This is a genomic window from Pedobacter sp. AC379, assembly GCF_979258145.1.
This window is the reverse complement of the sequence record NZ_OZ409839.1, coordinates 1,268,773-2,191,518: the sequence shown is the minus strand read 5'-3', so window position 1 is coordinate 2,191,518 and position 922,746 is coordinate 1,268,773. Positions and strand designations below refer to the sequence as shown.

The 922,746-nt window shown below is 40.1% G+C and carries 797 protein-coding genes, 10 tRNA genes, 6 rRNA genes and 9 pseudogenes (2 of these 822 cut by a window edge); 297 read left to right on the top strand and 525 right to left on the bottom strand.

All coding sequences use genetic code 11. The annotated features are described in order from the left end of the window. A protein-coding gene (gene ltrA / locus ACZZZW_RS09665) for a group II intron reverse transcriptase/maturase (protein ID WP_463492318.1) crosses the window boundary here: on the bottom strand, positions 1–783 show its 5' portion. It extends 492 nt beyond the left edge of the window; the window shows 783 of its 1,275 coding nt (coding positions 1–783); the start codon lies at positions 781–783; the stop codon falls past the left edge of the window. A 639-nt stretch (positions 784–1,422) separates the two neighbouring features. Then, positions 1,423–1,677: a 30S ribosomal protein S20 gene (gene rpsT, locus ACZZZW_RS09660; protein ID WP_029277289.1), complete on the bottom strand. Its 255-nt coding sequence runs from the start codon at positions 1,675–1,677 to the stop codon at positions 1,423–1,425. A 242-nt stretch (positions 1,678–1,919) separates the two neighbouring features. On the opposite strand from rpsT, the gene purN reads away from it, so the two are divergent. Then, the gene (gene purN / locus ACZZZW_RS09655) at positions 1,920–2,498 is read left to right on the top strand and encodes a phosphoribosylglycinamide formyltransferase (RefSeq protein ID WP_055910555.1); all 579 of its coding nucleotides are present in this window, start codon (positions 1,920–1,922) and stop codon (positions 2,496–2,498) included. A 13-nt stretch (positions 2,499–2,511) separates the two neighbouring features. Here the strand turns inward: purN and ACZZZW_RS09650 are convergent, their stop codons facing one another. Next, positions 2,512–2,874: a hypothetical protein gene (locus ACZZZW_RS09650; RefSeq protein WP_463493094.1), complete on the bottom strand. Its 363-nt coding sequence runs from the start codon at positions 2,872–2,874 to the stop codon at positions 2,512–2,514. Positions 2,875–3,322: 448 nt separating this feature from the next. On the opposite strand from ACZZZW_RS09650, the gene purH reads away from it, so the two are divergent. The 6 genes from purH to rodA all read left to right on the top strand — a co-directional run bounded on the left by purH (position 3,323) and on the right by rodA (position 10,996). Next, on the top strand, positions 3,323–4,849 hold the full coding sequence (gene purH / locus ACZZZW_RS09645; protein WP_055910549.1) for a bifunctional phosphoribosylaminoimidazolecarboxamide formyltransferase/IMP cyclohydrolase: 1,527 nt from the start codon (positions 3,323–3,325) through the stop codon (positions 4,847–4,849). A 412-nt stretch (positions 4,850–5,261) separates the two neighbouring features. Further along, positions 5,262–6,284, top strand: a complete 1,023-nt coding sequence (locus tag ACZZZW_RS09640; protein WP_010601761.1) for a rod shape-determining protein — start codon at positions 5,262–5,264, stop codon at positions 6,282–6,284. A 93-nt stretch (positions 6,285–6,377) separates the two neighbouring features. Then, the gene (gene mreC, locus ACZZZW_RS09635) at positions 6,378–7,217 is read left to right on the top strand and encodes a rod shape-determining protein MreC (RefSeq protein WP_463493093.1); all 840 of its coding nucleotides are present in this window, start codon (positions 6,378–6,380) and stop codon (positions 7,215–7,217) included. After that, positions 7,210–7,725 (top strand): rod shape-determining protein MreD, encoded by a 516-nt coding sequence (locus ACZZZW_RS09630; protein WP_463493092.1) that lies wholly within the window; start codon positions 7,210–7,212, stop codon positions 7,723–7,725. The genes mreC and ACZZZW_RS09630 overlap by 8 nt, the downstream gene beginning before the upstream one ends. Next, the gene (gene mrdA, locus ACZZZW_RS09625; RefSeq protein WP_463493091.1) at positions 7,725–9,734 is read left to right on the top strand and encodes a penicillin-binding protein 2; all 2,010 of its coding nucleotides are present in this window, start codon (positions 7,725–7,727) and stop codon (positions 9,732–9,734) included. The genes ACZZZW_RS09630 and mrdA overlap by 1 nt, the downstream gene beginning before the upstream one ends. Then, the gene (rodA, locus tag ACZZZW_RS09620) at positions 9,734–10,996 is read left to right on the top strand and encodes a rod shape-determining protein RodA (RefSeq protein WP_463493090.1); all 1,263 of its coding nucleotides are present in this window, start codon (positions 9,734–9,736) and stop codon (positions 10,994–10,996) included. The genes mrdA and rodA overlap by 1 nt, the downstream gene beginning before the upstream one ends. A gap of 738 nt (positions 10,997–11,734) precedes the next feature. On the opposite strand, the gene ACZZZW_RS09615 is transcribed toward rodA, so the two are convergent. Then, positions 11,735–12,925 carry a hypothetical protein gene (locus ACZZZW_RS09615; RefSeq protein WP_463493089.1) on the bottom strand — a complete coding sequence of 397 codons (1,191 nt, stop codon included), beginning with the start codon at positions 12,923–12,925 and terminating at the stop codon, positions 11,735–11,737. Between the two features lie 123 nt (positions 12,926–13,048). Here ACZZZW_RS09615 and ACZZZW_RS09610 point away from each other — a divergent pair, with 123 nt between their 5' ends. Then, positions 13,049–13,630 (top strand): thymidine kinase, encoded by a 582-nt coding sequence (locus tag ACZZZW_RS09610; RefSeq protein WP_055910530.1) that lies wholly within the window; start codon positions 13,049–13,051, stop codon positions 13,628–13,630. Positions 13,631–13,756: 126 nt separating this feature from the next. Beyond that, positions 13,757–14,551 (top strand): NAD(P)-binding domain-containing protein, encoded by a 795-nt coding sequence (locus tag ACZZZW_RS09605; protein ID WP_463493088.1) that lies wholly within the window; start codon positions 13,757–13,759, stop codon positions 14,549–14,551. Between the two features lie 30 nt (positions 14,552–14,581). Here the strand turns inward: ACZZZW_RS09605 and ACZZZW_RS09600 are convergent, their stop codons facing one another. From ACZZZW_RS09600 to ACZZZW_RS09555, 10 genes are all read right to left on the bottom strand, one after another. Next, positions 14,582–17,968: a DEAD/DEAH box helicase gene (locus ACZZZW_RS09600; RefSeq protein WP_463493087.1), complete on the bottom strand. Its 3,387-nt coding sequence runs from the start codon at positions 17,966–17,968 to the stop codon at positions 14,582–14,584. Positions 17,969–18,196: 228 nt separating this feature from the next. Then, positions 18,197–19,228, bottom strand: a complete 1,032-nt coding sequence (locus tag ACZZZW_RS09595; RefSeq protein ID WP_463493086.1) for a GntR family transcriptional regulator — start codon at positions 19,226–19,228, stop codon at positions 18,197–18,199. Positions 19,229–19,269: 41 nt separating this feature from the next. Further along, positions 19,270–20,655 carry an FGGY-family carbohydrate kinase gene (locus ACZZZW_RS09590; RefSeq protein ID WP_463493085.1) on the bottom strand — a complete coding sequence of 462 codons (1,386 nt, stop codon included), beginning with the start codon at positions 20,653–20,655 and terminating at the stop codon, positions 19,270–19,272. A gap of 14 nt (positions 20,656–20,669) precedes the next feature. Beyond that, positions 20,670–21,950, bottom strand: a complete 1,281-nt coding sequence (locus tag ACZZZW_RS09585; protein ID WP_463493084.1) for a sugar isomerase — start codon at positions 21,948–21,950, stop codon at positions 20,670–20,672. Between the two features lie 423 nt (positions 21,951–22,373). After that, positions 22,374–24,494: a bifunctional aldolase/short-chain dehydrogenase gene (locus ACZZZW_RS09580; protein ID WP_463493083.1), complete on the bottom strand. Its 2,121-nt coding sequence runs from the start codon at positions 24,492–24,494 to the stop codon at positions 22,374–22,376. Positions 24,495–24,520: 26 nt separating this feature from the next. After that, positions 24,521–25,615, bottom strand: coding sequence for an L-rhamnose/proton symporter RhaT (rhaT, locus tag ACZZZW_RS09575; protein ID WP_055910502.1), 1,095 nt, complete (start codon positions 25,613–25,615; stop codon positions 24,521–24,523). Between the two features lie 438 nt (positions 25,616–26,053). Next, positions 26,054–26,905, bottom strand: a complete 852-nt coding sequence (locus tag ACZZZW_RS09570) for an alpha/beta fold hydrolase (protein ID WP_463493082.1) — start codon at positions 26,903–26,905, stop codon at positions 26,054–26,056. Positions 26,906–26,923: 18 nt separating this feature from the next. Further along, a complete protein-coding gene (locus tag ACZZZW_RS09565) occupies positions 26,924–27,391 on the bottom strand; it encodes a pyrophosphohydrolase domain-containing protein (RefSeq protein ID WP_463493081.1) in 468 nt (155 codons plus the stop codon). 239 nt (positions 27,392–27,630) lie between these two features. After that, positions 27,631–28,365, bottom strand: a complete 735-nt coding sequence (locus tag ACZZZW_RS09560; protein WP_463493080.1) for a LytR/AlgR family response regulator transcription factor — start codon at positions 28,363–28,365, stop codon at positions 27,631–27,633. Positions 28,366–28,428: 63 nt separating this feature from the next. Next, a complete protein-coding gene (locus tag ACZZZW_RS09555) occupies positions 28,429–29,436 on the bottom strand; it encodes a sensor histidine kinase (protein ID WP_463493079.1) in 1,008 nt (335 codons plus the stop codon). A 206-nt stretch (positions 29,437–29,642) separates the two neighbouring features. Between ACZZZW_RS09555 and ACZZZW_RS09550 the strand changes: the two genes are divergently transcribed. After that, positions 29,643–32,060 carry a TonB-dependent receptor domain-containing protein gene (locus ACZZZW_RS09550; RefSeq protein ID WP_463493078.1) on the top strand — a complete coding sequence of 806 codons (2,418 nt, stop codon included), beginning with the start codon at positions 29,643–29,645 and terminating at the stop codon, positions 32,058–32,060. A gap of 120 nt (positions 32,061–32,180) precedes the next feature. Here ACZZZW_RS09550 and ACZZZW_RS09545 read toward each other — a convergent pair whose 3' ends face one another. From ACZZZW_RS09545 to ACZZZW_RS09505, 9 genes are all read right to left on the bottom strand, one after another. Beyond that, positions 32,181–33,476: an esterase-like activity of phytase family protein gene (locus ACZZZW_RS09545; RefSeq protein WP_463493077.1), complete on the bottom strand. Its 1,296-nt coding sequence runs from the start codon at positions 33,474–33,476 to the stop codon at positions 32,181–32,183. A gap of 141 nt (positions 33,477–33,617) precedes the next feature. Then, a complete protein-coding gene (locus tag ACZZZW_RS09540) occupies positions 33,618–34,520 on the bottom strand; it encodes a metallophosphoesterase family protein (protein WP_463493076.1) in 903 nt (300 codons plus the stop codon). 113 nt (positions 34,521–34,633) lie between these two features. Beyond that, positions 34,634–36,493, bottom strand: coding sequence for an alkaline phosphatase (locus ACZZZW_RS09535; RefSeq protein ID WP_463493075.1), 1,860 nt, complete (start codon positions 36,491–36,493; stop codon positions 34,634–34,636). Further along, entirely contained in the window at positions 36,487–38,010 is a 1,524-nt protein-coding gene (locus tag ACZZZW_RS09530; RefSeq protein WP_463493074.1) for a RagB/SusD family nutrient uptake outer membrane protein, read from the bottom strand. Before ACZZZW_RS09530 ends, ACZZZW_RS09535 begins: the two co-directional genes overlap by 7 nt. An 11-nt stretch (positions 38,011–38,021) precedes the next feature. Beyond that, the gene (locus ACZZZW_RS09525) at positions 38,022–41,366 is read right to left on the bottom strand and encodes a SusC/RagA family TonB-linked outer membrane protein (protein ID WP_463493073.1); all 3,345 of its coding nucleotides are present in this window, start codon (positions 41,364–41,366) and stop codon (positions 38,022–38,024) included. A 126-nt stretch (positions 41,367–41,492) separates the two neighbouring features. Then, positions 41,493–42,440 (bottom strand): FecR family protein, encoded by a 948-nt coding sequence (locus ACZZZW_RS09520; RefSeq protein WP_463493072.1) that lies wholly within the window; start codon positions 42,438–42,440, stop codon positions 41,493–41,495. A gap of 63 nt (positions 42,441–42,503) precedes the next feature. Next, positions 42,504–43,067, bottom strand: coding sequence for an RNA polymerase sigma factor (locus ACZZZW_RS09515; RefSeq protein ID WP_463493071.1), 564 nt, complete (start codon positions 43,065–43,067; stop codon positions 42,504–42,506). Positions 43,068–43,493: 426 nt separating this feature from the next. After that, positions 43,494–44,498 (bottom strand): LLM class flavin-dependent oxidoreductase, encoded by a 1,005-nt coding sequence (locus ACZZZW_RS09510; RefSeq protein WP_463493070.1) that lies wholly within the window; start codon positions 44,496–44,498, stop codon positions 43,494–43,496. A 138-nt stretch (positions 44,499–44,636) separates the two neighbouring features. After that, entirely contained in the window at positions 44,637–45,119 is a 483-nt protein-coding gene (locus tag ACZZZW_RS09505) for a GNAT family N-acetyltransferase (protein WP_463493069.1), read from the bottom strand. Between the two features lie 107 nt (positions 45,120–45,226). Between ACZZZW_RS09505 and ACZZZW_RS09500 the strand changes: the two genes are divergently transcribed. Together ACZZZW_RS09500 and ACZZZW_RS09495 are read left to right on the top strand one after the other, a co-directional pair. Then, the gene (locus tag ACZZZW_RS09500) at positions 45,227–45,460 is read left to right on the top strand and encodes a hypothetical protein (RefSeq protein WP_055910461.1); all 234 of its coding nucleotides are present in this window, start codon (positions 45,227–45,229) and stop codon (positions 45,458–45,460) included. Positions 45,461–45,522: 62 nt separating this feature from the next. Further along, the gene (locus ACZZZW_RS09495) at positions 45,523–46,125 is read left to right on the top strand and encodes a hypothetical protein (protein WP_463493068.1); all 603 of its coding nucleotides are present in this window, start codon (positions 45,523–45,525) and stop codon (positions 46,123–46,125) included. A 404-nt stretch (positions 46,126–46,529) separates the two neighbouring features. On the opposite strand, the gene ACZZZW_RS09490 is transcribed toward ACZZZW_RS09495, so the two are convergent. Next, positions 46,530–48,131 carry a S41 family peptidase gene (locus tag ACZZZW_RS09490; RefSeq protein ID WP_463493067.1) on the bottom strand — a complete coding sequence of 534 codons (1,602 nt, stop codon included), beginning with the start codon at positions 48,129–48,131 and terminating at the stop codon, positions 46,530–46,532. A gap of 288 nt (positions 48,132–48,419) precedes the next feature. Here ACZZZW_RS09490 and ACZZZW_RS09485 point away from each other — a divergent pair, with 288 nt between their 5' ends. Both ACZZZW_RS09485 and ACZZZW_RS09480 read left to right on the top strand, forming a co-directional pair. Beyond that, complete coding sequence (locus ACZZZW_RS09485; RefSeq protein WP_463493066.1) at positions 48,420–48,779, top strand: DUF1801 domain-containing protein; 360 nt, start codon at positions 48,420–48,422, stop codon at positions 48,777–48,779. Positions 48,780–48,791: 12 nt separating this feature from the next. Next, complete coding sequence (locus ACZZZW_RS09480; RefSeq protein ID WP_463493065.1) at positions 48,792–49,235, top strand: SRPBCC domain-containing protein; 444 nt, start codon at positions 48,792–48,794, stop codon at positions 49,233–49,235. Between the two features lie 62 nt (positions 49,236–49,297). Here the strand turns inward: ACZZZW_RS09480 and ACZZZW_RS09475 are convergent, their stop codons facing one another. The 4 genes from ACZZZW_RS09475 to ACZZZW_RS09460 all read right to left on the bottom strand — a co-directional run bounded on the left by ACZZZW_RS09475 (position 49,298) and on the right by ACZZZW_RS09460 (position 51,208). Further along, the gene (locus ACZZZW_RS09475; protein ID WP_463493064.1) at positions 49,298–50,281 is read right to left on the bottom strand and encodes an ISAon1 family transposase; all 984 of its coding nucleotides are present in this window, start codon (positions 50,279–50,281) and stop codon (positions 49,298–49,300) included. Further along, complete coding sequence (locus ACZZZW_RS09470) at positions 50,274–50,627, bottom strand: ISAon1 family transposase N-terminal region protein (protein ID WP_463493063.1); 354 nt, start codon at positions 50,625–50,627, stop codon at positions 50,274–50,276. The genes ACZZZW_RS09475 and ACZZZW_RS09470 overlap by 8 nt, the downstream gene beginning before the upstream one ends. Positions 50,628–50,768: 141 nt before the next feature. Beyond that, positions 50,769–50,841, bottom strand: a tRNA-Phe gene (locus ACZZZW_RS09465). Positions 50,842–51,135: 294 nt separating this feature from the next. Then, positions 51,136–51,208 (bottom strand) — tRNA-Phe (locus tag ACZZZW_RS09460). A 229-nt stretch (positions 51,209–51,437) separates the two neighbouring features. Between ACZZZW_RS09460 and ACZZZW_RS09455 the strand changes: the two genes are divergently transcribed. Together ACZZZW_RS09455 and ACZZZW_RS09450 are read left to right on the top strand one after the other, a co-directional pair. Further along, complete coding sequence (locus ACZZZW_RS09455; protein WP_463493062.1) at positions 51,438–52,733, top strand: 4Fe-4S dicluster domain-containing protein; 1,296 nt, start codon at positions 51,438–51,440, stop codon at positions 52,731–52,733. A gap of 77 nt (positions 52,734–52,810) precedes the next feature. Further along, the gene (locus tag ACZZZW_RS09450) at positions 52,811–53,599 is read left to right on the top strand and encodes a (Fe-S)-binding protein (protein ID WP_055914984.1); all 789 of its coding nucleotides are present in this window, start codon (positions 52,811–52,813) and stop codon (positions 53,597–53,599) included. Positions 53,600–53,708: 109 nt separating this feature from the next. Here the strand turns inward: ACZZZW_RS09450 and ACZZZW_RS09445 are convergent, their stop codons facing one another. Next, positions 53,709–54,215, bottom strand: coding sequence for a hypothetical protein (locus tag ACZZZW_RS09445; RefSeq protein ID WP_463493061.1), 507 nt, complete (start codon positions 54,213–54,215; stop codon positions 53,709–53,711). Between the two features lie 50 nt (positions 54,216–54,265). On the opposite strand from ACZZZW_RS09445, the gene ACZZZW_RS09440 reads away from it, so the two are divergent. The 3 genes from ACZZZW_RS09440 to ACZZZW_RS09430 all read left to right on the top strand — a co-directional run bounded on the left by ACZZZW_RS09440 (position 54,266) and on the right by ACZZZW_RS09430 (position 57,553). Next, positions 54,266–54,745: an ABC transporter ATPase gene (locus ACZZZW_RS09440; protein WP_463493060.1), complete on the top strand. Its 480-nt coding sequence runs from the start codon at positions 54,266–54,268 to the stop codon at positions 54,743–54,745. 5 nt (positions 54,746–54,750) lie between these two features. Further along, positions 54,751–55,038, top strand: coding sequence for a YciI family protein (locus ACZZZW_RS09435; protein WP_463493059.1), 288 nt, complete (start codon positions 54,751–54,753; stop codon positions 55,036–55,038). Between the two features lie 100 nt (positions 55,039–55,138). After that, positions 55,139–57,553 (top strand): AsmA family protein, encoded by a 2,415-nt coding sequence (locus ACZZZW_RS09430; protein WP_463493058.1) that lies wholly within the window; start codon positions 55,139–55,141, stop codon positions 57,551–57,553. 30 nt (positions 57,554–57,583) lie between these two features. Here ACZZZW_RS09430 and mtgA read toward each other — a convergent pair whose 3' ends face one another. Beyond that, complete coding sequence (mtgA, locus tag ACZZZW_RS09425) at positions 57,584–58,312, bottom strand: monofunctional biosynthetic peptidoglycan transglycosylase (RefSeq protein WP_463493057.1); 729 nt, start codon at positions 58,310–58,312, stop codon at positions 57,584–57,586. A 194-nt stretch (positions 58,313–58,506) separates the two neighbouring features. Between mtgA and ACZZZW_RS09420 the strand changes: the two genes are divergently transcribed. Further along, the gene (locus ACZZZW_RS09420) at positions 58,507–59,316 is read left to right on the top strand and encodes a 3-keto-disaccharide hydrolase (RefSeq protein ID WP_463493056.1); all 810 of its coding nucleotides are present in this window, start codon (positions 58,507–58,509) and stop codon (positions 59,314–59,316) included. Positions 59,317–59,346: 30 nt separating this feature from the next. Continuing rightward, complete coding sequence (locus tag ACZZZW_RS09415; RefSeq protein ID WP_055915005.1) at positions 59,347–60,045, top strand: SDR family oxidoreductase; 699 nt, start codon at positions 59,347–59,349, stop codon at positions 60,043–60,045. A 326-nt stretch (positions 60,046–60,371) separates the two neighbouring features. On the opposite strand, the gene rplI is transcribed toward ACZZZW_RS09415, so the two are convergent. The 4 genes from rplI to ACZZZW_RS09395 form a co-directional block, all read right to left on the bottom strand. Then, positions 60,372–60,815 carry a 50S ribosomal protein L9 gene (gene rplI / locus ACZZZW_RS09410; RefSeq protein WP_025144599.1) on the bottom strand — a complete coding sequence of 148 codons (444 nt, stop codon included), beginning with the start codon at positions 60,813–60,815 and terminating at the stop codon, positions 60,372–60,374. A 12-nt stretch (positions 60,816–60,827) separates the two neighbouring features. Continuing rightward, the gene (gene rpsR / locus ACZZZW_RS09405; protein WP_010599582.1) at positions 60,828–61,091 is read right to left on the bottom strand and encodes a 30S ribosomal protein S18; all 264 of its coding nucleotides are present in this window, start codon (positions 61,089–61,091) and stop codon (positions 60,828–60,830) included. After that, positions 61,091–61,447, bottom strand: coding sequence for a 30S ribosomal protein S6 (gene rpsF / locus ACZZZW_RS09400; RefSeq protein ID WP_055915007.1), 357 nt, complete (start codon positions 61,445–61,447; stop codon positions 61,091–61,093). Before rpsF ends, rpsR begins: the two co-directional genes overlap by 1 nt. A 282-nt stretch (positions 61,448–61,729) precedes the next feature. Next, positions 61,730–62,323, bottom strand: a complete 594-nt coding sequence (locus ACZZZW_RS09395) for a hypothetical protein (RefSeq protein WP_463493055.1) — start codon at positions 62,321–62,323, stop codon at positions 61,730–61,732. Between the two features lie 182 nt (positions 62,324–62,505). Here ACZZZW_RS09395 and ACZZZW_RS09390 point away from each other — a divergent pair, with 182 nt between their 5' ends. After that, the gene (locus tag ACZZZW_RS09390; protein ID WP_055915013.1) at positions 62,506–63,369 is read left to right on the top strand and encodes an AraC family transcriptional regulator; all 864 of its coding nucleotides are present in this window, start codon (positions 62,506–62,508) and stop codon (positions 63,367–63,369) included. A 7-nt stretch (positions 63,370–63,376) separates the two neighbouring features. Further along, positions 63,377–64,132: a DUF1570 domain-containing protein gene (locus tag ACZZZW_RS09385; protein WP_463493054.1), complete on the top strand. Its 756-nt coding sequence runs from the start codon at positions 63,377–63,379 to the stop codon at positions 64,130–64,132. A gap of 5 nt (positions 64,133–64,137) precedes the next feature. Here the strand turns inward: ACZZZW_RS09385 and ACZZZW_RS09380 are convergent, their stop codons facing one another. Further along, positions 64,138–64,884, bottom strand: a complete 747-nt coding sequence (locus ACZZZW_RS09380) for a DUF3108 domain-containing protein (protein ID WP_463493053.1) — start codon at positions 64,882–64,884, stop codon at positions 64,138–64,140. A gap of 136 nt (positions 64,885–65,020) precedes the next feature. Between ACZZZW_RS09380 and ACZZZW_RS09375 the strand changes: the two genes are divergently transcribed. Together ACZZZW_RS09375 and ACZZZW_RS09370 are read left to right on the top strand one after the other, a co-directional pair. Further along, positions 65,021–66,196 (top strand): DNA polymerase III subunit gamma/tau, encoded by a 1,176-nt coding sequence (locus tag ACZZZW_RS09375; RefSeq protein WP_463493052.1) that lies wholly within the window; start codon positions 65,021–65,023, stop codon positions 66,194–66,196. Positions 66,197–66,528: 332 nt separating this feature from the next. After that, positions 66,529–66,843 (top strand): hypothetical protein, encoded by a 315-nt coding sequence (locus ACZZZW_RS09370; protein WP_463493051.1) that lies wholly within the window; start codon positions 66,529–66,531, stop codon positions 66,841–66,843. Positions 66,844–66,901: 58 nt separating this feature from the next. On the opposite strand, the gene ACZZZW_RS09365 is transcribed toward ACZZZW_RS09370, so the two are convergent. From ACZZZW_RS09365 to ACZZZW_RS09355, 3 genes are all read right to left on the bottom strand, one after another. Continuing rightward, positions 66,902–67,312 (bottom strand): hypothetical protein, encoded by a 411-nt coding sequence (locus tag ACZZZW_RS09365; RefSeq protein ID WP_055915025.1) that lies wholly within the window; start codon positions 67,310–67,312, stop codon positions 66,902–66,904. Positions 67,313–67,974: 662 nt separating this feature from the next. Continuing rightward, positions 67,975–70,194, bottom strand: a complete 2,220-nt coding sequence (locus ACZZZW_RS09360) for an NADP-dependent isocitrate dehydrogenase (protein ID WP_463493050.1) — start codon at positions 70,192–70,194, stop codon at positions 67,975–67,977. A 66-nt stretch (positions 70,195–70,260) separates the two neighbouring features. Continuing rightward, positions 70,261–70,626 carry a hypothetical protein gene (locus ACZZZW_RS09355; RefSeq protein ID WP_463493049.1) on the bottom strand — a complete coding sequence of 122 codons (366 nt, stop codon included), beginning with the start codon at positions 70,624–70,626 and terminating at the stop codon, positions 70,261–70,263. Between the two features lie 66 nt (positions 70,627–70,692). Here ACZZZW_RS09355 and ACZZZW_RS09350 point away from each other — a divergent pair, with 66 nt between their 5' ends. The 5 genes from ACZZZW_RS09350 (at position 70,693) to ACZZZW_RS09330 (ending at position 77,651) form a co-directional block, all read left to right on the top strand. Continuing rightward, positions 70,693–71,895, top strand: coding sequence for an ankyrin repeat domain-containing protein (locus tag ACZZZW_RS09350; RefSeq protein WP_463493048.1), 1,203 nt, complete (start codon positions 70,693–70,695; stop codon positions 71,893–71,895). Positions 71,896–71,904: 9 nt separating this feature from the next. Continuing rightward, positions 71,905–73,248, top strand: a complete 1,344-nt coding sequence (locus tag ACZZZW_RS09345; RefSeq protein ID WP_463493047.1) for an ankyrin repeat domain-containing protein — start codon at positions 71,905–71,907, stop codon at positions 73,246–73,248. 127 nt (positions 73,249–73,375) lie between these two features. Beyond that, positions 73,376–73,948, top strand: a complete 573-nt coding sequence (locus ACZZZW_RS09340; RefSeq protein ID WP_463493046.1) for a hypothetical protein — start codon at positions 73,376–73,378, stop codon at positions 73,946–73,948. A 251-nt stretch (positions 73,949–74,199) separates the two neighbouring features. After that, positions 74,200–75,519: a PQQ-dependent sugar dehydrogenase gene (locus tag ACZZZW_RS09335; RefSeq protein ID WP_055915040.1), complete on the top strand. Its 1,320-nt coding sequence runs from the start codon at positions 74,200–74,202 to the stop codon at positions 75,517–75,519. 80 nt (positions 75,520–75,599) lie between these two features. Then, complete coding sequence (locus tag ACZZZW_RS09330; RefSeq protein ID WP_463493045.1) at positions 75,600–77,651, top strand: TonB-dependent receptor; 2,052 nt, start codon at positions 75,600–75,602, stop codon at positions 77,649–77,651. Between the two features lie 51 nt (positions 77,652–77,702). Here the strand turns inward: ACZZZW_RS09330 and ACZZZW_RS09325 are convergent, their stop codons facing one another. Then, entirely contained in the window at positions 77,703–77,900 is a 198-nt protein-coding gene (locus ACZZZW_RS09325) for a single-stranded DNA-binding protein (protein WP_463493044.1), read from the bottom strand. Positions 77,901–78,335: 435 nt separating this feature from the next. Between ACZZZW_RS09325 and ACZZZW_RS09320 the strand changes: the two genes are divergently transcribed. From ACZZZW_RS09320 to ACZZZW_RS09305, 4 genes are all read left to right on the top strand, one after another. Next, positions 78,336–78,674 (top strand): hypothetical protein, encoded by a 339-nt coding sequence (locus ACZZZW_RS09320; protein WP_055915049.1) that lies wholly within the window; start codon positions 78,336–78,338, stop codon positions 78,672–78,674. A 206-nt stretch (positions 78,675–78,880) separates the two neighbouring features. Continuing rightward, positions 78,881–79,408, top strand: a complete 528-nt coding sequence (locus ACZZZW_RS09315) for a MepB family protein (RefSeq protein ID WP_463493043.1) — start codon at positions 78,881–78,883, stop codon at positions 79,406–79,408. A 79-nt stretch (positions 79,409–79,487) separates the two neighbouring features. Beyond that, on the top strand, positions 79,488–80,333 hold the full coding sequence (locus ACZZZW_RS09310) for a methylated-DNA--[protein]-cysteine S-methyltransferase (protein WP_463493042.1): 846 nt from the start codon (positions 79,488–79,490) through the stop codon (positions 80,331–80,333). A gap of 20 nt (positions 80,334–80,353) precedes the next feature. Further along, positions 80,354–80,959: an alpha-ketoglutarate-dependent dioxygenase AlkB family protein gene (locus ACZZZW_RS09305; protein WP_463493041.1), complete on the top strand. Its 606-nt coding sequence runs from the start codon at positions 80,354–80,356 to the stop codon at positions 80,957–80,959. 99 nt (positions 80,960–81,058) lie between these two features. Here ACZZZW_RS09305 and ACZZZW_RS09300 read toward each other — a convergent pair whose 3' ends face one another. Next, entirely contained in the window at positions 81,059–81,847 is a 789-nt protein-coding gene (locus tag ACZZZW_RS09300) for a hypothetical protein (protein ID WP_055915061.1), read from the bottom strand. A gap of 220 nt (positions 81,848–82,067) precedes the next feature. Between ACZZZW_RS09300 and ACZZZW_RS09295 the strand changes: the two genes are divergently transcribed. From ACZZZW_RS09295 to ACZZZW_RS09275, 5 genes are all read left to right on the top strand, one after another. Then, the gene (locus tag ACZZZW_RS09295; RefSeq protein ID WP_055915065.1) at positions 82,068–82,541 is read left to right on the top strand and encodes a response regulator transcription factor; all 474 of its coding nucleotides are present in this window, start codon (positions 82,068–82,070) and stop codon (positions 82,539–82,541) included. Between the two features lie 119 nt (positions 82,542–82,660). Beyond that, positions 82,661–83,200, top strand: coding sequence for a DUF4199 domain-containing protein (locus ACZZZW_RS09290; protein ID WP_463493040.1), 540 nt, complete (start codon positions 82,661–82,663; stop codon positions 83,198–83,200). A 55-nt stretch (positions 83,201–83,255) separates the two neighbouring features. After that, positions 83,256–83,780, top strand: coding sequence for a GNAT family N-acetyltransferase (locus ACZZZW_RS09285; RefSeq protein ID WP_463493039.1), 525 nt, complete (start codon positions 83,256–83,258; stop codon positions 83,778–83,780). Positions 83,781–83,855: 75 nt separating this feature from the next. Then, entirely contained in the window at positions 83,856–84,254 is a 399-nt protein-coding gene (locus tag ACZZZW_RS09280) for an META domain-containing protein (RefSeq protein WP_463493038.1), read from the top strand. Positions 84,255–84,325: 71 nt separating this feature from the next. Continuing rightward, positions 84,326–85,249 carry a YihY/virulence factor BrkB family protein gene (locus ACZZZW_RS09275; protein WP_463493037.1) on the top strand — a complete coding sequence of 308 codons (924 nt, stop codon included), beginning with the start codon at positions 84,326–84,328 and terminating at the stop codon, positions 85,247–85,249. A gap of 32 nt (positions 85,250–85,281) precedes the next feature. Here the strand turns inward: ACZZZW_RS09275 and ACZZZW_RS09270 are convergent, their stop codons facing one another. The 4 genes from ACZZZW_RS09270 to ACZZZW_RS09255 form a co-directional block, all read right to left on the bottom strand. Next, positions 85,282–85,716: a MarR family winged helix-turn-helix transcriptional regulator gene (locus tag ACZZZW_RS09270; protein WP_463493036.1), complete on the bottom strand. Its 435-nt coding sequence runs from the start codon at positions 85,714–85,716 to the stop codon at positions 85,282–85,284. A gap of 134 nt (positions 85,717–85,850) precedes the next feature. After that, positions 85,851–86,270: an organic hydroperoxide resistance protein gene (locus ACZZZW_RS09265; protein WP_463493035.1), complete on the bottom strand. Its 420-nt coding sequence runs from the start codon at positions 86,268–86,270 to the stop codon at positions 85,851–85,853. A 169-nt stretch (positions 86,271–86,439) separates the two neighbouring features. Next, on the bottom strand, positions 86,440–87,030 hold the full coding sequence (locus ACZZZW_RS09260; RefSeq protein WP_055915085.1) for a porin family protein: 591 nt from the start codon (positions 87,028–87,030) through the stop codon (positions 86,440–86,442). A 12-nt stretch (positions 87,031–87,042) separates the two neighbouring features. Next, complete coding sequence (locus ACZZZW_RS09255; RefSeq protein ID WP_055915088.1) at positions 87,043–87,339, bottom strand: hypothetical protein; 297 nt, start codon at positions 87,337–87,339, stop codon at positions 87,043–87,045. Positions 87,340–87,467: 128 nt separating this feature from the next. Here ACZZZW_RS09255 and ACZZZW_RS09250 point away from each other — a divergent pair, with 128 nt between their 5' ends. Continuing rightward, positions 87,468–88,625: a tetratricopeptide repeat protein gene (locus ACZZZW_RS09250; protein WP_463493034.1), complete on the top strand. Its 1,158-nt coding sequence runs from the start codon at positions 87,468–87,470 to the stop codon at positions 88,623–88,625. Here ACZZZW_RS09250 and ACZZZW_RS09245 read toward each other — a convergent pair. From ACZZZW_RS09245 to ACZZZW_RS09225, 5 genes are all read right to left on the bottom strand, one after another. Further along, positions 88,622–89,083 (bottom strand): DUF4268 domain-containing protein, encoded by a 462-nt coding sequence (locus tag ACZZZW_RS09245; protein WP_055915094.1) that lies wholly within the window; start codon positions 89,081–89,083, stop codon positions 88,622–88,624. The genes ACZZZW_RS09250 and ACZZZW_RS09245 overlap by 4 nt on opposite strands. Positions 89,084–89,250: 167 nt before the next feature. Next, positions 89,251–91,899 (bottom strand): family 78 glycoside hydrolase catalytic domain, encoded by a 2,649-nt coding sequence (locus tag ACZZZW_RS09240; protein ID WP_463493033.1) that lies wholly within the window; start codon positions 91,897–91,899, stop codon positions 89,251–89,253. Positions 91,900–92,066: 167 nt separating this feature from the next. Beyond that, complete coding sequence (locus ACZZZW_RS09235; protein ID WP_463493032.1) at positions 92,067–92,651, bottom strand: riboflavin synthase; 585 nt, start codon at positions 92,649–92,651, stop codon at positions 92,067–92,069. A 125-nt stretch (positions 92,652–92,776) separates the two neighbouring features. Beyond that, positions 92,777–94,288, bottom strand: coding sequence for an acetyl-CoA carboxylase biotin carboxylase subunit (accC, locus tag ACZZZW_RS09230; protein ID WP_463493031.1), 1,512 nt, complete (start codon positions 94,286–94,288; stop codon positions 92,777–92,779). Between the two features lie 115 nt (positions 94,289–94,403). After that, complete coding sequence (locus ACZZZW_RS09225) at positions 94,404–95,426, bottom strand: threonine aldolase family protein (protein ID WP_463493030.1); 1,023 nt, start codon at positions 95,424–95,426, stop codon at positions 94,404–94,406. 220 nt (positions 95,427–95,646) lie between these two features. Here ACZZZW_RS09225 and ACZZZW_RS09220 point away from each other — a divergent pair, with 220 nt between their 5' ends. After that, positions 95,647–96,507 carry a hypothetical protein gene (locus tag ACZZZW_RS09220; RefSeq protein WP_055915110.1) on the top strand — a complete coding sequence of 287 codons (861 nt, stop codon included), beginning with the start codon at positions 95,647–95,649 and terminating at the stop codon, positions 96,505–96,507. A gap of 177 nt (positions 96,508–96,684) precedes the next feature. Here ACZZZW_RS09220 and ACZZZW_RS09215 read toward each other — a convergent pair whose 3' ends face one another. After that, positions 96,685–97,374, bottom strand: coding sequence for an NUDIX hydrolase (locus ACZZZW_RS09215; protein ID WP_051692040.1), 690 nt, complete (start codon positions 97,372–97,374; stop codon positions 96,685–96,687). 111 nt (positions 97,375–97,485) lie between these two features. On the opposite strand from ACZZZW_RS09215, the gene pfkA reads away from it, so the two are divergent. From pfkA to gap (ACZZZW_RS09200), 3 genes are read left to right on the top strand one after another with little or no spacing between them, the layout of a single operon-like run. After that, a complete protein-coding gene (gene pfkA, locus ACZZZW_RS09210) occupies positions 97,486–98,472 on the top strand; it encodes a 6-phosphofructokinase (protein ID WP_055915113.1) in 987 nt (328 codons plus the stop codon). 1 nt (position 98,473) lies between these two features. Then, entirely contained in the window at positions 98,474–99,316 is an 843-nt protein-coding gene (locus tag ACZZZW_RS09205; protein WP_463493029.1) for a hypothetical protein, read from the top strand. A 7-nt stretch (positions 99,317–99,323) separates the two neighbouring features. After that, entirely contained in the window at positions 99,324–100,322 is a 999-nt protein-coding gene (gene gap / locus ACZZZW_RS09200) for a type I glyceraldehyde-3-phosphate dehydrogenase (protein ID WP_029280245.1), read from the top strand. 1,609 nt (positions 100,323–101,931) lie between these two features. On the opposite strand, the gene ACZZZW_RS09195 is transcribed toward gap (ACZZZW_RS09200), so the two are convergent. The 9 genes from ACZZZW_RS09195 to ACZZZW_RS09155 all read right to left on the bottom strand — a co-directional run bounded on the left by ACZZZW_RS09195 (position 101,932) and on the right by ACZZZW_RS09155 (position 114,533). After that, positions 101,932–102,540 (bottom strand): Crp/Fnr family transcriptional regulator, encoded by a 609-nt coding sequence (locus tag ACZZZW_RS09195; RefSeq protein WP_055915119.1) that lies wholly within the window; start codon positions 102,538–102,540, stop codon positions 101,932–101,934. 101 nt (positions 102,541–102,641) lie between these two features. Next, the gene (locus ACZZZW_RS09190) at positions 102,642–102,947 is read right to left on the bottom strand and encodes a hypothetical protein (RefSeq protein ID WP_463493028.1); all 306 of its coding nucleotides are present in this window, start codon (positions 102,945–102,947) and stop codon (positions 102,642–102,644) included. A gap of 166 nt (positions 102,948–103,113) precedes the next feature. After that, positions 103,114–104,085, bottom strand: a complete 972-nt coding sequence (locus ACZZZW_RS09185) for a PorP/SprF family type IX secretion system membrane protein (RefSeq protein ID WP_463493027.1) — start codon at positions 104,083–104,085, stop codon at positions 103,114–103,116. A 20-nt stretch (positions 104,086–104,105) separates the two neighbouring features. Beyond that, positions 104,106–105,044: a T9SS type B sorting domain-containing protein gene (locus tag ACZZZW_RS09180; RefSeq protein WP_055915128.1), complete on the bottom strand. Its 939-nt coding sequence runs from the start codon at positions 105,042–105,044 to the stop codon at positions 104,106–104,108. A 28-nt stretch (positions 105,045–105,072) separates the two neighbouring features. Beyond that, entirely contained in the window at positions 105,073–105,801 is a 729-nt protein-coding gene (locus tag ACZZZW_RS09175; RefSeq protein WP_463493026.1) for a hypothetical protein, read from the bottom strand. A 37-nt stretch (positions 105,802–105,838) separates the two neighbouring features. Beyond that, complete coding sequence (locus tag ACZZZW_RS09170; RefSeq protein WP_463493025.1) at positions 105,839–108,004, bottom strand: immunoglobulin domain-containing protein; 2,166 nt, start codon at positions 108,002–108,004, stop codon at positions 105,839–105,841. A gap of 432 nt (positions 108,005–108,436) precedes the next feature. Continuing rightward, the gene (locus ACZZZW_RS09165) at positions 108,437–109,873 is read right to left on the bottom strand and encodes an AAA family ATPase (protein WP_463493024.1); all 1,437 of its coding nucleotides are present in this window, start codon (positions 109,871–109,873) and stop codon (positions 108,437–108,439) included. 176 nt (positions 109,874–110,049) lie between these two features. Next, entirely contained in the window at positions 110,050–112,014 is a 1,965-nt protein-coding gene (gene glgB / locus ACZZZW_RS09160; protein WP_463493023.1) for a 1,4-alpha-glucan branching protein GlgB, read from the bottom strand. A gap of 56 nt (positions 112,015–112,070) precedes the next feature. Next, positions 112,071–114,533, bottom strand: a complete 2,463-nt coding sequence (locus ACZZZW_RS09155; protein WP_463493022.1) for a glycoside hydrolase family 31 protein — start codon at positions 114,531–114,533, stop codon at positions 112,071–112,073. 323 nt (positions 114,534–114,856) lie between these two features. On the opposite strand from ACZZZW_RS09155, the gene ACZZZW_RS09150 reads away from it, so the two are divergent. Together ACZZZW_RS09150 and ACZZZW_RS09145 are read left to right on the top strand one after the other, a co-directional pair. Beyond that, positions 114,857–115,495 carry a type IV toxin-antitoxin system AbiEi family antitoxin domain-containing protein gene (locus ACZZZW_RS09150; protein WP_463493021.1) on the top strand — a complete coding sequence of 213 codons (639 nt, stop codon included), beginning with the start codon at positions 114,857–114,859 and terminating at the stop codon, positions 115,493–115,495. Then, entirely contained in the window at positions 115,492–116,355 is an 864-nt protein-coding gene (locus ACZZZW_RS09145) for a nucleotidyl transferase AbiEii/AbiGii toxin family protein (RefSeq protein WP_463493020.1), read from the top strand. The genes ACZZZW_RS09150 and ACZZZW_RS09145 overlap by 4 nt, the downstream gene beginning before the upstream one ends. A gap of 65 nt (positions 116,356–116,420) precedes the next feature. On the opposite strand, the gene ACZZZW_RS09140 is transcribed toward ACZZZW_RS09145, so the two are convergent. After that, positions 116,421–119,345: a TonB-dependent receptor domain-containing protein gene (locus ACZZZW_RS09140; RefSeq protein WP_463493019.1), complete on the bottom strand. Its 2,925-nt coding sequence runs from the start codon at positions 119,343–119,345 to the stop codon at positions 116,421–116,423. A 220-nt stretch (positions 119,346–119,565) separates the two neighbouring features. Between ACZZZW_RS09140 and ACZZZW_RS09135 the strand changes: the two genes are divergently transcribed. The 3 genes from ACZZZW_RS09135 to ACZZZW_RS09125 are packed head-to-tail and all read left to right on the top strand — an operon-like array spanning position 119,566 to position 123,367. Next, positions 119,566–121,998, top strand: coding sequence for a penicillin acylase family protein (locus ACZZZW_RS09135; RefSeq protein ID WP_235526210.1), 2,433 nt, complete (start codon positions 119,566–119,568; stop codon positions 121,996–121,998). Between the two features lie 6 nt (positions 121,999–122,004). After that, the gene (locus tag ACZZZW_RS09130) at positions 122,005–122,364 is read left to right on the top strand and encodes a hypothetical protein (RefSeq protein ID WP_055915149.1); all 360 of its coding nucleotides are present in this window, start codon (positions 122,005–122,007) and stop codon (positions 122,362–122,364) included. A 19-nt stretch (positions 122,365–122,383) separates the two neighbouring features. After that, a complete protein-coding gene (locus tag ACZZZW_RS09125) occupies positions 122,384–123,367 on the top strand; it encodes a LuxE/PaaK family acyltransferase (protein ID WP_463493018.1) in 984 nt (327 codons plus the stop codon). 4 nt (positions 123,368–123,371) lie between these two features. Here ACZZZW_RS09125 and ACZZZW_RS09120 read toward each other — a convergent pair whose 3' ends face one another. The 10 genes from ACZZZW_RS09120 to ACZZZW_RS09075 form a co-directional block, all read right to left on the bottom strand. Beyond that, entirely contained in the window at positions 123,372–123,809 is a 438-nt protein-coding gene (locus ACZZZW_RS09120) for a Fur family transcriptional regulator (protein ID WP_055915153.1), read from the bottom strand. Positions 123,810–123,829: 20 nt separating this feature from the next. After that, positions 123,830–124,279, bottom strand: a complete 450-nt coding sequence (locus ACZZZW_RS09115) for a hypothetical protein (RefSeq protein ID WP_235526211.1) — start codon at positions 124,277–124,279, stop codon at positions 123,830–123,832. Further along, complete coding sequence (locus ACZZZW_RS09110; RefSeq protein ID WP_055915157.1) at positions 124,276–124,710, bottom strand: hypothetical protein; 435 nt, start codon at positions 124,708–124,710, stop codon at positions 124,276–124,278. Before ACZZZW_RS09110 ends, ACZZZW_RS09115 begins: the two co-directional genes overlap by 4 nt. Further along, entirely contained in the window at positions 124,710–125,147 is a 438-nt protein-coding gene (locus tag ACZZZW_RS09105; RefSeq protein WP_055915160.1) for a hypothetical protein, read from the bottom strand. Before ACZZZW_RS09105 ends, ACZZZW_RS09110 begins: the two co-directional genes overlap by 1 nt. Before the next feature lie 4 nt (positions 125,148–125,151). Next, positions 125,152–126,366, bottom strand: coding sequence for an ABC transporter permease (locus ACZZZW_RS09100; protein ID WP_463493017.1), 1,215 nt, complete (start codon positions 126,364–126,366; stop codon positions 125,152–125,154). Next, positions 126,366–126,992 (bottom strand): ABC transporter ATP-binding protein, encoded by a 627-nt coding sequence (locus tag ACZZZW_RS09095; RefSeq protein WP_463493016.1) that lies wholly within the window; start codon positions 126,990–126,992, stop codon positions 126,366–126,368. The genes ACZZZW_RS09100 and ACZZZW_RS09095 overlap by 1 nt, the downstream gene beginning before the upstream one ends. Next, on the bottom strand, positions 126,985–127,149 hold the full coding sequence (locus ACZZZW_RS09090) for a hypothetical protein (RefSeq protein WP_463493015.1): 165 nt from the start codon (positions 127,147–127,149) through the stop codon (positions 126,985–126,987). Before ACZZZW_RS09090 ends, ACZZZW_RS09095 begins: the two co-directional genes overlap by 8 nt. Positions 127,150–127,169: 20 nt before the next feature. Further along, positions 127,170–127,565: a MerC domain-containing protein gene (locus ACZZZW_RS09085; RefSeq protein ID WP_055915168.1), complete on the bottom strand. Its 396-nt coding sequence runs from the start codon at positions 127,563–127,565 to the stop codon at positions 127,170–127,172. A 799-nt stretch (positions 127,566–128,364) separates the two neighbouring features. Further along, positions 128,365–129,651, bottom strand: a complete 1,287-nt coding sequence (tyrS, locus tag ACZZZW_RS09080; RefSeq protein WP_055915171.1) for a tyrosine--tRNA ligase — start codon at positions 129,649–129,651, stop codon at positions 128,365–128,367. 50 nt (positions 129,652–129,701) lie between these two features. Further along, entirely contained in the window at positions 129,702–131,003 is a 1,302-nt protein-coding gene (locus ACZZZW_RS09075) for a patatin-like phospholipase family protein (RefSeq protein WP_055915174.1), read from the bottom strand. A gap of 119 nt (positions 131,004–131,122) precedes the next feature. Between ACZZZW_RS09075 and ACZZZW_RS09070 the strand changes: the two genes are divergently transcribed. The 4 genes from ACZZZW_RS09070 (at position 131,123) to ACZZZW_RS09055 (ending at position 135,423) form a co-directional block, all read left to right on the top strand. Next, complete coding sequence (locus ACZZZW_RS09070; RefSeq protein ID WP_055915177.1) at positions 131,123–131,797, top strand: ACP phosphodiesterase; 675 nt, start codon at positions 131,123–131,125, stop codon at positions 131,795–131,797. 151 nt (positions 131,798–131,948) lie between these two features. Then, positions 131,949–133,961 (top strand): NAD-dependent DNA ligase LigA, encoded by a 2,013-nt coding sequence (ligA, locus tag ACZZZW_RS09065; protein ID WP_055915180.1) that lies wholly within the window; start codon positions 131,949–131,951, stop codon positions 133,959–133,961. Positions 133,962–134,040: 79 nt separating this feature from the next. Continuing rightward, complete coding sequence (gene dapA / locus ACZZZW_RS09060) at positions 134,041–134,928, top strand: 4-hydroxy-tetrahydrodipicolinate synthase (protein WP_055915183.1); 888 nt, start codon at positions 134,041–134,043, stop codon at positions 134,926–134,928. 222 nt (positions 134,929–135,150) lie between these two features. Continuing rightward, positions 135,151–135,423 carry a hypothetical protein gene (locus tag ACZZZW_RS09055; RefSeq protein ID WP_055915186.1) on the top strand — a complete coding sequence of 91 codons (273 nt, stop codon included), beginning with the start codon at positions 135,151–135,153 and terminating at the stop codon, positions 135,421–135,423. Positions 135,424–135,463: 40 nt separating this feature from the next. Here ACZZZW_RS09055 and ACZZZW_RS09050 read toward each other — a convergent pair whose 3' ends face one another. The 17 genes from ACZZZW_RS09050 to mraZ all read right to left on the bottom strand — a co-directional run bounded on the left by ACZZZW_RS09050 (position 135,464) and on the right by mraZ (position 155,374). Further along, entirely contained in the window at positions 135,464–135,964 is a 501-nt protein-coding gene (locus ACZZZW_RS09050; protein WP_055915189.1) for a GNAT family N-acetyltransferase, read from the bottom strand. 157 nt (positions 135,965–136,121) lie between these two features. Then, positions 136,122–137,108 (bottom strand): helix-turn-helix domain-containing protein, encoded by a 987-nt coding sequence (locus tag ACZZZW_RS09045; RefSeq protein WP_055915192.1) that lies wholly within the window; start codon positions 137,106–137,108, stop codon positions 136,122–136,124. Between the two features lie 231 nt (positions 137,109–137,339). Beyond that, a complete protein-coding gene (locus ACZZZW_RS09040; protein WP_055915195.1) occupies positions 137,340–137,516 on the bottom strand; it encodes a hypothetical protein in 177 nt (58 codons plus the stop codon). A gap of 262 nt (positions 137,517–137,778) precedes the next feature. After that, positions 137,779–139,020 (bottom strand): aminotransferase class I/II-fold pyridoxal phosphate-dependent enzyme, encoded by a 1,242-nt coding sequence (locus ACZZZW_RS09035; protein ID WP_131526940.1) that lies wholly within the window; start codon positions 139,018–139,020, stop codon positions 137,779–137,781. Between the two features lie 165 nt (positions 139,021–139,185). Further along, the gene (gene ftsZ / locus ACZZZW_RS09030) at positions 139,186–140,817 is read right to left on the bottom strand and encodes a cell division protein FtsZ (protein ID WP_463497734.1); all 1,632 of its coding nucleotides are present in this window, start codon (positions 140,815–140,817) and stop codon (positions 139,186–139,188) included. 130 nt (positions 140,818–140,947) lie between these two features. Further along, positions 140,948–142,306, bottom strand: coding sequence for a cell division protein FtsA (gene ftsA, locus ACZZZW_RS09025; protein ID WP_055915204.1), 1,359 nt, complete (start codon positions 142,304–142,306; stop codon positions 140,948–140,950). A 5-nt stretch (positions 142,307–142,311) separates the two neighbouring features. Then, positions 142,312–143,517, bottom strand: a complete 1,206-nt coding sequence (locus ACZZZW_RS09020) for a cell division protein FtsQ/DivIB (RefSeq protein ID WP_463493014.1) — start codon at positions 143,515–143,517, stop codon at positions 142,312–142,314. Continuing rightward, positions 143,510–144,865, bottom strand: a complete 1,356-nt coding sequence (gene murC / locus ACZZZW_RS09015; protein WP_463493013.1) for a UDP-N-acetylmuramate--L-alanine ligase — start codon at positions 144,863–144,865, stop codon at positions 143,510–143,512. The genes ACZZZW_RS09020 and murC overlap by 8 nt, the downstream gene beginning before the upstream one ends. 79 nt (positions 144,866–144,944) lie before the next feature. After that, a complete protein-coding gene (murG, locus tag ACZZZW_RS09010; protein ID WP_463493012.1) occupies positions 144,945–146,048 on the bottom strand; it encodes an undecaprenyldiphospho-muramoylpentapeptide beta-N-acetylglucosaminyltransferase in 1,104 nt (367 codons plus the stop codon). A 50-nt stretch (positions 146,049–146,098) separates the two neighbouring features. Further along, positions 146,099–147,292, bottom strand: a complete 1,194-nt coding sequence (locus ACZZZW_RS09005; RefSeq protein ID WP_055915216.1) for an FtsW/RodA/SpoVE family cell cycle protein — start codon at positions 147,290–147,292, stop codon at positions 146,099–146,101. Positions 147,293–147,307: 15 nt separating this feature from the next. After that, the gene (murD, locus tag ACZZZW_RS09000; protein ID WP_463493011.1) at positions 147,308–148,696 is read right to left on the bottom strand and encodes a UDP-N-acetylmuramoyl-L-alanine--D-glutamate ligase; all 1,389 of its coding nucleotides are present in this window, start codon (positions 148,694–148,696) and stop codon (positions 147,308–147,310) included. 32 nt (positions 148,697–148,728) lie between these two features. Further along, the gene (mraY, locus tag ACZZZW_RS08995; protein WP_463493010.1) at positions 148,729–149,976 is read right to left on the bottom strand and encodes a phospho-N-acetylmuramoyl-pentapeptide-transferase; all 1,248 of its coding nucleotides are present in this window, start codon (positions 149,974–149,976) and stop codon (positions 148,729–148,731) included. Then, a complete protein-coding gene (locus tag ACZZZW_RS08990) occupies positions 149,976–151,433 on the bottom strand; it encodes a UDP-N-acetylmuramoyl-L-alanyl-D-glutamate--2,6-diaminopimelate ligase (RefSeq protein ID WP_463493009.1) in 1,458 nt (485 codons plus the stop codon). The genes mraY and ACZZZW_RS08990 overlap by 1 nt, the downstream gene beginning before the upstream one ends. 67 nt (positions 151,434–151,500) lie before the next feature. Continuing rightward, entirely contained in the window at positions 151,501–153,603 is a 2,103-nt protein-coding gene (locus ACZZZW_RS08985) for a penicillin-binding protein (protein ID WP_463493008.1), read from the bottom strand. After that, positions 153,593–154,015: an FtsL-like putative cell division protein gene (locus ACZZZW_RS08980; protein ID WP_025144488.1), complete on the bottom strand. Its 423-nt coding sequence runs from the start codon at positions 154,013–154,015 to the stop codon at positions 153,593–153,595. Before ACZZZW_RS08980 ends, ACZZZW_RS08985 begins: the two co-directional genes overlap by 11 nt. Next, positions 154,012–154,917: a 16S rRNA (cytosine(1402)-N(4))-methyltransferase RsmH gene (gene rsmH, locus ACZZZW_RS08975; RefSeq protein WP_463493007.1), complete on the bottom strand. Its 906-nt coding sequence runs from the start codon at positions 154,915–154,917 to the stop codon at positions 154,012–154,014. Before rsmH ends, ACZZZW_RS08980 begins: the two co-directional genes overlap by 4 nt. Next, positions 154,907–155,374, bottom strand: coding sequence for a division/cell wall cluster transcriptional repressor MraZ (gene mraZ, locus ACZZZW_RS08970; RefSeq protein ID WP_055915237.1), 468 nt, complete (start codon positions 155,372–155,374; stop codon positions 154,907–154,909). Before mraZ ends, rsmH begins: the two co-directional genes overlap by 11 nt. 437 nt (positions 155,375–155,811) lie before the next feature. On the opposite strand from mraZ, the gene ACZZZW_RS08965 reads away from it, so the two are divergent. Further along, positions 155,812–155,988, top strand: a complete 177-nt coding sequence (locus tag ACZZZW_RS08965; protein WP_463493006.1) for a hypothetical protein — start codon at positions 155,812–155,814, stop codon at positions 155,986–155,988. A 41-nt stretch (positions 155,989–156,029) separates the two neighbouring features. Further along, the gene (locus ACZZZW_RS08960; RefSeq protein ID WP_463493004.1) at positions 156,030–157,910 is read left to right on the top strand and encodes a mechanosensitive ion channel family protein; all 1,881 of its coding nucleotides are present in this window, start codon (positions 156,030–156,032) and stop codon (positions 157,908–157,910) included. A gap of 154 nt (positions 157,911–158,064) precedes the next feature. On the opposite strand, the gene ACZZZW_RS08955 is transcribed toward ACZZZW_RS08960, so the two are convergent. Then, positions 158,065–159,033: a 3-keto-disaccharide hydrolase gene (locus ACZZZW_RS08955; RefSeq protein WP_463493003.1), complete on the bottom strand. Its 969-nt coding sequence runs from the start codon at positions 159,031–159,033 to the stop codon at positions 158,065–158,067. Between the two features lie 509 nt (positions 159,034–159,542). Here ACZZZW_RS08955 and ACZZZW_RS08950 point away from each other — a divergent pair. After that, positions 159,543–162,704, top strand: a complete 3,162-nt coding sequence (locus ACZZZW_RS08950; RefSeq protein ID WP_463493002.1) for a SusC/RagA family TonB-linked outer membrane protein — start codon at positions 159,543–159,545, stop codon at positions 162,702–162,704. 11 nt (positions 162,705–162,715) lie between these two features. Then, on the top strand, positions 162,716–164,293 hold the full coding sequence (locus ACZZZW_RS08945; RefSeq protein ID WP_463493001.1) for a SusD/RagB family nutrient-binding outer membrane lipoprotein: 1,578 nt from the start codon (positions 162,716–162,718) through the stop codon (positions 164,291–164,293). A gap of 71 nt (positions 164,294–164,364) precedes the next feature. On the opposite strand, the gene ACZZZW_RS08940 is transcribed toward ACZZZW_RS08945, so the two are convergent. The 6 genes from ACZZZW_RS08940 to ACZZZW_RS08915 form a co-directional block, all read right to left on the bottom strand. After that, complete coding sequence (locus tag ACZZZW_RS08940) at positions 164,365–165,558, bottom strand: phosphoglycerate kinase (protein ID WP_463493000.1); 1,194 nt, start codon at positions 165,556–165,558, stop codon at positions 164,365–164,367. Between the two features lie 4 nt (positions 165,559–165,562). Next, the gene (locus ACZZZW_RS08935; RefSeq protein ID WP_463492999.1) at positions 165,563–166,000 is read right to left on the bottom strand and encodes a GNAT family N-acetyltransferase; all 438 of its coding nucleotides are present in this window, start codon (positions 165,998–166,000) and stop codon (positions 165,563–165,565) included. A 316-nt stretch (positions 166,001–166,316) separates the two neighbouring features. Continuing rightward, the gene (locus ACZZZW_RS08930) at positions 166,317–167,654 is read right to left on the bottom strand and encodes a paraquat-inducible protein A (RefSeq protein WP_463492998.1); all 1,338 of its coding nucleotides are present in this window, start codon (positions 167,652–167,654) and stop codon (positions 166,317–166,319) included. A 33-nt stretch (positions 167,655–167,687) separates the two neighbouring features. Next, the gene (locus ACZZZW_RS08925) at positions 167,688–169,013 is read right to left on the bottom strand and encodes a paraquat-inducible protein A (RefSeq protein WP_463492996.1); all 1,326 of its coding nucleotides are present in this window, start codon (positions 169,011–169,013) and stop codon (positions 167,688–167,690) included. Between the two features lie 272 nt (positions 169,014–169,285). Continuing rightward, a complete protein-coding gene (locus tag ACZZZW_RS08920) occupies positions 169,286–170,686 on the bottom strand; it encodes a sulfatase-like hydrolase/transferase (protein ID WP_463492995.1) in 1,401 nt (466 codons plus the stop codon). A gap of 118 nt (positions 170,687–170,804) precedes the next feature. Beyond that, entirely contained in the window at positions 170,805–172,007 is a 1,203-nt protein-coding gene (locus tag ACZZZW_RS08915; protein WP_463492994.1) for a sensor histidine kinase, read from the bottom strand. Between the two features lie 192 nt (positions 172,008–172,199). On the opposite strand from ACZZZW_RS08915, the gene ACZZZW_RS08910 reads away from it, so the two are divergent. Next, positions 172,200–172,586 carry a DoxX family protein gene (locus tag ACZZZW_RS08910; protein WP_463492993.1) on the top strand — a complete coding sequence of 129 codons (387 nt, stop codon included), beginning with the start codon at positions 172,200–172,202 and terminating at the stop codon, positions 172,584–172,586. Between the two features lie 149 nt (positions 172,587–172,735). On the opposite strand, the gene gap (ACZZZW_RS08905) is transcribed toward ACZZZW_RS08910, so the two are convergent. From gap (ACZZZW_RS08905) to ACZZZW_RS08880, 6 genes are all read right to left on the bottom strand, one after another. Next, entirely contained in the window at positions 172,736–173,764 is a 1,029-nt protein-coding gene (gap, locus tag ACZZZW_RS08905; protein WP_463492992.1) for a type I glyceraldehyde-3-phosphate dehydrogenase, read from the bottom strand. A gap of 138 nt (positions 173,765–173,902) precedes the next feature. After that, positions 173,903–174,982 carry an MraY family glycosyltransferase gene (locus tag ACZZZW_RS08900; protein WP_463492991.1) on the bottom strand — a complete coding sequence of 360 codons (1,080 nt, stop codon included), beginning with the start codon at positions 174,980–174,982 and terminating at the stop codon, positions 173,903–173,905. A gap of 142 nt (positions 174,983–175,124) precedes the next feature. Further along, on the bottom strand, positions 175,125–175,865 hold the full coding sequence (locus ACZZZW_RS08895; RefSeq protein ID WP_463492990.1) for a glycosyltransferase family 2 protein: 741 nt from the start codon (positions 175,863–175,865) through the stop codon (positions 175,125–175,127). Between the two features lie 639 nt (positions 175,866–176,504). Continuing rightward, entirely contained in the window at positions 176,505–177,074 is a 570-nt protein-coding gene (locus ACZZZW_RS08890; RefSeq protein WP_463492989.1) for a hypothetical protein, read from the bottom strand. Positions 177,075–177,439: 365 nt separating this feature from the next. Continuing rightward, positions 177,440–177,868 (bottom strand): hypothetical protein, encoded by a 429-nt coding sequence (locus ACZZZW_RS08885; RefSeq protein WP_463492988.1) that lies wholly within the window; start codon positions 177,866–177,868, stop codon positions 177,440–177,442. Between the two features lie 229 nt (positions 177,869–178,097). Continuing rightward, positions 178,098–178,445 carry a hypothetical protein gene (locus tag ACZZZW_RS08880; protein WP_463492987.1) on the bottom strand — a complete coding sequence of 116 codons (348 nt, stop codon included), beginning with the start codon at positions 178,443–178,445 and terminating at the stop codon, positions 178,098–178,100. A gap of 312 nt (positions 178,446–178,757) precedes the next feature. Between ACZZZW_RS08880 and ACZZZW_RS08875 the strand changes: the two genes are divergently transcribed. From ACZZZW_RS08875 to ACZZZW_RS08705, 35 genes are all read left to right on the top strand, one after another. After that, positions 178,758–179,588 carry a polysaccharide biosynthesis/export family protein gene (locus ACZZZW_RS08875; protein ID WP_463492986.1) on the top strand — a complete coding sequence of 277 codons (831 nt, stop codon included), beginning with the start codon at positions 178,758–178,760 and terminating at the stop codon, positions 179,586–179,588. Then, a complete protein-coding gene (locus ACZZZW_RS08870) occupies positions 179,588–181,987 on the top strand; it encodes a GumC family protein (RefSeq protein ID WP_463492985.1) in 2,400 nt (799 codons plus the stop codon). Before ACZZZW_RS08875 ends, ACZZZW_RS08870 begins: the two co-directional genes overlap by 1 nt. A 140-nt stretch (positions 181,988–182,127) precedes the next feature. Next, complete coding sequence (locus ACZZZW_RS08865) at positions 182,128–182,631, top strand: UpxY family transcription antiterminator (RefSeq protein WP_055915286.1); 504 nt, start codon at positions 182,128–182,130, stop codon at positions 182,629–182,631. Between the two features lie 199 nt (positions 182,632–182,830). Then, positions 182,831–184,639 (top strand): asparagine synthase (glutamine-hydrolyzing), encoded by a 1,809-nt coding sequence (asnB, locus tag ACZZZW_RS08860; protein ID WP_463492984.1) that lies wholly within the window; start codon positions 182,831–182,833, stop codon positions 184,637–184,639. 11 nt (positions 184,640–184,650) lie between these two features. Continuing rightward, on the top strand, positions 184,651–185,769 hold the full coding sequence (locus ACZZZW_RS08855; RefSeq protein ID WP_463492983.1) for a glycosyltransferase family 4 protein: 1,119 nt from the start codon (positions 184,651–184,653) through the stop codon (positions 185,767–185,769). A gap of 12 nt (positions 185,770–185,781) precedes the next feature. Further along, complete coding sequence (locus tag ACZZZW_RS08850; RefSeq protein ID WP_463492982.1) at positions 185,782–186,636, top strand: ABC transporter permease; 855 nt, start codon at positions 185,782–185,784, stop codon at positions 186,634–186,636. A 27-nt stretch (positions 186,637–186,663) separates the two neighbouring features. Continuing rightward, on the top strand, positions 186,664–187,776 hold the full coding sequence (locus ACZZZW_RS08845) for an acyltransferase family protein (RefSeq protein WP_463492981.1): 1,113 nt from the start codon (positions 186,664–186,666) through the stop codon (positions 187,774–187,776). A 15-nt stretch (positions 187,777–187,791) separates the two neighbouring features. Beyond that, on the top strand, positions 187,792–188,610 hold the full coding sequence (locus ACZZZW_RS08840) for an ABC transporter ATP-binding protein (protein ID WP_463492980.1): 819 nt from the start codon (positions 187,792–187,794) through the stop codon (positions 188,608–188,610). Between the two features lie 164 nt (positions 188,611–188,774). Beyond that, a complete protein-coding gene (locus ACZZZW_RS08835; protein ID WP_463492979.1) occupies positions 188,775–189,035 on the top strand; it encodes a hypothetical protein in 261 nt (86 codons plus the stop codon). 4 nt (positions 189,036–189,039) lie between these two features. Next, positions 189,040–189,447 carry a TylF/MycF/NovP-related O-methyltransferase gene (locus tag ACZZZW_RS08830; RefSeq protein WP_463492978.1) on the top strand — a complete coding sequence of 136 codons (408 nt, stop codon included), beginning with the start codon at positions 189,040–189,042 and terminating at the stop codon, positions 189,445–189,447. After that, positions 189,444–189,761, top strand: a complete 318-nt coding sequence (locus ACZZZW_RS08825) for a TylF/MycF/NovP-related O-methyltransferase (protein WP_463492977.1) — start codon at positions 189,444–189,446, stop codon at positions 189,759–189,761. The genes ACZZZW_RS08830 and ACZZZW_RS08825 overlap by 4 nt, the downstream gene beginning before the upstream one ends. Continuing rightward, the gene (locus ACZZZW_RS08820) at positions 189,748–190,476 is read left to right on the top strand and encodes a class I SAM-dependent methyltransferase (RefSeq protein ID WP_463492976.1); all 729 of its coding nucleotides are present in this window, start codon (positions 189,748–189,750) and stop codon (positions 190,474–190,476) included. The genes ACZZZW_RS08825 and ACZZZW_RS08820 overlap by 14 nt, the downstream gene beginning before the upstream one ends. Continuing rightward, positions 190,473–191,450 carry a glycosyltransferase gene (locus tag ACZZZW_RS08815; RefSeq protein WP_463492975.1) on the top strand — a complete coding sequence of 326 codons (978 nt, stop codon included), beginning with the start codon at positions 190,473–190,475 and terminating at the stop codon, positions 191,448–191,450. The genes ACZZZW_RS08820 and ACZZZW_RS08815 overlap by 4 nt, the downstream gene beginning before the upstream one ends. Further along, positions 191,434–192,282: an alpha-1,2-fucosyltransferase gene (locus ACZZZW_RS08810; RefSeq protein ID WP_463492974.1), complete on the top strand. Its 849-nt coding sequence runs from the start codon at positions 191,434–191,436 to the stop codon at positions 192,280–192,282. The genes ACZZZW_RS08815 and ACZZZW_RS08810 overlap by 17 nt, the downstream gene beginning before the upstream one ends. Continuing rightward, positions 192,257–193,111 (top strand): glycosyltransferase family 2 protein, encoded by an 855-nt coding sequence (locus tag ACZZZW_RS08805; protein WP_463497731.1) that lies wholly within the window; start codon positions 192,257–192,259, stop codon positions 193,109–193,111. The genes ACZZZW_RS08810 and ACZZZW_RS08805 overlap by 26 nt, the downstream gene beginning before the upstream one ends. 10 nt (positions 193,112–193,121) lie before the next feature. Continuing rightward, positions 193,122–194,036 carry a nucleotide-diphospho-sugar transferase gene (locus ACZZZW_RS08800; RefSeq protein WP_463492973.1) on the top strand — a complete coding sequence of 305 codons (915 nt, stop codon included), beginning with the start codon at positions 193,122–193,124 and terminating at the stop codon, positions 194,034–194,036. A gap of 2 nt (positions 194,037–194,038) precedes the next feature. Continuing rightward, entirely contained in the window at positions 194,039–194,818 is a 780-nt protein-coding gene (locus tag ACZZZW_RS08795) for a DUF5672 family protein (RefSeq protein WP_463492972.1), read from the top strand. Next, positions 194,782–195,753, top strand: a complete 972-nt coding sequence (locus ACZZZW_RS08790; RefSeq protein WP_463492971.1) for a glycosyltransferase family 2 protein — start codon at positions 194,782–194,784, stop codon at positions 195,751–195,753. Before ACZZZW_RS08795 ends, ACZZZW_RS08790 begins: the two co-directional genes overlap by 37 nt. Beyond that, complete coding sequence (locus tag ACZZZW_RS08785) at positions 195,750–196,970, top strand: glycosyltransferase family 4 protein (RefSeq protein ID WP_463492970.1); 1,221 nt, start codon at positions 195,750–195,752, stop codon at positions 196,968–196,970. The genes ACZZZW_RS08790 and ACZZZW_RS08785 overlap by 4 nt, the downstream gene beginning before the upstream one ends. Further along, on the top strand, positions 196,963–197,895 hold the full coding sequence (locus ACZZZW_RS08780) for a glycosyltransferase family 2 protein (RefSeq protein WP_463492969.1): 933 nt from the start codon (positions 196,963–196,965) through the stop codon (positions 197,893–197,895). Before ACZZZW_RS08785 ends, ACZZZW_RS08780 begins: the two co-directional genes overlap by 8 nt. Before the next feature lie 65 nt (positions 197,896–197,960). After that, positions 197,961–198,509 (top strand): acyltransferase, encoded by a 549-nt coding sequence (locus ACZZZW_RS08775; protein ID WP_463492968.1) that lies wholly within the window; start codon positions 197,961–197,963, stop codon positions 198,507–198,509. After that, positions 198,502–199,428, top strand: a complete 927-nt coding sequence (locus ACZZZW_RS08770) for a glycosyltransferase (RefSeq protein ID WP_463492967.1) — start codon at positions 198,502–198,504, stop codon at positions 199,426–199,428. The genes ACZZZW_RS08775 and ACZZZW_RS08770 overlap by 8 nt, the downstream gene beginning before the upstream one ends. Before the next feature lie 59 nt (positions 199,429–199,487). Continuing rightward, entirely contained in the window at positions 199,488–200,366 is an 879-nt protein-coding gene (locus ACZZZW_RS08765) for a hypothetical protein (RefSeq protein WP_463492966.1), read from the top strand. Positions 200,367–200,411: 45 nt separating this feature from the next. Beyond that, a complete protein-coding gene (locus ACZZZW_RS08760) occupies positions 200,412–201,389 on the top strand; it encodes a glycosyltransferase family 2 protein (protein ID WP_463492965.1) in 978 nt (325 codons plus the stop codon). Beyond that, positions 201,386–202,348: a glycosyltransferase family 2 protein gene (locus ACZZZW_RS08755; RefSeq protein ID WP_463492964.1), complete on the top strand. Its 963-nt coding sequence runs from the start codon at positions 201,386–201,388 to the stop codon at positions 202,346–202,348. Before ACZZZW_RS08760 ends, ACZZZW_RS08755 begins: the two co-directional genes overlap by 4 nt. A gap of 92 nt (positions 202,349–202,440) precedes the next feature. Further along, complete coding sequence (locus ACZZZW_RS08750; RefSeq protein WP_463492963.1) at positions 202,441–203,616, top strand: glycosyltransferase family protein; 1,176 nt, start codon at positions 202,441–202,443, stop codon at positions 203,614–203,616. Beyond that, entirely contained in the window at positions 203,613–204,929 is a 1,317-nt protein-coding gene (locus tag ACZZZW_RS08745) for a glycosyltransferase (protein WP_463492962.1), read from the top strand. Before ACZZZW_RS08750 ends, ACZZZW_RS08745 begins: the two co-directional genes overlap by 4 nt. Before the next feature lie 362 nt (positions 204,930–205,291). After that, the gene (locus ACZZZW_RS08740; RefSeq protein ID WP_463492961.1) at positions 205,292–206,125 is read left to right on the top strand and encodes a glycosyltransferase family 4 protein; all 834 of its coding nucleotides are present in this window, start codon (positions 205,292–205,294) and stop codon (positions 206,123–206,125) included. Continuing rightward, positions 206,112–207,188, top strand: coding sequence for an acyltransferase family protein (locus ACZZZW_RS08735; protein WP_463492960.1), 1,077 nt, complete (start codon positions 206,112–206,114; stop codon positions 207,186–207,188). Before ACZZZW_RS08740 ends, ACZZZW_RS08735 begins: the two co-directional genes overlap by 14 nt. Beyond that, entirely contained in the window at positions 207,185–208,579 is a 1,395-nt protein-coding gene (locus tag ACZZZW_RS08730) for a hypothetical protein (protein ID WP_463492959.1), read from the top strand. The genes ACZZZW_RS08735 and ACZZZW_RS08730 overlap by 4 nt, the downstream gene beginning before the upstream one ends. A 1-nt stretch (position 208,580) precedes the next feature. Continuing rightward, positions 208,581–209,840 carry an XrtY-associated glycosyltransferase XYAG1 gene (locus ACZZZW_RS08725; RefSeq protein WP_463492958.1) on the top strand — a complete coding sequence of 420 codons (1,260 nt, stop codon included), beginning with the start codon at positions 208,581–208,583 and terminating at the stop codon, positions 209,838–209,840. After that, entirely contained in the window at positions 209,840–210,685 is an 846-nt protein-coding gene (locus tag ACZZZW_RS08720; RefSeq protein WP_055915363.1) for a glycosyltransferase family 2 protein, read from the top strand. The genes ACZZZW_RS08725 and ACZZZW_RS08720 overlap by 1 nt, the downstream gene beginning before the upstream one ends. A 69-nt stretch (positions 210,686–210,754) precedes the next feature. Continuing rightward, positions 210,755–211,375, top strand: a complete 621-nt coding sequence (gene xrtY, locus ACZZZW_RS08715) for an exosortase Y (RefSeq protein ID WP_463492957.1) — start codon at positions 210,755–210,757, stop codon at positions 211,373–211,375. A 6-nt stretch (positions 211,376–211,381) separates the two neighbouring features. Then, positions 211,382–211,933 carry a WcaF family extracellular polysaccharide biosynthesis acetyltransferase gene (locus ACZZZW_RS08710; protein WP_055915370.1) on the top strand — a complete coding sequence of 184 codons (552 nt, stop codon included), beginning with the start codon at positions 211,382–211,384 and terminating at the stop codon, positions 211,931–211,933. Positions 211,934–211,936: 3 nt separating this feature from the next. Then, positions 211,937–212,680 (top strand): polysaccharide deacetylase family protein, encoded by a 744-nt coding sequence (locus ACZZZW_RS08705; protein ID WP_463492956.1) that lies wholly within the window; start codon positions 211,937–211,939, stop codon positions 212,678–212,680. Here the strand turns inward: ACZZZW_RS08705 and ACZZZW_RS08700 are convergent. Further along, positions 212,670–213,293 carry a class I SAM-dependent methyltransferase gene (locus ACZZZW_RS08700; protein WP_463492955.1) on the bottom strand — a complete coding sequence of 208 codons (624 nt, stop codon included), beginning with the start codon at positions 213,291–213,293 and terminating at the stop codon, positions 212,670–212,672. The genes ACZZZW_RS08705 and ACZZZW_RS08700 overlap by 11 nt on opposite strands. Before the next feature lie 202 nt (positions 213,294–213,495). Here ACZZZW_RS08700 and ACZZZW_RS08695 point away from each other — a divergent pair, with 202 nt between their 5' ends. The 3 genes from ACZZZW_RS08695 to pepE all read left to right on the top strand — a co-directional run bounded on the left by ACZZZW_RS08695 (position 213,496) and on the right by pepE (position 216,300). Beyond that, complete coding sequence (locus ACZZZW_RS08695) at positions 213,496–214,731, top strand: helix-turn-helix domain-containing protein (RefSeq protein WP_055915378.1); 1,236 nt, start codon at positions 213,496–213,498, stop codon at positions 214,729–214,731. A gap of 188 nt (positions 214,732–214,919) precedes the next feature. Then, complete coding sequence (locus tag ACZZZW_RS08690; protein ID WP_463492954.1) at positions 214,920–215,510, top strand: Crp/Fnr family transcriptional regulator; 591 nt, start codon at positions 214,920–214,922, stop codon at positions 215,508–215,510. 94 nt (positions 215,511–215,604) lie between these two features. Further along, the gene (gene pepE, locus ACZZZW_RS08685) at positions 215,605–216,300 is read left to right on the top strand and encodes a dipeptidase PepE (protein WP_463492953.1); all 696 of its coding nucleotides are present in this window, start codon (positions 215,605–215,607) and stop codon (positions 216,298–216,300) included. Positions 216,301–216,384: 84 nt separating this feature from the next. On the opposite strand, the gene ACZZZW_RS08680 is transcribed toward pepE, so the two are convergent. From ACZZZW_RS08680 to ACZZZW_RS08540, 29 genes and pseudogenes are all read right to left on the bottom strand, one after another. Then, complete coding sequence (locus ACZZZW_RS08680) at positions 216,385–217,236, bottom strand: hypothetical protein (RefSeq protein ID WP_463492952.1); 852 nt, start codon at positions 217,234–217,236, stop codon at positions 216,385–216,387. Positions 217,237–217,282: 46 nt separating this feature from the next. Further along, positions 217,283–218,071 carry a DUF4099 domain-containing protein gene (locus tag ACZZZW_RS08675; protein WP_463492951.1) on the bottom strand — a complete coding sequence of 263 codons (789 nt, stop codon included), beginning with the start codon at positions 218,069–218,071 and terminating at the stop codon, positions 217,283–217,285. Positions 218,072–218,081: 10 nt separating this feature from the next. Continuing rightward, positions 218,082–219,296, bottom strand: coding sequence for an ArdC family protein (locus ACZZZW_RS08670; RefSeq protein ID WP_463492950.1), 1,215 nt, complete (start codon positions 219,294–219,296; stop codon positions 218,082–218,084). After that, a complete protein-coding gene (locus ACZZZW_RS08665; RefSeq protein ID WP_157255524.1) occupies positions 219,289–219,447 on the bottom strand; it encodes a hypothetical protein in 159 nt (52 codons plus the stop codon). Before ACZZZW_RS08665 ends, ACZZZW_RS08670 begins: the two co-directional genes overlap by 8 nt. Continuing rightward, positions 219,444–219,929 carry a M23 family metallopeptidase gene (locus ACZZZW_RS08660; protein ID WP_463492949.1) on the bottom strand — a complete coding sequence of 162 codons (486 nt, stop codon included), beginning with the start codon at positions 219,927–219,929 and terminating at the stop codon, positions 219,444–219,446. Before ACZZZW_RS08660 ends, ACZZZW_RS08665 begins: the two co-directional genes overlap by 4 nt. Beyond that, positions 219,926–220,336, bottom strand: coding sequence for a hypothetical protein (locus ACZZZW_RS08655; RefSeq protein ID WP_463492948.1), 411 nt, complete (start codon positions 220,334–220,336; stop codon positions 219,926–219,928). Before ACZZZW_RS08655 ends, ACZZZW_RS08660 begins: the two co-directional genes overlap by 4 nt. 50 nt (positions 220,337–220,386) lie before the next feature. After that, on the bottom strand, positions 220,387–221,709 hold the full coding sequence (locus ACZZZW_RS08650) for a type IV secretory system conjugative DNA transfer family protein (protein WP_463492947.1): 1,323 nt from the start codon (positions 221,707–221,709) through the stop codon (positions 220,387–220,389). A gap of 38 nt (positions 221,710–221,747) precedes the next feature. Beyond that, the gene (ltrA, locus tag ACZZZW_RS08645; protein ID WP_463492946.1) at positions 221,748–223,415 is read right to left on the bottom strand and encodes a group II intron reverse transcriptase/maturase; all 1,668 of its coding nucleotides are present in this window, start codon (positions 223,413–223,415) and stop codon (positions 221,748–221,750) included. A 585-nt stretch (positions 223,416–224,000) separates the two neighbouring features. Continuing rightward, the gene (locus ACZZZW_RS08640; RefSeq protein WP_463492945.1) at positions 224,001–224,750 is read right to left on the bottom strand and encodes a YWFCY domain-containing protein; all 750 of its coding nucleotides are present in this window, start codon (positions 224,748–224,750) and stop codon (positions 224,001–224,003) included. A gap of 28 nt (positions 224,751–224,778) precedes the next feature. After that, positions 224,779–225,615 carry a DUF4138 domain-containing protein gene (locus ACZZZW_RS08635; protein WP_463492944.1) on the bottom strand — a complete coding sequence of 279 codons (837 nt, stop codon included), beginning with the start codon at positions 225,613–225,615 and terminating at the stop codon, positions 224,779–224,781. Position 225,616: 1 nt separating this feature from the next. After that, entirely contained in the window at positions 225,617–226,843 is a 1,227-nt protein-coding gene (gene traM / locus ACZZZW_RS08630; protein ID WP_463492943.1) for a conjugative transposon protein TraM, read from the bottom strand. Further along, complete coding sequence (locus tag ACZZZW_RS08625) at positions 226,824–227,231, bottom strand: hypothetical protein (RefSeq protein ID WP_463492942.1); 408 nt, start codon at positions 227,229–227,231, stop codon at positions 226,824–226,826. The genes traM (ACZZZW_RS08630) and ACZZZW_RS08625 overlap by 20 nt, the downstream gene beginning before the upstream one ends. Before the next feature lie 15 nt (positions 227,232–227,246). Next, positions 227,247–227,867, bottom strand: a complete 621-nt coding sequence (gene traK / locus ACZZZW_RS08620) for a conjugative transposon protein TraK (RefSeq protein ID WP_463492941.1) — start codon at positions 227,865–227,867, stop codon at positions 227,247–227,249. A gap of 4 nt (positions 227,868–227,871) precedes the next feature. Beyond that, positions 227,872–229,011 carry a plasmid transfer protein gene (locus ACZZZW_RS08615; protein WP_463492940.1) on the bottom strand — a complete coding sequence of 380 codons (1,140 nt, stop codon included), beginning with the start codon at positions 229,009–229,011 and terminating at the stop codon, positions 227,872–227,874. A gap of 2 nt (positions 229,012–229,013) precedes the next feature. Next, positions 229,014–229,787, bottom strand: a complete 774-nt coding sequence (locus ACZZZW_RS08610) for a hypothetical protein (protein WP_463492939.1) — start codon at positions 229,785–229,787, stop codon at positions 229,014–229,016. After that, the gene (locus tag ACZZZW_RS08605; RefSeq protein WP_463492938.1) at positions 229,784–230,446 is read right to left on the bottom strand and encodes a hypothetical protein; all 663 of its coding nucleotides are present in this window, start codon (positions 230,444–230,446) and stop codon (positions 229,784–229,786) included. The genes ACZZZW_RS08610 and ACZZZW_RS08605 overlap by 4 nt, the downstream gene beginning before the upstream one ends. A gap of 2 nt (positions 230,447–230,448) precedes the next feature. Then, positions 230,449–231,102, bottom strand: coding sequence for a hypothetical protein (locus ACZZZW_RS08600; RefSeq protein WP_463492937.1), 654 nt, complete (start codon positions 231,100–231,102; stop codon positions 230,449–230,451). Beyond that, a complete protein-coding gene (locus ACZZZW_RS08595) occupies positions 231,099–231,764 on the bottom strand; it encodes a hypothetical protein (protein WP_463492936.1) in 666 nt (221 codons plus the stop codon). The genes ACZZZW_RS08600 and ACZZZW_RS08595 overlap by 4 nt, the downstream gene beginning before the upstream one ends. 12 nt (positions 231,765–231,776) lie before the next feature. Beyond that, positions 231,777–233,653 (bottom strand): annotated as a pseudogene (locus tag ACZZZW_RS08590) (TraG family conjugative transposon ATPase). 541 nt (positions 233,654–234,194) lie between these two features. Then, complete coding sequence (locus ACZZZW_RS08585) at positions 234,195–234,500, bottom strand: DUF4133 domain-containing protein (RefSeq protein WP_463492935.1); 306 nt, start codon at positions 234,498–234,500, stop codon at positions 234,195–234,197. Further along, complete coding sequence (locus tag ACZZZW_RS08580; protein ID WP_463492934.1) at positions 234,500–234,808, bottom strand: DUF4134 domain-containing protein; 309 nt, start codon at positions 234,806–234,808, stop codon at positions 234,500–234,502. Before ACZZZW_RS08580 ends, ACZZZW_RS08585 begins: the two co-directional genes overlap by 1 nt. A gap of 31 nt (positions 234,809–234,839) precedes the next feature. After that, positions 234,840–235,127, bottom strand: coding sequence for a DUF4134 family protein (locus ACZZZW_RS08575; protein ID WP_157255444.1), 288 nt, complete (start codon positions 235,125–235,127; stop codon positions 234,840–234,842). A gap of 34 nt (positions 235,128–235,161) precedes the next feature. Beyond that, positions 235,162–235,485 carry a hypothetical protein gene (locus ACZZZW_RS08570; RefSeq protein ID WP_463492933.1) on the bottom strand — a complete coding sequence of 108 codons (324 nt, stop codon included), beginning with the start codon at positions 235,483–235,485 and terminating at the stop codon, positions 235,162–235,164. Between the two features lie 34 nt (positions 235,486–235,519). Beyond that, positions 235,520–236,146, bottom strand: a complete 627-nt coding sequence (locus ACZZZW_RS08565) for a hypothetical protein (RefSeq protein WP_463492932.1) — start codon at positions 236,144–236,146, stop codon at positions 235,520–235,522. A 49-nt stretch (positions 236,147–236,195) separates the two neighbouring features. Beyond that, positions 236,196–237,173 (bottom strand): relaxase/mobilization nuclease domain-containing protein, encoded by a 978-nt coding sequence (locus ACZZZW_RS08560; RefSeq protein ID WP_463492931.1) that lies wholly within the window; start codon positions 237,171–237,173, stop codon positions 236,196–236,198. A 4-nt stretch (positions 237,174–237,177) separates the two neighbouring features. Beyond that, the gene (locus ACZZZW_RS08555; RefSeq protein WP_463492930.1) at positions 237,178–237,573 is read right to left on the bottom strand and encodes a hypothetical protein; all 396 of its coding nucleotides are present in this window, start codon (positions 237,571–237,573) and stop codon (positions 237,178–237,180) included. 109 nt (positions 237,574–237,682) lie between these two features. After that, positions 237,683–238,627: a toprim domain-containing protein gene (locus ACZZZW_RS08550; protein WP_463492929.1), complete on the bottom strand. Its 945-nt coding sequence runs from the start codon at positions 238,625–238,627 to the stop codon at positions 237,683–237,685. 534 nt (positions 238,628–239,161) lie between these two features. Then, positions 239,162–240,145: a potassium channel beta subunit family protein gene (locus ACZZZW_RS08545; protein ID WP_463492928.1), complete on the bottom strand. Its 984-nt coding sequence runs from the start codon at positions 240,143–240,145 to the stop codon at positions 239,162–239,164. A 505-nt stretch (positions 240,146–240,650) separates the two neighbouring features. Further along, complete coding sequence (locus tag ACZZZW_RS08540; protein ID WP_055910985.1) at positions 240,651–241,556, bottom strand: glycerophosphodiester phosphodiesterase family protein; 906 nt, start codon at positions 241,554–241,556, stop codon at positions 240,651–240,653. Positions 241,557–241,935: 379 nt separating this feature from the next. On the opposite strand from ACZZZW_RS08540, the gene ACZZZW_RS08535 reads away from it, so the two are divergent. From ACZZZW_RS08535 to ACZZZW_RS08525, 3 genes are all read left to right on the top strand, one after another. Next, the gene (locus tag ACZZZW_RS08535; protein ID WP_157255446.1) at positions 241,936–242,535 is read left to right on the top strand and encodes a GIN domain-containing protein; all 600 of its coding nucleotides are present in this window, start codon (positions 241,936–241,938) and stop codon (positions 242,533–242,535) included. Positions 242,536–242,709: 174 nt separating this feature from the next. Next, positions 242,710–245,013 carry a GH92 family glycosyl hydrolase gene (locus ACZZZW_RS08530; RefSeq protein WP_463492927.1) on the top strand — a complete coding sequence of 768 codons (2,304 nt, stop codon included), beginning with the start codon at positions 242,710–242,712 and terminating at the stop codon, positions 245,011–245,013. Between the two features lie 200 nt (positions 245,014–245,213). Next, positions 245,214–245,402: a hypothetical protein gene (locus ACZZZW_RS08525; RefSeq protein ID WP_463492926.1), complete on the top strand. Its 189-nt coding sequence runs from the start codon at positions 245,214–245,216 to the stop codon at positions 245,400–245,402. A gap of 142 nt (positions 245,403–245,544) precedes the next feature. Here ACZZZW_RS08525 and ACZZZW_RS08520 read toward each other — a convergent pair whose 3' ends face one another. The 3 genes from ACZZZW_RS08520 to ACZZZW_RS08510 all read right to left on the bottom strand — a co-directional run bounded on the left by ACZZZW_RS08520 (position 245,545) and on the right by ACZZZW_RS08510 (position 248,241). Then, on the bottom strand, positions 245,545–246,924 hold the full coding sequence (locus ACZZZW_RS08520) for a PAS domain-containing protein (protein ID WP_463492925.1): 1,380 nt from the start codon (positions 246,922–246,924) through the stop codon (positions 245,545–245,547). Positions 246,925–247,135: 211 nt separating this feature from the next. Continuing rightward, positions 247,136–247,747 (bottom strand): alpha-ketoglutarate-dependent dioxygenase AlkB family protein, encoded by a 612-nt coding sequence (locus tag ACZZZW_RS08515; RefSeq protein WP_463492924.1) that lies wholly within the window; start codon positions 247,745–247,747, stop codon positions 247,136–247,138. Continuing rightward, a complete protein-coding gene (locus tag ACZZZW_RS08510; protein ID WP_463492923.1) occupies positions 247,747–248,241 on the bottom strand; it encodes a hypothetical protein in 495 nt (164 codons plus the stop codon). The genes ACZZZW_RS08515 and ACZZZW_RS08510 overlap by 1 nt, the downstream gene beginning before the upstream one ends. 214 nt (positions 248,242–248,455) lie before the next feature. Between ACZZZW_RS08510 and ACZZZW_RS08505 the strand changes: the two genes are divergently transcribed. The 3 genes from ACZZZW_RS08505 to ACZZZW_RS08495 are packed head-to-tail and all read left to right on the top strand — an operon-like array spanning position 248,456 to position 253,920. After that, positions 248,456–249,184, top strand: coding sequence for an ImuA family protein (locus tag ACZZZW_RS08505; protein WP_463492922.1), 729 nt, complete (start codon positions 248,456–248,458; stop codon positions 249,182–249,184). Continuing rightward, entirely contained in the window at positions 249,181–250,686 is a 1,506-nt protein-coding gene (locus tag ACZZZW_RS08500; protein ID WP_463492921.1) for a Y-family DNA polymerase, read from the top strand. The genes ACZZZW_RS08505 and ACZZZW_RS08500 overlap by 4 nt, the downstream gene beginning before the upstream one ends. A gap of 6 nt (positions 250,687–250,692) precedes the next feature. Beyond that, positions 250,693–253,920 carry an error-prone DNA polymerase gene (locus ACZZZW_RS08495; RefSeq protein WP_463492920.1) on the top strand — a complete coding sequence of 1,076 codons (3,228 nt, stop codon included), beginning with the start codon at positions 250,693–250,695 and terminating at the stop codon, positions 253,918–253,920. Between the two features lie 3 nt (positions 253,921–253,923). Here the strand turns inward: ACZZZW_RS08495 and ACZZZW_RS08490 are convergent, their stop codons facing one another. The 4 genes from ACZZZW_RS08490 to ACZZZW_RS08475 form a co-directional block, all read right to left on the bottom strand. Further along, entirely contained in the window at positions 253,924–254,211 is a 288-nt protein-coding gene (locus ACZZZW_RS08490; protein WP_463492919.1) for a hypothetical protein, read from the bottom strand. 59 nt (positions 254,212–254,270) lie between these two features. Further along, on the bottom strand, positions 254,271–254,885 hold the full coding sequence (locus ACZZZW_RS08485) for a class I SAM-dependent methyltransferase (RefSeq protein WP_463492918.1): 615 nt from the start codon (positions 254,883–254,885) through the stop codon (positions 254,271–254,273). A 146-nt stretch (positions 254,886–255,031) separates the two neighbouring features. Beyond that, a complete protein-coding gene (locus ACZZZW_RS08480; protein WP_463492917.1) occupies positions 255,032–255,256 on the bottom strand; it encodes a hypothetical protein in 225 nt (74 codons plus the stop codon). A gap of 125 nt (positions 255,257–255,381) precedes the next feature. Continuing rightward, complete coding sequence (locus ACZZZW_RS08475; RefSeq protein WP_463492916.1) at positions 255,382–255,882, bottom strand: hypothetical protein; 501 nt, start codon at positions 255,880–255,882, stop codon at positions 255,382–255,384. 419 nt (positions 255,883–256,301) lie between these two features. Here ACZZZW_RS08475 and ACZZZW_RS08470 point away from each other — a divergent pair, with 419 nt between their 5' ends. The 3 genes from ACZZZW_RS08470 to ACZZZW_RS08460 all read left to right on the top strand — a co-directional run bounded on the left by ACZZZW_RS08470 (position 256,302) and on the right by ACZZZW_RS08460 (position 258,340). Then, complete coding sequence (locus tag ACZZZW_RS08470; RefSeq protein ID WP_463492915.1) at positions 256,302–256,571, top strand: helix-turn-helix domain-containing protein; 270 nt, start codon at positions 256,302–256,304, stop codon at positions 256,569–256,571. A 276-nt stretch (positions 256,572–256,847) separates the two neighbouring features. Next, on the top strand, positions 256,848–257,297 hold the full coding sequence (locus ACZZZW_RS08465; RefSeq protein WP_463492914.1) for a PRC-barrel domain-containing protein: 450 nt from the start codon (positions 256,848–256,850) through the stop codon (positions 257,295–257,297). Between the two features lie 446 nt (positions 257,298–257,743). Further along, positions 257,744–258,340, top strand: coding sequence for a GIN domain-containing protein (locus tag ACZZZW_RS08460; protein ID WP_463492913.1), 597 nt, complete (start codon positions 257,744–257,746; stop codon positions 258,338–258,340). Between the two features lie 6 nt (positions 258,341–258,346). Here ACZZZW_RS08460 and ACZZZW_RS08455 read toward each other — a convergent pair whose 3' ends face one another. Further along, complete coding sequence (locus tag ACZZZW_RS08455; RefSeq protein WP_463492912.1) at positions 258,347–258,727, bottom strand: SDR family NAD(P)-dependent oxidoreductase; 381 nt, start codon at positions 258,725–258,727, stop codon at positions 258,347–258,349. Positions 258,728–258,832: 105 nt separating this feature from the next. Here ACZZZW_RS08455 and ACZZZW_RS08450 point away from each other — a divergent pair, with 105 nt between their 5' ends. The 3 genes from ACZZZW_RS08450 (at position 258,833) to uvrA (ACZZZW_RS08440) (ending at position 262,461) form a co-directional block, all read left to right on the top strand. Beyond that, complete coding sequence (locus tag ACZZZW_RS08450) at positions 258,833–259,192, top strand: winged helix-turn-helix transcriptional regulator (RefSeq protein WP_055911057.1); 360 nt, start codon at positions 258,833–258,835, stop codon at positions 259,190–259,192. A 299-nt stretch (positions 259,193–259,491) separates the two neighbouring features. Beyond that, positions 259,492–259,785 carry a putative quinol monooxygenase gene (locus tag ACZZZW_RS08445; protein ID WP_463492911.1) on the top strand — a complete coding sequence of 98 codons (294 nt, stop codon included), beginning with the start codon at positions 259,492–259,494 and terminating at the stop codon, positions 259,783–259,785. A gap of 132 nt (positions 259,786–259,917) precedes the next feature. Beyond that, a complete protein-coding gene (gene uvrA, locus ACZZZW_RS08440; RefSeq protein ID WP_463492910.1) occupies positions 259,918–262,461 on the top strand; it encodes an excinuclease ABC subunit UvrA in 2,544 nt (847 codons plus the stop codon). A gap of 669 nt (positions 262,462–263,130) precedes the next feature. On the opposite strand, the gene ACZZZW_RS08435 is transcribed toward uvrA (ACZZZW_RS08440), so the two are convergent. After that, positions 263,131–263,361: an RNA polymerase sigma factor gene (locus tag ACZZZW_RS08435; RefSeq protein WP_463492909.1), complete on the bottom strand. Its 231-nt coding sequence runs from the start codon at positions 263,359–263,361 to the stop codon at positions 263,131–263,133. Here ACZZZW_RS08435 and ACZZZW_RS08430 point away from each other — a divergent pair. Beyond that, positions 263,267–263,713: a PepSY-associated TM helix domain-containing protein gene (locus tag ACZZZW_RS08430; RefSeq protein WP_055911063.1), complete on the top strand. Its 447-nt coding sequence runs from the start codon at positions 263,267–263,269 to the stop codon at positions 263,711–263,713. The genes ACZZZW_RS08435 and ACZZZW_RS08430 overlap by 95 nt on opposite strands. A gap of 116 nt (positions 263,714–263,829) precedes the next feature. Here the strand turns inward: ACZZZW_RS08430 and ACZZZW_RS08425 are convergent, their stop codons facing one another. After that, a complete protein-coding gene (locus ACZZZW_RS08425; RefSeq protein ID WP_463492908.1) occupies positions 263,830–266,223 on the bottom strand; it encodes a TonB-dependent receptor domain-containing protein in 2,394 nt (797 codons plus the stop codon). A 98-nt stretch (positions 266,224–266,321) separates the two neighbouring features. Further along, a complete protein-coding gene (locus ACZZZW_RS08420) occupies positions 266,322–267,056 on the bottom strand; it encodes a hypothetical protein (protein WP_463492907.1) in 735 nt (244 codons plus the stop codon). Between the two features lie 190 nt (positions 267,057–267,246). Here ACZZZW_RS08420 and ACZZZW_RS08415 point away from each other — a divergent pair, with 190 nt between their 5' ends. Continuing rightward, the gene (locus tag ACZZZW_RS08415) at positions 267,247–269,712 is read left to right on the top strand and encodes a TonB-dependent receptor (RefSeq protein ID WP_463492906.1); all 2,466 of its coding nucleotides are present in this window, start codon (positions 267,247–267,249) and stop codon (positions 269,710–269,712) included. Between the two features lie 665 nt (positions 269,713–270,377). Here the strand turns inward: ACZZZW_RS08415 and ACZZZW_RS08410 are convergent. The 15 genes and pseudogenes from ACZZZW_RS08410 to ACZZZW_RS08340 all read right to left on the bottom strand — a co-directional run bounded on the left by ACZZZW_RS08410 (position 270,378) and on the right by ACZZZW_RS08340 (position 294,943). Beyond that, entirely contained in the window at positions 270,378–271,658 is a 1,281-nt protein-coding gene (locus ACZZZW_RS08410) for a family 16 glycosylhydrolase (protein WP_463492905.1), read from the bottom strand. Positions 271,659–271,945: 287 nt separating this feature from the next. Then, entirely contained in the window at positions 271,946–272,323 is a 378-nt protein-coding gene (locus tag ACZZZW_RS08405; protein WP_463492904.1) for a BACON domain-containing protein, read from the bottom strand. 19 nt (positions 272,324–272,342) lie between these two features. Next, entirely contained in the window at positions 272,343–274,172 is a 1,830-nt protein-coding gene (locus ACZZZW_RS08400) for a RagB/SusD family nutrient uptake outer membrane protein (protein WP_463492903.1), read from the bottom strand. Positions 274,173–274,182: 10 nt separating this feature from the next. Then, complete coding sequence (locus ACZZZW_RS08395) at positions 274,183–277,698, bottom strand: TonB-dependent receptor (protein ID WP_463492902.1); 3,516 nt, start codon at positions 277,696–277,698, stop codon at positions 274,183–274,185. Positions 277,699–277,782: 84 nt separating this feature from the next. Continuing rightward, complete coding sequence (locus ACZZZW_RS08390; RefSeq protein WP_463492901.1) at positions 277,783–278,931, bottom strand: FecR family protein; 1,149 nt, start codon at positions 278,929–278,931, stop codon at positions 277,783–277,785. A 72-nt stretch (positions 278,932–279,003) separates the two neighbouring features. Next, complete coding sequence (locus ACZZZW_RS08385) at positions 279,004–279,552, bottom strand: RNA polymerase sigma-70 factor (protein ID WP_463492900.1); 549 nt, start codon at positions 279,550–279,552, stop codon at positions 279,004–279,006. Positions 279,553–280,008: 456 nt separating this feature from the next. Beyond that, a pseudogene (locus ACZZZW_RS08380) lies at positions 280,009–281,555 on the bottom strand (sulfatase family protein). Between the two features lie 97 nt (positions 281,556–281,652). Continuing rightward, positions 281,653–282,834, bottom strand: coding sequence for an AGE family epimerase/isomerase (locus ACZZZW_RS08375; protein WP_463492899.1), 1,182 nt, complete (start codon positions 282,832–282,834; stop codon positions 281,653–281,655). 6 nt (positions 282,835–282,840) lie between these two features. Then, positions 282,841–284,913, bottom strand: coding sequence for a GDSL-type esterase/lipase family protein (locus ACZZZW_RS08370; protein ID WP_463492898.1), 2,073 nt, complete (start codon positions 284,911–284,913; stop codon positions 282,841–282,843). Between the two features lie 6 nt (positions 284,914–284,919). Beyond that, positions 284,920–286,473 carry an exo-alpha-sialidase gene (locus ACZZZW_RS08365; protein ID WP_463492897.1) on the bottom strand — a complete coding sequence of 518 codons (1,554 nt, stop codon included), beginning with the start codon at positions 286,471–286,473 and terminating at the stop codon, positions 284,920–284,922. Between the two features lie 14 nt (positions 286,474–286,487). Continuing rightward, positions 286,488–287,717 (bottom strand): MFS transporter, encoded by a 1,230-nt coding sequence (locus ACZZZW_RS08360; RefSeq protein WP_463492896.1) that lies wholly within the window; start codon positions 287,715–287,717, stop codon positions 286,488–286,490. 4 nt (positions 287,718–287,721) lie between these two features. Beyond that, positions 287,722–288,870 carry a hypothetical protein gene (locus ACZZZW_RS08355; RefSeq protein ID WP_463492895.1) on the bottom strand — a complete coding sequence of 383 codons (1,149 nt, stop codon included), beginning with the start codon at positions 288,868–288,870 and terminating at the stop codon, positions 287,722–287,724. Between the two features lie 124 nt (positions 288,871–288,994). Next, a complete protein-coding gene (locus ACZZZW_RS08350; RefSeq protein WP_055911093.1) occupies positions 288,995–289,942 on the bottom strand; it encodes a dihydrodipicolinate synthase family protein in 948 nt (315 codons plus the stop codon). 163 nt (positions 289,943–290,105) lie between these two features. After that, a complete protein-coding gene (nanU, locus tag ACZZZW_RS08345; protein WP_463492894.1) occupies positions 290,106–291,647 on the bottom strand; it encodes a SusD family outer membrane lipoprotein NanU in 1,542 nt (513 codons plus the stop codon). Positions 291,648–291,664: 17 nt separating this feature from the next. Continuing rightward, complete coding sequence (locus tag ACZZZW_RS08340) at positions 291,665–294,943, bottom strand: SusC/RagA family TonB-linked outer membrane protein (protein ID WP_463492893.1); 3,279 nt, start codon at positions 294,941–294,943, stop codon at positions 291,665–291,667. Between the two features lie 173 nt (positions 294,944–295,116). Between ACZZZW_RS08340 and ACZZZW_RS08335 the strand changes: the two genes are divergently transcribed. Both ACZZZW_RS08335 and ACZZZW_RS08330 read left to right on the top strand, forming a co-directional pair. Further along, the gene (locus ACZZZW_RS08335; RefSeq protein WP_463492892.1) at positions 295,117–295,821 is read left to right on the top strand and encodes a FadR/GntR family transcriptional regulator; all 705 of its coding nucleotides are present in this window, start codon (positions 295,117–295,119) and stop codon (positions 295,819–295,821) included. A gap of 375 nt (positions 295,822–296,196) precedes the next feature. Continuing rightward, a pseudogene (locus ACZZZW_RS08330) lies at positions 296,197–296,343 on the top strand (hypothetical protein); the annotation flags it as partial. A gap of 120 nt (positions 296,344–296,463) precedes the next feature. Here the strand turns inward: ACZZZW_RS08330 and ACZZZW_RS08325 are convergent. The 6 genes from ACZZZW_RS08325 to ACZZZW_RS08300 form a co-directional block, all read right to left on the bottom strand. Then, positions 296,464–297,552, bottom strand: coding sequence for a hypothetical protein (locus ACZZZW_RS08325; RefSeq protein WP_463492891.1), 1,089 nt, complete (start codon positions 297,550–297,552; stop codon positions 296,464–296,466). Between the two features lie 227 nt (positions 297,553–297,779). Then, positions 297,780–299,000, bottom strand: coding sequence for an AGE family epimerase/isomerase (locus ACZZZW_RS08320; protein WP_463492890.1), 1,221 nt, complete (start codon positions 298,998–299,000; stop codon positions 297,780–297,782). Between the two features lie 7 nt (positions 299,001–299,007). After that, on the bottom strand, positions 299,008–300,186 hold the full coding sequence (locus ACZZZW_RS08315) for a glycoside hydrolase family 130 protein (protein ID WP_463492889.1): 1,179 nt from the start codon (positions 300,184–300,186) through the stop codon (positions 299,008–299,010). Between the two features lie 20 nt (positions 300,187–300,206). Continuing rightward, a complete protein-coding gene (locus tag ACZZZW_RS08310; RefSeq protein WP_463492888.1) occupies positions 300,207–302,033 on the bottom strand; it encodes a sodium:solute symporter family protein in 1,827 nt (608 codons plus the stop codon). A 26-nt stretch (positions 302,034–302,059) separates the two neighbouring features. Next, entirely contained in the window at positions 302,060–303,214 is a 1,155-nt protein-coding gene (locus ACZZZW_RS08305) for a glycoside hydrolase family 26 protein (protein ID WP_463492887.1), read from the bottom strand. 6 nt (positions 303,215–303,220) lie between these two features. Next, positions 303,221–304,342 carry a glycoside hydrolase family 26 protein gene (locus tag ACZZZW_RS08300; RefSeq protein ID WP_463492886.1) on the bottom strand — a complete coding sequence of 374 codons (1,122 nt, stop codon included), beginning with the start codon at positions 304,340–304,342 and terminating at the stop codon, positions 303,221–303,223. A gap of 216 nt (positions 304,343–304,558) precedes the next feature. Here ACZZZW_RS08300 and ACZZZW_RS08295 point away from each other — a divergent pair, with 216 nt between their 5' ends. Beyond that, entirely contained in the window at positions 304,559–305,434 is an 876-nt protein-coding gene (locus ACZZZW_RS08295; protein ID WP_055911121.1) for an AraC family transcriptional regulator, read from the top strand. A gap of 223 nt (positions 305,435–305,657) precedes the next feature. On the opposite strand, the gene ACZZZW_RS08290 is transcribed toward ACZZZW_RS08295, so the two are convergent. From ACZZZW_RS08290 to ACZZZW_RS08245, 10 genes are all read right to left on the bottom strand, one after another. After that, on the bottom strand, positions 305,658–306,890 hold the full coding sequence (locus ACZZZW_RS08290) for a glycoside hydrolase family 27 protein (protein ID WP_463492885.1): 1,233 nt from the start codon (positions 306,888–306,890) through the stop codon (positions 305,658–305,660). 10 nt (positions 306,891–306,900) lie between these two features. Beyond that, entirely contained in the window at positions 306,901–307,875 is a 975-nt protein-coding gene (locus ACZZZW_RS08285; protein ID WP_463492884.1) for a glycoside hydrolase family 5 protein, read from the bottom strand. 5 nt (positions 307,876–307,880) lie between these two features. After that, positions 307,881–309,113, bottom strand: coding sequence for a glycoside hydrolase family 26 protein (locus ACZZZW_RS08280; RefSeq protein WP_463492883.1), 1,233 nt, complete (start codon positions 309,111–309,113; stop codon positions 307,881–307,883). A 2-nt stretch (positions 309,114–309,115) separates the two neighbouring features. Continuing rightward, a complete protein-coding gene (locus ACZZZW_RS08275) occupies positions 309,116–309,676 on the bottom strand; it encodes a hypothetical protein (protein WP_463492882.1) in 561 nt (186 codons plus the stop codon). Next, positions 309,673–311,916 carry a glycoside hydrolase family 3 N-terminal domain-containing protein gene (locus tag ACZZZW_RS08270; protein ID WP_463492881.1) on the bottom strand — a complete coding sequence of 748 codons (2,244 nt, stop codon included), beginning with the start codon at positions 311,914–311,916 and terminating at the stop codon, positions 309,673–309,675. Before ACZZZW_RS08270 ends, ACZZZW_RS08275 begins: the two co-directional genes overlap by 4 nt. Before the next feature lie 45 nt (positions 311,917–311,961). After that, the gene (locus tag ACZZZW_RS08265; RefSeq protein WP_463492880.1) at positions 311,962–313,248 is read right to left on the bottom strand and encodes a glycoside hydrolase 5 family protein; all 1,287 of its coding nucleotides are present in this window, start codon (positions 313,246–313,248) and stop codon (positions 311,962–311,964) included. Between the two features lie 55 nt (positions 313,249–313,303). Beyond that, on the bottom strand, positions 313,304–314,443 hold the full coding sequence (locus ACZZZW_RS08260; protein WP_162235819.1) for an IPT/TIG domain-containing protein: 1,140 nt from the start codon (positions 314,441–314,443) through the stop codon (positions 313,304–313,306). Positions 314,444–314,450: 7 nt separating this feature from the next. Next, on the bottom strand, positions 314,451–316,103 hold the full coding sequence (locus ACZZZW_RS08255) for a RagB/SusD family nutrient uptake outer membrane protein (RefSeq protein ID WP_055911136.1): 1,653 nt from the start codon (positions 316,101–316,103) through the stop codon (positions 314,451–314,453). A gap of 15 nt (positions 316,104–316,118) precedes the next feature. Next, positions 316,119–319,280, bottom strand: coding sequence for a SusC/RagA family TonB-linked outer membrane protein (locus ACZZZW_RS08250; RefSeq protein ID WP_463492879.1), 3,162 nt, complete (start codon positions 319,278–319,280; stop codon positions 316,119–316,121). A 418-nt stretch (positions 319,281–319,698) separates the two neighbouring features. Continuing rightward, positions 319,699–322,542 (bottom strand): TIM-barrel domain-containing protein, encoded by a 2,844-nt coding sequence (locus ACZZZW_RS08245; RefSeq protein ID WP_463492878.1) that lies wholly within the window; start codon positions 322,540–322,542, stop codon positions 319,699–319,701. A gap of 139 nt (positions 322,543–322,681) precedes the next feature. Between ACZZZW_RS08245 and ACZZZW_RS08240 the strand changes: the two genes are divergently transcribed. Beyond that, a complete protein-coding gene (locus ACZZZW_RS08240; protein WP_463492877.1) occupies positions 322,682–323,836 on the top strand; it encodes an SGNH/GDSL hydrolase family protein in 1,155 nt (384 codons plus the stop codon). Positions 323,837–324,594: 758 nt separating this feature from the next. Here the strand turns inward: ACZZZW_RS08240 and ACZZZW_RS08235 are convergent. After that, positions 324,595–325,371 (bottom strand): SDR family oxidoreductase, encoded by a 777-nt coding sequence (locus ACZZZW_RS08235; protein WP_463492876.1) that lies wholly within the window; start codon positions 325,369–325,371, stop codon positions 324,595–324,597. A 54-nt stretch (positions 325,372–325,425) separates the two neighbouring features. Continuing rightward, positions 325,426–326,004, bottom strand: a complete 579-nt coding sequence (locus tag ACZZZW_RS08230; RefSeq protein WP_055911148.1) for a TetR/AcrR family transcriptional regulator — start codon at positions 326,002–326,004, stop codon at positions 325,426–325,428. Between the two features lie 1,559 nt (positions 326,005–327,563). Between ACZZZW_RS08230 and ACZZZW_RS08225 the strand changes: the two genes are divergently transcribed. After that, the gene (locus ACZZZW_RS08225; RefSeq protein ID WP_055911152.1) at positions 327,564–327,953 is read left to right on the top strand and encodes a helix-turn-helix domain-containing protein; all 390 of its coding nucleotides are present in this window, start codon (positions 327,564–327,566) and stop codon (positions 327,951–327,953) included. Positions 327,954–327,957: 4 nt separating this feature from the next. On the opposite strand, the gene ACZZZW_RS08220 is transcribed toward ACZZZW_RS08225, so the two are convergent. Genes ACZZZW_RS08220 through ACZZZW_RS08205 form a run of 4 tightly spaced genes read right to left on the bottom strand, consistent with a single transcriptional unit; the run spans position 327,958 to position 330,783 of the window. Continuing rightward, on the bottom strand, positions 327,958–329,169 hold the full coding sequence (locus ACZZZW_RS08220) for a DUF3570 domain-containing protein (protein WP_463492875.1): 1,212 nt from the start codon (positions 329,167–329,169) through the stop codon (positions 327,958–327,960). A 12-nt stretch (positions 329,170–329,181) separates the two neighbouring features. Beyond that, positions 329,182–329,412 (bottom strand): DUF4266 domain-containing protein, encoded by a 231-nt coding sequence (locus ACZZZW_RS08215; RefSeq protein WP_055911156.1) that lies wholly within the window; start codon positions 329,410–329,412, stop codon positions 329,182–329,184. Next, complete coding sequence (locus tag ACZZZW_RS08210; protein ID WP_235526125.1) at positions 329,409–330,305, bottom strand: FAD:protein FMN transferase; 897 nt, start codon at positions 330,303–330,305, stop codon at positions 329,409–329,411. Before ACZZZW_RS08210 ends, ACZZZW_RS08215 begins: the two co-directional genes overlap by 4 nt. Before the next feature lie 49 nt (positions 330,306–330,354). Next, positions 330,355–330,783: a thioredoxin family protein gene (locus ACZZZW_RS08205; RefSeq protein ID WP_055911160.1), complete on the bottom strand. Its 429-nt coding sequence runs from the start codon at positions 330,781–330,783 to the stop codon at positions 330,355–330,357. A 1,215-nt stretch (positions 330,784–331,998) separates the two neighbouring features. On the opposite strand from ACZZZW_RS08205, the gene pncB reads away from it, so the two are divergent. Then, positions 331,999–333,186 carry a nicotinate phosphoribosyltransferase gene (pncB, locus tag ACZZZW_RS08200; protein ID WP_463492874.1) on the top strand — a complete coding sequence of 396 codons (1,188 nt, stop codon included), beginning with the start codon at positions 331,999–332,001 and terminating at the stop codon, positions 333,184–333,186. A gap of 90 nt (positions 333,187–333,276) precedes the next feature. On the opposite strand, the gene ACZZZW_RS08195 is transcribed toward pncB, so the two are convergent. Continuing rightward, the gene (locus ACZZZW_RS08195; protein ID WP_463492873.1) at positions 333,277–334,797 is read right to left on the bottom strand and encodes a DUF6377 domain-containing protein; all 1,521 of its coding nucleotides are present in this window, start codon (positions 334,795–334,797) and stop codon (positions 333,277–333,279) included. A 781-nt stretch (positions 334,798–335,578) separates the two neighbouring features. Between ACZZZW_RS08195 and ACZZZW_RS08190 the strand changes: the two genes are divergently transcribed. From ACZZZW_RS08190 to ACZZZW_RS08165, 6 genes are all read left to right on the top strand, one after another. Beyond that, the gene (locus tag ACZZZW_RS08190; RefSeq protein WP_463492872.1) at positions 335,579–338,566 is read left to right on the top strand and encodes a SusC/RagA family TonB-linked outer membrane protein; all 2,988 of its coding nucleotides are present in this window, start codon (positions 335,579–335,581) and stop codon (positions 338,564–338,566) included. Positions 338,567–338,576: 10 nt separating this feature from the next. After that, entirely contained in the window at positions 338,577–340,310 is a 1,734-nt protein-coding gene (locus ACZZZW_RS08185) for a RagB/SusD family nutrient uptake outer membrane protein (RefSeq protein ID WP_055911166.1), read from the top strand. 119 nt (positions 340,311–340,429) lie between these two features. Beyond that, complete coding sequence (locus ACZZZW_RS08180; protein ID WP_463492871.1) at positions 340,430–340,885, top strand: hypothetical protein; 456 nt, start codon at positions 340,430–340,432, stop codon at positions 340,883–340,885. Between the two features lie 175 nt (positions 340,886–341,060). Next, positions 341,061–341,603: an RNA polymerase sigma factor gene (locus tag ACZZZW_RS08175; RefSeq protein ID WP_082458808.1), complete on the top strand. Its 543-nt coding sequence runs from the start codon at positions 341,061–341,063 to the stop codon at positions 341,601–341,603. Beyond that, positions 341,596–341,856 carry a hypothetical protein gene (locus tag ACZZZW_RS08170; protein ID WP_463492870.1) on the top strand — a complete coding sequence of 87 codons (261 nt, stop codon included), beginning with the start codon at positions 341,596–341,598 and terminating at the stop codon, positions 341,854–341,856. The genes ACZZZW_RS08175 and ACZZZW_RS08170 overlap by 8 nt, the downstream gene beginning before the upstream one ends. Positions 341,857–341,858: 2 nt before the next feature. Next, a complete protein-coding gene (locus ACZZZW_RS08165) occupies positions 341,859–342,545 on the top strand; it encodes an ATP-dependent Clp protease proteolytic subunit (protein ID WP_055911172.1) in 687 nt (228 codons plus the stop codon). Between the two features lie 91 nt (positions 342,546–342,636). Here ACZZZW_RS08165 and ACZZZW_RS08160 read toward each other — a convergent pair whose 3' ends face one another. The 6 genes from ACZZZW_RS08160 to ACZZZW_RS08135 all read right to left on the bottom strand — a co-directional run bounded on the left by ACZZZW_RS08160 (position 342,637) and on the right by ACZZZW_RS08135 (position 352,082). Next, positions 342,637–344,277, bottom strand: a complete 1,641-nt coding sequence (locus ACZZZW_RS08160; protein WP_463492869.1) for a DUF5689 domain-containing protein — start codon at positions 344,275–344,277, stop codon at positions 342,637–342,639. A 24-nt stretch (positions 344,278–344,301) separates the two neighbouring features. Next, positions 344,302–345,867, bottom strand: coding sequence for a SusD/RagB family nutrient-binding outer membrane lipoprotein (locus ACZZZW_RS08155; protein ID WP_055911174.1), 1,566 nt, complete (start codon positions 345,865–345,867; stop codon positions 344,302–344,304). Positions 345,868–345,878: 11 nt separating this feature from the next. Continuing rightward, entirely contained in the window at positions 345,879–349,376 is a 3,498-nt protein-coding gene (locus ACZZZW_RS08150) for a SusC/RagA family TonB-linked outer membrane protein (protein ID WP_463492868.1), read from the bottom strand. A 119-nt stretch (positions 349,377–349,495) separates the two neighbouring features. Further along, the gene (locus ACZZZW_RS08145; protein WP_463492867.1) at positions 349,496–350,500 is read right to left on the bottom strand and encodes a FecR family protein; all 1,005 of its coding nucleotides are present in this window, start codon (positions 350,498–350,500) and stop codon (positions 349,496–349,498) included. 119 nt (positions 350,501–350,619) lie between these two features. Further along, on the bottom strand, positions 350,620–351,186 hold the full coding sequence (locus ACZZZW_RS08140; protein WP_055911177.1) for an RNA polymerase sigma factor: 567 nt from the start codon (positions 351,184–351,186) through the stop codon (positions 350,620–350,622). Between the two features lie 113 nt (positions 351,187–351,299). Then, the gene (locus ACZZZW_RS08135) at positions 351,300–352,082 is read right to left on the bottom strand and encodes a hypothetical protein (RefSeq protein WP_055911178.1); all 783 of its coding nucleotides are present in this window, start codon (positions 352,080–352,082) and stop codon (positions 351,300–351,302) included. A 227-nt stretch (positions 352,083–352,309) separates the two neighbouring features. Here ACZZZW_RS08135 and ACZZZW_RS08130 point away from each other — a divergent pair, with 227 nt between their 5' ends. Both ACZZZW_RS08130 and ACZZZW_RS08125 read left to right on the top strand, forming a co-directional pair. Then, a complete protein-coding gene (locus tag ACZZZW_RS08130; RefSeq protein ID WP_463492866.1) occupies positions 352,310–354,670 on the top strand; it encodes a mechanosensitive ion channel family protein in 2,361 nt (786 codons plus the stop codon). Positions 354,671–354,958: 288 nt separating this feature from the next. Further along, positions 354,959–355,774 carry an MOSC domain-containing protein gene (locus ACZZZW_RS08125; RefSeq protein ID WP_463492865.1) on the top strand — a complete coding sequence of 272 codons (816 nt, stop codon included), beginning with the start codon at positions 354,959–354,961 and terminating at the stop codon, positions 355,772–355,774. Positions 355,775–355,937: 163 nt separating this feature from the next. Here the strand turns inward: ACZZZW_RS08125 and ACZZZW_RS08120 are convergent, their stop codons facing one another. From ACZZZW_RS08120 to ACZZZW_RS08085, 8 genes are all read right to left on the bottom strand, one after another. Beyond that, complete coding sequence (locus tag ACZZZW_RS08120) at positions 355,938–357,791, bottom strand: glycoside hydrolase family 2 protein (RefSeq protein WP_463492864.1); 1,854 nt, start codon at positions 357,789–357,791, stop codon at positions 355,938–355,940. A 50-nt stretch (positions 357,792–357,841) separates the two neighbouring features. Next, a complete protein-coding gene (locus tag ACZZZW_RS08115; protein WP_463492863.1) occupies positions 357,842–358,921 on the bottom strand; it encodes a glycoside hydrolase 5 family protein in 1,080 nt (359 codons plus the stop codon). Positions 358,922–358,943: 22 nt separating this feature from the next. Beyond that, a complete protein-coding gene (locus ACZZZW_RS08110; protein ID WP_463492862.1) occupies positions 358,944–359,978 on the bottom strand; it encodes a glycoside hydrolase family 43 protein in 1,035 nt (344 codons plus the stop codon). Between the two features lie 126 nt (positions 359,979–360,104). After that, positions 360,105–361,094, bottom strand: coding sequence for a glycoside hydrolase family 43 protein (locus ACZZZW_RS08105; protein ID WP_463492861.1), 990 nt, complete (start codon positions 361,092–361,094; stop codon positions 360,105–360,107). 148 nt (positions 361,095–361,242) lie between these two features. Continuing rightward, positions 361,243–361,950, bottom strand: a complete 708-nt coding sequence (locus ACZZZW_RS08100) for a DUF3823 domain-containing protein (RefSeq protein WP_463492860.1) — start codon at positions 361,948–361,950, stop codon at positions 361,243–361,245. A 6-nt stretch (positions 361,951–361,956) separates the two neighbouring features. Next, positions 361,957–363,861 carry a RagB/SusD family nutrient uptake outer membrane protein gene (locus tag ACZZZW_RS08095; protein WP_463492859.1) on the bottom strand — a complete coding sequence of 635 codons (1,905 nt, stop codon included), beginning with the start codon at positions 363,859–363,861 and terminating at the stop codon, positions 361,957–361,959. Positions 363,862–363,880: 19 nt separating this feature from the next. Then, positions 363,881–367,084 carry a SusC/RagA family TonB-linked outer membrane protein gene (locus ACZZZW_RS08090; RefSeq protein ID WP_463492858.1) on the bottom strand — a complete coding sequence of 1,068 codons (3,204 nt, stop codon included), beginning with the start codon at positions 367,082–367,084 and terminating at the stop codon, positions 363,881–363,883. 400 nt (positions 367,085–367,484) lie between these two features. After that, entirely contained in the window at positions 367,485–368,501 is a 1,017-nt protein-coding gene (locus ACZZZW_RS08085) for a glycosyl hydrolase (protein ID WP_463492857.1), read from the bottom strand. A 156-nt stretch (positions 368,502–368,657) separates the two neighbouring features. Here ACZZZW_RS08085 and ACZZZW_RS08080 point away from each other — a divergent pair, with 156 nt between their 5' ends. From ACZZZW_RS08080 to ACZZZW_RS08060, 5 genes are all read left to right on the top strand, one after another. Continuing rightward, positions 368,658–371,831 carry a ligand-binding sensor domain-containing protein gene (locus ACZZZW_RS08080; RefSeq protein ID WP_463492856.1) on the top strand — a complete coding sequence of 1,058 codons (3,174 nt, stop codon included), beginning with the start codon at positions 368,658–368,660 and terminating at the stop codon, positions 371,829–371,831. Further along, on the top strand, positions 371,816–372,640 hold the full coding sequence (locus ACZZZW_RS08075; RefSeq protein ID WP_463492855.1) for a response regulator transcription factor: 825 nt from the start codon (positions 371,816–371,818) through the stop codon (positions 372,638–372,640). Before ACZZZW_RS08080 ends, ACZZZW_RS08075 begins: the two co-directional genes overlap by 16 nt. A 76-nt stretch (positions 372,641–372,716) precedes the next feature. After that, positions 372,717–373,157, top strand: a complete 441-nt coding sequence (locus tag ACZZZW_RS08070; protein WP_463492854.1) for a DoxX family protein — start codon at positions 372,717–372,719, stop codon at positions 373,155–373,157. A 172-nt stretch (positions 373,158–373,329) separates the two neighbouring features. Next, a tRNA-Ser gene (locus ACZZZW_RS08065) sits at positions 373,330–373,416 on the top strand. Between the two features lie 244 nt (positions 373,417–373,660). Continuing rightward, on the top strand, positions 373,661–374,908 hold the full coding sequence (locus ACZZZW_RS08060) for a site-specific integrase (RefSeq protein ID WP_463492853.1): 1,248 nt from the start codon (positions 373,661–373,663) through the stop codon (positions 374,906–374,908). 92 nt (positions 374,909–375,000) lie between these two features. Here ACZZZW_RS08060 and ACZZZW_RS08055 read toward each other — a convergent pair whose 3' ends face one another. Continuing rightward, complete coding sequence (locus ACZZZW_RS08055; protein WP_463492852.1) at positions 375,001–376,299, bottom strand: YecA family protein; 1,299 nt, start codon at positions 376,297–376,299, stop codon at positions 375,001–375,003. 186 nt (positions 376,300–376,485) lie between these two features. Between ACZZZW_RS08055 and ACZZZW_RS08050 the strand changes: the two genes are divergently transcribed. Both ACZZZW_RS08050 and ACZZZW_RS08045 read left to right on the top strand, forming a co-directional pair. Continuing rightward, positions 376,486–376,962 (top strand): hypothetical protein, encoded by a 477-nt coding sequence (locus ACZZZW_RS08050; protein ID WP_463492851.1) that lies wholly within the window; start codon positions 376,486–376,488, stop codon positions 376,960–376,962. Between the two features lie 482 nt (positions 376,963–377,444). Further along, positions 377,445–379,061: a family 43 glycosylhydrolase gene (locus tag ACZZZW_RS08045; protein WP_463492850.1), complete on the top strand. Its 1,617-nt coding sequence runs from the start codon at positions 377,445–377,447 to the stop codon at positions 379,059–379,061. Positions 379,062–379,785: 724 nt separating this feature from the next. Here ACZZZW_RS08045 and ACZZZW_RS08040 read toward each other — a convergent pair. From ACZZZW_RS08040 to pdxR, 11 genes are all read right to left on the bottom strand, one after another. Next, positions 379,786–380,217, bottom strand: a complete 432-nt coding sequence (locus ACZZZW_RS08040) for a nuclear transport factor 2 family protein (protein WP_463492849.1) — start codon at positions 380,215–380,217, stop codon at positions 379,786–379,788. A gap of 275 nt (positions 380,218–380,492) precedes the next feature. After that, complete coding sequence (locus ACZZZW_RS08035; protein WP_463492848.1) at positions 380,493–380,906, bottom strand: winged helix-turn-helix transcriptional regulator; 414 nt, start codon at positions 380,904–380,906, stop codon at positions 380,493–380,495. A 13-nt stretch (positions 380,907–380,919) separates the two neighbouring features. Beyond that, positions 380,920–381,354 (bottom strand): hypothetical protein, encoded by a 435-nt coding sequence (locus tag ACZZZW_RS08030; protein WP_463492847.1) that lies wholly within the window; start codon positions 381,352–381,354, stop codon positions 380,920–380,922. 80 nt (positions 381,355–381,434) lie between these two features. Continuing rightward, positions 381,435–381,674 carry a hexameric tyrosine-coordinated heme protein gene (locus ACZZZW_RS08025; protein WP_463492846.1) on the bottom strand — a complete coding sequence of 80 codons (240 nt, stop codon included), beginning with the start codon at positions 381,672–381,674 and terminating at the stop codon, positions 381,435–381,437. 246 nt (positions 381,675–381,920) lie between these two features. After that, positions 381,921–382,574 (bottom strand): protoglobin domain-containing protein, encoded by a 654-nt coding sequence (locus ACZZZW_RS08020; protein ID WP_463492845.1) that lies wholly within the window; start codon positions 382,572–382,574, stop codon positions 381,921–381,923. Between the two features lie 61 nt (positions 382,575–382,635). Next, on the bottom strand, positions 382,636–382,869 hold the full coding sequence (locus tag ACZZZW_RS08015; RefSeq protein WP_463492844.1) for a thioredoxin family protein: 234 nt from the start codon (positions 382,867–382,869) through the stop codon (positions 382,636–382,638). A 133-nt stretch (positions 382,870–383,002) separates the two neighbouring features. After that, positions 383,003–384,481 carry a catalase gene (locus ACZZZW_RS08010; protein WP_463492843.1) on the bottom strand — a complete coding sequence of 493 codons (1,479 nt, stop codon included), beginning with the start codon at positions 384,479–384,481 and terminating at the stop codon, positions 383,003–383,005. A gap of 703 nt (positions 384,482–385,184) precedes the next feature. Continuing rightward, positions 385,185–386,339, bottom strand: a complete 1,155-nt coding sequence (locus ACZZZW_RS08005) for an FAD-dependent oxidoreductase (protein ID WP_463492842.1) — start codon at positions 386,337–386,339, stop codon at positions 385,185–385,187. Between the two features lie 67 nt (positions 386,340–386,406). Then, entirely contained in the window at positions 386,407–387,123 is a 717-nt protein-coding gene (locus ACZZZW_RS08000; protein ID WP_463492841.1) for a helix-turn-helix domain-containing protein, read from the bottom strand. A gap of 237 nt (positions 387,124–387,360) precedes the next feature. Further along, positions 387,361–387,669 carry a hypothetical protein gene (locus tag ACZZZW_RS07995; RefSeq protein ID WP_463492840.1) on the bottom strand — a complete coding sequence of 103 codons (309 nt, stop codon included), beginning with the start codon at positions 387,667–387,669 and terminating at the stop codon, positions 387,361–387,363. A 261-nt stretch (positions 387,670–387,930) separates the two neighbouring features. Continuing rightward, entirely contained in the window at positions 387,931–389,442 is a 1,512-nt protein-coding gene (gene pdxR / locus ACZZZW_RS07990) for a MocR-like pyridoxine biosynthesis transcription factor PdxR (protein ID WP_463492839.1), read from the bottom strand. A 52-nt stretch (positions 389,443–389,494) separates the two neighbouring features. Here pdxR and ACZZZW_RS07985 point away from each other — a divergent pair, with 52 nt between their 5' ends. The 3 genes from ACZZZW_RS07985 (at position 389,495) to ACZZZW_RS07975 (ending at position 391,785) form a co-directional block, all read left to right on the top strand. Further along, the gene (locus ACZZZW_RS07985) at positions 389,495–389,959 is read left to right on the top strand and encodes a cupin domain-containing protein (protein ID WP_463492838.1); all 465 of its coding nucleotides are present in this window, start codon (positions 389,495–389,497) and stop codon (positions 389,957–389,959) included. A gap of 52 nt (positions 389,960–390,011) precedes the next feature. Continuing rightward, a complete protein-coding gene (locus ACZZZW_RS07980) occupies positions 390,012–390,905 on the top strand; it encodes a dihydrodipicolinate synthase family protein (protein ID WP_463492837.1) in 894 nt (297 codons plus the stop codon). 361 nt (positions 390,906–391,266) lie between these two features. Continuing rightward, a complete protein-coding gene (locus ACZZZW_RS07975) occupies positions 391,267–391,785 on the top strand; it encodes a GNAT family N-acetyltransferase (RefSeq protein WP_463492836.1) in 519 nt (172 codons plus the stop codon). Between the two features lie 106 nt (positions 391,786–391,891). Here ACZZZW_RS07975 and ACZZZW_RS07970 read toward each other — a convergent pair whose 3' ends face one another. Continuing rightward, a complete protein-coding gene (locus ACZZZW_RS07970; RefSeq protein ID WP_463492835.1) occupies positions 391,892–392,329 on the bottom strand; it encodes an RrF2 family transcriptional regulator in 438 nt (145 codons plus the stop codon). 123 nt (positions 392,330–392,452) lie between these two features. On the opposite strand from ACZZZW_RS07970, the gene ACZZZW_RS07965 reads away from it, so the two are divergent. Beyond that, on the top strand, positions 392,453–392,848 hold the full coding sequence (locus tag ACZZZW_RS07965) for a group III truncated hemoglobin (protein ID WP_463492834.1): 396 nt from the start codon (positions 392,453–392,455) through the stop codon (positions 392,846–392,848). A gap of 216 nt (positions 392,849–393,064) precedes the next feature. On the opposite strand, the gene trxB is transcribed toward ACZZZW_RS07965, so the two are convergent. The 7 genes from trxB to ACZZZW_RS07930 all read right to left on the bottom strand — a co-directional run bounded on the left by trxB (position 393,065) and on the right by ACZZZW_RS07930 (position 397,719). Continuing rightward, entirely contained in the window at positions 393,065–394,036 is a 972-nt protein-coding gene (trxB, locus tag ACZZZW_RS07960; RefSeq protein ID WP_463492833.1) for a thioredoxin-disulfide reductase, read from the bottom strand. Positions 394,037–394,115: 79 nt separating this feature from the next. Further along, positions 394,116–394,841, bottom strand: a complete 726-nt coding sequence (locus ACZZZW_RS07955; RefSeq protein WP_463492832.1) for a type 1 glutamine amidotransferase — start codon at positions 394,839–394,841, stop codon at positions 394,116–394,118. 35 nt (positions 394,842–394,876) lie between these two features. Beyond that, positions 394,877–395,608: a YggS family pyridoxal phosphate-dependent enzyme gene (locus ACZZZW_RS07950; protein ID WP_463492831.1), complete on the bottom strand. Its 732-nt coding sequence runs from the start codon at positions 395,606–395,608 to the stop codon at positions 394,877–394,879. Further along, positions 395,605–396,327 carry an AAA family ATPase gene (locus tag ACZZZW_RS07945; RefSeq protein WP_463492830.1) on the bottom strand — a complete coding sequence of 241 codons (723 nt, stop codon included), beginning with the start codon at positions 396,325–396,327 and terminating at the stop codon, positions 395,605–395,607. The genes ACZZZW_RS07950 and ACZZZW_RS07945 overlap by 4 nt, the downstream gene beginning before the upstream one ends. Before the next feature lie 161 nt (positions 396,328–396,488). Beyond that, complete coding sequence (locus ACZZZW_RS07940) at positions 396,489–397,121, bottom strand: MarR family winged helix-turn-helix transcriptional regulator (protein WP_463492829.1); 633 nt, start codon at positions 397,119–397,121, stop codon at positions 396,489–396,491. Continuing rightward, complete coding sequence (locus tag ACZZZW_RS07935) at positions 397,084–397,347, bottom strand: DUF2024 family protein (protein ID WP_463492828.1); 264 nt, start codon at positions 397,345–397,347, stop codon at positions 397,084–397,086. The genes ACZZZW_RS07940 and ACZZZW_RS07935 overlap by 38 nt, the downstream gene beginning before the upstream one ends. A 138-nt stretch (positions 397,348–397,485) precedes the next feature. After that, a complete protein-coding gene (locus tag ACZZZW_RS07930) occupies positions 397,486–397,719 on the bottom strand; it encodes a thioredoxin family protein (RefSeq protein ID WP_463492827.1) in 234 nt (77 codons plus the stop codon). 254 nt (positions 397,720–397,973) lie between these two features. Between ACZZZW_RS07930 and hmpA the strand changes: the two genes are divergently transcribed. The 4 genes and pseudogenes from hmpA (at position 397,974) to ACZZZW_RS07910 (ending at position 401,763) form a co-directional block, all read left to right on the top strand. Continuing rightward, entirely contained in the window at positions 397,974–399,188 is a 1,215-nt protein-coding gene (gene hmpA, locus ACZZZW_RS07925) for an NO-inducible flavohemoprotein (RefSeq protein WP_463492826.1), read from the top strand. A 570-nt stretch (positions 399,189–399,758) separates the two neighbouring features. After that, a complete protein-coding gene (locus ACZZZW_RS07920) occupies positions 399,759–400,361 on the top strand; it encodes an outer membrane beta-barrel protein (protein WP_463492825.1) in 603 nt (200 codons plus the stop codon). 151 nt (positions 400,362–400,512) lie between these two features. Then, a pseudogene (locus ACZZZW_RS07915) lies at positions 400,513–401,363 on the top strand (endo alpha-1,4 polygalactosaminidase). A gap of 154 nt (positions 401,364–401,517) precedes the next feature. Continuing rightward, complete coding sequence (locus ACZZZW_RS07910; protein ID WP_463492824.1) at positions 401,518–401,763, top strand: thioredoxin family protein; 246 nt, start codon at positions 401,518–401,520, stop codon at positions 401,761–401,763. Between the two features lie 75 nt (positions 401,764–401,838). Here the strand turns inward: ACZZZW_RS07910 and ACZZZW_RS07905 are convergent, their stop codons facing one another. Further along, a complete protein-coding gene (locus ACZZZW_RS07905; RefSeq protein WP_463492823.1) occupies positions 401,839–403,308 on the bottom strand; it encodes an aminotransferase-like domain-containing protein in 1,470 nt (489 codons plus the stop codon). A 74-nt stretch (positions 403,309–403,382) separates the two neighbouring features. Between ACZZZW_RS07905 and ACZZZW_RS07900 the strand changes: the two genes are divergently transcribed. Continuing rightward, on the top strand, positions 403,383–403,988 hold the full coding sequence (locus ACZZZW_RS07900; protein WP_463492822.1) for an FMN-binding negative transcriptional regulator: 606 nt from the start codon (positions 403,383–403,385) through the stop codon (positions 403,986–403,988). Between the two features lie 63 nt (positions 403,989–404,051). Further along, a complete protein-coding gene (lysA, locus tag ACZZZW_RS07895) occupies positions 404,052–405,365 on the top strand; it encodes a diaminopimelate decarboxylase (protein ID WP_463492821.1) in 1,314 nt (437 codons plus the stop codon). Between the two features lie 77 nt (positions 405,366–405,442). Here lysA and ACZZZW_RS07890 read toward each other — a convergent pair whose 3' ends face one another. Next, positions 405,443–406,435 carry a hypothetical protein gene (locus ACZZZW_RS07890; RefSeq protein WP_463492820.1) on the bottom strand — a complete coding sequence of 331 codons (993 nt, stop codon included), beginning with the start codon at positions 406,433–406,435 and terminating at the stop codon, positions 405,443–405,445. A 104-nt stretch (positions 406,436–406,539) separates the two neighbouring features. Here ACZZZW_RS07890 and ACZZZW_RS07885 point away from each other — a divergent pair, with 104 nt between their 5' ends. The 3 genes from ACZZZW_RS07885 (at position 406,540) to ACZZZW_RS07875 (ending at position 409,982) form a co-directional block, all read left to right on the top strand. Then, entirely contained in the window at positions 406,540–407,895 is a 1,356-nt protein-coding gene (locus ACZZZW_RS07885) for a sensor histidine kinase (protein WP_463492819.1), read from the top strand. Next, a complete protein-coding gene (locus ACZZZW_RS07880; RefSeq protein WP_463492818.1) occupies positions 407,892–408,587 on the top strand; it encodes a response regulator transcription factor in 696 nt (231 codons plus the stop codon). Before ACZZZW_RS07885 ends, ACZZZW_RS07880 begins: the two co-directional genes overlap by 4 nt. A gap of 393 nt (positions 408,588–408,980) precedes the next feature. Further along, the gene (locus ACZZZW_RS07875; RefSeq protein WP_463492817.1) at positions 408,981–409,982 is read left to right on the top strand and encodes an enoyl-CoA hydratase/isomerase family protein; all 1,002 of its coding nucleotides are present in this window, start codon (positions 408,981–408,983) and stop codon (positions 409,980–409,982) included. Between the two features lie 188 nt (positions 409,983–410,170). On the opposite strand, the gene ACZZZW_RS07870 is transcribed toward ACZZZW_RS07875, so the two are convergent. The 6 genes from ACZZZW_RS07870 to ACZZZW_RS07845 all read right to left on the bottom strand — a co-directional run bounded on the left by ACZZZW_RS07870 (position 410,171) and on the right by ACZZZW_RS07845 (position 416,878). Beyond that, entirely contained in the window at positions 410,171–412,018 is a 1,848-nt protein-coding gene (locus tag ACZZZW_RS07870) for a glycoside hydrolase family 2 protein (protein ID WP_463492816.1), read from the bottom strand. A gap of 436 nt (positions 412,019–412,454) precedes the next feature. Beyond that, the gene (locus ACZZZW_RS07865) at positions 412,455–412,925 is read right to left on the bottom strand and encodes a hypothetical protein (protein ID WP_463492815.1); all 471 of its coding nucleotides are present in this window, start codon (positions 412,923–412,925) and stop codon (positions 412,455–412,457) included. Between the two features lie 197 nt (positions 412,926–413,122). Then, positions 413,123–414,292, bottom strand: a complete 1,170-nt coding sequence (locus ACZZZW_RS07860; RefSeq protein ID WP_463492814.1) for an MFS transporter — start codon at positions 414,290–414,292, stop codon at positions 413,123–413,125. A 120-nt stretch (positions 414,293–414,412) separates the two neighbouring features. After that, a complete protein-coding gene (locus ACZZZW_RS07855) occupies positions 414,413–415,369 on the bottom strand; it encodes an alpha/beta fold hydrolase (protein ID WP_463492813.1) in 957 nt (318 codons plus the stop codon). Between the two features lie 107 nt (positions 415,370–415,476). Next, positions 415,477–416,226 (bottom strand): SDR family NAD(P)-dependent oxidoreductase, encoded by a 750-nt coding sequence (locus ACZZZW_RS07850; RefSeq protein ID WP_463492812.1) that lies wholly within the window; start codon positions 416,224–416,226, stop codon positions 415,477–415,479. 73 nt (positions 416,227–416,299) lie between these two features. Beyond that, the gene (locus ACZZZW_RS07845) at positions 416,300–416,878 is read right to left on the bottom strand and encodes a TetR/AcrR family transcriptional regulator (RefSeq protein WP_463492811.1); all 579 of its coding nucleotides are present in this window, start codon (positions 416,876–416,878) and stop codon (positions 416,300–416,302) included. Between the two features lie 353 nt (positions 416,879–417,231). Here ACZZZW_RS07845 and ACZZZW_RS07840 point away from each other — a divergent pair, with 353 nt between their 5' ends. The 3 genes from ACZZZW_RS07840 (at position 417,232) to ACZZZW_RS07830 (ending at position 418,825) form a co-directional block, all read left to right on the top strand. Next, on the top strand, positions 417,232–417,579 hold the full coding sequence (locus ACZZZW_RS07840; protein ID WP_463492810.1) for a hypothetical protein: 348 nt from the start codon (positions 417,232–417,234) through the stop codon (positions 417,577–417,579). Positions 417,580–417,977: 398 nt separating this feature from the next. Next, positions 417,978–418,072, top strand: a tRNA-OTHER gene (locus tag ACZZZW_RS07835). A gap of 66 nt (positions 418,073–418,138) precedes the next feature. Further along, the gene (locus tag ACZZZW_RS07830; protein ID WP_463492809.1) at positions 418,139–418,825 is read left to right on the top strand and encodes a hypothetical protein; all 687 of its coding nucleotides are present in this window, start codon (positions 418,139–418,141) and stop codon (positions 418,823–418,825) included. A gap of 248 nt (positions 418,826–419,073) precedes the next feature. Here the strand turns inward: ACZZZW_RS07830 and ACZZZW_RS07825 are convergent, their stop codons facing one another. After that, positions 419,074–419,448: a winged helix-turn-helix transcriptional regulator gene (locus ACZZZW_RS07825; RefSeq protein ID WP_463492808.1), complete on the bottom strand. Its 375-nt coding sequence runs from the start codon at positions 419,446–419,448 to the stop codon at positions 419,074–419,076. An 82-nt stretch (positions 419,449–419,530) separates the two neighbouring features. Here ACZZZW_RS07825 and ACZZZW_RS07820 point away from each other — a divergent pair, with 82 nt between their 5' ends. From ACZZZW_RS07820 to ACZZZW_RS07810, 3 genes are all read left to right on the top strand, one after another. Then, complete coding sequence (locus tag ACZZZW_RS07820; RefSeq protein WP_463492807.1) at positions 419,531–420,469, top strand: alpha/beta fold hydrolase; 939 nt, start codon at positions 419,531–419,533, stop codon at positions 420,467–420,469. 1,222 nt (positions 420,470–421,691) lie between these two features. Further along, positions 421,692–422,045, top strand: a complete 354-nt coding sequence (locus tag ACZZZW_RS07815) for an ISAon1 family transposase N-terminal region protein (protein WP_463492336.1) — start codon at positions 421,692–421,694, stop codon at positions 422,043–422,045. Beyond that, positions 422,038–423,021 carry an ISAon1 family transposase gene (locus ACZZZW_RS07810; RefSeq protein ID WP_463492337.1) on the top strand — a complete coding sequence of 328 codons (984 nt, stop codon included), beginning with the start codon at positions 422,038–422,040 and terminating at the stop codon, positions 423,019–423,021. Before ACZZZW_RS07815 ends, ACZZZW_RS07810 begins: the two co-directional genes overlap by 8 nt. 389 nt (positions 423,022–423,410) lie before the next feature. On the opposite strand, the gene ACZZZW_RS07805 is transcribed toward ACZZZW_RS07810, so the two are convergent. The 4 genes from ACZZZW_RS07805 to ACZZZW_RS07790 all read right to left on the bottom strand — a co-directional run bounded on the left by ACZZZW_RS07805 (position 423,411) and on the right by ACZZZW_RS07790 (position 426,089). Further along, complete coding sequence (locus tag ACZZZW_RS07805; RefSeq protein ID WP_463492806.1) at positions 423,411–424,280, bottom strand: SDR family oxidoreductase; 870 nt, start codon at positions 424,278–424,280, stop codon at positions 423,411–423,413. A gap of 102 nt (positions 424,281–424,382) precedes the next feature. Further along, entirely contained in the window at positions 424,383–424,796 is a 414-nt protein-coding gene (locus tag ACZZZW_RS07800) for a polysaccharide deacetylase family protein (RefSeq protein ID WP_463492805.1), read from the bottom strand. Beyond that, a complete protein-coding gene (locus tag ACZZZW_RS07795; protein ID WP_463492804.1) occupies positions 424,772–425,329 on the bottom strand; it encodes a polysaccharide deacetylase family protein in 558 nt (185 codons plus the stop codon). The genes ACZZZW_RS07800 and ACZZZW_RS07795 overlap by 25 nt, the downstream gene beginning before the upstream one ends. 13 nt (positions 425,330–425,342) lie before the next feature. After that, a complete protein-coding gene (locus ACZZZW_RS07790; RefSeq protein ID WP_463492803.1) occupies positions 425,343–426,089 on the bottom strand; it encodes an SDR family oxidoreductase in 747 nt (248 codons plus the stop codon). Positions 426,090–426,197: 108 nt separating this feature from the next. Between ACZZZW_RS07790 and ACZZZW_RS07785 the strand changes: the two genes are divergently transcribed. The 4 genes from ACZZZW_RS07785 (at position 426,198) to ACZZZW_RS07770 (ending at position 429,529) form a co-directional block, all read left to right on the top strand. Further along, the gene (locus ACZZZW_RS07785) at positions 426,198–426,626 is read left to right on the top strand and encodes a winged helix-turn-helix transcriptional regulator (RefSeq protein WP_463492802.1); all 429 of its coding nucleotides are present in this window, start codon (positions 426,198–426,200) and stop codon (positions 426,624–426,626) included. Between the two features lie 506 nt (positions 426,627–427,132). After that, on the top strand, positions 427,133–427,399 hold the full coding sequence (locus ACZZZW_RS07780) for a helix-turn-helix domain-containing protein (protein WP_055911209.1): 267 nt from the start codon (positions 427,133–427,135) through the stop codon (positions 427,397–427,399). Positions 427,400–427,672: 273 nt separating this feature from the next. Further along, positions 427,673–428,611, top strand: a complete 939-nt coding sequence (locus ACZZZW_RS07775; RefSeq protein WP_463492801.1) for a bifunctional helix-turn-helix transcriptional regulator/GNAT family N-acetyltransferase — start codon at positions 427,673–427,675, stop codon at positions 428,609–428,611. 9 nt (positions 428,612–428,620) lie between these two features. Then, a complete protein-coding gene (locus tag ACZZZW_RS07770) occupies positions 428,621–429,529 on the top strand; it encodes a ketopantoate reductase family protein (RefSeq protein ID WP_463492800.1) in 909 nt (302 codons plus the stop codon). A gap of 131 nt (positions 429,530–429,660) precedes the next feature. Here the strand turns inward: ACZZZW_RS07770 and ACZZZW_RS07765 are convergent, their stop codons facing one another. The 5 genes from ACZZZW_RS07765 to ACZZZW_RS07745 form a co-directional block, all read right to left on the bottom strand. Next, positions 429,661–430,425: a LytR/AlgR family response regulator transcription factor gene (locus ACZZZW_RS07765; protein WP_463492799.1), complete on the bottom strand. Its 765-nt coding sequence runs from the start codon at positions 430,423–430,425 to the stop codon at positions 429,661–429,663. After that, entirely contained in the window at positions 430,406–431,449 is a 1,044-nt protein-coding gene (locus ACZZZW_RS07760; protein ID WP_055911217.1) for a sensor histidine kinase, read from the bottom strand. Before ACZZZW_RS07760 ends, ACZZZW_RS07765 begins: the two co-directional genes overlap by 20 nt. Beyond that, on the bottom strand, positions 431,446–431,916 hold the full coding sequence (locus tag ACZZZW_RS07755; protein WP_055911218.1) for a hypothetical protein: 471 nt from the start codon (positions 431,914–431,916) through the stop codon (positions 431,446–431,448). The genes ACZZZW_RS07760 and ACZZZW_RS07755 overlap by 4 nt, the downstream gene beginning before the upstream one ends. 1 nt (position 431,917) lies before the next feature. Continuing rightward, positions 431,918–432,847 carry a heme-binding domain-containing protein gene (locus ACZZZW_RS07750; protein ID WP_055911976.1) on the bottom strand — a complete coding sequence of 310 codons (930 nt, stop codon included), beginning with the start codon at positions 432,845–432,847 and terminating at the stop codon, positions 431,918–431,920. 462 nt (positions 432,848–433,309) lie between these two features. Further along, on the bottom strand, positions 433,310–433,798 hold the full coding sequence (locus ACZZZW_RS07745) for an Lrp/AsnC family transcriptional regulator (protein WP_055911220.1): 489 nt from the start codon (positions 433,796–433,798) through the stop codon (positions 433,310–433,312). Between the two features lie 308 nt (positions 433,799–434,106). Here ACZZZW_RS07745 and ACZZZW_RS07740 point away from each other — a divergent pair, with 308 nt between their 5' ends. Beyond that, complete coding sequence (locus tag ACZZZW_RS07740; RefSeq protein WP_463492798.1) at positions 434,107–435,063, top strand: NAD-dependent epimerase/dehydratase family protein; 957 nt, start codon at positions 434,107–434,109, stop codon at positions 435,061–435,063. Positions 435,064–435,236: 173 nt separating this feature from the next. Next, entirely contained in the window at positions 435,237–436,892 is a 1,656-nt protein-coding gene (locus tag ACZZZW_RS07735) for a hypothetical protein (protein WP_463492797.1), read from the top strand. 50 nt (positions 436,893–436,942) lie between these two features. On the opposite strand, the gene ACZZZW_RS07730 is transcribed toward ACZZZW_RS07735, so the two are convergent. Further along, on the bottom strand, positions 436,943–437,914 hold the full coding sequence (locus ACZZZW_RS07730) for an NmrA/HSCARG family protein (RefSeq protein WP_463492796.1): 972 nt from the start codon (positions 437,912–437,914) through the stop codon (positions 436,943–436,945). Between the two features lie 111 nt (positions 437,915–438,025). On the opposite strand from ACZZZW_RS07730, the gene ACZZZW_RS07725 reads away from it, so the two are divergent. Both ACZZZW_RS07725 and ACZZZW_RS07720 read left to right on the top strand, forming a co-directional pair. Beyond that, complete coding sequence (locus ACZZZW_RS07725; RefSeq protein WP_463492795.1) at positions 438,026–438,415, top strand: winged helix-turn-helix transcriptional regulator; 390 nt, start codon at positions 438,026–438,028, stop codon at positions 438,413–438,415. Positions 438,416–438,612: 197 nt separating this feature from the next. Beyond that, positions 438,613–439,062 carry an SRPBCC family protein gene (locus ACZZZW_RS07720; protein WP_463492794.1) on the top strand — a complete coding sequence of 150 codons (450 nt, stop codon included), beginning with the start codon at positions 438,613–438,615 and terminating at the stop codon, positions 439,060–439,062. Positions 439,063–439,162: 100 nt separating this feature from the next. Here ACZZZW_RS07720 and ACZZZW_RS07715 read toward each other — a convergent pair whose 3' ends face one another. Genes ACZZZW_RS07715 through ACZZZW_RS07670 form a run of 10 tightly spaced genes read right to left on the bottom strand, consistent with a single transcriptional unit; the run spans position 439,163 to position 452,349 of the window. Then, positions 439,163–440,536, bottom strand: coding sequence for a YeiH family protein (locus tag ACZZZW_RS07715; RefSeq protein ID WP_463492793.1), 1,374 nt, complete (start codon positions 440,534–440,536; stop codon positions 439,163–439,165). Positions 440,537–440,541: 5 nt separating this feature from the next. After that, positions 440,542–441,993 (bottom strand): phytoene desaturase family protein, encoded by a 1,452-nt coding sequence (locus ACZZZW_RS07710; protein ID WP_463492792.1) that lies wholly within the window; start codon positions 441,991–441,993, stop codon positions 440,542–440,544. Between the two features lie 4 nt (positions 441,994–441,997). Further along, on the bottom strand, positions 441,998–443,251 hold the full coding sequence (gene soxC / locus ACZZZW_RS07705; RefSeq protein ID WP_463492791.1) for a sulfite dehydrogenase: 1,254 nt from the start codon (positions 443,249–443,251) through the stop codon (positions 441,998–442,000). After that, positions 443,251–443,589 (bottom strand): c-type cytochrome, encoded by a 339-nt coding sequence (locus ACZZZW_RS07700; RefSeq protein WP_463492790.1) that lies wholly within the window; start codon positions 443,587–443,589, stop codon positions 443,251–443,253. Before ACZZZW_RS07700 ends, soxC begins: the two co-directional genes overlap by 1 nt. Then, positions 443,550–443,849 carry a hypothetical protein gene (locus ACZZZW_RS07695; protein ID WP_463492789.1) on the bottom strand — a complete coding sequence of 100 codons (300 nt, stop codon included), beginning with the start codon at positions 443,847–443,849 and terminating at the stop codon, positions 443,550–443,552. Before ACZZZW_RS07695 ends, ACZZZW_RS07700 begins: the two co-directional genes overlap by 40 nt. A gap of 4 nt (positions 443,850–443,853) precedes the next feature. Beyond that, a complete protein-coding gene (locus ACZZZW_RS07690; protein WP_463492788.1) occupies positions 443,854–445,560 on the bottom strand; it encodes a hypothetical protein in 1,707 nt (568 codons plus the stop codon). A 12-nt stretch (positions 445,561–445,572) separates the two neighbouring features. Continuing rightward, positions 445,573–446,904, bottom strand: coding sequence for a DoxX family protein (locus tag ACZZZW_RS07685; RefSeq protein WP_463492787.1), 1,332 nt, complete (start codon positions 446,902–446,904; stop codon positions 445,573–445,575). A 16-nt stretch (positions 446,905–446,920) separates the two neighbouring features. Continuing rightward, positions 446,921–447,850: a cyanophycinase gene (locus ACZZZW_RS07680; protein WP_055911236.1), complete on the bottom strand. Its 930-nt coding sequence runs from the start codon at positions 447,848–447,850 to the stop codon at positions 446,921–446,923. Positions 447,851–447,861: 11 nt separating this feature from the next. Beyond that, complete coding sequence (locus tag ACZZZW_RS07675; protein WP_055911238.1) at positions 447,862–449,223, bottom strand: RagB/SusD family nutrient uptake outer membrane protein; 1,362 nt, start codon at positions 449,221–449,223, stop codon at positions 447,862–447,864. Between the two features lie 15 nt (positions 449,224–449,238). Then, positions 449,239–452,349: a SusC/RagA family TonB-linked outer membrane protein gene (locus ACZZZW_RS07670; protein WP_463492786.1), complete on the bottom strand. Its 3,111-nt coding sequence runs from the start codon at positions 452,347–452,349 to the stop codon at positions 449,239–449,241. Positions 452,350–453,007: 658 nt separating this feature from the next. Between ACZZZW_RS07670 and ACZZZW_RS07665 the strand changes: the two genes are divergently transcribed. Beyond that, entirely contained in the window at positions 453,008–454,411 is a 1,404-nt protein-coding gene (locus tag ACZZZW_RS07665; protein WP_157255454.1) for a discoidin domain-containing protein, read from the top strand. A gap of 470 nt (positions 454,412–454,881) precedes the next feature. Further along, complete coding sequence (locus tag ACZZZW_RS07660) at positions 454,882–455,028, top strand: hypothetical protein (protein ID WP_157255455.1); 147 nt, start codon at positions 454,882–454,884, stop codon at positions 455,026–455,028. A 98-nt stretch (positions 455,029–455,126) separates the two neighbouring features. Here ACZZZW_RS07660 and ACZZZW_RS07655 read toward each other — a convergent pair whose 3' ends face one another. From ACZZZW_RS07655 to ACZZZW_RS07640, 4 genes are all read right to left on the bottom strand, one after another. Continuing rightward, entirely contained in the window at positions 455,127–456,416 is a 1,290-nt protein-coding gene (locus ACZZZW_RS07655) for a gluconate:H+ symporter (protein WP_463492785.1), read from the bottom strand. A 116-nt stretch (positions 456,417–456,532) separates the two neighbouring features. Next, positions 456,533–456,715: a hypothetical protein gene (locus ACZZZW_RS07650; RefSeq protein ID WP_055911246.1), complete on the bottom strand. Its 183-nt coding sequence runs from the start codon at positions 456,713–456,715 to the stop codon at positions 456,533–456,535. A 133-nt stretch (positions 456,716–456,848) separates the two neighbouring features. Continuing rightward, positions 456,849–459,383, bottom strand: a complete 2,535-nt coding sequence (locus tag ACZZZW_RS07645) for an ABC transporter permease (protein ID WP_463492784.1) — start codon at positions 459,381–459,383, stop codon at positions 456,849–456,851. Continuing rightward, positions 459,376–460,065, bottom strand: coding sequence for an ABC transporter ATP-binding protein (locus ACZZZW_RS07640; protein WP_463492783.1), 690 nt, complete (start codon positions 460,063–460,065; stop codon positions 459,376–459,378). Before ACZZZW_RS07640 ends, ACZZZW_RS07645 begins: the two co-directional genes overlap by 8 nt. 105 nt (positions 460,066–460,170) lie before the next feature. On the opposite strand from ACZZZW_RS07640, the gene ACZZZW_RS07635 reads away from it, so the two are divergent. The 3 genes from ACZZZW_RS07635 to ACZZZW_RS07625 all read left to right on the top strand — a co-directional run bounded on the left by ACZZZW_RS07635 (position 460,171) and on the right by ACZZZW_RS07625 (position 462,152). Further along, on the top strand, positions 460,171–460,854 hold the full coding sequence (locus ACZZZW_RS07635; protein WP_463492782.1) for an arylesterase: 684 nt from the start codon (positions 460,171–460,173) through the stop codon (positions 460,852–460,854). A 160-nt stretch (positions 460,855–461,014) separates the two neighbouring features. Next, complete coding sequence (locus tag ACZZZW_RS07630) at positions 461,015–461,509, top strand: helix-turn-helix transcriptional regulator (protein WP_055911254.1); 495 nt, start codon at positions 461,015–461,017, stop codon at positions 461,507–461,509. A 4-nt stretch (positions 461,510–461,513) separates the two neighbouring features. Next, positions 461,514–462,152: a nucleotidyl transferase AbiEii/AbiGii toxin family protein gene (locus ACZZZW_RS07625; protein ID WP_463492781.1), complete on the top strand. Its 639-nt coding sequence runs from the start codon at positions 461,514–461,516 to the stop codon at positions 462,150–462,152. 174 nt (positions 462,153–462,326) lie between these two features. Here the strand turns inward: ACZZZW_RS07625 and ACZZZW_RS07620 are convergent, their stop codons facing one another. From ACZZZW_RS07620 to ACZZZW_RS07605, 4 genes are all read right to left on the bottom strand, one after another. After that, positions 462,327–464,774 (bottom strand): TonB-dependent receptor, encoded by a 2,448-nt coding sequence (locus ACZZZW_RS07620; RefSeq protein WP_463492780.1) that lies wholly within the window; start codon positions 464,772–464,774, stop codon positions 462,327–462,329. 31 nt (positions 464,775–464,805) lie between these two features. After that, entirely contained in the window at positions 464,806–466,707 is a 1,902-nt protein-coding gene (locus ACZZZW_RS07615) for a M56 family metallopeptidase (protein WP_463492779.1), read from the bottom strand. Between the two features lie 23 nt (positions 466,708–466,730). Continuing rightward, a complete protein-coding gene (locus tag ACZZZW_RS07610) occupies positions 466,731–467,120 on the bottom strand; it encodes a BlaI/MecI/CopY family transcriptional regulator (protein ID WP_055911262.1) in 390 nt (129 codons plus the stop codon). 283 nt (positions 467,121–467,403) lie between these two features. Then, a complete protein-coding gene (locus tag ACZZZW_RS07605; protein ID WP_463492778.1) occupies positions 467,404–467,802 on the bottom strand; it encodes a GlcG/HbpS family heme-binding protein in 399 nt (132 codons plus the stop codon). Positions 467,803–467,981: 179 nt separating this feature from the next. Here ACZZZW_RS07605 and ACZZZW_RS07600 point away from each other — a divergent pair, with 179 nt between their 5' ends. The 4 genes from ACZZZW_RS07600 to ACZZZW_RS07585 all read left to right on the top strand — a co-directional run bounded on the left by ACZZZW_RS07600 (position 467,982) and on the right by ACZZZW_RS07585 (position 471,202). Next, positions 467,982–468,632, top strand: coding sequence for a FadR/GntR family transcriptional regulator (locus tag ACZZZW_RS07600; RefSeq protein ID WP_463492777.1), 651 nt, complete (start codon positions 467,982–467,984; stop codon positions 468,630–468,632). Positions 468,633–468,636: 4 nt separating this feature from the next. Then, positions 468,637–469,470, top strand: coding sequence for a sulfite exporter TauE/SafE family protein (locus ACZZZW_RS07595; protein WP_463492776.1), 834 nt, complete (start codon positions 468,637–468,639; stop codon positions 469,468–469,470). A gap of 9 nt (positions 469,471–469,479) precedes the next feature. Further along, the gene (locus ACZZZW_RS07590) at positions 469,480–469,881 is read left to right on the top strand and encodes a DUF1634 domain-containing protein (protein ID WP_463492775.1); all 402 of its coding nucleotides are present in this window, start codon (positions 469,480–469,482) and stop codon (positions 469,879–469,881) included. 109 nt (positions 469,882–469,990) lie between these two features. After that, on the top strand, positions 469,991–471,202 hold the full coding sequence (locus tag ACZZZW_RS07585; RefSeq protein ID WP_463492774.1) for an ATP-binding protein: 1,212 nt from the start codon (positions 469,991–469,993) through the stop codon (positions 471,200–471,202). Positions 471,203–471,222: 20 nt separating this feature from the next. Here ACZZZW_RS07585 and ACZZZW_RS07580 read toward each other — a convergent pair whose 3' ends face one another. The 7 genes from ACZZZW_RS07580 to ACZZZW_RS07550 all read right to left on the bottom strand — a co-directional run bounded on the left by ACZZZW_RS07580 (position 471,223) and on the right by ACZZZW_RS07550 (position 480,750). Next, positions 471,223–472,077 carry an NAD(P)-dependent oxidoreductase gene (locus tag ACZZZW_RS07580; protein WP_463492773.1) on the bottom strand — a complete coding sequence of 285 codons (855 nt, stop codon included), beginning with the start codon at positions 472,075–472,077 and terminating at the stop codon, positions 471,223–471,225. 168 nt (positions 472,078–472,245) lie between these two features. Next, positions 472,246–472,704 carry an NUDIX hydrolase gene (locus ACZZZW_RS07575; RefSeq protein ID WP_463492772.1) on the bottom strand — a complete coding sequence of 153 codons (459 nt, stop codon included), beginning with the start codon at positions 472,702–472,704 and terminating at the stop codon, positions 472,246–472,248. Between the two features lie 136 nt (positions 472,705–472,840). Next, on the bottom strand, positions 472,841–473,032 hold the full coding sequence (locus ACZZZW_RS07570; protein ID WP_055911276.1) for a hypothetical protein: 192 nt from the start codon (positions 473,030–473,032) through the stop codon (positions 472,841–472,843). A gap of 72 nt (positions 473,033–473,104) precedes the next feature. Beyond that, complete coding sequence (locus ACZZZW_RS07565; protein ID WP_463492771.1) at positions 473,105–475,189, bottom strand: glycoside hydrolase domain-containing protein; 2,085 nt, start codon at positions 475,187–475,189, stop codon at positions 473,105–473,107. Between the two features lie 618 nt (positions 475,190–475,807). After that, the gene (locus ACZZZW_RS07560) at positions 475,808–476,326 is read right to left on the bottom strand and encodes a DUF2911 domain-containing protein (protein ID WP_463492770.1); all 519 of its coding nucleotides are present in this window, start codon (positions 476,324–476,326) and stop codon (positions 475,808–475,810) included. A 148-nt stretch (positions 476,327–476,474) separates the two neighbouring features. Further along, on the bottom strand, positions 476,475–478,181 hold the full coding sequence (locus ACZZZW_RS07555; RefSeq protein WP_463492769.1) for a sodium:solute symporter family protein: 1,707 nt from the start codon (positions 478,179–478,181) through the stop codon (positions 476,475–476,477). A 100-nt stretch (positions 478,182–478,281) separates the two neighbouring features. Then, positions 478,282–480,750 (bottom strand): PIG-L family deacetylase, encoded by a 2,469-nt coding sequence (locus ACZZZW_RS07550; protein ID WP_463492768.1) that lies wholly within the window; start codon positions 480,748–480,750, stop codon positions 478,282–478,284. A 358-nt stretch (positions 480,751–481,108) separates the two neighbouring features. Between ACZZZW_RS07550 and ACZZZW_RS07545 the strand changes: the two genes are divergently transcribed. Beyond that, on the top strand, positions 481,109–482,446 hold the full coding sequence (locus tag ACZZZW_RS07545; protein WP_463492767.1) for a sigma-54-dependent transcriptional regulator: 1,338 nt from the start codon (positions 481,109–481,111) through the stop codon (positions 482,444–482,446). 80 nt (positions 482,447–482,526) lie between these two features. On the opposite strand, the gene ACZZZW_RS07540 is transcribed toward ACZZZW_RS07545, so the two are convergent. Then, on the bottom strand, positions 482,527–482,979 hold the full coding sequence (locus ACZZZW_RS07540) for a substrate-binding domain-containing protein (protein WP_463492766.1): 453 nt from the start codon (positions 482,977–482,979) through the stop codon (positions 482,527–482,529). 19 nt (positions 482,980–482,998) lie between these two features. On the opposite strand from ACZZZW_RS07540, the gene ACZZZW_RS07535 reads away from it, so the two are divergent. After that, entirely contained in the window at positions 482,999–484,660 is a 1,662-nt protein-coding gene (locus tag ACZZZW_RS07535; RefSeq protein WP_463492765.1) for an ABC transporter substrate-binding protein, read from the top strand. A gap of 160 nt (positions 484,661–484,820) precedes the next feature. Here ACZZZW_RS07535 and ACZZZW_RS07530 read toward each other — a convergent pair whose 3' ends face one another. The 12 genes from ACZZZW_RS07530 to ACZZZW_RS07475 all read right to left on the bottom strand — a co-directional run bounded on the left by ACZZZW_RS07530 (position 484,821) and on the right by ACZZZW_RS07475 (position 503,286). Next, positions 484,821–486,905, bottom strand: a complete 2,085-nt coding sequence (locus ACZZZW_RS07530) for a S9 family peptidase (RefSeq protein WP_463492764.1) — start codon at positions 486,903–486,905, stop codon at positions 484,821–484,823. Positions 486,906–486,989: 84 nt separating this feature from the next. Beyond that, complete coding sequence (locus ACZZZW_RS07525; protein ID WP_463492763.1) at positions 486,990–488,420, bottom strand: SusD/RagB family nutrient-binding outer membrane lipoprotein; 1,431 nt, start codon at positions 488,418–488,420, stop codon at positions 486,990–486,992. Between the two features lie 11 nt (positions 488,421–488,431). Next, complete coding sequence (locus tag ACZZZW_RS07520; protein WP_463492762.1) at positions 488,432–491,566, bottom strand: SusC/RagA family TonB-linked outer membrane protein; 3,135 nt, start codon at positions 491,564–491,566, stop codon at positions 488,432–488,434. A gap of 322 nt (positions 491,567–491,888) precedes the next feature. Further along, the gene (locus ACZZZW_RS07515) at positions 491,889–494,345 is read right to left on the bottom strand and encodes a TonB-dependent receptor (protein ID WP_463492761.1); all 2,457 of its coding nucleotides are present in this window, start codon (positions 494,343–494,345) and stop codon (positions 491,889–491,891) included. Between the two features lie 326 nt (positions 494,346–494,671). After that, the gene (locus ACZZZW_RS07510; protein WP_463492760.1) at positions 494,672–495,910 is read right to left on the bottom strand and encodes a class I SAM-dependent methyltransferase; all 1,239 of its coding nucleotides are present in this window, start codon (positions 495,908–495,910) and stop codon (positions 494,672–494,674) included. A gap of 10 nt (positions 495,911–495,920) precedes the next feature. After that, entirely contained in the window at positions 495,921–496,733 is an 813-nt protein-coding gene (locus tag ACZZZW_RS07505) for a DUF1365 domain-containing protein (RefSeq protein WP_463492759.1), read from the bottom strand. 152 nt (positions 496,734–496,885) lie between these two features. Beyond that, positions 496,886–498,130, bottom strand: a complete 1,245-nt coding sequence (locus tag ACZZZW_RS07500) for an NAD(P)/FAD-dependent oxidoreductase (protein ID WP_463492758.1) — start codon at positions 498,128–498,130, stop codon at positions 496,886–496,888. A gap of 89 nt (positions 498,131–498,219) precedes the next feature. Next, on the bottom strand, positions 498,220–499,248 hold the full coding sequence (locus tag ACZZZW_RS07495) for an SAM-dependent methyltransferase (protein ID WP_463492757.1): 1,029 nt from the start codon (positions 499,246–499,248) through the stop codon (positions 498,220–498,222). Between the two features lie 167 nt (positions 499,249–499,415). Beyond that, positions 499,416–500,210 (bottom strand): DUF1295 domain-containing protein, encoded by a 795-nt coding sequence (locus ACZZZW_RS07490; RefSeq protein ID WP_463492756.1) that lies wholly within the window; start codon positions 500,208–500,210, stop codon positions 499,416–499,418. An 83-nt stretch (positions 500,211–500,293) separates the two neighbouring features. After that, positions 500,294–500,623, bottom strand: a complete 330-nt coding sequence (locus ACZZZW_RS07485; protein ID WP_463492755.1) for a DUF1475 family protein — start codon at positions 500,621–500,623, stop codon at positions 500,294–500,296. Between the two features lie 1,174 nt (positions 500,624–501,797). Further along, positions 501,798–502,526: an acyl-CoA desaturase gene (locus tag ACZZZW_RS07480; RefSeq protein ID WP_463492754.1), complete on the bottom strand. Its 729-nt coding sequence runs from the start codon at positions 502,524–502,526 to the stop codon at positions 501,798–501,800. Between the two features lie 262 nt (positions 502,527–502,788). Further along, complete coding sequence (locus ACZZZW_RS07475; RefSeq protein WP_025142534.1) at positions 502,789–503,286, bottom strand: cupin domain-containing protein; 498 nt, start codon at positions 503,284–503,286, stop codon at positions 502,789–502,791. Positions 503,287–503,549: 263 nt separating this feature from the next. On the opposite strand from ACZZZW_RS07475, the gene ACZZZW_RS07470 reads away from it, so the two are divergent. Further along, complete coding sequence (locus tag ACZZZW_RS07470; protein WP_463492753.1) at positions 503,550–504,716, top strand: chondroitinase-B domain-containing protein; 1,167 nt, start codon at positions 503,550–503,552, stop codon at positions 504,714–504,716. 216 nt (positions 504,717–504,932) lie between these two features. Here ACZZZW_RS07470 and ACZZZW_RS07465 read toward each other — a convergent pair whose 3' ends face one another. From ACZZZW_RS07465 to ACZZZW_RS07385, 17 genes are all read right to left on the bottom strand, one after another. Next, positions 504,933–505,820: a polysaccharide lyase gene (locus ACZZZW_RS07465; protein ID WP_463492752.1), complete on the bottom strand. Its 888-nt coding sequence runs from the start codon at positions 505,818–505,820 to the stop codon at positions 504,933–504,935. 249 nt (positions 505,821–506,069) lie between these two features. Next, positions 506,070–507,101 carry a LacI family DNA-binding transcriptional regulator gene (locus ACZZZW_RS07460; RefSeq protein WP_463492751.1) on the bottom strand — a complete coding sequence of 344 codons (1,032 nt, stop codon included), beginning with the start codon at positions 507,099–507,101 and terminating at the stop codon, positions 506,070–506,072. Between the two features lie 200 nt (positions 507,102–507,301). Then, positions 507,302–509,182 carry a RagB/SusD family nutrient uptake outer membrane protein gene (locus ACZZZW_RS07455; RefSeq protein WP_463492750.1) on the bottom strand — a complete coding sequence of 627 codons (1,881 nt, stop codon included), beginning with the start codon at positions 509,180–509,182 and terminating at the stop codon, positions 507,302–507,304. Positions 509,183–509,193: 11 nt separating this feature from the next. Next, positions 509,194–512,337, bottom strand: coding sequence for a SusC/RagA family TonB-linked outer membrane protein (locus ACZZZW_RS07450; RefSeq protein ID WP_463492749.1), 3,144 nt, complete (start codon positions 512,335–512,337; stop codon positions 509,194–509,196). A 794-nt stretch (positions 512,338–513,131) separates the two neighbouring features. Continuing rightward, positions 513,132–514,688, bottom strand: a complete 1,557-nt coding sequence (locus ACZZZW_RS07445; protein WP_463492748.1) for a RagB/SusD family nutrient uptake outer membrane protein — start codon at positions 514,686–514,688, stop codon at positions 513,132–513,134. A gap of 26 nt (positions 514,689–514,714) precedes the next feature. Beyond that, complete coding sequence (locus ACZZZW_RS07440) at positions 514,715–517,909, bottom strand: SusC/RagA family TonB-linked outer membrane protein (protein ID WP_463492747.1); 3,195 nt, start codon at positions 517,907–517,909, stop codon at positions 514,715–514,717. Between the two features lie 697 nt (positions 517,910–518,606). Continuing rightward, positions 518,607–520,871 (bottom strand): catalase/peroxidase HPI, encoded by a 2,265-nt coding sequence (gene katG / locus ACZZZW_RS07435; RefSeq protein ID WP_463492746.1) that lies wholly within the window; start codon positions 520,869–520,871, stop codon positions 518,607–518,609. A gap of 365 nt (positions 520,872–521,236) precedes the next feature. Further along, the gene (locus ACZZZW_RS07430) at positions 521,237–522,154 is read right to left on the bottom strand and encodes a DUF4625 domain-containing protein (RefSeq protein WP_463492745.1); all 918 of its coding nucleotides are present in this window, start codon (positions 522,152–522,154) and stop codon (positions 521,237–521,239) included. Between the two features lie 251 nt (positions 522,155–522,405). After that, complete coding sequence (locus ACZZZW_RS07425; RefSeq protein ID WP_463492744.1) at positions 522,406–523,641, bottom strand: YncE family protein; 1,236 nt, start codon at positions 523,639–523,641, stop codon at positions 522,406–522,408. Positions 523,642–523,671: 30 nt separating this feature from the next. Continuing rightward, positions 523,672–524,142, bottom strand: a complete 471-nt coding sequence (locus tag ACZZZW_RS07420) for a DUF4625 domain-containing protein (protein WP_463492743.1) — start codon at positions 524,140–524,142, stop codon at positions 523,672–523,674. A gap of 7 nt (positions 524,143–524,149) precedes the next feature. Beyond that, the gene (locus ACZZZW_RS07415; protein WP_463492742.1) at positions 524,150–526,492 is read right to left on the bottom strand and encodes a TonB-dependent receptor; all 2,343 of its coding nucleotides are present in this window, start codon (positions 526,490–526,492) and stop codon (positions 524,150–524,152) included. Between the two features lie 177 nt (positions 526,493–526,669). Further along, positions 526,670–526,972, bottom strand: coding sequence for a hypothetical protein (locus ACZZZW_RS07410; protein WP_157255457.1), 303 nt, complete (start codon positions 526,970–526,972; stop codon positions 526,670–526,672). Positions 526,973–527,129: 157 nt separating this feature from the next. Further along, positions 527,130–527,978: an NAD(P)-dependent oxidoreductase gene (locus ACZZZW_RS07405; RefSeq protein ID WP_055911342.1), complete on the bottom strand. Its 849-nt coding sequence runs from the start codon at positions 527,976–527,978 to the stop codon at positions 527,130–527,132. A gap of 208 nt (positions 527,979–528,186) precedes the next feature. Then, the gene (locus ACZZZW_RS07400; protein ID WP_463492741.1) at positions 528,187–528,840 is read right to left on the bottom strand and encodes a cellulase family glycosylhydrolase; all 654 of its coding nucleotides are present in this window, start codon (positions 528,838–528,840) and stop codon (positions 528,187–528,189) included. A gap of 19 nt (positions 528,841–528,859) precedes the next feature. Then, entirely contained in the window at positions 528,860–529,138 is a 279-nt protein-coding gene (locus ACZZZW_RS07395; RefSeq protein WP_463492740.1) for a beta-galactosidase, read from the bottom strand. Positions 529,139–529,256: 118 nt separating this feature from the next. Then, positions 529,257–530,768, bottom strand: a complete 1,512-nt coding sequence (locus tag ACZZZW_RS07390; RefSeq protein ID WP_463492739.1) for a glycoside hydrolase — start codon at positions 530,766–530,768, stop codon at positions 529,257–529,259. Between the two features lie 308 nt (positions 530,769–531,076). After that, on the bottom strand, positions 531,077–531,304 hold the full coding sequence (locus tag ACZZZW_RS07385; protein ID WP_055911353.1) for a hypothetical protein: 228 nt from the start codon (positions 531,302–531,304) through the stop codon (positions 531,077–531,079). A 661-nt stretch (positions 531,305–531,965) separates the two neighbouring features. Between ACZZZW_RS07385 and folE the strand changes: the two genes are divergently transcribed. From folE to ACZZZW_RS07355, 6 genes are all read left to right on the top strand, one after another. Then, entirely contained in the window at positions 531,966–532,613 is a 648-nt protein-coding gene (folE, locus tag ACZZZW_RS07380; RefSeq protein ID WP_463492738.1) for a GTP cyclohydrolase I FolE, read from the top strand. Further along, the gene (locus tag ACZZZW_RS07375) at positions 532,610–533,329 is read left to right on the top strand and encodes an SDR family NAD(P)-dependent oxidoreductase (RefSeq protein WP_463492737.1); all 720 of its coding nucleotides are present in this window, start codon (positions 532,610–532,612) and stop codon (positions 533,327–533,329) included. The genes folE and ACZZZW_RS07375 overlap by 4 nt, the downstream gene beginning before the upstream one ends. Before the next feature lie 154 nt (positions 533,330–533,483). After that, positions 533,484–534,740: an NAD(P)/FAD-dependent oxidoreductase gene (locus tag ACZZZW_RS07370; protein WP_463492736.1), complete on the top strand. Its 1,257-nt coding sequence runs from the start codon at positions 533,484–533,486 to the stop codon at positions 534,738–534,740. 41 nt (positions 534,741–534,781) lie between these two features. Further along, on the top strand, positions 534,782–535,393 hold the full coding sequence (locus ACZZZW_RS07365; RefSeq protein ID WP_463492735.1) for a MarR family winged helix-turn-helix transcriptional regulator: 612 nt from the start codon (positions 534,782–534,784) through the stop codon (positions 535,391–535,393). Positions 535,394–535,471: 78 nt separating this feature from the next. Further along, positions 535,472–536,308, top strand: coding sequence for a phytoene/squalene synthase family protein (locus tag ACZZZW_RS07360; protein WP_463492734.1), 837 nt, complete (start codon positions 535,472–535,474; stop codon positions 536,306–536,308). A 27-nt stretch (positions 536,309–536,335) separates the two neighbouring features. Then, on the top strand, positions 536,336–536,491 hold the full coding sequence (locus ACZZZW_RS07355; protein ID WP_463492733.1) for a DUF2256 domain-containing protein: 156 nt from the start codon (positions 536,336–536,338) through the stop codon (positions 536,489–536,491). A gap of 166 nt (positions 536,492–536,657) precedes the next feature. Here the strand turns inward: ACZZZW_RS07355 and ACZZZW_RS07350 are convergent, their stop codons facing one another. Next, positions 536,658–537,563, bottom strand: a complete 906-nt coding sequence (locus ACZZZW_RS07350; RefSeq protein WP_463492732.1) for a DUF4932 domain-containing protein — start codon at positions 537,561–537,563, stop codon at positions 536,658–536,660. A gap of 471 nt (positions 537,564–538,034) precedes the next feature. Here ACZZZW_RS07350 and ACZZZW_RS07345 point away from each other — a divergent pair, with 471 nt between their 5' ends. Next, complete coding sequence (locus ACZZZW_RS07345) at positions 538,035–538,991, top strand: M57 family metalloprotease (protein ID WP_463492731.1); 957 nt, start codon at positions 538,035–538,037, stop codon at positions 538,989–538,991. A gap of 718 nt (positions 538,992–539,709) precedes the next feature. Here the strand turns inward: ACZZZW_RS07345 and ACZZZW_RS07340 are convergent. From ACZZZW_RS07340 to ACZZZW_RS07325, 4 genes are all read right to left on the bottom strand, one after another. Continuing rightward, positions 539,710–542,115 carry an outer membrane beta-barrel protein gene (locus ACZZZW_RS07340; protein ID WP_463492730.1) on the bottom strand — a complete coding sequence of 802 codons (2,406 nt, stop codon included), beginning with the start codon at positions 542,113–542,115 and terminating at the stop codon, positions 539,710–539,712. Positions 542,116–542,215: 100 nt separating this feature from the next. Beyond that, positions 542,216–543,331, bottom strand: a complete 1,116-nt coding sequence (locus ACZZZW_RS07335; protein WP_463492729.1) for an energy transducer TonB — start codon at positions 543,329–543,331, stop codon at positions 542,216–542,218. Positions 543,332–543,335: 4 nt separating this feature from the next. Then, complete coding sequence (locus ACZZZW_RS07330) at positions 543,336–543,704, bottom strand: BlaI/MecI/CopY family transcriptional regulator (protein WP_463492728.1); 369 nt, start codon at positions 543,702–543,704, stop codon at positions 543,336–543,338. Between the two features lie 59 nt (positions 543,705–543,763). Further along, positions 543,764–543,946, bottom strand: a complete 183-nt coding sequence (locus ACZZZW_RS07325) for a hypothetical protein (RefSeq protein ID WP_463492727.1) — start codon at positions 543,944–543,946, stop codon at positions 543,764–543,766. Positions 543,947–544,000: 54 nt separating this feature from the next. On the opposite strand from ACZZZW_RS07325, the gene ACZZZW_RS07320 reads away from it, so the two are divergent. Next, positions 544,001–544,576, top strand: a complete 576-nt coding sequence (locus tag ACZZZW_RS07320) for a recombinase family protein (protein WP_463492726.1) — start codon at positions 544,001–544,003, stop codon at positions 544,574–544,576. Between the two features lie 42 nt (positions 544,577–544,618). Here ACZZZW_RS07320 and ACZZZW_RS07315 read toward each other — a convergent pair whose 3' ends face one another. Beyond that, complete coding sequence (locus ACZZZW_RS07315; protein ID WP_463492725.1) at positions 544,619–545,644, bottom strand: S41 family peptidase; 1,026 nt, start codon at positions 545,642–545,644, stop codon at positions 544,619–544,621. 481 nt (positions 545,645–546,125) lie between these two features. Between ACZZZW_RS07315 and ACZZZW_RS07310 the strand changes: the two genes are divergently transcribed. From ACZZZW_RS07310 to ACZZZW_RS07300, 3 genes are read left to right on the top strand one after another with little or no spacing between them, the layout of a single operon-like run. Continuing rightward, positions 546,126–546,581, top strand: a complete 456-nt coding sequence (locus tag ACZZZW_RS07310) for a transposase (protein ID WP_463492724.1) — start codon at positions 546,126–546,128, stop codon at positions 546,579–546,581. After that, positions 546,533–546,865: a hypothetical protein gene (locus ACZZZW_RS07305; RefSeq protein WP_463492723.1), complete on the top strand. Its 333-nt coding sequence runs from the start codon at positions 546,533–546,535 to the stop codon at positions 546,863–546,865. The genes ACZZZW_RS07310 and ACZZZW_RS07305 overlap by 49 nt, the downstream gene beginning before the upstream one ends. Continuing rightward, entirely contained in the window at positions 546,862–547,155 is a 294-nt protein-coding gene (locus ACZZZW_RS07300) for a hypothetical protein (RefSeq protein ID WP_463492722.1), read from the top strand. Before ACZZZW_RS07305 ends, ACZZZW_RS07300 begins: the two co-directional genes overlap by 4 nt. A gap of 79 nt (positions 547,156–547,234) precedes the next feature. Here the strand turns inward: ACZZZW_RS07300 and ACZZZW_RS07295 are convergent, their stop codons facing one another. Beyond that, on the bottom strand, positions 547,235–548,626 hold the full coding sequence (locus ACZZZW_RS07295; protein WP_463492721.1) for a hypothetical protein: 1,392 nt from the start codon (positions 548,624–548,626) through the stop codon (positions 547,235–547,237). Between the two features lie 278 nt (positions 548,627–548,904). After that, the gene (locus ACZZZW_RS07290) at positions 548,905–549,138 is read right to left on the bottom strand and encodes a hypothetical protein (protein ID WP_463492720.1); all 234 of its coding nucleotides are present in this window, start codon (positions 549,136–549,138) and stop codon (positions 548,905–548,907) included. A 297-nt stretch (positions 549,139–549,435) separates the two neighbouring features. Here ACZZZW_RS07290 and ACZZZW_RS07285 point away from each other — a divergent pair, with 297 nt between their 5' ends. Next, positions 549,436–549,705: a hypothetical protein gene (locus ACZZZW_RS07285; RefSeq protein ID WP_463492719.1), complete on the top strand. Its 270-nt coding sequence runs from the start codon at positions 549,436–549,438 to the stop codon at positions 549,703–549,705. A gap of 310 nt (positions 549,706–550,015) precedes the next feature. Continuing rightward, positions 550,016–550,588, top strand: coding sequence for a TetR/AcrR family transcriptional regulator (locus tag ACZZZW_RS07280; protein WP_463492718.1), 573 nt, complete (start codon positions 550,016–550,018; stop codon positions 550,586–550,588). A 19-nt stretch (positions 550,589–550,607) separates the two neighbouring features. On the opposite strand, the gene ACZZZW_RS07275 is transcribed toward ACZZZW_RS07280, so the two are convergent. From ACZZZW_RS07275 to ACZZZW_RS07265, 3 genes are all read right to left on the bottom strand, one after another. Continuing rightward, the gene (locus tag ACZZZW_RS07275; protein WP_463492717.1) at positions 550,608–550,904 is read right to left on the bottom strand and encodes a type IX secretion system membrane protein PorP/SprF; all 297 of its coding nucleotides are present in this window, start codon (positions 550,902–550,904) and stop codon (positions 550,608–550,610) included. 541 nt (positions 550,905–551,445) lie between these two features. After that, on the bottom strand, positions 551,446–552,603 hold the full coding sequence (locus ACZZZW_RS07270; protein ID WP_463492716.1) for an MFS transporter: 1,158 nt from the start codon (positions 552,601–552,603) through the stop codon (positions 551,446–551,448). A gap of 75 nt (positions 552,604–552,678) precedes the next feature. Further along, the gene (locus tag ACZZZW_RS07265; protein ID WP_463492715.1) at positions 552,679–553,260 is read right to left on the bottom strand and encodes a TetR/AcrR family transcriptional regulator; all 582 of its coding nucleotides are present in this window, start codon (positions 553,258–553,260) and stop codon (positions 552,679–552,681) included. Between the two features lie 316 nt (positions 553,261–553,576). On the opposite strand from ACZZZW_RS07265, the gene ACZZZW_RS07260 reads away from it, so the two are divergent. Further along, a complete protein-coding gene (locus ACZZZW_RS07260; RefSeq protein ID WP_463492714.1) occupies positions 553,577–553,780 on the top strand; it encodes a hypothetical protein in 204 nt (67 codons plus the stop codon). Here ACZZZW_RS07260 and ACZZZW_RS07255 read toward each other — a convergent pair. The 4 genes from ACZZZW_RS07255 to ACZZZW_RS07240 form a co-directional block, all read right to left on the bottom strand. Continuing rightward, positions 553,777–554,973 (bottom strand): tyrosine-type recombinase/integrase, encoded by a 1,197-nt coding sequence (locus ACZZZW_RS07255; protein WP_463492713.1) that lies wholly within the window; start codon positions 554,971–554,973, stop codon positions 553,777–553,779. The two genes, ACZZZW_RS07260 and ACZZZW_RS07255, sit on opposite strands and share 4 nt — an antisense overlap. A 215-nt stretch (positions 554,974–555,188) precedes the next feature. After that, a tRNA-Ala gene (locus ACZZZW_RS07250) sits at positions 555,189–555,262 on the bottom strand. Positions 555,263–555,676: 414 nt separating this feature from the next. Beyond that, on the bottom strand, positions 555,677–556,291 hold the full coding sequence (locus tag ACZZZW_RS07245) for a CatA-like O-acetyltransferase (protein WP_463497728.1): 615 nt from the start codon (positions 556,289–556,291) through the stop codon (positions 555,677–555,679). A 14-nt stretch (positions 556,292–556,305) separates the two neighbouring features. After that, positions 556,306–557,013: an HAD family hydrolase gene (locus ACZZZW_RS07240; RefSeq protein WP_463492712.1), complete on the bottom strand. Its 708-nt coding sequence runs from the start codon at positions 557,011–557,013 to the stop codon at positions 556,306–556,308. A 78-nt stretch (positions 557,014–557,091) separates the two neighbouring features. On the opposite strand from ACZZZW_RS07240, the gene ACZZZW_RS07235 reads away from it, so the two are divergent. The 4 genes from ACZZZW_RS07235 to ACZZZW_RS07220 all read left to right on the top strand — a co-directional run bounded on the left by ACZZZW_RS07235 (position 557,092) and on the right by ACZZZW_RS07220 (position 560,004). Then, positions 557,092–557,733: a Crp/Fnr family transcriptional regulator gene (locus ACZZZW_RS07235; protein WP_463492711.1), complete on the top strand. Its 642-nt coding sequence runs from the start codon at positions 557,092–557,094 to the stop codon at positions 557,731–557,733. A gap of 311 nt (positions 557,734–558,044) precedes the next feature. Then, positions 558,045–558,653, top strand: coding sequence for a hypothetical protein (locus ACZZZW_RS07230; protein WP_463492710.1), 609 nt, complete (start codon positions 558,045–558,047; stop codon positions 558,651–558,653). Positions 558,654–558,808: 155 nt separating this feature from the next. Beyond that, positions 558,809–559,318, top strand: a complete 510-nt coding sequence (locus tag ACZZZW_RS07225; RefSeq protein WP_463492709.1) for a flavodoxin family protein — start codon at positions 558,809–558,811, stop codon at positions 559,316–559,318. Between the two features lie 59 nt (positions 559,319–559,377). Continuing rightward, the gene (locus ACZZZW_RS07220; RefSeq protein ID WP_055911385.1) at positions 559,378–560,004 is read left to right on the top strand and encodes a carbonic anhydrase; all 627 of its coding nucleotides are present in this window, start codon (positions 559,378–559,380) and stop codon (positions 560,002–560,004) included. A 147-nt stretch (positions 560,005–560,151) separates the two neighbouring features. On the opposite strand, the gene ACZZZW_RS07215 is transcribed toward ACZZZW_RS07220, so the two are convergent. The 9 genes from ACZZZW_RS07215 to ACZZZW_RS07175 form a co-directional block, all read right to left on the bottom strand. Next, the gene (locus ACZZZW_RS07215; protein WP_463492708.1) at positions 560,152–560,916 is read right to left on the bottom strand and encodes an SDR family NAD(P)-dependent oxidoreductase; all 765 of its coding nucleotides are present in this window, start codon (positions 560,914–560,916) and stop codon (positions 560,152–560,154) included. 25 nt (positions 560,917–560,941) lie between these two features. Next, the gene (gene kduI / locus ACZZZW_RS07210) at positions 560,942–561,781 is read right to left on the bottom strand and encodes a 5-dehydro-4-deoxy-D-glucuronate isomerase (protein WP_463492707.1); all 840 of its coding nucleotides are present in this window, start codon (positions 561,779–561,781) and stop codon (positions 560,942–560,944) included. Positions 561,782–561,870: 89 nt separating this feature from the next. Further along, on the bottom strand, positions 561,871–563,094 hold the full coding sequence (locus tag ACZZZW_RS07205; protein WP_463492706.1) for a DUF2264 domain-containing protein: 1,224 nt from the start codon (positions 563,092–563,094) through the stop codon (positions 561,871–561,873). Between the two features lie 353 nt (positions 563,095–563,447). Next, positions 563,448–564,632, bottom strand: a complete 1,185-nt coding sequence (locus ACZZZW_RS07200) for a glycoside hydrolase family 88 protein (protein ID WP_055911391.1) — start codon at positions 564,630–564,632, stop codon at positions 563,448–563,450. A 15-nt stretch (positions 564,633–564,647) separates the two neighbouring features. Then, positions 564,648–566,741, bottom strand: a complete 2,094-nt coding sequence (locus ACZZZW_RS07195; protein WP_055911393.1) for a polysaccharide lyase family 8 super-sandwich domain-containing protein — start codon at positions 566,739–566,741, stop codon at positions 564,648–564,650. Then, positions 566,738–567,541 carry a glycoside hydrolase family 16 protein gene (locus tag ACZZZW_RS07190; protein WP_055911395.1) on the bottom strand — a complete coding sequence of 268 codons (804 nt, stop codon included), beginning with the start codon at positions 567,539–567,541 and terminating at the stop codon, positions 566,738–566,740. The genes ACZZZW_RS07195 and ACZZZW_RS07190 overlap by 4 nt, the downstream gene beginning before the upstream one ends. Positions 567,542–567,597: 56 nt before the next feature. Next, entirely contained in the window at positions 567,598–568,533 is a 936-nt protein-coding gene (locus ACZZZW_RS07185; RefSeq protein ID WP_055911397.1) for a DUF5017 domain-containing protein, read from the bottom strand. A gap of 11 nt (positions 568,534–568,544) precedes the next feature. Then, on the bottom strand, positions 568,545–570,449 hold the full coding sequence (locus ACZZZW_RS07180) for a RagB/SusD family nutrient uptake outer membrane protein (protein WP_463492705.1): 1,905 nt from the start codon (positions 570,447–570,449) through the stop codon (positions 568,545–568,547). 21 nt (positions 570,450–570,470) lie between these two features. After that, positions 570,471–573,677 carry a SusC/RagA family TonB-linked outer membrane protein gene (locus ACZZZW_RS07175; RefSeq protein WP_463492704.1) on the bottom strand — a complete coding sequence of 1,069 codons (3,207 nt, stop codon included), beginning with the start codon at positions 573,675–573,677 and terminating at the stop codon, positions 570,471–570,473. A 201-nt stretch (positions 573,678–573,878) separates the two neighbouring features. Between ACZZZW_RS07175 and ACZZZW_RS07170 the strand changes: the two genes are divergently transcribed. Further along, on the top strand, positions 573,879–577,925 hold the full coding sequence (locus tag ACZZZW_RS07170) for a two-component regulator propeller domain-containing protein (RefSeq protein ID WP_463492703.1): 4,047 nt from the start codon (positions 573,879–573,881) through the stop codon (positions 577,923–577,925). Between the two features lie 673 nt (positions 577,926–578,598). Here the strand turns inward: ACZZZW_RS07170 and ACZZZW_RS07165 are convergent. Together ACZZZW_RS07165 and ACZZZW_RS07160 are read right to left on the bottom strand one after the other, a co-directional pair. Next, positions 578,599–580,128 (bottom strand): RagB/SusD family nutrient uptake outer membrane protein, encoded by a 1,530-nt coding sequence (locus tag ACZZZW_RS07165; RefSeq protein WP_463492702.1) that lies wholly within the window; start codon positions 580,126–580,128, stop codon positions 578,599–578,601. A gap of 10 nt (positions 580,129–580,138) precedes the next feature. After that, the gene (locus tag ACZZZW_RS07160) at positions 580,139–583,411 is read right to left on the bottom strand and encodes a SusC/RagA family TonB-linked outer membrane protein (protein WP_463492701.1); all 3,273 of its coding nucleotides are present in this window, start codon (positions 583,409–583,411) and stop codon (positions 580,139–580,141) included. A gap of 320 nt (positions 583,412–583,731) precedes the next feature. Between ACZZZW_RS07160 and ACZZZW_RS07155 the strand changes: the two genes are divergently transcribed. From ACZZZW_RS07155 to msrA, 3 genes are all read left to right on the top strand, one after another. Beyond that, positions 583,732–584,979: a YdcF family protein gene (locus ACZZZW_RS07155; RefSeq protein ID WP_463492700.1), complete on the top strand. Its 1,248-nt coding sequence runs from the start codon at positions 583,732–583,734 to the stop codon at positions 584,977–584,979. A 3-nt stretch (positions 584,980–584,982) separates the two neighbouring features. Further along, positions 584,983–585,858: a hypothetical protein gene (locus ACZZZW_RS07150; RefSeq protein WP_463492699.1), complete on the top strand. Its 876-nt coding sequence runs from the start codon at positions 584,983–584,985 to the stop codon at positions 585,856–585,858. 505 nt (positions 585,859–586,363) lie between these two features. Continuing rightward, the gene (msrA, locus tag ACZZZW_RS07145) at positions 586,364–586,852 is read left to right on the top strand and encodes a peptide-methionine (S)-S-oxide reductase MsrA (RefSeq protein WP_055911409.1); all 489 of its coding nucleotides are present in this window, start codon (positions 586,364–586,366) and stop codon (positions 586,850–586,852) included. A 120-nt stretch (positions 586,853–586,972) separates the two neighbouring features. Here msrA and ACZZZW_RS07140 read toward each other — a convergent pair whose 3' ends face one another. The 5 genes from ACZZZW_RS07140 to uvrA (ACZZZW_RS07120) all read right to left on the bottom strand — a co-directional run bounded on the left by ACZZZW_RS07140 (position 586,973) and on the right by uvrA (ACZZZW_RS07120) (position 595,012). Continuing rightward, on the bottom strand, positions 586,973–589,417 hold the full coding sequence (locus ACZZZW_RS07140; RefSeq protein ID WP_463492698.1) for a bifunctional YncE family protein/alkaline phosphatase family protein: 2,445 nt from the start codon (positions 589,415–589,417) through the stop codon (positions 586,973–586,975). Between the two features lie 22 nt (positions 589,418–589,439). Next, positions 589,440–590,279 carry a hypothetical protein gene (locus ACZZZW_RS07135; RefSeq protein WP_463492697.1) on the bottom strand — a complete coding sequence of 280 codons (840 nt, stop codon included), beginning with the start codon at positions 590,277–590,279 and terminating at the stop codon, positions 589,440–589,442. 16 nt (positions 590,280–590,295) lie between these two features. Further along, on the bottom strand, positions 590,296–591,138 hold the full coding sequence (locus ACZZZW_RS07130; RefSeq protein ID WP_463492696.1) for a metallophosphoesterase family protein: 843 nt from the start codon (positions 591,136–591,138) through the stop codon (positions 590,296–590,298). A 398-nt stretch (positions 591,139–591,536) separates the two neighbouring features. Then, positions 591,537–592,190 carry a LysE family transporter gene (locus ACZZZW_RS07125; RefSeq protein WP_463492695.1) on the bottom strand — a complete coding sequence of 218 codons (654 nt, stop codon included), beginning with the start codon at positions 592,188–592,190 and terminating at the stop codon, positions 591,537–591,539. An 8-nt stretch (positions 592,191–592,198) separates the two neighbouring features. After that, on the bottom strand, positions 592,199–595,012 hold the full coding sequence (gene uvrA, locus ACZZZW_RS07120; RefSeq protein ID WP_463492694.1) for an excinuclease ABC subunit UvrA: 2,814 nt from the start codon (positions 595,010–595,012) through the stop codon (positions 592,199–592,201). 259 nt (positions 595,013–595,271) lie between these two features. Between uvrA (ACZZZW_RS07120) and ACZZZW_RS07115 the strand changes: the two genes are divergently transcribed. The 7 genes from ACZZZW_RS07115 (at position 595,272) to recA (ending at position 600,413) form a co-directional block, all read left to right on the top strand. Continuing rightward, positions 595,272–595,856: an RNA polymerase sigma factor gene (locus tag ACZZZW_RS07115; RefSeq protein ID WP_055911419.1), complete on the top strand. Its 585-nt coding sequence runs from the start codon at positions 595,272–595,274 to the stop codon at positions 595,854–595,856. Positions 595,857–595,942: 86 nt separating this feature from the next. Then, entirely contained in the window at positions 595,943–596,137 is a 195-nt protein-coding gene (locus ACZZZW_RS07110) for a hypothetical protein (RefSeq protein WP_055911421.1), read from the top strand. A 178-nt stretch (positions 596,138–596,315) separates the two neighbouring features. Next, positions 596,316–596,543, top strand: coding sequence for a hypothetical protein (locus ACZZZW_RS07105; RefSeq protein WP_463492693.1), 228 nt, complete (start codon positions 596,316–596,318; stop codon positions 596,541–596,543). After that, the gene (gene rhuM / locus ACZZZW_RS07100; RefSeq protein WP_463492692.1) at positions 596,513–596,815 is read left to right on the top strand and encodes a RhuM family protein; all 303 of its coding nucleotides are present in this window, start codon (positions 596,513–596,515) and stop codon (positions 596,813–596,815) included. Before ACZZZW_RS07105 ends, rhuM begins: the two co-directional genes overlap by 31 nt. A gap of 306 nt (positions 596,816–597,121) precedes the next feature. Beyond that, positions 597,122–598,315, top strand: a complete 1,194-nt coding sequence (locus ACZZZW_RS07095; RefSeq protein WP_463492691.1) for an MFS transporter — start codon at positions 597,122–597,124, stop codon at positions 598,313–598,315. A gap of 283 nt (positions 598,316–598,598) precedes the next feature. Further along, on the top strand, positions 598,599–599,264 hold the full coding sequence (gene nth, locus ACZZZW_RS07090) for an endonuclease III (protein WP_463492690.1): 666 nt from the start codon (positions 598,599–598,601) through the stop codon (positions 599,262–599,264). A 135-nt stretch (positions 599,265–599,399) separates the two neighbouring features. Next, complete coding sequence (gene recA, locus ACZZZW_RS07085) at positions 599,400–600,413, top strand: recombinase RecA (RefSeq protein ID WP_055912009.1); 1,014 nt, start codon at positions 599,400–599,402, stop codon at positions 600,411–600,413. A 230-nt stretch (positions 600,414–600,643) separates the two neighbouring features. On the opposite strand, the gene ACZZZW_RS07080 is transcribed toward recA, so the two are convergent. Beyond that, positions 600,644–600,841 (bottom strand): hypothetical protein, encoded by a 198-nt coding sequence (locus tag ACZZZW_RS07080; RefSeq protein ID WP_055911432.1) that lies wholly within the window; start codon positions 600,839–600,841, stop codon positions 600,644–600,646. Between the two features lie 131 nt (positions 600,842–600,972). Beyond that, positions 600,973–601,974, bottom strand: a complete 1,002-nt coding sequence (gene tsaD, locus ACZZZW_RS07075) for a tRNA (adenosine(37)-N6)-threonylcarbamoyltransferase complex transferase subunit TsaD (protein ID WP_463492689.1) — start codon at positions 601,972–601,974, stop codon at positions 600,973–600,975. 263 nt (positions 601,975–602,237) lie between these two features. Here tsaD and ACZZZW_RS07070 point away from each other — a divergent pair, with 263 nt between their 5' ends. Next, positions 602,238–606,482: a translocation/assembly module TamB domain-containing protein gene (locus tag ACZZZW_RS07070; protein WP_463492688.1), complete on the top strand. Its 4,245-nt coding sequence runs from the start codon at positions 602,238–602,240 to the stop codon at positions 606,480–606,482. Positions 606,483–607,358: 876 nt separating this feature from the next. Here the strand turns inward: ACZZZW_RS07070 and ACZZZW_RS07065 are convergent. The 3 genes from ACZZZW_RS07065 to ACZZZW_RS07055 form a co-directional block, all read right to left on the bottom strand. After that, a complete protein-coding gene (locus ACZZZW_RS07065; RefSeq protein ID WP_055912011.1) occupies positions 607,359–608,570 on the bottom strand; it encodes a bifunctional 3,4-dihydroxy-2-butanone-4-phosphate synthase/GTP cyclohydrolase II in 1,212 nt (403 codons plus the stop codon). A gap of 140 nt (positions 608,571–608,710) precedes the next feature. Beyond that, positions 608,711–610,135 (bottom strand): LptF/LptG family permease, encoded by a 1,425-nt coding sequence (locus ACZZZW_RS07060; protein ID WP_463492687.1) that lies wholly within the window; start codon positions 610,133–610,135, stop codon positions 608,711–608,713. Positions 610,136–610,165: 30 nt separating this feature from the next. Continuing rightward, on the bottom strand, positions 610,166–610,546 hold the full coding sequence (locus tag ACZZZW_RS07055; RefSeq protein ID WP_055911440.1) for an START-like domain-containing protein: 381 nt from the start codon (positions 610,544–610,546) through the stop codon (positions 610,166–610,168). 527 nt (positions 610,547–611,073) lie between these two features. Between ACZZZW_RS07055 and ACZZZW_RS07050 the strand changes: the two genes are divergently transcribed. Both ACZZZW_RS07050 and ACZZZW_RS07045 read left to right on the top strand, forming a co-directional pair. After that, on the top strand, positions 611,074–611,325 hold the full coding sequence (locus ACZZZW_RS07050) for a hypothetical protein (RefSeq protein WP_463492686.1): 252 nt from the start codon (positions 611,074–611,076) through the stop codon (positions 611,323–611,325). Between the two features lie 15 nt (positions 611,326–611,340). After that, the gene (locus tag ACZZZW_RS07045; protein ID WP_463492685.1) at positions 611,341–611,559 is read left to right on the top strand and encodes a hypothetical protein; all 219 of its coding nucleotides are present in this window, start codon (positions 611,341–611,343) and stop codon (positions 611,557–611,559) included. 250 nt (positions 611,560–611,809) lie between these two features. Here the strand turns inward: ACZZZW_RS07045 and ACZZZW_RS07040 are convergent, their stop codons facing one another. After that, on the bottom strand, positions 611,810–612,208 hold the full coding sequence (locus tag ACZZZW_RS07040) for a hypothetical protein (protein WP_463492684.1): 399 nt from the start codon (positions 612,206–612,208) through the stop codon (positions 611,810–611,812). 294 nt (positions 612,209–612,502) lie between these two features. On the opposite strand from ACZZZW_RS07040, the gene ACZZZW_RS07035 reads away from it, so the two are divergent. Next, positions 612,503–612,576, top strand: a tRNA-Met gene (locus tag ACZZZW_RS07035). Here the strand turns inward: ACZZZW_RS07035 and ACZZZW_RS07030 are convergent. The 31 genes from ACZZZW_RS07030 to ACZZZW_RS06880 all read right to left on the bottom strand — a co-directional run bounded on the left by ACZZZW_RS07030 (position 612,536) and on the right by ACZZZW_RS06880 (position 638,754). Further along, positions 612,536–614,149 (bottom strand): recombinase family protein, encoded by a 1,614-nt coding sequence (locus tag ACZZZW_RS07030; protein WP_425339082.1) that lies wholly within the window; start codon positions 614,147–614,149, stop codon positions 612,536–612,538. The genes ACZZZW_RS07035 and ACZZZW_RS07030 overlap by 41 nt on opposite strands. Positions 614,150–614,200: 51 nt before the next feature. After that, on the bottom strand, positions 614,201–614,410 hold the full coding sequence (locus ACZZZW_RS07025) for a hypothetical protein (RefSeq protein ID WP_156131592.1): 210 nt from the start codon (positions 614,408–614,410) through the stop codon (positions 614,201–614,203). Between the two features lie 148 nt (positions 614,411–614,558). Next, positions 614,559–615,236, bottom strand: a complete 678-nt coding sequence (locus tag ACZZZW_RS07020) for a hypothetical protein (protein ID WP_463492683.1) — start codon at positions 615,234–615,236, stop codon at positions 614,559–614,561. 9 nt (positions 615,237–615,245) lie between these two features. After that, a complete protein-coding gene (locus ACZZZW_RS07015; protein WP_463492682.1) occupies positions 615,246–615,923 on the bottom strand; it encodes a hypothetical protein in 678 nt (225 codons plus the stop codon). 272 nt (positions 615,924–616,195) lie between these two features. After that, positions 616,196–617,059 (bottom strand): hypothetical protein, encoded by an 864-nt coding sequence (locus ACZZZW_RS07010; RefSeq protein ID WP_463492681.1) that lies wholly within the window; start codon positions 617,057–617,059, stop codon positions 616,196–616,198. A 27-nt stretch (positions 617,060–617,086) separates the two neighbouring features. Beyond that, the gene (locus tag ACZZZW_RS07005) at positions 617,087–617,404 is read right to left on the bottom strand and encodes a hypothetical protein (RefSeq protein WP_463492680.1); all 318 of its coding nucleotides are present in this window, start codon (positions 617,402–617,404) and stop codon (positions 617,087–617,089) included. Between the two features lie 461 nt (positions 617,405–617,865). Beyond that, positions 617,866–618,666, bottom strand: coding sequence for a DUF4099 domain-containing protein (locus tag ACZZZW_RS07000; protein ID WP_463492679.1), 801 nt, complete (start codon positions 618,664–618,666; stop codon positions 617,866–617,868). 8 nt (positions 618,667–618,674) lie between these two features. After that, entirely contained in the window at positions 618,675–619,298 is a 624-nt protein-coding gene (locus ACZZZW_RS06995; RefSeq protein WP_463492678.1) for a zincin-like metallopeptidase domain-containing protein, read from the bottom strand. Continuing rightward, a complete protein-coding gene (locus ACZZZW_RS06990) occupies positions 619,220–619,885 on the bottom strand; it encodes an ArdC-like ssDNA-binding domain-containing protein (protein WP_463492677.1) in 666 nt (221 codons plus the stop codon). Before ACZZZW_RS06990 ends, ACZZZW_RS06995 begins: the two co-directional genes overlap by 79 nt. Further along, positions 619,878–620,504 (bottom strand): M23 family metallopeptidase, encoded by a 627-nt coding sequence (locus ACZZZW_RS06985; RefSeq protein ID WP_463492676.1) that lies wholly within the window; start codon positions 620,502–620,504, stop codon positions 619,878–619,880. Before ACZZZW_RS06985 ends, ACZZZW_RS06990 begins: the two co-directional genes overlap by 8 nt. Next, on the bottom strand, positions 620,482–620,904 hold the full coding sequence (locus ACZZZW_RS06980) for a hypothetical protein (RefSeq protein ID WP_463492675.1): 423 nt from the start codon (positions 620,902–620,904) through the stop codon (positions 620,482–620,484). The genes ACZZZW_RS06985 and ACZZZW_RS06980 overlap by 23 nt, the downstream gene beginning before the upstream one ends. 29 nt (positions 620,905–620,933) lie before the next feature. After that, positions 620,934–622,310 (bottom strand): type IV secretory system conjugative DNA transfer family protein, encoded by a 1,377-nt coding sequence (locus tag ACZZZW_RS06975; protein ID WP_463492674.1) that lies wholly within the window; start codon positions 622,308–622,310, stop codon positions 620,934–620,936. A gap of 38 nt (positions 622,311–622,348) precedes the next feature. Continuing rightward, the gene (gene ltrA, locus ACZZZW_RS06970) at positions 622,349–624,016 is read right to left on the bottom strand and encodes a group II intron reverse transcriptase/maturase (protein ID WP_463492442.1); all 1,668 of its coding nucleotides are present in this window, start codon (positions 624,014–624,016) and stop codon (positions 622,349–622,351) included. Between the two features lie 585 nt (positions 624,017–624,601). Beyond that, a complete protein-coding gene (locus ACZZZW_RS06965) occupies positions 624,602–625,351 on the bottom strand; it encodes a YWFCY domain-containing protein (protein ID WP_463492673.1) in 750 nt (249 codons plus the stop codon). Positions 625,352–625,359: 8 nt separating this feature from the next. Beyond that, positions 625,360–626,199: a DUF4138 domain-containing protein gene (locus ACZZZW_RS06960; RefSeq protein ID WP_463492672.1), complete on the bottom strand. Its 840-nt coding sequence runs from the start codon at positions 626,197–626,199 to the stop codon at positions 625,360–625,362. 6 nt (positions 626,200–626,205) lie between these two features. Continuing rightward, complete coding sequence (traM, locus tag ACZZZW_RS06955) at positions 626,206–627,429, bottom strand: conjugative transposon protein TraM (protein WP_463492671.1); 1,224 nt, start codon at positions 627,427–627,429, stop codon at positions 626,206–626,208. A gap of 2 nt (positions 627,430–627,431) precedes the next feature. Further along, a complete protein-coding gene (locus ACZZZW_RS06950; RefSeq protein WP_463492670.1) occupies positions 627,432–627,821 on the bottom strand; it encodes a hypothetical protein in 390 nt (129 codons plus the stop codon). Beyond that, entirely contained in the window at positions 627,818–628,441 is a 624-nt protein-coding gene (gene traK / locus ACZZZW_RS06945; RefSeq protein WP_463492669.1) for a conjugative transposon protein TraK, read from the bottom strand. Before traK (ACZZZW_RS06945) ends, ACZZZW_RS06950 begins: the two co-directional genes overlap by 4 nt. Before the next feature lies 1 nt (position 628,442). Then, on the bottom strand, positions 628,443–629,573 hold the full coding sequence (locus tag ACZZZW_RS06940) for a plasmid transfer protein (RefSeq protein ID WP_463492668.1): 1,131 nt from the start codon (positions 629,571–629,573) through the stop codon (positions 628,443–628,445). 4 nt (positions 629,574–629,577) lie between these two features. Further along, on the bottom strand, positions 629,578–630,351 hold the full coding sequence (locus ACZZZW_RS06935; protein WP_463492667.1) for a hypothetical protein: 774 nt from the start codon (positions 630,349–630,351) through the stop codon (positions 629,578–629,580). Between the two features lie 82 nt (positions 630,352–630,433). Next, positions 630,434–631,096, bottom strand: a complete 663-nt coding sequence (locus ACZZZW_RS06930) for a hypothetical protein (RefSeq protein WP_463492666.1) — start codon at positions 631,094–631,096, stop codon at positions 630,434–630,436. Between the two features lie 4 nt (positions 631,097–631,100). Continuing rightward, entirely contained in the window at positions 631,101–631,754 is a 654-nt protein-coding gene (locus tag ACZZZW_RS06925) for a hypothetical protein (protein ID WP_463492665.1), read from the bottom strand. Then, positions 631,751–632,413: a hypothetical protein gene (locus tag ACZZZW_RS06920; RefSeq protein WP_463492664.1), complete on the bottom strand. Its 663-nt coding sequence runs from the start codon at positions 632,411–632,413 to the stop codon at positions 631,751–631,753. Before ACZZZW_RS06920 ends, ACZZZW_RS06925 begins: the two co-directional genes overlap by 4 nt. 22 nt (positions 632,414–632,435) lie before the next feature. Continuing rightward, positions 632,436–634,871 (bottom strand): TraG family conjugative transposon ATPase, encoded by a 2,436-nt coding sequence (locus ACZZZW_RS06915; RefSeq protein ID WP_463492663.1) that lies wholly within the window; start codon positions 634,869–634,871, stop codon positions 632,436–632,438. A gap of 282 nt (positions 634,872–635,153) precedes the next feature. After that, the gene (locus ACZZZW_RS06910) at positions 635,154–635,465 is read right to left on the bottom strand and encodes a DUF4134 domain-containing protein (RefSeq protein WP_463492662.1); all 312 of its coding nucleotides are present in this window, start codon (positions 635,463–635,465) and stop codon (positions 635,154–635,156) included. A gap of 30 nt (positions 635,466–635,495) precedes the next feature. After that, the gene (locus ACZZZW_RS06905) at positions 635,496–635,807 is read right to left on the bottom strand and encodes a DUF4134 domain-containing protein (RefSeq protein WP_463492661.1); all 312 of its coding nucleotides are present in this window, start codon (positions 635,805–635,807) and stop codon (positions 635,496–635,498) included. A 7-nt stretch (positions 635,808–635,814) separates the two neighbouring features. Beyond that, positions 635,815–636,141, bottom strand: coding sequence for a hypothetical protein (locus ACZZZW_RS06900; protein ID WP_463492660.1), 327 nt, complete (start codon positions 636,139–636,141; stop codon positions 635,815–635,817). Beyond that, a complete protein-coding gene (locus tag ACZZZW_RS06895) occupies positions 636,128–636,508 on the bottom strand; it encodes a hypothetical protein (protein WP_463492659.1) in 381 nt (126 codons plus the stop codon). The genes ACZZZW_RS06900 and ACZZZW_RS06895 overlap by 14 nt, the downstream gene beginning before the upstream one ends. Continuing rightward, positions 636,505–637,140 carry a ParA family protein gene (locus ACZZZW_RS06890; RefSeq protein ID WP_463492658.1) on the bottom strand — a complete coding sequence of 212 codons (636 nt, stop codon included), beginning with the start codon at positions 637,138–637,140 and terminating at the stop codon, positions 636,505–636,507. The genes ACZZZW_RS06895 and ACZZZW_RS06890 overlap by 4 nt, the downstream gene beginning before the upstream one ends. A 10-nt stretch (positions 637,141–637,150) precedes the next feature. Beyond that, on the bottom strand, positions 637,151–638,341 hold the full coding sequence (locus ACZZZW_RS06885) for a relaxase/mobilization nuclease domain-containing protein (RefSeq protein ID WP_463492657.1): 1,191 nt from the start codon (positions 638,339–638,341) through the stop codon (positions 637,151–637,153). A gap of 2 nt (positions 638,342–638,343) precedes the next feature. After that, complete coding sequence (locus ACZZZW_RS06880) at positions 638,344–638,754, bottom strand: plasmid mobilization protein (protein ID WP_463492656.1); 411 nt, start codon at positions 638,752–638,754, stop codon at positions 638,344–638,346. A gap of 249 nt (positions 638,755–639,003) precedes the next feature. Between ACZZZW_RS06880 and ACZZZW_RS06875 the strand changes: the two genes are divergently transcribed. Continuing rightward, the gene (locus ACZZZW_RS06875) at positions 639,004–639,120 is read left to right on the top strand and encodes a DUF6965 family protein (RefSeq protein WP_463492655.1); all 117 of its coding nucleotides are present in this window, start codon (positions 639,004–639,006) and stop codon (positions 639,118–639,120) included. Positions 639,121–639,359: 239 nt separating this feature from the next. Here ACZZZW_RS06875 and ACZZZW_RS06870 read toward each other — a convergent pair whose 3' ends face one another. Together ACZZZW_RS06870 and ACZZZW_RS06865 are read right to left on the bottom strand one after the other, a co-directional pair. Continuing rightward, positions 639,360–640,313, bottom strand: coding sequence for a toprim domain-containing protein (locus tag ACZZZW_RS06870; RefSeq protein WP_463492654.1), 954 nt, complete (start codon positions 640,311–640,313; stop codon positions 639,360–639,362). Between the two features lie 569 nt (positions 640,314–640,882). Continuing rightward, positions 640,883–641,725, bottom strand: a complete 843-nt coding sequence (locus tag ACZZZW_RS06865) for an RteC domain-containing protein (protein WP_463492653.1) — start codon at positions 641,723–641,725, stop codon at positions 640,883–640,885. Between the two features lie 294 nt (positions 641,726–642,019). Between ACZZZW_RS06865 and ACZZZW_RS06860 the strand changes: the two genes are divergently transcribed. The 5 genes from ACZZZW_RS06860 (at position 642,020) to ACZZZW_RS06840 (ending at position 645,444) form a co-directional block, all read left to right on the top strand. After that, positions 642,020–643,159 (top strand): hypothetical protein, encoded by a 1,140-nt coding sequence (locus tag ACZZZW_RS06860; RefSeq protein ID WP_463492652.1) that lies wholly within the window; start codon positions 642,020–642,022, stop codon positions 643,157–643,159. A gap of 110 nt (positions 643,160–643,269) precedes the next feature. Then, on the top strand, positions 643,270–643,725 hold the full coding sequence (locus tag ACZZZW_RS06855) for a cyclic nucleotide-binding domain-containing protein (RefSeq protein ID WP_463492651.1): 456 nt from the start codon (positions 643,270–643,272) through the stop codon (positions 643,723–643,725). Between the two features lie 45 nt (positions 643,726–643,770). Beyond that, a complete protein-coding gene (locus tag ACZZZW_RS06850; protein ID WP_463492650.1) occupies positions 643,771–644,343 on the top strand; it encodes a Crp/Fnr family transcriptional regulator in 573 nt (190 codons plus the stop codon). A gap of 150 nt (positions 644,344–644,493) precedes the next feature. Further along, positions 644,494–644,970 carry a MauE/DoxX family redox-associated membrane protein gene (locus ACZZZW_RS06845; RefSeq protein ID WP_463492649.1) on the top strand — a complete coding sequence of 159 codons (477 nt, stop codon included), beginning with the start codon at positions 644,494–644,496 and terminating at the stop codon, positions 644,968–644,970. Positions 644,971–645,072: 102 nt separating this feature from the next. Then, positions 645,073–645,444, top strand: a complete 372-nt coding sequence (locus ACZZZW_RS06840) for a hypothetical protein (RefSeq protein WP_463492648.1) — start codon at positions 645,073–645,075, stop codon at positions 645,442–645,444. Between the two features lie 64 nt (positions 645,445–645,508). Here the strand turns inward: ACZZZW_RS06840 and ACZZZW_RS06835 are convergent, their stop codons facing one another. From ACZZZW_RS06835 to ACZZZW_RS06825, 3 genes are read right to left on the bottom strand one after another with little or no spacing between them, the layout of a single operon-like run. Then, positions 645,509–646,876, bottom strand: a complete 1,368-nt coding sequence (locus ACZZZW_RS06835) for a RagB/SusD family nutrient uptake outer membrane protein (protein WP_463492647.1) — start codon at positions 646,874–646,876, stop codon at positions 645,509–645,511. 11 nt (positions 646,877–646,887) lie between these two features. Continuing rightward, positions 646,888–650,115 carry a SusC/RagA family TonB-linked outer membrane protein gene (locus ACZZZW_RS06830; protein WP_463492646.1) on the bottom strand — a complete coding sequence of 1,076 codons (3,228 nt, stop codon included), beginning with the start codon at positions 650,113–650,115 and terminating at the stop codon, positions 646,888–646,890. A 1-nt stretch (position 650,116) separates the two neighbouring features. Then, a complete protein-coding gene (locus tag ACZZZW_RS06825) occupies positions 650,117–650,863 on the bottom strand; it encodes a TlpA family protein disulfide reductase (RefSeq protein WP_463492645.1) in 747 nt (248 codons plus the stop codon). A gap of 639 nt (positions 650,864–651,502) precedes the next feature. Between ACZZZW_RS06825 and ACZZZW_RS06820 the strand changes: the two genes are divergently transcribed. Both ACZZZW_RS06820 and ACZZZW_RS06815 read left to right on the top strand, forming a co-directional pair. Next, complete coding sequence (locus ACZZZW_RS06820; RefSeq protein ID WP_463492644.1) at positions 651,503–651,883, top strand: helix-turn-helix domain-containing protein; 381 nt, start codon at positions 651,503–651,505, stop codon at positions 651,881–651,883. A gap of 57 nt (positions 651,884–651,940) precedes the next feature. Beyond that, a complete protein-coding gene (locus ACZZZW_RS06815; protein WP_463492643.1) occupies positions 651,941–652,531 on the top strand; it encodes a LytR/AlgR family response regulator transcription factor in 591 nt (196 codons plus the stop codon). An 8-nt stretch (positions 652,532–652,539) separates the two neighbouring features. Here ACZZZW_RS06815 and ACZZZW_RS06810 read toward each other — a convergent pair. Then, a protein-coding gene (locus ACZZZW_RS06810) for an IS3 family transposase (RefSeq protein ID WP_463492068.1) occupies positions 652,540–653,612 on the bottom strand; the annotation gives its coding sequence in 2 pieces (ribosomal slippage) (positions 652,540–653,351 and positions 653,351–653,612; 1,074 coding nt in all). A 770-nt stretch (positions 653,613–654,382) separates the two neighbouring features. Here ACZZZW_RS06810 and ACZZZW_RS06805 point away from each other — a divergent pair. After that, positions 654,383–655,237: a sensor histidine kinase gene (locus ACZZZW_RS06805; RefSeq protein ID WP_463492642.1), complete on the top strand. Its 855-nt coding sequence runs from the start codon at positions 654,383–654,385 to the stop codon at positions 655,235–655,237. A gap of 17 nt (positions 655,238–655,254) precedes the next feature. On the opposite strand, the gene xth is transcribed toward ACZZZW_RS06805, so the two are convergent. The 8 genes from xth to ACZZZW_RS06765 form a co-directional block, all read right to left on the bottom strand. Next, a complete protein-coding gene (gene xth, locus ACZZZW_RS06800; protein ID WP_463492641.1) occupies positions 655,255–656,031 on the bottom strand; it encodes an exodeoxyribonuclease III in 777 nt (258 codons plus the stop codon). Further along, positions 656,028–656,801 carry a DNA-formamidopyrimidine glycosylase family protein gene (locus tag ACZZZW_RS06795; protein ID WP_463492640.1) on the bottom strand — a complete coding sequence of 258 codons (774 nt, stop codon included), beginning with the start codon at positions 656,799–656,801 and terminating at the stop codon, positions 656,028–656,030. Before ACZZZW_RS06795 ends, xth begins: the two co-directional genes overlap by 4 nt. Before the next feature lie 4 nt (positions 656,802–656,805). Next, on the bottom strand, positions 656,806–657,099 hold the full coding sequence (locus ACZZZW_RS06790) for a DUF3606 domain-containing protein (RefSeq protein ID WP_463492639.1): 294 nt from the start codon (positions 657,097–657,099) through the stop codon (positions 656,806–656,808). Positions 657,100–657,112: 13 nt separating this feature from the next. Continuing rightward, on the bottom strand, positions 657,113–657,421 hold the full coding sequence (locus ACZZZW_RS06785) for a hypothetical protein (RefSeq protein ID WP_463492638.1): 309 nt from the start codon (positions 657,419–657,421) through the stop codon (positions 657,113–657,115). Beyond that, positions 657,408–657,599, bottom strand: coding sequence for a DUF3606 domain-containing protein (locus tag ACZZZW_RS06780; RefSeq protein ID WP_463492637.1), 192 nt, complete (start codon positions 657,597–657,599; stop codon positions 657,408–657,410). Before ACZZZW_RS06780 ends, ACZZZW_RS06785 begins: the two co-directional genes overlap by 14 nt. A gap of 98 nt (positions 657,600–657,697) precedes the next feature. Continuing rightward, the gene (locus ACZZZW_RS06775) at positions 657,698–658,519 is read right to left on the bottom strand and encodes an SOS response-associated peptidase (protein ID WP_056095137.1); all 822 of its coding nucleotides are present in this window, start codon (positions 658,517–658,519) and stop codon (positions 657,698–657,700) included. A gap of 2 nt (positions 658,520–658,521) precedes the next feature. Beyond that, positions 658,522–658,758 (bottom strand): hypothetical protein, encoded by a 237-nt coding sequence (locus tag ACZZZW_RS06770; protein WP_147273668.1) that lies wholly within the window; start codon positions 658,756–658,758, stop codon positions 658,522–658,524. 37 nt (positions 658,759–658,795) lie between these two features. Continuing rightward, on the bottom strand, positions 658,796–659,428 hold the full coding sequence (locus ACZZZW_RS06765; protein WP_463492636.1) for a hypothetical protein: 633 nt from the start codon (positions 659,426–659,428) through the stop codon (positions 658,796–658,798). A 251-nt stretch (positions 659,429–659,679) separates the two neighbouring features. On the opposite strand from ACZZZW_RS06765, the gene ACZZZW_RS06760 reads away from it, so the two are divergent. The 6 genes from ACZZZW_RS06760 to ACZZZW_RS06735 all read left to right on the top strand — a co-directional run bounded on the left by ACZZZW_RS06760 (position 659,680) and on the right by ACZZZW_RS06735 (position 671,080). Beyond that, the gene (locus ACZZZW_RS06760) at positions 659,680–660,417 is read left to right on the top strand and encodes an ImuA family protein (RefSeq protein WP_463492635.1); all 738 of its coding nucleotides are present in this window, start codon (positions 659,680–659,682) and stop codon (positions 660,415–660,417) included. Between the two features lie 5 nt (positions 660,418–660,422). Beyond that, positions 660,423–661,931: a Y-family DNA polymerase gene (locus ACZZZW_RS06755; protein ID WP_463492634.1), complete on the top strand. Its 1,509-nt coding sequence runs from the start codon at positions 660,423–660,425 to the stop codon at positions 661,929–661,931. A gap of 12 nt (positions 661,932–661,943) precedes the next feature. Further along, on the top strand, positions 661,944–665,174 hold the full coding sequence (locus tag ACZZZW_RS06750; RefSeq protein ID WP_463492633.1) for an error-prone DNA polymerase: 3,231 nt from the start codon (positions 661,944–661,946) through the stop codon (positions 665,172–665,174). A gap of 227 nt (positions 665,175–665,401) precedes the next feature. Further along, positions 665,402–666,790 carry a DUF7149 domain-containing protein gene (locus tag ACZZZW_RS06745; protein WP_463492632.1) on the top strand — a complete coding sequence of 463 codons (1,389 nt, stop codon included), beginning with the start codon at positions 665,402–665,404 and terminating at the stop codon, positions 666,788–666,790. A 4-nt stretch (positions 666,791–666,794) separates the two neighbouring features. Then, positions 666,795–669,242 (top strand): Eco57I restriction-modification methylase domain-containing protein, encoded by a 2,448-nt coding sequence (locus tag ACZZZW_RS06740; RefSeq protein ID WP_463492631.1) that lies wholly within the window; start codon positions 666,795–666,797, stop codon positions 669,240–669,242. A gap of 5 nt (positions 669,243–669,247) precedes the next feature. Then, entirely contained in the window at positions 669,248–671,080 is a 1,833-nt protein-coding gene (locus ACZZZW_RS06735; RefSeq protein WP_463492630.1) for an AAA family ATPase, read from the top strand. Between the two features lie 58 nt (positions 671,081–671,138). Here ACZZZW_RS06735 and ACZZZW_RS06730 read toward each other — a convergent pair whose 3' ends face one another. The 8 genes from ACZZZW_RS06730 to ACZZZW_RS06695 all read right to left on the bottom strand — a co-directional run bounded on the left by ACZZZW_RS06730 (position 671,139) and on the right by ACZZZW_RS06695 (position 681,533). Next, the gene (locus ACZZZW_RS06730; RefSeq protein ID WP_463492629.1) at positions 671,139–671,846 is read right to left on the bottom strand and encodes a hypothetical protein; all 708 of its coding nucleotides are present in this window, start codon (positions 671,844–671,846) and stop codon (positions 671,139–671,141) included. Beyond that, complete coding sequence (locus ACZZZW_RS06725) at positions 671,847–674,864, bottom strand: HsdM family class I SAM-dependent methyltransferase (protein WP_463492628.1); 3,018 nt, start codon at positions 674,862–674,864, stop codon at positions 671,847–671,849. It abuts the gene before it with no gap. A gap of 210 nt (positions 674,865–675,074) precedes the next feature. Then, complete coding sequence (locus tag ACZZZW_RS06720) at positions 675,075–675,992, bottom strand: hypothetical protein (protein WP_463492627.1); 918 nt, start codon at positions 675,990–675,992, stop codon at positions 675,075–675,077. 170 nt (positions 675,993–676,162) lie between these two features. Next, positions 676,163–678,931 carry a hypothetical protein gene (locus ACZZZW_RS06715; RefSeq protein ID WP_463492626.1) on the bottom strand — a complete coding sequence of 923 codons (2,769 nt, stop codon included), beginning with the start codon at positions 678,929–678,931 and terminating at the stop codon, positions 676,163–676,165. A gap of 1 nt (position 678,932) precedes the next feature. Next, positions 678,933–679,691, bottom strand: a complete 759-nt coding sequence (locus ACZZZW_RS06710; RefSeq protein ID WP_463492625.1) for an SIR2 family NAD-dependent protein deacylase — start codon at positions 679,689–679,691, stop codon at positions 678,933–678,935. After that, the gene (locus ACZZZW_RS06705) at positions 679,657–680,016 is read right to left on the bottom strand and encodes a hypothetical protein (protein WP_463492624.1); all 360 of its coding nucleotides are present in this window, start codon (positions 680,014–680,016) and stop codon (positions 679,657–679,659) included. Before ACZZZW_RS06705 ends, ACZZZW_RS06710 begins: the two co-directional genes overlap by 35 nt. Positions 680,017–680,166: 150 nt before the next feature. Further along, entirely contained in the window at positions 680,167–680,556 is a 390-nt protein-coding gene (locus tag ACZZZW_RS06700; RefSeq protein WP_463492623.1) for a GIY-YIG nuclease family protein, read from the bottom strand. A 566-nt stretch (positions 680,557–681,122) separates the two neighbouring features. Then, on the bottom strand, positions 681,123–681,533 hold the full coding sequence (locus ACZZZW_RS06695; protein ID WP_056095195.1) for a response regulator: 411 nt from the start codon (positions 681,531–681,533) through the stop codon (positions 681,123–681,125). A 1,036-nt stretch (positions 681,534–682,569) separates the two neighbouring features. Here ACZZZW_RS06695 and ACZZZW_RS06690 point away from each other — a divergent pair. From ACZZZW_RS06690 to ACZZZW_RS06680, 3 genes are read left to right on the top strand one after another with little or no spacing between them, the layout of a single operon-like run. Further along, the gene (locus ACZZZW_RS06690; RefSeq protein ID WP_039474363.1) at positions 682,570–683,772 is read left to right on the top strand and encodes a di-heme oxidoredictase family protein; all 1,203 of its coding nucleotides are present in this window, start codon (positions 682,570–682,572) and stop codon (positions 683,770–683,772) included. Between the two features lie 2 nt (positions 683,773–683,774). After that, the gene (locus ACZZZW_RS06685; protein WP_052266068.1) at positions 683,775–684,221 is read left to right on the top strand and encodes a QcrA and Rieske domain-containing protein; all 447 of its coding nucleotides are present in this window, start codon (positions 683,775–683,777) and stop codon (positions 684,219–684,221) included. Continuing rightward, positions 684,218–685,444 (top strand): hypothetical protein, encoded by a 1,227-nt coding sequence (locus ACZZZW_RS06680; protein WP_039474368.1) that lies wholly within the window; start codon positions 684,218–684,220, stop codon positions 685,442–685,444. Before ACZZZW_RS06685 ends, ACZZZW_RS06680 begins: the two co-directional genes overlap by 4 nt. A gap of 624 nt (positions 685,445–686,068) precedes the next feature. Here the strand turns inward: ACZZZW_RS06680 and ACZZZW_RS06675 are convergent. Then, the gene (locus tag ACZZZW_RS06675) at positions 686,069–688,084 is read right to left on the bottom strand and encodes a heavy metal translocating P-type ATPase (RefSeq protein ID WP_082018553.1); all 2,016 of its coding nucleotides are present in this window, start codon (positions 688,082–688,084) and stop codon (positions 686,069–686,071) included. Between the two features lie 663 nt (positions 688,085–688,747). Between ACZZZW_RS06675 and ACZZZW_RS06670 the strand changes: the two genes are divergently transcribed. Continuing rightward, the gene (locus tag ACZZZW_RS06670; RefSeq protein ID WP_039474370.1) at positions 688,748–689,134 is read left to right on the top strand and encodes a hypothetical protein; all 387 of its coding nucleotides are present in this window, start codon (positions 688,748–688,750) and stop codon (positions 689,132–689,134) included. Between the two features lie 25 nt (positions 689,135–689,159). Continuing rightward, positions 689,160–689,354, top strand: a complete 195-nt coding sequence (locus ACZZZW_RS06665; protein ID WP_039474374.1) for a hypothetical protein — start codon at positions 689,160–689,162, stop codon at positions 689,352–689,354. Between the two features lie 185 nt (positions 689,355–689,539). On the opposite strand, the gene ACZZZW_RS06660 is transcribed toward ACZZZW_RS06665, so the two are convergent. From ACZZZW_RS06660 to ACZZZW_RS06475, 38 genes and pseudogenes are all read right to left on the bottom strand, one after another. Then, a complete protein-coding gene (locus tag ACZZZW_RS06660; RefSeq protein WP_245221938.1) occupies positions 689,540–690,532 on the bottom strand; it encodes a bestrophin family protein in 993 nt (330 codons plus the stop codon). A 66-nt stretch (positions 690,533–690,598) separates the two neighbouring features. Next, complete coding sequence (locus ACZZZW_RS06655) at positions 690,599–692,071, bottom strand: ArnT family glycosyltransferase (RefSeq protein WP_039474376.1); 1,473 nt, start codon at positions 692,069–692,071, stop codon at positions 690,599–690,601. A 115-nt stretch (positions 692,072–692,186) separates the two neighbouring features. Beyond that, entirely contained in the window at positions 692,187–692,579 is a 393-nt protein-coding gene (locus ACZZZW_RS06650; protein ID WP_156131433.1) for a hypothetical protein, read from the bottom strand. 468 nt (positions 692,580–693,047) lie between these two features. Beyond that, positions 693,048–693,692: a phosphatase PAP2 family protein gene (locus ACZZZW_RS06645; RefSeq protein WP_463492622.1), complete on the bottom strand. Its 645-nt coding sequence runs from the start codon at positions 693,690–693,692 to the stop codon at positions 693,048–693,050. Positions 693,693–693,851: 159 nt separating this feature from the next. After that, positions 693,852–694,310, bottom strand: coding sequence for an MgtC/SapB family protein (locus tag ACZZZW_RS06640; protein ID WP_231491317.1), 459 nt, complete (start codon positions 694,308–694,310; stop codon positions 693,852–693,854). A gap of 9 nt (positions 694,311–694,319) precedes the next feature. Continuing rightward, complete coding sequence (locus tag ACZZZW_RS06635) at positions 694,320–695,012, bottom strand: HD domain-containing protein (RefSeq protein WP_052266071.1); 693 nt, start codon at positions 695,010–695,012, stop codon at positions 694,320–694,322. Between the two features lie 7 nt (positions 695,013–695,019). Then, the gene (locus ACZZZW_RS06630) at positions 695,020–696,972 is read right to left on the bottom strand and encodes an LTA synthase family protein (protein WP_039474382.1); all 1,953 of its coding nucleotides are present in this window, start codon (positions 696,970–696,972) and stop codon (positions 695,020–695,022) included. Next, positions 696,969–697,214: a hypothetical protein gene (locus tag ACZZZW_RS06625; RefSeq protein ID WP_039474385.1), complete on the bottom strand. Its 246-nt coding sequence runs from the start codon at positions 697,212–697,214 to the stop codon at positions 696,969–696,971. Before ACZZZW_RS06625 ends, ACZZZW_RS06630 begins: the two co-directional genes overlap by 4 nt. 82 nt (positions 697,215–697,296) lie before the next feature. Continuing rightward, the gene (locus ACZZZW_RS06620; protein WP_167335378.1) at positions 697,297–697,473 is read right to left on the bottom strand and encodes a DUF2188 domain-containing protein; all 177 of its coding nucleotides are present in this window, start codon (positions 697,471–697,473) and stop codon (positions 697,297–697,299) included. Between the two features lie 24 nt (positions 697,474–697,497). Beyond that, positions 697,498–698,184, bottom strand: coding sequence for a DUF1345 domain-containing protein (locus tag ACZZZW_RS06615; protein ID WP_052266086.1), 687 nt, complete (start codon positions 698,182–698,184; stop codon positions 697,498–697,500). A 9-nt stretch (positions 698,185–698,193) separates the two neighbouring features. Continuing rightward, on the bottom strand, positions 698,194–698,937 hold the full coding sequence (locus ACZZZW_RS06610; RefSeq protein WP_039474389.1) for a ZIP family metal transporter: 744 nt from the start codon (positions 698,935–698,937) through the stop codon (positions 698,194–698,196). Beyond that, positions 698,927–699,580 (bottom strand): phosphatase PAP2 family protein, encoded by a 654-nt coding sequence (locus tag ACZZZW_RS06605; RefSeq protein WP_039474392.1) that lies wholly within the window; start codon positions 699,578–699,580, stop codon positions 698,927–698,929. The genes ACZZZW_RS06610 and ACZZZW_RS06605 overlap by 11 nt, the downstream gene beginning before the upstream one ends. A gap of 31 nt (positions 699,581–699,611) precedes the next feature. Then, positions 699,612–700,934, bottom strand: coding sequence for an NRAMP family divalent metal transporter (locus ACZZZW_RS06600; RefSeq protein WP_039474395.1), 1,323 nt, complete (start codon positions 700,932–700,934; stop codon positions 699,612–699,614). Between the two features lie 3 nt (positions 700,935–700,937). After that, positions 700,938–703,130 (bottom strand): heavy metal translocating P-type ATPase, encoded by a 2,193-nt coding sequence (locus ACZZZW_RS06595; protein WP_052266072.1) that lies wholly within the window; start codon positions 703,128–703,130, stop codon positions 700,938–700,940. A 150-nt stretch (positions 703,131–703,280) separates the two neighbouring features. Then, positions 703,281–704,513 (bottom strand): efflux RND transporter periplasmic adaptor subunit, encoded by a 1,233-nt coding sequence (locus ACZZZW_RS06590; RefSeq protein ID WP_039474397.1) that lies wholly within the window; start codon positions 704,511–704,513, stop codon positions 703,281–703,283. A gap of 10 nt (positions 704,514–704,523) precedes the next feature. After that, a pseudogene (locus tag ACZZZW_RS06585) lies at positions 704,524–708,905 on the bottom strand (CusA/CzcA family heavy metal efflux RND transporter). A 104-nt stretch (positions 708,906–709,009) separates the two neighbouring features. After that, positions 709,010–709,330, bottom strand: coding sequence for a DUF6660 family protein (locus tag ACZZZW_RS06580; RefSeq protein ID WP_131538569.1), 321 nt, complete (start codon positions 709,328–709,330; stop codon positions 709,010–709,012). A gap of 790 nt (positions 709,331–710,120) precedes the next feature. Further along, positions 710,121–710,857, bottom strand: a pseudogene (locus ACZZZW_RS06575) (DJ-1/PfpI family protein). Positions 710,858–711,050: 193 nt separating this feature from the next. After that, positions 711,051–711,797: pseudogene (locus ACZZZW_RS06570) on the bottom strand (TonB-dependent receptor domain-containing protein); the annotation flags it as partial. 91 nt (positions 711,798–711,888) lie between these two features. Next, the gene (locus ACZZZW_RS06565; RefSeq protein WP_039474405.1) at positions 711,889–712,626 is read right to left on the bottom strand and encodes a metallophosphoesterase family protein; all 738 of its coding nucleotides are present in this window, start codon (positions 712,624–712,626) and stop codon (positions 711,889–711,891) included. A gap of 27 nt (positions 712,627–712,653) precedes the next feature. Then, the gene (gene arsB / locus ACZZZW_RS06560; RefSeq protein ID WP_131538571.1) at positions 712,654–713,733 is read right to left on the bottom strand and encodes an ACR3 family arsenite efflux transporter; all 1,080 of its coding nucleotides are present in this window, start codon (positions 713,731–713,733) and stop codon (positions 712,654–712,656) included. A gap of 3 nt (positions 713,734–713,736) precedes the next feature. After that, complete coding sequence (locus tag ACZZZW_RS06555; RefSeq protein ID WP_039474411.1) at positions 713,737–714,156, bottom strand: arsenate reductase ArsC; 420 nt, start codon at positions 714,154–714,156, stop codon at positions 713,737–713,739. A gap of 4 nt (positions 714,157–714,160) precedes the next feature. Beyond that, positions 714,161–714,685, bottom strand: coding sequence for a GNAT family N-acetyltransferase (locus ACZZZW_RS06550; protein ID WP_280740760.1), 525 nt, complete (start codon positions 714,683–714,685; stop codon positions 714,161–714,163). Next, on the bottom strand, positions 714,660–715,229 hold the full coding sequence (locus ACZZZW_RS06545; RefSeq protein ID WP_039474418.1) for a DUF6428 family protein: 570 nt from the start codon (positions 715,227–715,229) through the stop codon (positions 714,660–714,662). Before ACZZZW_RS06545 ends, ACZZZW_RS06550 begins: the two co-directional genes overlap by 26 nt. 38 nt (positions 715,230–715,267) lie before the next feature. After that, entirely contained in the window at positions 715,268–715,597 is a 330-nt protein-coding gene (locus ACZZZW_RS06540) for an ArsR/SmtB family transcription factor (protein ID WP_039474421.1), read from the bottom strand. Between the two features lie 195 nt (positions 715,598–715,792). After that, positions 715,793–718,330: a heavy metal translocating P-type ATPase gene (locus ACZZZW_RS06535; protein ID WP_039474424.1), complete on the bottom strand. Its 2,538-nt coding sequence runs from the start codon at positions 718,328–718,330 to the stop codon at positions 715,793–715,795. 12 nt (positions 718,331–718,342) lie between these two features. Then, complete coding sequence (locus ACZZZW_RS06530) at positions 718,343–721,126, bottom strand: multicopper oxidase domain-containing protein (RefSeq protein WP_082018555.1); 2,784 nt, start codon at positions 721,124–721,126, stop codon at positions 718,343–718,345. Between the two features lie 12 nt (positions 721,127–721,138). Next, a complete protein-coding gene (locus ACZZZW_RS06525) occupies positions 721,139–721,615 on the bottom strand; it encodes a heme-binding domain-containing protein (protein ID WP_039474427.1) in 477 nt (158 codons plus the stop codon). A gap of 7 nt (positions 721,616–721,622) precedes the next feature. Next, positions 721,623–722,195, bottom strand: a complete 573-nt coding sequence (locus ACZZZW_RS06520) for a DUF3347 domain-containing protein (protein WP_231491311.1) — start codon at positions 722,193–722,195, stop codon at positions 721,623–721,625. A 115-nt stretch (positions 722,196–722,310) separates the two neighbouring features. Then, a complete protein-coding gene (locus ACZZZW_RS06515; RefSeq protein ID WP_039474432.1) occupies positions 722,311–722,799 on the bottom strand; it encodes a DUF3347 domain-containing protein in 489 nt (162 codons plus the stop codon). A 108-nt stretch (positions 722,800–722,907) separates the two neighbouring features. Then, the gene (locus ACZZZW_RS06510; protein WP_463492621.1) at positions 722,908–723,345 is read right to left on the bottom strand and encodes a hypothetical protein; all 438 of its coding nucleotides are present in this window, start codon (positions 723,343–723,345) and stop codon (positions 722,908–722,910) included. Positions 723,346–723,631: 286 nt separating this feature from the next. Further along, entirely contained in the window at positions 723,632–724,846 is a 1,215-nt protein-coding gene (locus ACZZZW_RS06505) for an efflux RND transporter periplasmic adaptor subunit (protein ID WP_052266075.1), read from the bottom strand. Further along, positions 724,839–726,107, bottom strand: coding sequence for an efflux RND transporter periplasmic adaptor subunit (locus tag ACZZZW_RS06500; protein ID WP_039474437.1), 1,269 nt, complete (start codon positions 726,105–726,107; stop codon positions 724,839–724,841). The genes ACZZZW_RS06505 and ACZZZW_RS06500 overlap by 8 nt, the downstream gene beginning before the upstream one ends. Next, a complete protein-coding gene (locus tag ACZZZW_RS06495) occupies positions 726,082–727,317 on the bottom strand; it encodes a TolC family protein (protein ID WP_082018557.1) in 1,236 nt (411 codons plus the stop codon). The genes ACZZZW_RS06500 and ACZZZW_RS06495 overlap by 26 nt, the downstream gene beginning before the upstream one ends. Before the next feature lie 4 nt (positions 727,318–727,321). After that, complete coding sequence (locus tag ACZZZW_RS06490) at positions 727,322–729,214, bottom strand: efflux RND transporter permease subunit (RefSeq protein ID WP_039474440.1); 1,893 nt, start codon at positions 729,212–729,214, stop codon at positions 727,322–727,324. Continuing rightward, on the bottom strand, positions 729,211–730,485 hold the full coding sequence (locus ACZZZW_RS06485) for an efflux RND transporter permease subunit (RefSeq protein WP_039474443.1): 1,275 nt from the start codon (positions 730,483–730,485) through the stop codon (positions 729,211–729,213). The genes ACZZZW_RS06490 and ACZZZW_RS06485 overlap by 4 nt, the downstream gene beginning before the upstream one ends. A 46-nt stretch (positions 730,486–730,531) precedes the next feature. Then, positions 730,532–730,780: a heavy metal-binding domain-containing protein gene (locus tag ACZZZW_RS06480; protein WP_039474446.1), complete on the bottom strand. Its 249-nt coding sequence runs from the start codon at positions 730,778–730,780 to the stop codon at positions 730,532–730,534. A gap of 133 nt (positions 730,781–730,913) precedes the next feature. After that, positions 730,914–731,297, bottom strand: a complete 384-nt coding sequence (locus tag ACZZZW_RS06475; RefSeq protein WP_425339063.1) for an HYC_CC_PP family protein — start codon at positions 731,295–731,297, stop codon at positions 730,914–730,916. A gap of 222 nt (positions 731,298–731,519) precedes the next feature. Here ACZZZW_RS06475 and ACZZZW_RS06470 point away from each other — a divergent pair, with 222 nt between their 5' ends. The 4 genes from ACZZZW_RS06470 to ACZZZW_RS06455 are packed head-to-tail and all read left to right on the top strand — an operon-like array spanning position 731,520 to position 733,207. After that, the gene (locus ACZZZW_RS06470; RefSeq protein ID WP_039474454.1) at positions 731,520–731,912 is read left to right on the top strand and encodes an ArsR/SmtB family transcription factor; all 393 of its coding nucleotides are present in this window, start codon (positions 731,520–731,522) and stop codon (positions 731,910–731,912) included. Beyond that, the gene (merTP, locus tag ACZZZW_RS06465; RefSeq protein ID WP_039474459.1) at positions 731,909–732,517 is read left to right on the top strand and encodes a mercuric transport protein MerTP; all 609 of its coding nucleotides are present in this window, start codon (positions 731,909–731,911) and stop codon (positions 732,515–732,517) included. Before ACZZZW_RS06470 ends, merTP begins: the two co-directional genes overlap by 4 nt. Next, complete coding sequence (locus ACZZZW_RS06460) at positions 732,507–732,731, top strand: GDCCVxC domain-containing (seleno)protein (RefSeq protein WP_082018558.1); 225 nt, start codon at positions 732,507–732,509, stop codon at positions 732,729–732,731. Before merTP ends, ACZZZW_RS06460 begins: the two co-directional genes overlap by 11 nt. Before the next feature lie 59 nt (positions 732,732–732,790). Further along, positions 732,791–733,207: a bleomycin resistance protein gene (locus tag ACZZZW_RS06455; protein ID WP_039474464.1), complete on the top strand. Its 417-nt coding sequence runs from the start codon at positions 732,791–732,793 to the stop codon at positions 733,205–733,207. A gap of 595 nt (positions 733,208–733,802) precedes the next feature. On the opposite strand, the gene ACZZZW_RS06450 is transcribed toward ACZZZW_RS06455, so the two are convergent. The 3 genes and pseudogenes from ACZZZW_RS06450 to ACZZZW_RS06440 form a co-directional block, all read right to left on the bottom strand. Further along, complete coding sequence (locus tag ACZZZW_RS06450) at positions 733,803–735,506, bottom strand: recombinase family protein (RefSeq protein ID WP_463492620.1); 1,704 nt, start codon at positions 735,504–735,506, stop codon at positions 733,803–733,805. Positions 735,507–736,000: 494 nt separating this feature from the next. After that, a pseudogene (locus ACZZZW_RS06445) lies at positions 736,001–736,932 on the bottom strand (DUF5996 family protein). Beyond that, the gene (locus ACZZZW_RS06440; protein WP_463492619.1) at positions 736,929–737,486 is read right to left on the bottom strand and encodes an NADPH-dependent FMN reductase; all 558 of its coding nucleotides are present in this window, start codon (positions 737,484–737,486) and stop codon (positions 736,929–736,931) included. The pseudogene ACZZZW_RS06445 and the gene ACZZZW_RS06440 overlap by 4 nt, the downstream one beginning before the upstream one ends. A 320-nt stretch (positions 737,487–737,806) precedes the next feature. Here ACZZZW_RS06440 and ACZZZW_RS06435 point away from each other — a divergent pair, with 320 nt between their 5' ends. From ACZZZW_RS06435 to ACZZZW_RS06415, 5 genes are all read left to right on the top strand, one after another. Continuing rightward, positions 737,807–738,385 (top strand): hypothetical protein, encoded by a 579-nt coding sequence (locus ACZZZW_RS06435; protein WP_463492618.1) that lies wholly within the window; start codon positions 737,807–737,809, stop codon positions 738,383–738,385. A gap of 278 nt (positions 738,386–738,663) precedes the next feature. After that, complete coding sequence (locus ACZZZW_RS06430; RefSeq protein WP_162235813.1) at positions 738,664–739,677, top strand: type IV toxin-antitoxin system AbiEi family antitoxin; 1,014 nt, start codon at positions 738,664–738,666, stop codon at positions 739,675–739,677. Then, positions 739,667–740,443: a nucleotidyl transferase AbiEii/AbiGii toxin family protein gene (locus ACZZZW_RS06425; protein WP_463492617.1), complete on the top strand. Its 777-nt coding sequence runs from the start codon at positions 739,667–739,669 to the stop codon at positions 740,441–740,443. Before ACZZZW_RS06430 ends, ACZZZW_RS06425 begins: the two co-directional genes overlap by 11 nt. 81 nt (positions 740,444–740,524) lie before the next feature. Further along, positions 740,525–741,550, top strand: a complete 1,026-nt coding sequence (locus ACZZZW_RS06420) for a BT4734/BF3469 family protein (protein WP_055909777.1) — start codon at positions 740,525–740,527, stop codon at positions 741,548–741,550. A gap of 108 nt (positions 741,551–741,658) precedes the next feature. Further along, on the top strand, positions 741,659–743,428 hold the full coding sequence (locus ACZZZW_RS06415) for a reverse transcriptase domain-containing protein (RefSeq protein ID WP_463492616.1): 1,770 nt from the start codon (positions 741,659–741,661) through the stop codon (positions 743,426–743,428). Between the two features lie 519 nt (positions 743,429–743,947). Here the strand turns inward: ACZZZW_RS06415 and ACZZZW_RS06410 are convergent. From ACZZZW_RS06410 to ACZZZW_RS06380, 7 genes are all read right to left on the bottom strand, one after another. Then, complete coding sequence (locus tag ACZZZW_RS06410) at positions 743,948–744,136, bottom strand: hypothetical protein (protein WP_157255421.1); 189 nt, start codon at positions 744,134–744,136, stop codon at positions 743,948–743,950. A gap of 710 nt (positions 744,137–744,846) precedes the next feature. Beyond that, positions 744,847–745,527, bottom strand: coding sequence for an NADPH-dependent F420 reductase (locus ACZZZW_RS06405; RefSeq protein WP_463492615.1), 681 nt, complete (start codon positions 745,525–745,527; stop codon positions 744,847–744,849). 119 nt (positions 745,528–745,646) lie between these two features. Next, positions 745,647–746,393, bottom strand: coding sequence for an NADPH-dependent F420 reductase (locus ACZZZW_RS06400; RefSeq protein ID WP_463492614.1), 747 nt, complete (start codon positions 746,391–746,393; stop codon positions 745,647–745,649). A 217-nt stretch (positions 746,394–746,610) separates the two neighbouring features. Next, complete coding sequence (locus ACZZZW_RS06395) at positions 746,611–747,501, bottom strand: helix-turn-helix domain-containing protein (protein WP_463492613.1); 891 nt, start codon at positions 747,499–747,501, stop codon at positions 746,611–746,613. Between the two features lie 498 nt (positions 747,502–747,999). Further along, on the bottom strand, positions 748,000–748,755 hold the full coding sequence (locus tag ACZZZW_RS06390; protein ID WP_463492612.1) for an NADPH-dependent F420 reductase: 756 nt from the start codon (positions 748,753–748,755) through the stop codon (positions 748,000–748,002). Next, positions 748,752–749,597: an NADPH-dependent F420 reductase gene (locus tag ACZZZW_RS06385; protein WP_463492611.1), complete on the bottom strand. Its 846-nt coding sequence runs from the start codon at positions 749,595–749,597 to the stop codon at positions 748,752–748,754. The genes ACZZZW_RS06390 and ACZZZW_RS06385 overlap by 4 nt, the downstream gene beginning before the upstream one ends. Positions 749,598–749,628: 31 nt before the next feature. Continuing rightward, positions 749,629–750,375 carry a glucose 1-dehydrogenase gene (locus tag ACZZZW_RS06380; RefSeq protein WP_055909744.1) on the bottom strand — a complete coding sequence of 249 codons (747 nt, stop codon included), beginning with the start codon at positions 750,373–750,375 and terminating at the stop codon, positions 749,629–749,631. Between the two features lie 141 nt (positions 750,376–750,516). Between ACZZZW_RS06380 and ACZZZW_RS06375 the strand changes: the two genes are divergently transcribed. From ACZZZW_RS06375 to ACZZZW_RS06350, 6 genes are all read left to right on the top strand, one after another. After that, positions 750,517–750,879 carry a winged helix-turn-helix transcriptional regulator gene (locus tag ACZZZW_RS06375; RefSeq protein ID WP_055909743.1) on the top strand — a complete coding sequence of 121 codons (363 nt, stop codon included), beginning with the start codon at positions 750,517–750,519 and terminating at the stop codon, positions 750,877–750,879. Positions 750,880–750,976: 97 nt separating this feature from the next. Then, entirely contained in the window at positions 750,977–751,726 is a 750-nt protein-coding gene (locus ACZZZW_RS06370) for an NADPH-dependent F420 reductase (RefSeq protein ID WP_463492610.1), read from the top strand. A gap of 52 nt (positions 751,727–751,778) precedes the next feature. Further along, positions 751,779–753,098 (top strand): NtaA/DmoA family FMN-dependent monooxygenase, encoded by a 1,320-nt coding sequence (locus ACZZZW_RS06365; RefSeq protein ID WP_463492609.1) that lies wholly within the window; start codon positions 751,779–751,781, stop codon positions 753,096–753,098. A gap of 185 nt (positions 753,099–753,283) precedes the next feature. Continuing rightward, positions 753,284–754,102: an SDR family NAD(P)-dependent oxidoreductase gene (locus tag ACZZZW_RS06360; protein WP_463492608.1), complete on the top strand. Its 819-nt coding sequence runs from the start codon at positions 753,284–753,286 to the stop codon at positions 754,100–754,102. Between the two features lie 59 nt (positions 754,103–754,161). Beyond that, positions 754,162–755,058, top strand: a complete 897-nt coding sequence (locus ACZZZW_RS06355; protein WP_055909734.1) for a helix-turn-helix domain-containing protein — start codon at positions 754,162–754,164, stop codon at positions 755,056–755,058. 699 nt (positions 755,059–755,757) lie between these two features. After that, positions 755,758–755,982, top strand: coding sequence for a hypothetical protein (locus tag ACZZZW_RS06350; protein WP_463492607.1), 225 nt, complete (start codon positions 755,758–755,760; stop codon positions 755,980–755,982). Positions 755,983–756,153: 171 nt separating this feature from the next. Here ACZZZW_RS06350 and ACZZZW_RS06345 read toward each other — a convergent pair whose 3' ends face one another. The 7 genes from ACZZZW_RS06345 to ACZZZW_RS06315 all read right to left on the bottom strand — a co-directional run bounded on the left by ACZZZW_RS06345 (position 756,154) and on the right by ACZZZW_RS06315 (position 761,110). Beyond that, positions 756,154–757,218 carry a carboxymuconolactone decarboxylase family protein gene (locus ACZZZW_RS06345; RefSeq protein ID WP_162235811.1) on the bottom strand — a complete coding sequence of 355 codons (1,065 nt, stop codon included), beginning with the start codon at positions 757,216–757,218 and terminating at the stop codon, positions 756,154–756,156. A gap of 4 nt (positions 757,219–757,222) precedes the next feature. Continuing rightward, a complete protein-coding gene (locus ACZZZW_RS06340; protein WP_463492606.1) occupies positions 757,223–757,624 on the bottom strand; it encodes a cupin domain-containing protein in 402 nt (133 codons plus the stop codon). A gap of 37 nt (positions 757,625–757,661) precedes the next feature. Continuing rightward, positions 757,662–758,120, bottom strand: a complete 459-nt coding sequence (locus ACZZZW_RS06335; protein ID WP_463492605.1) for a cyclophilin-like fold protein — start codon at positions 758,118–758,120, stop codon at positions 757,662–757,664. A 25-nt stretch (positions 758,121–758,145) separates the two neighbouring features. Beyond that, a complete protein-coding gene (locus ACZZZW_RS06330) occupies positions 758,146–758,892 on the bottom strand; it encodes an SDR family oxidoreductase (RefSeq protein ID WP_463492604.1) in 747 nt (248 codons plus the stop codon). An 84-nt stretch (positions 758,893–758,976) separates the two neighbouring features. Then, a complete protein-coding gene (locus ACZZZW_RS06325; protein ID WP_463492603.1) occupies positions 758,977–759,456 on the bottom strand; it encodes a cupin domain-containing protein in 480 nt (159 codons plus the stop codon). Between the two features lie 21 nt (positions 759,457–759,477). Continuing rightward, a complete protein-coding gene (locus tag ACZZZW_RS06320) occupies positions 759,478–760,548 on the bottom strand; it encodes an alpha/beta hydrolase (protein ID WP_463492602.1) in 1,071 nt (356 codons plus the stop codon). Between the two features lies 1 nt (position 760,549). After that, on the bottom strand, positions 760,550–761,110 hold the full coding sequence (locus tag ACZZZW_RS06315; RefSeq protein ID WP_463492601.1) for a DapH/DapD/GlmU-related protein: 561 nt from the start codon (positions 761,108–761,110) through the stop codon (positions 760,550–760,552). Between the two features lie 119 nt (positions 761,111–761,229). Here ACZZZW_RS06315 and ACZZZW_RS06310 point away from each other — a divergent pair, with 119 nt between their 5' ends. The 14 genes from ACZZZW_RS06310 (at position 761,230) to ACZZZW_RS06245 (ending at position 773,113) form a co-directional block, all read left to right on the top strand. Next, positions 761,230–762,045, top strand: a complete 816-nt coding sequence (locus tag ACZZZW_RS06310; RefSeq protein ID WP_463492600.1) for an AraC family transcriptional regulator — start codon at positions 761,230–761,232, stop codon at positions 762,043–762,045. Positions 762,046–762,301: 256 nt separating this feature from the next. Further along, positions 762,302–763,210 (top strand): helix-turn-helix domain-containing protein, encoded by a 909-nt coding sequence (locus ACZZZW_RS06305; RefSeq protein ID WP_463492599.1) that lies wholly within the window; start codon positions 762,302–762,304, stop codon positions 763,208–763,210. A gap of 99 nt (positions 763,211–763,309) precedes the next feature. After that, entirely contained in the window at positions 763,310–763,777 is a 468-nt protein-coding gene (locus ACZZZW_RS06300) for a (2Fe-2S)-binding protein (protein ID WP_055909711.1), read from the top strand. Then, positions 763,777–764,409, top strand: a complete 633-nt coding sequence (locus ACZZZW_RS06295; RefSeq protein WP_055909708.1) for a hypothetical protein — start codon at positions 763,777–763,779, stop codon at positions 764,407–764,409. Before ACZZZW_RS06300 ends, ACZZZW_RS06295 begins: the two co-directional genes overlap by 1 nt. Before the next feature lie 24 nt (positions 764,410–764,433). After that, on the top strand, positions 764,434–766,590 hold the full coding sequence (locus tag ACZZZW_RS06290; RefSeq protein ID WP_463492598.1) for a molybdopterin cofactor-binding domain-containing protein: 2,157 nt from the start codon (positions 764,434–764,436) through the stop codon (positions 766,588–766,590). 58 nt (positions 766,591–766,648) lie between these two features. Continuing rightward, positions 766,649–767,761 (top strand): XdhC family protein, encoded by a 1,113-nt coding sequence (locus ACZZZW_RS06285; RefSeq protein ID WP_463492597.1) that lies wholly within the window; start codon positions 766,649–766,651, stop codon positions 767,759–767,761. Further along, positions 767,758–768,072, top strand: coding sequence for a nucleotidyltransferase family protein (locus ACZZZW_RS06280; RefSeq protein WP_055909699.1), 315 nt, complete (start codon positions 767,758–767,760; stop codon positions 768,070–768,072). Before ACZZZW_RS06285 ends, ACZZZW_RS06280 begins: the two co-directional genes overlap by 4 nt. Continuing rightward, on the top strand, positions 768,023–768,343 hold the full coding sequence (locus tag ACZZZW_RS06275) for a nucleotidyltransferase family protein (protein WP_463497724.1): 321 nt from the start codon (positions 768,023–768,025) through the stop codon (positions 768,341–768,343). Before ACZZZW_RS06280 ends, ACZZZW_RS06275 begins: the two co-directional genes overlap by 50 nt. A gap of 1 nt (position 768,344) precedes the next feature. Beyond that, on the top strand, positions 768,345–769,325 hold the full coding sequence (moaA, locus tag ACZZZW_RS06270; RefSeq protein ID WP_463492596.1) for a GTP 3',8-cyclase MoaA: 981 nt from the start codon (positions 768,345–768,347) through the stop codon (positions 769,323–769,325). 5 nt (positions 769,326–769,330) lie between these two features. After that, positions 769,331–770,179 (top strand): molybdopterin molybdotransferase MoeA, encoded by an 849-nt coding sequence (locus ACZZZW_RS06265; RefSeq protein ID WP_463492595.1) that lies wholly within the window; start codon positions 769,331–769,333, stop codon positions 770,177–770,179. A gap of 84 nt (positions 770,180–770,263) precedes the next feature. After that, on the top strand, positions 770,264–770,461 hold the full coding sequence (locus tag ACZZZW_RS06260; RefSeq protein WP_463492594.1) for a hypothetical protein: 198 nt from the start codon (positions 770,264–770,266) through the stop codon (positions 770,459–770,461). A gap of 51 nt (positions 770,462–770,512) precedes the next feature. After that, on the top strand, positions 770,513–771,253 hold the full coding sequence (locus ACZZZW_RS06255) for a sulfite exporter TauE/SafE family protein (RefSeq protein ID WP_463492593.1): 741 nt from the start codon (positions 770,513–770,515) through the stop codon (positions 771,251–771,253). A 1-nt stretch (position 771,254) separates the two neighbouring features. Beyond that, entirely contained in the window at positions 771,255–771,683 is a 429-nt protein-coding gene (locus ACZZZW_RS06250) for a molybdopterin-binding protein (RefSeq protein WP_463492592.1), read from the top strand. 44 nt (positions 771,684–771,727) lie between these two features. After that, entirely contained in the window at positions 771,728–773,113 is a 1,386-nt protein-coding gene (locus ACZZZW_RS06245) for an ATP-binding protein (protein WP_463492591.1), read from the top strand. A 187-nt stretch (positions 773,114–773,300) separates the two neighbouring features. On the opposite strand, the gene ACZZZW_RS06240 is transcribed toward ACZZZW_RS06245, so the two are convergent. Beyond that, positions 773,301–774,635 carry a putative sensor domain DACNV-containing protein gene (locus ACZZZW_RS06240; RefSeq protein ID WP_463492590.1) on the bottom strand — a complete coding sequence of 445 codons (1,335 nt, stop codon included), beginning with the start codon at positions 774,633–774,635 and terminating at the stop codon, positions 773,301–773,303. A 365-nt stretch (positions 774,636–775,000) separates the two neighbouring features. Between ACZZZW_RS06240 and ACZZZW_RS06235 the strand changes: the two genes are divergently transcribed. From ACZZZW_RS06235 to ACZZZW_RS06190, 10 genes are all read left to right on the top strand, one after another. After that, positions 775,001–776,650 carry an ATP-binding protein gene (locus ACZZZW_RS06235; RefSeq protein ID WP_463492589.1) on the top strand — a complete coding sequence of 550 codons (1,650 nt, stop codon included), beginning with the start codon at positions 775,001–775,003 and terminating at the stop codon, positions 776,648–776,650. Positions 776,651–776,839: 189 nt separating this feature from the next. Further along, positions 776,840–777,559: a LytR/AlgR family response regulator transcription factor gene (locus ACZZZW_RS06230; RefSeq protein WP_463492588.1), complete on the top strand. Its 720-nt coding sequence runs from the start codon at positions 776,840–776,842 to the stop codon at positions 777,557–777,559. A gap of 416 nt (positions 777,560–777,975) precedes the next feature. After that, a complete protein-coding gene (locus ACZZZW_RS06225; RefSeq protein ID WP_463492587.1) occupies positions 777,976–779,256 on the top strand; it encodes an OmpA family protein in 1,281 nt (426 codons plus the stop codon). Positions 779,257–779,279: 23 nt separating this feature from the next. After that, complete coding sequence (locus ACZZZW_RS06220) at positions 779,280–779,861, top strand: hypothetical protein (protein ID WP_055909669.1); 582 nt, start codon at positions 779,280–779,282, stop codon at positions 779,859–779,861. Between the two features lie 144 nt (positions 779,862–780,005). Continuing rightward, the gene (locus ACZZZW_RS06215) at positions 780,006–781,019 is read left to right on the top strand and encodes a hypothetical protein (protein ID WP_463492586.1); all 1,014 of its coding nucleotides are present in this window, start codon (positions 780,006–780,008) and stop codon (positions 781,017–781,019) included. Positions 781,020–781,037: 18 nt separating this feature from the next. Then, positions 781,038–781,424, top strand: a complete 387-nt coding sequence (locus ACZZZW_RS06210; protein ID WP_463492585.1) for a hypothetical protein — start codon at positions 781,038–781,040, stop codon at positions 781,422–781,424. 31 nt (positions 781,425–781,455) lie between these two features. Next, a complete protein-coding gene (locus tag ACZZZW_RS06205; RefSeq protein WP_134204090.1) occupies positions 781,456–781,641 on the top strand; it encodes a CsbD family protein in 186 nt (61 codons plus the stop codon). Positions 781,642–781,853: 212 nt separating this feature from the next. Beyond that, a complete protein-coding gene (locus tag ACZZZW_RS06200) occupies positions 781,854–782,423 on the top strand; it encodes a Crp/Fnr family transcriptional regulator (protein ID WP_055909656.1) in 570 nt (189 codons plus the stop codon). A 74-nt stretch (positions 782,424–782,497) separates the two neighbouring features. Next, on the top strand, positions 782,498–783,427 hold the full coding sequence (locus ACZZZW_RS06195) for an alpha/beta fold hydrolase (RefSeq protein WP_463492584.1): 930 nt from the start codon (positions 782,498–782,500) through the stop codon (positions 783,425–783,427). Between the two features lie 16 nt (positions 783,428–783,443). Then, the gene (locus tag ACZZZW_RS06190; protein ID WP_463492583.1) at positions 783,444–784,349 is read left to right on the top strand and encodes an NmrA family NAD(P)-binding protein; all 906 of its coding nucleotides are present in this window, start codon (positions 783,444–783,446) and stop codon (positions 784,347–784,349) included. 302 nt (positions 784,350–784,651) lie between these two features. Here the strand turns inward: ACZZZW_RS06190 and ACZZZW_RS06185 are convergent, their stop codons facing one another. After that, positions 784,652–786,994 (bottom strand): mechanosensitive ion channel family protein, encoded by a 2,343-nt coding sequence (locus ACZZZW_RS06185; RefSeq protein WP_463492582.1) that lies wholly within the window; start codon positions 786,992–786,994, stop codon positions 784,652–784,654. Positions 786,995–787,304: 310 nt separating this feature from the next. On the opposite strand from ACZZZW_RS06185, the gene ACZZZW_RS06180 reads away from it, so the two are divergent. Together ACZZZW_RS06180 and ACZZZW_RS06175 are read left to right on the top strand one after the other, a co-directional pair. After that, positions 787,305–787,895, top strand: a complete 591-nt coding sequence (locus ACZZZW_RS06180) for a Crp/Fnr family transcriptional regulator (protein ID WP_055909647.1) — start codon at positions 787,305–787,307, stop codon at positions 787,893–787,895. A 91-nt stretch (positions 787,896–787,986) separates the two neighbouring features. Then, positions 787,987–788,739 (top strand): SDR family NAD(P)-dependent oxidoreductase, encoded by a 753-nt coding sequence (locus tag ACZZZW_RS06175; protein WP_055909643.1) that lies wholly within the window; start codon positions 787,987–787,989, stop codon positions 788,737–788,739. Positions 788,740–789,002: 263 nt separating this feature from the next. Here ACZZZW_RS06175 and ACZZZW_RS06170 read toward each other — a convergent pair whose 3' ends face one another. After that, positions 789,003–789,839, bottom strand: coding sequence for a helix-turn-helix domain-containing protein (locus ACZZZW_RS06170; protein WP_463492581.1), 837 nt, complete (start codon positions 789,837–789,839; stop codon positions 789,003–789,005). Then, entirely contained in the window at positions 789,840–790,811 is a 972-nt protein-coding gene (locus tag ACZZZW_RS06165; protein WP_463492580.1) for an aldo/keto reductase, read from the bottom strand. It abuts the gene before it with no gap. Between the two features lie 250 nt (positions 790,812–791,061). Here ACZZZW_RS06165 and ACZZZW_RS06160 point away from each other — a divergent pair, with 250 nt between their 5' ends. Then, a complete protein-coding gene (locus ACZZZW_RS06160; protein ID WP_055909634.1) occupies positions 791,062–792,177 on the top strand; it encodes an acyltransferase family protein in 1,116 nt (371 codons plus the stop codon). An 88-nt stretch (positions 792,178–792,265) separates the two neighbouring features. Here the strand turns inward: ACZZZW_RS06160 and ACZZZW_RS06155 are convergent, their stop codons facing one another. The 12 genes and pseudogenes from ACZZZW_RS06155 to ACZZZW_RS06100 form a co-directional block, all read right to left on the bottom strand. After that, positions 792,266–793,141, bottom strand: coding sequence for an alpha/beta fold hydrolase (locus ACZZZW_RS06155; protein WP_055909631.1), 876 nt, complete (start codon positions 793,139–793,141; stop codon positions 792,266–792,268). Between the two features lie 249 nt (positions 793,142–793,390). Then, a complete protein-coding gene (locus tag ACZZZW_RS06150) occupies positions 793,391–794,005 on the bottom strand; it encodes a GNAT family N-acetyltransferase (protein ID WP_463492579.1) in 615 nt (204 codons plus the stop codon). Positions 794,006–794,012: 7 nt separating this feature from the next. Continuing rightward, a complete protein-coding gene (locus ACZZZW_RS06145) occupies positions 794,013–794,168 on the bottom strand; it encodes a hypothetical protein (RefSeq protein WP_157255418.1) in 156 nt (51 codons plus the stop codon). A 424-nt stretch (positions 794,169–794,592) separates the two neighbouring features. Next, a complete protein-coding gene (locus tag ACZZZW_RS06140; protein WP_055909628.1) occupies positions 794,593–796,008 on the bottom strand; it encodes an arylsulfatase in 1,416 nt (471 codons plus the stop codon). A gap of 6 nt (positions 796,009–796,014) precedes the next feature. Continuing rightward, positions 796,015–797,505: a RagB/SusD family nutrient uptake outer membrane protein gene (locus ACZZZW_RS06135; protein ID WP_055909625.1), complete on the bottom strand. Its 1,491-nt coding sequence runs from the start codon at positions 797,503–797,505 to the stop codon at positions 796,015–796,017. Between the two features lie 9 nt (positions 797,506–797,514). Then, a complete protein-coding gene (locus ACZZZW_RS06130; protein ID WP_463492578.1) occupies positions 797,515–798,513 on the bottom strand; it encodes a hypothetical protein in 999 nt (332 codons plus the stop codon). 24 nt (positions 798,514–798,537) lie between these two features. After that, positions 798,538–799,020: a TonB-dependent receptor domain-containing protein gene (locus tag ACZZZW_RS06125; RefSeq protein WP_463492577.1), complete on the bottom strand. Its 483-nt coding sequence runs from the start codon at positions 799,018–799,020 to the stop codon at positions 798,538–798,540. After that, complete coding sequence (locus tag ACZZZW_RS06120; protein WP_463492576.1) at positions 799,017–800,897, bottom strand: SusC/RagA family TonB-linked outer membrane protein; 1,881 nt, start codon at positions 800,895–800,897, stop codon at positions 799,017–799,019. The genes ACZZZW_RS06125 and ACZZZW_RS06120 overlap by 4 nt, the downstream gene beginning before the upstream one ends. Positions 800,898–801,709: 812 nt before the next feature. Continuing rightward, positions 801,710–801,907, bottom strand: a pseudogene (locus ACZZZW_RS06115) (helix-turn-helix domain-containing protein); the annotation flags it as partial. A 16-nt stretch (positions 801,908–801,923) separates the two neighbouring features. Then, entirely contained in the window at positions 801,924–802,289 is a 366-nt protein-coding gene (locus tag ACZZZW_RS06110) for a DUF2200 domain-containing protein (RefSeq protein WP_055909622.1), read from the bottom strand. A gap of 197 nt (positions 802,290–802,486) precedes the next feature. Continuing rightward, complete coding sequence (locus ACZZZW_RS06105; RefSeq protein ID WP_055909612.1) at positions 802,487–803,020, bottom strand: DinB family protein; 534 nt, start codon at positions 803,018–803,020, stop codon at positions 802,487–802,489. A gap of 404 nt (positions 803,021–803,424) precedes the next feature. Beyond that, positions 803,425–804,219, bottom strand: a complete 795-nt coding sequence (locus tag ACZZZW_RS06100) for an SDR family NAD(P)-dependent oxidoreductase (protein ID WP_055909609.1) — start codon at positions 804,217–804,219, stop codon at positions 803,425–803,427. Between the two features lie 221 nt (positions 804,220–804,440). Here ACZZZW_RS06100 and ACZZZW_RS06095 point away from each other — a divergent pair, with 221 nt between their 5' ends. Then, positions 804,441–805,079 carry a hypothetical protein gene (locus ACZZZW_RS06095; protein ID WP_055909606.1) on the top strand — a complete coding sequence of 213 codons (639 nt, stop codon included), beginning with the start codon at positions 804,441–804,443 and terminating at the stop codon, positions 805,077–805,079. Positions 805,080–805,206: 127 nt separating this feature from the next. Here ACZZZW_RS06095 and ACZZZW_RS06090 read toward each other — a convergent pair whose 3' ends face one another. The 12 genes from ACZZZW_RS06090 to ACZZZW_RS06035 form a co-directional block, all read right to left on the bottom strand. Continuing rightward, positions 805,207–805,749 carry a DoxX family membrane protein gene (locus ACZZZW_RS06090; RefSeq protein WP_055909604.1) on the bottom strand — a complete coding sequence of 181 codons (543 nt, stop codon included), beginning with the start codon at positions 805,747–805,749 and terminating at the stop codon, positions 805,207–805,209. Positions 805,750–805,929: 180 nt separating this feature from the next. Beyond that, entirely contained in the window at positions 805,930–807,714 is a 1,785-nt protein-coding gene (locus tag ACZZZW_RS06085; protein ID WP_463492575.1) for an ATP-binding protein, read from the bottom strand. Between the two features lie 148 nt (positions 807,715–807,862). After that, the gene (locus ACZZZW_RS06080; RefSeq protein WP_055909601.1) at positions 807,863–808,231 is read right to left on the bottom strand and encodes a response regulator; all 369 of its coding nucleotides are present in this window, start codon (positions 808,229–808,231) and stop codon (positions 807,863–807,865) included. 186 nt (positions 808,232–808,417) lie between these two features. After that, on the bottom strand, positions 808,418–808,783 hold the full coding sequence (locus tag ACZZZW_RS06075) for a hypothetical protein (protein WP_463492574.1): 366 nt from the start codon (positions 808,781–808,783) through the stop codon (positions 808,418–808,420). Between the two features lie 165 nt (positions 808,784–808,948). Then, positions 808,949–810,079, bottom strand: coding sequence for a sensor protein KdpD (locus ACZZZW_RS06070; RefSeq protein WP_463492573.1), 1,131 nt, complete (start codon positions 810,077–810,079; stop codon positions 808,949–808,951). A 388-nt stretch (positions 810,080–810,467) separates the two neighbouring features. After that, positions 810,468–811,538 carry a porin gene (locus ACZZZW_RS06065; RefSeq protein WP_463492572.1) on the bottom strand — a complete coding sequence of 357 codons (1,071 nt, stop codon included), beginning with the start codon at positions 811,536–811,538 and terminating at the stop codon, positions 810,468–810,470. Positions 811,539–811,676: 138 nt separating this feature from the next. Continuing rightward, complete coding sequence (locus tag ACZZZW_RS06060) at positions 811,677–812,237, bottom strand: K(+)-transporting ATPase subunit C (protein WP_055909586.1); 561 nt, start codon at positions 812,235–812,237, stop codon at positions 811,677–811,679. A gap of 36 nt (positions 812,238–812,273) precedes the next feature. Continuing rightward, positions 812,274–814,301: a potassium-transporting ATPase subunit KdpB gene (kdpB, locus tag ACZZZW_RS06055; RefSeq protein WP_463492571.1), complete on the bottom strand. Its 2,028-nt coding sequence runs from the start codon at positions 814,299–814,301 to the stop codon at positions 812,274–812,276. A gap of 88 nt (positions 814,302–814,389) precedes the next feature. Further along, positions 814,390–816,108 (bottom strand): potassium-transporting ATPase subunit KdpA, encoded by a 1,719-nt coding sequence (gene kdpA / locus ACZZZW_RS06050; RefSeq protein ID WP_463492570.1) that lies wholly within the window; start codon positions 816,106–816,108, stop codon positions 814,390–814,392. Between the two features lie 40 nt (positions 816,109–816,148). Next, a complete protein-coding gene (locus ACZZZW_RS06045; protein ID WP_082035969.1) occupies positions 816,149–816,226 on the bottom strand; it encodes a potassium-transporting ATPase subunit F in 78 nt (25 codons plus the stop codon). 479 nt (positions 816,227–816,705) lie between these two features. Further along, on the bottom strand, positions 816,706–817,809 hold the full coding sequence (locus ACZZZW_RS06040; RefSeq protein WP_463492569.1) for a M20/M25/M40 family metallo-hydrolase: 1,104 nt from the start codon (positions 817,807–817,809) through the stop codon (positions 816,706–816,708). An 18-nt stretch (positions 817,810–817,827) separates the two neighbouring features. Next, complete coding sequence (locus ACZZZW_RS06035) at positions 817,828–818,433, bottom strand: N-acetyltransferase (RefSeq protein ID WP_463492568.1); 606 nt, start codon at positions 818,431–818,433, stop codon at positions 817,828–817,830. A gap of 352 nt (positions 818,434–818,785) precedes the next feature. On the opposite strand from ACZZZW_RS06035, the gene ACZZZW_RS06030 reads away from it, so the two are divergent. Beyond that, the gene (locus ACZZZW_RS06030; RefSeq protein ID WP_463492567.1) at positions 818,786–819,415 is read left to right on the top strand and encodes a Crp/Fnr family transcriptional regulator; all 630 of its coding nucleotides are present in this window, start codon (positions 818,786–818,788) and stop codon (positions 819,413–819,415) included. 223 nt (positions 819,416–819,638) lie between these two features. Here the strand turns inward: ACZZZW_RS06030 and ACZZZW_RS06025 are convergent, their stop codons facing one another. From ACZZZW_RS06025 to ACZZZW_RS06010, 4 genes are all read right to left on the bottom strand, one after another. After that, positions 819,639–820,607, bottom strand: a complete 969-nt coding sequence (locus ACZZZW_RS06025) for a phosphatidylinositol-specific phospholipase C (RefSeq protein ID WP_463492566.1) — start codon at positions 820,605–820,607, stop codon at positions 819,639–819,641. Positions 820,608–821,114: 507 nt separating this feature from the next. Beyond that, complete coding sequence (locus ACZZZW_RS06020; protein WP_463492565.1) at positions 821,115–823,490, bottom strand: hypothetical protein; 2,376 nt, start codon at positions 823,488–823,490, stop codon at positions 821,115–821,117. 23 nt (positions 823,491–823,513) lie between these two features. Continuing rightward, positions 823,514–825,250, bottom strand: coding sequence for a RagB/SusD family nutrient uptake outer membrane protein (locus ACZZZW_RS06015; RefSeq protein ID WP_055909565.1), 1,737 nt, complete (start codon positions 825,248–825,250; stop codon positions 823,514–823,516). Between the two features lie 10 nt (positions 825,251–825,260). Next, on the bottom strand, positions 825,261–828,326 hold the full coding sequence (locus ACZZZW_RS06010) for a SusC/RagA family TonB-linked outer membrane protein (RefSeq protein WP_055909562.1): 3,066 nt from the start codon (positions 828,324–828,326) through the stop codon (positions 825,261–825,263). 175 nt (positions 828,327–828,501) lie between these two features. Between ACZZZW_RS06010 and ACZZZW_RS06005 the strand changes: the two genes are divergently transcribed. From ACZZZW_RS06005 to ACZZZW_RS05990, 4 genes are all read left to right on the top strand, one after another. Then, on the top strand, positions 828,502–829,791 hold the full coding sequence (locus ACZZZW_RS06005) for a hypothetical protein (protein WP_055909560.1): 1,290 nt from the start codon (positions 828,502–828,504) through the stop codon (positions 829,789–829,791). Positions 829,792–829,895: 104 nt separating this feature from the next. Then, positions 829,896–831,083, top strand: a complete 1,188-nt coding sequence (locus ACZZZW_RS06000; protein WP_463492564.1) for a glycosyltransferase family 87 protein — start codon at positions 829,896–829,898, stop codon at positions 831,081–831,083. Then, entirely contained in the window at positions 831,076–832,008 is a 933-nt protein-coding gene (locus ACZZZW_RS05995) for a glycosyltransferase family 2 protein (RefSeq protein WP_463492563.1), read from the top strand. The genes ACZZZW_RS06000 and ACZZZW_RS05995 overlap by 8 nt, the downstream gene beginning before the upstream one ends. Position 832,009: 1 nt before the next feature. Next, positions 832,010–832,792, top strand: a complete 783-nt coding sequence (locus ACZZZW_RS05990) for a polysaccharide deacetylase family protein (RefSeq protein WP_463492562.1) — start codon at positions 832,010–832,012, stop codon at positions 832,790–832,792. An 18-nt stretch (positions 832,793–832,810) separates the two neighbouring features. Here the strand turns inward: ACZZZW_RS05990 and ACZZZW_RS05985 are convergent, their stop codons facing one another. The 12 genes from ACZZZW_RS05985 to ACZZZW_RS05930 form a co-directional block, all read right to left on the bottom strand. Further along, the gene (locus tag ACZZZW_RS05985) at positions 832,811–834,577 is read right to left on the bottom strand and encodes a S8 family serine peptidase (protein WP_463492561.1); all 1,767 of its coding nucleotides are present in this window, start codon (positions 834,575–834,577) and stop codon (positions 832,811–832,813) included. 501 nt (positions 834,578–835,078) lie between these two features. Continuing rightward, positions 835,079–835,190 (bottom strand): 5S ribosomal RNA (gene rrf / locus ACZZZW_RS05980). 140 nt (positions 835,191–835,330) lie between these two features. After that, positions 835,331–838,205, bottom strand: a 23S ribosomal RNA gene (locus tag ACZZZW_RS05975). Positions 838,206–838,698: 493 nt separating this feature from the next. Then, positions 838,699–838,772: transfer RNA gene (locus ACZZZW_RS05970), tRNA-Ala, on the bottom strand. 80 nt (positions 838,773–838,852) lie between these two features. Then, a tRNA-Ile gene (locus ACZZZW_RS05965) sits at positions 838,853–838,930 on the bottom strand. Between the two features lie 257 nt (positions 838,931–839,187). After that, positions 839,188–840,709 (bottom strand): 16S ribosomal RNA (locus ACZZZW_RS05960). Together the 16S, 23S and 5S rRNA genes with 2 tRNA genes alongside form the textbook arrangement of a ribosomal RNA operon. Positions 840,710–841,619: 910 nt before the next feature. Further along, positions 841,620–842,486 (bottom strand): DUF808 domain-containing protein, encoded by an 867-nt coding sequence (locus ACZZZW_RS05955; protein WP_055912206.1) that lies wholly within the window; start codon positions 842,484–842,486, stop codon positions 841,620–841,622. 391 nt (positions 842,487–842,877) lie between these two features. Beyond that, positions 842,878–842,989 (bottom strand): 5S ribosomal RNA (gene rrf / locus ACZZZW_RS05950). 140 nt (positions 842,990–843,129) lie between these two features. Beyond that, positions 843,130–846,004, bottom strand: a 23S ribosomal RNA gene (locus tag ACZZZW_RS05945). 512 nt (positions 846,005–846,516) lie between these two features. Further along, positions 846,517–846,590, bottom strand: a tRNA-Ala gene (locus ACZZZW_RS05940). 80 nt (positions 846,591–846,670) lie between these two features. Then, a tRNA-Ile gene (locus ACZZZW_RS05935) sits at positions 846,671–846,748 on the bottom strand. A 256-nt stretch (positions 846,749–847,004) separates the two neighbouring features. Continuing rightward, positions 847,005–848,526, bottom strand: a 16S ribosomal RNA gene (locus ACZZZW_RS05930). A 1,014-nt stretch (positions 848,527–849,540) separates the two neighbouring features. Here ACZZZW_RS05930 and ACZZZW_RS05925 point away from each other — a divergent pair. Both ACZZZW_RS05925 and ACZZZW_RS05920 read left to right on the top strand, forming a co-directional pair. Beyond that, on the top strand, positions 849,541–850,506 hold the full coding sequence (locus ACZZZW_RS05925; protein ID WP_463492560.1) for a lipid A deacylase LpxR family protein: 966 nt from the start codon (positions 849,541–849,543) through the stop codon (positions 850,504–850,506). Then, positions 850,506–851,615 (top strand): acyloxyacyl hydrolase, encoded by a 1,110-nt coding sequence (locus ACZZZW_RS05920; RefSeq protein WP_463492559.1) that lies wholly within the window; start codon positions 850,506–850,508, stop codon positions 851,613–851,615. The genes ACZZZW_RS05925 and ACZZZW_RS05920 overlap by 1 nt, the downstream gene beginning before the upstream one ends. Here ACZZZW_RS05920 and ACZZZW_RS05915 read toward each other — a convergent pair. From ACZZZW_RS05915 to ACZZZW_RS05905, 3 genes are read right to left on the bottom strand one after another with little or no spacing between them, the layout of a single operon-like run. After that, a complete protein-coding gene (locus ACZZZW_RS05915) occupies positions 851,612–851,971 on the bottom strand; it encodes a CoA-binding protein (protein ID WP_025145522.1) in 360 nt (119 codons plus the stop codon). The genes ACZZZW_RS05920 and ACZZZW_RS05915 overlap by 4 nt on opposite strands. Positions 851,972–852,010: 39 nt before the next feature. Continuing rightward, positions 852,011–852,478, bottom strand: coding sequence for a DinB family protein (locus tag ACZZZW_RS05910; RefSeq protein WP_055907874.1), 468 nt, complete (start codon positions 852,476–852,478; stop codon positions 852,011–852,013). Positions 852,479–852,511: 33 nt separating this feature from the next. Further along, positions 852,512–854,053, bottom strand: coding sequence for an NAD(P)/FAD-dependent oxidoreductase (locus ACZZZW_RS05905; protein ID WP_463492558.1), 1,542 nt, complete (start codon positions 854,051–854,053; stop codon positions 852,512–852,514). Positions 854,054–854,639: 586 nt separating this feature from the next. On the opposite strand from ACZZZW_RS05905, the gene ACZZZW_RS05900 reads away from it, so the two are divergent. From ACZZZW_RS05900 to ACZZZW_RS05880, 5 genes are all read left to right on the top strand, one after another. After that, positions 854,640–855,221, top strand: coding sequence for a LemA family protein (locus ACZZZW_RS05900; protein WP_055907879.1), 582 nt, complete (start codon positions 854,640–854,642; stop codon positions 855,219–855,221). Between the two features lie 84 nt (positions 855,222–855,305). Continuing rightward, positions 855,306–855,749 (top strand): TPM domain-containing protein, encoded by a 444-nt coding sequence (locus tag ACZZZW_RS05895; RefSeq protein WP_055907882.1) that lies wholly within the window; start codon positions 855,306–855,308, stop codon positions 855,747–855,749. 3 nt (positions 855,750–855,752) lie between these two features. Further along, the gene (locus ACZZZW_RS05890) at positions 855,753–856,526 is read left to right on the top strand and encodes a TPM domain-containing protein (protein WP_463492557.1); all 774 of its coding nucleotides are present in this window, start codon (positions 855,753–855,755) and stop codon (positions 856,524–856,526) included. Positions 856,527–856,614: 88 nt separating this feature from the next. Beyond that, the gene (locus ACZZZW_RS05885) at positions 856,615–857,004 is read left to right on the top strand and encodes a hypothetical protein (RefSeq protein WP_055907889.1); all 390 of its coding nucleotides are present in this window, start codon (positions 856,615–856,617) and stop codon (positions 857,002–857,004) included. Between the two features lie 43 nt (positions 857,005–857,047). Beyond that, entirely contained in the window at positions 857,048–857,596 is a 549-nt protein-coding gene (locus ACZZZW_RS05880) for an NUDIX hydrolase (protein WP_082458728.1), read from the top strand. Positions 857,597–857,637: 41 nt separating this feature from the next. Here ACZZZW_RS05880 and ACZZZW_RS05875 read toward each other — a convergent pair whose 3' ends face one another. Both ACZZZW_RS05875 and ACZZZW_RS05870 read right to left on the bottom strand, forming a co-directional pair. Next, a complete protein-coding gene (locus ACZZZW_RS05875; protein WP_463492556.1) occupies positions 857,638–858,522 on the bottom strand; it encodes a S41 family peptidase in 885 nt (294 codons plus the stop codon). A gap of 158 nt (positions 858,523–858,680) precedes the next feature. Next, on the bottom strand, positions 858,681–860,444 hold the full coding sequence (locus ACZZZW_RS05870; RefSeq protein ID WP_463492555.1) for a S41 family peptidase: 1,764 nt from the start codon (positions 860,442–860,444) through the stop codon (positions 858,681–858,683). A gap of 211 nt (positions 860,445–860,655) precedes the next feature. Here ACZZZW_RS05870 and ACZZZW_RS05865 point away from each other — a divergent pair, with 211 nt between their 5' ends. Beyond that, positions 860,656–861,699 (top strand): sensor histidine kinase, encoded by a 1,044-nt coding sequence (locus ACZZZW_RS05865; protein ID WP_055907898.1) that lies wholly within the window; start codon positions 860,656–860,658, stop codon positions 861,697–861,699. Further along, the gene (locus tag ACZZZW_RS05860; protein WP_463492554.1) at positions 861,696–862,487 is read left to right on the top strand and encodes a LytR/AlgR family response regulator transcription factor; all 792 of its coding nucleotides are present in this window, start codon (positions 861,696–861,698) and stop codon (positions 862,485–862,487) included. The genes ACZZZW_RS05865 and ACZZZW_RS05860 overlap by 4 nt, the downstream gene beginning before the upstream one ends. Here ACZZZW_RS05860 and ltrA (ACZZZW_RS05855) read toward each other — a convergent pair. From ltrA (ACZZZW_RS05855) to ACZZZW_RS05840, 4 genes are all read right to left on the bottom strand, one after another. After that, positions 862,484–863,758: a group II intron reverse transcriptase/maturase gene (gene ltrA, locus ACZZZW_RS05855; RefSeq protein WP_463492318.1), complete on the bottom strand. Its 1,275-nt coding sequence runs from the start codon at positions 863,756–863,758 to the stop codon at positions 862,484–862,486. The two genes, ACZZZW_RS05860 and ltrA (ACZZZW_RS05855), sit on opposite strands and share 4 nt — an antisense overlap. Positions 863,759–864,449: 691 nt before the next feature. After that, entirely contained in the window at positions 864,450–865,880 is a 1,431-nt protein-coding gene (dnaA, locus tag ACZZZW_RS05850; protein WP_025145530.1) for a chromosomal replication initiator protein DnaA, read from the bottom strand. Positions 865,881–866,415: 535 nt separating this feature from the next. Then, a complete protein-coding gene (locus tag ACZZZW_RS05845) occupies positions 866,416–867,963 on the bottom strand; it encodes an acyl-CoA mutase large subunit family protein (RefSeq protein WP_055907902.1) in 1,548 nt (515 codons plus the stop codon). Positions 867,964–868,089: 126 nt separating this feature from the next. Beyond that, on the bottom strand, positions 868,090–868,620 hold the full coding sequence (locus ACZZZW_RS05840) for a DUF7935 family protein (RefSeq protein WP_055907905.1): 531 nt from the start codon (positions 868,618–868,620) through the stop codon (positions 868,090–868,092). A gap of 92 nt (positions 868,621–868,712) precedes the next feature. Here ACZZZW_RS05840 and ACZZZW_RS05835 point away from each other — a divergent pair, with 92 nt between their 5' ends. Together ACZZZW_RS05835 and ACZZZW_RS05830 are read left to right on the top strand one after the other, a co-directional pair. Next, the gene (locus ACZZZW_RS05835) at positions 868,713–869,066 is read left to right on the top strand and encodes a HesB/IscA family protein (RefSeq protein WP_055907908.1); all 354 of its coding nucleotides are present in this window, start codon (positions 868,713–868,715) and stop codon (positions 869,064–869,066) included. A gap of 101 nt (positions 869,067–869,167) precedes the next feature. Next, complete coding sequence (locus tag ACZZZW_RS05830; RefSeq protein WP_055907911.1) at positions 869,168–870,397, top strand: ABC transporter permease; 1,230 nt, start codon at positions 869,168–869,170, stop codon at positions 870,395–870,397. A gap of 176 nt (positions 870,398–870,573) precedes the next feature. On the opposite strand, the gene ACZZZW_RS05825 is transcribed toward ACZZZW_RS05830, so the two are convergent. The 5 genes from ACZZZW_RS05825 to ACZZZW_RS05805 are packed head-to-tail and all read right to left on the bottom strand — an operon-like array spanning position 870,574 to position 875,212. Further along, the gene (locus ACZZZW_RS05825) at positions 870,574–871,311 is read right to left on the bottom strand and encodes a tyrosine-protein phosphatase (protein ID WP_463492553.1); all 738 of its coding nucleotides are present in this window, start codon (positions 871,309–871,311) and stop codon (positions 870,574–870,576) included. Positions 871,312–871,328: 17 nt separating this feature from the next. Beyond that, complete coding sequence (locus ACZZZW_RS05820) at positions 871,329–871,886, bottom strand: hypothetical protein (protein WP_055907917.1); 558 nt, start codon at positions 871,884–871,886, stop codon at positions 871,329–871,331. After that, positions 871,887–872,909 carry a UDP-glucose 4-epimerase GalE gene (gene galE, locus ACZZZW_RS05815; protein WP_463492552.1) on the bottom strand — a complete coding sequence of 341 codons (1,023 nt, stop codon included), beginning with the start codon at positions 872,907–872,909 and terminating at the stop codon, positions 871,887–871,889. It lies immediately after the preceding gene. A 1-nt stretch (position 872,910) separates the two neighbouring features. Then, the gene (locus ACZZZW_RS05810; protein ID WP_055907923.1) at positions 872,911–873,900 is read right to left on the bottom strand and encodes a UDP-glucuronic acid decarboxylase family protein; all 990 of its coding nucleotides are present in this window, start codon (positions 873,898–873,900) and stop codon (positions 872,911–872,913) included. 1 nt (position 873,901) lies between these two features. Then, on the bottom strand, positions 873,902–875,212 hold the full coding sequence (locus ACZZZW_RS05805; protein ID WP_463492551.1) for a UDP-glucose dehydrogenase family protein: 1,311 nt from the start codon (positions 875,210–875,212) through the stop codon (positions 873,902–873,904). 122 nt (positions 875,213–875,334) lie between these two features. Between ACZZZW_RS05805 and ACZZZW_RS05800 the strand changes: the two genes are divergently transcribed. Next, positions 875,335–876,594 (top strand): 3-deoxy-D-manno-octulosonic acid transferase, encoded by a 1,260-nt coding sequence (locus ACZZZW_RS05800; protein WP_463492550.1) that lies wholly within the window; start codon positions 875,335–875,337, stop codon positions 876,592–876,594. On the opposite strand, the gene ACZZZW_RS05795 is transcribed toward ACZZZW_RS05800, so the two are convergent. Then, a complete protein-coding gene (locus tag ACZZZW_RS05795; RefSeq protein WP_463492549.1) occupies positions 876,572–877,081 on the bottom strand; it encodes a gluconokinase in 510 nt (169 codons plus the stop codon). The two genes, ACZZZW_RS05800 and ACZZZW_RS05795, sit on opposite strands and share 23 nt — an antisense overlap. Positions 877,082–877,092: 11 nt before the next feature. Further along, entirely contained in the window at positions 877,093–878,103 is a 1,011-nt protein-coding gene (gene hemH / locus ACZZZW_RS05790) for a ferrochelatase (RefSeq protein WP_055907940.1), read from the bottom strand. A 143-nt stretch (positions 878,104–878,246) separates the two neighbouring features. Here hemH and ACZZZW_RS05785 point away from each other — a divergent pair, with 143 nt between their 5' ends. Then, complete coding sequence (locus tag ACZZZW_RS05785; RefSeq protein ID WP_463492548.1) at positions 878,247–878,441, top strand: hypothetical protein; 195 nt, start codon at positions 878,247–878,249, stop codon at positions 878,439–878,441. A 48-nt stretch (positions 878,442–878,489) separates the two neighbouring features. On the opposite strand, the gene ACZZZW_RS05780 is transcribed toward ACZZZW_RS05785, so the two are convergent. The 6 genes from ACZZZW_RS05780 to ACZZZW_RS05755 form a co-directional block, all read right to left on the bottom strand. Then, the gene (locus ACZZZW_RS05780; protein WP_463492547.1) at positions 878,490–879,164 is read right to left on the bottom strand and encodes a fatty acid desaturase; all 675 of its coding nucleotides are present in this window, start codon (positions 879,162–879,164) and stop codon (positions 878,490–878,492) included. Between the two features lie 155 nt (positions 879,165–879,319). Further along, positions 879,320–880,171, bottom strand: a complete 852-nt coding sequence (locus tag ACZZZW_RS05775; protein ID WP_055907949.1) for a 4-hydroxy-3-methylbut-2-enyl diphosphate reductase — start codon at positions 880,169–880,171, stop codon at positions 879,320–879,322. A gap of 390 nt (positions 880,172–880,561) precedes the next feature. Next, complete coding sequence (locus tag ACZZZW_RS05770; protein ID WP_055907952.1) at positions 880,562–881,236, bottom strand: carotenoid biosynthesis protein; 675 nt, start codon at positions 881,234–881,236, stop codon at positions 880,562–880,564. After that, positions 881,206–882,303 (bottom strand): glycosyltransferase family 2 protein, encoded by a 1,098-nt coding sequence (locus ACZZZW_RS05765; protein WP_463492546.1) that lies wholly within the window; start codon positions 882,301–882,303, stop codon positions 881,206–881,208. Before ACZZZW_RS05765 ends, ACZZZW_RS05770 begins: the two co-directional genes overlap by 31 nt. Beyond that, positions 882,300–882,923, bottom strand: coding sequence for a 1-acyl-sn-glycerol-3-phosphate acyltransferase (locus ACZZZW_RS05760; protein WP_055907957.1), 624 nt, complete (start codon positions 882,921–882,923; stop codon positions 882,300–882,302). The genes ACZZZW_RS05765 and ACZZZW_RS05760 overlap by 4 nt, the downstream gene beginning before the upstream one ends. A 236-nt stretch (positions 882,924–883,159) precedes the next feature. After that, positions 883,160–883,666, bottom strand: coding sequence for a phosphoribosyltransferase family protein (locus ACZZZW_RS05755; protein WP_055907961.1), 507 nt, complete (start codon positions 883,664–883,666; stop codon positions 883,160–883,162). A gap of 192 nt (positions 883,667–883,858) precedes the next feature. Between ACZZZW_RS05755 and ACZZZW_RS05750 the strand changes: the two genes are divergently transcribed. Beyond that, a complete protein-coding gene (locus tag ACZZZW_RS05750; protein ID WP_055907964.1) occupies positions 883,859–884,563 on the top strand; it encodes a head GIN domain-containing protein in 705 nt (234 codons plus the stop codon). Between the two features lie 124 nt (positions 884,564–884,687). On the opposite strand, the gene ACZZZW_RS05745 is transcribed toward ACZZZW_RS05750, so the two are convergent. The 3 genes from ACZZZW_RS05745 to ACZZZW_RS05735 all read right to left on the bottom strand — a co-directional run bounded on the left by ACZZZW_RS05745 (position 884,688) and on the right by ACZZZW_RS05735 (position 886,898). Further along, on the bottom strand, positions 884,688–885,095 hold the full coding sequence (locus ACZZZW_RS05745) for a hypothetical protein (RefSeq protein WP_055907966.1): 408 nt from the start codon (positions 885,093–885,095) through the stop codon (positions 884,688–884,690). An 81-nt stretch (positions 885,096–885,176) separates the two neighbouring features. Beyond that, positions 885,177–886,586 (bottom strand): 23S rRNA (uracil(1939)-C(5))-methyltransferase RlmD, encoded by a 1,410-nt coding sequence (gene rlmD / locus ACZZZW_RS05740; protein ID WP_055907969.1) that lies wholly within the window; start codon positions 886,584–886,586, stop codon positions 885,177–885,179. 201 nt (positions 886,587–886,787) lie between these two features. Continuing rightward, positions 886,788–886,898 (bottom strand): hypothetical protein, encoded by a 111-nt coding sequence (locus tag ACZZZW_RS05735; protein ID WP_025145553.1) that lies wholly within the window; start codon positions 886,896–886,898, stop codon positions 886,788–886,790. 213 nt (positions 886,899–887,111) lie between these two features. Here ACZZZW_RS05735 and ACZZZW_RS05730 point away from each other — a divergent pair, with 213 nt between their 5' ends. Genes ACZZZW_RS05730 through crtD form a run of 3 tightly spaced genes read left to right on the top strand, consistent with a single transcriptional unit; the run spans position 887,112 to position 890,810 of the window. Beyond that, complete coding sequence (locus ACZZZW_RS05730; RefSeq protein WP_055907971.1) at positions 887,112–887,570, top strand: DoxX family protein; 459 nt, start codon at positions 887,112–887,114, stop codon at positions 887,568–887,570. A gap of 44 nt (positions 887,571–887,614) precedes the next feature. Further along, a complete protein-coding gene (locus ACZZZW_RS05725; protein ID WP_463492545.1) occupies positions 887,615–889,318 on the top strand; it encodes a M28 family peptidase in 1,704 nt (567 codons plus the stop codon). Between the two features lie 4 nt (positions 889,319–889,322). Continuing rightward, positions 889,323–890,810: a 1-hydroxycarotenoid 3,4-desaturase CrtD gene (gene crtD, locus ACZZZW_RS05720; RefSeq protein ID WP_463492544.1), complete on the top strand. Its 1,488-nt coding sequence runs from the start codon at positions 889,323–889,325 to the stop codon at positions 890,808–890,810. A 56-nt stretch (positions 890,811–890,866) separates the two neighbouring features. Here the strand turns inward: crtD and ACZZZW_RS05715 are convergent, their stop codons facing one another. Genes ACZZZW_RS05715 through ACZZZW_RS05695 form a run of 5 tightly spaced genes read right to left on the bottom strand, consistent with a single transcriptional unit; the run spans position 890,867 to position 894,629 of the window. Next, positions 890,867–891,367 carry a shikimate kinase gene (locus ACZZZW_RS05715; RefSeq protein ID WP_055907979.1) on the bottom strand — a complete coding sequence of 167 codons (501 nt, stop codon included), beginning with the start codon at positions 891,365–891,367 and terminating at the stop codon, positions 890,867–890,869. 19 nt (positions 891,368–891,386) lie between these two features. Further along, a complete protein-coding gene (locus tag ACZZZW_RS05710) occupies positions 891,387–891,833 on the bottom strand; it encodes a DinB family protein (RefSeq protein WP_463492543.1) in 447 nt (148 codons plus the stop codon). A gap of 3 nt (positions 891,834–891,836) precedes the next feature. Continuing rightward, the gene (locus ACZZZW_RS05705; RefSeq protein WP_055907986.1) at positions 891,837–892,892 is read right to left on the bottom strand and encodes an ABC transporter permease; all 1,056 of its coding nucleotides are present in this window, start codon (positions 892,890–892,892) and stop codon (positions 891,837–891,839) included. A gap of 2 nt (positions 892,893–892,894) precedes the next feature. Beyond that, positions 892,895–894,046, bottom strand: coding sequence for a BT_3928 family protein (locus tag ACZZZW_RS05700; protein WP_463492541.1), 1,152 nt, complete (start codon positions 894,044–894,046; stop codon positions 892,895–892,897). Positions 894,047–894,083: 37 nt separating this feature from the next. Further along, a complete protein-coding gene (locus ACZZZW_RS05695) occupies positions 894,084–894,629 on the bottom strand; it encodes a DUF1599 domain-containing protein (RefSeq protein WP_055909438.1) in 546 nt (181 codons plus the stop codon). Positions 894,630–894,728: 99 nt separating this feature from the next. Here ACZZZW_RS05695 and folP point away from each other — a divergent pair, with 99 nt between their 5' ends. Both folP and cdaA read left to right on the top strand, forming a co-directional pair. Beyond that, positions 894,729–895,583, top strand: a complete 855-nt coding sequence (gene folP, locus ACZZZW_RS05690; protein WP_463492540.1) for a dihydropteroate synthase — start codon at positions 894,729–894,731, stop codon at positions 895,581–895,583. A 185-nt stretch (positions 895,584–895,768) separates the two neighbouring features. Continuing rightward, complete coding sequence (gene cdaA / locus ACZZZW_RS05685) at positions 895,769–896,560, top strand: diadenylate cyclase CdaA (RefSeq protein WP_463492539.1); 792 nt, start codon at positions 895,769–895,771, stop codon at positions 896,558–896,560. A gap of 220 nt (positions 896,561–896,780) precedes the next feature. Here cdaA and ACZZZW_RS05680 read toward each other — a convergent pair whose 3' ends face one another. The 11 genes from ACZZZW_RS05680 to ACZZZW_RS05630 all read right to left on the bottom strand — a co-directional run bounded on the left by ACZZZW_RS05680 (position 896,781) and on the right by ACZZZW_RS05630 (position 906,154). Then, a complete protein-coding gene (locus ACZZZW_RS05680; RefSeq protein ID WP_463492538.1) occupies positions 896,781–897,191 on the bottom strand; it encodes a BrxA/BrxB family bacilliredoxin in 411 nt (136 codons plus the stop codon). 103 nt (positions 897,192–897,294) lie between these two features. Beyond that, on the bottom strand, positions 897,295–897,783 hold the full coding sequence (locus ACZZZW_RS05675; RefSeq protein ID WP_200912292.1) for a CCC motif membrane protein: 489 nt from the start codon (positions 897,781–897,783) through the stop codon (positions 897,295–897,297). Between the two features lie 8 nt (positions 897,784–897,791). After that, on the bottom strand, positions 897,792–898,112 hold the full coding sequence (locus tag ACZZZW_RS05670; RefSeq protein WP_463492537.1) for a DUF2752 domain-containing protein: 321 nt from the start codon (positions 898,110–898,112) through the stop codon (positions 897,792–897,794). Continuing rightward, positions 898,093–898,527 (bottom strand): YkvA family protein, encoded by a 435-nt coding sequence (locus ACZZZW_RS05665; protein ID WP_463492536.1) that lies wholly within the window; start codon positions 898,525–898,527, stop codon positions 898,093–898,095. Before ACZZZW_RS05665 ends, ACZZZW_RS05670 begins: the two co-directional genes overlap by 20 nt. 18 nt (positions 898,528–898,545) lie before the next feature. After that, complete coding sequence (locus tag ACZZZW_RS05660; RefSeq protein WP_463492535.1) at positions 898,546–899,430, bottom strand: YARHG domain-containing protein; 885 nt, start codon at positions 899,428–899,430, stop codon at positions 898,546–898,548. 16 nt (positions 899,431–899,446) lie between these two features. Continuing rightward, on the bottom strand, positions 899,447–900,079 hold the full coding sequence (locus ACZZZW_RS05655; RefSeq protein WP_055908012.1) for a DUF2306 domain-containing protein: 633 nt from the start codon (positions 900,077–900,079) through the stop codon (positions 899,447–899,449). A gap of 184 nt (positions 900,080–900,263) precedes the next feature. Further along, the gene (locus ACZZZW_RS05650) at positions 900,264–900,479 is read right to left on the bottom strand and encodes a hypothetical protein (protein ID WP_463492534.1); all 216 of its coding nucleotides are present in this window, start codon (positions 900,477–900,479) and stop codon (positions 900,264–900,266) included. A gap of 41 nt (positions 900,480–900,520) precedes the next feature. Beyond that, entirely contained in the window at positions 900,521–902,038 is a 1,518-nt protein-coding gene (locus tag ACZZZW_RS05645) for a GH3 auxin-responsive promoter family protein (protein WP_055908018.1), read from the bottom strand. Between the two features lie 158 nt (positions 902,039–902,196). After that, positions 902,197–902,937, bottom strand: a complete 741-nt coding sequence (gene lptB, locus ACZZZW_RS05640; protein ID WP_055908021.1) for an LPS export ABC transporter ATP-binding protein — start codon at positions 902,935–902,937, stop codon at positions 902,197–902,199. Between the two features lie 88 nt (positions 902,938–903,025). Beyond that, a complete protein-coding gene (gene recJ / locus ACZZZW_RS05635; RefSeq protein ID WP_463492533.1) occupies positions 903,026–904,726 on the bottom strand; it encodes a single-stranded-DNA-specific exonuclease RecJ in 1,701 nt (566 codons plus the stop codon). 102 nt (positions 904,727–904,828) lie between these two features. Then, positions 904,829–906,154, bottom strand: a complete 1,326-nt coding sequence (locus ACZZZW_RS05630; protein WP_463492532.1) for a sulfatase-like hydrolase/transferase — start codon at positions 906,152–906,154, stop codon at positions 904,829–904,831. 112 nt (positions 906,155–906,266) lie between these two features. Here ACZZZW_RS05630 and ACZZZW_RS05625 point away from each other — a divergent pair, with 112 nt between their 5' ends. Beyond that, positions 906,267–907,034 carry an MBL fold metallo-hydrolase gene (locus tag ACZZZW_RS05625; RefSeq protein WP_463492531.1) on the top strand — a complete coding sequence of 256 codons (768 nt, stop codon included), beginning with the start codon at positions 906,267–906,269 and terminating at the stop codon, positions 907,032–907,034. A gap of 632 nt (positions 907,035–907,666) precedes the next feature. Here ACZZZW_RS05625 and ACZZZW_RS05620 read toward each other — a convergent pair. Next, positions 907,667–908,254 (bottom strand): YceI family protein, encoded by a 588-nt coding sequence (locus ACZZZW_RS05620; RefSeq protein ID WP_055908034.1) that lies wholly within the window; start codon positions 908,252–908,254, stop codon positions 907,667–907,669. A gap of 272 nt (positions 908,255–908,526) precedes the next feature. On the opposite strand from ACZZZW_RS05620, the gene ACZZZW_RS05615 reads away from it, so the two are divergent. Next, a complete protein-coding gene (locus ACZZZW_RS05615) occupies positions 908,527–909,141 on the top strand; it encodes an eCIS core domain-containing protein (RefSeq protein WP_463492530.1) in 615 nt (204 codons plus the stop codon). A 530-nt stretch (positions 909,142–909,671) separates the two neighbouring features. Here the strand turns inward: ACZZZW_RS05615 and gcvP are convergent. Further along, the gene (gene gcvP / locus ACZZZW_RS05610) at positions 909,672–912,548 is read right to left on the bottom strand and encodes an aminomethyl-transferring glycine dehydrogenase (protein WP_463492529.1); all 2,877 of its coding nucleotides are present in this window, start codon (positions 912,546–912,548) and stop codon (positions 909,672–909,674) included. Between the two features lie 351 nt (positions 912,549–912,899). On the opposite strand from gcvP, the gene ACZZZW_RS05605 reads away from it, so the two are divergent. After that, positions 912,900–913,751, top strand: coding sequence for a hypothetical protein (locus tag ACZZZW_RS05605; RefSeq protein ID WP_463492528.1), 852 nt, complete (start codon positions 912,900–912,902; stop codon positions 913,749–913,751). Between the two features lie 20 nt (positions 913,752–913,771). Here the strand turns inward: ACZZZW_RS05605 and ACZZZW_RS05600 are convergent, their stop codons facing one another. The 3 genes from ACZZZW_RS05600 to ACZZZW_RS05590 form a co-directional block, all read right to left on the bottom strand. Next, on the bottom strand, positions 913,772–914,335 hold the full coding sequence (locus ACZZZW_RS05600) for a hypothetical protein (RefSeq protein ID WP_463492527.1): 564 nt from the start codon (positions 914,333–914,335) through the stop codon (positions 913,772–913,774). Between the two features lie 198 nt (positions 914,336–914,533). Further along, entirely contained in the window at positions 914,534–915,424 is an 891-nt protein-coding gene (locus tag ACZZZW_RS05595; RefSeq protein WP_463492526.1) for an EamA family transporter, read from the bottom strand. A gap of 125 nt (positions 915,425–915,549) precedes the next feature. Then, positions 915,550–916,266, bottom strand: coding sequence for a pyridoxine 5'-phosphate synthase (locus ACZZZW_RS05590; RefSeq protein WP_055908051.1), 717 nt, complete (start codon positions 916,264–916,266; stop codon positions 915,550–915,552). Positions 916,267–916,349: 83 nt separating this feature from the next. On the opposite strand from ACZZZW_RS05590, the gene ACZZZW_RS05585 reads away from it, so the two are divergent. From ACZZZW_RS05585 to ACZZZW_RS05575, 3 genes are all read left to right on the top strand, one after another. Continuing rightward, the gene (locus ACZZZW_RS05585; protein ID WP_463492525.1) at positions 916,350–917,990 is read left to right on the top strand and encodes an ArnT family glycosyltransferase; all 1,641 of its coding nucleotides are present in this window, start codon (positions 916,350–916,352) and stop codon (positions 917,988–917,990) included. Positions 917,991–917,992: 2 nt separating this feature from the next. Continuing rightward, the gene (locus ACZZZW_RS05580) at positions 917,993–918,373 is read left to right on the top strand and encodes a GtrA family protein (RefSeq protein ID WP_055908055.1); all 381 of its coding nucleotides are present in this window, start codon (positions 917,993–917,995) and stop codon (positions 918,371–918,373) included. Positions 918,374–918,657: 284 nt separating this feature from the next. Next, positions 918,658–919,638 carry a polysaccharide deacetylase family protein gene (locus ACZZZW_RS05575; protein WP_463492524.1) on the top strand — a complete coding sequence of 327 codons (981 nt, stop codon included), beginning with the start codon at positions 918,658–918,660 and terminating at the stop codon, positions 919,636–919,638. Positions 919,639–920,035: 397 nt separating this feature from the next. Here ACZZZW_RS05575 and ACZZZW_RS05570 read toward each other — a convergent pair whose 3' ends face one another. After that, positions 920,036–920,377: a DUF6370 family protein gene (locus ACZZZW_RS05570; protein ID WP_463492523.1), complete on the bottom strand. Its 342-nt coding sequence runs from the start codon at positions 920,375–920,377 to the stop codon at positions 920,036–920,038. A 309-nt stretch (positions 920,378–920,686) separates the two neighbouring features. After that, entirely contained in the window at positions 920,687–922,003 is a 1,317-nt protein-coding gene (gene ahcY / locus ACZZZW_RS05565; protein WP_055908063.1) for an adenosylhomocysteinase, read from the bottom strand. A 522-nt stretch (positions 922,004–922,525) separates the two neighbouring features. On the opposite strand from ahcY, the gene ACZZZW_RS05560 reads away from it, so the two are divergent. Beyond that, positions 922,526–922,746 carry the start of a hypothetical protein gene (locus tag ACZZZW_RS05560; RefSeq protein ID WP_463492522.1) on the top strand. It continues 229 nt past the right edge of the window, so 221 of the gene's 450 nt are visible here — the first part of the coding sequence; it begins with the start codon at positions 922,526–922,528; its stop codon lies off the right edge, out of view.

Here is a 922,746-nt window from a genome sequence, read left to right as displayed (position 1 = left end):
CCTGCTAACCTTACTTTTCTCCCTGTTAACCTTCAGTTTCAGGCAGTCTTCCAGATATACTGAAATACTTCTCATTACCCGGTGTCCTGATTTCCTGCTTCTTAGATAGATACTGCAATCATCAGCATATCGCACGAACCTGTGCCCACGCTCTTCGAGCTTAACATCGAGTTCGTGAAGGATAACATTTGATAGTAACGGACTTAATGGACTGCCTTGTGGCGTTCCTTCTTTTCTTGGGCTGACCAATCCATTCTCCATGATCCCCACACTCAAATAAAGACGAATAAGCTTCAATGTCCGCTTATCCTTTATCTTTACTGACAGCAGATGCATAAGTTTATCATGGTTTACCCGGTCAAAAAATTTGTCCAGGTCAAGTTCCACAATCCAGGTGTAACCTGTGTTAAGATATTCCTGAGCCTTTAACACTGCCTGATGGGCATTGCGATCTGGCCGGAAACCATAACTATCAGAGGAAAAGTCGCCCTCGTACTTGGGGCTCAGCCATTGAGAGATGGCCTGCTGGATCAACCGGTCAATGACCGTTGGGATGCCAAGCATCCTCTTACCACCACTGCCTTTGGGTATCTCTACCTTTCTTACAGCGTTCGGTCGGTAATGGCCTGATAAAATATCACTCCGTAATGCCTGCCAGTTAGCATTCAGGTAGTCGCGAAGTTCATCGGTCTGCATACCATCAATACCACCAGCACCCTTATTGGCAGTAACCTGCCTAAAGGCTCTTTGTACATTTCGGATGTCTAATATTTCTTCAAGCATAATACTAAAAAAAAAACTCCTTCCCAGGCATTGTGTACATTGGTTGCACGGCTCGGCTCAGCTCCTCTTATAATTTACTCTCGGATTCCGTCCTACCCTCATATAAGCAGTTCTCTAATGTGGTTCCGCTGTAAACGCTCTGCCATAAACTTCCTGTTTCCTTTGCCATCCTAACATTTGGTCCTTTCTGCATCCGAAAAATGCAGTACTACGACCGCTGCTGACTTCTGATTGAGGCATTTAACATCTCTGCCAAATGTTTCTTCTCCTGTAATCGCGCTTACAATTGACAGAACTCATTCAGATCTCCCGGGGTAAGACAATCTACTTCCTATGGATGTGGCCTCTGTATCTGCGTAATAGTCCCCGTGCAGTATTGGGCTTCTGTTTGTTTCGCAACATCACCCGGACTAAATCCGCCTCGTATACAGTTTCTGTTCGTAAGCCCCCATATTTGCCGCGGACTTCCTTCAGATTCGCAGTCACCCACGACACCCTTGTCTCGAGCTAACACTTCCTACTGCTAAGCGTGTTCGGGACTTGAACCCTATAGTCGATTGCCATGCCCGGCGCACGATAAAAAAAAGGCATCCCAACTTTTGGTTGGGATGCCTTTACTAATATCGTAAAATAATTGGTTTATTTTAAACCGTTAACGAATTTCGTTAATTTTGATTTATTATTAGCCGCTTTGTTTTTGTGGATAATGTTCTTTTTAGCTAAACGATCTAACATAGAGATTACTTTAGGCAATAAATCAGATGCAGATTTTTTATCTTCTGCAGCACGTAATCTTTTAATAAAGGTACGTGTAGTTTTTGCCTGATATCTGTTACGTAAACGTTTTGTTGCGTTTGCTCTAATTCTTTTTAATGAAGATTTATGATTTGCCATTTCTATTTAGCCTTTTATTTTTCTTATTCGTTTCCTATAATTCGGGTTGCAAATATAGGATTAATGTTTTTAAATTACAAAACACTTTAAACTTTTTTTTCATTAAAGTTTAGCCCTATTTAGCAACCACAAAAATACGTTAAATTTATTCATTAATAATACTTTAACTTAATTGAATAAAATTTCTTTTCAATTGAAAAAACAGGCTTAAAAATACTATTTTTGGACAAAACGATTTTTGAGTGAAAAAACGAATAGCCATCTTTGCATCAGGTTCTGGCTCCAATGCCCAAAAACTGATGGAGCATTTTAAGCGGAGTAATGAAATAGAAATCTCTTTGGTGTTAACCAACAACGCCGATGCCTATGTACTACAAAGGGCTGATAATTTTGAAATCCCCACTCATGTTTTCGATAAAAACGAGTTTTATAAAACCGAAGAAGTAATCGATTTACTCAAAAACCTGGAAATAGATTTCATTGTGCTTGCCGGTTTCCTCTGGCTAATTCCTAAAAGCCTGATCAATGCTTACCCAGGTAGAATTGTGAATATACATCCGGCACTTCTCCCTAAATTTGGTGGCAAAGGCATGTACGGCGATCATGTACACAACGCTGTTATGGCTGCCGGTGAAGCAGAAGGCGGTATTACCATACATTATGTTGATGAAAATTATGATGAAGGCGAATACATTTATCAGGCCCGGTACAGAATCGATAAAAATGACAACCTGGAAATGGTTAAGTTTAAAGGGCAGCAGCTCGAACACCAACACTATCCCAGGGTGGTAGAAACCATTGTAAAAAAGATAAAGAAGTAACCGGGATTTTCTACTAATCGATCTTAAAGATTTCCGGATCTGTTTTAGCGCATAATAACATTAAAGTATCTCCAATTTGTAAATCAGAGTTTCTGTTAATCACTTCCTGTGTCCAGATTTTATTATTTAATTTATAAGTAAATATAGCGTAGGGTGTTTTACTGCTTTTACTTCTTCTTAAGTATAAATCAGTTACTATTCCCTGAGCATGCACGCCATGGTTGGCCAATTGTTTTTCCGTAAAAGCTTTATGCATTTTAATCACAAAAAAACCTATCGGCCCGCCAACAAACAGCAAAAATAGAAAAGACTTCAGTTTATCCCACCTTCCCCTATCTCCCAGCCATAAATCCCCTAAATAAAACAGTGCCAACATTGCTGAAATGCTTAGCCACATTATCCAGTTAAACCCAAAATAACGATGTGAATGGTAAATTCCAACGTAACAACATACAATAAGAAACACAACAACTATATATGACCAAGTTGCTTTACGATTTGATTGAAACATTACTCTCCCTCGTGATAATTAATAACAATTTTTTGATAGGCTAAATTAGCAAAATTGAAATACCATTAGTAAATTTTAAAGCCTCGCAGATTAATTCTGCTCAACCAGGTAAAGATTACATATAATAATTAGAATGTGTAGAAAGTGAATATTTCCGCTTGCAATATGGAGATATAAGCATCTTTAAAATCTCATAGTAAAATAAAAAACACCCTGTTGAGAAAGATATAAGACTAATTTCATTTTTATTGATTTTAGCCCCTTAATAAATGCCCCTGTTTTACTACCTTTGCGGCTCAAAATTTTCAGTAGAATGAGTCAATCCATTAAAATCAAAAACGCTTTAATCTCAGTATATTATAAAGATGGTTTGGAGCCATTGGTGAAATTATTAGCTGCACAAGGTGTACAGTTATTTTCTACCGGTGGTACAGAACAATTTATAAAAGATTTAAACCTTCCTGTTACGGCAGTTGAAGATTTAACAGGTTACCCATCTATTTTAGGCGGACGTGTTAAAACTTTACACCCGAAAGTATTTGGTGGAATTTTGAACCGTAGGGCTTTAACTGGCGACCAGGAACAGATTGCTGAATATGAAATTCCTGAAATTGACCTGGTTATTGTTGATTTATACCCTTTTGAAGAAACTGTAAAAGCAGGTGGAACACCGGATGAAATTATCGAAAAAATCGACATTGGTGGTATTTCTTTAATCCGTGCTGCTGCAAAAAACTTTAACGATGTTGTAATCATTGCCTCTAAAAATGACTACCCTACTTTACAGGCTCAATTAGAGGCGCAAAACGGAGAAACTACTTTAGCACAACGTAAATCTTTCGCTAAAACAGCTTTCCATACTTCTTCTCACTACGATACTGCAATTTTTAATTACTTTAATACTGAAGAACCGCTTGATGTTTTTAAACAAAGTGTAACGCAAGCCAAAACTTTACGTTATGGCGAAAATCCTCATCAAGGTGGTGTATTTTACGGTGATTTAGATGCCATGTTTACTAAACTGAACGGCAAAGAGCTATCTTACAACAACCTGGTTGATGTGGATGCAGCTGTTGCGCTGATCGATGAATTTCAGGATCCAACTTTTGCGATCTTAAAACATACAAATGCTTGTGGTATTGCATCACGCGCTACCGTAAAACAAGCCTGGATTGATGCTCTGGCCTGCGATCCTGTTTCTGCTTTCGGTGGTGTACTCATTACCAATGTAGAAGTGGATTTAGAAACCGCACAGGAGATTAACAACCTTTTCTTCGAAGTATTAATCGCACCTTCTTATCAGCAAGAAGCGGTAGAATTGTTCAGTAAAAAGAAAAACCGTGTTATTTTACAACGTAACGAGGTTGAATTAAGCAAAAAACAATTTAAAACATTATTAAATGGTGTAATTGAACAGGATAAAGATTTAATTATCGAAGGTCCTGAACAAATGACAACCGTTACCGATAAAGCACCGACTGAACAAGAGTTAAAAGACTTGTTTTTCGCTAATAAAATTGTAAAACACACTAAATCAAATACCATTGTATTGGTAAAAGATGATGTTTTAATTGCAAGTGGTGTTGGGCAAACCTCACGTGTTGATGCTTTAAGGCAAGCGATTGAAAAAGCGGCCTCATTTGGATTCAGCGTTAAAGGTGCAGCAATGGCTTCTGATGCTTTCTTCCCCTTCCCTGATTGTGTTGAAATTGCTGCTGAAGCTGGAATTACAGCTGTGCTACAACCTGGCGGATCAATAAAAGATGCTGATTCTGTTGCAAAAGCAAACGAAAAAGGTATTGCAATGGTAACCACGGGGGTAAGACACTTTAAACACTAATTAAGCTTAAAGTAGAAAGACTAAAGCTTAAAGTAAAAAGACTAAAGCTAAAAGTAGAAAGACTAAAGCAGAAGGACTAAAGCTTAAAGTAGAAAGACTAAAGCTAAAAGCAGAAAGACTAAAGCTAAAAGCAGAAGGACTAAAGCTTAAAGTAGAAAGACTAAAGCTAAAAGCAGAAAGACTAAAGCTAAAAGCAGAAGGACTAAAGCTAGAAGCGGATATCTTACCTCCTTAGCGCACTCGAACTTTGGTCTTGTAACTTTGGTCTTTTAGCTTTTTTATTTTCTAAACATTTTAATTGCCTTAAAAACAACGGAATGAATGAAGAAAATAAAACTTAAAACAATAAAAAAGCTATTTTTACATTAGGAATAGTATAGATTTGACAAAATAAAGAAAACATACCTTATACATGGGATTATTTAACTGGTTTACGCAAGAAGTTGCCATTGATTTAGGCACTGCGAATACCCTGATTATACATAACGACAAAGTAGTTGTAGATGAGCCATCTATCGTTGCTTTCGATCGTACTACAAATAAAGTAATTGCCATTGGTAGGCAAGCCATGCAAATGGAGGGTAAAACCCACGATAATATTAAAACTGTACGTCCGCTAAAAGATGGTGTTATTGCCGATTTCAACGCGGCTGAAGCGATGATTAAAGGCATGATCCGCATGCTGAATGGCGGTAAAGGCTGGATGTTTCCATCATTGCGTATGGTAATCTGTATTCCTTCTGGTATTACTGAGGTAGAAAAACGTGCAGTACGCGATTCGGCAGAAATTGCCGGTGCAAAAGAAGTATATTTAATCCACGAGCCAATGGCTGCAGCTGTAGGTATTGGTATTGATGTAGAAGAACCTATGGGTAATATGATTATCGATATAGGTGGTGGTACAACAGAAATTGCGGTAATCGCATTATCTGGTATTGTTTGCGATCAGTCAATCCGCGTTGCCGGTGATAACTTCGACTCTGATATTGTAAACTACATCCGCCGTCAACACAACATTATGATTGGCGACCGTACGGCAGAAAAAATTAAAATTGAGGTTGGTGCAGCTTTACCTGAACTTCAGGATGCTCCTGCTGATTTTGCCGTTCAAGGGCGTGATTTAATGACGGGTGTACCTAAACAGATTACGGTTTCTTATACCGAAATTGCACATTGCCTGGATAAATCGATCTCTAAAATTGAAGAAGCGATTTTAAAAGCATTAGAGATTACTCCACCAGAACTTTCTGCAGATATTTACCAAACCGGCATTTATTTAACGGGTGGTGGTGCCTTGTTAAGGGGTTTGGATAAACGCGTAGCAGCTAAAACTAAATTACCTGTTCACGTGGCCGAAGATCCTCTTCGCGCGGTAGTACGCGGAACCGGCATCGCCCTTAAAAATATTGGCGGATATAAATTCTTAATGCAATAACATTCAGCTCGGAGTTTGGGGTTGTTGATTTGGTTTTTCCAATCATGCGCCAAACTATTACTCTTAACTCCGAACTTTTAACTCCAAACTCAAATGCGTAACCTTTGGATTTTTATCAGTAGATACAACGCATTTTTCTTATTTATCATTTTTTTCACCATTGGGATTTACCTAACGGTTAAAAACAATTCCTATCAGCGTAGCGTAACCTTAAACTCAACAAATGAGGTTGTGGGCACAGCGTACGAACGGTTAAATGTTTTTAAAAGATATTTAAACCTGGGCATGGTAAACGATAGCCTTGCTGCAGAAAATGCCAAACTTAAAAGTCAATTACTTGGATTAACCACAGTAGATACGGCTAAAGATGTTAGGGTTGTGGATACGGTAACCAATCAGGATTACACCTATCTTGCGGCCAAAGTGGTTAAAAATTCCATTACGCTGCGCAACAACATCATGACGATTAATAAAGGTACCGTTGATGGCATACAAAGCGGGATGGCCGTTATTGCACCACAAAAAGGTGTTGTAGGTTTCATTCGTGATGTTTCTGCGCATTTGGCCACTATACAATCACTATTACATAAAGATACCCGGATTAGTGTAACGCTGAAAAAAAACAATGCACTGGGTTCTTTGGTTTGGGGTGATGGAAATTTCGATATCAAAAAGGCGTTTATCAAAGAAGTTCCCAACCACATTAAAATGTATGTGGGCGATACCGTAGTAACTTCTGGCTTTGCCTTTTTCCCTGCCGGAATTTTAGTTGGAAAAATTACTAAACCCAATGTAGCCACCAATGATAATTTCTTATCGGGCGAATTGAATTTATTTACAGATTTTAGCACATTGCAATATGTATATGTGGTAAAAAATAAAAAAGCTGAAGAACAAAAAGCTTTGGAAAGCTTAGCTAAACCAAATGAATAGTAGAATCATTATAGTAAATGTAATCAGGTGGTTTTTACTACTTTTTGTGCAGATATTTCTGCTCAAGAATATGGGCTTTTATGACCTTTCTACGCCATTTATTTATGTGCTTTTTTTGCTCTTACTGCCATTTGGCATACCAAACATTCTATTATATGTTCTAGCATTCGTTACAGGCTTAACACTCGATGCCTTTTATGATACGATGGGCGTACATGCTACCGCCTGTGTTGTGCTGGCTTTTGTAAGAATCTCATTTATATCAATAAGCTTAAACCGCGACGCAATTGATGACCCTGAACCATCGTTAAGTTATATGGGTTTTCAATGGTTTTCTCTTTATGCTTTTCTTTGCGTTATTGCACACCATCTGGTGTTGTTTTTCTTAGAAACATTCAGGTTAACCGAAATTGGTTATACCTTAATGAGATGCGGCTTAAGTTGTATCTTTACACTGCTTATTATTTTATTGGTAGAGTTTATATTCTATAGAAGAACACCACGTTAATGGACCAATTATTTAATCGAAAATATATCGTTCAAGGATTATTTATTGTAATCGCCCTGATTTTATTAGGAAAGTTATTTTATATCCAGGTAATTAGCGATAAGGCCTTTGTTTCTGCAGAAAGTAACGTTTTAAGGAAAATCTACAAATATCCTGCCCGTGGAGCAATCTTAGATCGCAACATGAAGGTAATTGTACAGAACGAACCTGTTTACGATTTGATGGTTACTCCAAACGAGGTGAAACCCTTTGATACCTTGGCACTGGCAAAAGCACTGGACATTAGTTTTGAAGATGTAAGGAAAAAGCTAAAAAAGGCTAGGGCGCAATCCACCTATCAATCTACATTTTTTGAAAGGCAAATTTCTGTTCAAAGCTACGCACGTCTTCAAGAGATAATGTACCGTTTTCCAGGATTTAGAACCCAGGATAGAACCATCAGACATTATCCAGATAGCATTGCTGGACAACTTTTTGGTTATGTGAAAGAAGTAAGTCCTGATGATATTGAAAAATCAGAAGGTTATTATAAACCAGGTGATTTTATAGGGAAAAGTGGGCTCGAGCGTTCTTATGAAGATTTTTTAAGGGGTGAAAAAGGGGTCATAAATACGTTATATGATGCTAGAAATATTGCTCAAGGAAGCTATGCCGGAGGAAAATACGATATTAATGCAATTTCAGGTGATCGTTTGATTTCATCCTTAGATATCAGAATTCAACGCCTTGGTGAAGAATTAATGAAAAATAAAGTTGGTGCAATTGTAGCTATAGAACCATCAACAGGAGAAATTTTAGCTTTCGTAAGCAGCCCTGGTTACGATCCAAATCAGTTGGTTGGAAAAGATTGGGGCAAAAATTACATGAGTTTAATTGCTAATCCTTACCGACCTCAGATTGTTCGACCTATTGCTGGCCAGTATTCTCCAGGATCGTCATTTAAACCTGTTGATGCCTTAGTTGCATTACAGGATGGTGCAATTGATCCAAATACCACTTTTTTTTGTCCGGGATATTACATGGCAGGAAATCATAAGGTAAAATGCGAACATATAGATGGTACAATTAATATGCAACGCGGTATCGCTCGATCATGCAATACTTACTTTTGTCACGTCTTCCAGAGCATAATTACAAAAAATGGGATGAAGAATCAACGTCAAACCTATGCTCACTGGCATGAGCAAATTGCAAAATGGGGTTTCGGACATAAATTGGGAATAGATATGCCTTTCGAAAAAAAAGGAATATTTTATCAGGCTGAACATTATGATAAAATTTATGGCAAACGCTGGGGCTACACTACAGTAATTTCACAGGCCATCGGCCAGGGAGAAATTACCTCTACTCCTTTGCAAATGGCCAATGTTATGGCCGCAATTGCAAACCGTGGGTATTATTTTAAACCTCACCTTATTAAAGGTATTGGAGATAAAAATGTAGTAAAAAAGGAATATGTAGTAAAAAACTATGTTGGCATCGATGCCCAATACTTTCCGCCGGTAATCGAAGGAATGAGAGATGCAGTGAATAGTCCGTGGGGAACTGCAAAAGAATCACAGATTCCAAACATTATTATGTGTGGCAAAACTGGAACCGTACAAAATCCTCATGGAAAAAATCACTCGGTATTTATCGGATTTGCACCAATGGACAATCCAAAGATAGCGATTGCTGTGATTGTAGAAAATGGCGGTTTCGGTGGTTCATACGCTGCCCCTATTTCGAGTTTTATAGTAGAGAAATATTTAACTGATTCCATCAAGCCAAAATCTAATGGCTATACAGTTAAAGCATTCTCAGAAACCAATTTATTACCAGCATTAATTGATAAAACAAAAAAAGTTAAACTAACTAAATTAGACAGTCTAAATCTTAAAAAAGCAGATTCGGTAAAAAGAATCAAAGATAGTTTAAAAATGAAACCGACATTATTGAAACAATCAGCTGCTGTAAAACCTAAAGTGAGCAAAATATTTACAAACAATAATTCTGTAAACAATAAGTAATGATGCAACAACAGGGAAGTCGTTTCTTTTTTAATGTAGATTGGATTACCGTTTTAATCTATATTGCATTATGTGCTATTGGTTTTACCAATATTTATGCATCAGTACCTCCAGAACATTCTGCTGTGTTCAGCTTTAATACACTTTATGGAAAACAGCTCATTTACGTCTTCACGGGCTTGATTTTAGGCCTTTCCATTTTACTGTTTGATGGTCGGATTTTCAATGTTTTCTCTCCCTTTATTTATGGTGGTACATTACTACTCTTATTAGCTGTATTGGTAATTGGAAATAAAGTGGCTGGTAACCAAGCTTGGATTGCAATTGGCTCATTTAAACTTCAACCAGCAGAATTTGCCAAATTTGGTACTGCTTTGTTGCTAGCGAGATATGTGGGAGCGTTTAACCCCAAATTCCGGGATATAAAATCGATCATGATTGCGGCAGCAATTGTACTTGCACCACTACTGCTTATTATGCTACAGCCGGATACCGGCTCTGCACTGGTGTTTCTTGCATTCATGTTTCCATTGTATCGCGAAGGTTTATCAGGTTACTTTCTGCTGATTTTTTTAGGAATGATTGTGCTCTTTATTGCAGACTTTTTAGTTCCAACTTACATTTTAATATTGATTATAACCATAATTGCAAGTTTATTTATTTACAATAACAGAAGAAAACAGAAAGTAATTTTTTCTACGGTTCTTGTTACAGTAATAGCGATAGCCTATTTATTTGTAGTAAAAATTGCTTACGAAAAAGTACTGGCACCACATCAACGCAGCCGTATTGAGTTGATGCTGGGACTAAAAACCGATAATAAAGGTGCGGGTTACAATGTAATCCAATCACAAATTGCCATTGGATCGGGGCAGGCAACCGGCAGAGGTTTTTTACAGGGAACCCAAACTAAATACGGTTATGTGCCAGAACAGAGTACCGATTTTATTTTCTCTACCATTGGTGAAGAATGGGGATTTATGGGCTGTTCGGTTGTAATTGGCTTGTATATATTTTTACTGCTTAGATTGATTAACCTGGCGGAAAGACAGCGGTCTACCTTTTCGAGGGTTTATGGTTATAGCGTAGCCTGTATTCTCTTTTTTCACGTTTTCATCAATATCGGAATGACTATTGGTATTATTCCTGTTATTGGTATTCCTTTGCCTTTAATTAGTTATGGAGGTTCATCTCTCTGGAGTTTTACAATCCTGCTATTTATCTTTTTAAAATTGGACTCTAATAGAATGGGATTTATTTAGGCCCAAGTCTGGACTCGGCGTGCTGAAATAAATTCAGCAAGACGCATATGCTTGAGGTAATCGTCTTCCTCCAGAATTACGTCTTCCTGAACTTGTTTCAGGATCTTTTACTTAAGTTATTTTTATAAGAATAGATGCTGAAATAAATTCAGCAGGACGAATGGGTTAAGATAATAGTCTTCCTCTCCAGAATTTCAGCAGGACGCATGGGGTTGATGTAAACGTCTTCCTTCAGAATTACGTCTTCCTGAACTTGTTTCAGGATCTTTTATTTAAGTTATTTTTATCAGAATAGATGCTGAAATAAATTCAGCAGGACGGATATGGTTGGGATACTCGTCTCCCTCCAGAATTTCAGCAGGACGCATGAGGTTGAGGTAATCGTCTCCTTCCAGAATTGCGTCTTCCTGAACTTGTTTCAGGATCTTTTACTTAAGTTATTTTTATAAGAATAGATGCTGAAATAAATTCAGCAGGACGCATGGGGCTGGGATAATCGTCTTCCTCAAGAATTACGTTTTCCTGAACTTGTTTCAGGATCTTTTACTTATTTACTTTTATAACAATAGATGCTGAAATAAATTCAGCAGGACGCATGGGGATGAGGTAATCGTCTTCCTCCAGAATTACTTCTTCCTGAACTTGTTTCAGGATCTTTTACTTAAGTTATTTTTATAAGAATAGATGCTGAAATAAATTCAGCAGGACGCATGGAGTTCGGCCAAAACGCCAAAGCTCCTACTTACTAAATCTTCTGTTCAGCAACTCATAAAACTGATCTACAGTAGCCTGTTTATTGGCCCAGTTATTTTTTGCGGCATAATTATTCTGAAGGAAACTATCGGCAGCTTCGAAACTATTCATTTTATTGATGATATCAAGCGCTTCCGAATACGCCAGGTTATAGCCATTAAAAAGATCTTTAATAAAAAGCAATTTTTCATTCAAGCTGATTGCCTGTTTTAAATCGGCAATTGGTGCTTTAACAGGCTCTTCTGCTTTCCCGTTGGTTCTGGCCAGCAGATCATTTAAACTAGGGGCTGGTTTTGACGTTACTGGTTCTTGAAATGGTTTTACCGGAACTGCTTCGGGGGTAAATAAAGGGCGTTCCTGCTCAACCGGTGGTGAAATTACAGGATCATCAAATTTTACATCCCTTAGGGCTTCAATCGGTTCGCTTGGCGCAGCAATTGGTGCTTCATTAAATTTAACTTCTTCTTCTTTTTCTTCTTCAATTACCGATGGTTCGTACTCTTCTTCTTTAGGAATTAAAAAAGGTTCAGGGCCAATTTCATCTTCTTCAGCAGGTATAACTTCTGGCTGAACTGCTAAAGCCTCTTCTTTCTCATGTATTTTCTTTTTCTGCGCTAAAATTTCTGCTTCTTCTTTACTCAAAGGACGGTCGAAAATTTCTTCTACAGATTTTGCCTCGTAATCAAACTGATCGCTTTCATCATGTGTACCCAATACAAATTCGAAAGTATGATCGTCTTGATCTGGTTTAAAAAAATCCTTATTTAAAATTGATTCAGCCTTTTCGAACTCAATGGTTTCATCATCTAAAATTTCTTGTTCCGGTTGTACATCCACACGCTCCTCTTCCTCCTGGGCTGTGGCAACTTCTTCCAGTTCTTGTGGATCAAAACAATCATCATCCTCTACATAACTTTTTTCAATTTCAGGGAGGATAATGGTATTTTGTTCGGCTAATAAAGCATGATTGCCAGCTTCAGGAGATTTATCTTCTACAATGGTATTTAATTTTTTAACGATATTGACATGATCAGATAGGAAATGGGCATTTGCCAGAAAAAGCTCCAGCTCCAGATCGTTTAATTGTTGAGGATTTTGAGCTAAAAACTGATATTGCTCATTTAATTCTGTTAAAATATTGCCGATCTTTTTGAAAATATCCTGTTGGTTCATCATAAAATTAAAACGAATTTTTAGTCGATTTATGTTGGTAACTATGTGTTCAAAAATAACACATAATTCTCATATTTGTTCGGTTTAAAAATTATAGAACGGACATAGGGGCATAAAAAATCGGGCATGTTATTTAGCGAACAAAATTTTAGAAGAAGAGGCGAATTTTCGGGAAGTATAGAGGTGGTATGCGGTTCTATGTTTTCGGGAAAAACCGAAGAGCTCATCAGAAGATTAAAAAGAGCGCAGATTGCTAAATTAAATGTCGAAATTTTTAAGCCCCGTACAGATACACGCTACCATGAAACCGCGGTGGTATCGCACGATTTAAACTCCATCAATTCTACCCCTGTTGATAGTGCCTCGGCCATTTTATTGTTAGGTACCAACACCCAGGTTGTTGGTATTGATGAGGCGCAGTTTTTCGATAATGAACTGCCTGAAGTTTGTAACAAGCTTGCGCTTAAAGGCATACGTGTAATTGTAGCCGGTTTGGATATGGACTTTACAGGTAAGCCTTTTGGCCCAATGCCGGCCCTAATGGCCATTGCCGAGCATGTAACCAAAGTAAATGCAGTTTGTGTTTGCTGTGGCAATCCGGCGTTATATAGCTTCCGTACTGCGGCAGATGAAGCAACTGTTTTATTGGGCGAAAAAGAAAGTTATGAGCCCCGTTGCAGGGCTTGCTATAATTTAGGAAAAGGATAAAGCGGTTTAATGGATTAATTAAATGGCTCCAGTGTCAAACTGAAATTAATCAACTTTAACTAAAAACTGCAATCTACAAACTGATAATGGTTTCCCAACATCATCGCCTTGCGCTAAACACATATCATGAAAAAAAATAACATATCAATATTAGGCTGTGGTTGGTTTGGATTGGCATTGGCAAAAAAACTGATCAGTTTAAATTATGCCGTGAAAGGCTCTACAACCAGCTTGGAGAAATTAGCTTTTTTAGAAGCAGAAAATATACAGCCTTATCTGGTCAATTTTACTGCTGATGAAATAGTAGCTGATGATGCATTTTTCGAAGCAGATGTGCTGTTTATCTGTATTCCACCAAAGCGGAATTCGACTGAACTGCTTGATTATCCGCAAAAAATCAATTCAATTTTAACAGCGGCAAAAGATAAATCGAAAAATATAATTTTGATCAGTTCTACGAGTGTTTATGCTGATGAGAACAAAATAGTAAACGAAACCAGTGAGACAAATCCGGATACTGATTCGGGAAAGGTGGTTTTAGCTGCTGAAATACTGTTTAAAGAACTTAATCCGGAAACTTTTACCATCGTTCGGTTTGCAGGATTAATTGGCCCTGATCGTAACCCGGGAAGATTCTTTGCCGGAAAAAGCAACGTCCCAAATGGCCTGGCTCCGGTAAATTTGATCCACCAGGCAGATGCGGTAGGCATTTCGCTTAAAATATTAGAGAAAAACGCCTTTGGCAGAATCTACAATGCCTGCTCGCCAAACCATCCTGCAAAAATGGATTTTTATATCAACGCAGCAACAACCTCAGGACTTGCAGTGCCCAATTTTTTTGTAGAAAAAAAGGATTGGAAAATTGTAGAGAGTGTTAATGTACCGGAGTTTTTGGATTATACGTTTGAAGTTGGTATTTAGCTATACTTTCTTACGTCATTTTTACCGAAGCTAACTCAGCAAGCCCAATAACTCCTTCTTAGTTAAATGCTTAAATAAACTTCCATCAGTCTGGATCAAATCTTTTACCAGATCTTTCTTAGTGGCCTGAAGTTTCATAATTTTTTCTTCAATGGTATCAGGGCAGATTAAACGCACGGCCATTACATTTTTATGCTGGCCAATCCGATAAGCCCGATCTATGGCCTGGTTTTCTACAGCAGGGTTCCACCATGGATCGACGAGGTAAACATAATCGGCCTCGGTTAAATTCAGCCCGGTTCCGCCGGCCTTCAGGCTGATCAGGAAAACCGGAATATCGGCATTCTGCTGAAAAGAATTAACTGCTTCTTCCCTTTTACGGGTTTGCCCGGTTAAGTATGCGTATTTAATTCTCCGGTTTTCCAATTGCTTTTTTATGAGATCAAGCATGGTTACAAATTGAGAAAAAACAAGGATTTTGTGTTTTCCTGCCTTACTTTCTATCTGTTCCATCAAAACATCAATTTTTGAAGAAGCCTGTAAATAAGATTTTCCATCGGCCAATAGCGCAGCCGAATTACAGATCTGCCTTAAGGTGGTAATGCTTTTCAACACATGCATTGAACTTTTCGGCAATTCATCTTCCTGCTTACCTAAAATAAAATCCTGAATTTCCTTCTTGTTTGCTTCGTATACTTCGCGCTGTTCTTCGCCCATTTCGCAATACAGTACAATTTCTGTTTTATCGGGAAGTTCTTTAGCTACCTGTTCTTTTGTTCTGCGCAGAATAAACGGTCTGATTTTTTTCTGAAGCTCCTCTGCCCTCTTACTATCTTTAAACTGATCAATCGGAGTAGAATATAAATCGGCAAACTGCTGCTTACTGCCAAATAAACCCGGACAGGCAAAAGAAAGCTGTCCGTACAAATCAAAGGTATTATTCTCTATCGGTGTACCTGTCATAACCACCTTATTTCGAGATTGCAACATCCTTACGGCCTTATAACGCTGCGAATCCGGGTTTTTAATCAGCTGTGATTCATCTAAAAAGATGTAATTAAAGCGGTAATCTTTTAAGAAACGGATATCAGAAAGCAGTGTTCCGTAAGAGGTTAAAATAATTTCGTAATCATCAAAAGTATCAGTTGTTTTGGTTCTTTGGCCTGCATAAATGGTTTTCACTTTTATAGAGGGCGCAAATTTTTCTACTTCTGTTTTCCAGTTAAAAATTAATGAGGCCGGAACAACTACTAAATTTGTATTGTGGGCTACTTTTTCGCGTTGAGATAATATGAAGGCCAAAACTTGTATGGTTTTGCCAAGTCCCATATCATCTGCCAAGCAAGCTCCGAAATTAAAATCATCTAAGAAGTTAAGCCAGTTTAAGCCATCTTGCTGATAATGGCGCAACGTTGCAGTTAAACCTTTAGGCACTTCAACCTCCTGAATTGCATCAGTGCCTTCAAACTTCTGTTTGTAAAGTTTAAGCTCATTCTTTACCTCTCCATCCAGTAAAGCATCTTCGTACAGTTCGTTTAATGATGCAAACTTAATTTTTGGTGTAAGGATGGCATCTTCCGTTATTTCTCCTGCATTAAAATAGGCAGCAAATTTTTCGATCCACTCATGTGGCAATATGCCCTGAGTGCCATCATCGAGCGTTACAAACTTGCTTTTATTCCTGATGGATTTATGAAGATGCTTTAATGCAACCTGTTGCCTGCCAAATTTCACTTTAACTTTAGTTTCAAACCAATCGGTGCCACTCAAAACCTCAATATTAATTTTAGCTTGAAATTCGCTCAGTTTATTGTTTTTAAGCTGGTTGAAACCTAAAATATGAATGCCTTTGTTGCGCCATACTTCAAAGGCTTCGAGGAACCAGGCTTCTTCCAGAAACCGTTTACGGTGGAGGTAAAAAGAATCATTGGTTTCCTGATCATAAAAATATGGATGCTGTTTTAATACGTTTCCGATAAACTGCAGTTCGGCATTTTCATCGCGGTGTAAAGTAAAAAGGTTGCCCAGTTTATCCTGCGCCTGAATCTGCTTTTTAGATAGGACAGGAATTTCTAAGTTTCCATAGCGCATTACGGGCGTTAGGAGAATATAATCTTCAGATTCTGACAGATAGATCAACTGTTCGTTTTCGAGATCAAACCCTTTTTCTTCTATCTGATTTTTGGTAGCGGGTTTTAAATAAGAATAATCTACGTGAATACTGCCCTCTAAAGGAACCAGAATGGCTTTTTGAAACGCCGGATACTTTGTTTTATGAAGGATTAATCTATTGCTTTGTTTTATAAAAAAACCGATTACGCGTAAAAAATCCAATCTGCCAATTAAATAAAGCTGGTCTTTTAGTTTAATGAAATACTGGTGTACCAAAAAAAGATTATCCAGTTCATAAGATTTTCCTTCGATGATCAGCCTACCTGTAATTTCGAAATAATCATCGCGCTGATTTACAGAAAGACGGAGATCTACTGCCAATAAATGAACCTGAACAGCTGTAATGCCCAAAGCCTGAATGGCAGCAGATTGCTTACTATCCTGCAGGAAAAATGGAAGCTGCTGCGGATTTTTTACGATTGCTTTTAGGGCTTCTATCTCTGCTTCGCTTTGATCGTTATTGTAATTTTGCTGAAAAGCAGTAATGCCACTAAAAAATTTAACCAAATCGTTATCATCAGTTTTAAAGAGTAAATCAGCTGGATTAATTGCTTTTATCGGGTTTTTAACCTTGCCACTTTTGGTAGTTTCGGCTTCGAATAATGATACGGTTAAATTATTGTAATAACGATGCTGACCAAAAACCAGGATCATTTTACCCTGATCATTTTTGATTTTAATTTTTGATTTGGATGGAGGAACTGGTAATAACAGTTCTTCTAAATTTTGCTGAGTTTCTTTATTAAATGGCTGTAGAGCGTCCATTTTTGGACGGATAACTACCTGACCATTTTCATAACGGAGGTTAAACAGCAGATCAAGGTTTTCTTCTTTTTCCAATCCATAATCGACCGCTATTTTTAAAAGCTTTTGTTTCCGCAGGTTTGCATCAAAGAAAATCAGTAAATCCTGCCGCTGTAGAATGTTGTACAAAACCCTTGCCTGGTGCTCACATAATTTATTTTTGGGTGTGGCGCAACGACAAGAGAGTTTTACCGAATTTTCATGCTGTTGTATCTGAACAATGGGAAATTGCAATCCAGATGCTTCATCGCTAAAGGCAGCAAAATCGATTTCAATCTGCTCAGGGTAAAGCTGAAAAAACCCTTTAACATCAGTGTGAACATGTCCGCTCAAATGTTTAAGGATCACGATTTGACTCAGATTTTTCAGGTTAAAATCTTTTAAGATATAATCATATGGATTTTGTTCTGATACCGGTTGCGTGCTTACCTGTTCACTCATTTAAACTGAAATAGCTAAGTGATAAAAGTAATGATTAATAAGTTTTCGCTAAAATGCCTTGGTAGGTTTTTATGCACAATGGATAATTTATTCTCAGAAAAGATTTAGAAAGTAGCTCATAAAATTAAATAAATACGATCCGTCAGCCTGAATTTATTCAGAGTCTTTCTGGCTTAAAAAATGCTGAAATAAATTCAGCATGACGATTTAACTATAAAATTTTACTTACTACAACGACTTCCGCAAGTTCAAATAAAAAGGAACCTCCACTTTTTCTGTTTTTCCGTTTAATATAAATTCGGCAGCTTGTACTCCAAGTTGATTAAAATCCGTGGATATTGTAGTAATCCCATCTAAAATGATTCTTTTTAATGGTGTTTCGTTGTAAGAAATCACGCCAACATCTTTCCCGATTTTAAGCTTTTGGGCAATTAAACGTTCGATAAGCATCACCAGGTCATCTTCCATCAGGTTAATGTAGACCTCGCCAGGATTAATTTCTTCATCTTTGATGTTGTGGATCACTTTGTGATCAAAAGCATATTGCTGGCAAAAACGGTAAAAGCCTGTTAATATCTCGTGTGGGAAATAACTGTTTTTTGGAAAGATAATTTTTAGGGTTCGATAACTGGAAAGCCGACCCAATGCCTGTTCCAAAGCAGCATAAATATCCTGAGCAAAGTTTTCGTAAGCCGCAGCATAATCGCCTGTTACTCCCGGTAATAATTTATCAAGAATAACCAGCTTTTCTTTTGGGATGGTGTTGATGATTTCGTGTGCATTTTCTCCCCCTTCTAAAAAATGTGGAACAATCACAAAGTGCGAATAATCATCCCGTTTGGCCACGATCATTTTCTTAAACAATGCATAATCGTTGTTGTAAATATAAAAATCGATTGCTGCACGCTCTCCCAATGTTTTGGTAAACGAATCGTATATGATTTTTTTGTGTGTACTGAGCTTATTAAACAGTAAGCAAACCTTTAACTTGCGCGAAAAATCGGTATTGATAATAAAATAACCCTTACCCGGTACCGAATCTACTACTCCAAGCTTACGCAGGTTACGGTAACCTTTTTCGGCGGTATCTCTGGACATTTCCAAACTGAAACTCAGTTCGTTAATAGATGGCAATAAACTATTTTTGAGAAGTTTACCACTTTCAATAGCGGCCAAAATGGCATTGGTTAATTGCTTGTATTTTGGCGTTGATGAATACTCATCAACATTAAGATAGGGGATTAAATCTTCTGGTTTCAAAATGGTTTTATAGTCTAGGGATTTCGAATATAAGGAAATTCCTAAAAATCTAACGTACGTTGTATGGCTGAATAGTATTTTAACTGAATCATATCCGTTGGTGCAGGGTTTTCATTCCAGGCATCGTTTATTGCTAAAGCGGTGCCTATTGCGGTTGCTTGCGATACTGAAGAGGCATAAACCTCAATATCAGGAATAGAAGTTGCGAGCAAATGCATATAAATCGCATTTTTACCAAAACCACCATCTACAAAAATTCTTTTCACACCTGAATTTAAAATCAGCCTTAATGAATAAATCTGCTGTTTGATCAGATCGAAAATCAATTGGTGATAGGCTTCTTCTGCGGTTTGAAAAAGATTTAAATCTCGTTCAGGAAAGGCAGAATTTGCCGAAAAACCTTGCTGTTCCTGTTGGTTTTCGGGTATTTTATTGGCCAGCTTCAAAATCATCGAAGGGTTAAACTTCAAATGTTTAAACAGATAGGCAGCACGATCGAAATGTTCGGCAATCCGTTTAAGCTGTACCTCGTGTTCGTAACCCGCAAAAATACGCGAAGCTTTAACGGCTTTACCTTTGAAATGCATGTAACAAAGGCAATCTTGCTTAAGCTCATCGGCTGTTAACGGCTCTTGATTAAAAGGGTTTAAACTGATGCACCAGGTACCGGTTGATATGAGTACAAATGGTGTATTAAAATTAGCAAGATAAGGGATTAATGCGGCTGAACTATCGTGCAAACCAACACCAACCTTTACACTGTTGCCTTCGAAATTAGTTGTAAGACTCGAATCTGCGGGAGTAAAAGTACCAAACTTACCCTCAATTTGCTCAGTGGTAACCCAATTGTGGTACTCACTTTTATTAAAATCCCAAAGCTGCGTATGGCAACCGATACTGGTAATATCGGCCACGGCCTTACCCGTAATTAAATAACTTAAATATTGCGGCAGGTGTAAAGCCCATTTCACCTTTTTAAATATTTCGGGTTTTTCGTGCTTCAGGCGGTACAATTGCATGCCTGAGTTTAAGCTGCCCAAAATTGGTGAGGCTGTTTCCAATGAAATCTTCTCCTCACCACCATACTTATTATAAAAAGCTTTTTTAAGTGCTTCGGGGTATTCTTTTAAATAATTATATAGTGGTGTTAAAGGTTCTCCATTTTCATCCAAATAAACAAAACTGGCACCATAAGTAGAAAAATTTATGGCCTTTACATCGAACTCTTTTAACTGCAAAACCTGATGCATGGAATCGTAAACGGAAGAACGCAGGCTTTCGAGATTTTCGCATGGCTCTCCATCTTCATCAACTGTTTCTACAAAACGTGCAGACCGCTCGTAAACGATGCTGTAATTTTCGTCGATCAGAAACAGTTTTTTATTCGTTTTTCCTACATCAAATATGGCAACAACAGGTTTAGGCATTTCTATTTCTCTAATTACAAACCTGTGGCAACAGTATTTCCGCGGTGATTAACTAATTGATTTCTAACACCTAAATCGCGGTATAATGCAATTGGTGATAATGCCGCTCCTGCCCTCAACCTGGCTTCGGCTACTAAAGCCCTTAAATCGCTACGGAAAGTATGTTGTAAAATTTCTTGGGCTTTGGCTACATCGTTATTGTTCTGCGCTTCGTTTAATGCTTTTCTATCTACCAGTAAAGCTTGTGCATAGGCAATCATAATGGCCTCTACCGATTGCAATAAATCTTCTAAAGGATCTTTTACATTGTGCGAAGCATCGATCATCCAACCCAGATCTTTTGCATGGTTCATTCCTTTAGCATCCATACCTTCTACCAGTTCATTAAATATCAAAAATAACTGGTAAGGCTTAATGCTTCCTGCGGTTAAATCATCATCGCCATACTTGGAATCGTTAAAGTGGAAACCACCCAGTTTTCCTTCCATTAAAAGTAATGCAACAATCTGCTCAATGTTTGCATTAGGCAAATGGTGACCTAAATCTACCAATGTATAGGCTTTTTTACCCAATTTACTCGCATACAATAAAGACTGTCCCCAATCTCCAACCGTAGTAGAATAAAAGTTAGGTTCGAAAGCTTTATACTCCACAAATATCTTCCAATCTTCTGGCAGGGCCGAATAGATTTCGTGTAAACTTTCTAAAGTGTTTTCGAAAGCTTTACGGAAATTTAGTTGTCCGGGGAAACAAGAACCATCGGCAAGCCAAACGGTTAAAGCATCAGATCCCAGTGCAATACCATGTTTAATTACTTCTATATTGTGCTCAATTGCTTGCTTGCGGATATCTTTATTAACATTTTGCAATGAACCAAATTTATAGCTGTGTGCAGCACCTTTCTGATCCTGAAAAGTGTTGGAGTTCATGGCATCGAATTTTAAACCGTAGCCAGCAGCCAAAGTTTTTAAAGCTTCTGCATTTTGAGGGATATCCCATGGAATGTGAAGTGAAATTGCTCCACTGGCACCGTTCAGTGCATGCAACAAACCAACATCTTCAATTTTTTCTTCGATTGTACGCGGTTCTCCACCGGTAATGGCAAAACGGCCAAAACGTGTTCCGCCTGTGCCTAATGCCCAGCTTGGAATTGCAATTTGAAAATCGACCAGTTTCTGGATTACGCTTTCGACATCAACATGTGCCCAATCTTCTTTCAAAAAAGAAAGCTTACGCTGATGAGGGGTTAAAAGGGAGTCGTTATGTTTTTCTGTTTGGTTCTGCTCGATATTCATAAGAATATTTGGTTTTTATTAGGTTAATTATTGTGGCGATACAATCGCCTTTCTCATTCATCCTCGTTATAAACGAGGACGATTATAAAAATTTAAAGTCATTTTCGGTCTGTGATTGAACACAGACCGGTTAAACAACTTACTAAAACTGATTTTAAAACTATTACATTGTGGGCTATGTCTTAGTAGACCACTATTTTATTTTGTTTTTCGGTCTGTGAGGATAAAGACCGAGGATTTTATTTCATTCTAATTATCCATGGTCTGTTATCCATGGTCTGTGTCCTCACAGACCATTTCCTTACTTCTTTTTCAGTATGTGAGGACACAGACCGAGGATTTTATTTCATTATTATTATCCATGGTCTGTTATCCATGGTCTGTGTCCCCACAGACCATTTCCTTATTTCTTTTTAACCACCATTACCTCACAAATGCCATAGCTACCCCGCCATCAACATTTAGAACATTTCCGGTTGATTTATGCAGCAAGCCACCTACAAAAGCGAAGCAAGCATTAGCAATATCATCTGGTAAGATAATCTGATTTAACAATGTACGTTTTGCATAATAAGCCGGTAACTCTGCTATGGTAATTCCGTAAGCTTTCGCACGGCCTTCTGCCCAGCCCCCTGCCCAGATATTGCTATCGCTGATTACTGCATCAGGGTTAACCACATTTACGCGGATATTATCGGCTCCGAGTTCGGCAGCATTTAATCTGCTTAAGTGCAATTGTGCTGCTTTTGCACTTCCATAACCGGCATTGTTTGGTCCGCTTACCAAGGCATTCTTGCTTACAATATTAATGATATCGCCACCAATATTTTGCTTTTGCATCGTATTTGTTGCAGCTTGGGTAATAAAAAACTGGCCTTTTACCAAAACATCATATAACAAATCCCAATCTTTCTCTGTATGATCGGCAATGGTTTTAGAAATCGATAATCCTGCATTGTTTACAATAATATCTACCCCGCCAAAAGCGAGAGCGGCAGAATCAAAAGCAGCTTTAATATCAGTTTCGCTGGTTACATTTAAAACGGCTGTGCTGTAAGAATCCTTACCATAAAGGCTTGCAAATTCATTACCTGCTTCTTCTAAACGCTCAGCGTTCATATCATTCAAAATCACCACTCCACCTTCAGCCACAAACTTCTTGGCAATTGCTTTGCCTATGCCGCCTGCACTGCCGGTAATCAGGGCAATTTTTCCTGTTAAAGGTTTTGGCTTAGGCATGCGTTGTAATTTTGCTTCTTCCAACAACCAATATTCAATATTAAATGCTTCCTGGTGTGGTAATGAAGTATATTGAGAAACGGCCTCAGCACCTTTCATTACGTTAATGGCATTGATATAAAATTCTGCAGCCACTCTAGCCGTTTGTTTATCTTTAGAAAAAGTAAACATTCCGATACCGGGATATAAAATTACTACTGGATTGGTATCACGGATAGCAGGGCTGTTTGGATGTTTACAGGCTTCGTAATAAGCAGTATACATTGCTCTATATGCTTCGAAAGCAGGTGTTAGTGTTTCTTTTAACGCTTTAACATCTGATAAATCGGCATTACTTTCCAATGTTAAAACCAGCGGACTGATTTTGGTTCTTAAAAAGTGATCGGGACAGCTGGTACCCATCGGTGCAAGACGATCAAGATCATTGGAATTGATGAACTCCAAAACACGGCTATCATCGGTAAAATGACCAATCATGTGCTGTTTAGATGAACACAAACCACGTAAAACAGGCGCTAAAGCTGCTGCTTGTTTTTTACGTTGGTCTGCAGCTGCACTTTCAATTTTCTGTCCGCCAAAAACAGGACCTTTTTTACCATAATTCTGCTCAAGGTATTCAGAACAGATTTCGATTACTTCTAAGGTATTGAGGTAACTTTCGTAAGCGGTATCGCCCCAGGTAAACAAACCATGTGAACCTAACATGATGCCACGGATGCCCGGATTTTCATCTAAACATTGTTTTAATTGCAAGCCCAGTTCAAAACCTGGTTTTTTCCATTCTACCCAACCAATTGTTCCTCCGAACAGTTCTTCGGTAATCTTTTTACCATCTTTAGCGGCCGCAATTGCAATGGCAGCATCCGGATGCAAGTGATCAATATGTGCAAATGGCAAGAAACCATGCAAAGGTGTATCAATTGATGGTGCTTTGGAGCTTAAATCGAAAATACAGTGGTTAAACAATTCAACCATTTCATCTTCGTAAGCTACGCCACGGTAAATATTTTTAAGGCTACGTAAACGGTCAACATATAATGCTGCAAGGTTACTTTTCTTTAGTGTACCCAAATCGCCACCTGATCCTTTTACCCACATTACTTCGGTTTCCAAACCTGTAAGCGGATCTTTTTCCGATAATTTGCATGAGGTATTGCCACCTCCGTAATTGGTTAAGCGTAAATCTGCTCCCAATAAATTAGAGCGATAAATTAAGAGGGCAACTTCATCTCCCGCAAGTTTTGCGGCTTCCTCTTCATCCCACAGATAGCTTACATGCTTATAACTTTTCGTATCGATTGACATTCTAATTTTATATTTAAATTTTATTATTATCCTTTAATTGAATTACCATAACCTACAATGAGTACTGAAATGATAATGGTTAAAATTCCTGCTAAAACGGTCATCAGGGTTTTTCTTGAAACGCCTTTCCATTCTTTTAATACTAGCCCCCAGATGTTGGCAATTAAGATGATAAAAGCCATGTGCAGAATCCACGAACTGGCACCATTACCCATTTTGCTTTCGCCCATGCCATAGAAAAAGAATTGTAAAAACCAGGTTGTACCGGCCAGTGCAGAAAAAATATAGTTTTTTAACAGTGGTGTTTTTGCATTGGTATAATCGCCAAATGTTTTGTTGCGGGCATTTAAAACCATACACCAGATAAAGTTTGTGGTTAAACCGCCCCAAAGTACAATGATGTAGGTTACGTTATTTGAGAATAGAAAGTTGCCCGCTTCAGCAGGGTTTGCAGCTTTCCAGATGGCATTTGCAGCATCGGCCATAGGCTTACCAGCTTCGATACCGAAATTGAAACAAGCACTTAAAACACCTGAAACAATACCTACAAATAAACCGAGACCGAACTTGTACTCTGTTTTCACCTCCAGTCCGTGCGGATCGGTAACACCAGATTTTGTTTCCTTTTCTTTCATCATACCTGCCTTACCGCAGATTACAATACCGAAAACACAAACCAATAAGCCAAGCAATACCATTCGGCCCCAATCGGTATGCAGAAACATGGTAAATGTATCTTTACCGGCCTGAGGAAAAAAATCAAAATATATGGATGGCAAAATTGAACCCAGCACCATGCAGAGCCCTAAAATAATACTGCTCCCTAATGATACACCCAGATAACGAACGCCTAACCCATAGGTTAAACCGCCAATGCCCCAAAGAATACCAAAGAAATAGGTTAACCATAAAATATTGCCATGTGTAGCAGTGATAATTGCACCAAAATTAGGAACGGTTAAATAAGCTGCTAATGGCGGAACGATTAACCAGGAGAAGATTCCTCCAACAATCCAATAACTTTCCCAGGCCCAGCCTTTAACTTTTTTGTATGGAATATAAAAACTTCCAGAGGCGAAACCACCGAAGAAATGAAAAATTACACCTAGAATTGCTTGCATGCGTGATTAATATATTTGGTTGGTCTAAAATAGAATTTACAGTAATTTTAACTGTTATGCACTGTTATGGATGAAGGGTAATTTGAAGTTTGGAGCCGGGAAACGGAGGTAGGCAGAAAAAGCGTAAAATTATGAGCGGCCTTTTGGTATTATCGGGGAATTGTTTTCCCGCAGATTGAAGAAGATTTACGCAGAATTTTGTATAAGGTTGGATTGGAAACTTATTAGGGGCTTTAAAGATTGCTTCACACTTGGCACATTCCTAAGCCTTCAGTTCGAAATGACGGTTTTTCATAAAATTACTTTGAAACCTTCCTGCCGTGGGCAGCGATAGATCATAGTTACTTTGAAACCTTCCTGCCGTAGGCAGCGACAAAGCAAAGTTACTTTGAAACCTTCCTGCCGTGGGCAGCGGCAAATTATATAAAAATTGATTAATTAGTTCAAGGCTTCTACTTTGCAGACAATATCTTCGATTACCTCTACAGATTTAAGGATTTTATAATGTCCAACCTCTTCAAATGATTTTGCGCTGATGGCAGGGTATTTATCCAGGAATTCTTTAAGATAAGTATAGGGCGAAATGTGGTCAGCAGGATCGTAAGCTAGAAAATGATCTAAATCCGGGCTTAACTGATAAAGGTTGGTAAGATTAAAATGGCTGGCTTTAACCGGGAACTCTTTGGCAAAATTGCTAAAAAATATTTCCTGATGTGCAGTTCCGATGCTTACAGTATCTAAACTTTGTTCGAAGTTTTCTTTAAGTCTGATTAATGGCGCAATGCTGATCAGCAAATCAGGTGTTAAACCCAGCTCCTGTAAAGCAATTACATTGGCCATGCCGCCTAATGAATGTCCGATTAATACATTGGGCTGTACATAATTTAAGGCAATTGCTTTTACTGAATCGGCATAAAGCATCAGGTTGGAAAATTCTGAAACTGAACTTCCATTTCCGGGTGCATCAAAGGCTATAATCTCCAGCTCTTCATTCTTTTGAAGTGCTACAATCAATTCATAAAAATCTAAAGCTTTTGATGCCCAACCATGGGTAAGCAGCACTTTGCGTTTGCCACTACCCCAGCTAAAACAGTTAACGGTTACTTCGGCATTGGTAAAATAAGTATCAAAAACGCTCAAACTGAACCGTTTTGATTCGGCAATAAGCTGTTCCTGATGCAAGCGTAAAGGCATTTTAGGGGAGTAAAAAATGAATTCACGCATTAAAGCTAAATCAGGATCTGCCTGTGTTAATTTAAGCTCGTTTACAATCTGTTTCAGCCTTTTCAATTCGAACTTATTTTATCGTTAAACCAAGTGAGATTTTAAATCTGCAGGAGAATAGTTGATCGATTTTAAGGTTTTGTCGTCCGATTTCCTGAATACGAGGAACAGTCCGTCTATTTCTTTGTAATAAGATTCTGTTTGATCTTTATCTAAATAAAACTGGATCGTTTGTTCTGCTTCTTCTACCGTTTTGCAGGCTTTGCTCATGTTTGAGCGGTGAACTTCATCAAACAAAGTCTTAAACTTTCCACCTAAACCAAATTCGTGGATGGCACCGGCAAGCACATATTGCAAATCGCAAAGCGCGTCAGCAACCTCTACCAAGTCATTATTTTCTACCGCTTCCTGTAGTTCTTTCAACTCTTCAGCTAAGAGTGAAATGCGGAGATTGGCCCGCTGCTTTGAAGGAATAACCGGGTTATCTAAAATGGGATGTTTAAAGGTAGTGTGAAATTCTGCAACCTGGTTAAGCGAATTGGTTTCTTGCATGGTAATAACTGATTTAATCTTTATGCAGCAAACTTAAAAAAAACGGGAGATATAATGGGGAGAATTTATACACAATGGTGGCGGGTGGGGTATTCTGATCGGATAGTTATCGGATTTATTTCAGGATTTTTGTGCGGATGTTTGCCACAGATTTGCACGGAATTAATTTTTTACCATTAAGGAGTTAAGAGATTAAGAAAACGGATGTTTAACAACATAACAATTAACCAATCGATTAATTAACCGTTCTTCTTGCCTTCCCTTACTACTTTGAAAAACTCTTCTTTATAGGTTTCGCCAATCGGAATCGCCTGATCGTTAATGTAAACGGTATTACCATCAATCATTTTGATTTTTTCAATAGAGATGATATACGATTTATGAATGCGGTAAAATGGTGGCTGAGGCAGTTCGGTTTCGAGCTCGCGCAGTGCCTGGTAAGTGATAATTCTTTGGCTGGCAGTATAAACCGAAACATAGTTTTTCAGTCCTTCAATGTACAGGATGTCTTCGTAATCTACCTTGATAAATTTATTCTTGGTATCGCCTTTGATGAAAATAAAATCATTTCCTTGTGCAACTTGCTGAACAATCGTTTCCTGCTGTACAGGTACCACAGGTGCTAAAATCTGTTGTGCTTTAGTGGCTGCTTTATAAAAACGCTCGTAAGAGATTGGTTTAAGCAAATAATCTACCACATCAAGATCAAAACCTTCCAAAGCGTATTCGGGATAGGCCGTGGTAAGGATTACCTTGCATTTGCCACCACAGATTTTTAAAAACTGGATCCCTGTTAATTCTGGCATCTGGATATCTAAAAAAACAAGATCTACCTTTCCTTCCTGAACCAGGTTAAGTGCTTCAAAAGCATTGGTAGTGGTTCCAACCAATTCTAAAAATGGTGTTTTATTGATAAAAGCAGCAATAATATCTGAAGCGTAAGCTTCATCATCAACAGCAAGGCAACGGATCATATTAGGGAGTTATGGTTTGGCGATTAGCAGTAATTAAACTTATATAACGATACAAATTATCATTTACAGATTTAAAATCAAAGTACTTTTATAAGTATTGCTATTGTTAGAAATCAGTAACTCATGTTTATCAGGATAAATCAGATCCAATCTCCGGTGAATATTAACCATCCCTACCCCACTTGAATGGTCTTTTTGTGCATGGCTGATCTTATTGCTTACCTCAAAACTTAAACGTTTGTTTTGCACCTTTAATTTAATGCGCACAGGCTGGGTTTCATCATTTACCACGCCATGCTTAAAGGCATTTTCTACAAATGGAATTAATATCAGAGATGCAATTTTTTGATCGGTAATGCCTTCGGTAATAAAATCTACATAAAATTTTGGTTCGAAACGCATTCTGAAAAGGGCCACGTAACTTTCCAGATATTCAACCTCTTTATCTAAACTTACCTTCCCATCCGGACTATCGTTCAGGGTGTAGCGCATCAAATCAGACAAACGCAATACTGCATTGGCCAGTTTATCCGAAACGGGAATAGCCAGTGAATACACATAATTTAAGGTATTATACAGAAAATGAGGATTGATCTGCGATTTAAGAAACGACAGTTCTGCTTTAACCACTTCTTCTTTAAGTTTTCGGTTAACCTGCTCGGATTTAAAACTCTGTTCAATTCCATAAGCGGCAGCGGGGGTTACAATGAAACCTAAACTCCAATAAATATTATCAGAAATGTAGGCCCAGGCAGTTGTGCGGTCGTCGTAATTATGAAAACCAAACCATTTTAAATAAAGCACTTCTTCTATTAAGTACCTTAAGGCAATAAAAACCCCGATGGTAAGTATAATGCCTCCGATTAACTGGGGAACTTTATTTTTCTTTAAAAACCTTGGATATACCCATAGGTAGCAGATGTAGAACTCTATCAGTTGTATAAAATTCATAGAGATACTAAAGGCCGACTTGTTAAAAGTAATGCCATCAATTAAGTATCCTCCATAAAAATAACCCAATACAAGTACCCAGCACAGAATATGGATAGATATGATTTTTATTGTTTTCATGTTCTAAAACTATGCAAAGCTTTTTTAACTGCCTATTTTCTTATTCCAAACCTGTAAATAATTATCCCAACCTCTACATTTTAAGGATCAACACCGTTTAGCAGGGAAAAAAGCATTGGGATAATATTTTAAGGGGTTGGGATTATATAATTTTCGGGCTGATGCAACCTCTTCATCTTTGAAACGTCAATTATAAAACAAACACGATGATGAATATTTTATTTAAAACCGCTCTTTTTCTGTCCCTTATTTTCACTCTGCAATCTACCTTCGCTCAAAACATCAAAGTAAGCGGAACGGTTACCGATAAAAGCAATAAAGCACTCGATTATGCTTCTGTAGCACTCATTCATTTACCAGATTCGGTTTCAATTGCTTTGCAGGCAACCAACCAACAGGGCTTGTACGAGTTTAATCATGTTAAAAGTGGCCGGTACCTGATTAAAGCGCTGATGATGGGTTACGGTAAAAATGAATCTGCTGCCTTTGAAGTAAAAGATTTAGCGGTTAAAGTGCCTTCAATTGTACTCACAGATCGTTCTGAAAACTTGAAAGAGGTAAATATTAGATCCAAAATGCCTGTAATCGATCAAAAAGCAGATCGGGTTATTGTAAATGTGGAACAAATGAATACTGCTGGCGATAATGCTTTGGAAGTAATCAGCAGATCGCCGGGTGTTAAACTGGATAAGGATGATAACATTGTGCTTAAAGGTAAAAAGGGTATTAACGTAATGATTGATGGCAAATTGAGCTACATGTCGGGCATGGAGTTAACCACCTACTTAAAATCTTTACCAGGTTCGGTGCTAAGCAAAATAGAGCTGATTTCTAACCCTCCATCTTCTTTTGATGCTGCCGGAACCGGAGGTATTATCAACATTAAACTGAAAAGAAATAAAGTGCAGGGCTTTAACGGAAACGCAAATTTAGGCGGCGGTTATGGCCGTTACGAAAAAGTTTACGCAGGCACCAACCTTAATTATAACATTGGCAAAGTAAGCACTTATGTACGTTTAAATGCAGGCCACTATAACTCATTTAACAGGTTAACACTAAACCGTACCATCGGCGATGAGCAATACAACCAGGTAAATTTCTGGCACCCGGTAACAAACAGTTTAAATTACTCTACAGGTGCCGATTATTTCATCAATGAAAAACATACGCTAGGCGTTATGGTAAAAGGTTTCACTGCGCCTGAAGAAACCAAAGTAAACAGCAATTCGGTAAATTATAATGCAGCCGGGGCAAAAATGGGCGGAACATCAATGTTCAACCCGCAAAGCAACACCGAAAAAAACCATGCATTTAATTTAAATTACCGTTTTAAAACAGATACTCTGGGTGGAGAACTGGGTTTTGATGCCGATTATGTTCAATACGATAACAGTAAAAACGAAACCTTTACCAACAATTACCTCAATGCCAATGATCAGTTAATTGGCAACCCGGTTGATCTCCGCAACAATGGCATGGGCAAGGTATCCATCTATTCGGTTAAGGCAGATTACAGCTTAAACTTTAACAAAACATTAAAAATGGAAACGGGTTGGAAAAGCAGCTGGGTAAAATCGCAGAGCGATGTGCGTTTTGATTCGTTAAAAACCGCTGGCTGGATTAACGATCCCCGCCGTACCAATTTGTTTTTGTATAATGAAAACATAAATGCGGGTTACCTTTCGCTTGATCAGAGTTTTAAAAACGTACAGATCAAAGCCGGCTTGCGTGCTGAGCAAACCTTGGGCGATGGTAGCTCATCAGGCACCAATACCACAATAGAACGGAAATACTGGAAGCTTTTTCCAACTTTTTTTGTTTCATACAAAATCGATTCGAACAACCTGGTTACCGGAGCCTACCGCAAAAGCATTAACCGCCCTTCGTACAGCAGTTTAAATCCTTTTACCTTTTATACCGATCCTTATACCGCCTTACAGGGTAACCCACTGCTACAACCCTCTTATGCAAACAGCCTTGAATTTAATTATTCGTTAAAAAATTTCAGGGTACTTACATTAAGTTATTCGGTTGGCAGCGAATCCATTTCGGAGGTAATTTACCAGAACAATACCACTAAAGAAAGTATCTCCAGACCAGAAAACCTAAACCGTACGGTAAGTTTTTATGTAGCCACAGGCAGCCCATTTGATGTAACAAAATGGTGGAACAACAATACAGAGGTTTCTGCCGCTTACAATAGTACTTCTTCACCGGTACAGGGGGCAGGATACAATGCATCGTCATGGAGCTGGGGTTTTAGTACCGATAACACCATTACCCTACCCAAAAACTATAGTATTTCGGTATTTGGTTTTTACGAATCGCCTTCGGTATCCGGATTGTTCCACAGTTTAGAAAGTTATCAAATTAATTTAGGTGCTAAAAAAACCTTTTGGAAAAAGAATGCAACGGTTTCATTTAAGGTAAATGATGTTTTTAACACGAGCAAGTTCAGGGCAAACCTGGCGTACAACAATATCAATACCTTTTGGCAAAACGAATGGGAAAGCCGCAAGGTAAGCCTAAGTTTTACCTATAAATTTGGTAATATGAAAATAAAAACTGCCCGCAACAGAAGAACCGGAACAGCTGATGAAGAAAACAGGGTTGGTAAGAATTAAAATCAGATAGGTTTGGTATTGTCGCCATTCGCGCGAAGGCGCGAATACTAATACAAAATGCTTTAAAATTCCCAACCCGATAGCTATCGGGTTGGGAAATGATGAATCACTCCAAATATCCTAAAGCTTAACTTTCACAAAATACAATCTGTTCCGATCAACTGAATTGGTTAACGGCAAAATTTTCTGTGCAAAACCACTAGCGCCATTATCTACCACACCAAAATCATCATCGTTAGAAATTACAAGTATATTACCCTGTAATAAAGCCAATCCTTCTGCTTTATCGTGGGGATAAACTGAAGGCAGGTCTTTTAAAAGATCTAAAACAACAGTTTTACTAACCGGAGTGATGCCTGCGCCACTTAAACCGGCAGCATTATTTAACTCTTCTACCGTTTTGCCTCCATATAGTTTACCTGTAGCACCATTCGCAGCATCAGAAATATCGGTAGCTCCACTAATGTCAATTTTAAAAACCTTTTTAAATGCTGCCGGATTGGAAGCCGCACCACCATACAACCCATCACGCTCGATGGTTAAAAAAGTTGTACTGTTAACGGCCACAATATCGCTTACACCTGTTAAAGAAACATTATCCATTAGGTAAGCATATTGTTTAGTTGCTCCACTTGCAATATCGAAAGTCAGAATCCTTAATACAACTGAATTGGCAACAGCATTTTTTGAAGGATTGTACATTGGCGACTGCATCATCCCCACTAATGTTTTCCCATCAGGAGTAATGGCAAGGCCTTCCATACCACGGTTTGCTCTTCTATTGGCAAATACTGCCGGGATTCTTCGTCCACCAGTACCAGTTCCGAAGGGATTAATACGTTCTATGGTTTTGCCGGTAGCATCAAAATGTGCAATATGAGGACCATACTCATCACTGATCCAAAATGACCCATCAGCAGCCCTTACCAAACCTTCAGAATCGATACCATCGGCACTTGGCGCAATTACCTGTCCGTTTAAGTCGTAGGCCGTTTCTCCCGAAGCACCCATTCCGGCAGGATTCGGAAGTCCGTTTAGTTTATCGCCACTGACATTTTTCAGGTATATGGTTTCTTCAAGAATTAGTTTACCGTCTTTCAATCTGAATTTTCCGATCTGAGGATCAAAATCCGGCTTGCCGATGATGATTGAGTTTGCAATCTGCCCGGCAACATTCGAACCCCTATCGGTTAGCATATAAAAAACATCAGGCGAATTGGGATCAGCAGCTAGCGCCGAACCAAAGCCACCATTGTACACCTTTACGCCAGCAGCGGTAGTGAAAAGTACCGGAGGATCGGCAACTTCTGCTACATTGGGATAAGTGAGTGCTGTTGGGGTTTCTTCGTGGTTCTTTTTACAAGATACCATACCGATAGATGCCGCAGTAATTAGGGCAAGTAAATCTCTTTTCATTTAAATGGAATATTTTTTAAACAAAGCAAGGATGTAAATATGAAGGCAATGTTAAGTGAATAACAAGAATTGATGCGTATGCTTGTAACATTGACAGGAAAAATTAATCTGTGTTTCCGTGGCAAAAAACCAAAGAAACCATCAGTAATTCACATAATGCTCTTCAAAACTCCCATCATCGTATAAATCTATCAATCCATAACCTGGTGCGGTTTCTCTCCGGTTACCCTCCCACCAGGCACCAGATACTGCACCGTTGCAGAGATAGGTTACATTGTTGTAAACCACTTTATCGCGCATGTGCAAATGGCCGCTTAAACATAACTTTACATTGGGATGCTGATAAAACAGGTTGATGATTTTAGCGGTATCGGTGTGCATGTCGCCACCCAACATGGTCCATTTATTTACAATATTGTCTTCGATCATCAGGAGCGCAGTAAGTATAGGAATATGCGACATTACCATTACTGGCATACCTGCACTCGTTGTATCAAGTTCATTTTTTAACCACAGCAATTGTTCTTCGCCCAGTTTACCAATGTACCAGGTATTGTCGATATCCAGATGAGTACTGTCTAGCACAATAATTTTCCAGCCATTTTGCACCATACTATAATAAGGCTTAGCCAGCTGCAACTTATCCATGGCATATTTTTTTCCGTAAAAAGTATCGCCTTTTGTGTTTTCATTCCACCAGATATCGTGGTTGCCCAAACAGTAGCGTACAGGCAAGCTACATTCGTTTTTCATCGTGTCGCCTACCAGTTTCCATTGATCGTTTATGGTAGCGATATTTTCTTTATTCATATCAAAAACGATATCACCTCCATTTAATACCAAATCTACTCTTGGCGATTGATTTTGCAGGTGGTGCAGGCATTTAATAAATTTTGCAGGTGCATTAAATTGGTTTTTCAGGTGTACATCCGTAATATGCGCTACCCTAAGCACGGGCTTTTTATGAGCTGCTGAGGAAATTGCGGGCAGCGTAGGCAACAAAAATAGCCCACCAATATTTTTGAGTGCAGATCTTCTTTCCATTATATTCTTTTATTGCTTCAAAATTAGCATTGCAATGTTGCCTTAACATTAAGCTAAAAAAAAGCGGTGCATGCCATTATACACATGCACCGCTTGGCTGATCTTACCAGTTATTACCTGGCCAGATGATAAGCCTTTATGATTTTATGAAAAATCGTATTATTAGGGTAAACGCCGTTAAAATATTGCGATCCTGGTCCGTAGGCAAACACCGGAACCATAATACCCGTATGGTCATTGGTACTAAATTCGCCGCGGATCATCCCTTTTTCTGCTGAACCATCCAAAAGTGTCAATCCTCCGGTTTCATGGTCGGCGGTAACAATTACCAATGTTTCACCATCTTCATCAGCAAAGCGGAGTGCTTCGGCAATTGTGCGGTCAAAATCGTGCAGTTCTGTAACCAGGTAAGGTAAATCATTTGCATGCCCTCCGTAATCAATTTGTGCTCCTTCTGCCATAATGAAGAAACCGCGTTTGTTTTTTGCTAAAATTTCAATTGTATGCAAAAGCGATTGTTTCAGCATATCTCCTCTGCCTTTAATTACCGGTCGGGTAGCAGAATCAGCAAGCAATACCAACTGTTTACCCTGGTTTTGCTTTTTAAAATCAGTCAGATTATCTGACAACTGAAAACCCTTTGTTTTAAGCTGCGGCAAAAGCTGAGCATTTTTATTCTGCTCAAAAGCTTTACGGTTGGAACCGACCATAACGTCGGCTTTGCTGGTTAAGAGGTCGTTTGCAATAGCACCATTAAAAGCGCGATCGAGCTGATGGGCATAAAAAGCAGCAGGTGTGGCATCTGTAAGATCGCCTGAGCTGATGATGCCACTTTTTATTCCAAAACCGGCCAAAGTATCTACTAAATTCGTCTTTTTCTGATCATCAGGCCCCATTCCAATGTAGCGGTTATTGGTTTTAACGCCTGTAGCCATTGCGGTACCACCCGCAGCAGAATCGGTGTTGCCAGCATCGGCCGCAGCAGTTTCTGAAAACCCGATAGCATGGAACTTTGCCATATTTAAATCACCATGGTTGGCAATTAAAGCAGCGTGTATGGCTGCCAGGCCCATTCCATCTCCGATTAATAAAATGATGTTTTTGGCTGGCTTATCTGCGCCGTCGGTTTTATAGGTTGGCGTATAGGGTTTGTAAGGAGTTTGATTGGTATAGCTTAACTTATCCTGATGAAGATAAAAATCTTTCAGTTTATTTGGGTTATCGGTATTAATCCAGTCTGCACCAAACCTTTCGAGCACAATCCAGGTATTTGGACTATCCTGAGTGGCCCAAAACCTGAAAGGCTTTCCTTTGCGGTGTGCCTGCATTATAGCTGCTTTCATCCTGGCCTCGTCGGTTTTGGTGGGGTTGCCTTTGCCATTCCATGTGGTATGGTTTTTAAGGTCATCACTGATCATTGCTACCCTGGCCAGTTGTGCCTCGGTATAAATGGTTGTCGGCCTTCCATCGAATGATAATTTCTCATCATAGTTTTTAAAATCTGCCGGAAGGGGCATATCGCCGCTAATTACAATTTTTATGGCATCAGCATTGTTTTTCACATCAAATACCGCAGCATAATCATCCAATTCTTTCAGCAATACAGGCAAAACATGTTTATAATCTTCCTTCACATCAATAACAAGTTGCAGTTTCAAGGCTGCATTTGCATAAGGATGATTCCCATTTGCTTTAAAGCGTTGCGCCAGCGGATCGAGATATATTTTTTTCAGTGTAAAATCAGGCTTAATTTCCGAAACTTCATGCGCTACATAGAGTGCTCCGTCTTTTAAAAATACATCTGCTTCGATAGATCCCATTCCGGCATAATATGCTGTTAAAAGGGGGATACTCTGTTTATAATCATTGTGGCTATGTCCACGGTTTGCATCAAGTTTAAGCTGTGCAGATGCGCCCTGCAACCCCAATAGTATTGCCAGGGCTGCAAGGTTTATCCATAATTTATTTACCATCCCGGGTTTTGTTTAATTACGCCAGCACTGTTGTCAATTTCTCTTTGTGGTACTGCCCAAACATCATGAACCTGTGGATTGAAGGTTCGGGCCGGCCAGATTACACTTCCATCAAAATCATGTAATGGTTTAGCATAAGTGGATTGCGCATCGCCCCACCTTACTAAATCGCGGTGACGATCTGCCCATTCGCCTGCCAGTTCGTTACGGCGTTCGCGTTTAAGATCTTCGATTGTCATTCCTGTTTTAGCACTTAAACCTGCACGCAGCCTGATTTTGTTCAGCTCGGCATCGCCTGCTCCACCGCCTCCAAGGTTAATCGCAGCTTCTGCTTTAATTAATAACACCTCTGCATAACGCATTAGCGGTACATTTAAATCTGTTGTTCCGTTATCGCCATTCGGATTAACGTGTGTTGGAACTGGGTTGGCATAAGAAAACGGCTCCATGTACTTTTTAAACTGGTAGTTTGATGTTGCCCCTGCATCTTTGGTAAAACTGCGTTCGGCACCGAAAAACATAAATTTATCGCCAGGTTTTAAAATGGTGGCTTCACGGCGTTGATCGCCCGCTTCGTATGAATCGTAAAGCTCTTTGGTTGGCAGATAATAACCCCAGCCATTGTAAATTCCCCAGGCTTTATTGGTTAACATAACACCCGGAAGCTTGCTCCCCCAGCCTGTACCACCACCACTTGGCGTACAAACTACCGACCAGATATATTCTTTAGACCAATTGTTTGAGGCTTTAAATACATCTGCAAAATTAGTGTTTACTAAATCATGCTGCCCTGAGGTAATTACCATATCGGCATATTTTGCTGCGTTGGTATAATCTTTTTTGTACAGGTATACTTTAGCAAGGTAAGCCCAGGCTGCGGTTTTATGTGCTTTGCCATAATCGGCTGCTTTCATTGCCGAAAATAAAGGAAGGTTATCTGCTGCTTTTAATAAAAGCGAGATGATGTAGTCGTAATTTTCATTTACGTTTTTTGCACGGGCAATTGGTTTGGCAGCGTCGGTATCTGGGGTAACGATTGGCACCCCTGCTTTATCATTTCCATAGTTTGCAGCCAGCTGAAAATAAACCAACCCAGCATTAAAATAGGCATCGCCAATAATCTGTTTTTTTAGGCTTTCATCCATTGTGATGCCAGGTACATTGGTAATGATATCGTTGGCGCGTTTAATAATGGCATAACGCATACTCCACTGGGTTTCGGTATAACCTCCGCCAACATAGGTACGGTTAAAGTTTTTAATGTTATCGGCCTCTGGTTTATTTCGTCCGGTAACCATATCATCGCTGGCATTGATAAACCAGAACATTCCGCGACCGTAAAAATCTTCTGCATTATAGTTTTCATACATGCCGCCCTCAGCTTTCAGTGCATCTTCTTTTGTTTTCCAAAAATTCTGCGCCGAAGGAGATCCTTCTGGTACAATATCAAGTTCTTTTGTGCATGAAGAAAAAACAGCAATTGCTGCAAATGCGATATATTTTAAATTCTTTTTCATTGTTGTTGTGATTATAGATTTACACTTAAACCAAGGATAAAGCTTCGGGCCTGCGGATAGCGGCCAACATCTACCCCGTTATTGTCCATTCCGATTTCTGGATCAAAGCCTGAATAATTGGTGATGGTGAAAAGATTGTTTGCTGTAGCATAAATTCTTACTCCACCTGTTTTTAATTTGCCAGCAATAGATTTTGGCAAACTGTAACCAAGTGTTACGTTGCGGATACGCAGATATGAGCCGTTTTCTACATAAAAATCCGAAGCTGCAAAATTTCCGTTGGCATCACTGGTTGATATTATCGGCACTTTTCCTCCTGGGTTTTCCGGCGACCAAGCATCCAAAATTCCTACCAGTTTGTTATAAGATGGTCCGGCAGCACTGTAAGTAGTACGCTTCACAGCATTAAACAACTTATTGCCCTGTACGCCCTGTGCAAAAATGTTGAAATCGAAGTTTTTATAGCTTGCATTAAAACTTAAGCCGTAAGAAAAATCCGGGTAAGCACTGCCTGCAAAATAACGGTCGTTACCATCAATTGATCCATCGCCATTAATATCTACGAATTTAAAATCACCTGCTTTTGCATTAGGCTGAATTTTACTTCCCTTAGCATTTTTATAGTTATCAGCTTCTGCCTGACTTTGGAAAATGCCATCTGTTTTTAATACAAAGTAACTATACAGCGGCTGGCCCACCCTATTGGTAAGTGGGGCAACCTCATTGCGGAAATTGGTAGCAACTACCTGGTTTTCTATACCGGGTATAAGTTCTTCTATTTTGTTGTTTATTTTTGTTAAGGTAGCATTTACCGAGTAGGTAAATGCTGCATTTTTATCACTGTTGTAAGTTAAACCCAGTTCGATACCTTTATCTCTTACCTTACCTGCATTAATAATTTGCGTATTTAAACCTGCGGTTCCCGGTAAAGTTCTGGTTAGGATCATTTTATCGATTTCTTTAATAAAATAATCTGCAGAAAGGTTTAAACGTCCCAATACGGCTACATCAACACCAAGATTGGTTTGTTTGGATTCTGCCCAGGCAATGTTAACATTGGCCAAAACATTTTGAACATAACCATTTTGCAAAGTTGGCGTTTGCCCGAAGTAACTTTGTGTTGGTGCCAATAACGGGTTTACCGCATCGGAAGTTAGCGAGGCTAAATTGCCAAGAAAACCATAGCTGCCCCTTAATTTCAATTCATTTAACCATCTCACATTTTTAAGAAAATCTTCTTTGCTGATGATCCATCCGGCAGAAGCCGAACCATAATTTCTGGTTCTGTTATTTTGGGTAAGTAAAGATGAACCATCGCGGCGACCGATTAACGATACCAGATATTTTTCGCGGTAGTTATAATTTGCACGTAAAAACAATGATGATAAGGCCTGTGCTGTGTAACCGCTTGAGGATGGCTGTATTACTGTGGCATTCATTAAATACCTGTACTGCGGCGATTCATCATCAAAACCGGCACCTGAAGCGAATAAACTTCTATACTGTGTTTTTTGAAATGAATAACCTCCGGTAACATCCAGCTGGTGGTTACCAAAAGTATTTTTATAATTTAATACTTGTTCGGTTAAGAAATCATTATTGCGGTTACTGCTTTCCTGCAAACTATTGCTCAATACCGGCTTTCCTACTTCAGGCCTTTTAGGTGTAAAACTTTTAAAAGAAGCATCTGTTTTGGTAATGCTTAAGTTAGACCTAAATGTTAAACCTTTGGCCAGTTTAATATTGGCGTAAGGATTAATTACCAATACATTTATAGGGTTATTGATATCGATGCGATTTAACTCTGCTACAGGGTTAACAATATCACCATAATCTCCGGCATATGGCCCTGGCAAACCGGCAAAGCTGCCATCGGCATTATACGGTGTTCCGTTGGTTGGATAATAAATTGCAGAAAGTAAGGCCCCCGTATAATCGCTGCTGGTGTTGGCACCATTTCCGTTGGTACTGCTGTAAGAGAGGTTTTCGCCAACTTTTAACCAATTGGTAACCTCATGCTCGGTATTAATCCTAAAGTTATAGCGTTTGCTTTTGGTATTTAATACAATTCCTTCTGCATTGCGGTAATTGAAGCTTAGGTAATAGTTGGATTTTTCGCTTCCACCGTTTATAGCGGCATTGTAATCCTGCAATAAACCTTCTCTAAATACTTCATCCATCCAGTTGGTGCGGGTAATCTGCCCATCGGGATATTTCGTAGCATCAAAGGCAGGCAAAATGGTGGTTCCGCCGTTTTTAGCGGCTGTTGCGGCCACTTGTGCACGTTGCTGTGCATTTAAAGATTCTAGTTTTTTCCAGGCATTTTGCCAACCAACCTTGGCATCAAAACTGATCTGCATTTTGCCGCTTTTGCCCTTTTTGGTGGTAATTAATATTACGCCTCCCGAAGCTCTTGCGCCATAAATTGCTGCAGATCCATCTTTTAATACCGAAATGGATTCAATATCATTGGGATTTAGCTGTGGTGTACCTGTAAAAATAGATCCATCGATTACATAAAGCGCATTTTCACCGTTGATACCACCAGAGCCACGAACGTTGATACGCGGCATAGATGTTGGATCGCCACCCTCATTGGTAACAATTACACCTGGGGTTTTTCCGGCAAGTACCTCCCCTACACTGTTCAGCGATCGGGAAGAAAGTTTATCCATCCCTACAATGCTGATTGCGCCCGTTAACGTTTCTTTTTTCTGCGTTCCGTAACCCACTACCACTACATCGGCAAGTGTAGATCGTTCTTCACTTAAAATCATGTTAATCACCTGGCTTTCGCCCACTTTTATTTCTTTGGTACGGTACCCGATCATCGAAAACGAGAGTACGGCATCTGCCCCCACTTCAATGCGGTAAGCACCGTTGCCATCGGTTATGGTGCCGCTTTGTGTACCCAATACTTTAACCGAAACGCCAGGTAAAGAAACACCTGTAGAATCTTTTACTATCCCGGTAATTACTCTGTCGGGTTTATTAAATACTGCATTATTGAGTATGATGTAGTCGCCTTTTTCTAAAACCTGTAAACCAAGCCTATCAAGTAACGATCTTACGGGCTCAGTGGTAAAATCGCCGCTTACATACGTGTTTTTCTGCTGCAACTGGTCAGGGTTGTACACAAAACTCAGTCCCGTTCGCAATTCGATTTCTTTGATAATTTCGGTCATCTTACGGCCTTTGCCAATTGTAATGCTCACCGTTGTTTGCGCTAACTTTTGCGCCATACCTGCCGAAGCCAGTATTGAGCTGCAAAATATGCAGAGAATTGAAAATGTTAAACATGAGTATTTCATGATCTTATGAAGCGCTGGAGTCCTCTTAGGGGAGGTTGTTTTCATTGTTTAATTTGTTTGATTTTATTTATTTGTAAAGCTTTAATTGTGCTGACTTTTTCTGCCAGAAAGAAAGATTACGGTGGCCGATCTGATCGGTACCGCAGATGATTGTTGTATCATATCCTTATCTCATCTGTATATATTAAATGTTTTATGGTTTTTGGATGCATTGAATTTTAGGTGGTGCAAACTGCAGATGATATCCAGAATTTCTTCGGGCGATTGCCTGCTGCTAAAAACTGCCGTAGTTTTAAGTTTATTCAAAGCGGTATCGGTCAAAGAGATTTTAATGCTGTACACATATTGGAGTTTGTTGATCACCTGCTCCAACGTTGCGCCTTCAAAAGCAAGTTCTACAAAGGCTGCCGCTTTCACCTTGTGGATTGATGCACGGCCGCCATCTTTATCATAGGTTAAAAATTCATCTTTAATCAGCGTGCCCAGATTTCCATTTTTGTTGCTTACCGAAACTTTTCCGGTAACTACAGCAACCTCGATGTGTTTACTGGCCTGATAGGATTTCACCTTGAACGACGTACCTAATACCCTGATATCAACACCCGATGTGGTATGCACCGTAAATGGTCTTTGCTCTTGGTGGGCAATGTCGAAAAAAGCTTCGCCTTCTTTTATTATGATGTGGCGACTGTTTGAAGAAAATGTTTTTGGGTAGATAATTTTTGCTGAACGGCCCAGCATAACCACCGAACCATCGGATAAGGTAATGCGTTTCTGCTCTTTACTCCCCGTAATTACGGTAAGCTGGTTTCCGTTTGAACTTACTGGCGAACTGCTTTTCCAAATGCTTAAACCAACTGTAATGATAATAAGTGCGGCTGCTGCAATCCTGACAAAAAATTTGAGCTTAAATACTTTGTGATGCTGAGTTTCATTACGCATTGCCGCCTTAAGGTTAACAAATAGCTGCGCTCCAATTGCTGCTTTAAGGTCGGCAGCCACTTCAACTTTTTGCTGATCGAGCGCGGCATACCATTCTTCAACTTTTTTTTGTTCTTCCGGATTTGCCTGCTTATCGAGGAATTTCTGCAGCAGTTCCTTTGCCTGTTCTTCTGTCATTTAAATACATGTCAGTTGAAAAGCAGATCGGTACTAACCAAAAATGTTATCGATACATTAACTTTATGTTAAGCCAATCAGCATGGCGATTAACAGGATATAGGAAAGGCTTTTTTTGAGCAGTTTCAGGGCTGCCGAGATTTGATTTTTCACCGTTTGTACAGAAACGTCAAGTTCTGAAGCTATTTCTTTTATGGATTTTTCCTGTTTCCTGCTCATTGAGAATACCAGTTGCATTTTCTCTGGGAGGAGCGCAATAGCGGCATCAACTTCTAAATGGAGCTCTTTTAATATAAGTTTATCATCTGCAGCGGCTGTATGCTGTTTATCCATGAGCATGGAAAGTGCATTTTGATGCTGCGCTTTAGCACTGCCTGATCTGAAATAATTAATTACTTTATATTTTACTGCGCCATGCAGGTAGGCACCTAAACTTGCTGTAAGGTTTAGGGAAGTGCGGTTTTCCCATAGGGAGATAAAAATTTCCTGTGTAATATCCTGTGCGAGTGCTTCATCACCGGTTTTTTTGAGGGCAGCATCAAAAACATCTTCCCAATAAACCTGGTAAATTTCTTCCATAGCCTGGTGGCTTCCGCACTGTAAAGATGAAAGTAGGATTTCGCTCAAGGGATGCTGCTTTATTCGCAGCAAAGCTAGCGGCCTTATATTCCCTTATTATTAATAAATCTTAAAGTGTAGATGTTATTAATGGAAAATCTACGATAGACAATGAAAAGTATCCTGCGCTCAACCTCAATATCTGCTGTAAAATTAACCGATTGAGTTGCGATAGATTTAGGAGATTCTCGCAGCTTCTCAATGGGTTTTATTCTGTGCCCTCTGTGATCTTTCTCTGTAAACTCGGTGGTTAATGGTGGAAAATGCACAATAATAAGTATCCTGCGCTCATCCTCAATATCTAGAACATTAGGCGATCGAGGTTGCCAAAGATCCAAGAAGTTGTCGCAGCTTCTCAATGGGTTTTATTCTGTGCCCTCTGTGATCTTTCTCTGTAAGCCCGGTGGTTAATGGCGCAAAATAACGAACTTTCTTTTAACCAAATAATGCTGCAAATATTTTATTCGAATGCAATTTTGCCTGATGATCGTAAATATGCGAGGTGCTCATAATTTCGTTTACACCATACTTTGTAACAAAAGCCTCTAAATTTTCTTTAATCGTTTCTGCACTGCCTATAAAAGAGTAATACAGCATTTGCTCAACTGCTTCTTTTTCCATGCGGTCCCAATATTGATTGATATCATCTATCGCTGGTTTTAACAACTCTCTTTTGCCTGTAATTACACCCAAAAACATGCGCTTTACCGAGCTTGATAAACTGTCTGCTTCCTCATCCGTATCGGCAGCCACAACATTTACACAAGCCATTACATATGGTTCCTGCAAAAATACAGAGGGCTTAAAATTATTTCTATAAATAGAGATGGCCTGTTCAAAATAAGTTGGCGCAAAATGACTCGCAAAGGCATAAGGCAACCCTTTTTCAGCTGCTAAACGCGCACTATCGGTGCTAGAACCTAAAATCCATATCGGAATATCCAATCCTTCCCCAGGAATAGCCCTAACGCTTGCGCGGCTATTGCTGGCAGAAAACAATTGCTGCAATCTTTCTACATCTCTGGGGAAATTATGGGCCGCGTTAAAGTTTTCGCCACGGATAGCCATTGCAGTAACCTGATCAGTACCTGGTGCCCTGCCCAAACCTAAATCAATCCGGTTTGGATAAAGCGAAGCCAACGTACCAAACTGCTCGGCTACAATTAGAGGCGCATGGTTAGGCAGCATAATCCCGCCAGAACCCACACGGATACTTTCCGTTCCGCCTGCAATATAGCCGATAAGTATTGCCGTTGCAGAACTCGCTACACCAGCCATATTATGGTGTTCGGCAAACCAATAGCGTGTATAGCCTAAACTTTCAGCTTGCTTGGCCAGATCAAGACTGGTTTTAAAAGTATCAGCAGCAGTATAACCATCTAAAACAGTTGCAAGATCGAGTACAGAGTAAGGTATATTTTTTAATAAGTGATCAGCCATAACTTAAAAAGGGATAAATGTAGATTGCAAAAATATCCTTAATTAAACCAACTCACCACCATCTTAATTATAAATGACGTTGAGCCAACACTAAAACATTGCAATGATAAATCAGACCTTATTGAGTTAAAAAATAAGCTAAAGCACCAATAACATCCAAACATTGCAGGCAAAATGCCCCGAATTGCCCAAAGGAGCAGACAGCTTTTTGAAACCTGTTTTTTCATACATGGCAACAGCAGTGGTGAGTTCGGGAAACGATTCGAGATAAATTTCATTATAACCAAAATGCTGTGCAGACTCAATGCTCTTCTCCATTAGCATTTTACCAACGCCTTTTCCCCGTGAAGCTGCCGATGTGTATAATTTTACAAGTTCCACGCAGCCCGCAGGCAACCCTTCGGTAGGATAAATACCGCATCCGCCGATAATTTCACCATCTTCTTCTGCAAGCCAATAGGCCGATCCCGGATGTTCAAAAAGGAGGGATAACCGATCAGTTGTAGGGTCAGTATAAACCGTACCTGGTTTATCGATCTTAAATTCCTCTAAAATTGTCCTGATCATTGCTGCAGTAGCCACATTGTCTGCTGCTGTTATCTTTCTGATGTTAACGGCCATATTGTTCGATTTTTTTCGGTAAAGTTAAAAAATGAGACAAATGCTTCATAAAAATAGCAAACAAAATACACCTGGATTTGATTTATTAATATAAACAGATTTATACCATGGAAAACGAACAAGAAAAAACATCGGCCGAAAACAACAGTAACCATCCAAAACCTACTGATGATGTACAAATGAACATAGAAACGGTTATCCCCTCTACAGAAAAGGAGGTTAAAACTGAAAATGATGCTGAAGAAAGTAATGGAGAACAAACAGAAACAGGCAGTGATAACCAACAAGAGGAAAATCAAAGTGATGATGGTAATGTAGAAACTGTTACGCCTGAAGCCTAACTTATTTTGTTAAAGCAGCAATGCAGCTGAAATAGTTTTACTATTTTGGCGTTATGAATAGCATGAAAGAAAAATTATTGCTTTTCCTGGTAGCCATCAGCATTTTTGGATGTGGGGTAAACAGGCAGGCACAGCAAATAAAAGCCCTTGAAAATTGCACCTATAAAATTACAGGTGTACAACAGGTGAGCGTTGCAGGCACAGATGTAAAAAAGTTAATGGACCAGCAGAGTTTTAGTTTAAGCAGTTTACCGGGTGTGGCCTTGGGTTTATTAAGAAAAGACATACCGTTAAGGGCAAACCTTAATTTAGAGATCACCAATCCATCTGCTAACCTGGCGGCGATTAACCAGTTCGAATACAAAATACTGGTAAATAACACCGACCTGGCAGAAGGAACAGTAAACCAAAATGTAAGCATTGCACAGGGACAAACCGTTACGGTACCTGTTCAATTGGTGAGCAATATTTATGGATTGGTATCAAATGGAAATGTGTTTAACGACATCATTAAAGCAGCCCAAAAAGGATCATCTTCTAAAGATGAGAAACTCGGTTTATTAACCATCAAAATAAAGCCGACTTTTATGTTGGGCAATACACCGGTTAAATATCCGGGATATATCACCATCAATAAAGACATCAGCAGTAAGATATTACTGTAAAAAATAGCCAATTTAGCAATTGATTAAATGGGTCAGGTTTTAAAAAACTTGACCCTTTTTTTTGCCATTACAAGTAAACATCCAGGCGCTAAAACTGAAATTGACGGAATTACATTACAATGCTGATCTAAAAAATTTAGAAAATCTTTTCCTACAAACCCCTATAGAGATAACAAATTCTTAGTGACCTTATCAATGCCTATTTTAAAATATCTCTTAAAATACATTTAACTGCTTTAGGTCATAAACAAATAAAATCAATCGCAATTCGGAACTGGTACCCTGAATCAAATATTTTTTGAGAAGGTTCTTTGAAAGATTTATTTTGGTAAAAAAGCTGAAATTGCAGCGAGAATAGTTAAAAAATGCCCTGTAAGCAAGGGCATTTTTGATTAAAAACGTAGTTAAAATCTTTTATCAGGTGTCATTACCATACCTTTAAATCCTTTCGGATCTAATTTTTCGTCCACAGCCTTTAATTCTGCCACGGATAACTTTGATGGCATTACTGTTGCAGTAGCACTTAAACTTGCGGTTTTAGCTCCCGTGGTTACAAAATTCCCTGTTTTTGCATACAGTAATGCATAGGCCAATAAGGTTTCTGTTTCATCACCCCAGGCTTTTGTTAAATCTTCAGATGATTCCTTATCAACAGTTAAACCCGAATAATAACCACCAACGCCAAGCTTATTTTTGGTTTCAAACTCAGGAATATACATATCTACCTTATCAATTCTTATCGGAAAGAAACCAACCGGTTTTCCATAGGTTGTTCTGCCAATTAGTTTTACATCCATTACAGGTTTTAGGCTATTAATTGTTAATTCGCTTGCAGATGCTGTAGAACCAGATACAATGAAATAAATTCTGTTTAAAGTCAGTGATCCTGATTTTGCAAATTTCTCAATATTATCTGCCGATGTGGGAGAATAATTTAAATCCGCATAAGTGGCATACTTTCCATTTACACCAGTGGTAAAAGTTTGTAGTTTACCCGCATCATCAAGCAAAGGCTGGTGTGCCAATATCGAAGCTTTCCGCTGTGCAGTGGTAATCGATTGCAAATAGTTATTGTAATAGGAAGTAAACATTGTATTACCTGTTTCACCTGCAGGGGCAGCTAAATTAATCATCTGGGTTGCAGTAGAAACGTACCCTCCGCCATTATAGCGCAAATCAACAACCAATTCTGTTACGCCCTGTGCTGCAAAACTTGCGAAGGTGGTATTTATGGCAGCCGACACATTATTGGTAAAACTATTGAAAACGATATAGCCCACCTTTTTTGCATCCACAGTATAAACATGGGTATACAAAATTGGATTGACCGTGTAAAATGAACTGGACACAACAGCTGTTTTTGGATTGCCGTTTATATCGTTGAATGCCAGCGTTATACTCGGATTTGTACCAAATATCGCAGTATTCAAAAAATTAATTGCATTAGGATAGCTCAGCTCTGTTCGTCCATTAACAGCCGTTAACCTGCAACCGCGTGTTAAACCCTGCTGTGCTGCTGGCGAATTTGGATAAACATATTTTACACGCAGATCTGTTTCATTGTTGTACTGAACAGAAAAACCGTAATCATTTGCAGAACCGTTTACATCTGCTTTTAGCGCACCCGTTTTACCAGTAGTTGCAGCGCTATAATCAAAAAACGAATACTTAGGCTCCGCAGAATTGCTCACAAATTCATATGGCTTTCCTGTTGATGGATCCGTAGAATATTGTGTCATAGCATACAGCTCCGTTTCGTTTGAGCTGAAGCTGCGCGGTTTAAATACATCATAAGCTGGCAATGAAGTGTTCCAATAATAAAGTTCCTTACCATATAAAAAGATCGAATCCTTTGTCAGCTCATCCCTTGTTCCAGATAGAGTAGGCGTTGTAGGAACTACTGGAGGTTCTGGCTCAGGCTCAATACTGCTTTTTTTACAAGCCGTAACCGTAACCAAACTTAAAAAGCCCAGCATAGCCAAAAGGGTAAATTTATTATTTCTCATAGATTTTTTGCAGTAGTATTATTATTGATATATACGCATTAGCCAACGCTAAAGTTTGTCAATTGATCCGTATTTGTTTACCAACAAACTGAATTTAATTCAAAATATTGTGTAGTTGAACATATGTAACGTTCAACTAGGTAAATCTACCGATTAAATTACTTTATTCTGAGATAATTATGTTAAAAAACATTAAAATCAAAAGTCCATATGCCCCCATAAATTGTCGTTTTTACACCGCTCAATTCAATCAAATCATCCGCAAATTTGATGTATAAAATACCGGTTATGAGCATTGCCAAAGTCAATACCTTCATGGATCAGTTGGATCATCCTTTAAAGAAGGAAATGGAAAAGGTGATCAATATCATTACAACTGCTAATCCTAAAATCGAATGTGATATTAAATGGGGAGGACCAAGCTTCAAGTTCAAAGAAGATATGGCTACTGTAAACCCAAAAATAAAAAACTATGTGGTAGTCATTTTTCATAAAGCGTCTTTATTAAATGATGATTTCGGATTTCTCGAAGAACAAATAAAAGGAAAGGCTTATGCTAAGTTTTATTCAATGGCCGATGTGGAGAAACACGAAATTGCTTTGAAAAAAGCTGTAAATGCCTGGGTTAGTTTAATGGAAAACGGATAAAAAAATAAAATCATGGAAAAGATTGAATTCAAAATCACAATTAACGCCACAGCGAAAAAAGTTTGGGAAGTTCTTTTTGGCGCAATAACCTATCCCAAATGGACCGCCGTTTTTGCAGAGGGATCACAGGTAAAAACCGATTGGCAAAAAGGAAGTACAGCACTGTTCCATGATAGTAAGGGGGATGGAATGGTAGCCATTATAGAAGAAAATATCCCGGATAAATATATGTCTATAAAGCACATCGGCGAAATAATGGACGGTAAACAGAAACTGCATGACTGGGGTGAGTCGCTGGAGAATTACACATTAAATGAAAGAGAAGGTAAAACGGAGCTGATCATTGATATGGGAATCAACAAGGAATGGCTTGAATATTTCGAAAAAACATGGCCAAAAGCATTAGATAAAGTCAAAGAATTAGCCGAAAAACCGGATGACCATATCGAAACTTAAAAAAAAACAGGCCCTTTAATAAATGGAAACGGATCAAGCGGAAAAGTTGGGGGAGTTAAACTCTAGGCATATATTTTCGATAATCTGAATAAGAAAAACTTAATATCCCTTACACCTCTCGATGTTGCTCTAAAGGCTTTGATCTTGGCATTGAAAGATTCTGCAGAAGCATTTGTAGCCCTGTTAATAAAGAAGTTAAGGATATACAGGTAATGCGATTGAATTGATCTGGCAACAGTCCTAAAGGAATCAATTCCGCATGCTTCGACCTTATTATACCAGATTGCCAATCTTTTAAAGGCCTGTTCCTTACTTTTGCACAACCTGAATATATCTCCCAATTTTTGGGCAATATTATATGCATTCTTTAATTTGGGATACCTTATGAAAAGTAGCTCTGCTCTAAGTTCTTGATTCCGTGTCCATTTTGAGGGATGTTTAAACAAAAGATACCTGCTCCGCGCCAGCAATTGCTTTAAAGTATCTCCATTAGCCAACACTTCTGGATGGTAAGCAGTTTTGTTCTTTTTTGCCGTTGCGATATCCTCATTTTCTGCATCGATAGCCTCCCAACGATACTTTATCCTAACTTCCTGAACTGCATCATAAGCCAATTTCTGAACATGGAAACGATCAAATACCCGATGCGCGTTTACAAAACATCGTTTTATGGCCAATTGCATGTTGGCAGCCATATCCATGGTTACTTCCCGCACCCGTTTTCTCAGTATTTCCGGAATCTTTTTCAGTACAGATATAATGTTTTCGGCCACCGTACCCTTGATCATCGCTACAATAGCACTCTTTCTACCTTTGGCTTCCTTATTGGTTACAATAGTATAAAGCTCTCCATTGGATAAAGCTGTTTCATCAATACTGAGCCTGGGGCTCACATTCTTTACAAAAAGCATCCAATCATCCGCATGCCCTTTCTGATCCCAACTACTATAATCACTGATGTGCTCTTTATATTGCTCCTGGAGTTGTTTGCCGTCTATTTGGAAATAATGCCCTAAATGATAGCAGCTAATGGGGTGGTTATCCAAATATTCCTTTTAAAAAAAGACCGAATTCCGTAGTCATCCGAGTCCCTTTTCTTACTAAATCCCAATCTCTACCAATGATATCCCCAGTCTTTTTTACCGTCCATCTACGTCTCTTGATACGTAAGGCAACTTTTTGCCCACGGATAGGAAAATCCTGAATGGAAACTTCTGGAAGAAAGCCCTTTGATTCGAGCTCAGTTATCCCGTAACCAGAGGGAGCTATATTCTTCTCTTCAAGAAAGATCTGAAGCTCTTTCGACTCTTTTTCGACTTTGAGTATTTCGAAATAATCCAGAATGCCTTCTGGTAATAAAAAACTGATAAGGGTTTGTTCGGCTGGATTCAAGGGAATTTGTAATTACTATTAAATACAAAAGAAACAAATTATTCGATTCCCCCCAACTTTTCCGCTTGATCCATGGAAACTTCCTTTTAAGAATAATCCATAAACCAAAAAAGCCTTACATTGCTGTAAGGCTTTTTGAAGTGGTGCCACCTGGATTCGAACCAGGGACACAAGGATTTTCAGTCCTTTGCTCTACCGACTGAGCTATGGCACCCCCTTTTGGGAATGCAAATGTAGTATTCTTTTCATCAAATCCAAAAAAAGCATATCGGTTTTTTTCTTAAAAACAACCGTCAAAGACGCATCTTTTTGACATGCAATAAGATGCGTTGAAAAATATTTTTTCCATAAATTAATTCGGACAAGAAAATATTTCTTTACGCATTATGCCTCTATTAATGTAAACGAGAAAAAATTAACTGATCGGTTTAAGCTATTTTGAACACTATAATCTTAAAAAAAGCCAATAAACCAAAAAAGCCTTACATTTCTGTAAGGCTTTTGGAAGTGGTGCCACCTGGATTCGAACCAGGGACACAAGGATTTTCAGTCCTTTGCTCTACCGACTGAGCTATGGCACCATCCGTTTGGGATTGCAAATGTAGTGTTCTTTTTTCAAAAGCAAAACTTTTTTTCAATTATTTCATTCTGATACTGATTATCAATTAATTAATTTTTTATCATGCTAAAAATATGCCTTAAACAATGCTTAGAATGAGTACAAACAAATAATTTTATATATTTTTTTATGCATGCATAGTAATTTATTTAGATTAATATCCTAATTTAGCGTAAACAATCTAATATTGCATGGTGGCACAGATCCTCTTTCTAGTACTTACACTTGCAGCAATTGCGCTGTTTATAGTAAACCTGCGTAAAATAATTCGCAATATCCGCTTAGGCAAACCGGTCGATCGCAATGATCAGCCACAAAAAAGGCTAATGACAATGCTTCGTGTAGCCTTTGGACAATCAAAAATGGTAGTGCGCCCCATCCCTGCTTTTCTACACTTTTTTGTTTACATCGGCTTTGTAATCATTAACCTTGAAGTGCTCGAAATTATGATCGATGGACTTTTTGGCACACACCGCATTTTTAATGGGTTAGGCGGTTTATATAACTTTTTAATCGGTTCTTTCGAAATACTTGCCTTTACCGTTTGGGTTTCCTGCGTTATTTTCCTGATCCGCAGAAATGTCATTAAACTTAAGCGCTTTAGTGGTGTAGAGATGAAAAGCTGGCCAAAATCTGATGCGAATTACATTTTAATTACTGAGATTTTATTAATGAGTGCATTTTTGCTTATGAATGCCGCAGATGCCAAACTGCAACTCCTGGGAGCCAGCCATTATATTAGCGCAGGTGCCTTTCCGGTGAGTCAGTATTTAATGAACATCCTGCCTTCAACTGAAAGTGCATTGATCATCGTAGAACGCAGCTGTTGGTGGTTTCACATCATCGGAATTTTAGCATTCTTAAACTATCTTCCCTACTCCAAACATTTTCACATCCTGTTTGCATTCCCAAATACGTATTTTTCCAATTTGGAACCTAAAGGTGAATTTACCAATATGGCTTCAGTTACCAATGAGGTGAAAGCGATGCTCGATCCATCTTTTGTTCCGGCAGAAACTGAGCCTGGTAAATTCGGTGCAAAGGATGTAACCGATTTAAGCTGGGTTAATTTAATGAATGCTTATACCTGTACCGAATGTGGTAGATGTACATCCGTATGCCCTGCAAACATCACTGGCAAACTTTTATCGCCAAGGAAAATCATGATGGATACCCGCGACCGCATTACAGAAGTTGGCAAAAACATTGACAAACACGGGACTGAACATCAGGATGGAAAATCTTTATTGGACGATTACATCAGCAGAGAGGAAATATGGGCTTGTACCAGCTGTAATGCATGCGTAGAAGCCTGCCCGGTAAATATAGATCCTTTACAAATTATAATGGAGCTTCGCCGCTTTGCAGTCATGGAAGAATCGCAGGCACCTGCAAGCATCAATGCCATGTTGGGGAATATAGAAAATAACCAGGCACCCTGGAAATACTCACCGGCCGACCGCTTTAACTGGGCACAGGAAAGTTAACAAAAACAGTTTTCAGTTGGCATTGAATTAAAATAATAATTACATCAGGCTTAAACCTGATACTAGATAATACAACAATGGAATTTAAAGTACCTACAATGGCCGAATTAATGGCCGCAGGTGAAGAACCGGAAATATTATTTTGGGTTGGATGTGCAGGAAGTTACGATGAACGGGCGCAGAAAATTACCCGCGACATTTGTAAAATCCTTCATCATGTAGGTATAAAATATGCTGTTTTAGGAACCGAAGAGAGCTGTACTGGCGATCCCGCGAAAAGAGCAGGGAACGAATTTCTTTTCCAGATGCAGGCCATGACCAATATTGAGGTTTTGAATGCCTATAACATTAAAAAAATAGTAACCGGCTGTCCGCATTGTTTCAACACCATCAAAAATGAATATCCTGGCTTAGGTGGCTCCTACGAGGTGATTCATCATACGCAGTTGATACAGGATTTAATTAACGAAGGAAAGCTTAAAGCCGAGGGTGGCGAAAGCTTCAAAGGTAAAAAAATCACCTATCACGATCCATGTTATTTAGGTCGCGGGAACGGAATTTATGAAGCTCCACGCAAAGCCCTGGAAGTTTTGGACGCACAGCTTGTAGAAATGAAACGTTGCAAAAGCAATGGCTTATGCTGTGGTGCAGGTGGCGCACAAATGTTTAAAGAACCGGAAAAAGGAAAAAAAGATATCAATGTTGAACGTATCGATGAAGCTTTAGAAACCAATCCACAGTTTATTGCAGCAGGATGCCCATTTTGCATGACCATGCTGAGCGACGGTATCAAATTAAAAGATAAGGAACAGGAAGTTAAGGTACTGGATATTGCAGAAATTACCGCAAGGGCAAATGGGTTGTAAATAATTTCACTAAAATTCCTCTATGGTTTCGTCGTTTTGAGCGGAGTGGAAGGTATTCGAGAAATCTCCATTAGGCGATGGCCACAGTTGAGAGGATGATAAGCCGCAATTAATCTTCAGATTTTACTTCTGCTTTAGACACTTCAGCCAGCGGTAGCTTCGTAATATTTTCCAGGTTATCACGAATCTGGTTCAATTCTTCTGCTTCCATATTTTTTACCGGTATAATGATCTGCGTAGCCATCGAATCTACATCACCTCCCCTATCTTTATAGGTCTGCACAATCACATCATCTCCTTTGGTACGGATATACAGTTTACCTGAATTTGTTGTTCCATAATAATCCATATCTTTAAACTTAGCGAGCTTGAACGCGAAATATTCAGTTTTACCGTTATTGAAATAACGCTTATAACGGCAGAACCCATTGTTGGTAACATTAAGTTCATAACGTTTAACCTGGCTATTTTCCTGACTGGTATCGTAGTGATCGGTAAATGATTTTTGTAGAAAACTGGTGTATTGCTCCATAGAAGCCGGATCGGAAAAAGCACATAAAAACATACAAAAAGCCGAAATAAGGGATATTTTCAAGCAGAGTGTAAACTTTTTCATCAGGTTGGCGTTTTAAACACACCAATTTAATTAAAATCATAAATTTGTACATGAGTTTTTCTCCACAATCAAGAGTTTGGATATACCAAAGCGATCGAAAGTTTACTTCAACTGAAGAAAACAAGATCATAAACAAGTTATCATCTTTTACCAACCAATGGAAGGCGCATGGTAATGAACTGCTGGCTAAAGCAGAAATCCGTTATGGTTTTTTTATTATCCTGATTGTTGACGAAAGCAAGGCCGGTGTTACCGGTTGCTCTATCGATAGCTCCGTAAAGTTGATCAAAGAAATTGAGCAGGAATATCATGTCGATCTTTTTAACCGTTTCAATATGGCTTATAAAGTAAATGGAGAGGTTGTGGTAAACAGCAAAGAAGATTTTGAAACCTTGGTGAATATTAAACAGGTTACTTCAGAAACAATTGTATTTAACAATATGGTTCAAAATTTGGCAGAACTTGAAAGCAAGTGGGAAGTTCCATTTCGAAACAGCTGGCATGCTACTGTTTTTGCACATTTACTTTAAAAATTATGTTCATTGTAGACCTTAAATATATCGTTCCACTTGAAGAGCTGGATGAACACATGAAAGCCCATGTCCAATATTTAAAGAAGTATTATGATAAAAACATTTTTGTGGCTTCCGGCCGCAAAGTGCCACGAACCGGTGGCATAATCTTAGCCCTTGCTAAAGATGAAGATGCATTAAAAAAAATTCTAGTGGAAGATCCCTTTTACAAGCACCGATTGGCCGATTTTACCATTACCCAGTTTTTAACCTCGCAATACCATCCTGATCTTGAAAGCCTCTTGGGCTAACCAATCGTAAAACGTATAGTGCTAATGCAGATTATTTTTAATTCAGCACCAAACAATTAGCGCGCAAAAAACATTATATTGGTTAACTCAACTAATGTGTATGAAGCGCTGGCTCAAAATCTCTTTAAAAATCCTATCGGTTTTTGTTATCCTGATTATATTGACCTGGTTGGCAGGCGCATTTTACATTAGCAGAAATAAAAAGGAAGTACTCGCCTCCATCCTATCCCAGCTGAATAAAAACCTAAACGGAAAAATTACCGCAACGGGTATGGAACCCACGCTTTTGAAAAGTTTTCCGGGAGTTTCGGTATCATTAAACGGGGTTTTATTGAGAGACAGTTTATGGGCACAACATAAGCACGACCTATTGAAAGCGCAGGATATAGATGTATCCTTAAATGTACTTTCGCTTATTGTAGGCAACATTAACATTAAACAGATTGCCATAAACAATGCGGATATATACATCTACACTGATACTACAGGCTACAGCAATACCAGTATTTTTAAAAGTAAACCCAAAACAGAAGAGAAATCCAGCTCCAAATCATCTGCACTGGAAATCAAGAAAATAGATTTTAATAAAGTAAACCTTGTATTGGATAACAAAAAACGCTTCAAACTCTTTAATTTCAACATCGATCAGATCCAGGGTAGAATGGAGTATCCGGATAGCGGCTGGACAGGTAAAATTAAACTGGCCACGAAGGTAAATAGTTTCGCATTTAATACACGAAAGGGCAGCTTTTTGAAAGATAAAACGTTAAGCGGAACGCTCAAGGCACATTACAGTCGTGATTTGGATGCTGTTATATTGAGCCCTGAAATACTGAACATAGACAACCATCCTTTCAAAATCGGTGCTAAAATTGAACTTGACAAGTCTGCATTCGCCATCAGCATCGCTGTGGATGATATATTGTTCAAAGACGTTGCTTTACTTTTATCCCCTAATATTTCTTCTAAATTGTTGAAATTCGGAATCGAAAAACCGGTAAACATACGAGGCAATATTGTTGATGACGGTTCAGGGAAATATGGCGATCCTTTGATTAAGGTAGGGATAACAGTGCGGAACAATATCGTTTCAATTCCGGCGGGTAAATTAACAGACTGCAATTTTGATGGATCTTTTACCAACCGGGATACCGTTGGTGGTGTTATCGGGGATGAAAACTCCTCCATTAAGTTTCACAGGCTTACCGCAAAATACTTTAATGCACCGCTCAAAATCGATACTTTTACCGTTAATAATCTCTCGCGACCGATTGCCACCGGATTGGTTACTTCACAGTTTCCACTATCGAACCTCAACAATTCATTGGGTACAAATGACTTTGAATTTAAAAACGGAACCGCAAACCTGCGGTTATATTGCAAAGCCGATATTGATAATTTCAGGTTTACAAAGCCTGTTGTTTCAGGAAAAATAGCAATTGCAGATGCTGATATATTGTATATTCCCAGAAAGCTCCATTTGGTAAAAAGTGCCCTGAATATCAAGTTCAACCAAAATGATTTATCAATACAGAACGGGCATTTCCAGCTTGGCAAAAGCGAGCTGAATGTAAGCTGTAGTATTGCCAATTTTGCCAACCTTTACTACACTGCGCCTGAAAAAATATTGGTTAACCTGAAAATGTCGAGTCCACAATTGTACCTGAAAGAATTTTTACCTTTTTTAGGTCCAAGAACTGCAAAAAAAACACAGTCAGGTGGAAATAAAAAAGTAGTTTCCAAGGAACTGAGCAATGTGCTCGAAGTTTCGAAAATGAATATCCGTTTAACGGTCGATAAAGCCATTTACAATAATTTCCTGGCTAAAAACCTCGATGCAGACATCTCTTTACGTGGTGGCGGCATATTCTTTAATAAGATAAGTGTGGCCCATGCTGGCGGACAACTATCTTTAGACGGGAATATTATGCAGGAAGCTGCCTCAAATAGTTTTAAGATCAATTCAAAGATCAGCCATGTGAGCGTTAAAGACTTCTTCTATTCCTTTGATAATTTCGGACAGAATACCATTACAAACAAAAATTTAAAAGGTTACTTATCCTCGTTGGTTAACATTTCCGGCAAAATATCCCATACCGGAAAAATTCTTCCCAGATCAATCAATGGCAAAGTGGTTTTCAATCTGAACAACGCAGCACTTGTTAATTTTGATCCAATGGTTAAAGTTGGAAAGTTTGCTTTTGCAAACCGGAATTTATCAAATGTTGAAATTAAAAACCTGGATGGAACACTCACTATTAAAGGCGATAAAGTAGAAATCAGTCCGATGCTGGTAAATTCCAGCGCATTAAATTTCAATGTAAAAGGTACATATGCGCTGGGCGAGGGTACAAACGTAGCCATGGATATTCCGCTGAGAAACCCTAAAGGAGATGAAAATCTGACCAAAGCAGAAAAACGGGAAGCCCGAATGCGCGGTATCGTACTGCATTTAAAAGCTGTTGATGATGATAAAGGCGGAATAAAGATCAGATGGAATAAAGACCACGATTAATCAATTATTCACTGATTCACAATTTAATCATTAAAAATCAAGCGGCCCGAGCCTGTTCATATTTCTAAGAATTAAATACTGGCGGTGCCTGATGTACGGAGTTGCATTCTTTGGTGTCCACCTTCTTGGGTTTGGAAAACAGGAAGCGATTAATGCAGCTTGCTTTTTGGTTAATTTGGTACACGATTTACCATAATACTCCTGTGCAGCAGCCTCGGCACCGTAAATGCCATCGCCCATCTCGATAACATTTAAGTAAACCTCTAAAATTCTTTCTTTACTCCAAAAAATCTCGATCAATAGCGTAAAATAGGCTTCAAATCCTTTCCTGATCCATGATCTGCCAGGCCATAAAAAAACATTTTTAGCAGTTTGTTGTGAAATAGTACTTCCACCCTTTACTTTTTTACCTTTTGCGTTGCTGGCGAAAGCTTTTTCGATGGCCTTCATATCAAAACCGATATGCTTTAAAAAGAGTTGATCTTCTGCTGATACCGCTGCCCGTTTCATGTTATCAGACATATCCTCGAACTTTACCCACTTTTTTTCAGTTTTAAACGGCTTTCCGTCGGCCTTACGCTCAATGTTTCGCAATACCATTAAAAGCGTAATTGGCGGATTGATAAAACGCAACGCAATTACCCAAAATACCGAAACCAGCAAAAAATATAAAAATACCTTTGTGGCAATGTTGGTAATCCTTTTAAGGAGGGGATGTTTTGTCTTATTTTTGGTTTTGCTTGTTCGGGTTTTCGCCATGGGGCAAAGGTAATTAAAGCGGCGGAAGATGGGAAGTACCGGAGCGGTGAATGATAAAAAAAATATTTAAAGCAACCAGAAATAAAACGCTCCTGCAAAATTATCGTTGTAAACCCTTAATTCAAATTAAAATCACTTTGTTTATGTATTTTGTGATTCAGATTTTCAAACTTACCCCAAAAAAAATCAACCGAATGAAAAAACTATTTTACCTCATTCTTGCTGTTACTTTATGGAGCTGCAGTACAAGCAAAAATATCACAAACAGATCAGAAAAATGGATAACACTTTTTAACGGAAAAGACATTAAAGACTGGAATGTAAAAATTCACCACCACGATTACAACGTAAATTTTGGAAATACTTTTAGGGTGGAAAACGGAATAATACATGTTCGTTATGATCAATACGGTGATTTTAATGATCAGTTCGGCCATCTTTATTATAAAACACCATTTTCTTATTATCACCTCAAATTAAAATACCGTTTTGTTGGCGAACTGCAAAAAGGTGCCCCAAGTTATACTTTACGCAACAGTGGGCTAATGTTTCACTCCCAAGATCCGAAAACAATGCCCAAGGAGCAGGATTGGCCAATTTCGATTGAAATGCAGTTTTTAGGAGGTTTGAGTGATGGAAGGCCCCGCCCTACCGGAAACATGTGCTCACCTGGAACTGATATTTTTTATCAGGGTAAATTATACGACGGCCATTGCCTTGATTCAAAATCCAAAACCTACGATGGCGATCAGTGGGTATCAGCAGAGCTAATTGTTATGGGCGATTCGCTGGTTACACACATTATCAACGGAGATACTGTTTTACAATACAGCAAACCTCAAATTGGCGGAGGTGTAGCCAACCGTTACGATCCGAAAATAAAGATTGATGGTAAAGCGCTTAAGCAGGGCTTCATTGCCTTGCAAAGCGAAGGTCAGCCTGTCGATTTTAAGGATATCCAGATTATGGAACTTCCTCACCAGGGCAACAAAAAATCTAATTAAACATTTTTCGATATCATACGTTACAAGAGCATGAAAGTTGCACTAATTACAGGAGGAAGTAAGGGAATCGGTTTTGGTATTGCCGAAGCCCTCCTAAAAAACGGTTACAAGGTAGCCATAACCAGCAGAACAATTGCAAGCGCAAATGAAGCCGCATCTCATCTTGTAGCTCATGGCGATGTATTGGCCATTGAGGCAGATGTTGCCAATTTCACTTCTCAGCAGGAAGCAGTTAACCTAATTCTGGAAAAATGGGGCCAGTTAGATGTACTCATCGCCAATGCTGGAATAGGTCATTTTGCGCCTATTGATGAATTAAGTATTGATTTATGGAAGGAAACCATTGATACGAACCTAACAGGTGTTTTTTACAGCATCAAGGCTACGGTTGATGAAATTAAAAGAACAAACGGACATATCTTTACCATTTCAAGCTTGGCAGGAACAAACTTTTTTGCCGGAGGATCGGCCTACAATGCCAGTAAGTTTGGTTTAACAGGTTTTACCCAATCGGTGATGCTTGATTTAAGGAAATATGGTGTAAAGGTAAGCACAATTATGCCGGGTTCGGTAGCAAGCCATTTCAATGATCATCAACCCGATTCAGAAAATGACGCCTGGAAAATTCAGCCGGAGGATATGGGCAAACTTATTGTTGATTTATTGGCTATGCCAGCCCGAACATTGCCTAGTAAGGTAGAAATCAGGCCAACAACGCCTAAAGGCTAACTGAAGGATAATTTTCTATACAGCTTATTCATTGAACTTGCGGGGATTTATTATTTCCGCAGGTTATTGTTTTCATTACTGCATCAATTTAATATTGACTTAAGTTTTGCAAATTCTATCAACTCAACATCAAATGCCCTGACTTTGTTACAAGATTAAAGCAAATATGCCCTGACTTTGTTACAAAACACAGATTATGGCGTTTACGATACCTCTTGAATAAACTACAGAATAAAGCCTATAACATCATCCTAAAATCTATTGATTAGATCATAAAAAAAGTCCCGATTTGCATCGGGACTTTTAATTGATTCGTTAAAGAATGCTTATTCAGCAATTACTTCGAAAGGAACCTGAACTTTAACTTCTTTGTGTAAGTTTAAGTTAGCAACATATTCGCCAACAAATTTTGGTTCAGTTTCGAAAGTAATACGACGACGGTCTACATCAAAGCCTTGTGCTTTTAATGCTTCAGCAATCTGGATGGTATTAACCGCTCCAAAGATTTTTCCGCTTTCGCCAGCTTTAGCACCGATAGAAAGTTTAACATCAGTTAAACGCTCAGCAACACCTTCAGCATCTTTCTTAATTTTATCTTGTTTGAAAGCAGCTTGCTTTAAGTTTTCTGCTAAAACTTTTTTAGCAGAAGAAGTAGCCAATGCTCCAAATCCTTGAGGGATTAAATAGTTACGGCCATAACCTGGCTTTACTGTAACTACATCATCTTTCTCACCAAGGCCTTTAATATCTTGTTTTAAAATAATTTCCATATCTCTAGCCTCCTATTTTAATTGATCAGCAACGAAAGGTAACAAACCGATATGACGGGCACGTTTAACTGCCTGAGCCACTTTACGTTGGAATTTTAACGAAGTACCAGTTAAACGGCGTGGTAATAATTTACCTTGATCGTTAATAAATTTCAACAAGAAATTTGCATCCTTGTAATCGATGTATTTAATTCCGTTTTTCTTGAAACGGCAATATTTTTTACGGTTATCCTCTACTTTAGGGGCGGTTACGTATTGTATTTGTTCTCTTGCCATTACGCTGCAACCTCCTTAGTTTTTTTGTTAAAAGCACCACTACGCTTTTTCTCATTGTAAGCAATAGCGTGTTTGTCTAAACGGATTGTTAAGAAACGTAACACACGCTCATCACGTTTTAATTCGAGCTCTAATTTTGCGATCAACTCACCTGAAGATTTGTATTCAGTTAAGCTGAAGAATCCGTTTGATTTTTTCTCAATTGGATACGCTAATTTTCTCAAACCCCAATTATCCTCTTGGACAATTTCGGCTCCATTATCAACAAGAACTGCTTTATATTTGGCTAATGCCTCTTTAGCAACTTCTTCTGATAACAAAGGGGTTAGAACGATAACAGTTTCGTACTGATTCATTGTTATAAATTATGTTTTTAATTTTTTAATCCCGAGGTATATTACGGGGATGCAAAAGTAACAATATATTTCTTAAAATCAAATGATTAATAAGATTTTATACCGAAAGAAATACTATTGGCCAGGAATGATGAGAGATAAACCTAAGCGAATAGGTAAACTAAAGAATCGCAGGTGAGATATGTTAATATACAATGTCTCAAATCTTAGATTCAACCACCTTAAATAAAAAAAGGGAGACTATCTATCCGACAATCTCCCAACATCAATTAGCAGTATTGTTTAATAAGTTTGAATCGTTTTAACAAAACTTTCATCTTTAAACTTAACCACAAAGGTTAATTCTTTTGAATCTGTTTTACTGATATTGAATTTTTTGGTCAACTGTGCTTTGTCTTTAAACACTTCGTTGTAAACCTCATCATTGTACTCGTTGTATACTTTAACTTCAATCGGGTTTTTATCCAGGTTATCCAGGTTAAGCGTAATCACCTGATCATTTTGAGTGTAAACAGGTTTAAAGATATTTGATAATTTTGGCTCAGATACAATTGCCTCACCATTTTTAATCGTTACTGTATATTTGGCCAATTTTACATCCGACTCTACTTTAAGCACGTAGTTTCCGTCAGGAAGCGCATTTAAATCATAAATTTTGCTTGAAGCAGCCGAAGCATGAATCTTTTCTTCAAACAGAACTTCTTCATCTGAACCAATAAGTGATAAATTTACATCCTCTGCTTTATCTACAGAAAAACGGATATATTTATCTTTTTCACCTTTTACTTTTAAAGTAAAATTATCATCGTTAGCGTGAACACCCGTAGCAGTAAAAAATAACGCTGCTATTAAACCGATTTTTAAGAACTTTTTCATAACCAATATTTTTAAAGAGTTAATCATTATATGATGGTACTAAGGTATAGAGGCAACTGAAATATAGATGATTGCATATTTTCCACTTTCTATGCTATATTACCCGCAATACACCACTATTTTGCCATAAATTAGAATGAAGCATATTTTTTCCTTATTTTAGTAAGATAAATTATAAAACAATGAAGCCAAGTTTCGAAGTGGTAGAGCCTTCTTTCGGAAGTTCGTTCTACTATTCTAAATATGTAGAGAATGCCAACAACATGGCGCATCTCTGGCATTACCATCCCGAAATAGAAATGGTTTTTGTGAACGGCGGCGCCGGGAAGCGGCAGATCGGTAGCCATGTTTCATACTATACAGAGGGTGACCTGATTTTAATCGGCAGCAACCTTCCTCATTGTGGTTTTACCGATACCAATACCGGGAACAAAAACGAAACCGTAATCCAGATGAAACCTGATTTTTTGGGTTCCGCTTTTTTAGGACTGCAAGAAATTAAGGGAATTCAGGAATTGTTTGACAAATCAAAGGCGGGCATTGCTTTTGGCAGCGGTACCAAAAGTGCGGTTGGCGATAAAATTGAATTGATGGACGACCAAGCTCCATTTGAAAGGCTTTTAACGCTGCTGAGTGTATTAAAGGAACTTGAAAACGCCAAAGACTATAAAATTTTAAATGCCGATGGGTTCTCCATGGAAATGCAGGTGCAGGATAATGACCGCATCAATATGATTTTCAATTATGTAAAAGATCATTTTCAAGACCAGATCAGTTTACAGCACGTTGCAGAAATGTCGAGCATGACAGTGCCATCATTTTGCCGCTATTTTAAAAAAATTACCAAAAAAACCTTTACGCATTTTGTAAACGAGTACCGTGTGGTGCATGCTTCTAAACTTCTGGCTGAAAAACCCATTAGCATTGCAAATATATCTTATGAGAGCGGTTTTAACAATTTTAGCCATTTTAATAAATTGTTTAAGGAATTTACAGGCAAAAGTGCATCAGAATACAGACATGAATTAAAATCAGTAATCAAATAAACAAAATATGAAAACGCTCTTTTTATTGTTAATATCTAATCTAATCGGCATAACGTTACATGCCCAATATGTAGAAATCAATCTGGTAAACTGCAAAATAAGTGATTCGGAACAGAAGAAAATTGAAAAACTGATCGCTTACGAGCGGATGTTCTGCAACGAAATTTTCGAAACCAGAGAAAATATCTCGGTACCGGTTAAAATAAATCTTTATGGAAAATCAAAGGATTACCGTGTAGAAAAAAGCAAGTACAATGCACCGTCAACCACTGGTTTTTATATTCCGGCAATAAACCAGGCCTTTATTATGAAGAGTGGCGATTTTATCCCAGTGGCATTGCATGAAGCCAGTCATAGTATTTTCCAGTATAATTATCAAAAAGCACCTAAATGGTTAAATGAAGGACTGGCTGAGTTTTTTGAAACCCTGGATTTTGACAGTGAAGGAAATTTATATTCTTACCCGCAAAGCAACCGGATCAAAAGTATAAAGTCGGGTTTAGCTTATAAGGATACCGAGCGGTTAAAAACGTTTTTCAGGATTTATGATGGTGCTTTTTACGGGCATGGGATTGATGACAACTACAATACCGCCTACAGTATGATCTATTATTTTGTTAAAAATAAAAGAACTGCAGCATTAAAAAACATCATCAAGCTAACTTCACAGGGTTATGATACCGAAAAAGCGATAGCACTCACTTACGGGAGTTTTGATGCATTTGATGCAAGCTATAAACAGTTTTATAACTTGCATTATTAAAAGGATCAGTATTGTTTAACCTTTATTCTATAATTACCCTTATAGTATTCTTTCATCTTAATCACCTCTTTCGATTTTTCGGTTAGCCAGAAAATGGCATAACTGTCTTTGCTGTAATTAATTTTAAGCAGCCAGCAATTAACTGATGAATCTGCATTCAATTTTAAACTATCCTTACCAGTTACTACATAACGATGGTAAGTTGCTGATTTTTCGTTGGGATCAAAAAAGGAAATATCAAATTGCTGGCCAACTTTTTTAATTGGCAATAACGCATAAGTTTCTAAATCCTGCTCCCATGAAATGACCGGAATATCCAATTTAACCGGCCCTTTCTTAATTGCATCATTATTTTTCACGGTATCAGATGGCTGCATCATGCCAGTTTTATAATCGTAGGCAAAAACACCTCTGCGTTTATAATTGGCATAATGATAAATTGGCGCAAGCGTCTTTTTATCACAGATGTTGGTTATTGTGGCCAAAAGTGAATCACCATGAAGCCATTTCCAACCAAATTCTACAATTTCATTTTTATCTCTCTTTTTAAAAGCAATTGTTCTTTCCCATAAATCTCCAACAGTACGTTTGGTTTCTAAAGAATCAGCCATATAAACCAGGTAGCTGTTTTTTCCTTCTTTCAGATTGCTCATCACCAGTTTATGGTTTTGAGCATTTATGGTGTCAACCTGTGCCATCAAAGCGCCCGAAAAAGACAACAACATTGCGCTAATAAAAATTAATATTCTCATTTATAAAGTTTTACGGTTAGATTAATTTTAGCCTTAAATGTTACGCAATCTTTTGTAAATCATTTCAGTATTCCAACTTTTCCACATTCCAACTTTTCAATCTTAAAACACCTATATTTTTCCTATTTTCGTGCCGATGGAAAATTTTATTGTTTCTGCCCGTAAATACCGCCCAGCCACCTTCGAAACCGTAGTTGGCCAGCAGCATATTACAGGTACGCTGAAAAATGCCATCAAAAACAACCAGCTTGCGCAGGCATTTTTATTTTGCGGTCCGCGTGGTGTGGGTAAAACAACCTGTGCCCGTATCCTGGCAAAAACCATAAACTGTACCAACCCTACAGCAGAGATGGAAGCCTGCGGCCAATGCGACAACTGTCTTTCTTTCCAGAACGGACATTCTTTCAATGTGCACGAATTAGATGCGGCATCAAACAACTCTGTTGATGATATCCGTAGTTTAATTGAGCAGGTACGTATACCGCCACAAGCGGGGAAATATAAAATCTATATTATTGATGAGGTTCACATGTTATCGCAAAGTGCATTTAATGCCTTTCTGAAAACTTTGGAAGAACCGCCTTCTTATGCCATTTTTATATTGGCTACTACGGAGAAACATAAAATCCTGCCGACTATTTTATCGCGTTGTCAGATTTTTGATTTCAACCGTATTCAGGTAGAAGATATTGCCAATCACCTATCAACCATTGCCCAACGCGAAAATATCGCATTTGAAAGTGATGGTTTACATATCATTGCTCAAAAAGCAGATGGCGGTTTGCGTGATGCACTTTCTATGTTTGACCAGATTGCCAGTTATGCCAATAAGAATATCACTTATAAGGCAGTAATCGATAACCTGAACATTCTTGATTACGATTACTTTTTTAAACTTACCTCTTATTTAACCGCAGCAGAAGTTAGCCAAACCTTACTTTTGTTTGATGAGATTCTGAACAACGGTTTTGATGGAAATAATTTTATTAATGGCCTGGCTTCTCACTTCCGTAATTTATTGGTAGGTAAAGATGCATCAACCATTAAACTTTTAGAAGTTAGCGAAAATATTAAGCAAAAATATCTCGATCAGTGCCGGCAAACAGAACTTTCGTTCCTTTTAACTGCCTTAAACCTGGCCAATACCTGCGATTTAAATTATAAAAATTCTAAAAACCAACGTTTACAGGTAGAACTGGCATTAATTAAAATGTGCCATATCCGGTCTGTCGTCAATTTAGCACAACAACCTTTAAATACGAGTAACACAGCAACTGACGGAGATCAGGATAAAAAAAAACTAATGTCGTAGCCGGGCAGGTTGAAACACCAAAGCCAAAAGCAGAAAGCGAAACCATTGCTTCTACGCCTACTCCAATAGCTAAAAATCCGGTTTCAGCCAGCATTGCTATAGCAGATAAAGCGAAAGAAACACCAAGGGTTAGTCCTCCACCATCTGCCACCTCCATTAGCATTAATATCCCAAAGGCAAATGCGATAAGCACACTTATTCCTTCATTAAATGATCTGGAACGTGTAGCCCAGGGCGATGATGATGACGGACCTAAAAAAGTTACCGGCGATGCCAGAGAACCATTCAGTTACGACCGTTTACTGGAAGTTTGGAATGCCTTTACCCAAAAGATGAAGGCTACCGATCGGATTAATCTTTTTACCATTTTAAATAATTTTGCCCCAACGCTTTTAAACCCCGAACTGATCGAAATTTCTGTTGAAAGCAAAACCCAGGAACACCTTGTGCAGCAAGAATCGGTAGAGCTGTTAAATTTCCTGAGGAATGAACTCCGCAATTTCGGTGTAGAAGTTACTTACAAACTAATGGAACGCAAAATTGAAAACAGGCTTTACGGTAATCGCGAAAAGTACGACTACCTGGTAAATAAAAACCCTAAGCTTGATGAATTGCGCAGAAGGTTTAATCTAGATATTAATCCGTAGTCAATTTTGCGTTCTTAGCTCTAATTCCTAAGAGAATTTAGTTTAAATATTGATATGCCTAGTTAATTTCAGGGGTATCGTTAATAGGATAACCTTCCTCATCCAAATCATCGCGGTTATCTTCAGGTGTGCGGGCAAGAATTTCATCTTCAGGACTTAATTTTACACTTTCGCCATTATCCACATGCATGCCCAACTCTTCTAAATTATCTTCAGCAACTTCTTCATCGCGTGCGTATTCATCACCAATGTAAGGGTTGGCTTCATCATAAGTAGAATCGTCATCTTTGGCACCAGCTGCTACCGTTTCATATCCCATCGGATGATCATAATCTTCATCCGTACCTTTCACATCAAGTTCGTAACTCTGTTTATTCTCATCGTAAGAAAGGTTTTCCTTATTTATTTCGCTGTTTTCTGTAGTGCTGTGTATTTTATCCTGCGATCCTTTATTCTCGTTAATTTCCATGATATATATCTCCTTTAATTTATAGTGATATAACAAAAGGATTTAAATAAGGTTTGTTTGGCAATTAACAATACTAAAATTAAGGTGAATGCTAAATGAAAACTTGTCGATCTTAATCTTGCTGTGGAGGTTTTAGATTGTTTTTGAAATACTTCTTTAGTTCAGATGGATAGATTTTTTAATTGTTAATATCATTTGGGCGTGCCCCAAGCTGCGCAAGGGTCGGGCTATACACTCCAAGTCCTCGCCCGATGAATACCGATTTAATGTCGGGAGAGCTGTGGGCTTTCCGTTGCTATCCCTCACGCAGCAAAGCGTCTAAAAATTACTATCTTGAAAGTATATCATTCTGCTATCGGTTTATGGGGAAACAGACCGATGGATACGTCAACGCAAATAGTACCTTCTGGGCCAATCCACCTAAACCCGATCAAAGCGGGATGCTCCCGATTCTTCATCGGGAGCAGAAGCGGGAGCGGGACTGCTGCAACCCAAATGCTTCTGTATCCGCTTTCCAAATGCAATCAACCCGCTAACAAATAGCTATTAAAGCTGAAAAACCCATCATAAAAAAAGCGCCCTGACTTTTAAATCAGGACGCTAAATATTTCAAGAGTTGTCAAGCTTCCATGCCAGAAGCATATTAAAGTTGACGACTCAGCTTATAAACTAGCCAAAGAAGTATTTAAGGTTCCACTAGGGCGCATTGCCTTGCTTGCCAATTCATCATTAGGGTTGTAATAACCGCCAATGTTTTGAGGCTTACCTTGCGAACCGATTAATTCTTCATTGATTTTCGCTTCGTTTTCCAATAGCGTTTTAGCCAATGGCGCAAATCTAGCTTGTAAATCAGCATCCTTGGTTTGTGCTGCTAATGCTTCAGCCCAGTATAAAGCCAAATAGAAATGAGAACCACGGTTATCGATAGTACCTAACTTTCTGCCTGGAGATTTATCTGTTGCCAAGAATTTTGCATTAGCCTCATCTAAAGCATCGGCCAATACCTGCGCTTTTGCATTATTTTGTGTTTGAGACAAGTGCTCTAAAGAAGCCTGAAGGGCAAGGAATTCTCCCAACGAATCCCAACGTAAATAACCTTCTTCAATAAACTGCTCAATATGTTTTGGGGCAGAACCACCGGCACCGGTCTCAAACAAACCACCGCCATTCATTAAAGGAACAATAGAAAGCATTTTAGCAGATGTTCCCAACTCTAAAATCGGGAATAAATCTGTCAAATAATCACGCAGTACGTTACCTGTAACCGAAATGGTATCCAAACCTTTACGGATACGCTCCAAAGTAAATTTGGTAGCTTCTATCGGTGCCAGAATACGGATATCTAAACCATTATTATCATGATCTTTTAAGTAAGTATTTACTTTAGTGATGATTTCTCTGTCGTGCGCTCTATTTTCATCTAACCAGAAAACGGCCGGAGTTTCAGATAAACGTGCCCTGTTAACAGCCAGTTTAACCCAATCCTGAATTGGAGCATCTTTGGTTTGGCACATGCGGAAAATATCGCCTTTTTCTACCTTTTGATCAAAAAATACTTTACCATCAGCATCAGTTACACGGATTATTCCTGAACCAGCTGCCTGAAAAGTTTTATCATGCGAACCATATTCTTCAGCTTTCTGAGCCATTAAACCAACATTTGGCACCGATCCTATTGTGGTTACATCAAAAGCACCATGCGCTTTACAATCATCAATGGTTGCGGTATAAACACCAGCGTAAGAACGGTCTGGAATTAATGCGATGGTATCCTGCGCTTTACCTTCTTTGTTCCACATCTGGCCCGAGGTACGGATCATTGCCGGCATAGATGCATCAACAATCACATCACTTGGTACATGCAGGTTGGTAATTCCCTTATCAGAGTTTACCATCGCTAAAGCCGGTCCGTTTGCAATAGCCTGCGCTAAAGCAGCTTCAACTTCTGCCTGTTTTTCGTTACCGGCAATTTTTGCATAAACATCACCTAAGCCGTTACGGGTATCAATGTTTAGTGCTGCGAAAAGATCAGCATATTTAGCAAAAACATCTGCAAAGTAAACTTCTACAATGGCTCCGAAAATTATCGGATCAGAAACTTTCATCATCGTAGCCTTTAAGTGTGCAGATAATAAAACGCCTTCAGCTTTTGCTTCAACAATTTCTTTTGTTACAAAAGTTTTTAATGCCGATAAACTCAATGCAGAGCTATCAATCACCTCTCCTGCTTTTAATGGCGATAAACCTTTTAATTCGGTTACCGTACCATCAGCAGCTACAAACTCAATTTTAAACTGACCTGCTTCTGCAACTGTTGTAGATTTTTCTGAACCATAAAAATCTCCTTCTGTCATGCTGGCCACTTTCGTTTTCGAATCAGCAGACCATTTACCCATTGAATGTGGGTTTTGTTTAGCGTAATTTTTAACTGCTTTAGGTGCTCTACGGTCTGAGTTACCCTCACGTAAAACAGGGTTTACAGCCGAGCCTAAAACTTTTGCATATTTAGTTTTAATTGCTTTTTCTTCGTCGCTCTGCGCATTATCAGGATAATTTGGAATAGCAAAACCCTGTGCTTGTAACTCTGTAATGGCACCAACCAATTGTGGAATGGAAGCCGAGATATTTGGTAATTTAATAATGTTTGCTTCCGGAGTGGTAGCCAATGCACCAAGCTCTCCCAAAGCGTCACCAATTTTTTGATCGTCTTTTAAATACTCAGGAAAGTTTGCCAAAATTCTTCCTGCTAAAGAAATATCTCTGGTTTCTACATCAATACCAGCTGATGCGGTAAAAGCTTGTACGATAGGTAAAAGTGAATAGGTTGCCAACATTGGCGCCTCATCGGTTTTGGTGTAGATAATTTTTGATGTATTTGACATATTATATTGATTTTGCTTATTAAGGTTAACTATTCAACCGGTTTCAAAGTTTGCAAACCGGTATTTTTAAAATCGCCTAAAGATAAAATAATCGGATGAATTAAGGAACATCACAATGTTATTTATGATAAGGATTGTAGCAGAAAAATGATCCAGATAAAAACTTACCGATGCAATACCACAATTGCTTACAAAAAACAAGAAAAGATCATATCGTATTGTGATTACAACAGAAATTGATTCATTAATATGATTTTTAGCTGCCCATGGCAGGAAGCTTTCATGACCCTCATGATCTGTCGCTGCCCACGGCAGGGAGCTTTCATGACCCCCATGATCTGTTACTGCCAGGCGCGAAACTTTCATGACCTTATCATCTGTTGCCACCCATGGCGCGAAGTTTTCAGCATAAACAGACCTTACCTGCTTCATATTTTGGCTAAACTTTTGTAGGATCAAAAGCTTATATATCTATCTATTTTAAATTTTTTACTTGAAATGACCGAACCTACCCTAGATCAGCTGTTAAACGCCCGCAAATTCGAAGAGGCGAAAACACTGATGCAAAACGGCGAAAAGCTCCCTAAAAATATCCAAGAACATCAAAAATCATCTATTTTGGATAACCTCTTAAGAGAGAAACAATATGAAATCCTCAACATGATGGTGAAAGATAAAACCATCGAAACCGACATCTACGAATTCGATAATTTTGACAAAAGTATTTTCCAGAGTATCGTCCGCAATCTGGGTGATAACGAAGATGATATCACATTTTTTAACGAATTTATTACGCATTTCGATAATTTAAATGATGAAGTAAATGCCAAAACATTATTAGGCTATCTGCTCGAAAATGGTGTAAGTTTAGCTGTAATTAAAGCGGCAATCAATGCGGGTTGTAGTGCAGGTTTTAAAAATAATGCAGAAGAAAATTATCTCCATCAGGTAGTGAAAAGCAGCATTCGCAGGTACAACCTTAATGATGAACAAATCACCGGTCTACTAAAAGGTTATATTGATATCCTGATTAATGAAGGTGTAGACATTAATGAAGGCAATGTGGTAGAGGAAACACCACTGATTGCTGCTATAAAATTTAACAAGAAAAATTTAATTGAACATTTGCTCGAAAATGGTGCCGATCCTAACCATACCGATAACGATGGTAATTCTGCTTTCTTTTATGCAGTGGCCCATTCGCAAAGCGAAAATATTTATGATATGCTCCGAAATTCCGCTTCACCGGATTTCGACCAGATCAATAAAAATGGAGTAAGCCTGCTGTTCGAATATACAAGGATGATAGCGAACAGTGAAAGCAGTATTAATTTTCTAAAAAAACTGGTTGAGGATGGTGCAGATTTATACCAAACCAGTAAATGGTACAGCGCAGATAAAACACCATTAGACTTAATTGCCGAAAAACAGGCAGATGTATTGCAAGCTTTATTGGAAACCGGCCGGGTAGATGTAAATAGAAGGGATGACCAGGGCAATACGCTACTGCATAAAGTTTGCGCCTATAATGTAAATTACGAAGCGGAAAAAGCCAGGGAAACGTACCGGAAAGTAAAGCTCCTGATTGAAAACGGTGCGGATGTTACTTTATCAAACGACAAGGATGAAACGGCTTTAATGTTTGCATCTGATGATAACCTGAAAATAAAAACTGTTGAACTGCTCATGAAACAATCTTAATATATGTCGATGTCATTTATAATTGCCTGCGAAAGCGGTAAGCGAAAAATTGCCGAACTTTTACTGGCAAATGGAGAAGTAGAAATTGGTTATACAGACGAAAAAGGCAGAACCGCACTCCATTATGCGGCCCATCGCGGTTATTTAGATCTTGTGCAAATTTTAATCGACCGTGGAGCCGACCTGGATTATGAAGACCATGCCGGGGAAACACCTTTATATTTTGCCTGTTTACAAAAACAGAAACAAACGGCAATTTATTTAATTGATAAAGGCGCCAGGGTTAACATTAAAGACTTAAAGGGAAATAGCCTTTTGCATTTAACGGCGCAAAGCGGACAGATAGAAGTACTTGAAAAACTGCTTAACAAAGGGCTTGAGGTTGATGGCGAAAATAATGAAGCAGAAACACCATTACTTGTCGCCTCAGCATGGAGAAACAAAGAAATTGTGCAGAAGCTACTGGAATTTGGCGCCAATATTAATACCACTAACAAACATGGCGATTCTCCATTAATTTTTGCCGTAAAATCCAAAAATACACCAATGGTAGAGCTCATTCTGGATAAAGGTGCCAACATTAACCACATTAACCACGCGGGCGAATCGGCATTATTACTTGCCTGTTATGATGCCAACAGGATTCTTACCAAAATATTGGTAGAAAAAGGTGCAGATGTATTTGTTTCTTCTAAAGATGGCCTTTCGCCAATTTGGTATGCCTGTGCCAATAATCAGAAAGAAATCGTCGATTTATTTTTAGCCAACGGGGTTGATGTAAATTACGCAAAACCACTTTCGGGCAAAGATGATTCGATGTATTCGTATCTTGAATGGGTAGAAACCGCAAATAACATATCCATTTCAGCAAGTTTTTCTTTTGAAAACAGTTACAGTTACGGCGGCGAAAGCATGTTGCATGTAGCAGCAAAAAGCGGCCATTTGAGTATGCTGAAAATGTTGATTGAAAAAGGTGCAAATGTGAACATTCAGGATGAAAGTGGCAATACTGCGCTACATTATGCCGCAGCCAATGGGAAAAAGGATGCCGTAAAATTTCTGCTCGAACAATTAGCAGATCCAGGCATCGTTAACGTGAAAGAACAAAAAGCAATCGATTATTCAAACATCAAAGGTTTTAACGAAATTACAGAACTGTTGTTAAACGCAGGGCCAAAAGGCGATCTGCATGCACCTTTAAAAACGGTACCCGTAGAAAATGAAGTTCTGCCAATAAAAAATGACATATCAGCAAAAAAACAAGCCCTTTTGGATTTGAAAGAACTATTGGATGCCGGAATATTATCGCAGGAAGAATTTGATGCCGAAAAAGCCAAAATATTAAACGGATAGCAGATTTAGTGCGACAAATATTTGATTAAATTTTTAAGCTTAAATATTTAGTTATAAATTTATCATTAAGAATTTTCCTGGCCGGTGCTCACTCCGGTCAGGAAAGTTTGATATTAATGCTCCCAAAATGAAATCTACTACCAAAACAAAGCTGCAATTATTTATCCTGCTTTCACTTTCAGTGTTGATCTACAGCTGCTCACCTAAGCTTTATGTGGATGAAGATAAACGTTATCAAGCCGGAACATTAACCGATGCACAAGTAGATTCTCTCCATTTTTACCTGAAAGAGAACCAAAGATTAACCCTTAAAGATACGATCATCATCAAATATGACTTCAACAGGGATGACTGCTGGAAGGATTTAAGTTATCAGAATGCAGAATTTTTAAATAATGTAAGGTGGACATTTCAAAAAAACATCCTCGAAAAGGCAGAAGCCAGACCTAAAGTGGCCATTTACCAATACCGTGAAGTAGGCGAAAGTTTCAGTCCCATAAAATCAAAAGGTTTGGAAATAGAAACCGACTCCGGCCTTTTAAAAAAACTGTTGTTCAAAGAAAACACCTCATGTGGTACTTCCGCAATTATCCTTCCTAACGGCAAATTTTTATTGGTAAAATCAGATCCGCAATTTTCTGCGCTGCTTTTAAACGCGAAGGATATCGAAAAAAAACTGCTTGAAAATCTGGTGAAGTAAACAGGTAAAATATTTTTTCTATAACAATCTGAAGTGGTTTAAAAAACCCTACTAAATGTTTTGTTGTGCCGTAATTTGGTTTCACTAACCGTTTCCAAATCAACACGAATCAAAATACAACTTTAAGCAAGTCAGGTTAGGGTACGTTTCTTTTATCTTTTATGGTTGTAGCAATTATGGTCTGACTGAAAACATCTAATTGATTTTCATGTTATATTTTTCGAAGATTAATTTAATCAAAACCGGTTAATATGAAAAATAAGATTTTTTACGCCTCAATGCTCTCAACCGCAGTAATTTTCGGTTGCCAATCGAAGTCGAATTCGCAAAAACAGGGAGAAGATACCACGCTTACAACTAAAACAGGCGCAATTAATTTACCAGCGCCCGATACCAATGCGGCAAAAAGCAAGTTTAGTAAAGTAATTGGCTGGCCCGAAGGTAAAACGCCTATCGCTCCAGAAGGATTTGTGGTAACCAAATTTGCATCCAATATCAAAAGTCCGCGCAATACCTATATTGCCCCAAATGGCGATGTACTGGTTGCACTTTCAAATTCGGAAAGAAGCACTACTGAAAGCATTGCAAATACGGTATCAGGTAAAGCTAAATCTGAAGTTCCAGGAAAAAGTGCCAATACCATTTTACTTTACCGCGATGATAACAAAGATGGCAAACCAGAAACGGTTACTACATTTTTAAATGGCCTCAATCAACCTTTCGGGATGCTGATTATTGGCAACTCGTTTTATGTAGCCAATACAGATGGTTTATGGCAGTACCCATATAAAACTGGCGATACCAAGATTACCGCTACAGGGAAAAAGATTTTAAGTTTGCCTGCGGGAGGTTATAACAACCATTGGACAAGAAATCTGATTGCAAATGCAGATCAAAGCAAAATATATGTTACTGTAGGTTCAGGCAGTAATGTTGGTGAAAATGGAATGGAAAATGAAGTTCGAAGGGCGAATATCCTGGAAATAAATCCTGATGGAAGTGGAGAAAAAATTTACGCCAGCGGTTTGAGAAATCCTGTCGGAATAGATTGGGCACCTTCAAGCAAGGTACTTTGGACAGCAGTTAATGAACGCGATGGATTGGGCGACGACCTTGTACCCGATTACATTACCAGTGTAAAACAAGGTGCTTTTTATGGATGGCCATTTTCATATTATGGTCAGAATGAAGACCCTCGTTTAAAAGGTAAAAACCCGGAGATGGTTAAAAAAGCAATAGCACCCGATGTAGCAGTTGGTGCCCATACTGCATCATTAGGATTGGCGTTTTATAAAGACACAAAATTTCCTCAAAAATACCAGGGAGGAGCATTTATAGGTCAGCACGGCTCATGGAACAGGTCGGCAATTTCAGGTTACAAAGTTGCTTTCGTGCCTTTTAAAGATGGAAAACCAGCAGGTAAACCTGAAGATTTTTTAACTGGCTTTGTAGCAGATGTTGATAAGGCCGATGTATATGGCCGTCCGGTTGGCGTTACCCTAACACCCGATGGCGCTTTATTGGTTGCCGACGATGTTAGCGGCGTAATTTGGAGAGTTGCTGCAAAATAATTAATACAATAGCCACAGATTCACAGAATACGTTAAATTTATCTGCCAAATCTGTGGCTAAACTTCCAATCCTTATCCTCTTGAAACCAAACCTTACCCTATTATTTACCCTATTTTCTGTTAGCTGCTTAGCACAAACCATCAAACCCGATTCAGTAAAAAAGCTTAGCGAGATTACAGTAAAAGGTTATTACAATCACCAACCCCTGTTAAGATCGGTATCTGCAGTGAATCTGATCGACAGCAGCGCAATCAGAAATCAACAGAGCAGTTCACTGGTGAGTACACTGAATTCCATTTCAGGTGTAAGAATGGAAGAACGTTCACCAGGCAGTTACCGCTTATCGCTTCGTGGAAGCTTATTACGTTCGCCTTTTGGCATCAGGAATATTAAAATCTATATCGATGATTTTCCTTTAACCGATGCTGGTGGTAACACTTATTTAAATGCGTTGGATATGGCCGCCATCGGCAACATAGAAATCTACAAAGGACCGGAGGCCAGTACATTTGGAGCAAATACAGGAGGTGCCGTTTTAATTAGTCCACCAAATTTTGAAAGAAATGAAATCAGTGTTTCTGCCATAGCTGGTTCATACGGACTTTTCCACCAAACGGCCGCTATCAATCATCAATTTAAAAATTACAGCTTTAATTTTACAGAGGGTTATCAAAAAAGTGATGGTTTCCGCCAGAATAGTGCCATGGATAGAAAGTATTTCCAAACGGCACACCAGTGGAATTATAGTACTGCCGGAAGTTTAAAAGCCTTTGCATTTTATAGTGACCTTGGATATCACACACCGGGAGGCTTAACTGCTGCTCAATTGGAACAAGATCCTAAATTGGCACGTCCTGCAACAGCCACACTACCTGGTGCCATTGCACAACAGGCAGCCATTTATAATAAAACTATTTTCGGCGGGCTATCCAATTCTTATCAGATCAATCCTCATTTTAAACATGTTATTGCGCTCTTTACATCATATACCGATTTCAAAAATCCTTTTATCACCAATTATGAAAAACGTTATGAAACTACATTAGGCTTGCGTACATTTTTAGATTATGAAAAGAAATATGACGATTTTAAATTTAATGCACAGGTTGGGTTAGAAAGTTCAGCAACCAAAAGTGAAATCAATAATTTTAACAACAACGGTGGTGATGCAACTTCCATGCAAGCTTCTGATCGTTTAAAAGCAAGCCAGGATTTTGCCTATTTAAGATTAAACTTCGATGTCAACAGAAAGTTGCTGATTGAACTTGCATCAAGTCTTAATTTCTATAAGTATAAATACGAAAGTTATTTTCCTGTAGTGATCGCTTCACAACAACGAAAATTTGATCCACAATTTATGCCAAAGGTTGCGCTATCTTATTTAATAACGAACGATTTTTCTACCAGGGCTTCAGTAAGTAGAGGCTATTCGCCACCCACCATTGCAGAGGTAAGGTCATCAGATAATAACATCAACAATAATTTGCAGGCAGAATCTGGCTGGAATTACGAACTCGGCTTGCGTTACAAAACAAAAAACAACCGCTTTTATGCCAATGCAAACCTATTCAGCTACCAGCTTCAGGATGCAATTGTAAGAAGGCTGAACCAAAATGATACTGAATATTTTATCAATGCCGGCGGAACAAAGCAGAAAGGCATTGAACTTGAAACAGCCATTTGGATTATCAGAAACCCTGCTTCTTTTTTAAGCGGGTTACAATTTAAAAGCAATTATACTTTTAGTCATTTCAGATTTAAAGATTTTGTAAGCGGTATTACAACTTATAGCGGCAATAAACTGACTGGTGTTCCGGCAAATATTTCAATTAACAGTTTGGAATTTAACTTTCCAAAAGAATGTTACCTTTTCCTGCAGCACAATTACACTTCTACCATACCATTAAATGATGCAAATACTGTTTTTGCCAAAAGATACCACCTTGTAGAGGCAAAAGCCGGCATCCGTAATGTAAAGCTGAGTAAAATCCATTTCGAATTATATGCAGGGGTAAATAATTTACTCAATGCTAATTATAGCCTGGGTAATGACTTAAATGCTGCAAACGGAAGATATTTTAATCCAGCGGCAGGGATCAATTTTTATACTGGCCTGGCTATAAAACTTTAACAATAAAAATTCCCACCAATAACTATTGTTATATGGTGGGAATCAGTGACGCTAAAATGCAGCAACTTTTTCGTTCGCTCTGATCACAAGGTCGTTGACAACGATATCAGTATTATAATGTCTTTTGCCATCCTTACCATCGTACGAAACAGCTTCCAGCCTACCCTCGATAGTCAAACCGGTACCTTTTTTAATTTGGTTGGCCAGTTCAGCTTTCGCATTCCAAAATGTTAGGGTAAACCAATTCACTTTTTAATTTCACGCCATTCGCGTCTTTGTACGATTCGTTTACAGCCATGTTAACTTTGGCAATTTTGTAATCTCCAACAATTACAACAATCATTTAAAGATTAAAGACGATCTTGTTCTCAAACGGATTAACAGCATTTTAAAAAAGAACCGCAATATCCTGATGCAACTTAACCCAAGTGGTAAGGCAAAGGTTACACGAAAAGAATTCCTTGCTGCTGGTTTAAATTTTGATTACCATACTTATAGCTATACGTCTCAGAATGGAAATGTCTATATTTTCTGTTATGAATATGGGTGCCTTGTTTTAAATGGCGAGCGGTATCTGTTGGTAAAAAGAGAAGAAAAACTTTGGTTAGCTCAATCGGATGAGATTACAGAACAAAAATTGCGGTATTTTTTATTTAAGCTTCAGATGTTTACATTTAACAGCTTATGATAAATTACAACAATAAAGTTTTCAAACCCGTTAGCAATACCGAAAATGGCGAAACTTCAGATGAAACTGTTTTTACCTACCAACAGACAGGAAATATTCTTACTGCCGGATATACTGGTGGAAAAATTGTCTCTGGCCATTTAATCGGTCTTGTGGATGAGCATGGCAATATCGAAATGAGGTATCACCAGGTAAATAATAAAGGAGAATTAATGACCGGAATTTGCCAGTCGGTGCCAGAACATTTGCCGAATGGCAAAATCAGACTTCATGAAACCTGGCAGTGGACATCGGGTGACAGATCAAAAGGTAAATCTATTATTGAGGAACAATAAGGTAATTATTTTGCACAAATCTTGTAAATAAGGTTAAAGTGAGGTGGTTTTCATAGCTCGTAATAGTCAAAATTTATTAAGTTCTTCCAGCAGCTATTTCAAGTGTCTGTACTATGATTACCACACCGGGTCGAGTAAAAATGCTACCATCCTTGATTAAAAACTTAATTTTGATCAGCAGCCACCCATCCAGATTTTGAATAAACATGTCAATAAATAAAAGTCCGATTATACATTGGCCTCCTTTGCTAAAAACTGCAGCCGATTTGATATATGATCCCTTAGGTTATCAAATCATTAACCTAAAAATGGAAAGTGAAAGTCAGGAATATTCAGCATGCAGCTTCAAATTAAACAGTTTAAAAATTATCTACCGTGTTTCAAAAATCACCCCTACTAAAACCGGGCAGTTTGTAACCATCTGGAAACGGGATAAGGCTGGGATTACTATTCCTTTTGATGAACAGGATGATTTTGACCTGATGATCATCACTGCAATAAGCGAGCACAACTTTGGTCAGTTTATTTTTCCGAAGAACACATTGGCACAACAAAAAATTATCACTAAAAATGGCGTGGGCGGAAAAAGAGGAATCAGAATTTATCCTCCATGGGATACCGTAACCAATAAACAGGCAGAGAAAACCCAGCAGTGGCAACTTGCATATTTTTTCCCTATTAATGTAAACCAATCTACCGATTTAGCATTGGCAAAAAAATTAATTAATACCTAGATCAAAATTAAACACAGCAAGTTTCGGGTAGGTTGCCCCATCACTACCGACTACTTTTGGTTATAATTTTTTTAAGACCATGAAAGCACAAGAAGAAATTAATTTCAACAGGATAGCCGAGGCCATCAGTTACATCAGGGCCAACTTTAAAACACAACCCGGCCTGGAAGAAATTGCAGAACAGGTAAATTTAAGTCCTTTTCATTTTCAAAGGTTATTTAGTGAATGGGCCGGTACCACGCCGAAACGTTTTTTGCAATACATCAGTATCGGTTATGCCAAAGAAATGTTAAAAAGTAACCAGAGTTTATTTGATACCGCCCTCGAAACCGGCTTATCAGGAACCAGCCGTTTACACGATCTTTTTGTAAATATTGAAGGCATGACGCCTGGAGAATATAAAAATGGTGGCGAAAATCTCCATATTAACTACAGCTTCGCAGAAAGCCCGTTCGGAAACATCATAGTAGCAAGTACACTTAAAGGAATCTGTCATATCGCATTTTATGAAGATGAAAATATTGCGTTTACCAATTTGCAAATGCAGTTTCCATCAGCCCTTTACCAACAGTTATTGGATAAAGAGCAACAGAACGCTTTGTATATTTTCAGTCACGATTGGAGCAAACTGCACCAGGTTAAGCTACATTTAAAAGGGACCGATTTTCAGTTAAAAGTTTGGGAAGCTTTGCTAAAAATACCAATGGGTAAATTGGCCACCTATGGTAACATTGCCAAACAATTACAAAACCCAAATGCATCGAGAGCTGTTGGAACTGCAATAGGCGATAATCCGGTAGCTTTTCTTATTCCCTGCCATCGGGTAATTCAATCGAGCGGTGCTTTAGGGGGTTATCATTGGGGTACGGATCGAAAAACGGCTATAATTGGATGGGAAGCAGCACAAGCCAACAAGCAAATATGAGGAACAATAGCCTAAACACAATGGATTTATTCAGCACTACAATAGATACCAACAAGAACCTGCTACCTTACGGCGGAACCGTAAATTATCACGGAAAATTATTCACCTCATCAGAAGCTGACCATTATTTTAATATCCTGATGAATACCATCGAGTGGAAAAATGATGAAGCTTTTATTATGGGTAAACACATCATCACCAAAAGAAAAGTAGCCTGGTATGGCGATGAATCTTATTCGTATACTTACTCCAATAAATCAAAATTGGCCCTCCCCTGGACAAAAGAACTGCTGGAATTAAAAAAACTCTCGGAAGTGCAAACAGGCACTACATTTAATTCCTGTTTACTCAACTTATACCACAATGGTGATGAAGGAATGGCCTACCACAGTGATGACGAAAAAGCATTGGCTAAAGATTCGGCTATTGCATCTTTAAGTTTCGGTGCCGAAAGAAGATTTTTATTTAAACACAAACAGACCAAAGAAACGGTTGCTTTATTTTTGGAAAATGGAAGTTTACTGGTAATGAAAGATGAAACACAAACAAACTGGCTGCACCGTTTACCTCCTACTAAAAAAGTAAATCAGCCAAGGGTAAACCTAACGTTTAGGACGATGGTATAACAATACTTGTGAATTAAATTTTTAAAACACTGAGTTAAACGAACAAGAAAAAAAATGAGCACAAAATATGCTCATTTTTCTTATATAAATTATTGTTTATTAATGCTTAAATTCTTTGATGTCTACAATACGGTCGTCATCTGCATTTTTCTTTAAAAACGATGTGCCATTTGCATTAGCCACCCAGGTATATCCATTTTGAATATTTCCAACCAGTGTTTCAGGCGCATTAATTAAATCGGCAGGCAAAGGCAGGTTAAAGCTTTCACCTGTAGCGGTATTAACCTGGTATAAAGAATTAGCGGTTAAAAAAACCAAAGTTGTTTTATCCTTCGAGTACATAAAAAACTTCCCCTGGATCCGTTCGTCCGGGTTTTGTCTTTTTACAGGATATACCCTTGAGTTTATCGTTGTAATAAAAAAATCATTGTTGATCAGAATATTACTCCGTGTTAATTCTTCAAGGCCATTGGTATATTTTTTATCTTCAGCACCTTTTGATGCCTTATTTAAACTCACCACTTCAGTTACGCCATCTTTAACTGTAATGATATAAAATGGCGCCATTTTACCGGCATTATTGGCAACCTGTACCAATGCCGCTGTTTTTTGGGTATTGATAAAAGAGGCAAGTATAAATTTCTTTGCGGGTGCACTTGGTGCATCATCAATGGTAATGGTGGTATCTTTGTATTGAATGGCGAAACGATCGGCAGCAGCTGAGGCACCTGAATCTGTTTTTACAATGGTAAGAATGTTCTTTTTCGATTTAGGAAAAACGTTAAAATCTTCAGTGGCAGCAAATGCTTTTGCTTTGTAGGTTTTTTCTGAACTGCCACAACCGAATAAAACAACGGAAAGGAAGAGTGCATAAAGCGTAATTTTCATAGGTATGTTTATTTATATATTTTTTGCTAATTTATAATCTTTATTGCTTCCTTATAATCAAAGTCACCATAAAATTACTTGCCGATAAACTGTAAACAACTGCGGTGGAAAGACGGGATGTATATAGGATTTCCCGTTGCTTTCAAAACCGATAGCTTTAAAAAAAACTCAACTCCCGACTTATCGCTAAATTACTTATTTTTGATTTGAGAGATAAACAATGGCGAACCCTTCAAATTTTCTAACCAGGAATAAAAGTATAATCTTATACGGTTTGTTTCTGGCTTTATTGTTATTTCTATTAAAATGGCTCGAATTTCGCCTAATTATCATCAGCCATGCTTTCGAAATTTATGCAGGTTCGATAGCCGTTATTTTTACTGCTTTAGGGATCTGGCTGGCACTTAAATTAACCAAACCAAAAACCATCCTGATCGAAAAAGAAGTTTTTACACAAAAGCCGGAAATTTTTACCCTCAATGAAAACGCACTTGCCAGGTTAAACATTAGCAAAAGGGAACTAGAAGTTTTGCAGCTCATGTCCACAGGCTTAAGTAACCAGGAAATTGCCTTAAAATTATTTGTTTCGCTTAATACCATAAAAACGCATAATGCAAGGCTTTTCGAAAAACTTGAGGTTAAACGCCGAACACAAGCCATAGAAACGGCGAAAAGATTACATATTATTCCTTAACCGACTCATACTTTGGGGCTAAATTAGATGAATTTCAGAAAAATCACCCTTAAGTATGAAGGATAAAAAGAATGTTCCAACCAACTTTGCGGTACAAACTTTAAAAAATTTATAGAAATATGAAAAAGAACGTAATCGTATTCGGGCTCATTGCAGGATTTATCGTATCAGTTTTAATGGTACTTTCTATGGCTAGATGCTATGGTGATCCTAACCTTGAGCACAGCATGCTTATTGGCTATTCCTCTATGGTGCTGGCATTCTCATTTATTTTTGTGGGCATCAAAAACTACCGCGATAAATACAATCACGGCTCAATCAGCTTTGGTAAGGCTTTTAAAATCGGGCTTTTTATCAGCTTAATTGCCTCTACCATATATGTTGTGGTTTGGTTAATTGATTTTTATGTATTTATGCCAGATTTTATGGACAGATATGTAGCGCAGGCCTTGAGAGAAGCCAAAACCAATGGCGCCTCAGCAGCTGAAATTGCAAAGCAGACAAAAGAGCTGGCCGCTAATCAGCAGTTATACAAAAACCCAGTAATGGTTGTATTATTTACCTATATGGAAATTTTACCTGTGGGTATAGTGGTATCGCTTGTAGCTGCACTCATTTTAAAAAGAAGACCGGTTGCTCCCGTGGCTTTCCAATCGTAAAAAAAAGCTCATTTTGTAAATTACCTTAACTTTGATTGAGAAAGCCCTTAGATAAATGAAAATCTATATAGAAACAGCGCGTTTAATTTTGCGTGAATTGGTTACTGAAGATGCGGATGGCATGTTTGAAATGGACAGCGACCCTGAGGTACAGCTTTACCTCGGTAACAATCCTGTAAAATCCATTGAGCAAAGCAAAGCAGATATAGCATTTATCAGAAAACAATATGTTGAAAATGGCATCGGCCGATGGGCAGTAATTGAAAAAGAAACAGGAAATTTTACAGGCTGGTGCGGCCTCAAACTGATTAAGGAAACCAATAATAACCACACTAATTATTACGATCTTGGCTATCGGTTCAATAAAAAGTACTGGGGAAAAGGTTACGCCACAGAAACCGCAATAGCAACCAGAGATTATGGATTTAAGGTATTAATGCTTGATGAAATTATTGGCATTGCAGATACTGGTAACCACGGATCGATCCATGTTTTAGAAAAAACGGGTTTAAAGCGCATTAATATTTTTGATTACCACGGCATGCCGCACCATTGGATGAAGATTTTAAAACCAGTTTAGCGAGATTAAAAGCTGATTATTGCTTTTTATGGTTTAGTTTTTGATGGTTAAAGGAAAATTATTAAAACCATCGTTATGAAACACCTTATCTTCTGCGGAATGCTGATCTTACTATTTAGTTCTTGTAAAGAAAAATTAGATCCAGCATCCTTTACCAATACCAAATGGGAATTAACTGAGCTGCCGGGCTTAACGCTACCAAACTCATCAAAAGCAACCTTAAACTTTGCCGATAGCCTTAAAATAAGCGGAAAATCTTTTTGTAATAATTATGGCGGGCAGGCCGAAATTGCCGATCATAAAATAATGGTTAAAAATGTTTTCGGTACTAAAATGTTCTGTCAGGAAACCGATGCGGCCGAGCGTTCGTACTTACATGCATTAAACCAGGTAAACAATGCAAAAGTAACAGACAATAAGCTTTACCTGCTTAACGGTGATAAAACACTGCTTGTTTTTACCAAAACGAATTAGAAAATTACAATCAAAAAGGCTGAACGAAGTATTTTTACTATTTTCGGCCTTTTGAGTTTAACGCAGAAGTAATGCCATCCATAAAAGAAAACCTTAGCTTTTTTTTCTCCACCGTAAGAAATGCATTTAGTTTATTTCAACAGAATGACCCTTTACGGCTGGCAGGTGCAACTGCGTTTTTTACCAATTTTGCCCTTCCCCCTATTTTAATTATCTTGATCAGGCTTTTCGGAATGTTTACCGACAGAAGGCTGCTGGCTACGCATCTGTTTGAGCGTTTGGCCAGCATACTGGATAACGAAAGTATTTTGCAGATCAGAACCACGCTTAGAAATATCAGGGGGGCCGATCAGGCCTGGTATGTTACGCTGTTCAGTTTTATATTTTTCCTTTTCGTTGCAACAACATTATTCAATGTAATTAAAAATTCACTCGAACAGATTTGGAACATCGGTCAAAAAGACAAGAAAGGGATTATCAATACGCTTAAATCCAGGGCGATTTCGGTTACCATTATCCTTTTGGCCGGAATATTGTTTTTTATTGGTTTACTGGCCGATAGCGTGCAGGCCTTTATCGGTGCATATTTAAAAAACGGCTCACCATCTTTCGGCTTAGTGCTTACCTCCATTATCAACCAGCTGGTATTTGTGGTAATTGTAACTACTTGGTTTACAATATTATTCCGTTATTTAACCAACGGACGGCCAACCTGGCGTGCTGCCATTTCGGGTGGATTGTTAACAGGTTGTTTATTTACCGCGGGTAAGTATATTTTAAGGATTCTTTTGCCATTGAGCAACATCAGTAACATTTATGGATCAGCAGGCTCCATAATCGTAATTATGCTTTTCGTGTTTTACTCCTCACTGATATTTTATTTCGGAGCATCATTTATAAAAGCCTTAAGTGTAGGCAGGGCTACGCCGATTATACCAAAAAACGGATCATTCGCTTACGAACTTACCGAGGTTGAACCGGAAAAAGAGAACTGATTTCGCTCAGTAACCAAGGGTTGCAAAAGCATTTATTTGTTCAGGTTCAGAATCAATTTATCAAGAAGGTTTTTTAACTGGTTAATTTCTTCATGGCTTATACCGAGATTATCTGACAGCTGAGCACGCAATACAGGAGCCTTTTCTTTTAAAGCATGTCCTTTTTCAGTAAGTGATATTACAATACTTCTTTCATCTTTTAATGACCTGACGCGTTCAACCAGTCCGGTTTCCTGCATCCGCTTAAGCAAAGGCGTTAAGGTATTGGATTGAAGCATCAGTTTTTGTGAAAGTGTGGTTAAGCTAACCGAATCAGTTTCCCAAAGCACCATTAACACAAGGTACTGCGGATAGGTAATTCCAAAACTATCCAGCACTGGCTGATAACATTTGGTAACCAACCTGGAAGCAGCATACAGCGGGAAACACAGTTGGTTTTCCAGTTTAATCGCATCATTTATTTCCATCACAACTTTCTTTACTAATCACAAAAAAATATTCAGCTAAGTAAATAATTTTTAACTGAAATTTCCAATCACGAATTTAATCATTAAAAAATCGTTATTGCAGGGTATGCAATAACGATTCTATTTTAATTCTATTAAATTACTTCCAGCTTCACATCAACGTTGCCGCGTGTGGCATTGGAATATGGACAAATTGTGTGGGCTTTTTCTACCAGTTCATGAGCTTGCGCTGCTTCAACTCCTGGTATATGCACCTGTAGGGATACACCAAGTGCAAAGCCTCCTTGCCCATTGGAGTGGAGCGAAACATTTGCTTTAACGCTTGAAGGTTCTTCAGGTTTAACTTTTGCCTGGCCCATAATTAAATTGAGCGCACTATCAAAACAGGCCGCATAGCCCGCAGCAAAAAGCTGTTCGGGGTTGGTATAGCCTTGTTCGCTTCCACCTAATTCTTTTGGCATTCTAACTTCCAATTCCAACACACCATTTTCACTTGTTATTTTTCCATTACGTCCACCGGTTACAGTAGCACTAGTTTCATACAACGTTTTCATATTATGTCTATTTTTAAAATCGCAAACGATTATATCGTTTGCGATACAAATATAAACATCTATTTTTAAAATGCAAATTTTATTACCAAAACTTATTTAATTAAAATGTTGGGCACAAAAAAGGTGTTCATTATAAAATGAACACCTTTTAAATTTTTGAAAAGTAAGCTTACAAAATCCTATAACCTAAGCCAACTGTAAACAAGTTTAACTTGGTGCCAGGATAACCGGCTTTATTAATTTTTGATAAACCAAGTTCGTAACGTGCATCAAAGCTTAACTTTTTAAGATCCAAGCCTGCACCGAACTGCCAGGCCAAAGCCTGGTTTTTAAAGTCGGCTCTGAAAACATTTCCAGCAGCCTGACCAAAACTTTGGTTTTCATCCAATATTAATGAAAACATTGGTCCGGTGTTTAATCGAAGACCAATACCAGCGGCACCAAATTTAGTACCTACCAATAAAGGAACATCCAAACTTGTAAAACGAACTTTATTTACTTCTCCCGTTGCATCACTTACCAAATCTGCTTTCTTACCTGAAACATAAAGTTCTGGCTGGAAGTAAACACCTGCCGCTCCAACCCTGGCCCATAAGCCACCGTAAAAACCTGTACGGTTGTTACTGTTAAAAGTGTTTTCACTATCAAATTTCGAAAAATTTGCACCAGCTTTAATGCCCAGCTGGAATGATGGCAATACCTGTGCGCTGGCAAATAGGCCAACAAGCAAAAAGGCAACGGTTAAAGATAAAAATTTCATATGCGTTTAATTTTAGCTGGTGGCATTGTTGATCGCTTCCTGTTCTTTTAAGGCGTCAACATTGTTTTTATCACCAAAGTTTTGTGTTTTACCTGCAAAGTAATCTAAAATTCCTGAAATAGTATCTAAGTTATCAGCTAAATTTTGATGTATATCTGGTAGGTCTTTTTCTAAACGGCCATCGCCAAGTTCAATATTATCAACTTCGATTTTTCCAATTTTCTGAATAAGTGCCTGTTGAGAGTTTTGTAAATCTTCCAATTCACGCACAATCTTCTCCATTAATTCAAACTTCTTTAAAGTGTTCATAGGTCTTATTTTTTAGTTCAACTATTTCTTATAAACCCACAGCCACTCATTTTGTTTTACACCGCATTTTTTTAACAGATGATTTGGAATTATCAAAAACAACTAATAAATTAGTTTAATAATTAATTATGATGAAAAGACTTTGCTATTTATTGATTTTTGTTTGCTTGCATCAAGCAACTTTCGCACAAACGGCCGCTGTTGTAGATAAGGAAAAACTATTTGAATTTTATCAAAATCAACGTTATGCCGAAGCTGGGCAGTATCTAAAAGAGATTTATGGTGAAAATATAACTGATATCAAAATCCTTAATCAGATGGGGTATTGCTTTTTAATGGGAGGTAACACTGTTGAGGCAGAAAAATTTTACACCAGGGCCTATACACTTCAATCACAAAATCTTCCCGTTCTTTTCAGTCTCGCCAACATCAGTACAAAGAGGGGAAATACCGAAAAGGCCAGGCGCTATTATGGAGAAATTCTGAAAATTGATACCAATAACTTTAATGTACACAAACTAATGGCCAATCTGTACAGTTCGCCAAAAGATGATTCGATAAAACGCATATATCTTTTAAAAGCAAACCAGATCAATCCAATTGAAGGTGATGTAGCAACCGACCTTGCAGAGGTACTTTCCAACTATCAGGAATATGAAAAGGCTTACAGTGTACTTGATATTGCCATTAAGGGAGACAGCGATAACCTGGTATTGCAACGTACAAAACTGCCCATTGCCAATCAGTTAAAAAAATACGCTGAGGTAATAGCCGCAGGAGAAAAATTATTAAAAGATGGTGCCGATGCGGGGGTAATAAAAGATGTAGCAAAGGCTTATTATTACACCAAACAATATCAGAAAGCAATTGATCTGTTTAAATTACTGGAAGCAACCGCTATGCAAAATGAGGCCACTTTATATTATACCTCACTCAGTTACCGGGCAATAAAAAATTATCCTCTGGCAGCTAATTATACCAAAAAAACAATTGATGAGGCTATTTCGCCAAATACCTCCAGTTACTATTCACTTTTAGGGCTGGTTTATGAAGAAAACAATCAACTGACGCTCGCAAACGGAGCTTATAAAAAAGGGCTGCAATTTAAAGTGAACGCTACCTTATATTACCGCCTTGCAGTATTTTACGATACCCGGTTAAAACAAGGTAAAAACGCCCTTAAATATTATAATCTTTATTTAAAAAGCAAACCGAGTGTAACGGATGATAAGGAAGAAATCAAGTTTACCAAAGATAGGATAGCACAATTAAACCTGACTGATTAAACCAGATCCTCGAAAACAGGTTTCACATTATCCCAAAATTCATCAAGTGCAATCATCCTGGGCTTAAAAAAGGAAATCAGTTGCGGCCAGTGCTGTTGGTTAAATATGCTCACCCCGGTAATGCTGATGGAAATCTGAGATACTGTTTTACCAAAATCATCGTCGGCATCTCTTATCCAATCCCATTCTTCGCCAACCGTATTGGTAAACAGTAGTTTAAATTCTTCGAACTGTTCAAATATGAGGTGCCTGATATCGGCATCTGAATGCGAAAGTTGAATGCTGATAAAAGCCTTTTTATTGTCGACATCCATTTTAAAAAAGATGTTCTTCACCCCTGTTTTGTAATTTGTCCAATTTACAGTAGAACCACTTGCAGAAGGAACAGGTTTCATGTATTGTCCGAAACTGATCCAAAATTGTTGACGTAAACGGGCTGATTCTTCTTTACTGTACATTTAATTTTTACTGCATCTGATGGAAAGTGCATCACAATTCAATTAATCTGTCTCCCCTTTAGCCTGTCGGAACGCCTGATCATGCATTTAAGCAAGTCCTTCGACAGGCTAAAGGAGACAAATTTATATGTTGATACAACTTTCTGTGAAGCCGCAATGTTAAGCGATTAATATTTATATTCAAAATGATAGCTGCCAGAGCCAATCTGTTCTTTTTTATCGCTTTTTGGCAAAACTACGGTTGCGGAGGCATTAGGCGGAACCGTTACATCAAGCTTAAAAAGGCCTTCGGCAATTGTCCATGATGATTTAACAGTACCATAAACAGTTTCCAGTTCGGCAGACGCAGCTGTTAATTTTCCACCTGGCCGGGGCGCGATAACAACCGATTTATAGCCCGGTTGATCTGCTACGGGATTGATGCCGGAAATATTTTTATACATCCAATCGCCAATAGCACCATATGCATAGTGGTTAAAAGAATTCATATCTGCCGTCTGAAAAGATCCATCTTGTTTGATGCCATCCCATCGTTCCCAAATGGTGGTGGCCCCCATTTTTACAGGGTAAAGCCATGAAGGGTAACTTTCCTGCATTAAAAGATCATATGCAACATTTTCATGCCCAAAGCGGCTTAATACATGGCATAGGTATGGGGTGCCCAAAAAACCCGTTGTTAAGTGGTTTCCGTAATCTCTTACATTATCTACCAACCTTTGAGCAGCCTGCGCACGCAGATTTTCAGGCAGCATATCAAACTGTAAAGCTAAAACATAGGCCGTTTGCGTATTCGAAATCAATTTCCCGCTTGGCGTCATATTTTCTTTGATATAAGCGGCTTTTATCTGTTCGAGCAGTGTAGTGTATTTGGCCACATCATCAGCTTTGCCCAAAACTTTTGCAGCATTTAGCAACAATTGTGTAGAGTGTGCATAAAAAGTTTGAGCGATCATGTATTTATCGGTAACAGCAGCACGGCCGTCGTTATCATCATTAGGGCGGTAAAACAACCAGTCGCCAAAGTGGGACCCAGTATTCCAAAGGTTGTTTTTTGATACAGATGTGATATAATCGACCCACTTTTTCATGCTGCCATATTGCGTTTCCAGTATGCCTTTATCACCATAAGCTATATACATATCCCAGGGGATGATCGTGGCTACATCTGCCCAGCCGGCCGATCCGGCATCACTTTGATTTAGCACATTGGGTACCACAAAAGGTACACTCCCGTTAGGAAGCTGATCGGCAGAAACATCTTTCAACCATTTGGTAAAAAAGCCCGATACATCCATATTGTAAGCGGCCGTTGTTGCAAAGGCCTGCGCATCACCCGTCCAGCCCAAACGTTCGTCCCTTTGAGGGCAATCTGTTGGTACATCGACAAAATTTCCTTTTTGCCCCCACGAAATGTTGTGTTGCAGCTGGTTTAAAAGTGCATTGGAAGTGCTAAATTTTCCGCTGGTTTTCATATCAGAATAAACAGCCACAGCGGTGAGGTTTTCGAGTTTAAGTTCGCCCGGATAACCTTCAATTTTAACATACCTAAATCCCTGAAATGAGAAATGTGGCTCGAATACCTGTTCGGTTTCACCCTTTAAAATATAGTTATTCTGCTGTTTGGCCGATCGAAGGTTGGTGGTATAAAAATTGCCTTCTTTGGTTAATACTTCTGCATGACTGATGGAAATTTTTGTCCCGGCAGCACCTTTTGCTTTCAACATCACCCAGCCTACCAAATTCTGCCCAAAATCAACAACAGTTTCTCCAAGTGGGGTTTTGAATATTTTCAAGGCCTTAAATTCTTCATGTTTACTTACTTGCGGCCCACTCATTCCGATCAGTTTTTCCGGTCCGCTGGCTAATTCCTGAACTGGTTTCCAGCCGGCATTTTCTTTGAAACCGTAAGTATTCCAACCCGCAATTTCCAATCTTGCATCATAGGTTTCTCCATCATATATATTTGATGAGCGTATTGGTCCGTAAGCGGTTTTCCAACTGTTATCAGTGATAAAGGTCTCTTTGCTTCCGTCGTTATATTCTACTTCAAGCTGTAACAATAAAGCCCTGGTATCGCCATAAAACTGCTTTTGGTTGGCAAAACCTATCCGGCCTTTGTACCATCCATCGCCAAGCGAAACACCAATTACGTTCCCACCTTTTTTCAATGATTTTTTGATATCGTAAACCTGGTATTGAATGTGGTCTTTATAACTCGTCCATCCTGGTGCAAAATATGCATTTCCTACACGCGCCCCATTGATGTGGGCCTCATATAAACCTTTTGCAGTAATATATGCCATTGCAGATTTAACTTCTTTTTTGAGCGTAATTTCTTTTTTAAAAAGCGGACTTGCCAAAGCAGTATCCCTTCCTTCTACCGAAATCCATTTCGCGCTCCAGTCCTCAGGTTTTAAGCCTGTTTGAAAATACTGAACCGGAGACCATGCAGATGTATTTCCATGATTATCTTTTACCCTTACCTGCCAGTAATACTTGGTTTTTGAGGAAAGTGCAGGGCCATTGTAGGCAACAAGCACAGATTGATCGTTATTAACAGCTGCTTTCCATAAAACCCGATCAATTTTTGGTGAGGTACCCAGTCTTATTTCGTAATTATTCTGTTTGGTATTTTTGATATCCGAGTTGATCTTCCAGCTAAACCTGGGTTTCGGATTATCAATACTAAAAGGATTTACTAAATGCTCAACAGTTAAATCTCTTACTGAAATTTTCTGCGCAAATATTTGTGTGGTAAATAACAACAAAAATACAGTGTTTAGCACTGCAAATGAGTGACGGAAAATCTTGTTCATAAATGGTTAGCGTTAATTTTTAGTCTTAACACTACGATATTGAGAAATATTATCCGCTCAACCATCCTGCACTGTCATGAAAAATTAAGCGTTACATCTACGCCAATAAGCACATAAAAAACTAATTAAGAGTTAATTATTAAATAAAAAATTAATTAAAATTAATGTTAGCGGTTCATTAAACGGGCTACATATTTCCCAATGATATCGAACTCTAAATTTACAGTATCGCCAACTTCAACTTCCTGTAAATTGGTATGTTCGAAAGTATAAGGAATAATGAATACTGAAAATTCATCATCTGCCGAATTTACAACCGTTAGGCTGATTCCGTTTACGCAGGCCGATCCTTTCTCCACGGTTACATTTCCGGCAGAAGCATCGTATTTAAAACGGTATTCCCAGCTTCCATCCAGTTCTTCGCGTTTGATACAAACCGCAGTCTGGTCTACATGGCCCTGCACAATGTGCCCGTCCAAGCGTGCATTCATCTGCATACAGCGCTCCAAATTAACCTTGCTGCCTACTTTTAAAACATCAAGATTGGTTTTGTTTAGCGTTTCATCTATTGCCGTAACAGTATGTGTTCCATCATTTAATGCCACAACAGTTAAACAAACTCCGTTGTGCGCAACGCTCTGGTCTATTTTCAGCTCATGGCTGATGGATGATGAAATGGTAAAATGAATGTTTGTGTGATCGTTTTTAATGGCGGTAACCTCGCCAAGTGTTTCTATAATTCCTGTGAACATTTATAATGTATTTTTTTTCATCGTCATTCCCGCGCAGGCGGGAATCTTAATCCTCAATACAAATCCTACCGAGGTATTGCGATTCGCAATCAAGTTGATAATGACGATCGCGCTAAATCTATTTGTTAATATTTCAATCTATTTTTTCTCCAGTCTGAAGTTTTTTTAACCACGCCACCTCCTACCGTAACCGCTTGTTTACTAAAAAGTTGTGCAGCGATCAACGCAGCGATCAGTGCTTCTGTTTCATCCTGTACCTTCAAATTTTCAGCTTTAAAGTATTTCCCTACAAAATGGGTATCAAAGTTGCCACCTTTAAATGCTTCGTGCTGCATTACAAATTTACCAAAACCCAAGGTAGTTTCTATCCCGGTAATATCATATTCTTCAATGGCCCTAACCATACGGTCAATGGCCTCTTCCCTGCTTTTACCATAAGTAATCAGTTTGGCGATCATCGGATCATAATAAATCGGAATTTCCATGCCCTGCTCAAAGCCATCATCAACCCTTACGCCATTGCCTTTAGGTGTATTATAGGTTTGCAGGGTACCGATATCGGGAAGGAAATTATTCGCCGGATCTTCTGCATAAACCCTGAGTTCAACCGCATGACCACTTATTTTTAAATCTTCCTGAGAAAAACTCAATTTTTCGCCCGAAGCGATTTTAATCTGCTCTTTTACCAGATCAATACCTGTAATCAGCTCCGTTACCGGGTGCTCCACCTGTAAGCGGGTATTCATTTCCAGGAAAAAGAAATCCAGGTTTTCATCCAGAATGAATTCTACTGTACCTGCCCCGGTGTAATTTACCGAACGGGCCACATCTACAGCACACTTACCCATCTGCTGCCTTATTTCTTCAGTTAAAACAGATGAGGGTGCTTCTTCCACTACTTTCTGATGACGGCGTTGCACGGAACATTCCCGTTCAAAAAGATGAACAATATTGCCATGGGTATCGCCCAATACCTGTATTTCGATGTGCCTTGGCGAGGTAACATAGCGTTCGATAAAAACCGCGCCATCACCAAAGGCTGAAGTAGCCTCACTAACGGCAAGCTGCATCTGCTCTTCAAAATCATCAGCACGCTCTACAATCCGCATTCCTTTTCCGCCACCACCTGCCGCAGCTTTAATCAAAATTGGAAAGCCAACCTCGATAGCGCGTAGTTTTGCCTCATTTACATCCTCAATGGCCTCTTCCGTTCCAGGCACCATGGGGATATTATATTTTAATGCCGCAGCCTTTGCAGATAATTTATTACCCATCGTTTCCATGGCCTGCGGAGATGGACCGACCAAAATCAACCCTGCATCAGCAACCTTTTGTGCAAAACCGGCATTTTCAGATAAAAAACCATAACCTGGGTGAATGGCTTGGGCACCTGTTAGTTTGCAGGCATCGATAATTTTTTCACCAACCAGATAACTTTGATTGGAAGGTGCTGGTCCGATAAAAACTGCTTCATCCGCATAACGAACATGAAGTGCATTCCGGTCGGCTTCAGAAAAAACAGCTACGGTTTTTATTCCCATTTCCTTTGCAGAACGCATAATGCGCAAAGCAATTTCACCACGGTTAGCGATGAGCAGTTTTGAGATTGGAGCTAGAGGTTTGGAGGAATCAGGCATTTTGGTTAGACTTTATATATATTCAGATTGAGCGATGAGCCATCTGACTATTGACCATAAACTATAAAACTATTGAATAAAAATCGGACTCCCGTTTGCCGGCTTCCGACTGCACCTACAAATGTAATATTATTTCAATAGCCTGATCGATCATTTCGGCACTGAGATCCAGGTGTGTTACCAGGCGGACGGTACTGGCACTCGTGGTATTGCAATGCAGGCCCTTCTCTTTCAACTGGTGTACAATTTTTTCTGCTGAACCTTTTTCCACTTCAAAAATGACAATATTGGTCTCAACAGGCATTACCGATTTTACATATTTTGCCGAGCTTAATGCATCGGCCAAGGCTTTTGCATGGGTATGATCATCCTTTAAACGCGTTACATGATTATCGAGCGCATAAATGCCTGCAGCTGCTAAAAACCCTGCCTGACGCATTCCGCCACCAAAGGCTTTCCTGATTTTCCGCGCTTTATGGATCATTTCCTTATTACCAAGTAAAACTGATCCTACCGGTGCGCCCAGTCCTTTAGATAAACAAACTGAAATACCATTAAAATACTTCCCATATTCAAAGGCCTGGTCTCCTGTAGCAACTAAAGCATTAAAAATGCGTGCACCATCCAGATGTAGCTTTAATCCCTTTATATTACATAAGTGATGAATCGGCGCAATCTGAGCCAATGTATAACAGCTTCCGCCACCCTTATTTACCGTATTTTCTAAAACCACCAAACTGGAATTAGGGTAATGAATATTGTCTTCATTAATTTCAGGCTCAATCAGCTCCGGAGTTAAAATACCGCGTTCGCCGTGCAACAGCCTGACCGATGCTGCCGAGTGATAGGCAATACCTCCGATTTCGTAACGGTAAACGTGGGCAGTCTGATCGCAGATTACCTCATCCATCGGCTGGGTAAAACACTTAATGGCTATCTGGTTGGTCATTGTACCGGAAGGACAAAATAATCCGGCTTCCATATTAAAGGTAGCAGCGAGTTTTGTTTCCAGTGCATGCACGGTTTCGTCTTCCCCAAAAACATCATCTCCCACTTTTGCATTCATCATTGCCTCCAACATTCCGGCGGTTGGCCTGGTTACCGTATCACTCCTGAAATCTAAAAATCTGTTGTTCATTATGCTATCTTGTTGTAAAATATTGCTGACGTTTAAAAAAAAGACCAATGCCTTTTCTGGTATAATTTTAAGGTTTTTCGCGGATTAAACACCCTATATAGTGTATTTTTTACACACTTAAAATCCCACAACAACAAATTGTTAAAAAATTATTAAAAAAAAGGATACAAAATATAAGAGTTTTTATACTTTTATCGTGCTAAAACCAAAAATAAATAAAATGATAGTAATTGCAGACGGTGGATCTACCAAAACAAATTGGTGTTTGATTAACGAGGCCGGCAGAAAAATTTACTTTAACACCGAAGGTTACAATCCATATTTTTCAAAAGGAGAGTACATTGTAAAGTCTTTGAATGAGACTCTTCCAGACCACTTGGAAAGAGAGAAATTAACAGCAGTTTATTACTACGGCGCCGGTTGTTCTACACCTGCAAACGTAAAAATTGTGGCTGATGCCATGCAACAGATTTTTACCAATGCAACCATATTTGTAGGTCATGATTTACTTGCCTCTTCTAGGGCACTTCTTGGAAACGAGCCAGGATTTGCTGCTATATTAGGTACAGGAACCAATTCATGTTTGTACGACGGATCTGAAATTACCATGAACATCGATTCATTGGGTTACTTCCTGGGTGATGAAGGTAGCGGTTCGTATATCGGTAAACGTATTTTAAGCGATTACATGAAAGGTTACATGCCAAAAGGTTTACGTGAGGCTTTTTACGACAATTACGCTTTAACCAACGAGGATATTTTCGATAACATTTACAACAAGCCATTGCCGAACCGTTTCTGCGCGAGCTTTAGTAAATTCTTATACGACTTTAAAGATAACTACGAAGATTATGCTTTTGCAACCATTGATTATGCCTTTACTGCATTTTTCGAAGCCCTGGTAATCCACTATCCAAACTACAAAGACCATAAATTAAACTGTGTGGGTTCTGTAGGTTATAGTTTCCGTGATATTTTAAGTATTGTAGCCGACCGTTACGAAATGGGTGTGGGTAAAATTATCCGCTCACCTATAGATGATCTGGTTCATTATCATCTTGAGCTAGCGCCTAAGGCATAGTTTCAGTTTGGAGTTTCCAATGCTGAATCCCTAATTGATCTGAACTCAGATTACACAAAAAATCCCCGGTTTTAAATTTAAAACCGGGGATTTTTATATTTATAAAATGCCGTTTGCTTGGTCTTTCATTGCACTGCGATTTCAAATCCCAGTTCAGAGATCTCACTTCTCAGCCCGCTAAAACGAAATTTCCTTACCAAAAAGCTTTGCGTATTTACGTTTATCAAAGCGGTACAAAGTAGCGGCACGATAAGAAACCCCTTTCTGTTTTTCATCCAGCTCTTTTAATACGCCAAAACTTACAATCTTCTTTCTGAAATTTCTTTTATCAAGTTTTTTACCAAGTACCAATTCATATACATGCTGCAATTGGGTCAAGGTAAACTTTTCTGGCAGAAGTTCAAAAGCGATGGGCTGATGTTTAATCCGCCTTTTGATTTTTTCTAAACCTTTATCGTAAATTTTCTGGTGATCGAAAGCCAGTTTAGGCAGATCGGTTATAGGCAGCCAATTGGCGCGTTTTGCATAAGTACTGATCGGGCGCAGTTCTTTATCACCACCTAAACGGATCAGTGCATAGTAAGCCAAAGTAATTACCCTACCCTGAGGGTGCCTGTGCGGATCGCCAAAAGCATAATATTGCTCCATGTAAATACCGCGTAAGCCGGTAAGTTCGTATAAAATGCGTGAGGCAGACTGATCTAAACTCTCATCAGGACCAACTATATTACCGGGCAGTGCCCACCAATCTTTAAACGGTTCTTCATTCCTTTCAATGAGCAAGATTTTTAATTCCTTACCATCAAATCCAAACAAAACGCAATCTATAGAGAATACAGAATCTAAGTGGGGTAAAATTTGTTCCAAAGTAAAATTTAGTTATTTTAAGCAGATAAAGGTATGACTTTCAATATTAAGTAAAAAAAATAAAATAAATTACTTAGTGTAAAAAATACACACTATATTCGTATTATAAAGATGGAGCCAAATATAAAAAATATAGCTGTACTAACTTCTGGAGGCGATGCCCCAGGAATGAATGCCGCAATCAGAGCTGTTGTTCGTACCGGAATTTACCATGGCATTAATATGTTCGGGGTAATGCAAGGCTACCAGGGTTTAATTACCGACAACATAAAACCTATGGACGCCCGTTCTGTAAGTAACATTTTACACTTGGGCGGCACCATATTAAAAACAGCACGCTGTTTAGAGTTTAAAACAGACGAAGGTCAACAGATTGCATATAATAATTTAAAGAAAAACGGTATCGACGGATTAGTGGTAATCGGTGGTGATGGAACGTTCACCGGAGCAAAGCGTTTTTCGGAAACTTTTGGAGTTAAGGTAATCGGTATACCGGGCACAATTGATAACGATTTGGTAGGATCAGATTTTACATTAGGTTACGATACGGCGATAAATACAGTAATCGAAGCCATCGACAAAATCAGAGATACTGCCGATGCGCACGACCGCCTGTTTTTTATAGAGGTAATGGGCCGCGATTCTGGATGTATTGCATTGAGAAGTTCGATTGCCAGCGGTGCCGAAGCAGTGTTATTGCCTGAAAAGGAAACCAGTGTAACCGAATTGATTGAAAAGCTTGCGCTCGGTGCAGCAACAAAAAAATCGTCGAGTATTGTTATTGTAGCCGAAGGCCATAAACAGGGCGGTGCATACGACATTGCCAAAAGGGTAAAGGAAACTTTTGATCATTATGATACCAAAGTAACCATACTTGGCCACCTGCAACGGGGCGGTAGTCCGAGCAGTTTCGACAGGATTTTAGGCAGCCGTTTAGGATTTGCGGCAGTAAATGCGTTAATTGCGGGCGAAACGGAGCAAATGGTTGGTTTAAAAGGAAATGAAATAAAATTAACCAGCATAAGAGAGGCTTTAACCGCTCATTCTTTTAAACTCGAGCCTGATTTAATGGAAATGACAGAAGTACTTTCAATATAATATGGTAGCAGTTGTTTATAGCGGATCAAAAACAGCATTCTGGAAAATAACCCAAAATGGACAGGTTGTTGCACACTGCAATACTACCGGCTTAAACCCCTGCTTTGTTGATCCTAAAACGATCTTACAAATCTTAAATAAAAAAGTTGCCCTGGTCAACAATGCAGAAAATATTAAGAAAATTTATTTTTTTGCAGCCGGAGCATCATCGGCAGATAGAAAAGAAGAACTGTCTAAAACACTGGCTTCATTTTTTAAATACAGTAAAATTGTTGTAGAAAATGATCTTTTCGGAGCTGCTAAAGCCGCCTGTTACGATCAACCCGGTATTGTTGGGATGTTGGGCAGCGGCGCACACTGCGCTTACTTTGATGGTAAAAAGCCGGTGAACAATAACTTTGGCTTGGGCTATATTTTAGGCGATGAAGGCTCTTCAAATTACTTCGGAAAAATATTGCTTAAAGAATTTTTAAGCCTTAAAATGCCGAAAGATATTGAAACCAAGTTTTTGTTGACGCACAATTTAGACCGTCCACAAATATTAGAACGCATTTACAATAAGCCACAGGCCAATATATTTCTAACCTCCTTTTTCGATTTCATTACCCAAAACAGCAAACACGAATACATCCGTGGGCTGATTGATCAAGGATTTGAAAAATACATGGAAACTTATGTTCTTCCGATGGCAGAAAAATATAACGACCGTGAAATACATGTTGTAGGCAAGGTTGCCGCTGAGCTCGAAGACCGCTTAAGGTTTGTGGCTGAGAGATACGATATAAAAATTAAAAGCATTATTAAAGAACCAATACAAAATTTATTAAAACATTACATTAATTAACAAAACAATGAGCAAAATTGGAATAAACGGCTTTGGCCGTATCGGCCGCTTGGTTTTCAGAGCCGCATTAAAAAGAGGATTGGATATTGTAGCGATTAACGATTTGATCGAGCCAGATTATATGGCATACATGTTGAAATATGATACTACCCACGGTAAATTTGATGGTACTATCGAAGTTGTTGATGGTAACTTAGTTGTTAACGGTAAAACTATCCGTGTTACTGCAGAAAGAAATCCTGCTGATTTAAAATGGGATGCTGTAGGTGTTGAAGTTGTAATTGAATCTACAGGTTTATTTTTAACACGTGCTGATGCTGAAAAACACATCGCTGCGGGTGCTAAAAAAGTTGTTTTCTCTGCTCCGGCTAAAGATGGCGATATCCCAACTTATGTAATGGGCGTTAACCACCATAAATTAACTGCAGATCAAACTATTGTTTCGAATGCATCTTGTACTACAAACTGTTTAGCACCAATTGCTAAAGTATTAAACGATAACTTTGGTATTGTTGAAGGTTTAATGAGCACAATCCACGCAGTAACAGCAACTCAAAAAACAGTTGATGGTCCTTCTGCTAAAGATTGGAGAGGTGGCCGTGGTGGTTTCTCTAACATCATCCCTTCATCTACAGGTGCTGCAAAAGCAGTAGGCATGGTTTTACCTGAATTAAAAGGTAAATTAACAGGTATGTCTTTCCGTGTTCCTGTTGCTGATGTTTCTGTAGTTGATTTAACTGCACGTTTAGAAAAACCAGCTACTTACGAGCAAATCAAAGCTGCTATGAAAGCTGCTTCTGAAGGTGAATTAAAAGGTGTATTGGCTTATACTGAAGATGAAGTTGTATCATCTGATTTCATCGGTGATGATCACGCTTCTATCTTCGATGCAAAAGCAGGTATCTCATTAAATGATAATTTCGTTAAAGTTGTATCTTGGTACGACAATGAGTGGGGATATTCTTCTGCATTAGCTAAATTCGTAGAATATTACGCAAGTTTATAATATAAAAAAGCGCTAAGCGCTTTTTTATTCAATTAAAAGGCAACATTAATCAAATAATGTTGCCTTTTTGTTTTGAAGATGTTTTTCACCTATAAAAAATATTTTATTAAGACCATTAAAAATATTTTTTAATCAAAAAGATCACTGAAAAACACATAAAAAATTAAATTAGATTATAAAAGCACCTTAAAAATTGATAAAAATCATTTTTAAACCAAAAATTGATAGTATTTGACTATATCATATCATAATTTGACAATATTTAACAATTAGTTAACATATTTTTGCCTTATATTTGCAATACAGTCGTTTTAAACCCCAATATCTTCAAGAAAAAGATCGGTAAATAAAAAATGACAAAAAAAATACTTAAAATTTTCTTAGTGTATTTTTTACACTATCAAATTTTTTACTATATTTGTAGAGTAATAAACGGAACGATGTTTATCACCAATAAAAAAGATAAATCATTTTCCTGAGAAACCCCGGTTTAGATGGAAGATTAAAGACAAAGCCTGGCTCATAACAGGTTTATATTTGGTTAGAAAAAAGAGACAAGTCTGGATAGATTGTCTCTTTTCTTATTTTAATGGTATTTGTATCCCAAATCATGAACTACCCTTCCTTATACTTAAAATTTGGATTTCCTTCCCGAGCTTTCATAATATTTATCTTTCAATCATTTTTTCTGAATTTACTATCATAACACTTAAGTCTATTCAGCTTTTTACTTCAGCTTCTTAAAAATTCAAATCTTATTACAACAGCTATTCCGTATAGGATCTTTTTTTCTAAAATCCATATAAATATCGGCCTTAAAATTACCAAACCATCAAATGGCATGGAAACTTCGAGCAAGGGTTTCATCGGCCAATATTATAATGATGGCATTCAAAAACCTAGCTTTAATAATTTTACCCATAAAAAAGGGCGTAGCCACTGGCTACACCCTCTATCTAAATTAACGCTCTCAACTATGAAGTTGATATAAGGCTCTCACCCCTTATAGGGAACAATATTACTATAGAAAGATTAAGATTTGATGAAGATTTGAATTTAAAAGCATAAAAATGTTAAATCTTCACCAACCACCGCAGCTTCCATATGCGATTGCTGCCAGGTACATGATTTTTTTATACTCCAGCACTGCTATTTCAGTTAAATCTGCTGTTCAACACTTTTCACAGTCAAAACTGAACGAAAAAGGATATCTCCCAATGGCTGATTGAATTTAATTGCTCCAGGCTATCCCAGAGCGGTCCATTCATACCTGACTGAGTATTATTTTTCAATTTCCAACCACTTCCCAAGTTTTTTCCATGGGATGGATAATATTATCATTAAAAATCCAAGTAAGAGTTCCATATTTAAATATAATAAAACTTATTGTAATAAACCTAAAAATGGCCGGTTGGCCTAAATAAAGAAGCCTCCCTTAATAGAGAGGCTAAAAGTTTAATCTAAATCGTCCCGTTGATTTAATTTTTACTTACCCAAATCTAAATACAAATGATGTAATTAAGACATCAAATTTCATCTTGTAAATCAATATGTAAATATGTATAATACTATGTAAACATAGGTTTTACTTATTTACAGTGCATTAACATCAAGCCATTTCTTTAACCAGCTTACTGCGGATGCGGCTCAATGTTTCTAAACGCATACCAAGATAGCTCGCAATACAGCGGAGCGGAACTTTAGAAACATCAAAATGATTCATTTCCAAAAATTTCTCATATCGCCTTTCTGCCGACGGAATCCGGGCTATAATGGCGCGCTCAGAAGCGGCATGGTATTGAAGTGCTAAAATTTTTCTACCTATAATGTTGGTTTCGTGGTAGTTTTCGTAAAGCTTATCAATCAGCAGGTTAGGAATTGCAACCAATTCTGAATTTTCCAATGCTTGTAAATACTCTATAGATGGTTGAATATTTTCTTCCGGATGCTGAATGGCACCAACAAATTCGTTTCCTAAACTAATCCATGTGGTAATTTCTTTGTCGTCATCTTTAATAAAACCTCTAACGATACCTGTTGCCACAAAAAAAACATAATCATTGTTGTCAATCGGGGATAAAATGTATTTGTTTTTTTTGACTAGCAGTGGTTTTACATTTTTTTCCATTTCCTGGATAAATCCAGGCGTTATCGAACATAAAGTGCTGAAATAATTCAATACAGCATTAACCAGAAATTGCTTTCGCGATTCAAGCATACAAACAGGGATAGACTTTAGACCCCTAATTATAGCGAATTCTGTTGAAACATTAAAATAAAGTCGATTATTGAGACAATTGTGCTGTTAAAAGCATGTTATCAAGCGATTTGTTTGATATTTTTAAGCGCAATCTGATTAATCCATGTAAAAACCCTAAGCTTCTTCTCATCAAATGACGAAAAACCGGAGAAAACTTCCGCAAAAGTCTGAATTAGAATTGTTTTTGCTGTTTCCTCATCATTTATCTTTCTGATAATTGATCCGTAAATGGCCGCCGAATATTGCGAATAAAGTATTTTGAAAGAAGTACTATCTTGATTTCTCAAACTCCTGAAAAGTATTTCCTGATCAGACAGCCATACCTGTAGGCCCTCATTTTGGTTTTGATCTTCAATACGATTCATTGATACATACATGATAAACTGATAATAAGGGTTTAACATGCTGAGGCATCATTTGTTTAGTAAACCATCTAATAATCAAACAACTAAATAGAGTATTCCAAAAAGCACTATCTGTAATAAGTATTATTTATATTTCTTTTCTATAACCAATGTTCAGCGTTTGGTGTTAAAAATAACATTTAGGCCTCCGGCTTTTTGCCGTTTGAAGGTAGTAGCCGATAGAGATTTCATGTGATCCGTAATCATAATTGCCTAATTTGTTTAAACTGTAATCATAACCATAACCGATGCGAAGGTTTTCGCGGACAAAAAAATCTGTAATCAGTCCGATAGCACTCCTTGCCCGTATATCGCTCTGTAATTCTGGTTTCGGGTAAAGTTTAACTGATGTTCTGTATACACCGCCAAGCCATAATTTTTGTTTTATCATTAAAAAAGCATTCAAATCCAAAGATGTAGGCCCGTTAAGGTCATCTTTAATCAAGAAAGCAGGCTTGAACATAAAATCATTGTTTACCGGGAATACCATCCCGGCCGAAAGGTAAAAATGCGGCTTTGAAGTAATGCTAAGCAGATTGTTATCTCTAAAAACAGGCAGGTACTGACTTAGGAGATTATTAGCAGAGAAACCTATAAAAAACTTTTCGTTGGAATAATGAACCCCAGCCCTGATATCAGGAACCAGTCTGCTTTCATAACCTGTAGGAATTCTGTTATCTCCTGTTTCAGTAGGATCTAACAAACTTCCGTTCAGTCCCATTTGCATGATGCCCAATCCTACGCCAAAGGCCAATACGTTGGTTTCAGTGCGATCGAGCTTAATGCGGTAAGCAAAATTACCGGATAAGTTAAGTGAACTTTGGGCCCCGATCTTATCTTTTGATACCAACAGGCCAAGACCTAAACTTTCATCTTTAACGGCTTCATCGACAGATATTGACAATGTTTGTGGCGCACCTTGAATCCCTGTCCACTGTGCCCGTACAAATGCCTGCATATAAAGTTCTTCCTTATAACCTGCATATGCGGGATTGATGTATAGGCCATTAAATACATACTGCCCGAATTGCGCATTCTGCTGTGCAAAAAGGCACAAAACAAGTAAATTAAAAAATGCCGTTAAAACTATCTTTTTCATATCCACCTTTTAACTTACGTTTACCTCATTACGGTTACATAACCTTTAAATTCCTGCCATTTTGCTGTTTCAGTTTTCACTTTAAGCACATAGAAATAGGTTCCATCCACTAAACCATTCGCTGCCCAATCATTAAGATAGCCAGCTTTCTCATAAACGGTGCTTCCCCACCGGTTAATAATGGTAAGTTGGTTTTCGCTGAACCGATCGAGGCTTTCGATAAAAAAGGTTTCATTTTTTCCATCTCCGTTTGGCGTAAAAACATTGGGAATCTTTAATCCTGTAATTTCTTTTGTATCAATGGATGTATTGTTTGATGGATCAGGATCAGTTTCATTAATGGTTACCGTTGCGCTATTTATGATGTTACCGGGTTTCATTGCCCTAACATTAATAACGAGTTCTACAAAACTGCCATTTGCAAGCGATGGTATGCCCCATGAAACTGTTTTTGTCTGGTTGTTATAACTTGCAGTACCCACAACAGTTGGATCCAAACTGACAAATGTCAGGTTTTCGGGAAGATCATCTTTTACACGAACATTGGTGGCCATGCCCAGTCCATTATTACGTACCAGCAAATTGTATTTAAATACCTCTGTATTGATCACCGGTCTGCTTTCGGATCTTTTAATGATAGAAACATCAGCTGAAAGTTGTGCTTCCATAATCACTTCCATCTCCTCTGAAAGATCAGAACTACAGCCACCCAAACTAAAGGTAATTACGGTGTATTTCCCAGCTGAATTTACCACATAATCCTGCGCGGTGGCACCTGCAATTGCATCGCCATTTTTGAACCACTGGTAAGATGTGGCACCCGTTCCATTGGCCCTTAGTTTAACAGTAACACCGGGTTTGAGGTTTAGGGTATTGGCACTGTTAGATTGCGCAAAGCATGCCGCTGCAGGAAACAGCAGCATACCTAACACAGTGATGCCTAACTTATTAAACCTCATGATTGTTAAACCTACCCTTTTGAATCCTTTATGGGGCTACAGCAATAGTTGCTTTACCAGGTTTAACAGTAACGGTAATGGCTTTACTTGCAGTTGCGGTACAGCTGGTAGATGGTACAATAACAGCGGTGCCTACCGAATACTTACCTTCGGCAGTAAATACGTAAGCATCAGGAGTAACCCCGGCTTTCAAAGTAAAAAGTTCATTATTTGTTCCCGATTGCGCACCCAGGGTGGTAAGATCGGTTACTGCAACACCTGCTTTGGTTGCTGCCCATGTGTAAACTAGCGATACGCCGGTTGGCAACGTCAATGCTGGATCTTTACTTGCAGTAATTACTGTGCTTGCAGTTTGATCTGTACAATAAACGCTTCCAGGTGCATTTACAGCAATTGCTGGTGGAGGCAATTTTTCAACAACAGTATTATCTGATGCATCACTAGGACAAAGATTTATATCCGCTGGTACAACCTGAACAGAATAAGTGTGGGTGCCTGTTGCTAGCGTTGCAGGCACATTAAAAATAGCATCAGTAGCTGTAGCATAGCTTACAGGTGCTTGTACTGTCCCATCAACAGTCCAGACTATTTTATCATTAGCAACTGGGGTGTACCCGGTAAATGTTGGGGTAAGTTTTACAGTACCGGTTCCACACAGATATACATTGGGTGTTGTTTGGGCCAAGGCACCCAAGGGCAATAGGAACATCAAGAATACAAAGATCCTTAAATGGTGTTTTGTAGATTTTTTTGTCATGGTTTGATTTTTTAGGGATGAATGATTTATTTTCTTTTTAATTAATCGCTACAGTTGGTTTATGCGGCACGAGTTTTACCCTAAAATTGAAAGGGATTGCACGCTCGCAGCCATTGGCATTTTTAATGGTTAGCACGCCCTGATAAACTGCAACAGGGGTTGTTGAAGGAATATTTATTGTGATTTCGGCAGGTGGCAAAGTTTGGCTGGAAACAGCAGGGAGTAAACCGCCAGCCCAGGAAATGCTATAAGTTATTGGATTGAATACAGGGTTGGCATAAGCAACTTTTGTACTCATAAGCCCTTCACAAATGCCAGGATCAGGGCCTAACGTTAAATTGGGTTGAGGGTTTACAGTAACAATAAAATCTACTTTTTTGCCGCAATACGTAGCATCATCTGCAAGGTTGTAACTAATGGTGGCATTACCACTGGCAATTGCTGTTACTTTCCCCGCGGCATCTACTGTTGCAACAGCAGCATCGCTGGTGCTCCAGGTTCCGTTTGGATAGGCATTTGTAAAGGTTGCGGTTGTTCCCCCGCACATGGTTGCCACACCAACAATTGCTGGCACGGGAGCATATTGCTTTACTTTTACTTCTACAGCCTGTGCACCTCCTGCATTTTTACAAAGTGTAATTGTATTTACTGCCTCTACATAATAATTTGTTGTGGCCGTTAAAGCTGGCGTTATAAAAGTAGTACCGGTTTTAAGTAATGTACCACCTGTTTGTAAATTGTACCAGTTATACGTAAATGCTGCATCAGGATTAGCTATAGCAAGCGTGGCAGATGATCCGCTACAAATTATTGCACCTGGTACAGCAAGCGTTGGTAAGGGGTTCACTTTAAGCTTTACCCTCAAACGTTCGGAAACTGCGGTAACACAATACGTTCGACTGGCCTGAACATAGTAATTGTAATCTCCGGCGGGAAGAGTAGCTGGAGGCGTAAAAGTTAAACCTGTATACACTAAATTACCTCCCGTTTGGGCATCATACCATTTATATTCGGTACAGGCTTGTGCATTTTGAACTGAAAAGCTAGCAGTTTGCCCCTGACATACCGTTTTTTCATCTGTTGTTGAAGGATCGACCAATGTCCGCGGTTTTGCCAGCTTGCGTTTGATATCGTAAATCCTCAAACGGCTAAAGGCCCCTGTAATTCCGCCCATGGTAATTTCCAAACGGTCGTAAACATTTGTTACCAAAAAAGTGAGCGCATATTTACTAGTTGAACCGGGTAAAAGCTTCAGGTTTAAAAATGTACCCGTATTTTGAAATGCTGGTCCGGCTACAACACCATTTAAATAAGGCTGTATGGTAAAGCCGGTTAAAAGACTTAAATCCAAAAGCCCACCCCCTGGGTTCTCGAGGATGATGGTAACCGAATCTGCAGGCTGTGAGGGCTTATTGAAAATGGTTGTCAGGTAAACCTGATTTAACACAGATGCACCAACATCAATCAATGCAAAACTATTGGGGTCTGAATCAATGGCATTAAATGGATCAGTTACACTACCCGTTAAGTTTGCGATACCGCCTAATGGTGTTGGTTTTACGCCAGAGAGCACATCTATGGCCTCATCGCAATTAATTGATCCTGTGCTGAGTTCCATGATATAGGCATGAAAAACTTTCATCGATAAGGCTGTAGATGCCACTGCCCCTGAAATTTTGATATAAATCCCGTTAAAAGCTTGTGTAGGGGTTACGGTAATTTCGATCTCACCACCACCTCCTATTACGCCCGCAATATTTGCCGAGGTATAAACCGGATTTCGTGTTGCATCGTAGCCAGCTGCATTACCCAATCCCAAACCAGGATAATTATTTGCAGGTACGGTGTGCAGATTGGTAAAACTCCCGATTTCAAAACTGCTTACCAACCCCAATAATTCTTTCGGCAGTGCCAACTTCAATGTAACCGGTGTGTTTGCAGCTATAGTACGCTTGGTGGTATTGGTACCATCGGTGGTAAATTCTAAAAATTGGGTTGCTGATCCTGTGAGGTTTAAAAGCCCGATATCTACAGATAAAGTTGAAGCATCTTTAACCTGTCCGTTCACTGCATTAGATGGATCAGTAACCTTGCCATATAAGGAGCCAAGGATACCCAAATCCAATCCATCAAGGTATGATCCTTGAAAGTTTGCATAAGTCCGTGCTGTATTTTCGCACTGCGCATATAAATAAGCAGGCATAAAAAAAAGCGCAAACACCAGGAAGGATAGACAAGAGCGTCTTTTCAATTGTGGGTTCGGGATAATAGAAGTAAAAAATAGTTTGTTTGCTCGTTGATACAAAAGTACAGCGGGCAAACATCAGATTATCCGTTCACTTTATTCATTAAGGCCATTTGCAGCCTGTAAACCTCTGTTTTATTGATATTTATCAACAAACCCTCAATTTATATTTAAACATGAAAATGCCAGCGGTATTTTACCGCTCAAGGAAAGGATTTAAAATGATCTTATTTGTAAAGTATTATAGGAAAGAAGGGAAAAATATTTAGCAGATAATACTTGCAGGAGAAAAGACTTATTGTATCTTTGCACCCTCTCTGGAAGCTTCCACTCCAGAGTTTAAGAAAGCTTTCCAGCAATGGGAGGCTTTTCTTATTTTAACTGGCCGGGTTAATCGGAAAACAGCACATCCATTGTAATTTCTTTTTGTACTAAACCTGGGTAACGGTCGCTATTTGCAACACCGTAGGTGGTTATCATGGTCAGAAATAATGCTTTTCTTGTTTTGGTCTGGTATTGAAACACCTTTAATTTATTGTTTAATTCTTTTTCATAAGATTTGGTGATTTCGAAAGGTGCTACAGCGAATTTAACTTCACATATATTTATACAAGAGTCATTTCGATCAATAAGCAGATCAATCTGTGCGCCTTGCTCTGTATTGGTTTTAGGTAAATAACGCCAGACAGATATTTCCGCATAAACATTATCTATTCCTATTGCTTTTTTGATCTGTGGAATATGTTTCATGCAAATACTTTCAAAAGCAAAGCCGCTCCAGCTTCTCCATGAGGTACCCGAATAAAATTTTAACCACGTTCCGGCACCCATCGCTTTACTACCATTAATAAATTTGAGGTAAAATATCGAATATTCATCAGTCAACTTGTACAATGCATCCTTACTGCTTTTACCAAACGGAACATAAGGTGTAATAAAGCCAGATTCAGCAAGTTCTGCAAGTAACTGTGTAGCATAGCCCCCACTGCTTAGCTTGCAGGCATCAATAATTTCGGTTCGTGTTAACCCTTTGCCTTTTTTTGCCAGTGCCTGGACAATATCAATATGGTTCTCTGCCTTATCGAATAGCGAATGGTAGAGGTTTTTAAATTCTTCAAGGAGTAGCCCGTCTTTTGTAAAAAATAACCTGTCGATGATTTGGACGACACTCTCGCCGGGTTCAATTTCTTTTAGGTACTGCGGGATCCCTCCCATTGCCATATATACCTGTAGGAGCTGGTATTTATCGAGTTTTATTTTTCTATGTTTAAGGTATGCTGCTGTTTCGCCTACCGTAAACGGAAGGAGTCTGATTCTTTTGGTTACCCGGTTGTGCAATCCTCCACGGTTGTTAATCACTTTATTGATCATCCAGGAAGCGGCTGAACCACAAATTACTATAATAAGTTTTTTCTCTTTGGACGCCCAACTGTTCCAAAAATTTTCGAAGGCAGGCATAAATCCCGACCGGGGCGTATTAATCCAAGGAAATTCATCTATAAAAACGACTGTTCGTTCTTTTTTCACCAGGGGAGTGAGGTATTGGATCAGCATTTCAAAAGCTGCAATCCAACTCTGCGGTTTAGCTAATGGGAAACCACCGGTTACTTTGGTAAGTGCCACACTGAAATTTTCCAGCTGCTGATCTAATGTTGCATGATGAATGCCTGAAAATTCAAATGCAATTTCTTTTGTAAATCCATTCCTGATTAAGTAGGTCTTCCCTACCCGCCTACGGCCATATACAGCAATGAGTTCACTTTCGCCGGATTTCTCAATCTTTTTAAGCAGCAATTTTTCTGCAGTTCTTCCTACAACCTGTTGCATAAACATTTAATTTACAGCAGCAAAGGTAGTAAAAAATTGATTTTTGGCGTAATATAAAAAGCTATATCACGCCAAAAGTATGTATTAAAGTATAGTTTTGGCGCAATATAAAAAGTTATATCGCGCCAAAACTATACATCTGGATGATGTTTTGGTGCAATATAAAGTACTCTACTTTATTTACTCTTAAATATTGTTACAGCCAAAGGCGGCAAATCGACAGTTATTGAGTACTCTTGCCCGTTATATTCTTTTAAATCGGGAGTAAGCTCTCCCCTGTTGTTAATACCGCCTCCATAATACACGATATCATCTGTATTAAATATTTCTGTCCATCTGGTTTTGAAAGGTACACCAATCTTATAATTCTCGCGTACCACCGGTGTAAGGTTTACCGCAACAACCAAGGTATCTTTTGCTTTTGGACCTTTGCGCATATAGGTAAACACCGATTCATTTGCATTATCTGCATCCAGCCATTGAAAGCCTTCATAACTAAAGTTGAAATGATATAGCGCAGGCTCTTTCCTATACAAAAAGTTTAAGGCTTTAACGGTTTCCTGCATGCCTTTATGAGGCGGGTATTGCAGTAAATGCCAATCCAGCGATTGAGTAAAATTCCACTCATTAGTTTCGCCGAACTCGTTTCCCATAAACAGCAGCTTCGCCCCTGGATGGGTAAACATATAGCCGTAAAGCGCCCTAAGGTTTGCAAATTTCTGCCAATCATCACCAGGCATTTTATATAGCATAGGAGATTTTCCATGAACAACCTCATCATGGGAAAACGGCAACATAAAGTTTTCGGTAAAGGCGTAGGTCATGCTAAAGCTCAACTGATGGTGGTGGTGCTTTCTACCGAGCGTTTCTACCTTAAAATATTTCAGGGTATCATTCATCCAGCCCATCATCCATTTCATCCCAAAGCCCAAACCACCCGCATGTACAGGATGGGTTACTCCGGGATAGGTGCTGCTTTCTTCGGCAATGGTTTGCACGCCATCGTAATTTCCATAAACGGCAACATTAAGATCCTGCAGAAACTTTATTGCACCAAAGTTCTCACTTCCACCGTATTCATTAGTGGCTGCATCACCGTCTTCTCTCGAAAAGTTAAAGTATAACATAGATGCCACTGCATCCACCCTCAAGCCATCTGCATGGTATTGGTCGATCCAAAACAAGGCATTGCTAATTAAAAAGGAGCGTACTTCGTTTCTGTCGTAATTGAAAATGTACGATTTCCAATCCGGGTGAAATCCTTTGCGCATATCCGCATGCTCGTATAAATGTGTGCCATCAAATTCATACAAACCATGCCTGTCGCCAGGGAAATGAGAAGGCACCCAATCTAAAATTACGGCAATGTTGGCTTTGTGGAGTTCATCAATGAGGTACATCAGATCCTGTGGAGAGCCATAACGTGAGCTTGCGCCAAAATAGCCCGTAATCTGATATCCCCAGCTTGGAAAATACGGGAACTCCATTACAGGCATCAGTTCTACGTGTGTAAAACCCATTTCTTTTACGTAAGGCACAAGCCTGCCTGCTACCTCTCTGCAGTTCAACACACGCTCAGGATTACCCGGATCGCGCTCCCAGGAACCTAAATGTATTTCATAAACAGAGATTGGTTGATCCAATGCATTAATTTTGGCTCTTTTGTTAAGCCATGACTTATCTTTCCAGGTATAATCAGTATCCCAAACAATAGATGCCGTTTGTGGCGGATGTTCCCATCTTCTTGCATAAGGATCGCCTTTTAAATGTTCTGATTCGTCAAATCCTTTGATAAAATATTTATAGACCTCGCCTTTTGATACATTAGGGATAAATCCTTCCCAAACACCCGACTTATCCCACCGTTTGTTTAAGGGGTGCGCAGTGTTGTTCCAGTCGTTAAAATCACCCACTACATTCACGTGAATTGCATTGGGTGCCCACACTGAAAAATAAGTACCAGCCACGCCATCTACAGAAATTAAGTGGGAACCCATTTTTTCGTAAAGCCTAAAATGTTTTCCTACCAGGAAAAGATCAATGTCGTAATCGGTAAATAAACTGTGCACCCAAACGGATTTCTTTTTATCAATTTTCGGTAACGCTGCTTTTTTTGCAGGAACTTTTTTTGCTGCTGGCATAGATATTGGCTAGATAGATGAAGCCCCAAACACTAAACAGTATTTGGGGCTAAATGTTACAGACTTAGAATCTGTATATCGGTAAAGTTTTTATTGCATTTAAAATGCAGAATGTTGTTATCGTCGGTATAGAAATCGGTAACTTCTTTATTATCAATAACAATCTTTTTCACCTGGAATTTTACACCGATTACATTACAAACATAAAATTCGTAGTTTGGTGTATATAATCCTTCGTTACGCTGATTTACTTTAATGGATTGTGTATCGCCTTTTACAGTAAATTTCTTTTCCAGATAAATATCCTGTTCATAAGCGAAGGTATCTCCATGATCTTCGTACATGTAGGAGTTTACCTCATAATCACTATGATAGATGTTTAAGGTAACTTCGGTAATCGATTTTTCATCAACATACTGCATTACCGGATATTCCGGCAATACGGTTCCTGCACGTACAAACATCGGCATGCTGTCTATCTTTGCATCCACGGTATATTCATTACCGCCTTCAAGAATTTCGTTGGTCCAGAAATTATACCAGGTTCCTTTTGGAAGATAAACTTTTCTTGATATGGCACCTTGCTCCAAAACCGGGCAAATTAACAGTTTATCACCATAACAGAATTCATCCTGACGGAAGCTATTGCTGATATTTTCCTGCTCAAGCATTACCAAGGGCCTTAAAATTGGAAAACCATAACGGTGATGTTCCCAGAAAACCGAATACAGATAAGGCATTAAACGATACCTTAATTCGATAAATTTACGGTTAATGTCTTCAAAAAATTCGCCAAAGCTCCATGGTTCGCGTTCGGCGGTATCACCAGCGGAGTGCGCGCGCATAAAGGGTGAGAATGTACCCAATTGGATCCAACGGGTAAATAATTCGCCATCCGGCTCGCCACTAAAACCACCTATATCTGTTCCACAAAAAGGAACTCCTGAAACGGATAGGCGCTGGCATTGGATATTTCCGATTTTTAAATGTTCCCAGGTGGCAATGTTATCACCTGTCCATACACTGGCATAACGTTGCATACCTGCATATCCTGCGCGTGTGATGGTAAACGGTCGTTTATTGCGCATCAGTTTTTTAAGGCCTTCATAGGTAGAACGTACCATCTGCATGCCATAAACATTATGTGCTTTACGGTGCGAGCCACGGTAACCGTCATAATTATGGCGTACATCATTAGGGAAAGTGCCTGAACCAAAAACCGCTGGTTCGTTCATATCATTCCAGAAGCCCGCAACGCCCATATCTACCAGCTCTTTGTAGAGATTGCCCCACCAGGTGCGTACTTTCGGGTTGGTAAAATCAGGGAATTGGCAGCGGCCAGGCCAAACATGCCCTTCCATATAATAATCGTCGCTGCGGCGACAGAAAAATCTTTTCTCTTTGCCTTCTTTAAAAACCCAGTAATCATCATCAACTTTAATTCCCGGATCAATCATCACCACGGTTTTAAAACCATCATCAGAAAGTTCTTTGATCATTCTGCGGGGATCGGGAAAGTATTTTTTGTTCCAGGTAAAACAGCGGTAACCATCCATATAATCGATATCAAGATAAATGGCATCGCATGGAATTTTACGTTCGCGGAACTGTTTGGCTATTTCTTTAACCTTTGTTTCAGGATAATAACTCCAGCGGCATTGCTGATACCCCAAAGTCCATTTTGGTGGCATTGGGTGCGTACCTGTAAGGGTTGCATAACGCTTAACCACATCCATAATGTGTGGGCCATGGATATAATAGTATTGCAATTCACCTCCATCAGCCCAGAAACTTGTTTTATTTACATCTTCTGCACCAAAATCGAAATAGGATTTAAAGGTGTTATCAAAGAAAATTCCATAAGCAGCCTGGTTATGCAAGCCGATATAAAAAGGTATTGTGCGGTAAAGCGGATCCTGGTTCCAGCCGAATGAATAGGCATCGGTGTTCCAGTTTTCGAACCGACGGCCACGGAGGTTAAAATTGCCCGACTTATCTCCCAGACCGAAAAAGTTCTCTTCGGGGTGACATTTTTTGGTTGCATAAATGTAATAGCCTCCAAAATCCACATTTTCTTCCCAGTGCATGGAATTGGCTTCATCTACCATTACCACATTTGTAATGTTATCAAAAAAGGAGACATGAAAGTTTGCTTTTTCTATTTTACAGGTTACTGCGTGGGTAGAAATGGTATAGTGATCTTCATGCTCCTGCATTTTAAAAACAGAAACTTTTTGATCTACTTCTGGAACTGCATAAGAAAAATCATCGAGGAAAACACCATGCGGTGCAAGGCGGACACGTATTATATCGTCGCTTACCACCCTTACCTCTACCCTGGCATCGCCATCGGAAAAATAAAAGCGGTTACCTTCTTTTTTTACTTTTTTAACTGCCCCAAGGTATTGTTTAACTATAGGTTTTACCGATATATCAACCGGGTTGTTTAAATGCTGTATTTCTTGTTCCTTTTCGATCAGATCACTGGTTTCGATAGGTTTGTCGTTTTGCGCTTCCATCCTTATTTATTCAAAATTTAAAATTCGTTACTCTTAAACTGGGATGTGCTTAAGAAAGTACTATAATACAAATATTTTATAAAAGGGCTGTAGCTTTTTTTGAAAAGATGCATTTAATAGTGTAAGTTTTACACTAACTATCATTTTAATGCTTTTTTTGATGAAAGATATTAGGCTGAAATCTGATAAAATTGTAATTTTATAACAGGATAAACGGCAAATAGCCGTTTATCCTGTTTATATTTTACATACTCAATAATTTAATGTAATTTTAAAATAAGATAAACGACTGAATACCGTTTATCTTATAAAATTTTTACAATATGAATTTTCAATCAGTTCTTGCATCCCAATCACAGCAGCCATTAACTCATCAACTTTTGGTGGCTTTATTAAAGGATTATAAAAGGCCAAACGACAAAATACTGTCGCTAAAAGATGAAGGGCTAATTGAACCTTTGAAAAAAGGGCTGTACATTGTAGGAAAATCTATTGGAGCGAAGAGACCTGAAAACCCGTTATTGGCCAATCATATCCTCGGGCCAAGCTATCTCTCAATGGAAAGTGCACTTTCTCACTATGGATTAATTCCGGAAAAAGTTTTTGCGATTACATCAATGACCACAAAAGCTTCGAGAAAATATGAAACTAACATTGGATTATTTACTTATACCAATCTCCCTTTACCTTACTATTCATTTGGCATTACGATGGTGAATTTATCTGAAAATCAGATTGCATTGGTAGCCAGCCCGGAAAAAGCCTTATGCGATAAAATCATAACAACTGCTGGTATAAATCTGCGTAGCGTAGCGGCAGCAAGGGATTACACATTAAATAATCTTCGGATGGAAGAAAGTGACCTTGCAGGATTTGATATACAGGCTATCAAAAACTGGGTTGAAAATGCACCTAAAAGAAACAGTTTGAAAATGCTAATCAAAATGATCGAAACGATATGATAAAAAGCTGGCTGGATACTTATCATCCTACTAATGCTGAAGAAGCTAAGGATGCGCTAAGGGAAATTATGCAGGAAATAGCACTGGCAGGACTTTACCGTGCAGCATTTTTTGAAAAAGCAGCATTTTATGGCGGAACTGCATTGAGGATATTTTATGGATTGGACCGCTTTTCTGAAGACCTGGATTTTTCATTGCTTGCCAAAGACCCCAGTTTTTCATTAGAAAAGTATCAAGATGCGATCATAGCCGAATTTGCAGCGTTAGGCATGCAAATATCCATTTCAGAAAAACAGAAAAGCGTAAAAAACAACATTAATTCGGCTTTTTTAAAATCTGAAACGATTTGGAAAGAACTTATCCTGGAAGGAGTTATTCCTCAAAACGGACTTAAAAATGTTGCCAACATCAAGATTAAAATCGAAGTTGATACCGTACCACCTTTGGGGTTTTCGACCGAGGAGAAACTTCTGCTGCAGCCATTTTCCTTTTATGTAAAGTGCTTATCACTTCCTGATCTTTTTGCGGGTAAAATGCATGCGCTTTTGTTCCGTAAATGGGGCACCAATGTTAAAGGCCGTGACTGGTATGATATGGAATGGTACATTAAAAAGGGTTATCAACTCAATCTTGATCATTTTCTGCTCCGAGCGATAGATAGCGGAGACTGGAAGAAAGAAACAATAAGCGAAGCAGAGTTCAGGGCATTATTGGCCGCCAAGATCGATACCGTTAAGCTGGACTTTGTTAAAGCAGACATATCACGTTTCATCAGAGATACGAAAGCTCTTGACATCTGGTCGCCACGCTATTTTCATGATTTAACAGCAAATCTAAAAATTGTAAAACAAACTGGCTAAAAAACAAAAAGCCCTCTCTACTTCTTTTAAAAGTAGAGAGGACCTGTAGCAGAATATAAAAACTGTTATGGATTAAAGGCAATTCCTAAATAATAAATAGCCCCTGCCATAGGGTTGCCGTACGAGGTGAGGTAATATTTATTCAACACGTTGGAACCACCCAGCTTAATTACCGATTGAACAGAAGGAATTCTTAAACTTACCTGAGCATCTAAAGAAGAGTAGGCTGGTACCTGACCGGAGGTAAATGAAGAATTCCAGTAAAATTGATCCTGCCAACGGTAAGAAACGTTGAAACCAAAATTTTTGATAATTTCCTTATTTCCCAATCCTAAATTATAACGGATTTTTGGGGTGTTGAAATCGTTGATGTAATTTACCGGAAGATCGCCGATTTCGTTATAAGAAACGTTACCGCTAATGGTATACTTGCCCATAATATAATCTAAACCCAACGCTGCACCATAAGAGGTTACTTTACCCGCAGCATTAACAGGCACACCAAATTTAACAAAGCTACCGCCCACATTCTGATATACATCTACTGCGGTGATGAAATCTTTATAAATATTGTAATAACCATAAGCATCTACCAATAAATTAGGAAGAAGCAGGCCTTTATAACCTAACTCGTAAGATTGTACGCTTTCGGGACGGACACCCTTTGCATCAAAAGTATACTGTTGCAACAACGCTGGATTCGGGGTACCTGTTGCAGCTGCCGAAGCTAAAAATGCACGGTAACTTACATCAGTATAGGGTTTATTGGTATCAAAATGGTATTTATCGAATATAATTTCAGGTAAACCTCCGATCAGCCTTTGTGAACCGCCGCCAACAGATAAATCTATATATTGGTTTTGTGTGGTTGGATTACGGTAACCTGTTTGGTAAGAAACCCTGATATTATTGTTTTTAGCTACCGTAAAAACTCCGGTTATCCTTGGCGTAAACCTGCCTTCAAAATTCTGGCTTTTATCATAGCGGCCTGCAAATGTTAATTTAACCTTATCGTTAAAGAATTTTTTTCCGATCTGACCGAATGCACCATATTCTTTAATATCGATTGAATTTGTTAAATCGTTAAAAATTGTTCCTGCTGAATTCAAATCATATAAACGGTAAGATGCGCCAACTTGAAATTCGACCACTTTATCAAATAAATTGGTAAAGTTGTACATCCCTTCGTAATGATAAAGATTTGATTTGTCATCAAATTTAGCTCCATAAACACTTTTCGAGGGATCGGTAGAATTGATACTGGTTGCGCTGATGGTTGTGTTCATTACTTTATCTTTTGCCACCTCAAATTGCGGACTGCCTGGCACAAAACGTCCCTGATCGGCAACACTTCTGGCAAATGCCTGTGCAGCGGCATCATTTTGTCCGGCTGCTCTAGCGCCCACATAGTTTCCTATATATTGCGGAAACCAGGTTGTTGAAGGCTTAGATATCTCATTGACATAGCTACCCAGGATAGATGAAATGTAAGAATCACCCGATCGTTCCTGAGTGGTGTAGGCTTTCACAAAAAAATCCTCCCCTTTTACCTCAAGTTTATACTGGCCAATATTAAAATTCCGCAATGAATAACGGTCAGACCCGGTATAAACAGAGGTTCCTGTGCCCCAGTTAGCCTGTGCTACGGCCTGCACGGTATTACTAATATTATAATAAAGAGCTCCCGAAGCTTTTAATGATTTGGTACCGTAATCAACTAGGTTTTCTTCATTATAACCTGTTCTTGAAATATTCTGATCGGGAATAAGTCCGGCTTTTAAACCCACATAAAAAGGAAGGTAATTCTGCACTGCCGGACGTAATCCGGCTGGCAAACCTGCCAAAAATCCGGCCTGTTGGGCCGCATTGGGGATGGCGGCCCCAAAAGTACCGTCGAGTGTTGATTTGATATTCGGAATTAAACCACCAGAACCTGTATTGATGCCTGCAATGGTTGCGTTTTGCACGCTTAAGGCCACGTTGCGCATATTCTGACTTACTTCATCTCCATAGACGTTAACCCCATCGTAATTTGGATCGCTGCTTCTATCGCCACCTTTCACGCTTCTCGATATGCGATCGAAATTTGAATAATTATTTCCGAACCAATCTTTGGCCTGCAAAAATGAAAACGCAGCTTTTACGCCAAATTTATTGTTCCATGATTTTGCCATGCGCACATCTAACTGATTAAATGGCTCTACCGCGCTATTATCATCGTTAACATGATTTACACCGGTTTTATACTGAAAACTTGCTCCTGGATATTTGAAGGGATCTTTTGAAGTCATTAACAATGTGCCGTTGATACCACCTGCACCATAAAGTGCTGATGAAGCTCCAGGTAAAAGTTCAACATTATCTACATCAAGTTCGGTAATCCCAACAATGTTACCTACAGAGAAGTTTAATCCAGGAGCCTGGTTATCCATCCCATCGATATATTGATTAAAACGGGTATTGCCATTTGAATTAAAACCGCGGGTATTGATTGATTTAAAAGTTAAACTCTGCATGCTGCTTTCCACACCTTTCATATTGTTTAAGGCATCGTAAAAAGATGGTGCTGCGATTTCTCTGATTGAAGCTGCGCTCATCCGTTCGATAGAAACCGGTGATTCTAAAATACGCTCAGGCGTACGCGAAGCCGATACAACCACATCTCCACCCAATACAACTGCTGTTTCCAGCTCCAGGCTGATACCAGACGTACTTCCATTCACCTGCTGTTCTACAGAACCATAACCTACGTAAGATGCCACCAAAGTGAAGGGCACCTTGGCCGTAGTTGTAAATGTGAAACTCCCATTTGCTGTAGAGGCGGTTCCGCCAGATTGGCCTTTGATCGTCAAACTTACGCCTGCTAATCCCTCTTTCGATTGCTTATCTTTCACGGTTCCGCTCACCGTAATGCTTTGTGCCTGCGCAGCAATATTAATTGTGCACATCAGCAACAACACAAAGAAGATCTGTGTTAAAATTCTGCTCATAAACGAATGTTAATTTTGGTTAGGGATGATTGGTTAATTCGGTTGTTTGTATTATTAGTTATATAAACTTAAATTCTTTTTTTGAATAATACAAATTATGTCAGCATAATAATTTTCTGTTCAAATTATAATTTTGGATTGATATACAGTTTGTTGTATTTTGCATCAAACATAAACCGTCATTTTGCCCTATCTTAGTAAACTGACTTGTTAGCTAACCATGATGAATAAAATTAAAGCCCTGTTCTGCGTCATTATTCCGATAGCATTAGCTTTTTTATTTAATACCAAATTAGGTAGTACGCCTCCACTGTTAAAATTCCTAAATCCTTTTATGGGTTTTTGGCAAAATGCAGAGAATAATCATTTTATGTTTAACCATAAAGCGAAAATAACCGGGGCCATAGATAAAATTGAAATCGTTTTCGATGACAGAATGATTCCGCATATTTTTGCACAGAATGATCACGATCTATACCTGGCGCAAGGTTATGTTACGGCCATGCACCGGCTTTGGCAGATGGATTTCCAGACCCGTTTTGCAGCAGGAAGAATTAGCGAGGTGGTTGGCGATAAGGCTATTGAGGTTGACCGTTACCAGCGCAGGATGGGCATGGTTTACGGCGCAGAAAACTCGTTGAAGGGTATGATGGCCGATCCAAAGGCAAAAGAAATGATACTGGCCTATACCGAAGGGATTAACGCCTATATTAAAACCCTATCGAAAGCCAACTATCCACTGGAATATAAAATACTCGATTTTAAGCCTGAAGATTGGACGCCGGTGAAATGCGCTTTGTTGCTTAAACAGATGTCGGCTGTATTGGCAATGGGCTCAGATGAATTTTACATGACCAATATCCTGAAGAAATTCGGCCCGGAAGTGACCAAAGATCTTTTTCCAGATTACCCCTTCCGTGAAGACCCTATTATCCCGGTAGGCACAAAATGGAATTTCTCGCCTTTGCCAATACCTAAAACACCGCAAAGTTTTACAGCGGCACAAACCGGCGAGGTAAAAACCAAAGAAAAAGTTGAAGGTATCGGGAGTAACAACTGGGCTTTATCAGGATCAAAAACTGCGTCTGGTTATCCGATTTTAGCAAACGACCCGCATTTGGATTTAACACTTCCTTCCATCTGGTACCAGATCCAGCTACATGCACCTGGCGTAAATACGTATGGCGTTTCCTTGCCCGGCGCACCTGGCGTAATTATTGGCTTTAACCAAAAAATAGCCTGGGGCGTAACCAACGTTGCTGCCGATGTATTAGATTTTTACCAAATTAAGTTCAAAGATTCTTCGCATAACCAATACTGGTACAATAACCAATGGAAAGCAACTACAAAACGGTTGGAAACCATTAAAATCCGCGGTGGAAAGGATGAGATAGATACGGTTTATTATACCCATCATGGTCCGGTGGTTTATTTCCAGAAACCAAAATATGGCAGGGCAGATAATGTTCCTGTTGGTGATGCCTTAAGGTGGATCGCTCATGAAGAATCAAACGAATTGATGACTTTCTACTACCTTAACCGTGGGAAAAATTACAACGATTACCGCAAGGCTTTAACTTTTTACACTGCACCTGCGCAGAACTTTGTTTTTGCAAGTGTAGACAATGATATCGCCATTACGCCAAATGGCAAGTTTCCGCTGAAATGGAAAGATCAGGGTAAATTTATTCTAGATGGCACAGATCCGGCATATGATTGGCATGGATGGATTCCGAATGCGCAGAACCCAACGGTCAAAAATCCACCTCGTGGTTTTGTCAGCTCAGCCAACCAATCGTCCACTGATACCACCTATCCTTATTACATTAATTGGGAGTTTTCTCCTTATGAACGTGGTAAGCGGATCAACGACCGCCTATCGGCCATGAACAAGGCTACCTTAGACAGTATCCGCCTGATGCAGACCGATAACTATAGCATCATGGCACAAAATCTTGTGCCTGCTTTAATACCGCTATTAAACAACGAGCAATTAAATGCCACCCAAAAGGAAGCTCTGGCTTACCTGAACAAGTGGAACAAACGTTACAATGCAAATGAAATTGCAGCCAGCGTGTTCGAGATATGGACCAAAAGGCTGACATATGACATTTGGGCTGATGAATTTGTGGTTAAGGGAATCCCGATGCGTTATCCATCCCGCGACCGTACCGTTGAAATGATTTTAAAAGAACCCAATGCATCCTGGTACGATAACATCAATACTCCTAAAAAAGAAACATTGACTGACCTGGTAAATGAAGCTTTTAAATATAGCTGCGACAGTTTGGAAAAGCGTTTTGGACCGATAAACAAAGATTGGGACTGGGCAAACGTAAAACAGAGCAATGTACCACACCTGGCTAAAATTCCCGGTTTTGGATCAAAAGTATTGCAAATTGGCGGTGCTAAATCCACTATAAATGCCTTAAGCGAAACCAATGGCCCATCATGGCGAATGGTAATCGAACTTGGTAAAACACCAAAGGGGCATGGCGTTTATCCTGGAGGCCAATCTGGTAATCCGGGAAGTAAATTTTATGACAATATGATCGATACCTGGGCCAATGGCAAACTTTACGACCTGTTTTACATGCAGAGTGCTGATGATAAATCGGGCACAATTATTTCTCGTTTAAAAATATCTAAATAAGCAAAAATGGTTTTCATTGTTATAGCAGTAATCTGTTTTCTCCTGCAAATGATCGCCCCCTGGTGGATCATCATTGTAATTTCCTTTGCTACCTGTGGCATCATTGGTAAAACAGGCAAAATAGCTTTCTGGCAATCATTTCTTGCAATTTTTTTGCTGTGGATCGGTTATGCCTTATTTAAAAGTTTACCTAATGACAATGTTTTAGCAGGCCGCGTAGCGGTAATGACGGGCATAAAAATATGGTGGTTGCTTTTACTGGTTACCGGGTTTTTAAGTGGTTTGGTTGCCGGAATAAGTGGCTATTGTGGTTACCATTTCCGTATGGCTATGCTGGCAAAAAAAACTGACGAAAAAATAGCATAATGCTTTGTACTTTTGCAGCGTGAATATAACAGCTGAAGAAATATTTTCGATAAATGACCAGGATGAGTTTAATACACTGGCTTTAAAAATTTTTAACTTACAGGCGCAAAACTGTAATGTATACCGCGAATATATTTTTCATCTGGGAATTGATGCTGAAGAAATAACCAAAGTTGAGCAAATTCCGTTTTTGCCAATAAGCTTTTTTAAAAGTCACCAGGTTTTAAGCAATACCAATCCAATTGAAGTCACTTTCAGCAGTTCGGGTACAACCGGCATGGTACAAAGCAGTCACCACGTTAACGATGTACGCTTGTATGAGCAAAGTTATTTGCAGGCATTTACTACGTTTTATGGGCCTGTAACCGAATATTGCTTTCTGGCACTGCTGCCATCCTACCAGCAACGTTCGGGCTCATCGTTGATTTACATGGTGAATGATCTCATCGAAAAGAGTAACCATCCACAAAGCGGTTATTTTTTGTATAACCATGATGATCTGCTGCAAACCCTGCTCAAACTCAAATCCCAAAACCAAAAAACAGTATTGATAGGAGTTACTTATGCTTTACTTGATTTTATAGCGCAATACGATATCGATTTCCCCGGGCTGATTGTAATGGAAACCGGAGGAATGAAGGGAAAACGTAAAGAAATGGTACGCGAAGAGTTGCATCAGCAATTGACTAATGGATTCGGCGTGAACGCCATTCACAGCGAATATGGGATGACTGAACTGCTTTCTCAAGCTTATTCTTTGGGTGAAGGAGTTTTCAACTGCCCATCGTGGATGAAAATTCTGATACGTGATACCAATGATCCTTTAAGCTTAATCAATCTAGGGAGAACCGGAGGAATCAACGTGATAGACCTTGCCAACGTTAATTCATGCTCTTTTATTGCTGCGCAGGATTTGGGGCGGATAAACCCTGATCAAAGCTTTGAAGTATTGGGCAGATTTGATAATGCCGATATCAGGGGATGCAACCTGTTGGTACAGTAAGTATTTAGTTTACCTTATCAGCGCAACTGGCGCAAATACCGGTAGCAATAAGGTTTAAATGTTCTACTTTAAAGCCCGAAGGAACTTTTAAAGCAGGGATTTTTACGGTATCGAGGCAATAAATTTTATGGCAGTTATCACAGTTAAAGTGAACATGTTCATCATGGTGCTCATGCGCACTGCAACCATCAGAGCAGATGGCATAATTGGCAGTTCCCTGCTGATCCAAAACTTTATGGATTATGCCCTTTTCTTCAAAAGCCTGTAAAACACGGTACAAAGTAACACGGTCTGCATCTTTGCCCATCACCTGCTCCAAATAAGGTTGAGAGGTTGCAGAGTCTCTTCCGCTCAAGATCTCCAGTACCTGTAAACGGGGAGTGGTTCTTTTGAGTCCGTTTTTAACCAAAAGTTTTTCGAAACGCTCTGTATTATTTTCCATAGCCATACAAAAATAAACAATTAATTAATGATTTTGGCATTTTTGATGCTTATCGGCGGGGCATAACCCGCATCTTTTTGTTCCAATTTCAAAATTCCTTTTACATGGATCGGTTTTTCGTTATAGGGTATAGCATTTTCCATCTCGATCATGATCATTACCGGAATGCCGTTCTGTCCACAAAAATAACATTGATTAACCGGCAAAGTGGCCAGCAGGAATTTCTGTTGTTTCTGTCCGCTCTTAATTGGAATGAGATAACCTGTGAGCTCAAATTCTCTGTTTTCAAAACGTTTAATGGATTCAGAAAATAAAGGCAAAAGTTCATTCCTGGCAGTAAGTTCAAACTTAACCGAACCGATTACATCCCAGTTCAAAGATCGCAACTGATCGCTGGGATTATGTTTTTGCATTTGTGACAGCACTACATTGCTCCATAGCATAAAGAAAATAACAAGCAAATTTTTCATTTTTTAGCAGCATCTAATAAAAAAAAGACCGATCGGCTATCTCCAGAATCGTTTATGATAAATTTCCCCTTTAGGATAACCGGATCTTCCGTCCAGGCAAGCGGCTTTAATGTTTTAACCTCTATCATGGAGGGAATATCGCCTGAACCACAGTATGGGCAGGAGGCAACGGGAACAATAGAAAACAGAAATTCGTTAAAACTACTGCCAACTTTAGTGGGAATGATGTATCCTGGAAGCTCAATGATTTTATTGTTGATCGCTTTTAGTGCAGGTGGGAAAACCGGTTGCCAAACCAGGGGTTTTACCTGTTTATCGTATTTTAATCCGATCAGGTTCCAGGTTGGTGTACGCATGTCGGTATGAACGTTTACCTGCGCAACTGCTTTATAAGAGGCTAAACAAAATAAAAATAAAATAATTTTTCTCATTATAACTGCTTCGCATCTAGCAAAAAAAATTCACTTCTGTCATCACCAGAATCATTAATCACAAACTTTCCTTTGAGCTTAACCGGTTTTTCGGTAATCGGAATTGCAGACAACATTTTTACCTGTACCATTGATGGTATGTCGCCTGCGCCGCAGTACGGGCAAGATGCAACAGGCACAATAGAAAACATAAACTCCTTAAACTTTGCGCCCACCTTTACAGGAATGATGTAGCCTGGCAGTTCAATCACTTTGTTGTTTAGCGCTTTTAATGCCGGCGGAAAAACACTTCCCCATTTCCCGGGTGAAATCTCTGCATCATACCGTAACCCGATTATATTCCAGGTAGGCGTGCGCATATCGGTATGCACCTTAACCTGCGCTGCCACTACGTTTACACTTAGATATAAAGCAGTTGATAAAGCTAATGTCTTCATTGTATTAACGGTCTTTTGTTAAAGTTTCGGCAATATCAACCTTATAAATTTGCATGGCGGGTATAAGCGATGCCACTGCACCGATAAGCAAACCGATCCAAATTAAATACCCTTCCTGCCGAATTATGGTAAGCCCGGTTAATTTTGCCTGTGATGATTCCTGGAATGTTCCGATTACCTCCAACGCCAAGTGTCCTGCCAGTAAGCCAAAACAAGCTCCAATAAAGGTTATTAAAATACCTTCGAACAGCACCAGGAAAAACAGCTTTACCTTTGATGCTCCCAAACAGCGCATGATTGCCAAATCGTATTTTCTTTCTTTCATTGCATTATATAAACTGATGAAAATACTCAATGCTGCAATGCCCATTATCAATATGGCGAACCATTTTAGGGTGTCAATTCCAACTCCGATAAGTGAAAATAACCTTGCACTTTCCATCGCCGGTGATGCTGCCTGCATATTGGTGCTTTGATTAACCATGCGGGGAAAGAGGACAACAGACATCGGGGATTTATACTGAATCAAAAGTGCCGTAATCTGTTTATCATTTATCTCTTTTTTATCCGGCAGGTTTGGATGAAGATCGATTTCACCATGTTTTTCTTCATGCATTTTATACACGCTGCCAATATTGGTCAGTATCAGGTTATCGGTTATGTTTCCCTGTGGTTTCAATATGCCTTTCACCAGGTAAGCATGTTGTTTGTGGATATCGCCGTTGCCCGTTAAACCATGTGCACCGAAAAAAGTATCTCCAATTTTTAAATTCGAAGTTGAAGCGACTGTACTTCCTATGGTTACCTCCAGATCTTTTTGCCAAAAAACTCCATTTTGCAAGGATAAACCATAAAGATTGACAAAAGCGCTATCTGTGCCTACAATTCTAAACCCGTTAAAGTTATCGCCCAAGGCCAGCGGAACTGCCCGTCTAACCATCGGGTGATGTGCTAATCTGTAAGCATCTTTTGCAGGAATATTTCCTGTAGGATAATCGATATGGTAAATACTGCTCAGGATTAATTGTAAAGGACTGCCCTTTGCGCCTACAACCAGATCAATATCTTTGGCATTTTTTTCCAGTTTATTGCTGATCTGATCAGAAGCTAGAAAAAGAATGGAGAGAATGGCCACACCAAAGGCCACAAGAACAATGTTAAGTATGGTAGTCAGTTTATTCCTTGCGAGACTTTTGTAGCTGATTTTAAAAATATTCATTAGAGCAGATAGGTTTTAGTAAAGTGTTCACTAACCCTTTGATCGTGAGTGGCAATAATTAATGCAGCTCCGTTTTCTTTTGCCTGTGAGGTGAGCATCTGAACTACCTGAGCAGCATTTTCATCATCCAAACTTGATGTTGGTTCGTCGGCAATCAACAGATCCGGTCTGTTTACCAATGCCCGGGCTACTGACACCCTCTGTAATTGTCCCTGACTTAGTTGATCGGGATATTTTCTGGCCAGATCGGCGATATCAAGATCATTTAAAACTGCAAGATTACGTTCATGATCGATTTTTAAACCGGCCATCACTGCGGCAAGCTCAAGGTTATCGAGCACATCAAGAGATCGGATGAGGTGCGGCCGCTGAAAGACAATCCCAATATGCTTTCCCCTAAAACGGTCCATCCTTTTTGCAGATAACTCATATAATTCAGTTTTGTTAATCAAAATTTTGCCTTCCGTAGGTTTTAACAAGCCAGAAATTATGTTCAATAAAGTACTTTTCCCACTGCCCGATGCACCAAGTAAAAGCCATTGCTCCATATCTGCAACCTCCCAATCAGGAAAATTTATCTTCCTCCCCTTTTCATATACATGCGTTAATGATTGAAGATTAATCATGATGTGCAACTTTTTTTATTTTCTTACTAATGATATTTTTAATCGCATAACGCCGATAAAGTTCAATCCCATCGTTGGTACCATGTTTACAAGCTGGGTTTAACATTGTGATGAACAGCAGTGCAGGAATAAAAAAGATTTTATAATTCTTGTTCATGTTGATGGTTAAGGATGATTTTAAAATTGATGGTTTATCGGGCAGGATTTAAGCATCCGCAGATTGATGAAATGAGCGATTGCAATTGTAAAACCTCCAAGTGGGATCATTATTGGCTCGAGCAGTTCAACCCCTGATAAATGGCCGAAAGCAATACAGGCAAAACCTAAAACAAGTACTACAAGCGGCGCAATGCGGTGGTGCTGCTTTCGATATGCACCGCTCAAGCTCCATATGCCCAGGATTAACGAAACCGCAATCATAGTAACTTCTACAGCCTCGTTGGCCAAAAATCCTATGCCCCACATGGGCAAAACGGTGATTAAAAATGGTAATGCAGCGCAATGTATGGCGCAAAGTGTTGAGGCAGTGATGCCAATCCGATCCAGGTTGATCTTGTAACTCCGTAATTTCATTGAATAATTTTAGCAATCAAATATAAAAGCAATATAGTTGCATTTAAAATATTTAACGCTTTATTTGCAACATAATTGCATTAATATGATGAAGAATTTAATAGCAATCGTTTTGAGCGGATTTTCAGGCTTTGTAAAACCACCTTAATAACGCTATGCTAAATGAGATAATCAGCCTGGAGTTTCCACAAAATATATGCTCACTCTCAAGAAACAAGATGGAAATTACTTGTTGGCAGGGATCAGGATTTTAGTGCCTGCAAAAAGAGCTTGTTTTTGCAATAAGGGGAATGCTTAGAAAAAGTGCTCAAATTGCGTCTGTTAATTCTTACAGAATGAATAAAATACAAAAACAGCACGTTGCTTAAAACCCTTTTAAGAATATTTATAGTTAAAATCAGCAATTTTGGGGAAATTAGTAGATTAAATAAACAAAAAGGTAGTTTTTTGATAATAAACTTAGCTGTTATTTTATGTAAATTTGATTTCCCTACAAACTAAGGCTTAATATGACATCTCCTAAGGACTTAACAATGGCTAAAACCTGTCCACCCTGTCCAAAATGCAAAAATTTTGAGACTTATCGGGTGCCGAGAGGTTTTATCTTTAAAACACTTATGCCCTGGGTATCAATTAAACGATACAAATGCTACAAGTGTTTTAACAAGTTTTACCTATTCAAGTAGTGCCGTATTTATTAACTCCCTCATCTTAGCCACCTTAAAGTGGCTTTTTTATTTAAAGTAATTTTCAAGCCCGATAAACAGATATTAATCCTTAATTATCGGGTTTGAGAATTTTATTCAGCGATGAGAAGAAAATAGTTTTTCTTGCCTTTTTGTACCACTATGAATTTATCGTTAATGAGGTGATCTGCAGTAAAAACCTGTGCCATTTCAGCAACCTTTTCTTTATTTACAGAAACACCGCCACCCTGAATGGTTTTTTTCGCCTCTCCTTTTGATGGGAAAATAGCAGATTTTTCGGCAAGCAAGGTTGCGGCATCAATACCGGCACCAAGTTCTTCAATTAAAATTCTGTACTGTGGTATGCCATCAAAAATATCGAGTACTTCTTTATCAGGTAAGCCTGTTAAAAACTCCAGTGATCCGTTTCCGAACAAAAATTCAGAAGTTTTAATGGCAGTTACCAAAGCTTCTGCTGAGTGTGTTTTAACGGTAATATCTTCAGCCAAAGCTTTTTGAAGAATGCGCAGGTGCGGGGCCGCATCATGTTCTTTTTCCAAGGCCTCTATTTCTTGCTTATTTTTCAACGTAAAAATACGGATCCATTTTTTCACGTCGTCATCTGATGCGTTTAACCAAAACTGGTAAAATTTATAGGGAGATGTTTTCTCCGGATCTAACCAAACTGCGCCGCTTTCGGTTTTACCGAATTTGGTTCCATCGGCTTTTTTAATTAACTGTGTAGTAATGGCATAAGCGGTTCCTGCATCTTTTCTTCTGATCAATTCTGTTCCGGTAACAATGTTCCCCCATTGATCGGATCCACCCATTTGTACCAAACAGTTTTCATTTTTCCATAAATGATAAAAATCATACCCTTGAATTAACTGGTAGCAGAATTCGGTAAAGGAAAGTCCGGAATCGCCTTCCAAACGTCTTTTAACACTATCTTTCGCCATCATGTAATTAACGGTAATGTGTTTACCTACATCCCTGATAAAGGTAAAAAGATTCATATCCTTAAACCAATCGGCATTGTTCACCATTACCGCGCCATTACCACCTTCTTCAAATTTTAAGAATTTGGCCAGTTGCTTTTTCATCCCTTTCAGGTTATGCTCAATCATTTCCGGTGTTTGCAGATTACGCTCATCAGATTTTCCAGATGGATCGCCTACCATACCTGTAGCACCACCAACCAAAGCAAACGGTTTGTGCCCGGCATTTTGAAAATGAATCAGGGTCATGATCTGAGTTAAGTGCCCAACGTGCAACGAATCTGCTGTAGGGTCGAAACCGATATAACCAGAAGTCATACCTTCGTTTAACTTTTCTTCAGTATTCGGCATAATATCATGCAGCATGCCACGCCATCTTAACTCTTCAACAAAATTCGTCATTGTACAAACACTTTAATAATGTGCGTGCAAAGATAAAATTTTAGCTTAGTTTAAAGCAAATTTGTTGGTTTTGTAAACCAGTTCTTAAAATCCGTATTGGCTGTTTCAAAATCGGCATGCCCAATGAGGCAATTTAAGCTGGCATTACTCCTGATAGATTGATTCGGAACCCCGCCACCGTTTAACCAGTTATCACATAGTTTTTTGATCAGTGAAACTTCACCGTCTTCCACCGCATCCATATCCATCGAATTTAGTGTTACATAATCATCTTTGTCTATCCCTGCAGGAAGATCCCAGTATTTACCGCCGGCATCATCTTTTAAAATCGGTCGTAGCGCCGGGTTCATGCGGATAAAATCAACAGGTTTTGCCGGCATATCGGGATTAAGAATCATGTAAGCTACAAAAGCCGCGGTATCGGGTGGGTCGTTTAATATACTTGTTCCCATTTTCTGAATATCTTTAATCAAACCTGGCGCTTCGTGTTTGGCCTTAAGTTCTTCATATTTTACGGGGATTTCTTCGTCATATTGCAACTGTGAAACAGTTCCTGTACCGATGGAAAGCACCTGTACATTTTCGATTCCATATTGCACCCTGTTGCAGATTGCTTCGGTAACGGCAACAAGAACAGGATTATTATTACCGGTAACTCCCCCATCCCAATAATATTTGGGCTTATTGTTTACTAAAAAGGTAGCCGGCTCGTTAAAATAATTCACCGGGGCAGTGCTGGAAGCATGTATTGCATCAACCAGACTTACCAAACAATCTGACGGTGTTGAAGCCTTTGGCTCCAGGTTCTGAAGTTTTCTTTCAATCACGGATGTGGAAGCCATACTACTGCAATCAGACCTGAACAGCTCGGCCCTGTTGCGGTAATAATCATATCCGATGATCAGAAACTGGGTTTTCACCGCACCGTTTATAGCTACATGTGCCGGAATATCCATCATGTCTATTTGGGCAATTCCCGGCAAAATCTCCTTTAGGGCAGCATGTTTCCTTTTGGTGGCGTATTTTGCACCAATTTTAAAAATCCGCGCGACGCTCGCCAGTAAACTTTTTTCAAAAAAACTTAATCTTGAGAATACTTTGCTCCTTAGTTTTTCATCATCAAATATCTTTTCTATTTCAGAAAGCTTAAGGTTTTCGGCCATGGCGGCTGCAACCAGACTGCCACCACTGTTTGCCGATACCAGATCGAACTGCGCCAGCACTTCATGACCGGTTGGATCGGGATTGTTAAAAGTTTCGGCGAAGAGTTTACGCAGGCATTTTACCTGGATAAGTGCCCAGGAGCCTCCTCCATCGAGCGATAATATCCTGTAAGTTTTAGCATTAGGCATGATGCATCAGATTAGGTACAATTAAAGCTATACATTATTCGCCTGCAAAACAATATTGATTTATGTACAATATTTCCACTTCGGGTTTTACAACCTGACAGAAAACATTAACTTGCAGCATGAACTTTTTATCCCATTATTACTTCGACCGGGCAAACAGTAATGCCAATGTGGTAATGGGAACGGTTTTGCCTGATCTGATTAAAAATGCCGCGAAAGAGGCCAATCTGTATCCTCAAAAAAATGAATTTTTATTTAAGGGCAATCCAGATGAAGAGCATTTACTTCTTGGCTGGAAAAGGCACCTTGCAGTTGATCTTTTTTTCCATTCTTCTGATTTCTTCCTCGAAAAAACCTCAGTGCTTAAACAGCTCATTAAACCTATAGTGGAAAATACACCGGTACGTCCATCTTTTCTTGCACATATCGGTTTGGAACTTTTACTGGATCATTTACTTGTAGAACGCAACCTGATCCAGGTAAACGATTTTTATGAGAAGTTAAATGCGGTTAAAAAGGAATCGTTAAGTGATTTCCTCGAGCATTGCAATTTAAAAAACCCTGAGATTTTTTTCAATTTCCTCGAAAAGTTTATTGGCAGCAAATATCTTTTAAGCTATCAAAAGCTCGAAAACATCAGCTACGCTTTAAACCGGATCTGTATGCGTTTGTGGCCTGAAACGCTCAACGAAAAACAGCTCGAGGTACTCACTTTTGAACTTGCGATATTTAAAACAGCATTGGAAAAAGATTTTATGGACATTTTTAAAGATATTGAAGAAAAACTAAGATAATATTCTTGATCATTATCAGTTAAGTGTATTCAACCATTCTTTTATTAAATACAGCCTTTAACAGCTATAATGTTTAGTTAAATCAATTTATCCTCAGGATTTATTTCTCACCGTCATAAAAACCGATTCTTCATTTTTCTATATTTGTCTTATGTCGCTTACTGCAATAAAACAAGAAATGGATGCCCTGGTGGCCGAATTAAACCAGCACAATTATAACTATTATGTGCTGGCCATGCCTACCATCGGTGATTATGAATTTGATAAAAAATTAAAACACCTGGCCGAACTGGAGAAAGCAAACCCGGATTTTGCCGACCCGAATTCGCCTACCCAGCGCGTAGGGGGCGATATTACCAAAAACTTCATTACAGTAAACCATAAATACCCGATGTTATCGTTGGGGAATACCTACAACGAGCAAGATCTGCGCGATTTTGACGAACGCATCCGCAAAGCAATCGGTGATAATTTCCAGTATGTATGCGAACTTAAGTTTGATGGTCTATCCATCAGCCTTACTTACGAAAACGGCAAACTGTTAAGGGCAGTAACCCGTGGGGATGGCACAAAAGGGGATGATGTAACCAATAACGTTAAAACCATCCATACTATTCCCCATCAAATTAAATCTGATGTGGCACCCGATCATTTCGAAATCCGCGGCGAGATATTTATGCATAAAGCGGCCTTTTTACGTTTAAACGCTGCCCGCGAAGAACTGGGCGAAATTCAATACGCAAACCCGCGGAATTTTGCCTCCGGAACAATAAAAATGCAAGACAGTAAGGAAGTAGCCAAACGCCCGTTGGATGGATTTATTTATTTCCTGTATACCGATAAAAATGAATTTAAAACCCATTGGGAAAGCTTAAATGCCGTAAAAGAATGGGGTTTTCATGTATGTGAGCACAACAAACTGGTTTCAGACATTGATGCAGTTTTGGAGTTCATTCACCACTGGGAAGATGAGCGTTTTAAATTGAGTTACGACATTGATGGCATTGTAATTAAAGTTAACAGTTATGCCCAGCAACAGGAATTAGGCTTTACTTCCAAATCGCCACGCTGGGCAATCTCATATAAATACAAGGCTGCCGAGGTGGAAACGGTATTGGAAAAAGTAACATACCAGGTTGGCCGGACGGGTGCGGTAACACCGGTTGCCAATTTAAAACCGGTATTACTGGCTGGCACAACGGTTAAACGGGCCACCTTGCACAATGCCAATGAAATTGAACGTTTGGATCTGCACGAAGGGGATACAGTATATGTGGAGAAAGGTGGAGAAATTATTCCTAAAATTATCAAAGTAAATCTTGATAAACGTTTGCCCGGTGCAGCAAAAGTGCATTATTTACACAATTGCCCTGAATGTGGTACCGAACTGGTTAGAAAAGAAGGCGAAGCGGTACATTATTGCCTGAATGATGAAGGTTGTCCGCCGCAGATTGTGGGAAAAATACAACATTTTATTTCGCGCAAAGCTATGAATATTGATGGACTTGGCGACGAAACCATCGAAACTTTTTACAAGCATGGTTTAGTTAACCACATCAGCGATTTATATACTTTATATCAAAAATCGGATCAGTTAAAAACTCTCGATCGTTTCGGTGAACGTTCAATAGAAAACATGCTTGCAGGGATTGAAAAATCAAAGCAAATGCCTTTTGAAAAAGTCCTCTTCGGACTTGGAATACGTTATGTTGGCGAAACAGTTGCTAAAAAAACAGCTGCCGGAGTTAAAAATATTGATAATCTTGCTAAAGCAACTGTAGAGGAATTGATAGCTATTGATGAAATCGGGCAACGGATTGCAGAGAGCATTGTTGAATATTTTGGAAAACCGGAGCACTTACAGCAGGTAGAATTATTAAAATCAGCAGGATTACAGTTTGAAATTGAAGAAAAAGTAATTACGCTTGATAGTGATAGACTTATTGGAAAAACATTCGTAATTTCGGGCGTTTTTGAAAACTTTAGCCGCGATGAGCTGAAAGATATGATTGAAGCAAACGGTGGCAAGATGCTGAGCGGTATTTCGGGCAAGCTTGATTACCTGGTTGCGGGTGATAACATGGGGCCATCGAAATTGGAAAAAGCAAACAAATTGAATGTTCCGATTATTAGTGATGCTGAGCTTTTAGAAATGATAAAATAAAGTGAGAGAATGACTGAGTTGTTGAATGTTCCAGAATCCTATCATTCAATAATTCAGATTCAATAATTATAAATTAAAAATGAACAAATTTCAGGGTACTGGTGTAGCATTGGTTACGCCTTTCAACAAAGATGGATCAGTTGATTACAATGGCTTAAAAAACCTGATCAATCACATGGTAGACGGAGGGATAGATTACCTCGTTTCTTTAGGTACAACCGGCGAAACCGCCACAATGACCAAAGACGAGAAGAAGAAGGTGTGGGCCTATACTGCTGAAATTAACAATAACAGATTACCTTTGGTTGCCGGAATCGGTGGCAATAATACTTTGGCGGTTGCCGAAGATATCAAATCATTCGATGGAGCTGGTTACAGTGCCATTTTATCGGTTAGCCCTTATTATAATAAACCTACGCAGGAAGGAATTTATCAGCACTACAAATATCTGGCTGAAATTTCTCCTTTAGATTTGATTTTATATAACGTACCTGGCCGTACAGGCAGTAACATGAGTCCGGAGACCACGTGCAGGCTGGCACATGATTTCAAAAACATCATTGCTACAAAAGAAGCTTCGGGTAGTTTTGATCAGTTTAACCAGATTATGAGAGATAAGCCTCAGGATTTTCTTTTAATCTCTGGCGACGATCCGATTACTTTACCAATGGTTGCTTTAGGTGCATCAGGGCTGATATCGGTGATCGGTAACGCATTACCGAAACAACTGTCCGATATGGTTAAACAGTGTTTAGCCGGCGATTTCAAAAGTGCAGTTCCGGCGCATTTAAGTTTAATCGAGTTTACGCGTTTGGCGTTTGCAGAAGGTAACCCGGCCGGTATTAAAGCAGCATTAAAACATTTGGGAATTTGTGGAGACACAGTAAGATTGCCATTGGTTAAAGCTTCGTCATCATTGGAGAAATCGATTATCGCAGAAATGGAAAAACTGAGTGTAGTGGCTTAAATCACTTCATATATTTAAATTCTTCGAACAGATTGTTTGATTTTGCTGAAAAGCGAATGATGGCAATCTGTTTTTTTTGTGTAAATAAAAAATTACGGAAATAAAAATACTGATAATCAGTAGATTATAGATCACCTCTAAAATCCCTAATCTTTACAATTTTTAGGAATATTAAAGGCATCATTATTGAATTGGCATTCATACACACAAATAAACACACATATGAAAAAATTATTGTTAATCGGCCTGGCATTGGTTATGCTGAGCTGTAGGGCCTTTGTTGGCTTCGAACCTACTTTTACGATGGGGATGTCGGAATCTGATTTTAAAAAGAAAAACAAGCCCGAATTGGTGGCTGCTAATGAAGATGGAACCAGAATTTACAGCACTTATCATGCCTCTACTGATTTCAAATTTTTCTTCTTCCGCAATGAAAAACTTGTACGGTTCGAAAAAGGGAAAAATGCAGATGATTATCAGCTATTGAGATACTAGCAAAAAGGGGCTTCCAATACATTTCGAAGCCCTTTTTTTATCATGCAATCAATTTATTTCTTCTTTCAACCAACAGGTTATCCTGCCATACGCCATTGGCCTTACCTATTTTCTCTCTATAGCCTACGACCCTAAAGCCAGCTTTCTCATAAATTTTCAATAGCGCAGAATTCTGCAGGAATATTCCTGCCTGGAGCATCCACATTCCGTTTTTTTCACTTTCATTCACTAATGCACCCAATAATAATGAACCGATCCCCCGGCCTTTGTAACCTTGCTTAACATATACCTCGATTTCTCCCACTCCATCCATATCATAATTGGCAGACACAGGCAAAAGTGCGCTCCAACCTACAATTTGCTCATCCTGATAAGCTACAAACCTGCATTTTTTAAGGTGCGATGAATCCCAGTCCTTCCACGAAATTTCCGGTATTCTAAAGCTTGCTGTTCCTGTATCGATTCCTTCCTGATAGATTGCCCTTACCGCTTCCCAATCTGCTGAACGCATCATTTTTATATCTTCAATCAATTCAACCATTTGAGCGCGTTTTAAATCACAGTTATGTTTAACATCTTAAATTAACTAAACATACCTTATATAAGATGGAATCAGAAAATAAATTTGTCCTGTATTATAAATCAATACAATTATACGATCTAAAACATCTTTCTGATGTTGTTTCGTAACAAAAACGTTAAGGTAACGTTTTAACAGACCGAAGCTTTTTCGCATATTCCAGCGGACTCATTCCGACAATTTTTTTAAAAGAATTATAAAAGGCACTACGGGAAGAAAAGCCTGCACTGTAGGCAAGAGCCTCAAGTGTAAAACTCTGTATAATGTCTTGATTCCGGAGACTATCTTTGATCCAATTCACACGCTGCTGATTGATGTAATCAATAAAACTTTGGTTAAAATAACAGTTTAAAACTGTGGAGAGTTTATGGCTGCTTAACCCCAGGTCTTCAGCGAGCGTATTCAGCCTGATCCCCTTATTTCTGAAAGATTGATTGTTGACCACATAGTTTTCGAACTGCTTACCGTATTTTTCAAGCTCAAGGCTCTGCTTTTTCGGGACAGCATAGTTCTTTTTTATGGCTGATAATGTCGAGGGTTTAATGTTAAGCAATGACGCTACTATTTCGGCAGGAAGCCGGTCTAGATAGTTTGGATTGGTTTGCGCGAAATATAAATACCTTTCTTTAGCATTCCCCACCCTGATAATGTGCGCCCGCTGCTGAGCATCTTTATAGTATTTCTCCAATACTACCCTGAAAATGTAATTAAGTTCGAAGTGATGTTTAAAAAGACGGTTGAGTTCGCCGTTGTGCATGGCCAATAGTTCGGAATCTTCCACAGCTACAGCATATTCCTGAGAGTGCGCCGATCCGTGCAGGCCGGATATGGAACTTACAAAATCATTTTCTACAGAGATATAAGTGGTAATTTTTTGCTTGTTATGGGTAGTGCAGCCCATCAATGCACCTTTTACAATGTAGTACATGTATTGGCATACCTCATTCTCTTTAAAAAGAATCTGATCTTTTTTGATTTTCAGCTTTAAAAGATGTTTTTTAAATTCTCCGGCCAATTCATTGTCAATCGGATGCACCGTATTCATAACATTGAGCACGTGCTCAATATCCTGGCTGTCTGCATTAATGTATTCCAGATTTTCCAACACGTTGCACCTTTTAATCTTGTAAACCTTAACTAATCTTTGATCAGTCGAAAAATGTCAACAGCAGATTTATCGTATAAATGCTGTAACAGTAGAAGCTAGCAAATTTACGTAATGAATGGTAATTTGTGCTATATATTTTACGTATTACAATTTGTGAAACAGTAATTATAACCGCAAAAAAAGCCCCAGAAATATCCTGAGGCTCCGTATTGTTAATATCTTTATTGTTTAAGCTTTGTTTTTAGTTTCCTGAACTTCTAAACGGATGGCCTGAGCTAAATTTTTCAAATCCTGCATACCTTTACGTATACGGGTTCCAGCTGCGCTGTTACCTTTGTTATAAAATTTGTCTGCATCAGCTTCCAAAGCTGTCACTAAACTTTTTACTTCTTCGAATTTTTTCATTTTTAATTACTCCTATGGTTCTTTAAGGTTTTAGTTTTTTAATTATCTACTCTAATTTAAAGTGTTTGAGGAAATAAAAAAATTTTTAAGGGAATAAAAAGCTACCTGCTAAATCGTTTTTTTCCACAATTGATGTACTTATAAACATACTTTAACTGAAAAAACATACATAACAGACTGAAATAAAGCATTATACCAAAAAAACGTAAATAAAAAAGCCCTTTAAACTGATTTAAAGGGCTTTGTAAAATTTTAATTGATCTTAAACGGTTGCGAAAAGATTCTCTTTATAATAGCCGTTTTCCAGTTTTTCTGCTACTTCACTAAAAGCATCCAACGTACGTTGAACATCTTCCAAAGTATGGACAGCTGTAGGAATTAAACGCAATTCGATCATTCCTTTAGGAATTACAGGATAAACCACGATTGAACAGAAAATACTATAATTTTCACGCAGATCGTAAGTAATTGCTGTGGCATCAGAAAGTTCTCCTTTTAAGAAAACCGGTGTTACTACAGAATCTGTTACCCCTAAATCGAAACCACGTTCGCGAAGGCCTTTTTGCAAGGTCATCGCAATTTCCCAAAGTTTATCTTTTAACTCAGGTTGGCTTTTCAGCAGTTCCAAACGTTTTAATAAACCGATTACCATTGGCATAGGTAATGCTTTGGCGAAGGTTTGAGAACGCATGTTATACCTTAAGAAATTGGTAATTTGTTCGGTTGATGCTACAAATGCACCAATACCTGCCATAGATTTTGCAAAGGTTCCGAAATAAACATCAATTCCTTCAATGCAATCCTGAGCTTCGTGTGTACCTGCACCAGTTTTACCCATTGTACCGAAACCGTGGGCATCATCAACCAAAATACGGAAATTGAAATCTTTTTTAAGCTCAACAATCTCTTTTAGTTTACCTTGTGCACCGCTCATTCCGAAAACACCTTCGGTAATTAATAAAATGCCTCCGCCGGTTTCTTCTACCAGTTTGGTTGCACGCTCTAACTGTTTGCGGGCACTTTCTATATCGTTATGTTTGTAAACAAAGCGTTTACCCATATGCAAACGTAATCCATCCACAATACAGGCATGAGATTCTGCATCATAGACCACTACATCGTTTCTATCAACCAAAGTATCGATAATTGATACCATGCCCTGATAGCCATAGTTTAATAAAAATGCATCAGGTTTACCTACAAATTCTGCAAGTTCCTGTTCCAACTGCTCGTGATAATTGGAGTTACCGCTCATCATACGGGCACCCATTGGGTAGGCCATACCGAAACGTGCAGCAGCTTCTTCGTCTGCTTTTCTAACTTCCGGGTGATTGGCTAAACCTAAATAGTTGTTTAAACTCCAAACCAAATGCTCTTTTCCACGAAACTGCATGTGAGGTGCAATTTCTCCCTCTAATTTTGGAAATGAGAAATACCCATGAGACCATTTCTGGTGTTGCCCAAGTGGCCCCATGTGCTTTGCTATCTTATCAAATATATCCAATGTAATATGTGTTTTTTATAATAAAAATTTTGCGAATTTAAGCTTTATTCGTCTTAAAATCAACCTATTCGTCTACAGGTGTTAATTATGGCTTTTAACGTGCTAATTTTATGCCAAAAAAGCCCCGATTTGGTATCGGGGCTTTAAAATTATATTTGGTTTACTTTAGTCAACATTATCGTGCAGGAAAGAATTGTTCGGTCTGATTTCTGTACCGCCGTCCTGATCGTTGCTTAAAGTAAAACGGCTAACCTGGGATTCAGAAGAATGCTGAACTTGTTGCAACTGCATTTGTTTACGTTTGTAAGCCGGTTCGTTCTCCAGTTCCTGTAAACCATTGGTAGTACGCAATTTCATGCTTAAATCCTTTAGACGCAAAATACGTTCTTTGGATTTTTTCAATTGCTCTTCCATTGACTCATCGCTTTTGTCATCATCCAAACCAGCAACCGGCATTTCGATTTCCGGCTCAGGCTCTGGCATTGGCGGCATTTGAGCGGCAGGTGTTTCAAAAACAAAATTCGTTTCAGCTAATTTCACTTCAAATTCAAATCCTGTTTCCGGTGCCTGTTCTACCTGAGGCTCTTCCTCCATCAAGGTATGGCGAACCACGTTGTTATCTGGCTCCTGAACTTTTTGCGGTTCAGATTTATTGAACATACCACCAAAAAGATCTGCCTGAGAAACTTCTTCTTTTGTTTTTAAAACAGGCTCGTAAGACGGTACTGCTTTAGGTTGAATAAAAGAGTTTACTGGTTCAACGGGACGAACTAGCGGCGCTTCCTCTGGTGTTAAAAGTGATACTTTCTTTTTATTTTTTTCTTCGTGTACGCGTTCTTCTGATGTTTGGAAACCTGTAGCGATAATGGTTACTGATAATTTATCGCTTAACGACTCATCTGTACAGTTACCCCAGATCAGATCAGCAGATAAACCAGCTTTTTCCTGAATGTAATCTGTAATGATTGATACTTCATCCATGGTTACCTCACGTAAACCCGAACTGATATTCAATAAAATGTACCGTGCACCTTCTATTTCGTTATCTTTCAATAACGGTGAAGCCAAAGCACCTTCCACGGCCTGCAATGCACGGTCTTCGCCCTCAGCGGCAAAGCTACCCATTATTGCAACGCCGCTATCTTTCATTACGGTACGCACATCTTTGAAATCCACGTTGATATAACCTGGCACTGTAATGATCTCGGCGATACCTTTTGCAGCAGTAGTTAAAATATCATCTGCCTGACCGAATGCTGAACCAAGGGTTAGGTTTCCGAAGATTTCACGCAGGCGATCATTGGAGATTACCAGGTAAGAATCTACATATTTTTTTAACTCCTCCATACCTTCGTCGGCCTGCAGCTTACGCCTCTTCCCTTCGAAAGAAAATGGGGTTGTAATAATGGCAACAGTTAAAATATCAAGCTCTTTAGCGGCTTTTGCAATGATGGGAGAAGCACCTGTTCCGGTTCCACCACCCATACCTGCTGTAATAAAGAGCATTTTGGTTGTGCTGCCTAACATTGCTTTAATATCATCTATATTTTCTATAGCTGAGTTTTTACCAACCTCAGGAATAGAACCTGCACCCATTCCTTCGGTTAAACTCGCACCCAATTGTACCTTGTTGGGTATCGGGCTAGATTCCAAAGCTTGGGCATCTGTATTACAAATAATAAAATCCACACCAGTAATACCAGAAAGGTACATATGGTTCACTGCGTTGCCGCCACCGCCTCCAACACCAATTACCTTGATGATTGAAGACTTATCTTTTAACATTTCGAACTGCATATCTTTATGAATCAGTTGTTTAATAATTCTTAAATTCTGTTCATTACTCAATGTAATATTAACACTTTTTCAACAGACGTTTTCCACAACTGTTGATAATGTGGAAAACTCTTCTTTTGTGGAAAAATAGTTAGCTTTTCAAGTAATCCTCATCACTTACATTCATATCATCCTGAATGAAAGTTCTTGTTTTTGCAAGTAATTTATCGAATAAACCTGGTCCGCGTTTTTCTTTTTCTTTAGCTGTTTTTGGTTTTTCTACAAAAACGCCCGGTTGTTTCATTTCTTCAATCAGCTCTTCGGCTTTTTGAATTCCTTTAATCAATAAGCCAACACTGGTTGCGTACATCGGGCTTTTAAGATCATCGTAAATGGTTTTAGGCATATCTTCGTATTTAGATAAATGCTCATTGGGATAACCGATACGGCAATCTAAACCGGTTACATATTCCACCGCCTGAGATAAGTGTTTCAATAAGGCACCACCACCTGTAATTACAATACCACCGATCAGTTTTTTCTCATAGCCTGATGATTTGATTTCGTAATATACATGCTCAATAATCTCTTCCATACGGGCCTGGATTACATAGGCAAGGTTTTTAACTGAAATTTCTTTCGGTTCGCGGCCACGAAGACCCGGAACGCAAATGATTTCGTTTTCTTTATTCTCCTCAGCAAGTGCAGAACCGAAACGCGTTTTCAATAATTCTGCTTGGTTGCGCATCACTGAACAACCTTCTCTGATATCTTCGGTAACACTGTTGCCACCAAAAGGAATTACTGCTGTATGTCGGATAATGCCTTCGTGGAAAATGGCAATATCTGTAGTACCACCACCAATATCAACCAATGCAATACCAGCTTCTTTTTCTTCCTCGCTCAACACCGATTCGGAAGAAGCCAATGGCTCAAGTATTAAATCCTGAGTTTGTAAACCTGCATTGTTTACACATTTGATAATATTTTTTACTGCGGTAACCTGACCGGAGATGATATGGAAGTTGGCTTCGAGGCGTACTCCTGCCATACCGATCGGATCTTTGATTCCCGGCTCGTTATCAATGGTAAATTCCTGTGGCAATACATGGATGATTTCCTCACCCGGCGGCATTACCAGTTTAAACATATCATCAATCAACTTATCGATATCTTTTTTACCGATTTCGTTGTTTAATTCTCTTCTTGTTAAAATTCCTCTGTGCTGTAAGCTTTTGATGTGCTGACCAGCAATACCCACATTTACCACCTGTATTTCTACATTGGATTGTCCGCTTGCTACTTCAACTGCTTGAGCAATACCCTGCACGGTTTTTTGAATGTTAGAAACCACTCCACGTGTTACCCCCGCTGATTCTGCCTTGCCTATTCCTAAGATTTCTATCTTGCCGTGTTGTGTTCTACGACCAACGATAACACAAATTTTTGTAGTACCGATATCCAATCCTACTACAATGGGCGACTGACTGGTAAATTTTGCCTTGTCCATATTCGTTAATTTTGCTGAGTTTTATACTGTTTTTCCAGGGCTTTGATCTCTTTCTCTCTTGCTTCCTTCTCTTTTTTTAATTGAGCCTGGGATTTTGCCGGCTTTGGCTGTGTTGCTACCGTTTGCTTCGGTTTTTCTTTTTTATCCGCAGGCTTTGTTTCCTTTGGTTTGGTTGCTGATGTTGTTGCAGGTTTTTTCATTTCTGTTTTAACTGCTACAGTTTTTTTAGGCGCTACCTTTTTAGGTTCGGCTTTTTTTGGTGCAGCCTTTGGAGCCTCAACCTTTTTTGGTTCTTCTTTTACAGCCGGATCTGCTTCGGGCCTGTCGTCCATAGCAGCAACTATTGTGCTATTGATTAATGAATCGGCAACACTTCGCTGTATCCTCAAACTATCAGCGGCAGAAAATGTTTTTGCTTTTTTTGCTAAAGCTGAAGAATCTCTTTTTTCGCAGACAATCTGGTTGGTGTATTTAATATTTATGGTTTTATAAGTATCCCAACCTACCTGCGGCATTGCTTTTTTATAAAACAGCAACAGGTTTTTCATTTTCTTTTCGAGCGAATCGGCATTACCCAAAACAATACGTTGGTTACCCACCCTTGGAATGAGTTCTATATCGCTTTTCTGATCTACCACAATCTGTTCTATCTGTGCCTCCCAAAGGGTATCTTTTTTAATGTATTGTGCCGTTTTATATAAATCCCTTGCAAGCTGAGTGTGTAGAGTATCTACTCTACTGCCAAAAACTTCGGCAATGTTCCCTGTTGCTACGAGCACATTCGCTGTGAAATTTGATGAAATGGGCATTTTTAATCCATCATTATCAATATAGAAATCCTGTCCGTTATCATTTAGGATACGCAGAATGGGCTGTCTTTGCTTTACTTCAATGTGCAGTACGCCATCCATATCGACATAAACTTTTGCGAAACCGATATAAGGGTTTGACTGAAGTTTCTTCTCAATTTTATGAATATTGATATTTTCGAGATTCCGGCCTAAAAGTATCCCTTGATCTTCTTTTAAAATGGCATCTATTTCTTCGCGCTCTATAAAGTTATCGGCACCGGGAATTAAGATTTTAACATCAGTGCATTTAACGGTCTGCTTTTTAACGTTGATGAAACTTAAAAGCACCACCACTCCTGCCAGGCTGATCAGCCAGGCAAAGCCGGTAAAAATTGCGCTCCAGTTTATCCGTTTAAGCATTATTCAATATATTTTTAAGTGGCTCAATAATCGTATCGATATCTCCGGCACCAACAGTTAAAATTAATTCAGGTTTTGTATCCTTAACATGCTGAACCACAAATTCTTTTCCACATATTTTTTTATCCGAAAGGGTAATCTTATCCAATAAAAACTGCGAATTAATACCCTCCAGTGGCAATTCCCTGGCAGGATAGATCTCCAAAAGCATCAGTTCATCAGCTGTGCTTAAAACTTTTGCGAATTCATCCGCAAAATCCCTCGTCCGCGTAAACAGGTGCGGCTGAAAAATGACAGTCAGTTTTTTATCAGGATATAAAGTTCTAACCGCGTTGAAACAGGCCTTTAATTCTTCAGGGTGATGTGCATAATCATCAATATAAATCTGATTACCATTGTTGACAACGTACTCAAATCGGCGTTTAACGCCCTTAAAGTTTGCTACAGCCTGTTTTATTTTATCAGCATCTATTCCCAGTTGCAAAGCAATGGCTATGGCAACTGTTGTGTTTTCTACATTGTGCTTACCGGGCAGCATTAAACTGATATCGTTTATCTGATGCGAGCCATCAGCATAATCAAATACAAATTTAGATCCTTCCACTCTCAGGTTCTCAGACCTTGATGTGGCCGTTGAACTTGCCGCGTAACTTATACTCTTTTCAAGTGGCAACCCTTCGTGGGCATATAACCTACCTTCTTCCTTCAGTTGACCTGCAAATAACCTGAACGATTCTTCAAGATGGCTTTTATCACCATAAATATCCAAATGATCGGCATCCATTGAGGTTACCACAGCTACATCGGGATGAAGTGTCAGGAATGATCGGTCGTACTCATCGGCTTCTACTACCACCACATTATTATCTCCAAAAAGCACATTGCTGTTGTAGTTACTGGTGATGCCTCCAAGAAAAGCTGTGCAATCGTAGCCGGTATCCTTTAAAATATGGGCAACGATTGATGAGGTTGTTGTTTTGCCATGTGTACCCGCAATGGCAACACAGAACATCCCTTTACTGATGATGCCCAGCACTTCTGAGCGTTTTTTAAGTGAGAAGGATTTATCTATAAAATGATTTAAAATTTTTGAATCTTTCGGAATGGCCGGCGTGTAAACAATCAGTGTTTCTTCGTGATTATCCAAAAATGCAGCTGGCAGTGAAGCGGTTTCATCAAGATAGGTAATCACAATACCCTCACCTTCTAAAGTCTCGGTTAGCTTAGTCCTGGTTTTATCGTAACCATACACCACCTGACCTCGTTTAGCAAAATAACGGGCAATAGCACTCATGCCGATACCACCGATACCTACAAAGAAAACCCTATTTATTTTACTTAATTCCATTTTTTTAGATTGGAGATGTGAATATGAGATACTATACAAATAGTCTATTCTCAGATCGCACATCTAGTTTCTCATATCTTTACTTAATCAATTTCAACACTTCGCCGGCAATAATCTCGTCTGCTTTTGGAAGTGCCATTTTTCCTATATTTTCAACAAGCTTTGCGCTTTGTTCTTTATTATTTAATAATGATAATGCTTCTTTAACAAGCGTATCTTCTGCAGAACGGTCGTTAATTAAGATCGCAGCTCCATTTTTGACTAAGGCCATCGCGTTTTTGGTTTGATGATCTTCTGCCACATTTGGAGAAGGAACCAGAATTACCGGCTTTTTAATCAAGCAAAGCTCTGCTATTGTTCCTGCTCCTGCCCTACTGATAATTACATCTGCAGCGGCATAAGCCAGGTCCATTTTATTTAAAAACTCAAGTATCCTCACATTGGGATGGTATTCCAGGCCCAATCTTTCAATTATTCCCTTATAGTAATATTTACCCGTCTGCCAGATGACCTGTACATCCTGCGCTAAAATGTCGGGCAGGTGTTTTTCTATTGCCTTGTTCAGTGTGCCTGCGCCCAAACTTCCTCCTGTAACCATAATGGTCTTTTTTAACGGATCGAGCTTTAAAAGTTCTGCGCCCTGGTAGTGTTTACCTTTAATATCAATTACTTCCCGACGGACTGGATTTCCTGTTTTTAAAATCCGATCAGCTGGAAAAAACTGATCCATATGATCAAAAGCCACACATATTTTTGAAGCTTTTCTACCCAGCCATTTATTGGTAACCCCTGCGTAAGAATTCTGTTCCTGAATAAGGTATGGAATTCCTTTTAGGGAGGCAGCATACAATAATGGCCCTGACGCATAACCACCTACTCCCACAACTGCATCTGGTTTAAAGTCACTGATAATCTGCATGGCCCTGCGCACACTCCCGATCACTTTGAATGGTAGCGCTAGGTTTTTAACAATTGAACCACGCTGCATTCCGCTGATATTCAAACCTATTATTTTATATCCGGCCGCCGGAACTTTTTCCATCTCCATACGGCCTGTAGCACCCACAAACAAAATTTCACAGGCCGGCACCATGCGCTTAAGCGCATTGGCTATGGCTACGGCGGGAAAAATGTGCCCGCCGGTGCCACCACCTGATATGATAATTTTTGGGGAATTATTCATTTTAATCCTTTTATATCTTCCACCCGCTTTTAAGAAGGCTGAGTTTTTGTTTACGCAATTGCTGGGATTTCTCCGACGATAACTTTATTTTTTACTTTTTCTTTTTCTTCTTTTATTGATGCGCTTGCATTTTCTTCAACATCACGGCTTACGCTTAAAATAATACCGAAGGCAACGCTGGTAAAAATCATTGATGTACCACCCATGCTTACCAATGGAAGCGGAACCCCTGTTACAGGGCCCAAACCAACTGCTACGGCCATATTGGCAAAAGCCTGTATCGTTAAACTAAAACTTAGTCCGGCAGCCAATAGCGCGCCGAAGGCCTTGGGCGCCCGGGTTACGATCTTGATACATCGGTATAAAAGCACCAGGTAAAGCACCATAATTACAATTCCTCCCAGGGTTCCCCATTCTTCAATAATAATGGCGAAAATAAAATCGGAATAAGGGTGTGGCAGGAAGTTGCGCTGCGTACTATTACCTGGTCCTTTACCAAAAACACCACCAGTGGCCAGGGCAATTTTTGCCTGGTCGGCCTGGAAAGTTTTATCTGAATGCTGCATCTCCGGATGCATAAAGGTATTGATACGTGACATGTAAGTTTTTCTCCGCGGTCCCAAAAAGAACACGAACAGCAACAGGACGAATCCACCTGCACAAACAATGGCAATCTGTTTGATACTGATCCTACCTATGATCAACAGCAATATACTTACACCAAAAAGCATTAAAGCTGTAGATAGGTTGGCGAGTGCAATTAAAACAAACACCACGCAAACCGAACCCATAATCGGTATAAATGACTCTTTAACATTTTTAATGTTTTCCTGCTTTTTAGTGAGCATACGTGCTAAAAAGGTAATCAATGCCAGTTTTGCCAAATCGGAAGTTTGGAAAGTAAGTCCGATCACCGGTATTTTTACCCACCTGGAAGCATCGTTCAAATTGGTACCGAATATTAGCGTGTAAAACAGCAGCGGAATAGTTACAATCATCAGCACTTTGGAAATTCCGGCATAATATCGGTAATCAAGTAAGTGGGCGATATAAATCATCCCGATACCCATCAGCACAAAAATCAAATGCTTGGTGAGCAAAAGTTTTTCTACCGCTTCACCTTTTTTATATGCCAAGGTACCTGTCGCACTGTACACTGCCATTACCGATATAAGCGAAAGCAGGATGATGATCAACCAGATCCATCTATCGCCTTTTGTTTTATTAAGTAGTGCTTGGAACATATATTCAGCCTCCTTTTATAATTCTCTAACTGCCGCCTTAAACTGATTGCCGCGGTCCTCGTAATTTTTAAACAGATCGAAACTTGCACATGCAGGAGAAAGCAGTACCGCATCTCCACGCTTGGCCAGATGGAAAGCAATCTGCGCGGCCTCATCTGCTGAAAAAGTATTTACAATTACCTCAACGTCATCTTCAAATGCATCATGGATGCGCTTATTGTCTTTACCTAGACAAACAATGGCTTTCACCTTACTTTTTACAAGGTCTTTAAGCATATTATAATCGTTCCCTTTATCTACACCGCCCATGATGAGTACCACATCGCTTGTCATGCTCTCCAAAGCATACCATGTGGAGTTTACGTTTGTGGCCTTGCTGTCGTTTATGAAATCAATGCCTGAAATTTTGGCCACGTGCTCTAACCTATGCTCAATATTTTTGAAATTGCCCATGCTTTCGCGAATGGTCTCATTTCTCAACTCTAAAACTTTAGCTACAATGCCTGACGCCATAGAATTGTAAATGTTGTGCTTGCCTTGTAGGGCTAAATCTGAAATCGTCATGGTTAGTGGGTTATTAGGTTCTGTAAGGATATGGATAGTAGTTTCTTCTAAATACGCACCCGGTTCAACTTTTTTTACAATTGAAAAAGGATAGGTTTTGGCCGATGGCCTGGCAATTGCCATGGCCTTCAGGCTCTCTTGGTCATCTGCGCAGTAAATAAAAATATCTTCTGCGGTCTGGTTTTGAACAATGCGCATTTTTGATGCCGCATAATTCTCCAGCTTGTATTCGTACCGGTCTAAATGATCGGGTGTAATATTTAATAAAACAGCGATATCGGCCTTAAATTCAAACATGTCATCAAGCATAAAGCTCGAAATCTCAAGTACATAATATTCATAATCTTCTGTAGCCACCTGAGCAGCAAAACTCTGTCCGATGTTACCGGCCAGGCCTACGTTTAAACCTGCATTTTTAAGAATGTGATAGGTTAATAAGCTGGTGGTGGATTTACCGTTTGAGCCTGTAATGCAGATCGTTTTGGCAGCGGTATATCTTTTGGCAAATTCTATTTCGGATACAACAGGAATTCCATTTGCAACCAGTTTTTTAATAATTGGCGCTGTAGGTGGAATGCCAGGACTTTTGATCACTTCATCAGCATTTAAAATCAGTGCTTCGGTATGCTGCTCAGATTCGAATGTGATAACAAGTTTTTCTAAAGCCGCTTTATATTTATCGGCAATGATTCCGAAATCTGATACAAAAACATCAAAACCTTTGGCCTGAGCCAGTTTTGCTGCACCAACCCCACTTTCGCCGGCACCCAAAATTACCACACGGCGCTGCCCGGTCATCGCTGACTTAGTATTACTTGATGTGATATTATTTGTGCTCATTATTGTTGATTTATTCTTTACTATATTTTCGGCTATCTTAATTTCAATGTTACAATGGTCATAATTGCAAGCATAATCCCGATAATCCAGAACCGTGTTACAATTTTGGCCTCATGGTATCCTTTTTTCTGGTAATGGTGGTGTAATGGTGACATTAGAAAAATCCTTCGTCCTTCGCCAAACTTTTTTTTGGTATATTTAAAATACGATACCTGCATAATTACCGAAACGAGTTCTACCAGAAATATTCCGCATAAAATCGGGATTATCAATTCTTTTCGGATCATGATGGCAAATGAAGCGATGATCCCTCCAATGGCCAAACTTCCGGTATCGCCCATAAAAATCTGTGCAGGATATGAATTGTACCAGAGGAAACCAACGCAAGACCCTACAAATGCACCTGCAAAAATCATCAGCTCTGCGGAGTTGGGTATGTACATGATGTTGAGGTAATCGGCCATAATGGTATTACCAGATACATAAGCCAAAATACCAAGCGTAATCCCGATCACCGCAGATGTACCTGTAGCCAAACCATCTATACCATCGGTGATATTTGCACCGTTTGATACGGCGGTAATAATAAATACCGTTACGATAAGAAAGATAAAAAAGGCATATTTTTGATAATCACCACCCAAGAACTTAAGCACCTTTGCATAATCGAACTCATTGTTCTTATAAAAAGGCATGTTGGTTTTGGTTGATTTTACATCCTGCGTATAATAAAAGGTTTCACCCTTCTGGCGTAACACCATCGGTACGGATGAAGTATTTTTTACATCATCCTGCACGGTTTCTCTTACCACAATATTCGGGTGAAAATACATCGTACAGCCAACGATCAGGCCCAAACCTACCTGGCCAACCACTTTAAAACGGCCTGCTAAACCTTCTTTGTTCTTTTTGAAAACTTTAATGTAATCATCCAGGAAACCAACAGCACCCATCCATACTGTAGTGATGATCATTAAAATCACATATATATTGGAAATATTGGCAAACAGTAATGTTGGAATAAGGATGCCCAGCAGAATAATAATACCACCCATTGTAGGTGTGCCCTGCTTTTGCATCTGCCCCTCTAAACCTAAATTTCTTACAATTTCACCAACTTGTTTTTTATGCAGATAATCAATCAATCTACGTCCGTAAACAGTGGTAATTACCAATGATAAAATAATGGAAATAGATGCTCGGAAGGTGATGTACTGAAACAGCCTTAAACCAGGTATATCGTAATGCTTATGCAGGTATTCGAATAATAAATATAACATTAGCTGATTGGTTTTAATTGTTCAAGTAAAATTTCCTTATCATCGAAATGGTTCCTTACCCCATTAATTTCCTGGTATTTCTCGTGTCCTTTGCCGGCAATTAAAATAATGTCACCTGCTTTTGCCAAATGGCAGGCCGTTTTTATTGCTTCTTTTCTATCTAAAATGGATAGGGTTTTGCGTTTGTTCGTTGGTGAAACGCCTTCTTCCATTTCATTGATAATCGTTTGCGGATCTTCGGTACGTGGATTATCAGAGGTCAGAATTACTTTATCGCTCCAATCGCAAGCCACCTGAGCCATTATCGGGCGTTTGGTTTTATCCCTGTCTCCGCCACAACCAATTACCGTAATTACCTGTTCAGTGCCTTTTCGGATGTTGGCAATAGTGCTCAGAACATTCTGAACAGCATCAGGAGTATGCGCATAATCTACAATGCCGATAATTTTATCGGCTGAGGTGATATAATCAAATCTTCCTTCGGCACCTGATAAACGGCTTAACAATGTCAATACCTTTAGTTTATCCTGTTCCAGTAAAACTGCTGTTCCATAAACTGCCAAAAGGTTATAGGCGTTAAAAGAACCGACCAGTTTGAAGTAAACGTCTTCGTTATCAATATCCAAATGCAGTCCACTGAACTGGTTTTCGATAATTTTCGCTTTAAAATCTGCCAGTTGTTTAAGTGCATAGGTTTTTTTGTAAGCCTTGGTGTTCTGCAACATCACCATACCGTTTTTTTCATCGAGATTGGTGAGTGCGAAGGCAGATTTAGGCAAACCATCAAAAAATGCCTTTTTAGCTTTTAAATAGGCATCAAAGGTTTTATGGAAATCCAAGTGATCATGCGTAAGATTCGAAAATACGCCACCTGCAAAACTCAGCCCTTCAATTCTGTGTTGAGAAACCGCATGCGAACTTACTTCCATAAAACAATAATCGCAGCCTGCATCAACCATTTCTCTTAAAAGCTGGTTTAAGGCAATTGGATTTGGTGTAGTATGTGTAGCGGCAACAACAGTATCATTGATGTAATTTTCCACCGTTGATAAAAGGCCTGTTTTATAACCTAAATCCTTAAACAGTTTGAAAAGGATTGTTGCAATAGTTGTTTTGCCATTTGTTCCGGTTATACCGATCAGCTTTAAATCTGCAGATGGATTTCCAAAATAATTTCCGGCCATGATACCCAAAGCCACCGCAGTATTTTCTACTTTGATATAGGTAATTGTAAAATCATGAACCTCTGGTAAATTTTCGCAAACAATCACTGACGCGCCCTGCGCAATGGTCTGTTCGATGAACAGGTGCCCATCGGCTGCAGTGCCTACTATCGCAAAGAAAACATCATCCTTAGCTACTTTACGCGAATCGAAATTAAGCGCATTGATTTCCCTATCGGTTTTTCCAACCAATTCTTTAATCGTTATGCCGTAAAGTAAATCCTGTAATTGCATTTTTTATTCTTTTATTAGCTGGTAGTACTTATCGGGTATTAAACCTTTAAACTTTCTACCTTCTGCCTTAATTCAACTCTATTTGTACACCCAAACCTTTACCCACCTTTGTTCCGGCAATTATGGATTGACTGATTACTTTCCCAGAACCCAGAACTTTGGTTTTTAATCCTGCATTGCCCAGAAGGTATAACGCATCTTTAAGTCCCATGCCGGCTACGTTTGGCATTACTCCTTTACGCTCGTTGTTCTCCTGAAAAATTGTACCTGCACTGGTATCTATAATATTGTAGTACTCAGATTTCGAAGCAAAAAGCGGTTTAAAACCAAATGCCTTATACACTTTCTGAGTGGCTTTACTTTGCCCTGCTTTTGTAGGCGGATTACCTGTATTGCCTACCAAACGGGTTGGCATATCGTTATACATCTGCATATCGCTTGCATAAATGCGGTCGGCAATTTCTCTAAAAACCGGACCGGACACCGTAGCACCATAATAAGCCCCTTTTGGATCGTTGATTACCACGATCAAAGAGTATTTAGGCTTATTTGCAGGAAAATAGCCTACAAAAGATGCTTGATATTGTTTATTGGCTTTATATCCTTTGTTTGCATCAGCTACCTGCGCAGTTCCGGTTTTACCAGCAATCGGATATAAGGGATTGTAAACCACCTGCTTTCCACTTCCTTCAGTTACCACCCCTTCAAGCATTTTTTTGATTTTGCTTAAAGTAACATCTGAACAGATTTTATCATTGATCACCCTGGCTTTAAACTGTTCAATTGGGTTACCCAGTCTTCTGATCTCTTTAACAAAAATTGGCGCTACCATTTTTCCGTTATTTGCAACCGCGTTGTACATGGTAAGCATCTTTAATGGTGTTAACTGCATTTCATAACCATAAGCCATTTGTGGCAGGGTCATGTTTTTATTCCAGCTTCTGTTGGTTTTAGGATTTTTTACCACCGGCATTGCCTCTCCAGGAATCTGTAAATCCATTTTCTGGTTCAAATGCCAATCATACAGGTGATCGGTAAATTTTATCGGATCGTTGCCATAATGCATATTGATCAGCTTTGCAATTGCAGCATTAGAAGAAGTTTCAAAGGCTTTTTTCGCCGTAACGGTTTCAATTTTCGGGTGAGAATCTGTAATGAGCTTTCCAGGGATCTGGTAGTAACCCGTTCCGATCATCGTATTGGTATCGATAAGCTTATCTTCTAAAAGTGCCATGTAAGAGGCAAGTTTAAAAGTTGATCCAGGATCCTGGTTACCGGCAATAGCATAATTAAACTTCTCTTTATATACGCCTTCTTCCACTTTAGAGAAATTGGCTACCGCACGGATCTCACCGGTTGCCACTTCCATCAATATTACCGTGCCATGATCGGCCTGTGATTTGATCAGCTGTTTTTCCAATGCACTCTGTGCCAGATCCTGCATGTTCACATCAATGGTCGAAATAATATCTGCCCCATCTTTTGGTGCCACCTCGGCCTCTTCATTCACCGGAATATAAACACCCCCGGCAATACGCTGCATTAATCTCTTTCCGGTTTCACCGTTAATGTATTCTTTATACGCACCTTCTAAACCTACACCGTTTTTAACATTTTCGTTTTTGTAACCGATGGTACGGGCGGCCAAAGCCTGAAAAGGAAGAATCCGTTTGTTCTGTTGAACCGCGATTAAACCACCACTGAACTTACCGATGTTATATAAAGGAAAAGTTCTGATGGTTTTAAGATCGGCATAGCCCACTTTACGGTGGATCAACAAATAACGGGCACTATCCTGACGGCCCTTTCGCAGATAACGGGCATATTCTTTAGCTGTTTTATCCTGGAATAGCTGCGAAAGTTTAAAACCCAGCGAATCTACTTTTTCGTTGAATACTTTATCCTCAGCAATACCACCAGCGAACATATCCATCCGGAGTTCATATTCCGGTATGGAAGTAGCGAGCAAACTGCCATCGTTAGAATAAATATTCCCACGGGTAGCCTCTACGTTCACATAGCGTGTAGAAAGGCTATCGGCCATTGCCTTCCATTTTTTTCCTTGCACAAACTGCACCTGACCGAGGCGTAAAAACACCGCGAAAGCAAAAAGCACAATTAAGCCAAATGCCAGATATACACGAAGCAAGATGTTTGCTCTAATATTCATCGCTTTTAACAATTATTTTTTTTGGTGGTTCAATCAGTTCTTTTATTCCAAGGGTATCTACCTTTTTGGCAACCTCTGTCAATTTGCTTTTGAACATCAGGTCGGCCTTTAGCGATTTATACTCCCATCTTAATTCTTTTACTTCTTTATTTAATTTATCGATCCGGCGAACATTGTTTACCGCAAAGTGGCTGTTGGCAATGTAAACCATCCCTAAGAGGGCCAAAAAACACAAATAAGGCAAAGCATCAGTTGCCGCCTCCTTACTTACCAATCCATCATTAAAAAGCTTGCTGATAAAGGAATTACTGTCCATTTTTTCTTCAGCAGTTTTTGGCCTTTTGGGCGCCGCCTTTAGCTCCGGTTCAGGCCCTATCTCTTCTTCTTCTATTTCTTCCCTGAACCTGTTCATATCTTTTCGGCAATTCTTAGTTTCGCACTGCGTGCCCTGTTGTTTTGGGCAATTTCCTCATCAGTGGCAATAATCGCTTTGCGTGTAATTACATTAAAGGGCTTTTGTTGATTTCCGAAGAAGTCTTTTTCTACCTCGCCCTGAAATTTGCCTTTTGCCATAAAGTTTTTTACCGGTCTATCTTCCAATGAGTGGTAAGACATCACCACCAAATGACCTCCGGGCTTTAAAACATCGGCAGCCTGCAATAAAAAATCCTCAAGCACCTGAATTTCAGCATTCACTTCTATACGCAAGGCCTGAAAAACCTGCGCTAAATATTTATTTTCTTTTCCTTTTGGGATGTAACCTGCAATAGCTGTCTTTAAACTATTGATATCGGTAAATGGTTGCTCCAAACGTGCGGTAACAATTGCACGCGCTAAAGACTTTGCATTTTTCACCTCGCCATAAATCCCAAAAATTTTATGTAGTTTATCTTCTGTATAGGTATTTAGAATTTCGGCAGCGGTTAAATTGCGGTGCTGATCCATACGCATATCCAGATCGGCATTATGGCGGATGGAAAAACCACGCTGTGGCACATCAAACTGATGCGAGGAAACGCCAAGATCGGCAAGAATTCCATCAACTTGCTTGAAACCTTTTAAACGGAGGTTATTTTTAAGAAAACCAAAGTTCTGATCGATAAAAATGAAACGTTCATCAGCAGGGATATTCGCCTGTACATCAGGATCCTGATCAAAAGCAATTAACCGCCCTTTCGGGCCTAAATGTTTCAAAATCTCTCTGGAGTGCCCGCCACCACCAAAAGTAACATCAACATACACACCTTCAGGATCGATATTTAAACCATCGATACAAGGCTGCAACATTACCGGCACGTGGTAATTATTCTCCATCTGCGCCTCCCTTCTTATCGCCCATTACTTTTTGGGCCAGGTTTGCAAAATTTGCAGGTACATCATCAAAAATATCTTCGTAAGATTTTTTGTCCCATACTTCTATACGGTCTAGCTGACAAGCCAAAACAAGATCACTTCCGATGCCTGCGTATTCTACCAATGATTTCGGCAAAAGCACACGACCGGCAGCATCAAGGGAAAGTTCGGTTGCGCCGCGGGTAAATGCCCTTACAAATGCACGGTTTTCCTGATCGTAGATATTAAGTTTGGCAAGATCGGCCACAACCGCATCCCAAACATTTTTAGGATAGATAACCAGGTTTTTCTCAAAACCACGGTTAATAATGAGCCCATCATTCTCAGCATTAGGCAATTGTTTCTTAAGCGCAGCAGGTACCATAAGGCGGCCCTTTGCGTCAAGTTTACAATCGAATTCTCCTAAAAGTTGGGTCATAGTGGTATCTACACTTTTTATCTAGTGTAAAAGTAAATAGTTCTACCACTTTTTACCACTTTTTACCACAAAAAAGTTTTCCACATCCTTTTTGTTACATTTTGGGTGAGGTAAGATAGATAGAATATCCCATTCAGCATACATAGAAACATATTAATCACTGATAATTAACGGATTAAAAATATTTCGGATTAAAGTGTCAGGCTGTCCCATTTTTCTTCGAAATTCTATATTTTAACTAAAAATTGCTGATTTACAGTGATTAATCGGCGGGAAATCTGCCCAGTTTTTATTCAGAAAACTGGTTGAAAATTAAAAATGAAGCAACGGAAGAATTGTCCTTTCCGAAATCGAATTCAATTGGAATTCATCATTTATATTGTCTTTTTTGTTAGCCACTATTGCTGCTTTTAGTTTTTAATACACAGAATTGCCTTATGCTGAATAATTTCAACAATACAAACGAAGCATATAGTGTGATGAATTTAAAAACGGAGGAAGAAACTTTCATTAATCTTTATACCGGGATTGCGGGTGGTAAAAGAATCCGCACCAGTTCTTTTGTTCATGTGGTTACCGATCATAAGGATAAAAGCGAAAGCACTGGATTTTAATTATTGGTAAATTTTATTACTTTAGGTTAATCCCATAAATTATGTCCAGAATTTTCACCTTCCTTGTTTCGCTATTTTGCATCCTATCTTTTACTTCTTCCGCACAACAGGACAGCGCTCGAACAAAGCCTGACAGTTCAGCCATAAAAAGACTGGATAATGATTTGGATAGGGTGAGTCAATTATCTGCAGAACGCCTTTCTGATTCGTTAAAAAGGTCCGAACTTGAAAGACGCGTGAATACTTTGGGTGCTTCTGAAAAATCTGAGCGGGCCGCATTGCTTTCGGAACTTTCTTTATTAAAGAAAAAGGATTCGGTACACCGTTCACGCCAGCAACATCAAATCGATTCGCTCCGGGCTATCATTAAAGGTGTTCCGGTTGTTTTTCATTCAGATACGCTTTATTACGTTTATGCCAAACTTGGAAGTTTCAGTGCTCTCGACCGCGCACGAGCTGTTGTGGAAAGGCTGGAACGTATTGGTGATGCCCCGGAGTTTTCGATGGATTCGCTCAGGCTCAGTTCTGCCGAACAATCTACCGATTTGCTTTATGGCCGCAACCTCTTATTATCCATTACCGAGCAGGATGCACTATGGGCAAGAACCGATCTTACCATTTATGCGAACGGGATTAGAAAAAAAGTATCGGTAGCAGTACAACAATATAGAAAAGACAATAGCTGGCGGGTTATTCTTGAAGAAATTTTACTCACCATATTGGTTATTGTTGTGGTGATTACACTCATTTACCTGATTAACAAACTATTTAAAAAGCTGTCAAAAAAAATTCTTTCCATAGAAAGATTTTCAGGGAAAGGGATTAGGATTAAAAATTACGAGCTATTGGATGCTGCGCATCAGCGACATGTTATTACATTGATTTTAAAGATTGTCCGGTTCGCCGTCATCCTGATTGTCATTTATTTAGCTTTTCCTGTGTTGTTCGGGATTTTCCCCTTCACCCGTGATCTTTCCGTAAATCTACTGGGTTACATTCTCAGTCCGCTAAAGAAAATCGGGATTTCCGTATGGAATTATATCCCCGATCTGATGACGATACTGGTGCTGTTGGTGGTTTTTCGCTATGTGATCCGTTTTGTACACTTTATCAAAGTAGAAATCGAGCGTGGAAAACTCACTATACCAGGCTTTTATAAGGATTGGGCAAATCCGACCTACCAGATCATCAGGGTATTGATTTTAGCTTTCATGCTTATTGTTATTTTCCCGTATTTGCCAGGCTCTGACTCAGGTGTTTTCAAAGGGGTATCAGTATTTATGGGTGTACTTTTTACTTTTGGATCGGCAGGTGCACTTGGGAATGTGGTTGCAGGGCTTGTACTTACTTATATGCGGGCATTCAAAATTGGCGATCGGGTAAAAATTGGTGATGTTACTGGTGATATTACTGAAAAAACATTATTGGTGACGCGTGTTCGGACCATTCAGAACGAAATCGTATCAATACCGAACTCCACTGTAATGAGTAACCATACCGTAAATTTTAGCATAGAAGCTGCCGACAAGGGACTTATTGTAAATACTACAGTTACCATTGGTTATGATGTTCCCTGGAGGCAGGTACATCAACTGCTTATAGATGCGGCGCTTGCCACTCCGCTTGTTGAAGCCGAGCCTTTGCCTTATGTACTTCAAACCAGCCTTGACGATTATTATGTTAGCTACCGTTTAAATGCCTATACAAAATCACCAAATAAACAGGCAGTAATTTATTCAGGGCTTCATGCCAATATTCAGGATAAATTTAATGAGGCCGGGGTGGAAATCATGTCGCCACATTATAAAGCACTCAGAGACGGAAATGCAACGACGATACCGCAGGATTATCTGCCTAACAATTATCAGGCTCCGCCCTTTCGCACTGAAACCAAGAAAGGTAAAGACGATAAGACCGAATGAGTTGATGGATAGTTTTTAATGTATGAAAGGGATATTCATCCCATCAAATCTCCCTTTATAGTTGAGCCTGCAGATGTGTTGTTTAATATCTGCAACACTTCCCACAGGCTCGAAATAACAAATCAAGTTCTTCTTCGCTAATCAGTACAGCTGATTATTTTGCAGGCGTAATTACGATTTTACGGTATTCAATCGGGGTATGATCTCCCTGAAGATAAATAGGCCCGGCGTCTGCTTCATTGCTATCCAGCGCACCTCCAGTAATACCTGGGATTTCCTGATTACTGATGATTGTCTTGCCATTTGCAACTACGGTTACCAGGCGGCCAACAAGGGTAATATCGTAACTTTGCCATTGATCGGGACCGAGCGTGGCCATTTCGTTAGGGGCTAGAAATCCATAAACACCGCCGAACAATACGTTATTGGGATGGGCATCCTTCTTACTGTCTTCGATTTGTACCTCATACCGCCCCCTTAAATAGATGCCACTGTTTCCGCCCTCAGCATACCTAAATTCGACATGAAGTTTAAAATCATTGTATTTCTGCTCGGTGATGAGATTTGATCCTGCTTTTGGACTGGTTAAAATACCATTTTTTACCACCCATTGGTTTGGTCCATTGGTTTTCCAACCTGATAGGTCTTTACCATTAAATAGGGTAATTGCTTTGCCCCATGCAGGCGGAGTCGTTCTTTTCAGGTATGGTGCTTTTACGCCTTTCCAATTGTATTGTTTACCATTGCAATCAAGCATAGTGCCTTCTATTCCCTTATCGGTCAGTGATCCATTGATGACAAGATTTGAGTTACCTCCCTCCCATTGCGGTGGGATTTCGAATTGAAACTTTCCATCCATAAATTTCACTTCAGCTACAGGGCGGGCGCTTCCTGCTGTTGATACAAAATAGCCTACCAATGTTTTCACACCGGAAAGTTTAACCTCTAACCAGGCCGGAGCCGGTTTTCCGTTGATGTCAACAGTAATGTCCCAACGGCCGATCAGTTCTTTGGGTGCTGCAGGCGGGTGAACGCGACCTGCGTTTATTGCAGCAAAGGTTTTTGCAGGGATGCCTGCAACGAGCAGACAACCTAAAGCAGCTGAAAATATTTTTTTTCTCATAGGGGTAATTAATTTAAGCAATTCACAGTTTATCCAAAAATTCTTAAAGTTCAGACTGAAGATAATGATGAGTAAGGTAAAACTTATTTTTTGAAGTTTAATATCGTTTTCCTGTTGAACCAACCTAAAATTTCTTATTCGAAAAACTGCTTAACTATTATTAAATCAAGCACATACATGGAAATCATGATTGTGAATTATGTCTGAACATTAAAAAATATTAATGAATCGATTTTATTGTATCAATATTTTTACTAAATTACCCATACAAAATTAAATATCGTCTAATCAACCTAAAAACAAACAACCACAAACAAAAACCTTAAAACACTTAGCAATACAGATTAAAATATTTTTTTTTTAAATAGACATTCAAATACTATATCTAAGCATGTCTAAAACGTTTTATCTCTTATTCAACAGTGCGGAAGATTATTTTGTAGCGGGCTGATGCGTGATCGATGATTTAATGGAGGAAACATTAAACTAAACTAAAACAACAAATTTGTATGAAAATGAGGAACCTTTATTCCGCCATTAATGCGCTAGAAATTAAAATTCCTAGCGCAACAAGAGGCCTGCGGAACCTAGCACTCGTTGCTGTAGCTGGCCTTGGCTTACAAAATGCAGCCAAAGGTGCAGGCACTGTAAAAAGTAAAACCATCATTACAATCCCATTCAAAACGGTAAACATTTCAAATGGTGTTAACCACAGTTTCGCTAAAACGATCAGCGGATTAGTAGTTGATGATAGTGGGCTACCCCTCCCGGGTGCAACTATAGTGGCCAAGGGAACTAGTGCCAAAACACTTACTGGAAATGACGGTAAGTTTGTGCTAAACGTTCCTGATGAGGCCACAATTTTGGTGGTTTCGTATGTCGGCATGGATTCGCAGGAGGTGAACATTAGTAATTTAACCACAGTAACAGTAAAGTTAAAATCTTCAGGCAATGCTAATTTAACTGAAGTAGTGGTAACTGCTCTAGGGGTAAAACGTGAAAAAAGAGCACTTACATTTGCTGCTCAGCAACTCTCAGGGCCGGAATTAACCAAGGCTGGCAGCCCCAATTTCATGGAAGCTTTAAGCGGCAAGGCTGCTGGTGTAGATGTGGGGATCAGTAACTCTGGCGTTGGGGGATCAACAAAAACAGTATTAAGGGGTTCAAAATCAATTACAGGAAACAGCGAGGCACTTTTTGTAATTGATGGCGTACCGGTTGTAAATAATAAAGGCGGCCAGCCTGGATCATATGGCGGTACCGACGGTGGTGATGGTCTTTCTGCGTTAAACCAAGATGATTTTGAATCGGTTACCATCCTAAGGGGTGCAAATGGAGCTATTTTATATGGCAGCCAGGGTGCAAATGGTGTGATTTTAATTAACACAAAGAAAGGTCAGAACGGCAAAATCGCTATAGCGTTAAATTCAACCCTGAATTTTAGCCAGGCCGCAACATTGCCTGAATTTCAGTTTGACTATGGCGCAATAGCAGGTAGTGATTACAGCTGGTCTAAAACAAAAGGGGATTACCAGCGCAACTATATTGATGATTTTTTTCAGACTGGTGTGAACACGATCAATTCAATATCGGTTTCTGGAGGAAATGAGCGAACAACTACCTATTTTTCCTATGGAAACAATAATGCCTCAGGGATTGTGCCAACCAGCAATTACAATAAACATAATGTGACCTTAAGTCAGGAAGCAAAATTATTTGATGATAAACTTACACTCAGTGGCAACGTAAGGTTCTCTTACGAAAATTCCAAAAACCGACCTGGCGCAGGTTATTACAACAACCCACTAACAGGATTATACTTATTTGCCAGGGAAAGAAATTTTGATGACTACAAAACCAATTATCAAATTTTTGATGCTACCCGGAACCTGTTTAAACAAAACTGGTATTCCAGTGAAGAAAAACAAAACAATCCTTATTGGGAATTAAATAACGACCCAAAACTATCTACCAGCAAAAGGGTAATTGCTACTGCAAAAGCCTCTTACGCATTTTTGCCGCATTTTAAATTTGATGTGCGTGGAAACATTGATTATAACGACAGACTATTGGATTATCGGTATGCTGCAGGTGGCAATTCAGTAAGCGTAAGTTCTAACGGCACCTGGAATTACGCCAAGTATAATGATCAGGCTTTGTATGGCGATGCCCTTTTAAGTTATGACAACACTTTTGGCAAATTCAGTTTGAATGGTGTAGCAGGAGGAAGTATCCAGGACTACACATTTAATGATGGGATGATTTTTGCCAACGGGACAACCCCATTACAGTACCCAAATTTTTTCAGTTTTGCAAACCTGCCTTATAACCTGGTTATAAATCAAACTTATAGCAGAGTTCAAAAACAAGGCTTATTTGCTAACGCATCTGTTGGCTTTAAAGATATGATTTATGTAGATTTATCAGGTCGTAACGATTATGCATCTACACTTGCTACAACTGGAAACGATTCTTATTTCTATTATTCGGCCGGACTATCTGCTATCATCAGCCAGATGTTAAGCTTGCCTAAAGGAATCAGTTTCTTGAAATTAAGGGCATCCACATCGCAAGTTGGAAACGAGGTACCTTATAATATTGTAAACCCCGGCAATACTATTGGTGGCGCAGGTGGACCGAATGGCATAGGTGGAATTACCAGAAATACTCAGACACCTTTTGCCACACTGGTACCAGAAAAAATAACCAGTAACGAAATTGGGCTGGAAGGACGTTTTCTAAACGATAGATTAAGTTTCGATTTTACTTATTATAAAAATACAAGTACCAATCAATTTTTATCCCTTCCAGCTCCTTCGGGTTCTGGTTATACCTTTTATTATGTAAATGCCGGAAAGGTTACCAACCAAGGGTTTGAATTAACATTAGGTGGAGATCCCATAAAAAATGAAAATTTTAAGTGGAATACATCTCTTAACTTATCGCAAAACAAAAATAAAATTATAGAGTTGATTGCCGATAATCCAAATTATCAGGTAGGGAGCGACAGCGAGGGATTTAATTCAATTATTAAAGCTGGTGGTTCTTTCAATGATTTATATATTTTCAAATTTGCACGAAACGCATCAGGTCAGATTATCCTGGATGAATCAGGTAAACCAACTAAAGCTGCAACGCAGGAATATGTTGGAAATGTAAATCCAAACCTCATAACGGGCTGGAACAACACATTTACCTATAAAAACTTTAGCGTAAGTGCTTTAGTATCTGCTAAATTTGGGGGCGTTGCTTTCTCTAAAACAGAGGCATTTCTTGATTCGTATGGTGTAAGTAAAAGAAGTGGCGACGCGAGAGATGCAGGAAGTATCCCAATCAATGCAATTAAAGGCACTACTGCTCAAACATCAATAGACCCGACATTATACTATTCTACAATAGGTGACAGGAACGGGATTATGGAGCCTTATGTATTCTCAAGAACCAATGTTCGTTTAGCGCAGGTATCACTCGCATATACTGTGCCCGTTAAAGGCTCGGCTATTAAATCGGCATCTGTTTCTTTGATCGGCCGTAACCTGTTCTTCTTTTACAAAAAATCACCTTTCGATCCGGAGCAAGCAATGAGTACGAGTAACAGCATGCAAGCCAACGACGTTTTTGCGGTACCTGGAACACGTTCTTATGGTTTAAATCTAAAGTTAAACTTCTAATATCTTAAATAATGAAAAAATTATGTTTAATGGTGCTTGCTTTGATATTATTCAATTCTTGCACTAAGAATTTCGAAGAGATAAATACAAATCCGAATCAAATATCCGACAAAATGTTGGAGCAGGATTTCAACCTGGTAGGATCTTCATTCTCAGGGATGTTATTTAACCTTATGGGGCACCAGATTGAGGAAGACCTGTGCTACGATAACTGGATGGGATATATGGGTACACCAACGCCATTTGTGGCAAATGTTAACAATACAACCTATTACCTGCGCTGGATTGATGCCTATTGGAACCGTATATATGGAAGTGTAATGTCTCCTTCAAAACAGGTAATAGAACTTTCGGTGGAAAAGAAATTACCACTTTTTGGAGATTGGGCAAAACTTGTGAGGATATTGGCAATATCTAAATTAACAGCCATTTATGGCCCTGTTATTTATTCGAACTATGGCACCTCGGGTTTAGGTTCTATTAAATATGACAAAGAATCTGATTTATACAACAGCATGTTTACCCAGTTAGATCAGATTGAAGCAAACCTTAAGGCCAACACATCGTATTTAGGTTTTACCAAATTCGATCCAAGCTACAAAGGCAGTATTCCTTCCTGGCTAAAATTACTCAATTCAGTACGCCTGCGTTTGGCCATGCGTATCGTTAAGATCAACCCTACGGTTGCAAAAACACAGGGAGAAAAAGCCCTGGCCGATCCTGTTGGATTGATTACGGCAAATGCTGATAATTTTCTGATTTCTTTAAATGGGGAGGTAATGCCTGTTTCGATGATCAGTTTTGATTGGAATGATACCCGCATGGGTGCAACCATGGAATCGTTTATGGTAGGATTAAAAGATGGGCGCATTGCAAAATATTTCTCTGAAGTAAACGACGCTACTTTAGCTGCTGATCACCCTACCTATAAATACAAAGGTATTCGCGGAGGCGCATTCATCAATGCCAAAGATGACCGGGTTCCATATTCAACCGTTAGCACAGATTTTAAATCAGCTCAAAACAGAAGGGGATTCACCGCATCGGAAATTGCCTTTTTAAAAGCCGAGGCAGCATTAAGAGGATGGGCAGGTGCTGGCGATGCCAAAACAAATTATGAAAATGGGGTACGCCTTTCTTTTGCCGATTGGGGAGCAGCAGGTGTAGATGCCTACTTAGTTGATGCGACAAGTAAACCGATCAGCTATGTTGACCCAAAGGATAGCAGGAATAATTTCACACCACTTTCTACCATTACTGTAGCCTGGAATGATGGTGACACCAATGAGCTGAAACTTGAAAAAATCATCACACAGAAGTATCTGGCCACATTTACCAATACTTTAGAGGCATGGGTAGATTTTAGAAGGACAGGCTATCCTAAAATTCCACATGTTGCCAAAAATGACAGCAGCCCTGATTGGGGCGTGATCACTCCTGATCAATGGATCAAAAGACTTGTATTTGTACCTGCGGAAAGAACGGGTAACACTGCTGCTGTTGCAGAAGCAGCTACCTTTTTAAATTCGGGCAAAGACGACATTGCCTCACGCTTATGGTGGGATACAAGCAGCTCAAGTAATTTTTAAACTTTAAATACGTAATAAAAATGGCCTTGCAGAGTTAATCTGCAAGGCCATTTCAATTTGAAATTTATTTTCTATCCGTTAATGGCTTTTACGCCTGGCAATTCTTTACCTTCCATATATTCAAGTAAAGCTCCACCGCCTGTTGATACATAACTTACCTCATCTTCCATGCCGAACTTTGCAATGGCAGCGGCAGAATCACCACCACCAATTAATGAGAATGCACCATTGTTTTTAGTAGCGGCTACCACTGCTTCAGCAACTGCCTTGGTACCAACCTGAAAACTTTCCATTTCAAAAACACCCATCGGGCCGTTCCATAATAATGTTTTTGAGTTTTTGATCACATCCTGAAACAGTTCAACTGATTTTGGACCGATATCCAATCCCATCCAATCTGCAGGGATCTGGCCTGAGGTTACATCTTTTTTATCAGCATCGTTTGCAAATTTATCTGCAATTACGGTATCAACTGGCAAAATAAGGTTAACGCCTTTTGCTTTTGCTTTTTCGATCAGTTCTAAAGAAAGTTCCTGCTTATCAGCTTCTAATAACGAGGTACCTATTTCGCCGCCCTGTGCTTTGGCAAAGGTATATGCCATACCGCCACCGATAATCAGGTTGTCTACCTTATCCAATAATTTCTCAATCAAAAGAATTTTATCCGATACTTTGGCACCACCCATAATTGCGGTGAAGGGCCTTTCTGCGTGGTTCAATATTTTTTCTGCATTTTCCACTTCTGAAGCCATAAGGTAACCGAAGTATTTTGCATCAGGGAAGAACTGAGCGATAATTGAGGTAGAAGCATGTGCACGGTGCGCAGTACCAAAGGCATCGTTTACATAAACATCGCCTAATTTTGATAATTTCTCTGCAAATGCAACATCGCCTTTTTCTTCTTCTTTATAAAAACGAAGATTTTCCAATAATAAAACTTCACCTGCTTTTAAATCTGCAGCTTGTTTTACTGCACTTTCACCGATACAATCGTCAGCAAATTTAACTTCAACACCAACAAGTGAGGATAAATCAGCCAAAATGTGTTTTAAAGAATATTTTTCAGTTGGTCCATCTTTCGGGCGGCCTAAGTGCGACATTAAAATCACTGCACCACCATCTTTTAAAATTTTGGAAATGGTAGGTAATGCCGCTCTGATCCTTTTATCATCTGTAATTTTAAATTCATCATCCAAAGGCACGTTGAAATCTACCCTGATTAATGCTTTTTTATCTTTAAAGTCAAACTGGTCAATAGTATTCATGTTATTATTTTTGATTTAAGTTTAATTTCATTTCATAGTGGAACCCGATTCCGGGGATATCGAATTCCGGTGATTCGGTGGTAAAACCGATTTTTTTATAAAAAGCTGCAGCTGTTGAGCGGGCATTGCACCATAAGTAGTCGGTATTGTATTCTTTCAGGTATTCGATGGCAAAGGTTACCAATGCTGCTCCGTAGCCTTTTCCTCCCGCATCGGGATGTGTGGCCATTCCCCTAAGCTGATAGCCTTCTCCGTCTTCAGGAAAAAAATCGTTGCGCATAAAGGTGGCTATCGATTTTATTTCTCCATCTTTTAAAAAGCCAAGATGAAAGGTATCATAGGCAGTATCTCCTTCAAAAACACATTCTTTAAAGGGTCTGCCATTGCGCAAAACCAGGCTTCTTAAAGGGAGTACTTCTTCCGGAAGAATAAATTTGACCATATTTTTAGTATCAATTGGCAAATGTATCAATGTAAGATACTGCAATAGCATGCACTGCAAACGTTTGCAAAGTTAATAAAGCAATTGAAACCCGATAATAATATCGCTCAAAAAGTGCTAACATTTTGGAGATAAATTGCTGATGATGAAAATTTAGAATGAGATATACGCTAGCGGGTTAAAACTGATTTTTACAGGTTGGTAAGAAAAAGCATGACGATAGTCAGATCGATTCTACCCGATAATAAAAAAGCATTTTCTAATAGCTTTGGGCGGCATTCATGCAAAAAATTTATAGTTGATGACCTCTAAAGTTTTACTCGCAAGGGCCATTCTGTTCATCAATCCGCTTTAATATAAAAGAAAGTATGGTTGCATACACTACATAAGCCACGAACACAAAAAAACCAAGCTGCAGTGCCGAATTATTTGCGGTTACCGTTTTTAGGGTATCATTTTCCATATTCAATCCGGATAACTGGCTCTTCAATATCCCGTTCAAACCTATATATGTCATGGCAATACCGACTACCATCACATCGGCCATGTCCCATTTACCAAGATCGAAGGCAAGAAACCGCAATATTTTTCTGCTGCCGAACAGATGCCCGCATGATACATGAACGCCCCTGGCTATAATGCGGAGCAATGGCAGGATCACAACAAAAAGAAGCAGCAAGGCGCCAACCAACACGGCATCGGGCTTGGGTTGTTCGATCAGCGTTCCGATAATGCCCAATATGCTTTTGCTCTGGAAAAACAGTACTTGGTTGGTAAAGGCTATTTTATCACCGAGCAGCGCAAACTCCAGTGTTTTGATCCTTGCATCTACCTCTATAATTTGTGAAGTAACACCCACAGTAAGCAAAATAATGGCAAATAGCAACGACATCACGAACAAGGGAACATGCAACTGCACGCGTTTTCTTAAAAACAACCACAGTACCAGCGCAATGGCAACACAGCCTAGCATGCCTTCTGCGCACTCAAGGGTTTCTTTTTTGATTTCTGATAGTCTTGAATTAATCAATTTATCATATGCACCGGCACTGTTTACATGGTATTTACGATAGATATTACGCTCCACAGTAGTAATGGTGGTATCGGTGCTGTCGTAAGTCTGCCCTTCCAATTCGTCTATTTTACTTGCGGCTACGCCTTTAAGCCTTTTTAAACTGGTGGGGCTGGTAATTTTAGCAACGATGGTTTTGGCAAATGAAGGTACCTGGGCATGAAGTTCATCCACATCAACAAAACTGTTGAAAGCAAGTTTTTTCAATTTACCACCAAGGGTTTTCTGCGGTTTGGTAACTTCTGATACTGCCTTGTTTACCAAGCCGTGCAATTCTTTTTCCACCTCCTTGAGCATGTCCTTTTTCTGCCCGGCGGTTAAATTAAAGCCTTTAACCCTTCTGTCTACAACTGCAGAAATCTTATCACCCCATTTATCAACCGAAAAAATTCCGAATGTGATATTATTGGATAAGCTATAATCTTCTTTTATCCTTTTCTGCTCGTAAGATAATTGGTGAAAACGGTAACCAAAATAGCCTTCTCCGATCAAAAGGATACTTAAACCCACTATTAATGCAAGCGGGGCTAACCAATTTTTTTTGGTATGGATATTTTGAGTGTTATTATTTGTAGTTTCCATAAATAATTTAATCAATCAGCTGTAATAAATGGGTTAATGGGCATCATGTGGGGTAATAAACTTCAATATCGTAGAGAGAATGAGGCCATATAGCACAAAACTGATGAAGATAATGTAACCGGGTTGCAGGGCAGTATTGTTGGTGGTGAGGATGGTTAACGAGTCGTTTTTGATGTTGAGTGCCTGCAATTGCCCTTCCAACAGGCCGTTTAAACCAATATAGGCCATTAAAATTGCAATAACAATTACATCGGCCATGCTCCACTTGCCAGATTGGAACGCGAAATACTTAATGATTTTGTTTTCTGCAAGACGTTTGCCGCCCAAAAGGTGCACACCTGTAGAACTTAACTTTACAACGGGAAATAGAATGCTGAAAACCAATATCAATACGCCTACCAGAATCGAATCAATCCCGGGCTGACCGATGAGTACCCTTACTACATCCATAATACTTTTGCTTTGAAAAAACAGCACCTGATCTTTAAACATAACATGCTCGCCAAGGAGTACAAAATCCAGCGAACGGATTCTGGCATCAACCTCAATCATTGATGCGGTTAGGCCTACCCCTAAAAGGATAAATGCAAACAGCAGCGACATTACAAAAAGCGTAGTATGGAGGTCTCTTCTTTTGCGCAAGCCCCACCAAAAACCTAACACGAGCACCACACAAGCCAGCATGCAAAAAGAATAGCGGTATGTTTTGGTACGGATATCGGAAAGGATCTGAACCAGTTTTTCATTTAGTTCATCGGTTGTTGATACCTTATATTTGCCATACATGGCCTTTACTGAAACTTCGTTTGCAACGAACGCGCTGTCGAGTTTTTCTTCCTTGGCCAGCTGATTAAATTCGCCCATCGCCATTTTGCTCAACTGCTTTTTGTTTTTGGGGTTATCTACTTCTGCAATGATTTTTTTGGCAAAACCTGGCACCTGCGCACGGATACTATCGGAGTTTACAAAATTACGGATTGCAAATTTCTGTATCTTTCCGCTGATTGTTTTCTTGGGTTTATTTACCAGCGCCTCCGCCTTATCGATCAGGGCAAGCAATACCTGTTGCACCTCTGATTGCAATACCTTTTTTTGCTTTTTGGTCATTTTCAGATTCCCGACCTGATGGTGCACAATCCGGGAAACATTATCTTTCCACCGGTGTACAGAAAACAGTCCGTAAGTGATGTTATTGATATCGGAATAATCTTCTTTAATGCGTTCCTGCTGGTCAGAAAGTTCATGCAACCTCCACCCAAAGTATCCTTCTGTACAAAGAAGCACAGCCAAGGAGAGAATTAATAGCAATTTTGGAAGAAAAGACTTCCTTTGTTTGATTTGTGTTTCTTGTGTTTCCAAGCCAGTTCTGTTTACACGTTGAGTTCTTTTCTATCCTGCCATCAACTGAGAAAAACCTACAAAGAAAGGTTCAGCAATAGTAAAATCTGGTCAGGTATTGGCTGATAAAACCAACAAAACAGCAAAAGGTTTGGATCAGCAATCAAAATCTCCGGCTTGCCGGTTGATTTGCCCTTTATTATTTGCTCGCCTACACCAAAAAAAGCATGCTTAGTATAAACTTATTTTGCAATCATAGCGGTTTTGACCAGAAATTCATATCATTTTTTCCTCTATGGATTAGGGGAAGCTAGTTTCGGAAGGGATTCCCACCAGTTGAGCAACTTTTCTTTTAACTCACTTGTAATCTTTGCCTGGCCCAGGGCAAGGTTGGTGGTTTCTTTTTTATCTTTAAGAATATTGTACAGTTGGATATCAGTTCCGTTGCTATTCATTAATAATTTCCATTCTCCAGAGCGTAGGGCAAGGTTCGGACTTTTATCTACCGGTTTTGGATATTTAAAGGCGATATCGTTGCGTCCATACTCCCAGAACATTTCTTTTCCTCTTGCTGAGGGTTTCCCTAAAAGCACCCCGCTTCTGTCCACTCCATCTCCATTGTAACTTGCAGGTAAGGAAACGCCGGCCATTTTAGCGAGTGAAGGCAAAAGATCGAGTGAATTTACGGCTGAGCTCTCATCTGTTTTACCTTGAGCGATATGACCTGGCCAACTGATGATGAATGGCATTCTGGTACCACCTTCATAAAGTGAGAGCTTTGATCCCCTCAGGCCTTGTGCCCTGCTGCCTTTAAAACTGGGCAACGGACCGTTATCACTGGTAAAAATCACGATGGTATTCTGATCTTCTCCGATCTGCTTTAGGCCATCTAAAAGCCTGCCGATCTGCTTATCGTATTCTTTGAGCACCAACTTAAAGGCAGCCTCTTCCTGAGGGTTCATCGGATACTGACCTGTGTATTCGGTTTCTTTTCTCGGTACCCAGGGGGTATGCACATCATCGGGCCAAAGGTTGATGAAACAGGGCTGATCTTTATGCTTCAAAAGGAAATCGAGGGTTTTATCTACAAAATACTTGGTGCGGTCCCAGCGTTTGATACTGTCTTTATCAGACCAGATCCAATCTGTTGCGGTAAGCGCGGGATCAGGATTGGGGCTTTCGTAGGTACTGGCATGGGCATCAAAACCATATTGCTCAAAACCTGGTGCATTTTTTACGTCTCTGCCACCGCCCATATGCCATTTGCCGAAGTGCCCTGTTGCGTAACCTGCATTTTTAAAAAATCTGGCTATTGTTGGGGCTTTAGGATCGAGAAAATCGGCTTGTTCAGCCTCTCTGTTGTGTTTTTTGTTATCCAGATAGGTTGTAAAATTCCACCTTCCTGGATACATGCCTGTAATCATTCCAACTCTCGATGGCGAACAGATAGGTGCTGCGCTATAATATTGGGTTAGTTTGAGTCCGTTTTTTGCAAGGCGGTTTATATTTGGTGTTGGAACAAACTTACCTCCAAATGCTTCAACATCACTAAAGCCCATGTCATCTGTAAGGATTACAATAATATTAGGCGTGCTGGATTTCCCGGCATTCTTTTTATGCTGACAAAAGCAGGTTGAGGCTGTTGCTACAAGCATGATGGTTAATGCCATTATAGGTATAATGAATTTCTTCATGGTCGATAATTGTTTTTCGGCAAATGTTACGGTGGTTAAATTTAGCGAACAGGATATAGACCACAAAATCTATAGTATTTATGTTACTATAAATCTGGCATTGAGAATAAAATCGAGATTATTTTTTAAGCGTTAGCAAAAATGCTGTGCCTTCGCCTGGGGTTGAAGTTAGCGAAATGTTTCCCTGTAATGCAGTGATGAGATCTTTTACAGTAGAAAGCCCTATACCTGTTCCTTTTTTCTCATACCGGTCGGCAAGCTCGAGTGTAAAATTGTTATCAAATATTTTGTGGTGGTACTCCTGGGCAATACCGATTCCATTATCTTCTACGATAAGCTGATAACAATCCTGATGTTCACTGAGGATCACCTTTACCCAGCCATTTGCTTTATCGTTGTAACGGACGGCATTACTGATCAGGTTTAGGAGTATTTGCTCCAGTGCAATGCTGGAATAGTGAATCTCTTCGAGCTGGGAATGAAACTCTATAGCAAAATTTTCTGGTGCGCTAAGTAATATATGTATTCTTTCGAAAAGTGCTTTAAGCCTGATTTTCTGTTTCTTTGCAATGAGCTGCGAGGGTGATCTGGAATAATCTAGCATTTCATCTACCAACGATAGCAGGGCATTTGCTGATGATATATTTACTTCGATTAATTTAAGTGAACGCTGATCTTCATTTTTTTCCATCCCTCTTTTCAACAGCTGCGAGGTGAGCAGCATATTGGTTAAAGGATTTTTAATGTCGTGCGCTGCCATCGATGCAAATTTTTGAATAAGCAAGTTGGAATTTGTTAATTCCTGGTTAGCTGCCTGAAGTTTGGTAATTGTTCGCTTAAGTTCGATTTTATCCACCACCTGCCGGCCGAGTGATTTTAAGGCTGCAACCTGTTCAGCTGTTAATTTATGCTGTTTTTGATCGAGTACGCAAATTGTACCCAGGGCATAACCTTCTTCATTTATAAGTGGTACGCCTGCATAATATACCAGCTTTGTTGGCCCTGTTACCATTGGGTTTTCAGCAAAACGTTCATCAAGCCGGGCGTCTTCAACAATCATAATCTCCTCTCCCGAGCCTATTGCATGGGTGCAGAAAGAAAGTTCGCGGAGGTTTTCGGTAATGGCTGTTCCAATGTGGGATTTAAACCATTGCCGCTTTTCATCAATAAAAGTGATCAGCGAAATCGGGATGCCGAATATGGCTGAGGCAATTGTTGCAATTTCATCAAATTCTTTTTCCTCACCGCTATCCATAAGCTGATATCCTGCAAGGGATGCCAGTCTTTCTTTCTCATTTTTGGGATAGGGATATTGGAGCATTATCAACAAAGGTAATCTTTTATTGCAAAAAAAAATCAGTATCCTCTTACAGGTTTTAAGAAGTTTGTATTAGGAGTGATACAAGGGAAGGTTCTATGTTATAGTAAAAAAAATGAGCGCTAATAAGGGGGTATCCAAAACAGATCAGCACTGTAATATGTTGAAGAGGGAGATTATTATTAGTTTTTAAGTATGAGAGAAGAAAATATAAAAACAGTTGCCAGACTTTTATTGGGTGCAGGTTTGATAACCGCCGGAATTGGGCATTTAACTTTTGCGCGTAAAGCTTTCCAGGCACAGGTACCGGATTGGGTTCCGTTAAAAAAAGATGATACCGTTGTTTATTCTGGTTTGGTAGAAATTGCATTGGGTACCGCACTTGTACTGGCACCGAAAAAGCATGAACAAACCATCGGAAAAATTGCTGCAGGATTATTTGTTGGGGTATTTCCTGGTAATGTTTCACAATTTACCCATAAAAGAAGCGCTTTCGGACTCAATACCGAAAAAAAAAGGCTTATGCGCTTATTTTTTCAACCAGTTTTGGTGTATTGGGCATTAAAGTCGACAAACAATTAAAATCTTTCTTTAATTGCTTAACTATACTATAACTACGCTTTATCTACGCTTGTGCTATGCTTCAGTTATACTAAATCAATACTTTTGATTAGGGTTGAATACGGATAATGATATAGCAAATGATAACCCTTAGTAGGGTGGCTTTAATACTATAATCCAGAAAAATTCAACAATTTATCATTTTTTACTGCTGTAAGTTGCTCTATTTTTTTTACTACATCAATTAAGCGGCTGCTGTACCCAAACTCATTGTCGTACCAGCCAACTACTTTAACCAGATCGCCAACAATTGAAGTTAACAAAGAATCGAAGATACATGAATGTGGATTATCAATAATATCTACAGAAACGATAGGATCTTCTGTGTACTCGATCAGATTTTTCAATTCGTTTTCTGCCGCATATTTAAAGGCGGCGTTAATTTCTTCGATGGTGGTTTTTTTCTTTAGCAAACAGGTAAAATCTGTTAATGATCCGTTTAATACCGGAACTCTGATACCTGCTCCACCTAAGCGCCCATCTAATTCGGGGAAAATATGTGTAATGGCCTTTGCTGCTCCTGTTGTGGTTGGAATAATGGATGAAGAGGCTGCCCTTGCCCTACGCAGGTCTTTATGGTTGGCGTCGTGCAGGTTCTGATCGCCCGTCATCGAGTGGATTGTTGTGATATATCCTTCTTCCACTCCCCAATTATCGTTCAGAATTTTGATCATTGGCGCAATGTTGTTGGTGGTGCAACTGGCATTTGATAGTATCTGGCTTTTCAGATCAATCTGATCATCGTTAACGCCCAGTACCACCATAGGTATATCATCAGCCGCAGGGGCAGATATGAGCACTTGTTTTGCGCCCGCGGTAATGTGTTTTTGTGCTGCTTCGCTGGTTAGGTTTTTGCCCGTACAATCAATTACGACATCAACCCTTAAGGCCGACCAGGGCAATTCATCAGCTGCTTTGATTGAAAAAACCGGGATGGAGAGTTCATCAATAACAAGCGAATCGGGTTTGGCAGAAACTTTTCCGGCAAAAACGCCATGCACCGTATCGTATTTAAATAAATGAGCCATCGTTTTTGCATCTGCCAGATCGTTAACCGCTACTACTTCGAATCCCTCAGCCAATGCCAAGCGTAAAAATGTTCTTCCTATTCTACCAAAACCATTTATTGCCAGCCTCATTACATATAAAATTTGAGCGCAAAATTAGTATTTATTTATGAAAGGGAAGAGATGAATCTATAAGATGGAAATGGGATGATTAAAATGAAAAAACCAGCCTGATTTACCAAACCAAAAGCTAATTTTGAAATGCGAAGTTTATCCTTTTTTCTTTTTTAGCAACGATAGGGTTACTAAACTGTTAAAGAGGATGCAAATGCCAATAATCATCAGGATTAGCACAAAATTACCAAGTTTTTGCAGTGTAAGTGTTGCCGCAACAATAAGGATGTTGAAACCGAACGTGCAGAGCACAATCCAGTTGGGTTTTATACCCAGATTTTCTAAACGGTGATGGATGTGGTTACGGTCGCCTTTAAATGGAGACCTGCCTCTGAGGATTCTGATGGTAAATACCCTTAATGAATCGAAGATGGGTACAATGAGTAGGGCTACTGCTATTGCGGGGGCTGAGTAGAAAGCTGGATCATTATTGCCTGTAAATTTATTAAGCTCGATAAACTTAATGGCCAATGCGGCAGAAATGAGGCCGATAATTAACGCTCCGGTATCGCCCATAAATATTTTAGCGGGAAACCAGTTGTATTTTAAAAATCCGCCAATTGCGCCTGCAAGTGCGAAACCGATAAATGAATAGGGTATCTGTCCCATCAGCAGGAATAAAATACCGAAAGCAAAGCTGGAAAAAATCCCTATTCCAGCCGCCAAACCATCTATGCCATCGATCAGGTTAAATGCATTATTAATGAAAATGATGAGCGCGATTGAAAATAGTCCGCCCCAAAGCGGCATCATATCCCAAATACCCAATACACCATATAGGCTGGTTAGCCTAAACGCCCCAAAAACGACCAGTATAAAAGCGACCACAATCTGTAAAATAAATTTGGTGCTGGTATTGGTGCCATATACATCGTCTTTTAAGCCTAGTGCTGAAAGTATAATGCATGATGCAATAAGAAAATTGGCTTCTTTAAAATTAATAACTGCTGAAAAAAGTAAAATGCTTACGGTAAAGCTTCCTACAATGGCCAGTCCGCCCAAACGGGAAATGTTGCGTTTGTGGGTTTTACGGTAAAGATCGTTTTTATCAAAAAGGCGGTATTTAAGCGAGGTATAGATAATGCTCGGAACACTTATAATCACAATGGAAAAAGCCAATATAAAAATGGCAATACAGAAATAGCCAGAATAAGTATTCAGTATCGGTTCAAACAAAATTTCGGGGACTTGTGAGCAAATATAACTATTGTAATGATAATAAAACAGGCCTAAAAAATCTTTAACATGATTTAAATCAAAAGGAGCATTGTTTTAAAATATTGAAATCAGGCGACAGGTGCAAAAGATGATTTTTGTACTAAAGCTGACTCAGCTTACTAAACTTTTTTTTAAGCACAACTAATAATGGATTGGGTACTTTATTTCTTTTTAAGGCTTTATAATCATCGATAAATGCAGCTATTCTGTTGCTTACTGATCGATTGCTGACTCCACCGGTACGCATGGAAACCATTAAAAGCGGCAAATGTAGTGCTTTAATTTTATGTTGGTAAAAGTAGCGCAAAATGAGGTCGTAATCTGCTGTTGTACGAAGATCTAAGGCGTAATTACCATAATTTTTAAACAACTCTTTTTTTAAGTACAAGGTGGGGTGTGCGGGCATCCACCCTTCTTTTATATGCTGATGGCTAGCTTGTTTTGATCTCCATTTTCTAATGATTTGATTGGTATGCGGATGAACATAATTCAGGTCTCCATATATACCTTCAATGTTCGGATTTTCGATAAAGGCCCTGGCAACTACGCTCAAAATTTCAGGGCTGGCCAATTTATCATCTGCATTTAAGATTCCAACGATATCTCCTGTTGCTTGTTCAATACCTTTATTAATGGCATCGTATAAACCTTTATCTTTCTCTGAAACAAAATAATCTATGTGTGCAATGTTGTTTTGAATAATGTTTACTGTGCCATCTGTAGATGCTCCATCTATCACCAAATATTCCAGATCGGGATAAGTTTGTGCTTTTACTGAATCAAAACAATCCTGCAAGAATGTTTCGCCATTATATACAACCGTGATGAGTGAAATTTTCATATTTACCAAAGGGACAATCTGACTTTATTGTGTAAAGCAAACTTGGGTAAATATAGCAATACAATTAGTAGGTGTAAAGTAAATTGGAAGGGTGCTAAAATTTATTTCTTCTCCTTATGATGAATATGCCAAAAATACCAGCGGCAGTGGCGAGGGGCCATGAGTAATCGTCGAGGTTGCATTCTATCATGGTATAAATAGCGCGCTGACCATTGTAAACTGGGCCGCCAAGGCATACCAATGCAAGTGCGTTTATACTTCCAAAACATACACTGCATGAAACTGTTGAAGAAGCTGTCCATGAACAGTAATTTATGGAAAGTGGTGTGGATGAGGAAGAAGAATACAATCTAGCACCTAACAAACTAGTATAGCTTGTGTATACCCTGTTGTCGGAAAGTAAGCAACCATCAACTGATCCTTGAGAAAATGAATCAATTGAAATCAAAATCATCAATATAAAAAAGTAAAAGCCCCTCATGCACCATTAAATTGATACACGAAGTTACTTTAGTTAAAAACTAAAAAGGCCGTTCGTTTTGTTCAAAAAAATTGGGCGTTTATAAATTAAGGTGCAATTTCTACCTATAATATAATACACACACCAAAACTATAAGGAATATTTTTTTTATTATGACGTTAATAAAGACTGCTTGCTCTTTTTCGAATAAACAAAAAACTACAGGCTCCTATTGGAAATAATAACAATGAAAGATAATCATCAATAGGTAGATTATTAAGCTGCGCTGAACATGGATAATTTGGATCGGCATCAGCATAATATGCGGGATCGTTATACCTATAATCGATCTCAGTTCCTTCATTACCATTGCCGCTCGTAAAGTTTGCGGTATAAGAAGATGAAGTTGCGCACCTTGTATTGGAGGTTGCTGTAATTTCATTTGCTGCGTTATAGGATACGTTGGAGTTTGTAGCAGATACATACCTGGTGCCTGCTGGGTACACATTTATATATCCGCATCTATAGCCGCTGTATCCGTTACCTGTAATTATCGGTACTAATGGACTAGATCTGTAAAGCCGAACACTTTGGGTAATATCTCCATTGTAAGTGGCCGTGCCTAAAAATTGTGTTGCTACATTACTGCCTAGATTACAGCCCCGCCCGGTAACTTGACTAAATGATGGTGATATAAACGAGAAAAATAAAACTGCTGACGAGACAGTTAAAGAGAGATATTTCGACATTATTGTTTGGTACTAATGGGTGCACATACGTAACTCCCATGAATGGAGATGTTCTGCGGCAATCTTTTTTTTTATGATAATAGACAACTAAATCCTGAAGCAGCGACAGTACAAAACCGAACACAAACCCCAAATAATCGTAAGATTAATATTACAAAAGTAAGTAAAAAAGAAAAAAATAATAAATGAACGAAATGAATATGAGGGAGATATGACATATCGCCTACATCATAAAAATTATAAAAAAATACGCTGAAATGCAATAAAACCCAGAAAAGCGGGTAGAGGCAATGAACAGTGGCAAGCAAAACGCTTGACAATTGTCATCGAGAAATTATCTAAATGAAAGTTATTAAGGATGATTTTTAGGATAGTGGACTTACTAAAACAGATCTTCTAATAATAAATATCCCAGAAAATGCGCTTAGAAGTACTAATACAAGTATATTATTATCAATTGGGCATAGTATCATTGTAAATGTACCTGAATAGCCTGTAATGATTGGCATTGGGGTACTATCTGTAGCGGAAACCCAACATTTACCGTAGTTTGTTCCGGTTGAGGTAATAACAGTACCCGTACAAACTTGGCATGTTGGCCCAGTTGTTGGTGTCCAGTAGCAATAACCAGGTGATAAAAAAGTATTTCCTGTATTGTTTGCATAAACTCCATTATAAGGACCACTAGTATGTACACTATTAGAACCTGCGGTATAGCAACCTGTAACCTGAGCATTTAATAATTTAGAAAAAAAGAGGCAAAATATAGATAGAATAGTTAGCTTTTTAATCATAAATTGAAACGGTTGGGACGACTACCGCGGTACAATGATAATAATAAGCCAAACGTGATTGGTAATAAATATATTTAATCATACAAAAAAAACGCTTTATGCACTATTTATGAGTATAATATCTATTCATCTTTAAAGGGATATACAATGTAAAATTTAAAGATTTTGTTTAAAAAGGAAATTTTAAACGAGATATCTCTACCCAAATTTGAATATATCGGTAATTTACCTACACAATCCGGAAACGCTTATTATTTTGCAGATAAAAAAATGTAATCGCTCCCAAAATAATGCATAAGGGATTAACCAAATCATCTAAAGGACATTCTGTAATAAACAGTTTTTCAGTGTACTCAAAGCCAAAGCAGCCGAATGGCGTTGGCACGCCAAAGCAGTTTTTTCTGGTGGTTCCAGTGTCTTTATATTTACATTTCATATCTGTTTGACAACTGTTGGGCACCAGGTTTCCAAAAACATCATACAAGCAGTTTCCATCCGAACTTGCTGCCCATTGAGCAGAAGCAAACGATGAAAAAATTAGGATGAAGAATACAATGGCACAGAGCTGCTTTTTCATTAGATAGTAATAAAAACTAATACTCTGCGAATACCGTATTATAACTACGACAAAACAATTAATCTTGATAATTCGCAAGCGCATTATTTTTTTTAACAATACAAATCATACACCTGTTATCGATTTGATTATCAGCTACATCTTAAGAAAAATACAGGGGCATTAATATTCTATTCATAATCAATGTATTATAGCGGGACAGGTCTCTTATGGTGATAAGATAACAGATTATGCTTTTTTTTTAGCCAATAGAAAACGTATTTTTGTAGCAGATATGTGGAAGTTTAATCGCATAAACGTATCTTTAAAATTATGTCCCAAAAGAAATACTTACCTCTGCTACTGCTATGCGTTGTTATTTTAAGTTCAATCTTATCGAGTTGTTCTGTACGCAAGCAACATAGCTTATTCAATGCGCCAACAGATATTGTTACAGATACGATTAAGCAGGTTTATGTGGTAAATGATCAAGGGCTTAGTGATATTTATTATAAAATTAAGGTTAATGATCAACTGGCCATCCGGAATGTGCAGAATCCGGAATTTGGAGCAACAAATGGTAATGGCGCAGGGGTTTCAGGCTCAGCAAACGCCAACAGTAATCAAAGTGGCTCCGCTCAGAATGTATTGGCTTATGCGGTAGAGCCCGATGGTATGGTTAATTTACCAGCGGTGGGCAGAGTAGAAGTTGTCGGCTTGACTAGAAGGGAAGCAGCCATCAAAATACAGAATATTTATAAAAGTAAATTGCTCAAAGATCCTATAATTGAGTTGACTGTAGTCAATTTAAAGGTTACTTTATTGGGCGAATTTGGCAAACAAGGAAATTTTTACCTCGAAAAGGACAATACGGATCTTATTGAAATAATAGGAGAAGCTGGTGGGATTACCAAAACGGCAGACCCAAAAAGTTTAAAAATTATTAGGGGCGACCGCAGCCATCCCGAAATTATCTATGTTAATTTAAACGATATCAATAGCCTGGCTAGTAAGAAACTGGTACTTCAAAATAACGATATTATTGTTATCCAGCAAACCAAAGGGCAAGCCTTAAGCGAACGTTTACAAAGCTATAATAACATTGTACAGCCTCTATTGGTGGTGATTAACCTTGCAACATTAATTTTCGCGCTAACACGTTAATGGAAAAAGAACAGAATTTAGAAGCAAAGGCCGTTAGCCAGCAGATTGATTTTTATAAAATATTCCGTGTTTTTTGGAGTAGATGGTATTGGATTGCCGGCTGTATAGCTATTGCTCTGGTTATTGCTAAAATTAAGGTATTGTATACTATTCCGGTATATCAAACCTATGCTTCATTAAAATTACAAGATAGCAACCCGAGCGTAAGCACCAATAACCAGATGCCTACGCAGGTTTATAACTATACGGATAAAATTCAGGCAGAAAGTTTTGTCATCAGGAGTAACGAAGTAATGTTAAATGCCATTGCTAATCTTGATTATAAAATCTCTTATTACCTTAAAGGAAGAATCAGGACGACAGAACTTTACCCAAATATTCCTTTTCAGATCGAGATCATTAAACAGGATTCAGTCAATTTTAGTAAAGGATTATACCTTGTTGAGGCTTTAGATAAAAATACCTTTAAAATTGGTGACCCAAATAATCAAAAGGCTAAATTAACTCCGCATAAATACGGAGAAGTATTAAACTTAGGGAATATGCAGTTCCGGATCCGGTCGGAAATTCCAAACGGAAATTACAGCTTTAAATTTAATACCAAAGAGGATTTTGTGGGCAGGGCAATGAGCGTAAATGTGGCAGAAGCAGCTCGTTTTACCAATGTAATGAGTTTAAGTTTAACGGATGGTAACCCAGTATTTGCTGCAGATATGCTAAATGCCATTATGAAGGAATATGTTCGTTACGACTTGATTCAACGCCAGCGTTCTGCAAAGCAAACGGTTGAATTTATCGACAGTCAGCTGGGTTTTATTAATACTGAAGCAGGAAAATCAGGAAGTACGCTTGCAAATTACAAAACGCAGAACAAGATTGTGGATTTGGGTACTGCCACTTCAATGACTGTAAGTAAACTTGCCGATTTCGAAAAACAAAAAACCGAACTTAACATTAAACTCCTTGGTATAAAACAATTGGAAGACCAGGTTAACAATAACAGGACTAAAATAGAAATTGGCCTTGACTTAGAGGGAGAAGTTAATGCTGGCTTAGGTGCCTTGTTATTGCAACTCAATACGCTTTTGGCTAACCGTGAAATTAAGCTAAGCCAATTTACTTCAGATTCGCAACCGGTTAAACAAATTGAACAACAGATTTCGAATATAAAATCAGGAATCAGAAATAACATCCGGCTGATGCGGGAAGGCAATGAGCAAACGCTTCGTTACATTGACAGCCAAATTTCAGGAGTAAACCAAAGCATTAGTACTATACCTTTAAAAGAACAAAACTTTGTTAAATTGAGCACTAATTTTGAAGTGAATAATAAGGTCCGTTCCTACTTATCAGAAAAGAAACTAGAAGCTGAAATGAATGCCGCCGCTACTGTTGCAGGTGCTGCCATTGTTAATCTAGCCTACCCTTCTTATAATTCTATCGCATCAGATTCAAATAAGGCTTATACATTCGCTATCTTATTGGGTACGGGGGTGGGAATGGGTTTGATTTTATTGGTACGCTTTTTAAATCCATACATCTACGATAAGGAAACTGTTGAAGGCTTAACAAACACCCCAATAATTGGGGTGATCAGAAAATTTCCTGAATTTATAGATCAAGATAATCGGCAAGCATTGTCTATTGCCAAGCCCAAATCAGTTTTTGCCGAATCTGTCCGTTCTGTAAGGACTAACCTAAGCTTTTTGGCCAGTCATAAACAAAGCAAAATTATTTGCATTACCTCAGAAATTTCTGGAGAGGGAAAATCTTTCGTTACGATTAATCTTGCCGGAACATTGGCATTAATAGAAAAGAGGGTGATTTTGATTGCTGCTGATTTACGCAGATCCAGATTACATAAGGTTTTTGATGTTGATAACAAAAAAGGATTAAGCTCGGTACTCTCGGGTCAGCATCAACTCGAAGATGTATTGATCCATGATGATGTGCATCAGATTGATTTCATTCCTTCTGGACCAGTTCCGCCTAATCCTTCCGAATTATTACACAGTGCCCTGATGCAGGATTTGCTTCATAAACTAGAAAAGGAATATGATTACGTTTTGGTTGATACGGCACCTGTTGGTTTGGTATCGGATGCTATCCCGCTGATCCGCCAATCTGATGTGAATTTATTTGTGATCCGTTCAGGAGTATCTCAACAGCGTGCAGCCAATATTCCAGAAAGATTATCAAGGGAATATGCGCTTACTAATCTGGCCATTATCTTAAATGCTTTTGGCGATGATGCACTTTATTCGAATTATTATACTACCGATTACAGTCGTGGGGGTGGAAACGGCACTTACTATTATTCTGATTACTCTGGTTATTCTGGCTCTGGCTATTACGATGATGAAGAGCGAAAATGGTGGATGTTTTGGAAAAGGAAATAAGATCAATTGGTTTAACAATGCGGTTCATTGATCAATAGTTCGTGGTTAATTGGTGTGGATAAGGTTAATTGATATCTATCAATAAGAGTGGTATAATTTAAATGTTGAGGTGAGCAAGGATTTTATAAAGATTAAGCTTAATGATTGATCAAAATTACAGGTGGTATCCGGTTTATACGCGTTCGAGAGCAGAAAAAAAGGCATTTGATGAATTAACCAGAAAAGGCATTCCAGCTTATTTACCGCTTAAAAAAACGGTTAAACAGTGGAGCGACCGTAAAAAAATAGTTGAGGAGGCCTTAATTAAATCCTACCTGTTTGTGTATATTTCTGCAAAAGAATATGCTGAAGTTTTGATGACCAACGGCATTGCCAGGTTCATTTATTTCTCCAGCCAAATCGCATATATACCCGAACAACAAATTAACGACCTTAAACTTTTGCTTGCGACTGATGCAGATCTTGAGGTTTTTGAATATGACATTAAACCTGGTGAACGGGTGCTTATTAAAGCAGGTCCGTTTAAAGGAATTATGGCCGAACTGGTATCAATACAAAATAAACAACGTATCATTTTACGTTTACAAAATATGGGTTACGCTATTGAGATTAATACATCTGTTGCGTTTGTGGAACCAGTTTGAAGCTTAGGAGAAGTAAGATGTGAGCAAGTGCGCCGTTTAGTGAACTGCATGCGAACAGAAAAAAGCTAAACAAGTATAAATCTGTTGAGCTGGATTGGTGAGTGGGAAAATTCATTATTAAAATGTCAGTCAATTTTAAAATAAAAATGTGACTGAGAGGGCGAAGCTGTGTCCGGGCAAAGATGGAAGGTTAAAATAAATGTGTAGAATAGCAGGCATAATCGACCGAAATAGACCGATAAACATACTCGAGCAGGAAGTAAAAGGCATGTGTACGATAATGGCTCATGGCGGACCTGACGGTGAAGGATTTTATGCCAATAACAGTGATGGAATTGTAATGGGGCATAGACGTTTGGCACTCCTTGATTTATCTCCAAACGGGCATCAGCCTATGCATTACCAACAGGGTAAATTAGTCGTTTCTTTTAATGGCGAGATCTACAATTATCTAGAACTTAAGGAAGAACTTCAAAAATCAGGCTTTCAGTTTAAAACGGAAACTGATACCGAAGTAATTTTAGCTAGCTATGCGGCCTGGGGAGTTGAAAGCTTCAGTAAATTTAAAGGAATGTTCGCTTTTTGTTTGTATGATGCTGTTAAACAGCTCAGTTTTCTTGTTAGAGATCATTCGGGCATTAAACCTCTTTATTTTTATGCAAATGCTAAGCATCTGGTTTTCTCATCGGAGGTTAAAGCTTTCTCGTGTACTGATTACGCGTATACCGAACATCCAAATTGGAAAATATATTTCCTGGCTTTCGGGCATTTACCGGAGCCATATACCACTTTTAACGAAGTGCAAATGCTACCTAAAGGAAGTTATCTGATCTGGCAACATCAAACAGATACTTTTGAAATCATAAGCTATGTTAAACAACAAGCGATCGCGAATATTTTTGATCGCAATGAGGCTAAAATTGCTGTACAAAAAAGTTTAAATACCGCTGTTAAAAGGCATCTCCTAGCCGACGCCAAAATCGGTGTATTTTTGAGTGGAGGTATAGACAGTAGTATTTTGAGTTTGCTTGCCGATCAAATTCAAATGCAGAATACACTGAGCGTTAATCCAATCAACACGGTATCAATCAATTTCGAAGAAGCTGAATTTTCTGAGAAGGTTTACCAGCATGCCATTGTGCAGAAAATGCATGGAAATCATTCGGAGTATACCATTACTCCTACCCTCTTCAATAAACATTTCCCTACTGCGCTTAAAGCCATGGATCAACCCACTGCTGATGGGATTAACTCGTGGTTTGTCAATTACTTCGCAAAGGAAAATGGTTTAAAGGCTGTTCTTTCTGGCATTGGTGCTGATGAATTATTTGGAGGTTACCCTTCTTTTAAGCGCATGGGATTGGTAAAGTTGCTGAAAAAGGTACCCAGATCGGTTCTTAGGAAAAGCATTCATTTAAAAACGGCAGCCCTGAAAAGGATTTATTATTTAAGTTATCAAAATACGGTTGGTGAGTATCTTTTCTTAAGGGGCATATTTACGCCTGATGAAATTGCAAAATTGTTATCGTGTTCCATCGAAATGGTAAATGGCGTACTGCAACAGGCTAACATCGGCACTGTAAAACCGGAGTTAAAGGATGGCGACAGGGCCAGCTGGTTGGAATGTAACTTGTATATGCAAAATCAGTTGCTAAAGGATACCGACGCCATGAGTATGCAACATGGTGTGGAGGTTCGCGTACCTTTTTTAGATCAGGATTTGCTTGAAACGCTAAATGCTATCAATTCAAAAATAAAGTTTGAAGGCAAACGGCCAAAATCATTTTTGATCAATACTTTTTCTTCCCTACTCCCCCGCTTAATCTGGGATCGAAATAAAATGGGGTTTACCTTCCCTTTTCAACATTGGTTAAGGAAAGACGAACAATTTTTAGGTTTAATTAAAACAAGTGAAAATCAATTTGCATCGAAAATGGTAAATGATTTTAGACATGGTAATTTACACTGGAGCAAGGCAATGTCGCTATACCAGGTATTTAGGCGTTAGGGAAAACAAATTTGAAAAGCGAAAAAGTTTTATTTTTAACCTTACATACCTTCAGTTTAACTGGAGGGATAGAAAAAGTGAGTAAAACTTTTGCAAAAACACTTGATGATTTGATGGCCAGTGCTGAGATACAATCCTATAAGGTATTGTCAATGTACGATGACCAGGCTGATTTGGCTTATGTATCACCAAGTTTATTTAAAGGCTACTCTGGCAAAAAAACAGCTTTTGGCTTGGCTGCCCTTAAACAGGGATTAAAAGCAGATGTGGTGGTTTTGAGTCATGTGCATTTATTAATCTTTGCTAACATCATTAAAAAGTTGAAGCCAGCAGTCAGGGTTATTCTTTTTGCCCACGGTATAGAAATATGGCATTCATTGGCCGATTGGAAAAAAAAAATGCTTAAAAGCATAGAGATATGGTCGGTAAGCCGGTATACAGCTATGCAGATTATTAGGCAGCACGGCATTTCGGGTACTCAGATTAAAGTACTGAACAATTGTTTGGATCCCTACTTTAAAATAATTGAACCTGCATTAAAACCAGCTACACTCCTTAAAAAACATGGGATTAAAAGCACTCAAAAGGTATTGTTGAGCATCTGCCGTTTATCTTCATCCGAACAATATAAAGGTTACGATTCGGTAATTGGCTGCATGAAACAGGTTCTTCAGCATTATCCAGATTTGGTTTATTTACTTGTTGGAAAAGCTGATCAAACAGAATTGGCACGGATCAATTCGCTCATTATTGAAGCTAAACTTGAAAAAAACGTCATACTTACGGGTTTTGTGCCTGATGATGAACTAATCTTATACTATCAATTGGCAGATGTATTTGCAATGCCGAGCAAAGCAGAGGGTTTCGGCCTTGTATTTATAGAAGCTGCAGCGCAGGGCTGTGCCGTTATCGGTGGCAATGCTGATGGGAGTACAGATGCGTTAATGGATGGTAAACTGGGTATCCTTGTGGATCCAAAAAATACATCAGAGATTGGTAAAGAGGTGATTACCGCATTGCAAAAAGAAAAACATGATGCTAAAGCAATTCAAAAGCTTTGTTTTGAAACATTTGGATACACAGAATATAGAAAAAAAGTTGCTGATTTGTTATTTCAGCTAGGCCAATGAACGAAAAAAAGTATGCATAACGAAGAGCACAGCTGGACTATTGAGGCTAAAGCTTCTTTATTCGATTTAAAACTTAACGAGATATGGGCCTATCGCGATCTGCTTTGGCTTTTGGTTAGGCGCGATTTTGTTTCCTTTTATAAACAGACTATTTTAGGTCCGTTATGGTTTTTCATTCAACCTTTATTTACGACTGTCATCTTCACTTTTATTTTTGGAAATCTTGCGGGTATCTCTACTGATGGACTTCCGAAACCACTTTTTTATATGGCCGGTATTACTGCATGGAATTACTTTTCTGATTGTTTAACTAAGACCTCTACAGTTTTCAGAGATAATGCAGGTATTTTCGGGAAAGTATATTTCCCCAGATTAATTATGCCTTTGAGTATTGTGGTAAGCAATCTGGTGCGTTTTGGTGTGCAGATGATTCTCTTTCTGATGATGTTTGGTTATTACTATTTATCCGGTGCAGATTTTCATCCTTCATGGGCTATATCACTAATACCTGTTGTGGTAATTTTAATGGCCTTATTGGGTTTGGGCACAGGAATAATCATCTCAGCCATGACTACTAAATACCGCGATCTGGCATTTCTGGTCGGATTTGGCGTGCAATTGCTAATGTATGCTACCACCGTAATCTACCCATTATCTACTGCGCTTACTAAATACCCCAAATACGCCTGGATTATTAAATATAACCCAATGACGCCTATTTTAGAAACCTTTAGGTTTGGTTTTTTGGGCGAAGGCAGTTTTAGCTGGGCAAGTTTAGGGTACGCAACAGTGGTTACATTGGGGCTACTGGCTTTTGGAATCGTGATTTTTAATAAAGTAGAACGGAATTTTGTTGATACTGTGTAGTATTCTTGAAATATTTAAAATCATAAATTGAGTACTTCGCTTTTATATAACAACTTAAAAAAGTTAAACAATCCATTTGCATTACCTGCTTTTTTAGATATAAAACATTTTCCGTCACTAGATGGTTGGAGGGCAATCGCTATAATGATGGTTGTGCTAGGCCATGCTAAATACACTGTTGAAAAAGATAGCATTTATTATTTTTTCGCTGAAAACTTTATATACGCTGATTTGGGCGTTAGAATTTTTTTCATACTTAGTGGTTTCTTAATTACGACTCTTTTATTAAAAGAATTAGTGAATAAAAGAAGAATTAATATCCCCCACTTTTTCATTAAAAGAATACTTAGAATTTTCCCAGTATTATACTTATATATCTTTGTTATTTTAGCACTAAATTCCTATTATAAGTTAGACATCAATTACCTACCATTCATTGGTTCTTTATTATATTTTACAAATTTTATAATGTATGCCAATACATGGTTAACAGGGCATACTTGGTCATTATCTATCGAAGAACAATTCTATGCAATCTGGCCATTACTGATAGTATTCTTTAAAAAAAAGGCTTGGATATTCTGTATACTAATAATAGCGTTTGCAACAATTCTCAGGGTTATTGGTCATTTTTCAGAATCTTACTACAAAACTTTAGGTCCATTCATTGATGGTGCAGATGCCATTTTCATGGGTTCAATAATATCAATGTTTAGCTTTAAAGGCTTTATTAAGCCAACATCACTATATTGGAAAAATTACATCATACATTTTTTAGCTGTATTGCTAATTTTCTTTTGTTATTATCTATCTCAACGAAGTATGTTTGGAAGGTTTTTAACACCATTTGGCCGTATAGCCCCTGATTTGGCAATTTGCTACCTTATATTGGCTACAATTATCAATAAAGATGGGATTGTGTTTAAAATATTAAATAATCCTATTATAATCAAAATCGGAATTATATCTTATAGTTTATATGTATGGCAGCAACTTCTTATTCTTCCGTTAAACTATTACCCAAATATTTTGCCACGTGCAGTCTTTCCCATTAATATAATTATTTCTGTTATGATAGCATTTTTATCCTATCATCTTTATGAAGTATATTTTTTAAAGCTGAAGAAAAAGTTTCTATAATTTTAATTCTATAGGATGACTGAAATTGCGATTAAAATAGAAAACCTAAGCAAAGCTTACCAATTAGGTCAGATTGGAACCGGCACAATTAGTCGAGATGTAGAGCGTTGGTATGCCCGTATTCGTGGCAAAGAAGACCCTTTTTTACGTATTGGCGAAAGCAACAATCAGAATAGCAAAAGCAAGAGCGATATTGTTTGGAGTTTAAAGGATATTAATTTCGAAATTGAACAGGGGGATGCAGTAGGTATTATTGGCCGAAACGGAGCGGGTAAAAGTACATTGTTAAAAATCTTAAGTAAAGTTACCGCACCTACAACAGGAAAAATTTCTGGCAAAGGTAGAATCGCCAGCTTATTGGAAGTTGGTACGGGTTTCCATCCTGAGCTTTCAGGCAGGGAAAATATTTTTCTAAACGGAGCCATTCTAGGCATGCGTAAAAAAGAAATTCAGCGCAAGTTAGAAGAGATTGTAGATTTTGCAGGCATTGAGCGTTACTTGGATACGCCTGTAAAACGATATTCATCGGGAATGTATGTACGGCTAGCTTTTGCTGTAGCAGCACATTTAGAATCAGAGATTTTAATTGTTGATGAAGTGCTTGCTGTAGGTGATGCAGAATTTCAAAAGAAATGTTTGGGTAAAATGGGTGAAGTGAGCAAAGGAGAAGGCAGAACAGTTTTGTTTGTGAGCCATAATATGGGTAGTATATTACAGCTATGTCATACCGGGATCTTTTTAAAGAATGGATTGGTTGATTACTTTGGGAATATTGCTGAAGCGATAAAAAGTTATTCGAATCAATACCCGCATCTTCAGAAAAAAGCTGGGTAAATAATACTTTAGTTAATGCGCCGGCTATTATTGAAGCACGGTTAGAGCTTATTGGAAATCAACCAAATCACAAATTAATAATAAATGTAACAACAAATAAAATCTTTGGTTTTCCACCAGCTTTTGTTGCCTTTGATATCCAGAATGGATTTGGTATAACGATAATGCAGGCAATACCGCAGCTAACCCCGTTCATAATCTTTGATGGACTTAGCCGTACTTTTCAATATGAAATTAGCCTCCGTGGTTTAATACCTGATACTTACAATGTTTCAATATGGATTGGCCCCCATAACGATCAAACATATGACTGGCAAAAAGAAATTCTTTTTTTTGAAATTGTCAACTCTCCTCAAGCAAAAAGGACTTTCCCACACGGTCCGAACAATGGATTTATGATCGCAGAAAGTAAATTAGTTCAATAATTAAATGAAAGCAACTATTAAAAATTTCCTGTACAAACTTGGTTTATCTGTAAACAAAATTGATCATAAACAGGTCGACTATAAACACTCACTAAGTAAGATATATTTAAAATATGCGGAGTATTCAATGATTCCCAAAGATTTATATATTGCTAACCTTATGCTTTGTAATCGTTTTTTAAATGTTGACGGTGATATAGTAGAATGTGGGGTGTGGCGAGGAGGTATGTCTGCAGGAATTGCGGAAATTGCGGGTAAAAGCAAAAAATTTTTCTTGTTTGATAGTTTTGAAGGGTTGCCCCGGCCAAAGAGATTGACGGTAAAGACGCCATTCATTGGCAACAGGCTATTGATAGCGAAAATTATTATGACAATTGTGCCGCAGATATTAATTATGCAGATAAAGCAATGAATTTAGCACATGTGGATTTTCAATTGGTTAAAGGGTGGTTTAATGAAACATTGCCAAAATTTGATAACTTAAACCCAATTTCTATTCTAAGATTAGATGGTGATTGGTATGAATCTACCTTATGTTGTCTGAAATTTTTATATCCGAAAGTAAATAAGAATGGACTAATCATTTTAGATGATTATTTTGCCTGGGATGGCTGTAGCAGAGCAGTTCATGATTACCTCTCATCAATATCTTCTACAAGTAGGATATATACCAGTAAAGAAGGAATTTGTTACATCATTAAAAATGAAGCGTATGGAACAGCCTAATTATATACATAAAACAGATGTACATAATACCAATGCGGCCAATGAAATTTTACCTTTTATTTTTGAAAAATTTAATCCAAAAAGCGTAATTGATATTGGATGTGGAACCGGCTCTTGGCTTTCGGTAGCAAAAAAACTTGGGGCCATTGTTAAGGGAATTGAAGGAAACTATATCGATGATGAGATGCTCTGTATTGACAAGTCGGAATTTGAATTGCATGACCTCACAACTTTATTGCCATTAGAGCAGAAATTTGACTTAGCGATTTCGCTAGAAGTTGCAGAACATTTACCAGAAAATGCTGCAAAAACAATTGTTACTACGTTAACCGATTGTAGTGATATTATTCTTTTTTCAGCAGCGTTACCGAATCAGAAAGGTCAAAACCATATAAATGAGCAATGGCCAGAATACTGGAGACTACTTTTTAACGAAAAGGAGTTTTATCCAGTTGATATTCTAAGACCTATATTTTGGGAAAATCCAAATGTTGATTGGTGGTATAAGCAGAATATGTTAATTTATACGACAAAAAACAACATAGTTCGATACGGACTGAATGAAGCTAAAATTGTTAATCGTTATATTCACCCTGAACTTCTTAAAAATAAAATGAATGAATATTATTGGCTGGAAAAGAAAATCGAATATGAAGCAAATAACCCTAAATTTATAGCTTCATTAAAAAACATGATTAAATCATTGAAAAGATGATTAACACAACAGATGGCATAACTGTGATCATATGCTGCTTTAACAGTAGTAAACGGATATCTGACACATTAAATTATCTCGCGCAACAAGAAACATCCTTAAAAATACCTTGGGAAATTATAATAGTAGATAATGCATCAACTGATGATACGGTAACTATTGCGCAAAATGAGTGGCAAAAATACAATACAACATGTCAATCATTTAAATTAATTACTGAACCTACCTTAGGATTAACTTTCGCAAGAAACAGAGGAGTAAAAGAGGCACGATTTAATGTAATTATTTTCTGTGATGACGATAATTGGCTTGATAAAGAATATCTTCAAATTGCCTATCAAACCATATCGAACAATCCAAAGATAGGTGCATTGGGTGGGCAAAGTACTGCTATATCCACAATGGCTTTACCTTCATGGTTTGAAAATGCAAAATCTAATTATGCTGTTGGAAAACAGGGCGCAAAATCAGGCGATGTTACTGCAAGAGAATTTTTATGGGGCAGCGGGATTGTAATAAAAAAAAGTTTGTATGTTGCTGCTTTTCAAAATTTCCCTTCAATACTAACAGGTAGGAAAGGAAAAAATTTAACTGCCGGTGAGGATTCTGAGATGTGCATGAGATTTATCATAATGGGCTATAGACTTTTTTACTTAGAAGCATTAAAGTTCCAACATTTTATCGATGAGGAGCGTTTAACAGAAACCTACAATAAAAATCTGCAAGAAGGTTTTTATCAAGCTTACAATGTACTTAAGCTATATACAATACTTAGAAATTTAAAAACCACAAATACATTAAAGAAAACGAAGCTCTTATTGACTTCTATATTAAAACTCGCCTTATTTAAACCTTTAATCGAGGAGGAGAATTTGTTCCTTTACTTAGTAGGGGGGAAAAAATATAAAAGTATGAACCCGAATGTGAGAGGAATTAAACTTTTTTTAAAAAAAGCCAATGGTTATTGTAGCTGATCGAAACGGACAATTATGTAACCGTTTATTTCATTTCAGTTATTTTATTGCAAATGCGATTGAATTTAATTACTCGCTTATTTACCCATATTTTGAAGAGTATGCTCACTACTTTGAAAATGAAGACAATCAATTTATCTTAAATTACCCTATCCGTATAAAAATAACACAAAATAAATTTATAGATAAAGTAATACGTTACTCCTTAAGAAATTATAGATTACCCCTGCCTAAGGTGAGGTATATTGACATACATAAGTCCCAACAGAAAATTTATGACCTTAAAAATGCCGATTTTCAAAAATTGGCTAAAAACAATGTTGTAGTTACCTACGGTTGGTGCTTTAGGGATGAAGAAAATTTGAAAAAGCATAGGTTTATTTTAAAGTCACTTTTTAAACCGCAGCCCATATTTGCGGCAGAAGTAAAGAGCATAATAAACACATTACGAGCTGATTATGATTGCATCGTTGGTGTACATGTTAGAAGAGGAGATTATTTGGCATGGGAGGAGGGGAAGTTTTACTATGCTGACAACGTGTATATCAAAAAAATGGAAGAATTTATTTTAGCTATGAACTATGAGCAAAAAAAAATCTGTTTCATAATATGCTCGAATGAAGATATCGACACCACTTCGTATCAGCAATTTAACATTCATCACAATATAAATCATCCAATGGTTGATTTATATACACTTGCAGCTTGTAATTACATCATAGGGCCTCCAAGTACCTTTAATCAGTGGGCATCCTTTTATGGTAATGTTCCATTATTTTCTATATTTTCAGCAAACAAAATTTTAAATATTAATAATTTTTCAACCTACTAACATTAATCCCTTTTTTTCAATTATTGTTCCAACTTTTAACTCATCGGCAACGTTAAACCGATGTATTTCTGGCATATTGAACCAGGATTTCTCAAATTATGAGGTGTGGTTTATTGATGGTGAATCAACAGATAATACCCTCGAGATACTAGCCGGATATAAAGACAAACATTCGTGTATTAATTTTATTACAGAAAAAGACAAAGGGATATACGATGCAATGAATAAAGGTATTGGACTATCGAATGGCAACTGGCTATACTTTTTGGGTAGTGATGATACTTTCTATAGCAAGGATGTACTTAATGTTGTAGCCAGTAGCATTAAACAGCATACTGATGAAGTTGTATATGGTAATGTGATTATGCGGGGACAAAACCAATGGAATCTAGACAATGTAATTTTCGATGGCGAATACACCATACAGAAGTTTATCGATAAGAATATCTGCCATCAGGCCATGTTTTTTAAACGATCGGTTTTTGAAAAAAATGGTCTATTTAATTTAAAATATATTACAAATGCCGATTTTGATTTTAACCTGAGGTGTTATGCTAATAGTAACTTCCGTTATATAGACCTAATTGTTGCCAATTTTTATGTTGGTGGCCAAAGCACCATGAATGAAGATTATAAGTTTCATACAGATAGAGGTGCTTTGCTATTAAAGTATTTTGGGAGAAGAATATTTGGTTCATCTTTTTTAAATGCCCGTTTATATATACAACAAGCAGCATTGAGCAAAACATCGCCCCTGCAATTCAGCGATCGATTATTTTGTTTTTTGGCGTATACTAAATTAAAAGTACAATCTATATTAATGTCCTAAACATCCTACTTTGTACGAAGTTCCTATTTTATTACTAATTTTTAACCGGCCCGAAGAAACACAGCAGGTTTTTAATGTAGTGAAAAAACGCATGCCCAAATACCTGTACATAGCTGCAGATGGGCCAAGGGATGCCTTTGAAGCACTGCTTTGTGAAAAATGCAGGGAAATTATTAAAGAAATTAATTGGGACTGCGAGTTAAAAACGCTGTTCCGTGATGAAAATCTTGGCTGTGGTGAAGGACCAGCAAATGCGATAACATGGTTTTTTAACGAGGTAAATGAGGGAATCATTTTAGAAGATGATTGTTTGCCGAATGAGAGCTTTTTTAATTATTGCGAAGACCTATTAATTAAATACCGCCACAAAGATAATATTAAAATGATTTGTGGAACTAGCTATCAAGCAGAGCCTTTGGATGAAAATTCATACTATTTTTCTAAATATGTTCACGTGTGGGGCTGGGCCAGTTGGCGTAGGGCATGGAATGAATATAATTATTCGATTCAAACCGAAACAAATGAGAATAGATCAGCGGTAGTAGATAACACTTTTGCCAATAAAAGAGAACGCAAGCTTTGGAAATATAATCTTGGTATTATTGTTAATGGACTCGATGCCTGGGATTACCAGTGGATGTATTGGATATGGAAAAACGACGGTTTAAGTATAATACCTTGGAAGAATACAATTTCTAATATTGGCTTCGGAACAAAAGCTACGCATACCCATGATGAAGCATCCAATCAGTCAAAAATGGCACAATATGAAATCATAAACATTAAACATCCGCTTAATATTTCATTACACCGCAAAGCCGATAAATTTGAAAGGTATAAAATACTCATACCAAAACCAATGGATTATTACAAAAGCAGGTTAAAATCTGCATGTAAAAAACTGCTCAGAATAATATCATTTTAAAGATGAGAGATATTGTCGCTGTAATTATCCCTATTTATAAAAATCAATTAAATAAGGATGAAATTATTTCTTTAAGGCAATGCTTGAATATACTAAGTAAACATCCCATTATTTTTGTAGGTCCTGAAAGTATGCAAACCCAAGTATATGAGGCAATTTGCATTAACATAGTTAGATTTGAAATTGTAAAATTTAAAAATGAATATTTCGAAAATATTCATGGCTACAACAAATTAATGCTTTCATCTTTTTTTTACAGGCATTTTTTATCCTATCGTTTTATCTTGATTTATCAACTTGACGCCTATGTATTTAAGGATGAACTTTTATTCTGGTGTAAAAAGAATTATGATTTTATTGGTGCGCCGCATTCACCACATGAAAATAACAATGGTGAGATACAGTTTTTAAAGGGCTATCATAAAATCGTTCGGTTTTTTAACGCCATATTCAAAACCAAACGTAAAATTAGTAATGTTGGTAATGGAGGCCTTTCACTAAGAAAGACATTAAGTTTTTATCTCCTGCTAAAGTTATTAAAACATAAAAAAGATCGTTGGGGAGAAAATAATGAGGATGGTTTCTTTAAATATTGGGGAAATATTCTTTACCCATTTTTTAAATTGCCCAACGATGATGTTGCGCTTCGCTTTTCAATTGAGACAAATCCGGCCCAATCCCTAAAAAAACTCGGGAATCAACTGCCTTTTGGATGTCATGCTTTTGATAAATACGAACCGCTAACTTGGAAAAAATACATCAACCAAGATCAATCCCTTTGAAAATAAAGACGAATTTATTGCCTGCTGAATATTCTAGTGAAAACTTTAATAGTGGTACCTGTAAATTGAATACAATAAAGTTTTCTTCTTCGGGTTTGCTCGCGCATCTTCCTGAAAAAATTGGCAAAACGGGATGGCCATGGAATGAAGAATGCGATCCGAAAATATATACTAAAAAAGCAGACTGGCCGAAAATAACAATTGTTACACCTTCTTATAATCAGGGAGCTTTTTTAGAGCAAACAATAAGATCAGTCCTTTTACAGAACTATCCAAACCTGGAATATATTGTTATTGACGGTGGTAGTTCGGATAATAGCAGAGAAATTTTAGAAAAATATAATCATTGGATTAGTTACTGGCATTCAAAAAAAGATAATGGTCAAAGCCATGCCATCAACCAAGGCTTAAATATGGCATCTGGCGAATATTATGGATGGATTAACAGTGATGATTATTATACTGAGCAGACATTTTCTCAACTTGTAACCAAACTTACGGAAAACAAGAATAAAACATTTTTCTACGGTTGGGGCTATAGCCTTGAGATGGTAAATGGCAATGCAGTTTTTCATCAACAGAAGCCCCGGTATCAATTTAAAAGATACATCAGAATACCTAACTTAATTCAACCCTCTTGTTTTTGGCATAAAAGTATTCACGAGCCAATATGGGAGGAACTTGTTTGCAGCATGGATTTTGAATTGTGGGTGCGTATTTTCCCGAAATCGAATCCATATTATATTAAAGATTATCTTTCGGTTGCAACAATACATGACGATGCAAAAACTTATAATGAACACTTTAAAAAACACTGGCAGGATGATCATGAAAAAATTATTAATAGACATGGTGCCTTCACTTATTTCTCTTGGAAAAAAATAATGTTTGAGCTAAAAATACTGTCGCTGATAAAAAAGTTATATAGAAATTGAAGGTTGTATTTAGTATATATGATGGCAACAACATCATAAACGGCATCAATACCTGGTTAATAAGGCTACTACCAGCATTAGTAGCCAATGGATATGAGGTACAGGTAATTGCTATTCTTTGGGCAGATGAACAGCAATGTACAGCCTTACCTATATTTAAAAGATTAGCGGTAAAATGCACAACTATTCCTTATCCCCACTACACAGAGGATATAATTAAATGGATTCTGAAGTATTTTAGAAAAGAAAATCCTGATGTTTTTGTTCCGGGTAATATGATTCCGGCAATTTATGCTTCAGCGTTAATTTCTGCAAACGGAACTTCGATCGTAGGTATTCTTCATAACGACGATGAGTGGTACCAAACTTTAATCAACGAATTTGTTGCTCCTCCCAATATTCAATATTTCGACACTTTGGTATCAGTATCGACAGCATTAACAAAAAAAGTCCATCAAACAAATAAACAGATAACGTTAAAGCAAATTCCTTACGGCGCATCCGTATCGCACAAAAGTGCAAATTTTAAAAGTGATGAGTTATTTAGAGTAGCTTACATCGGAAGAATTGTGCAAGAACAAAAACAAGTTAAAGATGTGATAACTCAATTTTGTGAGTGTGCTTTAAGTATCCCAAACACAGAATATCACATTTATGGTTCTGGGCCACAAATGAATGAAATATTAAAAGTAAAACAAAGCTATGGGTCCCCCTCAAACGTTATTATACATGGCTTAGTTATTAATATTGAGGAAATTTTACCGAGTTTACATGCCATTGTACTTTTATCTGATTATGAGGGAATACCGGTAGCACTAATGGAAGCAATGGGATGTGGAGTTGTTCCCATTTGTAAAAAAATCGACTCAGGCATTCCTGAACTTGTTTTTAATGACCAAACGGGAATATTAATCGATCATCCTCATGAATTAAAATCAGCCATCAAAACATTAAAATCCAATGGACCCTATTGGTCTGAATTATCTGCAAATTCAAAAAACTATATCGAAAGAAATTTTTCATCTCAAAAAAATTTAACTGACTGGATGGATTTGCTTGAAAGCTTGATGTTGAAAAGAAAACCACATGTACCTAAATCACAGCACATAAAGCTACCAAAATCAAATCTTGTTTTTGCAGATGTAGATATGAGAAAGCCGTCTGTATGGTTTAGAATATATCGTAAAATCAGAAGAATATTAGTGAAGCATGTTTAGTCTTCTGGTACCTGTTTATAATGCCGAAAAATATATCATTCCGTTTTTGGAAAATATTGCCACGCTATCTATACCCTTTGACGAGGTTTTATTTTATGACGACGCCAGCACCGATAATTCTGTACAAATTCTAAAAGAACACAACCAAACTGTAATTTCAGGTAATGAAAACCAAGGCGCAGGAAATGCCAGAAATATTTTAGCAAAACTTGCAAAAAATAATTGGTTTCATTTTCACGATATTGATGATCTTCTGCACCCTGATTATCTAAAGGAACTTTCATCCGTAATTAATGAAAATCATCACAATGCAGATGTTCTTATTTGCAATGTGGATTGGAACGATGAAAAAAACAACATCCTAATACAATGGGAATATAAAAATGCAGAGCTTCATGTAAGTCCTGTAGCTTACACCATTTCTCATCCTATTGGTGGTATTAATGGTCTCTATAAAAAAGACGTCTTCCATAAAATTGGTGGTTTCAGAACGGATTTAAAAATTTGGGAAGACGCTGATTTTCATGTTAGGCTAGCCATGGCAGGGTGTAAATTTTATATTGTAGAAAAGACACTTTCAATCTCTATTCGGAGAGCAAATTCATTAAGCAGTAATCAGAAGCTAGGTTGGCTTTTAAGGTTAGAATTATTAAAACAGTATCAAAAAGCAAATAATAATGATTTACAGATATTAAGAGCTGTGGGCTTTGAAGCTCAAAAGGCATCAAGCGAACTTATAATATTAAAAGATTATGTAAGTGCGAAACGTGCATTGATGCTGAGTGAAGAGTGCCATTTTAAAGTGCCTGCAAGCAACAATTTACTTTGGCGGATCGCCAAATCATTTTTATCCCCATCAGTTAGAATAAGGCTAAGAATTATCCAATTAAAATATAGCTTTAGAGATACAGGATCTGCTTCTTAGCAGTGCTTATTTTCTGAGCCATAGGTGAAAACAATAGCTAACTACCCATAACACATTAATTAAAATTGAGGTCAACAATATTAAAAATCCGTAATCTTCTCTTTACAGCATATTACATTGCCAAGGGGCTTAAAATTGGTAAAAAAGTAATTTTCCATTCTCAAATTTCCCTTAAAAATGGATTTCGTAATGGAAAACAAGGAATGATAATGATAGGAGATCGATGTGAAATAACAAAAGGATGTGTGTTAAAATCATACGGTGGAAAGATAACTTTAAACCAAAATACCTATTTGGGTGAATATGTAATAATTTATGGGCATGGCGATGTAGAAATCGGGGCTGATACGCTCATTGCCATGCATACCTGTATTTTGAGTTCAAATCATACTATTCCTATTAAAGGATTAACGATTAGATCTCAACCAGATGTTCTATTGCCTGTTAATATCGGAAACGATGTTTGGATTGGTGCAGGCTGTAAAATTCTTGGTGGCGTTACTATCGGCAGTGGTTGCATTATCGGAGCTGGATCTGTTGTGACAAGTGATCTTCCCCCCTATGCTATAGCCGTTGGTATTCCTGCCAAAATAATAAAATATAGAAATGATTAGTTTTTTATCGGTTATTCTACCTACTTACAACCCTGATGTGAGTATCTTACAAAGAACAATTATTGCGCTTGAAAAACAAACATTGCCACAGAATAATTGGGAGCTTATTGTAGTTGATAATAATTCTTCAAGTCCTTTCGGCCATGCTATTACATTACCAAAAAATGCAAAGATCATTTTCGAAGAAAACCAAGGATTAACTTTTGCCCGTGTAAAAGGATTCAAAGAATGTAAGGGCTCAATAATTGTTATGGTAGATGATGACAATATTTTAGACAAATATTATTTAGAAAATTGCATTTCGATCTTTAGCAAACATCCGAACATGGGTGCCATTGGAGGGAATATAGAAGGAGACTTTACTACACCCCCACCTGCCTGGGCGAAAAACTTTTTTTCATTATTGGCGGTCAGGAATCTTGGTGATGAAATCTTGATAACAAATCAGAAACAGGGAGAGGATATGAAAATATATCCGCTCTTTTCCCCAGTGGGTGCAGGCATGGCCATAAGAGCGGAAGCCCTTTATGGATACCTGATTGAAGTAGATCAGAGTAAATATCAAATTGCCGATAGATCAGCCGATAATTTAGCGTCGAGCGGAGATAACGAAATTGTAATGCAAATAATTTTAAGTGGATATGATATCGGATTTTTTCCTGCATTAAAGATGAAGCATGTTATTCCAACCCAACGCCTTAACAAAAGCTACTTGGGTAAGTTGAACAGGGGAATTATGTATTCCTGGACATTTTTTTTAATAAAATACAAACAGTGCCCATGGAAACGCTTTCACAAAATTACTTTGACGCTGAGAACAATAAAAGCATTTGTAAAATATCGTCCGTGGAGATCTCCGACTAATTATATCAAATACAATGGTGTTATCGGCCAGTTACAGGCACTTACCAATAGGTAAATATAATCTGGATGTTTCAAAACATAGTAAATAAATTATACCGAAACCCAAGGTCGTTATTGAGTACCTGGAAACGTTTTGGCGGATATTTCGAATATAGCCGTATGCTTAAGGCTGAAAAGGAAATGATCATTGCTTCTAGGAAGATTTATATAAGAAAGCCTGTTTCAGATTTAAATTCACTAACTGTTTCATTTCTAACAGGCATCAAATATTGGCATCAAACTATTTTTTGCGCGCACACCCTTCAACAACTTACACATTATCCTATTCATTTTATATTTTATGATGATGGGACTTTTAATGAGGAGTCGATTTCGTACTGTAAAGGACAGATAGAAAATTGTTCGTTTGTTACTGCATCTGAAATAGAAAAAAAACTTAACAAACATTTACCCAAAGAAAGGTTTCCTTATTTACACCACAAAAGGCTAGTTTATAAGCACATACGAAAAATTACCGATGTACACGTGGGTAATACTGGATATAATCTGGTACTTGATTCAGACATGTTATTCTGGCGAGAGCCAACTGAATTAATTAATTGGCTTAAAAACCCGCATAATCCATTTTATATTTATGATGTACAAAATTCCTATGGATTTCCTAAAGAAGAGATGGAAAAATTATTGTCAGCGCGCATAGCAGATAAAATAAATGTTGGTGCTTTCGGTTTTAGAAGTGAAGAAATTGATTTTGGAGCCCTAGAATCATGGGCAAAAAAATTGGAATATAAGTTTGGTAACAGTTATTACTTAGAGCAAGCACTTTCTGCAATGCTAATTGGCGAAAAGCCTTCAACAACAGCACCTTCAGAAAAATATATTGTTTATCCAGATGAAGAACTAGTAAACAAAAAACAGGGAATTTTGCATCATTATGTTGATATTTCAAAAAAATGGTATCTCTGTTCAGCCTGGAAAAATGTCCGCATTTAAAATTATCAACAGATCAGCTGTTCTCTCAAATTTTCTTCGCATTTAATGCATCCTCTTGTTTCTGTAATCATCCCCCTCCATAATGCTTCACGGTATGTTGATGAAGCAATTGAAAGCATAATCAATCAGTCTTATCAAAATTGGGAACTTATTATTGTAGATGATGGTAGCACCGATAACTCTTTACAAATTGCTAAAACTTATCAGACTGACCGGATAAAGGTTTATTCCATAGCAAATAGAGGAGCAGCATATGCAAGAAATTTTGGTTTTAATATTTCTAAGGGAGAATTTATTAAGTTTTTTGATGCTGATGATATTGTAAACGCTGAAATGATATCGGATCAGATCAATATCGTTTTAGACAACCCTTTAAGTATAATATCAAGTAAATGGGGGCGGTTTTACAATAATGAGCTTTCAACATTTAAACTAAATCCCGAAGAGTGCTGGCAAGATATGCGACCAATTGACTGGATTTGCAGCAGTTGGGAAAATGGTGAATCTATGACTCAAACAGGTATGTTCTTAATTCCGCGAAAGCTTCTTCTACAGTATGGCCTTTGGAATGAAAAGCTGAGCTTGATAGATGATTTTGAGTTTTTTACCAGAATAATACTCTCATCTGAAAATGTAAAGTTTTGTCAAAGTGCAATCCTATACTATAGGTCAGGGCAAAACAACAGCCTGTCTAAAACTTTAAGTAGAAAAGGTATAGAGTCAGAGTTATTGGCAATTCAACTAGCTACCTCGGAGCTCCTTGCTAATGAGAATTCATGTAGAACGAAAAGGGTATCAGCTTTGGCCTTTGCAAAATTTGTTTATGGCAATTATCCAGCGCATGAAGATCTTTTAAACCAAGCCGAGGCTGCTATAAGTAAATTAGGCACTATAGATTTTATAGAACTCTTACCTGTAAGGTACAGATTTATAGGAAGAATATTTACTTGGAAAGTAATTAAGTACCTAATTTTCATAAAGGCTAAACTAAACTTAAAATTGCATTCCAATTTAAGAAAATGAGCACTGTAAAAGTATTTATACCTACCTATAGGAGAAATATTTCATTAAAAAGAACCGTTCAAAGCCTTCTTAACCAAACATTTATAAATTGGGTCTGTGAAGTACATAACGACGATCCAAATGATAGATATCCAGAAGAGTTTATTAATAATTTGAACGACAAAAGGTTCTCCTTTCATCAACACCACGAAAATTTAGGCCCCGTAGCAACTTTTAATATGATGTACGCTGAGACATCTTGTACATATGTGAGCTTACTTGAAGATGATAATTGGTGGGAACCTGAATTTCTATTAGAAATGGTTACCATAATGGATAAACATCCTGCTGCAAAAATGGGCTGGGCCAATATGCACCTATGGAAAGAGGATAAGACAGGTGAATCAATAAACATGAACAAAACAATTGAACCTTTTAATGAGTCAGACTATTTAAAAATAATCAATCACCCACATTTTAAACAATCTTTTTCTGCATTACATTCCAACGGAGCAATGCTTGTTAGAAATACACAGTTAAACAGTTATGTACTGCCACTCTCGATTAGATTTGATTATATCGAACATTTCAGAGAAAGGAAATTTGGATATCCTATTTTATTTAACAGCAAACCCTTGGCTAATTTTACAATTACACAAAATACTAGCCGAGAAAGTGCTATCAAAGGACAGCATGAACATGCTATCATGTTATTGAGTAGTTTCATTATTAAAAACAAACCTAATAAATCTATTGCAGCAGAAATATGGGCCGAAATGAGACAGTCTCCGGTAAAGACAACTAATGTATTGCTATATGCAGCAATAACATTTAATAACTGTAGGTTTTTAATTAAACACTCAACTATCAGCGACTGGATATTCTTTGTTCTTTACAATATTAAGCATCCCACCATATTATATAATTGTATAACTTCCATGAAAAAGCATCGCCAGTTATGGAAATATTTAATTGAATAATTTTGGGAACCAAATTTTATCAAAACGATTTAACTCATTTAATGTATTAGAGTGAGACTTATGCTTACCAATAACTTCCCAACAACATAGTTTTGAGCAAAATTTTATTACTTAGCCCTTTTCCACCAGCACAAAACCCACGTTTGCTTAAAGAATATAATGTATTGAAAGCCAACGGATATAATGTAAAGGTCCTATTTGCAGAAAAGAATAAATGGGCATCATCACACCAACGGTCGTTAAATGACGATTTTATATTAGTAGGTGGTAAATATGGCTCAGCCTACTATTATTTCACAAGGTTGGCCCACAAGCTCACTAAGAATATTTTACCAATTGATTTAGTTTACCACCGTGTATCTTGGCTATTGTATACTAAAGCCAGGAAGTTTGATGCTGATTTATACATCGGTCATAATTTAGCTGCACTTTCTGTGATTGTCAAACTAGCAAAAAAAAATAACAAGAAATGTGGTTTTGATGCTGAAGATTTCTATCGGAATATTGACAGCGACGATCATCAGGATTTAAATTATAAAAATGTGAAGCAAATTGAAGATAAATATATAAATCAGATAGATTATTTAACAACTGCCAGTCCGCTTATCAATAAAACATACGAAAAACTTTATCAAAACTTGTGCGGAATCACGATCAATAACGTCTTCCCCTCTAAAAATAATGCAAGCCCTATTATTATTAATAAGGACATTAAGCTATTTTGGTTTTCTCAAACGATTGGCAAAGGCAGAGGTTTAGAATTAATAATTAAAGCCTTATCTCATTCTGAAAATACTTTTGAACTACACCTGTTAGGCGACATCAATATGTCATACAAAGATTATCTTTTTAAATTAGCTGAGAAATGTAAGTCAAAGCTTTTTTTTCATCAACCTATTGGAAGCTCGGAACTGCTAGATTTTGCTGCACAGTTCGATATCGGATTAGCTACCGAAATTGGCGCGCCTCTAAACCGTGATATCTGTTTAACAAACAAAATTTTCACTTACATTCAATCTGGGCTTGCAACCATTGCAACAGATACCAGTGCCCAAAAAGATTTTTTTGCTGTTTATCAGGATATTGGCTTCGTTTTTAAAAAGGATAGTTACGAAAATCTGGTCACTGTTCTTGATCATTATTTCACAGACAGACAACTCCTTTTGAATCATCGCATTCGTGCCTTTCAACTTGGACAAGATAAATTAAATTGGGAATACGAAAGCCAAAAATTTCTTAACTTAATTGCCAATACACTAAAAAATTGAAAAAAGTCTTAATCATCTCGCCTTATTTTGTCCCTTCAAATGCTGCAGATATGCAACGGGTAAGGATGAGCTTACCATTTTATCAGGACTTTGATTGGAGTGCAGAAATTGTATGCGTTGGAGAACAATATACGGATGCTGTTTTCGATTACCTTTTAAATGATTCCGTTCCTGCACACATCAAAATTCACAGGGTTATTGCCCTACCTAAAAAGCTGACTTATAAATTTGGTTTAGGCAGTATTGCTTTAAGGTCGCTTTGGTTTTATAAAAGTTATGTTAACCGTTTATTAAGAAAAGAAAAGTTTGATCTTATCTTTTTTTCTACTACGCAGTTTCCTGTATGTGCTTTAGGACCTTATTGGAAAAAGAAATTTGGCATACCGTACATTATTGATATGCAAGACCCCTGGTTTACCAATTACTACGAAGATAAACCTAAATACAAAAGGCCAAAAAAATATTGGTTCTCCTACCGTTTGGATAAATATTTAGAACCTGTGGCAATGAAAGATGTTGATGGTATAATGTCAGTATCGGATGCATATATTGATGATCTTATTAAAAGATATCCTCATCTTGCAAAACTGCCCACTGCCACTATCACTTTTGGAGGATTTAGGCAAGATCTTGAAATTGCGGCAAATCATAAAAATGAACTTAAACTCGCTTATGATAACAGCCCTGCATTTAAGCATATTGTATATGTTGGCAGAGGGGGCTTTGATATGCAAAAAGCGATAATGCAATTGCTTAAAGGGTTTAAAATTGGATTAAAAAAAGATTTCAAGAACTTTCAGAAACTGAGATTTCATTTTATTGGCACCAGTTATGCCCCTTTAGGAAGTGGCGAAAAAACACTTTATAGCGTATCAGAGAAATTAGGTGTAGGAGATTACGTGACAGAACAGACCGACAGGATATCTTTTTATGAGAGTATTTTTAACCTGCAAAGTGCTGATGCACTTTTTATACCCGGCCATGAAAAACCAGCATATACAGCATCAAAAATATATCCTTATATTATGACGGAGAAGCCAATCTTAGCCATTTTTAATTTGGAAAGCAGTGCGGCACAATCTCTTATAGATTGCAGGGCGGGCTACGTTGCGGATATATTAAATTATAAAACGGCAATGGAAACGATTTATACTTTTTTAAAAGGTGTTGCGGATAATACTTTAGCCAAGCCAGAAACTGATTGGACGGAATTTGAGCAATACCGGGCAAGAGCGACTACCAAAAGACAATGTGATTTATTTGATCTAAGCATTGAAAATCATCAGACGAAGCACCTGTTATCACAGATTTAGCCGATGGATAATTTAGATTATAAAAAAACCATTTGAAAAAGCTGGCCATCGTTATTTCGCATCCTATTCAATACTATAGTAAGGTATTTGAGTTGTTAAGTAAACAATGTTCATTAATGGTGTTTTATACGGCCGGTAAAATAGATGGGCTGAATTACGATGCTGGTTTTGGCAAGACTATAGAATGGGACATCCCTTTATTGGAGGGCTATAATTATACTTTTGTAAAAAACCTGGCAAAAAAGCCAGGATATAACCACTTTTCCGGAATTAAAAATCCAGATTTAATAACGTTAATTGGCCAATTTGAACCAGCAGCCATACTGGTTTATGGCTGGGCTTATCAGAGCCATTTAACTGTAATGAGGCATTTTAAAGGAAAAATACCTGTGTGGTTTAGGGGCGATTCTACTTTGTTGGATAATCGACCAGGGTTAAAGAACTTGAGCAGAAGATTTTTTTTAACCTGGGTTTATACCCATATTGATACCGCGTTTTATGTGGGAACAGCCAATAAGGCATATTTTAAAGCTATGGGAGTGGCAAATTATAAACTGATCCATGCTCCACATGCTGTAGATAATGACCGATTTGGACAAAGCAGAAAAGATGAGGTAGTGAAATTACGTGCCCATCTGGGTATTGCTCAAAATGAAATCTTGATCTTAAATGCCGGAAAGTTCGAGGAGAAGAAAAATCCTTTAATTTTACTGGAAGCCTTTCTTAATTTGAATCATTCCAATACCCACCTTCTTTTTGTAGGAAATGGGGAGTTGGAAGAAAAACTTAAAAATACAGCCCTTCGGCAAACTCAGGGTGACAACTGTAATGAAAGAATTCATTTTATGGATTTTCAAAACCAGCTTATGATGCCGGTGATTCACCAAGCTTGCGATCTATTTTGCCTACCTTCAAAAGGGCCTGCAGAAACCTGGGGATTAGCTGTAAATGAAGCCATGGCAGCGGGGAAGGCAGTATTGGTTTCGGACAAAGTTGGATGCGGTAAGGACCTTATACAAGAAGGTAAAAACGGGTATCTATTTGAATCAGAAAATGAAATAGAACTTAAAATAAAGCTGGAATTGATGTTAACACGAGACTTAATGGAAATGGGGGCTCACTCACAAAAAATAATACAAAATTGGTCGATAGAGAAGCAAGTGGATGCAATAACCAACGCAATTGAAAAAGGGTAGAATAAAAATTCTGGATGCATTGAGAGGTCTAGCTGCCTTAATCGTCCTTTTTCATCATTTTATAGTATTTAATGGCTATAAGATTAAACCCCTTGTAAATTTATCAGTTTGGAATGCTATAGATTTTATTTCTGAATTGAATGGTGAAGCAGTTTTGTTTTTTTTTATTATATCTGGTTTTTGTATAGGTTTGGCTCAAAGAGGTTTTGCACCGGCAAATAGAACTGAAAGCAAAATATACTTTTATAAAAGGCTAAGAAGAATTATGCCTATTTATCTTTTTGCTTTGTTTATCACTTTTCTGTGTGGTGTGATAACAGAAAAATCAAATGATGATGCTGCCTATCATTTAACCAATTTTTTAGGCAACTTATTATTCTTGCAGACACCTTCGAGCACTGTACATTGGTTTACTCCATACGGAAACAACGGGCCAGTATGGTCATTAAGTTATGAAATGTTTTTTTATGTTTTCTTTGTTTTATTCTCTTATTTACTAACGAAACTTTCATTAAACCATTCTACCATAATTTCAATTTTGCTAATGCTGTTAACTGTTGGTTCCATTACATTAAATCATTATTTATATTTCACGCCATGGTTTAGTTTTGCAAGTTTATTCGTGGTTTGGTATTATGGTTACCTGCTATTTCAATATTATTCACAAAACAAAAAAAATGATATTTTATTCATTATTATTTTTATCCCGGGTATAATTGCTTATTTCGATCCATCACTTCTACAATCTGATACATTAAAAATAGTATTCAAGGGATTACTACTTGTTAGCCTTTATTATTGGGTGCTTCGATTACGAACTATTGTCAGGGTTAAAAAATATTTGGTGAAAATAGCATCAGTAATTACTTTTTTATTTTATTTCGTAGGTAGGGGAAGCTATGCTTTATATGTGATACATTATGTCGTTTTGACTCTTTGTAGCTTCTATAAATTGAGTTTGTTAGAAACAGCAGTTATTTTACTATTTACAATCCTATTCTCCACCAAGCTAGAAGAATTTGTTCAAAAATATAGGCTTATAAAACCACATAAATTAGTTTGAAAAAATTCAAATCAATAAATTCATCGGGTAAAATATTTCTTGCGCTATTACTAATATATGCTGTAAGCAGTACTAACCCTTTATTAACAATTTTTGCTGTACTTATTCCATTTATCCTGTTATCGCTGGTATGGAAAAAGAATGAGTCGCCTTTTATTTTTATTGGTTTAATGCTTCAATGGCTCTCCATTAATATTAAAGTATTTTATGCAAATTTTGAAAGAATTGATTTTGCCAGCACATTTGAAAACTATAAAAATATTGAAGAGGCCTTTTATTATAGTAACATTGGTTTACTATCTATCGGACTAGGTCTTTTTGTTATATTACGTAAGTTCGATTTAGCAGATGTAGATTATTTTAAACATGCTTTAAAATATGATTCAAGAAAGATTATACCTGTTTATATTATTGTGACCATCCTATACCCCATAATTTCGGACGGATCTTTTAGGTTTGGGGGATTACAGCAACCCATCTCCAAGATTGCTGATTTCAAGTGGATGGTGTTTTTTATTTTTATGTTGAGCTGTCTTTATACCAAGCAGTTTAAATTATTCGTCATTATCGCCGTTGCAGAAGTGATTATGAGCTTAACGGGGTTTTTCTCCAGCTTCAAAGACTACTTTTTAGTCATTTTTGGCGGCATGATCATCATTTATAGCAAAGATTTGAAACCGAAACAAATATTGCCCCTAGCTGCGGTTTCTGTAAGTTTAATGTATGCCTTAATTCTTTGGCAATACGTAAAACCTGAATACAGGCAGTACCTTAATGGTGGAGCTATGAACCAAAACAGTATTCGCTCCACGGGCGAATCACTATCCAAACTCGGAGAGTTGGTTGGAAAAGTTAATCAGGATGATATCGCTCTAGGCTTCAAACAAACCGTTGACCGTTTATCCTATATTGATTTCTTCTCGGCAACAATCGACTATGTACCCAGGGTTATTCCGCACACGCATGGCAGGTTATGGGGTGACGCAGTAGGCAGGGTACTTCAGCCCCGTATTTTCTTCCCGAATAAAGCCGCTATTGACGATTCTGAAACGACTCGGAAATATTCAGGTATGATGGTAGCCGGAACAGAACAGGGAGCATCAATCAGTTTAGGTTACATGACTGAAAACTATATCGATTTTGGTGTACCAGGAATGTTTATCAGCTTATTTGGCTATGGGCTGTTAATAGGCCTTGTTTATAAATATGTAATGACCAGCAGCCCTGATAAATTAATCGGTACTGCGATGATTATACCCTTGTTTATCTTAATTTATTTATTTGAATCCGCATTGAATAAACTCATCGGTGGGTTATTGATGTACTTACTCATTTACGAATTGATCCGCCGTTTCGCGTTAAAAAGATTTTTACAACAGATTAAAATTTAATTTGAAAATCATCCAAATCACAGCCTCCTATAAACCCGCCTTTATTTATGGCGGACCAATACAAAGTGTGGGTAAATTGTGTGAAACGTTAAGCGAAGTTGTTCAACAAAAAAACTTCGACTACGCTCAGTATGATAAATGCCCAGCGTTAGAAGTACTTACAACAAACGCCAATGGTAATGAAGAACTCGTAGTAAGCATAGGCAAACCTGTTTTGGTTGAAGGGGTAAAAGTAACCTATTTTAAACGGTGGACTAAAGATCATAGTCATTTTTCGCCTGGATTATTGTTGGGTTTAAGGCGAGCCCTTCGACAACATATCAAGCTGAATGCAAGCTTAGTTAAGAGCGACAGCAGTATTAAAACACACAAGATTGACACTCCAAACGCCAAACTCATTATCCATATTCATGCCTGGTGGAACCTGGTTTCGGTATTGAGTTGTTGGCTAGCAAAATGGTATAAAATACCTGTTATACTCTCTCCAAGGGGAATGTTAACCTCCTATACCCAAACCAACCGCAATTCATTTTTTAAAAAACTCCTGCATCAATCGATAGGAAAAAAACTCTTGCAATACTGCCATATCCACGCCACTAGTGAGCACGAAAAGAAGGATATACTCGAGATTGTTAGCCCAAAAAGCATTACTGTAATTCCTAATTTAGTAAATATTCAAAAGCCAGTTTTCGGTTCGCAGTTAGCCATATCAAACGATAATCCTTCGGTTTTCCGTTTAATTTTTCTTTCACGTATTGAAGAAAAAAAGGGACTTGAATTGCTTTTCGAAGCCCTTTCCTTACTGGAGATAAACTGGCAGTTAACCATTGCAGGTTCGGGAAAAGCAGCATACCTGCAAAGCTTAAAATTAAAAGCCCAAAATTTAAATCTCCATGAGCGTATTAATTGGATCGGGCAGGTGGATAACCATTACAAATATGAAGTAATGGCCCAACATGATTTACTGGTTTTAACTTCCTTTAATGAAAATTTCGCCAATGTGGTGATCGAGAGTTTGAGTGTTGGAACGCCTGTTTTAATTTCAAACCAGGTTGGCTTATCAGATTATGTTATCGATCGGCAACTGGGCTGGGTATCAGCTTTGGAAGCTATTGACATTAAAGCAACGTTATTAAGATCGTATGAAGATCACGAAAGCCGGCACAAGATCCGCCAAATGGCACCAGAAATGATCAACAAAGATTTTGATGACCAGGTTTTGGCCAAACGGTATTTGAAACTTTACGATCAGGTGATTTAATGAACAGCGAATTCAGTATTATTATTTTAACCTTTAACGAGGAAGTTCATCTGCCCCGCTTGCTGGAATCGATTAAAGATTTACAGGCGAAAATATTTATTCTGGATAGCGGAAGCAGGGATGAAACTTTAAACATTGCCAAAACCTACGGTGCGGAAATTAAAGAGCATGCTTTTATCAACCATCCCAAACAATGGGATTTTGCTTTGAAAAACTTCAATATTACCACTCCCTGGACCATCGGACTGGATGCTGACCAGGTTGTAACCCCGGCACTTTTTGCGCAACTTATACAGTTTAGGGATGCAGATTATGAAAACATTAACGGGATTTATTTTAACCGCAAAAACTATTTTCAGGGAAGCTGGATCCGCTATGGTGGCTACTACCCGCTTTATCTGTTGAAAATGTTCAGAACGGGGATCGGTTATTCGGACCTGAATGAGAATATGGACCATCGTTTTATTGCCCCTGGTAAAACTGTTACCTGGAAGAACGGGCATTTGCTAGAGGAAAACCTCAAAGAAAACGACATCAATTTCTGGCTGCAAAAACATGAAAAATATAGCGACCTTATTGCCCAGGAAGAGGTTGAAAGGATGCGGAACTTACGGATTCAAACCTTGAAACCAAATTTATGGGGCAATCCGGATGAAAAAAAAGCCTGGTTAAAAAGGCTTTGGTGGAAGTTACCGCTCGGTTTACGCCCCTATTTATATTACAGTTACCGGATGGTGTTCCAATTGGGCATGCTGGATAATAAAACCGCCAGAAAGTTTCATTACCTGCAAGGACTCTGGTTCAGGAAACTGGTGGATAAAAAAATTAACAGATTACTAGACTGATGATCAGCAAGGTTAATAATTAATCAAAAAAAGAAAAACCATACCTTTATACCGAATTGCAATAAGCATATGAACGAAATCCAGATTAAACAGGCCAAGAAACAAGCAGATAAAAAAGCAATTAAGTTTGTAATTGCACTGTTCGTATTGTATATTTTATTTAGTCAGGGCAACCTCTTTATGAATAGCGTAATGAACGAGGGTGCAAGATTTTACAATGCTTATTTTGCGCAGCATTTAAACTATATCCAGGGCTTAAAAACGGCCTTGATTGTACCTGCGGTTTGGATTATTAAGGCTTTTGGATTTTATGCCATTTACAATGATTCTGATGTAATGGTTGTAGCAGGCCCATACCTCCGGATTAATTACTCGTGCCTCGGCCTTGGTGTGATGAGTTTTTTAGCTGCTTTTGTACTGGCTTTCCCTGCGCCCTGGAAATCGACCCTTAAAATGCTCGCAATTGGATTGGTAACCATTTATATTTTGAACATTTGCCGCATTGCCGGCTTGGGTGTGCTGCTTGGCTTCTTCGAATCCCAGCGCCAAAATTTCACCTACCACCACGAAATTTTTAATGTGATTGTATACATCTGCATTTTTGTAATGTTATACCTCTGGATCAAAAAAAACACTAAAGTCAAGGGAAATATAGAAGCCGTAGCCGTAGAAGAGCCAACACAAGATTAATTCAATTTGAACAAGACTCAGCTCCATAAAAACTTTAATACAGGCAACTTCAAAATTGGTGCTTCGACCATAAAACAGTTTTTATGGTATTTTACGGATGTTTTCTTTTTTAAAAGCAGAATGGTACCATTTAGTGCATTACTTGTTTTTATCTTAAGGCTTTTTGGCGCAAAAATTGGGAAAGAGGTAAGGATTAAGCCCGGAATCCACATTAAATACCCATGGAAGCTTACCATTGGTAATTACAGCTGGCTGGCCGACTGTTACATCGAAAATTTAGATTTCGTCCATATTGCCGAAAACTGTTGTATCTCGCAGCAGGCCATGTTAATAACGGGAAACCATGATTTCAGTAAAACAAGCTTCGATTTAATTACAAAGCCCATTACCATAGAGGAAGGCGCGTGGATTGGAGCGGGTGCTATAGTTGGACCTGGATTGAGGGTCAAAAGCCATTCGGTATTGACCATGGGCAGCATGGCCACAAAAGATCTTGAAGCTTACACCATCAACCAGGGTAACCCGGCAGTTAATATTAAGGAGCGGAAAATTCTTTAATACATGGCTATTCCGATTATTATGCTTCACCATATTGTTGATTTGCCTGGAAAAGGAATCAGTAATTGGAGCATCAGCACCCGACAGTTTAACCTCCTTCTTGATCTCATTGAGCAAAAAAATCTGATTACCACCACTTTCGATGCGATTAGTACAGGAAACGCTGCTTCTCATCAAAAATTAGTTGTCATTAGCTTTGATGATTGCCCGGCTACACTTTTTGATTATGCTGTCCCTGAGTTAATTAAACGGAAAATGAAAGCTGTTTTTTCTATTCCTACCGCGCAAATTGGTGGGTTTAACATGTGGGATGTAGCAGAACAGGGTTTTGCCAAGGTCGCTTTGATGGATGCTGAACAATTACAGTATTTAAGCAGCCAGGGCATGGAAATAGCAAGCCATGGCCAACACCATTTAAGGGCGAGCGAAATTAATGAAACAGAATTTACAGAAGAAATCTCGGCATCTAAACAATACCTTGAGGCACTGCTCAATAAACAAATTTACACCTTTACCTATCCCTACGGGGAGGTTCCGAAGCGGTACCGATTATTGTTGAAACAATGTGCTTATCAATATGGCCTCTCCATTTATCAACCCAGGCAAAATAATTTAGCCCTGCGCAGAATAGGCATACACCAAGCGGATACTGCCAAATCTATCGCTTACAAACTGAGCCAAAGCTATCAACTGATGCGCAATCTACTCGATCCGCTGCTTTCGCTTTACAAGTTGATTAAGCCTTAAAAAGCCCCACTTTCCATTTTTGATTATTATCGTTTTTAATTTCTTCAAAAGAAATAAAATTGAAACGCTGATTCAGTTTCTGCCATATTACCTCATGACCTGTGTAATCGCACATGGAAATGATAAAATATCCTCCCCTGTTTAAATTCTGATCAATACATTTTTGAATGGTGTTTAACGGCCTGTTGAAATAATACAGCGTTTCGTTAAAAATGATTACATCAAATTTTCCGTCCATTTTCCCATACTCAAAGTCTAATTGTTTAAAGCCAGCTTCAGGGAACGAATGTTTTGCTTTGCTTACTGCACTGGCCGAAATATCTATTCCAAAGTAATTTAGGGTGCCTAATTTCAATTTAAGGTAGTGGTAAAGTACCCCCTGACCACAGCCAACATCCAAAATGCTGCCCAAACCGTGCTCTTTAATAAGACCTGCTATCGTCAGGTAATGGTCTTTCTCTGCATCGCTGTACAGATAATCCCAATCTTCCCCTTTAAACTGTTTTTCCCATACACTTTTTGATACCCGGTTTCCAAATCCGAATCTGTAAAGTATAAATGTGTAAAGCAAGTGCCTTAATTTATTTTTAACCTTATCTAAAAGCAGTAGCATCTAATAATTTTAACGGCTAGGTAAACGATAAATTCTTACGCATGAGGTAGTTTTTCTTAATTTCTCTCATACCAAAAAGTAAAATTAACTTTTTTTTAAAGCAGCTGAGAAAGGATTGATAAATTTAATTTGATATTTATCTTAAAAATCAGACATTATCCCAATTAGTTGACATTAAAGCCATACCTTGCTTTAATTATATATGCAGTTTGTTAACTTCCTCTCCGCAACCACCTGTTTTTTCCTGCTTTTAATTTCCATCCATTTATTTTTTGCTAAAAATGGGAATAGAAGGCAGAATATATTATTGTCTGTTTTATTATTTTCACGTTTTGGCCAAGTCCTTAACTCACTGTTTATTACAACCGGAAATTCAGCACCGCTTTCTATTTTTTTCCAGTTTTTCACGCCGCTGTATTTTGCCGCGCCTGCCTGCTTTTACCTTTACATCACCAGTTTTCTTTCCAAAAAACCAATCTTAACCAAAAGAGATCTTTTTCATTTTATCCCTGCTGTACTGGCTATCATCCATATTCTTCCCTGGCCTGGTTTGGCCCCCATTGACTGGAACCGCATCACCAGTGAACTTCACGCTGAAGGCTATCTGTCGCTGACCGCCAAGAGTGGCCTGTTTCCTTCTTATATACACTATTTTTTCAGGCCTGTATTAACCATAGCCTATCTTGGATTAACCTGGCTAGCTGTGATCAGATCCAGGATCATCAGCTCAGGTGAAGTGAGCAATACCGCGCAGTATTGGGCTATATTTTTACTTAAAGTAGCCACATTTTTTCAGCTCCTTGGCCTATTGCCGATTTTATTGAGAAACATTGGAGTTCCGATGGAGAATGCTGCCTTTATGGTAATCAACTGCACAGCGCTGCTGCTCATTCTTTTATATGCACTGCACAAACCCAGCATTTTTTATGGTTTTCTGCTCGTGGCCATAGACTGGAATAAGCAGGAATGGAGGGAAAAGGTCGTCTCAGACGAAATGAGTGCACCGGAAGATTTTGCGATATCGGACCTGAAAGCAAAAGCCCTCAGGCTATCCACTAAAAAGTTTAACCTTTCGGAAACGCAAATTTCTTTGTACGCTGAGCTGATCAAAAAAGAAATGGAAGAAAACAGTCTTTATCTAAACCATGATTTACAGATCATAGACCTGGCTGCCCGCATCAATATTCCTGTTCACCAATGCTCTTTCGTAATCAATAACCACATTGGCAAAAATTTCCGCGACTGGATAAACGGCTACCGGGTAGCAAATTTTTTAACACAATACCCTGTACTTGCCGATAAAATTACCATCGAAGCAATTGCACAGGAATCGGGCTTTAAAAACCAGGCTACATTTTACAATGCTTTTAAAAAGGAAAAAGGTGTTATGCCTACAAGTTATTTTTCTCAGGAATTGAGTGCTCAGAAACCCATTTAGCTGCTTTTTGCTCTAACGGTTCAATCATTAGAGACCAATCTTCCTCCTGCTTTATCTTTTATAAAAGATAGCCGATACATTTGAAAAGTGCTTTCAGGGTGATCCATCAATCATTTAAAAAAGCACTGATTAACTGGTCTCCATCCTAAATAAAAGTAATGCTAACAGGTACTGACAGCCGTATTCTTATGAAACCATTTTTCAGTTATCTGGAAAAACTTCATCCGCTATCCCAAGATTTTATTGCACATTATCAAGCTTCCTGCCAGGTTGTTTCGGTAAAAAAGCATAAACACATCCTCTCGCCAATAGATGCCAACAATGCGATGTATTTTTTGCTTCACGGTGTGGTCAGGGGATTTATTAAAGACCGCAAAAAGGACATCAGTACCTGGTTCGGTTTCGAAAATCAGATTATAGAGGCCATCCGGCATCCCAATCAACAATCTAACCATTCGGTAGAATATCTTCAGGCCCTCGAACATTCCTACCTGGTGCGGATTCCTTATTCGGTTACGGATTCATTTTCTTCCAATTATCCTGAATGGAATGTGATTGCCAGAAAGTTATTGGAAACCCAACGCTACCAGGCAGCTGAGCGGTCTAATCTGGCCCGGATACCAAATGCATTGGGCCGGTACCTGAAGCTGGAAAGTACAGCTTTTGATTTGGACAGAGTGCCCCAACGTTATTTGGCCAGTTATCTGGGCATGCGATTGGAAACTTTAAGCCGGATAAGAAACAGAGCGGTTGACGGGGGTCTGAAAATGCTGGCTTAGTTATCATTTAATTTTACCGGTGAATCTTAGTTAAATACCTCTGTGTTGTTAACTTTGCAGCGACACAAAAATTTTGCACCTGAAGTTTACTGAAATGAATGTGATACTGGCCTCTACTTCTACCCTTTTTGGTGGAAATTATCTTGAATACCTGAAACAGGAAATCATTACCCTGTTTAAAGGGATAGATGAAATTGTGTTTATACCTTATGCCAGGCCGGGTGGTATTTCGCACGAGGGCTATACCGCTAAAGCCCGTGATTTTTTTGCTAACTTAAACATCAGCGTTAAAGGTTCACATGAATCTGCCGATCCTGTTGAGGCTGTTCATAAAGCAAAGGGCTTTTTTACCGGTGGCGGAAACACTTTTCTATTGGTAAAAACATTGCACGAACTCGGATTAATGACTGCTTTGAGTGAAAATATCCAAAATGGAAAACCCTATTTGGGTTGCAGCGCAGGGAGCAATATTGGTGGGATCAACATGAAAACCACAAACGATATGCCCATTGTTTACCCACCATCTTTTGACTGCATGGGACTTGTTCCCTTCAACATCAACCCGCATTACCTCGATCCCAATCCGGATTTAAAGCATAATGGCGAAACCAGAGAAACCAGGATCAATGAATTTTTAACACAGAACAATGTAAAAGTTGTGGGCTTGCGGGAAGGAAACTGGATCAGGATTCTAGGAGATAAAATGACTACCCAAGGCAGTGAATTTACCAGGATCTTTGAACCTGGAAGGCCAGCTTATGAAATTCCCGCAGGCACTTCACTTCTATAATCCTCAGAGCGTTAATTTGCCATTATCATGCAAACCCCTTGCGGTATTGATAAGGGTATTACTGCAGGATCAGACCGGAAGGATTCACCTTCCGATCTTTGGCCCGTTTTCATCCCCTTGCTGTTTCCATGGAAACTGGCGGGCCACCTGAGGGGGAGGCAGGACACCTTCAAATGCCCGTCCGGCCTTTTGCTCTTGGTTCTGCCCGGTAGAAAAGATCTGGTTGTCCCAAAGTTGCTGCATATCTTTTGTATAGATGTCAAGGGTTTTAAGCCTGGGATTTGCAGCAACGTATACGGCCTGCTGCTTACCGCTGAGGTCAAGAGTGAGTTCCACCAGATTACCATAGCGCAAGGCCCTGGTAACGGCGTCCTTTTTCTCCAGCTCATCAAGGCCCTTAAACGGATATCGGTCGATGGTCTTTTCCAGATCATAACCATAGCCCGGAAAAAATTTATTAAGCGGATGGTTTCCGTTGTTACCGCTGACCGATAAATCCAGCCTAAACCATACCGCTACCTTCTCGCGGTCGGCAGTAGTTGTCCCAGAGGTATTCTTCACATAAATGTCTTTTTGCAGGGAGAGACCGCAGAGTAGCTTGTAGCTCTGGAGCGCGGTCATTCTGTTGTCCCGTTCGAGATCAAAGCGCTGTGAGACCGGCGGGGTATCATTGTAGCGTGTGAGTGTAGCATCATAGCTGTTGAGAAAATAAACATCTGAATCTTTGGCCTTTGAAAAATTGAGGTCAAAGTGCAACTGGTCGACCCCTTTTCCGGGATCAGACCTGAATTTCCCTGGAATATAGCGTTGGTTGATCCCCAGGGAGAATTTTTCCAACTGCCGGTAAATAGCAGATTCCAGTACGTCGTTTAATTTTGTTCCAAAACCCAGATAGTCCAGGCTTTTTTGAAGGTATTCCAGATTGTTCTGATTCATAACTTATTTTTTTTATCACTGGTTTGCATTAAAAAGAAAGGAAAGATTATCTTGATATTCCCTTTGAGCGCTCCGGGGCAGGATTGAAAAGATTTTGGGGAAGAACATATTTTTCATGTTTTACCGATCCCTGTCCTTCCATATCCCGGTATGCGCTGTTAAATGCCGGGGTGGCATAATCCAGCTGGGCCTCCCTTTGATTCAAAGACCTGATCCCACGGAGCAGCAGATAAGAAATTCCACCGTCCAGCAGTACCGACAAGATCAGTGCTTTCCGGTCGGAAAGCAGTCCCAGAGGCTCCGAGGCGCGGTGCCGGAGCTGGGTACCGTCGCTCAGGGTCAAAAGCTCACCCCTGCTGAATGCGGATTTTTCTTCGGGAGAGAGCAGCATCCCGTTGATTAGATCCGGGGACTGGACCTTCGAGACATCGTAGGTGATGAATTCTTTGGTCTGCGGATCATATTCAATGTTCAGCATTGAATAATGCCCTTCTTCTTTTTGTATGCTCTTGCCGATATAGTCGCATTCACCAGCGGCAAGCCTGGTCATTTCCTCTTCGCTAAGCAAGGGGTGTTTCCTTACCTCTTTGTAGATCGGGTGGATCAGAACCTCCGCTTCCCCCAGGTCATTTCTGAAAAGGGAAAGCTTGGCATCCAAGCGCTCGATGTTGAAATTTTCCCAATGGATGCCCCGCAGGGAAAGCAGTTCGGTCCTTCGGCCTGAAAGCAGGGCCCGGATATTATGGGGATCGAGCAGAAGCTGACCCTGGTGATATATGCCCAGCTTTTCCAGTTGGGAAGTAGGCAGCTCACCGGCGTTGAATAATGTTTTCATAATTTGTGATTTAGCGTTTGTTTATTTTTCCTGTTCCTGCATCCCAGTCCGCCGCACTGCTGGGGGCAGTTATCGCTGCAGGATTTTTAAGCAGGCCGCTGAGCTTGACATCAAGCAGTGAGCGGTAGAGCTGATCGGATTTTGAAAGGGTGAACTGCAGGCCTGAAGGCTGCTGTTGCACATGTAGCCTGCCCTGCTTCAAGTGTCCTTGAATGCGGTAAAGATTATGCTTATAGCTGATCTCATCTCCGGTAGAGAGGTAGTTTAAACCCGCAACCGGCCCTGGAGCAATTGCAGCTTCATCTGCCATGGTGATGTCTTTTTGCGCCTTTAGCTCAATATCCCGCAAAAAAGAAAATATTTTTTCCGCATCCATTGCCGCAGCATGGATTTCCACGGGCGTATTTTCGAGTATCGATACCCAGCTTTCTATATAGGCGGCATGCTGGGAGGGATCGTGGGCAATCTGCAGCTCATCGCCCAGCAGCATAGATGCAATCTCTGCCCGGAGTTCCTCCTTGGCATAGGCTTCTATTCCACTGGTCATCAGGGTCTCCCGTTCAAGCCGTGTGGGATGCCCGGTCCAGTGTGCAAGTTCATGCAGCAGAGTGGCGTAATATCCTTGCGATGAGGAAAACTGGCTCCTATCAGGCATCGTGATCACATCATAGCGGATGTGGTAAAATGCGCGGTCGATGAACTTATGCTCGATCTGCGCACCGCTGTGACGGATAAGCTCTTCGGCCCGTTCGGTGGGGTCCCAGTCTATTTTCCGATTATTTACAGCAAGCGGCGGAAGGCCGCTGATCTGTTCGGCATTGAAAACCCAGGCATTGCTCACAATGGGCCTGTTTAGGGCTACTTTTTCCCTCAACAGGTTTCCCAGATCATCATAAAGGGGTTTTCCACGTTCATCACGCAGACTGATGAGTTCATGGGTTTTCACGAACTGTATCAAGCTTCCCTTTTCTTTGTGCATGACCCTGAAACCTGCCGCCTCGGCCTGCTTAAAGGTGAGCCACCTGGGATCACTCCGTCCAGTGAGCAAAAGGTTCATCGCGTTGATGCCCTTGTAGCGTTGGCCGCTCTGCTGATTATAGGGCATTGAGAATCCGGGAGGCGCTCCGCCGTTCCATGGCTTTTGCCATGGAGAGGTTCCTGCCTTGAGCTGTTCGATCAGCCGCTGGGCGACCTGAACATATAAGGGGACTTGTGGCTTATCCATCTTCCCCTCCTTCCCATGTCGGCAATTCATCACAAACGCTGGTGCCGTAGATTTCGGCCTGTTCCGGGCTGAGGGTTGTCCATCCCTCAAGCGGTATCGCCTGCAATATTCCCTCAAGGGAGATCAGGTGTTTCTCGTAGTCTGTTATCATGGCGTGATCAGTTTGGTGTCCTTGGAGGACTGTAGAAAAAAAAGAAACTTCAGTGGATTGATCTGACGGGAACGGTAGCTGAGGGAGAAGTGCAGGTGCTCGGCTGTAGTCCTTCCGGTACTGCCGGACATCCCGATCACTTCTCCGGCCAGCACCTTGGATCCGGGGACAACCAAAGAAGCAGAAAGATGACCATAGGTAGCTTTAAGTTCCCCTTTGGAAATCGATACAAAATTGCCCAGGTAACGGTGATAACCGCTGGCGCTGACCAGCCCGTTGAACACCGACCTTACCTCGCAGCCCTTTGCCCTAAGGTCTACCCCATCGTGAAATCCACCTTCCCCGGTAATTGGATGTCGCCGGAAGCCAAAATGGCTTGTTGTGATGAGGGGAAAGACCGGAAAAGCATACGCTTGGCCAAAGGCGGCGTAATGCTGTGCAAACGCGCTGATCAGGACCAAAAACAAAATCCGCTTTTTCATCTCGACTTCCCCCTTTCTGCTCCGTTGTGAGGCTCAAGGGAGCTGTTTATCTTTTCCTGCAGACTCACAGTTGCCAGCTGCAGGGCACCCGGTCTGTCCTTGAGCAGCTCCAAAGCTTCCATCAGCGCAGCACTGCCAGGCCGGTCCTGCAGCATACTGACTTTGAAAACTGCTTTAAAATCGGCTGTTTCCATCACAGATGCCGAGGTGAGCAGATCCCTGTAGAGCTGGTTTTTATCTTTCAAGACCAGGATATCGGGCGCGGGAAGGTTGGCGCTCGAAAAATCACCAAAAGCGATCTTTGCCCGCCCCTGGGCGGCATCGATGCTGCTGATCATCCCGATTTTTAATTCATCTTCCGCCGTCCGGCCATGGGCCAGGACAAGCATTCCTGAATAATGTTGCATAAGCTTGGCTTTTTAAAGTTTAAAGATTTGATGTATGAGGGCAAGGCCTTTCAGCCTACCGGGAATCTGGAGATGATCCTGGATACCTCAGCATTGATGCGTTTAAAGTTTTCAAAAAGGATTTCATCCTTTTTGCCCTTGAAGTCATAATAGATCGGCATGGCAGGATATGCGGACGCTTCTGCAGAGATCGCATCCAGGTCCAGATTGACCCTGCAGTTGATGGCCGAAGGCTGAAATTCACCGTTAAAGGTTTCTGGTATATCCCCTGCCAGCATGCCCACCAGTTCCCCGGCCTTTAGCGATGCGATCTTGCCTGATGGTATAAGGTATTCCAGCCGCTCGCTCAAAGAAACAGAAGCCTTTCCGCGGTCAAGGGAAAGGCTTTCGCTGACCTGCTTTACCTTGCCAAAGAGTTTTTCCAGCCAGTCCAGTGTTTCCTTGTTCCTGACCGATCCGGAAAGGACATTGCCCACTACCGCGCAGATGGTTGTGGCGGTTTCTTTTCCATATTGCTGCTGGAACTGGGGAAGCTCCTGAAGCCCCATGAGCACTGCCACACGGTTCGACCGGGCTGTGGCGATCAGGTTCTCGATCCGGTGGACATAAAGCGTCGGCAGTTCATCAAGCACCAGTGCGCTGGGCAGGTTGTCCTTTGAGTTGATCAACCTGGTCAGCCGGTTGAGTACCACTGAGTAACAGGCCGAATTGATGTTCTGGGTGTTGGGGTCATTGGCCAGTATCAGCATCGAGGGAGAAGACCTGCTGCTGATCTTGAGCGGAAAATCATCGCCCGAGAAAACCCAGAACGTTTCCTTTGTGGCCAGTCGGGAAATAAAGATCTTGAGCGTGCCGACCTGCCCTTCGAGCTGATCGAAAGCCTTTGCCCGGTAGGCGGTCATAAATGGGGAGAGCAGGGAATCCAGTTCTGGGTTCGAGGTCAAAGTAGCAAATATCTGCTCATACGGGGCATTCAGAAAAGCGAGCACATGCGGCAGGGTCGAGTAGCGTCCGGATTCATACCGCGAGAAAAAATAAATACAGGCTGCCAGAAAATTCACCGCACTCTGGGTAAAGAACTGGTCGCTACCGGAAGACTTGTCCCCCTTTTTAAGTGCCTCCACCAAAGCTTCCGCGGTTTCCGAGGCATCGGCCAGGGTAAGGATATAATCTGCCCGAAGCACGTTGAGCCTGCGGCTCATTTCCATGCAGTTGAGGTTGATGACATGGAAAGCATAGCCCTCCAGCCGCCCCTGCTGCTTTCCCAACAGGAAATGGTAATAGGCAATCTGCCCGAGATCACAGTCGAGTAAGTCAGCAGAATTGCTCCCGCCTTCTCCTCTAAGAACCGTACGTGAGAGTTTCCAGCTCATACGGCTCAAGTAATTGCCATCTATTTACATAGACGACCTCATCGAGAAGCCCTCTTTTTAAGGTAAACACTTCTGCGACAACCATCATGTACAAGTTCGTGAATTGCCTTGTTGTTGACAATACTTTTGGTAGTGCCCCACGGTAATTCCCTGTCAATTTTGTTGCCGCAGATAGGGCATGTGCGTTTCTGTTTCTCCCATAACTTAAGTAGAGTCGTCTTTCCTTTTAATGTCTGTAACATTTTGTACGTTTCACGCTTTTCAAAATAGTACTTCCATGTAGGGTCGAAGGGGTTTGCACTTCCATGGATCTTGACATTCCTGGTTATGTTTATATTGGAAAGATGTTTCAATGTCAGATAGTTTTTATCCTCATTTTCATTCTCCTTCCAAGTAAAACACCAGTCTCGATTGCCGATCTTTTGAAAGTACTTTTGTTTAACCCATTTCCTTCCCTTGTTAGCGGAATGGCGACGATTACACCATGACCATATTTTTTGAAAGATCAAGTGATCGCAGTTCTGAAATATATCCGAGGCAACGCTATGTTTATAGTAGTTGCCCCAGCCAGTAATAACAGGGTTTAGCATGCGTATAAGTGAATCCTGTCTCGTAGATTGATTGGACTTAATAATGTCCTTTATCTTTAATAGGAATTTCTTCATGCCACTCTTTGATGGTCTTGTAAGTACCACATGTTTAAATCTGCGGACATTGAAACCCAGGAAATCAAAGCCTTCGTCTATATGGGTTATCTTGGTCTTTTCTTCAGAAAGGATTAATCCTCTTTGTTTTAAGAATTCAACAACCACAGGCTTAACCTCTTTTTCCAGTGCTTCCTGCGTTTTTCCTGTGATAATAAAATCATCAGCATACCTTACCAACCTTACGGCTGGGTAATATGATTTGCCACTTACTGTAGTCCGTTGGAATTTTTCCAACAACACTGTTTCTAAACCATCAAGAGTCATGTTGGCCAGCGTTGGTGATATTATACCTCCCTGTGGGGTTCCTTCCTCTGTTGGAAACAGTTCATCCTTGAAGATGAAACCACATTTAAGCCACTTTTTTAACATGGTTTTGTCCATTGGGATGTTCTCCAATAGCCATTGGTGGCTGATGTGATCAAAACAACCTTTAATATCTCCTTCCATAACCCATTTTGGGGAGAGTTTCTCTTTACCCAAAAGTGTGTGACACTGGGTAATAGCATCCATCGTGCAGCGTTCTCTTCTGAAACCATAACAGTGTTTATCTGCCTTAGTTTCTGCTACCGGCTCCAATGCCATGAGATATAAAGCCTGCATTGCTCTATCCTTCATCGTTGGGATACCCAAAGGGCGTAATTTCCCATTGCTTTTTTCAATATGTACCCGTCTTAAAGGCTGTGGATTGTACCCTTTTCTTTTCAGATCAGCAATCGCCTTTAATCTTTCAACAGGTGAATCCCAAGTTACCTTGTCAACACCTGCTGTGTTCTTCCCCTTGTTAGAGGTTACTCTTTTCACAGCCAAAGCTTTGGCGTAATAAGAGTGTGTTAGTACCCATTGTAAGGATTTTACCTTACCATGTTTACCTTCTTTCTGAGCTTTTACAATACGTGCTTGTAGCTTTCCAACTCCATTCTTGCATTTGTCCCAATCAATGTTGTTCCAATTGCTGAGCTCTTTGTCAGTAGGCGCACACGCTGTTTTACTTACGTTCATTTGCTTTCCTCCTTTAAAAAGTTCTAAAAGTTTCTTATAAAATAATTACCATATACAGAAGTCTGCCCACTTTCGTGTGGAGTGACGTTTAAACTCCTATCCATTTCATTACAAAATAGCATTCGCTTTCTCTGTAATCCCATACCCGCACCACTATCGGCCTTCCTTACAGTCGGCTTTCCTGCATCCGCAGGAATGATACGGGCTTACAACGTTCCGTGTAAGTAACAACGAAGGGTTAGGTCCTATCTCTACGCCGGCAGTTCTGTTGTTCGTGTAATCCCAAAATTCCAGAGATTATCCAACTGCGTCACCTTTTGGTTCAAGCCTATCAGCATTGTTTGGCTTGTTCGACTTAACGACCTTTTAATGATAGTTCACTTTCGTTGACCATACCTTCAGCCTCGCCCCCAGACAGCATAATGCTTACCGTCGTTGTTTCCACCTCACGGCTTCAACTTCTTCACCTGCCGGTGAAAGGGTTACTTTGTCAGGGCAGCTTCACACAAAACAATTACTTGTAATGCATGTGCCCTTAGGCTACTATTGACGACACAATAGGTTCAATCTCCGTTGAACAATTACTTACACAGCCTCGTTTCGCACGAACTTAAAGTCATAAACGCATATACAGAACTGCTTTTCGATCAGCTGGCGGATAAAGGGCATAACGATCCCGAAACTTTTACCTGATCCGGGCGTACCGATCAAGAGGGTTCCCCTGAAAACGTTACAGATATTGATAAAGCCTTTGTGTACTTTTTTGCGGTAATAAAAAAGACTCGGTACGCTTACCTGGTAAGGTCCTTTGATTTCCCTGGTGGCCTGCATAAAAGATTCCTGCTCAATATTCCAGCGGTCCTTTCCCAGCGAGGAGCTGATGATCTTGGAAATATTGCCCATGGCGATATGCACCAGCAGCGTCCCTAAAAACAGTGTTATGCAGTAGCCTTTATCCCTCCAACCAGGGCTCAGCAAAGAAGTGTTTGCCGGCCCGGGGTAAAACCACAGCCCGCCGAGAAGGATTATCAGGCCAGCACTGAGCGGATAAAGGATCGCAGCGCGGTAGTCCAGGTCTTTCTCCTTTTTGCTCAGCGTACCGATAGCAACCAGAATTATCAGGCAAAGGATAAAAGCCCTGGAATACAGGGGCTGGGAATAAACGGCCAGTTTGGTTATCACAGCATATATCCTGCTTAGGCCAAACCTGTAAAACCAGGGAAAATCGATGAGTTTGGGCGCATAGATGAATACGAAAATATCCAGGCTGACGCAGAGATAAATGCAGAACTGCATAAAACGGTGCAGCATCTGCTGTTCTTTACTTTCTTCCATTTGTTATAGTACCGGATGAACATTTGATTTAAAAAGTATCCGCTGTGAGCAGATCCCCGTATTTTACCGATAAGCTCAGCTTCCTTGCGGACAGCTGCTTTTCATCCAGGGTAACTTCAAGACGCTTTGAGGGGGGATAAGTGAGCTTTCCGATCACATAAATGTTGCGGAATACTTTTGAAAAACGCTTGGCAGGATAAAGGGAGAACAACGGTTTGATAGCTACCGACTGAGAGGTTGTCGCTTTATTGATCTTTTTATCTTCCAAAGTGAAGCTCAGCGAGGAAGGCTCATAGGCTAAAGCAGTGGAATTTTCAAAACTTAAATCCATAAAGATGAGTTCACCCACGCACAATACCCGGTTCAGGCTGATGGTAATGCCCTGGGATGAGGTTTTCAGCAAAGGCTTTTTTCCTCGCAGTAAAAGCATGTCCATTGCATGCGCGCGCATATCGGCTTCGGACAAGCGCTGGGGCTGCAGATCAAGGGCGACTGTTGCCTCGGGAAGTATTTCAATGTCCGCGGCAGCACCGCAGGCGCCGGGTGATGCGCTGATCAGCCGGTACTGGGCCATAAAGGTCTCTCCTATAACGGTAAGGGTTCCCAGGTCAGTGCCCGGATCTATGTTCTGCACGGAATCGGTTGGGATTTTAATGCGGAGCACATTTTTTACCGGAAAGTCCCCTTTGATCCGCGGATCGGAAATATCAGCATAGGCAATGGGCTCGGGAGAGCGGAAGTGAACGGAAGATCCGGGAGATAAGGCAATGCAGGGCAGATCGGATGAGGCCCTGACCGCTAAGGGCTGCGCAGATGCAAATCCTAGTCTAAGCAGCAAAAATGCAGTAAGAAATATTGTTTTCATGTTAAAATGTGTTGGGTTTATTGATGGTTGAAAGCTGGGCAGGATCGATCAGGTACACCATGGTTGCATATTTGATTTTTGCTTTGTTCTGCCGTACCAGGCGCGTGAGCGCGCCGGAGCTTGCCTGGAAGACTCTTCCAAGGATACTCATGAGCTGTTTGTTTTCTTCCCCCTGCCCATCGGTTGAAATCCCCTGGAGCGGGGAACTGCCCAGTTCACGGGTAAGCTCTCTGAAAGCGGAAGATGGCACATAAAGTCCCTTTAGCCCGTCAAGATCATAAAGCTCAAGGTGCACCGGCAGAATGCCTGCCCGGCTGAGCACAGAAGAAACTGTGATCTGGATGCGCTGGGATGAAAATGAAGATACCGTCCCATAAAGGTGGCTCCCTTTTTCAATGGTACGGTCCCCTGCACGGATATTTTCCAAAAGCCGCAGACGGACCCTTGATCCGCTATAACCGGTAATTTCCTGATCAAGCATTGCCGGGATATATACCGCTTTGGCCTCAGCTGCCCTGACGGTATTGAAGGCATTGCCTTCAGGCTTGTCCAGCGATACGCTAAGGGGCTTGATCTGCGGGGAGGAGCTGTCTTTTGCTGCACGCTTTTTTTGCTCAAGCAACTGTGAGCGGTAGGCGGGATCGTTTGCCTTGCCGATGCTGTCCACAATGGCCATCTGCGCCTTGAATACCGCCATAGCATCTCCCTGATCAGCCTTCTCTGGCGCCGGAGCGCGATGCATGGGTTTGCGCATCTCCTCCAGGGCTGCAGCCAATGCCCGGTCCTGGGATAGGCCGGAGGAAGCGCTGCTGTTGCTCCGAAGGGCTGAACCCTGAGCGCGGGCGGGCGCGTTAGGGCTGCCCGGATAGCCGGCATAGCGGGACTTGACCAGAATTTCGATCGAGTCGAGCATATGCTTTTCTTTCTCTGAATAATCCGAGATGCTCAGCGGGGAATCCTGCTGCTCATCTGCGAGGTTTCCAACAGCGGTGTAGCCGTCGCCTTTGCGGTAACGCTGCTGAAAAGCGGCCAGCTTGTCCTGGAGCTTTTCAGCCTGGATCTGCGCAGATACCCCGGCAACATCGCTGCGGAGGGAATCTGCGGAAGCCTTGTGATCTGCCTGACCGGAAGCGGCCCCGTTGCGGTAAATGCTGTAAAAGATGAGGATAAAGGGCAGGCAGATCAGCGGGATAACATACCTGGGGCTTTTAAGGTTGATTTTTTTCATGTCGGTAATTTTTAATCTGAAGGCTTTTGATTTTCTCGATCATCTGATGGATGCGCAGACTGTCAGTATGATCTAAGGACTTTTTTCCCAGCATTTCCTTTAGCTCAGCCTGCATGGAAAGCACCTGGGAAAGCTGGCCTGCCGCCTGGTATACGCCGCTCACCTGTTGGGTGGCCTGGCCTGGAAAACCGGCAATGGACTGCCCCTTTTCAGCCGGGGACCTTAACAGGGTGAAACAAAGCAGCCCTGAACAGCCAAGCAGGGCGAGCATGAGAAAATAAACAGTTGCAGGGCGCTGTTTAAAAAAAGCGTCCACTACCGCCCTGATCCTGATGGTTATCCCGGAGAGTTTGCTGGAGGGAAGGGAAAAGATAGTATTGGTTTTCATATTTTATGGTTTTGTTTAAAGCGGGTTTTTGGCCGTATTGGACAGGTCCCTGTTTTCCAGGGTCTTCCATCCGGTGATGATTACCGCATGCGGATTGTTTTCTGAGCGCGCGGAAAGATCGCTAAGGTGCCCTTCGGTGAGCAGTGAACGGGTAATAACCGAACTTCTGCGGTCTATCCGCTGGGTACCGTAGTAGCGGAAATACCTGTTTTTTTCATCTAAAAAAATAGAGTCCGCCTGGATGGTGAGCACGGCCGAGGAGGAAAGTACCGAAGAAAAGAAACTGCGCTCTTTAAGGTTGTTGTACTGCTGGGCACCACTTTCATCGATCAGGTACATGGCCTGCCGCATCTGGGATTCAATATATTTTTCATCGGGTATGAGCGAAAAGAAAAGACTATGGAAACGGGCAATGTGCGCCCGGTATTCCGCCGCGCGGTTGACCTGTACATCCACCCTTTTTGCTGCCAGCGGGATATTGCCGTTGTCGAGCAGATAAATACTTTTCCTGGAATCGCTTACCTGGCGGTAGGCAAAAAAAGAAACCACGCAGGATATGCATAAACTAAGCAAAAAGCTCCCTACGCAAAGCACGGTAGCAAGGCGTACCTTGCTTTCAATGTTCCTGATGAGCATAGCCTTATCCTCCCAATGCTGAAGTGGCCATACTGCCCATCCTGCTTGCACCCGATCCCATTGCACTTGCTGCCGAACTCACTCCCGAAGTGGAGACGATCCAGGTAGAAATGCTCGGTACGGTAAACATTGTCAGGGCCCCGATTATAAAGGTGATGATCACCATTCCAAAGGAAAGCACACCGTTTGCGGCAAACCAGCTGAGTTTTTCCATACTCGCCCCGCCACTGCCGAGGAGTTCCTGGTACCGGGTGATCTCTGCTTCCAGGGCATAGTTTTGAAAAAGCGAGGCCACATACATCACCAGAAAACCGATCCCAGAATACAGGTTAACGGAAACAAACCTTGCAATCCAGCTAGAAAAGGAATCCCTGAACATGGGCAATATACTTGCCGCAACCGAAAAGGGCCCAAGAATGATCAGTATGGTTGAAAAGATGATCTGCATGATAAAAATCACGTATACGCTGATGCGCAGGATCCATATCGCCAAAGTTTCAAGCAATGAGGTTGCCAGTAACTGCAGGCCGATCTGAAGCCTGTTCCGCATTTCAACCACAGGGTTCCAGACCTGCGAAAAACCTTCCTTGACCGAACTTTTCACCGATTCCCACGCATGTTCATACCAGCTGTCGGCTTCCTTGCTGGCCACCTCGGTTTCAGCCTGAACCTTGAGCAGCTCATCGGCCACTTCCACCATCAGTTTTGCCCGCTGCATGCGCAGGGCATTTATATTCTGCTGACTGCTCTCAAAAAGCGCAGCAGTGCGCACCTCCACGATCTCCTCGGGATAAGCGACCACCCTGGTGAAAACCGGCCACCAGAGAATGATCATGGCAAGGCCGAAGGGCCTGAGTAGGGGCATAATTTCCAGCCTTTTATCACCCGAGATCATCTCATAACTTTTGATGGCAAAGAAAATCAGCATAAAAATCGCACTAAGTGCCTGGGCATCAGCAATGAAAGCATCGTAATGGGTCCAGATGGTGGATTTCATCTGTTTTAAAAAGTGCATCATCCCTTCCTCGTAAATGCCGTTCCCCTGAAGGAAATTAAAGGTATCTTTAAAAGAATCCGGAACCTGGACCGGGGTGGACTGCACAAAAAAACCGGCAGTGCCGGTCAAAAAGCTTATTGTCTGCATAGTTATAGTTTTGAATGTTTTAAAATCCTGTCGGCAATTTCAATGTCCCCTCCCCCTTTTGTTCTCATCCCTTCTCCACTTTGCCCTGCCCCGGGTCTGGCATCTGAGATGGAAAGGTATTTCCAGGCCAGCCGTTTTTTCTCCGACCAGGCCGATTCCACAGCGCGGTACTCCATCAAAAGCCGCTGATAGGCCAGCAGGCGTTCGCCCCGTTCCAGTGTGGTTTTCCTTGTGATTTCCAGGCGCTGGGACAGGTTGCCGGTTTCTGAGCGGTACCACTCATATATCCCCGAGGAAATCAGGTACTGCTTTTCCCTGCCGGGGATACCTGTGAGGTCCTCTTGTTGATTACCACTTAGCAAGGAAGCAAATTCCTGCCTGTAGTAAAGTTGCCATAGCGGGTCGAGATCGCTGAGCAGCCCGGAGTAGGCCGATGCTTTGATGAGCGCCTGCGTTTTCAGCGTATCGCTGTGGAGCCGCTGCCGCGAAGTACTGGAGGCCATGGCCAGTACCAGCCCCAAGCGCTGGGTCTGAGGCCCCAAGGGGCCAAGTGGCCGCAGATCGGTTTTAGGATAATTGGGGTGAAGTGCCCAGGTCAGCCAATAATTGGGATTGAGTCCCAGAAACCCGGGCTTGGGCGTGAATTTATCCCAGTCCCATTGTTTGAACACCATGCGCTCCTGCTGGTTGGTCACCGCCTCATCACTGATGGGACGTTGTGCTATGCAGCGGATAAAGGGGATAATGATCAGCAGGACGATCAGTAGCTTTTTCATTTTTCTTTAAGTGATTTAAGGTTTAGCAGCAGATTTTCTACCATCCGCTTATCGGTATTGATAAATCCCCCAAAGGGGTTTACTGTATGCAGAAGGCCGTTTATTTTGGCCCAGTACATACATTTTTTAATGCTGTAAAGCAGTGCCCGGATGGTTTTGAGCTCCAGGGATATTTTACCCAGTAGCGCATCGCGTTTGGAAAAGTCCATCAACAGATCTGAACGCTCTTTGAGCACAACTGAAGAGACCTCCCCGGCCAGTTTTACGCCCCGGTCAGCCATCTGCTGACAGGTCGCCTGGGCAAAAAGCAACAGGTAAGGGGCCTGGGAAGCCGCTTTGAGCACCGCCCTGCTTTCACTGAGAATCTCCAGGCTAACCTCTCCGATCTGTTTGACGGCCATTGCGCTTTTCAGTCCCTGGTCGACCTGGGTGAGGGAGCGGAAAATGAGTTCTTCGGTGAGGATGACTGCGCCCATGTTGAGCTTGATCTGGCCAAGCCCGCTGTTGATTTGTTCCAGGCGTTCCCCATGGATAAGCTCCGAGGAGATCCTGACGGCATTATTTTCGACCACAGACTTTAAGTGGCCGCGGTCAAGAACGATCCGCTGCGAAAACCCGTTGTGGCAAAGCAGAAGCAAAACAAAAAGAATGGTTTTCATAATCAGTTTTTTAGTATTTCAATCCTGCGCAGTATGTCTTCGCTCAGCGAGCGGTCACGGTTGATGAAACCGCTGAAAGGATTACTTTTAAGCCGGTTTTTTTCCTTTGCCGCTCCCATTACCAGGCACAGTCCCTTTAGCGCCCCGTTGATCGAGCGCAGCTCTGAGATGATGTGGGAGAAAAGCAGCTTGCGTCCGCTGGGGCTCATCTGTCCCAGATCCCCGGCGCTGAGTATGATCCCATAGAGAAACCTCAGCAGCATCTCTGAGCGGCCGGAGAGTTCAAGCTGCGCTGTGGCAGCAAGGGGAATGAGCAATGGGTCCTCTTTGCAGAGCGAAAGCATCCGGGACTCCGACTGATAGATTTCTGAGATCACAGGAGCTGATTCCAGGCCGACCTGAAGAAAACCGGCAGCATTTGCGAGCAGGGAAAACCGCGACCTGAGCTGCCGGTAAGTTGTTTTAAGGCTGCCCATTGAGGAACTGTTGACTTCGCTGCCAAGGGAATTGAGCGTCTGCTTATCTCTGGCAATGCCCTGAAGTTCATGTTCGGATTTGCTTTCTGCGATGAGCTGATGCAATAGGGCGATATTGATCTGGGCAACCGCGAGTTGCCAGCTGATGGTCAACAACAGCAAAAAAACCGCCCTTTTCATGGTTTGAGCATTTTGGCGTTGAGCAGGATATCTTCGGCTATTCTCCTGTCCACATTGATAAAGCCGCTGTATGGATTAACAGAATTCCAGAAACCGCGCTGCTTTGCCCAGTACATCGAGCGATAGAGTCCGTAAACCACCCCGCGCAGGATGCTCAGCTGCCGGGAAATGCTTCCCAGCAGTTTTACCCTTTCCCCTGAATCCATCAGCCCGTCCTTCCCGCCCTTGAGCACGAAGCCGGACACTTCTGCAGCAAGCAATTCAGCCCGGGATTTAAATTCCCTGGCACCGCTTTCAGCAAAAACGAGCAAGGCAGGATTGTTTTCGGCCAGTTTGACCGCCAGGGCAGCATCCCTTAAGATATCTTCTGATATCTCATAGATATCCTTTACCGAAAGCAGTGAGCGCATTACCCCGGAAACCTCACTCAGGCCCCGGTAGAGTGCTGACTGCAGATCATTTGCAATGGCAAGCTGGCCGGTGAGGGCAAGCTGTGATTTTTGAATGAGCGTCAGCCGCTCGTTTGTTCCCTTAAGCTGCGAATTCATTGCCCCCGAGCCCGCTGCAACAGCCGCCGAAACTGCGGGATCGACATAAATCTGGGCAAAGCAGACCATGGGCATGCCAAAGGATAAAAGCAAAATAAAAGTGTGTGTTTTCATAACGCAAGGGGTTTAATTGGTTTGCTGGTTCACCCTGGAGACAAAACGCTCCAGGGAAAGACCGGAAGAATGGAGTTCTGATATAAAAGCATCGAGTCCTTCGCGGTAAGATCCCGCTCTGGATATATAATGCTCAAGTGCCTGCTTTTCGGGTTTTTCTGTGGAAAAGGTCAGATACTGGCGCAGGGAGACCTCTACACCGTAAACTTCTCCCATCATTCCCCTTCGAATATAGACTTCTTTGAACCTGGACCGGTCCGAGCGGTTATCCAGGCGGTTGATGGTAAAAATTTTCTTCTGCTCGGTTTCACTCAAGGACAGCAGCGAGGCAATCTGTGCGTAATTGTCTTTGAACTTTCCCTGATCGAGCAGGCAGACGGTATCCGAGTTACTGATGATACTGTCCTTGATGATTTCATTCCCGATGATATCACCGAGTTCCTGGGTCACCACGATGGCCTCCCCCAGAACTTGCGGACGGTCTTGTACATATAGACCAGATAAGCGGCCATCAGCGGAGATGCGACCGCTTTCCAGGCCTCCTCTAAAATGATAGCCTTGCGCTGGTGGTTGCGGTGTCTCATTTTCTGCAGAAAGACATCCATGATGATCAGGGTCACTATGGGAAACAGCGTCTTATGTTCCCGGATGGCATCGATTTCAAAAACGATGAAACGCTCGGCGAAAAGTGAGGCATCCACCTGCTTGTTGAGCAGTTCCCCGAATTCCCCGCCGGTGCAGAATTTTTTGAGCACATACCGGTATTCATCCAGATCAAAAGCGATACGCTCGCTATGTTTAACTTTTTGGATCCAGGAACAGGAATAATGGTAAAAAGAATCAAAACATAAAAAGATTCCTGGATTTTCCAAAGCAAAATGCTCAGCGTAGTAATCGGCGATCACGTTCGAGATCACCGTATCCTCAATCTGGGAAACACTCCCCTCCGCTCCCCTTAACAGCAGGGAAACCAGGGTCTTGATAAAATCCTTTTTTTCGATATTATATTCTTCCGCGCTCATATGAAAAGGGTTCATGGTGATGGGATGCTGCTGGGAATAGGTAATGTACCTGCCGTTGAAATAAGCACATAATCCGCTGTAGGAGTGTCCGGTATCCACAATCACCACATCCATGTTATAGTTCATATACTGCTCGATGAGTGCGTTCATGAAAAAGGATTTTCCCGACCCGGATCCCCCAAGCACAAATTTTGAGCGGTTGGAGATCCGGCCGCTGCGCATGGGGAGATCTGCCGGGTCAATGCCCAGTGGAATACCCCTTCGATCGGTAAAACGGATCAGAAAATCCGATGCTTCACTTTCCTGCAGCCGCTCTTTAAAAATCAGGCAGGCTGCCGCCTGGCAGCTCAGCAGGTACCAGTCGTATACTTTCAATGCAATCCCGTTTCCCGGAAGGACGGAGGAAAAAAGTTCCAGCTGGTTGTAGGCATTTTTTGAGGGGATGATCCCCAATTGAAAAAGGGAGGATTCCACGAAGTTTACCGCCCTGGCAAGCAGTCCGGGCCTTGCGCAGAGCACAATGTTATAATGGGCATTTACCAGGAGCTGGTTTTCCCTTGCTACCTCATCCAGGAGCTGATCGATATCCTCTGCACACATCCGGTTGGCGGCATCAGCGAGCCCCGCATGCCTTCTGCGTTTGAGTGCGAGCCTGCTTAAGGTAGCGCCCTGGGAGGGGATTTCGATGAGCTGATTGTAGATCATGCACTTAAAGCCTGGCACATGGTGAAGGAAAGAGAGATTGTCCATGGGAAAATCGGTGAATGCTTTCCCATCGCTTCTGAGCTGATAAGGGCTGAGCTTTGAGGGAAGATCAATCGAATCGGTATCGACCAGGGAAATATTCTGGATGGCCTTATCCCCCATCTCAATCCCCTTATCCCCACAGCGCATATTATCCAGCGCTACATGGCCTGAAGAGAAATCCATGGCCAGTATCCTGCGGGCATAAAGCTGGATATCCCGGCAGTTGAGTAAGCGCGGCGATAGCGAACGCTCATCCAGCAGCTCGATCACTTTGTTTACCCGTGTTAAAAAATCGTCTTCAGCGCCGGGCTGGTAAACATAAAACCTGCCCTTTTTGATCAGTCTGGTCAGGGTGAGATAAGTATGGATCCTGGCATATGGCCTGCCTAAGAAATGATCCTGATAACTTTGCTGTAAAAACCCGCCGGGGCTGTTCTCAGCATAGTGCTCCATGGAGAAAATATCCTGTTTCTGGACCATATGCCCCTCACCCAGAATTTTGATCATGTTGATCATCAGCTGATGGAAGGCGGTGTAGGCAGAACTGTCGGCGGCATATTGAATCACCGGATTGACCATTTTGATGATGACCGAAAAATCACCGCGTTCAGAATACAGCAGATCTGTGCCGCTATGGGCAATGATCCCTGCATAGGGCAGATCAAATGTCTTTTTTTCTGTTTTCATAGTTTAATTTTAATCTTGAAGGCTGAATAAAAATGCCGCGGTCCCGCTGCCTTTTGTGCAGGCCCTGCCGCTGACGGTAAAAGATGAAAACAAACAGGGCCACGATGCTTACCACAGTGACCACGCTGCCCAGGTACATATTGATCAGTGCACCGCTGAGCCCGCCAAGTAAAAGTCCCAGCACAAGCGAAGCGGCGCCCCAGCCTATAAATTTTCCCTGTAGGCCTTTATAGCTCAGCGGCTTCTGGAGCCCTTTGTAGATCGGATAGCTCTTCATCATTATACGCCAAAAAAAGCCTTGATCACCACCGAGACCAGTACCAGAAAAATACAGGATCCGCCCCAGCTCATCACCTCTTTACTGATGTCGCGGTCCCCTGAGTTCCACTTGATGTAAACCATGACACCGCCGATAAGTCCTACAACTGCGCCGATGCCAAGAATGAGGTTCCCCACGGGATCGACATAGGCGGCAAGTGAGGAGGTAGCGGCATTGATGCCAGTTGTTCCACCGCCCTGCGCAAAAGCGCTGGCTGAGAAAAGCAGCATTACAGGCACAAAAAAGGCCCTTGATTTGAAAATTTTCATAAAACTGTATTTTAATAAGTGAATAAATGAGTTACAGGCCGAATACCCCGCGCAGAAAAGTGCCCGAAAGCAATAAAAAAAGACAGGAAAAAAACCATCCACTCACCTGTGCATCAATGTGGTGCCTGCCCGACTGCCAGTTGGCAAAAACCCGGAGCCCGCCCAGCAGGCCCACGATCGCACCTAGCAAAAAAACCAGGTCAGAAAAGCCATGGTAATAACCTTTCATCGTACCCGATGCCTGATAGAGTTCCGAAATGCCCGGGGGATCCTGCGCCCGGGCGCTGATGCCAGCCACCGCCGTCAGCGCGGCCAGCATAAGATATTGGACAGCCCTTCCCATCTGAAAAAAATTAAGAAGGGATCTGAGAGGAGAAAGAAACGGCGTCTTTTAACGCGCCGCCAATTATTTCATTCAGCTTCAGGGCGCCTGTTGAGCTAAGCGGTCCCGAACTTAAAAGCCCGTCCTGGGAAAGTCCGGGTGCAAAGGAAGATAAATCTTCATCCAGCGCCGCATCAATGGGACTGTCCAGATCCGCCAAATCCAGGGTAAGGATCCCTTTTGCCCCGGAACTTCGCGCTTTGCCTGCAGTCAACAGGTCAAAGGCCAGGTTGAGCAGATAATAAATGAGATAGGCCGCACTAAGGCCATAGAGAAATTGGGTCCAGTTGTTCATTTTGATTAAGGTTTAAAGTTTATAAATCAGCTATTTACCGCTTTGCAAGGAGATAGTTGGAATAGATCACATCCAGCACCGCTGAGCATCTTTTAATCAACCCCTTGTCCAGGCCCATTGAGCTGACGCGCTGAAAGCCGATATGTTCGGCAACCCCCGGGCTGACCGGACCGATCTGGCGGAGTACCCTATCGGTTTCCGCTCTGAAAGGATAGTTCCCGCCGGTCATGACTCTATTGGGAAGGAAGAGCAGGCATATCTCTTTTTTGATGCGCAGGGCCAGACAGGCGAAATAAATGCTCGAATGCAGTGTCGGCCCATCATAACAGAAAGGAATCATCAGCAGGTCTATCGCCAGGAACAAAGGCACGGTATGCTCATCATACCCTTCAGGAGGAAACTCTACAAGGATATACGCTTCACCCTCCTCATTCAGCTTTGAGACCAGTAGCGGCAACTGAACGGGCGCGCAGGTAAAATATTCAAAAGGCAACTGATGCTCCAGGATTTTTGAGCGCTCGTAAAACTGGTCCAGCGAACCGTTTTTCTTTAGCGCTATAAGAAAAACCTTTTCCTTTTTTAAACAGAGGTAGTGCGCCAAAAGCAGCAGCAGGGCACTCTTGCCCGTACCGGCTTTGGTATTTCCCATTGCGATAACCATAGATGCGTGTTTAAGATTAAGAAAATGTGCGGATCAGAAAAGCTTTTGTTCAGCGTTTAAAGCTGGCGGCGGGCACCATGCCCCTATCAGTAACAGGTGAGGAAATAAACCTGGAAAGCGCCATAATCTCCTCACCGTCAAACAGCTGGTGATGAGCGTGGTCGATCAGCACGATACCCTTGACCGAGCCCGATGAAAAAAGATAACAGATTTCAATGCCTGTGGCCCTGGCAAGAAAATCGGCCAGATCCGAGCGGAAGGCCTTAAGCTTTTTCGAGCCGTGCCCCGCTCCTTTTTGATAGACCGCCGTTGTTTTGCCGCTGTGCAGCAGCATCGCCCCCAAAATCAGCTCACGGATTTCCGCTGCTCTTTTTCTTTCCCGCTCTCCGCGCTGCAGTCCAGAAATCAGTTCAGCTGAATTGATGCGCATCAGGGTCTTTCCGTACCTGCGCACCAAAAATTCATGCCTGTACAAAAAGAAACGGTAACCGCTTTTTTCAAAAAGCACCTTTAGCTGGGCGATGCTGCTGCAGCGAAAGTCAAGCAAACGCTGGATATCCCTTTTAAATGCTGCTGCCTCATCGATGCCGCAAAGCCTGTTCAGCTGGGAAATTGCGCGGACGCGGTCAAAGGAATCGGAAATCTTTGTGCCATCGGTGCGGACATCTGTAGAGACGATGTGCAAGTGCCGGTTAGCGGTATCGGTATGAAAAAAAATCAGGTAGGGCTGCTGCGCGTAACCCATCTCAGTGAGCCATTTTTCTGCAATGCCGAGCAGGGCGTGCTTATCTGCCGCTGTCCCACGGGTGGATATGACCGCATGAAACTGATCAAAACGGCTGACCGGGTTTAAAGAGGCCATTGCACCAAAATAATGCTCCAAATCGGAAATGCTGACCCTGCTATAAAAATCCAGCAGCTCCAGGTTTCTTTTGCACAAAAGCTCTGCATCCCCCGCATGGACTTTATCCATGTTATAACGGATGGCAGAGAAACGCAACGAGGTGGTAAAAAGCTTTACAATCATGGCATCACAACATTTTTTCTTTACGGTCCATCCTGATGAGCATCATCCTGATGGCCTTTTCCAGACAGGCGGTATCCGCCTGGCATTCCATCAGAGCGCCCCTTAATTCCATGAGAAGATGTTCCACAGATACTGCCCCTTTCTCTTGGCCAAGTATTTCGTAGATACCCGATACATCGGACCTGATCCGGGCGATATCCTTTGCGATCTGGATAAAGACCTCCAGCAGCTTGGCAGGATCCACATCGAGCATGCCGCTGTAAAGGAGTTTTGCCCTGATCAGGTCAGAAACCGAAATGTTCATCGAGGTGGAATAGGATAAGAGTTTGCTATATTCTCCATCCGTCAGGTAGCAACGGATCAGATTGGCCCTGCGGCCGCCTTCTTTTCTTTTTGCCATAATTGATCGTTTTTTGGATTTTATGATGCGGTATCTTCGACGGGAGGGAGAACAGCCTATAACCCAGCCCTTAGGCATGAAAGCATGGTACGGCAGGCAAAAGGATTGCTCACCAGCGCCTTAGCGGAGGCTTGCTTTGCTGAGCAGGAAACTCCGCTGCCTTCCTGCTGATGATCAGTTGCTGGATCTTTTCATTGTAATCGTTATATCCCAGATATAAATCGGAGCGGTCGGTGGCCCGGGCCAGGGTTTTGAGAAATTCCGCGGTGGCTTTTTCTCCCGACGGGTCATGGTCAAAAAAAAGTTCAATACCTGAAAAGTCTTTGGCAAACTGCATTGCCGGTTTTAAAAAAGCAACCGAGTTCAAGATCAGCACACTGGCGCGGTCACCGGGGTGCTCAAGTTTCCAGCTCAAAAAATCCATCATTCCCTCGAATACCGCCAGGCGGTCATCCCCTGAAATGAACTGCATTGATTTTTTTCCAAGGCATCCCTTGAAATAACTGTTTCTCACCTCCCAGCCGCCACGATCATTCTCCCATCCCGCAGCAAAGCGTTCCATGCGTTTACCATCCTCTTTTTTTATGCTGTAATAAACCTCTTTAATATAAGGGGTTGCCACCTCCAGCACACCGCGCTGTGCCAGATAAGCACTGATTGATGGATTTGTGATTTTTTCCCTGACTTCGCGGATCTGGTAAGAGGGTTGCCGCAGGGGCAGCTCAGTCTGGCTGCGCTTTCCCTGGCGGGGAGGCGAGCTGATGCCCAGGGTAACCCCGGACAGCTTTTCAATGGCTTCCCGGAAATTGCAGCCGCTCCAGTAAGCAATTGCAAAATCAATTACCGTCCCTCCTTTGGCCAGTCCGTGATCATACCACAGGCCGAGCTTTTCATTGACGCAGAATGAAGGGGTTGTATCGCTTTCCCTGAGCATGGAAAGATAGAAAAGTTCTCCTCCTGAGCGTCTGATGGGCTCATGGCCGAGTTTTGAAAGCAGCGAGACCAGATCGGTATGCTCCCTGATCTCCTTAAGGTCAAAGCGGTTCTCTTCCATCTTCTGTAATTTAACTGGTGAAATCATTTGCACCTACTATTCATAGAAAGCGGTAACGGAAGGATAAATGCCCGCGCGACGCCGGAAGGGGGAAAAAAAAATGGGCATAACGCCATGCGCCTGCCCACTATTTCTCCGGGACTTACCCGAATTGCTTATTTTGTTCCGGAACTACCCGCGTCGGCCCCTACGGACCGGGCCCCATGGGCCTGCCAATGCGCTTTCACCTTTTTGACGTCATCTCAAGGCTTCGCAAAATTTCCTGCCGCAGCAAGGATAATGTTTCGTTCCCGCATGTCAAAGACCTTTGGTACGCTGCCAGCAGCAAAGTGTTTGCCGGAGCGGACAGTACAAAGGTTTGACATCTGTAATTCTTTCTTTGACAATACCCATAACAATACCCAACGATTTTTTTTCGAAACACCCTTAGAGTTCAATAAGGCGGGATATTGACTTTGACGTATAAAGAAAAAAGTACAATAGAAATAGTTACTATGGTGCTTATCCGGTAAAATCCTGGTGTTGACCCCCTGCTTAAAACTGTGGCAGTTTGGGCTTTGTATCCATAATCTGTTCAACGTGCTCCAAAATTTCATCATTCAAAAGCGGCACAACTTCCAGAGCGGTCAGATTTTCCTTCAGCTGCCCTGCTTTTGAAGCCCCCAAAATCACAGAACTTACATTCGGGTTTTTCAGGCACCAGGCGAGCGAAAACTTGGCCAGTGATACATTTAGTTTATCGGCAACTTCCTGCAGTTTTTCCACTTTCTCGAGCCTGTCTGCCTGCAGCACATTATCCTTTAGCCAGCCCAGTTTCGCATCTGCCAGACGGGTGTCCTTCACATCTCCCTTGGTATACTTTCCTGATAGCAAACCGGATGCTAAGGGCGACCATATGGTTGTTCCCAAACCGTGATCCCTGAAAAGCAACAAAAAGTCATCCTCTAGTTTCTTCCTTTCAAAAAGATTATACTGAGGCTGCTCCATTGTCGGACCTGCAATGCGGTAATCTTTCGCGATGGCGATGGCCTCGGTAATTTCAGCAGCACTCCATTCCGAAGTTCCCCAGTACAAGATCTTTCCCTGTTGGATCAAAGTATTCATCGCAAGGACAGTTTCCTCAATGGGTGTATTTTTATCCGGTCGGTGACAAAAGTATAAATCCAGATAATCTACCTGAAGGCGTTTCAATGCTCCATGGCAGGCTTCAGTAACGTGCTTACGTGAAAGTCCCGTCTGATTGACGCCTTTGTTTTCAGCTCCGAAGAACACTTTACTGGATACCACAAATGACTCCCTGTCCCACCCTTGAGACTTTAGGATCTTTCCCATAACGGTTTCTGACCTACCCTCTGCATAGCCTTCTGCGTTATCAAAAAAGTTGACACCTGCATCATATGCTATCCCCATCAGCTCATCAGCAACCTTATCACTGATCTGTGCACCAAAGGTAAGCCAGCTTCCCAGCCCCAGTGCACTCACCTGCAAACCTGATTTTCCCAATCTTCTATATTCCATATGGACGTTCTTTTGATTTTAAATTAATACCAGGTATTACCTGCAAAGGGACAGAATTGTTTCACTGCCCATTGTATTTTACATTCAATTGAAAGAATGGTAATCAATATTTTTCCTCCGCGGCTGTTGGATCATTCCGCTGGGTAAAAGGCAGCTCCTTCGGCCGGGGATTCCCCTTCCATTTCCCCCCGCAACAGGACCTGCTGACTTTCAGCAAAGGGATATACTTTTTTAAAATCCATTTCTGCTGATGCTTCCACAAGTTTAATACAGTATATTTTTTTCCACGGCACGGATAAACAGGCCATCATTACCGGAACCTATAAAGCCGGTTATTTTTGCTGGCAGTCAGATCCTGAAAAATCATTTCGATAAGCAGGGATATCAAGCCTTATTGGTGCATTTTCCAATTCCGGTATAACTGTAACCGTGATTTCCTTTGATCAGCGGCTTCATTACCGCCCTAGATTTAGCGGTCAACGTACAGGTAGAGGCTATGGGATAATTAGTGGTGAAGCCCTTTTTTTTTCAGATAGATCAGCAGTTCAGCCGGTCTGTCCGTCTGCAGAAAAACAGGCTTGTAGGCAATAAGCCACCCCCAACTTTCTTCCTTCTCGTTCTTTTCTACGGCACGGTCATCATCATGGCCTCCATTTAGCGAGGGCCATAAGCTGTTCAACCAGATCAGGTGGTTATGTTTGCTTTCTTTGAAATATTTAAGATTGGCCAAAGTATCCGTGTCAAAAATGGGCTGGATGACCGTTTTTTTATTTGATGCATAGGAATTGATCAGGGCTTGCATGTCTTTATTTTTTGCATTCACCACCACCATCAGGTAAGCATCTTTGGGAATGTTATTTTTTGCCCTCAGTGCTGCGTAAGGCATATCATCACCAACATTAACGATTGCCTGATCGAGCGTTGAAGTTTCACCGAGCACTTTGAATACCAGATCAAGGTGATCATTTCCTTTGTCCACATTGATCAGTATCCTGCCTTTGGCGGCCAGCATCATCTCGCTTAAGGTAGGGATCTGGTGTCCGGTCACGCGTCCCAGACCGTTTTTAAGCCTGAACTTTTTCAACTCTTCCAGGGTATAATCCCCTACCTTCCCTTTACCGTTGGTACTCCTGTCTATGGTATTGTCATGCATGACAACCATTACGCTATCCCGGCTCATTTTTACATCAAGCTCCATCAGGTCAAATCCCTTTTCAATACTGTTGGAGAGTGCCTGCATGGAATTTTCAGGTGCATTTCTCCAGTCGCCCCTATGCGAGGCCACAAGTATTGTTTTGGATTTTTGTTGGAAAACAGCCTTAAGCTTTCCGGCCGGGGACTGCGCAAAACAGGCAGAAGTAAAGAATAAGAGCAACAATATATTGCAGGGTATGCGGTAATGGTTTTTCATAATGGATCAGTGAGACCAAAAAGCCTGTCGGCTCAAAGGTATCAACCATGCTTTAAGCAGTTGTTTACTCAATGTTAATTAAATGTCCGCGATCCGGCCAAAGGCAACAGAACGCTATGCAGGATCTGATCATTTGTTAACGCATTGATAATAATAATGGCAGATGCAACAAGAATCCGCCCATTAACTTTGCATAGCGAATGCCAAAGAAAACATTTAATCAAAATGAACCGTTTTTGGACGAATATTAAAAGCAGTTGGTCGAGAAATACACCGCGTTGGTATAATGCGCAAAATACCGCTGCAACGTTTTGCCTTTCCTTGCGTCTCATTATCAAAACAATCACAAAAACATTTTAAAAATATAAATAAGAGCATTATGAAAACTTCAATTACAACCCTAACAAAATCATTATTGGCAGCTGTAGTATTAAGCGCTTCAATCTTTTCTACCAGCGTATCAGCAGAAGAAAAACAACCGGTTAAAATCTCCGCTCCGAAAAACTTCGACAAAGTAATGGTAAGTGGAAACGTAGAGGTGACCTTGGTCCAGAACGGAAGAGAAGGCGTCAGCTATAACGATGACAACAACGGAAAAGTGAAAGTGATCCAGGACGGATCAACCTTAAAAATCACCTCTGCAGATGACAGCCCTGCAAAGATCACCATCAATGTAAAAAACATTTACCGTATACAGGCATCTGATGATGCTGTGGTAAAAACAGATGGTAAACTTGATGTTAAATATCTTCAGGTATTTTTAAAAGGAAATGCGGCTGCAAAAATCAACTCAAATACAGAAAGCCTGTATACTGTAATGGAAGAACGCGCAGACCTGAAATTAACCGGTAAAACAGCAAACCACATCGTAGTAATGGGAAACACGCCAAAATTAAACCTGGATAAATTTGCTGCATTAAAAACAGAAATGACCGCACCTGCAACCGGCACCGTACAAACTGCCTCTTTAGCAAAGTAGTCAATAAAAAATAAATTTTCAAGAGCGGTGAGACTTGTTCCCACCGCTCTTTTTTTTGCTTGTAATATTTTAGGATAAATCGAATTAGTGATTTTCTATACCTGTAAACAGACTACATCACGAATAATACATTCAGAATTTGCCGGTGACTGCAAATCTTTTTCAAAAAATGTTATGTTTGCCACATCCGATGGAACTGCCGACATGAAAAAATATATAAATTCCTTACTGAGCGGGATCATCCTGCTCACCATCAGTATCAATTCCGCACACGCACAGGGGAAAAAACAACCTGTGGATTATGTCAATCCATATATTGGAAACATCAGCCATCTGCTTGTTCCTACCTATCCTACCGTTCATTTACCAAACAGTCTGTTAAGGGTTTATCCCGAACGCGATAATTTCACAAGCAACACCATCGATGGCCTGCCCATTGTGATCACCAGCCACAGGGGAAGTTCTGCTTTTAACCTCAGTCCCTTCCAGGGCGATCTGAAAAATTCCCGGAATGTTATCTCTTACGGATATGACAACGAGGTGATCAAGCCTTACTACTACCAGGTCGACCTGGATGATTATGGCATAAACGTACAGTTTGCCCCTTCCCACCAGTCGGGGATTTACGCGATCAACTTTTCGCAAGGTTCGCTTCCGGCCTATCTGGTAGTAAATACCAGAGACGGCGAACTTGAAGTTAAAGGGAATGTGGTGAGCGGTTTTCAGAAACTGGACAATAACACCAAAGTTTACCTTTATTTCGAAACCGACCTGGCTCCTGTTGAATCGGGCACACAGAAAGGTTCCTCAATCGACCTAAAGCAGCAGTCCACATCTGGAGGGGATGCTTACCTGATTTTGAAATATCCGGTTCAGACCAGACAGGTCAAAGCACGTTACGGCATCTCTTTTATCAGTGTAGAGCAGGCTAAAAACAATCTGCGCCGGGAAATCAGGGATTACAATTTGGATCAGGTGGCACAGACCGGAAAGACAATCTGGAATACGACCCTTGGAAAAATCCAGATAAGCGGAACGGATGAAACGGCCAAAACCATATTTTATACCTCCCTTTACCGTACCTATGAACGCATGATCAGTTTATCCGAGGACGGAAAATATTTCAGTGCATTTGACGGGAAAGTACATGCCGATAACGGAATACCTTTTTTTACCGACGACTGGATTTGGGATACCTATAGGGCAACTCACCCGCTGAGAGTGATCATCGAGCCTAAAATGGAAGGCAATATGATCAATTCTTATCTGCGGATGGCCCAGCAGATGAGCGACCACTGGATGCCGACCTTTCCCGAGGTAACCGGGGACAGCCGCAGGATGAACAGTAACCATGGTGTGGCGACCATTATTGATGCCTACAGCAAGGGATTGAGAAGTTTTAACCTGGAGGAGGCCTACCAGTATTGCAAAGCTGGTATTACCGAAAAAACCCTTGCCCCATGGTCATCAAAAAGAGCAGGGGTTCTCGATCAGTTCTTTAAGGATAAAGGCTATTTCCCGGCTTTGCCACAGGGGCAAAAAGAAACCGCTCCGGAAGTCCACGGTTTTGAAAAACGCCAGCCTATCGCGGTAACCCTCGGTACGGTCTACGATGAATGGTGCCTGGGCAATATCGCCCGCCAACTGGGCAAAAACGATGAGGCAGAATATTTTCTGAATAAAAGCTCTAGCTACCACACCGTATTCAATAGCGAAACAAGATTTTTTCATCCAAAGGATGCCCAGGGCAATTTTATTAAGCCTTTGGATTACCGTTTCTCCGGCGGGCTTGGTGCAAGGGAAACGTATGATGAAAATAACGGGTGGCTATACAGATGGGATGTGCTGCACAATCTGGGCGATTTGGTGAATATGATCGGAGGCAAACAGGCCTTTGTCGATGAACTTGAAAAAATGTACAATACCCCGCTTGGCAAAAGCAGGTTTGATTTTTATTCACAGCTGCCCGATCATACCGGCAATGTAGGGCAGTTTTCCATGGGTAATGAACCGGCTATGCATATCCCTTACCTGTACAATTATGCGGGACAGCCCTGGCGCACGCAGAAAAGGGTCCGAAGTTTACTTGCACAATGGTTCCGTAATGATTTAATGGGTATCCCTGGTGATGAGGACGGTGGGGGCCTGACTTCTTTTGTGGTGTTCTCGCAGATGGGTTTCTACCCGATTACCCCAGGCCTTCCCATGTATGTGATCGGCAGCCCCACATTTGCAAATGTCACGCTTGATCTGGGGAATGGTAAAAAATTCGAGCTGAACTGCCTGAATTATGCGCCTGAAAACAAATATATCCAATCGGCAAAATTGAACGGGCAGGTATGGAACAAGTCGTGGTTTTCCCATGAGGATTTAATGAAAGGTGGAAAATTGGAACTTGTAATGGGAAAACGTCCGAACAAACTTTGGGCATCTGAGGATACTTCCTTGCCACCATCCTTCCAAATGCCGGTGAAATAATATAAAGGGCGCAGCAATATCCGGCTATTAAATGATTGAGTAGTCTTTTCCTGACCGGGGTTTGCTGCCCCAAAAAGGAAATGGACCGGAATATATATATGTTCATAAATCCGCTGAGGATTGATTTAACATGAGCCTGTTTTCTTCCGGCGGTTGCCTGGAAAACCGAGCGCATAAAACCAAGGTAAATCCGCTCCCGGATGGAAAAAGGCATGACCGGCCGGTGTGGAGGAATTGAGGTGAAGTTCAGAAATCAAATTCATGGTGTTTCATTCCAGCAGACCAGAATCCGAAGTGTAAGTTATCCCAAGGATGAGGATAAGTGCAATTGCATTTATAGCGACAGGGATTTTGTTGGTGGTTCCATTGTGGATCAGATCCCTGGTTGAGGTGTTGTGCTGAGATGATAAATCTTAAAACATGAATTGCAGAGATCTTTTTGCGTCCCGATGATCCAGCTTTACGAGCTTGACAAACAGGGCTAATGCATGATAATGATCGAAACAAAAACTTCCTAAGCCAAGCTTATCCTTAACTGTGATGCGTGGAATCGATGAGCTTGTTTAAGCCGATAATATGTGTCGCATTTCCATTGGCATCATACATTGGTTTGCCGTAGCCCCTAACCCAGTGCACTGAACCATCGGGCCACCTCACCTGGTATTCTGCCTGATAGATACTTTTATTGGAAATGGCCTTTTGCACAGCTTGCTTAATGTGATCACGGTATTGTGGCAACATCGCCTCGAACAGATCCGGATAAGTGAATTCTTGGTCCGCAAGAAATCCGTAATTCCGTTTAAGCCTGGCATTCGAGCTCATCTTCCCGGTGGAGAATTCAACAACAGTGTAGCCCAGATCGGCATCACCAATGGCGTTGATGAGCACTTCATTCGCCTCTTGGGCTACCTGCCTAAGGAATACCTGATCAGAGACATCGTCAATAATAAACATGATATTCTCATGCTCATCCCCCATTCTGCCGACGGGCTGCAGGGAAAGATTGGCAAAGATGTGTCTTTGCCCGTCGCCATGCCGAATGAGCAGCTTGGCCTCCTTTGCCTGATAGGGTTTCCTTTGAAGACGTACCTCTTCCAAAAGCCTCATAAAATCCTGACCGTCTATATCCTGTATCAGATTATCCAGCCGCTCACCCAAAACCATGGTCTCTGTTCCAAACAGCCTGGTTAATGCCTCATTGGCCTGCCAAAGATTCTTATGGGCTGCAGCGCATATCCCCATTGCCATCGGCGCCTTAAGAAATATCATTTCAAAACTGTCCAGCACCTTCTCAAGCACCACGTTGGCATGTGCAATCTCTTCCTGGTAGGCAATAAGGTGGGACATTTTTTCAACGGCCTTTTCGTGAGCAGAGGCCAGCTTTTTATTGTTCTCCTTTAAAGAAATCTCCTCTGCTGCAACCAGCCATAAACCCATCCTGTCCATCACCACCTTAGCGAATTTGGCGAGCAATCCCTGTTTTTTCTGATTGAATCTGACCGGGGTATGGTTTATCATCCAGAGTGTCCCAATATTATCACCGTCGCGGGAAATCAGCGGAACACCTGCAAAAAACCTGATGTGGCTGGTATCAAGCTGGGAAAAGTTGATGTCCTGACTGTCCTGGACGATAATGCTTACTGTCTCTGCAGGCAGGAGCCGGCCGATCAGGGAACTCGATCTAGGTTCTGAATTCTCCTTACTGAACCCGATATTGGCCCTGAAAATTATCTCTTTCTGACCGATGAGAGCAATTAGACAGCCATCCAGATCAAAGATTTGGCAAGCGAGCTCCGCGAAATCATGTAAACTATGCTCAGAGGGACTGCTTGCTGTTTTATAACGTTCCACCGTCTTCAACCGCTTATCCTCATCATTTTGGGAAAACTCAAATCCAGCTAACTCTACCATATTTTTCCAAATTTATATCATGCTCCATTGATGATATCACCTTATCACAAAATGGCGCTATTTTGAATAGATAAACTTATCCAAAAATTCCCAAATTCTGCTTAAGAAAATCAAATCCGATCAGATTCGTTACATCTATAGCATTACCTTTCAATAAAAGGCTTATTTGCCCGGATCCGGTGATATACTGATAAGATGGGCAGATTTAGCATCAGCCCACAATCTTTCTAAAGGTGAGGTTTATTCTGGGACCGGTTTTTTGGGTGGTCTTGGCAATCCGGTGCTCCCAGCGAGCTTGGAGATCCCCCTTCATGATCAATAAAGAGCCATGCTCCAAGCGGACCGAATGCTTTTCCCGGTGATCCTGTTTTTTCCTGATATCAAAACTCCTGACCGAGCCAAAGGAAACTGAGGCGATGATGGGGTGTGATCCCATAACCGTTTCCTTATCGCTGTGCCAGGCGACCGAGTCCAGCCCGTCACGGTAATAATTGAGCAGTACGCTATTAAAAGTAATGCCCGAGACGGGCTCAACCATTTTTTTAACTTCCAAAAGTTCTGGTGTCCATTCTAGTGGGATGGATTTTCCAAGGGAATCATAATTTATCCCTTGCATATCCCCATACCAGGCAGTCAGCCTTGGGGTAAGCACCTCACGGTCATACATCTTCACCAGTTTCTGTTGCCATGGTGTGCGATCAATAAAGGTTTCAAGCAAAAAATCGCTTTTGTACTGATGAATAAACCCCGGTCGGTAGTCCAGCACATCTGCAGGCAATCCAGGGGTCTGCCCGCTATATCCAAAAAAGCTCAACTGTTCCATTACCTGATCACCTTTTGCCCGCCAAATTTTTGCTTTTTGTACACCAGTGGTCTGGCCTCTAAAAGGAAATCATCACAAAAATCATGGTTGAAGACCTGGAATTTTACTGCCCATTCATCTTTGAGCAGGCCAGGTATGAATTTTGAAAATACCTGTTCAAAGCTTTTAAAGCTGATACCTTCCTTACATATCACCATATAATCTGCATCAGACCTTAATACCAACTTTTCAACCAGGTCTGGCCATCTTGAGCAGATTTCTTCAGGCAACCGGTTGAAGTACCCATGCTCAATGTGCCCGGTCAGTGCTTTAAAAAGCTCTGCCGTGAGCTCATCACCGCTCAGCTGTCTCCATATGCCATTCAGATTTTCCAGACTGCCAAGAAGTTCCCCATCCAGCACAATCCTCCAGGGCTCACCTGCTCCAAACCGGATCAGCTGATAAACCTCCACTTCACCATTTTCACCACAAAAAAAATATTCCAGCTCGATCATAATCAGGATGTTTTCTTCTTTTCAAAGTACAAATATAATTCTTTTTACTAATTAAATTAGCATTTATCCACATTTTTACAACAACTTTATTGGCTTTAAAGGACTTTTAAACCGTTTCAGGTTATTTTTGTTAACAATTATAATTACTAATATTTTTAGTTTTAATTTTGTGTCTGTTGCATGGGCATTTTATCAGCGCAATGGGAGATAAGCAATGACAGCAGTTAAAAGGGATATCATTAGCAAGCTTCAGGAACAGATCCTGAGCCTTCAGGGCTGTAAGCCTATTGGAGATGGCCCTGCCATGGACTTTGGACTTGGCCAGATCAGTGCCTCTTTTCCCGGCAAGGTATTTCCCCTTGCTGCCATCCATGAATTCCTGAGCACAAACCTTGAGGATGCTGCGGCAAGTGGCGGATTTATTTCTGCACTGCTCTCCACTCTGATGCAAAAGGGAGGCCTGTGCCTGTGGATCAGTACCCAGAGAAAAATTTTTCCCCCATCGATGATCACTTTTGGGCTGTCACCGGAACGCATCGTCTTTATTGACCTCTCAAGTGAAAGGGATGTATTGTGGGCCAGCGAGGAGGCTTTAAAGTGCGAAAGCCTTGCTGCAGTGGTCACCGAACTGGATGAGCTCAATTTTGCCCAAAGCAGAAGACTGCAACTGGTGATTGAAAAAAGCCGTGTAACTTCTTTTATCATCCGGAAAAACGCGGAGAAACTCAGTTCCACACTGGCGGCGGCCAGGTGGAAGATCTCAGCTCTGCCGAGCGGGGCAATTGACGGCATGCCCGGACTCGGCTTTCCAAAGTGGAATGTCGAGCTGCTAAAAGTCAAGAACGGGTTGCCGGGCAACTGGACGGTTGAATACTGCGGGGGAAGTTTTAATATTTTAAACCAAACGGTTATCCATACCGGAGAAATCAGAAAGGCGGTATGATGCAGAAAAGATATATGTCCATATGGTTTTCTACGCTGCTCACGGACTGGATCCGCATCAAACGGCCAGCGCTTAAAGCTTTGCCGCTTGTCTTTTCGGACAAGGCTGCCAACCGCATGGTTATTACCGCTGTGAGTCATGAGGCTGCTTTGCTCGGTATTCATCAGGGCATGCCGCTGGCTGACGCCAGGGCTATTGTTCCCGGTCTGGAAGTGATCGAAAACCAGAGCCATAAATCAGAAAAACTCTTGAAGGCAATTGGGGAATGGTGCATACGATACTCGCCATTGGTCGCCATAGAGGAAGACCAGGGCCTGACCCTGGACATCAGCGGCTGCGCTCACCTCTGGGGAGGAGAAAGGGAATACCTGCGTGAGATTGTGAACCGTTTGCGGGGGCTCGGTTATTATGTCAGGGCTGCTGTATCGGATACCATGGGAACTGCATGGGCGGTGTCGCGTTACGGTAAAACCACTCCCATTGTTAAAAGCGGTGAAGAACTCAGCGCACTTTTATCCCTGCCCCCGATGGCGCTCCGGCTTTCACCCCTTGCCAGTCAAAAGCTGATCAAGCTTGGGCTGAAGACCGTGGAGAGCTTTATCTCTATGCCCCGGTCGGTGCTGCGCAGACGTATCGGAGAGGAAAGCATGGAAAGGATCGAACAGGTTCTCGGGCAAAAGCAAGAGGGGTTTTCCCCTATCGCCCTGCCCGAAGTGTACAGTGCCCGCCTGGAAAGCATGGAGCCGATCCGCACGCGCAAAGGCATTGAGCTGGCCATTGAAAAACTACTGACCCAGCTTTGTGCCCACCTTAAAAAGGATGGCATGGGCATTCGGTCCGCTTTGCTGCAAAGCTACCGGATCGATGGAAAGCTGATCAGGACCATGATCGGCACCAATGGCCCAAGCGCTAATATCAGCCACCTTTTCAAGCTTTTTTCATTGAAGATCGATCAGATTGAGCCTAAAATGGGGATTGAGCTTTTTACCATGGATGCTGCAAAGGTAGAGACACTGGATCCACGGCAGGAAGCTTTATGGATGGCAGAAAAAGGTATGGAAGATCAAAAGGTGAGTGAACTTTTGGATAGGCTTGCCGGAAAAGTCGGTCCCCAGGCCATTCAGCGTTACCTGCCCCAGCCCCATCACTGGCCGGAACGATCGATCAAAAAAGTGGATTCGCTCCTTGAGCCGCTTTCTTTGCCCTGGCGGACGGACCGCCCCAGGCCGGTACAGCTGCTGAACATACCCGAACCGGTCCAGGTTTCTGCGCCCATTCCTGATTATCCGCCAATGCTCTTCCGCTATCAGGGCATCACCCACCAGGTGAAAAAGGCGGACGGCCCTGAGCGCATTGAGCGGGAATGGTGGCTGGAAGAAGGTGAGCACCGCGATTATTATCAATTGGAGGACGCTGAGGGAAAACGCTACTGGCTGTTCAGGTCCGGGCACTACAGCTCGGAGAAAACCTCGGGATGGTTTATACATGGTTTTTTTGCTTAAATAAGGATGGAATATATAGAGCTTCAGGTCACCAGTAATTTTAGTTTTTTGCGCGGCGCCTCTCATCCCGAGGAACTCATTGATCAGGCAGCTCAGATGGGTTATCAGAAACTGGCCATTACCGACCGCAATACCCTGTCGGGGATTGTGCGTGCGCATGTGGCCGCCAGGAATCATGACATCCAACTGATCCCAGCCTGCAGGCTTGATCTGCTTGACGCACCTTCGCTGCTTGCCTATCCAACTGACAGGGCGGCCTATGGACGTCTTTCTGCGTTACTGAGCCTGGGAAATATGCGCGCGGAAAAAGGCAGCTGCCACCTTTTTCAGGCCGATGTATTTAATTATTGCCAGGGAATGAAGTTTATTGTGATCCCACCGGAGGGATTAAATTCGCTTTTTGATTATGAAGCAGCATTTAAATCGCAATTGGCAGATTTCAGGTCAAAACTCGGGGAAAATCTTTTTTTGGCTGCAACCCGGGGGTATACCGGGGATGACCATAAAAGGCTCTTCAGGCTCGACCAGTTGTCCAAAGGGCTGGGCATTCCCCTTATTGCCACCAATGATGTGCATTATCATCATCCACAGCGCAGGGAACTACAGGATATACTGACCTGTACCCGGGAAAAATGCACGGTCCAGAACGCAGGTTTTCTGCTCCACCAAAATGCAGAGCGGCATTTAAAGGACAAGGCAGAGATGACCAGGCTCTTCAGGCAGTATCCTGATGCAATCACCAACAGCGTACTGCTGGCAGAATCCTGCCGGTTTTCTCTGGACAGCCTGGAGTATGTTTATCCAGAGGAGATCACCTCCGGTGGCCGCACACCCCAGCAGGAGCTCACTTACTTGAGCTGGAAAGGGGCCAGAGAGATGTTCGGGGATGAGATACCGGAGAAAATTTCGGCCAATATCAATTATGAGCTGGCCTTTATGGAGGAAATGAATTATGCTTCCTATTTTCTCACCGTATATGATATTGTCAAGTTTGCCCGTTCAAAGGGCATCCTTTGTCAGGGCCGGGGTTCTGCTGCCAATTCCACGGTATGTTATTGCCTTGGCATTACCTCGGTCAACCCCACCAAGTTTGACCTGCTCTTTGAACGCTTTATTTCCTCGGCCCGTAACGAGCCACCTGATATTGATGTGGATTTTGAACATGAGCGAAGGGAGGAAGTGATCCAGTACATTTACGGCAAATACGGCCGTGACCGCGCCGCCATCGTCGCTACGGTCACCCAGCAGCATCAAAAAGGGGCGATCCGCGATGTGGGCAAGGCAATGGGGCTTTCGGTGGACACGGTAAGTAAATTATCAGGGGCAATCTGGGAATTTACCGATGAATGGTTTGAGGAGGCGCGTATACTGGAAGCCGGCCTCAACCCAAAGGATCCGCTGCTGAAAAAAGTACTGCAGCTTACCGGCCAGATGATGGGTTTTCCCCGCCAACTCGGTCAGCATACCGGCGGATTTGTCATTACCCGTGGAAAACTGACCGACCTCTGCCCTATCCTGAATGCCCGTATGGCGGACCGTACCAACATTGAATGGAACAAGGATGATATCGATGCGCTGGGCTTTCTTAAGATCGATGTGCTGGCCCTGGGTATGCTTACCTGCATCAGGAAGGGATTTGATCTGGCCAAAAAACATTATGATATGGACTTGACCCTTGCCAAGATCAACCAGGAGGATGATCCCAAGGTGTACGAGATGATCACTCAAGCCGACACCATTGGGGTTTTCCAGATAGAGAGCCGGGCACAGCAGTCCATGCTGCCACGCCTGCGGCCAAACTGCTTTTATGACCTGGTGATCGAGGTGGCCATTGTGCGTCCCGGGCCGATACAGGGCGATATGGTGCACCCTTACCTAAGGCGGCGGAACGGTGAGGAGAATATTGAATACCCCTCACCCGAGCTTAAAGAGATATTGGGAAGAACACTCGGCGTACCCCTGTTCCAGGAACAGGCCATGAAAATAGCCATTGTAGCCGCGGGATTTACCCCGGCCGAGGCTGATGCGCTACGGCGGAGCATGGCCACTTTCAAGTTCAAGGGACTGGTTAACCAGTTTGAAAAAAAGCTCATCAACGGGATGCTCGAAAGGGGTTATAGCGAGGATTTCGCCAAGAGGATCTTCAGGCAGCTCGAGGGTTTTGGAAGTTACGGCTTTCCAGAAAGCCATGCAGCAAGCTTTGCATTATTGGTTTATGTCTCCTGCTGGCTGAAATGTTATTATCCCGATGTATTTGCAGCAGCGCTGCTCAACAGCATGCCCATGGGATTTTACCAACCGGCACAGATTGTGATCGATGCCAGGAACCATGGGGTTGAAGTGAGGGCGATTGATGTCAATTATTCTTCCTGGGACAACCTGCTAGAGGAAAAAAGCGGAACCTACCATGCCTTGCGCCTGGGCTTCAGGCAGATCAAGGGGATTGCTACAGCGGAAATGGAACTGCTTGTCAAGGCAAGAAAGCAGCCTTACCGCACCATACATGAGATCATGGATGCCGGGGTATCGCAGAATACGCTGGAAAGGCTGGCTGATGCAGATGCGTTCCGTTCATTGGGAATGGACAGGCGGCAGGCACTTTGGGAAGTTTCGGCGCTGGCAGACCGACCCGCTGGCATTTTTGAAAAGCAGGCCTCTGAAAGCGAAAAGGAACCACAGCTGTCACTGCCGTTAATGAGCGATTCGGAGCATGTGGTGCAGGATTATGACACAACAGCGCTATCACTTAAAGCACATCCGGTGAGTTTTGTGCGGGAAAAGCTAAGTCTGCTGAAGATTCTTTCCACCAAAGAATCAGCAGAATCCTGGGACGGAAGGCTGGTGAAAGTCGCCGGGCTGGTCCTGGTGCGCCAGCGTCCGGGAACGGCCGGAGGGGTATGTTTCATTACCATTGAGGATGAATCAGGTGTAGCCAATCTGGTGGTTTTTCAACAGCTTTTTGAAAAATACAGAAAGGAAATTTTAGGCGCAAGACTGTTGATGGTTGAGGGGAAACTGCAACGCGAGGGCGAAGTAGTGCATATAATTGTCAAGCGGTGTTTTGATCTCACTGGGATGCTGAAAGGGCTGACCGATGCCGGACAGGAAGAACTGCCGCTGCTGACACTTTCGCGGGCAGACGAACGCTCGCCATTCCCTGCAGAAAACAAACGTACGCAGAAAAGAGAACAGGCTGATGGCGCAATTTTTCCGCCTGCACGTAACTTTAAATAGCTTCTAGTTGATATCTATTTTGGGCGTACCCTTTAGAAGAATACTGACAGGGCTTTGAGCAGCGCCGATAAAAACCATTTCAAGCTGGGTATGCAGATGGACCCCGGCGGCTTTAAGGGATTGATCACCAAATTCAACCATAGCGGTTTCATCTTTAAAAGTAAGATCAACGGGCAGGTGGAGGGCAATGATGTTTGGAAGGCCGACTTTAAGGGAAATATTAAAGTTCTTTAACAGACTTTCCAGTTTTTCTGCCACCTGTGCAAGTTCGTTGGGCGTAATGCTGGCCATAGCAATTAAAATTTATGATATTTTTTTAGGTAAATGCGATAAACGAGTTAAGCTACTTTTTATTTTTTGATGCACCAGGTGGTCATGCTGCGCATATTCTGTACATTGGTGGTCTTGAGGGGCTCGTGGAGTGCGGCCCCCAGCTTATTGGTGATCCGGATCAGCATTTCCTGATTGACCAGAAAGCGTTCGGAACCATCGGGAATGATATACCTTCCATTACCGATAAAATGAACTGAGGATTCAATACCGATGTCGGAAGATAGCCTGCAAAAAAAGTAACCTCCTGGCTTCAGCACTCGCCACATTTCCTCAAGCATGGCCTCAAAATGCTTCAGACTTTCGGCGAAATGCATCACTGCACTGCTGATAACCAGATCAAATTTTTCATTTTCAAAGGGCATGTTTTCGACCAGTGACACCTGAAAACGGTCTTTTCCAGCTGCAGCTGAAAACTGTTCCGCACTTACCTGCAGCTGGGCTATGGCCTCAGCACTACTATCGATTCCATAGGCCTGATACCCGTTTTTCAAGAAGTACATCAGGTTTCTCCCCGTACCACATCCCGCATCCAACACCCTATTGCAGTTGGAATAAGTACCTTTCAACAATTGGTCAAATAAGTAGATATCAATATCCCCAAAGGTTTCGCGCAGGTCCTGAACTGTTTTCATATCTAAGGCAAAGATATAAAAAGGAGCGAAAAGGTAAACCGCCAGAGAGCCTGCCCTCGAGCTGTGGCACAGATCCTTTCCTCATCCTTTGATGCGTTCCGCTGACCGGGCAGCAGGGGTTTCATCGTATATTCTTTATCATTTTTTCAGATCGAATCACTTCTCTGCCTATATTGAAACCGGCTCATGATCAACGGGAAAGCGGTATGAAGCCAAAACTCCGAGCTGATCATTCCTTCTGAGATACCACTACCGGGATTATAACGCGCCTGGTAATGCGTTTCCTTACTGCTTAACTTATCTTCAATAATTCTATCGACAGTTGATGATAAAAAATGAGCAAGCTCTTCACAAGATATGATCTTTTCCATTTGCCGTGCTGCCTCTTTCAGCTCATGTCATAAATAAGGGTCTCCTCTTAGCCCCACCTGGCAGGCTCGGGTTCAAAAAGATAATTGTTCTGCGCTGTCATATGCCGCTAACTACTAATTATGTATTAAAAGCAAAGTGCATCTGCAAACTTTTTGGTTGCATAAGCCTTATAAATGTTATTTGCGCGCTGGATCTGTTCTTTTGATATATTCTCACTTTTCATCACCTTCTTCCCTTCCATTACGCGGTATGCCCGGCCATCTTTGATATAGATCCGGTGTTCTGTTTTGATATCTGGTCCCGCTGCCGGCCCGCCTTCAATCAACTCATAACAGAATATGGGTTTTCCTGCACGGTAAAAATAGCTGGCCGTCCATGAACCATCACCGATTGATCCTGCTTCGGTTATTTTAACAATGCTTTTACCTTCAAAAAAATAATTCACCCTTCCATCTTCCACGCACCCTTCCTTTTCATACTTATAATTCTGCTGGCTCAGCTTAAGCCCGTTTATCCTATTGTATTCCTTTCGGATGGCTACTATGATCGCATTATCCTGCGCCAAAGCATGTCCGCACAACAACAAGGAGAAAATAATCAGTAAATTTTGGAAATGTTTTATCATATCAAGATTTTTGGCATATATAAATGTTACCCGTACAAATTTAACATTGGATAGCTTGTTTTTTAAAAATAATTGATGATTACTTTTCTAAAGAATCCTTCGAAATACCAAGTAGCGTAAAATGGCAGATGAATATTAACACCGCAATAAATCAGCGTTCTAAAAACAGGGCTGTACTGAATCTTTTTTGTGGACGTGCGGGCGACTAACCCTTACCCAACTTTCATCAATCGGATTTTTAAAGTACTATGGTATCCGGATATATTTGTTTATAGAACAATCAGGGAAAGCTTATCGCAGGAAACATTTTCGAGGCTGATTTGCAAAAACAGGGCTAATGTTTAAATTTGCGCCAGTAATTAAAGTTGAGCCGTAAAATGGTTTCAACAGATCCCTGACCCAATCAATACATCCATAAAATGGAAGAAAACGACTTTGTCTCCATATGGCTTCAAGAAACCGGTAACCCGGCCATTGAGAAATTAACGCAAATGAATCATCAACTTGCAGCTCAAACTGCAGAAATCCTGTCTGAAAAGGGGCTGTCCGAAGATGACTTAGCTGCCATGCTGGACATCAATCCCGATGAGATTAAAAGATGGCTGATCGGCAACCATCCTTTTAGCGCGAAAGTTCTAAAAGAAATTTCTTCAATTGCAGTTAGTAATTCAAAGCCTGAATTTTCGTAAATGACCATATGGAACGGGTTTGAGAAAGAACAAAAAACAGCGTCAAAAGCATTTCATAAAATATTTTTCCACTGATAATCCATTTCTTTGGCGGAAAGCCCAACAATTTAACAAATGACTAAAAGAGAGCCATTTACGACAAAAACAATACTCTATGACAGCCCATTTATCTCTCATAAATTCATTGAAGCTGAGAATTGTATGAAAACCATCTTACCATAAACTTGTTGTAAAAACAGGAGCAATATTTAATTGCCCTTTCAAAAAAAGCAACTTATGGATTCAGGAACTATTGTATACAGCAATTTAGAAGAGCTCTCAAAAAGTATTTATCAGTTAACAGATGGCGAGGCTGACATTAAAAGTTGGCCGGTGCGGAACGAAGCCGGAGATTCGGTTGGAAATGTACGCGATCTGCTGTTTGATCCCGAGCAGAACGCGGTAAGGTATGTTATTGTAGAACTTGCAGATATGGGTGAAGATCTTGAGGAGAAAGCTGTACTGATCCCGATCGCTCTTGCAAATTTAGCCGAAGACAAAAAAGAGGTTGTTCTACCCGATATTCACCATGATCAGTTCAGGGCAATGCCAAGATATATCATCGGCGAGGTAACCCCGCAGATCGAGGATGAAATCAGACGCGTTATCGGAAGTCCGGCAGCCTTGAGGATCGAAGATGAAATAGTAGAGATTGACCGCGCAAATTTTAACCGCCATCAGCTATAAAAAGCCAGCTGCCAGGTAGCGTGGATTGTGAAGAGCAGTCTTGAAATCACGCTTCATCAACAAAAATTTAATTTATATTTTACATAAACGGGAACTTATCCACTGGATAGTTCCCGTTTTCTGTTTATAAAAGACTCAAAATCAAAGTCATTCCGGAACCTTGAGCTGCACATCTATCATTTTGATAACAGGTCTTATCAAATCTTTAGCATATGCTGCTTCGCAAATGAACACCTACGCATATACCGGTGAGGGAAGTTCATCAAATCAAATGTTGGAGGTATAAGCCAAAACAATTACGCTTGTTCGCCTGATATTAAAAGCTGTTCGTCGATAATTACCCCGCGTTGGTATATTAGGCCATTTTCTGCTGCAACGTTTCTGCCTTAGCTGCGTCTTATCATTAAAACAGAAACAAAATATTTAAAATATAAAACAACAGCATCATGAAAACCTCAATCAAAACCCTAACAAAATCTTTATTGGCAGCAATCGTTTTAACTTGTTCAATCTTCTCGACAAACGTTTCAGCAGATGAGAAACAGCCCGCTAAAATATCTGCACCTAGCAACTTTAACAAACTTATCGTAAGTGGAAACATAGAAGTTACACTAATCCAGAATGGAAGAGAAGGGGTCAGCTACAATGATGACAATAACGGAAAGGTTAAAGTGATTCAGGATGGATATGCTTTAAAGATCAGTTCAGAAGATAAAAGTACGGCAAAAATAACTGTGTATGTAAAAAACATCTATCGTCTTCAGGCCTCAGATGACGCCGTTGTAAAAACAGATGGCAAACTGGATGTAAAATATTTTCAGGTTTTTCTTAAAGGAAACGCGGTCGCCAAAATAAACTCACATTCTGAAAGTTTATATACTGTGATCGAAGACAATTCAGATCTTAAGTTATCGGGCGACACCAAAAGCCACAGCCTGGTGATGGGTAAAACACAAAAACTGAACCTTGATAAATTTGCTGCCCTAAAAACAGAAATGAACACTCCTGAATCCATGATACAGACAGCTTCACTAGCGAAATAATTCAATTCAGCTATATGGAAGCAATTTCTGTAAGGTGAAATAAGGTCCTTTTACGTTTGTATTGAACTGTGCGTCGAAATCGGCTTCGGTAGCCTCGGCGATGGGTGCAAAGGTGGCTATTCCTGCATTTAAAAATATTACGTCTAGTTTTTGACCGCTTTCTGCTATAGCTGTGGCCAAAGTTTCAATGCCAGCGAGGTTTGAGGTATCTGATTTAACGGTCTTAAGGTGATCGCTTTTGAGTAAAGCGGCGGCTTTGTCGAGGTTTTCAATGTTTCTTCCTGTAATCCATACATTTGCGCCCGCTTCAATGAAGGCAGTTGCGGTTGCAAATCCTATTCCTGTTGTTCCTCCGGTAATTACTATGTTTTTTCCTGTAAAATTCATTTTTAATAGATTTAATTTATGATGCAAATTTAGAATAGCTTTATATATTATTGTAACTTTGTAACTAAAAGTAACAGTAACATTTGGGTAACTAGGTAACTAATTATGGAAAATATTTGTTGTCCGGCGGATAATGAGCACAATAAAAAACAGATCCTGGCTGTCCATGATGCTATGGATGTATTAAGTGGAAAATGGAAAATCTCTATAATTTCCTCTGTCTGTTATTTCAATCAACGTAGATTTTCTGACATTTTAAATGACGTGAGTGGTATTTCAAACAAGATGCTAAGTAAGGAACTTAAGGATCTTGAAATAAATAAATTGATTAAAAGAACTGTTTTAAGTACCCAACCGGTAACCGTTTTGTATCAACTTACTGAATATGGACTTACTTTAAAAACTATCATAGATAATCTTGCAGATTGGGGCAGGCAGCACCGGAAGGAAATCACGGGCAAATAAAGTATGATCATGTTGCTTTTCTTTTAGCTGGTTGTAGGCTTTCAGAAAAGGATGTCCGGTTTGGAGGGTACCAAGGGGCCGCTTTTGGGATCATCCCACCCGAACTAGGGCGCCCGGTATGAAATTAAATGTTTCTTTTCTTTAAAGGTTTAACCCTTTCAGCTTTCCTAGGGCACTTTATTATTTTAATCTTTAATAATCTGATTATTTGATAGTTAATATTATAACGTGGCACTATTCGCGGGCTTTCTTGGCAGTGGAATTTTTGCCGCCGATAATCCTACTTAATTATAAACGAAATGGAAAAATTAGCATTACTGGCCCGCCTCGATGCCAAAGCTGGTAAAGAGCAACAAGTTGCAGATTTTATCAAAAGTGCCCTGCCTTTGGCCGAAGCTGAACCCGGAACTATCCGTTGGTATGCGCTACAGATCTCGCCGTCTACCTTCGGTATATTCGATACCTTTGCGGATGAAGCTAGGCGGGATGCACATCTGAGTGGAGAAATTGCCAAGGCTTTGATGGCCCATGCGGATAAACTGCTGGCTACGCCGCCGATAATCGAAAAGGTTGCCTTGCTGGCAGTTAAATAAGTGAAAAATAAAAAGGCTAGATCCCCTATGGTAACATCAGGTGACCTTGTCTCAGTTAAATTTATGTTTACATTTCTGCCCCTAGATGAAATCAAAAAAAACTAGCATCCTCTTTACTTTGTTTGACAAGATATGCCTTCACAAAAAAAATTACCCAGCATCGTTATCAGGGGTGCCAGGGAACATAACCTAAAGAATATCGATTTGGAAATACCAAGGGACCAGTTGGTAGTATTCACCGGGGTCTCTGGATCTGGAAAATCTTCGCTAGCCTTTGGTACCCTTTACGCAGAGGCACAGCGCAGGTACCTGGAATCCGTATCTCCTTATGCGAGGCGGCTTTTTAATCAGATGTCGATCCCTGAGGTAGACAGCATCACCGGACTTCCTCCGGCGGTTGCGCTGCAGCAGCAGCGCGGAGGAGCCTCGACGCGCTCTACAGTGGGGAGCGTGACGACCCTTTCCAACTTGCTGCGAATGCTCTATTCCAGGGCCGGGGATTATCCGGGCGGACAAGGTTTCATCTATGCAGAAGGCTTTTCGCCCAATACACCTGAAGGTGCTTGTGGGCACTGCCATGGACTGGGTAAAGTATATGAGGTGAGCGAAAGGAGCATGGTTCCCGACGAAACAAAAACTATCCGCGAGCGCGCGGTTGCCAGTTGGCCCACTGCGTGGCAGGGCCAGAACCTGCGAGATATCTTAACCTCTATGGGTATTGATGTTGACATTCCCTGGAAACAGCTTTCTAAAAAGGACCGTGACTTTATCTTGTATAGTGAAGAATCGCCTACGGTTCCTGTCTACCCAGGGTATACCCTGCAAGAGGTGCAAAGGGCAATCAGGGCAAAAAAACAGTTCGATTATATGGGTACCTTTATTGGCGCACGGCGGTATGTACTGCAGACTTTTGCGACCAGTCAGAGTCAGTTGATGAAAAAACGCGCGCTTTCGTTTATGACCGGAAAGGAATGCCCGGTCTGCGGGGGAAAGAGGTTGAAAAAACAGGCGCTGTCGGTAAAATTTGAGGGATTGGATATTGCCCAGATGAGCCGACAACCGCTCCAGGTGCTGCAAGATCTTTTCGGTCCTTATGCACGGCAATCGACTAAGGGGGATAATTCAAATAGGCATCATCTGGAAAAAAAACTGGTTACCCAGCGGATCGCAGCTGACCTGTATTCACGCATAGCGGTGATGCTGGATCTAGGGCTGGGTTATCTCAGTCTGGAACGGAGTACGCCGACGCTGTCTCCGGGAGAGCTGCAGCGGCTTAGGCTTGCTACTCAGGTACACTCTAATCTTTTCGGGGTTGTTTACGTATTGGACGAACCATCGGCAGGACTGCATCCTGCGGATACCCGGGCGCTTCTCAATATCCTTGACCGGTTAAAACAGGATGGCAACTCAATCTTTGTTGTCGAGCACGAGATTGAGGTCATCCGCCATGCCGACTGGATCGTAGACATTGGTCCCGGTGCGGGCGAAAACGGTGGCAGGGTGATCTATAACGGCCCTGCGGCAAAGATCAAGGACTGCAAAGCGTCCATCACGGCGGGTTATCTCTATCCTAAAACACCATCTGCTAAAGCCAATGCACAGGCAGAAAGGAAACCGGAACAGTGGCTGGAACTAGAAGGGGTACACAAGAATAACCTAAAGGATTTAGATGTTGCCATCCCGATTGGGATAATGACCAGCGTAACGGGCATTTCGGGATCGGGTAAGAGTAGTTTGATCTCCCAGGTTTTGGTTGAACTGGTGAGGGCTGCGCTTGGGCAAAAGCCAGAAGCTGCTGAAGCGGAAAGCGGAACGGACCTTTTGGAGCAGCAGCCTGAGGACATGGTAAAGGGCGCGATTGCCGGAGGGCTCAAGGGGATCCGCCGTCTGGTCGTGGTAGACCAGAAACCCATCGGCCGAACGCCGAGGAGCAATTTGGCCACTTATACAGGTCTTTTCGATCCGGTGAGGAAGCTGTTCGCCAGCACGCCTGGGGCCAGGAAAAAGCGCTATGATGCAGGGCGGTTCTCTTTTAACGTGGCCAAGGGCAGGTGCGCCAACTGCCAGGGCGAAGGACAGGTAATGGTAGAGCTCCTGTTCCTTCCCAGCGTGTACACCCCCTGCCCTGTCTGCATGGGAACACGCTACAACGCGGATACGCTGAAGATCGTCTATAAGGATAAAAATATTGCCGATGTGCTGCAGCTCACAGTGGATGAGGCCGCCGATTTCTTTGATGAAGAACCTGGCATTTCAAGGGCGCTTGAAACGGTAAGGGAGGTTGGCCTTGGCTACCTTAGGCTTGGACAATCTGCCACAGAACTCTCCGGGGGCGAGGCGCAGCGGATTAAACTGGCCACTGAACTCCAGCGCGCGCAGAACGGAAGCACGCTTTATATCCTCGATGAGCCAACGACGGGCCTTCACCCGAGCGATGTTTCGCGGCTGATGGCCCAACTTAATCGCCTGGTTGATGCCGGCAATACGGTTGTGCTGGTGGAGCACGATATGCACGTGGTGGCAGGAAGCGATCATATCATCGATATCGGCCCGGGCGCGGGATCCCAGGGAGGAAAGATTGTAGCCACCGGGAGCCCTGCCGAGGTAAGCAGAAATGCTACAAGCCGAACTGCCCCCTATCTGAGAGCCTATCTTTCGGGGAAAATTAGCGGATAGCAACCTGGGCGTGCAGTTTGATTACGTTTTTTGATTTTGGGCCTAGCTGGGGATTTCGCTAAAAGTGACTCTTCTTCACTTTTGGTGAGACGAAAAAAGTTAATTATGACTCGAAGGAGATTAAACTCTTAAAGGTGGTTTGATTCTGCTATTGGATCATACTTAAAAAACTGAACCCTCAAATTTTCACCAAAAGTGACGAAGAACTAGTATGGGTCGGAATATCCAGTCGGAAATCTGTTTAATTAAACTAATAATATCAAAGGATTTGGAGATAAATCCTTGTGTCTTACGTGAAAGTTGTGCCTTTCTCCTGTTCGAGTGCGCACTCATCATGATAATAAGAATCTTGTTTGTTGTATTATTTTTTCGTCAGCATTCACAAACGCCTATTCTATTCCCATTTGGTAATCTAATATTTAGCAGGAAACAATCTGCTTGATCATGTTTATCTTTTATTATAAAGTCGTTGATACTGGAAAATTTTAAAACTTCATGTTTTTCGATTTGCAGTATAATTTCCCTAATGTCTTGATCATCTTCGAGCACATAAATGTTTTTTGACATCTATACCTAACTTTATAAAAAACAATATAACATCTAAAATCTTTTTACATTTTTCAAGGTTTCACAAATGGGAATACTGAGTAAGGATATGTAAAAAAGTTACTATCTGTACATCTTTAGATAGTTTTTAAGCTCTAAGCGCGCCTGATGTATGTATGTTTTGACAGTGCCTAATGGAACATTGAGATCTTTGGCTATCTTATCATATTTATAACCTTCAAAATATCTTTGAAATCTGATGTTAACAGCGGTTGATGGGAAAGTAGCTAAGCCAGAAGTAGTGAAACAAAGCGTAGAAAAAACTAAGAAAATTAAGGGTTTGTATGCCGGCATTGTAGCAAAAACGGATAGCATTTATCCTTATCAAGGAAATTTAACCATCAACTTTCCTGATAAAAAAGATAAGCCCGTATTGGTTTCTAAAGAAAATGAATCTAAATTAATTAACACGGTTAGCCAAGTATATTTCGACAGTAGAAATGGAAAGCTTATTGTTGAACGCCCATTTTCTGGGCTCAGCACTGGTAATCAAATAAGGAAGTTAAATAAGGCGATTCATACCGGAAGTATTTTGGGTTGGCCTACAAAATTAATCATGTTTATTGTCGCTTTGCTTACCGCATCGCTTCCAATAACAGGTTTACTGATCTATCTCGGAAAAGGTAAAAAGGCCAAAAAAGCTTAATGAGCAACATTTTCTTTTTAAATGCACTATTTATTTAAGCCGTTTATCATGCTGCGCTTATCGAAAGACTCGTTCAAGAAGAATAAGGCGTTTCGACAAGCTCAACGTGACAAATTTTAGAATTTAAGAATAAAGTTCCCAGTAAATCTAGCTGGTGCTTGTGGCGTTAGTCGTACCGACCATGCTTTTTCACTCGTTAAATTGTCCACTTTAAAACCGATTCTAAACTTCGAGTGATCATAAAAAATACTGGCATCGAAGATTTGATATTCAGGAATAATGAATTTAGAATTATAAGTGTTTGTGTAATAAGATTTATCACCTGTGTTTCCACCAAAACCGGCACCCAAACCTCTCAATTTACCTTCAGGGAAACGGTAGCTTACCCAGAAGTTAATCGTATTTGGAGGGCCTGATTGCCCTGGACGAAGTCCATTGTTTCTGATATCACTTGCATCAATTACCTTACTATCGTTATACGCATAACCGGCAACAATGTTTAAACCAGCAATTGGATTAGCAGTTAACTCCACCTCTAAACCCCGACTTAATTGCGAACCATCCTGAACACTGTAATTGGCATCTATTGGATCAGGACGTAATATATTTTGCACTTTGATATCGTAATAACTAATTGTACCTACTAGTTTGTGGTCGAATAAATCTGCTTTTACACCGAATTCTAACTGATCTGCGTATTCTGCTTTAAAGCCGCTTCCATCTCTTGCAATACCACTCTTATTAAAAAAGCCATTCATGTAGTTACCAAAAAGTGAAACACGATCTTTTAATACTTCGTATACCAATCCAAATTTTGGAGAAAGGCTGGTTTGATTGTATGGCCCTGCCTGAACACCACCAACACCTAAACCGCCTGAGGTTAATCCGGTAGAAATATTATAAACCCCTTTGTACTGATAACGATTTACCCTTAAACTTACCATCGCATTTAACTTATCTGTAATGCTAAATACGTTTGAAGCATATGCCGCATAAGTATTATCCCGATTAGTTTCCTTACGCAAAGTACCTCTAGAAGTTAGTGAATCGACCTTGAACTGACTAACGCGGTAAGTTGCAGGTGTATTAATAAAATCAACATCCGGCAGGTTTACCGTTACACGGTCAAAATCATTATAGTTATTGTAATAATCAACCCCAACAACTATCCTGTTGCGGTGTCCAGCTATTTTAAAATCACCAATAAAATTTTGTTGAAAGTCTGTTGCTATAAATTGGGTGTAACCAACAATTACGTTAGGGCGGATGGTTGTTTCAGTTCTTCCGTTTAATGCCGTAATATCTCCACTGATAGATGAACGTGCTCTCGAAAGAATGGTTTGAGAAGTCCATTCATCTGAAATCTTGTAATTGATTTGTCCGAAAATGTTCATCATTTGCGTGCTATAAGTCAAATCATTGCTCAAAAACGTTTTATTGTAAGGGAATCCAATATCTGCAATTGAACGTTCTACGCTAGTTTGACCAGCTGGTACTGCAACATATGGGTTTAACCTCACTACTGAAGTTCCTTTGGCCTGGCCAAATTCTACATCAAGTAAAAGTGATAAACGATCTGTAATTTGATAGGAGAAACTCGGTGCTGCACTTACACTATTCGTATAACCTAAATCCTGGAAACTATGTTCCCAAGTTGTGGCACCATTTAAGCGGAAAAGTGCTGTTCTATCTTCATTAATCGGCGTATTTACATCAACAGTTAACCTGTTAAAGTTCCAGCTACCCGTAGTGTAACCCACTTCGCCACCAAAGTCATTATATGGTTTTTTGGTAACACGATTATATAAACCACCATAACTACTGGCAATGCTGTTACCGAACAGCGTTGCAGATGGGCCTTTAATCGCTTCGATACGCTCAAGGTTTGCCGGATCGATAAAAGAAAATGCAGCACCTGCTACACCATTTCTTGCGTTTGGCTCGGTATCAAAACCCCGTGAACGAAGAGTGACCCTTCCTTGATTGGCTATCATAGGAATACCTGCACCAGGTACATTCTTGGCAATACTTCCAAGATCTACAGCCATTTGCTCCTGAAACAAAGCTTTTGGTACCGAATTATAAACCTGAGGATTTTCGAGGTTTTTTAACGGCAAACGGGCAATGTAAACGCTTTCTTTCTGCGTGAACTTGTTGGTAATGCCCGCTACAGTAACCTCTTGAAGTGCCTGAACGTTTTCTTTTTCAAGCTTATAATCCAGTTTTGCGGTCTCCCCTTGTAATACAGTAATCTGTAAATCCTTTTGTGGATTACCAAGCAACTGAAAGCGAACTGTATATTTACCTGGGGCAACGTTATTGAAAGTATAATTCCCATCCTCATCAGTTAGCGTCGATTTTCCAGTTTCTAATAAAGAAACAGAAGCCGATGCATATGGTTGGCCATCCACCAAAGTAACCTTTCCAGCTATTTTACCTGGACCTTGGGCAAAAGTCGATATCCATATTAGCAATAAACAGGTGGTGAACAGTAAATATAAAAATTTCATCAAATAATATTTTAAGATCTGTGCCATAAAGGCGCAAATATAAAAACATTATTTATAATTAGTCTAAGTAAGTTTAAACTCTCAAAAGTTAGACAAGATCAGTCGATGAACAAGCAGTAGTTACACCTGTATCTGATACTGGTGTAGTTTGTTTCTTGATAGCTTCCAGGTTTTTTATCCACCCAATCAAGGCGAATATTGTACATTCCCCTAAGTTGATTTACAGTAAAACTTGCTTCGCCTCTATTATTGAGTGTTAGTTCTTTCTCCCAATTTTCCGGATTGAATATTCTAATTTTCGTTCCGGCTTTTTCGCTTTCTCCATTTCTAAATGCTGTAAATAAAATTTTGTTTCCCTCTTTTAGTAAAATAATGTCCAAAAACTGTTGTGGCTTTAAGTATTTATCTTTTTGATCACCTATCAAATATGCTCCGCAAAGATAATCGACAGGTAATATGTTCTCTCCTCCAATAGCCGATCGATCTACTACCGGATGTGTGTTATTGAGGCCAAGTATGCGATATAAACCTTGTTGTGATGGTGTAAAATCTGTTTCCCAACAATTTTCTTTTTTTACAAGCTGAAGTACTTCTTTTTTCCCATCCGGGGTAATAAAAGAAAACTTAAATTCACCTGCCAAATCGAGCTCCTTTCCAGTCTGCCGATGTCGAACGCCATCTTCATCTATATTTCCGTAAATGACCCGAATGATTACCTTTTCATTGATCTTTTTCTTCCCTTTAATTTCCATCCAATAAGCACTTCCTTGAACGAAAAAGGGGAACATCAAACCCAAAATGATTAATATATTACGTAGATGTGCGATTTTCATACCGCAAAGTTAACCACATTGCAAATGGAAACATATTTTTTGTTAATGATTTCAATAAAATCAAAGGAAATGGGGACATTGGTTTGTAAATAGTCCGGTACAGTTCAAATTAAATTCGATACTGAATACCTTCTTCAGATTTTCAACAGAATCTAAGCTGATACTTGCCACGATCTTTTTAATACTAGACATGCGATATCTTTTATTTTTACTATTATTTTTATCTATTCATACCTCTTCATCTGGCCAAAGCAATACAGGAAAGGCAAAGGTAACCGGAACGGTATTAGATGTGACTACAAAAGAAGCTATCGATTTTGCGACAATTACAGTGTTTAAAACAGGTACAAAAACCATAGTCAATGGAATAAGTTCTGATGCTAAAGGAAACTTTACTGTCTCAGGGCTCCCAGGTGGCACTTATAACGTTTCTGTTGATTTCCTTGGCTATAAGGCTCAGAACTTTCCTGTAACTGTGAGCCCAACATCCTCCACCATCTCCTTGGGAACTATTTTATTAGCCTCAACGATAGACCAACTGCAATCGGTTACCGTAATGGCTAAGACACCAATTATTGAGAACAGAATAGATAAAACAGTATACAATACAGCAAACGACCTTACAGCGCAGAATGGCATTGCGTTAGATGTTTTGAAAAAAGTTCCTATGGTGAGTGTAGATATTGATGGAAATGTAGAATTGCAAGGTAGCGGAAGTGTCCGGTTTTTAATTAACGGCAAGCCATCAAGTATATTTGGTGCAAGCCTGGCCGATGCATTACAGTCTATCCCTGCTAGCCAGATTAAAAGCGTGGAGGTCATTACCAGTCCGGGCGCAAAATACGATGCCACCGGTACAGGTGGCATAATCAATATTGTTTTAAAAGACAATAAACTTCAAGGAATAAACGGTACTGTGAATTATTCTATTGGTTCCAGACTTCAGAATGGTTCAGCAAACTTGAATGTTAAAAAAGGAAATTTTGGAGTTGATATCTTCTTTAGTGGCAACCAGCAGTTTAACACTGTTGCTAAAAGTTCTTCCAGAAGAACATCCTACAATACAACCAGGGACACCATTAATAATTTCTTTCAGGACGGCAGTAGTTCGCAGAAAAGGGGTAGTTACCAAACAGGCTTAAATTTAAACTGGAATATTACTCCAAAAGATGAGCTTACAGCCACTTTAGGATACAATCATTTCAACAATAATACGAATGGAACAACTAACCAGATCCAGCAATACCTGCTGGCGACATCGGGAAACAACATTTCTGATTTGAGGAGTTTGAGAAATTCAACTAGTAATTTTAGTGCCAACTCCACCGATGTGAGCCTGGCTTACAAAAAGACTTTCAAAAAAGAGGGCCATGAAATGGACTTTCTATACAATGCAAGTTTTGGCAATAATCTGGTAAAAGCTTCACAGATTTCAACTTATCAAGGCGGAGGTTTTCCAAATACAGGATTGAATAGCAGCAATCCCGGAAAGGAGAACGAAACAGAAATTTCGATGAATTACACGCTTCCTGTAACCAAGAAATTGACCATTGAGGGTGGTTCAAAAATATTGATTGACAACCTAAACAATAATGTACTGACCGACACGCTGCTTACAAATGGAGCTTACATCAATAATACAAACCAAACCTATGGCTTTAACTACAAACGAAATGTGTATGCCGCTTATCTTTCGGCATCGTTTTCACTTTTTAAAGATTTCATTACCGGAAAAGCAGGCCTGAGATATGAAAGAACAGGAAAAGTAGCCGATTTCTCAGGAGCTGCAATCGCCGCTTATAACACATTTGCACCTTCATTTACCTTACAGCATAAGCTTGATGAGACCCAATCGGTCAAATTTTCCTATAATTACCGGATAGAAAGACCGGATTATGGTGATTTGAATCCATTTTACAATATAAGCGACCCGCACAATATCAGTACCGGGAACCCGCTTTTGAAGCCTGAAATTGGCAATAACTTAGAATTAGGTTACAGCAAAACTTTCGAGAAAGGTGCTAATATTTATTTTGCAGGATATTATCGCCGCAACACCGACGACATGCAACAGTTGACCACGTTTTATGATGTAATTTCCATCAACGGCGTCGATTATTCTGCGGTAGCCTTGACGCAGAGGATGAATCTTGGTTCTCAAACCAGTATTGGCGCGAGCCTTTTCGCCTCTGTGCCGGTGACTGAAAAGCTTAACTTGCGGACCAATCTTCAAGCCGGCAACAGAAGTAACATTTCGCCCGGACTGGCAAGCGTAAGCGCTTTTGCCTATAGAGCAAATTTGAATGCCAGCTACCAATTTGGTGGAAATTTACTTGCTGAAGTTTTTGGGAACTACAATTCTCAGCAGCGGAACTTCAGGAGTACCAGACCATCGGTATTTAATTATAGTTTAGCGATAAGAAAGCAATTCTGGAATAAAAACGGAAGTATCGGCCTCACCGCAGCCAATCCTTTTAACCGTTATTTAACACAAAGACAGACAAGCTTTGGTCCCAACTTCGAACAAACGAACTTGAGACTTGTCCCTGTTCAATCGTTTGGTTTAAGTCTCTCATATAAATTTGGCAAACTTCAGTTCAAAAAAGATAAGGAAGAAGATGTACCTCAGTTACCGGATGTTGGTGGAGGAAAATAATTGGAGGTATGAAACTTTTGTCATCACTTTCGACCAAAAAGAAAGTTTATCACCGCCGTCATTGGGTCGTCAGGCATCAATTTATTCGCAATTGATGAATTGTATCAATGCGTAGAATAACCTAAAAAAACTAAGGATCTACCCTCTGTCCGGCCACATCCGGGTCATGGAACCCCTGCAAACGACTACAGGCACCATCATATGCCGGCTAAGCTGCTTCACAACGCGCTCGAAGAAACCCCGGTAAAGACGTTGCCAACAATTAATCGACCGATCTATCTACTCTTTGTGAAGCAACATGTGACCGTCTAAATTTACCTGCCAATTTGAGTGCCATTAATAAAATCCATTCTATCTCCTGAATCCAGCACCTTCCCTGTCTATCGCTAATAACGGATCGGGTTTAGGCCATGCGAAGAGAATTCATCTTTACATCCACCCTGTCAGACTGTTTCCGTAAAAATAACGCAACCAGTTTTTACTCCAATATACCTACATTGGAAGATCGCTTTTAACCCTAATAGATGTTATGGGTAAAGTTAACAGGAGACCACCTTAATTAATTGTATTTACTGCGTTTGTCATTTTCTACTGCAAGAACTTTACCGGTTAAAAATGATAAATGATCAGAAAGTAAAACTGTTAATGTAGTCTCCTGATAGATTTTACTGTTTTTCTAAATAGAAATCATCACCATATACGGTACCTGTTGCGGGTTTATAGAAATACAGCGTTGCACTCGTGTTGCTGGCGCCAGTTGTAAAACTTACTGATCCAAGGGAATAAGAGGTTGTACTGATCGGAATTGCAATGGCAGAACCTCCATAATTTTTTACACCAATTGATACACTTTCCCCGGCAGCAGAAACTTTTGCATAACCTGCGAATTTATAAGTGGTATTAGGCGTCAATCCCGTGATTACCTGTTCCAAAGAACTTTCTGCACCAGTTTCTTTTAAAGATTTTGAGCCTGTTCTCGCATTACCCGTTACAACCGAAACCGTACCTCCCCAACTTGTCCAGGGAGCGATAGATGTACCTTCAAACCCTCCATTGCCCAAGAGCGAAAGTTTATAAACCCTCACATAATCTACCTGCATACTGAAAGGAAGATTTGAATTGGTAATGGCGCCCGGCCATCCTGCCCCACCTGCCTGATTCAGGATTACATAAAATGGAACATCAAAAGGATACTGCTGCCACCCTCCCGAGGTTAACTTACTGTAGGTATATTGAAGGGTACCGTTTACATAAAACTTAATAGCTGATGGATCCCATTCGATTGCATAAGTATTAAATTCAGTCGTGTTATATGGGGCTGCTTTTGTTGCGGTACTTGAACCATTTGCATTTGTAACCACGCTGTTGTGTATGGTGTGATGAATATTTGCTTCGTTGTTTACATGCTCCATAATGTCTATTTCGCCACAGGCAGGCCAACTCCCCGAATGTGCTGTTGCGGGTTCGGGCATCATCCATATAGCCGGCCATGATCCCTGCCCTTGGGTAAACTTAGCCCTTACCTCAATTTTTCCATAAGCAATACTAAATTTACCTAAAGAGCGGACCCCTCCTGAATGATAAGGCACCGGGTCTCCTGCAATCGTAGCATTATCCATCCTAAACTGCATGTTACTGCCATCCTGAGACACATAACTGGTAGATGAGGTGAGGTACTTATTCCAGGCAACTGTTCCGCGGGGAGCGTATTCCCATTTATCAGCATCAAAAGATCCCGTAGAATTAAATTCATCCGACCAAACTAAGTGATAACCGGGAGTTGCTACAAACTGGGCAGAAGCAATACTCAAATTTTCGCCTGCTTCAGGTTTATTAAATGTTTGCGCATTAGCAGATTTCATTTCATCTTTGCTACATGCAGATATTGCAGCACAGATAGCTAAAAACCTGATCGACTTTAAAGTTTTTTCAATTTTTCTTTTCATAATGGTTTATATTTATTTTGGTTAGGAATTTATCATTACGCTTTAAGCATAATTTATTTGAAGATGCGGCTCTAATTTTTCCAAAGGATCACATTAAGGTTGTAAAAACAGCAATAGCTGTATTTACAACCTCATTTGATTTAATGAGCAATCTGGCGGATATGCTATTAGGTGCTTGAATTTAATAAGCCCTTAATCCTTTATCAACAACAAGATCATATTACTCCAGCAGAACACAGATCGTAGATATCTGTTGTTTACCGCTTGCTTAGGTTAAGTGTAACTTATCATTTATCTTGAGTAATATTTAATAAAACTGCAGGCAGATTACTATTGGTTGAAACCAGCCTGAGCACGGTTGTACGCTGGGCACCGGTTGCATTGGCATTAAGGGTTACACGAAGTTTATAATCGCCTGCACCGAAATTTTTATCAGCAACAAGCCACGAGTTGCCCGTATTTTGGGTGAGTGACCAACCATTGGTACCTGCAATAATATTTATTGATGCAGTATTTTTTGTTGCCGGGAATATTACCGGTTTATCTTCTATGGTTGCAGAAAATGTATCACTTTGCACGGGCTTTAATGGTATGTTTTGCTTTTTGCAGCTCAACAGTGAGATTACAATAACGAATGTTATAATAGGATTTATCTTTTTCTTCATTTGATTTATTTTTTAATAATTACCAGCCTGGGTTTTGTTTCCACTTTCCATCTGTTAATTGCAGCATTCTTTGTTGAATGGGCAAAAGATAATCTCTCTGTAGGTTAAACCGGTAACCAGTTGGCAGCACATTTTTGTGCGGATCAATGTACCTGATTTGGTCGCCCGGATTCCCGGTAAGAAATAAGTTAACTGATTTTCCCTGCGGAGCAGTATCATAATAAATAGCCCCTTTATAAAAACCAGAGGGTGCATTTTGTTCGGCTAAATCGCTCCCTGTAAAAAGTGTTCCCAGCTGTCTTTTGTTTACGAGAATAAGATCTGCCGCTGCCCATCTTAAAATGTCATCAGTTCGGAAACCTTCACATGCAAGCTCAACACGCCTTTCTCTCCGTACTGCCTGAACAGCAGGAGATAAGTTTTTAAAAGGATAATCAGCGGCTGTACTAAATTCTTTTATAACATCTACCTGCGGCATCCCAGCCCTATCCCGCAAAGGCTTTAGTGCATTTACAATCTGTGATTGATCTCCTCCCAGTTCAGCAATAGCCTCGGCATAATTTAATAATACTTCAGCATAACGGATGGCAATGCCAGGTGCCATACTTTTAAAGTCATCCGTAGTTGCTGACGAATTACCATATTCTAAAAATTTATGCATTGGATAACCAGTGGTATTTTTATTGAAACCAGTCTGGTCTATTGGTGGAAAGTTGGGAACCAGAACATTCACAGGTTTCATGGGCTGCCCGGGCACCCCTGCAGTCTGTGATAAACGTGGATCACGGAGGGTTGGTAAAAGTTCCTGGGCATATTTGCGTTGAGCATTTAAACGCTCAGCACCCGTAAATGGTGTTCCGTTGATGGTGAGATAATCATCCACCAAAGAAAGCGTGAGCCCCAGATCCCCACCATCTGAGGAAATATATTTTGAAACGCTATGTCCTATATTGTCACCTGCATTATATTTTCGCCAGAGCATTACCTCTTTATTATTTGAAAGATCAGGTGATATAAAAAGATCCGAGTAATCCTGAAGTGGTTTGCCCGTATTATAAATAGACCATCGCCCGCTACTGATCACTATTAAAGCTGCGTCTCTGGCCTGGCTTAAATAATTGCGGATTTTATCATCCGATATTCCGTTTGTAAAAAATGGATCGGCTTTTTGTTGATGATACTTTTGCCAGGTACCTTCATACAAGGCAATCCTGGATTTATATGCCAATGCAACATCTTTATGCACGCGCATGCTTGCGCTTGAAGAAGCGGCCGGCAATAAGCTAATGGCCACATCGAGGTCTTGCAGAACAGAGTCAATAACCAAAGTCCTGGGATCTCTTGCAACCTTCATCACTTCGGGATCTTCTGGCAATACCTGGTTTACCCATGTTACATCACCATATCCCTTTACAAGATTAAAATAATTCAAGGCCCTGAAAAACCTGGCTTCTCCAACGTATTGGTTAATTAAGTTCTGATCTCCTTTAGCATTCTTATAATTGGCCAAAAAATAGTTTAGGCTTCTTATAGTACTATAAGCACTTAAACTTGAGGCATTGCTCAGGGCAAGCTGTCCTGTCAGCCTCGTATTTACCGATGAGAATATCATGTTATCAGTACCGGCGTCGTCAAAAGCAATACCTGTGCCACCAACATTTACCGGATGTACCGGAAAGGCATTGTAGAACTGGTTAAGGTAAAGCCTCAATTCATTAGGGGTAGCCAAAGGATTCGCTGTGCTTAATGCATCCAAAGGTTTGCGTTCGAGGAAATCCTTTTTACACGAAACCAATGCCAATAGTATCCAGATAACGGATAGGTATTTTAGTTTATTATCTTGTTTCATTTTACTTAAGTTATAGTGATAAGTTAAGGCCGAATGCATATACTTTACTCAACGGATAAGCCTTCCCTGTACCAACTGAGCCAGTGAGTCCTTCGGGATCGAACATTTTTGCCAGGTTTGTAATGACAAACAGATTTTCACCGGATACAAAAAGATTTACCTTGCTTAATTTTATTTTGTTTACCCATTGCTTAGGCAGCGAATAATTGAGGGTTGCATTTTTTAACCTCAAATAAGAGGCGCTTTGGAGATACCGGTCGGTTACCTGTTGTGTTTTGTTTGAAAACGAGTTCTGTGAGCCAGCAGGGGCTGCATATGGGTTAGGGTAATAGGCACCGGGATTTTGAGGCGTCCAAAAATCAAGGTGCTGTTCAAATACGGTCACCTGTGCCAAAGCTCCTGCCCCCCAGAAATACACATCTCCTATTCCCGGAGCATAATTCTTTTTACCTATACCCTGTAAAAGAACCGAAAATGTTAATCCTTTCCAGCTCATGCTGCCATTAAGGGAATAAGTGTAACGCGGATTTGTATTTCCTATCACGGTCAAATCGCCCATATCACCGAGCTTATTACTCCCATTGCTTATTTTCCCATCATTATTGAGATCAAGATACCTAACATCTCCAGGCTTCCAGTCTAGCGGGGAAATGAAGCTTCTGTTCAATTTATTATATTCAGCGGCTTCAGCAGCATTCTGTATCAGGCCATCACTCCTGTATCCCCAAATTTCTCCAATATCCTTACCCTCATAAAAAGAACCAGCAGGATTGTTGAACGTAGGGTTTTGATACCGGGTTACCACAGATTTATAATCTGAAAGTGTTCCACCGAACCTATATGCAATTTCCTGACCTATTTTACCTTTCCAGTTTAAGCTGAGTTCCCATCCGCGGGTACGCAGATCAGCATTGTTGCTGGATGGTACGACCCCTCCAAACATATCTGCAATATCAAATGAAGGCCCAAGCATGTTTTTGGTATTTCTTTGATAAATATCCAAGCTTCCGGTTAACCTATTGCTTAGCAGCTCAAAATCCAGACCTAGATTTCCACTTAGTACCTTTTCCCAGGTCAATGCCGGGTTGTATGGTGCGGGAGCAAAAATATTCGCTTCCCGACCATTCTGAAAATACCATTGTGGCCCTGCACCACTGGCTCCGGGCACAGATGTTCTCATCGTTTGAGCGTAAGAATATATCGGTGCACCAGCCTGGTTGCCGAGCGTTCCATATGAGCCTCGCAGTTTTAATACGTTGATGAATTTACTTCCATTTTTTATAAACTCTTCTTCGGCAATGTTATAACCTAATGATACCGATGGGAAGAAACCCCACCTTTTACCTGGTGCAAACCTGGATGAGCCGTCGTACCTTGCATTGGCTTCCAACAAATACTTATTTTTGTAATTGTAATTTATCCTACCAAAAAATCCTTTATTTGCCCACTCATTCCTTGCCTCACCTGATACCGCAGGAGATGTAGTCAGTATCAATCCTGGTGTAGCAAAACTGATCAGATCCTGAGCACCTGAAGACAGCGATTCGAACTGGTTCAATTCCTGCTGATAGCCACCCAAAAAATTAAACTGGTGCCCGCTATCCAGTTTGATTTCGTAGGCGGTATAAATATTTGGAGATATATAAGTATTTGTTGCGCTTCCACGTGAATAACCGCCTGTAAGCACTATGCCGTATTCAGATCTGTTCACAAATTTTGGCGTACCATCAATTCCATAAACGATTCCCGGTATCAACAATGCTGCATCGTCGGTATTTGTCCGCAGGATATTGAAATCAACATTTATATTCCAGTTTTTTAAAGGTGTAATTCTGAGGCTGGGAGATATACTGATTGCGTTCTCCCTGTTTATATTTTCTGATCCGAACCGGAGATACGGAACCCCTGATATTTCATTGAAATTTCCGCTTAGATCATATGGTGAAACATTCGGACGCATCCTTAACATATTGTGAAAAAAGAGGTTTTCAAATGCTCCGGAAAACGGACTTGAATAACGGCTTTGAGAAAACTTGGAGTTTACCGACGCTTTCATCCATTTGGTGATATGTGCGCTGATTGAAGTGTTGAAGTTGTAACGCTGAAAATTGATCTCAGCATATCGCAATGAGCCGTCTTCGTTGTTATAACCTCCTGAAATATAATATTGAATATCTTTGGAACCACCACTTACATTTAGGTTATGGGTCTGTCTGAGGGCAAAAGGTTTATAGTTAAAATCAAGCCAGTTGGTATTGGCCACGCCGTTAGCTGTGTTTTCCCAATTGCTCAGGTAATTATCATTTGCTTCGGGCAAAACCGGAAACCCTGAAGGATTCTGCATGTATTGTTGAAGCTGAGACAGTTTTTCTTCTGAATATTGTTTTGTACCTGTTGCATTAAATGTAGCAGCATTAAAATACTGTGCAAAATTATAGGCATCTACAACATCCGGCAACTGGATAGGTGAGGTTAAACCAATACTATTGGAATAACTAACATTGGTTTTCCCTTCCACACCTTTTTTTGTTGTTACCAAAATCACCCCATAGGCAGCTCTTGCACCGTATATCGCTGATGCAGATGCATCCTTTAGTACAGAAATAGATTCAATATCGTCTGGGTTCACCCTATCCAAAGGCATCGGTGTACCATCAACCAATACAAAGGGATTGTCTGTGCCGCTTAAATTTCCGACACCCCTGATGTTCAATCCATAACTCTGGCCGGGTTTTGCATTTCCCGTGGCATTAACATTCAATCCTGGAACAAGGCCTGCCAATCTCTGCGTAGCGTTTATAACCGGGCGGTTTTCCAAGTCCTGACTTTTGATCACGGATACTGCACCGGTTAAATTTACTTTCTTCTGTGTGCCGTAGCCAACAACTACGACATCGTTTAACGCACTTGATGCGCTTAAAAGTTTTACAACGATTTCCTTCGAATCCGAAACTTTGATCTCTTTGGATTCAAATCCGATACTGCTTATTACCAGCACCTGCCCTTTCTCCACACCTGCAATCCGGAACATGCCATCGGCATCACTCATTGTCCCTTTAGCTGTTCCTAATACTTTTATTGAAGCTCCCGGTATTCCCTGACCTGTATCGTCAATGATTTTCCCTACAATGTCAATTACTTTGTCTTGTTGCAGCTCTGCGAACAAAGGCTTTTCTTTAATGATTACCGCTCTTTCAGTAACCGAGTATGTAAAGGGCTGATTGGTAAAACACTTATCCAGTGCAGTTAATAAGTCACTATTGCTTATATCAAGGCTTACCGGCTTCGCTTTTCGGATGAGGTTTGAATTATAAAAAAAGTCATACCCCGTTTGGCTCTGTATCTGGGAAAATATTTTTTCTAGTGGTGCATTTTTAACATTAAGGGTAATTTTTTGTGCGAAGCTTGTAGCACTCACCGGGATTATCCCAATAAAGAGTGTTGTGGCAATCAGTTTAATTACCCGGAAAAATTTTGGTGCGCAGAAGTATTCACCACGCATGAGTATCTTGTAAAATTTATACATTTGGATAGTTGAGGATTAGTTTATTGTTTGATTTAGCTGGCTGGTTAACTTTGTTTAGGACATAATCCTAGCTGGAATTCCTAATTATTTTGAAACAACTACCTTCCTTCCTGAAACACTAAAGCTTACATCGCCAGTTTCTGATAGAATTTTCAAAATGCTTGTTAAACTCCTTTGTTGGGAAATTCTGCCTGCAAATGTTAATTCTGGATTCTTTTTGGTTTTATAAATCACCTCGATACCATAAACCCTTTCGAGTTTTCTCATAATACTTTCAAGATCTTCATTATTAAAAAGAAAGTATCCTCCACGCCAGGCAAGCACCCCGTTGGGATCAACATCAGTAACACTTAAAATCTGTTTTCCAAGTACAGCTTGTTGCCCCGGAATAAGTATACTTGATTTAGCAAAGTGTTTAGGATGAATTTTCACACTCCCCTCAATTAATGTGGTTCTGCTATCGGCTTCATTATCATAAGCATTAACATTAAAGTGCGTACCCAAAACTTCAACTTCCTGATTTGCAGTTGAAACTATGAAAGGCTTGGTTTTATTTTTAGTTACTTCAAAATAGGCCTCTCCAGATAGGAAAACCTTTCTACTTGCTGAAGTGAACGTACCAGGAAATTTAAGTGAAGAAGCAGCATTTAGATGTACCTTGGTTCCATCTGAAAGGTAAACAATTAAGGTTTGGCCTGCCGGCGTACGTATTTCGTTTAATTTCGGATCGGTTGCTTCAGCTTGTTTGGCTATCCTATAAACAAGTGTTCCACTGCTATCATGATGTATATTTAAATCGCTGGGCAAATGCAGCTTTCCTGCTTCTCCGAGCTTGATTATCTTTCCATCATTTTGAATAAGAACGGCTTCATTCTGTATGAGTGTCTTATGTTTAAAATTTTGAGCAACCAATTTAACATGCTGTACCGAATGCGTTTTGTATCTGTTGATTAATAATGTGCCAATAACTAGTATGATTGCAGCAGCACTCGCCCATTTTATCAAATGCATTGAAAAGACAGGCTTCCTCTTTATTTTTTTATTAATTTTATCAAGAAGAATATCCCTGTAAAATGCTTCATCACCATTATGGGTTGGCAGCAACTGGAAATTATCCTCACCATATTGTTCATAATAGTTAAATAGTTCTATCTCTTCAGCATCAGTACATCTGCCATCCAGCCATTTAGCTGCCAGTTGCATGTACTTTTTTCTTTGTATATTGTTTTCCATATTTGGTTGCTATATACATAGTACTGTTTTTGTTTGCTTACCCTTAGCGGCTTACAAAAAAAAAATCAAAAATTATTTACCAAGTTTAATTTTGAGGATCTTTAGTGCCTTGCTTATATGTGCTTCTACAGTTTTTAAAGATATACCAAGCTTAGCTGCGATCTGCTGTTGAGATAATCCTTCTACCCTGCTGAGTTCAAAAACCAATCTGCATTTTTCTGGCAATGATGATATGGCTTTATTGACCTCCAGCTCCAACTCTTTATATTCCAAATCGCTTTGAAGAACGCTTTCCTGTGCATAAAATTTGTTTTGCTGTTCCAAAATATAAGATTCAGCTTTATATTTCATCCCCCAGTATTTTAAGACCTGGTTTCTTACAGCCCCCTTAAAGTAATTCGTTAAAGACTGGATTTCGGGCATATGAGTCCGGCGTTTCCAGATTGAAACAAAAAGTTCGTTTACCAAATCCTCTGCATCCTGAAAATCATCGAGCTTTTTTTTGGCATTTGTAAACACAACTTTCCAATATCGATAATAAATTTCCCTAAAGGCGTTTTCATCACTTTTACCAAGTAAATCCAATAATTCCAGATCCGTCATGGATTGATATATAGCCATTTAAGTGTTTTATATTCTTTTTAAGGGTGTGTGACTAAACCATCAATTAATAATGCTTTATTTCTATAAACGGGGAGCACCCCTGTGGGATTTATTACATGTGTTAACTTAAGGCCTGTAGAGTTATCATTGTATAAAGAAATAAGACAGTAGCCACTAGATGTAAAATTATTATGTTATACATGAAAAAATAAACCCGTTGTATTTATCCAAATACGTTATAATCGATGGAAACGTTTATTGGAACAGTGATGATTCCAAAAGCCTAGCCTTATTTAAGGATAGTGTAGTTCGTAAAGGGTCAAGGGATATAATGCAAGGTTTTAGCGCAAACCTGTTCGTTTAAAACATGAGAAACAGCATCTGGCTATTGAGAGGAAACATCTTTCCTTTCCTCTCAACCTGAACTACGATTCAGCTTTGATCTGTAATTGTTTTTTTTAGATCTGCCAAAAGTTATTGTTTTTTTAAGGTTTCCTTTGCATCCAAATCTTCATATTTGGCAATCTGAGTATTAAGCTGCTTTTTTAAGTTAGCGGTAATCTTTTCGAATCCCTTTGCACCATATTTATTTTGAATTTCATGCGGATCACTTTTTATATCATAAAGTTCCCATCCGTTAACACGTTTATAAAAACGGATTAGTTTATATCTTTCGGTACGTATGCCAAAATGGGGGAAACTGAATGTTCTCCATTTTCATAATAGTGATAATATAAAACTTTTCTTCGCCGGGTACGGTCTTTTAGTGCGGGCAACATTGATTCACCCTGTATATCCCTTGGGATATTGATTTTTGCAATATCAAGTACGGTAGGTGCAATATCAAGATTCATTACAAAATTTTCAGATATGGAACCTGGTTTAACTACACCAGGATATCTCATTACCATTGGCGTACGGAAGGATTCTTCGTAAATCCATCTCTTGTCGAACCACCCATGCTCTCCGAGGTAAAAACCTTGATCTGATAAATAAATAACTATCGTATTGTCTTTCAATTTGTTTTTCTCCAGGTAATCAAGTGTTCTGCCTATATTTCGGTCGAGAGATTTAGCAGTACTTAAATAATCGCGCATATACCTCTGAAACTTCCATTCTGTTAAAGCTTTACTTGTTAGTTTTTGAGCATTGAGATCATTTTGGATGGGTTTGTAATAGGCATCAATAGCTGCTTTTTGCGTCGCATCCATTCTTTTAAAATTTCCGTCTGCCGCTTCCGCTCCGTCACTTCCAAACATTTTAAGATCATATCCCATGATCATAGTCTTCTCTATTGACATGTCCTGAATTTTAGCCGCTTCCCGCCCTTTATAGGTATCATAAAAATTAGCTGGCAAAGGAAAATTAACTTTGTCATAGCTACCCAGATCGGCAGTATCAGGAAGCCAGACCCTGTGGGTCGCTTTGTGACCAATTACCAAACAAAATGGTTTGCTTGCATCTCTTTTATCCAACCATTGTTCGGTAACGTCTTCTATCACATTCGACACATAACCGTTAACGCGTCTTTTTGTGCCATCCATCATATTAAAATCCGGATTGTAGTATTGTCCCTGTTCGGGTAGGATCTGCCAGAAATCAAATCCCTGAGGTTTGCTTTCAAGATGCCACTTGCCTATCCAGGCAGTTTGGTAGCCCCCCCTTTGAAGCTGTTTTATGAACGAATCCTGATCGCCATTGAATACAGAGCTTTCATTATCTTTAAAACCATTTTTATGGCTGTATTTACCTGTCAGGATTACTGCTCTGCTCGGACCGCATATTGAATTTGTAACATAGGCCTTATTAAACCTTACGCCTTCTTTGGCAATCCGATCGATATTTGGCGTTTGCATAAGTTTACTTCCATAAGCACTTATCGCCTGGTAAGCATGATCATCAGAAACAATGATAATAATATTAGGTCTTTTAGCAGTAGGCGGCTGTTTTTGTGCAAATGAGCAAAATGAGACATTGCAAAGGATGGCAATTACTAATAAATTCAATTTAAAGGTTTTCATTAATTTAAAAATTTTAATCCGGACATATTTTTTTAACTCATTATTTTAAGTAGGGCAAAACTGAAATCGCTAATTGATAATTTATCGAAGTCACCAATTAATAACCTAAGCTTTTCAACAACTGCGTACAGTACCATTCCTGCCTCGGTAAGTGGAAAGGACCTTTAAATAAATTACCCTTTGCCGTTTGTGCTACTGTACCATCCCGGTGCAGGTATCCAAACCATTCACCACTTTGCTGATCATGAAATTTATCGTAAGCATAATCGTGTACCATTTTGTGCCAGCGTGCGTATTTTTCATTTCCGGTTAAGGTATAAGCCAGTAATGTTGCAATGATGGTTTCGTTTTGTGGCCACCAGAATTTCATATCCTGCCAATATTCCTGAACAGGTTTGTTGTACACATCTTTGAAATATAGAATTCCTCCATATTCCTTATCCCAGCCCCGCTCCCACATATAATCGAGCATCTTACATCCGAGTTTAATCAATTCCGGATCGTTGTTCCGGTATTTTGCTTCATGCAGGATAAACCAGGCACCTTCAATGGCATGGCCAGGATTTAACGTTCTTCCATCAATATGATCAATTATAGAACCATCTGGTGCCACTTGCTCCATCACGCACTGAATATCATCTTTGACAAAATCATTTTTGATCTCTTCAATCCAGGTCAAAATCCATTCATCGCAACGTGGATCGCCAATGGTTTCTCTCAATTGCTGTGCAGTATTCATCATAATCATTGGAACACCGATACCTTTTGATGGACGTGTATCGGTGAACTTTGCAGGCAGCAATCCTGGCGTAGTGGAATATTCAATGCATTTTCCAAAAAGATGCCTGGCCTTTTCGGCCGCAGCTTTATCTCCACTTGCTTTTGCATAGGCCGCATTGGCAATTACAGCGAACGTTTCCGAAAAGTAATAACGCCTTTTACGGATCGGTTGGCCATTGCGGGTAACATGAAAAAACATTTGTCCGTCGGCATCGAAACAAAACCGGTTTAAAAAGTCGATTCCCGATTTTGCCCCGTCAAGCCACTCCTGTTTGGGTTCAATGGTATTAAAAAGTGTAGACAATAACCAGACAGCACGGCCCTGGATCCATACGGCCTTATCATCATCAATCAGGGTTCCGTCATGATCACGCATTAACAAATATCCGCCATATTCCTGATCAACCGATCTGGGGAACCAAAACGGAACCGTATTGTTTAACAATTGGCTTTTATAAAACGATGCGAGTGATTTCAGTTCTTCATTGGTATAGCTCATATGGGTTTAATTTATGGGAATGGAAAATGTGGAAGCCGGCAATTTTGCTTCGTTGATTAAATTGGCTCTCGTAAAGGGTTGCCAGGCGTATAATACCCGGATAACTTTTAATTCCTTTGGGACCGTTAGATGCACTTTGTTATTAAAAAAAGCAGATTTCACTTTGAGGTGATTTCCGTGATCATCCACTACTTCGAAACCTTTTAGTATTTCATCATTAGCCGTCATAAGCTTTTTGGCTTGATTAAAGGTTATCACTATTGTATTTCGCGTCCTTACTGCTTTTATCGCCACAGGGCCACTGGAACGAACATTGTGATGATAGGTATTTTTAAGGGCAAGCAAGGCCAGGCGTTCGCCAATCTCTTTTTTATGTGCTGGATGAACATTAACCGAATCGCCCAAATCAGAACTTACCGCCATACCCGAATTGGGGATAACAGCCTGCAGTTTTCGCTGGGCATCTCTGAAATAAGGCCATGAAGGACGATCAATAGCAGAAAGCTGAACATAATAAAAAGGGAAATTGCGCTGCCATTTTTTTCGCCAGCTTTTTACCAACAACGGAAATTCATAAGTGAAAAGTTCAACATTGTGCGCATTGCTTTCTCCCTGATACCAGATTACACCTTTTATTGGGAAGCCGACTAAATTTGAAATCCCGGCTTCGTAATTATAGGCCGGTTCATAAGGATGCCGCTGTTTTGTGTTTATGGCATTCTTAAGATTTAACTCTGCCCTGCTCCGCACCCAATCCTGCATAAAATCAGATTTCCGCCAGTTAGCCAATAAATCAACCAACAGGTCATCATGATCCAGAGTTTTGCGGTCGATCCACGATTCCATTGTTGAACCACCAACGGCCATTTGAATCAATCCTATGGGAACTTGTGTAACTGTAGAAAGTTTTTCTCCGAAATAATAAGCAACCGCCGAAAAATTACCTACCTGATCTACATCTGCTTTTGCCCAGCTACCAGAAAAATAATGGAGTGCGTTAATTTGGCCCAATGTTTTTTCATCCCAGCTGATGTTATCGGTTTCGGCCAATAAATTATACTTTAACAACCTGATGCTGTGATTTTTATTTAAATGGCTCAAAGTAGCCTGTGCAGTGGCCGAAGATTTCAAGGGGAAGGCCATATTAGACTGACCTGAGCATAGCCATAAATCTCCGATCATTACATCATTAATGAAGATATCATACTGTTTGGAGATTACCCTCATTGTATACGGCCCGCCAAATTTCGTGGGCGGAAAAAACACTTTCCAGCTGCCATTTTTATTGGTAATGACATGTTTAATGATGTGATTGAGTTCAACTGTTACCTTTTCGCCGGCATTGCCCGTACCGTAAACAGGGATTGGCTGATCGCGTTGCAAAACCATATGATCGGAAAAAATTGCATCCAGTTTAAAACCGCCAAAATCACCTATGATATGGCTGTAAACAGTTTTGGCTATTATTCCTGCCCCTGTAATATCAGGATGCAGATCATCAGCAAATAGATCGGGGCGGTTACTCAAAGCCGAGTTGAGGTCTAAAAGTTCAAATTGATTTATCCCTGCAATTTGTTCAACCTTCTGCTGGACCTGCCAATACCAGTCCCTTGTACCTGATTTAAACCTTGGATGCCCACTAAAAATTGGACTGAGCTTGCAGATATAAATTTTAAGCTTTGGGTTACCTTGTTTTAATTGCTCAATGAGCCATTGATAATCTGCTTGAAATTCGTCTTTATAATTTGGCCAGTTCCGTGGATCGGTATCATTTAAACCAAGGTGAACTATGGCTATATCAGCACGAAAGTTCAATGCCTCATCAAATTCCTTGGTTTTATAGTAAGGATTGTGACCTTTTTTTAAAAGCGTTGCTCCACTATGCCCAAAATTGCCCACCAGATAGTTATTGCCCAATAGCTGTTGCAATTGTGCGGGGTAAGATTCTTGTTTCGGATTGGCCAGTAGATAACCTGCGGTAACTGAGTTTCCGATACAGGCCACTTTTATTTTTTGCGCGTAGCCATTGCTGCTGATCAGAAAAAACAGCATTGAAAGTATCCCTAAAAAAGCTTTCATGTAGGTTTATTTTATAATTTCTTTTACTGGAATACGCACAAAATATAAATCTTTCCAGCCCTCATAAAAGAAGCCAATGGTATTGTCATCAATTTTAGTCAGTGAAGAATAACCAAAAAACTTTCTATCATCCACCAAAAGTTCATTTTTGCTGTTCCAGGTTTCCCCTAGATCTAAACTTGCTTTAACAGTCAGGTTATACCGGTTGGCCTGCGTGTTATTATTTCCGAAAAATACCACTTCAGTTGGCTTGCCTTTTAACAGCACATTCGCTTTAATAAAACTGGCCATACAAATCGGATCTTGAAGCGCGTTGTAAGAGGTATGGTGCTCTGTCCAGGTTTTCCCCAGGTTATCAGTAGTTGCCACGCTTCTAAAACTTCCGCGGTTATCGCGCATGTTCAACATTAAAACCCCCGGCGTGGTTTCGATAATCTGGCTTTCTGTGGTATTGGGTTTTGGCCCGTCTTCTGTTTTCCAAGTTAAACCATGGTCCGGACTGTATACCAGCGTGGAATATGGCATTGCGTTTTCATCCCAGTATTGAGCGGCAAAAACCAGTTTCCCATCAGCCATGGCTATACCACTGCCCGGTCCGTTAAAAAACAGGTTCCATTCAGGATCTTTCGTACCTTTAGTAAGACTTCTTGGTACCGACCAGGTCAATCCATCATCATCGCTGCTCACCATAACCAATTGGCCGGTTACATCTTCCGATAGCCCTGGTTTGGAGCCTGCAATAGAACGGTTTCCTTTACTCCATAATGCAGCTACCCAGATTTTTTTGGTAACAGGATCAAAAAGCACCGCCGGATCGCCAACACCATTATTTTCATTCGGCTGTCCCATATCCATAATCACTTTCATGGGTTGCCAGCTTTTGCCGCCATCTGTACTTCTGCTCATACCCACATCGATATTTCCCGGCAAATCGCCCGAGTTTCTATAACGGATATCATAAACCGTAATCAGCGAACCTTTATCAGTGATGGCTATTCCCGGTATCCTAAAAGTGTTGATACCGTTTTCTCCAGCTTTTTTTACAGCAACGCCCAGTCTTTTAACAAAACCTAGCCCTTCTTCTTTAATTACATATTTTTTAGCATTATCAGAGAGAATTTGACTGGCATGAAATTCAATTTTTGAATCGATATCTGCCTCTTCTTTTAGTTTAGCACTAAACCAGATGTAATGCATACCAGGCTTAAGTTTTAGATTGAGATCAAAACTTAAACTCCCCGTTGAGGGGTTAACTGTAGTCAGTTTGTTTTTAGCTGCAAAAAGTGGTTCCTGATCTGTAAAATACACATCAATTTTTTCTAACGATCGAAGTGCAACCGGGTTAAGATTGGCAGTGATCGTTTTGAAAGAAATTTCTTTTTCCCCTGCCGGGATATAAATCCGTACGCTCAAAAGCGGGTTCGATTCCAATCCTTTTAAAACCGGGACAACCGGAGATGATGCGGTAATAGTTATTCCTTTTAATGGAAGCGCTTTTAATGTAAATGAGGCAAGCATGAGCAATAAACTTAAGCCTGCTTTTCTTTTAATATTTTTCATTTTTTTCTATTGTGTTAAGCATCTTCAAAATCATTGAATTTTGGACGCAGGAAATTAAGTTGAATCATTAGTGCGATAAAGACGATAATGGATAACATGGCGAAATCTTTACCCAGGCTCCCTGAATCAGTTGATTTACCTAATAAGTCGGTAATAAAGGCCCCTGCAAAAACACCCGTCATATTCATCACACCATATGCCGTGGCCCTGTATTTTGAAGAAACAAACTGGCAAAGTATGGGCATATTATTGGCATCGAACATCCCGTAACCAAACCCGAAGCAAAAAGCAGCGCCAATTATATTGAATAACGAATGCCCAAAACCGATAAGCAGCAGTGATGGAATGGTTAAGGCCAAACCTATGGCGCTGGTATAAATACGGCCTTTAATATTTTTTTGTACCCATTTATCGGATAAAATACCACCAAAAATAACTCCTAAAAATGAAGAGGCTGCAATTGTAATGGTCGAAATAGGCCCTGCCTTTGCCATATCGATACCTAAATTATCGGCGAATAATGTGGGAAGCCAGTTTTTTGTTGCCCAGCCGGGTAAACTCGGAATGGCAAAATAAATTAGGATTATCCAGAAAGATATATTGCTGAACAACAGTGCCAATCCTTTAAATAAAGATGGCTTAAGCATGATATTTTCACTTTCTGGCACAACTAATTGTTTTTTTTCTTTTAAAAAGAATAACAGTATAACCGCATAAATAATGCCTACAAAACCAAAAGAATGAAAGGTAGCCTGCCAGGAGAATTTGGAAGCAATGGTTGCGCCAAAACCGCCCAAAGCCTGGCCCATGTAAAGCCCGGTCATGTGGATACCGATTGCAATTGATCTGGTTTTCGAACTATGGTAATCGGCAATAAGCGATAATCCGGCAGGAATGTACAATGCTTCACTCACGCCCATTAACGCCCTTAACCAGTAAATTTGACTAAAAGTAGTGGCATAGCCCATTAAAAAAGTTACCAGCGACCATACAAGCAAACTGCCAACAATTAGCCATTTGCGGTTTATCTTATCGGCTATAATGCCAGATACAGGGCTCATTAAACCATATATCCATAAAAAAATAGCCATTAAGTAACCGAAGTTAGTGGCCGATTTCAGTTCTGCAATATCCATCTGCATGGCGGGTTTCATAGTCGAAAGCATTTGGCGATCCATATAGTTTAACAGCGCCACAAACCAAAGCAGGCCAACAACTACCCATGCATATCTATTTTCTCTCATCTATTTATTTCTTTTGTCCCATTAAAATATTTGGTGTTCTTACCCCTGCTTTAATCTCTCCACCAACAATAATGATCTCATCGTCAAATAAAACCGCATGAGTGGTAACTGTACCATAAGGCATCGAAGCTTTTAGGGTTGACCAAGTGTTTTTCTCATAATTGTATTTCGATACAGACCTGCTGAAGCCTGGGTGATTGAACTGGACTTTTATTTTCTGTTGATTTAACCGCTCTTTCTTAACAGGGTCTTGCTCTTTTTCCATTGCTGCGATCAATTTTTCTGCCCGGTGAAAGGTTTCGCCCAAATCGCCACTAAAAACAAAAAGATCCTTTGCAATTGTAATTCCTGAAGCAGCTGACAATGTATAGGGCAAAGATGCTTTTGCTGCCCAAGTTTCGCTTTCCAGGTCAAACGCATAAACATTTCTATAAATCGTACTCTTATCACCATAATTGCTTTTTCTACCACCCACCAGGAAAATTTCATGCGTATTTTCAGGATTTAACAATATGGTATGTGAAACAGCGTGAGGCAGATTGATCATTTTTTTCCATCCCTCCTGCTGTTTTTGTAAATCCAATTTTAAAAACTGGTCCGAGGCCCCATTTGCCAATTCGCCCCCTGCCAGATAAATAACATCACCCAATACAGTTAAAGATGCATTGGTTACGCCGCTTGGCAAATCAGGAAGAAAATCAACTTGCAGTTCATCTCCCCTCATATTTAAGATTAAAACCTTTTTATTCAGCCCGTTTTCGTTCTCGCCTCCAGCAGCCACAATTCCGTAAGTTGTGCTGCAAACAGCACTATAAGCAAGTTTAAAAGGTAATTTTAACGCATGTTCCGCAGATACTAAGAGCAAACCGCTCTTGGTTTTCCGGTATAGAAAAACATCGTCGTAATATTTCTTTTTACCACCGTTCCAAGGCATTTCATATGGAAAATTCGTACCACCGGCAACAAGTAAAATGTTATGATCACTACCAGAAATTGCACCAGCCAAGCCTTTGGCTACTACTTCTCCTGGCGCCGGTGGTATGGTGCCTGCGATATTCCAGTCGATATTTTTAACAAACTGGTTCTGAGCCAGTAATTCTGAAGATATAATAGATGTAAGCAAAAAAGTAAGGTATAAGATAAAGTTTTTCATTAATATTAATTTGAGCACAAATAAAGGTAACCATTACTTGTGCTTTCAATTCATCAAGTTACTCTGCCCGGATAAACATCGTTTTACCACGGATATAATGATACACACGGATAAAAATCCTTTTTTATCCGTGTTCATTCGGGGTTAAAGAACCGATAGCTTTATAAACCTGGAAATCCAGCTTCTCAACATCAGTTTTAAAGTGCATAAAGGCAGCTTTTTCCATATTTTTAACAGGAAGCCTAAACTCACCACAATCTAACCCGACCAGTTTCATATAAGCTTTACCAGATGCAATGCCCCCGTATTTACCTAATAAACGGATAAAATCAATTGATTTTTGCTGCAATGCCGTTGCTGTTTTCAAATCATTGTCTTCAAAGGCTTCAATCAACTTTTTATACAATGGCGTAAGGTAGTTAAATGTGCTGCCAACAGCACCTTTAGAACCTAAAACCAGCGCCGAAAGCATATTTTCATCCCGCCCCCAAAGCATGTCGTATTTATTGTTTTTGAAACTCATGCAGGAAAGAAAATCCATAAAATCTTCATGCGTGTATTTCACTCCGGCAAAATTTGGTACATTACCATCAACAGCTTCCAGTAGATCGATCATATTGAGGTGAGTACCCGTTAAAACTGGAATATGATAGTAATAAAATGGCATTTCGGGTACTACAGCTGCAATTTCGGCACACATTTCTGCTAAAACTGAAACATTTGAGGGTTTAAAATAAGACGGTGCTGTAAAAGAAACGCCATATAAACCAATTTTCGCTGCATGTTTCGCCAGCTCCTTACAATCAGCCAGGCAGGTACCGCCAAGCAAGGTCATCACTTTAAAATCGTTATCGTTTTTGCATGCTTCTGCCCAGGCTTCGGCAACTTCCATTTTTTCTTCACGGGTAAGTGAAACGCCCTCGCCGGTTGAGCCACAGATAAAAGCCCCAATAACACCGTTCTGCTTTAGAAAGGAGTAATATTCTGGAATCAGCTCAAGGTTTAAGGCACCATCTTGATTAAACGGTGTAAATGGTGCGGCAATAAGCCCCTGTAATTTAGTATTTAACATATTCTGTATCTGGATAATTTAACATAGTAGTAATTGAGGACGGTACAAATCCTAATAGAATGTCATCCTGAGCTTGCCGAAGTACCGATCAAAGTATGAAAGCGTTTCGACAAGCTTAATCTGCCAAATTGAATGGAATTACAATTTATGATGATCTTTTAGTTTAAAAAGCTGGATAACCCGGATTTTGTCCCAATGCCCTGTTATTGGTTAAAGTACTTCTATCCAAAGGCCATAAAAGCTTATAAGCGGTTGCAGCATTAATAGTGGTATATTCATAAACATAACTATCCCCCATCCGCCGTAAATCATACCATCGTTTCCCTTCCCCTATGAATTCTAAAAAACGCTCTTTTAAAATTGCTTCATTGGGATTTGCATCAACAGCCTGATTTGGAAAGCCTAAAGTGGCCAGATTGTAGCTTGCTCCATAAGCCCTTGCCCTAACCAGGTTAATTTCTGTTCCCGGACTCTCGCCTAATATTACCTTTGCCTCAGCCAATAAAAGCAGCAAGTCTGCATATCTGTATATAATAAAATCATTGGTGTAAACCCTGTTACCTGCATTTTGCTCTCCCTGATATTTCTTTAAGAAAGCTCCTGCGATTAAATAAGCACCAGCAGAATTTTTTGTATAGGCAGCTTGAATGGTTAAGTTCTTTCTGATATCAAGGTTATTAAATTTGCGATAGGTGGCAATTTTCGTAGGTGCTCTTAACAACCCGCCGTAGTTATCGGTTGCCACATCGAATTTACGGTTGCCGACTGAATCGTAAAAATTAACAACTAAGCCTGTTTGAGGTACGTAATTACTAATAAAGCCCAAGTTTGCCTCGTCTAATTTATTTTTCGACGAAAAAATAATTTCATTATTGTCTTTATTTGTGGTTGAGAAGACATCAGCAAAATTGGGCAATAATGCCAAGGTAACATTTGTCTGGATGTCGGTTAAAGCTGTTTTAGCAGTTGTGGCATCCGCAATACCGCCATTCCTGTGTGCGTTCCACAAATAAACATCTGCTTTTAACATCTGAGTTGCCGCCTTAGACCAAAATCCTTTCTTATTTTTAGCATCAAAGGCATAACTTGTTCCAAAATTTAAGTTAGAAAGATCAATATCGGCTTTAATCAATGCCATTACATCAGCTTCACTCGAAGCCGCTTTAGCAAGATTTGAAACATCAACAGCAGTGGTTGGCTCGGTTTGGATAATGGTTTTGCCCCAGGTTCTATACATCTGGAAATAATAAAACGCCCGTAAACCGTATGCCATACCAAGATAATTTTTCTTTTTGACATCTGGTAAAATGTTGCTTTCACTTAATTTTTGAATCAGCAAATTGATCTGATTAATGTTGGTGTAGAAGCCACCGAAACCGCTTACACCCGAATTATCGGCATCGAGGGTTTGTAACCACATCCGCTCCAAACCCTGGGTTGCCTCGCCGGTAAAACTAGCCGTAGAGCCGGGATCGGTACCAAAAATATCTGACCGTAACTCCCCCAAATACTGAAAGCTGGAATTATGACTTCTGAGACGGGTATATACTCCATTCACAAAAGCATCAAATTGATCTGCAGTCTGCCAATAACTGGCATCGCTCAGACTACTCACCGGATTCAAGTCCAGCTCATTTTTACATCCGGTAAAAATTACACCAAAAAGGCCTAACATTACTACTATATTTCTAAATATCGTTTTCATCTTTAATCATTTTGTTGTTAAAAACCTACCTGGATTCCCATAATGAATGTACGTGGAGTTGGGTAGGTTCCAGAATAAATCCCCGTAATGGTAGTTCCTGAAACTGGCGGCTCGGGTGATGGACCAGAGAATTTTGTGATATATAATAAATTGCTTCCTGTTACGTAAATCCGTGCATTATTCAAAAATTTCGATTGCTGCAACAGTTCTTTGGGGAGATTGTAAGAAAGTGTGATCTCTCTTAAACACAGGTAGTCACCCTTTTCATAGAGACGTGAATTGTTTCCATTTAATACCACATTGCCATTATTGGCGCGGGTGTAATTTTGCTTAGAGCCTGCAACCTGATCGGCATAGTAAACTTTAGGAATATCGGTATCGGTATTGGTTGGCGACCATGCCTGCGCCTGTAGATCGATATAATTAAAAGTACCCTGATAGTTACCTAATGTACGGGCAACTAAATCATTGTAAATGGTATGCCCCAAGGCAAAATCCCATCTGTTGTAAAAACCAAAGCCTTTGTAACTTGCATTAAGATTAAAGCCACCTGTCCATTTCGGATAAATATTGCCCAAATAAACCTGATCCCTTGTATCTATGATGTTATCTTCGTTTACATCCTCCCAGTTTACATCTCCAGGGGTAATTCTTCCATTTGCCCCTGCTGGTAAATTCGGTCCCGTGATACCTGCAATGGCGTCTGTTCTATTGCCTGCCACTGCCGCAACTTCGGCAGCATCTTTAAAAATAGATACCTGTTTATAACCATACATGTTGCCCAAAGGCTGCCCTTCCTGCAAACCTCCAACCCAGATCACCTTACCATATGCGGGATCATAAATCTGCAAGCCTCCTTGTCTGTTATTCTCATTTCCGTTGAAAGGTAATTTCAGAATTTTGTTTTTTACAAATGAAGCATTGGCCCCAACATTGAATTTGAAACCACCGTTATCAATAATCTTTGCATCAACACCTATTTCGACACCCTTATTTTGAAATGTGCCCAAATTGGTTCTAAAACTTGAAAAGCCTGTATAACTTGGCAGATCAAGATTGGTCAAGAGATCGCTTGTTTTACGGTCGTAATAATCAAAAATAACAGTGATGCGGTCTTTTAATAACCCCATGTCCAAGCCTAAATCTGTGGTTTTGCTTTTTTCCCATCTTAAATCCTTGTTTATGATCCCTGTATTTAAGAAACCAGCACTACCGTTATAATTTCCCTGTAAGCTGTAAACACCCTGAGTTTCATACCGGCCTAAACCAGCGATATTTCCATTCTGGCCATAACTAACCCTTGGTTTTAAACTGGAAATAATTTGGCTGACTTTTGAGTTTTTGAAAAATTCTTCGCGGTGAACATTCCATCCGGCTGAAACACCAGGAAAAATTCCATTTCTATTTTCGCTGGCTAAACTAGATGCGCCATCCAATCTAAAAACGGCTGTAAAAAGATATTTCTGATCGAAATCATAAGCAAACCGACTGAAAGCCGACAAAATTTTATATTCCGTACGGGTTGTAAAATTAGAACCAGCAGCGAATGTGGTCGAAGCATTTGCTGTAGGAATATCATCTGTTGGTGCATTCTGACCCAATATCTGAGACGCATAGGATTTAACGTCGAAATACTCGGCACCACCCATCAAATTTAAATTGTGCTTACCAAAACTTTTGGTGTAGTTTAAAATTCCATTAAATTGAGTTTGGAAATCCCTGCCAAATGCGCTTGAAGAGCTTCTGGTGGTACTGCTACCAGAATTGGCAAATATCTGCGCATAGGTTTGTGTCGATTTTTGAAAAGACTGATCCAATGTTTCATATAGATAAGCGTTTCCTGTCGCTTTAAAATAAAGTCCGGGGATAATGTCCCATTTTACAGCTGCATTGGCTACAATCCTGTTTATTTCATTTGATCTATCCAGTCGGCCCAACCAGTATAAAGGGTTTCCGTCACTGGTACTGTTACCTGGATTGGCTACTGTTTTTGCCTCATCAATCCACGGATTAAAAGTTGGCCAGATGGCTAAACTTCTGTAAAGGGTATTCACCTCGCCACCGATTGTTCCCAATTGAGAAGAAGTGGATAATGTTACACCCGAGCTAATCTCGACATTCGGTTTAATTTTGTACGATCCGTTGATATCTCCGGTATATCTTTTATACTTTGAACCTACAATTACACCGTTTTCATCGTAAGCATCAAAGGCAGCAAAATACTTCCCCTTGTCGTTTCCTCCACTGGCACTTACATAATGATCTTTAGTATAAGTATTCTGGAAAACAAGGTCTTCAATTTCCCCGCCATGATCTTTATACATGATCTGACCACCGTAAGGATCGTTAACCAATTGCCAGCCACTAGGCAAAACGGTTGTACCTGGAATGTAGGTTTTAATATCGAAACTGGCCAGATCTGCAGCATTGGTAGAAAGCCCTAAACCCCGTGAACCATTTGCCTGTGCCAAAGTTCTTCCTGCATTTAGATAGCCCAAACGGGTATAATAAATATAGTCGCCTGCGCCCATATACTGGTACCCTTTACGTTCCTGATTGTATCCACCGGTAAATTTGTAAGAAATCTGCGCACTGCCCGCTTTACCGGTTTTGGTCGTTACCAATATCACCCCGTTGTTTGCTCTTGCGCCATAAATAGCAGTTGCCGAGGCATCCTTTAAGGTTTCAATCGATTCTATATTTTCAGAAGAGATATCGCTTAATGACCTGATCACTCCATCAACTATCACCAGGGGTGCACCCGGGCTATTTATTGAGGCTCCACCGCGGAGCAGTATAGATGGTGCCGCCCCTGGCTGTCCTGATGCGGTAACGACCTGTAAACCGGGTACTGTACCCTGTAATGCAGATGCCGCATTAGATCTGGGTGTATTTGCCAATACTTCTTTATCAAGCTTGGAAATGGAGCTGGTTACACTTCTCCTGTTTTGTGTGCCATACCCAACCACAACCACCTCATCCAATCCTTTACTGTCTTCTAAAAGTTTAACGTTAACAGTTGTCTGATCCTGAATCGTTATTTCCTGAGACAGATAACCGATTAAGCTAAAGACCAGAACTTCGCCTTTATCAACCTTTATGCTGTAAGTTCCAGACGGATTGGTCGACGTTCCGTTTTTTGTGCCCTTAACTAAAACGGTGGTGCTTGGAATTCCTTGTCCGGTTGCATCAGTAACCTTGCCGGTGATGGTTTGTTGCGCAAATGTAGAAATGGTTGCCATTATCAGTACAAAAGGTAAACAGTGCTTGGTGAGTTTAAAGTAAATTTCTTTCATAATTTGGTTAAATATTTGCATTATGTTATACATAATAATACTAAGTAAAGATTTATTTTATTTATTTGCAAATATTTGACAGATAATTTAAGTGAGAAATGACGTACTTAACTATTATATTTGTGTTAAGTGCATATAAAGGTATAATTGCCTATAATAAATAATACATAATAATGGAACCCATCAGTAATTTTAAACAATTGGATACTAGCTCATTGGTAGATCGCGTAGAAGATAAGCTTGTTCAACTTTTGCAGGAGCGCAAGTTAAAAGTTGGTGACAGCATTCCTACTGAACTGGAACTTTGTACTGCCTTGGGGGTTAGCAGAACGGTAGTACGGGAGGCTATGCTGAGATTACGGATGATGGGTCTGATTGAATCCAAAAAGAAGAAAGGTGCAGTAATTACCAGTCCTGATCTATTTGGTATTCTTTCTAAAAGTATGAATCCACATATTTTAGACCAGGGAACACTAAAAGAAATTTTTGAAATCAGATTAGTGCTAGAAATTGGGATGGCTGATTTTTTATTTCAGCGCATCACAGTTGAAGATCTTAAAGAACTCCGCAACATCGTAAACAATGAACCGGAAGCCTCACAAGATCACCTATTTAATATCGAACATGAAATTGCCTTCCATGGAAAACTTTACGACATCACTGGTAACGAAACTTTGAGAAAATTTCAGAGCATGTTGTTACCTATATTTGATTTTGTGCACAACAGTGGTCTGCTGAAAAAACAGGGACAGCTCCACAAATTTGTATCGCACAAGGGTTTGGTTGATATTCTAGAAAACGGGTCTCCAGAACTTTTCCGTAATGCGATGAGAAATCATTTGGAAAATCATTTTAATAGACTTTTCTCTAACATCTGAAAAATAATATGGAGGAATATTATGAAACAGCTATATATAACAAGGTCAGTATTGAAGCTAACAATTTCATATAATTGTGTTACTACCAGACACTAGGCGATTATTTATTAACGTCAAAACAGCAATCCAAACTGAGCCGTCAAAGAACATTAGTTATATATCAAAATACAACGCACAAAATTTTTATGCCTGTTCTAATTGAGAATTAGATCTCGACAATAAAAGGGATCGAAGGAAAGTCATTCCTACTTTAACCCCGCTTATTAACGCTTTGGATAAAAATCTAAGAAAGGAAACTGTTGGGATAATGCAGTTATAGAGAGATTCTCTAAAACAATGAAAACTGAGATGGTTTATTAAAAAACTTTCAAAACCAAGAAGCGGGCATACCTGGCAATATTTGAGTACACAGAGGTTTTGTATAGCAGGAAAAGAATCCATTCATCATCAGGTTATTTGACACCCTTGGAGGTAAAACAAACGATAATGAACAGAAAAAAAAGCCGCATAGTTTACACTTAAATGAATCTAAACTAATGCATCCCAGAAATAATATCTGACGAAAAAAAAACTTAGTAGACTATTGCAATTCCAAACGGTAGTTTCCCAAGAAAAAAGATCCTGAATCAACGTTCTTGCCAGTTAAAACTTCGATCCAAGAAATTGCCTTGCGGTCTTTTTTGTAATGCCGAAATAGACTTTCTGGGCAGAATGGTACCGCTCTCTTAATTCAAAATTTTCAAATGAGGGTCCGCCGGGTATATCGATATAATCCTCCTTATTAACACTTCCCCCACTCCAATATTTTGCTCTCCCGTTTACACGCAACATGAGCGAAGAATCATATTCCGATGCCGCTTTACGCCAATACTGGCTTAGTTTGATATTTGGCCGGTAACGCCAACCGGCTCTGTCAAGGTAATTCTTTTCCTGTTGCCAAGCGTTAAGGCTGTTAACATCTTCGTCAGATTCAGCAACCACCAGAACATCGCCATTGCTAGCCTTCCACAACTTCGAAAGTGGATAACTTTCCTTTTCAGTGAAACCAATTCCCTCATACCCTTTGTAAAGCTCAGTTGACTTTATCACCTTGTCAATTAAATGCAGATTACGCAGGCGTGAATAGTTTCCCATAGTGGCGGTTACGACGCAACGCTCCATTGGCGCACTGCTGCTATGATTGAAAACTTCTATACCAAGTTCTTCGGGATTATCGCTCCGTATGAAAAGCCTGAAATACGGATGCGCACCATTGTTAAATCGTTCCATAAATATATATACAGACAATTCTTCAACCTCAGGATGCCGGCTATCGGGGTGCAGGATAGCACCTCGTGTTTTCGCTCCCCCAAAGTAAGCTGTATCGGTTTTGCTTTCACCGGCCCACATCAACTTGCCCCATTGATTATCAATCAGTGAGGGTGAAATCTCGCTGTATTCAATTGTACCTCCCACTACCGGCTCTATTGCCAAAAAGTTGATTAGATAGACCGTACCTTTATTTTCATAGCCCACCCTGATCAACCCACGGGGCCCACCCGTATTATCTCTGTCGTTTTCTACCCCTGCAGGCCATATACTGAATACAATGCCATTACGGATGCCCCACATGGCTTCACTTTTTGCACTTTTCGGCCTTATCCAGTTTTTACCTGAACGCTGTGCTTTCAAATCCTGATAACACCCCATCATTAAAAAAACGAAAACAAAAATGTAATTGTTGGTTCTCATAGGTTACCGTTTTTGATTCTCTGATAAGGTAGACATATTTTTTTAATGGAAAAAGACAGGGCGTATTAGCTCCAAGGCTATACACATATCACTTACTTATCCTGAGAAGATCTCAGGAATAGTTCTTACACAGTTTTTTCTGTAGATTGTAGCACAGGTTCCCCCCAACAACTTCCCCAGACCACTTCACCATTATTCTCAGCTTATCATACCTAAAGAATGTTGCTTTATCGGGAAGAAGCTTTTGGCGGAACTGACTGACCGATCCTCCTGATGATTTCTATACAGGCCCTGCTGTTATGATAGGGGCACTTCCAGACACCAACTTTATCCTCGCCCAGCATTACTTCATTCTGTTCACCAATTCCCCAGAACCACTCTCCTTTTGGATAATTGATAATTTTACGCTTCACGAACTCCCAGTTTTTCAGACTGATCTCAAGGAAGCGTTCATCAGTTGATACCTGCCATGCATTAAAAAAACCTACCATGGCCTCAGCCTGTACCCACCAGTGTTTTTCCCTAACAATATGATTTTTGGAAGGTTCGTATTCGTACCATAGACTTCCATCTGCATCAAGGCCGTTCCTGGCAGCTTCAGCCAATTTAACTGAAGTTGATTTTACAAGATCAATTATGCCTTCATCATGAACTGCTTCTGCGGCTTCCAGCAATAACCAGGCTGCTTCTATATCGTGTCCATAAGAAACAATATCTGATTTGGCTTCCCAGTTCTCATCAAAAAACAAAATCAGGCTCCAGGTTTCCTTATTGATTATCCGCGTTGTAAAGTATTGAACAAGTTCAATAATTTTACTTTTTAAGTGTTCATCCGGCCAGATCCGGTAAAGCGCTGTAAAAGCCTCAAGAATATGGAGATGAGTATTCATCGTCTTCTTTTCGTTCGCGTCCTTCTCGCTCAGCCTCAGATCCTCCAGAGGATTCCATTCCCGGTCAAAGGCCTCGAAATACCCACCTTTATCAGTATCATAACTATGTTTGATCAGGTCATTGTATAACTCGATGGCTTTATATTTCGCAGATAAATTATTGCTTGCGCTATGATACTCGCTAAATGCATAAATGTTAAATGCGAGAGCATAAACCTGCTTCTTTGTGTCAATAGGTGTACCTTCAGCGTTGAGCAACCAATAAACACCCCCGAATTCTTTATCTATAAAATTGTCATTTATATATCGAAAGGCCCTATCTGCCATCTCTATATATTCAGGATCTGCGTTTAGATTATAAGCAGCAGAAAATGACCACAGGATCCTCGCATTTAAAACACTCCCTTTTGGAGCGGAACCGTCGATCTTGTTGTCATTATCGATCTTACCGACAAAGCCTCCGTTTACTTCATCGATACTAAAGCTCTTCCAATAGCTCAGAATATTAGTCAGTTCCAGACTTAGTTCTTCTTTATACCTTATTAAATCCGATCTCACCTTATCCCTAAATTACAGAAGCAACTTTATTTTTTTGAATGTTGCCCAAAATCCTATTGACAGTGGCAGCTGAGCGCAATTCATCTGCTGGTGTATTCATTACGTAATCCAGCAGTATATCAAGTGTAGTTGTTGCGACGTGCATCCTTGTATCGGATGAGGCGTAATAAATAAACATCTTACCGTCTTTGTCCAAAATCCACCCATTGCTAAAAACCACGTTTGAAACATCTCCGGTACGTTCTTCTCCTTCTGGAGCCAAAAGGTATCCGGCAGGTTTGTATATCACTTTGGTTAGATCATTCAAATCGGTCATAAACATGTATAACACATAGCGTAAACCTGCAGCGGTATTTCTCACCCCATGGGCTAGAAAAAGCCATCCATGAGCGGTTTTGATCGGCTCCGGACCCATTCCGTTTTTCGCCTCGTAAACCGTATGGTAGTTTTTATTATCAACGATTGACTCCTTTTCAATCACTGCATTTTCTATGGACTCACTCAACCCGAACCCAATTCCACCACCGGTTCCACTTTCAATAAAACCATCCTGTGGACGGGTATAGAAAGCATATTTACCATCAACGAACTCTGGATGGAGAACTACATTCCGTTGCTGTGGCGATGGGGTTTTTAAATCAGCCAGGCGTTCCCAGGTTTTTAAGTCTTTTGTGCGTACAATTCCACACTGGGCAACCGCCATTGATTGATCGTGTGCAGGCGCACTTGGATCTTTACGTTCGGTACAGAACAGACCGTACATCCAGCCGTCCTGGTGGGCTACAATACGCATATCATAAACATTGGTATCAGGCTCGCTTGTCTCTGGAAGCACTATAGGTTCCTCCCAAAAATTAAAGTTATCTATCCCGTTGTCGCTTTCCGCCACGGCAAAAAACGACTTACGGTCCGTTCCCTCCACCCTGACAATTAAAATATATTTGCCTTCAAACTTTATCGCGCCAGCGTTGAAGGCTGCGTTGATACCGATCCGCTCTAACAGATATGGATTTGTTTGAGGATTGAAATCATACTTCCAGTTTAACGGCGCATGTGCAGCGGTTAGAACCGGGTTTTCATATCTGTCGAAAACCCCATTTCCCAATCCTGCTTTTTTATTTTCTAAGGCAACCAAATTACGGTGAGCTTCTTCTAATTGCTGTCTTCTTTTTTCAAAATCTATCATAAAACTATTTATTATCTTTTCTAATCTTCTAATTTATTCCACCATGTCCTTTTCAGGATAAATACTATGGCCGCTAAAACAGCAACCGTAATCAAAAGTGGTGTGTGCATATTGAGTATGAAATACATCGGCAAGATGGTCAGGCAAAGCTGAGCGATGATTCCGAGCACAACATTGAACATGTCCAACTTAAATCTTTTATTCGCCTGAAAAGTTGGATTATCTGCAAGGACAAGGGCGTGGATTGGTTTCCAAAACCCCCATGGCCTTACCGTGCTATAAAACGATTTCAATGTAACCTCTTCAGTTGGAGGCGCGGCATAAGTACCCGCAATACAACCGATCATAGAAAGTACAAATAACAGTGGCCACCAGTAAAGGGGCAGACCATGGGTTACGTAGGGCATAACCAATGCAGCTGCAATACCCACGGCCATTCCCCAGAAAAAACCGTTGGCATTAAAGCGCCACCAGTACCATTTTAGACAGTTTGCGGCTACGTAACCACCATAAAGGCCACCGACAATCCATTGCAGGATGTCGTTTACGTTATTGGCGAAAAAACCAAGGATTACCCCTATAGCAACCACCACGACACCAACAATATAATTCATGTTGATGACCTTTTTGGTACTGGCAGAAGGGTTAATGTATTTTAAATAAATATCGTTTACAATGTAAGCCTGTGCTGCATTGAGTGTACCGCTAAATGTTCCCATAAATGCACCCAACAAACCTGTAAGTACAATTCCCAAGATTCCAACGGGAAGAAAATTGTTAATGGTAGCGGGTAGGATCCTTTCGAAGTCGGTAACACCGTCCGGCCCTTTCAAATAAATCTGATTGTAATACAATAGCGCCAAAACGGTTAAGCCGATAACCATTGAATAACGGATCGGCAATAAGATAATGCTTACAAAGCCTGTCATTTTACTGGCATCTTTCGGGCTTCTGGTACTGAGTACCTTTTGCATATCGTAATTTGGTGCTGGTCCTGCCAGTGAAGCAAAAACACCTTTCAGCAGCATCATTCCAAAAAAGATCCCGAATAAACTGAAGCCGTCATCCGCAATTTTCTTATTGGCATCTGCTGCAATTTTACTCCAGTCCAGATCCAGCTTCCAGCTGAAGAACGGGTCATCCCAGCCTTTTGGAACATTTAAAGTATGCCCGTGAAGGTGGTTCATCGCGATAACCGCGATCGCCACACAACCGATCGTCATAAAGGCATATTTGATCATATCGCCAAGCACAATACTGTGCATACCCCCTAAAATGGAATAAAACATGGCGAACAATGTAAATACTATGCCATAGAAATGAGGAACGTATTTGGCGGGAACATCAAAAGGTACATAAGCTTTTACATAATCCCAAGGGATGAATATCTCCATAAATTTGCCAAGGCCGATGAAACCGTATGCCAAAAACCCGAAGCAACTGATCAATGCAAATGCAATTACTACCACGTGAGAGCCTTTTACTCCTTTTCCAACTGTACCAAACCTGGTCTGCAACCATTCTGCCCCTGTATTGGCATTACTTCGGCGCAACCATTTACTCAGGAACATCATCATAAATACCTGGTTGAATACTGGCCAGAGCCAGGGGATCCAGATGCTTTTCAAGCCATAAACGAAGCATAAAGCAACCATCCACATGGTTCCACTTATGTCGAACATGTCTGAGGCATCACTTAAGCCCAGCTTATACCAGGGCAGGGATTTGCCACCCATCATATAACTTTCCTTGTTCTGCTTGGCCTTTTTCAGGTACCAAAAGCCAATGAAAATCATTGTGGCAAGGTATAGGATGATGATTAAAACGTCTAATAATTGTAACTTCATATTTGGTTTATTGTACTGTAAGTTATTTAGTTAGGTAATAAGCTTAATTGTTTCAAATTATAGATATTGCCGAGATCCTTTAAAAAAATTGTTTTGGGGTTGTTATAAAAATCTTTGAAATCATCTTCACTTTGCTGACCGGGGTATGGCGAATAAAAATGACCGGTATGAGCATTCCGCCAGACCATCAGATATGAAATTTTTGAGGCTTCGGCATCGTTCATGATTTTATTGAACACAGTTGTAAACCATTTGGGTTGAACAAGTTTCTCCTGACCGGTTTCTGTAAGTGCCGCAACTTTATTTTTAGAGATTGCATAGGCGCAGATCTGTCCAAGCGATTTTACGGCCAGATCAATTGACTGCTCATCATGCAGATCTTTAAAATCGTAATAGTCATCAAAACCAAGTACATCTACAAAGCCGTCGCCTGGATAACGTTCCATATAATTTGCAAAATTCCCTGAAATTCTATCTGGAGAATATGCGTAAATAATATTGTGCACCTGCTTTTTATCCCGAAGGTACTGAACGGTAAACTGCCATAGCGTTTTATATTCCTGAGCAGTACAGAAGGGTTTCCCCCACCAAAACCAGTTACCTGTATTTTCATGAAACGGCCGGAAAATAACCGGGACGGCAACTCCTTTCTCTGTTTTCAAAGATTTAATCAGTAAAGCAACTTTATCTAAAGATTTGGTAAACTCCCTGTGTTTTTCGCCCCCGGGGAGAATAAGGGAAACACATTTGGTGGTATCATAAAAATTCTTCCCGGTTACAAAATTCTGAACATGCCAGCTCAATGTGTTTACACCTCCCATTTTAAAAGCCTGCAAACAATAGCCTTTAAGTTTTTCGGCATTTTGAATTTGATTTTCTTCCGTACCGTCCTTCGCAATGGATTCCAGATCCCATCCGAACATTGCAGGATGAGAACCGGTTATAAGCTTGACATCGCTCATGTCATATTCACCCTTCCACCCAACACCATACATCAAAGCATCTTGCTGACCGAAAAGCGCTCCCTTTCCAGAAAGATTTTTCAGATTGTAAAATAATGCTTTTGTTTCGGCGGTGGCTTTGGCATCAGCTATATTATCCTCGACAACAGATTTTTGTCCGTATACGACAGAAAGCATGGCAATAAATATTGAAAACAAGAAGGATACCGGTTTTTTCATGCTTTATTAATTATAGATAGCATACTTTTTTAAGCCCTTTTGAAGCAGGATCTCATTGTTCCTGATAAATTCCAGAAAGTCTGGAGCCGAAACCTGTCCGGGATATGGTGCATAATAATGGTTGTCCTTTTCTTTTTCACGATAGCCGGCATTGCGCCAGAGCAGCACATAGGATGGCTTATTTTCCCGGATTGCCTTTGCAAAAACATTGGTCCACCAGTTGGCATCGGGAATTTCAACAAACCCAGTTTCTGCAATCGCACTTAATTTTCTGCTCCTTTTGGCAATTTTATTCTGAATAGATAGGCTATGAGCAATATCCTGTGCAAACGATTCCCCTTTTCCGGGTCCGCTATACTGGTAAGAGTCAAAACTTAAAACATCAACAAAGCTATCTCCGGGGTAACGCTCTAGGTATTCTTCTTCAGTTTTAAAATCACATGGGTTAAACACATAAATCAAATTGTGCAACTGTTTTTTATCTCTTAAATATGTGAAAGTGAACCGCCATAAATCTTTGTATTCCTGAGCAGTGCAAGATTTTGCACCCCACCAGAACCAACCTCCACTGTTTTCATGAAAAGGCCTGAACAATATCGGTATCGCTTTTCCATCAGTACCTTTTAATGATCTGACAAATACAGAAAACTTATCCAGCCAGCCTTTATACAGCAAGTGTGCTGAACCCTTGGGAAGAATAGATTTAACTGCTATTGAACTGGTGTCCCAGGAATTTTTTCCGTTTACCGGATTATCCATGTGCCAGCTCAATGTATTTACCATACCTAAACTGTAAGCCTTTTTAATATACTGCTTCATTTTCTCGAACGGAACGCCATCTATATTCTGCGCATGGCCGGTTTCTAAACCAGAAACATCCCAACCAAAAACAGCCGGATATTCTCCGGTTAATTCCATGATATCACTTCTTCCGTTTTGATTTTTCCAGCCCACTCCATAAGCCAGATCATCCTGATGTCCAAACAAAACTTTTTTACCGGATAACCTGATCAGATTTCTATACAGATTCTTGGTTTTTATCGATGCCTTAGTATCGGTTAACTGACCAAAAACAGGAATGAACAAAAGGAAAAAAAGCGTAAAAAACAGAAGTTTAATTTTTATCATTTCAGAAGGCATTGGTCAGTGTTCTGGCTCATTTAACAATACCCTAAAATAGCCCATGAATTGAACTTAAGATAATACTATTTTAACCAAATACTATACAATAACCATAATTTAAATGCTATTAGCCCCTTATAATATTATTAAACAAATATATTTTCGTTACATTGCATTAATGTTCTTTTATCTTAAAGATATTTTTTTTTGAACCATTAAGTTATGAATAACATCATTAAAGAGATCACCCCGCTTACTCAAAATGACTGTTTCACGATTTTTTCGAGGGTAAAACAGGACTTCGATTTCCCGCTCCATTTCCACGAAGAGTTTGAACTCAATCTGATTTTAAATGCTGCGGGCGCAAAACGAATTGTCGGCGATAATATTGAAGAAATTACCGATATGGAACTGGTGCTGGTCGGACCTAATTTATCTCACGTCTGGACCACCCATAACTGCAAAAGTGAAGAAATTACGGAAGTTACCATACAATGGCACAAAGATCTTTTCGATGATAAAATGTTGCGCAGAAACCAACTGAGTTTCATCCGAAAAATGTTCGAGCGCTCAGTTAGGGGAATCCTATTTCCGAGAGAAACCATTGAAAAGGTTTATAAGCGGATATTGGATATTAACCAGTTACAGGGATTTGATTCTGTTTTAGAATTAATGAGTATTCTCCACGATCTCTCCTCATCGAAAAGCCTGCGGGTGCTATCTGACGCGACATTTAACAACGACCAGGTTTTAAATTACAACAGTAGAAGGATTGATAAGGCTTTTGAATTTATGAATGCAAATTTCAACAAGCCGATCACCTTAAAAGATTTATCGAAACTGGTGAGCATGACAGAAGTTTCCTTTAGTAGGTTTATTAAAAAACGTACGGGAAACACGTTTATAGATAGCTTGAATGAAATCCGTTTGGGCCACGCTACCCGGATGCTTATTGAGACCACACATTCCGTTTCTGAAATTTCCTATAAGTGCGGTTTCAATAACATTTCCAACTTCAACAGACTGTTCAAGAAAAAGAAACATTGCACACCTAAAGAGTTTCGGGAAAATTTCTCCGGAACGAGGGTATTTATTTAGTTTTTTGATGATCAATCATCAGCCAAGAACCGGAACAGAATAAATTTAAAACACCTGGAGAGACCGGTTGATAGCCGTAAAGATTAGCGTTTGGTTGTACCGAACGGAAAGCAGCCATGGTGTAAGCTGCTTTTGTAAAAAAATTAAACGACCGGGAAATATAGATTTCTATTTCTCCCGATCGGCGAAGTTCCACCCACCTGGAAACCAGATCAGGATAAACTTACTTTTCCAAAATCAATGTCAGAATATCATGGGAGGGAACTTCTGTTTTCAAACTTTTTCTGGTTGTTCCCAAAGCTTTTCCCGTCCAGGCATTTTTAATGTTGTATACAATAGTATTTGCATTCAGTTCTTTCTGAAAAACCTCATCTTTAACTATTTCGTCCTGCCAGTTAAAGTCTATTTTTTTAGCTACTGAAGAGCGGTTTAAAAACGATACTGCCCAGTTTCCATTGTTTAAAGGTTTAAACCAGATTTCAAATCCATTTATTTTCGAATACCTAAAACCCTGGATACCCAAAACATCCTGGTTGATTGCAATGATATTTCTGTTTGTTAACACATCGAGGGTTTCCTGGTTCATGTCCCTGAGATCATTTCCGGAAATCAATGGCGCAGCTAACATTGCCCACATGGAAAAATGCGCCCTGTCTTCTCCCGGCGTAAGTTTTCCATTTCCGATCTCCAGCATATCGGGATCATTCCAATGTCCGGGACCAGCGTATTGACGCAGGCCATCCTGTTTATCCAAAATCTGCATCACCCCCCATGACTTCCATGTACCATGATCTTCAACGCAATCAAAACAATTAAAAATATCTCCGCTGGTACGCCACAGATGCCCAACTGCCGGCCCCCAAACCCAGGGTTTATCTGTTCCCCATTCGCAGATACTGAGTACCATTGGCCTGCCGGCCTTGCGTAAAGCGGCCGTAATGGTTTTGTAAGCGCCCTCAGCTTTTAGCCCTTCGGTGTTGCACCAATCATATTTTAAATAATCGATACCCCAACCTGCATAAGTCAGTGCATCTTGAAATTCATAACCCCTGCTTCCCGGCCTGCCACCACAGGTCTGGGAACCCGCATCAGAATACAGGCCTAATTTTAATCCTTTTGAATGAATGTAATCGGCCAGGGCTTTCATTCCGGATGGAAATCTTTTCGCATCTGGATGGATGAAGCCCAAACTATCCCTTTCCCCATGCCAGCAATCATCAATATTGATGTAGGTATAGCCGGCTTTTTGCATTCCGGAACTGATCATGGCATCGGCGGTTTCTTTAATCAAATTTTCATCTACATTACAGGCAAACCTGTTCCAGCTGTTCCAGCCCATGGGCGGTGTTAATACCAGGCCGTCGAATTTACTATAATTCTGAACGTAATTATTTCCTTGTCCAAAAGCCAATGAACATGTAAAAACTGTAATTAACAAGAGAAATCTGAGCTTCATAAACTGAATTTTATTTATTTAATTTTTTAATCTGGGTTCTGATATAAAGGCCTGCCGGCGTAAGCATATTTAGTTTCCATCTTCCTGAGGGGGATGCTCCGGGTTTTAGCAGTGCTGTTGTTTCGCTTTTGTCGGTAACATTCCAATTTGCCCAGCTCAGTTTATTTTTTTCCAGCCATGCAAACCACTTTTCAGTTTTTTCCACATCGAATTTCCCATCTCCGCTGGCCTCACCAACCCCCCATTCGGTTACTAAAATGGGCAGGCCCGCAGCAATTGCCTGATCGGCCCGTTTCATCAAAAGCTCCTGATGGTTAGGATCTGAGGCATAAAAATGAAAAGAGTACGCAATGTTGCTGAAACCTTTAATTGGATCTTTTGCAACGACATCAACATCCTGGTCCCAGTGCGGACTTCCCACGATAATTATATTTTGGGAATCATACTTCCTGATTTCCTTAATCACTTCTACAGCATAATCTTTAACCGTCTGCCATTCTATTTTCTCGGGTTCGTTAAATATTTCATAAATAATATTTGGTTTACCGGCATATTTTTTGGCCATTTTAGCGAAGAACAGTTTTGATTGCTCCAGATGTTCATTTGCATGATGATCATGCCAATCAATAAGAACATACAAACCTCTATTCACCGCAGCATCAATGGTTCTGGTGATCATTTCTGTTTGCTCAACAGGATTTTGCAGATAACCGCTATCTGGCTGAACCGCCATAGAAGCCCGCAACAGGCTGATATTAAAATCAGATTGAAGCCAGTTTACAACATTTGCATTGTAGTATTTCCTTCCTCCCCAGACACTCCAGGACAAACTTACACCACGGAGCTGAGGCTCGGCATTATTGGCATTTAAAATCTTTCCGCCGACGACTTTCAATGCGCCATTGCGGTTAGCCCAGTTGATTTTTTGGGCAAAGCCGGTACCAAACATACAGCCGGCCATCACTAATAAAAAAACTTTTTTCATAAAGACTATTTAATCTGATATACTGAAGGCATTCTGTCTCCAAAAAGCACAAAGCCGTCATTTTTAAAATTCATAAAATCGCTAGCAGCAGGATGGCCTGCATAGGGTGTCCAATAGGCATCCTTGGTATTGGCCCAAAGCAGGGCGTAAGCAAATTCGAGATTTTGATTCTTTAAAGATTTTAGCAGCTGCTGGGTAAACCAATCGCTTCTGGTTAAATTCTGGAGGCCGGTCTCGGTTAATGCAGCCAGTTTATTATGTGCTTTTGCATAATCAGAAACAATTTTAAATTTGGAAGCAGCAATTGCTGGAGAAACGTTAGCTTTCATATCTTCATAATTATCAGTACCGATTAAATCTACATAGTCATCTCCAGGGTAGTAACTAAGATACTGCGACTGGGAATTAAAATTCCGGTCCGGCGACCATGCGAAAAGGAAATTCCTTACGCCTAGATCATCCCGGAGATATTTAACTGTGTATTGGTACATGGCAATATACTGTGCAGGTGTACAATGGCCACTTCCCCACCAGAACCAGCTGCCATCCATTTCATGGAAAGGACGAAAGATGATTGGAACCAAGTTACCATCTGCACCGATCAGTGTTTTAGCATAATCAGCAACGATTTTCAAAGAAGCTTTAAAGGGTTCGTTGGCTGTTCCACCGGGCAAAACCTGATCAACTGCACTAACAGGAGAGTCAGCCCAGTAAAAGCTACCTTTTGAAACCGGGTTGGCGTAGTGCCAGCTATAGGTATTTATCCCGCCCCGGTTATAGGCCTCGATAGTCAAGGTCCGCGCAATAGATTTTTCATAATCGAACCAATTGCCGGCAGAAAAATTTGTCATATGGAGAAAATCATATCCATAGACCGCGGGATAGGAACCGGTAAGCGCTTTTACATCGCTCTGCGTTGTGGGAACACCAGAAAACTGCTGTTCATTTGCCCATTGTGTTGTTGCATTTGTCACCCCCCTTTTGGTATCATCCTGATGCCCAAAAAGCACATTGGTTTTTGCGCTTTGCTTCAGGTTATAAAACAGGGATGCTGTTTCATCTGTCGCATTTTTATCTACCAACCAGGTTTTAACTTTCGCAACATTTGGCACAGTACCGATCGGTAGGATAGATGTTACGGCCGGAATTTGATGCTCAACGATCTCTGCATTTTTCTTACACGCGAACAGTACAAGGGAGCAAGCCGTAATTGCTGACAATATCTTTTTTAGTCCCATGATTAATTTGCTTTTGAAACTGGGGTCTCTTTCTCAAGATCTTCAACCGAAATCGACTTTACATTTAGGTCATCGACAAAAAAAGTTCCCGAAGCCTCGCTCAGTGCGATCATGATCCTAAAACCTGTTGCCAGATCCGGCACCCGCAAGTTTTTCTTAAAAACAGACCACCCTTCTGTTCCTGTTTTTTCTACCAACGGGATTCCTTCACCCAACGTTTTATCACCATCTGTAAATTCTAAAATGATTACAGCTGTATTCCAGGCATTTGCGCCCTGCTCTACTTCATCCGTTTTATAAAAACCGGACACTAAAATAGCTTTGGAGTTTTTGGGCAGTTTTACTTTTTGGTCAATCCCTTCCCATTTTCCCTTTACATAAGCAACCAATGCCAGACTGGCTTCGCCAGATTTTCTGATTACTGTAGAAACTTTGGCATTACCAGCCCCCCAGCTATTTAAGCCATCTTCAAAGTCACCATTGCTAATTAAATTCTTCTGCGCGGAAGCATGCCAGATACTGAAAAGAAAAATGATCAACGAAGAACAGACATACTTTTTCATAGCTTTTTGTATTGAAATTCATCACTCAGATTACCGATCATTACTTTAAAAGCGCCGGCTTCGGTGACTGTTTTTAAGGCTGTATTTACAAAGGCCAGATCGTTCTTATTTATCGAGAAGTGCACTGTTTTACTTTCTCCGGCTTTCAAGTTTATTTTCTGGAAGGCCCTTAATCTTTTCATATCAGGACTGATACTGGCGTACATATCTCTTGTGTACAACTCTATAGTCTGTTTACCATCCACTTTCCCCGTATTGCTCACTAAAACAGATACCTGCAAGCTGTTATCGCCGCTTAAGTTTTTAGTGCTCAATTTCAGATCGGTATAGCTAAAGCTGGTATAACTTAAACCCGTACCAAATGCGAATAAGGGATTATAGCCGGTATGCACATCATCATTAAAGACCTCCCTGATGTCCTCCGCAGGCTTTCTGTCATATAAAACAATTTCTCCACTGCTTCTTGGATAGCTAAAGGGAAGTTTACCGTTTGGGTTGTAATCACCAAAAAGTACATCAGCAACGGCTTCTGCAGCCTTTCTACCGCTCCAATAAGCCATTAAAATCCCACTGATTTTAGGCTCAAGATTGGTAATGAACCTTGGTCTACCTTCTGTCAAAACAAGAATAACCGGTTTCTCAGTTGCTATTGCGGCCCTGGCTAGCGCCTGCTGATTTTCATCCAAGGCTAAGTCAGCTATATTCCCGGGGCTCTCCGCGTAAGCATTTTCGCCCAGGCATAAAATTATAGCATCGGCATTCTTAGCGGACCTGGTCAGCGCATCTGCATCAAAATTTTCGGTGCTTTCGAAACCTTTAACTGTTGTGGTCAAAACATTTTTTTCGCCGACTTTTTCTTTTATGGTCTGCAAAATGGTTTTACTGTCCTTAGGATACCACTGCTCCTCTTTTCCCTGCCAGGTATAACTCCAGCAACCATTTAACGCACTGATACTTTGAGCGCCCGGACCGGCAACCAAATATCTTTTACTTTTTAATAAGGGCAGAACATCATCTTGATTTTTCAATAAAGTCATGGCTTCATGGGCAGCATCCAAAGCAAGCGTCTGATATTCCGGTCTTCCAAAATTCGCCTTTGCACCTTCTTCAGGATATGGATGATCAAACAGGCCCAAATTCATTTTGAGCATCAGAATTCTTTTAACAGCTTCATCAATACGGACCATCGGAACTTCATTCTTTTGAACCGCTTCGATCAACAGATCATAAAAGGTAAAATCACTTGGTACCATGCTCATATCTACCCCGGCATTTACGCACATCGCAACTGCCTGCCTTGGTGTACTTGCAACATGATGCCATGCATAGACACGTTTTATATCTTCCCAGTCACTTACAGCAACCCCATTAAAACCAAGTTCTTTTCTTAAGATATCGGTAAGCAGATATTTACTTGCATGAACCGGCATTCCATTTATAATACTTGAATTTATCATTACCGATGATGCACCGGCTTTTACTGCTTCTCTGAACTGAGGGAGATAATACTCTCTCATTTCTATTTCCGGCAGATAAATCGGTGTTCTGTCTTTACCGTTTCTTGAGGCTGAATAACCTAAAAAGTGCTTCATGCAACTTGCCACAGCTGTTGTGCTGTTCAAACCGTCTTCTTCGTAAGCCTTAACTACCGCAGCGCCCATTGTTTTGCCGATATAAACATCTTCACCGTAGGTTTCCGGAAAACGTGACCATAGTGGCTGTCTGCCACAATCCAGAACCGTTGCGAAATTCCACCTGACACCGCTTGCCCTTAATTCTTTTGCGGCCACTTTGGTTACGGCTCTGGCAAGATCTAAATTCCTTGTGGCCGCCATTCCAATATTTTGGGGAAAAAGTGTTGATTCCAATGTATAGGTCTGACCATGGATTCCATCTAAACCATATAATATTGGTATCTGTAATCTTGTATTTTTAGCTTCATCTGCAATTTCTGTGAGCAGCTGACGCCACTGATCTACGGTTAGCGCATGGTTGGTTACATTTAAGATTGAACCGACTTTATGCTTTATTACAGCATTTTTTAAGGCTTCGGTATTGAGCTCTCCATCTGTCTGCGTGCCAACCACCCCAAGGGTAATCTGGGTCATCTGACCAACTTTCTCCTCGAGCGTCATTTTAGCTAAAATAGCCTCAACCTTTTTTTGGTTTGATTCTACTTTTTGCGCCTTTAAGTCTATGAATGATGCGATGATCGCAACGACAAAAAAATATTTTTTCATTTTAATCTTATAAACTAAATGTTTTTGCTCAATAAGAACAGCGGACTATTTTTTTAAGTATTTCCCTATAATTTTCCAGGTCGAGAAATCAGAATTGAAAACTGAATTCAATCCCTGTTCTTCCTGTGGAGGGTCTCCGGAAAAATCATCGCCATCTTTCCAGAACAACTGTCCGTCGATGGGTTTTGATAGACCTGCGAAAGACCAAAAATTACAGCCGGAAATTGCACCGCCCTTAGCCCGGCTTTTTGCCCATATCGAGAAAATATTTCCAAAATATTCATCGCGCAGGCCTGTGGCAGCTGAAGGATCAAAGGCATGACCATCTCTGGGCAGACCGAACTCTTCAATTACCAAAGGTTTATTTAATTGAATTGCAACCACTTCATGTACATTAACGTAGTCCGAGGTTTTGTGGATAACTCCCTGCAAGCTCTCCTTTGTTGGCGCTTCTTTAAACCATCCCCAATTTTTTGGCCAAATGTGGATTGTTAAGTAATCGATATTTACACCTGCATGGATTTCTTTAAATAAATCGAGGTTCTCTTCTGTACCCATAAAACCTTCTGTGCCTATTGTAACCAAATGATTTTTATCCATGGATTTAATATAAGATGTAGAATTGGTGATCCAGGCTTTATAAGCTCCGATCGCTTCAAGCCGCATCGGACGGGGTTCATTAGCCAGTTCCCAGGCCATAATTGCGGGTTCATTTATATATTTTTTGCCGGTATAGGCATTTTTATGTTGAAGGACAAAATACACCTGCTTTTGATAATCGGCCTTGCAGGCATCACATGAGTAGAATTTACTGGTATAATCACGCTGTTCGTCCCAGGTCAATTTTCTTTTTAAGGTGTCATTATCAATTTTTCCGTTCCAGTTTAAATATTGCATAAAGCCACCACTCCACTCCCAATTATTGCTCAGATATAAAACGGCATACATCTTCCGCCTCCCCATTTCCATTAATAAAAAATCCAGCCCTTTCATAAGCGCGGTATCAAAAACGTTATGCTGAGTCTGTAAGGCAGGCTTGACCCGAACCACGCCATTTATTTTCCCTTCCCCCTCTGAGCTGACCAATACACGGAGGTTATTTATACCTTTTGACTTTAAGAAATCAAGTTCTTTGATCAGTCTCAGTTTACCCCTTGCCGGATCTTTTTCCAAAGCAAGCAGTCCACCATACCAATAATTGGTACCGATATAATAGTATGGTTTTTCGCCGATCAGAAACTGATGCCCTTTTTGCTTAACGAAAGACTGTTGCGCGGTTGCCATACCGATAAAAAACATGGATGCAATCAGCAGGTATATTTTTTTCACCATTTTTGTTAAAAAAGCCCTGATCTGCTTAAGACCAGGGCAATAAATTTCTAACTCACTAAATAAACCCTATGTCATCGACATAGATTGTACTCGGCACTGCATTGCCTAAACTTTGCAGTACAAATTCGGTAATAACCGAGGGATTGCCCACATCTTTTAACTGAATGGTAAAATCGGTGTAAACACCGGGCACCAACGTTATGGCCACCGCATTGCCGTAATTACCATTGATAACCAATTGAACCCTGCTTCCGGCCACTATTCCAGTTCCGCCGTATATGGAGAACTTTATGGCAGTCAGACCAGATTTTGCAACATCGATCGTCGATCCATTGTACCCGATCTGTAATGCGCCATAGGCATCCGTAAAGGTTGTAGCAATAGCAGAGGTGCCCCGCTTAACACGGGTGGTACTCGCCAGGTTTATCGTACTGTTGTAACCCAAATAAGAGCCCCATCCTGTTGCGAAAAGATCATCATAAAGCAGGGCTTTAAATCCAAATGAACCGGCAGAACGGGTGGTTCCTCCAGGGGTAGTGACTAAAATACGTGACTGGACAACTCCTGCCGGTACTTTCACCTGAATCTGGGTCTTGGTCGGTGTTCCGACAATCTGGGCAGGAATGGAATCAAAAGTAACTTTGGTCACTCCCTCGAATACCGTTCCGGTTATGGTCACCGTTTCTCCTGCACCTGCAGCAACCGGACTGAAGGTTGTAATTGTCGGCGGGGGCTGCAGAATGGGGAAATCAAAACTTGCGGAGCCAAACTTGGTTGTTACGATCAGTTTATTACTTTGACCGCCCCCATAAGGTGTTATGGCAGGTATAGAAACAATAATGCTGTTATCTGTCAATAATGCTGGATTGTAGTTAACCTGTAGTCCATTAAAAGAAACCGAAAGGGTTGTCAGTAGATTCTCTCCGATGATGGCGTATTGGTTATTCAACCTTCCGGCAACGATCGTAGAGTCAAATTTTACCTGCCTGGTCTCGTCATAGATGGAATTGGAATCCAGATTGATCCTGTGCACAACGTTTTTAAGGGTATCGGTTTTGCTGATCAGCCTTACCCTTGTAATTTTTGGTGCGCCGCCGGCACCCTCGTCGGTTTTCTTACAGGAAGCAAAACCCAATACCATGGCAACGAACACGAAGAACACAGTAAATTTTGTTTGTTTATTTATCTTTTTCATGTTTATTTTATTTAAAAACATAAGGTACCGGTGGCTGTAATAATTTAGGGTTTGATGCAACCTCGGTTGCCGGGTATGGAAACAGGAATTTGCTGTTTGTCATTGAATAATATCCATTTCCATAGCTATTGGAAGGTACGCTGTTATCGCCAGCTCCACGATCCTGTTGATTGATGATTGTAATCGCGTTTGGATGGCTGGAAACATTATAGCCATCTAAACGGGCCAGATCAAACCAATAGTCAAATTCGAACATCAGCTCGCGCCTGCGTTCTTCCAAAATGTCATCTCGGTAATATTGGGCTGGTGCGTTAGCAGGTTTGCCGGGTGTGTTGTTTGCAGTAAAATAGCCCCGTCGGATCTGTGTTAAATTACCAAGACCTGCACGGTTTCTTATTTTGTTGATAGCCGCCAGCGCTTGTGCATCTGTGCTGTTTTTTGAAGTTCCCATTATGGCCTCGGCCAAAATCAGGTACACCTCGGCGTAGCGCATCATATACGTATTGTTTGCCGAAGACTGGGCTGAGCCGATACCTCCATTGTCTGCCGGCGTACCTACCACATATTTTTTAACAAAAGCACTTGTTCCCTGACCTTGATTGGCTGCCTGGGTATACCCTCCTGTGGCCTGGTTAATCTCTGGATAGACAGCTCCTGTAACCATTATAGTCGGTTTGAAGCGTTTGTCATCCTGCTGAAAGCTATACAGCGCATCAAAAGTAACCCCTAAAACGCCATATCCGTCACCCGTCCCGGTAATTGAGGTATTGGCTGCCCAGGAAGCCTGTAATGGATTCCCTTTGCCATAACCTCCTGCACCCGCCCATTGCAGTGCGATCACAGATTCTTCGTTGTTATTGTTAGCTGTAAGGAACAGGTCTTTAAATTCTTTTCCAGGAACATCAATGCCATAAAGTTTGAACTCCCCGCTGTTGATCACCTTTTCTGCCTCAAGGCGTGCATTGGTATAGTCTTGCATGTAAAGATAAACCTTGGCAAGCAGTGCGGATGCCGATCCACTGGAAACTCGGCCTTGCGCTATAGAATTGCCACTTCGGATCTGTGGAATAAGGTTTGCTTCGGCAAACTTAAGATCATTCAGGATAAATTTATAAACATCCGGTACCGGATTGGTATTAACCTGGAAATTTTCAACATAATCCAATGTATTTTCTATGATTGGTACATTCCCCAGCAGCCTAACCAAATGAAAATAAGCCAGTGCTCTAAAAAGATGGGCTTCTCCCAAAGCCTGGTTAACTACCTTCCTGTCTACAGATGCAGGAACCTTTTCCGGCAGGTTATTAATGATTGCATTAGATTGCGCAACCACAATCCATAAAGAATTGTAAGCATTTGCAAGTTCTGTGTTCCCATCAGTCACGGAAAAATTTCCAAAATTTGCTACATCTGAAGAATATGAGCGTCCGTTTCCACCGGCCATTTCTGTAATGGCCCATCCTCCTTTGGTCACCCAGCCAAACCAGGCTGCGCTGTAAAGTACATTGGTACTTGAACTTACCTGCTCTGCAGTTTTATAAAAATTATCCAGTGTAATGGAGCTTTGAGGGGGACGGTCGAAAAATTCCTTTTTACAACCGCTCACCGTACCCATAATTAGTACAGCTATTGTAAGCTGATATTTTATATATGTTTTCATATTTCTTTCTTATAATTAAAATTCTGCGTTGATTCCAAAAGTAAATGTGCGTGGAATAGGGTATCTGCCACTATCTACATTGGTCAGAAACACATTATAATTCTGGTTACCAACCTCAGGATCCAAACCTTTATATTTTGTAAACACATATAGGTTCTGTACGCTTGCAAATACCTTTAACCTGTTTAGCTTGGCTTTACGGATCAACTCTAATGGCAGGCTGTAGGCCAGGTTTACATTTTGAACACGCAGGAAAGAACCAGATTCTATAAAACGGTCTGAATTTTTCAAGTTCGGGTTATCCCCACCTCTGGGTGATGGAATATTTGAACCCGTATTGGTCGGGCTCCAGAAATCTATTGCAGAGGCCAATTGATTTTGATAAAGGCCGGACAACCCTGATAACTGATAGTTTAATGCATTTAAAATTTTGGCTCCATAAGAACCATTTAAAAAGATCGAAAGGTCAAAAGATTTATAAGAGAAATTATTTGTAATCCCATATGTGAATTTTGGGTTGGGGTTTCCCAATGAAGTTTGATCTGACTCATCAATTTTACCATCACCATTTAGATCCTCGAACTGAATATCCCCTAGCCAGGTGCCAGCACTGTTATTGGCAATAGGCCTGCCGAACTGAACCGGAGCAGCCCTTAACTGTCCATCGGTACGGAAAATATCCTTCACTCTATAACCATAAAACTCACCAATCGATCCGCCTACCTTTGTTCTGGTAACGGTCATCTGAAGGAAACTTACGTTGATTTTCCCGTCGATAAACGGCACACCGTCTGCTAAAGATAAAACCTCATTTTTATATTTCGAGAATATTACTGTCGTATTCCATTTGAATTTGCCAGTTAAGTTTTTACTGTTTAAAGTAAAATCAAAACCTTTATTACTTACTTTACCTCCGTTGATATATGGTGGACTGATCACACCGGTACCTGAATAAGCGGCTGTTTGCCCAACAAGATATGCCGGAAGTGGCTTTTGAAAAAGAAAGTCTTTGGATGTTTTGTTGAAGTAATCGAACGAGGCATCAATTCTTCCTTTGATCAGGCTAAAATCGACACCAATATTTGTCTGCACAGCGCTTTCCCAGGTAAGGTTCGGGTTGGCAACTTTATCTATGGCAAAGCCGGTACCTAAACCGGTAACCACAGGATTCAATGCTGATCCATATTGGTAGTTTGGAAGATTCTGATTACCTACCTCCCCATAACCTATCCTAAATTTAATGTTGTCAGCGACATCTTTTATGCCGGCCATGAATGGTTCATCCGAAAGGCGCCAGGAAACCGCAAAGGCAGGGAAATAACCTGTTTGCTTGCCCTGAACAAATTTGGAGGACTTATCTGAACGGACGGTCGCGGTAATGCTGTACTTATTATCATAAGTATAGATACCCCTGGCAAAAAAAGACTCAAGCGCCTGGCTATCTTTATATTCCCCAATGATGGCAGTCTTGAGGTCCCCTAAGCCCAGCGTCTGGAGATCATTGCTCAAAAACTTCTGGATTGAGGCATCAGTTCCGCCCCAGGAAGATTGGTTGACCTCATAGCCTAACAATGCTGTTAAGTTATGCTTCTTATTGAAGGTATGTGCATAAGTGAGATACTCTTTCCATCCCCAATAAGTAGTGTTCGAATTATATTCCTGCAATCTGGCGGTTGCATTTCCATAAATACCATATTGATAAGTTGGGACGAATACCCTTGCTGGAGAATAATTAAAATCGCCGTTCACTTCAGATCTAAGTGTCAGGTCTTTGAAAAATTTAATGTCACCATAAAGCGCTCCATTAAGATTGCTCCTGCTTAAAACATTGGTAATATCCAAAGATTGGGCAACAGGATTAATCTGCCCTCCCTGTTGGTTTGAATTGGGGATAGGACCTGCAAAAGAACCATCAGGGTTTCTGACAGCCTGATCCGGGGCACTTAACAAAGCGTTATAAACAACGCCGGTATTATTTGACAGGCCCTGATTTTCATTTGAGCGGCTTCCCGATAGGGACATGCCGACTTTTAGCCATGTTTTGACCTGACTGTTGATGTTTGAGCGAAAAGTATACCTTTTATAATTACTTCCTAAAATTGTACCGTCCTGTTTTAGATATCCTCCGGAAAAATAATAATCCACACCGTCTTTTCCTCCGGAAATACCCAACTGGTGATTCTGCATTACCGCGTTTCTGAAGATCTCATCTTGCCAATCTGTTCCTTTACCTAAAAGGGCAGGGTCGGCAAATTCCGCTCTCCTCTGTACACCGGTAACATCTGCCAACGCGTTCTGTAAGACAGCATATTGCTGAAGGTTCATTACATCGAGGAACTTTCCTTGCTGTGAAATGGCGCCGTATCCATCATATGTAACCCTTGCTGAGCCATTTTTACCGCGCTTTGTGGTAATAATAATCACACCATTGGATGCTCGGCTACCATAAATTGCAGTTGCAGATGCATCTTTTAAAACATCGATCGATTCGATATCGCTTGGGTTGATAGCAGAAAGCGGGCTTACTGCCGATTCGCCGTTGTTGGCCGATAGACCGACCGTTCTGCCACTGGTTGATTGATTGGTTGCATCTCCTGATATGGGAACACCATCAACTACATACAAAGGCTCATTGGACAGGCTCAAAGAGGTTACCCCACGTACCCGTACAGAGGTTGAACTCCCGGGCGCACCGGAATTTTGTGTAATGGTAAGTCCTGAAGCCTTGCCCTGGAGCATCTGATCGATACTCACCTGGGGTACATTTTCAATATCCGCGGCCTTAACAGACGAAATCGCGCCGTTCACATCTCCCCTTTTCTGGTTACCATACCCTATCACAACCACGTCGGAAAGATCTGTTGATGCAGGTTTCAGAACAACATTTATCACATTCTTTTCTCCTACTGTAATTTCCTGCTTCGCAAGGCCAATAAAAGAAAAGACCAGTGTGGTTGCTGAACCTATTGGCACGGTAATCATATATTTTCCGTCAGAATTCGTGGAAACAGCAGTTTGAGAATTTTTGATAGATACCCCTGCTCCTGGCAAGGTTACACCTTTTACATCTGAAACAGTTCCTGTAATCTGTCTATTTGCTGTACTCTGGGCTAGCGCCGGAAACAGCGGTGCCAGAAACACAACAAACAGCATAGCTGCTCGTAAGGTTTTACTCATAATGTTTATATTTAGTTATTTGTTTACTAATTCAAATTTAACATCATGGCAGACTACATTTATAATATTATTTTAACATAAGATAATCTTAAAAGAACTGTTGGATAAATAAAAGAGAATTAAAACCATCATAATCAACATTTTTTATTAAATAACTGCCTAAACGTAATATTATACTTTTTTACCATGGCTGGTAAAATAATTAACCATCTTTGTAAGCCCCAACAGGTAGCATGTTAACAAAACATACGGATAACATTAACTGCTGTCAGTGTTTCAAAAGAACCATGATAAGTTTGTAAAATACAGGCGTTGAAGAAACTGCCGCTAAACTGTTGAAAACGATAGCGCGTATTATCTTGAAGTATAGTTTGCCATTCCGATTTCGTAAACCTGAACAAATGCCATCATTAACCAACTACAGTTTAATCACGATTTTTTTCCCGGTATAACTTACTGTTTTATCCGGAGCCTGATTAAGATTTAAGGTCTTTGCCTTTTTAGCCGTTATAAAAATGATCTTAAAGGTCCTGTCTTCCAGCATCCCTTTGAAGGCTCCTTTCCGGTCTCTAACCATAAGGGTTTTAGTACTGTCGGTATACTGAAAGTCTATGGTGGAGAATGCACCCTTCTCATAGTTATAATTTGTGCCCTCATCTTCGTAAAGCGTAAATGTTCCATCCCTACCGGCATAAAGATATACCTGGACCGGATCGGCAGGTTTTTCCGAGGTGTACTGAATTTCGGGGCCATATGGAATAATGGCACCTTCTTTTACATAAACTGGTATTTGACCGTATGGAGCTTTAGCGGTAATGGTCTGACCGCCTTTAAGGTAATTTCCTGTGTATAAATCGTACCACCCGGTCCCTTCTGGTAAATAAACTTTCCTGCTCGTGGCGCCATATTTATAAACTGGGCTTACAAGCAATGAAGGGCCAAACATGAACTGATCGGAGATGTTTTTTATTTTCGGATCTACACTGTAGTCCATAACCAAGCCTCTCATAATGGTATAATCTTTTTGATAGGTTTGCCCGGCAAGGGAATAGATGTAGGGCATTAACAGGTAGCGCAGTTTATTGTAAAATAAAATGCTTTTATAAGCAGGATGGTCGGCTGGAGCAATATTATATACCTCTCGGAAGGGGAACTGTCCATGCCCTCTAAACAAGGGAACGAATACTCCGAACTGGTACCATCTGGTGTTCAGCTCACGCCATTCCGCCAGATCGTCAGGATTGGGATTTTCATACCTGCGTTCCACTGAGAAGCCTCCAATATCCATAGTCCAATAAGGGAGACCAGATAAGGAAAAATTAATTCCGGCAGAAATCTGCGACTTCATATCTTCCCAACGGGAGGCAATATCACCGCTCCATGTTGCGGCCGCATACCTTTGCAAACCGCCATAAGCTGACCTGGTTAAAATAAAGACCCTATCATCCGGATTTGCTTTCCGCTGACCTTCATAAACTCCTTTTGAATTCTGCAACGGAAAGGCATTGAAGTATTTTGCAGCCGACCCAAGATAAGTGGGTGTCATGTTCTGTTTCCGCTCCCAGATCGGCAGATTAGAATGGATATCGGGTTCGGTGGCATCCATCCACCAGGCATCGATGCCCTTTGTGTACAATGTTTTATTCATCAGACTCCAGAACATTTCACGGGCTCCCGGGTTAAAAGCATCGTAAAAAGTAGATTGATAGCCTAACCAATCCTTTCTTCCATCGGCAATATTCCGTTTATATAGATACCCATTTTTGTTCATCAGATCATAATTTGAATTGCCGGTATAAAATTTTGGCCAGACTGATATCATTAAGCGGGTGTGGTAGGTGTCGTGCAGGGCTTTAATCATTTTTTCAGGATCTGGAAAGCGGCTTTTATCAAACTCATGGGTACCCCAACTATCCGGTTTCCAATACTGCCAATCCAGCACAATGTTGTCAATAGGGATTTTGCGGTCCCTAAATTCTTTGACAACACCCAAAAGTTCCTCCTGGGATTTATATCTTTCCCTGCTCTGCCAAAAACCCATCGCCCATTTTGGCATTAAGACCGCTTTACCCGTCAGGGTTCTATAACCGCTGATGACCTCATCCGCATTTCTGCCCGATATAAAATAATAATTAATTTCATTACCCGACTCGGATAAAAAGGCATATTGATTTTGATCTTCTTCTGGTATCGGCGTTAAGCATTTAATGGAAAGATAAGATTCTGTACCATCCGGAATCCATTCAATTTTAACATCATACTTTTTATCCTTCTGCATTTCGGTTTCTACAACTGCCGACCCAGGGTTCCAGGCCTGTCTCCATTTATCAACAAGCAGTTCACCATTTATCCAAATTTTGATATATCCTGCATATTTAATATTAAAATGTTGCAGGCCACTATATCCAGATGAAATTTTGCCTTCCCATTTTACAGTTCCATCCGACATCTTAAAACTATCTGGAAATTTTTTCAAATCACTTAAAAAGGAATAATCGATATCTGACTCAGGCCTTTCAAAAGATTTCGTTCCGGTTTTCTTATCAGCATAAGTTGCTGTCAACCAACCACGCGATCCTTCTTTGGAAAATAAACACAAGCTTGATAAGGGCTGATAAGTTCTAACATCCCCCACTTTGGTAATGGAATAATTATCCCAAAGAATGCCATAATTTTTATTGCTCAACAAAAAGGGAATGGCTACATCGGTATTGTTCTGAAGTAACAGAACCTGTTGACCTTTATAGTTCATCATATCATCCTGATGCTGTCCTAAACCGTAAATAGCCTCATCATCCGGCGAATTAAAAACCTGCTCTATTTCGTAACTCTGTTCTCCATCATTGGAAACAGGCTTAAACACCCTGCTTGTTTGCCGCTTTTCTTCGAGTATATTTTTACCGTTAAGGTCCTGATATTGGATCTGACCGGAGGTAATATCAACTTTCACTAAAAGCGACCGGGTTTTGACTTCAACAAAAGTGGGAGTTTCACTGACTGTCCAGCCTGGATTGGACTTAACAGGAATAACCATCAGGCTGGGCTCTGCTGAAAATTCATTTTCAGGCGATATTACTGTATGGATTATCTTATCGGATATGACCTCAATTTTTATTCTTTTCCCAATATTCAGACCATTAACCTTTGGCTGTACAATTATTCCGTTCTCTGATTTTTGGTAATGGAGATCCTGCGAGAAGGCGGATAAGGATAAGACCGATAAAAATAACGATGTACCTAAAAAAGCATAAATTTTTCTCATAACTAAAAACCGCCATTTGGGCGTTAAATAAATATCGTTGTTGACAAAATAAAGATAGTGTGGGATTGATCAATAACCATTTCTTTTTAGGTGATATTACACATACTTTTCCTCCATTTGGTGATAGTTTTTTATCGGAATGCAATTATCACTTTCACTTTTGCATATAATTGCAGAAACTGAAAACGGTATGAAATTTAAAATGCTTATTTTCTTAATTATATCCATTTTTCTGGTAAAAAAGGGGCACGCCAATATTGACACACTGCTGGCAGCTCAGCTTAAACCGATAGGGAGATCACTCATTAACGGTAGCAATAAGCTGGAAATGATCAGTTCTGCGGTGCATTTCGGATTTAAGTTCAAAGGCGAAAGCTGTACCATATATGCATCGTTAAAAGAGGAATGGGAACACAATTACATTCAGTACGAAATAGACGGAAAATATCAAAAACGTATCCGTATAAACGGAAATTCAAAAGTTCCGATTGTTATCAGAACGGCTGGACCTGGGGAACATATAGTCTGGATATATAAAGCCACTGAAGCGCACACCGGCCCTATCATCATTGAAAAGATTATAGCGGAAAAGATTTCGGCAGTAAGTGCCGGCAAGGCACCTATCATCGAATTTATAGGGAATAGCATTACCTGTGGTGCGGCTTCAGACCCATCCGAATATCCCTGCGGAACCGGAGAATATCAAGATCAGCACAATGCCTATATGGCTTATGGACCACGGGTTTCCAGAAGACTGGCGGTCAACTATATCATGAGCAGTGTCAGCGGGATAGGCATATACAGAACCTGGAACAGCGAAGGGCCATCAATGCCCCAGGTTTATGAGAAGATAGACTTTAAAAACGACACAGAATTAAAATGGGATTTCAAAAAATATTCACCAAAAATTGTAAGTATTGCTTTAGGTACCAACGACCTCAGCACAGGAGATGGGAAGGCTCCAAGAAAGCCATTTGTTGCAGATACCTTCGTAGTTAAATATGTAGAGTTTATAAAATGCATTAAATCCCGGTATCCTTCTGCAAAAATCGCCCTTTTAAGCAGCCCGATGGTCAAAGGTGCACAGCGGAAGTTACTTGAAGCTTCACTTTTACGGATAAAGCAGCGTATCGATTCCATATATCCTAAATCAGATCACATCAGTATGTTTTTCTTTCCGGAAATGGAACCGCACGGTTGCAGTGGTCATCCCAGCGTAGGAGATCATATAATACTTGCCGAGCAGCTCTATCCATTTTATAGGAAGCTCCTCAATCCACAAAGGCCAGGATAATGCCTATTTGGGTACCGTCTATGAACACATAATGGTGAACCGGCAAAGTTAAAACGGGAAATCATAATGCTGCTCCACTGGATAAGTAGTTTAAAAAATAAAACACTCGGTCAGAATCGTTGGTGAGAGAAGTTGTGTAAATTCGGTACAAGGATAGGTACGCTGAACTTATACTAGAATCTCTTTACTTTTATTTAAGGGTTGTTTTTTTTAATGCTGTTAGCTCCGATAAGTGCTTGTTTAAACACATCCCTCTCCATACCCCACATAAAGATGGTTATAACAAATACTTTGCTCATACCACTACGGATCAGCTTAGCCAGGCTGCTGGAGTCCTTATAATAAATTGGGTCTATCATATACTTATTTTCAATGTTCATTCAACAACGCTGGTACTTCCGGATTCGCAACAAAAGTGGGGATCGGCGAACACACAAAACGAGGTTATATAACACAATTTGACGTTGATATTTATTGCTCTTTAAACTATCTGTACTTTATAGCAATGTAATTCCGGGTAAAATTAATTTCGAAACCGTCCATCCGCTACCGCTTAAGATGATTTAGACTTTTGTAACATGATCGTTTCAGCTGGAAATTTAATCGTAGCATGTGAACTTAATTGTAGCGGATATATCAGTATCCTTTGGGGCATAGACCAACCAGCATAAATAATAAAAAGATCCGGTCAACATGACCGGACCTTTTTATGTAACGTTTAATATTTTATAGATATTAAAGATGAGGCATATGGGATGTTAAGCCACCACAGGTAAAGAACCGCCATCAATAGCGTATATAGTACCTGTGAGGTAAGCAGCAGATGGTGACACCAAAAAGTGCACAAGCTGAGCCACCTCTTCAGGCTCGGCCATGCGACCCATCGGAATACCGCCGGTCTGTGCCATCAGTTGTTTCATTCCTTCTTCTGGCGTAATACCAGCTGAAATTGCGTAGTCATTCAAGAACTTGATCATTGGTTCCGTTTTAGTGGCGCCTGGAGCTACGGTAAGTACACGGACCCCTTTGTCAGCCAGTTCGGTGGCCAGGGATTTACTATAGCTGTTCAGCGCCGCCTTGGACACTGCATAAGCCATGTTCAAATTCCATAATGCCTGTTTACCCGCAACTGAAGAAATATGAATGATCACCCCGCTTTTTTGTTCGATCATTTGCGGCAGTAGTATTCTGTCAAGCCGGATAGCAGAGATCAGGTTCAAATTCAACTCCTGTTGCCAGTGTGCATCGGTTAATGCGCTATGACCACCGCCCGGTGTGGTAAGCCCGCCTACGTTATTGATCAAAATATCTATTCCGCCAAAAGTATTGGCTATTTCCTGGGCAAGCCCTGCTACCTGGTCAGCATCGGTCAGGTCTGCCGCAATAAAATGATGAGGTGTAGCCTCAGGCTTTGTCCTGGCACTCACGATCACAGTAGCACCTGCTTGTGCTAACCCGTCGGCAATCGCTTTACCAATACCTTTTGTTCCACCGGTAACCAGTGCTCTTTTTCCCTTGAGATTTTTCAATTCCATGTTCATGTTACTTGATATTCTGAAACAAATGTTTCAGAATTGTTTAAAAAAAATTTATTTAGTTAATTGTTTAATAAAGTATTCAGCCATGCGTTTGATCTTGACCGGGTCCTTATGCAGGATGTAGGATTCATACCAGCCTGTCCAGGTGCTGTTGAAATAATCTGCCAGTAGAGCCGGATCTTCATCATTGCAGATCTCGCCTTTATCCATCGCTTTTTTGATGAGATCATGTAAAAACTGGTAGGAACGCTGGTCATCAGCTACCAATATCTGCTTTACGCGTTCGTCATTCGTGGCTACCTCAAACGCACTTTTCACCGCCATGCAGCTGTCTTCACCGTTAATAATGATATTAACTGCCTCGTGGATGTAATCTACTAACACGGACAATGCCGATCTTTTACTTGATAAGCGCTTGTCCCAATCCTGTTTCCTTATATCAGTATAATGCTGAACACAACGGAGAAATAGTTGCTGTTTGTCTCCGATCGTGTTATACAGGCTGCTGCTATTAATCTGCATGGCATCGGTAAGGTCGCGCAGCGATGTGGCATTATAGCCTTTCTTCCAGAATACTTCCATTGCTTTCTGGATCGCTGCTGCTTCATTAAATTCTACATTTCTGGCCATGACGTTACAAAGGTACTCAAATCTGAAACAAGTGTTTCAGATTTACGTCATAGTTTATAGGTTCGTCAGGAGCTGAACGGTAGCATTAATCCATATAACTGACTATCGGTGTATTTTTTTATAAAAAAGGCAATTTGTTTACTTATTCGATAGTCATTCGTACCTAAGCGTTTTTATTACCAGGCTTTTATTTCTTGCATCCATGTTTACCAGTGTTAAAAAATTCACCTCGGAAATGTTCACACCAAATTCACGCCAATTAGGTAGTACATAAAAAGGAATGGCAGGTAAAGCCACAAGGTAAACTCGCCATATCAAAAAGCTCGGGCTAGCTGCATGGTATAAGCACGAAAAACATAGCAAATAAATTGCAACCTGCATACAACGAAATGAAAGCTTGCCAACCAAGGCCGACATTTTAAGCGAAGCTCCAGGCGGAAGTACGCCCAGGTAAGTCAGGGCGACTTGTCCATGCTGATCACATGAAACAAACTTTGATTGGCGCCTACCAGTCAGGGCTTTACTATGCTAAGAGTTTTCCTGGGAAGCCTCAGAACCGGGGGTCAGCTGGGTTTTGGTGTGTTTTGCATAAGGCAGTACTAGTTTCGCCTCTCCAAATCTATTAATTGAAGTCTACTAACTTGGTCAACATCACAAAACCCCCTTTCAAAGGCTATAGTCTTGAATTCCATCGTTTTTACTAAAAATTTACAAGATGGATTTTGGCAGAAAAAACATTTACCTCGCCATAAGTGGGTTCACCCAAGTGTACAATTTGAGAGTTTCCGATTTTCTGGATAAGGAAATCATGACCATTATATAACTAATTCCATACCTTACTCAAGCTAATTTCATTTATAAAAGACAAATCTTATAGAAATTGTTTTTAATACATAGGAGATGGGTCGATAATGTCACTTTTGTATGCAAATTCGGCAGTTCTGTGAGCAGAATCGAATAACCATGTAAGAGTTTCACACATGATTAAGGGGCAAGAGTAATCCCGAAAGTTGTATTGAGGCTGTACTGGGACATCAACCCAATTACCAATTGGAGTCATAGATTGGGCATAAAAATGGTGATTCAAATCCAATAAGATTTGATGCCGGTTAACTACATCCCGGAAAACCTTTTATCAGAATAAGTAAACTTAATATAAATAAAGAGCTAATCGTAAACGCTCGAAAAATTTAAGCGAAGCAGAAGACGGCAAATCGCTATTGCATAGTGCTGAAAGGATCATCAAAAAGAATGCTAAAAATATGTCCCTGTAACGTCTGGGGATTATTTCGAAGAGATACTGAGAACCATGAGAAACTCGATCTTAAAGACTTAAATAATAATAATAATTATTGCGCTAACCTTATATTCCAAATTAGGGCATGTCGAACAGCTGCCTTGGAAGTGGAGCTTTTCTCCCTGCAATTCCTTGATCAGTCCTTCAAAAATTATTATCATCACATAAATTAAAAAATTCTTTTCAATCCCTAATATGCATATTTAGACCAAATATCATTAACAGAAACACAGCGATTTTATTAATGATTTAGGTAATTTCAATGCTTAAAACCTTTAATAAAAAGATGAGTGTCCATATAGGGTTAATGATTTGGAAGGAGATGAAACAGAAAGATATTTCCGTTTCAGATATTGCTGTTGATCTTAAGGTCAGTAAAACAAAAGCACAAGAGTTGTTGAATACCGCGACTATCGACATACTCACTCTGGTGCGTATCAGTGAAATCCTGAACTACAATTTTTTCAGCTACTATGAAACCGGTAAGATTTTCTCAAAGATTGAATTGCATGAAAAAAACAAGCTGACAGAGGAAGTTGGTCGGTTGAAGGCTTTGCTCAATGAGAAGAACAAAGCCCTGGAACTTCAGGAAACGCTTAATAAGATTCAACTCAGTACAATTTCACTACTGGAAAAAGGACAGTTTAGATAAAAGCCTACTTAAACTTAAGGTTCAATGAAACAATGTTAGAAACCAGGCTAGTTGAACGTGAGTAGTGACCATATCTCAATTCCAGCATGTTCAATCGCTGCCAGCCGAAAACGCCTTTGGGTGGAGAAAACCGAATCCCTGCACCATAAAAATCACTAGTCAATGTAGACAGGTCATAATCGCTGGTAAAATATTGTTCTGCTGGCGAATGCTCACCAAAGGGCGCAAAGTATTTGGTTCCCATCTGATTATTATACCGGTAGAAAGGACTTATTGAAAAAAAAGAATTGATCTTGACTGGAATTTCAAGCTCAGCTGTGTGGGCCCTGATACCCCAATTATCCATATAGTAGCGATAAAAAGTACGGATTACGAAATGATCATCCAGGAAATAGTTCATACGCAACCCGATGGGAAACTTATAACGCTTATCTGGTAATGTCTCCGAACGTAAGGAACCATCTTTAAAATAATCTCGCTGGTATTTGGTAGCAAGTAATCCTTTTTGATATGATGGCTCCAAAATTAGCGCCGCCTGAAATTTCTGGCTAATGACCTGAGACAGCGAGAAGGACGCACTGAAAGAATTCCTTGGAGCTTTATCATACTGTTCGTGGCCCCTATCAGTATTTCCCGTCCGAAGCTCTACGGGCAAAATTACCGTCCATTTATCAAAAAAGGCCTGAAGCTTGAAATCAAACTGGGTATTTTTATCTTTAGATAAGCGGGTTAAATTAAAAGCAGCTCCCATTGATTGGTAATCGAACTCAGTTGAATATGATCCTGTAAAGCCAAAAGAATTTCCCGTTTTTTCATTTGAATGGATCCAGTTTAATGACGGATAAATACGGGTATCAGCTGAAGAAGCAGATGAAATAGTACTCGGATCAATCTTATCTGAAGAGGCAGAAGTGTAATGATCAACACCAAGTTCAAAAAGGAAAGTATTTTTTTTACCTCTTTTATTAAACCCGGACATCTGGAGATCAATAGTGTTGGCAAAATCGCTCAGCTTCTCAGTACCGATACCGCCTGTTACTGCGGAATTATTACCATTCTGATTATAATAGGCTGAAACCAGGTTGATTTCATCAATTTTCAGTTTCCGCGACTGGTATTTGCTACTGTCTATTTTTGCAGTTTCTGGTCTGGTTTGTGCATACGTGCTCAATATGCCGAAATACATAAAAAGCACATGGAGATATATTTTTCTCATTTTTTAATATTATCAATTACAGCCGCAACCTCCACCGCTCTTACCACCGTTGGCACCCGATGCACCTTCCCTGTAAAGCTGAAAACTCTGTTCAAATTTCTGTGACTTTCGTGCTGAAAGGATCATATCGGCATCATTGATCCTGTTTTTCTGATAAGGTTTTACGCTACTACAGGCACTGAACATGCTGATTATTGATACAGCAGTAACCATCGAAAGGAAAATTGTTCTGTAAATTTTCATATTATCACATTAATATTATTTGAGGTAAAAACCTGATCATAATCATCGATAACGATACAGGACACTTGTTTGATCTGGTTAATGAGCTCTATCCCAATTTTTACGCCCATCACCAAAATTGGTGTAGCAAGTGCATCAGCCAGCTCTGCACTCGGACAAATGATGCTAACACTTTTAACACCACTTACCGGAAGACCAGTTTTCGGGTCGATGGTATGCGAATAGCGCTTCCCGCCAATGGTTACATATTTTTCATAACTGCCTGAAGTTGCAATCGCCATTTGACTGATTTTTAAGGAAGAAAAAGGTCTGTCCGTTTGTCCGGGATCGGCAATACCAACTGTCCATGGACGGCCGCCAATTTGAGTACCCCAGGTAACCAGATCACCGGCAGCATTTACTATTCCACTTTTAATCCCCAATTGTTGTAGAACCGATTTCGCCTTATCGGCTGCATAGCCCTTTCCTATTCCACCGAAGCCAATCCGCATGCCCTTATTTTTGAGTAGCACGGTTGAGCGTTCTTTATCTACTATTACATTCCGATAATCAATAAGTCCAACAGATGCCAATGCAGTTTGCTCATCAGGCAAGCTTGTCATTTTCGGATCAAAGTTCCAGAGCCGTTTATCTATCGACCCATAAGTTATATCGAAGGCACCATCAGTAATTTCTGATATCCTGATAGAACGCTCAATAAGGCAAATCACCTCATCATCAACATGTACAGGTCGCAAACCGGCATTTTCGTTTATAAGGCTGGTTTGGCTAAGATTACTGAAAGTTGTGAGCAGGTGTTCTATGCGCTTTACTTCTTCAATACCTGCATCAATCGCAGCATTTCCCTCCTGCTCGTTCACAGCGATTACAGTAAACTCAAACCGGTTTCCCATGAGCTTCAATATTCGGTTTACAGAAACAGGCTTAGCCATCCTTTAAAGGTTATTTTTTTAGTTTGTCGAGTTCAGAAACAAAAGCAACAGCGCTTTCCTCAGGAAAACCATCCCAGGTTTTAAGTACCTTCCCATTTTCATCAACAAGGATTGTATACGGAAATTTCCCATCCTTATTGTATACCTCTGCTAATGACTCGTTAAGCTTAATCTGCTCTTTTGCAAGCTGGTTTTTTTTCTGTCTGGGGAAATCTGCCCTCACAAGTAAAAGATTTGTAGCGGCATACTGTTCAAAGCTTTCTGATTCTAGTAGCTCCTTGCGCAGGCGGATACAAGGACCACACCAGTCCGAGCCTGAAAAATTAATCAGGATCTGTTTATGCGTAGCCTTAGCTTGTTTTTGCGCTTCGTTAAAATCTCCCATCCACGATACAGGAATAATAAATAGGCCCAAAAGGGCAACAAAAAGTAATTTCATAATCTTAAAAATAAACTTTTAAATGCATAACCTAAGTATTGTAAAACGTTAACGATACGGATACTGGTCTATTTGTTACCAAACCATTTTAAGACCGAATAGTGAATGTGTGGCATTCATGCACACTATGAAGGTTACACAGCATATTAGCTTCTCTTTAGCTACAATAGCCACTTCAGATCGATCGGTTCTATGTAGCAAAATTATTGATCAAATCTGAAGACATTCTGAAGTTTCGAATTAAAATGTAATCAGGCAATCTATATTGCGGAATGGAATGCCGTTCGCTTAGCAATCAGTTCAGTTGCATTCACCTTAAAAATACCTTTTACAGGAGGTTGACCACTTACTCTATTTTGAAACTGCCAAATACAGATAGGCAAATGTTAAAGAAAAAACATATTCAAAACAACTTAAAACTTTTTGACTATCAACTAATAGGCAACTTTGATACCTACATCTATCCAGCCCATAATCATATAAAAATTCAGTTTTATTCTACCGTATCATTTGGTGTCCGTGAACAGTCTAAGTACAGCCGTGAATTGTTAGCTAATTATTTATTCATACCGACGTCCTTTGTGATGGCTTAAAATACATGGTCATCATTCAAATAAAAAAAAATTAAACCAGACGTCATGGAAAAGATAAAAATATGAAAATTACAGTTGCAATTCTAAGGGCAAGTGTATTCGGCATAACGCTTGCTAGCTTCTTACAAAGATAGCGATACCTGCGTTGTGCTCAACGACGTGATCTTGCCTACATTGAAATACAGCACTTTGCCGGCGTTGTTCATGCCCGCGTCGTGCATAGGTTCGAGCAATGAAAATTGGCAGACAAGCTTTTTGCAGGCCCGGTTGCAGCTACAGGAATTACCGCATTCTAATCGATTTTCAGGTATGCTGAATCCTGCAAACAACAAGTAAAACTTTATCTCGTCATCTAACTAAGTGTAAGTTTCAAGGGTCCTGTCGCTTTCGGTACTTCTTTAAGTATATCGCAGATTTAAAAATAATAACTAAAACTTACTCAGTCATCTTTTAGATCCAAATTTATATCTTGTACAATTATAGCAACGATTATTTATATCTGAAACATCTGCTATTTAGAATGAAAATATAGATTGGGGCGTCTACCTGAATGTAGCCAGCTATACAATAGCTTCAAACTTAAAAGAATAAGACCTGTTAAACATAGCCAATTACTACAAAAATGATTACGCATCTTCTTCAGTCAGCCCCATCCATATTGGACAATGATTTTTATAAGTTTACCATGCAGCAGGCGGTGGTACGTCTTTTTCCATCGGCAATGGCCCGCTATAGTTTTATCAACCGTGGAAAACACCGTTTTCCCGAGGGTTTTGGCAGTGCTCTGCAGGAAAGGATAAGTGAAATGGCGAAACTGCGGCTCACCAATGAAGAGAAGAATTTTCTTAAGATAAACTGCCCTTACCTTGATCCGCTTTACCTGGATTTTTTGGCGGGCTATCGTTACGATCCAAATGAGGTGAATATCGTACAGAATGGAACAGACATTGATCTCCATATTGAGGGGCATTGGTACCGCAGCATCCTTTGGGAAGTACCGATTATGGCCTTGATCTGCGAACTTTATTATGAAATGACAGACGGAAAGCGGATATCAGATGAGATGCTGATTGACCAAACGGTGGTAAAGGCAAAACGGTTTCAATCCCTTGGGGTAAATATTGCCGAGTTTGGCACACGCCGCCGCCACAGTTACCATGTACAGAAACTGGTAATTGATACTTTCAACCGCGAAGCGAGAAAAACCTTTGTAGGCACAAGCAATGTCCATTTTGCCATGCTCCACCAAACCAAACCTATAGGCACCCATGCCCACGAATGGTTTATGTACCATGCGGCTGTATATGGTTTTCCGCAGGCAAATGCCACTTCTTTACAACACTGGGTGGATGTTTTCCGTGGCGATTTGGGTATAGCACTGTCAGATACTTATACAACGGATGTTTTTCTCTCACAGTTTGATAAAATGTTTTCGAAACTTTTTGATGGGGTGCGCCAGGACAGCGGCAAACCCATTGAATTTGCAGATAAAATAATTGCGCACTATAACCAGCTAGGCATTGATCCGTTAACGAAAACCATCATTTTTTCTGATGGACTTGATTACGAAAAAGTTGCCCGAATTACTGATCATTGCCGTGGGAAAATCGGCTTTTCTTTCGGTATTGGCACCAACCTGAGCAACGATGTAGGGTTGGAAGCGATGAACATTGTGATTAAAATGACCCAAACCAGGCAGGAAAACGGCAAATGGATGCACGTGGTTAAACTCTCGGACAATCTGGATAAAAACACAGGAAATGCGGATATGATTGCCGCAGCGAAAACCATCCTTAATATTGAACAATAATAGTGCGCAGGTAGTAAAAGTGTATAGTTTGTTATTACAGTATAGCTATTGAAAGTCTTGAACGATATAACTATAATTTGGATTGCCCGGTTACACTGCTTTTACCATCATAATAATTTTCTCAAATTCATCGCCGGGAACGAGTGCTTTGGCCTTTATACGCATTTTGTAAACATAAATGGTATTAACCGAATATTCCAAAATGGTTGCAATGGCTTGGTTATCAATAATTCCAAGCCTGATCAGGGCGAAGATCCGGAGGTCAGTATTTAGCAGTTCAGGTGCTTTAGGCCATATCTGATCTTCCTGCTTTAACAGGGAGTTGAAAACGGTTACAAAATTAGGGAAGATACTCATAAATACCCGATCAAACGTATTGAAAAGGATTGCGCGCTCCTGTTTAATATCAATGTCTTTTAAGCCGGGCAGAATTTCCCCAAACCGTTTTGCAAGAATTTTGCGTTCCACATTTTTTTTTAGCCGGTCCAACTTTAAAATGTATCCCGAAATTACATCGAAAAAATAGCCGATGTACTTTTCATTCACCATGGCAAACTCCCTCAATTTATCATTGGTAATTATAAGCTGATCATTAACCTGGTTTAATTCTATATTTTTTGCTTTAATTACCTCATCCTGGATTTTAAGTTTTCTAAGCTGGATAAATATCATAAATGAAACGAGCGAAATCACCGCAGTGACAAGCGAGATGGAAAGGAAATAGGTCAGGAATTTATTCTTTTCCCGCTGGGTGGCGATATTGACCTGGGCCGCAATATCAGGCAGCACAGATTCGATTTTAAGTTTACGCAGGCGGTTTCCGTAAAATCCGGCATCATCTCTTGATTGCTGGATAAAAAGATAAGCATCATCAACGTCGCCGTGTTTAAACAGATCCTCAGCCAGGAGTAATGTTGCTAGCGTTTCTTTTGTGGAAGACCTGATATCGCTGATTGCTGATTCGGCAAGCAACCAGATTCTTTGGTCATTCTGATCATCCTGCTGGTAAAAAGCTGCCAATCCTGTTAATAACCTTGCACGGTTATGTTCGGTCAGTTTATAATGTTTTAAAAGTTCGAGAAAATACTTTGGCGGGCCGTTTGTTTCTCCAGCTACTACCTGCCTGTTGCCTAAGGTAAAAAGCAAATCGAAAGATTTTGGCTCGCAAAACACAATGGCAGAATCCAGGTAGCTTACGGCTTTAGCGTTATAGGTTTTGGTAAAATTTTCATCACTATTGTAGATGGCCAGATTGGAATAAGCACCGGATTTTAATGCATAATATTCGTATTTATATTGCCTATCAAGCAGTATCGGATTTATTTCCTTCAGGTAATCAAAAGTTTCTTTAAACATACCTGCATGTAGCAGCAAAGAGGCCAGTTTAACTTTGCTTTCATTCTGCTTTATTACGTCATGCTCTTTATAACTGAGATCAAGCATTTTCTTTCCATAGAAATAGGCAGAATCGAACTTATTGTATTCATATTCTTCAAAGAGTTTCAAATAGGTATCGAATATGGTGTTGGGCCTGCTGGTGATCTCAGACCTGAGTTTTTGAATCCTTAAAATTTTGCGCTGGTCGTATTGCTTCTTTTTTGATATTTCCATTTTTAATTTAGCCAGCACACTATCTTTCTTGGTGGAAGGATAGGCGTTGAAACAAAAAATTAAAAGGGATATCTTGACTATTAAAAATTTCATTTTAAAGGAATGCTTTTCTCAAAATTATAACAATTTATAATCTCAGGTTTAAAAAAATGAATTATCATTTGAGGTTGCTTCAACTATAGTGTACCAGGCAAGCTCTTTATCAAGGCAAAACAGGATTGGCCATTTTAAACCGAAACAGCATCAGAATATGGGATTTATCCTTTTCTTATCATGCTATTTTTTGCATCTGTATGCTGATTTAAGTTTATATTTTCCCAGACATAATATATCACAAAACATTATTTTTCAAATACTTAACAATTTAAACACACATTTTTTCTTATACATTTCATAGCGGCCCTCTTGTGGCTATACATCCATACAAGGCAATTGATAATTTCGTTCTTCTGATCTGCCGGCGCAGTCCGGTTATGAGCAGAACAAGCATTTAACCAAATTAATCAAATTCCCAAAGGCCAGGCGCTATTTAAGAGCTTCATCATTAAATCCATTTAGCTTTTAAATTTCAGACCGTTGCAGGCGGGAATATCGACCTATTATGAGAAAGAAAAAACCTCCTTAACAGTAAGGTTAACTCCTGCCAGTCTGAATCGCGGCCTTGTAAGCCATAAAAACGAATTCATCGAAGTTAGCCTAATATCGGCAAACCGGGTTTGCCAAGCGGGGTTCAGGCTTTTTGAAAAACTAAACTAACAATAACCGAATTAAATTTGATTACATGTACAGGAAATTTTTACTGTTGCTTGGCGTATGCTCAGTTATGTGTGTACTCGCATTTTCAGCAAATGCACAAACCAGAACCATCTCCGGGTTGGTAACTGATATTACCGACAATTCTACACTCCCTGGGGTGAACATCACTGATAATGCTAAATCATCAACCGCAACCACAAATGCAAAGGGACTATATACCATCACCGTTCCTGCTGGTGCAAAAACCATTACTTTCTCTTTTATTGGATATACCGCCAAAACCTTACCGGTTCCGGCAGAAAATACGCTAAACGTAACTTTAAGTCCGGCAACCAATACCCTTGATGAAGTGGTGGTGGTGAGCGTTGGATATGGCACGCTCGATAAGCGGGAAATTTCCAGTGCCATTACCCACATATCTTCAAAAGATCTGCTTGCAGTAGCCTCAAATAACCCGCTAATGTCGCTACAGGGCAAAGTACCTGGCTTAAACATTACCAACACGGCTGGCGCCGATCCCAATTCGAGCCCGAGCATTCAACTGCGGGGCGTTTCTTCACGTAATGCAGGGTTAGGTCCACTTTATGTGATCAATGGCGTACCTGGTGGCAACATTGATAACATTAACCAGAACGACATTGAAAGCATTGATGTTTTAAAAGGCGGTGCCGCTTCTGCAATTTATGGTACAAGGGGAAGTAACGGCGTAATTATCATCACTACTAAAAGAGGGGGTGCACAATCGAGAATGTTTTACGATGGTTATGCGAGTTTCGACTACCTTAACAACCGTTTGGAAAACCTGAGTGCTGATGAGTTTATTGCAAACCGCGTGGCCAACAAACAAGGACAGGATTATAAAGCAAAAACCAATTGGCTTGATGAGGTGACCAATTCGCCTGCTTTTGCGCAAAAACATACCGTTCAGTTTTCGGGTGGTTCGGCCAAAACAAATTATTTTGCTTCTGCCGATTACCGTGAAGCTGATGGTATTGACCTGCGTGCACACAAACGGGAATATGGTGGCAGATTGACAATAAACCATACCACTGATAACAACATGTTTGTGGCCTCACTTAGTGTGGCCCCAAGGATGATGAAAACAAATAATGCCGATCAGGGAAATTTCAACAATGCGCTTACGCTTAATCCTACTTATCCCATTTTTAACAATGCTGGCAAATACAATTACATTAACACTGGTTTTTTCTCCAATAACCCGGTTGAAAATGCCAATATGATCAAATCGGAAGCAGAGATAAAGGAACTGGATGTAAATGGATCGTTAAGAATGAATATTCTTCCTAACCTGAGTACCACTGTTACGGTTTCAGAAATCAGCCGCTCGCTCAAGAATTTGAATTTTACTCCTTCTACCCTGTCATCGGTGGTACAGGCCAACAAGATTACTCAAACAAATTTTGCCAGGCAGGAACAGCAGGAAAACGACCAGAAAAATATTGAATGGACGGGAAATTATAATTTAGATTTCGGGAAAAATCATTTCAAGGTACTTGGAGGTTATTCTTATTCGCTTTACAATTACAAGCAGTTTTCTGCGCAGAACTACGATTTCCCATTTGACACCTATGAATGGAACAACCTGGGTTCGGGCTTATATAATGGCGGTGCTGCAGGTCAGGGCCAATCGGCAGTGGGCTCTACACAAAACGGATCTACATTAATTTCTTTTTTTGGCAGGGTAAATTACGATTTCAACAGCCGTTACATCCTTACAGCCAGTTTGCGCCGGGAAGGATCATCTAAATTTGGAACGAACAATAAATGGGGAAACTTCCCGGCAGCCTCTGCCGCGTGGCGCTTATCCGAAGAAGCCTTTATCAAAGGCAAACTTCCCTGGATTGATGAATTAAAAATCAGGGCGGATTATGGTGTTACAGGAAATCAGGATTTTGACAACTACAAATCTCTTTTGTTATATGGTGGTGCCGGATATTTTCCTTACAACGGGCAATATTACCAGGTATACGGCCCTTCTTCGAATGTTAACCCTGATTTAAGCTGGGAAAAATCGGTAAATTTTAATGTTGGTCTGGATTTTTCAATCTTAAAAAACCGGATCAGCGGTTCATTGGATTACTACATCAGAACCAATAAGGATCTTTTGGGCGATTATAACGTTCCTGTACCGCCAAATCCGCAGAGCATAACTTTTGCCAATGTAGGCACAATGAAAAACTATGGTATTGAGCTTGCCCTGAGCGGTGAGGTGATTAAAAAGGATGATTTTGGTTACAATGTTAGTGTTGCTTTTTCTTATAACCGCAATAAATTCATTTCTTTTTCGAACCAGATTTACCAGGGCGGTACTTTTCAGGATGTTGCCGGACTCCCTGCACCAGGCTCTCCAGGCAATATCCAACGGATACAGGAAGGCCACAGTATCGGCGAATTTTATATGCTCCGCGCTGCCGGGGTCAACGATGCCGGAGCATTGTTGGTGTATAGAAAAGATGGATCCACTGTTCAGGCCAATCTCGCTTCCAATGACGATAAGCAGTTTGTAGGCAACGGATTACCAAAATTTATTGCCTCAATGGGCAACACCTTCCATTATAAACGTTTCGACCTTGGTATTTTTCTCAGAGGTACCTTTGGATACAAAATATTCAATACCTCAGCATTTTATATCGGCACGCCATCAAGCCAGAGTGATGCCAATGTGTTAAAATCTGCTTATGACAGCAGCAGCAAATATTCGCTGTTAAAAAGTAACGCAACAACCTCAATTGCATCTGATTATTTTCTTGAAAACGGCTCTTTCTTAAAAATCGATAATGTATCGCTTGGTTACAGGCAGCCGATTAAAACGAAATACCTTAATTCTTTAAGAATTTATGCTACCGGCAGGAACCTGCATACTTTTACCAGCTTTACAGGCGGTGATCCTGATCTTGTCCAGGTAAACGGACTAACACCGGGTGTAAACACTTCCCTTAACTATTATCCATCTACACTTCAGCTGATTTTTGGCTTACAGGTAACATTTTAAAACTGGAAAAATGAAAAACTATAAATTATTTATCACCGGCATTTTATCATGTTTTATGGTAGTTGCGGGATGTACTAAACTGGACGAACAGGTTTATGACAAGGTTGATGCTGCAAATTTTCTTACCCGAAGGGATGATGTGATCAGGGATTTTCTGCGCCCGTTTGAGCATGCATACTGGAGCATTCAAGGGAATGATGTTTATGCGGTCGGTGAAAACTCTACCGATGAAATCGGCACCTATAACCGCCAGGGCGACTGGCAGGACGGTGGATATTACCAAAGAATGCATTACCACACCTGGACCTCGCAAGACGGTTTTACCAACGGCGCGTGGAGAAATTTTTATCAGGGCATCGTACTCTCCACCAACTCGCTACAGGATATGGAAGGCATTGCCGACCCTACCAAACTTAACGTAACGGTTGAAGAGCTGAATGATTTTAAGGCAGAACTACGAACGTTAAGGGCATGGTTTTATCTCCGTGCATTTGATTTTTACCGGAATATTGAAATTGTCACCGATGTAAAAAATACTACTCAAGGCGGTGTGCAGGCTTCGCCACAAGAAACCTTTAATTACATCGAATCGGAACTGAAAGCCGCAATTCCTTTTCTGCCTACTAGGGAACAACTCGGTGCAAATGGTATAGGCAGGTGGACCAAAGCAGCCGCCGCTACCTTACTTTCGCGCCTTTACCTGAATGCCAAAGTATATATCGGCACGGATAGATACAGCGACTGTGAAACAGTTTGCCGCGATATTATTACCGGCAAATATGGTGCATATACCTTGGATACGCGCTGGGATGCACCTTTCGATTATACCAATAAAACATTAAATTCGGAGGTGATTTACGGATTTCCGGGCACGCTTACCAGAACACACTGGCAATATGATGGCGGGATGTTTTTTTGGGGTATGACTTATGACGCAGCGCCGCTTTATTGCGGTTTTACCGATCTGGGTCAATCCAACCCCCGCTATGCGCTGCAACCCGGGCGAGATGTAGATAGTGTAGAATATGCGCATGCTTTAGGAAAACCTTTTGTAAAATTCCAGAAATACCCTGATGACCTGCGATTGAAAAAATACAGGAACCTTGGCGACAGTAAACGTGAAGGGATGTTTTTATACGGTTACCTCCCTTATACAGCAACAGTTAACGGCAATCCGAAAGTAGATACTGTAAGGGGAAATAAAGGTCCATATGCCCTGTTTATCCGGGATCAAGTTGGCTTTTTTTTAAATGCAAAACCAGGTACCAAAATTGCAGATAAAGAATCAAATATGAACCATGCAGATCACAACTCCGGGGTTTTTTTGGTAAAATATCCGTTCTACCCTACTCCGGATCCTAACCGCATTACTTCTGCTTATGCAGAAATACGCCTAACCGAGGTATACTATACCCTGGCAGAATGCCGTTACCGGACTGGAGATAAAGCAGGCGCAGCAGGTTACTTAAACCAGGTAAGGCAACGGAACTATCCTGCCGGTTCGCCAAGCTTATACACGCCTGGTGGCGAACAACTTACGGATCAGGAAATGTTAGATGAATGGGGAAGGGAATTTATCGGTGAAAACCGGCGCAGAACTGACCTCATCCGCTGGGGCGTTTTTACCAAGGGATCCTGGTGGGATAAAAAACCTGATGCAGATAACCATACAGAAATCTTTCCTTTAGGAAGGGATATCCTGAATTCCAATTCGAAATTGAAGCAAAATCCTGGATACAATTAGGCATTAAGTTAGTTTAGTTAGTTAAAAGGTGTTTCCGGTAAAATGGAAGCGCCTTTTTTTTAACAACCCATTTGTTTAATCATCTCCATTTATTAACTTTAACTCTCTAACTATCAACTATGAAACGTATAGTATTTCTTTTATTTGTGGTAATCAGTATATCGGGCTGCAAAAAGGACGCAGATAACAGCACTAGTGAAACTTTGAGCGGAAAATGGACGACCGGCGGATATGATCTTCAACTGTACAATTCATCGGGCGTTGAAGTTAGCCATCTTATTGCAGATGCAATAAAAACGTACTGGACATTTGACAACAAACAGGTGAAAATTTCAACTGATATCAACATGAATGTAATTGTTTCGGACTATACCCTTAAACGGAATGCGGATACAAGGATACTCTCATTCAGCAACCCCGACGTAGCCGTTAAACAAGCCGACTGGAGAATAGAGGAACAGACTGATAAACACATGCGGATTACCTCAAGGATTACTGATAAAAATCTGTTGGCTTATGGGGATAACAAAACTGCCGCTTACGGTATTTTAAGTATTTATTTGAGTAAAGAGTAAGATTTGGATTTAAAAGCCCTCTTGCGTTTCCTTTTCCGGCGTTAGTGTAGTTGTTCTATTACCCACTAGCTGACTTCGTTTGATGCCTGTCCTACTTTGCCTCCGAATTATAGTTAAAAAAAATTGATTTCGCGGGTGATATTTGGTGAATATTCTACACCTAGTAATAAACAGCATGATGGCAGAGAGCAACAAGACATTTTTAACGGTTGAAATGCGTGAAGCATTTTTTATCGCGCTTTACAAGAAGGCATTTTCGTCTGTAGCCCGTTACGTGGCGAAAATGGGCGGTACCCTAGATGAAGCGCAGGACATTTTCCAGGATACATTGGTCATTTATTATGAAAAAATCATATCTGCAAACGCCGAAACCATTGTGAATGAGCAAGCGTATTTGTTGGGGATTGCCAAAAAACTCTGGCTGCAACATTATAAAAAATCGATGCTAAGCCAACCCTTAAACGATTTTGATATACAGGCCGACACTGATGTACAGCATGCGAGCCATAAAATACTGCATTATTTGGAAACTGCGGGGAGACGTTGTATGGATTTACTACAGGCTTTCTATTTCGATAATTTACCAGTAGCCAAACTTGCTGGCCGATTTGGCTACTCGGGTGTGCATTCGGCAACAGTGGCAAAATACAAATGTCTGGAGAAAGTTAGGGAAAGTGTTAAACAAAACTTATTAAACTATGCGGACTTCATTGAATAATATCAAAAAAATAGATGATTATCTTTCAGGTTGCATGGCTCCTGAAGAAACTTTTTTGTTTCAAGCGGATATGTTATTAAATACAAGCTTGGCAAAAGATGTAGCCCAACAGGATTATACTTATGGACTGATTAAACAGTATAGCCGTAAAAAAATCAAGGCTGAAATTATTGCCGCGCAAGAAAAATTAAACGCGGAACCAGAATATCAGGACCTTATACGGCGCATTGCCAATCTATTTAAAAAGCTTTAATCATGAATATCAACCGCAACGAATTTAGAAAATACGCAGTTAAACATCAGCGTATAGGCAGTCAATACGTGGATAGGTACCTCAACCGACCGATAAACCTACCCAAAAACATGACGCCCTATATCACTGAAGAACGGCAGTTGAACGTGGCACAAATGGATGTTTTTTCGCGACTTATGATGGACCGGATTATATTTCTTGGTGAGCCTGTCGCAGATCGGATGGCCAACATCATACAGGCACAATTACTTTTTCTGCAATCAGTGGATGCTAAAAAAGACATTCAACTTTATATCAACTCGCCTGGAGGCGATGTATATTCGGGCATGGGCATTTATGACACCATGCAATTGATTACACCCGATGTGGGCACCATTTGTATTGGTATGGCTTTTTCTATGAGTGCGGTATTGCTTTGTGCAGGGAAGGCGGGAAAACGTGCTGCATTACAACATTCCCGTGTAATGATCCATCAACCTTCGGGCGGGGTGCAGGGTGTTTCGGCAGATATTGAGATTACTGCAAAGCAGGTAGTGAAGGTAAGGCAGGATCTTTATTCCATTATCGCGAAACACAGCGGCCAGAGTTATGATTGGGTACATCGCGCATCAGACAGGGACTATTGGATGAACGGGGCCGAAGCAAAAGAACATGGGATTATAGACGAAGTACTGGGCGATACTGATTAAATGCCATTGATAACAGATTTAAATAAAAAACCCAGAACAAAGCAAAAACTTTGTTTTGGGTTTAACCTGATTAAAGGTTCTTTTGATGATCCTACTTTAATCTTGTTGAGGGAATGGTATCGGTACGGACATATTCTCCTGTTACGCCATTCAAAATTTTAATTAAAGAGGTACCTTCAATATCTTCTATGGTTGATGAGGTGTTTAAATCAATATTCGACTGGCTCCTTGCTTTCATCCACTTTCCTAAAGCAGGATTGTATACTCCGCCTAGCTTGTTCCAGAAACCTTGATCGGCAGGTAACTGGTAATTAAAGCTCAGGGTATTTTCTCCGCTTCGGTAATAGGGCTGCGGTGCAAGCGTGATCGGATTGATCTTATCATAAAAATCGGTATTGGCAATCTTATAGCCAACTGAGGGGGCATTGTACAAACTTCCGCCACTGCCGATAAAAATTACATCAATTGGTGCACTGTTTACATCAATCGTTGTGCCCTCGAAAATGGCAAAACCTGAAGCATTGCCACTATTGGCAAATAATCCTGTTGTGTACAAACCAAAACCATCTCCGTTTCCTGCCGGGGCACCTGCAGGAATCGCAACGGTATAATCCTTTGATCTGATCCATTTTGATGAGGCTATGGATTTGGATTTTGAACCATTAATCATTTTAGCGGAACCTCCCACATAAAAGAACTCACCTTTAAAAACCTTGCCTGAGGTTAAATTGAATTTGTAAGTTCTTGCTACCAGTCCGGCCGGAGTAATTAATGCATCGGCACCTGTTGCCCAACCTTTGATGGGAAAAACCCCTGTTGGCGTAGAGGCACCCGCATTATTGGTTACCACGACAGAAAATGGGGTTACGGCAAAATCGATATCCCTGGTGGCCATAAACTGCATGTATTCATAGTTTCCATCGCCTCCTTCTGCATCGGCCATATAACCAGTAATGATAGCCGAGGCAATATCAGGTACAGAACTTAAAGCTACTGCATCTTTAATGGTACGCATTCTCTGGTGCGGTTTCAACTGTCCATTTGTACCTACCGTGTTAAAGATAATACCGTAATAATTGCCATTAAAGTTAAGCCCTCCGTTGGATGCGAAAGTTGCATTTTTCTCGGTATGCAAGGTAAAATTATCGAAACCATCGTTTATTATTTTATCGCCGCCATAGGTCGCATCTGAACTAAGTGCGGGCTCAAAGCCTGCTTTTACAATGGCTACCAAGGTGCTTTCATAATCATTTGGCTTGGCTAAAATAAAACTGCTTCCTACGCGGTTAGGCGGAATAGCCACTTTAGATGCAAGTTTGGTAACTGCACTCGGCGAAACGCCTGTAATTTGCAAAATCCCATCTACTCTTTTCAACACCGCTCCGGCTACTTTTATGCCTACTGAATCTCCCGGCACATATTTGGCGGCTTCTGGTCCGATTGGAATAGAGATACCTCGGATTAAACCCAAACGGCGTCTATCCTGAATGATAAGCAAACCTGCGGGCAGGTTATTACCAGAATGATCTGAAATTACCACTCCGGTTATGCTGCCTGAGCCGAACATATTCTCATCAGTAAGGGTAACATCGGTACCTTTATATAAATTTCTTAAATCATATAAAGGCACATAATCGCCTATTACTCCGCCCGAATAATTCGATTTTTTACACCCGATCCACACCAGAGACATGCAAAGGAAAATTATGCTATAATATATTATCTTTTTCATTTTTATAATTTTAATGGTGAACATTTAGGGTTTTTGCCACCATACGTTTGTATTGATTGCATCTGGTCCCTGTGCTGCCACAGCGAGCTGATAACTTGTTGGGTTTGCAGATTGTACATATACCGGGTAGGTCATACGTGCCGGCATTACGCCACCATTTCTTAAACCGGCACCTTTTGGCAAAACAGGATGACCGGTGCGGCGGTACTCGAACCATTGCTGCATATCGACAAGGAATAACGAAAAATACTTCTGCAGGTGGATTTGTTCCATTTTACCTTCAGTAGATTGTGTATTATCCCAATCTATATCGGCTGCTGTAACATAATTGGTAAAAGCTGCGGCTGTTGTTGTGGTTGAAAATGCGGGAACCCAGTAATTAATGGCATTGGCAATCCCTGCATTGTAATAACTCGCTGCTGATCCATTAATCCAGCCTTTTACCGCAGCTTCGGCCAAAATAAACTGCAATTCTGCATAGTTCATCAAGATACCTGTTTTGGCCGATTGTTGCAGGGATTTGGCTCCGTAAGTACTGCTTCCCAACGCTTGATCGTAAGAATAAAAATAAGCTTGTTTTACCACGCCGGCACCTATTGCATAACCACTTGGCACGCCGGAATAACCTTGCGATCCCTGGGCAATGCCCAGCCTGTTTACCCCTCCATCGCCATTGGGCGCATTGGCATCGATTCTGGGATCGGCCCAATCTCTTAAATGTTCGATAAAAAAGCTCCCGATGGCCGGTGCCCTGAAATCCTGCACCCTTACGCCATTTACATATGGGTTAACAAAAGGATCAGTTCCGGTTAAACCTGTCCACTTTAAAGTAGCCGACTCACTGTTATTTTTCATGGTAGGATAACCGGTAGGATTGGTATCTACAATTTCTTTGATCTTTGCGATAACCTGGGCAGAGATATCAGATTTGCCCGACACCCTTAACAATAACCTAAGGTATAATGAATTGCAGAACTTACGCCATTTGGCGATGTCGCCTTTAAATACCGGATCGCTTGAGGGGGTAATTGCCGTGCCGGCACTAAGCAGTGTATTGGCCTCTTCGAGCTGCTTAAATATATCCAGATAAATATCTTTCTGTTTATCAAAATGTGCTTCTAAAATACCCGTGCTGCCCTGGTTGGAATTGAAATAAGGAATATCACCATAGGTATCAGATAACATGGAATAAACCCACGATTGGCAGACCAAGGAAATGCCCTGGTAAGATTTATTGGCCATGGCTGGCTGGCCTGCAAGTTTATAGATATCTTTAAAATTGGTTAGCTGTACATACCAGGCGTTCCACAGGTAATCAGAAAAGGTACTTCTGTATTCGTATCTAAAAACTGTTCCATCGCCATCACTGATACTGACGGTAACCTGCATCAGTTCGTTGTTAAAGTTGCGGTTACGGGTCATCCCTGCTGTAAGCGTATTTACCAGGGCGGGGGCCAGTAACTTATCTGGTGTTGTATTGAGGATATTGATCGGATCGATATTGATCTCTTCAAAGTTTTTATCGCATGATGAAAGCGTTGTAACTGACAGCATTAAAATGCCGATAGTTTTATATAGGTTCTTTTTCATTTTTTAAAAGATTATATGCCTATTGATAAATTGAAACCATAGGTTCTGGTTGAAGGAAATTGACCGATTTCAAACCCGGTAACAATATCAGAACCGCTGAGTGTACCAAATTCGGGATCGAACATTGGCCAGGGCGACCAGATAAACAGGTTACGGCCGTAAAGCCCGAAGGTTACCGACGATAGACCTAGTTTTTTAACAAAACGCGGATTGAACTTATAATTTAAAGCGGCTTCTCTGAATTTGATAAAATCGGTACTAAAAGTACTTCCTTCTGCATTATCAGCGCCCATATGCGAGCGGTAATACTCATCTATATCATAGGCAACAGTGGTATTTTTCACATAAGATCCATCAGCCAGCTGCACAACGCCTTCGCCAACAATGCCGTTGTACCTGCCTGGCAAGGTACTGGTAAGCTTGCCCTGTTCTACCATTTTGTAGTTCAATAAAGAATGTGCAACCGCGCCAACCTGTGCATCAAAAAGAACATTTAAACTCAGGTTTTTATAGGCAAAAGTACTGCCGATGCTAAATTTGTATTTTGCCATGGTATTGCCCAGGTAAACCACATCATTGGTAATTTTTGCAAAACCTGTTGTGGCATCGTAAACCACATTTCCCTGCGGATCGCGTACATAGCCCCTGCCGTATAAATCGCCCATACTACCGCCAACCTTGGCCACAATCTGGCCACCTGCAACGGGCCCTGTTCTTAAGATGATGGAACTATCCGTTAATGCTTTAATTACGTTTGAGTTGGATGCAAATGTTGCATTAACCGTCCATTTAAAGCCACCTTTGGTAGTAACCGGTGTTCCATTCAGTGCAATTTCGACACCTGTATTGTTTACTTGCCCTGCATTAATCAGTGCCTGGTTATAACCAGAAGAACGGTCTACTATCCGCGTTAAAATCTGGTTTTTGGTATTTCCGGCATAAACGGCAACATCAAGTCCTAATCTTCCTTTAAACAAGCTAATCTCTGTACCCACCTCATAAGTGGTTGTTTTGAGTGGTTTTAAGTTTTCGTTAGGTAAAATGGTAGGGTTTACCAATGAGCTATCGGGATAGGTACCGTTTGCAGCCAATGAATAAGTATATGCTGTGCGATAAGGAGTTGTACCACCGCTGCCCACCTGAGAAACTGAAGCCCGGAGTTTGGCAAAGCTGATTACTTTTGGAAGTTTAAAAAACTCAGACAATACGAAACTGGAACTGATTGCGGGATAGAAAAAGCCCACGTTGTCTTTTCTGGTGGCGGTTGCCAGTACGCTACTCCAATCTTTACGTCCGGTAAGTTCTACATAGAAATAATTTTTATAGTTGGTAGATAAAACCCCGTAAAAACTGTTGATGCGGTACCTACTTGTATCTGGAATGGAAATTAACGGGTATAAATTATTCTCTAGCTCGTACACATTCGGAATTGCCAAACCATCGGCCCGCAGATCGGATTTATTGTATTTATTCCTTAATTCACTTCCGCCCAATGTGGCATTGATACTGAAATTTTTACTGATCTTTTTATCATACCTTAACAGGAAATCGATATTGGTTTCTTGTGCATTGATGTGCTGTTTACGGACTGAGCCTTGTGGCAAACGGCTTCCTGCATCATATGGGCGTTCCTGCGCACGGCGTTCTTCTGAGTAATCGATGCTCGACCGCAGCAAAAGGCTTAATTCTTTATTAAACTGATAGCTGGCCTGGATATTTGCGGTTACATTGTTACGGCCTGTTTTATTGATAAATTCGTTTACCACAGCATAAGGGTTTTCGGGAAAAGAACTGAAGGGGTACTTGATGGATAAGTTTTCTTTTCCAATTGCCCAATAATTCCTGATCATATCCAGACTGGCGTTTGGCTGCCAAAAAATGAACCAATACATTAACGATTGGTTACCATAACCCGCGCCCGGCAGGTTATCGCTGTACCTGTTACCGTAATTAACCTTTGTTGTTATTTTAAGCTTCTTTGTAACATCGGTATTGGTCGATAAGGTAATTGTGGTGCGCTCTACGCCTGTTTTAGGGATGATCCAGGTATTGTTCTGATTGGTTACGGAAAAACGGGCGGTTGTATTTTTATACCTGCCATCCAAACTCAACGAGTTGGTTAAGTTTTCGCCTGTACTGAAGAAATCCCTGATCTCATTTTTGTACGGTACCCATGGTGTTCGGGTTTTACCTGCGGCTTGTGTAACCGGATCGTATTGAAAGAACATTTGTCCGTCAAAACGGGGTCCGTAAGCAGAACTGGTTCCGCTGGTACTTGCCCCATCGGCACTTGCGCCGTAAGAATAATAAGATGCACCATCTAACCCCTGCCCATACTCATATTGCAGATCTGGCCAGCGGTTAACCTCTTCGAATGATCCGTTGGAAGTGAACCTTATATTTACTTTTTTATGTTTGGCATTTCCCGATTTAGTGGTTACAATTACAGCTCCGTTTGCGCCTCGCTGCCCATACAACGCCGCTGCACCAGGACCTTTTAACACGGTTACACTTTCAATATCTTCAGGGTTGATGTCGTTGATGGTACTGCCGTAATCGGCAGGCATGTTGTCGCTTCCTGTTCCGTACACACCGTCGGATCCATTTGCGGTTCTTCTGCCGCCGCTGTTGTTAATTACTACTCCATCCAGTACAATCAGTGCTTCGTTATCGCCTGTCAGGTTATTTTCGCCGCGCAAGATAATTTTATTGGAACCTGCTGGTCCGCTGTTTGATCTCACCAGGTTAAGCCCGGCTACCTTACCCGAAAGTGCATCCGTCCAGTTGGTAGAAACCGCATCTGTTAACTGGTTGCTATCAATCTTTGTTACCGCATAACCAAGGGCTTTTTCCTGCCTTTTAATGCCCAGGGCTGTTACCACTACATCATCGAGCGAATTATCTGCTGCTGCGAGTTTAAAATTAACACTTGTTGTAGCGGCATTGCTTACTTTAACCTGTTGGCGTTTTGCAACCTGGTAAGAAATAAACCTGGCTTCAACGGTGTAAGTTCCCTGTGCAAGGTTAAAATTATACTCGCCATTGTTATTGGTTTGCCCAACAATGTTCAGCTCTACAATTTTAATGGTTGCTGCTGGAATGGGCTGGTTATTCTCATCCAAAACGGTTCCTTTTAGTCTACCTGTTGATGTGCTTTTTGCAATGATGAGGATATTGCCAGTACCATTTGCTTTATAAGTAAATGGCAGTCCTTTTAAAAGCAGATCCAGTATTTCGTTTACGGGCCTGAGTCCGCGGGATACATAAACCTTTCTTTGGTCATCAAGCTGGTTGTTATTATAGGCGATATTGTTCCCGCTGAGCTTTTCTAAAGTTTCGAAAGCTTTTTTGAGGGTTACCCCGTTGGCTTCGAATAAAATTTTCTTTTCACTTTGTGCATTTGCATCTTGCTGGAAAGCGAGAAGGGTTGTTATGATTATGGCCATTAACGCCATAACTTTTAAGGAATACTGATGGATGTTTTTCATCCACCGGTTATTAATTTTCATATCTTTACTAAGTTTTGCTTTGTCAAATGAGTTTAAACAGTTTTTAGGGCTCGGAATGTGTCCAGCATTTCGGGCCATTTTTCGTTTTTAGTAGTTTTACTTCATATCTATCTTATCGTTTATTGTTCATAAATGATTACTTTGTTTTCATAGATTTTGTATTTTGAGCCGGTCAGTTTAGCTATGGTTTCCATAATCTGTTTTGCCGAGCATTTATCAAATTTTGCAGTAAGCTTAATTTCTTTTAAGGCTTCTGTCTTGATTGAAATATCAAGGTCGTACTCGCGGCCAATTACCTCAGCAATCTCACTCAGGGGTTTGTCGTAAAAAAAGAGTTTATATTCTCTCCAACTGTCGAAGTCGATGGCGTTAACATTTTGTTTTGATGCCATTCCGGTAAATTTATTCACGGTAAGCTGCTCATTTGGTAAAAGAAAATGAGCCGGGGCTGTTGTATTTTTACGCTTCACTACTAAGCCTACCTTACCACTATGCACGGTAATGGTGATATTTTTTAATGATTGATAGGCATTAATGTTGAAGGATGTGCCTAAAACCGTGGTGCTTACTTTTCCGGTGTATACAATAAAAGGCTGCTTGCTGCGATGCTGAACATCGAAAAAAGCTTCTCCCTCAAGATAAACAATTCTTTTGCCGGTATTAAAATTTTGAGCATAGCGGATTTTACTGTCGCCGTTAAGGTAAATATTCGACCCATCGGGCATGGTTACCAGCCTTTTCTGGCCGCTTGGATTGTAGATTTCATTATAGGTAACGGCGCTTTTTGCAGGATGGAAATTATTGAAATATACGATAGGCAATAGGGCTACAATAATTATAGCGGCTGCTATTTTAAGGTAATTGAGCAGTTTGATTTTTTTGGCAAGGGGTAAATTAACCTCTTTTGTTTTTTCGATATGCTGCTGAATGGCCGACCAGCTTTTTTGCTGGTTTACAGGTTTATTTAAGTAGTAATCGGCGGTTTCGAATGCCTGTAGGGTATCTCTAAAAATTTGCTGATTTTGCAAACTGCTGTCAACCCATATTAGTAAATCCGTTAAATCTTCACTACGGATGGTTTTTTTGCTGTAATCTTCTATTAATTTATAGTAACGTTCGTTCATTTAATCGCTGTTCTACCGGTAAGACAGCATAAACGGATATTATACGTAGCGAAAAATATTAAGTTACCATTAACAAAATGTTAAGTGGCGGGATATACCTTTAGTATGGAATAGAGCGATTAAATGGTGGGCCGGTTGGTGGTATATGAACGGAAATTTCTCAGTGCCTGGTAAAGCAAGGTTTCTACCGTTCGTACTGAAATGCCTAAAAGATCGGCAATGGTATCTTTTCCAAGCAGATCTATTCGGCTCATTAAAAGTACTTCACGCTGCCTAGATGGTAAAAGATCTATCAGGGCTATAATTTCGGTATAGGATTCTCTACTGGTTAACAATTCTTGCGGATTTAAATGGCTATCGGGATACTCAAGTGTATTTTGATGATCGTTTAAGCTTAGCAAAGTTAGCTTTGCCCGCTGAATTGCATTAAAAGACAGGTTTTTGGCAGATGTAAACAGATAATTTTTAACCGACTTTACCTCGAGATGGTTCCGTTTATCCCATAATCGCATAAAAAGATCGGCGATTAATTCTTCTGCCTTATTGTAATCTTTAACATAAATGGAACTAAACTTACATAAGGGAGCATAATATCGGTGAAAAAGTATTTCGAGTGCAAGGCGGTCTTCATTCATTAATAAAGACATTAAATCTTCATCACTTTTGCTTAAATATACATCCCTCATCTTGCAGGCAAAATTAGTCTGCCTTCGTTAGCTTAATATTAACGCAGTTTTGCCTTTAAGTTAGCTATGTATTAATTTGATTATAAAAGGGTGCAGTTTGAGCGTATTGACTGCTACTCCGTAAAAACCGTCATTGGGTCTATTTCTTTAAACAGGTAGGGTTTGTGTTTGCGCATTGTGCCATAACTCAATTCAGAGGGCATATTTTCTTTCATCGTATTGATATCTTCAGTGGTTATCTTCCTGTTTAGTATATCATATTCTACTCTTGTTTGTTGGCCGGCACCTACATTATAGGTTTCCATATAGGTAAATACCAGCTCATTATCAATAAAGCGGTACCTGGTTTCTCGGTTGCCTACGGGGCCACTACCAAAGGTTGAAATGATTAAATTTCTTTGTTCATCTATTTTGATGTCTTCACTATCATATTGCTGATAATCGCCGTTGATGTATTCGGCACCAATGGCCTGCCAGGAAGCAGCATATAAACGGTAACCGCCCGCGGGCTGCTTAAACAAAACTAGGGTAGGACGCAAATCGGTACTGTCTGTTTTGTTTTGAAGCACCAAAACCACATCTTCCAGGTTATCGTTATCGAGTAGCCCTTTCGCATCCATCGCAATTTGGTACGGTTCGGTTACAAAATCTTCAACAGTGTTTCCCTGCTGTGGAAATTCGACATCTGCTATTGGTTTTGCATCGCTATTTTTTGCCTGAAGAATTACTTTTTGAGTATCGGCAGCAGCCTGTACGGCACTATCGGGATTACTGGTTGCTGCTGCCAGCTGTGGTTTCATGCCCGCACCAAACCAATGTAATTTATAAACAAACACCACTGCAAGTAAAAATATAACGGCTATAAAGGCAACGATAATTTTTGTCTGTTTTTTCATGAGCGATCTTCTAATTTTGAATGGCAATAAGGATTAAACCACCAAAGGCGATAAATGTTGATTAAAATTATACGATTTCTGTTCAAATGAACATTAGTTTGTTAAATACTTTATCAATTATTCAATTCGTTGTTATAGCCAGTGGCATTATCTATAAAATCAATTCAAATCGTTATTTTTGACCCTACATTCCTGCAAAAAAAGATATTCAATACTTTTAAAACCCAATGATAACAAGAAATTCTTTCTCCATAGCTATCCGAAACTTTTTGCCTATACTTTTCATCTTATTTTTTACGGGCGAAACATTTGCACAAAAAGGTAAACCTGTAGATAAGAGTCAGGATGTATCTCTCCTTTCAGATTCTGCTACTCTTACCAAAGGCGATTACCTTGCCCATTTGGAAAAAGTTTTCGAGGTGGTAAATAAAGTACCTGTAACGGTTTCTTCCTTTAAAAAATTAAGACCAATAGAAGCGCATTTAACGCAGGATGAAGCTGCACTTGCCTTGCTGAAAAGCAGACTGACGCAAAGCGATCGCACAATGAACCTGCAGAATTTGCAGATGGACGAAACCTTGCTAAAAGAGCTGAGAAGCAATAATAAAGACTGCTTGGCAGACCTTGATGAATATGAAAAGGAATTGCGGGCACTTAAAACTGAAATTCTTAACCTGCGAAAGGATACTGTACTGATTAAAGTATTTACGCAACCTGCCATGCGCATCATGTTTAAAGATCAGTTTGCGGAGCTAAAGAAGAAACGTGTTGTGATGGACAGTTTACTTAAAACCACCACCTTAACAATAAATAATTTACAGGCCAGAACATCTTCGAACCTGATTAACATTAAGGAGTTGATGTACCTTACCGATAACCAGCTTGATGCTGTGAGTATAAAAGCTTTTGGCAAAGAACGACGTTACCTTTGGGAATCGGTAAACCGACCGGCCAATAAAAGCATGGGTTTCCGGAGGTTTATTAAGGGTGAACAGGAAATTTCGGGTTATTATTTTGTATACACCAGGAGCAGTAGAGCGTTGCTGCTATTTACCTGCGCGGTATTTTTCTTTTGGGTATTTTTTAATTTCAGAAGCGTAAAACAGCGCGGCCGTTTAGAAACCCTTGATGGTTTTTCGTTAATCAGTCCGCAGCCCTACCTCATTACCTTTATTATGCTTTTTGCACTGGCCCCCATTTTCGATCTGCGGGCCCCTGCGCTTTACATAGAAGCGGTACAGGTGATATTGGCCATATTGCTCACGGTATTTTTCCGTAAAAAATTAGACGCAAAGCTATTTTATTATTGGTGCATATTTGTGGTATTGCTCCTTGCCCCGGTTTTTCTGCGCTTACTGGGTATGCCACCGAGATACCAACGCTGGTTATTGCTTTTTTTAACCATTAGTTCGGTTATTTATGGCTTAAACGTGTGGAAAATGCTTGATGAGAAAACCAAAAGGTATAAAATGATTCTGACCACTGGCTTTATTTATACCGCTTTTGCCATAATCGCTATCTTTTGTAACCTTTTCGGCCGTTTTACACTTACACAAATTTTCTATTCTACCGGCGTAAGCTCGCTGTTGAATGCCATTTCACTCACCATACTGGCGAAAGTATTGGTAGAGGCTTTCTTACTGCAAATGAAGAGCAGCAGGATTAGAAAAGGGTTTCCGGAACACTTCGACTGGCAGCCTGTAATTAACGGGCTTAAAAGACTAACAGGAATTGGTGCCACCATAATCTGGTTTGTAATTTTTACTACCAACCTTAATATTTTTAACGGACTTTACGAATCGGTAATGGAAATCCTGACGGAGAAAAGAGTCATCGGAAGTTTCTCTTTTACCTTCGGCGGCATTGTTCTTTTTCTGGGCATTATCTGGATTGCCAACTTCTTGCAAAAATATATTGCCTACTTTTTCGGTGATACCGGAGATGATAGTTTTGATGACAATAAAGGTGAACGTTCAAAACTATTGGTTACGCGTTTGGTATTGCTGATTGGCGGATTTATGATTGCGGTTGCTGCATCGGGCTTACCGATTGATAAAATAACGGTTATTCTTGGTGCACTGGGTGTGGGAATTGGATTAGGCTTGCAAAACATTGTGAGCAATTTCGTTTCGGGCATTATCCTCATTTTTGATAAGACGATACGTATCGGCGATATTGTTGAATTGGGCAATAAAAAAGGTAGGGTAAAAGAAATCGGTGTACGCGCAAGTACACTCCTGAGCGATGAAGGTGCAGAAATTATTATCCCCAACGGCTCTATATTATCGAATAACATCATCAACTGGACGCTGAGCAACAACCAGATGCGTGTAGATATTTCACTTTTAATTGCTAAACCTTTTAACTCTACAGAAGTTGTTGGTTTAATTAGGGAGATCATTACTGCAAACAATAATGTGTTTATAAGCAAAGAACCAATTATTATGATCAGTCCGGTAAGTAAGCTGAATAGCACCATTAATATTTATTTTTGGTGTAAGGATATTTCGAAAGCTGATTTAACCCGAAGTATGGTAAATGAACAGATTTTTGAAGCGTTTGAACAGAAGGGTATAGAAATTTTGTAAAGCCGTTAGTCGGCACTACTATGTGAGCGTAACGTTCTAAACGATTTACGATTAAGCGCTCTTTTGAAACGAGCATTAGCATGAAAGATAGATCGATTACCATGGGATTTTTCGGCTACGGTGCACGCTGCCCGAAATAACGAAGCCTACGGTCTTGTTTCTTAGACGGGCGCATAAATAGCTTAACGATTGTATCGTTGTACAAAAAATTACGCTTAAACTTTTTTTTAAAAATGTTAGCACAAACATTTGACAGATAATTCGGCATGTGTTTTTTATATTTAAAGCATGAATCATTTTGTGCTTTCCGAAATCAACATTTATCCCATTAAATCACTGGGAGGCATAAGCCTAAAAAAAGCACAGCTGGAAGACAAAGGCCTGCAATACGACAGAAGGTGGATGCTGGTCGATGAAGAAGGCATGTTTATTACCCAACGCAAGCATTTTGAACTGGCTCTGCTAAAAGTAAACATCACTGATGACAGGTTGATTGTATCGCATAAAACTTTAAATGAAAAAGAAATTTCTTTTGCCTTGGATGAAGATACGGGTGAACAGAATTCGGTGGTTATCTGGGATGATGCCTCAACAGGGCTCGAAGTAAGCAAGGCTGTAAGCAAATGGTTTTCTGATTTCTTGAAATTCGAAGTGAAGCTGGTCAAAATGCCCCAGGGAGCAAAGCGACTGGTAGACCCGAAATATGCTTCTGATAACCAGGTGGTAAGCTTTGCAGATGGGTATCCATGCCTGCTTATCGGGCAATCATCGCTCGATGGCTTGAATGAAAAACTTGATGATCCTATTCGTATGGACCGTTTCCGTCCAAATTTAGTATTTACCGGTGGAGGCCCGCACATTGAAGATACTTTTAAAACATTTTATATTGGAGATACTTTATTTTCTGCAGTAAAACCATGCGCAAGGTGCGTGCTTATTACTATCGATCAGCAAACGGGAGAGAAAGGGCAGGAACCACTTAGAACATTGGCGGGTTACCGCACCATAAATAAAAAGATAATGTTCGGGCAGAACCTGTTGCACCAAAACCCGGGTATTATCTCCATTGGAGATGAATTAAAGGTAATTGATTGGAAAGATTAACTTCCATTTGCTAAAATACAAAAGGAAAGTTATAGACAATAGTGCTCAAATATTTTCAATTACACTCCATATTGGTAAAACACTATTTAGTTGTTAAACCATTTCGATAAAAAAAGCTGGATGGTTTGCACCAGTCCAGCTTTTTTTAAAATTTGATGAGAAATTATTTTTTCACAGGTACGCTGATCTGATACAGTTTATCGTGCAAAGCTTTCATTTGTGTTTCTGAAAATTTGATGTCTTTCCTGTCATAAGTCATCAAGCCATTTGTTTCTACTTCCACATCGGTAGTTTGAGTATAAACACCTGCCGAAAGCCCCAATGGAATTAATTGTTCCAAACGTTTGGTAAACTCCGCATATTTATTAAAAAGATCGGTTTTGTTTTTAAAGCTCTGGTAACCCCAGTTGTTTTTTTGTTGCCACACATGGCCATCAATTGGTAGGCCCAGGCCTCCAAATTCACCCAGTACAAGTGCGTAATCTTTTCCGAAATAATCTGGACTAGGCATTGCCGGATGTGGATAGTTGTGTAAATCGATGATATCGCCTACCGGATGGAAGTTACCTCCACTGGCTGTATTTACCAACCTTGAAGGATCTTTCTCTTTTGTCCATTTTGCAATTTCTACCGTTTTGAACTGACCCCATGCTTCGTTAAAAGGAGTCCAAACTACAATAGAAGGTACATTGTAAAGGGCATCAATAATGGCATTCCATTCTTTTTTATAATACCCCTCAGAGGCTGCGCTTCTATTCTGGTCCGATCCGTGGTCTAAAACACCAGGGCGGTTTTCCCAACCGTTACCTAGGTCGCCACTCGGCATATCCTGCCAAACCAGCATCCCTGCTTTATCGCAATAGTAATACCAACGTGCAGGCTCTACCTTAATGTGCTTTCTGATCATGTTGAAGCCCATTTCTTTGGTTTTATCCACATCAAATTTCAATGCAGCATCTGTTGGTGCGGTATAAAGCCCATCGGGCCACCATCCCTGATCCAAAGGGCCGTATTGAAAAACAAATTCATTGTTTAACAACATCCGCTGAATGCCTTTTTCATCTTTACCCATCGAGGTTTTGCGCATGGCGAAGTAACTTTTAACTTCATCCACTTTTTTATTCTTAGCAATCAGCTCAACCTTAAGGTCGTATAAGAATGGGCTTTTCGGGTTCCAAAGTTTAGGATTGGCAATTTTTAAACTTATTGCATCTGTTCCATTACCGGTTTGCTCTGCAACTTTTGTAGTCCCATCCCAGGCAGAAACTTTAACCTGATCACCTGTAACTGCGCCACTTAAAACAGGCGTTACGGCTACCGACTGCTGATCAATATCGGGTGTAATTTTAATGTGATCGATGTGCGCTTTATTTACGGCCTCAATCCACACGGTTTGCCAAATGCCTGTAACAGGCGTGTACCAGATCCCTTCGGGCTTTTTAACCTGTTTACCTCTTGGCTGAGGGCCATCATCTGTAGGGTCCCAAACTTCGACAGTAAGCGTTTGATTGCCGCTTTTATTTAAAAACGGCGTAATATTGAAACTAAAAGGATCAAAACCACCCTCGTGTTTACCCACTTCTTTACCATTTATGGTTACCATACTTCTCCAGTCTACCGCACCAAAATGAAGCAAAATTTCCTTGCCTTTCATATTAGATGGTACGGTAAAGCTGGTTTTATACCAAAGCAAACTGTCTTTACCTACTGTTTTACCAACACCCGAGAGTGAAGATTCTACGGCAAAGGGAACCAAAATTTTGCCCTGGTTGATGGCTGGTTTCTGTGATTTTTCAGAAATGGCATAATCCCAGAGTCCGTTTAGGTTTTTCCAGTTGCCAGTGCGCTCGAGCTGAGGGCGCGGATACTCGGGAAGAACATTTTTCGGATTTACATCCTGCGCCCATGGTGAAGAGATTTTGCCTTTGACCATAGACCATGATTTATCTTGTTGCTGAGCGGAAAGTGTAAGCGAAAGCCCTAGCAGCGAGAAAAGGATGGATACTTTTTTATTCATTGGTTTAAATTTGTGTGTAAAGGCCGGCTTACGCCGACCTGGAATCGGGTTTATTTGTTGTTGAGTTTTTTAATCAGGTTAACTTCATCCTGGCGGTATGGTGTTCCATCTGGCTGGAAGATTTCATGAAACCATTCAATTGGTTCAGAACCATCGGCCAATGGCGTATCCCAGGCATATTTGGTATTGGTTTTACCGGCAGCAAAGCCCCAGTTAATGGCTCCAACATTTTCATTTTTAAGCATTGGCAAAATGTTGGCAAAGCGGCTATTGCGTGAGCGCGCCATGTATTCGGTGCAGATTAATGGCCTTCCACTGGCTTTTAACAAATCTATCGTACGCTGGTGCCAATCTGGCGCTTCATAGTTGTGGTAGGTAACAATATCAGAGTTGGCCAACTGTATTTCATTAAGCTTTTCGAAACCCCAGCTCCACAAGCCGATAGTAATTGGCTGATCGGGATTTACGGAACGTGCCCAGCTGATGGTTTTAGTTAACAAAGGAATGGTTGCATCGAGTTTGCCATTATTGCCCGGCTCATTGTACAAATCCCAAAGCAGGATTCTTTTATCATGTGCAAAATGGCCAAGCACATCTTTTACATATTTTTCGAGTTCAGGAAAGTTGGCTTCTTCTTTAAAAGCAGGGTCGCCCGGATCTTGCAACCAACCCGAATTGTGGATACCTGTTTTGGGCTCTGGCTGTTTGCCGATAGCCGAAGTTTTGTTCCAGCAATCATCAAAGAAAACAAACATTGGTTTAATGCCGTGTTTTTGGGTAATGGTTAAAAACTGGTCCATTCGTTTTTTAAAACCTTCAGGGTCCTGGCTCCAGGCTTTACTGAACAAAAATACACGCAGCGTATTAAAACCAATCCCTTCTGCCCATCCGAGCTCTTTATCTATTAAATCGGGAGAGAAGGTATCGGCCTGCCACATTTCCAATTGATTAATGGCATTAGATGGGATATAGTTTGCTCCGGTTAGCCATTTGTTTTCCTTATACCAAGCATTGGCCTTTTCTACCGGCCATACTTTTGCGGGCACTGTGTTTTTTTTGGCTTTTTGTGCAAATCCTGTACTTACGCTCAAACTCAGCGCAGCCAGGAGAACATAATTTTTTAAACTCATATCGGTTTATCTGGTTTAGTTTTTATTTTGTTTTTGATGGTGCGGCTAAGCGTTCACCAGGTTTTACGGGTGTACCAAAATCGGGTGTTCCATCGGCATTCCAGCTAAATTTTTGTGCCCTTGGCGAACGGAAGCCACCGCAGCCTTGCCCTGGTTTATCATTGGCATGGTATAAAATCCAATCTTCTTTACCATCGGGTGATTTAAAAAATGAATTATGACCCGGAGCGTAAACTCCATCCTTTGGCGATTGTTGAAAAACAGGCTTTTCGGATTTTGTCCATGATTTTGGATCAAGCAAATTACTTTTTACCGATGCTGATAGCATGCCAAGCGCATAAAAATCCGTCCAGCAGCCGCTGGCAGAATAAACGATGAATATTTTGTCGCCATGTACCAGAAACTGCGGCCCTTCATTTACATCTACGTGTGCACCACCACCTAAATCACCAATTTTTTCCCAATCGAATTTTGGTGTTGAGATTTTAAAGCGTTCGCCATCTACCGTCCATGGGTTTTTAAGTTTAGCAATATAAATTTCCTGTTTTCCGTTCCGGTCTCCTTCCCAACCCGACCAAATCATGTACAACTGACCTTTAAAATCGATTACATCTCCATCAATGGCCCATTTATCTGTAGGGTCAGCTATTTTTCCTTTAAATACCCATTCTCCCTTCATAGGATCCGCAGCTGCATTTTCTAAAACATACATGCGGTGGTTATCATTATTGCCATCATCGGCAGCAAAATAAGCATACCACTTGCCTCTTAAAAACATTACTTCCGGAGCCCAGATTTCTTTGCTGTACGCTGTACCGGCCGGGGCTTTCCAAATGGTTTTACGTTCGGCTGTTTTCAATCCTTCCAAACTTTTAGCCTTCCAAAGGTCTACCCTGTTGCCCAATGAATTTGTATAGTAATAATAGCCATCTTTATAATAACTATAAGGATCGGCACCTGATGGAAGCAACGGATTTGTGAAGGTTTGCGCCATTGATCTGCCTGCAAAAAACAGGCTCAGCATTACAAAAAAGCACTTAAGGTATAGTTTTTTCATTGATTGTGTTTTACTGCCATTTTTCGCTGGGCTTTTTTCTTTCTGTAATCTTTAAAATAAGCGATTTCTTTTCGTAAACCGATTTAGTTTTGTTTCAATATTTCTACAAATGCATTCAATTTAACATTAAGGAGAACCATTTAAGCTTTCTTTTAAAACCCGGAAACTTTTTTGATCGATCTGCATTTGATATATCCCTTTTTTATCTTTTACAAAGGCAGCCTTTACAATAGCTGTGGCCCTTGGCGATACTTTCTGATTTGAATAATGCGTGTGAAATACATATTGTAACCGGCCGTTTTTATCGGTAAAGAAATCGCCATGGCCCGTTCCATTAATATTTACCCATTTTTTACTGATGATTGGATTTCTATCATACTTTACCCATGGCCCGGTTGGCGATTTTGATGTTGCATAACCCACGGCATAATCCGGGTTTCTGAAATCATTTGCAGCATAAAAAAGGTAATACACATTGTCTTTCTTCAAAACCGTTGGTCCTTCGGTTACCGGCCAATCTGTTTTAGCGGTATTTTCCCAGTTTTCAGTCGCCGATAAACACGGCTTGGTGGTTTCCTGGATCACATCTGATAAATCACTCTTCAGTTCGGTTACAAATATCCTGTTGCCATGATCTAGCTTAACATGGTAGAGGTAGTTTTTGCCATTGCTATCGGTAAATACGAATGGGTCAATCTGTTTCGCCATGCCAGAAATGGCTTTTACTTTTTCCTGTATAAACGGGCCTAGGGGGCTTTGGCTATGGGCAATGGCAATCTGCTCATCGGCGGTGTAAGCCATAAAATAAGTATTGCCCCGTTTAAAAACCTGCGGTGCCCAAAAACCTTTACTGCCAAAAGCATCACCTTTTGTTAAGGCGAAACCGTTGTTCTTGCCGGCAGGCTTGCCCCAATTTTTAAGATCTGTAGAGCGATAAACCAAAAAACCTTTATCGCTGCTGGTACCGTAGAGGTAATAAACGCCCTTATCTACAAAAATTGTTGGGTCTGCAAGGTAAATGGTATCGCTTACCAGGTACCCGGCGGGATGAGCACTTACTGAACGACTTATTGAAAATATCGATAAGTATACTAAAATACCAATGAAAGTTTTCATCCGATAATAATGGTTAGCAAACCTTAAGATATGATAATTTAAAGTGATGTAGACGTTAAATCATACAACATGTCGTCCTGAGCCTGCCGAAAGATTTGCTTATTGTTATTATTAAAGCGTTTTGGCAGGCTCAACGTGACAATTTCTTTTAGAAACTTATTTTCGCCACAGGGGTAAAAATCATATCTTCCACTCCTGCTATTTTAACACCAATCCGTGCAAAAACATAATTTTGGGTGGGCGTCATTGATGGAATCGTAACCGATAAATTCACGTTGTTTAAATCGGTTACTGCTGCCCCGGATATGTTTTGTACAGCACCATCACCAAGGTTGTTTCCTCCATCTACAAACTGCGTTTTATTGATGTACAGCGATACCCTTTCGATATCTTTTGCATTGGCATCGGTAATAATTTTCTCCAGTCTGCAAAAACCGTTTACTTTACCCGCAGTTGCAGTAAGTGTTGCGCCGCGGATCATGTAATAAGGCATCACTTCGATATCGAGTGTTTTGCTTCCGCTGATATTTACGGCAATGCTATCTTGCTTTCCGGCTGCATTCTTTTTCCAAAGAAACGGCCCTTGGTTGGGTGAGAAAACAAGTTTATAATCACCATCGAACAATTTAGCTGAATAGTTACCATCCTGATTTACATTAACATTTAAAGCGGAATAGTTACCAAAGCCTGATTGCCAGAGTTCGAAATTTACCTGACCGTACTCTACATTAATGGCTTCCCCTTTATATACAATCCTGCCTGTAAAATCTGCTTCAGGTGCATCGTAATTATCTTTTTTACATGATGAAAAAAGTACCGCAATTGCGGCTATGATGTAATAAAATCTATTTTTCATGTTAATTTACTGATTAGGGTTTCTAACAATTTTCGGATTTCCGTTGAGCACATCCTGCCCGATTGATGAATAGTAATTGCCGATACGGAAACGGTGTGCAGCGGTTACTCTGCTTGGTTTAACCACTTTAAAAAGGTATTTCAAGTGGTTTGGATTACCCGGATTATAGTACTTGTATGGCCATATACCAAACACTTGTGTGCTGGTGCGTGTGGCACTACCGATATTGGTTGCATTGATAAAATCTGCAGCAGACATGTTGCTGCCGTTCCATACTTTATCCGCAAGTCTCCAACGTTTCATATCCCAAAGCTCGTGCCCTTCAAAAGCGAACTCTACTTTACGCTCATGTACAATCCTGTCGAAAGTAATTTCAGCAGGTGTCAAGGCGGTGGTTAGGCCTGCACGGTCTCTTACGGGTTTAATGTAATTGGCTGCTGTAGCGGCATCACCGAGTTCGAAAGCTGCTTCTGCGGCATTTAATAATACTTCGGCATAGCGGTAACGCACCCACCAAACATCGCTACGGGTACCTATTTGCCCCGAGCCTGTTGCTGGATCTAAATATTTACGTACATAAAAACCGGATTGCGCACTGAATTCTAGCCCATCTACAGGACCATCGCCACCCACTACCTGCACCGTACCGGGGTTGCCTGGCAATACATTTGTTTTGCTTTGTGCAAAATTATCTCCGGTTACAATTGTACCATTGGCCAATTGATAACCTGCCCAAATATCTACTGTTTTGCCTTTAAACTGTGTTCCGGGAAGGATAACAGTACCGGCCAAACGCGCATCGCGGCCTGCAAAAATATCGGTAACATTGGTATAATAAACCGGGTTTCCGCCTGCATCTACCGAGGCAAGGGAAGCATAGGTATTGTCTAACTTTTCGAACGACTGCACCAGGTTCAATGATGGGTTTAAGCGCCCTCCCTGTGCCTCTTCGGCCGAAGAACGGGGCTGGTTATCGATGGTAAAGCCATGTACCTTATTGGTTTTCAATTTAAAATCTTTGGCAAAAATTACTTCCGGGTTACTGCCTTTATCGGTAAAAAGTGCTGCAAAGTTTTCGGATAGATTTGGATTCTTTTTATAAAGGGAATACTTACCGCCATCGATAATTTCTTTGGCGGCATTTAGTGCTTTGGTATAATAACCATTTGCCAAAGCGGATGAAATGCCAACTTCGCCACCTGGAAGCGTCAACTGCGAATTGCTGTATTTGGCGATAGCACCGGCATATAAGGCTGCTCTGGACTCCATAGCCAAAGCTGCTGCTTTTGTAGCCCTGCTTTGTACGGTTGCATTATCGGGCAAAATATTTTTTACGGCTTCGAGCTCAGCAATTACAAAATCGTAAACTTCTGCTTCCTTTGCCCTTGGGTATTGCAGGTAGGTCGGATCGCCACTGTAATCGTATACCAAGGGGATGGTAATTAACGGCACACCGCCCATTCTTTTTACCATTTCGAAATAAACGCCGGCCCTGATAAATCTTGCTTCGGCCAGGAAACGGTCGCGGTCTTCAGCTTTCAATTGTGTAGATTCCTGCCCGCGTTTTATAAACAGGTTTAGGTTATTGACCAGTTTATAAACATCCATATCCCAGTACCGCCATGCGTCGTAGCCGTATTCCAAATTCTGATGGCGGAAATAATCGCCTCCGGCTGAAGCAAAGCCTTCATCAAAATCGGCATATAACCACCATGATTCGATGCGTTGAAAATCTGGATAACTATCGTATAAATCGCCAAGAACAGTTAATACCAAGTTTGGATCTTTCCATACCGCATCAATAGGTAAAGTACTGGTGGGTTTTTTATCTAAAAACTCAGAATCTTTTTTACACGACTGCGCAAAACTTAAACATGCAATGGCAGCAAATGCGTATATTATTTTTTTCATTTGATTAGTCTTTTTCATGTTACAGTGTTAGTTTAAGACCGATATTGAAGAACTTATTTTGTGGGTACTGTAATCCATTGTCATCGGCAATTTCAGGGTCAACGCCATAATCTTTTAAGTTATCGATAGAGAATAAGTTGTATCCGTTTACATATACCCTGGCATTCTGGATCTTGATTTTTTCAGCCCAGCTTTTAGGGATGGTATAACCAATTTCGAGTGTACGGGCACGCAGATAACGTACATTATGCATCCAGAAGGTAGAATTTTTGTTGTAATTGCTATGTGTTGCATCATTAAACCTAAGCGCAGGGTATTTACCTGCCACCCAAGGGCTGTTCAGGTTAAAAGGATCGGTACGGTGCCAGCTGTCATCAGCAAAATTCTGTAATAAAGCACCTGTATTTTGGAATGCCCAGCGTTGTTCCCAGTTTTGGTTCCATGAGTACAGTGCACCGCCTGAGAAATCTGCTGTAAAATCGAAGTTTTTGTAAGAACCGCCTATAGTAAAACCGAAACCGATATTGGGCTGACCTTGCGTGGTATAACCGATAGGTCTTTCATCAAATCCGTCAATCCGGCCATCGCCATTCTGATCTTTGTAAATTAAATCACCAGGGAGTAAAGAGCGGTTACCTTTACCATCAATGTTCACTTTGTAATTGTTGATTTCATCAATGCTCTGAAACTGGCCGGTTACTTCATAACCCCAGAAGATATCGGTGTATCTATTGGTGCTATTGTTCCTGTAATTTTCCCATGAGTTACCAAAGCGTGGTTTATAAACATCGATCATCTTTTTTCTGCTAATGGAAAAATTTCCGCCAACGTTGTAGTTAAATTCGCCGATTTTATCTCTGTAGTTTAAGGCAAACTCACCTCCAAACTGTGCATCGCTGTTCAGGTTTTCAGGGTTTTGTGGATACCCCAGTTCTACAGGTACCTGAACATCATTTTTAATGGCAAATAACCCTGTACGTTTTCTATAAAAATAATCTGCCGTACCGGAAAGCTTGCTTCCGAACATCGAAAAGTCTAATCCGATATCGGTTATTTTGCTTTTAAACCAGCTCAGGTTATTTATAATCGGGCCTAAATCACGTGAGGTGGTAATGTTTTTGCCATCCAGAATAACTGTTCCCTGGTTGTACCTGTAACCTGGAATATAGGCAAACGGATCAATAGGAAGATCATCATCACCCAATACACCGTAAGATGCACGGAGTTTTAAATCGTTTAAGATGTTGCTCTCACCTAAAAGTGATTTGATAAATTTCTCCTGAGTAATTCTCCATCCGATGGAAGCAGATGGAAAATAGCCAACCCGTCTGTCAGGTGCAAATTTCCATGAGGCATCTCTACGGCCTGAAAGTTCCAGGTAATATTTATTATCATAGTTATAGTTTAACCTGGCTACATAACCTATTCGGGCCTGCTCTTCCTGTACATCTGCAAAATCCTGTCCATCCATATCGGCAAACTGCAATACCGGTAAAATATTGGTCTGCGGTACGGCATGCTGAAAAGTGTATGTTCTAAAACGATCTAAACGCTCGGCTACCAAAACCCCACCTACGGTATGTTTGCCAAATGTGCGGTTATAGTTGGCCTGTATCTGATAGGTGTTTGTATATACTTTCTCATTTCTACGCTCACGGTATGGATTGGAGCTGCCTACTTTTTCTTCGTAAACACCTGTTTCGGGATGGTAAGTATATACATTATAGGTATACTCATGCCCGTTAATTACGTTATCGGCTATGTAATAAGAATACAATCCTTTGATTTCCAACCCTTTTATTGGTGTATCGTAACTTGCAGATAAATTGGTTTGGAGTACCCGCCAATCTGATCTCCAGTATCCGGTAAGTGCTTTACTCTGCACGGCAAACTGTTCGGTATTGTGGCCAATATCGTTAGGGTAATTTGGGTTGCCATTGGCATAAGCCTGCTCTGTTGGTCTGTTTCTTAATAAGGCGAAACGGGCGGCGAAATAATCATCTCCACCTGGTACACCTGGCTGGTCGCGACTTTCGATACGGCCGTTAATGAGCATACCAACTTTAAAACGGTCGGTTATTTTAGCTTCGATATTACTCTGAATATTGGTTCTGTTAAAATCGAATTCGCGTGCGGTTCCATAAACACCTTTTTGATCTAATCGGGTGGCAGAAAAATAATAATTTACTTTATCGGTACCTCCTGATGCACTTAAATTAACGGAGCTTTGCGGTGCATTTGGTGCAATAATAATATCTTTCCAGTTTTGACTCTGGTAGCCGTATTCCGTACCGGCTTTCCATTTATCCAGTTCTGCCTGGGTAATGTCAGTTTTGCCATTGGCATTCAATTCGGCGGTGGCTTTGCCTAACATCCAGGTATAAGCATCGGTGGTTTCAGGAAAACGTACCCAATTCTGCCATCCTGTGTAAGCATCTACGCTAAAGGTATTACGCGTACTGTTTTTACCCCTCTTGGTGGTTACCAATATTACGCCATTTGCTGCCCTGCTACCATAAATAGCTGCCGAGGCATCTTTAAGCACGCTAATGGTTTCAATATCGTTTGGTGATATGTTATTAAACTGGCCTGCATCCTGCTGTATTCCATCAATAACATATAACGGGTTGCCCATGTTACGGATCTGGATATTGGCGCTTGATCCTGGTCTGCCATCGGGCATTCTGAAAGAAACCCCAGGCAATTTGCCCGCGAGGCCTGTACTTACTGTAGAGCCTCCATGCACTTTTTCGAGATCTTTACTGCTAATGGAAGAAATGGCCCCCGTAATGGCTTCCTTTTTCTGCGTGTTGTAACCTACAACAACAACTTCCGAAAGGTCGTTATCAGAAGGTTTAAGTTTAACGTTGATTTGCGTGCGACCAGCAATTGCAACTTCCTGATTGACGTAGCCGACGTAAATAAAAATCAGTGTGGCGTTTTTATCGCTTACCTGGATTTTAAATTTTCCATCTCCATCTGTAGTAGCACCCGTGCTTGTACCTTTAATTTTAATACTGGCACCAACAACGGTCTCCCCTTTTTCGTCGGTAACTGTTCCGGTAACGGTAGTTTGCGCTTGTGCACTGAGCTGAAATGAAAGCAAGATTAAGGTAATTGAAGTAAAAATAGCAGTGAGGACCTTGTGTTTCAAAAATATTTTTTGAAGCAGGTACCTATCCAGGCGTACAAAGCCGCCGTAAGAGAATAAACTTCTTTTCATATGGGTTAGATATTTGGTTAGTTACTAGAAGTAAATGGTTTTAGTTCGATTTAATTCTTGTCAAAGATTCGGTTTTTCGCTGTAGCACGGGATACGCATTTGTATCAATATTTCTTCATTTTGTCTCGTTTTGCAATTGGAGACAAATGTGTATTTTCGTGTATTTACCTCTGATGGAAACCACTAACGTTTTGCATCATCCAATAACTTTTTTCTTAATTTTTAATAGATGAGTAAAGACAAATCTCTGCAGTTTAGTGCACTTGTGCGAATTTTTACGCAGCAGCAAAATCTGGGCATGTCCGAACAACGAGCAAAATAATGTCCAGCGGCAAATCAAAGTAAGTAATCTTCAAAAAAACTCATTTTGCGGGCACCTCTCTGGGTAGGAAGGTAATATTTAAGGCTGGCGCAGGTAAAAATCAAAAGGTTTATCCCGGTCGCATACCAGCGTTCCATCTTTAAACTCCAGTTCTGCAACGTGGATAGATGTGCGTTTATTTGAATATGAAAAGGTGTAATCCTGATCCAACCTTCCTTCGAAATGGGTTTTGCGTCCGGGATGGGTAAAGTAAAAAATATAGGCTTTACCCCCAACCACCTGTACATCGGCATGGGCACCGGTTGGGGTATCTTCAGGCCTGTGCCCGGGCACATCCAAAACCATCCCCTGCTTCTCCCAGCTTTCGCCATCTTTTGAGCGGTAAACCCGTTGGCCGTGCCATTCATCGGTAATCAACCAATAAAAGTTGCTAAAGAAAAAAGCTTTTGCACCCTCGTGCGGGGCACCACCTATGGCCGGCTCTGCCTGCGCTACCCAATGTTGAAGATCCTTGCTTTCGGCTGTCATGGTTATGCTCCCTTTAGAACTGTCTTTATACCACATGTGCCATTTCCCATCGGGCATTTTTAATAAGGTTGGATCAATCACATGGTCTGAATTTAAGGTAATCAAACCTTTATATTTCCATTTAAATAAATCCTTGCTAGTGTAATGTGCAATTTTTGCAGTGCCTCCCCAATGGTTACGTACGCCTTTAATATAGGCGAGGTACATATGGTAAATGCCTTTTTCGTAAATTACATCGGGTGCCCAAAAGGTATTCACACCGGGTTCAAAATTTAAATCGAGTGCACCTTTATACACAAAAGTTTGCCCGTTATCAGTAGTAGTGGCCACACCGATATTGGTACCGTAGCAATAAGCTACATCATTGGTTAGTGCGTTTGCCCTGCGCTGCGTGTAAAGCATCCACCAACTTTTTTCGGCATGGTTGTATACCATAACAGGGTCTGCAGCGCCATCATAAATCGGATCGCGATATAGGGGCGATGGTGCAAGCCGCAGTTGTTGTGCATAAGTGCTAACAGTTAACAATAGCAGAATGGATAAAATTATTGGCCTTAAGTTTCTCACGATTGGTTTATACCGGTTAGTAAGGCACAAATAATAGAATTTGCCCGGGAGCACAAAATTCATCTGTCTCAATCTTTCCACTTATCCTCTCAAATTCAATTTGAGTTAAAAGCAAAGCATTTCTTTAATATATTTGAAGCTGCTGACCAATATAAATTGAAAAAACTCCTCATCCTTTTATGTTTAACCTTCTCAGCCAACCTGCTGCTGGCTCAGCCTTATTATTTCAGGCATTACCAGGTAGAGAACGGACTTTCTAACAATACTGCATTTTGCAGTGTACAGGATGGAGATGGTTTTATGTGGTTCGGTACTAAGGATGGCCTTAACCGCTTTGATGGTTACGCTTTTAAAACTTACCGCCACGATCCGGATAGAGCAGGCAGTTTGGGCAACGATCTGATTTATGCCCTGCATTACGACCAGCATAAAACACTGTGGGTTGGCACAAACAACGGTGTATACAGGTATAATCCATCCAAAGAGAGTTTCAGCATAGTTAAAGGCACTGAAGGGATGCGTATTATTGATTTGAACAGCGATATGAAGGGAAATTTATGGATTTTATCTTCATTTAAAATCTACCTGTATCAAAAAAGAACTAAAAAAATGCAGGTTTTTGGCGCCAATGCCCGTTTTGATGCTTCGCTGGTTACTGTGTTAAAAAATGGCAGTGTGTGGATCAGTACCGGGAGGGGAACAGTAGAAAAATACAATCCTGAAGAAAATAATTTCCAGAGTTTCAATATTAATGGGATCAACAAAAAGCCGGAATATGGTTGGGTATCGCGACTTGCGGAAACCGGGAACGGCAAACTGCTAATTGGCACCACCAACCAGGGCGTAAAACTATTTGACCCTGTTAAACGGCAATCAAAAAACATTTTAAAACTGAACGACGACCAGACGCCGATCTTTGTGAGGGATATTAAAAAAACAGGTTTAAATGAATTCTGGATTGCAACAGAATCGGGGATTTACATTTATAACGATTCGACCGAAAAAATTACACACATCCAGAAACAATATAACAATGATTATTCCTTAAGCGACAATGCCATTTATTCGATCTGCCAGGATCGTGAGGGGGGCGTTTGGACGGGTACTTATTTTGGTGGTGTAAATTATTACTCGAGCCATACTTCGTTGTTTACCAAATACTTTCCGCAAAAAGGTACGAATTCCATTAGCGGAAGTGATGTAAGGGAAATTACCAGAGACCTGGCTGGCAATTTCTGGATCGGGACTGAAGACGCAGGCCTGAACAAGCTCGATATCAAAACAGGGCAGTTTAAACACTTCCTGCCAGATGGCAGGCCTGGAAGCATTGCCTATTCGAACGTCCATGGTTTACTGGTTGATGTAGATAAGCTTTGGATAGGTACTTTCGAACATGGACTGGATGTGTTAGACCTGAAAACTGAAAAAGTAATTAAACATTACCAGGCGGGGGTGGGAAACGCTTTACGCACCAACTTTATTGTAACTTTTTGCAAAACACGTTCGGGAGAGATATTAGTAAGCACCATAAATGGAATTTACCGCTATAACCGCAAACGCGATGATTTTGATCCTATAGCTGGTCTTCCCTTTCTTTTTTACGATTCAGTTATTGAAGATAGCCAGGGCAATATTTGGGCAGGAAGCTTTAACGATGGCGTTTTCCGCTTTAATTTATCCAAACCTGGATATGTAAACTTCCGGAACAGCACCAGTGATGCAAAAAGTTTAAGCCACAATACAATAAACAGCATTTTCGAAGATAAGCAACGTCAAATCTGGATAACTACAGATGGTGGCGGCCTAAGCAGGTTCGACAAAAAAACGCAGCAGTTCAAACGGTATGGTGTTAAAAATGGCTTCCCCAGCAATTACCTTTTCCGGATTGAAGAAGATGCATCAAATAAGTTCTGGATCAGCAGTACCCGCGGGCTAATCCACTTCGATCCGGCATCGGGGCTAAGCAAAACATACTCCAAAGCCAACGGATTGCTAACCGATCAGTTTAATTACAACTCGGCCTACCAGGGTAAAGATGGCCGCATTTATTTTGGAAGTGTAAAAGGTTTGATCAGTTTTAATCCGGCTGACCTCACTGCTACCACTTATGAAACCCCTGTTTTTTTAACCGGTTTTCAGGTGAACAGCACCGAAATTGGCTTAAATGGGGCAAATGCCATATCGGATAAATCAATCGTTTATGCAGACACCATTGAACTTAACTACAACCAGTCATCTTTCAGTATCGATTTTGCCGCCCTGAGCTACCGTTCTCCGGAAATGACAGAATACGCTTACAAAATGAGCGGACTTTATAAAGATTGGGAATACCTAAAAACCAACAGAAAGGTTTACTTCACCAAACTTGCGCCGGGCAAATATACTTTTGAGGTAAAGGCACTGGTAGAAGGAAGCAATACCTGGAGCAACAAAAACGTAAAATTACTGATCAGGATCAGTCCCCCTTTTTATTTAAGCCCGCTTGCCTATTTTATTTATTTCATCAGTGCAGGTGCAATTATTTTCTTTTTGGTATCTAATTACCACAAGAAAATTGCGTTGAAAAACAGCAGGCGCATGGAGGTTTTTGAACATGAGAAGCAGAAAGAAGTTTACCAGGCGAAGATTGAGTTCTTTACCAATGTTGCTCACGAAATTAGAACGCCGTTAACGTTGATTATCGGCCCGATGGAAAAATTGATTAAACAAGCCGATGCCATTCCTGCAATTGAAAAAAACCTCCGGATTATGGGGCGTAATACCGACAGGTTATTAAAGCTGACCAATCAGTTATTGGATTTCAGAAAAACAGAAACCAGCGATTTCTCTTTGAATTTTGTTAAGGCGGACATTACTGAGATTTTGAAGGATGTGTATCTACAGTTTCAACCAGCTGCCGAACAGCGCACAATCAATTACCTCATCAATTTACCTGAAAAAGCCTTTTCAGCCTATATTGATGTGGAAGCTTTTTATAAAATAATCAGCAATTTGGTTGATAATGCCATTAAATATGGCAAAACAACTGTAGAAATTAAGCTTGAACAAACCGCTGGGGAAGATAAATTCAGGGTGACTGTTATGAACGATGGCCATAAGATTCCAAAAGAAATACAGAACAAAATTTTCGAACCGTTTTTCAGGGCCAAGGAAACTGAAATCACCAGGGGTACTGGTATTGGACTATCGATTTCAAAATCTCTCGCGCAGCTTCACAGTGGTGAACTTTACCTGGATTTTAATCACAACGATTTTAATATATTTGTATTGGAACTGCCCATCCATCAACTTATTGAATTTAACCTGAACGGAAAATGGAAGAAATTGTAGGTACGCACGCGATAAAATATCCTCAGGAAGCAGATAAAGCTGTAGTGCTTTTAGTAGATGACAATGAGGACATTCTTGATTTTATATCGGATGACCTGGAAGAAAAATACCATGTATTGCAGGCTCGAAATGGTGTGGAAGCTTTGAAAGTTTTGGAGCACGAGATTGTTCAGCTTATCATCAGCGATGTAATGATGCCGGAGATGGATGGTTTTGAGTTCTGCGCAAAAATTAAATCGACGTTAGAATTTAGCCACATCCCTGTGATTTTACTTACGGCAAAAAACTCATTGCAATCAAAAATTGAGGGTTTGGAACTGGGTGCTGATGCTTATGTTGAGAAACCTTTTTCACCAGCATTTCTGCAGGTTCAGATTTCCAGTCTGATTAAAAACAGGAACAAGATTAAAGAATATTTTTCGAGTTCTCCGCTATTGCACATCAAGAGTATTGCTTACTCCAAGGCTGATGAGGTATTTTTGGAGAAGCTTCAGGATACGATCAATAAAAACATCAGCAACCAGAGTTTGGATGTTGAGCACCTGGCCGAAAAGATGAACATGAGCCGCCCTACGCTGTACCGAAAAATTAAATCCATCTCCAACTTAAGTCCTAACGAACTGATTAACCTTGCCCGTTTAAAAAAAGCCGCAGCATATCTAAATGAGGGATTATTGAAAATATATGAAATCTCGGAAATAGTTGGTTATAGCTCTCAATCACATTTCGGCAGAAACTTTGCCAAACAGTTTGGAATGTCGCCTACTGATTATTTACACAGCAAAACGGCAGAGAAAAAAAAGCCTTAAAAATCAAATAGTTAATCATTGTTATTCTATTAATTTTTATGTAAATTGTCATAACCAAAATATAGAAGTTATGAACATGCTTAAGAAAATCCAAATCTGGGGTGATCAGCATCACCCAAAATGGTTAGACTATTTTAGAATCTTATTAGGCCTTATATTAATGTGGAAGGGTATTGATTTTTACATCAATATGCAAGCTTTCAGCAATTTAATGAGGGGGGCCTTTTTAGGCACCGCTGTGAGCATTAGTTTACTGGCGCACCTTATTATTGTGCTGCATATTATAGGTGGACTTGCCATTACTTTAGGTACACATACCCGCACATTCTGTTTGGTTAATTTACCGATACTCATTGGCGCAGTTTTCTTTATCAATATTTCTGGTGGTATTTTTAAGCCTTATTCAGAATTCTGGTTTTCGGTTTCGGTATTGTTGGGTTTAGTTTGTTTTGTTATAGAAGGAAACGGCATATTATCTGTAGATCGCGATAAAATTTACCCAAATCAGGCGCTTTAGCATAATTTCACACTTATTATAAAGCAGATAATTGGCATATTTAAGCTATTTATCTGCTTTTTTTTATTTTCTTTCATTCGCTAACTTAATGATAAACAACACTTAGCATATCTTTTAAAATATTTCTTTGGAAATCATTTGCAGATTTGCTTCAAGTTTGTACTTTTGCGGCGGAGAGTTGGCAGAGTGGTCGATTGCGGCAGTCTTGAAAACTGTTGACTTGTCAAAGGGTCCGCGGGTTCGAATCCCCCACTCTCCGCAAATGTATAATCAAAATACACAAAAACGCTTTAAACTTATGTTTAAGGCGTTTTTTGTTTATAGCCCATAGTAAAATCGCACAATTTTTCGCAGTATAAGGTGCCCCAGCAGGTGCCCTTTTTAACCCACACCACCGGGGCACCTTAACCCTTGTAAGTTATTGATAATTAAGACGTTAAATACTTAAACATCTTGACAACAATAACGCAATGAACTAAATTTATTCACATAAATCTATTGCGATGAACAAGAAACTAGGGTTATTTTTCTTTCTGAAAAAATCAAAAATCAATGCCAACGGCTTAGTGCCAATTTATTTACGTATCACGATTGCGGGCTTACGCACAGATATATCTTCCAAACGTTTTATTGATCCGGCTAAATGGAACAATCTAAGCCAGAAGGTAGCCGGAACTAGTGAAGAAGTACGAAACATCAATTCAAGCCTGAAAGTATTAGAGATTAAAACCTACAAGGCATTTGGGGAAATGACGGACAAAAGACTATCTATTACATCTTCCAGCCTAAAATCGTTTATGGTCAACGAAGGGGTTCAGCCAGTAGTTGTACCTGAAAAAACGATCCTAGGCATTTTCAATACCCACAATTCAGAAATGAAATCCCTGATCGGCAAAGGTTTTGCCGCAGGTACATTGCAAAGATATGAAACCAGCTACAGCCATACGGCAGATTTCATTCAATGGAAGTATCAAACAGATGATCTTCCATTGAACAGAATTGACCATGAATTTGTGACTTCCTACGACTTTTACCTGCGGAGTGTTCGCAAGTGTGCCAATAATTCAACTGTCAAATACATTAAAAATTTTAAAAAGATCGTTCTAATCTGCCTTGCAAATGCTTGGATCGAAAAGAACCCTTTTCTATTATATAAGGTCAAGCTTAAAAAAGTGGTTAGGGAATTTTTAAATATGGCCGAGATACAGCGCATTGCAGACCACGATTTCAAATTTAACAGGCTTAGCCAGGTACGTGATATATTTTTATTCTGTTGTTTCACAGGGCTTGCTTTTGCTGATGTCATGAAGCTCAAAAAAACCGAGATCGTGACTGACGACAAAGCAGAAAAATGGATTAGTACCTTTAGGGAAAAAACTAAAACACAGGTTAAAGTACCTTTACTAAAAACGGCTTTGGATATTATCAAAAAATACGAAGATCACCCACTTTGTGCAGACCACCTCCGTGTATTACCTGTATCCAGTAATCAAAAGACCAATAACTACCTCAAAGAGATTGCAATAGCTTGTAACATCGATAAAGAACTTACTTTTCATATCGCAAGGCATACCTTTGCCACTACTGTAACCCTTGCAAATGGTGTACCTATTGAATCGGTGAGCAAGATGTTAGGCCATACCGACATTAAGACTACCCAGCATTATGCCAAAATCCTCGATTTAAAACTGTCTCAAGATATGGCACTGCTTAAAACAAAACTTGCATCTTCACATTCTAGCCTCTTATAAATGAGGTCGTCATTATTTGGGTTGGATGCTGTGTAATAGGTAAAAGATTACAAATTAAAATTACTGCAATCTTTTACCTGTTTTTGATACCATCAATTCCTGCGTTTCTCTTTTTCGGCGGCCTGATCTATTACGGCCTTATCAAATTGCTCTTGAGTAATACAGCAATCAATGAGTTTCTTACCACTCCCGCAAAAACAAGGATCATTCTTGCCCATATGTGTCATGCGTGTAAAGAACGATCCATGATCGCCTCTTTTCATTTCTATTTCTTCCCCTGCATTTGCCTTTTCAAATTGTTGCATCATCCTAATTGCTTCAGCTGTTTCACTGGCTGATATTTTTTTATCCCATTCCCACTGGTCTGGATAACCAAAATACTCTTTGTATCGCTGAAATGTAAACGAGTTTTCAAGAAACGGAGGAGATTTTTTGAATTTATCCCGTTCTTCTTCATTCTGTTCAGCAAGATGTTCATTAATCGATTTTAAATCTTGTTTCAAATCCGACCCTTTGATAAAATATTGATCATCTCTTAATAATATAGGAGCTAGTTTTAAATGAAGATGGTCATTAGATGTAAACACTTGACAGAAAGGCAAGTAATACAGGTATTCTAGATCAACTTTATTTGTTGGCCTTGTACCAATCAATTCACATTGTAGGCCAACATGAAACAGTGTATTTACTCTCAAGATATGATATGCATAAGGTACAAATTGTTTAAGAAGTAGGCTACCTGACCGCTTCCAATTAATCATAGTACTGTAAGCGATAGCAGCACTGACTCCTGACGTCCTGCATAAATCAATTAATAAGCTTTGTTGATTTTCAGGTTTATCGATAGTTTCAGTTACAAACACATCAAGTTCCTTAAAGCTCAATACTTTTATTTTTTCACCTTTTTCTTTTAACTCCTTTTTCAGATTTATTAACAGATCTTCCTGTGTAGTCGTATTTCTCCAAAGATTGGATAAGTCGTGATCAGCCTGAGAGAATTTACCTTCACGCCAGTTATAAATTGCTTTTTCTTCTTGTGTTTCTCCAACAACCCATCCTTTTCTTCCATCTTGAGTCTGAACACTTTTTCCTATTTCTACCAACGGACGACCATCCATTTCTAAAGAACCTTCACCAGAGAGTTCCCCTTTTAATGGTTTAGTATAATGCATATTAACAATCGTATTCGTCGGAAACAACTTTGTAGCAAAATCAATAACCCTATTCTGCGAAGGTGGGTTGCCGTCTTTCTCTTCCTTTTTCAAATCACCCAAAATTTCCATCACCAGTACAGGTGTGATGTTGTGCTTATAATAATAAGTTAGCTTAAGTAGCTCATCATAACTAAGCGACTGAAAGGTTGATTTGTCTACTACAATATTTAATGCCATTTCCTTCTACTTATTTTGATATAAAGTTAATCAAGCATATTAGTATTTTAAAGTAATATAAATTCTAACACTTATTTCATATCGATTGCTACTAACTAAATGTGACACATACCTAAAGGCAACAATATTTCTCAGAGAGAACATTGTTATCTTTACATATCATTAACCTAAAGCATGTTACTTGTTATGAAAGCAACTTCTTATTTTAAACTCCGTTCACCATTTAATTTTTACCCGCATCCTTACGAAGTTGGAAATCTGTTTTTTTATAATAAGAAACTGGAAAACAATTTCTTTTTTAAGAAGCTCATGGAAATCCAGGAAGATGAATACTTAGCTTATTTTCATTTTCATCGTGACTACTACCTGTTAAGCCATCAAGGCCAAAAAAAACAATTCCATCAACATTTATCAAAAATCACACAGCACCGCATTGAACACTATAGGAAGAAAGATTTATACCGCAATGCAGAAAACACTTTAAATAATCTATACGTGCTGGATACTTTCAAAGACCTGCTGATTGGTTTGGACGAATGGAATCTGCATAAATCACTGGAAATGCAATTAGCTGAAAAAGATATTGAAATTGCCAAATACAAGGGAGAGATCTCCATTCTTAAGGATAAACTAAAGGAAAGTAAAGAGTTCCAGTTCACTTAAAATTTGATGAATGGGTTGTTGCATTTTGGAGATAATTTAAACCGACAATAAAATCAAGGGCTTTAAACGCTCCTCAGTAATTACTAGTCCAGTTTTGCGATTTATTTAAAAATTCTGGCCCCCCTTACGTTGGAATGGTAATCAGTATTTTTGCGCAATCGTCTGTATTGTTTAAATTCGACGGCGGAGATTTCATATAACGTGGAAGACTAGAGGGAAATATTACCCGCAAACAGATTCGAGTATTTTCTCCGGCATGGGGTTATCTGGAGCTAACTAAAAATAAAATGATCATGAAAGCAATCTATAGGGTGTATTATTTTTTGCAAGGATGGCATCTACAAGGACCGTCGGAAGCTTGCCGAATTCAATTGAGATGGCAATTAGAGGTCTTTTTACAGGTATAGACAATCAGCATTAAATCGGGATCGACCGAATGCTCACCTCATTGGGTAAGGCTGTTGCTGTATATAAAATATATAATGCTTTTATTAACAGTTGTATGGAATATTATGGGAACGATGACTAAAGCCAAATTTGTAATTATAGCACTGTTACTGGTTTGCTCTTATTCTTTCGCTCAGAAGAATAAGGATCTAAGAGTGCTAGACAAGGGAACCGGTAATCCAATTATTCCAGCTTATCTTGCTGATGCTTCTTTGTTTTATGACGAGCGTACGGATGCCTTTTATGCTTATGGAACGAATGACGGCAATAGTGGAGAAAACGTTTTTCCAACGCAGGCATGGTACTCAAAGGATGGAAAGAAGTGGAAGAATCAGATAGTAACACTACCAAAGGAATGGACCGATGCCGCTGGCACAAATTATATTTGGGCACCAAGTATAATATATCATCCTGACTCAAAAAAATACTATCTAATGTATAGTATTGAATCAAAGGTTTTCATAGCCATGTCTAACCAACCTCTTGGTCCATGGGAAGATGCCAACAGCACTGCTACCGGCAAACTGTTTTACAAAGGCTATGATGGTCAGTTCTTTTTGGATGATGATAAACAATTGTATATTACAACTGATGCACGGGAATTTAGGATTATCAAATTAAATATTAATAAGGATGGTAAGCTATCTTTTGATCAAACCGACAAACGTTTTACAATAAATGCGGAAACACCATTCTCAGGAAATTATAAGTACTCCAAAATCAGTAATCTTAAAAATTCATTTGAAGCCTCATTGATATATAAGAGAAAAGAACTCTATTATTTGATGTGGTCATTTGAGGGCAGCGAGAATTATAATGTTCGGTACGCAGTCTCCAAAAACGTGGCTGGACCATATCGTGAAATCGATGGCTCTATGACCGAGCCTATTCTTTCCAGAGATGACAGCAGGAACATTCTTGGGCCAGGACACCATTCTATGATGGATTATAAAGGGCGTACATACATTGCATATCATCGCCAGTCGTACCCTTTTGTTGACAGCAAACGTCAGACTTGCATTGATGAAGTATTTTTTAGTAAAAACGGAAGTATAAAGAAGGTTATACCTACACATAAGGGTGTAATATTGAAGCAACCAGTAAAAAAAAATATAGAAAATAATCTTGCGTTTGGTAGGGCTGTTGTCGTTTCCTCCGTAAGGCAATACGACGCACAACCAAATGACAAACGTTATCGGACACCTGACATATCATTTGAATATAAAGGCGAATTTGCAGTCGACGAAAATAACGGAACCCGTTGGGATGCAGGACTTGATGCAAAAGAAGCGTGGCTAATTGTAGATCTTGGAAAAGACTATCGGATTGATAGTATAGAAACTACGTTCGAGTTTACCAGCCGACCTTACAAATACAAATTGGAATGCTTAAGTGCTGATAATGCTACTGATTTCAACCAGGCTACAAAATCAACAGGCTGGAAGCTATTTGTAGACAATAGCCTGGGACAAGTATCAAAATCACCTGTTGTTGATAGTGCTGAATTTACTAGACCTGCATTGGCACGATTCATTAAATTACTAATATCAGGAAGTATAAATCTACCATATAGTGCAGATGGAGCTGATCCCATAAACGCCCGCAATGCCTTAAGCGTGTTTGAACTAAAGGTTTTTGGAAGAAGTCACTAATGTTTCCAAGCAGCAGTACTCAGACTAATAGGTAGAAGTCCTAAATTATTTCCAAGGAACCTTAAACTATCGAAGAGCCTTTCTGCAAACATCTAAGCTGATCTTTACTTGATTTATTGGACATACTATTTTTCGGTTTTGGATCAATTAACAGCTAAAAAAAACGAAAAGCAGAGGCCTATGAAGCCTTTATAATGATAATAACCAGAAATCCTTTAAACTAAACGGACTCACAAACTAATCTGTTCCATTGGAAATAACACATCTATTTGTCTTACAAAAATTGCTAGAGATAGTAATCAGAAGAGATAAATAGGATATTGTCCTTCGGTGTTTAATTTATTAAACAAAGTACGCAAACCTGCTGACTCCGCTATTGTACCTACCACTTTATGTCAAAAATCCGTTTGTTTGACTAAATTTGGCTTTATACCAAAGTTGCGACCGCTTGAAGTTCAAGGTGGATTGCCTATCGCTCAAAAGAGTTTGACCTTTATGACTTCAAGCATGCATTGGGCTCATTTCCAGCATGTGTAAGTCCACTTTGACTATTTTCTTAGTATCGCTGCGATCTGACAGAACATGAAATTACATATCACGATTAAAGGAGTCAAGAGCAGTCCATTGAAATCAATTATAATGGAAGTAAACACTTGCAAAACCAGATATTGTGCTGACAGGGGTTAATGATGCGAAAATTTTTTTCAAGCCAGTATTGCGGTTACTACAGCTGTCTATTTTCCACTGTAAAAAACGCGTTAACTCCAGGAACATCAGAAAGGTACGTGTTAATGGATGCTATTTTTCCATCTCTTAACACACATACTGTCGCTAGGTGTTCATCGAGCTGTATGCCTCCCCTGATGGCCTGATTATGTACAGATAAAGCAAAACCAAACATCCCGTATAAGACATGGTTAAGCTGCAGACTCACGCCAAAGCTCACAATAAGTTGCGCCCTTTCGATAACAGCATCTATTCCGATTGCCTCACCAGATATGATACTGGCCCCTGGAAGAGTCCAAGTGCTGTCATCTGTTAACAGAGACCTTAAGAGATTCCAATCTTTAGTTTTTAAAGAAGAAAGAAATTGGTAAGCCAGGTTAAGCTTTGCTTCCTCCGACATTAGATTTTTCGCCTGATTTGAATTGTTCATTTGTTAAAAAGGTTAATCAATAAATCGTTTTTGTTTTAATAATTTTCCGCTTTTTCAGCGGCGTGTGAGAGGCAAGGCGATTATACGCGACCTCCAGAACCAATCATTCTGGAAATTTTTAGTTGGTACAATCCTCTTTTGAAACCAGCTAGTCTACTATTTGAGTATTTCTCAAGTCCGAAAGTTGATCTACATTCAAAAAAATGTTTCGTCATTTGGGAATTGATGGACAAAAACCGTCAAAAGAACAGAACCATGCCCTTTATTCCCGTGGCTCATGAAAAATCATCCTCTGGGGGATATGCAGAGATTCCGTTAATTGACATTTGCTCCCTGCCCCATCCACTGATTAGATTAAGGAAAGGCACAAGTCTGATCGCATCGGGAGTCAGTTCATATTCTACACGCAATGGAACTTCTTTAAATTTTGTCCGTATGATTAGGCCATCCCGCTCCAAATCCCGAAGAACCTGAGTAAGCATTTTGGGCATCACGCCGCTAATCCTTCTTTTAAGTTCACCGTATCGTAATGGACCTTTTCTCAAATTGAATATTACCCTGCCTTTATACTTACCTCCGATCCGCCCAAAAGCATAATCAAGTGCACATTGCATCGGCTCTTTCGAAATCGAATTTCCTAATTCAGCGGCCGATAATTTATATTGTTTTAAAATGTCATCTCTGCTCATATCCTCATTTATTTTATTGATGGTGCAATTTCAGGATCATCAATTCCTGCCCATCACTAGGATGGATAATGGTGCCGCTATGTTGCGAACTTATAAACCCGCTGCGTGCATAAAGCCGCCTAGTGGCTTCATCATTGTTTCTGACATAAGATCTAATATGCCCGATTTGCGGATACTCTTCTGATACTATACGGATTAGGGAAATTAGTATCCTCTCTGCAATTGCATGTTGATTACCTTTCCGCCAGACCCGTAAATGATCAATCTGGCCCAATTTTAGGTTTGCTTTGTCCCATTCCGAAACCGCAAAATTTGCACTGCCGTAGAGGATACCTCGGTTGAGGTATCCTAATGTAAATCCTCGCGTTGTGTCGATCACGACGTCAGCACCTTCCTCACCATTATTGCAGGACAGATATTTTGTCCATATAGGAAGCGCACGTGACATAAGCTCCCGGTAACCATGGTCTTTCCCAGAAGTCAGTTTAACAAGTTGGATCTTCGAGGTTTGCATGACATTTGCAGTAACTATTTCCAGTAATTGTTGGCCTGCGCAATCGTAGCAAATTCAGTCGCGACCGTTTGACCAATAGCAATCAGCATCATGGGATCTTCTGCATAAATGTTCCTCAATCTGGAACGGACATCTGCATCTGGTTGTGTCGCTTTAATTATTAGTCTGGCCATTTTCATGGCTAAAGCACGGCCCTCTTCAGGGGTCTCTGTTATTAATGTATTGCCTGGTATTAGTTGAATAATGTCTGACATAAGTTTTATCGTTAATCGTTGATTTTAAAATGATTAATTTTTTTGTAAATGAACTACTTTCGACGCCCTGCCTAAATCCAGCACAGGGTTGATCCAGCCCAGCACGTTATTACGTTTTCTCAAACCGCGCGTAACGGTTGAGCAAACATCTCTGCGCGGTCGTATTGGTAATTTTGAACTGAAAATTGGAAAAAACTATAGGTCAGCCGTACGCTTATCTGTACTGATACGGCTGACCATTAGTGTCTAGAATTCGCCTTTTTTCATATAAGGTTGTCCCCAGAGTATACTCTGCATCAGCACCGATTTCAACCAGGCTGCATTCATTTTTTCTACATCTGCAGCACTTGCACCTGTTTTGGCAAGGAAAGGCTTCAATGTGGTAATGACCGGAATGGTCAAAGCTGGGATATAACGATAATTGATGATCGGCACAGAAGGTGCATTATCTGTTTTGTTCTTTTTTGTAGAATAATGACGTAGTCCGATTTCATACTGATAGTTTAACCAGTTTTGATCATAGTTAGCCTCAGCGGTTTGTAAGATCCACATTTTAAATCTGCCCCTTACCTTTGCCAAGTATTCACCGTCCGGTTTACCAGTCGTTTTGTTTCCGAAAAAATAAACCAGTTGAGGTGTTGAACCCACAAACCCGTACCATACATCTAGGATCGCGTCAGTCTGACCCGCCAGAATGTCGTGGCTCATTTTTAAATACTTGACATCCTCATCTGTGAAAAGCATGGATTGTTCCAGAAGTTTAAGTTCTTCTAAGGTAAAGGGTGATTTTGCAATTTGTGAAGTTCCATAGGTATAACCGTGTACTGCTTTGGTTTCCTGACTCATTGCTTTCGCTGAAATAACCAGTGATGCTAACGCAATTAGATAAATACGTTTCATAGTTTTATGTTTATTAGTGATTAATTTAAGATTGCCCTGCATGTAAGCAGGGCAATAAGTTTTAGCCTTTCACATCGGCTAATGAAGCGCCAAAGTTGATGTGCAATACATTACCTGTGGGTGTTACAAGGGCTGGCACAGATACAATCCCTGCTTTTTCAGCTTCGTCGATGCGGTTTCTTACTTCGCCGATGTTAACGACCTCTACGTTGTCCTCACCAATCAGGGTGATCACTTCTTGTTCTGCACTTACACAAACCGGGCAACCGGCGTGATAGAAAATTGACTTTGCCATTTTTTGTTCTGTTAATATATGATACAAACTTAGTCAGGAGTCCTAACTGTTTGCTGAGCCAGTTTTGTGGTTTTCAGCAAAAACTGGCTTTGCAGGACAGCAGACTTTGGTCCTTTTAAAAGTTATTTAGCTGTTATAAAGCCGGATGCTGAAAGTTATTGACTTCCTCTATGGTCATGCCAAGCGCATTGGCCACCCCAATACCATAAGCTGAATCTGCCTTAAAGCAGTTGCGAATATGTCTGACCTGAATGAACTGTTGTGCACCTCCAACCGCTGCGGCAGTGTTGGTGAACAATAATCTTTTCTGATCCTCATCCATTAAGCGGAACAGGTTACCAGGCTGGGTAAAATAATCATCATCGTCTTCACGGTAATTATGGGCATAAGCATCTCCTTCTAAAGCCAGTGGAGGTTCTTTGAATTCTGGCTGCTCTTTCCACGCTCCAAAACTATTTGGCTCATAGTGGATTGTAGAACCCAGATTTCCGTCAGTACGCATTGCTCCATCACGATGGAAAGCATGGAATGTACATTTCGGCGCGTTAACCGGGATATGTGAATGATTTACACCTAAACGGTATCGCTGGGCATCACCGTAAGAAAACAATCTGCCCTGTAGCATTTTATCTGGAGAATGACCGATACCTGGAACAATGTTAGCCGGATTAAAGGCCGCTTGTTCCACTTCTGCAAAATAGTTCTCCGGATTACGGTTCAATTCCATCTCTCCAACTGGGATCAATGGATAATCCGCATGTGGCCAGACTTTTGTCAAATCGAAAGGGTGGAAGCGGTAGGTTTTCGCATCAGCCTCTGGCATGACCTGTACACTTAATTCCCATTTAGGAAAATTACCTCCTTCAATGTTCTCATAAAGATCCCGCTGACTGGACTCCCTGTCATCACCAACGATTTTGGACGCCTCCTCATTGGTTAGATTTGCAATACCCTGCAGGCAACGGAAATGAAACTTTACCCAAAAACGCTCATTATTACCGTTGATAAAACTGTAGGTATGGCTACCAAATCCGTGCATATGACGGTAACTTTTAGGTATACCGCGTTCGCTCATGACAATGGTTACCTGGTGCAAAGCTTCGGGTAGCAAGGTCCAGAAGTCCCAATTGTTGTCCGCACTGCGCAGGTTGGTACGCGGGTCACGCTTCACCGCATGGTTTAAATCGATAAACTTCATTGGATCGCGGAAGAAAAACACAGGCGTATTGTTGCCTACCAGGTCCCAGTTTCCCTGACCGGTATAGAACTTTATCGCAAATCCACGGATGTCCCGCTCGGCATCAGCCGCACCCCTTTCTCCCGCAACAGTTGAGAAGCGCACAAATAGATCCGTTTTTTTTCCAATCGAGGAAAAGATATCTGCTTTGGTATAGGCACTGATATCATGGGTAACGGTAAATGTACCATAAGCGCCTGATCCTTTGGCATGCATGCGTCGCTCCGGGATAACCTCCCGGTCAAAGTGCGCCATCTTTTCTAAAAACCAGAAGTCCTGCAGCAGCACAGGACCTCTCGGACCTGCGGTCTGCACATTCTGGTTGTCAGGCACCGGGTTTCCGGCAGCTGTTGTCAATTTTTGTTGTTCACTCATAACTTATCTAATTTTAAATTGTATGGTTTTTTGTTTTTCATTATAGCAGCGTCCTCAGGCATGGAAAACTTAGCACTAAAAGCACCTATAAAAATTCTCATCCGCACAGCGCATCTAGACGTCGAGCTTTTGTTTTCCTGTAAGATGAGTATAGCAATCATCAGGGTTTTGATTAAGCCCGTACTAACTCTGAAAAAGGAATTAGTGGGAAACTGATCCAATGCCAAATGTGAAATTTCCAAAAAAAAACTATAGTAGGTATTGCCTATCAGGATGAGCAGTACCATGCTGTTGATGAGAAGTTTTGTCGTTTGTTTTTTTTTGTCGTAATTTTTCAAGAGAGTAAAAATTCGTATGGCTAAAGTAGTCATACAAGTTGTTGGAAAACAAGTAGGTACCATTTGGTGCCTTAGATACCGAATGGGTACCGAGTTGATTTTCAGTGCGATTATTTTAAAAAAAAATGTTTCTCAAATGAATCTGTGGTTTATCAAATTTTCATTGCCCGCCATCTTTTTACAGCAATCCTGAAAAGAAAAATCAATATTCAGCGTCTTTTTTTACTTTAAAAAAAAGGTGCTCAAAAAATGTCTTTTGATATCTAAGGATTCTTTGTGCTATATGCTTCTTTCTCCATGCAGAATAATTTTCAAGCTTTGCTGAACGCTTTTTTTATGATTTATAATCCGGATAGGCTTCGCTGTTATCTTGGATCACCGCCTTCCATCATTTTTAGCATCCTGTTGATCGGATCTGTAGAATGGAGCATCTCTGTTGCTTCTAGTGTAAATCGCGTGATTTCTGCACTTCTGGTTCGCATGCTTTGTTCAAAGCGCTTAATTGCCTTATCGATTTTTCCTTCTTCAGCCTCGGTGAAGTAGTTGGATAATTCCAGTGCATCCAGCATGGCCATGTTTACCCCTTCACCTGCATAAGGGGGCATTCGGTGCGCAGCATCTCCAATAATGGTCAAATTTGGCTGTGGTTCCCAGGACTGATCGAGGGGGAAATGGTACTGCGGACGAGGAATGAACCAATTTTCTTCCCCATTGAACAATTCCTGCCACAACGGACTCCAAGTTCCAAACACCTCATTAAACCATGCATGTACATCGCTTTTTTTATTAAAATCAATGCCGACAGTATCACTCCAGAACTCATCAACTTTGCATCCAATATAAAATGACAAACTGCCATCGCCCTTACTGCTGAGAATAAGGGAACGTTCTTCACCAAAAGCGAACAACTTCCCGCCCTTAATCATATCCTGTAAATTAGGCGCATATTTATACGCATTGTAAAGATTCCCTTCTACAATGGTCACACCAGAATAAACAGGAGGAATATGGCTCAGGTAAGGTCGGATTTTGGAATTCGCGCCATCCGAGCCGACCACCAGATCTGCATAGAGTGGTCCTTTATTTTTAAAGTACAGGTGCCAGCCCTCACCATAAGGTTCCATATGGCTAAAGGGACTATCCCAGACAACGGTATCATGGTGAAGTGAATCAAGCAATAATTCTCGTAATGGGCCACGATCGATCTCAGGCCTGTCCTCTGCGTAGCCCTCCGAAGAGTGGTCGTCTACTTTGATATTGCCGTGATGGTCCGTAATTCTAAGCTTGCCTGCATTTGGACGATAGGATTGGTAAAAAGCTTTAGTCAGGCCCGCTTGTTCTAATGCAGCCAGACCCGATTCCATGTGCAGATCCAGGGTTGCACCCTGCGTTCTAACCTCGCGGCTCTTGTCCCGCTCGTAAACCTGGACATCGAGATCCTTTAAAAGTAGTAGTCGGGCTAGTGTTAGCCCACCGGGACCGCCGCCAATGACGGCGATCTTTTTATTTGATAGTGACATAGATTTTGTGATTTAGGCACAAAACTAACTCGATAAAAGGGTTGAAAATTGGATAAATCGGTCATTTTCATTTTTGGTGAAGCTCCTTGGGAATCACTCCAGCGTATTTTCTTATCTGCCGGATAAAATGTGATTGGTCGCAATAATGCTGCTCGGGAAAGAATTTTCCCGCTTTCAGCTGGCCAAACGATTTTCGGAATCGCAAAATACTCAGATAAGTTTTCAAAGAAATTCCGAGGTAACTTTGAAAATATCTATTAAGCTGTCTGCAACTAATTCCCACGTTTTCTGTTAACTGTCCAATGCTCCATTCCTCGCGCATTTCATAAATAAATTCAGCCAACCTTATCATTCGTTCATCACTGGCGGGAATGAGGTTTTCCAATATTTTCCTTGAGGCCAGATCTTTAAACTGTTCTAAAGTAAAGCAGTCAAGCGCTTGAGGGAAGAAATTAGAAGGCAATTGCAGTACCTTATTAGGTGCCAAAGGTTTAAACTGATTAAAAAGACACTCAACAGCAAGAAATTTAAAACTGACACCGAACATAGTCGAAAATGGCGCTAAGAAGGCCTTTTCAGCAGAAAGCCCTAATCCATGCAGCGTGGTCATTTCTTGATTACCTGCTGTAAAAAGAATGTCTATTCGCCCATCAAGCAAAACGATGATCTCCTTAGCCTGATCAGTAGGATTGGATAAGCGCCAAAACATATCAATGATAAAGCTAAGCCCATCATTTGGCTTTATTTCTATATAGTTTGTTCCTGAGAAGGGAATTTTGTTCATTGCAAAGCTAATATGACTATCTGAACGCTGGAACACGAGGAAATATTATCACTACCACTTATGCTGGTAGCTCGATCACTTCCGGTCATTAACCGAGTACGTAAAAACAAAGTTGATCGACCTTATCCGCTTTATACAAATATCTTCCCCGCGCTATATAGGCCAGATTTGCATTATACAAATACAAATTCAGCTGTTAATGCTCAAGAGATGGCCGATGTATAAAGTTTCTTCAACTTAAAATAATCCGCCAGTACAGTCCAGACAGGCATTTCCATAAGCCTCATAGTCTGCGTAAGCTGCGCCTGGTTTTCCGAACAGGGTAATGACGCGGTCGGCCCTTATTTCATATTCGGGATCGAGTTGTACAAACAGTCCTTCAGCCCCTTTATCAAGAAGTGATGTAATGGTCCCACAGGCCTCACAGATTCCTTCGCTGGTGCAGAAATAAACTATTTTACCTGAAACACCATTGTTGATCTGTTCCAGAATAACCTCTCTATATTCCCATTCAACTGGTGTATAAGTAGGTGATAGGGTGTGCATATTTAATTCCATAACATTATGTTTTAGTGCCCTTTTTAAAAAGCATGATACAATATAAGGCAAAAGAACAGAGGTGACAACAGCTATAATCGGCCACCAGTTAGCTGATCAAAATAATGCGACTAATGACTTAACTATCAATTAATTACAGATAATACACAAACCAGAATAGAGTGAAAAATCACTATTCTGGACCAGTATTATCTTCAATAATGACGGAAAATCCCATGCTTGGTAAAACACTGGAGTCGATACAATGATCTACTGCATAAACCTGGCGATTGCTTTTATGCCTTGCTCAAGCTGGGATTCGCTAAGGGATGCGTAGCCCAGGCGAAGTCCATTAATGGGAGCCTCAAAACTATAGTCCTGTGGAGATAAGATCTGAATGCCTTTGGATAGAAGGATTGCACAGAGTTTTTGGAGATCGGCAGGCTTCTTTGGGACCAGCCAGAATGCCAAGCCTCCTTCGGGTTTCTGAAAATCCACCTTATCAGAAAGGTGTTCGAAGATGATTTTTTCGAAAAGATCCCTTTTAGTCTTGTAATGGAGGGTTGCTTTTCTCAGGTGCCTTTTGACATGTCCCTCATTGATGAGCTGGAGAACCGCCTGGGCCATAATGTTGTCTCCCTGGACATCAATAATTTTTCGAAGTTGAGCGACTTTATCTATCAGTTCGAGAGAGGAAGCCAGATAGCCGATACGAAGGGCCGGGGCAACGATCTTGCTCATCGTGCCGATGTACACATAGTTTTTTAGGCTTTCAAAACTGCTCACCGGAAGTATCGGACGTTGTCCGAAATGGAATTCATTGTCATAATCATCCTCTACAATAGTAAACCCATATTGATTGGACAGGGAAACCAGTTCGAGCCTTCGCTTTAGGCTCAAGGTTACGGTCGTGGGAAACTGGTGGTGCGGGGTAATGTATATGGCTTTGATATTCTTTTTGGCTTCCAGTAGTGACCTTAGCTGGTCGATAATAATTCCGTCGGCATCCACGGCAATGGGTAGAAGTTTGGCGCCTGCATGTTCAAAAGCCTGCCATGCGGGCTTATAACCTGGATTTTCGACTGCGACGTAATCGCCAGGCTGGATCAGGCTGTGTGCAGAAAGAAACATAGCCATTTGGCTTCCGCGGGTAATGAAGATCTGAGCGGGTGCGAGCCGCATTCCGCGGTTATAGTTGAGCATCTGCGCTATTGCTGTCCTGAATTCCTCTTCTCCGGCCCCATCGCTATATCCCATCAGTTGCCACCTGCCTTTTCTGTTAAAAATCTGGCGGTACGCTGCGGCAAGTTCATTTATGGGTGCTATCCGGGTATCGGGAAGCCCGTCATCAAAGGAGATTTCCGCCCAGGGCTGTTTAACTTTTACTTCGGGTGGAGCGGGCTTGGATTTGAAAAAGTTGAAATCCGAAAGGCTGTGCGCGACAAAGGTCCCTTTACGAGGTTCCGAGATCAGCCATCCTTCGGCAAGAAGTACATCCAGCGCTTCTACCACCGTATTTCTGTTTACTTTTAATTTTTGCGCAAGCTGGCGGCTTCCTGGAAGGGCGTCTCCGCTGGTGAGTTTACCTGTTTTAATTGCACCGATAATTGCATCAGCGATTTGAATGTAAACCGCTTTTTCACCGCCCTCATCAATATTGATCTGAAGATCCCAAGGTCTAAGCATCTGGACTACCTGTAAATTCGAAATTCTGTACCACCATAACCCTCCAAAGATAAGATAGTTTTGTTCATGCAATGAAGCAAAAATAAATTTTTTCAATTATCATATGGCAAATTCAAAAATAATTAAAGATCCGACAGAAGTCAAAACGATGATTCATGAAGAGCAAAAACAATTTAGCTCCAAAGATTTTCATCAGACTTTTGCCAGGCCACAGTTCGTGATGCCCTCACACCTTGTCCATAGAAATGTCGAGAATGCAGGGGTACATAACGAATTTTCTACAGAGCGAAAACACCCCGTATATTTCGTTGATCTACCAAGTAAAAATGTAAGTATGACTATTGGTGGGCTATTGCCCGGACAAATCACCAACAAGCATCGCCACACTTACGAAACGGTTTTATATGTACTGGAAGGCAAAGGTTATACAGAGATAGAAGGAAAAAAGGTAGAATGGCAACAAGGTGATGCGGTTTATATTCCGTCCTGGGCATGGCACAGACATCAAAACCTGAGCGATATAGATCCAGCCAAATATATTGCATGTGAAAACGCTCCTCAACTACAAAACCTTGGCGTTGCCCTTCGTGAGGAGGAAGGCAGAGATCTTTAATTCATCATTTACTCCTTTCCCAATTGGGGAAACTTTACTAATAAGAACTCATATGAATAATGTTCCATTAAAAGGGATAATTTCTTATCCCATCACACCCTTTGATGAGCAAGAGCGGGTAGACATTCCGCTTTTCAAAAAGCTTGTCGAGCGACTGGTTAATGCCGGCTCTCATGGCATCGCACCTTTGGGAAGTACTGGTGTTTTGCCCTACCTAACCGACAGCGAGAAAGAAGCGATTACCGAGGCAACCATTGCTCAGGTCGCTGGTCGAATTCCAATACTCGTGGGGGTATCAAATTTAACTACAGAACGTACGATTTACCACGCACAGTTTGCAGAGAAGGCAGGGGCTTCTGCTGTGATGATCATTCCCATGAGCTACTGGAAGCTTACCGACGAGGAAATCTTGAGACACTATGACGCGGTAGCCTCAAAAATTTCCATTCCAATTATGGCTTACAACAACCCAGCCACAGGCGGTGTGGATATGTCACCAGCTTTGCTAAGAAGCCTGCTGGAGATCCCAAATGTTACCATGATTAAAGAAAGCTCAGGAGATGTGCAGCGCATGCACAACCTTCGTAACGAATTGGGGGAAGATGTAGCCTTTTTTAATGGCTCTAATCCTTTGGCCTTGGCTGCTGCAGCTGCCGGTGCAAGAGGCTGGTGCACTGCGGCACCTAATCTGATCCCTGAATTGAATCTCGAATTGTACAATGCGGTTAATGAGAACGATTTCAAATCTGCAGAACGCATTTTTCGCAAACAATTTGAGCTGTTAAAGTTCATTGTTGCAAAAGGGCTGCCAAGGGCAATTAAGGCTGGGCTGAACATCCTTGGTGAGGATGGCGGACACCTTCGGGCACCTTTGAGACCACTGAGTTATCAGGAAAATGATGAGCTTGATCAGATCATGACCCGAGCATTGAGTGCAGTTTCTTAAACAGTTCTTCCCGATAAGCAATCCTTTGTTCATTTCAGCCCTAAAAATTAGGGGAAATCAGTGTCGGGGATTGCCTTTTAAAAGAAAAGGAATAACGATAAATATTTGACAGGGATTTAGTCTTTAAAGGGCCTTAAGCCGAGGTTTTCTGGTTTTTTAAAGGCCCTGACTGATACCAATATCACCTCACGGGCAAAAATAATCCTGCTTTAAAGGCATATTGGCAGATGGGACTTTCAGCGTCATCTAATGCGGTTCATAAAACGAATGAGCAGACTTTAAATAAGAGATTAAGCTGATGATTCCTGATGAGAATAGCGTTCGATTCGAGTTTATTTTAGCAATGTGAAACTTTTAAAAAATGAATATTAGCATAGCAACCATTAATGACATTCCTGAACTGGAAAAACTGATAAACAAAGCGTACCGTGGCGAGGCATCAAGAAAGGGGTGGACCTCAGAATATGGCATACTGGAGGGCGAGCGAATCGGGCAGCAACCGCTTGAGGATTATTTTGGTCAGGATCACATCAATATTTTAAAATATACGGATGTGAGTGGTACCATTCTGGGAACCGTTTATATCGAGTTTAGAACCCCTGTATTATACTTAGGTATGCTTGCTGTTATGCCCGATCAGCAGGCTCAGGGAATTGGACAGTCGATTATGCGGGCAGCTGAAAACCTGGCAAAAAAAAATGATTGCGATAGAATTTCCATCACGGTGATCTCCAGCCGCCTGGAACTGATTTCCTGGTATAAACGCCGGGGATACCGCATGAACGGGGAATCTATAAATTTTGATGAGCTCAAAGGTAATTTCGGCATCCCTTTAATCCAGGACATTCAGCTCATCGGTATGGAGAAATCCCTGGCTTAGGGCAATCGGGTAAATTTGGGTTCGGTAATTTACGATATGTATGAATCCGCACCCTATTTTTGTTTATTTTTTACTAAATTCTGGCTGTTTACAGCAGGAATAGCCATTATTTTTTCAAAGATAAAAACCCATCAATTAACTCCTTATTAAAACTCCCGATTGAGGTGCCAGTAAGCATATCTACGATGCCGGTCCTGATGGCCAGAAACTGATCATGCAACGGGCATGGGTTCACCGCAGAGCAGAACTTCAGTCCTAATCCACAGCCAATAAAAAGATTATCACCATCTACTGCCCTCACCACTTCGATTAATGGAAGGGCGAGCATTTCCTTGGTCAGAAAGAATCCGCCATTTGGCCCTTTGGCCGAACCGATAAGCCCTTTGCGGCTCAGGTCCTGAAGAATTTTTCCCAGATATAATTCCGGAGATTCTATTCCCTGGGCAATATCCTTTATTCCGACCTTCCTACCGGATTCGGTCTGCTTGGCAATATAAAACACAGCCCGCAGTGCATATTCACATGTTTTGGAAAATACTGACATAATTGTAGAACAAATATAACAATTTAATAAAAGATAAAAACATCTTAATTTAATAATGATTATATTTGTTTAAGCGCTATCGGGTGCTGCCAGAATAGTTCTCTTTCAGTGGTTAACTTTAACATGAATAAAAAAACAGCAATCAGTGATTCAGCAGACATCAGAAACCTTATCGATGAATTCTATAAGAAGGTGGATCAGGATGAGCTTATCGGTCCGGTATTCAATATGGTGTTAAGCGGAAAATGGGCAGATCATTTGGAAAAGATGTATGCTTTCTGGGAAACGGTACTGCTTGAAAAATCAACTTACAAGGGTACCCCGTTCCTGCCCCACTTTGGTCTGGGTTTAAAAGCCATACATTTTACCCGCTGGCTGGAACTTTGGTCCGATACGCTGGAAAAACATTATGAAGGTACCCTCGCAGAGGAGGCCAAATGGAGGGCGGAAAAAATGGAACTGATGTTCCAGGCGAAACTGGACTACTATAGCCGGAATCAGGCGAAGCCGCTTCTATGATCCATTCAGGCTAGACGTGCTCTTGATCTGGAAAACAGGGGTTTTAAAAACTTTATTTTTTTTGGTGATGCTTTAAAAACAAAAAAATTAGCCCCAACCGATCTGTCGTTGGGTTATGCTGTCGAGCAACCTTGCGAAACAGGCGGCAAAAAAAACGGGCTTTTTGAGCCCGCCGCATTTGCTTGTTAATCTTTTTTTGATTTGTCACTTATTGAACTATATGGCCAGAGCCGGGAGCTCATCCTGATTTGCGAACGGTCCCTCTACCTGGGCAAGATAGCGTTCGGCATCCAGCGCTGCCATACAACCAGTGCCGGCTGCAGTGACCGCCTGGCGATAGACATGGTCCTGTGCATCGCCACAGCAAAAGACGCCTTCCATGCTTGTATGGGTACTACCTGGTTTTGTGAGAATATATCCAGCGGGATTCATTGCAAGCCAGTCTTTGAAAATATCGGTATTGGGGCGGTGCCCGATTGCTACAAAAAAGCCCGAAATATCAAGGAGTGACTGTGCACCCGTATGGGTATTTATGATTGTCGCGCCTGTAACGACCTGGCCATCACCTGTAATCTCCAGGGTTTCACTATTGTAAAGCAGCTCGATATTCGGCATGGCCAGTACCCGGTCAACCATTGCTTTTGAAGCACGGAACTCACCTTTTCGAATGATCATATAGACCTTACGGCAGAGTTTGGCCAGGTAGACTGCCTCTTCGGCCGCAGTATCCCCGCCGCCGCTGATGGCCACATCCTGTCCCTTAAAAAAGAAACCATCGCAGATTGCGCAGGCGGAAACGCCTCCTCCGTTGTAACGTTTCTCCGACTCCAGGCCCAGCCATTTTGCAGAGGCCCCTGTAGATACAATCACTGCATCGGCAATAATTTCATGTTCCCCATCAACATATATCCGGTGTGGGCGGGCGGAGAAATCCACACTGCTGATCTGACCGAACCTGACCTGAGTACCAAAACGCTCAGCCTGTCTTTTGAGGTCTTCCATCATCTGGCTACCGTTTATCCCATCGGGATATCCGGGAAAATTGTCTATATCACTGGTTAAGGTGAGCTGGCCGCCAGCCATCATTCCTGTGTATAATATAGGTTTTAATCCTGCTCTTGCGGCATAGATTGCGGCGGTATATCCCGCTGGGCCTGAACCAATAATCAGGCATTGCACATGTTCCATAATCTTCGATCTTAATTATTTTGAAAATACTTTTATTTTTTTTCAACCTTAACGGATAAAAATGAGCACTGTGTACCCCTTATTCATCTTTCCGGATTTCTTTCGGGATATCCAAAAAAAATCTTTTCAGGAGTGCGCCGGCCATTGCATTCAACTTCAGGCAGCCTGCAATTCCCTTGATGATATCATATCTTTGCTGAACAAACTTCTGCTCGGTAAGCTCATGCGAACAGTTGTCGAGCATCGAGAGTACCGCGTCCGGAGTGACCTCCAGATGGAACTGTAGTCCAAGTACCTGTTCTTTGTACAAGAATGCCTGGTTGGGATTTGCCCTGGAATACAGCAGGTTTACACTACCCTCAGGAAGCTGAAATTCCTCACCATGCCAGTGGAATACATTCGGAGATTTCAGGAAGAGGTTATAAACCCAGGGTACCATCCAGGAGTTTCCGGTTGGATTTACAGCAAACCAGCCTATTTCTTTATGAGCGGCTCTGGTTACTTTTGCGCCCAGGCAAAGTGCAGCAAGTTGGGCGCCAAGGCAAATGCCAAGGATTTTCTTGCCTGCGGTGATGCATAAGGATATAAAATCCTTTTCCGGTTTTAACCAGGGATAAATATTTTCATCGTACACACTCATCGGACCGCCCAGGATAACCAGGGCATCAAAATAATCCAATCCTGGAAGGGTATAATTTTCTTTGTAGAATTTTGTTACCGAGCTTTGGTAGCCGTAGTTTTTGCACCATTCTTCCAAATAGGCCGGTCCCTCGAAGGATACGTGTTGGAGATAATGTATTTTCATTTTGCAGATTTAATTTCCGTTTTTGTTTGTAATTTCTAGCGTGATTCGTCCCAGTAATAACTGTCTGGGGTAACCCTGGTGCCAAAAACGGCGGTACCTACCCTGACAATTGTTGCTCCTTCTTCAATGGCAATTTCCAAATCGCCGCTCATCCCCATGGAAAGCTCCTGTAAATCCACTCTGGGTATCATTTCTGCATTGACCTGTTTCTGAATTGATTTGAGCAGGCGAAAACATTCGCGGACTTTTTCAGACTGTGCGCTTAAGAGTCCAATGGTCATCAATCCTTTGATTTTTAATCGCGGAAGGGCCGCTACATACTTACAAAGGGCGACCGTTCCCTCCGGTGAAACACCGAACTTGCTTTCCTCTCCAGAGGTATTGACCTGGATAAATACATCCATGTATTGGTTTTCCAGTTCGAGCCTGACATTGAGCTTACTGGCGAGGTCTTCCCGGTCCATAGACTGCAGGCAGGATACCTGATATCTGATCAGTTCTTTGATCTTGTTGGTTTGCAGGTGACCGATAAAATGGTTGGTATGTACGAGTTGAGTTAATTCGGGGAATTTATCTTTGAGCTCCTGAACTTTGTTTTCTGCGATAAGCGTATGTCCTAAGCGCAGCGCCTCAGCTATGCGTTGTGCAGATACCGTTTTAGTGGCCAGTAAGAGCTTAACCTCATGTACTGGCCTTCCAGCAGATTTACAGGCTGCCTGTATACGCTGCTGGATGTGTGCTAGATTGGTTGCGATTTCTGTATTCATATCTGCGCGGATTCAGTTGAGTTTTCAATGCGGGAGATCAGCAGTTCCTTTACAGCGTTGAGGGTATGGTCACGGGCCTCCGCGAATGAAATTTCATATTTGCGTATAATGGCAGTGATTTCTTCGGGGTAGCGTTTCAACAGGCCATCATAATAAAGGTCTAAGGTTATTTCATCTGGCATGGTGAATGCTATTTTCAGCTGGAAGCGCCTTAGGATTGCTGGATCAATAAAATCCAGGTGATTTGTTGCACAGATCAGCAGTGCATCGGCGGGGTAATAATCAATGAGCTGGATGATGGAGGTCACCAGGCGTCTCATTTCACCAACATCTTTATCGTCCAGGCTTCGAAGCTTAGCAATCTGATCAAATTCATCTAAAAAAAGAAGCGATTTCTCTCTGGAGGCTTTGTCAAATACCATTTTAATATTCTGGGCCGTCTCCCCCATTTTTGCGCAGATCACATTGCTCAGATTAAGGACCAAAAGGTCCTTTCCCAGGGCGTTTGCAATGGCTTTCGCAGTGGCGGTCTTTCCACAGCCGGAATTTCCATATAGAAGAATTTTATTGTTGACTGGCAGATCATACTGGAGCAGTTCAGGCGCGAGCTTATATTCCCTGACGAGCTGATTGACTGCCTTTTTTGTTGGTTCATCAAAAAACAGATCAGATAAATCTGCCTGCTCTTTGTCCTTAATTATCAGATCAGAAATATACATATCATTTGATTTAAAATTTATTCAACTCCCTGCCGGGGGCTCGCACTTTTTGCGGCTAATCTTTCCAATAGCGGTACAATTTTGACAAGAGCGACTGATTCAGCATCTGGATCATGGTGAGGGCTAAAATGGCCCCACCAAAGTTTATATACTCCATTCTATTATTTCTTTTCATATTCATCACAGTCGATCTGCAACTGGGGTATGCCCATGTATTGTTGCAGGAGACTGCAATAATGCTTTTCGCCCTCTGCCCGGTAATGTTTACAGCTCTTGCACATCCGCTGATGTGTGATGACCTCCTGCTCATGCAAACCGAGTATAATTTCGGAAAGCAGAAAATAAAGTTTCTCTTTATCTAAAGGCACAATTTTGCCAACGCCCGACAGCAGGACCTCATCGAAGAGGGAAACCTCGGCAGCCTTGGTGCTACCCTCATGGGTCAGCTGTATCACAAACTGCTTGGAAAGGGACTCATCATATATCTTTTCAATGAGTCCCTTTGTTTCAAGCAATTTGATGGTATCGCTGATACTCGCCTTGGAGATGTTGAATTCCCTGGCGAGCAAACTAACTTTAGCCCGATCATCCCTGTGGGTAAACAGGAAGCTGAGAATCTGGAGCTGAATCGGATTAATGGATTGTTCTACAGATTTTTTCCAAGCCAGGGTACGTAATGCCTGGGAAACTTTTTCAAGTGCATCAACAATTTTGCGGTCGATAACTGCATCCGTCACATTCCGCACAGTAGGGCTTTTAATCACATCCTTCCATTTCGATAATGTAATACCCATTATTATCAATGCTCTGCTGCATTTCCTCGGAGGCTATCTCCTGGTGACAAAAGCGGCACTCCTTAGCGGTCAATGGCTGGTCTTGCTGATTTTTGGTGGCCAGGTATTCCTTGCCCATTTTATGGATTGTTGCTTCATCCTTGATTGATTCTGGTGCGATGATGTCAAAATGCATCGTTTCGCCATTCTCTTTTTTTACATAGGTGTCCCAAACTGCTACTCTCATATTCTTATTTTTTAAGGAACGCACGGTGAACGCGCGTATAGGGTTTATTTAAAATTCTATTTGACAATTTCTTTATTTAAAATTCATGGAAATGGGAAAATGCTGCGAAGCTATGGGACTACGCAGCATTTTTTTTAGTTATCCCTTTACATCTTCAAGCGTTGCGCCGAAGTTGATGTGCAATACATTTCCGTTTGGCGTTACCAGTGCGGGTACAGACTGGATACCAGCTTTTTCAGCTTCGCTGATGCGGGCTCTGTCTTCACCGATATTTACAACTTCTACATTAGATTCACCGATCAGGTTGATGATGTCATGTTCTGCGCTTACGCAAACTGGGCAGCCTGCATGATAAAAAATAGATTTGCTCATTTTTAAAGATTTAAGTTTTGACTTTATTGTCGATACAAACATAGTTAGGTAACCTAACCCTACGCTCATCCAGATTTCCGAAAACCAGTCAAAACTGGATGGGCTAAATCAGAAACAAACACCTAAATCATTGAATAAAAACATATTAACCAATAAATACTTAGAACATTAACAAAAAAATAATAAAAGATAAAAAAGTCTTTTATTATTTTTTTGATTTACATTTGCTGTACTTAATTTAAATAACAAGAAAAATGATTACACAAGCACAAAAGGATCTTGTACGCGGTACAGTTCCAATCCTAAGGGCACATGGCCTTGATCTGACCAAATACTTTTACAACCGAATGTTTACCCACAATCCAGAGCTAAAAAATCTTTTCAATATGGGTAATCAACAGAATAGCAGGCAACAGACCGCACTGGCTATGGCGGTGCTGGCTTATGCTGAAAATATAGAAAATCCGTCGGTTTTAATGCCGGTCGTGGACGGAATCGGGAACAAGCACACCAGTTTGAACATTCGTCCCGAGCACTACCAGATTGTCGGAAAGCACCTTATTGCCTCTATTGGTGAAGTGCTTGGTGATGGTGCCAGTGCAGAGTTGCTGGAGGCCTGGCGTGTCGCCTACTTCCAGTTGGCGCAGATCATGTCGGGTCATGAAGGCTCTATATATGAAAAACAGGCTGCAAAAAGCGGAGGCTGGACGGGCTGGAGGCCGTTTATTGTGAAGGAAAAAGTGATTGAATCGACAGAGATTACTTCATTTTACCTCTGCCCTAGTGACGGCGGGGATATCGCAGATTTCAAACCCGGTCAGTATTTAAGCATAAGGGTTTTTTTAAAGGAGCTTAATCTGTTCCAGCCTAGGCAATATAGCATCTCCTGCGCACCAAATGGCCGATATTATAGAATATCAGTGAAACGGGAATTTGCAAGGGAGATGAACCCAAGCGGACTGGTGAGCAACGTACTTCATGATACGGTCCAAGCTGGTGATATTGTAGAAGCCTCTGCGCCGGCCGGGAATTTCAGTTTGCAGGAGAGTGATAATCCGGTTGTGCTTATTAGCGGGGGAATCGGTCAGACACCTTTGATGGCGATGATGGAGAGCCTGATCGACAGTGGAAGCAAACGAGCGATTACCTGGGTACATGCCTGTAGAAATGCGGAAGTACATGCCTTCAGCCAGGTTGCAAATAAAGAGGTGCAGACGGACAGGCAAATTAGCAGACACATCTTCTATGACAGTTGCAATGGCCAACAGGCTCAAGAAGGCATTAAGGAGGGCTGGATTGAGCTTTCTAAATTTGATCAGGCACATTTACCCAAAGGTGCGGAATATTATATCTGCGGCCCAGCTTTCTTTATCACCAAACACGCGAAAGATCTTATGGACATGGGAATCAGCAGAGGCGCTATCCATTTTGAAGAATTCGGTCCACAGACCCTTCAGCTGGATATTTAAAAAAACGCCAATGCAGCGATATGTAAACTTCCGCGGGGAAATACTGATTCTCTGAAAACCGAAGTGCCGGAGCGAATGGGCCTTCTTGGATAAAAGCGATAAAACCTGGACCTGGATTAACATCCGGTTCAGGTTTTATTGTGTAAAATCATTGGGGCGTACAGACCGGCCTATAACGGATCGGCCAGGTACTGAATCCCAACTATAATAAGCTAAAAAACAAAATCAAGGGCAGATATTCATCGTTCATACCTTTATTTTTTTGATTAAAAATCTTCGTAAAGCTTCGTTTTTTTTTCTCCCTGATTTTTCTTTTGGGCAAAAACCCAAGTGGTATGCCCCTAATGTTTCATGGAAATTGGCTTGAAGGGAGAATCAGGCGGGGAAAATAAATTTTACTGGCGATCACAATAAAATAGGACTATCCATTATCTTATAATAGGACTACAATGATATTACGCTTTGAATATAATTTTGCAACGTCTTATTAGCAGGTCAATGAAAAAGTCCACTAGGATTATCCAGGGAGGTATAATCAGGCAGAAAATTTTTAAACAAAAAACAAAATCTATGAAAGAACTAGTATTATCGTTATTAGCCGTTACAGGTTTGGCTTGCAGTGCAAGTGCACAGACAGAAAAAGGAAAATTTGTACTTGGTGGCAGCTTTAGCTTCACTTCGACCAAGGTCGACGGGGCAATCAAACCTGATGTGAGCTTTGATGCTGTTCCAAGTATCGGTTACTTTGCAGCCAACAATTTCGCGATCGGTACAGGTGTCGGTTACACCTACAGCAAAGAGGTAAGTGAGGAAAATCAAAATGAAGCATTTGTGGTTGCTCCTTTCGGCCGTTACTATGTAAACCTTTCCGATCAGTTCAAGTTCTTCGGCCAGTTGTCGGTTCCATTGGCATTTGGTTCCAATAAGGAAGTGGAAAAAACCGGGGAAACAGGCGACAAAAATGCGACCACCACGTCGATCGGTGTGAACCTGGCCCCAGGGTTTGTATTTTTCCCAACCAAGAGTATCGGTATAGAAGTTTCCGTAAACGGTTTTGGTTATCAAAAATTCGAGGCTAAGAGCACATTAACCGATCAGAAAGCAAAGACTACTGATTTTGGTTTTGATGCTGACACCTTTGCACCAAGACTTGGTATTTCCTTTCACTTCTAAGTAGTGAAACCTAATTCCTGGTTTTGATCAGATGCGGACCAGGGGTTAGGTTTTGAAGAATCTAGCGTGAAAAAAAAATTATCTGTATAATATTTAAAATCAACCTATTACCTTACCCGCGATTGCGGGATCAACCTAAAAAATCAAGAAAATGAAAAACGTACTAACGATGTTACTTACTTGCGCAATTTTATGCGGATGTGACAAATTAACTCCAATCGAGGGGGTACCGGTAAATACTCCAGCCGATGGCAAACCACTACCCTCTGACAAGGCAACCTGGTGGCAGCCAAAAGCGGGTGTTACCTTTGACTGGTATCTGGATGATCTAAATGACGGCGATGTTTTTTCAGCACAGGTCGTAGATGTTGATGCCTTCAGCACAACGGCAGAACAGGTAGCTAAATTTCATGCCCAAGGCAAGAGGGTGATTGCTTATCTGTCTGTTGGAACTTTTGAAGACGGTCGGCCAGATCTAAATTTGCTACCCAAAGAGGTTATCGGCAAAGTCTATCCGGAATGGCCAGATGAGAAATGGCTGGACATCAGGCAGCTGGAAAAACTAAAGCCATGGTTAAACTCAAGGTTCAGAATGATCATCTCTAAAGGATTTGACGGTATTGAGCCAGATAATATCGACGGCTTTACCACCACCACAGGATTCCCTTTGACTGCAGCAGACACAAGAAAATATTGTGACCTGCTGATATCCATGGCACACAGCAATGGACTGGCATCGGACAGAAAAATGTTCCGGAATTCATGGACTCCCATTACAAAAAGTTTGACTGGATAATTACTGAAGATGCTTTTGATCAGGGCTGGGAAAATCAGCTCACTCCATATATTTCGGCAAATAAGCCAGTCTTTGCCGTTGAGTATACCGATCAAACTGCACAATTGAAATTTTCGGGAACGGTATGTCCTAAAGCAAAAAAACTGGGGTTCTATGCCCTTCTTAAAAAAAGGTCACTGGATAAGTGGAACTTGGTCTGCCAATAGGCACCAATAAAATAAGTCTGGCTGGAGGGCTGCTCTCCGCCAGATTTTTGTTTTTTCCCGGAAAATATAACCAGGGTCATGGGAAAAAATCAGAAACTGGACCATCAGAGCTTAAGGAAACTGCTCTAGATTTGTAAAAAAATCTGAATTAACCATGAAAACAAAATCAATATTTTACCACGATGGATGCCAACTCTGTTCAAGCGTTGGCCAGCAGGTTGTCAACCTTTTGGGATTGTCAAATTTAGAAATCATCCATGTGGGTCTAGATCCGAAAAAGCAAAGCGAGGCAGAAGATGCTGGCGTTAAAGCCTTTCCGGCATTGGTTACTGCCAATGGAAACATTCTCCATTTCAACGTTGTCGAGCACGAAGGTAGTGCCGCATGCCTACTGGCTTAGTTACTATAGCATCCATTTAAAATCAGGGCACTGATCTTTCGAGTTCTTTGAGTGTCGATTAGGCCGATAAAGTTTTCATAGCAATTTCTTGATAATCTGTACGCATTTTTCCAGGGCCAGCGGACTGGAGGAAGCAAACCCTAGCCTTAAGGCATTTTGATCAAAGTTTTCATAGATGTGTTCCTTTTTGGGTGGCAAATGAAGTCCTTTTTTTAAAGCTTCAATACCTAGTTTGTCCAGGTCTATGGAAGGGGAAAACCTGGTCCAAACGGACATGCCCCCTTCGGGAATACTAAACTCGACCGCATTACCAAGCTCGGCGGAAAGCAGTGTGCAGAACGCATCGCGGCGGGTCCTGTAAACGGACAGGGTCTTTCTGAGGTTGCGCTGAATGGTACCGTCGCTGAGCAACTCTGCAACGGCATTATCAAGCAGGTGATCTCCCTGCCTGTCCACGATCATGCGTACGGAACAGAGCTGCTGTATAATTTTTTCTGATGCCACCAGATAGCCCATGCGAAAGGCTGGGGAGAAACTTTTGCTAAACGAACCGCAATAAATCACCATACCGTTTTCATCGGCGCTTGCAAGGGGTAAAAGCGGGCGAAGCTTATAATGAAAATCGAAATCATAATCATCCTCAAAAATCAGGAAGCGATATTCGCTCGCCAGACGGAGCAGTTCAATGCGGCGGTCCATCCGGAGTGACACTGTGGTGGGAAACTGGTGATGAGGGGTTACATAAACCATTCTGACGCGATGCTTTTTACAAATTTCACGAAGCTCCTCGACAATCATTCCATGCTCATCCACACCTACCCCAATTAATCTGGCGCCTGCGTGAATGAAATTTTGCTCTGCGCTTCTCCATCCAGGTATTTCAGATACCACGACATCGCCAGGATTTATCAGTGCATTACAGACCAGGTTAATTCCCATCAGCGTTCCCCTAACTGACATTATCCGCTGATGGTTCGTCTTCAGGCTTCTGGTCTCGTTAAGGTATGCGGATAATGCCTGACGGTAAGAAAGCGGACCGGCGGGATTTCCGTAACTACCGAACTTTTGATGGTTGCTTACCCGGGTGAGTTGTGAACGGTAGGCCCGGTAGAATTCCTTTAATGGCGCCAGGCTCATGTCTGGATAACCGTCATCAAGATGCCATTCAGGATAAGGAGATTCGGTGAAGGTATCGAGGTATTTTCTTGGGTAAAGGTTAAGTCCTCGCCTGATTTGGGGCATTAAAATACCCATCTTCTCCGGATCAGAATCTGCAAGCTGGGCGGCAACAAAAGTGCCACGGCCTTTATGACTTTCAATCCATCCCTGGGATTCCAGTTCAGCATAGGCCTTGGTAACGGTCACCCGGTTGATCAACAATAATTCTCCCAGCTCACGGCTGCCCAGCAGTTTCTGATTAAATTTCAGCTCTCCCGATTTGATGAGGGAAACCACATGGTCTGCTATCTGTAAATACAATGGGCGCTTTAAATTACGGTCAAAGGCCAAATCGAGAAAGATACGGCGGATAATGGGACTACTCATTATATTCTAATTGGACTACAAAGATAATCCATTAATCCTATATTTTTACTGAAAATTCAGTTGAGATAAAAACGATGTATACACCCAAAGGATTTCATTTTGAAAACGAAAGCGAGAAAATAGCTTTTATGAAGACCTATAGTTTTGCGACGATCATTACCAACAAAAAAGGAATACCGCTGGCCACGCAGCTGCCTTTTGTGATTAGGGAATCGGAGCAAAGGTTAGTGTTAAGCTCGCATTTTGCTTTGGCAAACGAGCAGGCTTCATTTATAGAGCATGAAGTTTCCCTGGTTATTTTTTCAGAACCGCATGCTTACATTTCTCCCTCGCATTATGATAAGCTGGAAAGTGTTCCCACCTGGGATTATCTCAGCGTGCATGCCTATGGAAAGGCTGAGATCGTATCCAGCCCGATAGAAAAACAACAGGCGATTGAAGAAATGATCGGTTTCTATGAACCTGAATATTTTCAGCAATGGGATAATCTACCCCAAAAATTCAAAGATGGAATGGCTAAGGGCACCGTTGTTTTTAACCTTCTGGTATCGGATCTGCAGGGACAGAAGAAGATCAGCCAAAACAAAAATGCAAAAGAGCGGGAAAGAATCGTACAGCAGCTGGAAACCAGTGAAAGTGGTCCCGCTCGCGCCATTGCCGAAATAATTAAAAAAGCCTAGAGTCAAAATCATTTTAAATAAGGAATATAACTTACCAATTGTAAAAACGCTTAATCTATTATCATGTCATCAACAAACGTCTTTGAATATCAAAATGGCCAGTTGTTCTGCGAGGGGCGGAACGTGGATGAACTGGCTAAAAAAGTGGGTACCCCTTTTTATCTGTATTCCAAAAAGTCATTTCTAGACAAATATAACGCCATCAAAGATGCCTTTAAGGCAATTGACCCGCTGATCTGTTATTCTGTAAAAACCTGCGGAAATATCAATATTCTTGCGCAACTTATCAATGCCGGGGCGGGAATGGACGTGGTTAGCGGAGGCGAACTGTTCAGGGCACTGGAGGCTGGTGCAGATCCAAAGAAAATTGTATTCGCGGCAATAGGCAAAACGGACGCCGAGATCGAGTATGCACTGGAAATGGGTATTGGATGGTTCAATATAGAGTCAGAAGCTGAATTTGAAAATATTTCACGGCTGGCAAAAGAAAGAAATTTATCTGTAAATGCTGCCCTTCGGGTCAATCCTGACGTTTACGATAGCCGAACGCACGAAAAAACCATGACCGGGCACCGAGGAAGTAAATTTGGGGTGGATATTGAGCGTGCAACGGATTTTTTCAAAAATGCTGGTACCAATAAGCATTGCAAGGTTAATGGAATACATTTTCACCTTGGTTCTCCTATTTATACGCCAGAGCCTTATGTCCTGGCGATCGGCAAGGTGATGATCCTTCTGGGAAAACTAAAAAACCTGGGGATACATATCGATACGATTAATATTGGTGGGGGCTATGCTGCAGACTATACAACCGGACTTGCTCCGCAAGCATTGGACTACGCGGAGGCGATTATTCCCCTGCTTGCGCCGTTTGTCGCTGAAGGCGGCCGGGTGATCATGGAACCTGGCAGGTCGATATCGGCAAGCAGCGGGGTACTGATTTCAAAGGTACTTTACTTAAAAGAAGGTGGCGGTAAGAAATTTGCGGTTCTGGATGCGGGCATGAGCCAGCTGATTAGGCCAGCACTGTATGATGCGTTTCACTTCATATGGCCTACCAAGGTCGATGCATTACAGGTTCCCAAAGGCCTTTTACAGGAAATGGACCTTCCGGGGTTAGAAAAATACCACATCACAGGACCGATATGTGAATCCAGTGATTATTTAGCACGCGACCGCTCGCTTCCCCGGTTAAAACCCTCGGAGCTGATCTGTATCTTCACCAGCGGCGCATATGGGATGGTGATGGCGAGTCAGTATAATGCTGTTCCGCGGCCTCCAGAGATTCTGGTAGATGGCGAAGAAGCCTTCGTAATCCGGGAGCGCGAAACCCTGCATACCCTAACAGAATTAGAAAGGGATATGCGAACGATATAACAGATCGCAGAATTTAAATATAAATACCCTGCAGAAATATACAGGGTATTTATATATTTTAACGCATTTTGGTTTCCCTATTTTTCCATTAGATATATTTTTCTTTTTTGAAAGTCCCAGACGGATTTATATTGGGAAAGTAAGGCAAAACCGAATGTTATCGAATTTTTTTCTGTTATACCTATAGCCTTTTTTGCATTTTGCGCGGCCGAGGGCGGCGTGAGTACCAGGCTTCCTGGTCTTAGACGGATATGACCAGGCAAAGTCAACGAATCCAGGCTCGCTTGTCTTTTTCCAGGTTGTGAGCTAAGCATTCCTGAGCTCATCCATTGTGCTTTGGTTTCTTCGGTCAGCGTCAGTGTGCCCAGCTGGCCGGTATCGAATGAAATCGCCAGCGTATCGCGCCCCATTATTAAGGGAATAACGGGGTGGTTGGGCAGTTTTCTAAGTTCGAAATCAATCGTTGCGATGAGCTTTTCTCGGAATAGAAAATCCTTTCTGCGCTGGCGTTTTGGGGTGTTGCGATAAAAGGTGATCCGTTTTTTTTGATAATCAAGTTTGAAAAGATAATTCTTAAAAAAATCATAACCAATAAGCCCAATGATATCCGGAGTAATGGAATTCATGTAACTGAAATCATGTCCACTTACCGGTCCCGCATCCGAATAGAAAAGTCTGTTGTCAAGGGCAATGCTTTTCACGGTTGGATAATGCTGGGTCTGATAGGACTGGCCGCTGGAGACAAATCCCGAGCTTGGATTTAAGCCTTCACCCAGGGACACGAGCTTATTGTCGAGTTCCAGGGCGCTTTGCGCTCCGGTATCGAACATCAGCCATCCATCCCGGCCATTAACCGTTGCACTTATAAACGGGAAATATTTGAAAAGCGTAAAGTTGAGGCTTAAGGTATCGCCGGTTATGCGGATGTTTCCTGCGGTTGAGGAAATGGAATTTTCAGGGCGTTTTCGAGCTGGAGGAAAAGAATCTGGTTTCCCTTGGGACTGTGCTAGACAAGTCAGTGTGGCCAGCATTAGCGACAAGGGAAATATGGACAGGTATTTTAATTTCATTTTTTTTTTGCAAACCTGTTTAAATTTGGCTGGAATTATGGTTAATGAAGTGTTAATGAATGTGCTGAGCTATGCAGTATTTCTGATAATTTATAATTTTAAATATGGACATAAGATTTAATTCCAAACAGGTTGTGCTGATCTGTTTTTCCATCCTGCTTATGCTCACTGGGATACAAAGTTATCTGGTGTACAATATGTACAGACTGGACCAGCGCAACTATCAGAATTCGGTCACTGCCCAGGTCCTGAAGCTGGCATCAGGAGGCGCTTTTCAAGCTCTGGATTCCAGCCAGCTTGCAAGTTTGATGAAAAATGCGGAAATGGTGGAAAAAGGGGAAATGGAAATCCAGAAGCTCAGAAGACAGATGATTTTAAGCGGATTAGCACTGGCCCGTAAATACGACGACCGTCTTGCCTTTCATGCGAAAACTGACAACCGCTTAAGTGGGGTACGATTACTTACCACATACACCTCGGTCATTATTAGCGTCGGGAACAGGAAGATAATCGCTGCAGATCAAGAGCATCCGCTACTAATGCATGCCGTGAGGAATCCAAAGGCAAGAATTATTGCACTTGGGGATTATAATGGGAAGAGCGAGAAAACTGGATCAGGGGCGTCTTTGACAATCTCTTACCGCATTTCAAAACAGCTGGAGCTGCCTGAATTCCCTGGAGAGATCCTGCGCCGGTCAGCAATTGTAGGCTTCCTCTCCATTATCCTTTTTATTTGCGCAGTAGGTGTGTTTTATCTTGTTATCAAATCTGAAGATCAGCAGAGAAAAGTTGCTGAGTTGCGCAGGGACCTGGTGGATAACATCACCCATGAGCTCAAAACCCCATTGAGTGCGATGGCTATTGCATTTAAAACCTGGAAACTTCTTGACGCTGGTAACACACCAGCCGCCCAGGTCCGACTGTTTAATACCCTGGAACGTCAGCATCAGCGGCTCACAGAAACGGTAGACAGGATACTGGATTCAGCACTTAAAGCGTACCAGGTACCCGATAAGGCATTTGTGGAAATGAAGGCATTTTTGAAAGCCTATAGCGATCAGCTTATCCTGGAAAATCACAGCCTCAGCCTGTCCATAGCGGAATCTGTCTGCAGGGTGCGTGGAACGGCTGAACTGATTGGATCTGCGATTGATAACCTGATCAGCAATGCGCAAAAGTATACATCCGGGGGCCTGGAGATTCACCTGAGTGGGAAGATCGAAAACGGCAGATACAGGATCGATGTAAGGGATAGTGGAGCAGGAATTAAAGAGGAATTCCGCGGGCATCTTTTTGAGAAATTTTACCGTATTCCTGGAACCGATCTGCATTCAGTTAAGGGAATGGGACTGGGTCTTTACCTAAGTAGAGAAAGTATTCGTTCCGCAGGTGGTGAAGTTGAACTGAGTTCATCTTCGAACAAAGGCAGCGTATTTACGATATATTTAAAAATTTTATGAAACCGAACATTCTGATACTGGAAGACGACAAAGATGTGGGGCCGCTTTTAAGGCAGTACCTGGAGATCAAGGGCTATGTAGTAACGCTTTGTGAAGACGGTTTAGCCGGTCGGAAGGCAATGAGCACACAGGTCTTTGATATGGTACTTCTAGATGTGGTTATGCCAAAGGAAGATGGTTTTTCCTTCGCTTCGGACCTGGTCAAGATGCATCAAGATCTGCCCTTCCTGTTCATTACTGCTCGGAGGTTGAAAGAAGACGTGATTAAAGGCCTTCGGATTGGCGCTTATGATTACATCATTAAACCCTTTGATGCAGAAGAACTTGTTGTGCGAATTGAAAATATCTTAAAGCGTAATGGCAAAATGCTCACAGCGGACAAGCCCCAAAGCATTGGTCTTTTCGAGCTGGATGTAAAAAATCTTTTACTCAGCGGACCTGGTATTAAGCGGTCCTTGACGCAGCGGGAGGCCGATTTATTATTGCTGTTATTGAAGAACCAGAATCATCTCCTCTCCCGAGAGGAAATACTCATAAGGCTCTGGAAATCCAGCGACTTTTTTACCGGCCGCAGTATGGATGTTTTCGTATCGAGGCTTAGAAAATATCTAGCTGCAGACAAAAATGTACTTATTGAAAATATAAGGGCAAAGGGCATCCGGTTGCACATCAATGGCAAAAATGAAGGTTGAATAACTGCGGGCTGATCTCTCCTGCTTTCTCCAATATGGTTACCTGGCCATCTGAATTGAACATGCAATGGATGGGGAAATCTCCTGCTGCTGCATTGTTTTACATTCCTATCCATTCCTTTTATACCGCTATTTAAATTGTCAATAGGTTTAAATTCATTGATTTATAAATGGGGTTATCCTGTACAAACCTGAAGGATTAACTTCGTAACATCCTAAGATAAAATTTTCGGCCAGTGTTTAGCATTGCAATGTCTGCGAAACGTCTTTTTTCAATTTTAAGCAACTGAAAAACAGGATAGTAACCATATAGTCCCCAAGATACCAGAAAGTACCTACTTGCAAGGGCGGGTAGTTCTGGACTACCTTTGATTCACTTAAGTTATCGATACTATGAAGTCAAATTTAACCACATTTACTTTTCTGCTGTTGCATGTTGCGGTACTGGGGCAGAAAATCAAAGGACCCATAAAAAATCCAATGGTGCACAATTTGAGCATGGCATCCTCAGGCATGAAAACAAAAAATAACCAGTTAATCAATTCCAACATGAAAGCTTATAAAGATTACAAAACCCTACAGGTTACCCTGCATGAGCGCGTAGCCTATGTCACGATCAATCATCCGCCACTGAACATTCTGGACGGGAAGTTGATGACCGATCTGCACAATTTTGCATCGGAGGTGAAAGGTGATGTTAATGTACGGGTCATTGTATTGCAGAGTGCGGATAAGGATTTCTTCATTCCGCATGGCGACATGAATTTTGTCAACGACATCGCATCTTTTACAAACCTCGCCAAAGATTATGAAGGGGATGGGCAACTGAACCCAATGCAGAAACTGCATGAGCAGTGGCGTACTCTCCCACAGGTAACTATCGCAAAGCTAAATGGATTTGCGCGAGGAGGGGGTGCAGAACTGGCCTCTGCACTGGATATGCGTTTCGGTGCGAAGGGAAAAATGGGACTTGCGCAAATGGAAGTGTTAACTGGAATCATTCCAGGAGCAGGCGGTACGGTTTATTTACCGAAGCTTGTTGGCCGTGCACGTGCAATGGAGATCATTCTTGGTGCTGACTTATTTGATGCAGATCTTGCCGAGCGTTACGGATGGATCAATCGGGCAATCCCGGCTACAGAAATTGATGAATTTGTTTCCAAGCTGGCTGAAAGGATTGCCAGACTGGATAACGAGGTAATTGCCGCAACCAAGAGTGCTGTGAATGCAACAATGGGCATCCAAACACAGGGACTGGTAGAAGAAAATGTACTTTTAGGGTTGTTATTTTCTGGGGAGAATGCGTCAAGAAAAACAAGGGCGGCGCTGGAAGCAGGCGCCCAGACACGAGCAGGCGAAAAGAGGCTGGAAACGTTGCTAAACAATATAAAGTAGTTAATGTCTTCACATTAATGCCTAAAATGAATGGATGATGAAAATATATGGACTCAAAAAGTGCTTTTATATAGACTCTGCTGCTAACACATTAATCAACAGTTTAATTAGGGATTATCTATAATAAGCTAAATTCCAGACCTGTAAGCATGTCTGGAATTTAGAATCAGTTTTAGGAAGTAGTTATATTACTTAACCAAAGAGCGGTCATAAAGCTTTCTGTTAACTTTATATACATCTTCAACGCTCATCTTAAATACTTTACGGTCGTAGGTCATAAATCCATTTACTTCAGCTTCCACATCCGTTGTTTGTGTGTAAACAGCGGCGGAAAGTCCCAGTTTGATTAATTCTTCAAGCCTTGTGGTAAAAGTCGCATATTTGGCAAAGAGTTCTTCTCCGTTTTTGAAATTCTGGTAGCCCCAGTTTTTATTACTCACCCAGGTATGACCAGGTACAGTCCAACCGAGTCCGCCAAATTCTCCGAGTACAACAGCTTTCGTCTTTCCGAATATTTCTGCTCTGGGCATTGCGGGTTGTGGATAATTATGCAGGTCAACCATGTCCCCTGTATCAAAATAGTTTCCACCGCTGGCGCTATTGACTAGTCTCGAAGGATCCATGTTCATCGTCCATTCGGTAATTTCCACGGTCTTGAACTGTCCCCATGCCTCGTTAAAAGGTACCCAAACTACAATAGATGGGAAATTATGCAGTGTACGCATAATGGTTTCCCATTCTTTGCGATAATATCCTTCGGAGATCTCACTCCGGTTCTGTTCCGTACCATTATCAAGCACACCAGGGCGGTTGTCCCAATGGTTACCCAGGTCACCGCTTGGCATGTCCTGCCACAGCAGCATACCAAGCTGATCACAGTAGGCATAATAGCGGGCAGGTTCAACCTTTATGTGTTTGCGGATCATATTGAAACCCATCTTTTTAAGCTGGTCGACATCAAATTTCATGGCTTCCTCAGTTGGCGGTGTATAAAGGCCGTCTGGCCACCATCCCTGATCAAGTGGGCCATATTGAAACAGAAACTCATTGTTTAACTGAATACGCTGGATGCCTTTGCTATCTGCGGCACGGGATATTTTACGCATGGCAAAATAGCTTTTAACTTCATCTACCGAACTGCCTGCGCGCATCACACTAAAGGTGAGATCATAAAGAAAAGGGTGGTCAGGTGACCATAATTTCTGTTTTGATATACGGAGTTGCGCATTTTCTCCTGGTGATACGATCTGTTCAGCTACTTTTGTTTTTCCATCCCATGCAGCAATGAGTAAGCGATCTCCTATTTTAGGGCTAATAACATCTGCAGAAACGTTCAGGATTTGCCTGTCGATATCCGGGGTCTGTTTTGTGGATGCAATGTAGGTATTTCCTACAGCTTCAAGCCAAACGGTTTGCCAGATACCAGTTACCGGAGTATACCAGATGCTACCAGGTTTTTTTACCTGCTTGCCACGTGGCTGGGGCCCCTCGTCGGTGGGATCCCATACACGCACCTTCAGTTCTTGGGCAGTACCAGCTTTTAGTGCTGAGGTAATATCGAATGAGAAAGGATCAAATCCGCCCTGGTGTAAGCCTACTCGTTTTCCGTTTACAAATACTTCGGTCCTCCAGTCTACAGCTCCGAAGTGAAGCAGGATCCGTTTTCCTTTTAAATTCTTGTTTAGTGAGATGGTGTTTTTATACCAAAGTACGCTGTCTTTGCCTACGGTTTTTGCCACGCCAGAAATCGCCGATTCAACTGCAAATGGAACCAGTATTTTACCCTGATAGGCCGTGGGCTCCCCTTTGGAAGCTGGAGTAATGGCGTAGTTCCAGAGACCGTTAAGGTTTTGCCAGTTTTCCCTAACCATTTGTGGCCGTGGATATTCTTTCAAAGGCGCTTTAGGGTCAATTTTTTCGGCCCATGGGGTGGTAATTTTGTCGCGGACAAGTTTCCAGGAATTCTCCTGTGCTCTTATCTGTAAGCCGGCGAAGATTAATGCGCCGCATAGAATAAAGGTGTTGATTGTTTTCATGAGGATCTTAGGTGTTGAGTAGGTTTGTTTATAGGGTAGAAAAGAAAACAGCATTTCTAAAAGTGTATCATGTACACAAAGTTAAAATTTGACAAACATAATTTCCTACAAGTGAAGACAGCTAGTCCAGTTTTTATTATAAAAACAAAAACTGGACTAGCTGCAAATTTTTGGCTCATGTCTTTGGTCTTAAAAATGGTGTCAATTATATACACTAAATGACGATTTCACACATTTTTACTATCACCCAAACCAATTCTTCTCAAAAAGTAATTCTCAAATTTTGAGGAAAGATTTAAGGAATCTATTTAAATAACAAAGCTCAGTTCTGAATGCCATTGGCATCAAAACTGGGCTGCTGTCCCTTCTGCGAAAATCTCCTGAAAGAACTTCTCAATTCCCTGCGCATATTGATTTTTTAGATTATAGGGTTGGATTATTTACATTCCGTTGGAGTAAATTCAATAGAATTGGAATAGCTGAGCTGCCCAAGATTTTTGAATTTCGTCTGTCCTTTCACTTCTTCTGTTTCCCCAAAACCTTCGATGAGCTTCCCGTCCTTTTTTATCCAAACGACCTGTCTGGTTGAGTTGGCGCCTTCTGAATTGAAATTATAATCCGCGATAATGGTATCCCCTTTAACGATACCCTTTACAGACCCACTGTTACGGTCCTTTTCGTAAAGGCTATAGCTTAATTCCCCAGATACATTGCTGCCGGAGCGGAGTAGTTTCAAGGTTGCGGTGTCCCTGTTTTTTGTATAAACGAAGCATTCCTGCACATTGGTCACCATGCCTGTTTCGGCAGTTGTAGCGGTACCTGAATTAGGCAAGGTTTTGCCGCTCTCGCCCTGACAAGCGCAAAGCGTTGCAGCGGCAAAGGCTAATGTTGGTATTATATTTTTCATAGGTTAATAGAGTAATTTTCGTCAGTTAAGACAAAGGCCTTGCCAAAATTCGGGGGGTTATAGTTAGTGCTGAACCTTTAGCGCCTGGAATCCGCTTCTTTTTTGGAATCATTTACGTTCCGGCATAATGGCTTTTAAATCCTTGCCACAAGAAAAATGGAGATTCTTATGGCAAGGATTTCCAGCTTTACACGGGTTTACCTGGAGGGCTGACCTACTCTGTATTTTCGCTGCCATAGCTCTTTTATGCCCATTGTGATCAGGGCTAGTAGACCGAAAGCGCTCATCACCCAGGGTGCAGTGTGCAGACCATAGTTGGCTATGGCCAATCCGCTTATTGCAGTACCCAGGGAGATACCAAGATTTCCGCAGGAAATGGAAATACTGTTGGCAAATTCCTCGGCTTCGGGTGCGGTTTCGATCATGTATGCCTGCCCGGTCAAAAAACATGGGGTATGAAAGAAACCCCACACCATAATCAGCATAACCAGGGTAGCATTTGCTGGTCCAGAGAAATAGATCGGGACAGACATCAGCATCAGCCCTGTGAGAAACAGCAGGGTTGTGAGCGTAATATTTTTGCTGAGCAGTCTGCCAGCAAGAAAATTACCTGCAACCCCGGAAATCCCAAAAAGCAATAGCATGAGGCTGATCGGCTTTGCCCCCAGACCATTGATGCGGCCCAGATATTCTGCAAAATAACTGTAGGTCGTGAACATCGTCCCATTCATTAAAAATGTAAATACAGCGCTCGATAAAAAAACGGGGTTGGTCAAGATCCTTAACTGTGTCTGGTAGGATCCTGTAGTTTTTACGGGCAAGGCAGGCAGACCGAACCAGATGGCACAGACAGCAGCCATGCTAACCAAGGTCTGCAGCATAAAGGATGCTTGCCAGCTATCAAAGAAACCGGCAACGAAGGTCGCCAATGGGACTGTGGTAATTGTAGCAACACCTACCCCACCAATTACGATGGCCATCATTTTGTGTTTTTCGTGCGCCCCGGCCGAAGTCGTCGCAGCGCCGACAGCGGCGGATACCAGGGCAGGATGCAAGAATGCCGGCAGCAACCTGGCGATCAGTAAAATTAAGAATGGCGGCGAGAAAGATGATATCACTCCAGTAAATAAAAATAGGCCCATACTTCCCGCCATAAGTTTCTTACGATCTATATTGGAAGTGGCAATGGTTAGCAAAGGCCCTGCGAGAGCGGCAACCATCGCGAAGGCACTCAAGAGAATGCCCGCCTTGTCTATGGTAATCTGATAGTGACTGGCAATCTGCGGAAGAATGCCGATTACACCGAATTCTGTACTAATTACGCCGATGAGGCTGAGACAACCTATATAAGCTATTTTATTTTTCATGTGTTTATAAAACCATTGTTATTCTGTTGGTAAAAACCGGGTGCAATATTGATTTGGTGTTCCTTTGCGGTGAGAATGTAACCACACCATATAACCCCTCTCCATTGCGCCGGGAACGATTTATCTCCCCTGCTTGTCAAGAAAAGCCATAACTGCCGACTTTAGTTCCTGTGGTGCTTCCTCAGGGATCCAGTGCCCGGTGCCAGGAATTACCAGAGCGTACACGTTAGTGGCATATTTGCGCATCTGGTTGCCTTGGAATTCACCCATGCCACCTTTTGCGCCTCCTCCTATTGCCATCGCAGGAATCATGATTTTAGTTTTTGAAATCAATTTGTTGTCCTCTACATTTTTAGTTAGCACCCGGTAGTAATCAAAAGCGGCATTCAGACTATGAGGTTTTGAGTAGGACTTTTCGTATAGTCCAAGGAGTTCTTTCGTGAAAATCTCAGGTTTGGCTGCATGTTCTTTAATAAAATGCTCAAAGAAAAGGCCTTCTTTTCCTGTAATCAAGGTTTCAGCCAGGCGGTTTTTAGCTGAAAAGAAGCTAAAATGCCAAACCAGCGATTCACCCTGTGGCGTAAATGCCGGGAAGTCATAAATGCGTTCATCAGGGATCGGTGCCTCCATATAAATGACACTACGGATATTTTTCTGATTTTCCACCAACATCGGGTAAGTGTTCCAGATGCCGATATCATGGGCGATAAGGTCGAACTTTGCACTTACGCTATGGCTTTTCGCATGTTTGTAAAGCAAGGCTGAAATATCTTTGGCGATATAGGATTTCGGGACCTCGGATTGCCCCAGACCAGGCAGATCAAGTGCGATAACAGTATATTTTTTTGATAATTCCGGCATTAGCTGATGCCACTCATACCAAGTCTGGCCAAATCCGTGAACCAAATAGACCAGTGGTCCGGTCCCGCCTTTAACATAATGGATTTTGATTCCATTAACCAGCTGATATTCGCTTTTAAACCCCTGGGGGAGCGGAAATTCCTCCTGTGCAATGGCCAGTATGGAGATGAGTAAGAAGATAAGGGTTAGCAAACTGTTTTTTGATGTTCTTTTCATGTTATATAATATAATAATTGTATGTTTTATTTAATTGAAGAATTGAGGAGGCATGGTGTATTTGTATAATATAACCAACCGATCGTTCTGTTATAAGGCAAAAAAACTCAGGCATTCATTCCTCCGTCTATGGTAATAATGGATCCAGTGACGTATTTACCTTCGTCGCTGGCGAGGAATGCTGCCAAGCTGGCAATATCTTGTACGCTGCCATAGTCAGGCAGCGCCATTCTTGATCTGAGAAAGTCAGCGTGTGGGGTATCTGCCGGATTCATATCCGTATCAATCGGCCCAGGCTGAATTAAATTCACGGTAATCTTTCTAGGTCCCAGTACTCTGGCCAGGCCTTTAGTGAATCCTTGCAAGGCCGCTTTGCTTGTTGAATACAGTACCATATCCGAGAATACTACAAAATCAGCAAGATTGCTTCCGATGGATATGATTCGGCCGCCTTGACTCATGCGGGAAGACACGGCATGGCTCGCCGCAAAAACTGCCTTGACATTAATATCCATGATTCTATCAAAGTCTTTTAGCGAAAGCTCCTGAAAATCGCCTGAAGGACAGATCCCGGCATTGTTTATCAGGACATCAACTGGTTTCAGCTGTTGAACGATATTGGCAATGGCTTGTTGTAGCGCGTCAGCATCGGAATTATCGACCTGTAGCGCAATACTCCGTACGCCATAGCTGCTGAGTTTACCCTGTTGCGTCTTTGCCTGAAGGGCAGAACTGGAATAGGTAAAAACTACGTCCGCACCTTCGGATGCGAACCTCTCCGCAATGGCGGCACCTATGCCACGGCTACCGCCCGTAATGAATACGAGTTTGTTCTGAAACTTTGATTCTTTCATCATTTAAATTATATTTAAGTTATTGAATATTAAACATTTATTTCAAACCTTTCGTTCTGTTATTAATTAAAAAAAATCAGCTGGCAATTGTATTGATCAGGTGATCGGTGAGTTTCTGGGTGAGTTTTTTATCATTAAAAAGGATATCTGCATTCCAAAGGCTGCCAAAAGAGGCAACTATAAAGTGGGCGATAATTTCAGGGTCCTTATCCGGATTGATTTCCCCCTGATCCCTGGCCTGGGTTAGTAGTTCTGAAAAAAGCTTGACGGAATTTTTAGCCTGGTTATTCAGGAGCTGCTGGACCTGCTGGTCTGATTTGCCGAGTTCGAAAGTAGTCCTGACCGACATGCAGGTCTTGGCTTCAAAGACCATATTCTTAATGATGCCTTTTATAATAAGGCGGATGGCCTCCAAAGGAGATTTCCCCTTACCTGCTGCCAGCCTATATTGCGATTCTTTGGTGGCTATATAGCTGTCCAGGCATTTAAGAAACAGGCTGTGCTTATTTCCATAAGCATCGTAGATGCTGCTTCGGTTTATTTGAAGGGTATCGACCAGATCATTTAAAGAAGTTGCATGATAGCCCTTTTTCCAGAAAAGGTTTCGGGCCTCTTCCAATTTCTGGTCGTAATCAAATTCCCTGTTTCTTGGCATGTGACAAAATTACTATACCCAACCGATTGTTCCAAATTAAAATTAAAAAAATTTAAAACTCTCCCCTCTTTCCGTCGATATAGTACTTGATGCCCCGGGATGTGAAAATCATCGAGTGAGTCTTTCTTTTTTACTGAGAGTGGTGGTTAAGTTTACCATTACAGAATGCTGGATTATTATTCACTATAACGATCGGCGCCATCACTTCTGCTTCGAAAGAATAATTGATTAAAGAGGGTAGCGATAAGATTTGTCAAAGAAAAATAATAAAAGATAAAAAGGTATTTTATTATAGACTTTAAGCTTTACATTTGGTTAAGATAAAAAGGTATTAATCTCTTAAATTAAACAAAATGAAAAATATTACTCTAACCCCATCGACCCAAAGTCCAGTTACCAGCTATGCCGCAAGCGGTAAATTGATTCTTAGAATGTACCTAGATTTCGCGGATAGCCAAGAAAAAAGTGCTACATTGTGGTTTCTTCTTTCGCTTATGATCAACGGTGTGCTGTTCTTAATTGTTCCGCCGGTACTGATCTGGAACTTCGGTGCGCCTTTAGCTGTGCTGGGTGTGACCGTGGTTGGATTTTTCAGCAACCTAATCGCGAACATGGGCGGGGCTGGCATCAGAACAACAATTACACTCTTTTTTCTAATGGTACTGATCAATACTGGAATGCTTATATTCTATATTGTTTAAAGATGCTAATTGTAATATGTTGCTACCATAGTGGGCAAATCGAATTTTTGTTTGATTTGCCTTTTTTTTTGCCCTCAAAACTGGTATTAAGGACAAAATATAGCATAATATATATCCATTTGGCTAAACATTGTTTAATATTAAATAACTAAACCCCTAACGGTAAAATGGCTCTTTGGCCTTAAAAAAATTATAATAATAGGCGGATTTGGGACTTTTTATGAGAATGGTTTAATAGTTTAATGTAATTTATACCTACGAAGATGAAGCATTACGATGAATTTACAACTTTCAGATTTGACAAAAATAAAGGTCTGCAACAAAAGTGAACAGGATCCGATTTGTTTAAAAAAGCAACACTTTAAACACCTAAATATTTTTATATTTGAATGTCGAACGCCTCAATAGTTTAACGAGGTAAAACATGGCGGCATTTAAACAAAGGGCGAAAATTTTCAACCATCATTAGTAGGTTCGAGTCCTGCTTGAGGCGCCGTAAGCCCTTTGTTTTAGACTGGATCATCAAGATCCAGTCTTTTTTTTTAAAAAAAAGTAAATTATGAGCAACCTAATAAACATCCAAAGGAAATTGAGCGAGGATATATATGGCTGGCTTCTATTTGAATTTCATTGTATGAGGGGCACACTTTTCAATGAAAAATATTTATCATTCCCAGTCGGTCAAATTCTAAACAGCATTACCGAATATAAAACCCTTGCCGAAATTAACCATCCATTGAGTAACAATTTACCTGGCAGACCCCTTCAGGTTGACTTTGTATTGCAGGACAACCTAAACAAATGGAAGGTTGCATTAGAATCCAAGTGGGTAGGCCAGTCAACTATATCACTCGGGTCATTGATATGGGACCTGATAAGGTTACAAAACCTCTTCGACACTAATACAACGATACGTTGCTATTTCGTTCTGGCAGGCTTTGAGAAAAAAATACAAGAAATAAAAAAAGACTTTGGCCTGTATGATAATGACCCAAACAAGTACCTATCAATACTAACTGATGTAAATAATACTGGATTAAGCTTCAATTTATTCCATCTTGATATTAGTACAAAAAATTTCATAAATGAGAAAATAAAAAAGTATCCTAGATTCAGCCTTTATTCCAGCATCAAATGCAGACCCGCACACCATTCTCCGAAAAATAATAAGATTAACATGACATTTTCCACCTATGTTTTTGAAATTCTCAAACCCGAAGCAACAAGGAAGATTTTTTCACTATGAACCTAAGGTGTCTAGAGGCGATGAAGCCATTCAGAGATATTTAAACAAGCAAATTCTTATTGTAGAGCTTATCACCTACTCTTTCTGTTGAAAATTTCAATTTTTTATGGAATCGCGTCTGGATAGTTCAGATTACTTAATCGATCAAAAGTTCTTCAATAATAACACTCTCGGCTGATTTAGTAATATGATTTTGCGTTTTAAAAAGTTGAAAACTAAGCTTTATAGAAAGCTGGTTGTTCATGAATTTACGTTTTAGATTTGACGAAACTCCCATCTCGCTCGCTGAAAAGAATGCCCCATCTTCTCATAGCATCAATAACGGGTTTAAAGGCTTTTCCATTTGTTGTTAACTCATATTCTACCTTAGGAGGAACCACTGGATAAACTTTTCTCATTATGAGTCCATCATTTTCCAACTCCTTGAGATGCTGAATTAACATTTTTTCGGATACATCACTAATCCTCCTTTTAAGTTCTCCAAAACGAAGCAATTTTGACACAGACAACTGATATATAATCTGTAGTTTCCACTTGCCATTTATCGCATTACTAGCAAGCGCCACTGGACACGAAAAAATTTTATCACCTAACTTAAAGCTTTGATTGATCGCATCTTTCATAATGATCGGTTTAATTTAAATTTCAACGATTTGAAAATCAGTAGTTTGCGAGAAAAACATATACTTACTTTTTAGTTAGTACTTGCTCAAATGTAAGTATAATGTTAGCTTTATCAAAATTTATTCTGCTAAAATGAGATACGAACACCTTGGAAAAGAATTTAATAAACAATTCAGTCATCATTCTGCTACAGTGAATAATATCAATATTCATTATGTTAAAGGAGGATCTGGTGAGCCCTTAGTCTTGTTACATGGTTATCCACAAACCTGGTATGCCTTTCGTCACATCATGTCCGACTTGGCCAGGTATTTCACCCTAATCGTTCCAGATCTACGGGGTCTCGGCGATTCGAGTGTAGCCGAGAATGGGTATGATACATCGACTGTTGCGGATGACATATTCCATCTAGTTTCCGAGCTGGGATATCAAAAAATAACACTTGCTGGACATGATTTTGGAGGGAATGTAGCATACGCCTATGCGGCCCTTCATCGAGAAACTGTTAAAAAACTGGTTATTTTGGATATAGGATTTCTGACGTCGACTATCGCGAATAGTCCGTTGCTTCCTAAGGAAGGCAGATCGCTTTGGTGGTTCCCATTTCAGATGGTGCCTGATCTTCCAGAATTACTGGTTGCTGGAAGAGAAGCAATTTATCTCAAGTGGTTTTTCGATAACGGCACTTTTAATAAAAATGCAATAACCGCAGATGACCTTAGAGAATATGCCAGATGTTACAGCAAGCCAAGAGGTCTCACTGCAGGATTTAGCTATTATCGAGCCTTACTTGAAGACATGAACTTCAATGAAGTTCAGGCTACAAAAAAGCTGAAAATACCTGTGCTGGTACTTGGCGGTCAATTTAGTTTTGGTACTAAAATTGTGGCATCATGGAAGTCGGCTGCCGAAAACGTAAAGTGTGTGGTCATTGCAGATTCAGGACATTATATGCTCGATGAACAGCCTCTTTTGATTTTAGAAGCAATTTTGCCTTTTCTTAAATCGCCACAAAATTAACTCGGCGTGTGCAAACCAATCCATTTGCCCCTTTTCACCAGTTTACTAATATGTAGCCAAATAAATTAATAACAAATCTATTTCCACTTAAATTGAGTCAATCTACTCTGGTTTATACTGGAATAAACTCTTCAAGGATAAAATACTCGTCAAGTTAATAGACATCTGAGTTGCCACTTAAATTCAGATGCAACTTCGCGTGGAAAAAACGTTTTTACGCTTTTATTCTTGCCCTAATAATTATGAATTCATGAAGCAACTGAAATCTCTTTTAGTAATTTTTACATTACAAATAACTTGCGAGATACTTGCGATATAGAAAATAAATATACTTAAATAATTAATTAACAGACGTTTATAAACTACAATAAAAAGACTCATAATCTTTGAGCGAGCGTTATTATTTGAGTCATGATGAGAGTTGGTTGCAGAGTTCACTTTGTAATCACAACTGTCTGTCTTTTTCTAGTCTTTTTATTTCCTAATAAGTTTGTGACTTTGGAATTTTAGCGTAGCGGTAAATGTTGCTCTCTATATGATCAGAAAATGTTTCCCAAAATTATTTGCCCCCCCGCATTTTCGAGTGCTTCAATTTGCAATTAGATTTTGTTCTTTGATGGAAACCCTGACGTATCCAATCTTCATTATTGTATCACTAAAACGTCCCTATGTAAATTTAAGAAACCTTGTTTTGTGGTACAGGTTTTTAAGAAACTGACTTTATGTAATATTGATCCACTCCAATACAATTGAAAAATCTAATAATACCACCATTTTTTTGATAAGCATAAACCTGTTAATGCTCACAAAAACATTTAACTCAAATGGATTCACAATTTTAAAAGCAATTTTATTTGAAGTTCACAAATTTATTTACTACATTAGGGTATACAAGGAAATGCGTTTTTGTTAGGTTTTATTGGTGCCCCAAACAGGTGCCCTATAAGCAAAAAAGATAAAATATATGGCCTAGAGTGTATTTAAATTCAGTTTATTCGAATCCCCCACTCTCCGCCAGTGTATAATCAAAATACATCAAAACGCTTTAAACTGTATGTTTAAAGCGTTTTTGTTTATAGGCCATAGCAAAATCATACAATTTATACGATTCTGAGTTGCCCCAACAGGTGTCCTATCTACACATCTAAATGGATCAAGCGGAAAAGTTGGGGGTAATCGAATAATTTGTTTCTTTTGTAGTTAATAGTAATTACAAATTCCCTTGAATCCAGCCGAACACACCCTTATCAGTTTTTTATTACCAGAAGGCATTCTGGATTATTTCGCAATACTCAAAGTCGAAAAAGAGTCGAAAGAGCTTCAGATCTTTCTTGAAGAGAAGAATGTAGCTCCCTCCGGTTACGGGATAACTGAGCTCGAATCAAAGGGCTTTCTTCCAGAAGTTTCCATTCAGGATTTTCCTATTCGTGGGCAAAAAGTTGCCTTACGTATCAAGAGACGTAGATGGACGGTAAAAAAGACTGGGTATATCATTAGTAGAGATTGGGATTTAGTAAGAAAAGGGACTCGGATGACTACGGAATTCGGTCTTTTTTTAAAAGGAATATTTGGATAACCACCCCATTAGCTGCTATCATTTAGGGCATTATTTCCAAATAGACGGCAAACAACTCCAGGAGCAATATAAAGAGCATATCAGTGATTATAATAGTTGGGATCAGAAAGGGCATGCGAATGATTGGATGCTTTTTGTAAAGAATGTGAGCCCCAGGCTCAGTATTGATGAAACAGCTTTATCCAATGGAGAGCTTTATACTATTGTAACCAATAAGGAAGCCAAAGGTAGAAAGAGTGCTATTGTAGCGATGATCAAGGGTACGGTGGCCGAAAACATTATATCTGTACTGAAAAAGATTCCGGAAAGACTGAGAAAACGGGTGCGGGAAGTAACCATGGATATGGCTGCCAACATGCAATTGGCCATAAAACGATGCTTTGTAAACGCGCATCGGGTAATTGATCGTTTCCATGTTCAGAAATTGGCTTATGATGCAGTTCAGGAAGTTAGGATAAAGTATCGTTGGGAGGCTATCGATGCAGAAAATGAGGATATCGCAACGGCAAAAAAGAACAAAACTGCTTACCATCCAGAAGTGTTGGCTAATGGAGATACTTTAAAGCAATTGCTGGCGCGGAGCAGGTATCTTTTGTTTAAACATCCCTCAAAATGGACACGGAATCAAGAACTTAGAGCAGAGCTACTTTTCATAAGGTATCCCAAATTAAAGAATGCATATAATATTGCCCAAAAATTGGGAGATATATTCAGGTTGTGCAAAAGTAAGGAACAGGCCTTTAAAAGATTGGCAATCTGGTATAATGAGGTCGAAGCATGCGGAATTGATTCCTTTAGGACTGTTGCCAGATCAATTCAATCGCATTACCTGTATATCCTTAACTTCTTTATTAACAGGGCTACAAATGCTTCTGCAGAATCTTTCAATGCAAAGATCAAAGCCTTTAGAGCAACATCGAGAGGTGTAAGGGATATTAAGTTTTTCTTATTCAGATTATCGAAAATATATGCCTAGAGTTTAACTCCCCCAACTTTTCCGCTTGATCCATTTTTTATAGGTCCAATGATCTGTGGCATACCTTCCGGCATGCGCGCAAGCTTGATATGTCTGGTTTTCATACTTGAATGCTAATTAAATTCCGTAGTTACCGGCAAGGGCTTTTTCTTATTTACTAACCTAACATTATAACGAACCACCATCAAACAATAATGCGTCATTTGTAGCATGACTACCTTTCTTCTTGATTAATTTTTTTATTGAAAGCTTGTATTGGAATTTAATTTTCATTTCTGATATCAAATCCAAAATGCTCTCCAGTATGTAATTTGAGCAAGAATATAACCTCTGGCGCCTGGCAGCTCAGAGCTATTTGATTCGCATCCAGTATTTGCAGTCAGCAATAATTAGGCTAGAGTTGATTCGATATACTTTTTAAAATTCGTTGTCTTTCTACCCAATAACCTTTCTAAGTCGCCTGATTGATGTTCGAATTCACCCTCTTCGATTGCTACCACCCAACTGGTGAGGAATTTGGCGACTTTTCGAGACGTTCCTTTCGCAATTAACTCACCAGTATATTCTTCGGCTGTGATAGTGGAAAAAGGGACAGGTTTTCCTTTTTCTTCTGCAAGAATTTTAGCGATTTCAGCAAATGAAATAGTTTCGCTTCCACCTAGTGAATACGATTTCTTTTGGTGTCCCGGCGTAGAAAGTATTTCGGCATGGGCTTCCGCCAGTTCATCTCTTGTTGCAGGTACCATTTTCCCGTTGCCTGCGGGAACTTTTATCCCATTTCCATAAGGGTTGGAATCATAGTAGATAGACAAAATATCTGTAAAAGGGGGATGGTATAAAATGGTATAATCAAGTCCTGATGACTTAAGTACTTGTTCCGTAAAAAGATCTGATTCCGTAATTTCAGGCATCATACGTCCTGAGTCTTCTTTCCGCATTATCGACATATACACCACATGCTTAACGCCAGCTTGGCGGGCAGCGGTAATCACATTGTAATGCTGGGTAAATCGGTCTGAGAAAGCGACTGCACTGGTGAGCATCACTTTATCAACACTTTTAAATGCGCGCAATAAAGAATCATAATTTAGATAATCTCCAAAGCGAACTTCAATACCTTTGGCAGCTAAATTAATTCCCTCTTCCTTTTTTCGGGTAAGTCCAATAATTTGGTCTGCAGGAAAACCTTTTTTTAATAAATGCTCAACTGTTCCTTTTCCAATTGTACCTGTTATTCCTGTTACTAATATTTTTGTCATGATATAATTTACTTGATTTCAAACAATGGCAGTAGATTGTATTAATGCTGAAATACAATGAAAAGACTGCATGTTGTGAAGCCTTTTCACTGTAATCGCATACTATTCGCGAATACTTGTTGGGTCATTAAGCGTCATCTTGGCTATTTCGTCTTTGCGTTTGAATGCAACACCAGAATGCTTCTGCATGTACCTGATCAATTCTATTGCCGCCTTAACCATCTGCGGCGTACCGCTGACACGGTCATGAAAGGTTAAGGAAAGTTGCCTGCGCCGGGTTGCCGACTCTTCGTAAAGTTGATCGAACTCCATTTTCACTTGCGTGATGTACTGGTCTGGCGAAAAATTTCTTATTTCGATCATGCCCAGATCATTATTACGTATCGTGTATGGAACTACCGCAAAATCCTTTTCGTTAACTTTGATAATAAATGGCTCATCACGGCCTAAGTCATCAATATGATAAATGCATCCAAGCTCCTGTAATATCTTCAGAGTGTTTTCACTACGGCGCAAAAAGTTGGCATGTAACCAACCGGCGTTTGTCCGGTTACTTTTTTAATCGCATCTAAGCCATCTTTAATGAATATTTTTTCTTCTTTATACGACATGTCGTATTCATCTTTCCAGGTCATACCGTGCCCGGAAGCCTCATGCCCACGGCCTACAATCTCTTTAGCCAGGGCAGGATTTCTTAACACAGCAGAGCCCACCATAAGGGTTGTTACTTTGATGCCTAATTTATCCCAGTTATCCAGCATCCGTGGGATACCTTCTTTATATCCGTATTCGTACCAGGTGCTTGCAGGCAAGTCTTTATAACCGGGTTTCATATTGGGCGGAAAAGGGCTTGGCGCATTATCCGGCTGGCCGCCTGCTTCAAAAAGCATGGTGGCGGAAACGACGAGCCGTGAGCCATCTGCCCACTTTGATGATTTGGAGGCATACAACTTATTAGGGCTTTCAGCCATAGATATTTGATTTGCACCAATGAAACCTGCCAGCGATAACAGGCCAGTTTGTTTAATAAAATCTCTTCTGTCTGTCATAACTTTGCCCCAATTAATAAAGTCCCTGGTTAAACTTCGCTATGGCTGCATCAGGGTTAGCAAAGTAGTCAGTACGTTGCCTGCCCGCTTCCCCAACAAAGATCTCGTAACGGTCCTCATTAATCCCGGTATAGATGTCTTCAGCAGCAACTTCAGGTGGCAAGCCATGTTGCTCGCCCCCCATATCTTTGGTTGCATCTGTATTGATCAGCGATGGCATTACTTCAAAAACCTTGATGTTGGTATCTGATGATAAGGTTAAACGTAAAGCAACTGAATGCGAATGCAAGGCTGTTTTAGCGTCTGAGTAAGTCGGCAAAACCAACAGCGGATGGAATGCCACATTGGAAGTAATATTTACAATTGCCGCTTCGGGCTGCTTTTTTAATAGCGGCAACAAGGCTTCGATTAACCTAACCGGGGCAAAATAGTTGGTTTCAAATTCCTGCTTTGCTTTATCAACCGCATTTGCGCCTTCGCCCAGTTTATAAACAAATCCCACGCCGGCATTATTGATCAATAAGCTAAGATTGCCGTAAAAAGTTTCCAGTTTTGTAACGAGATTTTTAACAGCATCTGCGTCGGTCACATCGGAGACGATATAATTAATACCTAACTCATTGGCAGCTTTTGCCAACTTATCTTCATTGCGACCAGTTATAACTACCCTGTTTCCTTTTTCACTTAAAAATTTTGCTGTTGCATAACCGATTCCTGAACCACCACCGGTAATCAGGACTGTTTTGTTCTTAATATCCATGATTTCTATTTATTAATAATAATATTTAAATTTGCTTGCCATTTGCAAGTAAACAAAGATAAAATATAATACTTGCAAGTTGCAAGTATTATTTAACATTTTTATGTCATGAAAGAAATTCAGCACCGATCTGATTGTCCGATAGCTTATTCCTTAGATTATTTAGGCGACAAGTGGGTAATTTTAATTCTAAGGGACCTGATCTTCACCAGTAAGTCGAGTTATGGTGATTTTCTCAATTCTGGTGAAAAAATAGCTACTAATATTCTTGCAGACCGGCTTAAGCTTTTAGAAGCAAACGGATTTATAAAATCTTCGGTATCTCCCGAAAAAAAGAACAAGTTTATCTACAATCTTACAGAGAAAAGTATTGACCTGATCCCCCTTATTGTCGAATTAATGATTTGGGGATCGAAGTACGATTCATATCCCATAAAAGAGGCGGTTAAAAAATTGGAAAAAGATAAAGAAGGCACTATACGGGAAATCCGGGAGAAACTTTTGCAGCGTTTAAAAAGCGATGCTCCTGCAAAATAGCATCATATATTTTGAGGCTGAAAGCTTTTAATAGATATTGGATTTTAAAGACTTTAATTAGATTGCACTGTAGGAATTTCCACTTTAACATTGCCGAATAGTATGTTAAAGAGCGATTAGATTTTTCCCGATTATCGGATCATGGTATTTAACGTCGCAGGGTTTAATTCCACAGATTCATAATGCTTCCTTGCTATTTTCAAAATGAAGCCATCATCATAGGCCAGCATGTTACCGTCGGTTACTTTGTTAAAATATATGCCCCGCCTGTTGCCATGAAAAGAATTATTGCCGGCGTCACCTCACCTGGATTCACTACCAATGTATGTGCTTCACCTGCCGGTTCATATAATAAAAGTTCCCGGTTTAGCTGTCCATTCATGTTCGAGGTAGTACCAATTTCCGCGTAAGGTGTAGCCAACTGATGTTGAATGAAAATGCGGTGGCATTTGAGCTCCTGCCTCTGCCCTTAGAATCACGGTAAAACTTCTATTGCTCAAATTAAATTGGTAGGGCAGGATTTGGAAATATGGCGCGGAAGGTACAGCACTATTGTCGCAGCGCGAGGCCGACCTTCTGCTGTTCTCTTACAAAACAAAATTAAATTGTTGGATCGCAAATCTACTTTGCTTAAATTTTGGGGTGAAGATAATCGCTTCAATGCAAGGAGGATGAATGTATACATTACCAGGCTGCATAAGTTCCTTAAATCAGAACCTTCAATTGTTAGACAAAGTATAAGGGAACAAGGATATAAATTAGCAGAAATTTAATGAGTCATACTGGAACAAGATATAAGTTTGAGTTGGTGAGTGTGGTCTCAATAGCTATTTCGCACAACCTCTTGTGTAATAGACTTGGCAGGCTACCAGTATTTAAGCACCTTATCTTTTTAAGTCAACCCTTCCAATCGATCTAACTACATGTTCGTTAATACCAATATTTAAACAATTTTTTTGAATCTAAAAATAACATTGATTAAAAGAAAGTTGACAAGCATCAACAATTATAGTTGATAGTTGTCAACTTATTACTATATTTGCTTTATGAAAAAAGATATAGAGCAAATCAGGAGTTTTAACCGCTTCTATACCGCCCATCTCGGTTTATTGAATGAGCATATTTTAGACGGTCCATATTCTTTGGCGGAAGCCCGCATTTTATTTGAGATAGGAATAAGACAGCCAGTAATCGCGCAGGAACTGGCCACATTGCTCACCTTGGACAAAGGTTATTTGAGCAAAATCATTAAAATGTTTGTAAATGATGGCGTGATTGCACGGACACCCTCAAAGGAGGACTCGCGTGTCTATCATATCAACCTGACCGCTCAGGGTTCAAATCTATTAAAAGATCTACAGGGAAAATCCGACCATCAAATCGAAGGATTTCTAACGAAGCTCTCGCCCGACGAAGCAGACATGTTAGTGAATTCCATGAAAACGGTCCAAAATCTATTGTCAGCAGATTATAGCAATCTGTTGCTGTCCGGTCAGGTTGTTTACCGTGAAGGATTAAAGCCAGGCGATGTCGGGTATCTGATCTATCTGCATGGCATACTTTATGCTCGCGAATCTGGTTATTCGCAGGAATTTGAAGGTTATGTGGTCAAAACTTTTTACGAGTTTCTGGAACATTATGACACGGGTAGAGATAAAATATGGCTGGCTACTTATAATGGGCAGATCATCGGATGTATCGCCATCTTAGCTAAGCCCGATAATGAAGCGCAATTGCGCTGGTTCCTTGTGCACCCGGTATTCAGGGGTACCGGCGTAGGCAAACACTTGCTTCATGCAGCGCTAACTTACTGCCGCGGGCAGCAGTTCAAAAACGTATACCTACTGACTACTGATGTACAGCAAAAGGCCATTGCCATGTACAAAAAAGCAGGCTTCCAGCCAACAGCGTCTATACAAATGGAGCAATGGGGCAAAACGCTTCATGAAGAACGTTACGACCTTGATTTGACAACACAGCATTAATTAATTATTATGAAATATTTAGTAATTGGCGCCGGAGGAACCGGCGGCCTTATAGGAGGCTATTTGGCAAAAAACCAGCTTGATGTAACACTCATAGCGCGTGGTGAGCACCTCAGAGTTATTCAGCAAAAGGGCCTTACCGTTAAAACTTACGGCGAAGAACCTGTTCACCTAACCAACATTAAAGCTATTGGTGAAGATGCGCTGGAAAATCAAAAATTTGATGTAATTTTTGTTTGTGTGAAGGCTTATCATTTGAGTAGCATTGTACAGATGCTAAAAGATGCAGCTAAGGAGCAAACGATGATCATCCCCATTTTAAACTCGCTGGGCAGTGGTGCCTATCTGCGTACTGAGTTGCCCCGACTAAATATTTATGATGGCTGTATCTATATCACAGGTTATATTTCAGCACCCGGAGAGGTAAGTCAGAATAACCAGATCTTTAGAATTTTTTACGGGTTGGATGAGGGAAATAAAAATGATAACTCAAGAGATAAAATGGAAAGCGAAGTACGGGAAAGCGGTATAGATATCCGGTACAGTGCAGTTATTACCAGCGAAATATTTAAAAAATTAACCTTTACTTCGGCTTTTGCGTCCTGTGCAGCTTATCATAACATACAAGCATCATCTTTGCAGTCAGATGAAACTTACCGTAACCACTTCATTAGCTTACTTAAAGAGTTAAAGCAAATATCAGACGCTGCAAACTTTGGCCTAACCGACAATTTTTTCAAGGAGAATCTTCAAATCCTGGACGATCTTTCTGCTGACTTTACTGCTTCCTTTCAAAAAGATTTACAGCAGAATAAACCAGATGAGCGCAATGAAATTATTCATGATATGGTGCGACTGGCGGCCCGGAACAGCATCCAAATTCCGCATTATGAAAAAATTGCAAAACATTTCAGATAAACATGCTGCCGGCATAATGCTTATCATGGATATCAGTCAGCGTAAAAGTCGGAAAGATAAACACAATTGTACGGCAGTATTTTTATCAAATACAGAACAGTAATACCTATGATGCATTCAATAATTACATCTTATCGATTGTCCAGCCAGGCCAGAAATGAAGTAGCCTTATCTTTTCCAACCAGTAAATTCTCGTCCGTAGGTATAACTAATTTAACCAAGAGCTTCCGGGCAAAGTATTGCTCAACCTCTTTAACCGCTTTAAAGCTGATCAGGTACTGCCTGTTTAATTTAAAGAAATTTAACGGGGATAGTTGAGCGGTTATTTGCTCCAAAGACTGATTGATATGGAATGTTTCGCTATCGAAGGTCACTATTGTTATTTGTTCGTTATGGGCAAAAAAATAAGCGATGTCATCTGTAGGTAGGTTTAAATATTTTCCGTGCTTGTAAACCAGGAAGCTTGATTTACCGGTGTTCGGATGTTGAAGTTTTAGAATTTGAGCGATCAGCGCAGGAGAAATGTCACCGCTTCTTTGACCAATGAAACGGTCCATTTTATCGAAGGCTCTTCTAAAAGCATCTTCAGTAAACGGTTTTAAGATATAATCGATCCCGTTGGCCTTAAAAGCATCAACAGCGTATTCGTCATATGCGGTACAAAAAATAACCGGTGAGTCTACTTTAACCTTTTGAAATATTTCAAAGGATATGCCGTCAGCCAGCTGGATGTCCATAAAGATCAGGTCAGGTGCCTGATGAACCGACAGGTACTCTACTGATGTTGATACTTTCTGCAGGGGGCCGTCTACACGACTACCCGGACGGATCTGGGAGATCATTTTGATTAGCGCCCTGGCAGTTTTTAATTCATCTTCAATTACTAATATCTGCATTGGCCGGAAGCGCTACGGTGAAAAATTGGTGATTTGATTCTATAATAATCTGCTGTCCCATCAGGTGCAAATATCGCTGACCGATATTTTCCAGACCGATCATGTTCGATGGTTCAGGATGATTTTTTAGCTGTACGTTATTTTTAACTTTAATATATTTTCCATCCGAATAGATCGAAATATTTAAAGGCTGATCAAGGGAGATAATATTGTGCTTGATCGCGTTCTCCACTAAGAGCTGCAGGGTAAATGGAGGGGTTATTGCGCTTAGGTGCTCCGGAGAAAACTGGATCTGAAGATCAATGCCTTCTTCAAATCGCGACCTGACCAGAAAATAATAAGCATTTAGATTTTCGAGTTCCTTCTGCATCAATACCGAATCCTGTTGCCTGCTTTCCAGTGTATAGCGGTAAAAGTCAGATAATTTGACAATAAAATCAGCCGCAGTTGCATCACCGAAATCGACCATCGATTTCAAGGTGTTCAGACTGTTAAACAGAAAATGCGGATTAACTTGCTGCTTTAATACCTCGTATTTTGCGCTTAGGTAATCCGCTTTTGTCCGTTCGAGATCCATGCCGATTACCTGATTAGCGTAACTCTGAAAAAGCAAATACAAAAACATATAAATAGTCAAATTGATCAGGATGCCCCGGAACTGGTACATCATTATCATGGTACCAATAAGCTTATCGTTAAAGAAAAGTTGACCGCAAACTACCAATATTCCCATAACAAATATACCCAATGAAAGGCTTCTGATCAGCCTGAGCCCAAAAAACCTGGTCGTTAACGCCTTGTTGAAGAATTTTGGCAATGTATATAAGTTGTAAAACCAGACAAACAGCGAATAAATAAACGCTATAAAACAGTCGATGACAACTTCAGCAAAACTGATCTTCAGCTGTAATATTTTTGGAATAGAGGCCAGAATACCCATAAAGACAGCAGATGCCCAGATCACTTTTTGTGATACCTGGAAAACCCTGCCAGTTTCTTTATGTATGTATTTTTCAAAAATCATGGAATGATGGATGGCCTTTGTGTCAATATAAAATGTATGCGTTCATTTTGTCCTGTTGTATCTGCTGATAACAGGAGGTTTTTGCCCATAAATTTTCGATAAGTTACAAAATTAGTATGATTTCCTATATTGATCGTTTCTGCGGAAATCAACTCACCTGGTATTCGTGCGCCAAACCAATGGGCGTCATCCTGCTGTTTCCATGTCACTAATGTAAAGGAATTACCTGGCACATTTAAGTTTGATTCCTGCGTCGCATTTTTAAAATGCTCATCACCATAGAGGATGCTCATGGTGCCCACCTTTTTATTTATCAGGGAAGTAATTACCTTTTCATGCAGTTCTGACAACCTGAAAGTTGAAGGAAGCGAGGCTTTGCTGTTAATGAGACGATCTGGATCCGTGGCTCCTTTGCAGCCGGCTACAAATAATGAACCAGCTGCAATGATATAAAATATTAATTTCATTTTAATTCTTGATTGGAAAGGTGAACACATAATCATTGTCTTTCATCGGCTTATGACAGTTCATACATTCTGTTGTAAAAATCGCTGTTTTGCCATATGGCGTTAATTTTGGTGTTTTGAACCGGGCAAAGCCCCAGCCGTTCGTTGATCGGTATTTTTCAGCATTTTTGATCATGTATTCAACCTGTTTAAAAGCCCCGGTTGTTACATTTCCGTTTCTATCCTCCAGTTTATCCCAGGCAGCTTTTGCAAAAATAGTTCCATCGGGCCAGGGATTGTTATGATTAGTTTTGACAGCATTCACCGCGATATCATTTCCGTATATTACACGCATGGTGCCGTTATCAAAACGGTCCGATGTGCTGATGACCTGCCAGTTTTTGTAATCGGGAAGGTAGGTGATGTCGTTTAATGTTTTGGGTAGTTTTTGACGGTCGACAGATACTAAACTTTTTCGCTGATGCTCAAAGGCATTTATTTTGGCTGTATCTTCCGGCAGATCATGTATCATGCTGGTCAGGTATTTTTTTAGGACAATGAGATCCTTCGGCGAAACCCTGGCGTTAGGATGAACGACCTGATAGCTTTTAACCGGCATGGCTCCCTGCTCGATCTGATTGACAGCCTCCCAAAGTTTTGCTTTGCGATCCGCGGGTGCCAGCTTATCCCAATTAGAAAAGTTGAGCCCCTTTCTGCCGTCACGAACATGGGCTGCAACCTGCCAGTAAACCGGTTGTACCTGATCATACCATCGCAGTTTAGTTTCATTGGAATGGCAGTCGTAACAAGCTCTCACTAAAATATTTTTAACAGCCTTTGGAGCCTGAAAGTCCTGTGTGACTGGTGGGTCGTCAAGTCGTGGACGGAAAAACTGAAGACTGACCAATAAAACAACGATGAATGATACAGCCGGAAGAAAATACTTTTTCATGATTATGATTTCTGGTACAAATAAATTCAACAAATCTCGGTCTGGCAATCTAAATGTCCTGTAAGCGGCAAATTGGTTGCTGAGATTGGCCATTAAGCAGTTGAACAATAATTTGTATATTGTTAAAATAAATTTCGTTGACGTCCCCCCGAAAAACTGGCTCACTCATTTCTGAAATGGGCTGTCAGAATTTGCGTCTTTTTCAATTTAACCATTTATTAAACAGTGAATTAAAAAAGTGTAGGTTCCCGAACCTTTTTCATAAAATTGATGGAAATTTTTTGATACTAAAACAGAACGAAATTTTTGAAAAATATTACTTATCAGCAGCGATTAAATAAACTGCATTGAAGAACAGCATATATTTTAATAACTATTATGAGCGGTTATTAATTTCCTAAAGCTCAACCCAATAAATTTTTAATAGAATAACGAAAGTTTGAGAAAATTCTTCAGGTATTTTTATAAAACTTCTTGCTTATACCTGATTGGATAGCACAATGAGCGTTTGGCTTCATTAACTACAAACGTACTGTTAAGCGCACCTACATTTTCCAATTTGGAAAGTTTTTCCATAATAAAACGGTTATACTCAGGCATATCGCCCACTACGATTTTGATCAGAAAATCAAATTCTCCGGTGGTATGGTAACATTCCAGTACTTCGTGATATTCAATTACCTGGTTCTGAAAGTTGGATAAGGCCTCTGCACTATGAACAGTAAGTTTAATGTGCGAAAACGCAATCCACAGATCGGTAAATTTATTGCGGTTAATTACCGTTACCGTTTCTCCTATAAATTCTTCACGTCTCAACCTGCTCACCCTTTCGAAAATTGTACTGCCAGACCTTTTAAGTTTAGCAGCAATTTCCTTATTGGTCAGCCGTCCATCAGATTGAATGATCCGTAAAATGTCCAGATCAAGCTGATCCAGTGTGCTGTTGTGCATGCGTACTTGCTGTTTTATAGTAATTGCACCGGATAAAAATACAGAAAACCGTTAATCGCTTATTTAAATCGGGTAAATTGAAGCAAACTTAATGAGTTTCTTTGAAATGCACCAAATTACATCCAATAATATTTGGATTTTAACTAAAATGATGGCTAACAAGCAAAATTTAATTCCGCTATTTTGTTTCCATTAGAATAATTTCCGGATTTGCACAACTCTTGAGGAATTATGATCTCCAGCACCGAATTTCGTGGCTATAAATTCACTTTTTAATCAGTTAAAAAGGAGAAACAGACGTAAAAGAAATGGATCAGGAAAAAATATTAGTGATTGGTGCCTGCGGGCAAATCGGCAGAGAGCTTACAGCTGCATTGCGTTTAAAGTTTGGGCAAATGCAGGTGCTGGCATCCGATATTCAGGCGAAGAATAATTTATCTACAGAGGTTTTTCCTTATCAGCAACTGGATGTAACTGATGCCGGTGCATTGGAAAAACTGATTGCAGATGAACAAGTTACACAGATTTACCATCTGGCCGCAATGTTATCAGCCAATGGCGAAAAAAATCCTAAAAAAGCCTGGGACCTGAACATGAACAGTTTGCTCAGCGTGCTGGATCTTTCAGTAAAATATGGCGTAAAAAAAGTATTCTGGCCGAGCAGCATTGCTGTTTTCGGTCCGGATTCTGAAAAAACAAATACCCCTCAACAGGGGATAACCGAACCATCAACCGTTTATGGCATCAGCAAGGCAGCAGGAGAATACTGGTGTAAATATTATTTCGAAAAATTCGGACTTGATGTGCGCAGTATCCGTTACCCAGGATTGATCAGTTATACGGGCGCACCTGGTGGCGGTACCACTGATTATGCAGTTGATATTTTTCATCATGGGGTAGAAGCCAAACCTTTTACGTGCTTCCTTAAAAAAGAAACAGTTCTTCCGATGATGTATATGGAAGATGCTATAAGGGCCACGCTCGAGTTGATGGATGCGCCGGTGGATAACATAAAAGTGCGTACTTCGTACAACCTGAGCGGGCTGAGCTTTAGCCCCGAGGAACTTGCAACAGAAATCGAAAAACTGGTGCCAGGTTTTAAAGTGGATTATACACCCGATTTCAGACAGCAAATTGCTGATAGCTGGCCGGGAAGCATTGATGATAGCGCAGCACAAACAGATTGGAACTGGAAACCTGCTTACAACCTTGAAGCTATGGTTAGCGATATGTTGTTAAACCTAAGGGCATTACAAGAAATTTAAGTAGATACTGTGCATCAATAGAAAAAATATTTAGTTAATGATTGAGCAGGTGGCCGCGATGGTTCCCTGCTTTTTATATTTTGCACATCCCAACTTTTTACATACCTTAAACTATCTTATCACGCCCGCGCAAACTTTGCTGTTCTTAATGAGTAACCATTAACCAAATTTTGATGATGAAGTACATTCTTTTACTGAGCTTATTTTTAAATAATTTAGTTGATTCACACGCGCAGAACAAAATCCCGCTTCAAAATATAACAATCACAAGTAATGCTCAAAAAACTGAGGTTATTATCGATGATAAAGGTGAGTTGCATTTAAACGTATCTCCTACTGATGCATTAAAGTTTAAAACCGCAAAGTTGGTTCATTATAGCGATTTCGGGGCAAAGGGTGATGGAAAAACGGATGATATAGATGCCATCGCAGCAACCCATGCCTTTGCCAATCAACATGGCCTTATGGTAAAAGCTGATGTAGGCGCCACTTATTACATTGGCGGAAAGGAGCGCACGGCAATTATTCAAACGGATACCGATTTTGGCACGGCCAACTTTGTTATTGATGATACGGAAGTAAAAAACCGCAATGCATCTGTTTTTACCGTAAGCTCAGCCCTGAAGTCATTTAAACTCAAAAATATAAACTCGCTAAAAAAAAATCAGCAAAAAATCGATGTTAGCTTACCAAAACCGTGTTTAATTACAGCAACAAACTCCAAGGTTAAACAGTATATCCGGTTGGGCTTAAACCAAAACCATGGCTCATCGCAAACTGATATTTTTCTGGCAGATAAAAACGGTAATCTGGACAGGAAAGCACCGATTATCTGGGATTTTGAACAGCTTACTGATATTACTGCACTGCCGATTGATGAGCAACCTTTGAACGTTACCGGGGGCCGTTTTACTACAATTGCCAATAAAGAAGAAGCTAAATACAACTATTACAGCCGCAATATTTCAATAAAAAGATCGCATGTTATTGTGGATGGTTTGCAACACTTTATTAAAGGTGAAGGCGACCATGGGGCACCTTATGGCGGCTTTATCAACATCAGTGATTGTGCCTATGTAACGGTAAAAAACAGCATTTTAACCGGCCACCTTGCCTATAGCACTGTTGGGGCGGCGGGCAAGCCTGTTACCATGGGCACTTACGACCTTTCTGTAAACCGTGCAGTTAATATATCTTTTATAAATTGCAGTCAAACAAATAGCATTGATGACAATAAATATTGGGGCATTTTAGGATCAAACTTTTGCAAAAATCTGCTTTATGATGGTTGTACCCTCTCCAGGTTTGATGCTCACCAAGGGGTTGCCAATGCCACCATCAGAAATTCTACCCTAGGCCATATGGGCATTAATGGTATCGGTAGTGGAATATTGAGCATAGAAAATTCTACCGTACATGCACGGAGCTTTATTAACCTGCGCCCTGATTACGGCAGTACCTGGCAGGGAGAATTGATGATTAAAAACTGTGTGTTTTTACCAGCCGCAGGTAAACCTATCACTGCTTCCATTATAAACGGCTCCAATTCTGGTGAGCATGATTTTGGGTATACCTGTTATATGCCGGCAAAGATTACCATCGAAAATTTACGGATTGAGGATGTCAATCATCCAGAAAATTACCAGGGCCCGGCTATTTTCGCTGATTTTAATCCAAAAATGAATGATAGCACCTACAAGGAAAAGTTTCCATATATAAAACCCAATGAGGTTATTTTAAAGAACGTAACCACAGCCAGTAAGAAAACATTGAGGATCAGCGATAATCTTTTCATGTTCAAAGATGTAAAGGTTAAAACGAACAATTGATTTTATTCCATATGCGGTAAAGCTGATTTCAATAATCCCTCTCGAATCATTTAGTAAGAGATTTTTTCACCTTGCCAGCCTGTTGTGCGTAAAAATTGCTCCCAGTTGAGCGTGCCAGGATTTATTTTACGGCTCCATGAGAGATCTTTATCTTTTTGAAAATAACCAAACTCAACTGCATAGGCTGCCATGCCTAAAACTTCATTTATTAGGCTTTCATTGGAAGCAAAACCAGGGAAATGACGGAGAAAATCTTCCCTTGTGAAAGCAGAACTGTATACGGCTTCTTTTCCGGTAACCTTCACAAAGGCATCAACCATTTCCTGGGGAGAAATAAATTCGCCAATTACAGGTAGCGATTTGCCTGCATATTCTGCCGGATTGGTAAATATTTCCAAAACAGCTGGCCCTGTTGCAGTAAGCGGATCAACAAATGGTGCACGAAAATCTTTCGGCAGGTAAATCGGAAATACAAATTGACCATCCTTCAAATATGGCGTATAAAATTCCATAAGATTCGTATAAAAAAAGGCCATATATATAAAGGAACTCACTATTGGTAATGTTCGGATATATTCTTCCACAAGGGCCTTATCAGTAAAATGAGGTGCAAATTTTTCTCCTTTGGTAATCCGGTCTACATTTTCCAGACTGCTAAATAAAATGTGTTTTACTCCTGCTTCAACTGCAGCATCAGCAAGTTCCTTACCCAATTCCATTTCGTGTGTATGTGGAGGAGCAATGCTGGGCGTAACCATAAATACACCGTACGATCCAAGGAACGCCGCTACAAATTGTGCTTTATGTCCCAAATCCAATGGTACATTTATCAATTCGGCACCTTGTTTAATCAATTCAACCGCTTCGGCTGAATTCGCCCGTCGGGTAATGCCGCGTACACGAAACTGCTTGCTTTCTAACAGGGTTCTTGCAACGCTAAGGCCCTGCTTACCCATAATGCCTACAACTGTAATTAGCGGCTTATCGTTCTGATCTGATTTTTCAATAAAATATGATGACATGTTTTAAAAATTAGCAAAATTTTATACTATAATAATTATAGTTGCAAAACTAATTTTAGTGCATTACTTTTGCAATAACTATCCATTTAGATAGGTTTAAATAAATAAATTGTGAAAACTGAATGCATTGGTGAAAACGTAAAACTGAACGGTAAAACTTACCCTTGTACGGTTAGCCTGGCCATGGATCTGATTGGTGGGAAATGGAAAACTGTTATTTTATACCACTTAAAAACAGAACCTAAGCGTTATAGTGAGTTATTAAAAGAAATGCATACCGTAACAGAAATGACCTTGAGTATCCAACTGAAAAAACTGGAACAGGATGGCCTGATCTCCCGAAAAGTATACGGCAAAAAACCTCCGGTTAAGGTGGTTTATAGTTTAACCGATTTTGGAAAAACATTAATCCCTACCCTGGAAGCGATTACTGCATGGGGAAACCAGATTACTGAACAAAGCGCAGAATTTGTAAATTTTACTATAATGCCTAAAACTTAAGCATTGGTTATCATCTGATAAGGTTGAGCATTTAACTGTAACGTGTCGCAAATACACCGTCAGAAAGTCGCTTTACTCCCTGCTGATTTTGTTTTTTTACGTCCATATTTGTTAAAAGTAATTGTGGAGCAGCAACCACATCAAAAAAAACGGGCAGACTGAAAAGCCATAAGATTGGGAGTAAAAAATTAAAAGTTATGTCAGATAATAAGGTTTCATTACACAGAATAATTAAAGCATCACCAGAAAAACTATTCCGAGCCTTTACCAGTAATACTGCAATTGCCGCATGGCTACCTCCTTATGGGTTTCTCTGCACGGTACACGAACGGAATGTGCAGGAGGGCGCAACGTACAAAATGTCGTTCGAGAATTTTACTACAGGAAACAGTCACAGCTGGACTGGAGAATTTTTGGAAATAAAGCCAAACGAATTTTTAAAATATACCGATAAATTCGACGATCCAAACCTTCCCGGTGCAATGGTTACTTCTGTATGGTTTAACCAAACCATGGTGGGCACTGAATTGAAAGTTTTACAGGAAAATATTCCCTCGGTAATACCTGCCGAAATGTGTTATCTGGGCTGGCAGGAATCGATAGAAAAATTAATAAAATTAGTGGAACCTCAGATACCGGATGCCTGATTAAGTGCAAATATTGTTTTGGATCATTAATGGCCATGCAAAATGCATGGCCATATTTGTTTAACCGGATTTACTAATGGCGTCTTAATTTGAAATAATGTTATTTAAAATCTGGTATTGGGAATATATGGCCGCCAAATAAGATGTAAGACCACAGCAGTGTCCAAAAGATGTTAAAAATCTGAGCAGTTACAAAGGTAAATGCTGGCCGCCCACCTTGTAATTTCACTAACGATGAAAATTTAGCTTCCATACCGATAGAAATAAATGCGATAGCGAACCACACCGTGCGCAGGCCATTTAATGTTGGGGCTACGCTTTTTGCTGTTGCAGGCGATAAAAGGAAAGAAAACACCAATGACGCAGCAACAAAACCCAGTACAAATTTCGGGAAACGCTCCCAAACAATTTTTAAACCAGGGCTTTCCGCTTTAACCAAAACTTCTCCGTTTTCGCCTTTTGGTTTTTTGTAGGCCCACCATATGGCGATAAAAAAGGCTGCAACCCCAATGAATACATTTTGCGAAAATTTAGCAATTACCCCTGCTTTAACCGCTATCGGGCCAACTAAATCGCCAGCAGCAGTAACTGTAGCGGTGGTATCTAAAGTGCCACCCAACCAGGCACCGCCAATTACATCAGGAATATGAAAATACCTTACGGCCCATGGCTGAATAACCATCATCGGGATGGCCATAATCAACACCAAAGTGGTTACATAAGATAATTTACGTTTATCGCCATTAATTGCACCTGCAGCAACAATTGCGGCTGAAACGCCACAAATGGATACCGCAGAGGCCAAAATTACACCGAATTCATCATCAACCTTCAATTTACGGCTTAACCATAAAGAGAAAAACCAAACAGCGGTTACCACAATAATGGCCTGAACAATACCTGGCAAACCGGCTTTAATTAAATCGGCAGATAAAATGGTGGTACCTAAAATTACCAAGCCTGTTTTGATATAAAATTCAGACCTTACCGCCTCCTTTAACCAGTTTGGCAATTTAACCAGGTTACCCAACAGGATCCCAATTAATAGGGCGAATACAACATATTCTAAACCGAAATAGGAAATACTTTTATTACCACCGATTATAAAAGAGACAATTGCCAGAAAATAAATCAGTGTAAAACCCGCTGCAAACCTGGCTACCTTACCTCCTGATAGCGCAATCGCAATGGCTGCCAGCACCAGAAAAACTGCACCGGTTTCTACAATCAGCAACAGGTTTTGAGGCGATAATATTTTACCAAACAAATCATCAGTAGTAGCCCATTTAAATGCGGGTAAAGTGATGGTTGTGCCGTTATTGGTTAAGTAAAGCACGGTTGCAATAATGATTGTTCCTAAAATTACAGCCCACCAATCTTCTGTAAGCGATTGTAAAAATGTTTTTTTGTCGGGCGTTATCCCGGCGTCTGTTAAAGCTCCCGTAGTTCCTGAAGCATTGTTCTGTGTTGACATAGTGTTTATTTGTGGTTATCTAATTTGATGTTAAAAATATCTTTCAGTGCTTTTTTTGCGGCATTGTAACCGCACATTCCATGTACACCACCGCCTGGAGGCGTAGAAGATGAACAGATGTACAACCCTTTGGCAGAAGTTTTATAAGGCGACAAGCTTAAAGCCGGGCGGGTAAACAGTTGGCCAATATCCAATATACCTCCGTTGATATCGCCACCAATATAATTTCGGTTGTGTGCTTCCATCTGCTCGGTATTCATGGTGTGTTTGGCCAGGATGCGATCTTTAAATCCAGGGGCAAAACGTTCTACCTGGTTTTCTATAATTGCTGTCAAATCCTGTTTCGATCCATTTGGCACATGGCAATAAGCCCAGGCGGTCTGCTTTCCTTCAGGCGCACGTGATGGATCGAACAAACTCTGTTGAGCAAGTAATACAAATGGTTTTTCGGCCTGCTGGCCTTTGCTGGTTTTTAGTTCCCCTTCGGCTATTTCTTCAAATGTATTGCCAAGGTGTATCGTGCCGGCACCCTTACATGCTTCAGCTTTAAAAGGGATAGGTCCGTCCAGTGCCCAATCTACCTTAAATACTCCCATACCATAGCGGTAACGTTCGAGCTGCCATTTATAAATATTGGAGAATTTATGCCCTGCTATTTGCAATAATTGTTTTGGCGTAACATCAAAAAGCACTGCATGGGCGGATGGCAGTTGATTTAGTGATGAAATAAAATTTCCCGTTTCAATTTTCCCGCCAAGTGATTTAAAGTAAGCAGCCAATGCCTCTGCAATAAATTTTGATCCGCCTTTGGGTATCGGCCAACCTTTAAGATGCCCGGTAGCCATTAATACCAAACCGATTGCGGTGGTACTCAAATTACTTAAAGGCTGTATGGCATGTGCGGCCATTCCGGCAAAAAGCCCGCGCGCATGTTGTGCTTTGAAGCGGTTAACAAAACCCGTTGCGCTTCTTAATGCTTTTAGGCCAAAACCGGCCATTGCCAATGGGTGCTTGGGAAAACGCAGGGGCCCTAAAGCATCTTCAGCTATCAATGGCCAGGCTGATGTAACATTTTCCATTAAGGAAGTATACGTTTTTGCATCCCTGCCGAGGTATCCGGCAGTTTTCTGGATAGAATGATCCAATATAGCAGCGGTTCCGTCATCAAAAGGATGTGCGGCGGCCAAAAGAGGTTGCAGGTATTCCAGGCCAAATTCGGCCAAAGGCAGTGTTTTAAAAAATGGCGAAGCCAATGCCATCGGATGGATCGCTGAGCATACATCATGTGTAAAACCGGGCAAAGTAAGTTCAGCAGAAGTTAAGCCGCCCCCGATCACGTTTTTACCTTCTATAATTAAAACGGAAAGTCCCTGTTGCTGCATAAGAATTGCTGCGGCCAATCCATTTGGCCCCGAACCTACAACTACTGCATCATAATCCCGTTTTTCTAATTTCATCTGGTTATTTTATTGTTTCCGGTTTAAATAAAACTCTTCCATCGGCACCAATCTGCCAAGCCGTAATGGGATTCATGTGGTAACCCCCTAAATTTACGCCACGTGCCGCAACCAATTGCGCCAATGTTGGCTGTAAATAGCCTGTTTCATCGGTAACGCGACTCAAAATTTCAGTTGCTTTGCCGTCCCATTCCCATAAATGCCTGAAATAAGTATGCGCTTTGCTAAGCACCGGTTCCTGTAAATTGGCCAGTTGCCACGTTTTGCCTGCATCGGTACTTACTTCCACTTTTTCTACCTTACCCCTTCCGCTCCAGGCAATTCCGCGGATCTCCACCCAACCTTTATTTACCTTTTGCGGGTAAGCAGGATAGGTGATGATGGAGCGTGCATCCAACTCAAAGCTAAACATTCTGATTTTATCTTTTACAGGGTAAGTATATTTTGAGGTTTCTTCCCGGGTCATATATGGTTCTTCTGAAAGTTCAATCCGACGGAGCCATTTGATATTCATATTGCCTTCAAAACCTGGCAAAAGTAGCCTCATGGGATATCCCTGTTCGGGGCGCATGGCCTCTCCATTCTGCGCATAAACAATCATGGCATCATCCCAGGCTTTTGCAATCGGGATGGTACGTGTCATAACAGCAGCATCCGAGCCTTCGGCCAAAAACCATTTCGCTTTATTGCTGATGCCGACTTCTTTAAATATGGTAGAGAGCATAACGCCCGTCCACTCGCTTTGGCTGGTAAGGCCAAGAATATCCTGCGGAGTCATTTCGGTTTTGCCAGTGCGGAAATTACCTGCACATTCAATGAAACATGTGCGTGTTATGGATGGAAACCTTTTGATATCAGCCAGGGTAAACTTCATCGGCTGATCTACCAGGCCATGAATGAGCAATTCGTGTTTTACAGGATCAATTGCTGGAACACCTGCATGATGACGTTCGAAATGAAGATCAGCAGGCGTAATAGTGCTGTGCATATCCTGCAAGGGTGTACGCGAAGAGATATCAGAAGGTTTGCGTACAGGCTGTTCAAATAAGGAGCGTTTGCCGAGCGGACTTGGCCCCGGACCAATAATTTTGGTCGGATCATCTACAATATCTGTAAGAACCTGTTTTTCAGCTTTTGCTTCACTTGCAAATAACGATTGTACCGGTAAAACTGCAGCAGCAATTACACCACCCAATAAAGTACGTCTGCTCATTTTACCAGTAACTATTTTCCGATCGGTTTTATCTTGCTTCTTCATTACTTTATTTCAGGTCCTCCTTTACGATCATCCATAATAAATAGCTTTTTAGCAGGCATTTGCACTTTATACAGGTTTTTGGCATCGAGCACTACATCAGCCTTGATAATTTTATTCGCATTGAGCAGATAAGCGGTTATGCTGTACACTTCATTATTACTTAAGGAACCAGGAAGATTATAGGGCATGGCCCGGCGCATATAATCGAACAAAGTAGTGGCATATGGCCAGTAATTACCGATTGTTTTCGGTTTACTATTAGCCGAGGTATCACCAACTAAAGCACTTCCGGGAAGTTTTACACCCGGCTTTTCGGTACCATCCTCACCATGGCACATTGCACATTTTTGCGCATACAACAGTTTCCCTTTTTTAACATCACCCTGGCCTGCTGGTAAGCCTTTACCATCGGGCGGATATCAATATTCCAAGCTGCAATTTCCTGAGCGGTGGCCGGGCGACCGAAACCAAATTTTGCCGGGCGTTTTAAGCTATCCGTTGATGGCGATTGCGCCTGCATTGAAGTAAACGCTGTTTTTAGCGACATTAAGAACAACATTACAGGAAATGCAAGTATGTATACCGTCTTTCTGTTCATCCTCTTATTCATATTTACCAGCACTTAAAGAACTTTTAGGCAATACATATTGTCGGTTATAACGATCGAGAACGATGTAAATAGAATCTTTATGTTCATCAATACCGGAAAGTATAACCCTCGAACCATCTGTGGTATCGTATTTCAGTACCATACGGTGGCGTTTCACTTCTCTTGGTTTTTCTTCAAACTCACGGTCTCTGCGGGTAGACCAGGCTGCTTTATCTATCATTTTATTTTCATCGCCGATATGTTGCCATGCGGTTTTACTGATCCAGTTATCTTCATTTGGTGCTGTTTCTCTTGTTTTACCTGCAGCTTTACGCCCAGCCCTTAAAGCCATTACATTTTTATCCTGGAGGTACAGTACTTTATCTACGGTATCGGCATAATAATGAAAGGCCCTTTGGCCTCCTGCAACACCACTGATTTCGAAAGTACGTTGAATATCACGCATCGGGCTGCCTCCTCCATTTGATGGATCGATTAAAACCGGGCGGTTGATTTTAAAAGTGAGGGTAGTCCAGTTTTCGAAGGTAGCTTCCTGCCACCTGATAGAATCCAATGGATTAAATGGAATAACCTCCCCATTCAATTTAAACTCGCTCACATGGTAATTTCCCCTTAGTTTTTTAACACCTGCAGTTGCGGGTTGTTTATAAGGATCGTATTTAAAATTGATGACTTCAGTATAAGTGAGTACACCGAAAAAGATGACAAAAGTGAGCACTTTCAGGGTAATGCGGGTGTATTTTAACCAAGGTTTATTAAAATCGGGGTAAATCCTAAAAGGTATGGTATCACGCTCTAAAATGAGCAGGTTGTATAATTTAGGAAAATCATCTGCGGCAATAAACAGCGCGAGCAGCACAAAATAAAACGCATATACATGTACACCGCCATCGTAAGCATAATTTACAAAAGTAATATCGCCCAGTGCCGCAGCCAGTAAAATGGCACCAAAAGTGGTTGTTTTACGAAAAAAAAGCATTACTCCGGCGGCTATTTCCACCACACCACCAAAAACCTGGTACCAGGGCACTACACCAACGGAAAGCCAGTATATTTTTTGCGCGGTAAAATCGCCAAAATTGCTATTTAAAAGACCTAACGATGGATAGGGCATTTGTGTAGGGAGAAGTTTGGTAAAACCGAAACCGATAATCCCAATCCCGGCACGATAACGGACAACAACCCTGATCCAGTAATGAAGGATATGATAGGATTTACGCTTACGATCGAAGGCCGACCAGATTAAAGCACCAACAAGGGCTAAGAGTAATGCTATGCCCCAATCTACATAATCAGCCAGAAAACTTCTTTTTGGAGGCAAAGCAGCATTACTTTCGTTTTTTTGTTCGGTTTGCTTAAGGCCACTTTTTTCCAATTTCTTTTTCCTGTTGCCATCCTTTTTAGCCGATTCATCTGCAGATGGCGAATCGGTAATATCACGTGATCGCTGCCCGCCAAAAAGTGACAAAAAGCTGGGTTGAAACCTGGCGATATCATAGAGATCGCGGTAATGCGGTCGCGACCAATCCAGGGTGAAAACATTTTTATACCAATTGGCAGAAAATGGAATACACATGGCCAGAAAGAAAATAAACAGCACGTGGAAGCCAAATTTCTTTTGCCACGACCATGGCTTTTTAGCTGGTATTTGCTGATCTGTTAAATTTTTATCTATCTCCTGTTGTTTTATTTCAGACATAACATTAAGCTTTTATAGTTTAAGTGCTTTGCGGCGGCTAAGCTTTAATGGATATTTTTTATCGATTTTATTCAATACGACGTAAATGGAATCACGTTGTTGATTGATCCCTGAAAGAATGATGCTTACGCTATCCGGACGCGAATAATTTAACCTTAAACTTTCGCCTTTGTAGTGTGGATTTTTATTAGCCAACAGCAGAACACGGTTTACCGAATCGATTGTGTAACTGTAATAATGCCTTCCTGCGGTACCGGCTAGTTCATAATCGCGGTCTTTATCGTTTTTAAATACCTGTTCGTAATTTGAAGAATCAACAATTACTTTTCGATCGGAACGCACGCTGATGGTGGCCCATTTCTCGAACACCACATCTTTCCAACGGGTAGAATCTGTAGCAGCATAAGGCAATACCCGCCCGTTGATTTTAAACTCACTAACATTATAAATTCCCGCAGCCCTGGCCAAGCCCTTCTTGCGTGGAAACTGGTAAGGATCATCGTGAAAACCTGAATACGTTTTAAATCCGTAAAGAAAAACAAAAAAGAAAATAACCAATGTTTTAAGTGCTAAACGCAAGGATTTAATTCTCCCCACAAAAATTGGCTTAAAGCTGTTTGGTGCTGTTGGCCGCTCGAGCGATATGAGATTATAAATCCGCGTTGCATCGAACCACAACACAAATAATGCAAAAGTGATTAAGTAGGTGGCATATACAAATTCGCCGCCCTCGTAAGCCAGGTTTGAAATGAATACGTTCCCTGTAAATACGAGAATAATTGCTGCGCCAATGGTTGCGGTTTTCCGGAAGAACAATAACAAACCTGCGAGGATTTCTATCGCGCCTAAAAATGTTTCGTAAGAAGGCACAATGCCTAAACTCATCGAAAATATTTTCCAGTCGGTAAAATCGCCATAACTGGTGTTTAAATTACTAATGGAAGGAAAAGGTGCCTGCAATGGGAAAAACTTGATGAACCCATAACCGATAATACCAATAGCCAAACGGTAGCGGACCACAACCCTTAACCAATAATAAAATTGATTGTAATCGACTTCCTTGTATTTGGTTTTGCCCCATACCACTGCGCCGATAACCGAAATTCCTGCAATAATGATCCAGTTGATAAAACTATCGGCACCGGAAAGAAATTTTGAAGATAAACGTGTAAGGTTAAAAATATCGCCATAGCTGATATGGAGCCAGTTAAAACCAAAAACAATTTTAAAGAAATCGACGCTTAAAGGAATAGCCTGCAGCATGAAAAACAAGAAGAAGAACCTGAATATCAGCTTTTCCCTATCCGTCCATACAAGCGGTGATGGTTTATTTGTGTTACTCATTGCTGTATAAATAAGATTATTGATCCTCATCAGCCTTTGCGGGCTTGCGTGGAGCTGTAATTACCTTTCTTTTGGCAAGATCATATTTTTGCCCTGCGCTTAAAAAGAAAAAAGATCCGTTTGAAGCAGTAAAATCTTCACGATTGTTGACCACATGCTTTTCGCTACTGTTTACGATGGTGTTGTAATCGTAAATTGCCACGAAAGAATGTCCAAGCACTTGAAGGGTATCCCGCTGTACCAGGACTGCTGTAGCCTCATTTAAACCAATGCCGATAAAATCTGGTGCATTACGGATAAAGTTGACCAGATCGAACTGGCGGTTTCGTACCAATAAATGCTGATCGATAGCGGAATTTTTAAGAAAACCCAATCCCTGTGTATGGTCGCCAACTAAAATTTGTGCGCCTTTCGTATCACCCCTCCATAAAAAAGAACCAATAATACTTGCTCCGGCCGAGCTGCCTGCAATAACGCCTCCCCTATTCAAAACATCAATAAAAGCCTGGTGGGTAAGAGTATTGAGGTAAGAATCGGCAATTCGCCATTGGCGGCCACCTTCGAAATAAACAGCTGTTGCATTTTTTAAAGGGGCAATAAATTTTTCACTATTGGCTTCCTTCAAATCGCTCGTATGGAAAAGGGTTACATTTTTGATCCCTGTTTGCTTTTTTACCTCTTCTACCCCTTTTTTATCATACGCGGCAGAATCGCCCGAGGCAGTGGTAACCACAACCAATATGGCTTTATCCTTACCTCCTGCCAATTCGGTAAATTTCTCCCATATATCGCGCTGCGAGCCTACATTGCCACCGATGATTAGCAAACTGCCTTTTTCAGGTCCATGTTTAGTATCAGATTTTTTGACTGTTATTGGTGATGGCTGAGCAAAGGCCGGGTAAGCAAATGCAGTTAGGGCCAAAAACAGCACACTTAATTTTTTCATAATTAATATTTTTAATAACCTGGATTACGGTTAGCACCCGCCAATTGCGGATCTACCAATGTTTCGTTATATGGAATTGGAAAAAGGTAAAGATGTTTATCAGGCAGGCCCAGCACAGTTTGGGCACGGTCGGTTCTTACCAGGTTAAACCAGCGGTCGGCTTCGAAAGGGAACTCCACCTGGCGTTCTTTTTCCAAGGCCAGCAAAATATCACTTAATGTTGCAGCAGTGGTGGCTCCAAGTCCTGCACGGCTCCTTACCAGGTTTAAATCGCTTTGTGCACTGTTTGCACCAACTAAATTACCCTGTTGTGCCCTGGCTTCTGAACGGATAAAATACAACTCAGCCATGCGGATTATATAAGCCGGATCGGTACCCAATGGATTACGGTAATATAATTTGCCATACCATAAATTACCCGGAGGCGCGGTTTTAGCAATCAAAGTGCTGCGGTTGCCGCCAATGGTTGGGTTATTTAACAAAGCAACCAGGGCATCATTCGGCGACCACTCTCTACGGCCGCCCAAAACCGGTGGCAACCACCAGTTGCTATGGCCATTGGTATTGGATGTGGTATAAGCCAGCTCAAGCACAGACTCGGGAGTAGCCGCAGCATTATTGGCGAAAAAAGCACTATATGGGCCCACCAGGAAATAATTTTCATTATCGTTAATTACCGAAGTAGCAAATTGCTCGGCCAATGCCCAGTTTTTTTGATACAGGTAAAATCTCGCTTTAAGGGCTTGTACCGTGCGCAAGCTTACCCGGTTTCTGCTTACTGATGCAGGCACCAACGTTTCAGCAGCATTTAAATCTTTTAACACCTGTGCATATGTATCAGCCAAGGTACTGCGTGGGATATCGCTGTTTTCTGAAGGAATATTGGTAGGTTTTAAAACCAATTGCACACCGCCCCAACCTCGTGCAAGATCGAAATAGGCCAAAGCACGCACAAAGTAAGCTTCACCAAGGTATTGGTTTTTTAGCGTTGTGCTAAGCAGTGGATCATTAACTGCCGGAACCCGATCAAGTATAAGATTAGCCTGCAAAATGGTTTTATAAATGGCCGTCCATGCAGATTGAACATAACCGTTTGTAGCAGAAGTAAGGTGTTTGGTAATTTCGTTAGGATCTGACTGTGAACCCGACCATTGAATGTCGCCGGCAGATAAGTAAGAAAGTGCCGGGAAATTTGAACCATAATAACTGTTTGCAGCCAACAGATTAAATAAACCGTTTGCCGCTGTTGCCGCACTACCGGCATTGATGATCGCCTGATCCTGATCTACCTGCGACTGGGGCTGTACCTCCAGAAACTTCTTGCAGGAAGTAAACAAGGATAAAATGGCGAATATGTAGATAACTTTTTTCATGATTGATTATTCGGTTTAAAAAGTAATGTTTGCACCTATCTGGAAAGTACGTGGCACGGGTGGCGTACCTAAATCGTAACCGAGCACGGTAGCCGATGAAGAAACGTTGATCTCAGGATCCGGGCCTTTATATTTCGTCCACAACCAAAGGTTTGAGCCACTGGCGTATATCCTAACAGAATTCATCCTGGCTTTTTTAATAAATTCTTTCGGCAGGTTATAACCAAGGGTAACATTACTGAGGCGTAAGAAAGATCCATCTTCGATATTGCGGCTGGTTGGACTTAAAGTGTAATTCTGTCCATAAGCGGTTAACCTTGGCATATTTGTTATATCGCCCGGTTTCTGCCAGCGGTCTAACTGGTAAACATCCATCGCCCTGTTGGCATCGCGGGTACCGCCACCTTCAAGAAAAAAATTGTTATTGTTATACACCTTATTGCCGTATACAAAATTGAAAAACACCGATAAATCGAAGCCCTTATAACTGAGGTTATTGGTTAAACCGCCATTAAATTTCGGCAGTGCATTCCCTACCGGAACAATATCATTGGCGTTGATTACGCCATTATGATCGGCATCTTCATAAACCGCATTGCCCGTTTGCGGATCAACATAAAGCTGGTTATACACATAAAAAGTATACATCGATAAACCCTGAACCATCCGTTCGGCGGCATAAGCGGCAACAACAGGTGTAGGTAATTTTTCTATTTTATTGATATTGCGCGAAATATTGAAATTGGTACTCCATTTAAATGCACCATCCAGATTAACACTGCTGATGTTCAGCTCCAAACCCTTATTGCTCATTTCGCCGGCATTGGTGAGGATGGAAGAAAAACCTTTACTTGATGCCAATGGCAGGTTAAGCAACAGGTTACTGGTATATTTATCGTAAACGTCGCCGCTTAAAGTCAACCTATCTTTAAAGAAACTTAAATCAAAACCGATATTGGCCTGGCGGGTGCTTTCCCATTTCAGATCAGGGTTGGCAAGCTGTGAAGGTGTAGTACCTGGATTATTTAGATAGTTGGCACCAGCACCCCATAAACCACGCGAGGCAAAATCGTTGATCCCGTTCTGGTTTCCGGTTACACCAATACTTCCACGAAGTTTTAAGTCGGATATTACCGCAACATCCTTTAAGAAATTTTCTTGTTTAACGCGCCATGCCAAACCTGCTGAAGGGAAATATCCCCACTGGTGGTTTGCACCAAAACGCGAAGATCCATCGGCCCTTACACTGAAAACCGCATAATATTTCCCACCATAGTTATAGTTTATACGGGCAAAGAATGATGACAGTGTATATTTTGATTCAGAAGCAGATGAAGTGGTGGTAGCAGCCGAAATAATCTGCTGGAATGAATCGTTTGGAAAATTGGTACCCTGGGCCAAAGTTTGGTTAGAAACCGATCCCTGCAATGAATTACCGATTAATGCCCCAAAATTATGCTTACCGGTAACATGGTTATAATTTAAGGTCTGTTCATTTGTCCAGATGGTATTATTGCTTATACTTGAAGTACCGAGGTTTTTATTTGCCAAACCCAGGTTGGTTAAACTGTTCCAGTATTGATATTCATTGTATTGATTATAATCAACACTCCAGCTCGTTTTAAATGTTAAATCTTTGCTAATATTTACCTCTCCATACAAATTACTAATCAACCTGTTACTTGTGCTGTTCATGTTTGTGTTGTTCAGCAACACATCCAGGTTATCAAAACCTGCCCATTTACCAGGCGTTCCATCGGCATTAAATTCAGGCAGATAGGTTGGAGTATGCAGCGCCGATTGTAAGATACCTCCTTGCGGCCCATCGCCTACACGCGCATTGGTACGGTAAGTTTGTGTGAGGATGTTGCTGGTTCCTATTTTAACGTAATCATTAATTTTCTGATCGAGGTTGAGCTTAAAACTTCCCCTTCTGAAATCGTTCGTTTTCAGGGTAGCTTCCTGTTTGTTTAGTCCGCCACCGATGTAATAGGTCGTTTTATCGTTTCCTCCTGAAACTGAAAGATCATAATTCTGCAACAGTCCGGTACGAAAAGCTTTGTTCAAACGATCGTAAGTATTTTGATCCTTTGGTAAACCACGTGGCGCCGGGGAGGCTGCAGGATTATCGGTTAATGACCTGAAAGGCTGGAAAAAATAGGTTGTAGCAGGCGTAGTTCCATTTGCAGCAGCAGTTGCAATGGCATCTGCATTTGAATTGCGGTAAAATTCGTTAACCAGTTCTGCATGCTGTGGCCCCGTTACCAGATCCCACAGTTTATGTGCTTTTGCCACACCAACATAAGCACTTAAACTTACTTTTGGTGCAGTATTGTATTTACCGCGTTTGGTGGTGATCAAAATTACCCCATTGGCTGCACGCGCACCGTAAATGGCAGTAGCATCAGCATCTTTTAAAACGGTTACGCTTTCAATATCATCAGGACTAATATCCGATAAAGGATTATTTGCTTGCCCTTGTGTGGTGATTTTTTGTAAAGATCCGCTGTTTACATACACACCATCAATTACATATAAAGGATCATTACTGGCATTAATGGAGGTGGTACCACGGATCCGGATAAACATCCCATCTCCCGGAACACCTGTAGATGTACTCACTTGCAAACCCGGAGCCTTGCCTTGTAACTGCTCGGCAAATGTAGCGGTCGGCTTTGCCCTTACCTCATCAACCGCGATGGTAGAAACAGAACCGGTTAACGATTTTCTAGTCTGTGTGCCATAACCCACAACCACTACGTCATTTAACTGACTGTTAAGTTCTTTCAATTTAATGGTTACCGGACTTGTACCCACTACAATTTCTTTGGTTTCATAACCTACGGAAGAAAGTATCAAAGTATATGGCAGTTTTTGACCGGTTACAAAAACAAATTTTCCATCTCCATCGGTAGAAACTACGTGTGTAACGCCTTTAATGCGTACAACAACGCCTGGCAGTGCTTGCTTGGTAAGGGAATCGATCACCGTTCCGGCCAATTTAGAATTGATTAGCGGCGGTGGCTCTACCTGTGCAAAAATTTTAAATGGGATGGCCAGCACTGTAAGGAGCAAAAAATGGCTGACCAATAAGAATGGTTTTTTCTTATGGAGAAATATTTCCATATTTAACGGGTTTTATGTTAATGATTAAATTCATTGGATAAGACTGGAAATGGATATCAGTGCGTGATTGGCGTTACAGAACTGATATTCCATGAAAACCGGCGAGGCTTCCTTGCCGGTTTTTTTTATATAAGGTTTTTAACACATATTTAAGAGATTGGTGGTCAGTTTAATGGAAAATAAGCATTAGACTATGGTTTTCAAGAGAAATCAAAAATCAACAACACCATATTTTGCCATAGATATAAATGTTTAAAACAACATCTTTATAAACTATATCAGGGATAGAAGACACTTTAGGGCTTATTGTTGCATTCATGATCAGCGCAAACATATTGATAAATATTTAATCTACAAAATCGGTAGACTAACTATTAACAATGTTACATGATCGCTTTTTCCTCTGGTGAAGCCTAATCTGTAACAACCGTTAGAAATACATTTACGTAATTTTTAAATTACAAATTTGTATTCTTTGTTTTAAAACACTAACTTAATTTATATGTCCACCGTTGCAGTGGATTAATTTTTAAACCAATTACTAAAACGTTTTAAATAAACTTATTAGTAGTTTTTACTGTAACGGCAGAAAAGATGAAACGGGAGATGGCCGGATATTATTTGAGCAATCAACTCAACCTAAATATAAAAAACCATTATGAAAAACAGATTAATTCTCATCCCGGGCATGCTGATCTTTCTTGCCTTCGCTTGTAAAAAGAAAGCATTGGAAGATGTTCAGCAGATTTCTAAAAGCCCAGTTTCACTAAAAAATAATGCATTACTGGCAGAACCACCCCTTACCTGGCAGGAACATTGGTTCGATCATGTACAAGTTTTACAGCGTTTCTATCACGATACGAGTATTGTGGTATACCATGATAATGATGTGAGCAATACGGTTACCTGGCCTAATACTTACCTGGCGCAGGTTTGGAACTACACTAAAAACAAATATGGTTCTTTTGGTTCCGACTCACGTTTATGGGCAATATTCCATACCGGGAAATATAGTGGTGGGCATCCCAGCACTTATATGGATGCAAGCCACGATTATAGAAACGTAATTGACGTAGGCTCATCAAGTACAAGTGCATGGCTATCGGGCACAGGCAACGATCTAGACCTTACTACACATGAAGTTGGGCATATTGTTGAAGGCGCATCACGAAATGTGCTGAATTCGCCTGCATTTGGCATCTGGCACGATAGCAAATGGATGGAAATATACATTTATGATGTTTATAAAGGCCTCAACCGCCCCGCCGATGTTCAGCGTTGGTATAATCTTGTAGCCAATGGTGCCGAAAACTATCCACGTGCACAAACTTACTGGTTTAGAGATTGGTTCTTCCCAATTTACAGTCAGCAGGGCGATGCAAGTTCTTTAAACAAGTATTTTAGCTTATTGGCACAATACTTCCCAAAAGAAACTGTAAATAATGGCCAGTCCAATATTATGCGTTTCTCCAGATCAATGAACTATGGTGAATTTATCCATTTTTGGAGTGGTGCAACTGGTATAGACCTTAAGCCGCTTGCTTTAAGTGCTTTCGGTAGCCTGGATGAACAAGGCAATGATTGGACGGCTCAACTGAGCACAGCAAAAACCGCTTTCCCAAATGTAAGCTACCTTAAAGATATTACCAGCCAGGCTACCTTGAGCGTAAGTAACGAAAATTCGGGTGGCACATCAGCTACAGAGGGCTCATCAAAACTTGCGGATAGTTATTATAATACCAAATTCTTTTTGGGCAGTTACCCAACATCTTTTTGGGCACAGTTTAGCTTCCCATCAAGTCAGGTTGTTAGAGGATACACCATTACCGCAGGCAATGACGCCCCTGATCGCGATCCGAAGGCTTGGAAACTGATGGGCTCCAATGATAATATAAACTTTACGCAACTGGATATCCGCAGCAACCAAACTTTTGATCTTAGAAAACAGACTAAAAAAATAGTGATCAGCAACGCCACGGCCTATAAATATTATAAGCTTTTTATTACCTCTAACAATGGCAGTGTTGATCTTCAGTTTAGCGAATGGAGGTTATTGCAGTAAAATATTGATGATGACCGGAAATTTAAGAGTTGAGCAATTTCCGGTCATTGTTTCAATCGCCCTCTTCGAAGCTTCGTAGCTTATTATAAATCAGCACAATACACTAAGATCAGGCTTTTTTTTCAAAATCTGATCCAGTTGCCATGCATCAAATTTCTACATCTATCTTGCTGTAGCCACGTTTTTCAAATAGAAGGAGAATTTTGTTCAAATCGGCAAGCAAGCGCTCTAAGTTATGGTTAAGGCATGCAGTATATTAAGATGCAAACAGGAATTATTTTCCGTCCTTTTTCAGAAAGATTTTATGTGTAAAGTATTTCGTCTATAAAATTATTCAGCTGTACACTACACTTCTAACGTAGTGGTACAGTACTGATTATAAAAAGTTAAAAATCAATATTAAATGGGCAGATTGTAAAAATTATTGATCGAGACGTCCCAATCGGCATCTTTTTTGTTACATCCACCGCATGAAAACGAAAGATATAATCAGTGCGCTCTTAGGTATATTGATTATGGCCATAACGTATTGGCTGCTGTTTTACCAGCTCTCCCCTAAAGAGCACAAAGAGGTTAAAACATTTTCATCATTGCCAAAATCCAAAAGTTTAGAATAGTTATTTCTCCTGGATGTAATTGGCTTGATTCACTTCGGATAGCAGTGCTATTTTAGCCCAAAAATTAATATCACATCAGGATCAATCGCCAGAGAATTTTATACAAACTGGTTTAACACCAATACCCCAACAAGGCCCAAAATGGAAACCAGGCTTTCCATAACCGTCCATGTGGTAAAAGTTTCTTTGAGACTGATATTAAAATATTCTTTAAACATCCAGAAACCGGTATCATTTACGTGCGAAAACATCAAACTTCCGGCACCAACGGATAATACCATTAATTCTGGTGGTGTTCCGGGTCCGATTAACGGGAGTACCATACCCGATGCGGTTAATGCTGCAACCGTTGCCGAACCTAAAGTTACCCGTAACGAAGCAGTAATTAACCAGGCGAGCAGCAGTGGCGATAAATTTAAACCTCCTGTAAGTTGTTTAACGGTTTCGCCCATTCCACTATCAATTAAAATTTGCTTAAAAGCTCCACCCGCAGCAATAATCAGAATAATCATGGCAATGCTCTTAACGCCTTCCGCACAAGATTCCATAGCCTTAGCGATGCTGGTTTTTTGAACGGCCAAAGCAATGATAACCGAAATTAATAGTGCCGCGGTAGGATCTGCCAGAAATACAAACAGTGGTTTACCAATATAAGCGAACTTGATACTGCTTCCTATAGTTCCGGCAATGATTAGAAATACTGGTAATAAGGCTGTAACAAAACTTCTTGCGGCAGAAGGGAGATTTTCTTCTTCGCTGATGTTAAAATCGTGAATATTAGCAGTTTGATCGCGTTTAATAATCATTCTTGGAAAGTAAATTCCGGCAATAATTGCTATTGGCACACTTAATATTAACCCATAAATTAATGTTTTACCAATATCTGCATGAAAAATTCCTGCCAAAGCAACCGGCCCCGGATGAGGGGGTAAAAAGCCGTGGGTTACTGAAAGTGCGGTGGCCATTGGAATGCCAATATATAATTTAGAAAGACCAGTAGCAGCTGAAATTGCAAATACCAAAGGGATGAGCACTACAAAACCTGCATTGTAAAATAGTGGAATCCCAACTAAAAGGCCTGTTAACAAAACGGCCCATTGGATGTTCTTTTTACCAAAAGCTCCAATGAGAATGAAAACAATCTTTTTCGCCGAGCCGCTATCCTCAATCAATTTACCCATCATGGCCCCGAGTGCCAATACCATAACCATACTCCCGAGTGTACTACCTATACCATTACTGATGGCACTCATTACCTTTGTGGCTGGCATACCCAATAACAAACCGGTAATAATGGCCACTGCAATTAATGCAATCATCGGGTTGATCTTTTTGAGAATCAGCACGAAAAGCAACAAAATTCCGAAGAGTAATATGAATAATGACATTTGGTTAGGGTTTAGGCAATGTACTTTGCCACAGGTGCACTTGATGGAACAGGTTTTTTCATACCTGTACTTTTCTAATTAACTGTGGCTAATTTCTCATTCAATTTAGGTTTAATTTATTTCTTAATAACAATGGTTCTGCCCGTAACAAGATTAAACTCGTAAATCCGATACAAACCATCATCGCTGATTTCTATGGTTTCTACCAAACCTGTTTTGCTAAAGGTATCGGTTACCATATCGCCGATTTTTACATCTTGAAGAATATCGCTGGGTGTATCGCTATTTAATCTGATCATAAAAGTAAAAGTATCGATTATTAATAAAATCTCCACCGATTGTGTTTAGCAATGTTTTAAATTTAGAAGCAATCGGATTTTAATTTGCTTTGAAATCTCTTGGCTGGTACTGGTAGCAGAACTTTAGGAGCTCCTAACTCTCTGTTCTTAAAATTTTTAGAGGCGGCTGATTAAGGATACTTCTTGTGCTCAGCACTCCTGTAATAACCACCAGTAATACAATCGAGCCAAATAACAACACAGTTGGCAGCAGTGGTGGTGTAAATGCCGCATCGAAGACAAATTTAGCCAAAGCCCAACTGCCACCAATGGCTAAAATTAGTCCTGTAGCTGCAGCAAAAGCACCTAAAAATAAATATTCGATGGCATTTATGGCTAAAATCTGCTTTTTACTCCCTCCCATTGTACGCAATAAAATACTTTCTTTTATCCTTTGGTTTTTACTGGTAAGTACCGACGATATTAAAACAATCCATCCGGTAACCATGCTAAAACCGGCCATAAATTGAATTACGAAACCAATTTTGCTTAACAACTCATCAAGCAGTTTTAAAATCAGATTTAAATCGATTACCGATACATTAGGAAATTTTTGCACCACTTCTCCCTGGAAACGGGCAGAAACTTCACCTGATGGTACCCTTGTCATCAATACATGAAACTGTGGTGCTTCTTCTAACACCCCGGCCGGAAAAACCACCCTAAAATTGGTTTGCATCCTGCTCCAGTTTACCTCACGCAAACTTCCTACAACCGTCGGAATCATCATGCCCTGCACATTAAAAAGAATTTTGTCGTTCAGTTCAACGTTAATCGATTGTGCATAACGCTGATCCAGTGAAATATAAACGGTTTCATTGGCTTTAATTTTTCCAATCCATTTACTTGAAGTGATTTTCTCAGCCGCCGTTAAAGTATCCTGATAAGTAGCCCTGATCTCGTTGCGATAAGCCCTCCTGTTATTGGTATCGGCACTGGCTTTTTTGCCATTAATTTCTTCAATGCGCATCGTTATCACCGGAACCTGGTTCATCAATGGCAATTTAAAAGCTTTCGTTAAACTATCTAATCCTTCTTTTTGCGTATTCTGAATATCGAACATCACCATATTTGGCTGATTGGCACCGGATGAAAGTGTTACCCGGCTCATTAATATACCTTGCACGAAGAATAATGTACAGATAAATGCGGTTGATAAACCTATGGAAACGGTTAACATTAATGTTTGGTTATTGGGCCTGTAAAGATTGGCAAAGCCCTGTCGCCATAAGTAGCTCGATGAATTTGGCAACAGTTTGCGCACCATATACATCAATAACTTAGATAGTATGATCAACAGCAGAAAAGCAATGGCTATACTTAAGGTAAATGCCAGGGTTTGCACCCATGTTTTCATTTGCAAATGCGTAAAACCTGTAATAAAGGCGGCCATAAGCAGGTATACCAGCCAGGTTAAAGGGTCTCTTTTGCCCCCCGTTTTTTCGAAAGATAACCTGATGGCATTTAAAGGTGAAATACGCCTTACAGACAATAATGATGGAAGGGCAAAAAGAATTGAAATGATGAGGCCAAGCAAAATTCCCTGCGCAACAGCAAACCACGACACTTGCATGGTAATTTCTACAGGTAAAAAATCTTTTAAAACCAATGGAAGCAGAAACTGGATACCCGTACCTAAAATTGCGCCCAAAACCGAAGCAATTAAACCTATAAAAAAAACCTGAATGAGATAAATTATAAAAGCATGCCGTGATTTTAAGCCCAAACACCTTAAAGTAGCAATGGCACTCAATTTTTCCTGAATGTAAACGTGTATGGCACTGCCTACACCCACACAGCCTAATAATAGGGCAATAAATCCCGATAGGGCCAGAAAACGGTTTACATCTTTAAAAGATCTTCCGGTTTGTTCCTTTCTCGATTCTACCGTGTCGGCATCAAAACCTTCTTTTTCCAGTTTTGCATCCTGTTTTTTAACCCATTCATCAATACCTGATGGATCGTTATATTTAAAGTAAAATTTATTGTTGATCCGGCTTCCGGTTTTAATCAGATTTGTTTTATCAAGCGTTTGCAGCGGAATGTAAACCGTTGGCGCAATACTCGAACCGATTCCTGTTTGGCCTGGAGCCTTTGTTAAGGTACCAAGTATATTAAAGTTTAAATCGCCGATTTTTACCGAATCGCCAACCTTAGCCTTAAACTGCAACATCAGTGTTTGATCTACCAGTGCATTTCTTCCCGATTGAAAGTTTTTTGCAGCAGCCAGCGGGATGGTTTCTATAATACCGTAATAGGGATAATTACCTTCAAGTGCTTTCATTTGCACCAAGCGGCTGCCCCCACCCTTCTGAAAGTAAATCATCGAGGCAAATGTTTTCTCCTGCGATCTTTCATCGCCAAGCGTATCGAGCATTTTTTGCATCGCTTTGCTTACACCTTTACGACTATCCAAAACCAGATCGGCACCGGTAAGCTCTTTTGCCTGCGCATCAATATCTTTTTGCAGGTTATCTTTAAATGAGTATACAGCCACAAGCGCCGCAATACCCAACACAATTGATGATATAAAAAGAAGTAAACGCGCACGGTTTTTCCGGCTATCGCGCCAGGCCATTTTAAACAGCCACGAAAGTTTAACGCTTTGCTTTGGAAGGGTATTAGGCATAAGTAGGATTTTCGTCTGAAATGATTACGCCACCTTTAATTTTAATGCTTCTTGCTGTTTTTGCTGCCAGTTCTAAATCGTGTGTTACAATTACCAATGTGGTTCCGGCATCTTTATTCAGGTCGAAAAGCAGTTTAATTACTTTCTCACTTGTTTCTGCATCTAAGTTCCCGGTAGGTTCATCAGCAAAAAGAATGGCAGGCTGATTGGAAAATGCACGGGCCAACGAAACCCTTTGTTGTTCTCCGCCAGATAACTGAACCGGATAATGGTGCGCCCGGTTAGCCAGCCCCACTTTATCAAGCAGATCTAAAGCATGCGCCCGGATATTTTTTGCGCCCCTTAATTCTAAAGGAACCATTACATTTTCGAGTGCAGTTAAGGTAGGCAAAAGCTGAAAATTTTGAAAGATAAAGCCTACATACTGGTTTCTGACCGCAGCACGCTCATCTTCATTTAATTTCTCCAACGCAATACCATTCAATTCAACAGTTCCATTGCTCGCACGGTCTAAACCTGCGCATAAACCCAGTAAAGTTGTTTTTCCGCTTCCGGAAGGTCCGGTAATGGCCACTGTTGAGCCAGCAGCGATAGAAAAATTAATGTTATCCAGAACGGTAAGTTCTCGTCCGGCGCTTTGGTAAATTTTGCTTACATTTCGGATATTCAATATGCTTTCCAATAGCTGATATTTTTAAGGTTTGTGTATCTACATTTACCAAACATAACGGCTTGATGCCTGTTAAGATATTGGTTTAAACGAAAATTAGATTTAGATTTATTAGATATGTTACGAAAACGATTAATAGGCCTATTTGTTTTGTGTTTTGCACTGCTAAGCTGTGGAAATCAACAAAGTAAAAGCAATACCAATAAAACTTTAGATTCGGCTGACCAAAAAACAGCGACTGTAGCGCAGGAAAAGAAAAACATTCTTTTTTTTGGCACCAGTTTAACTGCAGGATACGGACTCGACCCTACGGAAGCTTACCCGGCATTGATTCAAAATAGAATCGACTCCTTAAAAATGCCTTATAAGGTAATTAATGGTGGTTTAAGTGGCGAAACCTCTGCCGGTGGCAAAGGCAGAATTGATTGGTTGCTTAAACAACGTGTGGATATTTTTGTGCTCGAACTAGGAGCAAACGATGGCTTGCGGGGTTTACCGATTGCGCAAACCATAAAAAACCTACAGGCAATTATTGATCGGGTTAAAGCTAAATATCCAGATGCTAAAATGGTGTTGGCTGGTATGCAGGTACCACCCAATATGGGCGCAAAATATGCATCCGACTTTAAAAACATCTTTCCTGATTTAGCCAAGAAGAATCAAATGGCTTTAATTCCATTTTTATTAGATAAGGTTGGCGGTATTCCTAAATTAAACCAGGCTGATGGTATTCACCCTACCGCTGAAGGAGATAAAATTCTTGCAGAAAATGTTTGGGTAGTGCTAAAGGATTTATTGTAAGACCCATCAATTTCAAATAAAAAGATTGCCGATAATAAATAAAAACAGAAAGAATATTAAAAATCATTTAACTGATAATGATTCAGTTAACACAACTCCTAGATATAATCATGTACTAGTGAGGACCCAAAATGTAAACAATATTGTTTACATTTGTATTATGTTCAAAAAGCTATCAATATTAAAAGGACTCCATCCAGGCTTTTTTCTGGAGCATGAGCTTAAGAAAAAAAAGCTTTCTAAACGGAGTTTCGCTCTTTCCTTAGCAGAGCATCCACAAACCATTGGGGCAATTACCAAAGGAAACAGAGATATGAACACCAATCTTTCATTGCGGATTGAAAATGCACTTGGTTTGGAAGAAGGTTTTTTAATGACACTTCAAGCCTTTTATGACATCAAAAAAGAAAAGCAAAAGCAAAAATTAACACCTAATCTCTCTGTTTTTAGCCCAACGTTGTTTTGGGATACCAAAATTGAAAATATTGATTGGAATCTTCATAAAAAATCTATTGTAAGCCGAATATTTGAATATGGCAATGAAAATGAAAAACAAGAGATTTTGAGTTTTTATGGAAAAGATACGGTGGAAAAATTACTTTCTACACCTTCAAATAGTCGTCCGAAAAGCTTAAATGGAATTAACATAATTTAGTTTAATGATTCATTGGCATACTGTAAATAATCGATTAAAGGATTGCCTGCAACTTCTAATGCATGAGCCATTATTTAATCGGTTCAGATTAGTTGGGGGCACAGCATTGAGTTTACAATTGGGTAACCGCATTTCAATAGACATTGATTTATTTACAGATGCAACTTACGGATCAGTAAACTTTAAAGAAATTGATTCTTTTCTAACTAATCACTTTGATTTTATTTTTGGTGTATCTAATATGCCAGTAGCAATGGGAAAATCATACAGGGTAGGAAAAGATGAAAGTACGCTTGTTAAACTCGACTTTTACTATACTGATAACTTTATATTTGAGCCGCTTATTGTTGATGGTATTCGAATGGCCACAATAGCGGAAATTTTGGCTATGAAAGTAGATGTGATTCAGAGGGGCGGTAGGAAAAAAGATTTTTGGGATATTCATGAACTAATGGAATCTTTTTCATTACAACAAATGTTGGCACTTCATCAAAAACGATATCCTTACAACCACGATCCTTTACTTATTAGAAGAAACATGAGCGATTTTGGGCCTGCCGATCATGAACCCGATCCAATCTGCATGAGGGGAAAACACTGGGAACTGATCAAGTATGATTTGATAACTCTTTTAGAGAATTAGAATAATAAATCATACTATTTATTGAAATAGGGTGAAACTGCTCATATTTTTCCTCATAAACTTTTTTATGTTCCATCATTGTTAACTGAGTTAACTGAACATCATTCGAACTCTGCCACGCTTACAATTGAGGTAAACCGAAGTCAAATAAGCTTCGCCTCCTGAAAATAAACCCTAATTCTTTACCCTATTTTTTTCAGCATCTGCACCAGAAGATTCATGCTTGGCTGGCAACGAAAATGCCTTTCCAAAACGGTAACTGTAACTCAGCACCACCGCACGAGAATCTTGTTTGTTTACCCAATTGGCCTCTGTGGCTGCAAGGTTATTAATTACGCCTCTGTAAATACGGTTTCTAAATATATCGCTTGCTGTTAACTTGAGTGTGCTTTTTGGGGAAAGCTTTTTCTGCACAGCCGCTCCAAATTCATGCACAGAACCCAGGAAAAACTGAACATTAGAAAATTTACTTTGATAACGCATATTCAACTCGGCATTCCATGTGTCACTTATTTTAAACTGCAACGTAGGGTTTGCCCTGAAATAACTTCCATTGGTAACCAAAAACCCCGTATAGAAATCGGTTTTAGAAACCATTTTCGCAACCTCCAGGTAAGCATTCAGCTTAACCCACTTGGCCAGGCCTATTTCGGCATCAACCGAAACGTTAGTCACTGTTGTTTTGCCCACATTTGCAGGTCGGCTGTAATACGTACCCTCCACTATTTCGATGGTTTCATTTACTTCATCCCTAACCCAACTGTACCCAAATGTGGTGGTGATTTTGTTTTTAAAGGTATGCGAAAGTTCGATACTTTGTGTAAATGATGGCCTCAGGAAAGGATTTCCTACATAGTAGGTAAATTTATCCAGCGGAGAGAAAAATGGATTCAAATCCTGGTAATAGGGACGATCGATCCGCCTGCCGTAATTCAAACCCAGTTGGTTGTTGCCGGCAGTATCTAATTTGTAAGAAAAATAAAGTGTTGGAAACAAACTGTTGTAAGTTCGCTTAAAACTCGAATCAGGTTTAATCAGATTGCCAAGCTGATGACCATTTGAGACTGTATTTTCATAGCGCAATCCTGCCTGTAAGGAAAAACGCTTTCCTTCACGACTCATATTCAAATAAACCGCATTAATATTTTCTTCATATAAAAAGTGGTTGCTCTTTTCGTAATCGGCATTGGTTTTATTATTGGCAGTATTAAAATAGTCGGCAATATTATCTGTTTTTGTGTAAGCAGTTTTAACACCCGCATCAATCTTCCATTTGTTTTCGAGTGGGTGGGAATAATCCATTTTAGCCGTATAAATATCAATATCAGCAGGCAAATTACCTGTTAAAATATCCTGATATTTTAAAGTTCCGGCAGGCAGATAACTGAAATTATAATAGGTTTGATCAGTTTGGTTACGGTACAACAGGTAATCGGCATCAAAAGTGATCTCCCGGCCAGCCTGGTTAAATTTATGCCGGTAATTTAAATTTACCCCTGCATTTTGGTATTTAATCTGATCGATATTTTCAGCCCTTATAACAGAATCCAACTGAACAGAAGCATTGGATAAATTACTGGTATTGTTATTAACCTGCTTAGAAATCCGGTTCATTCCGGTAAGCACAATACCCCAGGTGGTTTTATCAGAAGCATAATAATCTAAACCGGTTTTTAAATTAAATGTGTTGCCATGCCTACGGAAATAAGAATTTTGATTGAAGTAGGATTTGGCACTACCATCTTCATTTTTGTATTTCCTGTTAAGATCAAGATCTGTAAAACTATTGTTCAGGTTGTAACTCAGGTTTCCGAAGACATTAATTTTATCCTTTCGGTAATTAAAATTGAAACTATTGTTCGATCGGCTTAATTCTCCCTGGTTCAAACTCAGATTAATCCCTCCATTAAAACCAGCGGTTTTGGTTTTTTTAGTTTTTATATTAATAACCCCTCCATTTCCTGCAGCATCGTACTTGGCAGGCGGGTTGGTCATCAGTTCAATCTGATCAAGTGAAGAAGACGGCAACGAACGCAGGTAATTTTCAAGGTCGGCCCCCGATAAATAGGTCGGTTTATCATCAATAAATACAGCTACACCACCTTTTCCCTTTAGCGAGATTACACCATTTTGATCTACATTTACACCGGGCGATTTACTTAATACATCCAGTGCAGTTGTACCAGCATTAGAAATTAAAGCATCAACATTAACCACTGTACGGTCTATCTTACGCTCTACAAAAGCTTTCTGGCCCGAAACATTGATTTCCTTTAAATTTGTTGCTCCCGTTTTGATCTTAATATCGGTTAAATTAATAACAGTATGATCAGGTGTTAAAACCAAAGTATCGGTTTGATAAATGGGCGAACCCACAACCGATACTTTGATGATGTACTTGCCATAAGCGAGCTTATCAAAACTAAACAGGCCGTCTTTTTCTGTAAAAGTAGTTTTTATCAGCAACGAATCTTTAATCAGGGCAATAGTGGCAAATTCTATATTTTTTTCATCGGCATCCAATACACGACCATAAATTCGGCTTTGTTGGGGTTGAGCTTGGGCAAAAGTAAGGGCAATATTTATCCATGAGGCTAAAAAAGCCACGAGCTTAAATTTCATGATGTGTTATTGGATTAGCGCTTTTAGAAAATTAGTTTTTGTTGTTTTCGATCAGAAAATTATACATCAGCGAATGGTTATCGTTTTTTAAAAACTTTTGCTTGTACTTTTTCTGAACGTCGGCACTTTGTTTTTCGCCATTTACAATCAGTTCATCCTTATTAAGCTTGTACGATAATTTATTGGTGCTGCTGATGATTCCGTCTTTCATCAATTGTTGATTGATTTGGTTGGTATAATCATGGCCGTCACCATTGGTAACGCTTTTGGAAGTAACCGTGCGCTGAGTACCCGTTTTGGTAACCGTTTTACCATTATTTAATGGCGGCGTAGGCGGAGTTGGTGGATTTATTTGATTTGGTGGCAATGCAGGAACTGCTGGCACGGCAGGCATTGCAGGAACGGCGATAGACGATCTCGGAGTTCGTGGTGCTCTTGGCGGGCGCGGCGGGCGGGGTGCCCTTGGTGAACGAGGACCATCACCACGCTTATCATCCTGAGCCCATTTAGCATCTTCTTTTGCCCACTTAGCATCTTCTTTAGCCCATTTGGCATCTTCTTTAGCCCATTTTTCTTCAACTTTTCTTAACATCTCGTCTTCAATTCTTACCTTAGCGTCCTCTATTCTTGCTCTGGCATCCTCCTTAGCATGATCTGCATCTTGCTGCCTTGCTTTTAAATCTTCAGCTCTGGCATTTACATCTTCATCTGGTTCGGCTTTTTTACGCTTTTCATCCAACTGTTTAAGTTGTCGTTCCATTTTCACATTGATTTCCTTCTCCAGTTGATCAGTCGGTTTGCTTTGTGTAGATTTAGTTTTTCTGGTGCTATCCTGTTTAATCTGCACTAAACTGGACACTTCTTTTTTGGTAGTTGTTTTTGCATTGCCTACACTTTTAAAAGCGGCAGTACAAACCACTACCGATACCAGGGCGATGGTTAATATTGTTTTTTCCATTTTGTTTAAAGTTGAATTGGTGTTAAATAACATCCTGCTGGCTCTATGCAGCAGGCTACCGTTCTTACCTGTAATCGCCATGGCATAAGCAGGTGCACGCTGCTTAAATTCCTGACAGACTATAAGGGCTTGAACATAGTTTTTGCGATCATCCACGCATGCGATGGCCAAATCATCACAGCAATTTTCGCGTTCTGTTTTTATTAATTGTGATACCCAAAGTACCGCCGGGTTAAAGAAGAAAACAATTTCAATAAAGCTCTGCAACAGGTTTACCAAATAATCTTTACGCTTGATATGCGCAAGTTCATGCGCAAGAATAGCCTCAACTTCGGCTTTCGAAAGCCCATTTAGCAAACCTAGCGGAATCAGTATGAGCGGTTTTAAGTGCCCTACCACCATGGGTGCATGCGCAATGCCCGATTGCATTATCTTAACAGGTTGGGTTAAACCCATCTTTGCGGTAAGTTCAGTTAATTTTTCGTCCCATTTTATTCCCGCAGCATAAGTTTTATGCCTGCGTAAATGATATACACCATTTAAACCTACCATTAACTGGATGCTTTTGCCACAAATAATTAAAAACCATATCAATACAATCTGATAAGAATAGGCATTCCAGGCCGAAAGGATTCTGTTTATTCCGGAGTACATATTATGTTGTAATGCGGCTACTGTTTGTTGATCTGCCAGCGCAGTTGGCACATTAATTCCGCTTTGATGAATAATTTGGTTCTCGTAAGCGCTGGGTTTATGAAGTTCGTTAAAAAAGGTAATGCTGATGGACAAAACAAAAAGCCCCAAACAAATGGTTAACAGGTTGTACCTCAGGCTAGCGCTTGCTTTGCGGGTTGTGAACATCACCAGGCCTGCAATAAGAGACAGGATTACACCAAGCCATAACGAGTGGAACAAGGTAGCCCCTAATGCATGCAGCCAATTTTCGGGTAAAAGCTTAATTAATTTAAAATCCATGATTGTGGTTCTTTTAGATTCTGTTAATCCATGCTATCCAATAGCCGCTTTATCTCTTCAATTTCTTGTTTAGATGTTTTTTCATTACCCAACAACTGCATCATCAACTGCGAAGCTGAGCCTTTGTACAAAGTATTAACGAAACGATCTAACAGTTGAACTTTTGTTTTTTCTTCTGCCTCAACCGGAATATAAATGTGTTTCATTTGGCTTTCATCACGTTTTAAGATCCCTTTTTCGGTCAGAATTTGCATCTGCTTTAAAGTTGAAGTATAGTTTACCTCTTTTTGAATGTTCAATTTATCGTTTACAAACCGAACTGTAGATGGTCCGAACTCCCACAATACCTGAAGAATTTCCAATTCGGCTTTAGTAGGTTCGGGCAGATTATTTCCAGCTTGATTACTTTTCATAATTTAAAGGTACGATAAATATCGTACGTTACAAATATTAGGTTAAATATTTTTCTTTTTTTCAAATAATTGGCCTTATACGCTATATAAACAGGCATTACTGAAAATAAAATTTGAATTTTAATTTTATAGGTGTTTAAAAATCAACTTTACGGATGAAGATGTAAATAAATTTACTTAAAACAGGTTGATTTACCAGATTGATTAAGCGGAAGGAAAGATGCTGTTTATCAAGTTTCCCATTAGGATAAACCAGATAAACAGCATAGAAGAACAAAATTTACTATAAAGCCTCTGCCCCGGCAATAGCCACGGCATGATCATCATCAACAGTGCTGCCCGAAACACCAATTGCACCAATAATCTCACCTGCATCATTTTTAATTACCACACCACCCGGAAAAGTAATTAACCCACCGTTTGAGTGCTCAATATTAAATAATGGTTCTCCAGGTTGAACAAGTGGTGTTAAGGCTTTTGTATCCATCAAAAACCAATTGGCTGTTTTGGCTTTTTTTTGTGCAATATCAGCCGATCCTAGCCAGGCACCATCCATACGCGCAAAAGCAAGCAGGTTACTGCCTGTATCTACTACTGCAATATTCATTTTAGTATTAATTTCAATGGCTTTGGCCTTAGCCGCAGCAATTACCTGTTCAGCCTGTTCTAATGTGATGTTCATATTTATTTTGAGTTAGAAGGAAATAACATATGCTAACGCGTAAAGTTTTAAAAATCAATAAATAAGCACACTCCAATAAGTAGAAATATTGAACCGTCAGCGAAAAATGAAAATAAAAAGACCCAAAACATCTGATGTTTAAAATAAACATCGTATGTTTGTATTGTTAATTTAAAATTATGAATCAGGAGAGCAGACTATTTGAGCAGGTATCCGCTAAAATCCGGAGTGATATTAAAGACGGAAAATTTAAAGTTGGTGAAAAAATCCCATCAGAGCCTGCGTTAATGGAACTTTATAATGTAGGTCGTTCTACAGTTAGAGAGGCAATTAAATCGCTTACCCTATCTGGAATCCTCACCGTTCAGCAAGGTTTCGGAACAAAAGTTAATGCCGTGCCTACCGAACCGATTGAACAACGCCTGCGGAGTTCGAATTTCGAAGAGATTAATCAGGTAAGGGCTTTGCTTGAACAGGAAATTGTACGTTTAGCTACCCTAAACCGCACAGATTCAGATCTTCAAATAATTCATGATGCACTTGAAAGTAGAAAAAGAGCAATTGAGCATGAATTAAGAGCGGAATGTACCAATGCCGATATCGAATTTCACCTCGCCATTGCCCGCGCCTCAGGGAACCGCGTTCTGGCCGACCTTTATGAAAGCTTCACGATCATTATCCGCGATTTCTTTGCCAAAAGAGCTCCTTCAGGGATTAGCCATTTCGCAATGAGCCATCACTTGCACCAGGCACTTTTTAACGCAATAGAGCAAAGCGATACCGAAACCGCAAGTGCAACAATTACAACAATTTTGAACAATAATCATTAATATCATGTCAATTTTAACTTTTACCCTGATCCTCATCCTCGGTGCTTATCTCGCAGGGCTCGTTGGATCATTAACCGGTCTTGGCGGAGGCGTAGTTGTTATCCCCTTACTTACCCTTGTTTTTCACGTCGATATCCGCTATGCAATTGGTGCCGCTTTACTGGCTTCCATCGCCAATTCATCAGGTGCTGCAAGCGCGTACATTAAAGAGGGAATTACCAATATCCGTTTGGGTATGTTTTTAGAAATCGCCACAACAGTTGGTGCGGTAATTGGTGCTTTAATTGCAGTTTATACTCCAACAAATACCATTGCGATTCTTTTCGGGAGCGTATTGCTCTTTTCGGCAGCAATGACTTTAAGGAAAAAAAACCAGGTGGCCTTAACTGAGGGCAGTAAACTTTCTGCAATACTCAAGCTTAACAGCAGCTATCCTACCCCAACAGGAATAGTAGATTATAAATTAAAAAACGTTGGTGCCGGTTTTTCCATCATGACGGTAGCTGGTGTAATGTCGGGCTTATTGGGTATCGGTTCTGGTGCACTAAAAGTACTGGCAATGGATACAGCAATGAAAATTCCTTTTAAAGTGAGTACTACCACGAGTAATTTTATGATTGGTGTTACCGCAGCAGCCAGTGCTGTAGTTTATTTGCAACGTGGATACATGGATCCTGGAATTGCATTTCCGGTTGTACTTGGTGTATTGGGCGGAGCTTTTACCGGAGCAAAATTATTAACAGGCATCAATCCATCAACATTGAGAATTATCTTTTGTATCGCCATTACATTTGTTGCCTTCGAAATGATCTACAATGGCTATCAACATAAATTTTAATAAAAAATTATGAAAAATATTATCTCCACACATCTTATACAAGATCGCGACGTAGAAAAAATTGTTGGAAAATTATTACGGTTTGGTGTAATTACAGCCAGTATAGTGGTGTTAGCAGGCGGCATACTCTTTCTCATTCAATATGGAACAGCGGCCAGGCCGGATTATCATATCTTTAAAGGCGAAGAAAACAGTTATATTACCTTTAAAGGGATTTTTATGGGGATTTTCACATTAAAACCCATGGCCATTATCCAGTTTGGAGTATTGCTCTTAATCATTACGCCCATAATGCGAATTGTATTTTCGCTATTTGCCTTTGTAATCGAGAAGGATAAAATGTATGTTATAATAACATTAATTGTTCTTGCTATTATTTTAGGCAGCACTTTCGGCGGACTAAAAATCTAACTTTCTTAAAGGTTTTTTATACGGTATACATGAAACTTTTTACGATTTGTTTATAAGTTTACGATATACATGAAACTTTTATTACTTTTGAGAAAAGTATACGGCATACATGAAACTTATCAAAAGACCCATATATACAAATCGGATTACTCCATTTATCAACAAACAGGTAATAAAGGTAATTACTGGCCAAAGGCGTGTTGGTAAGAGTTATGTTATGCTTCAGTTAATGGAAAATATCAAAGCAATTGATAAAAAAGCGAACATTATGTATATAAATATGGAAGTGGATGATTTTACACATATTAAAACACATGAAGATTTAACCAATCACCTTAAAGACAAATTTCCAAGCAATAAAAATAATTATTTTTTTATTGATGAAGTTCAGGAGGTAAAGGAATTTGAAAGAACTTTACGGAGTTTACTTGCAAAAAATACCTGCGATATATATTGTACAGGCAGTAATGCCAACATGCTTTCAGGCGAACTTGCCACTCAGTTATCCGGAAGGTATATGGTTTTTCAGATTCATGCATTAAGCTTTATTGAATTTCTTGAATTTCATCAACTTGAAAATAAACAAGAATCACTTATACTTTACCTTAAGTATGGAGGAATGCCTTTTTTACCAAATATCGGACTACAAGAAAATCTGCCTTACGAATACCTGCGAAGCGTTTATTCGACCATTTTACTAAAAGATGTTGTGGCCAGAGAAAATATACGTAGTGTTTCCTTTCTAGAAAACCTTGTGGCCTATCTCGCAGATAATATGGGAAGCTTATTTTCAGCTAATAATATCAGCAAATACCTGAAATCGCAAAAAGTAGAGATTTCCACGCAACTAACCATAAACTATTTGCGGGCTTTGAGCAATACTTTTTTTGTGCATAAGGTTCAGCGCTCTGAAGTGGGTGGGCTAAAAATATTCGAAATAGGAGAAAAATATTATTTTGAGGATTTAGGCCTTAGAAACGCAATTATAGGTTTTAACCAAGTTGCTGATCTACATAAATTAATGGAAAACGCAGTTTATCTACATTTAAAACAGCAAAATTTTAACGTTTTTGTTGGTAAACTGGGCGAAAATGAAATTGATTTTGTAGCCGATAAAAATGGCAATAAAACGTATATACAAGTTTGCCTAACTATACAGAGCGAAACCACTGCTAACCGTGAATTTGGAAACCTTTTAAAAATAGAGGATAACTATCCAAAATATGTTATTACATTAAATGATATAATCATCGGACAAAACAAAGAAGGCATTATACAAAAAAATCTGCTCGAATTTTTATCCGAACAGACTGATAATTAACAATTAACAAATTATTACAATTATGCTTTAAGCTGCTTAATTACTGCAATCAAATCTTCTTCTCCGTAATTTGCAGCTGCTGCCTCAAAGGTATTCCGTGCTGTTTTCGCTAAAGGCAAATCAAGACCGATGGCTTTAGCTAGATTTAAATCTTTTACAATGTGCTTAAGTGCAAAAGCGGGTTTATAATTATCAGCAGCAATTACATCGCCTTTAATTTTGGTGAATACATTGGCAATAGCCCCGTTGTTAATCAGATTAAGTAAATCTTCGGTTCTAATGCCTTGTTGATTGGCAAACACAACAGTTTCTGCCAAACCCTGGGTATATAATGCCAATAATGAATTTATGGCGAGTTTTGCCACATTGCCAACACCTGCTTCGCCGAGGCGCACTGCCATTTTACCCATTTTTTCGAGAATTGGTTTTACCTCGTTGAAAGCAGTTTCATCGCCTCCTACCATAATTACCAACTGACCTGTTTCTGCCTGTTTTACACTTCCAGAAACTGGCGCATCTAAATATATACTTCCTTTATCTTGGCATAATGCAGCCGTTTCTTTTGAAATTGAAGGAGAAACCGTACTCATATTAATGATGATTTTGCCAGCATTCTCTGCGCTAAAAAGTCCATCATCTCCTTTAAAAATCTGTTCTATTGCCACATCATCGGTAACCATAACAATTACCACATCGGTAGCTGCAATCAAATCTTTTGGTGTTTCAGCAATTGAAGCACCCATTTCTTTCAAAACAGCTTCTTTATCCTTGCTCCTGTTATAAACCGTAACGGCGTAATCAGCTTTTATTAATTGTTCTGCCATTGGGATACCCATATTACCTAGCCCAATCCAACCTATTTTTTGTGTATTCATTTCTTCGTTTTTATGATAAACAAATGTGCCAAAGAAAAAGCTTAAATTATTAATTAAGCGTAAAAATGACATCATTAATAATGTTTTGTTTATGATAGAAATATTTCCAGTCTACAACAGAATTTAATGATTATTAATTGTTCAGGAAAGGAAATTTCTCATATTGGATTAGCTACTTAGTTTCAATGTAAGTTCATCGAGTAAAGCAATCTGTTTTTCATTAATGTGTTTAACCGCATCGTTATAATTAAACCACCCAGCCTTATCCACTTCAGCAAAATTTTGCTTTTTCCCTGATCGTGGAGGCCATTCAATTTCAAAAGTATTGCTCACAATGTTAGAAGGATCCAACTCCCCTTCAATGGCCCAGCATAAAACCTTTTTACCTCCTTTTTGCACAACTGCACTTAACGGTATAAAATCACCGGATAATGTTTTGCCTGTTTCTTCGGCAAACTCTCTGATGGCGGCATTTAATGGCTCTTCATTTGCATTTAATTCCCCTTTGGGTATTGTCCAAAATCCTAAATCTTTCTTAACAAAAAAAGGACCGCCGGGATGTACAAGAAAAAATTCGAGATGCTGATCTTTCTTTCTGAAGAGTAAAATACCTGCGCTTTGTTTCATAGCAACAAGATAGGGCTTTATAATCCAAGAAGTCAAGTTTTAAAAACTTGACTTCTTTGTACAAACAAAAAAGCAGTTAAGTTTTATACTTAACTGCTTTATATAATCTGGTATGATGAGATTTTATTGGAGGCGTTTACAACAACCCGTACAAACCGTGGGCGTAGTTCCTTAATGAAGATGATACTGTTTTCATCTTATCCGGAGATGGGCCTTTTACTTTATAGGCTTCTGGATGAAGTTCTAAAGGTTGATCGTTAATTTGTTCTAATGTGTTCTTGTTGCTTAATGTAGCATGCTGTTCTTCGCTTAATTTTAAAGGTGCCATGATCTTGAAATTTATACTAGAACAACAGGAATTATTGAAATAAGTTTGCGGGGTAAGTTATTTTTTTTTAAATTATTTTTCAAGGCTGGAAATCCAGTTTTCTGTATCCGAAATCTTTACCGGAACCGCCGAAGCTACAATTTTAAGTACCCCTCCAGCATTAATTTCATCTTGGGTGATGTAATTCCTTTTGAAGGGCTTTCCGTTAAGAAAAACAGCTTTGATGTATTTATTTTTGAGGTTAAAATTTTCTGTTTCGATGGTAAAAGTTTTCCCTTTCGGCAGGTTATAGCTAAGTGATGGAAACAAAGGCACATTTAAATAGTATACCGGCCAACCTACACAGGCTGGAGAAAAGCCACTTGCTGCAAATATATACCATGCACTCATTGCCCCCGCATCATCATCCATGGTACGGAGATAAGCATGTGGTTGATTTCGGTAGATTTTGCCAATATAACTGCCAATTCCCCTACTGTTATCGTTAAAATAATTCTGAATTACTGTATCAGCAGCCAATTGATGCATCCAATATTGCGATTTATAGCCCAATTTGGTGGTATTGTACATCAATGGTACCTGAAGATCGGGCTCATTGGCATGATTATATAAATCGCGGGCAAAAAACTCGTCAAGCTTAGCAAGGTAAGCTTCTTCTCCACCATCAAGCGCTATCAATCCTTTGAAATCGTATGGAACAAACCACCGGTATTGCCAGATCGTGCCCTGGTACAATCCTCTGGCCTGCATCCTGTCTACATCATTTTTGCTCATATCTTTAAAATCCTTATTCCAGTATTTTTTATAATCCAGTGCCTTATTGAGGTAAAAAGTTGATTTTTCCTGATTGTTTAAAATCTTGAAAATTTCAGATAATGCCCAATTATCATAACTCGATTCAAGTGCTTTATCTGGCGATTTATAATCTAAACCATCAACTTCTTTCACCAATGAATCGGCAATTTTATTAAAATCTATAGGATAGCCTTTTCGGTAAGCATCGAGCAATACCACAATGGCATGTTCAGAACGGACCGTATTTGATGGCTCATTTTGCCCTGCATAATCTTTTTTTCCTGAGTTATATAAATCGGCAATAGAATTCACCATTCCTGAATAGTGGTTTTGTGCTATTAAAGAAAGTAAAGGTAACTGGGTGCGGTAGTTGTCCCATATGGCCCAGCCATTGTAACGGATTTCTTTATCCTTTTGAATTTCACCTTTTGTATTGCGGTAAGTGCCATCAGTTTCAGAAATTACATAAGGCGATTGCATGGTACGGTATAATAGTGAATAGAACAGTTTTGCGCTTTCCAGATCGCCGTTTACTGCAATTTTGGAAAGATTCGTATTCCATTCAGCCTTACTTTGTTCTTTAACGGTGTTAAAAGGGTTTTTATTGATAGCGGCTTTTGCATATTCCACACTTACCGATGAAAGTGCGATATTGATACCTGATGAAGTTACATCTTCTTTTAAAGTGGCAATCATTTTATGATCATCAATTATTTTCCATGAAACATTATTTCCGATTTCCATGTAATAGAACAGCTTATATTTACCTACCCCACAAGTGGTTTTAGCAGTAATCCATCCACTTACACTGTTGCCATTTATATCGTGAGATTCTGCCACGAAAGCGCCGTTAAAGGCGTAACTTAAATCAATATAAAAACCTTTTGCCCCTTTCGGAAATTGATAAGCATGTTTCCCTGCTTTGCCCAACACCGTAAAACTTGCTTTAATTTTATTTTCAAAGCCCACTTCGTAATACCCAGGATTTGCTTTTTCTGAAACTTTGATGAGCTCAGTTTGCGCCGGATCGGTACCTAAAAAGGGTTTAATGAAAATATTCCCACCAGAACCCTGGCAACCTACGCCCTCAAAACGATTATGGGTAAAACCCTCAAATTTTTTGGCCAGGAATTCGTAACCTGTATGTGTTTTAGGATACGTTTGCGGACCGATGCTTAACATACTAAATGGTGCAGATGCGGCTGGCGACATTTGTCCGTGATCTGCAGAGGAGCCCAGGAAAACATTTACCTGATCTACAGGTTTTGCAGTTTCGACTGTGAATAGCTGAGATTTGTGTTGTGCTAAAACGTTTAATGAAATGAGCGGCAAAAAGGCCAGGAGTTTAATATAAAACTTCATTATGTAGTACTGTTTTTAAATCGGCCTAAAATAACATTTTAACATGAAGTAGATATTATGTTTTAGCTTCTTTACAGAAGTTCTTGGTCTTGCTGTTAGAAGCCCTAATTACGGGTGAACGTAATTTCACCACAGATAAAAAGGATGCACACAGATATGAAAATCTGTGTTTATCTGTGCTCATCTGTAGTTAAAATGCTTAATTAACGGTATTGGGTTAATTGTTGGTATGGTTTTGTGATCCGGTCCTTTAATATATAATCAAACCACAGATAATAAGGATGCACACAGATTTAAAGATCCGTGTTTATCTGTGGTTAAAAACATTAAATCAATAGTATTAGGATAACTGTTGTTGGCTGGATTGGTTATCCGGACATTTAATATAATCTAACCACGGATAAAAAGGATACACACAGATAGGAAAATCCGTGTTTATCTGTGCTCATCTGTGGTTAAAACGTTAAATTAATAGTATTAGGGTAATTGTTGTTGGCTGATCTGTTATCCAGGCTGATAGTGGTAACAAGAGACAACATCACAAGATCAGGATGATAATAAAACAAAAAAAGCCGTCTAAATATAAAATCAAGACGGCTTTAAATAAGATTATTGTTATTATTTGATGGTAACCGGAACTGAAATTTTATCCCAATCCAAAGAGAAACCACTTTTAGTAATTTTATATACCAAACGCTCTTGGGTAGCTTTTAATGCTTTCGTTTTAACATCAACGCGTAAAGCATCTTTAGCTTCTTCGTATTTGTAAGCTCCCCATTGTTTTGGCTCCTTGTTAAAAATTGCTGTCCAGGTTCCACTTTCTTTAGGGATTAAAAAGAAGCTGTATTTTCCTGCAGCCAAAGCTTTACCTTCTACCATGATATCTTTATCGGTTTCAAAAGTAGTTGCCTCATTAGCACCCGCACGCCATACTTTATCAAAAGCCTCAAGGCCTCCCCAAATTTTACGTCCTTTAACTGCCGGACTGCTGTAGTTAATGGTAATGGTTGCACCCTTTACTTTTCCTGTTGCAGTAGCCGCAGGACTTGGCTTAGGCTGAGCATCTTGTGCCATTGCACTTACAGAAATGGTAATTGCCGTAAATAGCAAAGCGATTGATTTAATCATCGTTTTCATAGTATTATATTTATCTGTTTTTGTTGTTTTTAATTTTACGAATTTATGGCTTTCAGTTGATAAAAACTATAATCCCAGTGTCTTAAAACGAAGAAACGTTTTTATTATTTCATTAGTAATTTTCTACCTTTTTCGTCTACCGAATGTACTATGCTTTAGACGTATTATTGGCTTTAACATGCGGATTATAAAATATCATCCCAAGTAATGAGAATATAATTACCGCAGCGGCACCAATTACGTTAAGCCAAAGGAATGAAACAATATCAAACTCATAAACAGCAATAACTGCGATTTCGGAAAAGATTGCGGCAAAAAACACCAAAGGGCCGTTTATCTTTTTAAAATAAAATGCCACTAGGAAAATACCAAGTATAGGCCCATAAAATAAGGAACCCAATACATTAACCGCTTCAATTAACGAACCCATTTGTGTGGCAAACATGGCTACCGCAATCGAAAAAATGCCCCAGGCCAATGTATGCAGCCTGCTGTATCTTAGCTCTGTTTCGTCGTTTACCGCTCTTTTTTTAAAAATGAGGTGCACATCTTTTAACGAACAGGCGGCCAATGAATTTAATGCCGCAGATATTGATCCCCAACTGGCTAAAAATATGACGGCGAAAAGCAAACCGATCATTCCCACCGGAAGTGTATTTTTAACAAAATATAAAAATATATAATTGGTATCTGTTTTTTCTGCATTGTAATTCGCTTTGTTGATTGCTTCCTCTACCTTACCATGAAGTTCTTTCACTTGTTTTTGGGTTGACTTAAAATTTTCAATAGCAACATTTAACAATGGTGATTGCTGTTCCTTTTCTACAAGTATGGTTTTTGATTGCTCATTAAATTTCTGCGCCAAGGCATTGTGTTCTTTTTCGAAAACAGCAGCCTGCTGTGGCTGCGTTTCTTTTAAATATTGATAGGAACGCTCATTGAAATAGATCGGTGCAGGTTTTAAGGAGAAAAATGCGAAAAGTAAAGCACCGATTAATAAGATTGCAAACTGCATTGGTATTTTAACCAATCCGTTTAAGAGCAGCCCCATTTTTGCATTGGTATTGTCTTTTGCGGTGATGTACCTTCCAACCTGACTCTGATCAGTGCCAAAATAAGAAAGAGCGAGAAAGAAACCACCAATTAAACCACTCCAGATATTGTATTTATCCTTCCAATCAAATTCTGTAGTTATTACATTTAATTTTCCCGATTTACCGGCAAGATACAGCGCATCTTTAAAACCGATGCCATTGGGCATATTTTCCACCAAAAGATATCCGGCAAAGGCCATTGTTCCTAAAATTATCAGAAATTGCAGCTTTTGTGTATGCGCAATGGCTTTTGCACCGCCAACGTATGTATAAATCAGTAGTATTCCACCAGTTAAAATATTTGTTAAATAGATGTTCCAGTTTAAAACACTAGACAGGATAATACTTGGGGCATAAATACTAATCCCTGTCGACAATCCACGGGAAAACAGAAACAAAAGTGAGGTTAAAACTCTTGTTTTTTTATCAAAACGGTTTTCAAGATACTCGTAAGCAGTATAAACATTTAATTTTTGAAAAATCGGGATGAAAGTGATGCATATAACGATCATTGCCAGCGGCAAGCCGAAATAATATTGAACGAAACGCATACCATCTGTATAAGCCTGCCCTGGTGCCGATAAAAAAGTAATGGCACTGGCCTGGGTAGCCATAATCCCCAGTAACACAATGTACCAGGGCATTTTATTATCTGCCTTTAAGTATGATGCGTTGCTTTTTTGTCCGCGGCCGATAAAAACGCCATACGTTACCACCGCAAGCAATGTAAATATCAATACTGCCCAATCGATATTACTCACGCCCAGAATTTAGTAAACAAATAATAAAATACAATCTGAAATACCAGTGCCAAAGCAAGTAGCACATACCAAGTATTCCAGTTTTTGAATTGATTTTTCATCATTTACCAGCAGACAAAAAGTTAAAGAAAAGCCTTGCTGCGCCCACATTGCCAGCTGGCAATTGCCTAAAAAAGGCTAAGGGAGTATAAATAAAGTTTCCTTTTCCATATTTAGCATATAATGTTGATCCCTGAAGCGGTTCTTCACCGGTATCGTGCATTTCAAAAAGCGGCTCATATTTAGCATCCCATTGATCGGGGAAATAAGCTCCGCGCTCCTGCACCCAACCTTTAAAATCATCTGAAGTAATTTTATTAGGAGAATTAAGGAGTTTGTGATTGGGATTTAAGAGTTTAACCTCAGCGTTTTCTTCAGTTACTCTTTTACCGCTGATGGAGAATGGATAAATGCCGAAATCTTGCAATGCCATATCCTGAGTGGTATTGTATTGCATTACGATAGTGCCTCCGTTTTCAACATAGCTACGCAGTGCAGCTTGCCAATTTTTAATTCGTTTTTCGGTATTGATAACCCTAACTCCTGTTACCACAGCATCATAACTTGCCAGTTTTACTGTATTTAAGATATCTGCTTCGGTTAAAACATCAACCTGTAAACCTGCCTGTCTTAAAAACTCAGGAATCAGATCTCCCGCACCTTCAATGTAACCTATTTTTTTGGCCAGCACTTTTACGTCGCCTTTAATTAACCATGTTGTGGCCGGAACAAAATACTGTAATGTTGGCAAATGTGGATATTGAATAAGTACCTGCCCCCTCGAATATTCATTTGCTTCTGATGAAAAAACAGCTTCCAGCTTATTTTGACTGGTTTTAATTTTGGCCAAATCTTCAACCGGGATTAAGAAATCTTTGGTGGTAATGGTGTTTTCGGCTAAATTAATGCCTTGAAAAGTCTTCACTATCTGGTTTCCGATCTTGAAACTCACCTTACCATAATTGATGTTCTTATTGGCTTTTAAGCGGAGATTAACGTTTAACGCTTCTTTTTCTTTAGCAAAGTAAACAGGTTCGCTAAAACTTAAATCCAGCAGAGGTATAATGCGCAACGGCTCTATTACATCGCCTTTAACAGGATCCAGCTTTTTATAGGATAAAGGCAATCTGATGTCAAATTTTTCATTTTCTATTTTTAAAGATACCAATACATTAAGTGGCGATTGCATTTCGGGCAATCCGATCAGCGTATCGTTTGCTACACTGAAAGTTGCTGCATTTTTAGCTGGTTTGGCCAGCCAATACGGCTCAGTGGGCGAAGCATCTGCAGGAATCTGTATTTTACGTTCAATGGTAAACAACGAGTCGTTATCAAGTTTCCGGTTCAAATTATCTGTTTGATTCAACCAGTTTACATTTTCTACGGTTATCGGAGTAGCAGACCTCGAAATTAAATTTAAACGGAAATTATAGCCATTACCAGCAATGGCTTCAGGTTGGTTGGTTACAACTTCACCCATAAAACCTACACAACTTAAAATAATATTGTCAATAGCTGTCAGCTTATCTTTTCTAAGGGCTACATCCTGTAATTCGGCAATCTTCTTTCTCAACATCAATAAACCGTGCAAACTCTTATCTGGTTGATTGTAATTAAAAGATAGCAGGATAATATCAATCAGTTCGTCAATATCGCCAATTCCTTTGTCAGACCAATTAAGACTTAAACCATCAAAAAGAGTTCTTTTTGATGGCTCGCCCAAAACATTTGTAAAATATTCAGCACGTACACCTGCAACTGATTGTGTACCTGCTCCCTGACTTTTGTGCAAACTCCTGCTTAAACCCGCCAATTCACCATAACCCATCCCCAGCTGTGCATCGTACTGGCCAACTGTGGCTTTTAATTGATTTTCGGAAGTAGTATTTACAGAACCAAACCTAAAAGTATTCCATAACAATCTTTTTGGCTGCCAAACGGAAACATACTTGAGCTGATTTGGAAACATATCTTTATCGGCCGCAGCTTTAAAAGCTTTTTCGGCTAGAACAGCAGATGCAGCATGTTGACCATGACCTGCAGCAGCTGTAGGTGGAAAACGGCAAATAATTACATCTGGTCTGAATTTTCTAATTACCCATACCACATCTGCCGTAATGCTATCGGCATCCCACTGTTTAAAAGTGTCGTTTGTATTTTTAGAAAAACCGAAATCAATCGCCCTGGTAAAAAATTGCTGTGCACCATCCAATCTCCGAGCTTCTAAAAGTTCATGCGTTCTGATCAGGCCTAAGGCCGCACCTTGTTCGGTACCCAAAAGGTTTTGTCCGCCATCACCCCTGGTAAGTGATAAATAACCGGTTTCTACATTTTGCTCGTTAATTAACCATGATAGTAAACCCGTATTTTCATCATCCGGATGGGCGGCCAGATATAAAACCTTTGGCAAGTGCTTTAAAGTTTTGATTTCTCTATAAATTTCCGAAGATTTTGCCGGGCGCACCTGTTGGGCAGCACAAAAAATTACCGGAAAGCAAAGTATAATTATTGCGATTAGTTTCTTAAACATAGAATTTGTTTTGCAAAAATCAAATATGCTTAAAAAGCTTTTACTTTAAGGCCTCGGAAACGAAAAAGGTACAATTTAGTTTGGAATAGGGAGTTTTAGGTCGTGAGTTTAGTGTTTAAGCTCGTGTAAACATGTATCTATTAGTATAAGCTTATTTAGTTTGTAGATCTCTTTAAATATAATCCGTGGTCAGTGACTACACAGACCGCTTTATTTTAATATCAAACTAAAATATTCCTGTTTCGGTCTGCGGGGACACAGACCGAGGAATGAAATCTTATATGCAAACACAAAGCGAAGAAAAATCATTTAATCTTTCGGTATTTTTATACTTAATATTGCAGCATAAATTTTACCTATGAATGGCATGGTGCTCATCATTGATGATGAAAAAAAAATCTGCAGTTTACTTTCCAGGATTATAGAACTCGAAGGCTTTAAAACCTTGCAAGCAAATACAGGAAAAGATGGACTTAAACTACTAAAAAACAACGATGTAAGCATTGTAATCAGCGATGTAAAACTGCCTGATGTTAACGGCGTTGCGCTGGTTAAAGATATTAAAGCCATTAAGCCCTATGTAGAAATCATAAACCTTACGGCTTATGGTACAATAGCCGATGGCGTTTTAGCAATAAAAAACGGAGCTTTCGACTACCTTGTAAAAGGCGACGATAATGATAAAATTATACCGCTTTTGTACAGGGCGATGGATAAATCAAATCTACAGCGCAGGGTTTCTGACCTGGAAAATAAAATTGCAAAAAAACATAGCTTCGAAACGATTATTGGTCAGTCAAAAGCATTAAAAGAAGCCATTGACCTTGCAAAAAAAGTTAGTGCCACCGATACCACTGTTTTACTATTGGGCGAAACCGGAACAGGTAAAGAAGTTTTTGCACAATCCATTCATTACGAAAGTCCGCGGGCAGCAAAACCCTTTGTTGCATTAAACTGCAGTGGTTTTAGTCCTGATTTACTGGAAAGCGAACTGTTTGGTTATAAGGCAGGGGCTTTTACAGGGGCGAATAAAGATAAAAAAGGCTTACTTGAAGAAGCCAACGGCGGAACATTATTGTTGGATGAAATCGGTGAAATGAACCTTGATCTCCAGGCCAAATTATTACGTGTGCTGGAAAGCCAGACTTTTATTAAAGTAGGCGATACGCAAACACAACAGGTAAACGTACGGATTTTAGCAGCAACAAATAAAGATTTAAAGGCTGATGCCGCTTCTGGAAAATTCCGCTCAGATCTTTATTACCGGCTTTCAGTTTTTACCATCATTCTACCTCCACTGCGTGAGCGAAAATCAGATATACCTGCATTGGCTAAACACTACTTAAAGGAGTTTGCCGATAAGGTTAACCGCGCTACCCCAAAAATGGATGATAAAATACTTTCCATTTTAAGTGATCATAGCTGGAAAGGAAATATCCGTGAGCTTAAAAACGTAATTGAGCGTTTAGTCATTTTATCTGATGGAGATCAACTAAGTGCCACTGCGCTTCCTCCAGAATTTTTTGAATTTGCACCGGTAGCAAACGATTATAACCTACAACAGGTAGAAAAACAGCATATCCAAAAAGTGCTCGTTCATACCAAGGGCAATAAAACAGAAACATCACGTTTACTGGGGATAGGCTTAACCACCCTTTACCGTAAAATTGAAGAATACCAGATTAAGGAAATTTAGGTGAATTGTGCTGCTAAAGCTACTATCTAGCAGAAACATTTAAAGGTGATAAAATTAACTTGCCTTTGAAGCAAATATTTTTATGCACCAAACCTAATCCATTTATCACCTTCGTGGCCGAAAATGAAAGAACCAGGGTGCAGCATTTCTGCAATATCTTCTACAAGTGCTACCGCATTTTCGGCAGTTTTTTCGCGGTTTACATCATCATTTAATAAAATGATGCGGTTGTTTTGTACGGCTTGCCAATCTGTATTTAGTGCCGCAGGAACTTCTCTCATTAAATCGGTCAGGGTTTTGCCCGGTTGGTAATAAATGATAAAAACAGCACTTAAAATATCAGTTTCTACCATTCCGCCTGCTACTGAAATTTCTTCTGACAGGAAATAAACCGGATTATTATCTGTATCGAGACAGGCAACAGGCGTTTTATCCATAAATTTAATCTTGTGTTCCACTAAATCTAAACGTTCCTGTAATTCTTCTTGTTGAGAGGCATCAAGGCCAATAAATAAATCGTTTAAAAAAGACATCTGCATTAAATTTATTAATTTGTGCAAAAATAACATTCCTTACCGCATGCGAGGCTCAATTAAGTATATATTTTGGATTTTTTGTTTAACTATCATCTTTTCCTGCAAGGAAAACACAGCACATAACGACAAAAAAATCTTTAATATTAATCTCGATCAGGGTTTAACTTCTATAGATCCTGCTTTTGCGCGTAACCAGAACGCCATCTGGATGACGAACCAGATATTTAACGGTTTAGTGCAGATAGATTCTTCATTACAAACCGTTCCATGTATCGCAAAAAGCTGGCAGATTTCTGAAGACGCACTCACCTACACTTTTAATCTGCGTAATGATGTTTACTTTCATAACGACCCTATATTTAAAAACGGTAAGGGAAGAAAAGTTGTTGCCAGCGACTTTGTATATAGTTTTTATCGCTTAATCGATCCTAAAGTGGCCTCATCTGGTGGATGGATTTTTAGCGATAAGGTAAAAGATGAACATAATTTTATTGCTTTAAATGATTCTACATTTCAAATTAAACTGGTGCGCCCTTTCCCACCGTTTATGAGTTTGCTTACTACACAATATTGTTCTGTAGTACCGAAAGAAATTGTGGAACATTATGGCAAAGATTTTAGAAGTCACCCGGTGGGCACAGGCCCTTTCAGGTTTAAATATTGGAAAGAAGGTGAAATTTTGGTCTTACTCAAAAATGACCATTATTTCGAGAAAGACGCCAACGGAAAGCCTTTGCCTTATCTTGATGCCGTAAAAGCCAGCTTTATTACCGATAAACAAAGTGGATTTATGAGTTTTTTAAAAAAAGACCTGGATTTCTATTACAACGTAGACGGGAGTTATCGAGATGATATTTTAACGAAAAGCGGAAAAATGACTTCAAAATATAAGGGCAAATTTACGCTCACTAAAAGCCCGTACTTATGCACAGAATATGTAGGGATATTGGTCGATACCAACCTTTCTATTGTTAAAAATTCACCACTGCGCTTAAAAAAAATCCGACAGGCGATAAACTATTCAATTGATCGCGATCGACTGATTAAATATTTAAGAAACGGAATCGGTGTTGCGGCAACGTCTGGTTTTATCCCTAAAGGAATGCCTGGTTTCGATAGTGCCGCTGTTCATGGTTATGCTTACAATCCAAAACTTGCCGCTAAACTTTTAGAGGAAGCTGGTTATCCTGAAGGTGAGGGCCTTGCTGAAGTAAAACTGAATACCACCACTACTTATAAAGATCTCATCGAATTTATTCAGGGCGAACTTACTGCGATTGGCATTAAAACTAAAATTGATGTAAGTCCGAGTGCCAGCCTGAGAGATTTAATGTCGAAAAATAATGTGAACTTTTTCCGAGGCTCGTGGCTGGCTGATTATGGCGATGGCGAAAATTTCCTTTCCATGTTTTACTCAAAAAACAAAGTGCCTAACGGACCAAACTACACCGCTTTTTACAACAAGGAATTCGATCAGCTCTTTGAAAAAAGCTATTATGAAACTGATAACGAAAAAAGATTTGAACTCTATCGTAAAATGGATCAGATGGTAATGGATTATTCACCGGTGGTACCCTTATTTTACGACCAATCTGTAGTGATGCTACAAAATAACATATCTGGTTACTCATTTAACCCTTTAAGTTTGATGATTTTAAAACGGATTAAAAAGAAATAGAAACTAGCATCTTAAACGCTAAAGCATTCACAATTGATACCATAAATGCACGCACTAAAAGTGTTATTTTTACCAAAAATTTAAATCACGACAGCACCTCTGGCTAATACAACTGCTCAGCCATGCGGATGCTCTTGATTGTTTATGTCAGTAAGCAGATTTACTTCTTATCCATCAATTTCCTTTTCAAAAAATCGGCCGTAGCCTCACTCACCTTTAAGCCATTCGAAAATTTCATCCAGTGGTGGGTATCATCGGGAATGGCCAAAAACTCAAAATCGAATTTTTTATCTTCAAACCGTTTCGCAAGATCCACACTTTGATTAAATGCCACATTGCGGTCATCATCTGCATGTATAATCAGTGTAGGAGAAGTCCACGTTGCAATATAACTTACCGGCGATGATTCTTCGGCTACCTTTGCGGCGAGTTGCGCATCGGGAGCTGGCTTTTTACCTTCCGCATCCTGATTGGAAAATCTATTGTTTACACCATGAATATCTACACCTGCGGCAAATAATTCCGAATCTTTTCCTAATGCAAGTGCAGTTAAGTAGCCACCGTAAGAACCGCCATAAATTCCGATTTTGTTTTTATCAACATTCGCTTGCTGAGCCAGCCATTCGCCTGCTGCTTTAATGTCTTGATATTCTGATGCACCTTGCGCGCCTGCATTTAAAGGTTTGTGAAATTCGTAGCCGTAACCTATGCCCAAACGATAATTTACTGAAAGCACTGTAAAACCCATGTTAACCAGATATTGGTTTAAAGCATAATCTATTGAATAATAATCCATCGGATTCCAGCCTAAAAACATCTGCCTTTGCGGTCCGCCATGTACATAAACAATTGCAGGATGGTTTTTAATCACCTTTTTTGGTGTAAACAACTGTCCGTAAACTGTTTTTCCATCGGGAGCTTTAAAACTAACATGTTTAGGTGCAACCATTTCTTTAAGCGGAAAATCAGTTGGCAAAAGCGATTCGCCAATCAGATTTAAGCGCTGTTTATCCCTGATAATTGCAGGCAACAATGGTCGTTCGGCTGTAGAACTTAAGCAGAAAACTGTTTTGTTATCCCCGCCAATTACCGGGTAAGCCTCTATGCCTTTTCCGGGTGTTAAAATTTGCATATCGGGCTTATCAACCGAAACTCTGTAAATATGCCTCCTATCAAGATCATCAGCATTGCTTCCCATATTGGCCGCAAAAACCAAAGTTTTTTTATCGGCACTTAATTTCACGTTTTCTACAGCAAATTCTCCTGGGGTAAGCAATAAACGGTTGGTTCCATCGGCATTTATAGCATAAAGATGGGGCCAGCCATCTTCATAAGAAGTAAAAATGATCTTCCCCTCAGCCCACAATAAATTTGCTCCACCATCAACTGAAGGGAAAGAGCCTCTTAATGTTTCGGGTGCTTTCCAGATTTGTTTTCCAGCTCCGGTAATTACATTAACTGTAAAGATGGCCCAGGGCTGATGCTTTTTTGTTAAAATTGAATCTGTTTCACCACCTGTACCTGGGGTTCTGATAAAAGCAATATCATTTCCGTCAGGTGACCATACCGGCGCACTATCTTTGGAAAAAGAAGGCAATAACCATTGAACCGGACTTTGCTCATCGGTATAAATACCCAGGAAAGCATGATCAGTGCGGTTGGAATTGAACGCTATTTTCTTCCCATCAGGCGACCATTTATAGGCCCCATTAATCCCTTTTGCATAAAATAAACTTTTCGATGCAGACGTACCATCCAATGTACCAATCATTACCTGACCGGCTTTGGAAAAAAGCACCTGCCCGCTATTGGGTGAAATTACAGGGTTATCGCCTTCGCCAATGGTAATTAATTTGCCTCCACCGAAAGGAATAGCAAACACCTGTACTTTGGGTGCTATTGCAGATGAGTTTGCGTTAACCGGGCTCGCATCGCGGCCACCGTGATCTCCACCGCGCACAAATACAATCCATTTTCCATCGGGAGAGATAGATAAACTGCTAATTTCCTGCCCGTCATCATCAATGTAACCGGTAATTTTTATTGCTTTATAATCGGGTGCCTCTGCTGTATAAATGTTTCTTTTTCCTTGCTCATTTGCAGCCCAGGCAATTTTAGCACCTACAGGAGCTGCCACCAATTGTGTTGGAAAAGGATAAGATAAAACAGATTTTAAGCTAAAAGACTGTGCAAATATTTTTGAGGCTGATAGTAATAGAAAAATTATAAACAGTGATTTTTTCATTGCCGGTGATTTTGAGATAAATTATAAAAAAAAGCCCTAACCATTAGATGATTAGGGCTTGAAAAACTATTTTTTATAAGATTGTTACTGATCCCACCACAGTTTGGTTGTTCTTAACACATCTACCGGAACGTTTGCTCCGTTTTTGCTTCTTTCTCCTTGCGGATAATCCAATCGGCGGATGTAGGTGGTAAGCGAATTATTAACTGGCGGAGTAAAATCCTTGTATTTGTAATCGAAACGGCGGGCATCATTCCACGCTTCAGGATTTAAGTAGGTTGCAATGTATTTTTCTTTAAAAATGAGGTCTTTTGTTAAAGCATTAGCACCCACATTAACTACAGGATCGGCTAAATAAGCATCTCTTGCCGCGGTAGATACTGTAAATTTATCCATATTGGCACTAATACCAGCTAAATAAGCTGCGTAAGCTTTGGTTTTATCAGTATCGAAATACGCTTCTGCTTCGATAAATTTAAGTTCTGCGTAAGTTACAATAAGTATAGGTGCGGTGTTGCTTGTCCACGGTGAATTGGCCGAAATGTAACATTCATCTTTAGTTGTGTTGGCACCTGGGAGCCTGTTGCCTGCGCCATTAACGGTTCCGATGTAGGTATTGTTTATCGTTTTATCTGTAATCTTTTCTATTCGCGGGTCAAAAACGCCAAAAGTTTTACCATTTAAAGCATCAATCAACTGCTCAGAAAGCCATCCACCTAATGATTGTTGTGTATTTAACAAAGCCACATTAGCCCATGGGTTTCGCTCTTTAAAAGTGGCCATACCAGCATCATCCGCATTAGCGGTAAACGAATTGCTTAATGCTGCAATTACCGCTGCCGGGTTATACGAACTGGTTTTACTTACTTTAATTAATAACCTTGCTTTTAGTGCATAAGCCATTTTTAACCAGTTTGCCCGCTCAGCAGTAGATTTTCCGTAAATTAAATCGCTGGTGGGTGCCAGTTTTATTGTGGCATTGGTTTTGGACAGTTCAACAATGGCTTCATCTAAAAGCGCAAGGGCTTGTGTATAAACTTCCTGTTGTTTATCATATTTAGGTTTAAGGTTGTTGATGTCGAATGCCTGCGAAAATGGTGCATCTCCCCACAAATCATTAACCAAACTAAGGTTGTAAGCAATAATTACATCCGCCACACCTTTATATTCACTTGATCCCTGTGCTATGGCAAGTTTTTTAAGCTCATTGGCATCGGCCATGGCAAAATAGAGTGCATCCCAGGTACCTGTAAAATCAATGGATTGGTAGGTATCTGCTGCACCATTTGCTGACGGACTGGCAATATACTGCACGTAAGGGGCCACAACACTTCCAATAAAATAATTGTTATTTCCAATTTTATACGTCGATGTAGCCAGCAAGGTACTCAATGTAGCTGTAGGTACCTGATTCGGATTATCAGACAACTTATCAAAATAACTGTCTTTACAGCTTTGCAAAGCTAGTGTTGCAATTAAAGCTGCGCACAATGTATATTTTATATTTTTTTGCATCGTAATTCTTTTTAAAAACCAACATTAAGGGTGAACATGATTGTACGGGCCGATGGATAAGTAAATCCGGCAGAACCATCATTATTGCTACCCGAATCGTAAGAGCTTGATTCTGGATCTACACCGTAATATTTTGTCCACAACCATAAATTATTTCCGGTAACGGATAATGAAGCATTTTTGATTGATTTTGCCGGCAACCAATTTTCAGGTAAGTTATAGGTTAAACTTGCCGAACGTAAACGTACCCATGAGGCATCGCTTACAAAAGGCTCAGAAACATTACGGTAATAAATGCGGTAATATCCTTCACCATAATCAACCCCGTCAGGGCCAATTCTCTGCCCCATATATACTGGTTTAGTATTCGGTTGCCCATTGGCCAAAACGCCATCAAACACTTTTACCGTTCTTCTGTCTGTAGTGTAATCAGGTAAACCGAAAGCGGTATAAAAATCTTCTAACCAGTTGTATTTTTCAAATCCTAAACGGGCATCAAACAATACATTTAAGCTGAAATTTTTGTATTTGAAGGTATTGCCCATACCAATAATATAGTTCGGTTGCGAATTACCCAACAGTTTTTGCTTTCCGCCAGAAATACTCGGAAATCCATTTGCACCAATTAACAAGGGCAGATTTTTATCAAGAACGATCGGATCTTCGGGCGTAGTTCCATAATAACGGTTAAAATAACTTCCGTAAATATTGCCGTATGGTTGTCCTTGGATCAGTTTCATGGATACCCCGGCATTTCCATATCCTCTTGCGGCACCATACACAATTTCTGATATCCCATTAGGCATAGTCAGCACCCTGTTCCTGTTTGCCGAAAAGTTTACATTTAAATCCCACCTGAAATCTTTTGATACAATTGGTTTACCGTTCAGCACGAGCTCAACTCCCCTGTTTCTAATATCGCCCGCATTGATTGATTTGGTTACATAACCCACGGCCGATGAAATCTGCGTTTGAATAATCTGATCTTTACTTAAGGAGTAATAATAAGTGAAATCAAAGCCTAAGCGGTTTTTAAGAAACGACATTTCTAACCCAGCCTCATAAGTATTGGTAAACTCAGGCCGAAGATCGGGATTACCCAGATTTGGTGCTATTGTTAAACCACCTGTTCCTGTTGGTAGCTGAATATAGGGCGAATACCCGGTAAAGGTAGAATATTCTGAAGCATCCTTTCCGATTCTTGCATAAGATAAACGCAACTTGGCCTGACTGATTACCGCAGGCAATTTAAACTGATCAGAAAACACATAACTTAAACTTGCTGAGGGATAGAAAAATGACCTGCTTGCTTTTGGCAGCGTTGAAGTGATATCATTCCGGCCTGTTAAGGTTAAGAAAAGGTAATTTTTGTAATCAAAAGTAGCTTCTCCAAAATAACCGATCAATCTTTTTTGTTTCAGGGTTTGCGATGGTGTAAGTACACCTGCATTGGCTAAGTTAAAGAAATTGTAAACACCTAGGATACTGCCCAGAGTACCGATCTCCTTGGATTTACGATCGTAAAGTTCTTGTCCGAGTCTTAATGTACCGGTAATATCATCAGTTAATTTCGAGGTTAATGTAGCAACAAAAGTACTGTTGATCGTTCTAAATTTGGTATTGTACTCGCCATAAAAACCCTGTAAATTATCGTACATGGCTTCGGTGGCATACATTGGGCCACGGGCAGTGCGCACACGGTTATCGGTATAAGTATCAATCCCTAAACGGTAAGAAAAATTAAGCCACTTTGTTGGTTCATAACTCAGGCTAGTACCACCGATAAACCGGTTTACATCACCTTTAAGCCTGTTATTTGCTGTTCCCCATATTGGGTTGTTTGTACCAATATATTTTTGCGAACCATCCGGATTCTGATAATCTGCAACATCGTAACGTGGTGACCAATAGGCCAAAGTTTCACCAAAACGGTCAGCACTGTAGGTATAGCCACCAGAATTGGTAAAATTCATATTTACAGAGGCCTTAAATTTAGGACTAATGGTAAAATCTGTATTTAAGCGGCCCGAAAAGTTTTTGTTATCGGTATTTGGCATCATCCCTTTTTGGTACAGCTGCGAAATTGAAGAGAAAAATTTAATGGCATCACTTCCTCCGGTAACCGAAATTGAGTTTTTAACCTGCTGTCCCGTACCAAATGCACGGTCGTAATTGTTAAATAACTGATCGGGATGTGTTGGGTCAATCAGTTTAGCTTCGGCAATGGTTGGGCCCCATGCCGGGCCAATACCTCCAGGCGGGTTCGTATATACGCCTAAAACGCCCTGGGTATATTCTGTTTGTACATCTGGCGATTTCAAGACTTCATCAAAACCATAACTGCTGTTAAAATTAACGCTGACGCCATTCTGCTTGCCTCTTTTGGTAGTAATTACCACCACGCCATTTGCGCCCCGCAAACCATAAAGGGCAGTTGCGGCACCTCCCTTTAATATATTAATGGTTTCTATATCTTCAGGATTTACATCTGAAGCCCTGTTGGTTACGCCCCTTGATCCATAAGCGGTTCCATCAGGATTTGCACCAACTGTAGAGGTAGAATTGTCTATCTGTACCCCATCAATAACATACAAAGGATCGCCAGAAATATTAGGATCAATGGAGTTTACTCCCCTGATCCGGATACTGGCTCCCTGGCCAGGGCCACCACCTGTACTTGATATGGTTGCCCCTGCAATTTTACCTTGCAAGGCATTTACCAAGTTAGACTGATGGTTGTAATTAAGATCTTCGGATTTTACAGACTGCGCGGCATAACCAAGTGATTTGGCCTGACGTGTAATGCCTAGAGCGGTTGAAATGGTAACTTCCTGTAGATCCTGAGCATCTGAAGCCAAAACTGCGTTAATTGTTGTTTTACTGCCAACAGTAATTTCTTGCGTTTTATATCCCAAAAGGCTAATTACAATTACTGCATTTGGAGCGGGCACCTGAATGGTAAAACCACCGTTCCCATCGGTTGAGGTACCTGTGGAAGTTCCCTTGATTTTAATACTTGCACCAGGTAACGGACCCCGGTCATCAGCGGAAGTTATTTTCCCTGTTACTGTTTTTACCTGTGCCAGTGCGGAAAGACCAGTAAGTAGTATGCACAGAAAAAAAAGTGAGGTAAAGATTTTTCTCATATCTCGATTATTTAGGTTAAGGATGTGTTAGCAATTGCAATATAAGATTTTCAGAAACAAGAACACGCAACAAAACGCGAGCAATGAAGCTATTTTTAGTACAATTTTTGATACAAAAATGCAATCTCCCGCAAAAACGCGCATAAATTAACAGTTAATGACGCAAATAACCATTGAATTTAATTCTTGTAGTAAAAATTAGGAAGATATTTAATTGCTTATTTAAATTATTATTGTTTAAGTTAAATAACCACCTCATGTTAAACAAAAAAGTCTTCCCAGGTTACCGGAAAGACTTATAATATATATGTTGATTGGGTTTTTACTGTTGAACACCGCCAATACCACCACCTTGCTGCTGTTGATCTTGCTTCACATCGTCGTTTTTAATCTTTTTCTTCTCTGTAAACTTAAGTTTACCGAATGAATAACTAAAGTTAACACCGAATGAACGTAGTGGATAATAAATATTAGCACTTTGGTAAATCGTACCTGTTGCATTTATCGCATTGTTTACTGTTTTTATATGTAAATCTTTAGTGAACGGATTTAGCACATTAAGACCAATACTTCCCTTTTTCTTTAAAATATCTTTCTTGATAGATCCCCCATAGATATAGAATGGATCTGTTGAACCTTGATAGGTACGTCTTTTCGAGGTGATCACATTAAAAAGCTCAAAATTGTAGCCTTTGCCAAAACCATAAGCAGAGCGTATAAACCAGTTGAAATTAAAATATGTACCGGTATTGATATTGGTTTGGGTATTAGTTACTGAATAAGTATTTCCAGCAAAATTTGTCATCAGGGTCCATTTTGGTTTAATGTTGTACGATGCGAAAAGATTGAAGCCATAGGTTTCTGCTGTACCAACATTGATATATGAGGTTAAGGTTTTGTCAACCAATTGATTTGTTGTCGGATTTAACTCTTGAATTGGAGAGATAGAACTTTCGATAACTCCACCTGTACGGCGATAAAAAACTGATGCGTTGATAACAGATCCCTTGATAAATGTTGAATATCCAAGCTCTAGATTATCACTTAACTCTGGGCTTAACTGCGGATTTCCCTGCTGAACATTAAACAAATCACTCGTATTTCTGAATGGGTTTAAGTAAGATTGAGTAGGCCTCTGTACCCTGCGGTTATAGCTCAATTTAAGGGTTGTACTACCTTTTAGGGTTCTAGATACAATTACACTGGGAAACAGATTGAAGTAATCATTTTTTTGAATTCCACTGCTTTGGGTATTGAAATCTATTTGAGTGTATTCGGCTCTTAATCCACCCTTAACTTGTAGTTTCTTGGTTAAATTGAAGCTGATTACACCATAACCTGCTCCAACATTTTGGTTATATTCGAAATCTTGTGCAGAAACATCAAACTGGCTTTTAATATCTCTGAAAATACCTTTAGCCCCAACCTCTAAAACTACAGCCTTACTAAATGGATAAGTGTAATCGGTTTGAGCTGTGTATTCATTATTCTTACCTGTATTATTACTAGTCAGCGTTTGCCCGGTTATGGCACCATCAGGAATGAATGTATTACTAAAACTTGTTGGGGTACGGCCTGTTGAAAGCTGTGCAGAAATTGAAAACTCCTCTCCTTCCTTTTTGCTGGTTTTACGGTAATCTACGTTCCAATCCATATTACTAAACGTCATATCCATGTCGCTAATATTGGTTGCTTTCAAATTATTGATAGTATATTCAGATGAACCTGGACCCCCATTAGAAAAGTTATTTAATTTAACTGTTGTACTAATGTTATTGTAAGCGTTAAAGTCATAATCTAAACCTAAACTTCCATTGTAACCATTGCGACTCCATTTAGAAACACCATTCTGTACTCGGTTGTCGGTAGTTCCATCCTTGAATATGGTATTGGTTACAAACGATGTTCTTGAATCTTGGGCGTAAGCCAAGTTTGTACCTAAACTGGTATTTACACTCAAACGACCTGTTTTTGCGGTTAGATTAAATGCTCCGTTATTTTGACGCGTTCCTGCCGCAGCACTTACACTTCCTGAAACGCCTTGAGCACTAGATTTTTTAGTGATAATATTAATAATACCGCCAGAACCTTCCGCATCGTATTTAGCAGATGGGCTTGTAATTACCTCTACGCTTTTAATTTGTTCAGCAGGAATCATCTTTAATGCATCAGCTACGCTACTTGCCATCGTACCAGATGGTTTACCATTAATTAAAACCCTTACTGCGGCACCACGAAGTTGAATGTTTCCCGTAGGATCTACTGAAAGCATGGGCACTTTACGCATTACATCTGTAGCATCGCCACCTGCGTTTGTACCATCAGCTTCTGCATTGTAAACCATTCTATCGATTTTATTTTCAATAACCGCTTTTGTTCCTTCAATCTGAACATCGGCCAAAGTATTTTCCGATCCTGAAATATAAATTGTGCCAATGTTGTTATCAGGTTTTGCCGGAGTTGTGGTAACCAGAACAGATTTTGTTTTGTAACCCATAAAACCGATCATTAGTTTATAAGAATCCGGCGATACGTTTTGCAGGCTTAGTTTACCTTTTTCATCGGTTACTCCGCCATTTACAGATTTATTATCTTTTGCAGTAACCAAAGAGACTGTGGCATAGTCAATTGGTTTTTTGGTTAATGAATCAAGTATGGTGGCAGTAATACGTCCGGTAACTGTAGATTTTTTTGGTCCTCCACCAAAGCCGCCCGGAAATTGGGCCTGTGCAGTGAAAAATAGTCCAAGGATAAAGGTTAATAGTAGAAGTCTTTTCATGTTAAAAGTTAGTCTTTTGTAATTAGTCTACGCAAATTGCATTTTGTTACAATTATACGCTATACTTTTTACACCAACCCTATCAATTAGTCGGCAAACAATGCCGATTAGTCGGTAAATGAAATTTTTCCATTTAATCATTAACAATCTAGGAGCGTGAAGAGACAATTTATTGTGATTCAAACCTCGCAGGTTTTCGAAACCTGCGAGGTTTATGTGCTTAAACGACAGACATTAATCCTTAACTCAATTACGGAATGTGAATGGTAATTACTATAAATTAAGATTTTAAACTAAAAACATCCTGCTAAGCACTTCAAATTTTCTTACCTGGCAATATTGTTCGGGCGGGAATAAACCATTTGCATTACATTAATATTCCTCATGGCAAATGCTGCTTCACAATAGTTAAGGTAATAATTCCATTTGCGGATAAAAGTATCATCAAAACCTAAGGCCTTTACTTTATCAATGTTTTTATTAAATTCAAGAAACCACAAATGTAATGTACGGGCATAATCCAAACCCATATCTTTTAAATCAACAAGGGTTAAATCGCCTGTTTCATTAATGGCTTTATTCATGGCTGCAACAGAAGGTAAAAGTGAGCCAGGGAAAATATGTTTTTGAATCCAGTCTACACCGTTCCGCAACTTATCGTATCTGCAATCGGGCGAAGTGATTACCTGAAAAGCAAATATCCCATCGGGCTTTAAAAGATCCTGACATTTTTCGAAATAGGTTTCCAAATATTGGTGACCAACAGCCTCAAGCATTTCTATGGAAACAATTTTATCAAATGTGCCTTCAATTTTACGGTAATCCTGAATAATAATAGAAACTTTATCGGCCAGGCCTTCGGCATTTACACGCGCTATGGCCAATTTTTGTTGCTCTTTAGAGATGGTTACCGAAGTAACTTTACAACCATAATTTTTCGCTAAAAATATTGCATTTCCACCCCAACCGCTTCCTATTTCCAAAACATGATCAGTAGCTTTAATTTTGAGCTGTTTTGCCAAACGGTCATATTTGGCATATTGAGATTCTTCTAAACTTAAATCTTCAGGATTAAAATAACCACTGGAGTAAGTCATGGTTTTATCCAGAAAAGTGGCAAAAAAATCATTGTTCAGGTCGTAATGCTCTGAAATATTTTTTTGTGATCCCGCCAGGGTATTTGCGCGGCGTACGTGGTAAATTTTATTAACCCATTTAAAAAGATTCAGCGCAACCGATTTTACTTTACTTCCGGTAATGGAAGGTGCGTTTTCGATGTTCAGGATTACCCATTTAATTACATTGGTAATGTTTGTGGTATCCCATAAACCAGCGGTATACCCTTCGCCAAAACCGATGTCGCCGTAAAGCGCAATAGATTTAAAAAAATCAGCATGATTAACCTGAATATGTGCTTCAATTTTATGTTCGCCGTTCCCAAAAACCAAAGTTTCGCCGCCTGGCATCGAAAGTTCTAATTTCCCCAATGTCATTTTAGAAAGTGCATTGAGCACAACTCTTTCAAAAAAGCCTGTTGATGTTCTGGTAGCGGTAAGCGTATTCATAATCTTCGATCTATTTAATTTGAGGTTTATAGGGTTTATATACGTTGCGTTGCAGCTCAGGGTTTTCGGCTTTTGGATGAAATGGTATTTTTTTTAACCAGAGTTTGAAAGCCTGCCAATGAATCATACCCATAATCTGCAGCGGAATAAAGGGTATAGAGAAAAAATACCGCAACATATTGGCGTTGGTTAATGCTTTCTTTTCTCCCTTTAAGGTACTGATAAAAAATAGATTGCCGTTCTTATCCAGATCATCAATTTTGATATCGAGGGTATTGGATGGTACTTTTAGTTTAAAATCGAAAGCATCATCGTGATCTATAAAGGGCGAAACATAAAAATATTTTGTTGTAATTTTTTTAAAAGTATTTTCCTTCAATTCATCTTTTCCAAAGAAAAAAAGTTTCATTTCGCGGTAAGTATTGCTTATTTCGGCTACGCAACAAACCGGATTTTCTTCCTCATCAAAACAATAATAGAAAGAAACAGGATTAAAATTATAGCCTAGAACATTAAGATTGGTTAATAATTTAATGTTAAGCCGGGTGCCATCTACACCGTTTTCTTTTAAATAATCTTCCAAGTGCTGGCGGGTGTTTTTGCTCTGGTCTGGATTTTCTTTTGGCAACTGGAGGTGTTCTGCATCCCTGAAAGAAAACAAGTTAAATCTGTTCCTGCTGAACCAACGCAATTTTTGGCTAAGCAAATCCAATTCATCTAAATCAATGTAAAACATATATACACTATACCAAAAAGAATGTTTTTTGGGTGCCAGGCGATGGTGCATTACCTTTGCGGTGTAGATGTTTGAGTTGATTTGCATTAATATTACAATTTACATTTTTTTTTGGTTGTTATTCTATCGATTCATCATCTTGATTGGAACGCAGCAGAATGGAGAGATCGATCTTAACAGATTTATAGACTACATTGCGCTGAGCTAAAAATAACGGCAACTTTAAAAGAGATCTGCAATTAAAGCCCCATACATAAATCAACTGCGCTTTTATAGGCATCCTCGTGGAAACCGTACTTAAAATAACTGCCGCAATAATATACAGGCCCTGTTTCATTCAGCTTGTGTAATTGCTCCTGCGCCTGCATGGCCGGAACATCAAATAAAGGATGGTGGTAATCGATTTCCTTAATAATTTTCTCAGCATTTAATGTTGATGTAGGATTTATGGAAACAAAATAATTCTGTTTTTTAGATACACCCTGTAAACTGTTCATCCAATAAATGGTACTTGGCAACAGCTTTTCTCCCTGTTTTTCTACGCGATAATTCCAGCTGCTCCAGGCCAGCCTGGCTGCGGGCATTTGCTTTTCATCGGTATGCACTACAGCTTTGTTTAGCTGGTATTTAAATTTAGAAAGCAGTTCTGTTTCTAAAGCTGTTTTATCTTTTACAATTTCAAATGTTTCATCTGCATGGCTGGCCATAATTACCTTATCAAATTCGAACCGCTCCTCATTATTATTTATTACTTCAACTTTCCCATTATCCAAACGTTTTACAGAAACGATTTTAGTATTGATTTTGATTCTATCCCGAAAAGGGGCAATCAGTTTTTCGCGGTAGGCCTGACTTCCATTTTGGAGCGTATACCATTGATGCTGAGTATCTAAGCCTAAAAAGCCATGATTTTTAAAAAAGCGAATCAGCGTAATTGCAGGGAAATCAAGAATCTGTTCCATCGGGGCACTCCAAACCGCAGCACTCATCGGAATGAGGTATTGCCAGAGCATATCATCACTATAGCCAAATTCTTTAAAAAACCTGCCTATAGAATAATCCTGATATTCGGGTTTATCCAATATTTCTACACTTTGTTTATTGAAACGGTTAATCTGCATCAGCATTTTCAGGTAGGAAATATTAAAAATATTTTTCCGCTGGGCAAAAAGATGGTTTAAACTCGAGCCACTATATTCTAACTTTTTTGGCAGGAACTGCACACTGAACGACATATCTGTTTTTATAACAGGGGCATCGATCTCTGCAAACATTTCGGTTAAATTTGGATAGGTTTGATAGTTAAAAACCATAAAACCACTATCCAGGTAAATGGGCTTACCATCTTCTTCGAGTGTGATGGTATTGGTATGCCCTCCAATATAATCGGCTTCTTCGAAAAGGGTAATATCGTATTTATGTTGCAGCTTATGGGCACAACCCATGCCAGCTATTCCTGAGCCTATAATGGCAAGTTTTTGCATTTTGATGAAATTGGATTAATCGTCATGCTGAATTTAGTTCAGCATCTGTTATAAAGCCCCTGCATTAAGTTCAGGGATGACGCAGCTTGTTAAACTTTATTAAATAAATAATGGCACACCATCCATTCGTTACCTTTATTGTAATTAAACAATTCGGCGCACGACATATAAAATAACCTCCAGTACACCCACCACCTCACAGCCTGATCTTTGCCATAAGTATCTTCTAATATGGGCATAATTTCTTTTTTATGTTTATCCATATTGCTTAACCAGGCTTCAGAAGTTTTGCCATAATTGGTTCCATTTACCACCCAATGTTTATCTATTTTTAGATCGTCATTGAAGTAAAAAAACAAATGGTTAGATGGCATAATCCCACCCGTAAAAAAGTATTTACTCATCCAGTCGGTTTCATCAATTACCTCAAATTTATAGGCCAAAGTTTTGTGCGTAAAAATGTGCACGAACAATTTCCCATCTGGTTTTAGAAATGAAGCCACTTTGTTGAGCAAAAATTTATAATTGCGCATATGTTCAAACATCTCTACTGAAACTATCCTGTCAAATGTATCAGCAATGGTAAAGGTGTTCATATCGGCCGTCAAAACCGTTAGGTTCTGAATGCCACGCTGCTTTGCCGTTTCATCGATAAAAATCTTTTGCGTAGCTGAATTTGATACCACGGTAAACGTGCTTTCGGGAAATTTTGCCGACATATAAAGGGAGAGTGATCCCCAGCCACAGCCTAGTTCCAAAACGTTTTGCCCATGCTGTAAATCGGCTCTTTTGCAGGTTAAAGCCAACATGTCGTCTTCTGAGGTATCGATATCTTTTACCCCAGGTTTCCAATAACCACTGCTATATTTTAGGTTTTTGCCCAAACAATACTGAAAGAATTTGGTAGGCAATTCATAGTGCTGCTCATTTGCATCGGCTGTATTTACTGCAATTGGCGATTGTTTTAGCTCTGCAACCAGATCCATAAATTTTTCCTGTTGCAATTCTTCATCACCCAGGGTTTCATCGTCCAAACGCTGTTTACATAATTTTCTAATGCCGATACGCAATGCTGTATCCGGAAGTTTGTCGTTTTCTAAAAGTTTATCGTACCACATAATAAGGTAGAGGGTTGTAAGGTAAAGGGTTTTGAGTCGTCAGTCCGAAAGCCGGATTACGATGCTATTGGTTATACGCAATTTGCTCGTGAGCAGATTGGTTGTTATTTTACTTTAATGACGTCGAAAGATCAATTAGGCTTCCAACTTAGGTTTTCCACTTCTAACTATTCCTTTTTAAACCAGGGAAAAAAAGCACTTGTTGTTTGTTGGTATTTTTTATAAGCTACAGGTTTGCTCCGCAAATTTTGTTCTTCATTATTGGGAACACCGGTAACTTTGGTTAATAAATATAAAATAATTGCCGGACTGATGATGGCCAAGATGCCCCAAGGGGAAGCCATTGCAAAAATAAAATAGGCCATCCAGGTTAACCATTCAAAGAAATAGTTGGGATGGCGGCTATAATACCAGAGCCCTGTATCGCAAACTTTGCCTTTATTGCCCGGATCTTTTTTAAAGGCAGCAAGTTGCCTGTCGGCGATCATTTCACCAAAGAAACCAACAGCCCAAACTACTGCGCCAGCAAATTCTAAAATGGAAATTCCTTGCGATGTATTTGCGGTAATGATAAAAAAGGGAATAGCCAGAATAACATTTGAAATGGCCTGAAACTGGAAAAACACAAAGAAATTGCGGTCTGCTTTATCGCCCCATTCTTTACGGAGTTGCTCGTATCGGCCTTCCTCTTCATCCAAATGGCCTATAACACGTTGCCAAAGGTGAATGCCAAGTCTGAGTTCTGCAAGTAAAAACATTCCGCAGATTAAAATTTTGCGTGGATCAAATCCGTCTGACATGAAAAAAGTAATCAACGTAATTACAGGGAAATTCAACGCCCAAAACACATCCACTACTCCGGCATTTTTGATCTTCTTCGCCCATAACCAAACCATAGCCATAATAAAACAGCAGGAAATTAAAGAAATGAGCGCGATGAAAAGTAGATGTTTGTAATCCATAAAAAGGTTTAGGGTTTAGGGCATAAGGTTTAAGGAAATGGATGCTGCTTTAGATTTTATCTTCAGCCATACACCTTTGCCTTCTACCTTTTTACCAGCAATTCTTTAACACCTTCGCCATCCTTCAATTTAAACAAATAAACTAAAACATAAGCTAAAGTTGCAATACTGCCTAAACATACGAACAAAATTGTTATAGAGATTTTAAGAATAATGCTTTTTTCTTTGTAAAACATCCAAAGGGTGATAATGAAGATGTTAGCATAAAAATCCCATAAGGTGGCGCGCATCCACGGAATACTGCCTAAAAAATCCCACTGATCAAAAAGGTTGCTTTCTAACGAAGTGCTAATCACCTTATAACACATAAAAACAAACAGTGCCGAGAAAATAATTTTAAGAAAGTTGATCATAAAGGGGGACTTTAATTTTATTTATAATTTGGCATATATACGGTAAGGTAGTTAAAAAAGATTTATTTTAATTTGCTAAAAGCTGTCTGCAGGGTGTGCGAGCGGAAGGCAGCCCATAATAAGGTGAAGTTCAGATATTGATGGTTCAAAAAGAACTAAAAGAGTTGTCAAATTAATAACGCTGTTGCTAGAAAGTTGACAACGCTGAAATGAATATTTATTTCTTGGTGGTAAAAAATATGTGTCACTAAGAGTGCCAACTTTAATAACACGGTTGCTAGGAAGTTGACAACTCTGAAAGAAAATAACTATAGATATATTTTGTGAACGATTTGGGCATGCCCCAAGCTACGCAACGTATAGCCCTCATGCGAAAAGAAAACCTTTGTTCCTTTATTTCTTGGTGGTAAAAAGACAAATGGCCTTTAACGATACACCATGGAGACTTTACTAAAAGACTTGTCAAATTAATTGCGTGGTTGCTAGAAATTTGACAACTCTGAAATAGTATTATAATAATAAAATTTTGTAAAGGATTTGGGCATGCCACAAGCTGCGCAAGGGTCGGGCTATACGTTGCAATATTTTTTGATGAAGAATCAAAAAAGGATTTCCACTGCTATCCCTCATGCGAAAAAAGGAAACCTTTGTTCCTTTATTTCTTGGTGGTAAAAAATATGTGGCGCTAAGAGTTGTCAACTTTAATGACACGGTTGCTAGAAAGTTGACAACTCTGAAATGAATAATTGTTTCTGGTGGTAAAAATAAGTGGCGTTTAATAATAAAAAACAAATGGTCTGTGGGGACACAGACCATGGAGATTTTACTATTTATTTCTTGGTGGTAAAAATATGTGGCGCTAAGAGTTGTCAACTTTAATGACACGGTTGCTAGAAAGTTGACAACTCTGAAATAGTATTATAATAATAAAATTTTGTGAACGATTTGGGCATGCCCCAAGCTGCGCAAGGGTCGGGCTATACGTTGCAATCTTTTTTGATGAAGAATCAAAAAAGGATTTCCACTGCGATCCCTCATGCGGGAAAAAGGAAACCTGTGCCTTTGTTCTAGGCGGTAAAAAACAAATGGTCTGTGGTAACACAGACCATGGTGATTTACTAAAAGAGTTGACAAAGGAATGTTTTTTTGCTGAGATTTTTCTTCAGCTTTTGCGTTAAATTTTTCTAATCTTAATGATTCTCATCCAATGCAATACTTTCATTACCGGATAGGTTGGGTCGAACTCCCACCATTTTGTAGCGAAATTAGGGCTATTTGGTTTTTTGTGGTGATTATTTTGAAAAAGCTCACCCATTAATAAGAAATCCCATGGCAATGAATTTTTACTGTGGTCGTCGTTATCGTGGTTAGAATAGCCATATTTATGTCCACACCAGTTTACAATCGCACCATGTAACGGCCCCATTAAAAAGTGAACAGGCAATAAGATATACATCCACCAATAATTGGCAAAAGCAACATAAAAACCGATATAAAACAAGCCACAAGCAATTCTCCAGGCCCATGAGTTCCCGATTCTATCAACAACCGGCCATTCTGGATAATTGCCTTGAAAAGCTGGCTCCGGTTGTATTTTAAATTGCAAATAATTCATATACATGTTCTTCGTTGCGATCATCATCCCGAAAACATCCTTAAAAAAATGTGGTGAATGCGGATCTTTTTCAGTGTCGCTATACGCGTGGTGCATTCTATGCAGAATGGCATATGCGCGTGGGTTTAAAAATGAAGAACCTTGCGAAATCAGTAATATCAGGTAGAAAAACCGTTCCCAGAAAAGCTCCATCTTAAACATCTTATGAGATGAGTAACGGTGAAGAAAAAAGGTTTGGCTAAATAAGGATAAAAACCAATGGCAAAGAAAAAATATGAGGATAATCATGTATAATGTGTATGCTGTATAAACGGAATTTGAGGGCGTTTAGTTTCTGAATGTGGAGAAAACCACTTTAAGTTGAGCATTTAGATAAAAAGAAGAGGCCATATTATAACATAGTTTTATTATGTTGAGCTGTGGAAAAACCTGTTTTAATACGCTTTAACGCATTTAGACAATCTGTTCCGAGTTATCTTATCAAACAATGTGAAGCAATTGGTCTAAAATTGCCTTTTATGCTACAACCTCTTCTTTTTTTAATTATTTATTATCTACCGAAATCATCTTGAACGCGAACAATATCACTTTCATCTGATGGGTTGGAAGCATCTGTATGTTGCCAAATTTCTGCTACAACTCCCCAATCTTCCAAACCAATTAAACGGTGGCGTTCGCCTTGTTGTAGTTTAATCTGATCTTTTGGCGCATATTTTTTTACTTCGCCTTCTTCATCAGTTTGGCTGGTTTTAATGCCAACGGTACCGGTTACTACCTGCCATATTTCGGCTCTACGGTGGTGATATTGCCACGAAAGGCGTGTATTTGGCGCAACTATTAAAATTTTCGGACTTAATTTACCACCAATTTTAAGGTCTTCTACATTTAATCCATCAAAATAAGTATCGGCAAATTGTTGTGCCTGAGCTTCGTCTATTACAAAGAAACCACCCCAAGGACGGGTTTCATCGCGGTTTACTACATTGAAACCTTCAATTTTTAAACGTTGTGCAACGCTTTCGAATATTTCTTTTTTGTCGTTTGTCATTGATAAAATATTTGTTTTCTAATGATTGTCGAGGTGCATAGGCGTTATTAAATGGCCTATGTGGTTCTATAATTGCCGCAAAAATAAGCCTAATAAATTAAAAAAGCCCCTTCGGGCTCTTTATTTTTTACAGCACAATTGATTAATCTAATCAAAACAATCTCCATAGGCACTAAACGATGTAAAATTGCTGATAATAATTGTTGATTGGGTTTTTATCCGTTTAAGCTTTTACTATGTTTGATTAACAAAAAATCCCTTTCATGATCCAAAAACTAAGTATCTGCTTATTGTTCTCGCTAATTTTTATTCAAAATATAACGGCAAAAGTTTACCACATCAGTACTGAGCAAGAATTTAAAGCCATTAAATCTGTTTTGCTTGCGGGGGATGAAGTGATCATCAAAAGCGGAAATTATACTAACTGGGCCTTAACAATAAGTGCTAAAGGAACTTCAGCCAAGCCAATTTTAATTTCTGCTGAGAAGCTTGGAATGGTTGTTTTTTCAGGAGATGTAGCAAAACCAATATTTGAGATTTCAGGAGAATACATATTCATTAGGGGCATTAGCTTTAAAAACTGCATATTGAGCAAAAATGCTACGCTGATTGAACTCAAGGCAACCAAGTATTGCAAAGTATCTGGCTGCAGTTTTTCTGGCAATAAAGTGAGCGCACAGTTTACGCCTTTGGTTGTTATCTCTGGTAAGGGCAGCGGCAATAGCATTAACCATTCAAGCTTTATTTCCAACATCGATAATCAGGATGTGCAAGTGAAAATCACCAAAGATGCTTACCCTAAATTTACACTTATAGAAAACAACCTTTTCAAAGATAAAAACAAAGTGAGCTGGCCAAACGGCAACGGGGGCGAATGTATTCAGGTTGGTCAGGATCCTGTGTTATTGGGGAACCAACGTCCGGAAACGCTGGTACAAAAAAACAGATTTATCCATTGCAACGCAGAAAATGAGGTAATTAGCAATAAAAGTAGCGGCAATAAATACCTTAATAATTATTTTGAAGATAACGATGGCGAACTCGTTATGCGTGGAGGACACGATTGTACCATTGCCCATAACACATTTAAAGGTGGTACAGGTGGCATCCGGGTTAATGGTACCGGCCATCAGATTATCAATAACAAATTGGATGACATTCAAACGGCTATCAGACTGATGTATGGCATGGCAAAAGGTAAGGATGAAATTGGTTTTTACATCGCGGCGAGTGATTGTAAGATTAAGGGCAATATGATAACTAATGCCACAACCGGAATGTTGATTGGTGATAGCAAGGATGCAGACTGGACAGGTAAATTTGATACAAGAAGGTATCCATCCTCAGTAATGCAAAATATTGCTCCTTTTGATAATGATATAAGGGCAAATAACTTTAAAAATGTAAAGAATGAGGTGGTGAAAATGTAAAGTTTAGCACCGTTACAGTGAATTTATTTCATTGCTAGCATAGCAGGAGAAGATGCTCAAATAAAGGAGTTAATCTATACAATCTGCAAAAAACTGTCATCTCAAGTGAAGTGCAACGTAGCCGGAAAATCTAAAAGATAGACCTCAGCATTCCGCTATGCTTCAATCGAGATGACAGCCATACATCAAGATTCTTTAGCTTTTAATCCATTATCACTACTGAATCTTATTTACCACTAAATCATCAAAGTAAATGTAGCTGGTTTGGCTTGAACCCCATACTGCAACATCTTTTCCTCCTCTAAAGTTATGAAAGGATAACCTGTTGATCAGTCGCTGCGCATCGTTTGTGGTCCAACGGATAGCCTGATCCAGTACAGTTGTTCCATTGATGATTACCTGTACCTGACCATTTTTATTGGATCCGGTGTTGCTTTTTACATAAAGGTGAACAGTGTAGGTATCACCTTTAACCAAACTGCCTGAAGATGGGTAAGATTTGCCAAAGGTATCGCCGCAAGGGCCCGCCATATCTCTATGGTAAACATAAGGTTGAAAAAACACACGGCTACCGGTATTGTACCACATTAAACGCAAACTGCCGCCGTTACCATCGCTGGCAATATCGCATCCGGTATTTCCCTCTCCAATGAGGAAACCGAAGCCAACTTTCCCTCCCCTGCTCCAATCGAACTGGCTATGGAAACGTACTTTAAATGTTGCTTCGTAGGCCGAACCATCTGATATATCTGCACCAGCGATTAAACCGTTAGAAACTGAATTAGGAGCAAGAGTAGCCCTGGCCCAGTTACCTGAAATATAAGCGCGGCTTTCGTTCCAGCCTGTTAAGCTTGCTCCACCAAAATCGGCACTGGCCTCGCCGTAGGTATAAGCACCATCGGCATGGGTAAAACCCGTATTAATGTTGCTTGGGTAAGCAGCAGCAGCCGCTAATGTATTGTTGGCTGCACTGATTTTTTCAGGTGAGGTAATACTTTCTGAAGTGGCTTTAGCAGATTCATCTTTTTGGCAACTGTAAATGGTTAGCGAAAATATAAGCAATACAGACGCAATAAAATGCGTAGAATTCATTTTTTGACTCATGTTAGTTTTAGTTAAGATTTAAATTTGGTTAGATTTTTTGCGAGCGCAACTTACTATCCTTGATAGCATGTTACAGGTTTGAAAGTCAGTCTTTTTATTTTTTTTTGGTTAGCTATTATCTGATAAACTAACTTAGTCAAAAAGGTATTTTCAAACAGACTTGCTTTATCTTAAAAACGGTAAAAACCTATTTCTCTACTTGTTACAACGATTGAAATAATGCTGGTTAAACATCATATTTTTACACATTTATTGTAATGATTCAACTGCGTGACTTTTAAGGTTACAATTCACAATTACCTTTTTGTAATCGTTCACTTCAATTTCTCCATTAATGAGTTTAACCAATAGAGTAACAGCCTGCTCGCCAAGTGATTCAGGATTTTCTTCTATAGATGCAATTGGAGGGGAACTGAGGTAAGCAATTATGGGATCGTTGCCAAAGCCGATACATTCGAGTTTTTTGTAATGAGGATGCGCTATTGAACGCAAAAACTTAATGGTATCAAACAGCAGCTTTTCTTTAAAAGCAACTAATGCAGTTGGTCCGTTTTCTAAATTGCTAAAGAGGCCTTTAATGGCCAAAAGTGTGTTTTCATCATCAAAATCAGTATATGCTACATGCTCAGCATTAAAAGGAATGGCATTATCTTTAAGTGCATTGATGTATCCGGAAAAACGATCGTGACTGAAATTAACCATCTTCGGACCACCAAGATAGGCCACTTTTTTATGCCCTCTGTTAATTAAGTATTCGGTAGCCATATAACAGCCTTGATGGGTATTGCCCAATACCTTGTGGCAATTGAGATTAAAACTTGGATTTCGGGTGTAATAAACAACAGGAATACCAATTTTCTCGAATTGATCAAGATGTGAAAAATCTGAGGTTTGTTTGGAAATGGCAACGATTAATCCATCTACCCTTGAGCCCAAAAGCGTTGCCGCAGCCCTTACTTCCATCTCAAAATTATCATGCGATTGGCTGATGATAATGTTATATCCATTGGCGGTGGCCAACTGCTCCATGCCATAAATGCTCCGGGTAAAAAAGTGGTCGGACAGATTGGGCAATATGATGCCGATAATACGCGATTTCCTATCTCTTAGTCTGAGAGCAGAAATATCAGGAGTAAAATTTAATCTTGCTGCCAGTTCTTTTACACGCAGTTTGGTACTCTCCTTAATTCTCGGATAATCTTTTAACGATTTAGAAACGGTAGAGATGGATAACTTTAATTCTTTTGCAATTAATTTTAATGTAACAGGTTTATTTTCCATAGGTGAGGGAGCTTAAGCGTTACAAGGTGTTTAGCGGTTAGCGATAAACGAAGCGATTAATGGCCGGAGCAGCGAGCAACTGCCCCGGTACATCAATTAACAACAACACTAAGCGGATATCATAACATGAAATTGCTGTTATATAATTCATAAAATAAATCACGTTTCATGATGACATTTTATTTATTTAATTTTTTACCCTATTGGATTTTATCTAAAGCGGGCACGTTATTTTCATAACCAGTATAACCTTTATTTTGATTGATCCGGCCTTCGGTATTAAAGCGTTGTGCCGCCGCGGGTACAGGCCAAAGTACATGGTAAGGAGATATTTTAAAGTTTACCCCCAATACGGTTGGCACTTTGTTGCGGTAAAAATCATTTTTCTCCATAATTCTGTCGTAAAAGAAATTATTATCCGAAAATGCTGCCATAGTATACGTTTTACCATTGTATGCCGCTTTACCTGTTTGTGCAAAAATATAGGCAATACGTGTAAGCTCCGTTTTACGGGGTTCTTCATAGTATAATTCCCGCGCGCGTTCATCGAGTATTGTCCCGATGTTAATTGCCGAAGCATCGGTTAACAACGCGGCATTGGCCCTTGATCTTACCTGGTTTATATCGGCCATAGCCAAAGCCAAATTACCCTTCCAATAGTAAGCCTCGGCTCTTAACAGATAGGTTTCGGCCAAACGGAAAATATACCAGTCTGTATTGGTACCACGCGGTGGGGTCCAGTATTTATCAACGGCAAGTGCATTTGTAGAGTTGATAAAGGTTTTATAATGCGGCCAACCAAAAAAGTGGCGGATGGTATCTAAACCTTTATTTAAAAACATGTTGTTTACATTTGCAGGCGTTACATCAACCAGAGGTTTACCGTATAATGCCTTTTCGGATGGATTGTTAGATGATTTAAGTGCGGGATTGTTGTAAACTAGATCGGTCATGTTCATCCACATTCCTGGTGCATGGCGATAATCAGTATTGTCTGTCCAGATATTTTTAGTGCTGTAAGCGGTGCCACGGTAACGGCCAATTCCTCTACCGTACATTAAGGTAAGTGGTATTTCTACATTAACTCCATCAACAATGGCTTGTGTAATGCCTGATGGGGTTTTTAAATTGGCAAAATGCCATGCGGGTACACAGTTACGCATTACCTGCGAACCAAGATCGGTGGCACCGGCAAGGGTTTCTCTATCAATGGTTAAAAAAAGTGCTTCCCGATTTGCAGGAATGGCTTTGTTATCCATGCGATGCAAATCCCAAACCACATTTTTAGTGGCATCGTTAGCGGTGCTTCCGAAACGGTTACGCATTAAACTGTAGGTACCGCTATTGATTACGGTATTGGCAGAAGTAATGGCAGCATCAAAATCGCCCAGCGCAAGGTTTACCTTGGTTAATAAATGGCTACAGGCACCTTTGGTTACATCTCCTCTATCTACGTTGTCTTTTAACCATTTTTCGGCAAACAACAGGTCTTCCTGCATCTTTTTAAGGATTACTTCGCGTTTGGTTGAATAATAATCAAGCTTTGCTGCTGTAATATCTTTCAAGTTCAGGGGCACATCGCCAAACTGGTGCACCAAGCGGTAATAATAATATGCCCGGTAAAAATAGGCCGCACTGAGAATGGCATTTCTTTCGGCCTCATCTTTATAGGTTACATTATCGATATAGGTAATAACCGTATTTGCCATGCGTACGCCTCTAAAACCCTCTGTCCAGTAAAATCCAATTCGGTTAAAATCCGGATTATCAAGATTGGCATCCGGCGTAATGCGGGTATCCATATCCTGGGCCTGTGTGGTTTTATCAGTTGTTCCATCTACGGCCACTTCTGAGAAAATTGATTCGGTAACAATTGGTGCCATATCTCCGGTAAACTCGCGCCTTACGTTGGCTCCTATACCTGCTATAGCAGCTTTCATGGCCGCCACACTGGTTAGGGCAGTTTGAGGTTCCAGTTGTGATAATAACTCTGAATCAAGTCTTGATTTTTTACATCCATTTGCCGATAACAGAATGGCCAGGGCAACAAATGGAATTATTTTTTTATATGTGATTTTCATCTTCGTCGTTTTTAAAGGGTAACATTCAATCCGAAAGTATAAACTCTGGGTGTTGGAACAGGATTTCCATTACCATCTGCAGTTTGTGGGTCCCACTGGTTCCAGTTTGGTGCATATACACCTGCATTGCTTACATTGGCATATATTTTTGCGCTTTGGATTTTGAGTTTACCAAGGAAATCTTTTGGCAGGCTATAGGCAAGGGCAATGGTATTTAACCTGATGAATGAGCTTTTACGGTAAGCATTAAAACTCACGCCACTTAAACCAGAATTTAAGCGTGCATAATCGTTAATCGGGTTGCTTGGTGTCCAATAAGGTACCACATAAGAACTCGACCGGCCAAAACCCACACTTCCGGGCTGGTTTTTAGTTTGGTTATCGGCCCTCAGCTGACCCCAGCTTGAGATGAGCTGAAAAGAAAAATCGAAGTTTTTATAAATATTAAAATCATTACGGAACGACCAGTTGAATCTTGGACTTCTATAACCTATGAATTGTTTATCCAGATCGTTATATACATAATTGCCATCTACATCCAATAATTTAAAATCGCCGGGCTTAATGCCTTTATTAAATTTATTTGCTTCGGCCACTTCATTTTCCTGCCAAACGCCTAAAATTTTATACTCCCATATCACATCGATGTCTTTGCCGATAAACCATCCGTTTCCAGGGTCATCATTGGGTGTGGCCAAAGCCACAATTTTATTGCGGTTAAACGAAAAGTTTGCTGTACTGCTCCAGGTAATGTTCCCGCCGGTAAAATTTTTAGTGGTTAAACTCAGTTCAAAGCCTTTGTTGTTAACACGGCCCAAATTGGCGATTACGTTTGCGTAACCACTCACTGATGATAGGCTTTGGCCAATTAAAAGATCTGAGGTTTTCTTATCGTAAAGCTCTAATGAACCGCTGATTCTGTTGTTTAAAAAACCGAAATCCAGGCCAAGGTTTAAAGATTTTGTTTTCTCCCATTCTAAATTTGGATTGCCCAAACGCGGACTGTTTACTACCGTATTTACCTCACCCGCGGTACCGCTTCCATTAACAGACTGGTATTTGCCACCAACCAAAGTTTGGATGGCCACATACGGATCAATTACGTTATTGACATCCCTGATTTCCCTGTTGCCATTTATACCATATGATAAACGTAGTTTTAAAAAGTCGATCCATTTGGCTGATTTCAAAAAGCTTTCTTCACTTACCGTCCATGCTACAGCTGCTGCAGGAAAATTAGCACGTTTTTTAGCTGCTCCAAATGCAGAATATCCATCTCTACGGATAGAACCCGTAAAAGCATACCTTCCTTTGTACGAATAATTTACCCTGGCCAATAATGCATCGCCGGTGTAAACTTTATCATCACTGCTAACCGTAGGTTTGTTACCGCTTTGTATATTGTGGTAACCCAATACATCGGTTGGTGCAAAACCCTCGTTGCTGGCAATGGTATACCAGGTAGAATATTTTTCGCCGTTTACCAGTAGGGTTACATCTACATTATGGTCGGTTGCAAAGGTTTTGTTCCATTTTAACAAGTTATCCAATTGCCAATTATACCTTGTTTCCTGCGCCCTTGAAGCTGAACCTCCGGGTACCACAACATTGGGGTTTTTGGAAGAAAGGTGGTTAAATGTACGGTACTGATCTAAACCCGGACTAAAATTAGCTTGATAAGTAATACCGAAAGGCAATTGCACTTTGGCATAAATGCTTCCAAATAAAGTGCTTTGTTTTTGCAACCTCGAATTATAATTTTGATCGAGAAATGGATTGCGCGCATTAAGACCATTATCATCGGTAGGGATTCTACGCAGAGAACCATCGGCATTGTAAAAATCACCGTAAGGAGATAAATCAGGCAGTTGTGAAAACTGTGCTTCTATTGCACCTTCATCGCGGTCGGCAAATTGCAGGTTCATCCCCAGGGTTAAAAATTTTGCTGCCTTACCTTCGAGATTTAAACGGGTACGGAAGGTGCTGAAACCACCGCCAGCAATAATACTTTCGTTTTTAAGGTAACCTAAAGACATGTAATAGGAAACTTCTTCTTTTTTTCCGCTAAGGCTTAAAGTGTGATCCTGACGCTGGCCGGTTACAAAAAGCATATCATACCAATCGGTTGTTTTGCCAGCAAGATAATTGGCTTTTTCATTGGCCAATAAACCTAAACGGCTTAACCAAAGATCAGTTGGATTTGCAGTTGTTTGTCCGTTTAACCATTGCGCAAGTGTTACGCCTGCTGGTAAATTATTCGGATCGTTATAAATATATGGTGGGTTTACGCCACCACTTCGCTGTACATCGGCCCGCCAGTTTAGAAAACCAGGCCCATCATATACAGGTTGATTTTCGGCCAATGTAGCCATCCCGAAGTTTGTATTTACGGTGATGGTTGGTGCACCACTTTTTCCTTTTTTTGTGGTAATGGCCACCACTCCTGTTGCGGCTTTTGCACCATAAACAGCAAGTGAGCTGGCATCTTTTAAAACATCAACTGATTCGATATCATTCGGATTGATATCGGATAGCTGCCCGATAAAAATCACCCCATCCAGTACAATCAGTGGTGTGGTGGTACCAGTAAGCGTGGTTTTGCCACGCACCAGGAGATCTCCACCACCTTTTGCACTATTGTTAAAACCTACGCTCAAACCCGGTATATTACCACGAAGAATATCGGTAACACTATTGGGATTTTCGTTTTCCAACTGGGTAGCTTTAATGCTTGAAACCGCACCGGTAACATCTTTTTTCTGCGCGGTACCATATCCGATTACCACAACATCATTAAGGCCTTGCGAGCCATCTTCCATTGTAATGTTAACGGTTGTACGGCCATTTACAGCAGTTTCTTGTGTGGTAAAACCAACAAAGGTAAAAATCAGCGTTTGATTGGCTTCGGTAGTTTTGATGCTGTATTTACCGGAAGCATCTGTTAAAGTTCCAATCTGCGTATTTTTTACCCTAACGCTTACTCCCGGAAGTGTAATTCCTTTATTATCTTTAATTGTACCCACAACAGTGGTTTGGGCATAAGCGCTAAAACTCCATATGATGGCCAGGAATGAAAAGGCAAAAATTTTAGCCTTCTCTATGCAGGTGCGCTTGAGGAATGGAAATACCCCTCTTTGTTTGTAAATTTTAGTCATAATTGTAGTTTAAGTAGTGATTATATGTTCCTTATCAAGAAATGGAATATCAGCCAGAGAAAAAATGAATAATACCTTTATAGGGGTACATTTGTGAACTCTTGAACATAGGTGATTTGGTTAGACTTATTTTATCTAATATAAAAATCAGCTGTGTGAGTTGTAAAAACTATAATTGGAATAAGGCTAAAATATGCCTCAGATTGAATTTACAACGATGTAATTAATTTTATTGGTTAGTCTGCGTTGGCTACGTTGAGATAAAAATTATTTATCTGGGAATGCTCGAGCTAGAGTTTTACGTCCTGCTGAACTTGTTTCAGCATCTATTATGGTATAGAATCCTTTAATAAACAAAGGATAACAATTGTTAATTAAGAGACTAAACAGCTAAATTTATTAAAGTCTGTGAGGACACAGGCCTTGGGTGTTTTTTTACCGCGATTTACATCATGCTGAACTTGGTTCAGCATATATATTGTTATCGATCCTTCAATAAACTTAGGATAACAATTGTTAAATAAGAGATTGAACAGCTAAAATTTATTAAAGGTCTGTGAGGACACAGACCTTGGGGTGTTTTTTTACCATAAGTTACGTCATGCTGAACTTGGTTCAGCATCTATTAGTGTATAGAATCCTTAGATAAACTCAGGACGACAATTTTAGTTATCTGATTTTTAAATTTGTCACGTTGAGCCTGTCGAAACGCTTAAACCTCATTTTAAACGAGTGCTTCGACAGGCTCACAATGACAATATTATTTTGATTAATTTAACCCTTAACAGGCAGTATTAATAGCCTGGATTTTGTGTCAAATTAGGATTGTTCTTGATTTCTGGTGTAGGTATCGGAAACAGCAAATGTTTGGTTTGCAAAGGTTGGTTAACGCTTTTATTGATGTGGCCAACAAAATTATCGAAGCTATTTGTGCTTTCATTGTAAACCTTGCGCAAACGCAACATATCAAACCAGGTAACGCCTTCGTAACATAGCTCGTGCCAACGTTCTCTCCAAACTGCCTCTTCGAACTGGGTTTGACCCAAGCCTGCCAAATCTGCTAATTGTGCCCTCTTTCTTACTGCATTTACCGCAGCATATGCTGCCGCATTCGGACTACCATCGGCCCTGTTTTGCGCTTCAGCATAAATCAACAAGGTTTCAGCATATCTAATCTGCGGAATATTTAAATCGCTCCTACTGGTTCCTTCTACCCCTAAGGTTCCATTGGCAATTACATCGAAATGTTTAAAAATATAGGGTTTGCCCCGGTTAATCAAAGGAAGTTTAAAACCATCAGTGTAATAATCGGTAAAGAAATAACCTTCTCTATTTTTTGCCCTTAAATCGCCCGCTTCATAAGATGCGTAAAAACTTGCTGTAGGAATAGAAGTTCCAATCCCATCAATTTTAGAAACCAGGGGCTGGTGCAAGGGCAGATAAGACGATTGCAGCGGATTTCCTGTTCCGGCGGCATCATTATACTGAATTTCGAACAAATGCTCTGTTTTATTGTCATTTTTAGCATCATGTAAAGCAGCATAAGTTGGAAACAGGCCAAGTGCCGTTGGATTTGATGTAGCATAATCAATCACTTCTTTTGCCTTATCAGCAGCAAGTTTATAATAAGCTGCACCTTTGTTTAAGGGCTGCCCGGCCATGGTTAAATAAACTTTTGCCAATTCGGTTTTAATGGCAGTAGTAGAAACACGTCCACTTGCATCCATATAAGGTAAACCCGCAGCTTCTGCCAAAACGAGGTCATCCACAATCTGTTTATAAACCTGCTCCTGAGGGGCACGCGAAGGTGAAAAATTAGGATCGTTAGGGCTGGCAATAGGTTTGGTAATCAATGGCACATCACCCCATAAACGCACGAGGTAGAAATAGGCCCAAGCCCTGATAAATGACGCCTCGCCCAAAATCCTTTTTTTCTGTGCGGCATCCATTGGGTTAATACCCGGAACTTTATCCAACACCAGGTTGGTTTGGGCAATAACCTTGTAAAAACCATTCCAGTTTTGATTAACATGAAGATTTGTTCCATCATAAATAAGTGAATACAAATTGTTTAAATCAGAATTTTGTGCCGTTTCGGTAGATTGTATTCCCGTTGGTGCATCAAGCATCTGCCAGTTATTAGAGAAAATTCCGGCACCGTTTCCAATAAACCTGATCTCCGAATAAACAGCGGCAATACCTGCTTCGGCATGCTCTGGCAAAGTGTAAAAACTGTTTGGCGAAAGATTGGTGGGATCGGTTTCATCCAAAAATTTCTTACATCCCGAATTTCCGATGATAGCACCACCCAGCAACAACAGGGCAGCGATATTTTTTATATTTATTTTCATTTTGATATCCTTTCTTTAATTAATGTTTACAATCCAATATTTAAGCCTACCATAAATGTTGTTGGCTTTGGATAATCGAAAAACGTTTGGCCTTGTGCAAATACGTTACCGTAAGTGGTTACTTCCGGATCGTTACCAGTGTATTTGGTGGCCAAGAAGAAATTCTGAACAGATGCGTAAACACGGAGCTTGTTTAAGCGCAGTTTTTCTACAAGCGATTTATTAAAGGTATAACCCAGCAAAAGGTTTTTCCCACGGATGAACGAGCCATCTTCTAACCAATGTGTATCAACATTGGTAACATAGCCGGCAGATTGATCTCTGATTGCTGCAATCGGTGTGTTTTGGTTTTGAGGTGTCCAGGCATCCAATACGCTGGCGAAACTGTTGGCCTGTACCTGTCTGTCCTCACCAGAATGGTGCGTCATATTTAACACATCGTTACCATAAGAATACTGAAGTTCTACAATCAGATCTAAATTTTTATAGCGGAAAGAGTTTGAAAATGATCCCCAGCCTTTTGGCGATCCGTTACCGATAATCTGGCGGTCGGCATCTGTAATGGCATGGTCGCCGTTTACATCCAAGTACTTGATATCGCCCGGCAGCAAAGTTTTACCACCACGGTAGCTTACATATTTAGCGGCTTCAGCCCTTTCTGCCTCGCTCCAGGTACCTAAACGCACAAGCCCCCAAAACGAGCCTACAGGCTCACCAACCCTGATAATACCCGTTTGATTGGTGAAATTAGGATTGCCTACACCAAAAATATCATCAGGCGTTGCCAAAGAAAGTACTTTGTTGCGGTTAAGGGAAATGTTAAAACTGGTTTTCCAGGTAAAATCGTCACTTTGTATGTTAACGGTATTAATACCTAAATCCAAACCTTTATTTTGCATCGAACCTACATTTTTTCTGATAACCGAATAACCAGAAGTGCGTGGCACAGGGGCATCCAATAACATATCAGTTGTTTTTCTGTAATACAGATCGGCCTCTAAATTAATCCTGTTGTTAAATAAACCCAGTTCCAAACCGGCATCAACCTGTGCTGTTTTTTCCCAAACCAGATCGGGATTGGCCAGCCTGCCGATACCGATACCGGTTACTTTACTATCGTTAATAATGGCTGAATTGTTTACCAGGGTGGCTAATGATTGATAAGCAGGAAGCTCGGAATTACCGCTTAAACCATAACTGGTTCTTAATTTTAAGTTAGAGATTGTTTTGTTTCCTTTAAGAAAATCTTCATCGGAAGCTTTCCATGCCAAGGCCGCAGAAGGGAAAAAGGCGAATTTATGGTTATCTCCGAATTTTGACGATCCATCAACCCTGCCCGTAAAGGTTACCAGGTATTTATCCTTAAATGCATAATTTAACCTTCCAAAATAGGAGTTGAAAGCAGACCTGTTCCGGTTAGAACCAACAGTGATGGATTTACTGCCAGAACCCATGTTGTTGTTGCCATAAAAATCGGTTACAAAATTTTCTGCATGACTGGTGTTGCTAAAGAAATTGGTGGCTTGCCACGAAATACCCAATAACGCATTAATGGCATGCGATTCGGCGAAACGTTTGTTGTAGGTTAAATAATTTTCCAACGACCAGAATGTTTCCCTATCGTTGGTTACGTTTGCTGTACCATTCTGCCCATCAGATATACCATAGAGCTGTTTTGCATTGTATTCATTAATGTTGCGGCTAACTACATTGGCGCCCAGTTGGGTGCGGAATTCGAGGTCTTTACTGAAACTGATTGTAGAATAAATGCTTCCCAATGCAGTTTGTGTAATCATGCCATATCTTTGATCGGTTAAAATGTGCACCGGATTAGAACCACCTTCTGCCCATGGAATTAACTTATTATCGCCCCATTTGCCATCTGACAGCTTAATCGGAAGAAAAGGAAATGCTTCGGTAATCATACGAACAGAGTTTAAACCGCCTGTTCCCTGATCTACAATGTTTTCATCCTGGTTATTATAACTCAAGTTACCACCAACTTTTAACCAGGGCTTAATTTTACTGTCGAAGTTAAATCTTCCCGAATAACGTTTTAAATAGGAGTTTTTTAATAGTCCTTCATCATCGCGATAGCCTGCAAAAACACCGTAAGTACTGTTTTCATTCCCTCCGGTAAAACCAAGCTGGTGATTTTGTGAGAGTTTGTTCTGTGTAGATTCTTTTAACCAATCGGTATTGTACAATGGGTTTCCATTGCTATCAAAAAACTGCGGCAGGGCAATCCTTGCAGCTTTCGGAACTGGTGTGGAAGCATAGTTTCCTGCCGCCCAACCCACCGGATCGTAAACTTTGATATTATCGTAAGCCAGATCCTGAACCTTTACATATTCGTAAGCATCGAGCATTTTAACATGGTGTGCAGCCAGGGTATTAATTCCAAAATCGGCATCGTAGGTAATCCGTTGCGCATTTGCCGTTCCTTTTTTAGTGGTAATTAAAATTACTCCATTTGCTCCCCTTGCACCATATATAGCTGTGGATGAAGCATCTTTTAATACCTCTACTGATGCAATATCGCTAGGGTTGATGTAATCTATGGCATTACTGTTCTGCGTTTGCGAGCCCACAGGTAAAGCCACACCATCTACCACATAAAGTGGATTATTACTGGTATTGATGGAACTGAAACCACGGATTTTGATATTGGTTTGCCCACCTGGCCTACCCGAGTTGGTATTGACCTGAACACCAGAAATACGCCCGGCCAAGGCCTGGTTTAGGGATGCCGCTGGTCGTTCTTGCAGTTCGCTCGCCTTTACCACACCAACTGAGCCCGTTAGATCTGTTTTTTTCACACTACCATAACCAATTACCACAACTTCATCAAGTTTATTGGCTTCGGCAGGTGATAGTTTAATGTTCAGGTTTGCGTCGGTCCCTACGGTAACATCTTTATTCTGATAGCCAACGTAGGAGAAACGGATTACCTCGCCGGCATTGGCATCGATGCTAAACTTACCGGCCTCGTTGGTTACCGCAGTTTTACCCGAAGTGATGTTTTTAATGCCAACCCCAGGTATGGGCATGTTCTTTTCATCCAATACGGTTCCGGTAATAACTTTTCGATTCTGATTGTGCACGGTAAGCACATGAAGGCCAGAAAATCCCCTGGATTTTTCGGCACCCGGATTCATCGAAAAAGCAGGACTATTGAGCAAAAAAAGCACAGAAAGTCCTGAAATCTTGAGTAGATTCATTTTCATTAGTTTAGGTTTAGTAAATGGTTAGTTAATAATATTCAATTCAACTGCTGGCAGCTAAAACGTTTTATCGATTTCATCACAAATAACTGACTTGCAAATAATTATTTTAATCGGAAAGGCTTTTGATGTAAACAGAACAGTAATGCGATAAATTACCGGAATTGGCTAAATATACACCAGCGTAAATCACAAAGATATACACTGCACAATACAGGGTAAATACTCCTAAGCTCATCATCATATTTGGTTGTGGATAAAACGATTTATCTACCCAATATTAAATATTTTACTACAAAATCAAGAATATAATTTTGACAGGGAATGTCAGTTTTAACGCAGCAGGCAGATTACAGTATGATTACTTTTACAGGGATTATTTTTTTTGAATAAGTCGCATAAGTTCGAACTAAAACGTTTATCTGCTAAACTTTATTCCTGAGCTGTTTGAAGCCGATTTTCTGATTATCCTTAAGAAATCTATTTAAATTACTGAATTAAGATTTTTTTTTTCGCGGATTTAGTATTGTGCAGCTTAAAAATAACAGCGGCGTTTGTTGCAACCAGTTGCCCATAATAGGGTGAACATGAGTGGAAATAGCATTGGAAGAGCCGTAGTAAAGCTTTCTATAAAAAAAGGGCTGTACCATCAATTAAATTGATCATACAGCCCCTTGCACTTATTATTTTAAAGCTATTTCAAATCAAAACGATCTAAATTCATCACTTTGTTCCAGGTGGCCACAAAGTCTTTTATAAATTTACCCTGTGCATCCGAACTTGCATACACTTCGGCAATTGCCCTCAGTTCGGCATTAGATCCAAATACAAGATCGGCACGGGTTGCTGTCCATTTAGGCTGACCAGTTGAACGGCTGCTCCCGATATAAAGTTCTTTGTCTTCGGCAATGGCTTTCCATGCGGTTTCCATATCCAATAGGTTTACAAAGAAATCGTTAGTCAATTTACCTGGAGTAGTGGTTAAAACACCATTTTTGGAACCATCAAAATTGGTATCCAAGGCGCGCAAACCACCTACCAATACGGTTAACTCTGGTGCAGTTAAAGTTAATAACTGAGCTTTATCAATCAAAAATTCTTCTGTTGGAACTGGTGATTTTGAGTTGCGGTAATTGCGGAAACCATCAACAACGGGCTCTAAATAACTGAAAGATTCTATATCGGTTTGTGCTTGGGAGGCATCCATACGACCTGGAGTAAATGGCACTGAAATTGAATATCCGGCAGCTTTTTCTACCGCAGCAGCACCCGCCAATACGATTAAATCGGCTAATGAAACTTTTTTACCATCAACTTGTGCATCATTAAATTCTTTTTGAATACCCTCCAATACATTTAACACCTTTTGCAACTGAACCGGATTATTTACTTTCCAATCTTTTTGAGGCACTAAACGGATACGCGCGCCATTGGCTCCACCACGTTTATCAGAACCACGGAAGGTTGAAGCCGAAGCCCATGCGGTAGAAACCAGCTCAGCTATACTCAAGCCAGCATCCAGCACCTTTGTTTTTAAAACCGCAATATCACTGTCATTGATCAACGCGTGGTTAACTGCCGGAATTGGATCTTGCCAAAGCAATTCTTCCTGCGGTACATCCGGACCAAGATAACGGGCTATCGGCCCCATATCGCGGTGTGTTAATTTAAACCAGGCCCTTGCAAAAGCATCAGCAAACTGATCGGGATTTTCTAAAAACCGTCTGGATATTTTCTCATACGCCGGATCGATTCTCAACGCAAGATCGGTGGTAAGCATAGTTGGTAAATGTTTCTTTGTACCGTCAAATGCATCAGGGATAATGGCTTCTGCATTTTTAGCCACCCATTGGTGAGCACCAGCAGGGCTTTTTGTTAATTCCCATTCAAATGCAAAAAGGTTTTCAAAGAAATTATTGCTCCATTGGGTAGGTGTGGTGGTCCAGGTTACTTCAAGTCCGCTGGTAATCGTATCACTACCTTTACCAGATGCATAGCTGTTGTGCCAGCCAAAGCCCTGACTTTCAATACCTGCAGCCTCAGGTTCTTTACCTACATGATCTGCTGAGGCAGCACCATGTGTTTTACCAAAAGTATGGCCACCTGCAATAAGCGCAACTGTTTCTTCATCATCCATAGCCATGCGGCCGAAGGTATCGCGGATATCTTTAGCGGCAAGCACTGGATCAGGATTTCCGTCCGGTCCTTCAGGATTTACATAAATTAATCCCATCTGCACCGCAGCAAGTGGTTTTTCTAAATTGCGTGAATGGATATCGCCATCGGCATCATCATCTGTTACCACTACACCATGTGCTTTACCTGCACCATCTGAACCATGAGCATAACGAAGATCGCCACCTAACCAGGTGGTTTCTGATCCCCAATAAACTGATTCATCTGCTTCCCAAACATCCTCACGTCCACCGGCAAAACCAAAGGTTTTAAAACCCATTGATTCCAAGGCAATATTACCGGTTAAAATCATCAGATCGGCCCATGAAATTTTGTTTCCATATTTCTGTTTAATTGGCCAGAGTAACCTGCGTGCTTTATCAAGACTCACATTATCGGGCCAACTGTTCAAAGGTGCAAAACGTTGTAATCCGGCACTTGCCCCTCCGCGGCCATCGCCCACACGGTACGTGCCGGCGCTATGCCAGGCCATCCGGATAAACAAACCTCCATAGTGCCCAAAATCTGCCGGCCACCAATCTTGTGAATCGGTCATAAGTGCATGAAGATCTGCTTTTAAGGCATCCAAATCAAGGCTTTTAAAGGCTTCGGCATAGTTAAAACTTCCCATAGGATTGGATAAATTAGAATGTTGGCGTAAAATGCTCAACTTTAATTGTTTTGGCCACCAGTCGTTATTCCTGGTGCCGCCACCACCTACATTACTTTTCATGCTGCCGTTGTGAAAAGGGCACTTACTGATATCGTTTGCTTCGTTTTCCATTTATATAATTTGTTTAGTGAAATATTGAACCCATAAAAGAATTATTCGGGATTATATAAATTTAGAGAATTGGAATAACTAATCACAATCATTTAATTCTATAACGGAATAGCTAGAATCTATTATGGTTAAATATCAAGCATTAAAGCTGCTTCAACAATCCATACCAACGAAAATTATACTTCACATTAAACTTTGGAAATAAAAAGAATTATAAAATAATCCACCTTTAAAAATGTTTCATCAAAGGGTTATCCTATGCGATATGTAATATTAATGCAGCTCCTAACAGCATACCTATTAAAAAGGTTATAAGCAACATTAAGGGGATTGAAATATGATAAATGCTATTTTTCTTTTTCAATTTAATAAACAATGGTGATTGGGATGGATTTATAGGTGCTCATATTATAAGTGGTGTTTTTATAAAGAATTACCAGGTTATACTGGCCGGATTCCCATGCTTTTTCGCCGACTATGGGATTTGCATTAGGCTCATTGCCATCTTTTTCTGCACCGATAATTATACTTTCGCCACCATAAATGCCATTAATCTGTTTTAATGTTGATACTTTTGAAGCACTTGGCAAGCCATTATGTGCAACTTTAGCAATCACAATCGTTTTATTTAAATCGAGCTTATCAATTGATTCGGGGAAATAGCTGGCTTTTCTCTTAATTAAAACGGTATACAATATTCCATCACCTTTTATGCCGCTTACCTGTGCATGGGCTGTAAATTCGTCTCCTTTTTTTAAAATGAGTTCTTGCTCAACGAAGGTATCCATGTAATAAATCATGGCACCATTCCTGGAAAAAATGTCGCGGCCAATTTTTGGATCAACTTCAATACTGGTGGCATCTATAATGGTAAAATCTTCTTTTATTTCCAACTTGGTCCCGTTTTCATCGTACACAGTAAAATAGAAATCGTACTTTCCTTCAGGTGCTTCTGCAGGGATGGTAAAATGTTTGTGTACATTGGTGTTTTTTACGCCATTGTACTGCTCCCAGGCCAGTTCAAACTTCCAGTTTGCGGTATATGTTTGTCCTGCTTTTTGAAGTATTTTAACTTCTACGCTTTTAATTTTATCACCAGCAATTACATCTGCATTTAAATGGAAATCTCTTCCCCTTATGGCTTGCCTGTTATTGGCCGTACCTATTTCAATGTTGGTAGCGGTTGGTGCAGTTATTTCAGGGCTTTTTCCTTTTTTACAACTTGTTGCAAAAACCACCAACAAGATGAGTAAAGTGGTTAGTTTATGTATTGGATTTTTCATTTGATATGGGTTAAAAAGGCTGTATCATATTTATTGGCTGAGAAAGTTTGTCATCTTGCAGCGGGTTTCAAATTCGTGGGAGACAATTTTATAACAATTGCGACCACGTACGCTTTAAGATGGCTTCTTGCCTCAGCAATGGCGACCGCTCTACGAAACTCAATCCATGACCGCATAATCGATTTGCTTGAAAATTCAACTTTAAAAATCAAGACGGGTTTATAAATATGATACAGCCTTATTTGAAAATATTAATGTTCTGCGCTACTTTCGAAACCAAGCAGGGTTAACCTTACCGGGCGTGCAGTAACCTTATGTTTTATAACTTTTGTAAAATCGGTCAGATCGATTTGGTGAACCTCGCCACTAGCCGGCATCGCTACATAAGCAAACCTTGCTGTAGCTTCTAATACAGGTTTATATGTATCGGCAGCTGCAATAGAGGTAATCACTGTGCCCTCTTTCTTCAAACCACCTGTTAGCAAATCATAAATTCTTAATTTACCATCAAGTGTTAACACCAATAAGTTTTTACCTGCATAATCTACCTTACATTGAAAAGCATCGGCACCTGCATAAATTGGATTGATCTTGTTTGTTGTTAAATCAATTAAATAAGCACCTTTCGCAGCAACATAGCCAATGAATTTTTTGGCACTTTCAGCATATAGAATAGTAGCCAACCGAAATGCACCAAAACCATCAGGATTTGAAATTATACGTTGCGTACCATTTTGTGCCACAACCAAAACACCTCCTGCAGTTGCTGCCGATGTGGTATAAGCACCGAATACAGCATTTTGGCCATCGCTCGCATTACCATGTATTGCACCCACTTCTAAAGTAGACGAATGTATCAACGTACCATTTTTATCGGTTATAATTACCCTTGTAGGCGATACACCCGAAGTTGCGGTTGAAGTGATGGCATAGTTGCCATTGCTAAACTGTGCCATTGCACCATGATGAGGCAGTAAACCAGCATTTACCGTTTTAAACTTTGCGTTTGCCGTATTAAAATCTGCATCATTAGCAACGCTTAAAGTTCCATCGCCATCGTTAAAAATTAAAGATTCATTGTTTTTGCTTTTAAAATGGGTTGGCTTGGTTCCATTTGCGGTGATGGCTGCCCATTTGGCGATTCCGTCTACATCGATATGGTCATCGTGCGATTGCAAACCACTGTCAAATACCTCTACCAAATTCTGCGCTCCGTAAAGTACTGCTGCATATCTGCCAGATGCTGTTCCATAAATATTGGCTAAAGGATATTTACCAGTAAAAGCAGTTATTTTACCCGTAGAGGGTTCTATTTGGGTAAGTACGGGGGAGGTTTCATCAGCTACTAAAACCCTTAAAAATTTATGCTCTTTTAAAAGGGCTTCGGGTACCGGTTCTGTAGTATTGTTATCTTTTTTACAAGCGGCAAAACCTGTTGCCAACAGTGCAAATAATAATGCAGTTTTAAGTTTGTTCTGAATTTTCATTTTTTGTATTTTAAATAATTGGATTTTTTATTAATTGATTTTGATGCTTATGCCTTTAAGCGTTTGCCATCCGGTTTTATCGGTTAGCCGGATTAAGAAGTGGTAATCTCCGGCATCTATATTTGCGGGCACAATTATCTCCTGGGCAATATCATAGGTTTTCAAACCTGATGGAACAGGAAAATCCTTAATGAGCAGAAATGGGTTTACGGGTTGTTTTACCGCGCCCAAATTGCAATCATTTACTTCGGTACTATGACTATGGTGATCGAAATTGTGATGCACATCTACACTCACCGAACCCAATTCAATATTATCATTCAGCCTGGCTTTAAAAATGAATTTTTCTCCTTTTTTAATAATGGCGCATTGTTGCGGAAAAGCTGATCCTGTTAAATCAATTGATGGATATTCGGTATCGATTTCTTCGGTATCTTTTTTACAGGCAGAAAATACTGTTGCTGCAGTGAGCAGTGCGATAAGCAATTGTTTTGTTTTCATTGATTTTTTATTGATGATTAAAATTGAAAGGCAGTTTAACAGAAAGCACCAGGTTCCGGCCTTGTTCCGGCAAACCGATTAAGCGATAAAAGCTGGTATGGTTAAGGTATTTTGTATTGAATACATTCTGCAATTGTGCACTGATGTGAAGCGGACGATTGCTGATCTGAATTTTCGTTCCTGCCTGAAAATTGAACAAACTATAACCTGCTGTTTTTCGCTCTGGCGGAACAATGTTGAGCTGTTCGTCGGTGATTCGGTAATCCAAGGAAAAGTATGTAGCTGATGAGCCAACTAGTTTATGCGGCGCATAAGTCAAATTGAATAAAGCAGAAGCTGGGGGAGAAAAGGGCAGTGTATAGCCTTTTTTATCTCCGGACAACTGCTGTGCATATAAATATTCTGCTAAAACTTCGGCACTCCATTGATGTGCAAACTGATACTTAACCTGTATTTCGCCACCATAACGCAACACTTTGCTCTGCGCATACTCGAAAACCTGATTGCCTGCGCCGTAAAAATAATCGTGGGCTGAAGTTGGATTCAGATAAATATAGTTGGGAAAATAATTAAAGAAAGGGCTTAATTTAACTGTCCACTTCTCAGTATTTAAACCGATAGCGAAATCTGCTTGATAAGACTGCTCCGGATTGAGATTCGGGTTGCCCTTTTCGTAGCTGAAATAATGGTAATTTACACCATTTGCGCCAAGTTCTTTTGCTATCGGAATGCGGAAGCTTTTTCCAATATTCGCCTTAAATTCAAACTGATCAACATTGTAATTAATCCCCGCCGACCATACGAAACTATTAAAGTTCCGGATTAAATTATTGGCCCTAACCAGTTTTTCCCTCGAACCATTTGCCGTTTCAGAAAAGAACCAATCGGTATACCTCAACAAATTTATTTGCGCCACATCATACCTAATGGCAGCGTGGAACAACACTTTGTCATTTAGCTTCAACTTATCGTAAGCATAGGCACCTAACCCTTTTTGCTTAAACGCAGGTACTAAAAAACTCCAGCCGTTTATCCCATTATTTTGTAACTCACCGTTTATTCCGATTTGCAATTGATGCTTGCCTAAAGTGATCTGATCTTTTGCATTTAAAGCATAAACCTTTTTATTAAATTCTCTTTCCAAATCAATTGGAATATTCATCGCATTCGGATAAACAGGCGGCATATAGCCATGATTTACATAATGATTGTACTCCTGGCGGAAATTATGTTGATAACCCAACTCCAGTTCAATGTTGTGGCGCTTAACAATCCAACTGTTTTTATTAATCAGTTTAAAATGATTCACCTGTTGGTATGGCATCAAAATATCGCGTGAGCTGGCATCGTGAACTTCCGCATTAACCCTCCTTGGTTCCAGGCCATGTGCATTGGCAAAAAAACCACTTTTGCTATAGGTATTGCTTAAATAAAATAGGGTTTTGAATTTCGAGGTAATATATCCGGTATTGAAATGAATACCCGTTTCCCTACCCGCAATATTCCTTAAATGGTTTTTGTGCAAGCCCACAGCAAAATCGTATACATAAAGGCTATCTGTAGGCACACGGTAATCACCATAATTTTGATAAGTAAAGCGACCATCGAAAAACAGCCTTTCTTTCCTTTTGAACAACCGTACTGAAGTGCCGTATAAAGCATTATTTGTTTTACCGATTAAATTTAACTCACCACCAAAACTGTTTGGGGCAGGCAAAACCGGTGCTTTAATATTAATGGCACCGCCAATGGCATCAGAACCGTAAACAAATGACGCAGCACCTTTAATCAGTTCCACTTCCTCTGCCGCAAACTGGTCAATTTCCAATCCATGATCGGCACCCCATTGCTGCCCTTCGTGTTTTATGCCCTTATCAACCACCACCACACGGTTAAAGCCCAAACCCCGTATTAGAGGTTTAGACTGGCCCGAGCCAATTCCGATTGTTTTAATACCTGGCAACCTTTGGAGCGTATTCATTAAACTGCCCCCTAAATGTTGCTGAATAAAATCAGTCCTAACCACTTCAACATTTAACGATTCTTGTCGTCTGCGTTCATCAATGGCTTTACTTTTTACAGTAACCTCGTTCAACAACTGTGAATGGATTGTTAATTTTAAAACCAGATAAACAGCCTTTCCATCAATAACAATGTTTCTTTTAACGGATTGAAAACCTATGGCATTTACCATTAATTCATATTTTCCGTTCGGAAGCTGAAAATTAAACTTGCCCGAAGAATCGCTAACTGCAAAAAAACCAGTATTGATTAATTTAACATTCAGGCCCGCAAGCGGATGCTGAAAATCATCTGTAATTACACCGTTTAAAGGGTGGGTTTGAGCCATTATACCGCAGCAAAAAAATGTGCTAACCAATAGCAGCATAATTTTCTTCATAGGAAAAATATACGCTTACGCGAATTTTTTAGGCAAACCGAATACATTCGGCTAACCGGTAATAAAATTGGAGTGTGGGATTAAATTGCCCTGAAAGGGCATAGATCCTGGCATGAAAACCAGGTTTTAAGAATTGATACTTGGTGGCCCTTTGTTGGTAAAGCCCTGTAAAGTAAATTTATAAAAGCCAATGTAATACCTACCTGCAAATTCAGCGGTAGATTTTAAAGGGGGTACTAACTCGAAATGATGTGCATTTAAAATGGGTACAGCGTGATGATGTACCAGGTAATCGCAAACTTGGCAACTTTTAACCCATTTTTGTATGGATGTTTGGCTGTATTGTTTATGATTTGCAAGATGTTCGTGGTGGTGATAAATCTGAAATAATGAGGTGCCAACAAAAAGCATTATTAACCAGATGGCCAAAATGTTTTTTATCTGTTGTTTATATGTAGCTTCCCTTTTCAAATCGCAACAAAATTGCATTAAATAATTCAAGTAACCAAAATAAGGTTAAATTTGAATGTAAAAAAACACACAAATAACTGATAATCAGCCAAAAATTCTACTATTTATTACATCATTAAAGATTGTCTTTAGCGATTATGCTCCAATCGTTTCCACCATAACCATTAGCAATCCACCTATCCATTTCCGAAATAACGGCTGGTAACACATTTAGTTTTACACCTTCTTCATTTGCTGCCTGCAACATTAAACCAGCATCTTTACGTGCCATATCCAGCTCCCAGGATGGCTTAGTAAAATCGCCCGTAAGTATTTTATTAAACCTGGCCGGTACACCTGCTCCCGGATTCCATGATTCAAATAGCGATGCGATATCAGTAGCAGGTATTGCAAGTGCTTTAGCAAGGGCGAGCACATCAGCCAAGCCTGCGTTTAGTGAAATAAGAAAAAGATTACCCACCAATTTTATGGCTGCTGCTTTTCCCTCTTCTGGTCCGAAATTGATTACTTTGCCGGTCATTTTTGATAATTCGGGCAACCATTTTTCAATTACTTCCTGATTGCCCGATACCAGCATATTACCTGTACTTTCGAGCGCATTTGGTGGCCCCATAAAAACAGGCGCATGCAGGTAAGTAAATCCTTTTGCCTTCCAGGATGCTGTTCTTTCAATAGCACCTTTGGCAGAGGTAGTGGTATGATCAATAATTGTTACGCCTGGTTTAAAGCCGGAGCTTGCAGCTTCCAGAACTTCATCAACCGTACTGTCATCCTTTAACGTAAGGTGAATTACATCTGCATTTTTCACGGCATCAACACTATTGCCGAAAGCTTTCGCCCCGTCATTTTCAAGTGCTTTAGCCTTTGATGATGTCCTGTTCCATACTTGTACCTGATCTCCTTTTTGGAGCATGGCTTTTACAAAATTCGCGCCCAATAGGCCCGTCCCTAAAAATGCTTTCATATACAGGTTTTTTGATAAAGATAATAAATTACAAGTTTTTAAATTAAATTGATGGAAAAATCAATAATTGGAATAATGGACTTAGATGATCTTGATTGAGTATTAGGCCCCCCCTTTAAACACAAACAGCTGCCAGAAATATTTCCAGACAGCTGTTTGCATCATATTTTTAGCCAGGCTTTCTGGCCTAAACTACCTTAGGTTTTGATTACAATCCCCAACCATAACGGATTCGGGACACTCCTGATGCGTTTGTTATGGTTAAGGTAATATTCGTTCCGCTTCCACCTCGCCTTTGAATACTGTAGGTATCATTATCTCTAAGTCCTGGCCAGTATACGCTTGCAACGCGATCATTTCTGAAAACATTGGTTGCACCAACGATGTATGCGATCTCATTATCATTGCCAGCAGCACCTGTATAATTTTTACCGGTAGTCATGGTTGCACCAAATTCGGTAACCACGGTTCGGCTAGCAAAATTACCATAGCGGCTTCTCCAATCTGCCTCCCAACCCGATTGAGTTCTGTTGGCCCAATAAGCATAGTTGTGCAAGGCCAGTAAACAGCTTGAAAAACGGCTATCAGAACCAATCGAATTAACATTTTCGGAGTAACCTGTGCCGCCCAAAATAATTCTTCCTTTGGTTACATTATGATACCGAGAAAGCCATTCGGCATAAATACTCGTTAGTTGGGCAAGTGTATATCCATGAGGCTCATTCATGGGTTCGAAAAATACATTTCCGTTGCTCCCATATTTGTTAACTACAGTTTGCCACACGCACCAAAATTGATTTACATCATCAATGGTTCCATTGCGTGATGAGGCACTTTCCCAATAAGATAAAATTACTTTCATGTTTTTACCCAACGCCTTATCAACGATCTTTTTGGAGTTCGTGTACATTCCAGAATACGTAGGTACCAATGGTATTTAAACCCATAGCTTTGGCCATTTTCATCCTGTCGCGCCATGCCTCACGCGGAATGCGGGGATAATGCATTTCTCCTGAAATGATTTGAAAAGGCTTATCATCAAGGAGAAAAACGGAATCGGCAAGTTTAAAAGTATGCTGCTTTTGTGCAAATGCGCCAAAACTGGCGAAACAGGTAATTAAGATTACGGTAGTGATAAAACGTTTTAAGGTGGTTCTCATTTTAAGTGTTTAAGTAAAAAATCAAAAGCATAGTTTTCCCTTATCGATTTATAAATGCTTTTCAGCTCAAACCAAATGGGGAGTTAAAAATTGAGAGCGTTATTAATGATTGTTAAGCCTAATTACTAAGTATTGTGGTGATAGATTTAGCAGGTACACGAACACTTTTAGTATTTTTATATTTTTTAAAAGGTGTTAAATTGTATTCAGTTGAAGTAACATAAGTTTGTACAACACTTTGTTTTTTCCCTTTTACATTGATATCAAGATCGAGATCATTTTCTGTTAAGTTAACCGCAACCGTTACCAGTTTTTTGTCATTTTGATAAGAAGATACAAAAACCTGGTTTGCTTCGCCTTTTACAAAAAGCCGTTTACTGCCTTCGCCAATAAAGCGACTGTAATTACCCAAAGCCCATAACATTTTACTATCGTAAACTTGTCCGTTGGTTTTGTTTTTGTCGATGTAAACCAACCCATCCTTATAATCGCCTGATGATATTGCCAACCACCATTGCCAGGAAGTGGCATTTGACAGTACAAGATCGTGATGAATCAATTTTGCAATAAAAAGTGCCGGGGCAATGCAAAGATCACGTTTTTCGCCCCTCATCAAACTATCTCCCAAAATACAGTATTCAGACATCCAGTACCTCAAACCTTTAATTTTGGCCACTGCTTCGGCAGTTTTTTTCCGGGTGTTGATGAATTTTTGCTCAGGACTTGTGGTAAAATAACTGTGGCCTGAAATCGATTGATCTAAATGTGAAAGGTTCCCAACATAATTTGGGGATGAAGCGTTGAAAAATTGATCAACCTGATTTCCTTTTTCACTATTGCCGTTATTGTATAAATAATCAAGCTGTCCTGCCTCACCGATCTGTATTTTTGTTTTGATCTGATTTGCCGCAAATGCTTTATTTACACCTTTGTAAAGCTGTGCCAATTCTGAATTGGTGTACGGACAGCCTTCCTGATTATGTTCATTCCATTTCCACTGCGGTTCGTTTGCTGGACTTAAATAGGCCAACTCTATTCCTGTTGTCGTTTTTAATCCTTTAATTGTTTCTACCATATCGTTCGAAAATGCATCAAGCTTATCAAAATTGAGGTTGCATTTGCCATCCGTTGAGTAGGCTTTGCCATTCTTAGTAAACCCTACATGCGGACTGTTTACAAAGCCAATAAATTGCTTTACTCCACGTGCTTTTGCTGCTTTCAAAAACCAGGTTTGGCCTGGCATTGCATTCCAGTTGTATTGTCCATCTGGCTGGAGAAAGGATAATTGGCGACGCCATTCGTCGCCAATAACACTTTCCTTATGTTGTGCTGCGCTACCTGCACCGATGCTAAAACGCCACATATTTAAACCAATACCAACGGGTTGGACGGTATCAGTCATTTTTGAACTAAACAGCAAGTCGGCCATTTTATTCTTTTTTTCGTCAGGCCATAATCCTGCAAACTGACAAGACCATGCGTCAGAAGCACCAAAGCCATCAATTGTCTGAAATTGAATTGATGGATCAATTTCGATTTTTAAAATTTTATTTTGCGCAATGGCAAATGCATTGTAAAAAAACAAGACAAGCAAAATAAAAAAAGGATTGGTATGCTTTTGTAACCTCATCACTTAAAAAATTATCAAGTAAACCCAAGTGTTTCAACCTGAGATTCTCACAGAACCGTACGTGATCGTCTTCTATCATACGGCTCTTATTATCGTAATTCCATAGTAGGTTTCGAGCCAAATGTCCAATGTGCAAATAATTTTGGCTTTCGTTTATCTAAACGACTTATCCATTTCATCACACTGGTCAAACTAATCCTTAACCCTTTGTATTTCCTGATTGCCCAGTTGGCCAGCTTTGAGTTGACCCTACGCAAAAAGTCTTTCAACTTAGCGCTATAGAATTTTGCGTAATAGTTGATCAAACCCTACAATACCGGATTCATTTCTTTGGCAACAGCTTCTATCTCAATACCTGCAATTCTTAGTATTGGCATATTATTCAACTTTTCATTCATTGATTTCATAGCATTGATGCCATAAGTTTTAACTACATAATTTTTGTGACTGATATTTTGGGACGATTTTTCCACGACCTGCCCCTTGATACTACAGACCAGCAATAAAAATTGAATGGTTAAAAAAATGAACCTCATAAAAAGATGGAAAGATTAGCTAATGTACTAAAATTTGAAGAGAATAGATTTTGACAGACGAAATTACAGCTTTCTTTGATTCGCAACACAGGGTTTATTGAATGCGCTAAAATAAACCATTTTGCCATTTCAATTTAGTATAAAATCCTCAGTAAAAAATTGCTTATAAAGGGCTTATCATAACATACAGCTATCCTATTCAAAGTTTATGTTTTTCCTGCATGATTAAACAAATGTAAAACAACAATTTACATAAATAAACATATAATAATATTTACATTATTTTAAAATAGCTACCTTAAAAATGCAAGTCGAATATTAATTAATTAATGATTAATCCATTTGATCTGCCAGTACTAATAGATTACAAACGCCAGGCTTAGAAAATATACTGTTTTATAAGTATGAAGGGTATCCAGTTTTAAGTTAAATCGTTTCGAAAAATCAGCAAAACAAATCAAAAGCAGATAAAATTTTAAACATTTAGCATAATGGGTTTTAGGTACCGCTCGCCAATTAAATTCAATCGCTATTGAAATATCTCCAAAATTATTAAGTCATTAAACTTTAAAATTTTGACCGAATAGATTTATTATACAAACAATTAGTATATTAATAATCTTTTATGTCATAACTTAGTATAAAAATATACCATATAAATATGCCAGACCTTAATCGAGCAGATTACGAAATTGAACCGGAATATTACGAAACGCCTTTAAAAACAAACGCATTTGATATTGATGACGAAACCAAAATCGCCCTCATTTCGGAACATTTTACCAGCATACTTAATATCCTTGGGTTGGATTTAAGAGATGATAGTTTAAAAGGAACACCGGGCAGGATCGCCAAAATGTATGTAAAAGAAATATTCAGTGGATTAAACCCGGCAAATAAGCCTGCGGCCACCCTTTTTGAAAACCGTTACCGTTACAGTGAGATGTTGGTAGAAAAAAACATATCTGTGTTTAGTAACTGTGAGCATCATTTTGTGCCCATTACGGGGAAAGCACATGTTGCATATATCAGCAATGGAAAAGTGATCGGTTTATCAAAACTCAACCGAATTGTACAGTACTATTCGAGGCGGCCACAGGTACAGGAAAGACTTACCGTGCAAATTGCCCAGGAAATTAAGCGGGTAATGGATACTGATGATGTAGCGGTTATGATTGATGCCAATCACCACTGTGTATCATCACGAGGAATTCAGGACAGTGGCAGTTCAACAGTGACTACATCCTTTAGTGGAAAATTTAAGGATATGGACACCAGAAATGAATTTTTAAGATATATAGCGCAATGAGATTTAAAGACAAAAACATTCTTATTATCGGGGGAAGTTCAGGGATAGGCCTCGATCTGGTAAAATTATTAGATAGGGAGGGTGCAAATATTTATGCGGCATCCAGAAACAGTTCAGAAAGCTGGCCAGCATCAGTACACTACCAGGTGATTGATGTAATGGACAATATAGATGCACTTTCTTCCTTTCTGCCTGATGAGCTACACGGAGTGGTATATAGTGTAGGGAGTATTAACCTCAAACCCTTTGCGCGGGTAAGCGAAAAAGACCTGATAGATGATTTCAGGCTAAATGTTGTGGGCGCTGCACTCGTTGTACAGCTCGCATTAAAATCACTAAAAAATGTTCCTTCAGCGTCAATCGTGTTAATCAGTTCTGTAGCGGCCCGAACAGGAATGGGATTTCACTCAAGCATTGCAGCCTCAAAAGCTGCATTGGAAGGGCTTGCTATATCACTCGCTGCAGAGCTAAGCTCCAGCGGAATAAGGGTAAATGTGGTATCCCCATCGCTAACCAATACTCCGCTTGCCTCCAAATTCCTCAATACACCCGATAAAATGGAGGCTTCGGCTAAAAGACATCCGATGGGAAAATACGGTGAGCCTGAAGACATTAGTGCGGCCATTGCATTTCTTCTTTCGCAAGAAAGCAGCTGGATTACAGGGCAAGTGATTCCAGTAGATGGTGGTATGGGCAGTTTAAGGACTAATTTGTAACCGATTAACAGAAAGTTTAAAACTAGGTGTGCTATTGGGCAGGATTATTAAAACAGCATGCAGGTATCTTTTATTCGAAAGAACCGCACCGCTATTTCCAGTTTTTAGCTAAGCCAAAACTATCCCTTTATTGGGCATAAAATTGTTAACAGTTATGAAAAACGAAAAATTCGATGTAGTCATTGTTGGTGGAGGTATAGCAGGTCTTTCTGCGGCCAAGCTCCTAAAACAGGCTGGCTGGAAAATTATGGTTACTGAGGCGTCTGACGGATTAGGGGGCAGGGCAAGAAGCGACCATAAAGACGGTTTTATCTTAGATCGGGGTTTTCAGGTTTTGCTCACTGCTTACCCTGAAGCGAAAAAACTTCTCGATTATAAAAAACTTAACCTAAAGGCTTTTCTTCCTGGGGCAGAAATTCTTGATGAAAACGGAAGCCATAAAATCGGAGATCCAATCAGAGAGCCATTCATGCTGCTTAAAACCTTGTTTTCTCCTGTTGGTAGCCTTGGCGACAGGTTACGGCTGCTAAAATTAAAGACCAGGCTAACATTCACGAGCATTGAAGAAATATTCCAAAAAAAAGAGACTGAAACACTATCTTATCTTAATGATTTGGGTTTCAGTGAGAAATTTATAGCAAAATTTTTTAAGCCATTCTTTTCAGGGATTTTTCTCGAAAACAAGCTAGATACATCCAGCAGGATGTTCGAATTTGTTTTTAAAATGCTTAGTGAAGGTGCTGCCGCGATTCCTGCCCTTGGCATGGGCGAAATCAGTAAACAGCTTGCCGAATGTTTAAATCAGGATGAACTGGTATTGAAAGAGAAAATCATAGAAATAAAAAATGGCGTGGCATTCGGCAGTTCAGGTAGGAAATATGAGGCCGAATACATTATTATTGCTACAGGTGCAAATAATATTTCCAATTCGGACCAAAACATGGATCTTCACCTGAAAAAAGATACATTGACCCTATATTTTTCTAGCGATGAAAAAACATCCTCATCCAAAAGAATCGCCTTAAATGCCATAACTGGGCAACTGATTAATAATATTGCTTTTATGGAACATATTGCGCCATCATATGCACCTAAAGGGCAGTCGCTTATTTCGGTATCGATCAGAACCGCAAATTTACCAGAAACTGCAGATATTGAACTCCAAGTAAGGAAAGAACTAACACAATGGTATCCACAGGCGGCAAAATGGAAACTACTGGCCACTTATGCAATTCCTCACGCCCTACCGGATAATAAACATGCCGGGCATAAAATAGATCCTAAATTAACACAGATATCGCCAAAGTGCTACCTCTGCGGTGATTATTTGCTAAATGGATCGATAAACGGTGCCATGAAAAGTGCCTGCACCGTTGTTGATGAGATACTGAAAACAGGGCAAACTACCTGAAAATAACCGAACAGCCAGTTAAAAATACAAACCACAGCATCATGATGTACAATCTTTTAAGTGAACTGATAACACTCGTTAAAACTTACGAAAGCAGCAATGAAAACCCAAGCGAAGCGCTGGCTCCATTCCTTAGCTGGGTGAACAGTCGCGCTGAAAAGCCAAGGGCTGATGTGGATCATACCGATTGGGACGGAAAAGAAAAAGGGCGCTCGGCAGACAGTGTGATCAATACTTCGCTGGTACACCTGTACCGGTATGCCAAGTTGCATGCAAAAGCGGCCATTGCAGGTTCTGCCTTTTCTACACCTGATGAATTTATTTACCTGATTACTCTCGCCTCGGCGGGAAGCATGAGCAAAGCGGCACTGATCAGAGCAAATATTCATGAAAAAGCAACAGGTACGTTAATTATTAACAGACTACTAAAAAAGGGCCTTGCGGTGCAGCAATCTACCGATAAAGATAAGAGAAGCAGGATTATTCATATTACACCAGAGGGCAGCCGGCACTTAAAAGAAAGTATTGCAGACATTAAACTTGCTTCGGCAAATGTAACCCGTCCGCTTTCTGATTCAGAAAAAATGGAACTGATCAGGCTGCTGCTGAAACTAGAAGATTTTCATTATGAAAACCCGGCTGTAAAACTGTAATCGTCATATTAAAGGGCGTACAAGCCAAATTAAATCAATCCGGTCCACAATTGTGGTCCTCCACCAGTATCAAAAACAATGAAAGAAACCTTTGATAAAGTTTCTGCCCAATGCAGCAGAAACGTTACCAGAACATACAGTACCAGTTTTTCTCTTGGCATAAATTTTCTAAATAAGGAGATTAGAGGACCAATTTATGCCATTTACGGATTTGTAAGGCTTGCCGACGAAATTGTTGACAGTTTCCATGGATATGACAAGGCATCACTTTTATTCAGGTTCAAAAGGGACTGTTTGGAAGCAGTGCGGGATTCGATAAGTTTAAATCCGGTATTAAACTCTTTTCAGGAAGTAGTTAATAAGTATGGCATAGATTTAAAACTGATCCATCTTTTTCTTAACAGCATGGAAATGGACCTTAACAGGGAGGTTTACACACAAGAAAAATATGAGCGTTATATCCTTGGTTCGGCACAAGTGGTAGGCCTGATGTGTTTATACGTTTTTTCCGACGGAAACATGGAAAGATACGAGCGGATGAAAAAGCCTGCAATGAAATTGGGTTCCGCTTTCCAAAAAATCAATTTCCTAAGGGATGTAAATGCAGACTTTTACTTGCTTGGCCGCACCTATTTCCCTGGCGTTGACCTTTCTGATTTTTCGGATGAAAAGAAAAGGGCGATTGAAGAGGATATTGCAGGTGAGTTTGATGCTGCATTGGAAGGCATACGTCAATTGCCAGTATCTTCTAGAGGTGGTGTATACCTGGCTTACATTTATTATAGAAAGCTTTTTGATAAGATTAGAAAGAAAACTGCGGCTCAGCTAATGGCAGGAAGAATCAGAATTTCGAATGCATATAAATTCAGGCTTATGTTCAGCTCTGTTCTACGCCAACGTACGGGTAGAATATAAGCTAAAAGATTAGGGTAGTTTATAAAGATGAAAACAGTAAAAAAAGAAAACTTTCCGTCAAAGATTTGCGCCACTTGCGGAAGGCCTTTTTTATGGAGAAAAAAATGGGCAAAGGTTTGGGAAGAAGTGAAATATTGCAGTGATAAGTGTCGTGGAAAAAATTCTTTTAAAATTTCCCTTTGAAAATGTTTTGATACTCAAAAATTATATACTGGTTTTGGTTTCCAGAAAGGAAATCAGTTCAGGATAAAAATCTTCAATGCTTTTGTAGCGACTGGTGTAATTATCCATAAAAAGATACAAATCATTAGCCCATTTAAAATGCTTTGCCTGGTTTGATATTTCTGCTTCACCGCTTTCTTTCCCAAATTTTTGTGCCAGTATTTTTTGCTACGCAGGTTCTTACCAATAATTCGTCTACTTCATTTTTCCATTGCTCATCAGGCAGTTTTTTTCCTTTAGCGGTAGTCAGGAAATTATCTTTGATCTTAAATAATCGGTCGTGATAATTGTTTATAAAATTTTTCAGATAAATATGACTACATTCATGGGCAACCACATTTAATGCAGGTTCAAAATTAACTGAACTATCATTTGTTAGTTTCTTGGTTTTATCTTCAATATAACCAGCTTTAGCCATTATTTTTCCGGCAAACTCTTTTTCATTTGATGATATTGCATTACTCCCATGGTTACATAATATATCAGTGTAAATTACGTATTCACCGATTCGCTTCGTTCTGTAAAAAGAATCCACGTTATTAAGTATCTTACTTTTTTGGATATACAATTCTCCTTTTTTATTGATGCGGTTGTATTCTAAGCGATGTTTTTTTATAAAATTTGATACCTGGCAATCCTTATAAAAATTGTTGAAGCGAAATAAAAAAGTATCCAAAGGAGCGTTTCTAACATAATTAACTTCTGGCTTGCTCAATAGTTTAAATGGATGCTCCTCTGATAAAAAAAGACCCAACGAAGCCATATCAGGTCCGTCCCAGTTTTTAAGTTTTCTATACCAATTTAAAGACGGATGGTCGTTATACTTTTTGAAATTTGCTTTTACATCACGATAATAAGTTGATGGTGTAGGTTTAGTGTCCAGTGTATCAGCAGTGGCAAGTGTGTAGAATATACTTAATGCCTCAATTCTCGGGTCGGTTTTTATGGAAAATATTTTTTGCCCGTATGACCCTTTTGTCTGAATTGTGATGATTAAAACTAAAATACATTTTAGAAGCGATTTTATCGTCATACTTACAAATGTATAAAGAGAGTTGGAAAATCATAATTTAATAACTAAAAATGGTTTTAAAAACTGAGCACCCACCTTTTCACCATACTTTCTGCAAAGAATCGTAAAGATTTTCATTTCCCAATCTATTTATGTTACATTTTGATAAAAAAGTAGTGAGAACATTAAAGAATAGTATAGATTCTACTTAATAATACAATAAATAATTTAAATAATACATATATAATAACTTTTTCGTGTAAAAAAATATAAAATAATAATTACTTAATAGACTATTTAATACTTCAAATTAAGACTTGTGTAAAATTCATAGAAAGAATTTTGAGTTGAATATTATGTAACTTAATTTGATTAATCCCTCACCTACGTTAATTAGATTATCCCATTTATTTTATTTGAATGCCCGGGTAATTGTTTGTAATCGCGATTTGCAAACAACGAACTAATTTTAAACGACTTATTTAAACCTAAATGAAAAATCAAAAAGAAGCAAAACACCTAGGTGTTATCGTATGTTCATTCGCCGTATTAATTGTGATGGGATTATCATGTAAAAAGAATGGAGAGGATAAGTTATCAGACACAAAAGTGCCAACTGAATCAAAACTAACGAAAGCAGAAGAAATTCTTATTATGAAGGCCGGATTTTCGACTAACGATGCGGAGAAAACAGAGAATTCTTTTCTTGTTGAAGGGGATATCATGATGTCTAAAGAAGATCTTACACGCCAAAAGGAGCTGAGAAAAGGGCTGGCAGTAACCAACGGACCTAGTACTGAGCAGTATAAATCTGGCTATACATTAGCTGCCAAATATATTAACAACGGTCAAATAAAAATTAAAGTTAACGGAGGCAATTTGCAACAACTTGTAACGGATGCCACTGTAATAGCGATTAAAAGATATAATGATCTGAAACTGAAAACTACTTTTGTACTGGAGACAAACCCAACTGCTACAGCAGACATTACAGTTAGTATGAAAGATCTTGGTGGCAGAGATGCTAATGGAGGTATCACCTTAGGCCAAGCGAGTGGATTCCCAACCGCAGATGGCACGCCTAGCCCTGGTTTTGCCCTTAATAATCAGTATTATACTTCCGCTTTCACCCCCACTCAGATTGCTGCTGTTATTGCTCATGAAGTTGGACATTGTATTGGATTTAGGCATACAGATTATATCAATAGAAGATCATGCGGTATAGGATCACAAGGAGAACCAACAGTAGATTATCTCACCAATGAAGAAGAAACCGAATATTTATTGGATGCAAACGGCAATAGAATTCCGGATTTAACATTGACCGCCAGCTTAATCCCTGGAACACCAAAAACTGATTCAAGTTCATGGATGCGTGCATGTAATGCTCCCGGAGCGTTTACTACAAACGATAAAACTGCTATTTATTATCTTTTAGGAAGGCAATAACCATTTCTTTTAACTTAATAACTGCGGATAAAAATCCTATCTAAATTAAAGGAGGCTGTGGAACATTTTTCTCACAGCCTCCTTTAATTGTTTTCAGGTAGATATTTATTAAAAGTATATTGTCTGATTGGCACAATTAATAAGTTTGACAAGGCTACAGCTTTTATTCTATACAGATTTATGGTTAACCTACTTTTGCCATTATCTAATTAAATTGACTTTTTATTGGCTTGAGCATTAAGACCTTGTGTGGTCTAAAGCCAAAAAGGCCACCTTACAGGTAGCCTTTAATGTGGTGGAGAATATCAGATTGAAAAATTCGCCTAATATTTCTCCGTAGATGCCTTTTTGATACTCTGAGAGGGGTTTTACTTTTCTCATTTCGCTATTTTAAGGGGGTATTTGGCAGACTTTTGTCAGACTTTTCACCCTTGATTTCTATTTTAAAATTAAGAAAAAACATCCTTTTTTGCAAGGTAAAAGCGGTTTTATTCATCTTCACTTTTTAGCGTTAGAAAATTTAACTGTCAGACTTTTAGTTAAAGACTTAAACAAGGCATTGCTAAGGATTATTAAACTATTGTAAATAAGCAAATTAATCAATAGTATAATATTTTTATTCGAAGGCCATTAATCAAACGCTTTTCCAGAAAAGGACCCTTTTTTGATAACTGGCAGCAATCAATCTATACAAGAATCCTTGACATGATGAAAAATCTTAATTTTCATTTACTGTGCTACGCTTTTTTTCATCTTCGGCTCCATTGCTTTTCTTGATAGTTTTTATTGTGCCACCAAAGTTGTAACTAAAGTTTAATTTGACCATTCTGGTTTCAAATTGGTTTCTCCATAACTGCTGTACTGTACCACTATTTTGTTGATAATAATTTCGGTATGATTTAAAGACATCCATAAAATTTAGTTGGGCTGAGGCGCGTTTATTTAAAAACTGCTGCCTAACACCGGCAGTTAAGTAAGCGAAAGCCTGATTGGTAATGGTTCTGTCTATGCTTTTTCCTCTATAGTTGAATAAGAACATTACAGAGAAACTTTTACCTATAGAGAAGCTATTATAAGAAGTTGCCGACAAGCTGGCAATACCATCGCTCTCTAACAAATTACCATTAACTAGACCTTTAAAAGATCGTTTCGACAGAATAGCATTTGAACTCGTATACCACCAGGGCAGCACTTGCTTGCCATACATGGCTTGCAGGGTGTAATAGTTGCTATAATCGGCATTGCCCGGCAATGTGGTCGTGATGCCATCTTGAAGAGGAATAGAAACGCTTGTAAAATCATCAAGACTGTAACTGTAGGTAAGACCCAGGAAAAGTGCATTCTTATAGCCATACCACAAATCTGCGTTATATGCAATTACAGGTTTAAGTGTCGGATTCCCTTGTTGTAAATTATTACTGCTGATGATACGAATCAAGGGGTTCAGACTTTCATAGCCAGGCCTTTCTATCCTTTTATTGATTCCTAAAGTAAGATTTTGGTTCTTTGTAATTTTATAATCAAAATGCAAAGATGGGAATGGCTGAAAATAGCTTCTTGTAAAACGGTTTGTTCCAAACTGCTGCTCACCCCGCCCTTGGGTATACTCACCCCTAGCACCTAATAGATAGGAAAATGATTTTCCCGTGTGACCATAAGTTAAATATACTGCAGATATACTCTCATCGTAATTAAATAGATCGGTTTGGCTATTATTTTGATCCTGATAGAAATTAGAATTATCAGAATTTACATAACTTGTCTTCAAGCCCATTTCTATTTGGTAACCATTTTTAAATGGATGAGAATAGTCCATTTTAAATGCATAGACATCAAAAACGCGGTCTTGAGCTATCACGCTAGGAAGATCCAAGGCAGGATTGAAAGCAATTGATCTATTATTTTGATCGTTGTAATTTCCATAACGGTAATAATCTAAGTCAATTGTTAATTCCCTGCCTACAGTATCAATCTGATGTTGAAGTCGTAATCCGGAGGAAGAGTTCGCTGCCCGAATATCAACCCTATTAAGAAATTGTGATTGAGTGCTGGCTACCCCTGCCTGAGTAGAATAGATGTCAGCAACGCCATCACGACTAAAATGCTGAAACCCTGGTTTTACCGAAGCTGATAAGGTTGTGCGTTTAGAGAGGTAAAAATCTATTCCTAAATTCGGTGTGTAATTGGCATTGGTTCTGTCACTTTTAACATCAGAAATGTACTGACTTGGCATGTTTCCATTATGAATAGTGGAAACAATATAACTGTTATAAAAGTATTTATTATAGTTATAGTCTAGGTTTAAAAGTAAATTATAAGCTTTCCCTTTATAGTTAAGATTAATACCTCCATTGGCTTTTCCAAATGTTCCGTTGCCCCCGCCAATATAAATATTGCCATTCAATCCTGCTTTATAATTGCGTTTGCGGATAATGTTAATGATAGCACCATTTCCTGCTGCATCATATTTAGCAGAAGGTTGAGCTATAAGTTCAACTTTTTGAATTGCTGAAGAGGAAGTTCCTTTTAATAAGCCAGCCAATGCCTCTGAAGATAGTGTCGTCGCCTTCCCATCCATATATATTTGGACCGATTTACCATTCAGGCTGATACGGTCATCCGGTGTAACCACAACACCTGGCAGTTGGTTCATTACCTCCATTATTGGCGCACCGGAACCAAGCCCATTTAGGTTGACGATAAGTTTATCGGCTCTTCTTTCTACAAATGGAAGATCTGCGGAAATATTTACACCTGCTAATTGCGTAGTAATCTGATTTAGTGGAATTTTGCCTAGTGCTGAGCTTTCTCCACTGACAACATTGAAAACTTTAGAGTAGACTGTTCCATAGCCCATCATCTTTAGCTCAACGAAGTATTTTCCTGTCGCGGCTTTAAAAACAAACTGTCCCTTATCATCGGCAAGTAGCGCTTTCACCTTGGTAGAATCCAGACTGTTTTTTAAAGTTACTTGAACAAACGGGAGGGAAATGGAATTTTCGTCCACTACTTCTCCTGTAACCATGCCATTGTTATCCTGAGCGCTAACGAACATTGCGCTAAATAGTAAAATGAACCCTGGAAGGAAAAGTAAACTTGCGGATTTAAGAGATTTAAAAGGCATAATGTTTGGAATTTTATAGAACCAAACATATAACTAATTAATTAGCCATACAACTAATAAATTAGATTTCGCAACTAATTTATTAAATGAAGTTATTAAACTATTGATTATCAGGCCTAAAATTTATACCGATTTGATAAGCTGAGCGTATTTCCTTCCCATCTTTTAACGCTGGTATCCATTTCGGACTAAATTTGATTACCCGTAATGCTTCATTATCGCATGTTTCATTTAAACTACTATCAACTCTTGCATCGTCAATCTTTCCTTCAATATCTACAATGAAACTCACTACTACTCTACCATTTGTTTTAGAATCGTTTCTTGTATTTTTTAGCAAAAATTCGCTAAAAGCCGAAAATCCACCTGGAAAAGTTGCTGCCTTGTCAATCTTATTTGTACCACCGCCATCAAAATATCCTGACCTAAACGAGCACAGTATGATTAATAAAACCATCAGGGGCATAACTAAAATATATTTTAATGTTTGATATACGTTTGATTTTTTACGCTGCAACATCTTAATCCTTGCTTCTAGTAATAACGGACTGTTAAAAGAATTTGTCAGGATCGGGCCGGCTTTAAAATTCTGTAAAAATAGCATCATAGCATATTGTCTCTTGCTTTCTGCAAAACTCGCGGCATGATCATCCGCTTGATATTCATGAATTAATTTGAGACTCCTGGAATAACAATAAATTAGCGGGTTGAACCAAAAAAATATGCCTATTACTTCAATCAATAGCCTATCTAGTGTATGCAGCTGCGTCACATGTATATCTTCATGTGCATTAATTGCTGAAAAATTAGATAAATCTTGGTCAATTACTTTGGTTTTCCAAAATGAAAACGCACTTCCTCTTTCGGCCCTTTTGATCTGTCTATTTACACCAAAAAGTTTAATCAGTAACCAAATTGAAGTCAGCAGAACACCCGCGCAATAAATGGTGGACAACCAACTATAATCTTTTTCATCTACAATTGTTAATTTTCCTTTACCAATAATAGGTAGTGAAGAAAACATTAATTCCACTTTTGGTAATGGCATTAGGACGGAAAAATCAATCAATGGAAGCAAGATTGACAAACCAAGCGCAGATAACAAATAAATCCTATTCCCGAGAAAAAAGGTCTCACGTCTGAGTAACAACAAATAAAAAAGGTAGAATACTGTCATTGAAATACTCGACCAAAAAAAATAAAGCGGCATTTCCATATGCTTAGTCCTTAATATTATCTATCATTTTTAGTAATTGCTCTGCATCTTTTAAGTCAATCTTTTTTTCACGAACAAAAAATGAAAACATATCCTGTACAGAGTTAGAAAAGTAATTGCCTAGAAATTTATCTGCCTCATGACGCATATACTCTTCCTTTGTAATAAGCGGAAAATAACGGTGAGTTTTGCCGAAAGCCTCATAGCCAATCACACCTTTATTTTCTAAAATTCTGATAATGGTAGAAACTGTACTATATGCAGGCTTAGGTTCAGGCAGCTCTTTGATAATTTCTTTAACAAAAGCTTTATCTAATTTCCAAAGCACCTGCATTAACTGGCTTTCAACTTTAGTCAAATCTTTTACATCCATTATTAGTTCTTTTGATCAAATATCAGCTAATAGTTTAGTTATTGCAACTAAACTTTAAATTATTCGATTAAAAGTACCTTCAACTGAACTATAGAGAGGTATATAGAAAACTTATCACTATTCCCTCCTTTTTCGATAATTTCTCTTGAGGATAAACCGATGCCTTTAAACAAATCAAACCTATCCACATTAACCGTAAAATACCCTTTCTCTTTTTGCTGATTATCATAAACCCATTCCATTAATCAAAATGATTTTTCTATTTTTGATAATGAGTTTTTGATAATAAAAATAACATGAAAATAGGCTACGTAAGAGTAAGTACTGCAGACCAAAATTTAGATCTTCAATTCAATGCGCTGACAGATTATGGATGCACGACAATATACCAGGAAAAGATTTCCGGCAAGAATACAGACAGACTCGAACTAAAAAATCTTTTGGCGACTCTTCGTAAGGGTGATCAGGTAGTCGTTTGGAAATTGGATCGTCTTGGACGTTCTCTTCGTGATCTGGTAGATCTGGTTGCTGTGTTCAATGAAAAAGGAGTTAATTTCGTTAGCCTACATGATCACATTAATACTACAACAGCTACAGGAAGATTTACGTTTAATATTTTTGCTTCATTAGCAGAGTTTGAAAGGGAAATTATCCGGGAACGTACTAAAGCGGGGCTCGTTGCAGCAAGAGCTAGAGGTAAAAAGGGAGGCCGTCCATCAGGCTTATCTCCTGAAAAGCTTCAGTTGGCAATGACTGCTTTGGATCTTCATGATACCGGGAAATATTCCATTTTGGAAATATCCAAAAGGCTACAGATACCCATCGCCACCTGCTATCGATACATTAAAATTGTAAAAGAGAGCAAGGTCTAAACACCTTCAAAAAACCAGGGAATAATGATATAAAAGCTAACTTTATTTGCTTTTCCTCAACCAAGAGATAGCCTTTTTGACTTTTTCATCCTTATTAAGGAATTCAAAATTATCACCATTGGAGACTAAGATATCTGGATTAATATTTTTAGGATAAACCTTGCCATTTCTATCAGAGGCATAATCTACAGCTAAATTAAGACCTGAGTATTCATTTAATTTAAATCCTAAATTAGTCGTAGTATAACCTCCTGTTGGCTCGCCAATTAGAATTGATTTATCCCTACCGATCGTAGTTATTGCTGTCATCTCTCCTGAACTTGCTGTATTACCACTAATTAAAATTGCGATAGGAATGTCTTTTTTGATGGGATGTCCCTGATACTTTACAGGTGACACTCTCACGGAGTCGACATAAAAAGCTCCGTTTTTTATTATCCAATCACCATCAGGCTGATGAGTAGGGGTAATGAACCCTCCTACTCTCCCTTCGCCAAGAAATTCGGTTAAACCGGCAATCATTGGATACATGTTTCCACCTGTATTAATTCTCAGGTCAATGATCCATCCCTTGATATTCTTGTCATTGATTTTGGCAATGGCATTTTTGATCTCTCTGCTGATACTATCCATATGTTGACCTCCAAAATCACTGTTTCCAGGGATCAAAATGTACCCAATTTCCTTTCCGATCTTTTCAGAACGAACAGATGAATATTTTTTCGTAGCCACCTTTATTGTGTTGTTGACCTTTGCTCCATCAGTTTTGTTCCAGCTGTATGTTTTGTTTTTATATTTCAAGCTGCCGTGATGATCATCAATTTGCTCAAATATATATGGATATATGGGTAAAATGTCTTCATAACGCTTTGCTCCCGAAGCCTTGTCATAAACGTTCTCCCGTAATTTTTTCCAATTAACATTTTTACTATTTAATGCATTGGCCTCAATAATATTCATGCTTTTATCTAAGTAGGACTTAACACTATCAACGATCACTGGCGAATGACTTTGCGCTTTTATAATGCTTGGAAAAAAAATGAGTGCTATTAAAAGGAATCTGTTCATATAATGAAGACGTTAGAAATATACAAAGGGTTGCACAATAGGATGAACTGCAGAGCTGTCATTTGCAATTAACATTTTTAAATTTAATGCCTAAATCTAATAATAATCAGCAATAATGATCAAAAAACGGTGGAATAATGATAATAATTAGGTGATACTAAAGTATTCTTGCAATCCACAATGCTAAGTATAGAAGAATTTTCTAAATTTACTTTGATTGTAAAATCAATAGGGATCCCGCTGGGATCCAGAAGAAAAAATGTGCTGGCCAGCAGGAGTACTTTCAATATCTAAAGCCTTTTTGTTGCTTATAGAACCGATAGTTGATGATTTAAATGCTAAGGGATTCATATAATTGAGCCTAATATTTTATTATTTATGGTTTCAAAGAAACCTTCACCAACCAGGAACTTTGACCAAAAAAAATTGATACTATAAGAGGTATTATTTTTAATTTTTTTTGCTAGATGCGAGGTATGAAATGGCTATTGGTAATAAAAAAGGAGATAAAAAAGTATTACCAACTGACCTGAGTTTCTGGCGGCCATCTATCACCTCCAAGTTGTTTTTTAAAGAAGCAAAAAAGCTTTCAAAAACTGAAGCTCATATTCTAAATGATCTTTGTGATTCCTCGGCTATATTAGAACAATCCCTTGGCTTTATAAGAGAATTTCGTCAAATGATGCTAAAGGATCGAAGCAGTGAGGGTTTAGACTCATGGATTTCAAAAGCGATAATATCTTCAATTAATGAGCTACGCGGGTTTGCAAATAGCCTAAAGCAAGATCTGAAATCCATAAAAAATTCTTTCGACCTAGCCTGGAGCAATGGACCGGTAGAAGGAAACGTAAACAAACTTAAAACATTAAAACGGCAAATGTATGGGAGATGTTCTCTGGGGCTTTTGGAAAAAAGACTCGTATTAGCTCCCTCTTAACCACCAAAAGTGGGGAAGAACCACTTTCACCGAAATACACAGCTAATGCTGATGTAAAAATAATCGGTGCCAAATTAAATGAAATTTCAGACAAGGCACGGACGGGAGGTGAGTATGAGGAAATAGGAAGTCTGTATGGATTTAGATTATTGGTCAAGACGGAGGTTTTAGAAAAAGAAGGTGACGATATTAAAATCAACCGCTTTTTTATACAGGGTGAAAGTAATTTCAAATATACATTTAACAACGGCTATATGGCAGCTGATCCTAAATTGGCAGTATGAATTTTCTGAATGCATTGGAGAAAATAGGCGGATTTATTGAGCAGGAACGAAAAAAAAGGGATGAGATCATAAAAGATATTCCGGTTCTCAAGGATGTAGTGGAAGGCGTCTGGTCAAAAGAAAACAAGCTTGCAGAACTAAAAACAGGGCTTTCCGGTCTGGAAAGGCAGATTCAATTATCAATGTCTACCAAAGACAGCAATGTGGATGCTACTGAAAGTGAGTCACTATCAGCAGCAGAAGATAAAAGTAGAGGAAAGGAGACGAAAAATCTTAAGCATAAGACATAACAGGAGTACCCTTTTTAAACCTGGTATACATCTATTGCAATTTTGTTAAAAAAATATGTTTTTATTGTTGTATCGTGATTTATTTCAACTTTCGGTCCTTAAACTCCGTTCTCATTAGTTTTTCAACAGTGGAAGCATGTCTATTGATAATGATCAGTTTCGTTCTATCCTTTAGTTCTATTACTTTGATGAACTCTTGTGCGGGCTTTAACCGAACATCCCCTAGCTCACTGAAGTTATTTTTGATAAGCTGTAGTTTTTCGCGATGGTGATCGGAGATGATGACGACTTTCGTGACAGGTTGTTTTGTCAAATCTTCCAAGCCGCTTAAAGTAACTGCCGGTATGGTTTTATGGATGGTGTAGGGATAATTGCTCCTGAAATAGCGGGTATCATTGATATCGTCGCAAAGGATTGCACGATAGGTCATGATGTTATCGAGTTCCTTGTTCCAGCCTGAGAATTTGCTGTCGTAAATTCCGATGTAGGTTTTTACAAATTCTTCGTCAATGGTCCTTCCCTGTGTCAGATAGCTGTTGACCAAAGGATAGATTTCCTTTGCAAGTAGATTAACGTATTTCACATAGTACCAATCGTCCTTATCCTCGTGGCCTGTGAGTTTTTCAAAGGCATAGCCATTTCCCAGGCAAGTTGCGAGGACTTCATTTAATACCAGGAATGCATACTGGCTATTGGTGGAATTAGTGTTGCTGAACCAGCTCTTTAACATGGTTTTCATTGAAATTGGCTGACTGTCATAACCGATGTGAAATATTTCGTGTAGCATTACACTGAATAGCACATCATAACTTCTGAATTTCAGCGGGAAACGGATTACAGCTGTATTTAAGAATGCCCTTGCGCCAATACCGCTTTTCCCTATAACCGGGTAGGCAATGACTTCAAAAGGGATATCGGTATCCCAATCTGTCCCAAAAAATTTCATCACATCGCTAAAGATTTTTGGAGCATCGTTGGTCAATAGCGCGCTATTGATGCTTGACAGATGAGTTTCAAAATTTTCTTTATTGGGCAGGTATATAAGTTCGTTATAGACCGGTATAAAAGATTTGATAATTTCGGAGAGGTTGCTGAGTTCATCGTTTGGGATAATGCCAAAGCATCTTGCCTTAAAATCTTTCACTGTTTTGCTGTCAATCAGGTTTTTTTCGATCAGTGACCTCGATGCCAAAGCAGTTTTTAGCGTAAGAGGATACTGCTCAAAGTGATAAGCATAATCTATTTTTAGCGTATCAAGCTTCCTGATCAGGTTTTTGTACTTGTCGATGTTATATTTAGAACTTAAAAATTCATTCTTAAAAGCATTGTCTGGATAGGTATCAGAAATTTTTTCAAGAAAATCATAAACTGCATATAGCTCCGAGTAAGCAACTTTAAATTGTATTTTGTACTGCCCCAACGTAAGCTGGGTCAGGAAAAAGAATGTAAGAAGGGCTATGATGTATTTCATGACTTAAAAATGTTAAGTTTTAGATTGCTGGTTTGTTGAGGTTTTAGACAACTCAGGTGGATTACGAAGTGGCAACAGCTGGAAGAGCCTTTATAAAAAATGGTTTGGTTGACAGCGTACGCGTTGAAAAACGTCGCAGGACTTATCATTTAGATTCACTAAAATATTATCTGAATGTAATGACTACAATGCATTTTGAGATGAACAAAGCGCGTTATCAGAGAATGGGCATTGCAAAACCAGATTTATATTGAAACATTGCTTATTTTCCAGCGGAGCTAATTCAGCTTCTTCGATTTTATCTCTCCGTCTAAAATTTTAAATCGTTGAAAAATTGGAATAAAAACTACAATAAGTCCAAATATCGGTACGAACAAGGCTACATTGCCTGTTTTGAAATAAAAATAAAAGGCGGCTGCTACAATTCCAATCCATAGTATGCAGGCACCGATAAGTAGACCTTTAAAGAAATCTCTTTTGTTGGTTAATGTTTTAAGCTCTGATTGATTCATTTTTTATATGGTTTTTTGGGAAATATGTTTAAGATATCTGATTAATATTATGCTTTAGCTTTAGTAGTTAGCTACTGGGTTATTCGCATTCAACTATGCTAACGCTCCCATAATTGTTTGGTAAAACTAATTAAAATAATTTATTTCTCATGTATGTGATATAAATTATTTATAATTGTATTGTGGTTTATCAAAGAAATACATACACCGTCACTAGGTGGAAACTGATGCTATTGTTTAAACCCATTTTTTAAAACACAAATACTTAATGTTTAACATAAATTCAAATCACAAATCATGAAAAAAATCATCTTTTCAGCAATCTTTGCTTTGTCAGCAGTAGCTTTTTTGCCATCGTCTTCTAAAGCTCAAAGTACTCCTAAAGCCCAAAGTACATCTACAAACCAAAACAGCACAAACAGAGCCATGTCTGCGCCTGAACCTACCAATGCATTAGCGGCATGGTCTGAGGCATACCAATATGCCATGTCACATAACTTTGGATTACAAGATTCTCTATGGTATGCAAATGCCAGGATGAAGGTTTGGATTAATAATCACAGCTAGGTTTCTATCAAACAGTAGCGAGGTAGCACCTCGCTACCCAATTTCCACCCAATTTTTCAAGTTCTTGAAAATTAAATTCTCCTGCTACGATCCCATCATACTATGAGATTGAACGATTGATTTTTAATTCTTCAAACCGTTCCAAGTGCCTCCCTTCTGTATTTTCCTCACTGGAAGGAATACAACAAAACATCCAGAATCTTTGATTGTCAAATAATAAATGGCAATTTGCCATTGTAATTTATTGCACATGACCAGGAAAATAACGAGCGGTCCCATCAGGGATAAAGAGCGGACTAAAATGAAGTTAATGAATGCTGTAGGCAGCATTCTGAAAAAGGACGGTTTTACCGGTTTAAACGCCAGCAATGTTGCAGAAAAAGCCAATGTTAACCGGAAATTGGTTTACACGTATTTTGGTGGAATGGAAAACCTCGTTAAAGAGTATCTGAACAGCAGGGACTATTGGAGTGTTAATCTGGATCACATTGATGATATTGTTGAAAAAAGTAAAAAAGATTTCGGTAAGGATACCGCCTATGTCCTCATAGAGCAGCAATTTGATGCACTGATGGCGAATGAAGAGATGCGGCGAATTATTAATTGGGGACTAAGTGAAGATCTTAAACCGCTCAGGGAACTGAACAAAGAGCGTGAGCGTCTTGGCGAGCAATTATTCACTAATGTAATGGATGAGCATTTTAAGACGAAAGATAAAAATATCAGGGCTGTCGAAGCACTGCTGATCGGAGGTATCTATTATCTGACGCTCCAAGCCAAAATGAGCGGTGAAACGATGTGTGGAATTGATATTAATGAGCAGCAGGGGCAGGCGGAAATAAAGAAGACCCTCAAACAAATTATCGACTGGGCGTACTTGTAAAAAGGGTCTTCTTTACGGGTTAGTATTTTAATCTATATTGTAATGCAATTTCAAATTCACCATTGCTATACTTATGAAGATCAGAAGTATTGGTTGTATAAAAGCAATGAATCCTCAGTTGATTTTGATAAATCGTTCCGATACCAAAGGTTACACTATTCGTACTATGATAGATTGTGCTGATTGATAACTTACCTTCCATGCATTGAAAACCTGCACCAAGGTCTAAAATGTCTTTATAGTTTTCTACACCACGATATAGTATTTTTGGCTGGAAGGTATACTGTGTATTTCGGTGAAAGTGGTTCTTCCCCACTTTTGGTGGTTAAGAACCACTATGCCTCGGAATGGGTGGTGTAGTATGGGTCGGAATATCCAAGTGTTCTAAAAACCTCCCGAACTATGAGAGTAGAAGATTTTTAGAACACAATATTTTTACTTTTTTTGGGAATTTTGGAGTTCTTCTTACAACTTATTTTTCTCAAAATCCTTTCCAACACCTCTAAAAAGCCAGAAAGGTGTTGTAAGAATTCAACATTCCCTGTACGAACGGGAACTGTACTCATTTCTGAAGGTTTGCTTCAAAAAGAGCAATCCTCTTTCTTTGCATTTCAATACGTTTTGCCTAAATATCTAATTTATCTACATCGCTAGTCACGCAAATTTTGGATAGATAAATATATGTGAACGTTCCTTATAATGAATGATAGTCAATATTGCCTTTTCAAAGATTCCGTAATACTTGCCAACTCAGGGAAAAGCTTTAATATATAAGTAAGTTAAATTGTTCTTCTAACTTAAAATGTAGGCAACTTTTACCTATCCGATCATTTAACCCGTATGCTCATAATAAAATATTAACTGCTCTTATCTAGCCAGGCTCTATAAAAAACAGCCAATGTTGCCAATACTCCAAAAGAGACTCCAACCCAAGGAGTGATTGAAATCCCATAATGATTGATAAACCACCCCCCTATTACTGCACCTAATGAAACTCCCAGATTCCCGAAGGAGGTTTGCAAGCTATTTGCAAATTCCTTAGCATCCTCTGCAGCCGACACCATATAACCCACACCTATCAGAAAACAAGGCCCATACATCATTCCCCAAAATCCGATAACCAGTGCTATACTGAATATTGAACCACTAATATAGTGGAAAGCTAAAGGAACCAAAATAGTCCCTACAAGGAAAAATAAGGTCGTTTTAACCATATATTTCCCCAATAAACGACCTGCCAGAAAATTTGAAATCACCCCCATCACTCCAAATAACAGTAATGCATAGCTAATTTGCCCAGCACTCAAACCTTTAGCTTTGGAAAGATAATCGGCAAAGTAGCTATAGGAACAAAACCAGGCGGTGATCAAAAATAGGTTTACTGCTGTTCCAGCAATGAATCTGGGACGTTTAAGTATACTCAATTGATTTTTAAAAGATTTAACTTCAGTATTTGGCATGGATGGGAGATACCTGTAAATAATAATTAGTGTTACCAGAATAATCAGCCCCTGAATAACGTAACTCAGTTGCCACGCATAAATACTTGCAATAAATGTGGTGAATGGAATCAGTGTCACCTGTGCAATTGCTATACCTCCAATGATAATACTGGTTAACCGCATTTGCAATTGAGGAGAGGTTTCCTTCGTAGCCGCAGCAATAGCCATAGAAAAAAAAGCAGGATGTAAAATGGTGGGCAGTATCCGGAAAATCATTAGCAACCAAAAAGGGGGAGTAAAAAAGGAGAAAAAATTAGAGATCAGAAATAGTCCAAGTGCATTCATCATGATTTTCTTTTTATCGAATCTGGATGCATATAAAACCATAAAAGGTCCAGTAAGCGCAATCGTTAAGGCAAACATGCTCAATAAATATCCTGCCGTTCCAATATTGATATCATATTGTTTTGCTATCTGCGGCAAAATGCCAATCACACCAAATTCAGTGCTAATAATTCCGACCACGCCCAAACATCCTATGTAGGCTACTTTTTTGTTGACAATTAAATTCATATTAAACTGAACGGTTTAAAAAAGACTAAAAAAATATTTATTGTTATTTAATACTATTAAGAACTTTAAGCGAAACTAGGCTTTGACTAAGCCAATCAGATTTTCTATCATTTTATGGACGGTCATGCGATTTTTATTCAGCGCATAATTTTTGAATAAGGCACTCGAGGAGGAAGTAAAGAAATCGGCAGTTAGCTTCGTATCCAAATCAGCTTTAATACTACCTTTCTCCTGACCGTCTTTTAATATTTTAAAATAAATCTCTTCGATTTTTTTCTCATGAATAACCAACACACTCCGTACTTCTTCATCAGTAAGGGCAATTTCAAATGCCATCTTTACAGCCAGACAGGTCCTACCTTCCTTAATACTCTGGTCAACTCCCAAGTGAAAAATTTTTCTTAGGGCTTCGATTGCATCAGCGTGAGGTTCGCGTAAGATACCTGCGTATTCAGATACTTTAGCTTTCATATACTTAGTTAAAGACTTGATCAATAACTCTTTTTTATCTCCATAGGTGGGATAAATACTACTTCTGTTAATTCCCATTCTGCTCTCTAAGTCAGTAATAGAAGTTACGTGATAACCCTGCGTCCAGAAAAGTTCTAGCGCAATATCCAGTTTCTGGTCATAATCAAATTCCTTATTTCTTCCCATATGCTGCAAATATAAATTTTAAACTATTCAGTTTAAAATAAAACTTGAAATAATTCATAATCACGTATTATCAGCCCTAACCATTAGATCGAAAAATTTAAGAACACCAAAATTTTATTTTTCTAAAATTTTAAAACTATTCTGAAAATTTTTCTCCAAAATCAATGTTATGACCTCAAAGAAGTCAACATGGTGCTCTAGTAATTTCTTTAGGTAAGGCGATTCCCATATTGAAAGTATGATTTACGTTGTACATAAGGTAAGGGATAAAGATTATGGTTTAAGTAATTTAAATTTATGCTTTAATGCGTAATTTATGGAAGTATATAAAGAAAGTGCTGAAACTCCACAACTGAACAATCAGGAACTTTATGAAATTGTATTGGATCTATCCAGAAAGATCAACGACATTCATCGCTTACATTTTTCGGAAAATCAATTAAAAAAGCGTAAAAATCAAAAACAAAGGTTTCTTGCAGAGATCTTGACAAGTCCTGCAAGAAACCCTAAGAAAATTTAAATGGCTGGAATTGCTTTATCCGACCTAACGAATTTCAGCAGCTCTTTCAGATAGGTTTCCGTTTCCGAAAGACTTCCATGCCTATTGGCCGAACAGATTTCTGCGAGGGTCCATCCTGCCCTGAATTTTCTTACGTTTGACAGGTGTTTAAACGAGTAGAGTGTATAGTTTTTATCCAACAAAACTGTTGCCTCCAAACATTTCTTGAATCTATTATAGGCGTAATTTTCTGAGCACATACTCCGTGAGATAAATGTTTGGGCAGAACCAAGCAGAAAATATTCCTTACCGAATTTTTCTATCTGTAGTTTATCCAGTTCAATTCTTAAGCTCACATCAATATTTACAGGGATTGATTTTTTATTCTTCGACACGTTACCGGGCACTGTAATGGTATTTTCCTCCAGATCAATATACTTCAACTGAAGAAATCTAAGCTCCTTCGGACGGATGCAGGTGTAATAAATCATCCGCACAAATAGCTGACAATATTTATCATGCTTATCAAGCCAGTCCATGATAACCTTAAAATCGCGTTCTGTAAAAACCTGATGGGATTGTGTCGGCATTTTTTTTCGCGTCTCACAATCAGTTACAGGATTTTCTGGAATATATTTATTGACCTTTAAGTACCGAAAGAAATTATTGAGGCCGATCCTGCAGTTATTATAAGTTACACCCGCCCACTTTTCCTCCCTTTCCTTGAAATTGAGAAAATCGGTTATCTCAAAATCACTTATCGTATTCACCTTTTTACTACCTCCATGGTACTTGATGAAGGAGTTTACTGTTGAACGGTAGGTACTGATTGATTTTGGCCTGGTTCCCTTTGCTTTGTGATAGGATTCAAAAAGAACCAATGCTTCATCAAGATCAATGCCTATTAGCTCCTTTTTTAGCCTTGCGTTTGCCTGCTCATCCAAAGGATTCCAACCGCCTTCGAGCGCAATGCGATAAGCTTCGCAAAGATTATTAAAGTTTTTAAGCTTTTGTCTTGGATCTTTAATCCTGTTAAGCTTCCTTGTTACCCTGATCCGCTCCACCCGTTCTTCTACTACATTGTGAAAAAAGAACTCCACATACCAACTTTGCTTAGCCACTTCTTTTTCCAGAGTGCTCCCTGCAGGAACCCTGTTTATGGTTCTTTCCTTTACGACACGGGGGACAGTATAAGGCAGCTCAGGAATCTCCATAAGGTCAAAATTAGGGCCGCGAGGAGTTCTCCCCTGGAACTTACGTTCGGAATACCCAATTTTTTTTTCATTTTCTTCAGGAGAATTTTGATTTTTTCGCCGTGCCGGACGGGGTGAATTTTTGGTTCCCGAGGCGTTTAGTGGCAGACTTGTGTCAGAGTTTGGAGACAAAAATTCATCTAAGTTATTGACTTCCAATAACTTAGATGAACCTGTGGAGAATATCGGATTCGAACCGATCACCTCTTCACTGCCAGCGAAGCGCTCTAGCCAAATGAGCTAATCCCCCAGGTTATGGAAATTCAAATACTAAATATATATTGACACAATTTAAGTATTGAAACAAGCTTCCGGCTTGTGGAGCAAAAATAGCAAATACTTTCTCGAATGCAAATGATAATTGATCTTTTTATCCAGGTAATTTCTTAATCCTTAAATTTAAAAGCAAACATGGCCATAAAACAAATGATTGCAATAGCAGACTGCATCGGGTAATTAATAAACAGGAAAAGAACAAATGTGGCAATTAATAACAGTACAAAAAACATAAAGGCCTTAAATACAGAATCCATATAAAACATAGATACGATGGCCAGGATATAAAAAGGAATAATAACGGCAGTGATAAACATCGCCTAAAATAAATTCCTAATATTAACCGAACATTAAATATTTTTTAGGTTTAATTCCTTAAGATCTAAAACTAAACGAGCTGTTTAATTTCTTTCTTGTTTAACAGATCCTGATATAAGGTTACAAATTGGCCAACATGGTAACCATCCATTAAAGCATGGTTTACATGTATAGATACCGGCATGATTTTTTTCCTATTTTCATCTTTAACCTTTCCAAAAGAAATTTTCGGACAACTATCCTGATAGGAAAAGCTCCGGGCGTGTGATAGGGAAGTGAAATTTAACCAGGGCAAGGCCGAATAATGGATTACATTTTCTCCTGATGAAGAAGGAATTAAGCCTGTGGTTGATTGTACTTTTTCGATTTCTTGAGCTGCTCCTCTTCTAAAATCTTCGAAATCTTCGTGAAAATCAATATATCCAAAGCCGAATGTGCCGTTTGGTCTGTTAATGGTTGCAGCGGCATTAATAATGTTGTGTTTCCAAACTTCGCCGTCGATTATGCGGTAACTAAAAGGTTCTACCTGATTTGCTGCAACAAGCGATTTATGCAGATAAAGCAGGAAGAATGAACGTTGAGTTTCTTTTGCTTCATGGTAGGTAGCCGTACAATCTACATCTACTGTAACGCCGAAGAAAGGTTCTTCAAAAGCGCTAAAAAATTTAAAATGATCTTTTCTGATCCAGGTGTTTATATCTATTTTTTCTTTCGTTCAATTAATTTTGGTAAAACTTCAGACAGGCTTTCCATCTGATAAAAATTTTCGTGTTCGATGGTATGTTCAATGCTTTCGTGTATCCAGGTGGTTTGAAAAGGAATGTGTACCGCGTGGCCACCAATATTCAATACTGGCAGTACATCCGATTTTAATGAATTGCCCAGCATTAAAAATTCTTCTGGCTTACAATCAAGGTGTTTAAGTAATTTTCGGTAATCACTTTCCTGTTTATCGCTCATAATCTCGATATGGTGAAAATAATGATCAAGACCTGATTTGGTAAGCTTACGCTGCTGATCCAGCAAATCGCCCTTGGTAGCCACCACCAATCGGTATTGCCCATGCAAGGTTTTGAGTACATCTTCTACACCTTCGAGTAAAACAACAGGTTTATTGAGCATTTCTTTCCCCAATTCTATTGCTTTTCCCATAATTATGGGGTCAATTTTCCCCAATGTTATGGTTAAAACGGTTTCCATCATACTCAACACAAAACCTTTAATACCATAACCATATAGGGGTAAATTGGCAATCTCAGTTTTATAAAGTTCGGCCAGAATGCTGTGCCGTGGCATAAAATCTTCTAAAAGCCCCGCAAATTGCTCTTCCGTTTCGCGGAAATAGGGTTCGTTTACCCAAAGAGTATCATCAGCATCAAAAGCAATTACGGTAATTTGATTTTTCATTGTTATGCTTACTTTAGTGCCACAAAAGTAACCCAAGAGATCGTGTTAAAAAAGGACATTTGTCTCGACTATATCAATATGCTACGGACCAACCTTACTTTCTTATCTTTTATTGAACGATTTTGTTCGGAAAATAAAGAAGAAAAAATAACATTAAAAAGCTTTAAGGCAGGATATAGATTTATAGAGCAGGGAGAGAAAATAAGCAACATTTACATCATCAAGGAAGGGATAAGCAAATGTTTTATTTCTGAAGAAAATGGTAAAGATTTTATTATCGAATTTTTAGGTAAAGGGGAAGTGGCCGGCGAACTCGAAGCCATTAAAAAGATAGACTGTTTATGCACCGTGGCTGCAATCAGTGATGTTACCGCCTATGTTATCCCTGATTTTCTATTCCTATCCCTTATAAACAGGAGTAGTGAATTTACTACAATCCTGCTTCAGGAATTATCCACCAGAATTATACAAACCAGTACAAGGGCATCTTTTCAACAATTATATACATTGGAATATGCGCTATTAAAATTACTCAAACTGCAGGCCGACGAACATATCTCCATCTCCAAAGAAGACATGGCTGCCTACCTGGGCATATCAGTAAGAAGCTTTAACAGAAGCTTAAAGCAAGTACTTGATAAAGGAGGTTTTGATACGCCTGAATTTGAAAATATACTGCTGTTGCCCAACATGAAAAAACTGGTGGAAAAACTTAAATAATTGCCTCATTTTATGGTATAATTATTGCAAGGAATATATTTTTAATTTAACTGTAACGTTTTGCTGTTTAAACACGTTTAGGTTAAAAAAAAATGCGCGGCTTTGCGCAATTGCGACTACACCAACAACCACATATACAAATGAAACAAAACCGCCAGTACAGCTTAAAATTTCCGAGTTAATCAGTATTGAGGAACCGATCTATTCAGAATAGATTACTCCGACTTATGATGATATCCTTAACTATCATTTATATAACGCGTAAACAAACCGTTTAACGCAATTTACTGATTATAGCTAATCTAATTAAAATGAGCGCTTACATTAACATTTACACAAACTCTTTAACCGACGACCTCATTCCAACAATTTTAAAACGTTTGAACGAACACGAAAATGTGTTAGACATCAATTCGTCCTTTTCATTTAGAAACCCTAACGGAAATTTAACGATCGTTTTTAAGTGGGATAAACCAAGCCTGGAAATATTTAACGAAAACAGCCTTAAGTTAAATTTCGCTGTATCGCTTAAATCTTTCGACTTAAAAGAATACAAGAAAAAGCTTTTTAAAGAAAAAATCATTAAGCAGAGTCTGGTTCAAAAGATTTTGGGATTATTTAAAAAGAAAAAAAGAAAAGTTGCAAAACCGGTTAAGCTAAGTGCTGAGGTTGAAGCAAAACTTCAAAACTACAACAAAGTATTTTCGCTTAAATACCATTCAGGTGATGTTTTCGAAAATCACTTTGCAACCCTAATCGGTGCAATAATTACCGAACTTACAAATGGTGTTTGTCATTTTACACAAGAGAACGTTTGGTACGATTCAAAAAATGCCTTAACGGAATCACTTGTTAACTTGTACACCCTGGAAGAATTGCCAAACCACATTAATAAAAATGCGGTAGCTATTGCCATCTAGGTAAATATTTAAGCCAATATTAATTTCCGGTTTCACCGTGAATTGATATTGGCTTTTATTTTATCATCCTTCGTGCCGGATTCCTTATTCAATACCCGGCCAGCCATTAAACATTTCCTGGCTAAACTTGTTAATTAAATTTAACACAAACAAGTATGGCCGATAGCTTAATAATTAACGGAAGTGCCAGGTTGAATGGCAATACGCAAAAATATATCAGCAAACTTACCGAAGAAATTGCTTTCGATCAGATTAACCTGTTAGAGCACCATTTTCTTCCCTACAATTACGAAAACCAATACCCCACGGAAGATTGTTTCGAAACCTTTGCCAAAGAAATATTGTACCACAAACACCTAATTTTTGCTACTCCCGTTTACTGGTACGCCATGAGCGGAAGAATGAAAAATCTGTTCGACCGCTTAACAAATTGGGTAACCTTAAATAAAGATGTGGGCAGAAACCTGAAAGGTAAAACCATGCAATTAATTGCAGTTGGCACCGATGCTGACTTACCTGATGGATTTACCACGCCATTTTACATGACAGCAAATTACCTGGAGATGGACTATAAGGGCCACTTGTATTTTAATTCGGATGTTAGGCTTAATGATGATGAATTTGCAGAAATGAGGAAATCTTTCTTTAGTTTTATAGCCATATAATAGCTGTTTGTTATCGCTCAAAAATTTATATATCCAAAAATTCTATTTAAAGCAAAAGCATGAACGTAGAAGAAGTTTTTAAGAACAATGAAAAATGGATTGCCGATAAACTGGCCATCAATCCTGATTATTTTACAGAATTATCCAAAGGCCAGAGCCCTGAGTTTTTGTATATCGGCTGTTCTGATAGCCGTGTAACCGCCGAAGATTTAATGGGTATCCAACCGGGGCAGGCTTTTGTGCACAGAAATGTTGCCAACCTGGTAAATAACGTGGATTTAAATGTGATGACGGTTTTAAATTATGCCGTGCGCCATTTAAAGGTTAACCATATTGTGGTTTGTGGCCATTACAATTGTGGGGGCGTTAAAGCAGCCATGCAGCCAGCAGATTTGGGCATTTTAAACCCCTGGTTAAGAAATATCCGCGATGTTTACCGCATTCACAAAGATGAACTGAACGCCATTGAAAACGAAGATTCGCGTTATAACCGATTGGTAGAACTTAACGTACAGGAACAATGCGTTAACCTGCTAAAAACCGCAGCCGTGCAGGAAGCTGTTACCGCACGCGGATTAACCGTACAAGGGTGGGTATTCGATATCCATACCGGCCGCTTAATCGACCTGAAAATTGATTTCGAGAATATACTGAAGGATATTAAGGAGATTTATAACCTGTATTAACAGTTTGGGGTGCGCCCTGGAGCGTTTGGTGTTCAAGGCTGCATAAAAAACAGATATTTGAAATAAAGAAGTCAAGTTTAAAAAACTTGACTTCTTTGACATAAAAACCGCAAATCATCGACTATGAAATGCAGAATAAGGATTAACCTACCTGCCCATCCAACCGCCATCAACGGTTAAAATTGTTCCATGCACATAATCACTTGCAGCAGAAGCCAGAAATAATGTCGGTCCTTTAAAATCTTCTGGTATTCCCCATCTTCCGGCAGGAATACGGGATAATATAGAGGTGCTTCTATCCTGATCTTCGCGCAATGCAGAAGTATTATCGGTTGCAATATAACCTGGCGCAATGGCATTTACATTTACGCCTTTTGATGCCCATTCGTTAGCAAAAGCTTTGGTTAAAGATGAAATTGCACCTTTACTTGCCGCATATCCAGGAACGGTTATACCACCTTGAAACGACAATAAGGATGCCGTAAAAATCACTTTTCCACTACCCCTGGCAATCATTTCGCGCCCAATTTCCCGGGTTAAAATAAACGGAGCAGTTTGGTTTACCGCAATTACCTCATCCCAATATTCATCCGGATGCTCAGCAATTGGTTTGCGTAAAATAGTACCTGCATTGTTAACAAGAATATCAATAACGGGATGATCGGTCTTTACCTGCGCAGCAAATTCAAGCGTATTTTCACGTTTACCAAAGTCGCACTGGTAGGCATAAAACTTTCTGCCTAAGGCTACAATTTCCTTTTCTACAGCACTTCCCTGCAATTCTAGACTTGCAGAAACACCAATAACATCGGCGCCTGCTTCGGCCAGTGCTAAAGCCATTGCTTTCCCGATACCTCTTTTACAACCGGTAACTAATGCAGTTTTACCTGCTAAATCAAATATGTTCGACATGTTTTTTAATCAGATAAATTGCTTCTTATTTCAGTTCGGTAATGGCACAGTGGTCCATATCGCCATAATCAAGGTTTTCACCAGCCATACCCCAAATAAAGGTATAATTGCTTGTACCTGCACCAGAGTGGATAGACCAGTTTGGCGAAATTACTGCCTGATCGTTCTGCATCCAAATGTGGCGGGTTTCTTGCGGCTGCCCCATAAAATGGCAAACACTTTGCCCTGTTGGAACCTCAAAATAAAAATAAGCTTCCATTCTCCTGTCGTGCGTATGCGCCGGCATGGTATTCCACACGCTACCCGATTTTAACTCGGTCATACCCATCTGCAACTGGCAAGTTGGCAACACGCTGTTTACCAATAATTTATTGATGATTCTGTGGTTCGCTGTTTCTGGTGTACCCAATTCTACAATTTCTGCTTCAGCCTTGCTTACCTTTTTGTTTGGATAAGCGTGGTGTGCCGGGGCAGAATTGATGTATAATTTAGCGGCTTCACCCAGAATTGCAGATTCGAAAAACACCTCTTTAGCACCTTTTCCAATGTAGAGAGCTTCTTTATAGTCCAATTCGTATTTTTCGCCGTCAGCAGTAACAATTGCTTTTCCGCCTACATTGATAATACCAAGCTCCCTGCGTTCTAAAAAATAGTTTGCTTTTAAATCATCAGGATTCGGAAGGGCTATTTTCTGATCAACAGGCATAGCACCACCAACAATATACCTATCGAAATGAGATAAGGTTAAATTTACCTGGTTGGCCTCAAATACGTTTTCAATTAAGAAATTATCCCGCAAAGCTGCGGTATCCATTTGTTTAACTTCTTTGGGACTTTGCGCGTAACGGCTTTCAAATTTATTCATTGGTTAAAAAATTGAGTTTTGGGATAAAAATCTGACTCATATTTCAGATCCTATCCGCAAATATATTTATACGATACTTAATTTTGGTATTAATACTCAACTTTATAATCCTTTTTAATGGTTTCTCCGCCCCAGGCTTTCAAACTCGTCCATGGCGCAGGTGCATCCGTCCAGAATTTATTATCAGCGGGCAGGCCCAAAGTTAAAAAACCTAAAGTTGCCATATATAAACTTCCAGTTGAGGTATAGGTATCGGCCACTTCTGGTTGATGACCGTTAAAACCCAACACCAACCAGCCTTTATTGTCGAAATTCTGGTTTCCATCATAAAGTTTATGCATTATAGCAGTTAAACCACCGCGAACCTGTGCTGGTTTTACATATTCGGGCAATTTTTCCATTAAGGCTGTTTGAGCCAATGCCTGAAAGGCAGCTGTACGGTAGGTAATCGATCGGCCATAAGCAGGGTAAGTCCCTTCCGGGGAAATAATTCTTTCTAAATATTCCGAATAGCGCACCATTCTTTTCAAGGAAAGGTCGTAATCGGCCTGCGGTGCTTTTTTCTTATCAACCAAAACTTTTAAAAGGTCAACAAGCATCGGATGGATCACGAATGAGTTGTAATAATCCATGCTAAATTTTTCACCGTCACTGTACCAGCTATCGCCCACATACCATTCTTTCATTTTGTTGATCGAAAACTGAACACGTGCAGGATCATACTGCTCGCCAATGCTCAACAAAAAACCTTCAGTTAAGCCAGAAAATAAGAGCCAGTTGTTGTAGGCCCCGCTCCGGGTGCGTAAAGATTTAAATTCTTCTATAAATCTTTTTTTAGTCGTTTCATCAAGCGGTTCCCATAATGCTTTTGGGGCACGCAAAAAAGCATGCGCAACGTAAGCGGCATCAACAATCGGCTGACTTTCTGATCGGTAACTGATGTAATCCGGACTTTCGGGATTAACCGAATTGGCCAAAGCTTTTAAAAGTTCGGTGCGCATGGTTTTTCTGAGTTTTCCTTCAGGGGTTTCATCATCCGGTAAAGCCAGCCAGGGTGCAACACCAGCAATGGTACGGCCCAAAGCTTCCAGATAGGTAACTTTTGCTACGTTTAAGCCATAGCCTGGCGCTTTTTCTAAAGGCATATTTTTCTTTAAAGTTTCGTTTGCCAGGTTATGAATTACCGGATAAGCGATTCTGTTTAAAGTTTTTACCCAAAAAGCACGGTCTTCTGCACCGGTTTCAGGTTTCTTTTGTGCATAAGCAAACTGAGAAAAAATCAGCAGGGCAGAAAAAATTACTTTACATTTCATTTTCATTATAATGTGAGTGATAAAACTCAAGGTTAGATTAAATTATTTGGAGAGCGGGTTTTTATGCTAGTATTCAGTTTCTTTACGCTTTCCGGGTCTAGGCAGCATTGCAGGCCTTAATATTACTAGTTGGATGCTTAGCCGACAAACATGAATTTCTGAAAGTCTTTGCACAAACCCACTGTTCATAAACCCGGTAGTAGCGGTAGCCTCCGATTTTTCATCGGAGCTGTAGCGAATAACGGGGCTACCGCATCCGAAGCACTGCTGAACTTTTATTTCCGAATAAAACAAAAATTCATTATCCGGCTAATCCAAAACAGCTATTCCGCTTAAACCTGTATTTAACATTTCTACAAATACCATTTTTTATACCGCGCCAAGGCCTCTAAATAATAATAATCGGCATAAATTAAAGGTACATCAATTTCACTGTTTAAAGGATAAGCGCCAGTACTGTGCATCAATAAAAAGCCTCCGTTTTCGCCCAGCTTTGCGTGGTATTCGCTGCTTGAAAGGGAATAAATCATGGTTTCGGCTGCCGATTTAAATTCTGTTTTCTCACTTCCGGAGGTATATTGACCCAGCTCCAATAATGCCGAAGCCATTAATGCACCCGCAGAAGCATCCCGCTTTGCAAACGGAATACCCTGTGCATCAAAATCCCAGAATGGAATTTTATCTGCAGGCAGGTTTGGGTGGTTAAGAATAAAATGTGCTATACCTTTTGCCTGTTTTAAATAAACCGGATCCTTAGTAAAACGGTACATCATGGTATAACCATACAGCGCCCAGCCCTGTCCGCGTGCCCATGCAGAGCAATTTGCAGCACCCTGCCATGTCGCTTTTCTAATTACAGCTCCTGTTTCAGGGTTATAATCAACCACGTGGAAAGAGCTGAAATCGGGGCGGAAATGGTTTTTTAAAGCCGTATTTGCATGGATAACCGATATTTCCTTATACTTTTTATTGCCTCCATTATCACTCACCCAGTTCATCATTTCAAGGTTCATCATGTTATCGATAATTACGGGGCATTCCCATAGTTTACTCTTATTCCATGATTGGATTGATTTTACTGCCGGGCGGTAGCGTGTAGCCAACGATTCGGCCGAACGCTCAATTACAGCCTTATATTCTGGCTTACCGGTTAATCGGTAAGCGTTGCCAAAGCTACAGTACATCATAAATCCCAAATCGTGGTTGCCGGTATACGTTTGGTTTGGCTCAATTACTTTTAAAGCTTTCTCGGCCTCCTGTTTAACCTCTGCATTTTTAGTCTCTTCGTATATGTACCACAAACTGCCAGAGTAAAAACCGCTGCACCACCACTTAATGTCGTAATTTACAGGTTTCCCTTTCTCAAAAGTTTGTGGTGTTTTTCCTTCGGGAATATTTTTACCCAGCACTTTATATTGATCAAGGGCGAATTTAAATTCATCGTTGATTAACTGGGCCATAGGCTTCTTTGCGGCTTGGGCAAATGAAACCGAACTGCTTAACAACAGCAATGCGACAGCGAGATTGATTTTTTTCATAATTAATAATGTGTATTATTCTTTAATTTTAAAAGTTGCCGTTGCACCCGAAAGTGCACCGGCAGGTAGATTGCAATTTATATTTTGAGGTTTTAACATGGCCGGTAGTTTTAAAAGCACATTGATGCTTGCATTTTGCTGCGCCGGATCTGCGATGTAAAGCGTAGGGTTTTTACCATTTATATTTTTAATGTAAACAGTACAAGCCTGATCTACACGGAGTGATAAGCCATCTGCATTCAGCGTGCCCGGTTTATAAAAGACGGCTTGCAACATATTTAAACCAGTGTGTTTTACCGCCTGTATCTCGTCGGTATTTTTTAATATCTCAATCATCGATCGGTTATACTTTTTTAATCCGGCTACATCTATCCCTGGCACAACAATATATTGGTAACTGCCATTTTGTGGATTTTGACCATGGTTTAACCACATTTTAAAAACATTATGCTTTAACTCGGTTTTACTTTGAAAATGGTTAACGCGGTACCAACTTCCACTTTGGGCTTTAGTGCTGATTTCCAAATTCCCACCATGGGGAAAAATATACCCAATACTATCGTGTAATGCCCAAACTTCGCTCTTGCCATTTTTCTGTATGCCGTTAGAAGTTGATACGTTACTACGCAACCATACCTGATTGATTGTGGTGGTGATATTTTGTATAGCATTGCTGTTAATCCCGGCACCTAAACAAACCACTTCCTGATCAAAAAAGAACCATGCCTTTTTAGCCTGAACGCTGTCATAATTCAAATCGTAACACGAAACGCCATAAAAGCCATCACTTACCCCGCCCACAAATTTGGTGCTGCCAGGTATACCCCATTCTTTTAATACTGTTGCGCCACTGTCATCAGCATAATCCCTGCTGGTAGTGCCCGGAATTTTATCCCATTCCCAAACGGGCATCAGGTTGGCATATTCTGACCCGCTACGTTGAATATTTGTTGCCCCATCGGGGAGAAATTTCCCCAATATGTTTTCATTATTGCCACGTTCCGTTCTTAGCGTTCTGCTCGATGCCGTTTGAACACTGAAAGTATAAGCCTTACGGAGGTGCAGGGTGTAACCACTTTTCCAATATTGGCTATGGGAAGCTGTTATTCCGTAATCAACAGGTTTTTTGCCTGATGTTCTGAGTTGTGCTGCATCCCAATAATCGGCATTTTCGGGGTCGAACAGTTTAATTTTGCCTACCATACCGCCCATGCCGCTACTTAAGGAGTCTTTACGACTAATCCCCCGTCCGCGTACGTTAAAATCATAAAACGATCCCCTTACCGTTTTGAGGAAAGTATTTTTGAGGTAGTTAACCAAAATAGCCAGTTGATCTTTTGGCAGGGCATATTCCGTTCCACGTAAATAAAAAGCAGCGTTCACCGAATTTCCGGCGAATACCCTGCCATAACTCGCAATGGCCTGCTGTTTACCATGCTGGTAATAACTTCCATCCACCTGAACGCCTTCTTTTCCATCTGCAATGGTTATCGGTTCGAACAGGTATTTCGCGGCAGAATCCAACGTTGCCTTATTTTGTGTTAAGCAGGCCCTGTAGAGATAGTGCAGTGCCTCATCAGAAGTATTGGCACCATCACCGGTTTTTAACTTTCTGATCATTCTATTAATCAAGGCATTTTCTAGCTCAACAGGGAGTTGCGTTTTCGCATTCCGCATTAAAATTAACGTTTGGCCAATGGCCTGTGGATAAAAAATATCGTTGTACCACCAGTTTTTGTTCTTTGGATTTTTATCCAGCCAGTTCTGCAAAGCTTTCACAATTGCACCATACATCTCTTTATTTTGATACAGCTTATTTGATTGCCTTATATAAGCAGTTGCCATATCTTTTATTCTGTTTAGCGGATCGTATTGTGCATCTGCATAATTAATATCCGTCCAGCTTCCATCCGGAAGTAATGCCGGCAGGTTTTTATTTATCCTTTTTGTTAGCACGCCATCGTTTATGCCTACCTGCAAATCCAGATTGATACGCTCCATAATAATGGTATAGGGTTTTTGCTGTGCGCTTACAAAAAAGCAGCTTAAACAAACAAAAATTACCGATAAATTTATTTTCAACCCTTTTCCTTTTATCCTCACCATCATTTTCTACGGTTTAAAGGAGTTTTGTAAACCCTAACATAATCTACCTCATATTTTAATGGTAAAATCGCTTCTTTTAATGGCCCGCCCAGCGTTCCCTGCCTGCCCAAAGCCAGGTTAAGCAGCAGGTAAAATTCTTTCCTAAAAGGATTATCTACTGCGTGATCTGCTTTTTTAACATCAAATACCATATACTTTAAATCATCATAATAGAATTCAATTTTGTCTTCATCCCAATTAATGGCATACACATGAAAATCTTCCCATGGTTTACCCACCACAGGTTTTTCCCCCTGGTGTTTATAGGTATTGGTAGAATCTGCATAATGTACCGTTCCGTATACCTGTGTAGAATCTTTACCCACAAATTCCAAAATGTCAATTTCGCCGCAATTGGGCCATTTTACCTGACCGCGGTTGGTACCCAGCATCCAAATGGCAGGCCATGCACCAACACCCTTACATACTTTTGCCCTAACCTCTACCCGGCCATACTTAAAATGCTGCTTCCCTAAAGTAATTACACTGGCTGAGGTAAAATGCGCACCTTCAAATTCTTCCTTCTTTGCTTCTATTACCAGTTTTCCATTTTCTACCCTGGCGTTCTCCAACCTGTTTTTTGTATAAAGCTGTGGCTCTTTATTGCGTACAAATCCTTGCTCGTAAGTCCACTTTTTAGCATCGGGCAAACCTGTATAGTCAAATTCATCGCTCCAGATCAATTTCCGCTTTATGCCATCGCTTTGCGCAAAACAGTTATAGCCAACCAGACAAAACAGCAGGATTAATAGTTGTTTCTTCATAAAAGTATTTTGTAAATGCGGCTGGCATTAAACTGGTTAAGCAGCCGCATTTGATGTTAAAGGATAACCTTAATATTAAATTCTTTTATTGTTGATTTACTTTGGTTGGGATTAACATTATAAGCCACAAAAGTTGCCTTGTATTTACCTACAGCAGCATATTTATAAGCGTATGATGTGGTAGCAGATGCGGTTATGTTTTTAACCGTGGCGGTTGCAATATCTGGAGAAACGCGACCAACATACAATGCCTTACTTACAATCCAGCTGGTGTTTGTTGGAAGTGTAGCCGCGCCACCTACAATGGTGAGCGCTGTGGTAGTGGCTACCCAGCGCGCGCTAGCAGGTGTCCAAACGTTGCCATAACGTGTCCAGTATGCATTATCACTCGCTAACGAACTTAAGTTAAAGCTATAATCGGCCAATACATTGTTTACCGTATAATTGGTAATGGTCCAGGTTCGCTGTGTTGAGCCTGTTACGCCCGAATATTTAAAGGCAATAAAAAGTGAATCATTTATACCACTTACCAGATCAGCTAAATTAATATTGCCTGTATTTACTGCGGTGGCACTCGTAGCCAAAGGTGTACGGGCTGTAATGTTTGTCCACGCTGCATTTACAACCGTTGCTGAATCTCTTGAGGGCAGCCTGTTGGTAGCCAGAACCTGCAAAGTATTGGTTTGTGTACCAAATTGGGCAGTACTCGTAAAAGATAGCGTTGGTAGGCCCTGCGCCATTGCCCTATCTCGGTACTCGTACTTATTGCCTGGGGTACCGCCCCAAAAAGCAATATTATCGGCATAGCCATCTAGCGCAAACTTACAGGTATCGCCCAGTTTAAAAACCAGTGTATCGCCAATGGCGGCACGTGCATTAATAAGGTTAATGCCAGCGGTTGGTGCATCTGTTGTAAGGTCTTTCTTGCATGCGGTAAAAAACAAAAGTGCAAGCAAACCTATATTGAATAGATATTTCATCTTCTTTTTCATTTTTGATTTGGTTAATATCCTGGGTTTTGAGTTAAATCCTTATTTAGGTTTAACTCGTAGGTTGGTTTCGGGAGCAGTACATGCCTTTGGGTGATTCCGGTAATTCCGCTATAACCGACCGCATTGCCTGTTGTTGCTGAAACGCCATTGGCTACAGCGTAGTTGGCAAAGTTTTGCATATCGCCCACAAAATTGCCCCAACGGATAAGGTCGGCCTTGCGGTAGGCCTCAAAGCATAACTCGCGCATACGTTCATCTCTAATCGCCAATTGAAAATCGGCTTTGTTCAGTCCTGATGTTAACAGGTATTCGCTACCGTTTGTAATGCTTGCTGTAGCTGTTGCAGTAACTCCAGTAGTTGGTGCAGCAATGCTTACCGTTGGTGCACTGGTAAAATACGGACCTGCAGCTGTTAAATTCCCCCTGCTGGTTAACTTAATTCCGGTTACCACGCCTCCTGTTGATACTACCGCTACCCCAGTAGCACCCGAGCCACCGCCACCGCTGATGGTTACCACCGGAGGGTTGGCAGCACTATAACCTGAACCTCCGTTTACCACCGTAATATTTTTTACAATATTACCATACAAGGTTCCGTAAGCCCTTTTCCGCACTTGATTAATGGCATCGTAAGCGGCAGCCGTTGGACCGTTAAGCTGATTTTCTGCTTCTGCTTTCATCAATAGCACATCCGAATAACGGATTACAGGCCAATTGATATTGTAACTACCCAAATTCCTTGAAGCTTCCGGACAGTATTCGCGGCGGAATTTACCACACATCATTTGCCATGGATTTGGCTTTTCTGTTTTACTCCTCACGCCAGTGGTTGTATTTACCGTCCAGATAAAATCAGCACAGTTCCAATCTCTTCTCGTATCTAACGATGCTTTGTTTACCAATGTGCTTGTTGGCTCTACCTCGTAACTATCAAATAACTTTTTGGTGGTTTGTACCCAGCCAACTGCCGAATAAGATGCGGGATCGAAAGTGCCGTTAACGGTAAGAATAGCCGATTGTATGCCCACAAAGTTTCCGATATCGTTACCTGTTTTATTGGTTACACCCGCAGCAGCCCCTGCCGATCCCCATTCTAAAATATCTTCCTTTACATCATATTTATCCTGGCACAAATTGATAAAAACCTGCTTATAATCCGGATTTAAGCCATGTAAGCCAGAGCTGATTACTTTATCAGCATACAGCACCGCATCGGCATATTTAGTGGCATCATTGGTTGGATAACCCGCCCAATACAGGTAAACGCGTGCCAACATGGCTTGTACAGCCGTTATGGTTACCTGGTCGTTATAACCCAGGCTTGTGGCCGTTCTTCCTTGTAATAAGGTTTCGGCTTCTTTCAAATCGGTAACAATCTGCGCATAAACTGCTGACTGCGGTGAAGCCGGAATATTGGTTTCGGCAATACCCGGGCTATGCAGAATTACCGGCACTGCACCAAAATTTGTAGTGAGGATAAAATAATTGTAAGCCCTTAAAAACAAAGCCTGGCCTTTAATGTAACCGCGTTGTTTTTCATCCATTGTTGGCTTGTTAATGTTATCAATCAACACATTTGCATTGTTAATGCCCAAATACGGCCAGCGCCAAACATCGGCAACATAAGCATGCCCGGCATCGTACGAATAGTATAAACCACGTGCCTCGCCGTTTACCGGCCGGTTCGGCAACATTTCGTCAGTTGCGCTTACAAAATTAAAGTTCAATACCTGCCCGTACATCCGCTCATACATCATATTGCTGTAAATACCGTTAAGTGCCACCTGCAACTGATCTGCTGTTTCGTAATAATTAGATGGGCTGTAGAAATCTGTTGGTTCAGTATCTAAAAATTTTTTGCATGATGATGATAATGCCATCACAAATAAAAAAGCCAGAATATATTTATTTTTCATTGTTTTATTTTTTAATGGTGATTAAAATGTTGCGTTTAAACCAAAGGTGACTGTGAACGACTGTGGGTAAGTGCCATAATCAAAACCCGGGGTAAGGTTGCTCGGCCGCGATGAAGCTTCCGGATCAAGCCCGGTATAACCGGTAAGGGTTAACAGGTTTTGGGCCGATGCATTTAAACGCAGTTTCGATAAACCAATACTTTTAAGCATTTTATTAGGGAAATTATAGCCCAGCTGAACGGTTTTTAATCGCAGGTACGACCCATCCTCTACCACTCTAGATGAGTAATTTGCGGCAGCCATTCCACCCGCCCTAAACAGGTCGTTGTTCTGGTTGCCCGGCGTCCAGCGGTTTTGGAATGAAGCGTACTGGTTAAGGTTTGGATTGGTTACAATACCGCCTTCAAAAACGTAACGGTTGGCATTGATGATGTTATTGCCGTAAGACCATTGCAGGAAAACACCCAGATCCCAGTTTTTATAACTAAAATTATTGCTGAACCCGCCCGTATGGATCGGTAAACCCCTACCTATAATGGTGTAATCGTTATTGTTTACCACCAAATCACCATTTAAATCTTTGTATTTAATATCGCCAGGTTGTATTGATGTTCTGGTTGAGCCATTGGTGGTAACATTTGGTTTTAACAGGAATGTACCGTTAGGCATTTTATCAAAATCAGCGTACTGGTAAACACCATCAAAAATCAGCCCGTACATTTCGCCAACTGAACGGCCCTTAACGGATATATATGGAGATAAACTGGTGTAGGTGGTATTAAAAAATGTACCGGAACCTGCAAGCAGTGAGTTTTGCCCCTCGGTTAATTCAAGAATTTTGTTCTTGTTGAAACTGATGTTGAAATTACTCGTCCAGCGGAAATTCTTGGTCTGAATATTTGTACTGTTCAGGGTAATTTCCAAACCGCGGTTTTCTAAACTACCAATGTTTTTAAATCCCGTTCCGCTTTGTACCCCACTTGCATAAGGCAGCTGCGCATTCAGCAACAAATCGTTAGTTACCCTTTTATAAACATCGGCGGTTAAGCCAAGTCGGTTTTTAAAAAAGCTCAGGTCCAAACCGATATTGGTTTGTGTATTTGTTTCCCATTGCAAATCGTAATTGCCAGATGCTGTAATTACCGAGCCAATGGCTACAGGTTTCCCGTTGAACGAGTACCAGTACTGTGTGTTGCCCAGGTTTAGTTGAGGCAGGTAAGCAAAATCGCCAACACGGTTATTGCCAGATTCGCCGTAACCAATCCTCAGTTTACCATCAGATAACCAGGTGGCTTCTTTTAGAAAAGATTCCTGACTGAAACGCCATCCGGCAGATGCCGAAGGAAAATAGCCCCAACGCTTGCCCGGAGCAAACTTCGACGATCCATCTGCCCTGAAACTGGCCGTTAACAAATACTTGCCTTTAAAATCATAATTGAGCCTACCCAAAAAGGATTGCAGGGTCCAAACCGAGCTGCGCGAATTTACCACTGTATTGGCTGCCGGCACTAAATCAAGCGCATCAATACCCAAACTTTCATTGGTAATTTGCGAGGCATAAATAGAGCGGTAAGAACTTTTGCTCCGCTGTGCAGAGTAACCCGCTAAAACTGTTAAATTGTGGTCTTTATTAAAAGTGTTTTTATAAGTTAATGTGTTATCATTTAACCAGTTAAAAGCGGGACTGGTGGCATAGGTGCCGTTAGGTCCTGATGAATTCCATTTACTTCCCGATTGTGTTAAAGCATTATTAAAAATATTGGTTTCGGTATTGGCGTTTGTTATCCCTGCAGCTACCCTTAATTTTAATTTTGGTGTAAAAGCATACTCAGCATAACCATTGGCAACCATAGTGGTGGTTTTATACATGGTTTTCTGGTTTTCTAAACTGATTAAAGGATTTACACGGTAATCCTGGTTATTTGCCAGCTCGTTTGTAGGGTCGTAAAACGAATCAAGCAAATCTGTATTCTGATCTCTGCCCGAAATTGCCGCAGCAGGCCTGTAGCCCCAAACTGAATACAACAGTACCGAAGATGCATAAAAATTGGTTGCAGAAATCGGTGTACCGAAAGTTTCGCTATAGGCATAATTTACGTTTACGCCTGCTTTTAATTTATCGGTAACCGTTTGATCGAGCACAAAACGGCCTTGGTAACGTTTAAATCCACTATACTTTACAATCCCTTTCTGGTTGTTATAGTTACCAGAAATAGAGTAGGTCGTTTTATCATTTCCACCTCTCAAGGCAATATCATGGTTTTGGTTCTGCCCGTTCTGAAAAATATAATCCTGCATATCAAGGCTCGAAACATTCTGGTAATCATTTATGGTAACACCGTTTTTTAAATACACAGAATCCGCAAAAACAGGATTCAGTTCTTTCACGTATTTCACAAACTCAAAGGCATTCATCACCGGAATTTTTTCTGGCGATTTCTGCGTGCCGTAATAGGCGTTATAACTAAGTTGTGGTTTGCCTGCCTTGCCCCTTTTGGTGGTAATGAGTACAACCCCGTTAGAGCCTCGCGCACCATAAATGGCGGTTGCCGAAGCATCTTTTAACACATCGATACTTTCAATATCAGAAGGGTTGATGGAGTTTGCATTGGCATCTTCTGAAGGGAAACCATCGATAACGTACAACGGCGAATTATCTTGCGAGATAGATCCGGCACCGCGGATAACAATGTTTGCCGTTGCACCCGGTTGGCCATCACTGGTTGATACCTGTACCCCCGCTACACGGCCGGCCAACGCCTGGTCGAATGATTTAACAGGAGCCTGTTCCAGATCTTTCATGTTTACTGAGCCTACAGCACCTGTTAAATCGGCCCTTTTGGTTGTTCCGTAGCCCACAACCACAACATCGCTCAAACCCGTAACAGAAGATTTTAATACCACATTAACCGTGCTGCGCGTGCCAACCGTTACCGCTTGGACAGCATAACCCACATAGTTAAACACCAACTGATCTGTTGCCAGTGCCTGAATTTTAAACCGGCCATCAGCATCTGTTTGTGTGGTGGTTTTACTTCCTTTAACACTTACCGATACGCCGGGCACTGTTTGTTTACTTTCATCGGTAACTACACCAATAACGGTTTTGCTTTGGGCAAAAACAGTAACATGGCCAAGCAGTAAGAAAGTGAGTAATAATAAAAGCTTAGGGAAAAGATGTGCATACACCGGCGTGCCTGCTCCTCCCGGGATGTAGAGTTTACTCATAATTGTTGGTTAAATTGGTTATTAGGTCTGTTTGTTAGGTTTAGCTTAAAAAAAGCATTCACCGCAGAACAAACTTATAGCATAGCCCATTTTTTAGGGGTATAATTTTCTAAACATTTAGGGGTAAAATTCTAAATATTTGGCAAAAATGCTTTTAAACCATAATTTAGATTGCCAATAACAACTATAACCAATTATCCCATGCCCAAAGCCATCCTAAAATATTTGTGCTGTGCAGCCCTGTTTTTAGGATTTGTGACACCCGGAAAATGCCAGCAACCCATCCTGTTTGATCACCTTGGTATAGAAAAAGGCCTGTCGCAAACTTCAGTACTGGCCATTTGCCAGGATAAAAAAGGATTTATGTGGTTTGGTACGCGGAATGGCTTAAACCGTTACGATGGTTACAACATAAAAGTATATCAATTTTTGGAGGCCGATCCCCTTTCCATATCGCATAACTACGTTGTAAGCCTACTTTCTGATTCGCATCATAACTTATGGGTAGGTACTGATGCTGGCTTAAATAAGTACAATGAAAGAACGGATAATTTCGAACGCATTGCTGCAGGTCCAAATGGCATTAGCAACAATATGGTTAACTGCATTACCGAAGATAAAAATGGAAATGTTTGGCTTGGCACACTCAACGGATTAAATTTACTTGTAAACGGAAACCTTAAAAAGATCAAGGTTTTTTTTAAAGATAAAATATACCATAACATCAGAACCGTAAAGCAGGATAGTGAAGGAAATATCTGGATTGGTACCTCTAACGGCCTATTAAAAATGACCGCTAAAAACGGTACTTATCAAACCGCTGTTTTTAAAAATGAGAGCAAAGCTGGCGATATCAGCGAAAATTACATCACCGGTATTATAGAAGATAGCCAGCACAAACTGTGGTTTAGTACCCAGGATAATGGTTTGAACTTGTACATCCCCACTACCAATACCTTTCAAAATTTTAAACATTCCGATAATCAGCCGCATTCGCTCGTAAACAACACCATCCGCACCATGGCTTTAGATGATGCCGGTAAATTGTGGATAGGTACATTGGATGGGATCAGCGTAATGGACACCCAGAACTTTACCTGTAACAACCTGCAGTACGATCCCGATAACAAAAAGAGCCTTTCGCAAAATTCCGTACACCGGTTATACAAAGATCAGAATGGCTCTATCTGGGTGGGCACTTATTTTGGCGGTGTTAACATAAACTATCCCTATACCACCGCATTCACCATTTACAGCACCAGCAAAAATACCTCAAGCGTTAACAACAATGTGGTAAGTGCTTTCGCAGAAGATGAACATCAAAATTTGTGGATTGGAACCGAGGGCGGCGGATTAAATTATTTTAACAAGCTGACAAAAAAATTCACTGCTTTTAAAAACGATGGCCGCAGCAATTCGATCAAATCCAATCTAATTAAAAATACAATACTCGATAAAACCGGTAAACTCTGGATAGGCACACACTCTGGCGGACTTAATGTTTACAACAGCAGCAACCACAGTTTTAAACGTTTCGATTTTAGTGCGAAACAGGAAGATGTGCCCGATGAGATTACCGCCGTGGCCGAAGATAAAAATGCACGCCTTTATGTAGCCACCCAGCGTAACGGCATTAAAATTTCGAATCCCGAAAAAACCGTTTTTTACACTTTTGGTCTGCCCGCCGTTTTTTCAAACGCAGCAATAGTTAAGGCTCTTACCGTAACCGATCGCGTTTACTTTGGCACCACAAGCGGTTTTAGCATTTACAACATTGAGAAAAAAGAATTCTACACCCTGTGCGATGCAAAAACAAAAAAACCTTTGGATTATTATGTAAACGGTATTGCCGAAACAAAAAATAAAGAAGTTTACATCTGCACCAACAACAGGGGGCTGGTGCAGTACAACCAAAAAACGAACAAAGTAATTTACTACACTGTTAAAAATGGTTTACCAAACGATAATGTACTGGGCCTTTTAGAAGATGACAATGGCAACCTATGGGTAAGTACCGCCAACGGTTTATGTATGTTTAACCGCGAACACAAAACCTTTAAAAACTATACCGTTGCCGATGGCCTGCCGGGAAATGAATTTAATACCAATGCTTTTTTTAAAAGCAGCAACGGCGAAATGTTTTTTGGCGGTTATAATGGCTTCATCAGCTTTTTCCCCAACCGCATACAAACGAACAACAAGGCCGCAACAATGGTCATAACCGGTTTAAAAGTTGATAACAAACCCATAAAAATCAATGCCGAAGATGGCCTGCTTGATGAAAATATAGACTCAAAAGATCAGCTGGTTTTTTCCAGCCATCAAAATACTTTTAGTTTAAGTTTTGCCTTATTAAACTTTATAAAACCTGAAAAAAACCGCTTTTCATATAAGCTGGAAGGCTTTGAAAAAAGCTGGAACGATGTAAATGTACCAACTGCAGCTTATACCAATCTGCCACCGGGCAATTACACTTTTATGGTTAGGGGCGTTAACAATGATGGCATTCCGGGGGCCAATATACGCCGGATCAGCATTACCGTAAATCCACCTTTTTACCTTACCTGGTGGGCATACCTGGTTTATTTCTGCATTTTTGCTGCCATATTTTTCATATTTGTACGCTATTTATTAATTAAAGCGGTACTTAAAAAAGAAAAAGAAATAAATGAGCATAAACTTGAGTTTTTCACCAATATCTCACACGAAATCCGCACGCCATTAACGCTTATTGTTGGTCCGCTTGATAAATTGATCGAAAATGCTAAAGATGATCCTGCCCTGAACAGAGATTTACAGCCGATTAAAAATAATGCCGACCGCTTAATGAACCTCGTTACCGAACTGCTCGACTTTAGAAAGGCCGAGAGCGGAAAAATGGCATTGCACGTTAGTCCGGGTGACGTAGTGAAATTCTGTAGAGAAATCTTTCTGGCGTTCCAGAATATGGCGATTGCTAAAAATATAGATTACCAGTTCGAAACTGCAAAGCCTAAAATTGAACTCTATTTCGATAAAGTTCAAATGGAAAAAGTATTGTTCAACTTACTTTCAAATGCCTTTAAGTTTACGCCTGCAAGCGGTAAAATAAGTTTAAAACTTACTGAAGAACATGATTCCGTACACATTCAGATCTGCGATAACGGCAAAGGCATTCCGCTAGAAAACCAGGCAAATTTATTCACTAATTTTTACCAGGCCAACGCCACTACAACCATTGGTACCGGCCTGGGTTTATCGTTTTCTAAAAGTATTGTAACCTTGCATCACGGTGAAATTACTGTAGAAAGTTACCCGAGGAACGAAAAACCATTTGGCCATACCTGCTTTACGGTAAGCTTAAAAACAGGAAAAGCACATTTTGATCCGTCTGAATTTATAGCAGATTATGTTTATTACGACGATGCCACAAACTATAACCTTGGCACACCCACAGTAGCAACAGTACAAACCATTCAGGCAAACACTGCTGTTGATGCCGTTGAAATTAAGAAAAAATACAGCATTTTACTGGTAGAGGATAACGAAGATGTAAGAACATTTATCAAACAATCCTTAAACGGAAATTACAAGATATTTGAAGAGGAAAATGGAGCAACCGGGCTTGCATCTGCGTTCGATCTGATTCCCGATCTAATCATCAGCGATGTAATGATGCCTGTGATGGATGGCTTGGAACTGTGCCGGAAACTTAAAACCGACGAAAGAACGAGCCATATCCCTGTGGTATTATTAACAGCGAGGTCGGCCTATGTGCACCAGGTAAACGGGTTCGAAAACGGTGCAGATGCCTATATCATGAAACCATTTAACCTAAAAATACTGGAACTTAACATTCAGAACCTCTTAAATGCACGAGAAATCATAAAAAAGAAGTTTGCACAGGTAATTACGCTCGAGCCGAAAAATATGGTCATTAATACCACCGAGCAAAACTTTTTAAATAAAATTATCCAGGTGATAGAAGATCGCATTGCCGATCCTGATTTTGATGTACCCACACTTGCATTAGAGATTGGCATGAGCCAACCTGTACTTTACAAAAAAATAAGGGCACTGACTGATCTATCCGTAAACGATTTTATTAAATCACTCCGCATTAAAAGGGCCGCACAATTATTAAAACAAGGCTCAGGCAACATCACCGAAGTTGCTTATGCCGTAGGCTTTAGCGATAGGAAATACTTTAGCTCAGAGTTTAAAAAATTTTTCGGCAAAACGCCAAGTGAGTTTATCAGCAACAATTAAACAAGTAGCATTTTGGTAACATGTACTTCATAGTGCACCCATTTTTAAAACTACTAAGGCATGGTACATTTAATCAAAAAGCTGATGAAGCATAAAAGCGCAGAGTTCAACGTTTTGCTGCTCAAAAAAGATTTTGGCACCCGGTGAAAAATACGCGTTGTTAACTTCTTTACTGTAAATATTTTCCACCTGTGCTGAAGCGGATTGGTCTGCGCCAATGCTTAAACCTGCCCGATTTATTGAACAAACAATTTGCAGGGCAGCAGCATAGTAAAAAACAAACATCCATGCCTCAAAACTGCTCTAACTCTTGCAAATAAAAGGTAGATCCCTAAACTCCATTTGTACATTTCATAACATTGGATTCGTGGACATTGCAAAGCCCTGCCCCCTTAATTTTTAATATTTGATATTGTTTAATTGGTCGCCTACAGGTGTAAGCGGAGTCAAAGACTATTCAAAGCGAATTTATAATGGGGCCCAAAGTAACTATTAACATAAAATCTACTGCGACTTCAAAACTCCACCTCTAAGGAGAAAATATCCAACTAAACGCACAAGAAGCTAACATTTAAGTGCTCGCTAAAAAAATATATTTAAGTGCTCGCTAAAAAAATATATTAAAAAAGCGGACTGATCAACGATAGTCCGCTTTTCCGATATCAAAACATACTTAATAACCTTGATTCTGGTACATTTTAACAGGATCCAATTTCACCTCATCAAATGGAATAGGAAAATACCTGTCTTTTGCAGTTACATTGGCCAGTTTGGCAATACCGTACGATGATTGTGGTTTCGCTTTTAGATAAGTAACCAACTCCGCAGCAGTAAAATTCCTGATTAAATCAAACCATCTCTGGTGTTCAAAAGCAAACTCTACCCTGCGCTCGTGTAAAATGGCAAGTTTCAACGTTGGGTATTTAGCAGCATAACTGGCATCTGTTTTGGCTACCGCATATAATGGCATTCCTGCCCTTGCCCTTACCATATCCAAATACTGAATAGCCACTGCATCATTGCCCTGCAACATATTTACTTCCGCAAGCATTAAAATCACATCAGCATAACGCATTAAAATCCAGTCGTTACCGCCATAACCAGCATTTGTTGCTAGCTGACTCACATCGCGGAATTTGGTGATAAACCAGTCTTTTACAATCTGATCATTGGCAAATTTAACAGAGAAATCTTTTCTTAAATCGCTTGTTTCGTATTCATTAATCAGATCAAGTTTTACATTGCCACCAATCCCTGTAGATGGCTTAAGCGAATTGATGGTTTCGCCTTTGGCCTGGTTGTTTGCAGCAATGCTCGAACTAAAGTTAATATCGCCCTGCTTATTGGAAATCTGAAAAATCAGTTCCTTACAGGTTGTTTTCTTCGCCACATCAAATACATCGGTATACGGAATTTCTGATAGGTTTCCGAAAGCTTTCATGTTGTAAGCTGCCGTTAAGTAAGTATTGGCATTGCTCAGGTTTTCTGTTTTATTTGCCGTAAGCGTAGTAGCCATGGTTAAATAAACCTTTCCTAAATAGGCGTTTATTGCCGCTTTTGAAGTTCTGCCTACGTTCGCTCCTGTTTGGAAATTCGGCAACGTACTATTTAGGGCATCTTTTAAATCAGATACAATTTGGTTATATACATCTGCTTCAGGTACGCGGAAAGTATTTTCCTTAACCTCTTCGGGCGTGCTAAGCTGTTTGGTTTCCACAGGCACCGGTCCCCATTTCCTTACCAGTTCGAAATACATAATCGCCCTGATAAACTTGGCCTCAGCTTTATAATTTTCTTTGGTAGCCGCATTTGCAAAAGCCACTTTATCAATAGAGGTAAGCAAAACATTGGTTCTTCCAATGGCTTCATAAAGTGCTAACCAATGGGTCTTTAAATAGGAATTACTAGGTAAAAGTGAAAAATCATTAAACTGGAAAGGTTCACCTGCATTACTCTGGTTATCGTTCCTACCCGCATCATCCGAACGCTCATCAGTAAACAAACCGCTGTTTTCGCCCAGGGTGTTGCTGCTTCTTAACGATTGATAAACACCATTAACCGCTAGCAATACATCGTTTTCTGTTTTATAATAATTTTCTACAGCAATGGCATTGGGGTTTCTTTGGTTTAAAAAATCTTTTTTACAGGCACCCAAACTTAAAACAGTGCTTAGGGCCAATACTTTATAAATATGTTTTTTCATTTCTTTAATGCTAAAAAGTAAGTTTAATACCAAGGTTATAAGTTCTTGCCAATGGGTAGTTTCCATAATCTACACCAGGGGCAAGGTTGTTGCCTGCGCTATAATCCACCTCAGGATTATAACCTTTATAATCGGTTATGGTAAATGCGTTATCTACACTGGCATATACGCGTATATTGTTCACCTTAAGCGTATTGGCCAATTGTTTTGGGAAACTATACCCTAAAGTTATATTGGTACACCTAAAATAAGATCCATCCTGAATATAGAAAGATGATAAACGGGTGCTGTTACTTTGCGTACCTGCACGCGATGCACGATAGTTTAAACCACTGCCGGGATTAGCTTCATTTCTGTAACGATCGGCAACTTCTACATATTGGTTTCCTGAGCCTTCAAAGTTGTACAGGTAATAGTCCTGTCCATCTAAAACCTGGTTCCCATAAGATCCATTGAAAGATGCCCTCAAATCGAACGTTTTGTAAGAGGTATTTAAGGCAAAACCATAGGTGAATTTTGCATATGGTGTACCGATTACTGTTTTATCAGCATCATTTACAATACCGTTACCATCGGTATCCTGAAAGTACAAATCGCCGATTTTGGCCGGGTTTGTAGAAGAAGCAGATGGCGCAACCTTACCCAAATTATCGGCAGTAATCCTACCCAGCACCTTAAAACCATAAAACATACCAATTGGCTGCCCCTCTTGTGTGACGTGTGTAATGTACGAACGCTCTGCACCTGCTGTAAATATGGTACTGTTACCACCCATATTTAAAACCTTGTTCCGGTTTGCAGCAATGTTTCCACTTAAGCCAAAGGTAAAATCTTCGTTCTGGATAATTTTGCCATCAACCTGCAAATCGAAACCCTTGTTACGCACCCTGCTGTTACTCAGATTGGTTAATACCGATGAAGTGCCGGCAATGGCCGAAAGCGGCTGGTTAAACAATAGGTTGAAAGAATAACTCAGGTAATAATTCGCCATGATTGAAACACGGTTTTTGAACAGACTGATATCGGTACCAAAGTTGAACTGAGAGGTAGATTCCCATCCTAATCCTTTATCCTGAATACTGGCTGGCCAAATGGCGGTAGAAATTGCACTCCCGAAAACTGCACCACCCGGTGCGGTTAGCTCTTGCTGTGTGCGGTAATCCTGTATGCTGTTATTGCCGCTTAAGCCCCAGCTTGCCCTTAGTTTAACTCTTGATTGTTCGCCCAAAAAGTTATTGTAAAAACTTTCGTCAGATAAATTCCAACCCGCAGCAATTGAAGGGAACACCCCGTATTTATTTAACGGACCAAACCTCGAGGAACCATCACGACGGAAGGAACCGGTTAAAAAGTATTTGCCCGCATAATTATAGCTGAAACGGCCAAAATAAGAAAGTAAAGTGGTAACTGTTTTGCCTGTTCTGCTACGGTCTAAAGTAAAAAACCCGGCATCAGCTCCTTTATCTGTAATTTCACCTATATAATCATTTTGGAAACCGCTTGCTGCTACCCTGATCTGATCGCTCGATGTATGCTGTGCAGAGTAACCTCCTAAAACATCAATACTGTGTTTACCAAAAGTTTTGTTGTAATTTAAAGTAAACTCTGCCAATTGATCTACCTGACTAAGCGTTTGCGCAATTGCATTTGCAGCCCTTATTGATTCAGGAGAATAAGGAGCCGTATTGCCACTACTTAAGCTTGTAGGCAAATAATAATCATATTTCTCGTTGTAGGTTTGTGTACCTAAGTTAGCCTTAAAATTAAGTCCATCTAAAATGGTATAAGTAGCATTGGCATTATAATTACTCCTGTTGCTCTTTCTGGTGATTTTTAGTTGCTCAACCGTTGCCAAAGGATTTTCAGGATTCTGAATACCGTATTGAGAAGCTAGTGCCCCCATTCCAAACTGAACAGGATTTCCGTTTGCATCTCTTGCAGGCAGAAAAGGCAGATAAATTAATGCCGACATCATCGGACTTAAGTTATAACGTCCTTCCTGTACCTCTCTGTTATCGTTTTTTGTGTAAGCAATGTTTGCACCAACACGCAAACGCTCGCTCACTTTACCATCGATATTACCCCTAAAGTTGGTTACCTTTTGGTTGGTGTTCGTTACTATACCGTCATTGTTCTGATAACCACCGCTTAAAAAGTATTTTACATCTTTGGTACCACCAGAAAATGAAAGATTATGGCGTTGAAAAACTGCATTGCGGTAAAGTTCGTCCTGCCAATCGGTGTTGTAGGCAGCAGGGATGGCCTGTTGTGTACTAAAATTATAAAGATCAGCCGGAATGCTTACACTACTTCCATTACCTACATTCGTAATACGTGTAGCGTTGCTATCACCAAACATGGAGTCGTTCCAGGTTTTGCCCGCATTTACCCATAAATCTTTATAGGCATTGTTACGCCCGTCAATTAACAGCTGGATAAACTGGTTGGCATCCAATAATTTTACTTTTTTAGCCAACTGAGAAATACCACCCTGAACATCGTACTCAAATTTTCCTTTCCCATCGGCACCTCTTTTAGTGGTAATTAGCACTACCCCACCCGATGCTCTTGAACCATAAATGGCAGCAGAAGCCGCATCCTTTAAAATGTCGATGGTTTCAATATCCTCCGGATTGATGGATACATTGTTTCCTGCCGGATAACCATCAATTACATATAAAGGCTCGGAACTGGCGTTGATTGAACCAACACCCCTTACCCTTATTTTGGTACCCGAGTATGGCGCACCACTGGTTTGCGATACCTGCACACCAGCAACCTTACCAACCAGTGCCTGGCCAACAGTAGGCGATGTAAGGTTCATTTCGCTGGCTTTAACACTGCTGATGGCTCCGGTTACATCAGCTTTTCTAATTTTCTGGTAACCAATGGCAACAACCTCATTAAGGGTATTGCTGCTTTCTTTTAATATAACATTGATATTGGAGCGGCCGTTAACCACAACTTCCTGATTAGTGTAACCAATATAAGTAAATACCAATATGGCACCATCTTCTACATTAATGGAGTATTTACCATTTGGATCGGTAACGGTTGTTTTTTTCGTTTTCTTTTCAAAAACACTTACACCAGGTAAAGGTTGGTTATTTTGATCGGTAACTGTTCCGCTTACGTTGGCAAATGCCTTATTGTGCAAGCCAGAAACAGCCACATTATGGTTTATTGCTATTGCGCCGGAATTACAGATGGCCAGTAAGCCTAAAGGCAAAAGCAATTTCCTGCAAGCACTTTTAATACTTGCGGTTAAAAAAAATGATGTCATCTTTTTGTTCTTAGTAATGGTTTTGAATTATAATTGGGATTTTGTTTTAAGTAGATTGTAGATGTTCACATTTACATAGGCTGATCCTTTTAAGGTTAACGAGTAATTTTTTGAGCGTTCTACAGCCGCAAAAGTATAGCTGTACTTTTAACACTATGTATCCCTGATGTTAACTCTCTACACCAAACAACACAGGTACTTTAAATTAATATTAAGGACTATAGACAGCTCCTAAATCGGTTTACTATAGGTCAAAGTATAACAACCTCTTAATGTTTCTTTAACGGCTGAAGTTTAACTTTGCTTCCAAAATTGTTCGAATGAAATTCCTTTATCCGCTTTTAGTAGTCTGCCTGTTCTGTCAAGGCTTATCTGCACAGGATCTGCCACAACAGTCTTATCAGTTAACCAAGACCAGAAATGAAGTACAGTATAAAAATTATTACCTGCTTACGCTTTTCCAGCAATTGCCCGGGCTACGCAAAATGCTCAGCACAGATACAGCGCTTAACAAGCGCTACAACTTAAAAACAGAACAAGTAAACGAAGCAGTTAAAACCTGCAAAACAGATATTGCCTGTTATGCCAGGGCTTTAAAGTTTACCGATGCGGAAATTACGAGTATCGGGAACCGGTTGGCCTTGCTCTATACCGAAAATAATCTATTGGGGAGTTTGGTAAAAAAACATCTCATCCCGTCAGGTTGTTATGCCATGTTAGCCAAAGAACAACACAAAACCCTTTTAATTAAAGCCTGGGAACAAGATGCTCATGCCATTAATTATGCAATTGGTGTTTATGTAGAGGGAAACAAACCCAATTACCCGAAAATAGACTCAATCAGCTTTAATTTAAAGGATAAAGAGTTTGCAGAACTAACCTCAGCCAATGCATGGTTATCCTTACAAAACAATAATAAGCTTTTTTTCGAACCCGAGATGGCATTTGCGTTGGAAGCATTAGAACTAAATGAACGCGATGATGCCGCCGATTACGAGCCAATGGCCAAAGGTGTAAATCTTGCCGCCATTAACCAGATCAAAAAAACAGATTGGAAGAAATATCCTTACAGCGTAATCCTGGTGCCGGGCGCTGGTCCAGAGGAAAGAGAGGTTGCCCTTAGCCCTGGCGGAATGATCCGTTGCCGCTTAGCGGCAATACAGTATAAAAAAGGCGTAGCGCCATTTATCGTGGTATCGGGCGGTCGCGTTCACCCTTATAAAACCAAATTCAGCGAAGCTTACGAAATGAAGAAGTTTTTAATGAAAACCCTTCAGATACCCGAAAGCGACATTATTATAGAGCCCCATGCCCGCCATACCACCACCAACCTGCGTAACTGTGCCAGACTGATGTTCAGATACGGGATACCGGTAGATAAACCCGGTTTAGCCTGTACCGTAAAATCGCAGAGTTATTATATCACCGATATTCTGCTCCAACGCTGTAAAAAAGAGCTTGGCTATTACCCTTATAAAAATGGAAAACGTTTAAGCGATACCGAGTCAGAATTCTACTTAAATACAACATCCTTACAAATAGATTTTGATGAACCTTTAGATCCTTAGTATATGAAAACATTAAACCCAATCCTGGTGTTGATCGTGATGTTTTTTGTGGGCAGATACAACAATACAGATGGAAAAATTACCAAAACAATTACAGTTGATTCACTAGGCGCCTGCCAGGGTATTTCTTATCAGAATGGACGGTATTTTCTTTACGGCGATAGAGAAGTGGGTGTTATGCGAGGGTATAAGCTCCAGAAAGACTCGTTGATTTACCAGCATCAGGAATACAGGTTCACCATTAAAGGCGAAAATATCATCAAACATCCCACTGGTATTGCTTACCACAAGGGCTTACCCACGTTTGTAGGTAATTCGGTAAAGCAAAATGCAGAAGGTACGGTGTGGAAAGCGGTGATAAACTGTATCAAATGGCAAGGTTTTTTAAAGACGAAAACATTGGACGGAAATTTATTTAAAACCATTGAAGATGATGCCTGTATCCAGGGTACGCGACCAGAATATGTAAATTACAAAGGGAAGTGGTTTGTCGCAACAGCCGATTATGGAAATAAAGCCAATGAGGTGCGTTTGTACAATCCCGCAGCTTTATCAAAAGCCAATAAAACAAGTGAAAAGGGCATCCTCTTTAAAAAATTTACCTGCTCACCATGGGTACAGAACTTACATTATATTGCTGATAAAGGCATTTTGGTTTTAATCCAGAACCAAATTGAAGGACGCAAATGGAGACTGACCTTTGTAGATCTCGAAAAATCCATAATCAAAGGGCAAGAAGTTGTTTTAAATGTGATTGATACCGACAAAGCGGATGAACTGGAAGGTTTCACCTTTACCAATAAGACTGAAAAAGGCATTGCCGTAAGCTCTTCACGCAAAAACAATGTGAGTTTTATGGACTTCGGGTTTGGCGGTTAGCGCTAAATGACAAACCTAACAATTAAATAATTTGCGAATAGTCTGGTGCGAAGCGATAGCACAGCACTACCATGACACATCATCCTATCGGTTGGTGTTTCACCGGCCGAAATTGTGCCTTCAGAATTAGAAAATGAAAGGCTTGTGGTTTTTGGCGGTATGCAGTCCCGCCATCGCGTATTCCGATGAAGGATCGCAACCGCTGCTGTCGGGTTTACAAACCAGGGATTTGCGCACACTGCACCCTCGAAAAATAATACTACCTTGTCCATTTAGCCCCCTGTTGAAGTATTACCGTGCAGCGACAAGGAATGAGTAAGCGAAGCGTATAAACGTAAAACGGGAAGAAACTTAATGTATTGTACAGCCCCCGCGCTCCAAATACTAAAAATCTATTCATTTCACCAGATTTTCTCTTACCGAAGCAACTAAACAGCCTCCCTTCTTTACTTTCCTTTTACACATCTTCGCCGTATCTTTATGTAATTAAAAAAAGGAAAGATATATGAATACTGAAAAAGCCATTCTTGCAGGCGGCTGCTTTTGGGGAGTAGAAGAACTGATCCGTCATTACCCTGGCGTTATTTCAACTGTCGTTGGATACACTGGTGGTGATGTTCCCAATGCCACTTACCGGAATCATGGCACGCATGCCGAAGCGATTGAAGTTACCTTTGATCCGACTGTTTTAACTTACCGTCAATTATTAGAATACTTCTTCCAGATCCACGATCCAAGCACCCGTAACAGACAAGGAAACGATGTGGGAGCCTCTTACCGCTCAGCTATTTTTTTCAATAACGAAGAACAGGAAAAAACCGCAAATGAACTAATCTCAGAATTGGACGCTTCTGGAAAATGGCCAGGCAAAATTGTAACCGAAGTAGTACCTGAAACCGATTTCTGGAACGCAGAAGAAGAACACCAGGATTATTTGCAGAAAAACCCTTACGGTTATACTTGTCACTTCGAAAGACCAGACTGGAAATTGTAGACAATAATCCATCATAATAAACAAAATCGTTTGTGATAATACAAACCACGAAATAAAAAACAAAGAGGCAATTTCCTTTAGAAAATTGCCTCTTTGTTTAAAGGAAGTTATGACTAACAACTAATCATCATCATCTTTTTTCTTTTTCTCCAATATCACAAAAGCGCTCCGCTTCGGTGCAGGCATTACCGATTGTTCGCCCTTAACCGATTTCCATACAACCTCATTTAAATCTAAATCTGGTGCAGAATCTTCTTTGGCAAAATTGAACATTTCAGATCGTCTACTACTTTCGTTAACGGCTACGTTTCTCGTATCTAAATCGATAAGCGGTTGTATTACAGTATAAGGTGTAAAATCAGGCTTGGAAGTAAAACATTCGTAAAGCGGCATTGCGGCAGCATCGTACTGGCTCATTGGCGGCAAACCCAAAATAAGTTCCATGGTTCTTAAAAAGCCTGAAGTAGAATACATCGTATGTACAGCGGTATTCCTTTTTACATATGGGCCAACCACATATGCCGGCGAACGGTGTGCATCCACATGGTCGGGACCGTTTTGCGCATCATCTTCCAAAATAAATACAACCGACTCTTTCCAGACTTTGCTATGCGATAAATGCTCCAATATACGGCCAACCGCCAAATCATTATCGGCTACCGCAGCCTGTGGTGAGTATTTTCCTTTCTTTTGTCCGCTGGTATGGTCATTGGATATTCTTAACGTATTAAACTGAGGCACTGCGCCGGCTACCAATAGTGAATCGAAATCATGCGTCCAGGCATCTACCCTTACCTGATCTTTGATATCCATATCAAAACCTGGTGAAGCGGCACACATATGGCCCTGTAATGATTTAATATTTGCTTTGCCATAGTCGCCAAACTCGCCATAACTGCGGTAGCTTATACCCGCACGCTGGCAATAATCCCATATAAAGCCACCTTTAGGGTAAGTAACCGGTCTGCCACCTTCAAATGTAGTACTCCCGCCACGTGCCCCATAACTGGTTGGCCAGGTTTTTTCTACCACATCGGTTGCATAAGCGGCCATACTCCAGTTGTGTCCATCTGCGCTTACCTCTGCATCAACATAAAAATTATCAAGCAGCACATAATTATCGGCAAAGGCATGCTGGTTAGGTGTAATTTTTTTACCAAACAATGTTAAGGTAGAATCGCCGTTTCCTTTAGGCATATCGCCAAGTACCTGATCATAAGTTCTGTTTTCTTTAATGATATAAAAAACGTGCTTAATTGGTGATTTTTCTCCCTGCTTGCGCGGAATAGGATTTCCGGCTTCACCATCGGCAGTAATAGTCCTTTTATCAGTAAAAGGAGTATTGGCATATACCTGTTTTGTATATACTTTTAACTGCTCAGGCTTTGGTGCATCGATAAAAGATAAAGTTCCTTTAAACAAACCGGCAATATATTGTAGCCTGCTATTGGCCGTACTGCCCATGTGGTAACCGCTATTGTCTACTTTAGATATCGGTTGTGGCCCTTGAGGATTGGCCATAGAGGTATTGCCCTTACCATTGGTAACCAAAATTTTCGAACCTAAAACCTTAACACTTGTAGGGTACCAACCTACCGGAACAAAGCCTTGGCTCTGGCTTACGCCAGGTTTGCTTACATCGAAAACGGCTAAACAGTTGTTATCGGCGTTGGCAATATACAAGGTTTTTTCATTGCTGCTTAAAGCCAAACCGTTGGTAGTAGATCCAGTTAACTGGGTGGCATAAAGTGTAGTGGCAATGGTTTCGATTACCTTATTATTGGTAGTATTAATTACTGAAACCGTATTATCATTCGCGTTGGCTACAAAAAGTGTATTCCCCTTTTTATTAAGCAGGAGCTCATTCGGGTGATCGCCCACCGGAATAAGTTTGGTTATACCTTCTGTTGTTAGATCTACAACCGCAACAGATTTTCCTCCCCATAGTGAAACATAGATTTTGCTTTCGTCAATAGATAATACACAGCTATAAGCAATTGCCGGAAGCTGAATTTTTTTCAATATCTGCCGCTCAACAGGGTTGATTACATATAAACTACTGTCTTCTTTTGTTACCGTGTAAAGTTTAGTATTGCTTCTGTTTACTACAATCCCTGCCGGACTGATTTTCCCCTTTGGCCAAATTGGCCCCAACTTTATTGTATCGCTTTTTCCCAGTTTATTATTCTGAATATTAAAATCCAAAATCCAGTTATCGTTACCTCCAGAAGCATAAAGGTGTTTTTCATCTTTACTGAAAGCAATACCGTACCACGATTTGCTGAGCACTTTTTCATCAATAATCTGTTCCGTTTTAGCATCAATAAGTTGCAGCGACTGCGTACTTTGCCCGTTATTGGTGATTGCCAGGTATTTGCCCGAAGCACTCAACTGCATATTTAAAGGCAAATCGCCCAATTGCAAAGAATGCCCCGCAGGACTTAATTTCCACCCATTAGGCAGTAAAATCTGCTTGGTGCTTTCGTTTTTACCAGGCCATTGTGCAAATCCTTTTTTTTGAATAAAAAGGAGCCCGAATAAGATTAATATATATGTTTTTTTCATGTTGCGTATTGAATGTAAATTACTAGCGATGAAGATTGAAATTAACCAGTGCCCTGATGGTATAGCCGTTACCAGAGGCTACCGAACCGATTTCACGGATGGCTTCTGAGGGGATTACCTGGCTACGGGTTGCATAAAAAACTGGCCCGCCAGAAATAGAGAACGAAAGTTTTGAATGGTTTGGCTCAAGGTTAATTGAAGGCCCAATCATTACTTTTGCACCACCTTCAGCTTCATTTTTCTCCCAAAGTCCTTCCAAATCCTGACCTAATGCTTCAAATCCAAGATATAAAACATTCGAAACACGATGCTGGTAACCAAAACTTGTAATAAAATCCAGTTTATCCCTGGTTTTGTCAAATGCTTTTTCGAAACGAAAATTACCAGCCATCCGCCAGTTTGTACGATCGAACGAAGCAGTAATACGGCTAATTGCTGAGCCGGTATTAGACCAATCTCTACTTAATCCTAAACCAGCACCCAGTCTAAAACCTGCAATGCCTTTACCCCCTATTACATCTCTAATTACTTCTGCCTGTTCGGCCGAGGTAATGCCACCAGCATTTGCAAAACCGATAGCGGCAGTTGCATATAAGGTAAATCGACTGCCCAAATAGCCTTTAACGCCAAACTGTTGCCCTAAACCATCATATCCGAACTGGCCATTTGTCCTTTCGCCATAACTGCCGGAATAATGGATATTCCACCGTTGATTTTCTGCAGTTAAAGTATTTAAGGAAAACAGAAAAGGTTGCGCTGCATCTGTTCCAGCCTTAATTTCCTGTCTGGTATCCCCTATTTGCTGTGCTGCACAATTTAATACAGTACCTGCAAAAACGAGCATCAAAAATGTCTTTTTCATTTCTATTAAATATCCGTTAAAATTTGGTTTCATTTAACAATGGCGATCCACTTGCATTTACCTGGTAAGTCTGAATCTTATCATTTTCATCAACCTCCACAATCCGATAGCCTTTATAGGCAGTGCCCCAGTTTCCTCCAATATGCGCATCAAAAAAATGCGGCAGTTTATCCGTATAAAAAACAGCATCCAAACTATGGTCGTGCCCATGAAACACCGCCTTCACATTCGGGTAACTGTGCAATAATTTAATTGTATCAGGACACTCTACAAACGGGCTTTCTGGCACCCATAAATGAGGCGGAATGTGCAACACCACAAAAACAGTTTTCAGGTTTTTAAACTTATCAAGTTCTTGCTTTAAGAAATCATTATTGGGGCATACATAAGTACCTTTAGTATCAGAAGTATTGGCCAGCACAAAGCCTACTCCACTTTTTTCAAATGAGAAGTTATCCTCATAACCGAAAACAGATTTCCAGATTTTTGTATCCGCATGGTCATGGTTACCAGGGATGGCATAAAAAGGAACTTTAAGTTTATCGTAATAGTCTTTTTTAACCTCGGGTAACAAATCAGGCCTGTCATGCACCAGATCTCCGTTAATAATTACGAAATTCAAAGGGTTTTTATCATGAGATTCGTTTAGCCACTTCACAATATTTTCGTGATGAAGTTTATATTCCGTACCTGGCTGGCCATAATGCCCATCAGATGCAATGGCGAAACGCAGTTTAGGTGCTTTACGCGATTGTACAGGTGTAGTATGTTCTTCTGCGAATGAAGAAAGAACCGGTGAAATACTGGCTACAACAGCAGCAGCCAAACTATTTTTTAAAAAAAAACGTCTGTTAGACATAAGGATAAAATATGTTTTGTATCAAAGCCCAATATTAGCTTGATCAGGCTTACTAAACATAAATTTAATGTTATGATTAAGTTAACCAAACGCTAATTGTGTATCAATTTTATAACAAAAAGGTTTAATAAAAAATAAGTTCCGTGAGGGCACTGACTTGAATAAGACCTATAAAAATTCAGATTCCTCGGTCTGTGTCCCCACATACTGAAAACCTTATTTACTATAATTGTTTAAAAAATAATGGCCTGTGAGGACACAGACCATAAATAAGACTATAGAAATTCCTCGGTATGCATCCCCACAGACCGAAAATATTATTTACTATAATTGTTTAAAATATAATGGCCTGTAAGGACACAGACCATGGATAAGACGTACACCAGCCTTAAATTATTTTAAAGAATAACAATTATCTGTTTAACAATTAAATAAGCCGCAAGTGCGTACAAAAATATCGCGATCGATTTATTGATGATTAAGCTACTCAAGGCAAATTTCTCTTGAATATAGGTTGCAAAATGAGCATACACATAAAGTGCTACAGATGAACCCACACCAGAGCCTAAAGCAAATACAATCAGTGAAAGATAATCTGTTTCAATCCATTGATGCAGGATTACGTAATTGCCGAAAAATAACCAGAAAGGAATTTGTACAGGGTTTAACACACCCAAAATTAATCCATACAAAACACTGCCGCTGCGTTTATCCTCCTTTTTATTACTGGTTTTAGGTACCTTTTTCCGGTTTTTCCAGGTAATGGTACCCATCACCAAAAACATCACAATCATGAAACAATCCACCAGGGTACTTAGGCGTACCTCGCTTACGGCTTCGTTCGGATTGATATCACTCATGGCCCATCTTGCAAAGCGCATCATCCCAAAGGTGAAAAATACTTCTACACAAGAGAAAGAGAGGATAAAATACCAAACCTGGCGCATCCCCTTATTAATAGCGAGCTGTGCTACCGTTAAATTGATATTGCCTGGGGGGATATAGCCCATGGCATTGAGAAGGATGCCGATGAAAAACGTTAGAAAAAGCATTGCCGAAATTATGGATTTAAATTTAAATGCGATGCTAAATATTTTCCGGTGTACGAATTTTCTACCTTAACAAGGTCTTCTGGTGTACCTTCAAAAACCAGCTTACCCCCTCCATCACCTCCTTCAGGACCAATATCGATTACCCAATCTGCACATTTAATCATATCCATGTTGTGTTCGATCACCAAAATTGTGTTTCCTTGCTCAATTAATGTGTTAAGTGCTTTTAACAGCTTTTTAATATCGTGAAAGTGCAAACCCGTAGTTGGTTCATCAAATATAAACAGCGTTTTATTCGCATTGTTGCCTTTTATTAAGAAAGAAGCCAACTTAATCCGCTGTGCCTCACCACCCGATAAAGTATTGGAAGATTGCCCCAAATGCACATAACCCAAACCAACATCAACCAACGGATTTAATTTATTGAGGATTTTTTGCTCATCCTTAAAAAAGCTTACAGCCTCATCAATTGTCATATCCAGAATTTCGGATACATTTTTCTCTTTATAGGTTACATCTAAAACCTGCTGTTTAAACCGTTTACCATTACAAGCTTCGCAAGGAAGGTAAATATCAGCCATAAACTGCATCTCGATTTTCACCTCACCCTCACCCTGGCAAACATCACACCGGCCTCCTTCTACATTAAAAGAGAAAGCAGCTGGTTTTAAACCCGCAGCTTTGGCTGATGCCAGGCCCGAAAACAATGCACGGATATCATCCCATGCTTTAACATAAGTAACCGGGTTGGAGCGGCTCGAACGACCGATTGGATTCTGATCAACCATCTCAACAGCACTCACCAGGTCATAATTACCAAAAATGCCATCATAGGTTCCAGTTTGTTCGCCAGCATAGTTTCCAATTGCTTTTTGTAAAGCCGGATACAGGATTTTTTTAACCAAACTGGTTTTTCCCGATCCTGAAACACCGCTCACAGCAGTAAAAACACCAAGTGGGAATTTTACGTCAATATTCTGAAGATTGTTTTCCCTGGCACCCTTAATTAAAATGTGATCTTTCCATTTACGGCGCTTCTCCGGAATGGCAATTTTTTCTATACCTGCTAAATAACGACCGGTTAAACTGGATTTATCTTTTAAGATTTCCTCATAATTGCCACTAAAAACTAAATTGCCACCATGAGTACCTGCTTCAGGACCAATATCAATAATGTAATCGGCTGCACGCATCATCTCTTCCTCATGTTCTACCACAATAACAGTATTGCCCACATTACGGAGTGACACCAACACTTCGATTAGTTTATTGGTATCGCGGGGATGCAAACCAATACTCGGCTCATCCAACACATAAATAGAACCTACTAAACTGCTTCCTAACGAAGTGGCAAGGTTAATCCTTTGCGATTCTCCACCAGATAAGGTATTCGATAAACGGTTTAAAGTAAGGTAACCTAAACCCACATTATTAAGGTATAAAAAACGGTTATCAATCTCTGCCAACAAACGTTTTGCAATTTTGGTATCGTTGGCACTTAATTTCAATTCGTTAAAAAATACCAGCGCTTTGGCCAATGGCATCAAAACCACATCAATAATCGATTTTTCTGCAATCTTAACATAAGAAGCATCTTTACGCAAACGGGAGCCCTTACAATCAGGGCAGGTAGTTTTGCCTCTGTAACGCGATAACATTACGCGGTACTGAATTTTATAAGTCTGCTCTTCCAGCTCCTTAAAAAAGGCATCTAAACCAGCAAAATATTTATTCCCAGTCCAAAGTAACTGTTGTTCCTTTTCTGTTAAAGCACTATAAGAACGGTGTATCGGGAAGTCGAATTTTGGTGCAGCTTTGATAAAATTTTGCAACCAAACATTCATTTTTTCACCACGCCAAGGGGCAATAGCATTATCATAAACACTCTTGCTTTTATCTGGGATAACCAAATCCTCATCAATGCCGATAACATTTCCATAGCCCTCACAGCGTTTACAGGCACCGTAAGGATTGTTGAAAGAGAAAAAATTAGGCGTAGGCTCTTCGAATTTAATACCATCCAATTCAAAACGATCGCTAAAATGTTTTGTGGTTCCCTGGGCTTCCACATAACAATCGCCTTTACCTTCAAAAAAAGCCGTCTGCGCCGAATCAGCTAAACGGCTAAGTGTTTCTTCCTCCTGGTTGGTTACAATACGATCAATCAGGATCTGAACAGTTTTATCATCTGTTAATTCTGCATCCTTAAAATCAGCATCATCTAAAACAGACTCAATTTTTTCTATTTTATCATTAATCAGCACACGTAAAAACCCTTTCTGCAATAAAATTGCAAGTTCTTCTTTAATGGTGCGGTTATTATGCGGATACAGTGGACAAAAAATCGTTACCGTTGTATCCTCAGGCATTGCATTTACGTAATCAACCACGGTACTAACCGAATCTTTTTTAACTTCTTTGCCAGAGACCGGAGATATCGTTTTACCAATACGCGAAAACAGCAGTTTCAGGTAATCATATATTTCGGTCGAAGTACCAACTGTTGACCGTGGATTGGAAGTAATTACTTTTTGCTCAATGGCAATTGCAGGCGCAATACCTTTAATATAATCAACATCTGGTTTATTCATCCGGCCCATAAACTGGCGGGCATATGATGATAAACTTTCTACATACCGGCGTTGCCCTTCAGCATATAAGGTATCAAATGCCAGCGAAGATTTACCTGAGCCCGACATCCCCGTTACCACCACAAGCTTATTTTTTGGAATGGCAACATCGATGTTTTTTAGGTTGTGCACGCGGGCACCTTTTATAATGATATTTTTATGCGGATCTTTTTCGGCCTCTTTTTTGCTCATGTATTGTAACGAATATAAATGTATAACCCCAGAATGTGGTTAGGGTTTTAAGAACATACAAAAATAGGGTACTGAGACGGTTAATTTATTTTTTAACATTTTATTTTTTGCTTTTTGATAAAAAAATAACTTTCTTTGGATATTAACAACCTCAAAACCAAACTAACACATTCAAAAAACATAGGAGAGCAGCTATAGAAATTAAACATCTACAAATTAATTTTTAGCAAATAGTACGGGATTTAGTGTAGGTAAACCTATGAATTTACAATCATATAATGATCAGGACCTGGTAAAGGTATATATTACTGGGAACGAGAATGGATTGCAGGAACTTTTAAGAAGACATAAAAGCAAAATTTATACCTCTATATATTTATTGGTTAAAGACCAATATCTGGCGGAGGATATTTTTCAGGATGCATTTATAAAAGTAATCAATACCCTGCGATCGGGAAGATATAACGAAGAAGGTAAGTTTTTACCATGGGTGATGCGTATTGCGCATAACCTGGTTATTGATTATTTCAGGAAAGAAAAACGGACACCCATCATCACAAGTGCCGATGGAATGGATGTATTCAATATGCTACACTTTTATGATGAGAGCGCAGAAGATAAAATGCTTCGCGATCAAACCCATAAAGATTTAAAAGCTATGATCCATTTATTGCCTGATGAGCAGAAAGAAGTGCTTTTAATGCGCCATTATGCAGATTTAAGCTTTAAAGAAATAGCTGATTTAACCGAAGTAAGCATTAATACAGCACTTGGCCGAATGCGTTACGCCTTAAGTAACCTGCGCAAAATGCTTAAAACTAAAGAGATGACCTACAAAGGGTAGTAAAAATGTTACATAAAATATTTTAGGGGTTGAAATAAAGCATCTGAACTATCGTTAAGTTTATAAACTTATCACATTCAGTGCTTATGACAAAAACCTCTACATCAAAAACAAATGTAAATTTACCTACACCCAACATGTTTCAGCCTAAAACTGATATTGAATCGGACGCAGAAATCGACTTATTTTACGATCAAATAAAAGGTAAGTTAGATCGACTGGCCAAAAATCCTCAAGATGAAACCATCAACAAGATTTTAGCTTACAGCCGCGCCAAGTAGTAAATTTTACACGAGCCAAAAAGCTTGTTCCACAGGGTGGAGCAAGCTTTTTTTGTTATGGAACATGTGAGATGGACATACGGCATTTACAATTCCCTTTCTATTAACCACTAAAGTTTTACCATTACCTAATTCTTCCTTAATAACCTTTTGTATTTTTACTTTAAAACGAGCAATAATGGAGCCCAATCAAATTGTTATTTACCAAACTAAGGATGGACAAACAGCGGTTGATGTTAACTTAAGCCAAGAAACGATGTGGCTAACACAGTCTCAGATGGTAAGTTTATTCAAGAGAGATCAATCCGTGATTTCTAGGCATATTAATAATATTTTTAAAGAAGAAAAATTAGTAGAAAAAGCAATATGCATTTTATGCATACTGCAAATTCTGAAAAACCAGTAGCTGCTTTCAGTTTAAACGTTATTATATCTGTTGGTTCCAGGATAAAATCACGGGAAGGCACGCAATTTCGAATTTGGGCAAATAAAATACTAAAAGAATATTTGATTAAAGGTTATTCCATAAATGAAAGTCAATTAAAAGCTCAAACAGAACAGTTAGCCGGGCTCAAAAATACAGTAAATCTAATAAGCCACGTATTAGTCAATAAACAGCTTTCTTCTGATGAGGCGACTGGTCTATTAGAAGTTGTAACAGATTATGAATACGCCTAGATATTTTAGATAAAAATGACCATCAACAATTAGCAATTGAGGGAACCACATCTATCGAATTATTTGTAATAGACTATAGTCAGGCTAAAAAAGCAATTAACTAGCGTTTATCATATGATAAGCTCACCGTGGTGTTTATTGCTCATAAACTATTAAACATCTTCCTTTAGCAAGGAAACAATTTAGCAATAAATAATTATCTCAATTCACCCATCTCACATGCCTTCATAAATGGCCTAATTTTTACAATGCCCTAATACAAAAAGCATTACCTTTGCATAGTGTAAATTTAACACTAAGTACGCTATGAACAAGAACTTGCTTCCACTCACATTAGGCGGTTTAGGCATCGGCATAACAGAATTTGTTATGATGGGTCTGCTCCCTGATATCTCAAAGGATTTAGCCGTAACCATTCCACAGGCCGGGCATTTGATTTCGGCTTATGCCTTAGGGGTAGTAATTGGCGCGCCTTTATTGATTATGATCGCAGGTAAATATCCACCAAAAATGATTCTAATTGCTTTGATGGTTATGTTTACCGTATTTAACGCCTTTTCGGCTTTTGCGCCTACTTTTAATACTTTATTTATTGCCAGATTACTTTCTGGCTTACCTCATGGTGCATTTTTCGGCGTAGGATCGGTAGTGGCGAGCAGGATAGCAGAAAAAGGGAAAGCTGCACAGGCGGTATCGCTCATGTTTATGGGCCTAACCATTGCCAATATTGTTGGCGTACCATTGGGTACCTTTATCGGTCATAATTTCTCCTGGCGCATTTCTTTCGCAGTAGTTGTATTTGTCGGACTGGTTACTTTATTAAGCTTAAAATTATGGCTTCCAGCTTTGGAAGCCACTAAAAACCGAGATTTAAAAGCAGAGTTAAGCTTTTTCAAAAAGAGGGAAGCCTGGATCATCATCTTTATGATTTCCATAGGTACCGGTGGTTTATTTACCTGGTACAGCTATATTGCTCCACTTATGACAGATGTTGCAGGTTTTTCGCCAAATGCAGTTACCTATATTTTAATGTTGGCAGGCATAGGCATGCTTTGTGGCAATTACGTTGGTGGCATACTTGCTGATAAATTTTCTCCGGCAAAAGCATCTGCAGCATTACTGTTAACCATGGTAATTACACTAACCATTGTGCACTTTGTTTCAGCAAGTCAGCCATTGGCTTTAATCATGACTTTTATTACCGGAGCAGTAGCTTTCGCGTTGGCCGCACCAATCCAGATGCTGATGATCCAGAGTGCCAAAGGTTCAGAAATGTTGGCGGCATCAGCAAGTCAGGCAAGTTTTAATATTGGCAATGCCTTAGGTGCTTTCTTCGGCGGACTTCCATTGGTTTATGGTTTCGATTATACTTCACCTGCTTATGTGGGTGCAGCAATGGCACTTGTAGGTGCCCTATTTGCTTTTTGGTTAATTAAAAGCACCAGCTCAAAACCAATACTCGAAGCAGAAAGCAAAGAGAAATTGGTTGTTATGCATTAATTAACTTTAACCAGCAATTCATCAGCAGCCTTATTCTTTTTTGATAAATACTTTAAAAACAATACAGCAATATCTTTTTTCGGTTTGCAAAACAGTTTAGACGATTAACTAATAGACGATTGGCCAACAAACTATTTAGCTATTGACCAAAGAACTATTGGACTATCGACTAATAAACTATTGGACTATTGACAAATGAACTATCGACTAACAAACCTTCGACTAAGGAACTATTGACCACCGAACAAGTGAACCAATAACAATTTATCTCTTATCTTTGGCCATGCTTAAAAAAGAACGTTACAAACTTTTTGTAGAACACTTTTCGGCCAAGCAGCCTGATGCAGAAACCGAATTACATTATAATAATCCTTATCAGCTTTTAGTGGCGGTAATCCTTTCTGCACAGTGTACCGATAAAAGGGTAAATATGGTTACTCCAGCCCTCTTTCAACGTTTCCCGAATGCCAGAGCATTGGCAGAAGCCACACCCGATATTGTTTTTGATTATATCAGAAGCATTAGTTATCCTAACAATAAGGCCAAACACCTGGTGGGCATGGCTAATATTTTGCTTCACGAATTTAATGATGTAGTGCCTTCTGGTATTGATGATTTACAGAAAATGCCTGGTGTTGGCCGTAAAACTGCAAATGTTATCGCCTCGGTAATTTACAATGCGCCTGCCATGGCGGTTGATACGCATGTTTTCCGTGTGGCCAACCGTTTAGGGTTAACCAATGGTAAAACCCCGCTTGCTGTAGAAAAAGATCTGGTAAAACATTTGCCAGAGCATGATATCCATATTGCACACCACTGGCTTATTCTGCATGGCCGTTATGTTTGTTTAGCCCGAAGCCCAAAATGTGATGTTTGCGAGATTACCTACATGTGCAGGTACTTCGAACGCTTAACTGCTCAAAACGAAAGAGATAAATTAAGGGCTTAAAAAAATATTTTGAATTTACTATTGACATTAGCCAAAAAACATTTACCTTAGCTAAATATATTAGTATTATAAATATCAACATTTGATCATATTAGCCGAGAATCGATTATATTTACGCAATCAATGAAAAAAGAAATGAGCACTGCAAATCCAGATAAATTAAAAGCCCTACAGCTTACTTTAGACAAACTAGAGAAATCATACGGCAAAGGTACCATCATGAAACTTGGCGATACTGCCATTGAGCCGATAGATTTTATTTCTACAGGATCAATTAGCTTGGATATTGCTTTAGGTATTGGAGGTATTCCAAAAGGTCGTGTAATCGAAATTTATGGCCCGGAATCTTCTGGTAAAACAACTTTAGCTACACACATTATTGCTGAAGCACAGAAAAAAGGTGGCATTGCAGCATTTATTGATGCGGAGCATGCTTTTGACCAGTTTTATGCAAAGAAACTAGGTGTAGATACCGACAACCTATTAATCTCTCAACCAGATAACGGTGAGCAGGCCTTAGAAATTGCTGATAACCTGATCCGCTCAGGTGCAATTGATGTAATCGTTATTGACTCTGTTGCGGCCTTGGTTCCTAAAAGTGAAATTGAAGGAGAAATGGGTGATAGTAAAATGGGTTTACATGCCCGTTTAATGAGCCAGGCCTTACGTAAATTAACAGGTACAATCTCTAAAACCGGATGTTGCTGTATCTTCATTAACCAATTGCGTGATAAAATTGGCGTAATGTTTGGTAACCCTGAAACAACAACGGGTGGTAATGCTTTGAAATTTTATGCGTCTGTACGTTTAGATATCCGTCGTATTTCTCAGATCAAAGATTCTGACGAAGTTTCAGGTAACCGTGTTAAAGTAAAAATTGTTAAAAATAAAGTGGCTCCGCCTTTCCGTATTGCAGAATTTGATGTAATGTTTGGAGAAGGTATCTCTAAAAACGGAGAGATCGTTGATTTAGGTGTTGATTTTGGTATCATTAAAAAAGCCGGATCATGGTATTCCTATGGAGATACCAAACTTGGTCAAGGTAGAGATGCTGTGAAACAATTGTTAAGCGATAATCCTGAACTTGCCGAAGAACTGGAAGTTAAAATTAAAGCCGAAGTAACTGGTGATAAATTAGCTGAAAAATAAACAAATAAATCAGCCATTATTACCTAAAGATAAAAATCCGCCCTGCTAAAGATTATTTAGCAGGGCGGATTGTTTTATAATATATTTCGAAATACCACTCAATTAATTCTTACTGAATGAGGCATCAAAATCTTTTGATAGCTATTCAATTAGCAAAATTGCCGCGATAACGAAACGCTCAAATTTAAACAGAGCAGTTTATGTTATTGTATATAGGGAGATCGCTCTACCTAATTCTGACTGAATACGGCACTGAAATCTTTTGTTACGTATACAATTACCAAAAGCGCCGCAATAACCAAAGCACCCAAAATAATTACGCCCCAACTTCCCTTTAGTTTATTCTTATCCTTTCTAATCAACCAGTATAAAACTCCGATTAACGGTATCGCACAAACAATCCAAAATATCAACGATGCTCCAGTCATATATATAAATTCAATTTAATCAATTCTTTTTGCCAGTTTTCAGTTGGCGGCTTACAGTTCAAAGTTACCTATGTTTATCACGGACCCACGGAAGAAGTAACGCATTTCATAAGTTACACCATAAAATCCCTCTAAAATTCCATCCTTGCAAGTGGTGAAATATCCTGACCAACAAAATCCTGCTTCAAATACTTTTGATAACCTGCAATGGCAATCATTCCAGCATTATCGGTACAATATTGAAAAGCTGGTATATAAATGCTCCAACCAAATTCTTCTGCAGTTTGCTCTAAGCCATTTCTCAAACCCGAGTTTGCCGAAACTCCCCCTGCAATCGCAACTTCTTTAATATTATATTGTGTTGCTGCTTTTTTTAACTTATTCAGTAATATTTGCACAATACTATGTTGAACTGACGCGCAAATATCATCTAAATTTTCTGCAATAAAATTAGGGTTATCTTTTTCCTGCTTCCGGATAAAATAAAGGATTGAGGTTTTAAAACCACTAAAGCTAAAATTCAGATCCGCAATCTGCGGTTCAGCAAATTTGAAAGCAAGCGGATTTCCAAGCTTCGCATGTTTATCGATTAATGGTCCGCCAGGGTAAGGTAAAGCCAAAAGTTTAGCTGTTTTATCAAAAGCTTCACCTGCAGCATCATCCAGGGTTTCGCCAACAATTTCCATGTCGAAGTAATCCTTAACCAAAACAATCTGCGTATGGCCACCAGAAACAGTAAGGCATAAAAACGGAAAGACAGGTTTTGGATCGTCAATAAAATGCGCTAAAATATGCGCATGCATATGATTGACAGAAATTAAAGGTATATTTAAGGCTAAAGCAAAAGATTTTGCGAAAGAAACACCAACCAGTAATGAACCTAAAAGGCCAGGGCCACGCGTAAAAGCAACGGCATTTATGTCCTGTTTTGTAACATTGGCATCAATCAGCGCTTGTTGTACGGCAGGTACAATGTTTTGTTGGTGTACCCTTGAAGCCAATTCAGGAATAACACCACCATAATTTTGATGAATTGTTTGGTTTGCAATAACATTGGCAGTAATTTTGCCGTTGTTACAAATAGCAACGGATGTATCATCGCAAGAAGACTCAATAGCAAGTATAACAGACAAATTATTAATATTTAAGCTGCAAAATTATTAAAAAACTATTTAAAATACTCCTTTGGGTAATCGCATCAATAATTTTGCTGCTCGCGCTTGTTATTTTTTCTCTGCAATTTAAGCCTGTTCAAACTTATTTTGCTCAGAGGGCTGCTGCATACTTATCAAAAGAGCTCAAAACTACTATATCAATCAAAAGCCTTTATATCAAACCCTTCAAATCTATCGTTCTTGAAGATTTACTGGTGCTTGATCTTCAAAAAGACACTTTATTGAGCACTCCCCAATTTATGGTCGATATTAATCAATTGTCCATTGATAAGAAGATTATTGATATCAACACCGTTCAAATTAATAACGGACAGTTTTACCTAAAGGATTTCAAAGATAAGTCTTCTAATCTCGATTTCATCATCAACTACTTCGATTCTGGTAAACCTACGGTAAAGAAAAAGAAAAGCAAACCTTTCGATGTGACTTTGCGACGCCTGATTTTGAACAAATTTGCTTTCAGATATATTAACTACAATGCAAAAGATACAACCCAGGGAAAAAGCGTAAACTTCGACAACGTTGATGTGAAACAACTGAGCGGAATTTTTGAAGGATTGGATACCAAAAACCATTTGGTTAAAACCAATATTAAAAATTTAACTTTTAAAGAGCGTAGCGGATTTTACCTGAAAAACCTTACTGCACAAACCACGATAGATAGCAATGCCATTGAGTTAAAAAATCTGTTATTGGAAACCAACCAAAGCCGTTTAACTGATTATTACCAGATGCGGTTTAAAAGTTATAAAGATTTTAACCACTACATCGATAATGTGAGGATGAAGGCAATTTTCAAGAATAGCCATATTACCTCCAGAGATATAGCTTTTTTTGCTCCTGAGCTGAATACCATGAAACTTGATCTGGATGTAGATGGCCAGATTACCGGTTTAGTGAATAACCTTAAAGCCAAGAAACTTTCTATACGAACCGGAAAAGCGACTCACATAAAAGGTGATTTCATTTTAAAGGGATTACCGAAATGGAAGGAAACCTTTATGGACCTGAACATCGAAATGGCAGGAACAAATAAAACCGATCTGGATGAGGTACTCGGAGGCATTACAAACAGCAAAAAGAAAATTGTGCCGGCAATTGTAAATAAATTCGGCAACATTAACTTTAACGGAAGCTTTACAGGTTTTCAGAACGATTTTATTGCTTATGGCGAATTTAAGACAAAACTTGGCCGCCTGGTTTCTGATGTAAACATGAAGCTTGATAAAAAGGATGTTCCTTCTTATACCGGAAGTGTAAAAAGCTACGATTTTAATGTTGGCGAGCTGATTGGCGAAAAAAGCCTCGGCCGCATCACTTCTTCTTTAAATGTAAAAGGACGCGGAACGGAACTTAAAAGTTTGACCGAGAAAATAAATGGCGATGTAACCTATATCGACTTTAACAATTACAGGTATCATAATGTAAAAATTGACGGTACGTTTGATAAAAAATATTTCGATGGTAAACTGAGTATTAACGACCGGAATGTTAAACTGGTATTTGATGGTGGCGTAAACCTAAATCCTAAACTACCTGTTTTCAACTTTAATGCAACCATTTCCAAAGCGAAATTAAAGGCCCTAAAACTCCTGAAAGACTCTTTAATGGTGGATGCAAAATTTACCACTAATTTCTCAGGAACAAACCTTGATAATATTTCGGGCAAGTTGTTGATTGAAGAGATCCGGTTACAAAATCCTAAGGGTGTATATAGCGTAGATTCGGTGCAACTTATGGCCAATGGTACAGGTGCCAACCGTGTACTTGATATCCGTTCGGATATTTTAGATGCCAGCATTAAAGGTGAGTACGATTTAAACTCAATTGTTTCATACTATAAAGCCATTGCTAAAACTTACATTCCTTCGTTAAAAGCTGATATCATTAAGTACAAAAACCAGATATTTCAGTTTAACCTCATGGTGAAAAAATTCGAACCTTTGTCGCAGATTTTTGCGCCAGGTTTAGAGCTCGAAGAAGGTGCCACCTTAACAGGTGATTTCGATTCACGGAACAATACAGCCACCTTGAATGGTTTTGTGCGGAAACTAAAATACAATGGAGTTGTGGTAAACAACATTATTCTTGATGAAAACACTACTCCACAACAGCTTCAGCTGATTGTAACATCTGATCGGGTACAGATTAATGATAGTTTATTTATTAAAGACGTCAACATTTCCAATATTTTACGGAACGATAGTTTGGCCTTCAACGTTAAAATGTCTAACTCAGATGAGGCCAACCAGCTTGATTTGAACGGTTTAGTGGAGTTTACCAAAAACCAGGACACAACAGCAAGGTTGAGCGTATTGCCTTCCATCTTAAAAATAAACAGTGAAGAATGGCGTATACAGGAAAAAGTAAGAATTGTACTGAATAATGGTAAAACTGAAATCAGCAATTTTGACCTTACCAACGGAAAACAACAGTTGATTATTGATGGATTGATTTCTGAAGATCCTAAAGATTTAATAAGCGTTGGTTTTAAAGATTTCAGCCTTAAAACCCTCAATCCTTTTACCAAAGGTTTTGGCGTGAAACTGGGTGGAAACCTGAACGGTAAAACCGATTTGTACGGTGTTTTAAAAGCACCAAGATTAACTGATGATCTAAAAATCGATTCACTGAACTTTAACGACATCTATATCGGCACTTTAACAGATACATCATCGTACAACAATGAAAGTAACAAAGTAAATGTATTTACACGCGTGGTGGCAGATGGTTCGGAAACTTTTAAACTAACGGGAAATCTTGATTTAAAAGAGAAAGAGATTGACCTTGGAGTAAAGATGGACGAGAGTAAACTCACCATTTTAGAGCCATTTGTAAAAGAGCTGGTATCAAACCTCAAAGGAAACATATCTGCTGATTTAACCGTAAAAGGAAAACTAAGTAAACCCGAAATAAATGGAAGTTTATCCTTGGATAAAGGCCAGCTCATGGTAAATTACCTTAAAACCACTTATGTAATTACCGATAAAGTGGAGGTAAATAACAGCGTAATTAAGCTGGAAGACTTTACGATAAAGGATTTGGAGGGCCACGAGGGTACAGTTAAGGATGGTACGGTAGATTTAAACGATATTAACTACCCAACCTTAAATGTGAAGCTTGAAGCCAATAATTTAATGGCACTGAATACAACGGCAAAAGACAATTCTGTATATTACGGTCGCGCTTATGGAACCGGAGTATTTAGCTTTACCGGACCTACCAATAAGATGAAGATCGATATTAAAGCCAAAACTGAAAAAGGCACGGTTTTCAATTTACCTTTAAACAGTTCTGAAACCATATCTGATAAAGACTTTATTAATTTCGTTTCCAGGGATTCGACTACGCTGGTGAAGAAGAAAACCAATTTTGATGGTTTAACCCTTACCTTTAAACTTACGATAGATCAGAATACTACTGCCAATATTTTTACCACACTGGGCAACCTGAGTGGCAAGGGTAATGCAGATTTAAACCTTAACATCAATAGTTTTGGTGATTTTGAAATGTCAGGAGATTACATTATTGAAACCGGAAGCTTTGATTTTACCGCGCAGGAAGTAATCAATAAAAAATTCGAGATCAGGCAAGGTGGAACCATCCGCTGGACGGGAAATCCGACTGCTGCACAAATCAACTTAAAAGCTGTATATGCGCTGAGAGCAAGTTTGAACGACCTTTACAAAGCTGCCAATCGTGATGCGAGTAGCAATGCCAACCAAAGGGTAAACACGGAAGTGGAGATGGGTTTAACAGGCTTGTTGTTAAAACCAGATATCAAACTGGATATTAATTTCCCGGCACAACCTTCAATTAAAGAAGAATTGCAAACCTATTTCAGCGATCAGAATAACCTGAACTTACAGGCTTTCAGTTTAATTATCAGAAGAAGTTTTGCACCTGGCAACGGTGGAGAATCGATCGGAAACCAGTTGAGTTCTACCGCCACAAGTACAGCAACCGAGTTGGTATTTAACCAGTTTAACAATGTACTTTCTTCGTTAAATTTAAACTTTGTGGATCTGAATGTACGATCACTAAGCGAGGCGAATGCATCATTTAAATTCTTTAATAACCGCCTAATCATTAATGCAGGTATTGTAGATAGGAATAGTTTAAATGATTTCACCATTATTAGCTTTAACAATAACAATGTTGGCAGTGAAGTGGAAGCCCTCTATTTATTGAAAAAAGATGGAAGTTTAACCGTTAAAGCGGCCAATAAGCCACCTACACAACAAAGTATTTTCTTAAACAGCGGGATAAGTGCAACGGCAAATGTAACTTCATTTGGTTTGGTGTACACCCAGCAGTTTGATACATTTAAAGAGTTTATCCAGAAAATTTCTGGTGCTTACCGAAGGAATTTAAAACGTAAGCAAGGTGAGAAACCTGTTAAAACCAACAAATCGATTAACAAGGATGCGATTATTAATCAATCAAAAGGCAACCAGCGGAGGTAATGAGGGTAAATTGTTGGTAGTGATTTGGTGATTAGCGATCCCCATTGCGAAGAAGATCCTGAAACAAGTTCAGGAGGACGTAAGTGTGGGGATTGATCGCTTAGTATTCATTTGAAAGCAATTCACCTTAATTATGTCATGTTGAGTTAAATAGTCCTCGTTTGTAACGAGGATTTTTGAGGTACGCATTTGCAATGCGAAAATAGTTCTTTCAAGACCGATGAAAGATTGCTTCGTCGGCTGAAAAAGCCTTCTCGCAATGACGATAACCTGAGGAAATTAATCTTTTAATATAAAATCGCTTTACTCGTACATCCTCGTTACAAACGAGGACGATGTAGATTAGCGATTCCCATTACAAAGAAGATCCTGAAACAAGTTCAGGAGGACGTAAGTGTGGGGATTGATCGCTTAGCATTCATTTGAAAGCAATTCACCTTAATTATGTTATGCTGAGTTAAATACTCCTCGTTTGTAACGAGGATTTTTGAGGTACGCATTTGCAATGCAAAAATAATTCTTTTAAGAGCGATGAAAGATTGCTTCGTCGGCTGAAAAAGCCTTTTCGCAATGACGATAACCTTAAGAGATTAATCTTTTTATATAAAATCGCTTTACTTGTACATCCTCGTTACAAACGAGGACGATGTAGTATGATCATTCTGTGAATTCTCGGTGCGTTCTGTGTTTCCGTGGCAAAAACTGATCTCTGTGTAAATCTGGGGTTAAAGCCCTTCGACGACACTACCATTTATAGGCTACCCTACGACCAAAAAAAAACCAACAATTAAACACCTGTTCAACTGTTGGTTTTATATATGGTTTCAATTTACGTAATCTAAACTGTAAACTTCAAGCTGTAAATTTCAAACTGAATTACCCTTTCATAATCGAATGGCCCATTTTATCTCTTTTGGTAGTTAAATAACGTTCGTTATGCACATTACTGGCAATTTCGATCGGAATATTTTCTACTACTTCTAAACCATAACCAATTAAGCCAGCTCTTTTGGTTGGGTTGTTGCTCATTAAGCGCATTTTGGTCACACCTTCTGACCTCAGGATTTGTGCTCCTACACCATAATCGCGTTCATCACCCTTAAAGCCAAGTTTAATATTGGCTTCAACGGTATCAAAACCGGCATCCTGTAGGTTGTATGAACGGAGTTTATTAATCAGTCCGATACCTCTACCTTCCTGGTTCATGTACACCACAATTCCTTTACCCTCTTTCTCAATCATCTCCAAAGCTTTGTGCAACTGTGGTCCGCAATCGCAGCGACAAGAGCCAAAAATATCACCTGTTACACATGAGCTGTGCACACGCGCTAAAATAGGCTCATCGGCAGTCCAGGTACCTTTAGAAATGGCCAGGTGAGTGGCATTATTATCCAATTGGGTGTAAGCTGTCATTTTAAAATCGCCCCAAGCTGTGGGTAAATCGATGGTTACCTCCTGTTTAATCAAGCTATCCATGGTTAAACGGTAAGCGATTAAATCTTCAATTGAAATAATTTTTAACTGGTGCTGTTCTGCAATTTTAAAAAGATCCGGAAGCCTGGCCATTTCACCATCTTCTTTTAAAATTTCTACCAATAAACCTGCTGGTTTCATTCCGGCTAAACGTGCTAAATCTACTCCAGCTTCCGTATGTCCTGCACGGCGGATTACACCACCATCTTTGGCAATCAATGGAAAAATATGTCCGGGTCTGCCCAACTCTTCAGGGTTAGTTTTAGGATCAACCAAGGCTAACATCGTTTTTGAGCGGTCGCTTGCTGAAATCCCTGTGGTACAACCATGACCAACAAGATCTACCGAAACGGTAAAATTGGTTTCGTAAGCAGCGGTGTTTTTACCTACCATGAGACTAAGGTTAAGCTCCTTGCAACGTTCTTCTGTTAGGGGTGCGCAGATTAAACCACGACCATAGGTAGCCATAAAATTGATGATCTCCGGAGTTGCGTTTTCTGCCGCCGTTAAAAAATCACCTTCATTCTCTCTATTCTCGTCATCTACAACAATAATTACTTTACCAGCTTTTATATCTGCGATAGCTTCTTCTATTGTGTTTAATTTTGTTTGCATTTTATTTAGCATTATGGGGCATACTGTGCTTAGGGCGCATTAAATGTAATTTATGCAACAACAATAAACCCGTACAAATGTACAACCTTATTAAGCATTATTTAATTTAATATATCATCTGTAAGTAAAGGAAACAGGGGCTATTTTGCCTTCTTTTTAAACACTTTAACGATGAGCTGCTTGTAGTAGTTTACATCAAAAAGGGCAGAATCTACAGTGGCTTTATAGGTTAAAAAGGCAGCTAAAGGCGATAGCACAATTACGGCAATCCACATTCCGAATATTGGGTTCAGATTTCCTTCTCGTGCAGATTTTTCGGCTACAGTAGTGATAATATGGTACACCAGGAAGAAACAGATGGCCACTACAACGGGTAAGCCCATCCCTCCTTTTCGGATGATGGCACCCAATGGCGCACCGATAAAAAACAACAGGATACAAGACGCTGCGAGGGTAAATTTACGCTGATACTCTACTGTGGCAAAAATAATTTCGCCTGTTAAATCGGTTTGGCGTGGGGCCCAGTTGGGTACATGTTGCATTACATTTGCCACCACATTGGTTGCATTATCGAGGGCCAGTTTGCGCGATCCGTTCGGTATGCTTTTCAGAATCACATCATTAATTACTTTCGGAACGGCCTTTACTTTGGTGTATCCCTTAGTGGTATTAAACTGTTTAAAGTTACTGGTAAGGTTTGCAATGGTTCTTAATTGAAGGGTATCGAGTTGTTTGGTGAGTGAATCGCGTTTTCTGGCAATCCCTTTCAAGTTGAGCATCGGGGTACTGTTACCAAAAGCATTGGGATCTGTGGTGCTCGGATCAAATGACGACATATCGAAGCGTGGTGAAGTTTCTTTAAACCGGTTCCGCGTAAAGATCTGTCTTGGATTGTACATTCCATTTTTAGAAGCCTGCTCTTCATACTGCACACCGTTTTTTAGGTTCAGCACCAGGAATTTACCATCGGTAGTTTTATTCATCTTGCCTTCTTTCGCCAAAATAACTTTTGGAATCCCGCTATTTTCACGGTGATCGTAAATCATAATGTTATGCAAAGTGCCATCTTCTTCTTTAGAATCGACACGAATGGCGTAACCTGGAATAGCATTATTAAAAACTCCTGGTTTAATTAGGAATGACAATTTTTTATTCCGCACATCATATAAAAGCGAGCCGAATTTTAAGTTGGCTTTGGGCAGCATGTAATTGGCAAAAAAGAACGACGCTATGGTTAGCATCAAAATCACCACAAAGAGCGGACGCATGGCTTTTTGAAGGGAAATACCTGCTGATTTAATGGCTACAAGTTCGTAATTTTCGCCAAGGGTACCGAAAGTCATGATAGAGGAAAGCAGCACCGAAAGTGGCAGTGCCATGGATACGTTGGCAGCTGAGGCATAATACATCAGCTCCAGAATGGTGTACCATTCGAAACCTTTTCCTATGAGATCATCAATCCATTTAAAGAGAAAGAACATTAACAGGATAAACATCATCACAAAAAATGTTGCGATGAATGGTTTCACAAATGCCTTTATTAAAAGAAGATGTATTTTTTTCACCTTACAAAGGTAAACAATGCGAAGGTAATTTTATGCACCCAAAACACTAATCAGATAATCGATCTGGTTATCCCAGATTAACTTTTTTTCTGCTAGAAGCTCGTCGGTAGTAAAATCGGTAATGGAAAGGGCTACATCATTGGTTAGTTCGTCCTGTACAATTTCCATCTCAAAATAACATTGAGGTTCATCATCCAGCCATTTAAATTTGACTAGCTTATTCTCCTTAATAGAAACCAGCTTAGCTTTTAACTGCTCATCATCCCAGGTAAAGGTGTATACCTGATCGCGGAAATTTACATCATCGGCAAACCACTGAGATAAGCCGTTTGGCTCACTTATAAAACTGTACAATATTCTTGGTGACGATCTAACTTCGTACTCGAGTGTAAATTTTTTCTTTTCTGCCATGTTAGTACACTACCAGAATAATTTCCGGACTATTATTTAATATTATTTTTCTAAAGAAAGGTAATTTATTCTATATCTGCAACACTTATCATTAACACCCGCATTTTTTGTATCATGGCTCATACAATAGGCTCATTTATCGGGTTTTATTTAGGGGGGATGGTGAATTGATGAACTGTTGAAACCGGTTAATTGTTGGAGATGCTTGAATCGCCGCAGGATTCAAAACCAATACCCAACCTAGCGTCATCCTCGCGCAAGCGGGGATCTTAATGCGATCGTGAATTAAACTCCCGACTAAAAAATAATTTGCTTTTCGAAAATATATTCCTATCTTCAACTATGGTTTAAGTTGATCTTACCTAAACCTATCATCCTCTATTTATTTCAGGCAGTATCAAATAGCACCACGTATGTGTTTATTCACGCCTGATATTTTTTAAACGTTTATGGCCATAAGGCTCATCCCCTTAAACGTTAATTGTTATTTTATTTAATAATTACATAAACCTTTAAAACAAAAAAGAATGAGTTCGAGTAACAGAATTTCAGCGGTGATTACACCAGAACAGTTGCAAGCCTGCAACGATGCCATTACAGCATTAAAAGCCAGTATAAAGGATGTTTTAACAATCAACTTAACTGCAGATGATCGAAGAACTGTACTAAAAATGGGCGACAAAACCCTTGCCTTTGTAGAAAAATCTTTGGAGTATGCGGCCCAGAACCCCAATTTAGCGCCTGTGTTTATGGATTTGCCAGAGGCTAAAAAGGACTAAGAATTAGCCAAAACATTGTATAGCATTTACCAACAGGTAAACACATTACTTACGGCTATTGAAGACACTGAAATGGTGGCAGGTGGTGAGCCTTATGAAGCTGCCTTAGTTTTTTACCATGCTGTTAAGGGTGCCAGTCGCTCCAACGTAGCAGGTTCACAAGCTATTTACGACGATTTAAGTCAGCGTTTCCCTGGCCATCGCAAGGCAAATACAATACCACCACAGCTTTAAAAAAACAACCCCGGCAAAATCTTGTCGGGGTTTTATATGATTGGTTAGTTTCCGCAGGTTATAACCAATGCACACAATGGTTAATGCTTACAATCCTCCTCAGGTTTCTTTATCAATATACCTCTATATTCGATGGTACTTTTTATATCTGCCGCCCCTAAACGTGAAGCAAACGTTATAATAAATACTGATTCTCTTCTTGTGAAAACCCAATATTTTAATTGAATGCTCAGGCAAGAAGTAGTTTCACTCACCATTGAATCTTTATAACGTAGTTTAGATGTAAACTGCAAAAATTGGATATCCTACCTTTTTGGCTCGGTGCCGAGCCTTTTGCACCCTTAACCACCCCTCTGAGGCCCGAAGCCGGCCCTTTTTGCTCTGGTGCCGAGCCTTTTGTACCCTCAACCACCCCTCCGAGGCCCGAAGCCGACCCTTTTTGCCCCGGTGCCGAGCCTTTTGCACCCTCAACCACCCCTCCGAGGCCCGAAGCCGACCCTTTTTGCTCCGGTGCCGAGCCTTTTGCACCCTTAACCACCCCTCCGAGGCCCGAAGCCGACCCTTTTTGCCTCGGTGCCGAGCCTTTTGCACCCTCAACCACCCCTCCGAGGCCCGAAGCCGACCCTTTTTCTATATACTTATATAGCATTTAGCTCGACAATATTATTACCCTGTTGGCATCATCAACTTAAATACCTTAAAACACTTTTATTGAACGAAGTGATAAATCCTGACATTTATAGCCTTGAGTTAAGCCAAAAAGTAAGTTTTTATAAGGCATAAAATTCCTGGTGAAGCTTATCAATTACAATCAAATTTACTGAGCATTAGTGCCTTAAAGTATTTTTCACATTTCTTTTTCATAGAATGTATATTTATTCTATATTTGCAACTCTTAAAAATAACCACATCGATATTTACATTTATCAGTAAATATTTACCCGGCGGGGTAGCTCAGATGGTTAGAGCGCAGGATTCATAACCCTGAGGTCGGCAGTTCGATCCTGCTCCCCGCTACCGAATCGGCGAAAGAGGCATAATTCAGATTTAATTCTGGTATGCCTCTTTCCTTTTTAAGGATAATTTGCTGAAAATGAGCGATATACAAAAACACTAAATTTATTTCAGTGGTTCGAACTTTATCATTTTTCTTATCATAACTCATACCACTAGGGAACAGTAGTGCCTGTAGTTGTTGCTTGGTATGATAGTCCCCAGAAAGCCAGTTTAAAGGTAGCTGAGTGGCATATTCTATAGCCAACCTAACGCATTTTAAAAGGTTCGAACTTTTATTTGACAGGATGAGCAAATTCCGCTCAATTTCCCTTTTTTCGTCCGAATATTTCTCATGGTACTTTGTGTAAAGTTCCTGACTTAGATCTTCTTCAATATATCTTTCCTCTAAACGCTCCACCTTCTTCTTCACTTCTCTGTGGCTGTTCTCCAACTCCAAAAGATCTGCTTGCTTATTTTGAGTCAACTGGTTAAATGTTGCAGCAACCTGCTCAACCAATAGTTCTATATATTCCTTGGCAATGTCAATTTTAAAGAAATCAAGTATGTCTGCAAATCTGGAATTAAGAGAATCAGCATTTTTGTTGTTACAGCAAGCTTTGGTTTTGCATTTATAATAATGTATATTCTTTTTGCGTGCGAGATAGCCACTCAACGGCTTCCCGCATTCGGCACATACCATAAAGCGCTTCAAAGGAATGTGAACATTTTCTTCATTAAGTGAAAAACCATGGGGAATCTTATCTAGCATACCGTTAACCTTTAAGAAAAGTTCCCTGCTAATCAATTTCTCGTGATTGCCCACAACCACTTGTCCCTCCAACATATTGTGCACCATCAAGCCACAATAGAATGGATTTCTGAAGATTTCTGAGATACGCTGATGAATCAATTTGAGTCCTTTAGCCGCCAATCTATCGCGAATTATCTCATTTGACACATTTTCATAAGCTTTCCATTCAAAGGCCTGACGAATGAGCCTTCCCTTCGCATTTATAACAATCTGCCTTTTGTTCTTCGATCTGTCGATCTCGAATCCCAATGGGGGATTAGTCGGCCAATCACCACGCAGCAACATCTCTTTTATACCAGCACTGCATTTTTGCTTTCTCAATTGATTGTCAAACTCCCCGAACAGAAACAATAATTTCTGTTGCATCTGACCTGAAGCGCTAGACGTATCAATAGGCTGTGTCACTGATATTATTTCGATACCTAAGCGCCTCAATTCTCCGCTAAGCCAGATTGAGTTGTCATTTCTTGAAAACCTCTCCAGACTATACACTAAGATAGAAGATATTTTTCCTTTAAATTTTTTCACGAAAGAAAGCATGGCTGTAAATTGCTTTCTCTCATCGTTCTCAGCGCTTTCGTAGGTACCCCCAAACTGAGCGGCGATATTAAAACCGAACTTTTCTGCATATAGCATACAGGCCTTCAATTGGGTTCCAAGGCTTAAATTGTCGGCCTGCTCCTTACTGCTAACCCTTGTGTAGATAACGCATTCCAAGCTTTTGGAAACTTTTTTATCTTGCTTCCCTTTTGCAAATGAGTCGAAAAATAAGATGTCTGACATAAATAATACTGCTATGATTATACTATAAGATACTAATAATCAATTGTTCTATCAAATTTTTTCCTCCTTTTTTTCACTTGCATTAAAAATAATTATTGACATTTTTTTTATGGTAAGAACTACGTCCTTAGCCTGCTCCTCGGTGAAATGTGAGAACATTTGTTTTGAGAGCACCTCTTCTATAGTTAGATCATGCTGGCGCACGATAGTTTCTACATTTAATTCAAACTCCATATCCATGACGTTTATTTTGAGTGACATTTTTTTTAAGGGCATTTTGAGGGATATAGGGTCGGCTAAACATAATTAACTAAGCTTGTTATAAAATTGTCTACTAGAGACAATCCAGCTATATTATTATACAATCTAGGTGCATTTAAACAGCAGAACGCAACGCACCCTTTGTTATTTATCTATTCAGATCTGAATAATCTATTTCCAAAGATTGTATAAAACCATCGCGGATCACCTCAAACCCTGCTACCCGATCAGTATTGTAAATGACGACTGTTTTTGGTGGCCAAAGTTTCGGGTCGTTTATCTTATCCCAGTCTATGCCTATGCCTGACGGATAATATTCCCAGTTTTCCCATGCTCTCTCTTTGATTAGAAGCCCATCGTAGCCCAGTTTCCTTGTAAGATATTCGTTGCGGTTTCCTTGCCAGTCCATGCCGTAGCAGAGCAGGTCAGCAGCCTTGTGAAAATCAGTGAGCTGTTCATCATGCCGGCAATTCAGGTATCTTTCGGAAACTCCGGCGCACAGCAAAATGCTCCGGACGCGAGATGCGTCCAGAGCTTTGTCAGCATCCAAAATGCTGGTAACATTGCTGAGTGAAATTTTATAGATTTTGGCAAACCCAAGGTTATCAAACCCCGCTCCGCCTTTAAGTCGTGATTTCTGGAGTACGAGATGGCTAAATAGGCAGGCGGCGTCCTCACTTAGGGAAGTATAAAAACCATTTCCGAGGGTAAGCGCGTTCCAACCAACTCCTTTGCCGGACTGGATGTTTATCTTACTACCATCCAGTCCTAGCGTGCCATGATAAAGGGACATGGTATCGGGTTCTATTACTTTTGCTATGTGCATAGATTCTGATTAAAGTAGCAGGCCAAATTTCGGTTCAACTTGCAATTGAAGTATTGCTGATCTACCGCCATCGTGGATCAGATCTACGGAAGCGACTTTTTCGGCATTATAAATCACGACTGTCTCGGGAGGGGAACTGCCCCAGTCATGCCAACATCTTCTCCAGTTTATCCCAATGTGGTCAGGCTCATAGTGCCAGGGCAGGTAGGGTTTTTGAACAAATAACAATCCGTCATAACCCATTGCCTTAACCAGGAATTCTTTGGCATTAATAGTTTGAAAGCCTCCTTTTTCAATAAGATCGACCACAGCTGGAAACGATGCCATTTCGGATAGCTCAAGCATCTGGATATCTGAGATCTGAATTCCTGCCTGTTTCATAGCACTTACCGAGGCGCCAATATCTAGTTTGTCCGTTTCACGAAGCAGATTGAGATCTTTTTTCACAGATATCTGATAAACCTTGCCGGTCATTGCTTCTTCGGGATTGTGGCCAAGATCAAACAACCTTTCACGCATCATGATGTGGCTATAGAGAAGAGCGATCTCCTTAGATGTCGAGGTATAAAAACCGTTGCCCAGTGTGAGATCGTTTGAGCCAATCCCTGTATTGGAACGAATTTCAATTTGTTCACCCTCTAAACCCTCGGTACCATGATATAAAATCAAGTCTGAATGGCTTATCATCTTAATATACCCTTATTTCGTCGCCCCCTTGCCAGGAACCGACCTAGTTTCAATACAGATCATCAATGGTAAAATCAACCGTTTTATTCTCAATAAAGACAGTAACACGGCATTTGATGTCTGGTGTCGCCATACTTTCCACTTTAAACCTTTTACTGTTCAGATGATACAGGGGATGATCTTCCTTGAGTTCGAGCGTTATCCATCCGCTCGCCCGGATTCGGTCTATTTTCGCCAGGAGTTTTCTCATTTTTCTTTTGCCGTTAGAAATTTTACCGCCCAATTTCGCCGCTCTGGGACAGATCAGCATCCTGCTGGTTTTCCCAGGGAAAGCGTTCTTCGGTATTGGAAGTCGTAACCTCACTTTTTTTTGATTCTGTTTGCTCCGAGGATATCTCAATACTTTTATCCTTTTCTGCTTTGGGGAAGATCTCATCCTGACGGATTGCCACCATATTTTTATCGAAAACATCAAGCCCTTTGTATTGTGGATTTGCAGTTATAAATACGGGAACCGATTTTTTGCCCACTAACATATCCGCCTGCACCATGTTGCCACTTCGGAGCATCTTCATCATCCCATCCTTTCCGAGTTCGGTCAGGCCTTTGAAAGGATATTTATCGATAGCATCAGATAAATCAAACTTAAATTCGGGATAGAACTTTTTTAGTGGATGGTTTCCGTAAGCATCCTGGACATCCAGGTTCAGCTTAAACCAAACCCTTTTCTTTTCAGCTGCTTCTCCATTCTCAGCTTTAGTATACACATCTCTTTCAAGCGAATTTCCGGACAATAACTTATAAGCCTGCAGGGCAGTGATTCGGTTATCCCGCTCCAGGTCAAAGACCTGCTTGATAGGCAATGCACTTCCTGCCTTTAAAAGGGTTACCTCGTAATCGTTCAGAAAGTACATGTCGCTCTGCTTGGATCGGTTAAAATTCAGCATGAAACGGACCTGGTCTGTCCCCAATGCAGGATTTTTTCTCATCTGTGCCGATGAATATGATTGGTTAACGCCCAGAGTAAATGCAGAAATCTCCCTGGATATCGCGGATTCTAACACATCGTTAAGCTTGGTTCCAAAGCCGAGATAATCGAGGCTCTTTTTAAGGTACTCTAAATTTTGCTCATTCATAAATAATAAGATAATTGTTGTTAAAAATTAAAACAGGCTGAGCTGCTGCTCAGGTTCCGGAGGTTCATAGCCATTTTCTCTGGCCAAATGCTCCCCGAGCGCAGTGCAGAGCTCTTCGATAGAAGTGTATCCACAGTCTTCGAGAAATGCCGAGAAAAGAAAATGCGATTTATAACCGGTTGAAGAGATGACCTTCGAATCTGAACGAAACTCAAGATGCACAGCCAGAGGTTCCTTTCCGTCTGACCTGCGTGATGGCCAATGATAACGATAATCTACATTTACCTCAAAGCCGAAGACACGGACGTTGACTTTTTGATCCTCCCTGAAAATTTCGGGAATCATTGGTTTTAAAAATTTGGTTAAAGAAATATACTTACGTTAGTCCTAAACCCGGAAATTCTGCAGAATCTACTTAATGAGAATATTTCTTCCGGACATAAAAACGTTTTAGACCCGTAACGAAAATTAATGGAGGTAGATACCAACAAAAAGTGAACATCGGTATTTTTAAGCCACAGGGATATCCGGCATGACAGCACCCGTGCCGGAAGATCCCTACCGAATCCAGTCCTAAATCTTGCGTTGCAAAAAAGTGCGGCAACAGCTGAAATGGTTTCCATATCTGGACAGAAGCCGACCAAAACAATCGCGATGTAGTGATCAGGAGATTTGTTTTTGTCAATTAGTTTAACAGGAACATCCTTTCTTTCGTAAAAAAGATACGACACTTTAATAGTTACCTCCGGAAGACCGGCTGGAATATGGTAGGTAAATCCGTCAAGTTCCACCCATATCTTCTCCAATTACCGCGATGACCCCAGGCCCAAAGGACTTTGGTAATCATTTTTGAGATCATCAAGCTCAATCTGAAGACTTTCCTCAGTTTCTACACCTTCCGACTTTCTCATTTCCAAAAATGCAGATTCAAATGCAGGTGAGAAAGGCTGCTCTTGAGCACTGGATATTTTTATTGGCGCAAGATTCTCTAGGAGAAAGCTTGGCGACCTTCCATCTTCGGACATTGCAATGATCAGCGCTGAGCGGCTGGATACAATCCCTTTAGGAAGCGAGGACATATACTGAAACTTAGTTCCATCGCTGAGCTCAACAATTTTTCCGTGCGCAAAATCCTGACGGCGCTTTTCATCAAGCTTTTCACCATTCACCTGAAAAGGAACTATTACCTTTAAAGGGTCGTAAGAAATAAATTCTTTTGTTTCGCCGTCATATTCGAATACAAGCGTTTGATCGACCCCTGTTTCAGGGCTAGGAACAACCTTAACCAGATTAGTTTGTTCACCCGTCAATATCGGCCAAAGTTCTTCTTCGGTCATTCCCTTGGCCAATGTAATCTCTTTGTAGATCGGATGGAGCATGATCTCATCTCCCCACCGCTCGCTATGATGAAGGGAAAGCTTCACATCAAGGCTTTCAATAGTGAAAGCCTCACCGATCAGGTTTTTAAGGTTGACAAGGGAGGTACGTCTCCCTGCCAGAAGGGCTGTGATATCCTCTGGGGATAGCAAATGTTTGCCGTCTTCATACAGTCCAAGTCTGGAAAGCTCTGCAACCGGCAAAGCTTCCATGATCATCATTTTTTCCATAATACAGTTTATCTATTTATTTCGGCAGAGTGGTCATCGGACCTATCCGTAGTCAAGTAATCAAAGCTCTGGGATTCTTCCTTGCCCATTTGGGTCTTTAAAAAGGAAAGGGCACTGTAAAGTTTATCCTGCTGCGACAGGGTGAATGCATTGCCGTTCAGGCTTTCCAGCATTTTCAGGCGTCCCTGTTTTAAGTGTCCAAGCACTTCGTAAACAGAACCATTGTACCCGATTTTATCGCCGGTGGTTAAATAATTTACTGTCTTTGAGGGCGCGGCCTTCAATGCGCCCAGTGAATGCTCATCTGTCGAAAGCTCTTTTCCTTTCTCCAGGCCAGTCACGTAACCAAAAATCCGCTCGGCATCCATTGAGGCAGAAAATATCTCAAATGGGTTGTTTTCCAGAATTGATATCCAGCTTTCCACATAAGCATAATGCTGCCCGGGATCATGCCCGATGCCCAGTTCCTGACCCAAGAGCATGGAGGCAATCTCGGCCTTAAGTTCCTCTCTGGCGTAACTTTCACTGCCAAAGCCTTTACCCATGTCACGGTTTAACCTGTCCTGGTGACCTGTCCAATGACCAAGCTCATGTAATAGGGTGGCATAGTATTTATCCCCCCAGAAAACCACTCCTTATGAGGAAGGGTAATAGCATCTTTCCCGGGATCGTAAAATGCATTGCCTGAATTTATGTGATTGATAGTCGCTCCGGAGGAGGTAATCAGCTTTTCTGCACGCTCAAGCGGTTCCCATAGCCCGCCGGGTTTCTCCAGCTCAAGCTTTGGCATTCCCTCAATCTGGTCGGCATTGAAAACATAGGCATTGCGCACGATAGCATGGGAAAGCTGGATCTTTTCCGTAATTGGTTTCCCCAGTTCATCATGTAACACCTTACCTGAGGTATCGCGCTTGGTGCGTTCGTCAGCGGTTTTTACGAACTGAATCATCATTGATTTTTCCCCCTTGCGAACCTGAAATCCGCTTTCCTCAGCTTGCTTGTAGGTCATCCACCTTGGATCCTCTCGTCCGCTCATCAATAACGAAAGCGAGTTGATCCCCCGATATCGCTTTCCACTCTGCAAATTGTAGGGCAATACAAAAGGCATTCCGCCTGCATCCCATGGAACCTGCCATGGAGCTGTACCAGCCTTTAAAGCTTCGATGACTCTCTCCGCAACCTGAACATGCATTGGCTTGGTGACCTCTTTCTTATTCATCTTCCGGATCCTCCCGATCCGCAAGGTCAACGCCATAAAGCGATGCCTCATGCTCGTTTAGCGCAACTTCTTCCATCATGACAAGAAGTTCCAGTTTTTGCCGCAAGCTATAGATTGCTATATTTTCCATAATATTTTCTTTATTGGCCTTGTTCTGGTAATAGCCGCGAATGAAGAGAACCGGGTTTAGATACGTAGCATTTTGTTTGATAGAGAAGTGCAGGTGCTCGCCTGTTACCCGTCCGGTACTTCCCGTAACAGCTACGACCTCGCCGGATACAACTTCATCACCCTTGGAGACAAGTAAAATCGATAGATGTCCATAGATGCACTCCAGACCGTTTTTTTCAATCCTGACAAATTTCCCCAGGATTTGATTATATCCTACCGCGGCAATCCTTCCGGAAAAAAACGCATACACAGGTTCATTTCTCGCATGCAGATCGATCCCCCTGTGGAAATCCACTTTATGGGTGACCGGGTGGATTCTCTTTCCATAGCCGCTATTTATCCTCATAGCATTCAGCGGCATCGATAGTTGTGCGTTCGCCTTCAATACTGAAACCGGTAAGAGAAAAACTAACTGAATGAGAAAGCTAGCGCTCAAAAGCCGGTTCATGACTGATATCATTGCTTAAGTTTATAGAAAGATGCTCCACCAGTGAGACTGTGCTCCGCTTTAGCACCTCGGGACTACTTAGCGCTATATTCATTGCAGCAGACTGATGGATATAATTCGCGTGTTCCTGCTTCATATTGATGTCCAGCAACTGCTTGAAAGTATCGACATCCATGTCTTTTACCCCAGTCATAATATCCTGATAAAGGTCTCTTTTATCTTTAAGGACCAGTAAAGCATCCGAAGAATACTTGCCCATCTCGCCGGATGAAAAGCCGACGCTAACGGTATCGGTTTTTAAATCGGCCATTGCGATAATTCCGATTTGGCCCTGCTTAAAGATCGGATCATTGGCAAGCATGGGATTGACGGCCACTAGCTTACCGGTTAGTTCTTCCATAATAAATCGGATTTAAGATTAATGTTTATTTACCTTTTCATTCCTCCTGAAAGGGAAGGTTTGGGCGTTTCAGCAACTTTACTTCCTTCAGACCTGAACCCCTTAACGAGCTGGCTGACCTCGTCATTGATACGCGTAAAATTCTCTTTGAGGATCTGCTCCTTTTTACCGCCAAAATCGTAATAGACCGGCATCTGCACATAGGACTTTTCTTCCCTTGCGATTGATTCCATGTCCAGGTTTACCCTGCAGTTGATTGCCGATGTTTCGTATTTTCCTGTGTAATCCTCAACAGCGTCAGCTGCGAGCATTCCGACCAGCTCACCCGCTTTAAGCGAGGCGATTTTTCCGGCAGGAATTAATGATTCCAGTTTTTCCGAGAGCGAAACTGAAGTTTTTGTCCGATCTATAGAAAGGCTTTCCGATTGCTGTTTAACTTTCCCAAAAAGCCGTTCGAGCCACTCCAGGGTATCCTTGTTTCTTACCGAACCGGAAAGCACGTTTCCAACTACCGAAGTAATTGTTGTAGCGGTATCCTTACCATATTGCTGCTGAAACTGTGGCAGTTCCTGAAGCCCCATAAGCACCGCTACCTTATTTGATCTGGCCGTTGCGATGAGATTTTCGATTCTATGCACAAATAGTGTCGGCAGCTCATCAATGATCAGCGCCGAGGGAAGGTTGCCCTTTGAATTGATTAGCCTGGTGAGCCTGTTCAGTACCACAGAATAGCAGGCAGAATTGATGTTCTGGGTATTGGGATCATTGGCCAATACTAAAATTGAGGGTTCATCCCTTGAAGAGATCTTTAGATTAAAATCATCCCCGGAAAAAACCCAAAAGGTTTCTTTGGTAGCAAGCCTGGATATAAATACCTTGAGCGTTCCGATCTGTCCCTCAAGTTGATTAAAGGCCTTTGCCTGCCAGGCCGTAGCAAATGGCGAGAGCAGACTTTTAAGTTCCAGGTTCGAGAAAAGCACCGAAAAGATCTGCTCATAGCTGCAGTTCAAAAATGAGAGCACGTGGGGAAAGGTTGAATATCTGCCATTTTCATACTGCGAAAAAAAGTAGATACAGGAAGAAAGGAAGTTGACTGCGCTCTGGGTAAAGAACTGATCACTGCCCCCTGATTTATCACCTTTCTTCAGAGCTTCCACCAGCGCCTCCGCAGTCTCGCCGGCATCAGCCAGCGTTCCTATGTAGTCGGGCCGGAGTACATTTATTCTTCTGCTTCGCTCTACCTGGGTCAGATTGATTACGTGGAAATCAAAACCGGATAGCTTTCCCTGTTTCTTTCCAAGGAGATAGTGGTAATAAGCTATCTGGCCAAGATCGGGGTCGAGTAAGTCAGCGGAATTGCTCCCGCCTTCTCCTCTAAGAACCGTACGTGAGAGTTTCCAGCTCATACGGCTCAAGTAATTGCCATCTATTTACATAGACGACCTCATCGAGAAGCCCTCTTTTTAAGGTAAACACTTCTGCGACAACCATCATGTACAAGTTCGTGAATTGCCTTGTTGTTGACAATACTTTTGGTAGTGCCCCACGGTAATTCCCTGTCAATTTTGTTGCCGCAGATAGGGCATGTGCGTTTCTGTTTCTCCCATAACTTAAGTAGAGTCGTCTTTCCTTTTAATGTCTGTAACATTTTGTACGTTTCACGCTTTTCAAAATAGTACTTCCATGTAGGGTCGAAGGGGTTTGCACTTCCATGGATCTTGACATTCCTGGTTATGTTTATATTGGAAAGATGTTTCAATGTCAGATAGTTTTTATCCTCATTTTCATTCTCCTTCCAAGTAAAACACCAGTCTCGATTGCCGATCTTTTGAAAGTACTTTTGTTTAACCCATTTCCTTCCCTTGTTAGCGGAATGGCGACGATTACACCATGACCATATTTTTTGAAAGATCAAGTGATCGCAGTTCTGAAATATATCCGAGGCAACGCTATGTTTATAGTAGTTGCCCCAGCCAGTAATAACAGGGTTTAGCATGCGTATAAGTGAATCCTGTCTCGTAGATTGATTGGACTTAATAATGTCCTTTATCTTTAATAGGAATTTCTTCATGCCACTCTTTGATGGTCTTGTAAGTACCACATGTTTAAATCTGCGGACATTGAAACCCAGGAAATCAAAGCCTTCGTCTATATGGGTTGTCTTGGTCTTTTCTTCAGAAAGGATTAATCCTCTTTGTTTTAAGAATTCAACAACCACAGGCTTAACCTCTTTTTCCAGTGCTTCCTGCGTTTTTCCTGTGATAATAAAATCATCAGCATACCTTACCAACCTTACGGCTGGGTAATATGATTTGCCACTTACTGTAGTCCGTTGGAATTTTTCCAACAACACTGTTTCTAAACCATCAAGAGTCATGTTGGCCAGCGTTGGTGATATTATACCTCCCTGTGGGGTTCCTTCCTCTGTTGGAAACAGTTCATCCTTGAAGATGAAACCACATTTAAGCCACTTTTTTAACATGGTTTTGTCCATTGGGATGTTCTCCAATAGCCATTGGTGGCTGATGTGATCAAAGCAACCTTTAATATCTCCTTCCATAACCCATTTTGGGGAGAGTTTCTCTTTACCCAAAAGTGTGTGACACTGGGTAATAGCATCCATCGTGCAGCGTTCTCTTCTGAAACCATAAGAGTGTTTATCTGCCTTAGTTTCTGCTACCGGCTCCAATGCCATGAGATATAAAGCCTGCATTGCTCTATCCTTCATCGTTGGGATACCCAAAGGGCGTAATTTCCCATTGCTTTTTTCAATATGTACCCGTCTTAAAGGCTGTGGATTGTACCCTTTTCTTTTCAGATCAGCAATCGCCTTTAATCTTTCAACAGGTGAATCCCAAGTTACCTTGTCAACACCTGCTGTGTTCTTCCCCTTGTTAGAGGTTACTCTTTTCACAGCCAAAGCTTTGGCGTAATAAGAGTGTGTTAGTACCCATTGTAAGGATTTTACCTTACCATGTTTACCTTCTTTCTGAGCTTTTACAATACGTGCTTGTAGCTTTCCAACTCCATTCTTGCATTTGTCCCAATCAATGTTGTTCCAATTGCTGAGCTCTTTGTCAGTAGGCGCACACGCTGTTTTACTTACGTTCATTTGCTTTCCTCCTTTAAAAAGTTCTAAAAGTTTCTTATAAAATAATTACCATATACAGAAGTCTGCCCACTTTCGTGTGGAGTGACGTTTAAACTCCTATCCATTTCATTACAAAATAGCATTCGCTTTCTCTGTAATCCCATACCCGCACCACTATCGGCCTTCCTTACAGTCGGCTTTCCTGCATCCGCAGGAATGATACGGGCTTACAACGTTCCGTGTAAGTAACAACGAAGGGTTAGGTCCTATCTCTACGCCGGCAGTTCTGTTGTTCGTGTAATCCCAAAATTCCAGAGATTATCCAACTGCGTCACCTTTTGGTTCAAGCCTATCAGCATTGTTTGGCTTGTTCGACTTAACGACCTTTTAATGATAGTTCACTTTCGTTGACCATACCTTCAGCCTCGCCCCCAGACAGCATAATGCTTACCGTCGTTGTTTCCACCTCACGGCTTCAACTTCTTCACCTGCCGGTGAAAGGGTTACTTTGTCAGGGCAGCTTCACACAAAACAATTACTTGTAATGCATGTGCCCTTAGGCTACTATTGACGACACAATAGGTTCAATCTCCGTTGAACAATTACTTACACAGCCTCGTTTCGCACAAACTTGTAATCATAACAGCATATGCAAAACTGCTTGGTGATGAGCTGCCTGATAAAAGGCATCACAATCCCAAAACTCTTTCCCGAGCCCGGGGTACCAATGAGCAGTGTACCCCTGAAGATATTCTCGATATTTATAAACCCTGAATGGATTTTTTTTCGGTAATAAAACAGGGATGGAATGGTTACGGCAAATGGTCCCTTCACTGGTTTCCGAGCCTGCATAAAAGACTCTTCCTCGGTATTCCATTTATCCTTTCCAAAAGAGGAACTGATGATCTTGGAAACGTTATCCATCGCGATGTGCACCAGAACAGTTCCTGCTAGCAAGCTTAAGATGTAGCCCAGATCGTACCAGCTTGTACGGTAATAGATCTCCCTACCAGTCTCGCCAAAGAAAAAAATGCCGGATCCCATCAATAGAAGACCAGCTGTCAATGGATAAATAATGGCAGGTCCTGCTTTCAAATCCTTTTCTTTTTTACTCAGGGTTCCCACCGATACCAGGGAAATAAGCAGCAAAAGAAAAAAGCGGCTATATAACGGATTTTCATATATCACTATCCTTGACATGCGAAGGAGAAACCTTGATAAGCCATTATGGAAATTGCCCGCATCCATCAATAATTTCGGCGCATAAACGAACAGCAATATGTCAAGCAATACTGCCAGATAAATCGCAAACTGAAGGAAGTGGTGCAGGCTTTGCTGCTCCTTGCTCTCTTCCATAATAAAAGCTAAAAAGTATCCGCCTCTAGGATATCCGAATACCTCAGCGCCACGCGCAGGTTTCGACCGGAAATCTGCTTCTCGGAAAGCTCAATATTGAATATCTTGTCGCCGGGAAAAGTGGCCTTTTTCAGCACATAGATATTCCGGTAGGATTTTTTGAACCTCTCAAAGGGATAAAGCTGAAAAACCGGACTGATCTCCACTGACTGAACATTGGTAGATCTGTTTATTTTCCTGTCCTCAATCTTAAACCTGAGCTCATCGACATCAAATGCTAAATTGGTAGCATTGGTAAAGCCAAGATCCAGCATCACAAAATCTCCCAGCGAGAGTATCCGGTTCACCGTTATTGAAATTCCAAACATTGACTGCCGGCTTACGGGCTTTTTATATCGCTCATTCAATAAGCGGAAAGCATTATTCCTAAAATCGTTTTGGGTAAGACTAATCCCGGAGATGTCCAACGACCTCATATCTGAGGGCAGAATATTTACCTGGGTAGATATTTGCCCCGACTCGGAAGGCGTGAGAAAAACCAGTTTGTATTGGGCAATAAAACTTTCGCCGACAACTGTCACAAGGCCCGCATCGCTGCCGGAAATCAGTGAGAAAATAGAATCAGGAACTACCTTGACCCTTAAGATATTCTTTTCGGGAAGATCGCCGATAAGCGCGGCACTGGACAGATCAACGTAGGAGATTTTTTCCGGAGAGATAAAATGAAGCGAAACCGAGCGGGAGATTCCGATTGTTGGAACCTGGCCAATGGTCACGCCTTGAGTTTGCTGCGCCCGAATACAAATGCTTAGCAGAAACATCTGGGCAACTAATAATAATCTTTTCATAAAAATTTAATAGGATTTTTGTTTTCTTTTTAGCTCATCTGGATCAATAAGAAAAACCTGGGTATTGTACTTGACTTTCACCTTGTTTGACCGGATGAGTTTATTGACCGCGGTCGTGGTGGACTGAAACATCTTGGAAAGCACGCCCATGACCAGCTGATTGTTATTTTCGGCCATCTGCTGAATAGTAATCCCCTGCGAGCTGGAAGTACCGGCATCCCTGGTGAACTCCCGAAAAGCGGATGAGGGGACATAAATGCCCGGGAGACCATCGTTGTCATAAACCTGCAGGTTTACGGGCAGAATCTCTCCATCATGAAAAACGCTTGAGATTAGCAGCGTTACCCGCTGGGAGGAAAATCCCGAGATTGTGGCGTAGAGATAAGTTCCCTTTTTAATGAGGAATTTTCCTGCCATGACATCATCAGTTAGCCTGATCCGTAATCGGGAACCGGAAAACCCGGTAATATCCTGATCGATAATTGCTGAAATTGGCCGCTGCTGCTCGGATGAAACGATTGTATTAAACGCAACTGATGCCGAAATAGATCGCCTGACAGGGATAACTATTTTACCCTTATCTTGCTTTTCAGCCAACTTAATCAGATTTTCCCGATCCCGCTTTTCCGCAAGCGCAGGATCGTTTGCCTTCCCCATACTATCGACAAGCGCCATCTGCAGACGGAACAGTTGCATGGGGTCAGTCTCTGGCTTTGGGGATCTTTGGTCCTGGAAATCTGTTTTCCCCTGTTTTATCTTCGAGAGCGCATCAGCTAGCGCTTTGTCCTGCCGTGCGCTGGATGAAGTCCCATCACCGGGATACGTTGCTCCGGAATAGAGACGGCCGGATACTTTGGAACTTTCGGGATTAGGCATTCCATATTTCACTTTCATCACCTGATCGATGGAATCCAGCATCCGCTTTTCCCTTGAGTTGTAGGAAGAACTTACTTCTGCCCGCTGCAGGTTTTCTTCACCAATGGTACCAACTGCGGTATAACCATCGGCCTGTTTGAATTTATTTCTAAAGGCGTCAAGCTTGCCGGAAAGCTCCTGATTGCGGACCTGGGCGGAAACGCCTGCAACATTGGTTTGCAGAGAATCTTTCCCGTCCACCTTAGCGTCCTCTTTGCCATAGCTGCTTTTATAGACATAAAAGAAAAGCATTAGAAATGGGAGGCAGATTAATGGCAGCGCATACCGCGGCTTTTTGAAATCTATTTTTTTCATACTTATTGTTTTTTGGTGGTCATTGACCTATCAATTTCCAGTAGCATTTGCTCCATCAATAGCGAATCCTTTTTATCCAAAGAATCCTTTGCAAGCAAGACTTCCAAAGCCGATCTGATTTCAATTACTCTTTGGAGTTTGCTGGCCGTCGTCCCGATTTCGCCAAGATTCCCATCGAATTCCTTGAGTAATTTTGTTTTTTTTGGCACGGCTGGGTTTTCCAACCTGAGCAGCGTAAAGCACAGCAAGAGCGAGCAGAGCATCAGCGCTACCATTGCGTAGAAAACTGGCTTTGGATTTTTTGTAGTGAATGCAGCAATAAACTTTTGCATGCGCTCGATCAATCCGGAGAACTCTGACCTGAGCTCAGATAATACGGTTACCTTTTTCATTGGAAAGCATTTTTTTCTGTAATCAAAATATCTCTGTTCTCAAGCGTCTTCCAGCGCGTAATGAGTACGGCGTGGGGGTTGTTGTCAGAACGTGTCTCCAAATCCTTCAGATTGCCTTCGGTGATTAGGGATCTTGTTATCGTAGAACTTCGCCTGTCAATCTTCTGCGTGCCGTAAAATCGAAAGTACATCCTCTTCTCATCCAAGAAAATAGAATCAGTGCGCAGGGTCAATACTGCGGATGAAGAAAGAACGGATGTAAAAAAACCTTTTTCCTTGAGATTGTTATATTGAAGTGCACCGCTTTCATCGATCATGTACATGGCCTGTTTCATCTGGTACTCTATGAACTTATCATCCGGGACCAGAGAAAAGAAAAGTGAATGGAACCTTGCAATATGTGCCCGGTACTCTGCCGCCCGGTTCAACTGCACGTCGGTCTGCCTTGCCATAACAGGCGTTCCAGAGGGGTCAAGTATATAAATGCTTTTTCTGGAATCCCTCACATAGCCATAGGCGAAAAATGAGACTGTCGCCACCACGCAGAGGCAGAGAAGGAAGCTTCCCAAAGAAATAAAGGTCGCCAGCCGGATTTTTGATTCGATATTTTTTATCATCATCTCACAGTCCCCCCATCATTTGTCCGGCAACGCGGGTCATACTCGATGCGCCCCTACCCATTGAACTTGCTGCCGAAGATACCCCTGAGGTCGATACGATCCAGGTCGATATGCTTGGTACGGTGAGCATAGTAAGAGCTCCTATTAAGAAGGTTACTATCACCATTCCAAAAGAAAGCACTCCGTTGCCTGCAAACCAGCCAAGTTTCTCGAGGCTTGCTCCTCCTGTTCCTACAAGCTCCTGATACCGGGTAATCTCTGCTTCAAGGGCATAATGCTGAAAAAGTGAGGCAACGTACATCACCAAATAGGCGATGCCCGAATATAGATTGACCGATATGAACCTTGCTATCCATGTCGAAAACGAATCCCTGAATGCCGGTAAAATAGATACTGCAACGGAAAACGGTCCTAGAATGATCAATATCGTTGAAAAGATAATCTGAATGATAAAGATGATATAGGTGCAAACCCTCAAAATCCAGATGGCAAGGGTTTCCAGGAGCGAAGTCGCTAACAGTTGCAGACCCACCTGCAAGCGGTTTCTCATCTCCACTATCGGATTCCAGACCTCAGAAAATCCTTCTTTTACTGAAGACCTGACAGACTCCCAGGCATTCTCATACCAGGTATCCGCTTCGGTCTTTGCGGTTTCGGTCTCTGCCTGAACTTTCAATAACTGATCGGAGACCTCAACCATCAGCTTTGCCCGCTGCAGCCTGAGATCATTTATCTCTGACTGACTGCCATCGAACATTGCTGAAGTCTTCTGTTCGACCACGTCGGTAGGATAAGCAAGAATTCTGGTGAAGATGCTCCACCATAAGATCACCATAGTTAAGCCAAAGGGACGAAGGAGTGGCATAATCTCCAGTTGCTTATCGCCGGAAATCATCTCATAACTCTTGATGGCAAAAAAAACAAGCATGAAAATAGCGGCAAGAGCTTGCGCATCTGCGATGAATGCATCATAGTGTGTCCAGATTGTATTTTTCATCTCATGCAAGAAATGCATCATTCCTTCTTCATATACTCCGTTTCCCTGCAGAAAATTGAATGTTTCCTTGAAGGAATCGGGTGTAGACTGCACAAAAAAACCGGCAGTGCCGGTCAAGGTATTTAATAAGCCCATAAAACTAGAGTTTAGATTTTTTTAGGATATCGTTTGCAATCTGGATATCGCTCCTGGAGGTCAGGGGTGAACTGGTTTCGCTATTTCTGAGCTTCTCCGCGACACCTTTTATATTTAGGTAGGTTCTTGCTTTTGACTTTTTCATCTCCCAGCCTGCTCTCAGGCTTCGATACTCCGCAAGCATTCTGTGATAGGCAATTATCCTGGATCCGCGGTCAACGTTTGTTGTTCTCGCCAGCTGAAGTCTTTCCAGTAACGCATCGCTTTCTTCCAGGTACCAATCGTATAGACCACTGGAGACAAAATACTTCTTTTCCTGTGGAGATAGCCCTGATAGCAGGTCGGCATCTGAGAGGTTCAACAGCTCATCAAACTCCTTTCTATAGTAGATCTGCCAGAGCGGGTCTGCAGCGCTTAACGCCGCTGAATAGTTTACTGCCTCGTTAAGTGCAGTATTGCGCAGGGTATCTGCGTGGAGCTTATAGCTGTTGTCTGAATTTTGCATCGCAGCGGCAAACATGAGCCGCTGGGTTTGAGTACCTACAGGACCAAGTGGCCTAAGATCGGTCTTGGGATAATTCGGATGGAGCGCCCAAGTTATCCAATATTCCGGGTTAAGGCCCAAAAATCCTGATTTTGGTGTAAACTTGTCCGCATCCCATTGCTTAAAGACCATTCGTTCCTGCTGATAGGTTATGTGTTTGTCAGTTATTTTTTTCTGACCAATACAGTTTATTGCCACAAGGCATAAAAACAGTATCAAATGTGATTTTTTCATCTTCAATATCTTATTTTTTAAATTGATGAGGTTTTATGATTATAAATATCCATACCTCTTTGGGCTTGTGCAAATCATGTTTTCATTGTTTTAATAATTTGGACTTGAACAAGATCTCATTGCCTAAACGCAGGTCCCGATTGATAAATCCCTGATATGGGTTCAGTGAACGAAGCACGCCGTTTGACTTGGCCCAGTACATCGATTTTTTCACACTGAATACCAATGCCCTGATTACCCGAAGTTCAAGCGCAATTTTTTTGAGCAGCGCGTCACGCTTTTCAAAATCCATCAGTACGTTTTCTCCCTCCTTCAATACAAGAGCAGAAACCTCGGAAAACAGCTTGATTCCCCTATCTTTAAGCTGACGGGACACTTCTTCGGCGAAGAGCAGAAGATGCGGATCCGATTTGGCCATTTCTATCATTTCGCTGCTTTCCGAAGCAATCTCTGCTACCAGTGATCCGATCTGCTTGACCGCAATGGCGTTTTTCAGTCCCTGATCTACCTGGGTTAGCGAGGAAAGGATTATTGATTGCACGGTCACTACAGCTGATAGATTCAGATTAATATCCGACAGCCTGCTATTTATGGTGCTTAAGTAACCGTTATAAGTGTTTTCGGCTGCCAGCCTGACCGAGCCATTTTCATTTACAATGTTAAAATGGCCACGGTCGAATACCACCCGCTGTGCAAGTGCCTGCAATTGAAAAAGGGTTAGAACAAGGCCCAGAAAGATTTTCATAATATCAGTTTTTAAGTTGCTGAGATTTGCCTAGGATATCGTTCACCAATTTTTTATCAGTATTGATGAACCCGGAAAAAGGGTTTAGTCCATCGAACATTTTCTTCCTCGAAGAGTATTGTAGCGATGTCGCCAAACCCCTGGATGCTCCCGCAATATTTCTCAGCTCAGTGAGCACATGGGAAAAAAGCAGCTTGCGATCACTGGGCTTCATCTGATTAATATCTTCAAAGGACAGGCTTAGTGCATATAAAAAATTAATCAGTGAATAGGCCCGCTCACCCATATCTGCTTCTGACTGAATGGCCAAAATCAAAAGGGCCGCATCATCCCTGCACATTTCGTAGATCTTCCCCTGACTTGTGGCAATATCATTTAGGAGCGGATAAGCCTCAATACCAATCTGCGCTGCATTGATGGCCAGGCTAACCGTTTTAAAGCGGGAGTGGATTTCCCTGTACTTATCCTTTAACCTTATGATCAGCGTTTTATTGGTTTCCTCGTTCGCCGATGAAACAGCCTGCCTATCCCGCGCATCAGTCTGTTTACCGTGTTCGGTCTTGCTGTCTCCGACCAGCTGATGTAAAAGCTCGACATTCAGCTGGGCTTGTGAATGGAAAACACAACTTAGCAGTATAAAAAGAAGTCCTTTTTTCATTGTCTCAGGGATTTGGAATTCCTAATGATATCGTCCGCTATTCGTTTATCGATATTGATATACCCTGTATATGGATTCAGCGAGTTCAGGATTCCGCGCTGCTTCGCCCAGTACATCGTTCTGTACATCCCGTAAGCTACGCCTCGAAGAATGGTAAGCTCCACCACAATTTTATTGAGCAGTTTTGCCCGTTCCCCTGCGTCCATCAAAGCCTCACGCCCGTCCTTCAAAACAAAGGCGCTGACCTCTGCTGCCAGGTTAATGGATCTGCTCTTAAATTCCCTGGCGCCACCCTCGGCAAAAAGAAGCAAGACAGGATCCGAAGAGGCAATATTTACCGCCTTGTTTACGTCAATGACGATATCCTGGGAGATCTCGTAAATATCCTTCACTGAAAGCAGCGAACGCATCACCCCGGAAACTTCTGATAGGCCTCTATAGATGGTGGATTGCAAGTCATTTACCAGACCGAGCTGTCCGGTGACCGCAAGCTGGGCCCTTTGAACGAGGGTGAGGTTATCACTGGTTTTAGATAGGCCACTGTTCATTACCCCGGCATGCGCGGCAGTCGCCGCTGCTGTGGTCGGGTCAACATAAATCTGCGCGGAGGCAAATTGGATGGAAAGTCCAAACAAAAAATAGATGATTATCCTAGGCATAAAAAAAGATTTAGTTTGTGAATTATTCGGCATTTACACGCTTGACAAAATCGGCAAGGCTAAGGCCACTGTATCTCAGGTCTGAAACGAAAGCTTCTAGCCCGGCAGGGTACGATCCGAATCTGGCAACATAGCATTCTACAGCGGTCTTTTCCGGCTTTTCAGTGGTAAACGTAAGATACTGGAACATGGAAACCTCTACCCCATAAACTTCACCAATATTTCCCCGTTTGATGTAAACCTCCTTAAATTTCCCCCTGCCCGCTTTATTATCAAGGCCATTGATCGTGAATATCTTTCGCTTTTCAACCTCATTTAGGGCAAGGAGCTTTGCCACCTGCTCGTAATTCCCCCGAAACTTAGACTGGTCGAGGAGACAGATGGTATCTGAACTGGCCAGAATGGAATCCTTGATCACTGCATTTCCTAAGATGTCTCCAAGTTCCTGGGTAACCACTATTGGTTCGCCCCAGAATTTCCTCATGGTCTTATAAAGGTATAAAATGTAGTTTGCCATCAGTGGAGAGGCAATTGCCTTCCACGCCTCCTCCAAAATAAGCGCTTTTCTCTGGCCTGAACGGTGCCTCATTTTCTGCAGAACCAGATCCATTATCACCAAGGTAACGATTGGAAAAAGCACCTTGTTCTCCTTAATTGAATCAATTTCATAGACAATAAAACGTTCGGCGAAATTTGACGCAGTGGTGCTTTCATTAAGCAGTCTCCCATATTCTCCGCCAATACAGAACTTACGGAGCACGTACCGGTACTCATCCAGGTCAAAGGAAACCTTTTCGTCTTCCTTGATCCGGGCAATCTTCTCTACGGAATAATGATAAAAAGAGTCAAAACTTAAAGATAGCCCGGCATTCTGGTTGCCTGAAAAAAAGTCGGCATAGTAGGCTGAGATCACATTTGAAAAAACGGTATCCTCAATCTGCGAGACGGCGCCATCAGCGCCCTTCAAAAGCAGTCCGATGAGGGTCTTCAAGAAATCCTTTTTCTCCCGGTTGTATTCTTTTTCCGAGATCATAAAGGGATTCATGGTAATCGGGTTCTGCTCGGTGTACGTATAATATTTGCCACCGAAATAACTGCAGAGCCCGGAATAAGAATGCCCGACATCTACGATTACCACATCGTAATTATAAAGCATATACTGTTCCAGCAGGGAATTCATAAAAAAGGATTTCCCGGTTCCCGAACTGCCCAGAACGAACTTGGACCGGTTGGTAATCCGTCCGTTATCCATCGGCAGGTCGGCCAGATCAATACCAACGGGGATTCCCCTGCGGTCAGTGAACCGCATCAAAAATTTCGAGGGTTCATCCCTCATCAGCCTTTCCTTATAGAACAGGCAAAGTGCAGCATCTGCAGTGGTTAAAAACCAGTCGTACTTTTTAAGTTCAACTGCATTCCCCGGCAGTGCGCACCTAAAGAGTTCCATTTGGTTGTATGCATTTTTTGATGGGATGATCCCCTGTTTAAAAAGATTTGCTTCGATATAGTTGCAGCTGACATCAACATTTGCTGCCGGCGAACAGACAATTATTGAATAATGTACATGGGTAAGTAGCTGGTTTTCCCTTGCGACATCAACAAGGAGCTTGTCAATGTCCTCTACGCACATCCTGTTTGCAGGATCCGGAACGCCCGAATGCCTTTTGCGCTTAAGCCTGAGTTTATTCAGCGTGGCCCCTTGTGGCGGAATTTCCAAGAGTTGGTTATAGATAAGGGTCTCCACAGCAGGAACAGTAGAGAGAAAGGAAAGATTATCCAAGGGGAACTCTTCAAGGCCCTTTCCATCATTTGCCAATAAAAACGGACCGATGGATTCCGGCATGTCGATGGAATCGATGTTGACCAGACTCATGCACCTGACCGAATTTGCACCGATACCAATTTCATTATCACCCGGCCTGAAATTATTCAGCGAAAAATGCTCCGAGGAGAAATCCATCGCCATAATACGCGATACGTAGCGTTCCAGGGAAGACCGGTCAAATAAAGCAGGTGATAATGACGCACCTTTCAGAAGTTCACTGACCTTGGCAATATTGGATATAAAATCCATCAGGGCCTTTTTGTCATAAACGTACATAGCATTTCGCTTAACCTGACGCGTTATAACAAGGCAAGTGCTATGTTCGATATATTCCCTTCCTAAAAAGTGCTCATCGTACTTCTGCTGCAAGGGCTCGGTTTTGGGCTTATCGGTAAATTTCCTTTTTGCAAAAATATCCTGCTTTTGAATGATGTAGCCCTCTCCCAGGATTTTGATTACGTTCAGCAGCAAAAGATGAAAGCCCTGATAAGCGGCCGGGTCGGCAGAATAGATCAGCACGGGATTCTCTATGGAAAGAACAACCGAAAAATCACCGGACTGTCCATAAAGAATGTTCAGCCCGCAGGTTTCCTCAATCCCGGCATAGGGCAATTTAAATTCCGATTTTCCCATAACCTCTTCTTAAATAAATTCGGTGGATGCGTATTTTTCCGGATCTGTTCTTATCGTGCAGACCGGATTTCTGTTTGGAGAAAGTGTAGAATAACCCACCGGTGATAGAGAAAATGGTTACCATTCCCCCGAAGTACATATTGACGAGCGCTCCGCTCAACCCTCCCAGAACCAATCCCAGAACAAGTGTGCAGATCCCATAGGCGATAAACTTGCCCTTAAAGCCGCGATAGACAAGGGGCTTTTGAAGCCCCTTGTAAACTGGATACGTGCGCATAAATTTTATACGCCAAAGAATGCCTTGATAACAACTGATACCAGCACCAGAAATAGGCAGGATCCGCCCCAGCCCATGATCTCCTTATTGATATCCTGATCACCGGAATTCCATTTGATGTAAACGCGGACGCCGCCTATGATGCCAACTACGGCACCAATGGCCAAGGTGAGCGTAGAGACTGGGTCCACATAAGCGGTCAGAGAAGAGGTTGCCGCATTGATGCCTGTCGTACCGCCACCGGTCTGAGCGAAACCGGCCTGTACTATGCTCAATAGCATAGCTATCGAAAAAAGTTTTTTGCCTTTTATTGTCATAAAAAATATAAAAAAAAGTAAACTATTTGATCAGAGGCCGAAGAGCCCCCGAAGAAAAATGCCCATAACGGACAAAAAGATGCAGGAAAAGAACCAGCCCATCACTTGGGCATCAATGTGATGTTTACCCGTCTGCCAGTTTACGTAAACCCTCAGTCCGCCGAGCATTCCGGAAATAGCGCCAATCACCAGTACCAAATCAGAAAGGGAAAAATACCACCGATGAACCTCGGAAGAGGCTGAATAGAATTCGGAGATACCTGGCTGGGCATCAGCAGAAATAGCGGTGAGCATACAAATTGAGATTGATATCACATTCACGAAGTTTTTAAAAATCTTCATCGGAAGATTAATAGGGTATTGCGCGTGTATGCTCAATAAGATTATCCTTTGCAAGGAAAAAAAGGTGCTTTAGACTAATGCCACCACTGGCATTGATTGGTGCGCTCGGAAAATAAACTATGGGTTTTTCCTTTTCTGCCTCCTCTATTACCGGCTCTGCCTTCCTATTAGCGGTAATTAGTTCAGGAGTATGGGTTTCGGTGAAAAACAGTTCATCCTCGGATATTTCTCCAATGGGAATGCGCGGTGAAAGAAATAAATCAAAGAATAGGTTCAGGCAATAGTAAACCAGGTAAATGATAAAGATTACTGTTAAAAAATTAATCCAGCTCATGGGCCATTTGTTTTAGGGTTTGGGAAATGTAGTCGTTTAGCCAGGGATGGGACTTAAGGAAATTTTGCAGCGCAAAGGCAATTACCCTGTTCATTTCAATATTGGTTGCGACCTTCAGCTGCTTTAATTGCGCCACTGTGCGCTTATCAAGGCGGATCAGAATTTTTTCCTGCCCATCCATATTGAAGTCACGAAGCGCTGAAAGAAGTGCTGATATCTTTTTAGCATCCGTGGCCGAATGCCCGTCATCGGGCTTCTCCCTTTCTTTCTGAGCCGGACTTTTTTCAGCGTCATTAATTACGGGCACACCTTTCTGCTCCTCTAATTTAGATTTAAGCTGCTGGGCTAGTGATTTGATCTGGCTCATGGTGAAGCTCCTTTGCTCATATGGGCATTGAAGATAAAATCAAGGGCGGGCATGAAAACAGGAATAAGTGCCGCTGGTATATGAACTGTTCCCACACGTTGAAAATCGATCCTGTCCGAGATGTTCGGAGAGACCATGCCAAACCTGGCGAGCACCCTGTCAACCTCCTCTTTTGTTTCATATTTCACCGTGGCCTTGATCCGGTTGGGTACATACACAATTGGCGAAACCTTGTTGATCTCCTTGCAGACCAGTGAAAAAAGAACGGTACTGTCTACCGAAAATTCATCATAGTTGAATGGGCAGATTATTAGTTCTGCAGAACTAATAATGGGAATCAATAAATCATCATCCATTTTGCCCGGTAAATCAATGAGTACGAACTCTTGGGTATTTTGTGTCAGGAGTTCGAGAAGGGCAGGATAATACTTGAGGTCTGATGCGATAACCTCGTAAATTGGTTCATTCTCCAGAATCTTTGCTTTCTCAAACTTTCCCGAGACTGATGCCTGATAATCCATGTCCAGAACGGTAACCTTCGCTTTTTTTATTGTGGAAAGGTAGTATGCCAGCAGCAGGCAAAGCGTGCTTTTACCGGCCCCTCCTTTTTGGTTGCCTAGTAGTATAACCATATCAAATATTTTATCGTGTGTTCGTCCTTGCCTTTCCCTGTCTTCTGCGGTTTCGGCCATTGATCTGCTCATCATCAATATCATCCGCGATATCGAACCCCAATGAGAAATCGCCAATATGATTTCCTTCAGCAAATTCGGCATACAGATCATCAGTAACCGGCAGTGGCGAGGATTCGAGCAGCATATTCTCTTCAGGAAAATGTCCGGGTAGCACCGGAACATTAGACTCTAATGATACCAGTGACGGGTGGGGTGCTGTCGAGAGAACCTCCGCAAATTTGCCCAGCGCCATAATTTCCCCGCCTTTGAAAACATTTTTTTTGGCATGGTCAAGAACGGTGTAACCATATGGACTTTTATCATCCTTGAAATGAAAAACAAACTCCAGTCCGAAGTCGGAAGAAAGTCTCTCGCTCAGAGCAGAGGAATACCTTAATATCTTTCCATGTGCACCGCCCGAATGTTTTTCCACAACCGGTAACAGTTTAGCATCGGTTAATGGCCTGTATTTTTCAAATATCTTTCTCAACTGAAGTTTCCGCTCTTCAGAAAAGCCATTTGCAGATAAACTAATCCGGATTTTCGAAATATCCACTTTTGCAACCAGCTCACCGAATTTTGATACGTTATAAATATCGCCAACCAATTTGACCGAATATCCTTTGGCCTCCAAGATCATTAAATACTGTGCTGCTGTGGAAAATTGATACCGCATTGCTTTTCTCAACGCTTCGGTTGCCAATTGCTTTTCATCCTGGCCGATCAACCGGTTGAGCACACGGTATGCACGAATCTTTTCGAAAGTGTCAGATATTTTATTTCCCTTCAGGTCCACTCTGGAAGAGACGATGTGAATATGATTATTATCAGTATCCTTATGAAAAATGAGCATGTAAGGCTGACTGCCATATCCCATTCCCAATAACCATTTCTCTGCAAGAAGCACCAGGCTTTGTTTATCCGCAGCTCTTCCCTTTGAGGAAATCATGGCATGGAACTGTGGATATTCAACCCTTTTGTTAAGTGCTGCAAGTGAGGATAGATAGTTAATATAATCCTGAGGTTTCAGGTCAGAAAATCCGGACAGCGCTTTAAATCCCGAAACTTTTAATAGCTCGCCTTTATCCTTTTCAACCTTATTGGTATTGTATCTAACTGCTCTGAACGTTTTAGATTTCTTTAATATCTTGACGATCATGGTTAACTCTTCAACCAGCGCAAAAGTGCCCTGGTTTCTTTTTCAATTTGCCTGAAAAGGGTTATGTATTCTGAGAAAAGTTCGTTGAACCTGACTACTGTTTCTACGTTTAGCATTCCCCGCTTATTCAAAAAATTCGCATGCCTTGCAAGTTGATTGATGTTGTTTCCGGATCGGCCAAGCTCACCCCCCAGATGATCAAGTAATCGTAATACCTCATGCGCATTCACTTTGACCTTTAACGAACCAGGCTTCAAAACCATCAAACGCACGTAATCGCTTTCCTTCATCGAAAGGGATTTCCATTTATTTGTGACCAGGCTATATTCGTTCTCAGTTAGTCTTGCTTTTATGTGTTTTGTTCTTTTGCCATCAACCTTCAACGGCCTTCCATTCTTCTGCTTAACGCTCATAAGATATTGATTTGATCCTCCAAAAGAAAAACGAGTTGCGAGTATTTTCCATCCCGCTGCCGATTACCGGCAAAAAAAAGCGGGCAAGTTAAAGGGTTTTTGTGCAACAAAAACACAACTTGCAGAATAAAAAACTAAAGGTTACTGGTGAGAGCTGGCAACTTAAACTGATAGGACTTAGACTTAAGCATTTAAGTAAATGTTAAAGGATTCCGGCAAAAAAAAGGAAATGCCAGTTAACTTTGGTACATGAAAATAAAGGAATTAGAGGAGTTCTTCATGACTTGCCAGCGGCCGGAAATGCCGGTTTATCTAAACCAGGCAACAAAAGTGAATGACTTTGATTTATTTCTGGAAACCATCTAGCACCCTTGCGTGCAAATCCTGACAGTAAGACTGATAAGCCAGTGTTGTTTAGATTAAATTGATGAAACTCATCATTGAATCAAATTAAATCTTTATGCCTATAGTTCGATATTGGTATAGATACATTTCGCGATAGATACATATATTTATATAGAAACATCTATAGCTATATGCGTTTAGTTACATAAATAAATATCTGGTTATCTGTATATACGGATATATTAACGGCCATTGAGAAATTATCGTTCAACGCATCTTGACAAACCAGAGTCCAGGGAGTTTTCAATGCTTTTCTTGCTGGCAACAAGGTGCTCATTGTAGTCTTTAAACCCGGAATATTTAAACGAATAATCCTGGCTGCCGCTAACATTGATTATAAAATCATGGGTTGCGGAAATTCCGGCTTTATCATGATCGAAATATACCTGAATGGCGCTGAACTGTTTTGCACGTACCATTGCCGACTGAAGAAAGGACAAAGAATTTAAAACAAGTACTGAAGATGGGTCTTTGGGGTTGTCAACCCGCCAGCTCAAAAAGTCGAAATACCCTTCGAATACGCAGAGCTTATCGGCAGCTCCTTGTAGAAATGACATCCCTTTATGGCCCAGACACCCCTTAAAATATTTATTTCTTACCTCCCATCCGCCATTTTCATTGGGCCAGCCGGATGCGAAAAAATTCTTGTGTCTATTTTTGGTATCAAAAACCGAATAATGCAGTTCATAAAGGTGATCCTTTGCTACAGAAATGATTTCCCTGGATTTAAGATAGGCATTCAATGCATCCTTTTTAATTGACTCGTTTATGGCCTCTATTTTATAATTAGGAACTTTTATCGGCTGTAATCTGGCTGGAACACTATTGTTCAACTGCGAAGATTTTTCAAGTTCCACTTTTGAATATTCTAAAATCTTTCCCAGCACCTCCGGGAAAGTGGACGGATACCAATAGGCAAGTCCAAAATCAATTATGCTCCCACTTCTAATTCCCGAAACCCCAGCTCCGCCGTGATCATACCATACTCCGAGATCATCATTTACGCATAGGGAAGCTGTATACTCTTCTCTGAGCATACTGAGAAAAAAATGTTCTCCACCGGATTGCTTTTGTGGACTGAAGCCCAAATTCTTTAACAGACTCAACAGAGAAACCTTCTCCTTGATCTCATTTACATTTAGAAAAGCTGACATAACATTAGATTTTGGGAATTTTAGAAATGAAAAAGGGGCTTATCGCCCCTAGAAAATAGAGACTTAAAGAAGGGCCTCTATATTAATGAATTTGGAATTACTCACCTCAGTTTCTACAAACCGGACTCTCGTCTGCCAATGCGCCTTCACCTTTTTGACGTTATCTCAAAGCTTCGCAAAATTCCCATAGTGTTATAGGTAATGTTTCATTCCTGAATGTCAAAGACCAACTCTTTTGTTGGCTCAAAATTCAGGAAGTATGCTGCGAGCATTTGACACTTTTCAAAAAGTGGGTACGATTTTTTAATTCTTTTAACTTAGCTTAATCGCAGTGGTTTTCGGAATGGAAATGTTTTAGCTTACCGATATTACCGTAAAACCCTCACATCGAAGAGTAAATTCTTGACAAAACTTTAGAACTTGCTAAAATCTCTACAAATTCTGGCAATATGATTTTAACACTTTTTCCAAGTTGTGTTATACTTTCACTACCAAACATTTTTAAAAATTTCTTTCCGGACACATAGCTTCACATTGAATTTGTTAGAAAAAATCCCTGAAGAATCATCTTAACTGAAGCGTTGTTTACTGATAATATGATTGTTGATTGCACTTCTCATACCATCAAGATAAACTGTATACCCTTTGCTCTTCCTTCTGGATATATCGATGAATTTTCGGTAGGCAACACCCAGGTCTATATTCAAACTTCGCTCAAGAATATCCACGACCTGGGAAATGTCAGCTTTTCCATTGTTTAAAGAACCCATAAAGTATATGCCATAGGCGAGCTCAACCAGATTGACTTTGTCATCGGTCCATTTCAGCTCCGAATTTTTCGCAAGAAGGTGATAGAGGGAGGAATCGGGATTGTTATAAATCAAACGAATCCTGGTCAGCAAAAATTCGCGTAGCTGCTCGTATGCACGGAACTTTGCAAAAGTATAATCTACATTGGTATCAAATTCGTCGTATTTCAACGCCGAAAGAATCCCCTGCTTGTTTTTTCTGAGAAAATATTCCTGGTCCAAGGCAGTTTGATTGTTGAGGTAATATTGGTAAAGGAATTTATTTTGCTCAAAGTATCTTCTCAGGAAATCTATTTCCAAAACATAATAACTCCTAATTGCCTCGTCCGTATCAATCGGAATATTCGACATGATATTGAATTGCTCCACAATCAAAATTTTACAGCAATAAAATTTCGGCTTGGTTTCTTTAAAGAATAATATCTCTTCGGTTTCAGAAGAGAAACCAAATTGGTTTACCAACGTGTTCAAACGAGTGATATCCTTTTCGATAATGTCTAGTGAGGATGAAAATCTGGTCAGGTCACTGATGGGTTCTTGTTTTACAGCATGCAGTTTTGCGGTCATTTCTAAATAAAGCTGTTCAGAAGTTTGGTTTAACATAGAGAAAGGATTTAGGTGAAAAGTTGGTTGACTGGACCTGCGATAATGCTACAGGAACTTTCGCAAGTTGTGCCAATTCGCACTCTAAATCAAGTTAACTATCAGTTGCATAATTGATCAACCCCCTTTGAACACATTATTTGCAGATAAATTCTAAAGACAATATTCCTCAAATTTTGCTTTTGAGAATATGTTCGTCAGTGTAATCAAACAATTGGTGTAACCACCAAAGGCCTCGGTGTAAAAATCTTTTTGACAGGTAAATTCAGTCATAAATTGTGCTAAAAATCAGCTATGAATTACCAATTTATTATTTTTGAGGAACATCTCACCAGCCTGCAGACAAAAAAAACTTTCGCAAAAAATTTTGCAATGGAATCAAAAAAAAATCTGGAGCGAGAGCATTCCCGACTGACCAGAGCCTTCAGGGATATGGCCGTTGAACTAAATAATCATGAAAAGTCAAAAGCATATTTCAATTTTCACCAACAGAACTTAACCCTTTTAATGGATAAGACTAGCACAGAAAAAAAGCTTAGGGAAAAAGATCCGAACCACAAGATTATCATAAGTACTCTGGAAGCATTGCTGGACATAATGGAAGAATTACTAATATGGATGAAACAAATCTTTCCGGAGATCTTCGACTATAAAGGCAGGATCCCTATAAAAATGATTGAGTCCGAAATTTCCGAAATTGAGAATGATTTGGATTTAATCGTTGGAGAATTTGATAAGAAGAAATTGGATCCTAAACTGATGCAGGTCACAAGATCGGTTTTGGATATAAGTCAGATAATAAGTTTTCAAGATCTGAATTTTTGGAGAAAATCCTGCTACAAAATTCATCAAGATCTCATGTTGCTTGATTCGATTGATGAATTTTGCATTACAAAAATTTTCATGGGGCTTGGAATAAATCATCCTGACCTATTTTTTTATGCCAAACGGCATATTTCAAAAGAGATTGAGCATAAGACAACTTTAGGGGAAAAAATTTCTGCAGTCTGTTCCTATCGGAAAGAGATAAGAGTGTTGTACAGAGAAACCCAAATACTCCAGTTTACAAAAAAACCCGATATTCAGCGCACTATAAAAAAATTCCTTCGAGAAGAACTCCTTTTACTCCGCGCTATGGAATTTGTGAATCATGAAGTTGAGGAAGCGGGAATTATGAACGCCAACTATAAAGTTTCCTTTTCCGTTAAACAGCTGGCCTTTTTCGTCCATCTTCAGATGGAGACCGGTATAATAATATGGCAAAGGGCAAAATTCGCGCACCAATATATTGCAAGGCACTTTAGCACGGTGGAACGCGATTCAATATCTGAAAAAAGTGCTAGAAATGCCCACTATAATCATGCTAGTGAAGATATTAAGAAAGTGATCGCAAAGCTCAGTGAAATGCTCGCATTAGCTCAGGAAAGATATTGAAATTGTGAGAATACTGCGAATCCTGCAATTTGATGAGGGGTTGCAAGACCATAAAATTTCTGCAACTTGACAAAGTTTTCAAATAGCCGTTCTTTATCCCTAAAAAGATTATGGACGTAGAAAACTATTCACAGAAACTAAACGCACTTCATTCACTCTCGCCTGGACTCAAAGCGTACATCTCAACCATAGCCATAGGAACCGCATACAAGAGTGGCCAGACTGTGTTCTTGACTAGAGAAGATTATAATTTTTATCCTCTCATTGAAAGCGGGTCTTTACGGCTAATGGCAATCGATAAGGATAATGATGAAGAACTTGTTATCCGCACTTACATTGCTGAGGAATTCCTTTATCATTTTCCAAACGTTATGCCAAGGTTAAGATTTGAACTATATGTGGAGTTTCTGGAGGATTCTTATTTGGTAGCGTTCAGCGAAAAGCATTATTCGAACCTTATGAAATTATTCCCTGATGCGTACCTTTTGAATCTTTCATATACCGCCTGGCATTTGAACATACAGTTGGAACTTCTATTCGGCAACAATAAAATTCCTGATGTGTAATTACATATTTGACACAGCTTAAAATTTACCCTAAATCATATTCAAATGAAACGACTCATCGAAAAACTGCGAAGTCTTCAAAATGCAAGCGAACCTGTTGTAAGACAACTGGCGGAAATCTCTGTTCAGAAAACTTTTAATAAAGGTTTGCTCATTAGCACACCCGATCATTCATACCCTGAACTTTATTTTATCGAAGAAGGTCTTGCAAGAGGGTATTTTATTTTCGAGGGGCAGGAAAATACATCCTGGATATTACAGAGTGGGTTTATTTTTCCGACTACTTCGTTTTTTTCTTTCACTCACACAAACGAGTACGTAAATTTTTTAAAGGACAGTACCGGATATTCAATAAGTCTATCCCATTGGAGTGAACTTGCCAAAGCAAATCCCCAATTTCTAATGATTCTTTTGGAAATCTATGAGGAACATTACCGTGAAATTACGCAGAGAGAGCAGATGCTGAGGATCAGACATGCGGAAACAAGATTTCTCTATTTTCAAGACAGGTATCCAGAATTAATTAATCTTCCCATTCATAAGATTCTGGCTTCCCTTCTGGCAATCGAATCAAAATATCTCTTCAAAATAAAAAGGAAATATCGCAGAAATATTTAAGTAATCGCGTTAGTAGATAAATAGATGTACCACTATTACTTCTACCATGGAGTGTAAAAAGAGTAAAAATTGCCGAATCCGGGTAGTAAATATTATTTCTGTTGTTTCGAACTTTAATCTACAATCAGATGGGTTTTTAATGAACAAAACATGGAAAATATTTATTCACATAAACGCACGCATATAAGCTATAAAAGCTTAGTATCAAATCTAAATACCATTGGAATATTCCTGTTAACATTGCTATGGTCTTATGCAGTTTTTACAAAGCTCGCTGATCTAAAACTTTACCAGCTCCAGATGAAGGAGCAACCCTTTCCTTATTCTATACAGCAGTTACTGACTTATCTTGTCCCGATTCTTGAGCTAACCGCTGCTACGCTACTGATTTTTAATAAACACAAATGGGGGCTTTGGCTTTCCTTAACTCTAATATTGGGATTTACGATATACATCACACTGATCCTAACCCATGTTTTTCCCAATGCCCCATGCAGCTGCGGTGGCTTCATCTCCAAGATGAGCTGGGAAACCCATCTCTACTTCAATATGCTATTGTTTTTTATAAATATGGGTTGTCTTATTAAAATCACCAGACAGGAAAGGAGGTTAAGCGGCAAAGAGTAAAAAATATAATTCCAAAAATTAATGCAATCAACCGGGCATGGTGCCCAAATCTTAAACTAACTTTTTCGCTTGTTTTTTCAAAGTAAAAAGCATCCTTAAATTATGTATACAATACTAAAAAAAGTAAGCAAAGGCCTAGTGGCCGCAGCTTTAGCATTTATTTTCGTATTTGGTGCTTCGGCATTCAAAGGTGAGTATAAAAGGGACACTCAAAGATTCAGATATGATGGCCCAGATCATACTGAAGCGGAGGTTGAAAAATTATCGAACTGGATTAATGATAGTGAAGCTCCCGCCTGCAATGAAGTGCAGCAACAAGCCTGTGTAATCGTCGTGGACGATTTATATGTTAATCCAGATGGCAGTTTGAAATCAACCCTAAATTTGGCAGCTACTGAGTATACTCCATCATCAGCTTATGTTTCAGGCAGCTCTGATTTTAGCATGCAAATTGAAAACCGAACCGCTCAATAGTTTTTAGTTAACCAATAACTGAAATTTAAAAAAAGACCGCAGGGAATGCATCCCTGCGGTTTTCTTAGTTCTGTGGCATGCCCGTCAGTTCAATAATATCTGTTGGCAAAGGGAGAGCATAAAATGGGGAATTTGGAGGCAACGTTACAGTTTTACCTTCATTCATCCTAACTAATGACAGGCCTAGTCCCTCTTTATTATATCTTTTTAGATCATAAAACCTCAACCCTCTCATGATTAGTTCTTTTCTTCGCTCGTGCCGAATCTTTGCCAAAGCCTCCGAACGGTTTGAGGCAATCACTGGCTGAAACAAAACTGACTTTTTCCATCTGGTTTTTAATAAAGTATTTAAATCCATGAGTGCTCCATCAATATCATTTAGGTAAGCCTTGCATTCAGCACTTATCAAATAAAGTTCATCAGTTGCAATTCCGGAAAAGAAAGCGTTTATGTTTGCTGTATAATTTCCTTTAAACTGCTGGTAAGGTGCTGCTTCTCGAAAATATGCAATTTTACGCAGGTCGTTCACATCATATGTGTTGTAAAGGGTGGTGTCAATCCTTGCTCTTAAAATTGAATGAACGCCAAAACCTCCTGCAAGTTCAGCATACCAGACTGTTTCTTTATTAAACTTTTTAAAAGGTGTATTCCCTGATAAAGCAGCCACATCGGTGTCGCCATTGTAATCCATCAGCTTATTGTTTAAAGCAAGCGCACTGGTAACATAGTTTAAGGCTGCATCATATTTGTGCATGCTTAGATAACAGCGTGCTAGTAAAGCGTATGCCGCCCCCTTTGATGGACGCATGGTATGCTGTGGATAATTAGGTAATAATCCGAGCGCTTCTGTCGCGTCTTTAATAACTTGTTGATAGCATTCCTGAACACTAGAACGCTGGGAAGGGATATTGAAGTCTGAATTCAGGCGCAAAGGGACGCCCAAATCGATACGCGAAGAAACTTCATCGTAAGCCAGTCCATATTGACCGGTAAGCATTAAAAAATAATAAGCTCTATAAAAATGCGCACTTCCCTTTACATTATCCCAGTCAGAACCATTGAAAGCATTCCGCTCGATGTTTCCCATTAACTCCAGGCAAAGGTTACTATTGTAGATGGCGAGATAGCCGAGACTCCAGTCATTTACATATCGGTAATTAAGAGGTTTCCAGGTATACACATCCTGCCCGATGGTCCCAACAGCCAAAAAGCCTGAAGGGGGAAGGAAATAATCATCACTTGAGGCTTCGCCATATGAGGGAGAGGTCCGGAGGTTCATTAAGTTGGCATCATCCATTAAACCTTGAGCATCGCTCAGGGTTTTAGGAATGACCAAACGTAAATCCGATTTTTTATCCAAATATTTTTTACAGCTCGATGTAACCGCTAAAGATAAAACAGCTGTTATTATTAAATACATTGTCTTTTTCATATTTTTTTTTGTTAAAATGATGCACGTAGACCGAAAGTGAACTGGGTTGTGGGTGGAATGAAATTCACAAAATCAGGGTCAAGGTTATCCTTGTTAGCTCTCCAGATTATGCCAATATTCTGAGCACCGCCATAGAGCTCGAGGTTCCTAAACGGAAATTTCCACTGGCTGGTTTGGATTGTATAACCCAGACGAACATAGTCCAATCTTACATGATCCCCAGAGATAACATTGGTCGAAGAAGCTAGAAAAAAAGCATCCCTGCTCAAATTAACAGGGTAAAGGAATGCAGGTACATTTGTGTTTGCCTCATCTCCGGGATTTTGCCAGCGCCTCACGTAATCTGCATGACCCGTACCACTATTCACCATTTGATTACTTGTAAATGTTGGCTTTCTAACCTTGTAGCCCAGTTTATAATTCAGGTTTATTGAAATGTTAAAATTTGCCAATCTGAAAGTATTTATGAACGAGCCAAAATATGTGGGGCTGGCTGGGCCCATGTACTCAACATTATTTCCGCTGGTTGAAGCCTCAGTGGCCATTGCCGCGTAATTGTTACTGAGCTCGCCGTTCAAAAAACCCTGAGGATTTCCCTTCGAGTCCAGCCCCCCCCATTTATATGCAGCAATTGAGTAAAGAGGATATCCCTCAAGTGGAGTTATCGAGGAACCATTGCTTAATATTCCAAAGAGGCTATTCCCGGATTTGCGGAAATATTTAGTGGTTTTGCTTAAGTTGTAGCTAAAATATAAATCTGAATCCCAGTTGAAGTTTGTCGAACGAACATTTTGAAGATGCAGATCCACATCCATTCCATATCCTCTCATGTCAGCTATGTTCCGCACAAGTTCATCTGCCCCACCCCAGGTTGTATAATCATACAGCGCTTTGCCATACAAATCGGTACCAGTCTTCGCATACCATGAAACTGAACCTGCTACTGACCGCCTCTTTAATTCGAAGTCTAGCTTGATGTTAAATTGCGCAAGTTGCTCCCATCTCAGGTTTGGATTGTTGATACTGGCTATTCTGGTTAGCGGGAGCCCAGTAATCGGATTAATAGCATATCCAGCAATGGGAGAAGCTGTTCTGGACAAATCAACATTACCGCTATAACCGTAGGTCGTGGTTAATGATAAAACAGGGAGCCAGTCAATGGCATAAAACCCTTCTTGGGAAACTTTCCACCCCACCCCAGCCGACCAAAGGGGTTTCCACTTATCGTTAGTACTCGCTCCAAAGATATTTGAGCCATCTCTTCGGGCGCTTGCAGACAAGATATACCGCCCTTTATAACTGTAAGCCACATTCGCATACTGACTAAGAAAACGATATGCTGTTTCAGTAGGCGTTCCGAAGCCGCCAATTTGTGCACTGCTTCTTGAAGGATAGACTTGATAAATTCCAACTTCGTCAACGTAGCTTGAGTAGAGTGGGTCGGTCTGGTAACCTAACCTGCGGTATCCATCGCTGAAATTATTGGAAGCCCTTGCCTCTCCTCCAATTATTCCATTGATGCTATGAAGGCCATAAATTTTGTTATAATTAAGCTGAAACCTAGCCGTTTGGGAATTAACGATTGAATTGCTATTCGATAAGATGCCTCCTCTGGCAACAGGATAGGTAACAATACCAGTTGCGTTGTTATACTGACTGAAAGTGTTAATAAGATTTCGTGCAACATAACTTTGAGCATCCGATGTGGTTTTGCTCGTAGTATTTTGCCGCTGATACTGGTAGCTCAGCTGAAGGTTTAACCCATCAAAAATCTTATAATTTATGGATGCATTAGCAAATAGCTCTTCGGAATGCTGATTTGTATAGCTATGTTTATACTCCTCAGTAGGATAATATCTCCAGTCCAACAATTTACCCTTTGCCAGTGTATCTGTATAGGCTGCCCGGAACTGGACTGCCAAACCATTAGGAGAAGAAAAATCAAGGTATGTAGGATTGCGCGTTCCGACATTTAAGCTATTATACTTTGGACGTCCACTTTGCCCATTTACATCAGTGTAGTATATGTTAGTTTGAAGATTCAAATTCTTTAATATTTTAAAGTCATTGGCAAGGTGAAGGTTCAAACGGTTAGTGGTCTCGTAGCTCTGGCCTTTACTTCTGTCATATGCGGCAGACAGTAAATAAGTGTTGCGATCTCCTCCCCCCTTAACACTAAGACTATATTGTTGTGTCAGCGCTTTAGTGTAGAAGTTATCTAGGTACGATTGCCTCGTATTGTTTTGGGTTAGTAGCTGGATTTGGGTATTCGCATCTGCGGGAGTTATTTTACCAGTTCGCTGGGCTAATAAAATCTCAATAACCGGCGTCAGCGCAGCCCAGGGACTTGAGTTAATACGGTCATTGAAGTATCCACTGTTAAAGAGCTGCTTTTCTACCGTGATGTAATCTTCGCTTGTCATCTCAGCAAGTTTTTCAAGTTTGGGCAATCCCTGATACAGGTAATTAATATTTAAGGAAATCTGAGCGGGCTGATTTAGCCTGCCTTTTTTTGTGGTGATTACTATAACACCGTTACCTGCCCTAGCCCCCCAGATCGAGGACGCTGCAGCATCTTTCAGGATTGTAACGTTTTCTACATCGTTAGGATTAATATTGTTATAATCACCTTCATAAATAAATCCGTCCAGAACAATTAAAGGGTCGAGTGGACCATTGATTGTACCGAGTCCACGAATATTTATATTTGTTGTGCTCTGGGGATTTGTATTGGTTTTACCTGCCTGGAAAACAAGACCGCTGCTCTGCCCAATGAGTCGGTCAAGAATGCTAGTTCCTGAACGGGCATTTAGAGCCTTTTCGTCAATAACGGAAACCGTTCCGTTTATCTCGTTAGGTCTGACAGTTTGATAACCTGTCTGTACCAAAACTTCCGGTAATTGCTGAATTTCTTCGGTCATCTTTATTATCATAAAAGAAGACGACTTCTCAAAGACTCGATTGACGGTTTTATAACCTGTTGCAGTGATACGAATTGTATCGCCAGCATTTAATTTTGCAATAGTAAAGTTTCCAGCCTCATCAACTATTGTCATACTCTTCTTCGAGCGAACACTGGCCGGAATTACCTTTCCATCGAAGTCAGTAACCTTCCCTTTTAACACATTCGCTTCTTGAGAAAAAGCCGTTATTGCAGAAAGGATAATTATCATCAGAGCCATACAAAACAGTAGAAAATTCCACTTCATTTTTCTAGTGTTGAAATGATTTGCCATCATATTAATCTTTTTTAGTTTTTAGGTTAAGATTCAAACCCGCAATAAGTCGCGAGACGTTTTCCTCTGTAAGTTCTTTCGCACTTGTAATCGCTTTAATACGTCCATCCGCACCAATCCAGATATAGTGCGGCATTGTATTGACTGGAAAAACGTTCTTTATTTCAGTGCTGTTGAGCACTATCGGCAAAGCGAAATCTTTAATTTTCGCCCTTTGCTCCGCTAAAAATTTTTCTAGAACTTCTACAGTATCACTTGCGTAGGCATTCATCAATAAAAACTGGATATTTTTACCATATTTTTTCTGCATAGCATCCATTTTCGGAAATTCTGCGATGCAAGGAGAGCAGTATGTCGCCCAAAAATCAAGGACGACGGCTCTATTTTTAAAACTCGAAAATTCAGCGCTTTTTTGGTTAAAATTTAGGATTTGAGAAAGGGTCAGATTAGGTACTTTATCGTTGATTGCGAGTTGGCGGCTTGTTGCCCTCGCCTGTGCGAATAGAGTAGTTGAGAAGAAAAACAAAACCGCAGTTAACTGAATGATTTTCTTTCTAAGTAGTCTTTCTAGATTTATCTCTCTATTGGCCAATTTAGCAACATTCCTTGTTGTCTGACCATCCAATTGAAAACAGCTTAAGCTTAAATTCCCATAAAAAGGTGGAACACATCTCTTGGGTTTCTTTATAAGGTCGACTCCAAAAAAAAGGCATGGCAGTGCACTAGCGATTGAGAATATCGTTTTTTTCATTGTTTGTTGGTTTAAGTTAGTTGATCGGAAAATTAAATGAGGAATCTCAAATATTGAAGACAACTAAGGCAGGCGCATTATTAAAGAACCTATTTTATATCATTAACCGTAGGGTTGACCTGCCTTAGCCTGGTATCTTATTCAGGAGAACAGATAACCAGGCTAATAAGAATTATGAACGCAAAACCACAATAAACAGATCTGTTTGTGTTGAAATTTAAGCAGTATCCTCCCGCACCTTTCCAATGGAAAAATGTAGATAGATCAATAAATTTCATTTGATGTCTCACGTTTTTTGGTTTATACCAAAAAACCTTTAGAAAATAAAAAGGGTCGCCCTTAGCTTTTCTGAGACGAAGGTGTAGGACCACCAACCGCTTTGCAGCGGCCGAACACAGAATAGCAGGCGACCCAAGTCCTTATGCTATGCAAAGATAGCACAGGATTTGAGTTTTCACCTACTGCTTGTGTTCAAACGTCCTACTTTTCGTCACAAGGTTTTTCGGTAATAAAAAATCAAATCTTGTAGTTAAATGTCATTTAACCAACAATAAATTTTATTAAGCTAATATAAATAAAAAATTTTACTTCCACATGCACCTGTGACAAAATTTTCATTTTATTGTTCCTTGCAACATAATGCAGAACCGGAATTCCAACCCTGAGATTGTAACTATAGAAATTTCTCATTTGGATTATTTAATTATTGTTAATGTAAAAAACTTGAGGTCAAAGCTTGGCTTATCTCAAGTTTCACTAACGCAAAAGATGGGTTTATCAGAAGGTTTTGTAGGAAAAGTTGAGCTGTTCACTGAAAGAGCAAAATATAGCATTAGACATATAAACTTGTTAGCAAGCGCTCTCAATTGCACTATACAAGATATCCTCCCCTTGGAGCAGCCAAAATATGACATGGTCATATTAACTTTAAGGAGAACAAACAAAATTAACAAAGATGGTTCTTTATCCCAAAAGAAAACCACTGAGGTGATTAAAATCGAACCAAAAGAAAAAAGTTAATTTGGATATGCAAAGTAATTGAGGGATCATTTTTGAGATTACCCTAAACTTTGACATATGGAACAACTTCGTTGCGTCGTAATCGACGATGAAAAACATTCAATCTCGATTCTCTCAGATTACATTGAGACGAATCCCAACCTAAAGTTAATCAAGACTTTTCTTGATCCTCTTATTGCACTATCAGAAATCAGTATCAGAGATAAAATAGACTTTATTTTTTTGGATATAGACATGCCAGAAATTACCGGCATTGAGCTTGCAAAAAAATTAGTAAATCGAGCTCGATTTATTGTATTTACTACTGCATTTACAAAATATGCAATAGAAGCTTTCGAAGTAAATGCATCTAGGTATCTGGTTAAGCCGATCTCAAAACCGAAATTCATTAAAACCGTTTGGGACATTTTAGATGCAGAAAGAAAAAGAATTGAAGGGATACGGATTGCTCAGAAAAAATATTTCTATGTCAGCATTGGCGAAAGGGGACAGAAACTGAAGATAAAGAAATCAAAAATATTATTTTTCGAAAGCTTGAAAAACTACATGAAAATTGTCACTGAGGATGAAGATTACACAGTCTATTTGACAATGAAGGAAGTTGAAAAGTGTAGGCTCCCCTGTTTTTCAGACCATTCAAAAGTATAATTTTGTCCTCAAATTTCCTGTAATAAATCTACAGGAGATTTGAAGTTCAATGCTTGATGTGGTCGATGGTAATTGTAATCCATCATCCATTCCTCTACTTTCTCCCTTACATCATCCAGGGAGTGAAATATGTATGCATTTAGCAATTCTCTTCTGATGCTTCCATTCAATCTTTCAATATACGCGTTCTGTGTTGGCTCTCCTGGCTGAATAAAAACTAGTTCAACATTGTTTTCCTTTGCCCATTCATCCAACTTATGCGAGATGAACTCCGGCCCATTATCCATTCTTATTTTTTTTGGAAGTGCCCTATATTGTTTCAACTCATCCAACGCTCTGATAACCCGCAAGGACGGCAGTGAATAATCTATCTCCATAGCTAGCATCTCTCTGTTGTAATCATCAGCGATGTTCAACAACCTAAATTTCCTTCCATTCCAAAGCGCATCGCTCATAAAATCCATGGACCATACCTCATTTATAGTTTCTGGTACAGACAAAGGCTTTTTGACTCTTTCTGGCAGCCTCTTTTTTGCCCTGCGGCGGATATTAAGCCTCATTGATGTATAAATCCTATAAATCTTTTTATGGTTCCATTTAAGCCCTTTTCGACGCAATCGGTAGTAACACTGCCAGAAGCCTATGGAGACGTGCTTTTCAACAAGAAGTGAAAGCGCATCAACTACTTCACTATCATCCCGTCGTTTATGTTGATAATAATGTTTGCTGCGGTTCAATCCAACGCATTTACAGGCCTGACGATGGCTTATCCTTTTTACCATTTCATCCACTAAATCCCTTTTTTCGTCAGGCGTTAAAGCTTTTTTTCTACAGCCTCCTTGAAAACTTCATGCACGAGGCTAAGATTAGCATACATTTTCTTTAAACGTGCATTTTCTTCCTCCAATGCCTTAAGTTTTGACAACTCTTTTACTTCCATTCCGCCATATCTCTGGCGCCATTTGTAAAAGGCTGCTGTACTTATTCCTAACTCTCTGCAGAGATCGTGCACATTCTTGCCATTCTCATGTTCCTTGATTGCCTTTACAATCTGGGATTCCGTAAACTTGATTCTTTTCATATTGCCAATTAAAATTAATAGTTTTTCTAATAGCCTCGCTGCGCTCGGTCTAGAATTATACTTTTAACTGGTCTGAATTTGGGGAAGTGCACAAAAGGAGTTTTGGGGTACATTGTTCTATAGAGTTCACCGCAGTTACTTCGTAAATGAAGAAAGGGTTGAAAAAATAGCTGGGAACACACTAAAGCTTGGAGCACACATCATTCCGATGGGCAACAACTACAAGCAAGGCTTTATTGAATTTTCTGAAAATAAAACATTAAGATCCGGCCGGAAGTCTTAAGGATTCAAATTTGAAACCAACACTCAACGATGGCTAACCAACGTTTCATTGGAAATAATGATGATGCTGGAAGTAGTCGGATCAGTTTCGGACTTTCGGATTGTTTGCTGCGATCTAAAAACAAATACTGTTTTTTTGACCAGTTTTTTAGGGTTCTGTTTCATGTTTTTATTTTGAAACTAGAGCCATTATTTAGCGTAAAAAAACTTTTTACACCGCGATAAAATGAGGTTACACCAAGAGCAATTATAGCATGACTAAGAAAATTTTCGAATGGGGAAAAGTGCAGCACTTGCACCTAAGTGGATGGGCAATATTCATAACATTAGAGATCGGACTGATCGGACTTTCAATGGGCTTTTTTGGAAAAGCTTTGAATTATGCCCTCCATTATATTCTTAATATTCTTCTATTTTATGCGAATGCGCATTTTGTGCTCAAGAAGAGTTTTACAAAGCCTAAACCCTGGACAAGGGTAATCATCCTCATGATAATTCAAATCGGTTTGTATATTTTTTTCAGATCTTATCTTAATTACGTACTGGAAGGAACTCATAAAGGATTTAATATCCCATCAATTATTACTAACCATAAAAGTTTTTTTCAATCGCTTTGGAGAGGTTTGTTTTTTATCGTTCTTTCCTGCTTTTACTATTTGTTTTTGCGTTTCAAAGCGGAACGTTTAAAAAGAGAACATTCAGAAAGAATGGAATATTTGAACGATTTGAAAAATAAAGAGATGCAAAATGAATTGCATGTTGCGAAGTATGAATATTTACGAGCCCAAATCAATCCACACCTATTATTCAACACATTGAGTTTTTTATATGATAGCGTCCGGAAATTTAATGAGGACGCCGGAGAAGCAGTTCTTAATTTGGCCGAATTGATGCGGTTTAGCCTTGAAACCAAGGAATCCCCCGAAGAATTTCCCAAGCTGGAGGAGGAACTGCATCAGATTAACAACCTCATATCGCTTAATAAAATAAGGAAAGACAAAGAACAGTATATCAATCTTTCTTTTCCTGAAGAGGTTAAAAATTTTCGCTTTATACCATTGGTCGTAATCACATTGTTAGAAAACATGCTTAAGCATGGAAATTTACAAAAGCCAAACCAACCTGGATTATTAGATATTAAATTGAGTAAAAACGAATTGTCAATAAGTACTTCTAATTTGATCAACACCAGGATCCACCATTCAGGCTTTAATAAAGGAATGGAGAATATTGAAAAGCGATTAGGTTTGGCTTATGGCGATAAATTTTTGTTATCCTACGGAAAAAGGGATAGTAACTATTTTGATGTCAATTTAATTTTAAAAATTTATCCAGCTCTGTAAGTCATTGATATAATATATTATTTTGTTGGTTGAATTTCGATCCAAACCGGGCAATGGTCACTGGTTCCCTGCCAGCTTCGGACATGTTTATCGACTCCACCGTTAATCAGCTTCTCTGACAAGCCTGGAGACAGCAGGAAATGGTCCAATCTTAAACCGGCATTCCTTCCAAATGCATTCCGGAGATAATCATAAAAGGTATATATAATTTCATCAGGATACAGGGTTCTTATTGCATCGGTCCAGCCCAGAGCCAAAAGCTTCTTATATGCTTTTTTCGATTCGGGAAAGAAAAGGGCATTATCCCTGAACCTTTCGGGATTATAAAGGTCAAGATTAGTCGGTATTACATTATAGTCGCCGATAAGAATTGTCGGGATGCCGAACGAAAGCAGTTTTTTCGAATGGGCATTCAGCCTTTTGAACCATTTTAGTTTATATTCAAATTTTGGACCTGGTGCCGGATTTCCGTTTGGAAGATAAATACAACCTATAACGAGTCCACTTATAAATGCTTCGATGTATCTGCTATGGTCGTCGGCAGGATCGCCAGGAAGTCCGCGTTTCGTTTCTTTGATTTCCGTCTTAGATAAGATTGCAACACCGTTCAAGCTTTTCTGCCCCTGCCATATGGAGTGATATCCTGCATCCATCAACTTTTTGGCCGGAAAATCCTTGTCCTGACATTTTATTTCCTGCAGGCAGACAATGTCCGGCGAACGCTCCTTCAACCATTTCAGCAAAATTTCGATCCTGCCGTTGACACCATTAATGTTATAAGTGCTTAGAATCATTCAAAAAGTTCCTGCGATTTGGTAAAGTAAGCTGTGCGCCCACCGATTTTTTCAGACAAAATCTCCTCGCCCTTGGATGTCTTTTTTAATTCTGCACCATGCACAGACATAAAATCACGAAGCTCACCTTTTAGCTCATCGCCATTTGCTTCTGCGATTTTTGAAATTGCATCGCTCAAGACAGATTTTATAATTTTGTATAGTTTCTTTGCTGCTTTAGCTGGAATGGCTTTGGCAACTGAAAACGGAGAGATGCCGGCATGATAAAGTATCTCATCCGAATAGGAATTGCCTATCCCGCGAACAAGATGCTGATCCATTAACAACGTTTTTATCGATGTTCTCTTTTTAGCCAGTAAATCAAAAAAATAATCCTCTTCCATCTCAAGCGCGTCTGGAACATCGGTATATTCAGGATTTAAGGTGGGTGTTGCCTGCTTTTGAAGATCGATCAATGCAAATGCATCACCCCCTTCAAAATGAAACCCTAGAATCTGGAAGCGTGGCGGCTCATCCTGATCTATGGAGATCAGTTCGCCCCTGAGCATTAAATGAAGACCGAGAACCTGTGAACCTGAGAAAATAAGCTGAAGCGTCTTTCCGGAACGCCGGACATCCAAAAGTTCTCTGCCTTCCAAAGCTTTTTTCATTTCCTTGGCGGAGAAATTAATTTTTTTGGATACCGTAATTTCGAGCGTCTCCAAAGTCTGCCCTTTAAATCTTCTGGTCAATATCTGAGCGAATACGGTTAAATCAGGTAGTTCTGCCATGGAATTATGCGGATAGATATTTTTTAATTTCGTGTATGGAATTTCCCCGCAGAATTGCCGCGGATTTTAGTTCATCCGTACTGATCTGAAACTGTTCAGCCCAGTAGCGGAGCTCACCAGGATCATCCACATTTAGCTCGCCTTCATTTGTCCCGAACTCCTGCGGCTCCAGGGAATCAATATCGCTTTCAGTCTCATGTCTGTCCAGGCGATCATCGGGACTTACGAATTTTTCTGAATTGCTGTCGTTGTCCGCTTCATTTCCAAACTTTGCCTGACTGTTTTGCTGCTTATCCATCACGATATTTAGATTACTGTTTTTTCCTAACCGGGTAAAACTGATCATAAAAGGACTGAACATGATCAGGCGTGGTACTGCTTAGTATTTTTTGGACATGATCCACTACAGGATCCCCGGCGGTACTGTTGCGGAGATGAGCCTTGAGTTTTTCATCCCAGTTATTTATAGCTTCCGCAACAGAATTCCCTCTTCCAAGTATCGATTCATGAACATCCTGAGGGAGCAAACAGAGAAAACCCGGAGATTCACTAAAAATCTCTGCTCCAAGTTTTCCGGCAAGCCCATCAAGTGAGACATCTACCGACTTACGCCTTGGCATGAGTTTTTATATATTCGGCAATCTTAGCCCTGGAAGAACTTCCCGTCGCTTTAGCCAGTTCCTTATATCGGGCAGAAGTTACTCCAGCCTGTTTTGCTGCATAAGCAACTTCGCTTGCATCGTTCAGGTCAACTTTTGAATCTTCTCTACCGTCCTGTTTATGTTTGTTATCGCTCATAATATTAATTTTTATGATATAACCCATCTCAACTGAAAATGGTTTTAAAAGCTAAGCGATCAGTCCTTTAATGCGCTTTATGGAAGCATCCATCCGTGTTAAATCGAGTATTCGATGGCGGGCAGGTCTTCATAAATAAAGGGCGTTGATGGCTCAAGTGTCGACAAGAATTCTTTCGCAATCGTGCAGGCATCCATCTGTTTGGCAGGAAACTGACTGGATGCAATCTCGGTGATTCGCTCATCGCTTAAATCTCCGAACATCCATTCATAGGCCAGCTCATCATTTAAAATGGTAGGCATACGTTTTTTGGAATTATGAACCTGTTCCATAAGCGGATTGGCCGGCGCGGTAGTGACAGCAACTGTCTCAACAATTTCGCCGGTTTCCTGATCGGTCCATTCCTGATAAATTGCCGCCATGTAGAAGTATTCCTCGTCCTTAACAGAAATATAGTAAGGATACTTAACGGCAGTTTTCAAAGGCTCTCCTGTTTTTTTGTTTTTTGGAAATACATGTCGCCACTCATAAAATCCCGTTGAAAGCACCAGGCATCTGCGCTCGCGGGCTGCCTTTGCATAAATCGATGGACCACCTTTTTCATTTGAAAAAAGATTTTCGGCCTTTGCATTGAGTGTAGTATATCCGATATGCCATTTACCGGCAGCATCTTTATATCCGTTGCGAAAATTCTTTGCAGCCTCGCGGTTTTTAAGGTAGGGAGGCAAAAAACCCCATTCCATCTGCACGATATCAAAGTTTGTCTGCTCTGCATCTCTTTTTAATACCGCAACGGGTGAGTAGGCAAAACCGTTATGAACAGCCCTGTCGAGAAACTGATAATTTTTTACCGCCTTTTCAAGTTGAAGGAGTGAAATAAACTCTGCCCTTGAAACGCGTTGACCATTGTAGTAACACATAATTATTTATTTTTCAAATGTTCAGCAATCTTTTTACCAAAAAATTCGGCCTCTATCTGTCTTCCCTGCGGAACAGATGTCCAGAATGGCCTGTAACCGTTCGCTTCGGTTACATTTAGTGGTGGTCTTCCATCCGAGAACTCGATCCTATATATTTCACTGCCTCCGATCAGATGCGAGGTAACGATCATCTTAATATCGGGCAGGACAATCTCAAAAGCCTCTTCTATTTTCATCATCTTAAAAATACAAAATCGTTAACCAAATAAAAAATGGTTAGTTGATGCCTATAATTGCAAAATACGGATCACCAGATTTCTTAACCATCAGGTCCAGGTGCTCCTCGAAATCAACGAGGTTTAAGACCTCATCTTTTAAGAACGTAGTAAAGACTTCCATATCTGTTTCCTTTGAAATAACCACCTCAAGGGTTTCACTACTCTTCCACTGGGTAGACTCAATTTCGGGATAAGCACCCTTCAACAGTGAGGGATATCCTTGTCTGGAAAAAGCCTCTGAAAGCTTGGATGCAATATCCCAGACATGAGGCGCTAGTTCTTCATCGAGTGTGTCCCATTGAAGACCAAGATTTTCATCACGCCACATGCTTCCAAGGTATTTACCATCCAACCTCACCCCGTAGCATTCGCCTGAAGTTTCTACAACAGCCTCTTTTATCCCGCTGTCGGTTGGGATTTCAAAAATATATCTTTCCATATTCAGTCCGGTTTCCAATGGTTTTAACTGCTTAGTCAACTTAAAATGTTTTTTTGAGAAAATGAGATAAGCTGCAGTAAGGGAAAATCCGAAAATACCGCCAATTATCAGTTCACTGCGATGTGCTTTTGCCCAGCTGATGACACTTTTTTCTAATTCGCTAATTAGGCTCGTTACTTCTTTTCTGTCCATTTTGTTACAACAATTATTTGGGCAGATAGGTTTTGTAAATCAGGAAGATGGGAATAAAATCGATTAAGAATCATTATCCATAAATAATGTTTAACATCTATCTTATCGAAGGTGTTATCACAGTAGGCAATGCAAACTTTCCACCAAAACGGGAATGTTTTCCACAATTCATTTTTTACTAACATTTTTAGCTTTATGTTTGTTGTATAATTTCGTAATACTAAATATAATAGTATTTAATTCAGTAAATCATGGATGCCAACAAAGAATTAATTCAGAAACTGCAACAGGATATCCTGTTATGGCAGGGGTTTAAACCCCATCCCACAGGCAATGCCGAACGAATCGGACTGGGAGAGATAGAAAATTCATTTCCCGGTGGTGTTTTTCCAAAAAAGGCAATTCATGAGTTTATCACCATTCAGCCGGAGCATTCGGCGGCCAGTGACGGCTTTATCGCTGGACTACTTGCCGTCCTTATGGAAAATGGTGCGGCCTGCGTGTGGGTAAGCACGACCCGGCATCTCTTTCCCGCTTCTTTGAGCCTATTTAACGTAGAACCTGAGCGCATTATTTTTATGGATGTCCAGAGCGAAAAAGATGTGCTATGGATTACAGAGGAGGCCATTAAATGTGAGGGGCTTGCGGCCGTTGTGGCAGAACTGAACAATGTGAGCCTTATAGAATCCCGCAGGCTTCAGCTGGCGGTCGAGACCAGTGGTGTTACGGGATTTATCCTGCGCAAGGACGGAAATAAGAAGGCGAGCACTGTGGCAACAGCCAGATGGAAAGTCAGGCCGCTGCCTTCAGTTACGCAGGACGGCCTGCCCGGGATCGGATTCCCGCGCTGGCAGGTTGAGCTGCTAAAAGTCCGTAATGGAAATCCGGGAAGCTTTATACTGGAATGGGCAGGCGAAAAATTTGAGGAAATTAAAAAAACCGGTAATCAACCGATTTGGTCTGATCTGGAGGGCAGACAAGTTGGATAGCTATTATGCAAAGGCGTTTTGTTTCGATATGGTTCCGCCAATTACTGGCTGACTGGCAGCTTATCCGCCGCCCTGAACTGGCCGAGGTGCCTTTTGTTTTTGCTGCGCCCGACCATGGGAGGATGATGATAACTGCTGTAAATCCATTGGCATTGAGCTTTGGCGTTGAGGTCGGCATGCGTGCAGCGGATGCGAAGGCCGTATGTCCGGGTCTCGAGGTTCTGGACGATAAACCAGGCCGTGCAAAAAACCTTCTAAGAGGACTGGGCGAATGGTGCGTGCGCTATTCGCCCATTGTATCCATTGACGAATTTGGAATGGACGGACTGTTACTTGACGTTTCAGGCTGTCCGCATCTTTGGGGCGGAGAGCGAGAATACCTGAAAGAAATTGTCAGCAGGCTTAAAAGTAAGGGATATACCGTACGCTTAGCGATTGCCGATACACCCGGCGCTGCATGGGCCGTTTCCCGGTTTGGTAAAGTTACGCCATTGATTCCTTCCGGCGGACACGTAGATGCATTGCTCAGTCTGTCTCCTGAGGCATTAAGATTGGAAGATACAGTTCTTGCGAAACTTCGCAAACTGGGATTCTATCAGATAAAAAGCTTTATCGGTATGCCCAGATCGGTAGTGCGCAGGCGATTTGGGGAAGATTTTTTATTGCGGCTGGCTCAGGCTATTGGAACTGAAGCAGAAGCGCTTATTCCATTAAAGATTCCCGTAGCATTTAGCGAAAGGCTAGCCTGCATGGAACCGATCAAAACCAAAACTGCAATTGAGATAGCGATTCAAAAGATGCTTGAAAATCTGTGCAACAGGATGCAATCTGAAGGTAAGGGATTGCGAACCGGGATACTCACAGGATACCGTATCGATGGAAAAATTGTGCAGGTTTCCATCGGAACCAGTGGCGCTTCGCATAGTGTGAGTCATCTATTCAAACTTTTTCAGTTAAAGATCGATCAGATCCGACCAGCCCTGGGAATTGAACTATTTGTTCTTGATGCGCCAAAGGTGGAGGATGTCGAGGTGCCCCAGGAAGAAATGTGGTCATCCAAGCCCGGCCTGAATGATAATAGTGTGATCAGGTTTCTGGACCGTGTTGCCGGAAAGGTTGGTGCGCAAGCAATCCATCGTTTTTTGCCTGCAACCAGATACTGGCCGGAACGTGCAATATCAAAGGCAGCTTCGGTAACAGAAAAGGCCTCAACTCCATGGCGAACGGATAAGCCCCGGCCGACCGAAATGCTTAAGGTTCCCGCCCCTATTGAGGTAATGGCGCTTATTCCGGATCATCCGCCAAAGTTTTTTATTTATAAAGGCGTCCGCCACCTGATTTCAAAGGCAGACGGTCCCGAGCGGATTGAGCGCGAATGGTGGATGGATAAGGGAGAGCATAGGGATTATTATCAGGTGGAAGATGAAGAAGGATGCCGCTACTGGCTTTTCCGTTCCGGACACTATGGTGGGGAACAAAAACACAAGTGGTTTATTCATGGATTTTTTGCTTAAAGGAGATGGGTTATGGCTTACAGTGAATTACAGATTACCTCAAACTTCAGCTTTTTGCGTGGCGCTTCGCATGCGCAAGAACTGGTTGAACAGGCCGAAATCTTCGGTTATAAAAAATTAGCCATAACCGACAGGAATACACTTGCCGGAATCGTACGTGCGCATGCTGCCTGCCGTGAGAAAAACATAAAACTAATTCCCGCCTGCAGGCTGGATCTGCTGGATGGACCGAGCCTGCTCGCCTATCCAACGGACAGGGAAGCTTATGGCAGGTTGTCCGCACTATTGACATTGGGCAATATGCGTGCGGAAAAGGGCAGCTGCCATATCTCACGTGCGGATGTTTACGCCCACAGCAAAGGGACCATCTTTGCCCTTGTAATGCCGGGCGCTTTGAACCGCCGCTTTGAATATGAGGCTAGCTTTATCGCCTCAGTTGCAGAATATCGCGAAGCTTTAGGTGGTCAGCTTTACCTTGCGGCGACAAGATCTTATCTGGGAAACGATGATAAGCTGATATTTAGAACTTCACAGCTTTCCAAATTTTACGAAATACCGGTAGTCGCAACAGGCGACATCCACTATCACAATCCTTCACGAAGAGAACTTCAGGATGTACTGACCTGTGTTAGGGAGAAATGTACCATTCAGGAAGCAGGATTCCGATTGCATCAAAATGCTGAGCGGTACATGAAAGAGGTGGCAGAGATGGACAGACTTTTCAGAAAATATCCAAGCGCAATCCACAATTCGATGGTCATTTCCGAAGCTTGCAATTTTTCTCTGGACGAGCTAAGATATGTCTACCCAGAAGAAATCAACCCAAGCGGACGCACCCCAATGGAAGAGCTCGAATTTTTAACGTGGAAAGGCGCTAATGAATTTTATGGCGAAGAGATCCCGGAAAAGGTTGTCAACATGATCCATCATGAAATGGCTTTTGTAAGGCAGATGGATTATGCGAATTATTTCCTTTTTGTTGAGGATATTGTTCGTGAGGCCAGATCCCGTGGGATTCTCTGCCAGGGACGGGGCTCGGCAGCTAATTCTGCAATCTGCTTCGTACTGGGAATCACATCTGTCAATCCGATGAAGTTTGATTTGCTATTTGAGCGTTTCATCTCACCGGCACGAAACGAACCGCCGGATATTGATGTAGACTTCGAACATGAAAGACGAGAGGAAATCATTCAATATATCTATACTAAGTATGGCCGTGACCGTGCAGCTATAGTTGCCACGGTTACCCAGCAACACCAGAAAGGAGCGATCCGGGATGTAGGAAAGGCTATGGGACTATCTGTTGACACAATCAATCGCCTATCGACTTCGATCTGGGAATTTACCGATGAATGGTTCGAAGGAAAACGGGTGACCGAGCAGGGACTAAATCCCGATGACCCGCATTTAAAGAAGACGCTGGAACTTACAGCTCAGATGATGGGCTTCCCTCGCCAGCTTGGGCAGCACACAGGGGGATTTGTAGTTACGCAGGGAAAACTTACCGATCTGTGCCCAATCCTAAATGCAAGGATGGCGGACAGAACAAATATCGAATGGAACAAGGATGATATTGACGCGCTCGGCTTTTTAAAAGTTGACGTGCTTGCACTTGGGATGCTGACTTGTATCCGAAAGGCTTTTGATCTTTGCAGAGATCATTACGGGGTGCAGTATACCTTGGCAAACATACCGCAGGATGATTCGGAAGTCTACGACATGATCTGCCTGGCCGACACCCTTGGCGTATTCCAGATCGAAAGCCGGGCACAGATGTCTATGCTCCCAAGGCTTAAGCCAAGAGAATTCTACGATCTGGTGATAGAGGTCGCGATCGTTCGCCCCGGCCCAATCCAGGGAGATATGGTTCATCCTTATTTGCGCAGGCGCAGCGGTGAGGAACCTGTAGTTTACCCGTCGCCGGAACTGGAAAAGATTCTTGGACGCACGTTGGGCGTTCCGCTGTTTCAGGAACAGGCGATGAAGATTGCCATAGTAGCGGCGGGCTTTACCCCTGCTGAGGCCGATGGGCTGCGTCGCAGCATGGCAACATTTAAGTTTAAGGGAATGGTGAACCAGTATGAGCAAAAACTCATCGACGGAATGATGAACAAGGGATATACAGAGGAATTTGCAAAAAGGATATTCAGGCAGCTGGAAGGGTTTGGGAGTTATGGATTTCCCGAAAGCCATGCTGCCAGTTTTGCCCTCCTCGTTTATGTATCCTGTTGGCTTAAACATTACTATCCTGACGTTTTCGCTGCCGCATTGCTAAATAGTATGCCGATGGGCTTTTACCAGCCGGCACAAATCGTTATTGATGCGCGGAAGCATTCGGTTCAAGTTCGCGAAGTTGACGTCAACCATTCCTTTTGGGACAACAAACTCGAAGAAAAATCAGGGAAGTATTTTGCGCTGCGCTTGGGATTTCGGCAGATAAGCGGGATAAGGGCCGATGATATGGACATTTTGGTTAATGGAAGAGCTAATGGGTATCGAAGTATTACCGAAATCAGGGATTCAGGAATATCGATTGCCACCCTGGAGCGGTTGGCAGATGCAGATGCGTTTCGTTCGATGGGAATGGATAGGCGAAAGGCACTTTGGGAAGTTTCTGCCTTAAAAGATATGCCGGAGGAACTATTCAAGGGTCAACCGTCTGAAAGCGTATTGGAAACGCAGGTTGAACTTCCATTAATGGGCAAGGGAGAGCATGTCGTTCAAGATTACGCAACTACAGGACTTTCTCTAAAAGCACATCCGGTAAGTTTTGTTCGCTCGCAGCTCGATATGCTCAACATCAGAACTTGCCATCACATTAACAATGATTCGACAGATGGTCAGCTGGTGAAAGTAGCTGGGTTAGTATTGGTTCGCCAGCGTCCCGGAACAGCGGGCGGTGTATGCTTTATCACTATTGAGGACGAAAGCGGATATTGTAATTTAGTAGTATTTGAAAAATTGTTTGAAACTTACCGCAAGGAAATCCTGCATTCAAGACTGCTAATGGTCGAAGGCCGTCTGCAGCGCGAGGGACAAGTCGTACATGTAATCGTGAGCAAATGTTTTGATTTTACCAAGATGCTTGGCAAGTTGGTGCAACGGGAGGTTGATGAGCTTCCAGTTTTGACCTCAGCCCGTGGAGATGAAAAAACAGCACCCTATCCATCACAAAACAAACGTACTGAGGCTAGGGAAGAAGAACCGAAGAATTTGTTCCATGCCGGTAGAAATTTCAAATAGTTTTTTGGCTAGTAAATATATACTATAACTTATTGAATCCACGACACCATTTATAGTAAGTGATGAAAATTTTCCATATCAAAAAAGCAGATTCGACAAAGAAAATTTGGCAACATCAAATCTAAACCATGATTTTTGGCTATTTTTGAATATTATTGTGAGAATATGTTATAATGAATGATCGCAATATTGTAATTGAAATTTCTATTTGTTGACCAAAATCCTATATGAATCTAATATTAAATAGCCCTAGAAAGACCATAAATAAGGCATATCTAAAGGAGAAAGTCAACCGTTTTGAAATAGATGCTTTCAAAACAAATTTAGAAATTCTGTTTAATCGTATTAATGAAAACGAGTCGGAGGAACATTTGAAAAACGTGCTTTCTGATTTTCTGAAAGATACATGGTATAAAAATACTAATGACATAAATACTAAGGGAAAAAGCGATCTTGTAATTCATAATGGAAAAAGCACAAAAGACAGTGTCGGTGTAATTTTAGAAATCAAGCATCCAAATAATAAAACGGAGATGGTCAATACTTCTCGTTTTAATGTTAAGGCATTTCACGAACTTGTATTATACTATTTACGTGAAAGGATTGATCATAAAAACCTGGATATAAAGCACCTTGTAATTACCAATATATATGAATGGTTTATTTTTGATGAAAATTGGTTTGAAGATAACATCTATCGAAGCCAAAAATTAAGAAAAGATTTTGAATCATGGAAACTGAGCGGAAAGGACACGCGATCGTTTTATGAAGGCTACGCAAAAAACCACCTTGATAATTTAACGGAAAAATGTGAATGCACATACTTTGATCTAAGGAACTTCAATTTAAAATCTAAGAGCAAAACAATTGCAAATGACAGGCAGTTAATTGCTTTATACAAATTTCTATCACCGACAAATCTTCTAAAGCAGTCTTTTGCAAATGACAGCAACACATTAGACAGAAAATTTTATACAGAGTTATTGCACATTATCGGCCTCGAAGAAAGAAAAGAAGGGGGAAGAAAATTAATAAAACGTAAACTGAAGCCTTCGGTTGCATCACTTCTTGAAAACACAATTGTACAGCTTGAAGATAGGGGGAGTCTAAAGAAACTTGACAATCTTAAGCAATTTGGACTCACCAATGGCGAGCAGTTATATAATATTGCTCTTGAGCTTACAATAACGTGGATTAATAGGATATTGTTTATAAAACTTCTTGAAGCTCAGCTTTATAAATATCATCATAAGGACGACAGTTACAAGTTTCTAAACAGCAATCATATTTTTGATTACGGAGATTTAAATATGCTATTCTTTCAGGTGTTAGCGGAAAAAAGAACGAAACGCCGCAGTCATGTCACCGAAAAATTTACAAAAGTACCTTATCTGAATAGCACACTATTTGAAAGAACATATTTGGAAGAGGAAACGATTGATGTCGGCGCATTGAGTAACACAGCATTTCTTGAGATTATGCCAACAACTATCCTTAAGGATAACAGAGGCATTAAAAAGAAAGGCGAAATTCTCACGATCCAGTATTTATTTGAATTTCTGGATTCTTACGATTTTTCTTCAGAAGGCTCGGAAGAAATACAGGAAGAAGAATAAAAACTTGATTAATGCATCAGTATTAGGATTAATTTTTGAAAAGATTAATGGATATAAAGACGGTTCATTTTTTACTCCTGGATTTGTCACGATGTATATATGCAAAGAAACAATCAGAAATGCGGTCATCAAGAAGTTTAATAAAGCATATCTCATAGATTGCGGTAAATTTGAAGATCTGAAAAACTTTGTTGCTTCTAAATTTAAAACAACCGATATCCTAGAATTTAATAGGATAGTAAATGAAATTAAGATTTGCGACCCGGCTGTAGGATCTGGTCACTTTTTGGTTTCAGCTTTGAATGAAATTATCGCAATCAAAGCAGATTTAGGAATTCTTGCAGATGAAAATGGTGTACGGCTAACTGGCTATGATGTTAAAGTAGAAAATGACGAACTCATTGTAACTTATAATGACAATACCGAAATCTTTGATTACAAAATCACTGGAACTACTGTGCATTCAGAAACTCAACGAGTGCAAAAAACACTGTTTCACGAAAAACAAAATGTGATAGAAAACTGCTTGTTTGGAGTTGACATTAATCAAAATTCAGTAAAGATTTGTCGGCTTCGCCTTTGGATAGAATTGTTAAAAAACACATATTATACGGAAGTATCCAATTTTACAGAGTTAGAGACACTTCCAAATATTGACATCAATATCAAATGTGGTAACTCTCTAATTAATCGCTTACCCCTAACCGAAGAATTAGAGACTGCAATGCAAGGTAGATACTCACTTGCTGCTTACCGTGAAGCTTTTCATAACTATTATCATGCCGTCGGTAAGGAAGAAAAAGAGGCGCTAGAGGAATTTATAGAACTGGTTAAGAAAGATTACGCTTCTGAAATATTCAACCGAGATCCACGCATAAAAAGATTATCTAGACTTCGTGGCAGAAGGGCGAATCTGGAGAACACAGTCGAAATCGGAGATTTATTTTCAAAATCGAAAAAATCCGACGTGAAGCAACAATTCGATAAACTCCAAACTTCAATCGATAATCTCGTACTGGAAATTGAGAATATCAGAAGTAACAAAGTTTATACTGATGCTTTCGAATGGCGCATAGAATTTCCTGATATTTTAAATGATGATGGGACCTTTTCAGGTTTCGATGTAATAATTGGAAATCCTCCATATGTATTTGGAGGCAATGAAGGGATTTCTGAAATTGACAAAAAATTTTTTAAAGAAAGATATATTACAGGTGGCGGAAAAGTTAACTTATTCACTTTATTTATTGAACGTAGTTTTGATTTGATGAGGAAAAATGGTGACTTTTCTTTCATTATTCCAAACACCTTACTGAGAGTGACATCATATGGAGATTCCAGAAAATTATTAATAGATAAATATCAAATTGATACTATAGTGGATTTAGGGGGTGCTGTGTTTGACGATGCTGTTACAACGGCAGTTGTAATTGTTGCACAAAAGAGAATAGCTAATTCGCATCATGAGATTACCGTAATAAACAAAGAAAAGAATAACACCAATATTATAGTACAGCGCTCGTTAGTTGATAGGAACTATGTAATTGCTACAAATATTGACAGTAAAAAGGCAAAACTAATTGAAGCTATTGAGGAGGGAAAAATTCCGTTAGGATCAGTATGTAAAGAGATGATTTTTGGTGTAGTAATAACAAAAAATAAAGATGAGGTAGTAAGTAGTGTTGAAATAGACGGGTGGAAACCCTTTTTAGAAGGGAAAGATATTAGTTCATATTTCATCAAACCTGTACACAGGTATTTAAATTATAACTCTAAGTTGTTACATCGAGCGAGGAGTAGGGAAGTGTTTGAAGTTCCAGAAAAAATCCTCATACAGAGAATCACCGGAGGTAGTCGACCATTGAAAGCTGCTTATGATAATAAAATGCGTTACAATAAGGAATCAATTAATAACTTAATTTTAAGTTCCGATAGTGGTTATTCATATAAATTTATTTTAGGTCTTCTAAATTCCAAATTAGTTAACTGGTATTACACCAATCAATTTACAAACGAGTCAAGACTGACAGTTAACCTCTCGAAAGAGTATTTATCTCAGATTCCTATACCAGTCGCAGATATTGGACTTCAAAACTCTGTCGTGATAGTTGTAGATTATATTCTGGCGCTAAATAATTCGCTTTCAAATGTGGTTGTTGATAATTATGTGCCGAATAGCTTCCTAGCAAGCCTATTTGAGGAAATTGTTGATGCTATGGTTCTTGAACTTTATTTTGGAAAAGAGTTCATGGAAGCGAATATTTCGATTATTGAAAATGTTCTCAACGAATTTTCTCCCTTCCAGGATTTTGCGAATCCAGAAGCTCAAGCAAAAACCATACATATAGCATATCAAAATTTTAGGAAAAAAGAAAGTACGCTTAGAGGCAATTTAAAACTGATGGATCTCAGGCTTCAAGATATAGTAATGCCAATCAAAAGTCTAAATTAATTTTTATGAAAACGCTCAACAAAATCATTTTAAACAATTTCAAGTTTTTCCTTGGTGAAAACGTAATAGACATTGATTCTAAAAACCTGCTAATTTACGGGGAGAATGGTAGTGGAAAAAGCTCTGTTTATTGGGCACTCTACACCTTTTTACATAGCGTTTATAAGCCCGTAGACAGTGATATCAAAAAATATTTCGATCCGACAAGTGATCAAAACATCATTAATAGATTTGCCGCTCCTGGCGAGGAAAGTTCTCTAATATTAGAGTTTATAGATGAAACAAGGACAACAACGACTAAGAAGCTATCATATACATTAATCAATACAAAATCTGGAAGCTTGGTAAGGGAAGCTGCTCATGCAAGTGATTTTGTTAATTACCGGATATTGTCAAGATTATATGATTTTAGCAATCGGGAACAAATAGACCTCTTTAAGTTGTTCGAAAAGGAAGTTTTAATGTTCATTGATTTTCCTATGGAGGTTAGCCCAGGGGTCAATAAAGCATCTGATTGGTGGGAATATCTTAAAAACGGGCTTAATCCAAGACCAAATATGCATACCCATGAATATCAGGATTTCCAAAGTAGGGTTACAGCTTTTAATTCAGAGCTTGAACGATATCTGCTTTCGATAGTTCAAACCGCTAATGAATATCTTCAAAATAAGTTTAAGCAAACTTTAAAGATCAATTTTCATTATTCTCCAGCGACTTATGACGACTTCGAACCTGGTAGCACCACAAGGCGTAATCATAAGATAGTAAAACCTAAAATTATTTTAACTGTAGAGCTTGAAAATGGAAATAACCCAGCAAGCCCGATTAATATCAACAGACCTCAATCGTTTCTAAACGAAGCTAGGCTTACAGCGATTGCGCTTTCAGTTCGGTTTGCAGTGATAGATCAAAAGTATATCGCAGATGCAACAAAAATATTGGTTTTTGATGACTTACTTATTAGTCTTGACATGGCAAATAGAGATATTGTGCTTGAAATTATCCTCGATGAATTTTCTGATTATCAAAAAATACTTCTAACTCATGATCGAATGTTTTTTGAATTGGCAAAGCACAAAGCCAAAAAAAATGACGCTAGTGACTGGTTATTTTACGAAATGTATGAGTCGACAAATGGTAGGGTATCGGTTCCTTTCATTAAGAAGTCTGATTCCTATATCGATAAAGCAAAAGCAAATTTTGAAAAGAAAGAATTTGAGTTAGCGGGAAATTTATTACGCAAACAGGCAGAAAAATTCGCAAAAGAATTACTTCCAAAGCGCTATCACTTTAGCGATGAATTTGCGCCACGGAACCTTGAGGGACTTATCAGTCAATGCGTTGTATATGCAAAAGCAACGGGAATTGACTATGTCGCATTCCAGCAGTTGGATCATCATCGTAAGTTTGTCCTTAACCCAACCAGCCATGACAATATTGGAATCGCACAGTTCACAGCCGAGATAGCGAACTGCATTGAAACATTTCATGAACTTGACAAGCTAGAATACCAGGCAATAGTAAACAAAGGTGAGCAATTTCATTTAGAGTTAAAAGGTGACGATGGAATAGACTATAAATGGGAAATTTTTCTGGAAGATGATGCAGTATTGTTAAAATGGCCAGCATCTGACAGCAAACTTGCTCCTCTTAAGTTCGCTACCAAAATGTTTAGAGACACTAGGATGATCCACGACTGGCAATACTCTCATCAAACTATAAAAGCATTCTATGATAAATGGTTTAATAAATCGGATAAGACAAAATCAGATGACTTTTGGGAAGAAATAATACATACCTCCTCAGGAGGTAAAATGCAATCATTTAAAGTCTTTTAAATTAATAAAAAGCCTTTGAAAAATATCTACAGTTTGGTGACTTACAGGCAATGTGAATTTAATTTTCATTTGTGAAATCAATCCAAAAGTGGTTTAATCGAATCCTGCTTCCAGATAGGCGAGACGAAGTAGATATATAATTTGATAAAGGTTTATCTAGTGAATTGGACACAAGGAGATCAGTTGCATCCCATTTTAACCTGCTATCACTAGAAGTGGAAATCTGATCTTCTATCCATTTGTTTACCCTAGTGAACCAGAATTCTACGGAATCACTTTGCAGATAGCCAATTATCGCTGCATTGCTGACATCTGCACCATGACGGCCATTCTTGAACCGTTCTATGCCTCCAGAGTTTTTCAGACACATACCATTTTTATATTCCCCGCACACATATTCCCTCTCTCTACTTTTCGGTAATTTGGAATTCAATCTTTTAGCTTCAAATTTTATGAGAGGCGGTGAATCGTCATCTTCGATGTCATTTTCCACTGCGTAAGCGAAAGTGCCAAAAACCGCGAAATCTGTAGACGTGTTTTCCTTTTCACTCTCAATGTTTTGGTGATGAAAGAAGAATGGATACTCAGATGGCTTCCTGGAATTTAAGGTTTTACACAGTCTATTGGTGATGGCGTTTTCATTCTCACAATCTTTTCCCTTGAATGAGGTCAGAATAGACGAAAGATAATCGTAAATACTATTGACGATAAGGCTGTCAGGTGCACTACTTAAAGTGCCATATGTATTTGTCGCTACCTCTCTCATTTATTTTCCCTGGTTATATAGCTCAAGAAAGGTTTCATCAGCATCTCTAACTGCTATAGAGGGAAGCCAATATCTTTTTTGATTGGGTTTATAGAGAAAAATCATATTTTTATAAAAAACCTTGACAATCCTCTTTATCCAGAGATTATATCCCTGTTGGCTATCCATGATCGTGGCAAGTTCAAGTTCAACTTCATCTATAGAATAAGGTATTACCATTTCAGGCTCATCACCCAATACGAAAGGATATGCTATAAAAGCATTTCCCTTGATCGGCGGTAGTGGTCGGAAGTTTTTATATATGGAATTAAGGATCCGACAATATAGCTCTCCGAATACATTTAACTCCTTATCGTCCACATCCCCTAACACTATACTTTTTTCTCCCGATTTTCTGAATTCTGAATAGTAGAGCGAAATATCGGATAACAAAATCTTTTCTATGGGGTCGAATTCAATCTCCTCTTCTGGGTAAGGTAAGGACAGAATATCGTTTTTTAAAACTACACCTTCCCTTGTGGTGATAATTCTTCCACTGAGAAGCCATAGCAGGGCAGAATATGAAGGGTTTTCTTGATATCTGGATTCGATTTTCTTTAACAAGGGAGCGTCAGCCGGTGGTGCATGTATCCCGATAATTTCATTCCTGAAAGAAAGATAATCCTCTCTATATTCAATTGGAATCGAAGCAATGCCCGATTGTTCCTTGATCAGTATGTGTGGAGGCTGAAATATTTCTTTATTGCCTTTTCTGTTTCGAAGAAAATATTGTGTGCTACATATGTCAAGTGAGGCAATACCATTCTCGGTAAAATTTTTTGTCTCCACATAATTTTTTCCGGTTATCCAGTCAGCCTCTAGGTTTGATTTAAGATCATAGATTTCTTTCTCATCCTTCCTGCTAGGATTTTCCTTTTTTAATAAAGCTTGGAGCTTTTTTATTGGTTTTCCAGTTGGTGATTCTATCCAGCCTTCGGCTATTTTCCAGCTATGATTTTCCTCCTTATCATTTAGATAATCGCCAAGTGTCCTAAGTTCGGAGATTTTTTCCAAAAAGCGGTGAAGCCTTCCGCCACCCATAAAATTCGCTTGCCAAGTGCGCGAATTTTTGATAGCAGACTTGAAAGACACCTTATGTATATCGTAATGGTCGAGTTCAAAATCAATTTTTTCACCTGATGCCTTTGTTCTACGAAAAATGTAGTGAGTCGTATTTTTCGCTAATGGGTCGGTTTTTTCGGCAAATATTGATACTACTGCTGGTTTTGCGCTTGAGCTGCTTCCTATGAATAATTTCGACCTTAAAGGTGTAAAGTCAAAAATTGACTTGAAATAATATTGTTTAAATAAATATGCTCTGAAATCGTGAGTCTTTGTGTTGTATAAGACAGGCCCAGATGGCAATATCAGACAACATTTTCCATGGTCGGTTAGTAGTTTAAAGGATTGCTCAAGAAATAAAAGTGCTATTTGGTTATCTGGCACATCTGGACGGCCAATTGTATTTTCTTTTTCTCTGCGGTTAACACTATCAGCCCAATCGGTAAACTCAGAATTAAATGGTGGATTGCCAATTACCAACTTAAAGTCGGTTCCTAGTTTATTTTCGGTTAAGGTTTGGAAAAAATCGCCTTGAAAAAGATTAGTCCCTATTAGATTATCAAAATGTACATTTCTCCATATCTCTTTTGGAGAAAGGGAATCCAACAGGGCAAGTCCCAAGCTGAAATAAGAGAGTGTAACAGCTTCATCTTCAAGATCACAGCCAAATATATTATCCTGCAAAATTCGCTTTAATTCCTCAATATTCTCTTTTTTAGGTTTTTGCCAATTGTTCTGAAATCTCCACCACTGTATCATACGCTTAAAGGCACCCACAAGGAAAATCCCTGAACCGCATGCGGGATCCAGAATTTTGAAATCTGCCTGAGGATTCTTTAACGGCATGCATTGGTCAACTAGAAACTGTACTAGATAAGGCGGCGTATAAACCACACCTTTCTTTTTTTGTCCATTTTCGTCAGCAAGAAAATCTTCATATATGTGACTGATCAATTCGATTGGAAGATAGTTAAACTGGTAGAGCTTCCATAAGCTCATCTGGCCAATACCTTCGCTTCCTTTCGAAAAAATTGAGACGTCTCCCCTAACAAAATATTGAAATACACTGAGATCGAGATGGCCTTTCAAAGTAAACAGTTCTTTTTCATCTAGACGAAAAATTTGTCCGTTGAAATGCTCCTTACTTGATAGTTCCTGTAGTACAGAAGCAAACACGTCAGCGTTTTCCAATATACCCTCTAGCGTAGGATTTTCTGCATTATACGATTTATAGAATTCATCGGGATTCAGCGCTCCCTTATTTTCATCATCCTTCCTTTCTTCTAGATACTTGATCAATATCAGCATCATTAGGATACGTTTCACTAGAGCGGAGTGTTCAATTCCCACTCTCGATATAATATTTGATTTTACGTTCTTTAATTGGACGAGAAGTTGTTCATAGGCTCCCTCTTCATATTTGAATTGCTTGCCCCCTGCCGAATCCCAAAATAGCCCTGAGTCGAATTGCCGCGCATTGTAGTAATCCAATTTAATTTGAACTGAAGACAAGAAATTTATAACGTCATGGGGTGAGGTTATAAAATTTTCACCCTCATTATCCCATTTTGGCTTTTTCGCACAGTTGAAAACAAGAATCTCTGATGCCTTGAAAATGAAACAAAAAGGCACAATCCCCGCATTCCAAAGTTTGTGGTGTATTACGGCGTCATTTTCGGCTTCTAGCCCCGTTCTGTCAAATATATAGATTTGTGGTTTGGGCGGCCGTCCATCATTGTAAAAACGAAAATATACACAGGTCACTTCAAAATCCTTCGCCAACTCCAATGCCACAAACAGGTCAGGGTCTGTTTCAAGTGATCTTTCGGCAACAGAGCGCATTCCCGAAGCATCTTTCGACATACCTAATTTAGCTAGTGCTTCGTCAAGCTTGATATCAATATTACTGGTTCCCAAAATTTATGTACAGTAGCTTAAGTTTTGTGCTAAAATAATTAGTAAAAATCACATTAAAGAGTAAATATATAAACTAAATCAGTTAGTCTATTATTTCCAACTATAATTCGTTTTGGGATGTCTGCCAAAACTTCTACTATTTGCTAAACTTAGAAAAATAGATTTAATATGAAATATTCGCGTCTAATCGAATATTTTGGTTTGTGCACTTTAGCAACTAATATCCATTTTGATTTCTGAAAACTGAAAGTCAATTGATTGCTGGCTTGCAATTCCCTCTTTAAGCAATCTCAAGGGAGATAAATCAAAACTATCTGGATGAGGTAGAAAAACTACATACCTGTAAAATTCGTTTGATAATTTAAAGCTAAGGTTTACAAATAATGCTTTGTACTCAAGTGGCGTAATAACTACTCCAATTTCTGAATTAACCAATGGTGCATGGGCCTCGAAAAACACCACAGGAAAATCCTCCTGAGTTTGTTCGGATCGAAGATATTTAATCAGCCGACCATACGTATTCATTTTGAATCCTGTGTTATCAAGTAACAACTCATATCCAATTTTTGAAAACGCGATAAGATAGGCAGTCTTTAACAGCGCCCGCTTGTCAATCTTGGTTTGTTGATGCCATTTTAGATTAAACTGCCCACCGTCCCAATTTTTAAAAAGACCTTTAAAATTTAATACTTCTATATTTTTCGTTGAAGAAACTATCTCCAATAGAGGTTCTACACCTTTTTTGCTTATTGCGAACTGTCCAGTAACACCATTAAAACCAAGTTGTTCGGATGAAATCTTAACATCGAGTTTTCCAAGACCTTTTTTGAAATTTTCATTTTTGAAAAAATTAAGCAGCTTCTTATCTGAGGTGTGCCCATCCGTGTTATTGGCCTCTTTACATGTCAGTATAATACCCTTTCCACCTAGCTTCTCGGGAGGTACATGTTCAATAGTGAGTTCACGCCTTTTCATACCTGTAACGGAATAGCATTTCAGAGTAATTGGACATACATATAATTGCTCATCGACATCTTCACCTAGATAGGTTAATTTTAATCGGAATCGCGCGAAATTTTTTCTGAGATTCTGCGAGAATATTTTGAACAGTACATCGTTTTTTTTCATGATCGTGTCCCTTAATTTTTTTTTAGAGGAAACATTAGTCCTAAGAAACAATATCAAGACACTAGACACTTAACACAAGAAATTATGATCCATTATTTCTACCATTCAGAAATAACATATACTCAAAGAGTTTTAAATTTGATATTCCCAAAACGAGTATGTACTACTTCCTATTCTTGGCCTTGGGTGTGGTATTGATTATAAATCTGAACTACGCTAAAGTTCCGCTTTTCTAACATTTCTGCAACAAGACTATCGGCGGTATGCATTTCATTTTGTTGATATAATACACTAATTATTTCATTTATCTTTTCCTCGTCTAAGCTAAAGCCATCTATTTTAGTAAGCAGTGCCAATAACATTCTGCCCCCGCGCCCAGCGAAGTTGCTTTTTATTTTTTTTGAAAGAACTCCTACCAGCGAGTAGGTTCTTGTATTTTGATCAGCCAAATGAATGGTTTTTAGGAAGAGCTTTTCACTAGTTTCATCTATTTGAGCTAGATGATCTATAAATCTAAGTGTTTCGGAAATGTTAAGATTCGTTAGGCCTTCACCAGACTCGGCAAGTTCTACTAAACGGCTCCAAATTGCAATTAGCTTTTTGGGATCTAGATTTCCAGGCTCAAAATTTACCGCTTTAATTACGTAGGATAGCTGGTCAATATCAGCTTGTTCAAAAACACACTCAACCATTGCCTCAGCGCCGCTCATGTCATTTAGAAATGCGGTAATAATGTGCGCTATTAGCATATTGGTGACAGTACTGGGTTTCTTGAAAGTTGCTATCCTACGCAGATATTCGTCGTTTAATAATCCAAACAAGTCTGCATACACTTGGCGCGAAAATAGTAGATAGGCTGAAAAAGCTGCATTGCCATTATCATTGTCCGAAAACAATTGTTTGTGGCTTTCCTGAATCCACTGCATATCCAAATAGCTAATTGGCGGAGTATTCATTCCACAAATCCAGAAAAACTCATAAAATTCGGCTTGTTTTAACCGATGCGTAAATTGGTTCTTAATTTCAGGAATCCAACGCTGATCTGCCGTTGATGTTTTAGCGTAACGGAGTGATAACTTAATCATTCCATCATAGATTTTGCCTCTGGTTGAATTTACCACATGAAACTGGTCATCATCGGTGCGTTCGTACACAGCTGTATATTCATTGTCCATTCGGATAAGAATTGCAACGCCAAGCATTATCTCCTCCTCCGACATTTCCCTGTTAGTATTTTCTGATAAGCTTCGAATGAACCAAGCAACCATTCCAATTGCCGATTCTCGCTCGCCATTACCTTCGTCCGCAAAAACATATAGCTCTGGGTTTTGAATGTATTGGTAAACAAAATCCAATAAAGCAACCCAATCATCACTTTTCGATTTTTCAGCTAATGCTCTTAAACTATCACTGAATTTATAAAGGAAAGATATTGGAAGATTTTTATAGGACCAAGGATTTTTCAACACCCTACTTTTCCTCACAATAACGTACTGTCCAAAATCCTGGTCCAATCCATACTTATTGTACCCATTCCAGAGTTGTTGATCGGCCAAGAATGTCATTAGCTCGGGTTCATCCAATTCATTTATGCGCTCTTCACTAACATCTCCCCCACTCTTGAAACTAAAGTAACTATCGTAACCTGGATGCGATTTCACATTTCCTTCTGAAATTGAGGTTGCTTTTTGGTACAGTTCCGCTATTTTTGGGAATTTTTCTGCCGCTGGTTCGAGCGCTTGAAACCATTCAGTTTTCAGGTACGATTCATATCTCTCAGCATCTTCTTGTGACTGATTATCTTCATTTTGTACTTTAAAGTTACCAATCCAGCCTAAAACTTTCTCTACTTCTTCCGAAGAAAACTCGGAAACATGCCTATTGATTAGCCGAAATATCTCAAGCTTACTTTCTGATATTGTAAGCGGGTTGCCTTCCTGTTTCCAAAAAAGATCGCTAAACTTTCCAAAATATTTGTCTACAAAATAAAAACCTATTCTTTTGTTAATATCGACATTTGAGCGAAGCATATGCTCGACGATAGTGATTTTAGAATCTTTTTCTTCTAGTTCAATAAGATCAATTACAAATTTAACCAATGTAAAATTTATACCATCAGAGTCGTTATTTTGAATATCGTCCTCAAGAGAAACAATATTGAATTTTTGGAAATATGATGGATGTTCTTCAGCAAGGCTTGTTAATTTATCGATGCTCCAAGAAGTCATTTTCCCATCAAAAAGTTCATGAAGTGCCCTGTGATGTTCCTCTTCGAAGTTTTTGAGGTGGTACTCATCAATTCGCGCTCCCATCTTGAAAAAGTTTTCAGTGTTAATAGGCGTAAAGAACAAGTCTAAAAAGAAAAATATCAATTTTTGATTCTTTTCATAAATCAATCTTTTAAAGAAGTCCTCAGTTAGCTTCGCACTAATGAGCAACTTATCTGTCACCAATCCAAAATCCTTAATAAATGCAATCATCATATCATCAATCCATTTTAAGGGCAGTTGAAGAATAAAAATGCTAAAATGATGGTCGGGTATAAAATTGCGATCTGGATTAGCCTTATTAAAATACGAAAATTCTATATAATCTTTAATAATACGTCTCAGTACATCAAATAACTCTTGGTCACTATTCTTCAATGCAAAATTCGATGCAGTCATGATCGGAAATGCGCCCTCCCAGTTTGAATATCCTTTGCTTAACGTGCCGTTATTTTCGAAAGTTTTCGGGCCCGGTATGCGTTGGAAATCGAAGGCGCCAAATTCAACCATGTGCATAAACCAGGCTTTATCGAATGAAGTGCTGATCTTTCTGTTTAAATATGATAACTCAATATCTTTATCAACCAGCGATTTTACAAATTCTATATTATCGGCAAGTTCCTTTGGAAAAATGCGATCTAGTTTATTGATATTTCTAATTGTTTCTTCCACGTTATTTAGGTTGGAATGTCGCTGCAACTGTTTCAACTTTTTTATTTATTGCCTGCAATATCTCTTCTATTTGTATATAGGCACCAGACTCAAAGGTTACGACTTCTATATTCAAGGTCTTAAACAGATCAAGCTTGTTTTTTCTATTTAATAATGTTTTCGCTTTGTTGATGAGTGTGTCCTTCTCTTCTTCTTTCAGATTTGTTCCTAATATAAGACTCGGAGCATCATGAGTAAATATAAACCTATCCGCTCCTCTATTGTCTGTAGATAATATTCCTTGATTTTCAAAGGCCTCGATAAAATTATTATCAATTTCACTACTCAAAATGTAGTCAATGGTATTTTCCGCTGCCATAATACTATAATGTTTAATAGGTTCTCGAGCAGCTTCAATTTTCTCCTTGGAGATTACTACTATAACTTGTTCCAAAAGATTCACAAATTCGGTATCGTCAAAGCTAAAGCCAATAAAGATTGTTGGAAATGTCCAAAAAACTGTACTCACTAAGTTTGACAAACTTGAGAATTTATCACCATAGTATTTTTGATAAGACTCTGTTGTGATCATCATGTTTGCCTTATCCTTATCCCCATGAATATGATATATATGCCTTCTATCTCCCAAGCCTCTCATGTCGAATCCTGCAAGAGTACTTGAATTATATTTGCATGAATTTTCATCGCCGTAACGAGATATTGAATCCAGTGCATTCTCAAAACTCTTATCGTAGTTTGTAGTAACGATAGTATTCGTCATATAAAGTATTTCCAAATGCAACGAAGTAAAATAACATGAAGAGGGGATTGGCATGCATTCTCAGCGCATCTTGATATTCTCTTTCTCCCGGCGATTTTTTATATATGTTTGAAGCTACTCGATAAAATCCAACGTTTTGAATATCTGCTTCCACTGCTTCTGCTGATTGGTAATATGGAAAAAGATTGTTTAGCTCTACTAGCATTTGCGACCACAGCGGGATTTTTAGAGCAGCAGAACAACCTGCTCCAATGAACGCAGCAACGCCATTATTTTTCTTTGTCGCCTGTATTTCTGATATTTGAGTTAGTTTAGGCTGAAACATTTTAGAGCGTTTGTATCATACTATAAAGGCGGCAAACAAGTTAACGCCGTTTTTCAAATATAACTCAAAGAATTTTGTTTTGCTAGAACATTGTTAGTACAATCGTGTTACCAATTTTGCAAAGTCTAATGAAAGGTAATTGTAGAAAGATTACACCTGTTTGTCCAATCTCCTGATGCCTGTTCCAAAATGTTCCGGACAAAGCAACCCTGCCGCAAGGGCCTCTACCAAGGCTCGAGTCCTAGGCTCCTCTATTTCCAGAAATCGAAATTTACAAAGACCTCTTAGTGAAATATTTCTTTTTCTTAAATATTCCCTATAAAAAACCCCAGTTTTTGAAATATGATTATAAAGTCTTTGGTTGAGCCCATCCTTCCCATATGGGGTCATTCCCACATGTAAAACACAATTGTCTGCGCTATATACAATATAAACACCATGTTTATTACTTACGTCCACTTTTCCTTTTGCAGGAAAGAAATGGATATCTGCAGTACAAAGTGTTTTAAATAACTCCATCACTTCTTCTTGTTCGTTCATTCATTCATTAAAAATTGATGCGTTTAAAAATTGGCAACGAAAAAACTTATATATTCAACAACTATATGTCAAAAATAAAAAATATGGCTTAACAATAAATGAATTTTATTGATCGCTGCTGGACTATCAATCAATGCCGTGACTGTTTTTATTTTTTTACGGGTCCAAAACCTTATTTTAGTATATCATTCAGAGAAAAGATCAAGACCAATTTGGGAGCAGACTTAGATCACGCGTCAAAATAATTGAATGGTAGACTTTCGGGATTGAGGTGACCTGCACTATAATTTCATCACTAATATATAAAAACACTTAGAAAATTTCATTTTCCTGTCGTGCCCACAAACTTATTCACCAGTGCTCTCTAAATTTTTATTTTATTGCAATACTTAAAAAAAAGTTCGAGCTTCCCCAGATTGAATCTAGAGAATCAGAAATACTAAATGTGCAAGTCTTGTGCAAATATGAACCCAAATAACCCCAAACTAAAGTAGTTCATTTATTCTGAATTACTTACGAGCAAATCTTTCTTAAAGCCCTCTGCTTACAGGAAATCGGGACAGGTATTACAAATTCAGTTTCCCGAAGGTCGTCGCTCCAGTTTGGTGAACCTCCAAGAGGGCGTGTTTGATATTCTTGTAGTCGATAATTTTATGTAAAAAGCATACAGCGCCAGCTTTCTTTGCCTCCTCTATGTAAAAGTTTTCTATCTCTGAAGTTAGGACAATCACTTTCGCGTGGGGCCATTTCTTCAAAATTTCTTTTGTCAACTCAAGACCATTCAATTTGGGCATGCGCAGGTCCGTTAAAAACAAATCAGGCAAAGTCGAGCAATTTTCTGAGAAAGTAAGAAGCTCTCTGCCATCACTAAAAGCGCCAATGACATCAAAGCCACTTTCGACCAACATTTCTACCATTGGTTCCCGAAACCAGCGCTCATCTTCCGCATAGGCGAGAGTTATTTTATTTGCACTCATAACATTATTTTCCTACCACTATATTTCCTCGGAAAGCTTTTCTCAATATACAAAAATAAAATTATAGGGTTGAAAAGAAAGCTTTTATTGGCTCAAGAATATATTTTGGCTAGGACAAAGCTTCTCTCAGAATATTTTCGTCAAAAGTATGGGTGCTCTCTGCAGTTAGGGAAATACAATTGTCGCCTGCGTTCTCTGCGTCTAACCTTTTTACTAAAATCAGGATAAATTATTACCACTTTTGATAAAACTAGCTATGTCAATACCCCCCACCCGCCTAAAAAACAGTGATGATACATGCCAATCTTCAACCAGAAGTCTTTAGTTAAGGAAACTTTTAAGAAGCCTGCTTCTAAAGTTTGTAAGTTTCACTTTTTTCATAAGGTTTGAAAGTCGACCAACTAAAAAGTGAGATAACATTGGTGATGAGGATTTTGATTCCATACAATGGAATGCTATCTTAGCCTTGAGAGCGTTAATTTAGATATCGGGGATATGGACACCGTTCAGTCCCCGTGTCTATTTCTAAACTCATTGCACATCTTGCCTTAGTGAACGCTAGTTTCATTTAGTTCAATTACTATTTTTCTGAAAAATGCTAATCCCCACGGTATGGCGGCTATCGTGAATTGTTCACAAGACAATGACTGTAACTTTTTTTCCGTTTTGCACCAGTTACCTTTCTCCCAGATTAAATAAAAAGCCCTCGTTTTCGCTTTCAAATACAAAACTATTCTATCTTTTAGAAATGCCTTTCTCGTATAGCGCTTTCACCCACACGGTCAGATGGAAATCGGTTTCTAATTTCCAAAACGAAACGATTCGCAGCATTCTGCACCAGGCGTAAAAGTACTGCGAAGATATAATGTTCTTTAAGCAGGTTCGGTTGAAATGATCAACGCCTAAACACTCAAGCGTGAGACAGTGACAGAACGACACAAAAAAAACGGCAGATCTAAAATATATTTTAGATAAATCTAAATTTATTTTTAGCCTTTTCTATTTTTATTATTAGATTTACAAAAAATCAGATAACATGCAGAAAAGATTACCCATTGTCCTGCTTTCACTTATGAGCCTAGTTGCTATAATGGTGTCCTGTGAGAAGATAATCCCTTCTTCTCCAAAAGAGGATGAAATTCTTGATGGCCCGGTGGAAGGACTCAGCTATGACCAGCTCAGACGTTTCGCTTTGGGAGATGCGGCCTTTAACAATGAGATATTTACTCCTGCGAATGGCCTTGGTCCTGGCTTTGTCGCAACCAGCTGTGGAAGCTGCCATGCGGGTGACGGCAAAGGCCATCCCTTCACTACGCTGGTCCGTTTCGGGCAGAACGATGAAACAGGCAATAAATTTTTGGACCAGGGAGGCCCACAACTGCAGAACAGGGCTATTCCCGGGTACAAACCTGAGCAAATCCCATCAGGGGCCACCTTTTCAAAATTTACACCGCCTGCCAATACCGGCCTTGGCTTTCTCGAACTGGTAGCTGATGCAGATATACTAGCTATGGCTGACCCCCAGGATCTGGATAATGACGGCATTTCTGGTGTCCCAAATTACGCAGTGCTTCCGTCATATGTTCAGGCCTTTAACAACGCTATTGCACTGAAGGAAAAATATATCCATCGTTTTGGAAAAAAGGCGGCAGCATATAACCTGCTCCACCAGACTGTTAATGCCTACAACCAGGATATCGGGATAACTTCAAGCTTTGATCCTGTGGATGCCTATACGCGGATGGTGATTGACCCTGAAATCCCCACACTTACAGTGAATAACGTGGTGTTTTATCTACAGACGCTAAAAGCACCCATGCAGCGCGATGCGGGGAATGCGGAAGTTGAAACTGGCAGGAAACTGTTCGAAAAGATTAACTGTTCAGGCTGTCACAAGCCTACCCTAAAAACAGGTTTTTCTCCGGTGGCCGCTCTGTCCAACAAAGAATTCCATCCCTATACCGACCTGTTGCTCCATGATATGGGGCCTGGGCTGGACGATGGTTATACGGAAGGATCGGCAAAAACCTCCGAATGGAGAACCCCGCCGCTATGGGGACTGGGACTTTCGATGAACTCGCAGGGGGGATCTTATCATCTGCTGCATGACGGAAGGGCAAAAAGCATCGAAGAGGCGGTAACCCTTCATGGAGGAGAGGCATCTGCAAGCCGCAACAGGTTCAACCAGCTGTCTGGGGCAGAAAAAAATGCCATGCTGAGATTTTTAGAATCACTATAGAAATGAAAAGAAAAGATTTTATAAAAGGCTGTGGAATGGCCTGCCTTGGAGGCCTTGGGATCACCACGTTGATCAGTGGATGCAGCAGCCTGGTGCCGGCGACGGGCGAGATTGCAGGGGATAACCTGGTCGTAGAAATGAAGGACTTTGAACTCAGACAGGGAAAAAATGTCCAGTTCAAAAGATACATTGTAGTCAGCAATGACCTGCTCCGATATCCCATCTGTATCTACCGGCATGATGAACTGAATTATTCTGCACTATGGATGCAGTGCACCCACCAGGGAACCGAGCTCCAGCCTTTCGGAGACAGGCTTCAATGTCCGGCCCACGGAAGTGAATTTGACAATAAGGGCAGAATGACAAATGGTCCGGCAGAAGCAAACTTAAGAACTTTCCCCATTACCATAGAAAAAACCAGGATCAAAATTTCACTGAAGGCAGTATGAAAAAACTCTTTACGCTTATCATATCTATTGGTATCGGTCAGATGGCTTTTGCCCAGATCGACCCGAAACTTTTAAGGGCCAAACCCAGTGATACCGCAAAAAACTCACTCAACATGGATGCAGTTTATGAACGGCCTTTTATTGCCGTGGGAAAACTTCCGGTGTCGGTGGGCGGATATATGGAGGCCAACTGGCAGTATCAGGGTACAGAGGGGATCTCTGAAGGACAGCAGTTCCAGTTCAGAAGAATGACGCTATTTGTAGCCTCAACCATTTCCAAGCGCATCAAGTTCCTTTCCGAGATCGAATTTGAACCTGCTGAAAAAGAGATAGCGGTTGAATTTGCTGCGCTGGATCTGGAATTGCACCCCTTGCTTAATTTAAGGGGTGGAATGATATTGAATCCCATTGGTGCATTCAACCAGAACCATGACGGTCCTAAATGGGAATTCACCGACCGTCCGATCGCCATGACACAGATGCTGCCTGCAACCTGGAGCAGTGCAGGATTCGGGATTTATGGCAAGAACTATAGCGGTGACTGGATGCTGGGCTACGAGTTATATGCCACAAGCAGCTTTGACGATTCCATTATTGCAAACCCTGAAAACAGAACCTCTCTGGCTGCCTCAAAAAGGAATCCGGAAAGGTTTGAAGAAATTGCAAGCGGGCAGCCGCTTCTAACGGGAAAAGTTGCGGTACGCAGGAACAATATAGGCGAACTCGGCCTATCCTATATGGGGGGTGTTTACAATAAATGGCGGTCGGACGGGATTGTTATCGATGACAAACGCAGGCTAAATGTTTTTGCCATAGACTTTAACACGACACTTCCCAAACTTAAGACCTTCATCACCGCTGAGTGGGCATGGATCAGGGTAGATGTTCCCGATACCTATTCCCAGCAGTTCGGGAGCCGTCAGATGGGGGGATATATGGATATAGTTCAACCTGTGATCAAAAAAACGATTCTGGGCTGGCAGCATTCTGTTGTAAGTTTAGCCTGCAGGGTAGATTATGTGGACTGGAATGTAGGGAAATTCAGGGAGACCGGTGGGAATATTGGTGATGAGCTTTTCAGCGTAATGCCCGGCATCAGTTTCAGGCCGAGGCAACAGACTGTACTGAGGTTTTCCTACCGAAAACAGTGGCAGAAGGATATTCTTGGAAACCCGGCTGCCAGAACCGGAGCATTCCAGTTAGGTGTATCAACCTATTTTTAATTCTGTCATCTATTTTAGCCGGAATCTAAAGAGGATTTCCCGATGTATATCTGAGAGGCCACAGCAGGCAGCATTTATCAACAAACCCCAGGGAATGGACGGTTTGTGTCCCAAAAACACGATTTCGTGGATGAGTAGCAAAACTGAAAAACCATCCTGCGTCAATAGCGGGTGCAACCGCTGCCGAGTACCCAGAGACAGGCTAACAAACCGACTGCGAACTTTTCTTATCTTCCTAGGAATTTTTAACCTAAACGAATAAATGGATGCCAATGAGGATGCAATAAAGTAATTTGAGTATTGGGAATGCCCCAATTAGAGCTATATTTCTTGACCCTGCCCACCATTTGTTAGAAGGTGCCAAAGAAGCCTATCTACGGATTCCATTTCTGGAGGTGACTGACCTGGCAATTTGTTTCCTTTGACCCGCACTTTGGGAAACTTTTAGATCGACACAAATTTTCTGGACTGTAAAATCAGTCGCGTACTGTTTGGTATGCATTGGCGGTACTCTCAATCAGGCGCCAAAATAATGTTATCGATGCTCTGTTTGGATTCACAATAGGACTCTGCATGGTAATAAGTGCCGCATGAGCTGCTCTACATCGTATGCGTTACAGGTTTTTACTGCCCAATCTCTTTACGCTGTATTCTTACTGCATTGAGAATAGCTAAGAAAGCTACACCCACATCTGCAATTACAGCCTCCCAGAGATTCGCAACACCGAAGGCCCCAAGAGAGAGCACGGCGATCTTCACTGCCATTGCCAAAATAATGTTCTGCCAGACGATGTTACGGGTCAGCTTGCCTATCTTCAAAGCTAAAACAATCTTTGTTATCTGGTCATTTTGTATTACGATATCAGCCGTTTCAATGGCTGCATCACTTCCAAGCCCACCCATGGCAATACCCGCATCGGCCAGGGCAATTACAGGGGCATCATTTACCCCGTCGCCCACAAAAGCAATATGGCGTCCCTCCTTTATCAAAGCCTCCATCTTTTCTACTTTTCCTTCAGGCAAAAGATCGCCAAAAGCATAGTCAATATTAAGTCTGTTTGCAACCTGATCTACTACAGCTTTTTTGTCGCCGGACAACATAACAGTCCTTATATTTAAGGCCTGCATCTGCTTAACACCTTCTCCCGCATCTTCTTTTATTTCATCTGCTATAGTAATATAACCGGCATATTTTTCATCCACCGCGATCACAACAATGGTATCTAAGATCTCCTCAACATCCTTTGGAAAATCCACCTTATATTTTTTTAGTAGCTTAAGGTTCCCTGCGAGCACATGCTTTCCATCTACTACTCCTTTAAGTCCGTGTCCGGATATTTCTTCAATTGAAGTTGCAGTGCCCTCGCTTGCGTCCTTTCCTGCATATTCAATAATTGCCTGTCCAACGGGATGGGTTGAATTCTTTTCCAGAATTGCTGCCAGTCTGATTAAATCTTTTTCGGCAAGCCCTGAGGGCACTATTTTTTGAACTTTGAAAACCCCTTTGGTCAATGTTCCCGTCTTATCCATTACTATGGTATCTATCTTGGTCATTACGTCCAAAAAGTTACCTCCCTTGAATAGAATCCCATTTTTCGAAGCCAGGCCAATCCCGCCAAAATATCCTAAAGGAATAGATACGACAAGTGCGCATGGGCAGCTGATCACCAGAAATACCAGCGCGCGATAAAGCCAGTCATTAAAGACATAATTTTCAACAAACAGATACGGAACCAGCGCTAGCGCTAAGGCCAAAAAGAAAACTATGGGCGTATATATCTTTGCAAATTTTGAAATAAAAAGCTGCGTCTGCGACTTTCTTGAGGATGCATCCTGTACCATTTCCAGAATCCTGCTAAGCTTACTGTCCCTGAACAGTGCAGTTACCTTGATCTCTGAGACGGTGTTTATATTGATCATTCCTGCCAGCACGGTTTCACCTTTATATTTACTGTCAGGACGACTCTCTCCAGTTAATGCAGCGGTATTAAAGGATCCTTTTTCTGAGAGTAGCTCGCCGTCCAATCCAACTTTTTCACCAGCTTTCACCTGTATGGTATCTCCGAGCTCTACATCAGCAGAGCCAGCGAGCTCAGCTTTCCCATCTCTGATTACGGTAACCTTATCGGGCCTTATGTCCAGCAGGGCTTTTATGCTTGCTTTCGCACGGTCCACTGCTGCATCCTGGAACCATTCACCAATTGAGTAAAAGACCATTACAGCAACACCTTCGGAATATTCCCCTATAAAGAATGCGCCTAAGGTTGCCACACTCATCAGCACAAACTCATTGAAGATATCCCCCCTTATCGCTTTTCTAAAAGCTAAAACAAGTACTCCCCATCCAGCGAGAAGATAGGCGATACTGTTGACGGCTAATGAAACCCATCTAGAAAGTTTAATATTAAATCCATAGTCCATCACCAGAACGCATATCAATATCGCCAGGCCCGATAGCAGTCCAAGATGCTGTTGCCATTGTGGCTTATCACCGGCACCCGTTTTGCGATCATGATCCGCAACGCTATCTTCGTTAATATGAAGCGCGCCGGCTTCCGCCTTATAAGCTGGAGCAGTTTGCCGAATATTATTTTTCGGTGCTTCTGCCTTAATATCATCGTTTTCGCAACAGTCCTTCATAATATGATTTTTTATTGTACTTTTTCAGTGATAAACCTCTCCATGTATCATGCCAAATATTACTCTGATAACAAGGTGCTGTGCATTGTCTATCTTCAGTTTCAACCTATCCGATTCGAAGCCTTGGTACTGAGAAGCGTACGGCAGAGGTATTGTCAAACAGCGTCTTTGGCCTACAATGGCTTACTTCATTCCAGGAATTGAAAATGTAAGTCTGTGGCGATCTATTTTATCGGAGTTTTTTATTTTACTTCTATCTTTTACCCTGCCCGGAATAACTTTAGTGTAACCAGACAAAAATCAAAATAACTTTCGAACATAGGTTTCAAAATACTGATAAAAGAAACATTCACACAAAAATAAAATAAAAGGCCGGAGAATAATAATCAATATTAACAGAAAGTCTTTACAGCTATACCGATATTATCAAACTTGACGCTCACCATACATAAATAGCTGCCGGCGCTCCTATATAAGTCATGATAAAACGTGAGTAACAATGCCTCACAGATTGGAAGACACACTTTTTCGTTGCACTATTTTGGTTATAGATTAAGTACCAAGGGTCAGCAGCAGTCTTCCCATTCGCACGAAAATACATCAACATTTTTTAAACTAATTCGCTTCACTGTTGTTTTTATAATAACAAAACATCAGTTTATAATGAAAAATGTGGAAACTGTTATTCCGGCTGCCCTATACCTTCATACTATACGATTTTGCTACAGGGATAATATTAATTTGGCTATAGCCCTGGAAACCGGGCTTTCGGCCTCTGATGTACTACTGGCAAACACAATTCAAAAATTAAAAAGCTGGAAAGGGTTTTCTTTATTCGATGATGACGGTCATCCAACAAACAAAGTCTTCGTGGCTGGCCGATGGAGGTTAGAATTACCAATAAATAAAGGTATACGTAAGCTCAACGCAATAAACTTATCAACAAAAAGCCATCACTTTCCTACCATCCAGTTAGATAGGGTGATGAAAGCATTTGCTGACACTTTTTTTCTCAAAAACACCTCTAAAATCAAGCGCTCTGGTAAATAATTTTTAATCACTAAAATTTAAAGTCATGAACACAGAAAATTCAAAAAAAGAGAGTCAAAAGCATCCGGAACACCATGAACATCAGGAGCATCACCCCCACAAAGAGCATCATGAAGGGCCTGAGCATGCGAATGAAATGGAACATCACAAAGAGAAAGAACACCATTCTGAGGCTGAACACCATAACGATGATGAACATAAGAACACAAAAAAAAGTTAATTATGGCAGTTTGGAAAGGAATGTGCGAGCCGATATTCCTTTCCACTTATTAACTATCAAAGTAATAGGTTTGTAAAGATCAACCTCATCTATTATCAGTATCCCTGTCTGAATAGGGGCCTTGGCAGTTTTGTATCCAATAAAATAAACCATCTAATATCTGTAGAAAATTCCTGATATTGCCATTACATAATAAAGTATGTGTTATCAGCTTTTGGCTGCGCCATCGGTGGGTGTTCTATCATCTCCATCAGATTCCGCTCTATGGTCATGCAGATTGCTGTCATCGGCGTATCGGTGGGAACATTTTCGAATGGATCCTGCATAATGATTGCTGTTTTTTCGATCATAATAAAGAGAATCGGAACGAGAAATATCAACATTATTTCTACAACTGGTGTTTCATCTTCCAGTCCAAAAGGCATAATAGTCATTAGGACATAGATCAGAAAATGAATGAGTACACTATATGAGCGTGGAAAGATCGTGTTTTTAATTCGTTCGCATTTTCCCATTGAATCGCACAGGCGGGCAATGGTGGAATCGATTTGTACAACTTTGTTGGGATCCATCTGACCACGTTCACTGGCCGAGGCCAGCGCTGAGCTGTGGCGGATGAGTAATAAATTTGCTTGGTTTTCACTGTTGAGATTATGCTTGATAAAATAATTCTTCACTTTTGTAGAAGGAGCAGTCTTCCTCAGCGACTCTGAGAGCGCAAAACACCAGATCACCTGACGAGTCGCAAATGATTCAAGTAAATCAGCTCTATCCTTGTGTTTTGGAAGGAATAGGGTCAATTGCCTTATCAGTGTCCTGCTATCGTTCACTATTGCGCCCCAAACCACTCTTGCTTCCCACCAGCGTTCATAAGACTGCGAGGTCCTGAAAGCAAGCAAGAGCGAAAGGGTCGTACCCACAAAGGCAGAAAGCGCCAAAGGGATTTTAATTTGTTCGAAGAAACCATAATGATCGAGCGTTCCAGCAACTATGGCATATATTCCAATTGTTATGATATCCCATTTTATTAACCTAAAGAAGTATAGCACTGATATTTTTTTATTTATAAGCATGTTCTTATTTTGTCTATTTAGCATGAAATGCACGTTGTGCAGTGATTGATATTTTGTTATTATCCAAATAAATATATAGTTTCCGCTTTCACTTTGCAAATTCATTTTATGGTTGTTTCGTTTTGCAAAAAGAATTTTAATTGGTGTTTGGCATTTGATTTAGCCGACTCTTCAAGGGATATAATTCTGGCAGAAATAGACCAGAAATTTTCTTACCGGTCTTCCGTTTCTGAAAATTACAATTGGCCGGAGCTGCCTGACACTTGTAAAATGGCCATTTATTGCAGGTGGATCTCCAGCTTTCCTTGCCAGGTTTTTAAACGATGGCTCTGAATCCAGAAATATTGCGTTTTTACCTTTTAGCTTGGAAAGATCCGTTCCAATGTAGCTGAAATGTAGTGCGTGCTCGCCGATCACGTTTTGCCCATATATAAATTCCCGGCTTAAGAGATTGAGTTCAGCTGATGTTTTATAACTGTCAGCAGAAAAGATGAAGTCGGCTTTATATTGTGTTTTAAGGATTTGTGATTTCCTATGGAGTTCTTCCCATCCTACCCATGTATCATCTGAACGAACCGGTACGGGATAGAATACTATCTCCACGAAAAGCCCTGCATGGATAATCAGTGAAATGATAAGCTGAATCTTTATCCAACGGTCCGGGATTATCCCACCTACCAGAATAATGCCTGTGATATAAGCCGGCATCATCCAGTTAATCTTTACCCAGTAAAAAGGCGAGAGCGAGAGAAAAATCATGAAAATGGGCAGAAAGAAAGCGAGCAAAAAGATCTGCCCTGCAGAAAGCTTGAATCTACCTTTTTCTTTCAGGCTGAACATCAGATAAGTAGCGCGAAACAAAAAGGCAAAAGCGACAGGGATAAGCAGCGCGAGTTGATGGCCAAAGAGACCAAAGATAAACCTTGGGCTAAACTGAAGTTCAGAAACAGAATTCATGCGTTTTGTACCCTGAAAAGCGAAAGATGCAAAGTTGTTATTCCAGTTCCATATAATCACCGGTGAAGAAACCATTATCATCAGCAACACTGATAGCCAGGGCCATATGGTCAGAAGTTGTTTCCTGTTTGAGGAGGAAAACAATAAGAAAATGAACATTCCTGCAGGAAGGAAGACGGCTGTATATTTGCTATCAAAAGCGAGTCCCATAAGTATACCGGCATAAATCCAGTCTATTTTTCTTTTTCTGAACACTGCATCATGGATTTTGCAAAGGGCAAGTGCCCAGAAGAAAAGCAGCGGGGTATCCGGGGTGGAAATCAAGGAAAGGATGCTTACCATTAAGGTGGATAAAAATAGCACAATTACTTTTTTTGACTGACCTGAAGGATAGAACCGAAGTGACAGATTGAAAACGGCAATGGAGGTAAGAACGGTGAGTACCGAATCCCCGAGCTTAATGGCAGTTGGATTTTTGCCAAAAATTTCTGTAAAAATCCTGATTAACCAGGAAATGGCCGGAGGGTGGTCAAAATAGGAAAGACTGGGGTGGCTGGCATAAAAAAAGTAATACGCATCCTGCGGCATTGGTCCCATTGAAAACACAGCAATAACACGAATGACCAGGATAGCACATAGCATATAAAAAACAGCTGGAGATAGGCCGGCAGTTAGGTTTTTTCGCATGACATGTAAAAAAGATTTAGACGGCAGGCAACATTAGGCCTGCTGTTCGGGTAAACAGTTATGTAAAAAGTAATATTGGCCAGTAACGCCGCGGCAAGGGGTTTGAAAGTTCTCCTTAAGACATGCTTTGCAAGTCAGAGAGGCCGGCCAAAGTATTATAAACGGATTTCGGTGGTCCTCGAAAACAGGGAGATTTAAGAAAATAAGTACGTATTGAGGAATTTTGGAGAACCGGTTTCGCCTGCAACAGGTGGGAGGTCAGAAAAAAATACGGATGGTTGAGTGTTCTGAAAGTGTCGAAACTAAATTTATCTTTTTCCTGATTAACTTCCTGATGGCTTGAAGATAAAATGATGGCATGCAGGACAGTTTCAAACTCCCCGGCACCGTGTTTAGCACGCTGATTATACTGTGAAATTTTATTGTGTGGATTCTCGAGCACGAGGCACTGATCCAGCAGGAAACTGAATGCAAGTAAAAGAACGGTGTAGACCAGGCGGAAGTTCATAATGAATTTATTTACATTGCTTTCAACCGCGATCGATTTGAACCTGGAACTGACTTACTTTCAATACGACCCTTATGCCCATGTCCTTTAGGGGATATCAAGGCCATGAACCATAAAAGTATTGTAAAGAGTGTCACTGCCGCTATAATCAACACCCTGAGTAGCATTTTTCTTCGGCCAGAGACATGGAGAGGGACTGCTTGGGTATATGGGTTCTTTTTATTTTTTCTCATGAATTCCTTAATCTATTTTTACTGGAAATCTCCTGTGCTTATCACCTTTTTTTGGTAACTTTATAGCCTAACAAGTACTATAAGAAGATGTCCTACTTTTAATTTATTTTGTTTATTGCTTGATGTTTTCAGCATCCTGTGCATTATTGCGATTCTACGCTTGACTTTACGCGCAGCGGTGCAACCTATTTTGAAATTGCAGCGGTAACGAAATTATATTCTAACCGCACTGTTTTTAAAAGTAACTGAACATACCGGCTCCAATTGCTCCGTGACTGTAGCTGGGCATTACTACTGAACGCCCGATTTCCTTTTGTGTAAAGATTTTTTTAATCTTTGGATATAGCCAGTAAGATGCCCGCGTGGAAAGAAAACCTATCCCTGCTCCTGCTACAACATCACTGAGCCAGTGCTTATTATTATACATCCGGTAATATGCGGTTGCCACTGCGGCAGCATAGCCTGAAATGGGGTAAATAACTGATCTTTCCTTATATTCCTGACTGAGCAGTTCTGCCGATGCGAATGCCTCTGCGGTATGCCCTGAAGGAAATGCGTTGCTGGATCCGTCCGGCCTGGTCACCTGGGTGATCCTTTTAAGGGATTGGCAGGTGGCGGTAAGTATGATATTGCTCAGCAGATAGACCCCGGCCTGGTCAATGGTTTTATTTCTTCCTTGTATGCCAGCCGTGCTCAGGCCTAGCGCCAATACCCCGGGGGCGAACTGCAGATAGTCATCTATCCTAAACTTATTGTGCGGATGCTCAAGTGCAAACTCCTGCCTGGCGGCAATATCAAGGTCTGTGAGTTCGTGGCTTCCCAGCTTTACAAATCCGTAAACTATACTTGCTGAGGCTGCAGCTCCCACTATTGGTGACATCCGAATCTTAAAGTCGCCGTGTTCTGTTATGCCGTCCGCAAGGGTCTGTTTTTTCATCAGCAACGTATCCCCTGGTTTTTGTGAAAAGGATGCAAAGGGATGCAGGAATGTGAACAGCAACCAAAATAATATTCTAAAAAAACTCATCTTATATATATTTTAATCATCAGCGGTATGCGAGTCATTCTCATGTTTAAATTTCTTTTTCCATTTTACGTACCATTTCTGGTGATGAAGACTCAGCAAGAAATAGATTCCCAGGGCAGCAGCTACTGCGATGAGGAACATGTTAAGTCCTACGGCCACACCGATTCCCGCGGTACACCACAGGGTAGCTGCGGTAGTGAGGCCTTGTGAAGTGTTGGTTTGATCATTCTTGTAAATGATTCCTGCACCCAAAAAACCAATGCCCACCAGAACGTTGGCAATGATTCTAGAGGCTGCCGCTGTGTCCCCCATATGCTCGCCAATGGCGGTGAAGAGTGCGGCGCCGAGACACACCGCGGCATAAGTACGTATTCCGGCACTCCTGCCATGTTTTTCACGGTCAAGACCGATGATGCATCCAAGAATGAAAGCTACAAGAAGCCTTAGGATTATATCCCATTCGTTTTCCATTTCCATTTTTTAGTGTTGTTTTTTCTTTATCCGCGCTTTGACCGTTTCAATATTTGCTTGTTTTCCTGTTGCCAGTAAAGACCTGCAGTATGGAGTAAAAAAACGATGTGCAGTTAAGAAGTTGAGTGTTTTATTATCCCATTCTGTCAAATCCATTCCGCTTCTTTTATTGACCTCTCTTGCCACCTTCTCATCAGTTATCAGGAATTCCTCGTTTCCAAGGTTATAGGTGTCCGCATCACAGATGATCTCCTGGATCGTATTCCTGGGATCATGAGGTATTGTAGTTGCCCGAATGCAAGCCGCTATATCGAAAATAACATCTAGTTCAATTCCTCTATCGAGCATAAACTCTCGCATTAAAATCACGCTTCTCTCTTCATGACCAGCGGGGCTGCCCAAAAGCTGCCCGGTGTCGTGAAACCAAGCTGCGGCGAAGAGTACAAACTCACGGAGCTTGTCCAGGCGGTAGTTCGAAGCAATTTCGCGTGTTCGGCTAACTACAAGCTTTGTGTGTTCGAGGTCATGGTATACCAGATCGGTATGCCAGTGCTGTTGAAAGAGTTGACTAACGTAAGCCTCGGTCTCCTCCAAAAGCAGATCAAATACATTTTTCCTTCTTAACTTGAAAAAATAGTTTCCTATTAAGAGCGCCAGTATCCCTAAAAACAAACCAATTAGCAATAAAAAATAATTGTTCATATGATTGTTATTGTTTTAATCCACCATTTTTAAAAAGATGATAGGCGCTCTGGTATAGCGAGATGGCTTCCAGACTTATCTTTTTTGGCGTCTTTACGGGCGTTTGTACGTTTGTAGTGAAATCGTACCTATAACTCTGGGGGGCTTTTCGTGGGCTGAGTACCACAAGCGTGTCATTGCGGAGATAGCCAAGTTTTTGATAGGTCCCCAGCATGATCCTTGGGCGATAGGCTACTGAGCGTACATCCATTCCATAGTTATTGCCCTGGAAATCCCATTTGAGCAATCCAAACAAGGTTGGGTAGAGGTCGATCTGAGAACAGAGGGCTGAAATTGTCAAAGGGACCTGTCCTTTAAGATTATAGATCATAGCGGGAATATGGTACCGGGAGATATCGATTTCATTTTTCCCTGCACTTTCAGCGCAGTGATCAGCAATGAATATAAATATCGTATTGTCGAACCAAGGTTTTTTCCGGGCTTTTTCTAAAAATTCACCGATGGCAAAGTCAGTGTACTTCACGGCCCCCTCCCTCCCCGTTCCCGGGGCGATATCAATTTTTCCTCCGGGATAGGTAAAAGGACGATGGTTGGATGTGGTCATCACAAAATCGTAGAACGGCTTTTTTGTCTGGAAACGTTTGTCCGCATCACGGATCACTGCAGAAAGCAGGTCCCCGTCAGAAATGCCCCAGGCATTTTCAAAGGCAACCTGATCATCCTTTAGGATCGTTCGTTTTACCTTATAGGTATCTCCCACTGTTAGTTTTCGGCCCCTATCGGTTATCTCGTATCCATTGTTACCAAAGAACTGATTCATATTGTCGAAGTAGCCATCCCCACCATAAAAAAAAGAAGTTGAATACCCGCGTTTAGAAAATATACTTCCAATGGTGGTTAGATTTGCATTATTTTCTCTTCTGACAATGCTGTTTCCAGGGGTTGGCGGAAGGGCTAGGGAAAGCGCTTCCATACCGCGTACCGTTCGTGTGCCAGTGGCATACATCCGCTTAAATAAAACGCTTTGTTTTGCGAGGGTATCAAGTGTTGGCGTAAGTCCCTGTGCATTACCAAAGGTTCCCATATAATCCGCACTAAAACTTTCCATTACCACCATGATCACGTTCGATCTGCTTTGGCCATTGCCATTGGAAACGATTCGGCGAATCGAACCTTCCCCTGGCATAAATCTTGCCAATGGAGATGACAGCTCTTTTCTTGTGGTATTAAATGCGACCATCTCTGATGTCATGGGATAAAACTGGTCATAGTTCAGCTCATTTGAGCGGAACGCTGCAATGAATGAATATATCCCCGCTTTGGAAATTTCGCTTACATATCGGTTACTGCTACGCTCGGCCCAGGAATTGTCCACCTTCTGGCCATAAAATATTGCCATCAAAACAATCAGTAGGGTAAATAAAAACCTGTGGAGAACAGGGGTAACTGAACGGAAACTGATCCTGAAGGCTGCACGCATGAGATAGTTCCATAGCAGGGAAATGAGTACAACGCCTGCAATTAAAAGCGGGAGTGGGTAAGACTCATTGATGTTGTGCAGTACCTCGTAAGTGTAGATCAAATAATCTACTGCTATGAAATTGAAGCGGCTTTCAAATTCCAGCCAGAAGGTAAATTCAGCAAAGAAAGAGAATACCGATATCAGTACCATTAGAAACAATAATATCCTGGTAAAGGTGCGGTCAAAAGCTGACCCGTTCCATTTTTGGGGAAGGCAAAGCAGATAAACGGCATAAAATAAGCAAAAATAGATACTCACCCCCAGATCGAAAACCACGCCCTTTGCAAGTGCAGTAAATATGTCTATGGTTTTGAGCCCTCCCTTGCTGAAGGACATCGCGATTAAAATGATCCTGAAGAAACTGGAGACGACAAGAAAACTTAGCATAAAATAATGCAGGAGGCTGTAGCGACTTTTGATGAAAATAGATCTTATCATTTTTCGGTTTTTTGATTGGGGGAGGCTGATTGGGTTATTGGCTTTTTATCTTTGTTCCAGTGGATCCTGAAAAAATGCCTAGCTTTCGAATAAACGCCAAGCATAAGGAGCAGTGTCATTATCCAATAAAAAACCATTCGATATATGGAAGTCCTTGGGGTTTTCAACTTTTTCTTCCTTGCGGCGTTTCCGCCAGTCCCGGCAGCAGCGGGCCGGGCCTTTATGTTTCTTTTGTTCTGCATTTGATTAAATTCTTTTGAATGGCCCGAAGATTTCTGAACTCCTGACCACTTTTTAAATCATATTGTATTTGATCGGTTATTATTACCCCTCAAGGTTCATGAACCATTGCTGAGCCCTGTTGATGGCGACTTCCACTATATGTAGTTCGCTTACTTCTCTTGTATTTTTAAGTTCATTGGCAATCTCTAGTGCTTTCTCTCTCACCCTTGGGTCGAGGTCTTTCATTTCCATCGGAAAATTCTGTTCTGTCCAGGCCATTTTATATATTTTTTGTTGTTTAAATTATTTTTGAACCATGCCCGAGAGCACATTAATTGTTAGGGCCACAATGACCGTATTGAAAGCAAAAGAAAGTACCCCATGCATCCAGGCAAGTCTGCGGATACGTTTGGCGGAAATTTCTACATCGGATACCTGAAAGGTCATTCCAACCACGAAGGCGAAGTAAACAAAGTCCATGTAATCCGGATCTTGCCCGCCAGGAAAGATGAGTCCGCCCGGCTTTTCTACTTTCCCTTTCTTCTCATGGTCGATGTCACAGTAATAAAAATGTGCATATCGCATCGTAAAGACGGTATGGACAAGCCACCACGAGCTGACCACGCAAAGCAGGGGAACGATGATCTCCGTCAACATGCTCTGATCAGTCTTATCAGAATTCTCCCGCAGCAGCATGATAATGGAAAAAAGACTGGCGAAAGCAGCGGCAACGGCAAATAAAAAAATAAATGTTCTGCTTGAATCCTGGGCATGGGCATCGTGTTTGATCTGACTGGGATGAGCGGAACGAATCGTTATCCAGACAAGGATGATGCTCGTGAGCGCATAACTAAGCCATGCAATCATCCACCTGAGCGAATTCTCCAGTTCCACAGCATAGCATATTCCGAGGGCAGTAATGGCAACACCAAGCGAGATGTAAAGCTTATGATGGGCATCGAGTTGGCTGATTTTTTTTACGTTTTGCATTGGCATTGATTAAATGATGAGTCCCAGAACCATAAATAATAGAAATCCGGCGAAAAAGGCGGCTGTGAAAAATGGGGAGTCCTTTTCTTCATGGGCTTCCACCAGCAGTTCCTCAGTAACTAAAAACAATAAGGCTGCGCTGCCAAAGGAGAGCACGAGCTCTAACACTTTTTCTCCTGTAAAATGCAGCATGAAAAAACCACCTGCGGTTCCCAATAAAAAAACGAGTCCAAAAATCAAAAGGATGCGCATCAGCCTGCTTTTGGAACTTCCAAGTTTGGTCAGCCTGGTTCCTACCGCAAGGCCAAGCGAAAGGCATTCCATGGCAAGCGCCAGTGCAAGCAGGGTTCCTTCTTTTGATCCTGCTGCAAATCCGATCCCGAGGAGAAGCCCATCCAGCAACAGGTCAATGCCTACTGCAATTAGCATTCCCCATGGCAAAAGCTTTCCATCATTTGATCCGCCCATTTTAAGTTCAAGCCTGGCGGTATACCATTTGATGACTAGCATGGCCGAAATACCCAGGGTAAAGCCTATTATGATTGCGGTGGTATCATGGATCCTGATCATATCAGGCAAAAGTTCCACTGCAACCACAGAAAAGACCACTCCCGCGGCGAAGTGAAGGATCGTACTCTGCAGCGCGACTGTTGGCTTTTTCCAGGTAACAATCATGCCTCCGATCAATAGCAGAATAACCGGAACGACTGCAAACAGCAGTATATTAACTGATATCAGTTGATTAACCTGCATAGCTCTTTTTTAAATAAAGGTTATAGGCATAAAAGGAAAGATATCCAAGGGCGAGGCTAAAGCCTGCACCGAAAATAATTTCGCTGGGATAGTTCCAGCTATTATAGGCCCTGCTATACATGTAAAGCAAAGCCCAAAGTCCAATCACCCCATTTAGAATCAAATGGCGCCTGCCAAAGAACAGGACCATGAGAATCGCGAGACCTGCTGCAATAGAAGGAATCGGAAGACAACCGTAAAGCTCACCCGCACCATTGATACTGATTTTAAGTTCGGTTTTGAAAGATTGGTCGTATAGGGGCCTCAGATGACCAAAAATCCTATTTAAAGCCGTCAGGCTTCCTATTGAAACCAATAAATAAATAAGAATAAAAATGACTTTTCTTAAGAATCTGACCCGGTCATAAGCGAGTAGCATTAGTAAGAGGAAACAATAAAAGGGTATCCAGAACCAAAAGCTAGCTGACTCCTTTAATACCAGGTCCCAGAAACGAGAATGCTTTTCATTGGCCAGAAAAAGCAGAAGCTCATCTTGGTTTTTAAGATAGCTTAAAATATGGGTATCGGCAAACGTAAACATAGCCATCAGACCTAAAAAAACTAAGCCTGTAATTAGAACCGGAAATGGAATCTTATCTTTCATGTTTTTATCGAAGGTTGTGGCTGCCTGTTATTTATGAGGTAAATTGGAGGTAGATCAGGAATATTGCCGATACTGCCATCAGCAGAAATGTTGCCAGGCCAAGGATATTGGAAATTCTGCCGTTGGTAAATTCTCCCATAACCTTTCGGTTATTGGAAATGTGCAACAATATGGCAATGATCACCGGCGAGGTCACACCATAAAGTATAGCCGTGTAGAGCAGTGCATCCACGGGGCTGATTCCAATATAGTTCATTAGTAAGCCCAGAATTACCGATACAATAATAACTGCGTAGAATGGCTTTGCCTGATTGAACTTCCTGTCCAGGTTGCCTTTCCATCCGAATGTCTCAGAGATGATATAGGACAAGCTTCCGCTGAGTACGGGGATTGCAAGAAACCCTGTTCCGATCACCCCGAGGGCAAAAAGAAGGTAAGATGCTTTCCCTGCAACGGGTTCAAGTGCTTTGGCAGCCTGCTCCACGGTATCGATCTGACGAATACCCTGGTTATACAAAGCAGTTCCGGTAGCCAGGATGGTAAAAAACATAATCATGTTGGAAAGCAACATACCCAGGTTCACGTCCAGCGACATCTTGCTGATGAGTAGTCCGAGGAGTTTGTTTTCTTTTTTCTTATGTTCCTCGCCTGTGAGTTTTTCCCCATTGATACTGACCAGTCTTTTATTGACCATCATCTGCCTTTTTACAGACTTTACATCCTCAGCTTCCATTGCAGTCTGCCAGAAAAAAAGATATGGTGATATGGTCGTTCCCAGAATCGCTACCAACATGCCAATAAACTCCTTGTTCCATTTGATAGTTGGAATAAAGGTAGCCTTCATCACGGCTGCCCAATCGGGCTTGGTAAAAAAGGGAACGATAATATAAAGCATTAGTGTCAGGCACAGATACTTTAACACCGAGACGAATGTTGAATAAGGCAGGTAGATGATAAAAAATAGCAGAATCCCGGTAAACAGCACACTGAAAATTATGGCATGGATACCAGGAAATATAAGATGTGCCACTGCGCCCATTCCAGCGATATCAGCGCCTATGTTTAGCACAATAGCGGGAACACTGAATATAATCATCAGGTACAGTACCCATTTGGGATAGTGGTTTTTAAGCGTAGTGGTCAGGCCGACCGTTGTGATCAGCCCGATCCGAGCACAGATCTCCTGAATTGCTGCCATCAGGGGAAATGTGATGATCACTGTCCAAAGTGTTGCAAGGCCATATTTCGCTCCAGCCTGCGAATAGGTGGCAATACCTGATGGGTCATCGTCACTCGCACCGGTAACGATGCCCGGCCCAAGGGCCTTCAGGAATTTTTTAACCTTTTTAAACATGCTTTATTTTTTCTTCCCTTTTGGAGTTTTCTTATTATAGCTATTATTATAAGCGAGAAGCCTTAGCGCATTGAATACAACAACAAGGGTTGAACCCTCGTGGGCAATCACCGCAGGACCGATTGTGGCGATCCCTGCAATAGTCAAGGGAATCAAAGCACCAACAACGCCAAGGGAAATCCATAGGTTCTGCTTAATGATACCTTTAGCTTTGCGACTGAGTCCGATAGCAAAGGGAAGGCTTTCCAGCTTGTCGCCCATCAGGGCGATATCGGCCGTTTCCAGTGCTACATCAGATCCTGCAGCACCCATAGCGATCCCAACTGTGCTTTTGGCCATGGCTGGAGCATCGTTCACGCCATCCCCCACCATGGCGACCATCTTTTCTGATTTGGCAAGCTTCTGTACCGCCTTCACTTTATCCTCGGGCATCAGGTTCCCCCAGGCCTCGGTTACCCCAATCTGCTTGGCTACCGCCTCGGCAACCTGTTGATTATCACCGGTAAGCATGATCATCTTTTTGATCCCTAGCTCGGAAAGCTCTTTAAGCACATTCTTGGCTTCATCCCTGGGAACGTCCATGAGAGAAAGTATACCAATGAAATTCTTTTCCACTCTGACCAGCATCGAAGTATGTCCACCCTTTTCCAGATCTTCAACCTGCTTTCTGATATCGTCCGGAATGCCATCTTTTTCAAAGAGCGCTTTGTTCCCAATGAATACCTTTTTGCCGTCCACCTCTGCCTGAACGCCCCTACCCGTGATCCCTTTCACGTTATGGGCCTGGGGAAGCGTTTTTTTCTTCATTCGCTCACCTGCCCCCTTAACAATAGCTTCGGCGAGCGGGTGATCGCTTAGTTTCTCTACGGCTATGGAGATAGCCATTAAATCCTGCTCATCAACACCGTTGAGCGGAATGACGTTTGTGAGCTGGGGTTTTCCTTCGGTAAGTGTGCCGGTTTTGTCAAATGCAATGGCATTAAGTGCACCCAGATCCTCGAGAGGTCTGCCGCCTTTTATCAGAACGCCACCACGTGCTGCCCGGGCGACGCCACTGAGCACCGCACTAGGCGTAGAGATTGCCAATGCACATGGGCTTGCGGCCACCAATACCGACATTGCCCTGTAAAAGCTTTTGCTAAACGGTTCATCGATCACCAAAAAGGCAAAACATAGTAGTGCTACCAGCACCAATACTGTTGGAACAAAATATTTTTCGAACTTATCGGTAAAAAGCTGGGTAGGTGATTTTTGTTTTTCCGCCTCGTTGACCATTTTCACCAAACGGGAAATGGTGGAGTCCTTAGCCTCGCGAATGACTTTTACTTCAAGAACCGAAGCGCCGTTTATGGTTCCTGCAAAAACGCGGAATTGCGGCTTAATCTTCTTATCGGTGGTGTAGTCGGTATCGGGGTCAGGAACGGGAGATTTATCTACAGGAACACTTTCCCCTGTGATTGGCGCCTGGTTAACGCTACCTTCCCCCTTCACAACAACCCCATCTGCCGGGATCTTGCTGTTTGGTTTAATGATAATGACATCCCCGAGCTCGAGTTCCTCGATTCTCACTTCGGATTCTTTACCACCTCTGACTACCAGAGCTGTAGGTGGTGCGAGGCTGGTCAAAGCTTCGATACTTTTCCTGGCCTTGCCCATAGCATAATGCTCCAGGGCATGTCCCAAGCTAAATAAAAACAGCAGCAGTGCACCTTCAGCCCATGAACCCAAAATAGCCGCGCCTATTGCTGCAACCAGCATTAAAAAATCAATTTCAAACCCACCTTTCAGTATGGTCTCCACAGCTTCCTTGGCCGTAAAGAAACCACCAAAGAAATAGGCCGTTATGTAGAGCACCAGGCTTGCCCATTCTGGCACACCTTCGATGAAGGAAATCCCAAATCCTGTCCCTAAGGCCACCCCACAGATGATGGCAAAGATCATTTCGGTGTTTTTACCGAAAATCCCGCCATGTTCATGATCTTCGCCTTCTTCATTAGTATGGTCTTTATTTGAATCCTTTTTCTTAGTCGTTTCTTTTTTTCTATTAGGTTGCGTTTCCGGAGTGATGCGTTTTGCAGTTTTACTGTCTTGCTGAGTCTCCTCCTTTTTAACTTCTTTGGCATCCGGACCTTTTTCCCGGATTACGGGCTTTTTGCCAGTTGATTTAGTTTCAGATTTTTTATTCTTGTTTTCCATGTCGGGGTAGATTGATTTAATTGGATATTCAGTGCAAGAACTTGAGGTATACTTATCGCCTTTTTGGGATCATATTTTTCTTTAAAAAGATGCCTCCCTAACGAGGCACCTTATTCAACTGTGTGTACTGAAAAATATCTGTCCGGGAAGCTACTCTTCCTCGCTGTTCTTCATTTTGGACAGGAGATCGTAAGTTCCCTTTAATACGACCTTACCCGCGAAATCTCTTCCAGCGGGCATGGTTACTTCAATATAACCACCATCGGATATTCCTGTTGTCACTTCCACCATTTCGAAATGGTGCACTGTTCCACTGCTTGCCGTTGTAGCCCCGTTCTCCGCTTTCGCAGGTTCATTTGCTTTTTTATCTGCTGTATTTTTGACGAAAATGTATTTTTTACCCTCAAAGTCTACAACCGCTGCAGAAGGCAAGGCGGTAACCTGCATGGTACCGGTCTCGATTAAAGCCTTCAGGTAAGTACCAGGTATAAATCCCGTACTTCCCTGGGCAATCGCGTGAACGGTCACTGTTTTATCGGTATTGATCTCACCGCCCACCAGTTGCACGGTTGCAGTCCGTTGGGTTGAATCATTGGTCAGTGTAAAAAGTACCTTTTGACCTTTTTTGACCATCTGTGCATCCTTCTCAAACACATTTAGCTCGACGTGAAGGTTTGAACTGTTGACGATCTCAAACATTACATCGTTGGGTGCTACAAATTTTCCGGTATTCACGTTTACCTTGGTTACATATCCGCTGATTGGGGAATAGATATTCACCTGACTGCGGATGTTATTGGCGGTGAGCGTAGAGGGGCTGATGTTGATAAGCTGGAGGCGTTGTCTCAACGCATTTTCCCTGGCAAGATTCCCTTGATAAGCTGCTTTTGCCTGCTGCAGGGTCTTTTGTGCATTAACGTTCTGCTGAGCAAGAGTCTGCTGTCTTTTGTATTCTGAATCTGACAGCTCCAGTTGGCTCTTACTTTCAAGGTAGTCCTGCTGCATCTGAACAAATTCCTGGTTTTGAAGTATAGCGATCACCTGGCCCTTACTTACCTTTGTTCCCTGTAATAATGGAGTTGATTTTACGATGCCGCCCATCTGGGTCGTTATGCTAACCAGATTTTGCGGGGGAACGTCTATAAATCCGTTGACTTTGAGCATACCGCTGAGTGCGCGGAGTTCGGGACTTCCAAGTTCTACACCCACAGTCTTGAACTGTGACTGGCTGAGCTCTACAGAATTGCTTTCTTCAGTTGCCGTACTATCCGCAGCGCCTTCCGTTCCAGCGCCATCTTTTTCCTTGCTACCGCAGGAAGAGAGAAGCACCGCTAGTGCGGCTACATAAGATAATCGGCTTAGGATTTTAAATAATTTTTTCATTTTAATATTGTTATTGACCTTTTAGGTACTGTAATGTGTATACGGATTGATTGTATTGGTTGATGGCTTCCAGATAGTTGAAACGGATATCTGAGTAAGTTCTAAGGGCCTGAAGATATTCCACATAACCGATCTCCCCTGCCTGGAAGGCAATTTGAGATTGTTTTAAAATCAAGTTGGCATTTGGAAGGGCACTATTCTTATAATAGGCTATACTTCTGGAATTCTTTTGGAGGTCCTGAAAAGCCTGCTCATACCGCCCGCGCAGGTCAGTTTGGGAGAGGACAAAATCACTTTCTGCTACTTGTTTATCAATCTTTGCCGCCTTTATCCTGGAGGCAAAGGGTTTAAAGAAAAGTGGAATGGATATTCCAGCTGAAACACCCTGAAAACGCTTGCCACCATTGAAATAAAGGTCCTGGCCGCCAACGTTCTGGGCACCAATAATGGATTGATTGAAATAACCAACACTGAAATCGGGACCTGAACGTGAACGTTCCAGCCTGATGGCTTTATCGGCAATTTGAATCTGCTGGGCCTGAAGTGCAAGAATTGGATTTTCAGCGGTTACGGTATCGGTTGGATTGATGTTCCAGGATACCTGAGTAAATTCAGCATTCATAATGCTGATTTGTTCCCGGGTATTAAGTAAACGCTTAAGTTCAGCTGTGTAAGCTAAAATATCAGCTTCGTTTTTGCTCATCTGGTTGCGTACCTCATTGTATTGGGTTTCAGCTGTAGTTTTTTCCAGCAGATTGGTTTCCCCTGCCTGAAACCTTAGTGAGGCCGCTTTCAGGAAATTGCTATATACACTGTCCTGACTGTTGTAAAGTTTTCGAAGGGCAATAAAATACTCCAGCTGGGCGTATACAGTTTTTACCTGGTAGGACAGTTCCCTCTGGGTCACCTGCAGGCTGATCTCCGCTCCCCTGATTTGCGCATCATACAGATTACGCTGGCTTTTAAATAGCCCAGGGTAGGGAATGTTCTGGGATGCTGAGAAGTTATTGTCACGTTTAATGGTATTGATCTGTCCGTACTGTAGTTCGACAGTCGTTTTCCCCAGATCCGTTGAAGATCCGCGGAGTGCCTGTTGACGGCCAATCTGCAGGGTAGAGGACTTGACAGCCTGATTATTGTTCAAAGCGGTGTTCAGAGCCTGTTCGAGGCTCATGCCCTGATTGGGAATGGTCTGCGCTTGCGTCTGAGGAGACATTGAAAGCAGTCCGATGAACATTGCAATGGCAACTACAGTTGTTGGAAGGGCAGTTTTCTTGCTTTTCCAACCTTCAAAATAAGTATAAAGCACGGGAAGTACGATTAGGGTTAATATTGTTGAGGTAATCAATCCACCGATCACGACGGTAGCCAGCGGCTTTTGCACCTCCGCACCTGCTGCGCTTGATATCGCCATGGGAAGAAATCCAAGAGAGGCAACTGTTGCAGTCATCAACACTGGTCGCAAACGTATGGAAGTTCCCTCGAGTACAATATCGCGGATACTGTATTTATTCATTTTCTTGAGCCTGTTGAATTCCGTAATCAGAACAATTCCGTTTAGTACCGCCACCCCAAAGAGCGCAATGAAACCTACGCCTGCTGAGATACTAAAAGGCATTCCCCTTAAAAGAAGGCCAAGTATACCACCAATTGCCGCCATGGGAATAGCCGAGAAGATGAGTATGGATTGTTTCACAGACCCGAAAGAGAAATATAGCAACAGTAGGATCAGTAAAAGCGCTACAGGTACTGCGACAGAGAGTCTTGAGGTTGCTTCCTTCAGGTTTTCAAACTGGCCGCCATAAGTGATATAGTATCCTGCCGGAAGCTTGATCTGCTGATTGATCTTGGATTCAATCTCCGTAACCACACTCTGGATATCCCGACCGCGGACGTTAAGGCCTACGATAATCCTTCGCTTGGTATCTTCCCGCTGAATCTGGTTTGGACCGATCTTGAATTCGATTTGTGCCAGCTGATCCAGTGGTACCTGGTTGCCATTCGGTGCGGTTACGTATACGTTTTTAACATCATCTATCCCTTGACGATTTTGCTGGGAAAGACGCACAACGATATCATAACGCTGTTCACCTTCATAGACTAGCCCGGCGGACTGACCTGCGAATGCCGTGTTAAGAGCTTGGTTGACCGTGCCTACACTCAGCCCATATTGGGCGATGCGATCACGGTTGATTTTTACGACGATCTGCGGAAGACCGGTTGCCTGTTCAAGGTACAGATCCTTTGCTCCTTCCACACCTGAAACGATCTTACCTATCTTTTGGGAAATGCTGGTTAGTGCTTCAAGGTCATCGCCAAAGACCTTTATCCCGATATCCTGTCTTACCCCGGAGATCAGTTCATTTGATCGGAGCTGGATCGGCTGAGAGAAACCAAAGCTAACGCCGGGAACTTCTTCAAGTGCCTTGCTCATCATCTCTGCCAGTTCCTCCCTATCGTGGGTTGTTGTCCAATCTTTTTTATCCTTTAATACAATCGTCAGATCGCAGGCTTCCATGGGCATGGGATCTGTGGGAATTTCTGCTGCACCAACCTTTCCGATCACTTCTTTAACCTCAGGAAATTTTTCAACCAGGATCTTGGACGCCTGATTTACTTTGTCAATGGTCTGTGATAGCGAACTACCGGTCAATAACCGGGTCTCTACCGCGAAATCGCCTTCTTCTAAAGTGGGAATAAACTCTCCTCCCATTTTCGTAAATATGAAAACACTGATGGCCAACAGCACAACAGAGAATGCAACGACTAGAAAACGTCTGTTCAGCGCACCCTTGATCATCGGAGAATACTTACGCTGGAAAAAATCCATCATACGGTCTGAAAAATTCCTTTTATGTGCGCCCTTCTTACTCAAGAAAATAGAAGACACCATCGGCACATAGGTAAGTGATAATATAAAGGCACCCATGATGGCGAATGATACCGTTTGTGCCATCGGTCCGAACATCTTACCTTCAATACCTACCAGGGCAAGAATAGGAAGATAAACGATCAGAATAATGATCTGTCCAAATGCAGCAGCGCTCATCATCCTTACGGCAGATTTTTCAACCTGCTCATTCATCTCGGTTTGGGTATATGCCCTGCCCAATTTGTTTTCCGAAAGTATGTGCATGGTAGCTTCCACGATAATTACCGCGCCATCCACAATGAGTCCGAAATCAATCGCACCAAGGCTCATCAGATTACCCGAGACCCCAAAAAGGTTCATCATAGAAATCGCAAATAGCATGGCAAGCGGGATGACCGATGCAACCACCAGTCCGGCTCTGAAATTCCCAAGGAACAAGACCAGAACGAAAATTACAATTAACGCTCCTTCGATCAGGTTTTTGGCAACCGTGCCCATGGCCCGGTCAACAAGTGCACTTCTGTCCAAGAAAGGTTCAATGGTTACGCCCTGAGGGAGGGTTTTGCCGATACGAGCAATTTTTTCCTTTACCTGTTTAACAACATTGTTTGCATTTGCACCTTTCAGCATCATCACAATGCCTCCGACAGCTTCTCCTTCACCTTGTTTAGTCGCCCGGGTCAGAGCGCCATAGCGGATAGAACTTCCGATCTGCACGGTGGCAATATCATGTATGAGCACGGGTATACCATTTGCATTGTTTTTGACAACGATCTTGTTAATGTCATCGAGATTACCGACCAAGCCCTCACTCCTGATAAAATAAGCATTAGGTTTTTTGTCTATATAAGCCCCCCGGTATTCTGGTTATTTTGTTCAAGCGCAGCAAAAACATCACTGATGCTCAGGTTTAAACTTCTTAGTTTATCGGGATCTAGGGCAATTTCATACTGTTTTAGAAGGCCTCCGAAACTGTTGACCTCGGCAATGCCCGGAGTTCCCAGAAGCTGTCTCCTTACAATCCAGTCCTGTATGCTTCGGAGTTCACGGGCATTGAATTTCTTTTCGAAACCAGGCTTGGCATGGATTACATATTGGTAAATCTCCCCGAGTCCTGTTGATATCGGTGAGATTTCAGGATTGCCAAGTCCTGAGGGAATATTATTTTTGGCTTCAGCTAACTTTTCGTTTACTTGCTGACGGGCCCAATAAATGTCAACATCATCATGGAAAACGATGGTAACTACAGAGAGTCCGAATCTAGAAATGGAACGTACCTGTTCGATCTCAGGTATGGTGGACATGGTCTGTTCTACCGGATAGGAAATGAGTCTTTCTACCTCCTGGGTAGCTAGTGATGGGCTAAGGGTAATGACCTGAACCTGATTATTGGTAATATCGGGTACAGCATCAATAGGAAGTTGTCTTAGGGAATAAATTCCCCATGCGATCAGGCCCAATGTAAACAGTGCTACAACTAGCTTGTTCGCTATGGAAAACTGAATAATTTTTTTCAGCATTATTTGTTTAATTAAGTAAAAAATAAAAAAAACAGATCAACGCAAGAGATTGCCCAGCAAACAATTATGCAGGCAAAAATCAGCATCGAAATGAAAATCGATTTTTAACTTAATTTTGGCGGTTGCCAAACAGATAAAGGCAATGAGATAACCTCTCCCTTGTAAGCCTCATCAAATTCAGTGCTCACAGATGTAGAAATGATGACAAGACTATTGATAAGTAAAACTTCAGATGTTGTATTACAACAAGAACAAACACAGAATGGAGAGCATAAATCGCTGGTTTGATCACTTTTAGAATGTGTGGATACACTCTTTTCAGTAGAAGGAATATTCGACATTTTACCCATAGCAAATATGTCACTGCAAGGCATGCAGCTCATAGATACGATAATGAAGGATAAAAACAGAATATATTTTTTCATTCTGAAAAATTTAAGCAAATATATGCATTTATTTGCAAATACAAATTTTATGTTAAAAAACGAGATAGAAAATTAATGTGCTGTGTCGGGATGCACCCAAAAGGAATTTAAATATTTAATAATTTAATTACTGCGGGCTATCTATGGAGGCAAATAACACGCTTTATCTCTTTATCAACCACCTAAATCAAAACATTTTCTCAAAAAATTGAACTGAAGAAAAACTGATAACTATCAGTTTATTGAAGATAATAGTGAAAATAACCAACTTGTGAGTTTTTTGAGATGGAAAGAAGTAAAAAAAATTTTCGGACAATAAAAGTTAATAAATATAGCGTTAAATATAAAATATCAGATTGCGTTAGTAACGAAGGTCGCTTTTTAAGCTACACGATTAACTTTTGCAATAGGACCCGATAAAACATCAAATATCCAGCCCCTTTACCTATAGGTGTATTATGCGATCTGTGCAAAAAAAATTAAATAATTTATGCGCATCAGTATTTTCATTGCGAGGTTCCGCTCACATTTAAGCTGGTCTATCATTTGCATTGATGGGCTGCGGATTGGCTTGAAAAGGCAAGTGAATAATGTACTTTTTATTTCACTTATTTTAGGATTTAAGACGGAAAACGAATAAAGCAATTTTCCACCTCTCTAAGTCGAGAGGTGAAAATCTATAATTGTTTTTTGTTAATTTATGCCTTAAGACCTAATAGATATAGAGCGTGATTACAATTTGCAGGTCAAAAGCTAAATTTATTACTGGTTGTAAGCTGCTGGATGTTGCTTAAACCTGGAAGCTGCCCGAGCAAAAGCCGTAGATATTACCCTTATAATGGACTGTATCTCTAACACTAGAAGCCACGGCCATCTGACAAACTGGGTCGGCCTTATTATCAATAGCATAGCCAGTTTTCATTGATTGAGGATGCAGTACAGCTTCCATTCCCCCATCGTACATTTCCTTCATGTCCTTTACAACGAAGGGGTCAGTATTATCCGTTCTTCCACCTTTAACTGGTGGCTGGGGATCATATTCCAGATCTAGCATAACCATCTGCGTATATTTTTCGCCCATGATATCCTTTATCACTGCAAGGCTCATGTCGATTCCGGCAGAAACACCTGCGCTGGTCCAGTACTTACCACTTTTTACGTAACGCTTATTTTGAGAACTAATCCCGAACTCATCTTTTAACAATGATTTCCCGTACCAGTGTGTTGTAGCCTGTTGGTTCTTTAATAGTCCTGTTGCGGCAAGTAACCATGCACCGGTACATACGCTGGTTGTGTATTTCGAGCGTTTGTCGATGTTCCTGATCCAAGTCAGCAAGGTAGTATCCTTTGTCAATGAATAGGATCTGTTAAGCCCCCCGGGATGACCAGAATATCAAGTTGCTTGACCTCATTAATGGAACTATCGCATTGCACGCTCATACCGGAAGTATAGATCATTCCCTTATGACGGCCGACGAAGAACACCTTTGCTCCCATCAGTTCACTAAATATATTATATGGACCCATTGCATCCAGCAACGCGTAATTATCATACAGCAGAATACCCACAGTTTTTATCTTTGACTTAGGTGCAGGAAAATCAATCCTTTGCTTTTCTGCACCTTTACCGTCTTGTTTTGTTTCCTTTTTTTTATCTGTGCAAGCTGCCATAATAATTGTCAGCAATGCAGCTAAAATTACTTTCTTCATTTGGATAGAATTAAAATTTTGCGGTAAATGTTGTTCCATAAGTTTTAGGGCTTCCAAGCATGAAGGATCTGAATGAGCCGTAGGCTACATACTTCGCGTTGGATGCGTTTCTCATCCAGCCACTAAGCTCAAATCTCCTAGTCGTAATACCTGTCTTGAAGTTAAAAAGAGTGTATCCTGGCTGGCTCAGGCCGTTAATAAAATCAAAATAAAACCTGCCCAAGTATCGATACTCTCCCCTGCCAAAAACAGATAGCCCTGGTTTACTTCTGGCAAAATTGTAGGTATATTGTGCAGCAAGCATAGAACTAAGGGGTGGAGTATTAATTGGCTGGTTTCCCTTGAAGTTAACCACTGCATTTTGATCTGCACTATAAAGTAACAGCGAGGAATAACGTGCGCGGGAAAAGCTTGCATTCCAGTCGATCTGCAAGCCTTTAACAGGCAACGCAGTAAGTTCCAGTTCCAGACCCTTATTTCGCATCTCACCCACATTTAAGATGAGTGCGTTGATGCCATCCATTGCAGTACTAATCTGCTGATTGTGCTGTTCTAGATAAAATGCAGTCAGGTTAAGCTTTAGCTTGTGATCAAAGAACATATTCTTCCAACCGATCTCAAAGTTGTCTGAATTCTCCGGTGCATAAGGAACCTGAGCCGGATCGGTAGCATTTGTATTCAATCCCCCGGCACGGAAACCTCGTGCATAGCTTCCATATAAGAGCATGTCCTGGTCTAATTTATAGCTCAAAACAAATTTTGGGGTAAGGCTTAATACATCCGTTTACCAAGAATTTGCCAATGTCTTCTAATTTTTGCAAAAATAAGGTTCGGTATATCCCTTATGCCTATTTTGCAAGCCTCAAGGCATCAGCGAACTCATCGGGGAGGGGGCTGTTTATGATAGCTATGGCGGATGCTTCCACATCGTACTCAACACGTCTGAATTCAATTTCGATACTATTTTTATCGGTTGTGGAACTGCCTGCATTTAAGTGAACTATAACGTAACATCCCTTTAGGTCACCGTCTTTAGGCTTTCCGACGGATCCCAGGTTGATCAAATGTTTAAGCCGTCCATCTCGTGTCTCTAAGATTCGGTGATACGGTTTATGGGAGTGCCCGACAAAAAGCAGATCTGCCTCAGCTTCTTTAAGCATTTCCAAAACATAGTCTGCATCTGTGTCTATCAGGATATATTCATCTATGCTCCTGGTACTGCCGTGCGCAAAAACAAGGTTTAGTTTTTCACCGTTCAGTTTATATTCTAACCTGATATGTGCCGGAAGCGTTGTCAGATATTCCCTGTTATCCTCACGAATCAGGTGATAAGCATATTTTTTTTCCGGTTCATTTAAACTTTCAGGAGTGGTAATGATATTTTCAACTTTTTCGTCATGGTTGCCTTTTAAGGTTGCAATCCCTCTTCTGCGGATTTCATCAATGACTTCATTGGGATAGATATGGTAGCCTACAAGATCCCCCAGACAATATACGGCATCGGGCTTTTGGCTGTCCATATCTTGCAGCATGGCTTCAAAAGCGGGGAAATTGGCATGGACGTCAGAAAATAATGCAATTCTCATATCTGAAAAGGTGTTTAGAATTGTTTGTTAGTTAGTAGCCTCTGTTGTGGTATAATATTTTTTCCTGAACCAGAAGGCCAGATTAACCAAGGCAATCAATGCGGGTACTTCCACCAAAGGTCCGATTACTCCGGCAAATGCCTGTCCCGAATTGATTCCAAACACACCAATGGCCACGGCGATCGCCAGTTCAAAATTGTTACCAGTGGCAGTAAAGGCAATGGAAGTACTTCTAGAATAATCTGCCCCGAAATACCTGCCTGCAAAAAAGCTGACGATGAACATGATAGAGAAATAGATCACCAGCGGTATGGCAATACGAACCACGTCCATTGGTATCTGTACGATCAGGTTACCTTTCAGGCTGAACATAATGACAATGGTAAACAGCAAAGCGATCAGGGTTATAGGAGATATAAATGGGATAAACCTGTTCTGGAACCAGTCTTCACCTTTGAGTTTGATCAGTGCATATCTGCTGATAACACCCATTGCAAATGGCAATCCTAAATAAATGCCCACGCTTTTTGCGATCTCACCAATGGTTATATTTACCTCAAGGCTTTTCAGGCCAAAGAAAGGTGGCAATACGGTAATGAATATATAGGCAAACACGCTGTATAACAATACCTGGAAGATGCTGTTCAATGCGATCAGGCCAGCGGCATATTCGCGGTTACCTTCTGCCAGCTCGTTCCATACCACCACCATGGCGATACAACGTGCTAGCCCGATCAGGATCAGGCCAACCATATATTCAGGATAGTCCCTTAAAAAAGTAATGGCCAGAAAGAACATCAACAGCGGACCGACCACCCAGTTCAGCACCAGGGAAACGCTCAACACTTTGGTATCCTTAAACACTTCGCCCATATTTTCATATTTTACCTTGGCAAGTGGCGGGTACATCATCAGGATCAGGCCGATGGCCAGTGGGATGTTGGTTGTACCGCTGGAAAAGGAATTGATAAAACCGGAAGATGATGGGATAAAATAGCCGATGCCAACCCCTATCGCCATCGCGATAAAGATCCATAGGGTCAGGTAACGGTCAAGGAATCCCAGTTTTTTTCGTTCTTCAACGGGGGCACAATTGTTTGCACTCATGGTTTATCTGTTTATATACTGGTTTACAAAATCTGCTGAATAGGCTTTGATCAGCTCACGTACCCTTCTGAATTCGTCCATCATTTCCTCTGGCGTTCCTGTAGCCTTTGCAGGGTCAGGGAAATTCTTGTGGAAACGGTCTACTTTTCCCGGAAAGAAAGGACAGGCTTCATTGGCATTATCGCAAACAGTGATTACTGCATCAAAATCAATTCCGCCATATTCATCTACATGGTTCGAGGTATGTCCCGAAATATCGATATGATCTTCTGCCATGACTGCGATAGCTTTTGGATTTACGCCATGTGTTTCAATCCCTGCGCTGTATATTTCCACCTGATCTCCGGCAAAATGCCTTAAATAACCTTCTGCCAACTGGCTTCTACAGCTGTTTCCTGTGCAGAGTACTAATATTTTTTTCATGTTTTTATTCTTGTCCTATTATTTTACTTCTTCGTTCCATCAGCACTGTATCCCGCCATACCCCGTCCATCTTGCCGATCTTTTCGCGATAACCGATTTCTCTAAAACCAAGCTTTTCGTGCAGGGCGATACTACCCGTATTTTCAGGAAAGATGCCTGATTGCAGCGTCCAGATGTTACTGGCCTCACTTTCGGTAACCAGCTTTTGCAATAGCGCCCCACCTATCCCTTTACCTCGATAGCCTTCATGTATATAAACGCTCACTTCTGTTACCCCTGCATAGACACATCTGCCTGAAACAGGGGTTAAAGCTGCCCAGCCTGCCACGTTACCATCAATGATAGCAACATAGCGGAGACCAGCCAGGTGGCCTTTGTCCCATTCTTCCCATGCCGGGGCATCGGTCTGAAAGGTAGCCTGCTTAGTGGCGATACCTTGTAGATAAATAATTCTAACCTCTTCCCAGTGCAAGGGGAGTAATTCTATAATTTCCATACGCTGATTAGCAGCAGCCCGAACCGGGTTCACAGGTCTGTCCCGCCCCAGCAAGGTTTACCATCTGTAATTTTGGTTTTTCTTCTTTCACCGCTGGTGCACAGCATTCTTCCCCTGTTTCTGTTGTTCCACAACTTCCCCCACGTCCGATTGCTTTGCACTGCGTAAAATCAGGGATCAGGTTAACGATCAGGTTATCGCCATCGATCAAAAATTCGCCGGGATACATCTGTCTGGTATCAAACTGTGAGTTTCCAAACTCTATCTTAACGGTTCCCAGGGGGTTAAGTGGTAAAGATTTTTCTACCAGACTTACAATCGACAACGCTTTGCTAACCTGCATGGCCCTTTCGCTTTCCTGTACGGATGGCTCCCAAAGCTGTACGATAATTTCTGTCCAGGTATTCATTTTTCCTCCGCAATCCACAGATACGATCGGTGCCTGTTTGATTTCGGTAATATGGTATGAAGCGTCTACCCACTTACCTTCCGCATACTGGAATTGAAGGATCAGTTCTGGATGTTGTTCTAATGTGGCTTTGAATGTTTGCCAGTTAGTCAATTCTGCATTGTTCATAATATTGCAATTTAACGATTGATATAAATAAAAAAAGGTTAGCAGCAGCTGGTTTCGCCTTTGTACGAGCCAAAGAATGTACCCAACTGTTCTTCCAATAATTTCCAGGTTTTAGGGTTGATACAATAGCAGACACTCACGCCTTCGATCGTTCCCTGAATGATCCCGGCTGTTTTAAGTTCTTTAAGGTGTTGCGAAATGGTTGCCTGTGCTAAGCCCAATTCCTCTACCAGATCCCCGCAGATACAGGTATTGGATATAAGGATCCTTTGCAGGATGGCGATGCGGGCAGGATGCGCAATTGCTTTCAGCAGTGTGGAAAGCTGGTTCTGCTCGTCGGTGAATATTTCTGATCTTGTAAGTCCCATAATTTTATATCGCAATATTACGATATAAAATCAATAACCCAAAATTAATTTGATTTTTATTTGTGCTGACTAGAAAATCAAAAAGCTGCATTTTACGTTTTCATCCGCTTGAAAAAACCAAAGCCTGCGATCTATTAGGTACTTCAATAACGTCCATCGGTAACAGCATCTACCTTATTTCTTAATTAAAAAATATCAGTCGATTTTGGCATTTCTCAATCTCAGGGAATTTAATATAACTGAAACCGAGCTAAAGCTCATCGCGAGTGCAGCGATCATTGGAGAAAGTAAAATTCCAAAAAACGGATATAAAATACCTGCCGCTATCGGAATGCCCAATATATTGTATCCCAGGGCAAAAAACAGGTTTCCTTTGATATTTGCCATAACGTTATGGCTTAACAACCTTGCTTTTGCGATCCCGTTTAAATCTCCCTTCACCAATGTAATCGCGGCGCTCTGGATCGCTACATCCGTTCCCGTGCCCATCGCAATCCCGATATCAGCCTGGGAAAGTGCAGGGGCATCATTGATGCCGTCACCTGCCATGGCTACCTTTTTGCCTTGGGCCTGTAGTTTTTTTATTTCATTCAGCTTATCTTCCGGTAACATCTGAGCTTTGAAACCATCCAGATTTAAAGTTGAGCTTACTGCCCTCGCTGTATCCTCATTGTCTCCGGTAAACATAATCACCTTGATGCCTTCCTGCTGGAGCTTTAGAATCGCAGCTGCGCTGGAAGGCTTGATCTTATCCGAAATCACGACAAACCCCACTGCCTGATTTTCAACCGCCAAATAAGAAACTGTTTTACCCTGCCTTTGAGCGGCACTAACCTGCTCGGCCAGACTTGGATCAATCACCGCTTTAACATGCTCCATCAGTTTTTGGTTCCCCAAAGCCAGTCTTTCCCCATTCAGACTGCCTGTTACTCCCTTCCCGGTAACGGCCTCAAAGTCAGATATAGCCTTAACGGATATTTCGTTTTCCTCCCCATAACGCAAAGTTGCCTGAGCCAATGGATGTTCGCTGCTGCTGTTCAAAGCCACAATTTTTTCGAGTATATTCTTCTGAGAAAAATCTGGATTTACACTGACCACCTTTTCTACCGAAGGTTTACCTTCTGTAACCGTACCCGTCTTGTCGATGACCGCTACATCAATCGCATTCATTTTCTCAAGGGATTCCGCATTTTTGATCAGTATCCCAGACTGGGCGCCCTTCCCTACTCCCACCATTACGGACATTGGGGTAGCCAGGCCCAGCGCACATGGACATGCAATAATCAATACCGCGATTGCATTTACAAAAGCATAAACGTAGGCTGGATCGGGGCCGTATACTGCCCACACCACGAACGTTGCGATGGAAATCAATACCACAACAGGCACGAAATAACCTGAGATTTTATCCGCCATCTTTTGGATGGGCGCTTTTGAGCGGCTGGCGGAATTGACCATTTCGATGATCTGTGACAGCAGTGTTTCTGAGCCCACTTTTTCGGCAAGCATCACAAAAGTCTTATTGCCGTTGATGGTGCCTGAACTTACCTTGTCGCCTATTTTTTTCTCAACAGGAACGGGTTCTCCTGTGATCATTGATTCATCAATTATAGCTTCCCCGGTCTTAATACTACCATCCACCGCAATTTTGTCACCAGGCTTGACCCTCAGCAGATCTCCTTTCTGAATATCATCAATAGATACTGATATTTCCTTGTCCCCAACCACTTTTGTTGCTGAATTAGGGGCCAGCTTCAACAGCTCCTTAATGGCGCTGTTGGTTTTGCCATGCGCCCGGGCTTCCAAAAGCTGACCGAGCAGTACCAGCGTAAGAATCACGGTTGCCGCCTCAAAATAAACGAAAACGGTGCCATGATGTGTTTTAAACTGATCAGGAAAAACTCCGGGGAATAGAAGGGCAACAATACTGAAGCCCCAGGCAACCCCGGCACCAATCCCAATCAGTGTAAACATGTTCAGTTTCCAGGTTATTATAGATTGCCATGCCCGCTGAAAGAACATCCAGGTTGCATAAAAGACCACCGGAATAGAAAGAAAAAACTGAACCCAATTCCAGTATTTAAGTTCCAATAGATCAAACAATGGATTATTTGGAATCATTTCAGTCATGGCTATAACAAAAATGGGTATGGTAAAACCTGCTGCTATCTTGAACTTTTTGAGCAGGGTTTCATAAGTTTTATCTTCTTCTTCAAGGTTTGTCCCAGTAGGCACCAGGTCCATTCCGCAGAGCGGACATGATCCTGATTTGTCCCTGATAATCTCGGGATGCATGGGGCAGGTAAATTGAGATGCCTGTTTCTTGGCAGGCTGTTTTACCAGGTCCATCCCGCATACAGGGCAGTGACCTGGCTTATCATAAGTCTTCTGACTTTCACAGTGCATAGGACAATAAAACAGGCCTCCCTCTTCATTTTTATCATCATTTTGAGCCGCGGGACTTTGCTCATTGGCTGAATGATCCTGATTATGATGTTCTGACGAATTTAGAACATGTTTTCCCTGAACTGCCATTTCAATACCATAATGTCCGGCGGCAGAAAGAGCCTCCTGCAGCTTTTCTATGGGGATATGTTCTTGCATAGTTATGACGGCTTCAGCAGGTTCAAGGGTTACCTGTGCAGAAACGCCATCAATCGCATTCAGCACATTTTCAACTTTGCTCCGACAGCCCTGACAGCTCATTCCGGTTATTTTATAGGTGTGTTCCATGTTTTTGATTTGTTAGTAGCTTAATGTCAATCCGGCGCCATAGCCCATATCACTGTCGTAATGTGTTGAAAGCCCAAAGTACTTCGTAACGATGTACCTGAATCCGGCCATATATTCCTTATCGGTATTGACCATAAACTGGAAGCGCAGTCTTTTGGAAACAGGGATATCTTCCCTCATCAGCTGAAACCTGACATTCCCCTTGTGATCGAGGGAAGCATCTGCAACGATCAACAGCGGTAGGGTATATTGAACTCCCAAATGAAATACCTGCCTGAAATTTTTGGTATTTCCCTGCCCGAAAAGATTGTTTCCCGGCGAAAGTGATTGCCCGAAAACATTCTTGTCCAAGGGATCAACCGTTCTTTTTCTAAAATCCCATCCGACATAGGGCAATAGCCATTGGTTTCGCCCGATATATCTTCCAAAATGACTTTCACTTTCATAGCCCATTTCCTTGTCAAACCCAATCCGCCATTCAGTGGTAAAGCGGTAACGGGTATTGGCGAGCATAAACTCACCATCACTTCCGTTTGTTTCAATCCCAACCCGTGCCATTGGATGAAATGCCCTGTCATCACTGAAAAGTTTTCGCTGTGCCAGCTTGGGGTCCGGAATTTCGGGATTAGGCGGAGAATTCTCATAACTGAATACCCTTCCCATACCGCTCATCATATGGTAGAGAATATGGCAGTGGAAGAACCAGTCGCCTCCTGGCTCTGTTGCTGCAAATTCAAGGGTATCCCGCTCCATGGGCATGATGTCGATAATGTTCTTCATTGGGGCATATTCTCCCTGCCGGTTAATTACCCTGAAGTCATGGCCGTGAAGGTGCATAGGATGGCGCATCATACTGTTGTTGTAAAGGATTATCCTAACATTTTCGCCCTTTTTTATCAGTATCTTATCGCTTTCAGAAACAGTTTTGTTATCCAGCGTCCAGACGTAACGGTTCATATTTCCCGTAAGGTCAAACTTGAGTTCCTTCCATGGGCCTTTTGGCAGGGTTGTTTTCTTTGGATCTCGAAGCATATTATAGTTCAGAGTAACGATATCGGCGGTTTCTGCCTCCATATTCATCCCTGCCATGGTCTTGTCAACAGACATCTGCATACCCGGCATCCCTTTCATTTTTTTCTCTGTTTTCGGATTTTCTTCGCCGGTTACCTCCGGGTACATCACCGTATTCATATCCATAAGCTGGTTCTGCATCTTCATGCCTTCCATCTGTACCATATTGCCGCTCATATCCATCATATCGTTCATCATCTTCATTCCGGCAAAATATTTCAGTTTGGGCATTTTCTCTGCATGCACCTTTTCTCCCTTGCCCAGCCATAGCGATGCTGATCCCGTACGGTCTTCAGGAGTGACCAAAAATTCATAGCTCTTATTTTCCGGAATCGTGACCACTACATCATAGGTTTCGGAAACCGCTATAATCAGCCTGTCGACCTCTACAGGCTCCACATCATTTCCATCAGTCGCCACAACGGTAATCTTGCCCCCTGCATATTTAAGCCAGAAATAATCTGAGGCACCCCCATTTGCAATACGCAGCCTTACCTTGTCCCCAGCCTTGAACTGCGGCTGTTCGTTCTGATTTTTCCCATTGATGAGAAAGGCTTCATAATACACATCGCTCACATCCATGGCATTCATGCGCTTCCATTCATTGGCTACCTTTGTTTTAAAATGTCCGGTCCTGATCGCTTCTGCATAACTCTGGGTAGTCCCTTTTTTGATTGCAAACCAGTCGTTGGCATTTTTCAGGCTTCTATGAACCTCCTCGGGCTTCATATCTGTCCATTCGCTAATGACTACTGGAAGGGTTGGAATATCCCACTCCGTACGTTTGTTCATTATAAATGCCCCATACATACCTATCTGTTCCTGAAGGCCGCTATGGCTGTGGTACCAGTGCGTTCCATGCTGGACGATGGGGAACTTATAGATGTAAGTAGCGTGCGGTTTGATCGGCATTTGGGTCAGAAAAGGAACACCGTCCATCTTGTTCGGAAGAAAAAGTCCGTGCCAGTGCAGTGCGGTTTCCTCGTCAAGATTATTATGCACGTAGATCAGTGCGGTATCGCCTTGCGTAAAGGTCAGTGTCGGCATAGGAATCTGTCCGTTTACCGCAATTGCCCGCTTTGATTTTTTTCCATAAGTTACCGTTGTATCGGCTATGTAAAGATCATAACGCACGGTGCGTGGCGGAAATTTATTCGAAACGGTTCTAATCGGGCCCAAATTAGCCTTTGCAGTTTTGATATTTTCCATGTCAGAACCGTTATCATCCATTGCCATGCCCGCCATATCACCCATATCCTCACTCTTTTTGGAACTTTCCTTTATTTCCCCATTCTTCTCAGGGTTAGCCTTGGGCTTTTCCTTAACAAGCTTCATCCCACATTTGGGACAGTTGCCAGGTTTGGAATCATGGATCTCGGGGTGCATTGGGCAGGTATAGGTTACTGATTCTGGTTTCGGCTTACTTTCCAATTTTTCTGCCGGCATTTTCATGACTTCCATAGCCCCCTTTTTTGCTTCCTGTTTCTTATTGAGTAGATCAGCTGTCTTTGCCTTATCCGCTTTACCTTTCTGCAGGATAAGCTTCATTCCGCACTTTGGACAGTTCCCGGGTTTTTCCGATTGTATTTCCGGGTGCATCACACAGGTATAGATCACCCTGGACTGACCAGCACTGCCGTTCTTGTCCGTTTTCATTCCCTTCATATCCTGGGCGGAAACCACAGAATAGAGTATCAATAAAAAGACTGTTAATATATTTTTCATTTCTTTGTTAATTTAAAGAGCAGTGAGATTCTTTCTGGTCAAACTATCCCTTGAATCCTGTACCCACTTTATGAGTATCGACTTTTCCCTCGGATCTAATATTGCATTTCTGTGGATCATGATATAAGAAGAAAGCGGCATTGTACCATCTTTTAAGCTATTTTCTATGGCCCGAAGTTTGTTCTGACGCCTTCGCAAGGTATAGCCGGCGAATTCATTAAAGTTTAGCTCCTCTTTTCCCGATCGTATGTGACTGTTAAGGTACCAGTGAAGCGGCTGAACATAGGCATACCATGGATATTCTGTGTTGTTGCTATGACAGTCATAACATGATTTTTTAAGTATCCCCTGTACATCATCAGGCACAGGAACAAGTGTGGATATATCCTGAGGCATAACCTGCGCGCTTTTATTGCGTGCAGGCTGTAAGATCTGCATAAGCAGGAAGATAACTAATAGCCCAAGAAAGATTTTCTTTATGCCCGTCATTTTTGTGCTATTTCAGTTCTTCCTTAACAGTACCACAGGTCGGCATCGTTTTTCCAAGGTAAGGGTTTTTGATCTCCTTTACCTCACTCACCCACATCGCACCCTTGTTGTTGTTGTACATGGGACAACGGTCAACATACAGGGGCTTGTCAGTGCCAAGGAGCTTGATCATGTCGTACATGTCTTTGCTCAGCATATCGAAATGCTCACGTTGATGGGCAATATTGCCTGCATTGGAACCGATATGCTCTGCGTGCTCCTTGGCATCATCCCGAATATCGCTATATGCCCTGGCCTGCTCCGAGGTCAATGATTTTTCATCAAAACTGGCGAACCCTGCGACTATTTCACTGCCTGCGGCAGCAGCTTGTTTATCATCGTCCGTGGTAAGGGCATTTTTCAGTTTCAGATAGCCGGATAAAAGCGCAGCCGTTTGGTTTTTTTTTACCTTATTGGTTTCCCTAGAAACATTTTTGGTCGTGGAATCCGCTACAGCAGAATCTTGCTTTTCATTTTTGCCATTTGTACAGGCGGCAAGGAAAAATAGTGGGCCCAGAAGGCTATATATTAATGTTTTCATTGTTATTGATATATTTTGAATAAATTATTTCGAGCTGTATGTAGAATATATGCACAGCTATATTGAACGGACCAAAACATCTCAATGCTAAATGTCCGTTCAATAACAATATGAATTATTTGATAGTCTCTTTTACTGCACCACAGGTCAGCATCTGCTTACCGAAATAAGGGTTTTTGATGCCAGCGTTATCAGAAAGCCAATAGCTCTTTTTCATCGGACAGTAGGCATAATAAACAGGCGCTTTGGTGAGTTTAACCGCTTTCGCCAGTTTAAAAAGATTGGCAGAAAAAGTTGCGAAATGTTCTCTCTGATGGGCAATATCCTTACTCTCCAATATGTGTTTGGCATCAAAGGCAAGCTTATCCTTCAAACCCATAAATATATTCATATCGGCTTCTGCCATTGATTTCATGTCCATATTGACCAACTCTTTGGAAAACTCAGCGGCTTTTGAGGCGGCGACTGTCGCATCTGCATTTATCAATGCATTTTTGATATCGTAATAAGAAGTTAAAAGTGACTGTGTCTGGCTATTTTGCGCAATGACGCGGCCAGTGAAAACGATTGCCAATAGGACAACCAGAAGAAATATTTTTTTCATGATTTTAAGATTAAATGTTTACGCTATTTCCGCAGGAGTTTTGTCCGCGCGAAAGTCAGGCACCATGTCAATGTAACACGGGCTCTATTGGTAATTCGTGGTGAAATCTTATATCTGAAAGCTATTGATGGTTATCCGGATGTCCCTATTGGGTGGCCGCTCCCGCTGTCCGGCGTAAACACTCTTTTTGAGAACCAGTTTGACAGAAGGAATTAAAAAATTGTAATGATAATCTGGAAGCAATAGAACAGGTAGGATAACCTGGTTTTTAACGCTTTGGGGAACAAGCTTCCCCTGAACCACAAGGTCGTTGACCAGAGTCTTGCAACAGGGTTCTTCTTTTGAAAGATTCGGTCCATTTGAAGCGCTGTGTTTATGCACATGTGCCCCTTTATGCTGATGATCATGTTTGTGATTATTCTTTTTAGAGGAAACATGTACACCACTTTCTCCATGATTATCTCTTTCCATTCCAACTGCACAGGCAAAGCCAACAACAGTGTTGAGCAGAAAAATCACTAAAAGAAAGATGGCTTTGGTTTTCATCAGACTACAAATCTATATAAAGATGCGAAATTAAATTTATATAATTTTCCATATCTTTTATATAATTATATTAGAAAATCACCTCAAATTTCTGACATTGAACTTGTTTCAATATTTTTCGGCCCCTCGAAAAGTAATTTCGTTTCGCCGACTCCGACCTGTCAAATGCTGGATTTGCTTTTCTACAAAGTCCAGACAGTATTTAGCGCAATCAAGTTACATACTATGCCAAATTTTACTTACCATGGGTATTTATCCATAACATATGACGCACCAAATCATAACCTTACCCTCCATTTTTAAATATCGATTCACTCTCCAACAGGTAGGCTCCAGTTGTGACCACTATTTCACCTGGTGAAATGCCGGACAATACCTGCACATAACCCTCGTTCCCTGCTCCGGTACTGACCTTTCTTCCAGAAAAACTTCCATCACTATTTTTGATCCATACCTTATTGCCTTTACCTCCTGCGAGTATTGAAGATCTGGGCACAGCAACAGCATTCTGTTTTCCATTATCAATGGAAATGTATGCCAACATCCCCGGCCTGATCAGCCCTTGCGTATTTGGAACTGCGATCCGGATGAGCACAACCTTAGATTCATCTGATAGTTCAGGATTTAAAAATCCGACCTTACCTTTAATAACCTGTCCGTTCAGGTCTGGAAAAGAGACATTCACCATGTCATTTTCCTTATAGTTTCCGCTTTCGCTGGCATATAACTGCGCCTCTATCCATAGACTGTTCAACCCTTGGGTTTTTAATATAGCCATCCCTTCGGTTACATAGTCACCTTCATGGACCGCTATATCACTTACCGTTCCATTGACCTTACTGTATATGGTAGCTGTTGCCGATGCTTTGGATAAAGAAGAAAGGCTTTTGATCTGGGCGGTGTTCAGCCCCCACAATAATAATTTGTGCTCTACTGTCTTGATCAGGGCCTCATAATCTACATCGGGATTATTTAAAACTTTCTGTTGCTGTCTTGCCAAAAGGTATTCTTTTTCGGCCGATAAGAGGTCTTCACTATAAATGGAATACACTGCCTGACCAATTGTTATTTTCTCTCCTACAGACCTAACAAATAAACGCTGTATCCGTCCGGCTATTCTTGCACTGATCTCTTCTGCCCTACTTTCATCTGTAACAACAGTTCCGGTCAGCAGTTTTTCACCCCCTGTATTTTCTTTCCTTACTGTATCAACCATTATTCCGGCTAACTGGATCTGACTTGCGGTTAATGTTATTTTTTCCGTGGCTGAATTCCCTGAACCAGTAAGCTCAACTTTGATCAGCTTCATACCACAGATCGGACAGTTGCCCGGATGGTCTTCATGTATCTGTGGATGCATCGAACAGGTATAGTAAAATTTGCTTTTTACTTTTACCACCGGCTGTACTTTTTGTTTACAGCTGTTGAATATACTTACTGAAAGCACCACAAACAGCAAGACACAGATCCTTTTCAGGTTAATTCTTTTTATATTATTCATGACCCTTTGTTTTGATGAAACTCTCGCTGTCTGTTAAATACCCTGCATCTACTGCCAGCGTATCGGTTGCGGAAAGGCCTCTTGTTATCTGTATTTCGTTCCCATTGAAAGTCCCAATATTTACGCTATGTGCATAGTATGAGCCGCCTTTTTTTAACCAGATTATTTTTGTCTGCCCAAGATCCTGCAGAGCAGACCTCGGTATCCAAAGCCCTTTGGATTTTCCCGTCCCTATCGAGGCATTGATTAAACTGTTTACCTTCAGCTGATGTTCCATATTGTCCAGATAAACCCTGACGCTAACTGTTTTGTCACCTTGCTGAAGGGTAGGTTCAATAAAATCTACTTTCCCATATAGCGTTTTACCTGGCAGATCGGGTAGTGTAATCTTAACCGGTTGATTTAACTGTAAGCTGGCCAGTGAATTTCTGTCAATCTTGATAATGGCCCACAGCCTATGGGGGTCAACAACATTGAACAAAGTCTGTCCTTTTTCTACATATATCCCCTCTTTTATAGCAAGGGGCATGTTACGACTGAAATCAGGGCCTTGGTCTGAACCCACTGCCCCAGCCATCTGGCTATGTGCAGCATCATGGACATGCCCTTCGTAGGCACTGTATACTGGTAAGCTATAAAATGCTTTGCCCGTTCTGACTACCTGCTCAACCTGGACAGCTGTCATTCCAAGCAGCAATAGTTTTTGCTTAGCAGCCCTGAGCAACTCGGTTTCGCCTGAAGAATTCTTTGCGATATAGATCAGGTCCTGTTGAGCGGTTACCATATCTGCACTGTATATATCAAAGATGCGCTGTCCCGGATGGATCTTCTGAAAGGCAAATTTGATGTACACCTTTTCGATGCGTCCGGAAAAACGCGAGGCGATATTGTTAAATGTCCGGGTATCAAAATCCAGATAACCTTCTGCGGAGACCTGCGTGGCCACTTCTTTTTCTTGGGGCAAGGCAAAAGCCACCGAGGAGATCACCGTACTGTTAACAGGCTCCAAAACTGTTTTTAAGCTGATGCCCGAACCCTCGCTTGCCTGACCTGCTTTTTTTACCAGTGTCATCCCACAGATCGGACAATTACCAGGATGATCCTCCAGTACCTGTGGATGCATCGGGCAGGTATATTGTACAGCGGTTTTGGATTGAGACCCGACCGGTGCCTGGTTAGGATTGGAACAGGCGGCGATCAGCAACATACCAAAAAGAATGACCGGTAATATGATCTTAATGCATTTCATTTTCTTTTTCATAAGCTACCTGTATTAATAATATTTCCCCTAACCGTTCTAAAGCATCTATCCTTGCTGTCTGCAGACTTTTTATGCTTTCCAGTACTGGCAGCAGTTCACCGGTATTCTGTTCATAGACGAGGAGCGATGTTTTATAACTGTTCTGTAGGGCGGGAATAATGTTCTGCCGGTAGTTTTTCAACTGCCTGGATTTACCTGTCCATGCAGCCTTCAGTCCAGCCAGCTCTCCTTCTGCCTGGTTGAGGAGCGAGATCTTGCGTTCGCGCTGCTGATCTATTTCGTATTGATTGCCCTTCAGGTTTGCTTTATAGCTCTTGGAAGACCAGGGTGCAATTGGGATGGTGATTGAACCCATTAAAATGTACTGGTTGGGCATCCCGCCATAACTGAACATATGTCCCGCCTGCAGCCCGAAGTCGGGTTTACGTTTACTGTATTCTACTTTGGCATTAAGCTGTTGCAGTTCTATACTGCGATCAATCCCCCTGATATCGCTCCGTACCGATGCAAGTGTAGCCGTATCGGTCACTGTAGCCGCATAATCCCTGACCACAAGACTCGTGTCTACCATAAAATCCTGCCCCTTGTCCCGGTTCATCAGTGTATTGAGCAGGATATTTTTCTGTTTGATTTCACTTTTAATTTCTTCCCGGCTATTGTCCAGTTGAAACAGTTCAGCTTTGGTCTTATAGATATTATCCAGTTTTTCCTTTCCATAGGTAAGCCGGATATTGGAAGCCTTTAACATGTATTCCAGTAAGCCACTGGTGTTATCCAAAACTGCCAGTTTCTTTTCCAGGATTGCCCGCTCAAAATAATATTGTTTGGCCTGTGCGTTCAACTGGTTGTTCATGTATTTCTTTTCTTCGGCGGTAACCCTGGATATGCTTTTCATGTAGTTTTCCTTTGCACGGAGCTTGGCCGGGTTGGTGAACATCTGATCGGCAGTAACCATAAAGGAACCGCCATCGGGCTTAAGCTGATAAGGCGTCTGGTACTGTCCTGCGCTCAGCTTTGGGGCATCCAGGCTTCTGGCAGAGCCCGCGTAGGCATTCTGCGCATTGATCTGCGCGTCGTAAGTCCGCAATAAGGGGTTGGCCGCAACCCTTGCCAGCACGCTGTCCAATGATAGGTATTCCTGCTGTGCCTTAACCGTTAAGCTAAGGGTACACAACAATAGGCCGTATATTATTCGATGATTTATTTTCATGGCTTTATTCTTTTACGTCCAGCACTTCCAGTTTGCCATACTTCCTGAGTTCGTGCTCTTTGACCATTAGAAAAATGAGTGGGGTAACAAGGAGTATATGCGTTGAAGAGGTTAATACACCGCCAATCATGGGAAGCACGATCGGCAGCATCACGTCACTTCCTGTCCCTGTAGCCCATAATACCGGAACCAGACCAAATAGGGCGACGCAGACAGTCATCAGTTTTGGGCGCAGCCGCTTTACCGCGCCGTTCATCACATAGGTCCGCAGGTCTTCTTTACTGATTGTTTCGCTGGAATTACCTTTCTCCGCGACCAGCCGCTGCATGGCATCATTGAGGTATATGACCATCACGATCCCCGTTTCAACGGCAATACCGAACAGGGCAATAAAACCTACTGCAACAGCAACAGATAAATGCACACCAAAAAAATAAACCATATATGCCCCGCCGATCAGGGCAAAGGGGATAGAGATAAGACTGAAGAAGGCTTCCCTTATCGAATGAAAAGCAAAATACAGGCAGGCGAAAATGATCAGCAGCACAATGGGCATAACGAGCTTCAACGTACGTTCGGCACGGATCAGGTTCTCGTACTGTCCGCTCCATTCTATAAAATATCCCTTGGGCAGGGTTTTCGCCATACCGTTCAGTTTATCCTGCGCTTCTTTGACTGTACTGCCCAGATCACGGCCACGTACATTAAAGAGTACCGTTCCGCGCAGCAGTGCGTTTTCTGACTGGATCATCGCCGGCCCGTCACTGATGGTAATATGGGCAACCGAAGATAGCGGGACAGGCCCGAATGATGGGGTCTGCACCAGTGTGCGCCTGATCTCATCCAGGCTGCTCCGATAATCCTGTGCCAGCCTTAGGTTTACGCTGAAGCGCCTCCGGCCCTCAATGGTTGGCGTAACGTTCATGCCGCCCAGGGCACTTTCTACCACCTGGTTTACATCGTCTACACTGAGTCCATATCTTCCTATTGCTTCCTTATCAACCTGTATATCCAAGTAGCGCCCGCCGGTAATCGGATCCACATATAGATCCTTGACCCCGTTCAGTCCCTGTAGTGCCTGCTTCATCCTGCCGGATAAAGCGTAGAGGGTATCCAGGTTCTGCCCATAAACTTTTAAACCTACGTCGGTACGGATACCGGTAGAGAGCATATTGATGCGGTTGATGATCGGTTGGGTCCATCCGTTTACCACCCCGGGGATCTGAAGCTTCGCATTGAGTTCATTTATGATGTCTTCTTTTTTAATGCCCTTGCGCCATTCGCTCCTGGGCTTTAGAAGAACAATCGTTTCTACCATACTGATTGGAGAATTATCCGTGGCTGTATTTGCCCTGCCGGCTTTGCCCAGTACATTTTTGACTTCGGGTACACTTTTAATGATCCTGTCCTGTACCTGCAATAACTGTTTGGCCTGCGAATTGGAAATATCGGGCAGGGTTACCGGCATAAACAGGATCGATCCTTCGTCAAGCGGGGGCATAAATTCACTGCCCAGACTGAGCAGCAATGGGACACTGATCAGAAGTGCAATGATATTGATCCCGATTGTTGTCTTCCTCCATTTCATGCACCAGCTGAGGATGGGCTGATAGATTTTTTCAAGGGTTCGGTTCAATGGGTTATGCGCGTCAGTCCTTAGCTTTCCCTTTAGAAAAAACGAGATCAGCACGGGTGCCAGTGTTACTGCCAGAACAGCATCTATGGCCAGTATAAATGTCTTTGTCCATGCCAGCGGGCCAAACAGCTTGCCTTCCTGCCCTTCGAGCAAAAATACCGGCAGAAAAGAAGCGACAATGATCAGGGTTGAGAAAAAGACACCCCGGCCAACCTGTTTGCAGGAGGCTTCTATAATTTTGATTCTTTCGGATGTGGTCATAACGTTTCTTCTTCTTGTGCAATGGATAGGTTGCGGTGTGAATTTTCGACCATGACAATGCCGTTGTCTACAATAACGCCTATGGCAAGTGCAATACCGGTCAGGGACATAATGTTGGAGCTGATGCCAAATGCATTGAGTAGGATAAAGCTTGCTGCGATGGTAATGGGTATCTGGATGATGATGCTCAGGGCACTTCTCCAACTGAACAGAAACAGGATGACAATAATGGATACGGTGATCATCTCCTCGATCAGTGTATGCTTTACCGAGCTGATGGCGCTTTCGATCAGTTCACTCCTGTCGTAAGCAATCTTAAACTTTACACCTGAAGGCAGTCCGCGCTCGATCTCCTTCATCTTGTCCTTGACCGCGTGGATAACCTGGTCTGCGTTTTCGCCATAACGCATCACCACGATCCCCCCAACGGCCTCACCTGTGCCGTTCTCATCAAAGATGCCCAGGCGCAGGTCTCCGCCCATCTGAACGGTGGCAATATCGCGTACCCTGACAGGAACACTTTTTATCGTGCCGATCGAGATATCCTCAACATCCTTCAGGCTTTTGATATAACCGAGGCCACGGACAATGTAGCCGGTTCCGTTCATTTCAAACTTGCGGCCACCGACATCGTTGTTGTTGCTCTTGACGGCCTTAAGTACCTGGGATAAAGGAATGTTATAGTAATTGAGTTTATGTGGGTCAATATTGATCTGGTACTGTTTTTCAAACCCTCCGAAGGAAGCGATTTCACTTACGCCGGGAACCGTCTGCAGGCCGAGCTTGATATACCAGTCCTGGAGTGCGCGCTGCTCGCCAAGATCTATGCCCCTCGCATCAAGGGTATACCAAAGCACATGCCCAACCCCAGTTCCATCAGGGCCAAGTGTTGGCGTAATACCTTCAGGCAATAAACGTTGTGCATAGTTTAGCCGTTCAAGCACACGGCTCCGTGCCCAGTAGACATCTACCTTATCATCAAAAACAATATAAACAAAGCTCATCCCGAACATGGATGTAGCACGGACCGCCTTGACCCTGGGAATGCCCTGAAGGTTGCTCACCAAGGGATAGGTCACCTGGTCTTCCATGATCTGGGGACTCCGGCCCTGCCATTCGGTAAAAACGATTACCTGGTTTTCCGAAAGATCGGGTATGGCATCGATTGGGTTTTCGCGGATGGCATAACTGCCCCATGCAAATAAGGCTATTGCGACCAGCAGGACAATATACCTGTTCTTTAAGGACAGGGAAATAAGTTGATTGATCATCTTAATTATAATTGGCCCGGAACACGCCGTTCCGGGCATGATGAACTTACATTTTCATTTTACCTGTTTGCTTTTTAGGCGCTTCCCTTTTTACGAGCGTCATGCCGCATTTGGGACATTTCCCGGGCTTATCGCTTAAAACTTCCGGGTGCATCGTGCAGGTGTACTGCACTTTGGGCACAACAGCCTTTTTTGTTTTTACGGTAGCCTGTTTGGTGGGCTTGGCGGGTGTCTGCGCAAATAGGGAGATACCAGAAAACAGCATGGCAAATGCCACAAAAACTAATTTTTTCATGTGTTGGAATTTTAGGAATTGAATAATGGCATAGAGCCAAACAATGGCCTACGCGTGATTTATAATTAAGAAAATTGATTAAAAACGGAATGCTCCGCAATCTTTTCCAGAGAGGAAAAGGCAGAAAAGAGGATTAAATCCGGTAAGTGCAGTTGAGGATATAGATCGGTGTCTCGGGCTGCCTGGGCGGGGCATTGGCCTGATAAGGCTGAACGTCGGCGCGATCAGTAAAGAGATTTACCTGTGAAAACCGTATAGGTTCGGGAAGGACCGCTGGCATAGGAACATCCAAGGTCACCACATCAGCACTGAAATGGGTGTCCTTAATTTTAAGGCTTTTCCTTTCGTTCTTACAGCAGTTATCCTTTGTTTTGGCCTTAACATCGTTCTGGTCTGGTAAAGCAAGGATAAGTTTTACTGAAGCCAGTCTTCCACAGCAATAAAAACGGTTTACAGCCATCCCTAAAGAGGATAGCATGTAGATCACTGTTATTATTATGACTGCTGTACGTTTCACAATTCTAATATAAGAATATTTTAGATGAACTAAGTAAAGTTAACCTGAAATCAGATTACAGGTTTATATAATTTCCGGAAAATGTTATAAGATTATGATTGCAGTCGGTCAGGTTCAAAGTATCCGTCAAAACAAATCATATACTTTCCGTATAAAAAAAATCAAAAAGACAGTATTTAAGCATTTGCTTAAATAATTATATACCCATACCTTTAGCCCTTGATGATAAAAAACACGGACAATCTGAGTAACTGTATCCGGGAAAAAGCAAACCCGATGCAGATTAATGGATGCAGAAACAAGATCAAGGAAAACGCATACTCTTTTTCCCAATTGTCGGGTATATTATCCTTAGCTGGAAATGAAGTCCGCCTGAAAATACTTTATCTGTTGCAACAGGAAAAGGAGTTGTGTCCCTGTGATCTAAGTGATATCCTTGGCATGAGCATCCCGGCAGTTTCTCAACATCTGCGTAAGATGAAAGATGGCAATATTATAGGATTCAGAAAAGACGGTCAGACAATATTCTATTCCCTTCGGAATGAACACCTAAGACTGATGCAGCCTTTCTTTACTATGATTAATCAAGCCAATGCTTTAATTGAAACAGTATGAGCAAAGTAAAACATAACAACAAACTCATAGGTTCGGGAATACTTTTGGCACTCAGTTCTTCCCTTTGCTGTATTGTTCCATTATTGGCACTGCTGGGTACCACGGGAAGTACCTTATCCATGTTCAGTTGGATCGCTCCCTTAAGGCCATACCTGTTAATGGCAACTGCCCTGATTTTAGGTTTTGCCTTTTACAGGGCATATAAACCCACTCCAAAAGATGGATGTGGTTGCCCGGAAAGGAAAAACTGGCTGCAATCCAAAGGCTTCTTATGGATAGTAACAGCACTTTCAATCGTGCTGGCTTCTTTTCCGTATTATGCAAAGTTCCTCCAAAAGAAATTGCCAAAACAAGAAATTAGCATTAACTCCAATGTTCAACAGACTGTTATTCAAATTCAGGGAATGAGCTGTTCTTCTTGTGAAGGTCATGTAAATCATGCCTTGCGGGAAAGAAAGGGTGTGCTGGAAGTCAGAACTTCATATTTAAAAGGTGAATCCTTTGTAAAGTTCGACAGTACCCAGATATCAATTGTGCAGTTAGTCTCTTCCATCGAACATGAAACCGTTTATAAAGTAAAAAGCAAAAAAAAAGATGTCAACTAAAACAATATTCCTGCAATCAATAATCACCTGCCCACTTTGCCAGCATCAAAAGGAAGAGTCAATGCCTACGGATGCCTGCCAGTATTTTTACGAATGTGAAAACTGTCACGAGCGCTTAAAACCATTACAGGGTGACTGCTGTGTCTTCTGTAGTTACGGAACAGTAAAGTGTCCACCGATACAGGAAAACAGAACCTGCTGTTCTGCCAAATAATTCTTTTAGAACAGCAAAAAAAAAGCGCTTATCGAATGCTGGAAAATAGATAAATTTTTATGATAGGATTTAAAAAAAGCATTCCGGCACTGCCGGTTGTAAGTATAGCGAAGGCTGTAGAATTTTATGAGAACAGGATGGGTTTCACTACGCGTCACAAAGAGGAAACATTCGCAATAGTTGTACGGGGTGGAATCGAAATTCACCTATGGGCATCTTGTGACCGGAGCTGGAAATATAGAAGCATAATGCTTTTTCTAAAGCCAATCTGGAGCGGCGCAGAAACATTTCTAGCAGGGACAGCGAGCTGCAGGATAGAGGTAGAGGGAATCGATGAACTACATCAAGAGTATAAAACACAGGGAGTGCTCCACAATGAACATTCAGACATCGAAGAACAGCATTGGGGGCATAGGGATTTCTCGATACTTGATCTTCACGGAAACCTTATTACATTTTATGAGGCAATTGGTTGAGTGTCTTTAATGTAGCTCCGGGAAGTACCTGATTTATATTGGCGTATTTAATGATGGCTTATATGTATTTGGACAAAGGCGGTAGCTGTAAATAATAGTATGGCCAAAACCACAATTGTTCTTTTTATAATGATCTATAAAGAATGATTTAGATAAATATTTCAATTTAGGACGATAGAAAAATAAGCTACAAAGTTTAGGTGTCTGCCAAATGGAAACAGAAATAGCCTACAATTAGGTGTATATAATCCATATTGTTCTGAACAGGTAAAACCTGAACCTGAAAGATGTCTCATCCTGCCTTAGCTTGTCATCAACAGATACAGAAAAACACTTACAATAATTTCTTTTTCCTATACTGCCCCTCAATTTTATTCTTCACCACTTTTTCAAAGTTTACTATCGCTTCGCAATGCTCATAAAAGTTCGAACTTCCGCGGATTGACTCTACTAAAGGAAACAACCTATACCAGTTGTTTCCTTTTTTTATGACCATAAGAATTTGTCACCCAAATCGTTACGACCTCACTTAAAGCAGTTCGATAATTAAGAAATTTTCTTGGATTATTTTGGCTTTCAGATTGAAAATCAAATATTAATGCAACTGAGAGGCTTTTTTCCAGTTCGACGTTTCCTTAAGGATATGCTGATTTTTAGATCCAGCTGAACCGCTATAGGTTTTAGCAACAATGTACATCAAATTTAGAATCATGGCAGCTTCTTTTTCATCAACCTGAATTTTTTGCTTAGCTAAAACACGAATAGCAAGGTGTGAAGTCACTTTATGATCCGCAAAATTGGAGCTATAAGGAAGTATGTAATCGATATCGGTAATTTTAATATTTTTATTTTTGTTTAAAATCTTAAAGACGGCATTACAAGTGGACAGTAATACTTTACCATTTGCTACATCAATTTCTCTTACCGGGAAAAAACTCAGTAAGTGTTTTTTATCGCTTAAATCTAGCTTGTCAAAACTTCTAAATATATCCACAGATGATCTATCCGCGAATTTAATCTGTTGAGCTAGACATAAAAGCTTAGTATTCACAACACTTAATTCCTTATTAAGACCTTCTAAAACAGCTATGACTTCATTTTTTATTGAGCTAAAATCATCAAACTTTAGCACATCGGACACAAATAGCTTTCTGGTTTTACCAAGCAGTTGATTCTGTTCATCAATCTGCTTACTTAGCTTTTTTCGTTCTGTTAAATACTCTATCTTCTTCGTTCCAATATTAAAGTCGTCTAACACGAGTGCAAATAATTCCGTCGCGTATTTCGAAAACCTCATTTTATGCAACTCTTTGGCATAACTATCATTTAATGCATCCGTTCTTACCCTTATTTTGCATTTACCTGAACAATGGTAATATCCGTATTTCTTGTTATAGCCCTTAGAAAAACTTCCCCGTAGTTTGCTTTTACAGGCAGGGCAGACTAAATATCCTTTCAAAAAGAAAACCTTTTTGAGTTCATCTGTCTTACAAAACACACTTCTTTTGGTAAGAATGACATTTTGAACCTGATAGAAAAGATGTTCAGATACAATAGGCGCATGAATACCTTGGACGAGCTGCGTGTTATCAAGACTAGAGGATAATCTTACTAGTCCGCAATAAACAGGATTTTGCAACAGTCTCCAAAAGTAAGATCGGGAGCACCTTAGCCCTTTTGCCGAAGCCATCATTCTAACTTCCTCAAGGCTATAGGAATTGGTAGACAACAACCGATATACCCAGGTCAATATTCCTGCTTCAGGCTGTTTGGGCGAAATATATTTCCGGCCATCCAGCGCTGTGAGGTTAATATATCCTATTGGTGCTCGATTCGGATAGCGTCCCAACTGTTTTGCCCTCCGTAGTCCATTTATAGTGTTCAATGCTCTTCTGGTATTTTCAGCTTCAGGAATGGAAAGGTAAACAGCAAGCATCACTGTACTTTCGGGAACAGAAAAATCAATTGGCTGATCAATAGCCATTGCATCAGTATTGCATTTCCGCAGCAAACCGATCATTTCATAAGCATATTCGATGTTTCGGCTAAAGCGATCCCACTTAATGAATAGGATATTATTTTTTTCGTTCTTGGAACTTTTCTTGAGTTCAATAATTAATTTTTTCCACTCGGGTCGATTGAAGTTCTTAGCCGAATAATCCTCACTAAATATTCCTTTAATCTCTATATTATTATGAGCGCAGTATTTTAACAATTGATCCTCTTGCTCAGGCAATGAATAGCCTTTTCGCTTTTGCTCATCTGTGCTTACACGGATATATAGATATGCGGATTCCATAGCATTCAAAGATTTTAGTCAAATAAATAACGAACAAAAGGTGATAAAAGTGGGTTATTGTTCCAGCCATCAAACAAATAGCTTTTTTCAAGCCTTAGAGATGCATAGCTTTAACTTACTTAACCTCTGACATTGAAGAAACGCTTCAAGATTTGTTTACCTTATACTGCTAGCATCGCAGTAGCATCCTTTTAGGATGAAAAATCACCGATTGGTAATTAGCTATGTGTTTACCGGTTTTAGCGTACAGAACAAGCATGACCTTGTTGGAACAAACCGCAAATAACCTCGAATTAGGTCGGTCAATTGTTTTTTAGATAGTTAGCGTAAATAATCTTACGGAATCTCTTAAGTGTCCGTATTACCTCAGTTGCTTGCTCATTCGAAAGTTGAGCAAACAATGGTATGGATTTTACTTCTTCAATTGTAATATCATTTGATTGGCTTAACTTTAATTCACCTAAATTTTCTTTAAAAATTCAATTTCTCCACAACTATACTTTAACAATTGGATTCATAAATTCGGGATTCCAGCTTGCCATTTTTGCCCCAATTTCATATGTGCTATTCAAAAAATCAATTAATTTCTGTTCGGGATCATGTGACTTTTGAACATCAGCATAGCTTAAAATAAATTCGCCCCGTTGTTTGTTATAGTAAGCTTCTTTTGGTTCAATCTCAACTTCACTATAACCTTTTGGCTCAGGGTAAATATAGCAGTAGAATGCTGCTTCATTAAGGTCGTCATTACCTGGTAAAAACCCAACCGTCAACACTTCTTGAGAAAAAGCATCTTGAAGCACCCAATTTGGCATACCGGGCATTTTACCTGGGTGTGCAGGTGCTTTTCTTCCAGAAAAAAATGATAATGATAAATCAAAGCCTCCCCAGAACAATTGAACGGGACTACTTTTACCCTGAAACCTACTTCGATGCCCAAGAAAGACACTATGAATATTTAACAGAGCGCGGTGAAAGTCACTGGCATGTCTCCTATCATAAGTATTGTGATACTCATCCAGTTCAAAAGGGATTGAATTTACGATTTCTGAAGGACGTGGAGAAATTATCACATCAATATTAACTTCTTTCAATATACCATATACAGCTTTATAAAACTCTGCTACAGAAATATTTTCCAGGCTAAGTTGTTTTGACTCGCTAAACTTGTCGTTAGCTGAAGTTGGTGCTGAATGAAATCAAAATCTATCTGGAATTGCTTTTCTTTATAATCCATTATCTGAGTGGTTAAACCACTTGGTATAACATGGAGAGTAATAGCCCAAGAGTGGTTGATCCAAGGCATTGTAGCAAGCTTTATCTTTCCAATTATCTGTGTAAATAATTGCAGCGTTTCATATGTAGGTTTTCCTAATTTATAAGAAAGTACTGGCCATTTTTTTATTGGATTTCGTTGATAACTCATGAAGCATTCCTTTTAAACCACACTATAAATGCATCTACAGCTTTTTGCAGAAGTTCTTTGGTATTCACTGCAGTCAAGTTTCCATCTTCATCAAAAAGCTCATTAACTTTGTGAAGGTAAACTTCTGGCTGTTGCATTGTTGGGATATTCAGAAAAACCATACTTTGCCTTAAATGGTGATTAGCTCCAAATCCGGATAGCGTGCCTGGCGAATTACTGAAGATGGCCGCTGGTTTTGAATCCCAAACGCTTGCACCATATGGACGTGATCCTATGTCCAATGCATTTTTCAAAACTGCGGGAACGGATCTGTTGTATTCAGGCGTTATAAATAACATCCCTTCAACTTTTGTCATCTCCTCCCTAAATTGGGTAATGGCTGCTGGAACTATATTTTCGTCATCAAAATCCTGATTGTAAATTGGAAGATCCGCCAGGGAAATTATTCTAAATGTAAAACCCCGTGGTGCCATTTCCAATACGGCATTACTGATTTTTTTTGAGAATGATTCTTTTCGAAGACTTCCTGCTAAAATGCCTATAACTTTGTTCATAATAATTATGTTTTTGATTTTAAAAAAAATTAACGCAATGAGGCTGCTTTAACCTAAACAGCCTCATTTGATAAAATACTGGACTTATTGTATATAGTACATTGCACTCTAAAGAATAAGACTTTGAACCTTACTCCCCCGCTCCTATTTTAAGAATTTGCCCCGAAAAACGAGGAAATAAACCCAGAGCTGGACAAACCGGAATAGATTGACCCCGTCTCACCAGCAATAGATTTGTTGCAAGTTTTTGATTATCTTCATGTTTAGAAATTGGCGAGAAGGGATCAAATTTATTGGAATGTCCAGTAAGCAATTCACGTATGGAAATCCTGATTAATAATGGAATCATCCGATTATCTGAAGCCTGGCTTAAGGATATACGTGACAACTATTCGCAATTGGAAAATAAATTCCTGGCCAATAATATAGATGCCTATTTGGCTAAACCAGAGGATTATGTTTTAACTGCAGAAAATATGCTCTCTTTACTCTACAGTAACCAGCTTAAGTTTGGCCAAAAATTGCATGTTTCAAGACTGGTTGATTCCAGCATGGTTGAGGAAGAGCCGAGGCTGGCTAAAGAACTAGCAAACTTTCAGTCCAGTCAGGACTACCGGGAAATGGATTATGGGTTATTGACAACTATATTAACTTATGCTAAAGGAGAGACGAGTAATAAATTATTCCAAATCCAACTGTCTTCACTATCTGACGAACAAGTATTAGAATGCATATATCTACTTGAACCCGCTTATCAAGCACTTTTGGAAAAAGGTAAATACCCAAAGCTCGATGCAACAGAACTTAACTGGAAAATTGTTCACGCATTTGAGCATCGTAAAATAATCAAACGTTCTAAACCTGAGAAAGATTTTATACGCGTGATTAATAATAAATAAAGTTGTCGTTTAATTAAACGATAATTGTCGAATACAAGTTTTATTATTATTGTTATTTGCTCGGACAATGTGGGATCAGATTTGCATACCAATCTATAAGTTTATGGTCATAATTATATAGGAGATGATGTTCTTTGAGAACATTGCGTTCATTAAAAAGGTTATGTTCATGTATCATGAACATAACCTCATTTATGAACATAATAAGTGTTTAAGTTGTATTTAAGATTAATGTTCATTATATTCGTCTGTTCATGTTACATGAACACGTTAAAATTATGAACATTAAGCATGAACAGATATTACAGCCCGCATTGAGCAAACTTATGGAGCTGACGGGGATGGAAATAAAGGTGCTGAACAGACCAGACAAGGAAAGAAGAGCAGATGCGATCATAGAGTTGCAACATGGCCTCCAAAGCTTTTTGTTAGAAGTCGAGGTAAAAACGGAAATCCGAACCGCCGCACTAGCCAACCTATTGGAGAAACAAAAGACAATAAATGGGAACCTGTTGATGGTATCAAGATATATACCTGCTCCGATGAAAGATGAAATGAAGGCCAACGGGATCAGCTACCTGGAAAGTTCAGGCAATTGTTATATAGCAATCAAGGGCATGTACATCTATGTGAGCGACCAAAAGAACCAGCTTTTAGCAATAGAAGAAACCAAGTTATGGGCGCCATCAGGCATGAAGTTCATTTTTGCGGTGCTGATGGACGAAGAACTATTGAATGCTCCGTACCGCAGAATTGCCTATACCGCCGGTGTTGCACTGGGAAATGTCGGAAACTTTATTTATGAAATGAAACGTGAAGGCTTCATCATAGAAGGCTCAAGGAACAAACAGGAAATGCTCCTGATTGATAACAGGCAGATACTAATTGACAAATGGGCAGACATGTACAGAGTTACGCTCAGACCAAAGCAACTAGTCGGCAAGTTCCGGTTCAATAAGAAGGAGGACAGAGAAAATTGGCATAATCATGCGGCATCTGACCTTGGGATATATTGGGGAGGAGAAACTGCCGGCGCCATTTTAACAAAATACCTATCGCCTGAAGTCTATACCATCTACTCAGACCAGGACCGGTTTGATCTGATGAAAAAAATGAAAATCGTTCCCGACCACAATGGTGAGATAGAGCTGCTCAGGCCATTCTGGAACGACGAAATATTCAACGGTGGGGATACAGTTCCACCCCTATTGGCCTACGCAGAACTAATCAGCAGCTTCGACAGCAGAAACAGAGAAACCGCGGCACGCATAAAGGAAAAATATGTTAAATAGGTATATACTAGAACCGGTCATATCGGAAATGCTCGCCGTTCTTCAGGAAGTATTTTCAAAATTCGAAATTGACTTTTACCTGGTTGGGGCAGTCGCACGCGATATCAATCTTTCTGTGAATCAGGAACTCGCTTCTACCAGAATGACTAAGGACGTTGACCTAGCCATTACGATAAATGACCAGGGACAGTACGATAAGATAAAGTCGGAATTAGTCTCTACAGGCCTCTTCGAGGTCCATGAGTCGGAAGCCATAAAGCTTTTCTACAAAGGAGCGGTAGAACTTGACCTTTTGCCATTTGGTAAAATAGAAGGACCCGACGGCAATGTAAAGCTAACTGACCCGACATTTGTACTCCATATGCCCGGCTTCACTGAGATTTATCCGTTCGTGCAGGATGTTGAGCTGACGGACGGACAAAGGATAAAAGTATGCTCCATGGAAGGAATCATTATGCTGAAACTGCTTGCAAACGATGACAGGCCGCAACGGACGAAGGACATCAGTGATATCGAGCACATCATTCAGAGTTATTTTGATCTTTATGACGGGGACATCTATGAACATCACTTCGATGTGATGGAGATGTATGACACCAATGAACGTGACTACATACAACTGGTTTGCGCCAGGGTGATCGGCCGCAAAATGCGCCTGATACTCAAGGATTCGCCAAAGCTTATGGAACGGATATCCGGAATATTAACAAAAAGACCAACACCGAGATGGTTGGCAATGCTTGATGGACTTAATGAAAACACCTAACCATTTTTACGCGATTCATTACTCTTGAACCAGGCAAGTTCCAAACTTATTTATATTTTATCCATGAATTAATCCACCATAATGACGCTCGAAGAAATACGTTCTCAACCGGTCGCTTTCCAGTATAATTCCTGGAGCGGTATCACCAGACACCTGACTGTAGGCCAGAGCCTGGATATGATCAAAAACGGCACCTACAAAAAACAGGTGGACAGGCTTCGCGGGTATCTTGCTGCGGGAGATAGAGATACTTATGACCAGGAAAAAAGAAAACTTCCCGCTGTTACCTTTGCTGCTGATTTTACTGAAAAAAGGAAGCGCCAATCGATAGCAGTTTACAATGGCCTGTGCGTACTCGATATAGATAAACTTACAGGGGAACAGTTAGAACAGGTAAAAAAGCAGTTTTCCGAAGACCCATATGTCTTCACCTTTTGGGAGTCGCCATCTATGGCTGGAGTGAAGGGGCTCGTCCACTTTGAATTTCCTGCAGATACCCTAGCTGCCCAAATCAACTTTCGCCATACCTATGGTTTTAGGAAAATATATGATTATTTTCTTGAGAAATACGGAATATCCCTCGATACCAGCGGAAGCGATGTGACCAGGTTATGCTTCTTCTCCCATGACCCTTTACTTTTCCTTCAGGATAAAATCCTTTCCTTTCCAATCGTTTATTCACCAGAAGAAATAACCCGTACTCGGGAATCGATAAAGTCTGCAGAATATACGTATTCGGCAGAGGCTACCATGGATCAGAAATTTAATCCCAAAGACAAAAACAGCCAGTCCAGCCGGACCAGAATCCAGGCAATCATCAGATTCCTTACCAAAAGAAACCTGTCGATTACCAGCAATTTCCAAAACTGGTATGAAATCGGATATGCCATGGCCAACACTTTTACCCACGAACTTGCTTTAAAATATTACCTTGCCCTGTCAAAGATGGATGGCAGAGCCTTCGATGAAACAGCATGTAAAAATATGTTGGAATATTGTTTTGCCAATTCGATGGGAAGGTTTAGCTTTGGAACCATAATATTTTACGCCAAGAAAGTTGGCTATGGAGAAGATGTAGGGGTACCTAAGGTGGCGGAGAAATCATGAAAATGGATTCACTGTCGCAAGTATTAACGGCCGTTCTGTGCACGACAAAGTTGGGAGGCGCTCAAATAGTTCAGTATTTTCTAGTCAGGAACCCCTATCTTTTCTTTTATGCGACCACTTAGAGACTATACTACTGACCGGGTAATCTTGGAAATGCTTTGCAAAATGCGGGTCAAGTTAGCCCACAGGCGTAACAAAGAGCATTTGATCCACATCCATACGGGAAATCCGGCCCACAACTACCATAACACTAAGCCTTCGAAAAATGAAGAAGTATTATGCAGTTTTTTCCCTCCCAGAAAAAAATGGAAGACTGTGCTCAAAAGAAAAAGAATTAAAGATGGCATTCCAGTTAGCAGCAGTGAAAAGACATTGATGTCATTAAATGCCACCCTAAGGTTTTACCGAGCATGCGAACCAGATGCTCCGTTTCTTAGTAAGCTCGATGCCTTCATCAAGGAGATTCAGAATGCCGTACATGGAGGAGATTATCAGATCGGATCGCCTAAGATCATTCCCCAGCTCAAGGAGGACAAAGCTGATCCAGTTAAGGTCAATATATGTCGTCCGATTGCTTCTTTTGGACTAAAGGACAAAATCATATTAAGCATTACCAATAGATATCTTACAGCAATTTTCGACCCACTATTCATTGATAGCTCCTATGCTTTCCGATCAAAAAGGTTGATTAAGGGCAAGATGATGTGCCCTACGCACCATGAGCCAGTAGTGGAGGTAATGGAATACAGGAAGCATTATGGGGATGGCGCACTTTATGTCGCAGAATGTGACATGAAAAAATTCTTCGACACCGTCAACCATTCGGTAATAAAAAAAGTATTTAACCAGTTTTTTAACAGAAAATTGATTAGGGAACAATCAGTCAATGACCTTGCCAATGCAAAAAAAATACTTTTCGATTACTTGAAGGTATACACCTTCAATAAAATGGTGTTGCTCTTAAACAATGACCAGTCCCATTTTAAGACATTCAAGATTCCGAACGGTGAATATGGTTGGGTAAAAAACGAGCTTCTTCAAAGTGGATACTATAAGCATCTTGGCAATGCGCGCATTGGGATACCTCAAGGCGGCGCCCTCTCCGGACTGATAGCCAATGCAGTACTGAATAACGTAGACCGAAAAATCATAAAGCACCAGGATGGCGATTTGTTATATGTGAGATTTTGCGACGATATGCTGATCATCCATCCGAAAAGAGAAAAATGCCTTTCAGCGTTCGAAGCTTACATGCATGGGATAAAAGATCGAAAACTTGCCATTCACATTCCAGTAGCAGCTCCATATAGCAGCCACGCTCACTTTTGGAAGGAAAAATCAAAATATTGTTACAAATGGGGAAGCGACCGGGCTGCCGGATCTCCATGGATTGGTTTTGTTGGATACGAAGTGCACTATCAGGGACATATAAGGGTGCGCAAAAGTTCTTTGATAAAAGAAATGAAGAAACAGTATAAGGTCGTTGGAGATCTAAAATTGATTTTAAAAGACCCATTATGCAGAAGTGAGAAGAACACAATTTATGAATCTGTCGCCAGCAGGCTAATTGGTATGTCAGTCGGGAGGGTTGCACTTTGGAACTACAAAACCATGAAAAACGAAATGTGTTGGGTAAGCGGCTACAAACTTTTAACAGACAATAAATATTCGAGGATTCAGCTTAAAAGATTGGACAGTAGCAGAAACCGGTTGTTATTGAAACTTAGGAAAAAGATTGCAAAGATGAAGGCTGAAGAGCAGAAGCCCGACGCGGAGGAAAATGATTCAATTAAGCAAATTGAACAGACCTACCATGGAAATCCTTACAGCTACTTTTACCAGACGCTGAAAGCAAAAAATGATGAGGCAACAAAATAATTGGCTGCCCCTTTTATGATTACGTTGTGGAATTGCGATATTATATTAGAAATTTTTTTCCGTCAGATATTTTTTTGAGATGCATTAATTTAGATTCAAGTAATATGAGAATAGGTTTCATATTAATGGCAATTGTTAAGGCAGAAGATTTGAATCGATATTGATTATTTCGGTTGAGCATTTCTCTTTTTTCTATACTGCCCCTCAATCTTGTTATTGACCACTTTTTCAAAATTTACTATTGCCTCACAATGTTCATAAAAGTTCGATTTTCCGCCGATTGACTCTACTTAAACGGCAAAAAGCCTTGAAGTTCGAACCTTTTCTTTGAAAGGCGCTCAAATTCAAGGCTTTTTCTTTTTATGATGTTTTCCCAAGAAAAGAAAAAAAACATGGATAAATGCTTTATTACCTGAAAATGAGGCAATTATTAGTTCGATCCTGCTTGGGTTAACCCAATCGGCGAAAATTACTTTAAGCACTGGTTAACAAGCACTTATGGTTCGAACTGATAAATCGCTATGGTTTCTTTTCTTGATTTTCTTTCTTAAAATGATCTTGAACGATTATCTCTGAAAACCTTTTTAATGTTCGAATTACCTCTTGAGCTTCCGCATCAGAATAATGTTTGAACATAGGTAGATCCTTAACTTCCTTAATCGTTATCTCAGTTAAGCGACTGAAATCTAGGTCATCTAGATTTTCCATAACTAAATTTAGAATTGAGTCCATAGAGAAAAGCTTAATAAATAGACAATTGAATTGTGGTTGCGGTATCGATTCAATTACATCCTTCACAAATTATAAGCTCGCAGAAGACCTCCCACAATTAAGCCTCAATCGAACATGAAATAATAACCAAATATAGAGTTATTTCATCCAAGACAACTTAACTTGCATTTAGCCCTCATTTTCAACAATTTGAATTATCAAGAACTCATTATAAAAAACTAAAATTCTTATTTGAATAAAGGAATAAGAATATGAGAATAATACCCTGAAAAACCCATGTTTTAAAGGCTATATCCAAACGATTTAAACCTTGCTGAGTATAAAATAATGAGGGAATTATAATAATACCTTTATTCATATGTGTAGGTAAGGTTGAATTTTTGAAATTTATTCTAGATACTTTGGAAATAATTAATAAAGGAGAAGTATACCTGGTTATCATACTATTAGAATCTTTTGGAAAGGGAATAATGTTATCGATTTAAGTCTGCTTATCGTTTCTGCATAATACTTATCAGTGTCCAAAATTATTTGATACTGACTTATTACTTTAGTCGATAATTATTTTTCTTTTTTTGAATATTTCTGTTTGGCTCAGCGCCGGAAAAATAATTATACATACCCGTCTTATGCAATTCAGGTATGTATAATTAAAGGAATAGTTTTACATCAGCTATGCCAAAATTCTATAAAAACGGACGAATCGCTTCGTCTGCCATTTCAAGATATTGAGCACGCTTGCTTTCGTCAGCTTCTTGCAGCGCGGCTGCTAAACTTTCCTTGTCCAGGTCCTGACAATAGGCGGGCGTACCGGGCTGCTGTCTCCAGGATTTGGAAAGCAATCCACCATCGATAGCGTCAAAACCAATTTCGTTAATAAGCGCTTGAACGGTCTGTTTATGTTCTTCCGGATCACCTGCAACAGATATAGCGATACGCTCAGGGCTTCCTTCGGGTTTTGATTTTGAAGCCAAGCTTGTCGAAAGAATATTGTTGAAAGCTTTGATTACAGCATGGCCCAACACTTTTGCAGTCCATTCACTATCCGTCAATCCCCTTTCAAGATCAATATTCTCTCCATCACGGGATGGATAATAATTACCGGCATCTACAATAATTGCCTTTGTGGCGGCCAAGATAGCAACCGGAAGCTTTTCCAATGCAGTTGGAGGTACAGCGACAATGATGATGTCCTTCACTCCTGCCGCCTGTTCTACCGTCACCGCTGTTGCACCAGTTTTGTCGGCGATCTCTCCCAAAGATTCCGGTCCGCGTGAATTCGCAATTTTCACCTTATGCCCTAAGGCAGTTAAATGTCCGGCTAATGTACTTCCAACCATACCGGATCCGATTATTCCTATTTCCATTTTAATATATATTAGTTTAAATGTTACTTGTGCTTACTGTGTTCTCAATCCTAAGGATAAGCCATTGTCACTTTATCTGCCTTAATTCAATAAGTGAATCCTGAATTTATTTGGAGTAGCTATATCAAATTTACTGACGATCCTGAGCGCATCAGGGCAACTGTTTCCTCATGAGAAGCCGGTGGATCAGCTTTTATTAATTGGTCTATAATAAAATCCCTTCTGGCAGGGCCTTTTCCTTTTTCAGCTTTGGGAAGTGCCAGTTCGAGTTCTTCTGCATTTAGTTCCGTACAAAAAGCTGGAGTTCCAGGTTCCTGCCTCCACGACAAGGCCAGACTTCCGCCATCTACAGTATCGAAGCCCATTTGATCAACCAGTTCAGCCGCTATTTTCTTATGCTCATCGTTATCGCCGGCTACCGATACAGCTATCCTGCCTTTTTCCCCGGCAGCTTTACCGTTATGCTTGAGCGTGTATCCCAGTAACATATTAAAAACTTTCACAACCGGCCTTCCCAATAACTCGGAAATATATTCACTTTCCGTTTTTCCTGCCAAGCCCTCAAGCTCGCCATCACGTAAAGGAGAATTATTAGAGGTATCCATAATGACAACCTCTTCGGGCACATCCTGAAACAAACTTTTCGGCAGGTCTTTATAGCCGCTGAAGGGAATGGATAAAATAATGGCCTCCACATCTTTAACCACGTATTCAAGTGTTGCAGCCTTTGCTCCCAAACTTTCTGCAATTTTGCTGAGCTCAGCGAAATCCTGGGTGTTGGTTACCTTAACCTGATTCCCTGCTTGCGACAATTTTTCTACCAGTGTGCTACCCATAACACCTGTTCCAATAATTCCTATTTTCATAATTTAAGTATTTAACGTTTTTATTTTTTTTTAATTTTAAGTTTTTTGTTCTGTACTGTTAGAATTTCCTTGGTCCAGTCACAAAATTTAGCAAGCCAGAGGCCTAGGCCTCTCCATCTGTTACCTAAAGATGGAGGCCTTTATTTTGGGAGTTGATCATCTTTGAAAAGGTGTTCGACCTGTTGATACGGTTGAGCTGAACCTAGACCAGGATGTCCTAATTCAATAAGTTATCCCTGAATTTGTTGGGAGTACTGCCTACCTCTTTTTTAAACAGACGCGAGAAGTAGGTAAGATTCTCAAAACCAAGCGCCAAGGAAATCTCTGATATGTTCATATCACCCGCCGTAAGCATATTCTTTGCCTCAGCAATTAAAAAAAGGTGGATAAGTTCCAAAGTGGTTTTACCCGTTTCTTCTTTGAGCAGGTCGGTTAAATAACGGGGCGAAATATGCATCTTTTCCGCCAGTGAAGCCACACTAGGCAGCCCGGTATGCTTCAATTTTCTTTCTTCGAGATCTGCTGCGAGCAAAGCGTTGAACCTGGTAACTGTTGCCCCACTTAATGCTGTCCGGTTAATAAACTGTCGTTTATAAAAACGGTGCGCATATTTCAGTATCGAATCAATATGACTGATGATGATCATTTTGCTATGTTCGTCCGTATTATTGTTATACTCCTTTTCTATCGCGAAATACAGGTTCCAGATGATACTTTCTTCGGTTGGTGAAAGATGCAGTGCCTCATTGACCTCGTAGTCGAAATAGCCGTACTTTTTAATCTCACTATAGAGCGAAGTTCCAGGTAAGTAGTCCTCGTGGATAATGATCATAAACCCCTTTTCCTTTAGTTCGGTATTTTTGAACAGTACTCTCTGTTGCGGCTTGATGAACGACATAGCGCCAAGGTCATGGTCATACTTGGTTTTTCCGTAGCGGATTATCCCTGATTTTAGCTTTTTGAATCCAATAATATAAAATGCCGAAGTAAATTCGAGGTCGCTGATGCCGGTGCAACTATCACCGTAAGCCACACTGAAAAGAGGGTCTTCAGGCGGCTTGAACCCAAGAACTTCATACAGTTCGCTTATTTTTTTGAAATGCTTCATATTGTTACAATTTAAATCTGGATTTGGTAAATCGAGGTTCCGCTGCTGTTGTTTTTTTTAACCATGTTCCGCCACAGCAACATCCTGCCAGGCTGAATAGTATAAGACAAATTTCCGTTAATAACCGACAGCTTTTATGATACAGAAGTAGACAATTTTGAAACATTTTAACGTCTGACCATTATTATAGGAAACCGTTGTTTGTAGTAACGAGACAAATTAGTTTCAGCACCGTCATCAATCACCTGTTGGCATTTTACCTTACATCTAAGTTCCTTTCCGGAACAAAATCAACTCGAATTAAACTAAATTAAGCAGTATAGTATGAATGCTTGCTATTTTGCGCAAAAATCCACCTTATCATGGGAGAGGCCTATACGAACGTGGTCACAGCTAGAAAAGAAAAATCTCAATAGTGCAAGGTGACGGCTATTGAGATTAATTCGTATTTATATCTTTTGAAAGTTCTGTCTCTAGACAATGGAAGGACAGCGGTTGTTAACTTGTTTTTAGATTTTTAGGGAATAGCGAACGATTATATTCAACTATCTCCTCATGCGAGGGCTGACTGGTGCGTTCCGAAAATAATTTAATCACCGAGTCCCTGATCTGAGGCGCTACTGCCCTTATGCCGTCCTGGAGTGCCCGTTCAAGCTCCCCTGCATTTAATTCTGTGCAATAGGCCGGAGTTCCTGGCTGATGCCTCCATGAGTTTTCCAGATCACCGGCATCAACAACATCAAAGCCTGCTTCATTTACGAGCCTGGATATAATTGCTTTGTCCTTTACCTCATCGCCTGAAATCGCCATCGCAATACGATCTGGTGCGCCTTCCGGTCTTCCTTTCGCCACCAGGGTTTCTGCCAGCAGATTATTGAACGCCTTAACTACTGGACGGCCGATTTGTTCGGCAACCCATACGCTCTCTACCTTACCTTTCTTGATTTCATCAATGTCAGCATCCCGGAAGGGATAGTAGTTGGAAGTATCCACTACAATGGTATCTTTTGGCACCTGGTCAAACAAGTTTTTTGGCAGTCTCGGAATGGCTATGGTGGGTACCGATAATATGACTACATCCACATCCTTAACTAGATCACCTACTGTTGCAGCCGATGCTCCGAGTTCACTTGCCTTCTTTTCCAGTTCATCGAATTCGCCCGAATTGCTTACCGAAACCTGATGCCCTGCTGCCACCATCTTTTTTGCTATTGTGCCTCCAATGGCACCTGTTCCTATAATTCCTATTTTCATTTTTTGATATTTAAATGTGATTTTTCTTCAATTATACTATAGATCTTATTGTTGTTTTTTCTTGGCGGAAGCTGGTTGATTGCCCGGTTAATATCAACTGCGTGGTCTACAAAGCCATCAGGATAATTGCCCAGCACTACGTTATTGAAATAGCTGTCGTCAAGTTCCTTCATCTTTCCAAAGGCCCGTTCCTGCTTTTCTCTCAGCTCCTCTTTCTTTGCCTTTTTGCGTGCATCTATAAGTTCCGTTAAGGTCAGGTCTGTACAGTACGCAGGGCCACAAGCTTGCTGACGCCAGGAATCTTCGAGTTGTCCGGCATCCAGCGCATCAAACCCGGCTTCATCCACCAATCCCCTCACCACATCAACAGCCTGTTGAACGTCGCCCGAAACAGCCAGGGCGATCCTGCCGGCAGTTCCCGAGGCCTTGCCTTCTGTAGCCATGCTATAGGCAGCGATATTACTGAATGCCTTGATAACAGGTCTTCCAAACTGTTGCTGCACCCAGACACTGTTAACCATGCCTTTATCAATAGCCTCAATATTCCCATCCCGGTGTGGCCAGTAATTAGTGGTCTCCACTATGATCGTTGAGGAAGCTATTTTCCCTTTAAGGGTTTCAACAAGGTCTGGTATATTGACCAAGGGGATTGATACGATCAGGACATCAATATCCTGCACAACTTCGCCTACCTCTACGGCCTCTGCTCCTGCTGGATCGGCCACAGCCTGAATTGCTACTTTTCCTTTACGGTCGGCTAGCTTGAGCTGGTGCCCACAGGCACTAAACTTTTTGGCCAGTATCTGGCCAATTAGGCCAGCACCGATTATTCCTATCTTCATTTCTTATCTTTTAACTTCTCATATAATCACATTACTTGGCCGTCATGCCACCATCTACCTTATATTCGGCAGCTGTCAGGTAAGATGCCTCATCCGATGCCAGAAACAATACCAGATGGGAAATTTCTACTGGCTCGGCAAACCGCCCCATCGGTGTGGGCTCAAGCAGCTTCGGATCATCAAAAACACTTATATCAGGAACAATATTTGTCCTTACCCCGCCAGGATGCACCGAGTTAACACGAATGTTTCTGGTTGCATATTCCAGTGCAGCCATTTTTGTAAGGCCTGTTACGGCAAACTTGCTACCCACATAAGCTGCATTGGGTGAGCCGGGCGCCACCTGCAGTCCTGAGACCGAAGAGATATTTACGATCGAGCCTTTCCCAGCTTTCAGCATGGAAGGGATTACGGTTTTCATGCCCAGGAATGTCCCATCTGCATTGATGGCCATAACTTTTTTATATTCCTGATAATCCAGTTCGGCAACATTGGCAAAGGCTCCCGTAATGCCGGCATTGTTCACAAGAACGGTTACCGGTCCAAATTTTTCCTCTGCAACCTTAAGTACTTCTTCCCACTGTTCCTGGTTGGTCACATCATGCTTTAGGAATATGACGTTCTCTCCAAGCTCATCAGCGAGCAGTTTTCCTTCTTGTTCCAGTACGTCGCTCAGTATCAGCTTGGCCCCTTCCTGGGCGAACAATCGTGCATGGGCCTCGCCCATTCCCCTTGCGGCACCTGTAATGATGGCCACCTTTCCTTCGAGTCTTTTCATATGATATTTTTTGGTAGTCAATAAATAGATCGCTTCACTAACAATAGCAATCAGCCAATTAAATAACTATTGCAAAGTTATCAGATATTGCTTTCCTTTGTATACTACTTTCCCAAAGGAAAGTGAAATAATACAAAGACAATGGCTAAAAAAAAGGAACACTGTGATTGTTTGAATACAATTAAACCAGTTAGGGATGCACTCGATGTGATCAGCGGTAAATGGAAACTTCCGATCATTATCTCGGTTGGTGTGGGCAACGACCGATTTACGGACATACAGCAAAGCATCCCCGGAATAACTCCAAAGGTGTTGGCCAAGGAACTCAGGGAACTCGAACAACATAGACTTTTAAAACGCTCTGTTGTGGGCGACTACCCTGTTAAGATTCTATATACTCTGGAAAGTTATGCCGATACCTTAACCCCAATCATATATTCACTGAAAGATTGGGGAGTAAACCACAGAACATTTGTTACCGATAAATGTGGGCTTAATTCCTAGAGGCATCAATTATCTTACTTTCCTTTGGGAAAGCACTATATAAAGTATAGCCATTCGCGACTAACTTTGCATCACGACTTTATTTAAATTTAAGTGTATGAAAATTGGAATAATAGGTACAGGATACATCGGGAAGACATTGGCGCTAAAGCTGGCAAAAGCCGGACATGAGGTGACGGTAGCAAATTCCAGGTCGCCGGAGAATATGGATAAAGAAGTCCTTACCACCGGAGCTGTGGCAGTAACGGCGCAACAGGCAGCACAGGATAAGGATGTAATCATTTTGTCTACTCCCTTAGACCAGATCACTAAGGTTGCACCGCTATTTGCAGAGGTGCAGCAAAGTGTAACAGTAATCGATACCTCTAACTACATACCTGCACGCGACAGCAGAATTGAGCGTCTAGAAGCAGGTCAAGTTGAAAGTCTATGGGTTCAAGAACAGCTCGGACGTCCCATTGCCAAAGCATGGAATGCAGTCCTGGCATATTCTCTTGCCGCAAATGGCAGACCTGCCGGAGAACCAGGCCGTATTGCCATTCCCATAGCCGCCGACCGCGAAATTGATCGGGAGATTACCAAGCGGTTGGTAGAGGATACCGGATTCGATGCCTTTTACACAGGCTCCCTAGAAAATTCCTGGAGGCAGCAACCAGGAGCACCTGCATACTGTACCGATCTTACCATAGAGGAATTATCAAAAGTGATTGATACCGCAGAAAAAGAGCGTTTGCCCAAACGCAGGGATTTTTCGGTTCAGATCATCACAGAACGGATGAATGGCATCTCCAATAAAAATGCCGACTGGGATTTCATCCTTCGTCTTAACCGTACGTTGTACATGTAAGGGTCAAACGCAACTTAGGTCCCCAAAAATAAAAAACAGATAAAATTTTAATATGGAAAGACAGATGCTGATTGGCCTGCACCTGGGAAACGGATATGGTTCCCAGCCCGGCGCATGGCGTATGCCTGGAGTTGACCCCAAAAGTTATACGAGTTTTGATGCAAGGGTAAAACAAGCCCAGGCGGCAGAGCGTGGAAAGTTCCAGTTTATATTCCTGCCGGATGGTCCGGGAGCGATCATGGCCGATATTGGTACCGAATCGCCCAACTTCAACCTCGATGTAATGATGACCCTGGCCGCAGTTGCGAGGGAAACGGAATATATTGGGCTGGTTGCCACTGGCTCGACCACCTTTAATGAACCTTTCAACTTAGCAAGGCAGTTTAAGGCGCTGGATATCATGAGCCACGGCAGGGCGGGTTGGAACGCAATCACTTCAAGTGGCGATGATGTTGCGGCTAATTACGGAAAAAGTATCCCATCGAGCGAGGAACGATACGGCCGTGCCCATGAGGTCATTCAGATCATCCAGGCACTTTGGGGCAGTTGGGGAAAAGAAGCTTGGGTGCACAACCAGGAAACAGGAATATTTGCACACAAAGACCAGATTGCGCCAATTAATCTTCAGGGAAAGTTTGCAGGCTCAAGGGGCCCTCTTTATATCCCACCCTCAGAGCAGGGACAGCCGATTATATTCCACGCCGGCGGCAGTCCAAATGCGCATGAACTGGCCGGGCGGTTTGCTAGCGCCGTGATTGGCTCCGCTTTTACAATTGAAGACGCGAAGGCACAACGCAATGCGTTCAGGGTTGCGGCAGAACGTTATGGACGCGATGCCGACGAGATCAAATACATTCCAGGCTTGATGACCACGATTGCCAAGGATAGGCGCACAGCACTCGATCGTCGTATTCAGATGACCGAACATCTGTTTCCACAAAGGATTGCCTACCTGCAACAAATGCTGGGAATACCTCTGGCTATTAATCATATAAACGAACCAATCCCAAAGGCGAAATTAGACCTTGCACGCCCTTCACGATACGACCCGCGATCATCACATGCGCTAAAAATTGCGAAAGAAGGCTGGAGTTTACGTGATATCCTTGCCCATGGCGTGATAGACTATCATCCTGTGATCGTAGGCCCAGGCGTTGAGGCAGCAGACCACATGCAGTCATGGTTTGAGGCCGGGGCAGCTGATGGATTCTGGATCTCACCCGATGTTGATTCAGATGGAATAGACGCTTTTGTAAATGAAGTGGTCCCGATCCTGCAAAAACGGGGATTATTTCATCAGGAATATGAAGGCAAAACCCTCCGAGAACATCTTGGTGCACCTGACCAATATGGAACCGATCCGCGTGTTTAAAGCTTGCAGAGTATACTCCCAATGAATGTTTCCTAAAAGGAAATATTCCGTAGAATATGAGAATAAAAAGCCTTTCATAACGTAAAGGCAACGTAAAAACGTTCCATTATTGCCTACTTTTGTATCACTATAGCACTGAATGATTGACCGAACTTTGTCATTATCAATTACTAAAATATAACATAATGGCAAAGACAATTTTTATAACAGGCGCATCCCGCGGATTTGGCAGTATCTGGACAGAAGCGTTCCTAAAACGCGGAGACAACGTAGTTGCAGCTGTCCGTAATCCCTATGCACTGGAAGACCTTATAAAGGAATTTCCATCAAATCTATTGGTCCTGGAACTTGATGTAACCGATAAAGAGATGAGCTTTGAATCGATGCAAACTGCAAAGGCACACTTTGGCCGCATAGACGTACTGATAAATAACGCTGGCTTCGGACATGTAGGAGCTGTAGAAGAGTTGAGCGAGCAGGATGTCAGGAAACAATTTGAAACAAATGTACTGGGTTCGTTATGGACCATGCAGGCGGTCTTGCCGATCATGCGGGAGCAGAAATCGGGGCACATCATTCAGCTTTCGAGTGCGCTTGGCCTTAATACGGTATCCTTGATGGGCTTGTACAGTGCATCAAAGTTCGCAATCGAAGGCCTTACAGAAACGCTGGCTGGCGAAGTGGGCGGTTTTGGCATTAAGGTAACCATACTGGAACCGGGTGGTTTCTCAACGGATTTCTTCGGCACCAAGTCCCTTGCATCAAGCGAGCCAACAGCTGCTTACGATGACATCAGGATGGACTTTTATAAGCATGCCACAGAACAGGACTCGGGCAAACCTACGGCAACCGTTGGAGCGATCCTAAAACTGGTGGATACGGATAATCCCCCGTTAAGGCTGTTATTGGGCAAAACAACATTACCTTGGGTAAAATATACTTACGAAGAGCGCTTAAAGACATGGGAATCATGGCAGGATGTTTCTGTCGCAGCCCATGGCTAACAGAAGTTTAACTTTGCAGGGTTTGGATTTACCGAATCCTGCTTTTATGAAAGCTAGATATGGATCATTTCAAAAAAATTAGCGAGCTGCACGAAGCGCTTGGCGTAAAACCTCCGGAACATCCACTTTTTAGCGTGGCCTACGGTGAGCGGGAAGCTTGTGATGGCAACAGTATAATCGAATTTTCCCCGGAATTTTACGTTATAGGGTTTAAAAAGCTAAGAGCTGGCAGTATGCAGTATGGAAAAACAAAATATGACCACGACCGTGGCTCGATGTCTTTTGTAAGGCCCCGCCAGAAAGTTTCCTTTAAAAATGTCGAATTGGAAGAGAAAGGCTTTCTGATCATGATCCACGAAGACTTCCTGCCCGGAACCAGCCTTTACCATGAAATTAAAAAATACGGCTATTTCGATTATGAGGTGAATGAGGCCTTGCACCTTTCACCCGCAGAGGAAGACATCATCTGGAACCTCTACTTCAGCATAGAAAAAGAATATAACAACAATACCGACGAGCTGAGCAAGGCCATCATTATCAGCCATCTTGACGCCATGCTCAAATATGCACAGCGTTTTTATAAAAGGCAATTTATAAATCGTTCGCAACTATCAGGGTCAACACTTACAAAGTTCCAGGAGCTGCTTACAGCTAATTTCCAGGAGCGGGAAACCAAGGAAACTGGCCTTCCCACTGTTGCGCTAATGGCAGAAAAACTGCATATATCTCCCCGTTACCTAACCGATCTGTTGAAGGGAGAAACAGGTAAAACGGCACTGGAACTGATCCATCTTTTTCTGATAGGAGAAGCGAAAAACCTATTGGCTGAAGGCGATCTGAATGTCTCGGAGATCTCGCATCTACTTGGTTTTGAGAACACCACTTATTTTTCTCGCCTGTTCAAAAAAGAAGTGGGTACTTCACCGAATCAATTCAAAGACCAATTTTTGAATTAAAAAGCCGTCAACATTATTTAAAACAGTTTAAAATGTCAAACATTTGATAGACTTTAAATAAGCCTTCGGCTGTAATTAATCTCCTTTTGAAAAAAAGCTAATTTTTAACATAAAACGTTATAGATCAATAAAATTCGTTAATGTTTGCAACATGAAATTCGTGGTAAACATAGTGCTATTATTTTTATTCTGAGAACCCTTGCTTTTAGTAACGATTGTTTTGGTTAGGAGATGATTACCACAGATATTTTTCCATCAGTAGAGCTAGCGCAAAATATTTTATTCTAAAAAAACATTTTTCCCTATCAACCTTAATTAGGGGAAACAGATCCCAGTTACTAGAATATAAGTATTAATAACTGGGATCTTGAGTATGGTTTAAATTTTGCGTCTTTACTCGTTATATTGATTACCCGCAGTGTCAATCTACTTAAGTCGACTGCGCTCAGGATGACAATGCGAGCAAGGAAAATTGTTTAGGTATTATACGATAATCGTTTTGGACTTGACAGAAGAACAGAATCCCTTAGCTGACCATTTTTCCCTTAGTTTACTTGTAAGTTTTTTCATAACTTTTCTTTCTTCGATACTGCCCTTCAATCTTATTTTTTAAAGTTTTTTCAAAATTAACAACTGCTTCACAATGCTCGAAGAGGGTCGAACTTCCGCGGATTGACTCTACTAAAACGGCAAAAAGCCTTGAAGTTCGAACTCTTTCCTAGAAAGAAGCTCAAATTCAAGGCTTTTTCTTTTTATGATGGTTTCCCAAGAAAAGCAAAAAAAAAACGCATAAATGCATTATTGCCTGAAAATGAAGTAATTACTAGTTCGATCCTGCTTGGGTTAACCCAACAGGCGAAAGTTATTTTAAGCCCTGGCTTACAGATATTTATGGTTCGAACTAACAAATCGTTATGTGGGTAAACCGTGGTCAATTGACCCAGTCTCGCCAATAATAGATTTATTATAACACACTATTTTAAGAGCACTTTCAAATAATTAGAAGTTGTGGCAATGGGGTCAACTGAATTGGTTTGCTCACTATATGGCAACAACCTTATGTTTAACAATCCTTATTTTATAACCCTCGCACAATTAATTTAATTTTTTGAAAATTTCCTGCATAGTTTGCTTATCCATGCTAACCATATCCACCAGTTTTAATGTTTTGACCATTTTTAGCGTTGCAGTCTTGTAATGTAGGAAGTGCTGGGTATTAAGATGCGATTGATAAGCAGCTTTGTTAGCATAAATCTCAATTATTCTAATCTCGGTGACTGTTTCTTTTTGGAACATTGGAAAAATTGCAATCACACCGGGCTCTAGCTTTACAGAAGCTGACGCCTCTTCTTTTAAGATAGCGTTATATTCCTGCAGGTACTCCGGCAGGATTTCAATTTCAGAAATACGTACCATCATATCCTCATCGTCAATTGGCGTGGTAGTAATCGATAGGACATTTCTCAGTGAATTTGCCTGTGTTCTGCTAACATGCTTCTCTATCATTTTTGCAATTTCTGCCAACTGCGTTAGCGTAATCCCGGTATTCATTCCAAATTTTACGTGGGACTGTAATTGCGACTCCACACCCTGCATCGCGGCCAGGGCAGAAATAGTTACCAGTTCTCTTTGCTGATAGGTCAGCACATCACTCTGGAAAACATCGGCAAATAAATGTTCCTTCAAAAAGGCATCAATCCTTGGAGCGAATTCACCAAATCCTCGTGCCGGCTTAGCTTGGGGCATACTTGTTAGCGTTTCCAGAACCTTTCTTCCCCGTTCATAATTGTCCCCCGAACTGCGCTCTAAACTAATTTTCTTTCCCTCTTTATCACTGATGGCTCTGGATTTCCGCTCTTCGATTACCTTCATATAAACATTAATCGCATTCAGGCTTCTGGGAAACCCGCAATAGGCATAAAGTTGTACCAAAACTTCCTTGATTTCATTGACGGTAAGCCCTGCATCAAGTGCAGTGTTTAACTGTACCTTAAGGTTTGCCATATCGCCCGTCGCGGTAAGTGATGATATAGCCACCAGACTTTTTTGTGGCTGACTTAACGGACCACTAGTGCCAGTTTCAATTTGTGCGTTCATTGTTTTACTGCTTATGATTAAGGTCAGGCAAATCACCCATTTGATAATGCTATGCTTTTCCATAATGTTATTGATTTACCTCATAAAATTCCTCGTCTGTTACTGGATTGAGCCAGGTCACATTTTCATCCCCACTGTAATTGGTAATGGTGATGTGAACCATTTTGCCAAGAGCCGATGCCCCATGCCAGTGTATCACATTTTCTGGAATATTTACTACATCACCTTTTTTTATCGGCTGTGCAATTTTGCCTTGTTCCTGATAAAAACCGTTGCCTTCAATAACAATCAGTACCTGTCCTTTTGGATGGGTATGCCAATTGGTTCTTGCCCCAGGTTCAAAGGTCACGTTACCAGCTGAAAAACCATTATTGTTGTCCCTTGCAACTAGTGGATATAAATATGCTTTTCCTATAAACCAATCCTTAGATAACGGTTCGCCCAATGGGAATATTTCTCTTGTCTCCATTATTGTAAAATTTAAAAGATTTATTCAATGATGTAAGCTATTGCAGTTCAAATTTTACTGTTACGTTGCCAGATCCCAATGCTGCAGAAAGGCCAGTAGGGTTATCCACTTTTGCAATCCTTGTATAATTATAGGAAGTAGAAAACGTTTTATAAAAAAGAACCAACGTATTGGAACCGTACAGCAACAAGTCTCCGGTTTGAATCGTTCCAGGGTTTGAGGCATTTGCCGGCAATGCTGCAGAAAGATCGAAATATTTCTCATTGTCATTCAGCTCGGTCATATTCAAGGTAAGTGGCAATTTGGCCTTGAAGGCATTTCCCGCGGTATTGGTATTCAATGTGGCTGTATACACGGCGGTGCCTATCGTTATCTTCATTTTACTTCCTGTTGTATTATTCGGGTCTCCGATATTATTTCCATTCTCTGATGTTATTTCTTGACTGTTTTCTTTCCCACAGCTTGACATACTTAAAGATAAGGAAATTAGTATCATAAGGGTTATAAACCAATGTTTCATCTTATAGTTCTTGGGATGTTGGACGGAAGATAATTTCATTGATATCTACATCTTCTGGCTGGCTGATCGCAAAGGCAACCACACGGCCAAACGAATCCGGGCTGATGCCAACAGATCCCACATAGTCTTGATTTGCCTGTTGGATATCCTCATCGGTGATATGCTCCAACAGCTCAGTTTTTACGGCACCCGGACAAACGATCATTGTTCGGATATTATATGGCTTTAGCTCCATCCGTACTCCTTCTGTCAAGGCACGAACGGCAAATTTAGTTGCTGAATAAACAGCCGAACCAGTGAATATTTTATGCCCTGCGACAGAAGAAGTATTGATAATCTGACCTGATTTTTGCTCCTTCATATAAGGGAGTACGGCGGCAACCCCATTGAGCACTCCTTTGATGTTCACATCGATCATCTTATCCCATTCGTCCACATTAAGCCGGTCTATTGGGGACAACGGCATGATGCCGGCATTATTCAGGATCACATCCACCCGACCAAATTCTTTCACCGCCGAATCGACCAGTCCTTTTACCTCTTCCCGCTTGGTCACATCTACGGTCACCGCCAGCGCTTTTCCACCATTTGAGTTAATCTCCATTGCCAGATGTTTGATCCTTTCAGCCCTTCTGGCGCCCAATACCACTGTTGCACCGAGCTGGGCAAGGTACTTTGAGGCAGCCTCGCCAAGCCCACTGCTTGCCCCGGTGATGACAATTACTTTATCTCGTATATTATTTTCCAAGGTTTTATAATTTTTAATAATTTTTTTTTCTGACTACAATTGCGCTCAAAACGTATGCGGCTGATAAGCAAAACTTCTATAAATTTAATTTTTCGAATATTCTTCATCTGTAACTTTCATCAGCCAGCTCACGATTCCCTTTTCAGTTTTGGGAAGTATGTACATCTGCAGCATTCCCGTATCGGGACTTGCCCCATGCCAGTGCTCTACATTGGGCGGGCATTTTACAATATCTCCTTTTTTAAGGAATTGTTTTGGCTTACCTTTAATCTGATGGTATCCAGTACCATCGGTGATGATCAGGATTTGGCCCGAGGGATGTTTGTGCCAGTTGCTCCTTCCTCCAGCCTCGAAATATACGTTACCGACAACGGTGTTATAAACCGAATCATTCTCTACCAGCCCAACATTCCAGGCCTTTCCTGTGAAATTTTCAGTTGGCCCAGGTGTTCCTTTCGGAAAAATAAAATTAGGTGTCTGATCAGTCTTTTTATAGCTTTGGGCTCTTCCAGCAGTACTAAAAAGCATCAATGTAGCAATTGCGGTTATTGTTAATACCTTCATATGTTATAATATTGGGTCTGACTATTTCTGGTCTTTCAGATGTTTGGTGAAAAAGGCTTCCAACTTGTCGAACGGAATCAGGTCGGTCTTGTCATAAAGGTCAACATGGCCGGCATTTGGAACAATGACCAGTTCTTTTGGCTGCCCTGCACGTTTGTAAGCATCCTCGCTGAATTCCCTGGAGTGTGCCTTATCTCCGGTAATGAACAACATCGGACGGGGTGAAATGGTTTCAATATCGTTGAAAGGGTAGAAGTTATTGAACTTTGTATTACTGCTCAACGTAGGATGTGTAGTCGTTTTCGGCGAGCCACCTTTAGGCGTATATTCCCCTCTTGGCGTGCGATAGAACTCATAGAACTCGCGCTGTATCGGATGGGTGTTCGCATCCAATTGATGGGTAGTGCCTCCCGTATATTTGGTCTCGCCGCCCAAAAATTCGGCATAGCGTTGCTCTACCGCTTCAGCCTGGTTTTTTTTTCTTTGCTCAAGGCTCTGCGAATGGTTAAGAGCATTGCGGTTTGCCGAGCCCATGTCGTACATGCTCACCGTTGCAATTGCCTTAATCCTTGGGTCAATCTTGGCCGCACTGATTACAAAGCTGCCGCTTCCGCATACACCTAGCACACCTATTCGCTCCCTGTCAACAAATTCTCGGGTACCAAGGAAATCCACAGCTGCACTGAAATCTTCGGAATACATGTCCGGAAGTACGGCATTGCGTGGTGAACCTTCACTTTCGCCCCAAAATGAAAGGTCAATGGCCAGGGCAATAAAACCCCTGTCCGCCATATTCGAGGCATACACATCCGCACTCTGTTCCTTTACTGCGCCCATCGGGTGGCCCACGACGATTGCTGCATTTTTTGCTTTCCTATCCATGTTCCTGGGAATGAAAAGATGTCCAGCCACCTGCAGGTTATATTGGTTCTTGAAACTTACGGCATACAGGGCGACCTTGTCACTTACCTTAAACGTGGTGTAATCTTTAGCTGATATTTCTTTCATCTGTACATTGTTTGATGTCGATTGTGCATTTGCTGTAGCATATAAAAGCACAGCCGTGAGCGTGATAAAAATTGATTTTTTCATGTTAAATGTTTTTGATGAATTTTGCCGGAACTCCTCCGACAATTGTATTCGGGGCAACCTCACTGGAAACAACTGCTCCAGCGGCAACCACGGCATTTTCTCCAATGGTCACTCCAGGAAGTATCGTTGCCCCCGCACCGATCCAAGCATTTTTTTTGATGTGGATGGCTTTTGGAACCAATGAATGGCGGTCTTCTAGTGAAGTTGGATGTCCCTCTGATAATATGCTTACTTTCGGAGCGATAAACACATCGTCCTCAATGGTAATTCCGCCAAGGTCCAAAAAAACACAATCAAAATTGATGAAGACATTTTTACCAATTTTCGTGTGCTTTCCGTAATTGATGTGCAAAGGCGTAAATACCACAACACTTTCATCAATTTCCGTATGCGTTATTTGGCTTAAATAGTTTCTTATTTCATCTGGATCTGGGGTGCTATTCATTTGGACCAAAAGTTTCTTGGTCGCAAACGATTCTTCCCGCATTCTGTATGCTTCCGGATCGTTCGGTGAAATGGTTTCTCCATTGCGTAACCTCTCGAAAATGTTCTCTGTGCTCATTGACCTGATTTTTATTTTCAACAAAGATAAAAGGATTTCAAAGGTCTTCTGTTACATTTATTTCGCAAGTAATGTCAAATATTACTTATTATTAATTAATTGTTTTACTTTTACCTAATATGGCAGCAAATCAAAAAGTTATGCTCTGCAAAGCAGTATCGGCAAGTGAATTCCCAGCGGATTTTAATATCCGGTTTCATACCCATATGTATTGTCAGCGCGGTAGCGTGAAATTTGTCTTTAATGACCAGCAATATCAAAGTCAAAAGGGCGAATTTATTTTTTGGCTGGCGGGTATCAATGTATCAGACCTGTCTTTTTCAAAAAATTTTAAGGCCACGGTCTTGTTTGTCGACAGCGAACTGCTTACCGCAAGTTTGCCCAGTGCCACGGCGAGCATAGATAGCATTATACATTCCAAGGAATATCCGATCTTGCATCCGGATGAAAAAGATAAGGAGAAGATCCTGAAAAATTTTCAGTTGCTGTATGATATGTCGCAGGAAACAGGCCATCGGTTTTATAAGGAAGCACTTAAACTTCAAATGCAGATTTTCCTATTGGAGATGTGGCACATTTTTGAGGACGAGCTCGACAGAAAAAAACGAAGTTTGCAAAGCGGTACCTTGTATGAGCAGTTCGTACAATTGGTGCGAGAAAATTGTATGAGGGAGCGGGAGGTTCGGTTTTATAGCGAAAAGCTGAATATCACGCCCAAGTACCTCAATTACATTTGCAAGGCCAATACCCGGATTACCGCCTCAGAATGGATACAGCGTAACGCAAAGGAACGGATTATTATCCTGTTACAAAACAAGCAGCTGAATATCTCAGAAATTGCAGATCAAATGGATTTTTCGAGCCGCTCGTTCTTTAGCCGGTATGTAAAAAAATTGCTCGGCGTAACGCCTAAGGAATACCGGGAGCGAATATGAAGTTACAAATTAGGTTTCTTAGCGATTGGGTAGAGATGGGGCTATAATGTCCAGTTGTAGCAGATCAACATATTTGATGTACAACTCATTCAAATGAAAAGGATATTAATCACCGGCTCAGCAGACAGACTTTATTCCTAACTCGGGCCATTCGTGTGCGGTTTCATTTTTACACATAATACTCTTTTATTTACCATTTTTACTGATTATGGGTAAACATTCGCCAATCCAGATTCATTTCGTTAAATTCGGTATAATGTTAAAGGAAATGGAAGATGTTAAAAGATTAGACACGGTTCGCCAGTATAATGAGTATGCTGGCGTGGACACCCTTCACCCTTTGGTTAGTGTGGTAAATTTCAATGAGGTTCCTACGATTATTCATTATAAACACTACATGGGTGTGTATGCCGTATTCTTCAAGAACATAAAATGTGGTAATATGACCTATGGCTGCCAGACCTATGACTATGAGGATGGAACCATGGTGTTTATCCAGCCCGGACAGGTATATGGCATATACAGCGGAGGCGTTCCGGTAACGCCTTCCGGCTACGGTCTTGTCTTTCATCCCGATCTGTTGAAGGGAACCCATTTAGGCAGAATAATTAAAGACTACAACTTCTTTTCATATGAAGTGAACGAGGCCCTCCACCTTTCAAAAAAGGAGAAAAAAATAATCATAGAATCACTGCTAAAAATTTCCTCCGAAATAGAACAGAACATCGATAAGCACAGCAAGACGCTGATCGTTTCAAATATCGAACTGTTGTTAAACTACTGCATTCGTTTTTATGACCGTCAGTTTATTACCCGCAGCAATGAAAACAAGGATATTCTTGTTAGTTTTGAGAACCTGTTAACGGACTATTTCCGATCAGGAAAGGGCGCTCAGCTAGGACTGCCTAGTGTGGCATACTGCGCAGGCCAGTTGCACCTATCGCCCAACTATTTCGGCGACCTGATCAAAAGGGAAACGGGCAACACCGCCATGGATTACATCCAGTCAAAAATGATCGAACAGGCCAAAGCGCAACTTTTCGACAGCTCAAAAAAATTAAATCAAATAGCCTGTGAGCTCGGCTTTAGGTATCAACAGCATTTTACCAGGCTATTCAAGCAAAAAACAGGACTGACACCAAATGAGTATAGGACGTTAAATTAATCACAAGACTAAAATGACTGGAGTGATAGAGTATTTTTGGCTGTAAACATTATAAAGATCTAATAAAGCCACCGGGACATCCTAAACAAGACCAATTATATGATCAAACTTAACATTAACCAAAAAGCCCATGAAATAGATGCGGATCCCGAAATGCCGCTCTTATGGGCCATTCGTGACCTTGTTGGACTTACGGGCACCAAATATGGATGTGGGGTTGCCCAATGTGGAGCCTGTGTCGTCCATCTCGATGGTGAGGCCGTAAGATCCTGCGTCACAAAGCTTAAAAGAGCCCAGGGAAAACAGATCACAACGATCGAGGGACTGTCGGAAAATAACGATCATCCGCTTCAGCTTGCATGGAACGAGGTAAGCGTACCCCAATGTGGCTATTGCCATTCCGGTCAGATCATGTCCGCCGCCGTTCTGCTGAAAGAAAAACCAAACCCTACAGATGAAGATATAGACAATGCAATGGCAGGAAATTTATGCCGTTGTGGTACTTATCCGCGCATCCGACAGGCAATACACATGGCTGCAGAAATGCAAAAAAAAGGAGGCGTATAATGAAACGAAAAATCGTAAGTGATATTAAAGGCACTAGGATCCTAGTGGTATCATTCATTCTTGGCACACTGGTAATTTGCATGGCCTTCGGTTTTGAAAATGAACCGCAACCTGTAGCGCAACTAAAAACACCGGTGAAAAAGGACAGCATCGCATCGGTAAAGGCATTTCAGCAGGTTTACCGTGTCCTGATGAGCCCGCGTTGCATGAACTGTCACCCCTCCGGCGATATACCACTTCAGGGTGACGATAGCCACCTCCACGACATGTTCCCCAAAAGGGGCGTTGAAGGAAAAGGCTTGCTAGCGATGAAATGTACGAACTGCCACCAGCCGGAAAATACCAAGGGACTACATGCTCCTCCCGGAAATCCTAATTGGCACCTGCCCCCTGCGAACATGAAAATGGTATTCCAAGGGAAAACCGCACGTCAATTGGCCAAGCAGCTTGTTGATCCTACACAGAACGGGAACAAAAACATGAAAATGTTGATAGCACACGCTGACGATGATTTGGTGAAATGGGGCTGGGCTCCAGGAGATGGACGAACGCTTCCTCCGTTATCTCATGCAGAATTTAAAAAACAGTGGCTGATCTGGCTCAATACTGGAGCCTACGCACCAAAGAAATAAAAGTCAACCTAAAAAACAGATAAAATGAGCAACAGCGAAGTATCAAGACGGGATTTTTTAAGGGTAGCAGGCCTTGCCGGCACGGCGCTATGTCTGGGATTTTATTTCCCGTCAAACGCTGAGGAAGCGGCAATAGTCAATACCTGTGGTTCAGCTGCCGCTGACTTCGAGATGAACCCATGGATCCATATCAATATTAACGGAAAGGTTACTCTATTCAACCATCGGGCAGAAATGGGCCAGGGCTCTTATCAGTCAGTACCCCAGATCATTGCTGAAGAACTGGAAGTGGATCTGAAAGATATAGACGTTGCTTCGGCAATAGGGCATAAAAAATATGGAAATCAGATTACCGGTGGAAGCTCAACTATTCGAAGCAGCTACAAAAACCTGCTCAAGCTTAGCGCCACGGCAAGGGTAATGCTGATTTCTGTTGCGGCAACAAAATGGGCTGTTCCACAAGCGGAATGCTATGCCCAATCCGGTCACGTTTTCCACAAACCCACAAATAGGAAATTCCACTACGGGGAACTTGTGGAAGAAGCTACAAAACTGCCGGCTCCAAAGGACGTGGTACTCAAAAAAACTTCCGAATATAAACTCATCCGCAAACCGCTCAAAAGGTTGGATACTCCAATGAAGACCAATGGAACGGCTATATTCGGAATCGATAAAACGTTGCCGGGGATGCTGTATGCAGTAGTGGAGCGTAACCCCAGACTTCGCGGAACTGTAAAAAGTTTTGATGATACCGCTGCAATGAGGGTGCCAGGCGTAAAAAAGATCTTTAAGGTAAAAATGCTGGTTTTCAAAACCTATCGCGAAGGCGTGGTCGTAGTCGCCACCTCTACCTGGGCAGCCATGCAGGGTAAAAAAGCGCTGAAGGTAGAATGGGACGATACTGGATTTGAACACATCAGCACTCCGCTAATCTACAGCAGACAAATGGAAATGCTTAAAACCAGTGAAGGACTTTTCCTTAGCAAACAGGGAAACCCGGATGAGACAATTGCACAAAGCGCAAATGCGCTTGATGTAGTTTATCAAACGCCCTATCAATCGCACACTCCAATAGAACCAGTGAATTGCGTTGCACACTATCAGGCTGACAAACTGGAAATTTGGGGGCCGATCCAGGCCCCCGATATGGTCCAGGACTACCTCAGTGCAGAACTAAAGATGCCAAGGGAAAAAATTATTGTGCACATGACCTTTCTTGGCGGTGGCTTTGGAAGGAAGGCATTCATGGACTATCCGCATGAGGCGGCGATCATTTCCAGGGAAATGGGCGTTCCGATCCAGGTAATCTGGTCCAGGGAAGACGATATCACACAAGGTCCGCATAGGCCCGGTATTTCTTACCGCTGCCAGGGGGCAGTAGAAAATGGGATGGTAACCGCGCTAAAGTTTCGCATGTGCGGACAGAATAACGACCACTGGATGAGAGGGACGAAGTCGAACAAGGCGAATGGAAGCACCTCTGAAGGATTTTTGAAGCCTTATTACGAAAGCATCAAAAATATAAGTTTTGCTGAGGTTCAATTTGAAACACCTATGCCAACGATGTGGTGGCGCTCGGTTTATGCATCCACCAATGGCTTTGCTTATGAAAGTTTTATGGATGAACTTGCTTTAAAAGCTGGTAAGGATCCACTGGCGTTAAGAAGGGAGAACCTGAAGGATGAACGCAGTCAAAAACTGATCGATAGAATGGAAGAGGTGTCCGGCTGGAAAAAAAGAAAGAAGAATGAGGGATTTGGCGTGGCCATTACCGAATGTTTTGCTAGCACTGTCGGGCAGATCGTAAAGGTATCGAAAGATGGAAATGGAAAAATCAAGATCGATCAAGTTTGGGCAGTAATGGACTGTGGCTGGTATGTAAATCCGGATATCATTAAGGCGCAAGTGGAAGGAAGCATTGTGATGGCCCTAGGAGCTGCAACCCTTCATGAGATTACGTTCAGCGATGGACTGGTACAGCAGCGAAATTTTTATGATTATAAGATGCCGCGGATCACAGACATCCCTCCGATAGACGTCTATATTATGGAAAATGAAGCCGATGCAGGTGGTGTGGGGGAACCAGGGCTTCCGGCGTTCGCTCCAGCACTTACCAATGCCATATTTGATCTTACGGGCAAACGGATCCGAAAACTTCCTTTTGACCTAAAAGCCGTGTAAAGGTTTTCTATAAATCATTGGAACAGGATTTGGCAAACTCCTGCTATCAAAAAATAGAATGAAAGAAATTAACGATATTATAGTAGCGTATCAACTAGCAAGAAAAGCGGGCCAAAGGTCTGCCTTGGCAACAGTGGTCAGGGTCGAAGGTTCGTCATATCGCAGACCGGGTGCAAGGATGCTAATTACCGAAGATGGATTACTAACCGGAGCGATAAGTGGAGGTTGTTTGGAAGGCGACGCCTTGAAAAAGGCTCTTTCGGCCATACATCAGCAAGAAAATAGACTGGTAACCTACGATACTACAGATGAGGATGATGCAAAATTTGGTGTGCAGTTAGGCTGTAACGGCATTGTGCATATTCTTTTCGAACCGATTGATGGTTTAGATGAAAATAATCCAATCAAAATATTGGAATCAATAAACGGTGAAAGGGAAAATGCGGTAATTATTACGCTGTTTTCTTTAGAATCTAAAACCCACCTTGGAACAAGATCTATCATAAAAAGTGAAAATCGATTAGGTAATCTTCCAACATCGATAACATCAGAAATTTTAGCCGATGTGCAGCAAGTATTGGATAGCGAGGAGTCTGAACTTAAGAACTATAAGTTTGAAAACGAGTTGATCGATGGTTTCATAGAGTTTATCAAACCTCCCATTGCTTTGGTTATTGCTGGAGCTGGCAACGATGCACAGCCACTGGCAACCATTGCGCATATATTGGGCTGGCAAGTAACAATCGCGGATGGAAGGCCAACCCATGCAACGCGTCAACGTTTTCCAAATGCCAAAACTCTGGTTACAAAACCCGCTCAACTATTACCTCAGCTTAATATTGATGCTCAAACTGCTATCGTTTTGATAACACATAACTATAACTACGATACCGAGTTTTTGGGCTTACTTTTGCAAACTGATGTACCCTATATTGGCGCCTTGGGACCGAAGAAAAAACTGTTGAGAATGTTGGACGAGCTTGACATGAATACCGAAGCTAACCGCTCTCGTGTTTATGGACCAGTTGGACTGGATATTGGTGCAGAGACGGCAGAAGAAATTGCAATTTCAATTATCGCCGAAATTAAGTCTTCTTTGAGCAGAGCAACAGCATCGTCACTAAAAGAGAAAAACCAGCCTATTCATGTACATACAAAATCTATGTCATGAAAACAGGAATAATAATATTGGCAGCCGGCAATTGTAGCAGACTGGGAAAACCCAAACAACTGCTTGTGTTTAAAGAAAATACACTTTTAGAGAAAACCGTAGCAGCAGCAGAACAAACTTCATTCGCCCCTATTGTTTTGGTTTTGGGTGCCTACGCTGATGAAATTTTGGCATCAATTAAAGAAATGAACATTAATTATACCGTCAACGATAATTGGCAGGATAGCATGTCAGCCAGTATTAAGGTAGGCCTAAAAAAAAATTATTGGCCTCGAGCCAGAAATAGAAAACGTAATTGTAACTGTTACTGATCAACCATTTGTTACTGCTGATATTTTTAACTCATTGCATGAGCAGCAGCTTAAAACAGGTAAAAATATCATTGCCTGTAGTTATGCCGAAACCATAGGCAAGCCAGCATTGTTCAATACGCAGTATTTTGATGAACTGGATTTGCTAGAAGGTGGACATGGTGCGAAACACCTAATGGCCAAACATATAAACGATGTGGCAACAATTCAATTTGCATTGGGAAACATCGACATTGATACCGAAACAGATTATAAAAATTTAATTGACTAAAATGATAAAGGATTCCTTTGGACGCGTGCATGATTATCTGCGGATATCCCTTACCGATAACTGTAACTTCCGATGCTTTTATTGCATGCCCGAAGAAGAATACGATTTTACCCCAGCCTCCCGTTTAATGCAGCCTGATGAGATTTTAACCCTGGCGAAAATTTTTGTTGAACAGGGCGTAAAAAAAATTAGGCTTACCGGTGGTGAGCCTCTGGTACGAAAAGATGCGGCAGAAATTATAACAGAACTTGGTAAATTACCCGTAGAATTGGTAATTACCACCAATGGAACAAGAATTGCCGAAATGTTGCCAACGCTGGTTGCAGCTGGAATAAAGAGCATCAATATTAGTCTGGATACCCTGCAGCCAGAAAAGTTTATGCTTATTACCCGCCGCGATGTCTTCCATCAGGTTCGCAGTAATATAGAATTACTGCTTCAGGAAAAAATCATGGTTAAAATTAATATGGTGGTGATGAAGGGTATGAATGATGGCGAAATAAAAGACTTCATAAACTGGACAAAACATAACCCCATTCAGGTCAGATTTATCGAGTTTATGCCCTTTAGCGGGAATAGATGGACCAGCAATAAAATGTATTCCCTCCAGGAAATTTTATCTAGAATTGAACAGGATTTTACGGTTTTGCCCGTAGAAGGAATGCCTCATGATACGGCAAAGCATTTTATAATTCCCGGTCATGAAGGTTCATTCGCAATTATCAGTACCATGACTGCACCATTTTGCAGCACATGTAACCGAATGCGCCTGACTGCGGATGGTAAGCTAAAAAATTGCCTGTTTTCCAACGGGGAAACAGATTTGCTTTCTGCTCTTAGAAATAAAGAAGAAGTTCTGCCGCTTATCAGGGCATCTATTATGAGTAAGAAAAAAGAATTGGGTGGTCAAATGATTACTGACTTTGAGCATCTTGACCCAGAAACCATAAAAAACCGAAGTATGATTACCATTGGAGGATAAGATACATGATTACTGTACAACAAGCCCAAGAACTCATTTCCCAAAATATTAATCTGCTTACTCCTGTAAGGTTACCACTAAACCAGCGTTGCGGGCACGTACTGGCGCAAGATATTCTTGCAATTTATGACATTCCCGCTTTCCGGGAATCATCTATGGATGGCTACGCATTTAGCTATGATAAAAATTTATCCGAACTAATTTTAGTTGGTGAAATGGCAGCTGGAACAAATCAATACCTTGAAGTAAGGTATGGAGAAACCAATCGCATCTTCACCAGTGCGCCACTTGCTGATGGTGCTGATACAGTTGTGATGCAGGAGAAAATCGAAAAATCAGGAAACAAAATTATTCTGAATGATCCTAGCCTATCAACTGGAAATAATGTGAGGGAAAAGGGATCAGAAATTAAGGCAGGTGCACTGGCAATGCAAAAGGGAGAAATACTTAGTGCGGCGGCAATCGGTTTTTTAGCAGGAATCGGGATTACTGAAGCTGATGTTTTTCCGATGCCTAAACTTGCTATTATCCTTACGGGCAATGAATTGAAAGAGCTTGGTGCGGCATTGGATTTCGGTCAGGTTTATGAATCGAACTCGTATTCCTTAACCGCTGCATTGAAAATTCAGGGAATTACAAATATCGAAGTTTTTTGGGTAGTAGATGAGCTGGAAAAATTAACCACAACTTTAAAAGAAGCATTGAATAGCTGTGACTTAGTTCTATTGACCGGTGGCGTAAGCGTTGGTGATTATGATTTTGTTATCGAGGCAGCTAGAAATTGCGGAGTTAAACAAATTTTTCATAAAGTAAAACAGAAGCCCGGCAAACCACTATTTTTTGGCACGAAATAAAATAAGCTCATTTTCGGGCTTCCTGGTAATCCATCCTCGGTTTTGAGCTGCTATTACAATTATGTTTTGCCGGTTTTAAAAGGAATGTCCGCCAAAAAGAACGCTTTAAAAACTATTAAGGCACAATTGAATACCAGCTATCAAAAACCCAAAGGACTTACGCATTTTCTAAAAGGCATTTATGAAAATGGTATGGTAACGCCGTTAAATGCTCAGGAATCTTATCGTTTAAGTTCCTTTGCGCAGTCGAATTGTTTAATCTGTTTAAAGGAAGTGCAATAAACCTTTGCGCAGGGCGAAAGTGTTGATGTTCTACTTATAAGCCAATAATCAATGCAAGAAAGTTTTTTACTGTTTTATATCTTATTATTTATTGTTGCATTTCTGTACGCCTCGGTAGGGCATGGAGGAGCAAGTGGCTATTTAGCCTTAATGGCTATTTTTGCGGTTTCGCCAGCCGTTATGAAACCGACTGCTCTTTTATTAAATCTGTTTGTTTCTTCCACCTCGTTCATTCAATTTTACAGAGGAGGACATTTTAAATGGAAAATGTTCTGGCCTTTTGCCGCTGCCTCTATTCCACTCTCCTTTTTAGGTGGCACAATGGCTATTGAAAGTGCGGCTTACAAAAAAATATTGGGGGTATTGCTGCTTATACCGGTAATTCGGTTCTTCTTTTTTAAAAATACAGACCCGAAAGATTTTAATAAATCGAACATTCCACTTTCCCTCGCTATTGGTGGTATTATAGGTTTGCTCTCCGGAATGATTGGTATTGGAGGGGGAATTATACTCTCTCCCGTAATATTATTACTGAGATGGGCCGATCAAAAACAAACTGCAGCAATTAGTGCTGCCTTTATTTTTGTAAATTCATTATCCGGTTTAGGAGGCCAGCTAATCAAGGGATTCCAGTTCAATGCAGACATGCTAGCCTATGTGGGAATTGCATTTTTGGGCGGCATTTGCGGTGCATATTTTGGTGCGCTGAAGTTCCCTCAAACCGTATTAAAAAACGTATTGGCCTGCGTACTTGCTTTAGCTGCTTATAAATTATTATTTACACATGCATAAAATGAAATATATCATTCCCGTTCTTCTATTATTAGCTTTTGCTGCAAAAGCGCAGGAAAGCAAAGAGTTTGTAATAGATGGAAAAGTAAAAAACAAATTAACAATCGACTTAGCATCATTGAAGAATTACAAAATGATAAGTCTGGATAGTTTGGTAATTTTCAACCATCTCTTAGAACGTAAAAGCAGTATCAAAAACGTTAAAGGTGTTGCTTTAAAAAATATTCTATCGAAAGTAACCATAGATGAAGCATCACCAAAAAAATTAAGTGAGTATTACCTGGTCTGTACCGCAACAGACAATTATAAAGTAGTTTTTTCATGGAATGAGGTCTTTAACGCTAAAGCTGAAAACAATATTTTAATACTGTTAAGCTTTAATGCCGAACCTAAAAAAACGGAAAGAAACAGCTGGCCAACGATAGGCTAAGCGCAAATGAGGAAAACCTTCGGAACATAGTAAAACAGGCACCAGTGGGAATGTGCATATTGCAAGGAGATCCACTGTTTGTGGTCGAAATGAACGACACTTTTCTGGAAATCATCGGAAAACCTCGGGAAGCATTTGATGTTATGCCTTACTGGGAGGTGAACGCAGAATCTAGCGCAATTTATGAACCGATTACAAAACAGGTACTTGCAATCGGCTCTAGCTATTATGCAAACGAACATGAAATTATACTTATCAGAAACGGCGAGCCACAAACTGTTCATATCAACTTTGTTTATGAGCCGTTAAAAGATGCCGATGGCAAGCCATTCGCACTTATGATCGTTGCCATTGATATTACCACACAGGTGCTTGCACGCAAAAAAATAGAAGAAAGCGAAAAACACTTCCGTTCCCTGGCTGATATTGTACCGGCAAAAATAAGCAATGCACTCCCTAGCGGAGAAGTAACCTTCTTTAACCAACAATGGCTGGATTACAGTGGAATGAACTTTGAAGACTTAAGGGATTTCGGGTATCACCAGATGATGCATACTGAAGAAATTCCGGAGTTTCAGCAGCGATTGGGTGAGGCCGCTGCTAAAGGGACAGCGCTTGAAATGGAAATGCGCTTTAAAGACATTAATGGCGATTACCGATGGCACCTGAATATTGCCTCTCCTATAATGGATTCGCAAGGGCAGATTACCATGTGGGTGGGTTGTACCACTGATATAGAACGCATGAAAGAAGAAGAACTGCGCAAGAATGACTTTATCGGTATGGTTAGCCACGAGCTTAAAACGCCACTTACCTCGCTAAACGCTTTTTTACAAATCCTGCAGCGTAAAGCTCGTACTACTGATGACAGCCCATCTCTTGGTGTACTGGACCGTTCGCTTAGCCAGGTTAAAAAGATGACCACAATGATTAATGGTTTTTTAAATGTTTCCAGATTGGAAGCCGGCAAAATCCACATTGATAAAAGCCATTTCGAAATGGGTGAGCTAATGAAAGAAATTGAGGAAGAATATAGGATTATGATCAGTACCCACCAGATCAACTTCTCAATTAAGGGCGAACAGCAAATTAATGCAGACCGTGATAAAATCAGTCAGGTAATCAATAACCTGATCAGTAACGCTGTAAAATATTCTCCAAATGGAAGTACCGTAATGATCGACTCGGAAATAATTGGCAAAGAGATAATTGTACGTGTAAAAGACAGTGGAATGGGCATTAATGCGGAAGATCAGCCAAAGTTGTTTAACCGTTACTATCGCGTTGAAAGTCAACAGACCAAAACCATTGCAGGTTTCGGCATTGGCCTCTATTTGTGTGCAGAGATCATCTACCGCCACGGGGGAAAGATTGGCGTAGAAAGCCAGATTGGCCAGGGCAGCAAATTTTGGTTTAGCATTCCCTTATAAAATCATTACATAAGCGAAGTGGACGTTAATGAAAATTAGTTGAAGCAGAAAATTCGCCACCGCTTTGCGCCGTCAATATCGTTCGATATTCCGCAGATTAACGCTACATACACAATGCCAATGTTATTATGTTAGCACTTTTGAAATACAGATAAACACAGATCTATAGCTTATGTTGTACGAAAATTTAACCGTCTGCTTTCCGCTGTTTTTGGCTCCTGCCTGTTAAATACTGTTGGGTTTTAATATTCTCCCACATAATTAACTTATCTTCTACTTTCGAAAATGCCCTGATATCACCATCCTGAGATATAACCAGGCCAAGGGAAGATGGATGGTTCCAGCAATAGGCAATCATTGATCGGTGCCTTGTTCCATAATGCCTGGGATCATGTGGTTCAAGCGATTTTAGAGTTGCAGTTGCAGTAGAAGAAACATAAATCTTTCTAGGCATTTTTTTGGCCCGGAGTACTGCGCCAAAACCGTTGCTCACCATACTGCGATTGAAAAGCACCACCCCATCTACACAGGTTTGTGAGGCTATAAAGCTAATTGCTCCCTTTATCTCATCCCCTGTACCCTGCTTAGTATAAAAAGATCCTGATTCGCGCAGGTAAAGCAATTTGCTAACCGATCTTTTCCCGGCATCCAAATCTCCTTTAATGCTACTTTCGGCAACAAAGTTATCGATAGATGCTTTTGCATGTGCAACCATCGCTAGTGTAAGCCGCTCGTAATGAATTCTGTATTTTACGTCGAGGTCAGCACTGTTATCTCCAATCAGTATGGCTCCACCATGTTGGTAGTTCTGTATTTTGAGCAGCAACCTCGAAAAAGTCTGGATCCATAGCCCATCTAGAAAGTCTTCCCATTCAGCATAGCTTTCATTGGGATGAAACTGCTCTAGATATGCTTTTAAAGTAATCTTCAAAAAATCAGCATTCTTTCTTAACATTTTAGAAATGGGGCCGATTGTTAAAACATCCAGGTAACGCTTTACAAGCACATTATGCTTCAGGGTGGCGAGGAGTTCATAATCAAAAAGCACGTTCAAAGTACCAATATCGCTGATGGAAACCTGAAATAAACCAGGTTGTTCTGAACCGGTATCAGACTCATAATTTAAAAAGTTTTGATAATGCATCGCCTGATCGATCATACCCCAGATATAAATGCAGCCCTTTTCATCGTAATAAACAGCTAATGAGGAGCTGGCCGGATCTGCAGCCTTTGAAAGCTTGGCCAGGGTTTTGGTTGTCATCGCCACTTGATGGTCGAAAGCTACACAGCTCCACCTTTCCGGTACAATATAATTTGGAGGAGAAGGATCAGGGTTTTGCGGATCGAGAAAGGTGATTGTAACCCTGATCAGCTCGCTCTCCTCCTTGCACATGCTCGAATAAAAAAGGCAATCGAAGAGATCTTCCAAAACCTTTAAATCAGGAAGCGGGAGTTTGTTCCTTGTTAACTTAAGCTTATTCTGTACCAGCAAAGCCAGGTCAGCAGGGCGCGAATTTTCCAAAATACAATCGTTTAAAGCATAACAGATTAAAGTTAAAATCGTTTTACCTGAACTTACTCCTACATAAAAAATTGTTACGCAAAAAAGGTGTAACCCAGCTTAGAAGATTTTCCCTATCGAGCTATTTTATTGCTGATAATGCGGTGTATTAATCATGATCATTATAAAGGATTGAAGAAAATATTTTCCACATGTAAAACAAAAAAAATCTTTTTTCCTTTTAAGATAGATTCTGCAATAAACAAATTTAACAAGGCAGCGAACTGATGAAGTTTAAATACACTTTTTAGGTTTAAATCTCCTGGCTAAAGCCGTTTTAAGCAAAACTTGTTTTCACTAACCAACATAAGAAAATAAACCCCACGATGATTAATCGCCGCCAATCCCAACGTTTTACCGGAATTATCAGAAAACTCTTCGTTATCTTTCTCATACTTACTTTCATATTAACCGCAGGCTCTTTTATACTCCGCCACACCATAACTGCAAAACTCGACCGTTTAAGCGGCCAGCTCCGCCAACCATGGCAGCAACCGGCAATAAACAGGCTGCTCATTGATTTAAATATGACTGAGAACAGTTTCAGGCAGGCTAGCGCCAACGGACGGGCAAGTGATTTGGATGCATACAAAACAAACCTTAAACAGATTTTTGCCAAGATGGGCGGGATAATCAACCGGTATAAAACGGACGCAAATGGCCACTTACCAAAAAGCAAACAACAGATTGCACAAGCACTTCAACAAAAAATAGCGGTTTCACAGCAGCTGTTTGAGCTACAGAAACGCTTTACATCGCTCCTTGAGCAAACAACCGCAGGCTCAATTCAAGATCGCTCTGCAAAAGGTTTCGGAAAAAGGAATATGCAAACCGATACCTCTGTTTCTGTTTACCAGGAACCAACCAAAAGGAGCCTGATTAAACGATTAAAAGATGCGGTGAGCAATACCAGAACTGTTAAGGTATTAACAATTGAGCAACAAAAAAATCAGCAAAAAGCTGAATCTGAATCCGATCAGAAAGCAATGATTAATGAACTCGGCCAACAATACGCGCTTCTGGGCCAATCGAACCAGGAAATGATTTTGGCGAATTTAAACCTGCTTACCGAACTGCGGGGGCTTTTATTGGATGTGCAGGGTATAGAGCGGGTAGCCTTTGAGAAAAGCCGTGAGGAAATACTTGCAGAGTACCGTTCAACTTCCCGCGATTTAAATACCTTTACCGGCGTAGCATCCGTTTTCATATTACTTTTTATCATCATCCTGATCATTTACATCAGGAAGGCTTCCGGTGCAGAACGGAGGTACATCATGGAAAATTCGAGGGCTGTTAGGTTGGCTGGCCAAAAGTCAGAAATACTTGCCATCATGAGTCATGAAATCCGCAATAAGTTAATGGCCATAAACGGAGCGGTATTTATGCTTAAGCGGACAACCTTATTGCCTGATCAGGAGAAGAAAGTTACCTCCATTAATCTATCTTCAACACTACTGCTCGAAACGGTTAACAACGTACTTGATGTGAGTAAAATGGAACAAAGTGCCGCAGAACTAAATATAAGTCCGTTTACCCCTTACCAGGCCATTAGCGATTCGATGGAAGCCATGCGTTTTATGGCTGAAAGAAAAGGGATTGATTTGAATCTTGAATTTGAAGGCAGTAAAGAGTTAAGCGTAAACGGAGATGATTTGCGGCTTAAACAGGTGCTCATCAATTTACTAAGCAACGCCATTAAATATACAGATAAGGGCTATGTTCATTTATCTGCTCAACTCGAGAAAAAAGAAAAAGCTTACTTGCTTACTGTAATCGTTAGAGATACAGGCTCGGGCATTCGCAAAGATAAGCAGGCCGAATTGTTTTCGCCCTATTACCAGGCCGGTGGCCAAAAGCCCGGAACAGGATTGGGTTTATATCTATGCCGCCAGCTCATAAACCTACAGGGAGGTACCATCGCGCTCGAAAGTGAAGAAGGCCAGGGTTGTACAGTGCGTTTTTCAATCCCTTATTAATTCATTTGCAGGAGGTTCTGTATAATAAACAACAGCAATTAAGTAAATTATGGCTGATGAATTGCTCTATGTAAAATAATTGCAAGGTTCATCTTTTCTTTTCTCTTATATAAAGTTACCTTTGGAACCAATAAAGCGCATCCCTGCAAATGTTGTATACCACTAATAGTAACCTTACCCGTCACCTTAATGACGAATAAACTCAATTGCATTGTTATAGACGATGATCCTGAGGTAAGTAGTTATGTCAGTGAATTTGTTCGCGAAACCTCGTTTCTTCATCTGGTTTCCGTTCATGGCAGCCCCGCACAGGCAATTGATGTTTTGGGCAGTTCGGATATCGATTTAATTATACTCGACATTAACCTTCCGGGAATTGATGGAATGAGTTTTGCCAAAACACTCCATAATCAATACGGAAAAGATATGCCCCGGATTATTTTCATCAGTGGCTCTGGCGAGTATGCATCGCAAGGTTATAAAGTAGATGCAATAGATTACCTTTTGAAGCCTTTTACCTACGAAGATTTTTTTAAAGCTGCTTTTAAAGCGAAAAATTATTTACTGCCTGCAGTGCAGAAAAGCGATGCCGGAGAATTTATTTTTCTTAAAGTAGAGCATGAATTAATCCGTGTAGATGTAAACGACATTCTTTACGGAGAAAGCCAGAAAGATTATATTAATGTTTTTATCAAAGGTGGAAAGATGATTACGGCATTATCTACCATGAAAACAATGGAAAGCATCTTACCTTCCGATCGTTTTATGCGCATACACAGATCTTTCATTGTAGCCTTGGATAAAATTGATGCCATACAGCACAACACCGTCAAAATCGGAAAAGCAGTGATACCCGTAACCGAACAATATCGCCCGCAGTTCAAGTCACATTTCAAATCCTGGTTGTAATCCAATAACCACCAATAATTTCGACGATTAATTTAAGCCTTCTATCGGATAGGTAAGGCATTCTGACGAACGGATTTTCTGCCGGAAATACAAATAACTTTCTTTGATGTGTTTACATCAGGGCTGATAAGCGCTGCTACTAATTTGACACGACCATGAAAAAATATATTACTCGTTATCCTGCCACCTGCTCATATAATTTGGCCATAGAAATCTACCAAAAAGACTGAGCCGTAGCGATGTGATCTATAACAATAAATCATTTCGAAGATAATCCCCTGGCCTTTAAGATGAGTGAAAAATGCGATCAGCCTGAAGTTCCTTCTGGCCTATTACCAAGCATATCGAACCGGCCAGGTATTATCCACTAACACTCAGGTATAATTAAAATAAACAATAACAAAAACACCCAAAAGATGAATTACAAATTTACAAAATCAACAATGTTGCTTGCTTTATTAAGCATCTCAACCCATCTGTTTGCGCAGGAAACCCCAACTGCATCAGCGCGGTTTGGCAAACAATCTTTAAGAACATGGAGCGTTGGCGCCCATGGCGGAATATTAAGCCAGAATACCTTTTTAGGTGGCGAAAGCATTAAGGCCAAAGAGTTTAAAAGCATTGGCTATGGCGGCTTCATTAAAAAACAAATCTTGCCAGCGTTGGGTCTTCAAGCAGACTTTTTGCGTGGCGAAATTAAATCTTTAAACTCAACCAGCACAATCGAGCAAAAAAACAGCATCAATTGGTCTGGCTCATTAACCGCGGTATTAAACATTGCAAACTTTAGCCTTAATACAGAAAACGCTGTACTTATTCCTTACGTTAAAGCAGGTGCAGGTTATATGTCGTCGGATTCTCAGACCGGAAATGTGGAAGTATTTTCCAAAAGGGAAGGCTGGTTTATTCCTACCGGAGTAGGATTTAAGTTTGGTGTTGCCAAAGGGATCAATATTGATTTAGGTTATGACATCAACTTCATTAAATCTTCTCCAACTGTTAAAAGTGTTTACAACGAAAGCAGGTTTTCTTATGCCCATGCAGGTTTGGAATTTGCTTTAGGAAATAAAGAAAACTCACAACTGCAAAACTATAGTGCAGTTGCCGATCTGCGCAAGCAAAGTGCAGCAGAAAGTGCCGAGCTGAGAAGTGCATTATCTACCGCAGCGCAAAATGCTGAAAGAGACAGAGCACAATATGCCAAAGATTTAGGTGATGATGATAATGATGGTGTTGCCAACAAATTTGATAAATGTCCTGGTACACCTTCTGGAACTGCTGTTGATGGTTCAGGTTGCCCATTAGCTGCACCAACCACCATTATTAAGGAAACCACAGTGATTACTGAGGCAGACCGTAAAGTAGTTAGAGATGCAATTTCGAACCTGGAGTTTGATTTAGGAAAATCAACCATCCGTTCAAAATCATACACCACGTTAAACAGAGTTGCGGCCCTTTTAATAGAGAAAAACTTCAGCTTAAAACTAGCCGGCCATACTGATAATACAGGCAGCAGGGAATTAAACCTGCGCTTATCAAAAGAAAGAGCAGAATCTATTAAAACTTACCTGGTATCTCAGGGTGTAAATGCATCAAGAGTAGAAACTACAGGTTATGGCCCGGATCAGCCAATTTCAACAAATAAAACTGCCGCAGGCCGTCAGGAAAACCGCCGTGTAGAATTCACATTATATTAATCCTTAAATAAATAACATCAATCATGAAAAAATTTTTAGCAACTGTAATTATCTCAGCAACAACTATCCTTGCTGCCAATGCCCAAATTCAAAAAGGCAATGTATTGGTAGGCGGAAACCTAACCAATATCAATCTTGGGTTAGATGATCCGAAAATCTTCAGTGTAGACATTACACCAAAAGCGGCCTGGTTTATTCAGGATAATGTAGCACTTGGCGGTTATGTAAACTTTGGATTGGAAACAGCCAAAAATTCCAATACAACAACAAGCTATGGTGTTGGCGCATTGGGCCGTTACTATACCGGTAAAGATACTGAAGTACTTCGCCACGGACGTTTCTTTGCAGAAGCAACAGTGGGTATAGGTGGCGTTAATGTGAGCAATGGCGGTGGAAATACAAATGGATTAAACCTAAGCGTAGGCCCTGGTTTTGCCTATTTCATTACCCCAAATATTGGCCTTGAAACCCTGTTGAAATACAATGGACTGGTTGGATTTGGAAGTGCTACAACACAGAACAACATTAACCTTTCATTCGGTTTTCAAATCTACCTGCCCGGACAACGGACTGCCAACAAGGTAAAAAGAGATATTACCAATTAATAAATCAAATTTAAAATGCTGCTTTCCATCCCGAAAGCGGCATTTATTTTAATACATCGCATTATTTATAAACTCAAACGGTTTAAAGTTTTGCCGATTTCCAATCGCGGTCTCCTAAATAATTTTCTATCTAACAACAAAATCATGGAACAAAATATTGATCACATAAGAAATAAACCTGCCCTCGGATTTTTAACCCGCCTATCATGGAGTGCTATAATTGCCGGGGTTTTCATTGCCATAGCAGTGCAACTTCTTTTAAGTTTCTTAGGGCTTGGCATAGGCTTCGGCAGCATTAATCCGCTCGATGAAGCCAAACCTTTCAGCGGCCTTGGTACAGGAGCATTAATCTGGTGGATAGTAACTATGCTAATTTCTATATTTACAGGCGGATGGACTGCTGGCTGGTTCTCCAATCACATACAAAAAACGGATTTGGTATTGCATGGGCTGCTCACCTGGTGCCTGCTCACTTTCCTGAATATCTACCTGATCACTTCATCAGTTGGAAAAATTGTAGGTGGCGTAGGCTCGGTAATCACCAAAGGCTTTTCTCTTGCCGGAGAAGGAATAAAGGCGGCAGCCCCAGAAGCAGGTAACCTGATTAAAGATCAACTGGGTGTGGATAAAAACACTTTTGGGAAGATGAAAGATGAAGCTCAATTATTGTTAAGGCAAACTGAAAAAAAAGAATTACAGCCCAATAAATTGAATAAAAAACTTGATCAGGAATCCCGTCTGGGTGAATCAACCGGTGAAGCTGTTCTGGAGAATCCTCAGGAGGCACAGCAAAAAGTAGATGCATTAGTTTCTAAATTATTTTCTGAAAACGACTCTACCTTCAATGCTGTAGATCAGGAAGCATTGGTAAACATTGTAAAAAACAGAACCGGAAAAAGCCAGGCTGAATCAGAACAGATTGTAGCAAACTGGGTAAGCACCTTAAAAACAGCAAAAGAAAAGATTAAAGAGGTTAAGGCAGAAGCAGAACAAAAAGCGCGCAAGGTTGGCGATGAAATGGCTTCAGCCCTTTCAAAATTTGCAATCTTCTCTTTCATCGGTATGATATTGGGAGCTGTTAGTGCAGGTTTCGGAGCAATTTTGGCCTCAAAAAAAAGGCTTACAATTATTGAAATAAAACCCGAAGAACGAATTTAAATCTTGATTAAAGAAAACATGACTAAAGGGAAAAGAATAGGAACCATTGTAGCGGTAATTTTCGTTTTAATGCTTTTCGGCTTTGCTTATTACAATTACTTTTTTGTTTTTGGCGAGGGCGTTAAAGCCGGGGAATTAAATTACATCGTTAAAAAAGGCTATATTTTTAAAACCAATGAAGGAAAACTCATACAAAGCGGAGTGCGCTCCAGACAAAAGGGAACACTTGAAAACAACGAATTTGAATTCTCTGTAGCTGACGAAAATATTGCAGCAAAATTGATGGGCAACAGTGGCAAATTTTATGAGCTGCATTATAAGGAATATAAAAGCACTTTACCCTGGAGAGGATACAGCAAATATGTTGTCGACAGTATTTATGCCGCAAAAGAAGTTCAAAACTAATTAGTAGTTAATACCAAAAAAATCAAATACAATGGACAAATTAGAATTAAAAGGTACCTGGAATGAGCTTAAAGGAAAAGTAAAACAGGCCTATGCAGATCTTACGGAAGATGATCTGAAATACGAAGAAGGAAAAGATGATGAACTTTATGGAAAATTACAGCAAAAAACCGGCAAAACCCGCGAACAGGTTGTAGATTGGCTTAAATCTTTATAATCACAAGCTCCTAAAAGCTCCAGAACAAATGTTTTGGAGCTTTTTTATTAGCGCAATTTCCCGCTAATGGCGAGCAATTCGATTGCCCGATATTTCAAAAGTGAATAACCCTTTAGGCTTTGGCTTTATATTTTGCATAAACAAATTTCAATATTCCCCAACATATACAGTATATTGTCCGGCTTTTAATCCCCATAAAAACCGCTTAATAAATGCGTACCGCAGAGTTTGTCGCTTTCATAAAAGGAACTGTTTCCATTGAACAACATGAGCTTGATCTTGTACTATCGCGGTGCAGGTTTAAATCGATACCCAAAGGGAAGCTCGTACTGAAAACCGGCCAAATTGCCAACCAATACTTCTTTATTTCAAAGGGAGGTTTACGGTTTTATTATGATTTTAATAACAAGGAAAATACAACCTGGGTATGTTTTCAAAATGAATTTTTCACTGAAATTTCCAGTTTGAATCCGCAAAAACCCACCAGGTTTAACATTCAGGCAATTGAAGAAACAGAACTGCTGATTATCGACAAAAAGGATATGGATTTTCTATATGCGCACATTCCCAGCTGGGAAGAATTCGGGCGGAAAGTATGGGAAGCCACAGCGGCGAGGATGGTAGACCAACTTCTTAACTTTCAAACCATGTCTGCCGAAGAGCGTTATGCAGGATTCTTAGAGATGCCCGAATTGTTGAAGAAAATCCCTGTGAAACACCTGGCTTCCATTCTGGGGATCACCCCCAATGCCTTAAGCAGAATAAGGGCAAAAATCAGATAAAACATTTACTACCAATTGGTAGTTTTACCAACCTGTGGTCATGTTAACTTTGAAATCACAAAAAACATGACAATATGCAACAAAATTCAATAGCAAATGATATTTCTTATCCTGACGAAAAGTTAATTGAAGACTTTCCAGGTTTTACCAACGGCTATGCAAAGGTAAATGGAGTTAAACTTCACTACGTTGATGGAGGTTCGGGAGAACCCTTATTATGCTTACCCGGCTGGCCACAAACCTGGTATTCTTATCGCCCAATTGCGCTTGAACTTGCTAAAACGCATCGGGTAATTATAGTGGATATCAGAGGAATGGGCACATCAGAGAAACCTGAATCCGGCTTTGATAAAAAGAATATGGCACAGGATATTGTGGAGCTGATAAAAATACTCAACCTTGAGCAGGTGAACATTATCGGCCATGATATTGGTGGCATGGTTGCCATGAGTTTGGCCTTCAACTTCCCTCAGTATATAAAAAAACTGATCGTTGCAGATGGCATACACCCCAATGAAGGCATGATGCATATGGCACTCCTACCAACCGCTGGTACCTTTGGAGAAAAAATGGATGCCAATTTACCTTATGCTTGGTGGATGGGTTTTAACCAGGTGAAAGGCCTCCCTGAACTGATTCTAGAAGGTCGATTTAGGTACCTTATAGACTGGCTTTTCCGTTATGTGATGATTGATGAATCGCTGATGAGTGAAAAAGAGCGCGCAATTTATGCTGCTGCCTACAACGATAAAGAAAGTATCCGGGCATCCAATGCATGGTATCAGAGTTTTATTACCGATATCGAAGATGCAAAATCATACCAACCCTTATTAATGCCTGTACTTGGCATTGGAAGCTATGTAAGTTATAACTACATGAAAATGGCTTTGCCCTATGTTTGTAAAAACCTTGAGATGGCCGGGATGACCGAAAGCGGGCACTATCTATTTGAGGAATGCCCCGAAGCTGTTATAGCAACAGTAAACGAATTTTTAAAAAAATAACCTACCTTAAAAAGAAATGAAAAAAACAATTTTAGTTGCAGGAGCAACAGGCAATTTGGGATCGATGATCTGCATGGCCCTAGTTAAACGTGGCGCAGTAGTAAAAGCCCTTGTACGGCCGGAAAGTGATGCTGAAAAAATTGCTCTGCTTGTAAAAAATGGAATTGAGCCAATTACGGCCCAATACAGCGATCATACAAGTTTGGCAAATGCGTGCGAGGGTGTAGATTGCGTAGTTTCTGCATTGGCAGGCTTAGAAGAGGTAATTGTTGATCACCAAAGTGCCTTGCTGGATGCCGCCCTAAAGTGTGGTGTAAAAAGATTCATTCCATCTGATTTCTGCACCGATTATAATCCATTGGTACAGGGGGAAAATAGAAATTTCGATCTTCGCAGAAAGTTTAAAGCATATATAGATGGCACAACCATACAGGCAACATCAATTTTTAACGGTGCATTTGCCGATATTCTTAAATACAATACCCCCATGCTTGATTTAAAAAATAAAACAATTGGTTACTGGGGCGAAAAGGCAGATTGGAAACTTGATTTCACTACTATGGAAAATACGGCAGACTTTACTGCTGAAGCCGCTCTTAAAGATGAAACTCCGCGTAACCTCCACATTGCCAGCTTTCAGGTTAGCCCAAATATGTTAGCGCAAATTGTAAATTCTATCAACAACGAACATTTTACTGTCCACAAAATTAGCGACCTTGATCAGTTTGCGAAGTTTATAAAGCAACAGCGGGCAGATAATCCTGCTGGAGAAATGGAATTGTACGCCAAATGGCAACAGGCACAATACATGTATTCGATGTTCACCACTCAACACCCAACCCTGGATAATGAGATTTTTGGGCAAACAGCATGGACAACTGCAGCAGATTATCTAAGCCTTTTTATTAAGAAAGCAAATTAGCGTCATTATAACCACCGCAAATTTTTGGGTGATTTACCGTAATAATAAAGTATAGTTGGATTTTTAAACAGCATTATTGAGCCATATATGCTTGAATTTGTTATGATTTCATTCTGATTGTAGCAAGACACAATTAAGTTAGCGTTTTAACCACAGATGGACACAGATAAGCACGGATCTTTATAACGGTGTGCATCCTTCTCATCTGTGGTTAAATTATATTAGCCGTTACCAGAGCTTAACTTAATGCCATTGGAAACACAACGATCTGAACCATAAATTACAAAAAGTACTGGGCATCTTTAGCTTTCCTCCTTACCGCGAACGGTATTATGCAAGTATATTTCTTGTTGTGGAAAAGGAATTTTTATCGCGTTCGCTTTAAACTTTTCGTTAATAGCGGTTACAATATCACTTTTAATTAGGGCTGCCTCCTTAAAATCCCTTACCCAAAAATATATTTTCATATCAATTGAACTTTCGCTAAAAGAATCGTAAAGCACCGCATATGAAGGCTTTTTCAAAATGCGTTGCTCCTCTTCTAAAATTTGACTTACAAGCGTTTTTACAACCGGTAAATCAGAATCATAATCTATGCCTAAAGGAATAAAAACACGTCTTTTGTTTCCGGCCAGCGACCAGTTAATTAAATGCGAACTCAACAGATCCCCATTCGGCATCACCACATCCGCCCCATCCCAGGTGGTTATTACACTGCTTCTAAAACCAACCGATTTCATTGTTCCGGCCTGCCCGCCAATATCTACCACATCGCCAACATTAACGGGCTTTTCAAATGCGATAATTAAACCACTTACCAGGTTGTTAACAATGTTCTGTAACCCAAATCCGATCCCTACGCCTAGTGCTCCAATTACTATTGTAATTCGATCAAGGGGTATCCCCACGGCTGCAATAGCAAGAAAAAGCCCAACGCTTAATATAACAATGCGAATTAAAAGCAACCAGCTCCCTATCCCTTGCATTACGTTCTTTTTTCCCTGTTTATCGTGTACGAGGTGCTTATCCGACGCAAAGAAAGATACCACTTGCGAGGTTACAACGGATACACCCATGATAAAGAAGAATAACAAAAGACCATTGATAGTAAAGGTGTATTCACCCAAGGTTCTTTCTATAGCAAAAAAGTCTTGAACTGGGTTTACCACAGATTCAAAACCTGCAAAATTTCGTCCAAGCAGTAATATCCATCCAAAAACAAGGAGAAAATAAAAAGACATTGGTACCTTTTTACCAACCTTATCGAAGTTGAGGTAGAAAAGTTTCTTATCCTGCTCCTTATATACACTAAATGCAAGAAAAAGGCCCTCATTAATCAGGCGAACAGTCCACAAAAACAAAATGGCAATAACAACATTTAAAAAACCACCGATAAAAAGCGTTTTGGCAAGATTGTACCTGCCAAATATGTTTGCCAGGGTAGAGCCGAATTCTAACAACACCATTAAACCAATTGCCAAAACGATTAATTTCTCACGGAGTTCCTGCTTCTTTCCAGTAATCATAATCACTGCACCTGCAACCGAACCTACTGTAGAAATGATCAGCACCAACCATCTTTCAGGTCTTGAAGCCTGAAGAATAAGATTATCTAAAGCCGCAACCAAGAAAAACACCACCATCAATAGCCAGGTACGCATCCAATACCGAGTAATAAATGCCCTGAACATCACTGTTAAACATAAACAAGATAGGGTCCAGATAATCACATTTAAAACAAATGGAGGAGAGATGAACATAAATTGCGATACATTTAGTACCAATAATATAGCCGAAAGCAGCGGATAACGAAGTACCAGCTTACCTTCAAAATTATCAGTTAAAAGATCTTGTTCTTTATAAATTGATTTCAGGGAGCGGATATACAGAAATGAGCATAATATCAGCAATAGAACAACAAATAATTTCCCTACGTTATTTTCAAGGTAAAAAATAAGTGTCAGCATTCCCTTTGCCTCTGCCTGGTGAAGAATTTCTTTAAAAGGCCTGCTGTAAACGGCCGAATCCCAAATATTGGCAAATTCTCTCTTAAAAGAATTCCTAGCCATATCCTGCTGGTAAGCAGATATTTCTTCCTGACTGATTTGCAGGTTAAATACCAATAGGTTTGTTCTATTTAAAAGAGCCGTTGTGCGCAAAAGATCTTGCTTTAACAGGCTGTCAATAGGATGATATTGGTAAGCCACCACTTTGATCTGTCCGATATACCTGGTTAGGACTGCAGAATCATTAGAAAATTTGAACAGGGCAGGAATGCTTAATAATGAGTCTAACTTGTACCTGAAGGTATTAAGCTGCTCTTGATGTACATCCAGAATCAATTTAATAGCGGCGGCTTTAACCTGTAGCTCGGTTAAGATTTTAGATGTCGCGGTCAAGTTTCTGAAGGTCTGCGCGCTTCCCGTATTAATGATTACCCCATCAATTGCTGTTTTAAAATCTTTATCAATGCCATCTAACCGCGATTTTGTAACCAAATTATCCGGAGACTTTTTAAGGAACATTTTTGCCTTTTGCAGGTTTCGTTTAACCTCTTCAAAAATTTTGTTTTGCGCCAGCAGGGCCTTATCAGACTCAAATTCTTTCGCGCTCGAACTTGCTGATTGCTTTGCGAATCGCTGCATTTTTTCTACAAATCCAATCCTAGCAGTATCACTATGCACAGTGTCTTTTACCTGAGACTTATTTTGTGCCAGCAAAACAATTGGCAATAAGAGTAATATCAGTTGGATTGAAAAGGGTCGAAAGAATATGCTAATATTCACCATGGAGCTTTAGTAAAACAAAAAATTAACTCAAGTTAGAAAAAAAGGTGGGATTTATCTGCACAATGGCGTAGTTCTGAAATTATAAGCAGAATAAGTACATTCGGGTAAAGCTATTTTGAAACCAATTTGAAAGTTTTATTTTTGAAGCTTCTCCTTAAGCACTTCTATGATGGATAATTTTCAGGCGCTGTTCGATTATGTTCAAAAACTTTCAGGCCAAACGCTTTCTGTAGAAGATAAGCAAATACTTACCACTCACTTTAAACCAAAAAAAATCCGCAAGCGGCAATACTTTTTACAGGAAGGCGATGTATGTAAATATACTGGCTTTATTGTAAAAGGGGCAGCCAAAACGTTTACGGTAGATGAAAAAGGGCATGAACATATTTTAAAATTAAGTGTTGAAAACTGGTGGTTGGCCGATTTTGAAAGTTTTTACAAATTAATACCAAGCCGTTTTAATATAGAAGCGTTAGAGGATATGGAGATCTTACAGATTACCCATAACCTGGTAGAGGAATTTATAAAGCCCATCCCCGCTTTTTCGGCAATGCAGAATGTGCTTAGCCAGAACAATACCATAGCGGCACAGAAGAGGATGCAGAATGCCATTAGCTTAACCGGCGAAGAGCGTTTTCAGGAACTCATTAATGATTATCCACATTTTATACAGCGGTTTCCGCAAAATTTAATTGCTTCTTACCTGGGTTTAACCCCCGAAACCTTAAGCCGGATCAGGAAGAACTCTTCCCGGTAGATTGATCTTTATCAAGCGTATTTAATGACTTTTGATAAGATGCAGCTCCTTGCGCAAGTGCATCTTTGACCTAACATTAAATAGGTAAATCATGAGTAAATTAAAAAACAAAGTAGCCGTAATTACAGGCGGTAATAGCGGCATTGGATTTGGTATAGCTGAAGCGTTTAAAAATGAGGGGGCTGCCGGAGCTATTGTTGGCAGAAATCATCAAACTTTAGAACATTCCATTAATCAGTTAGGCAATGATTTTATAGCCCTCAATGCAGATGTAACCAACCTTGCCGATTTGGAGCGGGTGTTTAAAGATACAGCAGAAAAATTTGGCAAAATTGATGTGCTGGTAGCCAATGCCGGTGCAGGAACAACCGGAACCGTAGCAGATGTTAGCGAAGAAGACTATAATAAAACGATGGATCTTAACCTGAAAAGCGTTTACTTCACTGTACAAAAAGCATTGCCTTACATGAATGATGGAGGATCTATCATCCTTATCGGATCTAATGCCGCACATCGGGCATACCCCTCATTCGGACTTTACGGTGCGGCAAAAGCTGCGGTAATCTTTTTTGCTAAAAGCTTTTCGAACGACTTGTTAGAAAGAAAAATCAGGGTAAATGTAATTACGCCGGGCACTACAGATACGCCAGCATTTGATAAATTTGTTCCTGCAGAACATATTGAAGCTGTAAAAACTCAATTTGCAGGTGTAATGCCAATAGGCAGAATCGGGCAGCCATCTGATATTGGTAAAACAGCAGTTTTCCTGGCATCTGAAGATTCTTCGTTTTTACTTGGTGCCGAAATTCTTGTTGATGGCGGCATGACCTACCTGGCCAAGTAATTCTTATTCACTGGCATGAATTTGAATTTGTGCCAGTGAGTAATTAGGTGTTGAAGGTATCCACTCAACAATATTGAAAAGTGATTATCAGCATATTCAATCCTTACTGTTTCTTTGCTTTATTAACAACAAAGGCATTTATTATTGCCATTATAATAATGACAAGGATATTTCTTTGCCAGTTAATTTCGGAGAATATAAAGTAATCGATAAGGAAAAGAACTATCCCACCTATAATAGGAGGTAGTATAATTAAGGGTAATCTATTCATATATATTTGAAGAGATACTACTGATAATGGTAGTTGGCGCCATACCGAACTTTTTCTTAAAAGAATGAGAAAAGTGCGACAAGCTTTCGAAACCCAAATCAAGATAAATGGATGAAGGCTTTTGATGTTTGGTTTCAATAAGGTGTTTGGCTTCATTAAGCCGTTTATCCTGCAACCAATGCCTTGGAGGTGCGCCGAATGTTTTCAGGAAATCGCGTTTAAAACCTGCGAGGCTGCGGCCGGTGAGTTGTGCAAATCTTTCAATGGGCACATTAAAATGGTAATTGCTTAGCATAAACTTTTCCAGGTCGATTTTATACGGTTCAGAAAAATCGAACAGAAAGTTGCGCAGCGTTGGAAGGGCCAATAACAACAATTTAATTCCTTCTTTCACTTTCAGAATCCCCATTTCATCAGTCATGCTGTCGCCCGAACTACGTGCATAAGGCACAATAGATTGAAAATAGCCCTGCAAGAATTCATTTGTAGGAATCAGGATATTGGGCGGACCTATATATTTATGGTCTGCTTCTAACTTTTCTTCAAGCACAATTTTGCGCAAAAGATTTTCTTGCAGGGATATCACAATGGTTTCATAGTTTCCACCGGGCAGCGGCGTTTTAGTAAGCGTACCCAACTGGTTTTTACCAATCAGCAGCACCTCTCCTCCCCTTATTGAGATATTCTGACCGGAGGTTTCCAAAACCAGCTGACCAGAAACCTGTAACACCAGGGTATGGTGATTCCAGAAGCATACTTTCTCCTTACGCTCTGTAGAGAGGTAGGAATAAAAGATTACGCCGGGGAGGATTTCTGCTGGACTGTTCATTTAGCGTTGTAAATAAGTGCCACCATGTATTGCACCTATTGCAAAAGTAGTATTTAAAGTGTTCATTTCTTCAGGTGTAAATGCAATATCCATGGCTTTAATATTTTCAGGCAATCGCGATCTACGGCTCATGCTCACCAAAGGCATAATGTTATTTCCCTGCTCTTTAACCCAGGCAATGGCCAACTGTGTTGGCGTACAGCCTTTATTATGGGCCAGTTGCTTTAACACTTCTACTTTTTCGAGGTTATGCACCAGGTTATCACCCTGAAAACGAGTAAAGTGGCTATGGTAATCATTTTCGGCAAGTGGAGCTTTCATCTCTCCGGTTAACAAACCTTCGGCAGTATTGGCAAAGGCCACTACGGCAATGCCCAACTCGGCAGCTGCGGGTAAAAGATCGGTTTCTATTTGCCGGTCGGCAAGCGAATAACCAATTTCCAGGGCACTTATCGGGTGGATGCTGTTGGCCTGGCGAAGTTGATCAGCATTAATCTCGGATACACCAATATGGCGCACTTTACCTTCTTTAACCAAATCGGCTACGGTGCCAATTATGTCTTCTACCGGTACGCTTCCATCCATCCGGCTGGGCTGGTAAAGATCAATAGTTTCGATACCTAAACGGGTAAGCGAGTAATTGATAAAGTTTTTAATGGCAATCGGTCTGAGATCCAAGCCCAGCCACTGGCCATTGTGAAAGATGGCACCAAATTTTACACTGATAAAGGCATCGTTGCGCCTGTCTTTAATGGCTTTGCCGATAAGCATTTCGTTGTGGCCGGCACCATAAAAATCTCCGGTGTTGATAAAATTAATGCCACTATCCATAGCTTCGTGGATGGTAGCAATACTTTCCGTTTCATTAGGTGTTGGCCCGCCCCAGATAGACGACATGCGCATACAACCTAAACCAAGTTTAGATACGAAGGGACCATTTTGTGCCAATTGAATTTTTGTGATGTTGTTCATAATACAAAGATCAACAATCAGCAATGCGGAAACTTTCTTCTACGGCTCAAATATTTTGCTTGTATGGCTCAATTGTCTAGATTCATTGTATTACCTACGGGTAAGATAAACAAATTGGTTGTGGTCTGAGACGTTCTCTTAATCTCTAAACTTAGATTTAACTTATTATGTATCATTATGAATGCAATACTTACCGAAGCACCGAATCTTCGTTATTTTTTAGAAATTGCAATTTTTTACCAGAAACCAGATGATCACTAACCCAAATATTGAGCTGGCCACCAAGCCACATTACCCCATATTAGATGGCCTGCGTGGCATTGCAGCCATTATTGTAGTTACCTTTCACCTCACCGAACCCTTAGGTACCGGGCACCTCGATATATTGGTTAATCATGGTTACCTCGCTGTAGATTTTTTCTTCCTGTTATCGGGTTTTGTGATGGGCTATGCCTATGACGACAGGTGGCAGAAAATGAGTTTAGGCAATTTTTTTAAACGCCGCATAATCCGTTTGCAACCAATGGTAATTTTAGGGATGACACTCGGTACCATCGGGTTTTACTATACGGATTCTACCATTTGGCCCCTTATTCATACCATCCCATTATGGAAGATGCTGCTCGTGCTGTTAATCGGTTATACCATCCTGCCTGTGCCTTTATCGCTCGATATTCGTGGATGGGAAGAAATGCATCCTTTAAACAGTGTGGGCTGGTCGTTATTTTTCGAATATATTGCCAACATTTTGTATGCGGTGTGGATCAGGAAATTTTCTAAAACGGCGTTAACAATATTGGTCGTTATTGCTGGAATAGCATTGGCACAGCTCGCCATTTCTAACGGCGATGTTAGTGGTGGCTGGACGTTGAATGTAGAACAGGTACGCATTGGCTTTACCCGCACCATGTATCCTTTTTTTGCCGGCCTGCTCCTATCGCGCATTGCGAAACCCACCAAAATTAAAAATGCTTTTTTATGGTGCAGCCTTTTAGTGGCCCTTGTACTTTATATGCCACGTATTGGCGGTGCCGATCACCTATGGATGAACGGGGTATATGAATCCATTTGCATCATCATCGTTTTCCCGCTTATTGTATACATCGGTGCCAGCGGACTGCTGCAAACACAAAGGGAACGTAAAATATGTAAATTTTTGGGCGATATTTCTTACCCGCTTTACCTGGTACATTATCCATTGGTTTATTTTTACGTGGCCTGGATCAGCAACCATAAAGGCGTTACACTTGCGCAGGCCTGGCCATATGCCCTGCTTATTTTAGTTGGGGGTATTGCCTTAGCTTATGCAGCATTAAAATGGTATGATGAACCTGTTCGCAAATGGCTGCAAAAAAAGCTGGCTTAATTACAGCAATTCATTTATACCCCTGCCTGTAGGGTTTTTATTGAAAAAGGTGGCCATTATGCTCTTTACATATGGCCACCTTTTGTGTTTACTTTAAAAAGCCATCCAAATAAGCCAGTATTGTTTTGGTTTGCATCATCAGGCTTACATGGCCCTGCGCCGGCACAATGGCCAGTTGTGCTTTTGGCATCGCACCCATATCGGCAAATTTATCACCACCCAACAAACGGTAGGTTCTAATTAATTCAATTTTATCAAGGCCATCATTATCACCCGCAATGATGAGTACGGGCGAGGTAATTTTAGCAAGCTTGTCGTCGCCCATATCGAAGGGCACATTGGCATACGCAATCATTTGCGTTAAAAAATTTGTCCATTTAGTTTTGTCGGGTGCTACCGCGTCATAAGCAGTTTTCATTGGTGTGTTTGATAACATCTCCGGTTTAAGCCCTTTAAATGCATTGTTTACTTCGGGCAGCCAACCAGTGCTTTTATAGGTAGATGATATGATAACCAGTTTATTTACACGCTTTGCACTTTGTGTAGCAAACTGATAAGCAATGGTTCCGCCCATGCTATAGCCAACAACATCAGCACTATCCACTTTCAAATAATTCAATACCGCTTCAACATCGCTGGCCAGAGTAACCTGGTTTAATTTACGGTCTGAATATGGTGTGTGCCCATGGCCCTGCATTTCTATAGCAATTACTTTCCTGGTTTTGGCTAATTCGGGTATAAGTTCGCCCCAGTTGGTGGCAATCGTCATAAACGCGCCATGCAACAATACCAGCGGTTTACCTGCTCCGTAAACTTCGTAATAAACCTTTAAGCCGTTTGCCGGCGCATAACCGCTTACGGCAGGTTTTAACTGTTGCCCTTTTGATTGAAGTGTGGTTAACATTACCATGGCCATTAACAATATTAATTTAAATGTATTCCCTGTTTTGAATAAGCTTTTCATAAGGCTATTAAAATTTGGTATGAAATTATTTACAATACAAAGATGGCGCACATTTATTGATCCGGTGAGCGGTATAAACGACAACATTAGATGTGAATTGCGTCATTATTTAAACAGGACAGCCTAAGATTTAGTTGCAGGAGATCAGAATCGCGCATATTTAGCTACCGAAAACTTGCAGGAGGCCAAAATCGCGTAATATTGAGTTTTGAATGTTAATAAGTTGCTATTTCTACGCAAACTAAGCTTTTAAGCTTCTATTGATCCAAGATTTCTTAAGGCAATAAGATCAAAAAACATTAATCTAGTACTAAGTTTATCTTCGGGGTCTAAAGTGAGGTATTCTTTCTCTTGTTCTTCAGTTGAAAACAAATAAACAAATCCACACTTTTCGTAATAAGTTAAAGGAATTGGCTCATTATAAGCGTCAACTACGATAAATCTACAACCAGTTTTATTACTTCTTTCTGTAAACCACGCCTTAATGAAATCCATGACTTGCTCACCTATCCCTTGTCTTTTAAAATCACCGTTTATACCTAATCTACCAATAAGAACAGCAGGATAAGAACGCATTGTTTTTTTTCTAGGAATATCTTTTTGAACTTTCTTGCTTCTTGCATTAGGAAGGTGAGTAGTGTTTACACTGTCATTTGAAAGAGTGAACGCAGCAATAATGATCTTGGGATCTTCATCAAGCGTAAAACAATAGGTTTCACCAAGTAAACTTTCATAATATGCCTTTGCATCATTTTGAAAGAAATCGTTTAAATCCTGATGCTTGCAATCAAAAAAAGTGCACCTCTCAACTACATCAACATAGTTTTCCAAGGTGCACTTTTCTTCTAAAAAATTTCCAGCCACTAATATGTTATATCTTTGCTTTTGAGAGAATTTTACTTGCCGACTTAACTTGAGACGAAAAGTCGACAGAGGCCTTTTTGTTAAAGTTTGAGGAAACTTGCTTTTCAAACGAAGCAGCCACCTTGTCTTTTAAGACTGGAATAACTTTAATTGCAATTGCCATGATTCGTAGTTTTTGTTATTTTTATTATTTCTAATGCCAAAGATAGTCCATATATAAAATTTGTCAATATGATATTTTTTTTCTGTCTCAAGCTGTAAAGAATAGGTTATAAATCTTTCTTTCAGCGTAAGATGCAGTTTATAAGTTGTTTAGGCTGACACATAGATGCACTACCTTGATGCGATCTTGCATACAAACAATACCAAAATCAATATCATAATACGAGTTGTTTACATTGCTTTAAAATGATTCGCTGCAGTATCTATTTTCGAATAAACATTTTTATGGAAACATACTAAATGATAATTCTATGACAATCAAATATAAAAATTTGAAATTATTGGAGATAAATTAAGTTATTCATAAAATGTTAACTTCACCATTTTACAAAGCTTATAACAAAATTCACCATAGTAAAAATGCTTTACTTCACCGTCCAATAAGGCGAATCAGTTCTGGCGGTTAATAGATAATCCTCAATTTTTTTCACCACATCAGGATGGGCCGCAGCAACATCATTGGTTTCGCCAATGTCTGTTTTAATGTCGTAAAGTTCCAGTTTATGGTGTCTTTTTACTGCTTTCCATCGGCCGTACCGTACACCCTGTTCAAAGCCCAGCTCGAAAAACTCCCAATATAAAAACCGGTCAGTTTTAACTTTTGCTCCCTTCATTACCGGATAGATACTGGTGCCATCTGTACGGAATCCGGAGGTTTTACCGGCAATTTCTCCAAACGTTGGCATAATATCAGGAAAATATCCAGGTACATCGCTTGTTTTCGGGGCGTTTTTAATAAAGGGTGCCCAGGCAATAAACGGGATTCTGATTCCTCCATCATACATATCCCTTTTGTAGCCTTTAAGCTTACCGTTCGAATCAAAAAATTCTGATACCGCTTTGAGCTGGCTCGTTGGCTCCGATCTTGGCCCGTTATCAGATGCAAAGAACACGATTGTATTCTCCGACAATCCGCTTTTTACCAGGTAATCTTTTATTTTTCCTACCGATTGATCTAAATAATACACCATGGCGGCATAGGTTTTCATATCTTCCGGCCAGTTTTTATTCTTGTAAATGGCCTGGTCTGGCACATCAAGCGGCGAATGCGGATTGTTGAAGTTCAGCATTAAAAAGAAAGGCTTTTTATTGTTTTTCTGCGTTTGCAGATAGGTCAATGCTTCATCCGTACACATATTGGTTTCATAGTATCCTTTTTTTGCATCGGCATTTGGTGCCACGTTTACAAGTTTTCCGTTGATGTAACGGTGATCGGGCCAATAGGTGCTGGCGTAGGTGGAAGGAATATTAATCAGCCAGCCCGAAAATTGATCAAAGCCCCTTTGTAAAGGTGTAGCAAGCGAATCGTAACCATCTACATGCCATTTTCCAACGAGTGAAGTTTCATATCCGGCATCCTGCATCAGGTTTCCTATCGTATAATCATCTTTGGTAAGGTTGGCCCTGTACACTACATTTTTACCTTTCTTACCTGCAATTCCGCCTTGCTCGGTTGCATTGCCCCTAATGGTGGCATGCCCGGTGTTAAGCCCGGTAAGTATTGATCCGCGAGAGGGCGAGCATACCGGTGCCCCGGCATAAAAATCGGTAAACCGCGTGCCTTCATTGGCCAGCTTATCAATATTAGGGGTCAGGATCTGCTTCTGCCCGTACACACCAACGTCGCCATAACCCAGGTCGTCGGCCAAAATAAAAACAATGTTTGGCCTTTGTCCCGCCTTTCGCTGGGCAAAAACTGCTCCGCTGTAAAGCAGCGAAAAGCTGATGATGATTAAACTTCTTATGGTCATTTTATTAAAATCAACACTTGTAATTCTCATAATACACTAGTTATAACCCGGGTTTTGAATATATAGGCCAGGTGCTGTCTGAATTTCTGCAGCAGGTACCGGATAAATTACATAGTTGGGTACAATTTCATTAATTTTAGCAATCCCATCGGCCACCCTCCAGGCATTCATCTGTGTAACGGCAAGTCCTTCGCGCACAAGATCGTTCCAACGGAGGCCTTCGCCCAAAAATTCTCTCTGCCGCTCCTGCATTAAAGTCTGTATGGTTACATTAGTTAATGCACCTACACCTGCCCTGGCCCTAACTTTATTAACCGCTGCATCAACATCGCTCTGCGTGCCTGCCGCTCCATGCAAAATACATTCGGCTTTCATAAGCAAAATATCGGTATAACGCAGTACGATAAAGTTAACAGACCAATCTTTGCCAGACAAGCCTTTTTTGGCTACATCGATATATTTTTTAATAAAAGGCCCCGCAGTATAGGTTGTGGCTACGTTAAATGGGTACCGCGTATCTGTTCCGCTAACCGTATTGGTGGTGTAAGCAGTAACAAGATTTTTGGCCACCGGAAAGGTACTGGCACCATAACCATTTCCAAAGCTGTTGGATATTCCGTTGCCCGTCCAATACGCTACAGGTACCAGATGTGAAGGAAAACCAGCTCCGTTTAAACTGGATGCAAACTGCACATCGAACACCACTTCACTGTTGTTTTCGTTGGTATACGAAAAGATGGAAGCGTAATTAGGGGCAAAACTATAAGGGCTGCCGGTAAGTACCGCATCAAACAGGGCCGCAGCCTTATCATATTCGTTGCTGTTAAGGCCAGGTCCGTTTATACCATAAGTGGGACCCGATTTGGTTAAATAAACCAAGCCCAATAAGCCTTTTGCAGCATACGAGGTTGGCCTTCCAAGGTCGGCACCTGTAAAGGTGGCCGGCAGGTTGGCCGCAGCATATTGCAGGTCCGATTCAATCAGCGCATACACTTCAGCTACCGGGCTTCGGGGAATACTGGTTACTTCTGCTGCACTCTTAACCGTTGCAATTAAGGGCACCTGCCCAAAGGTACGAACGAGGGAAAAATAGTAAAAAGCCCTCAAAAAACGAACTTCAGCTGCATACCTGGTGGCGTTTGCAGGGGTAAGCACGCTTCCTTTGGTTTCTAATGCTGCAAGTACTGTGTTTGCATTGTATATGCCATTGTAATTTGCTTTCCATGCGGTTGCGATAAAGCCCGTTGTGGTAATGCTTGGTGTAAAATTATTAATCCCGTCCCAATCGCGGTTACCGTCAGATGTGGCATTTAAGTTATCGCTCCGCATTTCACCTAACCATAAGGCCTGGCTTGGGTAATTACTCAATTGTGCATACACACCATTTACGGCCTGAAGAAAGTCGTTGTTGTTCGTAAAAAAATTATCGGTGGCTAAACTCGATTCTGGTGTTTGATTTAATTCCTTTTCGCAGCTGCTTAACAACAGTATTGCAGAGAACAGGGTTAAGTATATTTTCGTTTTCATCTTATTTTACTAAAAGCCAATATTTATACCAATTGATGCTGTTTTACTTAATGGCGCCGAACCGTAATCGCCCGATATTGCGTAGCTGGCATCGCCGCTTACATTTGTATTTTGCGCTTCGGGGTTGGCCCCACCCTTGTAGTTATCATGACTGAAATAATTTTCTAACGCCACAAATATTCTTGCCGATGAGATGCCCCGTGTTTTAATCAATCCTTTAAGGTTATAACCCAAGGTGATATTTTGTACCCTGAAGAAATCGCTGGAGTATACCCAATCTGAAGTTACATTGGGATAGGTATAAGTTGCACCCAGTTTACCTCTTGGTGCATCCGGATTTGGATTTGCCGCCCTCCAGCGGTCTCTCCATACCCCAAGTACATTAGCTGTTGTACTTCCGGAAAAGTCTATTGCCCTGCCCAGGTACGAAAGTATCGAACCTCCATGCTGGCCATACAGCTGTACGCCAAGATCGAAGTTGCCATATTTGAAATTGTTTGTCCAGCCCCAGGTATACTTCGGAGAAGGCTGGCCGCCCACTACCCTATCGGCAGCACTTATTTTTCCATCACCGTTGGCATCAACATACTTTGCATCTCCAGCTTTCTGTCCTGATACTTTTGCCACCGCCGGATTGGCAACATCAGCAGCAGTTAAAATGCCATCCGTTTTGGTAATGTAATAGCTAAAGGCAGGCAGCCCTTCCCTTAACAGATATGGGGCATTGCTCCCGCTGTAAGCAGAGGCAATTTCAATATCAGCATGTGTAGGGCCAAGATCGGTTACCGTATTTTTGTTAAAGGCAATGTTGGCATTCATTGTCCAGCTGAAGTTGGCCGTTTTTACGTTTACGGTGTTCAACCCAAACTCTAAACCTTTATTAACAACTGCGCCTATATTTTGTAAGCTGCTGCTAAAACCACTTGCAGAGAGTACCGGCAGGTTTAATAATAAATCTGTATTCTTTTTATGATAGGCATCGAAAGTAAAATTGATTCTGTTGGCCAATAAACTGAGGTCTAAACCAAGATCTTAAGTGTTGGATGTTTCCCATTTCAGTGCTTTGTTGGCAAGGCCCGAAACCACCTGCCCGGTGGCTGTTGTTGGCGTATTGCCGCCAAATACATAGTTGGCATTTATAAGTGTGCTTATGGCGTTATAATCGCCAATGTTGTTGTTACCCGATTTACCCCAGCTTAACCTTAATTTTAGTTCGCTGATGGCTTTAACATCTTTAAGAAAAGATTCTTCTGAAACTTTCCATCCGGCAGATACCGAAGGAAAGGTACCCCACCGGTTTTCGGTACCGAATTTTGAAGAGGCATCCCTCCTGATGGTACCTGATAACAGGTAGCGGTCTTTAAAAGCATATTGCAACCTGCTATAGTAAGAAAAAAGCGTACTGTTTGCCGCGGTTGATGTTCCTGTGGTGGTAACACCTGCCGAGTTGGCAATAGCATTACTTAGGGTTTTAATGATATCATTTGCAAAACCACCTGCTGTTGCAAGGCTCACGCCCTCGGTATGTACAATATTGTAAGATACCCCTGCAACGGCCGAAATTTTGTGTACACCAGCAATTGTGTACTATAATTTAGTGTGTTTTCGTTTAGGAAATTTTGTTTTTTGATTACCGCATAAGAACCGGTTGAGTATAAGCCAGGGTTGGTTAATAAAGCTGATGCTGCGCCTACAGTAACCTGATCGGATGTGTATTTTGAAGTGTTCCTGTCCAGGTTGTCATAATTTACACTCGAGCGTAACGACAGGCCTTTTATAATCTGATAATCTCCGTATACGGAAGCAAGCAGCCTGGAAGTTTTCACTTTGTTAATGGCTGTTTCCAGGTAAGCATATGGGCTGATTATCCTTGGGCTACCCCAGGTGTAGGTGCTGTAACCATAAGCACCGGAATTTAATCCTGCCGTACTTTCTACAACGGGTACCATTTGTAAGGCATTCATCAATTGGTTGTCTTTACCCTCGCCCGGTGGCGCATTGTTAACAGAATAAGATGGCGCGAGATTGATTCCGAACTTAAGTTTTTTACTGGCATTGGCTTCTACATTGGCCCTTAAACCATAGTTTTTAAAATTGGAGTTAATCAGCGTTCCATTTTGGTTGAGTACATTACCGGAGATAAAGTAGTTTACGTTTTCCGATCCGCCACTTGCCGAAACCTCATAGTTTTGATAAGGTGCACTGGTAAAAATTGCATCCTGCCAATCTACATAATCAAGCCCCGGGTGCCCGGGCTGTGCCCACCTCGGATCCGTCATGTAACTGGTGTTTATTGTGCCTGCGGCCAAACCTAAAATAGCAGCTCTTTCTGCATTGCTTTGGCTGGCTGTTCTGCCCGTACCCGATGCTACCCATGCCGCGTTGGCCAGTTCGGTTGCCTGGGCCACCCATTCATCAGCATCGAGCATATCGATTTTTCTGGCAACTGAACTGATGCCTGCATTGGCGTTTAAAGTGATTCGGGGTTTACCCGCCACACCTTTTTTGGTGGTAATAATCACAACGCCATTCGCCGCACGTGAACCATAAATAGCCCCGGCAGCAGCATCTTTTAATACCTGTACACTTTCAATATCGTTAGGGTTAAGGTTATCAAGCGGACTGTTGGAGATTCCGCCAGCGGCATTCTGACTGGCTACATCAAGCGGGAAACCATCCAGAACATACAGGGGTTCGTTACCTGCTGTAATGGAACCTGCCCCACGTACCTGAATGCTTAGGCCTGCACCGGGTGTGCTGCTTTGCTGCCTTACCTGCACACCAGCCATTTGGCCGATAAGTGCCTGCTCTACCCTCGATATCGGCTTTTCTTCTACAGCTTTTGCATTAAAACTAGCCACAGCACCGAGAACATCACTTTTTCTCTGGGTTCCGTAACCCACTACCAACACTTCATCTAGCTTACTTTGATCGGGATCGAGCTTAATCAAAAGTTGTTCGCCTTTATAAAGCACTTCCTGGGTTTTGTAGCCTACATAGGTAAAAACTAATGTGGGTTGGTTTACCTCGGTAACCAATTGAAATTCGCCATCAGGATTGGTAGATACTGCCTGGGCAGTTCCTTTTATACGTATGCTTACCCCCGGCAACGGAAGGTTCTTTTCGTCGGTCACTTTTCCCTTAATTGTAATGGCATTCCATCGCTGATGAACAACATTTAGCACACCAAAAGTGCTGTACACTGGTGGGTTTGCAGTTTGGGGGCTATTCGGGTGCGCAGGTAGCTTAACATGTGTTTCTTTAATACTTTTATTTGCCGAAGCAGGTAAAATGGAGGAAAACAGGAAAAACCCTGTTAAACCTGGTAAAAAAAGTGTTTTTAACAAAGGTTTGTGATGCGAGTCCTTCCAGAACATTCCGCTTATTTTCATAATTAAGGTTGGTTTATGCCAATTATAAAATTGCAATGGGCTTAATGGGATGAAAAAACTCCTGCAATTTTCTTAATTTTAGCATGATCATTGAATAAATAGACCGGGTGCAACGCCAATTGATCTCCGGTTAAATGGTTTAATGTGAGGAATGTGCAGAAATGCATTTCCCCTATGTTGTAAATTATAACGCTGCGCTGTTGGTAAGCTTCTTTTTCTACCTCATATTGTGTTTACCTGCTTCATATGTATAACCAGGTAAATGGCTACGCTTATGTTTTGCTGTTTAATGCAAAGATCATATAGCAAATATTGATGATGAGGAAAATTTGCCGTGCCGTAACCTCACTTTCGATATGAGTTGTTAAAAAAAAAATCTATCGAGAAGCTTTCTGCCAGAGAAAAGATTAATTCAACAACAACTACAGCGGTTACTGTAGCAAATTTTTGGTATCAGATGGTAGGGAGTAAGGAGTGGTTCGGGATTCATAATATATAAAGTCTATCTTATTAGTAGACAAAATTATATTATCTTAACATGCCCTACAAACATTTAACAAAATTTACGATTTTGATAATTTTTGAACTTCCGGCAACGATGGCATAACGATTTGCATGCTCAATAATTATTCTATTGATAAAAATATTCAGTAAATGGATTGTATTGCAAAAGTGATGGAGATTGGGAAAGTAATTAACGAAGGGAAAAAGTCAAACCATTTATCCGATCTGCAATAAGCGGGCATTACCAATATGATGTTAAAACTAAAGCCCATCGTAATGAGCTTTGATCATACCATTTCATGTATTAATCAATTAAAAGTTGCCCTAAACGCCAGTGGCGAAAGCTGCGTTTTTGCTTTAAACAGTTTACTAAACGATTGCGAATGTTCGAAACCCAATTGATAGGCAATTTCGCTGACTGATAAATTTGAAGTAGATAATTTTTCTTTGGCTTTTTCAATAAGCTTATTGTGCACATGCTGTTGCGTGCTCTGCCCCGTTAAAATACTTTACCGATACTCTTTATGCCTTTCGTAATATTTTCTCCATCGCTCTGCCCTTTGCCAATTCATCAACCAACTTATCCAGGTACCTGACTTGTTTGGTTAAAATATTTTCGATTTCCTCAATGCGGTACCCACAAATTGATCCGGTGATCAGGCATGCATTAGGATTTAATGTTGACTGCTGAAAAAAGCTTTCAAAAGTTACTTTTTCATCAATAAGCTGCTGGAGTTTTTGCTTGTTGAAACCTGTTAACCAGGTAACCACTTCATCTAATTCTTCTTTTGTTCTGCCTTTTTTCTCCACTTTTGCCACATACATAGGATAAACTGAAGCAAATGTCATTTTTGCAATGCGCTCATTGTGGGTATCAGAAGTATTCATATGGATATGCTAATGTTAAACCTTATTGCCTATAGCGATACCAAATTTAACATTTATTTTTAGGAAGGATAAATCAATCTAGCATTCTTTCATATTGATGAATAATAGCAATTATTACCCAAACGCACCTGTCTTTCCGGTTTCCAAAAAAAAAGATGACACCTACAACACCAGGAAAACATTATTTGAAAAGCAGTTTAAGCCCGCTCTGAACCAACATAATAGTCTTTTTTAACCACGGCTGCGGTAACCATTAGCTGACCAACATGCCTCATGGTATGCTCGGCTGCATGGAATAACAAACCTATTACAGTTGAAGGGAGGCCTGCACGGCCCACTCCTCTAAAATCGGGCAGGGTAGATATATCTGTATTTTTTAGCTGCGCCAAGGCTAAATCGACCTGATTACTGAAACGGTTTACCAAATCGGCCACAGTGTATGGATCTGCCGCATCGTTACCTTCTTCTGCCAATTGTGCAAACTGAAATTGGGAAAGCCCTTGTGCCCTTGCATAAGTAAAAACCCGATCGAGTACGCCACTTAAGTGCTGAAGATGAAAACCTGTAGAAGCCATTCCGGCCGGGCGTTCCCAAAGTAAAGCTACCGGAAAACCATCCATGTATTCGTTAATCTCCTCTCTGGCTTGCAGTAATGCATGAGCAATAGGCTGTAGTAATGGATTAAACTCTGGCAGCGGACCTCTTTGCCAAACTTCTAACTTTTGCGACATATCTTAAATAAATATTGCCTTATAGGTAGGAAACCGTTATTATCAGCAACCAGATTACGCTAAATGTGCCTCCAAAATAAACCATAGACATATTTTGTTTAAGGTTTTTCTTGATGAAAGCGGCATAAATCATCCAGCCGAAAAATGCAATAAAATATAACGGAACTGCGAATAACAACATAGCTTATAAATTGATAATCAAATATAAACAAAACCTGTGAGAAATTTCGTCTACCATTAAGAAACGCAAGTGAAAACAAATCTTTGATTATTTATTGCTAACTTCTTTTTCAACTGAGATAAGGCATTGTAAAAGAATCAACAAATCATCATGCTGAACCAAGCGAAATGCCTTAGATATTAAGTACCTAAAGATAATTCACCATGTTCAGCACAATATTATATTACAAGATCGATCTTACCAAACCACCCTCTACCCTAATGGCTGCGCCATTGGTGCCAGAAGCTAAAGGACTTACGTAAAAAGTAACGGCATTCGCTATTTCGCTTACATCAAGAAAGCGCTGTAACAATGAAGTAGGCCGCATATTTTTGAAAAAGTCGGTTTCTACCTCTGCTATACTAATGTTTCCCTTTTTCGCCAAATCTTCAATAAAACCACCCACTCCTTTTGATTTTGTTGGCCCTGGCAAAATTGAATTTACAGTTACTTCTGTACCCTTGGTTAATTCTGCCAAGCCACGACTTACCGCCAGCTGGGCAGTTTTGGTCATACCGTAATGGATCATCTCATCCGGAATAAACACAGCCGATTCGCTTGAAATAAAAATAATTCTGCCCCAGTTCTTCTTCAACATTTTAGGGAACAACTCGCGGGATAACCTGATGCCGCTCATTACATTTACCTCAAAAAACCTGAACCAATCTTCATCGCTTATCTCTTCAAAGGCTTTGGGTTCAAAAATTCCAGCATTGTTAACCAGAATATCGATTTCAGGAAGTGCTGCAATCAGCCTGTTTACGTCTTCGGCACTCGAAAAATCAGCAGCAATACCCGAAATAAATTCACTGCCTGCAATACTTTCCAATGCTTTAACTGCATCATCTACACTTTGCTGCGAACGGCCATTTATGATTACTTTTACGCCTTCTTTTAACAAACTTTCGGCAATTGAGAATCCAATACCAGCGGTAGATCCGCTTATAAAAGCTGTTTTATTCTTTAATTGTAAATCCATTTCTAATTTTTAAAATGTTAATCATAATATTAACTGCCATTTGGCATGTAAAACTTTTTAACTTAGTTGCTTTAAGCAATACAAACTGAACAATTTTCTGCTTAAAATGTGTCATTTCAATATGCTAAAAATGAATAATCGTTAAAGCAATCCGGGCATCATTTTTGAACACAGAGTCTGGCTATAATAAACATATAGCTAAAACGTAATCAAATCTATTTATGAAAAAAACAGCAATCGCTCTCGCCCTAGGGGTAGCTATGGCCTCTTGTAACAACAAAGAGAAAAAAGCAGAAGTAAATCTTAAAGATAGTACCACAACCAGTCAAACTGAACCATCAAAAACCAGCGGAAGTGTTACCGCTACCGAAATCGACTGGAAAACTATTCCTGAGGTTAAAGAAATTGGCGAATTTCCTTTTTTTAAAGCTCCGGAAGGTATAAAAATTGTAGATGAAAAAGCCGGGCTGACTGATGTTTTTGAAAATGAAATGTTGGAAAACTATACTGGCACTGGCGTTTACACCACCAAAGGGAAACTTGGTATTATTGCTTTTGCAGATGAAAAAAGTCAGAATTTTAATCAACGCTTTTTTAATCAGGAGTTAACTGACTATATAAGTAAAATAGGGGCGAAACAGTTATACAGTGGAAATTATCCTGCCAACGATACTGCGAATGAGGCTTTGAGGCAAAAATTGAAAGGAAACATTTGGAACGGCAAAGGGCATACTTTCGCACTTTCTGATGATGAACCTTTTGCCGTATATGCATTTAGAAATAATGGTAAAAATTATATCGTTAATGTGCAAACAAACTCTGCCCAAGGGTATATTTTTATAATGGAATTAAAAGCTTAATTGGTTATAAAACAAAAACAGACCTTGCTGAGCAAAGTCTGTTTTGTAAATGTTTACGGTAGATGTATTGATATAACACGATACCTTTTTTATTGTTTTAATTATTGCAAAATAATTTAATCAAAGTTCAAATGGCTTGTAGATTAATGATACGCCTGATTCTACCAAAGCGCTTTTCGAGTTTTAATGACTTCTCATTTAATTGTGTTTTAGCTACCAACTTCGCCCCTTTTAATGTTGCACCAATTAAAATCCCGCCAGAAATCAATACAAAGTTTTTTATAATATATTGCCCCAGCAGTGTTGGAACCAGTATCGAATGATGAAAGGTTTCATGAGGGAAGAAAATTAGCGGAAGAAATGTACCAGCCATTTGCATGTACAATAAAATTAAAGTTAGTCTAAGCCAGGCTTTTGTAATTAAGCCAATACCAATAACGCATTCCCAAATTGCTAATATAGGCATGGAAATGGAGGGTTTGATGGCCCCGAAAGTAAGTTTGAGTATAGTACGCCCTGCAATTTCTTCTGCAGAACTCATGCCAGGGAAAAATTTAAGCATTCCAAACCAGATAAATATAATACCCAGACATATACGCAAAATATTAATGCCGTTCCGTGCTTTCCAGGCTACAATTCTTGATTCTGTTATTCTGAGGATACTGAACATGCTATAGGTTTTAGACCTTAATATACGTCGATTAACATCATTGAGTTTACTTCCAAAAGGGGTTACCTACTCGTTTATGATGTTAAAGCATGGTTAATCGCTAAAATGCTATACCAGTTATTGTAGAGAATAGAAGATGTGATTTATATAAAAAGATTGGAGGCTATGGGTCGTTTTGTTTTAAAGTGGCAAACTGAAATAGAAAGTTGAGCCAACTCCTAATTCGCTTTCTACCCAAATTTTTCCTCCATGGCCACGGATAATCTCATCACAAAGGTAAAGCCCAATCCCAAAACCGCTGATATTGGCCATTTGCTTACTATCTACCCTAAAAAAACGATCAAATAATTTATCCTGATCTGTTGGCAACACACCCATACCTTCGTCTTTTACACTCACCTGTGCAGTTTCATTAACCCTGATACAGGCTACATTAATGGTAGAGCCAAGTGGAGAATATTTTACCGCATTGTTGATCAGATTGGTAATTACCTGCCCAACTTTATCTTTATCGGCTATAACAGGTGTAGTTTCTACAGGTGCAAAAATAATATTATGGGATGAGATGGTGGCTAGCGATTCTACTTCGGCCTCTTTAATTAAGTCGGCCATATCAAATAATTTCAGGTCGATGGGTATTTTTCCTGTATCGGCCCTTTTCATATTCAAAAAACCATCTATCATGGTGCTCATCTTCTTGGTTTGAATATAAGCCCTGCTCAGAATATTCCCGCTCATGCCATCTTTATTTTTATCGGCACGCATTTGTAACACCTGGATATAACCACCCATTGAGGTAAGCGGTGTTTTAAGTTCATGACTTACCATACTGATGAAATCATTTTTGCGCTGTTCGTTTTCTTTTTGCTCGGTAATATCCAATACAGTACCAGAGAAATATGATTTTCTTCCCTTTTCGGCAGGGTTCAGTTTCCCTGTTGATTTTACCCAGCGTTGCCTTTTGCTCCTGAATTCGATAATGGGATATTCAAGATCGTAGGATTCATTATTAAGAAAAGCCTCGTTAATTTTTTCTACCACCTTGGCACTATAATCTTCTCTAATTTGAGAAACCGCAGCCTCGTAAGGCATTGTTTCATCTTCATGGTAACCAAAAAACTGCTTTAAGCGTGGCGAAGGAATAAATGCCCTTGTATCGGCATCGATGTACCAAATGCCTAAATCGGCTTGTTCGATTGCCATATTTTTCAGGTTTTCGCTTTCTGCCAGTTTTGCGTTTACCAATAATAAACTGTTTTGCGTAACCTTGAGGGCGTGGTTTACGGAGAGCAATTCTTCATTTGCAGCACGGATTTCGCTGTTAGTTTCAGATAATTCGGCATTTAGCTTTCCCACTTCTATCTGACTGCGGATTAACTCCTCATTAGAAGCCAGCAATTCTTCATTTGAAGCTGTAGTTTCTTCCATTAACTGATGCTGTAACTCTACTTCGCTGATAGAAGAAAGGCGCAATTCAATTTCATCCATCACAATTTTAGCCATGCTTTTTAAAATGGCTCTGCTGTTCGCATCAAATTTTCTGGGTATTTTATCTATAATGCATAAAGTACCAATCCTAAAACCATCAGCTGTAGTTAATGGTGCACCTGCATAAAATTTTAAACCAAAACTGCCTGCAACATTTGGGTTGGTAAGCAAACATGGCTCATGTGGTGCATTTTCGAAAACGGTAACCTCCGGATCTAAAACAGCCAGTGAACAAATACTTACGCCCCTTGGAGATGTGGTTGCCTTGCCCATACCAACATTGGCTTTAAAATAAACCTGTTCTGCATCTACAAGTGAGATTAAAGAAACGGGTACATTAAATATTTGAGTAGCCAAACCCGCAATATGATCAAAACAATGCTCTGGTGGGGTATTTATAATTTTGTAGCGCTTGAGGGCTTCAACACGCTCGACATCATTATCGGGGATAATATTCTTTCCGAACGTATTTTCCATTGTTATAATTTTACTTTAAAGCAATTAACTACCTTTAAGTGAAGGGTTTATTAAAAATAATATTATGATTTATCTAGTATTGTAACAGCCAGGCGACACAAATGTTTGGCACATCAATTAATATTCCTAAGGCTTGTACGAGATCTATTTAGTGAGGATTTGTAAGGTGATAATCTACCTTTTTAAGCAAATCAAAAATATCAAAAGGTTTGGCAATAAAATCTTCAGCTTTGCAGTTGCGCTTCATTTCATTTAGGCCTGCATGGGCACTCATCATCATAATGGGTATCTTTTTAGTGGCCTCGTCATTTTTTAAATCATCGCATACCAGTAAGCCGTTCCCATCAGGCAACCTAACATCGAGAAGGTACAAATCCTGTTTCCCCTTATCCTTAAAGGCCATAAAGTCTTTTATGTTCGAGAATCCATAAACCTCATATTGTTCATCGGTCAGTATCATTTCGATAATCTCACGTATGCCCTCATCATCTTCCAACAAACATATTTTCTTGCCCATAACTATATCACCCTTATTTGTTTAACTAAACAGTGATAATGTAACAACACTTGCCAGATAATGTTTTAGCTGTTACACTATAGGAGTACAAAAAATGATGGTATTAAAAAAAACAGCTAAACGCTAAGCGAATTTTCCATTTTTTGAATGAAATTGTGGTTTATTTACGATAGTAAAAAAGCGTGATTAATTCCCGATTGCTCTTTTTGCAGGCTTAAACTGTGTAGCCAATAATACACCCCCAAGTGCAGCGGTTAAAAATACCCCTTCAATAATTGCTAAACGTTTTTTCTTTCTAAAACCACGGTAAAAGGAGTGTGCAGCGATAATGCCCAAGCCTGCAAATTCTATATTTCTCTGTACACGCTTAGAAGAATCTTTACTTTTAACCAATACCAGGTGCAAAAGTTCGTCAATTAAACTTATGTTTTTCGAAATGCCTCTTCTAACTTGTGCCTTACTTGCAGATGCACCAAATTTTTTAGCAGCAGTTTGTAAGCCGGCAGTCGTAATTGCATTAATCAAATGTGTTCTAGTATCTTTTTTTTCCATATCAATTCCATAGGTCCTATTATTTGAACCCAATTGCTGTGATATAGTTTTGATTAATTTGAGAAAGACTTAATGCCGTAGCATTTATCAATTTTAGTGTTAGCGGACAGCAATTTTATATCGTGATGAGTTTGACTTTTCACTAACGATCAATAATTAAGGGTTTTAAGATAAAATAACGAGATCGATATCCCTCATGGCCAGATTTTTCAAAAGACCATTGAAAACTGCGGTACGGAGAATTACCTGGAAAATATTAAGGTGTGGCTTGCCGATGCAAATGGTGGTAACTTCTTTTTCGGTGGCCACATCGATAATGGTTTTGGTTATTGCATTACTTTTTACTTTAATCACTTCTGCACCAAGTTCGGTTGCCAATTTAAAATGATTGATAAGGTGCCGCTGTTTATCCAGCTTAATGCGCTCCAAGCTTTCATTATCACTTTGCACATACAATACGATCCACGGAGAACGGTAGTATGAAGCCAATCTTGCTGTTTTGCGGATTACCACACCAGCTGTTTCTGCATTGGAAGAAATACAGGCAAGAAATCGCTCGGGCCGGAGTTTTATTGATTTGGGAATTTCTGTCTGGATTTTCCGTTCTACCTGATGCACAACTTCTTTAAGGGCAAGTTCGCGAAGTTGGAGAATTTTGTCTGACTGGAAAAAATTGCCTAATGCCCTTTCAATTTTAGATTGATCATAAATTTTCCCTTCTTTAAGCCGGGTAACCAGTTCATCAGCTGTGAGATCGATGTTTACAATTTCATCAGCAAGTTCCAATATTTTATCGGGAATGCGTTCGGTAACGGCAATTCCGGTAATTTGTTCAATTTCCTCATTTATGCTTTCGAGATGTTGGATATTTACTGCGGATATTACACTGATCCCTGCTTCGAGCAGGTCGAAAACATCTTGCCAGCGTTTGGTATTTTTGCTGCCTTCGGCATCGGTATGGGCAAGTTCATCTACAATAACGATTTCGGGATGGCGGTTTATAATTCCTTTCAGATCCATCTCCTCTATTTCTTTGCCCCGATAAAATATTTTTCGCCGTGCGATAATGGGAAGGCCTGCAACAAGCGCTTCTGTTTCTGCTCTTTTATGGGTTTCTACATAACCGATGCAAACATCAACTCCGTTGCGCAACAGCGCATGTGATTCTTGAAGCATGCGGTACGTTTTGCCCACCCCGGCACTCATACCGATGTAGATTTTAAGTTTCCCGCGCCTGGATTTTTTTACCAGATCCAAAAAGTGCCTAACCGATTCTTCTTTTTGTTCTTCTTCCATAATCTTTTACCAGGTAACTATTACAATTCCTTTTTCTATTAATATGCTGAAGGCAACAATTATTACAAGGGTAAACAATATAACCTTAAACCTGAATGAAATTTTCCTGGCAAGCAAATTAACATGTTTATGCGCCGTATAACTTTTTTTGAGATGAGATGCCTTGCTCCTTTTTAACGCATTCAATTTTCTGATCATTAACATACCAGTAATGGCTAAAAACAGGCTGAAGATGATTTCTATATAAGGATGCATTGTTACAATTGACGATTAGAGAAATTATTTTTAAAATAGCCGTCATCTCGACCGATTGCAACGGAACGGAAAGATCTACAATAGACTTATCGACTCCAACACGCTCTGCCCGAAATGACGACGCTATTAAATGCTAAAACGAAACTGCTATGCTTGCCGTAAGGGTAGCATTTGCATTTACCGCAGCATTTTCTCTTGCAAATATTTTGTCTTTGCTATCGTAAGCTTTTCCTTCTAATCGAATTACAGCGTTTGCTATTGGCGCATAATCAAGATTTAATGAATAACCCTTGGTTTTGAAACCATTTGTTGTTCCTGTAGCGATAAAAATGCCGTTTTTGTCTTCATAATACTCAAATCTTCCGGCTACAGCCCATTTAGGTGCAAATTTGTATTGAAGAATCGCAACTGGCGAAATCACTTCATTTTTATCATCGCTTCCTTTTACTTTCTGTTGGGTGCCATAATCAAAACCGACTGTTACGCCAAATTTATCAGTAACCTGGAAAATGCCGTAAATATTATGGTAAAACCTGTTTACCCGGGCCGAATCGGCACCTTCAGTTCCGAGATAATTGCTATAATTAACGGTAATTTTATCGGTTGGTTTCCAAGTAAGCTGAAGTCCGCCGGCAGGTTTATTGTTTCCATTTTGGCGTGTAATACGCTGCCATCCGTTAAGGTAAAGTGCTGTAGCAGAAAACATACCATCTTTTGTTCCATAGCTAATTTTAGCACCAGATTCATAATATGGCGTATTCTCTGAAGAAATATTCCTGGTAAGCACCCAACAGTCTTTTGAAACTGCACTTTCAAACCCGATATGAGAAGAGAAAATTCCGGCATCAATCCAAAGGTTTTCTGATTTGGATAATTTTACTCCAGCGTTGGCCTCAAATATGTTTTTTAGCACACCAGGCTCAGCAGCAAGGTTTGCATTGGTATAGGTTCCGGCCATTACCGCTAAATTAGCGCGGATATTGCCACTATCGTAAGCTGCTTTAATAAAACCAAGGTTAAGGTTCACTTCGTTTGCACGGTTATGCGAATAAATAAATGCCGGGCGGTTATGATCGGCTGGTTTGTTAAAATCATATCCGTAATAAGCTTCGAGGTAACCTGTTACTTTAATTTTTGGTTCTTCCTGTGCTTTCGCGAAGAAACCCGTAGTAAGTGTAGCGGCTAGTAATAGTAATTTTTTCATTTTATCTGATTGTTTTATTAAGTAAAGTTTAATGTGAGCGTCATCTCGGTCCGATAGCTATCGGATGAATGCAATGAAATAGAGCGATCTAATTCAAAAGATTTCTCTAATACGGTCGAAATGACGTTCGTGGATTATTTAAAGTTCATCAAGTGCAATGTTTAATTTCAGCACATTTACTGATGAAGGGCCAAAAACGCCCATAAAAGGTTTAAGGGTATTCATCGCGATAAGTTCTTTTACTTTTTTCTCATCTATATTCCTGGCTTTCGCAACCCGTTGGATCTGAATGGCTGCACCTTGCTCAGAAATATTTGGGTCGAGCCCGCTACCTGATGCAGTAACCATATCGGCAGGAATATCTGATTTTTTGATACCTGGGTTGTACTTCAATAATGTATCAATACGCGACTGTACTTCTTTTAAATAATCAGGATTGGATGGACCTTTGTTAGATCCGGCAGAGCCAGCTGCATTGTAAGCCACTGCTGATGGCCTTCCCCAAAAATATTCTGGCTTGGTAAACGACTGGCCCAGTAATGCATAACCCACTGTTTTACCGTTTTTAGTGATTTTTTCTCCTCCACCGCTTCCTTTAGACATTTTACCAATAAAGGCCACACTGATGGGATATATTACGCATAACAGTACCAATAGCACAAGGGTTAAGCGGATAGATTGAATGATGTACTTTTTCATTTTATTAAAATTTATTTTACTGATAAACAGATTTTTTTAGACAAATAACCCCACTAATAAATCGATTATTTTAATGCCTATAAATGGTGCTACAACGCCGCCAATACCATATATAAACAGGTTTCTGCGTAATAATGCAGTGGCACCGATAGGTTTGTAAGCCACACCTTTTAAGGCCAGCGGGATTAGGATCGGAATAATAATGGCATTAAAAATTACTGCCGACATAATGGCCGATTCGGGGCTGTGTAAGCCCATGATATTTAAACTTTGCAAAGCAGGTATCGAGGCAATAAACAATGCCGGAACGATGGCGAAATATTTGGCAACATCATTCGCAATAGAGAAGGTTGTTAGCGTACCACGGGTAATTAACAATTGTTTTCCTATTTCTACAATCTCAATTAGCTTGGTAGGATCATTATCTAAATCGACCATGTTACCAGCCTCTTTTGCAGCTTGTGTACCACTGTTCATGGCTACACCAACATCGGCCTGGGCTAAAGCAGGCGCGTCATTGGTACCATCACCCATCATTGCCACCAGTTTACCAAGTGCCTGTTCATCTTTAATATAATTCATCTTATCCTCGGGTTTAGCCTCGGCAATAAAATCATCTACACCAGCCTTTTCAGCAATATATTTAGCCGTTAATGGATTATCGCCCGTAACCATTACCGTTTTTACACCCATTTTTCTTAAGCGTTCGAATCGCTCGCTTATACCTGGTTTAATAATATCCTGCAATTCGATTACGCCAAGGGCTTTTTCATTTTCTGATACTACAAGGGGTGTACCGCCATTGGTTGCAATTGCCTTTACATGGTTTTCAATGTCAGATGGAAATATATTTCCGGCCTTTTCTACTATATTTCTAATCGAATCGAAGGCCCCTTTTCTGATTCTTCTTCCATCAGCAGTATCTAATCCACTTGAGCGTGTTTCGGCAGTAAATTTTATAAAAGTTGATCCTTCAGGTGTTCCTACAGATTTTATACCTTGTTCTGCAGCCAGTTCGATGATTGATTTTCCTTCAGGGGTTTCATCTGCCAATGAGCTTAGCACACAGGCATCGGTAAAAGCTTTAATGTTTACGCCAGCAGTTGGGTAAAAATTGGTGGCTTTACGGTTTCCGATCGTAATTGTTCCGGTTTTATCTAAAAGCAATACATCAATATCGCCTGCGGTTTCTACTGCTTTACCAGATTTTGTGATTACGTTGGCCCTTAATGCCCTGTCCATCCCGGCAATGCCGATGGCCGATAAAAGTCCGCCGATGGTGGTTGGAATTAAACATACAAAGAGGGAAATTAATGCGGCAATGGTAATCGGTGTATTGGCGTAATCGGCAAAGGGTTTTAAAGTAACGCACACAATGATAAATACCAGGGTAAAGCTTGCCAGCAAAATGGTTAAGGCAATTTCATTTGGTGTTTTTTGGCGCGAGGCACCTTCTACCAGGGCAATCATTTTATCTAAAAAGCTTTCTCCAGGAGCAGTACTTACCTGAACTTTAATCTCATCAGATAAAACTTTTGTTCCTCCTGTTACCGAAGATTTATCGCCTCCCGATTCGCGGATAACCGGAGCAGATTCACCAGTAATGGCCGATTCGTCGATTGTAGCAATACCTTCAATAATCTCTCCATCTGTAGGAATGGTATCTCCGGTTTCGCAAACAAAAACATCACCTTTTTTCAACTGGTTAGATGAGCGGATTTCGATTATACCACTTGGCAAAAGCACTTTTGCAGGTGTTTCCTCTCTTGTTTTACGTAAACTATCTGCCTGTGCTTTACCCCTTGCCTCGGCAATGGCCTCAGCAAAGTTGGCAAAAAGTACAGTAAGCAAAAGCACCAAAAAGATGAAGAAATTATATAAAGGCGATCCTTGCCCGCTGTGGCTAAATGAATATACTGTAACATAAGCCATTACCAGGGTTCCGATTTCTACAGTGAACATAACCGGGTTGCGGACCATTACCCTTGGATCGAGTTTGATAAAAGATTGTTTAAGTGCGGTCTGCACTAAGGCAGGTTCGAACAATTTATTATTGGGTTTCATATTTGAATTTTATTATTGTTTTGTCGTGCTGAGCTTATTGAAATACTAATAATTGCATCTCGAGATACTCAACTGCGGCAATTCTTATTTATTTAAGCATGGTAAAGTATTCTGCCAATGGCCCAAGTGCCAATGCAGGGAAATAAGATAAAGCGTTCAGTACCAATATCACTGCAAAAGTCATCAAGGCAAACGTTTTGGTATCTGTTTTAAGTGTACCAGCCGATTCAGGAATGAATTTTTTGGCACCCAATAATCCGGCAATAGCAACAGGACCAATAATTGGCAAGAAACGGCCAATGAAAATCACAATACCGGTAGATAAATTCCAGAATATATTGTTATCGCCCAATCCTTCAAATCCTGAACCGTTATTGGCGTTAGAGGAAGTCATTTCATAAAGCATCTCTGAAAATCCATGGAAACCAGGATTATTAAGCCAATTTTTAGGTTGAACGGCCCATGCCGCATCGCCATGATTGGTAAAAATGTAACTGGCAATTGCAGTACCTGCAAGAATCAAAAACGGACTTAGCAAAGTAATAATGGCAGCGATTTTAATCTCTCTGGCCTCAACTTTATGTCCAAGAAACTCCGGCGTTCTACCTACCATTAATCCAGATATAAATACGGCAACAATCAGGTAAATAAAATAATTTAATAAACCCACACCACAGCCTCCATAAAAAGAATTGATCATCATGCCAAGTAATTGCCAGGTACCAGACATTGGCATGGTACTATCGTGCATACTATTTACAGATCCTGTAGAAATAATAGTAGTAACTGTTGCCCAGTAAGCAGATGCAGCGGGCCCAAAGCGGACTTCCTTCCCTTCCATTGCTCCGGTAGTTTGAGAAATGCCCATTTTTGCCAGGGCAGGACTTCCACCAAGTTCTGAACTTAGCATAGGCAAAAGCAGCATAAACAAACCAATTGTCATTACTCCAAAGATTGTCCAGGCCAGTTTTTTCCTGCGGATAAAATATCCGAAAGCAATCACCATTGCAATCGGAATGATTACCTGTGCAATTAGCTCTGCCATATTGGTAAAGTAACTTGGGTTTTCGAAAGGATGTGCTGAATTTGCTCCAAAGTATCCGCCTCCGTTAGTACCCAAATGTTTAATGGCAATCATTTGAGCGGCAGGCCCTCTCGAAACATTAACCGTATCACCCTGTAAAGAAATAAACTTGTCTTTACCATCATAACTTGCCGGGGTACCGTTAAAAGTTAAAATTAAGGCCATCACAAAAGATAGCGGCAACAATAAACGGGTAATTGATTTTACAAAAAACTCCCAGAAATTTCCAAGTTCGGTTGTTGTTTTATCTCTAAAGGCTTTAAAAAGCACAACTGCAGCAGCTATACCTGTGGCAGCACTTACAAACTGAAGAAACATCAGTACATATTGCTGGGTGAGGTAACTTACACCACTTTCGCCTGAGTAATGTTGAAGATTACAGTTGGCTACAAAGCTGATAATGGTGTTAAATGCTAAATCTGGAGTCATTCCAGGGTTTCCATCCGGGTTGAACGGAAGTTTATCCTGAAAAATGAGTACAAAAAAGCCATAGAATAACCATAATATATTAATGGTGAGCAAAGCTTTTAATTGCTGCTTCCAGTTCATCTGTTCTTTAATGTTGATTCCGGAAAGTTTGTAAATACCAGTTTCCAATGGTTTTAAAAAATCTGTCCAGACTTTTTCTCCTGCAAAAACCTTAGCCAGGTATTTACCCAAAGGTATTGCGATGGCCAGGGTGAGCAAGAATGTGGCGATAATGCCGGTTAATTCAGTGTTCATTTTTTTGATGTGTTAATTGTTCTCCAGGAAGGAGAAAGGATTAAAATTTTTCGGGTTTGATCAGCACGTAAATCATGTAGATAAATACGGCGATGGCGATAATAAATAATGCGATCATAGTGTTAGATTTTTTCGAACCAGTCGATTGATTTGTAAGTTGCCCAACAGAGCAAAATGAGAATTAAAAAAAGTAGTATTGTCATGATTGTATTTGCTTTGCATGCCATTAGCCAACTGTTATACCAGAAAAAGCAAAATCAACATAAATCATTCATTTTCAGTTATTTATAAACAAAAAAGATAATTACAGCAAATTAAAGCATAAAAAAACCCTTCCATTTTGGAAAGGTTTTTTTCATTTGGGGAAATTAATTCGTCATTGCTGAGGGGAAAATCTCAAGTCTTAGCGAGACACTAAGACTAGAAAAAGAAATCCTTCGATTACGCAACCATTGACAGGCTTCAGTAAAGCGGTCGTCATTGCTGGTACGAAGCAATCTTTCATGCTATTGAGCCTTGCCATAAAGATTGCTTCGTCGGCTGAAAAAGCCTTTTCGCAATGACGATATCCATTAAAGTCTTAGCGAGACACTAAGATTAGGAGAGCTCCAAAGTTTCGAGTAAACTAATATAAATATCAATCCCTTCTTCAATTTCTTCAATACCGATAAACTCATCAGCAGTATGCGAACGTGCAGAATTGCCGGGCCCCATTTTTACTGATGGCATATCCAGCCAGCCTTGATCTGAACTTGTTGGCGACAGGTATGTTTTTCTACCCAATGATAGGCCTGAAATTACAAGCGGGTGAAGAATATCAATATAAGAAGGTTTTAATACATTGGCGCGAATAGTAAAATGGCAAGTTGTATGGTTAATTATCGTATTTATAATTTCCCTTTCGGTATAATTGTGATCGAAGCGGATATCTACCGTAAACCTGCACTCATCAGGAACAATATTGTGCTGAATTCCGCCTTTAATCTCCGTAACCGTCATTTTTACGGGTTGCGGCTGATCATCCATAATGGGAAATAAATAGTGCCTGAACCATTCAATATCTTTAAGCGCATGGTAAATGGCATTGTCTCCTTCTTCCCTGGCTGCGTGGCCTGCACGGCCTTTCGAAACACAGTCTATTACCATTGATCCTTTTTCAGCAATAGCCATTTGCATACAAGTTGGTTCGCCCACAATTGCAAATGATATTGTCTTCATATCATTTAAGATGCTCCGAATGCCTAATTCTCCTGAGGTTTCCTCTTCAGCCGTAGCCGCCAAACAAAGGTTAAAAGAAAGCTCTTTCCGCTCAAAGAAATACAAAAAAGTGGCAATTAAGGCTACAAGAGGTCCTCCAGCATCATTACTACCCAGCCCATGTATTTTTTCATCTTCAATAACCGGGTTAAAAGGATCTCTTGAATATTGTCCGTTTGGCCTTACCGTATCGTGATGGGAGTTTAAAAGTATGGTGGGTTTTGAAGCATCAAAATATTTATTGTAGCACCAGATATTATTATGTTTTCTGAAAGTATTTATGCCATGTGTGTTTAAAAAAGATTCGATTTCATTTGCGGTAAATGATTCTTCGCTACTAAAGGAAGGAATAGTGATTAAGGTAGAAAGTAGCTCGAGCGATTGCTGATACAACTGGTTAAGATCAGTACCCTGGGTAAGGTGAATTTTACTAATGGTATTCATGGTAATGTAATGGGTTGATTATGAATGTGTAACTTCCTGATAAATTTCTGTTTGCTGATAAACAATTGGCTGAGCATCTATAAAATATGCCGGATCGAAAAGCATTGCGGTACAGAGGCAGTTGCATTTTTTCTTCCGCTCTAAAATATCATAGTTTACACAGCTTTTACAGCCTTCCCAAAAATGCCCGTCGTGTGTAATTTCAGCAAAACTTACCGGAAGAAAACCAAGTTTGGTATTCATCCGCATAATTGCCGGCCCTGATGTGATACTAAAGATTTTTGCGTTGGGGTATAATCTTCTCGACATTCGGAAGATCTTGTTTTTGATTGACCTTGCAACACCGGAATTTCTGAACTTTGGCGCAACAATAAGACCGGAATTGGATACAAAACGTTCGTTTTCCCAGGTTTCGAGGTAAGAAAAGCCAACCCACTCTCCCGTATCGGTTAGAGCAATAACAGCTTTGCCAGCCGCCATTTTCGAGATTACCGATTCTACCGTTCTTTTTGCAATACCCGAGCCGCGGGCAAGTGCTGATTGTGCTGTTTCCTGTATAATTTCTTCAGCGTAATGTGCATCGTTCTGATTTGCGGTGCGCACAAAAATAATGTGGTTATCCATTGTGATTAAAATTTCATGCCAGGCCGATTACAAAGGAAATGCCTAAACACGACTCTACATTCAGAATCTAGCTTTAAACAACAATATGAAGCACTATTAATTTATCAATAGTAAGCTCTCACCACAATACCTTACCAAAATGAAAGGGTTAGTTTCATAACGGAAAACCATTAACAGTTGAATAAAAAAATCAATGATGCGGTATAATCTTGAATCTAACTTATAGGTTAAGAACTTACAGTCAAATATTGATGTACTCATACTAACATTTCGGATTTTTTGGCGTATAATAGATTTTGCAAGACCATTAAACTTCTACAAAAATCAAACTTCGATCCCAAAAGTTGATATTATGATGCTCAACGCTAACAAAATTTCCTTTGTAAAGCCCCTTATACAGTATATGGAGCAATACCATACTTTCCCCGACGATCTCGCAGCCCAATATGAAAAAAATTGTACTGTGGTTATGGTAAAAAAGAATAAACATATTGTTTCACCAATTGATAGTAATGCGGCGCTTTACTTTGTAAAAAGCGGTATTGTACGTGGTTTTGTAAAAGAAGGGAGTAAAGATATTACCACTTGGTTTAGTTTTGGGAACAATATTGTGGGTGCTATACGCCATCCCGATGCACCGAGCAATCAATCTATAGAATATTTGCAGGCCCTCGAAGATTGCGAACTGATCCGCATTCCCTACACCCTGATTGAATATGGATATGCTAATTTTAAAGAGGCAAATATTATTGGCAGAAAACTTCTGGCACTTCATTATTATGCAGCATCTGAAAGATCTATTCTCGCCAGAATACCGAATGCACTGCGGAGGTACAGAAAATTGGCAGAAAGCAAAAAAATTGACTTGAATAAAATACCTCTCCGTTACCTGGCCAGTTATTTAGGGATGAGAATAGAAACGCTGAGCAGAATTAGAAGTAAAGAATTTAATAAAAACAATGAACCTAACGTTGAGCTATAGAAACTGCGATTGGACGTATACCAATCGTAATTTCGAACTTAAACTACTATATTTTGTTTAAAAAACCGCTTATAAAAGGAAAAGTATAATTCTATATTTCTATGAATTTATGAGCTGATATTTCCCACTCACAACTATTTAATTATAAGCATCCCCAAAAAAAAAGGCACACCCATAATGAGTGCGCCGTTTTACCTGAACCCATAAACCAATTGGTTTTAATTTAGAAATTTGTGTTTACAATTAATTGACTGCGATTTGCATCAACAAAATCAAGCGGAATAATTCCATATTTACCATGTATATTATTGGTAAAAAAGGTGGTAATTTTTGGATTTACAGCATTCGAAACTGTAGTAATGCTAGGAATACTGAATACTCCTGCTTTATATCCACTCGCGTAATTAAGATAAAGCTTGTTCGAAGAATCATTTTTTGCCTCGTTTAACAGCGTTTCAATTTTAGTCCATTTGGTATTTACATCGTTAACATTGTAAAAATCCTGCACTTTTAAATTGGCAGCAGCGTTGGCAATGTCGAACGTAGTATTATCCGCCCAGGCAGTAGCATCAATCCCTTTCGGAGATGAGCCAGAGAACCTTCTTAATAACCTGATTTTTCCACGGATGCTACCCAGCGTAGGAATGTTATTGCCCAAATCCCATTTACCAGGGTTTTGCTGTACATACGCATCAAAAGTCTGCTCAAATGAGCGGGTATTATTTGATGGCGTATGTTCTTCTTTCACACTCATAATGATTGTTTCGGTTGGATGGCTGTTTAAAAAATTAATACAGGCATTCAATACATCATTAAAATTAAGGTTTTGGTAGATGGCTCCATGGTGGATCGCGAAAGCATTGTCAATATGCCTGCAACGGATATCCAGATAGCGAACGCCAGCATTTAACTGGTCGGCAATGCTCAGGTTCTGGCATTTTGCAGTACCAGATACAGGTTCTATAGTAGCACCAGAATCGTGTGTGCCAGGAATAGATATTGCCGAAATGCTGTTTTGATCTGCCAGTACACTCATCCAGTTGTTTAACGAAATGCTTAACAGTTGCGCTGCCGGACTCGAATTACCTTTTAGTTTTGGACTTGCAAAATTTTCTTTTGATTGCTCTTCTTTTTTACAGGCACTAAAGGTTAATACCAAGGCCACAAAAAGTGGTAGTTGTAATTTTCTCATAGTTTTTTTAAGGAAGGTGATGATTTATTTGGTTCAGTATTATAAAACTAGTAAAAGGTTTTACTAAAACAGCACATCCTAAATAAATTCATAATTCGTTAATATAGATTGGGTTATTAACTTTTAGTAATAATGATTTTTGTGTAAGAATCCGAAACACTTAAATGCTAAAAAGCCACAGTATTTAACCGTGGCTAAGGTAAAGCAATTGATTGTATAACATTTGTGGTTTGAAAGCTGAATTAAGGCTTATTAACTTTGAATTAAATTCACGTTAATGCTTTTGGATTGTTAAAAGAAAAAATCAGATACAAGGGCAGATGCCCTTGTACTGATAGCGTTGAGTATCCCTAAACTTCGCTTTTAGATATCCCTATATATCCAAGTGAGCTGCAATAATAGATGCTTATTCCGAATAATTATAATTTATGCTCGTCCATTTGTATGTCCAAAAATATGAACGGCTAAAAAATTAATAATGAGCATTTTACAAATTGAAAAAATTAATTAAAAGTAGGTAAATGTTACCGTTGCCTGGCAATTTTTACTTGCAACTGCCCTTATCCAATGCGCACTGAAACCTGCTGGAAATGTGTAATTTAAATTTTGGCCAGCTTTGATTGAGAATTTTTTATACTGATGAAAACCCGTTAAATCAAAATCTACCTCCAAAGTAATTTCTACATCTTGATCGGTTGCAATCTTCACTTTTTTCTGATCGTAGCCAGTCATTAAATAAGGTAATGATGGATCATTTGCTTTTACTGCGGTATTTTTCCATACACTCCCTTCACCAACCGGTTTACCCATTTTCCACAAATCATCAATACCACCATACCATAATCCATTGGTTTCGTTGCCAAAATATTGTCCATCAGGTTTAGCACCTATTTTGGTACCACTTAATACCAATAAGCCTCGCCAGGTACAAAAATCGATTATTTTCTTGCGATGTGTAGTAACCGGGCGAATGGCAGCATAGCCAGATTCACGGCCAACTTCATAAAAAGTACCTTGTACATTCAACATAAAACGTTCCGATTCCACCTCCCGTTTATCTCGGTAAGGAAAACGCTCATATTCATCAGATCCCTTTGGCAAGCGAAAAGTTCCTGTTTTATCTTTGATGATAACAGAAGCCTCATCAACAGTATAATTTTTATTTAGCGCTAAAAGCTTTTCCATTTGCGCTGTACTATCAGCCGGATTGGTTAGAAACGATAATTTTTCGTCAACTTCAAAATATTGCTTTTTCTCCTTTGAAGTATTTAATACCTGTAGATTTTTGTTGTACCCTGATGGACGGATCAAATTCTCGTTAATTGGCAATTTCTCATTGATTCCTGCGAGCGTATTGAATAACTGATCTTGTATTTTATGTCCCTCCCCGGTGAAATGGAAAAATGCAGAGGCATTACAATCTTTATTTACCTTAAACCGAACCCATGTGGCCTTAAAATCAGCAGGGAAGATAAAATAGTGATACGCATTGACAGCAACGGTGATCTTTTTATAATCTTCCCACTTGTTATTTCCTGCCCTATCTATTTGAACCGTAAAAATTACAGGTTGATCTGATTTTTGAGTAAGATGCAATACCTTTTTATCAAAACCGTTTATCAGAAACGCATCAGATGGTATATTCGCTTTTATAGCATCATTATCCCACGGTCCACCCCAACCTGTTGCAGCACCCCAGTTTTTTAAATCATTCCACTGCCCAAACCAAAGATTGGATTGTGCCCTGCCAGCCATAGGATTTTCTAAAACAGTGGTTTCGTCTGTAGAAATTACAATTTGATTATTCCAGCTACAAAAATCAGGAATATAACGTAAATGGCTATTTACAGGTGTAATGCCACTGCTGTTTTTCCTTGAAAAAGATTTAGGAAAATCATACATCATGCCATGCATATCCATCAACATTTTATTATTTCCAACTTCACGGATACGTGGCCATTCGGTATACCAGCCACCTCTATGATCATAGGTATGCGCAGCTTTTGGCAAACGATATGTATACCATTGCCCATGATCCAATAATTTCAGCATTACAGAACGTTTATCCCAACCTATACTCCACAACGGGCTTTCATCATTTGGCGAACCGTAAATACCACCAGGTCCGGTTACATCTGTAAACTGTTTTCTTTCAATAATTTTCCAGGTATTTCCATCCCAACTTGCTAAAACACCTTTTTCTTCATCGTTTTTTGGTAAATCTCCAGCTTCTAGCATATCTTTTGTTAGCTTAAAAACAGCTTCTTCGCCATTATTTGCAACCACCAATTGTTTTTTCGCAGTGTAAGCACCTTTACCATGCCAGCCTGGCACAGGTTTATTAAAAAGCTTTTTTACTGCCAGGGTATGCACATTTGCTTCGTATAACATGCCCTCCATATCATAAAAGTAAACCATATTGGCCGGGTTAGTTAAATGCCGTGCTGTAGCCGTCATTCTGCCAGGCATAACCGAAAATGGAATAGTCCTCACAATTCCTTTATCATTTATAAAATAGTTACTCGTTATTAACTGGTTAGACTCTTTGTGGATCATCCGGTTTGCAGGTGTGCCACCAATGCTCTCGGGATGAATGGTAACATTGAGTTCATTATCAATGCTATACAACTTATCAGAACTTCCTTTAGGCATGTGTGGGGAATAGGTTACCATCCAAAGTTTGCCTGCCCATGGGGTAATGGCTCCAATACCGTTTTCGCCACCATCACCATTTGTTTTTTTTATACTTCCGGGCAGAGACCAACTTTCGTTAAATGTGGCTAAATGTGGGTATACTCCACTTACTTTTAAGGGCTTATCTTGAGCATAGCTCAAATGGCCAGTAAGGATCGCAGTACTTAGTAAGAGACTAAATTTTATCATCAGGTTTTGTTTTCATGTGTGGATTAGTAATTTGGATTTTGTATTAATTTGGGATTTGCCCTTACTTCAATAGCCGGTAATGGCCATAAGTATTGTTTCGATTTGTCGAAGTTACGCTGAAATAAAACTTTAACATCGGTACCAAAGCCACTGTAATCGGCAATTCCATCGTCATCAATTGGCGTAACACCCGGAAAAGGCCATTTGACTCTATTTTGATTTACTGGGTCTGGCAAACCGATAACAGGACGTGTTAATGCCTTTTCTGCTAATTTCCATCTAATCAAATCCATATAACGCAGTCCTTCAAAAGCAAATTCTACCCTACGTTCTCTTCTTACCACATTTTTTAGTTGTGCTAAATCTAAAGTAGTAATTGCTGGATAAGAGGCTATTTGACTAACAGATAGGCCATAAGCTCTGGCCCTAACTTTGTTAATGGCATCAAGTACGGTATTATCGGCTTGTCCCAATTCAATTTTTGCCTCCGCATAAGTAAGTAGTATTTCAGCAAAGCGGATAATAATGGCATCATTATCTTCCTTATGCGTATCAGACCAATTCTGAGCAACACCTTTTTTAAATACAAAACCGGTAAAACTTGCAAAAGGTGCAACAGCGCGCGTATCGTTGTTGGTTACCTTTCGCCCTAACTTATTGCTCCATACCTGTGCAGAATCGGGGTGTGGATTATAGTTATAGCCTAACCAATAACTGGTACGCGGTACCGCTGTTGAAGAGGTATTACTATAAAATGGTACTATTGTAGCAATTAATCGTGGATCGCGGTTTGTGAAAGGATCTAATGGATTGTACAAAGGGGATTCATCAATCGGCTTTCCATCTGTACATTCGAAAGCATCTACCAATTCGCGGGTTGGCAAGGTAGCACCAAAACCACCAGCGTTACGCGTCAGAATATCATCTGGCACACTAAATACCTGCTGCGTTTGGTCTCTGGGTATACTAAATATAATCTCTGCACTTTGCTCGCCAGCCAATTGGAAAAGGTTATCATAAGAAGCGTTTAAAGTATAAGCGCCAGCTCCTGCTAAATTCATAACCGCTAACGATGATGATCTGGCCGTTTCCCAATCACCCATATATAAAGCAGTACGCGCTTGCAAGGCTAAGGCTGCTCCTTTTGTTAATCTTTTTATAGCAGTTCCATAATTTTGAGGTAAGTTTTGTGCGGCAAACTCATATTCTCCCTTTAAAAAGGTATAAATATCTGCTTTACTGGTTTTATTTACATTTTTTGCCTCATCTATGGTTAGCGTTTTGGTATTTAAAGGTACGTCGCCAAAATGGGTTATTAATTTAGTGTACTGATAAGCCCTAATCAATCGCATTTCGGCTTCTAACCTGGTTATTATGGCAGTAGGCGTAGTTGCTGCTGCCCGATCTTTATTTTCTAAAAAGGTATTTACCCTTGCAATGGCTTTATAACAATTTAAATAATAGGTTTGCACATTGGCATTATCAGATGACAGGCTACCCGCTATAACTGGATTACCGCCTGATCCACCACGATAAAAGCAATTATCTGAGAAAAACTCCTCCCATGTGCTAGTTGCGGTTTTAGCAGAAGTCCAAAAATCTATCCGGTATAAATCATTTACCGCCAATTCCAGCTCGTTCTGGTTAGTATAAAAGCTACCTGTAGCAGGACTGGATGGATCTGATAAATCGAGTTTTTTGCATGACGATGCAGTAATAATGCCTATCGTCAAAAATGCATATATGATTGTCTTATTCATTTTGTATAGATTAAAATTTAACACTTATACCACTTAGAAATGTGGTAACGATAGGATAGCTTGCATTGCCAGACTCTGGATCGGCATATTTAGGATATTTACTACTGGTTAAGAAATCGTTGGCAGAAATATATAAGCGAATAGATTTAAGTCCTAGTTTTTGAAAAACATTGCATTTATCAAAAGTATAACCCAGTGTAATATTTTTTAACCTAAAATAAGAACCATCGAATAACCAAAAATCTGATGAGGCATAATTATTAGCAGCATTGGAATTGGTTAACCTAGGTAATGTTGCGTTTAAATTTTGTTCAGTTGTGTTGGTTTTGCTCCAAAAATTTCCTTCTAAATAAGTTGGAAAATTACCGAACTGCTCTTGAAAAGGCCGAACGATATCATTGTTTAGTCGGCTTAGTTTTTTGCCAACTCCTTGAAAAGTAATACCAAAATCAAAGCCTTTATAACCCAAATTTATATTACCGCCATACTGATAACGAGGCAATGATCCGCCTAATAACACCCTATCGTCGGCATTGATTATTCCATTACCATCTATATCTTTATAACCTACATCGCCAGCAGTGATTGCAGCGCTGGTTTTTGCAGTTCCTGCTATTGGAGCAGTCTGGTAAATACCTGTACTCACATAACCATACCATTCGTTAAACTGGCTTCCCTCCTTATTAACTAAAGTACTGCCACTTTCCTGGCGTGTACCACTCATGTTTTTTATTTTACTTTTAGCATCAGAAATATTAAAACTAGCGCTATAATTAAAATCGTTAATTTTATCTTTCCAGTTTAGGCCTAGTTCCCAACCGCTTACATCAAGTATACCCGCATTTTGCTGTGGTTTATCGTAGCCCATATTTAATGGAATATCAAGTAGCAACAAAATGTCTTTAGTACTTTTTTTAAAATAGTCAGCAGTAATATTTAACCTATTATTTAAGAAGGTAGCATCCAATCCTATGTCTGTAGAGCGGGTAGTTTCCCATCTGATATCATTTACCGCATAAGCAGTCTGGCTTCCAGAACTTAAAGGAACAAGTACGCCATTTTGATAGAATAAAACATTTCGAAGGTCGATATTGGCCTGATAAGGGTAATAAACTTGTCCCCCACCAGGTCCATTACTGATCCGTTGGTTTCCCACCTCGCCATACGAAGCCCTGAGTTTTAAGAAATTAATCCATTTTGTTTTTTTCATAAAATTTTCTTCTGAAAGCACCCAACCCGCTGAAAATGAAGGATAAGTAGCACTTCTAAAACCTTGTGCAAACCGCGAAGATTGGTCTAATCTTAAATTTGCCTGGAAAAGATATTTTCCCATATAATCATAGGCAACCCGGCCAAATACAGAATGTAAACTTTCTTCAGTTGCGCCTCCAGAATTATCACGTAGCGCAGTTGAACCCACCGTTAAATATGGAAAATCTAACAAAGGAAAACCATCTCTGCTTGCACCAAGTGATTCAGCATTTGAATAAATGCTTTCGTAACCCGCCAGCGCGCTAAAATTATGTTTATTGGTAAAGGTTTTGGTGTAATTTGCCAAAAACTGGCCTGTAATTTGGTAAATCTCATCTCTCGATTCATTTAATGTGGTGAGTGAGGTATTACTTGCTGCACTTGGGCTCCCATCGGGATTGGTGAATGCAATTTTCTTTGAAAATGCCTTGCTTTTATTAAAATCGAAAGTCGGTGCAACAACCCCAGATAAGGTTAAATTGTCAATTGGTTTAAAGTTTAACACTAACCTGGCTTGGAGCTGGTTAGATTTTGAGGCGGTTGTGCCCCCCTCATTTAGTTGTGCTAACGGATTTCGTCCATCTTTAGCAAGAGCAAAAGCACCATTTGAATAATAAGCGGCGTATACCGGAGGCAATACCCTAGCTTCGTAAATAGGCGTTTGACCACTAAAAGGGTTAGCAACAGGAGATAGGTTATTTAAACGACGAAAGGCCAGATCTGCAGTTGCACTAAATTTATTACTGATTTTAATGTCGTTGTTTATTCTAAATTGATATCGTTCATAATTATAATGATCATAAAATGCGCCTACATCTTGATAGCCCAACGAAACTTTTGTTCTTAATTTTTCAGTGCCGGAGGTAAACACCAAATCATGTTGCTTTCTTGGTGCATATTTATTGGTCATAATTAAATCTTGCCAATCAGTATCAGCAAAAGGAAATTTATCAGGAGTGACCGCTCTGTTTTTTTCGAAATTATCAATGGCATCCTGCGCATATGGACCTGTTGCCGCACCATCATTAACGGCCTGCTCGTTAAAGTAACGCATATATTTTGGCGAATTTACATATTCAGGAAGGGCTGTTGGCTTTTGTAAAGCATACTCGAAATTGTAATCAATACTCGAAACCCCGCTTGCGCCACGCTTTGTTGTAATTAATATTACTCCTGCAGCACCCCTTGAGCCATAAATTGCAGCCGAAGCTGCATCTTTTAAAACACTCAATGATTCAATATCATTTGGGTTGACTAAATCCATGCTGCTCACAGGTATGCCATCTACAACAACTAAAGGACCATTGGTATTAAGTGTAGTTACCCCCCTGATTTGTACTGTAGCACCTGCACCCGGTGCCGAATTGCTACGGGTTACACTTACGCCAGGAACTGCTCCCTGCAAAGCTTCTGATACTTGCAAGGTTTGACGGTTTGTAATGTCTTGCCCGCTAACCGTTGCAATTGCCCCTGTTAAATCTTTCTTTTTCTGGGTACCATAACCTACTACCACGACATCATTTAAATTTTTTGTGTCCGCGATTAAACTGATATTAAGGTTATTACCCGTTATTGAAACAGTTTGTTCCTGATAGCCAATATAGGTAACCAACAGTTTATTGGTACCATTAGGAATATTAAGGCTAAACTGTCCGTTCGCATCAGTGGTTGTACCTGTTTTTTTTTCAGGAATACTTATGGTTACACCGACAAGACTTTCTTTGCTACCAGCATCAATTACCTTTCCGGTAACAAATCTGGTTTGTGCCTTTAAGGTGTAAAACGTACACAAAAGCAGCACAAATAAGAGTAGTTTTTTTTTCATTTAATTTGGTTAGTTTTATAAAAAATAGTTTGTTTTGCAGCAATTGGTTTCAACCTTTGATTTTGCTTTTATAAACTTAGGTAATGATTTATATCACCAAATACTAACCATTTGTACAAATGTTTGCCAATATTATTGACAAGACAACAAATTAAAAATCAGTCAATTAAATCAAATGAATAACGAGTTTGTACAAGCCGAAAATTCTGTTTTTTTTAAACAGCTGGATATTTGCTGTAAAAAAGTTGCCAAGGAGATTAGTGAAAAAAGCATTTCGGAATGGAGAAATAGCGACTATATCAAGCTTAGTGGTTTATTGCATCGAAAAACAAAAGTTCATTTGAGTGAAAACACCCTAAAACGCATTTTCGGAAAGCTCAAAACATCAACACGTTATTACCCACAAAAAGCAACAAGAGATGCCCTTGCTCAATTTATTGGTTTTAGAGATTGGTATGAATTTGAACTTTTACACCCACTAAATGAAAAGGATACTCCTATTAAGCCAGAAATAAAACCGGGGACTTCAAAGCATAAGAACAAAACCTATATCTACGTTTTGTTAGGCTTTGGCATTATAATGACCGGCATAATTTTCTTCCTTTTCTTAAGTGGTAACCAGAGTGTTAGCAATGTTAAATTAACCTGTTTAAACCCCGAAGGTAAAAGTCCGCATTCTGCCATTTTTAAACTGGATGTTTTGGGAAATCTACCTGATGATCCATCAACTTTTATAATAGACTTTGGAGATGCTAAAACCAAACGATCTGCTTCTGCAAATGCTGTTGTTAATCATTATTATGAAACTCCGGGGCGTTATTTCCCAATATTATACCACAAAAATACACCTATAGATACCGCTTATGTTTACCTGCAAAGCAAGGGATGGGATGTGATTGCTACAATACAATATGATACAACTAGGGTATATCCAATATTAAAGAAAATTTCTACCGCTCCTGATTATCATGTTACCACTAAGGAATTACTGAATGCAGGTATCGATACCAGTAAAACCTTTTTTGTATCGTTTGCAAATGTAAGACCCACAGCTATTAGTGCTGATAATTTTGAATTTAGTGCCGATATTAAAACCTCGGCCGAAAGACCAGGTGTTCGCTGCTCTCAGGCCGATATTGTGGTGTATGGAGAAAGCGATAGTCATTTTCTAAGTATTATCAAACCAGAATGTATTGCGTGGAGTGCTTACAGATTTTCTGAGCAGTTTAAAAATGGAGATAAAACTGATTTAAGAGCATTCGGACATGATTTAACCATTAGTAAAAATGTTAAATTACGAGTAAAAAATCAGCACGTATCCTTATTAATAGATAATAAGGAAGTTTTTAAAACCACCTATCATAAACCCATTGGAAAATTAATGGGCTTCAAAATTATGTTCGCAGGGATTGGCTCTTTTAAAAACTTCAATCTTGCGGACTTGAAAACGGGCGAAAAGTTTTAAGCATATATCTGCCAATGGCAAAAAATACCACAATTATCAGCCGTTAAAGCAATAGATGATTATGCGATATGTTAAAATGGTTATATTGCAACACTAAACCGTTAATGAACAATCTCAAAAAAGCTAATTTTAATAAACTATCGTCATTTCTGTTAAAAAAGGAATGCATTTTTGCCATTTACCTGATATTAGCTATTGTAGCAGGTTATAAGCAATATCATCACCATACTTATAACAATTACCTGATTTTTAAATATGTATATTGGCACACTGTAGATTTACAAAACTTATATAACAATTATCCTGAATATTTAGATAGTAACCACTACGGACCCATATTCTCTATTTTTATTGCCCCATTTGCTTTACTTCCTGATGGTTTGGGCGCCATTCTATGGAACATTTCTAATGTATGTATATTACTATGGGGTATTTACAGCCTACCCATTTCAATAAATAAACGTACTATAATTGCCTGGATCTGTGCTCACGAAACTTTAACTACCCTATTCAGTTTTCAATTCAACATTGCCCTAACCGGAATAATATTACTCAGCTTTTCTTACCTGATCAAAAAGAAAGAAATACAATCAGCATTTTTTATTGCCTTTGGCACGCTTGTTAAACTCTATGGAATTGTAGGACTCGCATTTTTTTTCTTCGCTAAGAATAAATTAAAATTTATTATAGGCTGTTTTATTGCTTTCACCGCACTCTTTTTATTACCAATGGCACTCTCATCACCAGCATTTATTGTTCAATGCTATGCCGATTGGTACCACTCACTCGCGCATAAAAATGATATAAATGCTTCTTTAACATCTTTTCAGGATATTTCTTTAATGGGGATTGTGAGAAGAGTATCCGGGAACGTAAATATTCCAAATACACCATTTTTGTTGGGCGGTGTGCTTTTGTTCGGTTTACCATATCTGCGGATCAATCAATACAAAAATTTAGGTTTTAGGTTAATGCTTCTCGCATCTACACTTATTTTTACTGTTATATTTAGCAGCGGGTCGGAATCGCCAACTTACATTATCGCATTCGCCGGTGTTGCCATTTGGTTCGTGGTGCAACAAAAACCCAAAAAAGTATGGGTAATTGCATTGTTTGTTTTCGCTTTTATCTTAACCAGCTTATCTCCAACCGACATTTTTCCCAAATCAGTGAAAGAATTTATTCGTCTATATTCCCTTAAAGCCCTACCTTGCGTAATCATTTGGCTAACCATAATATATCAAATGATGAAAGAAGATTTTAAATCTTATCTGATTGCCGAGAATGAATAAATTAGTTTCTATAGTAATCCCTGCCTACAACGAAGCCGATAATATTTTTGTAATTGCAGAAAGTATTAAAAATGTTTTTTCTACGATCAATTATCGTTACGAGATTATCCTTGTGGATGACGGAAGTGCCGATCATACCCTAGAAAAAATAAAAGACCATGCATTAACCGCAGATAATATATTTTTTCTGGAATTTTCTAAAAACTTCGGCCATCAACTGGCAGTAAAAGCGGGTATGGATCATGCTTTCGGCGATTGTGTTATTTCTATGGATTGTGATATGCAGCATCCACCAGAGCTGATTCCACAAATGCTCCAAAAATGGGAGGAAGGTTTTGAAGTAGTCTATACCATCCGTGAAGAAGATAAAAATTTGTCAAAAGGTAAAAGAAGTTCATCGAATCTGTTTTACAAAACCTTAAACTGGCTTTCGGATATTGACCTTGAGCCGGGAGCGGCTGATTTCCGTTTGCTCGACCAAAAAGTTGTTTCTGTTTTTAGAAATTTTCATGAAAATGAGCCTTTTTTGCGTGGATTAGTGAAATGGTTAGGTTTTAAACAATTTGCCATCAGGTATAACCCTGCTGCCCGGTTTTCAGGCCAAAGTAAATACACGTTTAAAAAAATGATGAGGCTAGCACTTCATGGTGTTACTTCTTTCAGTATAAAACCGCTTTATTCTGCCGTTTACTTGGGTTTCACCCTTTCTTTCGCTTCGGTGCTATACATTCCCTATATTATTTATGCATTCGTAAATAATGTTGAAGTTTCCGGCTGGGCATCAGTAATCATGACCATTGTTTTTTTTGGAGGATTACAACTCATCATTTTAGGGATAATTGGCATCTACGTCGGTAAAATGTTTATGCAATCTAAAAACCGTCCAAATTACATCATCCGTTCAACAAATATTCAACATAAATAAAATGGTGCTTTTAAGTTTTGATATCGAAGAGTTTGATATGCCTTTTGAATATGGAAAAGACATTTCTTTTGAAGATCAGATTTCCATTTCGAGGGAAGGAACCATTACCATTTTAGACATTTTGGATAAATACAATGTGAAAGCCACGTTTTTCTGTACAGTTACTTTTGCCGAAAATATTCCAGATCTGATAAAACGAATTACAGAAACAGGTCACGAACTCGCTTCCCATGGCTATTATCATTCTGATTTTAAACCAGAACACCTGCTTCAATCTAAACTTAAATTAGAAGAACTCTCTGGCAAAGAAATTACAGGATACCGAATGGCCAGGATGATGCCTGTTGATGAAAAAGAAATTGAAAAAGCCGGATACAGATATAATACATCTATTAATCCAACTTATTTACCAGGGCGTTACAATAATTTTAATATTTCGAGAACACATTTTATTAAGGATAATGTAATACAAATTCCAGCTTCGGTAAGTCCGCTGATTCGTTTTCCTTTGTTTTGGCTTTCCTTTCATAACCTCCCATTAAGCGTATATAAAACATTAGCCAGCTGGACTTATAAAAAGGATAAATACTTGAATATTTATTTTCATCCCTGGGAATTTACTGACCTGAAAGATTTTGAAAGATTTGGTTTCCCCGCTTATGTAAGGAAAAATACCGGCATTAAAATGATTAAACGCATGGAAAAACTTATTTCATGGATGAAAGTTAAAAATTATACATTCGGAACGTTTCAGGAGTTTATCCAAACTATTTCTGTAAAATAAAAAATCGATAGCTGAGAACTATTTATACGTTTCAGCCAATTTTAAAGCATTATAGGCATTAACAATACCTCCGCTCACACAAACCTCACTAAAAAGTACCCGAACATTTTCACCTTTCTCGTTTTTGTATTTTACTTTGTGTGCAACTTTTGAAACGGATTTCATAAGAATCTCACGTATTTGAGCAGGCTTTAATTCCGGATAGTAGCTTAAAATTAATGCGGCCAAACCTGCAACAACAGGCGAAGCCATACTGGTACCATCCGCCTCCTCATACTTATTGTCGGGTACGCTTGACTTTATTAAAAATCCTGGTGCAAAAACATCTACATTGTATTTACCATAGTTTGAAAAATCTGCTTTAAGGTTATCATCATCCTTGTAAGCACTTGCACCAACCTCAATCCAATTGCTGGCATGTGGGAGATTAAACTTAGCAGTGTCTACCGGAATAGCTTTAATCAATGCCGACCTTTCGAAAGGTGGCCGCATACCCATTCCATTATTTTGTGCCATTGGTTTAGGAGGTGTAAAATCTGGTTTAGTTGGCTTTTTGTTTGCTTGTTTATAAGCTTCAGCTTCCTTACTATCGAAGAACTTATTAGGATAATTTTCTTCTAAATCATTATTTTGATTGTCGTTTCCAGCAGCATGCACCAATAGAACACCTTTTTCTTCCGCATATTTAACAGCAGAATCTACTGCTTTTTTATCCCATTTATAACTTTTGCCGAAGCTCATGTTAATCACCTTTGCGCCGTTATCTACCGCATAGCGGATACCATTGGCTACATCTTTATCACGTTCATCACCAGTGGGCACAACCCGGATAGCCATAATACTTACATTATTGGCTACACCAAAAATGCCTTCAGTGTTTGTGCGATCTGCACCTATAATACCTGATACATGGGTTCCATGGAATGCATCTGGCCCTTTTACATCATTATTCCCGTAGTTTTTCTGATAAGGATTGGTGTAATCATCACCAACCAATTCAGCACGCATATCATATTTAGGATTTAAGTTGTATTTTAACATTGCATCATATTGCTTATAACCTTCTTTGATGCTTTTGTAAAATTTATCAAAACTTCCATCCTCTCTAGATCCTTTTCTGATGATATTTTTTACCTGTTCTTCGGTCTCATCATCCGCTTTATAACGATCAACATCCTCCAACGTAGGTACTTCCTTTTTATTGATTTTAGCTACCGAATCCAAAACTTTGTTAATTGCAATAAGTACAGAAAATGTGTTACTGGCATCCTCATACTTTTTCCCGAAGTCGCCTACCATTTTTTTATACAATTTAAATTCTTCCTTTTGGCTGCTATCCAAAGGTGTTAGATTGGTTGTGGATTGATATTTTGGTGTATAAATTCTTAATAAGCGTACCAATTCTAAGTTATCATACTCGAGATTTCCTTTTTTTGATCCAATAAAATTCCAGCCATGAATATCATCAATGTAACCATTTCCGTCATCATCAATTCCGTTTCCAGGAATTTCCTTTTTATTCGTCCATAATATGCGTTGTAAGTCCGGATGCTTAATATCTACTCCCCCATCAATTACAGCCACAATGATATTTTGCTTTGGCTTTTTATCTTTCAAAATATCGCGATAAGCCTTTTCCGTACTTATTCCGAAATATCCATTTTCTAACAAATCGAGATTAAACCAATTTGCCGGAAGTTGCACATTTTTACTTTGAGCAAAAACGGAGGTGTTTATGCACAAAATTAAAGCAAGAAAAGTCAATGTCTTAAAGTTCACATTCATTATGATAGTATGTACGAAATACTACAATAATACGGTTTTATTACCTTGAGGGTGAAAGATTTTACATTTTTTAACAAGTCATAATGAAGTGTATCAACAACATAATCTGTTGGAAATATTTCTTCATCATAACATTTATGGAAGAGCCTGTTTTGATATAATACCTTAATCTTTCTTAACTTCTTAATGGTAGAGAAAAGAAAACCCTCTTCGTAATCAGCGGGAACCTAACCATCAACCATTTAGAAATAAAGGTAATAAAGAAAGGGTTTCCAAGCCAACATAGTGCTTAATTTTACTTAACAGCTTAATGATGGTAAAAACAATATGCGGAGATCAGCACGACCAGCCTCTTTATTATTTAGAAATTAAGGTAATGAAGAAAGGGATTCCAAGTTAACATAGTGCATCTTCATGTCGGGAAGAAAATCGGAAATGCTGATAGGATTGCCTTAAACGAAGAAAACCCTTCAGCATTTCTGCTGAAGGGTTTCTTTTAAGATTTGGCACCGACCTACTCTCCCACGTGTTACCGCAGTACCATCGGCTCTGGTGGGCTTAACTTCTCTGTTCGGAATGGGAAGAGGTGGACACCACCGATATAGGCACCTAAATATTTTTATTTGAGCTGAAAGGATAAAGCTCAAAGCTTAAAGCTCTGTATTCCGCTTTGGTCTCTGGTCTTTTGGCTTTCCGCTTAAATGACATATTATTGAAAGAAGTTATTATGAAGAACAAACAACAGTCTGTTTGCTTTGAAAGCTTCGGATGATTAGTACTACTCGACTGTGCTGTCACCAGCTTTACATCTGTAGCCTATCAACGTAGTAGTCTTCTACGGTCCTATATGGAATTCTCATCTCGTGGCTAGTTTCGCACTTAGATGCTTTCAGCGCTTATCTATTCCCAGCGTAGCTACTCTGCAATGCCCCTGGCGGAACAACAGATTCACTAGAGGCTGGTCCAACCCGGTCCTCTCGTACTAAGGTCAGCCCCACTCAAAATTCCTACGCCCACAACAGATAGGGACCGAACTGTCTCGCGACGTTCTGAACCCAGCTCGCGTGCCACTTTAATCGGCGAACAGCCGAACCCTTGGGACCTTCTCCAGCCCCAGGATGTGACGAGCCGACATCGAGGTGCCAAACCTCCCCGTCGATATGAGCTCTTGGGGGAGATCAGCCTGTTATCCCCAGCGTACCTTTTATCCTTTGAGCGATGGCCCTTCCATGCAGAACCACCGGATCACTATATCCGTCTTTCGACCCTGATCGACTTGTCTGTCTCACAGTCAAGCAAGCTTATGCTATTGCACTCCGCGTACGGTTACCAAGCGTACTGAGCTTACCTTTGAAAGCCTCCGTTACCTTTTTGGAGGCGACCACCCCAGTCAAACTACCCATCAAACAATGTCTCCCGCTTGGCGGGATTAGACACCGAATACAGAAAGGGTGGTATTTCAACGTTGGCTCCACGACGCCTAGCGACGCCGCTTCAAAGCCTCCCACCTATCCTACACATCCTGTATCCAATGTCAATGTTAAATTGTAGTGAAGGTGCATGGGGTCTTTCCGTCCCGTTGCGGGTACCCGGCGTCTTCACCGGGACCACAATTTCACCGAGCTCATGGCTGAGACAGCGCCCAGATCGTTACACCATTCGTGCAGGTCGGAACTTACCCGACAAGGAATTTCGCTACCTTAGGACCGTTATAGTTACGGCCGCCGTTTACTGGGGCTTCGATTCAATGCTTCTCTTACGATGACATCCCCTCTTAACCTTCCAGCACCGGGCAGGTGTCAGGCCTTATACCTCATCTTTCGATTTTGCAAAGCCATGTGTTTTTGTTAAACAGTCGCCTGGGCCTTTTCACTGCGGCTTACATTGCTGCAAGCGCCCCTTCTCCCGAAGTTACAGGGCCATTTTGCCGAGTTCCTTAGCCATGATTCACTCGAGCACCTTAGAATCCTCTTCCCGGATACCTGTGTCGGTTTGCGGTACGGGTTTTTATAACCTGAAGCTTAGCGGTTTTTCTTGGAAGTCTGATTACCTGCGCTATCCGCTTACCCGAAGGCTCGCGGTACTATCAGCTTTCAGCATCGTTGGCGGATTTGCCTACCATCGATATACCTACGGCCTTTAACGATCTATTCCGTCAGATCGCGGCAGTGTCACTACTCCGTCCCCACATCGCAGTTATAAAAAGTACTGGAATATTAACCAGTTGTCCATCGAATTTCCCCTTCGGGTTCTCCTTAGGTCCCGACTGACCCTGATCCGATTAGCGTTGATCAGGAAACCTTATCCTTTCGGTGGGCGGGTTTCTCTCCCGCCTTATCGTTACTTATGCCTACATTTGCTTTTCTATACGCTCCAGCACCCATTACCAGATACCTTCGCTGCATATAGAATGCTCCCCTACCGATATATTTCAATCCCATAGCTTCGGTGAACAGTTTAATGCCCGTTTATTATCCATGCCCGATCGCTCGACTAGTGAGCTGTTACGCACTCTTTAAATGAATGGCTGCTTCCAAGCCAACATCCTAGCTGTCTGTGCAATCGGACCTCGTTAGTTCAACTTAACTGTCACTTGGGGACCTTAGCTGATGGTCTGGGTTCTTTCCCTCTCGGCGCGTGACCTTAGCACCCCGCGCCTCACTGCAGATCATATTTCATAGCATTCGGAGTTTGTCTGGATTTGGTAGGATTTGACTCCCCCGCACCCAATCAGTAGCTCTACCTCTATGAAACTTAATATCCACGCTGTTCCTAAAAACATTTCGGGGAGTACGAGCTATTTCCCAGTTTGATTAGCCTTTCACCCCTACCCACAGATCATCCGGAAACTTTTCAACGTTTATCGGTTCGGTCCTCCAGTACGTGTTACCGCACCTTCAACCTGTCCATGGGTAGATCACAAGGTTTCGCGTCTACCCCCTCTGACTATACGCCCTGTTCAGACTCGCTTTCGCTTCGGATCCGTGCCTGAAGCACTTAACCTTGCCAGAGAGGAGTAACTCGTAGGCTCATTATGCAAAAGGCACGCCGTCACACCACTTGGATGCTCCGACCGCTTGTAAGTACACGGTTTCAGGTTCTATTTCACTCCCCTGTTCGGGGTTCTTTTCACCTTTCCCTCACGGTACTGGTTCACTATCGGTCTCTCAGGAGTATTTAGCCTTACCGGATGGTGCCGGCAGATTCCCACAAGGCGTCTCCGACCTCGCGGTACTCAGGATACTACTAGACTGGTATTCTATACGTGTACAGGGCTATCACCTTGTCTCGCCGGGCTTCCCATCCCGTTCCACTTCTGTTTACCAATGCCACATCGTAGTCCTACAACCCCCACTTTGCCGTAACAAAGTAGGTTTGGGCTCTTTCCCTTTCGCTCGCCACTACTTAGGAAATCATTGTTATTTTCTCTTCCTCTGCTTACTTAGATGTTTCAGTTCGGCAGGTTTGCTCATTATATGTGACTAGTCTTCAACTAGCCGGGTTGCCCCATTCGGAAATCTTCGGATCAGTTCCTATTTGCAAATACCCGAAGCTTATCGCAGCTTATCACGTCCTTCATCGCCTCTGAGAGCCAAGGCATCCCCCGTGTACTCTTTATTACTTTCTTCTACTCATATGCCTTTTGCGCCATATGGTATGCTTTTTTTGCTCTTGTCATGATGTCTCATACTTATCGGTTTCTTGCGATCCCTTTAAGCGAGCACAAACACAACAGTCGCCTATTGTTGTTTGCTCTTCTTTTTTAACTTCTTCCAATATGTCAAAGAACTTTACTGAGGCTGAAGGCCGAAGGTATAAAGGCGGAGGGTTTCATTGTCCCCAACCTAAGCTCCGTTTCAGCTCCGTTAGTAAAAAACTGCGGTCTCGAACCGTTCCATACCTTTGATCGTATGTGCCCCATGGCGTTTCTTCTTTTCTTAATCTTTATGTCAATGTATATTACCTATCCCGGTAATAAGGTATGTATTCTGTGTTTTTTGAAAGCTTTCAGCTTTGGTCTTTAAGCTTTATGCTCAAATGTGGAGAATAACGGAGTCGAACCGTTGACCTTCCCGATAGCTATCGGGACGCTCCAGCGCCATCCGCTGAAACTCTTATTGTGGAGAATAACGGAGTCGAACCGTTGACCTCCTGCGTGCAAGGCAGGCGCTCTAGCCAGCTGAGCTAATCCCCCAGAGTGCAGTTATCAGTTTTCAGTTCTCAGTTTTCAGTTATGACAACTGTCAACTGCAAACCGCCAATTGTAAACTTCAATGGTAGTCCCGTCCAGATTTGAACTGGAGACCCCTACATTATCAGTGTAGTGCTCTAACCAGGCTGAGCTACGGGACTTCTTGATTTTAAGGTAGGCTTAACAGTTGCAGTATATAGTATCTTACCGCTACTGCTTCCCTTTTTGGCTTACCCTTCATGTCTCCGTTGCGCTTGCCTTTATAGCAGCCCACCGTTTTCTTCTGGGTGTTTCTTTTTTCTCTTGTGTTTTTTAAAGTATCCGGTATCTGTGCCCTCCGCCTTTCAGCTTTGGTCTTTTACCTTTTACCTTAATTAGAAATATCATGTTGCGTGGCGAGTAGGCGGTGCTACTCCAGAAAGGAGGTATTCCAGCCGCACCTTCCGGTACGGCTACCTTGTTACGACTTAGCCCCAGTTATCGGTTTTACCCTAGGACGCTCCTTGCGGTTACATACTTTAGGTACCCCCAACTTCCATGGCTTGACGGGCGGTGTGTACAAGGCCCGGGAACGTATTCACCGCGTCATTGCTGATACGCGATTACTAGCGAATCCAACTTCATGGGGTCGAGTTGCAGACCCCAATCCGAACTGTGAACGGCTTTGTGAGATTCGCATACCGTTGCCGGCTAGCTGCCCTCTGTACCGTCCATTGTAGCACGTGTGTAGCCCCGGACGTAAGGGCCATGATGACTTGACGTCGTCCCCTCCTTCCTCTCTGTTTGCACAGGCAGTCTGTTTAGAGTCCCCACCTTAACGTGCTGGCAACTAAACATAGGGGTTGCGCTCGTTGCGGGACTTAACCCAACACCTCACGGCACGAGCTGACGACAGCCATGCAGCACCTAGTTTCGTGTGATTGCTCACTCATTTATCTCTAAATGATTCACTAACTTTCAAGCCCGGGTAAGGTTCCTCGCGTATCATCGAATTAAACCACATGCTCCTCCGCTTGTGCGGGCCCCCGTCAATTCCTTTGAGTTTCACTCTTGCGAGCGTACTCCCCAGGTGGAACACTTAACGCTTTCGCTTAGCCGCTGACTGTGTACCGCCAACAGCGAGTGTTCATCGTTTAGGGCGTGGACTACCAGGGTATCTAATCCTGTTTGATCCCCACGCTTTCGTGCCTCAGCGTCAATAAGACCATAGTAAGCTGCCTTCGCAATCGGTGTTCTGAGACATATCTATGCATTTCACCGCTACTTGTCTCATTCCGCCTACCTCTAGTCCATTCAAGCCCATCAGTATCAAGGGCACTGCGATAGTTGAGCTACCGTCTTTCACCCCTGACTTAACAGGCCGCCTACGCACCCTTTAAACCCAATAAATCCGGATAACGCTTGGATCCTCCGTATTACCGCGGCTGCTGGCACGGAGTTAGCCGATCCTTATTCTTCCGGTACATTCAGCTTCCTACACGTAGAAAGGTTTATTCCCGGATAAAAGCAGTTTACAACCCATAGGGCAGTCTTCCTGCACGCGGCATGGCTGGTTCAGAGTTGCCTCCATTGACCAATATTCCTTACTGCTGCCTCCCGTAGGAGTCTGGTCCGTGTCTCAGTACCAGTGTGGGGGGCCATCCTCTCAGATCCCCTAGTCATCGTCGCCTTGGTGGGCCGTTACCCCGCCAACTAGCTAATGACACGCATGCCCATCTCAATCCCATAAATGTTTGATCATTGGATAATGCCATCCTGTGATTTTATGCGGTATTAATCCGGATTTCTCCGGGCTATCCCCCAGATTAAGGTAGGTTGCATACGCGTTACGCACCCGTGCGCCACTTTCAAATCCAGCAAGCTGGACAATCTCGTTCGACTTGCATGTATTAGGCCTGCCGCTAGCGTTCATCCTGAGCCAGGATCAAACTCTCCATTGTAAAATGTGTTGTAAGATGCTGACCAGTTTTAACTATTGTTAAAAATAGTCTTCTTTTTTGTTATGTTGTCTGTTAGACACCACCTTTAAAATAAAGCTACGTAATCATGTACTTTGATCGGTACTCCATTACCTCGCTACGCTACATTGACATCTCTTTCAAGAACTTGCTGACCTGGTAACCTCACGGCCGGTCATTTATATATCTTCGGTTTCAGTTTGGAAAAGTCTTCTTCGTCTTCCCCGTGTTTCATCCGTTTCAATCTTTTTTCTGTTTGCTTTCCGCAACATCCGCTGCTCAGCTTTTTGCCCTTCCTTTCGGTTGGGAGTGCAAAGGTAAGGATCTTTTTCAAACTTCCAAATAAAATAAATTTTATTTTTTAATTCTATTTTTTCCTTTCCCTTATTTCAATAGGCTGATTTTATTCAGCTTTCCGTCCTTCCGGAGCGGGCTGCAAAGGTAGCAATCTTTTCCTCACCTGCAACATTTATTTTAAAATAAATCCTGCCCTATCATCACCCTCTGCCATCCTTTCATTCAAAACCCTTCCTCCGAAGCGGGATGCAAAAGTAGGGAATTTTAGCTTATCCGCAAAGAAAATATCACTATAAACGCACAGTTTAATGTAAGTGTATGGTTTTCAGAAAGAAAAATTTAATGGAGTGAGCAAACTTTTTGGAAGTTAACGTGTTTAGAGGGGACTTTGTTCGGGGGATTGCAAGGTTCAATCTGCGCCCAGCTGTTTCAAGTTACCAAATAATACTGCCAGATAAACCCAACAGCAGCGGCAGCGCCTGGGTTTTCGCCGGGACTACTGCTTTTGACTTTTATAGTAGTACGGAATAGACTTTACAAAAAAAAATAAAAATCCTTTTAAGATGGGTTAATTGATCGATAAAAACCCTACGAATTAAGATTTAATAATAACAATCAATTTTTTAACTAAAGTAATGATTGCAACCAAAACAATTCCAGCAACGAGACCAAAGCCAAATTCTCTAATAATTGATGGCCAAGTAGGGAAAACATGATGTAAAAATGCTATGTTATGTGCAAATATTCCACCTGACACCAGGATTAATGCCACGGTACCCACTACACTTAATATTTTAATTATAATTGGTAGCGACTGAACCAACAACTTTCCAATGCGTGATAGTATCCCCTTTTCACCGTAAGCTTTGATTAACCTGTAACCAACATCATCCATTCGAACAATTGCTGCTACAATTCCATAAACACCAATTGTAGCCAATAAAGCGACAACAGATACGGTCATAATCTGAATAGCAAGTTTTTGATCTAGTACACTGCCCAATGCGATGATTACGATTTCTATTGAAAGGATAAAATCAGTGGTAATGGCAGATCTGATTTTTACCTTTTCTGCAGCTTCTCCTTCCTGAATTAATTCTTTTGCTTCTGCATGCGAAGATTCGGCCTTATGAAAAAAATATTCTACTATTTTTTCCACTCCTTCAAAAGCCAAATATAATCCACCGAGAACCAAAATCACTTTAATCGCTACGGGAAAAAAAACATTTAAGAGTAATGCTATTGGGACAATAATAATTTTATTAACTAAAGACCCTTTTGTGATTGCCCAAAGCACTGGCAGTTCCCTTGATGAAAGAAAACCAGTTGATTTTTCTGCGTTCACGGCTAAGTCATCACCCAAAATTCCAGCAGTCTTCTTAGCAGCGACCTTTGCCGTTACTGCTACATCATCCATTAACGCACCTATATCATCTAAAATCGCAAAAAAACCCGAAGCCATATCTAATTATTAATGTTGCAAAATATCAATTCCTTTTTAGATTATCTTATTAAATTAAAAATCCCTATCGTTATAATATATCCAAACTGGAGTAACTAAATTTAGGAGTGGAAGTAATTATGCTAAAATTTAAAATGATAAACCAAGAACATCGGAAGGATGGTTTAGTTTGAACATTTATTCAAAAAAGTAAAACGGGTAAAGTCTTTTCGTAAATCAGATTAATTTGCGGGAAACAGCCTCTTTACCATTTAGAAATTAAGGTAATGAAGAAAGGGTTTCCAAGCCAACATAGTGCATCTTCATGTCGGGAAGAAAATTGGAAATGCTGATAGGATTGCCTTAAACGAAGAAAACCCTTCAGCATTTCTGCTGAAGGGTTTCTTTTAAGATTTGGCACCGACCTACTCTCCCACGTGTTACCGCAGTACCATCGGCTCTGGTGGGCTTAACTTCTCTGTTCGGAATGGGAAGAGGTGGACACCACCGATATAGGCACCTAAATATTTTTATTTGAGCTGAAAGGATAAAGCTCAAAGCTTAAAGCTCTGTATTCCGCTTTGGTCTCTGGTCTTTTGGCTTTCCGCTTAAATGACATATTATTGAAAGAAGTTATTATGAAGAACAAACAACAGTCTGTTTGCTTTGAAAGCTTCGGATGATTAGTACTACTCGACTGTGCTGTCACCAGCTTTACATCTGTAGCCTATCAACGTAGTAGTCTTCTACGGTCCTATATGGAATTCTCATCTCGTGGCTAGTTTCGCACTTAGATGCTTTCAGCGCTTATCTATTCCCAGCGTAGCTACTCTGCAATGCCCCTGGCGGAACAACAGATTCACTAGAGGCTGGTCCAACCCGGTCCTCTCGTACTAAGGTCAGCCCCACTCAAAATTCCTACGCCCACAACAGATAGGGACCGAACTGTCTCGCGACGTTCTGAACCCAGCTCGCGTGCCACTTTAATCGGCGAACAGCCGAACCCTTGGGACCTTCTCCAGCCCCAGGATGTGACGAGCCGACATCGAGGTGCCAAACCTCCCCGTCGATATGAGCTCTTGGGGGAGATCAGCCTGTTATCCCCAGCGTACCTTTTATCCTTTGAGCGATGGCCCTTCCATGCAGAACCACCGGATCACTATATCCGTCTTTCGACCCTGATCGACTTGTCTGTCTCACAGTCAAGCAAGCTTATGCTATTGCACTCCGCGTACGGTTACCAAGCGTACTGAGCTTACCTTTGAAAGCCTCCGTTACCTTTTTGGAGGCGACCACCCCAGTCAAACTACCCATCAAACAATGTCTCCCGCTTGGCGGGATTAGACACCGAATACAGAAAGGGTGGTATTTCAACGTTGGCTCCACGACGCCTAGCGACGCCGCTTCAAAGCCTCCCACCTATCCTACACATCCTGTATCCAATGTCAATGTTAAATTGTAGTGAAGGTGCATGGGGTCTTTCCGTCCCGTTGCGGGTACCCGGCGTCTTCACCGGGACCACAATTTCACCGAGCTCATGGCTGAGACAGCGCCCAGATCGTTACACCATTCGTGCAGGTCGGAACTTACCCGACAAGGAATTTCGCTACCTTAGGACCGTTATAGTTACGGCCGCCGTTTACTGGGGCTTCGATTCAATGCTTCTCTTACGATGACATCCCCTCTTAACCTTCCAGCACCGGGCAGGTGTCAGGCCTTATACCTCATCTTTCGATTTTGCAAAGCCATGTGTTTTTGTTAAACAGTCGCCTGGGCCTTTTCACTGCGGCTTACATTGCTGCAAGCGCCCCTTCTCCCGAAGTTACAGGGCCATTTTGCCGAGTTCCTTAGCCATGATTCACTCGAGCACCTTAGAATCCTCTTCCCGGATACCTGTGTCGGTTTGCGGTACGGGTTTTTATAACCTGAAGCTTAGCGGTTTTTCTTGGAAGTCTGATTACCTGCGCTATCCGCTTACCCGAAGGCTCGCGGTACTATCAGCTTTCAGCATCGTTGGCGGATTTGCCTACCATCGATATACCTACGGCCTTTAACGATCTATTCCGTCAGATCGCGGCAGTGTCACTACTCCGTCCCCACATCGCAGTTATAAAAAGTACTGGAATATTAACCAGTTGTCCATCGAATTTCCCCTTCGGGTTCTCCTTAGGTCCCGACTGACCCTGATCCGATTAGCGTTGATCAGGAAACCTTATCCTTTCGGTGGGCGGGTTTCTCTCCCGCCTTATCGTTACTTATGCCTACATTTGCTTTTCTATACGCTCCAGCACCCATTACCAGATACCTTCGCTGCATATAGAATGCTCCCCTACCGATATATTTCAATCCCATAGCTTCGGTGAACAGTTTAATGCCCGTTTATTATCCATGCCCGATCGCTCGACTAGTGAGCTGTTACGCACTCTTTAAATGAATGGCTGCTTCCAAGCCAACATCCTAGCTGTCTGTGCAATCGGACCTCGTTAGTTCAACTTAACTGTCACTTGGGGACCTTAGCTGATGGTCTGGGTTCTTTCCCTCTCGGCGCGTGACCTTAGCACCCCGCGCCTCACTGCAGATCATATTTCATAGCATTCGGAGTTTGTCTGGATTTGGTAGGATTTGACTCCCCCGCACCCAATCAGTAGCTCTACCTCTATGAAACTTAATATCCACGCTGTTCCTAAAAACATTTCGGGGAGTACGAGCTATTTCCCAGTTTGATTAGCCTTTCACCCCTACCCACAGATCATCCGGAAACTTTTCAACGTTTATCGGTTCGGTCCTCCAGTACGTGTTACCGCACCTTCAACCTGTCCATGGGTAGATCACAAGGTTTCGCGTCTACCCCCTCTGACTATACGCCCTGTTCAGACTCGCTTTCGCTTCGGATCCGTGCCTGAAGCACTTAACCTTGCCAGAGAGGAGTAACTCGTAGGCTCATTATGCAAAAGGCACGCCGTCACACCACTTGGATGCTCCGACCGCTTGTAAGTACACGGTTTCAGGTTCTATTTCACTCCCCTGTTCGGGGTTCTTTTCACCTTTCCCTCACGGTACTGGTTCACTATCGGTCTCTCAGGAGTATTTAGCCTTACCGGATGGTGCCGGCAGATTCCCACAAGGCGTCTCCGACCTCGCGGTACTCAGGATACTACTAGACTGGTATTCTATACGTGTACAGGGCTATCACCTTGTCTCGCCGGGCTTCCCATCCCGTTCCACTTCTGTTTACCAATGCCACATCGTAGTCCTACAACCCCCACTTTGCCGTAACAAAGTAGGTTTGGGCTCTTTCCCTTTCGCTCGCCACTACTTAGGAAATCATTGTTATTTTCTCTTCCTCTGCTTACTTAGATGTTTCAGTTCGGCAGGTTTGCTCATTATATGTGACTAGTCTTCAACTAGCCGGGTTGCCCCATTCGGAAATCTTCGGATCAGTTCCTATTTGCAAATACCCGAAGCTTATCGCAGCTTATCACGTCCTTCATCGCCTCTGAGAGCCAAGGCATCCCCCGTGTACTCTTTATTACTTTCTTCTACTCATATGCCTTTTGCGCCATATGGTATGCTTTTTTTGCTCTTGTCATGATGTCTCATACTTATCGGTTTCTTGCGATCCCTTTAAGCGAGCACAAACACAACAGTCGCCTATTGTTGTTTGCTCTTCTTTTTTAACTTCTTCCAATATGTCAAAGAACTTTACTGAGGCTGAAGGCCGAAGGTATAAAGGCGGAGGGTTTCATTGTCCCCAACCTAAGCTCCGTTTCAGCTCCGTTAGTAAAAAACTGCGGTCTCGAACCGTTCCATATATATCTTTATATATATGTGCCCCATGGCGTTTCTTGTTTTCTTAATCTTTATGTCAATGTATATTACCTATCCCGGTAATAAAGTGTGTATATGTTGTGGTTTGTTTCAACTATAGGTTTTACCCTATACCCTCTACCTTAAACCCTCAACCTTAATGGTGGAGAATAACGGAGTCGAACCGTTGACCTTCCCGATAGCTATCGGGACGCTCCAGCGCCATCCGCTGAAACTCTTATTGTGGAGAATAACGGAGTCGAACCGTTGACCTCCTGCGTGCAAGGCAGGCGCTCTAGCCAGCTGAGCTAATCCCCCAGAGTGCAGTTTTCAGTTTCCAGTTTTCAGTTTTCAGTTATGACAACTGTCTACTGCAAACCGCCAATTGTAAACTTCAATGGTAGTCCCGTCCAGATTTGAACTGGAGACCCCTACATTATCAGTGTAGTGCTCTAACCAGGCTGAGCTACGGGACTTCTTGATTTTAAGGTAGGCTTAATAGTTGCAGTATATAGTATCTTACCGCTACTGCTTCCCTTTTTGGCTTACCCTTCATGTCTCCGTTGCGCTTGCCTTTATAGCAGCCCACCGTTTTCTTCTGGGTGTTTCTTTTTTCTCTTGTTTTTTTTAAAGTATCCGGTATCTGTGCCCGCTGCCTTTCAGCTTTGGTCTTTTACCTTTTACCTTGTTCGAAATATCATGTTGCGTGGCGAGTAGGCGGTGCTACTCCAGAAAGGAGGTATTCCAGCCGCACCTTCCGGTACGGCTACCTTGTTACGACTTAGCCCCAGTTATCGGTTTTACCCTAGGACGCTCCTTGCGGTTACATACTTTAGGTACCCCCAACTTCCATGGCTTGACGGGCGGTGTGTACAAGGCCCGGGAACGTATTCACCGCGTCATTGCTGATACGCGATTACTAGCGAATCCAACTTCATGGGGTCGAGTTGCAGACCCCAATCCGAACTGTGAACGGCTTTGTGAGATTCGCATACCGTTGCCGGCTAGCTGCCCTCTGTACCGTCCATTGTAGCACGTGTGTAGCCCCGGACGTAAGGGCCATGATGACTTGACGTCGTCCCCTCCTTCCTCTCTGTTTGCACAGGCAGTCTGTTTAGAGTCCCCACCTTAACGTGCTGGCAACTAAACATAGGGGTTGCGCTCGTTGCGGGACTTAACCCAACACCTCACGGCACGAGCTGACGACAGCCATGCAGCACCTAGTTTCGTGTGATTGCTCACTCATTTATCTCTAAATGATTCACTAACTTTCAAGCCCGGGTAAGGTTCCTCGCGTATCATCGAATTAAACCACATGCTCCTCCGCTTGTGCGGGCCCCCGTCAATTCCTTTGAGTTTCACTCTTGCGAGCGTACTCCCCAGGTGGAACACTTAACGCTTTCGCTTAGCCGCTGACTGTGTACCGCCAACAGCGAGTGTTCATCGTTTAGGGCGTGGACTACCAGGGTATCTAATCCTGTTTGATCCCCACGCTTTCGTGCCTCAGCGTCAATAAGACCATAGTAAGCTGCCTTCGCAATCGGTGTTCTGAGACATATCTATGCATTTCACCGCTACTTGTCTCATTCCGCCTACCTCTAGTCCATTCAAGCCCATCAGTATCAAGGGCACTGCGATAGTTGAGCTACCGTCTTTCACCCCTGACTTAACAGGCCGCCTACGCACCCTTTAAACCCAATAAATCCGGATAACGCTTGGATCCTCCGTATTACCGCGGCTGCTGGCACGGAGTTAGCCGATCCTTATTCTTCCGGTACATTCAGCTTCCTACACGTAGAAAGGTTTATTCCCGGATAAAAGCAGTTTACAACCCATAGGGCAGTCTTCCTGCACGCGGCATGGCTGGTTCAGAGTTGCCTCCATTGACCAATATTCCTTACTGCTGCCTCCCGTAGGAGTCTGGTCCGTGTCTCAGTACCAGTGTGGGGGGCCATCCTCTCAGATCCCCTAGTCATCGTCGCCTTGGTGGGCCGTTACCCCGCCAACTAGCTAATGACACGCATGCCCATCTCAATCCCATAAATGTTTGATCATTGGATAATGCCATCCTGTGATTTTATGCGGTATTAATCCGGATTTCTCCGGGCTATCCCCCAGATTAAGGTAGGTTGCATACGCGTTACGCACCCGTGCGCCACTTTCAAATCCAGCAAGCTGGACAATCTCGTTCGACTTGCATGTATTAGGCCTGCCGCTAGCGTTCATCCTGAGCCAGGATCAAACTCTCCATTGTAAAATGTGTTGTAAGATGCTGACCAGTTTTAACTATTGTTAAAAATAGTCTTCTTTTTTGTTATGTTGTCTGTTAGACACCACCTTTAAAATAAAGCTACGTAATCATGTACTTTGATCGGTACTCCATTACCTCGCTACGCTACATTGACATCTCTTTTAAGAACTTATTGACCCGGTAACCTCACGGCCGGCCATTTTATATATCTTCGGTTTCAGTTTGGAAAAGTCTTCTTCGTCTTCCCCGTGTTTCATCCGTTTCAATCTTTTTTCTGTTTGCTTTCCGCAACATCCGCTGCTCAGCTTTTTGCCCTTCCTTTCGGTTGGGAGTGCAAAGGTAAGGATCTTTTTCAAACTTCCAAATAAAATAGATTTTATTTTTTGATTCTCTTTTTTCCTTTCCCCTTATTTCAACTTGCTGATTTTATTCAGCTTTCCGTCCTTCCGGAGCGGGCTGCAAAGGTAGCAATCTTTTCCTCACCCGCAATATTTATTTTAAAATAAATATTGCCCCATCATCACCCTCTGCCATCCTTTCATTCAAAACCCTTCCTCCGAAGCGGGATGCAAAAGTAGGTAATTTCAGCTTATCCGCAAAGAAAATCCACGGAATATCCACAGGTCCGACGTAACTTGATGGTTTTCAGAAAGAAAAATTTAATGGGGAAGGCAAACTTTTTGGAAGTTAACGTGTTTATAGGGGCTTTGTTCATAGGGATTGCAAGGTTCAATCTGCGCCCAGCTGTTTCAGGTTACCGGAAAACCCTGCAAAATAAACCCGATTAAAATGAAAAGCCCGCAGCGCAGTGAGGACTTGTAATGAAACGCGGGAAGAAACTTATATCGTAGCAAAGGAACAGGCTTTACAGATAACAATAAACACATTGGTGGATTTCTGAAATTCTACAACATATATTAAAGCTTACAAATCCTTTATGCCTACCTATATCGTAACAAAAAATTTAAACAATATTTAATACTTTTATGCTTTTATTATAATTATCCCAAAAAAAACATGAAGTTCCTATTCAAACTCAACCTTTCTCTCCTTTTTATCGGAATAGTTGAGGCTAGTTATGCTCAAAATTACAAAAACGAGCTTGTTATTATTTCTGAAAACGACGCTTACATAGATATTACAAGTGACCGCTATTATACTAATGGCGCATTTATTAAATATAGGCATGCATTAAACGGAGAAAATTTAAAAACGGGAAGAAGCAAGGAGATTATCGGTTTCGAACTTGGTCAAAAAATATATAACCCTTATTATAGTTTTGTACCAAACCCTGCGCTGCACGATCGCCCGTTTACAGCTTATCTTTATGGCGAGGCAAATTATAGCCGTTACTACACCAATAAACAGATGCTTAAGGTTTCTGCACAGATTGGAATTACGGGTAAAGATGCCCTGGGTGAACAATTTCAGAAAGCATTTCATAAATTAGTTGGTCAAAATCAAATTGAGGGTTGGGAATACGGCTTAAATAGCGAACCTACGTTAAATCTGGGTGCAGAATATAATAATCTTCTGATTGAAACAAATAATAAAATATTTGATGTTACCGGAACTGCTTCGGCTGCACTTGGCAATGTAATTACGAAAGCAAACCTAGGCGCAATGTTCCGTTTGGGCAGATTTAATGATATGGATGGCTCAGCTGCTTTTAACAGTTTGGTAAGTAATAATAATGTAAACAAGGCGCAACGCAAGTATGAGCTTTTTCTTTCTGTAAGTCCGCAGTTACATGCTATTGCTTTTGATTCCAGTTTACAGGGTGGCTTATTTTTAAATGATAAGGGCCCAATTACCTTTAAACCGAAACCTATAGTATTTACCACACAGGTTGGTTTAACTTTTGCTATTGCACGTTGGACGGCCAATTATACTGCTACCTTTACTTCTAACGAGGTTAAAAATAGTGCTACTGGCTATCGCTACGCCTTTTATAGTCTTGCTTACCGTTTTAGTAAAAGCTAATGAAAAAAAATTTACTCATTTTAGTTATAGTTCTAACTGGCTTCACATTTGCGAAAGCTCAAATTGCGCCAGAAAATCATTCGATTATTTTGAAGCCTGTATTTGGTACGCACGTAAATAGCGACCAAGGACACTTATTTCAGGATCAGATTACGGGTTTTGATGCGGCTTATTTTAAAGATATTAGCCAGAACAGCGATAAATGGATTGATTTTATTGGAGCAAAATCATACGGGATTGGTTTTATTTTCAGAGATCTGAGTAAACTAAAGGGTACTAAGGATACTTCTGAACATGCGTTCGGGCAGGTATATGGCCTGGTTGCACAAATGGATTTTGAGTTGTTTAAAATTGGGAAAGTCAAATTTAACTTTACACCGGGTGTTGGCCTGGGCTATACCAATAAGTATTATTATAACAACACTAAAAACAGATTTTTAGGAAGCCCTATTAATGAAACGATAAAAGCTGATTTGGGCATAGAACTGCCGATAAGTAAATATTCTGATTTAATGGCTGGCTTTGGTTTTTTGCATGTATCTAACGGTGGAGCAACTGTTCCTAATGGTGGATTGAATACCGGAAATGTTTACATCGGGCTTAAACTAAACAATCAAAAGGCATTAACAGCTGAGCGGAAGAGTACATATACTACGCTCCAAAGAAATTCTGTTGAGGTTAGTGCTGGTTTAGGTGCAAGGGGATTATTTGGCGACCGCACAAAAAGCTTATATAAAAGCGGATTGTATGCTGGTTACAATTTCTACCTTAACGATGTAATATCGTTGAAAGCAGGAGCAGATGCAGTTTATTATTTCACCACTTTTGATCCGAACAATTATGCCGGTACTTTCCAGAATTACGGCTCATCGTATGATAAATGGCGTACAGGTATTAGTGTGGGTGCAGATATTAATTTATGGCGTATTACAGTTGCAGCTCAAATCGGGAAGTATATCCATTATAATAGGTTAATGGAAAAAGCAACATGGTACTGGACATTCGGTCCCACTTATAACATTACGCCACATTTGGGTTTACAAGCAAAAACTTATATGCACTTTGCCCAGGCAGATTATGTTAACTGGGGTATCGTTTACAGGTTTTAATATTGCCCTGTACTTAACAATACTAAGGTGCATGCTTCAACTGGCTCTATATCATGCTGATCCAGAAGTTTTTCGAGTTCATAATTCTCGGTACCTGGATTAAAAATTACGCGTTTAGGCTTAGTTGCCAAAATGTAATCGTGGTATTGTGGCTGCAGCGCAGGACCGATATATAAGGTGATTGTATCAATATCGTTGTAAATTTCGCCGGGTTTTTCTATCTCTACCCCCGCAACCTCTCCTTTTTTTATCCCAACATTTACAATTTCGTGGTTAAAACGTTTGAGCATATTTGCTGCTTTATATGCGTATCTTGATGGATCTGGCGATGCACCTATAATTAGGGTCTTTTTCATTTTTTATTAAATTGAATAACAGTTTGAGTATTACAGAGATTAAAACTTGGAAAGTAAAGCAATTTGCCCCGAATGATAGGCATGGTGCTGTGCCAATCCACTTACAAGTTCTACGTTGGTTACAGCTGTTCCTAAAGCTGGGTTTCGCTCGCTTTTCACTTCATCATCCCACTGGTTATCTTTAATTGCTTCGCAAACCCTGATCAATTCTTCATTTGCGATTTTAAAATTGAAGATAATCCGCTCCCAATCTTTTGGTGTTCTACCTTCTGGCTCAGGCCAATCACCCATTGCAGGTTCTTCAGCTGGTTTACCTGTTAATCTTGAAGAAACTTCTTCCGTCCATGCGGTTAAATGCAGGGCAATTTCAGCAATAGAATGGGCACCTGGAACAAAATGACTAAATGCACTTTCGGGATTAACGTTATTAAGCGTTTGCATCACATGATTACCGTGCCATGCATCGCCATTAAAGGCTTTTTTTATTTCATTCGTGATATTAAACATACCAAAACAACAATTGGTACAATATAAAGTTTGTTATGATGCGCTTAATATTGCATTTGCACAATTAATGCCATCTATTGCCGCCGATACAATTCCACCTGCATAACCGGCCCCTTCGGCACAAGGATACAAACCCTTTACCTGTGGATGCTGATAGGTTTCTTTATCTCTGGGAATTCTGACCGGTGAAGATGTTCTACTCTCTACCCCAACTAAAATTGCCTCGTTTGTATAATAACCTTTTATCTTTTTGCCGAACAAAGGCAGTGCTGCACGCAAACTATCGGATACAAAATTGGGTAAAATATTATCGAGCATTGAACTTTTGGTACCTGGGAGATATGAATTTTTCGGCAGATCGATAGATAACTTATTGTTTACGAAATCGACCATGCGTTGTGCGGGTGCTACCAAGTTACCTCCACCAGCCTCAAAAGCCATTTTTTCAATTTCTGATTGGAAATGCAACATCCTTAAGGGATCATAGCCCTGAACATCATCCAAAGTAACCTGAACCACAGTACCAGAATTGGCATATGGATTATTACGCTTTGATGGCGACCAGCCGTTAACTACAATTTCATTTTCGCCTGTAGCACAGGGAGCGATAATTCCTCCGGGACACATACAAAAAGAAAATACACCACGGCTACCTACCTGTTCTACCAAGCTGTAATATGCCGGCGGTAAAAATTCTGAACGGATATCGCAATGGTATTGTGCGGCATCAATAATTTCCTGAGGATGCTCAATCCTTACACCCAAGGCAAAAGGCTTGGCCTCGATCAGGATATTTTTACGGTTTAAAAGTTCATATATATCTCTAGCTGAATGACCGGTGGCAAGGATAACCTCGTCGGCAAACAGCTTTTCTTCAAAATTGATTTCTATTCCTTTTACTTTACCAAATTCGACCAAAATATCAGTCATCTGGCTATCGAACATCACCTCACCCCCAGCATTTAAAATCGTATCTTTAATGGAAGTGATAATATGCGGAAGTTTGTTTGTACCGATATGCGGACGGGCATCTATGGCAATATCAGGCTCTGCGCCGTGATTTACAAAAACCTGAAGCACTTTATTAATATCGCCACGTTTATTGGATCGGGTATATAATTTACCGTCTGAGTAAGTACCCGCACCTCCCTCTCCATAACAATAATTAGATTCGGTATTTACCAATCCTTGTTTGTTAATGGCAGCTAAATCTCTGCGTCGCTGTTTTACATCTTTACCACGCTCGATAATAATTGGTTTCAATCCATTTTCGATACATTGCAAGGCAGCAAATAATCCTGCCGGACCAGCTCCAATGATAATTACGGGTTTAGCCGCACTTACATTTGGATAATTTATTGTATACACTTCCGGGATGGCTTCTTCATCAACAAAAACCCTTATTTGAAGGCGGAAGATAACTTTTCGGGAACGGGCATCAATCGATCTTTTAAGAATTTCGTAGCCGTTGATTCTAGCTTCGGGTAGCTTTAAAGCTTGAGCAAGTTTTTGGTTGATCAGCTCGGTTTGCTCTACCTCATGAGGGAGCATTGTAATTTCGATGTCTTTTTGCATAACATGTCGGGTTTTTATCCCGAACGCTACAAAGATAGATATCTGACAGCATATTTGATGATTTAGCATATGAATAAAAACTATTAGCATACTAAGTAATGCTTTTATTTTTTTTGGAAAGCAATTGCAGTATTTCATTGGAAACTACAGTCCCGCTCCGCTTCTGCCGATTGAAGAAATCGGCATCTCGCTCCGATCGGGTTTAATGGGGTTATTTTCTGCTACTATGCCGGTTTTCAGTGCTACGAACCTAAGTTTATAGCCCCGATCGGAGCGCGCATCCCGATTTAAGCACTGGTTTATGTTATATTTGGTGTGCTTGCTTGTTTCACAAGTTTTCTATCGGGATAAAGCAAAGAGCGGGACAACCATACAAAAAAGCGAAAAGCTTTGCGCTCCCAAAAAAAGAACAGGCTTATATACTCAAATTACCTAATCAAAATATCCTGATTTTTCCTTGTTAAATTTAAGTAGTTTCTTGTCAAGCTGTCAGATAAATACCTAAACTGTAACAAAGGCATGCATTTTGATATCTAATTCGTAAATTGACCATAATTCAATTCGATAAAAGACAAAAACCATAAAAATGAAAAGATTAATATTTGGAATTCTTGCTGCAGTAATTGCGGTTAGCACTTTAAGTTCATGCGGTTACAACAGCATGGTTAAATTGGATGAGAACGTTAAATCGAAATGGGGAACTGTACAAACCCAATATCAAAGAAGGGCAGATTTAATTCCTAACCTTGTAGCTACCGTTAAAGGTGCAGCAAAATTTGAACAAGGTACTTTAACTGCCGTAACAGAGGCCCGTGCCAAAGCAACACAGATGACGGTTAAGGCTGATGAATTAACCCCAGAAAACATTCAGAAATACCAGGCTGCTCAAGGGCAATTAAGCCAGGCTTTAGGAAAATTATTATCTATTACAGAAAATTATCCGGAATTGAGGGCTACACAACAGTTTAGCGATTTATCTGCTCAGTTGGAAAGTACTGAAAACAGAATTACTGTTGCACGTAAGGATTTTAATGATGCTGTACAGGAGTATAATGGTAAAATAAGGTCGTTCCCTACCAATTTAACTGCAGGTATGTTCGGTTTTAAACCAAAAGGATATTTTGAAGCAGATGCTTCTGCTAAAGATGCACCCAAAGTAGAATTTTAATTTTTTAAGTACAATAGATAAGGGTAGTAAATGTTTATTTAACTGAACATTTATTACCCTTTTTACTTCATATAAAATATACACATGCCTTTATTTTCAGATATTGAACAGGAAAAAATAGCTGATGCGATTTCCAATGCCGAAAAAGCAACTTCAGGAGAAATCAGGATCGCTATTGATAAACATTGCGAGGGTGATCCATATGAAAAAGCCATCGAATATTTTGCAAAACTTGATATGGATAAAACAGCCAAAAGAAATGGCGTATTGATTTATCTGGCACATGCCGATCATAAATTTGCCATTATTGGCGACGTTGGAATTAACCAGGTGGTACCACAAAATTTTTGGGAAACCACAAAAGTTGCGATGACGGCGCACTTTGCAAAAGGCAATTTAGGAGATGGCATTATTGCCGGTGTTGCCTTGGCTGGAGAAAAGCTGGCTTTATTTTTCCCTCCTCAAAAAGGTGATATTAATGAGTTGCCAAATGATATTGTTTTTATGGATAACCTAGAGAACAAATAAAAGATGAAGAAAATATTCCTTTTATCACTGTTTAGTTTACTATTCACTTTTGCTTTTGCGCAAGATTTTCCGGAAAAGCCAAGTACGTTGGTTAATGATTATGCCAATGTATTATCTACAGAGCAAAAACAGGCGCTCGAAAATAAATTGGTAACCTTTAACGATTCTTCATCTACTCAGATAGCTATAGCCATATTAAAATCTGTAGGTGATTACGACATTAATGAATATGCTGTAGAATTGGGGAGAAAATGGGGCGTTGGACAAAGTGGCAAAAACAACGGCATTATGATCGTTGTGGCTGTAGGCGACCGAAAAATCTCGATACAAACCGGCTATGGTTTAGAAGGTGCCTTACCCGATATTTACGCCAAACGTATTATAGATAATGACATTAAACCCAATTTTAAAGCAGGAAATTATTATGCCGGTTTAGACGAGGGTACCACTTCCATTATAAAATATACCAGAGGCGAATATAAAAATGACAATCCAAAAGCTTCTTCAAAGAAAGGCGGCTCAGGCAGTATCGTTATTATTATCATTATTGTTATTATCATCATCATTATTATGCGCAAAGGTGGTGGAGGCGGAAGCGAAGTAATTGGCGGTCGAGGAGCATCTAATGCTTTATTTTGGGCCATGCTTTTTGGAAGCGGTGGCGGTGGCCGAAGCAGCGGTGGCTGGGGAGGCGGTTCTTCTGGCGGAGGCGGCGGTGGATTTGGCGGCTTTGGAGGAGGAAGTTTCGGCGGTGGCGGAAGCAGTGGAAGCTGGTAGTCAGTTCATAGTTCATAGTTTGGAAAAGTTTTTCAATAGCATGTTACCCCATATTTAAACTTTGCACCAATTTTAATATTGCAAATTAATGTACAGAAGAGATTTAATCACAGCAGAGATACAGAAACTTGCCCAGGTTCTGGCCCGCCTTATGGGCCTTAAATTGGAAGGCAAATTAGCAGAAGCAACTCAAATTTTCGACGAAACCATGAATAGTGGCTTTCAGTTACCTAAAGAAATTTTGGAAGGTGAAGACCTCACGATTTTTGAAAAATGGTTATCAGAAGCCAATCTACCGCCCGAAAAGCTCGATTCGTTAAGTGAATTTTTATATTATGAACTAGGAGTGAGCGATGACCGCAATAAAATAATTGCACCAAAACTTAATTTAGTTTATCAATATTTGTCAGATCAGCACAAGATTGTACATTTGGTGAACCTGCACCGCCAAAAAACTATACAGCAGTATATCAGTTAAGTTGGCGGTTTTTAGTTTAAAATAAATTCAATAAAAACAAAGAATGATTATAGAAAAGTGGCAGAAGATTGCCTCTAAATATTTAGTAAGAGAAAAGTGGGCTACCTTGAGGGTAGATGAAGTGAAGCTTCCGGATGGCATTGTAAAAGATGACTATTACGTTTTGGAATACCCGAACTGGGTTAATGCAATTGCATTAACTGAAGAAGGAAAAATAATTATGGTTCGGCAATACCGCCATGCGGCTGATATTGTTTCGCTTGAGGTTCCGGGTGGTGTAATTGATGGTGATGAAGCACCTGAATTTGCCATTAAACGTGAGCTTTTGGAAGAAACTGGTTATAGCTTTAAAACCTGTAAGTTTATTACTGAACTCTATCCAAATCCGGCAACTTCTACTAATAAAACTTTTACCTACTTTTTAACTGGCGGCGTTAAAACACACGAACAACATTTAGATGAACATGAAATACTAAATGTTGAAGAATATACAGTTGATGAGGTTAAACAGTTTATTAAAGAAAATAAAATTGCACAGGCACTTCACGTTGCTGCCTTATTTTACGGCCTTACCGAACTAGAGCAGCTTTAAGGGTATACGATTTATAAATAAAAGCTCCTTAAATTTAAAATTTATGGAGCTTTTTCATAAACGGATAGTTTATTTTTAAATACCTCAAATGCTTTTTCGAGGTACAGTTGTTGATCTGTTCCCTCATTTCCAGTTAGCTGGTCAATTTGAATATCACCAACCACACCTTTTCCAATTTCGGCATATTGTTTTAAATTCCTATCGATTGTAACGCCTTCGGTTAGAACTAAAAAAGCTCCGTCGGTAAGTTCATGTTCCTGATTTGCTGAAGTCAATCCATTGGTTTTATTCCCAACCAGGGTAACATTCTTTTGGCCAATAAAAGATATGGTTGTAAATTCGGCACTACTGGCTGTTTTTTCATTAATGAGTATCACGAGGTGAGGTTTCTTGATTTTTATTTTGCCTGTAGTGAGTTTAAAGAGATAAACCGCTTTATTATTTTCATATAACCTGTCATCTTTAAAATTAAAGAAATTTTCTTTGCCCTTTCTATCCTTCCAGCCGATTACGTTAGGTTGATCAAGAAAAGGCGCAATTGCCGCATACATTGGTGCAAACATACCCCCATCATTGTTGCGTAGATCTAATATCCATCCTTTAGGTTTTTGAACTGAAAGTTTTAGTAGTTCAGTTCTGAAACGATTTACAAACTCATTCCATTCAGTCATATTGTAGCTATAAAATGCTGGTAAAGCGATATAGGCATAACGGTTTTCTAAAAATGCTGACTGTATTTGTGGAAAAGGCAACCCACTCGCCCGATAACCTTTTACGTAAGAAGCTACAACTTCGGGTGGGAAAAATTTGGAATGCGAATCACCTAATTTTTCAAGCACATCTTTAATTATTGGATAAGTTTCTCTGATGTATTTCAACTTATTGATCTTTTGTGTAACCTCAAGTTCAATTTTGTTCCAATTCATCTTATCGCTGTTTACTGATCTGTTTTTTATAATTTTAAGCGCAGTTTCAACATGTTTTAATGCTGTCTCCAACTTCTTTTTTAACGGATGCTGAAGATTGAAGGCTGATCAGAACTGACACCCATAAAATGATCTTTTTCATAAGGTATTTTTGTTGGTTATAGCACAGATTTAATTGCAAAATTGAGTTGGGTATCTTTTCCTGAGCAGAGATCTTCAATTTTTAGCCGTACAATTTTATTAATTTTCACTCCTTTTCCCTGGGCAAGTGTACCATCTGGATAATAAATTGCATTACCAGTAAAATAGATATTGTAATTTCCAGGGATATTAATGTGTTTTTCGTCGCCATCCGCCCCTGCCGTTTGCTCGCCAATAGTAATGGCATTCGGAAATATATGCTGTAAATTCATGGTATTCCATTCAGATAAGCTTCTGGTATCCGGATTCACGATAATGCAGACCTTGCCAGTGTAATTAAAACTTTCAGTTTTAACCCCACCAGGATAATAGGTAAAAGTGCCAGCTATTGGTAAAAAGCTACCCAAATTCTTATTATCCGCCTGAAAATACTGTGCGAAAAGATTATGTTGATTTCCGAACTTTTTGTAGATGTAATGAAAAACAAAACCACCCCAACTTGGATAACCCCGCATATCGAAAATGATTGCCTGTTGTTCTGCAGCTAAATTTAAAATAGAATCCATTTTAGCATCCAAATGATCATCTTTAACATCATTTAAAAGCCCGCGTATATTTTCAATATTGAAATAAGCGATTCCGCTTTCCATTACTTTAAATGGTGAGATACTTTCCGTAACTTTTAACTTAGCAATTAAATAATTATTAATTGCCTGAATACCGATCGTATTTTTTGAGGTTACAAAATCTATAAGAACTTCCTTTTTCTGTCCTGATGAGGATACTATTAATTGAAATTTTGAAGAATCATTACTCCACATGAAGTTAGTAACGTAATTATTAATTTTAAAAATTAACGTATTCCGATTGGATGCAGAAAGCAGTTGCTTAAGCCTGTCGACATTCTTATTTATCGATACTCCATTAATTGCTGTAATTAAGTCGCCAACTTTAATACCTGCTTTTGTACATAAATCGGGTACAATAATTTCCTTTACCAATATTTTGTTGTTAATAATCTGGTAATCAAAAGGAGGGTAATATTTGTTTTTAAAAATTTCTTTTTTGTAAGTGAGGTCATCATAAAAGCGGTTATAGGCGTGGGTATCGTTCAGTTTGGCTATAATTTTAAGGAGTAACACTTCGTAATCCATTCGGGAGGCACAGTTTTTAAAAAGCAGGATATTTTTTTTTACTGTTTGGTCCCAAGGCTCATTTATTAATCTTTTATGTGGATAAAGATAATCGATTACGCCCTGAAGCTTTGCCAATGCCAATAACCTCATGCCTAAGGGCAAATTGATGGAATCGGGAAATTTGTATTTCCGCTCATTGGGAATTTCTGTTGTATAGTTTAACGCTGGCACATAATGTTTTCCCACTGTATCTCTATAAGTGTAAACATTCAATAACTTTTTTTTCAGATCACTGTTAATCAGTCCATTTTTTATATACCAATTATGTAAAACATTATTGTTTGGAAGTTTAAAACCAACGTTATGGTGCATTTCTTCATCTTCACCTAGCTCAGTAATCATTCCCATCAAAAAAATATTCAGTTCAGCTTTGTTATGGATATTTCCTATAAGATTTTGCTTTTTCATAAAAACAGCATCTGCATCTTCTATCCCTTTGGTAAACTGTGGATGATAATATTTAAGAAAATTCCAGGTTTTAAAAAACAGGAAGTACTTCTCTGTTTCGTTGAATTTTTGTGCATTGGCCTGATAACAAGCAAACACAAGAAGCAAAAGATAAAGTGAAGATTTTAGTTTTTTCATATCAGGACAATTAATTTCTTCAAAATTGCGGTACAAAAAATAGGTTTAAGGGATGTAATTGACGAAAGGCATTATTTTATTGATGAACTGGCTGTTTGATCAAACAGAATCTTATACTTTAAATTTCGGTGTTGGTGTATAAAATTAGGGCTTTCATACTTTTCAGCGCAACCTTATAAAGGGATTGTATTATTTTTAGCAAATTTCGAAGATGAAAAAAGCACATTTCACCTATTTACACATCGGATATTGGCTTATTTTATGGCTCAAAGAACTGTTATTCGGATTTCAGACTTTTAACATCGGTGATCTTAATTTTGCAAGCATTGCCTCAACGCTCAGTGTTAAACTGATCACGCTTCTTTTTCCGATCTGCATTTTCTACACCAATTTCCTTGTTCTGGTACCTAGGCTAGCAAGAAAAAAAAAGATCATACTTTACATTGTATCACTGATCATTCTTTTTTCAATGCTCGCTCCTATTCATAAATATGTTTATGCAACATTGCTTCCGCAAAAATTCAATTGGTACTCTTATGTTTATTTAGATAAGCTTAATTTCTGGCTATCTTTTCAAACCCTGCTATTTGAAAACTACGTGTACATATTCTTTAGTATCGCGATAAGTTACGTTGGAGAATATTTTGAGACGCAGAAAAGGCAGCAGGAACTTGCCAAAGAACAGGCAATAACAGAACTTGCTTATTTAAAATCGCAGATTAACCCACATTTTTTATTTAATACACTTAATGACATATATGCGCTAACCTATCAAAAAGCAAGTGAGGCACCGGAGGCAGTGCTAAAGTTATCTGAACTTTTACGGTATATGCTTAAAGAAAGCAATGATAAGTTTGCCCCAATTGAAAGGGAAATAATTTACCTAAAAAATGTGGTCGAGCTTTATAAGATCGGTCAAAAAGGTATCGCTTACATCGATTTGGAGATTAATGGTGATGAAACCGGGAAAGAAATTGCGCCGCTAATATTGATCAACTTTGTTGAGAATGCCTTTAAACATGGTATAGTAAGTGATGCTGAAAATCCGATAAAGATCAAGCTTTTCATCAATGATCGTGATTTTAACTTTGAAGTTTCTAACAAAAAGAACAACGATTATAAAGATAAAACGGGCGGAATAGGGCTTGCCAATGTACAACGACGACTGGCATTGATTTATCCTGATAGGCACAAACTTGTGATTACCGACGAAAATGATACTTTTACCATTAACCTGAATCTTAAAAACATATGATCCGCTGTGTAGTTGTTGATGATAAGCCGCTTGCTATCGATATTTTAAATGATTACATCAGTAAAGTGCCCGATCTGATCCTGGTATTCAGCAGTACTAATCCATTAACTGCTTTAGAATATGTGATGAAAAACGAGGTGGACCTTGTTTTTCTGGATATTCAGATGCCGCAACTTAATGGTGTTCAGTTTATGAAAATTGTTAATGAAAAATGCCAGATTATCCTGACTACCGCTTATGCTGAATATGCCTTGGATGGTTTTGAAAATAACGCCATTGATTATCTGCTTAAGCCGGTATCTTTCGAACGTTTTTATAAGGCGGTGCAAAAGGCTATGCGCCATTTAAACTTAAATGAAGTTACGCAGCCCATAATTAGTTACCAGCCTGCAGAACCTGAAAACGATTTCATTTTTATTAAAACAGAATATAAACTGATAAAGGTTGATACAGATGATATCCTTTTTGTAGAGGGCATGCAAAATTATGTATCAATCCATACTAAAACTGAAAAAATACTATCCCTGCAAAACATTAAAAAAACGGAAGAACAACTGCCCAAAAAGCAGTTTATCAGGGTGCATAAATCTTATATTGTTGCGGTAAAAAAGATAAATAGCATCGAAAGGAGTAGGATATACATAGGTGATGCAATTATTCCACTTGGGGATGTTTACAAAGAACAATTTTATAAATTAATTGAAGATCGAGTAAGAAGCAGGGAATTAGTTTCCCTGCTGTCTCCTCACACCACCGTACGTACCGTTCGGTATACGGCGGTTTGTTAGAATAACTTCGTTTGGTGTGTCGTTTTCCAATAGTAATAATTGGTAAATCCATCAAGTCCATGCCTCAAAAAGAACTTCTTGTCAAGGGTTGTAAGTAATATCGGGCTGTTTGCAGTCCTACAGTACCCCTTACGGGTATTGGCCAATTGATAGGCCCTTGATTTTACCAACCCCATCTTCATTAAATTCCGCGCTCTACCCGTTATACTCTTCCATTGCTTCCAAAGAACAATCCGCAGTCTGGTCCTCATCAACTCGTCCAGTCTGGTCATATGACTCTTTGCTTCTGCAATAGAGAAATAATTAACCCAACCATGAATGATTTCCTTAAGCGTTAATATTCTTTCTTGGAATGGAACTGGTTGGCTACGTTTAGTTTGCTCCCGGATTTTCTCCTTGATCGCTCTTAGAGATTTGGATGAAATTCGCATCTTCCATCCCTCTTTGCTACCATAGAATGAAAACCCGAGCAGACTACTTTGGCTTGGCCTGCTAACCTTACTTTTCTCCCTGTTAACCTTCAGTTTCAGGCAGTCTTCCAGATATACTGAAATACTTCTCATTACCCGGTGTCCTGATTTCCTGCTTCTTAGATAGATACTGCAATCATCAGCATATCGCACGAACCTGTGCCCACGCTCCTCGAGCTTAACATCGAGTTCGTGAAGGATAACATTTGATAGTAACGGACTTAATGGACTGCCTTGTGGCGTTCCTTCTTTTCTTGGGCTGACCAATCCATTCTCCATGATCCCCACACTCAAATAAAGACGAATAAGCTTCAATGTCCGCTTATCCTTTATCTTTACTGACAGCAGATGCATAAGTTTATCATGGTTTACCCGGTCAAAAAATTTGTCCAGGTCAAGTTCCACAATCCAGGTGTAACCTGTGTTAAGATATTCCTGAGCCTTTAACACTGCCTGATGGGCATTGCGATCTGGCCGGAAACCATAACTATCAGAGGAAAAGTCGCCCTCGTACTTGGGGCTCAGCCATTGAGAGATGGCCTGCTGGATCAACCGGTCAATGACCGTTGGGATGCCAAGCATCCTCTTACCACCACTGCCTTTGGGAATCTCTACCTTTCTTACAGCGTTCGGTCGGTAATGGCCTGATAAAATATCACTCCGTAATGCCTGCCAGTTAGCATTCAGGTAGTCGCGAAGTTCATCGGTCTGCATACCATCAATACCACCAGCACCCTTATTGGCAGTAACCTGCCTAAAGGCTCTTTGTACATTTCGGATGTCTAATATTTCTTCAAGCATAATACTAAAAAAAAAAACTCCTTCCCAGGCATTGTGTACATTGGTTGCACGGCTCGGCTCAGCTCATCTTATAATTTACTCTCGGATTCCGTCCTACCCTCATATAAGCAGTTCTCTAATGTGGTTCCGCTGTAAACGCTCTGCCATAAACTTCCTGTTTCCTTTGCCATCCTAACATTTGGTCCTTTCTGCATCCGAAAAATGCAGTACTACGACCGCTGCTGACTTCTGATTGAGGCATTTAACATCTCTGCCAAATGTTTCTTCTCCTGTAATCGCGCTTACAATTGACAGAACTCATTCAGATCTCCCGGGGTAAGACAATCTACTTCCTATGGATGTGGCCTCTGTATCTGCGTAATAGTCCCCGTGCAGTATTGGGCTTCTGTTTGTTTCGCAACATCACCCGGACTAAATCCGCCTCGTATACAGTTTCTGTTCGTAAGCCCCCATATTTGCCGCGGACTTCCTTCAGATTCGCAGTCACCCACGACACCCTTGTCTCGAGCTAACACTTCCTACTGCTAAGCGTGTTCGGGACTTGAACCCTATAGTCGATTGCCATGCCCGGCGCACGAAAACAATAAAGGCCCGATAAATTTATCGGGCCTTTATTGTTATTGCATAAACTTTGAACATGAACGAAAGGTTTTAATTTGAACCCTTCTACCTTTCTGCTCCTGAACCTGGTTTAGCTCATTTTTAATTTCTTTTGGATATCGTGTACGTAAGCTTTAAACTTTTTATCGGTATCGATTAAATCTTCTACTGTTTGACAGGCGTAGATTACAGTACTGTGATCTCGGCCGCCGAAGAAAGCACCGATTGTTTTCAATGATGATTTTGTATGACTTTTAGAAAGGTACATCGAAATCTGACGTGCCTGAACAATTTCGCGTTTACGTGTTTGCGATTTAACCATATCAACAGGAACTTCGAAATACTCACAAACCAATTTCTGGATATACTCCATTGAAATTTCTTTAGAGGTATTTTTGATGAAGTTTTTCAACATCTGTTTAGCAAGGGCTAAATCAATTTCTTTTTTATTTAAAGTTGCCTGTGCTAAAAGAGATACCATAGCACCTTCCAGCTCACGAACGTTGTTATCAATGTTATGCGCAACATATTCTACAACCTCGCCCGGTAACTCAATACCATCGGCATACATTTTCTTTCTTAAAATAGCAATACGCGTTTCTAAATCAGGAATCTGCAAATCAGCAGAAAGTCCCCATTTAAAACGGCTTAACAAACGTTCTTCCAGTCCAGCCAAATCTTTCGGTGCTTTATCAGATGTTAAAATTACCTGTTTGCCCGATTGGTGTAGGTGGTTAAAGATATGGAAGAAAATATCCTGTGTTTTTTCTTTACCTGCAAAGTTGTGCACATCATCCATAATGATTACATCCATTGCCTGGTAAAAGTTAACGAAATCGTTAATGGTGTTGTTTTTTAATGAATCTACAAATTGCTGGCAAAATTTCTCACAGCTTACATAGATCACCAACTTATCTGGCATGCTGCGTTTAATCTCGTTACCGATTGCCTGCGCCAGGTGAGTTTTACCCAAACCTACTCCACCGTAAATCATTAAGGGGTTAAAAGATGTACCTCCCGGTTTAGCTGCTACAGCGTAACCTGCAGAACGTGCCAGGCGGTTGCAATCTCCCTCAATGTAATTTTCAAAAGTATAATTAGAGTTTAATTGTGGATCAACATTTAATTTTTTTAATCCAGGGATAATGAACGGATTTTTAATATCCTTATTAATGGAAACCGGAATTGGCATCGATTGTACCTTTGCCTCCGCACCATTTCCATTTGAGGGCATATTGGTAGTATAAGGATTACCGCTGTTAGATGATTTATCTACAACGATGTTATATTCCAACCTGCCATCCTCTCCAAGTTGCTTTTTTACAGTCTTGCGTAACAAGCCTACATAATGTTCTTCAAGCCATTCGTAAAAGAACAAACTTGGCACCTGTATGGTTAAAACCTTGCCTTCCAATTTAAGAGCCGTGATTGGCTCGAACCAGGTTTTGAAACTTTGGTTCGGAATGTTATCCTTAATAATTTGAAGACAGTTCTTCCATACTTCTGTACAAGTTTTTTCCATTGCGATTTCTATAATTTATTGGTTTACAGTGCCGATTCGAATTAAAGGGATGGTCCGTTTCGGGACTACGAATATTGACAAAATTATCAACATTTTAAACAAAAATTTCAAATAAATCGTAACGTACTGATAAGGAATATGGTAGCCCGCTTAACCTCAATTTTTTATGTTGATAACTATTTATTAACACTGGTTATCCACATTAACGATAATTTAACGCAGATTACTCCTATTAATTCAAACCGTCAATGAAAAAGCAAATTCTAAGCCATTTAAGCCATATTTATTCATTTTTACCAAAATAATCTTTAATTATCTTTAAATCAAAGTTATAGCCAGAAAGATACAAATTAGCCATAATGCCTACTGTACAGACTTGATTTTATTTAAAAATTTCAATTGGATATTGTATGAATTTTACGACAAGTCAAAGCATTTTTTCTATAGCTACTAAGGAACATAATTTTTCAGCCATCTTAATGCTGATGGTAACAGTGAAACGAGTATTCAGCGCAAAGACAGTGAAACCTGGAGTTTAATAAATCCCGAAACGGCTTCTAAATACATCAGCAATTTCGCCTAGGGTGGCATACTTTTCAACGGCATCAATAATTAACGGCATCAGGTTGGTTTCACCCTGGGCGGCTTCACTTAATTTGTTTAGTGCCTCCTCTACAGCAACGGTATCGCGGGTCGCTTTTAACTGGCTGAGCTTTTCTGATTGCAGCTTGCGTATGGAGTCGTCTACATTAAAAACCTCAGTTATACCTTCTTCTTCCTGCGTAAACTTATTTACCCCTACCGAGATCCTTTCTCCACTTTCAATTTCCTTTTGATACTGATAAGCGGCACTAGCAATTTCATTTTGCATGTAATCGCTTTCAATTGCATTTACCGAACCACCCATAGCATCAATACGATCGATATAAGCCCAGGCAGCAGCCTCAACCTCATCAGTTAGCTGCTCTACAAAAAATGATCCTGCCAATGGATCCACAGTATCTGTAACACCACTTTCGAAAGCGATAATCTGCTGTGTACGCAAGGCAATTTTGGCAGCAGATTCTGTGGGCAAAGAAAGTGCTTCGTCGTAACCATTGGTATGTAAAGATTGTGTTCCACCTAAAACTGCGGCCATTGCCTGGTTACTCACCCTGATTACATTATTTAAGGGTTGTTGTGCTGTTAAAGTAGAACCACCGGTTTGGGTATGAAACCTTAACATCTGAGCTTTTTCGTCGGTAGCGCCTAAATCTTTGGTAATTTTTGCCCACATCCGTCTCGCAGCCCTGAATTTTGCAATTTCTTCAAAGAAATTATTGTGACAGTTAAAAAAGAAGGATAATCGTTTAGCAAATACATTAATGTTCAAACCTTTATTTAACGCTGCTTTTAAATAAGTTTTGCCATTAGCAAGTGTAAAGGCAAGTTCTTGTACGGCGGTTGAACCGGCTTCGCGAATATGATAGCCAGAAATTGAAATGGTATTCCATTTGGGCACTTCTTGGCTACAAAACTCGAAAATATCGGTGATTAAACGCATCGATTGTTTCGGTGGATAGATATAAGTTCCTCTTGCAGCATATTCTTTTAAAATATCGTTCTGTATAGTCCCTGAGATCTGCTTTAGATCGGCACCTTGCTTTTTGGCCAAAGCAATATACATCGCCAGCAAAATCGACGCTGTTGCATTGATCGTCATTGATGTGGTGATATCTTTCAGTTCAATACCATCAAATAAAATTTCTATATCTTTTAATGAATCTATGGCTACACCAACTTTTCCTACTTCGCCATCGGCCATTTCATGATCAGAATCGTATCCAATCTGCGTCGGGAGATCGAAAGCAACCGACAAGCCCGTTGTACCCTGAGCCAATAAATAATGATAACGCTTATTGGATTCTTCGGCAGTTGAAAACCCTGCATATTGCCGCATGGTCCATAAACGGCCACGGTACATATCCTTTTGAATTCCTCTTGTAAAAGGAAATTCTCCAGGCTTTTCTTCCATCGGCTTCACCTCTGTATAGAGTGGCTTAATTTCTATGCCCGAGGTTGTGGTATGCTTCTTATCGCTCATATCTGGTTAGTTCATTAGTTCAATGGCCATTTGGCCAACAACGTATTGCATTACGGTTCCACAGGTAAATTGTTGAAACTACTCAAGTGGTTAACTGCATATGTTCAATTAACCCGTTAACCCAACTTAAAACAAACTATGGATATCCTTTTTAATCAGTTCAATGGTTAAATCGTATGGATTTTCATCAATACTGGCCATGTGCTGTAAAATTGCCTTGCTTAATTCAATTCCATTTGCATCAGCCGGCAAACCTTGCACTGCGTTGTTTACCATGGCTATGGTATCGTCTTTTAATTTACGCACCACAGTCCAGGTTACACTATCCACATATAATTGCTGGGTAATGTTATGCTGATATTCTGAACGCACTTCATTTAATATGCCTGCCTGCAACGTTGCAATGGCAATTCCTTGTTGATGAAGGCGTACAAGTAAGTTAGCAGGATTAATCCGATCGATAAAGATGATCAAACGTTCGTGTGCCTGTAAACGTAAGGGTAAAATATGGGCTTTACTCTCTTTATTCAATTCAATGGTTTTTAGGTTAAAGAAACGTTGGATATCGCTCTTTAAAATATAATAAACGGCCATTAATGCGGCGAAAATGCCTGCAAATAAGATCACTACATCAATTAAAATCTGTTGGGTATTCATAAGTATTGTTTATATACGGTAATATTAACGAACCGTTAAAAGCAAAAATGTGCATTATTATTTATATTTGTAACAGATAAAATTTAAATAACATGAGCACAACAGTTGATACAGCATTTGCACCAGTTACTTTTTCAGAAGGAGCAGCTAAAGAGTTATATAAATTAAAAGATCAGCAGGAGATCGGTGAAGATTACGGATTACGCGTTGGCGTAGAAGGCGGAGGTTGTGCCGGCATGAATTACATCTTAGGTTTCGATCAGAAAAAAGAAGGTGACCAGGAATATTTCATCGAAGGCATTAAAGTTTTTATGAACAAAGCACACCAAATGTATTTGATGGGCATGATGATCGATTGGCAGGATGGTTTAAATTCTCGTGGTTTTACCTTTGTTAACCCTAACGCAACCAGCACCTGTGGCTGTGGTACGAGTTTCTCGGCATAAATAAAATATTATTGTAACATATAGTGCAGTCCCCTTGTCTAAACATCGGGACTTTTTTTATTTTTACAAGCTTTGCCCGCAAACGCTTATCGCAATACTAAATGAATTACAGAGAAAACATCAGACTGGCACTAGAATCCATTAAGGGTAACCGCTTGCGTACCATGCTTACTGCCTTAATTATTGCCATTGGTTTAATGGCCTTGGTTGGGATTTTAACCACACTTGATGCTGTAAAGAAAAGTATGACTGATGCTTTTAGTAGCATGGGGGCCAACTCATTTACCATTAGAAACCGTGGTACGGGTATTAGGATTGGGAATGGCAAAAGGCCCAAACCGTTTAAAGCTATCCGTTATGAAGATGCTGTTAAATTTAAAGATAGTTTAAATACACCGGCAACTGTGGCTGTAAGTGTTTTCGCCAGCGGTGGTTCTACCATTAAATATGGAAGTTTAAAAACCAACCCCAATATAAATGTTCAGGGAATTGATGAAAACGGTTTGGCCTCACAAGGCTTAAATTTATCACAAGGTAGAAATTTCAGTGTTTCTGAAATACAGTTAGGAAGCAATGTTTGTATTGTTGGTGGTGAAGTGGTTGAAAAATTATTTAAAGATGCCGATCCACTGGATAAACTGATCAATGTTGGTAACAACCGTTTTAAAATTGTTGGTGTACTTGAGAAAAAAGGATCGAGTATGGGCTTTAGTGGCGATAGGGCAGTTTATGTTCCTTTGTTGAAAGCGAAACAGATAAATGCCAATGCAAATCCATCTTATACCATTACGGTTATGGTTCCAAGCAATGAAATGCAGGAAAACATTATTGGCGAATCTACCGCCTTATTCAGAAATATCCGTAAAGTTAAAATAAACGAAACCAATAATTTTGAGATCACAAAGAGTGATGCCATTGCGCAAACATTATTCGAAAACCTGGCTTTCGTAGCAATTGGTGGGGTGGCAATTGGTATCATTACCTTAATTGGCGCATCTATCGGACTAATGAATATTATGCTTGTTTCGGTTACAGAGCGCACACGTGAAATCGGAATCCGTAAGGCAATCGGCGCAAATCCTAAAGTAATCCGCCGTCAGTTTTTGATTGAAGCGGTAGTAATCTGCTTAATGGGCGGTGTGTTCGGGATCTTTTTAGGCATTGTGCTTGGCAATTTGATTTCGCTCGCTATGGGCGGCTCTTTCTTAATTCCATGGCTTTTTATTATTGGTGGCTTTATACTGTGCGTTTTGGTTGGGATTTTATCGGGATACTATCCTGCTAAAAAAGCATCAAAGTTAGATCCTGTAGAGGCGTTGAGGTACGAATAACCCCCAGCCCCTAAAGGGGAGTTAATTGCAGGGAGTATATAGCAACGGTAAATCTATATTTTACCCTTCGTTTAGTTCTATCCAAAGTTATTTAACTAACAAAATTAAAAACTGTTTTTTTAAAGATTTGCTATTACCGTCAGTGAAGCAAAGTCCCATTTAGGGGATTTAGGGGTCTAAAGAAACACGTTATTAAGTTGATGTTGTGTAAGCAGTTGTTGCATTAAAGGAGTACTGAGACTATCTTCAAGAGCAGCGGCATGTTTTAAATGGTGCATATCGCTACCCAAAAAATCAACCATATGGTTTTCAGCCATTTCTTCTGCTACTTTTTTCGCTCCCGAACCATAATATCCTGTTAAGGCGATGCTATTCATCTGCAACAAACAGCCGGTTTCTCTGATCTGGTGGTAACTTTCGAAAGAATGATAATAATAAGGATACCTTTCGGGATGGGCCAATACAGGTTTATATCCGGCATCCTGCATCATTTTAATAAAATCAATCAGGCTTTGCGGGGCATTGATGTAAGAAAGTTCGAACAACAGATAGTTATTGCCAAAAGTGAGCACCTCTTTTTGCCTGATTTTTTTTTCTAATGTTTCGTCAAGGTAATATTCGGCAGCAGCATCAACTTCTAAATCAATTTCTGCATCCAACAGGCCTTTTCTAAGCGTATCCAGGCCTCGGTTTATGGTATCGGGTGTATTGCGGAAATAATCGGCCATAATGTGTGGCGTAGCAATCAGCTTTTTAAACCCTAAAGTTTTAAATTTTCTGGCCAGCATTAAGGCATCTTTAACATTTTGGGCACCATCATCAATGCCTGGAATAATATGTGAGTGCATATCTGTTCCGATACCGGAAAAATTAAATTCGGGTGCTATTTTTTTCTTTTTAAATAATCCGAACATTATGGTAGGTTATAGCTTTAACTGATCTCTTTTGGCAAATTACTTGCCTCTGCTGCACTGGCTAATTTAGAGGAATAGATTTTATCGAGCAAATTATTTAAGTCTTCACTTAAATCGAACTGCAGATCTTCATGCAGTTTCTTAAATTTATTGATGGTTACCGCAACTGTTTTTAGGTAAAAAATGCTAAACAGCATCATAAAATCGCGGTAACCAAAAATTGATTTTTTATAATCGAAAGGAATGGCATTGAGGATATACAATTTAAGTTCTACCTCACCAACCGGATCTTTGGTAACTTTATAAAAGTGGTTAACCGATGTAATCATTTTCCTTACTTTTACCAATGCTTCTTTGGCATTCAGTTTTTTCAGTTCCGGAATCTGTTCTTCTACATCGGCTTTTATCCGTTCTTTCCGATCATCTAAATCGGTTTCATTTTCTAATAATTTATAATGAAGATGTTCTGTAAGCACTTTGTCTTTCGCCACCAAACGCAACAACAGCTTGTCTTTCTCTTTAAGAGGTAGTTCGGTTATGGCGGCTTTTAAATCTTTGTGCTCAGATAACTTCATTTAGAAAGGGTTAGCCTTAATGTATTTTTCCCACTCCCATGCCGAGCGCATCATTTCATTGATATCAAGATTGGCTTTCCAACCGAGTTCTTTGTTTGATTTTTCCACATCACCATATACCTTTACAACATCTCCAGCTCTTCTTGGTCCGATTTTATACTCAAGTTTTTCTCCGTTTACCCTTTCAAAAGCCGAAATAATTTCCAGTACAGAAGAACCTTTTCCGGTACCAATGTTGAAAACATCGTAATTAGCTGCTGCGTTGCCTTTTTCTAACTTTTTAATGGCAGCCACGTGTGCTTTTGCCAAATCAACCACATGAATATAATCGCGGATGGCAGAACCGTCTGGCGTATCGTAATCATTGCCATGTACTGTAATCGGGCCACGTTTACCAATGGCTGATTGTGTGATAAAAGGAACAAGATTTGCAGGAACACCGTTTGGTAATTCACCGATCAAAGCGGTTTCATGTGCGCCAACCGGATTAAAATAACGCAATGCGATCACATTAAGATCAGGAGTTACGGCAGCAGTTTCTGCTAAAATTTCTTCAGCAATCTGCTTGGTGTTTCCATAAGGAGACTCTGCTTTTTGTACTGGGGCAGCTTCTGTTACGGGTAAAGTTTCTGGCTGACCGTAAACTGTACAAGATGATGAAAATACGAAATCTATTTTTCTGTTGAATGAGGTTAAAAGATTAATCAGACTGTAAAAATTGTTTCTGTAATATTTTAACGGTTGCTCTACTGATTCGCCAACAGCCTTATAAGCTGCAAAGTGGATAATTCCATCAATGTCAGTATTGTTTTCTGCAAATTCCTGAACAGCTTTGGCATCCTGAAGATCGATTTCATGAAAATCGAACCATTTGCCGGTGATGGCATGAAGCTGGGTTAAAATTTTAATATTCGAGTTGGAAAGGTTATCGATAATTACAACTTCGTATCCTGCGTTGTGTAATTCTACTGCTGTGTGCGAACCTATATATCCTGTTCCACCAGTAACTAATATTTTTGCCATTTTAACGGTTAAATGTGGTAAAATCTTTATGCTCTATTTTCTCCAAAGCTTCTGGAGGCAATGATTTAAAATATTCGTATGTAATTTTTAATCCTTCTGCACGGCCTATTTTTGGCTCCCATCCCAGTATCTCTCTAGCCTTGGTAATATCGGGCCTGCGCTGCTTAGGGTCATCTTGCGGAAGTTCTTTATAAACAATTTTTTGGGTGGTACCCGTAAGTTTAATAATTTCTTCGCAGAATTGTTTGATGGTAATTTCATCAGGATTACCAATGTTTACCGGTTGTGCATAATCACTCATCAGTAAGCGGTAAATTCCTTCTATAAGGTCATCAACGTAGCAGAAAGAGCGTGTTTGACTTCCATCACCAAAGATGGTTAAATCTTCGCCCCTTAAAGCCTGACCAATAAAAGCGGGTAAAACACGGCCATCGTTAAGGCGCATTCTTGGTCCGTAAGTATTGAAAATTCTAATGATTCTTGTTTCTACCCCATGAAAAGTATGGTAGGCCATGGTAATGGCTTCCTGAAAACGCTTGGCTTCATCGTAAACGCCACGCGGGCCAACCGGATTTACATTGCCCCAATATTCTTCGGGCTGAGGGTTTACGTTAGGATCGCCATAAACTTCGGAAGTTGAAGCGATTAACATCCTTGCATTTTTATTCCGCGCTAAGCCTAAAAGGTTGTGTGTACCAAGCGAGCCTACTTTTAAGGTTTGAATTGGAATTTTAAGATAATCGATCGGGCTTGCCGGCGAAGCAAAGTGAAGGATATAATTAAGCTTACCGGGAATGTGTACAAACTTGGAAACATCGTGATTGTAAAATTCGAAATTTTCCAGCTTGAACAGGTGTTCGATATTTGCCATATCGCCTGTTATCAGGTTATCCATTCCTATAACATGATAACCTTCTTTCACAAAACGATCACATAGGTGCGAACCTAAAAATCCCGCCGCACCGGTAATCAATATTCTTTTTTGACCCATTTTAATCTATTAGTTTTCTACCTATGCTATTATAATAATAGCCAAGATCGATCATTTTTTGCAAATCATACAAATTTCGACCGTCGAAAACCACTTTATTTTTTAAAATGCCGTCTATCTTGTCAAAATCAGGGTTTCTAAACACCGACCATTCTGTTGCAATCAACAGTGCATCAGCATTTTCGAGTGCCTCATATTGGTTTTTAGCATAATGTACCTGATCGCCAATTATATTTTTAACATTTGCCATTGCTTCTGGATCAAATACGGTAACAGTAGCTCCGTTTTTAACCAGGGCATCAATAATGTATAAGGCAGGTGCCTCACGGATATCATCAGTTTCGGGTTTAAATGCCAATCCCCATAGGGCGAAATGTTTACCCTCTATATTTCCTTTATAGTATTTCAGTACCTTATCAACAAGGATGGTTTTTTGGCGCTCATTTACTTCCATAACCGATTTTAGTATCTGAAAATCGTAAGCATAATCATCTGATGATTTTACCAGTGCCTGAACATCTTTCGGAAAGCATGAACCTCCGTAACCCACCCCCGGAAAGAGGAAACGTTTACCAATACGGTCATCAGAACCAATACCTCTTCTTACGGCATCAACATCTGCACCTACCAGCTCGCAAAGATTTGCAACTTCGTTCATGAAAGTAATTTTAGTGGCAAGGAAAGAGTTTGCAGCATATTTGGTCAGCTCAGAAGAACGCTCATCCATAAAAAGAATCGGGTTACCCTGACGAACGTATGGGCCATACAATTCTGTCATCAGTTTTTTTGCTCTTTCGCTTCTTGTTCCTAAAACCACACGATCGGGTTTCATAAAGTCATCAACTGCTACTCCTTCCCTTAAAAACTCAGGGTTAGAAACCACATCAACTTCAACTGAGGTATTTGCTGCAAAAACTGCTTTAACTTTATCTGCTGTTCCAACCGGAACGGTTGATTTATTTACAATTACCTTGTATTCGGTAATCAGTTTGGATATATCTTTTGCGGCACCTAAAATATAAGAAAGATCGGCTGCACCATCTCCACCCGGAGGCGTTGGTAAAGCCATAAAAATAATCTGAGCATCTTTTACGGCATCGGCAAGGTTAGTGGTAAAGGTTAATCTTTCCTGCTCAATATTTCTGTGGAACAAAAGATCCAAACCAGGCTCATAAATCGGCACTTCTCCTGCCTGCATCTGTTTTACTTTTGCTTCATTAATGTCAACACATATTACATCATTTCCTGTTTCTGCTAAACAGGTTCCGGTAACTAAACCTACGTATCCGGTACCAATAACGGCTATCTTCATCTGTTAAAGTTATTTTGGCTGTATAAAAGCAATCATGATCTGTCTATTTATTGCGTTGAATGCTAGGCTAAATCGCGAGGGCTCCATATATTTTTAAGCTTTTTAAATATATTCGTTTTATCTTGGCACGAAGATATGAAATTACACTAATGCTTTTGCTTTACATAATCGGAATTCGGGTTTACACTTTGCTTATCAGGATATTTTCTTTATTTAATCCTAAGGCAAAACTGTTTATAAACGGACGTAAAAATGTTTATACACAAATTGTTCAAAAAATTAACCCTGCCGAAAAACATGTATGGTTTCATTTCGCTTCTTTGGGTGAATTTGAGCAGGGCCGGCCAGTTTTAGAGAAATTAAAAACCCTTTATCCCAACAAAAAAATAGTGGTTACGTTTTTCTCTCCTTCAGGTTACGAAATCAGGAAAAATTATGCCCTCGCGGATGTGTTTTATCTCCCGATTGATACTGCTGCCAATGCCAAACGTTTTATCACAAGCATTAATCCAGAAATGGCCATCTTTACCAAATATGAGTTTTGGCATTACTACTTTAAGGAACTGAAACAGCGGGATATTCCCTTGTATGTAATATCGGGTATATTTAGAGAGAGTCAGGCTTTTTTTAAATGGTACGGAGGTTTTTACCGCAATATTTTAAAATCGGTTACCTATTTCTTTGTACAGAACGATGAGAGCAAAACCCTGTTAAAATCAATCGGTTTAAATCATGTTACCATAAATGGTGATACACGTTTCGATCGCGTTTACGAAAATGCACAATCGCCGAAACAGCTTAGCATTATTGAAAGTTTTATCGGCAACTCTCCTACTCTTGTTTGTGGAAGTACCTGGCCGGAAGATGAAAAAATATTATCGGTTTTACCAGGTAAATATCCCGACTGGAAATTTATCATCGCTCCGCATGAGGTACATGAAAGCCACATTGAAAGCATTGAGAAACAGTTTCCGGTTAATAGTGTGCGGTATTCAATTTTTAGTTTGTCTGATCAAACGTTAAATGCCGAACACCAAACGCTAATCGTAAACAATATTGGCATGCTTTCTTCGCTCTATCAGTACGGAAAGGTAGCTTATATAGGTGGTGGTTTTGGAACAGGAATACACAATACGCTTGAAGCCGCCGCATTTGGTTTACCGGTAATTTTTGGCCCCAAATACGATAAATTTCAGGAAGCAAAAGATTTAATTGCGCTGGGTGCGGCTAAAAGCATCTCAACAGCTGATGCATTAATAAACGCTTTTGATAATTTAGCAGCAAATGGTAATGCAGCAAATGAAGCCAGAAAATATGTGGCAGATCAAAAAGGTGCTACAGATGAAATTATTTTGATGATTACGAAATCAGATCGGCCTTAGCAATTTCCTCCACAATTTCGGGGATACGCTGATCGATGGAAACCGTTACCACATCCTGTTCATCAGTTTGCGGCTCTTCCAATGTATCAAACTGGCTTTTCAACAAACTCGAAGGCATATATTGGTGAGATCGGTTGGTTATCCGATTGTGGATTAAATCAAAACTTCCTTTTAAATAAACAAAACGGATGGATACATTATCGGTTCTTAACAAATCGCGGTAAGCCTTTTTAAGTGCAGAGCAGGCAATGATGCAGGTTGTACCATGGGCAGCATGCTCGCGGCCAACTTTGGCAATCAGCTGTAACCAATCCAACCGGTCGGCATCTGTTAATGGAATACCGGATGCCATTTTATCTACATTGCGTTGCGAGTGCAGGTTATCGCCATCTATAAACTCGGCATTTAGCCTTGGTGCCAAAGCTTTTCCAATAACGGTTTTACCACTTCCAGAAACGCCCATCAAAATGATAAAATTTGCCATCATTAAAGCTATAATTATTTAACCATTCCGGCAAGTGCCTCAATAAACACCGGACTATCGTTTAAACTTTCTACCAGCTGAACATGTTCGCCACCTAAGGTTTTAAACTCTTCGTGGTATTCTACCGTAATTTCGTAAAGTGTTTCTAAGCAATCGGCCACAAAAGCGGGACTAAAAACCAACAGGCGTTTTTTGCCTTCAGCGGCTAATTTTTTCAGCACATCAGTAGTATAAGGCTGCACCCAGGGCTCCTTACCCAATCGCGATTGAAAACAAACGGTATATTGATCTCTTGTGAGGTTTAATTCTTTAGCAATTAACCTGGCCGTATCATGCCCTTGTGCAGAATAGCAGAATTTATTGGTATCGTTTAAGGTTTGACAGCAATCGGCAGTTTTTAAGCAGTAACTGCCGGTATGATCGCACTTTAACAACTGGCGCTCTGGCAAACCATGGAAACTGAACAATACATGGTCATAACTTTCTACATTATGCTTTTTCGCATTTTCTGCAAATACTTTAATCATCAATTCGTTATCGTGAAAAGAATTTACAAAAGATATTGGCGGAACTGTTGGCCACTTGCTTACCAGCTCCATAACCAGCTGCATTACCGACCCGGTGCTGGCCGAAGCATATTGCGGAAACATCGGAATTACCTGTATGCTTTCTACCAAACCTGCCTTTAAGTTGGCCAAGGCTGATGCTATGGATGGGCTTTGGTAACGCATGGCCAGTTCTACATGGTAATCGCTCCCTAATCTTTCTTGCAGCATTTTGGCTTGCAGCCTGCTATAATACAATAGTGGCGAGCCACTTTCATTCCAGATTTCTTTGTATAATTTTGCTGTTTTAGGACTGCGGAAGGGAACAATAATTCCTTTAACCAATAATGTTCTGTTTAATTTAGGGATATCAATTACCCTTTCGTCCATTAAAAATTGATCCAAGTATTTTCTAACGTCAGCCGTTGCCGGACTATCAGGTGTTCCTAAATTTACCAGTAAAATTCCCTTTTTGCTCATCTATACAAGAAATATGTTTTGTGCCGCTAATATCGGCTTTTTATTGCTTTTTACCTACGTTTATCATATGATTGCCGACATTTTTAGTCAGATAAATGTTATATAATATTGATTGATGCTATTGGTATCAATTGGAAATTCTCATGAAAGTTTCGCGCTATGCGCAGCGGCCAATCATGAGTATCATGAAACCTTCCTGCCGTGCGCAGCGGCAAATCATGAGTATCATGAAACCTTCCTGCCATGCGCAGCGGCAAATTATGAGTATCATGAAACCTTCCTGCCGTGGGCAGCGGCAAATCATGAGTTTTAGCTTAATTTTTGGTGTAAGTGTTTGATATTTTAAATTTGATGTAGGATGTTACCATCAGATTCCACAACCAAAATTATCCTTTTGTTTTATAAAGCTGCCACCAGGGCATGGCGGGTTTTTGATGGTGTTCTAAGTGATAACCGAAAAAGTAACAGGTTATGAAGGCGATAAAATGATTTTTTTGTAACGTGGCTGCATGGTATTCATTATCATGTTCGCCTTTGTGAGGTAGGTAGGTTCCGAAATAAAACAGCTGAAAAGTGCTTATCAGCGATGGAAGTACCCAAAACAACAGCAGGTTCTTTTGATCAATCCAAATTTTTAATACATTAAATGCAACCGCCATTATAACCAATTGAATTACCGTAACATAATTTAGCATAAAGCGGAAATACCATTTCCAAAAACCATGAGGGGCAAAATCAGGATCATCTTCGGTATGTACATGCCTGTGGTGCTGGTGGTGTTTGGCATATAAGCGGTTGTAAAAAAATCCTGCGTAAAGAAAAACAGCAAGGTAACCGATGAAATTATTTGCAGTTTTGTTAGCAGAAATTGTTCCGTGCATAGCATCGTGGGCTGTAATAAACAAACCGGTATATAAATGCATCTGAACAAAAACCATCAGGTAAACTAATGGATTGCTCCAAACAAAATCCCAGCTAAGCAAAAAATAAAGCGAAATAAACCAACAGGCAATTACGGTTAACGCAACCAGTATTCCGATATGTGGGTTTATAGTTTTCAAATTTCTATTATTTTAATAATGTGGTAGTCATCCGGAGCGAAGTGCAACGAATTCGAGAATCTATCAAAACAAATCTCTCCATTCACTGAGAGCCAGTCGGGATGAAAATACTACTATATAAACTATTATTAATTCTTTTGAGATCTTCTTACAATTTAATACTGCTCCAGCGAAGCTTTAACTTTCTCCATCAACCACATTGGCGTAGAGGTGGCACCACAGATACCCACTTTATCATTCTCATTAAACCAGGTTTGATTTAACTCTTCTACATTGGAAATGAAATATGAATTATCGTTATGCTTTTTACAAACATCATAAAGCACTTTCCCATTAGATGATTTTTTTCCGGAAACGAAAATAATTCTGTCGTAATGGCTTACAAATTCTTCGAGTTCTTCGTAACGGTTAGATACTTGTCTGCAAATGGTATCGTTGGCTTTAACTTCATAACCACGACTTAATAATTCATCTTTAATGTGGTAAAATTTATCGGTGCTTTTAGTGGTTTGACTATATAGGGTAAATTTAGCTGGAAGATCTACATTGTCTAGTTCGGCCAGATCTTGAAAAACAATCGCCTTACCATCTGTTTGCCCTTGCAACCCGATTACTTCGGCATGGCCATGTTTACCAAAAATAAGTACCTGCTCATCATCATCGTGTGAGTTTTTAATCCTGTTTTGCAGTTTAAGCACAACCGGGCAAGAGGCATCTATCAGGGTAAGGTTGTTTTCTAAAGCAAGCTGATAGGTTGAAGGGGCTTCGCCATGTGCCCTGATCAGCACTTTTTCATCCCTCAAGTTTTTTAAAACCTCGTGATCAATAATTTTTAATCCACGTTTGGCTAAACGCTCAACTTCTTCATCGTTATGAACAATATCGCCAAGGCAGTATAAATAACCTTCATTATCTAAAATATCTTCGGCCATTTCGATAGCATATACTACCCCAAAGCAAAAGCCTGATGATTTATCGATGTTAACCTGTAAGTTTAAATTGCTCATTTTTTTCAGGATTACTTATTTATCGTTGTAATGTTCCTTTGCAGAAATTATAAAAATTGTAATAATCTCTTCATTGATCCTATAGACTAATCTATCTTTTTATTTATTTGTTTGACCAGTAGCCAAAAATCAGATTTTAACTGTTCTTGTTTACGTACGCCTGATAAAGGATGAATGCTTAATTTTACAAATATTTGCTGAAGCTTCTTAATTGAAGCCCTAGCGCCTGATTTAAGAATGATTGCCAGTTGTTTTTAGCCTTTTTCTTCCTTAAAAGTTATATTTAACACCTGTAACACAGCCTCGATTGGCAAAAGTTATTTGATATCTTTAGGCTGCACGATTAGTTTTTCCATAATTATTTATATTATCCGAAATCAGATAACAAAATTAAGCAAAAATATTTGTTCCGGTTGTCATGTATAAGACAACAAAAAAGATTAGCTGTGCCGCAAACATGGTTACGCCGATATATTTTTGTTGCTTTAAACCCAATGCATAGTAAAACTTCAATAAAATTAATGAAACTATAAACCAGGCAACATAATTTTGCACAGGAATTTCGTGCCAGTCCCATTGCCAGTAATTAAATTTCATGGCTACGGGCTCTAAAAAGAAATCGAAGCCAACCAATACAAAGGCACCGATAACGGAGGCTAAAATACTGTTCCTGATCTTCATGCTTTTCATCATCTGGCCGATACTAAAAATCAGGATCACCCAATTAACGCCCATAAGCAAAGGAACCGCAGCAATTTTATACCCTAATGTATCGCCATAATAATAGCTGCCGAATATTTTCCCTGTATGCACGCCCAAAACTTCAACCAAAAAACCGCAGAGAAAAACGCCCGAAACAAATAATAAAAGCCGTTTTACATCGGCATTGTATGCAAAAACAATTACTGCAAACATGAGCAATAAATGAAACGGAACAAGTTTAATGAAATAAGGCTGAGCGGCAGGAATTAAAAAACCGAACAAGCCAACCAAATGAAAAATGATAATTACCGCAACTGCAATCCTTTTAACCTTTAAATCACTTTGATCGTTCTGCCCTTCCATGTGCCTGTTTTAAAAATATGTTTTTTTATAGAGATGATTGAAATGATTAAGAAGAAAAACATCTGAAACGGATGCAAAATCATATTGATCAAAACATTTTGTCCGGATAAATAAGAGATCATCATTCTGCTTAATACTATTAAAGTTAATGGTAATACAAGTAAAGCAACATTAAAGTTTAGTATTAAAATTAAGGGCCCTACGATTACCAAAAGCTGGTAAAGTAATAATATTATGATGTTATTACCAAAACCCGCAAGTAAATTTTTACTAAAACCGTTTACGCTTTCCCCCAGATTTTTGTACATCCTGCAATAAATCAGTCCGTTGGCAAGCAGTGCTTCCGCATTAAATTTTTCTTGCTTTACCAGTTTCATAATCTCCACATCTTCTACAACCTGGTGTTTAACACGTTCATGCCAATGGTTTTCTTTATAATTACCAGCATTAAAAAACATACATTGGCCGCTTGCTGCCGCAAAAGCAGGATTTTTCGACAATCTTACCAAACGTAAAGGCAATAAGTTTAAAAGTATAAAATGCATTAAGGGTACAGTTAAGCGCTCACCAATTGTTTGCATTACCTGGTTGGTAAAAACACTCAATAAAGCCAGGTTACCTATTTCCATACGCGCAATTAAACTGTTGATCAACCCTCTCTTAATCGTTTCATCTGCATCGATAAACAAAAGATATTTACCTGTGGCCAATTCGCTGAGCTGATGGCAGGCATAATTTTTACCGAGCCAGTTTGGAGTGAGAGTATTTCCTTTAACCACTTTAAATTGTGGATTGGTTGAGCAAAAATCAGCTACTAGCTTAAAAGTGTCATCACTGCTATTGTCGTCCAAAACAATAACTTCATAGTTGGAATAATCCTGATTTTTTATCGAATTCAACAATTCCAATATATTACCCGCCTCATCCCTAGCTGGTATCAATATAGAAACTTTATCATGGTAATGCTTAACCACCCTGGGCAGTTTCGGGTTGGAAAGAAAATTAAAAACGGTGACAGAAAACCGGATAACCAGAAAAATTAAAACTGCGTAAATAAAAATTGTCATTCAATAATCTGAGTTTGTTTAACAAGCGATTGATCGTAATGTTTATTATAGGCACTTTTTAATAACTGTAAACTCACGTACTCTTCATCCTCCCATTGCTGCAGATAAGTATAGGCGGATGGTTTCCTATTGGCAAAATAATCTATAAAAGTAGCAGCAAAAATAATATTGATTTTCTTTTTACTGGCATTAATCATCTGCATAACACCTTTTTCAAAGCTAATACTTTTCACATGGTTCGAATACAATTTCCCCTGGGGAAACACAAGTACCATGTTATTTGGATCATTTAACAGTTCGCCAGCATAATTAAGCACTGTTAAAACATCTTTACCTTTATTTTCGGCAGCAAAAGCGCCGAGGTATTTCAGAAAACCGACTTTATTATAGTTTTCGGCATTTACCAGCACATGAAACTGCTTTTTGAATACAATTTTATTAATGTAAAAAATAAAAAAACCATCCCACCAGCTAAAATGATTGGCTAAAATCAAAATAGATGAATCTTGCTTAACCGGAAGCTTATCGAAATTAAATGCTGAAAAATCTTTCTTGATAATGAACTGAATGTACCAGGAAAAAAAGTTGAAGATTAAATTATTTTTTCTGGGTTGATACATTTGGGGAAATTGCAAAAAAATGAGGTTAATTGCAAATCTGAATAGTTATAGTCAGCCATAGTTATCGTTTATAACGAGAATTGGTGAGATCCAAATTTATAATGTGATGGATAAATTAAGTACTAGCGATACAATCGCTGTTCTCATATATCTTCGCTACAAACGAGGACGATTTAACGAAATAAAGCAACTGAAACTATTCTATAAATCATCTTGCCTCTTCAACTCCCTAACAATTAGCTCAAATACACACGGTCTTCCTCACCTTCAACATCCATCACCACATCTACATGCTCTTTTAATATAGTGGCGAGCTCCAACCCTACAAAATCAGTTGCGATTGGAAAAATTTTATGACTTCTATCTACAAGAACTACTGTACGAATTTTTTTATGAGGGGTATTTAAGAAAACACCCAAACCATAAGCCAAGGTTTTACCACTGTTCAATACATCATCTACAATAATAATCACTTTATTTTTCCAATGGCTTTCGTCTAGATCCGTTGAAGCGACCAATTTGCTGCTTTCTTTTTGAAGATCGATGCGCAAAAGGGTTAATTTAAAACCTGAAATCTTTTTAAGTACTTTTTCCAATCTAACGGCAAGTTTATAGCCTCGGTCCCAAATGCCGGCAAGTACAATTTCTTTTTCATTCAGGTTATCTTCCAAAATCTGATATGCTATGCGGTCTATTTTCTGCTGAATCTGTTTCTTGTTAAGAATAAGTAATTGCGATGCCATTGTATAAAAAGGATTGAATACAAAAAGAACGATTTTAAGCCTGAAATTCAAACTATTTAAAAAATAATTTCGATTACTTGCAACGTTTCGTTTAGAGATGCGTCTAATCAATAACCAAAACACAAAATCATGAAATATCGGCCTGCAAACACAGCGAATCGATAGTTCAGCATTATTTAACAAAATACAATTATGAAAACCCTTATCAAATCATCCGCAATCTTATTTATGATCGTAACCAGCTATATCGCTAGAGCACAGGAATCGAAAAATTTCCCTGTGAAAAATTTTAGCGGGATAAGCGTAAGTAGCGGAATAGATTTATACCTCACACAAGGAAACAGCGAAAGCATAAGCATTAAATCTGATTCAGAAACCCTTAACGATATCGTTGTTGAACAAAACGGCGATAATGTGAACATAAAATTTAGAGATGGCATTAAATGGAGCGGCATGTTTAAAAACCGCGTAATTAAGGCTTATGTAAGTTTTAAAACATTAAATGCACTTGCAGCGTCGGGAGGATCGGATGTTTTTACGCAAAACCAGATTAAAACAGATAAACTGGCTATCCGCTCTTCGGGTGGATCAGACTTAAAACTGACTATATCATGTAACGACCTTTCCGTTCAATCCAGTGGTGGCAGCGATATTGATTTGAAAGGCAAAGCGTCAAATATGACCATACAATCAAGCGGCGGCAGTGATGTTAATGCTTATGAACTGGTTACAGATTATGCAAAAGTGCAGGCCTCAGGTGGTTCTGACGTTAGTTTAAATGTAAATAAAGGCTTGGAAGCAAGCGCAAGTGGTGGTGGAGATGTAAGTTATAAAGGAAATGCTTCACTTAAGAAAACATCAAGTTCGAAAAGCGGAGAAGTACACCACGTAAATTAAGCGTTTAGTTTAGTTAATGATAATACGCTGCTTTGTGGATGCAAAGCAGCGTTTTTTTTATAATGAGTATACAGATTAATGATTATTGAGTTTTACGTTTTCATTAATAGACTCAAATTACGCACTATTTTTTCTTATACGGGTAATAAATAAAATTGGCGCCTTCGGGAACAATTACGAATACACACATATAATCTTCCGGTTTTTTATAAACCTTTAAAAACGGATCTTTTTTCTCTTTACTGATAATTCCTTTTTCTACAAATTCTTCCAACGTAGAAGCTTGTATGGTCCAATCGGTATTGAGTTCTTCTTTATTTAAAATAAGTTCGCCGATATTTACTTCGTGTTGATGTGCAATAAAAATCGGGTAGGCAGAAATGCCCTCAACCATAATTTCTATAGCCACCTCTTTAATGGCATCAGCATAAAATTCCAGGTCTTTCTCTAAACTTACCAGCGGACTTTCCTGTTTCTTTTGCGGGTCTCCGCTATCTTCTGGCGTTGCGCTTAATAATTCTTCTCTATTCATACCTAACTAATTATTGAATGTTGAATGATTTAATCTTTAGGCAATTGACACATTCAATTCTCTCATTCAATCAATTATACCTTATTTTAATTTCAACAATACCACGTTTTCTACATGTTGCGTGTGCGGAAACATATCTACCGGTTTAATGCGCACCACATCATACTTCTCTTTCAGCAACTCCAAATCACGCGCCTGGGTAGCGGCATTACAACTTACATAAACAATTTTTTCTGATTCCATTTCCAATAAACGCTGCACCACATCTGCGTGCATACCAGCACGGGGTGGATCGGTGATTACTACATCAGGTTTACCGTGCGCAAGGATAAATTCAGATGTAAGAATATCTTTCATATCCCCAGCATAAAAAATCGTATTGTCGATCCCGTTTAATTCTGAGTTAAACTTTGCATCTTCAATTGCGGTGGGTACATACTCTACCCCTACAACCTGTTTAACATTTTTGGCTATAAAATTAGCAATGGTTCCTGCACCGGTGTATAAATCGTAAACCAGTTCATCACCCTTAAATCCGGCAAAATCGCGGGTTATTTTATATAGTTCAAAAGCCTGTTCAGAATTGGTTTGATAAAAAGATTTTACGCCAATTTTAAACCTTATTCCGTCCATTTCTTCGAAAATGTGATCGCGGCCAGAAAATACCATCACCTCCTGATCGAAAATGGTATCGTTTTTCTTTTGATTAACAATATAAAGTAATGAGGTTACCTGAGGGAACTCAGCTTTAAGGAAATTCATCAATCCATCAATCTGCTCCTGTTCCGGATACGCAAAAACAACCGCTACCATTACTTCACCTGTGCTGGAAGTACGGATAATCAGGTTACGCAAAACACCTTCATGGTTACGTAGGTCGTAAAACGACAAGCTGTTTGCTAATGCATATTTACGTACGGCATTTCTGATCGAATTTGAGGGCTCATCCTGTAAATAACAATGGTCGATATCTAAAATTTTATCAAAACGCAATGGTACGTGAAAACCCAATGCGTTCATATCAAAATCCTCTTCGCGCTCGATATCGGTTTTTTCCAACCAACGTTTGTTCGAAAAAGTAAATTCGAGCTTATTGCGATAATACCTGTTTTTTGCTGAACCTAAAATGGGTTCAGTACCGGAAGTATCTATTTTACCAAGACGCTGCAACGCGGCTTCAACATTTTTCTGTTTAAACTTTAATTGAGCATCGTAGCCCATGTGCTGCCATTTGCAACCGCCACAGGTTCCGAAATGAGGACAGAAAGGATCGGTACGCAAGGCTGATTTTTCGTGTAACTGTTCGATGATGGCTTCGGCAAAATTTTTTTTCTTTTTGGTTAACCTAACATCTACCACATCACCGGGAACGGCTTTATCAACAAAAATGACCAATTCGTCGGCTTTGCCTACACCTTTTCCTTCTTCAGCAATATCGATTATTTGTACGTTTGGAACAATAGTTACCGTACCTGGTTTTCTTCTACTCATTATTTTGCAAAGATAAGGCTAAAAGCTGAAAGAGGAAAGACCAAAGGGCAAAGACTAAAACTGAATGCTAAAGTTGGAATGAATATAAATAATTGAAAAGATAATGCTCAAAAGCGCAAGAAAATAAGTGCGTGTAAAAGATTAGGCAATATTTTTCCACTCAGTTTAAAATACCTGATAAAATATTGTTGATGTTAGAAATTATTTTCCAAAAAATTTAAACGCTGCTCCCCAAAAACCATCCAGCCAATTAAATTTCAAGTCAAATTTTTCATCTACCTGTACAGAAAACTCTAATATTTCTTTGCTCATGATAAAAAACCTATCTATTTAAGCAATACTACTAATTTTATACCAAAAACCAAAACGGTATAAATTAATTTTATGTTAATTTTACATCAATAGGTAAAAGCATTACTAAATCCTAAAATTATAGTGTGAAGTATTGATTTTCAACACATTATTTGTTAAATCAATTAAAATCCGTAACTTAATATATCATTCACATAAAAATGGAGGTTCATTATGAACGTTATCCGTAAAATTGAACATTGGGGAGATGTTCATCACTCAAAATGGCTGGATTATCTTAGGATTGTACTCGGCCTGATCATTTTTGGAAAAGGTGTTTCTTTTATTAGCGATACTTCAGTACTTCAGAACATGATTACACAAAATAACGTTTTTGGTTTTTCGGGCATGTTAATCAGCGTCGCCATTCATGTTGTTGCATTTGCACATTTGGTTGGCGGTGTTTTGATTACTTTGGGATTAGTTACCCGATTTGCCGTTGTAATTCAAATCCCGATCTTATTGTTTGCCGTATTTTTTGTTAACCTTACGCCTGGCTTTTCTGGTCCGAATTCAGAATTATGGTTTTCAGTATTGGTTTTATTCCTGCTGATCATGTTCTGGGTGGTGGGCTCCGGACCATTATCAGTTGATGAAGGCTTGAAGCGTAAAACCGGCAAACGGTACGCATAAGTAACATTAAATATTCTTAGTATCTTTCGCTTTTATAAATAATTATGAAAACGAAGATACTTTTTGCACTGCTTTTAACGGGATTGGCCAGTTATGCCCAAAACCCTACAGAAGGACATTTTAAACTGACAAGAGCTGGCTTTCAAGAAAATAACGCCTTCGAAACCACTGCTTTTGTACAGAAATATTTTCGTGTACCTGGCAACACAGGCTTTAATGCAAGTATCCATTATGTAGAAAATATCCTAAAAAAAGCTGGTTTTGTAGAGCAGAAACAAAATGAATCAGAAGCTCCTTTAACGTATCGCATCGAAAAACGAGCAATGAAAAATAACACCTGGGAGCCTGTTGATGCCAATATTGATATTATAGGAGAATCCCAGCCGCTTATTTCTTACAAAACCAACCGCAATATGATCCCGATTAATTGCGTATCTACCCCTGAGGGAGGTGTTACGGCAGATGTGGTTTACATCGCTAACACAACACCTGCTGAAATAGAAAAATTGGACTTAAAAGGTAAAATTTTATTTGCTGAGGCAAATCCATCACGCTTACTTCAAATTGCCACCAAAGCAGGAGCAATCGGTGTATTGGGTTATTCGATGCCTAAATACACCCAACCAGAACTTCATCAAACCTCTATTCAGTTCGGAAGCATGAAAGCCAATAGTGAGGTATGGACCTTGCTTTTATCTTATGCGGCTAAAGAAAAATTAAAAACAGCCTGTTTAAAAGGCAATACCAAATTAAAAGTTAACATTCAGACTAAAATTTATCCTTCGGAGGAATTAACAATTGTTGCAAACGTTAAAGGCAGCATTAACCCTAACGAACGTTTTGTTTTCAGTGCCCACGTTCAAGAGCCTGGCGCAAATGATAATGCCAGCGGTGTTGGCACATTGGCCGAAATGGCAAGGCTAACTGCAGAATTGTATCAGGCTAAAAAGATAAACCCCAAACGTACCTTAACTTTTTTGTGGGGCGATGAAATTGTATCTACCCGAAGGTACATAACTGAAGATACTACACGCGCAAAAGGCATTATGTGGGGAATGAGTTTGGATATGGTTGGCGAGGATACTAAAAAAACAGGGGGCTCTTTTCTGATTGAGAAAATGCCAGATCCATCGGCCATCTGGACAAGGGGCACGGATAAACATACCGAATGGGGAGCAGGAGATGTTAGCGAAAAAGACCTTTTTCCGCACTACTTTAACGATTTTATTTTCGACATCTGCAAAGCGCAGGGAAAATTTGCCAACTGGACGGTAAATTATAATCCGTTTGAAGGTGGCAGCGACCATACCCCATTTTTGCAGAACAAAATTCCGGGTTTACTAATGTGGCACTTCACAGATGTATATTACCACACAGATAACGACCGCATCGATAAAGTTTCATCAACAGAGATGAAAAATGTTGGGATAAGTGGTTTAACTGCTGCTTACACTTTAATTTCTGCAGATGAAAATACAGCAATTGCTACTGTTGCTCAGGTTAAAACTGATGCATTAATTCGTTTAAAAACTGAGTTTGAATTGAGCAAGAAAGCAATTATCGGGGGTAAACTGCCAAAGGATGAAAAACACATTATCGAAGTTTGGGCCAAATGGTATATAGATGCCCTGGCAACGGTGAATAAAATGCCTGTAAAACCACAAACTACAAGAGTTGGCTCGGCCATTAAATTTGCCAGCAGCGAGATTGAAAAACAAACGAATGTGTATTTAAAGGAGTTGAATTAGTTTGATGCCTAAACCAAAAGCAATAGTTATCGGTGCCGGAATTGCAGGAATTGCCTCTGCCATACGCTTTGCCGTAAAGGGTTACACAGTTGACGTTTTTGAAGCCAATGCTAAACCCGGAGGTAAACTAACTGAAATAAGTATGAACGGATTTAGGTTTGATGCCGGTCCGAGTCTTTTTACCATGCCGCAGTATGTTGATGAACTTTTTAAACTGGCAGGTAAAAAGCCTGAAGATTATTTCGAATACATTAAACTAAAAGAGATTTGCCGTTATTTTTATGAAGATGGTTTAAGGTTAAATGCAAGTACTGATCTTAATAAATTTGCACAACAAATTGAAGAAAAAACTGACTCTACCACAACAGAAATTGAGCGCTTCTTAAATAAAAGCAAAACCATTTACGAGGTTACCCACCGTGTATTTCTGGAAAGAAGTTTGCATAAGCTGAAAAGTTACCTCCATTGGGATACCTTAAAATCTATTTTCCGGTTCGGGCAGATCGATGCATTTAGAACTCAGGCAAAAGCAAACCAATCATTTTTTAAAGATGATAGAATAGCACAGCTTTTTAACCGTTATGCCACTTACAATGGTTCAAATCCTTATCAGGCACCAGCTACATTAAATGTAATTCCGCATTTCGAATACCATTATGGTGCTTTTCTCCCTAAAAACGGTATGTATGGCATAGTTACGGCCTTAGTAAAGTTAGCGGAAGAATTGGGCGTGAAATTTCACTACAACAAAAAAGTTGAAGAAATTATACATACGAACGGGAATAAACCAAAAATAAACGGCATTAAAGTAAATGATAAAATACATTTTGCAGATGCCGTTATCTCTAACCTCGACATTTGGTTTACTTATAAAAATTTACTTAAAGAGATACCGCAACCTCAAAAACTTCTCAATCAGGAGCGTAGCAGTTCTGCATTGATTTTTTATTGGGGAATGGATGGAAATTACAGTGATTTAGGCTTGCACAATATCTTTTTTACAGCAGATTATCACAAAGAGTTCAATTCCATCTGGAAAGACAAAACCATTGCTAACGATCCTACGGTTTACATTAACATCACTGCTAAACACATCAGGGGTGATGCACCTTTAGATAGTGAAAATTGGTTTGTAATGATTAATGTTCCTGCAAATAACAACCAAAACTGGGATTTGTTAATTAAAGAAGCTCGTGTAAATATTATAAAAAAAATTAGCCGGATATTGAACCGGAATATTGAAAAGGACATTATCTCTGAGCAAATCCTCGATCCCAGAAGCATAGAAAGCAAAACCGGTTCCTATCAAGGCGCACTATATGGAAACAGCTCCAACAATCAGTTTTCTGCCTTTTTAAGGCATTCTAATTTTAGTTCGAAAGTTAAAAACTTATATTTTTGTGGTGGTAGCGTACATCCGGGTGGTGGAATTCCGCTTGCTTTGCTATCTGCTAAGATAATTGATGATGAAATTGATGCAGTAGTGCATTAGTTATTGATCATTAAAAGAATTCTAAAAAGAAGAATTTTTTTTATCGAGAAAATATATCAATTATGCTTAATCGCTTCTTCCAATTTTTCACCATCTAAATCGAATGCATCTACAATAAATTTTGCCTTTGTATAAAAAGGATCACGTTCTTTTAGTTTTTCTTTAATGAACTCTAAAAGCTGTTCATCATTTAAATCTTTAATTAAGGGCCGCTTTTGACGGTTATGCAAGCGCGAAACCAGGGCAGCAGGTTCCATTTGCAGGTAAACCGTTTCACCGTGGGCATTCATCCATTCCATATTATCAAAAAAACATGGCAATCCGCCTCCGGTAGCTACCACACAGGTTTCTGGATAATCGAAGGTTTTAAGCATTTCACTTTCGTAATCTCTAAAACCATTTTCTCCAAATTCAGCAAAATATTCGGCAATGGTTTTACCGGTTTTTGAAACAATTTCGGCATCAAGATCTATTACCGGGCATTCTAACCGATGTGCCAGCTGTTTAGCTTTTGTACTTTTGCCGCAGCCCATATATCCGATGAGGAAAATCTTCATTTGTATTTTTATTACCGACCTACAATAACTGGTCGCGTTTTAACATTATATAATCTGTTACAGGTGGCGTAAAACCATATCTTTTAAGTAAGGTAACAACCTGTCCTCGATGATAAGTAGAATGGTTAAATAAATGAAATAAAATTTCATCCAATTGGTTCTCATACTTTACACCTTGCGAGTTGCTATATGCAATCCTTTTATCTAAAGTATTGTCTAGTAGTGCGATCCTGATCAACCTGATATTATCCGCAGCGATACCTTCAAAATTATTTTTATTATGAATGTCCCAAACACTATATTCTGGTTTCTGCCCGGAAATACAGTGTGCCCAAATGTGCTGGGCATTTAAAACATGGCTGAACAAACGTTCTGCATCAGGCATTTCGATGGTTGTAAGCTTAAAAATCTCAATGATACGCTGATCTGCGAGTTCAGTATAATTTATAATTTCTTCTTCGCGCATGGCTTAACTTAATTTAACCCTTGGATCCACATAGGCATATAATATATCAACCATTATGTTGATTATCACAAATACGAAAGCAATAAAAAGAATAGATCCCATTACCACAGGAAAATCAGACATTTCCAAAGCGGTTACTGTTGTTCTTCCCAAACCATTATAGCCAAAAATATATTCCACAAAAAACGAACCGGCAAGCAATGAAGCAAACCATCCTGAAATAGCCGTAATTACTGGGTTCATCGCATTTTTTAAAGCATGTTTATAAATTATTGCATTTCTGCTTAAACCTTTGGCTCTTGCGGTTCTGATATAATCCTGTGCAAGCACATCCAGCATGGCACTTCGGGTAAGCTGTACAATAATGGCTAAAGGCCTTAAGCCAAGCGTAATCATTGGTAGCCATAAATTTCTAAGGGTTAACACTTCGCCGTTAAAAGGATCGTAAGAATATAAACTTCCGCTCATTTTTAGTCCGGTGTAATTGCTCAGCACAAAACCGAACAGCCAGGCAATTATAATCCCGGCAAAAAAAGAAGGTGCCGATATGCCCAAAATGGCAAATGCATTGGCCGATTTATCAATCCATGAATCTTTATAAACTGCAGACAGCACACCTAAAAAAACACCAATTATCGTGGCAAAAATCATTGCTGTTAAAGCAAGAATAAATGTATTGGGAACGGTTTCGGAAAGTATTGCGGTTACATCACGTTTGGTTTGGTATGAACTGCGCAGATAAGGCCATTTTGCAACCAGCACCTTCTTATCAAAACTGATCAGTTTTGCATAATGGTATTTTTTCATGCTGGCGCTATCATTATCCAAGATACTGATTGGCGATAAATCATTGATGTACAAAACAAACTGTACAGGTTTGGAACGATCTAAACCAAATTCTTTACGTACAGCCTCAAGAGACTGTACATCGGCCCTTTGCCCCATTGTCATCCGGGCAGGATCGCCTGGTAAAATATTAAACAGCACAAAAACCACGAGTATTACCCCACCCATTACAAGCAGGCCGTACAATAGCTTTTTTAATGCGTATCCAATCATATTTATTTATCGAAATATTTTCTACTGAGCTGATCGAAAGTTGGTACGTTATGAAAATGCCATTTATTAATTATTACACCATTTTTCATCAATAAAACACCCGGATTTGCCCTTACCATACTCTTAAGCGGAACGGCATCAGCATAAAATACTTCTGAAAACAAGTTATTCTTTTTAATGAATGCCTGCGCATCCTGAGCAGAATTGGAAGTTAGCAACACCGTACGGATATTAAACTGTTGCGTAGCATTTAAGGCAAGTGCATTTAGCTTTCCAATGGCAGCTTCATTTGTGGCATGAAGATCGTAAGCTACAAAAATTAAATTGTAGTACGGGTTTTCGATCAGTTCTTTGGTGTAATCGGTACCGGAGGCATCAGTAATATTAAGATCTTTAATTTTAGGTTCGAAACCCTTTTTCACTAAATTTTTTGTCGGCTCTCCAATAATTTCCCAATTGTTATCCTTCCAGATTTCAGTTTTAAGGTAAGCCTTATCACTCATATCCTTTTCTTCTTTTGTTTTCTTGTTTTTTAAGTGATATATGATCTCAAATTCATCTGGTTTTTCTCCCGGAGGGATCACCATTAACGATGGAAGGTGTGCACCCACTTTATAAGGCAGGAAATCGATAATTGGAAGTACATTGTAAGTGTAAAGTCCGAAGCCTAAGGAAACAAGCGTTACGGCAATGGCAATATTACGCTGAGTTGCTTCTTTACTGAAAATCGGCTGGATGAGATTCTTATTTAGGAAAATTACGATGATCAATACCAGTAGAACAAGATCTTTACTAAACGACTGCCATGGGGTAAGCGGAATGGCATCGCCAAAACAGCCGCAACTGGTAACTACCTTAAACGCCGCAGAGATAAATGTTAATAGCGTAAAAAAGATAATTAACAATAACAATCCCCAGGCTACCTTTTTACTCCAGAAACCCAAAAGCAATAGCGCGCCGAGTACAATTTCTAAGGTACAAAGTAAAATAGCAATACCAGTGGCCATTCCACTTAAAAAATTCATATGAAAAACCTCAAAGTATTCCTGAAGTTTATAGCCAAAACCAAGCGGATCGTTTGCTTTGATCAACCCTGAAAATATGAATAAAGCACCGACAAAAATCCTTGAGAATCTTAAAAGTATATTCCGCATCTGTATGTATCTATTTTATAGGCAATTACTGGTAATACTATTTAACACCAAGTTTGATCAATGCAAAAACCGAATAGTTCAGCATATCCTGATAATTCGCGTTAACACCCTCAGAAGCCAGCGTTTGCCCTTCGTTATCCTCTATTTGTTTAACCCTAAAAATTTTCATTAAAATCAGGTCTGTTAACGAACTGATCCGCATATCGCGCCAGGCTTCACCATAATCGTGATTTTTGGCAAACATTAAATCCTTGGTTTCAGTAACTTTTTCTTCAAATCTCTTTTCAACCTCCTCATAAGGCAGTTCATTGGGCTCGTATGCTGTAAGTTCAAGCTGCATCATAGCAATTACGCAATAGTTTACAATGCCGATATATTCGGATACCACTCCCTCCCCTACTTTATTAACTTTTGTTTCTTCCAAAGTACGTATGCGCTGTGCTTTAATAAAAATCTGATCAGTAATCGAACTTGGTCTTAAAATCCGCCATGCAGTGCCATAATCTTTAGTTTTTTTTAAAAATAATGATCTGCAAACTGCAATCACTTCATCAAATTCGGTAGAGGTATTTGTTTGTGCCAAAGCCAATAATTATTTAGTTTTTAATGTATTTTTGTCGTGAAAAAACAAAAGCTAAAGATACATTTTTAAAGCGAAACCCAAATCCCGTGAGGGTTTATTATGGCAGAAAAAAACTTTTTTGAGCCCAAACAGAGCTTAAACGTAAACGGTAGACTTATCGATTTAAGTACGCCAAAAGTGATGGGTATTTTGAATATTACGCCAGATTCCTTTTATAGCAACAGCCGTACAAAAACGATGGATGAAGCCTTAACCAAAGCTGACCAGTTTTTAAGCGAAGGTGCTACATTTATTGATGTTGGCGGCTATTCTTCGAGGCCTGGAGCCAAAGATATTAGCATGAGCGAGGAAGTAGCGCGATTGGTACCGGTGATAGAAGGTTTAGCAAAAACCTTTCCCGAAGCCATAATTTCTATAGATACCTTTAGGGCTAAAGTTGCAGAAGAAACCATTTTGGCTGGCGCACATATCATTAACGATATTGCTGCGGGTGATATGGACGAACTGATGTTCGAAACCGTGGCCAAACTACAAGTGCCTTATATGATTATGCACATGAAAGGTACACCTCAAAACATGCATCAAAATCCGATGTATGGCAATGTGTTGCTAGAGGTAATCGATTACCTTGCAAAAAAAGTAGAGTCGCTTAAGGCACTGCATATCCATGATGTAATTATTGACCCTGGTTTTGGTTTCGGAAAAACTACCGAACACAATTACGAACTGCTTAAACATTTAGAAGATTTTAAAATTTTTAAACTTCCGCTGTTGGTGGGTTTCTCGCGTAAGGGAATGATTTACAAAACACTTGGCACTTCTGCCGCAAATGCACTAAACGGAACTTCGGTACTTAATACCATCGCTCTGCAAAAAGGCGCAGGGATTTTAAGGGTACATGATGTAAAAGAGGCGGTGGAATGTGTAAAGTTAGTAGAGAGGTTAACTGGTTAATGTTTGGCCATGATTTTTATATAAAACTCGGGCACGCTGCTAAATTCTCCTTCAATTCATCCTGCTAAACTTGTTTCAACATCTATTTTTGAGCAATAACCCTGAAATAAATTTAGGGTTACGATCCTTCCTAAACAATTAACCTAATCTTGTAAACTGAAAAGCATTTTACTATCTTGCCATTAATGAAAGGTTTTGATTTCGACTTCCTTAAAGTATCGCCAACTGATATCGTTGATATCATTTTAGTAGCCTTATTAATTTATTACGTTTACACCCTTATCCGCAATACGCTAGCCGTTAACCTGCTCGTTGGGATGTTTATTATTACAGTTTTTTTCTGGATAGTGAAAGCATTGCACATGGAATTGTTAACCGCTATCATAGAGAAATTTATGAGTGTGGGCATTATTGCGCTGATTGTGATCTTCCACCCGGAAATTAGGCGTTTTCTTTTGCTGATAGGAAAAAATGCTTTTCTGCAGAAAAACAAAGCCTGGTGGGGTTATTTATTTGGCAGAAAAGAGATTGAAAGAAATAATTTAACACGCATAAAACCAATTATTGATGCTTGTAAAAGCATGAAAAAAACACGTACAGGTGCATTAATCGTTTTTGTTAAATTTTACGATGAACAATTTTTCGCAAATAGCTGCGAACTTGTAGACGCTAAAATATCGAAACGTTTATTAGAAAGTATTTTCCAAAAAAACAGCCCTTTACATGACGGTGCCGTAGTGATTTCGGAAAATAAAATTAAAAGTGCGAGTTGTATTTTGCCTTTAACGGATAATGATCAACTGCCATCACAATTTGGATTAAGGCATCGGGCAGGTATTGGTGTTTCGGAAACAACAGATGCCGTTGCTGTAATTATATCTGAAGAAACCGGAGAAATATCGTATGCCAAACAAGGCAGGGTAAGAATGAATGTTTCTTTCGGGGAACTGGAGAAATTATTAAACAAGGATTTTTAGCAAGCACAACTTAAGAAATTTTATTCGCATCGTCACCTTGAATTTATTTCAGGATATTAAAATTACCTGTAGGATGCTGAAATGAATTGAGCATGATGGCCGCAAGACAATAAGCTAATTTCCTCCATTAAATGCAAAATGGTGAATGCTTCCATTCACCATTTCATTATAATTTAAATACTTTTTTATCGGTGTAACCCAATAAATGCGCAATTAATCGTTAGCAATATTGCTCAAAAGCTCCAATCAGGTTATCAGCAATCATTTGTGCTGGTCTGCCTTCAATCTGATGACGCTCAATCATATGTACCAACTTACCATCTTTAAATAACGCCATTGCCGGAGATGACGGAGGGAAAGGCATCATGTAATTTCTTGCCTGATCTACAGCTTCTTTTTCCATACCTGCAAATACAGTAACCAATTTATCAGGATGTTTTTCGTGTGCTGCTGCTGCTCTGGCTGCCGGACGCGCATTTGCTGCCGCACAACCACAAACCGAATTAACCACTACCAACACAGTTCCTTCGCCTTTAATCGCTTGATCTACGTCTTCTGCCTTTTTTAATTCTTGAAAACCTACGTTAGTTAATTCCTTACGCATTGGCTCTACTAAATATTCTGGATACATTATCTTAGTTTTTTATTTACAATTTGAACGATACAAAAATAAGAAAATCGAATGGTATGCACCATCCGATTTATATTTTTAAGGTAAAATTAAAATGCTATTTTTATTGTAATCCTTTTAAAATTTCCTGCATTTTATGTGGATCGCTTAACATACCCGAGCCGAATATTACAATAATGGCAGCATAATAAAGCAATGACAAAATATTAAGAATCAGACCTATAATTGCACAAATTCTTCCGGCATTTAAATTTTTAAAGGAACTTAAACTATATGCAGCAGGGTTAACTGCATACAATGCCTTATCTTTTTTACTAAGTACCAACGCAATAATTGCAGGAATTAAGCCTAGTATACCATAACAGCAACAAAATGCTATCGAAAGAATTCCTAATACAAGTACAATTGTTGAATTTGGTAGATTTTGTTGCCCGAAACCACCTCCAAATTGCCCAAAAGGTGGCGGTTGCTGAAAAGGTGGTGGGGTTGCAGGTCCATTACCAAATGGTTGAAAAGGTGCTGGTTCCGGATTCTGACCTTTAGAAAGATCTATTGGCTTATTTTCTTGAGGGGTTTCCTGTTCTTCTGACATAGTTATATTTAGATCAATTGGTGAGTATATATTTTGTAAATGTAATTGATTAAGATAATTACTGCAACCCCTGCGAAAACGATTTTTATCAGCTGCGCTCCAAATTTGAAATCGAATTTGAGGTGAATGACTGTAAAAAGCACTATAAAAATCAATGGTATTGCAGCTGGGTACAACTTAAATGATGCCATTAAATCACCGCTGAACAAAGCCAGTACGGAACGCTGAAAGCCACAGCCCGGACAATCGAATCCGAATTGCGCTTTAAAGGGGCAGGTTAATAGATGCCCGCTTAACCAATCGAGAAAGCTATGTTGCTGTTGAGCCATCTATATTGCCAATAACCTTGATCTGCGCATCTTTCCATGCTTTATATTTTTCCAAATCCTTAACAACCTGTCTGTAAACAAGGTTTAAGATGTAAATGTCATCAACAAAACCCAATACTGGCACGAAATCAGGAATCACATCTATAGGCGATAAAAAATAGACCAATCCGCCCAGGATCGCTATAATTGATCTTTTTGGAATTTCCGTATAATCGCCATTTACATAATCTTTAGATACTGCAAATAAGAGCACTAGCTTAGACCATACTCCTTCAAGATCACCTTTATTGGTTACCGCTTTTCCTAAGGCATCTTTAATGGTATTGCTCGCCTTGGTTTTATCATTTAAGATTAGCGAAGCTTTACTTTCTGACTTTTTAAAGAAACCCAATATTTTTTCCCTGTTCAATTTCATAGTTAATCGTATTACAAATTAACGGCCAAAAGCATCATAATTGTCTTCAGCATATTTAGTAAAGCGATCCAACAACTTTATATTTTTGTTTTCTATTGCTGTTAAATCATTATCCACATTGTTTTTAACGGGTACATACCACTCCACAGGATCAAAGAAATTTCTGAAGGTTTGTTTTTTAAAAGCATAACCATGTCTGGCAAAGATGGTATTTTTGATAATCTGCAAATCCAATTTTCTCAAATTCTTTAACTCATCTTCACTAAGCAAGGTGGTTGAGGCATTTAATTTAAAAATCTGATCGGAGGCACTCCTGTAAAAAGTATTTGCGCTCAATGAATCAATGGTTCCATCTTCAAGTGTATCTATACTTTTAACCATTTTTTGCTCGCTCCAGTCTACATATTCCATTTCTGTTGGCAACATACGACCTGCATTATATTCGAAAGCTTTTTTCAGTAGTTTAAATTCTTTTTCAGGCCATTTTAATTCTTTTTTGTATGCATTCCATTTGCCGATCAGCGTATCGCCAACGAGGGTAATTTCAAATTTTCCATCATATTTATCTGTGCCGGGTTCATCAAGCACAAAAGTAATTTTGCTTCCGTTTTCGGATAATTTGCCCAACAAAGGGCGGCTGTTGCCAGAAACTACGCTTTGCGCAATCACCGTATCTTTTGTTATTCTTTTAATATTGATATTCAGCTTTTTAACAGCATCTCCCATGTCTCCTTCATACTCCAATTCATCCGCTGTATAAAAATTACCTACCCAAAAACCATAAAGTTCTTTGTGGATTTCCTGTTGTGCAATGCCAGATGGTTTTTCTTTTTTAGTTTTTTTAGTATCTCTGCAAGAAAGCATCAAAAAAGGGATGAGCGCGAATAATAAGATTTTTTTCATAATTAATGTAACTGTTTCAGCGGGTAAATGTTTTGTGTTTAATCAGCCATTCAGCGATCAATAAATTGGGTATCCAGCCCAACCAGGCAATAATCTGATAAACATCCATTGGGGCTGGATGAAATAAATATACTAAAATAACTTTCCACAGCCTTAAGGTAATGGCAGAAGTAGCTAAAGCAAAGCTACGGTACATAAATTTTTTATGGTTTGTTATTTTCTTTTTTATAATAAGCAGAAGGGCTTTTAAAGTGAACCAAAACCACAGCACGCCCAAAATTATAAACGAGGTTTTAGCCATTAACCCTCCATTGGCAAAACAGCCAATAAAAATGCCTGATGGTGCTGCAAGCAACAATACTAAACTTACATACAAATAGCCCAACCACCTATGCACTTTTGGATAGCTTGCTAAAATGTTTTTATTAAACTGAGTAAAACCAGCCAGCAGTACAAATATTGCACTGTAAACGTGGAGGTAAAATATAGGGAGGTAAATTTTAATGCCGGATACTTCGGTTTGTTTAATTTGAAGAAAAGATACTTCGCTATTGAAAGGGATGTAGCGCAAGGTAAGCTGCAGCATTAAAATAAAAAAATAGGAAAAAAATAATAGCCAGGCCAACCACTTATAGCTAATGTTTTTCATTTATTTTTTATTGAACAGTAAAAGTAGTTTTTTATCAAAGGGAATGGCCACCAATTGTGCGTTTACTACATCATCTTAGCTTCAAAATATCCTCCAATTAATGCATCGAAAATTACCCTGTATTTTGATTTTTTAGGAATTGAAACAAGAAGTACATTTGTATCAAGTACAACTTTCATGAATGTTATTTTTTCCTTAAATGCTCATTTTTCCAGGATTCAATTGTATTTTCATCCCAATTATTATCATCCCAGAGTTTGTCCTTTTCATCAGATGCAGATTTAGCAAAATATTTTGCTAACATTTCTTTGATATCATTCAGCTGAGCATCGGGCAAATTATATTGAAATAATTTTAATAGTTCTAATTGAACATTTGTTAATTTCCCCGTAGCTTCCATTTTTTTCTATTTGAACCAAAACAAATATAATCAATATTATTTTATGATGATTTCATCATTTCCAATATATCATCTACATATTTACGCTCATTGGCCAGCCGTGGTACTTTATGCTGTCCGCCCAGTTTATCTTTCGCCTTTAACCAGTTATAAAATGTGTTTGAAGGGGCATTGTGCACTTTAGGACGGGCCAAGGCCATATCTTTAAAACGTTTGGCATCATAATCAGAATTCACCTCACGCAGTGTATTGTCCATAACATCTACAAACTTCTCAAAATCGTTCGGCTGTTTATCAAACTCAATAATCCATTCGTGTCCGCCAGCTTTTTCATTTTTGAAATAAATCGGTCCGGCAGTATAATCCTTTATTTCAGCACCAGTTTCCTGGCAAGCTTTGGTTAAAGCCTGTTCTGCATTGTCGATTATGACTTCTTCACCAAAGGCATTAATAAAGTGTTTGGTTCGGCCGGTAATTTTAATGCGGTAAGGCGAAAGCGAAGTAAATTGGATGGTATCACCAATCATATAGCGCCATAAGCCACCGTTAGTCGAAATTACAATGGCGTAATTTTTATGCAGTTCTACTTCTCCCAATAATAATGCTTTAGGGCTTTCTTCGCCTATATTTTCAAGCGGAATAAATTCATAGAAAATTCCATAATCAAGCATTAACAACATTTCTTCTGAATGATCCTGATCCTGGATACCAAAAAAACCTTCTGATGCGTTATAGGTTTCGAGGTAATACATCTCATCGGATGGAATAAGTTGTTTAAACTGCTCGCGGTATGGTGCAAAGTTTACCGCACCATGAATGTACAATTCGAGGTTTGGCCAAACTTCTAGCAAGTTCTGTTTTCCGGTGAGTTCGAGGACTTTTTTGGCCAATACGATGGTCCATGTAGGCACACCAGAAATGCTGGTTACGTTTTCATTGATGGTAGCTTCAGCCATTCTATCCATCTTGATTTCATAATTATCCATCAATGCGATAGACATATCGGGCGTGCGGTAATATTCGGCCCAGATGGGTAAATTTTTGATTAGCACCGCCGATAAATCACCATAAAAACAATCTTCATTTAACTGGTTTACCTGGTGACTTCCTCCTAAAACCAAACCTTTACCGGTAAACATTTGGTTATCAGGACGGTTATTGCAGTATATAGAAAGCATATCCTTACCACCTTTAAAATGGCATTCTTCCAACGATTCCTGCGAAACCGGGATAAATTTACTCCTATCGCTAGTGGTACCAGATGATTTTGCAAACCACTTGATATCAGATGGCCACAGAATATTCTGTTCGCCATTGAGCATACGCTCAATATACGGCTTTAAAGTATCGTAATTTTGAATTGGAATACGCTCCTGGAATTGCTGAGGTGTTAAAATCGTTTTATAATCGTATAGTTTGCCCCATTCTGTATTTTCTGCACTATCGATTAAAGTATGAAACCACTCTTCCTGAACGTCGTGCGGATACTTCATAAAAAGCTCGATCTGATGGATCCGCTTTTTCATTAACCAGGTAAAAATTGAATTTACAAATGCCATATCAAAAAATAAACAGCTGACTTTTACCACAGATGTTGACAGATAAACACGGATATTGTCGTTTTTGTTGGAACGATAATAAAATCTCTATACCTGAAAGCAATTGATCTGTGTTAAGCATCTTTAAGCCCAAAAACCGGGACAAGAATTGGTTAGAATTAAACATCAAATTTTTTACGTTTCAGCACAAAATTCGATCCAAGATAAACCTTTCTTACCATTTCGTTTTCAGCTAAAACCTCCGGAACGCCTTGTTCTAAAATTTTACCTTCGAAAAGCAGGTAGGCGCGATCGGTAATTGATAGTGTTTCCTGCACATTGTGATCGGTAATGAGGATACCGATATTTTTATGTTTCAGTTTGGCAACAATACTCTGAATTTCTTCTACCGCAATCGGATCTACCCCTGCAAAAGGCTCATCCAATAAAATAAAGTTAGGATTTGCAGCCAAAGCACGCGCAATTTCGGTACGCCGACGCTCGCCACCTGATAATAAATCGCCACGGTTTTTACGCACCTTGTGTAAACTAAATTCGTTAATCAGTTCTTCCAGCTTATCGCGTTGTTCCTCCTTGCTCATTTTGCTCATTTCCAAAATGGCTAGAATATTGTCTTCAACGGTAAGCTTTCTGAAAACGGAGGCTTCCTGGGCAAGATAGCCAATTCCTTTTTGCGCCCGGCGATACATTGGATCTTCTGTAATGTCTTCTTCTTCCAGGAAAATACGGCCTTCATTTGGTTTAATCAAACCTACAATCATGTAAAAAGAAGTTGTTTTTCCGGCACCGTTTGGACCCAGAAGACCAACGATTTCTCCCTGACTAACGTTGAAAGAAACATTATTAACAACAGTACGCTGCTTATATTTTTTAACCAGATTTTCGGCTTTTAATATCATATATAGATCGATCCGTCATCCTGAATTTAGTTCAGGATCTTTCTTACTAGATGCTGAAACAAGTACAGCATGACGGTTTATTTTAAAATTAATTAACTTTTATTCCTTTAATATTTAACTGCAAACGTTTCTTATCGCGCCAAACATTCTCTTCTAACGTATAACAAACAGAAAATGGTACTCTTGGTTGCAAAAGGTTTTGAAATTCTGCCAATCCGAACGCAATGCCTTCAAAAATAGGCGAATTTTGTTGTTTTATATTAATTTTTAGATGATTTTGACCAACTGCCATGGCATGTTGCGCAAGGTATACATTATGGGTAACAAATATCGGTGCCATATTCTCTGGTCCGAAGGGGCCCATTTGAGATAATACCCTAAAAAACTTACCATCAATCTGTGCCAGTTCAATTTCGGCATCAATCCTGATCATTGGCGTAAGTAACTCTTCTGTAATACTTGCAGATACAATTTCTTCAAACTTATCGGCAAAAGCATTAACATTATCCTGTTGCATGGTTAAGCCGGCAGCAAATTTATGTCCTCCATACTGATCCAATAAATGGGCACAACCACTTAAGGCTTCATATAAATCGAAGCCCACTACCGATCGGCAAGAGCCTGCAACATGGCCGTTTGATTTTGTTAATACAATCGTAGGCCGGTAATATTTTTCTGTTAAACGCGATGCTACAATCCCGATTACTCCTTTATGCCAGTTTTCGTTAAATACAACCGTTGTTTTTTTGTTGATCAGGATATCACTTTCACCAATCAGTGCCAAGGCTTCTCGCGTGATGTCCTGATCGTATGTTTTTCGTTCTGTATTTTTCAGATTGATGAGTTCGCTCTGCTCTAATGCATTTCCATCTACCTGGCAAAGCAACATGGCTACGGCATGCTTGGCATGATCTATCCTCCCGGCGGCATTAATCCGCGGACCTAAGGTAAATACTACATCAGTAATGCTGTAATTTTCAGTTTTGCCAGAAACTTCCATCAGGGCGCGTAAACCTTCGCATGGATTGGAGTTTAATTTTTTTAATCCGTAGTATGCTAAAATTCTGTTCTCACCAACAACCGGAACAATATCTGCTGCAATACTCACCATTACCAGATCTAAATATTGCAGATAAGTTTCTTTTGGGAGCTGATGTTTTTGTGCGTAGGCCTGCGCAAGTTTAAAACCGATGCCGCAGCCGGCCAATTCTTTAAAAGGATATGGACAATCTGATCGTTTAGGATCTAAAACCGCAATGGCTTGAGGCAATTCATCTCCAGGTAAATGGTGGTCACAGATAATAAAATCGACTCCTAAAGTATTGGCATAATCAATTTTATCGATAGATTTTATTCCACAATCCAATGCAATAATTAGTGAAAATCCGTTTTCACTTGCGTAATCAATACCTGCTGTAGAAATGCCATAACCCTCTAAATAGCGATCGGGAATATAATATTCTATATTTTTTGTAAGCTGAGAGAAGAAACTGAAGGCAAGGGCAACTGAGGTTGTACCATCTACATCGTAGTCGCCGTAAATCAATATTTTTTCGTGGGTTGCCAATGCGGTTTCGATACGGGCAATAGCAACATCCATATCCTTTATGATAAAAGGATCGTGAAGATGATCAAGATCTGGCCTGAAAAAATCTTTCGCCTGATCGAAATCACAAATATTACGCTGCACGAGAATCTTTGCAAGTGAGCGGTCTATGTTAAGTTGTTCCGCTATTTTTGTTACTGTATCATCGTTACAATCTGATGCCAGCACCCATCTTTTTTCCATTTAAGTTTATCTCCGAACAGTAAATATACATTTTAATTGGATATGATTGAGGTAATGTTAGTTGAGCGATAAACAAGGCCTTCATTAACAAAAAATTATATTTTATTTCGAATTACCTGGGTAAGCCTGATAAAGTTTCATCAGGTGTGCTTTCTGAGCTGCATATTTTGCGTCGTCGATTAAATTTACACGCTCTGCAGGGTCCCACGATAAATTGTACAATTCCGTTAATTCCTGATCATCCTTTTTGGTGATCCTCAATTTCCAGTCGCCATCCTTAACCCCTTCCAATACATAGTTGTGGTAATAAATTGGTCGGTGCGGTTTATTGTAGTTTTTGGTAGTAAGCAAGGCCGACACCGATTCGCCATCGTATACCTTTGCTGGCAATTTACTTTTAGTCCACTCGGCCAAGGTCGGAAAAACATCCAGATTTGAAATTGGTTTGGTTAGTTGGTTATTATTTAGCGTATGCCCTTTCCAATACACAATAAAGGGCACACGGTGACCGCCTTCGTATGAAATCCCTTTCGATCCCCTGAAAATACCTGCCGAACCTACATGATAAAATTTGGTAAAACCGTCATCATACATCCGCTGTGGCGCATTAATCCACGGTCCATTATCGCTGGTGAAGATAAAGATAGTATTATCTGCCTGTCCTGAGGCCACTACCTGTTTCCAGATTTCAGCCAATCCGGCATCCATATCTTCAATCACATCACCAAGCTCAGCACCTGCCGAAGGGGTTTTTCTACTTTTTTGAGCGGCAAAAGCCACAGGTAAATGCGGCATATTTTGTGCTAAATAGAGAAAAAACGGTTTTTTGGCCGCAGCATTTTTTTTGATAAATTTAATCGATTCGCGGGTGTAAGAACTGGTTAAAATACTATCGTGGGGCTTATAAATTTCTGGTTTGCTATTTCTGAAAATCTTAATTGTTGTATCTGTTTTTACATAAGGTGCTCTATAATCGTGACTGTATAAAAGGCCATAAAATTCATCAAATCCTTTTTTGTTGGGAAGCGAAACGCCATGATCGCCCAAATGCCATTTACCCACCACCGCGGTAGCATAGCCCGATTGCTTTAGCATCTGCGCAATTGTGATTTCATCTTCCGGTATTCCACGTTTATCGCCCGGACCAATTGGTGAAGGCAGGTCCATCCTACTGCAATACCTTCCCGTTAGTAATGAAGCTCTTGATGGGGTGCAGGTTGGCGAGGTGGTAACGAAGTTGGTCGCTTTTACGCCTTTTGCAGCCATTGCATCTAAAAACGGAGTCTTAATCAGCGGACTTCCATAACATGAAATATCGGCATAACCCATATCATCAGCCAATACAATAATTACGTTTGGTTTCTGCTGCGCTTTTAACTGTATAGACAAACTGAGCGCAAGTATAAAAATTAAGCTACGAAGATTCATGCCCGAAATTTAAGCATCATATTTTACAAAAAAAGGAAGTATCCAAGCTTTTACCGAAACAAATACTCGTGATTAGATTGTTATCTTTGTAAAAACATTAAAGATCCATATTTTGCAAGTTCACACCCTATTCGAAGGCACCTATTCTGTTGATGCATCAAAGAAATTTGTACCATTCGACACCGCTATACATACTTTTAAAGACAGACCCGCTTCATTATTTATCAATGTTCAGCCTTTTTTGGTTGAACTGAAAAACGACCTTGTTCTTTTTGATACGGGCTTAGGTTTTAGTGATGACCATGGTGAGCTAATTTTACATAAAAACATCCGCAATGCTGGTTTCGACCCCACTGATGTAACTAAGGTTTTAATGTCGCACTTACATTACGATCATTCTGGTGGCATGATCCATAAACAAGGAAATGATAGAGTTGAATTAAGTTTTCCTGATGCTGAATATGTAATTAACCGTGGCGAATGGCAAACGGCTTTCAGCAGTACTTCATCTTCTTACCATACCGATATATTTGATTTCGTTCAGCGCAATGCGCAATTGAAATTTGTTGAGGGCGATGGCGCACTGGATGAAACCATTACTTACGAATTTACTGGCGCACATTGTCCAAACCACCAGGTTTTTCTGTTAACAGAAGGAAATCAAAAAGTTTTTTTTGGCGGCGATGTATTGCCTGAGCCTGAGGAACTGGTTAAAAACTTTATTGCTAAATACGATTTTGATGGGCGTAAAGCGATGGAATTACGCAAAGAATTTGGCAAAAGAGCTGCAGAAGAAAATTGGGAATGTTTATTCTACCATGGCAAAAGTGCCGCAACGGGTTTTGTGGATGCTGTTGAAGGTGGATTTAGAATAAGGTAAGTTTACTCGTTTTTTACCGCAAAGCGCGCGAAGAAGAAACGCAAAGCACTCAAAGTTGATTTTTTTACCACAAAGTACACAGAGAGGATCACAGAGGGCATTGAGTTGGGTGCTTATAGCTAAAGAGTTTCTGTGTTCTCTGTGCAACACTCCGTGCCCTCGGTGGTAAAACTTAACACTCTTATTTCCGTCCTTTCTGTGTTTCCGTGGCTAAAAATTTTAACACCTAATTCAAAGGTCACTTGTTTTTTACCACAAAGTACACAGAGAGAATCACAGAGGGCATTGAGTTAAGCACTTATTGCTAAAGAGTTTCTGTGTTCTCTGTGCAACACTCCGTTCCCGGTGGTAAAACTTAACACTCTTATTTCCGTCCTTTCTGTGTTTCCGTGGCTAAAAATTTAAACACCTAATTCAAAGGTCACTCGTTTTTTACCGCAAAGTACACAGAGAGGATCACAGAGGGCATTGAGTTGGGTGCTTATAGCTAAAGAGTTTCTGTGTTACTCTGTGCAAAACTGCATGCCCTCGGTGGTAAAACTTAACACTCCTTATTTCCGTGGCTAAAAATATAATCCACAAAAAAGCCCCAACAAATGTTGAGGCTCTCTTTTTTTCCGAGAAGGGAATAATTATTTCTTAGCTACCAATTTAACAGCTAATTCGAAATTATCATCAATTGCTTTGTCGCCAATGCTATCGAAGAATGATTTCGAACCATATTTAATATCATATTTAGTTCTGTCAACAACAATTTTACCAGCTAAAGCTGAAGCTGTACCATCTGCATTAACAGTTACAGTTGCAGGGAAGCTTAATGGTTTAGTAATGCCTTTGATGGTTAAATTACCTGTTACAGTTACGTTAGCACCTGAACCAGCAACTTTAGTGATTACGAAAGTTGAAGTAGGGAATTTAGTTGTACCGAAGAAATCGTCTGCTTTTAAGTGACCTTCTAATTTAGCGCTGCCATCAGCATCTTTAATTGAAGTCATATCGATAACGAAAGTACCACCAGTTACACTTTTACCGTTAACAGCTAAAGTACCTGACTGTAATGCGATTGTTCCGTTATGAGAACCTGTTACTTTTTTACCAACCCAAGTAATGGTAGATTTTGCTGCATCTACAGTAAAAGTTACTGGTTTAGTAGGGTTTTTAAAAGCTGACAATGCTACTACTGCCACTAATAAAAAAATTGAGCTAATTTTTAATTTCATTTTCTGGTTTTTTAAAATTTGATACAAATATAGATTAAAGCACGATCTCTTGTTATTGACCTATGTTAAGTTTTTCAAATTAATCGGGATTTATTTAAAATCATTCTATTGACTGCATGATTACAGGAAAGGTTTAATTTGCTTGAAAAAAGAAATGATAGAACGGTAGATTTGTTTTATTACCGATAGGAATCTGATTAAATGATAATTACCCAGGCATCATAATTTACAGAAAAAAAATATTCTATATTTAGTAAAAATATTAGACGCTCATGAAAAATAAATTTTACATTCCATATTACCTGTTATTGCTTGTATTTTCTTTAACGGGTTGCAATTTTAACAGCAACTACATAAACCGTAAAGAAGATAAAAAAGATGCCGAAAAGGTATCCGATCAATTTTACACCTTGCTTGAGCAAAAAGATTTTAACAAACTATCCCCATTACTCAGCAATCAATTTAAAGCGGTAACCAGCACAAAAAAATTAAATGAATATTTAACAGGCACAGTAAGTAAGTTAGGCGAAATAAAAAGCAAAAAGCTAGATCACTGGGAAACAAAAGTGATCAAAGGTTCCAATTCATCTGCAAAATATGTACTCTATTATCTTGTAGAAAGGACAAAATTTCAAGCAAAAGAAACCGTCACCTTAATTGCAGAAAACGATCAGATAAAAATTTTAGGTTATAATGTTAATTCTGAAGGTTTGTTGTCAAGCAAGAACTTACCTGGTAATTTGAAAAATGGCATTGAAGCACTTTCGGGCCATTCTATGGACGACGTTAAGGTTCATTACAATTCTGCTAAACCTGCGCAGTTAAATGCACATGCCTATGCTCGAGGTACTGACATTCATTTAGCATCGGGCCAAGAAGAACATTGACAACACGAAGCATGGCACGTTGTGCAACAAAAACAAGGCAGGGTTAAAGCAAGCACTCAGATCAAATTTAATGCAGTTGTTAATGAATGACGCTAACTTAGAAAAAGAAGCTGACAAAATGGGGCAAAAGGAGCGGATCATTAAGGATAGAATTGAATATTGAATGGCTCGCTCCACCTATTAACTTTACACTCCAAACCCCTCCATTCCTAAACCTGAAAGGAGCGGAAATCCTTTTTGATGGCATTTACAATAAAAGATTGTTTCGTAGTTCCTCCTCAGCAATGACGATATAACGAGAGCAGAAACCACAGAAAGATTAAAGCGAATGGCAGGGCTACAGCTTCCGATGGAAAACTGCCAATATGTTTCCAAAAAAAAATCTGCAAGCCTTATAAATGAATTATAAAACTTGCAGATGATTTATCTAAATAGATTCCTGCGTCGTTCCTTCTCACAATGACGAAAAGAGAAATTAAGACGATGAAAAGGAGAAATTTAAAAGCTCTACCTTCCCGCCTTCTACCTTGCTAAGGAACGATTTCTTCTAAATAACTCTCAACCGGAGGACATGCACAGATCAATGATCTATCGCCATGACTATCATTTACACGACCAACTGATGGCCAGAACTTACGCTCCAACACATAAGGAAGAGGGAATGCAGCAGTTTGACGGCTATAGGCATGATCCCAATCATTTGCAGTGATTACTGATACGGTATGTGGTGCATTTTTTAAGGGATTATCAACTTTATCTAAAGTACCATTTTCTACTTCGCTAATTTCATTTTTAATCGCGATTAAAGCATCACAGAAACGGTCTAACTCATGTTTAGGCTCTGATTCTGTCGGCTCAACCATTAAAGTACCCGCAACCGGGAATGAAACCGTTGGTGCATGGAAACCATAATCCATTAAACGTTTTGCAATATCAGTTACTTCGATACCAAAAGCTTTAAATGAACGGCAATCCAAAATCATCTCGTGTGCGCAACGCCCCTGAGCACCTGAATAAAGTACCGGGTAATGCTGCTCTAAACGGGCTTTCATGTAGTTTGCGTTTAAAATGGCATATTTAGTTGCGTTGGTTAAACCTTCAGCACCCATCATTGCAATATAAGCATGAGAGATAATTAAGATCGAAGCCGAGCCCCAAGGTGCAGATGAAACTGCTGAAATTGACTTTCCTTTATCTATATCTACAACAGCATGACCAGGAAGATAAGGAACCAAATGTTTTGCAACACCGATTGGGCCCATACCCGGACCACCACCACCGTGAGGGATACAGAATGTTTTGTGTAAATTTAAGTGGCAAACATCGGCACCAATATTGGCCGGACTGGTTAATCCAACCTGCGCATTCATGTTTGCACCATCCATATAAACCTGGCCACCATTAGCATGAATCGTTTCGCAAATTTCGATAATGCTTTCTTCGAAAACACCGTGTGTAGATGGATAAGTTACCATTAAACACGATAAATTATCTTTATGTAATTCTGCCTTTGCTTTTAAATCTTCAACATCGATATTACCGTTTTCTAAAGATTTAACCACAACAATTTTCATGTCGGCCATTGCCGCAGAAGCGGGGTTTGTTCCGTGCGCTGAAGCAGGAATTAAAGCTACATTGCGGTGGAAATCTCCTCTATCGTGGTGATAAGCACGGATAACCATTAAACCTGCATATTCGCCTTGTGCACCAGCATTTGGTTGTAAGCTCATTGCCGCAAAACCGGTAATTTCACTTAACCATTTATCCAATTCATTAAAAACAGAGTAATAACCCAATACCTGATCGGCAGGGGCAAACGGGTGAATGCGACCGAAGTGAGACCAGGTAACCGGAATCATTTCTGCAGTAGCATTTAATTTCATGGTACAACTACCCAAGGCAATCATTGAGTGGCAAAGTGATAAATCTTTAGCCTCTAATGATTTGATATAACGCAACATTTCATGCTCCGAATGATGCGAATTAAAAACTGGGTGGGATAAATAAGTCGAAGTACGTTGTAATGTAGCTGGAATAACCGTTTCTACATTTTCTTCAACCTCAACCTGATCAGCTGCAATTGCTTTAACTTTAGCAAATATTTTAGCAATTAAGGCTACATCTTCGAAAGTGCTGGTTTCATCGAAAGATATGGTTGCAACATTACCAACATAATTTAAATTGATCTCGTTATCAATACAACCAGAATGAATACCGCCTTTTAAATCGCCTAAATCGAAACGGATAGTATCGAAATAAACTGAATTTAACTGCTCAAAACCCAAGCCTTTTAAAGTAGCAGCTAAGCTGATGGCCAAACCGTGCGTACGTTCTGCAATGGCTTTTAATCCTTTCGGACCATGGTAAGCTCCATAAAAACCAGCCATAATGGCCAGCAATGCCTGCGCAGTACAGATATTTGAAGTTGCTTTATCTCTACGGATGTGTTGCTCGCGTGTTTGCAAGGCCATACGTAAAGCATAATCGCCATGGCTATCAATGGTTACACCAATAATACGGCCCGGGATATTACGTTTATATTCTTCTTTTGTAGCAAAAAAAGCAGCGTGTGGCCCGCCAAAACCCATTGGAATACCTAAACGTTGTGTAGTACCAACTACCACATCTGCTCCCCACTCGCCTGGAGGCGTTAATAAGGTTAAGCTTAAAATATCAGCAACTACCGTTAATTTAATATTGAGATTGTGCAATTCAGCTGCAAAGTTTTTATAGTCGAAAACCTCACCATTTCCTGCCGGATACTGAACAATTGCACCAAAGAAATCTTCAGTGGCTACGAAATCTAAATGACTTCCGATAACCAGTTCTATACCGTAAGGATTAGCACGGGTTTTTAAAATATCAATCGTTTGAGGGAAAACCAGTTCGGATACGAAGAACTTTTTAGCCGCCTGGTTTTTACGCAAGCTGTATTGCATAAACATTGCTTCGGCAGCAGCAGTACCTTCATCCAGTAAAGATGCATTGGCAATTTCCATTCCGGTTAAATCGATAACCATCGTTTGAAAATTTAACAATGCCTGTAAACGGCCTTGTGCAATTTCTGCCTGATACGGCGTATATTGAGTATACCATCCTGGGTTTTCGAATACGTTACGTAAAATTACACCTGGCGTAATCGTATCATAATAGCCCTGACCGATAAAGCTTTTGAAAACTTTATTTAACAATGAAGTTTGTTTTAAAGCACCAAGATATTCAGTTTCTGATTTCGCTGCCGGCAAATTTAAAGGCTGTTTCAACCTAATTGCTGTTGGTACAGTTTGATCAATCAGCTCATCAATAGAATTTACGCCAACAGTTTGCAACATTTCGGCTGTATCTGCCTCATTTGGTGCGATATGGCGATTTTGAAAATCTTCCTTGTAGTGGATATTTAAGCTCATGCGGTATGAATAATAAATTTGCGTGCAAATGTAGCAAAAATGGCGTTGTATTCCACTATCAATCAGTGTAAAAAAGGTGTCTTATTTATGCTTAAAAGCGACAAAATAGGTAGATTTTATTCATTTAAAGAAAGACAAACGTTTGTTCATTTTCGTTTAAGAATCCTATTATTTGGAAAGCAATATGTATGTTGAAATTTAAATCTGTTTAGGCTGCTATTATCAGTGTTTTTTAAACCTGCTTACGCTTAACTGATGCTGCCTGAAGTGTAAAATTGAAGCCAATTAAGGCAAGTAAAAAAATCCATTTTCTTACCTTTGAGCAACATTTATCTAAATGTGTTTATATTTATGCAAACAGCTAAAAATAAGGTTGCTCTTCTTGTTCATGCCTGCGATCGTTATGAATTTCTTTATAAAGGCTTTGATTTTACATTTACAGAAAACTGGGATTTTAATATTCCTTGCAACTATTATTTTGCAACTGAGGTAAAAAACGCAGCTATAAATGGCTTTACCAATATTAAATCGGGCAATGGCGAATGGGCCGACCGCTTAGCAACGCTATTAAACAATATGGAGGAGGAATACATACTTTACTTCCAGGAGGATATGTGGCTCACTAAACCGGTAAATGCAAAGTTTTTTACCACACTCTTTGAGGAGGCAATTCAAAACAACTGGCGCCAGGTTAAACTGCACAGCATGAATGTTTACAAAACACGAGCAAGCAATAACGATATTGAAGGCTTTAATGTTGCTGAAATCGATAATGAAGCATCGCAATATTTAATGTCGCACCAAGTTACCCTTTGGAAAAAAGACTTTCTGCTCGCTCAACTTCATAAAAAGGAACATCCATGGAGAAATGAACGTAAAGGCACTAAAAGATTAAAAAAATTAAACCCTTTAATTCTTCATGCTGATTATTTTGCAGAGAACGGCGCAGCAGAAATAAACAATAATAAAAACCCATTATTTAGAAGCGAGTATTATGCCGTTTCATTTAACAGCACCTTAAATAATAACATTCTCCGCTTCATCGAATGGCTTAAAACGGGCAGTGCAGCTCAAAAAGAATATGCTGCAGAATTACAAAACCATTACGATAATAATTTAACCCACGATGGTAATGAGCGACCAAAAAAAGTGGATATATTCAAAAAAATTAAAAATTCTATTCAGAAAAGAGCTGGCAAGTAATTTTTGCTTATAATTTAAATTTATTTCTGCACTTTCCAGCCTTCATCCTTACTCAGCTTTAATTTATACGTTTTTGTAATAAAACTGCTGTTTTTGTCTGCGTCTTTATCAAACGGTTCAAAATCTGTAGTCGTCATTTTAAGTGATACCGTAACTTTTGCCGTGCTTGAGTTTACCTGTGCAAAATCTACTGGTTTCTCATCCGATAATACATATTCTACAACTTTAACGGTAGCTCTATCACCATCCTGCTTTAAAACCAACGGACTGGCCTTATCAGTTAAAGTGATCTGATAAACGTAGCTGCTATCTTTTGAAAGGAACTTCTTTTTGGCTTCTTTTAAACTTAACGTAACTAATCCTTTACTGGCCAAAGATTTATATTTGCCCAATTCGAACATATCGTTTGTACTGTTAAATTTCATCTCCCCAAATTTAAAGCGGGTTGTTTTATATTCAGGATTAGCTTTTAAATAATCAATAATTACCTCTGATGCTTCATCCTGATTAATAGTTGTTTTGGTTTTACAAGCTGCTAGCCCAATAATAATAAATGAAAGAATATAGATAGTAAGTTTTTTCATGTGTGTATGCTTTATACTTTTTAAAGATATTTATTTTTAGTTTAACCGCAAAGCGCGCGAAGTTTATTAGTCTTTACGGTTGTAACCACAAAGGCGCAGAAAAACACGAAGAATATATTCAAGTCATGATATGAATGTATAAACCCTCCTTTGCACCCTCTGCGTTTTCACTTTGTGGGCTTTGCGGTAAAAGCAGATCTAAGTCCGTTTTAGGTATTTTAAATTCGGTAAAATCATCGCCGATAGAATCACCACAACACCAACCCATCTTAAAAATGATACCTGCTCTTGAAGCACAAAACCAGCCATCATAACGGCCACAGGCAATTCTGCCGCACTTAATATTGAGCTAATGACTGTCCCGATTCTAGGCACACCTTCTGCATAAAATAAAGGCGGAATTACTGTTCCAAAAACTGAAATTATTAATCCCCACTTCAATAGGCTCCCGCCCAAAGCGCCATTAAACAAAAACGCTGGTGGAAAAATAATGAAAATCAAAATGCAAGCTCCGGTAATCATTAAAGCACTTTTATGAAGCGCAGGATATTCATTTCCAATTCTTCCGCTAAGCAATAAAAAACCTGCGTAACATATTGCGGCCAACAAACCGAAGCCAATCCCCTTAAGGTTCATACTACCGATACTGCTTTCTACCATTCCGCTCGCTAAAACTGTTCCACCCAAAACCAAAACAATGGCCAAAAGCTGTAATGCTGTGGGTTTCTTTTTAAAAATGAGGAATTCCATTAAAATACTCATCCAGATAAACTGCATCAATAAGATAATAGCTACTGAATTTGGCACAAGTTTTACGCATTGGTAATAAAAAATACTGACCAAACCGGTGCACGTTCCTGCCAGCAACATTTTCCACCAAGGTGTTTTATTTGTAATTATTTTCGTTTTGTAACCAGCTGTTCTGCTTTGAAAAAAAAACAAGATCCATAAAATTACCGTTCCAAAAAAAGCCTGGGCACCAGTAACATCACCCAGCGTATAACCTTCATGATAAGCCAGTTTTACGAAAGTAGAGAGGATACCAAAGCTACAGGCACCAAAAAAAACAAGGAGAATTCCTTTTAACATAAATTTCAATATTTAACCGCAAAGGACAATAAGATTTTAGCGAAGCATCAGAAAGATTAATTAAATCGATATACCAGGCTTCGCGTTCTTTGCGCCCCTTTTCTTTGCAGTATTGCGGTTAAAAACTAAACCAATTGTTGTAAATATTTCTGAATGGTAGGTTCTAAACCTAGATATAGTGCATCGCTAATTAAAGCATGACCGATAGAAACTTCCAATAATCCGGGGATGCTTTGCGCAAAATAATGCAGATTATGTAAATCCAGATCATGACCAGCGTTAATACCCAAACCTAAAGTATTGGCATGATGCGCTGCAGCAATGTAATTTACAACTGCCTTTTCGCGGTCTGCATAATAATTGTGCGCATAAGCTTCGGTGTACAATTCAATACGATCTGTGCCGGTTTCTACTGCTCCTTCAACCATCTCTACCAAGGGATCTACAAAAATAGAAACGCGGATGCCTTCTTTTTGAAAAACAGCAACCATTTCTTTAAGGTAATCTTTATGTTTAATGGTATCCCAACCATGATTTGAAGTAATCTGACCTTCGGCGTCAGGCACCAAGGTAACCTGAGCAGGTTTATTGGCCAAAACCAAATCAACAAATTTATCCTCTTTACAATTGCCTTCAATATTAAATTCTGTAGCAATAACAGCTTTTAAATCGTAAACATCCTGATAACGGATATGGCGTTCATCAGGTCGTGGATGTACAGTAATTCCCTGTGCACCAAAACGCTCACAATCCAACGCAACTTTAACTAAATCAGGATTATTACCTCCGCGACTATTGCGAAGTGTAGCAATTTTATTGATATTAACCGATAACTTTGTCATAAAGCAAAGATAAGGCTTTGCCCTTGTTAATCTTAAACCTTAAAAAAATTTGACTTTTTTTTGCTCATATTTGCTTCTTGCAAATGAACATAAAAGATACAACGCTATATAAACTTCTGATCGTTTTACTCGCAATTGCAAGTATTCCGGCACTTTTTGGTGGCGTAATGGAACCCGATGGAGCATTATATGCTTCTATGTCAAAAAACATCATCTTATATAAAGATTGGCTTAACCTTTATGGCCGTGGTGCAGATTGGCTGGATAAACCTCACCTCACCTTTTGGATTTCAGCCGCGTTTTTTAAAATTTTTGGGATTTCGTCATTTGCTTATAAATTGCCTTCATTTTTATTCGGTTTACTTGGCGCAGGGTATTTATACCGGTTAGCTAAAGATATATATGATGAAAAAACAGGATTAATCAGCGCGTTGATTTTTATGAGTGCCTTACACATCATCACTTCTACTTTTGATGTAAGGGCCGAAATTTACATTACCACTTTTACCTTAGCTTCAATTTATCATTATTATAAAGCACACCAAAACTCTTTTTGGCACATTGTAGCAGGTTCATTTTTCGCAGCCTGCGCAATACTGATTAAAGGTATTTTTGTGCTGATTCCGGTTTTTGCAGGCTTTATAATTTACTGGCTTTTTACCAAACAATACAAGCAACTTATAAAACCGAAATGGTATATCGCCATCTTGCTGATTCTTGTTTTCATTACGCCAGAGCTATATTCGCTTTACACACAATTTGACCTTCATCCTGAAAAAGTTGTTTTTGAAAGAACTGGCGTTTCAGGTTTAAAATTCTTTTTCTGGGATAGTCAGTTTGGGCGTTTTTTTAACAATGGGCCAATTAAAGGAAAAGGAGATATTTCATTTTTTCTACACACTACGCTTTGGGCGTTTCTGCCCTGGTCTGTATTATTTTATACTGCTGTTGTAAATCTCTTCAATAAGAAGAACAGAATTGCCTTGGCTCCGGAAAGCATTATAATTTGGGCAAGTGCAGCAGTAACCTTCCTTATTTTTTCGTTATCCAAATTTCAACTGCCCCATTATATTCTGATCATTTTCCCACAATTTTCAATAATAACAGCACTTTACTTAAGGAAGCTTAGCAGCAAAGGCTTAAAAACCTTCTTCATTATCCAGAACATTATTTTTATTTTGGTTATTGCCTTGCTTTCTGTGCTGACGTATATTTTTGGTTTCGAAAATCCATATTTAATCATTGGGATTCTGATTGTTGTTTTAGCGTTGGCGTTTTTGTTATTTAAAGGCGTTTTGTTGGAAACAATAATCGCCAGAAGTGCTTTTTTATCAGTTGGCTTAATGATCTTTCTCTTTGTTTTTTTCTATCCTGCGTTGTTAAAGTATCAATCGGGTATGCAGGCCGGTAATTGGTTAAAGCAAAATTATCCTACCGCTAAACCTGCAGTATTAAATTATATAGATGCATTTTCTTTTGATTTTTATGCACCCGGAGAAGTAAAGTATCTGCACAATTACAATGATCTCGATCAATCAAAGCACTTGAAAGATTTAGTGATATACATTTCGGAACAAGAATTGCCAAAGCTTAAAAGTGAGTACAATGCAGAAGTGATTAAATCGTTTGAATACTTTCATACGACCAAACTGACGGGGAGATTTTTAAATAATAAAACCCGTTATGAGGTTTTAGAGCACTTTTATTTGGTTAAAATACATTAAAAATGGATTTATTCTTCCGGATCTTAAAATTTGGCCTGACAGGTTTCCTGGGAATGGCAATCGATTTCGGTGCCACCTGGTTATGCAAGGAGAAGATTAAAATAAATAAATACATTGCAAATGCAATAGGTTTCTCGCTCGCGGTAACCAATAATTACCTTATTAACCGGGTTTGGACATTCGAGAGCACCAATATCCACTGGGCAACTGAATTTAGTAAGTTTTTGGTAGTGAGTTTAATCGGTTTAGGATTAAATACTTTTATCATTTATCTTTTTCACCAGCGTAAAAACGGAACCAACTTTTATGTTGCCAAATTTTTCGCAATTGTGATTGTTTTCGTGTGGAATTTTTTAGCAAATATGCTCTTTACTTTTAAGTAACAGATTTTGGATTGACTATTCATGCTGATAATTTCAGAATGACGACTTAGTTTTTATATTCGAACGGCTAAATGAACTAATGACTAATAACCAAAGAACTATTTAAGTGACGTTTTTGCCGATAAAATAGAATACAACAAGCCATATTAATCCTTTAATCAGGAAAAAAAGAAACCCGACCAGGCCTACCCTTTTAAACCATAATTTTACTTTCTCTTTGTTCATGGGATACTTGTAAAGATAAATGATTTGCATTAAATTAGAAAGATTTTAAATAAGGAATTATGAAATTATCTAAATCACTGCTGCTCATCATCATATCAATTTGTTTTTTCGAGGTTAAAATTTTTGCACAAAACTTTAATGATATAAAACGCTATAAAGTAAATTTTGCTCTCGCCAACAGTGGTACAGAAAAACTGATCACATTCAGAAGCTTTACTGCAAACAGTCAAAAATATTTATTACTGGTAAATCCTGAAACTTTAGATACCAAAGTAGATCTGGCTAGTAATTACACCACAAACAGTTTGCAATACTCAAATGTGCTGGCAATTTTTAAAAATACAGCTTACATAAAGGCTATAGAAGCCGCTGCTGCCAAGGATATACAACTTCAAAATGCGGGAATTGATCATGCCATCCCAAACGAAAAAGGAATTACCTTAACCATCGACCTTTGTCCATCACATAAAGCGCTAGACAGAATCATTTTTCAATCTATTTTTGATGAATTTAAAAAGACCGAGCAACCTGCTCCCTTAGCTGTTTCAGTTTCTGGCAAGTGGATGTTAAAACACCAGGATGACCTGAACTGGTTAAAAAGCCTGGTAGAGAAAAAGGAACTTAACATTACCTGGGTAAACCATACCTATAATCATGAAGTGAATAAACTGCCTTTGGCCGAAAACTTTTTATTGGCACCAGGAACAAATTTAGATGTAGAGGTATTGGAGAATGAAAAACTGATGCTAAAAAATGGCTTGATACCCTCTGTTTTTTTCCGTTTCCCTGGCTTGGTGTCGGATAAAACAATTGTAGACAAAATCGAGGCTTATGGTTTAATTCCTGTAGGAAGCGATGCCTGGCTTGCAAAAGGACAACAGCCTAATGCTGGCAGTATTGTATTGATTCATGGCAATGGCAATGAAGAAATTGGCGTAAAAGATTTTATTCAGTTATTGAAAACCAAACAGGCTGATGTGAAAAGCAAACAATGGCTGCTTTTCGATTTGAGGCAGGGACTGGAAAAGGAATTTGAATAATTTATCGAGTTTTTAACCGCAAAGAACACAGAGAAAAGGCACAAAGAACACAAAGATGGCCTCCGGGATAATATTGACTTTGCACCTCTTTGCGAAAAAATTTTGATTTTATTGTGGAAAAAAGAAATTAGAATAATTTATTGAGTTTTTAACCGCAAAGAACACAGAGAAAAGGCACAAAGAACACAAAGTTGGGCGCAGGGATAATATTTGGCTTTGCACGTCTTTGCGAAAAGCTTTGATTTCTTTACGGTAAATGGAAAAGGAGTTTTAATAGCCGTGTGTTCTTAACCATTGAGTGTACAGAGATAAGGCACAAAGAACAAAAAGCTGGGCGCAGGGATAATATTTTGCTTTGCACCTCTTTGCGAAAAACTTTGATTTTATTGCGGTAAAACTACCTCTTAACCGGCAATAACTTTATTTCTTTCGCTTTAAATCGGTTATTCACAATTTCGCCGGAAACTTCTGCTTTACTTACGGCATTGCAAAAACCATGTTCACCATGTGCATCGCCAAAATCATCAATACCTTTACCATCTACAAAATAAGGTTTCCCATCTATTTTCACGGCCAATTCGCAATCTTTACCTTTCATTTTAAACTGGCATTCGCCACAGGCAATATCAACCACCTTTTTGGTTACCACTTTTGCAGTCGCAGCTTTTTGAAGACTGGTTTGCGCATTCGCAGAAAATGCAGATACAACAAGCACTAAAACAAACATTAACTTTTTCATTATAAATTCTTTTTTCAAATGTAAGTTTTCAACAGCAAAAGAACCAGAAGCCTGTGTAAAATAAACCTGATGGAAACGGACATCCCGATTCTTCCATCGGGATAAAGTGGACAGCAGGACTGAAACCTTCCTAAGAGAACAGGAACCAACCTTTTCTATTTTTTAAGAAAAATCAATTGTCACATTAGAATACGCTGTCGTTCTAATACCCTTCTATGAGAATGCAATAAAAAAAGGGATATGCTATTTGCACATCCCTCTTATGTTACCAATCTTCAGTTAACTGCTAACTAAAAACTGTAAACTGAATTAGTATCTGTATGTATCTGCTTTGAAAGGACCTTCAACCGGTACGCCAATATAATCAGCCTGGTGTTGATCTAAAACATCTAACTCTACACCAATTTTTTCTAAGTGCAAACGGGCAACTTTTTCATCTAAGTGTTTAGGTAAAGTATACACTTTGTTTTCGTAAGCTGCAGTGTTTGTCCAAAGTTCCAATTGAGCTAAAGTTTGGTTGGTGAATGAGTTACTCATTACGAAACTTGGGTGACCAGTTGCGCAACCTAAGTTTACCAAGCGACCTTCAGCAAGCACAATTACATCTTTACCGTCGATAGTATATTTATCAACTTGTGGTTTAATTTCCACTTTGGTATCGCCATAATTGCCATTTAACCAAGCCATATCAATTTCATTATCGAAGTGACCGATGTTACAAACAATAGCTTTATCTTTTAATGCACGGAAATGTTTTTCGCGAACAATATCACAGTTACCTGTAGTTGTTACCACGATATCAGCTTCTTTAATTGCAGTATCTAAACGTTTAACTTCATAACCTTCCATTGCGGCCTGTAAAGCACAGATTGGATCAATTTCGGTTACAATTACACGTACACCTTGTGAGCTTAATGATTCTGCAGATCCTTTACCCACATCACCATAACCACAAACAACAGCAACTTTACCAGCCATCATAACATCGGTAGCACGACGGATCGCATCAACCAATGATTCGCGACAGCCATATTTGTTATCGAATTTTGATTTGGTAACTGAATCGTTAACGTTAATTGCAGGCACGTGCAAGGTTCCGTTTTTCATTCTTTCGTACAAACGGTGAACACCAGTTGTAGTTTCTTCTGATAAACCTTTAATTGCTGCAATCAGCTCAGGATATTTATCAAAAACCATATTGGTTAAATCGCCACCATCATCTAAAATCATATTTAATGGCTGTTGCTCCGGACCGAAGTGTAAAGTTTGCTCAATACACCAGTCGAATTCTTCTTCGTTTAAGCCTTTCCAGGCGTAAACCTGAATACCCGCAGCAGCAATTGCAGCAGCAGCATGGTCTTGTGTTGAAAAAATATTGCAAGATGACCAGGTAACCTCAGCACCTAGTGCAGTTAATGTTTCGATTAATACAGCCGTTTGGATGGTCATGTGCAGACAACCTGCAATGCGGGCACCTTTAAGCGGTTGTGTTGGACCGAATTCTTTACGTAAACTCATTAAACCTGGCATTTCTGCCTCGGCTAATTCGATTTCTTTACGGCCCCATTCTGCCAGTGAAATGTCCTTAACTTTGTAAGGGATATAAGTTGTCTCTACTGATGACATAATTATTTGTTTTTAAATGTAATGCAAAGTTACGGCATAGCTTTGTGAAAGCCAAATAATTAAAAGAGCAAGCAGGTTTACAGATTGTAAAATAGTAAGTCTATTTTCTCTGCACAAGCTCCAACACCTCATATCTTAACTATTTTTTGAAAAGCAAATCCTGCCGTTCTTAGTTCTGCTCCGGCCCTGCCACACATTCTAGTTCCGATGAATCCCAATGTAAAATCGGGGCGGAGGCTGTAATTCTCGTTCCTTAGGTTTGTATGTACTTAAAAATATATGAGCTTTGAATTTATAAAACCTTAATAGCAGTGCTGCACTATTACTCTGTCCCTTAGGTTTAGATTATAAAACTGTGCGTTGTTTGTAATGCTGAAAACAATCTAAACAAAAATTGATTTACAACTAATTATGACAAATGGCAATCTAAAAAGAAAATATAATAAACCGAGTATCGGAAGAATCGATAATGAATTCCTTGTCAGCTTTGGATTAGCCAGTAATTTATGACTAATTTTGGTCGTGAAAAAAATAATAACGCCCCTCTTAGTTACAGTTTCTCTATTCGGCTGCAAAAAATATCCGTACGAATCAAGTTATGTAACTATAGCTTACGAAGTTCAAGTTGGATACCTTGATGGACAAAACAACTGGGTACAACCAACATCACTGCCTGAAAATTTCGAAGCTGAAATAAGTTTTACCAAACCAGACGGAACAACTCAAACCGAGAAAATTTCCGG

What these genes read in the sequence shown, in the direction of transcription:
- ACZZZW_RS08550 (WP_463492929.1), bottom strand. Translation starts at nt 238,627, where the DNA reads ATGGAAGAGAACCGCTTTGACCTTAAGGAGATCAGGGAGCATACCGAT.
- ACZZZW_RS09070 (WP_055915177.1), top strand. Translation starts at nt 131,123, where the DNA reads ATGAACTTTTTATCCCATTATTACTTCGACCGGGCAAACAGTAATGCC.
- ACZZZW_RS08635 (WP_463492944.1), bottom strand. Translation starts at nt 225,615, where the DNA reads ATGAAAACAATATTTCTTACTGCATTTTTGCTGCTTAGACTAGGATTT.
- ACZZZW_RS09530 (WP_463493074.1), bottom strand. Translation starts at nt 38,010, where the DNA reads ATGAAAAAGAATTTAAAATATATCGCATTTGCAGCAATTGCTGTTTTT.
- ACZZZW_RS08095 (WP_463492859.1), bottom strand. Translation starts at nt 363,861, where the DNA reads ATGAAAAAAATAATATACGCATTTGCTGCCATTGCATGTTTAAGTTTT.
- ftsZ (WP_463497734.1), bottom strand. Translation starts at nt 140,817, where the DNA reads ATGCAGTTCGAAATGTTAAAAGATAAGTCTTCAATCATCAAGGTAATT.
- ligA (WP_055915180.1), top strand. Translation starts at nt 131,949, where the DNA reads ATGTCGCTTACTGCAATAAAACAAGAAATGGATGCCCTGGTGGCCGAA.
- ACZZZW_RS07965 (WP_463492834.1), top strand. Translation starts at nt 392,453, where the DNA reads ATGAATAAAAAAACAGCAATCAGTGATTCAGCAGACATCAGAAACCTT.
- ACZZZW_RS07850 (WP_463492812.1), bottom strand. Translation starts at nt 416,226, where the DNA reads ATGATGAAAGAATCAAAGTTTCAGAACAAACTCGTATTCATTACGGGC.
- ACZZZW_RS06785 (WP_463492638.1), bottom strand. Translation starts at nt 657,421, where the DNA reads ATGCCAAGGCGTAAGTCGGTAGATGTCTCACTTGATGGGCTTGCCGGA.
- ACZZZW_RS06780 (WP_463492637.1), bottom strand. Translation starts at nt 657,599, where the DNA reads ATGAGCGATAACAAACATAAACAGGACGGTAGAGAAGATTCAAAAGTT.
- ACZZZW_RS09520 (WP_463493072.1), bottom strand. Translation starts at nt 42,440, where the DNA reads ATGACAGAAGAACAGGCAAAGGAACTGCTGCAGAAATTCCTCGATAAG.
- ACZZZW_RS05810 (WP_055907923.1), bottom strand. Translation starts at nt 873,900, where the DNA reads ATGGGTCAAAAAAGAATATTGATTACCGGTGCGGCGGGATTTTTAGGT.
- ACZZZW_RS09555 (WP_463493079.1), bottom strand. Translation starts at nt 29,436, where the DNA reads ATGAAAACAATAAAAATCATATCTATCCATATTCTGTGCTGGGTACTT.
- ACZZZW_RS09270 (WP_463493036.1), bottom strand. Translation starts at nt 85,716, where the DNA reads ATGGAAATAAATGATGCGATTAAACTGGAAAACCAACTGTGTTTCCCG.
- ACZZZW_RS05755 (WP_055907961.1), bottom strand. Translation starts at nt 883,666, where the DNA reads ATGGCATCGCAATTACTTATTCTTAACAAGAAACAGATTCAGCAGAAA.
- ACZZZW_RS08370 (WP_463492898.1), bottom strand. Translation starts at nt 284,913, where the DNA reads ATGAAAGCTTTTTTAGGGATACTTTCAATGCTGTTTTTTCTGATCAGC.
- ACZZZW_RS09275 (WP_463493037.1), top strand. Translation starts at nt 84,326, where the DNA reads ATGCCATCCATAAAAGAAAACCTTAGCTTTTTTTTCTCCACCGTAAGA.
- ACZZZW_RS07880 (WP_463492818.1), top strand. Translation starts at nt 407,892, where the DNA reads ATGAAACCGAACATTCTGATACTGGAAGACGACAAAGATGTGGGGCCG.
- ACZZZW_RS06310 (WP_463492600.1), top strand. Translation starts at nt 761,230, where the DNA reads ATGGCAGCAAATCAAAAAGTTATGCTCTGCAAAGCAGTATCGGCAAGT.
- ACZZZW_RS08070 (WP_463492854.1), top strand. Translation starts at nt 372,717, where the DNA reads ATGCTTAAGAAAATCCAAATCTGGGGTGATCAGCATCACCCAAAATGG.
- ACZZZW_RS08570 (WP_463492933.1), bottom strand. Translation starts at nt 235,485, where the DNA reads ATGAACAACTGGACCCAATTTCTCTATGGCCTTAGTGCGGCCTATCTC.
- ACZZZW_RS06985 (WP_463492676.1), bottom strand. Translation starts at nt 620,504, where the DNA reads ATGAACCGGCTTTTGAGCGCTAGCTTTCTCATTCAGTTAGTTTTTCTC.
- ACZZZW_RS08515 (WP_463492924.1), bottom strand. Translation starts at nt 247,747, where the DNA reads ATGGAACAGTTGAGCTTTTTTGGATATAGCGGGCAGACCCCTGGATTG.
- ACZZZW_RS07350 (WP_463492732.1), bottom strand. Translation starts at nt 537,563, where the DNA reads ATGACGATAAAATCGCTTCTAAAATGTATTTTAGTTTTAATCATCACA.
- rplI (WP_025144599.1), bottom strand. Translation starts at nt 60,815, where the DNA reads ATGGAAATTATTTTAAAACAAGATATTAAAGGCCTTGGTGAGAAAGAT.
- ACZZZW_RS06410 (WP_157255421.1), bottom strand. Translation starts at nt 744,136, where the DNA reads ATGGAAAATCTAGATGACCTAGATTTCAGTCGCTTAACTGAGATAACG.
- ACZZZW_RS07645 (WP_463492784.1), bottom strand. Translation starts at nt 459,383, where the DNA reads ATGCCTAATACCCTTCCAAAGCAAAGCGTTAAACTTTCGTGGCTGTTT.
- ACZZZW_RS07270 (WP_463492716.1), bottom strand. Translation starts at nt 552,603, where the DNA reads ATGAATTTAATTGTCAACAAAAAAGTAGCCTACATAGGATGTTTGGGC.
- ACZZZW_RS06745 (WP_463492632.1), top strand. Translation starts at nt 665,402, where the DNA reads ATGAATCTAATATTAAATAGCCCTAGAAAGACCATAAATAAGGCATAT.
- ACZZZW_RS06975 (WP_463492674.1), bottom strand. Translation starts at nt 622,310, where the DNA reads ATGAGCTGGAAACTCTCACGTACGGTTCTTAGAGGAGAAGGCGGGAGC.
- ACZZZW_RS08030 (WP_463492847.1), bottom strand. Translation starts at nt 381,354, where the DNA reads ATGTCACGTGCGCTTCCTATATGGACAAAATATCTGTCCTGCAATAAT.
- ACZZZW_RS06170 (WP_463492581.1), bottom strand. Translation starts at nt 789,839, where the DNA reads ATGAACAGTCCAGCAGAAATCCTCCCCGGCGTAATCTTTTATTCCTAC.
- ACZZZW_RS09590 (WP_463493085.1), bottom strand. Translation starts at nt 20,655, where the DNA reads ATGCCTAAACCTGTTGTTGCCATATTTGATGTAGGAAAAACGAATAAA.
- ACZZZW_RS07280 (WP_463492718.1), top strand. Translation starts at nt 550,016, where the DNA reads ATGAATGCTGTAGGCAGCATTCTGAAAAAGGACGGTTTTACCGGTTTA.
- ACZZZW_RS05885 (WP_055907889.1), top strand. Translation starts at nt 856,615, where the DNA reads ATGTACAGAAGAGATTTAATCACAGCAGAGATACAGAAACTTGCCCAG.
- ACZZZW_RS09445 (WP_463493061.1), bottom strand. Translation starts at nt 54,215, where the DNA reads ATGAAAAAGTTTACACTCTGCTTGAAAATATCCCTTATTTCGGCTTTT.
- rpsR (WP_010599582.1), bottom strand. Translation starts at nt 61,091, where the DNA reads ATGGCAAGAGAACAAATACAATACGTAACCGCCCCTAAAGTAGAGGAT.
- ACZZZW_RS07030 (WP_425339082.1), bottom strand. Translation starts at nt 614,149, where the DNA reads ATGTCAGACATCTTATTTTTCGACTCATTTGCAAAAGGGAAGCAAGAT.
- ACZZZW_RS06075 (WP_463492574.1), bottom strand. Translation starts at nt 808,783, where the DNA reads ATGGAAAAAAAAGATACTAGAACACATTTGATTAATGCAATTACGACT.
- ACZZZW_RS05925 (WP_463492560.1), top strand. Translation starts at nt 849,541, where the DNA reads ATGAAGTTCCTATTCAAACTCAACCTTTCTCTCCTTTTTATCGGAATA.
- ACZZZW_RS07235 (WP_463492711.1), top strand. Translation starts at nt 557,092, where the DNA reads ATGCTACGGACCAACCTTACTTTCTTATCTTTTATTGAACGATTTTGT.
- ACZZZW_RS09320 (WP_055915049.1), top strand. Translation starts at nt 78,336, where the DNA reads ATGATAAATTACAACAATAAAGTTTTCAAACCCGTTAGCAATACCGAA.
- ACZZZW_RS09350 (WP_463493048.1), top strand. Translation starts at nt 70,693, where the DNA reads ATGACCGAACCTACCCTAGATCAGCTGTTAAACGCCCGCAAATTCGAA.
- traM (WP_463492943.1), bottom strand. Translation starts at nt 226,843, where the DNA reads ATGAAAAAAATCAACCTTAAAAGCCCCAGGTATGTTATCCCGCTGATC.
- ACZZZW_RS08190 (WP_463492872.1), top strand. Translation starts at nt 335,579, where the DNA reads ATGTACAGGAAATTTTTACTGTTGCTTGGCGTATGCTCAGTTATGTGT.
- ACZZZW_RS08090 (WP_463492858.1), bottom strand. Translation starts at nt 367,084, where the DNA reads ATGAAAAGAAGTTTATTCTCTTACGGCGGCTTTGTACGCCTGGATAGG.
- ACZZZW_RS07950 (WP_463492831.1), bottom strand. Translation starts at nt 395,608, where the DNA reads ATGAATACAGAAATCGCAACCAATCTAGCACACATCCAGCAGCGTATA.
- ACZZZW_RS06180 (WP_055909647.1), top strand. Translation starts at nt 787,305, where the DNA reads ATGATGGATAATTTTCAGGCGCTGTTCGATTATGTTCAAAAACTTTCA.
- ACZZZW_RS09440 (WP_463493060.1), top strand. Translation starts at nt 54,266, where the DNA reads ATGAGTTTTTCTCCACAATCAAGAGTTTGGATATACCAAAGCGATCGA.
- ACZZZW_RS08655 (WP_463492948.1), bottom strand. Translation starts at nt 220,336, where the DNA reads ATGCAACATTATTCAGGAATGCTTGTCCTGGCCCATGGCCGGACGGCG.
- ACZZZW_RS09105 (WP_055915160.1), bottom strand. Translation starts at nt 125,147, where the DNA reads ATGAAGACATTAGCTTTATCAACTGCTTTATATCTAAGTGTAAACGTA.
- ACZZZW_RS08650 (WP_463492947.1), bottom strand. Translation starts at nt 221,709, where the DNA reads ATGAGCTGGAAACTCTCACGTACGGTTCTTAGAGGAGAAGGCGGGAGC.
- ACZZZW_RS06320 (WP_463492602.1), bottom strand. Translation starts at nt 760,548, where the DNA reads ATGAAAAAATCAATTTTTATCACGCTCACGGCTGTGCTTTTATATGCT.
- ACZZZW_RS08435 (WP_463492909.1), bottom strand. Translation starts at nt 263,361, where the DNA reads ATGCCGGCATACAAACCCTTAATTTTCTTAGTTTTTTCTACGCTTTGT.
- ACZZZW_RS07295 (WP_463492721.1), bottom strand. Translation starts at nt 548,626, where the DNA reads ATGAAATACATCATAGCCCTTCTTACATTCTTTTTCCTGACCCAGCTT.
- uvrA (WP_463492694.1), bottom strand. Translation starts at nt 595,012, where the DNA reads ATGAGCAAAAAAGAGGCCGAAAAAGATCCGCATAAAAATATCATTATA.
- ACZZZW_RS05725 (WP_463492545.1), top strand. Translation starts at nt 887,615, where the DNA reads ATGAAAACGAAGATACTTTTTGCACTGCTTTTAACGGGATTGGCCAGT.
- ACZZZW_RS07370 (WP_463492736.1), top strand. Translation starts at nt 533,484, where the DNA reads ATGAAAAACGAAAAATTCGATGTAGTCATTGTTGGTGGAGGTATAGCA.
- ACZZZW_RS06090 (WP_055909604.1), bottom strand. Translation starts at nt 805,749, where the DNA reads ATGTTCAGTATCCTCAGAATAACAGAATCAAGAATTGTAGCCTGGAAA.
- ACZZZW_RS06680 (WP_039474368.1), top strand. Translation starts at nt 684,218, where the DNA reads ATGAAAAAACTCTTTACGCTTATCATATCTATTGGTATCGGTCAGATG.
- rsmH (WP_463493007.1), bottom strand. Translation starts at nt 154,917, where the DNA reads ATGGAGAATAATTACCACGTGCCGGTAATGTTGCAGCCTTGTATCGAT.
- ACZZZW_RS05795 (WP_463492549.1), bottom strand. Translation starts at nt 877,081, where the DNA reads ATGATGGCAAATTTTATCATTTTGATGGGCGTTTCTGGAAGTGGTAAA.
- ACZZZW_RS06325 (WP_463492603.1), bottom strand. Translation starts at nt 759,456, where the DNA reads ATGAAGGTATTAACAATAACCGCAATTGCTACATTGATGCTTTTTAGT.
- ACZZZW_RS08580 (WP_463492934.1), bottom strand. Translation starts at nt 234,808, where the DNA reads ATGAAAATTTTCAAATCAAGGGCCTTTTTTGTGCCTGTAATGCTGCTT.
- ACZZZW_RS06840 (WP_463492648.1), top strand. Translation starts at nt 645,073, where the DNA reads ATGTATACAATACTAAAAAAAGTAAGCAAAGGCCTAGTGGCCGCAGCT.
- ACZZZW_RS09165 (WP_463493024.1), bottom strand. Translation starts at nt 109,873, where the DNA reads ATGCAACAGGTTGTAGGAAGAACTGCAGAAAAATTGCTGCTTAAAAAG.
- ACZZZW_RS06525 (WP_039474427.1), bottom strand. Translation starts at nt 721,615, where the DNA reads ATGACGGGCATAAAGAAAATCTTTCTTGGGCTATTAGTTATCTTCCTG.
- ACZZZW_RS07470 (WP_463492753.1), top strand. Translation starts at nt 503,550, where the DNA reads ATGATCCAAAAACTAAGTATCTGCTTATTGTTCTCGCTAATTTTTATT.
- ACZZZW_RS06950 (WP_463492670.1), bottom strand. Translation starts at nt 627,821, where the DNA reads ATGAAAAAGGTAACCGTATTATCTGAGCTCAGGTCAGAGTTCTCCGGA.
- ACZZZW_RS07440 (WP_463492747.1), bottom strand. Translation starts at nt 517,909, where the DNA reads ATGAATCTACTCAAGATTTCAGGACTTTCTGTGCTTTTTTTGCTCAAT.
- ACZZZW_RS08360 (WP_463492896.1), bottom strand. Translation starts at nt 287,717, where the DNA reads ATGAGAGAAAATAGATATGCATGGGTAGTTGTTGGCCTGCTTTGGTTT.
- ACZZZW_RS07125 (WP_463492695.1), bottom strand. Translation starts at nt 592,190, where the DNA reads ATGCTTTTTCTAACGTTTTTCATCGGCATCCTTCTCAATGCCATGGGC.
- tyrS (WP_055915171.1), bottom strand. Translation starts at nt 129,651, where the DNA reads ATGACGAATTTTGTTGAAGAGTTAAGATGGCGTGGCATGCTGCATGAT.
- ACZZZW_RS06615 (WP_052266086.1), bottom strand. Translation starts at nt 698,184, where the DNA reads ATGCAAAACGTAAAAAAAATCAGCCAACTCGATGCCCATCATAAGCTT.
- ACZZZW_RS09085 (WP_055915168.1), bottom strand. Translation starts at nt 127,565, where the DNA reads ATGAAATTACGGAGTTACAAGATCAACCTGGATCGGATTGGCATCACT.
- ACZZZW_RS09305 (WP_463493041.1), top strand. Translation starts at nt 80,354, where the DNA reads ATGGATTTATTCAGCACTACAATAGATACCAACAAGAACCTGCTACCT.
- ACZZZW_RS06605 (WP_039474392.1), bottom strand. Translation starts at nt 699,580, where the DNA reads ATGAAAGATAAGATTCCATTTCCGGTTCTAATTACAGGCTTAGTTTTT.
- ACZZZW_RS08485 (WP_463492918.1), bottom strand. Translation starts at nt 254,885, where the DNA reads ATGAAAACAGTTCAGGACCTGCGCGAAACCTTTGGGGATATTGATATC.
- ACZZZW_RS06100 (WP_055909609.1), bottom strand. Translation starts at nt 804,219, where the DNA reads ATGGATTTACAATTAAAGAATAAAACAGCTTTTATAAGCGGATCTACC.
- ACZZZW_RS07905 (WP_463492823.1), bottom strand. Translation starts at nt 403,308, where the DNA reads ATGAGTAGTCCCATTATCCGCCGTATCTTTCTCGATTTGGCCTTTGAC.
- ACZZZW_RS08885 (WP_463492988.1), bottom strand. Translation starts at nt 177,868, where the DNA reads ATGATTAAAAAGCTAACTATTCTATCTATATTTTGCCTCTTTTTTTCT.
- mrdA (WP_463493091.1), top strand. Translation starts at nt 7,725, where the DNA reads ATGGACCAATTATTTAATCGAAAATATATCGTTCAAGGATTATTTATT.
- ACZZZW_RS09365 (WP_055915025.1), bottom strand. Translation starts at nt 67,312, where the DNA reads ATGGAAATTAACGAGAATAAAGGATCGCAGGATAAAATACACAGCACT.
- ACZZZW_RS09605 (WP_463493088.1), top strand. Translation starts at nt 13,757, where the DNA reads ATGAAAAAAAATAACATATCAATATTAGGCTGTGGTTGGTTTGGATTG.
- moaA (WP_463492596.1), top strand. Translation starts at nt 768,345, where the DNA reads ATGATAAAGGATTCCTTTGGACGCGTGCATGATTATCTGCGGATATCC.
- ACZZZW_RS06485 (WP_039474443.1), bottom strand. Translation starts at nt 730,485, where the DNA reads ATGATCAATCAACTTATTTCCCTGTCCTTAAAGAACAGGTATATTGTC.
- ACZZZW_RS07885 (WP_463492819.1), top strand. Translation starts at nt 406,540, where the DNA reads ATGGACATAAGATTTAATTCCAAACAGGTTGTGCTGATCTGTTTTTCC.
- ACZZZW_RS08415 (WP_463492906.1), top strand. Translation starts at nt 267,247, where the DNA reads ATGCGATATCTTTTATTTTTACTATTATTTTTATCTATTCATACCTCT.
- ACZZZW_RS07795 (WP_463492804.1), bottom strand. Translation starts at nt 425,329, where the DNA reads ATGACAGACAGAAGAGATTTTATTAAACAAACTGGCCTGTTATCGCTG.
- xrtY (WP_463492957.1), top strand. Translation starts at nt 210,755, where the DNA reads ATGAACGAAATCCAGATTAAACAGGCCAAGAAACAAGCAGATAAAAAA.
- ACZZZW_RS06665 (WP_039474374.1), top strand. Translation starts at nt 689,160, where the DNA reads ATGAACACAGAAAATTCAAAAAAAGAGAGTCAAAAGCATCCGGAACAC.
- ACZZZW_RS06095 (WP_055909606.1), top strand. Translation starts at nt 804,441, where the DNA reads ATGAAAAAAACAGCAATCGCTCTCGCCCTAGGGGTAGCTATGGCCTCT.
- ACZZZW_RS06815 (WP_463492643.1), top strand. Translation starts at nt 651,941, where the DNA reads ATGGAACAACTTCGTTGCGTCGTAATCGACGATGAAAAACATTCAATC.
- ACZZZW_RS08425 (WP_463492908.1), bottom strand. Translation starts at nt 266,223, where the DNA reads ATGAAATTTTTATATTTACTGTTCACCACCTGTTTATTGCTAATATGG.
- ACZZZW_RS07665 (WP_157255454.1), top strand. Translation starts at nt 453,008, where the DNA reads ATGAAAAACAGATTAATTCTCATCCCGGGCATGCTGATCTTTCTTGCC.
- ACZZZW_RS08535 (WP_157255446.1), top strand. Translation starts at nt 241,936, where the DNA reads ATGAAAACTTCAATTACAACCCTAACAAAATCATTATTGGCAGCTGTA.
- ACZZZW_RS07400 (WP_463492741.1), bottom strand. Translation starts at nt 528,840, where the DNA reads ATGAAAGTAATTTTATCTTATTGGGAAAGTGCCTCATCACGCAATGGA.
- ACZZZW_RS07765 (WP_463492799.1), bottom strand. Translation starts at nt 430,425, where the DNA reads ATGCAGATATTAGTAATTGAAGATGAATTAAAAACTGCCAGGGCGCTA.
- ACZZZW_RS09395 (WP_463493055.1), bottom strand. Translation starts at nt 62,323, where the DNA reads ATGAAAAAGTTCTTAAAAATCGGTTTAATAGCAGCGTTATTTTTTACT.
- ACZZZW_RS07540 (WP_463492766.1), bottom strand. Translation starts at nt 482,979, where the DNA reads ATGTCTTTTTTAAACGATTTATTTATTGGCCTTGATGCCTCTCAACAA.
- ACZZZW_RS09510 (WP_463493070.1), bottom strand. Translation starts at nt 44,498, where the DNA reads ATGGCTGATCACTTATTAAAAAATATACCTTACTCTGTACTCGATCTT.
- ACZZZW_RS06020 (WP_463492565.1), bottom strand. Translation starts at nt 823,490, where the DNA reads ATGATAAAATTTAGTCTCTTACTAAGTACTGCGATCCTTACTGGCCAT.
- mraY (WP_463493010.1), bottom strand. Translation starts at nt 149,976, where the DNA reads ATGTTATATTTATTATTCGAATACCTGCATAAGCATTACGATATACCT.
- ACZZZW_RS05985 (WP_463492561.1), bottom strand. Translation starts at nt 834,577, where the DNA reads ATGAATGTGAACTTTAAGACATTGACTTTTCTTGCTTTAATTTTGTGC.
- ACZZZW_RS08475 (WP_463492916.1), bottom strand. Translation starts at nt 255,882, where the DNA reads ATGATAAAACATTTCCAAAATTTACTGATTATTTTCTCCTTGTTGTTG.
- ACZZZW_RS08100 (WP_463492860.1), bottom strand. Translation starts at nt 361,950, where the DNA reads ATGAAAAATAGATTTTATTACATCATAGCCGCAATTGCGGTACTTTTT.
- ACZZZW_RS09355 (WP_463493049.1), bottom strand. Translation starts at nt 70,626, where the DNA reads ATGAAGCAGGTAAGGTCTGTTTATGCTGAAAACTTCGCGCCATGGGTG.
- ACZZZW_RS06880 (WP_463492656.1), bottom strand. Translation starts at nt 638,754, where the DNA reads ATGAGCGTTAAGCAGAAGAATGGAAGGCCGTTGAAGGTTGATGGCAAA.
- ACZZZW_RS09050 (WP_055915189.1), bottom strand. Translation starts at nt 135,964, where the DNA reads ATGGTTGAATTGATTGAAGATATAAAAATGATGCGTTCAGCAGATTGG.
- ACZZZW_RS09120 (WP_055915153.1), bottom strand. Translation starts at nt 123,809, where the DNA reads ATGGAAAATAATACAGAGCGTTTCGAAAAACTTTTGGTTAAAAACGGA.
- rodA (WP_463493090.1), top strand. Translation starts at nt 9,734, where the DNA reads ATGATGCAACAACAGGGAAGTCGTTTCTTTTTTAATGTAGATTGGATT.
- ACZZZW_RS05600 (WP_463492527.1), bottom strand. Translation starts at nt 914,335, where the DNA reads ATGAAAAAACTTACTATCTATATTCTTTCATTTATTATTATTGGGCTA.
- ACZZZW_RS07890 (WP_463492820.1), bottom strand. Translation starts at nt 406,435, where the DNA reads ATGAAATTAAAATACCTGTCCATATTTCCCTTGTCGCTAATGCTGGCC.
- ACZZZW_RS06545 (WP_039474418.1), bottom strand. Translation starts at nt 715,229, where the DNA reads ATGAACAATGCAGAATTGACTAACTGGCAAACATTCAAAGCCACATTA.
- ACZZZW_RS08375 (WP_463492899.1), bottom strand. Translation starts at nt 282,834, where the DNA reads ATGAGCTATACCAATGAAGAACTGAAATCACTCGCATCGTTTTATAAA.
- ACZZZW_RS08480 (WP_463492917.1), bottom strand. Translation starts at nt 255,256, where the DNA reads ATGGAAAAGATCATATCTTGTGAAGAGCTTGCTCATTTTTTATCATCA.
- ACZZZW_RS07615 (WP_463492779.1), bottom strand. Translation starts at nt 466,707, where the DNA reads ATGGATTTTAAATTAATTAAGCTTTTACCCGAAAATTGGCTGCATGCA.
- ACZZZW_RS07690 (WP_463492788.1), bottom strand. Translation starts at nt 445,560, where the DNA reads ATGTCTGAAATAAAACAACAGGAGATAGATAAAAATTTAACAGATCAG.
- ACZZZW_RS08850 (WP_463492982.1), top strand. Translation starts at nt 185,782, where the DNA reads ATGCATAACGAAGAGCACAGCTGGACTATTGAGGCTAAAGCTTCTTTA.
- ACZZZW_RS05705 (WP_055907986.1), bottom strand. Translation starts at nt 892,892, where the DNA reads ATGATTGGATACGCATTAAAAAAGCTATTGTACGGCCTGCTTGTAATG.
- ACZZZW_RS07040 (WP_463492684.1), bottom strand. Translation starts at nt 612,208, where the DNA reads ATGCTATATAAGTATATAGAAAAAGGGTCGGCTTCGGGCCTCGGAGGG.
- ACZZZW_RS07520 (WP_463492762.1), bottom strand. Translation starts at nt 491,566, where the DNA reads ATGAGAAAAATCTTTACCTCACTTTTTTTTCTGTGCATACTACTTACT.
- ACZZZW_RS08125 (WP_463492865.1), top strand. Translation starts at nt 354,959, where the DNA reads ATGAATCATTTTGTGCTTTCCGAAATCAACATTTATCCCATTAAATCA.
- murC (WP_463493013.1), bottom strand. Translation starts at nt 144,865, where the DNA reads ATGGAATTAAGTAAAATAAATAGGGTTTTCTTTGTAGGTATCGGTGGT.
- ACZZZW_RS07745 (WP_055911220.1), bottom strand. Translation starts at nt 433,798, where the DNA reads ATGCACAACAGCACACTGGATCAGCTTGATCTGGACATTTTACGGATC.
- ACZZZW_RS08340 (WP_463492893.1), bottom strand. Translation starts at nt 294,943, where the DNA reads ATGAAAGAAATTTACTTTAAACTCACCAAGCACTGTTTACCTTTTGTA.
- ACZZZW_RS08110 (WP_463492862.1), bottom strand. Translation starts at nt 359,978, where the DNA reads ATGAAAAAACTATACCTTAAGTGCTTTTTTGTAATGCTGAGCCTGTTT.
- ACZZZW_RS08220 (WP_463492875.1), bottom strand. Translation starts at nt 329,169, where the DNA reads ATGAGAAAAATATATCTCCATGTGCTTTTTATGTATTTCGGCATATTG.
- ACZZZW_RS06390 (WP_463492612.1), bottom strand. Translation starts at nt 748,755, where the DNA reads ATGAAAATAGGAATTATAGGAACAGGTGCCATTGGAGGCACAATAGCA.
- ACZZZW_RS07630 (WP_055911254.1), top strand. Translation starts at nt 461,015, where the DNA reads ATGTTCAAAAAGCTATCAATATTAAAAGGACTCCATCCAGGCTTTTTT.
- ACZZZW_RS09370 (WP_463493051.1), top strand. Translation starts at nt 66,529, where the DNA reads ATGAAGGCTACCGATCGGATTAATCTTTTTACCATTTTAAATAATTTT.
- ACZZZW_RS07825 (WP_463492808.1), bottom strand. Translation starts at nt 419,448, where the DNA reads ATGAAAGATGCGATCAATCAAAGCTTTAAGTTAGGTGATAAAATTTTT.
- uvrA (WP_463492910.1), top strand. Translation starts at nt 259,918, where the DNA reads ATGCCTTCACAAAAAAAATTACCCAGCATCGTTATCAGGGGTGCCAGG.
- ACZZZW_RS08130 (WP_463492866.1), top strand. Translation starts at nt 352,310, where the DNA reads ATGATAACAAGAAATTCTTTCTCCATAGCTATCCGAAACTTTTTGCCT.
- ACZZZW_RS05735 (WP_025145553.1), bottom strand. Translation starts at nt 886,898, where the DNA reads ATGAGCAAAGAAATATTAGAGTTTTCTGTACAGGTAGATGAAAAATTT.
- ACZZZW_RS06610 (WP_039474389.1), bottom strand. Translation starts at nt 698,937, where the DNA reads ATGCAGGTTAATCAACTGATATCAGTTAATATACTGCTGTTTGCAGTC.
- ACZZZW_RS06375 (WP_055909743.1), top strand. Translation starts at nt 750,517, where the DNA reads ATGGCTAAAAAAAAGGAACACTGTGATTGTTTGAATACAATTAAACCA.
- ACZZZW_RS05840 (WP_055907905.1), bottom strand. Translation starts at nt 868,620, where the DNA reads ATGAATACCCAACAGATTTTAATTGATGTAGTGATCTTATTTGCAGGC.
- ACZZZW_RS07570 (WP_055911276.1), bottom strand. Translation starts at nt 473,032, where the DNA reads ATGGCACCTTTAAAATTAAGCGAAGAACAGCATGCTACATTAAGCAAC.
- ACZZZW_RS06455 (WP_039474464.1), top strand. Translation starts at nt 732,791, where the DNA reads ATGATAGGATTTAAAAAAAGCATTCCGGCACTGCCGGTTGTAAGTATA.
- ACZZZW_RS05875 (WP_463492556.1), bottom strand. Translation starts at nt 858,522, where the DNA reads ATGAATTGGAACAAAATTGAACTTGAGGTTACACAAAAGATCAATAAG.
- ACZZZW_RS06285 (WP_463492597.1), top strand. Translation starts at nt 766,649, where the DNA reads ATGAAAGAAATTAACGATATTATAGTAGCGTATCAACTAGCAAGAAAA.
- asnB (WP_463492984.1), top strand. Translation starts at nt 182,831, where the DNA reads ATGTGTAGAATAGCAGGCATAATCGACCGAAATAGACCGATAAACATA.
- ACZZZW_RS08605 (WP_463492938.1), bottom strand. Translation starts at nt 230,446, where the DNA reads ATGAAAACCATTCTTTTTGTTTTGCTTCTGCTTTGCCACAACGGGTTT.
- ACZZZW_RS07700 (WP_463492790.1), bottom strand. Translation starts at nt 443,589, where the DNA reads ATGTGCCATGGTGAGGATGGTACCGAAAAGCCGGGTGTAAAACTTCCC.
- ACZZZW_RS06185 (WP_463492582.1), bottom strand. Translation starts at nt 786,994, where the DNA reads ATGCAGCGATTCGCAAAGCAATCAGCAAGTTCGAGCGCGAAAGAATTT.
- ACZZZW_RS07635 (WP_463492782.1), top strand. Translation starts at nt 460,171, where the DNA reads ATGTTACGAAAACGATTAATAGGCCTATTTGTTTTGTGTTTTGCACTG.
- ACZZZW_RS08165 (WP_055911172.1), top strand. Translation starts at nt 341,859, where the DNA reads ATGAATATCAACCGCAACGAATTTAGAAAATACGCAGTTAAACATCAG.
- ACZZZW_RS07240 (WP_463492712.1), bottom strand. Translation starts at nt 557,013, where the DNA reads ATGAAAAATCAAATTACCGTAATTGCTTTTGATGCTGATGATACTCTT.
- ACZZZW_RS08135 (WP_055911178.1), bottom strand. Translation starts at nt 352,082, where the DNA reads ATGAAAAAACAGACAAAAATTATCGTTGCCTTTATAGCCGTTATATTT.
- ACZZZW_RS09360 (WP_463493050.1), bottom strand. Translation starts at nt 70,194, where the DNA reads ATGTCAAATACATCAAAAATTATCTACACCAAAACCGATGAGGCGCCA.
- ACZZZW_RS06265 (WP_463492595.1), top strand. Translation starts at nt 769,331, where the DNA reads ATGATTACTGTACAACAAGCCCAAGAACTCATTTCCCAAAATATTAAT.
- ACZZZW_RS08230 (WP_055911148.1), bottom strand. Translation starts at nt 326,004, where the DNA reads ATGGCCAGAAATGTAGAATTTAATGAAGCAGCAGCGATCCAGAAAGCA.
- ACZZZW_RS05915 (WP_025145522.1), bottom strand. Translation starts at nt 851,971, where the DNA reads ATGAAAAAGACCCTAATTATAGGTGCATCGCCAGATCCATCAAGATAC.
- ACZZZW_RS08990 (WP_463493009.1), bottom strand. Translation starts at nt 151,433, where the DNA reads ATGCAATTACAGGATTTACTTTACGGCATAACGATTAAAGAATTGGTT.
- ACZZZW_RS07330 (WP_463492728.1), bottom strand. Translation starts at nt 543,704, where the DNA reads ATGGATGTAAAAGATTTGACTAAAGTTGAAAGCCAGTTAATGCAGGTG.
- folE (WP_463492738.1), top strand. Translation starts at nt 531,966, where the DNA reads ATGCCAGACCTTAATCGAGCAGATTACGAAATTGAACCGGAATATTAC.
- ACZZZW_RS06300 (WP_055909711.1), top strand. Translation starts at nt 763,310, where the DNA reads ATGATCAAACTTAACATTAACCAAAAAGCCCATGAAATAGATGCGGAT.
- ACZZZW_RS06005 (WP_055909560.1), top strand. Translation starts at nt 828,502, where the DNA reads ATGAATAACGAGTTTGTACAAGCCGAAAATTCTGTTTTTTTTAAACAG.
- ACZZZW_RS08525 (WP_463492926.1), top strand. Translation starts at nt 245,214, where the DNA reads ATGGAAAAAGGCATGACCGGCCGGTGTGGAGGAATTGAGGTGAAGTTC.
- ACZZZW_RS09100 (WP_463493017.1), bottom strand. Translation starts at nt 126,366, where the DNA reads ATGAATATTTTTAAAATCAGCTACAAAAGTCTCGCAAGGAATAAACTG.
- ACZZZW_RS07265 (WP_463492715.1), bottom strand. Translation starts at nt 553,260, where the DNA reads ATGGGAAGAAATAAGGAATTTGATTATGACCAGAAACTGGATATTGCG.
- ACZZZW_RS06530 (WP_082018555.1), bottom strand. Translation starts at nt 721,126, where the DNA reads ATGAAAAATATATTAACAGTCTTTTTATTGATACTCTATTCTGTGGTT.
- ACZZZW_RS07185 (WP_055911397.1), bottom strand. Translation starts at nt 568,533, where the DNA reads ATGAAAAAGAAGATGAAATATCTATTCAATATAGGTTTGCTTGCACTT.
- ACZZZW_RS07970 (WP_463492835.1), bottom strand. Translation starts at nt 392,329, where the DNA reads ATGTCAGTATTTTCCAAAACATGTGAATATGCACTGCGGGCTGTGTTT.
- ACZZZW_RS07165 (WP_463492702.1), bottom strand. Translation starts at nt 580,128, where the DNA reads ATGAAAAAACATATTTATAAAGTATTGGCCCTAAGCACTGTTTTAAGT.
- ACZZZW_RS08400 (WP_463492903.1), bottom strand. Translation starts at nt 274,172, where the DNA reads ATGAAACAAGATAATAAACTAAAATACCTATCCGTTATCTGGATACTA.
- ACZZZW_RS07710 (WP_463492792.1), bottom strand. Translation starts at nt 441,993, where the DNA reads ATGAAATTAGAAAAACGGGATTATGATGCAGTAGTTGTAGGTTCGGGG.
- ACZZZW_RS07980 (WP_463492837.1), top strand. Translation starts at nt 390,012, where the DNA reads ATGAATAATGTTCCATTAAAAGGGATAATTTCTTATCCCATCACACCC.
- ACZZZW_RS07920 (WP_463492825.1), top strand. Translation starts at nt 399,759, where the DNA reads ATGAAAGAACTAGTATTATCGTTATTAGCCGTTACAGGTTTGGCTTGC.
- ACZZZW_RS07430 (WP_463492745.1), bottom strand. Translation starts at nt 522,154, where the DNA reads ATGAAAAATCCAATACATAAACTAACCACTTTACTCATCTTGTTGGTG.
- ACZZZW_RS07790 (WP_463492803.1), bottom strand. Translation starts at nt 426,089, where the DNA reads ATGGATATTAAGAACAAAACAGTCCTGATTACCGGTGGTGGTTCAGGA.
- ACZZZW_RS07870 (WP_463492816.1), bottom strand. Translation starts at nt 412,018, where the DNA reads ATGAAAACAATCAACACCTTTATTCTATGCGGCGCATTAATCTTCGCC.
- ACZZZW_RS08430 (WP_055911063.1), top strand. Translation starts at nt 263,267, where the DNA reads ATGTTAACAGCGGTTGATGGGAAAGTAGCTAAGCCAGAAGTAGTGAAA.
- ACZZZW_RS06940 (WP_463492668.1), bottom strand. Translation starts at nt 629,573, where the DNA reads ATGGGCTTATTAAATACCTTGACCGGCACTGCCGGTTTTTTTGTGCAG.
- ACZZZW_RS07845 (WP_463492811.1), bottom strand. Translation starts at nt 416,878, where the DNA reads ATGCCAAGAAACAGGGAATTTGATTACGACCAGAAATTGGAAGAGGCC.
- ACZZZW_RS06000 (WP_463492564.1), top strand. Translation starts at nt 829,896, where the DNA reads ATGAACAATCTCAAAAAAGCTAATTTTAATAAACTATCGTCATTTCTG.
- ACZZZW_RS08565 (WP_463492932.1), bottom strand. Translation starts at nt 236,146, where the DNA reads ATGGTTATCGCAATGGGAAATACCAAAGCCGGTACGGGCAAGAGTGCC.
- ACZZZW_RS07055 (WP_055911440.1), bottom strand. Translation starts at nt 610,546, where the DNA reads ATGGCAGAAAAGAAAAAATTTACACTCGAGTACGAAGTTAGATCGTCA.
- ACZZZW_RS08290 (WP_463492885.1), bottom strand. Translation starts at nt 306,890, where the DNA reads ATGAAGCTCAGATTTCTCTTGTTAATTACAGTTTTTACATGTTCATTG.
- ACZZZW_RS06220 (WP_055909669.1), top strand. Translation starts at nt 779,280, where the DNA reads ATGAAAAAATTTTTAGCAACTGTAATTATCTCAGCAACAACTATCCTT.
- ACZZZW_RS05825 (WP_463492553.1), bottom strand. Translation starts at nt 871,311, where the DNA reads ATGTTCGGATTATTTAAAAAGAAAAAAATAGCACCCGAATTTAATTTT.
- ACZZZW_RS07945 (WP_463492830.1), bottom strand. Translation starts at nt 396,327, where the DNA reads ATGTATATTTCTGATCTGATAATTAAGGACAAAGAGCAGGCAGATTTA.
- ACZZZW_RS09545 (WP_463493077.1), bottom strand. Translation starts at nt 33,476, where the DNA reads ATGAAAAGAGATTTACTTGCCCTAATTACTGCGGCATCTATCGGTATG.
- ACZZZW_RS05775 (WP_055907949.1), bottom strand. Translation starts at nt 880,171, where the DNA reads ATGAGCAATTTAAACTTACAGGTTAACATCGATAAATCATCAGGCTTT.
- ACZZZW_RS05890 (WP_463492557.1), top strand. Translation starts at nt 855,753, where the DNA reads ATGAAGAAAATATTCCTTTTATCACTGTTTAGTTTACTATTCACTTTT.
- ACZZZW_RS08960 (WP_463493004.1), top strand. Translation starts at nt 156,030, where the DNA reads ATGTCCAGAATTTTCACCTTCCTTGTTTCGCTATTTTGCATCCTATCT.
- ACZZZW_RS07760 (WP_055911217.1), bottom strand. Translation starts at nt 431,449, where the DNA reads ATGATTTTTGAAAAATACATACATAAAGAAACTGGCAGGGTTTTCCAG.
- ACZZZW_RS05820 (WP_055907917.1), bottom strand. Translation starts at nt 871,886, where the DNA reads ATGAAGTTATCTGAGCACAAAGATTTAAAAGCCGCCATAACCGAACTA.
- ACZZZW_RS06760 (WP_463492635.1), top strand. Translation starts at nt 659,680, where the DNA reads ATGGATGCCAACAAAGAATTAATTCAGAAACTGCAACAGGATATCCTG.
- ACZZZW_RS06505 (WP_052266075.1), bottom strand. Translation starts at nt 724,846, where the DNA reads ATGAATAATATAAAAAGAATTAACCTGAAAAGGATCTGTGTCTTGCTG.
- ACZZZW_RS06190 (WP_463492583.1), top strand. Translation starts at nt 783,444, where the DNA reads ATGAAAAAAACAATTTTAGTTGCAGGAGCAACAGGCAATTTGGGATCG.
- ACZZZW_RS07105 (WP_463492693.1), top strand. Translation starts at nt 596,316, where the DNA reads ATGGAGCCCAATCAAATTGTTATTTACCAAACTAAGGATGGACAAACA.
- ACZZZW_RS08575 (WP_157255444.1), bottom strand. Translation starts at nt 235,127, where the DNA reads ATGCTGGCCGCGCTGACGGCGGTGGCTGGCATCAGCGCCCGGGCGCAG.
- ACZZZW_RS07805 (WP_463492806.1), bottom strand. Translation starts at nt 424,280, where the DNA reads ATGACAAAAATATTAGTAACAGGAATAACAGGTACAATTGGAAAAGGA.
- ACZZZW_RS06925 (WP_463492665.1), bottom strand. Translation starts at nt 631,754, where the DNA reads ATGAAAAAAGGACTTCTTTTTATACTGCTAAGTTGTGTTTTCCATTCA.
- ACZZZW_RS06580 (WP_131538569.1), bottom strand. Translation starts at nt 709,330, where the DNA reads ATGAAAAAATATATTCTGTTTTTATCCTTCATTATCGTATCTATGAGC.
- ACZZZW_RS08150 (WP_463492868.1), bottom strand. Translation starts at nt 349,376, where the DNA reads ATGAAAATTAATAACCGGTGGATGAAAAACATCCATCAGTATTCCTTA.
- ACZZZW_RS07580 (WP_463492773.1), bottom strand. Translation starts at nt 472,077, where the DNA reads ATGAATACACAAAAAATAGGTTGGATTGGGCTAGGTAATATGGGTATC.
- cdaA (WP_463492539.1), top strand. Translation starts at nt 895,769, where the DNA reads ATGAAAGGTTTTGATTTCGACTTCCTTAAAGTATCGCCAACTGATATC.
- ACZZZW_RS09505 (WP_463493069.1), bottom strand. Translation starts at nt 45,119, where the DNA reads ATGGCCGTTAACATCAGAAAGATAACAGCAGCAGACAATGTGGCTACT.
- ACZZZW_RS09055 (WP_055915186.1), top strand. Translation starts at nt 135,151, where the DNA reads ATGAAAAAATTATTGTTAATCGGCCTGGCATTGGTTATGCTGAGCTGT.
- ACZZZW_RS07290 (WP_463492720.1), bottom strand. Translation starts at nt 549,138, where the DNA reads ATGAATCAATCAGAGCTTAAAACATTAACCAACAAAAGAGATTTCTTT.
- ACZZZW_RS06620 (WP_167335378.1), bottom strand. Translation starts at nt 697,473, where the DNA reads ATGGCCTGGACAGAACAGAATTTTCCGATGGAAATGAAAGACCTCGAC.
- ACZZZW_RS09615 (WP_463493089.1), bottom strand. Translation starts at nt 12,925, where the DNA reads ATGATGAACCAACAGGATATTTTCAAAAAGATCGGCAATATTTTAACA.
- ACZZZW_RS07910 (WP_463492824.1), top strand. Translation starts at nt 401,518, where the DNA reads ATGAAAACAAAATCAATATTTTACCACGATGGATGCCAACTCTGTTCA.
- merTP (WP_039474459.1), top strand. Translation starts at nt 731,909, where the DNA reads ATGAGCAAAGTAAAACATAACAACAAACTCATAGGTTCGGGAATACTT.
- ACZZZW_RS08145 (WP_463492867.1), bottom strand. Translation starts at nt 350,500, where the DNA reads ATGAACGAACGTTACTATAAATTAATAGAAGATTACAGCAAAAAAACC.
- ACZZZW_RS07195 (WP_055911393.1), bottom strand. Translation starts at nt 566,741, where the DNA reads ATGATGGTGAGGATAAAAGGAAAAGGGTTGAAAATAAATTTATCGGTA.
- ACZZZW_RS08505 (WP_463492922.1), top strand. Translation starts at nt 248,456, where the DNA reads ATGACAGCAGTTAAAAGGGATATCATTAGCAAGCTTCAGGAACAGATC.
- ACZZZW_RS07360 (WP_463492734.1), top strand. Translation starts at nt 535,472, where the DNA reads ATGAAAGAAACCTTTGATAAAGTTTCTGCCCAATGCAGCAGAAACGTT.
- ACZZZW_RS08640 (WP_463492945.1), bottom strand. Translation starts at nt 224,750, where the DNA reads ATGGAAGAAAGTAAAGAACAGCAGATGCTGCACCGTTTTATGCAGTTC.
- ACZZZW_RS07220 (WP_055911385.1), top strand. Translation starts at nt 559,378, where the DNA reads ATGAACGTAGAAGAAGTTTTTAAGAACAATGAAAAATGGATTGCCGAT.
- ACZZZW_RS06495 (WP_082018557.1), bottom strand. Translation starts at nt 727,317, where the DNA reads ATGAAAATAAATCATCGAATAATATACGGCCTATTGTTGTGTACCCTT.
- ACZZZW_RS08250 (WP_463492879.1), bottom strand. Translation starts at nt 319,280, where the DNA reads ATGAGTAAAACCTTACGAGCAGCTATGCTGTTTGTTGTGTTTCTGGCA.
- ACZZZW_RS09640 (WP_010601761.1), top strand. Translation starts at nt 5,262, where the DNA reads ATGGGATTATTTAACTGGTTTACGCAAGAAGTTGCCATTGATTTAGGC.
- ACZZZW_RS06515 (WP_039474432.1), bottom strand. Translation starts at nt 722,799, where the DNA reads ATGAAAAAAATATTTCTTCTGGTTGTCCTATTGGCAATCGTTTTCACT.
- ACZZZW_RS05880 (WP_082458728.1), top strand. Translation starts at nt 857,048, where the DNA reads ATGATTATAGAAAAGTGGCAGAAGATTGCCTCTAAATATTTAGTAAGA.
- ACZZZW_RS07985 (WP_463492838.1), top strand. Translation starts at nt 389,495, where the DNA reads ATGATTCATGAAGAGCAAAAACAATTTAGCTCCAAAGATTTTCATCAG.
- ACZZZW_RS07495 (WP_463492757.1), bottom strand. Translation starts at nt 499,248, where the DNA reads ATGTGGTACGATAAACTTTTAGAAAACGACAAACTTCCGGATACAGCA.
- ACZZZW_RS06355 (WP_055909734.1), top strand. Translation starts at nt 754,162, where the DNA reads ATGGATCATTTCAAAAAAATTAGCGAGCTGCACGAAGCGCTTGGCGTA.
- ACZZZW_RS09280 (WP_463493038.1), top strand. Translation starts at nt 83,856, where the DNA reads ATGAAACACCTTATCTTCTGCGGAATGCTGATCTTACTATTTAGTTCT.
- ACZZZW_RS09430 (WP_463493058.1), top strand. Translation starts at nt 55,139, where the DNA reads ATGAAGCGCTGGCTCAAAATCTCTTTAAAAATCCTATCGGTTTTTGTT.
- ACZZZW_RS06255 (WP_463492593.1), top strand. Translation starts at nt 770,513, where the DNA reads ATGCAAGAAAGTTTTTTACTGTTTTATATCTTATTATTTATTGTTGCA.
- ACZZZW_RS07935 (WP_463492828.1), bottom strand. Translation starts at nt 397,347, where the DNA reads ATGAGAGTAGCAGTTTGGGACACCTATGTAAAAAAAGAGAATGGCGAA.
- ACZZZW_RS07775 (WP_463492801.1), top strand. Translation starts at nt 427,673, where the DNA reads ATGAAAAAAGATATAGAGCAAATCAGGAGTTTTAACCGCTTCTATACC.
- ACZZZW_RS08545 (WP_463492928.1), bottom strand. Translation starts at nt 240,145, where the DNA reads ATGGAATATAGAAGATTGGGAAAATCAGGTTTGCAGGTGAGTGCACTG.
- ACZZZW_RS07480 (WP_463492754.1), bottom strand. Translation starts at nt 502,526, where the DNA reads ATGATTATCCTCATATTTTTTCTTTGCCATTGGTTTTTATCCTTATTT.
- ACZZZW_RS07975 (WP_463492836.1), top strand. Translation starts at nt 391,267, where the DNA reads ATGAATATTAGCATAGCAACCATTAATGACATTCCTGAACTGGAAAAA.
- ACZZZW_RS06795 (WP_463492640.1), bottom strand. Translation starts at nt 656,801, where the DNA reads ATGGCAGAACTACCTGATTTAACCGTATTCGCTCAGATATTGACCAGA.
- ACZZZW_RS08045 (WP_463492850.1), top strand. Translation starts at nt 377,445, where the DNA reads ATGCTTTTATTAACAGTTGTATGGAATATTATGGGAACGATGACTAAA.
- ACZZZW_RS08875 (WP_463492986.1), top strand. Translation starts at nt 178,758, where the DNA reads ATGTCCCAAAAGAAATACTTACCTCTGCTACTGCTATGCGTTGTTATT.
- folP (WP_463492540.1), top strand. Translation starts at nt 894,729, where the DNA reads ATGGCAGAAAAAAACTTTTTTGAGCCCAAACAGAGCTTAAACGTAAAC.
- ACZZZW_RS06260 (WP_463492594.1), top strand. Translation starts at nt 770,264, where the DNA reads ATGTCCGCCAAAAAGAACGCTTTAAAAACTATTAAGGCACAATTGAAT.
- ACZZZW_RS07750 (WP_055911976.1), bottom strand. Translation starts at nt 432,847, where the DNA reads ATGAAAAAGTATTTTCTTCCGGCTGTATCATTCATCGTTGTTTTATTG.
- ACZZZW_RS06565 (WP_039474405.1), bottom strand. Translation starts at nt 712,626, where the DNA reads ATGAGAATTGCATTATTTTCTGACGTCCATGCCAATTTCCCCGCTTTT.
- ACZZZW_RS06145 (WP_157255418.1), bottom strand. Translation starts at nt 794,168, where the DNA reads ATGGCAATTGCAATTAAAGTTATTCCAGTCTTAAAAGACAAGGTGGCT.
- ACZZZW_RS08010 (WP_463492843.1), bottom strand. Translation starts at nt 384,481, where the DNA reads ATGAGTGAACAACAAAAATTGACAACAGCTGCCGGAAACCCGGTGCCT.
- ACZZZW_RS09565 (WP_463493081.1), bottom strand. Translation starts at nt 27,391, where the DNA reads ATGCAAGAAACCAATTCGCTTAACCAGGTTGCAGAATTTCACACTACC.
- ACZZZW_RS08675 (WP_463492951.1), bottom strand. Translation starts at nt 218,071, where the DNA reads ATGAAAACATTATTCAACGCCGGTGAGCTGCCTACTTCCCAACTGGAA.
- ACZZZW_RS07095 (WP_463492691.1), top strand. Translation starts at nt 597,122, where the DNA reads ATGAACAAGAACTTGCTTCCACTCACATTAGGCGGTTTAGGCATCGGC.
- ACZZZW_RS06230 (WP_463492588.1), top strand. Translation starts at nt 776,840, where the DNA reads ATGACGAATAAACTCAATTGCATTGTTATAGACGATGATCCTGAGGTA.
- ACZZZW_RS07140 (WP_463492698.1), bottom strand. Translation starts at nt 589,417, where the DNA reads ATGAAAAAAACATATATATTAATCTTATTCGGGCTCCTTTTTATTCAA.
- traK (WP_463492941.1), bottom strand. Translation starts at nt 227,867, where the DNA reads ATGCTCATCAGGAACATTGAAAGCAAGGTACGCCTTGCTACCGTGCTT.
- ACZZZW_RS09420 (WP_463493056.1), top strand. Translation starts at nt 58,507, where the DNA reads ATGAAAAAACTATTTTACCTCATTCTTGCTGTTACTTTATGGAGCTGC.
- ACZZZW_RS08405 (WP_463492904.1), bottom strand. Translation starts at nt 272,323, where the DNA reads ATGAAGAAAAAGATAAATCCTATTATAACATTCGTTATTGTAATCTCA.
- ACZZZW_RS06295 (WP_055909708.1), top strand. Translation starts at nt 763,777, where the DNA reads ATGAAACGAAAAATCGTAAGTGATATTAAAGGCACTAGGATCCTAGTG.
- ACZZZW_RS06960 (WP_463492672.1), bottom strand. Translation starts at nt 626,199, where the DNA reads ATGAAAAGATTATTATTAGTTGCCCAGATGTTTCTGCTAAGCATTTGT.
- ACZZZW_RS08210 (WP_235526125.1), bottom strand. Translation starts at nt 330,305, where the DNA reads ATGGGAAACCGGTTTGAGTTTACTGTAATCGCTGTGAACGAGCAGGAG.
- galE (WP_463492552.1), bottom strand. Translation starts at nt 872,909, where the DNA reads ATGGCAAAAATATTAGTTACTGGTGGAACAGGATATATAGGTTCGCAC.
- ACZZZW_RS06340 (WP_463492606.1), bottom strand. Translation starts at nt 757,624, where the DNA reads ATGGAGACAAGAGAAATATTCCCATTGGGCGAACCGTTATCTAAGGAT.
- ACZZZW_RS09180 (WP_055915128.1), bottom strand. Translation starts at nt 105,044, where the DNA reads ATGAGGTTTAATAAGTTAGGCATCACTGTGTTAGGTATGCTGCTGTTT.
- ACZZZW_RS08390 (WP_463492901.1), bottom strand. Translation starts at nt 278,931, where the DNA reads ATGGAAAACAATATACAAAGAAAAAAGTACATGCAACTGGCAGCTAAA.
- ACZZZW_RS05955 (WP_055912206.1), bottom strand. Translation starts at nt 842,486, where the DNA reads ATGGCTTCGGGTTTTTTTGCGATTTTAGATGATATAGGTGCGTTAATG.
- ACZZZW_RS05910 (WP_055907874.1), bottom strand. Translation starts at nt 852,478, where the DNA reads ATGTTTAATATCACGAATGAAATAAAAAAAGCCTTTAATGGCGATGCA.
- ACZZZW_RS08235 (WP_463492876.1), bottom strand. Translation starts at nt 325,371, where the DNA reads ATGGAATTGAAAAATCTCAAGGGAAAAAGAGCACTGGTTACCGGTGGA.
- traK (WP_463492669.1), bottom strand. Translation starts at nt 628,441, where the DNA reads ATGATGATAAAAAATATCGAATCAAAAATCCGGCTGGCGACCTTTATT.
- ACZZZW_RS07130 (WP_463492696.1), bottom strand. Translation starts at nt 591,138, where the DNA reads ATGTCTAACAGACGTTTTTTTTTAAAAAATAGTTTGGCTGCTGCTGTT.
- ACZZZW_RS07955 (WP_463492832.1), bottom strand. Translation starts at nt 394,841, where the DNA reads ATGAAAATACATTATCTCCAACACGTATCCTTCGAGGGACCGGCCTAT.
- ACZZZW_RS09375 (WP_463493052.1), top strand. Translation starts at nt 65,021, where the DNA reads ATGGAAAATTTTATTGTTTCTGCCCGTAAATACCGCCCAGCCACCTTC.
- ACZZZW_RS06830 (WP_463492646.1), bottom strand. Translation starts at nt 650,115, where the DNA reads ATGATGGCAAATCATTTCAACACTAGAAAAATGAAGTGGAATTTTCTA.
- ACZZZW_RS06135 (WP_055909625.1), bottom strand. Translation starts at nt 797,505, where the DNA reads ATGAAAACGAAAATATACTTAACCCTGTTCTCTGCAATACTGTTGTTA.
- ACZZZW_RS07190 (WP_055911395.1), bottom strand. Translation starts at nt 567,541, where the DNA reads ATGAAGAAACAACTATTAATCCTGCTGTTTTGTCTGGTTGGCTATAAC.
- ACZZZW_RS06655 (WP_039474376.1), bottom strand. Translation starts at nt 692,071, where the DNA reads ATGCGAAAAAACCTAACTGCCGGCCTATCTCCAGCTGTTTTTTATATG.
- ACZZZW_RS08530 (WP_463492927.1), top strand. Translation starts at nt 242,710, where the DNA reads ATGTTTGCCACATCCGATGGAACTGCCGACATGAAAAAATATATAAAT.
- ACZZZW_RS09585 (WP_463493084.1), bottom strand. Translation starts at nt 21,950, where the DNA reads ATGAATATCGAGCAGAACCAAACAGAAAAACATAACGACTCCCTTTTA.
- ACZZZW_RS06030 (WP_463492567.1), top strand. Translation starts at nt 818,786, where the DNA reads ATGATGCTCAACGCTAACAAAATTTCCTTTGTAAAGCCCCTTATACAG.
- ACZZZW_RS07255 (WP_463492713.1), bottom strand. Translation starts at nt 554,973, where the DNA reads ATGGAGATTCCTGAGCTGCCTTATACTGTCCCCCGTGTCGTAAAGGAA.
- ACZZZW_RS07015 (WP_463492682.1), bottom strand. Translation starts at nt 615,923, where the DNA reads ATGATAAGCCATTCAGACTTGATTTTATATCATGGTACCGAGGGTTTA.
- ACZZZW_RS07375 (WP_463492737.1), top strand. Translation starts at nt 532,610, where the DNA reads ATGAGATTTAAAGACAAAAACATTCTTATTATCGGGGGAAGTTCAGGG.
- ACZZZW_RS06590 (WP_039474397.1), bottom strand. Translation starts at nt 704,513, where the DNA reads ATGAAAAAATTATTTAAAATCCTAAGCCGATTATCTTATGTAGCCGCA.
- ACZZZW_RS09185 (WP_463493027.1), bottom strand. Translation starts at nt 104,085, where the DNA reads ATGAAAAAGATAGTTTTAACGGCATTTTTTAATTTACTTGTTTTGTGC.
- ACZZZW_RS09495 (WP_463493068.1), top strand. Translation starts at nt 45,523, where the DNA reads ATGAAAGAAAAATTATTGCTTTTCCTGGTAGCCATCAGCATTTTTGGA.
- ACZZZW_RS06770 (WP_147273668.1), bottom strand. Translation starts at nt 658,758, where the DNA reads ATGATGAAAATAGAAGAGGCTTTTGAGATTGTCCTGCCCGATATTAAG.
- ACZZZW_RS06160 (WP_055909634.1), top strand. Translation starts at nt 791,062, where the DNA reads ATGATCACTAACCCAAATATTGAGCTGGCCACCAAGCCACATTACCCC.
- ACZZZW_RS07550 (WP_463492768.1), bottom strand. Translation starts at nt 480,750, where the DNA reads ATGTTTAAGAAACTAATCGCAATAATTATACTTTGCTTTCCGGTAATT.
- ACZZZW_RS06070 (WP_463492573.1), bottom strand. Translation starts at nt 810,079, where the DNA reads ATGGAAGAAGAACAAAAAGAAGAATCGGTTAGGCACTTTTTGGATCTG.
- ACZZZW_RS06400 (WP_463492614.1), bottom strand. Translation starts at nt 746,393, where the DNA reads ATGAAAATAGGAATTATTGGAACAGGTGTTATGGGTAGCACACTGGTA.
- ACZZZW_RS08880 (WP_463492987.1), bottom strand. Translation starts at nt 178,445, where the DNA reads ATGAAAAAGCAGCTCTGTGCCATTGTATTCTTCATCCTAATTTTTTCA.
- crtD (WP_463492544.1), top strand. Translation starts at nt 889,323, where the DNA reads ATGCCTAAACCAAAAGCAATAGTTATCGGTGCCGGAATTGCAGGAATT.
- ACZZZW_RS09600 (WP_463493087.1), bottom strand. Translation starts at nt 17,968, where the DNA reads ATGAGTGAACAGGTAAGCACGCAACCGGTATCAGAACAAAATCCATAT.
- ACZZZW_RS05785 (WP_463492548.1), top strand. Translation starts at nt 878,247, where the DNA reads ATGAAAGTTTCGCGCTATGCGCAGCGGCCAATCATGAGTATCATGAAA.
- ACZZZW_RS09250 (WP_463493034.1), top strand. Translation starts at nt 87,468, where the DNA reads ATGATGAAAAGACTTTGCTATTTATTGATTTTTGTTTGCTTGCATCAA.
- ACZZZW_RS06555 (WP_039474411.1), bottom strand. Translation starts at nt 714,156, where the DNA reads ATGAAAAAAATATTAGTACTCTGCACAGGAAACAGCTGTAGAAGCCAG.
- ACZZZW_RS07575 (WP_463492772.1), bottom strand. Translation starts at nt 472,704, where the DNA reads ATGAAACAAAGCGCAGGTATTTTACTCTTCAGAAAGAAAGATCAGCAT.
- ACZZZW_RS05590 (WP_055908051.1), bottom strand. Translation starts at nt 916,266, where the DNA reads ATGACAAAGTTATCGGTTAATATCAATAAAATTGCTACACTTCGCAAT.
- ACZZZW_RS07660 (WP_157255455.1), top strand. Translation starts at nt 454,882, where the DNA reads ATGAAAACGAAAGATATAATCAGTGCGCTCTTAGGTATATTGATTATG.
- ACZZZW_RS08015 (WP_463492844.1), bottom strand. Translation starts at nt 382,869, where the DNA reads ATGGCAAAGTCAATTTTCTATCACGCCGGTTGCCCGGTTTGTGTAAGT.
- ACZZZW_RS06480 (WP_039474446.1), bottom strand. Translation starts at nt 730,780, where the DNA reads ATGAAAAAATTAGTTTTTGTGGCATTTGCCATGCTGTTTTCTGGTATC.
- ACZZZW_RS07080 (WP_055911432.1), bottom strand. Translation starts at nt 600,841, where the DNA reads ATGACTGGAGCATCGTTGATATTTTGGATTGTTTGTGCGATACCGTTA.
- ACZZZW_RS08395 (WP_463492902.1), bottom strand. Translation starts at nt 277,698, where the DNA reads ATGTATAAATTTTACAAGATACTCATGCGTGGTGAATACTTCTGCGCA.
- ACZZZW_RS09335 (WP_055915040.1), top strand. Translation starts at nt 74,200, where the DNA reads ATGAAAAATAAGATTTTTTACGCCTCAATGCTCTCAACCGCAGTAATT.
- ACZZZW_RS06500 (WP_039474437.1), bottom strand. Translation starts at nt 726,107, where the DNA reads ATGAAAAAGAAAATGAAATGCATTAAGATCATATTACCGGTCATTCTT.
- ACZZZW_RS09170 (WP_463493025.1), bottom strand. Translation starts at nt 108,004, where the DNA reads ATGCCTGCTTATTTATATGCGCAGTGCGAAAATACAGCACGGACTTAT.
- ACZZZW_RS07940 (WP_463492829.1), bottom strand. Translation starts at nt 397,121, where the DNA reads ATGGGTATTACATTATCGAAATGGAAGGATGTGATTAAAAGCCCTACT.
- ACZZZW_RS05670 (WP_463492537.1), bottom strand. Translation starts at nt 898,112, where the DNA reads ATGGCTCAACAGCAACATAGCTTTCTCGATTGGTTAAGCGGGCATCTA.
- ACZZZW_RS07785 (WP_463492802.1), top strand. Translation starts at nt 426,198, where the DNA reads ATGAAAGAAATTCAGCACCGATCTGATTGTCCGATAGCTTATTCCTTA.
- nanU (WP_463492894.1), bottom strand. Translation starts at nt 291,647, where the DNA reads ATGAAAACGATATTTAGAAATATAGTAGTAATGTTAGGCCTTTTTGGT.
- dapA (WP_055915183.1), top strand. Translation starts at nt 134,041, where the DNA reads ATGAACAAATTTCAGGGTACTGGTGTAGCATTGGTTACGCCTTTCAAC.
- ACZZZW_RS07485 (WP_463492755.1), bottom strand. Translation starts at nt 500,623, where the DNA reads ATGATCAACTTTCTTAAAATTATTTTCTCGGCACTGTTTGTTTTTATG.
- ACZZZW_RS07445 (WP_463492748.1), bottom strand. Translation starts at nt 514,688, where the DNA reads ATGAAAATAAATATAAAAAATATCGCTGCCCTGTTGTTGCTGGGTGGT.
- ACZZZW_RS09240 (WP_463493033.1), bottom strand. Translation starts at nt 91,899, where the DNA reads ATGAACAAGATTTTCCGTCACTCATTTGCAGTGCTAAACACTGTATTT.
- ACZZZW_RS09220 (WP_055915110.1), top strand. Translation starts at nt 95,647, where the DNA reads ATGATAGTAATTGCAGACGGTGGATCTACCAAAACAAATTGGTGTTTG.
- ACZZZW_RS07585 (WP_463492774.1), top strand. Translation starts at nt 469,991, where the DNA reads ATGAAACTTATCAAAAGACCCATATATACAAATCGGATTACTCCATTT.
- ACZZZW_RS06625 (WP_039474385.1), bottom strand. Translation starts at nt 697,214, where the DNA reads ATGCAGAACAAAAGAAACATAAAGGCCCGGCCCGCTGCTGCCGGGACT.
- ACZZZW_RS06895 (WP_463492659.1), bottom strand. Translation starts at nt 636,508, where the DNA reads ATGAGCCAGATCAAATCACTAGCCCAGCAGCTTAAATCTAAATTAGAG.
- ACZZZW_RS07600 (WP_463492777.1), top strand. Translation starts at nt 467,982, where the DNA reads ATGAATCAGGAGAGCAGACTATTTGAGCAGGTATCCGCTAAAATCCGG.
- ACZZZW_RS08335 (WP_463492892.1), top strand. Translation starts at nt 295,117, where the DNA reads ATGGAACCCATCAGTAATTTTAAACAATTGGATACTAGCTCATTGGTA.
- ACZZZW_RS05575 (WP_463492524.1), top strand. Translation starts at nt 918,658, where the DNA reads ATGAAATTATCTAAATCACTGCTGCTCATCATCATATCAATTTGTTTT.
- ACZZZW_RS07160 (WP_463492701.1), bottom strand. Translation starts at nt 583,411, where the DNA reads ATGACATCATTTTTTTTAACCGCAAGTATTAAAAGTGCTTGCAGGAAA.
- ACZZZW_RS05630 (WP_463492532.1), bottom strand. Translation starts at nt 906,154, where the DNA reads ATGAATCTTCGTAGCTTAATTTTTATACTTGCGCTCAGTTTGTCTATA.
- ACZZZW_RS08115 (WP_463492863.1), bottom strand. Translation starts at nt 358,921, where the DNA reads ATGAGTTTAAAAAATTATGTTCTCCTGGCTGCGCTGAGTTTGAGCGTA.
- ACZZZW_RS08870 (WP_463492985.1), top strand. Translation starts at nt 179,588, where the DNA reads ATGGAAAAAGAACAGAATTTAGAAGCAAAGGCCGTTAGCCAGCAGATT.
- ACZZZW_RS06430 (WP_162235813.1), top strand. Translation starts at nt 738,664, where the DNA reads ATGAACATTAAGCATGAACAGATATTACAGCCCGCATTGAGCAAACTT.
- ACZZZW_RS09315 (WP_463493043.1), top strand. Translation starts at nt 78,881, where the DNA reads ATGTCAATAAATAAAAGTCCGATTATACATTGGCCTCCTTTGCTAAAA.
- kdpA (WP_463492570.1), bottom strand. Translation starts at nt 816,108, where the DNA reads ATGAACACTGAATTAACCGGCATTATCGCCACATTCTTGCTCACCCTG.
- ACZZZW_RS07855 (WP_463492813.1), bottom strand. Translation starts at nt 415,369, where the DNA reads ATGAAAAGAACATCAAAAAACAGTTTGCTAACCCTTATCTTCTTACTC.
- ACZZZW_RS06105 (WP_055909612.1), bottom strand. Translation starts at nt 803,020, where the DNA reads ATGTCGCAAAAGTTAGAAGTTTGGCAAAGAGGTCCGCTGCCAGAGTTT.
- ACZZZW_RS07900 (WP_463492822.1), top strand. Translation starts at nt 403,383, where the DNA reads ATGTATACACCCAAAGGATTTCATTTTGAAAACGAAAGCGAGAAAATA.
- ACZZZW_RS06765 (WP_463492636.1), bottom strand. Translation starts at nt 659,428, where the DNA reads ATGGACAGAAAAGAAGTAACGAGCCTAATTAGCGAATTAGAAAAAAGT.
- ACZZZW_RS08280 (WP_463492883.1), bottom strand. Translation starts at nt 309,113, where the DNA reads ATGGGACTAAAAAAGATATTGTCAGCAATTACGGCTTGCTCCCTTGTA.
- ACZZZW_RS05745 (WP_055907966.1), bottom strand. Translation starts at nt 885,095, where the DNA reads ATGAATAGAGAAGAATTATTAAGCGCAACGCCAGAAGATAGCGGAGAC.
- mreC (WP_463493093.1), top strand. Translation starts at nt 6,378, where the DNA reads ATGCGTAACCTTTGGATTTTTATCAGTAGATACAACGCATTTTTCTTA.
- ACZZZW_RS08610 (WP_463492939.1), bottom strand. Translation starts at nt 229,787, where the DNA reads ATGAAAAAGCTACTGATCGTCCTGCTGATCATTATCCCCTTTATCCGC.
- ACZZZW_RS09480 (WP_463493065.1), top strand. Translation starts at nt 48,792, where the DNA reads ATGGAAAAGATTGAATTCAAAATCACAATTAACGCCACAGCGAAAAAA.
- ACZZZW_RS09225 (WP_463493030.1), bottom strand. Translation starts at nt 95,426, where the DNA reads ATGAACAACAGATTTTTAGATTTCAGGAGTGATACGGTAACCAGGCCA.
- ACZZZW_RS07385 (WP_055911353.1), bottom strand. Translation starts at nt 531,304, where the DNA reads ATGAGGTTCATTTTTTTAACCATTCAATTTTTATTGCTGGTCTGTAGT.
- ACZZZW_RS05860 (WP_463492554.1), top strand. Translation starts at nt 861,696, where the DNA reads ATGATCCGCTGTGTAGTTGTTGATGATAAGCCGCTTGCTATCGATATT.
- ACZZZW_RS08985 (WP_463493008.1), bottom strand. Translation starts at nt 153,603, where the DNA reads ATGAATATTAGAGCAAACATCTTGCTTCGTGTATATCTGGCATTTGGC.
- ACZZZW_RS09490 (WP_463493067.1), bottom strand. Translation starts at nt 48,131, where the DNA reads ATGAGAAATAATAAATTTACCCTTTTGGCTATGCTGGGCTTTTTAAGT.
- ACZZZW_RS06335 (WP_463492605.1), bottom strand. Translation starts at nt 758,120, where the DNA reads ATGATACTAATTTCCTTATCTTTAAGTATGTCAAGCTGTGGGAAAGAA.
- ACZZZW_RS09245 (WP_055915094.1), bottom strand. Translation starts at nt 89,083, where the DNA reads ATGTACAGTAAAGAAGAATCAGCCCGTTTACGTCAACAATTTTGGATC.
- ACZZZW_RS06885 (WP_463492657.1), bottom strand. Translation starts at nt 638,341, where the DNA reads ATGATCGTCAAGATATTAAAGAAATCTAAAACGTTCAGAGCAGTTAGA.
- ACZZZW_RS06845 (WP_463492649.1), top strand. Translation starts at nt 644,494, where the DNA reads ATGGAAAATATTTATTCACATAAACGCACGCATATAAGCTATAAAAGC.
- ACZZZW_RS07020 (WP_463492683.1), bottom strand. Translation starts at nt 615,236, where the DNA reads ATGCACATAGCAAAAGTAATAGAACCCGATACCATGTCCCTTTATCAT.
- ACZZZW_RS06010 (WP_055909562.1), bottom strand. Translation starts at nt 828,326, where the DNA reads ATGAAAAAAAAACTACTCTTATTTGTGCTGCTTTTGTGTACGTTTTAC.
- ACZZZW_RS07010 (WP_463492681.1), bottom strand. Translation starts at nt 617,059, where the DNA reads ATGAATGAGCAAAATTTAGAGTACCTTAAAAAGAGCCTCGATTATCTC.
- ACZZZW_RS05620 (WP_055908034.1), bottom strand. Translation starts at nt 908,254, where the DNA reads ATGAAATTAAAAATTAGCTCAATTTTTTTATTAGTGGCAGTAGTAGCA.
- ACZZZW_RS07225 (WP_463492709.1), top strand. Translation starts at nt 558,809, where the DNA reads ATGGCCGATAGCTTAATAATTAACGGAAGTGCCAGGTTGAATGGCAAT.
- ACZZZW_RS08950 (WP_463493002.1), top strand. Translation starts at nt 159,543, where the DNA reads ATGAAAATGAGGAACCTTTATTCCGCCATTAATGCGCTAGAAATTAAA.
- ACZZZW_RS07230 (WP_463492710.1), top strand. Translation starts at nt 558,045, where the DNA reads ATGAGCGCTTACATTAACATTTACACAAACTCTTTAACCGACGACCTC.
- ACZZZW_RS06700 (WP_463492623.1), bottom strand. Translation starts at nt 680,556, where the DNA reads ATGAACGAACAAGAAGAAGTGATGGAGTTATTTAAAACACTTTGTACT.
- ACZZZW_RS07740 (WP_463492798.1), top strand. Translation starts at nt 434,107, where the DNA reads ATGGATCAGGAAAAAATATTAGTGATTGGTGCCTGCGGGCAAATCGGC.
- ACZZZW_RS07155 (WP_463492700.1), top strand. Translation starts at nt 583,732, where the DNA reads ATGAAATTCCTTTATCCGCTTTTAGTAGTCTGCCTGTTCTGTCAAGGC.
- ACZZZW_RS06990 (WP_463492677.1), bottom strand. Translation starts at nt 619,885, where the DNA reads ATGAATAAGAAAGAGGTCACCAAGCCAATGCATGTTCAGGTTGCGGAG.
- ACZZZW_RS08185 (WP_055911166.1), top strand. Translation starts at nt 338,577, where the DNA reads ATGAAAAACTATAAATTATTTATCACCGGCATTTTATCATGTTTTATG.
- recA (WP_055912009.1), top strand. Translation starts at nt 599,400, where the DNA reads ATGAGCACTGCAAATCCAGATAAATTAAAAGCCCTACAGCTTACTTTA.
- ACZZZW_RS06695 (WP_056095195.1), bottom strand. Translation starts at nt 681,533, where the DNA reads ATGAGTGCAAATAAAATAACTCTCGCCTATGCGGAAGATGAGCGCTGG.
- ACZZZW_RS07730 (WP_463492796.1), bottom strand. Translation starts at nt 437,914, where the DNA reads ATGTCATCATATTTTATTGAAAAATCAGATCAGAACGATAAGCCGCTA.
- ACZZZW_RS06645 (WP_463492622.1), bottom strand. Translation starts at nt 693,692, where the DNA reads ATGTCACCAATAGTGGGAGCTGCAGCCTCAGCAAGTATAGTTTACGGA.
- ACZZZW_RS09155 (WP_463493022.1), bottom strand. Translation starts at nt 114,533, where the DNA reads ATGGAAGCGCAAAACGACAAACCTATCGAAACCAGTGATCTGATCGAA.
- ACZZZW_RS06435 (WP_463492618.1), top strand. Translation starts at nt 737,807, where the DNA reads ATGGAAATCCTGATTAATAATGGAATCATCCGATTATCTGAAGCCTGG.
- ACZZZW_RS06510 (WP_463492621.1), bottom strand. Translation starts at nt 723,345, where the DNA reads ATGAAAACCAAAGCCATCTTTCTTTTAGTGATTTTTCTGCTCAACACT.
- ACZZZW_RS06035 (WP_463492568.1), bottom strand. Translation starts at nt 818,433, where the DNA reads ATGGATAACCACATTATTTTTGTGCGCACCGCAAATCAGAACGATGCA.
- ACZZZW_RS09450 (WP_055914984.1), top strand. Translation starts at nt 52,811, where the DNA reads ATGGAATTTAAAGTACCTACAATGGCCGAATTAATGGCCGCAGGTGAA.
- ACZZZW_RS08600 (WP_463492937.1), bottom strand. Translation starts at nt 231,102, where the DNA reads ATGAAAAGGGCGGTTTTTTTGCTGTTGTTGACCATCAGCTGGCAACTC.
- ACZZZW_RS07205 (WP_463492706.1), bottom strand. Translation starts at nt 563,094, where the DNA reads ATGAAATGTAAAGTAATTTTTTCTGCCCTGCTGATTTTTTCTCAGTTT.
- ACZZZW_RS08420 (WP_463492907.1), bottom strand. Translation starts at nt 267,056, where the DNA reads ATGAAAATCGCACATCTACGTAATATATTAATCATTTTGGGTTTGATG.
- ACZZZW_RS06705 (WP_463492624.1), bottom strand. Translation starts at nt 680,016, where the DNA reads ATGTTTCAGCCTAAACTAACTCAAATATCAGAAATACAGGCGACAAAG.
- ACZZZW_RS08555 (WP_463492930.1), bottom strand. Translation starts at nt 237,573, where the DNA reads ATGGCAAAAAGAAAAGAAGGCGGCCGCAGGGCCAATCTGATCCGTTGC.
- ACZZZW_RS05595 (WP_463492526.1), bottom strand. Translation starts at nt 915,424, where the DNA reads ATGTTAAAAGGAATTCTCCTTGTTTTTTTTGGTGCCTGTAGCTTTGGT.
- ACZZZW_RS09175 (WP_463493026.1), bottom strand. Translation starts at nt 105,801, where the DNA reads ATGACAAAAAAATCTACAAAACACCATTTAAGGATCTTTGTATTCTTG.
- ACZZZW_RS06520 (WP_231491311.1), bottom strand. Translation starts at nt 722,195, where the DNA reads ATGAAAACATTAATATATAGCCTTCTGGGCCCACTATTTTTCCTTGCC.
- ACZZZW_RS08820 (WP_463492976.1), top strand. Translation starts at nt 189,748, where the DNA reads ATGGAACAGCCTAATTATATACATAAAACAGATGTACATAATACCAAT.
- ACZZZW_RS08005 (WP_463492842.1), bottom strand. Translation starts at nt 386,339, where the DNA reads ATGTCACTATCAAATAAAAAGATCGCCGTCATTGGCGGCGGTCCCGGT.
- ACZZZW_RS05750 (WP_055907964.1), top strand. Translation starts at nt 883,859, where the DNA reads ATGAAAACCCTTATCAAATCATCCGCAATCTTATTTATGATCGTAACC.
- ACZZZW_RS07770 (WP_463492800.1), top strand. Translation starts at nt 428,621, where the DNA reads ATGAAATATTTAGTAATTGGCGCCGGAGGAACCGGCGGCCTTATAGGA.
- ACZZZW_RS07930 (WP_463492827.1), bottom strand. Translation starts at nt 397,719, where the DNA reads ATGAGCAAATCTATTTTTTATCATGCAGGCTGCCCAGTTTGCGTAAGC.
- ACZZZW_RS08560 (WP_463492931.1), bottom strand. Translation starts at nt 237,173, where the DNA reads ATGATTGTAAAGCTTTTTACCACCTCGTTGCGTTTCTCTGCCATCCGT.
- ACZZZW_RS09340 (WP_463493046.1), top strand. Translation starts at nt 73,376, where the DNA reads ATGAAATCTACTACCAAAACAAAGCTGCAATTATTTATCCTGCTTTCA.
- ACZZZW_RS09255 (WP_055915088.1), bottom strand. Translation starts at nt 87,339, where the DNA reads ATGAACACTTTAAAGAAGTTTGAATTAATGGAGAAGATTGTGCGTGAA.
- ACZZZW_RS08325 (WP_463492891.1), bottom strand. Translation starts at nt 297,552, where the DNA reads ATGAGAACCAACAATTACATTTTTGTTTTCGTTTTTTTAATGATGGGG.
- ACZZZW_RS07625 (WP_463492781.1), top strand. Translation starts at nt 461,514, where the DNA reads ATGATTCATTGGCATACTGTAAATAATCGATTAAAGGATTGCCTGCAA.
- trxB (WP_463492833.1), bottom strand. Translation starts at nt 394,036, where the DNA reads ATGGAACATGTGCAATGCCTGATTATTGGTTCAGGCCCAGCGGGATAT.
- ACZZZW_RS08205 (WP_055911160.1), bottom strand. Translation starts at nt 330,783, where the DNA reads ATGAAATTACTTTTTGTTGCCCTTTTGGGCCTATTTATTATTCCTGTA.
- ACZZZW_RS07320 (WP_463492726.1), top strand. Translation starts at nt 544,001, where the DNA reads ATGAAAATAGGCTACGTAAGAGTAAGTACTGCAGACCAAAATTTAGAT.
- ACZZZW_RS08825 (WP_463492977.1), top strand. Translation starts at nt 189,444, where the DNA reads ATGAATTTAGCACATGTGGATTTTCAATTGGTTAAAGGGTGGTTTAAT.
- ACZZZW_RS06935 (WP_463492667.1), bottom strand. Translation starts at nt 630,351, where the DNA reads ATGAAAAAATCACATTTGATACTGTTTTTATGCCTTGTGGCAATAAAC.
- ACZZZW_RS05580 (WP_055908055.1), top strand. Translation starts at nt 917,993, where the DNA reads ATGGATTTATTCTTCCGGATCTTAAAATTTGGCCTGACAGGTTTCCTG.
- ACZZZW_RS08945 (WP_463493001.1), top strand. Translation starts at nt 162,716, where the DNA reads ATGAAAAAATTATGTTTAATGGTGCTTGCTTTGATATTATTCAATTCT.
- ACZZZW_RS07325 (WP_463492727.1), bottom strand. Translation starts at nt 543,946, where the DNA reads ATGGAATGGGTTTATGATAATCAGCAAAAAGAGAAAGGGTATTTTACG.
- ACZZZW_RS07345 (WP_463492731.1), top strand. Translation starts at nt 538,035, where the DNA reads ATGAAAAATCAAAAAGAAGCAAAACACCTAGGTGTTATCGTATGTTCA.
- ACZZZW_RS06870 (WP_463492654.1), bottom strand. Translation starts at nt 640,313, where the DNA reads ATGTCAGCTTTTCTAAATGTAAATGAGATCAAGGAGAAGGTTTCTCTG.
- ACZZZW_RS07525 (WP_463492763.1), bottom strand. Translation starts at nt 488,420, where the DNA reads ATGCAAAAAAATATAAAATATACATTGTGCGCAGCTTTAATTGCAACA.
- ftsA (WP_055915204.1), bottom strand. Translation starts at nt 142,306, where the DNA reads ATGGACAAGGCAAAATTTACCAGTCAGTCGCCCATTGTAGTAGGATTG.
- ACZZZW_RS06905 (WP_463492661.1), bottom strand. Translation starts at nt 635,807, where the DNA reads ATGAAGATTTTTAAAAACTTCGTGAATGTGATATCAATCTCAATTTGT.
- ACZZZW_RS08585 (WP_463492935.1), bottom strand. Translation starts at nt 234,500, where the DNA reads ATGATGAAGAGCTATCCGATCTACAAAGGGCTCCAGAAGCCGCTGAGC.
- ACZZZW_RS07995 (WP_463492840.1), bottom strand. Translation starts at nt 387,669, where the DNA reads ATGCACACCCTATCACCTACTTATACACCAGTTGAATGGGAATATAGA.
- ACZZZW_RS08670 (WP_463492950.1), bottom strand. Translation starts at nt 219,296, where the DNA reads ATGGATAAGCCACAAGTCCCCTTATATGTTCAGGTCGCCCAGCGGCTG.
- pncB (WP_463492874.1), top strand. Translation starts at nt 331,999, where the DNA reads ATGATTACGCATCTTCTTCAGTCAGCCCCATCCATATTGGACAATGAT.
- ACZZZW_RS09095 (WP_463493016.1), bottom strand. Translation starts at nt 126,992, where the DNA reads ATGATTAATCTTCAATCATTAACGCATGTATATGAAAAGGGGAGGAAG.
- ACZZZW_RS08595 (WP_463492936.1), bottom strand. Translation starts at nt 231,764, where the DNA reads ATGAAAACACACACTTTTATTTTGCTTTTATCCTTTGGCATGCCCATG.
- ACZZZW_RS08895 (WP_463492990.1), bottom strand. Translation starts at nt 175,865, where the DNA reads ATGAAAATTTCACTCATCACGGTTGTATATAATGGCGAAACATTCTTG.
- ACZZZW_RS09040 (WP_055915195.1), bottom strand. Translation starts at nt 137,516, where the DNA reads ATGAAAAAATTCGAAGAAGTAAAAAGTTTAGTGACAGCTTTGGAAGCT.
- ACZZZW_RS06140 (WP_055909628.1), bottom strand. Translation starts at nt 796,008, where the DNA reads ATGAGAATTACAAGTGTTGATTTTAATAAAATGACCATAAGAAGTTTA.
- ACZZZW_RS07560 (WP_463492770.1), bottom strand. Translation starts at nt 476,326, where the DNA reads ATGAAAACGATGATTAAATCAATCGCTTTGCTATTTACGGCAATTACC.
- ACZZZW_RS07545 (WP_463492767.1), top strand. Translation starts at nt 481,109, where the DNA reads ATGAATGGCATGGTGCTCATCATTGATGATGAAAAAAAAATCTGCAGT.
- ACZZZW_RS08160 (WP_463492869.1), bottom strand. Translation starts at nt 344,277, where the DNA reads ATGAAAAAGATAATATATTATAGCATAATTTTCCTTTGCATGTCTCTG.
- kdpB (WP_463492571.1), bottom strand. Translation starts at nt 814,301, where the DNA reads ATGAAACCCAATAATAAATTGTTCGAACCTGCCTTAGTGCAGACCGCA.
- ACZZZW_RS06540 (WP_039474421.1), bottom strand. Translation starts at nt 715,597, where the DNA reads ATGGGACTTACAAGATCAGAAATATTCACCGACGAGCAGAACCAGCTT.
- ACZZZW_RS09020 (WP_463493014.1), bottom strand. Translation starts at nt 143,517, where the DNA reads ATGCTTAAACGGATAAACTGGAGCGCAATTTTTACCGGCTTTGCCTGG.
- ACZZZW_RS06805 (WP_463492642.1), top strand. Translation starts at nt 654,383, where the DNA reads ATGATAATTCAAATCGGTTTGTATATTTTTTTCAGATCTTATCTTAAT.
- ACZZZW_RS07005 (WP_463492680.1), bottom strand. Translation starts at nt 617,404, where the DNA reads ATGATTCCCGAAATTTTCAGGGAGGATCAAAAAGTCAACGTCCGTGTC.
- ACZZZW_RS06195 (WP_463492584.1), top strand. Translation starts at nt 782,498, where the DNA reads ATGCAACAAAATTCAATAGCAAATGATATTTCTTATCCTGACGAAAAG.
- ACZZZW_RS08740 (WP_463492961.1), top strand. Translation starts at nt 205,292, where the DNA reads ATGAGGCATTTTAAAGGAAAAATACCTGTGTGGTTTAGGGGCGATTCT.
- ACZZZW_RS09415 (WP_055915005.1), top strand. Translation starts at nt 59,347, where the DNA reads ATGAAAGTTGCACTAATTACAGGAGGAAGTAAGGGAATCGGTTTTGGT.
- ACZZZW_RS09300 (WP_055915061.1), bottom strand. Translation starts at nt 81,847, where the DNA reads ATGAAAATTACGCTTTATGCACTCTTCCTTTCCGTTGTTTTATTCGGT.
- ACZZZW_RS07365 (WP_463492735.1), top strand. Translation starts at nt 534,782, where the DNA reads ATGATGTACAATCTTTTAAGTGAACTGATAACACTCGTTAAAACTTAC.
- ACZZZW_RS06290 (WP_463492598.1), top strand. Translation starts at nt 764,434, where the DNA reads ATGAGCAACAGCGAAGTATCAAGACGGGATTTTTTAAGGGTAGCAGGC.
- ACZZZW_RS06490 (WP_039474440.1), bottom strand. Translation starts at nt 729,214, where the DNA reads ATGACCACATCCGAAAGAATCAAAATTATAGAAGCCTCCTGCAAACAG.
- ACZZZW_RS05765 (WP_463492546.1), bottom strand. Translation starts at nt 882,303, where the DNA reads ATGACAATTTTTATTTACGCAGTTTTAATTTTTCTGGTTATCCGGTTT.
- ACZZZW_RS06790 (WP_463492639.1), bottom strand. Translation starts at nt 657,099, where the DNA reads ATGGATAAGCAGCAAAACAGTCAGGCAAAGTTTGGAAATGAAGCGGAC.
- ACZZZW_RS05845 (WP_055907902.1), bottom strand. Translation starts at nt 867,963, where the DNA reads ATGAGCGATAAGAAGCATACCACAACCTCGGGCATAGAAATTAAGCCA.
- ACZZZW_RS05805 (WP_463492551.1), bottom strand. Translation starts at nt 875,212, where the DNA reads ATGAAGATAGCCGTTATTGGTACCGGATACGTAGGTTTAGTTACCGGA.
- ACZZZW_RS05700 (WP_463492541.1), bottom strand. Translation starts at nt 894,046, where the DNA reads ATGCGGAATATACTTTTAAGATTCTCAAGGATTTTTGTCGGTGCTTTA.
- ACZZZW_RS08465 (WP_463492914.1), top strand. Translation starts at nt 256,848, where the DNA reads ATGGATTCAGGAACTATTGTATACAGCAATTTAGAAGAGCTCTCAAAA.
- ACZZZW_RS07685 (WP_463492787.1), bottom strand. Translation starts at nt 446,904, where the DNA reads ATGAGTAACACAAATAAACCATCACCGCTTGTATGGACGGATAGGGAA.
- ACZZZW_RS07590 (WP_463492775.1), top strand. Translation starts at nt 469,480, where the DNA reads ATGAAAAATATTATCTCCACACATCTTATACAAGATCGCGACGTAGAA.
- ACZZZW_RS07115 (WP_055911419.1), top strand. Translation starts at nt 595,272, where the DNA reads ATGAATTTACAATCATATAATGATCAGGACCTGGTAAAGGTATATATT.
- ACZZZW_RS06065 (WP_463492572.1), bottom strand. Translation starts at nt 811,538, where the DNA reads ATGAAAAAATTACTATTACTAGCCGCTACACTTACTACGGGTTTCTTC.
- ACZZZW_RS05990 (WP_463492562.1), top strand. Translation starts at nt 832,010, where the DNA reads ATGGTGCTTTTAAGTTTTGATATCGAAGAGTTTGATATGCCTTTTGAA.
- ACZZZW_RS08120 (WP_463492864.1), bottom strand. Translation starts at nt 357,791, where the DNA reads ATGAATAAAAAAGTATCCATCCTTTTCTCGCTGCTAGGGCTTTCGCTT.
- ACZZZW_RS08365 (WP_463492897.1), bottom strand. Translation starts at nt 286,473, where the DNA reads ATGAAAAATATTAAAAGAAAAGCAGGCTTAAGTTTATTGCTCATGCTT.
- ACZZZW_RS06855 (WP_463492651.1), top strand. Translation starts at nt 643,270, where the DNA reads ATGGACGTAGAAAACTATTCACAGAAACTAAACGCACTTCATTCACTC.
- ACZZZW_RS08930 (WP_463492998.1), bottom strand. Translation starts at nt 167,654, where the DNA reads ATGGAAACTACAAATAATAACACTCAAAATATCCATACCAAAAAAAAT.
- ACZZZW_RS06910 (WP_463492662.1), bottom strand. Translation starts at nt 635,465, where the DNA reads ATGACAATAAAAGGCAAAAAACTTTTTTCGATAGCTATGCTATTGAGC.
- ACZZZW_RS08615 (WP_463492940.1), bottom strand. Translation starts at nt 229,011, where the DNA reads ATGCAGACAATAAGCTTTTTGACCGGCACTGCCGGTTTTTTTGTGCAG.
- ACZZZW_RS07610 (WP_055911262.1), bottom strand. Translation starts at nt 467,120, where the DNA reads ATGAAAAGTAATCAAGCTGGAAATAATCTGCCCGAACCTACTAAAGCC.
- ACZZZW_RS08915 (WP_463492994.1), bottom strand. Translation starts at nt 172,007, where the DNA reads ATGCTCCAATATCCCTATCCCAAAAATGAGAAAGAAAGACTGGCATCC.
- ACZZZW_RS07875 (WP_463492817.1), top strand. Translation starts at nt 408,981, where the DNA reads ATGAAGTCAAATTTAACCACATTTACTTTTCTGCTGTTGCATGTTGCG.
- ACZZZW_RS05900 (WP_055907879.1), top strand. Translation starts at nt 854,640, where the DNA reads ATGAAAAGATTAATATTTGGAATTCTTGCTGCAGTAATTGCGGTTAGC.
- ACZZZW_RS07170 (WP_463492703.1), top strand. Translation starts at nt 573,879, where the DNA reads ATGCCCAAAGCCATCCTAAAATATTTGTGCTGTGCAGCCCTGTTTTTA.
- ACZZZW_RS09630 (WP_463493092.1), top strand. Translation starts at nt 7,210, where the DNA reads ATGAATAGTAGAATCATTATAGTAAATGTAATCAGGTGGTTTTTACTA.
- ACZZZW_RS08315 (WP_463492889.1), bottom strand. Translation starts at nt 300,186, where the DNA reads ATGATAGATTTTGAAAAAAGAAGACAGCAATTAGAAGAAGCTCACCGT.
- ACZZZW_RS07420 (WP_463492743.1), bottom strand. Translation starts at nt 524,142, where the DNA reads ATGAAAACAAAACAATTGCTTATCGCACTGCTCACTGCAGCAACAGTA.
- ACZZZW_RS06440 (WP_463492619.1), bottom strand. Translation starts at nt 737,486, where the DNA reads ATGAACAAAGTTATAGGCATTTTAGCAGGAAGTCTTCGAAAAGAATCA.
- ACZZZW_RS07335 (WP_463492729.1), bottom strand. Translation starts at nt 543,331, where the DNA reads ATGGAAATGCCGCTTTATTTTTTTTGGTCGAGTATTTCAATGACAGTA.
- ACZZZW_RS09560 (WP_463493080.1), bottom strand. Translation starts at nt 28,365, where the DNA reads ATGATCCGTTGCCTTGCTGTTGATGATGAAGCTTACGCTTCAGATATT.
- mtgA (WP_463493057.1), bottom strand. Translation starts at nt 58,312, where the DNA reads ATGGCGAAAACCCGAACAAGCAAAACCAAAAATAAGACAAAACATCCC.
- ACZZZW_RS08450 (WP_055911057.1), top strand. Translation starts at nt 258,833, where the DNA reads ATGGAAAATATTTGTTGTCCGGCGGATAATGAGCACAATAAAAAACAG.
- ACZZZW_RS08500 (WP_463492921.1), top strand. Translation starts at nt 249,181, where the DNA reads ATGATGCAGAAAAGATATATGTCCATATGGTTTTCTACGCTGCTCACG.
- ACZZZW_RS06370 (WP_463492610.1), top strand. Translation starts at nt 750,977, where the DNA reads ATGAAAATTGGAATAATAGGTACAGGATACATCGGGAAGACATTGGCG.
- ACZZZW_RS09005 (WP_055915216.1), bottom strand. Translation starts at nt 147,292, where the DNA reads ATGTTCCAAGCACTACTTAATAAAACAAAAGGCGATAGATGGATCTGG.
- ACZZZW_RS07505 (WP_463492759.1), bottom strand. Translation starts at nt 496,733, where the DNA reads ATGCAAATCAACTCAAACATCTACACCGCAAAGGTAATGCACCATCGC.
- ACZZZW_RS07860 (WP_463492814.1), bottom strand. Translation starts at nt 414,292, where the DNA reads ATGAAAAATAAAATAGCTTATATAGGTTGTCTCAGCCTCATCGGCGTA.
- ACZZZW_RS08055 (WP_463492852.1), bottom strand. Translation starts at nt 376,299, where the DNA reads ATGGCATTAAATATTGTAGTAGACAAATCAACCTTTCAGTCGCTTAGT.
- ACZZZW_RS09525 (WP_463493073.1), bottom strand. Translation starts at nt 41,366, where the DNA reads ATGAAAACAACCTCCCCTAAGAGGACTCCAGCGCTTCATAAGATCATG.
- ACZZZW_RS06650 (WP_156131433.1), bottom strand. Translation starts at nt 692,579, where the DNA reads ATGAACTTCCGCCTGGTCTACACCGTTCTTTTACTTGCATTCAGTTTC.
- katG (WP_463492746.1), bottom strand. Translation starts at nt 520,871, where the DNA reads ATGGAAAACGAAGCAAACGATATCAGTAAGTGCCCTTTTCACAACGGC.
- ACZZZW_RS09540 (WP_463493076.1), bottom strand. Translation starts at nt 34,520, where the DNA reads ATGGAAAGAAGATCTGCACTCAAAAATATTGGTGGGCTATTTTTGTTG.
- traM (WP_463492671.1), bottom strand. Translation starts at nt 627,429, where the DNA reads ATGAAAAAAATAGATTTCAAAAAGCCGCGGTATGCGCTGCCATTAATC.
- ACZZZW_RS08490 (WP_463492919.1), bottom strand. Translation starts at nt 254,211, where the DNA reads ATGGCCAGCATTACGCCCAACGAACTTGCACAGGTGGCAGAAAAACTG.
- ACZZZW_RS08700 (WP_463492955.1), bottom strand. Translation starts at nt 213,293, where the DNA reads ATGCTACTGCTTTTAGATAAGGTTAAAAATAAATTAAGGCACTTGCTT.
- ACZZZW_RS06980 (WP_463492675.1), bottom strand. Translation starts at nt 620,904, where the DNA reads ATGGAAGAACTAACCGGTAAGCTAGTGGCCGTCAATCCCATGCTTGCC.
- ACZZZW_RS06690 (WP_039474363.1), top strand. Translation starts at nt 682,570, where the DNA reads ATGCAGAAAAGATTACCCATTGTCCTGCTTTCACTTATGAGCCTAGTT.
- ACZZZW_RS09485 (WP_463493066.1), top strand. Translation starts at nt 48,420, where the DNA reads ATGAGCATTGCCAAAGTCAATACCTTCATGGATCAGTTGGATCATCCT.
- accC (WP_463493031.1), bottom strand. Translation starts at nt 94,288, where the DNA reads ATGCCTGATTCCTCCAAACCTCTAGCTCCAATCTCAAAACTGCTCATC.
- ACZZZW_RS05660 (WP_463492535.1), bottom strand. Translation starts at nt 899,430, where the DNA reads ATGAAAAAAATCTTATTATTCGCGCTCATCCCTTTTTTGATGCTTTCT.
- ACZZZW_RS06600 (WP_039474395.1), bottom strand. Translation starts at nt 700,934, where the DNA reads ATGTTTAAAAAGGTTAAAAAATTCCTGAAGGCCCTTGGGCCGGGCATC.
- ltrA (WP_463492946.1), bottom strand. Translation starts at nt 223,415, where the DNA reads ATGAACGTAAGTAAAACAGCGTGTGCGCCTACTGACAAAGAGCTCAGC.
- hmpA (WP_463492826.1), top strand. Translation starts at nt 397,974, where the DNA reads ATGATTACACAAGCACAAAAGGATCTTGTACGCGGTACAGTTCCAATC.
- ACZZZW_RS08720 (WP_055915363.1), top strand. Translation starts at nt 209,840, where the DNA reads ATGAACAGCGAATTCAGTATTATTATTTTAACCTTTAACGAGGAAGTT.
- ACZZZW_RS09110 (WP_055915157.1), bottom strand. Translation starts at nt 124,710, where the DNA reads ATGAGAAAAATTATTTTATTTTTATTTTGTTTAGCCTCTTATAAAGCA.
- ACZZZW_RS09345 (WP_463493047.1), top strand. Translation starts at nt 71,905, where the DNA reads ATGTCATTTATAATTGCCTGCGAAAGCGGTAAGCGAAAAATTGCCGAA.
- kduI (WP_463492707.1), bottom strand. Translation starts at nt 561,781, where the DNA reads ATGAATAAATTTGAAAGCCGTTACGCGCAAAGTCCCAAAGAAGTTAAA.
- ACZZZW_RS06920 (WP_463492664.1), bottom strand. Translation starts at nt 632,413, where the DNA reads ATGCCTAGGATAATCATCTATTTTTTGTTTGGACTTTCCATCCAATTT.
- ACZZZW_RS06155 (WP_055909631.1), bottom strand. Translation starts at nt 793,141, where the DNA reads ATGAAAAGCTTATTCAAAACAGGGAATACATTTAAATTAATATTGTTA.
- ACZZZW_RS06025 (WP_463492566.1), bottom strand. Translation starts at nt 820,607, where the DNA reads ATGAGAAAATTACAACTACCACTTTTTGTGGCCTTGGTATTAACCTTT.
- msrA (WP_055911409.1), top strand. Translation starts at nt 586,364, where the DNA reads ATGAATACTGAAAAAGCCATTCTTGCAGGCGGCTGCTTTTGGGGAGTA.
- ACZZZW_RS06660 (WP_245221938.1), bottom strand. Translation starts at nt 690,532, where the DNA reads ATGAATTTGCAAAGTGAAAGCGGAAACTATATATTTATTTGGATAATA.
- ACZZZW_RS06015 (WP_055909565.1), bottom strand. Translation starts at nt 825,250, where the DNA reads ATGAATAAGACAATCATATATGCATTTTTGACGATAGGCATTATTACT.
- ACZZZW_RS08215 (WP_055911156.1), bottom strand. Translation starts at nt 329,412, where the DNA reads ATGAAAATTTACAGAACAATTTTCCTTTCGATGGTTACTGCTGTATCA.
- ACZZZW_RS07500 (WP_463492758.1), bottom strand. Translation starts at nt 498,130, where the DNA reads ATGCAAAAACTTGCCATTATAGGCTCAGGAATAGCTGGCATGGGTTGT.
- ACZZZW_RS07200 (WP_055911391.1), bottom strand. Translation starts at nt 564,632, where the DNA reads ATGAAAAAAATCAATCTCGCTGTCGCATTGCTGTTGTTAAGCAGTTCG.
- ACZZZW_RS06225 (WP_463492587.1), top strand. Translation starts at nt 777,976, where the DNA reads ATGAATTACAAATTTACAAAATCAACAATGTTGCTTGCTTTATTAAGC.
- ACZZZW_RS06685 (WP_052266068.1), top strand. Translation starts at nt 683,775, where the DNA reads ATGAAAAGAAAAGATTTTATAAAAGGCTGTGGAATGGCCTGCCTTGGA.
- arsB (WP_131538571.1), bottom strand. Translation starts at nt 713,733, where the DNA reads ATGAGTGCAAACAATTGTGCCCCCGTTGAAGAACGAAAAAAACTGGGA.
- ACZZZW_RS06425 (WP_463492617.1), top strand. Translation starts at nt 739,667, where the DNA reads ATGTTAAATAGGTATATACTAGAACCGGTCATATCGGAAATGCTCGCC.
- ACZZZW_RS05870 (WP_463492555.1), bottom strand. Translation starts at nt 860,444, where the DNA reads ATGAAAAAACTAAAATCTTCACTTTATCTTTTGCTTCTTGTGTTTGCT.
- ACZZZW_RS07065 (WP_055912011.1), bottom strand. Translation starts at nt 608,570, where the DNA reads ATGCAAACAAAATTAAACACAATAGAAGAAGCTATCGCAGATATAAAA.
- ACZZZW_RS06900 (WP_463492660.1), bottom strand. Translation starts at nt 636,141, where the DNA reads ATGAGCTGGATTAATTTTTTAACAGTAATCTTTATCATTTACCTGGTT.
- ACZZZW_RS08175 (WP_082458808.1), top strand. Translation starts at nt 341,061, where the DNA reads ATGATGGCAGAGAGCAACAAGACATTTTTAACGGTTGAAATGCGTGAA.
- ACZZZW_RS09260 (WP_055915085.1), bottom strand. Translation starts at nt 87,030, where the DNA reads ATGAAATTTTTATCTTTAACCGTTGCCTTTTTGCTTGTTGGCCTATTT.
- ACZZZW_RS05665 (WP_463492536.1), bottom strand. Translation starts at nt 898,527, where the DNA reads ATGAAATTGAACAGGGAAAAAATATTGGGTTTCTTTAAAAAGTCAGAA.
- ACZZZW_RS08105 (WP_463492861.1), bottom strand. Translation starts at nt 361,094, where the DNA reads ATGAAAACTTTCATTGGTATTTTAGTATACTTATCGATATTTTCAATA.
- ACZZZW_RS08540 (WP_055910985.1), bottom strand. Translation starts at nt 241,556, where the DNA reads ATGAAAAACCATTACCGCATACCCTGCAATATATTGTTGCTCTTATTC.
- ACZZZW_RS05865 (WP_055907898.1), top strand. Translation starts at nt 860,656, where the DNA reads ATGAAAAAAGCACATTTCACCTATTTACACATCGGATATTGGCTTATT.
- ACZZZW_RS08695 (WP_055915378.1), top strand. Translation starts at nt 213,496, where the DNA reads ATGCAGTTTGTTAACTTCCTCTCCGCAACCACCTGTTTTTTCCTGCTT.
- ACZZZW_RS06750 (WP_463492633.1), top strand. Translation starts at nt 661,944, where the DNA reads ATGGCTTACAGTGAATTACAGATTACCTCAAACTTCAGCTTTTTGCGT.
- ACZZZW_RS06200 (WP_055909656.1), top strand. Translation starts at nt 781,854, where the DNA reads ATGCGTACCGCAGAGTTTGTCGCTTTCATAAAAGGAACTGTTTCCATT.
- ltrA (WP_463492442.1), bottom strand. Translation starts at nt 624,016, where the DNA reads ATGAACGTAAGTAAAACAGCGTGTGCGCCTACTGACAAAGAGCTCAGC.
- ACZZZW_RS08980 (WP_025144488.1), bottom strand. Translation starts at nt 154,015, where the DNA reads ATGAACAGGTTCAGGGAAGAAATAGAAGAAGAAGAGATAGGGCCTGAA.
- ACZZZW_RS06080 (WP_055909601.1), bottom strand. Translation starts at nt 808,231, where the DNA reads ATGGGCAAGAAAATATGTTTGTTGGAAGATGATGAGGGCATACGTGAG.
- ACZZZW_RS08295 (WP_055911121.1), top strand. Translation starts at nt 304,559, where the DNA reads ATGAATAACATCATTAAAGAGATCACCCCGCTTACTCAAAATGACTGT.
- ACZZZW_RS07300 (WP_463492722.1), top strand. Translation starts at nt 546,862, where the DNA reads ATGAATTTTCTGAATGCATTGGAGAAAATAGGCGGATTTATTGAGCAG.
- ACZZZW_RS09090 (WP_463493015.1), bottom strand. Translation starts at nt 127,149, where the DNA reads ATGAACAAGAATTATAAAATCTTTTTTATTCCTGCACTGCTGTTCATC.
- ACZZZW_RS09075 (WP_055915174.1), bottom strand. Translation starts at nt 131,003, where the DNA reads ATGCCTAATGCTAAAACTTACAGGATATTATCGCTCGATGGAGGAGGC.
- ACZZZW_RS07720 (WP_463492794.1), top strand. Translation starts at nt 438,613, where the DNA reads ATGTCAGATAATAAGGTTTCATTACACAGAATAATTAAAGCATCACCA.
- ACZZZW_RS07605 (WP_463492778.1), bottom strand. Translation starts at nt 467,802, where the DNA reads ATGAACATCACATTAGAACAGGCTGAACAGGTAATTGCTGCGGCTAAG.
- pfkA (WP_055915113.1), top strand. Translation starts at nt 97,486, where the DNA reads ATGGAGCCAAATATAAAAAATATAGCTGTACTAACTTCTGGAGGCGAT.
- ACZZZW_RS06675 (WP_082018553.1), bottom strand. Translation starts at nt 688,084, where the DNA reads ATGAAGGACTGTTGCGAAAACGATGATATTAAGGCAGAAGCACCGAAA.
- ACZZZW_RS08265 (WP_463492880.1), bottom strand. Translation starts at nt 313,248, where the DNA reads ATGGTGAAAAAAATATACCTGCTGATTGCATCCATGTTTTTTATCGGT.
- hemH (WP_055907940.1), bottom strand. Translation starts at nt 878,103, where the DNA reads ATGAGCAAAAAGGGAATTTTACTGGTAAATTTAGGAACACCTGATAGT.
- ACZZZW_RS08270 (WP_463492881.1), bottom strand. Translation starts at nt 311,916, where the DNA reads ATGAAAAAATATTTTTTTGTCGTTGCGATCATCGCATCATTCATAGAC.
- ACZZZW_RS08625 (WP_463492942.1), bottom strand. Translation starts at nt 227,231, where the DNA reads ATGAAAACCAATACTATCTTTTCCCTTCCCTCCAGCAAACTCTCCGGG.
- lptB (WP_055908021.1), bottom strand. Translation starts at nt 902,937, where the DNA reads ATGATATTAAAAGCCGAAAATCTGGTTAAAAAATATAAGCAGCGTACT.
- ACZZZW_RS08275 (WP_463492882.1), bottom strand. Translation starts at nt 309,676, where the DNA reads ATGAAAAAGTATGTCTGTTCTTCGTTGATCATTTTTCTTTTCAGTATC.
- ACZZZW_RS08840 (WP_463492980.1), top strand. Translation starts at nt 187,792, where the DNA reads ATGACTGAAATTGCGATTAAAATAGAAAACCTAAGCAAAGCTTACCAA.
- ACZZZW_RS07755 (WP_055911218.1), bottom strand. Translation starts at nt 431,916, where the DNA reads ATGAAATTAATATTTTATATCATTGCAGCTGGTTCATTATTTGTAGCC.
- ACZZZW_RS08245 (WP_463492878.1), bottom strand. Translation starts at nt 322,542, where the DNA reads ATGAGAAAAATTTATGCTTTTTTAGGTACATCGTTATTTTTATCGGTC.
- ACZZZW_RS06755 (WP_463492634.1), top strand. Translation starts at nt 660,423, where the DNA reads ATGCAAAGGCGTTTTGTTTCGATATGGTTCCGCCAATTACTGGCTGAC.
- ACZZZW_RS09290 (WP_463493040.1), top strand. Translation starts at nt 82,661, where the DNA reads ATGAAAAAGAACGTAATCGTATTCGGGCTCATTGCAGGATTTATCGTA.
- ACZZZW_RS08020 (WP_463492845.1), bottom strand. Translation starts at nt 382,574, where the DNA reads ATGAAACGTATTTATCTAATTGCGTTAGCATCACTGGTTATTTCAGCG.
- ACZZZW_RS07215 (WP_463492708.1), bottom strand. Translation starts at nt 560,916, where the DNA reads ATGTCGAACATATTTGATTTAGCAGGTAAAACTGCATTAGTTACCGGT.
- ACZZZW_RS08955 (WP_463493003.1), bottom strand. Translation starts at nt 159,033, where the DNA reads ATGAGAAAAAAAATATTTTCAGCTGCTTTAGGTTGTCTGCTCGTTGCA.
- glgB (WP_463493023.1), bottom strand. Translation starts at nt 112,014, where the DNA reads ATGCCAGCAGCAAAAAAAGTTCCTGCAAAAAAAGCAGCGTTACCGAAA.
- ACZZZW_RS08495 (WP_463492920.1), top strand. Translation starts at nt 250,693, where the DNA reads ATGGAATATATAGAGCTTCAGGTCACCAGTAATTTTAGTTTTTTGCGC.
- ACZZZW_RS05570 (WP_463492523.1), bottom strand. Translation starts at nt 920,377, where the DNA reads ATGAAAAAGTTAATGTTTGTTTTAGTGCTTGTTGTATCTGCATTTTCT.
- ACZZZW_RS07150 (WP_463492699.1), top strand. Translation starts at nt 584,983, where the DNA reads ATGAAAACATTAAACCCAATCCTGGTGTTGATCGTGATGTTTTTTGTG.
- ACZZZW_RS07050 (WP_463492686.1), top strand. Translation starts at nt 611,074, where the DNA reads ATGAGTTCGAGTAACAGAATTTCAGCGGTGATTACACCAGAACAGTTG.
- ACZZZW_RS05615 (WP_463492530.1), top strand. Translation starts at nt 908,527, where the DNA reads ATGAAAAATAAATTTTACATTCCATATTACCTGTTATTGCTTGTATTT.
- ACZZZW_RS05645 (WP_055908018.1), bottom strand. Translation starts at nt 902,038, where the DNA reads ATGGCATTTGTAAATTCAATTTTTACCTGGTTAATGAAAAAGCGGATC.
- xth (WP_463492641.1), bottom strand. Translation starts at nt 656,031, where the DNA reads ATGATTCTAAGCACTTATAACATTAATGGTGTCAACGGCAGGATCGAA.
- ACZZZW_RS05650 (WP_463492534.1), bottom strand. Translation starts at nt 900,479, where the DNA reads ATGGAAGCTACGGGGAAATTAACAAATGTTCAATTAGAACTATTAAAA.
- ACZZZW_RS06875 (WP_463492655.1), top strand. Translation starts at nt 639,004, where the DNA reads ATGAAAATAAAGGAATTAGAGGAGTTCTTCATGACTTGCCAGCGGCCG.
- ACZZZW_RS06915 (WP_463492663.1), bottom strand. Translation starts at nt 634,871, where the DNA reads ATGGGAAAATCGGAATTTAAATTGCCCTATGCCGGGATTGAGGAAACC.
- ACZZZW_RS06930 (WP_463492666.1), bottom strand. Translation starts at nt 631,096, where the DNA reads ATGAAAATCTTTCTGGGCCTTGTTCTAACCCTTTTTCAATTGCAGGCA.
- ACZZZW_RS07175 (WP_463492704.1), bottom strand. Translation starts at nt 573,677, where the DNA reads ATGAGTAAACTCTACATCCCGGGAGGAGCAGGCACGCCGGTGTATGCA.
- ACZZZW_RS07460 (WP_463492751.1), bottom strand. Translation starts at nt 507,101, where the DNA reads ATGGAAAATAAACCTGTTACATTAAAATTAATTGCAAAAGAATTAAAG.
- ACZZZW_RS08445 (WP_463492911.1), top strand. Translation starts at nt 259,492, where the DNA reads ATGGAAAAATTAGCATTACTGGCCCGCCTCGATGCCAAAGCTGGTAAA.
- ACZZZW_RS06280 (WP_055909699.1), top strand. Translation starts at nt 767,758, where the DNA reads ATGAAAACAGGAATAATAATATTGGCAGCCGGCAATTGTAGCAGACTG.
- ACZZZW_RS08240 (WP_463492877.1), top strand. Translation starts at nt 322,682, where the DNA reads ATGCAATTATCACTTTCACTTTTGCATATAATTGCAGAAACTGAAAAC.
- ACZZZW_RS05730 (WP_055907971.1), top strand. Translation starts at nt 887,112, where the DNA reads ATGAACGTTATCCGTAAAATTGAACATTGGGGAGATGTTCATCACTCA.
- ACZZZW_RS08755 (WP_463492964.1), top strand. Translation starts at nt 201,386, where the DNA reads ATGAGCACTGTAAAAGTATTTATACCTACCTATAGGAGAAATATTTCA.
- soxC (WP_463492791.1), bottom strand. Translation starts at nt 443,251, where the DNA reads ATGAAGAAGCAAGATAAAACCGATCGGAAAATAGTTACTGGTAAAATG.
- ACZZZW_RS07455 (WP_463492750.1), bottom strand. Translation starts at nt 509,182, where the DNA reads ATGAAAATCACATATAAAAAAATAATTCCATTTGTTGCCCTGGCCATT.
- ACZZZW_RS07530 (WP_463492764.1), bottom strand. Translation starts at nt 486,905, where the DNA reads ATGAAAAAATCACTGTTTATAATTTTTCTATTACTATCAGCCTCAAAA.
- ACZZZW_RS08285 (WP_463492884.1), bottom strand. Translation starts at nt 307,875, where the DNA reads ATGAAAAAAGTTTTTTTATTAGTGATGGCCGGCTGTATGTTTGGTACC.
- ACZZZW_RS08935 (WP_463492999.1), bottom strand. Translation starts at nt 166,000, where the DNA reads ATGGTCAAATTTATTCTTCCGGAAGAAGTACTCCCTTTAAGAAGCCTG.
- ACZZZW_RS08965 (WP_463493006.1), top strand. Translation starts at nt 155,812, where the DNA reads ATGCTGAATAATTTCAACAATACAAACGAAGCATATAGTGTGATGAAT.
- ACZZZW_RS06470 (WP_039474454.1), top strand. Translation starts at nt 731,520, where the DNA reads ATGATAAAAAACACGGACAATCTGAGTAACTGTATCCGGGAAAAAGCA.
- ACZZZW_RS06345 (WP_162235811.1), bottom strand. Translation starts at nt 757,218, where the DNA reads ATGGAAAAGCATAGCATTATCAAATGGGTGATTTGCCTGACCTTAATC.
- ACZZZW_RS09535 (WP_463493075.1), bottom strand. Translation starts at nt 36,493, where the DNA reads ATGGTAAATAAATTATGGATAAACCTTGCAGCCCTGGCAATACTATTG.
- ACZZZW_RS06535 (WP_039474424.1), bottom strand. Translation starts at nt 718,330, where the DNA reads ATGGAACACACCTATAAAATAACCGGAATGAGCTGTCAGGGCTGTCGG.
- ACZZZW_RS08310 (WP_463492888.1), bottom strand. Translation starts at nt 302,033, where the DNA reads ATGAAGTTACAATTATTAGACGTTTTAATCATCATCCTATACCTTGCC.
- ACZZZW_RS06450 (WP_463492620.1), bottom strand. Translation starts at nt 735,506, where the DNA reads ATGGAATCCGCATATCTATATATCCGTGTAAGCACAGATGAGCAAAAG.
- ACZZZW_RS06395 (WP_463492613.1), bottom strand. Translation starts at nt 747,501, where the DNA reads ATGAAGCATTTCAAAAAAATAAGCGAACTGTATGAAGTTCTTGGGTTC.
- ACZZZW_RS08155 (WP_055911174.1), bottom strand. Translation starts at nt 345,867, where the DNA reads ATGAAAAAGAACCTATATAAAACTATCGGCATTTTAATGCTGTCAGTT.
- ACZZZW_RS07650 (WP_055911246.1), bottom strand. Translation starts at nt 456,715, where the DNA reads ATGATCAGATTAAATAGCGATACACCCAGCGATATTCTTCAAGATGTA.
- ACZZZW_RS08940 (WP_463493000.1), bottom strand. Translation starts at nt 165,558, where the DNA reads ATGAATACTATTGACCAGTTTGACTTTAAAGATAAAAAAGCATTAATC.
- ACZZZW_RS08040 (WP_463492849.1), bottom strand. Translation starts at nt 380,217, where the DNA reads ATGAACAATTCAAATCAGGCGAAAAATCTAATGTCGGAGGAAGCAAAG.
- ACZZZW_RS09195 (WP_055915119.1), bottom strand. Translation starts at nt 102,540, where the DNA reads ATGCTTGAATCGCGAAAGCAATTTCTGGTTAATGCTGTATTGAATTAT.
- ACZZZW_RS06595 (WP_052266072.1), bottom strand. Translation starts at nt 703,130, where the DNA reads ATGGAAAACAAGAATAAAAAATCTGAAACTAAATCAACTGGCAAAAAG.
- ACZZZW_RS09235 (WP_463493032.1), bottom strand. Translation starts at nt 92,651, where the DNA reads ATGTTCACAGGAATTATAGAAACACTTGGCGAGGTTACCGCCATTAAA.
- murG (WP_463493012.1), bottom strand. Translation starts at nt 146,048, where the DNA reads ATGAATAATTCCCCAAAAATTATCATATCAGGTGGTGGCACCGGCGGG.
- ACZZZW_RS09380 (WP_463493053.1), bottom strand. Translation starts at nt 64,884, where the DNA reads ATGAGAATATTAATTTTTATTAGCGCAATGTTGTTGTCTTTTTCGGGC.
- ACZZZW_RS08920 (WP_463492995.1), bottom strand. Translation starts at nt 170,686, where the DNA reads ATGAAGAAATTCATTATACCTATAATGGCATTAACCATCATGCTTGTA.
- ACZZZW_RS08770 (WP_463492967.1), top strand. Translation starts at nt 198,502, where the DNA reads ATGATTAGTTTTTTATCGGTTATTCTACCTACTTACAACCCTGATGTG.
- ACZZZW_RS06060 (WP_055909586.1), bottom strand. Translation starts at nt 812,237, where the DNA reads ATGAAAAAGTACATCATTCAATCTATCCGCTTAACCCTTGTGCTATTG.
- ACZZZW_RS05710 (WP_463492543.1), bottom strand. Translation starts at nt 891,833, where the DNA reads ATGCGCGAAGAAGAAATTATAAATTATACTGAACTCGCAGATCAGCGT.
- ACZZZW_RS06315 (WP_463492601.1), bottom strand. Translation starts at nt 761,110, where the DNA reads ATGAGCACAGAGAACATTTTCGAGAGGTTACGCAATGGAGAAACCATT.
- ACZZZW_RS07675 (WP_055911238.1), bottom strand. Translation starts at nt 449,223, where the DNA reads ATGAAAAAAGTTATCTACATATTCGCCATTTTATCCTTGTTTACTTCC.
- ACZZZW_RS06415 (WP_463492616.1), top strand. Translation starts at nt 741,659, where the DNA reads ATGCGACCACTTAGAGACTATACTACTGACCGGGTAATCTTGGAAATG.
- ACZZZW_RS07830 (WP_463492809.1), top strand. Translation starts at nt 418,139, where the DNA reads ATGAGCAACCTAATAAACATCCAAAGGAAATTGAGCGAGGATATATAT.
- ACZZZW_RS06210 (WP_463492585.1), top strand. Translation starts at nt 781,038, where the DNA reads ATGACTAAAGGGAAAAGAATAGGAACCATTGTAGCGGTAATTTTCGTT.
- ACZZZW_RS06720 (WP_463492627.1), bottom strand. Translation starts at nt 675,992, where the DNA reads ATGAAAAAAAACGATGTACTGTTCAAAATATTCTCGCAGAATCTCAGA.
- ACZZZW_RS05585 (WP_463492525.1), top strand. Translation starts at nt 916,350, where the DNA reads ATGAACATAAAAGATACAACGCTATATAAACTTCTGATCGTTTTACTC.
- ACZZZW_RS09130 (WP_055915149.1), top strand. Translation starts at nt 122,005, where the DNA reads ATGGTTTTCATTGTTATAGCAGTAATCTGTTTTCTCCTGCAAATGATC.
- ACZZZW_RS07655 (WP_463492785.1), bottom strand. Translation starts at nt 456,416, where the DNA reads ATGTCATTATTCATATTACTCTTCGGAATTTTGTTGCTTTTCGTGCTG.
- ACZZZW_RS06730 (WP_463492629.1), bottom strand. Translation starts at nt 671,846, where the DNA reads ATGAGAGAGGTAGCGACAAATACATATGGCACTTTAAGTAGTGCACCT.
- ACZZZW_RS08810 (WP_463492974.1), top strand. Translation starts at nt 191,434, where the DNA reads ATGGTTATTGTAGCTGATCGAAACGGACAATTATGTAACCGTTTATTT.
- ACZZZW_RS06965 (WP_463492673.1), bottom strand. Translation starts at nt 625,351, where the DNA reads ATGGAAGAGAGCAAGGAGCAGCAAAGCCTGCACCACTTCCTTCAGTTT.
- ACZZZW_RS07840 (WP_463492810.1), top strand. Translation starts at nt 417,232, where the DNA reads ATGAAAAATATTACTCTAACCCCATCGACCCAAAGTCCAGTTACCAGC.
- ACZZZW_RS06670 (WP_039474370.1), top strand. Translation starts at nt 688,748, where the DNA reads ATGAAAAATGTGGAAACTGTTATTCCGGCTGCCCTATACCTTCATACT.
- ACZZZW_RS06385 (WP_463492611.1), bottom strand. Translation starts at nt 749,597, where the DNA reads ATGAAGATAGGAATAATCGGTGCTGGCCTAATTGGCCAGATACTGGCC.
- ACZZZW_RS08830 (WP_463492978.1), top strand. Translation starts at nt 189,040, where the DNA reads ATGAAAGCAACTATTAAAAATTTCCTGTACAAACTTGGTTTATCTGTA.
- ACZZZW_RS07735 (WP_463492797.1), top strand. Translation starts at nt 435,237, where the DNA reads ATGATGAAGTACATTCTTTTACTGAGCTTATTTTTAAATAATTTAGTT.
- ACZZZW_RS05920 (WP_463492559.1), top strand. Translation starts at nt 850,506, where the DNA reads ATGAAAAAAAATTTACTCATTTTAGTTATAGTTCTAACTGGCTTCACA.
- ACZZZW_RS05835 (WP_055907908.1), top strand. Translation starts at nt 868,713, where the DNA reads ATGAGCACAACAGTTGATACAGCATTTGCACCAGTTACTTTTTCAGAA.
- ACZZZW_RS06110 (WP_055909622.1), bottom strand. Translation starts at nt 802,289, where the DNA reads ATGAATACTTCTGATACCCACAATGAGCGCATTGCAAAAATGACATTT.
- ACZZZW_RS08060 (WP_463492853.1), top strand. Translation starts at nt 373,661, where the DNA reads ATGAACAAGAAACTAGGGTTATTTTTCTTTCTGAAAAAATCAAAAATC.
- ACZZZW_RS08470 (WP_463492915.1), top strand. Translation starts at nt 256,302, where the DNA reads ATGGAAGAAAACGACTTTGTCTCCATATGGCTTCAAGAAACCGGTAAC.
- ACZZZW_RS06710 (WP_463492625.1), bottom strand. Translation starts at nt 679,691, where the DNA reads ATGACGAATACTATCGTTACTACAAACTACGATAAGAGTTTTGAGAAT.
- ACZZZW_RS08075 (WP_463492855.1), top strand. Translation starts at nt 371,816, where the DNA reads ATGGAAGAAATTGTAGGTACGCACGCGATAAAATATCCTCAGGAAGCA.
- ACZZZW_RS06820 (WP_463492644.1), top strand. Translation starts at nt 651,503, where the DNA reads ATGCAGAACCGGAATTCCAACCCTGAGATTGTAACTATAGAAATTTCT.
- ACZZZW_RS08455 (WP_463492912.1), bottom strand. Translation starts at nt 258,727, where the DNA reads ATGAATTTTACAGGAAAAAACATAGTAATTACCGGAGGAACAACAGGA.
- ACZZZW_RS09145 (WP_463493020.1), top strand. Translation starts at nt 115,492, where the DNA reads ATGATAAAAAGCTGGCTGGATACTTATCATCCTACTAATGCTGAAGAA.
- ACZZZW_RS07025 (WP_156131592.1), bottom strand. Translation starts at nt 614,410, where the DNA reads ATGTCACTCAAAATAAACGTCATGGATATGGAGTTTGAATTAAATGTA.
- ACZZZW_RS06165 (WP_463492580.1), bottom strand. Translation starts at nt 790,811, where the DNA reads ATGAACAACATCACAAAAATTCAATTGGCACAAAATGGTCCCTTCGTA.
- ACZZZW_RS07405 (WP_055911342.1), bottom strand. Translation starts at nt 527,978, where the DNA reads ATGAAAGCATTTTTAGGGACGGGCCTATTGGGCGCGAATTTTGTAAAA.
- ACZZZW_RS08460 (WP_463492913.1), top strand. Translation starts at nt 257,744, where the DNA reads ATGAAAACCTCAATCAAAACCCTAACAAAATCTTTATTGGCAGCAATC.
- ACZZZW_RS09435 (WP_463493059.1), top strand. Translation starts at nt 54,751, where the DNA reads ATGTTCATTGTAGACCTTAAATATATCGTTCCACTTGAAGAGCTGGAT.
- ACZZZW_RS05605 (WP_463492528.1), top strand. Translation starts at nt 912,900, where the DNA reads ATGCAAACAGCTAAAAATAAGGTTGCTCTTCTTGTTCATGCCTGCGAT.
- ACZZZW_RS09150 (WP_463493021.1), top strand. Translation starts at nt 114,857, where the DNA reads ATGAATTTTCAATCAGTTCTTGCATCCCAATCACAGCAGCCATTAACT.
- ACZZZW_RS09550 (WP_463493078.1), top strand. Translation starts at nt 29,643, where the DNA reads ATGATGAATATTTTATTTAAAACCGCTCTTTTTCTGTCCCTTATTTTC.
- ACZZZW_RS08300 (WP_463492886.1), bottom strand. Translation starts at nt 304,342, where the DNA reads ATGATAAAAATTAAACTTCTGTTTTTTACGCTTTTTTTCCTTTTGTTC.
- ACZZZW_RS06305 (WP_463492599.1), top strand. Translation starts at nt 762,302, where the DNA reads ATGTTAAAGGAAATGGAAGATGTTAAAAGATTAGACACGGTTCGCCAG.
- ACZZZW_RS07620 (WP_463492780.1), bottom strand. Translation starts at nt 464,774, where the DNA reads ATGAAATTTAAGCTCGTGGCTTTTTTAGCCTCATGGATAAATATTGCC.
- ACZZZW_RS08520 (WP_463492925.1), bottom strand. Translation starts at nt 246,924, where the DNA reads ATGGTAGAGTTAGCTGGATTTGAGTTTTCCCAAAATGATGAGGATAAG.
- ACZZZW_RS06635 (WP_052266071.1), bottom strand. Translation starts at nt 695,012, where the DNA reads ATGAACAATTATTTTTTATTGCTAATTGGTTTGTTTTTAGGGATACTG.
- ACZZZW_RS05675 (WP_200912292.1), bottom strand. Translation starts at nt 897,783, where the DNA reads ATGTCAGAAGAACAGGAAACCCCTCAAGAAAATAAGCCAATAGATCTT.
- ACZZZW_RS09140 (WP_463493019.1), bottom strand. Translation starts at nt 119,345, where the DNA reads ATGAGCAGAATTTTAACACAGATCTTCTTTGTGTTGTTGCTGATGTGC.
- ACZZZW_RS08835 (WP_463492979.1), top strand. Translation starts at nt 188,775, where the DNA reads ATGCAGGCAATACCGCAGCTAACCCCGTTCATAATCTTTGATGGACTT.
- ACZZZW_RS06380 (WP_055909744.1), bottom strand. Translation starts at nt 750,375, where the DNA reads ATGAAAAGACTCGAAGGAAAGGTGGCCATCATTACAGGTGCCGCAAGG.
- ACZZZW_RS07305 (WP_463492723.1), top strand. Translation starts at nt 546,533, where the DNA reads ATGTTCTCTGGGGCTTTTGGAAAAAAGACTCGTATTAGCTCCCTCTTA.
- lysA (WP_463492821.1), top strand. Translation starts at nt 404,052, where the DNA reads ATGTCATCAACAAACGTCTTTGAATATCAAAATGGCCAGTTGTTCTGC.
- ACZZZW_RS07000 (WP_463492679.1), bottom strand. Translation starts at nt 618,666, where the DNA reads ATGGAAAAAATGATGATCATGGAAGCTTTGCCGGTTGCAGAGCTTTCC.
- ACZZZW_RS06735 (WP_463492630.1), top strand. Translation starts at nt 669,248, where the DNA reads ATGAAAACGCTCAACAAAATCATTTTAAACAATTTCAAGTTTTTCCTT.
- ACZZZW_RS05715 (WP_055907979.1), bottom strand. Translation starts at nt 891,367, where the DNA reads ATGAAGATTTTCCTCATCGGATATATGGGCTGCGGCAAAAGTACAAAA.
- ACZZZW_RS07595 (WP_463492776.1), top strand. Translation starts at nt 468,637, where the DNA reads ATGTCAATTTTAACTTTTACCCTGATCCTCATCCTCGGTGCTTATCTC.
- ACZZZW_RS07695 (WP_463492789.1), bottom strand. Translation starts at nt 443,849, where the DNA reads ATGAACAGAAAGACGGTATACATACTTGCATTTCCTGTAATGTTGTTC.
- ACZZZW_RS08050 (WP_463492851.1), top strand. Translation starts at nt 376,486, where the DNA reads ATGAAAGCAACTTCTTATTTTAAACTCCGTTCACCATTTAATTTTTAC.
- ACZZZW_RS06215 (WP_463492586.1), top strand. Translation starts at nt 780,006, where the DNA reads ATGGAACAAAATATTGATCACATAAGAAATAAACCTGCCCTCGGATTT.
- ACZZZW_RS07180 (WP_463492705.1), bottom strand. Translation starts at nt 570,449, where the DNA reads ATGAAAAATAAATATATTCTGGCTTTTTTATTTGTGATGGCATTATCA.
- ACZZZW_RS08140 (WP_055911177.1), bottom strand. Translation starts at nt 351,186, where the DNA reads ATGAGGGATGTATATTTAAGCAAAAGTGATGAAGATTTAATGTCTTTA.
- ACZZZW_RS07450 (WP_463492749.1), bottom strand. Translation starts at nt 512,337, where the DNA reads ATGACTAAAATTTACAAACAAAGAGGGGTATTTCCATTCCTCAAGCGC.
- rpsT (WP_029277289.1), bottom strand. Translation starts at nt 1,677, where the DNA reads ATGGCAAATCATAAATCTTCATTAAAAAGAATTAGAGCAAACGCAACA.
- gap (WP_029280245.1), top strand. Translation starts at nt 99,324, where the DNA reads ATGAGCAAAATTGGAATAAACGGCTTTGGCCGTATCGGCCGCTTGGTT.
- ACZZZW_RS05680 (WP_463492538.1), bottom strand. Translation starts at nt 897,191, where the DNA reads ATGTATCCAGAATATTTAGTAGAGCCAATGCGTAAGGAATTAACTAAC.
- ACZZZW_RS07865 (WP_463492815.1), bottom strand. Translation starts at nt 412,925, where the DNA reads ATGAAAAATATAATACCAACATTAGCCTTTGCCGCTGCAACGCTTTGC.
- ACZZZW_RS06860 (WP_463492652.1), top strand. Translation starts at nt 642,020, where the DNA reads ATGAATTACCAATTTATTATTTTTGAGGAACATCTCACCAGCCTGCAG.
- ACZZZW_RS06825 (WP_463492645.1), bottom strand. Translation starts at nt 650,863, where the DNA reads ATGAAAAAAACGATATTCTCAATCGCTAGTGCACTGCCATGCCTTTTT.
- ACZZZW_RS09610 (WP_055910530.1), top strand. Translation starts at nt 13,049, where the DNA reads ATGTTATTTAGCGAACAAAATTTTAGAAGAAGAGGCGAATTTTCGGGA.
- ACZZZW_RS08815 (WP_463492975.1), top strand. Translation starts at nt 190,473, where the DNA reads ATGATTAACACAACAGATGGCATAACTGTGATCATATGCTGCTTTAAC.
- ACZZZW_RS05770 (WP_055907952.1), bottom strand. Translation starts at nt 881,236, where the DNA reads ATGGAAGGGCAGAACGATCAAAGTGATTTAAAGGTTAAAAGGATTGCA.
- ACZZZW_RS06640 (WP_231491317.1), bottom strand. Translation starts at nt 694,310, where the DNA reads ATGGAAAACGAATGGGATATAATCCTAAGGCTTCTTGTAGCTTTCATT.
- dnaA (WP_025145530.1), bottom strand. Translation starts at nt 865,880, where the DNA reads ATGGAAAAAACTTGTACAGAAGTATGGAAGAACTGTCTTCAAATTATT.
- ACZZZW_RS07355 (WP_463492733.1), top strand. Translation starts at nt 536,336, where the DNA reads ATGAAAACAGTAAAAAAAGAAAACTTTCCGTCAAAGATTTGCGCCACT.
- ACZZZW_RS09265 (WP_463493035.1), bottom strand. Translation starts at nt 86,270, where the DNA reads ATGAAAACGTTGTATGAAACTAGTGCTACTGTAACCGGTGGACGTAAT.
- ACZZZW_RS08910 (WP_463492993.1), top strand. Translation starts at nt 172,200, where the DNA reads ATGAGAGAAGAAAATATAAAAACAGTTGCCAGACTTTTATTGGGTGCA.
- ACZZZW_RS08795 (WP_463492972.1), top strand. Translation starts at nt 194,039, where the DNA reads ATGAGAGATATTGTCGCTGTAATTATCCCTATTTATAAAAATCAATTA.
- ACZZZW_RS06835 (WP_463492647.1), bottom strand. Translation starts at nt 646,876, where the DNA reads ATGAAAAAGACAATGTATTTAATAATAACAGCTGTTTTATCTTTAGCG.
- ACZZZW_RS08260 (WP_162235819.1), bottom strand. Translation starts at nt 314,443, where the DNA reads ATGAAAAAGATAAATAAACAAACAAAATTTACTGTGTTCTTCGTGTTC.
- ACZZZW_RS08410 (WP_463492905.1), bottom strand. Translation starts at nt 271,658, where the DNA reads ATGAAAAGAAAAATTGAAAAAACTTTAAAGTCGATCAGGTTTTTAGCT.
- ACZZZW_RS06120 (WP_463492576.1), bottom strand. Translation starts at nt 800,897, where the DNA reads ATGAAAATAAGCGGAATGTTCTGGAAGGACTCGCATCACAAACCTTTG.
- ACZZZW_RS06850 (WP_463492650.1), top strand. Translation starts at nt 643,771, where the DNA reads ATGAAACGACTCATCGAAAAACTGCGAAGTCTTCAAAATGCAAGCGAA.
- ACZZZW_RS06775 (WP_056095137.1), bottom strand. Translation starts at nt 658,519, where the DNA reads ATGTGTTACTACAATGGTCAACGCGTTTCAAGGGCAGAGTTTATTTCA.
- ACZZZW_RS06045 (WP_082035969.1), bottom strand. Translation starts at nt 816,226, where the DNA reads ATGATCGCATTATTTATTATCGCCATCGCCGTATTTATCTACATGATT.
- ACZZZW_RS07110 (WP_055911421.1), top strand. Translation starts at nt 595,943, where the DNA reads ATGACAAAAACCTCTACATCAAAAACAAATGTAAATTTACCTACACCC.
- ACZZZW_RS06360 (WP_463492608.1), top strand. Translation starts at nt 753,284, where the DNA reads ATGGCAAAGACAATTTTTATAACAGGCGCATCCCGCGGATTTGGCAGT.
- ACZZZW_RS07565 (WP_463492771.1), bottom strand. Translation starts at nt 475,189, where the DNA reads ATGAAGTTTTATATTAAACTCCTGGCCTTTTTGCCGCTCATTTCATTA.
- ACZZZW_RS07475 (WP_025142534.1), bottom strand. Translation starts at nt 503,286, where the DNA reads ATGACAAACGACAAAAAAGAAATATTCGAAAGCGTTGCACAACGTTTA.
- ACZZZW_RS08660 (WP_463492949.1), bottom strand. Translation starts at nt 219,929, where the DNA reads ATGAAAAAGCGGATTTTGTTTTTGGTCCTGATCAGCGCGTTTGCACAG.
- ACZZZW_RS07390 (WP_463492739.1), bottom strand. Translation starts at nt 530,768, where the DNA reads ATGAGGTTACAAAAGCATACCAATCCTTTTTTTATTTTGCTTGTCTTG.
- ACZZZW_RS08000 (WP_463492841.1), bottom strand. Translation starts at nt 387,123, where the DNA reads ATGAACAAAATTCCCTTCTCAGGAACAAACTATATAGAAATAAAGCCA.
- ACZZZW_RS05760 (WP_055907957.1), bottom strand. Translation starts at nt 882,923, where the DNA reads ATGTATCAACCCAGAAAAAATAATTTAATCTTCAACTTTTTTTCCTGG.
- ACZZZW_RS08665 (WP_157255524.1), bottom strand. Translation starts at nt 219,447, where the DNA reads ATGATAACAGACTACGAGAAACACCTGATCTCCCTTGAGGGAATATTG.
- ACZZZW_RS09650 (WP_463493094.1), bottom strand. Translation starts at nt 2,874, where the DNA reads ATGTTGGCACTGTTTTATTTAGGGGATTTATGGCTGGGAGATAGGGGA.
- ACZZZW_RS09385 (WP_463493054.1), top strand. Translation starts at nt 63,377, where the DNA reads ATGAAAACGCTCTTTTTATTGTTAATATCTAATCTAATCGGCATAACG.
- ahcY (WP_055908063.1), bottom strand. Translation starts at nt 922,003, where the DNA reads ATGTCATCAGTAGAGACAACTTATATCCCTTACAAAGTTAAGGACATT.
- ACZZZW_RS09390 (WP_055915013.1), top strand. Translation starts at nt 62,506, where the DNA reads ATGAAGCCAAGTTTCGAAGTGGTAGAGCCTTCTTTCGGAAGTTCGTTC.
- ACZZZW_RS09310 (WP_463493042.1), top strand. Translation starts at nt 79,488, where the DNA reads ATGAAAGCACAAGAAGAAATTAATTTCAACAGGATAGCCGAGGCCATC.
- ACZZZW_RS05895 (WP_055907882.1), top strand. Translation starts at nt 855,306, where the DNA reads ATGCCTTTATTTTCAGATATTGAACAGGAAAAAATAGCTGATGCGATT.
- rlmD (WP_055907969.1), bottom strand. Translation starts at nt 886,586, where the DNA reads ATGAGTAGAAGAAAACCAGGTACGGTAACTATTGTTCCAAACGTACAA.
- ACZZZW_RS07310 (WP_463492724.1), top strand. Translation starts at nt 546,126, where the DNA reads ATGGCTATTGGTAATAAAAAAGGAGATAAAAAAGTATTACCAACTGAC.
- ACZZZW_RS06040 (WP_463492569.1), bottom strand. Translation starts at nt 817,809, where the DNA reads ATGAATACCATTAGTAAAATTCACCTTACCCAGGGTACTGATCTTAAC.
- ACZZZW_RS05995 (WP_463492563.1), top strand. Translation starts at nt 831,076, where the DNA reads ATGAATAAATTAGTTTCTATAGTAATCCCTGCCTACAACGAAGCCGAT.
- ACZZZW_RS07340 (WP_463492730.1), bottom strand. Translation starts at nt 542,115, where the DNA reads ATGCCTTTTAAATCTCTTAAATCCGCAAGTTTACTTTTCCTTCCAGGG.
- pepE (WP_463492953.1), top strand. Translation starts at nt 215,605, where the DNA reads ATGAATGTGATACTGGCCTCTACTTCTACCCTTTTTGGTGGAAATTAT.
- ACZZZW_RS06890 (WP_463492658.1), bottom strand. Translation starts at nt 637,140, where the DNA reads ATGGTTATACTACTAGGCAACCAAAAAGGAGGGGCCGGTAAAAGCACG.
- ACZZZW_RS07515 (WP_463492761.1), bottom strand. Translation starts at nt 494,345, where the DNA reads ATGAAAAGACTTCTACTATTAACCTTTATCCTTGGACTATTTTTCACT.
- ACZZZW_RS06405 (WP_463492615.1), bottom strand. Translation starts at nt 745,527, where the DNA reads ATGGAAATAGGAATAATCGGATCCGGTATGGTTGGAAGTACATTAGCC.
- ACZZZW_RS08690 (WP_463492954.1), top strand. Translation starts at nt 214,920, where the DNA reads ATGAAACCATTTTTCAGTTATCTGGAAAAACTTCATCCGCTATCCCAA.
- ACZZZW_RS06865 (WP_463492653.1), bottom strand. Translation starts at nt 641,725, where the DNA reads ATGTTAAACCAAACTTCTGAACAGCTTTATTTAGAAATGACCGCAAAA.
- ACZZZW_RS09205 (WP_463493029.1), top strand. Translation starts at nt 98,474, where the DNA reads ATGGTAGCAGTTGTTTATAGCGGATCAAAAACAGCATTCTGGAAAATA.
- ACZZZW_RS09500 (WP_055910461.1), top strand. Translation starts at nt 45,227, where the DNA reads ATGGAAAACGAACAAGAAAAAACATCGGCCGAAAACAACAGTAACCAT.
- ACZZZW_RS06250 (WP_463492592.1), top strand. Translation starts at nt 771,255, where the DNA reads ATGAAATATATCATTCCCGTTCTTCTATTATTAGCTTTTGCTGCAAAA.
- ACZZZW_RS07465 (WP_463492752.1), bottom strand. Translation starts at nt 505,820, where the DNA reads ATGAGTCAAAAAATGAATTCTACGCATTTTATTGCGTCTGTATTGCTT.
- ACZZZW_RS06235 (WP_463492589.1), top strand. Translation starts at nt 775,001, where the DNA reads ATGATTAATCGCCGCCAATCCCAACGTTTTACCGGAATTATCAGAAAA.
- ACZZZW_RS08760 (WP_463492965.1), top strand. Translation starts at nt 200,412, where the DNA reads ATGCATCCTCTTGTTTCTGTAATCATCCCCCTCCATAATGCTTCACGG.
- ACZZZW_RS07395 (WP_463492740.1), bottom strand. Translation starts at nt 529,138, where the DNA reads ATGAGAACCACCTTAAAACGTTTTATCACTACCGTAATCTTAATTACC.
- ACZZZW_RS09455 (WP_463493062.1), top strand. Translation starts at nt 51,438, where the DNA reads ATGGTGGCACAGATCCTCTTTCTAGTACTTACACTTGCAGCAATTGCG.
- ACZZZW_RS08705 (WP_463492956.1), top strand. Translation starts at nt 211,937, where the DNA reads ATGGCTATTCCGATTATTATGCTTCACCATATTGTTGATTTGCCTGGA.
- ACZZZW_RS08865 (WP_055915286.1), top strand. Translation starts at nt 182,128, where the DNA reads ATGATTGATCAAAATTACAGGTGGTATCCGGTTTATACGCGTTCGAGA.
- ACZZZW_RS05905 (WP_463492558.1), bottom strand. Translation starts at nt 854,053, where the DNA reads ATGCAAAAAGACATCGAAATTACAATGCTCCCTCATGAGGTAGAGCAA.
- mraZ (WP_055915237.1), bottom strand. Translation starts at nt 155,374, where the DNA reads ATGACCCAACTTTTAGGAGAATTCGATTGTAAACTTGACGCAAAGGGC.
- ACZZZW_RS08305 (WP_463492887.1), bottom strand. Translation starts at nt 303,214, where the DNA reads ATGAAAAAACCGGTATCCTTCTTGTTTTCAATATTTATTGCCATGCTT.
- ACZZZW_RS09190 (WP_463493028.1), bottom strand. Translation starts at nt 102,947, where the DNA reads ATGAATCGTATTGAAGATCAAAACCAAAATGAGGGCCTACAGGTATGG.
- ACZZZW_RS08385 (WP_463492900.1), bottom strand. Translation starts at nt 279,552, where the DNA reads ATGGCTATATATCAATCCATGACGGATCTGGAATTATTGGATTTACTT.
- ACZZZW_RS07415 (WP_463492742.1), bottom strand. Translation starts at nt 526,492, where the DNA reads ATGGCTCAAACCCACCCTTTAAACGGTGTAATTACAGATGATTTTCAG.
- ACZZZW_RS08035 (WP_463492848.1), bottom strand. Translation starts at nt 380,906, where the DNA reads ATGAGCAGAGATGACATTTTAAAACAATATAAATTATCGGCCGCTGAA.
- ACZZZW_RS06205 (WP_134204090.1), top strand. Translation starts at nt 781,456, where the DNA reads ATGGACAAATTAGAATTAAAAGGTACCTGGAATGAGCTTAAAGGAAAA.
- rhaT (WP_055910502.1), bottom strand. Translation starts at nt 25,615, where the DNA reads ATGCAAGCAATTCTAGGTGTAATTTTTCATTTCTTCGGTGGTTTCGCC.
- gcvP (WP_463492529.1), bottom strand. Translation starts at nt 912,548, where the DNA reads ATGAGCTTAAATATCCACTACAAGGAAGATTTTCAAAATCGCCATATC.
- ACZZZW_RS07315 (WP_463492725.1), bottom strand. Translation starts at nt 545,644, where the DNA reads ATGAACAGATTCCTTTTAATAGCACTCATTTTTTTTCCAAGCATTATA.
- recJ (WP_463492533.1), bottom strand. Translation starts at nt 904,726, where the DNA reads ATGGAAAAAAGATGGGTGCTGGCATCAGATTGTAACGATGATACAGTA.
- murD (WP_463493011.1), bottom strand. Translation starts at nt 148,696, where the DNA reads ATGAGCACAAATAATATCACATCAAGTAATACTAAGTCAGCGATGACC.
- ACZZZW_RS07490 (WP_463492756.1), bottom strand. Translation starts at nt 500,210, where the DNA reads ATGGATTACAAACATCTACTTTTCATCGCGCTCATTTCTTTAATTTCC.
- ACZZZW_RS06085 (WP_463492575.1), bottom strand. Translation starts at nt 807,714, where the DNA reads ATGGAAAATACGTTCGGAAAGAATATTATCCCCGATAATGATGTCGAG.
- ACZZZW_RS09135 (WP_235526210.1), top strand. Translation starts at nt 119,566, where the DNA reads ATGATGAATAAAATTAAAGCCCTGTTCTGCGTCATTATTCCGATAGCA.
- purH (WP_055910549.1), top strand. Translation starts at nt 3,323, where the DNA reads ATGAGTCAATCCATTAAAATCAAAAACGCTTTAATCTCAGTATATTAT.
- ACZZZW_RS06420 (WP_055909777.1), top strand. Translation starts at nt 740,525, where the DNA reads ATGACGCTCGAAGAAATACGTTCTCAACCGGTCGCTTTCCAGTATAAT.
- ACZZZW_RS06460 (WP_082018558.1), top strand. Translation starts at nt 732,507, where the DNA reads ATGTCAACTAAAACAATATTCCTGCAATCAATAATCACCTGCCCACTT.
- ACZZZW_RS08355 (WP_463492895.1), bottom strand. Translation starts at nt 288,870, where the DNA reads ATGAAAAACTTTATCTTATACCTTACTTTTTTGCTTACATCTATTATA.
- ACZZZW_RS07285 (WP_463492719.1), top strand. Translation starts at nt 549,436, where the DNA reads ATGAAAAAAATCATCTTTTCAGCAATCTTTGCTTTGTCAGCAGTAGCT.
- ACZZZW_RS09115 (WP_235526211.1), bottom strand. Translation starts at nt 124,279, where the DNA reads ATGAAAAATTTGCTTGTTATTTTCTTTATGCTATGGAGCAATGTAGTG.
- gap (WP_463492992.1), bottom strand. Translation starts at nt 173,764, where the DNA reads ATGAGGCTGGCAATAAATGGTTTTGGTAGAATAGGAAGAACATTTTTA.
- ACZZZW_RS08510 (WP_463492923.1), bottom strand. Translation starts at nt 248,241, where the DNA reads ATGATCGAGCTGGAATATTTTTTTTGTGGTGAAAATGGTGAAGTGGAG.
- ACZZZW_RS09295 (WP_055915065.1), top strand. Translation starts at nt 82,068, where the DNA reads ATGGCGAACCCTTCAAATTTTCTAACCAGGAATAAAAGTATAATCTTA.
- ACZZZW_RS08025 (WP_463492846.1), bottom strand. Translation starts at nt 381,674, where the DNA reads ATGTCAGACATTATTCAACTAATACCAGGCAATACATTAATAACAGAG.
- ACZZZW_RS09285 (WP_463493039.1), top strand. Translation starts at nt 83,256, where the DNA reads ATGAAAATCTATATAGAAACAGCGCGTTTAATTTTGCGTGAATTGGTT.
- rpsF (WP_055915007.1), bottom strand. Translation starts at nt 61,447, where the DNA reads ATGAATCAGTACGAAACTGTTATCGTTCTAACCCCTTTGTTATCAGAA.
- ACZZZW_RS08180 (WP_463492871.1), top strand. Translation starts at nt 340,430, where the DNA reads ATGAAACGTATAGTATTTCTTTTATTTGTGGTAATCAGTATATCGGGC.
- ACZZZW_RS07260 (WP_463492714.1), top strand. Translation starts at nt 553,577, where the DNA reads ATGGAAGTATATAAAGAAAGTGCTGAAACTCCACAACTGAACAATCAG.
- ACZZZW_RS06365 (WP_463492609.1), top strand. Translation starts at nt 751,779, where the DNA reads ATGGAAAGACAGATGCTGATTGGCCTGCACCTGGGAAACGGATATGGT.
- ACZZZW_RS07510 (WP_463492760.1), bottom strand. Translation starts at nt 495,910, where the DNA reads ATGAATACGCTTACCGCTACCAGAACATCAACAGGCTTTTTTGAAAGA.
- ltrA (WP_463492318.1), bottom strand. Translation starts at nt 863,758, where the DNA reads ATGCTTGAAGAAATATTAGACATCCGAAATGTACAAAGAGCCTTTAGG.
- ACZZZW_RS08195 (WP_463492873.1), bottom strand. Translation starts at nt 334,797, where the DNA reads ATGGAAATATCAAAAAAGAAGCAATACGACCAGCGCAAAATTTTAAGG.
- ACZZZW_RS08780 (WP_463492969.1), top strand. Translation starts at nt 196,963, where the DNA reads ATGTTTAGTCTTCTGGTACCTGTTTATAATGCCGAAAAATATATCATT.
- ACZZZW_RS08350 (WP_055911093.1), bottom strand. Translation starts at nt 289,942, where the DNA reads ATGTTAAATACTAAATTACAGGGGCTTATTGCCGCACCATTTACACCG.
- ACZZZW_RS08680 (WP_463492952.1), bottom strand. Translation starts at nt 217,236, where the DNA reads ATGAATCAGAACAATCTGGAATACCTTCAAAAAAGCCTGGACTATCTG.
- ACZZZW_RS07670 (WP_463492786.1), bottom strand. Translation starts at nt 452,349, where the DNA reads ATGGAAATATTTCTCCATAAGAAAAAACCATTCTTATTGGTCAGCCAT.
- ACZZZW_RS07680 (WP_055911236.1), bottom strand. Translation starts at nt 447,850, where the DNA reads ATGAAAAAATTAAGTGTGCTGTTTTTGGCCCTAACTGCATTTGCTTAC.
- ACZZZW_RS05830 (WP_055907911.1), top strand. Translation starts at nt 869,168, where the DNA reads ATGAATTACAGAGAAAACATCAGACTGGCACTAGAATCCATTAAGGGT.
- ACZZZW_RS06630 (WP_039474382.1), bottom strand. Translation starts at nt 696,972, where the DNA reads ATGATAAGATCTATTTTCATCAAAAGTCGCTACAGCCTCCTGCATTAT.
- ACZZZW_RS09580 (WP_463493083.1), bottom strand. Translation starts at nt 24,494, where the DNA reads ATGTCAATCGATACGAAAAGTTATAAGCATGTAAGCTATCTGTGGGAT.
- nth (WP_463492690.1), top strand. Translation starts at nt 598,599, where the DNA reads ATGCTTAAAAAAGAACGTTACAAACTTTTTGTAGAACACTTTTCGGCC.
- rhuM (WP_463492692.1), top strand. Translation starts at nt 596,513, where the DNA reads ATGCATACTGCAAATTCTGAAAAACCAGTAGCTGCTTTCAGTTTAAAC.
- ACZZZW_RS08890 (WP_463492989.1), bottom strand. Translation starts at nt 177,074, where the DNA reads ATGTCGAAATATCTCTCTTTAACTGTCTCGTCAGCAGTTTTATTTTTC.
- ACZZZW_RS06175 (WP_055909643.1), top strand. Translation starts at nt 787,987, where the DNA reads ATGAGTAAATTAAAAAACAAAGTAGCCGTAATTACAGGCGGTAATAGC.
- ACZZZW_RS08255 (WP_055911136.1), bottom strand. Translation starts at nt 316,103, where the DNA reads ATGAAAACATATATAAAATATCAGCTTACAATAGCTGTACTAATTATG.
- ACZZZW_RS08225 (WP_055911152.1), top strand. Translation starts at nt 327,564, where the DNA reads ATGCTTAAAACCTTTAATAAAAAGATGAGTGTCCATATAGGGTTAATG.
- ACZZZW_RS07135 (WP_463492697.1), bottom strand. Translation starts at nt 590,279, where the DNA reads ATGAAAAAGACATTTTTGATGCTCGTTTTTGCAGGTACTGTATTAAAT.
- ACZZZW_RS05655 (WP_055908012.1), bottom strand. Translation starts at nt 900,079, where the DNA reads ATGAAAAACATTAGCTATAAGTGGTTGGCCTGGCTATTATTTTTTTCC.
- ACZZZW_RS07715 (WP_463492793.1), bottom strand. Translation starts at nt 440,536, where the DNA reads ATGTCAACACAGAACAATGCTTCAGGAACTACGGGAGCTTTAACAGAC.
- ACZZZW_RS07425 (WP_463492744.1), bottom strand. Translation starts at nt 523,641, where the DNA reads ATGAAAATTCAGAACAAACTTAAAACTGCATTATTATTTGCACTGTTG.